General features: G+C 72.5%; 778 protein-coding genes, 6 tRNA genes, 10 pseudogenes and 3 riboswitches (2 of these 797 running past the window's edge). Of the genes and pseudogenes, 437 read left to right on the plus strand and 357 right to left on the minus strand.

Annotated features, from left to right (window positions below; all coding sequences use genetic code 11):
* The 5 genes from JYK04_RS31845 to JYK04_RS31865 form a co-directional block, all read left to right on the plus strand.
* Positions 1-415 carry the final stretch of a LacI family DNA-binding transcriptional regulator gene (locus tag JYK04_RS31845; protein WP_229875552.1) on the plus strand. Its footprint begins 686 nt before the window's first position, so 415 of the gene's 1,101 nt are visible here — the last part of the coding sequence; the start codon falls outside the window, past its left edge; it ends in the stop codon at positions 413-415.
* Positions 416-570: 155 nt separating this feature from the next.
* A complete protein-coding gene (acnA, locus tag JYK04_RS31850) occupies positions 571-3,285 on the plus strand; it encodes an aconitate hydratase AcnA (RefSeq protein WP_272933155.1) in 2,715 nt (904 codons plus the stop codon).
* Positions 3,286-3,584: 299 nt separating this feature from the next.
* Positions 3,585-5,012, plus strand: a complete 1,428-nt coding sequence (gene ngcE, locus JYK04_RS31855; RefSeq protein ID WP_373297450.1) for an N-acetylglucosamine/diacetylchitobiose ABC transporter substrate-binding protein — start codon at positions 3,585-3,587, stop codon at positions 5,010-5,012.
* Positions 5,013-5,032: 20 nt separating this feature from the next.
* A complete protein-coding gene (locus JYK04_RS31860; protein ID WP_189739283.1) occupies positions 5,033-5,977 on the plus strand; it encodes a carbohydrate ABC transporter permease in 945 nt (314 codons plus the stop codon).
* 13 nt (positions 5,978-5,990) lie between these two features.
* Positions 5,991-6,926 (plus strand): carbohydrate ABC transporter permease, encoded by a 936-nt coding sequence (locus JYK04_RS31865; protein WP_189739287.1) that lies wholly within the window; start codon positions 5,991-5,993, stop codon positions 6,924-6,926.
* 11 nt (positions 6,927-6,937) lie between these two features.
* On the opposite strand, the gene JYK04_RS31870 is transcribed toward JYK04_RS31865, so the two are convergent.
* Positions 6,938-7,813 carry a hypothetical protein gene (locus tag JYK04_RS31870; RefSeq protein WP_189739289.1) on the minus strand — a complete coding sequence of 292 codons (876 nt, stop codon included), beginning with the start codon at positions 7,811-7,813 and terminating at the stop codon, positions 6,938-6,940.
* A 151-nt stretch (positions 7,814-7,964) separates the two neighbouring features.
* On the minus strand, positions 7,965-10,685 hold the full coding sequence (mgtA, locus tag JYK04_RS31875) for a magnesium-translocating P-type ATPase (RefSeq protein WP_189739292.1): 2,721 nt from the start codon (positions 10,683-10,685) through the stop codon (positions 7,965-7,967).
* A gap of 594 nt (positions 10,686-11,279) precedes the next feature.
* Between mgtA and JYK04_RS31880 the strand changes: the two genes are divergently transcribed.
* The 7 genes from JYK04_RS31880 (at position 11,280) to JYK04_RS31910 (ending at position 20,690) form a co-directional block, all read left to right on the plus strand.
* The gene (locus JYK04_RS31880) at positions 11,280-12,494 is read left to right on the plus strand and encodes an ROK family transcriptional regulator (protein ID WP_189739295.1); all 1,215 of its coding nucleotides are present in this window, start codon (positions 11,280-11,282) and stop codon (positions 12,492-12,494) included.
* Between the two features lie 117 nt (positions 12,495-12,611).
* Positions 12,612-13,724 (plus strand): sugar ABC transporter substrate-binding protein, encoded by a 1,113-nt coding sequence (locus JYK04_RS31885; protein WP_189739297.1) that lies wholly within the window; start codon positions 12,612-12,614, stop codon positions 13,722-13,724.
* A 159-nt stretch (positions 13,725-13,883) separates the two neighbouring features.
* Positions 13,884-14,672 (plus strand): ATP-binding cassette domain-containing protein, encoded by a 789-nt coding sequence (locus JYK04_RS31890; protein ID WP_030008680.1) that lies wholly within the window; start codon positions 13,884-13,886, stop codon positions 14,670-14,672.
* 26 nt (positions 14,673-14,698) lie between these two features.
* Positions 14,699-15,988 (plus strand): sugar ABC transporter permease, encoded by a 1,290-nt coding sequence (locus JYK04_RS31895; RefSeq protein WP_189739598.1) that lies wholly within the window; start codon positions 14,699-14,701, stop codon positions 15,986-15,988.
* A 263-nt stretch (positions 15,989-16,251) separates the two neighbouring features.
* On the plus strand, positions 16,252-18,168 hold the full coding sequence (dxs, locus tag JYK04_RS31900; protein WP_189739300.1) for a 1-deoxy-D-xylulose-5-phosphate synthase: 1,917 nt from the start codon (positions 16,252-16,254) through the stop codon (positions 18,166-18,168).
* A gap of 123 nt (positions 18,169-18,291) precedes the next feature.
* Positions 18,292-19,791, plus strand: a complete 1,500-nt coding sequence (locus tag JYK04_RS31905; protein ID WP_189739303.1) for an amino acid permease — start codon at positions 18,292-18,294, stop codon at positions 19,789-19,791.
* 89 nt (positions 19,792-19,880) lie between these two features.
* Positions 19,881-20,690 (plus strand): class I SAM-dependent methyltransferase, encoded by an 810-nt coding sequence (locus tag JYK04_RS31910; RefSeq protein ID WP_189739306.1) that lies wholly within the window; start codon positions 19,881-19,883, stop codon positions 20,688-20,690.
* 51 nt (positions 20,691-20,741) lie between these two features.
* Here JYK04_RS31910 and JYK04_RS31915 read toward each other — a convergent pair whose 3' ends face one another.
* From JYK04_RS31915 to JYK04_RS31925, 3 genes are all read right to left on the minus strand, one after another.
* Positions 20,742-21,779, minus strand: coding sequence for an LCP family protein (locus tag JYK04_RS31915; protein WP_189739309.1), 1,038 nt, complete (start codon positions 21,777-21,779; stop codon positions 20,742-20,744).
* 91 nt (positions 21,780-21,870) lie between these two features.
* Entirely contained in the window at positions 21,871-24,009 is a 2,139-nt protein-coding gene (locus JYK04_RS31920; protein ID WP_189739312.1) for a 3-hydroxyacyl-CoA dehydrogenase NAD-binding domain-containing protein, read from the minus strand.
* Positions 24,006-25,232: a thiolase family protein gene (locus tag JYK04_RS31925; RefSeq protein WP_189739315.1), complete on the minus strand. Its 1,227-nt coding sequence runs from the start codon at positions 25,230-25,232 to the stop codon at positions 24,006-24,008. The genes JYK04_RS31920 and JYK04_RS31925 overlap by 4 nt, the downstream gene beginning before the upstream one ends.
* 315 nt (positions 25,233-25,547) lie before the next feature.
* Between JYK04_RS31925 and JYK04_RS31930 the strand changes: the two genes are divergently transcribed.
* The gene (locus JYK04_RS31930; RefSeq protein WP_189739318.1) at positions 25,548-26,714 is read left to right on the plus strand and encodes an alpha/beta fold hydrolase; all 1,167 of its coding nucleotides are present in this window, start codon (positions 25,548-25,550) and stop codon (positions 26,712-26,714) included.
* A 73-nt stretch (positions 26,715-26,787) separates the two neighbouring features.
* Here JYK04_RS31930 and JYK04_RS31935 read toward each other — a convergent pair whose 3' ends face one another.
* The 3 genes from JYK04_RS31935 to JYK04_RS31945 all read right to left on the minus strand — a co-directional run bounded on the left by JYK04_RS31935 (position 26,788) and on the right by JYK04_RS31945 (position 29,825).
* A complete protein-coding gene (locus JYK04_RS31935; RefSeq protein WP_189739322.1) occupies positions 26,788-28,071 on the minus strand; it encodes an HRDC domain-containing protein in 1,284 nt (427 codons plus the stop codon).
* 161 nt (positions 28,072-28,232) lie between these two features.
* Positions 28,233-28,895 (minus strand): helix-turn-helix transcriptional regulator, encoded by a 663-nt coding sequence (locus JYK04_RS31940; RefSeq protein WP_007267191.1) that lies wholly within the window; start codon positions 28,893-28,895, stop codon positions 28,233-28,235.
* A gap of 273 nt (positions 28,896-29,168) precedes the next feature.
* Complete coding sequence (locus JYK04_RS31945) at positions 29,169-29,825, minus strand: DUF3000 domain-containing protein (protein ID WP_030011435.1); 657 nt, start codon at positions 29,823-29,825, stop codon at positions 29,169-29,171.
* Positions 29,826-29,916: 91 nt separating this feature from the next.
* Here JYK04_RS31945 and hemE point away from each other — a divergent pair, with 91 nt between their 5' ends.
* Complete coding sequence (gene hemE, locus JYK04_RS31950) at positions 29,917-30,981, plus strand: uroporphyrinogen decarboxylase (RefSeq protein WP_189739325.1); 1,065 nt, start codon at positions 29,917-29,919, stop codon at positions 30,979-30,981.
* 264 nt (positions 30,982-31,245) lie between these two features.
* On the opposite strand, the gene JYK04_RS31955 is transcribed toward hemE, so the two are convergent.
* Entirely contained in the window at positions 31,246-32,628 is a 1,383-nt protein-coding gene (locus JYK04_RS31955) for an FAD-dependent oxidoreductase (protein ID WP_189739328.1), read from the minus strand.
* A 59-nt stretch (positions 32,629-32,687) separates the two neighbouring features.
* Positions 32,688-33,695, minus strand: a complete 1,008-nt coding sequence (locus JYK04_RS31960; RefSeq protein WP_189739330.1) for a DUF4349 domain-containing protein — start codon at positions 33,693-33,695, stop codon at positions 32,688-32,690.
* 154 nt (positions 33,696-33,849) lie between these two features.
* Here JYK04_RS31960 and hemG point away from each other — a divergent pair, with 154 nt between their 5' ends.
* Positions 33,850-35,334 carry a protoporphyrinogen oxidase gene (gene hemG / locus JYK04_RS31965; protein WP_229875651.1) on the plus strand — a complete coding sequence of 495 codons (1,485 nt, stop codon included), beginning with the start codon at positions 33,850-33,852 and terminating at the stop codon, positions 35,332-35,334.
* Between the two features lie 4 nt (positions 35,335-35,338).
* Entirely contained in the window at positions 35,339-36,052 is a 714-nt protein-coding gene (hemQ, locus tag JYK04_RS31970) for a hydrogen peroxide-dependent heme synthase (RefSeq protein ID WP_189739334.1), read from the plus strand.
* Between the two features lie 130 nt (positions 36,053-36,182).
* Here hemQ and JYK04_RS31975 read toward each other — a convergent pair whose 3' ends face one another.
* The 4 genes from JYK04_RS31975 to JYK04_RS31990 all read right to left on the minus strand — a co-directional run bounded on the left by JYK04_RS31975 (position 36,183) and on the right by JYK04_RS31990 (position 41,259).
* Positions 36,183-37,838, minus strand: coding sequence for an alpha/beta hydrolase (locus tag JYK04_RS31975; RefSeq protein WP_189739336.1), 1,656 nt, complete (start codon positions 37,836-37,838; stop codon positions 36,183-36,185).
* 133 nt (positions 37,839-37,971) lie between these two features.
* Complete coding sequence (locus JYK04_RS31980) at positions 37,972-39,045, minus strand: TIGR04222 domain-containing membrane protein (protein ID WP_189739339.1); 1,074 nt, start codon at positions 39,043-39,045, stop codon at positions 37,972-37,974.
* Positions 39,042-40,373, minus strand: coding sequence for an MbnB/TglH/ChrH family RiPP precursor modification enzyme (locus JYK04_RS31985; RefSeq protein ID WP_189739343.1), 1,332 nt, complete (start codon positions 40,371-40,373; stop codon positions 39,042-39,044). Before JYK04_RS31985 ends, JYK04_RS31980 begins: the two co-directional genes overlap by 4 nt.
* Positions 40,374-40,506: 133 nt before the next feature.
* A complete protein-coding gene (locus JYK04_RS31990) occupies positions 40,507-41,259 on the minus strand; it encodes an aminoacyl-tRNA hydrolase (protein ID WP_189739346.1) in 753 nt (250 codons plus the stop codon).
* 71 nt (positions 41,260-41,330) lie between these two features.
* Here JYK04_RS31990 and JYK04_RS31995 point away from each other — a divergent pair, with 71 nt between their 5' ends.
* The 4 genes from JYK04_RS31995 to JYK04_RS32010 all read left to right on the plus strand — a co-directional run bounded on the left by JYK04_RS31995 (position 41,331) and on the right by JYK04_RS32010 (position 44,136).
* Positions 41,331-42,005 carry an AIM24 family protein gene (locus JYK04_RS31995; RefSeq protein WP_189739349.1) on the plus strand — a complete coding sequence of 225 codons (675 nt, stop codon included), beginning with the start codon at positions 41,331-41,333 and terminating at the stop codon, positions 42,003-42,005.
* On the plus strand, positions 42,002-42,811 hold the full coding sequence (locus JYK04_RS32000) for an ABC transporter ATP-binding protein (RefSeq protein ID WP_189739601.1): 810 nt from the start codon (positions 42,002-42,004) through the stop codon (positions 42,809-42,811). The genes JYK04_RS31995 and JYK04_RS32000 overlap by 4 nt, the downstream gene beginning before the upstream one ends.
* The gene (locus tag JYK04_RS32005; protein WP_189739352.1) at positions 42,808-43,458 is read left to right on the plus strand and encodes an ABC transporter; all 651 of its coding nucleotides are present in this window, start codon (positions 42,808-42,810) and stop codon (positions 43,456-43,458) included. Before JYK04_RS32000 ends, JYK04_RS32005 begins: the two co-directional genes overlap by 4 nt.
* Before the next feature lie 177 nt (positions 43,459-43,635).
* Positions 43,636-44,136 (plus strand): hypothetical protein, encoded by a 501-nt coding sequence (locus tag JYK04_RS32010; protein WP_189739355.1) that lies wholly within the window; start codon positions 43,636-43,638, stop codon positions 44,134-44,136.
* A gap of 212 nt (positions 44,137-44,348) precedes the next feature.
* On the opposite strand, the gene JYK04_RS32015 is transcribed toward JYK04_RS32010, so the two are convergent.
* The 6 genes from JYK04_RS32015 to JYK04_RS32040 all read right to left on the minus strand — a co-directional run bounded on the left by JYK04_RS32015 (position 44,349) and on the right by JYK04_RS32040 (position 51,171).
* Positions 44,349-45,335 carry a TolB-like translocation protein gene (locus JYK04_RS32015; protein ID WP_189739357.1) on the minus strand — a complete coding sequence of 329 codons (987 nt, stop codon included), beginning with the start codon at positions 45,333-45,335 and terminating at the stop codon, positions 44,349-44,351.
* Positions 45,332-46,618 carry an MFS transporter gene (locus tag JYK04_RS32020; RefSeq protein WP_189739360.1) on the minus strand — a complete coding sequence of 429 codons (1,287 nt, stop codon included), beginning with the start codon at positions 46,616-46,618 and terminating at the stop codon, positions 45,332-45,334. Before JYK04_RS32020 ends, JYK04_RS32015 begins: the two co-directional genes overlap by 4 nt.
* Complete coding sequence (locus tag JYK04_RS32025) at positions 46,618-47,985, minus strand: discoidin domain-containing protein (RefSeq protein ID WP_189739363.1); 1,368 nt, start codon at positions 47,983-47,985, stop codon at positions 46,618-46,620. Before JYK04_RS32025 ends, JYK04_RS32020 begins: the two co-directional genes overlap by 1 nt.
* Positions 47,986-48,205: 220 nt before the next feature.
* Positions 48,206-49,123 (minus strand): polysaccharide deacetylase family protein, encoded by a 918-nt coding sequence (locus JYK04_RS32030; protein ID WP_189739365.1) that lies wholly within the window; start codon positions 49,121-49,123, stop codon positions 48,206-48,208.
* Between the two features lie 96 nt (positions 49,124-49,219).
* Positions 49,220-50,590, minus strand: coding sequence for an alkaline phosphatase PhoX (locus JYK04_RS32035; protein ID WP_229875557.1), 1,371 nt, complete (start codon positions 50,588-50,590; stop codon positions 49,220-49,222).
* Positions 50,591-50,610: 20 nt separating this feature from the next.
* A complete protein-coding gene (locus JYK04_RS32040) occupies positions 50,611-51,171 on the minus strand; it encodes a hypothetical protein (protein WP_189739372.1) in 561 nt (186 codons plus the stop codon).
* Between the two features lie 260 nt (positions 51,172-51,431).
* Between JYK04_RS32040 and JYK04_RS32045 the strand changes: the two genes are divergently transcribed.
* Positions 51,432-52,745 carry a cytochrome P450 family protein gene (locus JYK04_RS32045; protein ID WP_189739375.1) on the plus strand — a complete coding sequence of 438 codons (1,314 nt, stop codon included), beginning with the start codon at positions 51,432-51,434 and terminating at the stop codon, positions 52,743-52,745.
* Between the two features lie 39 nt (positions 52,746-52,784).
* On the plus strand, positions 52,785-53,957 hold the full coding sequence (locus JYK04_RS32050; protein ID WP_229875570.1) for an amidohydrolase family protein: 1,173 nt from the start codon (positions 52,785-52,787) through the stop codon (positions 53,955-53,957).
* Between the two features lie 52 nt (positions 53,958-54,009).
* Here the strand turns inward: JYK04_RS32050 and JYK04_RS32055 are convergent, their stop codons facing one another.
* Both JYK04_RS32055 and zapE read right to left on the minus strand, forming a co-directional pair.
* Entirely contained in the window at positions 54,010-54,435 is a 426-nt protein-coding gene (locus JYK04_RS32055) for an OsmC family protein (protein WP_189739380.1), read from the minus strand.
* Positions 54,436-54,498: 63 nt separating this feature from the next.
* Positions 54,499-55,554, minus strand: coding sequence for a cell division protein ZapE (gene zapE / locus JYK04_RS32060; protein ID WP_373038751.1), 1,056 nt, complete (start codon positions 55,552-55,554; stop codon positions 54,499-54,501).
* Positions 55,555-55,638: 84 nt separating this feature from the next.
* On the opposite strand from zapE, the gene JYK04_RS32065 reads away from it, so the two are divergent.
* The 4 genes from JYK04_RS32065 (at position 55,639) to msrB (ending at position 58,927) form a co-directional block, all read left to right on the plus strand.
* The gene (locus tag JYK04_RS32065) at positions 55,639-56,421 is read left to right on the plus strand and encodes a pyrimidine reductase family protein (RefSeq protein WP_189739383.1); all 783 of its coding nucleotides are present in this window, start codon (positions 55,639-55,641) and stop codon (positions 56,419-56,421) included.
* A gap of 148 nt (positions 56,422-56,569) precedes the next feature.
* The gene (locus tag JYK04_RS32070; protein WP_189739386.1) at positions 56,570-57,037 is read left to right on the plus strand and encodes an indole-3-glycerol phosphate synthase; all 468 of its coding nucleotides are present in this window, start codon (positions 56,570-56,572) and stop codon (positions 57,035-57,037) included.
* A 61-nt stretch (positions 57,038-57,098) separates the two neighbouring features.
* Positions 57,099-58,496: a UDP-N-acetylmuramate--L-alanine ligase gene (gene murC / locus JYK04_RS32075; RefSeq protein WP_189739389.1), complete on the plus strand. Its 1,398-nt coding sequence runs from the start codon at positions 57,099-57,101 to the stop codon at positions 58,494-58,496.
* A gap of 23 nt (positions 58,497-58,519) precedes the next feature.
* Entirely contained in the window at positions 58,520-58,927 is a 408-nt protein-coding gene (gene msrB, locus JYK04_RS32080; RefSeq protein WP_189739392.1) for a peptide-methionine (R)-S-oxide reductase MsrB, read from the plus strand.
* Between the two features lie 93 nt (positions 58,928-59,020).
* On the opposite strand, the gene JYK04_RS32085 is transcribed toward msrB, so the two are convergent.
* The 3 genes from JYK04_RS32085 to JYK04_RS32095 all read right to left on the minus strand — a co-directional run bounded on the left by JYK04_RS32085 (position 59,021) and on the right by JYK04_RS32095 (position 61,245).
* Entirely contained in the window at positions 59,021-59,473 is a 453-nt protein-coding gene (locus tag JYK04_RS32085) for a nuclear transport factor 2 family protein (protein WP_189739396.1), read from the minus strand.
* 265 nt (positions 59,474-59,738) lie between these two features.
* Positions 59,739-59,811: transfer RNA gene (locus JYK04_RS32090), tRNA-Ser, on the minus strand.
* Between the two features lie 60 nt (positions 59,812-59,871).
* The gene (locus JYK04_RS32095) at positions 59,872-61,245 is read right to left on the minus strand and encodes a hypothetical protein (RefSeq protein ID WP_189739398.1); all 1,374 of its coding nucleotides are present in this window, start codon (positions 61,243-61,245) and stop codon (positions 59,872-59,874) included.
* 288 nt (positions 61,246-61,533) lie between these two features.
* Here JYK04_RS32095 and JYK04_RS32100 point away from each other — a divergent pair, with 288 nt between their 5' ends.
* Genes JYK04_RS32100 through JYK04_RS32115 form a run of 4 tightly spaced genes read left to right on the plus strand, consistent with a single transcriptional unit; the run spans position 61,534 to position 65,240 of the window.
* On the plus strand, positions 61,534-63,861 hold the full coding sequence (locus tag JYK04_RS32100; protein WP_229875581.1) for a sensor histidine kinase: 2,328 nt from the start codon (positions 61,534-61,536) through the stop codon (positions 63,859-63,861).
* A complete protein-coding gene (locus tag JYK04_RS32105; RefSeq protein WP_189739404.1) occupies positions 63,858-64,274 on the plus strand; it encodes a roadblock/LC7 domain-containing protein in 417 nt (138 codons plus the stop codon). The genes JYK04_RS32100 and JYK04_RS32105 overlap by 4 nt, the downstream gene beginning before the upstream one ends.
* A complete protein-coding gene (locus tag JYK04_RS32110; protein WP_189739406.1) occupies positions 64,274-64,654 on the plus strand; it encodes a DUF742 domain-containing protein in 381 nt (126 codons plus the stop codon). Before JYK04_RS32105 ends, JYK04_RS32110 begins: the two co-directional genes overlap by 1 nt.
* Complete coding sequence (locus JYK04_RS32115) at positions 64,641-65,240, plus strand: GTP-binding protein (RefSeq protein ID WP_189739409.1); 600 nt, start codon at positions 64,641-64,643, stop codon at positions 65,238-65,240. Before JYK04_RS32110 ends, JYK04_RS32115 begins: the two co-directional genes overlap by 14 nt.
* Here JYK04_RS32115 and JYK04_RS32120 read toward each other — a convergent pair.
* The 5 genes from JYK04_RS32120 to JYK04_RS32140 form a co-directional block, all read right to left on the minus strand.
* Positions 65,230-66,150: an NAD-dependent epimerase/dehydratase family protein gene (locus JYK04_RS32120; protein WP_202185923.1), complete on the minus strand. Its 921-nt coding sequence runs from the start codon at positions 66,148-66,150 to the stop codon at positions 65,230-65,232. The genes JYK04_RS32115 and JYK04_RS32120 overlap by 11 nt on opposite strands.
* The gene (locus JYK04_RS32125) at positions 66,147-67,283 is read right to left on the minus strand and encodes a cytochrome P450 (RefSeq protein WP_189739412.1); all 1,137 of its coding nucleotides are present in this window, start codon (positions 67,281-67,283) and stop codon (positions 66,147-66,149) included. Before JYK04_RS32125 ends, JYK04_RS32120 begins: the two co-directional genes overlap by 4 nt.
* A 116-nt stretch (positions 67,284-67,399) precedes the next feature.
* The gene (locus JYK04_RS32130; protein WP_189739415.1) at positions 67,400-68,893 is read right to left on the minus strand and encodes an AMP-binding protein; all 1,494 of its coding nucleotides are present in this window, start codon (positions 68,891-68,893) and stop codon (positions 67,400-67,402) included.
* The gene (locus JYK04_RS32135) at positions 68,893-69,648 is read right to left on the minus strand and encodes a glycosyltransferase family 2 protein (protein ID WP_229875583.1); all 756 of its coding nucleotides are present in this window, start codon (positions 69,646-69,648) and stop codon (positions 68,893-68,895) included. The genes JYK04_RS32130 and JYK04_RS32135 overlap by 1 nt, the downstream gene beginning before the upstream one ends.
* A complete protein-coding gene (locus tag JYK04_RS32140) occupies positions 69,645-70,679 on the minus strand; it encodes a 3-oxoacyl-ACP synthase III family protein (protein WP_202185924.1) in 1,035 nt (344 codons plus the stop codon). The genes JYK04_RS32135 and JYK04_RS32140 overlap by 4 nt, the downstream gene beginning before the upstream one ends.
* A gap of 249 nt (positions 70,680-70,928) precedes the next feature.
* Here JYK04_RS32140 and JYK04_RS32145 point away from each other — a divergent pair, with 249 nt between their 5' ends.
* The gene (locus JYK04_RS32145; RefSeq protein ID WP_189739418.1) at positions 70,929-72,989 is read left to right on the plus strand and encodes a phosphocholine-specific phospholipase C; all 2,061 of its coding nucleotides are present in this window, start codon (positions 70,929-70,931) and stop codon (positions 72,987-72,989) included.
* Here the strand turns inward: JYK04_RS32145 and JYK04_RS32150 are convergent.
* Complete coding sequence (locus tag JYK04_RS32150) at positions 72,976-73,707, minus strand: hypothetical protein (RefSeq protein WP_189739420.1); 732 nt, start codon at positions 73,705-73,707, stop codon at positions 72,976-72,978. The genes JYK04_RS32145 and JYK04_RS32150 overlap by 14 nt on opposite strands.
* Before the next feature lie 72 nt (positions 73,708-73,779).
* Between JYK04_RS32150 and JYK04_RS32155 the strand changes: the two genes are divergently transcribed.
* Positions 73,780-74,535: an alpha/beta fold hydrolase gene (locus tag JYK04_RS32155; RefSeq protein WP_189739423.1), complete on the plus strand. Its 756-nt coding sequence runs from the start codon at positions 73,780-73,782 to the stop codon at positions 74,533-74,535.
* An 80-nt stretch (positions 74,536-74,615) separates the two neighbouring features.
* Here the strand turns inward: JYK04_RS32155 and JYK04_RS32160 are convergent.
* Together JYK04_RS32160 and JYK04_RS32165 are read right to left on the minus strand one after the other, a co-directional pair.
* Positions 74,616-74,688 (minus strand) — tRNA-His (locus JYK04_RS32160).
* 74 nt (positions 74,689-74,762) lie between these two features.
* The gene (locus tag JYK04_RS32165) at positions 74,763-75,512 is read right to left on the minus strand and encodes a CTP synthase C-terminal region-related (seleno)protein (protein WP_229875586.1); all 750 of its coding nucleotides are present in this window, start codon (positions 75,510-75,512) and stop codon (positions 74,763-74,765) included.
* 98 nt (positions 75,513-75,610) lie between these two features.
* Between JYK04_RS32165 and JYK04_RS32170 the strand changes: the two genes are divergently transcribed.
* Both JYK04_RS32170 and JYK04_RS32175 read left to right on the plus strand, forming a co-directional pair.
* Complete coding sequence (locus JYK04_RS32170) at positions 75,611-76,456, plus strand: LysR family transcriptional regulator (protein ID WP_189739428.1); 846 nt, start codon at positions 75,611-75,613, stop codon at positions 76,454-76,456.
* Positions 76,453-77,577, plus strand: coding sequence for an aminopeptidase P family protein (locus JYK04_RS32175; protein ID WP_189739431.1), 1,125 nt, complete (start codon positions 76,453-76,455; stop codon positions 77,575-77,577). The genes JYK04_RS32170 and JYK04_RS32175 overlap by 4 nt, the downstream gene beginning before the upstream one ends.
* A gap of 3 nt (positions 77,578-77,580) precedes the next feature.
* Here JYK04_RS32175 and treZ read toward each other — a convergent pair whose 3' ends face one another.
* Positions 77,581-79,326, minus strand: a complete 1,746-nt coding sequence (treZ, locus tag JYK04_RS32180) for a malto-oligosyltrehalose trehalohydrolase (RefSeq protein ID WP_189739433.1) — start codon at positions 79,324-79,326, stop codon at positions 77,581-77,583.
* A 110-nt stretch (positions 79,327-79,436) separates the two neighbouring features.
* Between treZ and JYK04_RS32185 the strand changes: the two genes are divergently transcribed.
* The 3 genes from JYK04_RS32185 (at position 79,437) to JYK04_RS32195 (ending at position 81,510) form a co-directional block, all read left to right on the plus strand.
* Positions 79,437-80,000: a DUF1707 and FHA domain-containing protein gene (locus tag JYK04_RS32185; protein ID WP_189739436.1), complete on the plus strand. Its 564-nt coding sequence runs from the start codon at positions 79,437-79,439 to the stop codon at positions 79,998-80,000.
* Between the two features lie 49 nt (positions 80,001-80,049).
* The gene (locus JYK04_RS32190; protein WP_308431052.1) at positions 80,050-80,562 is read left to right on the plus strand and encodes a GNAT family N-acetyltransferase; all 513 of its coding nucleotides are present in this window, start codon (positions 80,050-80,052) and stop codon (positions 80,560-80,562) included.
* A 102-nt stretch (positions 80,563-80,664) separates the two neighbouring features.
* Positions 80,665-81,510: a 2OG-Fe(II) oxygenase gene (locus JYK04_RS32195; protein ID WP_189739442.1), complete on the plus strand. Its 846-nt coding sequence runs from the start codon at positions 80,665-80,667 to the stop codon at positions 81,508-81,510.
* A gap of 54 nt (positions 81,511-81,564) precedes the next feature.
* On the opposite strand, the gene JYK04_RS32200 is transcribed toward JYK04_RS32195, so the two are convergent.
* The gene (locus tag JYK04_RS32200; RefSeq protein ID WP_373297451.1) at positions 81,565-82,878 is read right to left on the minus strand and encodes a M14 family zinc carboxypeptidase; all 1,314 of its coding nucleotides are present in this window, start codon (positions 82,876-82,878) and stop codon (positions 81,565-81,567) included.
* 134 nt (positions 82,879-83,012) lie between these two features.
* On the minus strand, positions 83,013-84,425 hold the full coding sequence (gene lpdA, locus JYK04_RS32205; RefSeq protein ID WP_189739445.1) for a dihydrolipoyl dehydrogenase: 1,413 nt from the start codon (positions 84,423-84,425) through the stop codon (positions 83,013-83,015).
* Positions 84,426-84,508: 83 nt separating this feature from the next.
* Here lpdA and JYK04_RS32210 point away from each other — a divergent pair, with 83 nt between their 5' ends.
* Positions 84,509-85,420 carry a LysR family transcriptional regulator gene (locus JYK04_RS32210; RefSeq protein WP_189739448.1) on the plus strand — a complete coding sequence of 304 codons (912 nt, stop codon included), beginning with the start codon at positions 84,509-84,511 and terminating at the stop codon, positions 85,418-85,420.
* A 27-nt stretch (positions 85,421-85,447) separates the two neighbouring features.
* Here the strand turns inward: JYK04_RS32210 and treY are convergent, their stop codons facing one another.
* Positions 85,448-87,718 carry a malto-oligosyltrehalose synthase gene (gene treY / locus JYK04_RS32215; RefSeq protein ID WP_189739451.1) on the minus strand — a complete coding sequence of 757 codons (2,271 nt, stop codon included), beginning with the start codon at positions 87,716-87,718 and terminating at the stop codon, positions 85,448-85,450.
* Between the two features lie 82 nt (positions 87,719-87,800).
* Between treY and JYK04_RS32220 the strand changes: the two genes are divergently transcribed.
* A complete protein-coding gene (locus JYK04_RS32220) occupies positions 87,801-89,117 on the plus strand; it encodes an MFS transporter (protein WP_189739454.1) in 1,317 nt (438 codons plus the stop codon).
* On the opposite strand, the gene glgX is transcribed toward JYK04_RS32220, so the two are convergent.
* Entirely contained in the window at positions 89,102-91,216 is a 2,115-nt protein-coding gene (gene glgX, locus JYK04_RS32225) for a glycogen debranching protein GlgX (protein WP_189739458.1), read from the minus strand. The genes JYK04_RS32220 and glgX overlap by 16 nt on opposite strands.
* A gap of 288 nt (positions 91,217-91,504) precedes the next feature.
* Between glgX and JYK04_RS32230 the strand changes: the two genes are divergently transcribed.
* Together JYK04_RS32230 and JYK04_RS32235 are read left to right on the plus strand one after the other, a co-directional pair.
* Complete coding sequence (locus JYK04_RS32230; RefSeq protein WP_189739461.1) at positions 91,505-92,782, plus strand: SAV2148 family HEPN domain-containing protein; 1,278 nt, start codon at positions 91,505-91,507, stop codon at positions 92,780-92,782.
* A gap of 110 nt (positions 92,783-92,892) precedes the next feature.
* Positions 92,893-93,612 (plus strand): 3'-5' exonuclease, encoded by a 720-nt coding sequence (locus JYK04_RS32235; RefSeq protein WP_189739616.1) that lies wholly within the window; start codon positions 92,893-92,895, stop codon positions 93,610-93,612.
* Positions 93,613-93,672: 60 nt separating this feature from the next.
* On the opposite strand, the gene JYK04_RS32240 is transcribed toward JYK04_RS32235, so the two are convergent.
* Positions 93,673-94,536, minus strand: coding sequence for a phosphotransferase enzyme family protein (locus JYK04_RS32240; protein ID WP_189739464.1), 864 nt, complete (start codon positions 94,534-94,536; stop codon positions 93,673-93,675).
* 83 nt (positions 94,537-94,619) lie between these two features.
* Between JYK04_RS32240 and JYK04_RS32245 the strand changes: the two genes are divergently transcribed.
* A complete protein-coding gene (locus JYK04_RS32245; protein ID WP_189739467.1) occupies positions 94,620-96,812 on the plus strand; it encodes an FUSC family protein in 2,193 nt (730 codons plus the stop codon).
* Positions 96,813-96,863: 51 nt separating this feature from the next.
* The gene (gene mgt, locus JYK04_RS32250; RefSeq protein ID WP_189739471.1) at positions 96,864-98,066 is read left to right on the plus strand and encodes a macrolide-inactivating glycosyltransferase; all 1,203 of its coding nucleotides are present in this window, start codon (positions 96,864-96,866) and stop codon (positions 98,064-98,066) included.
* Here mgt and JYK04_RS32255 read toward each other — a convergent pair.
* The 5 genes from JYK04_RS32255 to JYK04_RS32275 form a co-directional block, all read right to left on the minus strand.
* Positions 98,044-98,433 carry a MarR family winged helix-turn-helix transcriptional regulator gene (locus tag JYK04_RS32255; RefSeq protein ID WP_189739474.1) on the minus strand — a complete coding sequence of 130 codons (390 nt, stop codon included), beginning with the start codon at positions 98,431-98,433 and terminating at the stop codon, positions 98,044-98,046. The genes mgt and JYK04_RS32255 overlap by 23 nt on opposite strands.
* Before the next feature lie 297 nt (positions 98,434-98,730).
* Positions 98,731-99,726, minus strand: a complete 996-nt coding sequence (locus JYK04_RS32260; RefSeq protein WP_189739477.1) for a M56 family metallopeptidase — start codon at positions 99,724-99,726, stop codon at positions 98,731-98,733.
* Positions 99,723-100,103, minus strand: coding sequence for a BlaI/MecI/CopY family transcriptional regulator (locus JYK04_RS32265; protein ID WP_189739481.1), 381 nt, complete (start codon positions 100,101-100,103; stop codon positions 99,723-99,725). The genes JYK04_RS32260 and JYK04_RS32265 overlap by 4 nt, the downstream gene beginning before the upstream one ends.
* Positions 100,104-100,212: 109 nt before the next feature.
* The gene (locus tag JYK04_RS32270; protein WP_189739484.1) at positions 100,213-101,151 is read right to left on the minus strand and encodes a M56 family metallopeptidase; all 939 of its coding nucleotides are present in this window, start codon (positions 101,149-101,151) and stop codon (positions 100,213-100,215) included.
* A complete protein-coding gene (locus JYK04_RS32275; protein ID WP_189739487.1) occupies positions 101,148-101,531 on the minus strand; it encodes a BlaI/MecI/CopY family transcriptional regulator in 384 nt (127 codons plus the stop codon). Before JYK04_RS32275 ends, JYK04_RS32270 begins: the two co-directional genes overlap by 4 nt.
* A gap of 129 nt (positions 101,532-101,660) precedes the next feature.
* On the opposite strand from JYK04_RS32275, the gene JYK04_RS32280 reads away from it, so the two are divergent.
* From JYK04_RS32280 to JYK04_RS32305, 6 genes are all read left to right on the plus strand, one after another.
* Positions 101,661-102,311 carry a DedA family protein gene (locus JYK04_RS32280; protein WP_229875595.1) on the plus strand — a complete coding sequence of 217 codons (651 nt, stop codon included), beginning with the start codon at positions 101,661-101,663 and terminating at the stop codon, positions 102,309-102,311.
* A 127-nt stretch (positions 102,312-102,438) separates the two neighbouring features.
* The gene (locus JYK04_RS32285; RefSeq protein ID WP_189739493.1) at positions 102,439-103,008 is read left to right on the plus strand and encodes a TetR family transcriptional regulator; all 570 of its coding nucleotides are present in this window, start codon (positions 102,439-102,441) and stop codon (positions 103,006-103,008) included.
* A gap of 77 nt (positions 103,009-103,085) precedes the next feature.
* Entirely contained in the window at positions 103,086-103,805 is a 720-nt protein-coding gene (locus JYK04_RS32290) for a phosphatase PAP2 family protein (protein WP_189739496.1), read from the plus strand.
* Positions 103,802-104,638, plus strand: a complete 837-nt coding sequence (locus JYK04_RS32295; protein ID WP_189739499.1) for an undecaprenyl-diphosphate phosphatase — start codon at positions 103,802-103,804, stop codon at positions 104,636-104,638. The genes JYK04_RS32290 and JYK04_RS32295 overlap by 4 nt, the downstream gene beginning before the upstream one ends.
* A 62-nt stretch (positions 104,639-104,700) precedes the next feature.
* Positions 104,701-105,264, plus strand: coding sequence for a DUF1697 domain-containing protein (locus JYK04_RS32300; protein ID WP_189739502.1), 564 nt, complete (start codon positions 104,701-104,703; stop codon positions 105,262-105,264).
* 243 nt (positions 105,265-105,507) lie between these two features.
* Positions 105,508-106,509: a ketopantoate reductase family protein gene (locus JYK04_RS32305; protein WP_189739505.1), complete on the plus strand. Its 1,002-nt coding sequence runs from the start codon at positions 105,508-105,510 to the stop codon at positions 106,507-106,509.
* Between the two features lie 238 nt (positions 106,510-106,747).
* On the opposite strand, the gene JYK04_RS32310 is transcribed toward JYK04_RS32305, so the two are convergent.
* Complete coding sequence (locus JYK04_RS32310; protein WP_189739508.1) at positions 106,748-107,383, minus strand: VOC family protein; 636 nt, start codon at positions 107,381-107,383, stop codon at positions 106,748-106,750.
* 496 nt (positions 107,384-107,879) lie between these two features.
* Between JYK04_RS32310 and JYK04_RS32315 the strand changes: the two genes are divergently transcribed.
* The 3 genes from JYK04_RS32315 to JYK04_RS32325 are packed head-to-tail and all read left to right on the plus strand — an operon-like array spanning position 107,880 to position 112,397.
* Complete coding sequence (locus JYK04_RS32315) at positions 107,880-108,707, plus strand: FAD binding domain-containing protein (protein ID WP_189739514.1); 828 nt, start codon at positions 107,880-107,882, stop codon at positions 108,705-108,707.
* Entirely contained in the window at positions 108,704-111,421 is a 2,718-nt protein-coding gene (locus JYK04_RS32320) for a molybdopterin-dependent oxidoreductase (protein WP_189739517.1), read from the plus strand. The genes JYK04_RS32315 and JYK04_RS32320 overlap by 4 nt, the downstream gene beginning before the upstream one ends.
* Positions 111,422-111,425: 4 nt before the next feature.
* Positions 111,426-112,397: an antibiotic biosynthesis monooxygenase gene (locus JYK04_RS32325; RefSeq protein ID WP_189739520.1), complete on the plus strand. Its 972-nt coding sequence runs from the start codon at positions 111,426-111,428 to the stop codon at positions 112,395-112,397.
* 21 nt (positions 112,398-112,418) lie between these two features.
* Here JYK04_RS32325 and JYK04_RS32330 read toward each other — a convergent pair whose 3' ends face one another.
* The 14 genes from JYK04_RS32330 to JYK04_RS32385 form a co-directional block, all read right to left on the minus strand.
* The gene (locus JYK04_RS32330; protein ID WP_189739523.1) at positions 112,419-113,174 is read right to left on the minus strand and encodes a sirohydrochlorin chelatase; all 756 of its coding nucleotides are present in this window, start codon (positions 113,172-113,174) and stop codon (positions 112,419-112,421) included.
* A gap of 5 nt (positions 113,175-113,179) precedes the next feature.
* Entirely contained in the window at positions 113,180-114,076 is an 897-nt protein-coding gene (locus JYK04_RS32335) for an ABC transporter permease (protein WP_189739526.1), read from the minus strand.
* A complete protein-coding gene (locus JYK04_RS32340; protein ID WP_189739530.1) occupies positions 114,063-114,857 on the minus strand; it encodes an ABC transporter ATP-binding protein in 795 nt (264 codons plus the stop codon). Before JYK04_RS32340 ends, JYK04_RS32335 begins: the two co-directional genes overlap by 14 nt.
* 34 nt (positions 114,858-114,891) lie before the next feature.
* Positions 114,892-116,016 carry an ABC transporter substrate-binding protein gene (locus JYK04_RS32345; protein WP_202185925.1) on the minus strand — a complete coding sequence of 375 codons (1,125 nt, stop codon included), beginning with the start codon at positions 116,014-116,016 and terminating at the stop codon, positions 114,892-114,894.
* Positions 116,017-116,239: 223 nt separating this feature from the next.
* Complete coding sequence (locus tag JYK04_RS32350; protein ID WP_189745787.1) at positions 116,240-117,589, minus strand: sulfate adenylyltransferase subunit 1; 1,350 nt, start codon at positions 117,587-117,589, stop codon at positions 116,240-116,242.
* A gap of 2 nt (positions 117,590-117,591) precedes the next feature.
* Entirely contained in the window at positions 117,592-118,530 is a 939-nt protein-coding gene (cysD, locus tag JYK04_RS32355; RefSeq protein ID WP_189745789.1) for a sulfate adenylyltransferase subunit CysD, read from the minus strand.
* On the minus strand, positions 118,527-119,072 hold the full coding sequence (gene cysC, locus JYK04_RS32360) for an adenylyl-sulfate kinase (protein WP_030009619.1): 546 nt from the start codon (positions 119,070-119,072) through the stop codon (positions 118,527-118,529). Before cysC ends, cysD begins: the two co-directional genes overlap by 4 nt.
* 38 nt (positions 119,073-119,110) lie before the next feature.
* Complete coding sequence (locus JYK04_RS32365) at positions 119,111-119,824, minus strand: phosphoadenylyl-sulfate reductase (RefSeq protein ID WP_189745791.1); 714 nt, start codon at positions 119,822-119,824, stop codon at positions 119,111-119,113.
* Positions 119,821-120,018 carry a DpnI domain-containing protein gene (locus tag JYK04_RS41520; protein WP_229876770.1) on the minus strand — a complete coding sequence of 66 codons (198 nt, stop codon included), beginning with the start codon at positions 120,016-120,018 and terminating at the stop codon, positions 119,821-119,823. Before JYK04_RS41520 ends, JYK04_RS32365 begins: the two co-directional genes overlap by 4 nt.
* Positions 120,015-121,721 carry a nitrite/sulfite reductase gene (locus JYK04_RS32370; RefSeq protein ID WP_189745793.1) on the minus strand — a complete coding sequence of 569 codons (1,707 nt, stop codon included), beginning with the start codon at positions 121,719-121,721 and terminating at the stop codon, positions 120,015-120,017. The genes JYK04_RS41520 and JYK04_RS32370 overlap by 4 nt, the downstream gene beginning before the upstream one ends.
* Positions 121,722-121,936: 215 nt before the next feature.
* Complete coding sequence (locus JYK04_RS42190) at positions 121,937-122,020, minus strand: putative leader peptide (RefSeq protein ID WP_312847410.1); 84 nt, start codon at positions 122,018-122,020, stop codon at positions 121,937-121,939.
* A 260-nt stretch (positions 122,021-122,280) separates the two neighbouring features.
* The gene (locus JYK04_RS32375; RefSeq protein WP_189745795.1) at positions 122,281-122,844 is read right to left on the minus strand and encodes a GNAT family N-acetyltransferase; all 564 of its coding nucleotides are present in this window, start codon (positions 122,842-122,844) and stop codon (positions 122,281-122,283) included.
* Between the two features lie 5 nt (positions 122,845-122,849).
* Positions 122,850-124,112, minus strand: a complete 1,263-nt coding sequence (locus JYK04_RS32380; protein WP_189745977.1) for a GAF domain-containing protein — start codon at positions 124,110-124,112, stop codon at positions 122,850-122,852.
* A 358-nt stretch (positions 124,113-124,470) separates the two neighbouring features.
* The gene (locus JYK04_RS32385; protein WP_189745797.1) at positions 124,471-126,114 is read right to left on the minus strand and encodes an acyl-CoA dehydrogenase family protein; all 1,644 of its coding nucleotides are present in this window, start codon (positions 126,112-126,114) and stop codon (positions 124,471-124,473) included.
* 17 nt (positions 126,115-126,131) lie between these two features.
* On the opposite strand from JYK04_RS32385, the gene JYK04_RS32390 reads away from it, so the two are divergent.
* Positions 126,132-127,247, plus strand: coding sequence for a YihY/virulence factor BrkB family protein (locus JYK04_RS32390; protein ID WP_189745799.1), 1,116 nt, complete (start codon positions 126,132-126,134; stop codon positions 127,245-127,247).
* Between the two features lie 25 nt (positions 127,248-127,272).
* Here JYK04_RS32390 and JYK04_RS32395 read toward each other — a convergent pair whose 3' ends face one another.
* Positions 127,273-128,106: a class I SAM-dependent methyltransferase gene (locus tag JYK04_RS32395; RefSeq protein WP_229876771.1), complete on the minus strand. Its 834-nt coding sequence runs from the start codon at positions 128,104-128,106 to the stop codon at positions 127,273-127,275.
* Between the two features lie 166 nt (positions 128,107-128,272).
* Between JYK04_RS32395 and JYK04_RS32400 the strand changes: the two genes are divergently transcribed.
* Together JYK04_RS32400 and JYK04_RS32405 are read left to right on the plus strand one after the other, a co-directional pair.
* On the plus strand, positions 128,273-128,899 hold the full coding sequence (locus JYK04_RS32400; protein ID WP_189745801.1) for a DUF6597 domain-containing transcriptional factor: 627 nt from the start codon (positions 128,273-128,275) through the stop codon (positions 128,897-128,899).
* A gap of 38 nt (positions 128,900-128,937) precedes the next feature.
* Positions 128,938-129,213: pseudogene (locus JYK04_RS32405) on the plus strand (helix-turn-helix domain-containing protein); the annotation flags it as partial.
* Here JYK04_RS32405 and JYK04_RS32410 read toward each other — a convergent pair.
* Positions 129,135-129,594: pseudogene (locus JYK04_RS32410) on the minus strand (VOC family protein). The pseudogenes JYK04_RS32405 and JYK04_RS32410 overlap by 79 nt on opposite strands.
* Before the next feature lie 25 nt (positions 129,595-129,619).
* Complete coding sequence (locus JYK04_RS41525; protein ID WP_229876772.1) at positions 129,620-130,156, minus strand: hypothetical protein; 537 nt, start codon at positions 130,154-130,156, stop codon at positions 129,620-129,622.
* 88 nt (positions 130,157-130,244) lie between these two features.
* On the opposite strand from JYK04_RS41525, the gene JYK04_RS32420 reads away from it, so the two are divergent.
* From JYK04_RS32420 to rsgA, 4 genes are all read left to right on the plus strand, one after another.
* Complete coding sequence (locus tag JYK04_RS32420) at positions 130,245-131,522, plus strand: sensor histidine kinase (RefSeq protein WP_189745805.1); 1,278 nt, start codon at positions 130,245-130,247, stop codon at positions 131,520-131,522.
* Positions 131,510-132,166: a response regulator transcription factor gene (locus tag JYK04_RS32425; RefSeq protein ID WP_189745807.1), complete on the plus strand. Its 657-nt coding sequence runs from the start codon at positions 131,510-131,512 to the stop codon at positions 132,164-132,166. The genes JYK04_RS32420 and JYK04_RS32425 overlap by 13 nt, the downstream gene beginning before the upstream one ends.
* Entirely contained in the window at positions 132,163-133,008 is an 846-nt protein-coding gene (locus JYK04_RS32430; RefSeq protein ID WP_189745809.1) for a DUF4097 family beta strand repeat-containing protein, read from the plus strand. Before JYK04_RS32425 ends, JYK04_RS32430 begins: the two co-directional genes overlap by 4 nt.
* Before the next feature lie 298 nt (positions 133,009-133,306).
* The gene (rsgA, locus tag JYK04_RS32435) at positions 133,307-134,425 is read left to right on the plus strand and encodes a ribosome small subunit-dependent GTPase A (protein ID WP_229876773.1); all 1,119 of its coding nucleotides are present in this window, start codon (positions 133,307-133,309) and stop codon (positions 134,423-134,425) included.
* Positions 134,426-134,694: 269 nt separating this feature from the next.
* Here rsgA and JYK04_RS32440 read toward each other — a convergent pair whose 3' ends face one another.
* The 6 genes from JYK04_RS32440 to JYK04_RS32465 all read right to left on the minus strand — a co-directional run bounded on the left by JYK04_RS32440 (position 134,695) and on the right by JYK04_RS32465 (position 138,356).
* Positions 134,695-135,069, minus strand: a complete 375-nt coding sequence (locus tag JYK04_RS32440) for a hypothetical protein (RefSeq protein ID WP_208809279.1) — start codon at positions 135,067-135,069, stop codon at positions 134,695-134,697.
* Between the two features lie 210 nt (positions 135,070-135,279).
* Positions 135,280-135,651, minus strand: coding sequence for a PPOX class F420-dependent oxidoreductase (locus JYK04_RS32445; RefSeq protein ID WP_189745814.1), 372 nt, complete (start codon positions 135,649-135,651; stop codon positions 135,280-135,282).
* 217 nt (positions 135,652-135,868) lie between these two features.
* On the minus strand, positions 135,869-136,588 hold the full coding sequence (locus JYK04_RS32450) for a hypothetical protein (RefSeq protein ID WP_189745816.1): 720 nt from the start codon (positions 136,586-136,588) through the stop codon (positions 135,869-135,871).
* A 4-nt stretch (positions 136,589-136,592) separates the two neighbouring features.
* Positions 136,593-136,778 carry a hypothetical protein gene (locus JYK04_RS32455; protein WP_189745818.1) on the minus strand — a complete coding sequence of 62 codons (186 nt, stop codon included), beginning with the start codon at positions 136,776-136,778 and terminating at the stop codon, positions 136,593-136,595.
* 93 nt (positions 136,779-136,871) lie between these two features.
* The gene (locus JYK04_RS32460; RefSeq protein WP_189745820.1) at positions 136,872-137,354 is read right to left on the minus strand and encodes a DUF456 domain-containing protein; all 483 of its coding nucleotides are present in this window, start codon (positions 137,352-137,354) and stop codon (positions 136,872-136,874) included.
* Positions 137,355-137,378: 24 nt separating this feature from the next.
* Positions 137,379-138,356, minus strand: coding sequence for a helix-turn-helix domain-containing protein (locus JYK04_RS32465; protein WP_189745822.1), 978 nt, complete (start codon positions 138,354-138,356; stop codon positions 137,379-137,381).
* 198 nt (positions 138,357-138,554) lie between these two features.
* Here JYK04_RS32465 and JYK04_RS32470 point away from each other — a divergent pair, with 198 nt between their 5' ends.
* Positions 138,555-142,334, plus strand: coding sequence for a S8 family peptidase (locus JYK04_RS32470; RefSeq protein ID WP_189745824.1), 3,780 nt, complete (start codon positions 138,555-138,557; stop codon positions 142,332-142,334).
* A gap of 102 nt (positions 142,335-142,436) precedes the next feature.
* Positions 142,437-143,822 (plus strand): protein phosphatase 2C domain-containing protein, encoded by a 1,386-nt coding sequence (locus JYK04_RS32475; protein WP_189745826.1) that lies wholly within the window; start codon positions 142,437-142,439, stop codon positions 143,820-143,822.
* 21 nt (positions 143,823-143,843) lie between these two features.
* On the opposite strand, the gene JYK04_RS32480 is transcribed toward JYK04_RS32475, so the two are convergent.
* Complete coding sequence (locus tag JYK04_RS32480) at positions 143,844-144,281, minus strand: glutaredoxin domain-containing protein (RefSeq protein WP_189745828.1); 438 nt, start codon at positions 144,279-144,281, stop codon at positions 143,844-143,846.
* Between the two features lie 154 nt (positions 144,282-144,435).
* Here JYK04_RS32480 and JYK04_RS32485 point away from each other — a divergent pair, with 154 nt between their 5' ends.
* Positions 144,436-145,587 (plus strand): serine hydrolase domain-containing protein, encoded by a 1,152-nt coding sequence (locus JYK04_RS32485; protein WP_229876774.1) that lies wholly within the window; start codon positions 144,436-144,438, stop codon positions 145,585-145,587.
* 4 nt (positions 145,588-145,591) lie between these two features.
* Here JYK04_RS32485 and JYK04_RS32490 read toward each other — a convergent pair whose 3' ends face one another.
* Complete coding sequence (locus tag JYK04_RS32490; protein ID WP_229876775.1) at positions 145,592-146,854, minus strand: MFS transporter; 1,263 nt, start codon at positions 146,852-146,854, stop codon at positions 145,592-145,594.
* Positions 146,855-146,932: 78 nt separating this feature from the next.
* Between JYK04_RS32490 and JYK04_RS32495 the strand changes: the two genes are divergently transcribed.
* From JYK04_RS32495 to JYK04_RS32505, 3 genes are all read left to right on the plus strand, one after another.
* Positions 146,933-147,454: a CGNR zinc finger domain-containing protein gene (locus JYK04_RS32495; protein ID WP_189745830.1), complete on the plus strand. Its 522-nt coding sequence runs from the start codon at positions 146,933-146,935 to the stop codon at positions 147,452-147,454.
* A gap of 3 nt (positions 147,455-147,457) precedes the next feature.
* Positions 147,458-148,066: a thiamine pyrophosphate-dependent enzyme gene (locus JYK04_RS32500; protein WP_189745832.1), complete on the plus strand. Its 609-nt coding sequence runs from the start codon at positions 147,458-147,460 to the stop codon at positions 148,064-148,066.
* A gap of 129 nt (positions 148,067-148,195) precedes the next feature.
* A complete protein-coding gene (locus tag JYK04_RS32505; protein ID WP_229876776.1) occupies positions 148,196-148,636 on the plus strand; it encodes an ATP-binding protein in 441 nt (146 codons plus the stop codon).
* 72 nt (positions 148,637-148,708) lie between these two features.
* On the opposite strand, the gene JYK04_RS32510 is transcribed toward JYK04_RS32505, so the two are convergent.
* Complete coding sequence (locus JYK04_RS32510) at positions 148,709-149,767, minus strand: DUF2637 domain-containing protein (RefSeq protein WP_189745834.1); 1,059 nt, start codon at positions 149,765-149,767, stop codon at positions 148,709-148,711.
* Positions 149,768-149,975: 208 nt separating this feature from the next.
* On the minus strand, positions 149,976-150,836 hold the full coding sequence (locus JYK04_RS32515; RefSeq protein WP_189745836.1) for a (2Fe-2S)-binding protein: 861 nt from the start codon (positions 150,834-150,836) through the stop codon (positions 149,976-149,978).
* A gap of 137 nt (positions 150,837-150,973) precedes the next feature.
* On the opposite strand from JYK04_RS32515, the gene JYK04_RS32520 reads away from it, so the two are divergent.
* Positions 150,974-151,639, plus strand: coding sequence for a GntR family transcriptional regulator (locus JYK04_RS32520; RefSeq protein WP_229876777.1), 666 nt, complete (start codon positions 150,974-150,976; stop codon positions 151,637-151,639).
* A gap of 27 nt (positions 151,640-151,666) precedes the next feature.
* Here the strand turns inward: JYK04_RS32520 and JYK04_RS32525 are convergent, their stop codons facing one another.
* The gene (locus JYK04_RS32525; RefSeq protein WP_189745838.1) at positions 151,667-152,464 is read right to left on the minus strand and encodes a hypothetical protein; all 798 of its coding nucleotides are present in this window, start codon (positions 152,462-152,464) and stop codon (positions 151,667-151,669) included.
* A 166-nt stretch (positions 152,465-152,630) separates the two neighbouring features.
* A complete protein-coding gene (locus JYK04_RS32530) occupies positions 152,631-154,310 on the minus strand; it encodes a PucR family transcriptional regulator (protein ID WP_030010043.1) in 1,680 nt (559 codons plus the stop codon).
* 253 nt (positions 154,311-154,563) lie between these two features.
* Between JYK04_RS32530 and JYK04_RS32535 the strand changes: the two genes are divergently transcribed.
* From JYK04_RS32535 to JYK04_RS32565, 7 genes are all read left to right on the plus strand, one after another.
* On the plus strand, positions 154,564-155,460 hold the full coding sequence (locus JYK04_RS32535) for an FAD binding domain-containing protein (RefSeq protein WP_030715117.1): 897 nt from the start codon (positions 154,564-154,566) through the stop codon (positions 155,458-155,460).
* A gap of 2 nt (positions 155,461-155,462) precedes the next feature.
* Positions 155,463-156,095, plus strand: a complete 633-nt coding sequence (locus tag JYK04_RS32540) for a (2Fe-2S)-binding protein (protein ID WP_189745840.1) — start codon at positions 155,463-155,465, stop codon at positions 156,093-156,095.
* 2 nt (positions 156,096-156,097) lie between these two features.
* Positions 156,098-158,500 (plus strand): xanthine dehydrogenase subunit D, encoded by a 2,403-nt coding sequence (gene pucD / locus JYK04_RS32545; RefSeq protein WP_189745842.1) that lies wholly within the window; start codon positions 156,098-156,100, stop codon positions 158,498-158,500.
* A 320-nt stretch (positions 158,501-158,820) separates the two neighbouring features.
* Complete coding sequence (locus JYK04_RS32550) at positions 158,821-160,284, plus strand: NCS2 family permease (protein ID WP_189745844.1); 1,464 nt, start codon at positions 158,821-158,823, stop codon at positions 160,282-160,284.
* A 103-nt stretch (positions 160,285-160,387) separates the two neighbouring features.
* Positions 160,388-161,539, plus strand: a complete 1,152-nt coding sequence (locus JYK04_RS32555) for an XdhC family protein (protein ID WP_189745846.1) — start codon at positions 160,388-160,390, stop codon at positions 161,537-161,539.
* 139 nt (positions 161,540-161,678) lie between these two features.
* A complete protein-coding gene (locus JYK04_RS32560) occupies positions 161,679-162,944 on the plus strand; it encodes a YncE family protein (RefSeq protein WP_189745848.1) in 1,266 nt (421 codons plus the stop codon).
* Positions 162,945-163,051: 107 nt separating this feature from the next.
* The gene (locus JYK04_RS32565; protein WP_189745850.1) at positions 163,052-164,302 is read left to right on the plus strand and encodes a GNAT family N-acetyltransferase; all 1,251 of its coding nucleotides are present in this window, start codon (positions 163,052-163,054) and stop codon (positions 164,300-164,302) included.
* Between the two features lie 10 nt (positions 164,303-164,312).
* Here the strand turns inward: JYK04_RS32565 and JYK04_RS32570 are convergent, their stop codons facing one another.
* Positions 164,313-166,529 (minus strand): terpene synthase family protein, encoded by a 2,217-nt coding sequence (locus JYK04_RS32570; protein ID WP_189745852.1) that lies wholly within the window; start codon positions 166,527-166,529, stop codon positions 164,313-164,315.
* A 292-nt stretch (positions 166,530-166,821) separates the two neighbouring features.
* On the opposite strand from JYK04_RS32570, the gene JYK04_RS32575 reads away from it, so the two are divergent.
* On the plus strand, positions 166,822-168,336 hold the full coding sequence (locus JYK04_RS32575; RefSeq protein WP_189745854.1) for an immunity 49 family protein: 1,515 nt from the start codon (positions 166,822-166,824) through the stop codon (positions 168,334-168,336).
* A gap of 90 nt (positions 168,337-168,426) precedes the next feature.
* Entirely contained in the window at positions 168,427-168,648 is a 222-nt protein-coding gene (locus JYK04_RS32580) for a hypothetical protein (protein WP_189745856.1), read from the plus strand.
* Positions 168,649-168,754: 106 nt separating this feature from the next.
* Here JYK04_RS32580 and cobN read toward each other — a convergent pair whose 3' ends face one another.
* A complete protein-coding gene (cobN, locus tag JYK04_RS32585) occupies positions 168,755-172,372 on the minus strand; it encodes a cobaltochelatase subunit CobN (protein ID WP_189745858.1) in 3,618 nt (1,205 codons plus the stop codon).
* 55 nt (positions 172,373-172,427) lie between these two features.
* A riboswitch (cobalamin riboswitch) is annotated at positions 172,428-172,532 on the minus strand.
* Positions 172,533-172,769: 237 nt separating this feature from the next.
* Here cobN and cobG point away from each other — a divergent pair.
* From cobG to JYK04_RS32600, 3 genes are read left to right on the plus strand one after another with little or no spacing between them, the layout of a single operon-like run.
* Entirely contained in the window at positions 172,770-174,065 is a 1,296-nt protein-coding gene (gene cobG / locus JYK04_RS32590) for a precorrin-3B synthase (protein ID WP_308431132.1), read from the plus strand.
* Positions 174,062-174,709: a precorrin-8X methylmutase gene (locus JYK04_RS32595; protein WP_030011057.1), complete on the plus strand. Its 648-nt coding sequence runs from the start codon at positions 174,062-174,064 to the stop codon at positions 174,707-174,709. The genes cobG and JYK04_RS32595 overlap by 4 nt, the downstream gene beginning before the upstream one ends.
* Positions 174,706-176,202 (plus strand): precorrin-2 C(20)-methyltransferase, encoded by a 1,497-nt coding sequence (locus JYK04_RS32600; RefSeq protein WP_189745860.1) that lies wholly within the window; start codon positions 174,706-174,708, stop codon positions 176,200-176,202. Before JYK04_RS32595 ends, JYK04_RS32600 begins: the two co-directional genes overlap by 4 nt.
* Before the next feature lie 94 nt (positions 176,203-176,296).
* Here the strand turns inward: JYK04_RS32600 and JYK04_RS32605 are convergent, their stop codons facing one another.
* From JYK04_RS32605 to cbiE, 4 genes are all read right to left on the minus strand, one after another.
* The gene (locus tag JYK04_RS32605; RefSeq protein WP_189745862.1) at positions 176,297-176,860 is read right to left on the minus strand and encodes a GNAT family N-acetyltransferase; all 564 of its coding nucleotides are present in this window, start codon (positions 176,858-176,860) and stop codon (positions 176,297-176,299) included.
* A 68-nt stretch (positions 176,861-176,928) separates the two neighbouring features.
* Positions 176,929-177,696, minus strand: coding sequence for a cobalt-precorrin-6A reductase (locus tag JYK04_RS32610; RefSeq protein WP_189745864.1), 768 nt, complete (start codon positions 177,694-177,696; stop codon positions 176,929-176,931).
* Positions 177,686-178,435 (minus strand): precorrin-4 C(11)-methyltransferase, encoded by a 750-nt coding sequence (gene cobM, locus JYK04_RS32615; RefSeq protein ID WP_189745866.1) that lies wholly within the window; start codon positions 178,433-178,435, stop codon positions 177,686-177,688. Before cobM ends, JYK04_RS32610 begins: the two co-directional genes overlap by 11 nt.
* The gene (gene cbiE, locus JYK04_RS32620) at positions 178,432-179,706 is read right to left on the minus strand and encodes a precorrin-6y C5,15-methyltransferase (decarboxylating) subunit CbiE (RefSeq protein WP_189745990.1); all 1,275 of its coding nucleotides are present in this window, start codon (positions 179,704-179,706) and stop codon (positions 178,432-178,434) included. The genes cobM and cbiE overlap by 4 nt, the downstream gene beginning before the upstream one ends.
* A gap of 211 nt (positions 179,707-179,917) precedes the next feature.
* Between cbiE and JYK04_RS32625 the strand changes: the two genes are divergently transcribed.
* A complete protein-coding gene (locus JYK04_RS32625; RefSeq protein WP_189745868.1) occupies positions 179,918-180,880 on the plus strand; it encodes an oxidoreductase in 963 nt (320 codons plus the stop codon).
* A 236-nt stretch (positions 180,881-181,116) separates the two neighbouring features.
* Here the strand turns inward: JYK04_RS32625 and JYK04_RS32630 are convergent, their stop codons facing one another.
* Positions 181,117-181,719 carry a TetR/AcrR family transcriptional regulator gene (locus tag JYK04_RS32630; protein WP_189745870.1) on the minus strand — a complete coding sequence of 201 codons (603 nt, stop codon included), beginning with the start codon at positions 181,717-181,719 and terminating at the stop codon, positions 181,117-181,119.
* Positions 181,720-181,813: 94 nt separating this feature from the next.
* Positions 181,814-182,779 (minus strand): trypsin-like serine peptidase, encoded by a 966-nt coding sequence (locus tag JYK04_RS32635; RefSeq protein ID WP_202185926.1) that lies wholly within the window; start codon positions 182,777-182,779, stop codon positions 181,814-181,816.
* A gap of 226 nt (positions 182,780-183,005) precedes the next feature.
* Here JYK04_RS32635 and JYK04_RS32640 point away from each other — a divergent pair, with 226 nt between their 5' ends.
* The 4 genes from JYK04_RS32640 to JYK04_RS32655 are packed head-to-tail and all read left to right on the plus strand — an operon-like array spanning position 183,006 to position 191,107.
* Entirely contained in the window at positions 183,006-184,295 is a 1,290-nt protein-coding gene (locus tag JYK04_RS32640; RefSeq protein ID WP_189745872.1) for an RBBP9/YdeN family alpha/beta hydrolase, read from the plus strand.
* The gene (locus JYK04_RS32645; protein ID WP_189745874.1) at positions 184,292-186,385 is read left to right on the plus strand and encodes a VMAP-C domain-containing protein; all 2,094 of its coding nucleotides are present in this window, start codon (positions 184,292-184,294) and stop codon (positions 186,383-186,385) included. The genes JYK04_RS32640 and JYK04_RS32645 overlap by 4 nt, the downstream gene beginning before the upstream one ends.
* Before the next feature lie 31 nt (positions 186,386-186,416).
* Complete coding sequence (locus JYK04_RS32650) at positions 186,417-187,526, plus strand: AAA family ATPase (protein WP_189745876.1); 1,110 nt, start codon at positions 186,417-186,419, stop codon at positions 187,524-187,526.
* Positions 187,523-191,107 carry a pentapeptide repeat-containing protein gene (locus JYK04_RS32655; protein WP_189745878.1) on the plus strand — a complete coding sequence of 1,195 codons (3,585 nt, stop codon included), beginning with the start codon at positions 187,523-187,525 and terminating at the stop codon, positions 191,105-191,107. The genes JYK04_RS32650 and JYK04_RS32655 overlap by 4 nt, the downstream gene beginning before the upstream one ends.
* Positions 191,108-191,131: 24 nt before the next feature.
* On the opposite strand, the gene JYK04_RS32660 is transcribed toward JYK04_RS32655, so the two are convergent.
* Complete coding sequence (locus JYK04_RS32660) at positions 191,132-192,019, minus strand: ion transporter (RefSeq protein WP_189745880.1); 888 nt, start codon at positions 192,017-192,019, stop codon at positions 191,132-191,134.
* A gap of 316 nt (positions 192,020-192,335) precedes the next feature.
* On the opposite strand from JYK04_RS32660, the gene JYK04_RS32665 reads away from it, so the two are divergent.
* The 10 genes from JYK04_RS32665 to JYK04_RS32710 all read left to right on the plus strand — a co-directional run bounded on the left by JYK04_RS32665 (position 192,336) and on the right by JYK04_RS32710 (position 202,347).
* Positions 192,336-192,935 carry an acyltransferase gene (locus JYK04_RS32665; RefSeq protein ID WP_030009433.1) on the plus strand — a complete coding sequence of 200 codons (600 nt, stop codon included), beginning with the start codon at positions 192,336-192,338 and terminating at the stop codon, positions 192,933-192,935.
* 435 nt (positions 192,936-193,370) lie between these two features.
* Positions 193,371-194,540, plus strand: a complete 1,170-nt coding sequence (locus tag JYK04_RS32670; RefSeq protein WP_189745883.1) for a hypothetical protein — start codon at positions 193,371-193,373, stop codon at positions 194,538-194,540.
* On the plus strand, positions 194,537-195,313 hold the full coding sequence (locus JYK04_RS32675; protein WP_189745884.1) for a WecB/TagA/CpsF family glycosyltransferase: 777 nt from the start codon (positions 194,537-194,539) through the stop codon (positions 195,311-195,313). Before JYK04_RS32670 ends, JYK04_RS32675 begins: the two co-directional genes overlap by 4 nt.
* A complete protein-coding gene (locus tag JYK04_RS32680) occupies positions 195,313-196,569 on the plus strand; it encodes a nucleotide sugar dehydrogenase (protein WP_189745886.1) in 1,257 nt (418 codons plus the stop codon). Before JYK04_RS32675 ends, JYK04_RS32680 begins: the two co-directional genes overlap by 1 nt.
* Before the next feature lie 4 nt (positions 196,570-196,573).
* Positions 196,574-197,716, plus strand: a complete 1,143-nt coding sequence (wecB, locus tag JYK04_RS32685; RefSeq protein ID WP_189745888.1) for a non-hydrolyzing UDP-N-acetylglucosamine 2-epimerase — start codon at positions 196,574-196,576, stop codon at positions 197,714-197,716.
* Positions 197,717-197,738: 22 nt separating this feature from the next.
* Positions 197,739-198,491: a YveK family protein gene (locus tag JYK04_RS32690; RefSeq protein ID WP_189745890.1), complete on the plus strand. Its 753-nt coding sequence runs from the start codon at positions 197,739-197,741 to the stop codon at positions 198,489-198,491.
* Positions 198,488-199,942 (plus strand): oligosaccharide flippase family protein, encoded by a 1,455-nt coding sequence (locus tag JYK04_RS32695; protein WP_229876778.1) that lies wholly within the window; start codon positions 198,488-198,490, stop codon positions 199,940-199,942. The genes JYK04_RS32690 and JYK04_RS32695 overlap by 4 nt, the downstream gene beginning before the upstream one ends.
* A 6-nt stretch (positions 199,943-199,948) precedes the next feature.
* Entirely contained in the window at positions 199,949-201,019 is a 1,071-nt protein-coding gene (locus tag JYK04_RS32700; RefSeq protein ID WP_189745892.1) for a hypothetical protein, read from the plus strand.
* Positions 201,020-201,041: 22 nt separating this feature from the next.
* Positions 201,042-201,845, plus strand: coding sequence for a glycosyltransferase family 2 protein (locus JYK04_RS32705; protein WP_229876779.1), 804 nt, complete (start codon positions 201,042-201,044; stop codon positions 201,843-201,845).
* A gap of 349 nt (positions 201,846-202,194) precedes the next feature.
* The gene (locus tag JYK04_RS32710) at positions 202,195-202,347 is read left to right on the plus strand and encodes a hypothetical protein (RefSeq protein ID WP_189745893.1); all 153 of its coding nucleotides are present in this window, start codon (positions 202,195-202,197) and stop codon (positions 202,345-202,347) included.
* Positions 202,348-202,363: 16 nt separating this feature from the next.
* Here the strand turns inward: JYK04_RS32710 and JYK04_RS32715 are convergent, their stop codons facing one another.
* Together JYK04_RS32715 and JYK04_RS32720 are read right to left on the minus strand one after the other, a co-directional pair.
* Positions 202,364-203,335: a glycosyltransferase gene (locus tag JYK04_RS32715; RefSeq protein WP_189745895.1), complete on the minus strand. Its 972-nt coding sequence runs from the start codon at positions 203,333-203,335 to the stop codon at positions 202,364-202,366.
* Positions 203,281-205,296 (minus strand): O-antigen ligase family protein, encoded by a 2,016-nt coding sequence (locus JYK04_RS32720; RefSeq protein WP_189745897.1) that lies wholly within the window; start codon positions 205,294-205,296, stop codon positions 203,281-203,283. The genes JYK04_RS32715 and JYK04_RS32720 overlap by 55 nt, the downstream gene beginning before the upstream one ends.
* Before the next feature lie 80 nt (positions 205,297-205,376).
* Here JYK04_RS32720 and JYK04_RS32725 point away from each other — a divergent pair, with 80 nt between their 5' ends.
* Entirely contained in the window at positions 205,377-206,081 is a 705-nt protein-coding gene (locus JYK04_RS32725) for a Wzz/FepE/Etk N-terminal domain-containing protein (protein WP_189745899.1), read from the plus strand.
* A gap of 17 nt (positions 206,082-206,098) precedes the next feature.
* Here the strand turns inward: JYK04_RS32725 and JYK04_RS32730 are convergent, their stop codons facing one another.
* The 7 genes from JYK04_RS32730 to JYK04_RS32760 are packed head-to-tail and all read right to left on the minus strand — an operon-like array spanning position 206,099 to position 215,671.
* Positions 206,099-207,148 carry a glycosyltransferase gene (locus JYK04_RS32730; RefSeq protein ID WP_189745901.1) on the minus strand — a complete coding sequence of 350 codons (1,050 nt, stop codon included), beginning with the start codon at positions 207,146-207,148 and terminating at the stop codon, positions 206,099-206,101.
* On the minus strand, positions 207,145-210,444 hold the full coding sequence (locus JYK04_RS32735) for a DUF4082 domain-containing protein (RefSeq protein ID WP_189745903.1): 3,300 nt from the start codon (positions 210,442-210,444) through the stop codon (positions 207,145-207,147). The genes JYK04_RS32730 and JYK04_RS32735 overlap by 4 nt, the downstream gene beginning before the upstream one ends.
* 30 nt (positions 210,445-210,474) lie before the next feature.
* On the minus strand, positions 210,475-211,590 hold the full coding sequence (locus tag JYK04_RS32740) for a DegT/DnrJ/EryC1/StrS family aminotransferase (protein ID WP_189745905.1): 1,116 nt from the start codon (positions 211,588-211,590) through the stop codon (positions 210,475-210,477).
* The gene (locus JYK04_RS32745) at positions 211,587-212,360 is read right to left on the minus strand and encodes a NeuD/PglB/VioB family sugar acetyltransferase (RefSeq protein WP_189745907.1); all 774 of its coding nucleotides are present in this window, start codon (positions 212,358-212,360) and stop codon (positions 211,587-211,589) included. Before JYK04_RS32745 ends, JYK04_RS32740 begins: the two co-directional genes overlap by 4 nt.
* Positions 212,357-213,517, minus strand: coding sequence for a DegT/DnrJ/EryC1/StrS family aminotransferase (locus JYK04_RS32750; RefSeq protein ID WP_202185927.1), 1,161 nt, complete (start codon positions 213,515-213,517; stop codon positions 212,357-212,359). Before JYK04_RS32750 ends, JYK04_RS32745 begins: the two co-directional genes overlap by 4 nt.
* Positions 213,514-214,515, minus strand: coding sequence for an NAD-dependent epimerase/dehydratase family protein (locus tag JYK04_RS32755; RefSeq protein WP_229876780.1), 1,002 nt, complete (start codon positions 214,513-214,515; stop codon positions 213,514-213,516). The genes JYK04_RS32750 and JYK04_RS32755 overlap by 4 nt, the downstream gene beginning before the upstream one ends.
* A 58-nt stretch (positions 214,516-214,573) precedes the next feature.
* Positions 214,574-215,671 (minus strand): Gfo/Idh/MocA family protein, encoded by a 1,098-nt coding sequence (locus JYK04_RS32760; RefSeq protein ID WP_202185928.1) that lies wholly within the window; start codon positions 215,669-215,671, stop codon positions 214,574-214,576.
* A gap of 373 nt (positions 215,672-216,044) precedes the next feature.
* Here JYK04_RS32760 and JYK04_RS32765 point away from each other — a divergent pair, with 373 nt between their 5' ends.
* From JYK04_RS32765 to JYK04_RS32775, 3 genes are all read left to right on the plus strand, one after another.
* A complete protein-coding gene (locus JYK04_RS32765; protein ID WP_229876781.1) occupies positions 216,045-216,941 on the plus strand; it encodes a glycosyltransferase family 2 protein in 897 nt (298 codons plus the stop codon).
* 127 nt (positions 216,942-217,068) lie between these two features.
* Positions 217,069-218,478, plus strand: a complete 1,410-nt coding sequence (locus tag JYK04_RS32770) for an MFS transporter (RefSeq protein WP_189745912.1) — start codon at positions 217,069-217,071, stop codon at positions 218,476-218,478.
* 2 nt (positions 218,479-218,480) lie between these two features.
* On the plus strand, positions 218,481-219,494 hold the full coding sequence (locus tag JYK04_RS32775) for a TolB family protein (RefSeq protein ID WP_189746003.1): 1,014 nt from the start codon (positions 218,481-218,483) through the stop codon (positions 219,492-219,494).
* Between the two features lie 16 nt (positions 219,495-219,510).
* On the opposite strand, the gene JYK04_RS32780 is transcribed toward JYK04_RS32775, so the two are convergent.
* Positions 219,511-220,371, minus strand: coding sequence for an alpha/beta hydrolase family protein (locus tag JYK04_RS32780; protein ID WP_189745914.1), 861 nt, complete (start codon positions 220,369-220,371; stop codon positions 219,511-219,513).
* A gap of 118 nt (positions 220,372-220,489) precedes the next feature.
* On the opposite strand from JYK04_RS32780, the gene JYK04_RS32785 reads away from it, so the two are divergent.
* A complete protein-coding gene (locus tag JYK04_RS32785) occupies positions 220,490-220,918 on the plus strand; it encodes a hypothetical protein (protein ID WP_189745916.1) in 429 nt (142 codons plus the stop codon).
* A gap of 42 nt (positions 220,919-220,960) precedes the next feature.
* On the opposite strand, the gene JYK04_RS32790 is transcribed toward JYK04_RS32785, so the two are convergent.
* Complete coding sequence (locus tag JYK04_RS32790; RefSeq protein ID WP_189745918.1) at positions 220,961-221,257, minus strand: antibiotic biosynthesis monooxygenase family protein; 297 nt, start codon at positions 221,255-221,257, stop codon at positions 220,961-220,963.
* A gap of 480 nt (positions 221,258-221,737) precedes the next feature.
* On the opposite strand from JYK04_RS32790, the gene JYK04_RS32795 reads away from it, so the two are divergent.
* From JYK04_RS32795 to JYK04_RS32875, 18 genes are all read left to right on the plus strand, one after another.
* Complete coding sequence (locus JYK04_RS32795; protein WP_189745920.1) at positions 221,738-222,247, plus strand: hypothetical protein; 510 nt, start codon at positions 221,738-221,740, stop codon at positions 222,245-222,247.
* Positions 222,248-222,325: 78 nt separating this feature from the next.
* A complete protein-coding gene (locus JYK04_RS32800) occupies positions 222,326-222,697 on the plus strand; it encodes a hypothetical protein (protein WP_189745922.1) in 372 nt (123 codons plus the stop codon).
* Positions 222,698-222,880: 183 nt separating this feature from the next.
* Positions 222,881-224,623 (plus strand): hydrogenase maturation protein, encoded by a 1,743-nt coding sequence (locus tag JYK04_RS32805; RefSeq protein ID WP_189745924.1) that lies wholly within the window; start codon positions 222,881-222,883, stop codon positions 224,621-224,623.
* 71 nt (positions 224,624-224,694) lie between these two features.
* Positions 224,695-225,750: an NADH-quinone oxidoreductase subunit B family protein gene (locus JYK04_RS32810; RefSeq protein WP_189745926.1), complete on the plus strand. Its 1,056-nt coding sequence runs from the start codon at positions 224,695-224,697 to the stop codon at positions 225,748-225,750.
* A 73-nt stretch (positions 225,751-225,823) separates the two neighbouring features.
* On the plus strand, positions 225,824-227,608 hold the full coding sequence (locus tag JYK04_RS32815) for a nickel-dependent hydrogenase large subunit (RefSeq protein WP_189745928.1): 1,785 nt from the start codon (positions 225,824-225,826) through the stop codon (positions 227,606-227,608).
* A complete protein-coding gene (locus JYK04_RS32820) occupies positions 227,605-228,138 on the plus strand; it encodes a hypothetical protein (RefSeq protein ID WP_189745930.1) in 534 nt (177 codons plus the stop codon). Before JYK04_RS32815 ends, JYK04_RS32820 begins: the two co-directional genes overlap by 4 nt.
* The gene (locus JYK04_RS32825; RefSeq protein ID WP_229876782.1) at positions 228,135-228,812 is read left to right on the plus strand and encodes a DUF5947 family protein; all 678 of its coding nucleotides are present in this window, start codon (positions 228,135-228,137) and stop codon (positions 228,810-228,812) included. The genes JYK04_RS32820 and JYK04_RS32825 overlap by 4 nt, the downstream gene beginning before the upstream one ends.
* On the plus strand, positions 228,809-229,504 hold the full coding sequence (locus JYK04_RS32830) for a DUF6084 family protein (RefSeq protein WP_189745932.1): 696 nt from the start codon (positions 228,809-228,811) through the stop codon (positions 229,502-229,504). The genes JYK04_RS32825 and JYK04_RS32830 overlap by 4 nt, the downstream gene beginning before the upstream one ends.
* Positions 229,501-230,925, plus strand: coding sequence for a hypothetical protein (locus JYK04_RS32835; protein WP_189745934.1), 1,425 nt, complete (start codon positions 229,501-229,503; stop codon positions 230,923-230,925). Before JYK04_RS32830 ends, JYK04_RS32835 begins: the two co-directional genes overlap by 4 nt.
* On the plus strand, positions 230,922-231,476 hold the full coding sequence (locus JYK04_RS32840; protein WP_189745936.1) for a hydrogenase maturation protease: 555 nt from the start codon (positions 230,922-230,924) through the stop codon (positions 231,474-231,476). The genes JYK04_RS32835 and JYK04_RS32840 overlap by 4 nt, the downstream gene beginning before the upstream one ends.
* Positions 231,473-231,577, plus strand: a complete 105-nt coding sequence (locus tag JYK04_RS42440; RefSeq protein WP_373297511.1) for a DUF6893 family small protein — start codon at positions 231,473-231,475, stop codon at positions 231,575-231,577. Before JYK04_RS32840 ends, JYK04_RS42440 begins: the two co-directional genes overlap by 4 nt.
* Positions 231,578-231,715: 138 nt before the next feature.
* Positions 231,716-232,111, plus strand: coding sequence for a hydrogenase maturation nickel metallochaperone HypA/HybF (locus JYK04_RS32845; protein ID WP_189745937.1), 396 nt, complete (start codon positions 231,716-231,718; stop codon positions 232,109-232,111).
* Positions 232,112-232,114: 3 nt separating this feature from the next.
* Positions 232,115-232,954 (plus strand): hydrogenase nickel incorporation protein HypB, encoded by an 840-nt coding sequence (gene hypB, locus JYK04_RS32850; RefSeq protein ID WP_189745939.1) that lies wholly within the window; start codon positions 232,115-232,117, stop codon positions 232,952-232,954.
* Entirely contained in the window at positions 232,954-235,278 is a 2,325-nt protein-coding gene (gene hypF, locus JYK04_RS32855; RefSeq protein WP_189745941.1) for a carbamoyltransferase HypF, read from the plus strand. The genes hypB and hypF overlap by 1 nt, the downstream gene beginning before the upstream one ends.
* A 35-nt stretch (positions 235,279-235,313) precedes the next feature.
* A complete protein-coding gene (locus tag JYK04_RS32860; RefSeq protein ID WP_229876783.1) occupies positions 235,314-235,688 on the plus strand; it encodes a HypC/HybG/HupF family hydrogenase formation chaperone in 375 nt (124 codons plus the stop codon).
* Positions 235,685-236,845: a hydrogenase formation protein HypD gene (gene hypD, locus JYK04_RS32865; RefSeq protein WP_189745943.1), complete on the plus strand. Its 1,161-nt coding sequence runs from the start codon at positions 235,685-235,687 to the stop codon at positions 236,843-236,845. The genes JYK04_RS32860 and hypD overlap by 4 nt, the downstream gene beginning before the upstream one ends.
* A complete protein-coding gene (hypE, locus tag JYK04_RS32870) occupies positions 236,838-237,899 on the plus strand; it encodes a hydrogenase expression/formation protein HypE (RefSeq protein WP_272933156.1) in 1,062 nt (353 codons plus the stop codon). The genes hypD and hypE overlap by 8 nt, the downstream gene beginning before the upstream one ends.
* A 166-nt stretch (positions 237,900-238,065) precedes the next feature.
* Entirely contained in the window at positions 238,066-238,311 is a 246-nt protein-coding gene (locus JYK04_RS32875) for a hypothetical protein (protein WP_189745944.1), read from the plus strand.
* A gap of 3 nt (positions 238,312-238,314) precedes the next feature.
* Here JYK04_RS32875 and JYK04_RS32880 read toward each other — a convergent pair whose 3' ends face one another.
* Complete coding sequence (locus tag JYK04_RS32880; RefSeq protein ID WP_189745946.1) at positions 238,315-239,571, minus strand: cation:proton antiporter; 1,257 nt, start codon at positions 239,569-239,571, stop codon at positions 238,315-238,317.
* A gap of 6 nt (positions 239,572-239,577) precedes the next feature.
* Positions 239,578-240,048, minus strand: coding sequence for a cation:proton antiporter regulatory subunit (locus JYK04_RS32885; protein ID WP_189745948.1), 471 nt, complete (start codon positions 240,046-240,048; stop codon positions 239,578-239,580).
* Positions 240,049-240,351: 303 nt separating this feature from the next.
* Here JYK04_RS32885 and JYK04_RS32890 point away from each other — a divergent pair, with 303 nt between their 5' ends.
* The 5 genes from JYK04_RS32890 (at position 240,352) to JYK04_RS32905 (ending at position 245,245) form a co-directional block, all read left to right on the plus strand.
* Positions 240,352-241,308 (plus strand): sensor histidine kinase, encoded by a 957-nt coding sequence (locus JYK04_RS32890; RefSeq protein WP_189745950.1) that lies wholly within the window; start codon positions 240,352-240,354, stop codon positions 241,306-241,308.
* Positions 241,309-241,313: 5 nt separating this feature from the next.
* Positions 241,314-242,006, plus strand: a complete 693-nt coding sequence (locus tag JYK04_RS32895; protein WP_229876787.1) for a response regulator — start codon at positions 241,314-241,316, stop codon at positions 242,004-242,006.
* Positions 242,007-242,142: 136 nt separating this feature from the next.
* Positions 242,143-243,018, plus strand: a complete 876-nt coding sequence (locus JYK04_RS32900; RefSeq protein WP_189745952.1) for a peptidoglycan DD-metalloendopeptidase family protein — start codon at positions 242,143-242,145, stop codon at positions 243,016-243,018.
* A 74-nt stretch (positions 243,019-243,092) separates the two neighbouring features.
* The gene (locus JYK04_RS41530; protein WP_229876784.1) at positions 243,093-243,872 is read left to right on the plus strand and encodes an FHA domain-containing protein; all 780 of its coding nucleotides are present in this window, start codon (positions 243,093-243,095) and stop codon (positions 243,870-243,872) included.
* A complete protein-coding gene (locus tag JYK04_RS32905; protein ID WP_229876788.1) occupies positions 243,869-245,245 on the plus strand; it encodes a serine/threonine-protein kinase in 1,377 nt (458 codons plus the stop codon). Before JYK04_RS41530 ends, JYK04_RS32905 begins: the two co-directional genes overlap by 4 nt.
* A gap of 140 nt (positions 245,246-245,385) precedes the next feature.
* On the opposite strand, the gene JYK04_RS32910 is transcribed toward JYK04_RS32905, so the two are convergent.
* Both JYK04_RS32910 and JYK04_RS32915 read right to left on the minus strand, forming a co-directional pair.
* Entirely contained in the window at positions 245,386-245,826 is a 441-nt protein-coding gene (locus JYK04_RS32910) for a hypothetical protein (protein ID WP_189745953.1), read from the minus strand.
* Between the two features lie 61 nt (positions 245,827-245,887).
* Positions 245,888-246,964, minus strand: a complete 1,077-nt coding sequence (locus JYK04_RS32915; protein ID WP_189745955.1) for a hypothetical protein — start codon at positions 246,962-246,964, stop codon at positions 245,888-245,890.
* Between the two features lie 221 nt (positions 246,965-247,185).
* Here JYK04_RS32915 and JYK04_RS32920 point away from each other — a divergent pair, with 221 nt between their 5' ends.
* The 4 genes from JYK04_RS32920 to JYK04_RS32935 all read left to right on the plus strand — a co-directional run bounded on the left by JYK04_RS32920 (position 247,186) and on the right by JYK04_RS32935 (position 255,475).
* On the plus strand, positions 247,186-247,392 hold the full coding sequence (locus tag JYK04_RS32920; RefSeq protein WP_189745957.1) for a hypothetical protein: 207 nt from the start codon (positions 247,186-247,188) through the stop codon (positions 247,390-247,392).
* 94 nt (positions 247,393-247,486) lie between these two features.
* The gene (gene lanL, locus JYK04_RS32925) at positions 247,487-250,420 is read left to right on the plus strand and encodes a class IV lanthionine synthetase LanL (protein ID WP_189745959.1); all 2,934 of its coding nucleotides are present in this window, start codon (positions 247,487-247,489) and stop codon (positions 250,418-250,420) included.
* An 85-nt stretch (positions 250,421-250,505) separates the two neighbouring features.
* Positions 250,506-250,631 carry an ALQxL family class IV lanthipeptide gene (locus JYK04_RS32930; RefSeq protein ID WP_189745961.1) on the plus strand — a complete coding sequence of 42 codons (126 nt, stop codon included), beginning with the start codon at positions 250,506-250,508 and terminating at the stop codon, positions 250,629-250,631.
* Positions 250,632-250,813: 182 nt separating this feature from the next.
* A complete protein-coding gene (locus tag JYK04_RS32935) occupies positions 250,814-255,475 on the plus strand; it encodes a HEAT repeat domain-containing protein (RefSeq protein ID WP_189745963.1) in 4,662 nt (1,553 codons plus the stop codon).
* Between the two features lie 38 nt (positions 255,476-255,513).
* On the opposite strand, the gene JYK04_RS32940 is transcribed toward JYK04_RS32935, so the two are convergent.
* Together JYK04_RS32940 and JYK04_RS32945 are read right to left on the minus strand one after the other, a co-directional pair.
* Entirely contained in the window at positions 255,514-256,755 is a 1,242-nt protein-coding gene (locus JYK04_RS32940; protein WP_189745965.1) for an erythromycin esterase family protein, read from the minus strand.
* A 222-nt stretch (positions 256,756-256,977) separates the two neighbouring features.
* Positions 256,978-257,163 (minus strand): annotated as a pseudogene (locus JYK04_RS32945) (CorA family divalent cation transporter); the annotation flags it as partial.
* A gap of 1,303 nt (positions 257,164-258,466) precedes the next feature.
* Between JYK04_RS32945 and JYK04_RS32950 the strand changes: the two are divergent.
* Together JYK04_RS32950 and JYK04_RS32955 are read left to right on the plus strand one after the other, a co-directional pair.
* Positions 258,467-259,825, plus strand: a complete 1,359-nt coding sequence (locus JYK04_RS32950) for a hypothetical protein (protein WP_189745968.1) — start codon at positions 258,467-258,469, stop codon at positions 259,823-259,825.
* A 407-nt stretch (positions 259,826-260,232) separates the two neighbouring features.
* Positions 260,233-262,209, plus strand: coding sequence for a DNA cytosine methyltransferase (locus JYK04_RS32955; protein WP_229876785.1), 1,977 nt, complete (start codon positions 260,233-260,235; stop codon positions 262,207-262,209).
* A 149-nt stretch (positions 262,210-262,358) separates the two neighbouring features.
* Here the strand turns inward: JYK04_RS32955 and JYK04_RS32960 are convergent, their stop codons facing one another.
* From JYK04_RS32960 to JYK04_RS32995, 8 genes and pseudogenes are all read right to left on the minus strand, one after another.
* Positions 262,359-264,377 (minus strand): AIPR family protein, encoded by a 2,019-nt coding sequence (locus JYK04_RS32960; RefSeq protein ID WP_189745970.1) that lies wholly within the window; start codon positions 264,375-264,377, stop codon positions 262,359-262,361.
* Positions 264,370-265,377 carry a PD-(D/E)XK motif protein gene (locus JYK04_RS32965; RefSeq protein ID WP_189745971.1) on the minus strand — a complete coding sequence of 336 codons (1,008 nt, stop codon included), beginning with the start codon at positions 265,375-265,377 and terminating at the stop codon, positions 264,370-264,372. Before JYK04_RS32965 ends, JYK04_RS32960 begins: the two co-directional genes overlap by 8 nt.
* Positions 265,374-268,166 (minus strand): Z1 domain-containing protein, encoded by a 2,793-nt coding sequence (locus JYK04_RS32970; RefSeq protein ID WP_189745972.1) that lies wholly within the window; start codon positions 268,164-268,166, stop codon positions 265,374-265,376. The genes JYK04_RS32965 and JYK04_RS32970 overlap by 4 nt, the downstream gene beginning before the upstream one ends.
* A 48-nt stretch (positions 268,167-268,214) precedes the next feature.
* The gene (locus JYK04_RS32975; protein ID WP_189745973.1) at positions 268,215-269,690 is read right to left on the minus strand and encodes an ATP-binding protein; all 1,476 of its coding nucleotides are present in this window, start codon (positions 269,688-269,690) and stop codon (positions 268,215-268,217) included.
* A gap of 907 nt (positions 269,691-270,597) precedes the next feature.
* On the minus strand, positions 270,598-271,893 hold the full coding sequence (locus tag JYK04_RS32980) for a serine hydrolase domain-containing protein (RefSeq protein ID WP_189745974.1): 1,296 nt from the start codon (positions 271,891-271,893) through the stop codon (positions 270,598-270,600).
* Positions 271,890-272,477 carry an aKG-HExxH-type peptide beta-hydroxylase gene (locus JYK04_RS32985; protein ID WP_189745975.1) on the minus strand — a complete coding sequence of 196 codons (588 nt, stop codon included), beginning with the start codon at positions 272,475-272,477 and terminating at the stop codon, positions 271,890-271,892. Before JYK04_RS32985 ends, JYK04_RS32980 begins: the two co-directional genes overlap by 4 nt.
* 2 nt (positions 272,478-272,479) lie before the next feature.
* A pseudogene (locus JYK04_RS32990) lies at positions 272,480-273,312 on the minus strand (IS5 family transposase).
* 236 nt (positions 273,313-273,548) lie between these two features.
* Entirely contained in the window at positions 273,549-274,718 is a 1,170-nt protein-coding gene (locus JYK04_RS32995; RefSeq protein ID WP_189740560.1) for a magnesium and cobalt transport protein CorA, read from the minus strand.
* A gap of 162 nt (positions 274,719-274,880) precedes the next feature.
* On the opposite strand from JYK04_RS32995, the gene JYK04_RS33000 reads away from it, so the two are divergent.
* Complete coding sequence (locus JYK04_RS33000) at positions 274,881-276,005, plus strand: winged helix DNA-binding domain-containing protein (RefSeq protein ID WP_189740563.1); 1,125 nt, start codon at positions 274,881-274,883, stop codon at positions 276,003-276,005.
* Between the two features lie 97 nt (positions 276,006-276,102).
* Positions 276,103-277,794 carry an AMP-binding protein gene (locus JYK04_RS33005; RefSeq protein WP_229875826.1) on the plus strand — a complete coding sequence of 564 codons (1,692 nt, stop codon included), beginning with the start codon at positions 276,103-276,105 and terminating at the stop codon, positions 277,792-277,794.
* A 73-nt stretch (positions 277,795-277,867) separates the two neighbouring features.
* Here the strand turns inward: JYK04_RS33005 and JYK04_RS33010 are convergent, their stop codons facing one another.
* Together JYK04_RS33010 and JYK04_RS33015 are read right to left on the minus strand one after the other, a co-directional pair.
* Complete coding sequence (locus JYK04_RS33010) at positions 277,868-278,356, minus strand: glutathione peroxidase (protein ID WP_030011748.1); 489 nt, start codon at positions 278,354-278,356, stop codon at positions 277,868-277,870.
* A gap of 88 nt (positions 278,357-278,444) precedes the next feature.
* Positions 278,445-279,101: a hypothetical protein gene (locus JYK04_RS33015; protein WP_229875911.1), complete on the minus strand. Its 657-nt coding sequence runs from the start codon at positions 279,099-279,101 to the stop codon at positions 278,445-278,447.
* Between JYK04_RS33015 and JYK04_RS41535 the strand changes: the two genes are divergently transcribed.
* From JYK04_RS41535 to JYK04_RS33025, 3 genes are all read left to right on the plus strand, one after another.
* A complete protein-coding gene (locus JYK04_RS41535; RefSeq protein WP_229875950.1) occupies positions 279,013-279,210 on the plus strand; it encodes a hypothetical protein in 198 nt (65 codons plus the stop codon). The genes JYK04_RS33015 and JYK04_RS41535 overlap by 89 nt on opposite strands.
* A gap of 317 nt (positions 279,211-279,527) precedes the next feature.
* Entirely contained in the window at positions 279,528-281,315 is a 1,788-nt protein-coding gene (gene gcl / locus JYK04_RS33020; RefSeq protein WP_189740572.1) for a glyoxylate carboligase, read from the plus strand.
* A gap of 210 nt (positions 281,316-281,525) precedes the next feature.
* A complete protein-coding gene (locus tag JYK04_RS33025; protein ID WP_189740575.1) occupies positions 281,526-283,013 on the plus strand; it encodes an APC family permease in 1,488 nt (495 codons plus the stop codon).
* 420 nt (positions 283,014-283,433) lie between these two features.
* Here the strand turns inward: JYK04_RS33025 and JYK04_RS33030 are convergent, their stop codons facing one another.
* From JYK04_RS33030 to JYK04_RS33040, 3 genes are all read right to left on the minus strand, one after another.
* The gene (locus JYK04_RS33030; RefSeq protein ID WP_189740578.1) at positions 283,434-284,891 is read right to left on the minus strand and encodes a catalase; all 1,458 of its coding nucleotides are present in this window, start codon (positions 284,889-284,891) and stop codon (positions 283,434-283,436) included.
* 211 nt (positions 284,892-285,102) lie between these two features.
* Positions 285,103-285,993, minus strand: a complete 891-nt coding sequence (locus tag JYK04_RS33035) for a 2-hydroxy-3-oxopropionate reductase (protein ID WP_189740581.1) — start codon at positions 285,991-285,993, stop codon at positions 285,103-285,105.
* Between the two features lie 75 nt (positions 285,994-286,068).
* Positions 286,069-286,902 (minus strand): TIM barrel protein, encoded by an 834-nt coding sequence (locus JYK04_RS33040; protein ID WP_189740584.1) that lies wholly within the window; start codon positions 286,900-286,902, stop codon positions 286,069-286,071.
* Positions 286,903-287,027: 125 nt separating this feature from the next.
* Here JYK04_RS33040 and JYK04_RS33045 point away from each other — a divergent pair, with 125 nt between their 5' ends.
* From JYK04_RS33045 to JYK04_RS33075, 7 genes and pseudogenes are all read left to right on the plus strand, one after another.
* A complete protein-coding gene (locus JYK04_RS33045; protein WP_150260218.1) occupies positions 287,028-287,279 on the plus strand; it encodes a thiamine-binding protein in 252 nt (83 codons plus the stop codon).
* Positions 287,276-287,635 (plus strand): annotated as a pseudogene (locus JYK04_RS33050) (helix-turn-helix domain-containing protein); the annotation flags it as partial. The gene JYK04_RS33045 and the pseudogene JYK04_RS33050, both read left to right, overlap by 4 nt.
* A gap of 192 nt (positions 287,636-287,827) precedes the next feature.
* Positions 287,828-288,343: a 2-oxo-4-hydroxy-4-carboxy-5-ureidoimidazoline decarboxylase gene (gene uraD, locus JYK04_RS33055; RefSeq protein ID WP_189740590.1), complete on the plus strand. Its 516-nt coding sequence runs from the start codon at positions 287,828-287,830 to the stop codon at positions 288,341-288,343.
* 2 nt (positions 288,344-288,345) lie between these two features.
* Positions 288,346-288,735: a hydroxyisourate hydrolase gene (gene uraH, locus JYK04_RS33060; RefSeq protein WP_189740593.1), complete on the plus strand. Its 390-nt coding sequence runs from the start codon at positions 288,346-288,348 to the stop codon at positions 288,733-288,735.
* Between the two features lies 1 nt (position 288,736).
* Positions 288,737-289,660, plus strand: coding sequence for a factor-independent urate hydroxylase (pucL, locus tag JYK04_RS33065; protein ID WP_189740596.1), 924 nt, complete (start codon positions 288,737-288,739; stop codon positions 289,658-289,660).
* Positions 289,661-289,850: 190 nt separating this feature from the next.
* Positions 289,851-291,254, plus strand: coding sequence for an 8-oxoguanine deaminase (locus JYK04_RS33070; RefSeq protein WP_189740599.1), 1,404 nt, complete (start codon positions 289,851-289,853; stop codon positions 291,252-291,254).
* A 374-nt stretch (positions 291,255-291,628) separates the two neighbouring features.
* A complete protein-coding gene (locus tag JYK04_RS33075) occupies positions 291,629-293,026 on the plus strand; it encodes a nucleobase:cation symporter-2 family protein (RefSeq protein ID WP_189741383.1) in 1,398 nt (465 codons plus the stop codon).
* Between the two features lie 89 nt (positions 293,027-293,115).
* Here the strand turns inward: JYK04_RS33075 and JYK04_RS42195 are convergent, their stop codons facing one another.
* Positions 293,116-294,090 carry an MTH938/NDUFAF3 family protein gene (locus JYK04_RS42195; protein WP_308431060.1) on the minus strand — a complete coding sequence of 325 codons (975 nt, stop codon included), beginning with the start codon at positions 294,088-294,090 and terminating at the stop codon, positions 293,116-293,118.
* Positions 294,091-294,221: 131 nt separating this feature from the next.
* On the opposite strand from JYK04_RS42195, the gene JYK04_RS33090 reads away from it, so the two are divergent.
* Positions 294,222-294,611, plus strand: a complete 390-nt coding sequence (locus JYK04_RS33090; protein WP_189740602.1) for a VOC family protein — start codon at positions 294,222-294,224, stop codon at positions 294,609-294,611.
* On the opposite strand, the gene JYK04_RS33095 is transcribed toward JYK04_RS33090, so the two are convergent.
* The 5 genes from JYK04_RS33095 to JYK04_RS33115 form a co-directional block, all read right to left on the minus strand.
* Positions 294,592-295,056: an SRPBCC family protein gene (locus JYK04_RS33095; protein WP_189740605.1), complete on the minus strand. Its 465-nt coding sequence runs from the start codon at positions 295,054-295,056 to the stop codon at positions 294,592-294,594. The two genes, JYK04_RS33090 and JYK04_RS33095, sit on opposite strands and share 20 nt — an antisense overlap.
* A gap of 175 nt (positions 295,057-295,231) precedes the next feature.
* The gene (locus tag JYK04_RS33100) at positions 295,232-296,509 is read right to left on the minus strand and encodes a GDSL-type esterase/lipase family protein (protein ID WP_189740608.1); all 1,278 of its coding nucleotides are present in this window, start codon (positions 296,507-296,509) and stop codon (positions 295,232-295,234) included.
* A gap of 190 nt (positions 296,510-296,699) precedes the next feature.
* Entirely contained in the window at positions 296,700-298,319 is a 1,620-nt protein-coding gene (gene aceB / locus JYK04_RS33105) for a malate synthase A (RefSeq protein ID WP_189740611.1), read from the minus strand.
* Positions 298,320-298,571: 252 nt separating this feature from the next.
* Complete coding sequence (locus JYK04_RS33110; RefSeq protein WP_189740614.1) at positions 298,572-299,189, minus strand: nucleotidyltransferase family protein; 618 nt, start codon at positions 299,187-299,189, stop codon at positions 298,572-298,574.
* The gene (locus JYK04_RS33115) at positions 299,150-299,338 is read right to left on the minus strand and encodes a hypothetical protein (RefSeq protein ID WP_189740617.1); all 189 of its coding nucleotides are present in this window, start codon (positions 299,336-299,338) and stop codon (positions 299,150-299,152) included. The genes JYK04_RS33110 and JYK04_RS33115 overlap by 40 nt, the downstream gene beginning before the upstream one ends.
* Before the next feature lie 88 nt (positions 299,339-299,426).
* On the opposite strand from JYK04_RS33115, the gene yczR reads away from it, so the two are divergent.
* Positions 299,427-300,914: a MocR-like transcription factor YczR gene (gene yczR, locus JYK04_RS33120; RefSeq protein WP_189740620.1), complete on the plus strand. Its 1,488-nt coding sequence runs from the start codon at positions 299,427-299,429 to the stop codon at positions 300,912-300,914.
* A gap of 26 nt (positions 300,915-300,940) precedes the next feature.
* On the opposite strand, the gene JYK04_RS33125 is transcribed toward yczR, so the two are convergent.
* The 3 genes from JYK04_RS33125 to JYK04_RS33135 all read right to left on the minus strand — a co-directional run bounded on the left by JYK04_RS33125 (position 300,941) and on the right by JYK04_RS33135 (position 303,418).
* The gene (locus JYK04_RS33125) at positions 300,941-301,414 is read right to left on the minus strand and encodes a hypothetical protein (protein ID WP_189740623.1); all 474 of its coding nucleotides are present in this window, start codon (positions 301,412-301,414) and stop codon (positions 300,941-300,943) included.
* Positions 301,415-301,526: 112 nt separating this feature from the next.
* On the minus strand, positions 301,527-302,162 hold the full coding sequence (locus tag JYK04_RS33130; RefSeq protein WP_189740625.1) for a response regulator: 636 nt from the start codon (positions 302,160-302,162) through the stop codon (positions 301,527-301,529).
* Complete coding sequence (locus JYK04_RS33135) at positions 302,159-303,418, minus strand: sensor histidine kinase (RefSeq protein WP_189740628.1); 1,260 nt, start codon at positions 303,416-303,418, stop codon at positions 302,159-302,161. Before JYK04_RS33135 ends, JYK04_RS33130 begins: the two co-directional genes overlap by 4 nt.
* 134 nt (positions 303,419-303,552) lie before the next feature.
* Between JYK04_RS33135 and JYK04_RS33140 the strand changes: the two genes are divergently transcribed.
* Positions 303,553-304,641, plus strand: coding sequence for an ABC transporter permease (locus JYK04_RS33140; protein ID WP_189740631.1), 1,089 nt, complete (start codon positions 303,553-303,555; stop codon positions 304,639-304,641).
* Positions 304,638-305,330: an ABC transporter ATP-binding protein gene (locus tag JYK04_RS33145; RefSeq protein WP_189740635.1), complete on the plus strand. Its 693-nt coding sequence runs from the start codon at positions 304,638-304,640 to the stop codon at positions 305,328-305,330. Before JYK04_RS33140 ends, JYK04_RS33145 begins: the two co-directional genes overlap by 4 nt.
* Before the next feature lie 72 nt (positions 305,331-305,402).
* Here JYK04_RS33145 and JYK04_RS33150 read toward each other — a convergent pair whose 3' ends face one another.
* Complete coding sequence (locus JYK04_RS33150; protein WP_030010955.1) at positions 305,403-306,206, minus strand: IclR family transcriptional regulator; 804 nt, start codon at positions 306,204-306,206, stop codon at positions 305,403-305,405.
* A gap of 336 nt (positions 306,207-306,542) precedes the next feature.
* Here JYK04_RS33150 and allB point away from each other — a divergent pair, with 336 nt between their 5' ends.
* The gene (allB, locus tag JYK04_RS33155; RefSeq protein WP_373297462.1) at positions 306,543-307,877 is read left to right on the plus strand and encodes an allantoinase AllB; all 1,335 of its coding nucleotides are present in this window, start codon (positions 306,543-306,545) and stop codon (positions 307,875-307,877) included.
* A 3-nt stretch (positions 307,878-307,880) separates the two neighbouring features.
* Positions 307,881-308,999, plus strand: a complete 1,119-nt coding sequence (gene alc / locus JYK04_RS33160) for an allantoicase (RefSeq protein WP_189740639.1) — start codon at positions 307,881-307,883, stop codon at positions 308,997-308,999.
* 319 nt (positions 309,000-309,318) lie between these two features.
* Here alc and JYK04_RS33165 read toward each other — a convergent pair whose 3' ends face one another.
* Positions 309,319-310,056: a 3-oxoacyl-ACP reductase family protein gene (locus JYK04_RS33165; RefSeq protein WP_189740640.1), complete on the minus strand. Its 738-nt coding sequence runs from the start codon at positions 310,054-310,056 to the stop codon at positions 309,319-309,321.
* 170 nt (positions 310,057-310,226) lie between these two features.
* Entirely contained in the window at positions 310,227-313,325 is a 3,099-nt protein-coding gene (locus JYK04_RS33170; RefSeq protein ID WP_189740642.1) for a DNRLRE domain-containing protein, read from the minus strand.
* A gap of 475 nt (positions 313,326-313,800) precedes the next feature.
* Here JYK04_RS33170 and JYK04_RS41990 point away from each other — a divergent pair, with 475 nt between their 5' ends.
* Together JYK04_RS41990 and JYK04_RS33180 are read left to right on the plus strand one after the other, a co-directional pair.
* Positions 313,801-321,222, plus strand: a complete 7,422-nt coding sequence (locus JYK04_RS41990) for a polymorphic toxin-type HINT domain-containing protein (RefSeq protein ID WP_268254154.1) — start codon at positions 313,801-313,803, stop codon at positions 321,220-321,222.
* Positions 321,223-321,238: 16 nt separating this feature from the next.
* Positions 321,239-321,562, plus strand: coding sequence for a hypothetical protein (locus JYK04_RS33180; protein WP_189740644.1), 324 nt, complete (start codon positions 321,239-321,241; stop codon positions 321,560-321,562).
* Between the two features lie 141 nt (positions 321,563-321,703).
* Here JYK04_RS33180 and JYK04_RS33185 read toward each other — a convergent pair whose 3' ends face one another.
* The 7 genes from JYK04_RS33185 to JYK04_RS33215 form a co-directional block, all read right to left on the minus strand.
* Positions 321,704-322,948, minus strand: a complete 1,245-nt coding sequence (locus tag JYK04_RS33185; RefSeq protein ID WP_189740647.1) for a tyrosine-type recombinase/integrase — start codon at positions 322,946-322,948, stop codon at positions 321,704-321,706.
* Positions 322,945-323,172: a helix-turn-helix domain-containing protein gene (locus JYK04_RS33190; RefSeq protein WP_189740649.1), complete on the minus strand. Its 228-nt coding sequence runs from the start codon at positions 323,170-323,172 to the stop codon at positions 322,945-322,947. Before JYK04_RS33190 ends, JYK04_RS33185 begins: the two co-directional genes overlap by 4 nt.
* Positions 323,172-324,617: a zinc finger-like domain-containing protein gene (locus tag JYK04_RS33195; RefSeq protein ID WP_189740652.1), complete on the minus strand. Its 1,446-nt coding sequence runs from the start codon at positions 324,615-324,617 to the stop codon at positions 323,172-323,174. The genes JYK04_RS33190 and JYK04_RS33195 overlap by 1 nt, the downstream gene beginning before the upstream one ends.
* Before the next feature lie 150 nt (positions 324,618-324,767).
* Complete coding sequence (locus JYK04_RS33200; RefSeq protein WP_189740655.1) at positions 324,768-325,523, minus strand: DUF2637 domain-containing protein; 756 nt, start codon at positions 325,521-325,523, stop codon at positions 324,768-324,770.
* 35 nt (positions 325,524-325,558) lie between these two features.
* Positions 325,559-326,968 carry an FtsK/SpoIIIE domain-containing protein gene (locus tag JYK04_RS33205; protein WP_189740658.1) on the minus strand — a complete coding sequence of 470 codons (1,410 nt, stop codon included), beginning with the start codon at positions 326,966-326,968 and terminating at the stop codon, positions 325,559-325,561.
* Position 326,969: 1 nt separating this feature from the next.
* Positions 326,970-327,158: a hypothetical protein gene (locus JYK04_RS33210; RefSeq protein WP_189740661.1), complete on the minus strand. Its 189-nt coding sequence runs from the start codon at positions 327,156-327,158 to the stop codon at positions 326,970-326,972.
* Positions 327,155-327,508 (minus strand): SCO3933 family regulatory protein, encoded by a 354-nt coding sequence (locus JYK04_RS33215; protein WP_030307049.1) that lies wholly within the window; start codon positions 327,506-327,508, stop codon positions 327,155-327,157. The genes JYK04_RS33210 and JYK04_RS33215 overlap by 4 nt, the downstream gene beginning before the upstream one ends.
* A 164-nt stretch (positions 327,509-327,672) precedes the next feature.
* Between JYK04_RS33215 and JYK04_RS33220 the strand changes: the two genes are divergently transcribed.
* Positions 327,673-328,566, plus strand: a complete 894-nt coding sequence (locus tag JYK04_RS33220; protein WP_189740664.1) for a GntR family transcriptional regulator — start codon at positions 327,673-327,675, stop codon at positions 328,564-328,566.
* A gap of 575 nt (positions 328,567-329,141) precedes the next feature.
* On the opposite strand, the gene JYK04_RS33225 is transcribed toward JYK04_RS33220, so the two are convergent.
* Positions 329,142-329,387 (minus strand): DUF7848 domain-containing protein, encoded by a 246-nt coding sequence (locus JYK04_RS33225; RefSeq protein WP_032759868.1) that lies wholly within the window; start codon positions 329,385-329,387, stop codon positions 329,142-329,144.
* Complete coding sequence (locus JYK04_RS41550) at positions 329,375-329,626, minus strand: hypothetical protein (protein WP_229875828.1); 252 nt, start codon at positions 329,624-329,626, stop codon at positions 329,375-329,377. The genes JYK04_RS33225 and JYK04_RS41550 overlap by 13 nt, the downstream gene beginning before the upstream one ends.
* Before the next feature lie 273 nt (positions 329,627-329,899).
* Between JYK04_RS41550 and JYK04_RS33230 the strand changes: the two genes are divergently transcribed.
* From JYK04_RS33230 to JYK04_RS33245, 4 genes are all read left to right on the plus strand, one after another.
* Positions 329,900-330,619, plus strand: a complete 720-nt coding sequence (locus JYK04_RS33230) for a helix-turn-helix domain-containing protein (RefSeq protein ID WP_189741393.1) — start codon at positions 329,900-329,902, stop codon at positions 330,617-330,619.
* Positions 330,620-330,621: 2 nt separating this feature from the next.
* On the plus strand, positions 330,622-331,092 hold the full coding sequence (locus JYK04_RS33235; protein ID WP_189740667.1) for an NUDIX hydrolase: 471 nt from the start codon (positions 330,622-330,624) through the stop codon (positions 331,090-331,092).
* 211 nt (positions 331,093-331,303) lie between these two features.
* A complete protein-coding gene (locus tag JYK04_RS33240; protein ID WP_189740669.1) occupies positions 331,304-331,558 on the plus strand; it encodes a hypothetical protein in 255 nt (84 codons plus the stop codon).
* A gap of 71 nt (positions 331,559-331,629) precedes the next feature.
* Positions 331,630-332,394 (plus strand): barstar family protein, encoded by a 765-nt coding sequence (locus tag JYK04_RS33245; RefSeq protein ID WP_189740672.1) that lies wholly within the window; start codon positions 331,630-331,632, stop codon positions 332,392-332,394.
* Positions 332,395-332,494: 100 nt separating this feature from the next.
* Here the strand turns inward: JYK04_RS33245 and JYK04_RS33250 are convergent, their stop codons facing one another.
* Positions 332,495-332,680, minus strand: coding sequence for a hypothetical protein (locus JYK04_RS33250; protein WP_229875830.1), 186 nt, complete (start codon positions 332,678-332,680; stop codon positions 332,495-332,497).
* 212 nt (positions 332,681-332,892) lie between these two features.
* Here JYK04_RS33250 and JYK04_RS33255 point away from each other — a divergent pair, with 212 nt between their 5' ends.
* Positions 332,893-333,510: a dihydrofolate reductase family protein gene (locus JYK04_RS33255; RefSeq protein ID WP_189740674.1), complete on the plus strand. Its 618-nt coding sequence runs from the start codon at positions 332,893-332,895 to the stop codon at positions 333,508-333,510.
* A 13-nt stretch (positions 333,511-333,523) separates the two neighbouring features.
* On the opposite strand, the gene JYK04_RS33260 is transcribed toward JYK04_RS33255, so the two are convergent.
* Both JYK04_RS33260 and JYK04_RS33265 read right to left on the minus strand, forming a co-directional pair.
* Positions 333,524-334,054 carry a hypothetical protein gene (locus JYK04_RS33260; protein WP_308431061.1) on the minus strand — a complete coding sequence of 177 codons (531 nt, stop codon included), beginning with the start codon at positions 334,052-334,054 and terminating at the stop codon, positions 333,524-333,526.
* 219 nt (positions 334,055-334,273) lie between these two features.
* The gene (locus JYK04_RS33265; protein WP_189740676.1) at positions 334,274-334,645 is read right to left on the minus strand and encodes a hypothetical protein; all 372 of its coding nucleotides are present in this window, start codon (positions 334,643-334,645) and stop codon (positions 334,274-334,276) included.
* Positions 334,646-334,777: 132 nt separating this feature from the next.
* Between JYK04_RS33265 and JYK04_RS33270 the strand changes: the two genes are divergently transcribed.
* A complete protein-coding gene (locus JYK04_RS33270) occupies positions 334,778-335,695 on the plus strand; it encodes a DMT family transporter (protein ID WP_189740679.1) in 918 nt (305 codons plus the stop codon).
* A 63-nt stretch (positions 335,696-335,758) separates the two neighbouring features.
* Here JYK04_RS33270 and JYK04_RS33275 read toward each other — a convergent pair whose 3' ends face one another.
* Complete coding sequence (locus JYK04_RS33275; protein ID WP_189740683.1) at positions 335,759-336,772, minus strand: Gfo/Idh/MocA family protein; 1,014 nt, start codon at positions 336,770-336,772, stop codon at positions 335,759-335,761.
* Positions 336,773-337,003: 231 nt separating this feature from the next.
* On the opposite strand from JYK04_RS33275, the gene JYK04_RS33280 reads away from it, so the two are divergent.
* The 9 genes from JYK04_RS33280 (at position 337,004) to JYK04_RS33320 (ending at position 344,601) form a co-directional block, all read left to right on the plus strand.
* The gene (locus JYK04_RS33280; protein ID WP_444545759.1) at positions 337,004-338,014 is read left to right on the plus strand and encodes a substrate-binding domain-containing protein; all 1,011 of its coding nucleotides are present in this window, start codon (positions 337,004-337,006) and stop codon (positions 338,012-338,014) included.
* The gene (locus JYK04_RS33285; protein ID WP_189740686.1) at positions 338,011-339,054 is read left to right on the plus strand and encodes an ABC transporter permease; all 1,044 of its coding nucleotides are present in this window, start codon (positions 338,011-338,013) and stop codon (positions 339,052-339,054) included. The genes JYK04_RS33280 and JYK04_RS33285 overlap by 4 nt, the downstream gene beginning before the upstream one ends.
* Positions 339,021-339,992 (plus strand): ATP-binding cassette domain-containing protein, encoded by a 972-nt coding sequence (locus JYK04_RS33290; RefSeq protein ID WP_373297463.1) that lies wholly within the window; start codon positions 339,021-339,023, stop codon positions 339,990-339,992. The genes JYK04_RS33285 and JYK04_RS33290 overlap by 34 nt, the downstream gene beginning before the upstream one ends.
* On the plus strand, positions 339,989-341,161 hold the full coding sequence (locus JYK04_RS33295; protein WP_189740689.1) for an ROK family glucokinase: 1,173 nt from the start codon (positions 339,989-339,991) through the stop codon (positions 341,159-341,161). The genes JYK04_RS33290 and JYK04_RS33295 overlap by 4 nt, the downstream gene beginning before the upstream one ends.
* On the plus strand, positions 341,158-341,748 hold the full coding sequence (locus JYK04_RS33300) for a hypothetical protein (RefSeq protein WP_189740692.1): 591 nt from the start codon (positions 341,158-341,160) through the stop codon (positions 341,746-341,748). The genes JYK04_RS33295 and JYK04_RS33300 overlap by 4 nt, the downstream gene beginning before the upstream one ends.
* A gap of 30 nt (positions 341,749-341,778) precedes the next feature.
* Entirely contained in the window at positions 341,779-342,411 is a 633-nt protein-coding gene (locus tag JYK04_RS33305; RefSeq protein WP_189740695.1) for an MBL fold metallo-hydrolase, read from the plus strand.
* Positions 342,412-342,441: 30 nt separating this feature from the next.
* Positions 342,442-343,227: an exodeoxyribonuclease III gene (locus tag JYK04_RS33310; RefSeq protein WP_189740699.1), complete on the plus strand. Its 786-nt coding sequence runs from the start codon at positions 342,442-342,444 to the stop codon at positions 343,225-343,227.
* A 106-nt stretch (positions 343,228-343,333) separates the two neighbouring features.
* Positions 343,334-343,774, plus strand: coding sequence for a DUF6278 family protein (locus JYK04_RS33315; protein ID WP_189740702.1), 441 nt, complete (start codon positions 343,334-343,336; stop codon positions 343,772-343,774).
* 83 nt (positions 343,775-343,857) lie between these two features.
* Positions 343,858-344,601 carry an amino acid ABC transporter ATP-binding protein gene (locus tag JYK04_RS33320; RefSeq protein WP_189740706.1) on the plus strand — a complete coding sequence of 248 codons (744 nt, stop codon included), beginning with the start codon at positions 343,858-343,860 and terminating at the stop codon, positions 344,599-344,601.
* Between the two features lie 3 nt (positions 344,602-344,604).
* Here the strand turns inward: JYK04_RS33320 and JYK04_RS33325 are convergent, their stop codons facing one another.
* Positions 344,605-346,191: a CocE/NonD family hydrolase gene (locus JYK04_RS33325; protein WP_189740709.1), complete on the minus strand. Its 1,587-nt coding sequence runs from the start codon at positions 346,189-346,191 to the stop codon at positions 344,605-344,607.
* Between the two features lie 163 nt (positions 346,192-346,354).
* Positions 346,355-347,524 (minus strand): L,D-transpeptidase, encoded by a 1,170-nt coding sequence (locus JYK04_RS33330; protein ID WP_189741406.1) that lies wholly within the window; start codon positions 347,522-347,524, stop codon positions 346,355-346,357.
* A 307-nt stretch (positions 347,525-347,831) separates the two neighbouring features.
* Between JYK04_RS33330 and JYK04_RS33335 the strand changes: the two genes are divergently transcribed.
* From JYK04_RS33335 to JYK04_RS33360, 6 genes are all read left to right on the plus strand, one after another.
* A complete protein-coding gene (locus tag JYK04_RS33335) occupies positions 347,832-348,941 on the plus strand; it encodes a lipid II:glycine glycyltransferase FemX (protein ID WP_229875922.1) in 1,110 nt (369 codons plus the stop codon).
* On the plus strand, positions 348,938-350,620 hold the full coding sequence (murJ, locus tag JYK04_RS33340) for a murein biosynthesis integral membrane protein MurJ (RefSeq protein ID WP_373297464.1): 1,683 nt from the start codon (positions 348,938-348,940) through the stop codon (positions 350,618-350,620). Before JYK04_RS33335 ends, murJ begins: the two co-directional genes overlap by 4 nt.
* A gap of 40 nt (positions 350,621-350,660) precedes the next feature.
* Positions 350,661-351,344 carry a response regulator transcription factor gene (locus JYK04_RS33345; RefSeq protein WP_189740718.1) on the plus strand — a complete coding sequence of 228 codons (684 nt, stop codon included), beginning with the start codon at positions 350,661-350,663 and terminating at the stop codon, positions 351,342-351,344.
* Positions 351,345-351,350: 6 nt separating this feature from the next.
* The gene (locus JYK04_RS33350) at positions 351,351-352,796 is read left to right on the plus strand and encodes a sensor histidine kinase (RefSeq protein ID WP_189740722.1); all 1,446 of its coding nucleotides are present in this window, start codon (positions 351,351-351,353) and stop codon (positions 352,794-352,796) included.
* An 89-nt stretch (positions 352,797-352,885) separates the two neighbouring features.
* Positions 352,886-353,371: a hypothetical protein gene (locus JYK04_RS33355; RefSeq protein WP_189740724.1), complete on the plus strand. Its 486-nt coding sequence runs from the start codon at positions 352,886-352,888 to the stop codon at positions 353,369-353,371.
* Between the two features lie 69 nt (positions 353,372-353,440).
* The gene (locus JYK04_RS33360; RefSeq protein ID WP_189740726.1) at positions 353,441-354,700 is read left to right on the plus strand and encodes a cytochrome P450; all 1,260 of its coding nucleotides are present in this window, start codon (positions 353,441-353,443) and stop codon (positions 354,698-354,700) included.
* Here JYK04_RS33360 and JYK04_RS33365 read toward each other — a convergent pair.
* Complete coding sequence (locus tag JYK04_RS33365) at positions 354,660-355,385, minus strand: hypothetical protein (protein ID WP_189740729.1); 726 nt, start codon at positions 355,383-355,385, stop codon at positions 354,660-354,662. The two genes, JYK04_RS33360 and JYK04_RS33365, sit on opposite strands and share 41 nt — an antisense overlap.
* Positions 355,386-355,486: 101 nt before the next feature.
* On the opposite strand from JYK04_RS33365, the gene ggt reads away from it, so the two are divergent.
* Positions 355,487-357,286, plus strand: a complete 1,800-nt coding sequence (gene ggt, locus JYK04_RS33370) for a gamma-glutamyltransferase (RefSeq protein WP_189740732.1) — start codon at positions 355,487-355,489, stop codon at positions 357,284-357,286.
* Between the two features lie 15 nt (positions 357,287-357,301).
* Here ggt and map read toward each other — a convergent pair whose 3' ends face one another.
* Positions 357,302-358,069, minus strand: coding sequence for a type I methionyl aminopeptidase (map, locus tag JYK04_RS33375; protein WP_189740735.1), 768 nt, complete (start codon positions 358,067-358,069; stop codon positions 357,302-357,304).
* 64 nt (positions 358,070-358,133) lie between these two features.
* Here map and JYK04_RS33380 point away from each other — a divergent pair, with 64 nt between their 5' ends.
* The 4 genes from JYK04_RS33380 to JYK04_RS33395 all read left to right on the plus strand — a co-directional run bounded on the left by JYK04_RS33380 (position 358,134) and on the right by JYK04_RS33395 (position 361,618).
* Positions 358,134-358,385 carry a helix-turn-helix domain-containing protein gene (locus JYK04_RS33380; protein ID WP_189740738.1) on the plus strand — a complete coding sequence of 84 codons (252 nt, stop codon included), beginning with the start codon at positions 358,134-358,136 and terminating at the stop codon, positions 358,383-358,385.
* A gap of 105 nt (positions 358,386-358,490) precedes the next feature.
* Positions 358,491-359,690, plus strand: a complete 1,200-nt coding sequence (locus JYK04_RS33385) for an alginate lyase family protein (protein ID WP_189740741.1) — start codon at positions 358,491-358,493, stop codon at positions 359,688-359,690.
* Between the two features lie 17 nt (positions 359,691-359,707).
* Positions 359,708-360,088, plus strand: coding sequence for a PPOX class F420-dependent oxidoreductase (locus JYK04_RS33390; RefSeq protein ID WP_189740744.1), 381 nt, complete (start codon positions 359,708-359,710; stop codon positions 360,086-360,088).
* Between the two features lie 45 nt (positions 360,089-360,133).
* The gene (locus tag JYK04_RS33395) at positions 360,134-361,618 is read left to right on the plus strand and encodes a hypothetical protein (RefSeq protein WP_237410238.1); all 1,485 of its coding nucleotides are present in this window, start codon (positions 360,134-360,136) and stop codon (positions 361,616-361,618) included.
* On the opposite strand, the gene JYK04_RS33400 is transcribed toward JYK04_RS33395, so the two are convergent.
* Positions 361,615-362,118 carry a DUF3887 domain-containing protein gene (locus tag JYK04_RS33400; RefSeq protein WP_189740749.1) on the minus strand — a complete coding sequence of 168 codons (504 nt, stop codon included), beginning with the start codon at positions 362,116-362,118 and terminating at the stop codon, positions 361,615-361,617. The two genes, JYK04_RS33395 and JYK04_RS33400, sit on opposite strands and share 4 nt — an antisense overlap.
* A gap of 253 nt (positions 362,119-362,371) precedes the next feature.
* On the opposite strand from JYK04_RS33400, the gene JYK04_RS33405 reads away from it, so the two are divergent.
* The 6 genes from JYK04_RS33405 (at position 362,372) to JYK04_RS33430 (ending at position 368,513) form a co-directional block, all read left to right on the plus strand.
* Complete coding sequence (locus JYK04_RS33405; protein ID WP_189740752.1) at positions 362,372-363,214, plus strand: nitrilase-related carbon-nitrogen hydrolase; 843 nt, start codon at positions 362,372-362,374, stop codon at positions 363,212-363,214.
* Entirely contained in the window at positions 363,211-364,503 is a 1,293-nt protein-coding gene (locus tag JYK04_RS33410; protein WP_189740755.1) for an aspartate aminotransferase family protein, read from the plus strand. The genes JYK04_RS33405 and JYK04_RS33410 overlap by 4 nt, the downstream gene beginning before the upstream one ends.
* Before the next feature lie 13 nt (positions 364,504-364,516).
* Complete coding sequence (hydA, locus tag JYK04_RS33415; RefSeq protein ID WP_189740758.1) at positions 364,517-365,917, plus strand: dihydropyrimidinase; 1,401 nt, start codon at positions 364,517-364,519, stop codon at positions 365,915-365,917.
* 19 nt (positions 365,918-365,936) lie between these two features.
* Positions 365,937-366,935, plus strand: a complete 999-nt coding sequence (locus tag JYK04_RS33420; protein WP_189740762.1) for a TIGR03842 family LLM class F420-dependent oxidoreductase — start codon at positions 365,937-365,939, stop codon at positions 366,933-366,935.
* Between the two features lie 281 nt (positions 366,936-367,216).
* Complete coding sequence (locus JYK04_RS33425) at positions 367,217-367,789, plus strand: lactococcin 972 family bacteriocin (RefSeq protein WP_229875845.1); 573 nt, start codon at positions 367,217-367,219, stop codon at positions 367,787-367,789.
* Positions 367,790-367,904: 115 nt separating this feature from the next.
* Positions 367,905-368,513: a hypothetical protein gene (locus JYK04_RS33430; RefSeq protein ID WP_189740765.1), complete on the plus strand. Its 609-nt coding sequence runs from the start codon at positions 367,905-367,907 to the stop codon at positions 368,511-368,513.
* A gap of 45 nt (positions 368,514-368,558) precedes the next feature.
* Here the strand turns inward: JYK04_RS33430 and JYK04_RS33435 are convergent, their stop codons facing one another.
* The 4 genes from JYK04_RS33435 to JYK04_RS33450 all read right to left on the minus strand — a co-directional run bounded on the left by JYK04_RS33435 (position 368,559) and on the right by JYK04_RS33450 (position 377,115).
* Entirely contained in the window at positions 368,559-369,980 is a 1,422-nt protein-coding gene (locus tag JYK04_RS33435) for an FAD-dependent oxidoreductase (RefSeq protein ID WP_189740768.1), read from the minus strand.
* A gap of 335 nt (positions 369,981-370,315) precedes the next feature.
* Entirely contained in the window at positions 370,316-375,799 is a 5,484-nt protein-coding gene (locus JYK04_RS33440) for an Ig-like domain-containing protein (protein WP_189740772.1), read from the minus strand.
* 682 nt (positions 375,800-376,481) lie between these two features.
* The gene (locus JYK04_RS33445; RefSeq protein ID WP_189740775.1) at positions 376,482-376,637 is read right to left on the minus strand and encodes a DUF7196 family protein; all 156 of its coding nucleotides are present in this window, start codon (positions 376,635-376,637) and stop codon (positions 376,482-376,484) included.
* Positions 376,638-376,827: 190 nt separating this feature from the next.
* Positions 376,828-377,115, minus strand: a complete 288-nt coding sequence (locus JYK04_RS33450; RefSeq protein ID WP_229875848.1) for a hypothetical protein — start codon at positions 377,113-377,115, stop codon at positions 376,828-376,830.
* Between the two features lie 450 nt (positions 377,116-377,565).
* Between JYK04_RS33450 and JYK04_RS33455 the strand changes: the two genes are divergently transcribed.
* The 3 genes from JYK04_RS33455 (at position 377,566) to JYK04_RS33465 (ending at position 380,428) form a co-directional block, all read left to right on the plus strand.
* Positions 377,566-378,390 carry an inositol monophosphatase family protein gene (locus tag JYK04_RS33455; RefSeq protein WP_189740781.1) on the plus strand — a complete coding sequence of 275 codons (825 nt, stop codon included), beginning with the start codon at positions 377,566-377,568 and terminating at the stop codon, positions 378,388-378,390.
* A 101-nt stretch (positions 378,391-378,491) separates the two neighbouring features.
* A complete protein-coding gene (locus tag JYK04_RS33460; protein WP_189740784.1) occupies positions 378,492-379,910 on the plus strand; it encodes a phytoene desaturase family protein in 1,419 nt (472 codons plus the stop codon).
* Positions 379,910-380,428, plus strand: coding sequence for an O-acetyl-ADP-ribose deacetylase (locus tag JYK04_RS33465; protein ID WP_189740787.1), 519 nt, complete (start codon positions 379,910-379,912; stop codon positions 380,426-380,428). Before JYK04_RS33460 ends, JYK04_RS33465 begins: the two co-directional genes overlap by 1 nt.
* A gap of 28 nt (positions 380,429-380,456) precedes the next feature.
* Here JYK04_RS33465 and JYK04_RS33470 read toward each other — a convergent pair whose 3' ends face one another.
* Positions 380,457-380,942 carry an Lrp/AsnC family transcriptional regulator gene (locus JYK04_RS33470; RefSeq protein ID WP_189740790.1) on the minus strand — a complete coding sequence of 162 codons (486 nt, stop codon included), beginning with the start codon at positions 380,940-380,942 and terminating at the stop codon, positions 380,457-380,459.
* Between the two features lie 135 nt (positions 380,943-381,077).
* On the opposite strand from JYK04_RS33470, the gene JYK04_RS33475 reads away from it, so the two are divergent.
* The 4 genes from JYK04_RS33475 to JYK04_RS33490 all read left to right on the plus strand — a co-directional run bounded on the left by JYK04_RS33475 (position 381,078) and on the right by JYK04_RS33490 (position 386,918).
* The gene (locus JYK04_RS33475) at positions 381,078-382,055 is read left to right on the plus strand and encodes a DMT family transporter (protein WP_229875853.1); all 978 of its coding nucleotides are present in this window, start codon (positions 381,078-381,080) and stop codon (positions 382,053-382,055) included.
* A complete protein-coding gene (locus JYK04_RS33480; RefSeq protein WP_189740793.1) occupies positions 382,048-383,304 on the plus strand; it encodes an amino acid aminotransferase in 1,257 nt (418 codons plus the stop codon). Before JYK04_RS33475 ends, JYK04_RS33480 begins: the two co-directional genes overlap by 8 nt.
* A 302-nt stretch (positions 383,305-383,606) precedes the next feature.
* A complete protein-coding gene (locus JYK04_RS33485; RefSeq protein ID WP_189740796.1) occupies positions 383,607-384,713 on the plus strand; it encodes a molybdopterin-dependent oxidoreductase in 1,107 nt (368 codons plus the stop codon).
* Between the two features lie 138 nt (positions 384,714-384,851).
* Complete coding sequence (locus tag JYK04_RS33490) at positions 384,852-386,918, plus strand: SpoIIE family protein phosphatase (RefSeq protein WP_189740799.1); 2,067 nt, start codon at positions 384,852-384,854, stop codon at positions 386,916-386,918.
* A 43-nt stretch (positions 386,919-386,961) separates the two neighbouring features.
* Here the strand turns inward: JYK04_RS33490 and JYK04_RS33495 are convergent, their stop codons facing one another.
* The gene (locus JYK04_RS33495; protein WP_189740803.1) at positions 386,962-389,772 is read right to left on the minus strand and encodes a SpoIIE family protein phosphatase; all 2,811 of its coding nucleotides are present in this window, start codon (positions 389,770-389,772) and stop codon (positions 386,962-386,964) included.
* A complete protein-coding gene (locus JYK04_RS33500; protein ID WP_189740806.1) occupies positions 389,769-390,764 on the minus strand; it encodes a GlxA family transcriptional regulator in 996 nt (331 codons plus the stop codon). The genes JYK04_RS33495 and JYK04_RS33500 overlap by 4 nt, the downstream gene beginning before the upstream one ends.
* 106 nt (positions 390,765-390,870) lie before the next feature.
* On the opposite strand from JYK04_RS33500, the gene JYK04_RS33505 reads away from it, so the two are divergent.
* Positions 390,871-391,452, plus strand: a complete 582-nt coding sequence (locus JYK04_RS33505) for a cysteine hydrolase family protein (RefSeq protein WP_189740809.1) — start codon at positions 390,871-390,873, stop codon at positions 391,450-391,452.
* A gap of 240 nt (positions 391,453-391,692) precedes the next feature.
* On the opposite strand, the gene JYK04_RS33510 is transcribed toward JYK04_RS33505, so the two are convergent.
* A complete protein-coding gene (locus JYK04_RS33510) occupies positions 391,693-392,841 on the minus strand; it encodes a glycerate kinase (protein WP_189740811.1) in 1,149 nt (382 codons plus the stop codon).
* Positions 392,842-392,985: 144 nt separating this feature from the next.
* On the opposite strand from JYK04_RS33510, the gene JYK04_RS33515 reads away from it, so the two are divergent.
* Positions 392,986-394,713 carry a BCCT family transporter gene (locus JYK04_RS33515; protein WP_189740814.1) on the plus strand — a complete coding sequence of 576 codons (1,728 nt, stop codon included), beginning with the start codon at positions 392,986-392,988 and terminating at the stop codon, positions 394,711-394,713.
* 46 nt (positions 394,714-394,759) lie between these two features.
* Here JYK04_RS33515 and JYK04_RS33520 read toward each other — a convergent pair whose 3' ends face one another.
* Together JYK04_RS33520 and JYK04_RS33525 are read right to left on the minus strand one after the other, a co-directional pair.
* Positions 394,760-397,183 carry a hypothetical protein gene (locus JYK04_RS33520; RefSeq protein ID WP_189740817.1) on the minus strand — a complete coding sequence of 808 codons (2,424 nt, stop codon included), beginning with the start codon at positions 397,181-397,183 and terminating at the stop codon, positions 394,760-394,762.
* 83 nt (positions 397,184-397,266) lie between these two features.
* Entirely contained in the window at positions 397,267-398,286 is a 1,020-nt protein-coding gene (locus JYK04_RS33525; RefSeq protein ID WP_189740820.1) for a glycosyltransferase family 2 protein, read from the minus strand.
* A 292-nt stretch (positions 398,287-398,578) separates the two neighbouring features.
* Here JYK04_RS33525 and JYK04_RS33530 point away from each other — a divergent pair, with 292 nt between their 5' ends.
* Together JYK04_RS33530 and JYK04_RS33535 are read left to right on the plus strand one after the other, a co-directional pair.
* Positions 398,579-399,079: an NUDIX domain-containing protein gene (locus JYK04_RS33530; RefSeq protein ID WP_189740823.1), complete on the plus strand. Its 501-nt coding sequence runs from the start codon at positions 398,579-398,581 to the stop codon at positions 399,077-399,079.
* A gap of 49 nt (positions 399,080-399,128) precedes the next feature.
* Positions 399,129-399,557 (plus strand): hypothetical protein, encoded by a 429-nt coding sequence (locus JYK04_RS33535; protein WP_189740825.1) that lies wholly within the window; start codon positions 399,129-399,131, stop codon positions 399,555-399,557.
* Positions 399,558-399,573: 16 nt separating this feature from the next.
* Here the strand turns inward: JYK04_RS33535 and JYK04_RS33540 are convergent, their stop codons facing one another.
* From JYK04_RS33540 to JYK04_RS33595, 12 genes are all read right to left on the minus strand, one after another.
* Entirely contained in the window at positions 399,574-399,960 is a 387-nt protein-coding gene (locus JYK04_RS33540) for an SHOCT domain-containing protein (protein ID WP_189740828.1), read from the minus strand.
* A gap of 70 nt (positions 399,961-400,030) precedes the next feature.
* Positions 400,031-400,540, minus strand: coding sequence for a methylated-DNA--[protein]-cysteine S-methyltransferase (locus JYK04_RS33545; RefSeq protein WP_189740831.1), 510 nt, complete (start codon positions 400,538-400,540; stop codon positions 400,031-400,033).
* A 12-nt stretch (positions 400,541-400,552) separates the two neighbouring features.
* Positions 400,553-402,037: an AlkA N-terminal domain-containing protein gene (locus JYK04_RS33550; RefSeq protein ID WP_189740833.1), complete on the minus strand. Its 1,485-nt coding sequence runs from the start codon at positions 402,035-402,037 to the stop codon at positions 400,553-400,555.
* A 299-nt stretch (positions 402,038-402,336) separates the two neighbouring features.
* A complete protein-coding gene (gene pssA / locus JYK04_RS33555; protein WP_189740836.1) occupies positions 402,337-403,197 on the minus strand; it encodes a CDP-diacylglycerol--serine O-phosphatidyltransferase in 861 nt (286 codons plus the stop codon).
* Entirely contained in the window at positions 403,184-403,840 is a 657-nt protein-coding gene (locus tag JYK04_RS33560; RefSeq protein ID WP_030010161.1) for a phosphatidylserine decarboxylase, read from the minus strand. Before JYK04_RS33560 ends, pssA begins: the two co-directional genes overlap by 14 nt.
* A 186-nt stretch (positions 403,841-404,026) precedes the next feature.
* Entirely contained in the window at positions 404,027-405,232 is a 1,206-nt protein-coding gene (locus JYK04_RS33565; RefSeq protein ID WP_189740839.1) for an acyl-CoA dehydrogenase family protein, read from the minus strand.
* A gap of 2 nt (positions 405,233-405,234) precedes the next feature.
* The gene (locus JYK04_RS33570; RefSeq protein ID WP_030010163.1) at positions 405,235-405,747 is read right to left on the minus strand and encodes a MaoC family dehydratase; all 513 of its coding nucleotides are present in this window, start codon (positions 405,745-405,747) and stop codon (positions 405,235-405,237) included.
* 5 nt (positions 405,748-405,752) lie between these two features.
* Positions 405,753-406,727: an HpcH/HpaI aldolase/citrate lyase family protein gene (locus tag JYK04_RS33575; protein ID WP_030010164.1), complete on the minus strand. Its 975-nt coding sequence runs from the start codon at positions 406,725-406,727 to the stop codon at positions 405,753-405,755.
* Positions 406,724-408,805: a protein meaA gene (locus JYK04_RS33580; protein ID WP_189740842.1), complete on the minus strand. Its 2,082-nt coding sequence runs from the start codon at positions 408,803-408,805 to the stop codon at positions 406,724-406,726. The genes JYK04_RS33575 and JYK04_RS33580 overlap by 4 nt, the downstream gene beginning before the upstream one ends.
* Before the next feature lie 31 nt (positions 408,806-408,836).
* A complete protein-coding gene (gene ccrA / locus JYK04_RS33585) occupies positions 408,837-410,174 on the minus strand; it encodes a crotonyl-CoA carboxylase/reductase (protein WP_189740845.1) in 1,338 nt (445 codons plus the stop codon).
* A gap of 377 nt (positions 410,175-410,551) precedes the next feature.
* A complete protein-coding gene (locus tag JYK04_RS33590) occupies positions 410,552-411,364 on the minus strand; it encodes a TetR family transcriptional regulator (RefSeq protein WP_189740848.1) in 813 nt (270 codons plus the stop codon).
* Between the two features lie 163 nt (positions 411,365-411,527).
* Entirely contained in the window at positions 411,528-413,327 is a 1,800-nt protein-coding gene (locus JYK04_RS33595; protein WP_189740851.1) for a 3-hydroxyacyl-CoA dehydrogenase family protein, read from the minus strand.
* Between the two features lie 395 nt (positions 413,328-413,722).
* Between JYK04_RS33595 and JYK04_RS33600 the strand changes: the two genes are divergently transcribed.
* The gene (locus JYK04_RS33600) at positions 413,723-414,274 is read left to right on the plus strand and encodes a HEAT repeat domain-containing protein (RefSeq protein WP_189740854.1); all 552 of its coding nucleotides are present in this window, start codon (positions 413,723-413,725) and stop codon (positions 414,272-414,274) included.
* Positions 414,275-414,301: 27 nt separating this feature from the next.
* Here the strand turns inward: JYK04_RS33600 and JYK04_RS33605 are convergent, their stop codons facing one another.
* The 3 genes from JYK04_RS33605 to JYK04_RS33615 all read right to left on the minus strand — a co-directional run bounded on the left by JYK04_RS33605 (position 414,302) and on the right by JYK04_RS33615 (position 417,503).
* Positions 414,302-414,721, minus strand: coding sequence for a RidA family protein (locus JYK04_RS33605; protein WP_189740857.1), 420 nt, complete (start codon positions 414,719-414,721; stop codon positions 414,302-414,304).
* 45 nt (positions 414,722-414,766) lie between these two features.
* The gene (locus tag JYK04_RS33610; RefSeq protein ID WP_189740859.1) at positions 414,767-416,359 is read right to left on the minus strand and encodes an alpha/beta hydrolase; all 1,593 of its coding nucleotides are present in this window, start codon (positions 416,357-416,359) and stop codon (positions 414,767-414,769) included.
* Positions 416,360-416,471: 112 nt separating this feature from the next.
* Entirely contained in the window at positions 416,472-417,503 is a 1,032-nt protein-coding gene (locus JYK04_RS33615; protein ID WP_189740862.1) for an Rv2578c family radical SAM protein, read from the minus strand.
* Between the two features lie 433 nt (positions 417,504-417,936).
* Between JYK04_RS33615 and JYK04_RS33620 the strand changes: the two genes are divergently transcribed.
* From JYK04_RS33620 to JYK04_RS33635, 4 genes are all read left to right on the plus strand, one after another.
* A complete protein-coding gene (locus JYK04_RS33620) occupies positions 417,937-418,380 on the plus strand; it encodes an SRPBCC family protein (RefSeq protein WP_189740865.1) in 444 nt (147 codons plus the stop codon).
* A 226-nt stretch (positions 418,381-418,606) separates the two neighbouring features.
* The gene (locus JYK04_RS33625; protein ID WP_189740868.1) at positions 418,607-419,440 is read left to right on the plus strand and encodes a M55 family metallopeptidase; all 834 of its coding nucleotides are present in this window, start codon (positions 418,607-418,609) and stop codon (positions 419,438-419,440) included.
* Between the two features lies 1 nt (position 419,441).
* Complete coding sequence (locus JYK04_RS33630) at positions 419,442-420,836, plus strand: M20/M25/M40 family metallo-hydrolase (RefSeq protein WP_189740871.1); 1,395 nt, start codon at positions 419,442-419,444, stop codon at positions 420,834-420,836.
* 13 nt (positions 420,837-420,849) lie between these two features.
* Positions 420,850-422,874, plus strand: a complete 2,025-nt coding sequence (locus tag JYK04_RS33635) for a S9 family peptidase (protein ID WP_189740874.1) — start codon at positions 420,850-420,852, stop codon at positions 422,872-422,874.
* On the opposite strand, the gene JYK04_RS33640 is transcribed toward JYK04_RS33635, so the two are convergent.
* Complete coding sequence (locus JYK04_RS33640; protein WP_189740877.1) at positions 422,871-423,410, minus strand: hypothetical protein; 540 nt, start codon at positions 423,408-423,410, stop codon at positions 422,871-422,873. The genes JYK04_RS33635 and JYK04_RS33640 overlap by 4 nt on opposite strands.
* Before the next feature lie 24 nt (positions 423,411-423,434).
* Positions 423,435-423,872: a hypothetical protein gene (locus tag JYK04_RS42200; RefSeq protein ID WP_308431066.1), complete on the minus strand. Its 438-nt coding sequence runs from the start codon at positions 423,870-423,872 to the stop codon at positions 423,435-423,437.
* Positions 423,873-424,282: 410 nt separating this feature from the next.
* Between JYK04_RS42200 and JYK04_RS33650 the strand changes: the two genes are divergently transcribed.
* Positions 424,283-425,182 carry an arginase family protein gene (locus tag JYK04_RS33650; protein ID WP_189740880.1) on the plus strand — a complete coding sequence of 300 codons (900 nt, stop codon included), beginning with the start codon at positions 424,283-424,285 and terminating at the stop codon, positions 425,180-425,182.
* A 65-nt stretch (positions 425,183-425,247) separates the two neighbouring features.
* Complete coding sequence (locus JYK04_RS33655) at positions 425,248-427,218, plus strand: DUF5107 domain-containing protein (protein WP_189740883.1); 1,971 nt, start codon at positions 425,248-425,250, stop codon at positions 427,216-427,218.
* Positions 427,219-427,266: 48 nt separating this feature from the next.
* Here the strand turns inward: JYK04_RS33655 and JYK04_RS33660 are convergent, their stop codons facing one another.
* Positions 427,267-428,103, minus strand: coding sequence for a methyltransferase domain-containing protein (locus JYK04_RS33660; protein WP_189740886.1), 837 nt, complete (start codon positions 428,101-428,103; stop codon positions 427,267-427,269).
* Between the two features lie 206 nt (positions 428,104-428,309).
* Here JYK04_RS33660 and JYK04_RS33665 point away from each other — a divergent pair, with 206 nt between their 5' ends.
* The 3 genes from JYK04_RS33665 (at position 428,310) to JYK04_RS33675 (ending at position 431,464) form a co-directional block, all read left to right on the plus strand.
* Positions 428,310-428,882 carry a TIGR03086 family metal-binding protein gene (locus JYK04_RS33665; protein ID WP_189740889.1) on the plus strand — a complete coding sequence of 191 codons (573 nt, stop codon included), beginning with the start codon at positions 428,310-428,312 and terminating at the stop codon, positions 428,880-428,882.
* Between the two features lie 193 nt (positions 428,883-429,075).
* Positions 429,076-430,293: an aminotransferase class I/II-fold pyridoxal phosphate-dependent enzyme gene (locus JYK04_RS33670; RefSeq protein ID WP_189740892.1), complete on the plus strand. Its 1,218-nt coding sequence runs from the start codon at positions 429,076-429,078 to the stop codon at positions 430,291-430,293.
* Between the two features lie 31 nt (positions 430,294-430,324).
* Positions 430,325-431,464: an MBL fold metallo-hydrolase gene (locus JYK04_RS33675; protein ID WP_189740895.1), complete on the plus strand. Its 1,140-nt coding sequence runs from the start codon at positions 430,325-430,327 to the stop codon at positions 431,462-431,464.
* A gap of 16 nt (positions 431,465-431,480) precedes the next feature.
* On the opposite strand, the gene JYK04_RS33680 is transcribed toward JYK04_RS33675, so the two are convergent.
* Entirely contained in the window at positions 431,481-431,942 is a 462-nt protein-coding gene (locus tag JYK04_RS33680; protein WP_189740898.1) for a MarR family winged helix-turn-helix transcriptional regulator, read from the minus strand.
* Between the two features lie 366 nt (positions 431,943-432,308).
* Between JYK04_RS33680 and JYK04_RS33685 the strand changes: the two genes are divergently transcribed.
* Positions 432,309-433,247 (plus strand): SMP-30/gluconolactonase/LRE family protein, encoded by a 939-nt coding sequence (locus JYK04_RS33685; RefSeq protein ID WP_189741415.1) that lies wholly within the window; start codon positions 432,309-432,311, stop codon positions 433,245-433,247.
* A 59-nt stretch (positions 433,248-433,306) separates the two neighbouring features.
* Here the strand turns inward: JYK04_RS33685 and JYK04_RS33690 are convergent, their stop codons facing one another.
* Together JYK04_RS33690 and JYK04_RS33695 are read right to left on the minus strand one after the other, a co-directional pair.
* The gene (locus tag JYK04_RS33690) at positions 433,307-433,936 is read right to left on the minus strand and encodes a DedA family protein (protein ID WP_229875864.1); all 630 of its coding nucleotides are present in this window, start codon (positions 433,934-433,936) and stop codon (positions 433,307-433,309) included.
* On the minus strand, positions 433,933-434,709 hold the full coding sequence (locus tag JYK04_RS33695; protein WP_189740901.1) for an MBL fold metallo-hydrolase: 777 nt from the start codon (positions 434,707-434,709) through the stop codon (positions 433,933-433,935). The genes JYK04_RS33690 and JYK04_RS33695 overlap by 4 nt, the downstream gene beginning before the upstream one ends.
* Positions 434,710-434,833: 124 nt before the next feature.
* On the opposite strand from JYK04_RS33695, the gene JYK04_RS33700 reads away from it, so the two are divergent.
* From JYK04_RS33700 to JYK04_RS33725, 6 genes are all read left to right on the plus strand, one after another.
* Complete coding sequence (locus JYK04_RS33700; RefSeq protein WP_189740904.1) at positions 434,834-435,238, plus strand: hypothetical protein; 405 nt, start codon at positions 434,834-434,836, stop codon at positions 435,236-435,238.
* A gap of 139 nt (positions 435,239-435,377) precedes the next feature.
* Positions 435,378-437,495, plus strand: coding sequence for a phage holin family protein (locus JYK04_RS33705; RefSeq protein ID WP_189740907.1), 2,118 nt, complete (start codon positions 435,378-435,380; stop codon positions 437,493-437,495).
* A 75-nt stretch (positions 437,496-437,570) separates the two neighbouring features.
* Positions 437,571-438,956: an amino acid permease gene (locus JYK04_RS33710; protein WP_189740910.1), complete on the plus strand. Its 1,386-nt coding sequence runs from the start codon at positions 437,571-437,573 to the stop codon at positions 438,954-438,956.
* 41 nt (positions 438,957-438,997) lie between these two features.
* The gene (locus JYK04_RS33715) at positions 438,998-439,441 is read left to right on the plus strand and encodes an SRPBCC family protein (protein ID WP_189740912.1); all 444 of its coding nucleotides are present in this window, start codon (positions 438,998-439,000) and stop codon (positions 439,439-439,441) included.
* Positions 439,442-439,543: 102 nt separating this feature from the next.
* Positions 439,544-440,605, plus strand: coding sequence for an ATP-binding protein (locus JYK04_RS33720; RefSeq protein ID WP_189740915.1), 1,062 nt, complete (start codon positions 439,544-439,546; stop codon positions 440,603-440,605).
* Positions 440,602-442,419: a vWA domain-containing protein gene (locus tag JYK04_RS33725; protein WP_189740917.1), complete on the plus strand. Its 1,818-nt coding sequence runs from the start codon at positions 440,602-440,604 to the stop codon at positions 442,417-442,419. Before JYK04_RS33720 ends, JYK04_RS33725 begins: the two co-directional genes overlap by 4 nt.
* A gap of 73 nt (positions 442,420-442,492) precedes the next feature.
* On the opposite strand, the gene JYK04_RS33730 is transcribed toward JYK04_RS33725, so the two are convergent.
* Both JYK04_RS33730 and JYK04_RS33735 read right to left on the minus strand, forming a co-directional pair.
* Positions 442,493-444,085, minus strand: coding sequence for an RNA polymerase sigma factor (locus tag JYK04_RS33730; protein WP_189740920.1), 1,593 nt, complete (start codon positions 444,083-444,085; stop codon positions 442,493-442,495).
* Positions 444,086-444,298: 213 nt separating this feature from the next.
* On the minus strand, positions 444,299-445,060 hold the full coding sequence (locus JYK04_RS33735; RefSeq protein WP_189740923.1) for a methyltransferase domain-containing protein: 762 nt from the start codon (positions 445,058-445,060) through the stop codon (positions 444,299-444,301).
* Positions 445,061-445,117: 57 nt separating this feature from the next.
* Positions 445,118-445,220, plus strand: a riboswitch (ZMP/ZTP riboswitch).
* Positions 445,221-445,298: 78 nt separating this feature from the next.
* Between JYK04_RS33735 and JYK04_RS33740 the strand changes: the two genes are divergently transcribed.
* Positions 445,299-446,144: a bifunctional 5,10-methylenetetrahydrofolate dehydrogenase/5,10-methenyltetrahydrofolate cyclohydrolase gene (locus JYK04_RS33740; protein ID WP_189741421.1), complete on the plus strand. Its 846-nt coding sequence runs from the start codon at positions 445,299-445,301 to the stop codon at positions 446,142-446,144.
* A 112-nt stretch (positions 446,145-446,256) separates the two neighbouring features.
* On the opposite strand, the gene JYK04_RS33745 is transcribed toward JYK04_RS33740, so the two are convergent.
* From JYK04_RS33745 to JYK04_RS33760, 4 genes are read right to left on the minus strand one after another with little or no spacing between them, the layout of a single operon-like run.
* Entirely contained in the window at positions 446,257-447,477 is a 1,221-nt protein-coding gene (locus JYK04_RS33745) for an MAB_1171c family putative transporter (RefSeq protein WP_189740926.1), read from the minus strand.
* The gene (locus JYK04_RS33750) at positions 447,474-449,006 is read right to left on the minus strand and encodes an NAD(P)/FAD-dependent oxidoreductase (RefSeq protein ID WP_189740928.1); all 1,533 of its coding nucleotides are present in this window, start codon (positions 449,004-449,006) and stop codon (positions 447,474-447,476) included. Before JYK04_RS33750 ends, JYK04_RS33745 begins: the two co-directional genes overlap by 4 nt.
* 16 nt (positions 449,007-449,022) lie before the next feature.
* Positions 449,023-449,658 (minus strand): toxin-antitoxin system, toxin component, encoded by a 636-nt coding sequence (locus JYK04_RS33755; protein WP_189740931.1) that lies wholly within the window; start codon positions 449,656-449,658, stop codon positions 449,023-449,025.
* Positions 449,655-450,680: a hypothetical protein gene (locus tag JYK04_RS33760; RefSeq protein ID WP_189740934.1), complete on the minus strand. Its 1,026-nt coding sequence runs from the start codon at positions 450,678-450,680 to the stop codon at positions 449,655-449,657. The genes JYK04_RS33755 and JYK04_RS33760 overlap by 4 nt, the downstream gene beginning before the upstream one ends.
* Before the next feature lie 318 nt (positions 450,681-450,998).
* On the opposite strand from JYK04_RS33760, the gene JYK04_RS33765 reads away from it, so the two are divergent.
* A complete protein-coding gene (locus JYK04_RS33765; RefSeq protein ID WP_189740937.1) occupies positions 450,999-451,421 on the plus strand; it encodes a hypothetical protein in 423 nt (140 codons plus the stop codon).
* Here the strand turns inward: JYK04_RS33765 and JYK04_RS33770 are convergent.
* Positions 451,407-452,198, minus strand: a complete 792-nt coding sequence (locus JYK04_RS33770; protein ID WP_189740940.1) for a helix-turn-helix domain-containing protein — start codon at positions 452,196-452,198, stop codon at positions 451,407-451,409. The genes JYK04_RS33765 and JYK04_RS33770 overlap by 15 nt on opposite strands.
* A gap of 24 nt (positions 452,199-452,222) precedes the next feature.
* A complete protein-coding gene (locus JYK04_RS33775) occupies positions 452,223-454,013 on the minus strand; it encodes a hydroxysqualene dehydroxylase (RefSeq protein WP_189740943.1) in 1,791 nt (596 codons plus the stop codon).
* Between the two features lie 174 nt (positions 454,014-454,187).
* Here JYK04_RS33775 and JYK04_RS33780 point away from each other — a divergent pair, with 174 nt between their 5' ends.
* Complete coding sequence (locus JYK04_RS33780; protein WP_189740946.1) at positions 454,188-454,493, plus strand: 4a-hydroxytetrahydrobiopterin dehydratase; 306 nt, start codon at positions 454,188-454,190, stop codon at positions 454,491-454,493.
* Positions 454,493-455,257, plus strand: coding sequence for a class I SAM-dependent methyltransferase (locus JYK04_RS33785; RefSeq protein WP_229875866.1), 765 nt, complete (start codon positions 454,493-454,495; stop codon positions 455,255-455,257). Before JYK04_RS33780 ends, JYK04_RS33785 begins: the two co-directional genes overlap by 1 nt.
* 82 nt (positions 455,258-455,339) lie before the next feature.
* Here JYK04_RS33785 and JYK04_RS33790 read toward each other — a convergent pair whose 3' ends face one another.
* The 6 genes from JYK04_RS33790 to JYK04_RS33815 form a co-directional block, all read right to left on the minus strand.
* Positions 455,340-456,188: an aldo/keto reductase gene (locus JYK04_RS33790; RefSeq protein ID WP_189740949.1), complete on the minus strand. Its 849-nt coding sequence runs from the start codon at positions 456,186-456,188 to the stop codon at positions 455,340-455,342.
* Positions 456,189-456,309: 121 nt separating this feature from the next.
* Positions 456,310-457,086 carry an ABC transporter ATP-binding protein gene (locus JYK04_RS33795; protein WP_189740952.1) on the minus strand — a complete coding sequence of 259 codons (777 nt, stop codon included), beginning with the start codon at positions 457,084-457,086 and terminating at the stop codon, positions 456,310-456,312.
* Complete coding sequence (locus JYK04_RS33800; protein ID WP_189740956.1) at positions 457,083-459,764, minus strand: ABC transporter permease subunit; 2,682 nt, start codon at positions 459,762-459,764, stop codon at positions 457,083-457,085. Before JYK04_RS33800 ends, JYK04_RS33795 begins: the two co-directional genes overlap by 4 nt.
* 9 nt (positions 459,765-459,773) lie before the next feature.
* Entirely contained in the window at positions 459,774-461,042 is a 1,269-nt protein-coding gene (locus tag JYK04_RS33805; RefSeq protein ID WP_189740958.1) for an ABC transporter substrate-binding protein, read from the minus strand.
* A 158-nt stretch (positions 461,043-461,200) separates the two neighbouring features.
* Complete coding sequence (locus tag JYK04_RS33810) at positions 461,201-463,024, minus strand: AMP-dependent synthetase/ligase (RefSeq protein ID WP_189740960.1); 1,824 nt, start codon at positions 463,022-463,024, stop codon at positions 461,201-461,203.
* A 103-nt stretch (positions 463,025-463,127) separates the two neighbouring features.
* Complete coding sequence (locus JYK04_RS33815) at positions 463,128-463,985, minus strand: LysR substrate-binding domain-containing protein (protein WP_189740964.1); 858 nt, start codon at positions 463,983-463,985, stop codon at positions 463,128-463,130.
* Between the two features lie 126 nt (positions 463,986-464,111).
* Between JYK04_RS33815 and JYK04_RS33820 the strand changes: the two genes are divergently transcribed.
* The 3 genes from JYK04_RS33820 to JYK04_RS33830 are packed head-to-tail and all read left to right on the plus strand — an operon-like array spanning position 464,112 to position 466,071.
* The gene (locus tag JYK04_RS33820; protein WP_189740967.1) at positions 464,112-465,152 is read left to right on the plus strand and encodes a bile acid:sodium symporter family protein; all 1,041 of its coding nucleotides are present in this window, start codon (positions 464,112-464,114) and stop codon (positions 465,150-465,152) included.
* Positions 465,153-465,161: 9 nt separating this feature from the next.
* Complete coding sequence (locus JYK04_RS33825; protein ID WP_189740970.1) at positions 465,162-465,593, plus strand: (2Fe-2S) ferredoxin domain-containing protein; 432 nt, start codon at positions 465,162-465,164, stop codon at positions 465,591-465,593.
* A gap of 1 nt (position 465,594) precedes the next feature.
* Positions 465,595-466,071, plus strand: a complete 477-nt coding sequence (locus tag JYK04_RS33830; RefSeq protein WP_202185931.1) for a hypothetical protein — start codon at positions 465,595-465,597, stop codon at positions 466,069-466,071.
* Here JYK04_RS33830 and fdhD read toward each other — a convergent pair.
* Positions 466,061-466,888 (minus strand): formate dehydrogenase accessory sulfurtransferase FdhD, encoded by an 828-nt coding sequence (gene fdhD / locus JYK04_RS33835; protein ID WP_189740976.1) that lies wholly within the window; start codon positions 466,886-466,888, stop codon positions 466,061-466,063. The two genes, JYK04_RS33830 and fdhD, sit on opposite strands and share 11 nt — an antisense overlap.
* A gap of 217 nt (positions 466,889-467,105) precedes the next feature.
* On the opposite strand from fdhD, the gene JYK04_RS33840 reads away from it, so the two are divergent.
* The gene (locus JYK04_RS33840; protein ID WP_189740979.1) at positions 467,106-468,047 is read left to right on the plus strand and encodes a beta-ketoacyl-ACP synthase III; all 942 of its coding nucleotides are present in this window, start codon (positions 467,106-467,108) and stop codon (positions 468,045-468,047) included.
* Here JYK04_RS33840 and JYK04_RS33845 read toward each other — a convergent pair.
* The gene (locus JYK04_RS33845) at positions 468,034-469,200 is read right to left on the minus strand and encodes a low temperature requirement protein A (protein WP_189740982.1); all 1,167 of its coding nucleotides are present in this window, start codon (positions 469,198-469,200) and stop codon (positions 468,034-468,036) included. The two genes, JYK04_RS33840 and JYK04_RS33845, sit on opposite strands and share 14 nt — an antisense overlap.
* 290 nt (positions 469,201-469,490) lie before the next feature.
* Here JYK04_RS33845 and JYK04_RS33850 point away from each other — a divergent pair.
* Positions 469,491-469,575 (plus strand) — tRNA-Leu (locus JYK04_RS33850).
* A gap of 390 nt (positions 469,576-469,965) precedes the next feature.
* On the opposite strand, the pseudogene JYK04_RS41995 reads toward JYK04_RS33850, so the two are convergent.
* Positions 469,966-470,685 (minus strand): annotated as a pseudogene (locus JYK04_RS41995) (IclR family transcriptional regulator domain-containing protein); the annotation flags it as partial.
* A gap of 800 nt (positions 470,686-471,485) precedes the next feature.
* Positions 471,486-472,061 (minus strand): sigma-70 family RNA polymerase sigma factor, encoded by a 576-nt coding sequence (locus tag JYK04_RS33860; protein ID WP_229875869.1) that lies wholly within the window; start codon positions 472,059-472,061, stop codon positions 471,486-471,488.
* Positions 472,062-472,525: 464 nt separating this feature from the next.
* Here JYK04_RS33860 and metG point away from each other — a divergent pair, with 464 nt between their 5' ends.
* From metG to JYK04_RS42205, 3 genes are all read left to right on the plus strand, one after another.
* On the plus strand, positions 472,526-474,241 hold the full coding sequence (metG, locus tag JYK04_RS33865; protein ID WP_189740990.1) for a methionine--tRNA ligase: 1,716 nt from the start codon (positions 472,526-472,528) through the stop codon (positions 474,239-474,241).
* Positions 474,242-474,454: 213 nt separating this feature from the next.
* The gene (locus tag JYK04_RS33870; protein ID WP_189740993.1) at positions 474,455-475,702 is read left to right on the plus strand and encodes a glycosyltransferase 87 family protein; all 1,248 of its coding nucleotides are present in this window, start codon (positions 474,455-474,457) and stop codon (positions 475,700-475,702) included.
* A gap of 40 nt (positions 475,703-475,742) precedes the next feature.
* A complete protein-coding gene (locus JYK04_RS42205; RefSeq protein ID WP_189740995.1) occupies positions 475,743-478,316 on the plus strand; it encodes a bifunctional serine/threonine protein kinase/MFS transporter in 2,574 nt (857 codons plus the stop codon).
* Here JYK04_RS42205 and JYK04_RS33880 read toward each other — a convergent pair.
* The 3 genes from JYK04_RS33880 to JYK04_RS33890 form a co-directional block, all read right to left on the minus strand.
* Entirely contained in the window at positions 478,313-478,969 is a 657-nt protein-coding gene (locus tag JYK04_RS33880; RefSeq protein ID WP_189740998.1) for a response regulator, read from the minus strand. The two genes, JYK04_RS42205 and JYK04_RS33880, sit on opposite strands and share 4 nt — an antisense overlap.
* Positions 478,957-480,270: a sensor histidine kinase gene (locus tag JYK04_RS33885; RefSeq protein ID WP_189741001.1), complete on the minus strand. Its 1,314-nt coding sequence runs from the start codon at positions 480,268-480,270 to the stop codon at positions 478,957-478,959. The genes JYK04_RS33880 and JYK04_RS33885 overlap by 13 nt, the downstream gene beginning before the upstream one ends.
* Positions 480,271-480,392: 122 nt before the next feature.
* Entirely contained in the window at positions 480,393-482,009 is a 1,617-nt protein-coding gene (locus JYK04_RS33890; RefSeq protein ID WP_189741004.1) for a serine/threonine-protein kinase, read from the minus strand.
* A 116-nt stretch (positions 482,010-482,125) separates the two neighbouring features.
* Between JYK04_RS33890 and JYK04_RS33895 the strand changes: the two genes are divergently transcribed.
* Both JYK04_RS33895 and JYK04_RS33900 read left to right on the plus strand, forming a co-directional pair.
* Positions 482,126-482,734: a hypothetical protein gene (locus tag JYK04_RS33895; protein WP_189741007.1), complete on the plus strand. Its 609-nt coding sequence runs from the start codon at positions 482,126-482,128 to the stop codon at positions 482,732-482,734.
* A gap of 74 nt (positions 482,735-482,808) precedes the next feature.
* A complete protein-coding gene (locus tag JYK04_RS33900) occupies positions 482,809-483,591 on the plus strand; it encodes a bestrophin-like domain (protein ID WP_189741010.1) in 783 nt (260 codons plus the stop codon).
* A 30-nt stretch (positions 483,592-483,621) separates the two neighbouring features.
* On the opposite strand, the gene JYK04_RS33905 is transcribed toward JYK04_RS33900, so the two are convergent.
* The 3 genes from JYK04_RS33905 to JYK04_RS33915 all read right to left on the minus strand — a co-directional run bounded on the left by JYK04_RS33905 (position 483,622) and on the right by JYK04_RS33915 (position 486,078).
* Positions 483,622-484,791, minus strand: coding sequence for an MAB_1171c family putative transporter (locus JYK04_RS33905; protein ID WP_189741013.1), 1,170 nt, complete (start codon positions 484,789-484,791; stop codon positions 483,622-483,624).
* Positions 484,788-485,345, minus strand: coding sequence for a toxin-antitoxin system, toxin component (locus JYK04_RS33910; protein WP_189741016.1), 558 nt, complete (start codon positions 485,343-485,345; stop codon positions 484,788-484,790). Before JYK04_RS33910 ends, JYK04_RS33905 begins: the two co-directional genes overlap by 4 nt.
* Positions 485,346-485,409: 64 nt before the next feature.
* On the minus strand, positions 485,410-486,078 hold the full coding sequence (locus JYK04_RS33915) for a helix-turn-helix domain-containing protein (RefSeq protein WP_189741020.1): 669 nt from the start codon (positions 486,076-486,078) through the stop codon (positions 485,410-485,412).
* Positions 486,079-486,412: 334 nt separating this feature from the next.
* Here JYK04_RS33915 and JYK04_RS33920 point away from each other — a divergent pair, with 334 nt between their 5' ends.
* The 4 genes from JYK04_RS33920 to JYK04_RS33935 all read left to right on the plus strand — a co-directional run bounded on the left by JYK04_RS33920 (position 486,413) and on the right by JYK04_RS33935 (position 491,686).
* Positions 486,413-487,282 carry a helix-turn-helix domain-containing protein gene (locus JYK04_RS33920; RefSeq protein ID WP_189741426.1) on the plus strand — a complete coding sequence of 290 codons (870 nt, stop codon included), beginning with the start codon at positions 486,413-486,415 and terminating at the stop codon, positions 487,280-487,282.
* A 120-nt stretch (positions 487,283-487,402) separates the two neighbouring features.
* On the plus strand, positions 487,403-488,770 hold the full coding sequence (locus tag JYK04_RS33925; RefSeq protein ID WP_189741022.1) for a family 4 glycosyl hydrolase: 1,368 nt from the start codon (positions 487,403-487,405) through the stop codon (positions 488,768-488,770).
* A gap of 93 nt (positions 488,771-488,863) precedes the next feature.
* The gene (locus JYK04_RS33930; RefSeq protein ID WP_189741025.1) at positions 488,864-490,924 is read left to right on the plus strand and encodes an MDR family MFS transporter; all 2,061 of its coding nucleotides are present in this window, start codon (positions 488,864-488,866) and stop codon (positions 490,922-490,924) included.
* A gap of 99 nt (positions 490,925-491,023) precedes the next feature.
* Positions 491,024-491,686 carry a GOLPH3/VPS74 family protein gene (locus tag JYK04_RS33935; protein ID WP_189741028.1) on the plus strand — a complete coding sequence of 221 codons (663 nt, stop codon included), beginning with the start codon at positions 491,024-491,026 and terminating at the stop codon, positions 491,684-491,686.
* Positions 491,687-491,697: 11 nt separating this feature from the next.
* Here JYK04_RS33935 and JYK04_RS33940 read toward each other — a convergent pair whose 3' ends face one another.
* On the minus strand, positions 491,698-492,189 hold the full coding sequence (locus JYK04_RS33940) for a nucleotide triphosphate diphosphatase NUDT15 (RefSeq protein WP_189741031.1): 492 nt from the start codon (positions 492,187-492,189) through the stop codon (positions 491,698-491,700).
* Positions 492,186-492,803, minus strand: a complete 618-nt coding sequence (locus tag JYK04_RS33945) for a helix-turn-helix domain-containing protein (RefSeq protein ID WP_189741034.1) — start codon at positions 492,801-492,803, stop codon at positions 492,186-492,188. The genes JYK04_RS33940 and JYK04_RS33945 overlap by 4 nt, the downstream gene beginning before the upstream one ends.
* A gap of 66 nt (positions 492,804-492,869) precedes the next feature.
* On the opposite strand from JYK04_RS33945, the gene JYK04_RS33950 reads away from it, so the two are divergent.
* Positions 492,870-493,847, plus strand: coding sequence for an NAD(P)/FAD-dependent oxidoreductase (locus JYK04_RS33950; RefSeq protein WP_189741037.1), 978 nt, complete (start codon positions 492,870-492,872; stop codon positions 493,845-493,847).
* A 131-nt stretch (positions 493,848-493,978) separates the two neighbouring features.
* On the plus strand, positions 493,979-495,379 hold the full coding sequence (locus JYK04_RS33955; RefSeq protein ID WP_189741044.1) for an FAD-dependent oxidoreductase: 1,401 nt from the start codon (positions 493,979-493,981) through the stop codon (positions 495,377-495,379).
* Positions 495,380-495,429: 50 nt separating this feature from the next.
* On the opposite strand, the gene JYK04_RS33960 is transcribed toward JYK04_RS33955, so the two are convergent.
* Complete coding sequence (locus JYK04_RS33960; RefSeq protein WP_189741046.1) at positions 495,430-496,527, minus strand: ATP-dependent DNA ligase; 1,098 nt, start codon at positions 496,525-496,527, stop codon at positions 495,430-495,432.
* A gap of 75 nt (positions 496,528-496,602) precedes the next feature.
* Between JYK04_RS33960 and ligD the strand changes: the two genes are divergently transcribed.
* Entirely contained in the window at positions 496,603-497,622 is a 1,020-nt protein-coding gene (gene ligD / locus JYK04_RS33965) for a non-homologous end-joining DNA ligase (RefSeq protein WP_189741048.1), read from the plus strand.
* A gap of 34 nt (positions 497,623-497,656) precedes the next feature.
* On the opposite strand, the gene JYK04_RS33970 is transcribed toward ligD, so the two are convergent.
* Both JYK04_RS33970 and JYK04_RS33975 read right to left on the minus strand, forming a co-directional pair.
* A complete protein-coding gene (locus JYK04_RS33970) occupies positions 497,657-498,064 on the minus strand; it encodes a hypothetical protein (protein ID WP_189741050.1) in 408 nt (135 codons plus the stop codon).
* On the minus strand, positions 498,061-498,495 hold the full coding sequence (locus JYK04_RS33975) for a MarR family winged helix-turn-helix transcriptional regulator (RefSeq protein WP_189741053.1): 435 nt from the start codon (positions 498,493-498,495) through the stop codon (positions 498,061-498,063). The genes JYK04_RS33970 and JYK04_RS33975 overlap by 4 nt, the downstream gene beginning before the upstream one ends.
* Before the next feature lie 160 nt (positions 498,496-498,655).
* Between JYK04_RS33975 and JYK04_RS33980 the strand changes: the two genes are divergently transcribed.
* Positions 498,656-499,534 (plus strand): alpha/beta hydrolase, encoded by an 879-nt coding sequence (locus JYK04_RS33980; protein ID WP_229875874.1) that lies wholly within the window; start codon positions 498,656-498,658, stop codon positions 499,532-499,534.
* A 9-nt stretch (positions 499,535-499,543) separates the two neighbouring features.
* Here JYK04_RS33980 and JYK04_RS33985 read toward each other — a convergent pair whose 3' ends face one another.
* Complete coding sequence (locus JYK04_RS33985; protein ID WP_189741059.1) at positions 499,544-500,206, minus strand: TetR/AcrR family transcriptional regulator; 663 nt, start codon at positions 500,204-500,206, stop codon at positions 499,544-499,546.
* 126 nt (positions 500,207-500,332) lie between these two features.
* On the opposite strand from JYK04_RS33985, the gene JYK04_RS33990 reads away from it, so the two are divergent.
* Positions 500,333-501,127, plus strand: a complete 795-nt coding sequence (locus JYK04_RS33990) for a VOC family protein (RefSeq protein ID WP_189741062.1) — start codon at positions 500,333-500,335, stop codon at positions 501,125-501,127.
* A gap of 57 nt (positions 501,128-501,184) precedes the next feature.
* On the plus strand, positions 501,185-501,427 hold the full coding sequence (locus tag JYK04_RS33995; RefSeq protein ID WP_189741064.1) for a WhiB family transcriptional regulator: 243 nt from the start codon (positions 501,185-501,187) through the stop codon (positions 501,425-501,427).
* On the opposite strand, the gene JYK04_RS34000 is transcribed toward JYK04_RS33995, so the two are convergent.
* The 8 genes from JYK04_RS34000 to JYK04_RS34035 all read right to left on the minus strand — a co-directional run bounded on the left by JYK04_RS34000 (position 501,428) and on the right by JYK04_RS34035 (position 509,286).
* Positions 501,428-502,009, minus strand: a complete 582-nt coding sequence (locus JYK04_RS34000) for a hypothetical protein (protein WP_189741068.1) — start codon at positions 502,007-502,009, stop codon at positions 501,428-501,430.
* Positions 502,006-502,626, minus strand: a complete 621-nt coding sequence (locus JYK04_RS34005; RefSeq protein ID WP_189741071.1) for a hypothetical protein — start codon at positions 502,624-502,626, stop codon at positions 502,006-502,008. Before JYK04_RS34005 ends, JYK04_RS34000 begins: the two co-directional genes overlap by 4 nt.
* Positions 502,623-503,756 (minus strand): hypothetical protein, encoded by a 1,134-nt coding sequence (locus JYK04_RS34010; protein ID WP_189741073.1) that lies wholly within the window; start codon positions 503,754-503,756, stop codon positions 502,623-502,625. Before JYK04_RS34010 ends, JYK04_RS34005 begins: the two co-directional genes overlap by 4 nt.
* Positions 503,749-504,051 carry a hypothetical protein gene (locus JYK04_RS34015; RefSeq protein ID WP_189741076.1) on the minus strand — a complete coding sequence of 101 codons (303 nt, stop codon included), beginning with the start codon at positions 504,049-504,051 and terminating at the stop codon, positions 503,749-503,751. Before JYK04_RS34015 ends, JYK04_RS34010 begins: the two co-directional genes overlap by 8 nt.
* A gap of 72 nt (positions 504,052-504,123) precedes the next feature.
* Complete coding sequence (locus tag JYK04_RS34020; RefSeq protein WP_189741078.1) at positions 504,124-505,095, minus strand: acyl-ACP desaturase; 972 nt, start codon at positions 505,093-505,095, stop codon at positions 504,124-504,126.
* Between the two features lie 274 nt (positions 505,096-505,369).
* Positions 505,370-507,013 carry an ABC-F family ATP-binding cassette domain-containing protein gene (locus JYK04_RS34025; RefSeq protein ID WP_189741081.1) on the minus strand — a complete coding sequence of 548 codons (1,644 nt, stop codon included), beginning with the start codon at positions 507,011-507,013 and terminating at the stop codon, positions 505,370-505,372.
* A gap of 178 nt (positions 507,014-507,191) precedes the next feature.
* Positions 507,192-507,608, minus strand: coding sequence for a spore wall synthesis regulator SsgD (gene ssgD / locus JYK04_RS34030; RefSeq protein WP_189741085.1), 417 nt, complete (start codon positions 507,606-507,608; stop codon positions 507,192-507,194).
* A 229-nt stretch (positions 507,609-507,837) separates the two neighbouring features.
* Entirely contained in the window at positions 507,838-509,286 is a 1,449-nt protein-coding gene (locus JYK04_RS34035; protein ID WP_189741089.1) for a purine-cytosine permease family protein, read from the minus strand.
* 71 nt (positions 509,287-509,357) lie between these two features.
* Between JYK04_RS34035 and JYK04_RS34040 the strand changes: the two genes are divergently transcribed.
* The 3 genes from JYK04_RS34040 to JYK04_RS34050 all read left to right on the plus strand — a co-directional run bounded on the left by JYK04_RS34040 (position 509,358) and on the right by JYK04_RS34050 (position 512,980).
* Entirely contained in the window at positions 509,358-510,026 is a 669-nt protein-coding gene (locus tag JYK04_RS34040; protein ID WP_189741092.1) for a TetR/AcrR family transcriptional regulator, read from the plus strand.
* Between the two features lie 112 nt (positions 510,027-510,138).
* On the plus strand, positions 510,139-511,770 hold the full coding sequence (locus JYK04_RS34045; RefSeq protein ID WP_189741095.1) for an amidohydrolase: 1,632 nt from the start codon (positions 510,139-510,141) through the stop codon (positions 511,768-511,770).
* Positions 511,771-511,897: 127 nt separating this feature from the next.
* Positions 511,898-512,980 carry a WD40/YVTN/BNR-like repeat-containing protein gene (locus JYK04_RS34050; RefSeq protein ID WP_373297466.1) on the plus strand — a complete coding sequence of 361 codons (1,083 nt, stop codon included), beginning with the start codon at positions 511,898-511,900 and terminating at the stop codon, positions 512,978-512,980.
* Here the strand turns inward: JYK04_RS34050 and JYK04_RS34055 are convergent, their stop codons facing one another.
* Positions 512,981-513,493: a GNAT family N-acetyltransferase gene (locus JYK04_RS34055; RefSeq protein ID WP_189741100.1), complete on the minus strand. Its 513-nt coding sequence runs from the start codon at positions 513,491-513,493 to the stop codon at positions 512,981-512,983.
* Between the two features lie 400 nt (positions 513,494-513,893).
* Positions 513,894-514,193, minus strand: a complete 300-nt coding sequence (locus tag JYK04_RS34060) for a YciI family protein (protein WP_189741103.1) — start codon at positions 514,191-514,193, stop codon at positions 513,894-513,896.
* Between the two features lie 26 nt (positions 514,194-514,219).
* On the opposite strand from JYK04_RS34060, the gene JYK04_RS34065 reads away from it, so the two are divergent.
* Positions 514,220-514,897: an endonuclease V gene (locus JYK04_RS34065; RefSeq protein ID WP_189741107.1), complete on the plus strand. Its 678-nt coding sequence runs from the start codon at positions 514,220-514,222 to the stop codon at positions 514,895-514,897.
* 78 nt (positions 514,898-514,975) lie between these two features.
* On the opposite strand, the gene JYK04_RS34070 is transcribed toward JYK04_RS34065, so the two are convergent.
* Positions 514,976-516,175 carry a saccharopine dehydrogenase family protein gene (locus JYK04_RS34070; RefSeq protein WP_189741110.1) on the minus strand — a complete coding sequence of 400 codons (1,200 nt, stop codon included), beginning with the start codon at positions 516,173-516,175 and terminating at the stop codon, positions 514,976-514,978.
* 279 nt (positions 516,176-516,454) lie between these two features.
* Between JYK04_RS34070 and JYK04_RS34075 the strand changes: the two genes are divergently transcribed.
* The 5 genes from JYK04_RS34075 to JYK04_RS34095 all read left to right on the plus strand — a co-directional run bounded on the left by JYK04_RS34075 (position 516,455) and on the right by JYK04_RS34095 (position 523,285).
* Positions 516,455-517,606 (plus strand): CaiB/BaiF CoA transferase family protein, encoded by a 1,152-nt coding sequence (locus tag JYK04_RS34075; RefSeq protein WP_189741113.1) that lies wholly within the window; start codon positions 516,455-516,457, stop codon positions 517,604-517,606.
* The gene (locus tag JYK04_RS34080; RefSeq protein ID WP_189741116.1) at positions 517,606-518,631 is read left to right on the plus strand and encodes an LLM class F420-dependent oxidoreductase; all 1,026 of its coding nucleotides are present in this window, start codon (positions 517,606-517,608) and stop codon (positions 518,629-518,631) included. Before JYK04_RS34075 ends, JYK04_RS34080 begins: the two co-directional genes overlap by 1 nt.
* A 9-nt stretch (positions 518,632-518,640) precedes the next feature.
* Positions 518,641-519,783, plus strand: a complete 1,143-nt coding sequence (locus JYK04_RS34085) for an acyl-CoA dehydrogenase family protein (protein WP_189741119.1) — start codon at positions 518,641-518,643, stop codon at positions 519,781-519,783.
* Between the two features lie 64 nt (positions 519,784-519,847).
* Positions 519,848-521,062 carry an acetyl-CoA C-acetyltransferase gene (locus tag JYK04_RS34090; RefSeq protein WP_030008979.1) on the plus strand — a complete coding sequence of 405 codons (1,215 nt, stop codon included), beginning with the start codon at positions 519,848-519,850 and terminating at the stop codon, positions 521,060-521,062.
* A gap of 51 nt (positions 521,063-521,113) precedes the next feature.
* The gene (locus JYK04_RS34095) at positions 521,114-523,285 is read left to right on the plus strand and encodes a 3-hydroxyacyl-CoA dehydrogenase NAD-binding domain-containing protein (RefSeq protein WP_189741122.1); all 2,172 of its coding nucleotides are present in this window, start codon (positions 521,114-521,116) and stop codon (positions 523,283-523,285) included.
* Positions 523,286-523,339: 54 nt separating this feature from the next.
* Here the strand turns inward: JYK04_RS34095 and JYK04_RS34100 are convergent, their stop codons facing one another.
* Both JYK04_RS34100 and JYK04_RS34105 read right to left on the minus strand, forming a co-directional pair.
* The gene (locus tag JYK04_RS34100) at positions 523,340-524,008 is read right to left on the minus strand and encodes a maltokinase N-terminal cap-like domain-containing protein (protein ID WP_189741125.1); all 669 of its coding nucleotides are present in this window, start codon (positions 524,006-524,008) and stop codon (positions 523,340-523,342) included.
* Between the two features lie 10 nt (positions 524,009-524,018).
* Positions 524,019-524,792, minus strand: coding sequence for a MerR family transcriptional regulator (locus JYK04_RS34105; RefSeq protein ID WP_189741128.1), 774 nt, complete (start codon positions 524,790-524,792; stop codon positions 524,019-524,021).
* A gap of 85 nt (positions 524,793-524,877) precedes the next feature.
* Here JYK04_RS34105 and JYK04_RS34110 point away from each other — a divergent pair, with 85 nt between their 5' ends.
* On the plus strand, positions 524,878-526,719 hold the full coding sequence (locus tag JYK04_RS34110; protein WP_189741130.1) for an AMP-dependent synthetase/ligase: 1,842 nt from the start codon (positions 524,878-524,880) through the stop codon (positions 526,717-526,719).
* A 131-nt stretch (positions 526,720-526,850) separates the two neighbouring features.
* Positions 526,851-526,973 carry a hypothetical protein gene (locus JYK04_RS42000; RefSeq protein ID WP_268254155.1) on the plus strand — a complete coding sequence of 41 codons (123 nt, stop codon included), beginning with the start codon at positions 526,851-526,853 and terminating at the stop codon, positions 526,971-526,973.
* A gap of 343 nt (positions 526,974-527,316) precedes the next feature.
* Here JYK04_RS42000 and JYK04_RS34115 read toward each other — a convergent pair whose 3' ends face one another.
* From JYK04_RS34115 to JYK04_RS34125, 3 genes are all read right to left on the minus strand, one after another.
* The gene (locus JYK04_RS34115) at positions 527,317-527,625 is read right to left on the minus strand and encodes a hypothetical protein (RefSeq protein ID WP_373297465.1); all 309 of its coding nucleotides are present in this window, start codon (positions 527,623-527,625) and stop codon (positions 527,317-527,319) included.
* Positions 527,622-527,948: a hypothetical protein gene (locus tag JYK04_RS34120; protein ID WP_189741134.1), complete on the minus strand. Its 327-nt coding sequence runs from the start codon at positions 527,946-527,948 to the stop codon at positions 527,622-527,624. The genes JYK04_RS34115 and JYK04_RS34120 overlap by 4 nt, the downstream gene beginning before the upstream one ends.
* Positions 527,949-528,179: 231 nt before the next feature.
* A complete protein-coding gene (locus JYK04_RS34125; protein ID WP_189741136.1) occupies positions 528,180-528,368 on the minus strand; it encodes a hypothetical protein in 189 nt (62 codons plus the stop codon).
* Positions 528,369-528,628: 260 nt separating this feature from the next.
* On the opposite strand from JYK04_RS34125, the gene JYK04_RS34130 reads away from it, so the two are divergent.
* Entirely contained in the window at positions 528,629-529,873 is a 1,245-nt protein-coding gene (locus tag JYK04_RS34130) for an NsdA family TPR-like regulatory protein (RefSeq protein ID WP_229875876.1), read from the plus strand.
* Between the two features lies 1 nt (position 529,874).
* Entirely contained in the window at positions 529,875-530,189 is a 315-nt protein-coding gene (locus JYK04_RS34135) for a 4a-hydroxytetrahydrobiopterin dehydratase (RefSeq protein ID WP_189741142.1), read from the plus strand.
* A 147-nt stretch (positions 530,190-530,336) separates the two neighbouring features.
* Here the strand turns inward: JYK04_RS34135 and sph are convergent, their stop codons facing one another.
* Positions 530,337-531,329, minus strand: a complete 993-nt coding sequence (gene sph, locus JYK04_RS34140) for a sphingomyelin phosphodiesterase (protein WP_189741145.1) — start codon at positions 531,327-531,329, stop codon at positions 530,337-530,339.
* 130 nt (positions 531,330-531,459) lie between these two features.
* On the opposite strand from sph, the gene JYK04_RS34145 reads away from it, so the two are divergent.
* Positions 531,460-532,356 carry an oxygenase MpaB family protein gene (locus JYK04_RS34145; RefSeq protein ID WP_189741148.1) on the plus strand — a complete coding sequence of 299 codons (897 nt, stop codon included), beginning with the start codon at positions 531,460-531,462 and terminating at the stop codon, positions 532,354-532,356.
* A 69-nt stretch (positions 532,357-532,425) separates the two neighbouring features.
* On the opposite strand, the gene JYK04_RS34150 is transcribed toward JYK04_RS34145, so the two are convergent.
* Positions 532,426-533,973, minus strand: a complete 1,548-nt coding sequence (locus JYK04_RS34150; RefSeq protein ID WP_189741151.1) for a M1 family metallopeptidase — start codon at positions 533,971-533,973, stop codon at positions 532,426-532,428.
* Between the two features lie 321 nt (positions 533,974-534,294).
* On the opposite strand from JYK04_RS34150, the gene JYK04_RS34155 reads away from it, so the two are divergent.
* The 7 genes from JYK04_RS34155 (at position 534,295) to JYK04_RS34185 (ending at position 541,509) form a co-directional block, all read left to right on the plus strand.
* The gene (locus JYK04_RS34155; RefSeq protein ID WP_189741154.1) at positions 534,295-534,708 is read left to right on the plus strand and encodes a DUF4760 domain-containing protein; all 414 of its coding nucleotides are present in this window, start codon (positions 534,295-534,297) and stop codon (positions 534,706-534,708) included.
* A gap of 70 nt (positions 534,709-534,778) precedes the next feature.
* The gene (locus JYK04_RS34160; protein WP_189741157.1) at positions 534,779-535,642 is read left to right on the plus strand and encodes an SCO6745 family protein; all 864 of its coding nucleotides are present in this window, start codon (positions 534,779-534,781) and stop codon (positions 535,640-535,642) included.
* A 93-nt stretch (positions 535,643-535,735) separates the two neighbouring features.
* Positions 535,736-538,186, plus strand: a complete 2,451-nt coding sequence (locus JYK04_RS34165; RefSeq protein ID WP_189741159.1) for a Tex family protein — start codon at positions 535,736-535,738, stop codon at positions 538,184-538,186.
* 271 nt (positions 538,187-538,457) lie between these two features.
* Positions 538,458-538,958, plus strand: coding sequence for an ImmA/IrrE family metallo-endopeptidase (locus tag JYK04_RS34170; protein ID WP_189741162.1), 501 nt, complete (start codon positions 538,458-538,460; stop codon positions 538,956-538,958).
* Positions 538,948-540,123: an MAB_1171c family putative transporter gene (locus tag JYK04_RS34175; RefSeq protein ID WP_189741166.1), complete on the plus strand. Its 1,176-nt coding sequence runs from the start codon at positions 538,948-538,950 to the stop codon at positions 540,121-540,123. Before JYK04_RS34170 ends, JYK04_RS34175 begins: the two co-directional genes overlap by 11 nt.
* A gap of 7 nt (positions 540,124-540,130) precedes the next feature.
* Positions 540,131-540,904 carry an SDR family NAD(P)-dependent oxidoreductase gene (locus tag JYK04_RS34180; RefSeq protein ID WP_189741168.1) on the plus strand — a complete coding sequence of 258 codons (774 nt, stop codon included), beginning with the start codon at positions 540,131-540,133 and terminating at the stop codon, positions 540,902-540,904.
* A gap of 50 nt (positions 540,905-540,954) precedes the next feature.
* Entirely contained in the window at positions 540,955-541,509 is a 555-nt protein-coding gene (locus JYK04_RS34185) for a hypothetical protein (protein ID WP_189741171.1), read from the plus strand.
* Here JYK04_RS34185 and JYK04_RS34190 read toward each other — a convergent pair.
* A complete protein-coding gene (locus JYK04_RS34190; protein ID WP_189741174.1) occupies positions 541,506-543,143 on the minus strand; it encodes an ABC-F family ATP-binding cassette domain-containing protein in 1,638 nt (545 codons plus the stop codon). The two genes, JYK04_RS34185 and JYK04_RS34190, sit on opposite strands and share 4 nt — an antisense overlap.
* 100 nt (positions 543,144-543,243) lie before the next feature.
* On the opposite strand from JYK04_RS34190, the gene JYK04_RS34195 reads away from it, so the two are divergent.
* Positions 543,244-544,215, plus strand: coding sequence for a GlxA family transcriptional regulator (locus tag JYK04_RS34195; RefSeq protein ID WP_189741177.1), 972 nt, complete (start codon positions 543,244-543,246; stop codon positions 544,213-544,215).
* Between the two features lie 83 nt (positions 544,216-544,298).
* Positions 544,299-544,928, plus strand: a complete 630-nt coding sequence (locus tag JYK04_RS34200) for a DJ-1/PfpI family protein (RefSeq protein WP_189741180.1) — start codon at positions 544,299-544,301, stop codon at positions 544,926-544,928.
* A 10-nt stretch (positions 544,929-544,938) separates the two neighbouring features.
* Here JYK04_RS34200 and JYK04_RS34205 read toward each other — a convergent pair whose 3' ends face one another.
* Positions 544,939-545,715, minus strand: a complete 777-nt coding sequence (locus tag JYK04_RS34205; RefSeq protein ID WP_189741430.1) for an enoyl-CoA hydratase/isomerase family protein — start codon at positions 545,713-545,715, stop codon at positions 544,939-544,941.
* Between the two features lie 73 nt (positions 545,716-545,788).
* Here JYK04_RS34205 and JYK04_RS34210 point away from each other — a divergent pair, with 73 nt between their 5' ends.
* Both JYK04_RS34210 and JYK04_RS34215 read left to right on the plus strand, forming a co-directional pair.
* Positions 545,789-546,472: an HdeD family acid-resistance protein gene (locus JYK04_RS34210; protein WP_189741183.1), complete on the plus strand. Its 684-nt coding sequence runs from the start codon at positions 545,789-545,791 to the stop codon at positions 546,470-546,472.
* A 142-nt stretch (positions 546,473-546,614) separates the two neighbouring features.
* Positions 546,615-547,109: an ATP-binding protein gene (locus JYK04_RS34215; protein ID WP_229875939.1), complete on the plus strand. Its 495-nt coding sequence runs from the start codon at positions 546,615-546,617 to the stop codon at positions 547,107-547,109.
* 64 nt (positions 547,110-547,173) lie between these two features.
* Here JYK04_RS34215 and idi read toward each other — a convergent pair whose 3' ends face one another.
* From idi to JYK04_RS41565, 3 genes are all read right to left on the minus strand, one after another.
* Complete coding sequence (gene idi, locus JYK04_RS34220) at positions 547,174-547,773, minus strand: isopentenyl-diphosphate Delta-isomerase (protein WP_189741189.1); 600 nt, start codon at positions 547,771-547,773, stop codon at positions 547,174-547,176.
* A gap of 153 nt (positions 547,774-547,926) precedes the next feature.
* Positions 547,927-549,249 (minus strand): bifunctional class I SAM-dependent methyltransferase/N-acetyltransferase, encoded by a 1,323-nt coding sequence (locus JYK04_RS34225; protein WP_189741192.1) that lies wholly within the window; start codon positions 549,247-549,249, stop codon positions 547,927-547,929.
* Positions 549,250-549,659: 410 nt separating this feature from the next.
* Positions 549,660-549,797, minus strand: coding sequence for a hypothetical protein (locus JYK04_RS41565; protein ID WP_229875878.1), 138 nt, complete (start codon positions 549,795-549,797; stop codon positions 549,660-549,662).
* Here JYK04_RS41565 and JYK04_RS34230 point away from each other — a divergent pair.
* From JYK04_RS34230 to JYK04_RS34305, 16 genes are all read left to right on the plus strand, one after another.
* Positions 549,774-551,414, plus strand: coding sequence for a DUF5941 domain-containing protein (locus tag JYK04_RS34230; protein WP_229875881.1), 1,641 nt, complete (start codon positions 549,774-549,776; stop codon positions 551,412-551,414). The two genes, JYK04_RS41565 and JYK04_RS34230, sit on opposite strands and share 24 nt — an antisense overlap.
* Positions 551,411-552,163, plus strand: coding sequence for a phosphocholine cytidylyltransferase family protein (locus JYK04_RS34235; protein ID WP_189741195.1), 753 nt, complete (start codon positions 551,411-551,413; stop codon positions 552,161-552,163). The genes JYK04_RS34230 and JYK04_RS34235 overlap by 4 nt, the downstream gene beginning before the upstream one ends.
* The gene (locus JYK04_RS34240) at positions 552,151-553,212 is read left to right on the plus strand and encodes an iron-containing alcohol dehydrogenase family protein (RefSeq protein ID WP_189741197.1); all 1,062 of its coding nucleotides are present in this window, start codon (positions 552,151-552,153) and stop codon (positions 553,210-553,212) included. Before JYK04_RS34235 ends, JYK04_RS34240 begins: the two co-directional genes overlap by 13 nt.
* Positions 553,190-553,969: a CDP-alcohol phosphatidyltransferase family protein gene (locus JYK04_RS34245; protein ID WP_189741200.1), complete on the plus strand. Its 780-nt coding sequence runs from the start codon at positions 553,190-553,192 to the stop codon at positions 553,967-553,969. Before JYK04_RS34240 ends, JYK04_RS34245 begins: the two co-directional genes overlap by 23 nt.
* A gap of 8 nt (positions 553,970-553,977) precedes the next feature.
* Complete coding sequence (locus JYK04_RS34250) at positions 553,978-554,850, plus strand: glycosyltransferase family 2 protein (protein ID WP_189741436.1); 873 nt, start codon at positions 553,978-553,980, stop codon at positions 554,848-554,850.
* Between the two features lie 94 nt (positions 554,851-554,944).
* Complete coding sequence (locus JYK04_RS34255) at positions 554,945-555,874, plus strand: ABC transporter permease (RefSeq protein WP_189741203.1); 930 nt, start codon at positions 554,945-554,947, stop codon at positions 555,872-555,874.
* On the plus strand, positions 555,867-556,649 hold the full coding sequence (locus JYK04_RS34260) for an ABC transporter ATP-binding protein (protein ID WP_030010274.1): 783 nt from the start codon (positions 555,867-555,869) through the stop codon (positions 556,647-556,649). The genes JYK04_RS34255 and JYK04_RS34260 overlap by 8 nt, the downstream gene beginning before the upstream one ends.
* 382 nt (positions 556,650-557,031) lie before the next feature.
* A complete protein-coding gene (gene hpnC / locus JYK04_RS34265; RefSeq protein ID WP_373297467.1) occupies positions 557,032-557,943 on the plus strand; it encodes a squalene synthase HpnC in 912 nt (303 codons plus the stop codon).
* Positions 557,940-558,902, plus strand: coding sequence for a presqualene diphosphate synthase HpnD (hpnD, locus tag JYK04_RS34270; RefSeq protein WP_189741209.1), 963 nt, complete (start codon positions 557,940-557,942; stop codon positions 558,900-558,902). The genes hpnC and hpnD overlap by 4 nt, the downstream gene beginning before the upstream one ends.
* The gene (locus tag JYK04_RS34275) at positions 558,902-559,150 is read left to right on the plus strand and encodes a hypothetical protein (RefSeq protein WP_189741212.1); all 249 of its coding nucleotides are present in this window, start codon (positions 558,902-558,904) and stop codon (positions 559,148-559,150) included. The genes hpnD and JYK04_RS34275 overlap by 1 nt, the downstream gene beginning before the upstream one ends.
* Positions 559,147-560,526 (plus strand): hydroxysqualene dehydroxylase HpnE, encoded by a 1,380-nt coding sequence (gene hpnE / locus JYK04_RS34280; protein ID WP_189741215.1) that lies wholly within the window; start codon positions 559,147-559,149, stop codon positions 560,524-560,526. The genes JYK04_RS34275 and hpnE overlap by 4 nt, the downstream gene beginning before the upstream one ends.
* Positions 560,523-561,698, plus strand: a complete 1,176-nt coding sequence (locus JYK04_RS34285) for a polyprenyl synthetase family protein (protein WP_189741218.1) — start codon at positions 560,523-560,525, stop codon at positions 561,696-561,698. Before hpnE ends, JYK04_RS34285 begins: the two co-directional genes overlap by 4 nt.
* Positions 561,699-562,094: 396 nt before the next feature.
* Positions 562,095-564,158 carry a squalene--hopene cyclase gene (gene shc, locus JYK04_RS34290; RefSeq protein WP_189741440.1) on the plus strand — a complete coding sequence of 688 codons (2,064 nt, stop codon included), beginning with the start codon at positions 562,095-562,097 and terminating at the stop codon, positions 564,156-564,158.
* Positions 564,158-564,823 carry a phosphorylase family protein gene (locus JYK04_RS34295; RefSeq protein WP_189741220.1) on the plus strand — a complete coding sequence of 222 codons (666 nt, stop codon included), beginning with the start codon at positions 564,158-564,160 and terminating at the stop codon, positions 564,821-564,823. The genes shc and JYK04_RS34295 overlap by 1 nt, the downstream gene beginning before the upstream one ends.
* Positions 564,824-564,828: 5 nt before the next feature.
* Entirely contained in the window at positions 564,829-565,860 is a 1,032-nt protein-coding gene (gene hpnH, locus JYK04_RS34300; protein WP_189741222.1) for an adenosyl-hopene transferase HpnH, read from the plus strand.
* Positions 565,857-567,272: an aspartate aminotransferase family protein gene (locus JYK04_RS34305; protein ID WP_189741224.1), complete on the plus strand. Its 1,416-nt coding sequence runs from the start codon at positions 565,857-565,859 to the stop codon at positions 567,270-567,272. Before hpnH ends, JYK04_RS34305 begins: the two co-directional genes overlap by 4 nt.
* 39 nt (positions 567,273-567,311) lie before the next feature.
* On the opposite strand, the gene JYK04_RS34310 is transcribed toward JYK04_RS34305, so the two are convergent.
* Complete coding sequence (locus JYK04_RS34310; protein WP_189741227.1) at positions 567,312-568,103, minus strand: tyrosine-protein phosphatase; 792 nt, start codon at positions 568,101-568,103, stop codon at positions 567,312-567,314.
* Positions 568,104-568,418: 315 nt separating this feature from the next.
* Positions 568,419-568,595, plus strand: a riboswitch (cyclic di-AMP (ydaO/yuaA leader).
* A 2-nt stretch (positions 568,596-568,597) separates the two neighbouring features.
* Between JYK04_RS34310 and JYK04_RS34315 the strand changes: the two genes are divergently transcribed.
* The 10 genes from JYK04_RS34315 to JYK04_RS34360 all read left to right on the plus strand — a co-directional run bounded on the left by JYK04_RS34315 (position 568,598) and on the right by JYK04_RS34360 (position 576,699).
* Positions 568,598-569,551, plus strand: coding sequence for a M23 family metallopeptidase (locus JYK04_RS34315; RefSeq protein WP_189741231.1), 954 nt, complete (start codon positions 568,598-568,600; stop codon positions 569,549-569,551).
* Positions 569,552-569,714: 163 nt separating this feature from the next.
* Positions 569,715-570,500, plus strand: coding sequence for an SGNH/GDSL hydrolase family protein (locus tag JYK04_RS34320; RefSeq protein ID WP_189741235.1), 786 nt, complete (start codon positions 569,715-569,717; stop codon positions 570,498-570,500).
* 99 nt (positions 570,501-570,599) lie between these two features.
* A complete protein-coding gene (locus JYK04_RS34325) occupies positions 570,600-571,838 on the plus strand; it encodes an MBL fold metallo-hydrolase (protein WP_189741239.1) in 1,239 nt (412 codons plus the stop codon).
* 358 nt (positions 571,839-572,196) lie between these two features.
* Complete coding sequence (locus JYK04_RS34330) at positions 572,197-574,035, plus strand: ATP-binding protein (RefSeq protein ID WP_189741242.1); 1,839 nt, start codon at positions 572,197-572,199, stop codon at positions 574,033-574,035.
* Between the two features lie 38 nt (positions 574,036-574,073).
* Entirely contained in the window at positions 574,074-574,508 is a 435-nt protein-coding gene (locus tag JYK04_RS34335; protein ID WP_189741442.1) for a roadblock/LC7 domain-containing protein, read from the plus strand.
* Positions 574,505-574,918 carry a DUF742 domain-containing protein gene (locus JYK04_RS34340; RefSeq protein WP_189741246.1) on the plus strand — a complete coding sequence of 138 codons (414 nt, stop codon included), beginning with the start codon at positions 574,505-574,507 and terminating at the stop codon, positions 574,916-574,918. The genes JYK04_RS34335 and JYK04_RS34340 overlap by 4 nt, the downstream gene beginning before the upstream one ends.
* A complete protein-coding gene (locus JYK04_RS34345; RefSeq protein WP_189741248.1) occupies positions 574,896-575,531 on the plus strand; it encodes a GTP-binding protein in 636 nt (211 codons plus the stop codon). The genes JYK04_RS34340 and JYK04_RS34345 overlap by 23 nt, the downstream gene beginning before the upstream one ends.
* Positions 575,528-576,073 (plus strand): GAF domain-containing protein, encoded by a 546-nt coding sequence (locus tag JYK04_RS34350; RefSeq protein WP_189741251.1) that lies wholly within the window; start codon positions 575,528-575,530, stop codon positions 576,071-576,073. The genes JYK04_RS34345 and JYK04_RS34350 overlap by 4 nt, the downstream gene beginning before the upstream one ends.
* Before the next feature lie 72 nt (positions 576,074-576,145).
* The gene (locus JYK04_RS34355; RefSeq protein ID WP_189741254.1) at positions 576,146-576,508 is read left to right on the plus strand and encodes an MmcQ/YjbR family DNA-binding protein; all 363 of its coding nucleotides are present in this window, start codon (positions 576,146-576,148) and stop codon (positions 576,506-576,508) included.
* A 117-nt stretch (positions 576,509-576,625) separates the two neighbouring features.
* A tRNA-Pro gene (locus tag JYK04_RS34360) sits at positions 576,626-576,699 on the plus strand.
* 93 nt (positions 576,700-576,792) lie between these two features.
* Here JYK04_RS34360 and JYK04_RS34365 read toward each other — a convergent pair.
* Together JYK04_RS34365 and JYK04_RS34370 are read right to left on the minus strand one after the other, a co-directional pair.
* Positions 576,793-577,239, minus strand: coding sequence for a DUF7144 family membrane protein (locus JYK04_RS34365; RefSeq protein ID WP_189741257.1), 447 nt, complete (start codon positions 577,237-577,239; stop codon positions 576,793-576,795).
* Positions 577,240-577,393: 154 nt separating this feature from the next.
* Positions 577,394-578,188, minus strand: a complete 795-nt coding sequence (locus JYK04_RS34370; RefSeq protein WP_189741260.1) for an IclR family transcriptional regulator — start codon at positions 578,186-578,188, stop codon at positions 577,394-577,396.
* A 398-nt stretch (positions 578,189-578,586) separates the two neighbouring features.
* Between JYK04_RS34370 and JYK04_RS34375 the strand changes: the two genes are divergently transcribed.
* From JYK04_RS34375 to JYK04_RS34390, 4 genes are all read left to right on the plus strand, one after another.
* Positions 578,587-580,002, plus strand: a complete 1,416-nt coding sequence (locus JYK04_RS34375) for a phenylacetate--CoA ligase family protein (RefSeq protein ID WP_189741263.1) — start codon at positions 578,587-578,589, stop codon at positions 580,000-580,002.
* Positions 579,999-580,916, plus strand: a complete 918-nt coding sequence (locus tag JYK04_RS34380) for a hypothetical protein (protein WP_189741266.1) — start codon at positions 579,999-580,001, stop codon at positions 580,914-580,916. The genes JYK04_RS34375 and JYK04_RS34380 overlap by 4 nt, the downstream gene beginning before the upstream one ends.
* Positions 580,917-580,986: 70 nt before the next feature.
* Complete coding sequence (locus tag JYK04_RS34385) at positions 580,987-582,585, plus strand: phospholipase D family protein (RefSeq protein ID WP_189741269.1); 1,599 nt, start codon at positions 580,987-580,989, stop codon at positions 582,583-582,585.
* 131 nt (positions 582,586-582,716) lie between these two features.
* Positions 582,717-584,162 (plus strand): glyceraldehyde-3-phosphate dehydrogenase, encoded by a 1,446-nt coding sequence (locus JYK04_RS34390; protein ID WP_189741272.1) that lies wholly within the window; start codon positions 582,717-582,719, stop codon positions 584,160-584,162.
* Between the two features lie 15 nt (positions 584,163-584,177).
* On the opposite strand, the gene JYK04_RS34395 is transcribed toward JYK04_RS34390, so the two are convergent.
* Positions 584,178-585,476: an MFS transporter gene (locus JYK04_RS34395; protein WP_373317557.1), complete on the minus strand. Its 1,299-nt coding sequence runs from the start codon at positions 585,474-585,476 to the stop codon at positions 584,178-584,180.
* A 70-nt stretch (positions 585,477-585,546) separates the two neighbouring features.
* On the opposite strand from JYK04_RS34395, the gene JYK04_RS34400 reads away from it, so the two are divergent.
* On the plus strand, positions 585,547-586,554 hold the full coding sequence (locus JYK04_RS34400) for a helix-turn-helix domain-containing protein (RefSeq protein WP_189741278.1): 1,008 nt from the start codon (positions 585,547-585,549) through the stop codon (positions 586,552-586,554).
* A gap of 17 nt (positions 586,555-586,571) precedes the next feature.
* On the opposite strand, the gene JYK04_RS34405 is transcribed toward JYK04_RS34400, so the two are convergent.
* The 3 genes from JYK04_RS34405 to JYK04_RS34415 all read right to left on the minus strand — a co-directional run bounded on the left by JYK04_RS34405 (position 586,572) and on the right by JYK04_RS34415 (position 589,690).
* Positions 586,572-587,762, minus strand: a complete 1,191-nt coding sequence (locus tag JYK04_RS34405) for an MFS transporter (RefSeq protein ID WP_189741280.1) — start codon at positions 587,760-587,762, stop codon at positions 586,572-586,574.
* A gap of 57 nt (positions 587,763-587,819) precedes the next feature.
* Positions 587,820-588,824 carry an NUDIX hydrolase gene (locus JYK04_RS34410; RefSeq protein WP_189741283.1) on the minus strand — a complete coding sequence of 335 codons (1,005 nt, stop codon included), beginning with the start codon at positions 588,822-588,824 and terminating at the stop codon, positions 587,820-587,822.
* Between the two features lie 242 nt (positions 588,825-589,066).
* Positions 589,067-589,690: a LysE/ArgO family amino acid transporter gene (locus JYK04_RS34415; RefSeq protein WP_189741286.1), complete on the minus strand. Its 624-nt coding sequence runs from the start codon at positions 589,688-589,690 to the stop codon at positions 589,067-589,069.
* Positions 589,691-589,759: 69 nt separating this feature from the next.
* Between JYK04_RS34415 and JYK04_RS34420 the strand changes: the two genes are divergently transcribed.
* The 8 genes from JYK04_RS34420 to JYK04_RS34455 all read left to right on the plus strand — a co-directional run bounded on the left by JYK04_RS34420 (position 589,760) and on the right by JYK04_RS34455 (position 597,385).
* Positions 589,760-590,686 (plus strand): LysR family transcriptional regulator ArgP, encoded by a 927-nt coding sequence (locus JYK04_RS34420; protein ID WP_189741288.1) that lies wholly within the window; start codon positions 589,760-589,762, stop codon positions 590,684-590,686.
* A gap of 10 nt (positions 590,687-590,696) precedes the next feature.
* On the plus strand, positions 590,697-591,089 hold the full coding sequence (locus JYK04_RS34425) for a TOBE domain-containing protein (protein WP_189741291.1): 393 nt from the start codon (positions 590,697-590,699) through the stop codon (positions 591,087-591,089).
* A 144-nt stretch (positions 591,090-591,233) separates the two neighbouring features.
* Complete coding sequence (gene corA, locus JYK04_RS34430; protein ID WP_189741294.1) at positions 591,234-592,316, plus strand: magnesium/cobalt transporter CorA; 1,083 nt, start codon at positions 591,234-591,236, stop codon at positions 592,314-592,316.
* A gap of 130 nt (positions 592,317-592,446) precedes the next feature.
* The gene (locus JYK04_RS34435) at positions 592,447-593,262 is read left to right on the plus strand and encodes a chitosanase (RefSeq protein WP_189741444.1); all 816 of its coding nucleotides are present in this window, start codon (positions 592,447-592,449) and stop codon (positions 593,260-593,262) included.
* A 315-nt stretch (positions 593,263-593,577) separates the two neighbouring features.
* The gene (locus JYK04_RS34440) at positions 593,578-593,931 is read left to right on the plus strand and encodes a DUF805 domain-containing protein (protein ID WP_189741297.1); all 354 of its coding nucleotides are present in this window, start codon (positions 593,578-593,580) and stop codon (positions 593,929-593,931) included.
* A 222-nt stretch (positions 593,932-594,153) separates the two neighbouring features.
* Positions 594,154-596,373 (plus strand): NADP-dependent isocitrate dehydrogenase, encoded by a 2,220-nt coding sequence (locus JYK04_RS34445; protein WP_189741300.1) that lies wholly within the window; start codon positions 594,154-594,156, stop codon positions 596,371-596,373.
* Positions 596,374-596,406: 33 nt separating this feature from the next.
* On the plus strand, positions 596,407-596,556 hold the full coding sequence (locus tag JYK04_RS34450) for a hypothetical protein (RefSeq protein WP_189741303.1): 150 nt from the start codon (positions 596,407-596,409) through the stop codon (positions 596,554-596,556).
* A 52-nt stretch (positions 596,557-596,608) separates the two neighbouring features.
* Positions 596,609-597,385 (plus strand): hypothetical protein, encoded by a 777-nt coding sequence (locus JYK04_RS34455; RefSeq protein ID WP_189741306.1) that lies wholly within the window; start codon positions 596,609-596,611, stop codon positions 597,383-597,385.
* A gap of 88 nt (positions 597,386-597,473) precedes the next feature.
* On the opposite strand, the gene JYK04_RS34460 is transcribed toward JYK04_RS34455, so the two are convergent.
* Positions 597,474-597,887 (minus strand): hypothetical protein, encoded by a 414-nt coding sequence (locus tag JYK04_RS34460; protein ID WP_189741309.1) that lies wholly within the window; start codon positions 597,885-597,887, stop codon positions 597,474-597,476.
* A 473-nt stretch (positions 597,888-598,360) separates the two neighbouring features.
* Here JYK04_RS34460 and JYK04_RS34465 point away from each other — a divergent pair, with 473 nt between their 5' ends.
* Both JYK04_RS34465 and JYK04_RS34470 read left to right on the plus strand, forming a co-directional pair.
* Positions 598,361-600,028, plus strand: coding sequence for a glycoside hydrolase family 71 protein (locus JYK04_RS34465; RefSeq protein WP_229875904.1), 1,668 nt, complete (start codon positions 598,361-598,363; stop codon positions 600,026-600,028).
* A 282-nt stretch (positions 600,029-600,310) separates the two neighbouring features.
* Positions 600,311-601,471, plus strand: coding sequence for an aminotransferase class V-fold PLP-dependent enzyme (locus JYK04_RS34470; RefSeq protein WP_189741314.1), 1,161 nt, complete (start codon positions 600,311-600,313; stop codon positions 601,469-601,471).
* Here JYK04_RS34470 and cobF read toward each other — a convergent pair.
* Positions 601,458-602,210 (minus strand): precorrin-6A synthase (deacetylating), encoded by a 753-nt coding sequence (gene cobF, locus JYK04_RS34475; RefSeq protein ID WP_189741319.1) that lies wholly within the window; start codon positions 602,208-602,210, stop codon positions 601,458-601,460. The two genes, JYK04_RS34470 and cobF, sit on opposite strands and share 14 nt — an antisense overlap.
* A gap of 18 nt (positions 602,211-602,228) precedes the next feature.
* Between cobF and JYK04_RS34480 the strand changes: the two genes are divergently transcribed.
* The 4 genes from JYK04_RS34480 to JYK04_RS34495 are packed head-to-tail and all read left to right on the plus strand — an operon-like array spanning position 602,229 to position 605,500.
* Positions 602,229-602,984 (plus strand): (Fe-S)-binding protein, encoded by a 756-nt coding sequence (locus tag JYK04_RS34480; RefSeq protein ID WP_189741322.1) that lies wholly within the window; start codon positions 602,229-602,231, stop codon positions 602,982-602,984.
* Positions 602,981-604,474, plus strand: a complete 1,494-nt coding sequence (locus tag JYK04_RS34485; RefSeq protein WP_189741325.1) for a lactate utilization protein B — start codon at positions 602,981-602,983, stop codon at positions 604,472-604,474. The genes JYK04_RS34480 and JYK04_RS34485 overlap by 4 nt, the downstream gene beginning before the upstream one ends.
* Positions 604,471-605,103 (plus strand): LutC/YkgG family protein, encoded by a 633-nt coding sequence (locus JYK04_RS34490; RefSeq protein WP_189741328.1) that lies wholly within the window; start codon positions 604,471-604,473, stop codon positions 605,101-605,103. The genes JYK04_RS34485 and JYK04_RS34490 overlap by 4 nt, the downstream gene beginning before the upstream one ends.
* A 4-nt stretch (positions 605,104-605,107) precedes the next feature.
* On the plus strand, positions 605,108-605,500 hold the full coding sequence (locus tag JYK04_RS34495; protein WP_189741331.1) for a VOC family protein: 393 nt from the start codon (positions 605,108-605,110) through the stop codon (positions 605,498-605,500).
* On the opposite strand, the gene JYK04_RS34500 is transcribed toward JYK04_RS34495, so the two are convergent.
* A complete protein-coding gene (locus JYK04_RS34500; RefSeq protein WP_229875908.1) occupies positions 605,497-605,973 on the minus strand; it encodes a DUF309 domain-containing protein in 477 nt (158 codons plus the stop codon). The genes JYK04_RS34495 and JYK04_RS34500 overlap by 4 nt on opposite strands.
* A 108-nt stretch (positions 605,974-606,081) precedes the next feature.
* On the opposite strand from JYK04_RS34500, the gene JYK04_RS34505 reads away from it, so the two are divergent.
* Positions 606,082-606,155: transfer RNA gene (locus JYK04_RS34505), tRNA-Pro, on the plus strand.
* 100 nt (positions 606,156-606,255) lie between these two features.
* On the opposite strand, the gene JYK04_RS34510 is transcribed toward JYK04_RS34505, so the two are convergent.
* The 3 genes from JYK04_RS34510 to JYK04_RS34520 all read right to left on the minus strand — a co-directional run bounded on the left by JYK04_RS34510 (position 606,256) and on the right by JYK04_RS34520 (position 611,412).
* A complete protein-coding gene (locus JYK04_RS34510; protein WP_189741336.1) occupies positions 606,256-609,885 on the minus strand; it encodes a serine protease in 3,630 nt (1,209 codons plus the stop codon).
* A 39-nt stretch (positions 609,886-609,924) separates the two neighbouring features.
* Entirely contained in the window at positions 609,925-610,227 is a 303-nt protein-coding gene (locus tag JYK04_RS34515; protein WP_189741339.1) for a trypco2 family protein, read from the minus strand.
* A 210-nt stretch (positions 610,228-610,437) separates the two neighbouring features.
* Positions 610,438-611,412: a LuxR family transcriptional regulator gene (locus JYK04_RS34520; protein WP_189741341.1), complete on the minus strand. Its 975-nt coding sequence runs from the start codon at positions 611,410-611,412 to the stop codon at positions 610,438-610,440.
* Between the two features lie 351 nt (positions 611,413-611,763).
* Here JYK04_RS34520 and JYK04_RS34525 point away from each other — a divergent pair, with 351 nt between their 5' ends.
* From JYK04_RS34525 to JYK04_RS34550, 6 genes are all read left to right on the plus strand, one after another.
* Complete coding sequence (locus JYK04_RS34525) at positions 611,764-611,928, plus strand: hypothetical protein (RefSeq protein WP_189741344.1); 165 nt, start codon at positions 611,764-611,766, stop codon at positions 611,926-611,928.
* Positions 611,929-611,935: 7 nt separating this feature from the next.
* On the plus strand, positions 611,936-612,271 hold the full coding sequence (locus tag JYK04_RS34530) for a hypothetical protein (RefSeq protein ID WP_189741348.1): 336 nt from the start codon (positions 611,936-611,938) through the stop codon (positions 612,269-612,271).
* A 136-nt stretch (positions 612,272-612,407) separates the two neighbouring features.
* Positions 612,408-613,310 carry a hypothetical protein gene (locus tag JYK04_RS34535; protein ID WP_189741351.1) on the plus strand — a complete coding sequence of 301 codons (903 nt, stop codon included), beginning with the start codon at positions 612,408-612,410 and terminating at the stop codon, positions 613,308-613,310.
* A 33-nt stretch (positions 613,311-613,343) separates the two neighbouring features.
* Complete coding sequence (locus tag JYK04_RS34540) at positions 613,344-614,879, plus strand: PLL family lectin (protein ID WP_202185933.1); 1,536 nt, start codon at positions 613,344-613,346, stop codon at positions 614,877-614,879.
* A gap of 86 nt (positions 614,880-614,965) precedes the next feature.
* The gene (locus tag JYK04_RS34545; RefSeq protein ID WP_202185934.1) at positions 614,966-616,663 is read left to right on the plus strand and encodes a SpoIID/LytB domain-containing protein; all 1,698 of its coding nucleotides are present in this window, start codon (positions 614,966-614,968) and stop codon (positions 616,661-616,663) included.
* A 240-nt stretch (positions 616,664-616,903) separates the two neighbouring features.
* Positions 616,904-617,239: a hypothetical protein gene (locus tag JYK04_RS34550; protein ID WP_189741354.1), complete on the plus strand. Its 336-nt coding sequence runs from the start codon at positions 616,904-616,906 to the stop codon at positions 617,237-617,239.
* 10 nt (positions 617,240-617,249) lie between these two features.
* On the opposite strand, the gene JYK04_RS34555 is transcribed toward JYK04_RS34550, so the two are convergent.
* Positions 617,250-618,965 (minus strand): ABC transporter ATP-binding protein, encoded by a 1,716-nt coding sequence (locus JYK04_RS34555; protein WP_189741357.1) that lies wholly within the window; start codon positions 618,963-618,965, stop codon positions 617,250-617,252.
* Positions 618,962-622,183 (minus strand): MFS transporter, encoded by a 3,222-nt coding sequence (locus tag JYK04_RS34560; protein ID WP_189741360.1) that lies wholly within the window; start codon positions 622,181-622,183, stop codon positions 618,962-618,964. The genes JYK04_RS34555 and JYK04_RS34560 overlap by 4 nt, the downstream gene beginning before the upstream one ends.
* A 141-nt stretch (positions 622,184-622,324) precedes the next feature.
* Between JYK04_RS34560 and JYK04_RS34565 the strand changes: the two genes are divergently transcribed.
* The 3 genes from JYK04_RS34565 (at position 622,325) to JYK04_RS34575 (ending at position 625,435) form a co-directional block, all read left to right on the plus strand.
* Entirely contained in the window at positions 622,325-623,005 is a 681-nt protein-coding gene (locus JYK04_RS34565) for a TetR/AcrR family transcriptional regulator (RefSeq protein ID WP_189741363.1), read from the plus strand.
* Between the two features lie 372 nt (positions 623,006-623,377).
* Complete coding sequence (locus tag JYK04_RS34570) at positions 623,378-624,670, plus strand: DUF5933 domain-containing protein (RefSeq protein WP_268254156.1); 1,293 nt, start codon at positions 623,378-623,380, stop codon at positions 624,668-624,670.
* A 135-nt stretch (positions 624,671-624,805) separates the two neighbouring features.
* Positions 624,806-625,435: a GNAT family N-acetyltransferase gene (locus JYK04_RS34575; RefSeq protein WP_189741369.1), complete on the plus strand. Its 630-nt coding sequence runs from the start codon at positions 624,806-624,808 to the stop codon at positions 625,433-625,435.
* A 65-nt stretch (positions 625,436-625,500) separates the two neighbouring features.
* Here the strand turns inward: JYK04_RS34575 and JYK04_RS34580 are convergent.
* The 3 genes and pseudogenes from JYK04_RS34580 to JYK04_RS34590 form a co-directional block, all read right to left on the minus strand.
* Positions 625,501-626,352: pseudogene (locus JYK04_RS34580) on the minus strand (DUF4436 family protein).
* Positions 626,353-626,431: 79 nt separating this feature from the next.
* Positions 626,432-627,589: an agmatine deiminase family protein gene (locus tag JYK04_RS34585; RefSeq protein WP_189741372.1), complete on the minus strand. Its 1,158-nt coding sequence runs from the start codon at positions 627,587-627,589 to the stop codon at positions 626,432-626,434.
* A 192-nt stretch (positions 627,590-627,781) separates the two neighbouring features.
* On the minus strand, positions 627,782-628,378 hold the full coding sequence (locus JYK04_RS34590) for a TetR/AcrR family transcriptional regulator (RefSeq protein ID WP_189741374.1): 597 nt from the start codon (positions 628,376-628,378) through the stop codon (positions 627,782-627,784).
* A gap of 115 nt (positions 628,379-628,493) precedes the next feature.
* Between JYK04_RS34590 and JYK04_RS34595 the strand changes: the two genes are divergently transcribed.
* The 11 genes from JYK04_RS34595 to JYK04_RS34645 all read left to right on the plus strand — a co-directional run bounded on the left by JYK04_RS34595 (position 628,494) and on the right by JYK04_RS34645 (position 641,638).
* Complete coding sequence (locus JYK04_RS34595; protein ID WP_202185935.1) at positions 628,494-630,164, plus strand: serine/threonine-protein kinase; 1,671 nt, start codon at positions 628,494-628,496, stop codon at positions 630,162-630,164.
* A gap of 114 nt (positions 630,165-630,278) precedes the next feature.
* Positions 630,279-631,448 (plus strand): agmatine deiminase family protein, encoded by a 1,170-nt coding sequence (locus JYK04_RS34600; protein WP_189741377.1) that lies wholly within the window; start codon positions 630,279-630,281, stop codon positions 631,446-631,448.
* 122 nt (positions 631,449-631,570) lie between these two features.
* Positions 631,571-632,152: a TetR/AcrR family transcriptional regulator gene (locus JYK04_RS34605; protein WP_030013240.1), complete on the plus strand. Its 582-nt coding sequence runs from the start codon at positions 631,571-631,573 to the stop codon at positions 632,150-632,152.
* 548 nt (positions 632,153-632,700) lie between these two features.
* The gene (gene ureA, locus JYK04_RS34610; protein WP_189741380.1) at positions 632,701-633,414 is read left to right on the plus strand and encodes an urease subunit gamma; all 714 of its coding nucleotides are present in this window, start codon (positions 632,701-632,703) and stop codon (positions 633,412-633,414) included.
* A gap of 47 nt (positions 633,415-633,461) precedes the next feature.
* Positions 633,462-635,147 (plus strand): urease subunit alpha, encoded by a 1,686-nt coding sequence (locus JYK04_RS34615; protein ID WP_208809288.1) that lies wholly within the window; start codon positions 633,462-633,464, stop codon positions 635,145-635,147.
* Between the two features lie 67 nt (positions 635,148-635,214).
* Positions 635,215-636,228 carry an agmatine deiminase family protein gene (locus JYK04_RS34620; protein ID WP_189742062.1) on the plus strand — a complete coding sequence of 338 codons (1,014 nt, stop codon included), beginning with the start codon at positions 635,215-635,217 and terminating at the stop codon, positions 636,226-636,228.
* Between the two features lie 87 nt (positions 636,229-636,315).
* Entirely contained in the window at positions 636,316-637,989 is a 1,674-nt protein-coding gene (locus JYK04_RS34625) for an ABC transporter substrate-binding protein (RefSeq protein ID WP_189742059.1), read from the plus strand.
* Positions 637,986-638,948 carry an ABC transporter permease gene (locus JYK04_RS34630; RefSeq protein ID WP_189742056.1) on the plus strand — a complete coding sequence of 321 codons (963 nt, stop codon included), beginning with the start codon at positions 637,986-637,988 and terminating at the stop codon, positions 638,946-638,948. Before JYK04_RS34625 ends, JYK04_RS34630 begins: the two co-directional genes overlap by 4 nt.
* On the plus strand, positions 638,945-639,799 hold the full coding sequence (locus JYK04_RS34635; protein ID WP_189742053.1) for an ABC transporter permease: 855 nt from the start codon (positions 638,945-638,947) through the stop codon (positions 639,797-639,799). Before JYK04_RS34630 ends, JYK04_RS34635 begins: the two co-directional genes overlap by 4 nt.
* Complete coding sequence (locus JYK04_RS34640; RefSeq protein ID WP_189742148.1) at positions 639,799-640,830, plus strand: ABC transporter ATP-binding protein; 1,032 nt, start codon at positions 639,799-639,801, stop codon at positions 640,828-640,830. Before JYK04_RS34635 ends, JYK04_RS34640 begins: the two co-directional genes overlap by 1 nt.
* The gene (locus JYK04_RS34645) at positions 640,820-641,638 is read left to right on the plus strand and encodes an ABC transporter ATP-binding protein (RefSeq protein WP_189742050.1); all 819 of its coding nucleotides are present in this window, start codon (positions 640,820-640,822) and stop codon (positions 641,636-641,638) included. The genes JYK04_RS34640 and JYK04_RS34645 overlap by 11 nt, the downstream gene beginning before the upstream one ends.
* A 208-nt stretch (positions 641,639-641,846) precedes the next feature.
* Here the strand turns inward: JYK04_RS34645 and JYK04_RS34650 are convergent, their stop codons facing one another.
* Positions 641,847-642,509, minus strand: a complete 663-nt coding sequence (locus tag JYK04_RS34650; RefSeq protein WP_189742047.1) for a TetR/AcrR family transcriptional regulator — start codon at positions 642,507-642,509, stop codon at positions 641,847-641,849.
* A 157-nt stretch (positions 642,510-642,666) separates the two neighbouring features.
* On the opposite strand from JYK04_RS34650, the gene JYK04_RS34655 reads away from it, so the two are divergent.
* Positions 642,667-643,824 (plus strand): agmatine deiminase family protein, encoded by a 1,158-nt coding sequence (locus JYK04_RS34655; RefSeq protein WP_189742044.1) that lies wholly within the window; start codon positions 642,667-642,669, stop codon positions 643,822-643,824.
* A 192-nt stretch (positions 643,825-644,016) separates the two neighbouring features.
* Positions 644,017-645,834, plus strand: coding sequence for an ABC transporter ATP-binding protein (locus tag JYK04_RS34660; RefSeq protein WP_189742041.1), 1,818 nt, complete (start codon positions 644,017-644,019; stop codon positions 645,832-645,834).
* Between the two features lie 59 nt (positions 645,835-645,893).
* Here the strand turns inward: JYK04_RS34660 and JYK04_RS34665 are convergent, their stop codons facing one another.
* Complete coding sequence (locus JYK04_RS34665) at positions 645,894-646,721, minus strand: alpha/beta fold hydrolase (protein WP_189742038.1); 828 nt, start codon at positions 646,719-646,721, stop codon at positions 645,894-645,896.
* A 156-nt stretch (positions 646,722-646,877) separates the two neighbouring features.
* On the opposite strand from JYK04_RS34665, the gene JYK04_RS34670 reads away from it, so the two are divergent.
* The 3 genes from JYK04_RS34670 (at position 646,878) to JYK04_RS34680 (ending at position 650,683) form a co-directional block, all read left to right on the plus strand.
* Positions 646,878-647,744: a helix-turn-helix transcriptional regulator gene (locus tag JYK04_RS34670; RefSeq protein ID WP_189742035.1), complete on the plus strand. Its 867-nt coding sequence runs from the start codon at positions 646,878-646,880 to the stop codon at positions 647,742-647,744.
* Positions 647,745-647,851: 107 nt separating this feature from the next.
* On the plus strand, positions 647,852-648,589 hold the full coding sequence (locus tag JYK04_RS34675; protein WP_229876110.1) for a carbonic anhydrase: 738 nt from the start codon (positions 647,852-647,854) through the stop codon (positions 648,587-648,589).
* 132 nt (positions 648,590-648,721) lie between these two features.
* The gene (locus JYK04_RS34680; protein ID WP_189742029.1) at positions 648,722-650,683 is read left to right on the plus strand and encodes a flavin monoamine oxidase family protein; all 1,962 of its coding nucleotides are present in this window, start codon (positions 648,722-648,724) and stop codon (positions 650,681-650,683) included.
* Between the two features lie 9 nt (positions 650,684-650,692).
* Here JYK04_RS34680 and JYK04_RS34685 read toward each other — a convergent pair whose 3' ends face one another.
* Entirely contained in the window at positions 650,693-652,666 is a 1,974-nt protein-coding gene (locus JYK04_RS34685) for a CASTOR/POLLUX-related putative ion channel (protein ID WP_189742026.1), read from the minus strand.
* 111 nt (positions 652,667-652,777) lie between these two features.
* Complete coding sequence (locus tag JYK04_RS34690) at positions 652,778-653,359, minus strand: hydrolase (protein ID WP_189742023.1); 582 nt, start codon at positions 653,357-653,359, stop codon at positions 652,778-652,780.
* Positions 653,360-653,428: 69 nt separating this feature from the next.
* Here JYK04_RS34690 and JYK04_RS34695 point away from each other — a divergent pair, with 69 nt between their 5' ends.
* On the plus strand, positions 653,429-653,989 hold the full coding sequence (locus JYK04_RS34695) for a DUF6434 domain-containing protein (protein WP_202185936.1): 561 nt from the start codon (positions 653,429-653,431) through the stop codon (positions 653,987-653,989).
* A 21-nt stretch (positions 653,990-654,010) separates the two neighbouring features.
* Here the strand turns inward: JYK04_RS34695 and JYK04_RS34700 are convergent, their stop codons facing one another.
* Positions 654,011-654,151, minus strand: coding sequence for a hypothetical protein (locus JYK04_RS34700; protein WP_189742020.1), 141 nt, complete (start codon positions 654,149-654,151; stop codon positions 654,011-654,013).
* A gap of 70 nt (positions 654,152-654,221) precedes the next feature.
* On the opposite strand from JYK04_RS34700, the gene JYK04_RS34705 reads away from it, so the two are divergent.
* On the plus strand, positions 654,222-655,310 hold the full coding sequence (locus JYK04_RS34705; protein WP_373297470.1) for an enoyl-CoA hydratase/isomerase family protein: 1,089 nt from the start codon (positions 654,222-654,224) through the stop codon (positions 655,308-655,310).
* On the opposite strand, the gene JYK04_RS34710 is transcribed toward JYK04_RS34705, so the two are convergent.
* Entirely contained in the window at positions 655,297-655,974 is a 678-nt protein-coding gene (locus JYK04_RS34710) for a TetR/AcrR family transcriptional regulator (protein WP_189742015.1), read from the minus strand. The two genes, JYK04_RS34705 and JYK04_RS34710, sit on opposite strands and share 14 nt — an antisense overlap.
* Positions 655,975-656,037: 63 nt before the next feature.
* Positions 656,038-657,276: pseudogene (locus JYK04_RS34715) on the minus strand (ATP-binding cassette domain-containing protein); the annotation flags it as partial.
* Between the two features lie 101 nt (positions 657,277-657,377).
* On the opposite strand from JYK04_RS34715, the gene JYK04_RS34720 reads away from it, so the two are divergent.
* The gene (locus JYK04_RS34720; protein WP_189742012.1) at positions 657,378-658,169 is read left to right on the plus strand and encodes an ATP-grasp domain-containing protein; all 792 of its coding nucleotides are present in this window, start codon (positions 657,378-657,380) and stop codon (positions 658,167-658,169) included.
* Here the strand turns inward: JYK04_RS34720 and JYK04_RS34725 are convergent.
* The 10 genes from JYK04_RS34725 to JYK04_RS34770 form a co-directional block, all read right to left on the minus strand.
* Positions 658,160-659,083, minus strand: coding sequence for an SDR family oxidoreductase (locus JYK04_RS34725; protein ID WP_189742011.1), 924 nt, complete (start codon positions 659,081-659,083; stop codon positions 658,160-658,162). The genes JYK04_RS34720 and JYK04_RS34725 overlap by 10 nt on opposite strands.
* Positions 659,058-660,329 carry an MFS transporter gene (locus JYK04_RS34730; protein WP_189742009.1) on the minus strand — a complete coding sequence of 424 codons (1,272 nt, stop codon included), beginning with the start codon at positions 660,327-660,329 and terminating at the stop codon, positions 659,058-659,060. Before JYK04_RS34730 ends, JYK04_RS34725 begins: the two co-directional genes overlap by 26 nt.
* Before the next feature lie 24 nt (positions 660,330-660,353).
* Entirely contained in the window at positions 660,354-661,628 is a 1,275-nt protein-coding gene (locus tag JYK04_RS34735; protein ID WP_189742007.1) for an alkaline phosphatase family protein, read from the minus strand.
* A 62-nt stretch (positions 661,629-661,690) separates the two neighbouring features.
* Entirely contained in the window at positions 661,691-662,740 is a 1,050-nt protein-coding gene (locus tag JYK04_RS34740) for a galactokinase (protein WP_189742005.1), read from the minus strand.
* On the minus strand, positions 662,737-664,602 hold the full coding sequence (locus JYK04_RS34745; protein ID WP_229876108.1) for a class I SAM-dependent methyltransferase: 1,866 nt from the start codon (positions 664,600-664,602) through the stop codon (positions 662,737-662,739). The genes JYK04_RS34740 and JYK04_RS34745 overlap by 4 nt, the downstream gene beginning before the upstream one ends.
* Entirely contained in the window at positions 664,599-665,774 is a 1,176-nt protein-coding gene (locus JYK04_RS34750) for a glycosyltransferase (RefSeq protein ID WP_189742139.1), read from the minus strand. Before JYK04_RS34750 ends, JYK04_RS34745 begins: the two co-directional genes overlap by 4 nt.
* 2 nt (positions 665,775-665,776) lie before the next feature.
* Positions 665,777-666,613: an alpha/beta fold hydrolase gene (locus JYK04_RS34755; RefSeq protein WP_189742004.1), complete on the minus strand. Its 837-nt coding sequence runs from the start codon at positions 666,611-666,613 to the stop codon at positions 665,777-665,779.
* Between the two features lie 7 nt (positions 666,614-666,620).
* Positions 666,621-666,941, minus strand: coding sequence for an acyl carrier protein (locus tag JYK04_RS34760; protein ID WP_189742002.1), 321 nt, complete (start codon positions 666,939-666,941; stop codon positions 666,621-666,623).
* Positions 666,931-671,544, minus strand: coding sequence for a type I polyketide synthase (locus tag JYK04_RS34765; RefSeq protein WP_189742000.1), 4,614 nt, complete (start codon positions 671,542-671,544; stop codon positions 666,931-666,933). Before JYK04_RS34765 ends, JYK04_RS34760 begins: the two co-directional genes overlap by 11 nt.
* Complete coding sequence (locus JYK04_RS34770; RefSeq protein WP_229876106.1) at positions 671,537-678,346, minus strand: type I polyketide synthase; 6,810 nt, start codon at positions 678,344-678,346, stop codon at positions 671,537-671,539. The genes JYK04_RS34765 and JYK04_RS34770 overlap by 8 nt, the downstream gene beginning before the upstream one ends.
* A gap of 536 nt (positions 678,347-678,882) precedes the next feature.
* Here JYK04_RS34770 and JYK04_RS34775 point away from each other — a divergent pair.
* The 3 genes from JYK04_RS34775 to JYK04_RS34785 all read left to right on the plus strand — a co-directional run bounded on the left by JYK04_RS34775 (position 678,883) and on the right by JYK04_RS34785 (position 682,489).
* On the plus strand, positions 678,883-679,776 hold the full coding sequence (locus JYK04_RS34775) for a LysR family transcriptional regulator (RefSeq protein ID WP_189741994.1): 894 nt from the start codon (positions 678,883-678,885) through the stop codon (positions 679,774-679,776).
* Between the two features lie 88 nt (positions 679,777-679,864).
* Positions 679,865-681,121, plus strand: coding sequence for a putative Ig domain-containing protein (locus JYK04_RS34780; protein WP_189741990.1), 1,257 nt, complete (start codon positions 679,865-679,867; stop codon positions 681,119-681,121).
* A gap of 84 nt (positions 681,122-681,205) precedes the next feature.
* Positions 681,206-682,489: a cytochrome P450 family protein gene (locus JYK04_RS34785; protein WP_229876098.1), complete on the plus strand. Its 1,284-nt coding sequence runs from the start codon at positions 681,206-681,208 to the stop codon at positions 682,487-682,489.
* Here JYK04_RS34785 and JYK04_RS34790 read toward each other — a convergent pair.
* Entirely contained in the window at positions 682,445-684,028 is a 1,584-nt protein-coding gene (locus JYK04_RS34790) for a molybdopterin-dependent oxidoreductase (protein WP_189742133.1), read from the minus strand. The genes JYK04_RS34785 and JYK04_RS34790 overlap by 45 nt on opposite strands.
* A gap of 216 nt (positions 684,029-684,244) precedes the next feature.
* On the opposite strand from JYK04_RS34790, the gene JYK04_RS34795 reads away from it, so the two are divergent.
* Complete coding sequence (locus tag JYK04_RS34795) at positions 684,245-684,766, plus strand: MFS transporter (protein ID WP_189741987.1); 522 nt, start codon at positions 684,245-684,247, stop codon at positions 684,764-684,766.
* Complete coding sequence (locus JYK04_RS34800) at positions 684,742-685,659, plus strand: MFS transporter (protein ID WP_189741984.1); 918 nt, start codon at positions 684,742-684,744, stop codon at positions 685,657-685,659. The genes JYK04_RS34795 and JYK04_RS34800 overlap by 25 nt, the downstream gene beginning before the upstream one ends.
* Before the next feature lie 68 nt (positions 685,660-685,727).
* Here JYK04_RS34800 and JYK04_RS34805 read toward each other — a convergent pair whose 3' ends face one another.
* Positions 685,728-688,022 carry an alpha-N-acetylglucosaminidase gene (locus JYK04_RS34805; protein ID WP_189741982.1) on the minus strand — a complete coding sequence of 765 codons (2,295 nt, stop codon included), beginning with the start codon at positions 688,020-688,022 and terminating at the stop codon, positions 685,728-685,730.
* Positions 688,023-688,037: 15 nt separating this feature from the next.
* Positions 688,038-689,714 (minus strand): ricin-type beta-trefoil lectin domain protein, encoded by a 1,677-nt coding sequence (locus JYK04_RS34810; protein ID WP_229876095.1) that lies wholly within the window; start codon positions 689,712-689,714, stop codon positions 688,038-688,040.
* Positions 689,715-689,870: 156 nt separating this feature from the next.
* Here JYK04_RS34810 and JYK04_RS34815 point away from each other — a divergent pair, with 156 nt between their 5' ends.
* The 3 genes from JYK04_RS34815 to JYK04_RS34825 are packed head-to-tail and all read left to right on the plus strand — an operon-like array spanning position 689,871 to position 692,327.
* Entirely contained in the window at positions 689,871-690,527 is a 657-nt protein-coding gene (locus JYK04_RS34815) for a TetR/AcrR family transcriptional regulator (RefSeq protein WP_189741979.1), read from the plus strand.
* A 14-nt stretch (positions 690,528-690,541) separates the two neighbouring features.
* Positions 690,542-691,513: a serine/threonine dehydratase gene (locus JYK04_RS34820; protein ID WP_189741976.1), complete on the plus strand. Its 972-nt coding sequence runs from the start codon at positions 690,542-690,544 to the stop codon at positions 691,511-691,513.
* A 13-nt stretch (positions 691,514-691,526) separates the two neighbouring features.
* The gene (locus JYK04_RS34825) at positions 691,527-692,327 is read left to right on the plus strand and encodes an alpha/beta fold hydrolase (protein ID WP_189741973.1); all 801 of its coding nucleotides are present in this window, start codon (positions 691,527-691,529) and stop codon (positions 692,325-692,327) included.
* 230 nt (positions 692,328-692,557) lie between these two features.
* Here JYK04_RS34825 and JYK04_RS34830 read toward each other — a convergent pair whose 3' ends face one another.
* The gene (locus tag JYK04_RS34830) at positions 692,558-693,106 is read right to left on the minus strand and encodes a DUF1062 domain-containing protein (protein WP_189741970.1); all 549 of its coding nucleotides are present in this window, start codon (positions 693,104-693,106) and stop codon (positions 692,558-692,560) included.
* A 403-nt stretch (positions 693,107-693,509) separates the two neighbouring features.
* On the opposite strand from JYK04_RS34830, the gene JYK04_RS34835 reads away from it, so the two are divergent.
* Entirely contained in the window at positions 693,510-694,112 is a 603-nt protein-coding gene (locus tag JYK04_RS34835; protein ID WP_189741968.1) for a hypothetical protein, read from the plus strand.
* Between the two features lie 45 nt (positions 694,113-694,157).
* Here JYK04_RS34835 and JYK04_RS34840 read toward each other — a convergent pair whose 3' ends face one another.
* Together JYK04_RS34840 and JYK04_RS34845 are read right to left on the minus strand one after the other, a co-directional pair.
* Complete coding sequence (locus JYK04_RS34840; protein ID WP_189741965.1) at positions 694,158-694,346, minus strand: hypothetical protein; 189 nt, start codon at positions 694,344-694,346, stop codon at positions 694,158-694,160.
* Between the two features lie 56 nt (positions 694,347-694,402).
* Positions 694,403-694,873, minus strand: a complete 471-nt coding sequence (locus JYK04_RS34845; RefSeq protein ID WP_202185937.1) for a universal stress protein — start codon at positions 694,871-694,873, stop codon at positions 694,403-694,405.
* A 190-nt stretch (positions 694,874-695,063) separates the two neighbouring features.
* Between JYK04_RS34845 and JYK04_RS34850 the strand changes: the two genes are divergently transcribed.
* The gene (locus JYK04_RS34850) at positions 695,064-695,429 is read left to right on the plus strand and encodes a hypothetical protein (RefSeq protein WP_189741962.1); all 366 of its coding nucleotides are present in this window, start codon (positions 695,064-695,066) and stop codon (positions 695,427-695,429) included.
* Here the strand turns inward: JYK04_RS34850 and JYK04_RS34855 are convergent.
* On the minus strand, positions 695,383-696,525 hold the full coding sequence (locus JYK04_RS34855) for an AraC family transcriptional regulator (protein ID WP_189741958.1): 1,143 nt from the start codon (positions 696,523-696,525) through the stop codon (positions 695,383-695,385). The two genes, JYK04_RS34850 and JYK04_RS34855, sit on opposite strands and share 47 nt — an antisense overlap.
* Positions 696,526-696,702: 177 nt before the next feature.
* On the opposite strand from JYK04_RS34855, the gene JYK04_RS34860 reads away from it, so the two are divergent.
* Positions 696,703-698,088, plus strand: a complete 1,386-nt coding sequence (locus tag JYK04_RS34860; RefSeq protein ID WP_189741955.1) for a serine hydrolase domain-containing protein — start codon at positions 696,703-696,705, stop codon at positions 698,086-698,088.
* A gap of 35 nt (positions 698,089-698,123) precedes the next feature.
* Here the strand turns inward: JYK04_RS34860 and JYK04_RS34865 are convergent, their stop codons facing one another.
* Positions 698,124-698,492, minus strand: a complete 369-nt coding sequence (locus JYK04_RS34865; RefSeq protein WP_202185939.1) for a VOC family protein — start codon at positions 698,490-698,492, stop codon at positions 698,124-698,126.
* 9 nt (positions 698,493-698,501) lie between these two features.
* A complete protein-coding gene (locus JYK04_RS34870; RefSeq protein ID WP_189741952.1) occupies positions 698,502-698,792 on the minus strand; it encodes a hypothetical protein in 291 nt (96 codons plus the stop codon).
* 221 nt (positions 698,793-699,013) lie between these two features.
* Between JYK04_RS34870 and JYK04_RS42210 the strand changes: the two genes are divergently transcribed.
* The gene (locus JYK04_RS42210) at positions 699,014-699,802 is read left to right on the plus strand and encodes a hypothetical protein (protein ID WP_308431073.1); all 789 of its coding nucleotides are present in this window, start codon (positions 699,014-699,016) and stop codon (positions 699,800-699,802) included.
* On the opposite strand, the gene JYK04_RS34880 is transcribed toward JYK04_RS42210, so the two are convergent.
* Both JYK04_RS34880 and JYK04_RS34885 read right to left on the minus strand, forming a co-directional pair.
* Positions 699,803-701,674 (minus strand): hypothetical protein, encoded by a 1,872-nt coding sequence (locus JYK04_RS34880; protein ID WP_189741950.1) that lies wholly within the window; start codon positions 701,672-701,674, stop codon positions 699,803-699,805.
* Positions 701,674-701,749, minus strand: a tRNA-Cys gene (locus JYK04_RS34885). The genes JYK04_RS34880 and JYK04_RS34885 overlap by 1 nt, the downstream gene beginning before the upstream one ends.
* Positions 701,750-702,122: 373 nt before the next feature.
* On the opposite strand from JYK04_RS34885, the gene JYK04_RS34890 reads away from it, so the two are divergent.
* The 4 genes from JYK04_RS34890 (at position 702,123) to JYK04_RS34905 (ending at position 708,444) form a co-directional block, all read left to right on the plus strand.
* Positions 702,123-703,457, plus strand: a complete 1,335-nt coding sequence (locus tag JYK04_RS34890; protein ID WP_189741947.1) for an ABC transporter substrate-binding protein — start codon at positions 702,123-702,125, stop codon at positions 703,455-703,457.
* Between the two features lie 104 nt (positions 703,458-703,561).
* Positions 703,562-704,455 (plus strand): carbohydrate ABC transporter permease, encoded by an 894-nt coding sequence (locus tag JYK04_RS34895; RefSeq protein ID WP_189741945.1) that lies wholly within the window; start codon positions 703,562-703,564, stop codon positions 704,453-704,455.
* On the plus strand, positions 704,452-705,330 hold the full coding sequence (locus JYK04_RS34900; protein ID WP_229876086.1) for a carbohydrate ABC transporter permease: 879 nt from the start codon (positions 704,452-704,454) through the stop codon (positions 705,328-705,330). Before JYK04_RS34895 ends, JYK04_RS34900 begins: the two co-directional genes overlap by 4 nt.
* 87 nt (positions 705,331-705,417) lie before the next feature.
* Entirely contained in the window at positions 705,418-708,444 is a 3,027-nt protein-coding gene (locus JYK04_RS34905) for an alpha-mannosidase (protein WP_189741942.1), read from the plus strand.
* Positions 708,445-708,487: 43 nt separating this feature from the next.
* On the opposite strand, the gene JYK04_RS34910 is transcribed toward JYK04_RS34905, so the two are convergent.
* The gene (locus JYK04_RS34910) at positions 708,488-709,288 is read right to left on the minus strand and encodes a hypothetical protein (RefSeq protein ID WP_229876085.1); all 801 of its coding nucleotides are present in this window, start codon (positions 709,286-709,288) and stop codon (positions 708,488-708,490) included.
* Positions 709,289-709,471: 183 nt separating this feature from the next.
* Between JYK04_RS34910 and JYK04_RS34915 the strand changes: the two genes are divergently transcribed.
* The 5 genes from JYK04_RS34915 to JYK04_RS34935 all read left to right on the plus strand — a co-directional run bounded on the left by JYK04_RS34915 (position 709,472) and on the right by JYK04_RS34935 (position 715,504).
* Complete coding sequence (locus JYK04_RS34915; protein ID WP_189741939.1) at positions 709,472-711,496, plus strand: NADPH-dependent 2,4-dienoyl-CoA reductase; 2,025 nt, start codon at positions 709,472-709,474, stop codon at positions 711,494-711,496.
* Positions 711,497-711,542: 46 nt separating this feature from the next.
* Complete coding sequence (locus tag JYK04_RS34920; protein WP_189741936.1) at positions 711,543-711,956, plus strand: PaaI family thioesterase; 414 nt, start codon at positions 711,543-711,545, stop codon at positions 711,954-711,956.
* A gap of 195 nt (positions 711,957-712,151) precedes the next feature.
* A complete protein-coding gene (locus JYK04_RS34925) occupies positions 712,152-713,567 on the plus strand; it encodes an MFS transporter (RefSeq protein WP_373297469.1) in 1,416 nt (471 codons plus the stop codon).
* Positions 713,568-713,617: 50 nt separating this feature from the next.
* Positions 713,618-714,070, plus strand: a complete 453-nt coding sequence (locus tag JYK04_RS34930) for an SRPBCC family protein (protein ID WP_189741931.1) — start codon at positions 713,618-713,620, stop codon at positions 714,068-714,070.
* Between the two features lie 180 nt (positions 714,071-714,250).
* On the plus strand, positions 714,251-715,504 hold the full coding sequence (locus JYK04_RS34935; protein WP_189741928.1) for an NAD(P)/FAD-dependent oxidoreductase: 1,254 nt from the start codon (positions 714,251-714,253) through the stop codon (positions 715,502-715,504).
* A 31-nt stretch (positions 715,505-715,535) separates the two neighbouring features.
* On the opposite strand, the gene JYK04_RS34940 is transcribed toward JYK04_RS34935, so the two are convergent.
* Together JYK04_RS34940 and JYK04_RS34945 are read right to left on the minus strand one after the other, a co-directional pair.
* Entirely contained in the window at positions 715,536-716,033 is a 498-nt protein-coding gene (locus tag JYK04_RS34940; RefSeq protein WP_202185940.1) for a DUF427 domain-containing protein, read from the minus strand.
* A gap of 60 nt (positions 716,034-716,093) precedes the next feature.
* Positions 716,094-718,199 carry an MMPL family transporter gene (locus tag JYK04_RS34945; protein WP_189741924.1) on the minus strand — a complete coding sequence of 702 codons (2,106 nt, stop codon included), beginning with the start codon at positions 718,197-718,199 and terminating at the stop codon, positions 716,094-716,096.
* A gap of 73 nt (positions 718,200-718,272) precedes the next feature.
* On the opposite strand from JYK04_RS34945, the gene JYK04_RS34950 reads away from it, so the two are divergent.
* Positions 718,273-718,767 carry a MarR family transcriptional regulator gene (locus JYK04_RS34950; RefSeq protein WP_189741921.1) on the plus strand — a complete coding sequence of 165 codons (495 nt, stop codon included), beginning with the start codon at positions 718,273-718,275 and terminating at the stop codon, positions 718,765-718,767.
* Between the two features lie 36 nt (positions 718,768-718,803).
* Here JYK04_RS34950 and JYK04_RS34955 read toward each other — a convergent pair whose 3' ends face one another.
* The 7 genes from JYK04_RS34955 to JYK04_RS42215 all read right to left on the minus strand — a co-directional run bounded on the left by JYK04_RS34955 (position 718,804) and on the right by JYK04_RS42215 (position 726,896).
* A complete protein-coding gene (locus tag JYK04_RS34955) occupies positions 718,804-719,748 on the minus strand; it encodes a LysR family transcriptional regulator (RefSeq protein WP_189741918.1) in 945 nt (314 codons plus the stop codon).
* 224 nt (positions 719,749-719,972) lie between these two features.
* A complete protein-coding gene (locus JYK04_RS34960; RefSeq protein ID WP_189741915.1) occupies positions 719,973-721,550 on the minus strand; it encodes an alpha/beta hydrolase in 1,578 nt (525 codons plus the stop codon).
* Between the two features lie 193 nt (positions 721,551-721,743).
* Complete coding sequence (locus JYK04_RS34965; protein WP_189741912.1) at positions 721,744-722,376, minus strand: hypothetical protein; 633 nt, start codon at positions 722,374-722,376, stop codon at positions 721,744-721,746.
* Positions 722,377-722,478: 102 nt separating this feature from the next.
* Complete coding sequence (locus JYK04_RS34970) at positions 722,479-723,489, minus strand: SCO0930 family lipoprotein (RefSeq protein ID WP_268254159.1); 1,011 nt, start codon at positions 723,487-723,489, stop codon at positions 722,479-722,481.
* Positions 723,490-723,617: 128 nt separating this feature from the next.
* Positions 723,618-725,069, minus strand: a complete 1,452-nt coding sequence (locus tag JYK04_RS34975; protein ID WP_189741909.1) for an NADH-quinone oxidoreductase subunit NuoF family protein — start codon at positions 725,067-725,069, stop codon at positions 723,618-723,620.
* Positions 725,066-726,061, minus strand: a complete 996-nt coding sequence (locus JYK04_RS34980; protein ID WP_189741906.1) for a hypothetical protein — start codon at positions 726,059-726,061, stop codon at positions 725,066-725,068. The genes JYK04_RS34975 and JYK04_RS34980 overlap by 4 nt, the downstream gene beginning before the upstream one ends.
* Positions 726,062-726,425: 364 nt before the next feature.
* Complete coding sequence (locus JYK04_RS42215) at positions 726,426-726,896, minus strand: hypothetical protein (RefSeq protein WP_308431072.1); 471 nt, start codon at positions 726,894-726,896, stop codon at positions 726,426-726,428.
* Positions 726,897-726,923: 27 nt separating this feature from the next.
* Between JYK04_RS42215 and JYK04_RS34985 the strand changes: the two genes are divergently transcribed.
* Positions 726,924-727,841 (plus strand): PucR family transcriptional regulator, encoded by a 918-nt coding sequence (locus tag JYK04_RS34985; RefSeq protein ID WP_308431071.1) that lies wholly within the window; start codon positions 726,924-726,926, stop codon positions 727,839-727,841.
* 503 nt (positions 727,842-728,344) lie between these two features.
* Here JYK04_RS34985 and JYK04_RS34990 read toward each other — a convergent pair.
* The 4 genes from JYK04_RS34990 to JYK04_RS35005 all read right to left on the minus strand — a co-directional run bounded on the left by JYK04_RS34990 (position 728,345) and on the right by JYK04_RS35005 (position 732,875).
* The gene (locus tag JYK04_RS34990) at positions 728,345-729,724 is read right to left on the minus strand and encodes a DUF1996 domain-containing protein (RefSeq protein ID WP_189741901.1); all 1,380 of its coding nucleotides are present in this window, start codon (positions 729,722-729,724) and stop codon (positions 728,345-728,347) included.
* 9 nt (positions 729,725-729,733) lie between these two features.
* Positions 729,734-730,393 (minus strand): DUF4142 domain-containing protein, encoded by a 660-nt coding sequence (locus JYK04_RS34995; RefSeq protein ID WP_229876081.1) that lies wholly within the window; start codon positions 730,391-730,393, stop codon positions 729,734-729,736.
* Positions 730,394-731,297: 904 nt separating this feature from the next.
* Complete coding sequence (locus JYK04_RS35000; RefSeq protein WP_189741897.1) at positions 731,298-731,987, minus strand: sigma-70 family RNA polymerase sigma factor; 690 nt, start codon at positions 731,985-731,987, stop codon at positions 731,298-731,300.
* A 150-nt stretch (positions 731,988-732,137) separates the two neighbouring features.
* On the minus strand, positions 732,138-732,875 hold the full coding sequence (locus tag JYK04_RS35005; RefSeq protein WP_189741894.1) for a hypothetical protein: 738 nt from the start codon (positions 732,873-732,875) through the stop codon (positions 732,138-732,140).
* 204 nt (positions 732,876-733,079) lie between these two features.
* Between JYK04_RS35005 and JYK04_RS35010 the strand changes: the two genes are divergently transcribed.
* Both JYK04_RS35010 and JYK04_RS35015 read left to right on the plus strand, forming a co-directional pair.
* On the plus strand, positions 733,080-734,285 hold the full coding sequence (locus tag JYK04_RS35010) for an MFS transporter (protein WP_229876072.1): 1,206 nt from the start codon (positions 733,080-733,082) through the stop codon (positions 734,283-734,285).
* Positions 734,282-735,373 carry a sugar ABC transporter permease gene (locus tag JYK04_RS35015; RefSeq protein WP_189741891.1) on the plus strand — a complete coding sequence of 364 codons (1,092 nt, stop codon included), beginning with the start codon at positions 734,282-734,284 and terminating at the stop codon, positions 735,371-735,373. Before JYK04_RS35010 ends, JYK04_RS35015 begins: the two co-directional genes overlap by 4 nt.
* Positions 735,374-735,545: 172 nt before the next feature.
* On the opposite strand, the gene JYK04_RS35020 is transcribed toward JYK04_RS35015, so the two are convergent.
* The gene (locus JYK04_RS35020; RefSeq protein ID WP_229876069.1) at positions 735,546-736,757 is read right to left on the minus strand and encodes an acyl-CoA dehydrogenase family protein; all 1,212 of its coding nucleotides are present in this window, start codon (positions 736,755-736,757) and stop codon (positions 735,546-735,548) included.
* Positions 736,758-736,901: 144 nt separating this feature from the next.
* On the opposite strand from JYK04_RS35020, the gene JYK04_RS35025 reads away from it, so the two are divergent.
* From JYK04_RS35025 to JYK04_RS35040, 4 genes are all read left to right on the plus strand, one after another.
* Entirely contained in the window at positions 736,902-738,722 is a 1,821-nt protein-coding gene (locus JYK04_RS35025) for a CoA transferase (RefSeq protein ID WP_189741886.1), read from the plus strand.
* A complete protein-coding gene (locus JYK04_RS35030; protein ID WP_189741884.1) occupies positions 738,719-740,395 on the plus strand; it encodes a class I adenylate-forming enzyme family protein in 1,677 nt (558 codons plus the stop codon). Before JYK04_RS35025 ends, JYK04_RS35030 begins: the two co-directional genes overlap by 4 nt.
* A 115-nt stretch (positions 740,396-740,510) precedes the next feature.
* Complete coding sequence (locus tag JYK04_RS35035; protein WP_189741881.1) at positions 740,511-741,470, plus strand: MerR family transcriptional regulator; 960 nt, start codon at positions 740,511-740,513, stop codon at positions 741,468-741,470.
* On the plus strand, positions 741,467-741,832 hold the full coding sequence (locus tag JYK04_RS35040) for a hypothetical protein (protein WP_189741878.1): 366 nt from the start codon (positions 741,467-741,469) through the stop codon (positions 741,830-741,832). The genes JYK04_RS35035 and JYK04_RS35040 overlap by 4 nt, the downstream gene beginning before the upstream one ends.
* 106 nt (positions 741,833-741,938) lie before the next feature.
* On the opposite strand, the gene JYK04_RS35045 is transcribed toward JYK04_RS35040, so the two are convergent.
* From JYK04_RS35045 to JYK04_RS35060, 4 genes are all read right to left on the minus strand, one after another.
* The gene (locus JYK04_RS35045; protein WP_189741875.1) at positions 741,939-742,751 is read right to left on the minus strand and encodes a metal ABC transporter solute-binding protein, Zn/Mn family; all 813 of its coding nucleotides are present in this window, start codon (positions 742,749-742,751) and stop codon (positions 741,939-741,941) included.
* On the minus strand, positions 742,709-743,587 hold the full coding sequence (locus tag JYK04_RS35050; protein ID WP_229876052.1) for a metal ABC transporter permease: 879 nt from the start codon (positions 743,585-743,587) through the stop codon (positions 742,709-742,711). Before JYK04_RS35050 ends, JYK04_RS35045 begins: the two co-directional genes overlap by 43 nt.
* Positions 743,584-744,219 (minus strand): ATP-binding cassette domain-containing protein, encoded by a 636-nt coding sequence (locus tag JYK04_RS35055; RefSeq protein WP_189741872.1) that lies wholly within the window; start codon positions 744,217-744,219, stop codon positions 743,584-743,586. Before JYK04_RS35055 ends, JYK04_RS35050 begins: the two co-directional genes overlap by 4 nt.
* Positions 744,220-744,380: 161 nt before the next feature.
* Positions 744,381-745,037, minus strand: a complete 657-nt coding sequence (locus JYK04_RS35060) for a DUF2278 family protein (RefSeq protein ID WP_189741869.1) — start codon at positions 745,035-745,037, stop codon at positions 744,381-744,383.
* Positions 745,038-745,189: 152 nt separating this feature from the next.
* Here JYK04_RS35060 and JYK04_RS35065 point away from each other — a divergent pair, with 152 nt between their 5' ends.
* Positions 745,190-745,609 (plus strand): TOBE domain-containing protein, encoded by a 420-nt coding sequence (locus tag JYK04_RS35065; protein ID WP_189741866.1) that lies wholly within the window; start codon positions 745,190-745,192, stop codon positions 745,607-745,609.
* Between the two features lie 27 nt (positions 745,610-745,636).
* Here the strand turns inward: JYK04_RS35065 and JYK04_RS35070 are convergent, their stop codons facing one another.
* The 3 genes from JYK04_RS35070 to JYK04_RS35080 form a co-directional block, all read right to left on the minus strand.
* Positions 745,637-746,077, minus strand: a complete 441-nt coding sequence (locus JYK04_RS35070) for a molybdopterin-dependent oxidoreductase (protein WP_189741863.1) — start codon at positions 746,075-746,077, stop codon at positions 745,637-745,639.
* 83 nt (positions 746,078-746,160) lie between these two features.
* A complete protein-coding gene (locus JYK04_RS35075; protein WP_189741860.1) occupies positions 746,161-748,929 on the minus strand; it encodes a molybdopterin-dependent oxidoreductase in 2,769 nt (922 codons plus the stop codon).
* Positions 748,926-749,750: an FAD binding domain-containing protein gene (locus tag JYK04_RS35080; protein ID WP_189741857.1), complete on the minus strand. Its 825-nt coding sequence runs from the start codon at positions 749,748-749,750 to the stop codon at positions 748,926-748,928. Before JYK04_RS35080 ends, JYK04_RS35075 begins: the two co-directional genes overlap by 4 nt.
* 226 nt (positions 749,751-749,976) lie before the next feature.
* Between JYK04_RS35080 and JYK04_RS35085 the strand changes: the two genes are divergently transcribed.
* Positions 749,977-751,446: a PucR family transcriptional regulator gene (locus JYK04_RS35085; RefSeq protein ID WP_189741854.1), complete on the plus strand. Its 1,470-nt coding sequence runs from the start codon at positions 749,977-749,979 to the stop codon at positions 751,444-751,446.
* A gap of 24 nt (positions 751,447-751,470) precedes the next feature.
* On the opposite strand, the gene JYK04_RS35090 is transcribed toward JYK04_RS35085, so the two are convergent.
* From JYK04_RS35090 to JYK04_RS35100, 3 genes are all read right to left on the minus strand, one after another.
* A complete protein-coding gene (locus JYK04_RS35090; RefSeq protein WP_189741851.1) occupies positions 751,471-751,869 on the minus strand; it encodes a TOBE domain-containing protein in 399 nt (132 codons plus the stop codon).
* A 108-nt stretch (positions 751,870-751,977) separates the two neighbouring features.
* Positions 751,978-753,738 (minus strand): Ig-like domain-containing protein, encoded by a 1,761-nt coding sequence (locus JYK04_RS35095; protein ID WP_189741848.1) that lies wholly within the window; start codon positions 753,736-753,738, stop codon positions 751,978-751,980.
* Positions 753,739-753,827: 89 nt separating this feature from the next.
* The gene (locus tag JYK04_RS35100) at positions 753,828-754,907 is read right to left on the minus strand and encodes a hypothetical protein (protein WP_189741845.1); all 1,080 of its coding nucleotides are present in this window, start codon (positions 754,905-754,907) and stop codon (positions 753,828-753,830) included.
* 396 nt (positions 754,908-755,303) lie between these two features.
* Here JYK04_RS35100 and JYK04_RS35105 point away from each other — a divergent pair, with 396 nt between their 5' ends.
* On the plus strand, positions 755,304-755,693 hold the full coding sequence (locus tag JYK04_RS35105) for a hypothetical protein (RefSeq protein ID WP_189741842.1): 390 nt from the start codon (positions 755,304-755,306) through the stop codon (positions 755,691-755,693).
* A 151-nt stretch (positions 755,694-755,844) separates the two neighbouring features.
* On the plus strand, positions 755,845-756,264 hold the full coding sequence (locus JYK04_RS35110) for an ATP-binding protein (RefSeq protein ID WP_189741839.1): 420 nt from the start codon (positions 755,845-755,847) through the stop codon (positions 756,262-756,264).
* 14 nt (positions 756,265-756,278) lie between these two features.
* On the opposite strand, the gene JYK04_RS35115 is transcribed toward JYK04_RS35110, so the two are convergent.
* Positions 756,279-756,728: a GNAT family N-acetyltransferase gene (locus tag JYK04_RS35115; protein WP_189741836.1), complete on the minus strand. Its 450-nt coding sequence runs from the start codon at positions 756,726-756,728 to the stop codon at positions 756,279-756,281.
* 248 nt (positions 756,729-756,976) lie between these two features.
* Here JYK04_RS35115 and JYK04_RS35120 point away from each other — a divergent pair, with 248 nt between their 5' ends.
* The gene (locus tag JYK04_RS35120; protein ID WP_229876050.1) at positions 756,977-759,052 is read left to right on the plus strand and encodes a SpoIIE family protein phosphatase; all 2,076 of its coding nucleotides are present in this window, start codon (positions 756,977-756,979) and stop codon (positions 759,050-759,052) included.
* A 7-nt stretch (positions 759,053-759,059) separates the two neighbouring features.
* On the opposite strand, the gene JYK04_RS35125 is transcribed toward JYK04_RS35120, so the two are convergent.
* The 5 genes from JYK04_RS35125 to JYK04_RS35145 form a co-directional block, all read right to left on the minus strand.
* Entirely contained in the window at positions 759,060-759,815 is a 756-nt protein-coding gene (locus JYK04_RS35125; RefSeq protein WP_189741833.1) for a DUF4118 domain-containing protein, read from the minus strand.
* A gap of 218 nt (positions 759,816-760,033) precedes the next feature.
* Positions 760,034-761,143: a mechanosensitive ion channel family protein gene (locus JYK04_RS35130; protein ID WP_189741830.1), complete on the minus strand. Its 1,110-nt coding sequence runs from the start codon at positions 761,141-761,143 to the stop codon at positions 760,034-760,036.
* A gap of 200 nt (positions 761,144-761,343) precedes the next feature.
* Positions 761,344-762,642: a C15 family peptidase gene (locus JYK04_RS35135; protein ID WP_189741828.1), complete on the minus strand. Its 1,299-nt coding sequence runs from the start codon at positions 762,640-762,642 to the stop codon at positions 761,344-761,346.
* 133 nt (positions 762,643-762,775) lie between these two features.
* Positions 762,776-764,182, minus strand: a complete 1,407-nt coding sequence (locus JYK04_RS35140; RefSeq protein ID WP_189741826.1) for an amidase — start codon at positions 764,180-764,182, stop codon at positions 762,776-762,778.
* Positions 764,169-764,378: a hypothetical protein gene (locus JYK04_RS35145; RefSeq protein ID WP_189741823.1), complete on the minus strand. Its 210-nt coding sequence runs from the start codon at positions 764,376-764,378 to the stop codon at positions 764,169-764,171. Before JYK04_RS35145 ends, JYK04_RS35140 begins: the two co-directional genes overlap by 14 nt.
* Before the next feature lie 150 nt (positions 764,379-764,528).
* Between JYK04_RS35145 and JYK04_RS35150 the strand changes: the two genes are divergently transcribed.
* The gene (locus JYK04_RS35150) at positions 764,529-765,458 is read left to right on the plus strand and encodes an MBL fold metallo-hydrolase (RefSeq protein ID WP_189741820.1); all 930 of its coding nucleotides are present in this window, start codon (positions 764,529-764,531) and stop codon (positions 765,456-765,458) included.
* Positions 765,459-765,486: 28 nt separating this feature from the next.
* Here the strand turns inward: JYK04_RS35150 and JYK04_RS35155 are convergent, their stop codons facing one another.
* Positions 765,487-766,059, minus strand: coding sequence for a TetR/AcrR family transcriptional regulator (locus JYK04_RS35155; RefSeq protein WP_189741817.1), 573 nt, complete (start codon positions 766,057-766,059; stop codon positions 765,487-765,489).
* Positions 766,060-766,173: 114 nt separating this feature from the next.
* Positions 766,174-767,007, minus strand: coding sequence for an alpha/beta fold hydrolase (locus tag JYK04_RS35160; RefSeq protein WP_189741814.1), 834 nt, complete (start codon positions 767,005-767,007; stop codon positions 766,174-766,176).
* 244 nt (positions 767,008-767,251) lie between these two features.
* Here JYK04_RS35160 and JYK04_RS35165 point away from each other — a divergent pair, with 244 nt between their 5' ends.
* The 10 genes from JYK04_RS35165 (at position 767,252) to JYK04_RS35210 (ending at position 791,091) form a co-directional block, all read left to right on the plus strand.
* A complete protein-coding gene (locus JYK04_RS35165; protein WP_189741811.1) occupies positions 767,252-774,595 on the plus strand; it encodes an amino acid adenylation domain-containing protein in 7,344 nt (2,447 codons plus the stop codon).
* A 108-nt stretch (positions 774,596-774,703) separates the two neighbouring features.
* Complete coding sequence (locus JYK04_RS35170) at positions 774,704-776,272, plus strand: argininosuccinate lyase (RefSeq protein WP_189741808.1); 1,569 nt, start codon at positions 774,704-774,706, stop codon at positions 776,270-776,272.
* Positions 776,238-777,236 (plus strand): GHMP family kinase ATP-binding protein, encoded by a 999-nt coding sequence (locus tag JYK04_RS35175; protein WP_189741805.1) that lies wholly within the window; start codon positions 776,238-776,240, stop codon positions 777,234-777,236. Before JYK04_RS35170 ends, JYK04_RS35175 begins: the two co-directional genes overlap by 35 nt.
* A gap of 2 nt (positions 777,237-777,238) precedes the next feature.
* Complete coding sequence (locus tag JYK04_RS35180) at positions 777,239-779,506, plus strand: pyridoxal-phosphate dependent enzyme (protein WP_189741802.1); 2,268 nt, start codon at positions 777,239-777,241, stop codon at positions 779,504-779,506.
* A gap of 74 nt (positions 779,507-779,580) precedes the next feature.
* Complete coding sequence (locus tag JYK04_RS35185; RefSeq protein ID WP_189741799.1) at positions 779,581-779,805, plus strand: MbtH family protein; 225 nt, start codon at positions 779,581-779,583, stop codon at positions 779,803-779,805.
* Positions 779,798-781,603: a condensation domain-containing protein gene (locus tag JYK04_RS35190; RefSeq protein WP_189741796.1), complete on the plus strand. Its 1,806-nt coding sequence runs from the start codon at positions 779,798-779,800 to the stop codon at positions 781,601-781,603. Before JYK04_RS35185 ends, JYK04_RS35190 begins: the two co-directional genes overlap by 8 nt.
* Entirely contained in the window at positions 781,600-784,809 is a 3,210-nt protein-coding gene (locus JYK04_RS35195; protein ID WP_189741793.1) for a non-ribosomal peptide synthetase, read from the plus strand. The genes JYK04_RS35190 and JYK04_RS35195 overlap by 4 nt, the downstream gene beginning before the upstream one ends.
* A 19-nt stretch (positions 784,810-784,828) precedes the next feature.
* Positions 784,829-788,080 carry a non-ribosomal peptide synthetase gene (locus JYK04_RS35200; protein ID WP_189741791.1) on the plus strand — a complete coding sequence of 1,084 codons (3,252 nt, stop codon included), beginning with the start codon at positions 784,829-784,831 and terminating at the stop codon, positions 788,078-788,080.
* Between the two features lie 117 nt (positions 788,081-788,197).
* Entirely contained in the window at positions 788,198-789,736 is a 1,539-nt protein-coding gene (locus JYK04_RS35205; RefSeq protein ID WP_189741788.1) for an amino acid adenylation domain-containing protein, read from the plus strand.
* 47 nt (positions 789,737-789,783) lie between these two features.
* Entirely contained in the window at positions 789,784-791,091 is a 1,308-nt protein-coding gene (locus tag JYK04_RS35210) for an MFS transporter (protein WP_202185941.1), read from the plus strand.
* Here the strand turns inward: JYK04_RS35210 and JYK04_RS35215 are convergent.
* Positions 791,085-791,312 carry a response regulator transcription factor gene (locus tag JYK04_RS35215; RefSeq protein ID WP_030716619.1) on the minus strand — a complete coding sequence of 76 codons (228 nt, stop codon included), beginning with the start codon at positions 791,310-791,312 and terminating at the stop codon, positions 791,085-791,087. The two genes, JYK04_RS35210 and JYK04_RS35215, sit on opposite strands and share 7 nt — an antisense overlap.
* A gap of 245 nt (positions 791,313-791,557) precedes the next feature.
* Between JYK04_RS35215 and JYK04_RS35220 the strand changes: the two genes are divergently transcribed.
* Both JYK04_RS35220 and JYK04_RS35225 read left to right on the plus strand, forming a co-directional pair.
* Complete coding sequence (locus JYK04_RS35220; protein WP_189741782.1) at positions 791,558-792,592, plus strand: helix-turn-helix transcriptional regulator; 1,035 nt, start codon at positions 791,558-791,560, stop codon at positions 792,590-792,592.
* Positions 792,593-792,689: 97 nt separating this feature from the next.
* Entirely contained in the window at positions 792,690-793,211 is a 522-nt protein-coding gene (locus JYK04_RS35225) for a hypothetical protein (RefSeq protein WP_189741779.1), read from the plus strand.
* An 87-nt stretch (positions 793,212-793,298) separates the two neighbouring features.
* On the opposite strand, the gene JYK04_RS35230 is transcribed toward JYK04_RS35225, so the two are convergent.
* From JYK04_RS35230 to JYK04_RS35245, 4 genes are all read right to left on the minus strand, one after another.
* Entirely contained in the window at positions 793,299-793,547 is a 249-nt protein-coding gene (locus JYK04_RS35230) for a hypothetical protein (protein WP_189741777.1), read from the minus strand.
* A gap of 173 nt (positions 793,548-793,720) precedes the next feature.
* Positions 793,721-794,311, minus strand: a complete 591-nt coding sequence (locus tag JYK04_RS35235) for a condensation domain-containing protein (RefSeq protein WP_189741775.1) — start codon at positions 794,309-794,311, stop codon at positions 793,721-793,723.
* A gap of 214 nt (positions 794,312-794,525) precedes the next feature.
* Complete coding sequence (locus JYK04_RS35240) at positions 794,526-795,716, minus strand: helix-turn-helix transcriptional regulator (RefSeq protein ID WP_189741772.1); 1,191 nt, start codon at positions 795,714-795,716, stop codon at positions 794,526-794,528.
* Between the two features lie 432 nt (positions 795,717-796,148).
* Positions 796,149-796,916, minus strand: coding sequence for a DeoR/GlpR family DNA-binding transcription regulator (locus JYK04_RS35245; RefSeq protein WP_189741770.1), 768 nt, complete (start codon positions 796,914-796,916; stop codon positions 796,149-796,151).
* A gap of 170 nt (positions 796,917-797,086) precedes the next feature.
* Between JYK04_RS35245 and JYK04_RS35250 the strand changes: the two genes are divergently transcribed.
* From JYK04_RS35250 to hisC, 17 genes are all read left to right on the plus strand, one after another.
* The gene (locus JYK04_RS35250) at positions 797,087-798,313 is read left to right on the plus strand and encodes an MFS transporter (protein ID WP_189741767.1); all 1,227 of its coding nucleotides are present in this window, start codon (positions 797,087-797,089) and stop codon (positions 798,311-798,313) included.
* Positions 798,314-798,339: 26 nt separating this feature from the next.
* Complete coding sequence (locus JYK04_RS35255; RefSeq protein ID WP_189741763.1) at positions 798,340-798,942, plus strand: HAD family hydrolase; 603 nt, start codon at positions 798,340-798,342, stop codon at positions 798,940-798,942.
* Positions 798,939-799,547: a GPP34 family phosphoprotein gene (locus JYK04_RS35260; protein ID WP_189741760.1), complete on the plus strand. Its 609-nt coding sequence runs from the start codon at positions 798,939-798,941 to the stop codon at positions 799,545-799,547. The genes JYK04_RS35255 and JYK04_RS35260 overlap by 4 nt, the downstream gene beginning before the upstream one ends.
* A 253-nt stretch (positions 799,548-799,800) precedes the next feature.
* Complete coding sequence (locus JYK04_RS35265; RefSeq protein WP_189741757.1) at positions 799,801-801,069, plus strand: aspartate aminotransferase family protein; 1,269 nt, start codon at positions 799,801-799,803, stop codon at positions 801,067-801,069.
* Positions 801,066-802,037, plus strand: a complete 972-nt coding sequence (locus tag JYK04_RS35270; protein WP_229876038.1) for an inositol monophosphatase family protein — start codon at positions 801,066-801,068, stop codon at positions 802,035-802,037. The genes JYK04_RS35265 and JYK04_RS35270 overlap by 4 nt, the downstream gene beginning before the upstream one ends.
* Positions 802,034-803,071 (plus strand): zinc-dependent alcohol dehydrogenase, encoded by a 1,038-nt coding sequence (locus tag JYK04_RS35275; protein WP_189741754.1) that lies wholly within the window; start codon positions 802,034-802,036, stop codon positions 803,069-803,071. The genes JYK04_RS35270 and JYK04_RS35275 overlap by 4 nt, the downstream gene beginning before the upstream one ends.
* The gene (locus tag JYK04_RS35280; protein ID WP_189741750.1) at positions 803,068-804,978 is read left to right on the plus strand and encodes a beta-galactosidase; all 1,911 of its coding nucleotides are present in this window, start codon (positions 803,068-803,070) and stop codon (positions 804,976-804,978) included. The genes JYK04_RS35275 and JYK04_RS35280 overlap by 4 nt, the downstream gene beginning before the upstream one ends.
* A 457-nt stretch (positions 804,979-805,435) precedes the next feature.
* Positions 805,436-807,631 (plus strand): aminotransferase class III-fold pyridoxal phosphate-dependent enzyme, encoded by a 2,196-nt coding sequence (locus JYK04_RS35285; protein WP_189741747.1) that lies wholly within the window; start codon positions 805,436-805,438, stop codon positions 807,629-807,631.
* On the plus strand, positions 807,628-808,053 hold the full coding sequence (locus JYK04_RS35290; RefSeq protein ID WP_189741745.1) for a nuclear transport factor 2 family protein: 426 nt from the start codon (positions 807,628-807,630) through the stop codon (positions 808,051-808,053). Before JYK04_RS35285 ends, JYK04_RS35290 begins: the two co-directional genes overlap by 4 nt.
* A complete protein-coding gene (locus JYK04_RS35295) occupies positions 808,050-814,430 on the plus strand; it encodes a non-ribosomal peptide synthetase (RefSeq protein WP_189741742.1) in 6,381 nt (2,126 codons plus the stop codon). Before JYK04_RS35290 ends, JYK04_RS35295 begins: the two co-directional genes overlap by 4 nt.
* Positions 814,427-815,683, plus strand: coding sequence for a cytochrome P450 (locus JYK04_RS35300; protein WP_189741739.1), 1,257 nt, complete (start codon positions 814,427-814,429; stop codon positions 815,681-815,683). The genes JYK04_RS35295 and JYK04_RS35300 overlap by 4 nt, the downstream gene beginning before the upstream one ends.
* 76 nt (positions 815,684-815,759) lie before the next feature.
* Entirely contained in the window at positions 815,760-815,972 is a 213-nt protein-coding gene (locus JYK04_RS35305) for a ferredoxin (RefSeq protein ID WP_189741735.1), read from the plus strand.
* Positions 815,969-817,381 (plus strand): FAD-binding oxidoreductase, encoded by a 1,413-nt coding sequence (locus JYK04_RS35310; protein ID WP_189741731.1) that lies wholly within the window; start codon positions 815,969-815,971, stop codon positions 817,379-817,381. The genes JYK04_RS35305 and JYK04_RS35310 overlap by 4 nt, the downstream gene beginning before the upstream one ends.
* On the plus strand, positions 817,371-818,624 hold the full coding sequence (locus tag JYK04_RS35315) for an MFS transporter (RefSeq protein WP_189741728.1): 1,254 nt from the start codon (positions 817,371-817,373) through the stop codon (positions 818,622-818,624). The genes JYK04_RS35310 and JYK04_RS35315 overlap by 11 nt, the downstream gene beginning before the upstream one ends.
* A complete protein-coding gene (locus tag JYK04_RS35320; protein WP_189741725.1) occupies positions 818,606-819,445 on the plus strand; it encodes a TauD/TfdA dioxygenase family protein in 840 nt (279 codons plus the stop codon). Before JYK04_RS35315 ends, JYK04_RS35320 begins: the two co-directional genes overlap by 19 nt.
* A 26-nt stretch (positions 819,446-819,471) precedes the next feature.
* Positions 819,472-820,752, plus strand: coding sequence for an ATP-grasp domain-containing protein (locus tag JYK04_RS35325; RefSeq protein WP_189741722.1), 1,281 nt, complete (start codon positions 819,472-819,474; stop codon positions 820,750-820,752).
* A gap of 27 nt (positions 820,753-820,779) precedes the next feature.
* On the plus strand, positions 820,780-821,853 hold the full coding sequence (hisC, locus tag JYK04_RS35330; protein ID WP_189741719.1) for a histidinol-phosphate transaminase: 1,074 nt from the start codon (positions 820,780-820,782) through the stop codon (positions 821,851-821,853).
* A gap of 53 nt (positions 821,854-821,906) precedes the next feature.
* Here the strand turns inward: hisC and JYK04_RS35335 are convergent, their stop codons facing one another.
* Together JYK04_RS35335 and JYK04_RS35340 are read right to left on the minus strand one after the other, a co-directional pair.
* Entirely contained in the window at positions 821,907-823,052 is a 1,146-nt protein-coding gene (locus tag JYK04_RS35335) for an ABC transporter substrate-binding protein (RefSeq protein WP_229876036.1), read from the minus strand.
* A 148-nt stretch (positions 823,053-823,200) separates the two neighbouring features.
* Positions 823,201-825,996, minus strand: coding sequence for a SpoIIE family protein phosphatase (locus JYK04_RS35340; protein ID WP_189742094.1), 2,796 nt, complete (start codon positions 825,994-825,996; stop codon positions 823,201-823,203).
* Positions 825,997-826,525: 529 nt separating this feature from the next.
* Between JYK04_RS35340 and JYK04_RS35345 the strand changes: the two genes are divergently transcribed.
* The 4 genes from JYK04_RS35345 to JYK04_RS35360 all read left to right on the plus strand — a co-directional run bounded on the left by JYK04_RS35345 (position 826,526) and on the right by JYK04_RS35360 (position 830,781).
* Entirely contained in the window at positions 826,526-827,365 is an 840-nt protein-coding gene (locus JYK04_RS35345) for a hypothetical protein (RefSeq protein WP_189741716.1), read from the plus strand.
* A gap of 12 nt (positions 827,366-827,377) precedes the next feature.
* On the plus strand, positions 827,378-828,952 hold the full coding sequence (locus JYK04_RS35350) for an alpha/beta fold hydrolase (protein ID WP_189741713.1): 1,575 nt from the start codon (positions 827,378-827,380) through the stop codon (positions 828,950-828,952).
* A 17-nt stretch (positions 828,953-828,969) separates the two neighbouring features.
* On the plus strand, positions 828,970-830,067 hold the full coding sequence (locus JYK04_RS35355) for a serine hydrolase domain-containing protein (RefSeq protein ID WP_189741710.1): 1,098 nt from the start codon (positions 828,970-828,972) through the stop codon (positions 830,065-830,067).
* 195 nt (positions 830,068-830,262) lie between these two features.
* Positions 830,263-830,781, plus strand: a complete 519-nt coding sequence (locus tag JYK04_RS35360) for a GNAT family N-acetyltransferase (protein WP_189741707.1) — start codon at positions 830,263-830,265, stop codon at positions 830,779-830,781.
* 18 nt (positions 830,782-830,799) lie between these two features.
* Here the strand turns inward: JYK04_RS35360 and JYK04_RS35365 are convergent, their stop codons facing one another.
* The 8 genes from JYK04_RS35365 to JYK04_RS35400 form a co-directional block, all read right to left on the minus strand.
* Positions 830,800-831,525 carry a hypothetical protein gene (locus JYK04_RS35365; RefSeq protein WP_229876022.1) on the minus strand — a complete coding sequence of 242 codons (726 nt, stop codon included), beginning with the start codon at positions 831,523-831,525 and terminating at the stop codon, positions 830,800-830,802.
* Between the two features lie 45 nt (positions 831,526-831,570).
* A complete protein-coding gene (locus tag JYK04_RS35370; RefSeq protein WP_189741705.1) occupies positions 831,571-832,341 on the minus strand; it encodes a class I SAM-dependent DNA methyltransferase in 771 nt (256 codons plus the stop codon).
* 46 nt (positions 832,342-832,387) lie between these two features.
* Positions 832,388-833,785: a serine hydrolase domain-containing protein gene (locus JYK04_RS35375; RefSeq protein ID WP_189741702.1), complete on the minus strand. Its 1,398-nt coding sequence runs from the start codon at positions 833,783-833,785 to the stop codon at positions 832,388-832,390.
* Positions 833,786-833,832: 47 nt separating this feature from the next.
* Positions 833,833-834,156 carry an acyl carrier protein gene (locus JYK04_RS35380; protein WP_189741699.1) on the minus strand — a complete coding sequence of 108 codons (324 nt, stop codon included), beginning with the start codon at positions 834,154-834,156 and terminating at the stop codon, positions 833,833-833,835.
* Positions 834,157-834,254: 98 nt separating this feature from the next.
* Complete coding sequence (locus JYK04_RS35385) at positions 834,255-835,349, minus strand: SIS domain-containing protein (protein WP_189741698.1); 1,095 nt, start codon at positions 835,347-835,349, stop codon at positions 834,255-834,257.
* A 16-nt stretch (positions 835,350-835,365) separates the two neighbouring features.
* Entirely contained in the window at positions 835,366-836,307 is a 942-nt protein-coding gene (locus JYK04_RS35390; RefSeq protein WP_229876019.1) for an LLM class flavin-dependent oxidoreductase, read from the minus strand.
* Between the two features lie 30 nt (positions 836,308-836,337).
* Positions 836,338-836,856 carry a GNAT family N-acetyltransferase gene (locus tag JYK04_RS35395; protein ID WP_189741692.1) on the minus strand — a complete coding sequence of 173 codons (519 nt, stop codon included), beginning with the start codon at positions 836,854-836,856 and terminating at the stop codon, positions 836,338-836,340.
* Between the two features lie 55 nt (positions 836,857-836,911).
* Positions 836,912-837,970 (minus strand): aldose epimerase family protein, encoded by a 1,059-nt coding sequence (locus JYK04_RS35400; RefSeq protein ID WP_308444754.1) that lies wholly within the window; start codon positions 837,968-837,970, stop codon positions 836,912-836,914.
* 226 nt (positions 837,971-838,196) lie between these two features.
* Here JYK04_RS35400 and JYK04_RS35405 point away from each other — a divergent pair, with 226 nt between their 5' ends.
* From JYK04_RS35405 to JYK04_RS35435, 7 genes are all read left to right on the plus strand, one after another.
* Positions 838,197-839,054, plus strand: a complete 858-nt coding sequence (locus JYK04_RS35405; RefSeq protein ID WP_189741689.1) for a TauD/TfdA family dioxygenase — start codon at positions 838,197-838,199, stop codon at positions 839,052-839,054.
* Between the two features lie 192 nt (positions 839,055-839,246).
* A complete protein-coding gene (locus tag JYK04_RS35410) occupies positions 839,247-840,692 on the plus strand; it encodes a pyridoxal phosphate-dependent aminotransferase (protein WP_189741686.1) in 1,446 nt (481 codons plus the stop codon).
* On the plus strand, positions 840,661-841,491 hold the full coding sequence (locus tag JYK04_RS35415) for a BtpA/SgcQ family protein (protein WP_244372121.1): 831 nt from the start codon (positions 840,661-840,663) through the stop codon (positions 841,489-841,491). The genes JYK04_RS35410 and JYK04_RS35415 overlap by 32 nt, the downstream gene beginning before the upstream one ends.
* 25 nt (positions 841,492-841,516) lie before the next feature.
* The gene (locus tag JYK04_RS35420) at positions 841,517-843,343 is read left to right on the plus strand and encodes an amino acid adenylation domain-containing protein (protein ID WP_189741680.1); all 1,827 of its coding nucleotides are present in this window, start codon (positions 841,517-841,519) and stop codon (positions 843,341-843,343) included.
* Positions 843,340-845,025: a class I adenylate-forming enzyme family protein gene (locus JYK04_RS35425; RefSeq protein ID WP_189741677.1), complete on the plus strand. Its 1,686-nt coding sequence runs from the start codon at positions 843,340-843,342 to the stop codon at positions 845,023-845,025. The genes JYK04_RS35420 and JYK04_RS35425 overlap by 4 nt, the downstream gene beginning before the upstream one ends.
* Before the next feature lie 77 nt (positions 845,026-845,102).
* Entirely contained in the window at positions 845,103-845,309 is a 207-nt protein-coding gene (locus JYK04_RS35430; RefSeq protein ID WP_189741674.1) for a hypothetical protein, read from the plus strand.
* Between the two features lie 633 nt (positions 845,310-845,942).
* The gene (locus tag JYK04_RS35435; protein WP_208809280.1) at positions 845,943-847,469 is read left to right on the plus strand and encodes a hypothetical protein; all 1,527 of its coding nucleotides are present in this window, start codon (positions 845,943-845,945) and stop codon (positions 847,467-847,469) included.
* Between the two features lie 193 nt (positions 847,470-847,662).
* Here the strand turns inward: JYK04_RS35435 and JYK04_RS35440 are convergent, their stop codons facing one another.
* The 4 genes from JYK04_RS35440 to JYK04_RS35455 are packed head-to-tail and all read right to left on the minus strand — an operon-like array spanning position 847,663 to position 853,207.
* A complete protein-coding gene (locus JYK04_RS35440; RefSeq protein WP_189741668.1) occupies positions 847,663-849,060 on the minus strand; it encodes a hypothetical protein in 1,398 nt (465 codons plus the stop codon).
* Positions 849,057-850,373, minus strand: coding sequence for a CHAT domain-containing protein (locus JYK04_RS35445; RefSeq protein ID WP_189741665.1), 1,317 nt, complete (start codon positions 850,371-850,373; stop codon positions 849,057-849,059). The genes JYK04_RS35440 and JYK04_RS35445 overlap by 4 nt, the downstream gene beginning before the upstream one ends.
* On the minus strand, positions 850,373-851,830 hold the full coding sequence (locus JYK04_RS35450) for a hypothetical protein (protein ID WP_189741662.1): 1,458 nt from the start codon (positions 851,828-851,830) through the stop codon (positions 850,373-850,375). Before JYK04_RS35450 ends, JYK04_RS35445 begins: the two co-directional genes overlap by 1 nt.
* Before the next feature lie 27 nt (positions 851,831-851,857).
* Positions 851,858-853,207, minus strand: coding sequence for an alpha/beta hydrolase (locus JYK04_RS35455; RefSeq protein WP_189741659.1), 1,350 nt, complete (start codon positions 853,205-853,207; stop codon positions 851,858-851,860).
* Between the two features lie 759 nt (positions 853,208-853,966).
* On the opposite strand from JYK04_RS35455, the gene panD reads away from it, so the two are divergent.
* Genes panD through JYK04_RS35470 form a run of 3 tightly spaced genes read left to right on the plus strand, consistent with a single transcriptional unit; the run spans position 853,967 to position 855,369 of the window.
* Positions 853,967-854,386, plus strand: coding sequence for an aspartate 1-decarboxylase (panD, locus tag JYK04_RS35460; protein ID WP_189741656.1), 420 nt, complete (start codon positions 853,967-853,969; stop codon positions 854,384-854,386).
* A gap of 15 nt (positions 854,387-854,401) precedes the next feature.
* Positions 854,402-854,743 (plus strand): GNAT family N-acetyltransferase, encoded by a 342-nt coding sequence (locus JYK04_RS35465; protein ID WP_189741653.1) that lies wholly within the window; start codon positions 854,402-854,404, stop codon positions 854,741-854,743.
* Positions 854,740-855,369 (plus strand): aspartate/glutamate racemase family protein, encoded by a 630-nt coding sequence (locus tag JYK04_RS35470; RefSeq protein ID WP_189741651.1) that lies wholly within the window; start codon positions 854,740-854,742, stop codon positions 855,367-855,369. The genes JYK04_RS35465 and JYK04_RS35470 overlap by 4 nt, the downstream gene beginning before the upstream one ends.
* A gap of 361 nt (positions 855,370-855,730) precedes the next feature.
* Here JYK04_RS35470 and JYK04_RS35475 read toward each other — a convergent pair whose 3' ends face one another.
* Positions 855,731-856,132: a hypothetical protein gene (locus JYK04_RS35475; RefSeq protein ID WP_189741648.1), complete on the minus strand. Its 402-nt coding sequence runs from the start codon at positions 856,130-856,132 to the stop codon at positions 855,731-855,733.
* 28 nt (positions 856,133-856,160) lie between these two features.
* Positions 856,161-856,517: pseudogene (locus tag JYK04_RS42445) on the minus strand (trypsin-like serine peptidase); the annotation flags it as partial.
* 408 nt (positions 856,518-856,925) lie between these two features.
* Between JYK04_RS42445 and JYK04_RS35480 the strand changes: the two are divergent.
* Positions 856,926-857,807, plus strand: coding sequence for a hypothetical protein (locus JYK04_RS35480; protein WP_189741646.1), 882 nt, complete (start codon positions 856,926-856,928; stop codon positions 857,805-857,807).
* 315 nt (positions 857,808-858,122) lie between these two features.
* Complete coding sequence (locus JYK04_RS35485) at positions 858,123-858,344, plus strand: hypothetical protein (RefSeq protein ID WP_229876010.1); 222 nt, start codon at positions 858,123-858,125, stop codon at positions 858,342-858,344.
* Positions 858,345-858,780: 436 nt separating this feature from the next.
* Here the strand turns inward: JYK04_RS35485 and gndA are convergent, their stop codons facing one another.
* Positions 858,781-860,226 carry an NADP-dependent phosphogluconate dehydrogenase gene (gene gndA / locus JYK04_RS35490; protein WP_189741640.1) on the minus strand — a complete coding sequence of 482 codons (1,446 nt, stop codon included), beginning with the start codon at positions 860,224-860,226 and terminating at the stop codon, positions 858,781-858,783.
* Positions 860,227-860,422: 196 nt separating this feature from the next.
* Between gndA and JYK04_RS35495 the strand changes: the two genes are divergently transcribed.
* Positions 860,423-861,670 (plus strand): transglycosylase family protein, encoded by a 1,248-nt coding sequence (locus JYK04_RS35495; protein ID WP_189741637.1) that lies wholly within the window; start codon positions 860,423-860,425, stop codon positions 861,668-861,670.
* 102 nt (positions 861,671-861,772) lie between these two features.
* On the opposite strand, the pseudogene JYK04_RS35500 reads toward JYK04_RS35495, so the two are convergent.
* Positions 861,773-862,507: pseudogene (locus JYK04_RS35500) on the minus strand (DMT family transporter); the annotation flags it as partial.
* 291 nt (positions 862,508-862,798) lie between these two features.
* Between JYK04_RS35500 and JYK04_RS35505 the strand changes: the two are divergent.
* The gene (locus tag JYK04_RS35505) at positions 862,799-864,298 is read left to right on the plus strand and encodes an SDR family NAD(P)-dependent oxidoreductase (protein WP_189741634.1); all 1,500 of its coding nucleotides are present in this window, start codon (positions 862,799-862,801) and stop codon (positions 864,296-864,298) included.
* Positions 864,299-864,317: 19 nt separating this feature from the next.
* On the opposite strand, the gene JYK04_RS35510 is transcribed toward JYK04_RS35505, so the two are convergent.
* Positions 864,318-864,806 (minus strand): hypothetical protein, encoded by a 489-nt coding sequence (locus tag JYK04_RS35510; RefSeq protein WP_189741631.1) that lies wholly within the window; start codon positions 864,804-864,806, stop codon positions 864,318-864,320.
* A gap of 329 nt (positions 864,807-865,135) precedes the next feature.
* Here JYK04_RS35510 and JYK04_RS35515 point away from each other — a divergent pair, with 329 nt between their 5' ends.
* Both JYK04_RS35515 and JYK04_RS35520 read left to right on the plus strand, forming a co-directional pair.
* Positions 865,136-865,309: a hypothetical protein gene (locus JYK04_RS35515; protein WP_189742150.1), complete on the plus strand. Its 174-nt coding sequence runs from the start codon at positions 865,136-865,138 to the stop codon at positions 865,307-865,309.
* A gap of 191 nt (positions 865,310-865,500) precedes the next feature.
* Positions 865,501-866,484, plus strand: coding sequence for an NAD-dependent epimerase/dehydratase family protein (locus tag JYK04_RS35520; RefSeq protein WP_189741627.1), 984 nt, complete (start codon positions 865,501-865,503; stop codon positions 866,482-866,484).
* Here JYK04_RS35520 and JYK04_RS35525 read toward each other — a convergent pair.
* Genes JYK04_RS35525 through JYK04_RS35535 form a run of 3 tightly spaced genes read right to left on the minus strand, consistent with a single transcriptional unit; the run spans position 866,470 to position 869,359 of the window.
* Positions 866,470-867,909: a lipase maturation factor family protein gene (locus JYK04_RS35525; RefSeq protein ID WP_189741624.1), complete on the minus strand. Its 1,440-nt coding sequence runs from the start codon at positions 867,907-867,909 to the stop codon at positions 866,470-866,472. The genes JYK04_RS35520 and JYK04_RS35525 overlap by 15 nt on opposite strands.
* 20 nt (positions 867,910-867,929) lie before the next feature.
* Entirely contained in the window at positions 867,930-868,463 is a 534-nt protein-coding gene (locus tag JYK04_RS35530; RefSeq protein WP_189741621.1) for a DUF1990 family protein, read from the minus strand.
* Positions 868,460-869,359: a YndJ family protein gene (locus JYK04_RS35535; RefSeq protein ID WP_189741618.1), complete on the minus strand. Its 900-nt coding sequence runs from the start codon at positions 869,357-869,359 to the stop codon at positions 868,460-868,462. Before JYK04_RS35535 ends, JYK04_RS35530 begins: the two co-directional genes overlap by 4 nt.
* Positions 869,360-869,523: 164 nt before the next feature.
* On the opposite strand from JYK04_RS35535, the gene JYK04_RS42005 reads away from it, so the two are divergent.
* From JYK04_RS42005 to JYK04_RS35565, 6 genes are all read left to right on the plus strand, one after another.
* On the plus strand, positions 869,524-870,822 hold the full coding sequence (locus JYK04_RS42005; RefSeq protein WP_189741615.1) for a DUF6777 domain-containing protein: 1,299 nt from the start codon (positions 869,524-869,526) through the stop codon (positions 870,820-870,822).
* 7 nt (positions 870,823-870,829) lie between these two features.
* The gene (locus tag JYK04_RS35545) at positions 870,830-872,893 is read left to right on the plus strand and encodes a SpoIIE family protein phosphatase (protein WP_229876005.1); all 2,064 of its coding nucleotides are present in this window, start codon (positions 870,830-870,832) and stop codon (positions 872,891-872,893) included.
* A 105-nt stretch (positions 872,894-872,998) separates the two neighbouring features.
* Positions 872,999-873,655 carry a class I SAM-dependent methyltransferase gene (locus JYK04_RS35550; RefSeq protein WP_189741611.1) on the plus strand — a complete coding sequence of 219 codons (657 nt, stop codon included), beginning with the start codon at positions 872,999-873,001 and terminating at the stop codon, positions 873,653-873,655.
* 83 nt (positions 873,656-873,738) lie between these two features.
* Positions 873,739-874,992 carry a hypothetical protein gene (locus JYK04_RS35555; RefSeq protein WP_189741608.1) on the plus strand — a complete coding sequence of 418 codons (1,254 nt, stop codon included), beginning with the start codon at positions 873,739-873,741 and terminating at the stop codon, positions 874,990-874,992.
* A gap of 20 nt (positions 874,993-875,012) precedes the next feature.
* Positions 875,013-875,873, plus strand: a complete 861-nt coding sequence (locus JYK04_RS35560) for an Fpg/Nei family DNA glycosylase (RefSeq protein ID WP_189741606.1) — start codon at positions 875,013-875,015, stop codon at positions 875,871-875,873.
* A gap of 26 nt (positions 875,874-875,899) precedes the next feature.
* Positions 875,900-876,283 carry a DUF485 domain-containing protein gene (locus JYK04_RS35565; RefSeq protein ID WP_189741603.1) on the plus strand — a complete coding sequence of 128 codons (384 nt, stop codon included), beginning with the start codon at positions 875,900-875,902 and terminating at the stop codon, positions 876,281-876,283.
* A gap of 28 nt (positions 876,284-876,311) precedes the next feature.
* On the opposite strand, the gene JYK04_RS41585 is transcribed toward JYK04_RS35565, so the two are convergent.
* The 3 genes from JYK04_RS41585 to JYK04_RS35580 all read right to left on the minus strand — a co-directional run bounded on the left by JYK04_RS41585 (position 876,312) and on the right by JYK04_RS35580 (position 878,339).
* Complete coding sequence (locus JYK04_RS41585; RefSeq protein ID WP_229876003.1) at positions 876,312-877,016, minus strand: DUF4913 domain-containing protein; 705 nt, start codon at positions 877,014-877,016, stop codon at positions 876,312-876,314.
* A 90-nt stretch (positions 877,017-877,106) separates the two neighbouring features.
* On the minus strand, positions 877,107-877,571 hold the full coding sequence (locus tag JYK04_RS35575; RefSeq protein ID WP_051773767.1) for a hypothetical protein: 465 nt from the start codon (positions 877,569-877,571) through the stop codon (positions 877,107-877,109).
* Positions 877,572-877,799: 228 nt separating this feature from the next.
* Complete coding sequence (locus tag JYK04_RS35580; RefSeq protein ID WP_189741600.1) at positions 877,800-878,339, minus strand: sigma-70 family RNA polymerase sigma factor; 540 nt, start codon at positions 878,337-878,339, stop codon at positions 877,800-877,802.
* A 318-nt stretch (positions 878,340-878,657) separates the two neighbouring features.
* On the opposite strand from JYK04_RS35580, the gene JYK04_RS35585 reads away from it, so the two are divergent.
* A complete protein-coding gene (locus tag JYK04_RS35585) occupies positions 878,658-879,857 on the plus strand; it encodes a CapA family protein (RefSeq protein ID WP_189741597.1) in 1,200 nt (399 codons plus the stop codon).
* A gap of 45 nt (positions 879,858-879,902) precedes the next feature.
* Here the strand turns inward: JYK04_RS35585 and JYK04_RS35590 are convergent, their stop codons facing one another.
* Positions 879,903-880,364 (minus strand): universal stress protein, encoded by a 462-nt coding sequence (locus JYK04_RS35590; protein ID WP_030716454.1) that lies wholly within the window; start codon positions 880,362-880,364, stop codon positions 879,903-879,905.
* Positions 880,365-880,524: 160 nt separating this feature from the next.
* Here JYK04_RS35590 and lysX point away from each other — a divergent pair, with 160 nt between their 5' ends.
* On the plus strand, positions 880,525-883,854 hold the full coding sequence (lysX, locus tag JYK04_RS35595; protein WP_189741594.1) for a bifunctional lysylphosphatidylglycerol synthetase/lysine--tRNA ligase LysX: 3,330 nt from the start codon (positions 880,525-880,527) through the stop codon (positions 883,852-883,854).
* A 97-nt stretch (positions 883,855-883,951) separates the two neighbouring features.
* Complete coding sequence (locus tag JYK04_RS35600) at positions 883,952-884,845, plus strand: polysaccharide deacetylase family protein (protein ID WP_189741591.1); 894 nt, start codon at positions 883,952-883,954, stop codon at positions 884,843-884,845.
* A gap of 33 nt (positions 884,846-884,878) precedes the next feature.
* Here the strand turns inward: JYK04_RS35600 and JYK04_RS35605 are convergent, their stop codons facing one another.
* Positions 884,879-885,541 carry a class F sortase gene (locus JYK04_RS35605; RefSeq protein ID WP_189741588.1) on the minus strand — a complete coding sequence of 221 codons (663 nt, stop codon included), beginning with the start codon at positions 885,539-885,541 and terminating at the stop codon, positions 884,879-884,881.
* A gap of 364 nt (positions 885,542-885,905) precedes the next feature.
* Between JYK04_RS35605 and JYK04_RS35610 the strand changes: the two genes are divergently transcribed.
* On the plus strand, positions 885,906-886,424 hold the full coding sequence (locus JYK04_RS35610; protein WP_030012611.1) for a hypothetical protein: 519 nt from the start codon (positions 885,906-885,908) through the stop codon (positions 886,422-886,424).
* A gap of 97 nt (positions 886,425-886,521) precedes the next feature.
* Here JYK04_RS35610 and JYK04_RS35615 read toward each other — a convergent pair whose 3' ends face one another.
* Together JYK04_RS35615 and JYK04_RS35620 are read right to left on the minus strand one after the other, a co-directional pair.
* Positions 886,522-887,103 carry a hypothetical protein gene (locus JYK04_RS35615; protein ID WP_189741585.1) on the minus strand — a complete coding sequence of 194 codons (582 nt, stop codon included), beginning with the start codon at positions 887,101-887,103 and terminating at the stop codon, positions 886,522-886,524.
* Positions 887,104-887,683: 580 nt separating this feature from the next.
* Positions 887,684-888,454, minus strand: a complete 771-nt coding sequence (locus JYK04_RS35620; protein ID WP_189741582.1) for a bestrophin-like domain — start codon at positions 888,452-888,454, stop codon at positions 887,684-887,686.
* Between the two features lie 1,082 nt (positions 888,455-889,536).
* On the opposite strand from JYK04_RS35620, the gene JYK04_RS35625 reads away from it, so the two are divergent.
* The gene (locus JYK04_RS35625; RefSeq protein ID WP_189742081.1) at positions 889,537-890,376 is read left to right on the plus strand and encodes an SAM-dependent methyltransferase; all 840 of its coding nucleotides are present in this window, start codon (positions 889,537-889,539) and stop codon (positions 890,374-890,376) included.
* Complete coding sequence (locus JYK04_RS35630) at positions 890,373-892,610, plus strand: putative bifunctional diguanylate cyclase/phosphodiesterase (protein ID WP_373297468.1); 2,238 nt, start codon at positions 890,373-890,375, stop codon at positions 892,608-892,610. Before JYK04_RS35625 ends, JYK04_RS35630 begins: the two co-directional genes overlap by 4 nt.
* Positions 892,611-892,723: 113 nt before the next feature.
* Here JYK04_RS35630 and JYK04_RS35635 read toward each other — a convergent pair whose 3' ends face one another.
* Positions 892,724-893,815, minus strand: a complete 1,092-nt coding sequence (locus tag JYK04_RS35635; RefSeq protein WP_189741579.1) for an FAD-dependent monooxygenase — start codon at positions 893,813-893,815, stop codon at positions 892,724-892,726.
* A gap of 104 nt (positions 893,816-893,919) precedes the next feature.
* On the opposite strand from JYK04_RS35635, the gene JYK04_RS35640 reads away from it, so the two are divergent.
* On the plus strand, positions 893,920-894,588 hold the full coding sequence (locus JYK04_RS35640) for a TetR/AcrR family transcriptional regulator (protein WP_189741576.1): 669 nt from the start codon (positions 893,920-893,922) through the stop codon (positions 894,586-894,588).
* A 34-nt stretch (positions 894,589-894,622) separates the two neighbouring features.
* Here the strand turns inward: JYK04_RS35640 and JYK04_RS35645 are convergent, their stop codons facing one another.
* Complete coding sequence (locus tag JYK04_RS35645; protein WP_189741573.1) at positions 894,623-895,501, minus strand: LysR family transcriptional regulator; 879 nt, start codon at positions 895,499-895,501, stop codon at positions 894,623-894,625.
* A 95-nt stretch (positions 895,502-895,596) separates the two neighbouring features.
* Here JYK04_RS35645 and JYK04_RS35650 point away from each other — a divergent pair, with 95 nt between their 5' ends.
* The 4 genes from JYK04_RS35650 to JYK04_RS35665 all read left to right on the plus strand — a co-directional run bounded on the left by JYK04_RS35650 (position 895,597) and on the right by JYK04_RS35665 (position 899,791).
* Positions 895,597-896,301, plus strand: a complete 705-nt coding sequence (locus tag JYK04_RS35650) for a succinate dehydrogenase (RefSeq protein WP_189741570.1) — start codon at positions 895,597-895,599, stop codon at positions 896,299-896,301.
* A 2-nt stretch (positions 896,302-896,303) separates the two neighbouring features.
* Positions 896,304-898,268: a fumarate reductase/succinate dehydrogenase flavoprotein subunit gene (locus JYK04_RS35655; RefSeq protein WP_189741567.1), complete on the plus strand. Its 1,965-nt coding sequence runs from the start codon at positions 896,304-896,306 to the stop codon at positions 898,266-898,268.
* Complete coding sequence (locus tag JYK04_RS35660) at positions 898,265-899,011, plus strand: succinate dehydrogenase/fumarate reductase iron-sulfur subunit (RefSeq protein ID WP_189741564.1); 747 nt, start codon at positions 898,265-898,267, stop codon at positions 899,009-899,011. Before JYK04_RS35655 ends, JYK04_RS35660 begins: the two co-directional genes overlap by 4 nt.
* 126 nt (positions 899,012-899,137) lie before the next feature.
* Positions 899,138-899,791: a hypothetical protein gene (locus JYK04_RS35665; RefSeq protein ID WP_229876001.1), complete on the plus strand. Its 654-nt coding sequence runs from the start codon at positions 899,138-899,140 to the stop codon at positions 899,789-899,791.
* A 14-nt stretch (positions 899,792-899,805) separates the two neighbouring features.
* Here JYK04_RS35665 and JYK04_RS35670 read toward each other — a convergent pair whose 3' ends face one another.
* The 4 genes from JYK04_RS35670 to JYK04_RS35685 are packed head-to-tail and all read right to left on the minus strand — an operon-like array spanning position 899,806 to position 908,091.
* Positions 899,806-902,211, minus strand: a complete 2,406-nt coding sequence (locus JYK04_RS35670; RefSeq protein ID WP_189741561.1) for an excinuclease ABC subunit UvrA — start codon at positions 902,209-902,211, stop codon at positions 899,806-899,808.
* A gap of 34 nt (positions 902,212-902,245) precedes the next feature.
* Positions 902,246-903,049, minus strand: coding sequence for a hypothetical protein (locus JYK04_RS35675; protein ID WP_189741559.1), 804 nt, complete (start codon positions 903,047-903,049; stop codon positions 902,246-902,248).
* Positions 903,046-907,056, minus strand: coding sequence for an NACHT and WD repeat domain-containing protein (locus tag JYK04_RS35680; RefSeq protein ID WP_189741556.1), 4,011 nt, complete (start codon positions 907,054-907,056; stop codon positions 903,046-903,048). The genes JYK04_RS35675 and JYK04_RS35680 overlap by 4 nt, the downstream gene beginning before the upstream one ends.
* A 30-nt stretch (positions 907,057-907,086) precedes the next feature.
* Positions 907,087-908,091: an LLM class flavin-dependent oxidoreductase gene (locus JYK04_RS35685; RefSeq protein ID WP_229875998.1), complete on the minus strand. Its 1,005-nt coding sequence runs from the start codon at positions 908,089-908,091 to the stop codon at positions 907,087-907,089.
* A 60-nt stretch (positions 908,092-908,151) separates the two neighbouring features.
* Here JYK04_RS35685 and JYK04_RS35690 point away from each other — a divergent pair, with 60 nt between their 5' ends.
* Positions 908,152-908,643, plus strand: a complete 492-nt coding sequence (locus tag JYK04_RS35690) for a phosphatase domain-containing protein (protein WP_189741549.1) — start codon at positions 908,152-908,154, stop codon at positions 908,641-908,643.
* Between the two features lie 60 nt (positions 908,644-908,703).
* On the opposite strand, the gene JYK04_RS35695 is transcribed toward JYK04_RS35690, so the two are convergent.
* Positions 908,704-908,919, minus strand: coding sequence for a dodecin (locus tag JYK04_RS35695; RefSeq protein ID WP_030663252.1), 216 nt, complete (start codon positions 908,917-908,919; stop codon positions 908,704-908,706).
* Between the two features lie 170 nt (positions 908,920-909,089).
* Between JYK04_RS35695 and JYK04_RS35700 the strand changes: the two genes are divergently transcribed.
* The 3 genes from JYK04_RS35700 (at position 909,090) to JYK04_RS35710 (ending at position 912,311) form a co-directional block, all read left to right on the plus strand.
* Positions 909,090-910,346: an extracellular solute-binding protein gene (locus JYK04_RS35700; RefSeq protein ID WP_189742072.1), complete on the plus strand. Its 1,257-nt coding sequence runs from the start codon at positions 909,090-909,092 to the stop codon at positions 910,344-910,346.
* A 166-nt stretch (positions 910,347-910,512) separates the two neighbouring features.
* Entirely contained in the window at positions 910,513-911,364 is an 852-nt protein-coding gene (locus JYK04_RS35705; protein WP_189741546.1) for a GNAT family N-acetyltransferase, read from the plus strand.
* A complete protein-coding gene (locus JYK04_RS35710) occupies positions 911,361-912,311 on the plus strand; it encodes a lysophospholipid acyltransferase family protein (protein ID WP_189741543.1) in 951 nt (316 codons plus the stop codon). The genes JYK04_RS35705 and JYK04_RS35710 overlap by 4 nt, the downstream gene beginning before the upstream one ends.
* On the opposite strand, the gene egtD is transcribed toward JYK04_RS35710, so the two are convergent.
* From egtD to egtA, 4 genes are read right to left on the minus strand one after another with little or no spacing between them, the layout of a single operon-like run.
* The gene (gene egtD, locus JYK04_RS35715; RefSeq protein ID WP_189741541.1) at positions 912,194-913,168 is read right to left on the minus strand and encodes an L-histidine N(alpha)-methyltransferase; all 975 of its coding nucleotides are present in this window, start codon (positions 913,166-913,168) and stop codon (positions 912,194-912,196) included. The genes JYK04_RS35710 and egtD overlap by 118 nt on opposite strands.
* Positions 913,165-913,923: an ergothioneine biosynthesis protein EgtC gene (gene egtC, locus JYK04_RS35720; protein ID WP_189741538.1), complete on the minus strand. Its 759-nt coding sequence runs from the start codon at positions 913,921-913,923 to the stop codon at positions 913,165-913,167. Before egtC ends, egtD begins: the two co-directional genes overlap by 4 nt.
* Positions 913,923-915,251, minus strand: coding sequence for an ergothioneine biosynthesis protein EgtB (gene egtB / locus JYK04_RS35725; RefSeq protein ID WP_189741535.1), 1,329 nt, complete (start codon positions 915,249-915,251; stop codon positions 913,923-913,925). Before egtB ends, egtC begins: the two co-directional genes overlap by 1 nt.
* Positions 915,248-916,561 carry an ergothioneine biosynthesis glutamate--cysteine ligase EgtA gene (egtA, locus tag JYK04_RS35730; protein ID WP_189741532.1) on the minus strand — a complete coding sequence of 438 codons (1,314 nt, stop codon included), beginning with the start codon at positions 916,559-916,561 and terminating at the stop codon, positions 915,248-915,250. Before egtA ends, egtB begins: the two co-directional genes overlap by 4 nt.
* 107 nt (positions 916,562-916,668) lie before the next feature.
* On the opposite strand from egtA, the gene JYK04_RS35735 reads away from it, so the two are divergent.
* Positions 916,669-917,502 carry a TIGR02452 family protein gene (locus tag JYK04_RS35735; protein WP_189741530.1) on the plus strand — a complete coding sequence of 278 codons (834 nt, stop codon included), beginning with the start codon at positions 916,669-916,671 and terminating at the stop codon, positions 917,500-917,502.
* A gap of 28 nt (positions 917,503-917,530) precedes the next feature.
* On the opposite strand, the gene JYK04_RS35740 is transcribed toward JYK04_RS35735, so the two are convergent.
* The 6 genes from JYK04_RS35740 to JYK04_RS35765 all read right to left on the minus strand — a co-directional run.
* Complete coding sequence (locus JYK04_RS35740; protein ID WP_229875996.1) at positions 917,531-919,075, minus strand: immunity 49 family protein; 1,545 nt, start codon at positions 919,073-919,075, stop codon at positions 917,531-917,533.
* Between the two features lie 159 nt (positions 919,076-919,234).
* Entirely contained in the window at positions 919,235-919,699 is a 465-nt protein-coding gene (locus tag JYK04_RS35745) for a type II toxin-antitoxin system PemK/MazF family toxin (protein ID WP_189741525.1), read from the minus strand.
* Positions 919,700-919,806: 107 nt separating this feature from the next.
* Complete coding sequence (locus JYK04_RS35750; protein ID WP_189742069.1) at positions 919,807-920,109, minus strand: protealysin inhibitor emfourin; 303 nt, start codon at positions 920,107-920,109, stop codon at positions 919,807-919,809.
* A gap of 37 nt (positions 920,110-920,146) precedes the next feature.
* Positions 920,147-921,358, minus strand: a complete 1,212-nt coding sequence (locus JYK04_RS35755) for a M4 family metallopeptidase (protein ID WP_189741522.1) — start codon at positions 921,356-921,358, stop codon at positions 920,147-920,149.
* A 353-nt stretch (positions 921,359-921,711) separates the two neighbouring features.
* Positions 921,712-922,374 (minus strand): O-methyltransferase, encoded by a 663-nt coding sequence (locus tag JYK04_RS35760; protein ID WP_189741519.1) that lies wholly within the window; start codon positions 922,372-922,374, stop codon positions 921,712-921,714.
* A gap of 87 nt (positions 922,375-922,461) precedes the next feature.
* Positions 922,462-922,746, minus strand: partial view of an amidase gene (locus tag JYK04_RS35765; protein WP_189741516.1) — the 3' end only. Its footprint extends 1,149 nt past the window's final position; only the last 285 of its 1,434 coding nucleotides appear in the window; its start codon lies beyond the right edge, outside the window; it ends in the stop codon at positions 922,462-922,464.

Consider the following 922,746-nt stretch of genomic DNA (forward strand, 5'->3'; position numbering starts at 1 on the left):
CGATCCCGCCTTCACCGGGCCGGACCGCCCCGACGCCGTCTACTGCGTGTACGACCCGGGCGGCCGGCAGGTGCTGGCCGCCGCCGCACGCCACGGTCTCCGTACGCCCGCCGGACCCGCCGGACCCGCCGCGCCCGCCGGACCCGCCGCGCCCGCCGCGCCCGGCATTCCCGACGCACCCGGCGGCCCGGGCAGGGACGGGCTCCTGCTGGTCTGTGCCAGCGAGGATCCGGCGTACGCCGAGACCGAACCCGCCGTGACCACCGTCACCCTGAATCCAGAGCGGATCGCCGCTTCGGCGGTGTCTGTCCTGGTCAACCTGATCGAATCCGGGCATACGGAATCGCCTGGTCAGCTGACGGTCCCGGCGGGACTGCGGGTGCGCGCCTCGTCCCTCCCCCCGGACATGTACTAGAGTTATCTCGACATCGAGATATCTGCCGAAGGCGTACCGCAGCCGCCCCCGCTGGTAAGGGTTACCTAACTTAGCCCTACCTTAGCGGATTGGCCAAGGGGCGTGGCGGCAGGATTGCGGTAATACGCGCGAATTCATGCATGAAGGAGACTGTCGTGTCGGCGAACAGCTTCGACGCCCGCAGCACGCTGCAGGTGGGCGACGAGTCGTACGAGATCTTCAAGCTGGACAAGGTCGAGGGCTCCGCCCGCCTTCCCTACAGCCTGAAGGTCCTGCTGGAGAACCTGCTTCGCACCGAGGACGGCGCGAACATCACCGCCGACCACATCCGGTCGCTCGGTAACTGGGACTCGCAGGCCCAGCCCAGCGAGGAGATCCAGTTCACGCCGGCCCGCGTGATCATGCAGGACTTCACCGGCGTCCCCTGCGTCGTGGACCTCGCCACCATGCGCGAGGCCGTCAAGGCCCTCGGCGGCGACCCGGCGAAGATCAACCCGCTCTCGCCCGCCGAGATGGTCATCGACCACTCGGTCATCGCCGACAAGTTCGGCACGAAGGACGCCTTCGCGCAGAACGTCGAGCTGGAGTACGGCCGCAACAAGGAGCGCTACCAGTTCCTGCGCTGGGGCCAGACCGCCTTCGACGACTTCAAGGTCGTCCCCCCGGGCACCGGCATCGTCCACCAGGTCAACATCGAGCACCTGGCCCGCACGGTCATGGTGCGCAACGGCCAGGCGTACCCCGACACCCTCGTCGGCACCGACTCGCACACCACCATGGTCAACGGCCTGGGCGTGCTGGGCTGGGGCGTCGGCGGCATCGAGGCCGAGGCCGCGATGCTCGGCCAGCCGGTCTCCATGCTGATCCCGCGCGTCGTGGGCTTCAAGCTGACCGGCGAGCTGCCCACCGGCACCACCGCCACCGACCTCGTGCTGACCATCACCGAGATGCTCCGCAAGCACGGCGTCGTCGGCAAGTTCGTCGAGTTCTACGGTGAGGGCGTCGCCGCCACCTCCCTCGCGAACCGCGCCACCATCGGCAACATGTCGCCGGAGTTCGGCTCCACCGCCGCGATCTTCCCGATCGACGACGAGACCCTGAAGTACCTGCGCCTGACCGGCCGCGACGCCCAGCAGGTCGCGCTCGTCGAGGCGTACGCCAAGGAGCAGGGCCTGTGGCTGGACCCGGCCGCCGAGCCGGACTTCTCCGAGAAGCTGGAGCTCGACCTCTCCACGGTCGTCCCCTCCATCGCCGGCCCGAAGCGCCCGCAGGACCGCATCATCCTCGCCAACGCCGCCCAGCAGTTCGCGCAGGACGTGCGCAACTACGTCGAGGACGACGACGAGGCGGGCAAGGAGTCCTTCCCGGCCTCCGACGCCCCGGCCGCCACCAACGGCGTCCCGAGCCGCCCGACCCAGGTCACCCTGGCCGACGGCACCTCCTTCGAGATCGACCACGGCGCCGTCACCGTCGCCGCGATCACCTCCTGCACCAACACCTCGAACCCCTACGTCATGGTCGCCGCGGCGCTCGTGGCCAAGAAGGCGGTCGAGAAGGGCCTGTCCCGCAAGCCGTGGGTCAAGACCACCCTGGCCCCGGGCTCGAAGGTCGTCACCGACTACTTCGACAAGGCCGGCCTGACCCCGTACCTCGACAAGATGGGCTTCAACCTCGTCGGGTACGGCTGCACCACCTGCATCGGCAACTCCGGTCCGCTGGACGAGGAGATCTCGAAGGCGATCAACGAGCACGACCTCGCGGTCACCTCGGTCCTCTCGGGCAACCGCAACTTCGAGGGCCGCATCAACCCCGACGTCAAGATGAACTACCTGGCCTCCCCGCCGCTGGTCGTCGCGTACGCCATCGCGGGCTCCATGAAGGTGGACATCACCAAGGACGCCATCGGCACCGACACCGAGGGCAAGCCGGTCTTCCTCCAGGACATCTGGCCGTCCGAGGCCGAGGTCAACGACGTCGTGGCGAACGCCATCGGCGAGGACATGTTCAGCAAGTCCTACCAGGACGTCTTCGCGGGCGACGCCCAGTGGCAGGCGCTGTCGATCCCGACCGGCAACACCTTCGAGTGGGACCCGCAGTCCACCTACGTCCGCAAGCCCCCTTACTTCGAGGGCATGACGATGGAGACCACCCCGGTCTCCGACATCGCCGGCGCCCGCGTGCTGGCGAAGCTGGGCGACTCGGTCACCACCGACCACATCTCCCCGGCCGGTGCGATCAAGGCCGACACCCCGGCCGGCAAGTACCTCACCGAGCACGGTGTCGAGCGCCGCGACTTCAACTCGTACGGTTCCCGCCGCGGCAACCACGAGGTCATGATCCGCGGTACCTTCGCCAACATCCGCCTGCGCAACCAGATCGCGCCGGGCACCGAGGGCGGCTTCACCCGCGACTTCACCGTCGAGGGCGCGCCGGTCGCCTTCATCTACGACGCCTCGCAGAACTACCAGGCCGCCGGCATCCCGCTGGTCATCCTGGCGGGCAAGGAGTACGGCTCCGGCTCGTCCCGTGACTGGGCGGCCAAGGGCACCGCGCTGCTCGGCGTCAAGGCCGTCATCGCCGAGTCCTACGAGCGCATCCACCGCTCCAACCTGATCGGCATGGGCGTCCTGCCCCTGCAGTTCCCGGAGGGCGCCACCGCGGCCTCCCTCGGCCTCACCGGCGAGGAGACCTTCGCCTTCACCGGTGTGGAGGAGCTGAACAACGGCACCACCCCGCGCACCGTCAAGGTGACCACCGACACCGGTGTGGAGTTCGACGCGGTCGTCCGCATCGACACGCCGGGTGAGGCGGACTACTACCGCAACGGCGGCATCATGCAGTACGTGCTCCGGAACCTCATCCGCGGCTGAGTCACGGCATAGGCGCCGAAGGGCCGTACCCCCGTCCAGGGGGTACGGCCCTTCCGTTCGTCCGGCGGCGTGTCCATGTGACGGACAGGTCTCAACTCGGAAAAACTGGTGGCCATAAATGTGCATGATCTTGCTCACACGAGCGCAAGTGGACTATACCTGTGCCCGTCCGGATCACCGCGAGACCAGTGGCTCCGGGCCGGGGGACGGGCGGGGACCTGTGGTGATGTCCGCATGCACGGCCACCACCGTGAATCTCCGGCCTCCTTCACACTTCTGACGAAGGCGAGGACATGAGCATGGGATCCACTGGTGAGGGCCTCGGACGCCGCGACCTGATCAAGCGTTCCGCAGCACTCGGACTGATCACGGTGCCGACGATGAGCTTCCTGTCCGCCTGCGCCTCCGGCGGTGCGGAGAACTCCACGAAGGGCCCGGCCAAGGCGGCGGTGACCAAGGAGAACCCCTTCGGCGTCGCGAAGGGCGGCAAGCTGGACGTCGTCGTCTTCAAGGGCGGGTTCGGCGACGACTACGCGAAGGCCTGGGAGGCCGCCTTCGACAAGAAGTGGGGCACCACCAGCTCCCACCTGGGCACCCAGGAGATCACCGCCAAGCTGCAGCCCCGCTTCAACGGCGGGAACCCGCCGGACGTCGTCGACGACTCCGGCGCCCAGCAGATCAAGCTGGACGTGCTCGCCAAGGGCGACCAGCTCGCCGACCTCACCGCCGTGCTCGACTCGCCCTCGCTCGACGACCCGACCAAGAAGGTGCGCGACACCCTGGTCGAAGGCGCCTACGAACAGGGCCTGCAGGGCGGCAAGTTCGTCGTGCTGAAGTACGTCTACGCCGTGTTCGGCTTCTGGTACTCCGGCAAGCTCTTCAAGGAGAAGGGCTGGGCGCCGCCGAAGACCTGGGACGAGTTCCTGGCCGTCTGCGCCAAGGCCAAGGAAGCGGGCATCGGCGGCCTCGCCCACCAGGGCAAGTTCCCGTACTACATCAATGTCGTCATCATGGACCTGATCGCCAAGAAGGGCGGTCTGGACGCCATGAAGGCGATCGACAACCTGGAGCCGAACGCCTTCGAGGGCAACCCTGCCGCCCTCGCCGCGGTCGAGGCGGTCTACGAGGTGGTGGAGAAGGGCCTGCTGATGCCGGGCACCAACGGCCTCACCCACACGGAGTCACAGACCGCCTGGAACCAGTACAAGGCCGCCTTCATCCCCTCCGGCTCCTGGCTGGAGAACGAGCAGCTCAAGCAGACCCCGGAGGACTTCGACATGAAGTTCCTGCCGATGCCGCTGCTCGCCGACAGCAAACTGCCCTTCGAGGCCATCCGGGCCGGCGTCGACGAGCCCTTCATCGTCCCGGAGAAGGCTGCCAACAAGGCCGCCGGCTTCGAGTTCCTCCGCTCGATGCTGTCCCGCGAATGGTCGACGATCTTCGCCCAGCAGGCGAACTCGCTCACGGTGGTCAAGGACGGGGTGGACCCGAGCGTCAAGCTGCGGCCGGGCACCCAGTCGGCGGTCGAGGCGCTCAAGGCCGCGGGCGGCAACACCTTCAGCTACCGCTACCCCGACTGGTACAGCGAGATGGACACGGAGATCCAGAACGCGTCCAATGAGCTCATGGCACAGCGGATCCAGCCCAAGGAGTGGATCAAGCGGGCCCAGGCGGCGGTGAACAAGGCGGCCCAGGACCCGAACGCCAAGAACAACAAGCGCAGCTGACCACTGCGGGGACGGACACCATGAGCCATGTAGCCCAGAGGAGAGGGAAGTACGGCTTCATCGCCGGCTTCCTCTTCGCTCCCCTCGCGCTGTACCTGACCTTCGTCATCTGGCCGTACGTGCAGACGTTCGGTTACTCCTTCACCAACTGGAGCGGCCAGTCCCCGACGTTCGACTTCGTCGGCACGGACAACTACGCGGCCCTGCTGAAGGACGAGGTCTTCCGCGGCGCGCTCTGGCACAACCTGCTGCTCCTGGTGTTCGTCCCGCTCGTCACCATCCTGCTCGCCCTCTTCTTCGCCTTCATGGTGAACGCGGGCGGGCGCGGCGGGGCCGGCGGGGTGCAGGGAGTCGGCGGATCGCGCTTCTACAAGGTCGTCTACTTCTTCCCCCAGGTCCTCTCCCTCGCCATCCTCTCCGTGCTCTTCGGCGCGATCTACCGCAGCGACGAGGGCGGCCTGCTCAACGGCTTCCTGACCAGGATGGGCGTGATCGACGCGGCCCACCCGGTCGAATGGCTCAACGAGCCGGACCTCGTCCTGTGGTGCCTGCTCCTCGTCGTCGTCTGGCACGGCGTCGGCTTCTACCTCGTCCTCTTCTCCGCGGCGATGCAGTCCGTCCCCAAGGACATCTACGAGGCCGCGCTGCTCGACGGCGCCGGGCGCGCCCAGACCTTCTTCAAGGTCACGCTGCCCCTGCTGTGGGACTCCGTGCAGACCTCCGCGGTCTATCTGGGCATCGCCGCGATGGACATGTTCGTGCTGGTGTCGACCATGACCTCGGGCCAGTTCGGCGGCGGCCCCGACCACCACAGCGAGGTCATGTCGACGGTGCTGATGCGCAACTTCCTCTACTTCGGCAAGAGCGGATACGCCTGCGCCATGGGCGTGGTCATGCTCGCCCTGACCATGATCCTCTCTGTCATCACGCTGCGTGCCACCCGCCGCGAGCGCATCGAGTTCTGAGCGGAGTTCCACGATGACTGCACAGTCCACAGTGATCAAGGCTCCGGGCGAGAAGTCCGCGGAGCGGTCCGGCGGCGCCGGGCGGGCGGGGAAGCGCGAGGGGCGCCGCTCCGAGGGCACGGCCCTGAACGTCTTCTCGCACGGCTTCCTCGTCGTCTGGGCGATAATGATCGTGCTGCCGCTGATCTGGCTCGCGCTCGGCGCCTTCAAGACCGACGCGCAGATCGGCGGCTCGGCCCTGAGCTGGCCCTCCAACTGGCACTTCGACGCCTTCGGGCGGGCCTGGACGAAGGGCATCGGAGGCTATTTCGCCAACACCCTCATCGTGCTGGTGTTCTCGGTCCCGCTGACCATGCTGTTCGGCTCCATGGCCGCGTACGTGCTGGCCCGCTACCCCTTCACGGGCAACCGGCTCATCTACTACTTCTTCGTCAGCGGGGCGATGTTCCCCGTGTTCCTGGCGCTCGTACCGCTCTTCTTCATGGTCAAGCGGTTCGACATGCTGAACACCTACCAGGGCCTGGTCCTGGTGTACGTCGCCTACTCGATGCCCTTCACGGTCTTCTTCATGCACTCCTTCTTCCGGACGCTGCCGACGGCGATCCACGAGGCGGCGGTCATCGACGGGGCCTCCGACACCCGGATCTTCTTCCAGGTGATGCTGCCGATGGCCAAGCCCGGCCTGATCAGCGTCGGGATCTTCAACGTCCTGGGCCAGTGGAACCAGTACATCCTGCCCGCCGTGCTGATGCAGCCGCAGACGAGTGCCGACCCCGAGCGGTACATGCTCACCCAGGGGCTCATTCAGCTCCAGTACCAGATGGGCTACGAGACGGACCTGCCGGTGCTCTTCGCCGGTGCCACCATCGCGATGGTCCCGATGCTGGTGGTCTACCTCTCCTTCCAGCGCCAGATCCAGGCGGGTCTCACCTCGGCGACGCTCAAGTAGCGCTCCCGGGGTCAGGAGCCGCCGGAGGCCTTCCGCAGCTTGTAGAGCTCTCCGGAACCCGGGTCGCCGACGTGCTGGTGGATCCGGGGCTCCCGGGCGGTGCCGCCGACGCCCCACGCGGGCCAGCCGCACCCCGGGATGTCTATGCGGACCTTCTGCGTCCAGACGTCCCGGCCGCCCTCGTAGACCCAGGTCCCGGAGCCCGAGCAGCTCGGCGACGGGTCGCCGGGGTAGTCGTTGGGGCTGCGCCCACCGACGCCGGAGGCGGTGACCCGGCCGTCCGAGGTGAAGACCAGGGTGTTGCCCGTGTGGTCGATCCAGCTGCCGGGCATGGTCTGCGGACCGATCGCCGGAGGCTCGTACGCGGGCAGCAGGCCGACGGCGAGCCCGAGTGCGCCGAACAGGCCCGTCCCCGCCACCACCCCCGTGCCCCACAGCACCACCCGCCGCAGCAGTCCCTCGCCCCGGGGCAGGGCGATCAGCGCGCCCGCCGAGAGCGAGGCCGTGGCCGAGGCCCAGAAGACCAGCGTGGCCCGCGTCTCGGCGTCGTTGTACGCCGCGACGATCCAGATCGGCGACGCCACCAGGGCCGCCACGATCAGCGGAGCCGACCACCAGGCCGCGTGCCTGCCGAGCCGGCGGCCGAGGAGGTCGGCCAGCGCGACCGCGGGCAGTACGAAGATGAGCGACAGCAGGAACGAGATGAAGCCGATGAGGGGCGTGAGGGCGACCAGGCTCCCCCCGATCTCGGTGTAGTCGGGGGCTCGGTCCGGCGGCGGCTGTGTCTGCACGTACAGCAGGACCACCACGACGGTGAGCGCGACCTCCAGGCATCCCACCAGCGTCGAGACCACCAGCGCGACTGCGTACGACCGTTTCTGATGCACGATCAATCCCCCTCGTGGCACGGCGAACCCACGCGTCCGCCCGGCCGGCGACGTCCCGTGTCCATACTGCCAGCCGGGCTGAACGTGTTCAATTCATTCTTCGCGTCCCGTCACGCGGGCGCACCGGCCCCTGCCTCCTTCGCCGTGGCCGCTACAGCCAGGTGCCGAAGCGGCGGATGTACCAGGTCTTCACGAGCTGGGTGAGCGTGCAGTACGCGAGCAGTACGCCGATCAGCCACGGGAAGTAGCTCGCCGGCAGGGCCACGAAGCCCAGCGAGGGAGCCAGCGGCGAGAAGGGCAGCCAGAGCCCGGTCAGCACCGCGAGGACGGTCATCGCCATCACCGGCCAGGAGGCGCGGGACTGGACGAAGGGGATCTTCCGGGTGCGGATCATGTGGACGATCAGGGTCTGCGAGAGCAGGCCCTCGATGAACCAGCCGGACTGGAAGAGGGACTGGCTCGCCTCGCTGTTCGCCGCGAAGACGTGCCACATGATCAGGAACATCGAGATGTCGAAGATCGAGCTGACGGGCCCGATGGTGACCATGAAGCGGCCGATGCCCTTGGCGTCCCAGTTGCGGGGCCTGCGGAGGTACTCCTCGTCCATCCGGTCCCACGGGGTCGCCAGCTGCGAGATGTCGTAGACCAGGTTCTGGACCAGCAGCATGATCGCGAGCATCGGCTGGAAGGGGATGAAGGCGCTCGCCACCAGGACCGAGAAGACGTTGCCGAAGTTCGACGACGCGGTCATCTTGATGTACTTGATCGTGTTGCCGAAGGTGGTCCGGCCCTGGACGACGCCCTGCTCCAGGACGGTCAGGTCCTTCTCCAGCAGGATGATGTCGGCCGACTCCTTGGCGATGTCCACCGCGGTGTCCACGGAGATGCCGACGTCGGCGTCGCGCAGCGCGGCCGCGTCGTTGATGCCGTCGCCGAGGAACCCGACGGTGTGTCCGCCGGCCTGCAGGGCCCGGACGATCCGGGCCTTCTGGACCGGGTTGACCTTGGCGAAGACCGTCGTGCGGGCGGCCAGCTCGCGCAGCTCCGTGTCGTCGAGGGCGTCGGTCCCGGGGCCGAGCACCACCTGCCCGACGTCGATGCCGACGTCGGCGCAGACCCGGGCGGCGACCAGTTCGTTGTCGCCGGTGACGACCTTGACCGCGATGCCCTTGTCGGCCAGCCCCGTCAGGGCCCGGGCGGCGTCGGCCTTCGGCGGGTCGAGGAAGGCGAGGAAGCCGACCAGCGTCAGCCCGTCCTCGTCGGCGACCGTGTACGTCTCGCGGGGGGCGTCGATCGTGCGGGTGGCGACGGCGAGGACCCGCAGGCCCTGCCGGTTGTCGTCCTCGGCGATCCGGGTGGCGTGCCACCGCAGCCGCTCGGTCAGCTCCACCCTCTCGCCGCGGTCCATCAGGTGCGTGCAGAGGTCCAGCACCTCCTCCACGGCACCCTTGGTGATCATGATGTGCTCGCGCGGTCCGAGGTCGCCGACCAGTGGGTTGCGGGCCAGGACCACGGACATCCGGCGCCGGGCGAAGTCGAAGGGGATCTCGTCGACCATCGAGAACCGTGCGTCGACGACAACCTCCTCGGCCTCGTCCACGCGGTCGATGACCGCCTGGTCCATCAGGTTCTTCAGGCCGGTCTGGAAACGCGCGTTGAGGTAGCCGTACTCCAGGACCTCGCCGTCCTCGTCGCCGTGCACGTCCAGGTGGCGGTCCAGGACGATCCGGTCCTCGGTGAGGGTGCCGGTCTTGTCCGTGCAGAGCACGTCCATCGCGCCCAGGTTCTGGATCGCGCCCAGCCGCTTGACGACCACCTTCCGCCGGGACATGGCGACCGCGCCGCGCGCCAGGTTGGCGGAGACGACCATCGGCAGCATCTCGGGGGTCAGCCCGACGGCGACGGCGATGCCGAAGAGGAAGGCCTCGTCCCAGTCGCCCTTGGTGAAGCCGTTGATCATGAAGACGACGGGGACCATCACCAGCATGAAGCGGATCAGCAGGAAGCTGACCTTGCGCACGCCGGTGTCGAAGTTGGTCTGCGGGCGCTCGCCGACGAGCGAGCCGGCCATCGAGCCGAAGTAGGTGTCGGCGCCGGTGGCGACGACGACCCCGGTGGCGGTACCGGAGGTGACCGAGGTGCCCATCAGGGCCAGGTTGTCGGCCTCCACCGGGTCGGTGGTCTCCTGCTGGCCGAGGTCCCGCGTACGGGTGTCGGCCTTGGCCGCCGGCAGGGACTCGCCGGACAGCGCGGCCTGGCTGACGCCCAGGTCCTTGGCCGTGACGATGCGCAGGTCGGCCGGGACCAGGTCGCCGGCCGCCAGCTTGACCACGTCGCCCGGGACCACCTGGTCCATGGGCACCTCGAACGTGGTGGGCGCGGAGCCGCTGCCGGCCCGCCGCTGCACCGCGCACGTGGTGGTGACGAGCTTCTTCAGCGCGTCGGCGGCGCGGCCCGAGCGGAACTCCTGCCAGAAGCGCAGCAGACCGCTGATCCCCACCATCACGGAGAGGATGACGACGCCCGGGTCCGCGGGGTCCTGCCAGTACATGACCGCCGCCAGGAGGACCAGGACGGCGATGAAGGGGTTCCCGTAGGCCTTCGCCAGTTGGAGGTACCAGCGGGGGGCGCGCTCGTGGGCGACGGTGTTGGGGCCGTGCCGCTCCAGGCGCAGCGCGGCCTCGGCGTGGGTGAGGCCGGCCGGGGAGGTGTCCACCTCCTGAAGGACCTGGACGCCCGAGCGGGCGCTGATCGCGGCGAGACGCTCGCCGGTGAGCCGGGTCCGGGCCTGGAGCTCGGCGGCTTTGCGCTCGCGGCGGGAAGGGCCCGGCGGTGCGAGCTTGGCCGGGGTGCGCGGGGTGAGCATGGTCATGACGACTACCTCCCTCCACGGTGTCCGGGCAGCGCGGAGCCGAGCGGTCACGTGGAGTGATCAGGGGTCGGCGCGCGGGGACCCCGAAGGGCCGCGGGCACGCCGGCGGGCATGGATGACGCACGCCCGGCGGAGTTGGCAGGGCATGCGGAAGGAAGGGAGTGTGGAAGGAAGGAACGCGCAGCAACGCGAGCGCGCACGGGGACAGCGGTCCACCGTTGCCGTGCGTACGCAGAGAAAGGTCAGCCGGTCACGAGGTCAGCCGACAAGAGCGCTGCAAGGACTTCGATCGGGACTCATCCCGAACACCTCCTTGCGTAGCGCGGTCATGATGAAACGCCCGATCCGGCCGGAATGGCCACAGATGATCGGCGTCCCAGCGACCGTAACACGATCCAGGGGGCCGCTTCCCGCCCCTTTAGGTCAGTAGCGGCCGTTTCATGCCGCGTCAGCCTCTTGACGTCTGGATGTGCAAAGGCTCGACTTAAGGTTCACAAGTTGGAGAGATGCCGGGGTCTCGGAGCGTGAAGCCGTGACGTGCCCCGGCCGGGGGGCGACGGCTGGCCGTCGCTAATGGGCAGGAGTGGATGAGTCGTGCAGACTCCCGGATCGCAGTCGTCACTGCATCGCGCGAATCTCGAACGGGTCGTGCGGGCGGTGCGGCTCGCGGGATCGCTGACCCAGGCGGAGATCGCCCGCGCCACCGGACTGTCGGCGGCCACGGTCTCCAACATCGTCCGGGAACTGAAGGACGGCGGGACCGTCGAGGTCACCGACACCTCGGCCGGCGGCCGCCGCGCGCGCAGCGTCTCGCTCAGCGGCGACGCGGGGATCGTCATCGGTGTCGACTTCGGACACACCCACCTGCGGGTGGCGGTGGGGAACCTGGCCCACCAGGTGCTGGCCGAGGAGACCGAGCCGCTGGATGTCGACGCGTCCTGGGCGGACGGCTTCGACCGGGCGGAAGCCCTGGTCGGACGGCTGATCGCGGACATCGGCGTGGGGCTGGAGAAGGTCATCGGCGTCGGGCTCGGCGTCCCCGGCCCGATCGACGTGGAGTCCGGGACCCTGGGCTCGACCGCGATCCTGCCGGGCTGGGCGGGCATCAACCCCCGCCAGGAGCTCTCGCAGCGCCTCGGGGTGCCCGTGTACGTGGACAACGACGCGAACCTCGGCGCCCTCGGTGAACTCGTTTGGGGGAGCGGGCGGGGAGTGAAGGACCTGGCCTACATCAAGGTGGCCAGCGGCGTCGGCGCGGGCCTCGTGATCAACGGCCAGATCTACCGCGGACCCGGCGGCACGGCGGGCGAGATCGGGCACATCACCCTGGACGAATCGGGCCCGGTCTGCCGCTGCGGCAACCGCGGCTGCCTGGAGACCTTCGCGGCCGCCCGGTACGTACTGCCGCTGCTCCAGGGCACGCACGGCCCCGAGTTGACGATGGAGCGGGTGGTCGAACTAGCCCGCGAGGGGGACCCGGGCTGCCGCCGGGTGATCACGGACGTGGGCCGACACATCGGCAGCGGCGTGGCCAGTCTGTGCAACCTCCTGAACCCCAGCAGGGTGGTGCTGGGCGGGTCGCTGGCGGAGGCCGGTGAACTCGTCCTCGCCCCCATCCGTGAATCGGTGGGAAGGTACGCGATCCCCAGTGCGGCCCGGCAGTTGTCGGTGCTGACGGGGAGCCTGGGAGGGCGGGCCGAGGTGCTGGGCGCGCTGGCGCTCGTCCTCAGCGAGATGGGCGATTCGACACTTTTGTCAGATCATGGAAGTGGAGTGCGAGCTCCAGCCGTCTTGTCTTCAGGTAGATAACGAATGGCACCGTTGTCATCTCGTTAAGAATTCACTCCTTGACGGCAAAACGCGGCCGGGGTTGACTCACATCCACCTCGGCCGCGCCGCTGCGGCCTCGTCAGGGAGGTTCAAGTAATGAACACGCGTATGCGCAGAGCCGCCGTAGCTGTCGCCGCTGGTGCCATGGCCGTTTCGCTCGCCGCTTGCGGCAGTGCGAAGGAGGCCGGCGACACGACGAAGGCGTCCTCCGGCGCTGCCAAGGGCGATGAGATCAAGGTCGGTCTGCTCCTGCCGGAGAACCAGACCGCGCGTTACGAGAAGTTCGACAAGCCGCTGATCGAGAAGAAGGTCGCCGAGCTCACCGGTGGCAAGGGCAAGGTCGTCTACGCCAACGCCAAGCAGGACGCGACCACGCAGAACTCCCAGGTCGACACGATGATCACCAACAAGGTGGACGTCCTGATCGTCGACGCTGTGGACTCCAAGGCCATCGCCGGCTCGGTCAAGAAGGCCAAGGACGCCGGCATCCCGGTCGTCGCCTACGACCGCCTGGCCGAGGGCCCGATCGACGCGTACACCTCCTTCGACAACGAAGAGGTCGGCAAGGTCCAGGGCAAGGCCCTGCTGGAGGCGCTGGGCGACAAGGCCAAGGACGGCCAGATCGTCATGATGAACGGTTCGGTCACCGACCCGAACGCCAAGCTCTTCAAGTCCGGCGCCCACTCCGAGCTCGACGGCAAGGTGAACGTCGGCAAGGAGTACGACACCGTCGAGTGGAAGCCGGAGAACGCCAACACCAACATGGCGGCCGCGCTCTCCGCGCTCGGCAAGGACAAGGTCGTCGGCGTCTACTCCGCCAACGACGGCATGGCCGGCGGCATCATCACCGCCCTCAAGGCCGCCGGCGTCTCCCCCCTGCCGCCGGTCACCGGCCAGGACGCGGAACTCGCCGGTGTGCAGCGGATCGTCGCGGGCGAGCAGTTCATGAGCGTCTACAAGCCGTACGCCCCCGAGGCCGAGGCCGCCGCGAAGATGGCCGTCGCCCTCGCCAAGGGCGGGAAGGCCGATGGCTCCACGTCCACGGTCGACAGCCCGACCACCAAGGGCGTCGCAGCCGTCCTGATCCCGGTCGTCTCGCTCACCAAGGCCAACATCAAGGACACCGTCGTCAAGGACGGCGTCTACTCGGTGGACGAGATCTGCACCGACAAGTACGCGGCGGCCTGCGCCGCCGCCGGCCTGAAGTAGCGGCCCCCGTCGCCTCCCCGCGAGGCGGCCCCCCGTGCCTGACCGGCGTCCCGCCACTCTCTCCCCGCCACCCGGCGGGGCGCCGGGCAGAAACGTTCCCCCATTCGCCCCGCTCCTGCTCTTCTGCACGACATCCCCGCCGGTCAGGCGGCGAAGGAGATGGTTCATGTGTCCGCTGCGCCCGTGCTGGCGTTGCGAGGGGTCTCGAAGCGGTTCGGCGCCGTTCAGGCCCTGACCGACGTAGAACTCGAGATCCACTCCGGTGAAGTGGTCGCCCTCGTCGGCGACAACGGTGCCGGAAAGTCCACGCTGGTCAAGACGATCGCCGGCGTGCACCCCATCGATGAAGGTGTCATCGAGTGGGAAGGGCGTCCGGTCTCCATCGGCAAGCCCCACGACGCCCAGAACCTGGGCATCGCGACGGTCTACCAGGACCTGGCGCTGTGCGACAACATCGATGTCGTCGGCAACCTCTTCCTCGGCCGCGAGCTCAAGAGCTTCGGCATCCTCGACGAGGTGGAGATGGAGCGGCGCGCCCGCGAGCTCCTGACCACCCTGTCCATCCGGATCCCCAGTGTCCGGATTCCCATCGCGTCACTCTCCGGCGGTCAGCGCCAGACCGTGGCCATCGCCCGTTCCATGCTGGGCGAGCCCCAGCTCGTCATCCTCGACGAGCCCACCGCCGCCCTCGGCGTCGAGCAGACCGCACAGGTTCTCGACCTGGTGGAGCGGCTGCGCGAGCGCGGCCACGCCGTCATCCTCATCAGCCACAACATGGCCGATGTGAAGGCCGTCGCCGACAAGGTGGCGGTCCTGCGGCTGGGCCGCAACAACGGTGTCTTCAACGTCGCCGACACCTCGCAGGAAGAGATCATCTCCGCCATCACCGGTGCCACGGACAACGCCGTGACCCGCCGGGCGGCCCGCACCTCGGAGGCCGGCAAGTGAGCACCCAGAACCCTGCCACCGGTCCACTGGACAAGGGCTCCGTCGACCGGCAGGAGCACATCGACCCGGTCAACCCGGCGGCCGCGCACGACGCGATCCCGGCCGTGGACCCCCGCCTGCTCGTCAGGGAGGAGGGGCTCGCCGGGTACGTGGGCGAGTTCAAGCGCAAGATGAAGGCCGGCGACCTGGGCTCCCTCCCGGTCGTCATCGGCCTGATCGTGATCTGGTCGATCTTCCAGGGGCTGAACTCGAACTTCCTCTCCCCGGAGAACCTCACCAACATCGCGATCACGATGACCGGCACGGGCATGATCGCCATCGGCATCATCTTCGTGCTGCTGCTCGGCGAGATCGACCTCTCGGTCGGCTCGGTCAGCGGTGTCTCGGGTGCCGTCGTCGCCGTCCTCGCCGTCACCCACGGCGTGAACGAATGGCTGGCCATCCTCGCGGCCGTGGCGGGAGGCGCCCTGATCGGCTGCATCCACGGCTTCTTCTTCGCCAAGATCGGTGCTCCGGCCTTCGCCGTCACCCTGTCGGGCCTGCTCTTCTGGCTCGGCGCGATGCTGCAGATCCTCGGCAGCAACGGCACGATCAACATCGACTCCGACGGCGTGGTCGGCAAGCTGACCACGTACTTCTTCTCGGACGTGGCCGTCGCCTACGGGCTGGCCGCGCTCGCGGTGGCCGGCTACTTCATCGCGGCCTTCCTCGATGCGAGGCGCCGCGAGGCCGCCGGGATGCCCTCCCGGCCGCTCGCCGAGATCCTGCTGCGCACCGGCCTGCTCGCACTGTGCACCTTCGGCCCCGCCGTACTGTTCAACCAGTACAAGGGCCTGCCGCTCGCGGTGGTGCTCTTCCTGCTGGCCCTGGTCGTCACGGACTTCCTGCTGCGCCGCACGACCTTCGGGCGAAACGTTTTCGCACTGGGTGGCAGCGTCGAGGCCTCCCGGCGTGCGGGCATCAACGTCACCCGGATCCGGATCACGGTCTTCGCGATCTCCAGCACCTTCGCGGCGATCGGCGGCCTGTTCTGGGCCTCCAAGATCGCGGCGGCCAACCAGAGCGCCGGTGCCGGCGACCTGCTGATGAACGTGATCGCGGCGGCCGTCATCGGCGGCACCAGCCTCTTCGGCGGCCGGGGCCGGACCTGGAACGCCCTCCTCGGCGTCATGGTCATCGTCTCGATCCAGTACGGTCTGGCTCTGGAAGGCATTGCGACGCCGATCCAGTACATGATCACCGGCGCGGTGCTGCTGGCGACCGTGGTGATCGACTCGGTGACGCGCAAGACCCAGAAGACGGCCGGACGCGCCTGATCGCGCGCCCGACTTCGCGCCGGAGTGACGTCCGGCGGTAAGACCGGTCACAGTGCCCGGCGCCACTTCTCGTGGCGCCGGGCATCCGTGCGTGCATGTACGGGGTACTCATGTACGGGTATACGCCCGTATGTGATGTGTGGCCGTCAGGTCGCGCGTACATGTATGACAAAGGTGTGACTCCCCCGGGACGGCCCGATGACCGTGCCCGGGGACGGAACATTAGACTCGACAGACCAGCAAGCAACTGCAAGGAGGCACGGGTGCTGCTGACCCGCATCAAGGGACCGCGCGATCTGGACCGGCTCAGCCAGGAGGAGCTCGACCAGCTCGCGGCCGAGATCAGGTCCTTCCTCGTCGACGCCGTCTCCAAGACCGGCGGGCACCTCGGCCCCAACCTCGGGGTGGTCGAACTGACGATCGCCCTGCACCGGGTCTTCGACTCGCCCAAGGACAAGGTCCTCTTCGACACCGGCCACCAGGCCTATGTCCACAAGCTGCTCACGGGCCGCCAGGACTTCGCCGGCCTGCGCACCAAGAACGGCCTGTCGGGTTACCCCTCGCGCGCCGAGTCCGACCACGACGTGATCGAGAACTCGCACGCCTCCACCGTGCTCGGCTGGGCCGACGGCCTGGCCAAGGCCAACGAGGTGCTGGGCCGCGAGGACCACCACGTCGCCGCCGTCATCGGCGACGGCGCGCTGACCGGTGGCATGGCCTGGGAGGCGCTGAACAACATCGCCGCCGCCAAGGACCGCCCGCTGGTCATCGTCGTCAACGACAACGAGCGCTCGTACGGCCCCACCATCGGCGGCCTCGCCAACCACCTGGCGACCCTGCGCACCACGGACGGCTACGAGCGCTTCCTGGCCCGCGGCAAGGAGATCCTGGAGCGCACCCCGGTCGTCGGGAAGCCGCTCTTCGAGACCCTGCACGGTGCCAAGAAGGGCCTCAAGGACTTCATCGCCCCGCAGGGCATGTTCGAGGACCTCGGGCTCAAGTACATCGGGCCCATCGACGGCCACGACATCGAGGCCCTGGAGTCCGCCCTGCAGCGCGCCAAGCGCTTCAGCGGACCGGTCATCGTGCACTGCCTCACCCAGAAGGGCCGCGGCTACACCCCGGCCCTGGAGCACGAGGCGGACCGCTTCCACGCGGTCGGCGTGATCCACCCGGACACCGGCCTGCCGGTGAAGACCGCCGCCGCCAGCTGGACCTCCGTCTTCGCCGACGAGATGGTCAAGCTCGGCCACGAGCGCGAGGACATCGTCGGCATCACCGCCGCCATGCTCCACCCGGTCGGCCTCAACAAGTTCGCCGAGGCCTTCCCGAACCGGATCTACGACGTGGGCATCGCCGAGCAGCACGGCGCCACCTCGGCGGCGGGCCTGGCCACCGGCGGGGTCCACCCGGTCTTCGCGGTGTACGCGACCTTCCTCAACCGTGCCTTCGACCAGGTCCTGATGGACGTGGCCCTGCACAAGTGCGGTGTCACCTTCGTCCTGGACCGCGCCGGTGTCACCGGCGACGACGGCGCCTCCCACAACGGCATGTGGGACATGTCCATCCTGCAGGTCGTCCCCGGCCTGCGGCTCGCCGCGCCGCGCGACGCCGAGCAGCTGCGCGCCCAGCTCCGCGAGGCCGTCGAGGTCAAGGACGCCCCGACCGTCGTGCGCTACTCCAAGGGCGTCGTCGGCCCGGCCGTACCGGCCGTCGGCCGGATCGGCGGCATGGACGTGCTGCGCCGTCCGGCCGACGAGGTCACCCGTCCGGACGTACTGCTCGTCTCGGTCGGTGCGCTCGCCCCGATGTGCCTGGAGATCGCCGACCTGCTGGACAAGCAGGGCATCTCCACGACCGTGGTCGACCCCCGCTGGGTCAAGCCCGTGGACGAGGCCCTGGCCCCGCTCGCGGACCGGCACCGCGTGGTCGTCACCGTCGAGGACAACGGCCGTACCGGCGGTGTGGGCGCCGCCGTCTCGCAGGCCCTGCGGGACGCGGGTGTCGACGTACCGCTGCGTGACTTCGGCATCCCACAGCGCTTCCTCGACCACGCCCTCCGCAAGGAGATCATGGCCGAGATCGGCCTGACCGCGCCGGACATCGCCCGGCAGGTCACCGGCCTGGTCGCCAAGCTGGACGGCCGCTACGAAAGCGAGCCGGCCGCCGCCGTCGACTAGTGCGGAACCGCCGCGCGCGCCGTTCGTAGATCGCCGCGCGGTTGCACGTCACGGGCCGGGAGATCACTCTTGAGGAGTGGGCCTCCCGGCCCGTTCGTGCGTCGTCACCTCTCGGAGGCGTCGGTGAGCAAGGATCTGAACAGCCCATTCCGTACCAAGACGGTGGAGCAGTCCATCCGCGACACGGAGGAGCCGGAACACGCGCTCCGGAAGTCGCTTTCCGCCTGGGACCTCACGGTCTTCGGTGTGGGCGTCATCATCGGCACCGGCATCTTCGTCCTCACGGGCATCGCCGCCCGGAACAACGCCGGTCCCGCCACCGCCCTGGCCTTCGTTGCCGCGGGCATCGTCTGCGCCCTGGCTGCGCTCTGCTACGCCGAGTTCGCGTCCACCGTCCCGGTGGCCGGATCGGCGTACACGTTCTCGTACGCCTCGATCGGAGAGCTGCCCGCCTGGATCATCGGCTGGGACCTGGTGCTGGAGTTCGCACTCGGCACGGCCGTCGTCGCGGTCGGCTGGTCGGGGTACGTGCGCCACCTCATGGACACCAACCTCGGCTGGACCCTGCCGACCTCCCTGTCCGGCCCCGATGCCGGCGGGCACTTCGACCTGCTGGCGTTCCTGCTGGTCCTGGTGCTGACGTGGATCCTGGTCGTCGGGACGAAGCTCTCGGCCCGCATCACCGCGGTCGTCGTCGCCATCAAGGTCACGGTCGTGCTGCTGGTCATCATCGCGGGCCTGTTCTTCATCAAGGCCGACAACTACTCGCCGTTCATCCCGCCGGCCCAGCCACAGGCCGAGGGCGTCAGCGGCTGGCACTCACCCCTGGTCCAGTTGCTCTTCGGCTACGAGCCCACGAACTTCGGCGTCATGGGCATCTTCACGGCGGCCTCGCTCATCTTCTTCGCCTTCATCGGCTTCGACGTGGTGGCGACGGCGGCCGAGGAGACCAAGAACCCCCAGCGGGACATGCCGCGCGGCATCCTCGGCTCGCTCCTGGTCTGCACGGTGCTCTACGTCGCCGTGACCCTGGTGGTCACCGGCATGCAGAAGTACTCGGAGATGTCCCCGACCGCGCCCCTCGCCGAAGCCTTCAAATCGGTGAACCAGCCGTTCTTCTCGGGTGCCATCAGCCTGGGCGCGTCCGTCGGTCTGATCACCGTGTGCATGATCCTGCTGCTCGGTCAGACCCGCGTGTTCTTCGCGATGAGCCGTGACGGACTGCTGCCCCGGGTCTTCTCCGTGACGCACCCGAAGTACCGCACCCCCTACCGGGCGACCATGCTGCTCGGCGGGATCATCGCGGTCGTCGCGGGCTTCACCAGCCTGGAGACCCTCGCGGAACTGGTGAACATCGGCACCCTGTTCGCCTTCGTGGTGGTCGCCCTCGGCGTGATCATCCTCCGCAAGAGCCGCCCCGACCTGCACCGGGCCTTCCGGACCCCGTGGGTGCCGTTCGTGCCGATCGTGTCGATCGCGGCCTCGTTCTGGCTGATGCTCAACCTGCCGGCCGAGACCTGGCTGCGCTTCGGCATCTGGATGGCCATCGGCATCATCGTCTACTTCTCCTACGGCTACCGCAACAGCCGTCTGCACAAGGTCGGCCAGGAAGCGGAGTTCTAGCCGCCGACCCGTCCGCCGCGGCGGACCGGCGAGGGCCGTACGGACCACCCGTACGGCCCTCGCCGCGGGTCCCGGACCTGGAGGCGGCCATGACGCACAGCCAGGAGCACCGGTTCGACGCGTGGACGGCCGGTGCCGGCTACGAGCGGTACATGGGCCGGTGGAGCCGCCCCGTCGCGGAGCGGTTCACACAGTGGCTCGGCCGCCCGGAGCGGCTGCGGTGGCTCGACGTCGGCTGCGGCACCGGCGGGCTGTCGGCCGCGGTGGCCGCCGGGTGCCGGCCCCGTGAGGTCCTGGCGGTCGACCGGTCACCGGGGTACGCCGGCTGGGCGCGGGCAGCCGCCACGGCGGGGACCCACGTCTGCGTGGCGGACGCGATGGCCCTGCCCGTGCGCGACGGGGCGTGCGACGCGGTGGTCAGCGGCCTGACCCTGAACTTCCTCGAGCCGCCCGCCGCGGCCGTCGCCGAGATGGTCCGCTCGGTCCGCGCGGGCGGCCTGGTCGCGGCGTACGTGTGGGACTACGCGGGCGGCATGGACCTGCTGCGGCTCTTCTGGGGCGCGGCGGTCCTGGCGGACCCGTCCGCGGCCGCGCTGGACGAGCGCCGACGCTTCCCGCTGTGCCGTCCGGACGCCCTGCGCGCGCTGTGGACGGGGGCGGGACTCGGCGAGGTGGAGCTCGCCCCGATCGAGGTGTCCCTGGTGTTCGCCGACTTCGCGGACCTGTGGGAGCCGTTCCTGACCGGGCAGGGTCCGGCCCCCGGATATCTCGCCGCCCTGTCCGCGGCCGGCCGGGAGAAGGTAAGGGGCGCGCTCCGTGCGGCCGTTCCGTGCGGCCCGGACGGATCCGTCGCGCTCACCGCCCGGGCCTGGGCGGTGCGGGGGCGGCGCGCCGGGTGAGGGCGGGCCGCGGCCCGGGCGGCTGACACGGGCCCGGGCCCCTTGGGCTGCTCAGCCCTTGGCGGGGGAGTTCTTCGCCGAGGCCGGGACCGGCTGGTCCTTGCGGATGGCGTCCCACAGCTGCGTCGCCTGCGGCTCGGCCACGATCACGCGGTTGGGGTCCACCTTGTCGTAGGCGACCGGCAGCATGATCGTCTCCATCGTCTCCGGGTTCACGCCCTTCATGCTCTGCGCGAAGTCCGCGAGCGCCGTGAGCGAGCCGAGGTCGGAGTCGGTGGTCAGCGATTTGGTGCCGGCGTCCGCGAGCTTGTAGAGCCGCGCCGGGTTGCCGAGGGCGTCCTGCTTCTTGATCTCGGACAGCATCGCCAGCATGAACTGCTGCTGGAGGCCTATGCGTCCGAGGTCGCTGCCGTCGCCGTAGCCGTAGCGGGTACGGACGAACTTCAGCGAGTCGGTGCCGTCCAGCCGGTGCGTGCCGGCGTCGAGCTTCAGGCCGCCCTTGGCGCCGCTCATCGGCTTGTCCAGGGTGACGGTGACCCCGCCCAGCGCGTCGACCAGGCCCTTGAAGCCGGCGAAGTCGACCTCGACGAAGTGGTCCACGCGGACGCCGGACAGCTGCTCCACCGTGTTGACCACGCAGGCCGGGCCGGCGAGCGAGTAGACGGAGTTGAACATGACCCGCTTGGCGGACGGCAGCGTCTTGCCGTCCCCGTCCTTGCACTCGGGCCGGGTGATCAGGGTGTCGCGGGGGATGCTCACCGCGGTGGCCTTGGCCCGGCCCTCGGGTATGTGCACCAGCATCGCGGTGTCCGAGCGGGCACCGCTGACATCGCCGTGGTCGAGATCGCCATTGGCCCCGGCGCGCGAGTCGGAGCCGAGCACCAGGATGTTCTGGGCGTTCGCGACGACCTTCGCGGGCCGGTTGTCGCCGATCGCCTGGTCCAGGTCGACGCTGTCGATGTTGGAGTTGAGGTGGCTGTACGTCCACCAGCCGGCCCCGGCCGTGCCCAGGATCAGCACGGCGACCAGCAGCAGGGTGATCCGCAGAATGCGGCGGCGGCGTCTGGGCCGCGCGTGCTTTTCCGTCATGGGGGTGAATCTTAGACAGGTATTCGAACGGCCGAGGCCCGCCCCCCGGAGGAGGCGGGCCCGGCCTTCGAACAGCCGTCTGCGACCCGGACTAGGCCGGGACGCTCGCCAGGCCGGGGGCGAGGAACTTCTTGCCGTTCACGCGCTCCGAGACGCCCTCGCGGTCCAGGTACGGCGTGATGCCGCCCAGGTGGAAGGGCCAGCCGGCGCCCGTGATGAGGCAGAGGTCGATGTCCTGGGCCTCGGCCACGACACCCTCCTCCAGCATCAGGCCGATCTCCTGCGCCACCGCGTCCAGGACGCGGTCGCGGACCTGCTCCTCCGTCAGGACGGAGTCGCCCTGCACCAGGAGGGCGGCGACCTCGGGGTCGAGCTCCGGCTTGAAGCCGTTCTCCGCGTTGTAGACGTAGAAGCCGCGCTTGCCGGCCTTGACGACCGCAGCGAGGTTCGGGGAGACGGTGAAGCGCTCCGGGAAGGCGCGGTTCAGGGTCTCGGAGACGTGCAGACCGATCGCCGGGCCCACGAGCTCCAGCAGCACCAGCGGGGACATCGGCAGGCCGAGCGGCTCGATGGCCTTCTCCGCCGTGACGACCGGGGTGCCCTCGTCGATGACGTTCTGGATCTCGCCCATGAAGCGGGTCAGGATGCGGTTCACGACGAACGCCGGGGCGTCCTTGGTGAGGACCGCGGTCTTCTTCAGCTTCTTGGCGACACCGAAGGCCGTGGCCAGCGAGGCGTCGTCGGTCTGCTCACCGCGGACGATCTCCAGCAGCGGGAGGATCGCGACCGGGTTGAAGAAGTGGAAGCCGACCACGCGCTCCGGGTGCTGGAGCTTGGAGGCCATCTCCGACACCGACAGCGAGGAGGTGTTGGTGGCGAGGATCGCGTGCGCCGGGGCGACCGCCTCGACCTCCGCGAACACCTTCTGCTTGACGGACATCTCCTCGAACACGGCCTCGATGATGAAGTCCGCGTCCGCGAAGCCCTCGGCCTTGTCCAGGACGCCGGTCACCAGGGCGGTCAGGCGGTTGGCCTTGTCCTGGTTGATGCGGCCCTTGCCGAGCAGCTTCTGGATCTCGGCGTGGACGTAGCCCACACCCTTGTCCACGCGCTCCTGGTCGATGTCGGTGAGGACCACCGGCACCTCCAGGCGGCGCAGGAAGAGCAGCGCCAGCTGCGAGGCCATCAGGCCCGCACCGACGACGCCGACCTTGGTGACCGGACGGGCCAGGGACTTGTCCGGGGCACCCGCCGGGCGCTTGGCGCGCTTCTGCACCAGGTTGAAGGCGTAGATGCCCGAGCGCAGCTCGCCGCCCATGATGAGGTCGGCCAGCGCCGTGTCCTCGGCGTCGAAGCCGGCCTGGAGGTCGCCGGACTTGGCCGCGGCGATGATCTCCAGCGCGCGGTAGGCGGCCGGAGCGGCGCCGTGCACCTTGGAGTCCGCGATGGCGCGGCCCTTGACGACGGCCGCGTCCCAGGCCTCGCCGCGGTCGATGTCCGCGCGGACGACCTCGGTGGTGCCGTTCAGGACGTTCGCGGTCCACAGGAGCGACTGCTCCAGGAAGTCCGCGCCCTCGAACAGCGCGTCGGCGATGCCCAGGTCGAAGACCTGCTTGCCGCGCAGCTGCTTGTTCTGGTTGAGCGAGTTCTCGATGATCACCGAGACCGCGCGCTCGGCGCCGATCAGGTTCGGCAGGATGGCGCAGCCGCCCCAGCCGGGAACCAGGCCGAGGAAGACCTCGGGCAGCGAGAAGGCCGGGATGGCCTTCGAGACGGTGCGGTAGGAGCAGTGCAGGCCGACCTCGACGCCGCCGCCCATGGCCGCGCCGTTGTAGTACGCGAAGGTCGGGACCGCCAGTGCCGAGAGGCGCTTGAAGACGTCGTGGCCGCCCTTGCCGATGGCGAGCGCCTCGTCGTGCTTCTTCAGCAGCTCGACACCCTTGAGGTCGGCGCCGACCGCGAAGATGAACGGCTTGCCGGTGATGCCCGCGCCGACGATGGAGCCCGCGATGGCCTCCTGCTCGACCTGGTCGATCGCCGCGTTCAGGTTGGCGAGCGACTGCGGGCCGAAGGTGGTCGGCTTGGTGTGGTCGAAGCCGTTGTCCAGCGTGATGAGCGCGAAGCGCCCGGCGCCGAACGGCAGGTCCAGGTGGCGGACGTGCGCGGACGTGACGACCTCGTCCGGGAACAGCTCGGCCGCGCCCTTCAGGAGCTCAGCGGTGGTGCTCACTTGGAGTCTCCCTCGGCGTTGAAGTTCGGGTTCTCCCAGATGACCGTGGCGCCCATGCCGAAGCCGACGCACATGGTGGTCAGGCCGTAGCGGACGTGCGGCTGCTCCTCGAACTGACGGGCCAGCTGCGTCATCAGGCGCACGCCCGAGGAGGCGAGCGGGTGGCCGAAGGCGATGGCGCCGCCGTACTGGTTCACGCGGGCGTCGTCGTCGGCGATGCCGTAGTGCTCCAGGAACGCGAGGACCTGGACCGCGAAGGCCTCGTTGATCTCGAAGAGACCGATGTCCTCGATGGTCAGGCCGGCCTGGGCCAGGGCCTTCTCGGTGGCCGGGATCGGGCCGTAGCCCATGACCTCGGGCTCGACACCCGCGAAGGAGTACGAGACCAGGCGCATCTTGACCGGGAGGTTGTTCTCCCGGGCGAAGTCCTCGGACGCGATGATCGCGGCGGTGGCACCGTCGTTGAGACCGGCGGCGTTGCCCGCGGTGACCCGGCCGTGCGTACGGAACGGGGTCTTCAGGCCGGCCAGGTTCTCCAGCGTGGTGCCCGGGCGCATCGGCTCGTCGGTGGTGACCAGGCCCCAGCCCGTCTCACCGGCCGCCTCGTTGGTGTTGCGCACCGAGATCGGGACCAGGTCCTGCTGGATCTTGCCGTCGGCGTACGCCTTGGCGGCCTTCTCCTGCGAGCGCACGGCGTACTCGTCGGCGCGGAGCTTGGTGATCGTCGGGTACCGGTCGTGCAGGTTCTCGGCGGTCATGCCCATGAACAGGGCGGACTCGTCGACCAGCTTCTCGGAGACGAAGCGCGGGTTCGGGTCCACGCCCTCGCCCATGGGGTGGCGGCCCATGTGCTCGACACCGCCGGCGAGGGCGACGTCGTACGCACCGAAGGCCACGCCGCCCGCGACGGCGGTGACGGCGGTCAGCGCGCCGGCGCACATGCGGTCGATGGAGTAGCCCGGGACGGACTGCGGCAGGCCCGCGAGGATGCCGGCCGTGCGGCCCAGGGTGAGGCCCTGGTCGCCGATCTGCGTGGTCGCGGCGATGGCGACCTCGTCGATCTTCTTGGGGTCCAGGTCCGGGTTGCGGCGCAGCAGCTCCCGGATCGCCTTCACGACGAGGTCGTCGGCGCGGGTCTCGTGGTAGATGCCCTTCGGGCCCGCCTTGCCGAACGGGGTGCGGACGCCGTCGACGAAGACGACGTCCCTGACGGTACGAGGCACGTTGGCTCTCCTCCAGGTGCGGGTGTGCACTGCTGCGCGCGGGGGCGTTCGGCATACGTTGCTGAGCGCCCGCTCACCCGACCATGCTACTTGCGAGTAACCAATGTGCACACCCCCTCCCGGAGGAGCGGCGAAGGTCACACTCGGGCCGCGGCGCCACGGCCCTGCGCCCCGACCGATCGGACCCGTCCGGCCAACCCGTTCAGGTCACGTGCGCCCGGCCCCCGGCCGTGATCGTGGCGCCGACCCCGGGCAGTCCCGATCCTGACCGGGCCGGGGCGTCCCCTCCGGCCCGGTCGACGGAGGATGCGAGCAATGGCCAGCACTACGCCCACGGACCACAAGGTCCCGCACATCTCGACGGTCCCCGCCAACGCGGGACAGAACGTCAGGCTGCACGTACGGGAGTACGACGGGACCCCGTCGGGCCCCAACGCGCAGCGCAAGGTCGTCCTGATGCTGCACGGGCGCAGCGTCCCGTCCGCCGTGGCCTTCGACCTCCAGCACGACGGCGGCAAGTACAGCTGGGCGCAGCACCTGGCCAAGGCCGGGTTCGACGTGTTCCTCATGGAACTCACGGGCTCCGGCCTGTCGCCGCGTCCGGAGATGGACAAGCCCTGCAACGCCAACCCCCAGCACCAGGAGATCCTCGACCCGAACCCCCTGACGTACACCTGCACCCCGCCCTACCCGCACGAGCTGGGCAATTCGGAGAGCGAGTGGGGCGAGGTCGACGCGGTCGTCGAGTACATCAAGGCGAAGAAGGGCGTCACCAAGGTGGCGCTCGTCGGCCAGTCCGCCGCCGCCTTCGTCTTCGGGCCGTACGCGATCCAGCACCCGGGGAAGGTCGAGAGCCTGCTCCTCCTCGCGCCGATCTACCCGCCCGCCGGCCGGGCCAGCGCGCCGCCGAAGAGCTTCGGCGCGCCGGTCGCGTCCTTCCCCGTGTCCACCCCGGCGTCCCTGTTCGGCTTCCCGATGAACCTGTCCAGCAGGACCGGCCTCGAAAGCGCCTGGGACAAGGAGGTGCGGTCTCCGAAGCAGCGCGCGGCGGGGATGGTCGACGCGGTGTGGAAGGAGCTCATGGCCGTCGACCCCGTCGGCAAGGCCTGGGGCGGCCCGACGGCCGGATCGCCCGAGGGCGTGCTGCGGTTCCGCAACTCCTACTGGTGGGGCTGGAACCAGGACACCGTTCCGATCGGCGGTGTGCTCGGCGACCAGGTGCCGGTGATGATCGTCTACGGCGAGCACGACGCGACGGCGAACTCGCCGACCTTCTCGGTCCCCGCCTTCTACGACGCGGTCCCCGGGGTCCGCAAACTGATGTTCCGGGTGTCCTGCGCCGGCCACTCCATGGTCTGGGAGCGCCAGTCCAAGGTCCTGCACCGGCTGTCCAAGCAGTGGCTGAAGCACGGCAAGGTCGACGACCTGGAGAAGGGCAGCTTCTACGTGGACGAGGACGGCGCCTACACGGACACCCTCTAGGGGGTGAACGGCAGGAGCCCCCGGCCATGGGCCGGGGGCTCCTGCGGGTGGGACCGGATCGGGGTCCGCCGGGTCAGGCGGTCGCGGCCAGGGCCGTGACCAGGGCCGGGGTCACCAGTTCGATCTGCCAGGGGCGGGCGCCGTAGCCCGCCAGGGCCTGTGACACCGCGTCCGCGTGCAGCCGCTGCGGCGGCTCCCAGCACAGCCGGCGGACCGTGTCCGGGGTGATCAGGTTCTCCTGGGGCAGGTTCAGCGCCTCCGCCAGCGCCGAGACGGCGGTACGGGCCGCCGCGAGCCGGGCCGCGGCCGCCGGGTCCTTGTCCACCCAGGAGCGCGGCGGCGGGGGACCGGCCGGGGTCGCCCCGGGCTGCGGCAGCTCGTTCTCGGGCAGGGCCTTCGCCCGGTCCACGGCGGCCATCCACTGGTCCAGCTGGCGCCGGCCCATCCGCTGCCCGTAGCCGGGCAGGGCGGACAGGGTGTGCACGTTGGCCGGCAGGGCGAGCGCGGCCTCGACGATCGCGGCGTCGCCCAGCACCTTGCCCGGCGACACGTCACGCCGCTGCGCGATCCGGTCCCGGGACTCCCACAGCTCCCGTACGACCGCCATCTGCCGGCGCCGGCGCACCTTGTGCATGCCGGACGTACGGCGCCACGGGTCCTTGCGGGGCGGAGCGGGCGGGGCGGAGGCGATGGCGTCGAACTCCTGGCGGGCCCATTCGAGCTTGCCCTGCCGGTCCAGTTCCTTCTCCAGGGCGTCCCGCAGGTCCACCAGCAGCTCCACGTCCAGGGCGGCGTAGCGCAGCCAAGGCTCGGGGAGCGGACGGGTGGACCAGTCGACGGCGGAGTGGCCCTTCTCCAGCGCGTAGCCGAGCACGCTCTCGACCATCGCGCCGAGTCCGACCCGGGGGAAGCCGGCGAGGCGGCCGGCCAGCTCGGTGTCGAACAGCGAGGTGGGCACCATGCCTATTTCGCGCAGGCACGGCAGGTCCTGGGTGGCGGCGTGCAGGATCCATTCGGTGCCGGAGAGGGCCTCGCCCAGTGCGGACAGGTCGGGGCAGCCCACCGGGTCGATCAGTGCGGACCCCGCGCCCTCGCGGCGCAACTGCACCAGGTAGGCGCGCTGGCCGTACCGGTACCCGGAGGCCCGTTCGGCGTCGACGGCGACGGGGCCGGTGCCCGCGGCGAAGGCCGCGACCACTTCGGCGAGGGCATCCGCGTCGGCGACCACCGGAGGAATCCCCTCGCGGGGCTCCAGCAAGGGAGTCGGCAGCCCACCGGGCGGAACAACGACGTCGTCCGAGGGGCCGCCCCCGGTGGTGGTGCGCAGGTCTGCTGCGGGATCTTGGGCGTCGGTCACCGGTCAAGGGTATCCGTGTATGCGACGCGCCCGTCGCCGGAACGTTCCGTCGACGGGCGCGAGCGGTATGCGGGGAGTTTTCCCGGGGTATTCCGGGGGTCTCCCGGCAGGTTCCCCGGCAGCGGCTCCCGAGGCGGATATCCGGGAGCTCCGGCCCGCGGTCAGTGGATGATCCCGGTGCGCAGCGCCACGGCGACCATGCCGGCGCGGTCGCCGGTGCCCAGCTTGCGGGCGATCCGGGCGAGGTGGGACTTGACGGTCAGGGCGGACAGGCCCATCGAGACGCCGATGGCCTTGTTGGACTGGCCCTCCGCGACGAGGCGCAGGACCTCGACCTCGCGGCCGGAGAGCTCTCGGTAGCCGCCCGGGTGGCTCGGGGCACCCGGGGGGCGGCGGTGCATACGGGCGGCGGCAGCGCCGATGGGGGCGGCGCCGGGCCGGGTGGGGAGCCCGATGTTGGTCCGCGTACCGGTGACGACGTAGCCCTTGACGCCGCCCGCGAGGGCGTTGCGCACGGCGCCGATGTCGTCGGCGGCGGACAGGGCCAGGCCGTTCGGCCAGCCTGCGGCCCGGGTCTCGGAGAGCAGGGTGAGACCGGAGCCGTCGGGCAGGTGCACGTCGGCCACGCAGATGTCGCGCGGGCTGCCGACGCGGGGGCGGGCCTCCGCGATGGACGACGCCTCGATCACGTCACGTACTCCGAGGGCCCACAGATGGCGGGTCACGGTGGAACGGACGCGCGGGTCGGCCACGACGACCATGGCCGTCGGCTTGTTCGGGCGGTAGGCGACCAGGCTTGCGGGCTGCTCGAGAAGAACGGACACCTAGGCCTCCTGGGGGAGTGGCGGGACGGCCGGCTCGGGGAAGGAAGCCGGTGCGAACCGTGCGGATGGTCACCCACTCCTTCGGCACGTCACCCGCCCGGCTTTAGGGAATGATCACGATTTGGTGAGTAACAATTCGGGCAATTCGGACGCACGATCGATCATCGGTTGATCAGAAGCCCACAAGGGACGCCGCCTTTCGGCCGTCCGCCCAGTTCTTCGATCAGCCGTTCTGCGCCGGACGCCGATTCGGGCGGCCGTCCGGCCCTGCGGCTACGGGTGGTGCGGACCGCGGCGCTGTGGCAGGGAGACCACACCCGTCGCCGTGTCCGTCGGACCCACCGGCGGCAGCCCGGCGATCTGGCAGAGCAGTTCGCACCACGCCGACAGGTGTGCCGAGGTGTCCGGCACCCCGCCCACGCCCTCGCGCGGCGTCCACGAGGCCCTGATCTCGATCTGCGTGGCCGGACGCCGCTCCGCGAGCCCGCCGAAGTAGTGCGAGCCCGCCATGGTCACGGTGCCGCTCGCCTCCCCGTACGCCAGCCCGCGCGCCTCCAGCGCCCCGGTCAGCCAGGACCAGCACACCTCGGGCAGCAGCGGGTCCGCGGCCATCTCCGGCTCCAGCTCCGCGCGCACCAGCGTCACCAGCCGGAAGGTGCCCTGCCAGGCGTCGTGCCCGGAGGGATCGTGGAGCAGGATGAGCCGGCCGTCGGCCAGGTCGTCCTCGCCGTCCACCACCGCGGCCTCCAGCGCGTAGGCGTGCGGCGCCAGTCTCTGGGGCGGTTTCGTGGGGTCGATCTCGATCCCCGGACGCAGCCGGGCCTTCTTCAAACCGTCGACCGCCCGCCGGAACGGGAGCGGGACGGAGCTCTCCTTCGCGCTGTCCGTACCCTCGGCGCCATCTGAAAATCGTCCCTGAGCCGCAGCCATGCGGGGAAGACTAGGCGGAACGAGCGCCCGTGCGGCGCAGGGACACCCTCGCCGGGTCGGACACTTCTTCATACGTGCGAAGATTTGGGTCGTGAGCGCCAACACCCGCCCCACGGGCCAGCCGAGTCAGACGTACGATTCCGCCTTCCTGAAGGCGTGCCGGCGGGAGCCGGTGCCGCACACCCCGGTGTGGTTCATGCGGCAGGCGGGGCGCTCGCTCCCGGAGTACCGCAAGCTGCGCGAGGGCACGCAGATGCTCGAGTCCTGCATGCGGCCCGACCTGGTCACCGAGATCACGCTGCAGCCGGTGCGCCGCCACAAGGTGGACGCGGCGATCTTCTTCTCCGACATCGTGGTCCCGCTCAAGGCCATCGGCGTCGACCTGGACATCAAGCCGGGCATCGGCCCGGTCGTCGCCCAGCCGATCCGCCGCCGCGAGGACCTCGCACAGCTGCGCGACCTCACCCCGGAGGACGTCTCGTACGTCACCGAGGCGATCGGCATGCTCACGGGTGAACTGGGTGCCACGCCGTTGATCGGATTCGCGGGCGCGCCTTTCACCCTCGCGAGCTACCTGGTCGAGGGCGGCCCCTCCAAGAACCACGAGCACACCAAGGCCCTCATGTACGGGGACCCCGAGCTGTGGGCCGACCTCCTGGACCGCCTCGCGGAGATCACCTCCGCCTTCCTGAAGGTCCAGATCGAGGCCGGCGCCTCCGCCGTCCAGCTCTTCGACTCCTGGGTCGGCGCCCTCGCCCCGGCGGACTACCGCCGCTCGGTGATGCCCGCGTCCGCGAAGGTCCTGGAGTCCGTCGCCTCCTACGGAGTCCCGCGGATCCACTTCGGCGTGGGCACGGGCGAGCTCCTCGGCCTGATGGGCGAGGCCGGCGCGGACGTCATGGGCGTCGACTACCGGGTCCCGCTGGACGAGGCCGTGCGCCGCGTCGGCCCCGGCAAGGCGCTCCAGGGCAACCTGGACCCGGCCGTGCTCTTCTCCACCACGCAGGCGGTCGAGGCCAAGACGGACGAGGTCCTCGCGGCCGCCGCCGGCCTGGAGGGCCACGTCTTCAACCTGGGCCACGGCGTCCTCCCGACGACCGACCCGGACGCGCTGACCCGCCTGGTGGACTACGTCCACACCAAGACGCAGCGCTAGGCCGTCTCTTTCGGATCTTGCCGGGCCCGCGACGCCCGGCACCGCACCTGGCCGCGTTGTCGGGGCGCCCGAGTACGTCCAGTACACGGTGCGCCCCTCCGCCTTGCCAGGCACGGCACCGGACGCCGCGGGCTCGGCCGACAAGATCCGAAAGAGACGGCCTAGCGGCACGGGGGGTGGGGCGGGGAGCGGTGCCTGCGGCGCCGCTCCCCGCCCCGCCCTTTCTCCGTTTCCCGGGGGTGCGGGGGCGGAGCCCCCGCAGGGCTACACCCCCGCCGAGTGGACCGCCGCGACCGCCTTGCGGGCCGCCACCAGGATCGGGTCCCAGACCGGGGAGAACGGCGGGGCGTAGCCCAGGTCCAGGGACACCATCCGGTCCACCGTCATGCCCGCCGTGAGGGCGACCGCCGCGATGTCCACCCGCTTCGCCGCGCCCGCGCCGCCGACGATCTGGACCCCGAGGAGGCGGCCCGTACGGCGTTCCGCCAGCATCTTCACCGTCATCTCCGCCGCGCCCGGGTAGTAGCCCGCCGTGTTGGTGGAGGTGATGGTGGCCGTCACGAACCGCAGGCCCGCCTCCAGTGCGTCCTTCTCGCGCAGCCCCGTACGGGCGATCTCCAGGTCGCAGACCTTGCTGACCGCCGTCCCGACCACCCCGGGGAAGGTCGCGTAGCCGCCGCCCACGCCCGAGCCGATGACCTGGCCGTGCTTGTTGGCGTGCGTGCCCAGCGGGATGTGCCGGGTGCGGCCCGCGACCAGGTCCAGGACCTCCACGCAGTCGCCGCCCGACCAGATGTTCCCGTGGCCCCGGACCCGCATCGACAGGTCCGTGAGGATGCCGCCCGAGGGGCCGAGCGGGAGGCCGGCCGCGCGGGCGAGCGCGGTGCGGGGCTCCACGCCGATGCCGAGCACGACCACGTCCGCCTCGTACTCGTCGCCCGCCGACGTGGCCACCGCCCGGGCCCGGCCCTCCTCGTCGGTGAGGATCTTCGTCACCTCGGCGCGGGAGACCGTACGGATCCCCATCCGGTTCATCGCGCTGTGCACCAGGCCGCCCATGTCCGGGTCCAGCGTGGCCATCGGCTGCTCGCCCCGGTGCAGGACGGTCACCTCGTACCCCCGCGCCACCAGGGCCTCCGCCATCTCCACGCCGATGTAGCCCGCGCCCACCACGACGGCCCGGCGGCCCTCCGTGCGCCGCAGGGTGTCCATCAGGCGCTGGCCGTCGTCCAGGCTCTGGATCCCGTGGACCCCGTGCGCGCCGATGCCGGGGAGCCGGGGGCGCACGGGGCGGGCGCCCGTCGCCAGGACCAGTTTGTCGTAGCCCGTCCAGGATTCGGATCCGGTGTCCAGATCGCGGGCGCGGACCCGGGACCCGGGGAGGTCGAGCTCCACGACCTCCGTGCGCGTGCGCAGATCGATGTCCCGGGCCCGGTGCTCCTCGGGGGTGCGGGCGATCAGGTCGTCGCGCTCGGCGACCTGACCGCCGACCCAGTACGGGATCCCGCACGCCGAGTAGGAGGTGAAGTGCCCGCGCTCGAAGCCCACGATCTCCAGTTCCGCCGGGCCCTTCAGCCTGCGGGCCTGTGACGCGGCGGACATCCCCGCCGCGTCACCGCCCACCACCACCAGTCGTTCCGTCGCCATCGTCCGTACCGCCCCTTCACCACCGTCGGATGGTGAACACGCTACGGCCGAACGCGCGTTCAGTCCTGTACGCCGGCCTCACTGTCCGGAGCGGCGTCCGGAGCCGTCCGGGCCGCCGGGACCGTCGCCCGCCACGGCACCGGGGCCGGCTTCGGCGGCGCCGGACGCCACCGCCGGTAGAGCCGGAACAGCAGCAGCCCCACCACGGCCGTCAGCACGAACGGAAGCACCGCGCCCACCGCCACCGTCAGGTAGCGCACGACCTTGGTGAAGACGTCCCAGCCCCCGCCCAGGGCACCCAGGAAGGTGGGCTCCTTCTTCTTCTCCTTCTTCTCGGGCTCCGGCTTCGCGGCCGGCTCCGAGACCTCCAGCGTGATCGTGCCCAGCGAGGTCTGGTCCTTCAGCGCCGTCTGCTGTGCCAGCAGCGACTCCAGGTCGGACTGGCGGCGCGACAGCTCGCTCTCCAGCATCACCACCTCGCTCAGCGCCGAGGCCTTGCCCATCATCTCCCGCACCCGCGCCACGCTGGCCTGCTGCGAGGCCACACGGCTGCCGATGTCGGCGACCTTCTCCGTGACGTCCTGCGCGTCGACCTTGCGGTGCAGGAGCTTCCCGCTGCCCTCCATGGCGCCGAGCACGCCGTCGTAGCGCTCGCCCGGCACCCGCAGCGTCAGCGTCGAGGTCATCCGGCCGTCCTCGCCGCGCTTGGTGGACTCGTTGCCGACGTAGCCGCCCGCTTCGTCGGCGGCCGTGCGGGCCGAGGCCAGCGTCTTCTGGACGTCCGCCGTCTCGATGCCGAGCGTCGCCGTCCGGATCACGTTCGGGCGGACCGCGGCCGGCGTTCCGGCGTTCTTGTTCGCGGCGGAGCCCGCGGCGCCCGCGGACCCGGCCGGCGCCGGGGCCGCCGCGGCGCCCTCCGGTGCCTTGCCGCCGGCGGCGGGAGCCACCGCCGCCTTGTCGCTCGCGGAGCCCTGGCCGCTCGCGCCGCAGCCGGTGAGCGCGAGCGCCCCGGCCAGGGCGAGGGCGGCCAGGGCCGCCGCGGAACGGTGTCTGTCGAAACTGTGCATCGCTGCAAACCCCCGAGGATCGGCTGGTGTTGCCGGTTCGACGTCCAGAGTCCCGTCGCGGGTTTCGAATCCACGGTCCCGGGGTGATCCCGATGAGGTCACGGTCCGGCCTCGGAGATCGGTCTGAGACGATGTGTCCATGCACGAAGCGGACATGCGTACGGATCGGCCGGACTCCTCGCCCCGGTCCACCGGCTCCCAGCGCCACGCCGTCGTCATCGGCGGCGGTATCGCGGGCCTCGCGGCGGCCCACCGGCTGCTCGCCGAGGGCGTCCGCGTCACCCTGCTGGAGGCCGGACCCCGGCTCGGCGGCAAGCTGTACGCCGGTGAGCTCGCCGGGGCCCGCGTCGACCTCGGCGCCGAATCCATGCTCGCCCGCCGCCCCGAGGCCGTGGCTCTGGCCGAGGCCGTGGGCCTCGGCGAAGCCGTGCAGGCGCCCGCCACCGCCACCGCCCACCTGTGGACCCGCGGCGCGCTGCGGCCGATGCCGCGCGGCCACGTCATGGGCGTCCCCGGCGACCTCGGACCGCTCGCCGCCTCCGGGGTGCTCTCCGCCGAGGGGCTGGCCCGCATCGAGGCCGAGCGGACGCTGCCGCCCACCGAGATCGGCGACGACGTCGCCGTCGGCGCGTACGTCGCGGCCCGCCTCGGCCGCGAGGTCGTCGACCGGCTGGTGGAACCGCTGCTCGGCGGGGTCTACGCGGGCGACGCCTACCGCATCTCCATGCGGGCCGCCGTCCCCCAGCTCTTCGAGGCCGCCCGCACGCACGCCCTCCTCGGCGACGGCGTACGCGAACTGCAGCGCCGGGCGCAGGCCTCGCCCCAGCAGGCCGGTCCGGTCTTCGCCGGCATCGACGGCGGCATCGGACGGCTCCCGGTCGCCGTGGCCGAGGCCTGCCGCGCCGCCGGGGCCCGGCTCGTCACCGGCACCCCCGTCCGCGAGGTCGTCCGTACGGCCGGGGGCTGGCGGGTGGTGGCCGGCGCCGAGGTCATCGAGGCCGACGCCGTGATCCTGGCCACCCCGGCCGGGCCCGCCGCACGGCTGCTGGACGGGCTCGCCCCGGCCGCCGCGGCCGAGCTGCGCGGGGTCGAGTACGCCTCGATGGCCCTGATCACGATGGCCTTCCGCCGCTCCGAGCTGCCGGCGGCCGTATCCGGCGGCGGCGCCAGCGGATTCCTCGTACCGCCCGTCGACGGCCGCACCATCAAGGCCTCCACCTTCTCCAGCAACAAGTGGGCCTGGGCCGGGACGGATCCCGACCTCTTCCTGCTGCGCACCTCGGTCGGCCGCTACGCCGACGAGAGCGACCTGCAGCGCGAGGACGGCGAGCTCGTCGACGTCTCCCTCGCCGACCTCGCCGAGGCCGTGGGCCTCGCGGCCCGGCCGGTCGCCTCCACCGTCACCCGCTGGGACGGCGGACTGCCCCAGTACCCCGTCGGCCACCTCGACCGGGTCGCCCGCATCCGCACCGCCGTCGCGGCCCTGCCGGGCCTCGCCGTGTGCGGCGCGGTCTACGACGGCGTGGGCATCCCGGCCTGTGTCGCGAGCGCCGGCAAGGCCGCGGACGCGGTGATCGCCGCGCTCGGTGCGCGTACGGCACCCCTGGCACCGACCACTGATCAGCGCACGGGACAATAGGCACATGACTGCACCAGAGAAGATTCCCAACGCGGGGAAGAAGGCGAAGGACCTCAACGAGGTCATCCGCTACACCCTGTGGTCCGTCTTCAAGCTGAAGGACGTTCTCCCCGAGGACCGCACCGGCTACGCCGACGAGGTCCAGGAGCTCTTCGACCAGCTGGGCGCCAAGGACATCACCGTCCGCGGCACCTACGACGTCTCCGGCCTGCGCGCGGACGCCGACGTCATGATCTGGTGGCACGCCGAGACGGCGGACGAGCTGCAGACCGCCTACAACCTGTTCCGCCGCACCAAGCTGGGCCGCGCCCTGGAGCCGGTGTGGTCGAACATGGCCCTGCACCGCCCGGCCGAGTTCAACAAGTCGCACATCCCGGCCTTCCTGGCCGACGAGGTCGCGCGCGAGTACGTCAGCGTGTACCCCTTCGTGCGCAGTTACGACTGGTACCTGCTGCCCGACGAGGACCGCCGCCGCATGCTCGCGGACCACGGCAAGATGGCCCGCGGCTACCCGGACGTGCGCGCCAACACCGTCGCCTCCTTCTCGCTGGGCGACTACGAGTGGCTGCTGGCCTTCGAGGCGGACGAGCTGTACCGCATCGTCGACCTCATGCGTCACCTGCGCGCCTCCGAGGCCCGTATGCACGTCCGTGAAGAGGTGCCCTTCTACACCGGGCGCCGCAAGTCCGTCGCCGATCTGGTGGCCGGGCTCGCCTGATACCTCCCCTGGGGGGAAGGACCGGAGGACGACCACACCGTCAGGTGAGTTCCTCCGGTGGATCGGGAGGCTGGTCCGAAAGACGGCCCCTGCCCCCGAAACGACGCAGCCGGAGATCCCGCCCGGAAGTTCAGACGACTGGTGGCAGCAATGCCCTGTGGGCGCTCGCTGCCCGGTCGTCCAGCGACACCGGTGCGGGCTCCGGATGCGGCGCACATGTGACCCGCCACCCCGGGGTGGCGCCCGTCAGCAGATACCGCTCCACGTGCCGGTCCACGCAACCGTTGCGTCCGCCGACCACTCCGTGGGAGCCGGCCCCCTTCTCCGTCACCAGCGAAGCCCCGGCGCCGAGCCGCCGCTGGAGTTCCAGCGCGCCCGCGTACGGGGTCGCCCCGTCCCGCTCCGCCGCGACCACCAGGGTCCCGGGCAGCCGCACCGGCTGGGACCCGACCGCCACCGGCCGCTGCCGCTCGCGCACCGGCCAGGAGGCGCACGGGAGGTTCATGAAGGCATTGGCCCAGGCCTCGAAGGGGGCCCTGCGCGCCAGCTCGGTGGTGTCGCGGTCCCAGGTCTTCCAGTCCGCGGGCCAGGAGGCGTCGTTGCACAGCACCGCCGTGTACACCGCCGTCGCGTTCTCCGCCTCGGCCGCCGCTCCCGGGTCGGGGGCGGCCTGGGCGGTCAGCCGCGCCGGGTCGCCGCGCAGGAAGGCCGCGAGGGCCGCCGCCCGGTCCGGCCACACGTCGTCGTAGTAGGCGGCCTGGAGGTAGGCGGCCCGCAGTTCACCGGTGCCGACGACCCCGCCCGCAGGGGTACGGGCCACCGCGTCCCGGACGCGCGCGTAGCTCGCCTGCACGGCCGCCGGGGTGGCACCGAGGCCGTACGCGTCGTGGTGGCGGGCCGCCCAGGCGCGGAAGTCGTACCAGCGGCGCTCGAAGCCGGGTGACTGGTCGAGCTGGTTGCGGTACCAGACGCGGCGCGGATCGGGGTCGACCGCCGAGTCCAGGACCATCCGGCGGACGCGGCCCGGGTACAGGGTGGCGTACACGGCACCGAGGTAGGTGCCGTACGAGGCGCCCATGAAGCTCAGCTTCCGCTCGCCGAGGGCGGCCCGCAGGACGTCCAGATCGCGGGCGTTGTTGAGCGTCGTGTAGTGCGGCAGGGCCGCGCCGGCCCGCCGCGCGCAGCCGCTGGCGTAGGCCCGGGCGTCCGCGAGGCGCTGACTCTTGTACGCCGGGGAGGGGTCGGCCGGGACCTGGGTGGGGCCCTTGGCTCCCGTGGCGGGGTCCCGGCAGGACAGCGGGGCGGACCGGCCGACGCCGCGCGGGGCGTAGCCGACGAGGTCGTAGGCGGCGGCGATCCGCTCCCAGCCGGGGAGGTCGGCGACGAGCGGGAAGTACATGCCGGAGGCTCCCGGGCCGCCGGGGTTGTGGACGAGCGCGCCCTGGCGGACGGCGCCGCCGGCCCCGGTGGCGGCGGCCCGGCTGACGGTGAGGGAGATCTGCGGGCCGTCGGGCCGGGCGTAGTCGAGCGGGACGCGCAGGGTGGCGCACCGGACCGGGCCGGGCAGCTCCTCGGCGTCGGGGCAGGGGCGGAAGTCGAGTCCGCCGCTGCCGTCGGCCGTGGCCCGGGCCGCCGCGCGGCGGGCGGCGAGGGCGGCGCCGGCGGCTTCGGCGGCCGTCCCGCCGAGGGGGCCGGGCGAGGCCGGCCGCGCGGCGTGGGCCGGGACGCACAGGAGGAGGGAGAGTGCCGCCAGGGCGGCCGCACGGCCTGTGAGTCCCGTCCGCATGACAGCCCCTTCCTCTCATCCGATGAACTGATGAGAGGGGTGGGTGGCTGCCTTGTAAAGGATCACCGGCCGGTGTCGGCGCCGATGGCCCCGATGCCGCGGATTCCGCCCCCGGTTGCCGTACGTCCGGCGGTCAGGAGCTGCTGCCGCAGCTGGAGCTGGACGAGCTGCCACAGCTGGACGAACTGCCGCAGCTCGACGAACTGCCGCAGCTGGAGCTGCTGGTCGAGCAGCTGGAGCCCCCGCCGCCGCAGCTGGAGCCCCCGCCCGAGGATCCGCAGCCTCCCCCCGAGGACCCGCAGCCCGAACCCCCGCCGCAGCTCGAACCGCCGCCACCGCCCCCGTCGCTCCCGGCACACCAGACGATGGGCAGCACCTCGGCCCCCGACGTGTGCGACGAGCTGTCCGTGCCGTGGAAGCGCGGATGCGACTGGGCCGCGGCCAGCCGGGTACCGCGCACGGCGGGCACCAGCTGCCGACGCAGGTACGGGTCCCGCAGACCGCGCAGCCCGAACAGCGCGGTCTGCACGTGCGGGGTCCGGTCGTTCAGATGGGCGGAGCGGATCGCGCGCAGCGCCCGCGCCCCGGCCCTGGTGACCCGGCTCTTGGCCCGGGCCGCGCACATCAGGCCCACGACGATGCCGCCCACCAGGACGACCACCACCTTGGCGATGAACGGCACCCCGGAGCCGGAATCGAGGGCGAGCGACACGACGGTCAGCACCAGCGACACCGGGAACAGCAGCAGCGCGCACACGACGGCCTGGACCAGCCCCCAGCGGCGCAGGCGGCGCAGGCGCAGGCCGGATCCGGGCGGGGTGATCAGCCCGCGGTCGGCCAGCCCGTCCCCGATCTCCTGGACGGCCGGGTCGCACATGGCGGCGTAGCGCACCTGGTAGAGCCATCCCGAGGGCGCCCCCCGGTGGGCCTGGAGGACGGCCCGCTCGGCGGGGTCGCCGGCCCGCGCCCCGGGGCGTACCTGGACGATGCCGGGCCCGCCCGCCACCAGCCGGCCGTCGACGAGCATCGAGACGAGCGCGGCGTCCACGACGGTGCCGGGGCCGCCCACCACGAAGGCGGCCTCGGACAGGTCGTGCAGGGCGGGCGCGGGTCCCGCGGACGAGGACCGGGACCTGCGCAGCCCGCCCAGCAGCAGGACGGAGGAGACGAGGACGGCGATCCAGATCGCCACGGCGAGGAGGTTCATGCCGCTCTCCCCGCCAGCGTCCGGGCCCAGCGCACGATCCGGCGGGGCGGCCTGGCCCCGGCCCGGTCCCGCCACCAGGCGGTGAGCCGGCGCCGGGCGGCCGGATCGGCCGGCAGGTCCCGGATCAGCAGGTCCTCGGCGAAGTCCAGCGCGTCCCGGCGGTACCCGGAGGTCATCGGGCGGCCCTTGGCGTAGGAGAGGAAGGCCTCGCGGTACCGGTCCGGGCCGCCCAGGATCACGGGCAGCTCGGGAGCCAGCTTCGCCACCACGTCGGCCCGCTTGGCGGCCAGCGCCCGGGCCTGCACCCGGATGCGCCGGCGGTCGAAGCCCTCGGGTACGGGGGTCCCGGCCACCAGCGCCGACAGCAGCGCGGCCTGACCGAGCGCCACCCGGGTGCGGGCCGACTCCTCGACCGGGCCCTGGTGGGCGGCCTGTCCGGCGCCGGGGTCGGCCTTCTGCCCGGTGCCCGCCGGGCCGGACCCGGCGATGGCCGTCTCCCCGGGCGCGGCCGGTCCGGCCGTCACCACGGCGCGGATCGCGGCCAGCTCGCCCGCGAGCTCGGCCTCCGGCGGGAAGTCGTCGTCCCGCTCCAGCAGGACGCCCGCCGGTTCCACCCGGGAGCGCAGCTCGGCCAGCAGGTCGAGCACCACCGGCGGGACCGGGTGCGCGTGGGTGTCGTGCCAGACACCGCCCCGCTCGATGCCGCCCGCCACGTGCACGTACGCCAGCGCCTCCAGCGGGATCGCGTCCAGCACGGCGGCCGGGTCCTCGCCCCGGTTGACCCGGTTGGTGTGCAGGTTGGCCACGTCGATGAGCAGCCGGACACCGGTCCGCTCGACCAGCTCCGTGAGGAACTGCCCTTCCGTCAGCTCCTCGCCCGGCCACGAGAACAGCGCGGCGATGTTCTCCAGCGCCAGCGGGACCGGCAGGGCGTCCTGCGCGATCCGCACGTTCTCGCACAGCACGTCCAGTGCGTCGCGGGTGCGCGGCACCGGCAGCAGGTGCCCGGCCTCCAGCACCGGCGAGGAGGTCCGTACGAAGGCGATGTGCTCGGTGACGAGCGGCGCCCCCAGCGCCACCGCCCGCTCGCCGAGCGCCGCCAGCTTCGCCGGATCGGGGCGGTCCGCGCCGCCGAGGCCGAGCGAGACCCCGTGCGGCACGACGCGCGTGCCCCGCTCGCGCAGCCGCAGCAGGGACTCGGGCAGGTGGCCCGGGCATACGTTCTCGGCCACCACCTCGACCCAGTCCAGGCCGGAAAGCCGCTCGACGGCGTCCGCGATTTCCGGCCGCCAGCCGATGCCCACCCCCAGGTGTGCCATGGGTTTCATGTCCCCTCGCCCCCTCTCTTCGCACCGTGTGCCGATGTCATGGCCCCGACGGAGTCGCGCCAATCGCAGGAGGGGACGTTCAGAGGAACATTTGAGGTTCCCGCCGGCCGGGAAGCGCGTGGGATCCGGACCGTCAGAGCCGGGCCCGCAGCGCCGGGTGGTCGGCGACCACCGTCGCGCTGCCCGGCGCGATCTCCGTGAATCCGGCGTCCCGGACCACCGGCAGCCCGCTCCCGCCCAGCTCGGCCCACCGCTCGCGCGGGGCCGTCCGTACCGCCAGCCGGAATCCGGAATCCTGCCAGGCGGTCCGCTCCGCCTCCGTCAGCTCCCACCACGCCAGCTGCGCCGCGTGCCCGGCCTGGGCCATGGCCTTGCCGGCCGACATGTCGAGGCCGGGGTTGAGCCACAGCACCGGCAGCCCCGGCTCCGCGGTCGCGGCGACCGGCTCCGGGTCGTCCAGATCGGTGCCCGACACCTGGAGCTTGGCCAGTTCCTTGGGCCAGCCGTCGAGGGGCACCGGCGGGAAGACCCGTACCTGCGCGCCGTCTCCGTGCACCGTGACGCCCGGCAGGGTCTCCGCCTTGCGCCACTCCGCCCCGCGCGCCCGCCGGACCACCTTGCGGATCCGGGCGTCCTGCCAGTCGCGGACGGCCTCGGCCCACTCGCCCTCGCCGTGCGCCCGCTCGTCGGTGAGCAGGACCAGCACGGCCCGGGCCGCCGTCTCCAGGGCGTCCGTCCGGGCCGGCGGCTCGGCCTTCTCGATCCGTACCACCAGCGGCAGCACGAACTGCGGTGCCTCGTCGCGCAGTACGTGCTCCTGCCGGAAGGGGCTGTCCGCCCCGACCGCGGGGACGTCGGAGATGTCGTTCGTGTGCTGGCTGCTCATCCTGCCAAGGATGCCAGCCTCCGCCTTCAGGATGATGCCCCGGGTGGCCGGCCCGGGTGAGGATCGAAGCCATGAAGAGTGATCTTTTCGCGTCCGAGAACCTGGCCCAGGCGGCCGTCGCCCCCGGCATGACCCTGCAGAACGCCAAGTCCGTGAAGTACACCGTCAACGGTGAAATGCTGGCCCGCCAGGGCTCGATGGTCGCCTTCCGCGGCAACCTCCAGTTCGAGCGCAAGGGACAGGGCATAGGCGGCATGCTCAAGCGCGCCGTGACGGGCGAGGGCCTCGCGCTCATGTCCGTACGCGGCCAGGGCGAGGCGTGGTTCGCCCACCGGGCGGACAACTGCTTCATCATCGACTTCGAGCCGGGTGACGCCCTCACCATCAGCGGCCGCAACGTGCTCTGCTTCGACCCGACCCTGTCCTACGAGATCAAGATGGTGAAGGGCGCCGGCATGACCGGCGGCGGCCTCTTCAACAGCCTCTTCACCGGCACCGGCAAGCTCGCCGTCGTCTGCGACGGCCACCCGATCATCATCCCGGTCACCGCCCAGGCCCCCGTCTACGTGGACACGGACGCGGTGGTCGGCTGGAGCGCCCGGCTGGAGACCGGCCTGCACCGCTCCCAGTCGGTCGGCTCGATGATCCGCGGCGGCTCCGGCGAGGCCGTCCAGCTGAAGCTGAGCGGCGAGGGCTTCGTCATCGTCCGCCCCAGCGAGGTCACCGAAGCGGTGGCCGCGCACTGAACCTGACCGATGTGGGCCGCCGCTACGGCCGGCGCCGCCCCTGGGTGCTGCGCGGCATCACGCTGGAACTCCCGCGCGGCGCCCTCGTCCGCGTCGAAGGCGGCAACGGCGGCGGCAAGTCCACCCTGCTGCGGCTCGTCGCCGGGATCGAGGCCCCGACCGAGGGGCGCGTGACCGGTCGCCCGCCCCGCACCGGCTACGTGCCCGAACGCTTCCCGGCGGCGCTGCCGCTCACGGCCGCCGACTACCTGACCCGGCTGGGCCGGGTGCACGGGCTGCCGCGCGCCGAGGCGGCCCGCCGGGCGGCCGACGGGCTGGAGCGGTTCGGCGCCGCCGCGTACGCCCGCACCCCGATGGCCGAACTGTCCAAGGGCAGCAGCCAGAAGGTCGCCGTCGCACAGGCCCTGCTCGCCGAACCGGGACTGCTCGTCCTGGACGAGGCGTGGACCGGCCTGGACGGCTCCGCCCGGGCGGAGCTGGACCGGGCCGTCGCCGAACGCACCGCCGCCGGAGGCACGGTGGTGTTCGTCGACCACGACCCGCGGCGGCTCGCGGGCGCGGCCGACGCCCACTACCGGATCGAGGGCGGGGCACTCGTACCCGTGTCCGCGGCGGCCGGCCCCCGCGTACGGATCCACGCGGTCGGCCCGCCCGGCCGGGCGCTGCCCCCGGACCTCGCCGCCTCGCCGGCCGCCGGCGGGGGAGTGCTGCTCACCGTGGAGGCGGCACGCTCCGACGCGGTCCTGCGCGACCTGCTCACCGCCCGGCCGCCCTGGCACATCCGCGCCGTGGAGGAACTCCCGTGACCGCCCTGCTCCGTTACCAGGGCGCCCTGCTGCTGCGCTCCCAGCGCTGGCTCGCGCCCCTCATCGCCTACGCCGCCTTCGTGGCCGTCGGCATCCGGCCGGGCGACCCGGTGCTGGACTCCCTCGGCCTCGCGGCCGCCGGCCTGGTCCCGGCCACCGCCTGGCTGGTCCGGATCTGCGTGACCGTCGAACCGGACGCGGCCCGCGACTGCACGGCCGCCGCGGCCGGTCCCGTGCGGGTCCACGCGGCGGCCCTGCTCACCGCGTCGGCCGGGGCGCTGCTCGCCGGAGCCGCGGCGGCCGCCGTCGCACTGCTGACCGGCGACCGGTCCGGGGCCGGCCCGGTCGCGGCCGCCCTCGCCGGGGCCCTCGCGGTGGCGGCCTGCACCCTGACCGGCGCGGCCGTGGGCGCCCTGTGCAGCCGGCCGCTGCTCCGGCGCCGGGGCCACGCGGTCCTGGCCGGATCCCTGGGCTCCGTGCTCGCCCTGGTCCTCGCGGCCTCCCCGGCCCGAGCCGCGGTGTCCGCCCTGGTCACGGCGGGCCGCTCGGGCCCGGCGCCCCTGCCGCTCACGCCCCTGGCGGCCGCGCTCGTCCTGGCCGCCGCAGCGGGCACGACTGCCGCCCTGACCGCCGCGCGGCGACGCTAGGACCGGGCCACGGGCAGATGGGTGCGGGGCCGCCGCCATTCGAAGTCTCTCTCGATTCCAAAGAGTGATGACTCATCACCTTAAGTGATGAGATGGTCGCGATCGGGGATGCCTCTTCCCGTTGAAGGGCCACGCCGCGCATGTGGCGGCGGGCCTCCCCTCCAGGAAAGGACGCACATGAGGAAGCTGGCTTGGGCCGCGCGGGGCATGTCGGTGGTATCGGGAGCGGTACTGCTCGGGGCGCTGATGGTCCCGTCCGCGGTCGCCGACGACACCCCGGGGAGCACCGCGTCCCCCAACAGCTCCATGACGATGCAGGGCAAGAAGTGCGGTTCCCGCGACGTCAGCTCCGCCGCTCCGGACTTCATCAACCTCCCGCCCGGCCTGATCTTCCGCGTCGCGACCGACGCGCAGGGACACTCGTTCCTCAACGACAGTCGCAACCCGGGTGTGTGGATCAACCTGGGCCTTCTCGCCAACGCGCCGACATGTGTCACCGACAGCGCGCTGTCGGTGACCGAAGCCACCACCGGCGTCCTCTACATCACCCTGCTGAACCAGGACGGGGTGCTGCACGAGGCCCGGTGCACCACCAGCACCACGCCCTTCACGCCGGTGAACCTCGTGGCGGCCTGCGGCACCGGGTTCTCGATCCTCCCGAACACCCCCGTCGTCTGACACGGGCCACGGCCAGGGGTGTCCTGCCTGCAGCCGGCAGGGCACCCCTAGGCCGTCTCTTTCGGATCTTGCCGGGCCCGCGACGCCCGGCACCGCACCTGGCCGCGTTGTCGGGGCGCCCGAGTACGTCCGGTACACGGTGCGCTCCTCCGCCTTGCCAGGCACGGCACCGGCCGCCGCGGGCTCGGCCGACAAGATCCGAAAGAGACGGCCTAGCCCACCCGGGCAGGAGACGAACCGCCCGGGACGAGGAGGGCGGGCTCGCCCGTGCCGTCCGCGCGGGTCGACCAGATGTCGCTCGCGCGGCCGTCCTCGCCCGGAAGGGCGTAGGCCAGGGCCGTGTCGTCCAGCCACGCGGCCTGGTCGTCGACGCTGTGCGGCTCGGCCAGCGGGTGTTCGCGCATCGTCGCCAGGTCCAGGACGTACAGCCGCCACGGTGCCCGCGGGTCGTCGGAGACCTTCTTCTTGAAGGCGACGCGGGTGCCGTCCGGTGAGAGCGAGGGGCATTCGGCGTTCTCCCGCAGCGCCTTCGCCGACCAGGCGCGCAGGTCGCCCTCGACGAGGTGGGTGGCTCCCCGGGTGGAGACGGTGGCGTAGAAGCGGTTGTCGTCGGCGGCGAAGGTCACGCCCCAGTAGTTGACGTCCGAGTCGTGGTGGCGGGCTCCGCCGAGGGTCAGCGGGATCTGCTCGATCGACTTGATCAGATACCCGGTGCGCAGGTCCAGGATCGCCGTCCGGGTGGAGAACGCGGCGGTGTTGTAGGAGTCGCCCGTCGTGAACGTGGTCCAGGACAGCACCTGGCCCGAGGGGGAGACACGGGCCCGGTTCGGGATGCCGGGCACGGTCACCCGGCGGACCTCCCGCATGTGCCGGTCGAGGACGAGGGCCTCCGTGCGGGCCGGGACCCCGGGCAGCTTGCGCAGGCACAGGGCGTGGTCCCCGGCTGTGTGGAAGCGGTCGCAGGACGGGCCGCCGGTCACCCGCGGCAGGCCCGGGCCGCCTTGGCGCGCGATCCGCCCGCCGGTCGTGTCCCGGAAGTAGAGGCCCGGCTCCGAGACGTCGAAGGAGGCGTCGGCCTGCTGCCCGGGCGGCCGTTCGCGGTGCCGCGCGTGCAGTACGTAGCCCAGCGAGCCGCCCGCCAGCAGCAGGACCGCGGTGACGACGAGGGCGAGGCGCAGCCGGCGGGACGGGGGGTTCACGGGGCCTCCGGGGCGGCGGTCGGGGGAGCGGCGGGCAGGATGCGCGAGGCGGCCGCGAGCGCCCCGGCCAGGGCGAGTGCCGCGGCCCAGAGGGCGGGCCGCTGCCCCCACAGGGTCCACGCCGCCCCGAATCCGGCGGCGCCCAGCAGCCGGGCCAGCGCCTGGCCGGTCTGCAGCACCGCGAGCCCGCCCGCCCGGCCGGCCGCGGGGAGCGCGGGAGCGGCGAGCGCCATCAGGACCCCGTCGGTGGCCGCGTAGAAGACGCCCAGCAGGACGAGCACCCCCACGACGGTCGGCGGGGAGACGGGGGCGAGCAGCAGGGCGTACGCGCCGAGCAGGGCGCAGTGCCCGAGCAGGAAGGCCGTCCGGCGCCCGGTTCGGCGCCCGCTCGGGTCGGCGGCCCGGTCGGCGAGCCGGCCCGCGGGGACGGCGAGCAGCAGGTAGACGGCGGCGGCCCCGAGCGGCAGCAGCGTGAACAGGGCGGGCGGCAGGTCGAGTCCGCGCAGGAGCAGCAGGTAGAGGAAGGCGTCGCCGATGGTGGTGGCGCCGAGCAGGGCCGCGGCGCAGAGCACCCGGCGGAACGCGGGGTCGCGCAGGACCGGCCGGCGCGGCGGCCGGGGCCCGGCCGGGGGCGCGGCAGCCGGCCCGGGGGTCGGCCCGGGTGCCGCCGGGACGTACACGACGAGCAGCAGCACACCGAGCAGGCCGGTGCAGAAACTGACGGCGAACACCGCGTCGTAGGCATCGGCGGTGGCCCAGAGCACGGCGAACGCGGCGAGCGGCCCGAGCAGGGCGCCGGTGGTGTCCATGGCGCGGTGCACGCCGAAGGACCGGCCGAGGCTCTCCGGGGGCCCGCTCAGTGAGATGAGGGCGTCGCGCGGGGCGGTGCGGATGCCCTTGCCCAGCCGGTCGGCGGCGAGCGCGGCGGCGATCCCGCCGGTGGCGCCCCCGGCGAGGAGCAGCCCGAGCCGGGAGAGCGCGGAGAGCAGGTAGCCGGCGCCGGCGACCCGCTTGTGGTGGCCGCGGCGGTCGGCGAGCCGCCCGCCGAGCAGCCGCACGAGGGCGGTGGCCCCGTTGAACATGCCGTCCAGGAAGCCGAACTGGAGGGGAGTCAGGCCGAGGCCGAGGACGAGGTAGAGCGGCAGTACCGCCGTGACCATCTCGGAGGAGATGTCGGTGACGAGGCTGACCGCGCCGAGCGCGAGGACGGCGGCGGGGACGCGCCGCCCGGCCCCCGGGGGGCGGGGCGGCGCGTCCGGGCGGCCGTTGGCGGCCAGGTACATCAGTGGCAGCTGTACTTCGGGCTCGTGTCCTTGACCTGGCCGTCGGTGGCCACGTAGGTCCACCCGTAGCCGGAGTCGGTGAAGTCCAGCTTCACCACGCCGTACGGTCCGCTGATGCGCTTCTGGCTGTTGGGCTGGACCTCCTCGATCGGGTAGGGCTCGGCGCCGCCCATCCCGCCGACGATCTCCACGATCCCGTCGGCGGTCGCCCGGCCCTCGGGGTCCTGCGGGGCGAACCGCTCGTAGTGGTGGTCGTGCCCGTTCAGGACCAGGTCGGCCCGGGCGGCGTAGAGGATCTTCCAGACGGGTTTGGAGACGGGGTCGTTGCCGTGCCCGCCGGAGGAGTAGAGCGGGTGGTGCCAGTAGGCGGCGACGCACGGCCTGGTGTTGGCGGCGAGGTCGGCCTTCAGCCAGTTGAGCTGGGCGGCCTGGTCGAAGGAGTTGGAGTCGAGGGCGACGAAGTGCCAGTTGCCCTCGTCGAAGCTGTAGTAGCTCTTGCCCTGCGGGTAGGCGATGCTCCCGAAGTACGACTTGTACCCGGCGAGCGGGCCGGCCGGGTCGTACGTCTCGTGGTTGCCGGGGACCGGGTGGGTCTTGGCCTTGAAGGCGCCCCAGCTCTTGTCGTAGTAGGCGCGGTAGTCGGACAGCCGGGCGTCGTCGTACTGGTTGTCGCCCATCGTCAGGTAGAACTTCGGGTCGATCCGCCGGGCGAGCGCGGCCGTCTTCGGATGCGCGCAGCCGCTGTCGGACGCCGTGCACTGGGCGGCGATGTCACCGGCGGCGACGACGGTGAAGGAGCCGCCGGGCGGCGGCCCGTCCCCGACGGTGCCGTACACCTCGGCCTCGAAGAGCGAGTAGCCGTACGAGGTGCCGCGCGCGGTGCCCTGGACGCGCAGGTAGCGGCCCTTGCCGGACAGTCCGGTCCAGTCGTCGGTGCCGCCGTTGCCGGAGGTCTCGGTGGCGAGCGCGGTCCAGGCGGCGCCGTCGGCGGAGATCTCGACGCGGTACGCCTTGGCGTAGGCCGCCTCCCAGGTGAGCCGTACCCGCGAGACGGTGGCCCCGGCGCCGAGGTCGACCCGGATCCACTGCGGGTCCTTGCCCTCGGCGCTGGCCCAGCGGGTGGCCGGGTCGCCGTCGAAGGCGTTCTTCGCGCCCAGCGAGGAGGACTCGGAGGAGGAGGCGGTGGCGGGCTTCCCGCGGGATATGAGGGGGTCGGCGGCGGCCCCGGCCCGTCCGGGCCAGGCCAGGAGGAGCCCGCCGACGAGGGTCAGCGCGGCGAGGCCGGTGAGGGCAGTGAGGAGGAGGGGGCGACGTCTGCCGCGTAACCGAGGGGGGTGAGCGGAGGTGTTCAGGCGGTTCAGGCGCATACCTGGAACTCCCAGCCTTGAGGGGCGGCGAGAGCTGGACACTGGCGCGGGGCGCCGCACCCGCCCGCGGCGGGGCGGGCGGGGGACGGCGCCACGGCGGCCGGGTCAGAGCTCTCACTGAGCGCGTCATGCCCGTGGGGGTGGGCACCGCGCCAAGCCGCCGCCCGGGACACTAACAGGAAGGAAAGTTTCCTACCAGTGTTCCGGCGGCAGTTGTCCGCTACGTGCCGATCAGCTCGGAGACCTTCACGAAGCGGTAGCCGCGCTTGCGCAGTTCGGGGACGATCCGCTGGACGGCCTCCTCGGTGACCGGGGCGGCGCTGCGCGTGCAGTGCATGACCACCACCGACCCGGGCTTCACGCCGGTGAGCACCTGCTCGGCCACGGCGCCCGGGTCCTTGGCGAAGGCGTCCCCGCTGACCACGTCCCACTGGACGGCCGTGACCTTGGCCGTGGACAGGGCCCGCAGCGCCTGGTCGTCGTAGCAGCCGCCGGGGAAGCGGAAGTACGGGACGGTGTTGACCGCGCCCGCCTGCCGGAAGGCGGCGAAGGCCCGGTCCACGTCGGCGCGGGCGGCCGCGGAGTCGAGCGCGGGCAGCCCGTAGCAGGGGGACTTGAAGGCGTGGTGGCTGTACGAGTGGTTCGCGATCTCGAAGTTCGGGTCGGTGCCGATCGACTTGGCCTGGTCCGGGTACTCCTCGGCCCAGCGGCCCGTCATGAAGATCGTCGAGGGCACCTTGAGGGTGCGCAGGGTCGAGATCAGCGCCGGGTTGTCGAAGTGCTCCCCGTCCGCGGCGCGCGGCCCCTGGTCCGAGGTCATGTCGGCGTCGAAGGTCAGCGCCACGGTCTTGTCCGTCTGCTGCTTCGCCCGTTCGAAGACGGGGGTCAGGCCGTTCGGGCCCGGCGCCATGGTCGGGGGCTTGGCGGGCGCACCGGCCTGCGGGGACGCGGCGGGCGGTCCGGATGCGGCGGCCGAGGCCGAGGCCGAGGCCGAAGCGGAAGCCGAGGCGGCGGGGGTGCCCATACGGGCCTCGCGGCCGGCGTCCGGCGCGCCGGCGCCGCCCCCGCATCCCGCGAGGGCGGCGCCGAGCGCCGCCGTGGCAGCTGCGGCAGCTACTTTTCGTACGGAATTGGTCACGTACGCAAACTATATGACTAACTGATGAGAAGAATGAACGACAGGCGGTCGGGCGGAACTCACCCCTCCAGCAGCGTGCCGATGGCTCTGTACAGGTCAGTGCCAAGGCCCCGTCACCGCGAACGTGGTCCCCGGCGCGTAGGCGTTCACGTACATCGTCCGCCCGTCGGGGGAGAAGGTGACCCCGGCGAACTCCCCCCACTCCGGGGTCCCCGGAGCTCCGATGTCCTCTGCGTTGCGTGCCATCGGGTAGACCTCGCCGCCCACCGTCACCCCGAAGACGTACTGCGCGCCGCCGCCGTCCTCGCACACCATCAGTCCGCCGTCCGGGGCCAGGCAGATGTTGTCGGGGGAGTCCCCGGGCAGCGCGATGTCGGCGGCCGGGCCGAAGAGGACGTCCAGGCGGATCGTGGAGCGCCGCGGGTCGTGGAACCACACCTGCCCGTGGTGGTCGGCGGCCGCGCCCTCGCCGCTGCGCGCGAAGCTGGACACGAAGTGCACCCCGCCGTCGCCCCAGTAGCAGCCCTCCAGTTTCTGCGCGTGGGTGATCCCGCCCGGCCCGAAGTCCTGGAGCCGGATCGGGGTTCCGGCCGCCGACGGGTCCGGTACGGGCACCCACTCCACCGGGAACACCGCCCCGGGCTCGTCCACCACCGCCAGGTCCGCGAGCCCCGGCACCCGCAGGGCCTCCAGCCGGCCCCCGGCCCGCAGCGAGCCGAGCCCGCCGAGCGGCCGCTCCGGCAGGAACCGGTAGAACAGGCCGAACGGCCGGACGAAGGCGTCCTCGGTCTCGTAGACGACCCCGCGGTACGGGTCCACGGCGACGGCCTCGTGCGCGAAGCGGCCCATCGCGGTGAGCGGGACCGCGCCCGAGCGGTGCGGGTCGGCCGGGTCCACCTCGAAGACGTAGCCGTGGTCGCGGGTGTAGCCGGAGGCGCCCGCCCGGTCCTCGGTCTCCTCGCAGCTCAGCCAGGTGTTCCAGGGGGTACGGCCGCCCGCGCAGTTGACGGCGGTGCCGGCGAGGGCGACGCGCTCACCGGTGACCCGCCCGGCCGCGTCCAGCTCCAGGGCGGTGCAGCCGCCGAGGGCCCGGGGGTCGTACGTCAGGCCCGGGACGGCGGGGACGCGCAGGGCGGCGGTGGTGCGGTTCTCGTGGTTGCGGACGAGGCGCACGCGGCCGCCGCCGGCCTCGAAGGCCGCCATGCCGTCGCAGTTGGCGGGCACGGGCCCCTCACCGGAGCGCAGCGGCTCGCCGGCCCGGGAGAGCACCCGGTAGGTGAATCCGGCGGGCAGGTCGAGCAGCCCGCGCGGATCGGCCACCAGCGGCCCGTACCCGCGGTCGGTGCGGGGGGTCCGCGGGGCCCGGGCGGCGGCCCGCGAGCCGCCGCCACCGGCGAACAGTGCGCCGAGCGCCCCGCTGAAGGCGATCCCGCCCGCGGCGAGCAGGCCGCGTCGGGTGACGGGCATCGGCCGCTCCCGGGACGGCATCAGAGCGACGGCTTGGGGCGGGTGGTGCCCGGAAGGCAGGTCACCGCCCGGTTGAAGGTTTCGAACAGGCCGTCGGGATTCTTCTTCCAGAGCCACAGGTGCAGGGCGTAGTGCACCGGCTGACCGGGGAAGTTGCCGGGCTTGGGGCCCTTGAAGGGGATGCCGAACATCGTGGGGCGGTCGTCGTCCGTCGCCAGCTTCTGGTCGCGGTCGTAGAGCAGCCACTGCACGGCGACGAGCCGCTTGCCGCCGCGCCCGTCGTCCTCGTAGAACAGCGCGGCGGGCTTCGCCGGGTCGAGGGAGTTGTCGTACTTGTGGTTGAAGTGCGGGTAACCGAGCGCGCCGGGGCCCGCCTTGTCGACGACGCAGTACTGGTCGGGCTTGTAGCCGTCCGCCACGGCGTTGGCGTGCACCTGGTACCTGGCGGTCGCCGCGTACGTACGGGCCAGGTCGCCCTGGGCCCGGCCGCGGCCCGAGTCCGCGGCGGCGAGCGGAGCGGTGGCGGCCGCCAGGGTGAGCGAGGCGGCTGCGGTGAGGGCCAGGGCGAGACTGCGGGCCATGCGCGGGCTCCTTGTGACGGGCTGGGTGACGGGCTGGCTGGGGGCACCTGCAGCCCTTCCCCGGGCCGCCGGGCCCGCCACACACTCGGCCCGGACGGGCGACCGCCGATCGGCTGACGATCGGCCGGACCCGCACCCGGACCCGCCCCGGCACCCGGCGCCGCCGGCTCACTCGAACGGGAAAGGCGCCGTTTCGCGACCCACCCGCGCGGGGAACCGGTGTTGTCCCCAGCAGGCGAGCGCGACGGAGGGTACGGACCATGGCGCAGCAGGATGCGGCACCGGACGGCGGCGGGGAGCTGCACGAGATCGTGTCGGCCGTGTCCCGGGGCGCGCCGGAGTACCGGCAGTGTCCCCATCCGATGTACGCCGCCCTGCGCGAGCAGGACCCGGTGTGCCGGCTGACCCCTCCGCACGGGATCGAGACGTACCTCATCACCCGTTACGACGACGCCCGCGACGCGCTGTCGGACCCCCGGTTCAGCAAGAACATGCACGGGGCCATCGACACGTACCACGCCGTGTACGGCAGCTTCTTCGACGCGCTCGACGACAACGTGCTCTTCTCGGACCCGCCCCGCCACACGCGGCTGCGCCGCGTCCTGCGGAGCGCCTTCACCCCGCGGCGGGTGGAGCAGATGCGTCCGAGGATCACCGCGATCGCCGAGAGCATCCTGCGCGAATGCCGGCGGGCGGGCACGGTCGACCTCATGGCCTCGTTCGCCTTCCCGCTGCCCGTCGCGGTCCTGTGCGAACTGATGGGCATCCCGCAGGAGGACCGCCCGGAGATCCTGGAGCAGTTCGCGGTGGTGACCCGCTCCCGGTTCGACCCCAGCAGGAAGGCGGAGCTGAAGGCGGCCGAGGAGCGCCTGCAGCACCGGCTGGAGCGGCTCATCTCGGACACGCGCGCGCACCCGTCGGACTCCTTCCTCGGCGACCTCCTCCAGGCGGAGGAACGGCTGGAGGATTCCGAACTGGTCGCGTCGCTGTGGGTCCTGTTCTTCGCCGGCCACAAGACCACCGCCTACCAGATCGGCAATTCCGTCCTCAACCTGCTGCTGCGCCCCGATCAGGCGGCGTTGCTGCGCAAGGACCCCGCGCTCATCCCGCGGGCGGTCGAGGAGATGCTGCGGTTCGAGGGGTCGGTGGAGACGTCGACCTTCCGGTACGCGGCACGGGCCGCGGAGATCCGGGGCACCGCGATCCCCGAGGGCTCCCTCGTGCAGATCGCGATCTCCTCGGCCAACCGGGACCCCGAGAAGTTCGACCTCCCCGACGAGCTGGACGTGACGCGCGAGGGACTCCAGGGCACGCACCTGGGCTTCGGGCACGGTACCCACTACTGCCTGGGGGCGCCGCTGGCGCGGCTCGAACTCGAGATCGCGCTCGCCACCCTCCTGCGGGAGTTCCCGGACATGGAGCTCGCGGACGCGCAGGAGACCGGGCGGGCATGGCTCAAGGGCCCGGTGCCGGCGTTCCGGGGCCTCGAACACCTCCGCCTCGTCCTGGAGCCGCCCCGCCCCGGCGCGGATCCGGGCGAGGCGTCCCTGGCCTCCGTGGCCTCCGGCAGGTAACCCAGACCCGATGGGCGGTGGATCGGCATGACGGATTCCGTGAGTACCTCCGCACTGCGCCTCCTGGGGACGCCGGCGGACGAACTGCGGATCGCCGCGGTGGGCACCAGCGCGGTCATCCGGGTCGCGCGGGGTTTCTCCGCGCCGGGCACGGGCGCGGCGCCCGCGGCCCATTCGAAGATCGACATGCATCAACACTTCTGCGCGCCGCAGTGGCGCGACTGGGCCGCGCACCACGGGCTGATCAAGCCGGAACGGCTGCCCCCGTGGAGCCGGCTCGACACCGACGCGGCGATCCGCTTCATGGACGACGCGGGCATCACGACCGCCGTCCTCAAGCCGATGCTGCCCGCGCGCTACCGCTCGTCGGCGCAGCTGCGCGAGGCCATCAACATCACGCTGCAGTCGATGATCGAGGTGGCGCAGTCGCACCCGGGACGGTTCTCGTACTACGTGCCGCTGTTCCTGGACGACCCGGAGGCCTCGTCCTGGGCCGTGCGCCGCGGGCTCGGGCAACTGGGGGCCGTCGGGGTGAACGTGACGGCCAACTACGGGGGCGTCTACCTCGGTGATCCCGTCTACGACCGGCTGTTCCACGAGTTGAACGAGTTCTCCGCCGTGGTGGACACCCACCCGCACAACCTCCCGGACGGCCCGCCCGGCCCGCCGCGTGGGTCCGGTCCGTCCGGCCCAGGCGCGTCGGGTCCGCCCGGTGGTGCCTCGGGCCGGCCTGGCGCCTCCGGGCCGCCCGGCGGGTCGACGGTTCCGGGTATCCCGAACTTCATGTGCGACTTCCTGCTGGACACCACGCGGGCCGCCGTGAACATGATCAGCCACGGGACGCTGGACCGCTTCCCGGACATCTCCGTCGTCCTGCCGCACGCCGGAGGCTTCCTGCCGTACATCGCGACGCGGCTGGAGGCCCTCGGGCGGTTCTGCGAACCGCGCGTCGAACCCGCCGCCGTCCGTGACCACCTGAGCCGCTTCTACTACGACACGGCAGGCCCCATGGCACCCGCCGCGACCCTGCTGGAGCACGTGCCGGCCGACCACGTCCTCTTCGGTACCGACTGGCCCGCCGCCCCCGCCGACACGGTCATGGACCTGGCGCTCCCCGCCCTCGAAGCCGACCCGGCCTTCACCCCCGAGCAGCTGCGGGGGATCTACCACGACAACGCGATGCGCCTGATCCCGCAGTTGGCGACCGCCTGACGGGGGTGTGGGCCGCGATGTGCGGCCCACACCCCCGCCGGATCGGGAGCGATCAGGCGAGCTCCGCGCTCAGCGTGATCGTCGTACCGGTCAGTGCCTGGCTGACCGGGCAGTTCTTCTTGGCGTCCTCGGCCGCGGCGGCGAAGCCCTCCGCGTCCAGGCCGGGGACCTCCGCACGGACCGTCAGGTGGATGCCCGTGATGCCCTCGCCCGGCTGGAAGGTCACATCGGCCTTGGTCTCCAGGCGGGTGGGCGGGGTGCCGGCGCCGTCCAGGCCGTGCGAGAGGGCCATCGAGTAGCAGCTGGAGTGTGCGGCGGCGATCAGCTCTTCCGGGCTGGTCTTGCCGTTCGCGGCCTCGGCGCGCGAGGGCCAGGAGACCTCGAACGAGCCCCGGCCCGACGAGTCGAGGCTGACCGTGCCGGCGCCCTTGAGCAGGTTGCCTTCCCAGACGGTGTGCGCGGTACGCGTGGTGGCCATGGTGATCCCTTCGAAGATGTGGGAAACGGCCGGGCTCCCGAAGGTCCCCCGGCGTCCCCAAACCTACTGGGAGACCAGGGGCTTCGCGTCGCGCGCCAGCGCGGTGAGCCGCGATATGGCGCGGAAGTACTTCTTCCGATAGCCGCCGTTCAGCATGTCCTCACTGAACAGACGGTCGAAGGGGACCCCGGAGGCCAGCACCGGGATCTCGCGGTCGTACAGCCGGTCGGCCAGCACCACCAGGCGCAGCGCCGTCGACTGGTCCGGCACCGGGCCGACGTCGGTCAGGCAGACCGCCGTGAGGCCGTCGGTCAGCGCGCCGTAGCGGCTGGGGTGCACCCTGGCCAGGTGTTCGAGCAGGCCGGGGAAGTCGTCCAGGCTCGCGCCCTCGGTCGCGTACGCGGCCTTGGTGACCTGCTCGTCCGAGAACGGCGCCGGGGCCTCCGGCAGGCCGCGGTGGCGGTAGTCCTGGCCGTCGATGCGCAGCGGCCGGAAGTGCGCCGACAGCCCCTGGATCTCGCGCAGGAAGTCGGCGGCGGCGAAACGGCCCTCGCCGAGCTTGCCGGGGAGCGTGTTGGAGGTGGCGGCCAGCGCCACACCCTGCTCGACGAGGCGGCTGAGCAGCGAGGACACCAGCACGGTGTCGCCCGGGTCGTCCAGCTCGAACTCGTCGATGCACAGCAGCCGGTGTCCGCCGAGGGTCTGCACGGTCTGCTGGAAGCCCAGCGCGCCGACCAGGTTGGTCAGCTCCACGAAGGTGCCGAAGGCCTTGAGCGCGGGTTCGGCCGGGGTGGCGTGCCACAGGGAGGCCAGCAGGTGGGTCTTGCCGACGCCGTAGCCGCCGTCGAGGTAGACGCCGCGCGGGGCGGCGGGGGCGGCCGGCTTCTTGGAGAACCAGCGCTTCTTGCCGGCGCCGCTGGCGTGCGCGCCGCCCAGACCGGCGGCGAATCCGCTCAGCACGGTGACGGCCTCGGACTGGCTGGGCTGGGTCGGGTCCGGGTTGTACGTGTCGAAGCGCACCGAGTCGAACCGCGGCGGCGGCACCATCTCGGCCACCAGCCGTTCGGCGGGCACCCGCGGCTCGCGCGCGCACAGGGCCTGGGGCCCCGCGTCGGCTATCGGGGGTCGGCCGGAGGTGTAACCGGAGGTGGAGAGAGATGTTGACACAGCTCTTAACTCTACGGGGCGTGGCACACTGCACCGATGCGACGCCTGTTCCCTGTGACCGATCAGACATCAGCCTCGCCCCGGGACCGGGCCGACCGGGAGTGGTCGCTCGACGAGCTGGCGGAGGCCTACGCGTACCCCGCGCTGAAGGCGGACGGCCACTGGCTCCGGGCCAACATGGTCTCCACCCTGGACGGGGGCGCCCAGCACGAAGGACGCTCGCAGCCCATCTCCGGCGAGACGGACATGCGGATCTTCGGCACCCTGCGGGCACTGGCCGATGTGGTGGTCGTCGGCGCGGAAACGGTTCGCCAGGAGGGTTACCGCCCGGCCCGCGCCCGGGAGGCCTTCGCCGCCCGCCGCGCCGCCTCCGGACAGGGCCCGGCCCCCGCCATCGCCGTGGTCACGGCCAGCATGGACCTGGACTTCTCGCTGCCCCTGTTCACCTCCCCGCTGGTGCCGACCCTGGTGGTCACCGGGGCCGCCGCGCCCGCCGCCCGGGTGGCCGAGGCCGCGCGGGCCGGAGCCGAGGTCGTGGTGGCCGGTGACGGCGCGACCGTGGACGCCGCCCGGGCGGTACGGGAACTCGCCGGGCGGGGGCTGCGCCGCCAGCTCACCGAGGGCGGGCCCCGGCTCCTGGGCCAGTTCGTGGCCGCCGACGCCCTGGACGAGCTGTGCCTGACGATCTCGCCGATGCTCGTGGCGGGAGGCGCCCAGCGGATCGCCGGCGGCCCCTCCGTCACGGTTCCGCACCGGCTCGCGCCCGCCTGCGTACTGGAAGAGGCCGGGTTCCTCTTCACGAGCTACCGTCGGATCTGACAAGGCGCGGAATTTGTCGTTCCGCTTTGCTTCCGCTGGGCACATAACTGGGCAGGTATGTCTGGGCAGGGCCCCGTGCGACAGCGGGGCAGGATGGTTTCCGCAGGGGTCGGCCGGCCGGCCTCGGCCCATGAAGGAGAGGGCGTCCGTGTTCACGAGCGTATTGATGATCGAGCAGCCGCTGACCGCGGTGGACGTGGACTTCGTCACCAACCTGCACGGGGACGACGCGGTCTCCTTCATCGTCCTCATGCAGCCCCGGGGCGACCAGGACCGACTGCTGCGCGCCATCGACGACGTAGCGCTCGGTGAGCTCCCCGAGGCCATCCGTGAGGGTGACGAACCCGAGGGCGAGGCCGCCCTCGGCCCTGCCGCGCACGCCCTCGCCCACTCCCTGAACGCGTTGCGCGCCAAGGGCGCCAACGCCGTCGGGCAGATCGTCGAGGACCACCCGCTCGACAAGCTGAAGTCCGTCGTGGACGAGCACGGGGCCGACGAGGTGATCGTCCTGACCGCCCCGCACTTCGTGGAGGAGTTCTTCCACCGGGACTGGGCCTCGCGCGCCCGACACAAGGTCGGCGTTCCCGTGCTCAAGCTCTTCGCCCACAACGAATAGGCTTGGGGCCAGTCAGAGCCTCACGCGCACCCGCAAGACACACGATCCTGGAGCGACCTGAATGAAGCCCGGCCTGCCGACCGCCATGGAACGGCCCCACTTCATCGGCATCGGCGGCGCCGGCATGTCCGGCATCGCGAAGATCCTGGCCCAGCGCGGAGCGCAGGTGGCCGGCAGCGACAGCCGCGGTGACTCCGAGACCGCCGAGGCGCTGCGCGCCCACGGCGCCACGGTCCACGGCGGACACGCGGCCGGGAACCTCGCCGCCGACTCCACCTGCGTGGTCGTCTCCAGCGCGATCCGCGCCGACAACCCCGAGCTGGCCCGCGCCGCCGAGCTCGGCATCCCCGTCGTGCACCGCTCGGACGCGCTGGCCGCCCTGATGGACGGGCTGCGGCCGATCGCCGTCGCCGGCACGCACGGCAAGACCACCACCACCTCGATGCTGGCGGTGTCCCTCTCGGCCCTGGGCCTGGACCCCTCGTACGCCATCGGCGGCGACCTGGACGCCCCCGGCTCCAACGCCCACCACGGCGAGGGCGACATCTTCGTCGCCGAGGCGGACGAGAGCGACCGCACCTTCCACAAGTACACCCCGCAGGTCGCGATCATCCTCAACGCGGAGCTCGACCACCACGCGAACTACGCCTCCATCGACGAGATCTACGAGTCCTTCGAGACCTTCGTCGGCAAGGTCGTGCCCGGCGGCACCCTCGTCGTCGCCCACGGCCAGGAGGGCGCGGCCGAGATCGCCCGCCGCGCCGCCGGCCGGGAGGGCCTCACCGTCGTCACGTACGGCGAGGATGAGGGCGCCGACGTCCGGATCACCAAGATCACCCCGCGCGGTCTGACCAGCGAGGTCACCGTGGTCCTGGACGGCCGGATGCTCACCTTCACCGTCTCGGTCCCCGGCCGCCACTACGCGCACAACGCCGTAGCGGCCCTCGCCGCGGGCGTGGCGCTCGGCATCCCGGCGCACAACCTGGCGAGCGCGCTCGGCAAGTACACCGGCGTCAAGCGCCGCCTCCAGCTCAAGGGCGAGGCCGCGGGCGTCCAGGTGATCGACTCCTACGCGCACCACCCCACCGAGATGACCGCCGACCTGGAGGCCATCCGCGGAGCCGCCGGCGACTCCCGGATCCTGGTCGTCTTCCAGCCGCACCTCTTCTCCCGCACCCAGGAGCTCGGCAAGGAGATGGGCGCGTCCCTGGCCCTCGCCGACGCCTCCCTGGTCCTGGACATCTACCCGGCCCGCGAGGACCCGATCCCCGGCGTCACCAGCGAGCTGATCATCTCGGCCGCGCGGGCGGCGGGCGCCGACGTCACCGCCGAGCACGACAAGGCGGCCGTCGCCGACGCCATCGCGGGAATGGCCAAGCCCGGTGATCTCGTTCTCACCATGGGCGCGGGCGACGTCACGGACCTCGGTCCGGCCATCCTCGCCCGGCTGTCGAGCTGAAGGTACGAGGGAGCGGGAGAGTCATGTCCTACGAGGTCGAGAAGACGGACGAGCAGTGGCAGGCGGAGCTGACCCCGTCCGAGTACCAGGTACTGCGCCTGGCGGGCACCGAGCCGGCCTTCCGCGGTGAATACACGGACACCAAGACGGAGGGCGTCTACTCCTGCCGCGGCTGCGGGTCCGAGCTGTTCCGCTCGTCGGAGAAGTTCGAGTCGCACTGCGGCTGGCCCTCCTTCTTCGACCCCAAGGACACCGAGGCGGTCGAACTGATCTCGGACACCTCGCACGGGATGGTCCGCACGGAGGTCCGCTGCGCGAAGTGCGGCTCCCACCTGGGCCACGTCTTCGAGGGCGAGGGCTACCCGACCCCCACGGACCAGCGGTACTGCATCAACAGCATCTCCCTGCGCCTGACGCCGACGGAGGGCTGACCGGCCCGCGCGCCGTCCCGGCCGCGCCCCGGAGCCGCCGAGGGCCCCGGACCCCGATGGGTTCCGGGGCCCTCGCGCACCCCGCCGGCGCCCTCATCGGGGAAGCCGGTCCCCGGCCTCGAAGGCCCGGGCGACGGCGAGGCTGTCCTCGTAGACGTGGTGCCGGGTGACCAGACCGTCCTCGACGGTGAGATGCAGGGCGAACCGCGCGCGATACGCGCGTCCGGTGGGCCGGGCGGTCCGGCGGATCTCGCCGAGCACGACCGCGTCGCTCCCGTCGACGAGGATGCGCTCGACCTCGTTCCCCACGTCCTCGGGCACGTGGTACTCGGCGAGCTCGCGATAGTGGGCCGCGGCGTCGGCCCGGGTGGACCGGTGCCGGATCCACGGCGTGGCACCGCGGCCGTGCTCGGCCTCCGGCCAGTCGAGCTTCCAATCGCCCCGCTCGGCGTACAACTCGGCGATGCGCTCGGGGTCGCCCCCGCCGATCCTGCGCAGCAACTCCTCCACCACGGTGCGCGTGTCCGTAGGTGCGGCTGTGGACATGGCTGACCCCTCCGTCCCGGTTCCGCGTCCTGCGACGCGGGGAAAGCGCCCATCCTGCCGGTGCGGGCACGCCGCGACGATTACCTCCGGGGTAAGGCGGGGCGCGCCGGACCCAGGGCCCCACGGCCCCGCCGATCGCCGGCCCCGTCGTCGTGTACGCGCTCCTCGGCGCCGCAGTCGGTTCACGGTGGCGAATGGGGCCGGCGGGACCGTACCCGCGGGTCAGGCGATGACCCGGACGGCATCCGGCTTGGGGATCCGAGGGCGGCGAGGGCAGGATTCGAACCTACGTCCACCCGGGAGTCGAGCCGGGCGCTCCTCCGCAGAGCTTCCTCGCCGCCGTCCCGATCATCCGCACGCCACGCCCCCCGGGTCAACGGGATTTCGCGGCCCGGGAGTCACAGCCATTCCTCGGCCGCCGCGCGCTTGCCGCGGCCCGAGAACACCCCCGCCGACCGCATCGCGCTCGCCATCAGCGGGTCGGCGACGGCCACGCCGTGCACCAGCTCCGGCGTGCGCCGGAAGCGGACGGCCTCCGCCGTCGGGCGGGGCGCGGTCCAGCCGCCCGCCACCGGGTCCACGCCGTGCCGGGAGCAGGCCGCCTCCACCAGCGAGCGCGTGCACTCCTTCTCGCCCCGCAGGACCTCCCAGGGCCGGGGCAGATCCGCCCACACGTAGGTGTCGGGGTGCAGCCCGCCGCCGCCCCTGCGGTGCCAGGCGGCCACGTCGGCCGCCATCAGCCGCGGGACCTTGCCCGGGCAGACGCGGTTCAGGACCTCCTCCTGGCCCAGCTCGGTCATCAGGGCGAACCAGTGCGCGCGGGCGGTCCCCCAGGCCTGCGCGGCCTGGTTCCACGTCGAGGAGTCGTCGCCACGCCGCACCACCATGCTCGTCGCCTCGAAGCCGGAGCGGTTCCACGCGTCCTCCAGCAGCTCGGCCACCTCGCGCAGGAAGCGGTTCCACCGCACCAGCAGCCGGATCAGCTCCTGGTCGGACAGGTGCCCGAGCACCTCCCGGGTCGGGTGGACGTGCGCCACGGCGTACCAGTCGGTCCGTTCGGGCGCCGCGCGCAGGCGCCGCAGGAGAGCGTCGGCGATCTCGTCGTACGGGCGGCGCTGCGCGCCGTTGGTGAAGACGCTGCGCATGTGGGCGCGGGCGGTGAGGTACGCGATGAACGCGGCGGTGTCGGGGTCCGCGCCGAACACCTCGTACGGCAGCGCGTGCGCGAGCGCGCCCTTGCCGGTCATCGTGACCTCGCGGCGGCGCTGTTCGTGGAGGAGCCGGGCCAGCTTGGCCTCCATCCGCCGCAACAGCCGGAACCGCTTGTTGTACTGACGCCCGGACAGCTCGCCGATGCCGGCTTCGTCCCGCTCCGTCCGGTTCAGCCGGTCCAGGCCGAAGTCGTTCTCCCCGTACCGGCGGTGGATCTCCTCGCCGGCCCGGCGGATGACCGCCTCGATCTCGGCGGGATCGTCCCCGGCTCCCTCGGGGAGTTCGGGAACGGACGCGAACAGCGCGCTGGCGCGGGCGAGCTGACGCTGCGCGCCGACGGGAGCGGCGAACTCCTCCAGCATCGAGGTGTATCCGTGCCAGATCCTGCGCAGGGAGTGCCGGGAGGCCTTCTCCAGAGCCTCGGCGGTGGCGGGATCGGGAACGATCCGACGGGCGGCGAACAAATCCTGGATCAGCTGGGCGATGTCCTCGGGGCGTCTGCGGAGCCTCAGCGAGGCGTGCAACTCGCGGACCACCTGCTCGGCATGGTGCGACGGCATGGGCCTCACCCTGCCACCGGACACCCGCGACCTCCACCGGTTAACCGGCGGCCGGAACCCGAGGGGGCCGCCTTGGTGTCGAGTACGTCGCGGTTCGATTCCGATCCGATCTCTGGCCTGCGATGATTTACCGCAACTAGCACGCTTCGGCCTCTGAAGACACCTATCCGAATCTCCGCCATGTCTGGTTATGATCGGCCTCCCGCCGTCCCCCGCTCGCGAGGACCGATGTCTCCCATAGAACCCGAAGGCATACGACGGCAGTCGACGACCCGTCGGCGACGCACCGTGCGTCTGCGCACCCTCCTGATCTGGCTGGCGGTGGTCCCCACCCTCGCGATGGGCACCCAGGTGACGGTGACCGCGGAGCGGTTGCTGGCCCAGTCGGACAAGCTGCGGTCCGACGTGGCGGCCGCCGAACAGGTCGGCGCCCCGCTCTACACGCTCATGGTCGACATGCAGGCCGAACGGACGGCGACCGCCGCCCGGTGGGCGGGCAACGACGGGTCCGAGGGCGAACTGCGCGCCCGCCGCGATGCCACGGACCTGGCCGCGGCCGAGTTCCGCCGCCTGGCGGTCGATCCCTCGCGGTCCTTCGCGGAGGTGACCCGGCAACTGGAGAAACTGCCCGTCCACCGGCAGCGCGCGGACACCCGCAGCGGCTCCGCCGACAGCACGCTGGCCTACTACTCCGAGGTGATCGGCAAGGTCATCCAGGTGTACCAGCAGGAGTTCAGCCACGCCGAGGACGCCGAACTCGCCCAGGCCAGCCGTCCCGTGGTGTCGATGCTCCAGGCCACCGAGATGGTGGCGCGCGAGGACACCGTCCTGGCCCTGGCGGGCCCGTCGGGGGAACTGACCTTCGCCGGCTACGACCAGTTCGTCAGTGCCCTGGGTGCCCAGCGGTACCTGCACGAGGCGCTGATCGTGCCGCACCTGACGGCCCGGGACCAGCGGTTCTACGAGCGGGTCGTCGGCTCCTCGGACTGGCAGACCAAGACGCGCATCGAGAGCGCGGTCCTCTCCGGGCACAAGGACATCCCCTCGGGCATCAAGCTGCCCGCCGACATCAACGGCTGGTCCTCCGCGCACTCCAACTTCTCGGTGCAGATGACCACGCTCAACATCGACCTGGCGCGCTCGGTGCTCGCCCGCGGCGAGGCCAAGGCCGACGAGCTGCAGACCGAGGTCGCCTGGCTGATCGGGGGCAGCGCCGGCGGGCTGCTGGCCGTCGTGATCGTGGTCGTCCTCACCACCCGGTCGGTGCTCCGCCGCCTGAAGAACCTGCACGAACGCACGGTGACCGTCGCCGAGGAGACCCTCCCCGACGTCGTCGCCCGGCTCCGGCGCGGGCAGACCGTGGACCCCGACGCCCTGCCGGCCGTGAGCGGGGACCAGGACGAGGTCGGACGCATCAGCGACGCCTTCGCCCGGGCCGTCGCGGTGTCCGTCGACGGACACCGCGAGCTCGCTGCCGAGCGCCACGGATTCGGCCTGTTCGCCTCCGGCATCGCCTCGCGCACCGGAAACCTGGTCAGCCGCCAGCTGAGCCTCACCGAGGACCTCCAGGACACCTTCGGCCACGACGAGGCGCTGCTCGCCGAGCTGATGCGCGCCGACCAGCTGACGGTCGGCATGCGGCGGCAGATCGAGAACCTCCTCATCCTGGCGGGCGGCGAGGTCCCCGACCCGCACACCGAGCCCATGCGCGTCGCAGACCTGCTGCGCGAAGCGGCAGCGGAGGTCGAGGACTTCCGGCGCATCGAGCGGCAGGCCCTGGACGAGACCAGCGTGGAACCCGGCGCCGTCAGCCAGATCAGCCACCTGCTCGCGGAGCTGCTGGACAACGCCACCCGGTTCTCCCCGCCCAAGTCCAAGGTGGTCATCCGCGCCGAACTGGTGACGGACGGGCTGTCGGTCGAGATCGAGGACCGCGGGCCGCGGGTGAGCCCGGAGCGCTACGAGGAGATGAACGGGCGCCTGCACGAGGCCCCGCCGTACTCCGTGCTGGCGCAGAACGCGCACCGGCTCGGCCTCTTCGTGGTCGGGCACCTCGCCGACCAGCTCCGCGCGACGGTGACCCTGCGCCGCTCGGTGTACGGGGGCACCTCGGCGGTGGTGATCCTGCCCAGGCAGCTGCTGGTGACGACCGACCCGCAGGCCCCGCGCGAGATCGAGCCGCAGGCCCGGGTCCTGGAGCTGCTCCCGGCCCCGGCGCCGGCCCCGGCGCCGGCCCCGGCTCTGGCCTTGGCCGCCCCCGCGCCGAGCCGGCCCGCGGAACGAGGGCCCGAGCCCGCCGTCGCGCCCGACCCGGAGCCCGAGCCCGTCGTGCGCACGAGCGCCGGGCTGCCGAGCCGCCGTGCGAAGACACCCGCGGCCGTGCCCGCACCCGCACCCGCGGCCGTGCCCGCCCTCGTACCCGCGCCCGCGGTCCGCCCGGCCCTCCCCGAGCGCGTCCCGCAGACCCACATCGCCGAACAGCTGCGCGAGCCCCGCGCGCAGGAAACCGTCGTCCGGCCCGACACCGCGACACCCGAAGAGGTGGCCGATGCCTGGGCGGACTACGAACAGGGGACCCAGACAGTGGAAGAAGAGCTCCGACGGGATCAGCCATGACCACCTCATCGAACACCGCAGCATCCAACGACGCGATCTACAGCGTCCTCGACAACAACCTGAGCAGGATCGCCGGCGTCCAGGGGGCCGTGCTGCTCTCCAACGACGGCATCAAGCTCAGCGCCTACCTGCTGGACGAGCCCCAGGCCGAGCGCATGGCGGCCGCCGCCTCCGGCATCGCGTCCACGATGAAGGCGATATCCCGGGAGATCGACGGCGGTCGCGTCATCCGCCAACTCGTCGAGATGGACGACCGGTACCTCTGCATCGTCGGATGCGGCGAGGGCAGCACGCTCATCGTGGTGACCTCCCGCAAGGCACGGCTCGGGGAGCTGGGCGGCGAGGCCGTACGGACCGCCCAGGCGCTCGGCGAGTGGCTGGGCACGCCCGAGCGCGGCCAGCCGACCGCGTAATGCCGCAGGACGAGCCACAGCCACAGGCGCAGCCCCCGGGCCGCCGCCGGACGCGGCTGTACGCCCTGACCGACGGGCGTACGGCCGCCGCGCACACCGTCCTCACCATGGACACCACCATCACGGCGGCGGCCGACGGCGAGGTGGACGGGACCCTGCCCACCGAGTGGCAGGAGATCCTCACCATGTGCGCGCCGCCGGGCGGGCGGGCGGTCGCCGAGATCGCGGCGCGGATGCACATCCGCCTCACCCCGATGACGCTGCTCCTCGGCGAACTCGCCGAGCGCGGGCTGATCCACCACCGGCCGCCCCTGGCGGTCGCCGAGACCACCGATGTCCACCTGCTCATGAGAATCAGGGACAGCCTTGCCCGGATATGACACGACCGCCCCGCAGGAACCGGCCCCGGTCAAGATCCTCGTCGCCGGTGGGTTCGGGGTCGGGAAGACGACCCTGGTGGAGACGATCTCCGAGATCGAGCCGCTGCGCACCGAGGAGCGGCTGACGTCCGCCGGCATCGGCGTCGACGATCTCGGCGGCATCGAGTCCAAGACGGTGACCACCGTGGCGATGGACTTCGGCCGGCTCACCCTCACCGACGCCGGAGTGGTCCTCTACCTGTTCGGTACGCCCGGCCAGGAACGCTTCTGGTTCATGTGGGACGACCTGCTGAACGGGGCGCTCGGAGCGATCGTGCTCGTCGACACCCGGCGCCTGGACCGCAGCTTCCCGGCCGTGGACTTCTTCGAGAGCCGCGGACTGCCCTTCGTGGTCGGCGCGAACTGCTTCCACGGCGAACAGCCCTACACCGCCGAGGAGATCGGAGCGGCGCTGCACCTGCGCGATCCGAACACGCCCGTCCTCATGCTCGACGCCCGCTCCCGTACGGACGTCCGCGGCTCCCTGCTCGCGCTGCTCGACCTGCTCATCGCCGGTGCGCAGGCCCCGGCGGGCGTCAGCGGCTGAGCCCCGGCCGGGCTCCGACCACCGAGGCCAGGTGGTCCGCCAGGGTGCGGTGCGGGGCCCAGCCCTGGGCCCGGGCCCGGGTGAGGTCCAGGACCACCGGGTGCGCCAGCTGGTCCACCGCGTAGCGGCTGAGGGCCGGTTCGGCCCCGGCCACCGCCGCCACCGCCTCCGCGACCCGGGCCGCCGCGGCGGCCACCGGCAGCGGGAGGTGCCGGATCCGGGCCCGGACGCCGTGGGCCCGCAGGACCGCGGCGACCGCCGCGTCGCGGCCGTACGGTTCCCCGTCGGCGATGTTGTACGCGCCCGGCGCCCAGGACGCCGCCGCCAGGCAGGCCCGCGTCAGGTTCTCCACCGCGGTGAGGCTGAGCCGGACGTCCGGGCCGGGCAGCAGCAGGGTGCCGGCCCGGACCCGGGAGAGCAGCCGGGGCAGCAGCGTGGTGTCGCCCGGCCCGTAGACGGCCCGGGGCCGCAGCACCACCGCCCCGGCGGCCAGTGCCAGGTCCTCGCCCGCCGCCTTCGTCCGGCCGTAGGCGTTCAACTGCCCGGCGCGCGGGTGCTCCTCGCCGACCAGGCCGCGGTCGTGCCGCGGATCGTAGACGCTGGCGCTGCTCACCCACACCACCGGCCGCCCGCCCGCCGCTTCGAGCAGCCGCTCGGTGCCGTCCACGTTGACCGCGCGCATCAGCGCAGCGGCCCGTGAGCCGGGGGCCGGATCGCCGACGGCCGCCGCGCAGTGCACCACGAGGTCCACGCCCGCCAGGTCCGGCGGCTCCGCGGCGGCGTCCCAGAAGCGGTGCGTGCCCACCGGGCCCGGTCTGCGGCCCAGGCACACCACCTCGGCCCCGGCCGCCGCGGCGGCGCGCGCGACGTGCCCGCCGCAGAAGCCGCTCGCGCCCGTGACCGCGATCACGACCCGGCCCCGGCGACCCCGGCCGTGCGGGCCCCGGCCCGTACGGTCAGTACGCGCCAGCCGGGCAGTGCCGCCCCCCGGTCCACCCGGGCCCGCGTCACCACCGGCCGGTACGGGGCCAGCGCGCCCAGTACGTCGGCCAGTTGGGCCCGGGCCAGCCGGGCGCCGGGACACGCGTGCGGTCCAGCGCCGAACACCAGCCGGTCCACGGCCGGGCCGGCGGGCCGCAGCGCGTCCGGGTCGTGCCGGTGCGCCCCGGCCGCGTGCCGGGCGACCAGCAGCAGCCGGTCGCCGCCGCGCACCGGGCAGCCGCCGACGGCACCGTCCGCCGCGGCCACCCGGGGCAGCAGCGGCGAGGCCGCGGTGACCCGCAGCAGCTCGTCGGCGAGCACCGGCCGCAGGGCCTCGTCCGCCGCCTGCTCCCACAGCCCCGCGTCGGCGCACCAGGCCACCGCCCGGGGCAGCGCGGCGACGGTGGTGTTCACGGCGGCCACCGCCACCATCGCCGGCAGGGCCGCACCGGCGGGCCCCAGGAGCAGGCGGAGCCGGTCGGCGGCGCGGGCCGCGGCGGCCTCGGCGCGCGGGCGGCGCGGCCCCGGCAGGTGGCTGCGTACGGAGGCGGCCGCCGCCTCGGCCGCGGCCCCGGCGACCGCCCGCGGGTCGGCGCCGGACCCCAGCAGGGCGCACACCACCGACCCGGAGAGCTCCCGCGCGAGGTCGACGAGGTCCACCTCGCCGCCCCGGTCCAGCGGCGCGAGACGGCGTACGAGCAACGGCCGCCAGAGCGACCGGAGATCCTCGACCCCCGCACCGCCCAGAGCACGCGCGAGGCCCCGCCGGTCCGCCCGGTGCCCGCCGCCCTCCTGGTCGAAGAGCACACCCCCGGCTCCGCCCCCGCCGTCACGCAGCGCCGAGCGCGCGGCCGCGCCCGTCGTACCGGCCGCCGTCCGGTCGAGCGGCAGCCGGGTCAGCGCCTGGCGGTAGGCCTCCGGGCCGTGCACCAGCAGGGTCCGGCCGAGCCGGCGCACCGGACGTCCGCGGGTGGCGGCGAGCAGCCCGAACAGCAGGGGATGGCTGCGCAGATAGACCAGGCGGTCCCGGCGGCGGGCACGGGCGTGGGAAGTGGTGCTCATCGGGGGGCGTACCTCCGTGGGATCGGCGGACCGGGCAGGGGCGGCCGGGGCGGGCTCCGGGCGCGCGGCCCCGGATCCGGCCGCGGCGCGGGTCACCGGCCCGGCGGCGCGGGCCCTCATCGCGCGCGTCCCAGCCGGCGCGCCGCCAGCGCGGCCGTCGCCGCCCGGTCCGGTTTGCGCGAGCGCCCCGACAGCGGGATCCGCGCGAGCAGCAGGGCGTCTGGCCGGGCCGCGCCCATCCGCCGGACCGGCTCCGACAGGGCCGCGCGCAGGGCCCGTTCGTCCGCGCCGCGCCGCGGCTGCACGACCGCGACGAGCCGTTCGTCGCCGTCGCCCGCCGGGATCCCGACGAGCACGGCCAGCTCCACCCCCGGCACGTGCAGGGCGGGCTCGTACAGTCCCGGATAGATGTTCTCGGCCCGGCGCAGGACCATGTCCTTGCTCCGGCCTTCGAGGACGATGCGGCCCGCGCCGTCCAGCCGCGCCCGGTCGCCCGTACGCACCCACGGGTCGGGCTCCTCCCCGAGGTAGCGGTGGCGGGCCGCGGGGCCCGCCAGCAGCAGCTGCCCGTTCCCGTCCGGCTCGGCGAGCACGCCCGGCAGCGGCGCCCCGACCAGGTCCCCGCTCTCCCCGGCCGCCGCGAACGCGGACTTCTCCCGCGCCTCGACCGCGGCGGCCGGGAACAGCTCGGTCAGCGCGTACACCCCCCAGGCCTCGGCCGCGCCCGCCGCGCGTACGCGTTCCAGCAGCCCGGCGCCGGCCGGCGCCGAGCCCGTCCACACCCGGCCGTGGAAGCGGGCGCCCGCGCCCAGCGCGTCCCGCAGCCGGGGCGGGGTCAGATAGGTGTCCTCGGGCCGCAGCCGGTCCAGCTGGCGGGCCAGCACCCGGGAGTTGCCCGCCGGGAGGGCGACGGCGGCGCCGCGCGCCAGCGAGGGGACGAGGACGAAGAAGGTGCCGCCGAGCACCGGCCGGTCCCCGCGCGCGTCGAAGAGGGCGGAGACCGTGGCCATGCCGGCGGCCAGGCTCGCCCGGGTGTGGACGACGGCCCGCGGCAGGGAGGTGGTCCCGGAGGTGAACACGATCACCGCGTCGGCGTCCCCGTCCGGGCCGTCGCCGGGCGCGGGCACGCCCCGGCGGGGCGCGCCCAGTTCCAGTGCGGGCGCGCAGCCCGGCAGCCGGGGCCCGACCGTGGCCACCGGCCCCAGCTCGGCCAGGTCCGGCAGCGCGAGCCGGGCCCGGCGGGCCAGCGGCCGGGCCCAGCCCGCCACCGCCTGCGCGGCCGCGTCGGCCAGCACCAGCGAAGGCCGGGCCAGCGCGAGGCGGGCGCGCAGCACGTCGGGCCCGGCGCCCGGGTCCAGTACGGCCCCGCGCAGCCCGAGCCGCCACAGCGCGAGCAGGACGGCCAGGGCGCGCGGCCCGGGGCGTACGGCGACGCCGACGGTGTCCCCGGCGCGCAGTCCGCGCGCGTGCAGGGCCGCGGCGAAGGCGTCGGCCAGCTCGGCGAGTTCGCCGCGGGTGGCCCGTACCCGGGGCGCGCCGGAACGGGTGGCGGTGAGCACGGCGGGCCGCTCGGGGCGGTTGCGCAGCGCGTGGTCGAGGTGGTCCAGCATCAGCGGGGGTCGTCCGTTCCGTGCGTGCCGCTGCCCTGGTCGAGGTACCAGCGGGCGGTGCCGGCGATGCCGTAGGCCCGCAGGCGCCGTGTCGAGTTCTCCACGACCATCTCCCGGCAGTGCGTGATCCGGTCGGTGTGGCGGCGTACGGCGTTGAGGAAGAGCCGGTCGGTCGGCGAGGGGCGCCGGGGCATCCCGCCGACGCTCAGGTACAGCTCGGCGGTGATCGCCATGTTGTTCCCGGCGTGCATGCGGTACGGCGCCCGGTAGCCGCGCCGCCGGGCGTGCTCGGGCCGCAGCCGACCGAAGAGCGCGGCGAGGGCCACCAGCGCGCCGAACCCGGCCCGGCCCAGCGGGCCGTGCTCGTCCCGGCGGGCCACGATCCGCCCGCACACCAGCCCGGGGCTGAGGAGCAGCGCGCTGCGGGCGGCGCCGGTCCAGCCGGGCCGGGGCAGGCAGTCGGCGTCCGTCCGGGCGAGCAGGGCCGCGCCGCGGCCGATCGCGTACCGGAAGCCGGTGTCCACCGCCGAGCCGACCCCCTTCTCCGGCTCCTCGATCACCTCCACCGGGAAGGGCGCTCCGGCCGCGAAGGCGCGGGCGACGGCGCCCGTCCCGTCCGTCGAGGCGTTGTCGACGACCAGCAGGGTGAAGTCCCGGTCCCGCTGCGCGGCGAGCGCCCGCAGCGTGTCGGCCAGCCGGGCCTCCTCCTCGTGCGCGGGCACGACCACCCACATCGGCGGGGCCGCGGCCGTCACGACTTCTCCCAGACCATCGTCATGATGCTGATACCGCCGCCGAGACCCACGAACAACACCCTTTCCCCCGTGGTCAGTTCGTCGAACACCCGGTCCAGCTGGAGCCCGAGGCTCGCGCTGGCCACATTGCCGAGCTCGGGCACCGTCACCACCAGCTTCCCGGCGGGCACCCCGGTCAGTTCCGCGAACCGTTCCAGGTACGGCACCGTCACCTGGTGCACCAGCACCTTGGCGAAGCCGTCCCAGTCCATGCCCGTGCGGTGCAGCGTCCGGTCGATGACGGCGGTGCCCACCTTCTCGAAGACGCCGCGCAGTTCGTGCCCGTCGCCGCGGAAGTACGTGTACGCGTCCCCCCGCGGGTGCCGTGACCCGCCGCCCGGGATGCCCCCGACCTCCCAGTGCTCCGAATGGGTCTCGGTGTCCACGTCGACGATGCCGCCGCGCTCCACGGCCTCCACGACCACGGCCGCCCCCGCGTCGCCGAAGGTGTACCCGGCGAAGCCGTCGCGCAGTTCGACGAGATCGGCCGGGTCCTTGCGCACCGCCCGGCTCGGCGTCTCGCCGGTGACGACCAGGGCCCGCCGCGCCCGCCCGGCGAGGATCATGGAGCGGGCGAGGTCGATGCCGTTGACGAAGCTGTTGCAGGCGTTGGTGACGTCCAGGGCGTGGGCCCGCGAGCCCAGTTCGGCCTGCACGATGTGCGCGGTGGCCGGCTCGACCAGGTCGCGGGAGGCGGACGCGAACAGCAGCAGGTCGACGTCGAGCGGACCGAGTCCGGCGGCGGCCAGGGCCCGGCGGGCGGCGCCCACCGCGAGGGTGGAGGCGTACACGCCCTCGCCCGCGACACGGCGGGAGACGATCCCGGTGGCCTGGGTCAGCAGCCTCGGCGGCAGCGTCAGCCCACTGCGGTGCGCCACCTCCCGCTGAAGGGCGTCGGAGGACAGCACCTCGTCGGGCAGCAGGCTGCCGACGGCGGTTATCCCGGCGCGCATCCCGGCGCGCGGCAGCGGATCGGATGGCTGAATGAACATGCCCACACGATGACAAGCCGGCCGCTCCGGAGCCTGAGTACGGATGCTCAGTTCGGCGCCGCCGGCCGCACGGGCCGCCTGAGTACGCGGACCACCCGGATCGCGTCCGGAAGGTACGCGGGTCCTCCGGGAGCCTTTCGTTCTCCAGGTGTACGGCGCAGTGTCACGAGGTGATCCCCGTCCGGTACCGAGGGACCGCTGTCCTTGGGGCGCCCCTCGACTCCCCCCTCACCCGCAGAGGTCTCTCCCATGGCAGAACTCAACCGTCGCAGGTTCCTGCAGATAGCCGGTGGCACCGCCGCCCTCACGATGCTGAACGACAGCATCGCCCGGGCCGCCGCCATCTCGGCGCAGGGCACCACCGGAACGATCCAGGACATCGAGCACATCGTCGTCCTGATGCAGGAGAACCGGTCCTTCGACCACTACTTCGGCGCGATGAAGGGTGTCCGGGGCTTCGGCGACCCGCGGCCGGTCCTCCAGGACAACGGCAAGCCGGTCTTCTTCCAGTCGAACGGGACGAAGGACATCCTTCCCTTCAACCCGCAGATCCAGGACCTCGGCATGCAGTTCCTGGAGGGGCTCAACCACGACTGGGCCGGTGGCCACCAGGCCTACAACAACGGCAAGTACGACAAGTGGGTCCCGGCCAAGACGGCCACGACCATGTCGTACATGACCCGGAACGACATCCCGTTCCACTACGCCCTCGCCGACGCCTTCACGGTGTGCGACGCCTACCACTGCTCCTTCATCGGCGCCACGGACCCGAACCGCTACTACATGTGGACGGGCCACACGGGCAACGACGGGACCGGCGGCGGCCCGGTCCTCGGCAACCAGGAGGCCGGCTACGGCTGGAAGACCTACCCGGAGCGCCTGGAGTCCGCCGGGGTCTCCTGGAAGGTCTACCAGGACATCGGCGACGGCCTGAACGCCGCCGGTTCCTGGGGCTGGATCAACGACGCCTTCCGCGGCAACTACGGCGACAACTCGCTGCTGTACTTCAACACCTACCGCAATGCCCAGCCCGGCAGCCCGCTGTACGAGAAGGCGCGCACCGGCACGAACGTCAAGGCGGGCGACGGCTACTTCGACCGGCTGCGCGCCGACGTGGTGAACGGCACGCTGCCCCAGGTCTCCTGGATCGCCGCCCCCGAGGCGTTCAGCGAGCACTCCAACTGGCCGACGAACTTCGGCGCCTGGTACATCTCGCAGGTCCTGGACTCGCTGACCGCGAACCCGGCGATCTGGGCCAAGACCGCCCTGTTCATCACCTACGACGAGAACGACGGCTTCTTCGACCACGTGGTCCCGCCGTACCCGCCGGCCTCCTCGGCCTGGGGCCTGTCCACGGCCGACGTGTCCAAGGACCTCTACGCCGGTGGCGGCGGCTACGCGGCCGGACCGTACGGGCTCGGCCCGCGCGTCCCGATGATCGTGGTCTCCCCGTGGAGCAAGGGCGGCTACGTCTGCTCCGAGACCTTCGACCACACCTCCGTGATCCGCTTCATGGAGAAGCGCTTCGGGGTGCAGGAGCCCAACATCTCCCCGTGGCGCCGCGCCGTCTGCGGCGACCTGACCTCGGCCTTCGACTTCACCCGGGCCGACGCCGCGCCCGCCGCGCTGCCGTCCACGGCCGGGTACGTCCCGCCGGACAAGGACCGCCACCCCTCGTACCACCCGACCCCGCCGGCGACGGGCGCCCTGCCCCCGCAGGAGGCCGGGTCCAAGCCGACCCGCGCGCTCGGCTACAGCCCCTACGTGGACGGCGCCCGCACCACCTCCACCGGCAAGTTCACCCTCACCTTCGCCTCCGGACCGACCCTGGGAGCCCACTTCCACAGCACCTCGGGCAACCGCACGGACGGCCCCTGGCCCTACACGGTCGAGGCGGGCAAGACGCTTGTCGACACCTGGTCCACCAGCAGCTCCACCGGCAACCAGATCAACCTCACGGTCTGGGGTCCGAACGGCTTCCTGCGCACCTGGAAGGGCCCGGCGAAGAAGGCCGGCCCCGAGGTCACGGCCCGCCACGTCGCGGCCACCGGCAACCTGGCCCTGACCCTGACCAACTCCGGGACGGCGGCCGTCAACCTCACGGTGACCAACACCTACGGCGGCGCGCCCCAGACCCTGAGGGTGGCGGCCGGCGCGACGGTCTCCCACACGGTGGACCTCGCCGCCTCCGGCCGCTGGTACGACGTGAAGGTCGTCTCCGACGCCGACGCCACCTTCCTGCGCCGCTTCGCCGGCCACGTCGAGACCGGCGCCCCGGGCGTCTCGGACCCGGCGATCAGGACCGTCTGATCCGGTCCTCCGGTGCGCGCAGCAGCCGCCGTTCCAGGACCGGGAGGTCCGCGGGGCGGTGGCTGCGGGCGTGCCGCAGCAGGAGGTCCCGCGCGGTGTCGGGCACCCGGCGCCGCTTCGGATGCCGGGTGGTGAACTCCTCGCCCGCGAAGAACCGCACGGCCCCGTCCAGGCCGGCCCGGTCCGTCTCCCGTACGGCCCAGGCGAGTTCGTCGGTCGGCCTCCCGGCCAGCAGCCGGACGGGAGCCCGCTCCGCGAGGAGCCACGCCGCGTCCCGGGGCTCCTCCCGTACGGCGCCCAGCCAGCTGAACACCATGGCCGGCGGCACCCCGTGCACGGGGCCGGGCACTGCGCCGCGGGCCAGGTCGGCGGCGTACTGACGCAGTCCAGCCGGGGCGGCGGCCACCCACCGGTCCCGGTGCCGGGCCGGGAGCCCGGCGGGGTCCAGCGGATCGAACAGGGGCCGGAGCGGACCGCTGGGCGCGGCGGACCGGATGCGCTCACCGCCGGCCTCGTACAGCGAGACCCCGCCATCCCCGTGGCACATGCAGGCGAAGCCGTCGTGCGCCTCGCCCTGCGGCCACAGGGCGAGCACCTCCGCGATCTCGGCCCGGTCGAGGACCTCGTACACGTCCGGGTGGTGCGGGTGGTGCGGGCGGTCGGCGGCGGTCCGGGAGGCCGTGACGGCTATGCGCACCGTGCGCGATGTCGGCTTCACGGTGTGATGGTAGATCCGGTGGGCAGAACCCTCGGCGTCGGTTTTCTTCGCCACGTCACCGAGGGAGAACGCATGGCCATCGCCCACCGCAGGATCGGCACCGGACCCGTCCGCGTCATCGTGCTGCACGACTGGTTCGGCACCTCCGCGAACTGGGGATCCGTACTGGACCACCTGGACCCCGAGGGCTTCAGTTACGTCTTCCTCGACTACCGCGGCTACGGCGACCGCCGGGACGTCCCCGGCCGCCACACCCTGGCCGAGATCGCCGACGACGTCCTCGAACTCGCCGACCAGCTCGGCTGGGACACCTTCTCCCTCCTCGGCCACTCCATGGGCGGCAAGGCGGTCCAGCAGGTCCTCGTCCGCGCCCCCGAGCGGGTGGAGAAGCTGATCGGCCTCGCCCCGGTCCCGGCCGCGCCGTACGCGATGGACGACGCGACCCACGCCCTCTTCCACGGCGCCGCGACCGATCCCGACAAGCGCCGTGCGATCCTCGACCTGGTCACCGGCAACCGCGTGAGCCGGCACTGGCTCGACGGGATGGTCGCCCACTCGCTGGCCGTCTCCCGCCCCGAGGCCTTCGCCGGCTACCTCGCGAGCTGGCAGCCGCTCGACCTGTCCGCCGCGGTGAAGGGCAACACCGTCCCGGTGCTCGTCCTCGTCGGGGAGTACGACCTCGCGATCACCGCGGATGTGATGAGGGACACCTGGCAGGCCTCCTATCCGGACTGCCGGATCGTGACGGTCCCGGGCTCCGGCCACTACCCGCCGCACGAGACCCCGGTGGCCTTCGTCACCGAGGTGGAGGCCTTCCTGCGGATCTAGGCGGCGTCCGGCGGGACCGGTCGGGCACACGAAAAAATCCCGTGGGGTACGAGGAACCTCGTACCCCACGGGATCGACAGGGTGAGTGACGGGACTTGAACCCGCGGCCACCTGGACCACAACCAGGTGCTCTACCAACTGAGCTACACCCACCACGAAGGGCGGCGGACCGCCCGTTCGATGTGCATGCACAGCATAGCCGATCAGAGGGGTGCTCCCGCGACGCCTTATCGGGTGGCGGGCCCGCTTCCGGCCAGGCCGGAAGCGCGGGCGACGGCGGCCGAGGCGAGCGCCCGGACGATCGGGTGCGGCCGCGACCCGTCCCCGTGCAGCTCCGGCTGGAACAGCGTGGCCAGGAAGAACGGGTGCCCGGGCAGCTCCGCGATGCGCACCTGTCCGTCCTCGTCGCGCCCCGACAGCCGCAGGCCGCGCGCGGCGAGCACCGGCAGGTGCGCGGGCGCGGGCCCGTACGAGCAGTGGTAGCGCTCCACCGACCGCTCCGCACCGAGTGCGGCCTCGGCGAGCGAGCCGGGCTCGCACCGTACGAGGCCCTCGTGCCCGACGAGCGAACAGGCGAGCGGCGCGATCAGCGGGTCCGCCGCCCCGGGATCGTTCTCGGCGTGCGCGGCGCCGGCCAGCCCGCACACGTTCCGGGCGTACTCCAGCAGGGCGTGCTGGAAGCCCCCGCAGGTCCCGAGGAAGGGGATGCGCGCCTCACGCGCCGTCCGGATCGCGGCCAGCGCCCCGGCCTCGCTGGCGTACGGACTGCCGGGCAGCACCCACACGGCGTCGAAACGGGCCAGGGTCCCGGCGGCCGCCTCGGCCTCCGCCTCGCCGGTCGGGATCCAGTAGGCGTCCAGGACGAGCCCGTCACGGGACGCGAGGGAGTCGAGGAGGAGCGGGACCCGGGTGTGGGACTTCACGTGCGGGGAACGGTCGCCGACGAGGGCGATCCGCGCGATCGGGGCGGTGGTCATACCCGTCATCGTGCGACCCGGTACCGCTCCGGCGCCAACGACGGTTCCTGCATCCCCGATCAGTGATCCTGATGGAGCCCGATGGGATCCTGCGGGTCATGGATCCGCACCTGCTCCGCACCTTCGTCGCCGTGGCCCGGCTCGCCTCCTTCTCCGCGGCCGCCCGGGAGCTGGGCTACACCCAGTCGGCCGTCTCCCAGCACATCGCCGCGCTCGAAGGGGACCTGCGGGCCGAGCTGCTCACCCGCCGGCCCGTCGCGCCGACCCCGGCCGGGGCGCGGCTGCTGGAGCACGCGGGGCCGCTGCTGCTGCGGCTCGACGCCGCCCGGGCCGACGTGCTGCGGCTGGCCGCCGACCCGCCCGGGCGCGTCACCCTCGCCGCCTCCCCGCTCGCCGTCGGCCCCCGGCTGCTGGCGGCGCTGCCCGCCACCGGGGTCACCCTGCGGGTGCTGCCCCCGGCCGACGTGCCCGCCGCCGTCGCCACCGGCGGCTGCGATCTCGGCCTGGTCGACGGCCTCGCCGCGCCGAGCGACCCGCTGCGGCTGCCCGACGCGGCCCCGCTCACCGTGACGGGCGCGGGGGAGGAGGAGCTGTCCGTACTGCTGCCCGCCGGGCACCCGCTCGCCGGGAGGGCCGCCGTCCGGCTGGACGACCTCGCCGACGCGCGCTGGATCGACGCCCCCGGCGTCGGGCTGCCGCTCACCGCCGCCCGCACCTCCGTGCGCTACGACGGCACCGACCTGCTCGCGCTCTGCGCCCTCGCCGCCGCCGGGCACGGCCTCGTGCTGCTGCCGCGCCGCGTGGCGCAGGCCGCCGGCGCGGGGGTCGCCGTACCGCTGTCGGCCCCGCGCCTGGTGCACCGTACGGAGCTCCTCTCCCCGGCCAGCCCGACCGGCGTGGCCGCTGCCCTCGCCGCACGGCTCACGGCAGGATCACCCGTATGACACGTGAACCCGCACCCTTCACGGCCGATGACTACGCCGCCCGGATGGCCGCCGCCGCCCAGACCGCCGCCGACGCGGGACTCGCCGGGCTGCTGATCGCCCCCGGACCCGACCTCACGCACCTCACGGGCTACCGGCCCACCGCCGAGACCGAGCGGCTGACCCTGCTCGTACTGGCCGCCGGGCAGGATCCCGTGCTCATCGTGCCCGCGCTGGAGGCGCCCGACGCGCAGAAGGCGCCGGGCGCCACCGCGCTGACCCTGCGGGACTGGGCCGACGGGAAGAACCCGTACGCCGTCACCGCCCCGCTGCTGGACTTCCGCGGCCGTTTCGGGGTGAGCGACAACACCTGGTCCCTGCATCTCCTCGGCCTCCAGAAGGAGTTGCCGAACGCCTCCTACGCGCCGCTCACCGACTGCCTGCCCATGCTCCGCGCGGTCAAGGACGAGCAGGAGCTGGAGCGCCTCGCCGCGGCCGGGGCCGCCGCCGACGCCGCCTACGCGCAGATCGTCCACCTCCCCTTCGCCGACCGGCGCGAGACCGACGTCGCCGAGGACCTGGCGGCCCTGCTGCGCGCGCACGGCCACTCCCAGGTCGACTTCACGGTCGTCGGCTCCGGCCCCAACGGGGCCAACCCGCACCACGAGGCCGGCGAACGCGTCATCCGCCACGGCGACATGGTCGTCCTCGACTTCGGCGGCCTGCGCTTCGGCTACGGCTCCGACATCTCCCGCACCGTGCACGTCGGCGAGCCCACCGCCGAGGAGCAGCGGGTCCACGACATCGTCCGCGAGGCCCAGCAGGCCGGTGTGGCCGCGGTCCGGCCGGGGGTCTCCTGCCAGGAGATCGACCGGGCCGCCCGCGCCGTGATCACCGAGTTCGGCTACGGGGACCGCTTCATCCACCGCACCGGCCACGGCATCGGGGTCACCACCCACGAGCCCCCGTACATGGTGGAGGGCGAGGAGCAGCCGCTGGTCCCCGGCATGTGCTTCTCCGTGGAGCCGGGCATCTACCTGCCGGGCCGGTTCGGCGTCCGCATCGAGGACATCGTGACCGTCACCGAGGACGCCGGGCGCCGCCTCAACAACGCCCCGCGCGAGCTGGCCGTCGTGGAGTGAGCATCACGGGGCCAGGACGACCGCCGTCTCGCCCGGTACGTGGATCCGCCCGTCGGGACCCGGGTGGTCGACCGGCTCCCAGGAGGCCAGCACCCGTACCCCGTTGCGGCCGAGCGCGATCGTCACCGGGTCCGGGGAGAGGTTCACCGCCACCCGGACGTCGCCCCGCCGGAAGGTGAGCCAGCGACGCTCCTCGTCGTGGGCGACCCGGACCGCCGCCAGGTCCGGGTCGCGCAGGTCGTGATGGGTGCGGCGGAGTGCGATCAGGGTGCGGTACCAGTCCAGCAGGCGGGCGTGGACGGCCTGTTCGGGCTCCGTCCAGTCCAGGCGGGAGCGGTCCCGGGTGGCCGGGTCCTGCGGGTCCGGGATCTCCTCGGCCTTCCAGCCGTGCGCCGCGAACTCCCGGCGCCGGCCGGCCCGTACCGCCTCGGCGAGGTCCGGGTCCGGGTGGTCGGTGAAGTACTGCCAGGGCGTCCTGGCCCCCCACTCCTCGCCCATGAACAGCATCGGCACGAACGGCCCGGTCAGGGCCACGGTCGCGGCGCACGCCAGCAGCCCGGGGGAGAGCGAGGCGGAGAGTCGGTCGCCGAGCGCCCGGTTGCCGATCTGGTCGTGGGTCTGGGTGTAGCCGAGGAAGCGGTGGGCCGGGGTCCGGCGGTGGTCCACCGGGCGGCCGTGGGTGCGGCCGCGGAAGGAGGACCAGGTCCCGTCGTGGAAGAAGACCCGCGTCATGGTCTTGGCGAGGGCGGCGAGCGGGGCCGCGGCGAAGTCGGCGTAGTACGCCTGGGACTCGCCCGTCACAGCACAGTGCAGGGCGTGGTGGAAGTCGTCGTTCCACTGGGCGTGCAGGCCCAGGCCGCCGGCGGCGCGCGGGGTGGTGGTGCGCGGGTCGCAGCGGTCGGACTCGGCGATCAGGATCAGCGGGCGGCCGGTGTCCGCGGCCAGTTCGTCCACGGCCGCGGACAGTTCCTCCAGGAAGGTCAGCGCCCGGTCGTCGGCCAGCGCGTGCACGGCGTCGAGCCGCAGCCCGTCGATCCCGTAGTCGCGCAGCCAGGCCAGCGCGCTGCCGAGCAGGTAGGCGCGCACCTCGTCGGAGCCGGCCGCGTCCAGGTTCACCGCGGAGCCCCACGGGGTGTGGTGGGTGTCGGTGAAGTACGGGCCGAAGGCGGGCAGGTGGTTGCCGGACGGGCCCAGGTGGTTGTGGACCACGTCCAGTACCACGCCCAGCCCCGCCTCGTGGGCGGCGGCCGTGAAGCGGGCCAGGCCGGCCGGGCCGCCGTACGGTTCGTGCACCGCCCAGGGCGCGACGCCGTCGTACCCCCAGCCGTGCCGGCCGGCGAAGGAGCAGACCGGCATCAGCTCCACGTGCGTGACGCCGAGGGCGGTGAGGTGCCCGAGCCGGGCGGCGGCCGCGTCGAAGGTGCCCTCGGGGGTGAAGGTGCCGATGTGCAGCTCGTACAGGACCGCGTCCTGGAGCCGGGTGTGCGGCGGCGGTACCGGCCGCGGGGCGAGGGCCTGCGGATCGACCACCGCCGAGAGGCCGTCGGGCCCGTCGGGCAGCCGCCGCCCGCGCGGATCGGGCCGCGGGCCGTCGCCGTCGAGCAGGAATCCGTAGCGGCTCCCGTCGGCGGCCGGGGCCTCGGCGGTCCACCAGCCGTCCCGGTCCGGATCGCGTGCCATGTCGTACGTCGACCCGTCGAGCAGCATGGCGACGTGACCTGTCAGTGGTGCCCACACCTCGAACTGCACGGACGGTCCCCTCGTCGGCGGCGGTGTCCAGCATGCGTATGGTGCCCATCATTCCGGGCGTGGCGGGGGAGTTCTGGACACTCCGGCCCCGACGGGCCGACAATCACCCTGTGACGTCCAGTTTCGAGATTCCCGCCTTCCCCGCGCCGCGGCTGTCCGACGCCGAGCGCGACCGGGCGCTGGGCCAGCTCAGGGAGGGCGCGGCCCTCGGCAAGCTGTCCCACGACACCTTCCTGCGCCGGATGGAACTCGCCCTGGTCGCCCGCCGCTCCGAGGACCTCGCCGTGCTCACGGCCGACCTCCAGTCCCGGCAGGCGGCCGAAAGCCCCTGGACCCGTCGGCTGTTCGGCTGGGTCGGCCGGGTCTCGGCGGTGTCCGTCGGGGTCCGGCGCGCCTGGAACGCCGAGCGCCTGCCCAAGCTGCTGCTGCCGCATCCGAGCGCGGCGGCCCTGCGGATCGGCCGCGACCCCGGCAACGGGCTGCGGCTCAGCCACGAGACGGTCTCCCGGGCGCACGCGGAGCTCAGGTTGCAGGGCGGGGTGTGGGTGCTCAAGGACCTCGGCTCCACCAACGGGACCACGGTCAACGGGCACCGGGTGACCGGCTCCGCGGTGGTCCGCGACGGGGACCAGGTCAGCTTCGGGAACATGACCTTCCGGCTCTCCTCGAGCTGAGCGCGCCCCGCCGGTCCGCCGCCGGGAGCGTGCGCGCAGGATGGCGGTCATGGAACACACCTCCGTCATCCGCCGCGCACGCGTCGGCGACCTGCCCCGCCTGGCCGAACTCGTCCATGAGCACGTGGCGTACGAGAAGTCGGCGCCGCGCCCGCCGGGCCTCGCCGAGCGGCTCGGCCCGCAGCTGTTCGCCGAGGACGCCCGGCTGTGGGTGCTGCTCGCCGAGACCCCGGACGGCACGGTCGCCGGATACGCCGCCTGCTCCGCCGAGTTCTCCTTCTGGGACGCCCGGCACTACCTGCACATGGACTGCCTCTACCTGGCGGAGGCGGCCCGCGGACACGGCCTCGGCGCCGCCCTGATGGACGGCGTGACGGGTCTGGCCCGTGAACTCGGCCTCGACCAGGTCCAGTGGCAGACCCCGGACTGGAACGAGGGCGCGATCCGCTTCTACGACCGGCTCGGCGCCGCCGGACGGCCGAAGCAGCGCTATTCCCTGGCCGTGGAGCCCTCCCGGGGCCAGGGCGGGACACCCCCCGGGCCCGGTTCCGCTTCCCGCTGACCGCGTCGCGCCGGACGGCCGACGCGGGCGGGCACGGCGCACTCCTGTGCGCCCCCTTGTGCTCCTTCGGCGCGGACGGCCGCCGTCGTACGGTTCCGGGCTATGAGCGGATACACGATGGAACCGGCCACGCCGATGGAAATCAGCCCGCGAGTCCTGCCGCCATCCGACCGGTGGTCCCCCGCGCCCGCGGTACCGGCGCCGGTCTGCCGTTTCGAGAACTTCCTGGGGGCCGAGCGCGCCGCCGCCCTGCTGGAGTACGCGATATCGAGGGGGGAGGACTTCACGGCGGGCACCGTCCTGGACCCCCTGACCGGACAGGTGTCCCGCAAGGGGCGTGACTCGCTGGTCCTTCCGGTGACCAGCCGGGTGTTCAGCGCACACCTGGCGGACTGTCTGCCGCTCGTCCAGGAGGTCCTCGGTCACCGGGGCTCGCTCGCACGGTCGTTGACCGTCCTGACGGCGCACGGCGAAGGCGGCCACTTCGGCATGCACACGGACGCCTCGCGCGTCCCGGACGTGGCCACGGCACTGTCCGCCGTGTACTACCTGCACCGCACGCCGCGCGGCTTCGGCGGCGGCCAACTCCGCCTGTACGACACCGTGGTGGACGAGGGCAGGGCGCGGCCGGGGGAGACCTACCGCACGATCGAGCCCGAGCACGACACCATCGTCTTCTTCCCTTCCGGCGCCTTTCACGAGGTCGTGCCGTCCACCTGCCCGAGCGGACGGTTCTCCGACCACCGGTTCACCCTGACGACCTGGATCTCCGGCGGGGAGCCCGCCGCGGCCCCGGCCGCCCGCCGGTCGCCCGTCTGGCAGTGGCTGGCGGACGCGGCCGAGGGCACCCGCCCCCTCCACGACGCCGAGGAGGACCACGACGGGGCCAGGCCGGTGGCGCTGCCGCCGCCCGGCCCCGGCACCCGCCGGGGACCGTCCAGGACCTGACCGCTGCCCGGCCCGCCCGGCCCGCCCGGCCCGCCCGCCCGGACGGCCGCCGGCTCAGTCCGCCCGCCCGATCGGTTCGCCCGCCCGCTCGGCCCGGCCGGCCGCGAGGAGGCGGTCGTAGGCGGCCAGGACGGTCCGGGACTGGTGTTCCACCTGGGTGGCCACCGGGACCCAGCGGGCCCCGAAGCAGATCGCGAAGTCCTCGCACCACCCGGTGACCAGCCGGTCCAGCCCGGGCGCCGCCGGATGCCCCTGGGCGCGCAGCACCCGCAGCAGCATCGCGGCGGCGCGCAGCGACAGCCGCCGCCCGAAGGCGTCGATGCTGGCGATGTACGCCGCCGTGGCCTCCGCGGGGGCCACGGCCGTCCACTCGGCGGCGATCCGGGGGATCAGCTCGAGCGTCCAGTCCACCGCGCGCAGCAGGGCCGCGGCGGCCGGGTCCTCGTACGTCTGCGGACCCGGCCGTACGCCGTCGCCGTCGTCGCCGCGGACCGCGGCGACGAGCGCGGCGTCCGCGGTGAGCCGCTCCGCCAGCATCCGCAGGGCGCCGCGCGGGTCCGGGTGCGGGGCCGGATCGGCCACCAGGTCGGAGGCCCACATGGGGACTTCGACGATGGCGGTCGTGCCGGCGTAGCGGTGGGCGTGGTACCAGGTGCTCAGCCGGGTGTCCTCCGGGTGGAAGGCCCCGGCGGCCTCGCTGCCCGGCTGCGGGATCACGAAGATCCCGGTTCCGGGGGAGGGCCAGCCGGCCGCGTCCGAGGGCCCGTTCTCCACCGGGATGCGCAGCTCGGCGGCCGATTCGGCGAACGGCTCGGCGAGGCCGGGTACGTCCCGGGTGAGCTGCACCCAGGAGCCGCCGAGGTCGGTGGCGTGCAGGGAGACCTGCAGGACGGGCCGCAGTTCGTCGATGAGCGCCATCAGGGCCAGGGTCTCGGGCGGAAGCCGGTCCGCAGGCAGTAACGACGGGGCCCACTCGGGCTGTTCGGGTCCGGGCGGCCGGAAGAAGTTCCGGTGGTAGTCCAGCAGCGAGTGCGGGTGGGGGGTGCGGTGCAGGTCCGCGCCGTCCGGGTCGGCACAGAGCAGGAAGTGCCAGCCGCAGCCGGCCCGCGGCGCCGGGTCGTCGAGGACGCGCCGGGCGAGCGAGAGGGCGGTGGCGCCGCCGACGGGCTCGTTGGCGTGCGCCCCGGCGACGACGAGGACGTTGCGGCCGGCCCCGCCCGGGACGCCGCCCGTCGCGGCGACGGACAGCACCCAGAGGGGCTGCCCGGCCCGAGAGGTGCCGGCCTGGCGGAGCCGCACCTCGCCGGGGTGTTCGTCCGCCAGAACGCGGGCGGCGAGCCCGAGTTCCCGCGGTGTGGGGTAGCACATGTCACGGAGGAGAGTCACAAGGGATGCCATGCCCGCAGGGCCCGCCGCCTACTGCTCCGAGGGCCCCGCAGTTCCCCCAATTCCGGGTGAAACCCCTGGCCAAGGCCCGGGGCGCGGCACCGGGCGGGTCCGGGCTACTGCTGGTGCAGGCCGCGGCCCGCCAGGCTGAGGAAGGCCTCACCGACCGCCTCCGACAGCGTCGGGTGGGCGTGGACGTGCCGTGCCACATCGCCCGGTTCCGCGTCCCAGCCCACGATCAGCTGGCTCTCCGCGATCATCTCCGACACGTGCGGCCCCACCAGGTGTACGCCCAGCACCCGCCCGTCCCGCTCCGCCACCACCTTCACCGTGCCGCCCTGCCCGTGCACCATGCCCTTGGCCACGGCGGTCAGCGGCATCGTGTTCACCACCACGTCGTACGCCGCCTCGCGCGCCTGTGCCTCCGTCAGCCCGACCGCGGCGGTCTGCGGGGCCGAGTAGGTCACCCGCGGCACCGCCGCGTAGTCCACCGGCGCGCTCGCCACCCCGGCCAGGGTCTCCGCGACCAGCAGGCCCTCCGCGAAGGAGGCGTGCGCCAGCCCGAGCGAGGGCGGCGGCAGCAGGTCGCCCACCACGTGGATCCCCGGGACGGCGGTCTCCAGCCGGGACCAGTCGGCCGGGGCCACGAACCCCCGTCCGTCGGTCGCCAGTCCGGCCGCCGCGAGGTCCAGCCCGTCGGTCACCGGGACCCGCCCGACCGCCACCAGCAGGCGCTGCGCCCCGATCTCCCGCAGCTCCCCCCGCGCGGTGCGCACGGTGGCCCGGACCCCGCCGGAGGCGAGCCGCTCGGCCCCCTCCAGCCGGGCCCCGGTCTGCACGTCGATCCCGCGCTTCTTCAGGCCCCGCGCCAGATGCCGGGACACGTCCGCGTCCTCCAGCGGGACCAGCCGGTCCGCGGCCTCGACCAGGGTCACCTCGGCGCCCATGGAACGGTGGAAGGACGCGTACTCCACCCCGATCGCCCCGCCGCCCAGCACCAGCACCGAAGCCGGCAGGCCGGGTGCGAACAGCGCGTCGTCACTGGTCACCACCGTGTGGCCGTCGGGCTCGAGGCCCGGCAGGATGCGCGGCCGGGACCCGGTGGCCAGCACGATGCCCCGGGCGGCGGTGAACTCCCGCCCGTCCCCGGTCCGTACGGACCGCGGTCCGGTCAACCGGGCGCCGCTGCGCACCACCCGCACCCCCGCGTGTTCCAAGTGCCCTTCCACGCCCTTGTGGTTGCGGGAGACGATGTCGTCGCGGGTGGCGGTCAGGGCCGACCAGTCGACCGACTCCACGCTCGCCCGGACCCCCCAGCGCTCGCGCGCCTCGGCTATGCCGTCGACGAGTTCCGCCGCGTGCAGCATGGCCTTGCTGGGGATGCAGCCCCGGTGCAGGCATGTCCCGCCGACCTTGTCGCGTTCCGCGAGCAGGACGCTCAGGCCCAGGGCCGAGGCGCGCAGGGCGGTGCTGTAGCCGCCCGTGCCGCCGCCGATCACGATCACATCCACTGTGCTGTCGTCGCTCATGTCCTCAGCATCCGCGGCCCGTTGGGTCAAGTCCAAGGAAATGATCTTCTGAAGGTCATGCAGGATCTTTATGCTTCGAGGTCATGAGCCTGCGCCAGATGGAGTACTTCCTGGCCGTCGTGGAGGAGTCCTCCTTCACCCGCGCCGCGGACGGTCTGCACGTCACGCAGCCCGCCCTGTCCCACCAGGTCAAGGCCCTGGAGCGGGCCGTGGGCGGCGCGCTGCTGGAGCGGATGCCCCGCGGGGTCCGGCTCACCCCCATGGGCCGCGCCTTCCTCCCGCACGCGCAGCTCGCCGTCCGCAGCGCCCGTCAGGCCGAGCGGGCCGCCCGCGCCGCCGCCGGGGTGGCCGGCGGCGAACTGCACATCGCCACCGTGCACGCCCTGGCCGTCGGCCTGCTCCCGGCCGTCGCCGCCCGCTGGCGGTCCCTGCATCCGGGGGTGTCCCTGGTGCTGCGGGAGTACGGCAGCACCGAGGCCCTGGAGGAGCAGCTGGAACGGGGCGTCGCCGACCTCGCGGTGGGCCCGGAGCCCGCGGGCTGGCCGGGACCGCTGCTGCGGATCGGCCGTGAGGAGCTGGTCATCGTCGTCCCCTTCGACGATCCGCTGGCCGGCCGCCCGGCCGTGACCCTCGCCGAACTCGCCCACCGCGACTGGATCCGCTGCGCGATGGAACCGCTGGTCGACGGTGTCCTCGTCCTCGACCGGGCGTGCGGGGCGCTCGGTTTCACCCCGCACACGGTGCTGCGTACGGAGCACACCTCGACGGCGGTACGGATGGCGGCCGCCGGGGTGGGGGTCGTCATGGCCCCGGCCCACATGGTCCGCGGCGCCGTCGGCGAGGACTGCGTCCTGCTCTCCCTCGACCCCCCGTGGCACCGGCCCCTGGCGGTCTTCTCCCGGGTCCCGCTGACCGGTGCCGCGGCCGCGTTCACGGAGCTGATCGGCGACGGGGCCGTACCGGATCCGGGCTGCCCCGGCGGTCCGCCGCACTGAGCGGTGGACGGCCCGGCCCGCGCCGGATCACCGGCGCAGCCAGACACCCACCGGGTGGCCGTCCAGCAGCGCGGCCACCTCGGCCGGACCGCTGTGCGACGCCGTGGAGTCCGCGCCCGGGGAGAAGGGGGCGAGGCGGGTCCAGGTGCCCGGAGGCAGGTGCAGGCGGGTGTCCCGCCAGCCGCCCGACGCGGCCAGCCGGTGGGAGAGCCGGGTGGCCGCCACCAGCAGCCCGGGGGCCCGGGTGAAGGCCAGCAGATGGCCGGCGGCCGGGCCCCGCGCCAGGACCGGCGCGTAGCCCCGGAAGAGCTCCGGCCGGTCCCGGCGCAGCCGCAGCAGGGTGGCCGTGAGCCCCAGCTTCTCCTCGGCCGGGTCCCCGGGGGCGGCCCCCGTGTCCAGCCGGGCCAGTGCCCGCCGGGGGAAGCGGGCCGGACGCCGGTTGTCGGGGTCCACCAGGGCCCGGTACTCCGTCTCCGCGCCCTGGTAGACCTCCGGGACCCCCGGCATCGCCAGGTGCAGCAGGGTCATGCCGAGGAGGTTGGCCCGGGCCGCCCCGGCCAGCTCCGCCGGGAGGTCGAGCGGGGTCCGGACGTACCCGGCCACGCCCGCCTCGTACTCCTCGTCCGGCTCGGTCCAGCTGGTGTGCAGGCCGGCCTCGCGGACCGCCTTGAGCAGGGCGCCGGCCAGTCGCGGCCCGGCCTCGGGGACCCGGCCGAGCCCCAGCGCGGTCTGCCGGGCCACCCAGGCCAGCTGGGGGTCGGGCCCCTCGGGGCGCCCCATCAGCTCCGGCGCCTGGGACAGCGCCGCGATCCGGGCCCGGACGTCCGCGCTGCGCTTGGTGTCGTGCGTGGACAGGACCGTTCCGGCCGCGGGCCACTCCCGGGCCAGCGCGGCGCAGTACGCGTGGAACTCGGCCGCCGACACGGCCGGGCGCCCCGGCTCCCCGCCGACCTCGGTGGCCGACAGCAGCGGCGCGTACCGGTAGAAGGCCCGGTCCTCCAGGGACTTGGCGCGCAGGGCCGCCGAGGTCTGGGCGAAGCGTGCGGCGAAGGCCGGATCCCCCAGCAGCAGCTCCCGTACGGCGGCCACCGCGCCCGGACCCGCCACCGCGGCCGCCTGCTCCAGGGCCCGCGGCGGCAGGTCCGGCTCGCCGGGATAGGGCCGGTAGACGGGAAAGGCGATCAGCAACTCCCGTACCGCTGCGGCGAGGTCCGGGCCGGCCTGGCGCTCCAGCGCCCCCAGTTCGGCGGCCAGGTCGCCGGTGAGCACCTCCCGGGCGGACGCGCGGGCCGCCTCCGGCCAGTGGGGCAGCCCGGTGGCCTCCCCGTACCGGGCCGCCAGCTCCGCGGCGCCCTCGGGGTCGGTGAACACCCCGTCCACCCGGTGGAGCGCGTCGTAGCCGGTGGTCCCCGCCACCGGCCACGCGGACGGCAGCCGCTCCTCGCGGGCCAGGATCTTCTCGACCACCACCCAGCAGCCGTCGCCCGCGGCCGCCCGCAGCCGCCGCAGGTACTCCTCGGGGTCCGCCAGCCCGTCCACGTGGTCGATCCGCAGCCCGTCCGCGACCCCGTCCCGGACCAGCTCCAGCACCTTCGCGTGGGTGGCCGCGAACACCTCGGGGTCCTCCACCCGGACCCCGATCAGCTCCGAAATGGTGAAGAAGCGCCGGTAGTTGAGGGAGGTGCGGGCTTCGCGCCACCAGGCCGGCCGGTACCACTGCGCGGCGAGCAGCTCGGGCAGCGCGAGCCCCGAGGTCCCCTCCCGCAGCGGGAACTGCTGCTCCCCGTAGCGCAGCACCCCGCCGTCGGCCCGCAGCTCGCAGGACTCCACCGGCCCGGCCAGGACCGGCAGCAGCACCTGGCCGCCGCCCGCCTCCCAGTCGATGTCGAACCAGCGGGCGTACGGTGAGCCGGGGCCGTCCCGCAGCACCTCCCACAGGGGCCGGTTCAGCCGCAGCGGGGTCGGTACCGCCATGTGGTTGGGCACGATGTCGAGGACCAGTCCGAGCCCGTGCGCCCGTGCCGCCCCGGCCAGGGACCGCAGGCCGGGTTCGCCGCCGAGCTCGGCCCGCACGCGGGAGTGGTCGGTGACGTCGTAGCCGTGCGTCGAGCCGGGCACCGCCTCCAGGACCGGGGAGAGGTGCAGGTGCGACACGCCGAGCGAGGCGATGTGCGGTACGGCTTCCTCGGCCGCCGCGAAGGGGAACTCCGGGCGCAGCTGGAGGCGGTAGGTCGACGTCGGAGTGACTGGTGTCGGAACGTCAGATTCCGATTCGGGGGTCGCGTGCGGCTGGCTCATGAGAACGTACGTACCCAACCTGCCGGATTCCGTGCCATGACCCAATGCATCCGAGTGACTGCGCCGGGTTAGTGTCGATCAAGTGGTTGGAACCGTCAGCACCTATCGAAAAGTCATCGCCCTGACCGGGCCCCTACTTCCGCTCGTCTCTTTCCTCGCCCGACTGCCCGTCGCGATGTCCCAGTTCGGGAGCTTCCTGCTGGTCGCCCAGACCAGCGGATCCCTCGCCACCGCGGGCACCGTCGGCGGCGCCCTCTCCATCGGGCAGGTCCTCTTCGGACCCGTCCTCGGCTGGCTCGCCGACCGCCACGGGCAGCGCCCGGTCGTCCTGGCCGCGGCCGCCGTCAACGCCGTGGCCACCGCCGCCCTGGTCGCCGGGGCGCTCACGCACCTGGCCACCGTCCCGCTCGCCGCGATCGGCGCCCTCACCGGAGCCTCCGTACCGCTGATCGGACCGCTCGCCCGCACCCGCTCGGTGGCGCTGGCGCACCGGGCCGGGTCCGACGAGAGCGTCGTCGGCGCCGTCCACGCCCTCGAAGGCACCCTGGACGAGGTCTCCTTCGTCTTCGGACCCGCCCTCGTCGGACTCGCCGCGCTCCTCGCGCACCCCGCCGTCGCCCTCGCCGGCGCGGCCGGCCTCGTCGCCGTCTTCGGCACCGTCTACGCGCTCCACCCGACCGCCGCCGTCACCGCGGGGCACCCCCGGACGGAGCCCGGGGGAGGGGCGCCCGCGCGGGACCGGCGCCCGGGAGGCCGGGTCCGGTCGCCCGGCGTGGTCCACGCCGTCCGCGGCTCCCTCGCCCTCCAGGGCGCGATGTTCGGCGCCTGCCAGGCGGGCATCACCGCGCTCACCATCCGGCTCGGCGTCCCCGACCAGGCCGCCGTCGTCTACTCCGCCATGGGCGTCGTCAGCGCGGTCGTCGGCATCTCGCTCGGCGCGCTGCCCGCCCGCTTCGGGCTGCGGCTGCGCTGGCGGGTGGCGACCGGCGCGGCCCTGGTCCTCTCGGTGCCCCTGCTGTTCACCGACGGCCTGTGGCCGCTGTACGCCGTCGTCACCGTGCTGGGCGCCGCCTACGCACCCCACCTGATCACCGCGTTCGCGCTCACCGAGCGGGCCGTGGCACCGGCCCGGCTCTCCACCGCGATGGCCGTCGCCGCCAGCTGCCTGGTGGCCGGGCAGGCCACGGCACTCGTCGTCTGCGGGCGCCTCGCCGAGGCGTACGGCCCCGCCGGGGCCTTCGCCGTGGCCGTCGGGGCGGCCGCGCTCTGCCTGTTGCTCGCCCTCGTCACCAAGGCGCCCGCCGCCCGGACGCACACCGCCGAGGTGCGCATCCCGGGCCCGCGGACCGGCTCCACCCCGGCGCCGGACGGGAGCGGAGCCGCCTACGCCGGGCGCTGAAGCACCACCAGGCACCGGCCCGTCAGCGCCACCCGGTCACCGGCCGCGTACTGCGGACCGGTGCCGGGTGGCAGTACGTCCGCCCGCGCCGTGTCCACCACCAGCCGCCACTGCGCGCCGTGCCCCGCCGGAACGGTGAAGTCCTGCGGCTCCGCGCCCGCGTTGAACATCAGCAGGAACGAGTCGTCGGTGATCCGCTCCCCGCGGGTGCCCGGCTCGGAGATCGCCTCCCCGTTGAGGAAGACGGTCAGCGCCCTCGCGTGCTGCGCCTGCCAGTCCCGCGCCCGCATCTCCTCCCCGTGCGGGGTGAACCAGGCGATGTCGGACAGCTCGTCGTGCGTGCCCTCCACCGGCCGCCCGTGGAAGAACCGGCGCCGCCGGAAGACCGGGTGGTCGCGGCGCAGCCACACCATCCGCCGGGTGAACTCCAGCAGGGACGGCGCCGGCTTGCCGGGCTCCGGCCAGCGCACCCAGCTCAACTCGTTGTCCTGGCAGTAGGCGTTGTTGTTCCCCTGCTGGGTCCGGCCGAACTCGTCGCCGTGACTGAGCATCGGCACCCCCTGCGACAGCATCAGGGTGGCCGTGAAGTTGCGCATCTGGCGTTCGCGCAGCTCCAGGATCTCCGGATCCTCGGTGGGCCCCTCCACGCCGCAGTTCCAGGAGCGGTTGTGGGTCTCGCCGTCCCGATTGCCCTCCCGGTTGGCCTCGTTGTGCTTCTCGTCGTACGAGACCAGGTCGTTCAGGGTGAAGCCGTCGTGGCAGGTGGTGAAGTTGATCGACGCCAGCGGGCGCCGCCCGTCGTCCTGGTAGAGGTCCGAGGAGCCCGTCAGCCGCCCCGCGAACTCCGCGAGCGTGCGGGGCTGCCCGCGCCACAGGTCCCGTACGGTGTCCCGGTACTTGCCGTTCCACTCGGTCCACAGCGGCGGGAAGTTGCCCACCTGGTAGCCGCCCTCGCCCAGGTCCCAGGGCTCCGCGATCAGCTTCACCTGGCTGACCACCGGATCCTGCTGGACCAGGTCGAAGAACGAGGACAGCCGGTCCACCTCGTGGAACTGGCGGGCCAGCGTCGCCGCCAGGTCGAAGCGGAAGCCGTCCACGTGCATCTCGGTGACCCAGTACCGCAGCGAGTCCATGATCAGCTGGAGCACGTGCGGGGAGCGCATCAGCAGCGAGTTCCCGGTGCCGGTGGTGTCCATGTAGTGGCGCGGATCGTCCGCCAGCCGGTAGTACGAGGCGTTGTCCAGCCCCCGGAAGGACAGCGTCGGGCCCAGGTGGTTCCCCTCGGCGGTGTGGTTGTAGACCACGTCGAGGATCACCTCGATGCCCGCCTCGTGCAGGGCCCGGACCGCCGATTTGAACTCCAGTACCTGCTGACCGCGGTCGCCCGAGGCGTAGCCGTTGTGCGGGGCGAAGAAGCCGATGGTGTTGTAGCCCCAGTAGTTGCTCAGCCCGTCGTTGACCAGCCGGTGGTCGTTGACGAACTGGTGGACCGGCATCAGCTCCAGCGCCGTCACCCCGAGCTTGGCGAGGTGGCCGATGACCGCCGGGTGCGCGAGCGCCCCGTAGGTGCCGCGAAGCTCCTCGGGGAGGTCCGGATGGTGCATGGTCAGGCCCTTGACGTGGGCCTCGTACAGCACGGTGTGGTGGTACTCGTGGCGCGGCGGCCGGTCGTTGGCCCAGTCGAAGTACGGGTTCACCACCACCGAGCTCATCGTGTGCGGGGCGGAGTCCAGGTCGTTGCGCGAGTCCGGCCGGCCGAAGTGGTAGCCGTACACCGCCTCGTTCCAGCTGACCCGGCCGCTGATGGCCCGCGCGTACGGGTCCAGCAGCAGCTTCGCCGCGTTGCAGCGCCGGCCGCGCTCGGGCTCGTACGGGCCGTGCACCCGGAACCCGTAGCGCTGGCCCGGCATGACGCCGGGCAGGTACGCGTGGCGGACGAAGGCGTCCGTCTCGCGCAGCTCCACGGCCGATTCCGACCCGTCGTCGTGCAGGAGGCACAGCTCGATGCGTCGGGCGGCCTCCGAGTAGACCGCGAAGTTGGTGCCGGCGCCGTCGTACGTGGCACCCAGCGGATACGCCTGTCCCGGCCAGACCTGCATAGATAACGACTCTTCCCTCGTTGCCCGAAGATGTCCCGGCTAGACCCGGCGTGGACCCAAGTCCCTGCCAGATCTTCCCCGAAAGAGGGGCCGCAAGCGCGGACTTGGGAGGGGTCCTACCGGGTGACCCGCAGAGCTGATATGCGGGTCAGCGGACTGTCTGCGCATCGGATAATGGGTCAACGGACAGCTCCCGTACGGGCCGTCGGGCTGCACCGGGCCGTGCGCGCGGAGTACCCTTCCGTGATCACTGGAGACGGGCGTCCAGACGCAGAAGGCGGTGCACGGGTGAGCTCGGGAGGTCTGGAGCTGCCCCCTGGTGACAGCAGTCACGAGGGTGGCCCGGCGGACGCCCCAGGAGGTGTCCCCGGCGGGACCCCCTCGGGGATCCCGGCCGGGGCGGTCTCCCTGGCGGGCGGACCGGCGGAGGCCGGGACCGCGGGGACCGGCGTGGAGCTGGACTGGGGCGCGGAGGCCTGGAGCGAGGTCCGGACCCGGGCACAGCGGGCCGGCCGTGCGTACATCTGGCTGAATCTCATCGAACAGCGGCTGCGCGCGGTGGTCGGGGCGGTGCTCCGGCCGATCTACGAACCGGTGCACGGCACGGACGACTGGGTCGTCGCGGCCGCCGGGCCCGCCGGACAGGAATGGGTGCAGCGGGCCGTGGCCGTGCGCGAGGTCAGCCGGCGCAAGGGCTACCTGCTCGACTCCGCCGACGACAACGTGCTGAGCTTCCTGACCCTGCCCCAGCTGCGGGAGCTGATGGTCCAGCACTGGCCGTGCTTCGAGCCGTACTTCGACGACCGGCGCGAGATCGAGCTGGCCCTGGACGAGCTGGAGGTCACCCGCAACGTCGTCTCCCGCAACCGGGCGCTGTCCCGGCCCGTGCTGGAACAGGCGGAGCGGGCCTCGGCGCGCCTGCTGGAGGTGCTGGGCGGGGTCTCCGGCAGCCCCTCCGCGGAGCGGCTGCCGATCGACGCCGTCGAAGACCTCGTGGGCGACCGGTACGCGGACGTCATCTCCGTCCACCCCGACCGGGTACGGCTCCAGCGCCAGCTCCCGGCCGAGGACCTCTTCGGGGGTGCGCGGCGGCTCGACGCCATCGGCATAGGGCTCAACCTGCTGGTCCAGAACTTCTCGGGCCGAAGACTCGTCCGGCTCACGGAGGCCGGGTGCCGGGTGCGGCTGCTGTTCCTGAACCCGGCGAGCAGCGCCGTGAAGCGGCGCGAGCGGGAACTGGGGCTGCGCAAGGGCGAGCTGAGCCGCTCGGTGGAGATGAACATCCTGCACGTCCGCCGGGTCCGGGCGGGTCTGCGGGACCCCTCCCGCTTCGAGATCCACGTCTTCGACGAGACCCCGCGGTTCACCGCCTACCTGGTGGAGGGGCAGGCCTCGGGCATCGCGGTGGTCCAGTCCTACCTGCGGCGGGCGCGCGGCATGGAGTCGCCCGTCCTGGTGCTGCGGGGCGGCGGCCGCGGGGTGCCGAAGGACGCGGAGCACGGACTGTTCACGACGTACCGGGAGGAGTTCGAATCGATGTGGGAGGACTCCCGGCCGGTGTCCTGACCCGCGGCCCGGCGGCCCCGGCGGCCTGGCTGTCAGTGCCCCGTGGCAGGCTGAAACCCGTTGACCGAAGGTGTACGGGGGAGGGGCACGGGGTGGAGGACTGGCACGGCATGGGGGACTGGCACGGCGGTGTGCTGATCGGATTCGACCTGGAGACGACCGGCACGGAGCCGGGGGAATCGCGGATCGTGACGGCGGCCCTGGTCGAGGTGCGCGGCGGAACGGTGCGCGAGCGGCGCGGCTGGCTCGCCGATCCCGGGATACCGATCCCGGAAGGGGCCTCGGCCATCCACGGGATCAGCACGGAGCGCGCGGTCGCCGAGGGGCGCCCGGTGCGGGAGGTCGCGGACGAGGTCGCGGGGGCCCTGGTCGGACACTGGCGTGCCGGAGCGGTGGTGGTCGCGTACAACGCGGCCTTCGACCTGACCCTGCTGAGCGCCGAGCTGGCCCGGCACGGGCTGCCCTCGCTGGCCGACCGGCTGGACGGGGCACCGACCGGGCCGGTGGTGGACCCGCTGACCATCGACCGGGCCGTGGACCGCTACCGGCGGGGCAAGCGGACCCTGGAGGCGGTCTGCGGGGTGTACGGGGTCACCCTCGACGCCGCGCACGACGCCGGGGCGGACGCGCTGGCCGCGGTCCAGGTGGCCCGTGCGATAGCCGAGCGGCATCCGGAGGTGGCCGCGCTCACGCCGGCCGACCTGCACGCACGGCAGAGCACCTGGCACGCGCGCTGGGCCCGGGACTTCCAGTCGTACCTGCGCCGCCAGGGCACCCCGGACGCGGTGATCGACGAGGCCTGGCCGCTCCGGGGCCTGGTCCCCGCGTAGGAGGCGTCCTGTCGGTCCTCGCCCCCCGGGCCGGGCCCGGCAAGATCCGGAAGAGACGGCCTAGAACGAGTGCCACCGGGTTTGCCGGTCGCCGTCCCTGAGGGAGGCCACGCGGCGGCGGAACTCGGCCCGTGCCCCCGGGTCGGCCGGGGCGTGCTGGGCGACCCAGGCGCAGCTGGCCGTCTCCCGGGCGCCGCGCAGGACCGCGCAGCCCTCCCAGTCGCGGACGTCCCACCCGTACGCCGTCACGAAGGCCTCGTACTCCTCGGCGGGCAGACCGTACCGGTCGCGGGAGAGCGCCATCACCACCAGGTCGTGCTCGCGCAGATCGGCCGACACGGTCTCCAGGTCGACCAGGGCAGGGCCGTCGGGGCCCACGTGGACGTTGCGGGGCAGGGCGTCGCCGTGGACCGGGCCCGGGGGCAGCCGCGGGGTCAGGGCCGCCAGCTCGGCGGCGTACGCGTCCCGGCGGGCCCGCAGATAGGCCGCGTCGGCCGGGTCGACGGCGCCCGCCGCCAGCCGCAGCCAGCGCTCGACCCCCTCCAGCAGGTTCCGCGCGGGCAGGGCGAACGGCGGCTCGGGCAGGGCGTGCACGAGGCGCAGCAGATCCGCCAGGTCCCCGGGCCCCGCGGGCCGCACCGCGTCCGGGAGCCGGTGCCACAGGGTCAGCGGATGCCCGTCCACCAGCCGCGGCTTCGGCTCGGCCGCGCGGACCGCCGGGATCCCGGACGCGGCGAACCAGCCGGCCACCGCGAGTTCCCGCTCGGCCCGCTCCAGCAGCGCGGCCTCCCGGCCCACCTTCACCACCAGGTCGCCGACGGCGAAGACCGCGTTCTCGCCGAACGCGAGGAGCACCGCCGCCCCGGGCGCGCCCCCGGTCAGGCCCGCCGCCGCCAGTACCCGCCTCGCCCGTGCCTCGTCCATACCGCCGCTCCCGCCCCTCCCGTGGATCCGCTGCCGCCAGCCAGTATGTGGTGGCTTCCGGCAGGTGGCCCGATCCTGGAGTCATGTGCGCCGAACACGACGGACGCGCCGACCGGGGCCCCTCGGTCGTGACCCGGCGCGCCCTGCGCACCACCCTCTCCGCGTGCGTCTCGTTCTTCGTCTGCCTGTACGCACTGGACCGGCCGGTGGCGGCGACGTACGCGCTGTTCGCCGCGGTGTCGATGGCGGCCCTCTCCCACATCCCCGGCACCGGGCGCCAGCGGGCGGCCGTCATGGTCAGGGCGACGCCCGCGGCCTGGCTGCTGCTGACGATCGGTACCTACCTCGCGATCCGGACCTGGACCGCCGTGGTCGGCATGCTCCTGATCGGCTTCGCCCTGGCCTTCGTGGCGGCGGCCGGGCCCCGCGCGGCGGGCGCGGCCCCCGGTCTGCAGCTGCTCTACATCCTGCCGTGCTTCCCGCCCTACGCACCGGACACCCTGGTCGAACGGCTCGCGGGGGCGACCTTCGGCCTGCTGTTGCTGGTCCTCGCCGAGGTCTTCGTCCTGCCCGAGGAGCCCGGGCCCACCTACCGGCAGGTGGCCGCCCGGGCGGCCGACACCGCCGCCCGCTGTGCCGCGGAGCTGGGCCGCGCCCCGTACACGCTGTGCGCCGCCTCGGCGGAGACGGCCCGGGCGGCCGGCGAGTCGCTGCGGCCCTTCCGGACCGACGGAGCCGACCGGCCCGCCGGGCCGGGGCTGCGCGAACGCGCCCTGGCCCACGTGGGCCTGGCCGCCCGCACGCTCCTGGGCCGCATGGCGAACCTGCCCCCGGCGCCCCCGGAGCCGCCGCCCCCGGACCGGCCGCCGGAGGTGGCGGAGGCCGAGGTGCTGAGCGCGGTGGCCCGGGCCGTCACCGAGACCTCGGCGGTGCTGGACGGCGGGGCCGACACGACCGAAGCGGCCGACGCCCTGCGGCGCGTACGGAAGGAGGCGGCGTCGGCGGCCGAGCGGGAGCCGCCGACGACGGTGGCGCGGGGCCGCCGCCGGGCGGCCGTGCTGGAGGTGGCCGACGCCGCCGTGGCCCTGACGACGGCGGCCGAGCTGGCGGTCCGGGGCCGGCACGCGCGAAAGCCCGCCGGAGCCGACGCCGGGCGCTTCTGGTACGCCGGCCAGCTCGCGCCGCGCCTGTGGTGGCACCGGATGGCGGGACATGCCGGGCCCCGGTCCGTGTACTTCCAGAACGCCGTACGGATCAGCCTCGCGCTGGCCGCGGCCCGCACGATCGCGGGCGTGGACTCGCTGCCCCACGGCTTCTGGGCGATGCTGGCCGTCCTCAGCCTGACCCGGACGACCGCCTCCCAGACCCGGGCGACCGTACGGGTGGCCATCACGGGCACCCTGCTCGGAGCCCTGGTCACCGGGGTCCTGCTGGCCCTCATCGGCAGCCACACCACCATCTACGCCATCGCCCTGCCGTTCGTGATGCTCACGGCGTTCCGGGTGGGGCCGGTCAAGGGCGTGGGCTGGGCCCAGGGCATGTTCACCCTCGTGGTGGCCTTCGTCTTCGCGCAGCTGGCCCCCGTGACCTGGCAGCTCGCCGAGGTCCGGATCCTGGACGTGATCATCGGCAGCCTGATCGGCGTCGTGTTCGGGGTGCTCGCCTGGCCGCGCGGGGCGCAGCGCGAGCTGCACCGGGCGGTCGCCCTGCTGCTGACGAGGGAGGCGGAGACCGTCGAGCGGACCACGGCCGCCGTGGTGGAGGGCGGGCCGGGGCAGGCCCCCGACGACCAGCCGCTCCAGCACGCGCTGATCATGGCGGAGTCCGCCTTCGCGCAGCACCAGAGCGAGCCCCGCACCACCGAGGAGCCCACGACGGACTGGCACGCGGCCATGATGACGGGCCACCACGTGCTGTGGGGTTCGCGGCGGCTCGTCGTCCGCGGCGGCCCGGCCGTGGGGCCCGACAACGGCGCCCGGCTGGACGGCCGGGCGGCTGGGGTGGCCGGCCGGATGCGGGAGGCGGCCGGGCGGGCGGGCGCGGATCCGGCGGCCCGGAAGGTTCCGGAGACCGCGGACGTCCCGGATCCGCCGAGCGCGCCGCCGCCGGGCGGGCCCACCGGGGACGATCCGCCGGGTGTCTCCTCGCCGCGGTTCTTCGCCGCGCTCGTCTGGCTCGACTCGCTCACCGTGGACGTCGACCGCATCACGGCACCGGACCACCCGTCCGGCTCATCCGGCTCATCCGGCGCGTCCCGCCCGTCCGGCCCGGCGTGAGCGGCGGAAAAGATATTGCACGAGACGTATCGTCTCGTTTATCGTTCGATCATGACCGCAGCCAAGCCCGCCCATATCGCCATGTTCTCCATTGCCGCCCACGGGCACGTGAACCCGAGCATCGAGGTGATCCGCGAACTCGTGTCGCGGGGCCACCGCGTCAGCTACGCCATCCCCGCCTCCTTCGCCGAGAAGGTCGCGGAGACCGGCGCCACGCCCGTGATCTACACCTCCACCCTTCCGACCGACGACGAGCCGGAGGCCTGGGGCAGCGAGCCGATCGACCACCTGGAGCTGTTCCGGAAGGACGCCGTCCAGGCGCTCCCGCAGCTCGCCGCCGCCTTCGAGGGCGACGAGCCGGACCTCGTGCTCCACGACATCACCTCCTACCCGGCGCCCGTGCTCGCCCATCGCTGGGGCGTCCCCGCCGTCTCCCTCTCCCCGAACCTGGTCGCCTGGGAGGGGTACGAGCAGGAGGTGGCCGAGCCGATGTTCGCCGAGCTGAAGGCCTCCGAGCGCGGCCGGGCGTACTACGCGGCCTTCGCGGCCTGGCTCACCGAGAACGGCCTCGGCGACGACGTCGACCGCTTCCAGGGCCGCCCGCGGCGCAGCATCGTCCTCATCCCCCGTGCGCTCCAGCCGCAGGCCGACCGTGTCGACGGGTCCGTGTACACCTTCGTCGGAGCCTGCCAGGGCGACCGCAGCGCCACCCAGGGCACCTGGCAGCGGCCCCCGGCCGCCGAGGGCAAGAAGATCGTGCTCGTCTCGCTCGGTTCCGCCTTCACCAAGCAGCCGGCCTTCTACCGCGCCTGCATCGAGGCCTTCGCGGACCTGCCCGACTGGTATCTCGTCCTCCAGATCGGCACGTTCACCGACGAGGCCGACCTGGGCCCGGTTCCCGCCAACGTCGAGGTCCACCGCTGGGTTCCCCAGCTGGACATCCTGCACCGGGCCGACGCCTTCATCACCCACGCGGGCGCCGGCGGCAGCCAGGAGGGGCTCGCCACCGCCACTCCGATGGTCGCCGTCCCGCAGGCCGTCGACCAGTTCGCCAACGCCGACATGCTGGTCTCCCTCGGCGTGGCCCGCCACGTCCCGATGGCGGACGCCGACGCCGCGACCCTGCGCGAGGCGGTCCTCCACCTGGTCGCCGACCCCGAGGTCGCCGCGCGGGCGGAGGCCGTCCGCGCGCAGATGGCGACCGAAGGCGGCACACGACGGGCGGCCGACCTCATCGAGGCCGAATTGCCGTAGGCGGGTTCCAGGACGGAACCGAGCGCGCCGCACCGACCCGGGCGGCCGTCGCGCACACCCGCCGGAGCAGGTAGTGCAGCTGGGTGCGCTCACCCTTCGTGAGGGACGCCAGCAGGGCCTCCTGCACCGACTTCATGTCGTCCTGGACCGTCGTCAGTGCCGCCGCACCCGCCGGGGTGAGCGTCACCACCTCGTGGCGCCCGCCGATGTTGACGACCATCACCTGCACCAGGCCCTGCGCCAGGAGATCGCGGACCGCCCGCGCGACGTCGGCCGACGGCACGTCCGACTGCGCGGCGAGATCGCGCCGGGCGTGCGGCCCCCATTCGGCCAGCCTGCCGAGAACCGAGTGGTGCAGGGGGCTCAACCCGCCTGCTCGCAAACGCTCGGTCGCCAACGCGTCCGCGGCCCTGCCCGCCGCGGCCAGGAGATGCACGGTCTGCTCGGAGGGACTCGACGACCCACTCCCCCTGTCGTACACGCCGCATCCAATCGCCGGGGAGGGGGATGCCACCTTCGACCCAGGACACGCGGACGGCGTCGCCCACGGCACTCCGTGCGCCGGGTACGGGGCACGTCGGCTCCGGAGCCACCCGGCATGCCGGGCCTGGAGGGACAGGTGACGTAAACCTGGGCGCAGCTTACTTACGCCCGGCCGATCGGTCTACATCGACGTCGACACGCCCTGGGCGACGCGGTCCCCCAGAAGGTCCCGGGCGGCGAACTCCACGTACTCGTGGAGGCCGTACGCCAGGAGCAGACCCAGCAGGGCGCAGACCGTCACCGCCGTCACCAGGCCGGCCACGGCCGCCTGGGTCCCGCGCGTCTGCGGTCGGACCGGTACCGGCTGCAGCAGGGCTTCGACCCGCTGCGGGACCGGCCCGGTATTCACCGAGAGCGCGGGGCCGCGGACCATGCCCCTTTTCCCGGCGGACGCGGCGGACGCGGTGGACGAGGCGGCCAGCGCCGCGCGTGCGATCGCGGTCGCCGCCAGCCGCCGGTCGCCCACCGACGAGGCCGCCGACTCGTCCGCCCACCGCTCCAGGTGGAAGTCCAGCGCCGGGCGCAGGGCTCGCAGGGCGGGGTGCACCGCGGTGGCCAGGTGGGTGGTGACCGACCACAGGTGGTGGCGGCCCGTCAGATGGGCCCGCTCGTGCCCGAGCAGCACCTCGCGCTCCGCCGGGCCCAGGGTCTTGAGCATGCCCGTCGTCACGACGACCCGGCCGCCGCGCCCGCGCCATCCCGGCAGCGCGAAGGCCTGCGGCTCGGGATCCGGTACGACCAGGAGATCGCCGTCGGACACCGCGTCGCCGGTGCACGCCCAGGCGCGGGCGAGCAGCGAGCGGCGCTCGTACCAGCGGCGGAACAGCAGCACCGCCTGTAAGGCCAATACCGCACCGGCGGCCGCGGCCACCGGCACGGCGGCCGGCCATTCGGCAGCCGCCTGTGACAGCGGGATCTGTTCGAAGGTGGCGAGGAGCGGCACGTGGAACAGGCCGACGAGCGCTGCCACGGTGGCGCCCGCCAGCAGAACGGCGGTTCCGGTCAGCGCCGCGCACGCTTCCCTCGGCGGCAGGAGCGCGGCCAGCCGGCGGCCGGCCGGCACCGCGGCCCAGGGAAGCGCCAGGGTCAGTACGACCACGGCCAGAACCAGGGTCATTCGCCGTCCCCGGACCCCAGGAGCAGACGCCTCAGGGCTTCCTCGTCGTCGCCGGACAGCGAGGAGACGAACCGCTTCAGTACGAGGTCGCGCTGCGGCTCCCGCTCCAGCTCGCGGCGCATGCGCCCGGCCGCCAGCCCGGCGGCGTCGTCCGCGGCGGTGTAGGCGAAGCCCCGGCCCTCGCGGGTGCGCACGACCGTCCCCTTCTCGTAGAGGCGGGTGAGGATCGTCGTCACCGTGGTCCTCGCCAGGTCCCGGGCGAGCGCGGCGTTGATCTGCTGCGGCGTCAACGGCTGCTCGGCCGCCCACAGGACCGCCAGCACGTCCGCGACGAGTTCACCGTGCGGACGCCTCGCGTCCCCGCCGTCCTCCACCATCCCGTTACCGCCCTGCCGCCGCCCGGGGCCGATGCACCCGGCCGTTGATGAATAGGTTTGCCTTACCAACTGTACGGGGGCGCGGATCGCCCCCCCCGTACGGGCCGGTTCACTCCTCGCCGGTCTCGCCCTGCGCGATTTCGATCCGGGCGTGCAGGCTGTCGGCGGCCCGGAGGGACGCTCCGGCCGACACGGCCAGGCAGGTCAGCAGCGCCACCACCGCCAGGCGGCGCGGGGCGCCGCAGACGCGCGCCCGTGCGGGCTGCCCGAGCAGGGCCGCGACCCGCAGGGGCACCGGGCCCGTCGTGGCGGCCAGGGCGAAGCCGGGCCGGTTCCGGTCAGGGGACGCGTGGACGGCCAGAGCGGCCCGGCCGATGGCCCGGGCCGTGAGGCGGCGGTCGCCCACCGCCTGCGCGGCGGATTCGTCGGCGCTGCGCTCCAGCGCGTAGCGGAGGGGCTCGCGCACGGCGCGCAGCCCCGGATGGCAGTGGGCGGCCAGTTCGACGATCGCCGCCAGAAGGTGGTGACGGCCTCTCAGGTGGGCCCGCTCATGGGCGAGCAGGACCTCGCATTCCGCCGCGGACAGCGCCCGCAGCATGCCCGAGGTGATCACGATACGGCCGGGGCGGCCCGGCAGCGCGTAGGCGTCGGGGTGCTCCTCCTCCAGGACCACGAGCTCGCTCCGGCTGCCCGCGGCCAGCAGCCGTGCCCGCCGCAACTGCTTCCACCAGCGGTACGCGCCGTGGAGCAGCAGGGCGCCACGGGCGGCGAGGAGCGAGGTGGCCGCGACGGTGATCACGGCGGCCGTGCCCGGCGACCCGGACGCCAGTGGTGTGAGCAGATGGCCCAGTGCGGCCACCGGCGGCAGGTGCGTGGCGCCGGGGACGACCAGCAGGGCGAGGGCCGCGATGCTGCCCGCGGCGAGCCCGGCGGCCGAACCGACCAGCAGCCGGACCGCCTGCCTCGACGGGAGGCTCGTGACCAGCACGCGGCACAACGGGCCGGCGAGGAAGGGCAGCAGGAGCGGCAACGACAACAGCCAGGTCACGCGCCCCCCTCGGCGCCGTCGCCCTCCAGCAGAGCGCGCAGCAGCGCCTCGTCCTCGTCGCTGAGCTGGGAGACGAAGCGGCTCAGCACCGTCCCGCGGTCCTCGGTCCCGGCCAGTTCCGCGTGCATGCGGCGCGCGGTCAGCCCCGACGCGTCCTCGGTCGGCAGGTAGGCGAACCCGCGGCCGGACCGGGTGCGGGTGACCACGCCCTTCTCGTACAGCCGGGTCAGGATCGTCGTCACCGTCGTACGGGCGTGGGAGGAACCGAGCGCCTCCTGGACCTGCCCCGGCGTCAGCGGGGCGCCGGCCGCCCACAGTGCCGCAAGGACGCTCGCCCCCAGCTCACCGGCGGGCCGCCGTTCCGCACGCGCATCCCCCATGGGAATCTCCTCAGTACAACGATCGTCTACAGTGACGTAGACCGTCTACGTGACTGTAGTCAATAATGCCGTCACCGCCCCGGCCCACTCACCTCAGGGGAGCCGTCCACCATGGCCCTATCCGCCCACATGGCAGTGCCACAGGCCGTGAACCTGCTCGACGCCGGATCCCTCCTGTCGGCGTTCGGCGCGCTCGGCATCGCCGTCGTGCTCTTCGCCGAGACCGGTCTCCTGGTCGGCTTCTTCCTGCCGGGCGACTCCCTCCTGTTCACCGCGGGCCTGCTCTGCGTGCCGGGCGGGCACCGCCCCGTCCACCTCTCCCTGCCCCAGGTACTGGCCTTCGCCGCCGTCGGCGCGCTCCTGGGAGCGCAGGTGGGCTACCTGATCGGCCGACGTGGCGGCCGCGCCCTGCTCGCCCGCAGCCGCAGTCGCAAGCTCCACGAGGGAGCCGAGCGCGCGGAGGAACTCCTCCACCGCTACGGGCACGGCAAGGCCGTCGTACTGGCCCGCTTCGTCCCGGTGGTGCGCACCGTCCTCAACCCCTTGGCCGGCGCCCTGGGCGTGCCCGCCCGCGTCTTCACCGTCTGGCAGGTCGTGGGCGGACTCCTCTGGACCGTGGGCCTCGTCCTCGCCGGATACGCCCTCGGCTCCTCCGTACCCGACGTCGACCGCTACCTCCTGCCCGTCGTGGTCCTCGTCGTCCTCGTCTCCCTCACTCCGGTGGCCGTCGAAATGATTCGCCGGCGGGGCCCCCGCACCCCGGACGGAAGCGCGCGGTGAGCCCGGTCGCCCCGGACGGGCCCGCCGCGAAGGCGCCGCAGCCCCTGCCGACGGCGGCGGCTGCCCGAACCCGCCCCCTCCACCCGCCGGCCGACCCACCCCGGCCCCTGACCCCTGCGGACGGGAGATGACCGAGCACCCCGGTCTCGCGGTGATCGTCACCGCAGCGCTGCCCCTGGTCGTGCGGCACGGCTCCGCTGTCACCACCTCGATGGTCGCCAGGGCCGCAGGGCTCCCGGCAGCGGCGGTCTTCACCGCGTTCCCCGACAAAGCCGCCCTGCTCGAAGCCTGCGCGGCCGCGGCCCTCAGGGCGGACGAAGCCGTGGCGGCCATCAACGCGATCGACCTGACCCGGCCACTCGAAACCCGACTGGCCTCGGCCGCCGTCCATCTGCGCAGCTACGCAACCCGCCTGCTCCTGCTCGCCGATGCCATGCCCCCACGCCGACCTCGGCTGGCCGAGCCCACGGAGAACTCCGGTGGGCACGCCCGGCACGAGGAAGAGCTCGCGTCGCTCCGACAAGCACTGACGGCTCTCTTCGAACCGGAGCGCGAACTGCTCCGAATGCCCCCGGAACACCTCGCCCGGGTGTTCCAGTCGATGGTCCTGTCGGACGCTCCGTCCGGCCCTGGGGAGCCGGTGCCGACCGAGGAGTTGGTGTCGCTGCTCCTGTGGGGCGCGCTCACCCCTCCCTGATCAAAGGCAGTGCCTCTCCCGTGCCCCACTCCCTCCCGACCGTGCCGCACTGGCGGTCTGTCCAGACAGGACGCCCGATGACCTCCATCCCCGCGGCCGCACCCGGCGCCGCCGGCAAGCCGCGGTGGCTGCCCGCCCTACCGGTGCTCGTCCGCTCGATGCTGCCGGCGGCGCTGGTCGCGCTGGTCGCGCTCGTCGCGTCGGTCTGGTCGGCGCACGGCGCACCGCTCGGGGTGGACGAGGCCCTGCACCGCTGGGTGCTGGAGCACCGCCCGCGCTGGGCGGTCGCATCGGCCGTGGCGGTCACCGTGACGGGAAGCGGAGTGCCCGCCTACCTCCTGGCGATGCTCGCCGGGGCCATGTCCGTCAGGACCCACCGCCTGCGCGGGGCGCTGGCGGGAGCCCTGGCACTGGTGTCGGTACAACTGCCGCGCATGGCCCTGGCGTCGTGGCTCGCCCGGCCCCGGCCGCCGGCCGGCGAGTGGGCGTGGTCGGCCGACGGATACGCCATGCCCTCGGGACACACCACGACCTCCGCGGCCGTGGCAGTCCTCCTCACCGCCGGGGTGCACCGCGCGGTACGGGGCCGGGCGCGGCGGCCGCTCCTGGTGATACCGGCCCTGTGGGCGGCGGCCGTGGGCGTCAGCCGCGTCTACCTCGGCATGCACTGGCCCACCGATGTCCTGGCGGGTTGGCTGCTGACCGCCCTGTGGGCCGGGCTGCTCGGGACGGTCCTGATTCTCCTGCGGCGCCGGAAGGCCGGCGCCGTCCCAGCGAACGAAGGTGAAGGCACGTGAGCGCGATCAGTGTGGGACAGGCCGTGGTCCTCGGCATCGTGGAAGGGGTGACGGAGTTCCTGCCGGTCTCCTCCACCGGCCACCTCAAGATCACCGAAGGGCTGATGGGCATCCCCGTCGACGACAAGTCCGTCGTCGCGTTCACCGCCGTCATCCAGGTCGGCGCGATCGCCGCGGTCCTCGTCTACTTCTTCAAGGACATCGTGCGCATCGTCTCCGCCTGGGGCCGCGGACTGGCCGACCCCGAGGAGCGCTACCACCACGACTACAAGTTCGCCTGGTGGGTCGTCTACGCCACCATCCCCATCGTGGTCGTCGGACTCGCGGCGAAGCCGCTGATCGAAGGACCGCTCGCCTCCCTCTGGGTGGTGGCCGGATCGCTGATCGTCGGCAGCGGCCTGATGTGGGCGGCCGACCGGATGGGACGCCACAAGCGCGGCGAGGACGACACCGACCTCAAGGACGCCATGCTGGTCGGCTCCTCCCAGATCCTCGCCCTGCTCTTCCCCGGCTTCTCCCGCTCCGGCGCCACCATGTCCACCGGCCTCATCCTCGACTTGGAGCGGGTCGCAGCCACCCGCCTGTCCTTCTTCCTCGGCATCCCCGCCCTGACCGGCGCGGGCCTCTACGAGCTCAAGGACGCCGTCGGCGCCGGCGTCGACGCCCTCCCCCTGGTCATCGGCACCGCCGTGTCCTTCGCCGTCGCCTACGCCTCGATCGCCTGGCTCCTGAAGTACGTCGCCAAGCACTCCTTCAACGCCTTCGTCGCCTACCGGATCGTCATCGGCGTACTCCTGTTCGGCCTGCTGGGCACCGGCGTCCTGCACGCCTGACCCCGGTCCCGGCCGGCCCTTCTCCGCCCTCATCCCGCTGCGACACCCTCTAGGGTGCGCCCATGACGAAGAAGGCGACGACGAAGAAGTACGCGGCCCTGCTGCGCGGAATCAATGTCGGCGGGAACAAGAAGGTCCCGATGGCGGAGCTGCGCGCGCTGCTGGAGGGGCTCGGACACGGCGACGTGGCGACGTACCTGCAGAGCGGCAACGCCGTCTTCAGCAGCGCGCGGCAGGACCCGGCGGCCCTCGCCCGGGAGCTGGAGGCGGCCATCGAGGCCCACTTCGGCTTCCGGGTGGCGTGCCTGGTGCTGGACGGGGCGTACCTGCGTGCCGTCGCCGAGGCCTGTCCGTTCCCGGCCGCGGAGCTGGAGGGCAAGCAGCTGCACGTCACCTTCTGCTCGGAACAGCCCGGCCCGGAGCGCTTCGCCGCGATCGACGGGGCGGCGCACCTCCCCGAGGAGTACCGGATCGGCGACCGCGTCCTCTACCTCTACGTCCCCGAGGGCCTGGGCCGCTCCAAGCTCGCCGAGGCCCTCGCCAAGCCCGCCGTCGTGAAGGGCCTCGACGTGACCACCCGCAACTGGAACACCGTCGCCAAGCTCGTGGAACTGACCGCGGCCTGACCCCGGATCCGAACGGTCGGACGGCTTCACCGCGGAGCGTCAGCTCGTGCTCCCCGAACAGGTGCCCTGACCGCGCGGCGGGGCTCGGCGTACCGGCAACCCACCGAGGACCTGCCGGACACCGTCCGGACGGGGCCCATCGGCCGGCAGAGCCACCACGCGCAGGGCGCGTTCCCCCGCAGGCCCGGCAGTTCGCCGTGCCCCGAGGGCGACCCGGCGGGCCGGATGTGCCAGGCTCGTGGCATGCGTTACATCATCATCGGCGCGGGCGCGGTCGGCGCCACCATCGGCGGACGGCTCGCGGAGGCGGGCGGCGAGGTCGTCCTCGTCGCCCGGGGCGCGCACGCGCAGGCCCTGCGGGCCGAAGGGCTGCGGCTCACGACGGCCGACGGGACCCGGGTGCACCGGCTGCCCGTCGTCACCGGACCGGACGAACTCGGTGAACTGCGCCCCGACGACGTGCTGTTGCTGTCCGTGAAGACCCAGGACGCCATCGCCGCGCTCGACGCGTGGGGCGACGCGGAGGTCGCGGGCGGCGGTACGGCCGCACAGCGGCTCCCGGTGCTGTGCGCGCAGAACGGCGTGGAGAGCGAGCGGCTGGCGCTACGGCGCTTCGCGCGCGTGTACGGGGTGTGCGTATGGCTGCCCGCCACCTTCCTGGAGCCGGGGGTGGTCTCGGCGCTGTGCGCGCCGCTGATCGGCGTCCTGCACGTGGGCCGGGCGGCGGGCGGCACGGACGCCCTGTCCCGGGCCGTCTCGGCGGACCTCGGCAAGGCCGGCTTCGAGGCGCCGCCGGTCGCGGACGTGATGCGGTGGAAGTACGCGAAGCTGCTCGGGAACCTGGGCAACGCGATCCAGGCGACGACCGGACCGGAGCCGGACCCGGCGAAGGCCGCGCTGCTCCTGCGGGCCGTCCGCGAAGGCAAGGCCGCCTTCGGCGCGGCGGGCATCGCCTACGCCTCGGACGCCGAGCAGGCGACGGCCCGCGAGGGCAAGGTGAACCAGCCGGCAGGGGTGCGGGGCGGCTCGTCCTGGCAGAGCCTCGCGCGGGGCACGGGCTCGGTGGAGGCGGACTACCTCAACGGGGAGATCTCCCTGCTGGGCCGGCTGCACGGGGTGCCGACCCCGGTCAACGACGTCCTGCGGCACGCGGCGAACATCTTCGCCCGGGAGGGCCTGCCGCCCGGCGCGATGTCCGCCGCGGACCTGACGGCCCTCGCGGACGAGGCCGCGGCCCGGGGCTAGGCCGTCTCTTCCGGATCTTGCCGGGCCCGCGACGCCCGGCACCGCACCTGGCCGCGTTGTCGGGGCGCCCGAGTACGTCCAGTACACGGTGCGCTCCTCCGCCTTGCCATGTACGGCACCGGACGCCGCGGGCTCGGCCGACAAGATCCGGAAGAGACGGCCTAGGCCGTCTCCTTGGCCGGCGTCGGTGCAGGGTTCGATGGTGTTCCGCTGCTCCCGCGGGGCAGTCGGGCCCTGGTCAGATCGTGACCGGGCCGCGGGCGGTGGCGAACTCGACCGAGATCAGGCCCGGCTCCTCATCCTCGACCCAGGTGACGTCGATCTGGTCGAGGGGGTGGTCGGCCGGTTCGCCGAGGAATTCGGCGATGGAGGCGGCGTCGCCGGCGATGGAGACCCCGTGGATGGTGGTGGAGGTGCGCGGATCGGCGCTCGGGCGCTCCTCCATGGGGACCAGCCACTGCAGGAAGTAGGGCAGTTCCGGGTCCTCCAGCAGTTCCAGCAGGCCGATCTGCTTCCACCTCAGGTCGAACCCGTCGGGGCGGACACGGTGGCCCTCGGCCGAGGTGCGGCCGAGGCGGGCCTCGACCGGGGCGATGTCGTCGACGGAGACCACCCAACCGAGCCAGCCGCCGCCCTCGGCGGCGCGGCGCGCGACCGCCTGGCCGAAGGGTGCGCGGTCGGCGGCGGGGTGGTCGAGCGTGGTGACCACCTCGACGTAGGTGCCGCCGTTCAGCGGGAGAATGAAATTGCGGGTGCCGAATCGCGGGTGCACGCCCCCGTCGACGAACCCGGCGCCCAGCGCCGATCCGATCCACTGGACGGTGGAGACGAAGCTGTCGCGGGCCACCGCATAGGACACGTGATCAAGTCGCACCGCGCCATCATCACCCGACAACCCGCACAAATCCCTACGCCACGCACGCCGCCCCGGCCGCGTCCGCCGTGGATTCAGCCGTGGAGCGGATCGATCACCGTCATCCCGGCGGGGGAGGCCCCGGTCGAAGCCGGGCAGCAGCGCTGCCGCCTCGCCGAGGCCCACGACCCGCTCGATCAGCCGCTGCGGGGCGTGCGCTGCTGCCGCGCCCGGCAGCGGCGCCCGGCAGCCGCGCTTGGCGGTGCGGGGCCGGTCGGGGATACGCTGAAGGGGAGTCTCTACGTCCGCCGGTCCTCGTCGAAGTGACCGACCGCAGCGGTAGGAGTCGAAGCGGATTCGACCCGGGGTCGAACCGGCGGCGCCTCGTGGCCGACCGGGCTTCGACGCGCATGCGGTGCGGCGGTGCGGTCGCCCGAGGTCGTGACGCCGCCCACGCGCACCGGAGGCCGGTGGACGGTCCGTCACACGCCTGCCGTCGTGAGGGAGAACGATTCCCGTGGACCTCAACACGATCACCGAAATCGTCCGGCGTCCCCCCGACCGGCCGGGCGCGAACTGGCGCGAGGGCGATGCCTGGCTCGCGGGCGGGACGTGGCTGTTCTCGGTGGAACAGCCGGATCTGCGCCGCCTGGTCGACCTGACCACCCTGCGGTGGGACCCCCTCGTCGTGACCGACAAGGGCCTCGAAATCGGTGCCACCTGCACCATCCGCGAGCTGTACGCCTTCCGGCCCCCGGCCGACTGGACCGCCGGCCCCCTGTTCGGGACGGCCTGCGAGGCGTTCCTGTCCTCGTTCAAGGTCTGGAACGCGGCGACCGTGGGCGGAAACATCTGCATGTCGCTGCCGGCCGGCCCCATGATCACGCTGACGGTCGCACTGGAGGCGCGCTACGAACTGTGGGCCCCCGACGGGACGACGCGCACCGTCGACGCCCTCGACTTCGTGACCGGCAACCACGAGAACGTCCTCACCCCCGGGGAGATCCTGCGGCGCATCGAGATCCCGGTGCACGCCCTGCGCAAACGCGCCACGCACCGCCGGTTCACCCTGACCCGCCTCGGCCGCTCGACGGTGTTCCTCGTCGGTACGCGCACGCCCGGAAACAACGACCTGCTGCTCACCGTCACCGCCGGCACCACCAGACCCGTGCGCATGGTCTTCGACACCATGCCCGACGCCCCGACCCTGCAGCAGAGCATCGACGTCATCCCCACCGACGTCTGGTTCGACGACCCCAACGGCACTCCCGGCCACCGCCGCCATCTGACGAAGCACTTCGCCGAGGAGATCCGCCGTGAACTCGCGTCCGGGAGCCCGACATGACGTACCGCGTGAACGGCAGGAGCTTCGGCGAGGAGCCGGCGCCCGGACAGTGCCTGCGCACCTTCCTCCGCTCGCTCGGCCACTACGGTGTCAAGAAGGGCTGTGACGCGGGAGACTGCGGGGCCTGCACGGTGTGGCTGGACGGCAGCCCCGTGCACAGCTGCATCACCCCCGCCTTCCGCGCCGACGGCCGTGAGGTGACCACCATCGAGGGGCTGGGCTCGCCCGGCAGCCTGCATCCGATGCAGCGGCAGTTCCGCGACGCCCCGGGATTCCAGTGCGGCTTCTGCACCGCCGGAATGATCATGACCTCGGCGACCTTCACCGAGTCCCAGAAGGCCGATCTGCCAAGGGCCTTGAAGGGCAACCTCTGCCGCTGCACCGGCTACCGGGGGATCGAGGACGCCGTGCGGGGCGTCGTCGGCGTGGAGAGCGCCAGGCCGGGAAAGGCCGTCGGAACGAGCGTCGGAGCCCCTGCCGCCAACGACGTGGTGACGGGCCGCGCCGAGTTCACGATGGACACCCGGATGGAGGGCATGCTGCACCTCAAGGTGCTGCACTCGCCGCACGCCCACGCCCGGATCCTGTCGATCGACAAGAGCGCCGCCCTCGCGGTTCCCGGCGTACATCGCGTCTACACCTGGGAGGACGTGCCGCGCAGACGCTTCACCACGGCGATCCACACCGACCACCTGGTCGACCCGGACGACACCCTGATCCTCGACCGGACGGTCCGCTTCGCCGGCCAGCGCGTCGTCGCCGTCGTCGCCGACACGCCGGGCGCCGCGGAAGAGGGCTGCCGGAACGTCGTCGTCGAGTACGAGCCGCTGCCCGCGGTGTTCGACCCCGAGGAGGCCATGGCCGAGGGCGCCCCGCAGATCCACGGGGCGGACGACCCCTTCGTCCGCGACCCCGTCCACAACGTCCTGCTCGAGATCCATTCGCACATCGGAGACGTGGACGCGGGCTTCGCCGAGGCCGACGTGGTCCACGAAGGCACCTACTCGTCCCCGCGCGTGCAGCACGCGCACCTGGAGACCCACGGCTCGATCGCCTGGATGGAGGACGGCCGCCTGAACGTCCGCACCAGCTCGCAGTCGCCCTCCATCGCCAAGGTCAAACTCGCCCACCTGTTCGCCCTGCGCCCGGACCAGCTCCGCGTGTTCTGCAAGCGCGTGGGCGGCGGTTTCGGCGGCAAACAGGAAGTCATCTCGGAGGACCTGGCCGCGCTCGCCGCGCTGGACACCGGGCGGCCCGTGTGCTTCGAGTACACCCGCGAGGAGGAGTTCACCACGGCCTCTCCGCGGCATCCGATGACGCTGACGGTCAAGCTGGGCGCCAAGGCGGACGGCACGCTCACCGCCTTCCAGGTCCGCAACGTGTCGAACACGGGCGCCTACGGGAACCACGGCGGCGAGACCCTGTTCGCGGGCGGCGCGGCCGTCATGATCTACCGCTGCCCCAACAAGAAGTACGACGCCTACTCCGTCTACACCAACACCGTTCCGAGCGGCGCCCTGCGCGGATACGGGATGACCCAGCCGGCCTTCGCCGTGGAATCGGCGATGCACGAACTGGCCCTCGCCCTCCACATGGACCCGCTCGAACTGCGCCGCCGCAACATCGTGCGGCCGGGCGACCCGCTCGTCGCGCTGCACGACGGCCCCGACGACGTGATGTTCGGCGAGGACGGCCTCGCGCAGTGCATCGACCTGGTGGACCGGGCCCTGGCCCGGACGGCCGGGGACCCGCACCTCGGCCCGGACTGGCTCATCGGGGCGGGCGCCGCGGCCTCCCTGCACGAGACCGCGCCCCCGACCGAACACATCTCGGAGGCCTGGGTGACGCTCGGCGACGACCTCGTCTACGAGCTCGCCGTCGGCACGGTCGAATTCGGCGAGGGCACCTCGACCGCCCACGTCCAGATCGCCGCGAACCAGCTGGGCACCACACCGTCGAGGATCCGCCTCGTGCAGTCCGACACCGACCGCACGGGATTCGACACCGGAGCCTTCGCGAGCGCCGGACTCTTCGTGGCGGGCAACGCGGTCCTGCGGGCGAGCAACGCCGTGCGCGATCGCATCCTCGAATTCGCCGCCGCCCACACGGGCATCCACCCCGTGATGTGCTCCATGGACGACGACGGCGTCGTCTGCGGGGACCACCGGGTGTCGCTGGCCGAACTCGTCGCGCTGGCACGCGCGCGCGGCATCCGCTTCACCGCCGCCCGCAAGGCCTACGGATCGCCCCGGAGCACCACCTCCAACGCACACGGATTCCGGATCGCGGTCCACCGGGTGACCGGTGAGATCCGCGTCCTCCACAGCGTCCAGGCGGCCGATGCCGGCGTCGTCATCAACCCCGCGCAGGTACGGGGACAGGTGGAGGGCGCCGTCGCCCAGGGAATCGGCTTCGTACTGACCGAGAACCACCGGCTCGACGCGAACGGCGCCGTGCTCAACCCGAACCTCCGCAACTACCGCATCCCCGCCTACGCCGACGTCCCGCGCACCGAAGTGCTCCTGGTGGGCTCGGCGGACTCCGTCGGGCCGATGCGGGCGAAGGGCATGGCGGAATGCAGCATCAACCCGGTGGCCCCCGCACTGGCGAATGCACTCCAGGACGCCACGGGAATCCGCTACCGGTCGCTGCCGCTGACACCGGAACGGATCTACGACCGGCTCGGCGAGAAGCGGTCGCACGCGAAGGCCTGAGCACATGGACACCGAGAAGCACCAGCAAGACGCCGAGGCCACGGCGATCATCGCCCAGAAGGTCCTGCCAGGACGGGAGCGGGAGTACGAGGCGTGGCAGCAGGACGTCAACGCCGCCGCCGCCGCGTACGACGGGTACCTCGGCGTCGAGGTCGCCCCGCCGACACCCCTGCAACCCGAATGGGTCGTGGTCTACCGGTACGACTCGATACCCCACCTGCAGGCGTGGATCAACAGCTCGACCCGGCAGGGACTCCTCGAAGTCGGCGACGAGTACCTCGACGGCCCCGGAACCCAGCAGGTCGTCAGCGGCCACGCACCCGCACAGGATCCGCTGGTGACCGTGGTGATCACCCACCGCGTCCACCCCGAGCACGTCGAGGACTTCCTCGCATGGCAGCGCCGGATGACGGAGGAGGAGAGCAGGTTCGAAGGCTTCCGCGGAAGCGAGTTCTTCCCGCCCATCGAAGGGGTCCAGGAGGAATGGACCACGCTGTACCGGTTCGACAACGCTGAGCACCTCGACGCCTGGCTGACCTCGGACAGGCGGCGGAAGGTCCTCGCCGAGGGAAAGCAGTTCGATTTCAAACTGCGCACGATCGACAACTCCTTCGGCAGCTGGTTCGCCTTCGAGGAGAACGGCAGGGAAGCGCCCCCGCCCTCGGTCACCAAGACCGCCATCGCCGTCTGGGTCGGCCTGTACCCGACCGTCGTCCTCCTGGCGCTCGCCACGTCACCGCTGAAGATGCCGCTCTGGCTGGGCCTGCTCGTGGGGAACCTGCTGTCGAGCCTCGTCATGAGCTTCCTCACGATGCCCTACTACGTGAACCCGCTCCTGGGGCGGTGGCTGCGCCCGTCGCCGGACGAACCGCCGGCCAGGGCCAACCTCATCGGCATCGGGATCGTCGCCGTCCTGCTCGCCTTCTGGGTCGTGGTCTTCTACCTGGTGACCACCCAGATCTGGAGCCTGCCCTGACCCGGCCCGAGCCGGCGTGTGCTACGCGGTCAGCGCGGGCAGCCGGGCCGGCGCCGTCGCGGCCGCGTCGAAGCGGCGCAGCAGCAGCCGGGCCAGTTCCGGGGCCGCGCCCAGGACGTCCGCGACGACGTCCGCGCCCGCGGCGCCGGCGCCCGCCGCGATGCGGTCCGGGAGGCGGCCGGGGGCGATGACGTACGGGGCCACCGCCACCCGCTCGAAGCCCTCGGCGCGCAGGGCCCGTACGGCGTCCTCCGTACGGGGCAGTGCGGCGGAGGCGAACGCAGGCCGCACGGCACACCAACCGGTGCGCCGCCACTCCCGCGCGGTTTCAGCGATCACTGCGATCGCCTCCGGGTCCGTGGAGCCGGCGGCCGCGAGCACCACTGCGGTGGTGGCGCGGTCCGCCGGGGTGAGGCCGGCTTCGGTGAGCCGGCGATCCAGGGCGGTCAGCAGGAGCGGGGACGGCCCGAGGACGTCCGCCACCCGCACCGACAGCCCCGGCAGGCGCGAGGTCGACTCGGCGAGCGCCGCCGGGATGTCGGATTTCGCGTGGAAGGCGCGGGTCAGCAGCAGCGGGAGCGCCACGACCTCCCGTACGCCGGACAGGTAGAGCGAGGACAGGGCCTGCCCCACCGACGGGGTGTTGAAGTCCAGGAAGGCCGTCTCCACGCGCAGCCCGGGCCGCAGCGCCCGCACGCGCCCGGTCAGGGCGTGCACGGTCGCCGCGTGCCGCGGATCGCGGCTGCCGTGGGCGATGACCAGGAGTGCCGGGGACATGGCGATCAGCTCTTCGCCAGCAGGCCGCGGCTGCGCAGCACCCACCGCTCGACCGGGCTGAAGATCAGCAGGTCGATGGCGATGCCGACCACCAGGATCAGGATGATCGCGAGGAACACGCCCGGCAGGTCGATGTTGTTGCGGCCGTTCTCCAGCAACTGGCCCAGGCCCAGGCCCAGGTCGGGCGAGGAGGCGATGATCTCGGCGGCCATCAGGGAGCGCCAGGAGAAGGCCCAGCCCTGCTTCAGACCGGCCAGGTAGCCGGGCAGCGCGGCCGGCATGACGATGTGCCGGGCCCCGGCCAGACCGGTGGCGCCCAGGGTGCGGCCGGCCCGCAGGTACAGCGGCGGGATCTGGTCGATGCCGGAGACGAGGCCGTTGGCGATGGACGGGACGGCGCCCAGCAGGATCACCGTGAACATCATCGCGTCGTTCAGGCCGAACCACAGGACGGCCGGCGGCACCCAGGCCACCGACGGCAGCGACTGCAGGCCCTGCAGGATCGGGCCGATCGCGGCGCGGACGAACTTCACCCGGGCGACGAGCAGGCCGAGCGGCGTACCGATGGCCAGGGCCAGCAGGAAGCCGAGCAGACCGCGGGAGACGCTGGTCCAGATGACCTCCAGCAGCGTGCCCTTGAGCCACATGTCGGACAGGCTGTTCCACACCGCGGACAGCGCGGGGAGCTTGGTCTCCTCGGTGACGTGCGTCGCGACGAGGACCTGCCAGACCAGGAGCACCAGGCTCACGGCCAGGACCGGCGGGAAGACCTTCTTGACGAGGATCTCCCGGACCGGGGTGCGGTGGGTCTGGACCGCGTCGAGGGCGTCGAGGCCCGCCTCCAGGCCGGCCAGGTCGTCGGTCTTGCCCGTGGCCTTCGAAGTGATGTCAGTGCTGGCCATGGCGGCGGATCTCCCCACGCAGGTGTTCAGTGATCTCCAGGGACAGTTCCGCTACGTCCGCGTCCTCGATGCGGCGCGGCTGCGGGATGTCCACGGTCCATTCCTTCGCGACCCGGCCCGGCCGGGAGGAGAGCAGGACCACGCGCTGGGCGAGGCGGACGGCCTCGCGCACGTTGTGGGTGACGAAGAGGACGGACAGCCCCGTCTCGGCCCAGATGCGGGTGAGCTCGCCGTGCAGCACGTCCCGGGTGATCGCGTCGAGCGCGGCGAACGGCTCGTCCATCAGCAGCAGCCGGCTGTCCTGGGCGAGCGCCCGGGCCAGGGCCACGCGCTGGCGCATACCGCCGGACAGCTCGTGCACGCGCTTGCCGTACGAGCCGCCGAGGCGGACCAGCTCCAGCAGCCGCTCCGCCTCCGGGCGGCGCTCGGCCTTGGCCACCCCGCGCAGGCGCAGGGCGAGTTCGATGTTCTTGCCCGCGGTCAGCCACGGGAAGAGGGCGTGCTCCTGGAACATCAGCGCCGGACGGCCGCCGGGGGTCTCGATGGAACCCGCGGACGGCTTGTCCAGACCCGCGACCAGGTTCAGCAGCGTGGACTTTCCACACCCCGAGGCACCCAGGATGGTGACGAACTCGCCGGGAGCGACATCGAGGCTGATGTCGTCCAGGACGAGCTGCGATCCGGCCGGGCCGGAGAAGGACTTCGAGACGTGCTCGATGCGGGCGGCGTGCGTGCGCTCCGCGACGGAGCCCTCGGCAGCCTTGGCAAGCGTGGTGGCCATGGTCGTCACCTCCTGGGATTGCTGGATTGCGGGGTTACTTGGCGCCGAGGCCGGCGTCGGAGACCTCGGGCTTGCCTGCGGCCTTGAGCACCTTGTTGAGGAGCGTGAGGTCGTAGATGCCGGTGAGGTCGGGTTCCTCGATGAGCTTGGCCTTGACCGCCCATTCGGACTGGGTCTTGAGGGTGGCGGCCAGCGGGTCGTCGGTGATGGCGATGCCGGGCCAGGCGGGGTCGATGACCTTGGCGTCGAGGGGCTTGCCGCCTTCGGCCTCGAGGCGGGCGTTGGCGGAGGCCTTGGCCTTGTCCTGGTTGGCGTGGATCCACTCGTTGGTCTTGACGGTGCCGCGCAGGACGGCCTCGACGACGTCGGGGTGCTCCTTGAGGAACTTCTGCGACACGATGATGTTCGTGATCACGAACTTCTTGTCGGGCCACAGGCTGGTCTCGTCGAGGAGGACGGAGCCGCCGTCGGAGACGAGCTTGGAGGCGGTGGGCTCGGGGACCCAGGCGCCGTCGATGGAGCCCTGCTTGAAGGCGTCGGGGGTGACCTTGTTGTCGGTGCGGACGACGGAGACGTCGCCCTTGCCGGACTCGGGGTCGACCTTCCAGCCCTTCTCGGAGATCCAGTTGAGGAAGGCGACGTCCTGGGTGTTCCCCTTCTGGGGGGTGGCGATCTTCTTGCCCTTGAGGTCGTCGAGGGTTTTGATCTTGTCCGGGTTGACGACGAGCTTGACGCCGCCGGAGGCGGATCCGGAGATGATCCGCAGGTTGGAGCCCTTGGACTTGACGTAGCCGTTGATGGACGGCGAGGGGCCGATGAAGCCGATGTCGAGAGAGCCGCCGTTGAGGGCTTCGATCTCGGACGGGCCGGCGTTGAAGGACTGCGGCTTGATCTTGGTGCCGTTCAGTTCCTTCTCGATCAGGCCTTCCTGGAGGCCGACCAGCGCGGTGGCGTGCGTCAGGTTCGGGAAGTACCCGATCCGGACCTCGGAGGCGGAGAGCTTCTTGCCCGCATCCGCCGCGTCGGCGGCCTTCGGCTCGTCCTTCTTCGCCTCGGAGCCGTAGCCGCAGGAAGCGAGCGCACCGATCAGGAGCGGCAGGGCGGCGGCGGCGACGATGCCGCGGCGGAGGGCGGTGCGGGTGCTGGCGGTGGCAGGCACGGGAGGACTTCCTCTCGTGACGGCGTCATCTCATGACGCGCGTCTTCGTCTGTGGAGCAAGGGCGGATACGGCCGGTGGGGGGTATGGGCGCGGAGGCGTGATGCCGGCGGCAATTCGGTCATCGCGCACATCGCGCCACCCCTCCCTGGCCGCTGCCGAGAGCGCCGCTGCCTACGCGGCCGCCCTCCTTCGCGAAGCTGGAGAAGACATCGGGGAGCATGGCTAGAAGTCCCAGCCTTCCTCGTCGGCCTGAACGGTCGTCTCGGCCTTGGAGGCGAAGGACTCGCCCGCCATGCCGGCCGCCAGCGTCGTGCCGTCGGCCGGGTCGATCAGCAGGAAGGACCCGGTGCGGCGCGAATCGGCGTACGCGTCGAGCGCGAGCGGCTCGGCGGTACGGACCACGACACGGCCGATGTCGTTGGCCACCAGCTGCCCGGGGTTCGGGTGCTGGGACAGGTCGTCCAGGGTCAGCCGCGAGGGGATCTCCTTGACGATCGCCTTGACCGTGCGCGTCGTGTGCTTGATCAGCACCCGGGCGCCGACGGCCAGCGGCTGGTCGGCCACGTGGCAGACCGTCGCCTCGACGTCCTGCGTGGTGGCCGGCGCGTTCGCGGACGGCGCGATCAGGTCGCCGCGCGAGATGTCGATGTCGTCCTTCAGCCGCAGCGTCACCGACTGCGGGGCCCAGGCGATGTCCACGCTCTCGCCGAGCGCGTCGATGCCCTCGATGACCGAGGTCCGGCCGGAGGGCAGGACGGTCACGGCCTCGCCGACGCGCAGCACGCCGGAGGCGATCTGGCCCGCGTAGCCGCGGTAGTCGGGGTGCTCGGCGGACTGCGGACGGATCACGTACTGCACCGGGAACCGCGCCGGGCAGGCCGTGAGGTCGTGGCTGACCGGGACGGTCTCCAGGTGCTCCAGCACGGTCGGTCCGCCGTACCAGTCCATGTTGGCGGACGCGTCCACGACGTTGTCACCGGCCAGGGCCGAGATCGGGATCGCGGTGATCTCCGGGACGCCCAGGTCGGAGGCGTACGCGGTGAACTCCTCGGCGATGGCCGCGAAGACCGACTCCTGGTAGCCCACCAGGTCCATCTTGTTGACGGCCAGGACCACGTGCGGGACGCGCAGCAGCGCGGCCACGGCCGCGTGCCGGCGGGTCTGCTCGATGACCCCGTTGCGGGCGTCGACGAGGACCACGGCCAAGTCGGCGGTGGAGGCGCCGGTGACCATGTTCCGGGTGTACTGCACGTGCCCGGGGGTGTCCGCGAGGATGAACCGGCGGCGCGCGGTGGCGAAGTAGCGGTACGCGACGTCGATGGTGATGCCCTGCTCCCGCTCGGCCCGCAGGCCGTCGGTCAGCAGCGCGAGGTCGGGGGCGTCCTGGCCGCGCTGGGCGGAGACGGCCTCGACGGCCTCCATCTGGTCGGTCAGGACCGACTTGGAGTCGTGCAGCAGGCGGCCCACCAGGGTCGACTTGCCGTCGTCGACGGAACCGGCGGTCGCGAAGCGCAGCAGGGTGGTCGCTGCGAAGTCGGCCAAATTGGCGACCTGATCGGTGGTGCTGGTCATGTCTAGAAGTACCCTTCGCGCTTGCGGTCTTCCATCGCGGCCTCGGACATCTTGTCGTCGGCGCGGGTCGCGCCCCGTTCGGTGAGGCGGGAGACGGCGATCTCGGCGATCACGGCGTCCAGCGTGACGGCGTCGGAGTCGACGGCGCCGGTGCAGGACATGTCACCGACGGTCCGGTAGCGGATGAGACGCGTCTCGGGCGTCTCGCTCTCCTTCGGGCCGCCCCACTCGCCGGCCGTCAGCCACATGCCGTTGCGCAGGAACACCTCGCGCTCGTGGGCGAAGTAGATCTCCGGCAGCTCGATGCCCTCGCGGGCGATGTACTGCCACACGTCCAGCTCGGTCCAGTTCGAGAGCGGGAAGACGCGCACGTGCTCGCCGGGGGCGTGGCGGCCGTTGTAGAGCTGCCACAGCTCGGGGCGCTGGCGGCGCGGGTCCCACTGGGAGAACTCGTCGCGGAGGCTGAAGACGCGCTCCTTGGCGCGGGCCTTCTCCTCGTCGCGGCGGCCGCCGCCGAAGACGGCGTCGAACTTCAGGCTCTGGATCGCCTCGGTCAGCGGCACGGTCTGCAGCGGGTTGCGGGTGCCGTCCGGGCGCTCGCGCAGCTTGCCGGCGTCGATGTACTCCTGGACGGAGGCCACGTGAAGGCGCAGGCCGTGCTTCTCGACCGTACGGTCGCGGTACTCCAGCACCTCGGGGAAGTTGTGGCCCGTGTCGACGTGCAGCAGCGTGAACGGCACCGGCGCCGGCGCGAACGCCTTCAGCGCCAGGTGCAGCATGACGATGGAGTCCTTGCCGCCGGAGAACAGGATCACCGGCTTCTCGAACTCGCCCGCCACCTCGCGGAAGATGTGCACGGCCTCGGACTCGAGGGCGTCGAGGTGCGACAGCGCGTAGGGCGCATCCGTCTCGTCGTGGACGTGTGCGACGGTCGTCGTCATGCCAGACCCCTCTCGGTGAGCAGCGCGTGCAGGGCCGAAGCCGACTCCTGCACGGTCTGCGTGTGCGACTCGATACGCAGGTCCGGGGAGTCCGGCGCCTCGTACGGGTCGTCGACCCCGGTCAGACCGGAGATCTCGCCCGCCGCCTGCTTGGCGTACAGGCCCTTGACGTCACGCTCCGAGCAGACCTCGACCGGGGTGGCCACGTGGACCTCCAGGTACGAGGTGCCCTCGGCGGCGTGCCGCTTGCGGACGGCCTCACGGCTGTCCGCGAACGGTGCGATCACCGGCACCAGCGCCTTGACCCCGTTGCTCGCGAGGAGCTCGGCGACGAAGCCGATCCGCTGCACGTTGGTGTGCCGGTCCTCGCGGGTGAAACCCAGGCCCGCGGAGAGGAACTCGCGGATCTCGTCCCCGTCCAGCACCTCCACGCGGTGGCCCTCGGCGCGCAGCCGCTCGGCCAGCGCGTAGGCGATCGTGGTCTTGCCCGCGCTCGGGAGCCCGGTCAGCCACACGGTGGCGCCCTGGTCGCTCACGCTCATCTGCTCTGTCTCCGTAAGTTCTTCGCCGGTCGTCGTCATCAGCCGTGCAGTCCGCACTCGGTCTTGCCACGCCCGGCCCACCGGCCGGCCCGCGCGTCCTCGCCCTCGGCGACGCGCCGGGTGCAGGGGGCGCAGCCGACGGAGGCGTATCCGTCCATCAGCAACGGGTTGGTGAGTACGCCGTGCTCGGCGACGTACGCGTCCACGTCGTCCTGCGTCCAGCGCGCGATCGGCGAGACCTTGACCTTCTGCCGCTTCTCGTCCCAGCCGACCACCGGGGTGTTGGCCCGGGTCGGGGACTCGTCGCGGCGCAGGCCCGTCGCCCACGCGGTGTACGCCGTCAGGCCCTCTTCCAGCGGCTTGACCTTGCGCAGCGCGCAGCACAGGTCGGGGTCCCGGTCGTGCAGCTTCGGCCCGTACTCGGCGTCCTGCTCGGCGACGCTCTGACGCGGGGTCAGCGTGATGACGTTGACGTCCATCACGGCCTCGACCGCGTCACGGGTGCCGATGGTCTCCTCGAAGTGGTAGCCCGTGTCGAGGAAGACCACGTCCACACCGGGCAGGACCCGCGAGGCCAGGTGGGCGACGACCGCGTCCTCCATGGAGGAGGTCACGGCGAACTCCTTGCCGAAGGTGTCGACCGCCCAGCGCAGGATGTCCGGCGCGGAGGCGTCCTCCAGGTCCCGGCCCGCCTGCTCGGCCAGCGCCTTGAGTTCCCCGGCCGTGAGACGCACGTCTTGAGTGGTGGTCATATCCCGTCCCCTCCCGCTGATCCCGCTGATCCCGCTGAATCCGACTGAACGCCCCGGGCCAGCAGCCCGAGGTACTTCAGCTGGAAGGCCCGGTTGCAGGCCCTGCATTCCCACGCGCCGTGGCCCGTTTCGTTGGGAAACAGGTCCTCGTCGCCGCAGTAGGGGCAGTAGAAGGGTGCGGCGCGCTCGCTCACGAGAGGCTCTTCTCGTCCGCGCGGGCGACCCACGCCGCGAAGCGCTCGCCGTCCTCGCGCTGCTCCTCGTAGTGCTTGACGACCCGCTCGACGTAGTCGGGCAGACCGGCCGAGGTGACCTTGAGGCCGCGGACCTTGCGGCCGAAGCCGGCCTCCAGGCCGAGGGCGCCGCCGAGGTGGACCTGGTAGCCCTCCACCTGGTTGCCGTCGTCGTCCAGGACCAGCTGGCCCTTGAGACCGATGTCCGCCACCTGGATACGGGCGCAGGCGTTCGGGCAGCCGTTGATGTTGATGGTGAGCGGCTCGGCGAAGTCCGGCAGGCGGCGCTCCAGCTCGTCGATCAGCGAGGCGCCGCGCGCCTTGGTCTCGACGATGGCCAGCTTGCAGAACTCGATGCCGGTGCAGGCCATCGTGCCGCGGCGGAACGGGGACGGCTTGACCCGCAGGTCCAGCGCCTCCAGTGCCCCGACGACCGAGTCGACCTGGTCGGCCTCGATGTCGAGCACGATCATCTTCTGCTCGGCGGTGGTGCGCAGGCGGCCGGAGCCGTGCTGCCGGGCCACGTCCGCGATCTTGGTCAGGGTGGCGCCGTCCACGCGGCCCACGCGGGGCGCGAAGCCGACGTAGAACTTGCCGTCCTTCTGCTGGTGGACGCCCACGTGGTCGCGCCACTGGCCGCTCGGCTGCGCGGGCGCGGGGCCGTCGGTCAGCTTGCGCTTCAGGTACTCGTCCTCCAGGACCTGGCGGAACTTGGCCGGGCCCCAGTCGGCGACGAGGAACTTCAGGCGGGCGCGGTTGCGCAGCCGGCGGTAGCCGTAGTCGCGGAAGATCGAGATGACGCCCTCGTAGACGTCCGGGACCTCGTCGAGCGAGACCCAGGTGCCCAGGCGCACACCCAGCTTGGGGTTGGTGGACAGGCCGCCGCCGACCCAGACGTCGAAGCCGGGGCCGTGCTCGGGGTGCTCCACGCCCACGAACGCGATGTCGTTGATCTCGTGCGCCACGTCGAGCAGGGGCGAGCCGGAGATCGCGGACTTGAACTTGCGGGGCAGGTTGGAGAAGTCCTTGTTGCCGACGATGCGGCGGTAGATCTCGTCGATGGCGGGGGTGCCGTCGATGATCTCGTCCTGGGCGATGCCGGCGACGGGCGAACCGAGGATGACGCGGGGCGTGTCACCGCAGGCCTCGGTGGTGGACAGGCCCACGGCCTCCAGCCGGCGCCAGATCTCCGGGACGTCCTCGATCCGGATCCAGTGGTACTGCACGTTCTGGCGGTCGGTGAGGTCGGCGGTGCCGCGCGCGAACTCCTCGGAGATCTCGCCGATCACGCGGAGCTGCTCGGTGGTCAGCCGGCCGCCGTCGATGCGGACGCGCAGCATGAAGTACTCGTCGTCCAGCTCCTCCGGCTCCAGGATCGCGGTCTTGCCGCCGTCGATCCCGGGCTTGCGCTGGGTGTACAGGCCCCACCAGCGCATACGGCCGCGCAGGTCGTTGGGGTCGATCGAGTCGAAGCCGCGCTTGGAGTAGATCGTCTCAATGCGTGTCCGCACGTTGAGACCGTCGTCGTCCTTCTTGAACTGCTCGTTGCCGTTGAGGGGCGTGTGGTGTCCGACGGCCCACTGGCCCTCGCCGCGGTGACGGCCGGTCTTGCGGCGCGCGGCGGCTGCGGGTGCGGCTGCGGGCGTTTCGGGGGTGGCGGCCATGGCGGTACGTCCTTCTTCGGCGGCTCGAGGCAAGGGCAGGGGGAGGCGGCGGCGCTCCCCTGCGGGCTCGGCGGCTCCGAGCGGGTGTGGCTGATTCCCGCTCCGCGCCGGGGTTGCCGGCGGGCAGGGCGGTACTACGGCCTCAGGGGGCTAGCGGGTGATCGGCGCGTCCGCGGCGGCGGGGACGACGGCGATGTGCGGCGTGGCTGGTTCCGTCAGCGCGCCGGACAGATGGCGCTGGACATGCGGCCGAGGTCGACGTGCCGCCGACTCACCAAGGCAATTCCAGCTCCATTCATGGCGGAAGCGTGTCATGTGCCGATTGGAGGAGTCCACTACTGTCCGCGATTCGGACGAACTCGTCTCGAAGGATGGGATGACGTGACGGGGGTCACCTATCGAAGCCGGCTCCGCCGGCCCCGGGGCTCCGCTGAGATCAAGCCTCGCCAGGGGGCACCTCCCAGCGGTAGCCGGGGGAGTTTGAGGCGCGGGGGTTCGGGTGCGGCGCCCCCGCAGCGGCGCCGCACCCGGTGCGCTCGGTCGACCGGCCCCGGAGGGGCTACGCGCCGGGCCAGGGGCCGGGGGTCGGGGTCTCTTCCTTCTCTTCCGTCTCCGTCTTGAAGACCTTGAAGCCGCGTCGCTCGTAGTTGCTCATCGCCGTCGGCCCGTCCTGGCTGCACGTGTGCACCCACACCCGCCGGGTCGGCTCCAGCTCCGGCCAGCGCTCCGCCAGGGACCAGGCGCGGGCGACGCCCACCGACAGCAGGTGCCCGCCGATCCGGCGGCCGCGGAAGTCCGGGAGCAGGCCGAAGTACATGATCTCCACCACGCCGTCGTCCTGCGGGTCGAGCTCCACGTACCCGGCCGGCGTGCCCCGGTCGTACGCGACCCAGGTCTCCACCCCCGGCCGGTCCAGCTGCTCCACCCACTGCGCGCGGGTCAGGGAGAGCCGGTCCGTCCAGTGGATGTCGCCGCCCACCGAGGCGTACAGGAAGCGGCTGAACTCGGGGGAGGGGACCTCCGCCCGCGCGATGGATATCTCCGGGCCCGCCGGAGCCGCCGGGACGAGGTCCGCCGGAGAGGTCATCTCCAGCGACCAGGTGGTGAGAGTGATGGTGCTCATGCAGCTCAGGGAATCATGCCGGGCCCCGTCCGGCCCAGGCGGGCCCGGACCACCGACGGCGCGGTCGAGTGCGGGAGCAGCGCGGCCGGGTCCTCGGGACGGACCAGCTCCACCTCCACGTCCTCCGCGAACCGGTACGGCCGGTGGGTGAGGACGCCCGCGAGGTGGCGGCGTACGCGGGACAGCTCCGCGCGGACCGTCACCGTGCGCGTCGGATCACCGAACAGCTCCCCGGCCAGCTCCGCCGCCGAGCGCCCCCGTGCCCCCTCCGCCAGCAGGAACAGCAGCTCCGCGTGGCGCGGGCTCAGCTCCTGCGACCAGCTCCCGGAGGGTCCGTACACCGTCACCGACCAGCATCCCGCCCGGCTGAGGTCCAGGACGATCCGGGTCACCGCCGTGCTGTGACGGTCCTGGGCGACCCGCAGCAGCCAGCCGCCGGGCAGCGGCTCCACCACGCACTCCCCGAGCCGCGGCACCCACGCCCGGCCCGGCCCGAAGCCCTTCGGCAGCGGGATCCGCTCCGCCGGGGCCAGGCCCGTCACCGCCGCCGTCCAGCCGTTCGGGTCCACCGCGAGCGCCCGCCCCGGCAGCCGCGCCAGCAGCGGGGCCGCCACCGTCCGCAGCCGCTCCAGCGACTCCAGGTGCCGCAGCCGCAGCTCCCGCTCCGCGAGCCGGGCCACCGAGCTCACCCACGCCAGTGTCGCCGGGTGCATGGTGGCCAGCGGGCCGCTGACGTCGACCACGCCCAGCAGCCGCCCGTCGCGCGGGTCCCGCACGGGCGCCCCGGCGCAGGTCCAGTCGTGGTGGCTGGAGACGAAGTGCTCGGCCGAGAACACCTGCACCGGGCGCCGGGCCACCAGGGCGGTGCCCACCCCGTTCGTGCCGACGACGGCCTCGTCCCAGTCGGCCCCCACCGTGAAGCCGAGCCGGTCCGCCTTGCGCAGGATGGAGGAGTGGCCCTCCCGCCACAGCAGCCGCCCGTCCGCGTCGGCGACGACCATGATGTGCAGGGCCTCGTCCAGGGCGGGCAGCAGCCCCTCGCGCAGCACCGGCAGGATCTCCCGCAGCGGCGACACGTGTCGCCGCTCCTCGGTCTCGGCGGCCGACAGCATCCGCGAGCGCGCGTCCCGGTCCGGGTGCACCCCGCCGGCCAGCATCCGGCGCCAGGACTCGGCGATCTCCGGCCGGGGCGCGGCCGGCGGCCGGTCCCCGGCCAGTGCCGCCGCCCGCACGCCCTTGAGCAGACGGGCCGCTGCCCGCGCGTCCATGGCCGAGATGCGTGCCGCATCGACCGTGCTGCCTGTGGTGTCGGCCACCGGAACCTCCCCGAGCGAACAGGACGTACGACGCAAGCCGCCCGGGCGGTCCGCGCGTGCCGCTTCCCCCGGGCACCCCGACGGACGGCTGCCGACTCAAAGGTTGCAACGGTATGCAACTCTCGCCAAGTCCCGGTCGGCCGACCGAAACTGTCCGGACGCCGCAGAGCGGCGTGCCGGCTCCTCCTCGGGGCTTCGGATCAGGGGTGGTGCCGAGTCGGCGCGGCGCCACCCCTGTGCCGGTCGACGGGCCCGGATCCCGGCTGGGAGCGGTTTGGGGACCGCCGTGGAGCCCGACGGGGGCTCTCTCCTAGCCCGAGATCCGTGCCCGTTCCACCACCGTGCGCAGATCCAGGCTGTGCGGCAGCGTGCCGAAGGCCGCGCCCCAGTCGCCGCCCAGCCGCGAGGCGCAGAACGCGTCCGCGACCTCCGGCGGGGCCCACCGCACCAGCAGCGATCCCTGGAGCACCAGCGCCATGCGCTCGACCACGCGGCGGGCCCGCGCCTCGATCCCCTCCAGGTCGGCGAGATCCGTCAGCAGGTCCTTGATGGCCGAATCCAGCCGGTGGTCGGCGCCCCGGGCCAGGCCGACCTCCTGGAGGAAGGCGTTCAGCGCCTGCGGCTCGCGCTGGAGGGCGCGCAGTACGTCCAGCGCCTGCACGTTGCCCGAGCCCTCCCAGATGGAGTTCAGCGGGGATTCGCGCAGCAGTCTGGGCAGCCCCGACTCCTCTACGTAGCCGTTGCCCCCCAGACATTCCAGGGCCTCCGCCACCATCGGCGTACAGCGCTTGGTCACCCAGTACTTGGCCGCGGGCACGGCGAGGCGCAGGAAGGCCTTCTCCTGCTCCGTTCCGGCGTCGTTGGCGGCCGCCAGGCGCAGGGTCAAGGTGGTGGCGGCCTCCGATTCCAGGGCGAGATCGGCGAGCACGTTGCGCATCAGCGGCTGGTCGATGAGCGGTGCTCCGAAAGCAGAGCGGTGCTCCGCATGGTGCACGGCCTGGGTCAGGGCCTGCCGCATCAGCGAGGCCGAGCCGATGACACAGTCCAGCCGGGTCGCCGCGACCATCTCGATGATGGTCCGCACCCCGCGGCCCTCCTCACCGACCCGCCGCGCCCAGGTCCCGTCGAACTCCACCTCGCTCGACGCGTTCGACTTGTTGCCCAGCTTGTCCTTCAGCCGCTGGATCGCGAAGACGTTGCGCGTGCCGTCCGGCAGCACCCGCGGCACCAGGAAGCAGGTCAGCCCGCCCGGAGCCTGCGCCAGCACCAGGAAGCCGTCGCACATCGGCGCCGAGCAGAACCACTTGTGGCCGGTCAGCAGGTACTCGCCGGACGCGTCCAGCGGCACCGCGGCCGTCGTGTTCGCCCGTACGTCGCTGCCGCCCTGCTTCTCGGTCATCCCCATGCCGAAGAGCACACCGCTTTTCTCGGCGGCCGGCCGCAGTCCCTGCTCGTACACGTGCGAGGTCAGCCGCGGCTCCCATTCGGCGGCGAGCTCCGGATCGGTGCGCAGCGCCGGTACGGCGGCATGAGTCATCGAGATCGGGCAGCCGTGCCCCGCCTCGGCCTGCGACCAGATGAAGAACCCGGCGGCCCGGCGCAGATGCCCGGCCGGACGCCCCCAGGCGTCGGTCAGCCCGGACGTCACGGCGTGCCCGAGCAGCCGGTGCCAGGCGGGGTGGAAATCGACCTCGTCGATCCGGTTCCCGTACCGGTCGTGCGTCCTCAGCTTGGGCGGATTCTCGTTCGACTGCACACCCCATTCCTGGGCCTGCGCGGAACCGGCCGCGCGCCCGAGGTCGGTGAGCTCCTGCCTTACCTCGCCGAGGAGTTCGGGATCCGCGGCCGCGAGGTGACGCTCGACGCCCTCGGTGAGGGCCCGATCGCCGCCGTAGACGTCGTACCCCACCAGGGGCGGGGCCTGGTTGCTGACTGTGTGGGTGGTGGCTGCCATGCGGATACCGTAAGGACGTGCAGCCAGCAAAAGAAACACCCGAGCGGATCCCAGGACGGCTCCACCGGGCCCGTGCCCTTTACCGCAACGTCTCGATGCGGAAGATGGGCTGGCTGCTGCTGAAGGACACCGTCAACTCGTGCATCGAGTACCGGATCCTCGGGCTCGCGGCCGAGGCGGCGTTCTTCACGCTGCTCTCGCTGCCCCCGCTCTTCCTGGGCCTGCTGGGTCTGCTCGGCTACGTGGACGGCTGGACCGACACCCGTACGGTCGAAAGCATCGAGGAGAACATCCTGGCGGCGGTCGGCACGGTCCTGTCCGACCGGGGCGTCAACGACATCGCGCGGCCCCTGCTCGACGACGTCACCGGACGCGGTCGCCCCGACCTGATCTCGCTCGGCTTCGCCTTCGCCCTCTGGTCGGGATCGCGCGCCGTCAACGTCTTCATCGACACCATCACCGTGATGTACGGGCTCGACGGCCAGCGCGGCATCGTCAAGACCCGGCTGCTGGCCTTCCTGCTCTACGTCATCGCCCTGCTGATCGGCGCGATCGTGCTGCCGCTGATGGTGGTGGGGCCGGACGCGGTCGTCCGGCTGGTGCCCTGGGGCACCGAAGTGATCGCGGTCCTGTACTGGCCGACCGTGACCCTGCTGTCCATCGCCTTCCTGACGACGCTCTACCACGTGTCCGTGCCCGTGCGCTCGCCGTGGATCGAGGACGTGCCCGGGGCGCTGGTGGCCCTCGCCATGTGGGTGCTGGGCTCGTTCCTGCTGCGGATCTACCTCACCAACACGGTGGAGGGGCCGACGATCTACGGATCACTGGCCGCGCCCGTGGCCGTCCTCCTGTGGATCGGCATCTCGGCCTTCGCGGTGCTGGTCGGGGCCGCCGTCAACGCGGCGATCGACCGGGTCTGGCCCTCCGTGGCCACGGCGGCGGCGCGCGAGGCGAACGAGCGGGCCCGGGAGGCGGAGGCCGCCCAGCTGATCGCGCGGGCCGCCGCCTGGCGGGCGATGGCGGAGGGCGAGTCGGAGGACGACGAGGACGACGGGATGCCGTCGGAGTTCCCGGAGCGGTGGTCGAAGTTCCTGCCGCCAGAGGACTACCACTCCCGGCTGCGCAAGCACTGAGGGCCCCGCCGGTGGTGGGGAAACGCTACGCCGGGCCCTTCACCCCCCAGGCGGTGAGCAGGCCGGGGGAGAGCGCGGCGCAGTCCGGGGAGTCGAGGTAGCGGATCGCCGCGTCGATCTCCGCGTCGTCGACCAGCCCGGTGGCCGTCATCGGCCCCCGCGCCCGCTCCCACGTACCGGCCCAGAACCGGCTGATGGGGCTGCCCGGCAGCAGCGGGGGGACGAGGATCTCGGCCCCCACCGACAGCAGACCGGCCTCCCGCAGGTGCTCGGGGTACTCCGGTACCCAGGAGACGTCGGTGCCCAGGCTGTCCCCGAGCCCCTGCCACATCGCCCGCATCACCCGGCCGTACGTGGTCGTCGGCGCGGCGGGCGTGGTCAGGTCGACCGCGTCGCCGAGGACCAGCACACCGCCCGGGGCGACCAGGGAGGCGAGCTTGCCGATCATCCGGGGCCAGTTCCGCAGGTGCATCAGCACGAACCGGGCGTGCACCAGCCGGAACCGTCCCGGACTGAAGTCCAGGGCGGTGATGTCCGCCTCCAGCGCGGTGAGCCCGGGCGCCGGGTGGGCCCTGAGGAAGGCCGTGTCCCGGTCGACGGCGAGGACCTCCGAGACCCCGGCCCGGTCCAGGAGGAGCCGGGCGACCGTACCCGTTCCCGCCCCCACGTCCAGGCAGTGCCAGCCCGGTCCGGCGCCCAGCGCGCGCAGCCGTGCCAGCGTGAAGTCGTCGTAGGCGAGCGCGCCGAGGTCGATCCGGTCGTCCTCGCCCGCCAGCTCCGGCCGGAACACCGCCTCGCCGTAGCGGCCGCCGGCCACCGCCCCGGGACGCGGCGGCGGGTCCTCGTCGGGCAGGTTCACGTCCGGACCTCTTCACGGGGCGGGGAGGGGGATGCGGCGGACGCGGCGGATGCGGCCCGCATCGGCCGCATCCGCCGCCCCACCGATCCTCCACCGGCGCCCGCCCGCCCCGGCGAGGCGCGCCGGGCCTGATCCGAAAGAGACGCCCGGTCCTCAACCTGGAGTGGTGTACGAGGAAGCGGTGTCCGCGGCCGTCCCCGGAGCCGTGCTGTGGCGCGCCACCGCGGGCGGCGGTTCGGTGGTGCTGCCCGACGGCCGCATGGACCTGCTGTGGGCCGACGGGCGGCTGCTGGTGGCCGGACCCGACACCGGGCCGCATCCGGCCGGGGAGGTCCCCGGCGGCGCCTTCGCCGGGATCCGGCTCGCGCCCGGCACCGCGCCCGCGCTGATCGGCGTACCGGCGCACGCGCTGCGGGACCGGCGCGTCGCGCTGGCCGACCTGTGGCCCGCCCGCGCGGTACGGCGGGCGTCCGGGCTGGTCGAGGGGTACGGGGACGCACGCGCGGGACTCGAAGCCCTGGCCCGCGCCCGCACCGCCGACGCCGGGGCGCGCGACCCGCTGACCGCCGAGGTCGTGGACCGGCTCCGGGCCGGGGAGGCGATGGCCGCGATCGCCCGCGCCGTCGGTCCAGGGGGGTGTCTTGCCGATCAGGCCGGGCTCGCGTGCCCCGGCACCGCGCCTCATCCCCCAGACTCCGTCCGGGGGGACCCCCAGGTTGTCCTCGGTCGGCGACGCTCCGCGTCGCCTGCCTCGTCCGCCTTGCGACGCACGGCACCGGACCCCGCTCCCTGATCCGGCCCGATCGACACGACAAGACACCCCCTCGGGAGCGGCAGCTGCACCGGCGCTCGCTCGACGCCTTCGGGTACGGCCCCCGGACGCTCGGCCGCATCCTGCGGCTGCGCCGGGCCCTGGCCCTGGCCCGCGCGGACCTGCCGTACGCCGAGGTCGCCTGCGTCGCCGGGTACGCCGACCAGGCGCATCTCGCCCGTGAGGTGCGGGCACTGGCCGGGACGACCCTGCGGGCCTACGTCGCCGGGGCCGCAGGAGCCGACGGGGCGAAGAGCGCGACTCCGCAGCCGTCCGGGTCGAGGACGACCGCGTAGCGCTGGCCCCAGAAGGCGTCCCAGGGCTTCAGGTGTCCGGTGTACCCGGCGCCGGTCAGTTCGGCGTAGAGCGCGTCCACCTCGGCGGGCGAGTCGCACAGGAAGGCCAGGTCCCGGCGGCCGTCGCCGGTGGGCGGGGTCCATGACGGGTCGAAGGAGCGGATGGTGTCCTCCGTGTCCCACGCGATCCGCAGGCCCCGGGCAGGACGGCCTCCACGTGCGGCAGGCCGTCGGCCTCGGCCGGGACGTCCAGCCCGAGGCGGCGGTAGAAGGCGAGCGAGGCGGCCATGTCGGAGACCACCATGCCGATCAGGTTGAGTCGAGGAGTCATGGCAGCAGGCTAGGCGGGCACCGGGCGGCCGTCTTGAACGAATCGGACACCGGCCGCGCCGCGTCGCGCCCGGTGTCAGCGCGGCCGGCGCACCGCCACCGCCGCGCAGGCGACCGCCAACGGCAGCTCCGCGCCCGCCGCCAGCAGCAGCGCCGTCCCCTGACCGCCGGTCCCGGCCGAGGTCGTGACGTCGAACCAGGCGTCCATCACCAGCAGCGCGGCCGTCGCCGCCGCGACCGGGGACGCCCGGGGATCGTGCCGGCGCAGCAGCGCCCCGGTCCCGGTCAGCCCGGCGGCCAGCATCAGGTCCAGGCCGATCCACGCCGTGGACCAGTTGGAGACCTCGCTCGTCTGCGGCATCGTCTTCGCCAGCACCACCACCCAGGGCAGTAACACCAGGCCGGCGCCGGTGAGTACGGTGGCCGTCCGGGGGGTGCGGGGCGTGCGGCCGACGCGGAGGAAGAGGGCGGTGCGGGGACCACGGCGGGTGCGCCAGGCGCGGGCCTGCGGGGCGGCGAGGGCCATGACGAGGGTCTCCTTCCGGCCCGGCGGTCCGTCCCCCGGGCACACCACCAGCCTCGTCGGCCGGGCCCGCGGAATCAGTAGCCCCATGATCCGGATCGAGGGTGGCACCAGGTACACCCCGGTACGGGTGCCCGCGTGATGGCATGCCCCTGATCAGTGCGATTACCGTACGGGCATGGCAATTCGCGGGGGCGCGCCGAGGCGTACGTACACCTGGATCACGGCGCACGCACCGTGGTCGGCATGGGCCTGGCGCAACACGGCCTTCACCGCGGCCGCGATACCGGCCGCCCTGCCCGTGCTCCTCGGCCTCACGTGCACCGTCACGGCGCCCGGGCCCGGCACGATCCCGCCGCTGCTGATCCTGCTGCTCGGCCCGCTCCTCACCCGGCTCCAACGCAGCCGCTTCCGGGCCCTGCTCGGCCTCGACGTGCCCAAGGTCGAACGGGAGGGCGGCCGGTTCACCCCGCGCGGACTGGTACGCCGGATGCGCTCCGAGGCGACCTGGCGGCAGTACGGCTACCACCTGCTGGTCAGCCCGCTCGCCGCCGTCGCCGGCGCGCTGGTGGTGCTCGCCTGGGCCTTCGGGGTCGCCGCCGCCGGCGTCTACGGCTGGATCTGGATCCTGCCCACCGAGACCCGGACTCCCGGCTGGAGCAACGACTGCGACCTCATCACCGTCGGCGGCGTCCTGCTGCTGCTCGCCGCGCCCTGGCTCGCCGCCCTCTTCGCCCGGCTGGACGCCGCAGCCGCGGCCGCCCTCCTCGGCCCGAACCGGGCCCGCGAACTGGAACGGCGGGTCGAGGACCTGGCGGAGAGCCGGGCCGGGGTGCTGGACGCCGCCGACCTCGAACGCCGCCGGATCGAACGGGACCTGCACGACGGGGCCCAGCAGCGACTGGTCGCCCTGGCCATGAACCTCGGCATCGCCCGCGCCACCCTCCCCGACCTGCCGGCCGAGGCCAAGGCCGTCATCGACGAGGCGCACCGCGAGGCGAAGGAGGCCATCGAGGAGCTGAACAGCCTGGTACGGGGCCTGCATCCGGCCGTACTGGAGGACCGCGGGCTCGACGCCGCGCTCTCCGGGATCGCCGCCCGGGCCCCGTTCCCCGTCGAGCTGAGCGTCGACATCGGGCAGCGGCCCGGGGCCACCGTGGAGGCCGTCGCCTACTTCGTGGTCTCCGAGACCCTGGCCAACGTGGCCAAGCACGCCCGGGCGCAGCACTGCCGGGTGGGAGTCGTACGCGGTCCGGCGGCCGACGGATCCGCCCGCGGCGGGGACCTGCTGCGGATCACCGTGACCGACGACGGGGTGGGCGGCGCCGACCCGGCCCGCGGCACCGGTCTGGTGGGGCTCCGCAAACGCGTAGGGTCCGTCGACGGAACCATCAAGATCGAAAGCCCCCTCGGGGGTCCGACCGTCATCACCGTGGAGCTGCCGTGCGGGCTGTGATCGCCGAGGACTCCGTCCTGCTGCGCATAGGACTCGTCAAAGTCCTCGAAATGGCCGGATTCGAGGTGGTCGCCGAGACCGGCGACGCCGAGGGTCTGCTCGCCGCCGTCGGGGAACACCGCCCCGATCTGGCCCTCGTGGACGTGCGTATGCCGCCCGGCTTCACCGACGAGGGCGTCCGGGCGGCCCTGATGATCCGCCAGGAGAGCCCGGGCACGGCCGTGCTGCTGCTCTCGCAGTACGTGGAGGAGCGCTACGCCGCCGACCTGCTGGCCACCCAGACCGGTGCCGGCATCGGCTACCTGCTCAAGCAACGGGTCGCCGACGTCGAGGAGTTCATCGACGCCCTGCGCCGCGTGGCCTCGGGCGGCACCGCGCTCGACCCGCAGGTCGTCGCCCAGCTCCTGCTGCGCCGCGGCGGCGGCCCCGACCCGCTGGCCCGGCTCACCCCGCGCGAGCGCGAGGTGCTGGCCCTGATGGCCGAGGGCCGCTCCAACGCCGGGATCGCGGCCGAACTCGTCGTGAGCGAGAGCGCGGTGGCCAAACACATCAACAGCATCTTCGCCAAGCTCGACCTGCCGCCGGCCGACGGCGACCACCGCCGGGTCCTCGCGGTCCTGCGCTTCCTGGACGGCACGCCGTGACCCCGGCCGAGGCCGAAGGGCCCCGCCGCGGGCCCCGCCTGGCCTGGATCACCGCCGCCGCGCTCAGCGCGGTCCTCGTGGTGGTACCGGCCACCTGGCAGGTGTGGTCCTGGGGGAGCGGGGGCTCCCGGAGCGACACCCTGCGCGGCGGCAGCGACGGCCGCCCGGTGACCGCGCTGGAGATCGTGGGAGGCGACGCCGACATCACCGTCACCCCCCGCGCGGACCACGAGGTCGGCTACCGGGCCACGGTCAGCTGGTCCCTCAAGGCGCCCACCATCGAGGAGAGCCGGCTCGGCGACACCCTGCGGCTGACCCCGCACTGCCCCGGCGACGGCTTCTGGCCGGGCGCCGGGGCCGGCTGTTCGGTCCGGCTGGCGGTGACCGTACCCGTGGACATCCCCGTGAAGGTGACGACCCGTTCCGGCCGGATCGCGCTCAGCGGACTGGGCGGCTCCGTCGACACGGAGGCCGACTCGGGCCGGGTCGAGATCGTCGGGCTGCGCGGCCCGCTGCGCGCCAAGGTCGGCTCGGGCCACCTGCACGCCACCGGACTCGCCTCGGACCGGGCCGAGATCCGGGTCGGCTCGGGCCGGGCCGAGGCCACCTTCGTCACCCCGCCCGACGAGGTGACGGCCCGCGTCGGTTCCGGCCGCCTGGCCTTCACCGTGCCCGAGGCCACCCGCTTCAAGGTCCGCTGCGAGGCCGGATCGGGCCGCTGCGAGGTGCCGGACGCCCTGCGCGACGCCGCGTCGCCGCGCGGTCTGGACATCGAGACGGGCTCCGGCCGCGCGCAGGCGGGGTACCCGGACGGGCCCTGGGCGACGCCCGGGGAGTCATAGCCCCGCCGCACGCAAAGGCCGCTCGAAAACACCGCCAGAAAAGGCCGCCCGAAAAAGAAGTGGCCCCGGCAGGACCGGGCTTGTTACGGTGGATCGGTTCCCGCCGACCGGTGGGGGACGACCGGCATGTGCATGGACCCGGAGGTGAGTTCGTTGATGACTGTCATCGCGCAGGGCGCTGCCCGCACTCAGAAGACCATCAATGTCACTTCTGTGGTCTCCGGCTGACCTCACACCTCTTCGCGCGCCGCCACCGAGCGAGCGCCCGCGGCCGGGGCCACCCTGTGAAGGGTTTCCCTTGTCTTTCTCCGCTCTCCCGTCCTCCTTCCCGCACGCTTCGCTCTCGCACGCCCTCGCCCCCCTCGGCTGGGACGACGCGTGGGAGGCCGAGTTCGCCCCGTACGCCGAGCAGGGCCTCCTGCCCGGCCGCGTCGTACGCGTCGACCGCGGCCAGTGCGACGTCATGACCGCGGACGGCATCGTCCGCGCCGACACCGCCTTCGTCACCCCGCACGACCCGCTCCGGGTCATCTGCACCGGTGACTGGGCCGCCGTCGAGGCGGCCGGCAATCCGCGCTACGTGAAGGCGTACCTGCCGCGCCGGACCGCCTTCGTGCGGTCCACCTCCTCGCAGCGGTCCGAGGGGCAGATCCTCGCCGCCAACGTCGACCACGCCATCATCGCCGTCTCCCTCGCCGTCGAGCTGGACCTCGGGCGCATCGAGCGCTTCCTGGCCCTGGCCTGGGAATCGGGGGCGCAGCCGCTGGTCGTCCTCACCAAGGCGGACCTGGTCCCGGACGCGGCGACGCTCGGGCACCTCGTCCAGGACGTGGAGGCCACGGCCCCGGGCGTCCAGGTCCTGACCGTCTCCTCCGTCACGGGGGAGGGTACGGACGTGCTGGCCGCGATCGTCGGCGACGGCACCAGCGTGCTGCTCGGCATCTCGGGCGCCGGCAAGTCCACCCTGGCCAACGCGCTGCTCGGCGCCGAGGTCATGGAGACGCAGGAGGCCCGCGAGGTCGACGGCAAGGGCCGGCACACGACCACCACGCGCAACCTGCTCGCCCTGCCGGCCGGCGGCGTCCTGATCGACACCCCCGGACTGCGCGGCGTCGGGCTCTGGGACGCCGAGACCGGGGTCGGCCAGGTCTTCTCGGAGATCGAGGAGTACGCGGAACACTGCCGCTTCCACGACTGCGCGCACGAGGCGGAGCCGGGGTGCGCCGTGCTGGCCGCGCTGGACTCCGGTGAGCTCGCGGACCGCCGCCTGGAGAGCTACCGCAAGCTCCTGCGGGAGAACCAGCGGATCGTCGCCAAGACGGACGCCCGGCTGCGGTCGGAGATCCGCCGCGACTGGCGCCTGAAGTCGGCGGTGGGCCGGGCCAACCACGCCGCGAAGCGGGGCGGCCGCGTCTGAGGCACGGCCGGGGACGGGGTGCCGCAGTCCGGGACCCCGCCCCCGCCCGGAAGCGGCACCCGGCATCGCGCCGCAGCGCCCTCACCGAGATCCATCGGCCCGAGGCGTTCGACGACGCGCAATTCCAGGGCGGCACGGTCGGCTTCGACCACGCACACTTCAGCGGCGCCAACGTCAGCTGGGGCCGCCTCCGGCCGCCCGAGGACGGGACGGGCTGAACTCGGGCCCGACTCCCGACGGCCGCATCACCGACCTGTCCGGACAACAGGCTAGGGGGACGGGCGGGAGGCCCGTCGTGCGCTGTGGGCGATCCGCCGGAGCGGCGACAGGGCGTACCCGGCCGTCACGTATCCCGCGGCGGCCGACAGGGGGACGAGAGCGGCCAGGACCAGCGCGGTGGACGCCACCAGCGAGTCCTGGGGCTGCTGCCGCGAGGGAGCCGGACAGGGGGCCGGCCCGCTGTCCGGCGGCTCCGGACAGCCGGCGGGCGCCAGGACGATCGCGGACTCCGAACGCAGTTCGAGGACCGGATCGTTTCCCCTGCTCACGGCCTGCACCGCGAGCAGGTGGACAACGGCCAGCAGCGCCGTCCCGGCCACCATGACCCCCCCGCCGTAGAGGCAGGTGAGACGTAAGCGGGTCACGGACGGCCGCTGCGGCGCCATGGCGTGCGAGGCCGCGGAAACGGCACTTCCCACGGCATCGACGATGGCGCGCCCCCTGATCCGGATCGGCACCGGTACTCCCCCTCAAAGCGTCACGAGCCCCGACCCCCCACTGTCGCGCCTACGCCCCTAAACAGAGCGTCAGCACCGGCTGCCGTACGTCGACGCGCAGCCACCCGCACGCTCCGGTCAGAGCCCCCACGCGTGGACGCGTTCGGGGTGGATCCGGATCACCTCCGGGCTGAAGTGGGAGCCCAGCTCGTGCGGGCCCGTCTCCAGCGTGGCCCGGCCCCGGATCTCGATGCCGCGCACCCGCCACGGCCGGATGCTCACCAGGTCGTCCACGACCAGGGACAGCCGGGGGTTCCCGTGCAGGTTGCGCCACTTCTTCGTCGTGCCCATCGCCATCCCGCCCACCAGGATCGTCCCGTCCTCCTGCGGGAAGAAACCCACCGGGTTCGCCTGCGGCTGCCCGGCCGCGTCCACGGTGGCCAGGCGGCCCAGGTGCTGGGAACGCAGGTACGCCAGTTCGGCCTCGCTGAAACCCTTGAAGTCCGTCATACCGCCCACCCTCGCAGCCCCCGCCGGTCCCCGCATCGGGCTACGGACCTAGGCCGTCTCTTTCGGATCTTGCCGGGCCCGCGGCGTCCGGCACCGCACCTGGCCGCGTTGTCGAGGCACCCGAGTACGTCCAGTACACGGGCGCCCCTCCGCCTTGCCAGGCACGGCACCGGACGCCGCGGGCTCGGCCGACAAGATCCGAAAGAGACGGCCTAGGTCACCGGGGACGGTGGGTCTGGGCCTGCTTCAGGAGTTCGGTGTACGGCATCTGAGCCATCGAGCCGCGCACGAGTGCCAGACCGTACAGGTCGACGGCCCGCCTCTGCTCGTTCGGGGTGACGAAGTTGAAGGGCGTCCGGTCACCCGGACTTCTCACATCCACATAGACGACCGGCCGACGACGGTACAGCCACCAGACCGTCACGCGCTCCCGGCCCCGGGTCAGATTCAGGAGCTCACTGCTCTGGGAGATCGTGGACTGGTACCTGAAGTAGTCCTTGTTGGCCGGCGGGGGCCCTGGAGGATCGTCGTCCTTGCCTTCCTTCTTCAGTTTTCCGCGCCACTTCCCCTTCAAGGCGGCATCCACTGTCATCCGGTCCTGCCTGAACGCGTAGGCCTGGACCTGGGCGCTGATTGCTTCGTAGCCGGTCGTTTCGGGCTTCTTGATCTCGACGACCACGTCCTCCGAAATTTCCTCCTGCGGGCTCAGCTCCCGCCCCGGCGGCTTGACCAGCTCGCCGGGTTTGAGCAACTTGTATTCGTCTTTCGGGTCGCTCGCGAGCTTGGCCTGGATCCAGTAGATGCTGCCGATGATGTGGACCGGAACCTGGCCGGAGTTCTTGAGGCGCAGACGGACCCGCAGGTACATCTTCGACCCTTCACTGTTCAGGGTCGGCATTCCGATCTCGGCCGAACCCTGCACCAGGGGACGCGTCATGGCGCTACGGGACCACCGGGTTCCCGTCGTCGAGCGGGGCGCCGCATCCGGTGCAGCAGTGCCCCTCGCGTGCGGTGTCCAGGCGCCCGCACGCGTCGCAGACGAGGTGCAGCAGGCAGGCCGGCTCGCCGGCGTCCGACGGCAGCTGCCGGGCGGGGGAGGCCGGCGTGCCCGGAACGGACGTACCCATGGCGCCTCCACGACCGATCGAGTCAGGGGCTGAGAGCGTAACCCCCGATCGGGAGGGCCGCACCCCGGGCTGCCCGCGCCGGCCGGCGGGCGCCTACTGTGCCAGCACCGCCCCCACCCACGCCCCCACCACCATCAGGCACGCGAACAGCTCCACCAGCACGCTCGTCCCCACCGCCCGCATCACCGCCCGCATCGACGCCCAGGCCTCGCCGTGGGTGCCCAGGCGGAGCCGTTCGCACAGGTAGATGCCGCCCACGAAGCCCGGAACCGCCCCCACCACCGGCACCAGGACGAAGCCCAGGAGCGCCCCGGCCCCCGCGAACACCACCATCCGGGTGGTGATGCCCAGCCCCCGCACCCGCCGGGGCGGCAGCAGCCACTTCACCACCTGGACCACCAGCAGCAGGGCCGTCGCCGCGACCAGCAGGGTCCACGCCGACGCCGAGCGCACGTGCAGCGCCCACCACAGCAGCCCCGCCCACACCAGCCAGGTGCCCGGCACACCCGGGATCAGCACGCCGACCACCCCGAGCAGCAGCACCAGCCCCACCAGCAGCAGCTGAGGCAGATCCATGCGCTCAGCCTGACCGACCAGGGGCTATCGGGCCACCCAGCCCCGCTCGTACGCGTGCCAGCCCAGCTGCAGCCGCGTCGTCACCCCGGAGAGCTCCATCAGGCCCTTGACCCGCCGCTGCACCGTCCGCAGCCCCAGCTCCAGGTGCTTGGCGACGCTCGCGTCCGTCATGCCCGCCAGGAGCAGCGAGAGGATCTCCAGGTCCGTGGCGTCGGGGCCGCCCCCGGCCTCCTCCGCCGAACCGGCCGCCCCCAGCCGCAGCGGCAGCGACTCCCGCCACACCGCCTCGAACAGGCCGGCCAGGGACTCCAGCAGCCCCGACGCGTGCACCACCAGCGCCGCCGGCTCCGCCCCGCGGGCCGTCAGCGGGACCATCGCCAGCGTCCGGTCCGCGATCACCAGCTTCGTCGGGACCTCGGCCGTCACCCGGATCCGCTCCCCGCGCGCCAGCGCCGTCGACGCCTCCCGGATCCCGCTCGGCAGGGTCAGTACCTCCCGCTCGATGACCACCCGGTAGTCGACCCCGCGTACGGAGGCACGGTCCTCCGCCTCGTTGTCCGTCCCCGGCACCACCTGCGGCCGGCCGGTGACCAGCGCGCAGACCTCCTTCTCCGCGCCCAGCTGGATCTGGTGGAAGCGGTGGGCCACCGCGCTCGCGCCCTGCACCACCTCCACGAGGTCGTGCACCGCCGGTTCGGTCGCCTCCGCCCGGTACTCCTCGGCCAGCAGCGCCGCCGCCAGCTCCGCCTGCTCCAGCTCGTGCCGCTGCTGGGTCAGCAGCGCCCCGAGGGCCACCCCCGGCGGGGCCGCCACCCAGCGCCCGGGCCGGGCCGAGGACTGCGCCGCCAGCCCGTGCCGCTCCAGATGGCGCAGGGCCCGTTCGGTGTGCGGCACCGGCAGCGTCAGCCGGTGCGCGAGGTCGGGTACCTCCGCGGCCCCCAGCGCGACCAGCGCGCGGTACGCCGACTCCTGGCCCTCGTCCAGGCCTATGGCACCCAGCAACCCGTCCACCCACCTTTCGACACGCGCCTGGCGGGAAGCGGCCACGGCGCAAACCCGCCGCGGACATCATCGCCGCACCTGACGCCACTCTGCCAAGGTGACGCCACCGCAGCACCAACATCCGCCGGTCAGAAGCCATTTACGCGGCGCTTTCGCCGTGCAACGCAGCAGTTGGCCGGAATTCACCTGGGGAGAGCGATGCGTCCGATATCGCGAACGGCACTCGGGGCGGCCGCCGCGGCCGTCCTGGCCGTCACCGCCATCGGCCCGACGGCGGCGCAGCCGGCCGACGGAGCGCCCGGAGCGGGGAAGAGACCCCTCGTCGGCGGCGAGGCGGCCGGAAAGCAGCCCACGGCCCCCGTCACGGTGACCCTGGTCACCGGCGACCGGATCCTGGTGTCCACCGACGCGGCCGGCCGCACCGCCGCCACCGCGATGCCGCGCGCGGACGGCTCGCAGCCGCTCGTGCAGACCCGGCAGTCGGGCAAGGACCTCTACGTGTACCCCGAAGGCGCGGTCGAGGCCCTCGCCGCCGGCCGCGTCGACCACGAACTCTTCAACGTCACCGGCCTCGTCCGGCAGGGCTACGACGACGCGCACACCGCGAAGCTGCCGCTCATCGCGGTCTACGACGGATCCGTGAACGTGGCGCGCAGCGCGCCGCCCACACCCCGCGGCGCCGACCGCTCCCTCGTCCTCGCCTCCATCGGCGCCGTCGCCCTCGCCGCCGACAAGGCGCAGACCGCAGCCTTCTGGTCGGACGTCATCGGTACGGACCCCGGCGCGCGCTCCCCGGCGGGCGGGCTCAGGAAGCTGTGGCTGGACGGCAAGGTGCAGGCGAACCTGGAGCGTTCCACGAAGCAGGTCGCCGCCACCGCCGCCTGGGCCGCCGGGTACGACGGCAAGGGCACCAAGGTCGCCGTCCTCGACACCGGAACGGACCTGGACCACCCCGACCTCCGGGGCCGCGTCGCCGCGTCGAAGAACTTCACCGACTCCGACACCGACGCGGACCGGCAGGGCCACGGCACCCACACCATCTCCACCGTCGGCGGCTCCGGTGCCGAGAGCGGCGGCGCCAGGAAGGGGGTCGCCCCCGGCGCCGAACTCCTCAGCGGAAAGGTCCTGAACGACGGGGGCTACGGCCTCGATTCATGGATCATCGCGGGTATGGAGTGGGCCGTCGACGCCAAGGCCGACGTGGTCTCCATGAGCCTGGGCGACCCCTCGCAGACCGCCTGCGACGACCCGCTCGCCGCCGCCGCCGAACGGCTCTCCCAGCAGGGCCCGCTCTTCGTCGTCGCCGCCGGCAACTCCGGCCCAGGCAACAACACGGTCTCCTCGCCCGGTTGCGCCCCCTCCGTCCTGACCGTGGGCGCCGTCGACCGCGACGACCGCACGGCCGTCTTCTCCAGCCGGGGCCCGGCCGGGCTCCCGCACACCCTCAAGCCCGAGATCGCCGCCCCCGGCGTCGGGATCTCCGCGGCCGCCGCGGGCGGCCGCGGCGTGTACGCCTACCGGTCCATGTCCGGCACCTCGATGGCCACCCCGCACGTCGCGGGCGCCGCCGCCGTCGTCAAGCAGCGCCACCCCGACTGGACCGCGCAGCAGATCAAGGCCGCCCTCGTCGGCTCGGCCGCCACCGCCGTCCCCGGGGACGTACGGGAGACCGGAGGCGGCCGCCTCGACGTGAAGGCCGCCCTCGACGCCACCGTGACCGGTGCGTCCGCCGTCCAGGGCGGCACGTACAACTGGCCGCAGGACCGCAGCGACCGCACCGCCGTCGAAGTCCCGTACACCAACACGGGCGGGAGCGCCGTCACGCTGAACCTGGCCGTCGATAAGGTCACCGGCAACGACGGCTCGCCCGTCCGCGCCCAGGTGGCCCGCCTGGAGCGGCGTACCGTGACCGTCCCGGCCGGCGGCACCGCCCGGGTGCCGCTCGCCCTCGACCCGGCGGCGAAGCTGGAGCGCTCCCAGTACGGGGACGTCACCGGCCGCGTCGTCGCCACCGCGAACGGCGTCCGCGTCTCCACCCCCTTCTCCCTCTACGTCGAGCCCGAGACCGTGACCCTGCGCGTCAAGCTCGTCGACCGCGCGGGCCGGCCCGCCGCCGGACCCTCCTCGCTGGACGTGATCGGCACCGACGACGCCACCGGCGAGCGCCGCTTCAACGAGGGCTCCGCGGACCAGGTGTACCGGGTCCGCCCGGGCGCGTACTTCCTCTCCGCCTTCGTCGCCACCCCCGACGCGGGGGAGGGCGAGGGCGACAGGCTGCTCGACTCCCTCACCTACCTCGGCCGCCCCCAGGTCGAACTGAGGAAGGACACCACCGTCGTCCTGGACGCCCGTAAGGCCGGGCGCCTGGACCTCGCCGCCGACCGGCCGGTCGAGGCGCGCAACACCACCCTCGGATTCGCCCGCAGCTGGGACGGCGCATGGCTGCACGCGGGCACGGCCATGGGCGGCCGCACCATCCGCGGCTACTACGCCTCCGTCGAAGGCCGCGCCGACGACGGCGACTTCGAGTTCGCGTCCTACTGGCGGGCGGCCGCGCCCCTCGTCTCCGAGCTGACGGCCGTCGGCGGCCCGGTACTCCACCCGATCACCGCGTCCACCGGCAGCGACAACCTCGACGGGAGCGGCGGCGCGCCGCTGGTCGACGCGGGCTCCGGCAGCCCCGAGGAACTCGCCGCGGCGGGCGCCGAGGGTGCGGTCGTCCTCGTGAAGGCGGTCGACGGGGCACTGCACGAGGTCGCGCGCAACGCGCAGGCCGCCGGCGCCGAGGCGGTGCTCGCCCACCGCGAGGCCCCCGGCCGCTGGACCGGCTTCACCGGCTACGCGGGCGGCGCGCTGCCCACGCTGACCATCGAGGCGGCCGAGGCGAAGGCCTTGCTGGCCAGACTCGCGACCGGCAAGGTCACGTTGTCCTGGAAGGCCGAGTCGCAGAGCCCGTACGTCTACTCCCTCGCCTTCCCCGAGACCGGTGAGGTCAAGAGCGGTGGCCGCACCTACCGGGTGCGCGACCGTGACCTCGGACAGACCGTGTCCGCGTACCACTCCATGGGCGTGGCGGCCGACTTCATCGACATGGCCGGGGCCTACCGGCCGATCGGCGCCGCCGTGTACTTCGGCGGGATCGAGGCCGTCGCGGCTCCGGGCACGCGCACCGAGTACCACTCCGCCGGGGACACCGCCTGGGACCAGCTGCTCTCCAGCAGCTTCCCCTGGGGCGAGCTCATGGTCGGCGAGCAGCGCACCTACACCAAGGGGCAGAAGAACAGCGCAACTTGGTACGACGGCATCACCGGCCCGGTCGCCCCGCGCGACCTCGCGGGCCGGGAGACCCTGGCCGCCGAGCGGCAGGGCAACCTGATCGGCTTCGCCCCCGCCATGTGGGGGGACGGCGGCCACGCCGCGCAGCCGGGCTCATTCGGCGACATCGGCTCGCTCGTCCTCGAGCGGGGCGGCGAGGTCGTCGGGGAGAGCTGGTACCCGTTCGGGGTCTTCGAGGTGCCCGCCGAGGAGGGCCGGTACCAACTCACCCAGTCCATCGAGAAGATCGGCCCGCCCGCCCGGGTCTGGCAGCGCTCCACCGCCGTGCGGACCACCTGGGCCTTCACCTCGAAGCTCGACGCGGCGGCGTACTCGCAGGGGCTGGCGATCCTCTTCCCGCGGTACAGCGCCCCGCTCGACGGGATGAAGACGGTCGCGGCGGCGAACGGCCTGAGCATCGGGCTGGGCGTCACCGGCCACGCGGGCTACACCCCGGGGGCCCTGAAGTCGGCGAAGCTGTCGTACTCCTACGACGGCGAGAACTGGACGCAGGCGAAGGTGAACGAGCGGGGCGGCCGGTGGAGCGCGGTCGTCGACCACGCCGGAGCCTCCGGCAAGCCCGTGTCGCTGAAAGTCGAACTGGCCGACGCGAAGGGCGCCACGGTCACCCAGACGGTCGTGCGGGCGTACGACGTCCGCTGATCCGTACGGGTGGAACGGGAAGGGTCCGGCGGACGGCGGTCCGGCGGACCCTTTTCGTGCATTCGGCGTTTTCCGCCCCCGCGGGGGGCCGAGAATGAAGCCATGAGTCAGCAGGGCGCGGACGACTGGTGGCAGAAGCTCTACGAGGGCCCGGACGCGGGAGCGGAACCCGACCCGGGGGACACCCTGGACAAGCGGTTCCGCTCGGCGGCGGGCGTGACGACGGACCCGGCGCCGGCACCGGCACCTGTATCGGTACCGGCACCGGGCGCGGCCCCTGCCACGGCCCCGGCACCGGACCTCGCGCCGGATCCGGCTCCGCCGGAACCTCCGCGCGCCCCGGAGCCGCTGCTGCCCGGCCCCCGGCAGGGTGAGCCGGCTCCGGCTCCGGCCCCGACCCTGCCCGACTTCCCGCCGCCGCGGGATCCCCGGGCGGGCGACGCCACGGGGTACGCGCTCGGGGGCGTGGCCGTACCACCGGTGCGCGGGCCCGAGCTTCCGGTGCGGCACCGGGACGCGCCGAGCCCGGAGGCCTGGTTCGATCCGGCCCCGCAGCAGCCCCGGCAGCCGGCGCCGGTGGCCGAGTCCGGGCCGGGCCCCGAGCCCGAGCCGGTGGCGGCCCGACCGGAGGCCGTCCGGCCCGAGGTCTCCCACCTGGGCGACCGCGCCCCCACCTACGCCGCCGAGCCGGGCGCCCTCCCGCCCGCCGACCCGGCCGCCGTCGAACAACTGACCCCGGACACCGTCCTGGAGGGGGCCCGCTACGGCGCCTGCACCCTGCGCGCGGCCTCGCTGCGCGGGGACTCCGCCCGCTACCGCGGCGAGGCCCGCCGCGACTTCCTGCTCACCGCCCGCTTCGGCAGCGGCGACGACGCGCTGGTCCTGGTGGCCCTCGCGGGCGGGGACCGGGCCGCCCCCGGGGCCGCCGAGGCCGCCGCAGAACTGTGCCGCACCGTCGCGTCCGCCGTCGGACGCAGCCAGGAGCGGCTCGCCGACGACATCCGCGCCGGGCGCCGCGACGCCCTGCGCTCGGGCCTGCAACGGCTCACCGACCGGGGGTACGGGCGACTGCGGGCCCGCGCCGCCGAGCTGGGGCTCGCGGAACCGGCGTACACCGCCGGACTGCGCGGGCTGCTGCTCCCGGTGGATCCGCAGTGCCGTACCCGGGTGTGCTTCGGAGCGGGCGCGGGCGGCCTGTTCCGGCTGCGCTCGGGGCAGTGGCAGGACCTGGAGCCCGCCGGGTCGGCCGAGGACACGGACGGCGGTTTCCGCTTCCGCGCGGCCGTGGCCCGGCCCGGCGACACCCTGCTCCTGTGCTCCGGGGGCCTGGCGGAACCGATGCGGGAGGAGGCCGCCCTCCCGGCGGAACTCGCCACCCGCTGGGCCGGTCAGGACCCGCCGGGCCTCGCGGCCTTCCTCGCGGACACCCAGCTCCGCCTCAAGGGATACGCCGACGACCGCACGGCCGCCGCGGTCTGGGAGGCCTGACCGGCGCGGCACGGCTTCCCGTCACGCGGCAGGCGGGAGCTGTCCGCGCACCCACTCGGGATCGGGGTTGGTGTGCGGCCGGCCCGCCACGAGGACGGTCGGCACGGTCTCGTTCCCGTCGTTGGCCGCCCTCACCACGGCGGCTCCCGCCGGGTCACGCCAGATGTCGACCCAGTGAAGGCGGCGGGCGCTGCGGCCCAGCCGGATGCGCAGCCGTATGCAGTACTTGCAGCCCGGCCGCCAGAAGACGACCGGTCGGCCGTCGGCCGCGCTGCGGCGCTGTGCCTCCTGCGCACCGATCGACCGCGGGTACACCAGGGGTGAGTGCATGGCTGCCAGCAGTACGAACACCAGCAGGAGCGCCACGGCCGCGCCGGATCTCCCGCTCACGACCAGGCCGGCCGCGACGGCCGATCCGCACAACCCGAACAGCACCGGCAGGATCCAAGCACGCGTCATGAGGCCGCAGGCTACCGACGGGCCGTGACGGGTCGGCACGGCAGGGGTGGGGGCAGCCCCCGTGCCGGTCCGGGTGCCAGCAGGATGGGCGATCGGTGCGGCGGCTCGACAGGCTGGGAGGGAACGGCACAGGCGACTGGAACGGGACTGATCGGTGAATTCACGGGCACGGGCCGCGGCGTTATGGGTGGGGATCTGCGTGCTGGCGGTCGGGGGGATCCTCCCCGCGACCGCGTCGGAACGGGGGCCGGCCGCGCCGCCCGCCGGGCTCGAGGAGGCCGTCGAGCAGACGGTCGCCGACGGATTCCCCGGTGTCGTGGCGTACGCCAGGCGCGGGGAGCGGGAGTCGCGGACGGCGGCCGGGCTCGCGGACACGGCGACCGGCGAGCGGGCCCGGCCGGACCAGCGGTTCCGGATCGCGAGCAACACCAAGTCGTTCGTGTCGACGGTGCTCCTGCAGCTGGAGGGCGAGGGGCGGCTCTCGCTCGACGACAGCGTGGACACATGGCTGCCCGGCGTGGTCCGGGGAAACGGCAACGACGGCACGGCCATCACCGTCCGGCAGCTGCTCAACCACACCTCGGGCATCTACGACCCCACCAACGAGCCGGAGTTCTTCGCGCCCTACCTGGAGCGCCACGACTGGGGCCACGTGTACACGCCTCGGGAGGTGATCGCCCGCGCGGTACGGCACGAGCCGACCGGCCGGGCGTACTCCAACACCAACTACCTCCTCGCGGGTCTGGTGATCGAGGCGGTCACACAGCGCAGCGCGTCCTCCGAGATCCATCGGCGGATCCTCGCTCCGCTCGGCCTGAAGGACACCTCCCTTCCGGTGACCGACCCGCGCATCCACGGCCCTCATCTGCACGGTTACGACCTGGAGGGACACGATGTCACCCGGTTCAGCCCGTCGTACGACTGGACCGCCGGTGCCATGATCTCCACGGTCGCCGACCTGGCCCGCTTCCACCGGGCCCTGTTCGCCGGCACGCTGCTGCGCCCCGCCCAGCAGCGTGAACTCCTGACCACGGTGCAGATCCCCGGCGAGGGGCCGTACGGGCTCGGCGTGAAGCCCAGGGACGTGCCGTGCGGCCCGGGGCCGGGCGGCAAGGTGGTCCGAGCCTGGGTGACCGACGGGAGCGGACCCGGTTTCATCAGCGTGTCCCTCACCACCGCCGACGGCGGGCGGCAACTGGTCCTCGCCGCCAATGTCTACGACCTCGGCGCGGAACTGAGGAAGAAGCCGGCCTTCCCGCACACCGATGCGCTGGGGAAGGCGCAGACGGCGGTCGTGTGCGACTGAGGCCTCACCCGGTCAGCGCGGCCGGGGCCGCACCGGGCGTACCGGGCGCGGTGGGAGAGCCCTCCCCGCCCGCCGCTCCCGGCCTGCGACGCTCCGCCCAGCGGACCGCGGGCGGAGCCACGAGGCCGGTGAGGGCGAGGACGGCGCCGAGGACGAACCAACCGGGTCGCCCCCAGCCGATGCACAGGGCGATCAGCAGGGACGGGCCGAGAGCCTCGGCGAGTCCGGCACCCATACCGAAGACGCCGAGGTACTGGCCGGTGGCGTGCTCGGGGGCGAGGGCGAAGGAGATCTCGAACCCTCCTGCCGCGTGCCAGAGTTCACCGACGGTGTGGACGACGACCGCGACCAGGAGCAGGGTGACGGCCGCCCGGGCGGGCACTCCGGCCGACAGGGAGACCAGGGAGCAGGAGGCGAGGAACGCGGTGCCGGCGCGGCGGTACGCGCGAGCACCGGTGGCGGGAGTGCCGATGTTCCGGCTCGCGCGTACCTGGAAGACGACGACGATGGCCGTGTTGGTCAGCATGCCGGCGGACACCAGCCAGCGCGGTGCGGTCGTCTCGCCGATGAGCCACAGCGGGACGGCCACGGTGAGGATCTTGAACTGGACGGCCATGACGCCGTCCAGGGCGGTGATCCCGAGGTAGGGCAGGTCCCGCAGGGCGGCCCACCGCCGGCCGCCGCCGCTCGGCAGGGGACGGATCGGGGCGAGGCGGAGCAGGAGCGCGGCGGACACCGCGAAGGAGAGGGCGTTGCCGGCGATCAGGCACCGGTACGCCGTGCCGGTGCCCGACTGGACCGCCCAGCCGGCGAGTACGGCGCCCAGGGAGATCCCGGTGTTGCTCACGGACCGCAGGTACGCCCGAAGTTCCTGGGGGCGTTCACCTCCGTGCCGTTTGATGATCGGGCCGCGCGCCGAGAACCCTGCGGCCTGGGCCGATACGGCCAGGGTGACGACCAGTACGAACGACCCGAAGCCGTCGGCCGACACGAAGCCGGCCGTGGCCAGGGCGCGGAGGACCAGCGTGGCCGCGTACACGCCGCGCGGGCCGTGGCGGTCGGCGAGATGTCCGGCTCCGATGCCGACCCCGAGCGCCACGAGTCCGGCGATGCCGAGTCCGAGTCCCACCTGTTGCGCGGGGAGCCGGACCGCCTCCGTGAAGTAGAGGACGCCGGCGGTCAGGTAGATGCCGCTGCCGATCGCGTTGGCGAACGTCGAGACGGTGAGGATGCGTTGGGGACCGGGGGCGGGCAGCAGCCGCGGCATGGTGGACTCCGCTGGTCGGGGGTCAGGAGCGGACGAGAGCCCCTTTCCGGGGTGCGAACAGCCTGCTGTAATGGTCTTGTGCACCTCAACCCTTACGGGGCGGACGCGGTGAACCTGGCCGCCGACCTCGCCAACCGCCGCCCGTCGAGCCCCGGGGAACTCGCGGACCGCTGCCGCGCCGCCGGACTCGCGGTGCCGGGAGCGGTCACCCCGGAGGACCTGGACCGAGCGCACCGCGCCCTGACGGCGTGGGAGAAGGTCGTCGACGCCGCCGACGAACCGGAGCGCGCCGCGCTGCTCAACGGCATGCTGGAAGAAATCGCCGCCTTCCCCAGACTGACCGACCACGCCGGCGACGGCTGGCACCTGCACTACCGCGACGAGGGACGGCCCTTCGGCGACCAGTTGTGCTCCCTGATGGCAGTCGGGACCGCACTGCACCTCGCGGGCCGGGGCATGCACCGGCTCAGGAGATGCGCCGTGTCCGAATGCGCCACGGTCTTCGCCGACACCTCACGCACGGGACGGCAGCGCTACTGCTCGCCCCGCTGCGCCAACCGCGACGCGGTCCGCCGCCACCGGGCGCGGCACACCGGCTGAGCCGTGTTCACCGTCCGTACCGGCATGGGCAATGTGCGGGCGGCGCGCTATCTTTCCCCGAACGGCGAACGGCGCATCATCGGCTCCTTCAGCCACGGCTCCCAGGCCGGCGCCCTCCCGCAGGCCGTCGGCGCACAGTTCACCGACCGGAACCGTCAAGTGGTGTCGATGTCGGGCGACGGCGGTTCCTCGCTGCTGAGGGGAGATTTCCTCACCCTGGTGCAGTACGGCCCGCCCGTCGAAGTGGGCCTCTTCGACAAGTCGCCCCCCGGAAAGCCCGAAGGGGGAGACACCGGTTTCCGGCCTGCGCTCCTGCGGGACGACGGACAGGAACCCCGACGTCTCCGCCTCGCCCGCACGGGCGGCGCGTACGGGGTCCGTGCGGCGAAGCCCGCGCAGCTCACAGGGGCTTTGGAGGATGCCGTCCGGCAACGGGGACCCGCTCCGGTGGGCGTGCCGGCGGACCTGGCCGACCTGTCGGATCCTCCGAAGACCGGTGCCGGACCGGTGGCCGGATTCGCACGGTCCGCCCACACGGCCGTTCGGGTCGCAGGGGATGCCCGCGTGATCCCGATGGCTCGATCCGACCTCCGTGACGATCCCCGCCCCTGAGCCCGCAGGAGTGCGAAACCGCCCGGGGGGCATGCATCCCGTAGACCTGTTCGAGAGCAAGGACACGGGAGGGACATCGCCGTGCGGGTGGGGGCGAAGACCGGAAAGCTGTGGGGGAGAGGGAGGCCGGTGCCGCGCGAGCCGTCCGCCGACGGGGACGGGGGAGCGGTGGACACGCTGCGCATCACCCGGAGCGTGCGCCGGGCCGACCTCAAGGCGGTCGGCGAAGTCCGGAAGGCTCTACGCGAGTTGATGCGCCACCGGTGCCGGACCGATGCCGCCGAGGTGGCCGAGCTGCTGATCACCGAGCTCGTCACCAACGCGCTCGTCCACACCGACCGCGGAGCGGAGGTGCACGCGAGTCTCGCCTCCACCCGGTTACGGGTGGAGGTCCGGGACTACGCCGCACGCCGGCCCCGGCCGTACGTACCGACCGCCGACGACGGTACGCACGGCCGGGGACTCGTGCTGGTGCAGGCGCTCGCCGACGACTGGGGCGTGGACGCACTCGCCCTGGGCAGCGGCAAGGTGGTGTGGTTCGAGCTCGACGCACGGCACGACGCGCCGTAGCACGTGCCGTACGACGAAGGGCCCGCCTGAGCAGGCGGGCCCCGCGGGGTTTCCCCGTGGAAGCGGACCGGGTCAGCCGAACTGCTGTTCCAGGTCCTTCAGTTTGCGCTCCAGCGAGTCCAGCCGGGGAATGGTCTGGGTGTCGTCCTCGGCGGTGAGGTCCACCGTCCGGGTGCCGGTCACGTCAAGGGATTCGGTTGGGTTGACGGCCTGCAGGGAGGGCCGGCGTCGCAGGGGCAGTTGTCCTGATTCCGGTATGGCCGGCTCCGCGCCGACCGGCGCGGAGCCCGCTCCCTGCGTCAGTTCCGGAAGCTCGACCTGGCGCCCGCGCGAACGCCCGAACGCCCGGTTCTGCCGGCCCAGCGCCTTGATGCGCGCCCGGTCCAGCCGGTTCTGGTCGCGCCTGCGGTGCCGGTCCTGCTCCCGCTCCTTCTTGTCCTCGCGCACCTCGTCCACGGCCTCGTCGAGGGTGCGTACCCCCTCCAGCAGCATGAGCGACCAGGCGCCGAAGGTCTCCCGGGGGGCCCGCAGCCAGCGGACCATCCGGATCTGGGGCAACGGCCGCGGGATCAGGCCCTGTTCGCGCAGCGCCGCCCGGCGGGTCTGCTTGAGGGCGCGGTCGAAGAGCACGGCCGCCGAGAGGGACATCCCCGAGAAGAACTGCGGGGCTCCGTCGTGGCCCATTCCCCGCGGGGCGTGCACCCAGTTGAACCACGCGGCCGCGCCCGCGAACAGCCAGACGAGCATGCGCGAACCGAGGGCCGCGTCGCCGTGGCTGGCCTCGCGCACGGCGAGCACCGAGCAGAACATCGCGGCGCCGTCGAGGCCGAACGGGACCAGGTACTCCCATCCCCCCGTGAGGTTGAGGTTCTGCCGGCCGAAGCCGACCAGCCCGTGGAAGGAGAGCGCGGCGGCGACCGCCGCGCAGCAGAAGAGCAGAACGTACGAAGCGGTCCCGTAGACGGCTTCCTTGCGCCGCCGTCGTTCCTCGCTGCGCTCCCAGCTGTCGTCGGCCGCGGCCTTCTCGCTCTCCCGCTTGCCACGGGCCAGTACCGCAACTGCCGCAAGTACGCCCAGGATCAGCAGGCTGCCGGGCAGCAGCCAGTCCAGCGATATGTCGGTCAGTCTCATGCGGATGTCCCTCGCCTCGCGTGTGCGGCCATGCGGCTGTACGGCTTTCCGGGCGCCATATTGGCGTAGCCGGTGAGTGGTGCACGCGGGTTTCGGGGCAAGTGGACGCCATCGGGGGGCGGGGCCCGCCGGATAGGGTGTTGTGACTCGAACTGGCGCCCGTACGAGCTGAGTTGTGTTCGATTACCGTCAGTCGTACGGGGTGGGTTCAGGCGGCGGTCGCCGCGAGGCGGGCGATCCGGTCGGCGTCACAGGTCCGGGGACAGGTGACACAGGTGTCCTCGGGACGGATGGTGTAGAAGAAGCAGCAGCCGGCCCGGTCCCGGGTGGACAGCTCCTCGCCGGCGGGTCCGGTGAGCGTACGGAACCCCGCGCCCCCGGTGTAGGGGGCGGTGGACCCCGGCAGGAGCGCTTCCAGCTCGGCCATGGCCCGCCGCTCCTCGCCGAGCAGGCTGCCGATGTACCAGAGGCTCTCGACGACCTCGTCGGTCACCATGCCCCACAGGGCGCGGCGGCCGCGCCGCATGCGCGGGCCGAAGCCTTGCAGCAGCGGTCCGAGGTGCTGGGCCACCGCCGCCCGCACCTCGTCGCGCAGCGCCGCCTCGTCGGGCACGACACGGGCCCCCGGGAGCGCGGCCGCCGCATCGTCCGGCAGGCAGGCGAACTCCGCGACGCGCACGCTCATCCGGCCGAGGGTCCGGTGGAAGGCCACCTCCGGGACCGGGAGGCGGGGGACCCGCCGGTGCAGGAACCACGGCAGGGTGATCAGCAGGCAGGCGGGCCACGCGTACCGGTGCAGCCCGAAGCCCGCGATCACATCGGGGCGGGCCTGGGTGCCGTAGTCCCTCAGGACCTGGGCGTTGTCCCAGGCGAGGAAGGCGTCCAGGGCCGGCCCGCCGGCCGCGAGCTCGTCCGCGCCGACCCATCCCGCACCGCGAGGGAGGGGTTCGCCGGCGGCCCGCTCGACCACCCGCAGTCCGCCGTACGCCTCGGCCAGCCTGGCGAACGCGTCCGTCACCGCAGAGCCGGGCGGGGCGGATGTGACAGCCGGAAAGGTCGTGACGGTCATGACGGGCCACCGAATCACAGAATCACACGATCGTTAACAGGTTAGCCTTACCTTACCTGATTCGGGTCGATCCGCACCCCTCCCCGCGCGCGCCGTCACTTATTCTCAGGACAGGTCGAGACCCGGAGGAGGACCGCGTGCGCGAAACGGCCCAGGCCCGGGTACCGGCACAAAGGCAGAAGGTGTTGCGCCATTCGGTGCGCGGACAGGTGCTCGACGCGCTGCGCGCGGCCCTGATCGACGGAGAGCTGGTGCCGGGCGAGATCTACTCGGGCCCGGCCCTGGGGGAGCGTTTCGGGGTGTCCGCGACCCCCGTGCGCGAGGCGATGCAGCAGCTGGCCGTGGAGGGGGCGGTGGAGTGCCTGCCCAACCGGGGCTTCCGCGTGCTCTCCCGCACCCCGAAGGAGCTGGCCGAGCTGGCCGAGGTACGGGCGCTGCTGGAGGTCCCCGTGATGATCCGGCTGGCCCGCACGGTCCCGGCGGCCGCCTGGGAGGCCCTGCGTCCGGCCGCCGCCGCCACGGCCGAGGCGGCGGCGGCCGGCAACCTGCCGGGGTACGCGCAGGCGGACCGGGACTTCCACGGGGCGGTGCTGCGGCTGGCCGGCAACGACCAGCTGGTGCAGGTGGCGGAGGAGCTCCACCGCCGGGCCCAGTGGCCCCTGCCGGGCGCTCCGCGGGTTCGGCGGGCCGATCTCGTCGCCGATGCGGCGGAGCATGCGGCGCTGCTGGAGGCGCTGATCGCGCGGGACCTCGGGGTGGTGGAGTCGCTGGTCCGCGAACACTTCGCGGGCTCCCCCGCCTGACCGGGGCCCCGCCCCGGGCCCCGCGCCTCAAACGCCGGCGGGGCTGGATTCGGTGGGGTGGAGTTGGTCCGCCAGCCAGGTGGGGATGCCGCCCAGCAGGTGGAACAGGCGGCGGGCCTCCGCGCGGAGCCGGGTGGCTTCCGGTTCCGGTTCGGCCTCGGCCAGGGCGGCCAGCGCCGGCGCCGTGCCGATCAGGAAGCCCAGGTCCTCCCGGATGCGCAGGGACTCCGCGAAGCCCTTGCGGGCCTCGGCCACCTCCCCGTCCCGCAGGGCCAGCGCGGCCAGGTGCCGCCAGGTGAAGGACAGCAGCAGGGTGTCCCCGTGCGCCTCCGCCCCCGCGTGGGCCCGGTGGTAGGCCGGCCGGGCCGACTGCGGGGCGTCCGCCAGGTGTTCGGCGACGAGCCCCCGCCGGAAGTCCAGCAGCGGGCGGGTCCGGGACTCCGGGGACAGCAGGGCCGCGGCCCGGCCCAGCGCGGAGCGGGCCTCGTCGGCCCGGTCGCGTACGCCGAGCACGGTGGCGGCGTACGCCAGCTGGCCCCGTTCGCAGGCGGCCGCGCCCCGGTCGTCGTCGTCCTGGGACACCGCCTCGGCGATCCGCAGCGCGTCCTCGGCCTCGGCCCAGCCCTGCCCGGTGAACAGGCACCGCTCCACCAGCAGCGCGGTCCGCTGCACGGCCGCCCCGGCACTGCCGGCCTTGCCGATGTGCGGCGTCAGCAGTGCAGCCGCATCCGTCCAACAGCCGCGCGAGCGCAGCCGCCATATCGCCCGCTGGAGGGGGTCGTCTCCTCCGGTTGTTCCGGCACCCGACATGGCGGTGTCCGCCACATTGCCCTCCCCAAAGCAAGCAAGCAGCACATCGTTGAGCCCTGGGGCGAAATGAGAGCACGGATTCACGGCCTCGGCCAAGGGGTTGGGTGAACTTTTTCACAAAGTCCGGACGGATCATCAGCCGCCCCGTGGCCGAACCCCGGCGGCCGCGGGGCGGATCTGCTCAGCTCATCCGCAGTGCCAGGAAGAAGTCGAGCTTGTCCTCCAGCCGGGACAGGTCCCGCGCCGTCAACTGCTCGATTCGCCCGACCCGGTAGCGCAGCGTGTTGACGTGCAGGTGCAACCGCGTCGCGCAGCGGGTCCAGGAACCGTCGCAGTCCAGGAACGCCTCCAGCGTCGGGATGAGCTCCGCGCGGTGGCGCCGGTCGTAGTCCCGCAGCGGGTCCAGCAGCCGGGCCGTGAAGGCGCGGCGGACGTCGTCCGGGACGAACGGCAGGAGCAGCACGTGCGAGGCCAGCTCGTGGTGACCCGCCGCGCAGACCCGGCCCGGGCGCGCCGCGGCCACCCGGCGGGCGTGCCGGGCCTCCTCCAGCGCCCCGCGCAGCCCCTCCGCGGAGTGCACGGCCGCGCTGACGCCCAGCGTGAGCCGGCCGTCGTCGGCCAGACCGGCCGCGAGGGGGTCCCGTACGGCCGCGAGGAGCTCGTCGGCGTGCAGGGCGGAGTCCGGGCCCTTGTCCTCCCCGGCGTCCCCGGAGAGCGAGGGCAGCGGTACCAGGGCGATGGCCTCGTCACCCGCGTGGGCCACGGCGATCCGGTCCGAGGGCTCGGGCCCCGAGACGGACGGGTCGACGAGGATCTCCTCCAGCAGCGACTGGGCCACCGGGCCGCCGGGGACGTCCCCGCCCTCCCAGTCCACCCGGGCCACGACGACCTGCCAGTGCGGGGCGGCGCCCAGTCCGGGCAGCAGCACCGGGGCCGCGACCCGCAGACGGGCGGCGATCTCCGCGGGCGGGGCACCCGTCTGTACCAGTTCGAGGACCTCCTGTGCGAGGCGGCGGCGCACGGTGCGGGCCGCGTCGCGCCGGTCCCGCTCCACGGCGATCAGCTGGGTGACGCCCTGCAGCAGGTCGAGGCGCTCGGCGGGCCAGTCGCCCGCGTCCGCCTCGACGGCCAGCAGCCAGTCCGAGAGCACGGTCTCGCGCACGTCCCGGGCCCCCGGGCCGGCGGCCCCGCGCCCGTGTCCCCTGATCGGGAAGAGCGAGTAGGTAATACCCTGGATGGAGATCCGATGCGGCCCCCTGCGGCCCGTCCGGACCGCCGCAAGGTGCTCGCCCGCCAGTGCTGCGCACACGCCCGGCGCCAGCGGCTCACCCGCCCCGGCGATCTGCCGGCCGGTGGGGGACAGCACCCAGGCCCGGAGATCGAGGTCGGTGGTGAGCAGATCGAGCACCACGTCGGGGCCGCCGCCGGCCGGACCCGAGGTCATCAGCCGGCGGTGTCGGTCCACGACGGCCGCGAGGTCTCCGGCGCGCTCGCCCGAGACCTGCCGGACGACGTACTCGGTGATCGTGGCGAATGCAACGTCTTCGTTCACGGCGAACAGCGGCAGCCGGTTGCGCACACAGGCCGAAACAAGATCATCGGGAATGGCCTGCAGCTCCGCCTCGCCCGCGGCGAGCCCGGCGACGCCCGCGCTCGCCAGGATTCGTACGAATGGCTCGGAGTCGGCTGAATTTCGTCTCCAGGCCAGGCCGGTCAGGACGAGTTCGCCCCCCGACAGGTACCGGCTGGGATCCCGTAGGTCGGTCGTCATGACCCCGCGGACGGTCCGGTCGAGTTCACCCTCGCCGCCGAGCAGCCGCAGCCCCAGCGCCTCGGTTTCCAGCAGTGCGCGCAGCCGCATGATGTCGCCGCCGATCTGTCTCGAATGTTGCCGTTGGAAATCGGGCAGGTCGTCGCATCCTGCCTTTCATACGAATCTACAAGACGAGGGAGGCCGTCAGCCAACTCCTTCATGGTTTCAGTGACTGCACCGGGGGGCGAGCGGCTTGTGTACTGGGTCCACACCGCGTTAACAGCACGTGAACGACCAGTCGAGGACTCTCAGGCCTCCTGGCTTGAAGTCAACGACACGATGAAGAAGAAGAGAGCCGCTCATGGACTTCCTTCGCCCCGCCAGCTGGGAGGAGGCGCTCGCCGCTAAGGCCGAGTTCCCCTCAGCTGTGCCGATTGCGGGTGGCACCGACGTGATGGTCGAGATCAACTTCGACCACCGCCGGCCGGAGTACCTCCTGGACCTGAACCGCATCGGTCTGCTGCGGGAATGGGAGGTCGGCGAGGATGTGGTTCGCCTGGGCGCCTCCGTCCCGTACACCCAGATCATGGAGAACCTCCGTACGGAGCTCCCGGGACTCGCGCTCGCCTCGCACACGGTCGCGTCCCCGCAGATCCGCAACCGCGGCGGTGTCGGCGGCAACCTCGGTTGCGCCTCGCCGGCCGGCGACTCCCACCCCGCGCTGCTCGCGGCGGGCGCCGAGGTCGAGGTGGAGTCCGTACGCGGCTCCCGCCTCATCCCGATCGACGAGTTCTACACGGGTGTGAAGCGCAACGCGCTGGCCGCCGACGAGCTCATCAAGACCGTCCACGTCAAGAAGGCGGACGGCCCCCAGCAGTACTCCAAGGTCGGCTCCCGCAACGCGATGGTCATCGCGGTCTGCGCGTTCGGTCTGGCGCTGCACCCCGAGACCCGCACGGTCCGCACCGGCATCGGTTCGGCCGCGCCGACGCCGATCCGGGCCAAGGCCGCCGAGGAGTTCCTGAACGCCGCGCTCGAAGAGGGCGGCTTCTGGGAGTCCGGCAAGGTCATCACCCCGTCGATCGCCAAGCAGTTCGGTGACCTCGCCTCCGGCGCGGCCAACCCGATCGACGACGTCCGCGGCACGGCGAAGTACCGCCGTCACGCGGTTGGCATCATGGCTCGCCGCCAGCTCGTCTGGACCTGGGAGCAGTACCGCGGTACCGGCAACGGCCGCTCGCTTGAAGGGGCTGCGTAATCATGCGCGTCAATTTCACGGTCAACGGCCGTCAGCAGGAAGCCGACGACGTGTGGGAGGGTGAGTCCCTTCTCTACGTCCTGCGTGAGCGCCTGGGTCTGCCGGGTTCCAAGAACGCCTGTGAGCAGGGCGAGTGTGGTTCCTGCACCGTCCGTCTCGACGGCGTGCCGGTCTGTTCGTGTCTGGTGGCGGCCGGCCAGGTCGAGGGTCGCGACGTCGTGACCGTCGAGGGTCTGGCGGAGTTCTCCAAGCAGCGCGACGAGCACGGCCACGGCGGTGCCTGCGGCACCGGCGGAGGCTGCGGCAGCAAGGGCGTGTCCCTGGACGCGGCCAAGCAGTGGCAGGCGCACGGGCCCAACAGCGAGCTCCGCTCGCGGGCGGGCGACTCGCAGACCGGTGAGGGCGTCGAGCTCTCCACCATCCAGCAGGCGTTCATCGACGCCGGCGCCGTCCAGTGCGGTTTCTGCACCCCGGGTCTGCTGATCCAGGCGGACGCGCTCCTGGAGGAGAACTCCTCCCCGTCCGACCAGGACATCCGTGAGGCCCTGTCCGGCAACCTCTGCCGCTGCACGGGTTACGAGAAGATCCTCGACGCGGTCCGCCTCGCGGCCGCCCGTCAGGGAGAGGCGGTCTGACCATGGCGCAGAACACCCGCACCGTGCCCGCCGGTACGCCGACGAACGTCACCCAGAAGCACAACAAGGGCGGCATCGGTGAATCGATTCTCCGCCCGGACGGCACCCTCAAGGTCACCGGCGAGTTCGCGTACTCCTCGGACATGTGGCACGAGGACATGCTCTGGGGCCAGACCCTGCGCAGCACCGTCGCCCACGCCGAGATCGTCTCCATCGACATCTCCGAGGCGCTCGCCATGCCCGGCGTGTACTCGGTGCTGACGTACGACGACCTGCCGGCCGAGATGAAGAACTACGGCCTGGAGATCCAGGACACCCCGGTGCTCGCCAACGGCCGGGTGCGTCACCACGGTGAGCCGGTCGCCCTCGTGGCCGCCGACCACCCGGAGACCGCCCGCCGCGCGGCCGCCAAGATCAAGATCGACTACCGCGAGCTGCCGCTCGTCACCGACGAGGCCTCCGCCCTCGCCCCGGACGCGCCGCTGATCCACGAGGGCCGCGACGACCACCACATCGGTCACGTCCCGCACCCGAACATCGTGCACCGCCAGCCGATCATCCGCGGCAACGTGGAAGAGGCCCGCAAGCGCGCCGACGTCATCGTCGAGGGCGAGTACACCTTCGGCATGCAGGACCAGGCCTTCCTCGGCCCGGAGTCCGGCCTGGCCGTGCCGTCCGAGGACGGCGGCGTCGAGCTGTACGTCGCCACCCAGTGGCTGCACTCGGACCTCCAGCAGATCGCCCCGGTCCTGGGCCTGCCGCCGGAGAAGGTCCGCATGACGCTCTCGGGCGTCGGCGGTGCCTTCGGCGGCCGCGAGGACATCTCGATGCAGATCCACGCCTGCCTCCTGGCCCTGGCCACGAACAAGCCGGTCAAGATCGTCTACAACCGGTTCGAGTCCTTCTTCGGCCACGTGCACCGCCACCCGGCGAAGCTCTACTACGAGCACGGCGCCACCAAGGACGGCAAGCTCACGCACATGAAGTGCAAGATCGTCCTGGACGGCGGCGCGTACGCGTCCGCCTCCCCGGCGGTCGTGGGCAACGCCTCCTCCCTCTCGGTGGGCCCCTACGTCCTGGACGACGTGGACATCGAGGCGATCGCGCTCTACACGAACAACCCGCCCTGTGGCGCGATGCGCGGCTTCGGCGCCGTCCAGGCCTGCTTCGCCTACGAGGCCCAGATGGACAAGCTCGCGGCGAAGCTGGGCATGGACCCGGTCGAGTTCCGCCAGCTGAACGCCATGGAGCAGGGCACGATCATGCCCACCGGCCAGGTCGTGGACGCCCCGGCGCCGGTCGCCGAGCTGCTGCGCCGGGTCAAGGCCCGCCCGCTGCCGCCGGAGCGCCAGTGGGAGTCCGCCGGCGAGAGCGCGGACGTCCGCGCGCTGCCCGGCGGCCTCTCGAACACCACCCACGGCGAGGGCGTCGTCCGCGGCGTCGGCTACGCGGTCGGCATCAAGAACGTCGGCTTCTCCGAGGGCTTCGACGACTACTCGACCGCCCGCGTACGGCTGGAGGTCATCAACGGCGAGCCCGTCGCGATGGTCCACACGGCCATGGCGGAGGTCGGCCAGGGCGGTATCACCGTCCACACGCAGATCGCCCGTACCGAGCTGGGCGTCACGCAGGTGACCATTCACCCGGCCGACACGCAGGTCGGCTCCGCCGGTTCCACGTCCGCCTCCCGGCAGACGTACATGACCGGTGGCGCCGTGAAGAACACCTGTGAGGCGGTCCGTGAGGCCCTCCTGGAGATCGGCCGCCGCAAGAACGGCTCGTACCACCCGGCGTGGGCCACGGCCGAGCTGCTCCTCGAAGGCGGCAAGGTCGTCACCGACGGCGGCGAGGTCCTCGCGGACATCGCCGACATCCTGGGCGACGAGGCCATCGACCTCGAGCTCGAGTTCCGCCACGCGCCGACCGAGCCCTTCGACCTGGTCACCGGCCAGGGCAACGGCCACGTCCAGTACACCTTCGCCGCGCACCGCGCGGTCGTCGAGGTGGACACCGAGCTCGGCCTCGTCAAGGTCGTCGAGCTGGCGACCGCGCAGGACGTCGGCAAGGCCCTCAACATGCTTTCCGTGGTCGGCCAGATCCAGGGTGGCACCACCCAGGGTCTCGGCGTCGCGATCATGGAAGAGATCATCGTGGACCCGAAGACCGCGAAGGTGCGCAACCCCTCCTTCACGGACTATCTGATCCCGACCATCCTGGACACCCCGACCATCCCGGTCGACGTCCTGGAGCTCGCCGACCCGAAGGCCCCCTACGGCCTGCGCGGTATGGGCGAGGCCCCGACCCTCTCGTCCACCCCGGCCGTCATCGCGGCGATCCGGCAGGCGACGGGTCTGGAGATCAACAAGACGCCGATCCGTCCGGAAGCCCTTACCGGGACCCTCTAGGACGGCGTGGTCCGGGGGCCGCGAGGCCCCCGGACCCCTCAGACTCTCCGGGCGGTGTGCATGGGAACGTCACACTTCGCGCCACACCGCCCGGAGGACATACGAAGCACCGCACCGCTCGCGGTCCCTTCACCTGGCAGTACCCCTGCAAGAACCCCCGTGGTACCAGCGGTCACCCCCGCACTACCCGCAGTACACGCAGTGAACATTCGCGTCGCCTCGGGCCGTCACCCCGGGTCGTGCAGCCAAACGCAGCATCCCAAATCCCGCGTCTCCAATCTCCAAGCGGGTGCCCCTTTGAACCTTGGGAGTTAGGCACCATGACCCAGTCGTCAGTAGAGCCCAAGACCACCGCGGAGGAAGCCGGCGACGGCTCCCAGCCGCCCGCCGGACGGTCCTGGCTCGACCGCTATTTCCATATAACCCACAGAGGCTCGAACGTCGGCAACGAGGTCCGTGGCGGTATCACGACCTTCATGGCCATGGCGTATATCCTCCTGCTCAACCCCCTGCTCCTGTCGGGCAAGGACGTCGCCGGCACGGTGATGGACGGGTCGGCGATCATCACCGCCACCGCGTTCGCCGCAGCCGTCACCACGCTCCTCATGGGCTTCGTCGGCAAGGTGCCGCTCGCCCTCGCCGCCGGTCTCTCCGTGTCCGGCGTGCTGGCCTCGCAGGTGGCCCCCCAGATGACCTGGCCGCAGGCCATGGGCATGTGTGTGGTCTACGGTGTCGTGATCTGTCTCCTGGTCGTCACCGGCCTCCGAGAGATGATCATGAACGCGATCCCCCTCGCGCTCAAGCACGCGATCACCATGGGCATCGGCCTCTTCGTCGCCCTGATCGGCTTCTTCAAGGCCGGCTTCGTCGGCAAGGGTCCCGAGTTCGGTCCCCCCGTCCAGCTCGGCGCGGTCGGTGAGCTGTCCGGCTGGCCCGTGCTGCTCTTCTGTATCACCCTGGTCGCCATCTTCATGCTCCAGGCCCGCAAGGTGCCCGGCGCCATCCTGATCGGCATCGTCGGCGGTACCGTGCTGGCCGCGATCCTCAACGCCGTCGTGGACATCGACCCGAAGGCCTGGAAGAACGGCCCGCCGGAGCTCGACGGCTCCGCGGTCTCGATGCCGAACTTCTCGCTCTTCGGCGACGTCTCCTTCGGCGGCTGGGGCGAGGTCGGCTACATGACGATCGGCATGATCGTCTTCACGCTGGTGCTCGCCGGCTTCTTCGACGCCATGGCCACCATCATCGGTGTCGGCACCGAGGCCAAGCTGGCCGACGACAAGGGCCGCATGCCGGGCCTGTCCAAGGCGCTCTTCATCGACGGCGCCGGTGGCGCCATCGGTGGCATCGCGGGCGGCTCCGGCCAGACCGTCTTCGTCGAGTCCGCGACCGGCGTCGGCGAGGGGGCCCGCACGGGTCTCGCCTCCGTGGTCACCGGCCTGTTCTTCGCCGCCTGCCTCTTCTTCACCCCGATCACGCAGATCGTCCCGGGTGAGGTCGCCTCCGCGGCCCTGGTCGTCATCGGCGCGATGATGATGCAGAACGCCCGCCACGTGGACTGGGCCGACAGCGCGACCGCGATCCCGGTCTTCCTGACCGTCGTGATCATGCCGTTCACGTACTCGATCACGGCCGGCGTCGCCGCCGGTGTGATCTCCTACGTCGCCATCAAGATCGCTCAGGGCAAGGCCCGGGAGATCGGCGGCTTCATGTGGGCGCTCACCGCGATCTTCGTGGTGTTCTTCGCCCTGAACCCGATCGAGGGCTGGCTCGGGGTCGGCTGACCCCGAACGGCCTGATCATCACGTACCCGCACCTCCACGCATCCGATACGCACCCGATGTACGTATCGGATACTGGAACCGAACCTCTCCGAGGAGGCCCCCCATGCTGGACATCGCCGAAGAGCTGAACCGGTGGGTCGAGCAGGGACGTGACTTCGCCGTCGCCACCGTCGTGGCGGTCGGCGGGAGCGCGCCCCGGCAGCCCGGGGCCGCACTCGCCGTCGACAGCGAGGGCACGGCCATCGGCTCGGTCTCCGGCGGATGCGTGGAAGGTGCGGTGTACGAGCTGTGCCGGCAGGCGCTGGAGGACGGCGAGACCGTCCACGAGCGCTTCGGGTACAGCGACGACGATGCCTTCGCCGTGGGCCTGACCTGCGGCGGAATCATCGACATCCTGGTCACCCCGGTCCGCGTGGGCTCTCCCGCCCGGGAGGTGTTCGCGGCCGGGCTGGCCGCCGCGGCCCGCGGCGAGGCCGCCGCGGTGGCCCGGATCGCGCGGGGCCCGGCCGAGCTCATGGGCCGCGCCGTGTTCGTCCGTACCGAAGGCGCCCACCAGGGCGGCTTCGGCGGGCACCCCGAGCTGGACCGCACCATCGCCGCAGAGGCCCGCGCCATGCTCGACGCCGGTCGGACCGGCGTGCTGGAGATCGGCGCTGACGGCAGGCTCTGCGGAGAGCCGCTGAAGGTGCTGGTCGAGTCCAGCGTCCCGCCCCCGCGGATGATCGTCTTCGGTGCCATCGACTTCGCCTCCGCCCTCGTGCGGATCGGCAAGTTCCTCGGCTACCGGGTGACGGTGTGCGACGCCCGGCCCGTCTTCGCGACGAAGACCCGCTTCCCCGAGGCGGACGAGATCGTCGTGGACTGGCCCCACCGCTACCTGGAGAGCACGGCCGTGGACGCCCGGACCGTCCTGTGCGTGCTCACCCACGACGCGAAGTTCGACGTCCCGCTCCTCGAACTGGCCCTCAAGCTGCCCGTCGCCTACGTCGGCGCCATGGGCTCCCGCCGCACCCACGAGGACCGCAACGAGCGACTGCGCGAAGTCGGCGTGACCGAGCTCGAACTGGCCCGGCTGCGCTCCCCGATCGGCCTGGACCTCGGCGCCCGCTCCCCGGAGGAGACCGCGCTGTCCATCGCCGCCGAGATCGTCGCCAACCGCCGCGGCGGCACCGGCGCGGCCCTGACCGGCGCGCACATCCCGATCCACCCGGACGTCTCGCACACGATGCTCGACCGGATCGGTTCCGTCGCCTGAAGGCGTGACGGCCGGGCGGGCCGAAGGTGAGAAAAGGGCGCACCCCGTGGGGGTTGCGCCCTTGTGCCGTTCCCCCTATTTTACCCGCCGGTAATAGGAGGCACCCTCTCCACCCCTTCCCCGTAGCGGAGTTGAGCGGATGTTGCGTACCGTGCGAACCCTGGGCCTGCTGGCCGCGGCCACCTTGCTCACCGCCTTCACGCCGGCCCCGTCCGGTCCCGCCCCGGGCTCCGCATCCGCTTCCGGTCCGGGGGGCGGCCTGCGCGAGGTGCTCTTCGTCGGGAACAACTGGGAGGGGACCGCCGACGTCCTCGCCTCCACCGGAGACCTCGCCAAGGTCGGCCGGATCGACGTGGTCCCCGACAAGGCGGAGCGGCTGCGGGAGATCTACCTCAACCCCGTGAAGCTCGCCTTCTTCCTCGGCATCCGGGAGAGCGCGGGCGAGGGGCACGACCAGTTCGTCGACGACATGTACGCCACCCCCGACGGCTCCGCGGTCGTCGTCTCCCGCCCCAGCTTCGCCGACGTCGTGTCCATCGACGTGGCCTCCGGACGCGTCAACTGGCGCTTCCCGGTGTCCGGGTACCGCTCCGACCACATGGCGGTCTCGCCGGACGGGACCCGCGTCGCCGTCTCGGCCTCCACGGCCAACACCGTGCACGTCCTGGACATCACCACCGGGCGGCAGGTCGGCTCCTTCGGCACCGGGGACAAGCCGCACGAGAACACCTTCACCCGCGACGGCCGCTTCCTGTGGAACAGCTCCATCGGCGAGGTGAACACCGCCCTGGACGCGCCCTGGCTGGACTGGACGAAGGGCGACCGCAAGATCACCGTGGTCGACGCGCAGACCTTCCGCACGGTCCGGGTGATCGACATGCGGGAGCGGCTGGACGCCTTCGGCCGCCGCGACCTGTCCGACGCCGTCCGCCCGGTGTCCTTCAGCCCCGACGAGTCGAAGCTCTACTTCCAGGTGTCCTTCTTCAACGGCTTCCTGGAGTACGACGTCCCCTCCGACCGGATCACCCGCCTCAAGACCCTCCCCATGAACCCCGCCACCAGTACCGACCGCACCACCTGGGTCAACGACTCCCGCCACCACGGCATGTCCATGAGCCCCGACGGGGCGAAGCTCTGCATCGCCGGCACCATGGACGACTATGCGACGGTCGTGGACCGCGCCACCCTCGCCGAAGGTCCCCTCGTGCCCGCCGCCAAGCCGTACTGGGCCACGGTCTCCGGCGACGGCAGCGCCTGCGTGATCTCCGAGAGCGGCGCCGACCGGGTCACGGCCATCGACTTCGCCACCGGCACCAAGCGGGTCTCCGTCCCCGTCGGGGACCATCCGCAGCGCGTCCGGCTCGGCCGCGTCCCGGCCGGCTGGACCGGTCCCGCCGCACGGTAGTCCGCAGGAGGTTCGCGCACCGGCCGGGGGCTCGCGCACCGGCCGGACGTGTCGAACCGGCCACTATGAGGTGACCGGTCCCGCGATGACCGATTAGTCTCGCGATCATGGTGGACATCCGCGAGGTACCCGAGTCCGACATCGACCGTGCTCTGGAGCTCGCGTACCTGGTCTTCCACGACCGGCCCGAGAAGGAGGTCCGGGAGAAACACCACGAGCTGCTCGCGAGTTGCGACCGGATCGGCGCCTACGACGGCACGGTCCTGGCCGGCTTCATGGCCGCGCACGACTTCCGGCTCTCGGTGCCCGGGGCGGACCTGCCCTGCCCCGGGCTCACCTTCGTCGGCGTCGCCCCCACCCACCGCCGGCGCGGCGTGCTCACCGCACTGATGGACGAGATGCTGCGGCGGACCGCCGCCGCCCGCCGCCCGCTCGCCGCCCTCTGGGCCTCCGAGGCCGCGATCTACGGCCGCTTCGGCTACGGCAGCGCCACCACCGGCGTCACCATCGAGATCGACTCCACCCGCCCGCTGGCCCTGCGCATCGACCCGGACCGGCGCCCGCTGCGGCTCGTCGACCCGGAGGAGGCCGTCGCCGTCATCGGGCCCTTCCACGAGGCCGCCCGGGCCGGGCGGGCGGGCCGCCCCACCCGCAGCGCGCAGCGCTGGGCCGAGGAGTGGCTGGCCGAACAGGACGAGGAGGACGAGGAGCTGAGCCCGCCGCGGATCATCGTCCTGGGCGAAGCGGGAGGGCCGATCGCCGGGTACGTGCTCTACCGCACGAAGCCGGAGGACGACGGCGGCGGGGACGGCGGAGCCGGACGGACCCGGGCGCCGGGCCTGGTCCGGGTCGACGAGCTGGAGGCCGACACCCCGGCGGTCGCCGCCGCGCTGTGGGAGTGCGTGGCCTCCCTCGACCTCACCGGCAGGGTCCGCGCCTGGGGCCGCCCGGTCGACGACCCGCTGCTGCACTTCGCCGCGGACCGGGACCAGGTGCGGGTCACCGCCCAGTTCCCGGCGCTCTGGCTGCGCCTGGTCGACGTACACGCGGCGCTGACGCGGCGGTCCTGGGCCGCGCCGGTGGAGGTGGTGCTGGAGGTGCACGACGTGCGGATGCCCGCCAACGCCGGGCGGTTCCGGCTGACGGCCGGGCCGGGCGGGGCCGCGTACGAGCACGCGGACTCCGCCGCCGACCTGGCCCTGGACGTACGCGAACTGGCCGCCTGCTACCTCGGCGGGACCCGGGTCGCGGAACTCGTCGCCGCCGGGCTGGTACGGGAGCACACGCCCGGCGCGGCGGCGGCGCTGGACGCGGCCCTGCGGACGCCCGTACTGCCGCACACGGGCGACGAGTTCTGACGTACGGGGATCAGGCGGGCAGCGAGATCCGGGCGGCCGACATGCCGAAGCCGGCGCCCAGGACGGCGGTGGACAGCAGGTCGGGCCGCGCGTGCAGGTCCTCCGGACGGTAACGGCGGATCTGCTGATGCCAGTTGAGGATGCCGGCGTGCCAGTCCTGCAGCTCGCCCACGTACGCGTCCAGGGCCTGCCGGGCCTGCCGCCCGAGCTTCCAGTCGTCGTAGAGCAGCGGCAGCTGGTTCGCCACGATGTGCTCGAACTCCTCGGTCCGCCGGGTCATCAGCTCATGGCAGATGTGCAGCGCCCGCGGGTAGTCGATGTCGAAGAAGTTCCGGGTGACCAGGATGTAGTTGTGGACCTCGCCCTCGACCTCCACCTCCTTCTGGTAGGAGTAGATGTCGTTGATCAGGCAGGCCGCGTCCGCGACCGCGTTCTCCAGCGAGCGGATGGTCCCGGAGGCGTAGATCTCCTCGGGGATGCCCCGGCCCCGGTGCCCGAGGCGGCACAGGTACATCGTGAGGTGGCTGCCGAAGGTGTGGCGGCGCATCTCCGCGTAGTCCACCGGGTCCGGGATGCGGTTCCGGATCTGGTTGTCCACCTCCCACAGCCAGCTCTCCAGCATGCTCACCAGGGTCGCCCGGAACTCGGTGCGCTGCCCGGCGGACATGGCGGCGCCGGTGCGCACCCACAGGTCGCCGAGCGCGCGCTCCATCGCGGTCACCGGCTCCGGCTGTTCGGCGTGGTCGACCGGCATCATGGCGATCAGGCGGGCGGTGGTCGCCTTGGCCGCCGGAAGGTTCCTGCCCTGGGCGAACACCACCGGGTAGTAGTCGTCCCCGTACGTGCCCCAGGTCAGCCAGCAGGCGTTGAGGGCCAGCTGCTCCGGCGTCGCGTCGGGGTCGATACCGGCCGAGCAGAGCGCGAAGTCGAAGCCCCGCAGCCGCTCCTCGGTCCAGATCGCCGAGCCGGGGTCGCCGGGCCGCGGATCCAGCAGGCCCATCCGCCGGGCCCAGGCCACGGACTCCTCGCGCGCGTGCGCCAGGTGTGGGCTGAGGGCGAGCCGGTGCGGCATGTAGATCTCCGGGATGACGGAGGGGCCGGTGCGCTCGAAGGGGACGTGGGTGAAGGAGCGGTGGCGCAGCTCCATCGAGCGCCGCGTGAAGACCGAGCGCAGGTCGAGCGCGGTGGTGCCGAGCCCGGACGGTGCGAAGGGCAGGGTCGCCGGGGCGGTGGGCCTGGCCTCCTTGTTCATGTAGCGGCTGGAGACCATGTGCCACTCGTGGCCGCCGGACTGCCAGTCCTGCAGGCCCTTGGCGTAGGCGAGGACGGCCGCGATCTCCGCCGGGTCCAGCGCGTGGTCGGCGAAGAGCTGCGGGAGCTCGCCGATCGCGGTCTGCTCGAACTGCAGGAGGCGGGAGGTGAGCAGGTCGTTGGAGGCCTCGGCGGCCTCCTGGGTGGTGCAGTCCAGGAAGGTCTCCAACACCAGTACGGCGTTGGAGAGTTCGCCCTCGTCGGTGACCTCGCGCTGGTAGGAGAAGATGTCGTTCCTGATGTGCACGGCGTCGGCGAATGCGTCGCGCAGCACGGTGAGCGGGCGCGCGTGCGCGACGCGGGCGGGGACCTCGGCGCAGACGTACTCGATCAGGCCGGCCGACCAGGGGGCCCCGCCCACCTTGCGGCGCATCTCGATGTACTCGAGCGGGTTCGCCACGCGCCCGATGCCGATGTTGGCGAGCTCCCACATGGACTCGTCGAGGAGGTTCCTGGTGGACAAGGAGAACCGTTCCCGCCAGTCGGCGGACATCGCGGGGACCGTCCGCGCCCAGAGGTCCGCGAGCCCCGCCTCCACCGGGTTGGTGGGCTCGGGGAAGCCGTCGGACAGGTCCATGGGCATGAAGGCGGCGAGCCGGTCGAGATACGCCTTGGCGCCGGCCCGGTCCTGCGATCGCTTGAACATCTCCAGGAAGTGGTCGTCGAAGAAGAACACCCACACGTACCAGTCGGTGACCAGGGCCAGCGCGTCGCGGTCGCAGTCGGGGTGGGTGTAGGAGCAGAGCAGCGCGTAGTCGTGCGAGTCGAGGTCGCTCTCCTCCCAGACGCCGGAGCCCTCGAGCATCCCGAAGGCGCGCGCCCACTTCTTGGTGTGGGTCCGCGCGTCCTCCAGGTGGGGGTTCAGTCGCGCCGGATAGGGCACATAGAAATCCGGCAGTTGGAACGGCTGCGTCACGGCGGGGCCGGCCTTTCGGTCATGGCTGCGGGGACCGGTTCACTCCGGCCCTCGCACGAGATCAGCAGTGCCCTACCCCTGGTGCCCGTGGGACAAGGGTGATTTCACCGCTTCAGGTGACGCACCCCCCATCGACCGGCGCGGGCACCTCGCGGGGGCTAGGGGGGCGGGTTCGAACCACCCGCAGGTGGCGATGCCCCCCTTCGAGGGATTGCGCGCCGCCCCCGCCGGGACCGGCGCCCCACGGACCCGCCCGCCGGATGGTGCGGGGGTGTCTCGTAGTGTTCAAGGGGTGAATCAAGACAACTCACCTGAATCCAGCGCCGGTCACGGCGGCGAGAGTGCCGAGGAGCTGCTGCGCGGGGTGCACGCCCGGCTGTTGCCCGTCGGGTTGATCACCCCGGAGGTCGCCGGTGGCATGCGGTACGCCCGGGTCGTGGCCGACGAGCTGGTCTTCGCCTACGCCCTCGACCTGCCGACCAGCGTGCGCTCCCTCACCGACGGGGACGTGGAGCGGGCCGGGGCCGAGGAGCTGGGGCAGGCGGCGCGTGCCAACCTGATGCGGGTGCCCGTCACCTACGAGGAGATCTCCCTGGAGGGGCATGCCACGCTGCACTCCGTCTTCGGCGACTCGCACTTCGTGGCCTCCAAGGCGCTGTACCTCGGGGAACTGGCGCGGCAGGTCACCGGTGAGTCGCTGCCGTCCGCCGGTGCCCTGGTCGTCGTTCCCACCCGGCACCTGCTGGCCTTCCATCCGATAGCCGACGGCTCGGTGGTGGACGCCCTCAACGACCTGGCCGCGTACGCCCTGGGCGCCTACGAGGACGGGCCCGGGCGGCTGTCGCCGCGCGTGTACTGGTGGCACCGGGGCGGCCTGACCTCGCTCACGGTCGTCGACGAGGACACGCGCACGCTGTCGCTGCGGCCGCCGCAGCACCTGCTCGGTCTGATCAAGGGGCTGGTCCGACTCGACCGCGCCGGCCGCATCGCCGTACCCACCGCGGACCGGGAGGTTCCGGACCCCGCCGCCCTCACCCGCGCGACCGTGGAGTCGGTGGCCGGGCTCGCGCACGACCCGTCGGGGCTGGGCGACGCCTTCGCCTCGGCCCTGGCCCTCGCCCACGTGCGCTGCGTCGCCGATCCCCGCGCTTGCGACGTCGTCACGTGGGATGCGTGGGAGACGGCCGTGCGGCTCGGCTCCGCGCTGTTCACCGGCGCCGAGCCGGCGCAGTGGTACCTGGGCGAGGAGAACACCCTGCGGCTGCCCGCCAGGGCCGCGGCTCCGCCCGCGGACGCCCGCGCCTGGCTCGACGCCGTCTATCTCGCGCTCGCCTGCCGCGCGCACGACCGGGTGGCCCGGCTGTGCGGGGTCCCGCTGGAGACGCTGCGGCAGGACGACACCGTCGACGCCTACGTCCTGCACTGGATCGACACCCTGCAGACCTACCTCACCGGGGGCTCCAGGGACGCGGTCGTGGAGAAGCTGCTCGCCACCATGCAGGCGTCCCTGCCCGAGACGCTGACGCACTCTCCGGACGAGTTCGTGAACCGCGTCGACTACCAGCCGGTCGCGCTGTTCCACCGCCTCTTCACACGGGACCACGAGGCATTCGGCGAGGTGCTCGCCGAAGCCCTCGCGGAACACGGCGGCTACTGGGCGCAGTCGGCGGCGCCGCGCGCCCGGGTGGCGCTCGGCCCCCTCGCCATGGCCTGCCTCGCCCACGACCAGGGCTTCCCGCTCGACCCGGAGCTGCCGCACTTGCCCGGATACCTCGTCGACGGCAAGAGGGTCGAGAGCTTTTCCTGACATACCGGCGGCGTGCCGTAGCGCGAGGTGATTGTCCGATTGGGTTAGGTTTGCCCGCGTATACAGTGCCGATATTCCGGAGGGACACTCATGGCGATCGATCTGGACAAGGTGCTCGACAAGGCGTGGGCCGACAAGCCGCTCGCCGAGGTGCTCGCGGCTCCCGTCGCCGCGCTCAAGGGTGTCAGCGACGAGGACGGCAAGCTGCTGCACCAGGCGTTCGGGGTCAGGACCGTCGCCGATTTCGGGCAGCTGAAGTACGTCCGCTGGGCTCAGGCCCTCGTCGCGCTGAACCAGACCGTCAAGGCGTAGTGGTCGAAGGTCCGCGTGCTCGGGGCGCGTGGGCCTGCATGAGGAAAGCCGTCCCCCTCACCCTTCGGCAGGGTGAGGGGGACGGCCTGTGTCACGGGGGAGCGGACTACTCCGACTCGCCCTCCAGGTTGCCCTCCGTGTCCAGGTAGACCTGGCGCAGGGATTCGAGGATCTGCGGGTCCGGCTTCTCCCACATGCCGCGCGACTCGGCCTCCAGCAGGCGCTCCGCGATGCCGTGCAGGGCCCAGGGGTTGGCCTCCTCCAGGAAGGCGCGGTTCGTCGGGTCCAGGACGTACGTCTCGGTGAGCTTGTCGTACATCCAGTCCGCGACCACGCCCGTCGTGGCGTCGTAGCCGAAGAGGTAGTCCACCGTCGCCGCGAGCTCGAACGCGCCCTTGTAACCGTGGCGGCGCATCGCCTCGATCCACTTCGGGTTCACGACGCGGGCACGGAAGACGCGGCTCGTCTCCTCCACCAGGGTGCGGGTCTTGACCGTCTCCGGGCGGGTGGAGTCACCGATGTAGGCCTCGGGGGCGGTGCCGCGCAGGGCGCGGACCGTGGCCACCATGCCGCCGTGGTACTGGAAGTAGTCGTCCGAGTCCGCGATGTCGTGCTCGCGGGTGTCCGTGTTCTTCGCCGCGACCGTGATGCGCTTGTAGGCCGTCTCCATCTCGTCCCGGGCGGGGCGGCCCTCCAGGCCCCGGCCGTACGCGTAGCCGCCCCACACCGTGTAGACCTCCGCGAGGTCGGCGTCCGTACGCCAGTCGCGGGAGTCGATCAGCTGGAGGATGCCGGCTCCGTACGTGCCCGGGCGCGAGCCGAAGATACGGGTCGTCGCGCGCCGCTCGTCGCCGTGCTCGGCCAGGTCCGCCTGGGCGTGGGCCCGGACGAAGTTCTGCTCGGCGGGCTCGTCCAGGGACGCCGCCAGCCGTACCGCATCGTCCAGCAGGCCGATGACGTGCGGGAACGCGTCCCGGAAGAAGCCCGAGATGCGCAGCGTCACGTCGATGCGCGGGCGGCCGAGCTCATCGAGCGGGATCGGCTCCAGGCCCGTGACGCGCCGCGAGGCCTCGTCCCAGACCGGGCGGACGCCCAGCAGCGAGAGGGCTTCGGCGACGTCGTCGCCGGAGGTGCGCATCGCGCTCGTCCCCCACAGGGACAGACCGACCGAGGCCGGCCATTCGCCGTTGTCCGTGCGGTACCGGTCGAGGAGGGACTCGGCCAGGGCCTGGCCCGTCTCCCACGCCAGGCGGGAGGGGACGGCCTTCGGGTCGACCGAGTAGAAGTTGCGGCCGGTCGGAAGGACGTTCACCAGGCCGCGCAGCGGCGAGCCCGAGGGGCCCGCCGGGATGAAGCGGCCGTCCAGGGCCGCGACCACGTGGGCGATCTCGTCCGTGGTGCCGGCCAGGCGCGGGACCACCTCGTTCGCCGCGAAGGTCAGGACGGCGGTCACGTCCGCGGAGTGGCCGGCCGCGACCGCCGAGACGGCCGAGGGGTCCCAGTTCGCGTCCTCCATCGCCTGGACCAGGGCGCGGGCCTGCTCCTCCACGGCGTCCGCCGAGGTACGGGTGGCCTTGGACTCGTCCAGCCCGAGCGCCTCGCGCAGACCCGGAAGGGCCGTCGTGCCGCCCCAGATCTGCCGGGCGCGCAGGATCGCGAGGACCAGGTTGACCCGGGACTCACCGGTCGGCGCGCCGCCGAGCACGTGCAGCCCGTCGCGGATCTGGGCGTCCTTGACCTCGCACAGCCAGCCGTCCACGTGCAGCAGGAAGTCGTCGAAGCCGTCGTCGTCCGGACGCTCCTCCAGACCCAGGTCGTGGTGGAGCTTCGCGGCCTGGATCAGCGTCCAGATCTGGGCGCGGATGGCCGGCAGCTTGGCCGGGTCCATCGCGGAGATCTGCGCGTACTCGTCCAGGTGCTGCTCCAGGCGCGCGATGTCGCCGTACGACTCCGCGCGCGCCATCGGCGGCACCAGGTGGTCGACCAGCGTGGCGTGCACGCGGCGCTTGGCCTGGGTGCCCTCGCCCGGGTCGTTGACCAGGAACGGGTAGATGAGGGGCAGGTCGCCGAGGGCGGCGTCGGGCGCGCACGCGGCGGACAGGCCGGCGTTCTTGCCCGGGAGCCATTCGAGGTTGCCGTGCTTGCCCAGGTGGATCATCGCGTCGGCGCCGAAGCCGCCGTCCTCGGCGCGCGCCTGGATCCAGCGGTACGCCGCCAGGTAGTGGTGCGACGGCGGCAGGTCCGGGTCGTGGTAGATCGCGATCGGGTTCTCGCCGAAGCCGCGCGGCGGCTGGATGAGGACGAGGAGGTTCCCGCGGCGCAGGGCCGCGAGCACGATGTCGCCCTCCGGGTTCGCGGAGCGGTCCACGAACATGTTGCCCGGGGCCTCGCCCCAGTGCTCGGTGACGCTGTCGCGCAGCTCGGCCGGGAGCTCGGCGAACCACCGCTTGTAGTCGGCGGCCGGGATCCGGACCGGGTTGCGGGCCAGCTGCTCCTCGGTCAGCCAGTCCTGGTCGTGGCCGCCGGCCTCGATCAGGGCGCGGATCAGCTCGTCGCCGTCGCCCGAGACCAGACCGGGGACGTCCTCGGTCGGCCCGAAGTCGTAGCCGCCGGCGATGAGGGTGCGCAGCAGCTCCACGGCGCTGGCCGGGGTGTCCAGGCCGACCGCGTTGCCGATGCGGGAGTGCTTGGTCGGGTACGCGGAGAGGACCAGCGCGACCTTCTTGTCGCGGCGGTCGATGTGCCGCAGGCGGGCGTGGCGTACGGCGATCCCCGCGACCCGGGCGGCCCGCTCGGGGTCGGCCACGTAGGCGGGCAGGCCGTCCTCGTCGAGCTCCTTGAAGGAGAACGGGACGGTGATCAGACGGCCGTCGAACTCGGGCACCGCGACCTGCGTGGCGGCGTCCAGCGGGGACAGGCCCTCGTCGTTCTCCTCCCAGGCGGAGCGCGACCCGGTCAGGCACAGGGCCTGCAGGATCGGCACGCCGAGGCCGGCGAGCGCGCCCGCGTCCCAGGACTCGTCGTCGCCGCCCGCCGAGGCGGTGGCGGGCTTGGTGCCGCCGGCCGCGAGGACGGTGGTGACGACCGCGTCGGCCGACTCCAGCGCGGCGATCAGCTCCGGCTCGGGGCTGCGCAGGGAGGACACGTACAGGGGCAGCGCCTGGGCGTCGTGCCCCTCGATCGCGTCGCACAGGGCGTGCACGAAGGAGGTGTTCCCGCTCATCTGGTGGGCGCGGTAGTACAGCACGGCGATCCGCGGACCCGTGGTGGTCCCCGGCGTGCGCTCCAGCGGGCCCCAGGTGGGGGCGGCGGCCGGGGGCTCGAAGCCGTGGCCCGTGAGGAGGACCGTGTCGGAGAGGAACCGGGCCAGCTGCTCCAGGTTGGCCGGGCCGCCGTGGGCGAGGTAGCCGTGCGCCTCGGCGGCGATGCCGATGGGGACCGTGGAGGCCTCCATGAGCTGGGCGTCCGGGGCCTGTTCGCCGGTCAGCACCACGACCGGGCGGGTCTGGCCGGGGGCCAGGAGCAGGTCGAGGCCGTCCTGCCAGGCGCGGAGGCCGCCGAGGAGGCGTACGACGACCAGGTCGGCCCCGTCGAGGAGGCCGGGGAGGTCGTCGAGGGGGAGACGGGAGGGATTCGCGAACCGGTACGGGACGGGGCCGTCCGCCGTGTTCGCTGCGCGGGCGCTGAGCAGATCGGTGTCGGACGTCGACAGCAGCAGGATCATGCGGCGGCAGGCCTTCCTCGGGGTTTCCGCGCCCCGGGCAGTGTGAGGACAGCGGGAGTTCCTGACTCACCCCGGTCGGCGGATCGCTCCGCGGGGTTCACAGTGGCGGGACCGCGCCGGAATCGCACCGGGCTTCCTCCCATGTCGCCGTCCTCGGCGACGGCGGGCCGTGTGGTCCGCCGGAAGGTCATCTTAGGGGCGGGCGGCTTCCGCCGGGGCGAGTGGGGTGGCGGCCGGGACGCTCCCGCCGGCGTGGCGGGTGCGCGCGGCCGTGCGGCGCCGTTGCCGGGGCTCTGCCCCGGACCCCGCGCCTCAAACGCCGGCGGGGCTGGAATCGCTGGTGGGGGTGGTGACGGACACAGGTCGGGGGGACCCAATCGTGGGTATGCTCGCGGCCATGCCCCAGCCCCCCTCCGCCGCATCGTCGCGGGACGAACCCGTCATACGGGAGCGCGGTGACGCCTGCCCCGGCGCGCTGCGGCTGCACGCGGCGGACGACGGGTTCCTGGCGCGGGTCCGGCTGCCTGGCGGGCTGCTCACCGTGCGGCAGGCCTCGGCGCTGGCGCTCGCCGCCGACCGGTTCGGGGACGGGCACCTGGAGCTGACTTCGCGCGGCAACGTGCAGCTGCGCGGACTGGCCGACGGGTGCGGCGCCGGGCTCGCGGAGCTGCTGGACGGGGCCGGGCTGCTCCCCGCGCCGAGCCATGAGCGGGTACGGAACATCGTGGCGACGCCGCTGTCCGGCCTGGACGGGTCGGACCGGCCCGACGTGCTGGCCCGGGCCCTGGAGTTCGACCGGCTGCTGTGCGCGAGCCCCTGGGCTGCCGCGCTGTCCGGGCGGTTCCTGTTCGCCTTCGACGACGGGCGCGGCGATGTGGCCGCCCTCGGCCCCGACGTCACCGTCCTCGGCCGCCCCGGCGGCCGGGCGCTGGTCCGGCTCGGCCGGGCCGCCGACGCCGTGGAGCTCGCCGGGCGGGACGCCCCCTGGGCGGCGCTGACGGCCGCCCGGTACTTCCTCGACGCCGCCGCCGAAGCGGGCACCCAGGCCTGGCGGATCTCCGAACTGCCCGCCGAACACGCCCTGGACATCACCGAGTTCGGTCGGCGTCTCGGCATCGCGGGGATCGCCGCGACGCCCGTCGGAGCCGTGGAGTGGCCGTACGCGGCGCCGCCCCGGCCGTCGGGCGCGGGCGGGCACGACCGCGCCACCCTGTGCGTGCTGCCCCCGCTCGGCCGGCTCGGCTCCGCGCAGTGGCGCCTCCTGGCACAGGTCGCGGACGAGGGGAGCGGCCAACTGCGCGTCACCCCGTGGCGCAGCGTCGTCCTGCCCGGGGCCGGCGGCGACGGCGCCGCCCGCATCGAGCGGGCCGGACTGGTCGTCACCCCCGACAGCCCCTGGGAGTCCGTCACCGCCTGCACCGGGCGGCCCGGTTGCGCGAAATCCCGCGCGGACGTACGCGCCGACGCGCGGGCCGTCGCCGAGGTGGCGCGCGGTCCGCTGCCCGTGCACTGGTCCGGCTGCGAGCGCCGCTGCGGGCATCCGCGCGGCACCGCCTGGGTGGACCTGGTCGCCACCGGCTCCGGATACCGGCTCGCCGCGCCCGGCCGCCCCGTACGCGAGGACGTACGGCCCTCCGAACTTGCCGCGGCACTCGCGGACGCCCGCACCGACCCCGACGTAGTGAAGAAATGAGCGAGTACACCGTGTTTGAGTACGAGAAGGACGGCGCGGCCATCTACCGCCAGTCCTTTGCCACGATCCGCGCCGAGGCGGACCTCTCCGGGCTGCCCGACACGGTCGCCCAGGTCGCGGTGCGCATGATCCACGCCTGCGGAATGACCGACCTCCCGCAGGACCTCGGGTACACCCCCGAGGTCGTGCTGCGCGCCCGCGCGGCCCTGGAGGCGGGCGCGCCGATCCTGTGCGACGTGCAGATGGTCGCCAGCGGTGTCACCCGCAAGCGGCTGCCCGCCGACAACGACGTGATCTGCACGCTCTCCGACCCGGCCGTACCGGAGCTCGCCGCGAAGATGGGCACCACGCGCAGCGCCGCCGCCCTGGAGGTCTGGCGCGACCGCGGCCTGCTGGAGGGCTCGGTCATCGCCGTCGGCAACGCGCCGACCGCGCTGTTCCGGCTGCTGGAGATGATCGAGGAGGGCGCCCCGCGCCCCGCCGCCGTCATCGGGGTCCCCGTCGGCTTCATCGGCGCCGCCGAGTCCAAGGACGCCCTCGCCGCCCATCCGTCGGGGCTCGACCACCTCATCGTGCGCGGTCGGCGCGGTGGCAGCGCGATGGCCGCCGCCGCCGTCAACGCCATTGCGAGCGTGGCCGAATGAGCGACACCGCCAAGGGCCGGCTGTACGGGGTCGGGCTCGGCCCCGGCGACCCGTCGCTGATGACCCTGCGCGCCGTCGAGGTGATCGCCGAAGCCGATGTCGTGGCCTACCACAGCGCCCGCCACGGCCGGTCCATCGCCCGCTCGATCGCGGCGAAGCACCTGCGCGCAGACCACGTCGAGGAACCGCTGGTCTACCCGGTCACCACCGAGACCACCGACCACCCCGGCGGCTACCAGGGCGCGATGGAGGAGTTCTACGAGGCCGCCGCGGCCCGCCTGGCCGCCCACCTGGACGCCGGCCGGACCGTCGCCGTCCTCGCGGAGGGCGACCCGCTCTTCTACAGCTCGTACATGCACATGCACAAGCGGCTCGCGGACCGGTACGAGACCGAGGTCATCCCCGGTGTCACCTCCGTGAGCGCCGCCGCCGCCCGGCTCGGCACCCCGCTCGTGGAGGGCGAGGAGGTGCTGACCATCCTCCCCGGCACCCTGCCCGAGGAGGAGCTCACCGCCCGCCTCGCCGCCACCGACTCGGCGGTCGTGATGAAGCTCGGCCGGACCTTCCCGGCCGTGCGCGGCGCGATGGAGAACAGCGGCCGGCTCGCCGAGGCCCGCTACGTCGAGCGCGCCACCATGGAGGGCGAGCGCACCGGCCTCCTCGCCGACACCGACGCCGACAGCGTGCCGTACTTCGCCGTCGCCGTGGTTCCCAGCCGCATCGGCAACCCGGGCAGCGTGCCGTCCGGCCCCGGCGAGGTCGTCGTCGTGGGCACCGGCCCGGCCGGCCCGCTGTGGCTCACCCCGCAGACGCGGCGCGCGCTGGCCGACGCCGAGGTGCTGGTCGGCTACACCACCTACCTGGACCGGGTGCCCGTCAAGCCGGGCCAGATCCGGCACGGCTCCGACAACAAGGTGGAGTCGGAGCGCGCCGAGTTCGCCCTCGACCTCGCCCGGCGCGGCAAGCGGGTGGCCGTGGTCTCCGGCGGTGACCCCGGTGTCTTCGCCATGGCCACGGCGGTCCTGGAGGTGGCCGGGCAGGCGGAGTACAAGGACGTGCCCGTACGGGTCCTGCCGGGGGTGACCGCGGCCAACGCGGCGGCCGCCGCGGCCGGTGCCCCGCTCGGCCACGACTACGCCACCATCTCGCTCTCGGACCGGCTCAAGCCCTGGGAGGTCATCGCGGAGCGGCTGCGCGCGGCCGCCGCGGCCGACCTGGTGCTCGCCCTCTACAACCCCGGCTCGCGCAGCCGGACCTGGCAGGTGGCCCAGGCCCGCGAGCTGCTGCTGGAACTGCGCGAGCCCGGTACCCCGGTGGTCGTCGCGCGCGACGTGGGCGGCCCCGAGCAGTCGGTACGGATCGTCACGCTCGCCGAACTGGAGCCGTCCGAGGTCGACATGCGCACGATCCTGCTGATCGGCTCCTCGCAGACCCAGGTCACCGAGCGGGCCGACGGGTCGAGGATCACCTGGACGCCGCGCCGCTACCCGTGATCACCGGGTGAGGCGGAGCGGAACGTGGCGAAGGCCCGGTGCGACGACCGCACCGAGCCTTTCCGTTCACCGGGGCCGAACGTTCGGTGGCGCTTCAGCCTGCCGCGGGCGCGCCGGCGCCCGCCGCCGTGCCACGCTCCAGCCGGAACAGCACGTTCGGACGCAGCGGTCCTTCGGGGGCGTCGGGGTCGTCGAAGTCGTCGGCCGGGTTCCGGGTCATCCCGATCTTCCGCATCACCGCCTGGGAGCGGAGGTTGCCGGCCGTGGTCACGGCGAGGATCTCGGGGAGCCCGAGCGCGTCGAAGCCGTGGGCCACGACCGCCCGCGCGGCCTCGGTGGCGTAGCCCAGTCCCCAGGAGGCACGGGCGAGCCGCCAGCCGATCTCCACCCCGGTGAACGGCATGCCGTCGTCCACGTCGTCCATGCCCGCGAAGCCGATGAACTCGCCCGTGGCCCGGACCTCCACGGCCCACCAGCCGTAGCCCCGCCGGTCGAACGCGGCCCGGAACCGCACCATGGAGGCCTCGCTCTGCTCACGGGTGAGCGGGTCGCCCAGGTGCTCCCGTACCTCGGGATCGGCGTTCATCGCCGCCCAGGGATCGAGGTCGGAGTCCCGCCAGGGGCGCAGGACGAGGCGTTCGGTGTGCAGTACGGTCATGCCGTCCACCCAACGTGACCCGTCCCCGGCAGGCAATTCCTTTCCCCCAGGGCGGAACATGACCCTCTCTACCGGCTCGCACCGAGCCAGTCCCGTACGGCCTCCACCGAGCCCGTCTCCGGTACGCCCTCCGGGATCGCCGGGCGGCGTACGACGAGGACCGGGATGCCGGCCTCGCGGGCCGCGGTGAGTTTGGGGGCGGTGGCCGAGCCGCCGCTGTCCTTCGTCACCAGTACGTCGATCCGGTGCCGGGCGATCAGCTCCCGCTCGTCGTCCAGGGTGAACGGGCCCCGGGCGAGCAGGACTTCCAGGCGCGGGGGTACCGGCGCCGCCGGGGGGTCCACCGAACGCACCAGGAACCAGGTGTCGGTGAGGTGCGCGAAGGTGTGCAGGCCCATCCGGCCGGTGGTCAGGAACGTGCGGGAGCCGAGCCCGGGCAGCCGGTCGGCCGCCTCTTCCAGGGAGTCCACGAAGGTCCAGTCGTCGCCCGGCCGCGCAGTCCAGCCGGGGCGCCGCAGCGCCAGCAGGGGTACCCCCGTGAGCGCCTGGGCCTCGGCCGCGTGGAAGCTCATCCGCTCCGCGAAGGGATGGGTGGCGTCGACGACGCGGGTGACGTCGTGCTCGACGATCCAGGCGGCGAGGCCCGCGATCCCGCCGAAGCCGCCGATCCGGGTCTCGCCCGGCGGGAGCACGGGCGAGGCGACCCGCCCCGCGAGCGAGGTGGTCACCCGGCACGAGGGGTCGGGTGCCAGTGCCTGCGCGAGACGGCGGGCCTCGGTGGTGCCGCCGAGGATCAGGACGTGGTGGGCGGGGAGGGGGGCCGGTTCAGCAGACATGCCGGTCGCGCTCGGGCGAGTACAGGTGGCTGTCGCGGAACTGCTCCGCGCCGAGCGTGCGGCCCACCACGATGACGGCGGTGCGCACCAGCCCGTGCTCCTTCACCTGCGCGGCGATGTCGGCCAGGGTGCCGCGCAGGATCAGCTCGTCGGGGCGGCTGGCCATCGCCACGACCGCCACCGGGCACTCGGCCCCGTAGTGCGGCAGCAGCTCGTCGACGACCCGGTCCACGTAGCGGGTGGCCAGGTGCAGCACCAGCAGCGCGCCGCTGCGGCCCAGCGTGGCCAGGTCCTCGCCGGGCGGCATCGGGGTGGCCTGCTGGGCGATCCGGGTCAGGATCACGGTCTGCCCGACGGTGGGGACGGTCAGCTCCCGCTTGAGGGCGGCGGCGGCCGCGGCGAAGGCCGGGACGCCCGGGACGACCTCGTAGGGGATGCCGGCCGCGTCGAGCCGGCGCATCTGCTCCGCGACCGCGCTGAAGATCGAGGGGTCGCCGGAGTGCAGCCGTGCCACGTCCTGGCCCGCGGCGTGGGCCCGCACGCACTCGGCGACGATCTCGTCCAGGTTGAGCTGCGAGGTGTCGACCAGGCGGGCGTCCGCCGGGCACTCGGCGAGCAGTTCGCGCGGCACGAGGCTGCCCGCGTACAGGCAGACGGGGGCGGCGGCCAGGGTCCGGGCACCGCGCACCGTGATCAGGTCGGCGGCGCCGGGGCCCGCACCGATGAAGTACACGGTCATGTTCGATCCTTCTCCTCGGTCGATCCGGTCGATCCGGTCGGCCCGGTGGCCGCCCCGTCCGGCTTCGTCACTGACCACTGGGTGACCGGCATCGCCTGCCGCCAGCCCGTGAAACCGCCGACCGGCACGGCGTGCGCGACGGCGAGCTTCACCAGTTCGCCGCCGTGGCGCCGGTAGCGCTCGGCGAGCACCGCCTCCGACTCCAGGGTGACGGTGTTGACCACCAGCCGGCCGCCGGGGGCCAGCGCGTCCCAGACCGCGTCCAGCAGGCCGGGCGCGGTCAGCCCGCCGCCGATGAACACGGCGTCGGGGGCCGGCAGCCCGGCCAGGGCCTCGGGTGCGGCGCCGATGACCACGCGCAGGCCGGGCACGCCGAGCGCCGCCGCGTTGCGGGTGATGCGCGCGGCCCGCTCCGGGACGCGCTCCACGGCCACCGCCCGGCACGAGGGGTGCGTACGCATCCACTCGATGCCGATGGAGCCGGAGCCGCCGCCGATGTCCCACAGCAGCTCGCCGGGGGCCGGGGCCAGCGCGCACAGGGTCGCGGCCCGGACGTGGCGCTTGGTGAGCTGCCCGTCGTGTTCGTACGCGGTGTCCGGGAGGCCCGGGGTCGCGCCGAGGCGCGGCGCGTCGTGGTCCGGGTCCCGGCGGCAGTCGAGCGCGACCACGTTCAGGGGGTCTCCGGGCGCGTGGTCCCAGCCGTCGGCGCGGCCCTCGTACGTGTCCTCGCGCTCGGACCCGAGCTGTTCCAGCACCCGCATCCGGCTCGGGCCGAAGCCCCGCTCCCGCAGCAGGGCGGCGATCTCACCCGGGGACGCCGCTCCGGCGCTGAGCACCAGCACCCGGCGCCCCTCGTGGAGCGCGGCCGCCAGCCGGGCCACCGGGCGGCCGACCACCGTGACCACCTCGGTGTCCTCCACCGGCCAGCCCAGGCGGGCGCAGGCGTAGGAGACCGACGAGGGGTGCGGGTGGACCCGCAGGGACCGCGGCCCGAGCTCCTCGGCGAGGGCGCGGCCGATCCCGTAGAACATCGGGTCACCGCTGGCCAGCACCGCGATCCGGCGGCCGGCGTGTTCGGCCATCAGCTTCGGCACGGCGGGCCGCAGCGGGCTCGGCCAGGCCACCCGCTCACCGGCGCACTCGGCGGCCGGCAGCAGGTCCAGCTGGCGCGGCCCGCCGATCAGCACGTCGGCCGAGGACAGTGCGGAGCGGCCGGCGGCACTGAGCCCGGCCCAGCCGTCCGCGCCGAGGCCGACGACCGTCACGGGCATGGGGGGCGGCGGGGAGCTCACTGCGCGGTTCCTCGGGGACGGGATGCGGAAAGAGGGCGGACCCGCAGCCTACTGGCCTGCGGATCCGCGGCTCGCGCCGCCCTGGCCCCGGCCCGCCCCGGCCGGTACCCGCCCCGGCCCGGGCCTGCCGGCACCCGCGGAAGCCGTGCGGGCTACCCTCGGTAACCCACTGCCTCACGAGGGAGCCGCCATGCCGGGCTGGAACGCCACGCACATCCCCGACCAGAGCGGCCGCAGCGCCGTCGTCACCGGGGCCAACAGCGGGATCGGCTACGTCACCGCCCGCGAGCTCGCCCGGCGCGGCGCCTCGGTGGTGCTGGCCTGCCGCAGCGCGGCCCGCGGCCGGGCCGCCGTGATCCGGCTGCGGGCGGAAGTTCCGGGGGCGCGGGCCGAGTTCATGCCGCTGGACCTCGCCGACCTGGCCTCCGTACGGGAGTTCGCCGCCGGGTACGGACAGCGGCACACCTCGCTGGACCTGCTGATCAACAACGCGGGGGTGATGGCACTGCCGTACGGGCGGACCGCCGACGGGTTCGAGACGCAGTTCGGGGTCAACCACCTCGGGCACTTCGCCCTGACCGGACTGCTGCTGCCGCGACTGCGCGCCGCCGCTCCCGGGGCGCGGATCGTCAACGTCTCCAGCGGCTTCCACGTACTGGGGAGGATCGGCCCCGCCGACGCGGACCTCGTCGCCCCGGGCCTCGCCGACGCGGGCGGCGCGCACGACTACCGGCGCTGGACCGCCTACGGCCGCTCCAAGACCGCCAACCTGCTCTTCACCCACGAACTGTCCCGCCGCTTCACGGCCGCCGCCTCCCCGGTCACCGCCGTCGCCGCCCACCCGGGCTACGCCACCAGCAACCTCCACTCCGGAGCGTCGAAGCTGGAGGGCCCCACGTTCGACTCGCGGGTGGCCGCGCTCGGCAACGCGGTCCTCGCCCAGCCCACCGCCTCGGGCGCGCTGCCCACCCTCTACGCGGCCACCGCGCCCGGGATCCGGCCGGACGCGTTCATCGGCCCGCGGTTCGGCTGGCGCGGGGCGCCCGCGCGGTCCTGGCGGGCCCGGTGGACCCTCGACGACAGCGCCGGGGAGCTGCTGTGGGCGGCCTCCGAGAAGCTCACGGGGGTCTCGTACGCCGCACTGCCGCGCTGAGCCGCGCCGAGCCGCGCCGAGGGGATCGCGCGGGCGCCGCGCAATGAGTCCGCCCGCCCCCGGATCGCCTCCGGGCGCCCGGGCGCGGGCCTGCCCCGCGCGCCCCCCGCACAGCAGAATCTGCGGCATGAACGACGACGAGCCGGACAACCACCCAGAAACCCGCGGCCGTCACGACCGCATCGACCGGCACGGCCGGGGACCCGTCCGGGGACCGGGCCGGGCCGGGCGGAATCTCAGACGGGCTCGGGGCGCAGGGAGCGCCAGATGTGGTCGGGGAGGTGGCGGGCGGCCTCGGTGAGGTCGATCTCGTAGGTGCTGGACAGCCAGCGCCGGGCGGCCTCCGCGAGCGGGCCCATGACCAGCACCTCCACCACGGGTGCCGGCAGCGGGGCGATCTCGCCGCGCTCCATGCGCACCCCCAGCCAGCTCATGATGGGCCCGAACTTCTCCGCCTTGGCCGCGGCGATCTCCTCGGCATGGGCCACCAGGTAGCCGGAATAGGCGGAGGCGTGCAGGAACAGCGCCACGTCCCGGTGTTCCTGGGTGAACGTCAGGTAGGCCGTCACCCACGCGCGCACCCCGGTGCGAGCCGTGCGGCACCGGGTGAGCGCGGCGACCATGGCGTCGCACAGCTCGTCCATGCACCGGATGTAGAGGGCGGCGGCGAGCCCGTCGAAACTGCCGAAGTGGTGGTAGAGGCTGCCGAGGCTGACCCCGCCGGCCGAGACCACCGCGTTCACGGTGAAGCCCTGCTGGCCGGACTCGGCGAACACCCGCAGGGCGGTGGTCAGGAGCCGGTCGACGGTGGCCTCGCCCCGCTGCTGCTTAGGAGACATGGTGCGGTCCCGTCGGTGTGCGTCCTGATGTCCGAAATCCGTGCCGACGAGCCTAGCAACCCCGGGAATCCCGAGAGCCGGTCGGACGGAGGACTCAGGGTTTGGTGGAGCGCTCGTACAGGGCGCGGACCGCGTCGCCGAAGCGGACGCTGTACGAGGTCTCCTCGTCCCCGCCCCCGTCGCGGCCGCCGATCACCCCGATCAGGGTGCCTCGGCCGGTCGTCACCGGGCCGCCGCTGGTGCCGTTGGGCACGTCGGCGCAGTCCAGGCGCACCTGTGTCGGCCCGGCCGGGACGGCGGTGTTGCGGCACTCCAGCGGCTGCTCGGCGTAGTTCGGGTACCCCATGAGCCGGGCGGGCGCCGGTAGTTCGCTGCCGAAGTCCATGGTCAGGCCCCCCGTCACGTCCTCCAGCCGCTGGCCCGGATAGCCCGGCCGGCGCAGCCGGACCAGGGCGATGTCGTGGTCGGGGTCCTGGTCCTGCGTCCAGCGCGGGTCCACGTCGATCCGGGTCGGCACCCAGATGCCGTACGGGGCCACGCCGTCCCGGTAGCCGGGCGCGAAGGCGAGGTTGGTGCGGAAGCCGCCGCCGTACACGCAGTGCGCGGCGGTGGCGATCAGGTCGCCCCGCGGGGAGTGGACCACGACGGCCGAGCAGTGGTGGTCGGGGTCGCCGTCGCCGCCGGGCGAGAAGAGCGCGCCCACGGCGGGTTCGGCCGGGGCGGGCCGGGCTTCCAGGGGATCGGAGGGCTGCCACCCGGCGTACCGCCAGTCCGCCCCGCCGCCGTCGCCGAAGGCCTTGTCGTCCTTCGGCGGCTCCGTGACCTCCCGCACGATCCCGTCCAGCACCGAGGCGGCCGTCTTGTCGGCGCGTTCGGGGTCCTGCTGGTAGACACCTTGCGCCGGATCGCCGTCCGCGCGGGTCGCGGCGATGCCGCGCAGCTCCCAGGCGACGTAGCCGACGCCCGCGAGGACCACGGTGCACAGGAGGCCGACGACCATGGAGCCCCGCGGGGCGGCCCGGCCCCGCTGCCGTTCCCGCTCGTCAACCTTGCCGACCATGTGGTACTCCCGCCCCAGACACTTCAGACTCTTCCTTCGATGGGGGAGCGGCGGCCCGGGTTCCGGAGGGCGGACGTGTCCGTGCTCACAGCCCCCGCCCCCGGTCCCCCCGCCGGCGGCCCCCGATCCGCCCGCGCACGCCGAACTCGACGTTCCATGGCCCCTGTTACCCCCGTCGGGCTATGGTGCCGGGCGGGGGACGACTGCGCGAGGGGGCCGGGCTGCGATGCGTTTTCTCTTTGTCCACGGTACGGGGGTGCGGCGCGAGCGGCACGACAGGCTGTTCGCCCAGGTCCGGGAGCGACTGACCGCCAGATTCCCCGGAGCGGCCGTCGACTCCTGCTACTGGGGCGACCGGTTCGGCGCGACCCTCGGCGCGGGCGGCCGTTCGGTGCCGGGACTGCGCCCCGGGCCGCAGGGCGCCCCCGACCCCGTGGACGCGGAGACGGCCGAGTGGGCGCTGCTGCTCGCCGACCCGCTGTGCGAGCTGCGGGTCCTGGCCGAGGCGGGCTGGGCGGGCCCCGGCGACCGGGGCGACGCCGACGGCGAGGACGCCGGGTACGACGAGGACGCCGGGTACGGCGACGCGTTCGCGATGCCCGGCGTACGGGCCGCCGGAGACCGGGTGCTCGCGCTGCTCGAAGGCTTACCGCCCGCCCCGCCACCGACCGGGGACGAGCTCGGCGCCCTGCTGCACGGCACCGGCCTCGCCGCGGGCTTCGCCGCAGCCCTGGACACCGCCGCCGGCTCCGCCGAAGCGGCCCGGGCCGCGGCCCGCGCCGCCGACGAGCCCCAGGCCCGCGAGCTGGCCACCGCCCTCGCCCGGGCCGTGACCGCCGCCGCCCTCGCCGCCGCCACCGACGAGGCCGACTGCACCGGCGCCGAACGCGACCGCCTCGTCGAACTGCTCACCACCCGCCTCGGCGGCGACGGCCGGGTCCCCGGCGCCCGCGTGGCCGCCGTCCTCGGCCGGCTCGCCCTGCGGGTCACCACCCAGCCCCTCCTCGACGCCCGGCGCGGCTCCCTCACCGCCGGCGCCACCCCCGTGCTCGGCGACATCCTGCGCTACCAGTCCCGGGGCCACGAGCTGCGGGACTTCCTGCACGCCCGGATCACCGCCGACCCGGGGCCGACCGTACTGATCGGCCACAGTCTCGGCGGGATCGCCCTGGTGGACCTCCTCACCCTCGCCGCCGCCCGGGGCGAGGCCGTCCCCGGGGCCGAGCTGCTGGTCACCGTCGGCTCCCAGGCCCCGTTCCTCTACGAACTGGGCGCACTCACCGCACTCGAACCCGGCGCGAAACTCCCGTACGGCTTCCCGCGCTGGCTCAACGTCTACGACCGGCACGACGTGCTCTCCTACCTCGCCGCACCCGTCTTCCCCGGCGACGCGCGCGTCAGCGACCACGAGGTCCGCAGCCGCCAGCCCTTCCCGGCCTGCCACAGCGCCTACTGGAAACAGGACTCCCTCTACGAGCGGATCGAACAGGCGGTGACCGAGGCGGAGATCGGGTGACTCCCGCCGACTTCCTGCCTCCGGCCCTCGGACCGCAGCGCACCTTCGCGCTCGTCGCGGGGGTCGAGCGCTACGACATCAGCCACCGCTGGAACCTGCGCGGTCCGGCCCGTGACGCCCTGCGCTTCGCCCGGTGGCTGACCGGCCCCGCCGAGGTGCCGCCCGGCAACGTCCGGCTGCTGCTCTCCCCGCTCGACGAACCGGGCGACCTCGACTGGACGGACTCCCCGGCGATGGCCGCCCTGCGCACGGCCTTCCGGCCGGCGACCGAGGAGAACGTGAAAGCGGCACTCCTCGACGAACTCCCGCAGTGCGACGGCGACCTGCTCTGGATCTTCTGGGCCGGACACGGCTACCTCGGGCCGCGCCAGGAGCTGATGCTGCCCTGCGCCGACGCCCGTCCCAGCCAGATCAGGCACCTCAACCTCGACTCGGCGCTGCGCTGGTGGCGGACCGACCTCGTCAAGCAGCGCCGCTTCCCGCTCCAGGCCGCACTCGTGGACTCCTGCCGGGTCGACGCGCCCCGCGACACCCGGTGGAACTTCGGCAACACCGACTACGGGGGCGGGAGTTCGGTGCCGGGCCGGCGCCAGTTCCGGCTCTACGCCTCCCGCGAGGGCGAGGTCGCGCAGAACGACCCCGAGCGCGGCGCCGGCCGGTTCACCGAGGCCCTCCTCGGCGAACTGGGCGGACGGTCCGTGCGGGAGAGCGTCAGCGGGCTGCCCGGCGCCGCCCTCAGCATCCACCGCACCTTCCAGGAGCTGCGCGAGCGCGGCGAGGGCTGGCAGCTGCCGCAGTTCATCGTCGACCGGGACTGGGACGCCTGCTCCTTCCTCGACGACGACCTGTCCCGCACCGCACCGCCCCGGGCCGCCAAACTCGACCAGGCGGCCTGGGACGGGCTCGGCGAGCTCTTCGAGGGCCGCGAGCTGCCGCGCTGCGCCTACGAGGCCTACGCCTGGGCGTTCAAGGCGGCCGGCTGCACCACCCCGGCGCACGGCGGCCTGCCGGGGGACGGCCTGCTGGAGGTGGTCCAGGACCTGGACGAACGGCAGGGCGGGCGCGGCGGGATGCCGCTGGCGGTGCCCTTCGTACGGTTCCTCGCGGACCGGGCCGCCGCCTCGGGCGACACGCGCTGGGCGGCCCGCCTCGGGGACTGGGTGCGGGCCACCCGCGAGCGCCTCGCCCTGCCGGTGCTGCCCCCGCCCCCGCCCCCGGCCCGCAGGACGGTCGTGCACGTCCGGCTGGAGGCACCGCCGGGCGGGGAGCCCGGATTCCTGGCCCGGATGTGGCTGAGGGGTGAACGGGCCCGGCACATATGGGAGTCGGAGGGGGAGCCGGTCGCACTGGACGAGGTGCGGGAGCAGCTCGTACGGCAACTCGCCCTCATCGGCGGCGCGTCGGAGGCCGCCGGCGTGGGCGAGGGCGACGGCGGAACCGGCGGCGGAGCGGGACGGCAGGCGTACGCCGCGGTGGACCGCATCGAGTTCCACGTGCCGTACGAGCTGCTCGACGCCGACTTCGACCAGTGGCCGGTGCCCCGCGGCCCGGCCGGCCGGCGCCGCGCCCTCGGCCTGCTCCACCAGGTCGTGGTGCGCTGCCCGCAGGAGCGGGCGGACACCCGGGCCGAGTGGCACGGCACCTGGCGCTGGCTGCACGCCCAGGGCGGCCGGCACCCCGACGCCGTACGGGTCGTCGCGGACGAGGAGCTCACCGACGCGCTCGGGATGGAGCTGGCCGCGCAGCCGCCGCCCGCCTGCGTCCTCGCGCACACCACGGCCGCCCCGCACGCCGGGCTGCTGGAGGCCGTGCTCGAAGGCGGGCTCCCGGTGGCCGTATGGCGGCGCGGGGGCGGCCTGCCCGCGCCCGCACTCCTCGACCTGCTGGCCCCGGCCGGGCCGGACGGCCGCCCCGACCCCGGAGCACTGGACGTACTGGCCCTGCCCGCACGCGTGCGGGAGGTGCGCCGGGCGGCCGCGGGCGCCGCCGGGGGAGCCGCACGCGCCCACCAACCGCCCGCAGGGGGAGACCAGTTGGTGCTCCTGTGGGACGATCCCGACGACATGCCGGGCCTCCGGTCCCTGGCCTGACCCCGACCACCGACAGACGGCGGAACCGAAAATGGAGGCAGAGGCAGTGGCGAAGGACTGGTGGCTGTACCACGGGACCGGCGAGGGCGCGGACCGGCGTGCCCGCCTCGAGGCCGGATTCCCGCCACCCTGGCGGGACTTCACCGGCGCCCCCGACCCCGGCTACGCGCCGCCCGGGTGCGCGGGAGCCGCCTGGGAGCGCACCTGGCGGCGCGGCGAGGGCTACGTACCCGACGAGCCGGAGAAGGACGTCGTCAACACGGCGCTGCACCTGCGCAGGCCGCTGCTCGTCACCGGGAAACCGGGCGTCGGCAAGTCCACGCTCGCCTACAGCATCGCCTCCGACCTGAACCTGGGGCCCGTACTGCACTGGCCGATCACCAGCCGCACCGTACTGCGGGACGGGCTGTACCTGTACGACGCCATCGGCCGCCTCCAGGAGGCCGGGCTGGAGCAGCTGCGCACACCGGGCGCGCAGCCCGCCGCGGCCCTGCCCGTGCCCGCACCCGACACCGCCGTCGCCCCCTCGTCCCCCTCGTCCCCCTCCGCCCCCTCGATCTCCCGCTATCTGCGCCTCGGCCCCCTCGGTACCGCCCTGCTCCCGCAGGACCGCCCCCGCGTGCTGCTCGTCGACGAGATCGACAAGAGCGACATCGACCTCCCCGGCGACCTCCTCACCGTCTTCGAGGACGGCGGCTTCCTGATCCCCGAACTCGCCCGCCTCGCCCAGGAGGACCCCACCGTCGCCATCGGCACCGACGACGACCCCGAGGCGGTCGTACGGATCACCCAGGGCCGCGTCCAGTGCCGCTACTTCCCCGTCGTCGTCCTCACCAGCAACGGCGAACGCGACTTCCCGCCCGCCTTCCTGCGCCGCTGCGTCCGCCTCCACCTGGAGCCGCCCGGACCGGACAAGCTCGCCCGCATCGTGCGCCGCCGCCTCGGCGTCGACATCGCATCCGGCGAGGCGTACCAGGACCTCGTCCAGGCCTTCCTCGAACGGGGCGAGGACGGCGACCTGGCCACCGACCAGCTCCTCAACGCCATCCAGCTCCGCCTCGCCGGCGCCTGGTCCGCGCCCGCCGACCGCGAACGCTTCCTCGCCACCGTCATGCAGCACCTGACCGGGCCCACGGCGTGATCGAGCAGCTGCTCGCGGCCCTCGCCGACGGCGCCGACGGCAGCGTCCCGAGCACCGGTATCGGGGCCGAGGAGATCGCCGACATCCTGTGGCTGGCGGCCCGGGTCGACGCGGGCCGCGAGGACCGCCCGTCCGCGGCCCCCGGCGCCGACCCGCCGGGCGGGCCGCCGCCCCTGCCCGGCACCCCGTCGCCCGAGCCCCTCCCCGCGCCCGGGACGGACGCCCCGGCCGGCGGCGAACCGGCCGTCCAGCTCTTCCCGGCCGCCCGGCGCGGCCCCACCGGGAAACCGGACGACGGCGGCGCGGCCCGCCGGGGCTCGGCCCTGCGGCTGCCGCGGGCCGCCTCCCTCGACGACCCGCTCGCCCTGATGCGCTCCCTGCGGCCCGTCGGGAGACGCTCCATCGGCGGCCCGGGGGAGGAACTGGACGAGCAGCTCACCGTGGAGCGCAGCATCGAGCGGATGGTGACGACCCCGGTCCTGCGCCCCGCCGAGAGCCGCTGGCTGGACCTGGCCCTGGTCGTCGACACCCACCGCTCCATGCTGCTCTGGTCGGACCACGTGGACGAGCTCTGCCGCGTCCTGACCCGCAGCGGGGTCTTCCGCGACGTGCGCACCTGGCGGCTGACCGGCACCGGCCCCGGCGCCACGCCGATGGTCACCCGCGGCCACGGCGGCCCGCCCCGCAACCCCCTGGAACTGGCCGACCCGGCGGGCCGCCGACTGATCCTCGTACTCTCCGACACCGTGGCGGGCGGCTGGCGCGAGGCCCCGGTGCAGGGCATGCTCCGGCACTGGTGCGCGCACAACGCCGTCGCCGTGCTGAACGTCCTGCCCGAACGGCTCTGGACGCGCGGCGCCGTCCGGCCCGTCCCCTTCGCCGTCCGCGCCGACCGGCCGGCCGCAGCCACCCGCTCCTGGCAGCGGATCCCGGCCGCCCGCCGCGCCCGCGCCGGCCGCCGCCGCACCGCGGTCCCGGCCGTCGTCCCCGTGGTCAGTGTCGCCTCCGGCAGCCTGGCCCGGTTGGTGCGGGTGGTCTCCGGGGACGGCCGGTGGCGGCGCCTCGCCTGTCTGCGCCTGGACCCCGAACCCGCCGCCCAGGGCGCCCCGGACGATCCCGCCCCCGGCGCCGGCCGCAGCGCCCTGGAGGTGGTGGAGGACTTCCGGGCGAGCGCCTCGCCGACGGCCCAGCAGCTCGCCGCCCACCTGGCCGCCGTACCGCTCACCCTGCCGGTGATGACCCTGGTGAGGCGCTCCCTGCTGCGCGACTCGGAGCACGGCCACCTCGCCGAGGTCGCCCTCGGCGGGCTCTTCGAGACCTGGGAGGACGAACAGGACCCCGGCGAGGTGGAGTTCGAGTTCCTGCCCGGCGTACGGGAGGCGCTGCTCGGCTCGCAGCTGCGCGGGGACGTGGCCGCCGTGCGCGAGCTGGTCCGGCGCCGCGTGTGGGAGTTCATGTCCCGCAACCGGCGCACCGGCCCGGACTTCTCCGCGACCCGGGTCACCACGGGCCGGGAGGGCGTGCGCCGGGTGGCCGAGGGGGCCCTGCCGTTCGCGGCGAGGCCACCGCGGGAACCGGGCCTGGCCGACCGGGTCGTACGGGTCCGCCACGACGGGATGCCCGAGCCGCAGGAGGTCGGCACCCTGCTGACCCCGCGCCTGGTCCTCACGGTGGGGGACGCGGTGCCCCCCGCCGGCGCGGTGGCCTGGGTGCGGCCCGGCGACCGGGAGATCCCCTGCCGTGCGGTGTGGTGGGACGACGCGGCGCCCCGGATGCTGCTGCTCCAGGCCGACGAGGACCTGATGGATCCGGCGGTCGGCGCGGAGCCGCTGCCCTGGCTGGCGGCGGGGGACCACCCCCGGCCGGACCGGCTGCGGATCGACGGCCGCACCGATCAGGGGGACCCGCTCGCGCTCACGGGCGAGGCGGCCCCGCTGGACGGCGAACGCAACGGCGAGCTCGTCCGGCTCTCCGCGGAACCGGAGGGCTGGACGCACTTGCGCGGCGGCCCCGTCTCCGCGGACGGTGCGCTGGTCGGCGTCGTCCACACGGTCTGGCCCGACCGCATGGTGTTCCTGCTGGCCGACGCCCTGCTGGAACAGCCGGGCTTCCGCGCGGCGCTGGAGGGTTCCGGGCGGGCGCGGGACACGGAGACCGCGGTGTGCCTGGCGGTGCTGCCCGGCGCCGACGGCGTGGTCCCGACCGGGAGCACGCCGCTCGCGGAGACGCGCGACATGCTGGTCGAGCTCATGCGGCACACCGGTGTCAGCGGGCGGCTGACCGGCGGCGAGGGGGACGCGCCGCTGCTCGTCGCACTCGCCGCGCCGGGCGCCCACGCCAAGGCGGGCCGGCTCCTGCACGACCTGCCCGGGGTCATGACCCGGTACGGATTCCGGCGCGTGGACGGTATGCACCCCTCGCTCGGCGTGGCCGTGGGAGGGGGCACGGACGAGAGCGCACGGCTGGTGCGGCACCCCGTGATCGCGGATCTGCTGGGACGGACGGTGCGTCCGGGGGCGCTCGTCCTCGCCGTCTCCCACCGCCTGTACGAGGCGCTGGGCGACGTGATCGGCTCGCCCGCCCGGCTCGCGCTGCACCGGGTGGGCGGCGCCGACGAGGGCTGGGTGTGCTCGGACGACCACGCGCCCGCCGGGGTGCTCGGGCAGGTACTGACCGAGGCGGGCGGGCTCCTGGACGAGGGCATCGACTGGCCGGCGTGCGGACTCCGGGCCTCACCGGCCGACCCGCGGGCCTGCATCGGCATCCGGCTGCCGGGCCACGGGCGGTGCCTCGCCCATCTGGAGATCGAGGACCAGGAAAGCTACCTCGGGTCGCTGTCGCCGGGAGCACCGGTGGACCTCCGGGGCACCACCTTCGACCACGGCCTGCTGCCGCGCCTCCTCATGGCGTTGCAGCCGGGCGCTCCGGGACCCGCCAGACTGGGGCCGGCGGCCTTCGACCGGGCACGGTTCGCGGAGGGCTGGAACCGGTCGGACATCGAGTTCTCGGATCGCGCGTCCTTCGTCCGGGCCACCTTCGCGGACCGGGCCGGTTTCGCCGGCGCCGTCTTCGCCGGGCCGGTCTCCCTCGACGGCGCGGTCTTCGAGCGCGTCGGCGACTTCGACCGGTGCCGCTTCCAGCGCACGGCCACGTTCCGCCGGACGCTCTTCCACGGTTCGGCGGGGTTCAAGAACGCGGTGTTCCTCGGTGACGTCTCCTTCGCCCGGGCCGTGCTGGCGGCGTCCGCGGACCTGAACGGGGTACAAGTGGCCGGGACGGCGGACTTCTCCCGCACGTTCTTCGGCGGCCTGGCCATGCTGAACGAGGCGGGCTTCGCCGGGGCCGTCTCCTTCGCGTCCGCGGAGTGGGAGGGCGGGCTGCTGTCCAACAGGGCGGTCTTCGAAGCCCCGGTGGACTTCGCGGGGGCGTGCTTCCGGGGCCGGGTCCGCTTCGACGGCGTGCTCTTCGAGGCGGACTCGCTCGTCGGCCAGTTCCCCTTCGTCGCGCCGCCGGACCGCTGGGCCTCCGTCCGGCGTTCGGACGGCACCTGGGACATCCGGCTGCTAGACGCCGAGGAGTGAGCCCGCGGTGCGGCCGCCGGGCCCTCAGGGTCCGGTGTGCGAGGCCTCCAGCTGTCGTTCCGGCCGCCCGGCCGCCACCGGCAGGCTCGCCTCGATCTCGTCCAGGGCCCGGCGGGCGGTCGCGATCCGCGCCCGGACGTCGGGATCCGCGCCCGGCACCGGGGCGCGGTTGGCCTCTTCCTCCATCTCGCGCGCCTCGTCGAGGGAGTTGAGGACGACGCCGATGAGCACGTTCACCAGTACGAAGGAGGCCAGCAGCGCGTAGGAGGCGTAGTAGACGATGCTCAGCCGGGAGATCTGCAGTCCCGCGCGGACGGCGTCCGTCAGACCGTCGAGCGTGGTGAGCAGGAAGAGCGTGAGCATCGCGCGGCCCACCGAGCCGTAGTGCCCGGGGTCCGACCTCGCGAAGCACACCCAGCCGACCATGGCGTACACGTACAGGACCAGCGCGCCGACGAACAGGAAGCTCGCGGTGCCCGGCAGGCTGCGGCCGACGGCGATCAGCAGGATGCGCAGGTGGGGCAGGAAGCGGGCGGTGCGCAGGACGCGGGCCAGGCGCAGCAGCCGCAGCAGGGTGGTGTTCTCACGGACGAGCGGGACGAAGGCGGAGGCCACGACCGCGAGGTCGAAGAGGTTCCACGGATCACGGAAGAATGCTTTCGGCCGGTCGGCGCAGGCGCCCAGGCGCAGCAGCATTTCCAGGGTGAACAGGGCCAGGCAGCAGTTCTCCGCGCCCTGCAGCACGAGCCGGTACTCCGCGGCGAGCCCGCTGTACGTCTCCACCCCCATCAGCGCGGCGTTGAAGAGGATCGCGCAGAAGACGACCATCCCGAAGGCGGGGGCCTCCGTGGCCACCCGGCATCGGGCTGCCAGCTTCATCCGGCCGCGTCCGGCCGGCCTCGGGTCTCTCATCGTGCTCCTCGTACTCTCGTCTGCGCCGCGGGCGAAACGGCGGGCCACCCCTCTAACGCCGCAAGCCCGATCGGGTTTCACCCCTGTCCGCCCTCCGGTGCACCCGGGCGTGAGCGGGAGCGCGGTTCCGCTCCCGTGCGCCGCCTTCGCCCCCTCGTCCCGGGCCGGGGCCAAGTGCGTTGCGTGAACAGTCGGTTGATCTGCGGGTGGGGTGACCCTTCGGCGCATATGCTCGCTTCGTACACCCGCACTGCGTACACCCGTACACCGTGCATCCGTGCTTCCGCATGCCTCGCAGCCGTAAGGGGACCGCGCCGTGAGTGTCCGTATCCAACCCTCCTCCCAGGTCGACGAGAGCGCCGAGCTCGGTGAGGGAACGACGATCTGGGATCTGGCGCAGATCCGCGAGGAGGCCCGGCTCGGGCGCGGGTGCATCGTGGGGCGCGGGGCGTACGTAGGGCCCGGCGTACGGATCGGCGACCACGTGAAGCTGCAGAACTACGCACTCGTCTACGAGCCCGCGGTCCTCGGCGACGGGGTCTTCATCGGCCCCGCGGCGGTGCTCACCAACGACTTCTACCCGCGCGCGGTCGACCCCGAGGGCCGGATCAAGCGCGACGGCGACTGGGAGGCCGCCGGGGTCGTGGTCGCCGAGGGGGCCTCGCTCGGGGCCCGTTCGGTGTGCGTGGCCGGGGTGCGCGTCGGGCGCTGGGCGCTCGTCGCGGCCGGCGCCGTGGTGTCCAAGGACGTGCCGGACTTCGCGCTCGTCGCGGGCGTGCCGGCCCGGCGGATCGGCTGGGTGGGCCGGGCCGGTGTCCGCCTGGTCGAGCGCGAAGGCGAACCGGGCACCTGGGAGTGTCCGCGCACCGGAGCGCTGCACGACGAGAAGGACGGCACGCTCATCGAGCGAACCTGACGGAATGTCGGCAATTTAGGGCACCGGCATTTCCTCAAAACCACAATCAATGAACATCCGTGGGCATAACGTGTCCCTGCACACGGGATCTGAGCAGGCAACAGGCCATGTTCAGTGGGGGGTTGTGTACGACGAGGGCACCGGGGCAGGGCCATGTCGGCGCGGGCACACCCGCGCCTGCTGACACTGCCGTTCACGCGTGTCCCGGTCCGAGGCATCGCTGGGGGGATCCAGACGCCGGCCTTCGGACGGTTCGTGCCATCGGCGTGATACATCGCCGCGGGCACGGACGCCGTCATGCGCCGTTCCCCTCCGCGGAGTGACGACCGCCAGGTCCGTCCGAGGAGAACGAACAGAGGGGGTAGGTGTGTTGGAGCCGTACAGCTCGGACATACGGGGTGCGGGGAGCACCAGGGGAATCGGGGTGGGGACCCGATGAACACCACACGATTAGGAGCACTGGCTCACGAGGATCCGTCGCTGCACGCCCTCGCCGAGCGGCTGCTCGCGCTGGCCGAGGCGGGGCTTCCGGCGATGTACCTGCCGGACGCCGAGACCTTCGTGTTCACCCGGGCAGGGGTCATCTCGCCCGAGGGAACTCCCGTCCTGGAGGAGCGGGGAACGAGCACCCGGTACGCGGCGATCACCGCACTGGGAGCCCGCTTCCTGCCCGAGGACCGGCAGCGCGCGCTCTTCGGCGGGCGCACCGCCGAGGAGTTCACGGGCGTGCTCGTGGAGCGGCTGCCCGGGGTGACGAACCTCGGCGACGCGGCGCTCATCGCCTGGGCCGCCGCGGAGACCGGCCATCCCAAACTGGCCGACGCGCTCGACCGGGTGGCCGCGCTGGACGTACCCGGCCGGCCGCAGCACACGGTGGAGGCGGCCTGGGTGCTCTCCGCACTCGCGGCCGCGCGCGCCGTGGTGGACGTGGAGGAGCGGCTCGCGGCGGCCCGCGTACGGCTGCTGGCGGCCAGGGTCGGCGACAGCCCGCTCTTCCCGCACGCCACCGAGCCCGGGCTGGTCCCCGGCTACCGGTCCCACGTGGCCTGTTTCGCCGACCAGACCTATCCGCTGCAGGCGCTGGCCCGGCTGCACGCGAGCGGCGACGACCCGCAGGCCCTCGCGGCCGCCGACGCCTGCGCCGCCCGTATCTGCGAACTGCAGGGCGACGGCGGACAGTGGTGGTGGCACTACGACGCCCGCGACGGCGGACTGGTGGAGGGCTACCCGGTCTACAGCGTGCACCAGCACGCGATGGCCCCGACCGCCCTGTTCGACCTGGCCGAGGCGGGTGGCACGGACTTCGGTGCGGCGATCCGCCGCGGGCTGCGCTGGATGACCGACGTGCCCGAGCTCGGGGATCCCACCGGGAACCCGCGGGAGCCGATGATCCGCGAGGACTTCGGCGTCACCTGGCGCAAGGTCTACCGGGGCGACCCGAAGAAGGCCGTCCGGGCCGCCCGCGGACTCACCACCAAGGTGGCACCGCACGCACGGCTCGCCCCGCTCGACCGGATCTTCCGCCCCGGCGCGGTGGACCGCGAGTGCCGCCCGTACGAGTTCGGCTGGATGCTCTTCGCCTGGCTCGGGGGGACCCAGAGATGACAAGACGACAGTTCCTCTTCGGGGTCCCGCTCGACCCGCTGACCATGGACGAGACCGTGCAGCGCTGCCTCGACGCGGTGCGGCGCGGAGAACAGATCGAGATCGGCATGGTCAACGCGGCCAAGCTGGTCAACATGCGGCGCGACCCCCTCCTCGCCGAGGCGGTCGCCGGCTGCGACCTGGTCCTGGCCGACGGCCAGGCCGTGGTCTGGGCCGGCCGGGTGCTGGGCGTCCGGCTGCCCGAACGGGTCGCGGGAATCGACCTGTTCATGCGGCTGCTGGCCGCCGCCGAGGTGGCGGACATCCCCGTCTACCTGCTCGGGGCCCAGGAGGACGTCCTGGAGATGATGCTCGGGCAGATCTCCGAGCGCTTCCCGGAGCTGCGGGTGGCCGGCAGCCGCAACGGCTACTTCGGCGACGGCGACCAGGAGGCGATCGCCGACGCCATCGCCGAGAGCGAGGCGCGGCTGCTGTTCCTCGGCATGACCTCGCCCAAGAAGGAGATCTTCACCGCCGGCTACGGCAAGCGCACCGGCGCGCACGTCGTCCACGGCGTCGGCGGCTCCTTCGACATCCTCGCCGGCATCACCAAGCGGGCCCCGCTGGTCTGGCAGCGGATGGGACTCGAGTGGTTCTACCGCACCCTCCAGGAACCGCGCCGTCTGGGCAAGCGCTACCTCACCACCAATGCTGCCTTCCTGCTCATGACGGTCCGGGAACTCATCCACCGCACACCGTCCGCCGGTTCCGCTTCCGCGAACAGGAGTTACTGATGCGCGTCGTCGTCGTGGGACAGGGATACGTCGGACTCCCCCTGGCCATCCGGGCCGCCGAGGTCGGACACCAGGTGATCGGGTACGACGTGGACACCCGGCGGGTCAAGAGCCTCGCCGCCGGTGAGTCGTACGTGGAGGACGTCTCCTCCGAACGGCTGGCCCGCGCGCTGGCGCGCGGCACCTACCGCCCCAGCGAACTGGCCCGGGACTGCGGCGGCTTCGACGTCGCCGTCGTCACGGTCCCGACCCCCTTACAGGACGGAGCCCCGGACCTGCGCTACATCGAGGAGTCGGCGCACACCCTGGCCCGCTTCCTGCGCCCGGGTGCCACCGTCATCCTGGAGTCCACCACCTACCCGGGCACCACCGAGGAGCTGTTCGCGCCCATCCTGGAGGACGGCTCCGGGCTCACCGCGGGCGCGGACTTCCACCTGGGCTACAGCCCCGAGCGCATCGACCCCGGCAACACCGTCTGGGGCTTCCAGCAGACCCCCAAGGTGGTCTCCGGCGTCGACGCCCGCTCGCTGAAGGCCGTCGAGTCCTTCTACGGGGACCTCGTCGACACCACCGTGCCGGTGCGCTCCCCCAAGGAGGCCGAGCTGGCCAAACTGCTGGAGAACACCTTCCGCCACGTGAACATCGCCCTCGTCAACGAGATCGCGATGTTCGCCCGCCACCTGGACATCGACGTCTGGCAGGCCATCGAGGCGGCGTCCAGCAAGCCCTTCGGCTTCATGAAGTTCACCCCCGGGCCGGGCGTCGGCGGGCACTGCCTGCCGATCGACCCCTCGTACCTCAACTGGCGGGTGCAGCGCGAACTCGGCCAGAACTTCCGCTTCGTCGAACTCGCCAACGACATCAACAACCACATGCCCGAGTACGTGACGCGCCGCGTGATCGACGCGCTCAACGCCAAGCGCCGCTCGGTCAACGGCTCCAAGGTCCTGCTGCTGGGGCTCGCGTACAAGAAGAACACCGGCGACGCCCGGGAGTCGCCCGCGGTCCGGATCGCCCAGCTGCTCCTCGACATGGGGGCCAAGGTCCGCGCGGCCGACCCCCACGTGGTGGAGAGCATCAAGGTCGACGCCCGCCTCGTGCGGGTCGAGCCGACCCGCAAGGAGCTGGCTGCCGCCGACGTGGTGGTCCTGCTCACCGACCACGACTCCTTCGACTACCAGATGGTCACCGAGCACGCCTCCTTCGTCCTCGACTGCCGCAACCGGGTCTCCGGACCCACCGTGGAGGTGCTCTGACCCCGTGACCAGGATCGTCTGCGTGGCCGGGGCCCGGCCCAACTACATGAAGATCAAACCGGTGATGGACGCACTGGAGCGCCGCGGCGCCGAGGTGATCCTCGTCCACACCGGGCAGCACTACGACGAGTCGATGAACGACGTGTTCTTCCGCGACCTCGGCATCCGCCCGCCCGACCGCTACCTGGGCGCCGGATCCGGCAGCCACGCCCAGCAGACCGGGCGGGTGATGGCCGCCTTCGAGCCGCTGATCGACGAACTCGCCCCGGACGCCGTCGTGGTGGTCGGGGACATCAACTCCACCCTCGCCTGCGCCCTCGTCACCGCGAAGGCCGGCCCCCTGCTGGCCCACGTGGAGGCCGGGCTGCGCAGCCGTGACTGGAGCATGCCCGAGGAGGTCAACCGGGTCGCCACCGACCGGCTCAGCGACTACCTGCTGGCGCCCTCGCCCGACGCCGCCGTGAACCTGCGGGCGGAGGGCTACCGGGAGGACCAGATCCACGTCGTCGGCAACGTCATGATCGACACCCTCCTCGCCAACCTGGACCGGGCCCGCGGGTCGGACGTCCTGGACCGGTACGGGCTCACCCGCGGCGGCTACGGCCTGGTCACCCTGCACCGGCCGGCCAACGTGGACGACCCCGGCGCGCTGCGCGGCCTGCTGAAGGCCCTGGGCGAGATCGCCGACCGCTGTCCGCTGCTGCTGCCCGTGCACCCGCGGGCCGCCGAGCGACTGGCCGAACTGGGCGTGCCCGGCGGGATCCGGCTGGTCCCGGCCGCCGGGTACCTCGACTTCATCGCCCTGCAGGACTCCGCCCGCGTGGTGCTCACAGACTCCGGGGGCATCCAGGAGGAGACCACCGCCCTGGGGGTGCCCTGCGTGACCCTGCGGGAGAACACCGAGCGCCCCATCACCGTCGAGGAGGGGACGAACGTGCTGGCGGGCACGGACCCGGAGCGCATCACGGCCACCGTGCACCGGGTCCTCGACGATCCGCCCGCGCCGCGCTGCCCCGCACTCTGGGACGGCCGGGCGAGCGAGCGCATCGCCGCGGTCCTGCTCGACGGACCGCCCGCGCACACCCGGCCGCGCCCCACCGACCTCGTGCCGGGCGGGACGCCCACCGATCCACAGCACGTGCTGTAAACGCAATTCGAAGGGGAAGACCATGGATCTCGCGGAGATCTGGCGGGTCATGCGCAGACGCTGGTACGTGCTGCTGCCCGGACTGCTGATCACGGCGGCGCTCACCGCCGCCGTGTACCTGCTGGTTCCGGTGGAGTACCGCTCGCAGAGCACGGTGACCCTGCTGAACTCGAAGAAGGCCACGGTGGCCTTCGACGGCAACCCCTTCCTGAGCACGCAGGCCTCGCTCACCGGCATGGCCGACGGCCTGGCCCGCAACCTCAACTCCGACGACGCCAAGGCCGACCTCAAGTCCCTGGGCGTCACCGGAGTGCACGAGGCGAAGATCGCGGACAACGCGCTCGGCCCCTACATGTGGCTGAGCGTCGTCGGGACCGACCGGGCCGCCGTGCTGAAGTCGGACGAGATCCTCACCAAGTACGCCGAGAAGCGGCTGCTGGAGTTCCAGACCCAGCAGTCGGTGACCCCCGACGCCATGATCCGGATGGCCACGATCGTGCCTCCCCAGAAGCCGGAGGCACAGACCAAGGCCAGGCTCCAGTTCCTGATCATGGCGGGCGCGCTGGGCTTCGTACTCAGCCTGGTGGCCACCTTCTTCGTGGAGGCCCGAAAGCGCCGGGGGGCGTCGCCCGGCAAGCACCGGCCCGCCCCCGGCGAGGGCGGCGACAGCGGCGAGGGAGCCGACGCCGGTGACCCGACGGCCACCCTGCGGATGACCGCCGCCCACCCGGCCGGCTCCGTCGCCGCCGGCTCCCGTACGGCCGGATCACCGTGACCGGCCCCGCGGCGGACACCGCGAGCACCACCCCGGCGGCGGCACCCTCGCTGGGGCGCAAGGTCGGCTCCGCCGCCAAGTGGAGCCTGATCAACACCGTGGTCATGCGCCTCGGCAACTTCGCCACCGGCATCGTCCTGGCCCGCTTCTTCCTCGGCCCCGAGGCCTGGGGCGTGTACGGGATCGCCCAGACGGTCCTGCTGGTCCTCCTCTCCGCCAACGAACTCGGCGTCTCGCTGGCGATCGTGCGCTGGGAGGGCGACCCCCGCCGCTTCGCCCCGACCGTCCTCACCCTCAGCGCCGCCTCCAGCTGCCTGCTGTACGCCGTACTGTTCGCGGTCGCCCCCGCGGTGGCCGGGGTGCTCGGATCGCCCGAGGCCTCCGGCGTCCTGCGGGTGATGTGCCTGTGCGTGGTCCTCGACGGACTCTCCCAGGTTCCCGCCGGCTTCCTCACCCGGGAGTTCGCGCAGGGCCGGCGGATGGCCGTCGACGGGCTCAACTTCGTCCTCAGCACCGCGGTGACCCTGCTCCTCGCCGTCGACGGCTGGGGCGCCATGAGCTTCGCCTGGGGCTCCGTCGTGGGCAACGTGGCCGCGCTCATCGGCTGCTGCCTCGCCGCGCCCGGCACCCTGAAGTTCGGCTGGGACCGGGAACAGGCCCGGGCCCTGCTGAAGTTCGGACTGCCGCTCGCCGGGGCCAGCATGCTCGCCCTCGGCGTGGTCAACGTGGACACCATGGTGGTGGGCTCGGCCCTGGACCCCCTCGCCCTGGGCTTCTACGTGCTCGCCTTCAACATCTCCGGCTGGCCCGTGCGCATCATCTCCGAAGCGGCCCGCCGCGTCTCCTTCGCGGGCTTCTCCCGGCTCGCCGACACGCCGCAGGCACTGGCCGCCGGATTCGCCCGCGCCCTCGGCGTCGTGATGGCCGGCACCGTCCCGATCTGCGTCCTGCTCGCCGCGCTCGCCGCCCCCGTCGTGGAGCTCGTCTACGGCGAACGCTGGCTGCCGGCCGCCCGGGCCCTGCCCTGGCTGATGGCACTCGGCATGGTCCGCATCGGCTGCGAACTCGCCTACGACTGCCTGGTGGCCATCGGCCGGCGCAGCTCGCTCATCGGCGTCCAGGCACTCTGGCTGGTCATCCTGATCCCGGCCCTCGTGATCGGCGCCCGCACCGGCGGGATCGTCGGAGTGGCCCAGGGCCACGTCCTGGTCGCCGGGGCCGTCGTGGTCCCGGTGTTCCTCCTCGCCCTGCACCGCGGGGGCATCCGCGTGGGCACCCTCGCCCGCGCCTGTGCCTGGCCGCTGCTCGGCGGCGTGGTGATGGCCGCCGTACTCCTCCTCCTGGAGCGGTACCTGGGCGACAGCGTGCTCGCGCTGCTGGCGACCGGAGCCGCCGGCGCCCTGTGCTACGTCCTGTGCGTCCTGCCCGGCCGCGCCTTACTCAAAGGGTAGACAGCTGTGACACAGCACCGAAGGCGCCTGACGGCGTGGCTGCTCGCCGGAGTGGTGCTCGCCGTCGTCCTCACCCTCTACCAGGCCGACCGCACCGGCGTGAGCGAGCACGCGGCGGCCCCCGGCGCCACCGCGAGTGCCACACCCGCCGCCACGGAGCCACCCGCCCCCTCGGCCTCGCCGACCACCTCCGCCCCGCCCTCCCCGACCACCTCGCCGGGGACGGGCGAACCCTCGCCCACCGCCCCCACCCCCGCCTGCACCTCGCCCGGCACCTGCGGATTCCCCGACGCGAGCACCACCGGACCGCGGATCGAGCTGGAGCGGCACGACACCGGGAACATGTCCGTCAAGCAGGACGGCACGGTCATCAAGGGCTGGGACATCCGCGGCTCCCTCGACATCTACGCCAACGACGTCACCGTCATCGACAGCAAGATCACCTCGACCAACTGGTGGGGCATCAACCTGCGCCCCGGTTTCGGCGGACTGAAGGTCCTGCACACCGCGATCACCGCCGTGCCCGGCAAGGGCCCCGACAACGGCGGGGTCAACTACGCGGTCTCCAACATGGGCGGCAGCTCGATCGAGGTCGGCTGGTGCGACATCTCGGTGTTCGGCAACGCCCTCTCCATGGGGCAGGGCGACCTGCACGACAACTACGTCCACGACCTCGTCGCCTTCCGCAACCAGGGCGGCGAATGGCAGCACACCGACGCCGTCATCAGCGGCGGCGGCAACAAGGGCCGGCTGACCGTCCGGCGCAACACCCTGCTGAACCCCACCGCGGTGGACCGGGGCGCCACCGCGGCCGTGGGCCTGTTCGCCGACACCGGAGTGGTCTCCTCCGTCGTCGTCGACGGCAACTGGCTGGCCGGGGGAGCGTACGCCCTCTACGGCGGCGGCCCGGGCGCCACCGGCATCCAGGTCACGAACAACGTCTTCTCCACCCAGTACCACCCGGCCGCCGGGGCCTACGGCGCCGCCACCGCCTGGAACGCGGGCGGCGCGGGGAACGTGTGGAAGGGCAACCGCATGTCCGACGGCAGACCCGTCGAACCCCCACCCGCCTCCTGACCACCGAGAGGACCGACAGGACATGATGCGCCGGATCGCGCGCGCCCCCTGGGAACAGCTCAAACGGACCTTCGGCTGGCTGGTGCTCTTCGAAGCCAGGAACAAGGTCCTGCTGGCCCCCTCCGCCGTGCGGCTGCGACGCTTCGAGGACGCCGAGACCCGGCGCCTGGCCGCCGGCCTGGGCGAGCCCCCGGCCGCCCTGGTCGCCACCGTCGTCCCCACCCACCGGCGGCCCGAGGCACTGCGCGCGGCGGTCCGCTCCGCGCTCGGCCAGACGGTCACCGACCAGGTCGTCATCGTCGTCGACGACGGCGCGGGCCTGCCCGAACTCCCCGACGACCCTCGGCTGTTCGCGGTCTCCCTGGCCCGCAACACGGCGACCGCCGGAGTCGTGCGCAACGTGGGCATCCGGCTGACCCGATCGCGCTACGTGGCCTTCCTCGACGACGACAACCTCTGGGAGCCCGACCACCTGGAGCAGGCCCTGGCCACGCTGGAGGCACCCGACGGGCCCGACGCCGTCTACACCGCACTGCGCAGGGTGCTGCCCGACGGCACCGACCGGGACGTCCTCTCGGTGCCCTTCGACCGCCGCCGCGCCGCCCACGAGGCCTTCCTGGACACCAACGCCTTCGTGGCGCGGCGCAACCGGTCCCTGTACTTCAGCCGGCTGCGCCGCACCCCCGAGGTGCTGCCCCGCGAGGACTGGGAGCTGATCCGCCGCTACGGCCGCCGCCACGAGGTACGCCACCTGCCCCGGGCGACCGTCCGCTACCTGGTCAACCCGGACAGCTTCTGGACCAGCTGGGACGAAGCGGCAGGCTAGCCCTCCCCGTACGTGATGCCGTGCCGCCCGGCGAGGGGATCTGGAGCACCCGCGGCGGGCCGGGACCGGGGCGCCAGACGTCGGCGGTCGCGCGGAGGGCCGAGACCTCCCGGGGGCACGCTGGCCGTCGCGCCGGACGCGTGGGCATCGACCGCCTCGAAGTAGGCGGGTGTGGACACGACGAACACGCCCTGGTCGCGGACGCGCCGGGCGAGGCGTCCGGATGCCGGGTCCTGCGGGGCGAGCCCGTCCCCCCCCGCGTCGAGCGCGGTGACCGCGTGCGCGACGACCCGGAGTCCGGCCGCACGGGCGGCGGCGCGGGCCGGGCATCGAGCTCCGCTACCGCCGGATGACCGGCGACCCCGGCGCGCTCGTCTTCGCGGACGGCAGTCCGCGCGCCGTCGTCGTGGTGGACCTGACCCCCGAAGGGGACCGGATCTCCGGTGTCTTCTCGGTCACCAACCCCGACAAGCCCACCGGAATCCGGCCGCCGGCCCCCTGAATCGCCCGGGAGGGAGTCACGGCCCGGGCGTGGCCCGCAGCGCCGACGGGCTGACCAGGGCCTTCGCGGCCGCCAGGCTCGCGGGCCGGCCGAGCACCGCGCGGGAGGTCTCCCGCAGCAGCACGGCCGCCCGGAACGCGGCGGTCGCCGCCGCCCCGTTCCGGCGCCCGTAGAGCCGGACCCGGTTGAGCGTCAGCAGGGTCCACAACCGGGGCGACACCTGCGAGTCCCCGCCCAGATGGGTGGCCGTGGCCGCGGGCTCCAGCCGGGTGACGAAGCCCAGGTCCCGGGCCCGCAGGCAGTACTCGGTCTCCTCCGAGTACAGGAAGAAGGACTCGTCCCAGTCCCCGCACGCCTCCAGACACTCCCCGGACAGAGCCATCAGCGCCCCCGTCGCCCAGTCCGCGACCGTCGCCCGCTCGTACGCGGACGGATCGGTGACCATCTCGCTCCAGCGCGGGAACCGCCCGGCCCGCCGATTGCCCAGTACCGCCTCGCCGAGCGCCCGGGTCACCTGCGACTCGCGGCGCAGCGAGAGCAGCAGCGTACGGCCGTCCTCCTCGTACAGCAGGGGGACGCTGATCCCGACCCGGCCGCCGCCGGGCGCATCGGTGCCCAGCGCGTCCACGAGGACCTTGGCGCAGCCCTGCCCCATCCGGACGTCCGGATTGCACACCAGGGCCGCCCGGAAGCCGCCCTCCCACGCGGCCGCGGCCGCGAGGGCGGCGTTCACCCCGGCCGCGTAGCCGGCGTTGCGGCCGGTCTGGACGACCGTCGCGTCCGGCGCCAGGGAGCGGATCAGCTCCACGGTGCCGTCGGCCGAGTCGTTGTCGGCGACGACCAGGCGCCAGTCGAGCCCGGCCATGCCCGCGGGCAGCGAGGCGAGGAACTCCGGGAGCACCCCGGCACTGTTCCAGGTGACGACGAGGACCGCTACCGGGCCGGCACCCGGCTCCGGTCGGCGGGCGGCTGGCTGGATGGACTGCATGGGGACTCCACGGTTGCGGGCTCCGGCGCCGTACGCCGGATGAACCCGAGGTAGCTGCCTCCGGCGGCGATCGTCAGGAAGAACACCCCGGCGAACATCGGGAAGCTGAGGGCGTCGAAAGTGGCGGCGATGACGAGGGAGACCAGCGCGGACGCGAAGAACGCCTGCCCCAGTTCCCGGTCGGACTCGGTGCGGGCCAGCCTGCGGATGGCACCGCCCTGGTGGATTCCGGTGAACAGCAGGACCAGGAGCGCGATCAGCCCCACGAGGCCCATCTCCGCCAGGGTGAGCATGTACTGGTTGTCGGTGAAGAAGAACAGTTCGGGCAGGAAGGTCCCGAAGCCCCGTCCGAACAGCGGCCGTTCGGTGAGGTAGGGGACGATCGCGCTGTACTTGACGGTACGGGCCTGGGTGCTGCTGTCGGAGTTCGTCACGAACGAGGCGAAGAGCGCCGTGATGGTGCCGATCAGCCCCGGGATGATCACCTTGAAGCAGGCCACCGAGCCCATCAGCAGACCGATCGCCGCCCACCGCCGCTCCGGCTTCCAGCGCAGCACCATCACGAGGATCACGATGAGCGCCCCGATGATGGAGGTCCGCGACACCGTCAGCGGCAGCGCGCCGCCCATCAGCACCACGGGCCCCCAGCGCCGCCAGGCGCGCAGGTGCCGGCGTACCGGATCGAAGGCCTGCTGCACCGCGAAGGGCAGCAGGATGGCCAGCATCCCGCCGAACTCCAGGGGCTGTGCCGTGGTGGACCGCGGCCGGGTGAAGGAACCCCGGTCCAGGGTCGTGATCTGGGCGACGCTGGACTGCAGGCCCGGGATGCTGATGCTGTCGGCGATGTTCGTCGCGGTGAAGAAGTCGTAGAAGCCGATGGCGGCCACCACCGCCCCCATCACCACGGCCCGGCGCAGCAGCACGTCCAGGCGCTCACGGTCCTGGATCCCCGCGGAGACCAGCACCACCAGGGACACCCAGACGAGCAGCCCGATCAGCCCGCGGTCCGCGGCCAGGATCTCCTTGTGCGAGCTGCCGCGCATCGCGTTCGCGAGGTACGAGCCCAGCACCGAGAAGGCCAGCAGGCACATCACCACCCGCGGCAGCCGGGTACCGGGGGCGGGCCGGATCCGGCCGGTGATCCAGGCCGCCAGGTACCAGAACAGGCACAGCAGCGCGAACACGTTGGCCGGGGTGCCCACGCCGCCCATACCGGGCAGGGTCAGGTTCGAGGGGATGAAGAAGGCCAGCGCCAGATAGCAGCTCAGCAGGGCCGTCGCGTCCAGCTGCCGCCCCCACGGCTTGCGGCGCCCGCGCCCCCGGGCCGGGGCGGCCCCGGCCGCCCGCCTGCGCCGCAGCGCCGCCAGCAGGCTGTCCGTGAGGAAGGAGAAGGCGAAGGCGGACGTGGTGCCCACGATGACGACGCCCAGCACCTGCTGGTAGCGGCTCTTCATCTGCGGCACCGGGGTCTGCGGCAGCACCACGGGGGCCGTCTGCACCATGTACGCCGGCTTGACCTTGGCCGCCGCCTGGAGCGCGTTGAGCGTCTCCCCGGCGAACGCGGTCAGCTTGTTGGTCTCCTCCAGCACGTTCTCCCGGTCGGTCCCCGTGACGGTCAGCGTGAGCATCGGACCCGAGGTGTTCGCGGCGAACCCGACCGTGTAGGGATCGGTCACCCCGATGCCCTGCAGGTCCCGCGCCGCGTCCGTCCCCGACAGCGTCCGGATCAGCACGTCCGCGGTGACCACCAGCGAACCGCCGGCGTTCGAGATGGGATTGCCGAAGGCGGGGGCCAGTTCGGCCACCGCCGTCGAGTCGAGCAGCGCCACCGAGCTCTGCGACTGGTAGGCCACCGGCACCGAACGGTACAGGTGGGCGCCCGCGAGCAGACTGATGAGCGTCAGCGGCACCATCACGTACCAGCGGCGCCGGAGCACCGCGAGGATCTCACCGATGCTCATGAACACCCCCCGAGCACACCGCAATTGATGGCGGACCTACCCGTGTCCTGGAAAGATCGGTCACAACGGAAGGAATCCCTGTGTCGCCTGGTGAGTTGATCCGTGCGCTGCGTCGGCGCTGGTACGTCCTGGTCGTGGCGGCGGTGCTCGCGGCCGCCGGAGCCGTGCAAGTGCTGCACCCCACACAGACGTACCTGAGTACGGCGATCGTCGTGCTCAAGCCGCCGGTGACGGACAACCAGCCCAACCAGCTGGCCAATCTGCAACCGCCGCTCGCCGCCGTCTCCTACGCCGCGATCCAGCAGCTGGACTCGCCCGAAGGGGCCGAGGAGCTGCGCGTCGCGGGCGTGCGCGGCACGTACCGGCTGATCCCGCGGAACAGCGGGACCAGCGTCACCCCCCGCTATCTGATCCCCTCGCTCCAGATCCAGGCCGAGCAGGCCGAACCGGCCGCCGCCGACACGGCGGTCCGGAAGATCATCGAGATCTACACGAAGCACCTGACGGACATGCAGACGCAGCAGGGGGTCCCGGACTCCGCGCGGATGAGCGTGACGCTCCTGGTGCCGCCCACCGCGGCGGTGCAGACCGGCAACAAGAGCCGGGGCCTCGCCGGGGCGGCCCTGCTGGGCGGGGTCGGCGGTGTGGTGGTGGCCCTGTGGACCGACCGGCTCCTGACACGCCGGAGCCGGCGCCGGCAGCGGCACGAGGCCGCCGCCGACGCCGGTCCGGTGGTCCGGGCCGAGGAGCCCGAGCGGGCCGCCCTCGCCGGGGCGACCCGCTGAACACGGCGTTCGAGTCATCAAATCCCTCGACGCTTCCAGGACCGCCACCACAGCCACTCGCGCCCCCGGTCGGCCACGGCCGAGAGCACGAGCGGCTGGAGGTACGGCATGGTGCGCGCCCCGATGCGCCGGCGCCTGAGCAGCGCCCGGTACTCGCCCAGTTTCGTGTACTCCCCGGGCAGGCACTCGGCCGCGAACTCCACGAGCTCGTCGACCGGAACCACCGCGGTGCGTCCCCGGTCGTACGCCCGGTAGGCGCGCCGCAGCGCGTACCGGGCGAGCCGGGTGCGCGCCGCCAGCGCCAGCCGGTCGGACCCCGGCAGCAGCCCGGAGCACTTGTCGAGCACCGAGTCGAAGGCGACGAGGCGCTGGCGCAGGTCGTCGAGCTGGCCGCCGAAGTCCGTGGTGGACATGTTGTTGCCGTGGACCCGGTAGAAGGCCTGGTCGGCCCCGCGGATGTAGCCCACGTCGGCGTGCGCCGCGAGCCGCATCCACATCTCGATGTCGCCGGCGTGCGGCAGCTCCGGATCGTAGCCCCCGACCTTGCGCTGGAGACTGGTGCGGACCACCACCTCGGGTGAGGTGATGCACCCGGTGCCCTCCCGGAACCGCCGGTCCAGCCACCACCGTCCGGGGTAGACGACCGATCCGGTGCTGCGGGTGCGGGCCGCGGGCAGCGGGCCGCCGTGCCGGAAGCGCAGCGGCCTGCCGTAGCAGAAGCCCGCCTCCGGATGTGCGTCGAGCAGGGCCGCCGCGCGCACCAGGGCCCCGGGGACCAGCCGGTCGTCCGCCGACAGCAGGGCGACGTAGTCCCCGTCGGCCCACTCCAGCAGGCCCTCGTTGTAGGTGGCGATGTGGCCCTTGTTGCTCTCGTGGACCCGTACCTCGATCCGCGGGTCGGCGGCCGCCAGCGCGCGGGCGACCTCCGCGGAGTCGTCGGGCGAGGCGTCGTCGATGATCAGCACCCGTACGTCGACGCCCTCCTGCTCGTCCAGCACGCTCTTGACGCAGTCCGCCAGGAAGTGGCCGTACTTGTAGCAGGGGATCACCACGCTGACCGTGCTCACTGCCCGCTCACCTCCGTGGACAGCCCGGACTGCGCGGCGGCCGGCGCGGTGGTGGTGAAGATCGGGCCGACCCAGTAGTTCACCGAGCCGAAGGTGTTCGTCGGGAAGGCGGTGGCCGCCCCGTACCTGTAGAGCCCGTTGGCGCTGCCGGCCGTGTCGGCCGGGGCCACCAGCGGATAGGAGCGGTGCGCGCCGGCGAAGTAGCCGCCGTCCACCGAGTAGTTGCCGTTCGGCGCGTGGTAGGAGGCCACGTACGTGGTGCCCGCCGTGATCTGTACCGGCGTGGCGAACTGCAGCTGCTGCCAGCCGGACACGGTCTCGCTGCCGAAGGTGCCGGTGGCGAGCAGGGTGCCGGACGCGGACCACAGGCTGCCGGTGTGCGTACCGGTGTTGCCGGGGCCCTTGTAGAAGGTGACGCCGGTGACGTAGCCGTTCACCGCGGACTGGAAACGGGTGCCCAGTTCCACGGAGTTGGCGTCGTCACCCACGTTGGCGGTGGTCGGCGTCGTGGCGGCGGTCCACAGGGTGCAGGGGCAGTTCACGGTCGGCGGGCTCGCGCTCGTGGTGAAGTTCCACGTGACCGGCGCGGCCATCGTGTTGCCCCACAGGTCGGCGGCCTGGACGGACGCCGTGTAGGTGGAGTTCAGGGCCAGTTCCGAGGACGGGGTGAAGGTCGCGCTGTTCGACGCGCCCAGCACCTTGGTGCCCGGGACGGCAGCGCCGCCGGAGTCCTTCACGGAGAACACCAGGCTGTCCGCGTCGATGGCGTTGCTGAAGGTGGCCGACACCGCCGCCGTGATCTGGGTGCCGGTCGCCGCGGACTGCGGCGAGGTCGTGGTGACGGTGGGCGGGGTCGTGCTCGCGGTGGAGGTGTCCAGGACCGCGTCCACCCAGTAGTTGCTGCCGGACGAGGCGGTGGACGGGAACCCGCCCGTGCCGCTGTAGCGGTAGACGCCGTTGCCGCCGTCGGTGCCGCTCTTCAGCGCGGTGAGCGGGGCCAGGCCCGCGTCGCCCGCAGCGAAGGTGTTGTCGAAGGAGTAGCCGCCGTGCGGGGCGAAGTAGGAGGCGACGTACGTGGTGTTGGCCTTGACCGGGACCGGCGTGGCGAAGTTCAGCTGCTGCCAGCCGGAGGCCGTCTCGTTGGTGAAGGTACCGGTGGCCAGGCGCTGGCCGGTGCTGCTCCAGAGGCTGCCGGTGTGGGTACCGGTGTTGGCGGGGGACTTGTAGAAGCGGACGCCGGTGATCGAACCGGCCACCGAGGAACGGATCTTCACGCCGAGCTCGACGGCGCTGCCGTCACCGGCGTTGACGGTGCCCGGCACGGCCGCGGCGGGCCACACGGTGCAGGGGCACTGCTGGGGCCCCACCGTCAGCGGCACCGTGGTGGTGGCGCCGATGTTGACGCTGTCGTCCACCGCGCGCACCTTGATCTGGGCGGTGCCCGGAGTGGTCGGGGTCCACTTGTAGCTCCAGGACCCGAGGCCCGTGGTGGCCTTCCAGGTCGTGCCGCCGTCGGTGGACACCTCCACCCGGGCGACCACGCCGCCGCCGGTGTCGGCGGCCGTGCCCGTGATGGTCACCGGCCGCAGCGCCGGCACGGTGGCGTTCGCCGCCGGGCTGGTCACGGTCACGGCCGGGCCCACGGCGTCCGTGGAGGCGGTGGAGGCGACCAGGTCGCTCTGCAGGGACCTGGGCTGGACGCCCATGTCGGCGAAGACGTTCACCGTGGCCTGCTGCATCCGCTTGTCCGCGGTGATCACGGCGTCGTCCGGGTTGCCCGTGGGCATGTTGGTCAGGCCCCAGGACCACTGCACCGTGCCCGCGCCGAACACCAGCGCGTGCGAGGTCTGGTCGCGGAAGGCGACCAGGCTGTGCGTGGCGGTGCCGTTGCCGTAGGTGTTGCCGTAGTCCTTGAGGAGCTTGCCGTCCTCGATGTCCACCGTGGTGGAGGACATCGTGATCTGCCCGGCCGGGCGGCTGGCGTTCTCCACGTCGCTGTCCCACTCGTAGCCGAGCGTGCCGGTGGGGAACGTGGCGGTCTGCGAGGGGGTGAGGTTCGCGACCGTGGTGTTGCGCCACAGCCGCTGCTTGGCGAAGGTGCCGGGCACCGTGATCGCGTCGCTGCGGTAGCCGTTGACGCTGAACATCGAGCCGGTCAGCTGGTTCTGCGGCTGGAAGGGCCGGCCGTTCGCGGCGCTGGCCGGGTCCATGAAGGTGCCCGTCCAGATCCCGCTCGGGTCGGGGATGCCGTTCGGCTGGGGGAAGGACAGCTTGGTCTCCTTGTACGAGACCAGGGTCCGGTTGGCGGTGTTGGCACCGTCGATGCTCGGCGCCAGGCGGGTCTTCCAGAAGACCTCGTTGCCGCTGAAGTACGTCTGGTGGACCCCGGCCCGGCGCGCGTTCAGCGCGTTGGTGAACTGCTCCTGGGTCCAGTACTCGTCGTGCCCGGAGGACAGGAAGACCTTGTGGTTCTGCAGCAGGGTCCCGCCGCGCACCGACATGTCGATCCCGGACATGTAGCTCACGTCGTAGCCGTTGCGCTCCAGCCAGGCGACCATCTGGAACTCGGACCCGTAGATCCCGTTGTCCCCGCCGATGTCCATGGGCCGGTTGTAGCTGACCTCGTACGCCCGCCCGTCCGGGGCGGGGCCGCCGCCGTCGTACAGGTCCTGGCCGCCGTAGTTGTTGTACGCCTGCCAGGTCTGGTCGCTGGTCTGCACGACGATGTCGGAGTGGCCGGAGTCGTTGCGGACGACGAACGGGTACGGCATCACACCGTTGCCGTCCGCCTGGTCGAAGTTGACGACGTAGAGCCCGGACACGGCGTCGGCCGGCACGGTCCACGTCGCGGTGACGGGCCAGTTCCCGCAGTCGACCAGGCCGGTGGCGGCCTTCTTGGCGCAGGCCGCCGGGTTACCGCCCGGCACGAAGTTCGCCGGGTACGTCTGGGCCGCCTGGGCCGCGGTCGACATCAGGCGCGCGCCGGTGCCCCCGTAGTGGCCGAGGCGGTAGACCGAGACCTTGTACGCGGTCGGCGACTGGATCTTGAACTGCACGGTCTCGCCGGCCTGGACGCTCGTCTGGGCCGGGAAACCCTTGATGTCGCCGTACGCGCTGGGTGCGAACCAGTCCTCCATCGGCGTGCCGGGCTTGGAGTTCTCGCACACGATCGCGTTCGTGGTGGGACCGCAGGGATCGACCGCACCGGCCACCACCGCCGGTGGCAGGACCGTGGCCATCAAGGCCGCGATCACGGTGAAGAGACCGTAACGGAGCAACCTTGTCCGTCTGTTCATCTGGACCTCATTGTTTGCGTGAGCGCGGGGTCAGCGCAGGGCGTTGCGGAGCGTTTCCACGACCCGCTGCTGCTGGTCAGCGGTGATCTGTGGGAAGAGGGGGAGCGAGAGCATCCGGTCCGCCGCCTGTTCGGCGTGCGGGAAGTCGCCCCGGTCGTGGCCGAGATGACCGAAGGCCGGGGTCAGGTGGACCGGCGCCGGGTAGTGCACACCCGCGCCGATGCCCTCCGCGTTGAGCTTGCCGACGACGGCGTCGCGGTCCGCTCCGGTGACCCGTACGACGTACAGGTGCCACACGTGGACGTTGCCCCCGGCCGTAGCCGGCAGGGTGAGCCGCCCGGCGGCCGCGAGGTCGCCCAGCAGCTCGTCGTAGCGGGCGGCGGCGGCCCGGCGGGCCGCGTTCCCCTCGGCCAGCCGGGCCAGCTTCGCCCGCAGGACCACGGCCTGCAGGCCGTCGAGCCGGCTGTTGAACCCGGCCACGTCGTGCCGGTACTTGGCGATGCCGCCGTGGTTGGCCAGGGCCCGGACCAGGTCCGCGCTCTCCTCGTCGTCGGTCACCACCGCGCCCGCGTCGCCGTAGGCCCCCAGGTTCTTGCCCGGGTAGAAGCTGGTCGCGGCGATGCCCCCGCTGCCGGGGGAGCGGCCGTCGCGGGTCGCGCCCTGGCTCTGCGCGGCGTCCTCGACGATCTTCACGTGCGCCGGCAGCCCGGCCGCCAGCGCCGCGGTGTCCGCGCACTGCCCGTAGAGGTGGACGGGGACCACCGCGCGGGTGGCGGCGCCGACGGCCTCCAGGGCGGCCCGCGGGTCCATCAGCAGGGTGTCCGGGAGGCAGTCGACCAGCACCGGCCGGGCGCCGATCCGGGCCACGGCGCCCGCGGTGGCGATGAAGGTGTTCGTGGGCAGCACCACCTCGTCGCCGACGCCCACGCCGCTCGCGCGCAGGGCGAGTTCGAGGGCGTCGGTGCCGTTGGCGACACCCACGCAGTGCCCCACCCCCGCGAAGTCGGCGTACTCGCGCTCGAACGCGCGGACCTCCGCACCGCCGATGAAAGCGGTGTCGGCGAGCACACGGTCGAAGCCCGCCCGTAATTCCTCGGCGACCTCGGCGTGCGCCGCCTTCAGGTCGACCAGCGGTATCTGGTTCATGCGACTGTGCTCCCCATCCGTGTCTCCGGCCAACGGCCGGCCGTTTCCTCGCCATCGGCCCGCAGCTCGTCGAGCGCCGGGCCACCCGCCGCGCGCAGCCGGCGGGCGGGGCTCCCGGCCCACACCTCACCGGGCGGCACATCGGCCAGGACCGTGCTTCCCATACCGGTCAGCGACCAGGCGCCGACCGACGTGCCCTCGCGCACCAGCGCTCCCGCGCCCACGTACGCCCCGCGCCCCAGCCGCACCCCGCCGCCGAGGCGGACGCCCGAGGCGAGCGTGGCGAAGTCCCCGACCCGGTCGTCGTGGGTGAGCACCACGTGCGGCATCACCGCCACGTGGGACCCGAGCCGGACGGCGGCCGTCAGCACGCAGTGCGCGAGCAGGACCGAGCCCGCACCGAGCAGCGAGGACCCCGAGACCACCGCCGTGGGATGGACCACCGTCGCGTAGCGGCTCCCGGGCAGCCCCAGGCGCCGCACCAGCCGCGCCCGTACGGCGTAGTCGCGCGGACTGCCCACGCAGACCACCACCCGGGCCGCCGGCAGCTCGTGCACGAGGTGGCTGCCGCCCAGCACCGGCACCCCGTCGACCTCCCGGCCGTGCAGGCCCGGATCGTCGTCGAGGTGCCCGGCGAGGCGCCACCGCGGAGCACGGCCGTACGCGGCCGCCGCGGCGGCCGCGTCCAGGACCGCCTGGGCGGTCTCGCGGGCGAACCCGCCCGCGCCGACGATCAGCAGATCCTCGGTCCGCGGCGGCGGGCCGCTCATCCGCCCGCCTGTTCGCGCAGCACCGCCACCACCCGGTCCTGCTGCTCCGGCGTCATCGTGTGGAACAGCGGCAGGATCAGCGAGTCGCGGCTGATCCGCTCGGTCACCGGCAGCGGCGCCGCGCCGTGGTCCGCGTACGCGGGCTCCAGGTGCGAGGCCATGATCCCGCGCCGGGCCGAGATCCCGGCCTCGGAGAGCGCCGCGAGCAGGTCGTCCCGGCCCACGGGGAAGTCCTCGGCCGGCAGCACCCAGTACGACTGGAAGTTGCCCTGGCCGTGACCGGGGTCCCGGACCGGCCGCAGGCCGGGGATCCCGCTCAGCAGCTCCGTGTACCGGGCCGCGAGCGAGCGCCGCCGGGCCACGATCTCGTCCAGCTTGCCGAGCTGCACCAGGCCGACCGCGGCCTGGATGTCGGTCATCCGGTAGTTGTAGCCGACCTCCAGGTAGCTCTCGACGACCGGCTTGCTGCTCGCGTGGCGCTGTGCGGCGGACACGTTCATGCCGTGCTCGCGCAGCCGGCGCAGCCGCTCCGCCCACTGCGCGTCGTCCGTGGTCAGCATGCCGCCCTCGCCGGTGGTGATCACCTTGCGGGGGTGGAAGGACCAGGCGGCGAGCAGGGCGCCGTGGCCCACCGACTTGCCGCCCACCGTCGCGCCGATGCCGCAGGCCGCGTCCTCCACGAGGGCCACGTCCCAGTCGGCGCACACCGCGCGCAGCGCGTGCACGTCCGCGGGCACCCCGCCCTGGTGGACGGCGATCACCGCCTTGGTCCTCGGGGTGCGGACCGCGTCCACGGTGGCCGCGGTGAGGTTGCCGGTGGCCTCCTCGACGTCCGCGAACACCGGCCGGGCGCCCACGTAGCGCACCGCGTTGGCCGTGGCGATGAACGACAGCGAGGGGACGATCACCTCGTCGCCGGGACCGAGGTCCAGGGCGATCAGGGACAGGTGCAGGGCGGTGGTGCACGAGCTCACCGCGATCCCGTGCTCGGCGCCCACCCGCTCGGCGAAGGCCCGTTCGAACTCGGCGACCCGGGGGCCCTGGGCCACCCAGCCGGAGAGCACGGCGTCGGCGGCGGCCTTCGCCTCCTCCTCGCCCAGCCAGGGCACCATCACCGGGATCCGGGAGGTGGCGGGTGCGGCGTCCGGGGCGCTCATCGGGCCGTCTCCGCGGCAGCAGCCGCCGCGTCGGCGGCGCGCTCGGCACGCCACCACTGCACCAGGTCCCGCAGGCCGGTGCGCAGGTCGATCTCGGCGGTGAAGCCGAGCCGCTCCGCGGCCTGCGAGGTGTCCGCGAGCCGGCGGGTGACGCCGTTCACGGCGCGGGCCGGGCCGTGCTCGGGCACCAGGCCCTCGGCGCCCATCGCCTCCAGCAGGCCGTGCGCGAGCTGGAGCAGGCTGGTCTCGGTGCCGCTCGCGACGTTGAACACCTCGTCGGTCAGGTCCGACTCGGCGGCCAGCAGGTTGGCGCGCGCGATGTCCCGCACGTCGACGAAGTCCATGGTCTGCAGGCCGTCGCCGAGGATCAGCGGCGGCTCGCCCGAGGCGATCCGCTCCATCCAGCGGATCAGCACCTCGGTGTAGAGGCCGTGGATGTCCATCCGGGGCCCGTACACGTTGAAGTAGCGCAGGGCCACGTAGTCCAGCCCGTACATGGAGTGGAAGCTGCGCAGCACCCCCTCGTTGAAGGCCTTCGCCGCACCGTAGAAGGTGTCGTTGTTGTACGGGTGGTGGCGCTCGGTGGTCGGGAACTGCTCGGCCAGGCCGTAGACCGAGGCCGAGGACGAGGCGATCACCTTGCCCACCCCGGCGGCCGCGGCCGCCTCCAGCACGTTGAAGGTGCCGTCCACCATGACCTCGTTCGCCAGCCGCGGCTCCTCCGCGCACTGGGTGATCCGGATGGCGGCGAGATGGAACACCAGCTCGGCGCCCTCGGTCGCCTTGCGCACCGCGGACACGTCGCGGATGTCGCCCTCGACGAGCTCCACCACGCCGCTCGGCAGGGCGCGGGCCAGGTTGGCCGACCGCCCCCGCACGAAGTTGTCGAGCACGACGACCTCGCGTGCCCCGTTGTCCACCAGCAGGTCCACCAGGTGCGAGCCGATCGTGCCCGCTCCTCCGGTGACCAGAATCCTCTTGCCTCGTACGCTGCTCAACGCCCTGCCCCCACTGAATCCTCGGTCGTGCTCTTGCATGTGATCGGAACGCGGACGGTCAACGCCCGGTGCGCAGTCCGACGACCGCTCCGCGGAACTCCAGGCTCCGGGAGGCGGCTTCCAGGATGTCCAGCACCTTCAGTCCCGCCCGGCCGTCCGTCAGCGGCGGACGTCCCGTCCTGATGGACGCGGCGAACTCCTCGACCATGCTGCGCAGGGCCTCCTTCTCGCCGATCGCGGGCGCCACCATGTCGCCGCTCCGGTAGGAGACGAGCATGTCCCGGCGCTCGTCCGCGCCGATCTCCTGCGGGGCGCTCAGGTCCACCCCGCGGTCGAACACCGCGACGCGCTGGCTGGGGTTGAGGTCGTCCCACACCAGGGTGCGCTTGGACCCGCCGACCATGGTGGTGCGCACCTTGGTCGGGGAGAGCCAGTTGACGTGCACGTGCGCGATGGCGCCGGTGTTCAGCTGCAGTGTCAGATAGGCCACGCAGGACTGGCCGGCCCCGATGGGATCGGCTCCGTGAGCGGCGACGGCCACCGGCTGCACGTGGTCCGGGAGGATGAAGTCCAGGACGGACAGGTCGTGGGGGGCCAGGTCCCACAGGACGTCGATGTCCTTCTGGACGAGCCCCAGGTTGATCCGTACCGAGTCCACGTAGTGGATCTCGCCGAGTTCCCCGGAGCGGACCAGCTCGCGGATCCGGCCCACGGCCGGGGTGTAGCAGTAGGTGTGGTCGCACATCAGTGTGAGGCCGCGCTCCTCGGCCTCGTTCACCAGCCGCAGCCCGTCCTCGTAGGTGGCGGCCAGCGGCTTCTCCACGAGGACGTGCTTGCCGGCGCGCAGGGCGGCCAGCGCGACGTCGAGGTGCGTTCCCGCAGGGGTGGCCACCGCGACCGCGTGGACCTCCGGGTCGGCGAGGACCGCCTCGTAGTCGCCGGTCGCCTGGACCGTGGAGTACGCGCCGAGCACCTGCCGGGCCCGGTCCACGTTCAGGTCGCAGAGCCAGCGCAGCCGGAACTGGTCACTGGACTGGAAGTTGCGGACGAGATTGGGGCCCCAGTAGCCCGCACCGACCACGGCGACACCTAAGGGGGCGGACCCCTTGCCGGTGGCGCGCGCGGCCTGCCCCGCGTCCTTCGCGGTGTCCTTCACGGCGTTTCCCTTCCTTTCGCGCACGCCGGACGGCGTGTCGCCAACTCATGGCCGGGACGCGTGTGATGGAGGGAGATGCCGTCGACGGCAGCCCGGACGCCTGCGCGTCCCGTGCGTGACCTGCTCAACGGTGATGGCCCCCCACAACCGATGCCCTACGTGATCCGCGTGCTTCGCCCCCCGGCCCGGCCGCCTGTTCCCCACAAGCAGGCCGAACCCGTACCGCTTACCGCCTTTGCCGGCTGCCGGACACCGGCACCGCCGAAGCGTGCCGAATCCGGTCGGCGCCGCTCAATCTAGTCCACCGGGCGTACCCCCGGGCAGAGTTGACGTAATCGCCTGGAGCGGGTGTTCGACCATGCATACTGCCCGGGTGACCAGCATCGTGATACCGGCCCACAACGAAGGCCGGGTCATCGGCCGCCTCCTCGACGCGCTCCTGGCCGACGCCTCGGCGTCCGGGCCCGACATCGTCGTGGTGTGCAACGGCTGTACGGACGACACCGCACGTGTGGCGGGCGAGCGCGGCGACCGCGTGCGCGTGGTCGAGATCCCGACCCCCTCCAAACACCGGGCGCTGCGGGTCGGCGACGAGCACGCGCGGGGCTTCCCCCGGCTGTACGTGGACGCCGACGTCGTCGTCGGGGCCGCCGACGTGGGGGCCCTGGTGGGCGCCCTCGACCGGAGCCCGGAGCTGCTCGCCGCCGCCCCCGGCCGGGACATCCCGCTGGGCGGCTGCGCCTGGCCGGTGCGGGCGTACTACCGGGTGTGGCAGCGGCTGCCCGCCGTCCGGGAGGGGCTCTTCGGCCGGGGGGTCATCGCCGTGACCGAGGCGGGGCACGCGCGGATCGCTGCGCTGCCCCCGCTGATGGCCGACGACCTGGCCGCGTCCCTCGCCTTCGGGCCCGGGGAGCGGCGCGTGGTCGAGGAGGCCCGGGTGGTCGTCCGGCCGCCGCGCACCTGGTCCGACCTGATCAGGCGGCGGGTCCGCGCGGCGACCTCCTCCGCCGAGTTCGAGCGTTTCCAGGCGGCGCGGCAGGCCGAGGCGCCGGAAGCGGCACCGGAGCAGGGCTCGGAGCCGGTGTCGGAGCAGACCGCGCGCACCGGCACGGCCGATCTGCGCGCCCTGCTGTGGGCCCGGCCGGCCCTGCTGCCGGGGGTGGTGGTGTTCGTGGTGGCCGCGCTCGCCGCCCGCCGCGGTTCCCGGAAGGCCATCCGCGACCGGGACTTCTCCACCTGGCTGCGGGACGAGAGCAGCCGGCAGGACTGAACTCCCGGCCGCCCTGCGGCGTACGGCCGAATCTCCTCGTACGCCGCACCGTTGGCCCGTACAACCATTAGGGTTCCACTCGCACGTTCGAGTGAACTCAGTCCGTCGGCATCGGGAGCTCCAGAGCATGTACCTCGCGGACCGCTCCGCGCCCGCGCCCGGGGGCGCGAAGACCGCTGCGGACCGGGGACCCGTCCGGGCTCCCGCGGTCGCCTCGACCGTCCTCGCCCTGGGCACGGTCAGCATGATCACCGACATCTCCTCCGAGATGGTCACCGCCGTCCTGCCCCTGTACCTGATCGCGGGTCTGGGCCTGAGTCCCCTCGGCTTCGGGGCGCTGGACGGCGTCTACAACGGGGTCAGCGCCCTCGTGCAGCTGACCGGCGGCCACCTCGCCGACCGGGTGCGCAACCACAAGCTGATCGCCGGCATCGGCTACGGCCTGTCCGCCCTGTGCAAACCGCTGCTCCTGTTCGCCCACAGCCTGGGCCCGATCAGCGTGATCCTCACCCTGGAACGCACCGGCAAGGGACTGCGCACCGCGCCGCGCGACGCGCTCATCTCCCTGTCCACACCGCCCGAGTTACAAGGGCGCGCCTTCGGGGTGCACCGGGCCATGGACACCACCGGGGCGCTGCTCGGCCCGCTCGCCGCGTTCCTCATCCTGAGCCTCACGGTCGACGGCTACGACGCGGTCTTCGGCGTCAGCGCCTGCGTCGCCGTACTCGGTGTCGTGGTGCTCATGCTCTTCGTCCCGTCCGGCGCCGACACCCGGCCCGGGCCGTCCGGCGGAGCCGGGGCCGCCGCCGGGACCGCGGGCTCCGCCGCCGTTCCCGGCGCGGACCGGCCGGCCCCCGTACGGCTGCGCGACGCGCTCGGCCTGCTGCGCCTGCCCCGGCTGCGCAACCTGGCCGTCTGCGCCGTCCTGCTGGGCCTGACCACCGTCAGCGACGCCTTCGTCTACCTGCTCCTGCAACGCCGCACCGGCATCGGCGACCAGTGGTTCCCGCTCCTGCCGCTGGGTACCGCGGCCGTGTTCCTGCTGCTCGCCGTGCCCGCCGGGGCCCTCGCCGACCGGATCGGCCGGCGCACCGTCTTCCTCACCGGGCACGCCCTCCTGCTGACCGGCTACGGGCTGCTGCTGTGGGCCCCCGCCTGGCCCGCCCTGCCCTTCCTCGTCCTCGCCCTGCACGGCATGTTCTACGCCGCCACCGACGGCGTGCTGCCCGCCGCCGTCGCCGCCACCGTCCCCGGCGAGCTGCGCGCCACCGGCATGGCCCTGGTCGGCACCGGCCAGGCGCTGGCCCGCTTCGGCTGCTCGCTGGCCTTCGGCGCGGCCTGGACGCTCTGGGGCACCGGCCCGGCACTGGCCGCCGCCGCGGCCGGCCTGCTGTGCTGCGCCGCCGTCGCCGGCTTCGTCCTGCGCCCGTCGGCGCCCCGGGACACCCGACCCGACCCGAACCCGAAGCCCGACCCGAAGCCCGGCCCGCATCCCGACCCGAAGCCCGACCCGAAGTCCGTGAGGCCCCCCAGATGACGCTGTCGAAGTCACGCCGCCTGCTCGTCCTCGCGGTGGCGGTGCTGCTGCTCGGGGGACTCGCCGCCGCGCTGGTGCTGCGCGCCGCCGGCCGTGACGACAAGCCGTCGGCGGGCGGCCCGACGGTCGCCGCCGGGACCGTCACGCTCGACCGGCCCGGCTCCCTGGCGTTCCTCAACGGCGGGCAGGGCCCGCACCGCGGGGCCCTGGCCTCGGTACCGGCCGACGCACCCGAGTCCGGGCGCACCGCCTCCGAACTCAACTGCCAGCGCTTCCACGCCGCCGCGGGCACCGGCGTGTGCCTGCGCTCCACGCCCGGCGCGCTCGCCCAGGACAACAAAGCCCTGATCGTCGACTCCGAACTGCGCACGCTGCGCAGCTTCCCCCTCGCGGGCACCCCGAGCCGGGCCCGGGTCTCGCCCAGCGGCCGGTTCGCCGCCTGGACCGTCTTCGTCTCCGGCGAGTCGTACGGCGCCGCGTTCTTCTCCACCCGTACCGCGATCGTGGACACCCGCACCTGGAAACTGGAGGCGAACCTGGAGGAGTTCGCCATCGACATGGACGGCCGGGACCACCGCGCCCAGGACGTCAACTTCTGGGGGGTCACCTTCTCCAAGGACGACGACACCTTCTACGCCACCGTCTCCACCGGCGGCGAGACCCACCTGGTCAAGGGCTCGATCTCCGGGCGCAGCGTCAAAACCCTGGCCGAGAACGTCGAATGCCCCTCCCTGTCCCCGGACGAGACGCGCATCGCGTACAAGAAGCGGGTCCGGGCCGGCGCCTCGCTCTGGCGCGAGCACGTGATGGACCTCGGGACGCTGCGCGACCACGCGCTCGCGGAGAAGCGCAGCGTGGACGACCAGGCCGCCTGGCTCGACGACCGTACGCTCGCCTACGGCCTGCCCACCGACGGCGCCGCCGACAGCACGGACCTGTGGACCGTGCCCGCCGACGGCAGCGGCACCCCGCGACTGCTCGCCCCCGGAGCCTCCTCCCCGGCCCGGCTCGGCTGACACCCCCGAGGAGGCGTCAGGCCCGGTCCACGAAGGCCCGTACCCGGTCGACGAATGCGGCGTTGTCGCGGATCCAGCCGTAGTGGAGGCCGCCCGGCGCGCCTTCGCCGAGGGCGAGCTCCTCGTACGTCACCCGCGCGCTCGTCAGCTTGTCGCAGAGCCCCCGCACCCCGCCGGGCGGTGCCATGGGGTCGCCCTCGATGGCCACCGCCAGCACCGGCAGGTCCATCGCGGCCAGCAGGGGCTCGAAGTCCACCGGTGAGGACGGCACGTGGTAGCGGCCCGTCCGGACCTGGGTGGCCATGTCCCGCAGGATCTGCGCGGAGTCGTTGCCCAGCACCCTGAGGCGGCGGCCGGGGAAGTACCCGTACACGGCGGCGAATGCGGCGGCGAGCTGGAACCCCGCGAGCATTCCCAGGCTCTGCGGGAAGGGCCAGCCGCGGTAGTGGCAGGAGGGGGCGCCGACCAGGATCGCGCCCGCGGCCATGTGCGGCTCCTGACCGAGGTAGAGCGCGCCGAGCTGCCCGCCGAGGCTGTGCCCGAGCAGGTGGCGCGGCGCTCCGGGGAAGGCGGCCGCGACCGCCCGGAACAGCGCGGGGCAGTCGTACGCCACCATCTCGTGGTAGCCGTAGCGCACCCCGCGCCGCACCTGGACCGAGCTCGTGCCCTGCCCCCGCAACTCCCCGAGGACCACCTGGAATCCCGCTTGGACGAGGGCCTCCGCCAGGGGCGTGTAGGAGACGGCCCTGGTCCCCATGGCGGGCATGCACACCAGCACCGGGGCCGACGGGTCGTCGGGCCTCCGGTGGAACCGGACCTGCACCGTGGCCCCGTCCCCGGCGCGCACCGTCTGCGTGGTCACTTCGGCGGATGCCATCCCGGACCTCCCTCGCTCGCGGCCATCCTGCGCACATCGCGCACCACGTCCAACGCTTCCCGGCCGCCGGCCGGTGGCAACATGGTCCGGACACACCTCCGGAAGTGCTGAAGCTGAAGTGACCAGAACGTTCAAGTACCGGCTCAGGAGTCCGCTCGGCGGGCTGGCGGCGGACCTCTCGGCGAGAGCGGTGCCACCAGGCGAAGCGGCGGGCCCTTCCGTGGGGATCCACCGAGGAGTCCGCCTGCTGCTTCCGGGCAAGGGCATGTACTGGGAGGACCTGGCCTGGCTCTCCTTCGTCGTCGCGCTCCGTGCCGAGGAGCTGTGCGCCAGGTGTCCGGAGGGCGTGCACCTGGAGATCGTCTCGCTCGACTTCGCGCTGACCGACTACCGGCCGGAGGTCGCCGCCCTCGCCATGGACGGGTGGCTGCGAGCGGAATTCGACCTGCCCGATACCGGAATCGCCTGCTCGTACTCGGGCGGCGCGGACCCGTACGCCTTCGCATGGGCCGGCGCGGAGCCGCCGCTACGGAGCCCGCGGAGCTAGGCCGTGCGTCACCTGACCCGCGTGGCCGGTGCGAAGCGCGGATCAGGTGCCGGAGTTGTCGACGAACCCGACGACATCGAGGTATTCGATGTGGGGCGGGGCGCCATAAATCCCCGTCACCTTGTCGACGATCTCCTCGGTGAAGAAGGCGCGGGCTTTCTCCTCGTCATCCCATACGTAGAAGTTTCGTGCCCGGGCGCCGTCTTCGTCGAGCATGAAGCTCTTGAAGCGAAGGCCGGCCATGCCTTCGAACGGTCCTCGGAGTTCGGCGGCAATCTTTTCGAGAGCCGAGCGATCGAACTTGCCGGTCTGCGTGAAAGTCACGAGCACGCCGATCATCAGGCTTCCTATCGTTTGGGTGAGCTGTGGTGGATCGAATGACGCCAGCGGCGGATCCTAGTACGCGCTGCCGGAGATTCCGCTTGTTGAGCCGCGAGTCGGAAGCGCGTGTTCCGCTGCGCGGCGACGCCTCTGGTACGCGACGGTCAGTGCGACCAGGGGCACGGTGCAGGCGGTGAGTCGCAGGCGCCGGGACGCTCCGGGGACGGGTTCGTGGGCGGCCCGCCGGGCGACGCGGTACCGACCGGCCCGAGCGGCGGAGTCCTGGCGGTGTGCGGATGACGGCATGTGTGAACCTCGGTTTCGACAGCGTGCCGATTGACCCGTTCGGCCATCACGATCGCAGTCGCCGGCAGGCGGCGGATCGCTCCACGGAGGGAACTCGGCTACGCCTCCGAGCCGATGGATCGTGCGACCGTGGAACGACGCGGGGCCGAGAAGCCGGGCTCCGGGACCGATCGACACATGGGAGAACCGGCCGTGAACGGCATCGAATTCCTCGCCTCGTTCCTCCGGACCGGACGCCCGCACGGGATCGGCATCGGATCCACCCTCGGCGAGGTCGACCGGGCCGTCCGCCACCGCTTCGTCGACGTGGTCGACGACGAGGGCCGGTCGCTGCGCCGCGACTACGGGTTCGTCGAGTTCTACTTCAACTTCACCCCCGGCGGCGCGTGGGTGATGTCCGGCGGCTCCGTCGAGCTGCACCGGCTCGCGTCCGGCCCGGACATGGCGGAGGAATGGGCGCTGACCACGGGGGTCGAGTTCCCCCGCTACGTCGCCTGGGAGGCCGTGCGCGACGAGCTCGTGCGCGTCCCCGGAGCCCCGGAACTCCACGTCGGCGACCAGGGCGGCTTCCTGGAGTACCGGGCGGCGGCGTCCGACGTCTCGGTGATCGTCGTGGACGACGAGGAGGAGGAGCGGGGATACCACGTGGGGCACGGGGACGTGTGGAGCGTCAGCCTGTGGGCGCCCGTACGGGCGAGCTGACCGCCCCGGTCTGGGCCGGTCGGGTGCTCGGCCGGCCCGGTGGGGATGGGGCGCGGCCCGAGCGGGCACGTGCAGACCATGGCCTTCGAACATCCCGCGAAGAAGGGCGGCCAGGGGCGGCTCGGCCGGTTCGAGAAGCTCGCGGAGCTGGCCTCGAACTTCACCAGCTCGCCCGCCTTCTCCGTGTTCTGCGTCCTGCTGGTGGCCGGCTTCGTCGCCGTCCGCCTCGCCCACCTGGACACGGGCTGGCAGCACCTGTTCGGCGACGCCATCGGCGCGGTCGCCCTGCTGCTCCTGGCCCTGCTGAAGAACTCCGAACGCCGGGCCGAGCACGCGATCCAGCGCAAACTCGACGCCATCGCAGCCGCCCTCCTGGAGCAGTACGAAGGCGAGCCGGGCCGCGCGCAGCGGGAGCTGGCCGAGGCCATCGGCATCGAGGACGGCGAGTAGGCCGGCCTTTGGGCCGAGCGGACCCCGCAACGGGCGCTTTCGAGTGACCCGCCGCGCGGGGCTCGGCCGGGGGCGCCCGGATCTCCCCGACCATCTCAGGCGGCCGGTCATCTTCCGGCCACGGGCCGCCGACCAGGCCGGGCACCGCGCACGCGCGGTTCCGGGCCGCCGCTGGGAGATCACGTGTACGTCCTGCTCGTGGCGAGCGCGTTCAACAGCCTCACGCAGCGAGTCCACGCCGAGCTGCGCGACCACGGCCACCACGTCGCGGTCGAACTCGCCCTGCCCGGCGTCTCCCTGGCCGACGCCGTACGCGGCCACCGCCCCGACCTCGTCATCGCCCCGATGCTGCGCACCGCCATCCCCGAGGAGGTCTGGGCCGCCCACACCTGCCTGGTCGTCCACCCGGGACCGGTCGGCGACCGCGGCCCCTCCTCCCTCGACCGGGCCGTCCAGGACGGCGAGCCCCGGTGGGGCGTGACGGTCCTGCAGGCCGACGCGGAGATGGACGCCGGCGACGTCTGGGCGAGCGTCGAGTGCCCCCTGCCGCCGCTCGGCAAGAGCGACCTCTACCGCGGCGAGATCGCCGACGCCGCGCTGGAGGCCGTCCTGCTCGCGGTGGAACGGTTCGCCTCCGGTACGTACACCCCGCAGCCCCAGACCGGCGGCCACGCCCGGCCACTGCTGCGCCAGGAGGACCGCCGGATCGACTGGGAGCGCGACACCACCGAGGACGTCCTGCGCGTCCTGCGCGCCGCCGACTCGCAGCCCGGCGTACGCGACGACCTGCTCGGCGGTGAGTGGTACCTGCACGGCGGACACCGCGAGGAGCACCTGCGCGGCCGCCCCGGCGAGCTGCTGGCCACCCGGACCGGGGCGCTCTGCCGGGCCACGGCCGACGGGGCCGTCTGGATCCCGGAACTGCGCGCCCGCCGCCTGCCGGGCGGCCCGGCCGCCCCCAAGCTGCCCGCCACGCTCGCGCTCGCGGACCGGCTGCCCCCGCTTCCCGAGGTCCCCGCGCCGCAGCCCTGCGGCCCCCGCCTCGGCAACTGGTGCGACATCGGCTACCACGAGGAGGCGCAGGCCGGATTCCTGTCGTTCGCCTTCCCCGGCGGCGCGATGAGCACCGCGCACTGCCGCCGCCTGCTGGACGCCTACCGGGCCGCCCTCACCCGCCCCACCAGCGTCCTGGTCCTGGGCGGCGGCCGTGACTTCTTCTCCAACGGCATCCACCTCGGCGTCATCGATGCCGCCGCCGACCCGGCCGAGGAGTCCTGGGCCAACATCAACGCCATCGACGACCTGGTCGAGGCGGTGCTGACCACCACCGACCGGCTCGTGGTCAGCGCGCTGGGCGGCAACGCCGCCGCCGGCGGGGCCATGCTCGCCCTCGCCGCCGACGAGGTCTGGTGCCGCTCGGGCGTCGTCCTGAACCCGCACTACCGCCTGATGGGCCTGCACGGCTCCGAGTACTGGACGTACACCCTGCCCCGCCGCGTGGGCCCCGCACTCGCGGACCGCCTCACCACCGAGGCCCTCCCGCTGAGCGCGGCCGCCGCCCACGGGCTCGGACTCGTCGACCGTACGGTCCCCTGCCCGCCCGGGGACTTCACCGGCGAGACGCAACGCCTCGCGCTGCGCCTCGCCGCCCTGCCCGCCACCGCCTCCCGGATCGCCGGGAAGAAGGCCGCGCGCGAGCGCGACGAGGCACGGCGGCCGCTGGCCGACCACCGCCGGGCCGAGCTGGCCCTGATGCGGCGGACCTTCTTCGACCCCGACGCCCCCTACCACGCACTGCGCCGCGCCTTCGTCCGCAAGGAGCGCCCGGCCGCCACCCCGTTCCACCTGAGCGGGTCGGCCGCCAGGCCGCGCGCCGTCACTGGACTGGCCGCACCAGACGCGGCGCCCGCCCCGGACTGCTGTTAGCAAGAAAGGTGTGGGCGAGGCAGGCCGCCTCCCCGCGCCCCTTCCCGATCACCTCCCCGAGGAGCCGTCCCATGGCCACTGCGACTAAGGACCCGGTCGAGGACCCGCTGATCCACATCCTCTGGATCAACGCGGGCCTGAGCTGCGACGGCGACTCCGTGTCCCTGACGGCCGCGATGCAGCCGAGCATCGAGGAGATCGTCACCGGCGTGCTGCCCGGTCTGCCGAAGATCGCCGTGCACTGGCCGCTGATCGACTTCGAGTGCGGCCCGGTCGGCGGCGCCGACACCTTCATCGAATGGTTCTTCAAGGGCGAGCGGGGCGAGATCGACCCGTTCGTCCTGGTGGTCGAGGGATCGATCCCGAACGAGAAGATCAAGCCCGAGGGCTACTGGTGCGGCTTCGGCGACGACCCCGAGACCGGCCAGCCCATCACCACCAGCGAGTGGATCGACCGGCTGGCCCCCAAGGCCCTCGCCGTCGTGGCCATCGGCACCTGCGCCACGTACGGCGGCATCCACGCGATGGAGGGCAACCCGACGGGCGCCATGGGCGTACCCGACTACCTCGGCTGGGACTGGACCTCGAAGGCCGGCATCCCGATCGTGTGCGTGCCGGGCTGCCCGATCCAGCCGGACAACTTCTCGGAGACCCTGACCTACCTGCTCTACCAGGCGGCCGGCTCCGCCCCGATGATCCCCCTCGACGACAAGCTGCGCCCGACCTGGCTCTTCGGGGCCACCGTCCACGAGGGCTGCGACCGCGCCGGCTACTACGAGCAGGGCCAGTTCGCCGAGACCTACGACTCGCCGCTCTGCCTGGTCAAGCTCGGCTGCTGGGGCCCCGTCGTCAAGTGCAACGTGCCCAAGCGCGGCTGGATGAACGGCATCGGCGGCTGCCCGAACGTCGGCGGCATCTGCATCGCCTGCACGATGCCCGGCTTCCCCGACAAGTTCATGCCCTTCATGGACGAACCCCCCGGCGCCAAGGTCTCCACGAAGGCGAGCGGCGCGTACGGAGCGCTGATCCGCAGGCTCCGGTCGGTCACCGCCCACACCGTGGACGAGGAACCGAAGTGGAGGCAGACCGGCCGCAGCCTGACCACGGGCTACCGCCCGCCCTGGTGACGATCCCCGGGTCCCACGGAAGCACCCCCCCAACTACAGCTCTCCGCACCGAAGAAGGGTCACGGCAGAAACGATGACACCGCAGACGAAGGCGGCCGCAGACGGCAGCGGCCTGGTGGAGATGGCCTGGGATCCGATCACCCGGATCGTGGGCAGTCTCGGCATCCACACGAAGATCGACTTCAAGCAGAAGCGGGTCGCGGAGTGCTACAGCACCTCGTCGGTCTTCCGCGGCTACAGCGTCTTCATGCGCGGCAAGGACCCCCGCGACGCGCACTTCATCACCAGCCGCATCTGCGGCATCTGCGGTGACAACCACGCCACCTGCTCGGTGTACGCGCAGAACATGGCCTACGGGGTGAAGCCGCCCCACCTCGCCGAGTGGATCATCAACCTGGGCGAGTCCGCGGAGTACATGTTCGACCACAACATCTTCCAGGAGAACCTGGTCGGGGTCGACTACTGCGAGAAGATGGTCCGCGAGACCAACCCGGGCGTCCTGGAGCTCGCCGAGCGCACCCCAGCCCCGCACGCCGGCGAGCACGGCTACAAGACCATCGCCGACATCATGCGCTCCCTCAACCCCATCGAGGGCGAGTTCTACCGCGAGGCGCTCCAGGTCTCCCGCTACACGCGCGAGATGTTCTGCCTGATGGAGGGCCGCCACGTGCACCCCTCCACCCTCTACCCGGGCGGCGTCGGCACCATCGCCTCCGTCCAGCTCTTCACGGACTACATGAGCCGCCTCATGCGGTACTGCGAGTTCATGAAGAAGGTCGTCCCCCTCCACGACGACCTGTTCGACTTCTTCTACGAGGCCCTGCCCGGGTACGAGGAGGTCGGCCGCCGCCGCGTCCTGCTCGGCTGCTGGGGCGCCCTCAACGACCCCGAGTACTGCGACTTCACCTACGCCAACATGACCGACTGGGGACGGAAGATGTTCGTCACCCCGGGCGTGGTGGTGGACGGCAAGCTGGTCACCAACGACCTCACCGAGATCAACCTCGGCATCCGCATCCTGCTCGGCAGCTCGTACTACGACGACTGGCAGGGCCAGGAGCAGTTCGTCACCCACGACCCGCTCGGCAACCCGGTCGACCCGCGCCACCCGTGGAACCAGCACACCATCCCGGCTCCGCAGAAGCGCAACTTCGACGACAAGTACAGCTGGGTCATGTCCCCCCGCTGGTTCGACGGCAAGGACCACCTGCCCCTGGACACCGGCGGCGGCCCCCTCGCCCGCCTGTGGTCCACCGCCCTGTCGGGCCTGGTCCACACCGACTACGTGCAGGCCACCGGTCACAGCGTCGTGATCACCCTGCCGCGCACGATGACCAAGCCCGAGACCCGCTTCGAGTGGCGGATCCCGAAGTGGAGCAACGCGCTGGAGCGCAACCGCGCGCGCACCTACTTCCAGGCCTACGCGGCCGCCATCGCCCTGCACTGCGCCGAGAAGGGCCTCGCCGAGGTCCGCGCCGGACGCACCCAGACCTGGGAGAAGTTCGAGGTCCCGGACGAGGGGCTGGGCGTCGGCTTCACCGAGGCCGTACGGGGCGTGCTGTCGCACCACATGGTGATCCGCGACGGGAAGATCGCCAACTACCACCCGTACCCGCCGACCCCGTGGAACGCCAGCACCCGCGACACCTTCGGCACGCCCGGCCCCTACGAGGACGCCGTGCAGAACACCCCGATCTTCGAGGAGAACCCCCCGGAGAACTTCAAGGGCATCGACATCATGCGCGCGGTCCGCAGCTTCGACCCCTGTCTGCCCTGCGGAGTCCACATGTACGTCGGCGGCGGCAAGACGGTCAAGACGATGCACGTGCCCACCGGCCTGAGCGGGCTGGGCGGATGAGCGCCGTGATCGACGGCCTCCAGGCCGGACGCCGGGTCGAGGAGGTCCTCGACCGGCTCGCCGCCACCGGCGACCGGGCGGCGTGCGCGGCGGCCGAGGAACTGGTGCGCGTCCTCATGGACTTCTACGGCGCCGGGCTCGCCCGGATCGTCGAGAAGGTCGGGGACGGGCCGCTGAAGCCGGTCTACGGCGACGAACTCGTGGCGAGCCTGCTCTCCCTGCACGGCCTGCACCCCGAGGACGTGCACAGCCGCATCGCCCGCGCCCTGGCCGCCCACGGCGAACCGCTGGAACTGCTCGGCTTCGACGCGGACACCGGCGTCCTGCGGCTGCGCCCCGCCGCCGCCTCCACGGGCTGCGGCTGCGGCTCGGGTTCCGGCGGCGGCAGCGACGCCGGGCGGACGCTGGAGGACACCCTGACCTGCTTCGCCCCCGAGGTGACGAGCGTGGAGCGGGAGCCCGCCGCGGCCCCCGCCCCCGCCCTCCTGCAGATCGGCACCCGGCCCCCGAGCCCGGCGCGGGTGCCGTGAGCGGGCCCGGCCTCCTCCACGACGGCCCGCGCGCCCCGCGCGGGCTGCGCCGGTTCGCGGGCCCGCGCCCGCCCCGGCCCGAGACCTGCGAACTGTGCGGGGCCGCCGTGTCCCCGGACGGCCACCGCCACCTGGTGCAGACCGAACAGCGCGCGCTGATCTGCGCCTGCACCGCCTGCGCCCTGCTGTTCGACCGGCCCGGCGCGGGCACCGGACGCCTGCGGGCCGTACCGGACCGCTACCTCACCGACCCCGCCCACCGGCTCGACGACGGCGCGTGGGAACTCCTCCAGATTCCGGTCGGCGTCGCGTTCTTCTTCCGCAACGCCGCCCTCGACCGGCTGGTCGCCCTCTACCCGAGCCCGGCCGGAGCCACCGAGAGCGAACTCGACCCAGGGACCTGGCAGACCGTGCTCGGCGGCGGCCGGCTGGCCGCGCTCCTCGAACCCGACGTCGAGGCGCTGCTGCTGCGCCGCACGCAGGACCGCACCGACTGCTACCTGGTGCCGATCGACATCTGCTACGAGCTGGTGGGGCGGATGCGGCTGCTGTGGCAGGGCTTCGACGGCGGGGCGGAGGCCCGGGCCGCCCTGAAGACCTTCTTCGAGCAGGTGGAACGGCGGGCGAGGGCCCTGCCCCCGACGGCGGACGAGGACGGGGACCGGATCCGATGACGGAATTCGCCTTCACCTGCACCGGGGTGCGCGCCGACGCGTACGCCGCCGGCCCCACCCTCGTCTTCCGGCTGCGGATCACCGCGGCCGGCGGCGCCCGGGTGCACGCCATCGCCCTGCGCTGCCAGATCCGCATCGAACCGGCCCGGCGCGGCTACGGCCCGGCCGAGGCGGAAGGGCTCGCGGACCTGTTCGGCGAGCGCTCCCGGTGGGGCAACACCCTCCAGCCCGTGCAGTTCGCCCAGGTCTCCGTCATGGTGCCGAGCTTCACCGGGGAGACCGAGACCGACCTGGTCGTGCCCTGCACCTACGACATGGACATCGCCGCCACCCGCTACTTCGAAGCCCTGGCGGAGGGCGAGGTACCGCTGCTGATGCTGTTCTCCGGCACCGCCTTCACCGGTGACGCCGGCTTCCGCGTCGAGCCGGTGCCCTGGGACCGCGAAGCCGTGTACCGGATGCCCGTGGCCGTGTGGCGCGAGATGGTCGAACAGCACTTCCCCGGCTGCGGCTGGCTCCGGCTGCCCCGCGACACCATGGACCAGCTGCTCGCCTTCCGCTCCCGCCACGCCCTCGCCTCGTGGGAGGCGACCGTACGGGCCCTGCTCGACGCGGCCGACCCGCCGCAGCCGCCCGGGCCCGTCCGGCTGGGCGCCCTCCTGCCGCGCCTCACCGAGAGGGCGGCTCCGTGACCACGACGACCACCCCCCACTCCCGCTTCGCGGTCGCCCGGCAGGTGGCCGACGCGGTCCTGCTGGAGGGGTACGTGCTCTACCCGTACCGGGCCTCGGCCGCGAAGAACCGGCTGCGCTGGCAGTTCGGCGTCCTCGTGCCCCCGGCCTGGGGCCGCGCGCACGAGGAGCACGTCCTCCAGCAGACCGAGATCCTGATGGAACCGCGGGGCGCGGCGACCCTCGCCCTGGAACTGCGCTTCCTGCACGCGCAGCGGCGTACGGTCCAACAGGCCGCGGACGGCGGCGGTTTCACGGAAGTCGCCGAACTGCACCTGGCCGACCGGGTCCTCGTGCCCTGGGACGAGGGCGCCGAGGAACGGGTGGAGGTCAGCGTCCCCGTCGCCGAGCTGCTGGGCGACGACGGCGTCACCTTCCCCTTCCGCCGCCCCGCCCGCGTCGACCCCGAGCCCGTCCTGGACGCCGCCGGGCGCACGGTGGGCCGCCTGGTGCGCCGTACCGAGGAGATCGAGGGCGTGCTGCGGCTGCGCGCCACCGAACTCCCCGGCGCCTACCGCGTGCTCCGGCTCCGGGCCGTGGTGGAGAACACCAGCCCGTGGACCCCGCCGCCCGGCGCCGGACCCGCCGACCGCGAGGCCGCGCTGCCCCGCTCGCTGGTCGCCGCCCACCTGCTGCTGGGCCTGGACTGCGGATCGTTCCTGTCCATGACCGACCCGCCCGAATGGGCCAGGCAGGCGGTGGCCGCCTGCGAGAACCGCCACACGTGGCCGGTGCTCGCGGGTGAACCCGGCCGCGCCGACGTGGTCCTGTCCTCCCCGATCATCCTGGAGGACCACCCGGCGATCGCCCCCGAGAGCCTGGGCGCCATGTACGACGCCACCGAGATCGACGAGATCCTCGCCCTGCGCACGGCCGCCCTGACCGAGCAGGAGAAGCGCGAGGCCCGCGGCACCGACCCCCGGGCGGCCGCCGTGATCGACCTCGCCGATTCCATGCCCCCCGAGGTGCTGGAGCGGCTGCACGGCGCCGTACGCGCCCTGCGGGAGGTCACCGGCCCCGAGCAGCCGCCGCTGCTCGCCGAACTCCCCTCCGAGGACGTGGTGTTCCGGCCCGACACCCCCTGGTGGGATCCCGCCCGGGCGGACACCGCGGACCCGGTCCGCGACCGGATCACGGTCGGCGGAGTCCCGGTGGGACCCGGCAGCCGCGTCCTGCTCCGCCCCGGACTGCGCCGCACCGACGCCCAGGACCTGTTCCTCCGGGGCCGCACCGCGCTGGTCGAGGCCGTGCTGCACGACGTCGACGGGGGAGTGCACCTCGCCGTCACCGTCGAGGACGACCCGGGCGCGGACATCCGGCGGGAACAGGGCAGGTTCCTCTACTTCCAGCCCGACGAGGTCACCCCCCTGGAGGACGCGTGAACGAGCGGGTCCTGATCGCGGGCATCGGAAACGTCTTCCTCGGCGACGACGGCTTCGGCGTCGAGACCGTACGGGCGCTGGCCGAGCACCCCCTGCCCGACGGGGTGGAGGTGGTGGACTTCGGCGTGCGCGGCGTCCACCTCGCCTACCAGCTCCTCGACGGCTACGACACGCTCCTGCTGGTCGACGCCACCGCACGCGGTGGCGAGCCGGGCACCCTCTACCTGATCGAGGCCGACGGCGGCGCGGGCCCGGGCGCGGGCCCGGCCGGCGCCGGGGCACCGCCGCCGCCCGTCCTCGACGGCCACCACATGTCCCCCGACGCCGTCCTCGCCCTGCTGGACACCCTGTGCGCCGGCACCGGAGCCACCCCGCCGCGGCGCACGCTGGTGCTCGGCTGCGAACCGGCCGGTGTCGAGGAGGGCATCGGACTGAGCGCACCGGTGGCCGCCGCCGTACCGGAGGCCGTACGCACGGCCCTGGACCTGATCCACGGCCGGACCCACGCCGAAACAGACCGGCCCGGCCGCGAACTGAGGAGAACACCGTGAAGAAGGCCTTCATCGGCGGGGCCGTGGCCGCCGCCGTCACCGCCGTCCTGCTGCAGATCCTTCCCGACCTCCGGCGCTACCTGCGCATGCGCCGGATGTGACACCGCCGCGGGCACGGCCACGGGCGCCCGTGCGTGACCGGGCGCCCGAATGGCGTACGGGGCGCGCCGCGCACCGGCGTGCCCGACCGCACGGACTCCGTCCCGCCGGTTCAATGAGCCCCGGCAGGACGGAGTCCGATGCACGAGATGTCGATCGCCATGGCCGTCGTGGGCCAGGTGGAAGAGGCGGCCCGGTCGGGCGGCGCACAGGCCGTCACCTCCGTACGGCTGCGGGTCGGTGAGCTGGCGGGGGTGGTCCCCGACGCCCTGGCCTTCTGTTTCGAACTGGCCTGCGCCGGAACGGTCCTCGAAGGCGCGGAACTCGCCACGGAGTCCGTGCCGGCCCGCGCCCGCTGCGGCACCTGCCCCGGCACCTGGGCGGTGGGCATGCCCCCCGAACTGTGCTGCCCCGGATGCGGCAGGGCCACCGAGGTGGAACTGCTGTCGGGCCGTGAGCTGGAGATCCTCAGCGTGCACTGGGAAGACGGCCCCGCCGGCGCCCGTACCCGCGAACCGATTCCCGAGGAGGCCTGAACCATGTGCCGAATGGTCGATCTGCGGCAGGCGGTGCTCGCCAAGAACGACGCCACCGCCCAGGTCCTGCGCACCGAACTCACCGCGCGCGGTACGACGGTGGTCAACCTGCTCTCCAGCCCCGGCAGCGGCAAGACGGCGCTGCTGGAGCGCGAGCTGCTCCTCGCACGGGAGCGGGGCGTGGCCGTGGCCGCGCTGACGGCCGACCTGGCCACCGAGAACGACGCGGTACGGCTGGCCCGTTCGGGCGTACCGGTCAAGCAGGTCCTCACCGACGGGCTGTGCCACCTGGAGGCCGCCATGCTCGGCCGGCACCTGGACGGCTGGCTGCCCGGGGACACCCGGCTGCTCTTCGTGGAGAACGTGGGCAACCTGGTCTGCCCGGCCGGCTACGACCTGGGGGAATCGCTGCGGGTGGTGCTCGCCTCGGTGACCGAGGGCGAGGACAAGCCGCTGAAGTATCCGACCGCCTTCGGACTGGCCCAGCTGGTGGTGGTCACCAAGACCGACATCGCGGGAGCCGTCGAGTTCGACGAGGCCGCCTTCCGCGCCAACGTCGAGCAGGTCAACCCCGGGGTGGAGGTGGTGCTCACCTCGGCGCGGGCGGGCACGGGCCTGGGCGTCCTGCTCGACCGGGCGCTGGCGGCCGGGTCCGGTACCGGTACGCACACACCGGTGATGGCCCGTCAGCAGCAGGCGCACGCGCCCGGCCACGACCACGACCACGACCACGAGCATGACCACGAGCACGGTCACGAGCACGATCACGACGAGGACCTCGACCAGGGCCACGATCACGAGCACCCGCACCCGCACGTCCACACGGTCGCGCAGACCCGCTGATGGAGGCGGTGCAGCGGCGCCGGGTCACCGTCCGGGGCGTGGTCCAGGGCGTGGGCTTCAGGCCCTACGTCTACACCCGCGCGACCGGGCTGGGCCTGGCCGGGCACGTCACCAACACCCCCGAGGGCGTCGTCGCGGAGGTCGAGGGCGCCCCGGCGGCGGTGTCGCGGTTCTGCGAACGGCTCGCGGCGGACGCACCCCCGCTGGCCGTCGTCGACGCCGTCGACCACTGGGAGGTCCCCGTCGCGGGCGGCACCGGATTCACCATCATCGCCTCCCGGACCGGCGGCCCCGGCCGCACACTGGTCTCCCCGGACGTGGCCACCTGCGCCGACTGCCTCACCGAACTGGCCGACCCCGCCGACCGGCGCCACCGGCACCCCTTCATCACCTGCACCCACTGCGGGCCGCGCTTCACCATCGTCACCGGGCTGCCGTACGACCGCGCCCACACCACGATGGCCCCCTTCCCCATGTGCGCCGACTGCGCCCGGGAGTACGGGGACCCGGCCGACCGCCGCTTCCACGCCCAGCCGGTCGCCTGCCCGGCCTGCGGCCCCCGCCTCAGACTGCTCACCGGACGGCCGCCCCGCGAGCGCGCCGGCGCCGACCCGGTGGCCGGGGCCCGGCGGCTCCTGGTGGCCGGGGCGATCCTCGCCGTCAAGGGCCTGGGCGGCTACCACCTGGCCTGCGACGCCACCGACGCGGGCGCGGTGGCCGAGCTGCGCCGGCGCAAGGCCCGCGGGGACAAACCCTTCGCCCTGATGGCCCGGGACCTCGCCGACGTCGAGCGGTTCGCGCGCATCGGCCCCGAGGAACGGGCCCTCCTCACCGGCGGCGCACGGCCCATCGTGCTGCTCCGGCGCCGCGCCGGTGCGGGCGGCCCGGACGGCGTCGCCCCCGGCTGTCCCGACCTCGGCGTGATGCTCCCGTACACCCCCGTCCACCACCTGCTGCTCGGCCTGCCCGGGGACCCCCCGGGGCCCCGGCTGCTCGTCATGACCAGCGGGAACCTCTCCGGGGAACCCATCGTCACCGACGACGACGAGGCCCTGGAGCGGCTCGCCGGCCTCGCCGACGGCTGGCTCACGCACGACCGCCCCATCCACGTGCCCTGCGACGACTCCGTGGTACGGGTGTGCGACGGCGAGGCGCTGACCGTGCGCCGCTCGCGCGGGTACGCCCCGCTCCCGCTGACCCTGCCGGTCCCCGTCCCCGCGAGCCTCGCCGCGGGCGGGGACCTGAAGAACACCTTCTGCCTCGGCGAAGGGCGCCGGGCCTGGCTGTCCGCCCACGTCGGCGACATGGACGACCTCGCCACGCAGTACGCCCTCGAAGGCGCCGAGCGGCAGCTGGAGTCCATCACCGGCGTCGCCCCCGTGCTCCTCGCCGCCGACCGGCACCCCGGCTACCGCTCCACCCGGTGGGCCGAGCGCGCCGCGGGCGCCCGGCCGCTCGTCCGCGTCCAGCACCACCACGCGCACATCGCCTCCGCCATGGCGGAGCACGGCCGGGGCGCCGGCCGCCCGGTGATCGGGGTCGCCTTCGACGGCACCGGCTACGGCGACGACGGCGCCGTGTGGGGCGGCGAGGTACTCCTCGCCGACTACGCCGGGTTCACCCGGTTCGCCCACCTCGCCTACGTCCCGCTGCCGGGCGGCGACGCGGCCGTGCACCGCCCGTACCGCATGGCGCTGTCCCATCTGCGGGCCGCGGGCATCGACCGGACCCCGGAGCTGCCCTGCACGGCCGCCTGTCCGCCGGAGGAACTCGCCCTGTTGGAGCGCCAGTTGGAACGGGGGCTGAACTGCGTCCCGACCTCCAGCATGGGCCGCCTCTTCGACGCCGTCTCCTCCCTGGCCGGCATCTGCCACCTGGCCGGCTACGAGGCGCAGGCCGCCATCGAGCTGGAGGGCGCGGCTCTGGGGGCGGGCGGAGCCGATCCCGGACCCGGCTACGCCTTCGGCCTGCGTGCGGCGCCCGGCCCCGACGGCGGGCCGGTCACCGCCGATCCGGCGCCCGTACTGGCCGCCGTGGTGGCCGACGTCCGCGCCGGCACCGACCCGGCGCTGATCGCCGCCCGCTTCCACACCGGTGTCGCCGCCCTGGTCGCCACGCTCTGCGTGCTCGCGCGCGAGCGGCACGGCCTGGACACCGTCGCCCTGACCGGCGGGGTCTTCGCCAACACCCTGCTCTCCTCGGCGTGCGCCCGGCGCCTGGGCGCCGCCGGATTCACCGTCCTGCGGCACGGCAGGGTCCCCCCGAACGACGGCGGGCTGTCCCTCGGCCAGCTCATGGTGGCCGCCGCGCACCACACCCCCTGACACACCCCTGACACACCCACAGCAAGGAGAAACCCATGTGCCTGGCGGTGCCCGGCAGAGTGCTCGACATCGGGGAGAAGGACGGCACCCGCATGGCCACCGTCGACTTCGGCGGTGTGCAGAAGGAGGTGTGCCTGGAGTATCTGCCGGACCTCCAGGTGGGCGAGTACGCCATCGTCCACGTGGGCTTCGCCCTCCAGCGCCTCGACGAGGAGTCGGCCAAGCAGACCCTCGAACTGTTCGCCCAACTCGGCATGCTCCAGGAGGAGTTCGGCGACCCGTGGGAGCAGGCCGCCGCCGTCGGCGGTGACCCCTGGCCCTTCGCCGACGATCCCGATCCCGATCCCGATCCCGGGGCCGGGCGCCCCGCGCCCGCCCTCGCCGCACCGCAGGAGGAAGGCCGGCCGTGAAGTACATCGAGGAGTTCCAGGACCCCGCCCTCGCCCGGCGGCTGCTCGACGACATCCATGCCACCGTGACCCGCCCCTGGGCCCTGATGGAGGTCTGCGGCGGCCAGACGCACACCATCATCCGGCACGGGATCGATCAACTGCTGCCGGAACAGGTGGAGTTGATCCACGGACCGGGCTGTCCGGTGTGCGTCACCCCGCTGGAGGTCATCGACAAGGCGCTGGAGATCGCCTCGCGCCCCGATGTGATCTTCTGTTCCTTCGGGGACATGCTCCGGGTGCCCGGGACCGGCCGCGACCTGTTCCAGGTGCGCAGCGAGGGCGGCGACGTCCGCGTCGTCTACTCCCCGCTCGACGCCCTGCGGATCGCCCAGGAGAACCCGGGCCGCCAGGTGGTCTTCTTCGGCATCGGCTTCGAGACCACGGCGCCGCCCAACGCCATGACCGTCCACCAGGCGAAGAAGCTGGGCATCCCCAACTTCAGCCTGCTGGTCTCCCACGTCCGGGTACCCCCGGCGATCGAGGCGATCATGCAGTCGCCGAGCTGCCGGGTCCAGGGCTTCCTCGCCGCCGGGCACGTGTGCAGCGTGATGGGCGTGCGCGAGTACCCCGAACTGGCGGCGCGCCACCGCGTGCCGATCGTGGTGACGGGCTTCGAACCGCTGGACATCCTGGAGGGCGTACGCCGTGCCGTCCGGCAGCTGGAGCGCGGCGAGCACACCGTCGACAACGCCTACGCGCGCGCCGTGCGCCCCGAGGGCAACCCGGCCGCCCTCGCCATGCTGGAGGACGTCTTCGAGGTCACCGACCGGGCCTGGCGGGGCATCGGCGTCATCCCCGACAGCGGCTGGCGGCTGTCGGAGCGCTACCGGGACTTCGACGCCGAACACCGCTTCTCGGTCACCGGCATCAACACCCGTGAACCGGCCGAGTGCCGCAGCGGCGAGGTGCTCCAAGGGCTGCTGAAACCGCACGAGTGCGAGGCCTTCGGCAGGCTGTGCACCCCGCGCAGCCCGCTCGGCGCCACCATGGTCTCCAGCGAGGGCGCCTGCGCCGCGTACTACCTCTACCGGCGGCTGGAGCTGGGGACCGTGCCCGCCGCCAAGACCGCCCCGACCCCTGTGAGCGCCCCGCTGGAGGCGAGCCCCGTTGTCTGACACCGCACTCGACATCACGGGCTGGACCTGCCCGGCCCCGCTGCGCGACCGCCCGCGCGTGGTGATGGGCCACGGTGGCGGGGGCGCACTCTCCGCCGAACTGGTCCAGCACCTGTTCGCCCCCGCCTTCGGCGGTGACGTGCTCGCCCAGCTCGGGGACTCCGCGGCCGTTTCCCTGGGCGGGGTCCGGCTGGCCTTCTCCACCGACTCCTACGTGGTGCGGCCGCTGTTCTTCCCCGGCGGCTCCATCGGCGACCTCGCGGTCAACGGGACGGTCAACGACCTGGCCATGAGCGGAGCCGAAGCGGCCTACCTGTCCTGCGGGTTCATCCTGGAGGAGGGCGTCGAGATGCCGGTGGTGGCCCGCGTGGCCGAGGCCATGGGCGCGGCTGCCCGGGCCGCGGGAGTGGAGGTCGCGACCGGCGACACCAAGGTCGTGGAGGCGGGCCACGGGGACGGCATCTACATCAACACCGCGGGCATCGGCGTCATCCCCGACGGGGTGGACCTGCGCCCGCAGCGCGTCGTACCCGGAGACGTCGTCATCGTCAGCGGTGAGATCGGGCTCCACGGCGTGGCGATCATGAGCGTCCGCGAGGGGCTCGAATTCGGGGTGGACGTCCAGAGCGACTGCGCGGCCCTGGGCGGGCTCGTACGGAGCATGCTCGCGGTCACCCCGGACCTGCACGTCCTGCGCGATCCCACCCGCGGCGGCCTGGCGGCCTCCCTGAACGAGATCGCGGCCGCCTCGGGCACCGGCGTCGTGATCCACGAGGGCCGCGTCCCGGTCCCCGCGGCCGTCGCGAACGCCTGCGCGATCCTCGGGCTCGACCCGCTCTACGTGGCCAACGAGGGCAAGCTGGTCGCCTTCGTGCCCCGCGAGCACGCCGACGCCGTCCTCGACGCCATGCGCGCCCACCCGCTGGGCCGCCACGCGGCGGTGATCGGTGAGGCCGTCGACGCCCACCCGGGCCTGGTCGTGGCCCGCACCGCCCTCGGCGGCACCCGCGTGGTCGACCTGCCGATCGGGGAGCAGCTGCCGCGCATCTGCTGACGGGTGCCGAAGACGGCTGCCGAAGATGGGTGCCGGCCCCGATGTGCGGTGGCGGTGGGCCGGGTGATGCTGAGGGTGCCCGCGGCATCCCCTCCCGGCCACCGCCGGGAGCCGCCGCCACTGCGCCCCAGGCCCTGTCGCCCTGCCGACGGAAAGGAGCGGGGTCATGCCGCGATCCGAGGACGTGAGGACCACCGGCCCCGAAGCCCGGCCAGGGCTCCGGCCCCGCGCGTACCGCCGGGCGGGCGCCTGGCTGGCCATGGCCCTGGGGGTCTGGGCCGCGGTGGCCGGGGCCACCCTGCCCAACGGGCTCGTACTCGCGGCCGGCCTGGTCGTGGCCGCCCTGGCGGTCAACCGCCTGGGCGCGGAGCCCCGTACGCCCCGCCGGCCGAAGCCGGTGGCACCCCCTTGAGCGCTACGGCAGCCCGGCCGGATCCTGGTCGGGGGCCGGCTCCGCGAGGGCCTCCGGGGACCGCGCGGGGGAGGGTACGGCCGCGAGCAGCGGGGTGTCCACGGCGCGCCGCCCCCGGAACCGGGCGGCCAGCGGCTCGGTGTAGCGGGCGGTGAGCGGGCCGATCACCACGAGGATCAGCACGTAGGCGGTGGCCAGCGGCCCGAGGGCCGGTTCGATGCCGGCGGTGACGGCCAGACCGGCGATGACGATCGAGAACTCCCCGCGGGCGACGAGGGTTCCGCCGGCCCGCCAGCGGCCCTTGACCCCGACCCCGGCGCGCTTCGCGGCCCAGTACCCGGTGGCGATCTTCGTACCGGCGGTGACCAGGGCGAGCGCGAGCGCCGGAAGCAGCACGGGCGGGATGCTGGCCGGGTCGGTGTGCAGGCCGAAGAAGACGAAGAACACCGCGGCGAACAGGTCCCGGAGCGGGCTGAGCAGGGTGTGCGTACCCTCGGCCACCTCACCGGACAGGGCGATGCCGACCAGGAACGCGCCGACCGCGGCGGAGACCTGCAGCTGCTGGGCGATGCCCGCGACCAGCAGGGTCAGGCCGAGGACGACGAGGAGCAGCTTCTCCGGGTCGTCGCTGGAGACGAACCGAGAGATGAGCCGGCCGTAGCGGACGGCGACGAACAGCACCGCGCCCGCCACGCCGAGGGCGATCGCCAGGGTCAGACTGCCCGCCGCGAGACCGACCCCGGCCAGCAGCGCGGTGACGATGGGCAGGTAGACGGCCATGGCCAGGTCCTCGAGGACCAGGACGCTGAGGACGACCGGGGTCTCGCGGTTGCCGAGCCGCCCGAGGTCACCCATCACCTTGGCGATGACGCCGGAGGAGGAGATCCAGGTGACCCCCGCCAGGACCACGGCGGCCACCGGACCCCAGCCCATCAGCAGCGCGGCGACCGCCCCGGGTACGGCGTTGAGGGTGAAGTCGACCAGCCCGGCCGGGTACTGGGTCTTGAGGTTGGAGACCAGGTCGGTGGCCGTGTACTCCAGCCCCAGCATCAGCAGCAGCAGGATGACGCCGATCTCGGCGCCGATCGCCACGAACTCCTCGCTCGCGCCCATGGGCAGCAGCCCGCCCGTGCCGAAGGCGAGACCGGCCAGCAGGTACAGGGGTATCGGGGAGAAGCGGAAGCGCCCGGCGAGTCTGCCCAGCAGACCCAGGCCCAGGATGATCGCACCGAACTCGATCAGGAAGACGGCGGAGTGCACAGGCGATTACTCCCGTCCGAGTATGGAGGCGGCGGCGTCGACGCCCTCGCGGGTGCCGATCACGATGAGCGTGTCCCCGCCGGCGAGGCGGAAGTCGGGCGCGGGGGAGGGGCGGGCCTCGGCCCGCCGCAGGACCGCCACGATCGAGACCCCGGTCTCCGTCCGCATCCGGGTCTCGCCCAGCAGCCGGCCGTTCCAGTACGAGTGCGCGGACAGCTCGATGCGCTCGGCGACCAGCCCGAGGTCGGTGGTGTGCAGCAGGTTGGGGCTGTGGTGCGCGGGCATCAGGGCGTCGATCAGCGAGGTCGTCTCGGCCCCGGACAGGTGCAGCGACTGGGCGCACGCGTCGGGATCGTCCGCGCGGTAGACGTTCACCGTACGGGTGCCGTCGCGGTGGGCGATCACCGACAGGTGGCGCCGCTCGCGGGTGGTGAGGTCGTACTGGACCCCGATGCCGGGCAGTGGCGTGGTGCTCATCCGTGGAGCGGGCACGGCTCTGTCCCCCTTTGCTTCGTGTTCGACGGTGGTGCGGCGCAGCGCCGCCCAAAGGCAGGTCCGGGCTGCCGCGCGGGCTCATGGTGCCACCTCGGGCAGGGGGCGGGATATGGGTGTCGGCACGGATGGACAAGAGCCACGGCGGACGACAGGCTGAAGCGGGGACACCGGTCCCCGCGCGGGTCCCGCCGCAGGTCACCGCAGGTGCGGGGGCGTATCGGCGGGGATAGTGGAAGCAAGTGGTCCGCCGGATCGGCGGATCCCGGAACGAGGGGAGGGACGCCCGTGTCGCTGTACTGGCGGATCTTCCTGCTCAACGCGGCCGTCCTCGTCACCGCCGTCCTGCTGCTGCTCGGCCCGGTCACCGTGTCCACCCCGGTCCTCTTCGGCGAGGCCGTGGTGCTGCTCGCCGGGCTGGCCGCCATGCTGATCGCCAACGCCGCCCTGCTCCGGATCGGGCTGGCACCGCTCGGCCGGCTGACCCGCGCGATGAGCGCGGTCGACCTGCTGCGCCCCGGCGGCCGGGCCCGGGTGGAGGGTCCCGCCGAAGTGGCCGAGCTGACCACCTCCTTCAACGCCATGCTGGGCCGGCTGGAGGCCGAACGGGCCGGCAGCAGCGCCCGCGCCCTCTGCGCGCAGGAAGCCGAACGACGGCGCATCGCCCGGGAACTCCACGACGAGGTCGGCCAGACCCTCACCGCGGTCCTGCTCCAGCTCAAGCACGCGGCCGACCGCGCCCCGGCCCCCTTGCGGGAGGAGCTCCGCCAGGTGCAGGAGACCACCCGTGCCGGCCTGGACGAGATCCGCCGCATCGCCCGCAGGCTGCGCCCGGGGGTCCTGGAGGAGCTCGGGTTGCACAGTGCCGTGCGCGCGCTGACGGCCGAGTTCACCAGCGGATCGCTGACGGTGCGGCACGTCATCGGCCCGCACGTGCCCCCGCTGGACGAAGCGGCCGAACTCGTCTTCTACCGGGTCGCCCAGGAGGCCCTGACCAACGCCGCCCGGCACGCGGGCGCGAGCGAGGTCGAGGTACACCTGTCGGGCCGGCCCGACGGCGCGGTCCGGCTGCTCGTACGGGACGACGGCCGGGGCATCGGCCCCGCCGGCGAGGGCGCGGGGATCCAGGGCATGCGGGAACGGGCCCTGCTGATCGGCGCGGACCTCGCCATCGGAAGCGGCCCGCGGGGCGGCACCGACGTACGGCTGGACGTACCGGTCGCGACCACGGAGGTATCCCGTTGAACCCGTTGCCCCCGTCGCCCCCGCTGACCTCATCGCCCACACCGCTGCGGCCGCCGACGCGCGTCCTGCTCGCCGACGACCACGCCCTCGTACGGCGCGGGGTCAGGCTCATCCTCGACGCCGAGCCGGACCTGACGGTGGTGGCCGAGGCCGGTGACGGAGCGGAGGCCGTCGCCCTGGCCCGTACCGGGGAGGTGGACCTCGCCGTCCTCGACGTGGCCATGCCCCGGATGACGGGACTGCAGGCCGCACGGGAACTCTCCCGGCTGCGCCCGGAGCTGCGCATCCTCATCCTGACCATGTACGACAACGAGCAGTACTTCTTCGAGGCGCTCAAGGCCGGGGCGGCCGGATACGTCCCCAAGTCGGTCGCCGACCGCGATCTGGTCGAGGCGTGCCGGGCGGCGATCCGGGACGAGCCTTTCATCTACCCGGGGGCCGAGACGACGCTCATCCGCAACTACCTGGACCGGGCCCGCCAGGGTGATCCGCTGCCCGCCCGGGCGATCACCGAGCGCGAGGAGGAGATCCTCAAGCTCGTCGCGGAGGGCCACTCCTCGAAGGAGATCGGCGACCTCCTCGTCATCAGCGCCAAGACGGTGGAGCGCCACCGGGCCAACCTGCTCCAGAAGCTGGGGATGCGCGACCGCCTGGAACTGACCCGCTACGCGATCCGGGTCGGACTCATCGAGCCGTAGGGGGACACGGCCTGGCAGGCCGCCGCCCGCAGCCACCCTCGTAGATGCGAGGTGGTGCCGTTCGGGCCCCGGCCCGAGCATGGCGCGGGGGACCGCCCGTCCGGGCGCCGTCCACAGGGTCCGGGAGGGGAAAGACGTGCTGCGGTATCCGAGCAGGCTGTGGGCGCTGGTGCTGATGTGCCTGGCGGGACTGGTGCTGGCGGGAACACCCGCGCCCGCCTCCGCCACCGCCCCCGTCCCCGCGCCCGCTGCGGCGAAGCCGCTGTTCCAGCTCCCCTTCCCGTGCGGGACCACCTGGCAGCTGAACACCTGGGGCCACAACCCGGCACTGGACATCGTGGTGGAGGGCAACACCGGTTCCGACGGACTGCCCGTCCTGCCGTCCGCCGCCGGCACGGTGGCCGCCACGTACTGGACCAACGGTTCGGGCAACACCATCCAGATCAACCACGGCAACGGCTGGTTCACGGCGTACTACCACCTGAAGGACGACCCGGCGACCTACGTGAAGAAGGGCGACCCCGTCCAGCCGTCCACCCGGATCGGCCGCATCGGCACCTCGGGCGCCTCCACCTGGTCCCACCTGCACTACGAGCAGCGCTACCTCGCGTCGGGCGACTTCACCGACGAGAGCCACCGCGTCCCGGCCCACTTCGACGGGGTCGAGTACACGGGCGACGCGAAGGAATGGCCGAGCGTCACCAGCCGCAACTGCACCGGCACACCGCCCCCCGCCTGGCAGGACTGCCCGTCCGGCCACGTCTGCTTCTACTCGGGCGCGGACGGCACGGGCACCGTCTGCCGCTCCGCCACCGACGAGCCCCGGAGCACGTGTGGGCTGCGCAGGTCCTTCTTCAACAACGGCACGCCGCAGCCGGGTTACGACCACGTACAGGTGTACTTCCGGGAGGGCGGCAGCGCCTGTCTGCACCGCGGCTGGGACGAGGGGCGCGGGAACCTCCCGGCCGGAGGCCGGACCATCGAGCGCTTCCAGTGGCGAGGAGAGTGCTGAAGACCGGTCATTGTTGCGGGAACGATTGATTCCGCTGGCTAACCTTCCCCTGCACCTTCGGGGAAGGAAGCAGCGTGAACAGCATCATCGTGGTCCCGGGGCCCACCATGTCCCCGGCCGCACAGATCCGCCTGGCACCGGGGCAGACCCTCCGGTTCGGCCGTGGACCCCTCCGCCGCAGCGGCATCGGCACCGGAGGTGGTGGCGGCCCGGACACCCTGCACGTCCCGCACGCCGGCGTCTCGCGTTCGGCGGGGGAGATCACCGCCACGGCCACGTACTGGTCGCTCAGCAACTTCTCCCGCTCGGCGACGTACGTGGTCGAGAACCCCGAGGGCGCCGGCGAGCACATCAAGATCGCCCCCGGCCGGCTGGACGCACCGGTCCCGTTCGAATTCGCCCGGCTCGTCCTGCCCGCCGGCTCCGAACTGCTCACCCTGGACGTCTGGGCACCGCGCCACGACTACGCCGACCGGGACGATCCGGGCGAGCCCGACGGGGAGCCGACCGCACTCCCCTTCCCGCTCGACCGCTCCAGCCGGTACTTCCTGGTCCTCACCGCGCTCTGCGAGCCGAGGCTGCGCGGCGCACCGCACGCGCCCCTGCCCACCGTCGAGCAGGTGGTCGAACGGCTGAAGCCCTCCTGGCCCGCGGCCAACCGCGCCGCCGTGCAGTGGAACATCGACTACCTCGCGGTCAAACTGCGCCTCAAGCCCGGCCCCGACACGGTGGATCCGGGGCCGCGGCTGGTCGGCAAGAAGGAGACCCTGGTCTCGCTGGCCCTGCGCTTCGACCTCGTCCGCGAGACCGACCTGGCGGCCCTGCCGGCCGCCCCGACCGGTACCGCCCGCTGACCGGGAAGGCCGGCCACCCCGGCGCCCTCGAAGTCCCGGCCGGCTACCGCGTCGGCCCCTGGGCCGTCGGGCACCTGCTGGGGGCCGGCGCCTTCGGCAGCGTCTACGCGGCCCTGCGCGCCGTGCCCGAGCCGGGCCTGCCCGGCCGGGCCGCGCTCAAGGTCCTGCCGACCGGTACCCGCACCCCGCGCCAGTTACGGCACCTGGTCGAGCTCGCCGAGCGCGAGACCGAGGTACTGCGCCGGGTGCGCACACCCCGGCTGATCCGGCTCTACGAGGTCCTCACGGTCGACGACCCCGGCCGGCCCGAACTCGACGGCGCCACCGTCCTCGTCCTGGAGGAGGCACAGGGCTCCCTGGACACCCTGCTGGCCGACGGAGTGCCATCGGCCGGACCCGCCCTGCTCGCCCAGGTCTGCGAGGGGCTCGACCAACTGCACCGGGCGGGCTGGGTGCACGGCGACCTCAAGCCGGGCAACGTCCTGCTGATGGCCGACGGCACGGCACGGCTGGGCGACTTCAACATGGCCGCGGAGCTGGAGGGCACCCACGCCTACTCCCCGGCCTTCGCCACCCCCGACTACACCCCGCCGGACCTGCTCTGGTCGGAGGTCGGCGAACGGGGGACGAAGATCCGCCCGACGGCCGACATCTGGGCCTTCGGCGTACTGGCCCACGTCGTCCTGACCGGCGCACTGCCGCTGCCCGGCGGCACCCCCGCTGCCCGCCGGGACGCCGCGCTGCGCTACGCCAGGGGCGAGGAGGAGCTGCGGCTGTCGCCACGACTCCCGGAGCACTGGCGGGACATCGTCCGCGACTGCCTGGCCCGAAGACACGAGGACCGGGCCGCGCACACCGCCGCGTCGCTGCTGCGCCGCGTGGTGGTGGCGGCCGCCGCCCCGTCGCCGGCCCCGCCGACTCCGTCGGCCCCGCGCGTTTCCGTACCCCGCGGGCGGCGCCGCGCGCTGATCGCGGCCGGTACGGCGGCGCTCGCCGCCGGCCTGGGCGCCGTATGGGGCTCGGGCCTGTTCCACCTCGGGGACTCCGGCGGGGCGCTGGGGTACGAACGGTGCTGGCGCGGGGCGGTCTGCTTCTTCTCGGAGGAGGACGGCCGGGGCGAGATGTGCTCCTGGGTCGACGGCGGCGCCGACTGGATCGACGGCCCGGCCCCCTGTCCCTGGACGGCCCGCAGCGCGCCGCGCTCGGTCTTCAACAACGGGTTCGACCTCACCGAGGGTGCGACCAAGGTCGACGTCGTCTACTACGGCCGGCCCGCCCAACAGGAGCCGCTGGGCTGTGTGAAGGTGCGTACGAGAACCAACTTGGGCGGCACGGCCCTCCCGCGCTCCCACGCCTGGGTGCCGAACTGCTGAGGGCTGCCGGCACACGGCGGGCCTGCCGCCCCGCGCCGCCCGCCGGCCGACCGAGCGATTCGAGCCAATCGGGCCGATCGAGCCCTCTCCCGCCCCCGCAGGGAGCGCGGTGAGCCGATCGGCGGAGGCCGGGCGACGGCCTAACACCCGTCGCCGAGGTTGACCCCCGACGCGGCGGCCGCGTACACGACGTACAGCTGGATCAGCTCCATCGGGATCGCGAGGACGCTGAACCAGACGGTGGTGCCGGCGAGCAGACCCGGCCAGGTCTCCCCGAGCCGGACGCCGTACCGGCCGCGCAGCCGCCGCGCGAGCAGCACGCACACCGCCACCGCCGCCACCCCGAGGAGGACACCGGCCCACCCGGCGGCGTACTCCGCCATCGGGAAGGGCAGGTGCCGGCAGGCCTTCTGCTGCCGTTCGGCCCACTCGGACTCGATCTCCTGCGTGTGCAGGGAGGCCGCCACACCGGCCACGATCAGGAGCGGCACCATCAGCGCCGCCGTCACGGTGCCGAACGTGGCGGCACGCGGGCGCGCGGTGCCTTCGCCCGGGGCGGGGGAAGGTGCGGTGGCGGTCATCGGTACCCATCCGGTTGCGGGTGGACGATGCGGGGGCGCCACCTGTTCACAGAAGATGATCTCACCCGGCCGTGCGTCCGTCCTCGGGCCGCCGTCCATCCCCCGCCGCGGGCCACTCCGCCGTGGTGAGCCCGGCGCGTTCGGCGAGGGCGCCGCCCTGGAAGCGGCTCTCGGCGCCGAGCTCCTCCAGCAGATCGGCGATGTGGCGGCGGCAGGTGCGCAGGGACATGCCCATCCGCCGGGCGATCACCTCGTCCTTGGCCCCCTCGGCCAGCAGTCCGACCAGCGCCCGGCGCAGGCTCGGGCCGACCTCCTTGTAGGCGGCCTCGCTGCTGCCGTGGAACGGGGTCGCGCCGGACCAGTGCTGGTCGAAGACCCGGCACAGGTACGCCACCACGTCCGGGTCCCGGACCAGTACCGCCCCCTCTCCCGGGCCGCCGTCGGCACGCCGCGGCAGGAAGGCCACCGAGCGGTCGAACACCACGGCCCGGTCCGGCAGTTCGGCGGCGGTGCGGTACTCGGCGCCGGCCTGCGTGAGCGTCTCCACGTACCCCTGGGTGGAAAGGCTGGCGCGCGCCGAGTGCTGGTAGAGGGTGCGCATCACGACGCCGCGGCGCAGCATCGCGAGGTCCCGTTCGATGGCGTCCCCGAGTCGGTGCGGGGCCCGGCCGCCGCCCGGCTGGATGCTGAACACCTCCTCCCGGCAGCGGGCCGACTCCTGGGTGAGCATCGCCGAGGCGGCGGTGAGGTCGGGCAGCACGTCCACGCCCTGCCGGTGGTCGCGTTCGCGCTGGGCGGCGCGGTAGTGGGGCATCAGCATGCGCAGGTCCTCGCGTACGGACTGGGCGTGCGCGGCGGCCTGTGCGACCTGGGCCTCCAGCGGGCCGACCGCCTCGGCCGCGGCGGCGTCCGGGCTGACCGGTACCAGCTCCTCGGGGCTGTCGGGTGCCGGGCGCAGCAGCCGGAGCGACAGCAGGGTGCGGCAGGCCCCTTCGACGTCCTGCAGGCTCATCCCGAGGGCTTCGGGAACGTCGGGCGGCCACCGCTTGAGGCTGCCCTGCGACAGCGCGTACTCGAAGACCGCGACGGCCCGGGCGTCCAGACGCGGCAGTTCGATTGATTTGGCATGGATGGTCATGATTTCCCCCGCAATGCGGCCGTGCTACTTCCGTGCCATGCAGGCTATTGCCAGCTCACGGCGCTGGACCAAGGGGGCACAACCGTAAGAGCCTTGAGTTCCGGCCGGGCCACACCACACCCCACCGGGCCGACAGGTGGACACCGGGCGTGAACCGTCCGACGCGCCCGACCCGGGCGTGCGCCGCCCGATCCACGCCCTCCCCATCCAGGAGCTGCCCCATGTCCCGAACCCTCCGCTGTCTGCTCCTCCTCGCGGTCCTGCTGGCCGGCGCAGCCCCGGTCGCCGCCGGAGCGGGAGCCGGACCGGGGGAGGCCGCCGGGAGCCACGGGGGTGCGCAGGGTGCACAGGGCGGGGCGACCGCGTACCTCGCCGCGGAAATTCTCGACACGAGCTGGGGCGACGACTACATCCGGCCCCCTCTCTGAGGGTGTCCCGGCCGCGTCGGTCCCGGCCGTCCGCCTCATCGGTTCCGCCGTGCGAAGTGCGAAGTACGAAGAGCGAAGTGCGAGGTCGTAGAACGTGTCATCACTGCCCGAGACCGCGTCCCGGCCGCCCCTCACCGGGCCGCGGCGGACACGCCCGGAGGGCCCCGCGGACCTGGCGCTGCTCCCCGATCTGGTACGCGCCGTCCTCGCGCGGGGCGTGACCGGACGGGCAGGGGCGACGCAGGACTGGGCCGTGGAGGCGGGCGAGTTCTGGTGCCACGTCCGGCCGGGGGACGCCGTCCGCCGCACGCAGGGGTGGAAGCTGCACGTCTCGGCCACCCCCCTCTCGGCGCCGCTGGTGCTGGCCCGGGCCGCCGAGGTGCTGACCGCCCACCGGGCGCCGTTCAAGTTCGCGGCGAGCCCCGCACGGGTCGCCGCCCTGGTCTCGGGGCGCTTCGCCCGGGGCGGAGGCGGCAAGTTCATCACGGTCTACCCGGTCGACGACACCCAGTTCCGGCTGCTCGCCGAGGAGTTGCACCGGGCCACCGTGGGACTGCCCGGTCCCGCGGTGCTCTCCGACCGGCGCTACCTGCCGGACAGTCAGGTCTACTACCGCTACGGGGTGTTCGCGGCAGCGCCCGAACTCACGGCCGACGGCGCCTTCGCCGCCCGCCTGCGGGACCCCGAGGGGCGGCCCGTGCCCGACGAGCGCAACGCCTGGTACAGCCCGCCGTCCTGGGCGGACGACCCGTTCCCGGGACGTCCGGCCGCGCCCGCCCGCAGCACGGCCACCGCGAAGCCGGTGCTGCTGAACGAGCGCTACCTCGTACGCGGAGCGATCCAGCACTCCAACAAAGGGGGCGTGTTCCGGGCGGAGGACACCGCCACCGGCGAGCAGGTGGTCGTCAAGCAGGCCCGTCCTCATGTGGGCGCGGGACTCGAAGGGCTGGACGTACGGGACCTCCTGCGCCGGGAGGCGACCCTCCTGCAGCGCTTCGGCAAGCGGTTCCCCGACCGGGTTCCCCGGCTCGTCGAGGTGTTCGAGCAGCAGGGCAGCGCCTTCCTGGTCGCCGAGTCCGTCCCCGGGGCTACCCTGCGCCGGACCGTCGCCGAGCGGCTGATCCGGGAGGGAGCCGGCTGCCCCGACGGGCCGACCGCCGGATCCCTCGTCCGGCAGCTGCTCGAACTGGTCGGCGGCGCCCACGAACTCGGCCTCACCCTGCACGACTTCAATCCCAACAACGTCATGGTCACCCCCGGCGGGCGGCTACGGCTGATCGACCTGGAGATGGCCGCCCGGGAGGGCGAACGCTGGGTGCTCGGCGCCACCCCCGGCTACACCGCCCCCGAACTGCGCGCCGCCGATCCGGTGGCCCCCGCGTTCGGACCCGGCGTCGACCTCTACGCCTTGGGCGCCACCGTCCTGCACGCACTGACCGGCGCGGATCCGCTCTTCGCGGAGGACCGGCCCGCGGGAGCCCGCCCGGACGAGGAGCGACTGTCCCGGCTCGTGGAGCTGCTGGGCCGCGACCGGCCGCTCGTACGCCGCTACGGGCCGCTGGTCCGCGGGCTGATGCGGGACGCGCCCGCGGACCGCTGGACCCTGGAGCGGGCCCGGGAGTTCCTCACCGACGGCGCGGCGGCGGAACAGCCCGCACAGGCCGCACCTGCCCGTGCGGAGGGGACCACGGCGTCCACCGGCTCCGCGGCGTCCACCGGGTCCGCGGCGCCGACCGGGTCCGGGGAGACGACCGGGTCCGGGGAGACGACCGGGTCAGGGGAGCCGGCGGCGGTGCGCGCACGGCTGCTGCACGACGGCATCGCCCACCTGCTGGCCACCATGCGCCCCGCGGACCCCGACCGGCTCTGGTCCGCCGACTCCTTCGGCGCGACCTGCGACCCGGTGGCCCTCCAGCACGGCTCGGCCGGCGGAGTGGGCGTGCTCGCCCGTGCCCTGCGCCACGCGGACGACCTCGCGGCCGGCTCCCCGGACGCACCTCCGGTCACCGGGGAGGCCCTGCGCGCGGGGCTGCGCACGGCCGCGCTCTGGACGGCGGAGCGGCAGGAGGCCCTGCCCGGCAACCTGCCCGGACTCCACTTCGGCCGCTCGGGCACGGCCTGGGCCCTGCTCGACGCCGCCCGGGCGCTGGAGGACGCGGCGCTGACCGAACGCGCCGTCGCCCTCGCCCTGGCGCTGCCCGTGGAGTGGCCCAACCCCGATGTCTGTCACGGTGCGGCCGGCGCCGGCCTGACCCAGCTGCACTTCTGGCGCACCACGGGCGACCCGCGCTTCCTCGACCGGGCCGCGCAGGCCGCCGAGGGGCTGCTGGCAGCGGCTCGGCATACGCCCGAGGGCACCTTCTGGCCGGTGCCCGAGGACTTCGACTCCGGTCTGGCGGGCGCCTGGCACTACGGATTCGCGCACGGGGTGGCCGGAGTCGGCACCTTCCTGCTCCTCGCCGGGGAGGCGACGGGCGACGAGCGGCTGCGCGCGGCCGCCCTGGCGGCGGGCACCACCCTCGCCAAGGCCGCCCGCCGCGGACCGGCGGGCACCATGTGGCCGGTGGACTGGGCCCGGCACCTGACGGACTCCCCGGACCTGGCCAGGCACTGGTGCAGCGGGTCCTCGGGCGTGGGGACCTTCCTGGTCCGCCTCCGGGCGACCACCGGCACCCGCGACGAGGGCCTGGCCGAGCTGGTGGAGGGCGCGGCTGCCGCCGTCGGAGCGGGCAGGGTCACCGATTCGCCCGCCACCTGCCACGGGCTCGCGGGCAACGCCGAGTTCCTGCTCGACGCCGCCGAGCTGACGGGCGATGCGCGCCACCGTGCCGGAGCCGAGCTGCTGGTCGAGCACATGGCGGCCCAGGCGGTGCTGCGCGACGGCCGGCTGCTGGTGCCCGACGAGAACCGCAAGGGCGTACTGGCCGAGTACGCCACCGGCCTCGCCGGGAGCCTGTCGCTGCTCCTGCGGCTGCGGTACGGCGGCCCGCGAGCGTGGCTGCCCGAGGGCGGATCCGCCCACCCCTGAGTGTCCGGTGGCCTCCGGCCACCGGCTGCCGGCCCCGTCGGGGCCGGCGTTCCCCACCGTCCCATCCACACAGAAGGAGACCGCCATGGCGGAGTTCGACATCGATGCCCTCCAGGTACTGCCCGAGGACGTCCGTACCGAGGACGCCCGCGGCGAGGAGCACGCCGCCGCGCTGATCACCGCCTGCCGCTGGCACACCAGCGGCTGCTGATCGCCCGCTGAACCGGCGGCGACCCCTGCGCCGCCCCCCGGGAGGGGACCGGAGCCCTGCTCCGGTCCCCTCCCTCAGCCGTGCCGCACCGGGCTCGCCGGCCCCGGCGAGCCGCTCTCCGTGACGCCGCCCCGGGTACATCTCGTTGGCGGAGCGGGAAACATCCCCGTTAGCATCCGACGATGACGACGCAGGCGGACAAGCCCTTCCGTGACGCGGTGCGCCGGGCTGACGTCAGCTGGCTGGCCGGCCGTCTTGACGCGCGGATCTGCGAACCGGCCGTCTTCGAACGCCTCATCCGGCACGACGACCCCCGCCTTCGGCACCTGGGGCTGGTCCTCCTGGCCGAGCGCGTCACGTCGGGCCGGCCGGCCGACGAGCAGGAGATGGCCGAACTCGCGGGGCTGCTGCCGGTATCGGTGGAGGGACCGCCGGAGACGGCGCTCGTCCTGGCGCGGCTCCACGAACGTCTGGAGCCGCATCGCCAGGGGCTCCGCCGGCCTTCGTGGCGTACGGCCGGACTGCCGGCCACGGTGCAGATCGCCTGGCTGCGCGCCGAACTCCTCAACGAGCCGGCGGCGATCCGGAAGGAGCCTCCGGGGGAACTGCTGTACCAGGCCGTGCGGGGCCTGACCGTCACCTGCGCGCACCGGCCCGAGCAGCTCGTGAACGAGCTGGTGGGCAGCGGCGACCCGGTGCTGCAAGCCGCCGCGCTCCGGCTGGCCCGGCAGGGGCTGCACGCCGGCCTGCTGGCCCCGGCACTGGTGCGCGAGTACGTGATCAACCTGCTCGGTGTCGACAGCGCGGACGTCGTCACCGCCGTCCTGGGTGAACTCACCCGGCCGTGGGCGGCATTGGATCCCCTGCCGCCGGGACGCCTGTCTCCCTTCCTCGCCCCCGAATCGGTGATCGCACGGCCCCAGGTGGCCGATGCCGCGATCACGGCCGCCTCCCATCATGGGCACCGCGGCCTGCTGTGGCAGGTCGTCGACGACGAGGAGCTGCCGCCGGGTCTTCGCCGGCGCGCGATGGAACTGCTCGGTGACCTGGCGGACCGCGGCGACATCGGCGCGTTGACGGCCGTCGCCGCGCGGGACCCCTTGCTGTTCGGCGGGCCGGCGGTGACCTGCCTGCGCGGACTCCACCGGCGCGGGCACTTCCCGGACGATCCGCACGTCCCGTCCGTCATCGGCCTGGCGCTGGCCGATCACACGATCGCGCCCCACGAGGTCGCGACGATCCTGTTCACCTCCCGACAGGCGATGTTCCGTGTACTGGTGGACGCGGACGCCGGCGATCCGAGCTGGCCGCGGCGGCTCGCGCTGCTGGTCGCCCTCGCCGGACAGGGGGCGGGGGAGCTGCCGATCGGGGACGCGATCACACGGGTTCTTCCTTCGGCTCCCGAGCCGGGCCCGTTTCTCGACGCGATCCGTGCGTTGCGCCACGAGGATGCCGAAGACGCCGTGATCGCTCTCCTGCCGTCCGCTCCCGCAGCGGCCCTGGACGCTCTGGAGGCCATCGGCGGGCACCGGACGACGACAGCGCTGAGGGAAGGACTCGGACTCGCCACGCCGCAGAGCGGGGGCGTGATCGCGCCGCACCTCCGCGCGGTGCGGCACCGGGCCCTCGAGATCCTGTGGCATCTGACCCACGATCCGGCAGAGCGGCGTGCCGTCCTCGTCCGCCTTGATCCCGCGGATCTGCCGGCTCGTATCGCGAGGGATCTCGGCGGCCCGGACGAGCGGGAGCTGGCCCTCCTGAGTTCCCATCTGGACCCGGACGAACCGGTGGCGGCACTGTGCAGACTCGCCGCCCACGGCGGCGTCGGCACGCTGCCGGTCATCGCGGACCTGCTCCTGCGTGTCGTCGCCGGGCTGGCGGCGTCCTGGGAACCGGGCGGAGCCGCCCCGGGAGCCGGAAGCGGACAGTCGGCCGGGGAGCCCGTGGTACCCCAGGAGATCGTGGACGCCGTACACGGCCTGGGCCGTCGTCTCCACGAGCGGGGACGGATCAGGCCGTCCTGCATGCTCGATGCGGCGACCGCGACCGAGGCCGGACACGCACTCGTCGCGACCATGGGGCTGGATCTGCTGGAGCGGCCGGGACTGTCGAGCGGCGAGCAGGCGATCCTGCTCGAACTCCTGCTCCGAGCCCCCTGCGTACGCACCCGCGCGCGGGTCCACCACCTGCTGCGGCACCGCGACCGGCACGTGCGCAAGCATGTGATCGCATTGCTGGCCCGCGACGCCACCGGGGACGACGCGCAGGCGCTGTCGGCGACCTTGATCGCGCTGACCGCCGCCCAGGACGTCCAGACCGTCCGGCAGGCGCTGCTCGCCCTCGGTCACGCGCGGGCCCGCTGGGCATCCGCCGCGATCGCCGCGTGTCTCGGCCATCCGAACATGAACGTCAAGAAGACCGCCGCCGGGGTTCTGGCCCGCGCGGGCACGCCCACGGCGGTACCGGCACTGCTCCGGTGGCTCGGGCGGCACGACAATCCAGGCCTGCGCGGTGCGCTCGTCGAGGCGTTGCGCGCCATCCTCGGCGACGCGTACCCGGCCACCGTCCTCGCCGCCGCCGAACGCACCGAAGACGGCCGCGCCCGCGAACTGCTGCTGGAGGGCCTCGACCGCACCCTGTCGGCGCGTTCGGTCCTCGCCCTGGACGACCAGGCATCACGGGTCGCACCGACCCTGCTCGCCCTGGTGGCGGCCGGCCGGGTCGGCCTCGCTTCCGGGACGGTCGAGGAGCTGTCGACGGCCCTGGCCGCGCACGGGATCACCCCGCCCGCCGCGCCGCGTCCGGCGGCGGACACCGGAGCAGACCTCGACGTCAGGTCACTGCTGGCCGAGGGCTGGAATCCGTCGGTCGCGCTGCGCCTCGCCGAACGCCCCGAGCAGCCGCACCCCGCGCAACTACGGGCGCTGCGGCCGCTGCTGGCGGACTGGCTCCGCCTGGCCGGTTCCGAACCCGCCGTCCGGGACCGCGTACTGCGGCTCACCCTCCGGCTCTGCCCCGCACCGTGGACGACCGGGGAACTGACGGCCTTCGCCCGGTCCACCGGGGTCCTGCTCGACGGGCTCGCCGAGGCCTCGGCGGAAGACCGGCACGACCTCGTCGCGGTGCTCGAAGCGGTCGCGCCGACGCTGCCGGCGGCTCTGAGGCCGGCCGTCGCCGACGCCGTACGCGCACTGCCCTCCGTACCCGGGAGCAGGTCCGTACTGACGCTGCTCCGCGGCCTCGGCGCGGTGCCGGTCCGCGCCGACCTCGAGCAGGCACTCGCTGCGGCCCGGCTGGGCGCCGACCCGTGGCAGGCCGAAACCGCCGTACTGCGGGAGGCGTTCGCCGCCCCGCACACTTCGCCGGCCGGGGCCGGGGCCGGGGCCGGGGCCGAGGCGTGGCGAGCCGCGCTGGATGCCGCGGTGCGCACGCCGAACTCCCTGGAGCAGGTCCGTCTGCTCCGCCTTCTGCGCCGCCGGCGCGACGGCATCCCGGGCTCCCGGGACCGACTGAGCGCGCTGATCGACGCCTACGCCGCGGCCGGCCCCGAGACGCGCGCCGCGCTCGTCGACTGGATGACGGACATCCAGCCGCTCGACGCACCACCCTGGACCATCGCCGAGACCACCCACGCACCCGCGCCGCGACCGCGGACCGTGCACATCGACGACCTCGACCAGCCCCGTTCCACCGCGCTGCTGGAGCGCCTGCTGGCCATGCTGCAGGCACCCGCTCCGGACCACCGGCACACCGCGGCCCTGACGCTCCTGGAGTGGCCCGAGCCCGAGGTGCGGCGTGCCGTGCTCCGCGCATTCCTGCAGGGCCGCATCGACGTACCCGTCGGTGTCGACTTGGCCCGCGCACTGAACACCATCGGCGGGACGGAACTCCGCGCGGACGGCATCCTGCACGACAGGGTCGCTCGCGTGGCGAGCCGGCTCGACCCGGGCGACCTGGAACCGCTGGTCCCGCTCCTGCTGGAATGGTGGGAGCACGACCCGCCGGCCGGCAGCTCCGCTGCCGGGCAGGCGCTGCGCCGGGTCCCCTCCGACGTGCTGGCGGAGCACCTCGGCGACCGGCTCGACGCCGGCGCCTGGGGATTCCTCGACCTGCTCCGCGGGCGTCCCCTGCTGCGCACCCCCGCGCTGACGCAGACCTGTCGGCGGCTGCGCGCCGACGGACGCGACGACCTCGCGGACGGACTGCTCCTCGTCGAGGGTCCGCTGCGCGGCCCGGACGCGGTGGGGCAGGACGCCGCCGCGCTGGCAGCGCTCCGTGACCGTGACCGTGCGTCGGCCGCGTCGCCGGGGGCATCACGACCACCGTCCCGGCAGGAGCTGTTGGACCAGGCCCGTGAAGGCGACCTGGTGCGGGTGCGCCGAGCACTCGCGCGACTGGCCGAAGGGCACAGCGGCCCCGAACCGGACCAGGACCCCCGTCTGCGGGAGCTGATCGAAGAGCTGCTGCACCATCCCAAGCCCAAGGTCCGCCTGCACGCGCACCGGACCTCACGGGCCATGCTGGACTGGCGGACCTACCTGCACCACACGTCGATCCTGCTGGACGACCCCCAACCGGACCTGGTGCGCACGGCGATCCGGATCCTCTGCCACGCGAACTGGACACCCGCGATACCCGCCGTGACCGGAATGCTGGAGCACCCCCATCCCGTCGTCCGCAGGACTGCGGCCAAGGGGCTCATCGACATGGGCACGTCGGCGACCCCCGCCCTCAGGCATGCCGCCGTCCACGCCCGCCCCGACCGACGGTCCCGCTATACGGAGGTCCTCGAACAGATCACGCCCCGTCCGGACGCCCGGCCAGGGGTCCCCGGCAATCCGTGATCAGCTCACGCTCATCGGGCCTTCAGGAAGGTGCGGCCTCAGCCCTCTGTCGGGGGCAGCAGGTGGGAGCAGGTCGAGCGGGCTGTGAACGCGATGCCGTCGTAGTCCGCGGCCGGGACGAGCGGGGCCGTGTTCAAACGGTAGAAGAACCGCTGGACGTTGGCGCCGAAGCTGCGCTGTGCGTGCGGGGCGTGCAGCCAGGGTGCGGCGCCGGCGGGTGATGCCGCGGCACGGAGGTCCACGTAGTAGTCGCCGGGTACGGCGTCCGCGAGCCGGGCCTCCAGGGAGCGGAAGCCGGTGCCGATGCGGTGGCGCACCGGCGGGCCCTGGAGATCGTCGCCGCGGCGGGCCAGGAAGGAGCCCTTGCCGAAGAGGAGGGCCAGCGCGTAATAGGCGTCGCCGTACCGCTCGCGGAGCCTGCTGCCGAGGGCCGGCACCTGGTCCCCGTACGTGCCCTTGGCGATGTGCCCGTTGTGTGCCCAGACCATGACGCGCGCCTCGGGGTCGTCGTCCACGAGCCGTGCGACGGCCTCGGCCATGTAGCGGTCACGCGCGGCGTACACGCCGTCCTCGCCGGCCGGGGCCGCCAAGGGCAGGGTCACCAGGTCGGCGGCGCGGACCAGGATCCGCGCGTGTTCCAGAGCCTCGGCGGCGTCGTCGCCGGGACCCGACTGCTCGACGTGGTCCGCGACGAGGCGGGCGATCTCCTCGGCGCGCCGCATCAGGGCCTTGTCCGGGTCCGGAAGCGAGCCCGGGCGGGCCCGGGCCAGTATGTCCAAGGCGCCGACGCGCCCGGCCTGATCGGGCGCCGTCCGGCGCAGAAAGGCGGCGACGGCGTCGACCGAGTCCGCGCAGAGCTGGGGGTCCGTTCCCACGAAGCGGGTACGGCGCTCTTCGGGCAGGTCGCGGTTGTGGGCGCGCAGCCACTCGACGAGGTCGACCATCTCGCGGGTGCGCCAGGTCCAGAAGCCCAGCCGGGCGACGAGCCGTTCGGGGGAGCCCGTGCCGTACCGGACGTACGCGTCGAGCGCGCGGGCGGCGGATTGGCTGGCCTCCATGGCGAGGGTGGCGAACCCCTCCTCACGGACCAGGAACTCCACGATGCGGTGCTTCAGCCGGAAGAACTCGCCCGTGCCGTGGGTGGATTCCCCCAAACCGACGATCCGTGTCCCGCGCAGGGCCTCGCCCAGGGGCTTGAGGTCCTCCACGGGCGCGCCGGGGGTCAGGGTGCTCAAGGGGTTGGCGTGCTCGTTCAGCCACCGGGCGATGTCGTCGGGCACCGTCTTGCCTCTCCTCCCCGCGTGCGGCGGGGAGGCACGCGGGCGTGCCCCGGCCCCTCGCACCCGTTCCTGGGTCAGTTCGTCGCCTCCCGACACGCGGCAAGGACCTCCTGGAGGTCCCGCACGGCGTCCGGTCGGCCATGATCGGAATACACTCCCGCGACGCCGACGACAACTCCACCCACCCCGGCCCGACCGTATCCGGCCAGCACCGCCCCAGGCCTACAGCCAGTCGCGCTTCTTGAAGATGACGTACAGGCTCGTGCAGACCACGGCCATCAGCACGATCGCGAACGGGTACCCGCCCGCCCACTTCAGCTCCGGCATGTCCTCGAAGTTCACGCCGTAAATCGTCCCGGCCAGGGTAGGGGCGAAGAGGATGGCCGCCCACGAGGAGATCTTCTTGAAGCCGTCACCCTCACACATCTGACCTGCGGAAATCCCCCGAACAGGCGGTCCGACCTGCGACGATCGGCCTTTCCGCCTCTTTCACCGTGCTGCCAGTTTGTACGGCAGATCCTCCCCAGCCGCTCCCCAACGGGGCTTCATTCTTCCCAGATCCTCCCCAGCCGAGGACGCCTTCGAAGGTGGATGACCACTTGCCATGAGCGTGATCTGGCGTCGGTACATGCCACGCGACGTAGTCGAGGCACGGAGGGGGGAGTTGTGGCGTTCGCCGTCCGTCGGAATTCAGATCGGTAGCGAGGAGGCGACTACGCCTACGTCGATGGTCCTCTGACCCGGCTCTTCCGCTCCGGCTTCGGGATTCGAACCAGAGGTACACGCATTAAGCGGCCCCGCGAGATCATCCCGGCTGATGCCGGGCGGTGCCACAGGATCGCGACTCCCCAGGTCAGACACCTCCGCCCCTGAACCCAGGTGCCCCCCAATCCACCCGTCCGCTCACGCAGACCTGACCAACGCAAACGGCCGGGCTCCACGCCAGCATCGTCGCGTACACGGGCACCGATCGGAGCGAGGAGAACAGTACGCTCGGGTATGGCGCTGGTGCCATCCTGTACTGGTGGACGTAACCCTGCCCGGCCAACTGGGCGCAGTCGAAAGAGAGTCCTCCTCCGCAGCGCCAGCGGTGATCCGCAAGTTGAATCTCTCCCCGCCTCCAGGGCACTTGACGGGGCGGCAGGACGTGGCCTTTGTTCCTGTGACCCGCGCGCAATGGAAGTCAGTGTTGAGGGACGCCGACCTACCCGGGCTTCAGCGGGAGACCGACGAGACGGTCGCGGAGATCCTGCGACTACGGACCGCTTCCGGCCGGATCGTGGGGAAGGAGCTTCCGGAGCTGTTGTGGCGTCTCCGCGCGTCGGTGGTCGCCTTGGGCACTGTCGCAGAAGAGGTCTCCCGGTTCAGTCCGTCCCGGACCAGCGCGGCAGAGCACCGGTTAGCGACCGACTTGGCGCAAGCGAATCGGGGCGAGGGTCGAGAGCTGTTCGCCTGCCTGGAACAGGGATGGGTGGAGTTCGCTTGGTCTGAGGTCCGGAGGCATGCTCTCGTGGCCCAAGCAGCCGGACGAACTCTAGAGGCTGCTGCCAAGACTGATTGCGCCAGCCTTCCCGACGAGGACGTCTATCAGCGGGCGTTCGGGATGCCGGCTGAGCAACTGCGGCCCGGGGCCGGCGTAGCATCACGGGCCCGCTTGCTGGCCGCTTGGTCGAAGGCCCCGAAGGCCCTCGATCGTCGGCTGCGACGGAGCATGAGACATCTGATCGATGACTCGCTACCGCTGACGGTGAAACTGCTCCATCACCTTGCATCCCTCGCGCTGTCCGATCGCCCTTTGCTGGCGCATCGCGCCGCGTTCTTGGCGCGTGATCTGGTGACGTCCCATTTGAAGGCCGAACCGGAACTTGCGTGTTCGGTGATTGCACGACACGTCGATCGCGAGCCGGAGATGCTGTCCTCTCATCGCGGACAGGTCGCCTACCGTGACGCCTGCAACCGCGCGGCACACCAAGAGGAAAAGGCGCGTGCGGTGATGGACCTGCATAGGGCCGTGCTGGAAGGTGACGTCAAGCGCACGGCTGCCGTTGTCATGGAACTGCTGGGCAGGGCGGTTCCGGACGGCGCCTCGCTCTCGACCGTACGTGACCTGCTGGCAGCTGAAGACAGTGAACCGCTGTGCAAGTTCCTGGCTTCGACGATCCGAACTGAGTGGCGCAACGCGAACGCACACGAGGACTTCCGCTGGGACCCTGTCAACAGCACGCTCCTCCTAAGTGGACAACCCACCGATCTGGAACAGGTGCTGGACGCAGCGATCCGCGCTCGCGCCGTCTGCCACGGGTTCGAGCACGGGGTCGCCTTGGCCTACGCCCAGAACGCACCGCTGATCATTTGGGGCGCGGAAGAGGCGAACTATGTCGGCCGAGACCTCTCCATCCTCCAGGCAGCTGGAGAATCCAGATTCCCGGTGCTGGACATCCGGCGCAACGGCAGTCTCGTACGGTTGGACGTGCCGGACATCTCCGTTGAGACGCTGAGAGAGGCGTGCCGCGCGCTTCTCAGGGCCGCCTTGGCAGACCCCAGCATTGAACGCTGGGAACTACGTCAAACCTCGCCCGGTCGGCCACCCCTGTGCGTGGACCGTACGGGAACACACGCAGGACTCCAAGTCGCGGAACCTCTCTGGGAGCTTGCCGACCCCCTCCCTTTCGCCGTTCTCCCTCTACTGGCGAATGCCATGACCAATGCCGGAGAACCCGCCGAGACGGCAGTTTCAACGGTTCTCTGCTTGGCTGCTGCACATGTGGTCGGAGAACGAGACCGCTTGTTGCCTGCCCTTGCGCAAGACGATTCAGCCGCCAAGGACGAGCTGATCAGCACCGCGAAGCTGATCAGCGACGGAGCCAAGGCGGCAGCTCAGCTGCTTGAAGGCCCAGCCCGACGCAAGTTGCTTGCCTTCGCAGAAGTCCTTGCTGGCGACTGCCACCGGCTGCGGAGCGCTCGTGCCTTTGAGCTCGCCCACGAGTTCGTGCCGGCGGATCGGGTCCTACGGAGGCATGCGCCAGCTCGCCTGCCGTGGGTCACAGCACTCGACGACTCTGCCGGCTGAGATCCCCGACACAGCTCAGATCGCGCTGCAGAAGCCAGTACGTGCTGTGGGCCAGCGGCTGAGGTGGTTACAGCGCCTATGAAACGAGGCGCAGCGCTGTGATCGAACGTGTCTTCTGGTGAGGGGTCTCGTTGAGGCAGGTAGCGATCGTGGATGTGTCGCCCTGAATCGAGACAGTCACGGGGAGAGTCCTGCGGGGCTCCTTTAATATGGGGTGTCTCACGAGGAGATCACTACTTTAAGCGACCACTGCCGCACGGCGAGTGGGTGGTGGCGTTCGCCGGGCAGGTCATCCGCGTGGCCGTCGAGGTTTACGGCTGCGCGGATCAACCGGAAGCCTTGCCTCCGCAGCGTCGTGCGTGATCTCCTGGAGCTCGTTCAGGTCGGCAAGTACGGAGGATTGGGTCGTGGCGAAGGAGAAGGGGGCGAAAAGTACGTATGGCGTGCCCCTGGAGCGGAGCGACTACCTCAAGCTGGACAAGCATAAATACCACTGTGAGCCGGAAGAATTCGGGGAATGGGTCCGGTCTGGTTACGGGAAAGGCAAGCGTCTCGCTGTTGACCTTTTCTCGGGTGCCGGCGGTCTGAGTCTCGGCCTTGAACGAGCCGGATGGACCACCGCTGCGGCCGTGGACTTCGACGAGCGGGCACGCGAGACTCATGCGGTGAACTTCCCCGGAATGAGCCTTTGTGTCGACCTCGGGGACGACGGGCAGCGAGGCGAGTTCGTCCAGCGAATTCTTGACTCCGGGGCAGAGATCGACATCGTGGCGGGAGGCCCTCCCTGTCAGCCCTTCAGTCGTGCCGGGCGTAGCAAGATTCGACACTTGGTCGACAATCACAACCGTGACCCGCATGATCTTCGCAAGGAACTGTGGCGCGCCTATGTCGACGTAGTGGAGCAGCTCCTTCCTCGTACCGTCCTCATGGAGAACGTCCCCGACATGGGCCTCGGTGACGATTTCAGCGTGATCCGCATCATCGAGGCAAAGCTGGAGAGCCTTGGGTATGCGACCCAGGTTCGTCTCGTCGATGCGTGGAACTATCGCGTGCCGCAGCACAGGAAGCGCCTGATCCTGCTCGCGCGGAGGGACGGTGGCGGCTTCACGTGGGATAAGCCGAAGAAGCAGACCACCCTTCGGGATGCCATTGGAGACCTTCCTCCGATCAACCCGAAGCCTTTGGACCCGGTGGGCTCCCGACTTCTCGACTACGACGAGAAGCAGGAGCCGAAACCTTCACCATTCGCCAAGGAGATGCGCAAGAGGGCAGATAGGGGCGTAATCCATGATCACATGACGCGGCGGGTTCGAGCCGACGACTTCAAGATCTTCACCATCATGGATTCCAAGACCCTCTACTCCGAGCTGGATGAGAAGCTGGGAGACGACGAGAAGGAATTCCAGAGGTACGACGCTGAGCAGTTCACGGACAAGTACAAGAAGCTCGACTGGAACGAGTTGAGCCGTACAATCACTGCGCACATCGCCAAGGACGGTTACTGGTACATCCATCCTGAAGAGCCGCGAACGCTTACCGTACGTGAAGCCGCGAGAATCCAGACCTTCCCGGACCGCTTTCGGTTCGCAGGCACGCGGAGCGACGCCTTCCGGCAGATTGGCAACGCGGTTCCCCCGCTGTTGGGTGAAGCTGCAGCCCGGGTTCTCCTGCCGCAAGATGCACCCGTCGGACACGAGGCCACGGACAAGTGGCCGGAGGTACGTGAGGAGCTGACTCGCTGGGCCAAGGAGCAGCGCGCTGGTAAGCAGTGGTACCAGTTCCCCAACGGCCGGAAGATGAAGCCGCTCGGGGCTCTCGTCATGGCGGTGCTCTCGGGAGGCAAGCTGCATCCGAGCCAGCTCGCCAACGTGATGAACGGTGTTGCCGGACACAGGGAACTGACCCGGGACGTTTACCTCGCCCTCGTGAACGCGGCACCGACAGCCGCCGCCCGCAAGCGTTTGGAAGACCGACTCGGTCCGGTTGTCGACAAGGCCGAGGTCTGGGTAGACGCGGATTCGATCCTTGATCACAGCAAGATGATGGGACTCAAGCCAGCTGAGCTCGCGCTGTTCAGGCTGCTGGCTGGCGACGACATCATGCTGGTCAACCAGGGTGCGTTGCGGGTGGCTGCGAGGTTGCAGCAGAACCAATCACACCTGACCAACCGACTGACCGAGGGGCGACTTAACCTCATAAAGCTTCTCGGCGCTGGCCGTGATGCACCGGTGCGCATGGCCGCCATCAGGTTCGTTGGCGAGAACCTGTGCCGGGACAAGCAGCCCGTTTGTGGAAGCTGTCCGCTGAGTGACTACTGCCCAACCCGTCCACAGGAGGACGAGGGAGCCGCAGCCACCTTCGATGCTGTGCTAACCGCAGACTGACAGGTCCTTCCCGGCAGAACAGGAGGCTGAGGCGTGTGGCGTCGGCGATGCGTTTGGTGGCTCGCTCGGCGTCATCCTTGACTTCCAGACGACTGCTAGGCGAAGAAACCGTGTAGCGGCAGCCCCAGCTGTTCCGGGACTGCCGCCGCTCACGCCGTCTCGTGGTCAACGTCGGTGGGAACAGGGTGGAACCCCTGCCGCAGGGCATCTTCGTAAACCTCTATCGCCTGCCTGGCCTGGGCCCCGACCACCCGTCGCCCCTGGGATAGGCGCTGCGCGACGCGGTCGGCGAGCTGCCTGTCCACGGAGCGCAGGACCCGGCCCTCGCGGGCCCAATCCGCGAGAGCTTGCCACTCCTCGCTGGGGATGTCCTCGACGGCGGCTTCTGCCTCGTCCGACTCGGTGCTCTCGGGCGAGCCGATCTCGAAGGGATCAGCTGTAAGCTCGCTGGCCAGCGCGGCGGGCAGCGTCCACGGGATGCGGGAAACCTCGTCCCAGCAGTCAGGCTTCTTCGCCCACTCCGACACGTGCCGGTCGCCGGAGATCACCGTTTCCATGATCAAGGGACAGAGTTCGTCGAGGGCGCTGTTCAGGGCGTCTGTTGTGCCCTGTTCGTTCCAGATCCTGTCGAGGTCGATCCGCTTCTTGGCCTCAAGCGAGAGCCGGGCGACCGTGTAGGTCGTGATCAGCCGTTTGTGGCTACCAGCCGAGTGTGTACGGGCGATCCGGTCGGCAGCCTGGAAAAGGAGGGAGGTGGCGATGGCGCGCTTGCAGTACTGCACGTCCACGACGGGATCGGACTTCTCGATCCGCTCCATGAAGTGGGCGAAGTTCTTCTGGGCGCCGCGGCTCACCCAGTGCGGGAGCTGTTCCCAGGAGTGCACGAAGGTGGCCAGGTCGGACTTGCTGAATCTCTGTCGCGTCGGCGTAATCAGCTTGAACTTGCGCTGGGCGGCGCGCGTCTCGTACTCCGCGGACTTGTCGGTGTACTGGCCCCGTGCCCGCTCGTAGAACCATCGCGTCTCCTGGCCGCTGCCGTCGGTTGCGGGGGCCCACAGGCTGCGGGAGACACGTTCGAAGGCGACGTGGAACTCGTGGTTCGAGCTGAAGTCGACCAACGTCACCTTGTTCTGGGTGTTGGAGTACTGGGAGATCCTCGGAACGATCTCGGAAAGGTGGGCGGGATCGACGATCGTGAGCTTCATCTGCACGTGGACCCCATCCAAGTCCCGCTTGTCACGGGTCAGGACGTGATGCAGTGAGGCGGTGGTCTGGCCGCCATTGACGATTTGGAGGCCGGTCATGCTCCTGATGGCGATGGGCCGGCCAGCCTCGTCGGTCTCGAAGTCCACGTCCGAGGCGGTGGCGGTCACACCGTTGTTGTAGGCGAGGAACTGGCCCGGGGCTTTCAGAAGGGTGTCGCGGATGCCCTTGTTTACAGTGCCGCGGGTCTGCAGGAAGGACCGAACGTTCAGTTCGAGCAGACGGGTCCGGTGCTCCTTGTACAGCTCGGCCAGCTGCCGACCGGGAATCACTGCCAGGACGACCGAGTAGTTTGGCTCGTCGCTGTGAGCTGCCAGGCAGGGAAGGGGACGCTCGAAAGCCACCTTGATGGGCTCGCCGATACTCCCGGATGTCTCGTGCCTGTGGAGACGCGCGAGATCCCAGAGCTCGTGGGTAACGGGGATCCCCTCGAACTCCGAGGGCTCCGGGGCGCTCGTCGTACTGACCCGGTTGCTGAGGAGGAAGAGGCGGATCTTCGGAACGCTCGACAACGCCTTCTCCACACCGACGCACATGTCGTGCACGTCGGTGTTGTCCTCCTGGTTGGGGCGGATTGACCCGTGCTTTCCCAGGAACGCGAACAGCCGGCGGAAGAGTCTGTCGGACTCGGCCTTGGTCAGCTTGCTGCTCGACGGCGTCAGGTTGAAGTCCGTCGTGTAGAGGTCGAGGCTGGAGCCGTCCTCAGGCATGCCGTAGCCGTAGATCTCCAGTCCCCGAGAGGAGTGGTAGGCGAGTGCTGCGTCGGTGACGACACCGGCTTCCTCAAGGATCTCGAGTACGTGCTGGGTGAACGTGTTCGGAATCGAGCCGCCCTCGGCGTCCGCCAGCGCCTGGATGTCGGTGACCAGCGCGCGGGAGTACTCGTGGACGTCGTGCTCAGCCATGGGTTCCTCGGATCAGGTCGACCAGTTTTTCGGCGGTCACGCTGTGGGTGGCCAGGGCCGACACGTCAATGGTGTAAGTGCAGTTGCCGATCCCAGGCGGCAGCGCGGCCTCGACGATCCGGGGGAAACCCTCCCCGACCGTCCAGAACTCGCTGCGACGCAGGGTGTAGCGATCGTGGTCGTAGAGGTCCCGTTGGTTCGGCAGATAGCCGGCCTGGACCAGCAGGCTCTCGAAGCGCTGTGAGGCGGACGGTGAGGTCAGACGAGCCCGTATCTCGTCCACCAGGCCGTTCAGGCTCGTGCCGATCCCCCGCTGCCGGTCGTCGAGGACGACATGGGCCAGTGCGAGGGGCGTCGAGTCGGCCGTGTCCAGCTGCCGCTCGCTCGCGATCTGCACCGTCCGGGGAGAGCGGACCGTGGTCGACTTCACCTCGACCGCAGCGCCAGGCAGCTGGAAGTCCTGGTTCGTCTGCCGGGGTCCGGTCCAAGAGCCGATAGCTGTGTGCTGGTCGACAGTCGGCAATACGTACTCGAGGAGGAAGTGGAGTTCGCCGAAGAGGCCGCACCGAGCCTGTCGGGACAGGCCCTCGCGTGACACAGAGCGCAGCAGCTGCTGCCACCCAACATAGCGACGAACCGCAGCCTCCGCGGCCGTCTCGGTGGTCGGTGAGTCCCGCACCACCTCTGCGATGTCGGAGACGAGCGGGGTGAACACCTCCGTGAGTTCGTCGTCAGTGAGCATGACCTGGAGCTCGTACTGGTTGCCGGACACCGACGACAGGTTCAGCTGCAGGCCACGTGTGGCCGGCAGTTGTTGGATCTCCTGACGTACGGTGTCAGCGGTCCTGGCGTCAGTGCCGAGCAGCAGCATCCGCCGGAGGGCGGGGTGCGTCACCGACACCTGGATGTCGTGTGGGGAGTCGGGGTAGAGCCGCCGGGTGGACCTCCCCGGGGTCTGCTGGTGAGCTTCCAGCTCCTGCCACACACTCTCGTCGATCACTCTTCGTCCTCGAAGTCGTCGAACTCCATGTCCTGCTTGAACCAGATGTCGTTCACCACGTACTCAGTCTTCAACTGGTGGCGGGAGAACGGGAAGCTGATTGCGAACCCGACCAGCGGAGCGACCGGCTCGGGGCTTCCCGACGACTTGGCCACCTCGGCAGGGCTGAGGGGATAGAGCAGGAGCAACGGCTGATCAGGGCGGCGCTGGTGACGCAAAGGCCGACCGCGGGGGGTGTCCGGATCGAGCGGTTCCCCCTTCCTGTTGAGCTTCCCCTTCGCCGCTTCCTGCGTGGCTTCCAGGGCACGCTTGAGCTGTTCCGGGGTCAGGTCGCGGAGCTCGTCGGCAGGGCTGAGTACACGCTTGATCGTGTAGCGGCCGGAAACGACGTCCGAGGACCTGGAGTGGCTGCGCGTGATGAGGCCGACAGAATGGCCTGCGATCTCGGCCGGAGCTCCCTCGGGCAGTCGGCTCGCCAGACGGATCGTCCAGTTGCCCAGCTCACCCTGTTTGGCGCACTGGCGTACGTACTCCGCGATGAATGCCGGCCGCACCCGCTGGGCCTGTCGGTCGGTGAGGTAGGAGTCGAGGAAACCTTCGGTGACGTCGGAGGACGCGACGCCGCTCCAGACAATGGTCCCGCTCCGCTCGTCCACCTCCCTGGCGGAGTGCGCATCGAGGCGTGCGACAAACGACTCCAGCAGCTCGTGGTTGCTACGGACCACCTTCTCGGAGAGGTCGAAGATGGTCGTCTCGGGAAGCTCACCGGAGTAGCTGAGGCGGACACGTGTACCCTGCCTCATCTTGTTGGACGCCGTGATACCGAGGCCTAGCGACGAGGTTCTGACCTTGAGACCGTACTCGCGGGGGGTAAGTCCAACCGCGGACATCTCCTCGACGTCGCGCCGGAGTTCGTCTGTGGCGGCAGTGATCTCCGCGTACTGGCGCTGCAGCGTACGTGTCGTGTACAGCCGACACAGGTCTTCGTAGCGAGGGCGGTAGCCGAACCAACGTCCCATCTGCAACAAGGTGTCGTACGTCTTGGAGGCACGCAGGTAGTAGCTGACCGACAGCCCTTCGAGGGTCAGACCGCGGGAGAGCTTCTCGCCGCCTACGGCGATGACTGACAAGCCGGTCTCCCGGCGCTCGTAGTACTGGAGGGCGTCCTTCGCCGCACCGTTGACGGCCATGACGGTGATCTTCGCGAGGGCGGCATGGAGATGAGCTTCGACTTCCTCCCAGTCGAGCCTGTCACCGGTCATGTCCTCGGTGCAGGGGACGAAGTCCTCCTCCCAGAGCTGCCGCAGCTCTTCCTCGAGTTCTTCACGTGCGCTGCTGAACCGGTCCTGGAGAACGTCGAAGAGCAGGCGTACATGGGCGTCGATTTGGTCGCGGACCTGCTGCTGCACAGCGGTGAAGCGAGTCACGTGCACCAACATGGAGTTGTGCACTGCGACCTGCCCGCGCGCTCGGCGTGCCGCACAGGTCAGGACGAAGGACCGGATGGCGCGCTGGAGCGACTCCGGAAGGAAGTCGGGAACCTGGAGGTGGGACTTGTGCTTATCCGGCACCCAGAGGTCCGTGTCCTTGATGTTCCTTATAAGCGGCAGGGGCTCGATGTCCTCCTCGTCGCCGTCGGTCTGCAGACCGAAGAGACGCTCGGGACCGAGGTAGTTTGACGGCGCCCGCAGGGTACGGATGAAACTCTCCGGGAAGAGGTCGGGTCCCAGTTCGGCATCGTCTGTGTCGGGGTTGATGTAGATGTTCGCGAAGGGAGTCGCGGTGTAGCCGACGTAGGACGCCTTTGTGAAGCTGTTGACCAGCCGCCTGATGGCCTTGTTGATCGCCGACGGGTTGGTGTCCGGGTCCTTGGAAGTGTTCACTCCGGCGTTGTCGGCTTCGTCGTCGATCACGAACAAGGGAAGGTCGGGAACGACCATCCGGCCGGTCTCCGGGTCCTCCACGCCGTGGTTGTCGATGACCCAGTCGCGCAGGTTGTCGATGATCCGACGGTTCTTTTTGACCACGAGGACCACTGGGACACTGCCCACCGGCACGTTCGCGGAGACCGCCGTCTTCCGGGCGAAGTCCCCCTTCTCGTGACTGGTGGTGAGCGACGCGGCCTTCAGCCGCTTGCCGTGATGCGACATAGCGCCAACACCGATATGACGATGCGCGTCGTCGTCCGAGCGAAACTGGTACTGGGTGTCGAACCCGAGGAGTCCCTCGTCGATACGGAGCTGGGTCTGGCTGCGCAGGTCGTTGTGGATCCCTGCGAACACCACGATGAGCCGGTAGCCGGCGTCGGCTGCCTTCGCGGCGAGCCCGATGAACTGCCCCGTCTTACCGGACTGTACCTGTCCGATCACGAGCCCGGTCCTGCGCCAGATGCCTTCTCGCTGAGGGTCTTCCAGCTCACCGAGAACGTCGTCGGTGCTCTGGTCAAGGCGGCGCACGACCTGCGTCGGGAGCTTGGACACACTCAGCAGGTAGCGCCGGTAGCGGTCCCAGAAGTCCCACTCCCGGTCTGCCTTCGCGTCGGCGAGCCAGGCCACGTGGCCCTCGTCGTTCGTCATGGCGGAGGAATCAGCCTGGAACACGGAAGCTCGGGCCTCGAGCACCTTTCGCACCTGGTCCCGGTCCACTGTGATCCCCTGGGCAGCAAGGATGCTGACCGCGGTGTTCACGGCGAAGTCCACCTCGGCCGGCGTTGCCTGGCGGTCACCCGGCAGGAGCAGCAACGCGGTCTGTTCAGCCTTCTCGAGACTGTCTTCGGGTGTGGTGCTCACAGCGACCTCCAGCGGCCGGGTCGGTTGGGAGTGGGGCTACCAAGTGGGTCAGGAGTTCCAGAAGCCTTGTTGCTCGTCGAAGGGAGGCATGGAGCCAAGTACTCCCCGGGCGTCCTCAGGGGAGCGGCCCTGCTCCAAGAGCGCCTCGTACACCCGGCGAGCGATGTCGACGGTCTCGGGAGCGGCTGGCCCTGGACCGCCGAAGGGTTCGGGGTCGTCGACCGTGTCGGTCTCGTGGAGCATGCGGAGCGCCGTGACCGGGACCGTCTCCTCAAGGAGGCGGAGCATCGAGCGGACGACTTCCGGATTGCCCCCTTGGTCATCCATCGCTGCCTTCACCAAGGGGTGTTTTCTGTTGATACGCAGAGTGATCCGGCCATCGTGACGCTTCACATTCCAGGCAAACCTCAGGGGGTCACCGTGCGCCCGCGACACCACCTGACCACGCTGTCGTGCGGAACGGGAGGCCGCCTCGCGGGTGTACCTGGCGATCCTCTCCAGGTGACGGCGCAAGGAGACGGGGGGAACCACGCTCGCTTTGCGTACGTCCACGCCCCAGTCCGCGTCGGCCTCCGCAGGGATGTCCACGGCGATCCGCGCGAGGTTGTACTTCTCTTCGCGCTTCAGGCCGCGGATCCCCAGCCAGTCACCGGCCAGAATCAGGCGATCACGGCGGTAGACGTAGAAGCCCTGTTGCCCCAGCCATCCCCTCTGCCCGGCAGCCGACTCGTATTCGGCCTCCGAGAGACGCTGTGCCGTGGGGAGGATGAAGGGTTCCACGCGCACCGACTGCGATCCCAGCGGCAAAGGCTCCCAGGGGATCCGCTGTACCGACGGGTGCGTGGACAGAAACGGGTCCCATGGGGAGAGGTCGGAGCCGCGCACCCGGATCCGGCACCGGACCGGACGCTTCAGGAAACGCGCGAAGACCATCGAGAGGTGGGCTTCGGTACGCTCCACCTCCGCATAGAACTGGGCCTGCGTCTTTTCGTCGTCGCCGGCCACGGCGGTGTTGTGGTAGCCGGAGAGCTGCTCCCACAGGACGACGGTCCCGTGCTGCATGCTTCCCGCGATCCGACGCAGGAGGGACGAGGTTGTGTCGCCGGGGTCACGGAGTAGCCGCCACTCCTTGTAGTGCTCCACGACACCGAGGTCCCACGTCCGAACGTGCCAGATCCCGTCCTTGGCTGTGGCTACGGTGAGCTTGCGGCACTGGGAGAACGAGGCGGACTTCAACCCCACACCGAAACGACCGAGATCCATGGCACTCCGCTCGGCGGATGGGCCGCGGGCCGCCACCGTCATGGCGGTCACCAGCTCGGGCTCCGTCATCCCCTTGCCGTCGTCCGTCACTGAGATCCAGGAGCCCTGTCCGTCCCACGTGAAGTCGACGTCGATGTTCTTGGCCTCTGCGGAGACGCTGTTGTCCACAAGATCTGCGACGGCGGCGGGAAGCGAGTAGCCGAGCGAACTGAGCGACGCCACCATGCCGGCAGGGTCGGGCGCGGCAACGTCGAAGTCCATCTTCACGCTCCGTACCCGGTGCACCCGGTCAGTCCTGTGTGGTCGATTCGTCTGTGTGCTCTGCGAAGCGGCACGTGGCAGGACTGCTCGGGCTTCGTGTGGTGAGTGCGCTGCTACTCGTCCCACGTCAGCCGAAATCCCCCGTTCGGAGCATGCTACCGAAAGGGGCTGGTCGGGCGTAGGTGATCTTTGAGAAGAGTTGCCGCTGGAGGCCTGTTCAGTCCAGGTCCCGTTCGCCATAACGCCGTTGGTGACACGGGCTGCCATGGGTGAAGGACATGCTGAGGGGGCTGGCTCCCTGTTGGGCATGGAGCGGGCCATGGGTGCATCAACAGGGGCTTGGCCAAGCCGGGTGGCCGACCCGGAGTTCATAGAAGTGCTTCCCCGGCGGTGGGTACGTTCTCAGGTACTGGAGGCGAGCGGGCGACTCCCTCATCAGCGTCAAGATTGCAGCGGAATACCTCAGTTGACATGGGTGCTGTCATGAGCGCAGGAATCTGCTGCGGGCGCGGTGGCGGCCGCCACGGGGGCTGCCGTGCTCATCCTGTTCGAGGTGCCTCGCGTGGGCGCTGGGGCGGTCAGGTTCGTCGCTGATGCGCAGAGATCGCCACACCCGCTGATGGAGTTCGGCGATGCAGGGGCCGCACGCGAACATCGGCGCCTGCATGCCCGCAACACTCGCTGGTCCGATCCATAAGACGCGTGTCCAGCGTTGCCCGCAGTACAGCCAGCAGACCCCGTCCACCCATGGGTTCCGGTCATCGGTCTGGGCGGGCGCGGGTAGACCTTCGCGCGTAAACGCCTCGATTCCAGGAATCACCAAGCGGTCAGACATGGGGAGTTTCTCCAGTTCGCATCTCCACCGGTCCGAGGTGGTGGGGTCGGGAAGCAGCCTCGTAATCGATGGCTACCGGCGGACGTAGGTCAGTCCGGGGGCGCGGTCGAGGTCGAGGGTGAAGCTGTCCACCTGGTCCGCGCCGCCGGTCAGGGTGAGCGTGTAGCCGTTGCCGACGTACGCCGCTGGCCCCGTTTGGGTGAGCTGGTCTCGGCTTCCTCGGCGCCACAGGTGGAGGGTGCCGGCGCTCCGGGTCAGCCGCAGGCTGCCGGGGGCCTGGTCGCAGGAGAACCTACCGAGCTCGACCTCCGGGCCGCGGTCGCCGTTGGCATGCTGGGTGCGGGCCGCGACCTTGGGCTCTGGGCGCAAGGTCGCGGCCGTGTGGAGGACATCCTTGGGGTCCAGCTCCGGATGTTCTCCGAGGCCCCGCAGGATGGCTGCGGTGATGTAGTCGGCGGCGATGTCGGAGTTGTTAGACAGGCAGATAGCCCGCAGTCCCGTCGCGTCCAGGTGAGTCGCGGCGGAGAACCCTTGTTCGTGCCCGTAGTGGAAGACGCCGACTCGGCCAGGACGGGTGTCGGCGTAGAGGCCGGGTCCGTAAAGGTACGGCTGGTGGTCGCTGGGGTGGTAGGCGAGGGCGTTTTGCCGGGGGAGCTGGTGTTCACACTGCCAGTACTGGTGAAGGTGGGCGAGCCATCGGTCGAGGTCGCTGGCGGTGGTCCACAGGGTTCCCGGGCCGGGCAGCGTGACTGGCACCTCTGTATGCCACCAGTCGTTGTGGACGACCTGGTAGGCGGATGCCGCTCCGGGGATGACCTGGCGGGGGTCGCTCTTGAAGTGGGTGGAGTGCATGCCGAGCGGGCCGAAAACGCGGTGCTGGGCGAGGTCGGGCAGTGTGGTGCGGTGGACCGTTTCGAGGATCTCTGCCAGGAGGAGGTAGTTGGTGTTGCTGTAGAGGAAGCGGCCTTCGGGGACGGCGCGTTGGTGCTGGCGGTAGGCGAGGGTTCGCAGGTCGTCGGCCGTGTAGTGGTCGAGGTCCCGGAAGCCGGCGAGGGAGAGCAGGGACTCGGCGTCGCGTATGCCCGATCGGTGGGTGACCAGGTCCGCGACGGTGACATCGGTGATCTTGAGTCGGGGCAGCAGGTCCGCGGCCTTCTGGTCCAGGCGCAGGAGGTCGTCATGCGCGGCGAGCAGGATCAGGTGGGCGGTGATCTGCTTCGCGACCGATCCGACGTTGAAGGTGGTGTCCGGTCCGATGGGCAGTCTGTGTTCGAGGCTGGCCAGACCGGTGTGTAGAAGAGCGGGCTCTTCGCCTGGCCGGTGGACCAGGAGGGACAGGCCGGGCTCCTCGTCGTGGGCCGCGTTCACAGGGCGAGTGCCTGGTGGTGGGCGGTGGCGAGGCGGTGGCGGAGTCCGTCGTCGCTGATCAGCTCCAGAGCGCGGGCATGGTCGGGTGCCGTACCGGCGAGGAGGCTTCGCTGCTGGTCGAGGTAGGCGGTCAGGAACCGGTGCAGGTCTCCCGCGGTGCTGTTCAGCGCGTGCGCGGTGAACAGCATGGTGAGCGGGAACGCCCAGCAGGCGTGGAGGAATCCGAGCGCAGGCCGCGTTGTCTGCTTCCACGGGGAGTGGAAGTGCGCGGTGTCGCTGATCTTGCATCCCGTTGCCGCGAGGGCGTCGTTCAGCCAGTTGTGCCCGGCCTCGTGGATGAGGTCGCGGGCTAGGACGACCGGGTCGTCGACGTGGTCCATGAAAACCGTGCCGGGCAGGCGGCTGATGGTCCAGCTGTCGAGGGTCTCGCCGAGGTTCTTGGTCCGCAGGAGGCACAGGACGACGGCGTGCGCGGCGAGCAGATCGCCGAAGCCCGCTCGTGCGGCGCTGGTGTACGCGTCGGCCGCGAGGCTGAGCAGGTGGGCCGGGGCGGGCTCGGTACCGGGGCCAGGGCGTGTCCGCAATGTCAGCCGGGGAGCCATAGTCGCAGGCAGGCGAGGGTGACCAGGGCTTTGTAGTGGCGGGCTCGTTTGTCGTAGCGGGTGGCGAGGGCCTTGTTCTGCTTGAGCCGGTTGAAGCAGCGTTCGACGACGTTGCGGCGCCGGTAGACCTCACGGTCGAGACGGCACAGGCTCTCTCCGCGTCGACGCCGTCCGCTGATCTGGTCGACGCGTTCGGGGATGGTGCAGGCGATCCCGCGTTTGCGCAGGTAGGAGCGGATCTTGCGGGATGAGTAGCCCTTGTCGCCGACCACCCGTTCCGGTCGGGTCCGGGGCCGGCCCGGCCCGCACCGCTTGATGCGGATGCGGGCCATGACCGGCTCGAACTGCGTGCAGTCGTTCACGTTCCCGCCGGTGAGCGTGAACGCGAGAGGGCGGCCCCGGCCGTCGCAGGCGAGGTGGATCTTGGTGCTCAGTCCGCCTCGGGACCGGCCGAGTGCCTCACCGGTCCAGGGCCCCCTTTTCGGGCTCCGGCAGCGTGCTGGCGGGCCCGCACGATCGTCGAGTCGACGCAGACGACCGACCAGTCGACTTCGCCGATCGCATCCGAGTGCTGCTGGACGTGGGCCAGGAGCCGGTCCCAGGTTCCGTCCGCCGACCAGCGGCGGAACCGTTCGTAGACCGTCTTCCACGGCCCATACCGTTCGGGCAGGTCCCGCCAGGCAGCACCCGTGGACAGCTTCCACAGGATGCCGTTGAGGACCTGCCGCCGGTCCCGCACCGGACGTCCCATCCGGGGCGGAGCCAGTAACGGTCCGATGATTTCCCAGGCCTGATCGGTCAGTTCATGACGTCGCACCACGAACGGAGTAACGACCGATCGACATTGCGGACACGCCCTAGCAGGGTCGGTAATCACCAGTGGCTGATGACGCCCTGGATCGAGCTCAACTGGCCGGGGTAGAACGGCTGCGGGTGAAGCGACAGTCTCGCTCCCGCCGCGGCGCATTCTCCCCAGATTCTCCCCAGGCCCCTTCAGTCGAGACACCGAGGCCTTCGCTGGTGCGAAGTGGATCTCGGGCTCCGCGCTGCCTGCTACAGCCAGTCCCGCTTCTTGAAGATGATGTACAGGCTCGTACACACCACTGCCATCAGCAGGATCGCGAAGGGGTAGCCGGCTGCCCAGTGCAGCTCCGGCATCGTCTCGAAGTTCATGCCGTAGATGGTTCCCACGAGTGTGGGTGCAAACAAGATGGCCGCCCACGAGGAGATCTTCTTGATCTCCTCGTTCTGTTCGAAGCCTGCCTCGGCCAGGGCGCGCATTTCGGCGTTCTGTTGTTGGGAGACCAGGGTGGCGTTGACCGTGAGGATCTCCGTGAGGGCCTGGCGGAAGCCGTCGACGCGTTCGCTCGTGTGGGTCACGTGGTCCGCCACGTCGCGGAGGTAGCGCTGGAGTTCCTCGTCCGTGCCGTACTTCGCGAAGCCCGCCATCAGGCCGTGGAGCATGCCCACCAGGGGGCGGGTGGCGCGTTGGAACTCGACCATTTCGCGGGAGAGTTCGTAGATGCGGCGGGAGACCGCCGGGTCGCCGCGGAAGACCTCCGTCTCGATCTCGTCGATGTCCGTCTGGACGCCCTCGACGACCGGGGCGTAGCCGTCGACCACCGCGTCGAGGATGGCGTACAGGGCCGCCTCCGGGCCGAGGGAGAGGAGTTCCGGGTTGCCCTCCATCCGGCGGCGGACGGCGGACAGGTCCGGGGCGCCGCCGTGCCGGACCGTGATCAGGAAGTCCGGTCCTACGAAGATGTGGAGCTCGGCGAAGTCGACCTCCTCCTGGGCGTCGAGGTAGCGGGCGGCGCGCAGGACGACGAAGAGGGTGTCGCCGTAACGCTCCAGCTTGGGGCGCTGGTGGGCCTCCAAGGCGTCCTCGACGGCGAGTTCGTGGAGGTTGAACTCGGCGGCCAGGGAGTGGAGTTCGGGTTCCGTCGGACGGTGCAGGCCGATCCAGGCCATCCCGTCGGGCTCCTCGCGCAGCTGCCGGAAGGTCTCGGCGAGGGTGGCCGGGGAGGCGATGCGGCGGCCGTCGCGGTAGACGGCCGAGTCGATCACGCTGCGGTGCTCCGGGGGAGCGGCGGCCGCCGGTGCGGGCTGCGGGCCGGTCGGCTGTCCCGGCGGAGGGCCGGCGGCGGCCGGGGTGGCCGGGCGTCGCCAACCCGTGCGCTTCGCGGCGGACGGCGAGGGGCGGCGGTCTGGGCGCTCCGGCATCGCAGGTCAGCTCCCGGTCGAACGTCTGTTTACGGGCAAGGGGCAGGATATAGGGGAGAAAAGGGCGGCCGGTGCCGGGCAGGGGGTTCCGGCCCGCTCCCGTCCGCTTCGGTTCCGGGGTTGCGGACCGAAGCTGTCCGCAAGGGGGATTAGTTTGCTGCCATGGCTTCCAGGACGACACACCCCGTACTCGCCACCCGCGCTCTGAACCGTGCCACGCTCGCCCGCCAGCTGATGCTCAGCCGCGCCGAGATGTCCGCGGGGGACGCCGTCGCGCACCTGCTCGGGCTGCAGGCGCAGAACGTGAAGCCGCCCTACTTCCAGCTGCACGCCCGGCTCGCCGGCTTCCGGCCCGCCGAGCTGGCCGGGCTCATGGAGGCCCGCGAGGTCGTCCGGATGGTCACCATGCGGTCGACGATCCACACCCACACCGCCCACGACGCCCTGGCGCTCAGGCCCCTCGTCCAGCCCGCCCGCGACCGCGAGGTCAACTACTTCCGCAAGGGGCTCGCGGGGGTGGACCTGGAGCGGCTCGCGCGGCGTGCCCGCGCCTTCGTCGAGAGCGAGCCGCGCACCATGGGCGAGATCCGCGAGGAACTGCTCGAGGAATGGCCCGACGCCGACCCGCAGTCCCTGTCCGTCGCCGCCCGCTGCAGGCTGCCGCTGGTCCAGGTCACCCCCCGTGGGGTGTGGGGGCGCAGCGGCCAGGTCCGGCTCACGACCGTCGAGAGCTGGCTCGGGAAGCCCGCCGGAGCGGCGCAGCCCGTGGACGAGGTCGTGCTGCGCTACCTCGCCGCGTTCGGGCCCGCCTCGGTCAAGGACATGCAGACCTGGGCCGGACTGACCCGGCTGCGCGAGGCCTTCGAGCGGCTGCGCCCGGGCCTCCTCGTCTTCCAGGACGAGAACGGGGTGGAGCTCTTCGACCTCCCGGGCGCCCCCCGTCCCGACGCGGACACCCCGGCCCCGCCCCGCTTCCTCCCGGAGTTCGACAACCTCCTGCTCTCGCACGCCGACCGCACCCGCGTGGTCGCCCCCGAGGTCAAGGGGCGCACGTGGACCGGGAACCAGGCCCACTGCACCCTGCTGGTGGACGGGTTCCTCGCCGGCCTGTGGAAGCTCGAAGGGCGGTCGCTCACCATCGAGCTGTTCGGTCCGGTCCCGAAGGCGGCGAAGGAGGAGATCGTCGCCGAGGGGGAGTCGATGGTGGAAGGGATGGCGGAAGGGATGGCGGGAGAGGGGGAGCAGGCGGGTGGTGCGGCGGTGCGGTTCGGAGCGGTCAGAGCCTGACGCGCGTCCCCTGGCGGCCCCGTACCGTCCCGGACGGTCAACTCGCGGCTGACGCCGCACTGGTGGTCCGTGCACCGAAGACGGCACGATGCCCGACATGACGACCGAGAGTACGCAGGACGACGCCACCGCCCGGTTCCTGGCCGCCCGGGACTTCCTGCTGGAACGCCGCGGCGACTACGAGGCCGCCCACGCCGGATTCACCTGGCCCCGCCCCCACCGCTTCAACTGGGCCCTGGACTGGTTCGACCACATCGCCGCCGGCAACGACGCCGACGCCCTGCGCATCGTCGAGGAGGACGGCACCAGCCAGGGCCTCACCTTCGCGGAGCTCGCCGTACGGTCGGGCGCCGCCGCCAACTGGCTGCGCGAGCAGGGCGTCGCGCCCGGCGACCGGATCCTGGTCATGCTCGGCAACCAGCGCGAGCTGTGGGAGGTGATGCTCGGCGCGATGAAGCTGCGCGCCGTCGTCATCCCCGCCACCCCGCTGCTCGGCCCGGCCGACCTGCGCGACCGGGTCGAACGCGGCCAGGTGCGCCACGTCATCGCGCGGGCCCTGGACACCCCCAAGTTCGACGAGGTGCCGGGCGGCTACACCCGGATCGCTGCCGGGGACGAGGTCCCCGACGGCTGGCTGAGGCTGGCGGACACGGCGGGCGCCGACGGCGATTTCACACCGGACGGCGAGACCCTCGCCACCGACCCGCTCATGCTGTACTTCACCTCCGGCACCACCGACCGCCCCAAGCTCGTCGAGCACACGCACGCCTCGTACCCCATCGGGCACCTCTCCACCATGTACTGGCTCGGGCTGCGCCCCGGCGACGTGCACCTCAACATCGCGTCGCCCGGCTGGGCCAAGCACGCCTGGTCCAACCTCTTCGCCCCGTGGAACGCCGGAGCGACCGTCTTCGTCCACAACTACACCCGCTTCGACGCCGAGCGGCTGATGGCCGAGATGGACCGGCACGGCGTGACCACATTCTGCGCCCCGCCCACCGTGTGGCGGATGCTGATCCAGTCCGACCTCACCAAGCTGGCCCGGCCCCCGCGCGAGGCGGTCGCTGCCGGGGAGCCGCTGAACCCGGAGGTCATCGAGCGGGTCCGCGCGGCCTGGGGCGTCACCATCCGCGACGGCTTCGGCCAGACCGAGACCACCCTCCAGGTGGGGAACTTCCCCGGGGCGCCCGTCAAGCCCGGCTCCATGGGCCGGCCCGCCCCCGGCTACGAGATCGTCCTGCTGGACCCGGTCACCGGCAAGGAGTCCCCCGACGAGGGCGAGCTCTGCGTGGACCTGCGCACCCGGCCCGCCGGGGTGACGACCGGCTACCGCGACGATCCGCAGCGCACGGCCGAGGCCATGGCGGACGGGCTCTACCGCACCGGTGACATCGCCGCGCGCGACGCCGACGGGTACCTCACCTACGTCGGGCGCTCCGACGACGTCTTCAAGGCCTCGGACTACAAGATCAGCCCGTTCGAGCTGGAGAGCGCCCTGCTGGAGCACGAGGCGGTGGCCGAGGCCGCCGTCGTCCCGGCCCCGGACGCGCTGCGGCTGGCGGTCCCGAAGGCGTACGTCACCCTCGCGGGCGGCTGGGAGCCCGGACCGGAGACGGCCCGGGTGCTGTTCGAGCACTCCCGCGCCGTGCTGTCCCCGTACAAGCGGATCCGGTGCATCGAGTTCGCCGAGCTCCCGAAGACCGTGTCCGGCAAGATCCGCCGGGTGGAGCTGCGGGAGCTCACCGCGGCCGGGTCGGCGGGGGAGTACCACGAGGCCGACCTGGACTGAGGGGAGCGCCCACGGGCTGCCGCGTCCGCGCAGCAGCCCGTACGGGAGTATCCGCGGAGGGCGTACGGGAGTACTACGCGGGCAGGTGCGCCTCGATCGCGGCGATGACCTCGGGGGCCTCCGGCTCGGTGCGCGGGCGGAAGCGCGCCACGACCTCGCCGGCGGGGGAGATCAGGAACTTCTCGAAGTTCCACTGGATGTCCCCGGCCTCGCCGTCCGCGTCCGGGGTCTTCACCAGCTCCGCGTAGAGCGGGTGCCGGTTCTCGCCGTTGACCTCGGACTTCTCCAGGATCGGGAAGGTGACGCCGAAACCGGCCGCGCAGAAGGTCTGGATGTCCTCGGCGTTGCCGGGCTCCTGCTCACCGAACTGGTTGCAGGGCACGCCGATGACCGTGAAGCCCTTCTCCTCGTACGTGAACTGCAGGCGGGCCAGCCCCGAGTACTGGGGGGTGAGCCCGCACTGCGAGGCGGTGTTCACCAGGAGGATCGCCTTGCCCTTGTGGGCGGCGAGGCTGGTGGGCTCGTCGGACAGCGTGGTCAGCGGGATGTCGTACAGGCTCATCGGGCTCTCCTGGGCAGGAAGTAGGCAATGCCTCCGAGCTTAGGGGGTCGCTCGGCGATGCTGCCGGGGCGACCCGTTCCCGGAGTGCCTACGCGTCCGGGCCCACCAGCGCGTCCGCCGGGTCGTTGACCGGCTGTGGCATGCCCGTCAGGTCCATGACGAAGAGCGGTATCCCGAGATCGTCCGCGCGGGCCCGGGCCTCCTCCGTGTATCCGGCGAGCGCGAAGTACACGCTGGTCGCGGACGCCGTGAGCCCGTTCAGCCAGACGCACTCCACCGCCCGCAGCCCGGCCGGTGCCGTGGTCGGGTCCACCTGGGCGACCAGGCCCGGAGCCCGCAGGTCCACGGTCGCCGCCGGGATCGGGCGCCCGTCGGGCTGCCGTACGTCCCGGAAGCCGAGCCAGCGCAGGTACAGCGCGGCCGTGGCCACCGCGTCGCGGGCCGTACGGATGGTCACCGGCCGGAACGCGGGCCGCGGGACCGGTGCGGACGGCGGCGGCGGGATGTGCGCCGGACCCCCGCCCACGGCTCCGCCGCCAGATCCGCCAGGTCCGCCAGGTCCGCCCGGATCCGGCCGGGCGGCCGCCGAAGGCGAGCCCGCGCGGACCCCGGCCGGACCCGCCGGCGTCCCCGTGCCCTCCGGCGGGTGGACCGGAATGAGCACCACCGTCCCGCACCCACCGCACCCCAGCTCGGGATGGGGCCACTCGCTCTCCCGCCCGCACGTCGTGCAGCGCACCGTCACCCAGGTGTCCGTCCACGTCCGGTGGGTCAGCGGAACCGGCGGCGCCGCCAGGTCCAGCGGGGGATGGACCGGGCTTCCGCAGGCGCAGGGGAAGACCGGGGCGGTGTAGCCGTTCTCGCGCAGGCACGCCGGGCAGCGCACCGGTACCGCTTCCGCCATGAGACCTGGACCCCCTCCGTCGCTGTGCGTAGGTCCATGCTCCACCACCGGCGACCGCCGGGGGGAGGCCGCACTCCTTTTCCGGGGGTTTCCTGCCGGCGCATCGGTGATTTGTACAAGTCGCCGACCGAGATGCGGCTTTTGGTGGCTTCCGAGGTCCCCCACCGCCTTGACGTCGCAGGAGTCGCCGCTTAGTTTGTTCCGTATAGCAGAACAAAACTTCCGGATGACGGAAAAGCCTGACCGCCAGACCCGCAGGAGAACTCGATGCCTCGTATGACAGCCGCCGCCGCTGCAGTGGAGATCCTCAAGCTCGAGGGTGTCGAACAAACGTTCGGTGTCCCCGGTGCTGCGATCAACCCGTTCTACCGAGAGCTCAAGAACGTGGGCGGCATCGCGCACACGCTGGCTCGCCACGTCGAGGGCGCGTCGCACATGGCCGAGGGCTACACCCGCGCCAAGGCGGGCAACATCGGCGTCTGCATCGGTACGTCGGGTCCGGCCGGCACCGACATGATCACCGGCCTGTACTCGGCGATCGCGGACTCGATCCCGATCCTGTGCATCACCGGTCAGGCTCCGGTCTCGAAGCTCCACAAGGAGGACTTCCAGGCCGTCGACATCGCCTCGATCGCCAAGCCGGTCACCAAGAAGGCCACGACCGTCCTGGAGGCCGCGCAGGTCCCGGGCGTGTTCCAGGAGGCCTTCCACCTCATGCGCTCCGGCCGTCCGGGCCCGGTCCTCATCGACCTCCCGATCGACGTCCAGCTGACCGAGATCGAGTTCGACCCGGCCACCTACGCGCCGCTGCCGGTCTACAAGCCGCAGGCCACCCGCGCCCAGGCCGCCAAGGCCCTGCAGTTCCTGCTGGAGTCGGAGCGCCCGCTGATCGTCGCCGGCGGCGGCATCATCAACGCCGACGCGTCCGACCTGCTGGTCGAGTTCGCCGAGCTGGTGAACGTCCCCGTCATCTCCACCCTGATGGGCTGGGGCACCATCCCGGACGACCACGAGCTGGCCGCCGGCATGGTCGGTGTCCAGACCGCGCACCGCTACGGCAACGCGACGTTCCTGGAGTCGGACTTCGTCTTCGGCATCGGCAACCGCTGGGCCAACCGTCACACCGGCTACAACCTGGACGCCTACACCAAGGGCCGCAAGTTCGTCCACGTCGACATCGAGCCCACGCAGCTCGGCAAGATCTTCGCCCCGGACTTCGGCATCGCCTCCGACGCCAAGGCCGCGCTGGAGCTCTTCATCGAGATCGCCAAGGAGCTCAAGGCCGAGGGCAAGCTGCCGGACTTCTCCGCCTGGGCCGCCTCGGCGCAGGACCGCAAGGCGACCCTGCAGCGCCGTACGCACTTCGACAACATCCCCCTGAAGCCGCAGCGCGTCTACGAGGAGATGAACAAGGCGTTCGGTCCCGAGACCCGCTACGTCACCACGATCGGCCTCTCCCAGATCGCCGCGGCGCAGTTCCTGCACGTCTACCGCCCGCGCAACTGGATCAACTGCGGCCAGGCCGGCCCGCTCGGCTGGACCATCCCGGCCGCCATCGGTGCCGCCACCGCGGAGCCGGAGACCCCGATCGTCGCGCTGTCCGGCGACTACGACTTCCAGTTCATGATCGAGGAGCTGGCGGTCGCCGCCCAGCACAAGGTCCCCTACGTCCACGTCCTCGTGAACAACGCCTACCTGGGTCTGATCCGCCAGGCGCAGGGTGGCCTCGGCATCAACTTCGAGGTCAACCTCGAGTTCGAGAACATCAACACCCCCGAGCTGGGCGTCTACGGCGTCGACCACGTCAAGGTCGCCGAGGGCCTGGGCGTCAAGGCCATCCGCGTCACCGACCCGGACAAGCTGGGCGAGGCCTTCGAGGAGGCCAAGAAGCTGGCCCAGGAGTTCCAGGTCCCGGTCGTCGTCGAGGCGATCCTGGAGCGCATCACCAACATCGCGATGAGCAAGACGGTCGACATGAGCGACGTCACCGAGTTCGAAGAGCTCGCGACCGAGCCGGGCCACGCCCCGACCGCGATCAAGGCCCTGCAGGTCTGATCACCCCGCACCACCCGGCGGCCCCCGCCCCTCCGCGAGGAGGGCGGGGGCCGCTCCGCGTTCCGGCGCCGCCGGGCCCGTACGGCGGCGTCCGTTCGGGGCTTCGTCACGTGTGTCGACCGCCGGCTGCCCCTGCGGGCGGCCCGGCGGAGGACACTGACCGGTGCTCCGCCGCTGCCGCGGGGGACGGTGGAGAACGAGGTGGACGGGGTGGCGGAGGCTTCGACGGGCGGGAATGACCGTGACGGCGACGGCTCCGTCGAAGCCGATGTCGAGCGCGGCGGATACCGGCAGGAGCTGAAGCGCACGCTGGGCTCCTTCCAGGTGTTCGCGATCTCGTTCGCCTTCATCTCGGTGGCGGTCGGCGTCTTCGGGACCTACGACGAAGTACTCCGAACCGCGGGACCGGTGGGGATCTGGCTCTGGCTGATCGCCGCGGTGGGGCAGACCCTGGTGGCGCTGGTGGTCGCCCAGTTCGCGGCCCGCATCCCGCTCAGCGGCTCCTCCTACCAATGGGCCTCACGGCTGGCCGACCCGCGGACCGGCTGGTGGTTCGGCTGGCTGACCTTCTGCTTCCTGGCGATCGCCGTCGTGGCGATCGACAACGCCCTGGCGAGCCAGTCGTTCATGCCGCTCGCCGGCATCGCGGCGGACGAGGACACCGCGCGTGTGATCACGCTCGTGGTGCTGCTCGTCCAGGCCGTCGTCGCCATCGCCTCGACACGCCTGGTCAGCTGGATCAACTCGGTGGCGGTGGGGCTGGAAGTGGCCCTCGTCGTGGTGGTGACGATCGCGCTCCTCATCGCCGTGGCGGTCACGGGCGACGGCTCGGCGGCCAATCTCACCTCGCGCGGGGTCGCCGCGCACGCGCCCGGCTACTTCGCAGTCGGCGGCGGGCTGATGCTGGCGATGATCATGGGTCTCGCCACCCTCGTGGGCTTCGACTCCGCCGCGAACCTGGCGGAGGAGGCCAAGGACCCCCACCGCAGCGTCCCGCGCGCGATCGTGGGGTCGGTCGTCGCCGCGGGAATCCTCGGCATGCTCTTCCTGATCGCGCTGACCGTCGCGATCGAGGACGTCCCGCGGATCAGCGCCGACGGGTCGCCGGTCGCGGCGATCATGCGCGAGAACCTCGGTCCGGCCGCGGAGAAGGTGCTGCTCGTCGCGATCTCGTTCGCGTTCTTCGGCGCCGGGATCGTGGTGATGGTCTCCTGCTCGCGGCTGGTCTACGCGATGTCGCGCGACGCGCGCTTCCCCGCGCACCGGGTGATGCGGCGGGTGAACACCCGTACGCAGACGCCGGTCCCGGCGACCCTGCTGATCCTCGCGCTCGGACTCGTCCTGATGGTGGCGCTGCCCGGCGCCGCACTGCTGGAGCTGATCACGGCGTCGACGATCCTCCCGGCCGTCATCTACGGCGCGACGATCGTCCTCTACCTGGCCGTGCGCGGCCGCCTGGGCCGCCGTCCGGGCGCCTTCGACCTCGGACGCCTGGAGCTGCCGGTCGCGCTCTGCGCGCTGGTCTGGACCCTGCTCGCGCTGTTCGTCCTGGTGACGCCGCGGGAGGCACTGGTCCCCGTCGTGATCGTGGCCGGCCTGCTCCTCCTGGGCGGGCTGTTCTTCCTCGGCATGCTGGTGTTCGACCGCGAGGCGCTGGACACCGAACCCGGCGAGGACGTCTTCCGCGAGGGCCGTTGAGGAGCGTTCCCGTCCAGGGCCGGAGTCCTGCCCGGACACGACAAAGCGCCGAGTCACGGGACCGTCCGTGACTCGGCGCTCTGGTTTGTTACCGCCCGACGGTGCGAGGCTGGCGCGACAGGACGTTCGCACCGCCGGGCGGAGCAGGAGGCTCCTTCGCTTCGTGCAGGGGGCTCTGTGCGTAGCCCCTGTACGGAGGAGGAGTTGGCTGGGACCGTGGCGAACGGCGACGAGAACTCCGGCGTCGTCTCCCTCAGGTCAAGAGACGGGCCTCGGAACCCATTACCACCGCACTGGCTCGCACGCTCGCCACGGTCCTCGTCCTGCCCTCACCGTGTACCACCCCTCATCCGGGTCCACGGGTCGGGCTGAGCACCCGGGGCCTGACCTCCCGTCAGGCCCCCGGTACAACTGGGTGGCTCAGGCGTCGCGCAGGGCGCGGACGGCCTCCTCGACGCGCTTGCCGTAGTCGGCGTCGGCGGCGTGGAAGTGAGCCAGGTTCTTCTCGATGACGTCTTCCAGGGTGACCTGGGACAGGCCGCCGGCGATGTTCGCCACCAGACGCTGCTTCTCGGCCTCCGACATCAGCCGGTAGAGCTCACCGGCCTGGAAGAAGTCGTCGTCCTTGGTGTGGGCCGGGGCCGCGTGGGTGCCCGTGTAGCCGGAGACGGCCTTCGGGGCGCCCAGCGCCAGACCGGTCTCGGCCGGACCCTGGTACGAGTTGGGCTCGTAGTTCTTGTCGTGGCGCGAGCCGTTGCGCAGCGCCATGACACCGTCGCGGCCGTAGTTGTCGGCCTTCGTCGCCTTCGGGGCGTTGACCGGCAGCACGGTGTGGTTCACACCGAGGCGGTAGCGCTGGGCGTCGGCGTACGCGAAGAGACGGCCCTGGAGCATCTTGTCCGGCGAGGCGGTGATGCCCGGGACGAAGTTGTTCGGGGAGAAGGCGGACTGCTCGACCTCGGCGAAGACGTTGTCCGGGTTGCGGTCGAGGACCAGACGGCCCACGCGCTGCAGCGGGTAGTCGCTGTGCGGCCACACCTTGGTGAGGTCGAACGGGTTGAAGCGGTAGTCCGCGGCCTCGGCGGCCGGCATGATCTGCACGTACAGGGTCCACGAGGGGTTCACACCGCGCTCGATGGCCTGCAGCAGGTCGGTCTGGTGCGAGTTCGCGTCCTTGCCGACGAGCTCGGCGGCCTGCTCGCCCGACAGGCAGCGGATGCCCTGGTTCGTCTTGAAGTGGTACTTGACGAAGAAGGCCTCGCCCGACTCGTTGGTCCACTGGTACGTGTGGGAGCCGTAGCCGTTCATGTGACGGTACGACGCCGGGATGCCGCGGTCACCCATGAGCCAGGTGATCTGGTGCGTCGCCTCGGGGGCGTGCGCCCAGAAGTCCCAGACGTTGTCCGGCTCCTGCTTGCCCGTGAAGGGGTCGCGCTTCTGGGAGTGGATGAAGTCGGGGAACTTGATCGGGTCCTTGATGAAGAACACCGGGGTGTTGTTGCCGACGAGGTCGTAGTTGCCCTCTTCGGTGTAGAACTTGAGCGCGAAGCCGCGCGGGTCGCGGACCGCGTCCGCGCCGCCGAGCGAGTCGGCGACGGTGGAGAACCGCAGGAAGGTCTCGGTCTTCTTGCCGACCGTGTTCAGGAACGCGGCGCTGGTGTACGCGGTGACGTCGTCGGTCACCTCGAAGTAGCCGTACGCGGCCGAGCCGCGGGCGTGCACCACGCGCTCCGGGATGCGCTCACGGTTGAAGCGGGCGAGCTTCTCCAGGAGCTGCTGGTCCTGGACCAGGAGCGGGCCACCGACGCCGGCGGTGGCGGAGTTCTGATTGTCGGCGACCGGGGCGCCGGACTCGGTCGTCAGCGTGCGCTTCGACATGGTGACCTTCCGTACGGGGTAACTGCTGACGGAAAGCGTCTTCCGTCATGCGGAACAGCCTAATTTCGGCGAGAACTAAACGTCAACAGTTTGTTGAACGAAGTTGAAGAGTGAGTGGTGATCCGGACGGCGCCGGCGCTTGGGCGCGACAGGACAGGTGTCAGCGCCGGCGCCATCCGGAAACTCAGGTCCCCCGCGAGAGGGGGAGTGCTCAGATCTGAGCGCCGGAGAGGCGCTCGACGGCACGGAGCAGGGCCGAGTGGTCCAGGCCGCCGTCACCCTGGGCGCGCAGCGAGGCGACCAGCTGGGCGACGACCGCGCCGACCGGAAGGGCCGCACCGACGTTGCGGGCGGCGTCGGTGACGATGCCCATGTCCTTGTGGTGCAGGTCGATCCGGAAGCCGGGCTTGAAGTCGCGGTTCAGGAAGTTGTCCTTCTTGCGGGTCAGCACCGTGGAGCCGGCCAGGCCGCCGTTGAGGACGTCCAGGGCGGCCTGCAGGTTCACGCCGGACTTCTCGAGGAAGACGACGGCCTCGGCGCACGCCTGGATGTTCACCGCGACGATGAGCTGGTTGGCGGCCTTCACGGTCTGGCCGGAGCCGTGCGGACCGCACAGGACGATGACCTTGCCGAGGGCCTCGAGGATGGGCAGGGCCTCGTCGAAGTCGGCCTGCTCGCCACCCACCATGATCGACAGGACGGCCTCGATGGCGCCGGCCTCGCCGCCGGACACCGGGGCGTCGATGACGCGGATGCCCTTGGCGGCGGCGTTCTTCGCGAGGTCGACCGAGGTCTGCGGGGTGATCGACGACATGTCGATGATCAGCGCGCCGGACTTCGCGTTCTCCAGGATGCCGTTCTCACCGTAGGAGATGGCCTCGACCTGCGGGGAGGCGGGCACCATCGTGATGATGACGTCGGCGTCCGCCACGGCCTCGGCGATCGAGCCGGCCGCGCTGCCGCCGGCGGCGGCCAGACGGTCCAGCTTGTCCTGCTCCAGGGTGAAGCCGGTGACCGAGTAGCCGGCCTTCAGGAGGTTCTCGGCCATGGGGGAGCCCATGATTCCGAGACCGATCCAGGCGATCTTGGGGAGGTTGCTCATGATGAGGGTCCTTCTCTTAATGCTTTGTACGAAAAGTTCGTGAAGTGCCTGGCTGATCGCCCGGACTTGGTCCGCCTACTTCGCGGCGCGGGCCTCGGCCGGCAGCCATGCGAAGGAAGCGGCAGCGTCGGCGGCCTTGTACTCCAGGCCTACGTAGCCCTCGTACCCGGCCTTCTTCAGCTGGTCGAGCAGCTCCTCCAGGGGCAGCTCGCCGGTGCCGGGGGCACCGCGTCCCGGCTTGTCCGCGATCTGGACGTGCCCGGTCTTGGCGGCGTACTTTTCGATGACCTCGGAGAGGTCCTCATCGTTCATCGCCAGGTGGTACAGGTCGAGCAGGAACTTGGCGTTGCCGAGGCCGGTGGCCTCGTTCACCTTGTCCACGACCTCGATGCCGGCCGGTGCGCTCACCAGGGGGTAGAGCGGCGACTCGGGCTTGTTGAGGGTCTCGATCAGGAGGATCGCGCCGACGCGGTCCGCGGCCTGGGCCGCCACGACCAGGTTCTTCAGGGCGAGCTCGTCCTGAACGGCCGGCTCCACGCCTTCGACGCGGTTGCCGTAGAGGGCGTTCAGCGCCTTGCAGCCGACCGAGGCCGCGAAGTCCGCGGCCACGTTGATGTTGGCGTTGAAGCGCTCCGACTCCGCACCGGGCACCGAGACCGCGCCGCGGTCCGGACCCGGCAGTTGGCCGGCGTAGAAGTTCAGTCCCACCAGCTGGGTGCCGGCGTCCTCGAGAGCCTTCTTGAGGGCGTCGAGCTCCTCCTGTGCGGGGGTGGGGGTCTCGATCCAGGGCCACCACAGCTCGACCGCCGTGAAGCCCGCCGCGGCGGCGGCCGCGGGGCGCTCCAGGAGCGGGAGTTCCGTGAAGAGGATCGACAGGTTCACATCGAAGCGCTGGTCCGTGTATCCCATGAGGGGTGTGCGCTCCTTCCGTATTGCGGAAGTTATTTTCTGCTTGATGGAAGACTGCATGGGGTTCTGCGTGGATGTCAAGTGCGGACTGCCGAAAAATCCAGACCGCGGGGTAGCTTGACGGCGTGCGATTGAGAGTGGAGTTCACGACCGAGCCCTTCGATCTGGAAGAGGCTCCTGCCCATGCCGTGGCGGCCCGCGAGGTCATCCAGAAGGCCCAGCTGGACGCGGTGGACGTCGGCCCGTTCGGCAACACCGCCGAGGGTGAGGCCGACCGGGTGCTGGCCGCGGTGGGGGCACTGCTGCGCGACTCCCTGGAGGCCGGCGCCACGCGCGTCTCGCTCCAGGTCAATGTGATCGGGGAGGAGGTCTCATGACCGAGCCCCGCGACCACCCCTTCGTCGCAGCGGTCAAGCCGCTGGTGGACGCCATGGGCGGTGAGCTGATGGATCCCGCCCTGGCGCAGCCCGACGACGTCGTGCTCACCTGGGAGGGACAGGACCTGCTGGCCGTGCGCCTGCCGCAGCTCTCGGACTCGCTGGACCACATCCTGGCGGCCCTGGAGCGGCGGTACGGCGTACCGTTGGCGCAGCTCGACCGGAAGTCCAAGCAGGACGTCGTACGGATACTGGAGGCGCGGGGCGCCTTCTCCGTACGGCACGGCGTGGAAACGGTCGCGGGCGCTCTGGGTGTCAGCCGCTTCACCGTCTACAACTACCTGAACCGGGATTCGGGCACCCCGAAGGGGCGGGCAAGAGCAGCCGGGAGTGAATGCAGCCTGACTCACGGTGACGAGCCGCCGCCCAATTCACCCGGGCGGCGGCTTTTGTGTACGGGAAGTTTCAACAAAGTGTTGACGCCGTGTTGTCGAGGGCGTTAGCTATGCGCAGCCCGTCAAAGCAACAACAGGCCACGGAGGCCTACCGTGACTTCGAGTCCGACCCCGGGTCTCACCCGGTTCAACGCCTTGGACGACAGCGCGGCCACGGCCGAGCTGCACGAGGTGTGCGCCAGCTCGGCGTGGGGGAGCAAGATGCTCGCCCAGCGCCCCTTCGCCACCGCAGAGTCCCTGTTCGCCGCGAACGAAGCCGCCATGGCGGAGCTCACCGCGGACGACCTGGGCGAAGCGATGGGAGGCCACGCGCCGATCGGCCGGCCGAAGCCGGGAGACCCGACCTCCGCCCGCGAGCAGCGTGGCATGGCCGGTGCCTCGGAGGAGCTCAAGAACGAGCTCCTCGAACTGAACCTGGCCTACCAGGACAAGTTCGGCCACGTCTTCCTCATCTGCGCCACCGGTGCGACCGGTGAGTTCATGCGTGACGCGGTCAAGGTCCGGATCGACAACTCGCCGGAGCAGGAGCGGGAGATCGCCCGCGGCGAGCTCGTCAAGATCAACAAGATCCGCCTCACCCGCCTCGTCGAACTCGCAGAAGGAGCGTGACCATGAGCACCGAGACCATCGCGTCGGTGTCCACGCACATCCTGGACACCAGCATCGGCAAGCCCGCCGAGGGCGTCGCCATCTCCCTGTCGGCCCGCACGGGCCTGCGCGGCGAGTGGGCGGCCCTGGGCGGCTCCGCCACCGATGCGGACGGGCGCTGCAAGGACCTGCCGGCGCTGCCGGAGGGCACCACACACGTGCGTCTCGATTTCGAGACCGAGACGTACTTCGAGAAGAAGCAAGCCGAGGCGCAGCAGGACGCCCCCCGCGTAAGGGACAGCGGTGCGTTCTTCCCCGAGGTCACCATCACCTTTGCGGTGAACCCGGGCGAGCACTACCACGTACCGCTGCTGCTCAACCCGTTCGGCTACTCCGTTTACCGAGGGAGCTAGCATGGCCACGATTCTGGGCCAGAACCAGTACGGCAAAGCAGAGAACCGCGTCGTCAAGATCACGCGGGACGGCGACACGCACCACATCAAGGACCTGAACGTCTCGGTCGCCCTCTCCGGCGACATGGACGACGTCCACTACTCCGGCTCGAACGCCAACTGCCTTCCGACGGACACCACCAAGAACACGGTGTACGCGTTCGCCAAGGAGTACGGCATCGAGTCCGCCGAGCAGTTCGGCATCCACCTGGCGCGCTGGTTCGTCACCAGCCAGGAGCCGATCAAGCGCGCGCGCATCCGGATCGAGGAGTACGCCTGGGACCGGATCGCCACCTCGGACGCCAACTCCAAGTTCATCGGCTCCGACGAGGTGAACCACTCCTTCGTCCGCCAGGGCATGGAGACCCGCGTCACCCAGATCACGTACGACGGTACGAACTGGGAGGTCATCTCCGGCCTCAAGGACCTCGTCGTCATGAACTCCACGAACTCCGAGTTCTGGGGTTACGTGAAGGACAAGTACACGACGCTGAGGGAGGCCTACGACCGCATCCTGGCCACCCAGGTGTCGGCTCGCTGGCGCTTCAACTGGTCGGACGACGAGCAGCGGATGCCCAACTGGGAGAAGTCCTACGCCGAGGTCCGCAAGCACATGCTGCAGGCCTTCGCGGAGACCTACTCCCTGTCGCTGCAGCAGACCCTGTACCAGATGGGTTCGCGCATCATCAACCACCGTTCGGAGATCGACGAGGTCCGCTTCTCGCTCCCGAACAAGCACCACTTCCTGGTCGACCTGGAGCCCTTCGGCCTCAAGAACGACAACGAGGTGTACTTCGCCGCGGACCGTCCGTACGGTCTGATCGAGGCCACTGTTCTCCGGGACGGCGTCGACGCCCGTATCCCCGTGGACATGACCAACCTCTGACGCGGCACGCGCGTCCCGGGGCTCCGCAGTGGCCCCGGGACCGCGCGACACCCCCAAGCTTCCTGAATCGGCACCCGGACGTATCACACGGGGCGGCAGTACTGTCAGCTGTCAAGGCCCCCGGCTCCGGCACTCAAATCTCCTGGGCCTTGCCGTGCCCGCACCGCCACTGAAAGCACGAGGAAGTCCCATGGCAGCATCGGCAGCCCATGACAGCGCCGCCCGGCGCATCGTCATCGAGAACTGTGCGATCGCGACCGTCGACGCGAACGACACCGAGTACGCCTCGGGTCACATCGTCATCGCCGGCAACCGGATCGAGTCCATCGGCGCGGGCAAGGCCCCCGAGAACCTCGACAACGTAGTCCGCCGCATCGACGGCACCGGGCACCTCGTGACCCCCGGTCTGGTCAACACCCACCACCACTTCTACCAGTGGATCACGCGTGGTCTGGCCACCGACCACAACCTCTTCAACTGGCTCGTCGCGCTGTACCCGACGTGGGCGCGCATCGACGAGCAGATGACGTACACGGCCGCGCAGGGCTCCCTCGCCGCGATGGCCAAGGGCGGTGTGACCACCGCGATGGACCACCACTACGTCTTCCCCAAGGGCTCCGGCGACCTGTCCGGCTCGATCATCCGCGCCGCGTCCGAGATGGGTGTCCGCTTCACCCTCGCCCGCGGTTCGATGGACCGCAGCGAGAAGGACGGCGGCCTGCCGCCGGACCACGCCGTCGAGACCCTCGAAGGCGCGCTCGCCGACACCGAGGCGACCGTCAAGAAGTTCCACGACGCCTCCTTCGACTCGATGACCCAGGTCGCCGTCGCCCCGTGCTCCCCCTTCTCGGTCTCCACCGAGCTGCTGAAGCAGGGTGCCGAGCTGGCCCGCCGCCTCGGTGTGCGCATGCACACGCACGGCAGCGAGACCGTCGAGGAGGAGAAGTTCTGCCACGAGCTCTTCGGCATGGGCCCGACCGACTACTTCGAGTCGACCGGCTGGCTCGGCGAGGACGTGTGGATGGCGCACAGCGTCCACATGAACGACTCCGACATCGCCGCGTTCGCCCGTACGAAGACCGGTGTCGCGCACTGCCCGTCCTCCAACGCCCGTCTGGCCGCCGGCATCGCCCGCGTCCCGGACATGCTCGCCGCCGGTGTCCCGGTCGGCCTCGGCGTGGACGGCACCGCCTCCAACGAGTCCGGTGAGCTGCACACCGAGCTGCGCAACGCGCTGCTGATCAACCGCCTGAACCCGGTCCACCGCGAGCGCGCCCTGAACGCGCGCCAGGCCCTGCGCCTCGGTACCTACGGCGGCGCCCAGGTCCTCGGCCGTGCCGACAACATCGGTTCGCTGGAGGTCGGCAAGTGTGCCGACCTGGTCCTGTGGAACCTGAACACCTTCCTGCACTCCTCGATCGCCGACCCGGTCACCGCGCTGGTCTTCGGTGCGGCGGCCCCGGTCACCGCGTCGTTCGTCAACGGCAAGCAGATCGTCGAGAACAACCGTCTCCTCTTCGCCGACGAGGACGCCATCGCCGTGTCCACCCGGGAAGAGGCCCAGCGCCTCGCGCGGATCTCCGCGCAGGCCTGATCCCACGGAGTCCGGCCGGGGGGGACGGCCCCCGGCCGGCGGCCGCGGACCCGAGCGGGGTCCGTGGCAGCCGTTCCCGGGTAGCGCCTGAGGAGATCCGAAGGCGCCCCGGGGGCGGTGACTCGTGCAACCAGTCCGCGGCGCGCAGCTCGCGCCCTTGCCGCGGCACCCCCAGCTCACGATCGGGTCCGGCTCGCGCCGGGGTCCCGAGCTGGACCGCAGCGCGGAACCGATGATCGGGCGAATCGTTTCCGCACCCCTTGGGACAAGTATTCGCACCACCACAACTGCATACAGGCTCGACTCGCACCGCTTTCGCACCACCTCCAAGACACCACGCCCCTGCCGGCGTGTTCAACCGAACGGAGGAAGCCGTGGCCCAGGCGCCCAGGTTTCGCAAAGATGCAGATGCAGTCGCAGTACCGGAGGAGAAGCATCCGGTCGATGAGACCCTGCCTCCGCTGAAAATGTTCACGAGCGGTCTCCAGCACGTGGCCGCCATGTACGCGGGTGTCGTGGCCCCGCCCATGATCGTCGGTCCGGCCGTCGGGCTCTCCGCCACCGAGACCGCCTTCCTGATGGGCGCCTCGCTCTTCACCGCAGGCCTCGCCACCCTCCTCCAGACCCTCGGGTTCTGGAAGATCGGCGCCAAACTCCCCTTCGTCAACGGCGTCTCCTTCGCCGGTGTGACCCCGATGATCGCGATCGGCAAGGGGGAAGGGGAGAACGCCGTCCCCGTCATCTTCGGCGCGATCATCGTCGCCGGAGTCATCGGCTTCTTCGCCGCCCCCTACTTCGGCAAACTCGTCCGCTTCTTCCCACCGGTCGTGACGGGTACGGTCATCACCCTCATCGGCGTCTCGCTCCTGCCCGTCGCCTTCAACTGGTCACAGGGCGGCAACCGCACCGCCACCGACTACGGCTCCATGCAGAACATCGGCATGGCCGCCGCCACCCTGGTGATCGTCCTGCTGATGCGCAAGTTCCTGCGCGGCTTCCTCCAGCAGATATCCATCCTCCTCGGCCTGGTCGCCGGCACGCTCATCGCCCTCCCGCTCGGCATGACCAGCTTCGACGCCGTCAAGAACGCGTCGGTGGTCGGCTTCCCGACCCCCTTCCACTTCGGCGCCCCGCAGTTCCAGGTCGCGGCGATCATCTCGATGTGCATCGTCATGCTGGTCTGCATGACCGAGTCCACCGCCGACATCCTGGCCCTGGGCAAGATCGTCGGCCGTCCGGCGGACGCGAGGACCATCGAGGGCGGCCTGCGCGCCGACACCCTCGGCAGCGCGATCAGCCCGCTCTTCAACGGGTTCATGTGCAGCGCCTTCGCCCAGAACATCGGACTGGTCGCCATGACCAAGGTCCGCAGCCGCTTCGTCGTCGCCGCGGGCGGCGGGATCCTCATCCTGCTCGGCCTGTGCCCGATGGCCGCCTCCGTCATCGGAGTGGTCCCGCTGCCGGTCCTCGGCGGCGCCGGCATCGTCCTCTTCGGCTCGGTCGCGGCCAGCGGCATCCAGACCCTGGCCGGGGCGGCCATGGAGAAGGGCGAGAACGCCCTGATCGTCGCCGCTTCCGTGGGCATCGGCCTGATCCCCATCGCTGCGCCGGAGTTCTACCACGCCTTCCCGAAGGATCTGCTGGTCGTCCTCGACTCCGGCATCAGCACCGGGTGCGTGGTGGCCATCCTGTTGAACCTGGCCTTCAACCACCTCGGTGCCAGGAAGGGCGCGGCCTCGGGGGCCGCGGCCGACCCGGTACCGGTGCACTGACACCGGGCCACCCGCCCGGGCGCACGCGGCGGCGGCGCGCACGCCACCCACTGCGGGTGTGGCGTGCGCGCCGCCGCCGCGTGCACGGCTCAGCAGGTCGAGTGGAAGAGGCCGGCGACCCGCTCGGTGGCGGCCAGCCGGTTGTAGATCTCCACGGCCTCGGCCGTCTCCGCCACGTGCACCTCGACCCCGGCCGCCCGGAGCACCTCCAGCGTCTGCGGTACGACCCCGAGGCGCCTTTCCATGCCCTGGGTGAGCACGACCGCCGTCACCCCGAGTTCGAGGAACTCGCGTACCTCCTGCGGCTGGATGCCGGGATCGTGCCGCGTACCGTGCTCGGACCAGTCCCAGGGGCGGCCACCGCCCGGGTAGAGCCTGAAGTCCTTGCCGGGAGCGAGCCCTTCGGCCTCGATGCGACCCCACGAGAGGTGGGTGATGCGCGGGGACCGGCCGCCGGCGGCCGGGGCGGGCACCGGGGGAGGGCTCCACAGCATCAAGTTGCTCATCAGCTCGGCCTGTTCGATCGCGTCGTCCAGGGCGTGGTGGGTGTGGCGGCGCCGCGACAGCAGTTCGCGCGGCATCCGGCCCTTGACCGCCGCCCGCAGCGGCACCCGGGCCTTCGTGGCGTAGAGGGTCTTCATGTCCAGACAGCCGGAGTGGCCGAAGGGGCTGTCCCCGCCGAACCGGATCAGGTACCAGTACAGGAAGGTCCAGTCGAAGGAGGCCGGGTAGCCGCACATCACCGGCTGCGCCCCCGCGGACACCTCCCGTACCCAGGAGCGGAACTCGGCCATGGCCACCGCCGGATCGGCGCCCTCCCGCACCAGGAGGTCGCGGTCCAGCCCGCTCACAGCCAGCGCCTCGGGCACGAACTCCTCGCTGATCGGCCGCAACTCCCGGTAGAAGGTGAGCTGTTCCGGATCGGCGGCCGTATACGAGGCGCCGTTCTGGCGGCCCGCGACCGAGGCCCCGAAGCTGATCATCGAATACGGTCCGGGAATGGGCCCGTCGGCCTCGATGTCGACGGAGATGTAGAGACTGGGACGTGCGCCACGTGCTGCCATGCGCCCGAGCATGCCAGCCCCCCTCGCGCCGATCACCTGATTTCCGCCGGGCGCCGGCCTGCGGAATCGACGCCCGGCCGTCCCGGAGGGACCATGGGAAGCGGGGGTGCCCCCGGACCGAAGGAACCGGCATGTTCGAAAACAGCAGGGCATTCAGCGGATTCGCGGTCGACGACCTGGAACGGGCCAAGGAGTTCTACGGTACGACCCTCGGCCTGGGCGTCTCCGAGGACGAGGAGATGGGCCTGCTCCGCCTCGACCTCGCGGGCGGCACCACGATCATGGTCTACCCGAAGGAGGACCACCGGCCCGCGAACTGCACGATCCTGAACTTCCCCGTGGACGACGTCGAACGGGCCGTGGACGAGCTCACGGCGCGCGGCGTCGCCTTCGATCGCTACGAGGGCTTCGAGGCGGACGCCAAGGGCATCGTGCACGGCGAGGACGGCATGCCCACCATCGCCTGGTTCAAGGACCCGGCGGGCAACATCCTGTCGGTGCTCACGGCCCCCGACCGGTGACCCGCGCGTCGGCGTGCTCGCGGACCGCGATCCTGGCGAGCTTCGTCAGCATCATGCCGTTGCGGATGGCGACGATGTAGTCCACGGGAAGGCCGTGCATCCGGGTGCCGGGTCCCCGCAGCGGGTGCCAGTCCAGGGTGAAGAGGGTGTTCTCGCCCCAGGGGTCCAGGCGCATGGCGATGCGCGCCGCGCCGAAGGGTTCCGCCCTGGCTTCCAGCTCCAGGCGGCGCTGCGGTTCGCACCGGCGGACGACGCACGTGTCGTCGAGGGTGAGGGGGCCGGCGCCGACCCGGACCTTCAGCCGGGCCCCCACGTCGGGCCAGTGCGGATCCGCGGCGAGGACCTGTTGGGTTCCCGTGACCCATTCGCCGTAGCGGTGGCCGTCGGACAGCAGGCGCCAGACCTCGGACGGCGTGCTCAGGATCAGGCGGCGGTTGCGGGCCACACCGATCACGCTCCTTCCGGATGCGGCGCGCCGCGTCGGGCCCGCGGTCCGTCGCCCCGTCCGTCACCCCCAGACTCGCGCCGCAGGGCCGTTCGCGCAGTCCCACTGACCCGAACGGGCCCACGGGGCTCCACCGGGCCGCGTCGCCCGGTGGAGCCCCGACGGCGGTTCCCGTTCAGGAGGCAGGGGTCAGGAACATGCCCGTCTGGTCCCCGCCCGCGGTGTTCTTGCAGCTGAAGCCGGAGCTCGCGGGCTGGGCGACGACCAGGGCCAGGCAGCGCCCCGCGGCGAGCTGGCCGAAGTAGTTCGGGTGCATGGACTCCTGGATCAGCCCCTGCGTCTCGTTGTTGTCGATCCAGCGCGCCCACTCGCTCGTCTTCGCCGAGGCCGGCATCGTGGAGCTCACCTGCTTGCTCGCCTTCGCACACACCTCACGGCCCTGCATCATGTCCCGCAGGTCCAGGAACTGCACGCCCTTGGCCGCCGCGACGCCCTTGATCCGGTTCGCTATCTGCGGCACGAGCGAGTCCCGCGCCCAGTCCGAGTCCCGGTTCCAGAAGGGGCAGCCGCCGGTGTTGAGCCGGCTCCAGTCGCTCTGCGTGTACCGGTTCTCCGCACCGCGCGGGATCGGCGACGGGTAGGACTGCAGCACGATCCGGTACGAGGAGTCCGCGTACCCGGCCGCGCGCATCACGGCCCGGATCTCGTCCACGGACTTGCCGACCTTGCCCATGACCGCATCGATCTTCTGGTCGACGCCGGACTGCTGGTCGTCGTAGCAGTACGAGTTCCAGAGGACGAAGTCGAGCGCGCAGTCGGTGATGATGTCGGCGAAGCCGAGGTCGTTGCCGCCGATGGACAGGGCGATGACCTTGACGTCGTGGCTCGCGGCCACCGCGGCGAGCTGATCGGCCTGCGGGGCCTCGCCCTTGTAGGCGACGCCGCCGTTGGAGGCGCGGAACACGTTGTCCGAGACCGCCCCGGAACAGGCGAGGTTCACGGCGACGTCGGCGATCGCCCCGGCGCTGCGCACCTCGGCGGAGTCGGAGCGGTGGCAGCCGCCGGCGGTGGTCCCGTAGACCTTGGCGGGGTCGTAGGTGCTGCCGCTGATCCAGCCCCGGTCGGTCCCGTTCCGGCTGCCGCTGTTGGTCAGGCTGTTGCCCTTCCAGCGCCCGGCCTCGCCGGAGATGTAGCTGTCGCCCATGGACACCACGGCGGTGGGTCCGGTTCCCGGGCTGGCGGCGGAGGTGCCCGCCCCGCCGGCCAGCAGTGCGCCGGCGGCGAGCGGCACGGCCATTGCGGCCCCGGCCAGCCGTCGCACCCGACTGCGGTCCCGGTCCTTGCTGACGTTGCGGAATCCGATCACTGCGGAACTCCTGCGTTCGGCCACGCCGAAGTCGGCGACGACTGCGTCGCGTGGCTGGGAAGTGGGGGTACCGCCGGCCGGTGGCATCGGAAAGGTGACACGGGCCCACTTGTTACCGCTAGGTACAGTTACGTTACGAACGAGTAACGACCGACCGGTCGTTCGGGACCCCGCTCTTCCTGTTGTGGAACGCAAACGGCCCCGCCCCCGCGCCGTGAGGCGACGGGGGCGGGGCCGACAGGCTTCGACCGCTGTGCGTTTCGGCCGAGTCCGGGTATCAGCCGACCAGCTGGTCGTAGGCGGGGAGGGTCAGGAAGTCCGCGTAGTCCGCGTCCAGGGAGACCTGGAGGAGGAGGTCGTGGGCCTGCTTCCACTTGCCGGCCGCGAAGGCCTCTTCGCCGACCTCGGCGCGGATGGCGGCCAGTTCCTCGGCCGCGATCCTGCGGGTCAGTTCGGCCGTGGCCGTCTCACCGTTCTCGAAGACGACGCCCGCGTTGATCCACTGCCAGATCTGCGAGCGCGAGATCTCGGCGGTGGCCGCGTCCTCCATCAGGCCGAAGATGCCGACGGCGCCGAGGCCGCGCAGCCACGCCTCGATGTAGCGGATGCCGACCTGGACCGCGTTGCGCAGGCCCTCGTACGTCGGCCGCGCGTCCAGGGAGTCGATCGCGATGAGCTCGCCCGGGGCCACCGAGACGTCCTCGCGCAGTCGGTCCTTCTGGTTCGGCTTCTCGCCGAGCACCGCGTCGAAGGAGGCCATCGCGATCGGGACCAGGTCGGGGTGGGCGACCCAGGAGCCGTCGAAGCCGTCGCCCGCCTCGCGGTCCTTGTCGGCCTTGACCTTCTCGAAGGCGACCTTGTTGACCTCGGCGTCCTTGCGGGACGGGATGAACGCCGCCATGCCGCCGATGGCGTGCGCGCCGCGCTTGTGACAGGTGCGGACCAGCAGTTCGGTGTACGCCCGCATGAACGGGGCGGTCATCGTCACCGCGTTGCGGTCCGGCAGGACGAACTTCTCGCCGCCGTCACGGAAGTTCTTCACGATGGAGAAGAGGTAGTCCCAGCGGCCCGCGTTCAGGCCGGCCGCGTGGTCGCGCAGCTCGTAGAGGATCTCCTCCATCTCGTACGCGGCGGTGATCGTCTCGATGAGGACGGTCGCGCGGACGGTGCCCTGGGGGATGCCGACGTAGTCCTGCGCGAAGACGAAGATCTCGTTCCAGAGGCGGGCCTCCAGGTGGGACTCCGTCTTCGGCAGGTAGAAGTACGGGCCCTTGCCGAGGTCGATCAGGCGCTTGGCGTTGTGGAAGAAGTACAGGCCGAAGTCCACGAGCGAGCCGGACGCCGGGCCGCCCTCGATCCGCAGGTGACGCTCCTCCAGGTGCCAGCCGCGCGGCCGCATGACGACGGTGGCGAGCTGGTCGGCGGGCTTCAGCGCGTACGCCTTGCCCGTGCGCGGGTCGGTGAAGTCGATGCGGCGCTCGTAGGCGTCGATGAGGTTGAGCTGGCCGAGGACGACGTTCTCCCAGGTGGGAGCGGAGGCGTCCTCGAAGTCGGCGAGCCAGACCTTGGCGCCCGAGTTCAGGGCGTTGATGGTCATCTTGCGGTCCGTCGGACCGGTGATCTCCACGCGACGGTCGTTCAGCGCGGCCGGGGCCGGCGCCACCTTCCAGTCGCCCTCGCGGACCTGTGCGGTGTCCGGGAGGAAGTCGAGGGTGGAGGTCCGGGCGATCTCGGCACGGCGCTCGGCCCGGCGGGCGAGGAGCTCGGCGCGGCGGGGGGCGAACCGCCGGTGGAGCTCGGCCACGAAGGCGAGGGCCGCTTCGGTGAGGACTTCGTCCTGCCGGGGCAGGGGCTCGGCGTCGACGATGGCCAGCGGGGACGGCGCTGGTGCGGACATATCTGTCACTCCTTCAGCGGCGGTGCCTGGCGGCCGCGGGGGAATGCTCGCGCGAGACGGCACGCAGTGCCGTCGGGTGTGGAGAGTTCCGCAATACGGTCGCGGGCGCCGTCTGGGGGTTCAGGGCGCTTCTGACCAGTGGATAGTAATTTCCTCATGGTGGAAGTTCAATGGTTTGTTGATGTCGAGATTCTCTGAGTCGACAGATTCCGCTTCCCGGTGGCCCTGAGTGCCAAGTCCGTCACGCCGTGCTCAGAGGAGTCGTGCCAGGTCGGGCGGCGTGTCGATGTCGAAGGCCTCCGCGATGTCCGCACACTCCACCAGCATGAGCTCCCCGGCATGTCGCGCAAGATGCACCCGCGCGCCCTTGTCGCCGGTCGCCGTCGCCGCGATGTCGGCCCAGCGGTCCGCGCCGAACAGCACCGGGTGGCCGCGCTCCCCGTCGTACGCCGCCGCCACCAGGCTCGTGGGGGAGCGGTACGCCGCCAGTACCCGCGCCACCGCCGCCGGGCCGATGCCCGGCTGGTCCACCAGCGAGACCAGGGCCGCGCGGGCGCCCGTACCGGCGAGGGACGTGAGGCCGACCCGCAGCGAGGATCCCATCCCCTGCGCCCAGTCCGGGTTGTCCACGACCACGCAGCCGGCCAGGTCCGCGCGCTCGCGCACCTCGGCCGCGGAGGCGCCGAGCACCACGTGCACCGGGCCGCAGCCCGCCTCGCGCAGGACCCGTACGGCGTTCTCGACCAGCGGGCGGCCGCGATAGGGGAGCAGGGCCTTGGGCCGGCCGCCGAGCCGGCGGCCACCGCCGGCGGCCAGGAGCAGGCCCGCGATCAGGGGTGGACCGGTCTGTGCGTGGTTGTTGGCTGGCATGTCACCGATTCTCGCTGCTGCGCGCGATCCGGTGACCGCCGTGCCAGGGCGCGCCGTACGGAGGCCAGCACGGCCCCGATCCGCAGCGGACGGGCGATCCGGTTCTCGGCGGCGGCCAGCAGGACGCGCTCGTCGCGGTCGGTCAGCATCTCGGGAACTCCTTGCCAATCGAGGGCCAATACAGCGAGTCTGGTCCTCGATTGGCCTGGCCGTCAGAGCCAATCAGGGGAGGTTGGCATGGCAATCGGGCGAGTGGTCCAGACAGCGGACAGAACCATCGGCAGCCGTCAGCTCGCGGCCCTGCTGCCCGCCGACGTCCTGGCCCGCCCCGGCTACCGGGCGCTCGCCGACGCAGTCCGCACGCTGATCCTCGACGGACGCATCGCCCTGCACGTCCGGCTGCCCGCCGAACGCGAACTCGCCGAGGCGGTCGGCGCCAGCCGGGCCACCATCACCGGCGCCTACGACCTGCTGCGCGAGAGCGGCTACGTCCGCAGCCGGCGCGGCGCCGGCACCTGGACCGAGCTCCCCGACGGCCACCGCCCCGTCGGGGCCCACGCCCTCCTCGGCGCCGGCGGCTACAGCGCCGACGGCGATCCCGGTGTCGACCTCGCCATCGCCGCCATGGGCGCCCCGGAGGGCGAGCTCGCCGACGCCCTCGCCCGGGCCGCGCGCCGGCTGCCCGAGCTCGCCCGGAACCCCGGCTACCACCCCTTCGGCCTGCCCGACCTCCGCAGCGCCGTCGCCGACCGGTTCACCCGCCGCGGGCTCCCCACGCGCCCCGAGCAGATCCTGGTGACGGCCGGGTCCCAGCAGGCCTTCTCCCTGGTCGTCAGCCTGCTCTGCCGGCCCGGGGACCGGGTCGTGACCGAGAATCCCACCTACGCCAACGCCCTCGACGCCCTGCGCCACGCACGGCTGCGCACCGGATCCATCGCCGTCTCCGACGCGGGCTGGGACATGGAGATAGCCGAGTCCACCCTGCGCCAGACCGTGCCCAGGCTGGCGTACGTGATCCCCGACTTCCACAACCCGACGGGGGCCCTGATGCCACCGGAGCAGCGGCTGCGGCTGCTCGCGGCGACCCGTGCCACCGGGACCTGGCTGGTCGTCGACGAGACGATCGCCGACATCGCGCTGGACGTGCCCGCGCCCGCACCGCTGGCCTCCCTCGCCCCGCGCGGGGGCGCGGACCACGTGATCACCATCGGCTCGCTGAGCAAGACGCACTGGGGCGGGCTGCGGGTGGGGTGGGTCCGGGCCACCGCGAAGATGATCACCGAGCTGACGGCTGTCCGGGTCTCCGCCGACATGACCGGCTCGGTGCTCGACCAGCTCGTCGCGCTCCCGCTGCTGGCCGGCATCGACGCCGCGCTGCCGGCCCGGCTGACGCAGCTGCGGATCCGGCGCGAGGCCCTGGTGCAGTCGCTCCAGCGGCACACCCCGGAATGGTCCTGGCAGGTCCCGCCGGGCGGCCTCTCGCTCTGGGTCGACCTGGGCGAACCGGTCAGCTCGGCCCTGGCCGAGCGGGCCGCCGCGGCCGGGGTGCACATCGGCCGCGGTGCCCGCTTCGGCGTCGACCCGGGCACCTTCGAACACCGGCTCCGGATCCCGTACACCCTCCCCGCCGACCGGCTCGACGAGGGCATCCGCCGCCTCGCGGGCGCCTTCCACGACGGGGTGCCGCTGCCACCGGCGGTGGACCGCCCGCACTGGGTAGCGTAAGGACCGGGCCTGCGCAGGCCCGGCCCTTACGCGGACCTGCGGAAGTACCGGTTCGCCGCCGGGCGGAACATCAGCACCACCGCCGTCAGCACGGCCGCCAGATGGACCGTCCTGCTCGCCCCGAAGACCCACTCCACGGCGTCCGTACGGGCCAGCGCGTCGGAGAGCGACCCGCCGTCGAGGAGGTACCCGAGCGGTCCGACCACCAGCGAGGCGGTGCCGAGGACCCCGAGGCCGACCGCCAGGGTGATCCGGGCCCAGCCGGCGCCGCGGCGCATGCGCAAGGCGACCAGCACGGCGGCGGTGAACACGGCCAGCCGCACCGCCAGACCCGCACCGATCCCGTCGGCCGGAGCCCGGCCCACCATCAGTGCGGTCTCGAACGCGCCCGCGGCCACGGCGGTGACCCAGAGCGCGAAGGCGGCCCGGACGGCGGCGGGCGGCGGGCCGGGGTCGCTGCGTTCCGTCGCACGGCGCGCGGGGAGGGAGACGGCAGGCATCGTGGGCTCGCTCTCGTTCCGGGGACTGGATGGTTCGACACCCCGATGCTCCCGTCGGCGCGCGCCGCGCACCCGCCTGCAGCCCCGCCTGTCCGCCCTGGGGCCAGCCCCCCTACGGGGTGCGGATCAGGCGGCGGGTGGCGGCCGCCGCGACCGCCGAGGTGCGGGAGTCGACGCCGAGCTTGGCGTAGATGTGCACCAGGTGGGACTTGACCGTGGCCTGGCTGAGGAAGAGCCTCTTGGAGATCTGCTGGTTCGACAGGCCGTCCGCGACCAGCTGAAGCACCTCCAGCTCCCGCTTCGTCAGCGCCTCCGCCGGGGTCCGCATCCGGTCCATCAGGCGCAGCGCCACCGCCGGGGCCAGCGCCGACTGGCCCGCCGCGGCCGTCCGGACGGCCGCCGCCAGCTCCTCCGGCGGGGCGTCCTTGAGCAGATAGCCCGAGGCGCCCGCCTCCACCGCCGCCAGGATGTCCGCGTCCGTGTCGTACGTGGTCAGCACCAGCACCCGGGGCGCGCCCGGGCGGGCGGTGATCAGGGCCGTCGCCTCGGAGCCGTGCATACCGGGCCCGGGACCGAACTGGAGGTCCATCAGCACCACGTCCACCGGGTCCGCCGCGGCCAGCTCCACCGCCCGCTCGGCGGTCGCCGCCTCGGCCACCACCGCGAAGTCCGGTTCGGTGTCCAGCACCGCGCGCAGCCCGGCCCGGACCACCGGGTGGTCGTCGGCGAGCAGGAGACGGATGGTCACAGGGCCTCCACGGCGTCCGGATGTTCCGCGTGTGCTGCGTCCTCGACGTGTTCGAGGTTCTCGAGGGGCAGCGGCAGGGTGACGGCCACGGCGGTGCCCTGCCCGGGGTCGGACTCCACGGTGAACAGCCCGCCCAGGGTCTCGGCGCGCGAGCGCATGGCGGGCAGCCCGAAGCCGCCGTCGCCCGAGCCGGAGGCGACCGACGAGGGGTCGAAGCCGTGCCCGTCGTCGACGATGTCCAGGGTGACCGAGGCGTCCATGAACGTCAGGGTGATCTCGGCGCGCCCGGCCCGCGCGTGCCGCACCACATTGGCCAGCGCCGACTGCGCGATGCGCAGCAGGGCCACCTCGTACGGGGTGGGCAGCACCCGCGGGCTGCCGGTCAGCGAGAACCGCACGCGCGGCCCCGGGACCCCCGCGCACAGCCGCTCCAGCGCGGCCGCGAGCGACCCGTGCTCCAGGTCCGGCGGGGTGAGGGCCCGTACGAAGCGGCGCGCCTCGGCGAGGTTCTCCTGGGCCGCCTCCCGGGCCCGGGCGATGTGCGGCCGGGCCGGGGCCCCCTCGGGCAGCGCCCGCTCGGCGGCCCGCAGCAGCAGCTGGATGGAGGAGAGCCCCTGGGCGAGGGTGTCGTGGATCTCCCGGGCGAGGCGCTCCCGCTCCGCCATGATCCCGGCGCCCCGCTCGGCCGCGGCCAGCTCGGCCCGGGTCGTGATGAGCTCCTCGATCAGCTCCCTGCGGCGCTCGCTCTCGCGGTACAGCGCCTGGTAGCCCAGTACGGTCGCCACCGCCACCGCCCCGCCCAGCAGCGGCCCGAGGAAGGCCCCGGGGGTCACCGAGCTGCTGTGCGCGAGGAAGCCGCCGATGGCCGCGCAGGCGGTCACCGCGACGGCAGTGACCCCCCAGCGCAGCCGCAGCAGGTGCAGCTCCAGGAAGTAGAGCGGGAAGGCGATCCACAGGCCGTCGGGGGAGACCACGAGCAGCGCCGCCCAGGCCGCGCCGAGCCCGGCCAGCCACAGCGCCCCGGCGCGCGGCGAGCTGTGCACGGCGGGGGCCCGTACGCCGCCCGCGTAGACGGCGGCGAGCACCGCGCAGGCGGCGATCACCCAGCCGGGCCGGGGCGCGGAATCGGTGACGGCCCGCCCGGCGGCGAGCAAGAGCAGGCCGAAGAGCAGCGCGTGCAGGCACAGCCGCAGCACCTTGGACACGGGCGTCAGGGCACGCGCGGCGGGGAGAACGGAGGAAACGGGAGCAGTCATGTCCGGACCAGCGTAAGTGGGGGCGGACCGGACCCGGTCAACCAAAAGTTCGATGTCCGGGCACACCCTTCGATACGAGGATCACTACCGGGGCGCGATGCCTTGTGTCCACGCGGAAGACCAAGGTGGGGAACATGTTCGTCGCATGGAGAGATCTACGGTTCGCCAAGGGCCGCTTCGCCCTCATGGGCTCGGTCGTGCTGCTCATCACCCTGCTGGTGGGCCTGCTGTCCGGGCTCACCTCCGGCCTGGCACGGGAGAACGTCTCGGCCGTCACCGGTCTGCCCGCCACGCACCTGGCCTTCGCCGCGCCCACCGGGGACCAGAAGGTGTCCTTCACCAACTCCCAGGTGTCCGAGTCCGCCTGGCTGGCCTGGCGGAAGCAGCCCGGGGTCCGGGCGGCGGAGCCGCTCGGCATCCGCACCACCAACGCCGTCTCGGGTGAGCGCACCGCCGCGGTCTCGGTCTTCGGCGTGGATTCCGCCGGGGGTCTCGCACCGCGGAACGCCGGCCTCACCCAGGGGCAGGTGGTCCTGACGGAGAAGGCCGCCAAGGAGCTGGGCGGCCTGACCGCCGGGGCCAGGCTCAGGATCGGCCCGCTGGAACTGACCGTGGCGGGGGTGTCCGGGACCGCCGCCTACAGCCACACCCCGGTCGTCTGGATGGACCTGGGCGACTGGCAGCGCATCGGCAACCCCGGTACCTCCCTCGACACCCTCGCCACGGTCGTCGCCGTCTCCGGTGGCGGCGGCCTGGACCTCGGCGCGGCGGACAAGGCCGCCGCGACCAAGGCGCAGACCGTGGACGAGGCCCTGGGCGCCATCGGCTCGTACCAGGCCGAGAACGGCTCGCTGCAGCTGATGCGCGGCTTCCTGTTCGCCATCTCGGCCCTGGTGATAGGCGCCTTCTTCACGGTGTGGACGATCCAGCGCAGCGGGGACATCGCCGTCCTGAAGGCACTGGGTGCCTCCACCCCGTACCTCCTGAAGGACGCCCTCGGCCAGGCCGTCGTGATGCTCGCCCTCGGTACCGGGCTGGGCACCGCGCTCGCCGCCGGCTTCGGCGCGCTGATCAGCGGCGGCCCCGTGCCCTTCGTGCTCGACGCCGCCACCGTGCTCGTCCCCGCCGCGATCATGATCCTGCTCGGCGCGCTGGGCGCTGCGCTGTCCATCCGGCGGATCACCGCCGTCGACCCGCTGACCGCCCTCGGGAGCGCCCGATGACCCTCCTCGTCCACGACGTCACGCTGACCTACCCCGACGGAGAGAGCCGGCTCACCGCCCTCGACGCGGTCGGCCTGGAGGTGCCCGCCGGCACGCTGACGGCGGTCATCGGCCCCTCCGGCTCCGGCAAGTCCAGCCTGCTCGCGGTCGCCGCCACCCTCGTCACCCCGGATTCCGGCCGGGTCGTCGTCGCGGGTCAGGACACCACGGAGCTCGGCCCCGCCGAGAAGTCGGCCCTGCGCCGGGAGAAGATCGGCATCGTCTTCCAGCAGCCGAACCTGCTGGCCTCGCTGACCGCCGCCGAACAGCTGCAGGTCATGGCGCACCTCTCCGGCCGCCCGGCGCGTGCGCTGCGCCGGCGGGCGCTGGAGCTGCTGGACGCGGTGGGCCTGGCCGACAAGGCCGACAAGCGCCCCCACCAGCTCTCCGGCGGGCAGCGGCAGCGGATCAACATCGCCCGCGCCCTGATGAACGAGCCCGCCGTGCTGCTGGTCGACGAGCCGACCAGCGCGCTCGACCACGAGCGCGGCGCGGCCGTGCTCGACCTGCTGGTCACCCTCACCCGGGAGCGCTCCACGGCCACGGTGCTGGTCACGCACGACCACGCCCACCTGGAGCGGATGGACCGTACGGCGACGATGACGGACGGCAGCCTGACGCTGAGCCCGGCCCCGGTGCCGGCGCCCTGAGCGGCGTACGGAAAGGCCCCGGCCGCCCCTCGGAGCGAGGGGCGGCCGGGGCCTTCGTACGACTGCGTGGACCTACGCGGGGCTCTGGTTGGCCAGGGCCACCGAGAGTTCGGCGGCCACGCCCTGCAGGATCGGCACGAAGGACTCGGCCACCGCCTCCGTGACCCGGCCCGCCGGACCGGAGATGGAGATCGCGGCGGCGGTCGGCGAGTTCGGCACCGACACGGCGAGGCAGCGGACCCCTATCTCCTGCTCGTTGTCGTCGACCGCGTAGCCCACCTTGCGGACCTGCTCCAGCGCCTCCAGGAAGCCCTCGGGCGTGGTGATGGTCTTCTCGGTCGCCGCGGGCATCCCGGTGCGGGCGAGCAGGGCCCGTACCTCGTCGGCCGGGGTGTGGGCGAGGAGTGCCTTGCCCACACCGGTGGAGTGCGGCAGCACCCGGCGGCCGACCTCGGTGAACATGCGCATGGAGTGCTTGGACGGCACCTGGGCGACGTAGACGATCTCGTCGCCGTCGAGGAGGGCCATGTTCGCCGTCTCCCCGGTCTCCTCGACCAGGCGGGCGAGGTAGGGGCGGGCCCAGGTGCCCAGCAGGCGCGACGCGGACTCGCCGAGGCGGATCAGGCGCGGGCCGAGGGAGTACCGTCGGTTGGGCTGCTGGCGTACGTAGCCGCACGCCACCAGGGTGCGCATCAGGCGGTGGATCGTGGGCAGAGGAAGACCGCTGGCGGCGGAGAGCTCGCTGAGGCCGACCTCGCCCCCAGCATCGGCCATGCGTTCGAGCAGGTCGAAGGCGCGCTCGAGGGACTGGACGCCACCGCTGGCGGCGGGGGTCTTCGAGGAAGCGTCGGTGGTGCTGGCGCTGGACGTCGGCACGGCGCGGTCCTTTCGGTGCTGGCAGGCAAGGGAGCAGCCTACCCGGCGGTCGGCGTCGGTCCCAGTGTCGGGGTCGAGGTCGTCATCGCCGGTCAGAGAGGGTTTGTCCGGGTGGCGGACCTCCTCGGGAAGTTGTCCGCCCGGTTCCCGGTGGTGGTAGCTACATTCTGGATAGTGAAATCTTAATTCCATCTTGTGGAAACATCCAATTGCGGTCCTGGTGTGTCGGTGGTCCGTCCGGACGCTCTTGACTGGGTACGGATCGCCGGGAAGACTCCGTCAACAGAACGTTGAATTTCGCTCTGTGGAAGTAGATGGGGAGGTTCGGTGGCCGACGTGGCTGTGGAACTGGTACTGCGCTCGACGCGCGTCATCACCCCGGAGGGCACGCGTGCCGCTTCGGTGGCCGTCGCCGGCGGGAAGATAGCGGCCGTGCTGGCGTACGAGGCCGAGGTACCGGCCGGAGCCCGGCTGGAGGACTTCGGCGACGACGTCCTGCTCCCCGGCCTGGTCGACACCCACGTCCACGTGAACGACCCGGGCCGCACCGAGTGGGAAGGCTTCTGGACGGCCACCCGCGCCGCTGCGGCCGGCGGCATCACCACGATCCTCGACATGCCGCTCAACTCCCTGCCGCCCACCACGACGACCGCCAACCTGCGCGTCAAGCAGGAGGTCGCCCGCGCCAAGGCGCACGTGGACGTCGGCTTCTGGGGCGGCGCCCTGCCGGACAACGTCAAGGATCTGCGCCCGCTGCACGACGCCGGGGTCTACGGCTTCAAGTGCTTCCTGTCGCCCTCGGGCGTGGACGAGTTCCCCGAGCTCGACCAGGAGCAGCTGGCCACCTCCCTCGCCGAGATCACCGGCTTCGGCGGCCTGCTGATCGTGCACGCCGAGGACCCGCACCACCTGGACGCCGCTCCCGTCGTCCCGGGCCCCAAGTACGCCGACTTCCTCGCCTCGCGGCCGCGCGACGCCGAGAACACCGCGATCGGCAACCTGATCGCCCAGGCCAAGCGGCTGAACGCCCGCGTGCACGTGCTGCACCTGTCGTCCTCCGACGCGCTGCCGCTGATCGCCGCCGCCAAGGCCGAGGGCGTCCGCATCACCGTCGAGTCCTGCCCGCACTACCTCACCCTCACGGCCGAGGAAGTGCCGGACGGGGCCAGCGAGTTCAAGTGCTGCCCGCCCATCCGCGAAGCCGCCAACCAGGACCTCCTGTGGGACGCGCTCGCCGACGGCACGATCGACTGCATCGTCTCCGACCACTCGCCCTCCACCGCGGACCTGAAGACCAGCGACTTCTCCACCGCGTGGGGCGGCATCTCCTCCCTCCAGCTGGGCCTCCCCGCGATCTGGACCGAGGCGCGCCGCCGCGGCCGGACCCTGGAGGACGTCGTCCGCTGGATGTCCGCCGCTCCGGCGAAGCTCGCGGGCCTCGGCCAGAAGGGGGCCATCGAGGTCGGCCGCGACGCCGACTTCGCCGTCCTGGCCCCTGAAGAAACGTTCACTGTGGACCCGGCCGAGCTCCACCACCGCAACCAGGTCACGGCGTACGCGGGCAAGACCCTGCACGGCGTCGTGAAGTCCACCTGGCTGCGGGGCACGCAGATCGCCGACCACGGCACCCCGACCGAGCCCACGGGCCTCCTCCTCGAAAGGCAGAACTGACCAGTGGCGATTGAATCCTTCACCGGTAACGCGAACCCGTACGGAGGCGGCGACCCGTACGCGGACTACCGCACCGCGGACTTCCCCTTCACCCAGTACGCGAACCTCGCCACCCGTGAGCTGGGTGCCGGTGTCATCGCCGCCAACGACGAGTTCTTCGCCCAGCGCGAGAACCTGCTGATCTCCGAGGCCGCGCACTTCGACCCCGAGGACTTCGGCCACAAGGGCAAGGTCATGGACGGCTGGGAGACCCGCCGCCGCCGCGGTGTCTCGGCCACCGAGCCCTGGCCGACCCCCGAGGACCACGACTGGGCGCTCGTACGCCTGGGCGCCCCCGGCATCATCCGCGGCATCGTCGTCGACACCGCCCACTTCCGCGGCAACATGCCGCAGGCCGTCTCCGTCGAGGCCACCAACTGGGCGGGCGCCCTCGCGCCGACCCCGGAGGAGCTCCAGGGCGACGACGTGAAGTGGACGACGATCGTCCCCCGCACCCCGGTCGGCGGCCACGCGGCCAACGGCTTCGAGGTGGACGTCGAGCAGCGCTTCACCCACCTGCGCGTCAACCAGCACCCCGACGGCGGCATCGCCCGCCTGCGCGTCTACGGCGAGGTCCTGCCCGACCCGAAGTGGCTCGACGCGCTCGGCTCCTTCGACGTGGTGGCCCTGGAGAACGGCGGCTCCGTCCAGGACGCCTCCAACCGCTTCTACTCCCCGCCGACCAACACCATCAACCCGGGCCGCTCCCGCAAGATGGACGACGGCTGGGAGACCGCGCGCCGCCGCGACAACGGCAACGACTGGATCCGCTACCAGCTCGTCACCGAGTCCGAGATCCGCGCCGTCGAGATCGACACCGCGTACCTCAAGGGCAACTCGGCCGGCTGGGCCTCCCTGTCGGTCAAGACGGGCGAGGAGGGCGAGTGGACGGAGTTCCTGCCGCGCACCCGCCTGCAGCCCGACACCAACCACCGCTTCGTGCTGGACGCCCCGGCGGTGGGCACGCACGTCCGGATCGACATCTTCCCGGACGGCGGCTTCTCCCGCCTGCGCCTGTACGGCTCCCTGACGGAGGCCGGCGCGGCGGCGCTGACCACCCGCCACCAGGAACTGGGCGGCTAGTCCGGAGCTGATGTGCCGCGCGCCCCGGGGGCCGACACCCCCGGGGCGCGCTGCGCGCGGGCCGAATCCAGCCCCGCCGCGTCCGAGGGGCGGGCCCGAACCGAGCCCGGCCGGTGTCCGGGGCGCGGGCCCAATCCAGCCCGGCCGGTGTCCGGTGCGCGGCCCAAAACCAGCCCCGCCGACGCCTGAGGCGCGGACCCGAATCCAGCCCCGCCGGCGTTTGAGGCGCGGGGTCCGGGGCGGAGCCCCGTGCACTCGCCCCGCACCCGCCCACCGGCGTGCGCCGACCCGGGACCCGCCCGCACGCCCGGCCGGAGGGCTACGCGGCGTGCCCGCCGTCGACGGCGAACTCCGCCCCCGTGACGTACGCGGCCTCCTCGCTCGCGAGGAAGGACACCACGGCCGCCACCTCGCGCGGCGCCCCGAACCGGCCCAGCGCCGTCATGGCCGCCTGCGGGCCCGCGTACGGTCCGCCCGCCGGGTTCATGTCCGTGTCCACCGGCCCCGGGTGGACGATGTTCGCGGTGATGCCGCGCCCGCCCAGCTCCCGGGCGAGTGCCTTGGTCAGCCCGGTCAGCGCCGACTTGCTCATCGCGTAGAGCGTCCCGCCCGGCCCCGGTACCCGCTGGGTCATGCAGCTGCCGATCGTGATGATCCGCCCGCCGGACCCGAGGTGCGCGGCCGCCGCCTGCGTGGTGAGGAACACCCCGCGCACGTTGACCGCGAGTACGCGCTCCACGTCGGCCGGGGCCAGCTCCGCCAGCGGCCCCAGCACGCCCACGCCGGCGTTGTTGACGAGTACGTCGAGCCGCCCGAACCGCCGGACGGTCTCCCCGACGGCGTTCGCGACCTGCGCGGTGTCCCCCGCATCGGCCCGCAGCGCGACGGCCCGCCGCCCGAGCGCCTCCACCTTCCCGACGACCTCGGCCGCGGCCTCGGCGTCGTTGACGTAGGTGATCGCGACGTCGGTCCCGTCCTCGGCGAGCCGCAGCGCGACGGCCGCCCCGATCCCGCGGCTTCCCCCGGTCACCAGGGCCACGCTGTTGTTGCTGTTCATGCCGTTCCTCCCGCATCGGTTGGTTGCGGGTTCAATCAAATCTCCCCGGGGTCCACCCCGCTGGCAGTAATCCGACCTCGCGTTCCGCGTGGGGGAGCGGCAACGACGGAGCGCCCTGCCAGGAGTCATCTCCCGGCAGGGCGCTCGCGGAAACGGCCGCTCCGTCCCGACTACCCGATCGTCAGGAAGGTGTTCCAGCCGTCCTCGTCACGACCGGTGGGCGCGCCGATGGTGTTGGTTCCGCCTTGGAAGAGCCATTGGTTTCCGTTGTCCCCGACGGCCCAGATGTCGGGGATGCCGTCACCGTTGGCATCGGGGGTACCGAGGACCATGGGCATCGCGGCGCGGCTCCACCCGGTACCGGCGTAGACGTAGTCCTGGCCGCCCGCGGCACTGTCACCGTCCTTGAAGGAGCCGAGGTCGACCCCGCCGTTCGCGCCCGGCTTGCCCTTGCGCAGGAGGAGGCCCCGGTTCGGGTTGGTGTCGTCGCGGTAGACGAGGTCCGGGACCTGGTCGCCGGAGACGTCGCGGACGCCGACTATGTCGCGACTGGCCCAGACCGTGCTGGCCACCTTCTTGAACGTGGTGAAGCTGGATCCGGTGTATCCCGAGAAGCTCCACACAACGTCGTCCGCGATGGCGAACATGTCGGCGAAGCCGTCTCCGTCGATGTCCTCCGTGACGACGATCTGCCGGAAGGTCGCCGGGTCGGGAGCGCCTGCGGGCAGCAGGATCTCCATGCGCCGGTCGATGTCGAACTGGCCTACCCCGAGGCCCGGGTAGACGTACAGCTTGCCGTCGGGCATCCGGGCGATCAGGTCCGTGAGCCCGTCTCCCGGGAACCAGTCGGTCGAGTGGCCGATGAGTGCGGACTTGCCGGTGGTCTTGTCCTTCCAGTAGCCGACGGCGGGCTTGCCGCCTTGGAGGGCGCCGGGGATCGAGGCGTCGGTGTCTCCGCTCGCGTCACCGGAGTAGGTGAGCAGGTTCCCGTCCTTGTCGATGGCGAGGATGTCGGGGTGGCCGTCTCCGGTAACATCGCCGGGCTTGTCCTGGCCGGGCCTCGGCCGGACGAGGAACCCGTAGGCGCTGTGGTTGGAGATGTTGCCGAACTTGCTGACGGTCCGGACATAGAGGACGTTCGGTCCGGCTGTGTTCACTTGGAGCGGGACCGAGACCTCGTCGCTGCCCGGCTGGGGCACGGCCTTCTGGTCGAAGAGGGGCCGGTTCAGGCTCCACTGGTACTCGAGGATGTCCTCCGCCTTGGCGCCGTTGCCCTTGAAGGTCAAGCTCTGGCCCGGCGTGCCGGCGGGCTCGGTGCTCCACTCGGTGAAGCTGTCGCCCTGCGGCGGGAAGGCGGCGGAGGAGACGGACGGGTTGGGCGGGACGGTGTGGCTGACGGTGAAGGTGCACCAGCCGCCGCCACCGGATTCGTGCGGCCCGCTGCCCGACCACGCGCCGTCCTTGTCGGTGGCGCGGGAGAGCCAGTAGTACGTCTGGCCGTCGGTGAAGGTGTTCCAGGGCACCTCGGCGGTGACGACGCCATCGCTGTTGGGCCACAGCCACTGGTCGAAGACCGTCCCACCGGTGCCCCACACCTCGATCTGGACCTTGTCGAGGTTGCCGTCGCGGTCGGTGCCCTTCACCTGGAAGGTGACGTTGGTCTTGCCGATGCCGGTCCCGGGCCAACCGGTGAGGCACGGGCCGCCGGGGAAGGTCTGCATGTTCGCCGCGATCGGGGTGTCCGGGCGCGAGTTGTAGACGACCTCGATGTACGGAGCGGTCTCACCGTTGGCGATGAACTTCTTCCAGAAGTACGAGTCCGACTCGTTCGGTGCGGCGAACCCCAGGGACAGCGCCCCCCAGCCGCTCGTGGCCGCTTCGGAGACGAGGCCCTTGATGTCGGGTGCGATCCAGTTGTCGGGGCACGAGCTGTTGTAGCCGTATCCCGCGTACTCCGAGGCGACCACTCTGCCCCAGTGGGCCGCGTTGTCGGTGTTCCTCCAGGTACTCGACGACGTGATGTACGGGGTCGAGAAGATGAGCATCTGCTTGCTGTCACAGGACCACGAATAGGTCTGCAACGCCCGGACGCTGGCCGAGACGATTTCGGAGCCCTGGAGCTGACTGCCGAAGTCGAAGTTGAAAATGGAGCGAGAGGTGCCACCGCTCGTGGACTCGTATCCGACGCGGGCTTCGTGCGTGCCGCTCGCGTTGTAATTCTGTCCGTTGTAGAAGCTTGAATTCTCTGCCGTCTTGTAAAGAAGGGTCCAAGCGTGCTTGTGCCCCTTGAAAGAGGGGTCGATGAAAACCGGATATACCGTTTCAGCAGCATTGAGCAGTGCATTGTCCGGGGTGAGGGACAGTGCATTGTCGGCGAGCGCCGCCGCGACGGGCTTCAGGCGCGCGCCCTCCGCACCGGCCAGGCCGGACAGGGCCAGCGTCGGGTGCTGCTTGGCGACGGCGGTCGGCTTCCACGCCGGCTGGTTGTCGGTCGTGGCGACCTTGCCGCTGGAGTCCCACATCATCGGGGTGGGCGAGCCCGCGATCTCTTCGCCCTTGGCGTCGCGGGCACTCAGCGCGTCCGACTCGTCGTCCAGGTGGAACGTCATGTCGGGGCTGGCCAGACGGTACTTGAGCTGTCCCAGCAGCGGGTCGGCCGCAGCCTGCTTGTCCTTGACGACGAGCAGGTGCGAGTAGCCGCCGTCCTGGGCGGTCATCACCAGGTCGATCCCGGGGCGGACGTTCTCGTACAGGGCGCGCGGGCCGTCGACGACGGGCGCGGGCAGGGCGCCGGGCCAACTGACGGTCATGTCGTGGCCGCCGGTGTTCAACCGGACCAGCTCGGTCCACACTTCACCCGGCGCGTCCCGGCGCAGCGCCACCCGGGACACGCCGCGCGCGGCACGCCCCTCACCGCCCGCCTGCCCCGCCGACCCGCCGCTGAAGAAGACGCGGCCGTTGACGGCCTTGGCCGCGTAGCCGCCCTCCACCCGCTCCAGAGAGGTGTCGATCGGCTTCCACTTGCCGTTCACGTTGGCACGGAAGGCCGCACTGTGGATCTGCTTGCGGAACGACCCGTCAGGCCGCGCCCAGGTCGTGGTGTTGGCGCTGCGCGCGGCCGTGACCTCGACCTCTTTGCCGCTCTCCTCCGCGATCCGTCGAGCCTGCGGCTCGGCGACCGGAGCATCCTCGCCGGGCCGGCTGCGCGCCTTCCCGTCGCCGGTCACGTGCACACCGACCGGCACCGCGACAGCGGCGGCGAGCAGCACGGCCAGACCCCCCAGGGTGCGACGGCGCCTGAACCACCTACGCGCGGGTACGGGGGCCTCTGCCGCTCCAGCCCCTGTTGGCGGACTTTGGCCCGCGGAATCACTGACAGACACGACGTACTTCTCCCCCCTCGGGCGCCCGACTTCGCAGCCCTCGGCACTCACCAAATGATTTCGGCCCTCAGCCTGAAAAACTCAACGGCCGGCCCCGCCCGGCCGTTGAGGCGCAGGGCGTGCGAGCTGAGCATGAACCATCCCGCTGACTTCTTCATCCTTGGCATTCACCGCAGGGCGTGGCGTTAGCAACCGATTTGCGCCGATTACCCCAAGGTATACACCAGGCAAAGTGACAAAGCCCACACCGATTATCGGAACTGTGGCTTTTCTGGTCCACTGGCCACAGAATCAGTGGCTAATTGTCAGTTTCCTGCCAGCCGTGTGCCATTGCCGTGGCGGCAGATCGTGGGGGGTCCGCATGTCGCCGTTCTCGGCGAATTTCCGCCTGCCCGGAAACAGAAAGGCGCGCGCAACACGCGCGCGCCTTGCCGGGCGCACCGGCATCACACTCTCCGTGGTGCTGGTCGCAACTCTTCTACCCGCCCAAGCCTGGGCGGCACCACCGGGCGACCGCAGCGGCGTCGAGCTGCCGGGGCTCCAGAAAGACGTCAAGGTCAAGCCCGACCAGGCCGCCATGGACGCGCTCGGTCGATGGGTCGGTGATCCGCCCAAACCGCTCGAGGACTACACGCCGACCGCCGTGGCGCCGCCCGCGGAAGCCTCGGCCACCATCCCGCTGGCGCCCGTCCCCACTGCCGACTTCGTTCAGGTCGGCTCGCTCCCCGTCAGCATCGGCAAGGTTCCCGGGACGGGTGCCGCGCCGACGGGCACCTGGTCGGCGGCCGTCGAAGGCCGCACGAAGACCGAAGCCGCCGGCGTGGACGGCGCGATCATCAAGATCACGCCGCCCGTCGACGCCGTGAACCCGGTCGACGTCGCTCTGGACTACTCGAAGTTCCAGGACCTGTACGGCACCGAGTGGTCCTCACGCCTGAAGCTGCGGCAGTACCCCGCTTGCTTCCTCGACCACCCCGAACTGCCCGAATGCTCTGTCTCCGTAGACGTCCCGAGCTCGAACGACACCGGCGGCAAGAAGGTCATCGCGACCCTCGACCCGGCTGCGACCCCCGTTCAGGGCATGCAGACCATGAGCGTGGGCGGCGCCGCCGGCGCCATGGCGGTCGTCGCCTCCGACGGTGCGGCGGGCGCGGGCGGTTCGTACAAGGCCACCTCCCTCTCGCCCTCGGGCAAATGGACCGCAGGCGGCAGCGGGGGCGGTTTCTCCTGGACCTACCCGCTGACGGTGCCCCCGGCACCGGCGGGCCCCACCCCGTCCATCGCGTTCTCGTACTCCTCGCAGGCGGTGGACGGCAAGACGTCCGTGACGAACGGTCAGGCGTCCTGGGTCGGTGACGGCTGGGACTACAACCCGGGCTTCGTCGAACGCCGTTACCGCTCCTGCTCCGAAGACCTGAAGGCTTCGTCGAGCGGCAAGCCGAACAACGACAACGCCACGGACAAGAAGAAGGGCGACCTGTGCTGGGCCGGCGACAACGTCGTCCTGTCCCTCAACGGGTCGACGACCGAGCTCGTCCACGACGCCGCGAGCGGTGCCTGGGTCCCCGCCACGGACGACGGCTCCAAGGTCGAGCTCAAGACCGGCAGCGGCAACGGCGCGAAGGACGGCGAATACTGGGTCGTCACCACGCGTGACGGCATGCGCTACCACTACGGGCGCCACAGCGTCGGCACCCACGGGGACGGCTCGTCACCCACGACCGTGACCGACTCCGTCTTCACCGTCCCGGTCTTCGGCAACCACCCTGGTGAGCCCTGCTATCAGCCGGCCTACGCGAATTCCTCCTGCACCCAGGCCTGGCGCTGGAACCTCGACTACGTCGAGGACGTCCACGGCAACGCCATGATCATCGACTGGGCGAAGGAAGAGAACCGCTACGCCAAGAACGAGAAGGTCAACGAGAAGGACCGCGCCAAGGTCGGGTACATCCGCGGCGGATACCCGACCCGCATCCTCTACGGACTCCGCGCCGACAACCTCGCCGGTGCCCCTGCGGGCCGAGTCGAGTTCGGTGTGGCGCAGCGGTGCTTCGAGGAGAAGAACGTCTCCTGCGCCGAGTCCCTGTTCGGTTCCAAGAACGGAATCGGATGGTACGACACCCCCGCCTCGTTGAACTGCAAGATGGACGCGGCGGCCTGCGAAACCTTCTCTCCCACGTTCTGGTCGCGCATGCGCCTGGACCGTGTCACCACCTACGGCCAGCGGACCGAGGGCTCCACGGCGCTCACCAAGGTCGACCAGTGGGCCCTCAAGCAGTCGCTCCCCAAGCACCGCACCGACACCAGCCCTCCGCTGTGGCTGGAGTCCATCACCCGGACCGCCTACGGCGCCAAGAACGACACCATCGGTGTCTCGCTGCCCCCGGTCTCCTTCAAGGCCAACGTGGTGGACATGCCCAACCGTGTCCTGAAGGCGGACACGAACGGGAAGCCCGACGCCGCACCGGACTTCGACAGGCTCCGGGTGGGGACCATCCTCACCGAGACCGGTGGCGAGATCGAGGTCAGGTACTCGGCCCCGTGCGCGAAGGGGACCAGCGTCCCCGACCTGGCGAAGAACACCACGCGCTGCTTCCCCGTGCACTGGTCCGCGGACTCAGGACTGGACCCGGACAAGGTCCCGCCGATCGAGCTGTTCAACAAGTACGTCGTGGACAGCGTGATCGAGAAGGACCGGGTGGCACAGCGCCCCGACCTCAAGACCAGCTACACGTACGAGGACGCCGCCTGGGCCAAGGACGACGACGAGTTCACCAAGCCCGATCGGCGTACCTACAGTCAGTGGCGCGGCTACGCCAGCGTCCTCACCACGACGGGTGCGACCGAGAACGCGGGCAAGGCCAACGCGACCGAGCAGAGCCAGACCCGCACCCGGTACTTCCGCGGTCTGTCCACCGACGCAGCCAAGATCACTGTCAAGGATTCCTCCGGCACGGAAGAGCTCGGCGAGGACCTTCCCCAGTACCAGGGCCAGGTCGCCGAGACCATCACCTACACCAAGGTCGGCGGCAGCGTCGAGAGCCGCCAGTTGTCTTCACCCTGGCGGAGCAAGCGGATCGCCTCCCGGCCCCGAGCCGACAACACCCCCTTGGAGGCGTACCGCTTGGGCACGGCACGCACTGACGAGATCCAGTCCGTCAGTGGCGGCAAGTCCCGGCTGGTGCGCACCCTCAATACATACGAGGACGAGCCCACTTCCTACGGTCTGTTGCTCACCACACAGACCGATGTCTCGGAGAACAAGGGCACTGGCTGGGCCACCGTCAAGCAGTCCTGCACCAAGCCCAAGTACGTTCACAACCCCACGAACAACCTCATCGGTCTGCAGTCCGAGGTCATCGAGACGACAGGTGACTGCGCCGGCGGTGGCATCGAGGCCGGCACGCGCCTGAATGCCACCCGGACTTCGTACGACGCGGTCAATGCCTTCGGCGCCGCGCCCACCAAGGGTCTCCCGTACCAGGTCGACAGCACTGACGCGGCAGGCACCGGCTGGATGACGTCCGGGCGCACCGAGTACGACGCGATCGGCCGCGCCGTCAAGACGTACGACGCCGCGGGCACCCCGTCGAGCGTCGCCTTCAGCCCTCCGACCGGACCGGCGTTCTCCAGTACGGCGACCAATGCCCTCGGGCATGCGGTGACCACCAAGGTGGACCCGGCCCGCGGCAGCGTCCTGGAGTCGACCGACGCGAACGGCCGCAAGGTCACCACGGTCTACGACGAGCTCGGCCGGAGCACCGAGGTCCGGACGCCTTCGCAGAAGCCGACCGATCCGGCGGCCTACACGTTCGAATACCAGATCGCCGAACTCAAGACGCCGGCCGTCATCTCCCGCACCCTCAAGGACAACGGCACCTACAGCACTTCCATCGCGATCTACGACGGACTGCTGCGTCCCCGCCAGAGCCAGACCGAAGGCCCGGGCGGCGCACGCCTGATCACGGACACCCTGCACGGTGCGAACGGAACCGTTAGCGAAACCAACAGCAGCTACCTCGCCGAAGGCAAGGTGAGCACGGAGCTCTACGTCCCCAAGTCGGTCACCGAGGTACCCAGCTCCACCCAGACCGCTTATGACGGCCTCGGCCGCGCCGTGCGCGTCACCACCCTGGAGAAGGGCGAAGCCAGGCAGTCCGCCGTCACGCAGTACGGCGGCGACTGGACCCTGACCCGCAGCGGGATGTCGCCCACCGGGTCGTCCCCGCTGCCCGGCAGCCGCGCCGTCAAGACGTGGACCGACGCCCTGGGCCGCACCTCCGAGATCGAGCAGTACACCGCCACCGATCTCAGCACGTCGACCAAGACCGGCTACACCTACGACGTTCGCGGCAAGCTCGCCAAGGTCACCGACACGGCCGGCAACAACTGGACCTACACCCACGACGCCCGCGGGCGGACGACCGCGTCGGAGGACCCCGACACGGGCAAGTCGACCTTCACGTACAACAACCTCGACCAGCAGGTCTCGACGACCAACGTCTACAACGTCACCCAGTACACCTCCTACGACGTACTCGGCCGCAAGACCGCGCTGCGCGACGACTCCGAAACCTCCGACCCCATCGCCACCTGGACCTACGACACCCTCCCGGGCGGCAAGGGCCAGCCCGTCGCCTCCACCCGCAAGTGGGGCGCCGGCTCATACAAGACCGAGGTCACCGGCTACGACAGCGAGTACCGGCCGACCGGATCGCGGATCACCATCCCGGACCTGCCCGCCACGAAGGGCCTGGCCGGCAGCTACGCCTACAGCACCACGTACACCCCCACCGGCAAGGTGCAGTCGACGACCCTTCCGGCCACGATCGGCGGTCTCGCCGCCGAGAAGCTGATCACCCGCTACAACGCCGACGGCATGGTGCAGACCATGTCCGGCCTCTCCTGGTACACCGCGGACACGGTCTACAGCCCCTACGGCGAGATCCTGCGCACCGCCTCCGGCAACGCACCAAACCGCGTGTGGACCACGAACACCTACGACCCCCACACCGGGCGGGTCGCCTCGGCGACCAGCCACAAGGAGACGCGCGACTCCGCGTCCGGCTCGAATCTCCTCTCCTCTCTCAGCTTCACGTACGACACGGTCGGCAACCCGACCGCGATCAAGGACACCTACCCCGGCACCACCACGCAGTCTCCGGCCCTCGTCGACCGTCAGTGCTACAGCTACGACGCCATGGGCCAGCTCGTTCGTGCCTGGACGGGCAAGACGGAAGGCTGCCCCACCAGTCCCACGGGCCCTGCGCGCACGGAGGTGGGATCGGGTACGCCGGGTGATGCCTACTGGCAGGACTACCAGTTCGACGCCATAGGCAACCGCACCAAGCTCACCGATCGCGACCCGACCGACAGCGCCCTCGACGACGAGACGACGTACACGTACGGCGTGGAGATCACGGGCGGTGCCCTTCCCAACCCCAAGAAGCAGCCCCATGCCCTGACCAAGGTCAACAAGACCACGAGGACGCCCGGCTCTACCGTCGACTCCCTGTCCACGTATACCTACAGTGCGGCGGGCAGCACCAAGACCCGGACCATCAACGGAGACACCCAGACCCTGAACTGGGACCGTCGCAGCAAGCTCCTCTCGGCCACCAGCCCCGGCATCGGTTCCGTCGCGGTCACGGGCCTCTCCGGCAAGTGCCTCGACGTCCAGGACGGCGATACCGCCGACGGCACTCCCGTCCAGCTGCTGTCATGCAACGAGACCAAGCCCCAGCAGTGGCGAATCACCGGCGACACCGTCCAGGCCCTCGGCAAGTGCCTCACCGCCGAAAACGGCAAGGCCGTCCTGAAGGCCTGCACGCCGGGCGCGCAGAGCCAGAAGTTCACCTACCGCGAGACGGACAAGGCCCTCGTCACCGGCACCAACCAATGCCTCACCGTCCCCAACGACAATGACGCCGAGGGCAACGACCTGCACACCTTCACGTGTGCCAGCCCGGGTGCCACGCCGGCGCAGCAGTGGAGCTTCGGCAACGTCACCAGCTACCTCTACGACGCGTCCGGCAACCGGGTCATCCAGGACACGGGCAGCGCCCGCACCCTCTACCTCGGTGAAACCGAGATCACCGTCGACAAGGCCGGCAAGGCCATGGACGCCGTCCGCTACTACAGCAGCCCCGGCGCCCCGGCCACGGTCCGACGCACCAACGGCAAGACTACCGGCCACACCCTGTCGCACCTGCTCACCGACCACCACAACACCGCCACCATCAGCGTCGACCAGAAGGCCGGCCAGCCGACCACCCGCCGCAAGTCCGACCCGTACGGCAACCCCCGCGGAAGCCAGCCCGCCAGCTGGCCGGGCGACCGTACCTTCCTCGGCGTCGGCAACGACGACAACACCACGGGCCTCACCCACATCGGTGCCCGCGAATACGAAGCCAGCACAGGCCGCTTCATCACCGTCGACCCGGTCATCGACATCACCGACCCGCTCCAGATGAACGGGTACACCTACGCCAACGGCAACCCCATCACCAATCTGGATCCGGACGGCCGCAAGTACTTCGAGGGAGACAACAGCGACCCCGGATTCCAGGCAGCTTCGCAGAACGTCGTGCAGGTTGCCCAGGCGAGGCAGGACCGGCGGAACGACATTCGGCAGAATACGCGTAACACTTTCGAACGGACCCGCTCCAAGCTGCTTTCCGGAAAGAAAGACTATCTGCGCAATTATAAGAGCAGTTCGGGCAAGGAATTTGCCCGAATTCAGGGCAAGTATGACCCGGATGGCTATTCGGTCACCAAGCAGATCTCCTTCAAGATGTGGACATTTGGCGCATCCCAAGAGGAGCTCGATTACTTCAATGGCCACTATTGTGATTTCGTAAAGTGCAACAACTGGCTGGAAGCGCTGGAGACCGGCGAGTCGGTCTCCTCGGATATATATGAAAAGAACTCCTCCCAGCTGATGGGTGAAATGTTCGGCGGGGCGGCGGCCTCTCGTACAGCGGGCATGAAGAAGGCGAGGGCGGCAGCGGGGAAGCCGTGCGGAAATAGCTTTGTCGCTGGAACGCATGTGCTCCTCGCCGACGGAACCAGCAGGCCCATCGAGAGCCTGGTGGACGGCGACGAGGTCCTTGCTACCGACCCCGAGACCGGCGAGACCTCGAAGAAGATGGTCACGGCGACCATCTACACAGAAGATGACAAGACCTACGTCGACCTCGGAATTCAAACCCCCGAGGGCATCAAGACCATCACCGCGACAGGCCACCACCCCTTCTGGTCGGAATCGGACCAGGCGTGGAAGGATGCCGAAGATCTCAAGCCTGGAGAAATCCTACGTACAGGCAGCGGATCGTCCGTAGCGATCGCCGCGGCCCGTGCCTACGAAGCGTTCAATCAGACCTACAACCTCACCGTCGCCGACCTGCACACGTACTATGTGCTGGCAGGGGAAACGCCGGTACTCGTTCACAACAGCAACTGCGGTGTCCGTCAGCACGACAAAGCCCGGGGTGCCGCCGGTGTTGATGAAATGACAGCGACGTTTGAGAAGTTCTACAAGAAGTCCGATATCTACAGCGAAAGCTACGGGAACGGACTCGAACTCTGGACCCCTTACGGCAAGCGCCAAGTAGATATCGCGGTCAGGAATCCAGACGGCAACCTTCACCTTTACGAGGTGAAGGTGAATAAATCGAATTACACAAGGGGTCAGCGAAGGAAGGACGAATGGCTAGCGCAGACGTACGGGTTTGAAACCTCAGTCGTTCGTCGCGGTACAGAGTGTCCAATCTGCAACCCCTAACCTGAGAGGATGGCCAGTGAGTAGCGACTTCGGCTTCTGGAAGCGCGGTGTTGGGGAACCTGAGGAAATCTTCGACAACCTTGCCGAGGGTGACACCAGCGACCTTGTCGTGAGCCCTGACGTGTTGCGGTTCCGGGAGGAGTTGCTGACTAGGTGGCCAGATGTGGATGATGTTCTGGAGCCGTCTCGGTTCGACCTGGAAGAGGAACCGGATGATGCGGGAAAGTACGTCCTCCTGACCCTTTCGGTTCGCCAACTGGATTATCTCCCTGAGATTCTTGACATGGCGAAGAGGAATGGCCTCGTCGGATTTAGCGGAGTGGCGGGCGAGCCGATTTAGGCTTCCGATTCACTACGCATCGAGGCGCAAAGATGCGGCCCCTGTGGGTGTCACCTACAGGGGCCGTTTTGCGGCTTGACGGCAGTAGTTGACGGCAACGGCGGCGGACACCAGGTGTCCGCCGCCGTTGCCGTACGTGTGTCAGGGGTGGTCGAGGGCGCGGCCGAGGAGATCGATGGCGTCGCGTTGGAGGCGGAGTCGGACGTGGGCGTAGACGGTGGCGGTGACGCCGATGTGAGCGTGGCCGAGGAGCTCCTTGATGACGACGAGTTCGACGCCCTGCTCCAGGAGCAAGGTAGCGGTGGAGTGGCGGAGGTCGTGGAAGCGGATGCGGCGGAGGCCGGCGCGGCGGAGAAGCGTGGTGAAGGCGCGGGTGAGGTTGGTTGGGTCGATGGGGCGGCCCTGCGCAGTGGTGAACACGTGGATGCTGTGCTGCCACGCCGTGCCTGCGGCCTCGCGCTCGCGCTGCTGCTGTTCGTGGTGGTGCTTCAGTGAGCGGAGGCAGCGAGCGGGGAGGGCGATGCGGCGCTCGGAAGCCCGCGTCTTGGTGGGCAGCGTGGTGAGCCCGCCGACACTGGTGCGCTGAAGGGTGCGACGAATGACTGCGGTGCCCGCGTCGAGGTCGAGGTCTTCCCAGTGCAGGCCGAGGAGTTCGCCCTTGCGGAGTCCGGTGTGGAGGGCGAGTTCGAACAGCGCGTGCAGCCGGTGGCTCTGGGGGCTGGTGAGGAGCTGGCGGGCTTCGTCGGCGGTGAGGGGTTCGAAACGGCGGGGGCGGGGTGTGCCGGTGCGGACGTTGCGGGCGACGTTGCGTGGGATCTCCTCCTCGCGCACGGCGTGCTCCAGGGCGGACTTGAGCACGGAGTGGATGTAGGCCAACGTCAGCGGAGAGAGCCGCTTGGAACAGCATGCTCCGATGGCGCAACAACGGGGCTCATCACGCTGGCCATCGATGCTGCGCGAGCAGCACTGGCAGGTGGTGCGGAGCTGGTTGAGCCAGGTGCGGACGTCCTTGGCGGTGAGCTTGGCGAGCTTCTTCCGTCCGAGTCCGGGTATGAGGTAGAGCCGGGCGACGGCGGTGTAGCGGGTGTGGGTGTTCTCGCGGAGCTGGTGGACGGCGATGTTCTCCAGCCAGTACGTCAGGTACGCGGCCAGGCTGCCCTGCGCGGAGGGTGCGGGGAGTCCGCGGTTGCTGTTGGCGATCTTCTCGGTGAGTTTGGCCAGGGCTTCTTTGCGGGTGGTGCCGTAGACGCGGACGCGCTTGCGGGTGTTGCCGGGGGCGAGGACGTATCCGGCGGCTTCCCAGCGGCTGTCCTTGCGCTGGTAGACGGTTCCGTCGCCGTTGGCGCGGGTGCGGCGGGAGGCGGGGGTGTCGCGGCGTGTGGTCATCCCGCGGCTTCCTGTTCGAGGCGGGTGCGGATGAAGTCGGTCAGCGCGTGGGTGGGGATGCGGCGGGCGCGGCCGAGGGTGATCGAGGCGAGCTGTCCGGAGCGGAGGAGGTCGTAGACGGCGGAGCGGCCGAGCTGGAGGCGGGCCATCACCTGGGGCACCGTGAGCAGCTCCAGCGCCGATGCCGCCTCCGAGTGGAGGACGGCGAGCGGGGGCGAGGCCATCAGCAGCCCCCTTCGGCCGCGAACTGCCGTTCCAGTTCCTTGCTGTGCCAGACGTGGGCGGCGAGGAGTGCGGCGCCGGGGGTGTAGCCCGAGCCGAGGTAGTCCCATTGGCCGACGACGAGAGTGGTGGTCGGGTCGAGGTCGGGCAGGTCGGCGCGGATGCGGGCTTGTTCGGTGCGCCAGGCGCGGCGGACGTCGCGCAGCGCGCCGAGAGTGGTGGAGTAGCTGCGGGACTTGGTGGAGAAGTGGCCCCGGAAGCCGAGCATGTGCTCCCACTTCCGGAGCTTGAGATCGGCGAACTCCGGCAGCCTGCCTAGCTCCCAGCAGGTGCGGATCATCTGCCGAACGTGGCGTGCTACCGCGAGCCGTGGCAGCGGGCGGGCCTGCCCGGTGCCGCCGCAGGCGGTGCACGGGAGCGGGGTCCCGTGAGGCAGGAGGGTGGCGCCGCGTCCCTGGCAGGGGCGGCAGAACAAGGCGCGGTCGAGGATGCCGGAGGCGTCGGCGGACTTGGTGGCGTATTTCGCCACGTAGGCGGCCACGGCCTGGTCGGTGAATTCGGCGTCGGTGCCGAAGGCCGCGATCTCGCGTACGTCGAGCTGTTCGCCCCAGGCGAGTTCGCGTTCCCCGACCGCACCGGAGTCAACGGTGACGCGGACTCGCGCGGCGGCGGCGCGTACGGCTTCGGTGAGCACGGTGATGGTGGCGTACGGCGGCGGGGGCTGGCTGTTGCCGTCGGGGCCGTCGAGCCGGATGACGGCGTGGAAGTGGACCAGGCCGCGCTGCTGGTACTCGGCGACCTTCGCGAAGGACACCCGCAGGACCGCGTGGGCGGCCTTCTGGGTCATGCCGAGCCCGGCGGCGATCTCGCGGCGCAGGTAGGTGGTGAAGCGGGCCCACAGCGTGGAGGCATAGGCGTTGAACAGGACCGCGCCCTCGTAGTCGTACGTCGCCGGGTTCAGCGGCGTCCCGATCAGAGCGTCCTTGGGTTCGTGGAGTTTGCGGCAGCGGCAGGGCCAGATGTCGCCGCCGGGGGTGGTGAGGCGGTTGTGGACAGGGCCGAAGGACGGCGGGGTGAGAGTGACGAAGACCCGGGGGTGGGTGCGGACGGTGTCAGGCACGCTCTTGCCGCCGGAGAGGCCGGCGCGGATGAGGTGATAGGTGTCGGCGGCGTAGAGGCGGGAGCAGGCCGGGCAGCGGGAGGCGCGGCGGTTGCCGCACGTGGTGAGCAGACTGCCCGTGGGTTCCTCGGACGTGGTGTAGGAGCGCAGCACCTCACCTGTTGCGGTGTCGACGGTGACGGTGCGGCCGATCAGACGTACGGGTTCGGTGCAGCCGCCGAGGCGCTCGATCTGCTGCTGTGCGCGGTCGAAGTCGGTGTGGTTGACCAGGTGGATTAGGTCCCGCACGGCGGGGCTTGCCACGTGGCGCAGGTCCAGGGTGACCATGTCGGGGCGTGTCCCTTCTGTCGGGGTGGTGGCCCCGAGCAGCAACCGGCCTGTCAGGGAGGCGTGTTGGTGCTGCTCGGGGCATGACGAACCAGGCCCGGGGGTGGGCGTGGGTTCAGTGAGGGGGATTCGGCCAGTGGGGCGCGGGGCTCAGAGCTGAGCGAGCGCGGCGGTGGCCACCGGCAGGGCGACGCCCATTCGGTTCCCCAACTGGGCCGCAGTGATAGGCGCTTCGTGCTCGTCGCGGTGGGTGTCCGCGATACGCCGGGCCGCATCCAGCAGAGCAGTAGGCAGAGCCGGGCGGGAGGTGGTCGTGGCCGTCTTGGTGACGGTGACCAGCGTGGCGGCCGGAGCCGAGGTGGGAGCGGAGTTGGGTTCCTCGGCCACGGCCCGAGCAGGTGCAAGGGTGGGCGCGACGGTCGGGGCCGATTCGGGGATCGGGGGCACCGTATTGGAGACCGGTACAGGGGTGGGCGTGAGCGGGCCGGCCTCCAGGTGCGGGGTGGGGTGGGTGTGGAACTGGGCGAGGAAGGCGGGGCCGACGTGGCCCCAGCCGAGCAGCAGGAGCGGAGCGACGGTGTCCAGGCAGGCCCGTCCGTAGCGTCCGGCCAGCAGCGGTTCAGCGGTGTTCAGCGCGAGGGTGAGCAGGCCGCACAGGTGCAGCAGCCGGGTACCGGCCTTCAGCTCACGCTTGGGGACGCCGCGCAGGGCGAGGAACCGCAGCGCGACCAAGAGCCCGACGACTGACAGGTCCACCATGGGAGCGATCAGCGGCGCGATCGGGCGGGGAACGCCGAGCCGCAGGGCGAGCGCCCAGACGTTGCCGAAGGAGAAGACGAAGGCCAGGGCCGCGATGACCGCCATGACCACGGGCACGGTGCGTCGGGTGAACCGTTCCTCCGCCATATGCTCAACCTCCTTCTTGGAATGGGCTTTTGGGGCTACTTGGCGAGCGATGCAATGGCGTCGTCCGGCTCGTCATCGAGGATCGTGCGGCTGGTCGAGGCGAGGAGAGCGTCCAGGCACAGGGCGGGATCGGTGGTCAGGTGCGAGGTGTCCTCGGCGACGCGGGCCGCGTCGGCGTCTGAGACGTACGGGGTGCGGATGCGGGTGTAGCCGGGGCGGCCCTGCATCGCCATCACCGCGACGCCGACGTAGGCGGGGTCCTGCAAGGTGACCGGGCTGGCGTCGGGCCAGTTGCGGATGTCGTCGCCCAGCGCGGCCACCGCGGCTTCCACGGTCTTCTGCGCGAAGGACAGCCCGATGGGGCACACGTCGCGGATGAAGGTGGGGATGGCGTCGCCGGTGGTCTTCTGGCTGATGAGGATCACCAGGATGCCGACGCTGCGGCCCTTCTTGACCAGGTCCTCCACCAGCCGGGTGTTCTCCGCCGTCAGCGCGCCAAAACGTTTCGTCTCGGCGTCGCTGCCCTTGTACTCGCGGAAGAATGTATGCGCCTCGTCGATGATCAGGACCGTGAGCGGCCACTGCGGCGAGGGGCCGACGTGCCACATGTTCTTCACGCCCAGTACGTCACGGATGGTCGAGGACCGGCGACGACGCAGCTCCACCAGCCGCTTGAACAGTGCGTTGGCTTCGTCAAGGTCGTCCCCGCAGAACGCGAACATCCGCTTGATGAGGTCGGCGTAGTCGCCCTCCGAGGCCCGTGACACCTTGCCGTCCGCAGTCGCGATCTGCACGGCCGGGGAGGGCGCGAAGTCGCAGACGAACTTGTTGACGGTCGAGGTCTTGCCCGCGCCGGGGGTGCCGGCCACGGTCACGCCGGGCACGTTGGCCAAGGACACGCACACCTTGGCGGCGTACTCGTCCACGCCCAGCTCCCAACGCGTCAGGGCCGTGGGCGGGCGGCCGGTGGGCCGATGCCCGGTCGGCGTGGTCAGGGGGTCGGAGCGCACGCCCCGGATCACTACTCGGCCGGGGCCGTCCGGCAGTACGGAGACCCGGGTGCAGCGCCAGGCGTCGGCCAGGAACCGTGCAGCCTTCTGGTACTCCTCCAGCCCGACCTGCGGCAGAGTCTTCGCTCGCACGACCACGCCGAACCGGTCGGGCTTCACCTTGATCCGGGGAGTGAGCACCCGAGGTGCGGGGGCGGGGCCGTCTTTGGACGCGGTGATCTGCGCGAGCAGGCCCGGGGTCTTGTCGGTGACCGTCAGCCCGGCCATCCGCGCGAGCCGTACCCAGCCCCACCGCACCCGGACGGCCTGCCGCATGCTCACCCGCGTGCCCCGGTCGGCACGCACGTAGCGCACCACCGTCACCAGCAGCCACACACCGACCAGCGCAGTAGCGATCGGCAGCGCGTACGACGCGTATCCCGCGATGGCTTCCATGTCATGCCCCCTCTTCGCGTATCAGGTGGAGCACATGACCCAGGTCCAGGCGGGCCGCCTGCTCCGGGTTCAGGCCGAGCAGATCGAGCACCGCAGACGAGGCGGCGAACGTGGCCTTGCCTTCGGTCCCCGGCAGCGGTCGGAGTGGGTACAACTCCCGCTCTGGTACGGAGTTTTCGAAGCGGATCACTGGGCCGCCTCCACCGTCACCAGCTCCAGGCGGGCGGCCCGGTAGGCGACGCCGTCGGAGAGCTGTCCGTTGAAGATTCGCGCCCACGGAGTTGCGAACAGCTCCACCGGCCGCACCATCGCACCCGGCTTCAGCCCGGCCGCCAGGCCCGTCTCCGGCACCGTGATCTTCAGAACCTCGGCCCGGCCTTCCTCCATGAGCATCACGGTCACCGTGTACAGCGACGCACCGGTCTCCCGGTCGGTGGCGACCTCACCGGTCTGCTGGTCCTTGATCTTCAGCACCGGGTCGGTGCCCGCGATGCACACCGCCGACGGCAGCAGGGCAACACGGATACGGGTCATGGCCATGCCATCACATCCTCGTTCTATGGAGCCGCTTGAACGGCTCGCCACGACCATAGCGGCACACTCGCTACACCCGCAACACTCGATTCGTATCGCTACAGCGATACAGCTAGAACGCCGAGGACGCCCGGGTGTGCCGCGAGTGCTGGCCCCGCTACCCTCGTGCCATGAAGCTGCCCCTGGGAGAGGACCCCCGGCCGCCATACGTCCAGGCCGCCGACGTCCTGCGCGCCGCGATCCACGACGGCGAGCTGCGCCCAGGCGAGCGGCTCCCCGCCGCGCGCGAGCTGCAAAAGCGCTTCGGCATCGCCAGCTCCACGGTCCAAAACGCCCTGCGATTGCTCAAGGAGGAGGGGCTGATCTACTCGGTCCTGGGCCGGGGCAGCTACGTCCGAGCGCCGAAGCCGATGGCACCCGCCGAAGCGAAGACGGACGCCGTCGAGGAAAACGAGGTCGATTCCGGCGAGTCCGATCCTGAGTACATCGGTCTCGGCGACCTCCGACGCGGTTGGCAGACCGCCGACAGTCCCGCCGACGATCCACGCCCCCCGTATGTGCGGACTGCGGACGAACTCCGCAAGCAGATCCAGGACGGCCGACTTGCGCCGGGCGCCAAGCTCCCGTCCGCCCGCGACCTGCAAGCTCAGTACGGCATCGCCAACTCCACCGCGCAGAACGCCCTGCGGGTCCTCAAGGAGGAGGGGCTGATCTATTCCGTACAGGGCCGAGGCGTCTTCGTTCGCCAGCTCGGCCCGCGCGATCAGTTCCTCAAGCGCTACAACGAGGGGTTGGAGGAAATGGCGGCGCAGCGCCGTGCGGACGAGGAAGCGGTGCGGCTCAGCGGAAAGAGCGACGACGAAGTGGCCGCCGAACTCGCGGCCGCCGAGGAACGATTCACCAAGGCCAGCACCGAGTTCGAAGCCGCCACCGCCCACCGTGATGCCATGCGCGCCGTCATGGAGCAACGCAAGCGTCTCAGCGGCAACTACACGCCAGAAGAGACCGCCGCCAAGGCCCAGCGCCTGCACGACCGGCTGAACGAAGGCAGACGCCGACGCTGAACCGACCGCACGCGGTAGAGCGGCAGGACACGAGACACGCGAGGCGAGCTGTTCAGAGTTTCTTTACTTGATCAAGGGCGTCCCGCTGACGCGGGCCGCCGCGCGCCGGCGGTCGGTGACCGCCGCCTGCTCCTGTCTGCCGCCCCGCTGGCGACGGCCGCCGACCACTCGGCGCGCAAAGCCCGGGAGCGTAGGTCGGACCACCAATCGGAAGCCCCGGTGCGACCGCTCAGCAGCAGACTGGCCGGGCACCTGAGAGGCCGCCCGGCGGGCTCGCGCCGTCCTGGACGCCCATGCTTGCTGCCTGGCTGGGGGCCGTGACGATGGAGATAACTGGGCTGATGCCGGTGCGGGGTTGAGCGAGACACACGTGGCGGGTGGTCGGTCGACGCGCCCGCCGTCGTGGCTGACTTTCTGTGGCAGAGGCCAGAACCCGCACAGCCAAGAGCACGGCACGCACGGAGGGCCCGTCCCTGCCGGGGCTGATGAGGAGGGGGAGCCTCAATCGGATTCGCCCGGCAGGGACGGGAGACGGGTGGGTCAGCGCGGTGCGGCGCTTGGGCGAGCGAGGCGGGTTACGTCTGGCGCCAGGTCCGCCAGGGGCGGGTGATGATCTCCCGGTAGGTGTGGTGGGACGGGTTCTGGCCGCAGTGCCGGAGTACCCAGTCCTGCGGTTCGGCGAAGTCCTCGCTTGTCGGCGAGGTCTCTCCGTCCACGGCGCACTGCATCGCGTAATGGACCGGCTCTGCGTCCGGCTCGCGGTCGGGCTGGAGCGTCCAGGTCTCGTAGCGCAGGACCGAGCGAGGGGTCACCGTCCCCACCTCCGGTTGGCCACGGCCACCTTCGCGCTCAACTCCTCCGTGGGAGTCGGCGTACGTACGTCCTCGGGCGGCACGTCCCACTCCCGGCCACCGCGCGGTGGTCGAAGCTGCACGTACGTCCCCACATGCCCCATCACTACGCCCACCTTGCCGCTTCGCCGGTCGACCACCAGGGCGCCGGCATCGGGTGAGACGGTGTGCCCGTCGGCATCAGGGGTGGGGGCCGTCACCGTGACCACCCCAGCGAGGCGGCGCGCGACCGGGCGTCCAGTCGCAGGGCGGGAACACATGGGGTGGCGCTCATTCGCACGGTGACGCTCCTCGGCGGCGTTGATGCGTGCCCCTGGGCCTGTTGGTGTCGCAGGGTCGGCACCGATCCTCACGCTGGTCACCGGGACGAAGGAACCTCCACCAAACCCCATTTCGGGACGTCCTGCACCGTGTAGAACGTCCCTAGTGCCGTCCTGAAACGAAGGGGGAGACTCGTGCCGAACGAGAGACTACGAGCCGTCATGGCGGCGGGAGGCTGGACGTACGCCGCACTCGCTCAGCAGGTCGAGGTCGACCCCAAGTCGATCGAGCGCTGGGTGAACCTCGGGCGTATCCCACGTCGTGCCACCGCCCTCCAGGCGGCCAAGGCCCTGGGAGAAGACGTGCACGCACTCTGGCCGGCGCTCCGCCAGGCCCGCCCCGCCCGCGCCATCAGCCCCGAACTGGTCGCGCTCTACGAACAGCGGGCCGACCTCCCCGTCTCGACGTTCACCGACCTGATGGCCCAAGCCCGGGAGCGGATCGACATCCTCGTCTACGCGGCCGTCTTCCTCCACGAGGCGTACCCGCGGCTGAACGAACTCCTCACCGAACGCGCCGCCGAAGGCTGCACCGTCCGCATCGCGATCGGGGACCCCGACAGCGACAACGTCCAAGCCCGCGGCCAGGAAGAGCGGTTCGGCCACGGCATCGAATCCCGCTGCCGCCTCGCGCTCATGCACTACAAGCCGCTCGCCGACACCCCCGGCATCGAAGTCCGCACCCACGAAACCACGCTCTACAACTCCCTCTACCGCGCCGACGACCAGCAACTCGTCAACGCACACGTCTGGGGCGTCAACGCCTACGCAGCCCCCGTGTGGCACCTTCGCCGACACCAGGAGAGCGGCATGTTCGACACCTACGCCGACAGCTTCGACTCCGTGTGGGCGACCGCAACCCCCGTACGAGAGGAAGACTGACCGTGGCCCGCACCGAGTACTACGACGACCCCAACGCGCCCAAGCCGAACAGCATGGTCGTCGCTGCCTCCGCCGTCGTCACCGACGACCACGGGCGCATCCTCCTCCAGCGCCGCCGCGACAACGACCTATGGGCCCTGCCCGGAGGCGGAATGGACCTCACCGACTCCCTGCCAGGCACGGCCGTCCGAGAGGTCAAAGAGGAGACCGGCCTCGACGTCGAGATCACCGGCCTGGTCGGCACCTACACCGACCCGAAACACATCATCGCCTACACCGACAGCGAGGTCCGGCGACAGTTCAACGTCTGCTTCACCGCCCGCATCACCGGCGGCCAACTGGCAATCTCCGACGAGTCCACCGAACTCCGGTTCGTGCCGCCGGAAGAGATCGAGCAGCTGCCGATGCACCACACCCAACGACTCAGGCTCCAACACTTCCTGGAACAGCGCGAAAAGCCGTACCTGGGCTGAACCGTCTGACGGCAGTAGCGACGGCAACAACCCCGCACAACCACGAACGCCCACGCACTTCACCGGACCAGCAAACTGCGCTTGACCTGCGAAAAAGCAGGTAGAGGGGTCCGCGTAGCACACGTACTATGTTTTGGCGGGCGACACACCGGTCCTCGTTCACAACAGCAACTGCCCCAACGGGAAGTTGTCGGATCCTCTGCCCAGGGGGATGAATAACAAGATCGCTTCGGCCTACGACGGCGTGAAGGCGGGGCGGATTCCTTCGCACGATACCTATTCAGGCCACGAGCATCCGTGGTGGGCAGGCTCTAAGGAGTACCGGGTGCCCGGTAGGCCGGAAACTGACAGAATCCTGGAAAAGGAGTTGCCGAACGGCGCCAAGGTGTACGGCTGGACGTCCACGCATTACACGAAGATTCAACGCTTCAGCGCACCCCACTTCCCTGACGCGGGGTGGAATTAGTAGCTTTATTGGTTAACTGGTGCAGCGACCGATTGATTGTCGCTGCACCAGTTCCGGTTTGGGGATGAGATATGGCTGGCGAAGTGCCCGTAACGGCTGAGGTGGATTTTCCGCTGTACGTGGTATCGGATGAAGAGTCTGGGGATGTGCTTGTTGCGGCTGAAGGGGTAGAGGGTTTTTTTGTTGCCCCGGAAGAAGAGTTGTCGGAAGTAGCCTTCCTGAGAGCTCATGAGGTTGAAAAGGGTAGGCGAAGAGTCGAAGAAGCAGTGCTGGGCGTCATGAATCGCCGACGGGAGAAGGTTGGTGAGTACTTCATTGGGCGGGTTGTGCTCGGAGATACGGGCCTAGCGGCGCCAGACGGTAATATCTCGAGAGTCGAGTACCGGTTCTTTGGCAATCGCTGCGAATATCCTGAAGCTGAGCGAATTTGGCGACGTTGGGCATCGGGAATCGCCCTGGAGAAAGGCGAATGGCTTCGATGGCCGATGAGCTATCAGAGTGCATGGCTGCACGTTGTTCAGAATTCTTGGTTCACTTCGAATCGTAGGGCTGCCCGCTATGGAGTGGATGACGTAATCTACTTGGATGGTGCGCACATCTCTACAAAGTCGGGATTTTTCTGCGCATTGGGTGAGGCGGTAAATGGTGCGGGTGGATACTTTGGGTCGAATCTTGATGCTCTTACAGACTGCATTTCTTCGAACTGTGGCGAGGGGCCTCCAGTGAAGATTGTTTGGCGAGATTTTCAGGTATCTCAAGCATTTCTAGATGGCGCCTTTCTGGATTCAGTCGCGGAAGTGATGCGCGAATTTCGCGTAGATTTCGACACTTGCTGATTTTGAATTGTTATGTATGTGTGCCAGCGAATTTTGCGCCCCGTCAGGCAATGCCTGACGGGGCGTCTGGGTGCGGTGACGGCAGTAGTTGACGGCAACGTCAGCGGACGGGGACTGTGCAGAGGGGTGGTTCGTCGCCGTCGTCGGGCACGTCGGCGATCTCGGCGGGGTGGCGGAGGGCGTGGCTGAGGAAGTCGATGACGTCGCGCTGAAGGCGGAGGCGGACGTGTGCGTACACGGTGGCGGTGACGCCGATGTGGGCGTGGCCGAGGAGTTCCTTGATCACGACGAGATCGACACCCTGTGCCAGGAGCAGGGCGGCGGGTTCGAGTGCCGGAGTTCGTGAAAGCGGATGCGCCGGAGTCCGGCCCGGTCGAGGGCGCTGTGTAAGCGGCGGTGTTCGGCCGATTGGGCGTTCTGTTGCGTGGCGTGCCGATGAGTTTTCTGGTGGACGGGAGTCTGAACCTGTAGAGGCCATCGAGCGAGGAGCGCAGAGGCATGGGGAAGCTGACCTTGACCACCTTTGTCACGTTGGACGGCGTGATGCAGGCGCCCGGGGGGCCCGATGAGGATCAGAGCGGGGGGTTCGAGTACGGGGGGTGGGTCGCGCCGTTCGCCGATGAGGGGATGGGGGAGTTCATCACCGAGGTGTTCGGGCGGGCCGAGGCGTTCCTGCTCGGGCGGAAGACGTACGAGATCTTCGCCTCGTACTGGCCGGAGCACGACGACCCCGCCGACCCCGTCGCGGGCAAGCTGAACCGGCTGCCCAAGTACGTGGCGTCGACCACGCTGAAGGAGCCGGCCTGGGGGCCGGTCACCGTGCTCGACGGGGAGCACCTGCAGGGTGAGATCGTACGGGTCAAGGACGAGCTGGAGGGGGAGCTGCAGGTGCACGGCAGCGGGCAGCTCGCGCAGTGGCTGCTGGCTCGGGACCTCGTGGAAGAGATCAACCTGCTGGTGTTCCCCGTGGTTCTCGGGGCGGGGCAGAGGCTGTTCCCCACCGGCGGGCTGCCGACCGCCTATGAGGTGGTGAGCTCCCGTACGACACCGGCCGGGACCGCCGTCCACACCTACCGGCCGACGGGACGGGCCACCTTCGCGACGATCGGCGACTGAGCTGAGCGCGCCGTCAGGCGAAGAGGAGCTCGACGTCCTCGTCGACGCAGAACCGCAGGACGACGGTCAGCCTTCGGGCGTCCTCGATGAGCTGCTGGAGGAGCGGTTCGGCCGGTTCCTCCAGCCATTCGCCGGCGATCGCCTCCAGGCGGGGCAGCATCGCGGCGCAGTCGGCGGCGGAGAGGTTGTCACCGCAGACGTCCGGGTGGTCGAGGAGCGGCTCCAGGCTGGTGGAGACCTCGCTCCACGGCCGGCCGCCCCCGAAACCCCACATCTCGTCGAGGGCGAACCCCTCTGCCCGTGCGAGCCGTTTCCGGAACGCGTGGAAGCGGACGCAGGACCAAGTGGCGTCCGGGCTGCTGTTGTCTCCGTCGTCCGGGCACAGGATCAGGCCCACGTGGTCCTCCTCGTCGGTGAGGTGGACAGGATCGGCGGGAACGTGCCACGCCCGCAATCGAATTGATCGCCGGGTGCGTCCGGCCCAGGTCGGCCTGGGCCGTCTCTTCCGGATCTTGTCGGCCGAGCCCGCGGCGTCCGGTGCCATGGGGTCTCCCCGGGCCCGCCAGGGCCGTGGGGAAGGATGGCAAGGCGGAGGGGCGCCCGTGTGCTGGATGTACTCGGGCGCCCCGACAACGCGGCGAGGTGCAGTGCCAGGCGTCGCGGGGCAGGCGGGATTTTGCGGAGACGGCCTAAGGGCGCCCCGACAACGCGGCCAGGTGCGGTGCCGGGCGTCGCGGGCCCGGCAAGATCCGGAAGAGACGGCCTACCGCGGGTCCAGGGCCAGCTGGACCACGCGGCCCTCGCGCAGGACCAGGAGGTCCGGGGCCTCGTGTTCGTAGAAGCGGAGCCGGCCGACCGGGCCCGGCGGGCGGATGTGGGGGGCCAGGAGCAGCAGGAGGTCCTCCACCTCCGGGAGCTGTTCCTCGTGGACCTCCTGGCGGGCGGTCAGGGCCCAGCCGCCGCGGTCCGTCGGTGCGAACTCGCCGACGAGCATGCCGCCCACGCGCCACGCCGGGCCCCGGGTCGAGAGGAGGCCGTCCGGCGATGTCAGCTGGCGCCGCACCTCCGCGAGCACGTCGTCGGGCGTGGTGTCGAGCAGGTCGAACGCCAGGTCCAGGGCATAGAGATCAGCCATGGGCCCGATGCTACGGGTCCGGGGTCGCGGGCCCGGAAAGGGGTCGCCCGGCATGATCGGCTCCGGTACGGTGTCCCGCACCCGTGCGAGCCGCCGAAGTCTCCACCCCTGCCGTGACGTCGGAGACCTCCGTTGACCGTGATCTCGCCCGCCCTCGAAGCCGCCCCGCGCCGGGCCTGGTTCGCCGATCTGCCCGTGCTGGCCGTCGCCGTCGTCTGGGGCGGCAGCTATCTCGCGGCCAAGGGCATCACCACCACCCACACCGTCGTCGCCGTGCTCGTGCTCCGGTTCGCGCTGGTGCTGCCCGTGCTCGTCGTCGCCGGGTGGGCGCGGCTGCGCGCCCTGCGCCCCGCCCAGCTGCGCGGCGCCGGGCTGCTGGGCCTCGTACTCGGCGGGATCTTCCTACTGGAGACCTACGGGGTCGTCCACACCTCCGCCACCAACGCCGGGCTGATCATCAGCCTGACGATGATCTTCACCCCGCTCGCCGAAGCGGCCGTCAGGAAGCAGGCGCCCTCCACCGGTTTCCTCGGCGCCGCCGCCGTCTCCGTCGCCGGGGTCGTGCTCCTCACCCAGGGCGCCGGCTTCACCGCCCCCAGCCTCGGTGACCTGCTCATCCTCGGCGCCGCCCTCGCCCGGACCCTGCACGTCCTGCTGATGGCCCGCATCGAGGCCGTCCAGGACGCCGACTCGCTGTCCCTGACCACCGTGCAGCTCGGGGCCGCCGTGCTCGTCTTCGCGCTGCTGGCCGCCGCGCCCGGGACCGGTGACAGCACCTGGGCCGCGGCCGCCGGCTTCGGGGCCGCCGAGTGGGCCGGGCTCGCCTTCCTCTCCGTCTTCTGCACCCTCTTCGCCTTCTTCGTGCAGATGTGGGCCGTACGCCGCACCTCGCCCTCCCGGGTCAGCCTGCTGCTGGGTACCGAACCCCTGTGGGCCGCCGTCGCCGGCATCGTCATCGGAGGGGAGGAGCCCGGGTTCCTCGGCTACGCGGGAGCCCTCCTGGTCCTCGTCGGCACCGCCTGGGGGCGGCGCGCCGTCACCGCCGCATGAGCGTGTCCGGAAAGCGCCGCAGCCACAGGTGATCACCCGCCGTACTGTGGCCCCGTGCCCCCCTTACACAGCCGGCAGGTCCGGGAGCTCCTCCAGCCGCACCCGGCGCCGCTCCCGGCGCGAGAGCTCGCAGGCCTCCGCGATCCGGAACGCCGCCAGCGCCTCCCGGCCGTCGCACCGATTCGGCTCCTCGCCCCGCACCAGCTGGACGAAGGCCGCCAGCTCGGCCTCGTAGGCCGGGGCGAAACGTTCCAGGAAGCCCGTCCACGGCTTGCTCGCCGGGGGCGGGCCGTGCGGTTCGGTGGAGGCGATCGGCGTCCGGTCGTCCAGCCCGACGGAGACCTGGTCCAGCTCCCCGGCCAGCTCCATCCGCACGTCGTACCCGGCGCCGTTGCAGCGGCTGCCGGTCGCCGTGACCAGGGTCCCGTCGTCCAGCGTCAGCACGGCGGCCGCCGTGTCGATGTCGCCCGTCTCCCGGAACAGCGCCCCACCCGCGTCCGACCCGGCCGCGTACACCTCGACCACCTCGCGCCCGGTCACCCAGCGGACCATGTCGAAGTCGTGCACCAGGCAGTCGCGGTACAGCCCGCCGGAGGTCGCCAGGTACGCGGCGGTCGGCGGGGCCGGATCGGCCGTCATCGTCCGGATGGTGTGCAGCCGTCCCAGGGCGCCCGAGCGGACCAGCCCCCGGGCCGTGCCGTAGCCCGCGTCGAAGCGGCGCATGAAGCCCACCTGGAGCAGTCCGCCCGAGGCCGTGACCTCCCGCAGCGCCGCGAGGGTCCGGTTCAGGTCCGGGGCCAGCGGCTTCTCGCAGAACACCGGCAGTCCGCCGCGGACCGCCCGTACGACGAGGTCCGCGTGCGCCTCGGTCGCCGAGGCCACCACCACCGCGTCCACACCCCAGGTGAAGACCTGCTCCACGGAGGGCGCGGCGGTGGCCCCGAGCCGGTCGGCGAGGCGCGCCGCCCGCGCGGGGTCGGCGTCCGCGAGCAGGAGCGAGCCCGCCTCCGGGTGGCGGGCCAGTACCGCCGCGTGGAAGGACCCGATCCGGCCCGTTCCGATCAAGCCGATGCGCATGCACTCAACCTGACCCTGTCGGCGGAACCTGTCAATCCGCCCGCGCATGTCAACCTGCCCGCGCGTGCCCCGATGACCCTTCATGGTCGACTGTGGCGGATACTGAACGGCTGGACCGGAATGGAGCCGGAATGACCGGATTGATGACCGGCTCGACGGCCGGCGTGACGACCGGATCGTCGACCGGCTCGACGACGGACCGAATTGGTGACGAGGGAAGGGCGCGGCGACGTGGCTAGGGTTCGGACAGGGGTGCGCGTCGTGGGCGCCGTGCTCGCGGCGGTACTGGGGGCCTCGCTCGCGGGCTGCAGCAGTACGGGCGGCAAGCGCGCCGAGGAGCGCGCGAAGGCCGCCCAGGCGGGCCGGCCGGCCGTCTCCACCCCGCGCTGGACCTTCGCGATGATCACGCACGCGGGCGACGGCGACACCTTCTGGGACATCGTGCAGAAGGGCGCCAAGGAGGCCGCGGCGAAGGACAACATCAACTTCGTCTACGCCCACGACGACCAGGCACAGCAGCAGGCGCAGTTCGTACAGAACGCCATCGACCAGAAGGTCGACGGGATCGTCGTCAGCCTGGCCAAGCCCGAGGCCCTCAAGGACGTCCTCGCCAAGGCCGTCAAGGCCGGCATCCCGGTGATCACGGTCAACTCCGGCTCCGCCCAGTCCGCCGCGTACGGGGCGCTGACCCACATCGGCCAGGACGAGGTGGTCGCGGGCGAGGCCGTCGGCACCGAGCTGAACGAGCGCGGCCGCAAGAAGGCCGTCTGCGTCCTGCACGAGCAGGGCAACGTCGGCCACGAGCAGCGCTGCGCCGGTGCGAAGAAGACCTTCTCCGGAACCATGGAGAACCTGTACGTCGAGGGCACCAACATGCCCTCCGTCCAGGCGGCGATCCAGGCCCAGCTGCAGGCCGACCCCTCCGTCGACGCCATCGTCACCCTCGGCGCACCCTTCGCACCCACCGCGGTCAAGGCGAAGGAGGCGGCCGGCAGCAAGGCCGAGGTGGACACCTTCGACCTGAACGCGTCGGTCGCCCGCGACCTGAAGTCCGGAGCCCTCGGCTTCGCCGTCGACCAGCAGCCCTACCTGCAGGGCTACGAGGCCATCGACCTGCTCTGGCTCTACCGCTACAACGCCAACGTGCTCGGCGGCGGCCGCCCCGTGCTCACCGGACCGCAGATCGTGACCGCCGACGAGGCGGGCAAGCTGGAGGAGTACATCAAGCGGGGCAGCCGATGAGCGCGGCCGCACCCGCCGACGGGCGCGACGAACGGCTGGCCCCCACCTCCACCCTGCGCAAGCTGCTCGCCCGCCCCGAGCTGGGCTCGGTGGTCGGCGCCGTGGCCGTCTTCGTCTTCTTCTCCATCGCCGCCCCCACCTTCCTGCAGGCCTCCAGCCTCAGCACGATCCTCTACTCGGCCTCCACCATCGGGATCATGGCCGCCCCGGTGGCCCTGCTGATGATCGGCGGCGAGTTCGACCTCTCCGCCGGTGTCATGGTCACCACCTCGGCGCTGGTCAGCTCGATGTTCAGCTACCAGATGACCGCCAACGTCTGGGTCGGCGTCGGCGTGTCCCTGCTGGTCACCCTGGCCATCGGCTTCTTCAACGGATTCATGCTGACGCGCACGAAGCTGCCCAGCTTCATCATCACGCTCGGCACCTTCCTGATGCTGACCGGCCTGAACCTCGGCTTCACCAAGCTGATCACCGGCACCGTCTCCACCAAGACCATCGCCGACATGGAGGGCTTCCCCTCCGCCCGCGCCCTCTTCGCCTCGCAGTGGACCATCGGCTCGGTCACCCTCAAGGTCACCGTCCTGTGGTGGTTCGCCATCGTTGCCGTCGCCACCTGGATCCTGCTGCGCACCCGCGCCGGCAACTGGATCTTCGCCGTGGGCGGTGGGGCCGACGCGGCCCGCGCCACCGGCGTGCCCGTCGTGAAGACCCGTATCGGCCTCTACATGGGCGTCGCCCTGTGCGCCTGGATCTCCGGACAGCACATCCTGTTCTCGTTCGACGTGGTCCAGTCGGGCGAGGGCGTGGGCAACGAGTTCCTCTACATCATCGCGGCCGTCATCGGCGGCTGCCTGATGACCGGCGGCTACGGCTCCGCCATCGGCTCGGCGGTCGGTGCCTTCATCTTCGGCATGACCAGCAACGGCATCGTGTACGCCCAGTGGAACCCGGACTGGTTCAAGTTCTTCCTCGGCGCGATGCTCCTGCTGGCCACGCTGCTCAACGCATGGGTCCGCAAGCGGGCGGAGGCGACCAAGTGAGTGCGACCGAGAAGACCGCGACCGCTCCCGGAGCGGGCACCGCCCTGGTGAAGCTGACCGAGGTCAGCAAGTTCTACGGGAACATCCGCGCCCTCCAGGGGGTCTCCCTGGAGGTCTCGGCGGGCGAGATCACCTGTGTCCTCGGCGACAACGGCGCCGGCAAGTCCACCCTCATCAAGATCATCGCGGGGCTGCACCGGCACGACGCCGGCACCTTCGAGATCGAGGGGGAGGAGACCGTGCTCGCCAACCCCCGCGCGGCCCTCGACCACGGCATCGCCACCGTCTACCAGGACCTCGCCGTCGTCCCGCTCATGCCCGTCTGGCGGAACTTCTTCCTCGGCTCCGAGCCCACCAAGGGCAGCGGCCCCTTCCGCCGCCTCGACGTGGAGCTCATGCGCGAGACCACCCGCACCGAGCTGCTGCGCATGGGCATCGACCTGCGCGACGTGGACCAGCCCATCGGCACCCTGTCCGGCGGCGAGCGGCAGTGCGTGGCCATCGCCCGCGCCGTGTACTTCGGGGCGAAGGTCCTCGTACTCGACGAGCCCACCGCGGCCCTCGGCGTCAAGCAGTCCGGAGTGGTCCTCAAGTACGTCGCCGCCGCCCGGGACGCGGGCCTCGGCGTGGTCCTGATCACCCACAACCCGCACCACGCGTACCTGGTCGGGGACCGTTTCGTGCTCCTCAAGCGCGGCACCATGGCGGGCAGCCACACCCGGGACTCGATCACGCTCGACGAGCTCACCCGGCAGATGGCGGGCGGCTCCGAGCTGGAGGAACTGAGCCACGAGCTGGAGCGAGTGGCAGAATCGGGGGAAGGCACCCCACCTGCCACGGCCGCGACGGACGGCCCGGCCGGGCGGAGCGGCCCGGCCGACGAGGCCGGCCGGCCCCCCGGAACCACCGCACCCAAGAGGGACGACACGACTCGATGAGCACGTACCGGGACTTCACGCTCACCCACCGGGGGTCGGCGCGAGGCACCGTCCTGCGGACCATCGGGACCCGGGAGCGCCGGTCGCACCTGACGGCCCCGCGCGTCCCCACGGTCGGCATCGACATCGGCGGCACCAAGGTGATGGCGGGCGTCGTCGACGCCGACGGGATCATCCTGGAGAAGATCCGCACGGAGACCCCGGACAAGTCCAAGAGCCCCAAGGTCGTCGAGGACACCATCGTCGAGCTGGTGCTGGACCTCTCCGACCGGCACGACGTGCACGCGGTCGGCATCGGGGCGGCGGGCTGGGTCGACGCCGACCGCTCCCGCGTGCTGTTCGCACCCCACCTGGCCTGGCGCGACGAGCCCCTGCGCGACGCGCTGCAGTCCCGGCTCGCGGTCCCGGTCATGGTCGACAACGACGCGAACACCGCCGCCTGGGCGGAATGGCGCTTCGGCGCCGGACGCGGCGAGGACCACCTCGTCATGATCACGCTCGGCACCGGCATCGGCGGGGCCATCCTCGAAGGCGGCCAGGTCAAGCGCGGCCGGTACGGGGTCGCCGGCGAATTCGGCCATATGCAGGTCGTCCCCGGCGGCCACCGCTGCCCCTGCGGCAACCGCGGCTGCTGGGAGCAGTACAGCTCCGGCAACGCGCTGGTCCGCGAGGCCCGGGAGCTGGCCGCCGCCGATTCGCCGGTCGCGTACAACATCATCGCCCGGGTCGGCGGCAACGTCTCCGAGATCACCGGACCGCTGATCACCGAGCTGGCCCGCGAGGGCGACGCCATGTGCGTCGAGCTGCTCCAGGACATCGGCCAGTGGCTGGGCGTCGGCATCGCCAACCTCGCCGCCGCCCTCGACCCGTCCTGCTTCGTCATCGGCGGCGGCGTCAGCGCCGCCGACGACCTGCTGATCGGCCCGGCCCGGGACGCCTTCCGCCGCCACCTCACCGGTCGCGGCTACCGCCCCGAGGCCCGTATCGCCAAGGCCCAGCTCGGGCCGGAGGCGGGCATGGTCGGTGCCGCCGACCTCGCCCGGCTCGTCGCCCGCCGCTTCCGCCGCGCCACCCGCCGCCGGGTCGAGCGCTACGAGCGGTACGAGCGCTACGCGCAGCAGCTGGGCCGGCGCGAGCCCGCAGTCCCCAAGGAGCAGGACGAACAGTGAACCCGCCCACCCTGCCCCACCAGGCCTCCGCCCCCGACGCCGAAGGCACCCCGACGCCCACCGCCGAGGACCGCAGGCACGTCGTCAAGCGCCGCTGGATCACCGCGATCATCATCCTGCTGCTGGTCGGCGTACCCGCGGGCTACCTGGCGATCTCCACCCAGCAGAGCCGCGAGAGCGGCCGCGACAAGGCCGCCAAGGTCGGCGCGTCCAAGGTGCGCCCCGGCTGGCCCTCCAAGGTGCAGCGCAGCATCTACGAGGTCCCGGTCCCGGACAAGGCCTGGCGCGTCGGGTTCCTGGAGACCAACAACTGGCGCACCAGCCGGCTGTACGTCCAGTTCGCGGTCACCCCGCCGGAACTGGACGGCTTCCTGTCCTCCCTGGGCATCGGCCGGGAGGACCTGACCCCCGGGGTCTCGGTCTCCGCGCACGACACCTCGATCGCCGGCTGGCACTGGAAGCCGGAGACCTCATGGCTGGGCACCACCCTCGAACAGGACGACCCGCGGCCCACCCGGGACATCACCGTCGACCTCACCGATCCCAAGGTCTCCAAGGTCTACGTCGTCTCCTCCACCACCCCGTGACCGCCCCCGGTCGGCGCTAGCCTTGGGATCATGAAGCTCACCAAGCGGCTGCATTCCTGCGTCCAGTTGGAGAAGGACGGGCGCACGCTCGTCATCGACCCGGGCGCCTTCAGCGAACCGGACGCGGGCCTGGGGGCGGACGCCCTGCTGGTCACGCACGAACACCCCGACCACTTCGAGGAGGGCCGGCTGCGGGCCGCCCTCGACGCCGATCCGGCGGTCCGGCTGTGGACCCTGCGCAGCGTCGCCGAGAAGCTCGCCCCCGCCTATCCGGGCCGGGTGCACACCGTCGGCCACGGCGACGCCTTCACCGCGGCCGGGTTCGAGGTCCAAGTCCACGGGGAGCTGCACGCGGTGATCCACCCGGACATCCCGCGCGTCACGAACGTCGGCTACCTCGTGGAAGGTTCCCTCTTCCACCCCGGGGACGCGCTGACCGTGCCCGGCGTCCCCGTCGAGACCCTGATGGTTCCGGTGCACGCCCCCTGGAACAAGGTCTCCGAGGTGATCGACTACCTCCGCGAGGTCAAGCCGCGCCGGGCCCTGGACATCCACGACGCCTACCTCTCCGACATCGCCCGGCCCGTCTACGACCACGCCCTGGGCGCCCTCGGGGGCACCGACCACGGGCGACTCACCGCGGGGGACTCCGCCGAACTGTGACTGTCGGTGCCGGGCGGTAGGTTGGCACGTATGCGTATCGCCACCTTCAACGTCAACTCCATCACCGCCCGGCTGCCGCGCCTGCTGGCCTGGCTGGAGAGCTCCGGCACGGATGTCCTGTGCATCCAGGAGACCAAGTGCTCGGCGGAGCAGTTCCCCTACGACGAGCTGCGCGAGCTGGGCTACGAATCGGCGGTCAACGCCACCGGCCGATGGAACGGCGTGGCCCTGCTCTCCAAGGTCGGCCTGGAGGACGTGGTCCTCGGGCTGCCCGGCGGGCCCGACTACGAGGGCGTCCAGGAACCCCGCGCGATCTCCGCCACCTGCGGCGGGGTCCGGGTCTGGTCGGTGTACGTGCCCAACGGGCGCGAGGTCGAGCACGACCACTACGGCTACAAGCTGGACTGGTTCCGCGCCCTGACCACGGCCATCGCCGAGGAGGCGGCCGGTCCGCTGCCGTTCGCGGTGCTCGGCGACTTCAACGTGGCCCCGACCGACGAGGACGTCTACGATCCGGCCGTCTTCGCGGGCCTCACCCATGTCACCCCCGCCGAGCGGGCCGCGCTGGAGGCGCTGCGCGCCGCCGGGCTCTCGGACGTGTTCCCGCGCGCGCTGAAGTACGACCGTCCCTACACCTTCTGGGACTACCGGATGCTCGCCTTCCCCAAGAACAAGGGCATGCGCATCGACCTGGTCTACGGGAACGAGCCCTTCACCAAGGCCGTCACCGACTCCTACGTCGACCGCGAGGAGCGCAAGGGCAAGGGCGCGTCCGACCACGCGCCCGTCGTCGTGGACCTGGACCTCGGCCGGTAGCCGCGGGCAGGTGGCCGCCGACCGCCGGCCGGTGGGAGCCATCCGGGCCGACGGATCCAGGCGCGCCCTGTGGTCAGTGGCGGATCCTGGTGCGACGCTGGGCGGTATGAACATCCCTTTCCTGGGCAACTGGCTGAACCGGCGCGAAACGGAACAGGGTGCGGGACTCGCCGCCGCCCTCGCGGACGACCCCGAGGGCGTCGCCGAGTTGTTCTCGGAGTGCGAGATGCTGCGCGTCCAGGCACGGGCGGCCGGGCTCGAACTCGACGAGAGCCAGGACTCGTTGGAAGCCCTGGATCAGCTGATGCCGCGCTGGCGGCGGGACCCGGAGGCGGTGCCCTGGCTCGGCAACGACGCCGGCTTCTACCTCGGGACCGTGATCATCCGGACCGTTCCGGGGGCCGCCTGGCGGGTGTGGCCCAACGGTCAGCCGGTGATCCGGCTGGCCTCGGGCCGGGAGCTGAACGTGATCGAGTCGGGCCTGGCCTGGGCGATGACCGGATCCCCCGAGCTCAGCCAGGCGTACGCCGAGGCCTCCGAGGGCTGACGCCCCGGCGCACCGCGACCGGCACCGACATCGAGACCGACTCCGACTCCGACTCCGACTCCGACAAGTGGGCAGGGCAGCACATGGCCGTCGAACCGTTGATCGAGCTGCGGGACGTCAACAAGCACTTCGGTGCACTGCACGTACTGCGGGACATCAACCTCACCGTCGGCCGCGGGGAGGTGGTGGTGGTCATCGGCCCCTCCGGCTCCGGGAAATCCACCCTGTGCCGGGCGATCAACCGGCTGGAGACCGTCGAGTCGGGCACGATCCTGATCGACGGGGAGGCGCTGCCCGCCGAGGGCAAGGAGCTGGCGCGGCTGCGCGCCGAGGTGGGGATGGTCTTCCAGTCCTTCAACCTGTTCGCGCACAAGACCGTCCTCGCCAACGTCTCGCTCGCGCAGGTCAAGGTACGCGGCCGCAAGCGGGGCGAGGCGGACCGGCGCTCCCGGGAGCTCCTGGAGCGGGTCGGCCTGGCCGATCAGGCCGAGAAGTTCCCGGCCCAGCTCTCCGGCGGTCAGCAGCAGCGCGTGGCGATCGCCCGCGCCCTGGCCATGAGTCCCAAGGCCCTGCTCTTCGACGAGCCCACCTCCGCACTCGACCCGGAAATGATCAACGAGGTGCTGGAGGTGATGCGGCAGCTCGCCCGCGAGGGCATGACCATGGTCGTGGTCACCCACGAGATGGGCTTCGCCCGCTCCGCCGCGAACCGCGTGGTCTTCATGGCCGACGGGCGGATCATCGAGGACCGCACCCCGGAGCAGTTCTTCACCGCCCCGGAGAGCGACCGGGCGAAGGACTTCCTCTCCAAGATCCTCAAGCACTGACGATCACTGTTCGCGCAGCGGCACCGACACGTAGCTGGGATCGGTGCGCGGCGAGGAGAAGGTCAGCTGCGCGCCGATGGGGTTGTGCTCGATGTAGAGCGGGTCGACGGTGTCGACGACGAGGGCGAGCCGGTGGCCTGCGGGGACGTCGTAGGCGGTGGAGAACAGCTCCAGGTCCACGCCGAAGCCCTGGCCGGGAGCCTTCCCGTGGAAGGTGTACGGGGCGTTGCTGACGAGCTTGCCGATGCCGAGCGGGCCGACGTCGTAGAGGTACGCGACGAAGGTGCCGTCGCCCTTGGTGGGGGTGACGGTGGTGTGCAGCTTCACGGTGCCGCGGATCCGGCGCGCCTCGGCGTAGCGCTGCGACTGCCAGACGGCCGCGAAGGCCCGGGGGAGGAGCGGGACGGAGGCGATCGGCGGCGCCTTCACGAACTGGTCGAGGGCACTGGAGAGGAGGAGGATGCCGCCGTTGGCGCCGGAGTCGACATTGGCGAAGAGGTGCTCGCTGTCGGAGAGCGCCAGCTTCTCGGTGCCCCCGGAGCCGACCGACTTCCAGTCGGCGTAGCCCTCGTACCCGTTGTCGCTACGGGACTTGATCTGCACCGGGGCCTCGGTGTCGACGCCGTTGCGCTCGCCCTTGAGGTAGCGGTCGAACCAGCGGTGCGCGTTGGTCCAGGTGTCGTTGGGCAGCCCCAGCAGGCCGGTGCCCTCGGCGGTGGCGTGGTCCCCGGGGCGGAACTCCAGGCGCTTGGGGCCGGTCAGCCGCTCGTAGAACTTCGCGTACTGGTTGGGCGGGAAGATGGTGTCGCCCCAGGCGTTGCCGAGCATGACGGCGGTGCCGTTGGCGTTGATCCGGTCCACCTGCTCGGAGGCCGAGCGCTTCCTGCCCCACTCGATCATCTGCTGCTCCTGGTCCAGCCGGGAGCCGAGGAAGTTGCCGAGGAGGGACTGGAGTTCGGGCCCGGGGCGGCCGGTGAGGTATCCGGCGGCGCCGAGCATCGCGGCGGCCTGGACGTGCTGGGTGCGGCCGGAGTAGATGGATTCGATGAGGTCGGCCCACCCGCTCATCGCGACCACGGCCTTGACGCGCGGATCGTGCGCGGAGGCCAGCAGGGTGATGCCGGCGGCGTACGAGACCCCGCCGAGGCCGATGCGGTCCGCGTCGGCGGGGGAGTTGGCGAGGGCCCAGTCGATGACGGCACTGACGTCGGCGATGTCCGGCGGCCCGGCCACCTCGATGCTGCCGCCGGAGAGCCAGAAGCCGCGGGAGGTGTAACTGACCACGACGTAACCGGAGTCGGCGAGCTTCTTGGCCTGGGCGAGGTACTCGGTCTGTGGCAGGCCCCAGCTGGTGGGCAGCACGATGAGCGGGTACGTACGGCCGCTCCCGGCCCCGGCCGGGGTGAAGACGTTGCCCTTGAGGGTGACTCCGCCGGAGCCGGGGATGTCGTGGAAGCGGATCTGCGCGGAGGCGTCGGCGGTGGCGGCCGGCCCGCCGGCGGGAGCCGCCTGGGCCTGGTGGGGGGCCAGGCCCAGGGCGGCTGCGGCCAGCAGGGTCGCCACGGCCGCGGCGGTGGTGGTGCGTCGCATCTCTCGCTCCTCGCGCGTGCGCCGGGTTGTCAAAGTGACCCGACGGTAACGGGAGCGTGTTACCCAACGTAGCCCGTGAGTAAGTTACGTGCCGGTAACGATTGGGCGGTCGCGGTCGCGGTCGCGGCGGCCCGCCCGCGGCGGACCAACTGCGGTGCGGCCGTCAGCCGTTCTGCGGGGCGCCGGACAGGGCGCTCTTGGCCTTCCACTGGTCCCACGACAGGTTCCACTCGCCGTAGCCGTTGCCGATGTCCGCGTTGCCCTTCGAGCCCTCGCCGACCACCTCGAAGGCGTCGCCGATCTGGGACTGTTCGAAGAACTCCTTGGCGTTGGCGTCGCTCATGCCCACGCAGCCGGAGCTGCTGTTGGCGCGGCCGAAGTTGCCCTCGTTCCACGGGGCGGCGTGCGCGTACATGCCGGACCAGGTGAGCCGCATCGAGTAATCGACCATCTTGTTGTAGGCGTTGTCCAGGCCCACCGTCTGGGAGTCCATCCGGATGGTGCCCTCCTTCGACATGATCACCATCTTCCCGGACCAGGAGGCCTTCTTCCCGCCGGGAGTGCCGGCCGAGATCGGGACCGTCTTGACCGTCTGGCCGTCCTGGCTCACCGACATCTTCTTGGTGTCGAGGCTGACCTGGATCCGGCGGTCCTTGCCGATCTTGAACTCGGTGTTGTAGTCCCGGGTGAACAGGCCGCCGCCCTTGCCGGAGTCGACGCCGTTCAGGTTCATCTCGACCTTCACGTCCGTGCCGGACTTCCAGTAGTCCTTGGGTCGCCAGTCGACGCGGTCGTTGCCGGAGTAGTCCTTGATCCAGCCCCAGGAGCCCTCGCTGTTGTCCGAGGTGGTGACCTTGAGCTGCTTCTCGACCTCGGCCTTGTTCGCCACCGGGTTGTCGAAGACGAGCGACACGGGCATCGCCACGCCCACCGTGCTGCCCTTGGGGATGTTGATCGAGACCTTGTTCACCTTGTCGGCGGCGGTGGTCTTGAACTGGGTGGTGGCGCTCTGGCTGTCGGTGTTCTGCGCCTCGACCTTGTACTCCGCACCGGGCGGGGCGTTGCGCTCCGAGGTCCAGGTCTTCCCGTCGTCGGATATCTTCCCCGGCAGCTCGGCGCCCTTGGCGTCGGTCACCTTCACCTGGGCCAGCTTGCCCTCGGCGACGGTCACCGTCACCGGCTGGCCCGCCTTGACCTGATCGCCCGTGAGGTTCACCGCGACGGCCATGGCCGCCTTCGGCTTCAGTTCGGCCGTGCCCTTGTCGTCGCCGCCACCGTCACTCCCGCCCGAGCAGGCGGTGAGCGAGGCGGCCAGAAGTGCGGTGCCCGCCATGGCGGTGCGGCGTATACGGCTCAACGAAGGGCCCCTTCGAGTGGTGGTGGCGATGAACGTTCACAAAAGGAGATGCGAACGAGGCGACTTTAGGTTCCGCATTCGGTGGAAAAGCTCGTCCTCAGGCTTGTGACATCGACCGCAGCGAAACGGTCATCATTCGGTCACAAACGTTGCGCACTTCGGTCACGGGCGGCTGTGAGAGTCCTGTGAGAGACCGTCAGGACGAACAGGAAGGCTGTCGGCCGTGTGTGCACTGCTCGTGAACCCCGCCCAGCAGGACCATGACCAGGACGGGCAGCTCCGGGTGCGCGCCCTGTCCGTCACCGAATACCAGACCTTCCTCCACTGGAACGGGGGCGCGAGCTTTCTCCAGTACCCGTCCTGGGCCCGGGTAAAGGACCTCTGGCGCTCCGAAAGGGTCGGATGGCACTATCCGGACGGTGAGATTCAGGGAGCCGGGCTCGTTCTCTACCGGCAATTCCCCGGCACGCGGAAATACTTCGCCTATCTCCCCGAAGGGCCCGTCGTCGACTGGTCCGACCCGCACATCGACCGCTGGCTGAACCCGCTCCTGCGGCACCTGCGCGCCTCCGGCGCCTTCGCGGTCCGCATCGGCCCCACCCCCGCCTACCGCCGCTGGGACGCGGCCACCGCCAAGGCGGCGACCGGGCCCGGACGGCAGATCTCCGACGTGCTCGCCACGGAGGTCGACCCGGTGGGCGCCGCCCTCGCCGACCGGTTGCGCACCCGCGGCTGGCACCGCTGCGGCGGCGAGGACGACGGCGACGCCCAGCCCCGCCACGTCTTCCGCGTGCCGCTGGCCGGCCGCACCCTCGACGAGGTGTGGTCGGGTCTCAACCAGGAATGGCGGCGCAACGTACGCAAGGCCACGAAGGCCGGTGTGGAGACGGTCATCGGCACCTTCGCCGACCTGCCCGAGTTCTACCGGCTGCTGCGCATCACCGAGGAGCGCGACGGCTTCCGCCTCGGCCGCTCCCTCGCGTACTACGAGCAGCAGTACCGGGTCCTGAACGAGGAACAGCCCGGCCGCATGCGGCTCTACCTGGGCGTCCACCGGGGGGAGATCCTCGCCGCCCACACGATGATCGCCGCCGGCAACCGGGTCTGGTACCAGACGGGTGCCTCCGCCGACCACCGCCGCGAGGTACGGCCCAGCAACGCCCTGCAGTGGCGCATGATGTGCGACGCCCACGCCCTCGGAGCGGACGAATACGACATGCGCGGGGTACCCTCCACCCTCGACCCCGACGAACGATCTTTCGGGCTGCTGCGCTGGAAGCTCGGCACCGGCGGACAGGTCGTCGAAACGCTCGGAGAGTGGGAGATACCGATGGACGGAGTCGCCAACGCGGCGCTCTACAAGGCGTTCCAGGCCTACCTGGCCCGCCGGTGACGGCCACCGACACCGAAACCGGCACCAGAGCGGCCGCGGCTGCGGAAGCCGCCGACGCGCCGTCCGGGAAGACCTCGGTACTGCGCAGCGGCGCACTCATGGCGGCCGGCTCGATCGTCTCCCGCGCCACCGGCTTCATCCGCTCCGCCGTCGTCGTCGCGGCGCTGGGCACCGGACTCCTCGGCGACGGCTACGCCGTCGCCAACACGGTCCCGAACATCATCTACATCCTGCTCATCGGAGGCGCGCTCAACGCCGTCTTCGTACCCGAGCTCGTCCGGGCCGCCAAGGAGCACGCGGACGGCGGATCCGCCTACACCGACCGGCTGCTCACCGCCTGCACCGCCGCCCTCGTGGTGCTCACCACCGTCGCCGTCCTCGCCGCCCCGCTGATCGTCTCGGTGTACACCGACTACGACGGCGCCCAGGCGGCCACCACCGTGGCGCTGGCCAGGTACTGCCTGCCACAGATCCTCTTCTACGGACTCTTCACCCTGCTCGGGCAGGTGCTGAACGCCCGCGGCCGGTTCGGCGCGATGATGTGGACCCCCGTCCTCAACAACCTCGTCATCATCGGCGTCTTCGGGCTCTTCCTCTACGTCTCCCACGACGGGGCGGCCGGACTCACCGCCGCCGAGACCCGCCTCCTGGGCCTCGGCACCACCATCGGCATCGTCATCCAGGCCCTCGCCCTCGTCCCCTCGCTGCGCGCCGCCCGCTTCCGCTGGCGCCCCCGCTTCGACTGGCGCGGCAGCGGCCTCGGCCGCCCACTGCGCAACGCGGGCTGGCTGGTCATGCTCGTCCTCACCAACCAGCTCGCCTACTGGGTCGTCACCCGGCTCTCCACCACCACCGGACAGCACGCAGTGGAAGCCGGACTCGCGGGCGGCGCCGGCTACACCGCCTACAGCAACGCCTACCAGCTGTGGATCGTCCCGCAGGGCATCATCACCGTCTCCCTCGTGACCGCCCTGATGCCCCGGATGAGCGCGGCCGCCACCGACGGCGACCTCGGCGCCGTACGCCGCGACATCTCCTACGCCCTGCGCTCCAGCGCCGCCCTCGTCGTGCCCGCCGCCGCGCTCTTCGCCGCCCTCGCCCCCTGGGTGATGGGCAGCGTCTTCGAGTACGGCCGCACCGGCGCCGCCGACATCGAGGTCATGGCGGGCATCCTCATCGCCTTCGCGCCCGGCCTGATCGCCTACTCCGCGCAGTACGTGCTCTCGCGCGGCTTCTACGCCCTCTCCGACACCCGGACCCCCTTCCTCCTCAACCTGGTCATCGCCGCGCTCACCGCCGGCCTGTCCGCCGCCGCCTACTTCCTGCTGTCCCCGCGCTGGGCCGCCACCGGCATGGCCGCGGCCTCCTCCGTCGCCTTCCTCGCGGGCGCCGCCCTCACCGCCCACACCCTCGCGCGCCGGCTCGGCCCGCGCGCGGGCACCCGTACCGAACGGCGCACGACCGCCGTACGGACCCACCTGCGGCTGCTGGCCGCCTGCGTACCGGCGGCCGGCGCCGGGTACGCGGCCGCCCGCGCCGCCGACCCGTTCGGCGACTTCGCCGCGGTCGGGGCGGGAACCGCCGCACTGGCCCTGGTCGTCGTCATCCTCGCCGGGCCACTGCGCCTGACGGAGATCACCGACATGCTGAACTCCCTGTGGCGCAGGATCGGCCGATAGCGGGAGGCAGGCCCCGCAACACCTTTGGGATACTGACCGGATGCCACGCGTACTGCTGATCGAGGACGACCCTTCCATCCGCGAGGGGGTCGGCCTCGGCCTGCGCCGCCGGGGCCACGACGTGAGTTCCGCCGAGACCGGCGAGGAAGGGCTGGCGCTGATGGGCGGCTTCCGCCCCGAACTCGTCCTGCTCGACCTGATGCTGCCCGGGATCAACGGCGTCCAGGTCTGCCGCCGCATCCGCGAGACCAGCCAGGTGCCGATCATCATGCTCACCGCCCGCGGCGACGACTTCGACATAGTCGTCGGCCTGGAGGCCGGCGCCGACGACTACATCGTCAAACCCGCCCGCACCGAGGTCATCGAGGCCCGCATCAAAGCCGTACTGCGCCGGCTCAGCGACCCCGTGGGCACCCGCCCCGGGGTCGAGCAGCACGGTGAGCTGACCATCGACCGTGCCGGGCTGAGCGTCGCGAAGAGCGGCGAGCGCGTGCCCCTCGCCCCCAGCGAGATCAAGCTCCTGCTGCACCTGTCGGCCTCGCCCGAGCAGGTCTTCTCCCGCCAGCAACTCCTCGAATACGTCTGGGACCACAGCTACCACGCCGACGCCCGGCTCGTGGACGCCTGCGTGCGCCGGCTGCGCACCAAGGTCGAGGACCCCGACGCGAGCCCCCGCTACATACAGACCGTGCGCGGCTTCGGCTACCGCTTCGGTCCCCTGTAGGCGGCCGTGAGACGCATCGCGCCGCTGGGCCTGCGCACCCGACTGATCGCGGCCTTCCTGCTGGTCGCCGCGATCAGCGCGGTGACCACCGCCGCCCTCACCTACCAGCAGGCGCGCAACGCGATCCTCAAGCAGACCCAGGACACCGCCATCAGCACCCTGCGGGACCAGGTCGAGCAGCAGGAGTTCCGCCTTCCGCTGGACCAGGCGGAGCTCCAGCGCATCGTCATCGAACTCGGCAAGCGCGGCAAACCGCACCCGTGGATCATCTTCGGCGAGTACGGCAGCGTGCGGGTCTCCACCAACCCCGGCACGCCGACCTCCAGCGTGATCACCGACAACCTGCGCGAGAAGGTCCGCCGCCACGACTACACCGCCTTCCAGCGGGTCGAGGACGCGCGCGGCAACCCGTGGCTCACCATCGGCGTCCCCGCCCTCTTCGAACACAACGGCTTCAGCGAATCCACCGGAGCCGTCTTCTACGCCAGCGTCCCGCTCTCCACCGAGAAGCAGACCGTGGAGGCCATGGTCGACGCCGCCAAGCAGGGCGCCGTCCCGGGTCTGGCCATCGCCATCGTGCCCGCGCTGCTGGCCGCCCGCAGTGTGCTGCGGCCGGTCCGCGACATGCGCCGGGCCGCCCAGCACCTCGGCCGCGGCCGCCTCGACACCCGGATCGAGGTCCGGGGCGCCGACGAGCTCGCCGGACTCGCCCGCACCTTCAACGAGACCGCACGCGCCCTGGAACAGTCCGTGAGCGAGCTCCAGGACGCGGAGATCCGCGCCCGCCGCTTCGCCTCCGACGTCTCCCACGAACTGCGCACCCCCCTCGCCGGGATGCTCGCCGTCACCGAGGTCCTCGACGAGGACGCCGAACGCCTCGACGCCGACACCGCCAAGGCCCTGCGCCTGGTCAGCGCCGAGACGGGCAAGCTCGCCGTCCTCGTCGAGGACCTGATGGAGATCTCCCGCTTCGACGCCCGGGCCGCCGAGCTCAACCTCGACGACGTGGACATCGCCGAAGCCGTCCGCAAGACCCTGGAGCGCCGCCACTGGGTCGACGACCGCATCGTCGCCGAGCTGCCGGACCAGGTGCGCGCCCGGCTCGACCCGCGCCGCTTCGACGTCGTCCTCGCCAACCTCGTCGGCAATGCCCTGCGGCACGGCGGCGCCCCCGTACGCATCACCGTGCGGACCGCGCCGGGCGAGGGCGGCGAACGGCTGCTGATCGAAGTCGCCGACAGCGGACCCGGCATCGCCCCCGAGGTGCTGCCGCACATCTTCGACCGCTTCTTCAAGGCCGACGCGGCCAGGACCCGCTCCGCCGGCAGCGGTCTCGGCCTCGCCATCACCCTGGAGAACGTCCGCCTGCACGGCGGAACCCTCCTCGCGGCCAACGGGTCGGCCGGGGGAGCGGTCTTCACCCTCGACATGCCGCTGGAGGCCCGCGTATGACAGGGCGCAGGACGAGGACGAGGACCAGGACGGGGACGCGGACGGGGACGCGGACGGGGTCCCGGGCGGCCGCGGCCACGGCGGCGCTGGTGAGCTGCGCCCTGCTGCTCACCGGATGCGGGATCAAACGCAGCGGGGTCATCGACAGCGGCCACGCCGCCACCGTCAAGGTCGCCGACGGCAAGAACAGCACCTATCTCTACTTCCTCTCCAAGGAGGGCGACCGGCTCGTCCCGGCGCCGTTCAGCTTCCTGGCGGGCTACGACCTCAATCCCGCGGTGCTGCTGCACCTGCTGCTGGAAGGCCCCCGAGGCCGGGCCGGCGAGGCCGGGCTCACCACGGGGCTGCCCAAGCTGCCGGCCGGCTCGGGGTCGGAGAAGCTCTCGGTGAGCCCGAGCCCGCACGCCGGGATGACGGTCAAGGTGCCGTTCGCCGTGGGCGATCTGTCGGCACTGGCCCGCATGCAGCTCGTGTGCACCATCGGCGTCTCCGCCGTGAAGGACACCCTCAGCCCCGTCACCCTGCAGGGCAGCGACACCACCCTCGCCCCTGCCGAATGCGACCTGAAGCGCTGACGGGCTCGTAGGTACCGGGCCGCGACCGCGCCCTTGCGGTCAGGGCCGCGCACCCGTCACGGTGGCCCCATGGACCACGCCGCGGACGTCCCCGACGTCTTCGACCCCCGCATCTACGCCGCCGGCATCCCGCACGAGCGCTACCGGCTGCTGCGCGAGCGGCACCCCGTGGCCTGGCAGCCGGAGCCGGAGATCCGGGGCTGGCCCGCCGGCCCCGGCTTCTGGGCCGTCACCCGGCACGCCGATGTCGTGCGGGTCCTGCGCGACCACCGGACGTACTCCTCCTGGCTGGGCGCCACCCAGATCCGCGACCCCGACCCGGCCGACCTGCCCTTCCTGCGCCGCACCATGCTCAACCAGGACCCACCCGAGCACGGCCGGCTGCGGCGGCTGGTGTCCCGCGCCTTCACCCCCGCCCGCGTCGACGCCTTCGCCGGCCGGGTACGGGAGCGCGCCCGCGCCCTGCTCGCCGCCGCCCGCCAGGACGCCGAGGACGGCACCGCCGACCTCGTACGCGCCGTCACCGACGAGTACGCGCTGCTGAACCTCACCGACCTGCTGGGCGTCCCGGCCGCCGACCGGGCCCTGCTGCTGGAGTGGACCGTACGGATCATCGGGTACCAGGATCCCGACGACGCCCCGGCGCCGCTCCTCGGCCCGGACGGCACCCCGCTCGACCCGCGCTCCCCGGCCCTGCTCGGCGAGATGTTCGCGTACGCCCGCGAACTGGCCGACCACAAGCGCGCCCACCCCGGCGACGACCTGATGACCGCCCTCGCCGAAGCCGGACTCGACCCGGCCGAACTGGAGATGTTCTTCTTCCTGCTCACCGTCGCGGGCAACGACACCGTACGCAGCGCCGCCCCCGGCGGCCTGCTCGCCCTGGCCGGGGCCCCGGACGCCTACCGCCGGCTCGCGGCCGGATCCGTCCCGTTCGACCGGGCCGTCGACGAACTCCTGCGCGTCCACCCGCCGGTGCTCAGCTTCCGCCGCACGGCCGCCGTCGACACCGAACTGGCCGGGCAGTCCATCCGCGCCGGCGACAAGGTGGTGGTCTTCCACGCCTCCGCCAACCACGACGAGCGCGTCTTCACCGACCCCGGCCGCCTCGACCTGGCACGCACCCCCAACCCGCACGTCTCCTTCGGGGACGGCCCGCACGTCTGCCTCGGCGCCCACTTCGCCCGGCTCCAGCTGCGCATCCTCCACGAGGAGTGGTGCGCGGCCATGCCCCCGCCGGAACTGGCGGGACCGCCGCGCCGGCTGGTCTCCAACTTCATCAACGGGATCACACGGCTGCCGGTGCGGGTGTCCGGGCGGCCCGGGTGACATCGGCCACCAGCTCGGTCACATCAGGGCCGTACGCACGGGAGTTGACCACCTTCAGGACCAGGCAGAAGGAGTCCGTCCCGTACGTGCGGGCCAGCCGCTCGTGGTTGCGGGCGAGATAGCGGGCGGCGGCCTGGTTGCTGACCGCGGTCTGCCCGGACAGCAGGAACACCGGCCGGCCGCCCTCCCTGCCCGCCAGCCGGGCCAGCAGCACGTGCTCCACCTGGTCCTTGACCCACCGGTAGACCTCACCGCCCACCTGGATCGCACCCCGGTCCTCGGACTCCTGGGTGGCGACGTCGACCCGTACCCCGGGCAGCATCGAGGCCAGGTGCGCCACCGTACGGGCGTTGGACGTCGGGCCGCCGACACAGAACTCGGCGCGGTCGCCGAAGCCCTGACGCGCCTCGTCGTGCGTGACGATCTGGACGTTCGCCCCGCAGTCCTTGATCAGCGCGGATATCTCCAGCAGCGCGAACGCGTCGTTGCGGTGCACCGAGGATTCCTTTCCGCCCATCTGCCGGTTGACCACGAACAGGCACTCGGCGCCGGCCGGCAGTCCGAAGAACGCCTGCTTCCGGCGCAGCGTACGGCGCCACAGGTAGGTCCGGGCGAACCAGCCGAACCCGCCGCTGACGGCGGTGGCTATCACCCCGAGCACGATGTTGCGCACGTCGTCGTTCATGCGGCGGATGGTAGCGGCCGGGCCGCCTTCCTGACGCGGGGGGTGCAGTGAAGTTACGCTGCGCGAACCAGACCTGACAGGCAGTCGACCGGAGGAACCGGATGCGCGTCCCCGCCGCACGTCAGTTAGCGCTCGTCGCCCTCGCCGGGGCGCTCGTCTCCACCGGGGCCGCGGCCCCGCCCACCACGGCCGCCCCACCGGCCAAGGTGCCCGTCGCCGCCGGCTACGGCGGGGCCGTCGCCAGCGTCGACGCCGACGCCAGCGCCGCGGGCATCGCCGTCCTGCGCTCCGGCGGCAACGCCGTGGACGCGGCGATCGCCACCGCCGCCGCGCTCGGGGTGACCGAGCCCTATTCGGCGGGCATCGGCGGAGGCGGCTACTTCGTCTACTACGACGCCCGCTCGCGCCGGGTGCACACGATCGACGGCCGCGAGACCGCCCCCGCCACGGCCACCGAGGCGCTGTTCCAGGAGAACGGCCTCCCCATCCCCTTCGCGGAGGGCCAGACCAGCGGCCTCGGCGTCGGCGTGCCCGGCACCCCCGCCACCTGGAAGAGCGCCCTCGACGCCTGGGGCACCCGCCCGCTCGACAAGCTGCTGAAGCCCGCCGAGAAACTGGCCCGCGAGGGCTTCACGGTGGACAGCACCTTCCGGGCCCAGACCGAGCTCAACCAGGACCGCTTCAAGGACTTCCCGGCGACCTCGAAGCTCTTCCTGCCCGGCGGCGCCCTGCCGGTCGTCGGCTCCACCTTCAAGAACCCGGACCTGGCCGCCACCTACGCCGAACTCGGCCGCAAGGGGACCGGCGCCCTCTACCGCGGGCCCCTCGCCGAGGACATCGTCCGGGCCGTGCGCACACCCCCGGTGGACCCGGCGGCCACCCGCAAGGTCCGCCCCGGCGACCTGACCACCGCCGACCTGCGCGCGTACGCGACCAAGCGGCAGGACCCGACCCGGGTGAACTACCGCGGCCTGGACGTCTACAGCATGGCGCCCTCCTCCTCCGGCGGCACCACGGTCGGCGAGGCGCTGAACATCCTGGAGCGGACCGACCTCTCGAAGCTGTCCGAGACGCAGTACCTGCACCGCTTCATCGAGGCGTCGCGGATCTCCTTCGCCGACCGGGGCCGCTGGGTCGGCGACCCGGCGGCGGTGGACGTGCCCACGCGCGAGCTGCTCTCGCAGCGGTTCGCCGACTCGCGCGGCTGCCTGATCGCGCCGGACCGTACGCTGACCAGCCCGCTGGCCCCCGGTGACCCGCGCCACCCGGTGGCCTGCGGCGGCACCGGCCGGGCCGCCCCGACCACGTACGAAGGGGAGAACACCACGCACCTGACGGCCGCCGACCGCTGGGGCAACGTGGTCTCCTACACCCTGACCATCGAGTCCACCGGCGGGAGCGCCATCACCGTTCCCGGACGCGGCTTCCTGCTCAACAACGAGCTGACCGACTTCTCCTTCGCCCCGGCCGCGCCCGGGGTCCCGGACCCGAACCTGCCCGGCCCCGGCAAGCGGCCGCGCTCCTCCATGTCCCCGACGATCGTGCTGGAGGATGGCCGTCCGGTGCTCGCGGTGGGCTCCCCGGGCGGCGCGACGATCATCACCACCGTGCTGCAGACCCTGATCGGCCACCTGGACCGGGGGCTGCCGCTCGTCGACGCCATCGCGGCGCCGCGGGCCAGCCAGCGCAACCAGACCACGACGGAGCTGGAGCCGGGCCTGTGGAACAGTCCGGTGCGCGCGGAGCTGGAGGCGATCGGCCAGGCCTTCCGGCAGAACCCGGAGATCGGCGCGGCCACCGGCGTGCAGCGGCTGCCGGACGGGCGCTGGCTGGCGGCGGCCGAGACCAGCCGCCGGGGCGGCGGCTCGGCGATGGTGGTCCGCCCGCACGGGAAGCCGTAGCGGCCGGGGAGGGGTTCAGAGGGCCGTGAGGATCCGCGGACCGTCGGCGGTGATCGCGACCGTGTGCTCCGAGTGGGCGGCACGGCTGCCGTCGACGGTGCGCAGGGTCCAGCCGTCCGCGTCGCAGGTGTAGTCGTCCGTGCCGCCCGCGATCAGCATCGGCTCGATGGCGAGGACCAGGCCGGGGCGCAGCTTCATGCCGCGTCCCGGCGGGCCCTCGTTGGGCACGCCCGGGTCCTCGTGCATGGTGCGGCCGACGCCGTGGCCGCCGAAGCCGTCCGGCACCCCGTACCCGGCGGCGCGGCAGGTGGCGCCGATCGCGTGGGCGATGTCGCCGATCCGGTTGCCGGGCACGGCGGCGGCGATCCCGGCGGCGAGGGCCGCCTCGGAGGTCTCGATCAGCCGGAGGTCGGCGGGCCGGGCCGGGCCGACGGTGAAGCTGACCGCCGCGTCCCCGACCCAGCCGCCGAGCTTCGCCCCGCAGTCGACGCTGACCAGGTCGCCGTCCCGCAGCCGGTAGTCGTCGGGGATGCCGTGCACGATCGCGTCGTTCACCGAGACGCACACCACGGCGGGGAAGGGCACGGGCGCGAACTGCGGCCGGTAGCCCAGGAAGGGCGAGGTGGCACCGGCTTCGCGCAGCACCTCGCGGGCCACCCGGTCCAGGTCCCGCAGGGACACCCCCACGTCGGCCGCCTCCCGTACGGCCGCCAGGGCGCGGGCGACCACCCGGCCCGCGGCCCGCATCTCGTCGATCTCTCGGTCCGTCTTCAGTTTCACCATGCCAATAACTATACCGGTATAAGAATAACGGGATAGTTATTGGTGTGCGGGGTAGGATGACGGCATGGTCCGTACCCCCCTCACCCCCGAAGAGCGCGAGCGCGGCGAGCGGCTCGGCCTCCTGCTGCGTGAGGCCCGCGGCGACCGGAGCATGGTCGAGGTCGCGGCCGGCGCCGGGCTCTCCGCCGAGACCCTGCGCAAGATCGAGACCGGCCGGGCGCCCACCCCCGCCTTCTTCACGGTCGCCGCCCTCGCCGCGGCACTCGGCCTCTCCCTGGACGACCTGCTGCGACGCTGCGCCGTCGTCCCGGCCTAGGTCGGGGCGGGTCCCGGCCTGCCGTTCGGGCGGGCCCGGCGGCCAGACGGCCCAATCGGCGGTGGGAGGTCCGGAGCGCGGGGCAAGCGTGAAGGCGTGTCAGCCATGAACGCATCCAAGCGAGTCGGATTCGCAGTCGTCGGCGCCCTCCTCGCGGGCGGCCTGCTGCTCGCCGCGTGTGCCGCCCCCGAAGGCCGCCCCCGCGCCGGCGACGTGGTCTTCCACCACCCCGGCGTCGTCGTCAGCCACGGCCAGCTCCGGCAGGCGAAGCAGATGGTCGCGGCCGGCAAGGAACCCTGGCTCTCTGCGTACCGCGCACTCCTCGGCAGCCGCTACGCCTCGCTCGACTACACCCCGCACCCGGCCGACGTGGTGCCCTGCCCCTTCAACAGCGGACCGCAGTCCTGTCTCGACGAACGGCAGGACGCCATCGCCGCCTACAGCCACGCCCTGCTGTGGTCGGTGAACGGCCGGACCGCCCACGCGCGCAAGGCCGTACAGATCATGGACGCCTGGTCGGCCGTGATGAAGCAGCACCGCGAGGACAACGCCGGCCTCCAGGCCGCCTGGTCCGGATCCAGCTGGGCGCGGGCCGCCGAGATCATGCACGCCGACTACCCGGACTGGGCGGAGCCCCGCGTCACCCGGTTCAAGAGGATGCTGCGCACGGCCTACCTGCCGGCCGTCCGCACCCAGGTGCCCGCCTACAACGGCAACTGGGAACTGGCCATGACCGACGCCGCCGTCTCCATCGCCGTCTTCCTGGAGGACCGGACGATCTTCCGGGAGGCCCTGGAGCGGTTCCGGGCGCGCGTGCCCGCGTACTTCTACCTCCGGATGGACGGCCCGCGCCCGATGGCCCCGCGGTCCGCCGCCATCCAGACGGCCGCCCAGGTCAAGGCGTACTGGTTCGACCAGGGCACCTACGTCGACGGCATCGCCCAGGAGACCTGCCGCAACCTGATGCACGTCGGCTACGCGCTCGCCGCGTCCGCGCACATCGCCGAGACCGCCTGGCACCAGGGCGTCGACCTGTACGGCGAGCAGTCCGCCCGGCTGCGCACCGCACTGGAGTTCCACGCGAAGTACCAGCTCGGGGCCGAGGCCCCGCCGTGGCTGTGCGGGGGCAGGGTGGAGCGGACCATGGGGCCCGACCTGGAGGTGGCCCTGCACCACTACGAGACCCGGACCGGCGCGAAGCTCCCGTACACCCGCGCCCTGGTCGAGAAGACGCGGCCGGCCGGGACGGACGAGCTGTTCGTGGCCTGGGAGACGGTCAGCCACGGAGAGACCCCGCCCGCCTGACGGCCTAGGGTGCGGTCATGGATCTCGAAGAGCTCGGCAGAGCGCGGTACGTCAGCCTCACCACCTTCCGCAAGGACGGCACGCCCGTGGCGACACCGGTGTGGGCGGTCGCCGACGGGGGTGAGCTGTACGTGTGGACGCGCAGCGATTCGTGGAAGGTCAAGCGGATCCGCAACAACGGGCGGGTCACCGTCACCGCCTGCGACATGCGCGGGCGCGTCGCGGAAGGGGCGCAGGCGCGGGAGGGCGAGGCCCGGCTGCTCGACGAGGCGGGGCTGCGGCGGGTGCGGAAGCTGATGTCGCGCAAGTACACCTGGCAGTTCTGGGTGGTGGACGTGCCCGCCGCACTGGCGCGCCGGGGCAAGCGTCCGCACACCGCGATCGCCGTCAAGCTTTGAGACTCCCGTAGCCCGCCCGTAACACAGCTGGGATCCAATGCGGTCATGGAGACCGCGACTTCGCTGGCGATCAGTCAACTCTCGGGATATTTACTGGGGTTGACGCAGAGACTGGATCCCGGGGCGGGCTGGTACGGGGAGTTCCTGCGCCGGGATCCCGAGGGGGTGAAGGCCTGTCTCGACGGGGCGGCGATGCCCCCGTGGGACATGGTGGAATCGCTGCTGCGGGACCTGGCGGGGGCGCGGGGCGCGGAGTTCGCGGCGCGGGAGACCGTATACGCGGCCCAGCTGCGGGCGGCGGCCGTCGCCGTGTGGGACCGGCTGCCGGGCGGCGAGGGGGAGCTGCGGACCCTGCTCGCGGCGGCGGTCGCACAGCGGGCCGACGCGCAGACGGCTCTGCGGAGCCTGACGGTACGGCTCGGCCGGGCCGCCGACCGGGCCGAGACGGACGCCCTCACCCGGGAACTCGCCTGGGCCCAGGACGACGTGGCCCGCGCCGTGGCCCGCCACGAAGACCTGGCCGCCCGGCTGCGGGCCCTGCGCGCGGGCCCCGACGGGCTGTGGCCGGCGCGGCCGGAGGGGGCGCAGTGGCTGCCCGGCGTGCCCCGGCAGCGGGAGGCGCGAGCCGAACCGAACGCCGTACCGAACGCGGAACCGGGCGCCGGGCCGGAGGCGCCCGCCGCCGAGGAGCCTCCCGTGCGGGCCGAGCCCCCCGTGCGGGCCGAGCCGCCGGTCGGTCGGGCCGAGGGGCGGTGGCTGCGCGGTGCGCGGCGCTCCGGTGGTGCCCGGTACGCGGGCTCGGCGGCCCCCGAGGCCCCGGCCTTCACCCCGCCGCCGGGGCATCCCGGCGGGGACGGCACACCCGGTTCCGGTCCCGGCGCCGCGCTCCCCGCGCCGCGCGGAGCCCGCTTCGGCATCCCGGACGACCGCGACGCCCCCGGCGAACCCGCGCCCCGTCCCGCACCCCGTCCCGCACCCCGACCCGAGCATCCGGCCGGGCCTTCGGCGGGCATCCCCGGAGCCGTCGCCGCCGCCCTGCTCACCCTGCGCGCCCAGGGCCGCAGCGGTGAGGCGCACGCCCTGCTGTGCGAGGCCGCGGCCCGGCCCGCCGAGCAACTGCCCGCACTCGCCGCCGAGCTGACCGGGGCCGGGCTCGCGGCCGACTGGGCCACCCTGCTGTGGGAGGCGGCCTCGCTGCCGCCCGAGCGGCTCGCGGCGGCCGCGGCCGCCCTCGGCTCCGCCGGCCGCGAGGCCGACTGCGACGCCCTGCTGCGCCAGGGCGCGGCCCGTCCGGCCGCCGAGGTCGCGGACGCGGCGCTCGCCCTCGGCGGGGCCGGCCGGACCCGTGAGGCCGACGCACTGCTCGGCGCCTTCGTCCGCGTGCGCACCGCCGAGGAGGCGGCGGGCCTGGCCCGGCACGACCCGCAGTGGTTCGCCCCGCGCCTGCTCCGGGCGGCCCGGGCGCTGCCCGGACCCCGGCACCGCGACCTGGTCCACGCCCTGCGGGTGGCGGGTATCGCAGTGGCCTAGGTCTGCGGGATCGGGACTCCTGCCCTGAGGAAGAACAGGCCGGCGATGCTCGTGTCCTCGTGGAAGGTCACGCGGAACTCCCCGGCCTCGCGTTCCATGCTCAGCGGGATGCCGACCACGGTGAACCTGCCGGAGGAGGTGTCTTCGGGGCCGCCGTGCGACCGGTAGCGTCCCAGCTCGTCCTGGTAGACCGCCCAGGCCCGGGCGAGGGCGTCCGGGGGCAGGAGCTTGCGCAGGGTCGGGTCGAACCTGGCCGTGGCGGCGGTGAAGTCGCCGTTCACGATGGAGTCGAGGGTCTCCACGGCGACCGTGTCGTACCGCGTCAGGGACGGGGCCACGCCAGGGGGTGCCCCCGTCGAGGCCGTCGCCGTCGCCGGTGTCGTCGCGGCCGTCGCGGAACCACCCGCCGGCACCACCAGCACGCCGACGGCCAGCACGGCAGCCGCCGCCGCCCGAACCGGTCGTCGCTCGCCGCCCAGCGCAGTGTCTCTGTGGGGCATCAGGACCACGGCCTTCTCCGGGTTGGCGGGTCGGATAGCTCCATCGTGCTCCCCGCGTGGTCCCCGCGCATGTCAACCGCCCAATAACAGGTCGACCAGTGACAGGAAAGGACCGCGTGGTGACGTAACTTGATCGACTACTCCAACCGCGCACGGCGGTCTTGCCCCACGCTGTGACGAGGCCTACGTTCTACTCCCTACGCATACCGTCTACGTGCGTAGAACCCGGCGTTCCCGTCGCGAGGAGCAGCTCATGGCCCAAGTCGTCCGCGCCGCGCTGGTCCAGGCCACCTGGACCGGAGACACCGAATCGATGATCGCCAAACACGAGGAGCACGCCCGGCGGGCAGCAGCCCAGGGCGCGCAGATCATCGGCTTCCAAGAAGTCTTCAACGCCCCCTACTTCTGTCAGGTCCAGGAGCCCGAGCACTACGGATGGGCCGAGGCCGTTCCCGACGGTCCGACCGTACGCCGTATGCAGGACCTCGCCCGCGAGACCGGCATGGTGATCGTCGTACCGGTCTTCGAGCTGGAGAGCGAGGGCTTCTACTACAACACCGCCGCCGTCATCGACGCCGACGGCAGCTACCTGGGCAAGTACCGCAAGCACCACATCCCCCAGGTCAAAGGCTTCTGGGAGAAGTACTACTTCCGTCCGGGCAACCTCGGCTGGCCCGTCTTCGACACCGCCGTGGGCCGGATCGGCGTCTACATCTGCTACGACCGCCACTTCCCCGAGGGATGGCGCCAACTGGGCCTGGCCGGAGCCCAGCTGGTCTACAACCCCTCCGCCACCTCCCGAGGCCTGTCCGCGTACCTGTGGCAGCTGGAGCAGCCCGCCTCCGCCGTCGCCAACGAGTACTTCGTCGCCGCGATCAACCGCGTCGGCCAGGAGGAGTACGGCGACAACGACTTCTACGGCACCAGCTACTTCGTCGACCCGCGCGGTCAGTTCGTCGGGGAGGTCGCCAGCGACAAGGACGAGGAGCTCGTCGTCCGCGACCTCGACTTCGACCTGATCAAGGAGGTCCGCGACCAGTGGGCCTTCTACCGCGACCGTCGTCCCGACGCCTACGGAGGGCTCGTACAGCCGTGACCAACCCGACCCCGCTCCACAGCCGCCACCGCACCGTCCTGCCCGACTGGCTCGCGCTCTACTACAAGCACCCCATCGAGCTCACCCACGGCGAGGGCCGCCACGTCTGGGACGCCGACGGCAACCGCTACCTCGACTTCTTCGGCGGCATCCTCACCACGATGACCGCCCACGCCCTGCCCGAGGTCACCAAGGCCGTGTCCGAGCAGGCCGGGCGGATCATCCACTCCTCCACCCTGTACCTCAACCGGCCGATGATCGAGCTGGCCGAGCGGGTCGCCGCCCTCTCCGGCATCCCCGACGCCCGGGTCTTCTTCACCACGTCCGGCACCGAGGCCAACGACACCGCCCTGCTGCTCGCGACGACGTACCGCCGCTCCAACCAGATCCTGGCGATGCGCAACAGCTACCACGGGCGGTCCTTCTCCACCGTCTCGATCACCGGCAACCGCGGCTGGTCCCCGACCAGCCTGTCGCCGCTGCAGACGTACTACGTCCAGGGCGCGGTCCGTACCCGCGGCCCCCTCGCCCACCTGGACGACGCCGCCTTCACCGCCGCCGCCGTCGAGGACCTGGAGGACGTACTCGGCCAGGCCCGCGGGGGAGTGGCCGCCCTGATCGCCGAACCGATCCAGGGCGTCGGCGGCTTCACCTCCCCGCCCGACGGCCTCTACGGAGCCTTCCGCGAGGTCCTGAACCACCACGGCATCCTGTGGATCAGCGACGAGGTGCAGACCGGCTGGGGCCGCACCGGCGACAACTTCTGGGGCTGGCAGGCACACGCCCAGAACGGCCCGCCGGACATCCTCACCTTCGCCAAGGGCATCGGCAACGGCATGTCCATCGGCGGCGTCGTGGCCCGCGCCGAGGTGATGAACTGCCTGGACTCCAACTCCATCTCCACCTTCGGCGGCTCCCCGGTCACCATGGCGGCCGGCGTCGCCAACCTCGCGTACCTGCTGGAGCACGACCTCCAGGGCAACGCCCGCCGCGTCGGCGGCATGCTCCTGGAGCGGCTGCGCGCGATCGCCGCCACCGTGCCCGCCGTACGGGAGATCCGCGGCCGGGGCCTGATGGCCGGCCTCGAACTCACGAAGCCGGGCACCGACGAGGCCGACCCGGACGCGGCCGCGGCCGTCCTGGAGGCGGCCCGCGAAGGCGGCCTGCTGCTCGGCAAGGGCGGCGGGTACAACACCAGCGTGCTGCGCATCGCGCCGCCGCTGTCCCTCACCGTCGCCGAGGCGGAAGAGGGCGCCGAGATCCTCGAACAGGCCTTGCGCAGCATTTGAGTAGGGGGATCACATGAGCATCCGCACCCTGATCCGCGGCGGCCTCGTCGTCACGGCCTCCGACGAACTGCACGCGGACGTCCTGATCGAGGACGGCCGCGTGGCGGCACTGGCCGCACACGGCTCGGCGGCGGCCGACGCCTGGACGGCCGACCGCACGATCGACGCGACCGGGAAGTACGTGATCCCCGGCGGGGTCGACGCGCACACCCACATGGAACTTCCCTTCGGAGGCACCTCGGCCTCCGACACCTTCGAGACCGGAACCAGAGCCGCCGCCTGGGGCGGCACCACCACCATCGTCGACTTCGCCGTGCAGAGCGTGGGCCACTCCCTGCGCGAGGGGCTCGACACCTGGTACGCCAAGGCCGACGGCAACTGCGCCGTCGACTACGCGTTCCACATGATCCTCTCGGACATCAACGAGAGAACGCTCAAGGAGATGGACCACCTCGTCGGCGAGGGGGTCACCTCCTTCAAGCTGTTCATGGCCTACCCCGGCGTCTTCTACAGCGACGACGGGCAGATCCTGCGCGCCATGCAGCGCGGCGCCGCCAACGGCGGGCTGATCATGATGCACGCCGAGAACGGCATCGCGATCGACGTCCTCGTCGAACAGGCCCTCGCGCGCGGGGAGACCGACCCCCGCCACCACGGTGAGGTCCGCAAGGTCCTGCTGGAGGCCGAGGCCACCCACCGCGCCATCCAGCTGGCGCGGGTCGCGGGCGCCCCGCTGTACGTGGTCCACGTCTCGGCGGAGGAGGCGGTGGCGGAGCTCGCCGCCGCCCGCGACAAGGGCCTGCCCGTCTTCGGGGAGACCTGTCCGCAGTACCTGTTCCTGTCCACGGACAACCTGGAGGAGCCGGACTTCCAGGGTGCCAAGTACGTCTGCTCCACACCGCTGCGACCGAGGGAACACCAGGCGGCGCTGTGGCGGGGCCTGCGGACCAACGACCTCCAGGTGGTCTCCACCGACCACTGTCCCTTCTGCTTCCGGGGCCAGAAGGAGCTGGGCCGCGGGGACTTCTCGAAGATCCCCAACGGGCTGCCGGGCGTGGAGAACCGTATGGACCTCCTCCACCAGGCGGTCCTGGACGGGCACATCAGCCGCCGACGCTGGATCGAGATCGCGTGCGCGACCCCGGCCCGGATGTTCGGCCTCTACCCGCAGAAGGGCACCATCGCGCCGGGCTCCGACGCCGACATCGTCCTCTACGATCCGCACGCCGAGCAGGTCATCTCCGCCGAGACGCACCACATGAACGTGGACTACTCGGCGTACGAGGGCAGGCGGATCACCGGACGCGTCGACACCGTCCTCTCGCGCGGCGAACTCGTCATCGACCAGCGCGAATTCACCGGCCGGGCCGGCCACGGCGCCTTCGTTCCCCGCTCCACCTGCCAGTACCTGTAAAGCGTCAAGGAGCCGCCCCATGGACTTCGGCCTCGTCCTGCAGACCGACCCGCCCGCATCCCAGGTCATCAGCCTCATGAAGCGCGCCGAGCGCAACGGCTTCCGCTACGGCTGGACCTTCGACTCCGCCGTGCTGTGGCAGGAGCCGTTCGTCATCTACAGCCAGATCCTGGCCAACACGCAGAAGCTGCACATCGGCCCGATGGTCACCAACCCGGGCACCCGGACCTGGGAGGTCACCGCCTCCACCTTCGCCACCCTCAACGACATGTACGGCAACCGCACCGTCTGCGGCATCGGCCGCGGCGACTCGGCGATGCGGGTCGCCGGGCGCAAGCCCAACACCCTGGCCCGCCTGGGCGAGGCCATCGACGTGATCCGGGACCTGGCCGAGGGCCGCGAGGCCTCGGTGGACGGCAACCCGGTCCGCCTGCCGTGGATCCGCGACGGGAAACTCCCCGTGTGGATGGCGGCGTACGGGCCCAAGGCCCTGGCCCTGGCGGGGGAGAAGGCCGACGGGTTCATCCTCCAGCTCGCCGACCTCTACCTGACCGAGTGGATGATCAAGTCGGTCCGCGAAGCCGCCGTCGAGGCCGGCCGCGACCCGGCGGAGATCACCATCTGCGTGGCGGCCCCCGCGTACGTGAGCGAGGACCTCGCGCACGCCCGCGACCAGTGCCGCTGGTTCGGCGGCATGGTCGGCAACCACGTCGCGGACCTCGTCGGCCGGTACGGCGAGCACTCCTCGATGGTCCCCGACGAGCTCACCGAGTACATCAAGGCCCGCCAGGGCTACGACTACAGCCACCACGGCCGGGCCGGGAACCCGTCCACCGACTTCGTCCCCGACGAGATCGTCGACCGCTTCTGCCTGCTGGGCCCGGCGGAGGCGCACATCGAGAAGCTGCGGGCCCTGCGCGACCTGGGCGTCGACCAGTTCGCCGTCTACGACATGCACGATGCCCGCGAAGCGACCATCGATGCGTACGGCTCCGACATCATCCCGTCGCTCAGCTGACTCCTGCGTTCTCGACCGAATCCAGCCATCCGGCTGGAGACAGTCAGGGCCGGGCGGGTCGTGCGTCGGCGGCCTGCCCGGCCGCAGGCGGCCTTGCCGTCGCAGGAGACGGGCCGGCGGGCGACGCGTTCGAAGGCCCAGCTCATGGACTCGCCGAGGGGCCGTGTGCGAGGCGGAGAATGACCCCGCGCGCCACACGGCCCACCCTCCACGGCGAGAGATCGGGCCTTCACGAATTCCAGCGGTGGATTCGGTCAAGACCGCTTGGGCTGTTGACTTCCATGAACCTGCCGACGAAGATCGCTGTGCAACTTTCGCGAGGGAAGTTGAGAAACGGGGATCTCGTGAGGAATTTAGGCAGGTCGATAGCCGTCGGATTTGCGGGTATCGCACTCGCGGTATGCAGCTTGGCCACGCCGGCCGCTGCGGACGACTCTCAGGCTGCAACCGTTACCGCAAATGGCGCTGTTGTCACCGCTGACGGTGCGAAGGTCGGCCAGGTCACGCTCCACAAGCGCGGCGACGGCACCGAGCCGCCCGCAGCACTGGGAAATCCCTCCGAATGGGGTGTGGCGGAGATCAAGGTGCCCACATCGGCGGGCCCCTTCGGCGCGCAGGGGTGGAGCTGCCTCGACAACGTCAGCGGTGGCAGGTGGTGTCAGGGCTATGAATACGTCACCGCCGGAAAGCGCTGTTTCTCGAACTATCTCCACGGAACCAAGACGCACCGGTCCTCGGTGGAGCTCGCGGGTGTGATCGACACCAGTGGCTGGGTGCCCCGTGGCGAAGTCGCCAATGCCTGGTACGTGGCGGGAGCCGGCTACACCTGCCGCACCTACTACGCCATCCAGTAGGTTCCGGGGCCGGGCAGGTCGGCTGTCACACGATGGGGCTGCGCGGACGACCGCGCGGCCCCATGGTGGAGCCGTCTCCACTTCGGACGTGCCCGCGGAGCAGGGAAGGGAAGTCATGCGCATTCCGCGCACTCGCCTCGTACCGGTCGGGGTGTCTCTCGGCGCGGGGCTGCTGCTGGGGCTGCTGAGTCCCCTCGCCAACAAATGGGACAATCCCGCTTGCGTCGCCCTGGGCCTCGTGTTTTCCAGCGGATGGTCGTGGGCTTGTTACGCATTTCTGGTGGGTTGTTTCTGTCGATCCAGAATCGAGTCGACGGTACTGGCATCCCTTGGCTTGACTGTCGGCGTGGTGACTTATTACCTTTTCAAGGATTTCAGTCCGACCTTGCCGGCTGGAATGGAATCCGCCGAGGTTGTGAGTACCGATAATTCTTCCGGGATTATTTTCTGGGGGATGGCGGCCTTCATTCTCGGAGGGCCTCTGGGATTTTTCGGCAACGTGGCTCGAACACCAGGTGTTTACGGCCTCCCGTTCCGGCTGATCGTTCCTCTCGTGGCCTTTTTGGAGACCTCTGTGCGGCTCACTCGCGAGGCGGAGGGCCAAGGTCTGGTCACCACGGTGACGTGGACCGTGATGCGCTTTGTCGCAGCCGCTGTCGCGTTGGCTTTGGTGGGACACTCGATTTGGGATTGGCGGCGCTCTCGGCGTTACCCGGCCGGTTGAACCTCCGACGAGCCCGCCCGATCGCGGCCGGGGCCCGTGCCGGACTCAGGTCCGTGAGGTCTCCCGGTGCGACAGGCCGTTCAGGAGCTCGCGTTCGGCCGCGTTGAACTGAGGGCGGTCGAGCTGGGGACGCAGGGGGCCGATGAGGGCGGCCAGCAGCACGCGGGGCCTGACCAGGGACGCGGGTGGAGCCTGGAGGGCCAGGACGTCGGTCAGGGCCGTGGCGGCGTGGAACGATCCGGTCGCTGTGCGGGACAGACGGCTGACGTAGCGACGGAGGAGGCGATCGGTGACCTTCGGACGCTTGCCCCGGGTGGTCGTGAAATGGATGTCCTGGCCGGTGGCAAGGGCCCATGCGACGTTGACGGGCCGGGCGATGGCGCGCTGCGCGCGGTGGGCCAGGTCGTGGGTCGAGCCGGTCGCGAGCAGGTCGCGCAGAGCGAGGGCGCCCAGCGCTGCCACCGACATGCCCTGCGCGTAGACAGGGTTGAAGGTGGCCACCGAATCCCCCAGTGCCACCAGGCCGTCGGGCCGCGCGCCGAGCCGTTCGTAGTAGTAGCGCCGGTTCGCCGTGCTATGGGTGACGCTGACATCGCCGAGCGGTTCGGCATGCTTCAGCAGGTCGGCCATGATCGGATGGCGCAGCGAACGGGCGAACGGCACGAAATGCTCCGCGGCGCGGGTGGGCTCTCCACCGGGGGCTCCCATCAGGCTGACGTGCCAGCGGTCGCCATCGATCGGCAGAATGCCGCCGGCCTTGGCGGGCTGTCGCAGCAGCGGGTCGGCCTGCACACCGACGACCGGCCAGCCGCGCGTGGGGACGGGGGCCCGGTAGAGCCGGCTCGCATAGACCATGCCGGAGTCGAGACGCTCCTCGGCGAGGCCGGTGAGTCCGAGCCCGGCGAGCCACCGGGGCAGCCGGGAGGCCCGGCCGGAGGCGTCGATGACCAGGTCGGCCCGCAGTTCCGCCTCGATGCCGTCGGCACCACGCAGTCGTACACCCCTGACGGTACGGCGGTCGCCGAGCAGCCCGACCACTGTGGTGTGCGTACGCACAGTGACCCGCGGGTCCTTGAGGACTTCCTTCCGGACGACGAGGTCTGTCAGGTCCCGGCTCGCGGTGATCACGTAATGGGTGGCGCGCTGCCAGCGCCGGTACCAGCCCTCGGGCGAGAAGATCACCATGTCGGTGGTCACCGGTATGCGGTGGGCGCCCGCGGCTGTCAACCGGGCGATGCTGCCCGGTAGCAGGGCGTCGATCGCCTCTGCGCCGCCGGCCTGCAGCCAGTGGATATGAGCGGCCTGGGGGACTCCGGTGCGCGGTTCGGGCCCTGCGGGCAGATCGTGGGCCTCGAGGATCTCGACGGATTCGACATGTTCCTTGACCGCTGCGGCGGCGAGCATGCCGGCAAGGCTCCCCCCGATGATGACGACACGCTTGGGGTCGTGGCTCGTGGCTTGGCTCATGACGGGCTGCCTCCTACGCGGGCACGGTGGTACGCACGGATGTTCCGGACTGCGGGCGAAGGAGGGCGGTTCTGCGGGCGGTGAGGAGCATGGTCGGCGATCGTACAGATTCGGCTTCACCTCTGCCCCCCCGATACCGCGCCGGCGTCCCGCTTCCTGGTCACCTGCCGTCCCCGTGCGCCGGGGCGACGCCGAGTCCCTCGTCGGCGCCGCCCCGGCCCATTTCCAAGCACCACGTGTGTCTTCACGGTCGCCGCTGACCGGGGCTGCGGCCACCGCCCCGGTCAGTCGGCCCGCCCCGGCCCGTGGCTCCCGGAGCGGTCACCGCTGTTCGGTCAGGGAAGGAGCGGGAAGAGGACGAGTGTCAGCGGCGCCGACACGGAGGAAGCGGCGTAGCAACTCGTCCCCGCGAAGGACGCGGTGTAGCTCGTCGCCGTGATCACCGTGCTGGGAACCGGCAGCATCGGCGGGGCCAGTGTCGCCACCCCGCCGGCGTTGGTGAGCGCGGTCCCGAGGACGACGGGCCCGAGCGTCGTGTTCGCCGTGAAGGTGACCAGTTGTCCCGGGAGCGGGGCGGCGCTGGAGGTGACCTTGAGCGTGGCGCTCATCGACGGGATGACGAACGTGCCGTTCGTCCGCAGGCGGATCTGCGCCGGGGCCGCCGTCAGCGTCGTGGGAGCCGGGTTCACGGTCAGGTTGGCCGCCATGGCGGAGGGGCTGTGGCAGGTGTCACCGTTGTAGACGGCGGTCACCGTGCCGCTGGCGCCCGCGGTGGTGGTGACGCAGGCCGTGCCGCCGGCGTTGAGGGCGACGGTCTGGCTGAAGCCGCCGGGGCCGGTGAAGGTGACCGTCCCGGTGGGCGTGCCGCTGCCCGGTGCGAGGGTCGTGACTGTGGCGCAGAACGTCACCGGGCGGCCGCAGACTGCGGGGTTGGGGGTGACGGTGAGCGCGGTCGTGGTCTGGGCCTTGTTCACGGTCACGCCCGTCGTGCCCTGCGACGGCTTGAAGCATCCGTCGCCGTTGTAGGCGGCCGTGACCGTGCCGCTGGTGAGGCTGCTGGTGGTGACGCAGGCCGTGCCGCCGGCGTTCAGGGGCACCGTCTGGTTCAGTCCGCCGGGGCCGGTGAAGGTGATGGTTCCGGTGGGGGTGCCGCTGCCGGGTGCGACTGCGGTGACGGTGGCGCACACGGTCACGGACTGGCCGCATACCGAGGGGTTGGGGGTCACCGTGACCGATACCGTGCTGGCCGCCTGGTTGACGGTTACCGGCGCGGTGCCGGTCGATGAGGTGAAGCATCCGTCGCCGTTGTAGACGGCCGTGACGGTGCCGCTGGTGAGGCTGCTGGTGGTGACGCAGGCCGTGCCGCCGGCGTCCAGGGGCACCGTCTGGTTCAGTCCGCCGGGGCCGGTGAAGGTGACGGTTCCGGTGGGGGTGCCGCTGCCGGGTGCGACTGCGGTGACGGTGGCGCACACGGTCACGGACTGGCCGCATACCGAGGGGTTGGGGGTCACCGACACGGTGGTGGTGCTGGCTGTCTGGTTGACGGTTACCGGCGCGGTGCCGGTCGATGAGGTGAAGCATTCGTCGCCGTTGTAGACGGCCGTGACGGTGCCGCTGGTGAGGCTGCTGGTGGTGACGCAGGCGGTGCCGCCGGCGTTCAGGGGCACGGTCTGGTTCAGTCCGCCGGGGCCGGTGAAGGTGACCGTTCCGGTGGGGGTGCCGCTGGCCGCTCCCGTGACCGTGGCGCACACCGTCACGGACTGGCCGCACACCGAGGGGTTGGGGGTCACCGACACGGTGGTGGTGCTGGCGGCCTGGTTGACCGTCACCTCGAAGAGACCGTCCGAGCCGGCGAAGCAGGAATCGCCGTTGTAGGTGGCCGAGTACGTGCCGCTGGTGAGGCTGCTGGTGGTCAGGCATGCGGTGCCTTCTGCGTCCAGCGCCAGTGTCACGTTCAGTCCGCCGGGGCCGGTGAAGGTGACCGTTCCGGTGGGGGTTCCGCTGCCGGGTGCGACTGCGGTGACGGTGGCGCACACGGTCACGGTCTCGCCGCATACCGAGGGGTTGGGGGTCACCGTGACCGATACCGTGCTGGCTGCCTGGTTGACGGTTACCGGCGCGGTGCCGGTCGATGAGGTGAAGCATTCGTCGCCGTTGTAGACGGCCGTGATCGTGCCGCTGGTGAGGCTGCTGGTGGTGACGCAGGCGGTGCCGCCGGCGTCCAGGGGTACGGTCGTGTTCAGTCCGCCGGGGCCGGTGAAGGTGATGGTTCCGGTGGGGGTTCCGCTGCCGGGTGCGACTGCGGTGACGGTGGCGCACACGGTCACGGTCTCGCCGCACACCGAGGGGTTGGGGGTCACCGTGACCGATACCGTGCTGGCTGCCTGGTTGACGGTTACCGGCGCGGTGCCGGTGGACGAGGTGAAGCATCCGTCGCCGTTGTAGACGGCCGTGACCGTGCCGGTCTCCAGCGCGGTCGTGGTCAGGCAGGCCGTGCCGCCGGCGTCCAGGGGTACGGTCGTGTTCAGGCCGGCCCCGGTGAAGGTGACGGTTCCGGTGGGGGTGCCGCTGCCGGGTGCGACTGCGGTGACCGTGGCGCACACCGTCACCGTCTCGCCGCACACCGACGGGTCGGGCTCTACCGTCACCAACACCGCACTGGATGCCTGGTTGACCGTCACCATTGCGGCGTCTGTCGATGAGGTGAAGCATTCGTCGCCGTTGTAGACGGCTGTGATCGTGCCGCTGGTGAGGCTGCTGGTGGTGACGCAGGCGGTGCCGCCGGCGTTCAGGGGCACCGTCTGGTTCAGTCCGCCGGGGCCGGTGAAGGTGACGGTTCCGGTGGGGGTGCCGCTGCCGGGTGCGACTGCGGTGACGGTGGCGCACACGGTCACGGTCTCGCCGCACACCGAGGGGTTGGGGTCGACGGATACGGTGGTGGTGCTGGTGGCCTGGTTGACCGTCACCTCGAAGAGACCGTCCGAGCCGGCGAAGCAGGAATCGCCGTTGTAGGTGGCCGAGTACGTGCCGCTGGTGAGGCTGCTGGTGGTCAGGCATGCGGTGCCTTCTGCGTCCAGCGCCAGTGTCACGTTCAGTCCGCCGGGGCCGGTGAAGGTGACGGTTCCGGTGGGGGTGCCGCTGCCGGGTGCGACTGCGGTGACGGTGGCGCACACGGTCACGGTCTCGCCGCACACCGACGGGTTGGGCTCGACCGTCACCGACACCGTGCTGGCCGCCTGGTTGACCGTCACGTCGAAGGTGCCCGTCGACGGCAGGAAGCAGGTGTCACCCGCGTAGGTGGCGGTGACCGTGCCGGTTTCCAGGGCGGTCGTGGTGACGCAGGCCGTGCCGCCGGCGTCCAGCCCCGCGACAAGAGTGCTGCCGTCGGGCAGCAGGAAGGTGACGGTTCCGGTGGGGGTGCCGCTGCCGGGCGCCATTGCGGTGACGGTGGCGCACACCGTCACGGTCTCGCCGCATACCGAGGGGTTGGGCTCGACCGTCACCGACACTACGCTCGACGCCTGGTTGACGGTCACGTCCAGTGAGCCCGTCGACGGCAGGAAGCAGGTGTCACCCGCGTAGGTGACGGTGACCGTGCCGGTCTCCAGGGCGGTCGTGGTGACGCAGGCCGTGCCGCCGGCGTCCAGGGTCACTGTCTCGTTGAGCCCGCCGGGGCCGGTGAAGGTGATGGTTCCGGTGGGGGTGCCGCTGCCGGGTGCGACTGCGGTGACGGTGGCGCACACGGTCACGGTCTCGCCGCACACCGACGGGTTGGGGTCCACCGTCACCGCCACCGCACTGGATGCCGGGTTGACCGCCAGACCCACGGTGCCGGTCGACGAGGAGAAGCATTCATCGCCGTTGTAGGTGGCGGTGACCGTGCCGGTCTCCAGTGCGGTCGTGGTCAGGCATGCGGTGCCGCCCGCGTCCAGGGTCACGGTCTGGTTCAGTCCGCCGGGGCCGGTGAAGGTGACGGTTCCGGTGGGGGTGCCGCTGCCGGGTGCGACTGCGGTGACGGTGGCGCACACCGTCACGGCTTCGCCGCACACCGACGGGTTGGGTTCCACCGTCAGCGACAGCGCGCTCGAAGCCTGGTTGACGGTCACCGGCGCGGTGCCGGTGGACGAGGAGAAGCATCCGTCGCCGTTGTAGGTGGCGGTGACCGTGCCGGTCTCCAGTGCGGTTGTGGTCAGGCATGCGGTGCCGCCTGCGTCCAGGGTCACGGTCTGGTTCAGTCCGCCGGGGCCGGTGAAGGTGATGGTTCCGGTGGGGGTTCCGCTGCCGGGTGCGACTGCGGTGACCGTGGCGCACACCGTTACGGACTGGCCGCACACCGAGGGGTTGGGGTCCACGGTCACCGACACCGTGCTGGCCGCCTGGTTGACCGTCACGTCGAAGGTGCCGGTCGATGAGGAGAAGCATCCGTCTCCGTTGTAGACGGCTGTGACGGTGCCGCTGGTGAGGCTGCTGGTGGTGACGCATGCGGTGCCGCCGGCGTCCAGGGGTACGGTCGTGTTCAGTCCGCCGGGGCCGGTGAAGGTGATGGTTCCGGTGGGGGTTCCGCTGCCGGGTGCGACTGCGGTGACGGTGGCGCACACGGTCACGGACTGGCCGCATACCGAGGGGTTGGGCTCGACCGTTACCGATACCGTGCTGGCTGCCTGGTTGACGGTTACCGGCGCGGTGCCGGTCGATGAGGTGAAGCATCCGTCGCCGTTGTAGGTGGCGGTGACCGTGCCGGTCTCCAGTGCGGTCGTGGTCAGGCATGCGGTGCCGCCCGCGTCCAGGGTCACGGTCTGGTTCAGTCCGCCGGGGCCGGTGAAGGTGATGGTTCCGGTGGGGGTGCCGCTGCCGGGTGCGACTGCGGTGACCGTGGCGCACACGGTCACGGCTTCGCCGCACACCGAGGGGTCGGGCTCCACCGTCACCGACACTACGCTGGCCGCCTGGTTGACCGTCACGTCGAAGGTGCCGGTCGCGCTCGCGTAGCACTCGTCGCCACCGTAGGAGGCGGTGACCGTGCCGGTCTCCAGCACGGTCGTCGTGACGCAGGCCGTGCCGCCCGCGTCCAGCGGCACCGTCTCGTTGAGCCCGCCGGGGCCGGTGAAGGTCACCGAGCCCGACGGATTGCCGACGCCCGAGGAGACCGGTGCCACGGTGGCACAGAGCGTCACCGTCTCACCGCACACGGACGGGTTGGGGTCCACCGAGACGGCGACCGAGACGGGCGCATGGTCGACGACGTGAAGCGTCAGCGGGGAGTTCGACCCGTTGAAGTCCGCGTCGCCGGTGTAGAAGGCGGCTGCCTGGTGGAAGCCGACGTCCAACGCACTGAAGCTGACCTGCGCCTGCCCGTTCACGTCCACGGGGGCGGTCAGCACCGGACCGTCGTCGCTGACGATGAAGGACACCAGCCCGGTGGGCGTTCCCGCGCCCGGCGGAACGGGGGTCACTTGGGCGGTGGCGGTCACCATCTCGCCGCAGACCGAGGGTTCGGGGTCGAAGGACAGCGTGGTGGTGGTGTTCGCGAGGATGACTTCCTGGGTGTCCGCACCCGTGGACGGGTCGTACTCCGCGTCGCCGGAGTAGTTGGCCTCCATCCCGTGGAGACCGACCTCCAGGTCGCTGGTCGCGTACTGTGCCTGGCCGCTCATGCCGAGCGGCACGGTCACGGCGGGCATGCCGTCGACGACGAACTCGACGCTGCCGGTCGGGGTGGGGCCGGCGACTTCCGGCTGGACGGTGGCGGTGAAGGTGACCGACTGGCCGAAGACGGACGGATCCGGTGCCGAGGTCACGGTGGTGGTCGAACTGGCCATGGTGTGGCTCCCTTTCGGATGACCCGCGGAAGCAGATGATTCTCTTCAGCCGTATGGCGCTTGGCGGAGCACGGAACGCACGAGAAAACACTGGTGGGACGTTCCGTTAAGAGTCCTTGTCCATGCGGAGTCGAGCCCATCACCTGCTGATATCAGCAGTAGGCCTTCCGAATGAGGACTTGGGCTAGACGGGTGAACAGAACGCCACTCGTTCGGCTCAGCGCACTCAGGCGCGCGAGAGGCGATAAACCCGGATTATGTGGCGCCTTGGTGCATTACCGCGAGAGGAAAGGTTTCCCTTTTCGTCGTTTTTCCGGGTGCGCAACTGGGTGGTGCCGGGGGCGTACTCGCGCCCTCAGGACAGTCTGGCGGACTCGCGGTCGGAAGAGAAAGGATTCCGCGCTGAGCGTACTGCGATATCTCTCCGCGGTATTCGCAATTCCAGGGGTGCCGCGGCACGCCGCAGCCCCTCGGTGCACCGGCTGTCCGGTACGCCGAGGGGCTGCGGGTGGGGCGTTGCCCTTCCGGCGGTCCGCCGCGGTGGGGGCGGGGTGCCCACCGGGGCCCGCGCCGTGTCACCGGCGCGGTGGTGCGGCGCGATGTGCGGCCCGTTATGCGTCCGTGGCGTCCCAGGGGGAGTGCGTCCACGGGAGCCCGCCGCTTCCCGGTGCAGCCGGCGGGCCTACTGGCGGACCGCCGTGATGGAACCGTGCCCGCCCGCCCTCTTGTTGGCGGCGTCGGCCTCCTGCCGCGTGGGGTACTGGCGCGTGACCCCGTTGGGGAGGGTCAGCCGGTAGACGAGCGTGGACCGGCCGGCGCGTCCGCAGTTGCATGCCATGGTCTTCCTCCTTCTGTTCGGCCGCTCCGGCGGCCGGTCAAGGGGGAGGGCCGGGGGAGTTCCCGGGGAGGGCCGAGCCCCCGGCTCGTTCCCTTTACCCTTTATCCCCGGGCGCCGCACGCCGACACTCGCCGCCGTATAGTCATATTTATGCGTGGCGGCGATGATGTGGTTTATTCCAACGTGACTGTCAGTCAAGCCAGTTGGCGGCGAGGCCGGTGAGGTAGGAAAGGGTGAGCGCCGTGGCGCCCGCCTGGAACCATGTTTCCCCGCCGGCCCAGTGGGCGAGCGTGGTGACGGCACCCGCGACCCAGATGCTGACGCACCATCCGCAGGTCACCAGATAGGCCGGGTGGGAGTCTTCGCCGAAGCGGTCGGAGATCCGGGAGCGGAAGCCCGCGGCGAGGGCGTCCTTGGTGATGAATCGCGTGACGCGACAGACTGTGCCGAGCGACAGGAGGAAGATCAGCGCACTCATGGAATTCATCGTAGGGTTTCCGTGCTCCTCCCCTCACGTGTTTTCTCGAATCCGGCGGGAGAGGAAGATCGGCGGGTAATGCCGGGAAGTGCCTGCGTGCCGCGCGGAAGATTTCGAGTCGGATGAGGTGGTTGTGTCGCCATGTGGCTCGTGGTGTGGCCCTGCGCTTGGCCGGATCGTTTATTCATGACGTCTTCGGAATTTCGGGAGGCCGAGGGCGGCGGCCGAAGCGGACGCTCGCAGGGGTGTGGAAGCCGATACCTGAATGCCGAACAGCGGATCGCCGCCGGGAACGTACTCGAAGGCGGCGCGAGCGGACGCGGGGCGACGAAGCCCACCGCGCGAGACCTGCCTCCCCCGAGGCCGGTTCACCGGGTGGACACCCGGTGTCCAGGCGCCGGTACGGGAATGGCAGTGGGGTTTGTCGGTCGGTCGTGCTTTGCTGGAGGCATGATCGATGAGTTCCTGGCCCATGGCCTGCCCGATGTGGAAGAGGCCGTCCGCAAGGCGGCGGCGATCGAGATCATGCCGAGGTTCAGGCAGCTCGCCGAGCACGAGGTCGACGAGAAGAACGGCCCCCACGACCTGGTGACCGTGGCCGACCGCAAGGCCGAGGAGTACCTCACGGCGGCCCTGACGCGGCTGCTGCCCGGCTCCGCCGTGGTCGGCGAGGAGGCCGTGCACGCCGACCCCGGGGTGTACGCGGCGCTGCGCGCGGACGCCCCGGTGTGGATCGTCGACCCCGTCGACGGCACCCGCCAGTTCGTCAACGGCGACCCCGCGTTCTGCACCTTGGTCGCCCTGGCCCTGCGCGGGGAGATCCTCGCCTCCTGGACCTTCGCCCCGGCCCTGGACGAGCTGGCGACCGCCGTTCGCGGGCAGGGTGCGTACGTCAACGGCGAGCGGATCCACAGCGGTTCGCCGGAACCGGGCGCAGCGCTGCGGGTCGCCATCGCCCACCCGCTCTACACGAGTGACGAGAACAAGCGGACGCTGGCCCGGCTGGACGTGCCCGGGGTCGCGGCCCGCCCGTGCGGCTCGGCGGGCCTGGAGTACCTGAAGGTGGCCCGCGGCGAGATGGACGGCCTGGCCTTCACCTGGCCCTCTGCCTGGGACCACGCGGCCGGGCTGCTGCTGGTCGCCGAGGCCGGCGGGACCCAGAGCACGGTCGACGGGGTCCCCTTCCGGGTGGACCGGGACAACGCGCTGCCGTTCGCGGTCGGGCGGGACGAGGCCACCACCGTACGGATCCGGGAGCTGCTCCGGGGCGCCTGACCCGCTCCGGAGCGGTCCGGGCGGGTCCGCTCAGGTCCGGACGGTCCGGGCGGCGGAATATCCTGGAGGCGCAGGCGCCGCCGGAGACGAAGGAGTCGCAAGTGCCGTCGATTCTCGATGTGGTCGTGGTGGGGGCGGGGCCCAACGGGCTGACCGCCGCCGTCGAACTGGCCCGGCGCGGCTTCTCGGTGGCCGTTTTCGAAGCCGCCGACACGGTCGGCGGAGGTGCCCGGACCGAGGAGCTCACCCTTCCCGGCTTCCGGCACGACCCCTGCTCGGCGGTGCACCCGCTCGGGGCCGGCTCACCGGTCTTCGCCACGATGCCGCTGAAGCGGTACGGGCTGGAGTGGCTGCACGCCCCGCTGCCCATGGCGCACCCCTTCGACGACGGCACGGCCGCGGTCCTGTCCCGCTCGGTCGCGGAGACGGCGGCGTCCCTCGGGCCCCGCGACGCGGGCGCCTACCGGCGTCTGGTCGGGCCGTTCCTCGGCAAATGGGACACCCTGGCCCGGGACTTCATGTCCCTGCCGAGCACCGCGCTGCCCCGGGACCCGCTCACGCTCGCACGCTTCGGGCTCACCGGACTGCCGCCCTCCACCTGGCTGCTGAGCCGCTTCCGCGACGAACGGGCACGCGCGCTGTTCGCGGGCCTCGTGGCCCACGTCATCGCACCGCTCGACGGGATCGCCACCAGTGCGGTGGGCCTGGTCTTCGCGCTGGCCGCGCACGCGAACGGCTGGCCGATGCCGCGCGGCGGCTCGCAGTCCGTGTCCGACGCCCTCGCCGGGTACCTGCGCGACCTCGGCGGGACCGTCCACACCGGCTTCGAGGTCAAGCGGCTCGACGACCTCCCGCCCGCCCGCACCTACGTCTTCGACACCTCGCCGACCGCGCTGGCCCGCATCGCCCGCCTGGGGCGCGCGTACGACGGCTACCGGTACGGCGCCTCCGTGTTCAAGCTCGACTACGCGCTGGACGGCCCGGTCCCGTGGACGGCCGAGGCGCCGCGCCGCGCCGGCACCGTCCAGATCGGCCCGCGCGCCCGCGACATCGACGCCGCCCTGCAGCTCGCCTCCGGCGGCCGGGCACCGCGCGCGCCCTTCCTCATCACCGCGCAGCCCAGCCTGGTCGACCCCGGCCGGGCGCCCGAGGGCAAGCACGTCTTCTGGGCGTACGGACACGTCCCGTCGGGCTGGGACGGCGATCTCACCGAGGCCGTCGAATCCCAACTGGAGCGCTTCGCGCCGGGCTTCCGCGACCTGGTGCTCGCCCGTGCCACGGCCGGCCCGCCCCAGCTCGCCGCCCGCAACCCCAACTACGTCGGCGGGGACATCGCCTGCGGGGCCGCCTCGGGCCTCCAGCTCCTGCTGCGTCCCAAGCTCTCCCTCACCCCGTACACGACGGCCCACCCGGCTGTCTTCCTCTGTTCATCGGCCACCCCGCCGGGCCCGGGCGTGCACGGCATGTCCGGGCACAACGCCGCCAAGGCGGTCTGGCGGCACCTGCGAAAGGGCTCCTGATGGTCCGTATCACCCTGGTCCGCGGTGACATCACCGCGGAGAAGGCCGACGCGATCGTCAACGCGGCGAACTCCTCGCTGCTCGGTGGCGGCGGGGTCGACGGCGCCATCCACCGACGCGGCGGGCCGGAGATCCTCGCGGCCTGCGAGGACCTGCGGCGTTCGCACTACGGCAAGGGGCTGGCGACGGGCCGGGCCGTCGCCACCACGGCCGGGCGGCTCGCCGCCGGGCACGTCATCCACACGGTGGGACCGGTCTGGTCGCGCGAGGAGGACCGGTCGGCGCTGCTGGCCTCCTGCTACAGCGAGTCGCTGCGGACCGCCGACGAGCTGGGGGCCCGTACGGTCGCCTTCCCGGCCATCTCCACCGGAATCTACGGCTGGCCGATGGACGACGGGGCGCGGATCGCGGTGGAGACGGTGCGCCGCGCACGTACCGAGGTGCAGGAAGTGCGGTTCGTGCTCTTCGACGAGGCCGCCTACGAGGCCTTCGAGACGGCGGTGTCGGCCTCCTCCTGAGTCCGCCGAGCCGCCAGCGGGTCCCGGGTCAGCGCCGTGAGCGCCCGGCGGCTCCGGGCGCGGGCCGCGGGTAGGTCCGGGACTGCTTGACGCTGCCGAACGCGAAGCTCGATTCGATCGAGGCGATCCCGGGGATGGCGTGGATCCGGTGGCGCACCAGGGATTCGTAGGCTTCCAGGTCCTCGATGACGATCCGGAGCAGGTAGTCGCTGCTGCCCGCCATCAGGTAGCAGTCCTGGATGTGCTCGATGACCGCGACGTGCTCCTCGAACAGCCGCACCGCCTCCGCCGTGTGGCGTTCCAGGCGGATCCGGACGAAGACGGTGACCGGGAGCCCGAAGGCGACCTGGTCGACCATGGCCGTGTAACCGCGGATCAGGCCCGCCTCCTCCAGCCGCCGTACCCGGCGCAGGCAGGGCGACGGGGACAGTCGGACGCGGTCGGCGAGGTCCTGGTTGGACAGGCGTCCGTCGGCCTGCAATTCCCTGATGATCTGCAGATCCACTGCGTCCACGGGCACTCCTTGGCAGATTCTGCCCCAAACGTATGTCCGAGCGGCAGAACTGGCAATCGGCTGCCCCGCCCCAGGCTCTAGCGTTGCCCAGGCACGGACCGGATCGGTCCGGGTCTCAGAGGCTGGAGCAATACCTTGGTCGCGACGCACACCACCCGGGCGACCCTGCCTCCCGATGCGGCGGGCCCGCGGGCCGGACACCCCGGCCGGCGCGGGCTCTCCCCACAGGCCGAGGGCATGCTGGCGCTGCTGGTCACCGTGTCGATCTGGGCGGCCTTCGCGCTCAGCGCCCGGGCCCTGAGCGGTTCCTCGCTGCTGCCCGCCGACGCGGCCCTGCTGCGCTTCGGTGTCCCCCTCGTCGTCCTGTTCCCCGCCCTGTGGCGGCGCCGGCGCGCCATCGCCGCGGTGCGGCCGGGGCCCGCCGTGAAGATCGTCTGCGGTGCCGGGGTGCCGTTCTTCCTGGCCGCGATGCACGGCGGCGCGCTGACCTCCGCCGCCTTCGTCGGCTCCATCGTCCCCGGCATGGTCCCGCTGTTCGTCTCCCTGATCATGATCCGCCGTGGCCACGGCGCCCCCCGGGGCACGCAGGCCGCCGGGCTCGCCCTGATCGCGGCCGGGGTGGCCGCCCTCGTCTGGCGCTACGTCGTGCCCGTCGACACCGACGTACTCCTCGGCGCCGGCACGCTCCTGGTGGCCAGCGGCCTCTGGGCCCTCTACACCGTGGGGCTGCGCGAGGTCGACCTCGACCCGATCGGGTCGATCGGGCTGCTGTGCCTGCCCTCCTTCGCGGTGATCGGCGTCCTGGTGCTGACCGGGGTGCTCCCCACCGGCATCGCGCACGCGGCGGGCCGCGACATCGCGCTGTTCCTCGTCGTGCAGGGGCTGGGGGTCGGCCTGTGCGCGGGCCTGCTGTACGCCTTCGCCATCCGCCGCCTCGGCGCCGAGCGCAGCGCCGTCTTCGGCAGCCTCAGCCCCGTCGCCGTGGTCCTGCTCGCCGTCCCGCTCCTCGGCGAGACGCCGACCTTCGCCGTGCTCGTCGGCGTCCCCCTCATCACCGCCGGCGTCGTCCTCGCCAACCGCCGCCCACGACCCAAGGTTCCCGCAGATGCTTGAGCTCCTCCCCACGCCGCCCACCGACCCGCTGTGGGACCTGACCTACGAGTTCGGCAGCGACGAGCGGCCCGAACGCCTCAACCTCGTCCTCGGCGTCTACCGGGACCAGACGGGCACCACCCCCGTCATGACCGCCGTGCGCGAGGCCGAGATCCGCCTGGCGGAGCGCTCGGACTCCAAGGAGTACCGGGGGCTCTCCGGCAACGCCGCCTTCAACCGCTCCCTGCTGGAACTGGTCCTCGGCCCGGCCGGGCCGACCGACCGGGCGGCGGCCGTCCAGACGGTCGCGGGCTCCGGCGCGCTGCGGCTGCTGGCCGACCTGATCTGCCGGACCCGCCCGGGCACCACGGTGTGGATCAGCGATCCGGCCTATGTCAACCACCGGCCCATCCTGGAGGCCGCCGGGCTGCGCGTGCGCACGTTCGGCTGGCGCGACGCCGAGGGCGGCTTCGACACGGCCGGTGTGCTGCGGGAACTGCAGGACGCGCAGCGGGACGACGTGGTCCTGCTCCAGGGCTGCTGCCACAACCCCACGGGCGTCGACCCGCTGCTGGACGACTGGGAGGCGCTCGCCGAGTCGGCCGCCCGCCGCGGCTGGGTGCCCTTCGTCGACCTCGCCTATCACGGGCTCGGCGACGGCCTGGAGGCCGACCTGCTGCCCACGCGCATGCTGGCGGCGCGGGTGCCGGAAATGCTGATCGCGGTCAGCTGCTCGAAGAACTTCGGCCTCTACAGCGACCGCGTCGGCTGCGCCATCGTGCTCGGCGCCTCGGGGCAGGCCGTCCGGCACGCCGAGACCGCCCTGCAGAACGCCGCCCGGACGCTCTACTCGATGCCGCCCGAGCACGGTGCGGCCGTCGTGACCACGATCCTGGAGGACGAGGGGCTGCGGGCCGCCTGGCGGGCGGAGCTGGAGGTCATGCGCGGCCGGATCATGGACAACCGGGCCGATCTGATCGCCCACCTCAGCGCGCTCGGCTGCGGGGACCAGGCGCGCTCGCTCGCCCGGCAGAAGGGCATGTTCTCGATGCTGCCGCTGTCCGCCCAGCAGATGCTCCGGCTGCGCAGGCAGTACGCCGTCTACGGCACGACCTCGGGGCGGATCAACATCGCGGGCATCCCGGCGCACCGGATCCCCTGCCTCGCCCGGGGCATCGCGGGCGTCCTCGGCACGGCCGACGCGCCCCGTGCCATCCCGACGCTTCCTCGCCGGCAGCAGTCCGGAGCGGCCGCCGCCGTTCAGGCGTAAGGGAGCGGCGCCGAGTCCTCCGGCCGAAGACATGACAGTCCCCGGCAGTCCGTCGTTTCCATGAGCCATCCGCCGTCGCCGATGGCTCCCCTGGTCGACGGGTGCTGCCGGGGGCCTGGCCAGAGCCTGGACAAGGGTCACGCGGGCCTGAGGACGTCTCCAGAGGGAGGTGCGGCTCTTTCCGGTATTCCGGTGTATTGATGAGTTTCCTCCCAATTCGTACCCAGTCAAGGCTTTGTTCGGACGTAGTCTGTAAAGAAATCCGCGTCGCGCTCGGCACGAGCCCGACGGAAGGTGCTGCCATGACCACATGGCCGGTTTCACGAGCGGCCCGAGGGCCCGGCGCCACGGTCTGGGCGCCCGAAACAGTCACCGCAGACCCGTACAACGCCCAGACCCCCTCGGCCGCGCTGGCCGAGCCGGTCACCCCCGTCGGGGCCTTCTTCGTACGCGACCACTTCGGCATTCCCCGGACCCCGCCCGGCCGCTGGCGGCTGCGGATCGGCGGCGCCGCGGCAGCCGCCCCCTTCGCCCTCGGCTACGAAGAGCTGCTCGCGATGGAGCACCGGGAACTCGACGTCGTCGTGGAGTGCGCGGGCAACGGCCGCAGCCTGATGACACCCCGCCCGCCCGGCCTGCCGTGGGGCCAGCAGGCGGTGGGCTGCGCGCACTTCGCCGGAGTGCCCTTCCGCCTCCTCGCCGAGCGGGCCCTGATCGGACCCTCGGCCGTGGAAGTGGTCTTCACCGGGGCCGACTCCGGCCCGGTGCGCGGCCACCGGGCGGCCTTCGAGCGCAGCCTCCCGCTCGCCGCGGCCCTCCACCCGGACACCCTCCTCGTCACCCGCATGAACGGAGAGCCGCTCGCCCCCGAGCACGGGGCGCCGGTCCGCCTGGTGGTCCCCGGCCGCTACGCGGTCGCCGACGTGAAGTGGCTGGTCGGGATCCGGGCCGTGACCCGCCCGTTCACCGGTGTCTTCCAGAGCGAGGAGTACCTCTACGAGGCCTCCCGCGGCACCCCCGAAGGCCCGGTGACCAGCGTCCGGGTCAAGTCGCTCATCACCGAGCCCGAACCGGACACGGCCGTGCGCCGGGACCACGAGACCCTCGTCCGCGGCCGCGCCTGGTCGGGTGACGGGGTGCCGCTGCGCAGCGTCGAGGTGCGCGCCGAGTACGAGGACGACGACCGCCACCGCGAGCGCGGCTGGCACGAGGCCCTCCTCGAAGCGCCCGCAGGCCCCTACGGCTGGAGCGGCTGGTCGTTCCGGTGGACGCCGCGGCGGCCCGGACCGTACCGGCTGGTCTCCCGCGCCACCGACGCCCACGGCGGCACGCAGCCGCCGCAGGCCCCGTGGAACGCCCGCGGCTACGGCTGCAACCCCGTGGCCTGCGTCGACGTGGTGGTCGTATGAGTGACGCGGGTGCTGCGCACGAGGAGGTCCGGGTGTTCCGCCCCCCCCGGTCGGGGCCGGCCGACACAGAGCCCCGCGCCCACGCCTCGGATAGGGTGAATCGGTAGGAATCAGGCCCCCCGGGGTGAGGTCGGTGCGTTGGACACTTACCAGGCGACGAGCGAGGTGCCGGACCCGCCGCCCGCGGCTGTCGGGTACGCGGGCGTGCTCAGCGAGCTGCTGCCGATCGCCCTGTGGCGGGAGGACGCCGACGGGCGCATCGTGGAATGGTCGCTGGCCGCCCAGGACCTGCTCGGGCACCGCCCCGAGGACATCATCGGCCTCCCCGGCAGCGCCGTGCTCGTCCCCGAGGCCAACCACGAGCTCGCCGACCAGCTGACCCGCCGCGTCCAGTCCGGCGAGACCGTCGTCGGCACCCTGCCCGTGCGCCACCGCGACGGCCACCGCGTCCCGATGGAGATGTGGATCGTCCCCGCCGCCGACCCGCAGGGCCGGACGGGGGCCCTGCTCATCGCCGTGGAGACCTCCGAGGTGCTCCACATGCGGGACTCCCTCGCCGCCCTGCAGAGCCTGTTCACCCAGTCGCCCATCGGCCTCGCCACCCTCGGCACCGACCTGCGGTTCCTCCGCGTCAACGACGCCCTGGCCCGGATGAACGGCGTCTCCGCCGCCGAGCACCTCGGCAAGCGGCTCACCGAGGTGGTCCCCGGCGTCAACGCCGACGCGCTGGAGGCCACCATGCGGCAGGTCCTCGACCGGGGCACCGCCGTCGTCGACGTCCGCCGCACCGGGCGGACCCCCGCCGACCCGGAGCACGACCGGACCTGGTCCTGCTCGTACGCCCCGCTGCTGGACGGCTCCGGCCGGGCCCTCGGCGTGATCGCCTCGCTCATCGACATCACCGAGGGCCAGCGGGCCCAAGCCGACGCCGAACGGGCCCGGCACCGGTTCGCCCTGCTCGCCGAGGCGGGCACCCGCATCGGCACCACCCTGGACCTCCACCAGACCGCCCAGGAGATCGTGGACGTGCTGGTCCCGCAGCTCGCGGACTCGGCCGACGTACAGCTGCTCGAAGCGGTCCTGCTCCCCGACGAGGGACCGGTCCCCGCGGCCTCCACCCGCGGTGTCCTGCGCCGACTGGCCGCCCACTTCCCCGACCCGACCGCCCCCACCGCGAAACTCGCCCCCGGACAGACCTTCCAGGTCCCCACGGGCACCAGCTACGAGCGGGTCATCGCCGAGGGACGGCCCATGAACCTCTACCTCGCCGACATCCCGGCACTGATCACCTCCCCGCGCGCCGAGGCACTGCGCACCTACCTCGCCACCCTGGGCTCGGCCCGCCTGGTCCCGCTGGTCGCCCGCGGCACCGTGCTCGGCGCCGTCGCCGTCACCCGCACGCGCGAGCGGGAACCCTTCGACGAGCAGGACTGCATCCTCGTCGACGATCTGGTCGCCCGCGCGGCCCTCAACATCGACAACGCCCGGATGTACACCCTCCAGCGCCAGGCGGCCCTGACCCTCCAGCGCAGCCTCACCAACAGCGCGCTGCCCGAGGTCCCGGGCCTCGAACTCACCGGGCGCTACCTGCCCGCCAGCGACCACGACGTCGGCGGGGACTGGTACGACGTCATCCCGCTGCCCGGCGGCCGGACCGGGCTGGTCATCGGGGACGTCATGGGCCACGGGATCCACGCCGCCGCCGTCATGGGCCAGCTGCGCACGGCGGTACGCACCCTCGCGCGCCACGACGTGCCGCCGGCCCGGCTGCTGCGCTCGCTCGACGCCGTCGTGGCCGACCTGGGCGAGGACGAGATGGCCACCTGCGTGTACGCCGTCCACGACGCGTCCTCCGGCGTCTGCGTGATCGCCCGGGCCGGCCACCCGCCGCCCGCCGTCGTCACCCCCGACGGAGCCGTCACCTTCCTCGACGGCCCGCCCGGTACCCCGCTGGGCACGGGCGGGCGGGACTTCCGCACCGAGGAGGTGCGGCTGCCGCCCGGGAGCCTGCTCGTGCTCTACACCGACGGCCTCATCGAGGCCCGCGACCGGGACCTCGACCAGGGCATGGCCCAGCTGGCGGGGGCCCTGCGCCGGGTGGAGCAGCCCCTCGAGGACCTGTGCGAGGGGATCCTGCGGCTGCTGCTGCCGTACGCCCAGCAGGACGACGTCGCCGTGCTGCTCGCCCGCACCCGGGCGGTGTGACCCCGGGTCCCGGGTGCCGGGGCCCGCGGGTCGGACCACCCGGTCACCAGGCCAGGTCCTCCAGCGCGTCCAGGTCCAGCGGGTCCGTCAGCTGCGGCTCCGGACCCCCGGTCAGCGGCAGCTCGGCCCAGATGACCTTGCCGCGCTCGGTGTACCGGGTGCCCCACCGGGCGGCGTACTGGGCGACGAGGAACAGCCCGCGCCCGCCCTCGTCGGTGGTCGTCGCGTACCGCAGGTGCGGTGAGGTGCTACTGCCGTCGGAGACCTCGCAGACGAGGGCGCGGTCGCGCAGCAGCCGCACCCGCACGGGCGCGCTCCCGTACCGGATGGCATTGGTGATCAGCTCGCTGAGGATCAGCTCGGCGGGGAAGGAGAGCTCGTCCAGCCCCCAGGCGGAGAGCTGCGCCGCGCCCGCGTTGCGCACGCGCGAGACGGCCGAGGCCTCGCCCGGCACCTCCCACTCGGCGATCCGGTCGGCCTCCAGCCGCCGGGTGTCGGCGACCAGCAGGACGATGTCGTCGCTCGGCACCGGGAACAGCATCGTGGCGAGCACGTCCGAGCAGGCCTGGTCGGCGCTGCGGCCGGGCCGCGCCAGCGCCTCGCCGAGCAGCCGCAGTCCGGTGTCGAAGTCCCGGTCGCGGTCCTCCACCAGACCGTCGGTGAACAGCACCAGCCGGCTGCCCTCGGGGAGCGTGAACTCTGCGGCCTCGAACGGCATCCCGCCGACGCCCAGGGGCAGACCGGGCGGCAGCTCGGGGAATTCCACCGCCCCTCCGGGGCGGATCAGCGCCGGCCCGGGATGGCCGGCGCTGGCCATCACGCACCGCCCGGAGACCGGGTCGTAGACCGTGTAGAGACAGGTGGCGCCGGTGACCCCGGCCGGCTCGGCGGCCCCGTCCGGGGCGTCCTCGGCGCTCCCCGGTTCGTCCCCGCCCGCGAGCCCCCTCCCGGTGTCGTTCTGGTCGATCCGGTTGATCAGCTCGTCCAGGTGTCCGAGCAGCTCGTCGGGGGGCAGGTCCAGGGTGGAGAAATTGTGCACCGCGGTCCGCAGCCGGCCCATGGTCGCCGCGGCGTGCACCCCGTGCCCGACGACATCGCCGACGACCAGCGCCACCCGGCCGCCCGGCAGCGGGATCACGTCGAACCAGTCCCCGCCGACCCCCGCCTTCGCGGGCAGGTAGCGGTGGGCGACGTGCACGGCGTTCTGCGCGGGCAGCATCCGGGGCAGGAGGCTGCGCTGGAGCGTCACGGCCATGGCGTGCTCGCGGGTGAAGCGGCGGGCGTTGTCGATGGAGACCGCCGCGCGCGCACCCAGCTCGGCCGCGAAGGAACGGTCCTCCTCGTCGAAGGCCTCCGGGGTGTCGGCGGCCCGCCAGAAGTTGGCCATGCCCAGGACCACGCCGCGGGCCTGCAGCGGTACGGAGATCAGCGAGTGCAGCCCGTAGTCCAGCGCCACCCGGGTGCCCTGGGAGTCCTGGGCCCGCCAGCCCATGGCCGCGTTCAGATCGGCCGCGAGCACCGCGTGCCCGGCGTCCAGGGCCGCCGCCATCGGGGCCGTCGGAAAGACGAACCGGATGATGTCGCCGACCGGCTGGAGCGGCGAGTCGGCCCGCACGCCGGTGATGGCGGCCCGGCGCATCTCGGTGTAGAGGCCGGTGATCAGGGAGGGCTCGTCACCGTGCAGCACCGGCTCCAGCAGCTCCACCGTGACGAAGTCCGCGAACCGGGGGACGGCGACCTCCGACAGCTCCTCGGCGGTCCGCACCACGTCCAGGGTGGTGCCGATCCGCACACCGGCGTCGTAGAGAAGCTGGAGCCGGCCGCGGGCCACCTCGGCCCGGCCGGAGAGCGCGGCGAGCTCGGTGGAGTCGCGCAGGGTCACGACGCTGCCGGTGGACATGCCCTTGTACTGCGCCGTGGGCCGGACGTTGAAGGCGAGCAGCCGGTCGCCCGCCAGGTGCACGTGGTCCGTCACGACCTGGCCGGAGGCGAGCAGTTCGGCGGTGCGCGGATCCAGGCCCAGGTCGGTGACGTGCCGGTTCTCGGGGTCGGGCGGCAGGCCGAGCAGCCGCCGGGCCTCGTCGTTGGCCAGGACGAGCCGCTGGTCGGCGTCGATGATGACCACGCCCTCGCGGACGGCGTGCAGGACGGCCTCGTGGTGCTCGTTGATCCGGCTCATCTCGGCGGCGCCCAGGCCCCGGGTCTGGCGCCGCAGCCGGCCGCTGACCAGGGCGGCACCGCCGGTGCCGAGCAGCAGGGCGCCCGCGGCCGCCCCGAGCAGGAGCGGGAGCTGGCCCTCGACGACCTGGGAGACGTTCTCGATGTCTATGCCGGTGCCGACCAGGCCGATGACGGCGCCGTCGGCGTTGAATATCGGGACGATGGCCCGGACCGCGTCGCTCGGCTCGCCCCGGAAGGTCTCCGTGAAGGCGTGCCCGGCGACGGCACGGCTGAGGTCACCGGTGGCCCGCCGGCCGATCAGCTCGGGTCGCGAGTCCGTGTAGCGGACCCCCTTGATGTTCATGACGGCGATGAAATCGACGCCCGAGCCCCGGCGGGCGGCCTCGGCCAGCGGCTGCAGCAGGGCGGTCGGATCCGCCGAGAGCAGCGCCGACGCGACGCCGGGGGAGTGCGAGAAGGACTCGGCCGCCGCGAGCGAGCGGTGCCGGGCGTCGCGCTCGCTGTCGTACCGGGCCTGGAACACCAGGGCCGCCGCGGCGGCGGCGATCAGCAGGAGGACGATCATCGCCTGGAGGGCGAAGACCTGACCGGCGACGCTGTGTGCCCACCGGGACAGGCGCGCGAACAGGCGCGAGCCCCACCCGGTCGGCTGGCGACCAAAACGTCCGGTCATGAGCCCTTTCTAACACTGTCCGGTGGGTTTGGTGCGGCTGCCGGTGCGCAGGAGGCCGCACGGTACGCGCGAGGGCCGAGGCCGACGTGCGCGGTGAAGTGCTGGCGGAAGGTGACCTCACTGGCGAAACCGGCCCGCCGGGCCACCTCCGGCACCGGGTGGTCGGTGCGTTCCAGCAGCTTGCGGGCCGCGTTCAGCCGGTGGCCCAGCAGCCACCGGTGCGGGGTGGTGCCGGTGGCGGCGGCGAAGTGCCGGGCGAAGGAACGCGGGGACATCCCGGCCCAGCCGGCCATGGTCCCCACGGACAGCGGCTCGTGCAGCGAACGCAGGGCCCGCGCCCGTACGGCGGCCAGCGCTTCGGCCGTCCGGTCCGCGGCGGGGACGGGCCGGTCCAGGTACTGGGCGTGGTCCCCGGTGCGGAACGGGCCCGTCACCATGGAGCGGGCGATGGCGGCGGCGGCCTCGGCGCCGTGCGCCTCCCGCACGAGGTGCAGGCACAGGTCGATCCCGGAGGCCACCCCGGCGGAGGTCCACAGTCCGCCGTCCTCGACGTAGAGCGGGGCGTCCTCGACCACGATCCCCGGGTAGCGGGCGGCCAGCTGCGGGGCCAGCCACCAGTGGGTGACCGCCCGGCGGCCCTCCAGCAGACCGGCCTCCGCCAGGATGAACGCCCCGGCGCACAGGGCGGCGACCGGCACGCCCCGGCCGTGCGCCTCGCGCAGGGCGGCGAGGACCGGCGCGGGCGTCGGGTCGGCCGGCTCGTCCAGCGCCGGTACGACGACCAGGTCCGCGGTGGCCAGCCAGTCCAGTCCCCGGTCCGGGGTCAGGGTCAGCCCGCCGGGCAGCGGGATCGGTCCGGGCTCCAGGGCGCACCGGCGCAGCTCGAAGCCCGGCACCCCGGTGCGGCTGCGGTCGGGGCCCCAGACCTCGGTGATGACGGCGAGGTCGAAACTGCGGATACCGGGCTGGACGACGATCGCGACACGACGCATCCGGCCAGTCTGCCAGTCGGCCACACCTGCCAGTCTGGCAGGATCCCATCGGTACGGGGCCTCGCGGGCGCTGTCGGGCCCGCGGCCCGGCGGACAGCATGGAGCCATGACGACGACCGCGATCGAGATCGCCCCCAACAGTGCCCTGCTGGTCATCGACGTGCAGAAGGGCTTCGACGAGGAGTCCTTCTGGGGGCCCCGCAACAACCCGGCGGCCGAGGACAACATCGCGGCCCTGATGGACGCCTGGCAGGCGGCCGGCCGGCCGGTGGTCCTCGTGCGGCACGCGTCCGTGCAGCCCGGCTCCGTCCTCGCCGCCGACCACCCCGGCCACGCCTTCAAGGACCTGGTCGAGAAGCGGAGCGAGGGGGCCCTGGTGGTCACCAAGACGGTGAACTCGGCCTTCTACGGCACCCCGGACCTGGCCGACTGGCTGACGGCCCAGGGCATCGGCCAGCTGGTGCTGGTCGGCATCCAGACCAACATGTGCGTCGAGACCACGGCCCGGATGGCCGGGAACCTGGGCTACGACGTCCTCGTCCCGCTCGACGCCACCCACACCTTCGACCTCGCCGGGCCGGCGGGCCTCGCCCTGACGGCGGACGAGCTCGCCACGGCCACCGCGGTGAACCTCCAGGGCGGCGGCTTCGCCCGCGTGACCACCACGGCCGACCTCTTGACGGCGTAGCCGCCCGTTCCGAGTCCGCCAGATTTGGCCTCGCCGGGCTACATCCAGCCTCGCCGGCGTTTGAGGAGGGGGCACCTCCCAGCGGTAGCTGGGGGAGGGTCCGGGCGGAGCCCGGTGCCCGGCGGAGCCGGGTTTCCCGGGGCTCCGCCCCAGACCCCGCGCCTCAAACGCCGGCGAGGCTGAAAAGGGGCCCGGACCCCGAGCAAGGGGGTCCGGGCCCTCAGGAGCCAGAAGTCCGGGTCAGAGGACGTCGGCGGCGATGTTGGCCGCGACCTGCTCCAGCAGGGGACCCGCGTTCGGGATGGACTTGGCCGGGTCGGGCTCCAGGTCCGTGAGCGGGTACGCCTTGCGGATGCCGGCCCCCTCCAGCGCCTCCTGGCTCAGCAGCAGCCGGCCGCAGACGGCCACCACCGGCTTGCCCGCCGCGCGCGCCGCCGCCGCGACGCCCGCCGGGGCCTTGCCGTGCAGGGTCTGCTCGTCCAGGGAGCCCTCACCGGTGATGACCAGCGTGGCCCGCTCCAGCGCGGGGGCGAAGCCCAGCACCTCCAGCATCAGCTCGATGCCGGGACGGAACGTCGCGCCGAGCAGCAGGGCCCCGTAGCCGATGCCGCCCGCGCCGCCGGCACCCGGCAGCACCGCGCACTCGGCGGCCTTCGCGCCGATCGACTTCTCCAGCACCACCGCGAAGTGCGCCAGCGCCGCGTCGAGCGTCGCCACGTCCTCGGGCGACGCCCCCTTCTGCGGGCCGTAGACCGCCGCGCAGCCCTTCGGGCCGGTCAACGGGTTGTCCACGTCGCTCGCGAGGACGAACTCCACCTCGGCGAAGCGCGGGTCGACGCCGGACAGGTCGGCCGAGGCCAGCTCGGCCAGCGCACCGCCGCCCGGACCCACCGGTTCGCCGTTCGCATCCAGGAACACGGCGCCCAGCGCTGCCAGCATGCCGGCGCCGCCGTCGGTGGTGGCACTGCCGCCCACACCGAAGACGATCGAGCGCGCGCCCGCGTCCAGCGCGGCCTTGAGCAGCTCGCCCGAGCCGTACGTGGTCGCCGTCAGCGCGGCGAAGGTGCCCGCCGGCAGCAGCTGCAGCCCGGAGGCCTCCGCCATCTCGACCACCGCGGTGCTCCCGCGCAGCGCGAAGGCGGCCGTGACCTGGTCGCCGAGGGGTCCGGTGACCCGTACCTCCCGGCGCTCGAAGCCGGCTGCCACGGCTGCCGCGACCGTTCCGTCGCCGCCGTCCGCGACGGGGAGCGTCTCGATCTCCACGTCCGGCACGGCCATGCGGAGACCGGCCGTCACCCGCTCCGCGACCTGAACGGCCGTGAGCGAGCCCTTGAATTTGTCCGCGGCGATGAGTACACGCGCGGCCTCAGTTACTGCTCCGTCCGTCACCTTTGCTATTCCCTTGCTATCGAACAGTGCAGTCGCGCCGCCATGAGCTTATCCGGAGGATCCTCCTATGCCCATGAGTGGCCTGGGCCACACCCGGCGCGCCATGCCCCTAAATAGGGATATACGCCTGCATAGTGTGGCCGCATGAGCGCGGAATCACCGGAACGGCCACGTCCGGACACCCCGGCAGGAGGATCCGGTGGCCCCGCCGACGGCGCGCCCGACCATGCGGTCGTCGCCGTGGGCGTGATCGCCGTGCTGGCCGTCGTCGCCTGGGCGGCCCTGGCCGGGGACTCCTTCGACACGGCGTCGGGCACCGCGCTCTCCTGGGTGCTGGGGAACTTCGCCTGGCTGTTCGTGATCGCCGCCGACGTCTTCCTCGTCATGTGCGTCGTCCTCGCGATCAGCCGGTTCGGCCGGATCCGGCTCGGCGCCGACGACTCCGAGCCCGAGTTCACCAACCTCGCGTGGATCGCGATGATGTTCAGCGCCGGCATGGGCATCGGCCTGATGTTCTACGGGGTGGGGGAGCCGCTCACCCACTACCTGGCCCCGCCCCCGGCCTCCGGGGCGGCCCCCCGCACCGGCGCCGCCGCCCTCGCGGCCATGGAGTACTCCTTCTTCCACTGGACCCTCACCCCCTGGGCGATCTACGGCATCGCCGGCCTCGCCCTGGCCTACGCGACGTTCCGCAAGGGCCGCGGCAACCGCCTCAGCTCCGCCTTCGTCCCCCTGATCGGCGAGCAGCGGGCCGATGGCCGGCCCGGCAAGGCCATCGACCTGCTGGCCGTGTTCGCCACCGTCTTCGGCACCGCCACCAGCCTCGGCCTCGGCGCGCTCCAGGTCTCCAAGGGGCTCGGCCTCACCACCGGCATCGAGGACTCCGTCACCGTGCAGCTGATCATCATCGGCTCGCTCTCGGCGGCCTTCGTCCTCTCCGCCTTCTCCGGCCTGCACAAGGGCGTGAAGTGGCTCAGCACCGTCAACATCGTGCTCGCCGCCACCCTGATGCTCTTCGTCTTCGTGCTCGGCCCCACCGTCTACATCCTCGACGTGATTCCCTCGAGCATCGGCGGGTACCTGAGCGAGCTGGTGCCCATGGCCAGCCGCACCGGCGCCTTCACCGACGCCAAGTGGCTCGGCGCGTGGACGATCTTCTACTGGGCCTGGTGGCTGTCCTGGGCGCCCTTCGTCGGCACCTTCATCGCCCGCATCTCACGCGGCCGCACCGTCCGCGAGTTCCTCATCGGCGTACTGCTCGTCCCCAGCGGGGCCACCGTGATCTGGTTCTGTGTCATGGGCGGCACCGCGATCCGCCTCGACTCCACCGGCGCCGTCGACTTCGCCGTCACGATCAAGGACGGTACGGAGGCAACGCTCTTCGCGATGCTGGGCGCCCTGCCGCTCGCCGCGGTCACCTCGTGGGTCGCCATGGTCCTGGTCATGACCTACTTCGTCACCAGCGCCGACTCGGCCTCCCTGGTGATGGGCTCGCTCACCAGCCGCGGCTCCCTCAACCCGCCCACCTGGCTCGTCGTCACCTGGGGCGTGCTGATGGCCGCCGTCGCCGCCGTGCTCCTCGTCGCGGGCGGCCTGAAGTCCCTGCAGACCGCCACCATCCTGGTCGCGCTGCCCTTCGTCATCGTCATGATGCTGCTCTGCTGGGCCCTGGTGAAGGAACTCCGTACGGACCCCGGCGCCGGACCCGCCCGCCACCACCCCCTGCACGGGATGCGGGACGCGGTCCGGGCCATGGTCGGCGACGCCGTCACCGAACAGGGGGCGGCCGGCCACCCGCGGCTGCGGCGCGTGGCCGGGTCAGGGGGACGGGGGCACGAGGACGGCGAAGGCCCGGGATCCCCGCAGGCGTGACACCTCGGGGCCCCGGGCCTCGGGAGCGGCGGGACCTGCGGACCCGTCAGGACAGCTCGTACACCGCCATCCGGCCGTTGTCGTAGACCTTCTTCGCGAGGTCGGCCAGGAGCGGCGACTCGGCACCCGACGGGCGGTGCGCCACCACGTAACGGACGTGGTGCCGGTCGTGGAGCCGGCTCAGGATCTCGGCCGTCGGCCGGTAGACGGCGTCCTCGTTGAGCCGGAACAGCTCCTGGTCCCAGAAGGGGCCGTTGTAGGCGGCCGAGCCGCCCGACAGCGCCATGGCCCGCGGCGCGTACGCCCAGCCCTCGATCAGCACCGACCGCTCCGAGTACGCGCTGAGCCACTGCGAGCGGACGTTGTCGCACGAGGCCCCGGCGGGCAGCGGACCCTCCAGCTCCCAGCAGTGGCTGTTGGTGGCCACCACGTCCGACGGCTCGCTGTGGGCGCGGATCCAGCGCGCCGCCTGCACCTGCGAGCCGGGCATGACCCAGGAGTACGACCACAGGGACTCCCGGGACTGCAGGACGTCGTGGAAGAGCCCCGGGGTGCCGGCCGTCAGGGCGGCCGTCAGCAGGACGATCGCGCCGCGCCCGCGCAGCGCGGGCCACACCCGGCCGCCGAGCCGCCACAGGACCGCGCCGGCCAGGGCGGCCAGCGCCAGCGCGGCGGCCAGGGCGAGCGCGGGCAGCAGCACGGAGTAGGAGGTGACCGCGCGCCGCTCGTCCCCGGCGAGCCGCAGCACGTAGGCCGACCAGCGGCCGGAGTAGCGGTAGATCCCGAAGGTGAGCAGCGCCGAGAAGGCGAGCACGCCGAAGGCGAGTGCGGCCTTGCCCCGCGCGCCGAGCGCGGCGCGTTCGAAGGTCTCGCAGAAGCCCCAGGCCGAGAGCACGGCCCCGAAGGGCAGCGCGGCGAGCGTGAAGTAGCTGGCGTTGTAGCCGTTGACGGCCAGGTAGGCGCACGGTCCCGCCACCGAGGCACCGAGCAGGAACCACTGGACGGGTTCCAGCCGGAAACGGCGCTTCGAGATCAGCGGGATCACGCCGAGCAGCTTCAGCTGGTGGTTGAGCACGAAGGCGAGGAGGGTGCCCACGACCACGAGGGCCTGGAACGCCGGCGAGCGCAGGTGCCCAGGATCGGCCCAGTAGCCGCGGATGTTGCCGAACGGGATGACTTCGAGGCCGTAGCTCTCGAAGTGGAAGATGACGGCCGTCGCGAAGAGCTGGGCACCGCCGAGGATCGCGCCCAGCCCGACCACGTGCCACGGGATGCGCCGGGTGGTGATCAGCAGGATGAAGCCGGTCAGGGCCAGGCCGGCCAGGGTCACGGGCAGGGTGCTCGCCTTGGCCGCGGTGGAGGCCAGGGCGAACAGCGCGACGAGGACGTACACCCCGCGGCCGAAGAGCGGTGCCCGGTCGGCGCCTTCGCCGTCCGCGGCCGCCCCGCCGTCCTTGCGGCTCCTGCGCAGCGCGTCGCCGACGACGCCCATCAGCGCGATCAGCAGCGGCTGGCTGTAGGTCTGGGAGAGGCTCGACCAGGACATCAGCCGGACGGCGGGGGCGCCGAAGGTCCAGGTGGGGACGGGGTTGGGGTAGGCGGCGGTGAACTCCGCGACCGCGAAGACCAGCAGCGCGGCCAGCGGCCCCGCCCAGGCCCGCCCGATGAGGCGCCGGGCCACCACGGCGGTGATCACCATGCCGAGCGCCGCCAGCGCGGGGACCATGAGCCTGGACTCGATCACCGCGAGGTCGAGGTGACCGACCATGTCGGTCATCGCCATGTGGGCGAAGGTGAACCAGTGGTAGTACAGGGGCTCGCCGGAAGCCTGGGGAAGGGTCAGCGGGACGTTCTGCTTCGCGTTCGCGGCGAGCGACAGCATGTACGGCATGTCACCGAACAGCCTGCTGTCCTCCTTGTCCGGGAGCACCGGATACAGCGACAGGAAGACCTGGTGGAAGTAGACGCTGCTGAGCATCACCGTGCCGGAGACCGACCAGGACCAGCCCAGCGAAGGGCTGGCGTACCCGCGCGGGCGCCAGTGCCGGCGGAGCTTCGGTACGGCCGCGAAGGGAACCACCACGGCGAGCGGCCAGGCGAGGGTGAGCGACTGGGCGCCGACCCCGACGAGGACCGCCCAGGCGGCCAGTTCCAGGACGAGGCCGGTGACCGCACCGAAGGCGAGGTCCTCGACCAGCGAGTGCGGCCGCCGGCGGAGGGCCCGGAAGACCAGCGTGCCGGGGAGCACGACGCCCCAGAGCACGTAGAAGGTGTACCGGGCGATGCCGCCGACCGGGGTGTCCGAGGCGAGCAGCAGGGAGACCAGCAGGAGGTAGGCGGCGGCCGCCGGCAGGAAACGCCACAGGACGTGCGGTCCGGGCCGGTCGGTCGCGCGGGACGGGGACGAGCCGCTCAGCGGCCGCGCCCCGAGGTCGGTCCGCTCGGGCGCGGCGCTGCCAGTTGTACCCATGTGTCGTGTTCTTCCCTACCTGCTGTGCGTCGGCCGCCCCGGTCCGGGGCGGCCGGGAGCGCCCCGGCCCGGGACGCCGGGGATCAGGCCGCGTACTCGGAGACCCGCTGGTCGCGGTCGGCGGCCGCGGTGTCCTCGGCGGAGTCGTAGCCGACGAAGTAGGCGGGCCGGGCCTGGACCGCCGAGTAGATCCGGCCTATGTACTCGCCGAGCAGGCCCACGCAGATGAGCTGGACACCGCCGATGAAGAGCATGCCGATGAACAGCGACGACCAGCCGGGCACGGTCGAGCCGAACGCGTACTGGAGCGTCGTGTAGATCGCCAGGCAGAAGCAGACGAGGAAGCTCAGCAGACCGAGCCAGGTGGCGAGCCGCAGCGGGCTGGCGGAGAAGTTGGTGATGCTGTCGAGGGCCAGGCGGACCATCTTGGACAGCGGGTAGTGGGTGCTGCCGGCGACCCGCTCCTCGCGGACGTAGACGACCTCGCCGCTGCTGAAGCCGAGCCACGGCACGAGTAGCCGGTAGACCGGCTGGTGCTCGGGCAGGGACTTGAGCGCGTCGACGGCGGCCCGGCTGAGCAGCCGGAAGTCGCCGGCCTGGTTCGGCATGTTCTTGCCGACGAGCTTGCGCATCAGCCAGTAGTAGACGCCGGCCGTGCGCCGCTTGAAGAAGGTGTCGGTGCCGCGGTCGCCGCGGACGCCGTAGACGATGTCCAGGTTCTTCTCGCGGGCCAGCTCGTACATCTCGACGATCTTCTCCGGCGGGTCCTGGAGATCGGCGTCGATGCTCACGACGTACGCGCCGTAGGCCCGGTGGATTCCGGCGGTCAGGGCGGCCTGGTGCCCGGAGTTGCGGGCGAAGCGCACGATGCGCAGCTCGGGCCACTCCTGGCGGATCTTCTGCATGATCATCGGAGTGGCGTCGGTGCTGCCGTCGTCGATGCCGACGACCTCGTAGCTGATCCCCATGCCGTCCAGGATCGGGCGCAGGCGCGCCACGGTCAGGGGCAGGGCCTCCTGCTCGTTGTAGATCGGGATGACGACGGACAGCACGGGTGCCGGCCGGTCGGCTGCGTCGCGTGCCGGGGCTGCTGCGTTCTGCATGGAGGGGCTTGTCTTCAATCTCCGAGTGCGGAAGACCGCCGGCGGGTGCCTGACGATCTGGCCTGCCGAGAACAGGAGGTCGGCAGTGGACCACCAGGCCGACGACGCGGAGGCGCACCAGCTGCCGGAGCCCTTGGTGCCACAGGAGCGCAAGCGAGTGACCCGGGCGAGCGGCAACAATATCATCAGTAAAACAATTGCCATGGGGCCGCCCTCGGTCCCCGGGGCGGGCCCGGGAACCCCGTGCCACCCGGCACCGCCGCGGTCGTCGCGGAGCAACTAGGGTTGCGGCGTGACCACCGCAGATGACTACGCCACGTACATCGCGAGCCTGCCCCGGGTGCTGGCCGGCGCGGCCGCCCTCTACCGGGACGCCGAGGGCCGGGTCCTGCTCGTCGAGCCCAACTACCGCGAGGGCTGGGCCCTGCCGGGCGGCACCATCGAGTCGGACCGGGACGAGTCGCCGCGCACCGCGGCCCGGCGCGAGAGCGCCGAGGAGATCGGCCTCGACCTCCCCCTCGGCCGCCTCCTGGCCGTCGACTGGGTGCTGGGCCCCGGCCGCCCGCCGCTGGTCGCCTACGTCTACGACGGCGGCGTGCTCGACGAGGCCCAGCTCGCCTCCGTCACGCTGCAGCAGGAGGAGCTGATCTCCTGGCGGCTGGTCGAGCCCGCCGAACTCACCGCCTACCTGCCCGAATCGCTCGGACTGCGCGTCCAGGAGGCGTACCGGATCGCGCAGTCGGGCGAGGGCGCCGCGGAACTGGAGAACGGCCGGCGCCCGGTCACCTCGTGACGGGCGCCCCGTAACACCGGACTTACCCCGACCAGGACAGAATCAGAAGATGATCACGATGTACGCCTGGCCCAGCACCGCCGACGGGCCCGACGCCCTTCCCATGGTGCACTTCACCACCGACCAGCAGGCCGGTGGTGAAGTCACGCCGGAGGGGACCCCGGTCTGGCTGTTCGACACCGCGATACGCGAGGGCGGTTGGGCGCTGTTCACCGATTTCGAGGGCTGGTCCGTCCCGGCCGCCGGTTGGCAGGCCTTCTACCGCCGCGAGGACGACCTCCTCGCCGTCACCGGACCCGGCTCCTGCGAGGGCTGGTACCAGGGCAACCTCGGCGCCGACGCCGACTGGGTGGCGGCCGCCGCCACCCAGCAGAGCGTGGTCCTGCTCGCCGCCCCGGTCCAGCACCCCTCGCTGTACAACTACGCCGTCGAGGCCGGAGCCGCCTTCGCGCTCCTCGTTCCGCTCCTCGTCGTCTGATCCGGCCGGGCCGGCGTCAGGCCAGGAGCTTGGCCTTGGCGCGGTCGAACTCCGCCTGGGTGATGTCGCCCTTGTCCTTCAGCGCGGAGAGCTTGTGCAGCTCGTCCGCGCTGCCGCCGGAGCCCGCCGTCTTCTGGACGTACTCCCGGAAGGCGGCCTCGTTCTCCTGGACCTGCTTCAGGTCCCGCTCGCCCATGCTCCTGCCCCGGGCGATGAGGTAGATGAACACGCCCAGGAAGGGCAACAGGAGGACGAAGATCAGCCATCCCGCCTTCCCCCAGCCACCGAGGCTGTGGTCACGGAAGATATCCGTGATGATCTTGAAGAGCAGGAAGAACCACATGATCCACAGGAACAGGTACAGCATCGTCCAGAAGATGTTGAGAAGCGGATAGTCGTCCATGCCGGACTCCGATCATGTAGCGGTATTCCATTCATACAACCGCTTCAAAATCTCCGCATTTCGGAACGGATCAGCCCTGTAGCCCGGATTCGAAGGTGAGCAGCCGCACCTTGCGGTCGAGCCCGCCGCCGTAACCGGTCATCCCGCCCGACGCGCCGATCACCCGATGGCAGGGCACGATGATGCCGACCGGGTTCTTCCCGTTCGCCAGTCCCACCGCGCGCGAGGCGTTGGGCTTGCCCAGCTTGGCCGCCAGCTCCCCGTACGACCACGTCTCGCCGTACGGGATCCGCACGAGCTGGTCCCAGACGCTGCGCTGGAAATCGGTGCCCTCCAGGCGCAGCGGGAGGTCGAACTCGGTGAGCTCCCCGGCGAAGTACGCGGTCAGCTGGCGCGCCACCTCGGGAAAGGGCTCCTCGGCGGCGGCCACCCGCTCCCCGAAGGACTCCTCAGCCGGACGGTGGCGCTGCCCCGTCATGTAGAGGCCGCTGAGGACCCCGTCCGTGGCGACCAGGGTCAGCGGACCGTAGGGGCTGTCGACGACGGTGTGCGTCCTGGCGCTGTTCGTGGTGGATCGCATCGCTGGTGCTCCTCAGGCGGGCAGGTGGTTGATGGGGTGGGCGTCGGTGGCCCACAGGTACTGGACGGCGTACGCGCGCCAGGGCCGCCATGCGGCCGCCCGCGCGGTGAGCGCCGAGGGGGTGGAGGGCAGCCCCAGCCCCTGCGCCGCCCGCCGGATCCCCAGATCGGACGGCAGGAAGGCGTCCGGGTCGCCGAGCGCCCGCATCGCGATCACCTCGGTGGTCCACGGGCCGAAGCCGGGCAGCGCCGTCAGCTGGGCCCGCGCCGCCTCCCAGTCGCTGTCGAAGCCGAGCGCCAGCGAGCCGTCGGCGAGCGCCGAGACCAGCGTGGTCAGCGTGGCCCGCCGGCTGCGCGGCAGGGCCAGTGCCGCCGGATCCAGCCCGGCGAGCGCCTGCGGGGAGGGGAAGAGGTGCGTCAGCCCGCCCAGCGGGTCCTCGACCGGCTCCCCGTGCGCGGTGACCAGCCGGGCCGCGTGCGTGCGCGCCGCCGCGGTGGAGACCTGCTGGCCCAGCACCGCCCGTACGGCGAACTCCGGCGCGTCGACCGTACGGGGTACCCGGCGCCCGGGAGCCTTGTCCACGAGCGGGGCCAGCAGCGGATCGGAGCGCAGCTGCTCGTCGACGGCCTCGGGGTCGGCGTCCAGGTCGAGCATCCAGCGGCAGCGGCTGATGGCGATGGTGAGGTCGCGCAGGTCGGTCAGGGCGAGCCGGCAGCCGATGTGGTCGGGCTGCGGGGTCAGGGCGACGACACCGGTGCCGTAGGGCAGGCGCAGGGTGCGGCGGTAGGCGCCGTCACGCCACTCCTCGACCCCGGGGACGGCGGTCGCGGCGAGGTGCCCGAAGAGGTTGTCGGGGTTCAGCGGGGCCCGGAACGGCAGCCGCAGACTGATCGTCCCCGGGATCCGGGGCGGGGCGTTCCTGCTGCGGCCGGCCTTGACGGCCCGCTCCCGCAGCTCGCTCGGGGACAGGGCGAAGACCTCGCGGACCGTGTCGTTGAAGGTCCGGATGGAGGAGAACCCGGCGGCGAAGGCCACATCGCCCATCGGGAGCTCGGAGGTCTCGATGAGCAGCCGGGCGGTCTGAGCGCGCTGGGCCCGTGCCAGGGCCAGCGGACCGGCCCCGAGCTCGGCGTTCAGCTGCCGCTCGACCTGGCGGGCCGAGTAGCCCAGCCGGGTGGCCAGGCCCGGCACGCCCTCCCGGTCCACCACCCCGTCCTGGATCAGCCGCATCGCGCGTGCGACGGCGTCGGCCCGCGCGTTCCACTCGGGGGAACCGGGACTCGTATCGGGCCGGCACCGCTTGCAGGCCCGGAACCCGGCCTGCTGGCAGGCGGCTGCGCTGGGCAGGAAGGTCATGTTCTCGACCTTGGGCGGCACCGCGGGACAGCTGGGCCTGCAGTAGATCCGGGTGGTCAGGACCGCGGTGAAGAACCAGCCGTCGAAGCGGGCGTCCTTCGACTGCACGGCCCTTACGCAGCGCTCGGTGTCGGTGTGCATGGCTCTAGGATCCGGTGTCGCGGAACCGCCGGCTGGCGGTTTTCCGACATCAAGGTTACGCGGGGGCTCGGAGGGCCGGGCGGGGTCGGGGCCGGCGGTGGGGCGGGGGGCGTCCGGGGTAGGCATGATTTATGGCCCCTCGGGGGGCGCAACGTGTCCCGAGGTGAGGGCCGACAAATCACGTTTTACACCCCGGACGCTCCCCGCCCCGCCGCCGCCCCCGGCCCACCCCGACCCGGCCCCCGGGAACGGCAGAAGGCCCCGGATGCCATCGGCATCCGGGGCCTTCTCCGGTACAGCTAGCGCAGCGTCGTGGCGCGGGCCTCGCGGCGGTTGTGCCGGAAGGTGTTGGCCTTCCGGGTCGTCGCGAAGAGCGGAATGGTCGCCGCCATCGCGATCTGCAGGGCGCAGCCGGTCTGGAGCAGCAGCTGACCGCCCGGGGCGTCGAACGCCCAGGCCGCCAGCAGCCCCATCGCGCTGATGATCCAGCAGAGCATCGCCACCGCGAGAACACCCCGCGGCTTGGGGTACTCGACCCGGCTCACCATCAGCCAGGCCACCCCGATGATCGCCAGCAGGGTCGGGACGAACGGCAGCTCCAGCAGCACGATCGAGACGACCGTCAGCGCGCCGAAGGGGCTCGGCATGCCCTGGAACATGCCGTCCTTCATCGTCACGCAGCTGAATCTCGCGAGTCTGAGCACCACGGCGAGCAGCACCACGATCGCGGCCAGCGCCGACATCTTCTGGTGCGCGTCGACGGCGACCATGCCGTAGACGAGCACGAAGTAGGCCGGCGCGAGGCCGAAGCTGATCAGGTCGGACAGGTTGTCCAGCTCGGCACCCATCGGCGAGCTGCGCAGCTTGCGGGCCACGATGCCGTCGAAGAGGTCGAACACCGCGGCGAGCAGCATCAGTATCACCGCCGTCGCGGCGCTGTTACGGGCCATGCCCGATTCGCCACTGCCGGTGAGGTGCGGGATGAGGATTCCGGTGGTGGTGAAGTACACCGCCATGAATCCGCACGTCGCGTTACCGAGAGTGAGGGTGTCCGCTATCGACAGCCGCAGCGAGAGCGGCATGTCGTCCTCGGCGGACTCCTCCTCGGCAGGTTCGGGAACCCAGCCGGCGGCCGGAGTCTCAGGGTCAGTCACGGTCAATTCGTGTCACCCCCGCGGTGGTGGCCTGACCGACCTCGACCGCGACCTCGACGCCCTCGGGGAGGTAGATGTCGACGCGGGAGCCGAAGCGGATCAGACCGATGCGTTCGCCCTGCTCCACCTTGGTTCCGGCCGGCAGGTACGGGACGATGCGACGGGCGACGGCGCCGGCGATCTGCACCATCTCGATGTCACCGAGTTCGGTGTCGAAGTGCCAGACAACGCGCTCGTTGTTCTCGCTCTCCTTGTTGAACGCCGGGACGAATCCGCCGGGGATGTGCTCCACGGACGTCACCGTGCCCGCGAGGGGCGCGCGGTTGACGTGGACGTTCAGCGGGCTCATGAAGATCGCGACCCGGGTCCGTCCGTCCTTCCACGGCATGATGCTCTGCACCACACCGTCGGCGGGCGAGATGACACGCCCCTGAGCGATCTCACGCTCGGGGTCGCGGAAGAACCACAGCATGCCCGCGGCGAGCGCGGTGGCGGGCACGGCCGCCGCGGCCCAGCGTCCGGACTTGCGGGCCCGGGTGAGGCTGAGCGCCGCGGTGGCGACGGTCGGCAGAAGCCACGGCGATGCTCCGCGCGCGAGGCGTACGCCAAGGAGGCTGTCGCGAGGTGCAGAGGTTTGGCTGTGGGGCATGGATGACCTTCGTAGCGGGTGATTGCCGCGCCGTAAACGGGGGGACGGGACGGCGGCTTTACTGGAATGCTATCGGTTGCGCGCAACAACTGGGCAAGCCAGAAGCCGAGTCGATGACGGTCAGCCAGTCACTGCCAGTGATCCTTTCGCAACGAACCCATGGATGATTCGCTGCAAAAGGGACTTTCAGCCCTGAAGCCGGTACTCCTCGAGCAGGCGTCGCCCGATGATCATTTTCTGGATCTCGGCGGTACCTTCACCGATCAGCAGCATCGGGGCCTCCCGGTAGAGACGCTCGATCTCGTACTCCTTCGAGAACCCGTATCCACCGTGGATACGGAAGGCGTCCTCGACGACCTCCTTGCAGTACTCGGAGGCGAGGTACTTCGCCATCCCTGCTTCGAGGTCGTTTCGTTCCCCGGAGTCCTTTTTGCGTGCTGCATTGACCATCATCGCATGGGCGGCTTCGATCTTGGTAGCCATCTCGGCCAGCTTGAACTGAATCGCCTGGTGTTCGGCGATCGGCTTGCCGAAAGTGTGACGTTGCTGGGCATAGGAGACACCCAGTTCGAAAGCACGCTGAGCGACACCGCAGCCACGCGCCGCCACGTTGACGCGGCCGACCTCGACCCCGTCCATCATTTGGTAAAACCCTCGGCCCGTCTGTCCGCCGAGTACCCGATTGGCCGGAATGCGCAGTCCGTCCATGATGAGCTCGGTCGTGTCGACGCCCTTGTAGCCCATCTTGTCGATCTTGCCGGGGATGGTCAGGCCGGGACGGACCTCACCGAAGCCGGGCTCCTTCTCGACGAGGAAGGTCGTCATCGACTTGTGGGGCGCCGTGCCCTCGGGGTGTCCTTCGTCACTCCGGACGAGAACGGCCACCAGGGTGGAGCTGCCGCCGTTCGTCAGCCACATCTTCTGACCGTTCAGGACGTACTCGTCGCCGTCCTTCACCGCCTTGGACGTGATGGCCGACACGTCGGAGCCCAGCGCCGGCTCGGACATCGAGAAGGCGCCGCGCACCTCGCCCAGGGCCATGCGCGGGAGGAAGTGGTCCTTCTGCTCCTGCGTGCCGTGCTGCTTGAGCATGTACGCCACGATGAAGTGGGTGTTGATGATGCCCGAGACGGACATCCAGCCACGGGCGATCTCCTCGACGCACAGGGCGTAGGTGAGGAGCGACTCACCCAGGCCGCCGTACTCCTCCGGGATCATCAGGCCGAAGAGGCCGAGTTCCTTGAGGCCGTCGACGATCTGCTGCGGGTACTCGTCACGGTGTTCGAGCTCGGTCGCGACCGGGATGATCTCCTTGTCGACGAACTCCCGGACGGTCTTGAGGATCTCCCGCTGGACGTCGGTCAGCCCGGCGGTCTGGGCGAGTCGGGCCATGGCTACTTCCCCTGTTCCTTCAGCGTGGGGCGGCCGGGCTGCTCGCCGCCGCGCTCCTTGATGTACGTCTCGGTCGGGACCATCACCTTGCGCCGGAAGACGCAGACGAGGGTGCCGTCCTGCTTGTAGCCCTTGGTCTCCACGTAGACGATCCCGCGGTCGTTCTTCGACTTCGACGGGGTCTTGTCGAGGACCGTGGTCTCGCCGTAGATGGTGTCGCCGTGGAAGGTCGGCGCCACGTGCCGCAGGGACTCGATCTCCAGGTTGGCGATGGCCTTCCCGGAGACGTCCGGCACGGACATGCCGAGCAGCAGCGAGTAGATGTAGTTGCCCACGACCACGTTCTTGCCGAAGTCGGTCGTGTTCTCCGCGTAATTGCTGTCCATGTGGAGCGGGTGGTGATTCATGGTCAGCAGACAGAAGAGGTGGTCGTCGTACTCGGTGACCGTCTTTCCGGGCCAGTGCTTGTATACCGCCCCGACCTCGAACTCTTCGTACGTGCGTCCGAACTGCATCGGGATCAGGCCTCCGGGATCTCGAACTTGGTGGTGCGCTCCATGCCCGCCGCGCGGCCCTTGCCCGCGATGACCAGGGCCATCTTGCGGCTGGCCTCGTCGATCATCTCGTCGCCGAGCATCGCGGAGCCCTTCTTGCCGCCGGCCTCCGAGGTGCACCAGTCGTACGCGTCGAGGATCAGCTCGGCGTGGTCGTAGTCCTCCTGCGAGGGGGAGAAGACCTCGTTGGCGGCGTCGACCTGGCCCGGGTGCAGCACCCACTTGCCGTCGAAGCCCAGCGCGGCCGCGCGGCCCGCCACCTCGCGGTAGGCGTCCACGTCGCGGATCTGGAGGAAGGGGCCGTCGATCGCCTGGAGGTTGTGCATGCGGGCCGCCATCAGGATCCGCATCAGGATGTAGTGGTAGGCGTCCGCCGGGTAGCCGGGCGGCTGCATGCCCACGACCAGCGACTTCATGTTGATCGAGGCCATGAAGTCGGCCGGGCCGAAGATGATGGTCTCCAGCCGCGGCGAGGCGGCGGCGATCTCGTCGACGTTCACCAGGCCCTTGGCGTTCTCGATCTGCGCCTCGATGCCGATCTTGCCGACCTCGAAGCCCATGGTCTTCTCGATCTGGGTCAGCAGCAGGTCCAGGGCCACGACCTGCTGGGCGTCCTGGACCTTCGGCAGCATGATGCAGTCGAGGTTCTGGCCGGCGCCCTCGACCACCGTGACGACGTCGCGGTAGGTCCAGTGCGTGGTCCAGTCGTTGACGCGCACGACGCGGGTCTTGCCGGTCCAGTCGCCGTTGTTCAGCGCGTCCACGATGGTGTGGCGGGCGCCTTCCTTGGCGAGCGGCGCGCAGGCGTCCTCCAGGTCCAGGAAGACCTGGTCGGCCGGCAGGCCCTGGGCCTTCTCCAGGAACCGCGGGTTCGATCCGGGCACCGCGAGGCAGGAGCGACGCGGGCGAAGGCGGTTCACCGGGTGGACGGGCGTGGTCATGCGGGGACCTCCGTGCTTGCAACGAGTGCGTTGTCGATGTCGAGGGGGGCGAGCTTGTTGGCCTTGCGGATCTCGTCGACGATACGGCCGATGATCTCCGTGATGCCGAAGTCCTTCGGCGTGAAGACGGCGGCGACACCCGCTGCCTTGAGCGCCACGGCGTCGGCGTTGGGAATGATGCCTCCGACGATGACGGGGATGTCACCCGCCCCCGCCGTCCGCAGCCGTTCCAGGACGTCCGGGACCAGAGCGCTGTGCGAGCCGGACAGGATGGACAGTCCCACGCAGTGCACGTCCTCGGCCAGCGCCGCGGAGGAGATCTCCTCCGGCGTCAGCCTGATGCCCTGGTAGACCACCTCGAAGCCGGCGTCGCGGGCCCGCACGGCGATCTGCTCGGCGCCGTTGGAGTGCCCGTCCAGGCCGGGCTTGCCGACCAGCAGGCGCAGCCGGCCCGAGCCGAGCTCGTCGGCCGTACGGGACACCTTCTCGCGGACCTCGTGCATCGGCGTACCGGGCTCGGCGGTGACCGCCACCGGGGCCGAGGAGACCCCGGTCGGGGCGCGGAACTCGCCGAACACCTCGCGCAGGGCGCCGGCCCACTCGCCGGTGGTGACACCGGCGCGGGCGCACTCCAGCGTGGCCTCCATCAGGTTCTCGGTGCCCGCCGCGGCCTCCTTGAGGCGCTCCAGCGCCTGCTGGGTGGTGGGGAAGACGAACGGGTCGCCGTTCCCCTGCCGGTCCGAGGACTCCTGACGCTCCGCCCGCCAGCGGACGATGCGCTCGACGGTGAGCGCCTCCGTCGCCGGGTCGACCGTCATGATGGCGCCGTCCAGGTCGGAGGTGAGCGGGTTCTCCTCGGTCTGCTGGAAGCAGTTGACACCGACGATCTTGTCCTCGCCGGCCTCGATCCGCGCCCGCCGCTCGGCGTGCGAGGAGACCAGCTCGCCCTTCAGGTACCCGGACTCGACGGCCGCCATGGCGCCGCCCATCTCCTGGATCCGGTCGATCTCGGCCAGGCAGTCGGCGACCAGGGAGTCGACTTTGGCCTCGATGACGTGGGATCCGGCGAAGATGTCCTCGTACTCCAGCAGGTCGCTCTCGAGCGCGAGGACCTGCTGGATGCGCAGCGACCACTGCTGGTCCCAGGGCCGGGGCAGGCCCAGCGCCTCGTTCCAGGCGGGCAGCTGCACGGCGCGGGCACGGGCGTCCTTGGACAGGGTGACCGCGAGCATCTCCAGCACGATGCGCTGGACGTTGTTCTCCGGCTGGGCCTCGGTCAGCCCCAGGGAGTTGACCTGGACGCCGTAACGGAAGCGGCGCTGCTTCGCGTTCTCGATGCCGTAGCGCTCGTGGGTGACCTTGTCCCAGATACGGCCGAAGGCGCGCATCTTGCACATCTCCTCGATGAAGCGGACGCCCGCGTTCACGAAGAAGGAGATCCGGGCGACGACCTCGCCGAAACGCTCCTGGGGCACCTGGCCCGAGTCGCGCACCGAGTCGAGGACCGCGATCGCCGTGGACATCGCGTACGAGATCTCCTGGACCGGGGTGGCCCCGGCCTCCTGGAGGTGGTACGAGCAGATGTTGATCGGGTTCCACTTGGGGATGTGGTTGACCGTGTACGCGATCATGTCCGTCGTCAGCCGCAGGGACGGCCCCGGCGGGAAGACGTGCGTCCCGCGCGAGAGGTACTCCTTGACGATGTCGTTCTGGGTGGTGCCCTGGAGCTGGGCGATGTCCGCGCCCTGCTCCTCGGCGGCCACCTGGTAGAGCGCCAGCAGCCACATGGCCGTGGCGTTGATCGTCATCGAGGTGTTCATCTGCTCCAGGGGTATGTCCTGGAACAGCCGCCGCATGTCGCCCAGATGGGAGACCGGGACGCCGACCCGGCCCACCTCGCCGCGGGCGAGGATGTGGTCGGGGTCGTATCCGGTCTGGGTCGGCAGGTCGAAGGCGACCGACAGACCCGTCTGGCCCTTGGCGAGGTTGCGGCGGTACAGCTCGTTGGACGCCTCGGCCGTGGAGTGGCCGGCGTACGTCCGCATGAGCCACGGACGGTCCTTCTGGCGCTCTGTCATCTCAGGCTGTCCCTTAGGCCTTTGAACGGTCTCAGACGTTACGGAAGCGGTTGATCGCGTCGAGGTGCGTCGCGCGCAGCTCGTGGTCGCGCACGCCCAGGCCCTCCTCGGGGGCCAGCGCGAGGACGCCGACCTTGCCCTGGTGGAGGTTGCGGTGGACGTCGTAGGCGGCCTGTCCGGTGTCCTCCAGGGAGTAGACCTTCGACAGGGTCGGGTGGATCTTGCCCTTGGCGACCAGGCGGTTCGCCTCCCAGGCCTCGCGGTAGTTCGCGAAGTGAGAGCCGACGATCCGCTTCAGCGACATCCACAGGTAGCGGTTGTCGTACTGGTGCATGTAGCCCGAGGTCGAGGCGCAGGTGGTGATGGTGCCGCCCTTGCGGGTGACGTAGACCGAGGCGCCGAAGGTCTCGCGGCCCGGGTGCTCGAAGACGATGTCGATGTCCTCGCCGCCGGTGAGCTCGCGGATCTTGGAACCGAAGCGCTTCCACTCGCGCGGGTCCTGGGTGTTCTCGTCCTTCCAGAACTTGTAGCCCTCGGCGTTGCGGTCGATGACCGCGGTGGCGCCCATGGCCCGGCAGATGTCCGCCTTCTCCGGGGAGGAGACCACGCAGATCGGGTTGGCGCCGCCGGCGAGCGCGAACTGGGTCGCGTACGAGCCGAGGCCGCCGCTGGCGCCCCAGATCAGGACGTTGTCGCCCTGCTTCATGCCGGCGCCGTTCTGGGAGACCAGCTGGCGGTAGGCGGTGGAGTTGACCAGACCGGGGGAGGCGGCCTCCTCCCAGCTCAGGTGGTCGGGCTTCGGCATCAGCTGGTTGGACTTGACGAGCGCGATCTCCGCCAGGCCGCCGAAGTTGGTCTCGAAGCCCCAGATGCGCTGCTCGGGGTCGAGCATCGTGTCGTTGTGGCCGTCCGAGGACTCCAGCTCGACCGAGAGGCAGTGGGCGACGACCTCGTCGCCGGGCTTCCAGGCGTTGACGCCGGGGCCGGTGCGCAGCACGACGCCCGCGAGGTCGGAACCGATGACGTGGTACGGCAGGTCGTGGCGCTTGGTCAGCTCCGACAGGCGGCCGTAGCGCTCCAGGAAGCTGAAGGTCGACACCGGCTCGAAGATCGAGGTCCACACGGAGTTGTAGTTGACCGAGGAGGCCATGACGGCGACCAGGGCCTCGCCCGGGCCCAGCTCCGGCACCGGGACCTGGTCCAGGTGGAGGGACTTGCGCGGGTCCTTCTCGCGCGTCGTGAGCCCCGCGAACATCTCCGCCTCGTCCTTGTGCACGGTGATCGCGCGGTAGGAGTCGGGAAGCGGCAGGGCTGCGAAGTCTGCGGCGGTGGCGGACTGCGACTGAATCGCGTCCAGGATGTCCTTCACGGTGAGCCTCCGGCTAGCGCTGATGAGGGTGCGCTGAGGTAAACGGGGTGCGTGGTGCGGGTGCGGTGTGCCGTCGGTCCGGCTGGTGCAGTGGTGCTGGGCGACGCCCGTGGTGAGGCGTGCGGTGCCTGGTGACGCAGGCGATCCGGGGCGCGTTCCACGCCGGGTGGGCGTGGGTCGCGGGGACATCCGGACGACTTCAACGTATGGCACCCCGTGTCACCCGGCAAGGCACCGCGTGCCAAAACTTTCTCTCATTTGCCGATTGACCTGCACCGATGAGCGATGATCGATCAGAGTTACCCGCGAGTAGGGGCAAGCCGGACATAAAAAAGTGGCCGCCCCCGGAACGGGAGCGGCCACTGTGACGCGCCTGACTATGTGGCGCGCAGCGCCTCTTCGATGGTCCGCATGACCTCGTCCAGCGGAGCGTCGGTGCGGGCCACCGCCACCAGCACCTCGCCCTGCGTGCGGACGGCCGCCGGCGCGGACGGTTGCGAGCTCAGCGTGCGGCCCGCGCCGATGCCCGTACCGAAGGTCTTCCGGACGATCGAGAAGGCGTGGTCCAGCTGCGCCTCCACGTCCCCCTGGCCGCCCGCGCGCAGCCAGCGCCGCAGCACGTGGTTGTGGGCGGTGACCACCGCCGAGGCGGCCACTTCGGCCAGCAGCGGGTCGTCGTTGCCGTCGTGGTGGTCGTGCTCGTCGAAATGGGCCAGCAGGTAGCGGGTGAACAGCCGCTCGTACCGGGCCACCGAGGCGATCTCCCGCTCCCGCAGCGCCGGCACCTCACGCGTCAGCCGGTAGCGCTCCACCGACACCGCCGGCGAGGCGGCGTACATCTTCATGACTTCCTTGATCCCGCGGCACACCGTGTCGAGCGGGTGCTCGTGCGCCGGGGCCACGTCCAGGACGGCCTCGGCGCGGGTCAGCGTGTCGTCGTGGTCCGGGAAGATCGCCTCTTCCTTGGACCGGAAGTGCCGGAAGAAGGTCCGCCGCGCCACCCCGGCGGTCGCGGCGATCTCGTCGACCGTCGTCGCCTCGTACCCCTTGGTCGCGAAGAGCTCCATGGCCGCGGCGGCGAGCTCGCGGCGCATCTTGAGCCGCTGGGCGGCCGCCTTGGTGCCGGCCGGACTCTCCGGGGTGTCGGACGCCGTGGCGGCGCGGGGCGAGGTCTTGGCGGGCTGGGACATAGAGCGAAAGTACTTCATTCGTGCAGGGGTGCGCGCCTGCGGGGGGTGGGAGGGGGGTGGATGCGGGGGAGAGCCCGCACTGGGCTCGTGAGGGTTGGCCCGCCGTGAGGGTCCGGCGGGCCCGAGCAGCCCTCCCCACGCATCCGGCTCGTGGCCCGACGGATTACCGGCGGGCGGCGTACTCACGGAATCCGCGGCCGGTCTTCCGGCCCAGGCAGCCCGCCGCCACCAGGTGCTCCAGCAGCGGGGACGGGGCCAGGCCCGGGTCGCGGAACTCCTTGTGCAGGACCTTCTCGATGGCCAGCGAGACATCCAGGCCGACCACGTCGAGGAGCTCGAACGGGCCCATCGGGTAGCCGCCGCCCAGCTTCATCGCCGCGTCGATCTGGTCGATGTCGGCGTAGTGCTGCTCGACCATCTTGATCGCGTTGTTGAGGTACGGGAACAGCAGCGCGTTCACGATGAAGCCGGCCCGGTCGCCGCAGTCCACCGGGTGCTTGCGCACCTTGAGGCAGATCTCGCGGACCGTGGCGTGCACGTCGTCGGCGGTCAGGACGGTCCGGACCACCTCGACCAGCTTCATCGCCGGGGCCGGGTTGAAGAAGTGCATGCCGATCACGTCCTGGGGACGCGAGGTCACGCGGGCGACCGCGATCACCGGCAGCGAGGAGGTGGTGGTGGCCAGCACCGCACCCGGCTTGCAGACCTTGTCCAGGGCCGCGAACAGCTCCTGCTTGACCGCCAGGTCCTCGGCGACGGCCTCCACGGCCAGGTCCACCTCCGCGAAGGCGTCCAGCGACCCGGCCGGGGTGATCCGGTCCAGGGTCTGGGCCGCGCCCTCCTCGGTCAGGCGGCCCTTGGACACCGCACGGCCCAAGGACTTCCCGATCGCGGCCTTGGCGGCCTCGGCCTTCTCCTGGCTGCGGGCGGCGAGCACCACGCTGTAACCGGCCTGCGCGAAGACCTGGGCGATCCCGCTCGCCATGGTCCCCGAGCCGGCCACGCCGACCGAGCCGACCGGACGGCCGCTGCCGACCAGGGACCCGTCGAGCGGGGTCTGCAGGTCGCGGACGATCACCGAGCTGCCCGGCGCCTCGTACGTGTAGAAGCCGCGGCCGGACTTCTGCCCGGTCAGGCCGGCCTCGGCCAGCTGGCCCAGGATCGGGGCCGGGGCGTGCAGCCGGTCGCCGGAGGAGGCGTACATGGCCTCCAGGACGGTACGGGCGGTGTCCACGCCGATCAGGTCGAGCAGCGCGAGCGGGCCCATGGGCAGCCCGCAGCCCAGCCGCATCGCCGCGTCGATGTCCTCGCGGGAGGCGTACCGCGCCTCGTACATCGCGGCGGCCTGGTTGAGGTAGCCGAAGAGCAGGCCGTCGGCGACGAAGCCGGGCCGGTCGCCGACCGGCACGGGCTCCTTGCCGAGCTCGCGGGCCAGCTCGGTGACCGCGTCGACGGCCGGCGGGGCGGTCAGGACGCAGGAGACGATCTCGACCAGCTTCATCGCCGGCGCCGGGTTGAAGAAGTGCAGGCCCAGCACGCGCTCGGGGCGCAGGGACTCGGCGGCCAGGCGCGTCACCGACAGGGCGTTGGTGCCGGTGGCCAGGACGGTGTCGGGCCGCACGATCGCGTCGAGCTCGCGGAACACCTGCTGCTTGATCTCGTACGACTCGGGGACGACCTCGATGACCAGATCGGCCTCGGCGGCGGCGCCCAGGTCGGTGAAGGTGCGGAAGCGGGCGAGCACGTCGGCCCGCTCCTGCTCGGTGAGCCGCTCCCGGGCGACGGAGCGCGCGGTGGCCGCGGCGAGGGCGGTCGCGGCCCGCTGGGCGGCGGCCTCGCTGATGTCGATGCCGATGACCTCGCGGCCGGCCCGGGCAAGGACCTCGGCGATGCCGGTGCCCATCGTGCCGAGTCCGATGACGGCGATGGTCTGGAGGGTGGGCTGACTGGACTGACGGTCCATCGAGGGACTCCAGTGGAAGAGGGTGACGACTGAGGGGCGCGCGGCGCACGGCGCGCGCGGATGCCGTACGGAAGAGCCGTGCGGTGGAAGGACCCGGGGTGAGCGGGCCCGAGGAGGGGAGCCCGCGGGGAGATGAGTCCCTGGGGCGAGAACGGCGGAACCCTGTCCCGGGGTCACACCGTGGAATACGAACCGACCGGCACGAGGCGGCTGCGTCACCAGGCCGCCCTCGTACGTGTTGAAACGACAGTAACCCGCCGGTAACTGGTCCGCCAGAGCGCGGAGATGTGACCTGTACCGCCCAAATGTACCGATCATCGATCATCGATCAACCGGCTGTCTCCGATGTCCCGAAACCCGGCACGGCGACCGCTGTGTCCCCCTAGGGTGGCCGGGTGAACGACGTGCTGGAGCGCCTGCGGGCGGAGGCGGGACCGTCCCCCGAGTACGAGGTGCTGCTCACGGCCGCCCCCGACGGTCTCGCCGCCTCCCTGACCTCGGCCGGGCTGCCCCTGTGGGCCCGCGAACTGGCCGCGTACCGGCTGGGCCTCGCGGGAGACCGTCGCGCCTTCGAATCCCTCGTCCTGCTCCTCAACCACCGGGACCCGGCCCGCTGCGCGGCCGCCGCCGAGGCCCTGGCCGTCCTGGGCGACCCGCGCACCGCCCGCGCGGCGGCGGCCCTCGCCACCAACGCCCTGCGCACGGCCTACGCCCTGCAGCCCGTGCGGCTGCTCACCGCCCTGCGCGCCCCCGAGTCCGTACCGGCCCTGATGGCCACCCTGACGCGGCTGCTGTCCCCGCGCGACCCGTACTGGCGGGTGGCCCTGGCCTGCGTCGAGGGCCTCGGCGCCCTCGCCGACCCCCGCGCCCGCGAACTGCTCGTCCGCGCCCAGTCCCACCCCCGGCTGGCGGTGGCGGCGACGGGCGCGCTGCGCAACCTGGGCTGAGGGTCGCGGCCCGGGGATCGCGGGCCGCTATGCGGCGATGACCGCGAAGGCCTCGATCTCGACCAGGAGTTCGGGCCGGACCAGCGCGGAGACCTGTACCGCCGAGGAGGCCGGCAGGCGGTCGGCCGCGATCACCGCGTCGCGGGCCTCCCGTACCGCAGGCAGGAACGCGACGTCCGTGACGAAGTAGGTGAGCTTCACGACGTCGTCGAAGGTCGCCCCGGCCGCAGCCAGGCACCGGCGCAGGTTCTCGAACACCTGCCGGGCCTGCGCGGCCGGATCCCCCTCGCCCACGACCTCGCCCCGCTCGTCGAGCGCACACTGCCCGGAGACGGCGACGAAGCGCCCCGTGCCCCATACGACGTGGCTGTAGTGGGCGCTGGGGGCGACTCCTTCCGGCGCGGCGATACGGGTCGGGTGGCTGCTGGGCGACGGTGTCGTGGTCATGCGCACGATCTTGCCCTCTCGCCCTCCCGCTCCGGCCGGCGGGCGTCAGCCCCGGAAGCCGAGCAGGCCGTGCAGGGCCGCGCCGCCCGCGGAGGCGGGCACCGCGCGGGTCGCCGTGGTCGGCTTCGGGGCCGCCTGGGCGGGGCAGGTGGCGTCCGTGGCCTTGCCCGTCGTCAGGTAGGCCGACACCTTCTCGTCCAGGCACTTGTTGCCGCTCAGGGCGATGCCGTGGTTGCCCCCGCCCTCCTCCACCACCAGGGCCGACCCCGACAGCTTCTCCCGCATGCTGAGCGCCCCCTCGAACGGGGTCGCCGCGTCGTCCGTCGCCTGGAGCAGCAGGGCGGGCGGGAGATCCGCGTTGGTCACGTCCGGGGCCTCGAGCGGCTCCGTCGGCCAGAACGCGCACGGGGCGTTGTACCAGGCGTTGTTCCAGGTCATGAACGGCGCCTTGGCGTGGGTGCGCCACATGTCCGCGCGCCACTGGTTCCAGTCCTTCGGCCAGGCCGAGTCCCGGCACTGCACCGCCGTGTAGACGCTGTAGCCGTTGCCCGCGGAGGGCTCCACCGCCCCGAACCGCTCGTAGGCGGCCACCAGCGGCTTCGGGTCCTTGGCCACGGCGTACGCGGCGAAGGCCTCGGCCAGGTTCGGCCAGTAGCCGTTGTAGTACCCGCCCGGCATGAAGGTGTCCTCCAGCTCCGCCGGCCCCACCTTGCCCCCCGCCGGACTCTCGCGCAGCGCGTCCCGCATCGCGTACCAGGCCTCCTCGACCGCCGCCGGGTCGGTGCCCAGCCGGTAGGTGGCGTCGTACTGGGCCACCCAGGCCAGGAAGGCCTTGTGGCGGGCGTCGAAGGCGAGGTCCTGGGCGAGGTTGTCCTCGTACCAGACCCCGCCCGGGTCGACCACGGAGTCCAGGACCAGCCGGTGTACGCGGCCCGGGTGGAGCTTGGCGTACACCGCGCCCAGGTAGGTCCCGTACGAGTAGCCGAAGTAGCTGATCCGCTCCGCGCCGAGAGCGCCGCGCAGGGCCTCGATGTCCCGGGCGGCCGAGACGGTGTCGATGTACGGCAGCACGTCCGCGTGCTTGGCCCCGCAGGACTCGGCGAAGGAGCGCACCCGGTCCAGGTTGGCCCGCTCGGTGGCCTCGTCCATGGGGACGGAGTCCGGCCGGGCGGGCTTGAAGTGCCCGGTCGCGCAGTCCAGGGCGGGCTCGCTCTTGCCGACGCCGCGGGGGTCGAAGCCGATCACGTCGTACTGGGCGGCCACCTCCTTGGGCAGGGCGGAGGCGATGTAACCGGCCAGGCTGCGGCCGCTGCCGCCCGGGCCGCCCGGGTTGACCAGCAGCGGGCCCTGGGAGGCGGGGCCGGTGTGCGGGACCCGGGTCAGGGCGAGGGTGATCTGCCGGCCGTCCGGACGCGCGTGGTCGAGGGGCACCTTGAGGGACGCGCACTGCAGCGTGGGGTACCGCGGGGTGGTGCAGCCGGTCCAGCGCAGCGCGGCCCGAGCCGGCGCCTGGGCGGCCGGATCGGCCGGTCCGGCGGGCGCGGCCGTGACCGGGCTCGCGAGGGCGGCGGCTACGGTGGCGGCGACGGTGGAGATCGACAGCAGGACAGCGGCGCGCTTCTTCAAGGGGTGGAGCATGGGGCCTCCCAGCCGAGGGTTCTGGGCGGAATCGTCCCGGAAACCACGCCTGGAAGGCGGGATTGGGCCGCCGATTGGCCCGATGTGATGACCGTTCAGGCGGTGCCGGCCGTCACAGGAGGCTGAGCTGTGTGGCTCCGGCGGCCGCGGAGCCGTCCGGCCGCTCCGGCGTGACGACCTTGCGGGCCTCGCCGCGCCGGGCCGGGCCGATGCCGAATTCGGCCGCCAGTTCGTGGACTTGGCGGGTGATCCGGCGCTGGTACCAGGTCGGCGCGTACGGCCCGCCCGCGTACATCCGCTCGTACCGGGGGACCAGGTGGGGGTGGTGGGCGCCCAGCCAGGCCGTGAACCACTCGCGCGCCCCGGGCCGCAGATGGAGTACCAGGGGTGTCACGGAGGTCGCACCGGCCTCGGCCACGGCCCGCACGGTCGCCCGCAGCTGCTCCGGGGAGTCCCCGAGGAAGGGGATCACCGGGGCCATCAGCACCCCGCACTCGATCCCGGCGTCGGCGAGCGCCCGTACGGCGCCCAGCCGGGCGGCGGGGGAGGGGGTGCCCGGCTCGACGGTCCGCCAGAGCCCGGTGTCGGTGAAGCCGACCGAGACCGAGATGCCGACCTCGGTGGCCTCGGCGGCCTCCCGCAGCAGGGGGAGGTCGCGGAGGATCAGCGTGCCCTTGGTGAGGATCGAGAAGGGGTTGGCGCGGTCGCGCAGGGCCTCGATGATCCCGGGCATCAGCCGGTAGCGGCCCTCGGCCCGCTGGTAGCAGTCGACGTTGGTGCCCATGGCGATGTGCGCGCCGGTCCAGCGGGGCGAGCCGAGCTCGCGGCGCAGCAGTTCGGGCGCGTTGGTCTTGACGACGATCTGCGAGTCGAAGCCGATGCCGGTGTCGAGGTCGAGATAGCTGTGCGTCTTGCGCGCGAAGCAGTACACGCAGGCGTGACTGCAGCCCCGGTAGGGGTTCACGGTCCATTCGAACGGCATGCGCGAGGCGCCGGGCACCCGGTTGACGATCGACCGGGCGCGTACCTCGTGGAAGGTGATCCCCCGGAATTCGGGGGTGTCGATGGTCCGGGTCACGACGGCGTCGGCCCCGAAGAGCCCGGCGGGGCCGCCGGAGCCCGCGGTCAGATTCTCCCAGCGCATGGTGCCTCCTCGGTGGTTCGCCCCGGAGAATAGAACAAATGTTCCCATGATCGTGCGGGCCTAGAAAATGGCCCCGCTCGGCCGGCCGTGGTGGGAGTTCGTGCCGGTCGGGATGCCGGGGGGTGACGCGCACGCGTACGCCGAGCAGCGGCGGGCGGCCCGTGCCGTCCACCTCGCGCAGACCCCCGCCGCGGCCTTCCGGCGATGGACCGCCGGGCTGGCCCTCGACGGGGCCTGCGACGATCCCGCGACCTGCCCGCACACCCCGCCCCCGGCCCCCGGACCCCTGGGAACCGCGGCCCACCTCGCCGGCCTCCCGGACGACACCCTGCCGGTCCACCTCCGCTGCCACGTCCGATCCGGATTTGGGCCACCGGCCCGGAGGTGGTTGGCTTCGCCGTGACGAGCGATCACAACTGCTGGAGGAACAGCTATGGCGCAGGTCGAGGCCACCACGGAGCGGATCATCGCGGCCGACGCGGAGACCGTGTTCGACGCGCTGGCGGACTACACCGGGACCCGCGGGAAGCTGCTGCCCGAGCACTTCAGCGAGTACGAGGTGCGCGAGGGCGGCGACGGCGAGGGCACCCTGGTGCACTGGAAGCTCCAGGCCACCAGCAAGCGCGTACGCGACTGCCTGCTGGAGGTCAGCGAGCCCACCGACGGCGAACTGGTGGAGAAGGACCGCAACTCCTCCATGGTCACCACCTGGCGGGTCACCCCGGCCGGTGAGGGCAAGTCCAAGGCCGTGGTCACCACCGTCTGGAACGGCGCCGGCGGCATCGGCGGCTTCTTCGAGCGCACCTTCGCGCCCAAGGGCCTCGGCCGGATCTACGACAGCGTGCTCGAGAAGCTGGCCGCCGAAGTGGAGCGCTGAGCAACGGCGTTGACGGTGGGGCCGGGCCGGCGGCCTCACCGGATCGGGTGAACCCGCACCGCCCGCGGACCGCAGCTCCCCAGGGCGGACGGCCGACGGACCGCGCGCCGGCGGTCGCGCGCCGCGCCGGGCGTCGCGCGCCGCGCCGGGGCGCGAGCCCCACGGTCGCCGGGGGCCTCGGCGGCTAGGGTGGCACCCTGAGCGCAACCGACCGCCCGGGGGCCCGATGAAGATCCTCATCTCCGCCGACATGGAAGGCGCCACCGGCGTCACCTGGCCCGCGGACGTGCTGCCCGGAACCCCGCAGTGGGAACGCTGCCGCGCGATGTTCACCTCCGACGTCAACGCCGCCGTACTCGGCTTCTACGACGGCGGAGCCGACCAGGTCCTCATCAACGAGGCGCACTGGACCATGCGCAACCTGCTGCTGGAGAAGCTCGACGCCCGCGCCGAGATGATCACCGGCCGCCACAAGACCCTCTCCATGGTCGAGGGCGTCCAGCACGGCGACGTCGACGGCATCGCCTTCGTCGGCTACCACACCGGAGCCGGCTCCGAGGGGGTCCTCGCCCACACCTACCTCGCCAACTCCATCACCGGAGTCTGGGTCAACGGGACGCGCGCCAGCGAGGGGCTGCTCAACGCACACGTCGTCGCCGAGTACGGGGTCCCCGTCATCCTGGTCACCGGCGACGACCTCACCTGCGTGGACGCCGCGGGATACGCCCCCGGAGCCGCGACCGTCGCCGTCAAGGACCACGTCTCGCGCTACGCCGCCGTGTGCCGCACCCCGGCCCGTACCGCCGCCGACATCCGGGCCGCGGCCAAGGAGGCCACCGCCCTGGCCGTACGCCACGACCCGGTCCGCGGCGGCCCCTTCACCGTGGAGCTGGAGTTCGACGCCGCGCACCTGGCCATGTCCGCGACGGTGGTCCCCGGCGTGGAGCGGTCCGGGGAGCGCAAGGTCGCGTACACCAGCGAAACCATGTACGAGGGGATCCGGGCCTTCAAAGCGGTCACGACGGTCGTCTCGGCGGCCGTGGAGGAGCAGTATGGCTGACATGTGCGCAATCAACGCCGAGATCCCGGCAGGCGCCGGCGCCGTCGACACCGCGGACCCGGTGGCCACGTCGGACGTGGTGGACACGGTGGCTCTCGACGAGGCCGTCGAGTTCACCTCCGGCCTCATCAGGATCGACACCACCAACCGGGGCGGCGGCGACTGCCGCGAGCGCCCCGCCGCCGAGTACGTCGCCGAGCGGCTCGCCGCCGCCGGCCTGGAGCCGGTCCTGCTGGAGCGCGCCCCCGGCCGCACCAACGTGGTCGCCCGGATCGAGGGCACCGACCCCTCCGCAGAGGCCCTCCTCGTCCACGGCCACCTCGACGTGGTCCCGGCCGAGGCCGCCGACTGGAGCGTGGACCCCTTCTCCGGCGAGGTGCGCGACGGCGTGGTCTGGGGGCGCGGCGCCGTCGACATGAAGAACATGGACGCGATGGTGCTGGCCGTCGTACGGGCCTGGGCGCGCGCGGGAGTGAAACCGCGCCGGGACATCGTGATCGCCTACACCGCCGACGAGGAGGACAGCGCGGTCGACGGCTCCGGCTTCCTCGCCGACCACCACCCGCACCTCTTCGAAGGCTGCACCGAGGGCATCGGCGAGTCCGGGGCCTTCACCGTGCACGGCAGCCCCGGCGGCCGCGCCCTCTACCCGATCGCGGCGGGGGAGCGGGGCACCGCCTGGCTGAAGCTCACCGCGCACGGCACCGCCGGTCACGGCTCCAAGCCCAACCGGGCCAACGCCGTCAGCCGGCTCGCCGCCGCCGTCGCGCGGATCGGCGCGTACGAATGGCCGGTCCGGCTCACCGACACCGTCACCGCCTGCATCACCGAACTCGCCGCCCTGCAGGGCCTGTCGGTGGACCCGCGGCGGCCGGGTCTCGACGTCGACGAGCTCCTCGACGCGCTCGGCCCGGCCGGCGTCCTGGTCCGCGCCACCGTGCGCAACAGCGCCAACCCGACCATGCTCAGCGCCGGTTACAAGCTCAACGTGATCCCCGAGCACGCCACCGGTTACGTCGACGGCCGGACCGTGCCGGGCGGCGAGGCCGAGTTCACCGCCACCCTCGACGCCCTCACCGGCCCCGACGTGCGGTGGGAGTTCCGCCACCGGGAGGTCGCCCTCCAGGCCCCCGTGGACGGCAGGACGTACGGGATCCTGCGCGAGTCGGTCGAGCGGTTCGACCCGGCCGGCCACGTGATCCCCTTCTGCATGGCGGGCGGCACCGACGCCAAGCAGTTCTCCCGCCTCGGCATCACCGGCTACGGCTTCTCCCCGCTGAAGCTGCCGCCCGGCTTCGACTACTGGGCCCTCTTCCACGGCGTGGACGAGCGGGTGCCCGTCGAAGCCCTGCACTTCGGCGTCCGCGTCCTCGACCACGCGCTGCGGACCCTGTGAACGGGGCCCGGTGATGGCGGCGACGACCCGGCCCTACGGCAGCTGGCCCTCACCCATCGACGCGGGCCTCGCCGCCTCCTTCGACGGGCGGCCCGAGTACCTCGGCACCGTCGGCCCCGAGGTGTGGTGGACCGAACCCCGGCCCGAGGAGGCCGGCCGCCGCACCCTGGTGCGCCGCCGCCTCGCCGACGGCGCACCCGAGATCACCGAACTGCCCGCCCCGTGGAACGTGCGCAGCCGCGTCACCGAGTACGGCGGCCTGCCCTGGGCCGGCACCGAACGGCCCGCCGGCGGCCCCCTGCTGGTCTTCGTCCACTTCGCCGACCAGCGGCTGTACGCGTACGAGCCCGACGCCCCCGGCGGGCCCGAGCCGCGGCCCCTCACCCCGGTCTCCCGGACCGGCGGCGGCCTGCGCTGGGCCGACCCGGTGCTGCGCGGCGGCGAGGTGTGGTGCGTGCTGGAGGAGTTCACCGGGCCCGCGCCGACCGATGTGCGCCGGGTGCTGGCCGCCGTACCGCTGGACGGCTCGGCGGCCGAGAACCGCGGCGCGGTGCGGGAGCTGACGCACGACCGGTACCGGTTCACCACCGGGCCCCGGCTCTCCCCGGACGGGCGGCGGGCGGCCTGGCTGGTGTGGGACCACCCCCTGATGCCGTGGGACGGTACCGAGCTGAGGGTCGCCGAGGTCACCGGGGACGGGGAGCTCGCCGATGCCCGGACCGTACTCGGCGGCCCCGACGAGGCCGTGGCCCAGGTCGAGTGGACTGCGGAGGGCACCCTCCTCGCGGTCAGCGACCGCGGCGGCTGGTGGAACCCGTACGGCGTGGACCCGCGGACCGGCTGGGCGATCAACCTCTGCCCGCGGGAGGAGGAGTTCGGCGGCCCGCTGTGGAAGCCGGGGCTGCGCTGGCTCGCACCGCTCCCCGGGGACGCCCCGCACCCGGCGGGCCCGGGGGCCGGACTCGTCGCCGTCCTGCACGGGCAGGGCTCCTCGGTGCTCGGCATCCTCGACCCGGAGAGCGGCGACCTGGTGGACGCCGCCGGGCCGTGGACCGCCTGGCAGCCCACCCTCGCCGTGCACGGCACCCGGGTCTACGGCGTGGCCGCCAGCCCGCGCAGTGCGTACGAGGTGGTCGAGCTGGACACCGCGACCGGGCACGCCCGGGCGATCGGCGGGCAGCGCCCGGACCCGGTGGACCCGGCCTACTACCCGGAGCCGCAGAGCCGCACCTTCCTCGGCCCCGACAACCGCCAGATCCATGCGCACGTCTACCCGCCGCACCACCCGGCCGTCCGGGCCGCCGCCGACGAACTGCCCCCGTACGTGATCTGGGCGCACGGCGGACCCACCGACCACGTGCCGCCCGTACTCGACCTGCACATCGCCTACTTCACCTCGCGCGGCATCGGCGTGGTGGAGGTGAACTACGGCGGCTCCACCGGCTACGGCCGCGCCTACCGGGAGCGGCTGCGCGAGCAGTGGGGCGTGGTGGACGTGGAGGACTGCGCGGCGGTCGCCCGCTCGCTGGCCGCCGAGGGCACCGCCGACCCGGCCCGGCTCGCCATCCGCGGCGGCAGCGCGGGCGGCTGGACGGCGGCGGCCTCGCTGGCCGCCACCGACCTGTACGCGTGCGCGGCGATCATCTACCCGGTGCTGGACCTGGTGGGCTTCGCCGCGGAGACCCACGACCTGGAATCCCGCTACATCGACAGCCTGGCCGGGCCGCCCCAGACCCTGGCGGTACTCAACCGCGAGCGTTCCCCGGTGGCCCGGGCCGACGCGATCACGGCCCCGTTCGTCCTCCTCCAGGGACTGGAGGACCCGGTCTGCCCGCCGGCCCAGGCGGAGCGGCTGCTGGCCGCACTGCGCGGCCGCCCGGTTCCGGTGCCGCACGCGTACGTGACCTTCGAGGGCGAGGGCCACGGCTTCCGCCGGGCGGACACCATGATCCGTGCCCTGGAGGCCGAACTGTCGCTGTACGCACAGGTCTTTGACATCGAGCGCACCGACGTCCCCCGGCTGGAACTGGCCCCCTAGGGGGTGCGCAGGCTCCATCGGACGGAGCCGAGCAGCAGGGCGCCGGGGGCGATGCCCGCGACGGTCGCGATGACGGCGAGGGAGGCCCCGCAGGCGGCCAGGACCAGACCGGCGGCGCCGCAGGCGGCCATCGCGGCCGCCAGCAGCCGGAGCGCCGGCATGCGCCAGACGACCGCGAGACCGAAGAAGTGCAGGCCGACGACCAGGGAGATCCAGGCCACCGTGGCCTGCGGGACGTGCAGTACGAGGTTGATGACGAGGACGCCGGCCAGCGCGGCGGCCACCTCGGCGGCCACCACGAGGACGTAGCCCCGCCCGAACATCCTCGGCGCCGTACCGGGGCGGGCGTCGCCGTCCGCGTCGCCGGCCGGGGACGTACGTGCCCGCCGCAGTGCGATGAACAGCCAGACGAACGAGGCGATCGCGAGGAGGCGCAGGGGAACGGCGGCGGCCGTGGGCAGGGCTCCGGCGTTCGCCACGACGAAGGCGAGTCCGAATATGGCGCCGATGAGTCGGCTTGTCTGATGCGATGTCACGGCGCCAGTCTCACTCGAAGTTGATCACTGGGCAAAAAGCCGGACCCGCAGCGGACCGATGGGGGCGAAGCCGCACCGGACCGCCGCCTCCAGGTCCTCCCCGTGCTCGTAGCCGACCACGTCCAGCTCCGGCCACCGGTCGCGGGCCGCACCGAGGACACCCGCCCAGGCGGCTCCGAACAGGTTGGACACGCCGACCACGCCCCCGCCGGTGCTCGCGACGGCCCCGGCGGCGATCCGGCCGCCGGCGCGCCCGGCCAGGAAGACGATTCCGTCGCGGAGCAGGGCCGGCCGGAACCTCCGGTCGCCCCCGGCGCTCTCCCCGCCGTCGAAGGCGGCCTCCCAGGCCGCCAGTTCCTCGGCGTCCGCGACCTCGGACCACTCGAGCCCGGCCGCTTCCCCCTCCGCCCGGGGGAGCGGCGCCCCGGCGGGCCGATGGATCCACTGGGCCTCGAACAGCACCTCGAAGCCCGCCCGGCCAGGTCCAGGTCGGCGAAGCCGTCCTTCACCGAGCAGCCGGGGGAGGCGGTGTCGACGCCCCGGACCACGCTCCCCACCGGCACGGCCGGTGCCAGGGTCACGGCATCGGGATACATCGGCGGAGTCCGCCGCGCGCTGAACCAGACCTGCTCGCCGTCGTAGCCGGGCGTCAGCCCGTGCGCCCGACACACCGCGTCACACCACACGGCGTTGTTCAGCGCGGCCCTGCGCAGCAGGCCCGTCCCCGTCCCGTCCATGATCATTCCGTCCATGCTGCCACACCACCCCGGCCCGACGCGGAGGACCGCGGACAGCGGCGACGCGGCGGGTCCGGTGCGGCTGCGCCGGGGAAATGCCGGGCTCCGGGGGGCCGCATCGCACAGGATGGGGGGATGCGAACCCTCGTGCTTCTCGATGCCCCCTCCAACCTCGGGCTGCGTCCGCCCGCGCCCGGCGTCGTACCGGGTGTCTACAAGCTCGCCGGGGCCCTGCGCGAGCAAGGCCTGCTGGCCCGGCTCGGTGCCGTCGAGGGCGGGGTGGTGGTGCCGCCGCGCTACGACCGCGGCGACTGGCGGGAGGGCGACGGCGTGTTCCACGCCGAGGCCCTCGCCGCGTACACCGTCACCCTCGCCGACCGCATCGAACGGCACCTGCGGGCGGGGGAGTTCCCCGTCGTGCTCGGCGGCGACTGCTCCATCCAGCTCGGCGCGGCCCTCGCCATGCGCCGCCTGGGGCGCTACGGCCTCGCCGCGATCGACGGCTCCGCCGACTTCCGCCACCCCGGCAACGAGGCCGTGAACGGCCCTGTCGGCGCCGCCGGCGGCGAGGAGCTGGCCCTGTCGACCGGCCGCGGCCAGGCGGATCTCAGCGACCTGGAAGGGCGCGGCCCCTACCTGCGCGACGAGGACGTACGGCTCTTCGGGCTGCGCGACGGCGACCCGGACCTCGCCGAGCTGCACGCGGCCAGGATCTCCGTCGCCACCGTCGGGGAGATCCGCCGACGCGGCGCGGGACCGGTGGCGCGGGCGGCACTGGACGGGCTGCACCCGCCGGACACCGCCGGGTTCTGGGTGCACCTGGACGCCGACGTGCTGGACCCGGGCGTCATGCCGGCCGTGGACAGCCCCGACCCCGGCGGCCTGTTCCCCGACGAACTCGCCGAACTGCTCGCCGTCCTGGTGGGCTCGCCGCGCTGCGCCGGGCTCAACGTCACGATCTACGACCCGGACCTGGATCCGGACGGACGTGCGGGCGCCCTCCTCGCCGACCTGGTCGCGGGCGCCTTTGCGTAATCCTGACCGGTGGTGATCCGCGGAACCCCTGTGCACCGGCCGCCGTGGCGTGTTCCATTTCCCTCATGGCCACCACCGTCCGACGCGCCGTACTGACCCTCCCCGCAGCCCCGTTGGGCTCGGACAACCCGCTGCCCGCCCTGCGCGCGCCCGACGAGGTGCACGCACTGGACGAGCGTGCCCGCGAGGGGATGCCGCGCGACATGGCACGGCAGATCGGCTACGAGCCACTGCGCTCGCTCCTGCCCGTACGGATCCGCGACGGGTACGGACGGGAGCGCGCGGAGCGGGAGTTCGAGTCGATCGTCATCGAGAACGACCACCTCCGGGTCACCGTGCTCCCCGGCCTGGGCGGGCGCGTCCACTCGCTCGTGCACCTGCCGAGCGGCCGCGAACTGCTCTACCGCAACCCGGTGTTCCAGCCCGCCAACTTCGCGCTCAACGGGGCGTGGTTCTCCGGCGGCATCGAGTGGAACACCGGTGCGACCGGGCACACCACCCTGTCCTGCGCCCCGGTGCACGCCGCGCTCGTCCCGGCCCCCGACGGGGGCGTCATGGTCCGCCTGTGGGAGTGGGAGCGCCTGCGCGACCTGCCCTTCCAGGTGGACCTGTGGCTGCCGGAGGACTCGGAGTTCCTCTACGCCGGCGTCCGCGTGCGCAATCCGCACGAGCGGCCCGCCCCCGTGTACTGGTGGTCCAACACCGCCGTCCCGGAGGACTCCGGCACCCGGGTCCTCGCCCCCGCCGACGAGGCCTGGCACTTCGGCTACGAGCGCGCGCTGCGCCGCATCCCCGTACCGGAGTGGGAGGGCGTGGACCGCACGTACCCGCTGCGCGGCGAGTATCCGGCCGACTACTTCTACGAGGTCCAGGGCGGTGCCCGGCCCTGGATCGCCGCCCTGGACGCCGCCGGGCACGGGCTCGTACAGACCTCCACCGCGCGGCTGGGCGGGCGCAAGCTCTTCGTGTGGGGCGCGGGCGACGGCGGCCGACGCTGGCAGGAGTGGCTGACCGAGCCCGGCACCGGCGGCTACGCCGAGATCCAGGCCGGGCTCGCCCGGACCCAGCTGGAGCACGTACGGCTGGAGGGCGGGGCGGAGTTCAGCTGGCTGGAGGCGTACGGGCCGCTGTCGGCGGATCCGGCGCGGGTGCACGGCGCGGACTGGGCGGCGGCCCGCGGCGCGGCCGAGGGCGCGCTGGACGACGTACTGCCGCGGGAGCGGGTGGACGCGGCGTACGAGGCGTGGCGCGGCCACGCCGACACCGAGCCGGGGGAGCGGCTGGCGCAGGGCTCCGGCTGGGGCGCGCTGGAGCTGCTGTGCGGGCGCTTCGAGCTGCCGGGCACCCCCTTCGCGCAGGACACGCTCGGGGAGGAGCAGGAGCCGTGGCTCCAGCTCTGGCGCACGGGGGTCCTGCCGGCCCCGCGCCGGGTGGTTCCGCCGGGGCCGAGCCTGGTCGCCGCGCACTGGCGGGACATGCTGGAGACGGCCCCGGCGGATCCGCTGACGGAGTACCACCTGGGCGTGGCCCAATGGCACGCCGGGGACGTCGCCCAGGCGGTACGCAGCTGGGAGCGCGGGCTGGCGCTGGCCCCCTCGCGGTGGCCGCTGCTGCGGTGCCTGGCGGTGGCGGACGCCCTGGCGGGCGACGCGGAGCGGGCGGCCGACGGATTCACGGCGGCCTTCGACGACCTGGCCGCGGAGAGCCGCGGCGGCGGGCCGTGGGCGGCCGCGGAGTCGGCGCTCGGGCAGGAGGCGATGGCCGCCCTCCTCGCGGCGGGCCGGCTGCCGCAGGCCCGCGCCGTCTGGGACCGGCTGCGGCCCGCCCTGCGCGAGCAGGGCCGCTTCCGGCTCCTCGCGGCCCGGCTCCTCGCGGCGGAGGGGCATGTGCGGGCGGCCCGCCGGGTCTTCGAGGACGGCTTCGAACTCCCGGACCTGAGGGAGGGCGAGGAGACCCTCGCCGAGGTCTGGTCCACCCTCACCGACTGCCCGCTGCCCGCGCGCTACGACTTCCGGATGCGGCCGGCTACTTCTTGATCTTGTCGATGCGCAGCACGAACCGCTTGCGGGCGAGGTCGCGCCGCGTCAGACCCGGCACAGGATCTCGGCGTTCAGGACCGAGAACCACGCGTCGGGGTCCGCGCCCCAGGTGTGCCAGGCGTCGGCGACGGCCGCCAGGCCGGCGGCCGTCGTGTGGCCGCCGCGGGTGGCTACGGCGGCGTACGCGGAGGCCTGCGTACGGTCCGCCCACAGGGCCGACCACCAGGCGGTCTCCTCCGGGGTGGCGAAGCACCAGGCCGTCGCCGAGGAGGTCACGTCCGTGAAACCGGCCTGCCGGGCCCAGGCCCGCAGGTGGCGGCCCGCGTCCGGTTCGCCGCCGTTGGCGCGGGCCACCCGCCGGTACAGGCCCAGCCACTCGTCCAGGCCCGGCGCGGCCGGGTACCAGGTCATCGCCGCGTAGTCGGCGTCGCGCGCGGCCACGATCCCGCCCGGCCGGCACACCCGCCGCATCTCGCGCAGCGCCTGGACCGGGTCGCCCACGTGCTGCAGCACCTGGTGGGCGTGGACCACGTCGAAGGAGTCGTCCGGGAAGTCCAGCGCGTGGACGTCCGCGGTGGCGAAGGACACGGCGTCGCCCAGGCCGCGCTCCTCGGTGAACGCGCGGGCCTGCGCCAGGACGTCCTCGGCGGCGTCGACGGCGGTGACGTGGCCGCCGGGCGCGACCAGCGCCGCCAGGTCCGCGGTGATCGTGCCCGGGCCGCAGCCGACGTCCAGCACCCGCATCCCGGGGCGCAGCTCGCCGATCAGGTACGCGGCGGAGTTCTCGGCGGTGCGCCAGCGGTGCGAGCGCAGCACCGACTCGTGGTGGCCGTGCGTGTAGACGGCGGTCTCCTTGGCGGCGGCTTCCCTGGCGGCATTCATGACCGGACCCCTCCTCGTTTCCTCTTCCTCGGCGAAGCGGTGCTCCCACCGTAGACGATCAGTTCGTCATTTGAGATCGACGTTTTGACATGTGGACAGGTGCGTTGCGTGCCAAGGGGTTCGGGTGAGGCGGTGGCAGGCCGATGCGGGTGCGAGGAGAGTGGCTGCAGGGGGACACATCCCCAGGGCGGACGGCGGTGAGGGTCATGACGGACACGCTGCTCGAACGGCACGCCGAGGCGCTGAGGCTCTTCGGTGAACGGGTGCGTGAGGTCCGCGGCGACCAGTGGGGGGAGCCGACCCCGTGCACGGAATGGAACGTGCGGGAGCTGGTCAACCACGTCACCGCGGAACAGCTCTGGATCCCGCCGCTGGTCACCGAGGGCCGGACCGTCGGGGAGCTGGAGGGGCGGTTCTCCGGCGACGTGCTGGGCGACGACCCGGTCGCGGCCTGGGACCGGGCCTCGGCCGCCGCGCACGCCGCCTTCGCGGCGTCCGGCGCGCTGGACCGGACCGTGCGCCTGTCGTACGGGCCCGCGCTCGGCTCGGCGTACTGCTCGGAGCTGACCGCCGACTGCGTCGTGCACACCTGGGACCTCGCCCGGGGCATCGGCGCCGAGGACCGGCTGCCCGACAGCCTCGTCGAGTTCTCGATCAAGGAGATCATGCCGTACGCCGACGGGCTCGCGGCCAGTGGCGCGTACGCCGAGCCGGTGGAGGTCCCGGCGGGCGCGGACGCGCAGACCAGGCTCCTGGCGATGGTGGGGCGCGAGGGCTGACGCGCACGTGCTGACGCGCGAGGGGCAGGAATCCCCCATAACGGGCATGCAGCCTTGAATAATCGTATAAAGGTCAGGTCCGGCGGGGCGCCGTGGCGCATCGCGGTGCGTCGCGCGTTCGGCGGGCGTCGCGAGCCCGGCGGCGCGGCGGGCGTGGCAGGGCGAGCGCGGAAGGCGGGAAGCGGTGGCGGGGATGCAGCGCACGGCGACGGAGGGCCGCGGCCCGGTCCGGTACGGCCCGCCCGCCCCCCAGCCCGGCCTGCCGGTGCTCCCCGAGCTGGTCTCCGTCCTCGCCGCGGCCGCCGGACGCGCGGCCCCCGAGCCCCCCGGCGGCGGCGAGGCCGTACGCGAGGCCGCCTGCCGGCACTGGGGGCGGCGCGGGCTCGCCACCCCGCCCGAGAACGTGGCCGCGGGCCCCGGAGCCCCCGCGCTGCTCCTGGCCCTGCTCGGCGCCTACGGCGGGGACGTGATGCTGCCCCGGCCCTGTCCCGCCTGGTGGACCCCACAGGTCCGGCTGCTGGGACGGCGGGCCTACCACGTGCCGACCCCGGCCGAGTGCGGCGGAGTGCCCGACCCCTACGCCCTGCTGGAGACCGTCCGGCGGGTGCGCGCCGAGGGCGGTGACCCGCGCGTGCTGCTGCTGTCGGTCGCCGACGACCCCACCGCGACCGTGCCGCCGCCCGAGATGCTGCGCGAGGCCTGCGAGGCCGCCGAATCCGCCGGACTGTTCGTCGTCAGCGACGAGAGCTGGCGCGACACCGTCCACCGGCCCCACGACACCCTGGTCCTGAGCCCCGCCGAGATGCTCCCCGAGCAGGCGGCCGTCCTCATCGACCTGGCCGGTGCGATGCTGCCGGCCGGCTGGCCCGCCGCCGTCGTCCGCTTCCCCGACACCCCGCGCGGGACCTGGCTGCGCGCCCGTACCCTCGACGTCCTCACCGCCACCGGGGCGATGGTCGCCGGACCCGTCGCGGGGGCCGCCGCGCACGCCCTCGACGAACCCGACGCCGTCGCCGGGCGCGCGTACGCCGCCGCGGCCCTGCACGGGGTGGTGGCCGCTGCCGCACACCGCCGGCTGCTGGAGGCAGGGGCGCTGGCCCGGCCCCCGCAGGCCGGCCGGCACCTGTACGTCGACCTCACCCCGCTGCGCGCCGGACTCGCCCGGCACGGGGTCGGCGACGCGATGGAACTGGAGGACTGGCTCGGCGGCCGGCTCGGCGCGCCCACGCCCGGCGGGCAGCGGTTCGCCGACGAACTGGGCGCGCTGCGCGTGCGGTTGTCCACCGGTCCGCTGCTGGGCGCCACCCCGCAGGAACGGCTGGCCGCGCTCACCGCCCGCGATCCGCTGGCGCTCCCGCACGTACGCGACTCCCTTGAACTCCTCGGATCAGTGCTGGCCGGGCTGGCCTGACCACCCGACCCCGGTGAACGGAGACTTCGCGATGAGGGACCGGACGGACACCGCCGCCCCCGCCCCCGCCACTTCCCCCGCCCCCGCCACTTCCCCTGCCCCCGCCCCTTCGCCCGGCTCCGCACCCGGCCTCGCCGCAGCCGCGCCCGAGCGTGCGTCCGCGCCGCCGCGCCCGCTCGGTGGACACCGCCGCTGGCCCCGCTCGTTCGCGGACCGGCTGACCACCCCGCTCCCCGGGGTCCGCGGCTACGCCCGCCTCGCCCGCGAGGGCGCCTTCCGGCCCGGCCCCGAAGGCCTGCGGGGCATTCCCGACCTGCCGTACGAGCCCGGCCCGCTGCCCCCCGCGCCCCCCGGCAGCGTCTGCGTCACCTGGGCCGGACACGCCAGCTGGGTCCTGCGGACCGGCGGGCTGACCGTACTGACCGACCCGGTCTGGTCCCGGCGGATCCTCGGCACCCCGGCCCGGCTGACCCCGGTCGGCGTGCGCTGGGCGGACCTGCCGCCGGTGGACGCGGTGGTCATCAGTCACAACCACTACGACCACCTCGACGCCCCCACCCTCAAGCGGCTGCCCCGGCACACGCCCCTCTTCGTACCGGCGGGCCTGGCCGGCTGGTTCCGCCGCCGCGGCTTCACCCGGGTCACCGACCTCGACTGGTGGGAATCGGCCGAACTGGGCGGCGTACGCTTCGAGTTCGTCCCAGCCCACCACTGGTCGAAGCGGTCGCTGATCGACACCTGCAGGTCCCTGTGGGGCGGCTGGATCCTCACCGACACCCTGAGTGCGGTGCCGCGGAGGCTCTACTTCGCGGGCGACACGGGCTACGGGCACTGGTTCGGTGAGATCGGCCGCCGCCACCCCGGCATCGACCTCGCCCTCCTGCCCGTCGGCGCGTACGCCCCGCGCTGGTGGCTCGGCGACGTCCACGCCGACCCGGAGGAAGCCGTCCAAGCCTGCCTCGACCTCGGTGCCCGCCGGATGGCCCCCATGCACTGGGCCGCCTTCGTCCTCTCCGCCGAGCCGGTCATGGAACCCCTGCACCGCACCCAGGCGGCCTGGCACCGGGCCGGCCTGCCGCGCGAGGACCTCTGGGACCTGCCGATCGGCGCCTCCCGCACGCTGCCCCCCGAGGCGGCCGGCAGCGGGGCAGGGGGCGGGGCCGGCGAGTGACGCGGCCCTCGCCGGCTCAGTGGTGCCAGGCCTGCCCGCCCACGTTGCGGATGAACCGCTGGAGCACCTTGAGGGTGATCAGGTACTCCTCGTCGGAGATCCCCGCGTGCCGCTCGTCCCACAGGTCCGCCTGCAGGGCCACGGCCTTGTCGAGGAACTCCCGCCCCTCGGGGGTCATCTCCAGGCGCCCTTCGGCGTCCTGGGTGATCCAGCCCAGGACGATGACCGTGTCGATCTCCTCGGACAGCGCCTCCTCGCCCACCGCGAGGTACCCCCGCAGGGTCTCGGTCACCCCGTCCCGGGTCCTGACCTCGTCGCCCGCCAGGGCCACCCGGGACAGGATCCACCACTGGGGCTGGGTGGTGCCGAGCCCGGCGAGTGCGCCCCGGGTGCGGCTCACGATCGCGTCGTAGGCGGCCCAGCTCCAGTAGCCGATGGGCTGGCGGATCAGTTCGGCGTCGTCGTGCGAGTACTCCATGGCGGATCAACTCCCCGTTCGCGGTGCAGCGTGGTGCGCTCCCCAAGACCCTATGAACTCAAGCGCACTTGAGGTCCAGCCCCCCGACGGGACCTGTCCCGATCCCGCCCCTGCGGGGGTGCGGCCGGACGATCCGCCGGACGTGCCGCAGCCGTGAACTCCCGGGCTTCGACCCCTTCATCGGCCACGGCCCGGACGACGGCTCACGCTCACCGGCCCGGGCCTTCGCTCTCCGGGGCATCGGAGTGGCCGTCGGACGCTCCGATGGCGTGGCTCCCGCGCCGGTGCCCGGCGCTTCCTAGGGTCGGCGGGGGTACGGCACGAGCCGGCCGACCGTCCGGATCAGGTGGGTGAGTCGTGGAACGCATGACGGCCGAGTCACGAACGCACGCGCCTGCGGCCGTCCGGCGGTGGACCCGGCGACTGGCCGCCGCCGTGGCGCTGCTGATGCTCTGCGCGCTCCCCGCGGGCGCGGTCGGCGCCGCGCAGCCCGGTGACGTGCGGTCGCCCGCCGGGCCGCCCCTGTACGTGTCCGACTACGGCAACAACCGGGTGGTGGCCCTGCCCGCGGCCGGCGGCGACCAGAGCACCGTCCCCCTCGACGGCCTGGTGCGGCCGACCGGGCTGGCCTGGGACGCCGCGGGCCGGCTCTACGTCTCCGACACCGGCAACAACCGGGTGCTCGTGCTGCCCCCGAACGGCGGGGAGCAGGTCGTCGTTCCCACCAGCGGCCTGTCGCGCCCGCTGGGGCTCGCCGTCGACCCGGCCGGGAACCTGTACATCGCCGACAGCTTCAACGACCGGATCGTGAAGGTGCCGGCCGGCGGTGGGGACCAGACGACCGTGCCCACCGCCGGGCTGCTGCACCCCTGGGGGCTGGCGTGGGCGCCCGGCGGGGAGCTGTACGTCTCCGACTTCGTCAACGACCGCGTCGTCAAGGTGGCCGTGGACGGGAGCGGCCAGAGCACCGTGCCCGCCACCGGACTCTCCCAGCCCACCGGGCTGGCCCCGAACGCCGCCGGTGACCTCTACATCGCCGACAGCGGCAACAACCGCGTGGTGAAGGTGGCCGCGGGCAGCGGTGCGCAGAGCACGGTGCCCACCACGGGCCTCAGCTCCCCGCTGGGCCTCGCGCTCGACGGCTCCGGCAGCCTCTACGTGGCCGACGGCTTCAACAACCGGGTGGTACGGGTCCGCGAGACGGGGGGCGGACAGGTCACGGTCGGCTTCACCGGGCTCAACACGCCGACGGGCCTCGCGTTCCCACCGGCCGGCGCACGGCCGCCGCACGGCCGGGACCGGTAAGGCCCCGCAAGGCCCCGCAAGGCCCTGTAAAGGCAGGCCGGAAGGTGGTGCGGGCCGGCTCAGGGCGGCGGCCGCAGGCGGCGCCGGAGCGAGGGCCCCGCGCTGATCGCGAGGGCCAGGCCGACCACCAGGGCCACGCCCTTCCAGGGCTCCGCGAAGAGGGTGCCGCCCAGGATGCCGATCAGAGCGTACGTCGCCGCCCAGGCCAGGCAGGCCGGGGCGTCCCCGCGGGCGAAGCGGCGGAGCGGCATCTGCGCCAGGAGGCAGGCCAGCATCACCGGGATCCGGCCCGCCGGGACCAGCCGCGAGAGGACCAGGACCAGTACCCCGTGCTCGTCGAGCCCCGCCCGCGCCTGCTCCAGCCGCTCCGGTGTGGCCCGGCCGCGCAGCGCCTCCAGCCAGCGCGAGCCGCCCCGTGAGCGCACCCCGCGCTGCCCGAGCCAGTACAGCGCCATGTCCCCGGTGAAGGCCGCCAGCGCCGACACCGCGAACACCAGCAGCACCCCGTAGGGCGGCGACTGGTGGTGGAAGGCCACCACCGCCGCCGAACCCACCAGCGCACCCGTCGGGATGACGGGTACCAGCGCACCCAGGGCCACCAGCAGGAACAGCGCCGGGTACCCCACCGCCTGCTGGGTGCTCTCCGGCGGTACCTGGCCGGCCGCCGCCGCGAGCTCGCGCCACGTCACGGCAGCCGCACCCGCTCGCCGTGCTGCGGCACCCGCACGGTCACCTTGGGCGCCAGCTGCCGTGCGAGCCGCTCGAACTCCTCGCCCGGCGCGTGGAATTCATGCGGCCGGACCGCGTCCAGCCCCACGGGCCAGTACGTCCCGTAGTGCACCGGGACCGCCGCCGCGGGCGCCAGCCGGGTCAGCGCCCGCGCCGCCCGCCCCGCGTCCAGGTGCCCGGGGCCGAGGTACGGCCCCCAGCCGCCCACCGGCAGCAGGGCCACGTCCACCGGCCCGACCTCCTCGGCCATCGTGTCGAACAGCCCGGTGTCCCCGGCGAAGTAGGTCCGCGCCGCGCCCCGCACCACGTACCCGAGCGCCGGGCACAGGTGCGGCCCGAACGGCAGCCGGCGTCCGTCGTGCCGTGCGCCGACCGCCCGGATCCGGACGCCGTCCCGTACGGGGACCTCCTCGCCCGGCACCACCTCCGTCACGGCCAGCCCGCGCAGCCCGGCGACCCGTGCCAGCCCCGGCACGGCCCGGCGCGCCCCGCGCGGCACGACCAGCCGGGTGCCGGGCGCGAGCCGGGCCAGCGACGGCAGGTGCAGGTGGTCGGCGTGCAGATGGGAGACCAGCACCACGTCGGCCACCGCCGCCTCGGGCGGGGGCACCGCACCGCGGCGCCGCCGCAGGTGCGCGAGCCGCCGCGCGAACAGCGGGTCCGTGAGCAGCCGGACCCCGGAGTCCTCGACGGTGCACGTGGCATGGCCCCACCAGGTGATCTCCACCGGCACCCGGACCTCCCTCCCTCACGCCCCGTTCACGAGCCTAGGGGGTGTCTGCCCCGTGCGGCCGCTCGGAACCGGATCTCGGCGGCCCCCTCCTCTACCGCGGAGTATCGGAGTAGGGTCCGGCGGCATGGAAGAGTTGCGCGTGGCCGCGATCACCAGCCTGGCCCCGCTCGAAGACCTCGACGCCGACCCCTTCGCCGTGGACACCCGCGGCCAGCACGCCATGTGCGCGCGCTGGGCCGCCGACCGGGGCTACGTCGTGACCAGGCAGCTGCTGGTCTACGGGCTGCGCGCCGACCACTGCGGGCTCTGGTCCGACGTCGACACCGGGCAGGTCGACCTCTTCGTCGCCGCCAACCACCGGGTGCTGGCCCGCGCGCTGCGCTCCGTCGAGGAGTTCACCGCCGAGTGCGAGCGGCGCGGCGTACGGCTGGAGACCGCCGGGGCCGAAGAGCCCCGGTACACCTCGGCGATGAAGGCCGAGGTGCACCGCAGGCTGTCCATGCCGACGGCCGGCTACGACGGCACCTGACCGGCCCTCCGCGCCCGCTCCGCCCGCACCGATCCCGCCCGCCCCGCCACGCGCCCCCGCGCGCCGTCCGCTTCGCCCGACCGGGTGCGCCGGGCTGTGCGAGCCTGGAAGGCGGACGGGGCGCGCGGGAGGTGGCGGCGTGGGGCGTGGACGGTGGCGGACCGCGGGCAGCGCCCTGGTGAGGGTGCTCCTGGTCTGGGCCGTGTCCACCCTCACGATGCTCGCGCTGGCCGGGATCCTGCCGGACTTCCGGCTCCAGTCCGACGACGGCGACAGCATCACGCAGATCGGGCTGACCGCCGCCTGGGCCGCCGGGGCCTTCGGTCTGCTGAGCGCGCTGGTCTGGCCGGTGCTCGTCCGGGCCCTGTTGCTGGTGCCCGCCCTGGTGCTGGGTCTGCTCGTCTTCTTCCTCAACGGCTCGCTCCTGCTGATGGCGATCGGCCTGATCCCGGACGGCCGCAGCGAGGTGGCTCCCGAGACCGCGGTGGTCGTCGCCGCCGTGATGTCCGCGGTGGCGTCGGCCACCTCCACCGCCCTGGCCGTACGCGACGACGAGGCCTACCGGCGCCGGCTCTACCGGCTCGCCGACCGGCGCCGCCGCAGGCAGGGCCGGGCGGGTCCGTCCCGGGCCGCCGAGGCCCCGCCGGGCCTGCTCATGCTCCAGCTGGACGGGGTGGGGTACGGGGAGTTGCGCCGCGCGTGCGGCCGCGGGCTGATGCCCACGGTCGCCGGCCTGCTGGAGGGCAGCCACCACGCCCGGTCCTGGCGTACGGACTGGTCGAGCCAGACCGGCGCCAGCCAGCTCGGGATCCTGCACGGCTCCAACCACGACGTGCCAGCCTTCCGCTGGTACGAGAAGGACACCGGCGAGGTGGTGGTCTGCAACCGGCCGACCAGCGCCGCCGAGCTCCAGCGACGGGCCATCGCGCGCACCGGGGACGGCGGACTGCTCACGCTGGACGGGGCGAGCCGGGGCAACCTGTTCAGCGGCGGCGCCGACCAGCTGGCGCTGGTGCTGTCGGTCTCGGCCCGGCGGGGTCGGGCCAACCGGTCCCGCGCGGGCTACTTCGCGTACTTCTCCGATCCGGCCAACGCCGTCCGTACGGCCGGGTCCTTCGTGGCCGAGGTGGTCCGGGAGGTCGTCCAGTCACTGCGGGCGCGGATCCGCGGGGACCGGCCCCGGGTGTCGCGCGGCGGGCTGTACCCGCTGATCCGGGCCTTCGCGACCGTGGTCGAACGGGACGTGGTCGTCGCGGCCGTGATCGGCGACATGCTCGCCGGGCGCTCCGCGGTCTACGCCGACCTGGTGGCCTACGACGAGGTCGCGCACCATTCGGGCCCGCACGGCCGGGACACCGACCGGGTGCTGCAGCGCCTGGACCGGAGCCTCGCGCTGATCGCCCGGGTCGCCGAGCACGCGCCGCGCCGGTACCGGATCGTGCTGCTCTCCGACCACGGCCAGAGCCCGGGGGAGACCTTCCTCGGCCGTTACGGGCTGACCCTCAAGGACCTGGTCCGGGCGGGCTGCGGGCTGCCGGTCCCGCGCCGGGCCGGCCGGACCCGCAGCGGGGCCGAGGCCCGGGCGGCCGTGCTCGCGGCGCTCCACCGGCCGGTGGAGGAGGGCGAGGAGGCGCACCCGGGGCCGGGCTCCGATCCGGTGGTGCTGGCCTCGGGCAACCTCGGCCTGATCTCCTTCCCGGACATCCCCGGCCGGGCGTCGCGGGCGCGCGTGGAGCGCGCGCACCCCGCCCTGCTGACCACCCTGGCGAACCATCCGGGTGTGGGATTCCTGCTGGTGGACGGGGTGGTGCTGGGCCGGGACGGAAGGGCGGCCCGGCTGGACGTCCCGGGGGAGGCCGAGGAGCTGCTGGCGCCCTTCGGCCCGGGCGCTGCGCAGGCCGTCCGCCGGACCGACGCCTTCCCGCACGTGGCGGACGTCATGGTCAACTCGGCGTACGACCCGGAGACGGGCGAGGTGCACGCCTTCGAGGAACAGATCGGCTCGCACGGCGGGCTGGGCGGGGAGCAGGGGCACCCGTTCCTGATGTGGCCCACCGATCTGTCGGACCCCGGGGAGGAACTGGCCGGCGCGGAGGCGGTGCACGCCGTGCTGCGGCGCTGGCTGCGGGAGGCGGACGGGCCGCAGGTACCGCTGGCGGCGCCCCCGGCCCCGCCGGTGGAGGAAACCCGGTCCGGGGACGGAAAGAGCGGAAGCTTTCCTTCCGCAGGGGTGCCCGCACGGGACGAAATCCGCTGATTTTGTGCCGCTTTCGCGGTGGTCAACCATGTGTTGACCTGCCCAGCATGTGAGACATCCAGAGGCGCACCACCGATGACCAGCACCGCAACCCTGCCCGCCGAGGCCGCCGCACCCCCCGAGCAGGGCCGCGCCCCCCACGCGCGCCGCTTCGGCCTGCCCGTCGCGACCTGCCTGGTCATGGGCAACATCATCGGCGGCGGGATCTTCCTCCTCCCCGCCTCGGTGGCCCCCTTCGGCACCATCAGCCTCGTCGCCTTCGCCGTCCTCACCGCCGGCGCGATCGCCCTCGCCCTGGTCTTCGGCCGGCTCGCCGAACGCCACCCGCAGACCGGCGGCCCCTACGTCTACGCCCGCGCGGCCTTCGGCGACTTCGCCGGCTTCCTCGCCGCCTGGAGCTACTGGATCACCGCCTGGGTCTCGAACGCGGCCCTGGCCGTCGCGGCCGTCGGCTACCTCACGGTGCTGTTCCCCGCCGCGGGCGAGCACAAGTGGTCCATGTGCCTGGCCGCCCTCGCCGTCCAGTGGCTCCCGGCCCTCTCCAACCTGGCGGGCACCCGCTACGTCGGAGCGGTGCAAGTCGTCGCCACCGTACTGAAGTTCGCCCCGCTGCTCCTGGTGGCCGTCGGCGGGCTGTTCTTCTTCGACCCCGCCAACCTCGGCCCCTTCCGGGCCACCGAGCAGAGCGCGGCCGGCGCCGTCTCCGCCTCCGCGGCGATCCTGCTCTTCAGCTACCTCGGAGTCGAGTCCGCCACCGTCAGCGCGGGCGAGGTCCGCGACCCGGCCCGCAACGTCGGCCGGGCCACGGTCCTGGGCACCGTGGGCGCCGCCACCGTGTACCTGCTCGGCACGGTCGCCGTCTTCGGCCTGGTCGCCCACGACCGGCTGGTCTCCTCCACCGCTCCCTTCACCGACGCCGTCAACGCCATGTTCGGCGGTACCTGGGGCGGCACCGTGGTCGCCTGCGCCGCCGTGGTCTCGATGCTCGGCGCCCTCAACGGCTGGACCCTGCTCAGCGCGCAGACCCCGTACGCCGCCGCCAAGGACGGGCTCTTCCCGAAGGCCTTCGAGAGGAAGAAGCGCGGTGTCCCCGTCGTCGGCGTGGTCGTCACCGTCGCCCTGGCCTCCGCCCTCACCGTCTACAACTACACGGCCGGCACCCAGGGCGTCTTCGAGAGCCTGGTCCTGATCACCACCTTCACGGCGACCGTCCCCTACCTGCTGGCCACCGCCGCGCAGATCTACTTCCTGCTCTCCGGGCAGCGCGAGCGCGTCCACCCCGGCCGCCTGGCCCGCGACGGCGTCCTCGCCGCCCTCGCCTTCGGCTTCTCGATGTGGCTGGTCGCCGGCTCCGGCTACGCGGCCGTCTACCAGGGCGTCCTCTTCCTCTTCGCGGGCGTCCTCGTCTACGCCGCCATGTCCGCGCGCAAGCACCGCGCCGCCGTGTCACCCGCGGAGTAGCTTGGAAAGAGGGACCGTCCAGGGGGCGCCAAGGGGTCACCATGTCCGCATTCAGGAAGAGCATCGACATCGACCGCAGGCCCGAGGACGTCTACGCGTACCTGACGGATCCCACGCACCTGCCGGAGTGGCAGGACAGCGCCGTGTCCGCCGTCCCGGTCGGAAACCTCCCCGTGCACGTCGGTTCGCTGATCCTCGTCACCCGGCAGATCGGCCGCCGGCGCGTCCCCACGACCATGGAGTTCGTGGAGCTCGACCCGCCGAGGAGCTGGCACGTGCACGGGGTCGACGGGCCGGTACGACCCGATGTGCACGGCACCGTCGAACCCCTCGACGGCGGCACCCGCTCCCGCGTCACCCTGGACGTCGACTTCGAGGGCCACGGCCTGGGCCGGGCCCTGGTACCCCTCGTGGTCAGGCCCATGGTCCGCAAGGAGATGCCCCGGGGCGAGGCGAAGCTCAAGCACCTCCTCGAAACCCGCTGACGGCGCGCGGCCGGGGGGCGAAAACCGGATGCCCCGAGGTGTGTGGTGCGGACACACTGGCCGCACCAGACACCCGCCACACCCCCGAGGACGTCCACACCCGTGCAGGCCGCCGTCACCGTCACCCCCGCCCAGATCCCCGAACTGCTGCTCGGCCTCGCCACCGTCCGGCCGGTGTTCCTCTGGGGGGCTCCCGGCATCGGAAAGTCCTCGCTCGTAAGGAAGTTCGCCGACGCACTGGGGCTGGAGTGCGTCAGCCTGCTCGGCACCCAGCTCGCCCCCGAGGACCTGATCGGCGTCCCGCAGATCCGCGACGGCCGGTCCGTCTTCTGCCCGCCGGAGGCCATCGCCCGCGACGAGCCGTACTGCCTCTTCCTCGACGAGCTCAACGCCGCGAGCCCGGACGTCCAGAAGGCCTTCTACTCGCTGATCCTCGACCGCCGGATCGGCTCCTACGAGCTCCCGGCCGGCTCCATCGTCATCGGCGCGGGCAACCGGGCCACCGACAACGCGCTGGCCCGGCCGATCGCCTCCGCGCTGGTCAACCGCCTCACCCACGTCCACCTCCAGGCGTCCGCGGGGGACTGGCTGGTCTGGGCCGGCGAGCACGGCATCCACCCCTGGGTCACCGACTACCTCACCGACCGCCCCGACCACCTCTGGTCGCAGCCGCCCAAGACGGAGGAGCCCTTCTCCACCCCGCGCTCCTGGCACATGCTCTCCGACGCCCTGCACTCCTTCGGGCCGGAACTGGACGAGCAGACCCTCAAGGTGATCGCGCACGGCACCCTCACCCCCGCGCACGCCGTCTCCTTCTGCGGCTACGCCAAGATCGTGCGGCACAGCTTCGGCATCGAGGCGATCATGAAGGGCGACGCCTCCTGGCCCACCCGCCCCGCCGACCGCGACCTGCTCTACTACCTCGCCGAAGCCTTCCGGGGCCGCCTGGTCAAGGAGCTGCCCGCGCAGCGCGAGCACGTCTCGCCCGCCTTGCGCCAGACCGCCTACCGGGCCAAGGCACTGCTGGTCCAGCTCGCCGAGATCTCCGTGGAGGTGGCGCAGACCGTCATCGCCGACGACGCCGACGGCCTGCCCGTGCTGCCCTCCTGGTTCCTCGTGGAGGCCGCCCGGGACATGCCTCGCCTGGTCGAGGCCCGCCGGTGAGCGGGTCGCGCCCCCGGCCCAAGAAGAAGACCCAGCCCGACCCCGCAGCCCAGGCCTTCGCCGAGGGGCTCGCCCTGGTCAAGCGGAACCCGGCCCTCGCCGCCGTCGGCGGGAGCGTGTGCGAGCAGCCCAAGTGCCCCGGGACCCCCGCCGCGGGCCTGGTCGCCGTGGACTCCAACGGCGTCCTCCACGTCCGCTCCGGCCTGCGCGCCGAGCCCCGTACCTGGGCCTGGGCCCTCGCCCACGCCCTGCTCCACCTCGGCTTCGGCCACGTCCCCGCCGCGGCCGCCCGGGACCGCGTCCAGCCCGACCGCTTCGACCTCGCCGCCCGCTGCGCCGTCGTCAACCGCTTCCTGCTGACCCAGCCGTCCCTCCGGCCCCCGGACGACCTCCCGGCCGAGTACCCCGGCGGTGACGAGGAACTGCTCGCGGCCCGCTGGCGCCGGGACGGCATCCCCGCCGCCTACGAGGTCTGCGGCACCGCCGGCGACCACCCCGACCAGCTCCTGGTCACCTGGCACGCATGGAACTCCACCGCGGTGCCCGACTGGGAGACCGCCTTCGCGCACGCCCTGACCCGCAGCGTCTCCGCCGCCATGGAGGTCGCCGGCGGACGCCGCGACCGCATCACGGGGGAGCGCGTGGCGCAGCGCCCGTGGGACCGGGCGCTGAACTGGTTCGTCTCCTCGTACCCGCTCCTCGGCGGCCTGGCCAGCGGCCTGAAGATCGTCGCCGACGCGGAGCTGGCCCGCGCCCAGGACATCGACGTCGCCGCGGTCAGCGCCACCGCGGGGGAGATCTACGTCAACCCGCTGCGCAGCTTCGAGGAGGGGGAATGGCGGTTCATCCTGGCCCACGAGATGCTGCACGCCGCCCTGCGCCACGGCGAGCGGCGCGGCGCCCGGGACCCGTACCTGCACAACGTGGCCGCCGACTACGTGGTCAACGGCTGGCTCGTCGAGATGGGCGTCGGCGAGATGCCCGCCGGGCTGCTGTACGACGCGGAGCTGAGGGACCTGTCCGTCGAGGAGGTCTACGACCGGATCACCGCCGACCTGCGCCGGATGCGCCGCCTCGCCACCCTGCGCGGCAAGGGCCGCGGTGACATCCTGGGCGACCCGCTGCCCCACCCCGGCAGCGCGCCCTACACGGACCTGGACGAGTTCTACCGGCGCGGCCTGGTCCAGGGCTTCGACCTGCACACCCACGGGGAGCGCGGCCTGCTGCCGGCCGGGCTGATCCAGGAGATCCGGGCCCTGGCCCACCCGCCCGTGCCGTGGGACGCCCGGCTCGCCCGCTGGTTCGACGAGTACGTGCCGCGCCCCGAGCCCGTACGCAGCTTCGCGCGCCCGGCGCGCCGCCAGGCCTCCACCCCGGACATCCCGCGTGCGGGCCGCCACTTCCCGCCCGAGGAGACCGCCCGCTGCACCTTCGGCGTCGTGCTCGACACCTCGGGGTCGATGAACGCCGCCCTGCTCGGCAAGGCGCTCGGCGCGATCGCCTCGTACGCGCAGGCCCGCGACGTACCGGCGGCGCGCGTCGTCTTCTGCGACGCGGCGCCGTACGACGCCGGCTATCTGCCCCCGACCGAGATCGCGGGCCGGGTACGGGTCCGCGGACGCGGCGGTACCGAGCTGCAGCCGGGCATCGACCTGCTGCAGCGGGCGGAGGACTTCCCGCCGGGGGCCCCGGTGCTGGTGATCACGGACGGGTGGTGCGACACCCTGCGCATCCGGCGCGAACACGCCTACCTGATCCCCCAGGGCGCCTCCCTGCCGTTCACCCCCAAGGGCCCCGTCTTCCGCCTGACCTGATCTGCCCTGACCGGACGCAGAACGCCCCCGACCTGCGGGTCCGCGGGTCAGGGGCGTTCTGGAGGAGATCGACTCAGTCGAGGTAGTCGCGCAGCACCTGCGAACGCGACGGGTGGCGCAGCTTCGACATGGTCTTGGACTCGATCTGGCGGATGCGCTCACGGGTGACCCCGTACACGCGGCCGATCTCGTCCAGGGTCTTCGGCTGGCCGTCGTTGAGGCCGTAACGCATGGAGACCACGCCCGCCTCGCGCTCCGAGAGCGTGCCCAGGATGGACTGGAGCTGCTCCTGGAGGAACGTGAAGGAGACCGCGTCCGCCGGGACGACCGCCTCGGAGTCCTCGATGAGGTCACCGAACTCGCTGTCGCCCTCCTCGCCCAGGGGGGTGTGCAGGGAGATCGGCTCACGGCCGTACTTCTGGACCTCGATGACCTTCTCGGGGGTCATGTCGAGTTCCTTGCCCAGCTCCTCCGGGGTGGGCTCACGGCCCAGGTCCTGGAGCATCTGGCGCTGCACGCGGGCGAGCTTGTTGATGATCTCGACCATGTGCACGGGGATGCGGATGGTGCGCGACTGGTCGGCCATGGCACGCGTGATCGCCTGGCGGATCCACCAGGTCGCGTACGTGGAGAACTTGAAGCCCTTGGTGTAGTCGAACTTCTCCACGGCGCGGATCAGGCCGACGTTGCCCTCCTGGATCAGGTCCAGGAAGAGCATGCCGCGGCCGGTGTAGCGCTTGGCGAGGGAGACCACGAGGCGGAGGTTGGCCTCCAGCAGGTGGTTCTTCGCGCGGCGGCCGTCCTCGACCAGGATCTCCAGCTCGCGCTTGAAGGCGGGCTTGTGGTCCTCCTCCTCTTCGAGCTTGTACTCGGAGAACAGACCCGCCTCGATGCGCTTGGCGAGCTCCACCTCCTGCTCGGCGTTGAGGAGCGGCACCTTGCCGATGAGCTTGAGGTAGTCCTTGACGGGGTCGGCGGTGGCGCCGGCCACCATGACCGTCTGCGCCGGGGCGTCGTCCTCGTCGTCGTCGGACAGGACGAAGCCCTGGGTGCCGCCGGCCTTGGGCGCCTCGTCCTCGGCCTCGTCGACCAGGTCCTCGGCAGCCCAGTCCTCGCCCTCGACGACGGGGGTCTCGCCCTCGTCGGCGTCCTTGGCGCTGGTCTTCTTCGCCGCGGTCTTCTTCACGGCGGTCTTCTTGGCGGCGGTCTTCTTGACCGTGCGCTTCTTCGGTTCGGCGGCGGCCTCGGCCGACGCCTCGTCCCCGATGGCGGCGGCCGACGAAGCGGATATCGCCGTGGCGGTGGTCACAGCCGTGGCCGCGGCGGTGGCCGCGGTCTTGCGGGCGCCGATGGGGCGCGGCGCGGCGGTGGCCTTCTTGGCCACGGTGCGGGCCGGGGCGGCGGCAGCCTTGCGGGGCTTCTTGGCGGCAGCCTTGGTGGCGGGGGCCGCGCTGACGTGAAGGGCGACACCCTCCTCGTCCAGGACCTGGTTCAGGCTGCGCAGGACCCGCTTCCACTGGTCCACCGGGATGCGGCCGGCCTCGAAGGCCTGGCGCACGTCGTCACCGTTGATGTGACCCTGCTCGCGGCCGCGCTCGACGAGCGCGACAAGGGCCTCGGATTCGGCGATCTCCGGAGGGAACGTACGGGACGGGCTGAGCGACACAAGGAGCCTCTCGTTGCGAACAGATAAAGGTGGGCTGGACATCATCGCGCGAACTCGGGAAACAGACCCGAGGGGGGTCTGTATTCCGGGCCGCGCGAGGACACCTGTCGGTTCATCGCATGCCCGAGTCGATTCGTTACGCGCTGAATTGAGTGACCTGCGCCACGCTGTGGCCGCGCAACCGATCCGGCGCAGATCCGTCCGCCCTTCAGATCAGCCCGTTTTGCGGGCTTCGATGAGGAAGCGGGCGGTGTGAGCGACGAACGGACCTTCGCGTTCGATCCGTTCGTGGAGCTCGCGCAACCGGTCCCGGTACTGCCCGACCGTGAAGCCGGGCACCATCCAGATCACCTTCCGTAGAAAGTAGATCACGGCTCCGATGTCGTGGAACTCCGCGCGCAGTCGTTCGGAGCGCAGATCGAGCACTTCGAGGCCGGCCGCGGTGGCGTCGGCGACCGCGTCGTCGGGGTGCCGGGCGCGCCGGACCTCCTCCGGCTGCGGGCCGAGGAAGTACTCGACGAGCTCGAAGACGCTGGCCGGCCCGACCTGCTGCGAGAGGTAGCGGCCGCCCGGCGTCAGCACCCGCGCGATCTCCTCCCACCAGATGGTCACCGGGTGCCGGCTGGTCACCAGCTCGAAGGCCGCGTCGCCGAAGGGCAGCGGCGGCTCGTCGAAGTCGGCGACCACCACCGCGCCCAGCGGGTGCAGCAGCCGCGTCGCCTTCTCGACATTGGGCGGCCAGGACTCGGTGGCGGCCGTCAGCGGCGGCAGCGGAGCGCACCCGGCCAGGACCTCACCGCCGCCGGTCTGGATGTCCAGCGCCGACCGGACCTGGGCCAGGCGCTGGGCCATCAACCGCTGATACCCCCAGGAAGGGCGCTGCTCGGTGGCCCGGCCGTCGAGCCAGGAGAAGTCCCAGCCGTCCACGGAGACGGACTCGGCCTCGGCGACAAGGTGGTCGAAAGTACGCGTCATGCATTGATCGTCCCAGGTCGGACGCCCGACAACCACCGGATATGTCGACTACAGTGGTCGGCGGGCCGTGACTGGCGTTCGGGTGGATCACCACCGGGGAGCGGCCCGGCGTACCGGTGGACCTCGGGTACGCCGACTGCCGCGCGCCTGGGCGAACCGCGATCCGCAGCGACGTTCAGGAGACCCCGTGACGACCGCCCAGACTGCCCCTGCCCCTGCCGCCGGCTCCGCCCGGCTGATGGACGGCACGGCCCTCGCCCGCCGCATCTCGGAGCAGACCGCCGCCTACGCGGCGAAGATCACCGAGCGCACCGGCACCGCGCCCTGCCTCGCGACCGTGCTGGTCGGCGAGGACCCGGCCTCCGTGACGTACGTCCGCATGAAGCAGAACCGCTGTGCCAAGGCGGGGATCACCTCCCGCCACGTCGAGCTGCCGGCCGAGACCACCACCGAGGAGCTGGTGGCCACCCTCACCGCGCTGTCCGAGGACCCGGAGATCAGCGGCATCCTGCTCCAGCACCCCGTTCCGCACCACATCGACGAGCGCGCCGCCTTCGAGGCCATCGCCCCGGGCAAGGACGTCGACGGGGTCACCATGCACTCCTTCGCCGCCATGGGCTTCGGGCTGCCGGGCTTCGTCTCCTGCACCCCCGGCGGCATCATGCGGCTGCTCGCCGCCTACGACGTGGACCTGACCGGCAAGCACGCCGTCGTCGTCGGCCGCAGCGCGATCCTGGGCAAGCCGGCCGGGATGCTGCTGCTGGAGCAGAACGCCACCGTCACCTACTGTCACTCGCGCACCCAGGACCTGTCCTCGATCGTGCGGCAGGCGGACGTGCTGGTCGCCGCCGTCGGCAAGGCCGAGTTCATCCGGGGCGAGGACATCAAGCCGGGCGCGGTGGTCCTGGACGCCGGGTACAACGAGGGCAACGTCGGCGACGTGCACTTCGAATCGGCCGCCGCCCGGGCCTCGCTGATCACGCCGGTTCCGGGCGGTGTCGGCCCGATGACCATCGCCGTACTGCTGGAGCAGACCGTGCAGGCGGCCGCCGTCCAGGCCGGTCTGGACCTCGCCGAGCTCTGATCCCGCCGCGCGGATCCCGCGTACGACGTGCACACACGTACGCAGGCGCGCGCTCACGCACGCACGCCCCGGCCCTCGGTCCGGGGCGTCGTGCTTTCCCGTACCCGTGCGATCAGGCGCCGACCGGGTCGGGGTTCAGGCCCGGCGTGCCGGCGGTGGCCGTGTCACGGGCCGCGTCACGGGCCGCGGCGACGATGTCGGACGTGCGGAACGCGTCGGCCAGGGCGGTCAGGGGCCGCCGGCCCAGACGGTAGGGCTCCGGTATCGCGGCCGCCCCCGGCAGGGATCCGCGCGCGGCGGCGGCCTTGCGGTGGCATGCGGCGGCCAGGACGGCAGCGTCCGCGACCGTGGCGGCCCGCGCCTCGTCCATACCCCGGCCCCGGGCCTCCTCGTACGCGGCGCTGCGCACCCGGGGGTCGAACCAGCCGGCCAGCGCCAGGATGCCGTCGTCGATGACCGACTCGCGGTGGATGAGCCGGATCCCCACCGGGGACCACCAGGCCAGCGGGACGGTCCGTCCCTGGGTCGCGGCGACTGCGCGCAGCGCCTTCCACAGCGGGCGCAGCCGCCGGTACCGGCTGAAGGCCATCCAGGTCGCCGACCCGCCGACCAGCGGCACGACGAATCCGGCACCGAGCAGCAGCCCGGCGGCCCCGGCCAGGGGCGGCGCCACGTCCGTGGACAGGAACACCAGGTCGTGGCCGGTCCAGCGGGCCACGACCGAGGCCCACTTGGCGGCCAGGTAGGCCAGGTCCATCAGCCCGGCGACCACGATCAGGGCCAGCCCCGTGCGCAGCGGGCGCCGCGCACGGTCCGCGACCGCCAGCCACTTGCCGCTCAGCCAGGTCAGCGCCGAGGTGCCGAGGGTGTGCGCCACGAGGAAGCAGACGATCATCTCGCGGATCCAGGGCGTCGTCGCGTAGTACGTGTCCAGGTCCCGGAGCCGTTCCACCGGTGCGTCGCCGATCACGAACAGGACGACGATGGCCGCGGTCGCGGTGCCGAACAGGGCGGTGGTCAGCCGGGTGGCCCGGCGCACGGCCGCGGGCGGCCCGCCGCGCCACTGCAGGACCAGGACGACGCACAGCCCGGAGAACACCGTGCACAGGCCGAACACCAGGGGTGCGGAGAAGTTCACCACGCCGGTGTGGCGGTTGACCGAGGCGATGGTGGACGGTGTCGCCAGGAAGTTGATGGGTGCCCCGACGGCGAGCAGCGCGCACGCGGTCCGGTTCAGCGGCCGGTCCCGGTCCCGGCGCAGCTTCGGCAGCTTGATCAGCAGCGCCAGGACCATCAGGGAGGCGGGCAGGAGCGGCAGGATTCTGCCGCTCATCGGGCCTGTCCGACGGCGTCGGCGGGTCCGACCGGGTCCGCGGACGATCCGGTGCCGGTGCCGGTGCCGGTGCCGGTGCCGGTGCCTGTGCCTGCGCCTGTGCCCGTGCCGGTGCCGGGCGTCGTGCCGGGCGCCCGGTCGAGCCCGGCGACGGCCCGCTCGGCGGCGGTGAGCGGCGCCGCCTTCAGCGCGTCCCGGTCCGAGGCGCGCAGGACGTGCCAGACGACCGACGGACGGAGCCAGTGGGTGGGCGCGATGCTCATGGTGAGGACGTTGAGCAGGGCGGCGGTGAGCGCCTCGTCGGTGGTGGCTCCCGTCATCAGCCGGTTGACGTACCCGTTGAGCAGACCGCTGCCGGCGCGCGGCGTCATCCCGGTGGCCCCCGGATACAGGATGTCCTGCGAGGTGGCGAGCTCCCAGGCGGTGCCGACCTGCGGTGCGATGGCGCGCTGCGCCTCGCGGCCGATGCCGGGATGTTCCAATCCCTTCGCCCGCAGCAGGGTGCGTACGGCCAGGATCCCCTGGGCCGCGACGCTCATGCCCTGTCCGTACAGTGGGTTGAAGGTGGCGACGGAGTCGCCGACGGCGAAGAAGCCGTCGGGCAGTTCGGCCTTCTCGAAGTAGATCCGGCGGTTGGCGGTGCCCTGGGTGACGGAGACGTCCGTCAGGGGCTTGCGGCCCTCCAGGAGCTCACCGACGATCGGGTCGCGGACGGCCTTGGCGAACGGGATGAACGCGTCGGGGTCACCGGTCGGCTGGCCGCCGCGGGTCCCGGAGAGGGTGGCCTGCCACTGGCCGTTCTCGATGGGCACGATCGTGGCCGTCCGGCCCGGGACGGGCACCCGGGGGTCGGACTGGACGTTGACGATGGGGAAGCCCATCTCGTGGGCTCCGGCCGGGGCTTCGAAGATCCTCGTCGCGTAGACGAGGCCCGAGTCGACCTCGGCCTGCCGGATCCCGGTCACGCCGAGCGCCTGGAGCCAGGTCCGGGCGCGCGAGCCGCGGCCGCTCGCGTCGACCACGAGGTCGGCGGTCAGCAGCCGGCCCGCTTCCTCGGGGGTGTCGACCAGCACGCCGGTGACCCGGGACGCCGTGCCCTCCAGGGCGCGGACCCGGCTGCGCTGGAGCGTGGAGACCCCCTTCAACCCGGTCACCCGGGCGCGGACCACCGAGTCGAGGAGATCGCGGCTGCAGGAGATGTTGAACTGCTTCTCCCCGCACCGCGGGATCCACCCGTGGGCGGTCTTGCTGACCAGGTCGGTGGGCAGGCTGCGGCGGATGGCCCCCGCCTTCGTCCAGTCGTCGGTGATGCCGGGCAGGATCCGCTCGATGGCACGGGCACCGCCCGACCACAGGAGGTGGGTGTGCCGGGCCTGCGGGAGTCCACGGCGCGGGGCCGGACCCTCGGGCAGCGGGTCGGCGTCGATGACGGTGACCGTGGCGTGTTCGGCGAGGACGGCCGCCGCGAGGAGGCCGGCCAGACTGCCGCCTATGACGATCGCGTGGCGGGGCGGGGTGGACTGGTTCATCGTGGCGTGCTCTCTGTCAGGGCCGTGCTGAGGGCATCGGCGTGAGGGATGCGGCGACCGGCTGCTGCGGGTCGCGGCGTGGCACGGGGCTTCCCCAACCGAGTGAGGACTTGATGCGCTCGATGGCTTCGGGGAGCTGCTGCTCCCGGGGCGACGGCAGGTAGGAGCGCAGGGTGTTGCCGAGGTGCAGGCCGAAGGTCTCGGCCCGGATCTCCGCCGGATCCCCCTGGTCGGCGCGGGCGGCGGCCTGCCGGACCACGGCCTCCAGCCCGGACTCGGAGGCCAGCAGCTCGGCGAGGCGGCCGGGGTGTCCGGCCAGCCGGGCGGCCACCAGCATGCCGGGACCGACGCTCTCGCTGGTCCCCTCGTCCAGGTGCCACAGCTCGTGGCACGCGATGACGAGCTGGTGTTCGGGCCGGGTGTGCTGCTCGACCACGATCAGGTCGACGTCGTCCAGCTCCAGCCACAGCCCGCTGGCGGTGTCGGGCGGGAAGGAGGTGAAGTGGACATCGACCTTCCGCTCTCCGCCACGCCGCCCGGCGTAGGCGGCGCACAGCGCCCCGATGATCTCCCCGGCATCGGCCGGCGGCGTCAGGCGTGCGCCCTCCAGCAGCTCGGAGGCCAGCTTGCGCATGGCCCGTGTGGTCCTCATGGTGTTTCTCCCTCGGCGGGGGCGCCTTCGGTCGGCGCCCCGCCCTTCGTGCCCGGAACTCCGAGCTGCCCCTCGCGCGCGAGGAGGTCGTCCAAGTGGTCGGCCAGTGACTTCCAGCCCTGGGGCGACAGCCGTCCGGCCCGCGTGACGATGCTGCGTACGTCGTGCGCCCGCAGCACCGCCAGCATCGGGTTCTCCCGGTCCCGCACCGAGGTCTCCAACTCGCCCTCGATCAGGGCGAGGGCGCTGGAGAGCGCCTCGGTGTCGTCGGCCAGCAGGAAGCCGCCCTCGACGCCGTAGAAACGCTGGATCCCGGCGGCCGCGGCGAGGTTCGGCAGGCCCTCGCCCTGGGCGAGGCGGGTCAGCGACTGGCCCGACGCCTCGAAGGACCGGGCGACGGCCGCCAGCGAGTAGGGCTGGCCGTCCTCCCGCACGCGGGTGCGGCGCAGGTGCTCGAACCGCAGGTGCACCTGCTCCTTGAGCGGGATCCGGGGCGGCTTCCCGTCGAGGGTGAGGCGGATGGCCTGCGGGGTCATGCCGGTGAGGTACGACAGGCGCTCCAGGTCGTCCCGGCCGTCGGCGACGTCGGTGGCGGACAGGGCGAGGGCCCGTTCCACCGCGCTCTTGCTGTCGGCCAGGAGGAAACCGGCGTGGACGCCGAAGAACCGCTGCACACCGGCCGCGTGACCCATCCGGGGCAGCCCGGTACCGGCGTTGAGCGGCCCGAGCGAGGCGCCGGGTGCGTCGAAGTCGTCGGCGATGGCCGCCAGCGGCCACTCCCGGCCGTGCTTGTCGCGCCGGGTCGCGCGCAGCCGCAGGAACCGCTGGTGCACCCGCCGCTCCAGCGGCGCCTCCACGGCGGTGCCCGCCACCACCTGGGGCACGCGCCCGGGTTCGACCCCGGACAGATGGCTCAGCCGCTCCACCGCCAGCACCTCGGCCGGGTCCTGCCCGTACTCCTGCGCCAGGGCCCAGGTGCGACGCCAGACGGCGGCGAGATCGGGTCGGGCGGCGGCTCGCACCGGCGGATTCTCCATATGTCGACAAGGCGTTCGAGTGATTCGGCTTCGCGAAGCCTAGCCTCCCGCCCCAGGCCGAACCAGGGGAACCCCAACGTTTCCTGCCGTACAGCTCAAAAAGGGTTGGCATCCCCCCACCCCCACCCCACCGCCGCACGACGAGCTCCGTCCGCCCGCTCCTGAGACCGCTCCTTACCTCCGGGGTAATCGACCCTCCCCACGGGCCCCGGCACAGTGGGCGCAGCGGGTTCCGGGGCCGCGCACTCGGTCCCGGGATCCGTGTCCCACCTGGCCGTTCGACCTCGATGGAGGCTGATTCCCATGTCCGCGACCCCGCTCGCCGGCTTCACCCGCAATCGCGTCCCGCAGACCGCGCTGCGCCGGTTCCTCGCCCTCGACTCGGTCGTCACCACCGCCAACGGGCTCGCGTACGCAGCCCTGTCCGCCCCGCTCGGCCGGCTGCTCGGGGTCGGGCAGGGGCTGCTGCTCGAACTCGGGATCCTCCTCCTCGCGTACGGGGCCGGCGTCGGATGGCTCGCCTCGCGGCCGCAGCCGCCCGTCTTCCCCGTGAAGCTCGTCATCGAGACGAACTACGCCTGGGCCGCCCTCAGTCTGGCGTCGCTGGTGCTGTGGTTCGAGCCCACCACCGCAGGGCTGCTGTGGATCCCGGCGCAGGCCGTCACCGTGGCCGGTTTCGCCGTGCTCCAGCAGCTCGCCCTGCGCTCGGGCTCAGCCGCCCAGTGAGCGCAGGTACTTCACCGTCGCCGGGTCGGCCGGGAGCATCGTCTCGATGGCCAGCTCGGCGACGGTCACGTCCATCGGCGTGTTGAACGTCGCGATGGACGACACGAAGGACAGCAGGTGCCCGTCGTGCTCGATGACCAGCGGCAGCGCGATGTACGGGGTGGACTCCTCCGGGGCGCCGTCGCCGCCCGGGCGCTCGGCGACCGGATAGGCCGACACCTCCTCGTACAGGGCGCGCAGCGGCTCGGAGCGGGCCAGTGCGATCTGCCGTTCCATCTGCGCCAGCAGGTGCCCGCGCCACTCCCTGAGGTTGTGGATCCGCGGGGCCAGGCCCTCGGGGTGCAGGGTGATCCGCATGGCGTTCAGCGGCGGGGTCAGCAGGTGCTCCGGCAGTCCGTCCAGCAGCATCGCGATGCCCTGGTTGGCGGCGACGACGTCGTACACGGCGTTCACGACCAGGGCCGGGTAGGGCTCGTACCCCGCCAGCAGGCGGGCGATGCCCTCGCGCAGCGTCTCCATCGCCGGGTCGTCCAGCGCGGTGTGCGCGTAGCGTGGGGCGTAACCCGCCGCGAGCAGAAGGGAGTTGCGCTCCCGCATCGGTACGTCGAGATGGCCGGCGAGCCGGAGCACCATCTCCTCGCTCGGCCGGGACCGGCCCGTTTCGATGAAGCTGATGTGGCGGGACGAGGAGTCGGCGCGGCCCGCCAGCTCCAGCTGGCTGATGCCGCGCCGCTCCCGCCAGGCGCGCAGCAGGGTGCCCACACTCGTCGTCGTCATGCGCACGACGTTAGCCGAGGAGGGTCAGCCCAGGTCGAAGACGTTCCGCAGGCCGAGACGGTAGCGCCACCGGTCGTGCCGTTTGGCGGGCTCCAGCTCCGGCGCCCGGTACATCGGACGGACCGTGCAGCGCGGGGCGTCGGAACCGTCACGGTCCAGCAGGGAGTTGACGGCCGCGCGCGCCGAGGCGTTGGCCCCTTCCATCGTCGCGAGGTCGATGTCGACGGCGACGTAGTCCCCGCTGAGGAAGAAGTTCGGGATGCGGGTGCCCGCGCTCGGCCGGTCGTACAGGGTGCCGACCGGGTGGATCAGCAGCTCGTCCTGGTTGGTGGGGTGCGGGGTGCCGAGCCCGTCCACGCCCGGGTCCAGGAACCACGAGTGCAGCGCGGAGTCGGTCAGCACGGTCCGCCCGGTGTCGTTGAGCGAGGCCTTCAGCTGGGCCCACACCTCGCGCGCCACCTCCTCGCGCGTGCACTGCTTGGCCGTCTTCCCGTACAGGATCCCCGGCTTGTCCCACTCGGAGATGTCCACCGACAGGCAGTCGACCGCCGTCCCGTCGCCGTAGTCGGCCGGGAAGTCGCGGGACGGCCAGTGCTCGGCCTGCTGGATCGCCGTCAACGACCAGGGCGAGTCGATGCAGTTGAGATGGCCGTGCACCAGCTCGGCCCGTTCGGTCAGATAGAACTGGATGCCGGTCATCCAGTCCGTCTGCAGCTTGTCGCAGCGCCCCAGCATCGGATCGGCCGCCCGCAGCGCCGCGCTCCAGGTACGGCGGGCATGCTCGACGGGCAGTGCGCTCACGTAGTGGTCGGCGGTGACGGTCCGCGCGGCGCCGTCCGGGCCCTCGACGGCGACCCCGCTCACCCGGCCGCCCGCGTACCGCACCTCCCGCACGGTCCAGCCGATCCTGAACTCCACGCCGAGGGAGCGCAGATGGGCCTCCCAGGGGTCGATCCAGGCCTCGTTGGTCGGCAGGTTGAGGATCCGGTCGGGCGGGCCGTCCGCCCCGCGCCCCAGCAGGTTGAGGACGAAGGCCTCGCCGAGGGTGCCGACCGTACGGGTGGAGGCCTCCTCGGCCTTGGTCGCCACGATGTTGCGGGTGATGCCGACGGCGAGGATGCGCCGGTACTCGTTCGACATCCGCTCGGCGCGCACGAACTCCCACCACGGCGTCCGCTCCCAGACCTCCTCGCGCCTCTCGTCGCAGCTGGTGAGGAAGACCAGCACGCGGTCGACGAAGTACGCCGTCTCGTGCGCCGGGAGCCGGACCAGAGTCTGCAGGATGCCGGCGAGGGCGCGCCGGATCTCCTCGGGCGTCAGCTCGGCGGGGGAGTGCCCGGGCCAGGGGATGGGTCCGCGCAGGTCCTCGCGCCCGGCCGCCCGGGCGAACATCATCTCGCGCGGGGCCACGAGGTTGTCCCACACTCCGTGCGCGTTCCCGGGGAAGGGGATGCGCCGCATGGTGTCGGGCAGGTTGTGGTAAATGCCGGGGATGAAGCGGAAGCCGTGCTCGGCGGGCAGCGGACGGCGCCCGCCGCGGGCGCTGCCGGGTACGTCCATGCTGCGCGCCTTGCCGCCGAGGGCCCGGCGCTCGTACACGGTCACGGCGTAGCCGCGCTCGGCCAGTTCGTGGGCCGCGGTCAGGCCCGCCACCCCGCCGCCGAGCACCGCGACACGCCGTCCGGCAGGCGGTGGTCCGGCCGCGGCCGCAGCCGCTGCCGACGCCGCCCCGGGCCCGGCCAGGACCGCCCCGGCGGCGGCCGCCGCGCCCGCGCCGGCGATGAACGTACGCCTGGAACTTCCTGTGCCCGCCATGACGGATGCCCCCTCGTTACCGCTGGTAACAGTGCGTTCGGCGCAGGAGCATATGGGGGGTGCGAGGGACCTGGAAGGTGTAGAAGCACCCGAGCGCACTATGGCGGGAAAGGATTGGTCAGGTGTGCACTGTGGGAACCTTGACTACACGTCACGGGGAAAAGGAGCCGGTGCATGCCGAGTGAGCCGCTGTCACAGAAGGAGATCGAGGACCGGTTGCGGGAACTCCCCGGCTGGGCCTTCGAGGACGACCGGATCTTCCGCACCTACCGGCTGGGCACGCACTTCGCCGCGAGCGCCCTCGTCGTCCATATCGCCACGGTCCAGGAGGAGTTGAACCACCACTCCGACCTGACCCTCGGCTACAACACGGTCCGGCTCTCCGTGAACAGCCATGATGCCGGCGGCGTGGTGACGGAGTCCGACTTCGCCCTCGCCGAACGCGTCGAGGCCCTCGCCCCGACCCACGGCGCGAGCTGATGACCACGCACATACCGTCCGTGAGATCCCTGCTCGACTACGACGCCGAGGCCGAGGCCTACGACACCACCCGCGGCGGCATCCCGCGCGCCGAGGCGGCCGCCGCCGCCGTCCTCGAACTGCTCCCCGCGGACGCGCACACCCTCCTCGACATCGGCTGCGGCACCGGCATCGTCACCAGCCGGATCAGCCGCCCCGCCCTGCGCGTCCTGGGCGCGGACGCCTCCCCCGGCATGGCCGCGGTGGCGGTGCGGCGCGGCGTCCCGGTGACCCTCGCCGACGCGGCCCGGCTGCCGGTCCGGTCGCAATCCCTGGACGCGGTCAGCGCGGTGTGGCTGCTGCACCTGCTGCGCGAGCCGGGACTGGTGCCCGCGGTGATCGCCGAGGCCGCCCGGGTGCTGCGGCCCGGCGGGGTGTTCCTCGCCACCGTGGACAAGGACTCGGCGCACGACGTCGGCAGCGACATCGACGCCGTCTTCGCCGCGCACCTGACCCCGACCCCCTCGGACGCCTCCGGGGAGGTCGAGGCCTATGCGGCCCGGGCGGGCCTGCTGGCGGTCGGCGAGGCCCGGTTCACCGGCCACGGCCAGGGCCGCACGCCGCGCGGCTCCGCCGAGTCCCTGCTCGCGGGCCGCTACGCCTCCCGGATCGTCCCGCGCGGCATCACCGCGCGGGAGCTGGCGGCCCGGCTGGAACTGCTGCCGGACCAGGACGTCCCCCGCGCGGAGCCGACGTACCGCATACGGAGCTTCGTACGCGTCTGACCGGCGCGAAGGCCCGACCGGACCCCGGCCCGGACCCGGGCCCGGCTCCTGACCCGGCCCCTGCCCCTGCCCCGGATTTCCGTCACACGTCGAACTCGGCCGGGTCCGGCCCGATCCGGCGGCCCGCCGCGCCCGCACCCAGGGCGTCCAGCGCCGCCATGTCCGCGGCCGCCAGCTCGAAGCCGAACACGTCCAGGTTCTCCCGGATGCGCGCGGGGGTCACCGACTTCGGGATCACGATGTTCCCGTGCTGCAGGTGCCAGCGCAGCACCACCTGCGCGGCGCTGCGGCCGTACGCGGCGGCGATCGCGGCCACGGCCGGGAGCGTCAGCAGCTCCTTGCCCTGGCCCAGCGGGGACCAGGCCTCGGTGGCGATGCCGCGCCCGGCGTGTACGGCGCGCAGCTCGGCCTGCGGGAAGAGCGGGTGCAGCTCGACCTGGTTCACGGCCGGGACCAGCTCGCTCTCGGCGGCGATCCGGTCCAGGTCGGCCGGGCGGAAGTTCGACACGCCGACCGCCTTGGCGCGGCCGCTCGCCGCGATCTCCTCGAAGGTCTTCCAGATGGCGACGAAATCGTCGCGCATCGGCCGCGGCCAGTGGATCAGGTACAGGTCGACGTGGTCGAGGCGGAGCTTGGCGAGGGAGTCGTCGAAGGCGCGCAGCACCTGGTCCCGGCCCCACTTCTGCTTCCGGCCGTTCCACAGCTTGGTGGTGACGAACAGCTCCTCGCGGGCCAGCCCGGAAGCGGCGACGGCCTTGCCGGTGCCCGCCTCGTTGCCGTAGACGGCGGCCGTGTCGATGCTGCGGTAACCGGCCTCCAGGGCGGTCCCGACGGCGCGCTCAGCCTCCGCGTCCGGCACCTGCCAGACGCCGTAGCCGAGCTGGGGCATGAGCGTGCCGTTGTTGAGCTTGATGGCGGGGACCTGGTTCACGTCTGGTCGTTCCCTCACGTCGGGGCGTCGGTACGTCGGTGCGGCGGCGGTGGAGCGTCGCACAAGGGGCGATAACCGGCCCCTCGTGCGACGTATTCCCGCCATTCTTCCGTGCGGGCCCTCATGCGGTGCCGAGGTACGCCTCCCGCACCAGCGGGTTCGCCCGTACCTCGGCCGCGGTGCCCTCGGCCAGCACCGTCCCGAGGTCCAGTACGACGACCCGCGCGCACAGCTCCATCACGAAGGCCACGTTGTGCTCGACGAGCAGCACCGCGCAGCCCTCCCGCTCCGCCAGCCGCCGCACGACCTCCGCGAGCCGGGCGCGCTCGGGCGCGGACATGCCCGACGCCGGCTCGTCCAGCAGCAGCACCCTCGGCGGATCGGCCACCGCACGGGCCAGTTCGACCATCCGGGCCTGCCCGACGGGCAGCCCGCCGGCGTACGAGGCCCCGAGCGCGCCGATCCCGCAGTCGGCCAGCACCCGCTCGCCGCGGGCCCGGCGCTCGCGCTCCCGGGCCCGCCGGGCCGGCAGGGCGAGGAGATCGGCGGCCGGCCCGCCCCCGCCGCCCCGCCACTCCTGTGCCACCAGGACGTTGTCGGCCACGCTCAGCTGTCCGAACAACTGCTGCCGCTGGAAGGTCCGGCGGATCCCGTGCCGGGCCCGCCAGACGGGGGAGCGGCGGGTGACGTCCGCCCCGTCCAGCAGCATCCGCCCCTGGTCGGGGCGGCGGATCCCGGACAGCACATCGAACAGGGTCGTCTTCCCGGCGCCGTTCGGCCCGATCAGCCCGCACACCTCGCCCGCGCGGACCCCGAGGTCCACCCCGGTCAGCGCCCGGACACCGCCGAAGCGCACTCCGACCCCGAGGGCCTCCAGCACGTACCCGCCCTCGCTCATGTCGCCATCCCCAGGTAGGCCTCGGTGAGCCGGTCCGCCTCCACCTCGGCCCGGGGGCCGCACCAGGAGACCCGGCCCTGGGAGAGGTAGGCCACGGTGTCGGCGATCCCGAGGATCCCGGCCGCCTTCTCCTCCACCAGGAGCAGCGCCGTCCCGGCGTCGCGGAGCTCGGTGAGCAGTGCGTACACCTCCTCCACCACGCGCGGGGCGAGCCCGAGCGAGGGTTCGTCGGCGATCAGCACCGCGGGCGGCCGCTGGAGCAGCGGAGCCAGGGCCAGCATCTGCTGCTCCCCGCCCGAGAGCGCTCCGGCGGGGATCCCGCGCCGCTCGGCGAGCCGCGGGAAGCGTGCGTAGACGGCGGCGCGGGCGGCGGCGTCCTCCAGGTACAGGGCCAGGTTCTCCTCGATGGTGAGCGCGGGGAAGATCCCGCGTCCTTCGGGGGCGAGCAGCACCCCGGCCCGCGACCGGCGCACGGCCCCGTCCCGGGTCGCGTCCCGCCCGGCCACGTACACCGCCCCGGCCCCGACCGGCAGCAGCCCGGCGGCGACCCGGCAGGCGGTGCTCTTCCCGGCCCCGTTCGGCCCCAGCACGGCGAGGATCTCGCCCGCGCGGACGGTGAGGTCGACCCCGTGCAGCACGAGCCCCCCGTCGTACCCGGCGGTTACCTCGCGCAGCTCCAGGGCGACATCAGCCCCGCCGGCGATTGAGGCGCGGAGGTCCGGGGGCGGAGCCCCCGAGGGGTCCGGGGCGGAGCCCCGGGAGGCGGGGGCGGCGGCGCGCCGCCGCGCCAGCCGCACCGGCACCGCCGCGCAGTACCCGTCCGGGTCATTGGCCAGGGCCAGTCCGGCCAGGCCGAACAGGATCACCGGCAGATGCGCCGACTCCGTCACGTAGTCCGCCAGCACCCGCGGAGCAGCGGCGAACACCAGCCCCGCCACCGCCGCGTACTGCGGCCTGCGCACACCCGCCGCCACCACCACCGCCAGCCACACCAGCCCGGTCATCGCGGTGAAGTCCGTCGCCGTGATCCGGGTGTTGTACGAGGCGTACAGCACGCCCCCGAACCCGGCCAGTCCCGCCGACAGGGTGAACAGCAGCAGTTTCGTGCGCAGTACGGAGACCCCCGAGGCGACGGCCGCCGCCGGGGCCGACCGGACCGCCAGCATCGCCCGCCCCGACGGGGAGTGGCGCAGCGCGGTCAGCCCGGCCGCCACCAGCGCGACCAGGACCACCAGGGCCACCCCCAGCGCCCGGTCGTCGGAGAGGTCCACCGGTCCGAAGACCGGCCGCGGGATCGACCATCCGGCATCGCCGTTGCGCAGCCACCGCAGCTGGAACAGCACCTGATCGGCCAGGAAGGCCAGCGCCAGCGTGGCCAGGGCCAGGGACCTGCCCCCCAGCCGCAGCGCCGGCAGTGCGACGAGCGCCCCCAGCAGGGCCGCCGCGCACGTGCCCACGGCCAGCGCGGCCACGAAGGGCCAGCCCCGGCTCATGAGCAGCCCGGCCACGAGCGCGGCGCCGGTCACGAAGGTGCCCTGCGCCAGCGACACCATCGCCCCGAGCCCGGTCACCACCGTGAAGGACATGAACACGAGCGCGATGGCCAGCCCCTGCGCCAGCAGGCCGCTCCAGAAGGGGGTGGTCACGGTGTAGAGCGCCACGCACAGCGCTGCCGCACCCGCCGCCCACACCCCCCACCGCCGCCCCCACGAGGCCCCGGCCAGATGGTCGACCGGCGGCGCGTCCACGGCCGCGACCCCAGCCGTCCGCGCCCTACGGGTCAGCACCAGCAGCCCGCCGAACAGGATCAGGAAGGGCACGGCCGTCCGGAAGCCGGTGACGGACTCGGCGAAGGCCGCGTACCCGGCCACCAGGTTCTGCAGCACCCCGAGCCCGAGTCCGCCCGCGAAGGCGAGCGGCACGGAAGCGAACCGTCCGATGACCGCCGCCGTGGCCGACACGAACAGGAACAGGGTGAAGTCGTGTGCCGACAGTCCCAGCAGCGGGGTCGCCAGCACACCCGCGAGGCCCGCCAGGCCCGACGCGATCATCCAGGCCACCGACGACAGCCGGTCGGCGCTGATGCCTCGCAGCTCGGTCAGCGAGCGGTTGTCGACGGCGGCCCGCAGCCGCAGCCCCAGCCGCGTGTGCCGCATCAGCACCCACAGGGCCACCGCGACCAGCGCCGTCACCACCCAGGTGATCAGCTGGTCGGAGTCGATGCCGACGCCGTCCGCGAGCTGCCAGGACCTCGCGGGGCTGGGCCCCACTCCCGGCAGCCCGAACTGGTTCTCCGCCGGCTTGACCGGCGCGCCCGCCTCCGCCAGCAGTTCCACCAGCCACAGCCCGGCGGCCGGCAGGGCCACCAGCAGCCCGATGGTGGCCACGATCTGCGCGGTCTCGCCGACCCGGGCGAGCCGCCGGAACATCAGCCGGTCCAGCCCCCAGCCGAGACCGGGGGCCAGGACGAAGACCACCAGCAGGGCGGCCGGGACGGCGGGCCAGCCCAGCCCCGAGTGCAGCTCGTAGAAGGTGAGCGCGCACAGGTAGGCGGTGGCCCCGTGCGCGAAGTTGAACAGTCCGGACGCCGAGTACGACAGCACCAGCCCGGTGGCGAGCAGTGCGTACAGGGCGCCGGAGACCAGACCGCTCAGGACGAAGACGAGCAGATCCCCCATGCCGCGGCCCTACTTGAAGGGGATGGGTTCGTAGCACTTGAACGGTACGGAGACCTCGTACGCGCCGTTCTTCAGCTGTACGAGCGCCCCGCAGCCGAAGCTGTCCTTCTGCCCCTTGGGCTCCGCGCGGTCGCCGACGAGCGTGCCGGTGTCGGAGAAGCCCTGCGCGGCGGCCTGGAAGGACTCGACGGTCAGGTTCTTGCCGGCCTTCTGCGCGATGGAGAGGAAGAGGTCGGCCGACATGTACCCGGTGAGAGTGTGCATGCTCAGCGGGACGTCCTGCCCGCCCGCGGCCGCCTTCACGTCGGCCTTGAACTGCGCCATCTTCGGGTCGGTCGACTCGAAGGGCTGGAACTGCAGCAGCACGTGCACCCCGTCGAGGGCCTGCTTGGTGGCGTCCTTGGCGAGCAGCCCGGGGTCGTAGTCGGTCGGGTCGGAGAGCAGTCCTTGGTAGCCGCTGCGCTTGAGGGCGGTGAACAGTCCGATGTTGTTCGGGGTCTGCATGACGGAGACGACGGCGTCCGGGGCCTTGCCGTCGTCGGCGGCGAGGATCTCCTTCACGTACGCGGACCAGTCGCTCGGCACGGCGGTGGCGGGCACGGAGGCCTTGGCGTAGGAGACCTTGAACCCGGCGCTGGTGAAGCCCTGCTGGAAGGTCCGGATGCCGAACTTGCCGGCGTCGCTGTCGTTGGCGATGATCGCGACCGATTTGCCCTGGGCCCCGCCGAGGATCCGGCCGATGCCCTCGGGCCAGGTCTGGTTGAGGGTGCCGCCGGGGGTGGGGACCAGGCAGCCGTTGAAGCCGTAGATGTGCTTGGGTCCGCAGAAGGCGGGCAGGGTGCCCCAGCCGAAGGTGGGGACCTTCTCCTGCTCCAGGAAGTCCGCGCCGGAGAACGTCACCGAGCTCATGGGGGAGACGGCGAAGACCTTGTCCTGCTGGACGAGTTTGCGGGCGGCCGCCAGGTTCTTGGCGGGGTCCTGGCCGTCGTCCTCCGCGCCGAGGTAGTCGATCTTGCGTCCGTTGATCCCGCCCTCGGCGTTGGCCCGGAGGTAACGGGCCTTGGCGCCGAGGTCGGTGTCCTTCTTGCTGTAGCCGCTGGCGCTGGTCATCGACACGATCCCGCCGACCTTGATCGAGTCGTCGCTCACTCCCCGGGAGTTGCCCGCCGTGTCGCCGGGTTTGCCGGGGGAGGTTCCGTTGGTGGAGGCGGAGTTGCAGGCGGAGACGAGCGCGAGGGCCACCGCCGCGGCGGCCAGGGTGCGGATCGGTCGCAACATGTCGGGGATCCCCTCCGGTTGGAATCCCCGCATTCTGTGCGCGACCTGACGGATCGTCAATATTGTCGACGAGTGGAAATGACGATCCGTCAGTTAGGGTCGCGCGCACCCGGCGGACCGCCCGGACCTGCGCCGCGCAGGCCCCGGCCGGGCCCGGCTCAGGAGGAGTACAGGGCCGCGACCTCCTTCGCGTACGCCTTCTCGATCGCCCGGCGCTTGAGCTTCAGCGAGGGGGTCAGCAGCCCCCGCTCCTCCGTGAACTGCTCGCCCAGCACCCGGAAGGTGCGGATCGCCTCCGCCTGCGAGACCAGGGTGTTCGCGGCCACCACGGCCCGGCGCACCTCCGCCGTCAGCTCGGGGTCACCCACCAGCTCCTTCGCCGGCAGCTGCGGCCGCCCGCGCATCGACAGCCAGTGCGCTATCCCGTCCATGTCCAGGGTGAGCAGCGCCGCGATGTACGGCCGGTCGTTGCCCACCAGCACGCACTGCGACACCAGCGGATGCGAACGCACCCGCTCCTCCAGCGCGGCGGGCGCGACGCTCTTGCCGTTGGAGGTCACCAGGATGTCCTTCTTGCGCCCGGTGATGGTCAGGTACCCGTCCGCGTCCAGCCGGCCCAGGTCCCCGGTGGCCAGCCAGCCGCCGCGCAGGACCGCCTCGGTGGCCCGGGGGTCGTTGAGGTACCCGGAGAAGATGTGGCTGCCGTGCAGCCAGACCTCCCCGTCGTCCGCGATGTGCACCGTACTGCCCGGGATCGGCCGCCCCACCGTGCCGTACTTGGTCGCACCGGGCGGGTTCGCGGTGGCCGCCGCGCACGACTCGGTCAGCCCGTACCCCTCGAACACCGTGATCCCGGCCCCGTCGAGGAACAGCCCCAGGCGGCGCGACATCGCCGACCCGCCCGACATGGCGTGCCGCACCCGGCCGCCCATCGCCTCGCGGACCTTCCCGTAGACGAGCCGGTCGAAGAGCTGGTGCTCCATGCGCAGCGCGGCCGACGGCCCCGGCCCGGTGCCGAAGGCCTTGCGCTCGCGCGCCTCCGCGTACCGCACGGCCGTCTCCACCGCCCGGTCGAAGGGGCCCGTACGTCCCTCCGCCTCCGCCTTGCGGCGGGCGCCCGCGAAGACCTTCTCGAAGACGTGCGGGACGCCCAGCACGAAGGTCGGTCGGAAGGCGGCGAGGTCCGGCAGCAACTCGGCGGCCGCCAGGACCGGTTGGTGGCCCAGCTTCACCCGCGCCCGGACGGCGGCCACCTCCACCATCCGCCCGAAGACGTGCGCCAGCGGCAGGAAGAGCAGGGTGGACGGCTCCTCGCCCTGCCGGGCCTGGAATACCGACTCCCAGCGGCTGACCAGGGTGTCGGTCTCGTACATGAAGTTGGCGTGCGTGAGGACGCACCCCTTCGGCCGGCCCGTCGTCCCGGAGGTGTAGATGACGGTGGCGGTCGCGTCGGGTGTCACGGCGCCCCGGTGGCGGTGCACGACGTCCTCGGCGACCCCGCGGCCGTCGGCGACCAGTCCCTCCACGGCCCCGGCGTCGAGCTGCCACAGCCGGCGCAGGCGGGGGAGCCGGTCGATGACCGATCCCACCGTCATGGCCTGGTTCTCGTCCTCGACCACGCAGGCCGTGCAGTCGGAGTCGAAGAGGATCCAGTGCACCTGATCGGCGGAGGACGTCGGATACACCGGCACGGGCTGGGCGCCGATCGCCCACAGGGCGAAGTCGAAGATCGTCCACTCGTACCGGGTGCGGGACATGACGGCGACCCGGTCCCCGAAGCGCACCCCCTGGGCCAGCAGGCCCCGGGCGAGCGCGAGCACCTCGGCGGCCAGCTCCCGGGACGTCACGTCCCGCCAGACCCCGTCGGTCTTCCGGCCGAGAACCACCCGGTCCGGCTCCTCGCGGGCGTACTGGAAGACGATGTCGGCCAGGCCGCCGACGGGTGCGCCCGTGACGACGGGTGGGACGGTGATCTCGCGCAAGGCCCCGCTCCTCTCCGCGCGCCGCGGTGAACGTACCTCATGGTCAACAGGGGGTGACCGGCCTTCGGATACCTCCACAAGACCTCCCCAGTGATCACGCCGTTCACGCCGTTGACGTGCGACTGAGCCGGTCCGCGCCGGAGAGCACGGCCGCGGCCAGTGCCTCGGCCGCGGCCGGCGGACGCGACCCGCGGAGCAGCGCGAACTCCACCGGACCGAGCTCCGGCAGCCCGCCGACCCGCACCAGCCCGGGCGGGATCAGCCCCCGGGCGTGCGCCATCACACCGAGGCCGGCCCGGGCCGCCGCGATCAGGCCGCTCAGGCTGCCGCTGGTGCACGCGATCCGCCACGCCCGCCCCTCGCCCTCCAGCACCTCCAGCGCCCGGGCGCGGGTGATGCCCGGCGGCGGGAAGACGATCAGCGGCACAGGGCGCTCCGGGTCCACCCGCAGCCCCTCCGCGCCGATCCACACCATCCGGTCCCGCCACACGAGCCGGCCCCGCTCGTCCCCCGGCCCCCGCCGTTTCGCCAGCACCAGGTCGAGACGGCCCGCGTCCAGCCGCTCGTGCAGCGTTCCCGAGAGCTCCACCGACAGCTCCAGATCCACCTCGGGGTGCTCGTGCCGGAACCCTTCGAGGATCTCCGGAAGGCGCGTCAGCACGAAGTCCTCCGAGGCTCCGAACCGCAGCCGCCCGCGCAGCCGCGTCCCCGCGAAGAACGCCGCCGCCCGCTCGTTCGCCTCCAGGATCGTCCGCGCGAAGCCGAGCAGCGCCTCGCCGTCCTCCGTCAGCCCCACGCTGTGCGTGTCCCGGACGAACAGCGGCCGCCCCGTCGCCTCCTCCAGCCGCCGCACGTGCTGGCTGACCGTGGACTGCCCCACGCCGAGCCGCCCCGCGGCCTGCGTGAAGCTGAGCGTCTGGGCCACCGTGAGGAAGGTCCGCAACTGGACAGGGTCGTACATACCGCCACGTTAGCCGCTCATCATGGTTCGCGATGGCAGTGAGTGCGGTGTGCGGGTTTCCCGATGAACGCCCACCGCCGACCATGAGAGGGAGCCCCCGCCCCGACAGCAAGTGAGCACCCCCGCATGCGCCGCCCCCACCTCCCCGCCCGGCTGCCGCTGGACCCGTACATCCTGGCGCTGCTCGCCACCGTGGGCCTCGCCGCCCTGCTCCCGGCCCGCGGCCCGGCCGCCACCGCCGCCGACCTCGCCTCCACCGCGGCCGTGGCCCTGCTCTTCTTCCTCTACGGTGCCCGGCTCTCCACCCGCGAGGCCCTCGACGGCCTGCGCCACTGGCGGCTCCACCTCACCGTGCTCGCCTGCACCTTCGTACTCTTCCCGCTCCTCGGCCTCGCCGCCCGCGGCCTCGTCCCCGGCCTGCTCACCGCCCCGCTCTACGGCGGCCTGCTCTTCCTCTGCCTGGTCCCCTCGACCGTGCAGTCCTCCATCGCCTTCACCTCGATCGCCCGCGGCAACGTCCCGGCCGCGATCTGCGCCGGCTCCTTCTCCAGCCTGGCCGGCATCGTCCTCACCCCCCTCCTCGCCGCCGCCCTGCTCGGCGGCGACGCGGGCGGCTTCTCCCTCGACTCCCTCCTCAAGATCACCCTCCAGCTCCTGCTGCCGTTCCTCCTCGGACAGGCCCTGCGCCCCTGGGCCGGCGGCTTCCTCGTCCGCCACAAGCGGGTCCTCGGCTACGTCGACCGCGGCTCGATCCTGCTCGTCGTCTACGCCGCCTTCAGCGCGGGCGTGGTCGCGGGCATCTGGCACCGGGTGAGCCTCCCGCGGCTCGCCGCCCTGATGCTGGTGGAGGCCGTACTCCTCGCCGTCATGCTCCTCGCCACCTGGTACGGCGCCGCCCGCCTCGGCTTCGGCCGCGCGGACCGCATCGCCATCCAGTTCGCCGGGTCGAAGAAGAGCCTGGCCGCCGGACTCCCCATGGCCAGCGTGCTGTTCGGGGCCCACGCCGCCCTCGCCGTGCTCCCGCTGATGCTCTTCCACCAGATGCAGCTGATGGTCTGCGCGGTCATCGCCCGGCGCCGCGCCCAGGACCCGGCGCCCGAACTCGCCGCCGAGCGTGTGGCGGACGTCTCGCCCGCGCTCGAACGGCCCGCGCCCCGGGCCCGTTAACGTTCGGTGGTGACCTGGATACGCCCGCTCGCCGCCCACGCCGAACGCCCCTGCACACTGGTGGTCTGCCGCGGCTGCTGCTGCGGTGACCCGCGCAAGAACCCCGGCTCCGACCACGCCGGTCAGCTCGCCCGGCTGCGCGAGGCCGCCGCCGCTTCCGGGGGCCGCCTGGCCGTCCGTACGAGCGAGTGCCTCGGCCCCTGCGCCCAGGCCAACGTCATCGTGGTCCAGCCCACCACCGAGGCCCGCCGCCGCGGTGCCCGCGCGACCTGGTTCGGCTGGGCCCTGGACGACACCGCGACCGACGAGATCATCGCCTGGGCCGAATCCGGCGGCCCGGGCACCACCCCGCTCCCGCCCACCCTGGACCTGCACCGCATCGACCCCCCGACCCCGAAGCCGGCCAAGGACTCCCCGCGCCGCGGCCGCCGGGGACGCTGACGTGCAGAACCTCGCCCGCGCGGTGCTCGTGTTAGTCGGCCTGCTGGTCCTTCTGGTGATCCGGCTGGCCCTGTCCCTCGACCTGGAGGACGGCAAACCCTCCGTGCCGCTCACGGCGCAGGACGTCACCGGCACGTGGCAGGGCGACCGCGGAGGCCGGCTCGAGGTGCTGGCCGACGGCCGGGCCCGCCTCACGGAGCTCTCGGGCTGGCCGTGCACCCCCGGCCCGCAGCGGGCCGTGCTCACCGGCGAGGGCACCTGGATCCTCGCTCGGCACTCCGACGAGGACCCGGGGATCCAGATCCTGATCAAGTTCACCGTCGACGGCACGCCCGCGGTACAGGCCTGCGACAACTGGCTCGTGCTCCACGGCACCGGCAAAGGGGGCGTCTCGGGGGACGGCGGCGACGTGTGGGCCTCGTTCCTCAGCCACGGTAGTGGCAACAAGGAGCTTTTCCGGCGTACTCCTACAGGGTGATCCGCTCCTCGCCCGCGTAGATGTTCATGTCCGGCCCCCGCAGGAAGCCGACCAGCGTCATCCCCGACTCCAGCGCCAGGTCCACCGCCAGCGAGGACGGCGCCGAGACGGCCGCCAGCACCGGGATGCCCGCCATCACGGCCTTCTGCACGAGCTCGAAGGAGGCCCGGCCCGACACCAGCAGGACCGCGCCCGCGAGGGGGAGCCGCCCGGACTGGTACGCCCGGCCCACGATCTTGTCCACCGCGTTGTGCCGGCCGACGTCCTCCCGCAGGTCGAGCAGCTCGCCCTGCGCCGTGAACAGCCCGGCCGCGTGCAGTCCGCCCGTACGGTCGAAGACCTTCTGGGCCGCGCGCAGCCGGTCCGGCATCGCGCTCAGGACCTGCGCGGGCACCCGTACCGGATCGGCGGCGATCCCCGGGAAGCGGGTCGCCGTACGGACCGCGTCCAGGCTGGCCTTCCCGCACAGGCCGCACGAGGAGGTGGTGTAGACGTTCCGCTCCAGCGTGATGTCCGGCACCGGGACCCCGGCGGCCAGCTGGACGTTCACCACGTTGTAGGTGTTCGAACCCTCCTCGGTCGCCCCCTCGCAGTAGGTGACGGCCTGCACGTCCGAGGCGGCCGCGAGCACCCCCTCGCTGACCAGGAAGCCCACCGCCAGGGCGAAGTCGTCGCCCGGCGTACGCATCGTGATGGCCAGCGGTTTGCCGTTCAGGCGTATCTCCAGCGGCTCCTCGGCCACCAGTGTGTCCGGCCGGACACCCGCCCCGCCGTTCCGGATCCGGACGACGCGACGGCGCTCGGTGACCCGTCCCATGGTGATCAGCCCACCCCTTCTGTTCTCGCCTCTGTTCTCGCCGGTTCCCGACAAGCTCATTGTCCCGGTTCCGCTTCCCGCGACGCCCCCGGCAGGTGGATCCTCGGGAAGCTCCAAAATCCGGGGCCGGAATCCTGTCGGGTCACGCGCACACGTACCCACCAGTAGCAGGCAAAGCTGGGTGATCCTGACTTCCGTACAAGGGGGGACCCCGCCCATGACCGGTTCACGCGTGGTGGCGCTAGGGCACTACCAGCCCGCGAAAGTGCTCACCAACGAGGACCTCGCGGCCATGGTCGACACCACCGACGAGTGGATTCGGTCCCGCGTCGGCATCCGCACGCGCCACATGGCCGGCCCGGACGAACCGGTGGACGAGCTGGCCTACCAGGCGGCGGGCAAGGCGCTGGCCGGCGCCGGCCTGACCCCGGACGACATCGACCTGGTGCTCGTCGCCACGTCGACCGCGATCGACCGTTCGCCCAACATGGCCGCGCGCGTCGCCGCCAAGCTGGGCATGGGCGGCGGACCCGCCGTGATGGACATCAACGTCGTCTGCTCGGGCTTCACCCATGCCCTGGCCACCGCCGACCACGCCATCCGGGCCGGCTCCGCCACCCGCGCCCTGGTCATCGGCGCCGACAAGATGACCGAGATCACCGACTGGACCGACCGCACCACCTGCGTGCTCACCGGCGACGGAGCGGGCGCGGCCGTCGTCGAGGCCTGCGAGGAGCCGGGCATCGGCCCGGTCCTGTGGGGTTCGGTCCCGGAGATGGGCAACGCGGTCCGGATCGAGGGCTCGCCGCCGGTCTTCGCCCAGGAGGGCCAGTCGGTCTACCGCTGGACCACCAGCCAGCTCCCGCCGCTCGCCCGCAAGGTGTGCGAGAAGGCCGGGGTCACCCCGGAGGAACTGGCCGCGGTCGTCCTGCACCAGGCGAACCTGCGGATCATCGAGCCCCTCGCGGCGAAGATCGGCGCCGTCAACGCCGTCGTCGCCCGCGATGTCGTCGAGTCCGGCAACACCTCGGCCGCCAGCATCCCGATGGCCCTGTCGAAGCTGGTCCAGCGCGGCGAGATCCCCTCCGGCGCCCCGGTCCTCCTCTTCGGCTTCGGCGGCAACCTCTCCTACGCGGGCCAGGTCATCAGCTGCCCGTAGGCGTCGCGGTGCAGCCCGGGGTCCAGCGGACCTCGGCTCCCAGCGTCCCCAGCAGCACGACGACGAGCGCCACCAGCTGCCAGAGCCCGGAGGCGACGGTGCCGACCGGGACCGTCGCCAGGACGAGCACCAGCGCCGCCGCCCGGAACCGTGCCGGGCCGATCCCGAGCACGGTCCGGAAGGCCAGGTCGCCGGCGAGGTAGACGGCGACCCCGCCCGCGAGGGCGAGTGCCGGGCCGGTGTGCAGGTGCTCGCCCAGGTGCCCGATGGTCTTCTTGACACCGGCCGCGAAGGCGGCGATCCCGAGCAGCATGGGCAGGAAGGCGTAGTAGTAGGCGAGCATCGCCAGCTTGAAACGGTTCTCGGGCGGCGTCTCGGCGAAGACCTCCTCGGCCCGGCCCTCGTCGCGCACGAAGTACATCCACCACAGCGCCGACGCGACGGCGAGCGCGAGGAAGGCGCCCCCGGCGATCCCCGCGGACAGCGGCAGCGAGCCGGTCCCGATGCCGATCGCGATGACGGACTCGCCGAAGACGATGATCAGCAGCAGCCCGTGCCGCTCCACGAGGTGCCCGGAGCTCATGCCGCCGAGCTGGTCGCTGACGGTCGTCACCGCGGTCACGGCCTCGGCGGGCTCCGCCCCGCTCGCCGCCACCCGCTGCACCAGCTGCGGCACGGCGAACTGGATCAGCAGGGCGAGCATCCACAGCCCCCAGGCGGGCGGCCCGTCGAAGAACCCGGCGGCCAGCACCGACAGCGCGCACAGCATGTTGGGGAGCGCGAACCAGAGCACGCCGAACCCGTGCGCCTGCGTGTAGAGGGCGCTGTGCACGAGGACCACGAACACGTACCCCAGGCCGAAGGCGATCCCGCCGGCGCCGAACGCGGTCGGCACGGCCAGCGCGCACACCATGAACGCCCCCATGGCCAGCATCAGCAGCACCCGCCGGACCGTCCGGTCCGGCGGCACCTGGTTGGTCAGGTGCGCGTAGCCCCCGTACATCCAGAACAGGACGGTGAAGATCAGCACCACCTGCCCGGCGCCCCGCAGGCTCAGGTCGTCCGCCAGAAGCACCGTCAACTGCGTGATGGTGAAGACGAAGACGAGGTCGAAGAACAGCTCCAGCGTGCTGACGCGGTGCTCGGATTCCATGCGCGGCTCCCCCCGGACGTGTGCGCAGCCATCCGACCGCCCGACTCCCCACGGTGTCCAGCCGGTATCAGCATCCGGAAGCGGAAGCGCGGCATCCCAACTCCCCGCCGCAGGCACCGGGCCGCCGCCCCCATGGTGGCGAGACAGCCCGTCTCGCTATGGCCTCCGGTGCATGCGTGCAGGTCAGCCCGGCGTGGCGGAGGATCACCGCCCGGATAAGTGGTCGGAACCCCGCCGATCCTTTGCTATTGTTGTCCATGTCGCCGCGGGAAACCGGGGCCGACCACCTGGTCCGGGTGGCGGAATGGCAGACGCGCTAGCTTGAGGTGCTAGTGCCCTTTATCGGGCGTGGGGGTTCAAGTCCCCCCTCGGACACAAGAAGCAGGAGCCCCACACGTCGTGTGGGGCTCCTGCTGTTTTCCCGGTCCGGGACGCTCACGGACCCAGGACCACCAGGCCCGTCGGGGTGGTCAGGCTGCCCGGGACGACCGACGTGAAGGTGTGGGGCAGCGACAGGCGGGGCTGGCCGGTGTCCGGGGCGGCGTCGAAGAGGTAGGCCGCGGCCGCCGCGGTGTCGCTGACCAGGTGCGGGCCGCCCGCCGCAGCTGCGCCTCCGGCGAGCGGGGTACGGAAGAGCCGCCGCAGGTGCCGCAGGGTCTCGGGGGTGAGCGGGGTGACCGGGGACCGCACCGGCCGGCGCCGGTCGGCCGGAGCCTGTTCCGCGTCCGCGTCCGCCGCCGGGGCGTCCGGGGGGATCGCGCCGGTCAGGAGCAGGGCCAGGAGCACCGGGACGGCCTTGCGGCGCAGGGTCTCGGTGGCCGCTCCCAGCCGGTGGGCGTGGCGCGCGGGCAGCGAGAGCGCAAGGCTCCCGGCGGCACCCCCGGTGGCGATCGGGACCGCCGAGCAGACGACCCCGGGGGAGTACTCGCGCAGGTCGAACACGGGCGCTCCCGGAGCCACCGCGTCCAGCGCGCTGAGCAGGACCCTGCTGTCGGTGATCGTCCGCGGGGTGAGCCGCGCGGGCCGGTGCCGGGCCACGTGGTCGGCGCGGCCGTCGTGGTCGAGCTGGGCCAGCAGGCATTTGCCCACCGCGCTGGCATGCGCGGCGGCTCGGAAGTCGACCCACTCCCGCACCGGCGGGGTCGCGGGCCCGTCCGCCATCTGCGTGATCCGGACCTCGCCCTCGGCGTACCGGCTGAGGTACACCGCCGCGCCCGCGCTGTCCCGAGCCAGGGCCAAGGTGCGCTGGAGCTGCCCGGCCAGGCCCTGACCGCCCGGGGCGGCGAGCCGGTCCAGTGCGGGGCCGCGCCCGTACACCCCGCGGGCCGGGCGCACCGCGTACTCCTCCTCGCACAGCATCGCCAGCAGGGGCCGCAGTTCCCCTTCGGCGAGGCCGGACTCCCGCGCGAGCCGGTCGGCCCGGACCCCCAACGGGTGCCGCTCCAGGACGTGTACGACGGCCAGCGCGCGGCGCGCCTCCGTCAGGGCCCGGCCCGTTCCGGCCCGGGCGGCGCTCCCGCGGCTCGCCGCCGTCAGCGCGGGGTGGCGCAGCGGTCCGGCGGCCGGCCCGGCCGCCGCCACCGGCGCGACGACCGTGACGGGCTGCGGCAGGAGCGCGGCCAGCACCCCGGACAGCCCCGGCCTCGGCAGCGGCACCGGGCCCAGGTCGGGATCCTCGAGCTGGTCGACGTGGCGCAGCACGGCCGCCTGCGTGCACAGCCGGATCTCGCGCAGATCCCTTCGGCCGCCCGGCCGGAAGCCGCGCCGGCCCAGCTCGCGCGCCCAGTGCCGGGCGTCGTGGTGCTCGCCGCGCCGGGAGTGGTCGAGGAAGAGGCAGTACGCGGCCGCTGAGGTCCGCGGGCTGCCGGACCCGGCGGCGAACTGCCACCAGAAGCGGGCTCCTTCGCGCAGCCCGGCCAGGTGCAGCAGACAGCCGAAGACGACCGCCCCGGCCAGGTCGGCGTGTCCGTCGGTGAGGAAGGAGTCGAGGTGCGCGCCGGCCCCGGGCGCGCACGTGGTGGCGAGGCAGACGGCCTTGAGGTCGCGCCGGGCCCGTTCGGCGTCGAGCGGGCAGTCCCGGGCGGGGTCGCTCCAGCCGTGCACCGACCGGCGCCGGGCGCGGTGTCCGGAGGCGGGCGGGTGCGGCGTGGCGCGCAGCAGCCGGGCCTCGGCGGCGCCGAGGTCGTAGTACCGGTAGCGGTCACGGACGCCCGCCCGGGCGAGGAACTCGGCCAGGGAGCGCGGGACCGGGTCGCCGTCCTGCAGCTCCTGCCGTTCGTAGCGCCTCATGATTCGGCTGGTTCGGCTGGTTCGGCTGGTTCGGCTGGTTCGGGCGATGCGGCGGACGTGGCGAGCAGGCGGGCGAGCCGCCGGTGGGCCTGTCCGAGGTAGGAGCGGACCGTGGCCTCGTCGACGCCCATCACGGCGGCGGCCTCACCGGGGGTGCACTGGAGTCCGTACCGCAGCAGTACCGAGTCGCGTTGCCGCTCGGCGAGCCGGGAGACGGCGGAGTAGAAGCGGATGGTGTCGGTCAGCACCTCGTACTGATCGGCGTGGGCCTCCTTGAGGGCGGCCTCGAAGGCGCTGATGTCCATCGGCTCCGGCCGCTGCTGCCACGGATGGCGCCGGCGCTGCCCGTCGACCAGGCAGTGCTTGAGCACGGTCCAGGCGTAGGCGTCGAGGCGGTCCATGTGGAGCATCCGCATCCACTCACCCATGATCGAGTCGAAGGCGGCGTCCACCGCCTCCTCCGCCGCCGCGTCGGAGCCCAGCTGCAGATACGCGAAGCGCATGTACGCGGGCCGCCGATTGGCGTGGAAGGCCCAGTACGACAGGCGCGCCGTCGGATCCCACTGGCTCATGGGAGTCGGCCGCCGGCGCCGGCTCGGTAGTCCCACGGCCCCACCGGACTCCTCCGGTCCGCCATCGTTCACCGCTCCACCTCATCCCCTGTGCGCTGAACAGGAAAGCAGCGCGGGCGCACTCGGAGGGCGCAGAGAAGAAACCTGGAAGCAATACGTCGTGGATGATCGGCCCGTGATCGATCTCGATCGCGCGCGGCTCCAGTCGGCACGTATGCATATGCCCGCTGCCGGTGCCGCCGCAGCTGCCGTCGCCCCGGGCGCCGGTCGGGTGCGCCGCGGTCCGGCTGTAACATGGGCCCGATCGCGAGGGCCGTGACGGAGAGGTCACTGCCCTCGCTTTTGCTTTACGTCCACCCATGAACAAATGCGGCGCGTGGCCTCGCGGCGGTTCGATACGATGAACCGCATTCACAATCCGTTACGTCACGTTGTACCGCACATAGGAAATGGAGCATCCGAGGATGGCTCGACACCTGATCACCAGCGCGCTTCCGTACATCAACGGGATCAAGCACCTGGGCAACATGGTCGGGTCGATGCTTCCGGCGGATGTGTACTCCCGGTACCTCCGCCAGCGCGGCCACGACGTCCTCTACATCTGCGCCACCGACGAGCACGGCACCCCCGCCGAGCTCGCCGCCAAGGAGGCCGGCGTCTCGGTCGCCGAGTTCTGCGCGCAGGCCCACGACGCCCAGAAGGCGGTCTACGACGGCTTCGAGCTGTCCTTCGACTACTTCGGCCGCAGCTCCTCCGCGCAGAACCGCGAGATCACCCAGCACTTCGCGCGCAAGCTGCAGGAGAACGGGTTCATCGAGGAGCGCGCGATCCGGCAGGTGTACTCGCCGGTCGACGGCCGCTTCCTGCCGGACCGCTACGTCGAGGGCACCTGCCCGCACTGCGGCTACGACAAGGCCCGCGGCGACCAGTGCGAGAACTGCACCCGCGTCCTGGACCCCACGGACCTGATCGAGCCCCGCTCGGCCATCTCCGGCTCCACCGAGCTGGAGGTCCGCGAGACCAAGCACCTCTTCCTCCTGCAGTCCAAGCTCCAGCACGAGGTCGAGGCCTGGGTCGCCGAGCACGAGGAGGAGTGGCCGCAGCTGGCGTCCTCCATCGCCCGCAAGTGGCTGACCGAGGGCCTGCACGACCGCGCCATCACCCGTGACCTCGACTGGGGCGTCCCGGTCCCGGCCGACACGTGGCCCGAGCTGGCCGCCGAGGGCAAGGTCTTCTACGTCTGGTTCGACGCCCCGATCGAGTACATCGGGTCGACCAAGGAGTGGTCGGACCTGGACCCGGCGAACCGCGACTACAAGTCGTGGTGGTACGAGGCCGAGGACGTCCGCTACACCCAGTTCATGGCCAAGGACAACGTCCCGTTCCACACGGTGATGTTCCCCGCCACCGAGCTGGCCACCCGCGAGCCGTGGAAGAAGGTCGACTACGTCAAGGCCTTCAACTGGCTGACGTACTACGGCGGCAAGTTCTCCACCTCGCAGAAGCGCGGCGTCTTCACGGACCAGGCGCTGGAGATCCTCCCGGCCGACTTCTGGCGCTACTTCCTCATCGCGAACGCGCCCGAGTCCGACGACTCGTCGTTCACGTGGGAGCACTTCCAGGCCACGGTCAACAAGGACCTCGGCGGCACCCTCGGCAACTTCGTCAACCGCGTGCTGACCTTCTCCCGCAAGAAATTCGGCGACGAGGCCCCCGCGGGCAGCCCCGCCGGCGAGGCCGAGGCCAAGCTGGGCGAACAGATCGCCGAGCTGCTGGCCGAGTACGAGAGCCACATGGACTCCCTCCAGTACCGCAAGGCCGCGGCCGCGCTGCGCGCCCTGTGGTCGGCCGGAAACGCCTACCTCGACGAGAAGGCCCCCTGGACGGAGGTCAAGACCGACCTGGACGGCGCCGCGCTCACCCTGCGCACCGCGATGAACCTCATCCACCTCTACTCGGTGGTCTCCGAGCCGTTCATCCCGGCCTCGGCACGCACCATCCGCTCCTCGTTCGCGCTCGCCGACGACACCGCCACGTGGATCACGCCGGAGCAGGCCCGGTCCCTGGACGCCGTGCCGGCCGGCACCCCGTTCACGGTGCCGCCGGTGCTGTTCGCGCGGGTCACCGAGGAGGACCTGGAGTCCTACCGCGAGCGGTTCGGCGGCAACCCGGAGGCCTGAGGCCCGAGGGCTCAGGCCTGAGGCCCGCTCAGGGCCCGGTGACATCTGAGTGAGGGGCACGACCCGATCGGGTCGTGCCCCTTTCGCATGCCCGAAGGGCGGTCGGAGGCGGTCGGAGGGCGGTCGGAGGAGGGGAAAGGTAGGGGAAACCCCACCGCGGACCGTCGACCTGGCCGTGCAGACCCGGCGGGGGCCGCGCGGCTGAATGGGCCCATGACCTTTTCCCGTACCGCCCGGTGGACCGCCGGCTGGCTGCTCGCCGCCGCGTGGGCGTTGTCCTTCCCGTTGTTCTCCTCGCTGGCGCCGCACCGGCTGTGGGGCTGGTGCGCGGCCGCCGGGTACCTCGGGGCCGCCGCGGCCACCGCATTCGGCCGCCGCCGCGCGGCGCTCGCCGCCGCCCTGCTGGGCGCCGTCGCCGTACCGCTCCTGTGGCTGGTCCTCACCGGCCAGGGGCAGTCGGAGGTGACGGTCATCGAACGGTCCGGACGGCTCCTGCTGGAGTCCGGCCGGCTCTACGTCGACCGGCCCGCGCACGTCGAGGAGTACACCCCCTACCTGCCGGGCATGGCGCTGCTCGGCATACCGCGGGCGCTGCTCGGCGGCGACGGCGGCGCCGACGGCTGGGTGGTGCGGCTGCTGGGGGACGCCCGGATCTGGTGCGCGGCCGTGCTGTTCGGCTGCCTGGGGGCGGCCCGGCGGCTGCTCGTCGGCGGAACCGGCGGCGGGCCGGTCGGTGGGCCGGGCCGGCTGCTGCCCGTCCTGGTGGCCTCGCCGGTGGTGGCCCTGCCCCTGGCGGTGAGCGGGGTCGACCTGCCGCTGGCCGGGCTCTGCTGCCTGGCGCTGGCGGCGGCCGCCACCGGGCGGCCCGTCCTGGCCGGGGCGGCGCTCGCCGGGGCGTGCGCACTGAAGTGGACGGCGCTGCCCGCGGTCGCGGTGGCCGTCGCCCTGCTCGCGGTCTGCCGGGGCGGACGGGCGGCGGTGCGCTGCGCTCTGGTCGCGGTCGGCGGCACGGCCCTGCTGGTGCTGCCCGCCGCCCTGCTCCAGCCGGCGGAGCTGTGGCGCCAGGTGTTCGCCTTCCCCACCGGGCGGGCGGAGGTGCCGACCCCGGCGAGCAGCCCGCTGCCCGGGCACCTGCTGGCCGGACTGGGCTCCTGGGGCTGGTACCTGACGGTGGGCCTGCTGCTGGCCGGAGGCCTCGCGGTGGCCCTGTCCCTGATCGCCCGGCCGCCGCGTACGGTGGCGGCCGCCGCCGACCGCCTCGCCCTCGGCCTCACGCTGGCCTTCCTGCTGGCCCCGGCGGGCCGCTTCGGCTACCTCGCGCTGCCGGTCCTGCTGTCGGTCTGGGCCCGCTCGGTGGCCGTACCGGGTGTCTCGCGCGTGGTGACGGGCTCGTTCCGGCTGCGGCCGTCGGACGGCCTGCCGCGGGTACGGAACGAGCGGTCGGGAGGGCATTTGGCCTGACGGCCTCCGGACATTGGATAGTTGCACTATCCTTCGGTCCGTGGATCAGCTGATCGCCGAAGACCCGAGCCGTATCGGACCATACCGCCTGATCGCCCGGCTGGGTGCGGGTGGCATGGGCCTGGTCTACCTGGGCCGCTCCGAGGTAGGCCGTACCGTGGCCGTGAAGGTGGTCCAGGCGGAGTTCGCCGGGAACCCCGAATTCCGCAGGAGGTTCGCCCGCGAGGTGGCCGCCGCACGGCGGGTGGGCGGCAGCTGGACGGCGGCCGTGCTCGACGCCGACACCGAGGCCGCCGTGCCCTGGGTGGCGACCCAGTACATCCCCGGGCCCGACCTGCAGACCGTGGTCGCCCGACAGTTCGGCCCGCTGCCCGAGGACTCGGTGCGGACCCTCGCCAACCGGCTCGCCCTCGCCCTGCGGGCCGTGCACGAGGCGGGCCTGATCCACCGCGACCTGAAGCCCTCCAACGTGCTCGTCACCGTCGACGGGCCCCGCGTCATCGACTTCGGCATCGCGCGGGCGATGGACAGCCTGACCGGGGACAGCCTGCACACCCGTACCGGCATGCTGATCGGCTCGCCGGGGTTCATGTCCCCGGAACAGGTCCGGGGTCTCGAACTGAGCCCGGCCAGCGACGTCTTCTGCCTCGGCGCGGTCCTCGTGTACGCCGCCACGGGACGCATGCTCTTCGGCGCCAAGGACACCGGTCTGAACGCCCACCTCTTCCGGATCGCCGAGGAGGAGGCGGACCTGACCGGGGTTCCGGAGTCGCTGGCCGGCCTCGTCGGCGCGTGCCTGCACAAGGACCCGGCCCTGCGGCCCACCCCCGGGGAGGTGGCGGAGCGTACGGCGGAGGACGCCGCCGGGGAATGGCTCCCGGGCGCGGTGCTGGCCCAGCTGGGCCGGCATGCCGCGCAGTTGCTGGACTACGTCCCGGCTTCCCCCGTAGGAGCCGGAGCCGGCGGCGGGGCCCCGACCGAGGAGTCCCACGCCGAGGAGACCCCCGTCGGGAAGACGCCCGTCGGGAAGACCCCCGTCGGGAAGACGCCGGATCCCCGCCTCGTGCCGTCGCAGTCCAGGCAGGACGCCTCCCCGTACCGGACACCGCCCCCGCCGCCCGCGTACGCCCCCACGGCTCCCGGCCACTTCGGCCCCGCGGACGGCTTCGGCCCGCCCCCGGGCCCCGTACCCGGCGACCCGCCCGTCGCCGCGCCCCCGCACCCGAGGCGTTGGTGGGGCCTCGCGGTCCTCGCCCTGACACAGCTGCTGGTGCTGGTCGAGGCGGCGCAGTTCAACCTGCTCGGGCCGCGGATCCATGCCGAATTCGGCCTCGGCTACGACGGCCTCGGCCCGGTCTTCAGCGCCTACCTGGTCTCCCTCGGCGGACTGCTGCTGCTCGGCGGGCACCTCGTCGACCTGCTCGGGGCCCGGCGGATGCTGGTGACCGGACTGATCGGCAGCGCGGCGGCCGCCGTACTCGGCGGCGCGGCAGGCGGCTCCGCGCTGCTGATCACCTCCCGTGCCCTGCAGGGCGCCTTCGCCGCCCTGCTCGTCCCGGCCGCGCTGTCCCTGGTGGCCACCGGATTCACCGACCCGCGGGAACGCGGCCGGGCCTTCGGGATCTACGCGGCGGTCGCCGCGGGCGGCAGTGCACTCGGCGTGTTCACCGGCGGGTGGCTCGCCGAGACCCTGGACTGGCGCTGGGCCCTGTGGTCGGTCGTTCCGCTCGCCGTGCTCGCCCTGGTCGGCGCGCTCACCCTGCTGCCCGACCGTCCGGGCCGCACCGGCGCCCGGTTCGACGGACTCGGCGTACTCCTCGGCACGGCGGGATCCGCCGCCCTGACCTACGGCCTGGCCGAGGTCGAGACGGTCGGCTGGAGCGTCGCCCTGAGTCTCTCCCTGATCGTGGGCGGCGTCGTGCTGCTCGCCGTCTTCCTGTGGTGGCAGACCAGGACGTCCGGCCCGCTGCTCCCGGCGTACGTCCTCGCCGACCGCAGCCGCCTCGCCTCCCTCCTGGTCCTCCTCTGCACCGGCGTCGCCGTGGTCGCCCTCCTCCCGGCCCTGGGCTTCTTCGCCCAGCAGATCCGCGGCGAGGGCCCGGGCGTGTCCGGGACGGCCCACCTGCCCGTGGCCGCCGCCGCGCTCGTGGCCGCCACCCAGATCTCCGCGCGCCTGCTGCCCCGCCTCGCACCGCGCGCCCTGCTCCTGCCCGGCCTGGTGGTCACGGCCCTCGGGTTGGCCCTGCTGGCCGGTGTGGGTGGCGCCGCCACGTACACGACCGGGGTGCTGCCCGGCATGCTGCTCACCGGCGCCGGCCTGGGCCTGGCCCTCGTCCCGCTCTACGCCATCGCGACCGCCGGAGTGGCCCCGCAGCACGCGGGCGCGGCCTCGGCGGCCCTCGGCGCGGCCCACCACCTGGGGCAGGCGATCGGCGGGGCGGTGCTCGGCACCGTCCTGATGAACCGCTTGAACCAGGTCTCGGACGACACCGACGTGTTCGCCCGGCTGCTCGCCTCCTACACCACCACCCTCTGGTGCGGGGTCGGGGCCCTCCTGCTCGCGGCCCTGCCGGCCGCCCTGCTGATCAGGACCCCGCGGCGGGACCCGGCCTAGACCTCCTGGCCCGACAGGTGGGCCAGGACCGCCAGGACCCGGCGGTTGCCCTCGGTGGCGTCCAGGTCGAGCTTCATGAAGATGCTCGACGCGTGTTTGACGACGGCCGCCTCGGTGATGAACAGCCGGGCCGCCAAGGCCTGGTTGTTGAGGCCCGAGGCCATCAGGGTCAGCACCTCCCGCTCGCGCGGGGTCAGCCGGGCCAGCGGCCGCTCCTGCGACTGCCGGCTGAGCAGGACCCGTACCACCTCCGGGTCGATGACCGTACGGCCCTCGGCGACCTGCTGGAGGGCGTCGAGGAACTCGGCCACCTCGCCGACCCGGTCCTTGAGGAGATAGCCCAGCCCGGCCGCCGAGGAGCCCGTGAGCAACTGCGTGGCGTAGGCCGTGGCCACGTACTGCGAGAGCACGAGCACGGGCAGCGAGGCGTCCCGGGAACGGAGTTCGAGTGCCGCCCGCAGACCCTCGTCGCGGAAGCCGGGCGGCATCCGCACGTCGGTCACGACGGCGTCCGGCCGCTGTGCCTCCACCGCCCGCACCAGCTCCTCGGCGCTCCCGACGGCGGCGAGGACCTGGTGCCCGCCGCGGGTGAGGAGTTCCGTCAGTCCGGCGCGCAGCAGTACGGAGTCCTCGGCGAGGATCAGCCGGAGCACGGGACCTCCACGCGGAGTCGGGTCGGTCCGCCCACCGGACTCGACACCACCAGCCTGCCCTTCAACATCGCCACCCTGTCCGCGAGTCCTGCCAGGCCCGCTCCCGCGCCGGGATCGGCACCGCCGCGGCCGTCGTCGGTGACGGTGAGAGTGAGCCGGTCGCCCTCGACCTTACCGACGACGGCGACCCGCGAGGCACCGCTGTGCTTGGCCGCGTTGGCAAGCGCCTCGGTGACGGTGAAGTACGCCGTGATCTCCACCGATTCGGCCAGCCGGGGCACGTCGAGGTCCACGGTCACCGGTACGGGATGGCGCAGGGCCACCTCGGCGACGGCCGCGGCGAGCCCGTGGTCGGTGAGGACCTGCGGGTGGATACCCCGTACGAGGTCGCGCAGTTGCTCCAGGGCGACCTTGGCCTCACCGCGGCCCCGGGCCACCAGCGCGGCGGCCCCGGCCGCCTGCGGGATCCCGCGCAGCTCCAGCTCGGCCAGGCCCAGGGTCATGCTGAGCGCGACCAGCTGCTGCTGCGCGCCGTCGTGCAAGTCCCGCTCGATGCGCCGGCGTTCGGCTTCGAAGGCATCGACCAGGCGGACCCGGGAGCGGGTGAGCTCCAGGATCCGGTCGGCCTCCACCCGCGGTCCGAGCAGCAGACGGGCGGTCTTGACCTGGGCGGCGGCGAGCAGGGCGCCCGTGTACGCCGCCACCACCATCCCGGCCAGTCCGACGGCCGTACCGCCCAGGGCCTCCAGCGGCCCGGAGACCGGCCGGCCGGGGATCAGCATCACCGGTTCCGGGGCGATGGCCCACACGATCGCCGGGGTCGCGACGAGGATCAGGGCGAAGGCCAGCAGCGTGACCACGGCGAACCCGGCCGCCCCGAAGACCGGCCCGAGCAGGGTGGCGTAGGCGAACTCCCGCCAGGTGGCCCGCTCCCGCAGCCGGGTCCGCAGCCAGGCCGCGGGCCCGGCCCCGGCGAGGGAGGTGTGCGGGTCCGGCACGGGCTCGGGCTCCACCCAGCGCAGCCGCCACCGCTCCAGCGCCCCCAGCGGCACCCCGGCGACGACGGCGCCGAGCAGGAGCAGCAGCCCGATCCCGACGACCGCCAGCGCCACTCCGAACCCGAGGAGCAGGACGAGGACGAGCAGTACGGGATAGCCGATGAGGAACCCGCTGCCCAGGTACGCCCAGCACCGCCAGGGCCACCACGAGCCGAGGAAGCGCAGCGGTCGGCGGCGTATCGCGGCCAGGACGGTGACCGGCGGGAAGCCGGCCGGTTCGGGGAGGGGGGTGGAGTCGGACATGTCTCCCCAGCTTAGGGGCTGTTCGGGGGTGTCCAGGGGCGGCCCTGCCGACCGGGGGATCGGTGGCGGGTCGTCGGTGGTGGGCCGCGCCCGGAGGGTGGACCGGGGCGTGGCGGCGGGGGTCAGCCCCCGGTGCGTACGAAGGTCCGCACCGCGGTGTCGAAGTAGCCCCGGGCCTCGTCGCCCTGGCGGACCGGTGAGGACACCCACACGTCGTACAGCCGGCCGTCCTCCTCCCAGCACAGGTCGCGGGTGTGCCGGGGGCCCTCGGTCGTCGAGAAGCCGTCCCAGGTGAAGCGCCACAGGGCGGCCTGCCGGCCGTTCTGCGAGGTGGCCACGACCTCGGCGTCACGGTAACCGGGGTTGGTGCCCGGCCCTTGGGCGTGGGCGCGCTGATGGACGGCGAGCGGGCCGCCCGACTCGGGCTCGGCCACCTTGATGCCGATGCGGAAGGCCTCACCGGGTGACATGTAGAAGATCCGCGGACCTTCCACCTTGCGGGTGAAGCCGAGCGGTACGGCGAGCGAGAAGCCCTCCGGGTCGGTGACGACGCGGTAGCCGGCGGGTGCGGGCTTGTCGTCCGACGAGGGGGAGACCGTGTCGATCTTCTCGCCGGTGGCGGCGGAGGTGGGCGTGCGCGGCAGGCCGGCCGCCCCGCTCGTGGACGTCTGTCCGCCGTGCTCGCCGTCGTTCATGAGCAGCGCGGCGGACACGCCCGCACCGGCGATCGCGGCCACCAGCAGACCGGCGATCAGCGCCGCGCCCGGACGCCGCTTCCCGGGGGCGCGTCCCGGTCCGGGCGCGGGCGCGGCGGCCGATACGGGCGTCGGCGCGGACACCGGGGCCGGGCCGGGCCGCGTCGGGCCCTGCGGGACCGGAGCGGACTGCGTCGGCGTGTACTGCGCCGCCGTCTCCGCGCAGGTCCGCAGCATCTGCTCGGCCCGCTCCGCGTCGAGCCGCCCGGCCGGATCGCGCTCCAGCAGCCCCCGCACCACCGGCAGCAGCGGGCCGCACGCCTCGGGCGGCCGGATCTCGTCGAAGACGACCGCGTGCAGGATCCCGCCGAGCGAGTCCCGCCGGAAGGGCGAGGCGCCGCTGAGGGCCGCGCACAGCAGGGCGCCCAGCGACCACAGATCGGCCTCGGGCCCCGCCGGTGTCCGCCCCGACATCCGCTCGGGCGCGGTGTACTCGGGGGAGCCGACGAAGGACCCGGTGGTGGTCAGCGTCGTGGCGCCCGACACCTGCGCGATGCCGAAGTCGGTCAGCACGGGCCGCCCGCCCGGCGTCTCCAGCAGGACGTTCGCCGGCTTGATGTCCCGGTGCAGCACCCCGGCAGCGTGCGCCGTGCGCAGCGCGCCGACCAGCGCGATCCCGATCCGGGCCGCCTCGGCGACGTCCACCGGACCGGTCCGCGAAAGCCGGTCGGCGAGGGAACCGCCCTCGACCAGCTCCATGACGATGTAGGGCAGTTCGCCGTCCTCGACGATGTCGTGCACCACGATGATGTGGGGGTGCTTGAGCTGCGCGGCCGCCCGTGCCTCGCGGAGCGTGCGCTCACGCTGGTGCCGGGCCTCTTCCTCGGACAGCGCGGGGTCGAGCGCGACCTCCTTGACGGCGACGTTCCGGCCGAGCAGCTGGTCGGTGGCGCGCCACACGATGCCCATGCCACCGCGTCCGAGCTTGGCGTCCAGCCGGTAGCGCCCTGCGATCAGACGGGCGTTCGCCCCCTCGGTCCCCATGGGCGACATCATGCCGCATCCGGGATCAGCACCCGTCCGCGGCGTGTCGAAGCCGCCCCTTGATCGTTTCTTCAGCGGTAGCCCTTACTTCTGCTGCGGATTTCGGGAGGCGCGCGGTGACCGCTTGGCAGTACTTCGCCGGGGCGGGCCTGGTGGCGGCACTCTGCCCGCTGCACGGCCATGTGGCGGTCGCGGGCGACGGGCAGGGCGACGGTTACGGCTCCGGCTACGGAGCCCGCGTCGACCTGTGCGTGCCGTCCGGGCGGCCGGAGCGGCCGGTCTTCCGGCCGCCGTCCGGGCTGCCCTCGGTCCGGGTGGCCGTGCCCGGCGCCGACCGGCCGACCGTGCACCACCCGGGACGGCCCGCGCAGTCCGCCACCCCCGCGGAGCGGCCCGTGCGGCCGGCCGAGCCCGCGCGGCCGCGCCCGCCGGACGCGGCGGTGGAGCCTTCCGCGGAGGCGGGGGCCGGGGGGTCGCAGCCGCCGGAGCCCGCGGCGGGTCCCGAGGTCCGGGACGAACCGGCGTCGGCCGACGCACCCGCCCCGCCCGCGGCCGGGGCCGCCGCCGCACGGGTGAGCGCCTTCCACGTGCGTCCGTACCGCTCGGCGGCCCTGGAGCGGCGCGGCCCGGGCGGGATGTCCACCGTGACGCTCATGGTCGTCGTCACCACCCCGGCCGTACTCGCCGCCGCCGCCCTGCGGCCCCGTTCCAAGAGCCGCGGCTGACCGCCGCCGTCCCCCGTCCCCCGTCCCCCGTCCGACGATCCACCGAACCACCGATCCACACCGGGAGAATCCACGTGTCCGAATGGCTGGTCCTGGCCATCGCCATGGCGCTCGTCTGCGCCCTCGTCCTCGCCATCACCGCGATCCGGCACCGCCGGGCAGCCGATGACGAGGACACCAGCGAAACCCCCGATGTCATCGAGTACATGACGATGATGGTGGGCGTGGTCTACGCGATCGTGCTGGGCCTGGCCATCGCGGGCGTCTGGGAGGCGCGCGGCGCCGCCGAGGACAGCGTGCGCCGTGAGGCCCAGGCCCTGTACGAGGTCACCCAGCGTGCCGACGTGTACCCGGCGGCCGTCCGCGACCGGATCCGGGGCGAGGTGGACGCGTACGTGTCCCACACCGTCGCCGTGGACTGGCCGCTGCTGACCGCCGGCGACAGCGCCTCCCCCGAGGGCGCGGCGCTGCTCGGCAAGCTGCGCACCGACGTCACGCACCAGAGCCCGGCCAACGAGCTCCAGGCGCAGGCCTACCAGCCGCTGCTGGACCACATCGCGGCGGCCGACGACGCGCGGCACTCGCGGACGCAGAGCTCCGAGTCCACGCTGCCGGGCGTGGTGTGGTTCGGGCTGCTGGTCGGCGGGCTGGTCACGGTCGGGCTGATCTTCACCCTGCAGATCCGGCGCTCCGGACGGGAGTTGCTGCTCGCCGGCCTGTTCAGCGCCCTGATCGTGTTCCTGCTCTTCATGGTGTGGAGCTTCGACGCGCCGTACGGGCGGGAGGGGATCGACTCGGCCGCACCGTTCCAGGACCTGTTCCCGGCCACGGCCCCGGCGTCCGTCGCCAGCCGCTGACGGCCGGCCGGCAGCCCTCCTCGTCCGCCGCTACACGGTCACCTCTCGCCGGACCGCCTGCACCACCGGCGAGTGCCGCAGCGCGTCGGAGATGCGCAGCAGGTCGCGCGGACCGTCGGCGGCGTCGAGGACGGTCTCCTCGTCCTCTCCGATGATCTTTCCGTCGGGGTCGGCGGAGCGGGCCCGTACGGCGGCCGCGACCATGGCCGCCTCGGCGACGGCGCGGGCCGTCTCCTCGTCGGCACCCGCGGCGACGGCGCTCCCGTAGGCGCCGTCGCGCAGGCCCTTGTCGAAGTACGGCCCGAGGTGCAGGAAGCCGTCGTGGATGTCCGACTCGCGCTGGATCACCCGCAGTTCGGCCGCGGACCACCAGGCCATCTGCACGGAGGGCGTGCCGCTGGGCGCGGAGATCTGCACCTCGTGCCAGAGCGGGCCGAGCCGGCGGTACGTCGCCCAGGTCTGCCAGTGGTCCGACAGCCGCTGGCAGACGAGCGGGACCACGAAGCCCATCGCGCTGATCAGCGCCCCGAGGGAGGCGAGCGGCGGAGCGGCGAAGGTGCTGAGGCCGTCCAGGTCGTGACCGGTCCAGCGGGCGACGACCGCGGTCATCTTGGTGGCGTCGTAGGAGAGGTTGAAGATGTAGCCGATGACGATGATCACCAGGCCGACCCGCAGCCAGCCGCGGACCTGGAGCGACCAGCGCCAGCACAGGACCACCATCACCACCGCGGCCACGAAGTGCGCCAGCAGGTAGAGGGCGATCATGTGGCCGATGTAGGGCGTGTTCGCGTAGTAGGTGTCGAAGTCGCGCAGCCGCTCCACCGGGGTCTCACCGAGGGCGAAGAGCGCGATCAGGGCGAGGACCACCACGCTGTAGCCCAGGATCCAGCGGCGCGAGACGCGTCGGGTCTCTTCGGGCGGGCCGCCCCGCCAGTTGACCATCAGGATCAGGCAGGAGGCACTGAACGCGGTGATCAGGCAGTAGACCAGGGGGGCCGAGACGTTGACGATGCCGGTCCAGCGGTTGACCGCCGCGATGGTGGGCGGCGCCGCGAAGGTGAACACCGCCCCGGCCAGGGTCAGCAGGGCGACGACCGACCGCAGGAGCGGGTCGCGCCAGTTGTGCCGCAGGGCCGGCAGCTTGAAGGCGAGTGAGACCGCCATCGCGGCTGCCGGTATGTAGTAGTCCTTGCCGTTCAACGCTCGTTCCTGTGCCCCCGGTAGCCCAGCGAAGCCTCGATCCGGCCCGCCAATTGATCGCGCTGGACCGGAGCGCGGTGGCTCGCCGACCCGGCGAGCCAGTTCCGACACCGACTACCCAGCAGTAAGCCGAAGGTTTCGGCCTCGGTCTCCTCCTGGACGTCGGCGCGCGTGCGCGCGGCGACGCGGCGGACGGTCTCGCCGATGTCGGCCTCGTCGGCCAGCAGCCGCGCGGCGACGGCGGCGCCGTCGACGTGGTGGCTGCAGTGGCCGGCCTTCATGTGCCACAGCTCGTGACCCAGGATCACCAACTGGTGGTCCGGCGCCGTGCGTTCCTCGATGACGACGAGATCGCGGTCCGCCATGTCGAGCCACAGGCCGCTGGCCGTCCGCGGGGGGAACGAGGCTATCCGGAAGTCCACCCGACGGCCGCGGTGTCTGCTCATGCCCTCGCAGAGGGCAGCGTAGAGGTCCACGGGTTCCACGGGGGCGGTCAGCCGGATGCCGGCCACCAGCTCCCCGCACAACCGCCGCTGCTCTCTGCCTATGCTCACCGTTCTCCCCGTCGGCGCGGATCCGGATCAGGACTCAAGGATCAGACCCAGACTTTCGACTGGGTCAGGATTCGTTCGGTTTGACGCTTTCGAGGAGCATGTCCAGCCATTCGGTCACCTTGTCCCGGTGCTTGTCGCTGGGCAGTTGGGCGGCGCGCCAGGCGATGCCCCGTACACCGTGGTTCTGCAGGAGTCTTGCCAGTGGATCGCCCGCCGAAGCGGCCGCGGCCGGTACGGTTTCCCGCGCCCGCCCCGCGAAGTCCTGGAGCAGCTGCTGCTCGGTCCGCTGGAGCGCGTCGGTGAGGGCGTCGGCATCGTGCGCCGTGAGGAATCCGGCGTGCACCCCGAAGAACCGCTGGATCGCGTCGCAGTGCTCCATGGTGGGGCGCCGGTCGCCGTTGATCAGTGCTCCGGCCTGCTGCCGGGACATGCCGGCGCCGTCGGCGATCTCCTGCTGCGTGTAGCGGCGGCCGTTCGGTTTGACGCGGGTCCGCCGGAGCAGGTCGAGCCGCTGGAGGAACCGGGTCTGCAGATCGGGTTCGCCGGCCGGCCTGCCGTCGAGCAGGGTCCTGACGACGTCCGTGGGTACGCCGGAGGCCTCGGAGAGCCGCCGCAGGTCGAAGACCTGGTTCAGGTCGCGGCCCATCTTGCCCGCGAGTTCGGCGACACGCGTGATGGTGGCTGCCATGGGTGCGTTGGCCACCGCGACGGGAGCCGGGAAGCCGTCTGTCACCAGTGGTTCTCCTAGATCGCGCGAAGTCGGTATGGGCACATGGTCGGCTTCTGGAATCTAGCCGCTCTCGCCCGGAAGGGCTAGAACGTGCCACAGCTGTGGCGGGAATGAGCTGTCAAGAGGCTGGAATTGCCACAATAGTTGACACTCGAATGAAGTCGGTAGCAGGATCGCCACACGGAAATGAAGATCCAGACCGGAGGAGGGGGAGCTCTCAGTGCCACATCTCGCAGCGGTGGGCCCGTCCGATGGACTCGCCCGAGCCGGTGAAGAGCGCCTGGCGGGCGAGGAACCAGCCCGCGGTGCCGTGCGGTCGGAGCGGCGCAAGGAGATTTTGCGCCAGCGCCGCGAAGAGCTGGGCCTGAGCCAGGAAGACCTCGCCGCCCGGCTGCGCATCAGCGTGCGCGCGTACGGGAACTGGGAAAGAGGCCTGGTCAAGGAGTGGACGGACCGCAAACTCCTCGCCCTGGCCGAGGCCTTGGAGATGAGCGAGCGGCAGTGCTTCTGGCTGTTCCGCGTCATGGTCGACCGTGATCCGCCGCCCACGTGGCGGGCCGCCGAGGAGAACCGGCTGCCCGAGGACCCGGCGCAGCGCGACTACCTGTGCGACTACGCGGCCCTCATGGAGTCCGTGCCGTACCCGAGCTTCCTGGTGGACCACCGCTGGGACGTGGCCCTGACCAACTCGGCCTTCGACCAGCTCTTCCAGTCGGTCAGACCGCACCCGACGGCGCTGCCGGACGACAACTTCCTGCGCTTCGTGCTGTTCCACCCGGACGCGGCCGCCGTGCTGGAGGACCACGAACCGGCCTGGTGCGTACCGCTGCTGGCCCAGTTCGCGACCGCGCTGGCCGCAGTCCCCGAGGACGAGGGGCTGCGCAGCATCCGCCAGGAGGTGGCCCGTGACCCGTTCATGGAGGCGGCCTACCGGTACGGGGTGCCGCACTGGCTGAGCACGCACGGGACCGACGCCGCCGAGCTCGACGGGGCGGTGCGCACCGTGCGCCACCCCGACCCGCGGTGGGGTCTGGTGCGGTGCCGGATGGTGGCCGAGACCAGTCGCAGGCTCGGCGAGATGGGGCTGACCCGGATCACCCTGATCCTCTCGACGCCCACGGGCGCACCGAGGGGACCCGTCCGCAGCGGCGGCCTCAAGCAGCAGCAGGGCGCCAGGCTGCGCGCCGTGCCGTCGCCGGTGGAGTGACCGACCGGGGCAGACTGGTGCCGGCGGACGGGTGCCGTGGCGTGCGTGTCACCGATCGTGGCACCGGCCGGCACCGCGGCGCCAGCAACGGGATCTGCACTGGCGAAAGGCGGTAGGGGCGTGCGGCTGACGATCCTCGGCGGGGGCGGCTTCCGGGTACCGCTCGTCTACGGAGCACTGCTCGGCGACCGCGCCGAGGGCAGGGTGTCCCAGGTGACGCTGTACGACGAGGATCCGGCACGGCTCACCGCCATGGCCCGTGTGCTCCGCGACCAGGCCGCGGCCGCGTCTGCGGCCGACCCGGCGGTGGACGCCCCGGCCGTCACGGTCACCGGGGACCTCGACGAGGCCCTGCGCGGGGCCGATTTCGTCTTCTCCGCCATCCGCGTCGGCGGCCTGGAAGGGCGCGCCGCGGACGAGCGGATCGCCTTGGCCGAGGGAGTCCTGGGCCAGGAGACGGTGGGCGCGGGCGGGATCGCGTACGGCCTGCGGACCGTGCCGGTGGCGCGCGCGATCGCCCGCAGGATCGCCCGTACCGCCCCCGACGCGTGGGTCATCAACTTCACCAACCCGGCCGGGCTGGTCACCGAGGCCATGGCCGAGGAGCTGGGCGAGCGGGTGATCGGCATCTGCGATTCCCCCGTGGGCCTCGGCCGGCGCATCGCCCGGCTGCTGGGCGCCCGCCCGCAGGAGGCCTGGATCGACTACGTCGGTCTGAACCACCTGGGCTGGGTACGCGGGCTGCGCATCGGCGGCCGCGACGAGCTGCCCCGGCTGCTGGCCGACACCGAGGCCCTGGAGTCCTTCGAGGAGGGCCGGCTCTTCGGCGCCGAATGGCTGCGCTCGCTCGGCGCGATCCCCAACGAGTACCTGCACTACTACTACTTCAACCGTGACACGGTACGGGCGTACCAGGAGGCCAAGCAGACGCGCGGGGCCTTCCTGCGCGACCAGCAGCGCGGCTTCTACGCCGAGGCCGGCCGGGCCGGGGCGCCGGCCGGTGCGGCGCTGGCCGCCTGGGACCGTACCCGGGCCGAGCGCGAGGCCACGTACATGGCCGAGAACCGCGAGGCGGCGGGTGCCCCGGAGCGCGAGGAGAGCGACCTCGAATCCGGGGGCTACGAGAAGGTCGCGCTCGCGCTGATGCGCGCCATCGCCCGGGACGAACGGGCCACGCTGATCCTGAACGTCCGGAACCGGTCGACCCTGTCCGTCCTCGACGCCGAGGCCGTCATCGAGGTGCCCTGCCTGGTCGACGCGAACGGCGCCCACCCGGTGGGCGTCGCACAGCTGCCGCTGCACGCGGTGGGGCTGGTGACGTCGGTCAAGGCGGTCGAGCGGGAGATCCTGGCGGCGGCCGCGAGCGGTTCGCGGGCGGCCGCGGTCAAGGCCTTCGCGCTCCATCCGCTGGTCGACTCGGTGGGGGTGGCCCGGCGGCTGCTCGACGGGTACGCGGCGGAGCACCCGGGCCTGGCCTACCTGCGCTGAGCCCCGGCCCGCCGGCGTCGATCCCGGCGGACGGTTCCCCCGTACGGCTCAGTGCCGCATGCGCCGCGACGGGCGCGCTGTGACAGTGCGAGGGTGACCACTGCCCCCGCCACGGCCCCCGCGCCCCCCGAGATCGACCGGCGGCGGCGCAACGTCATCTTCGGCACGATCATGCTCGGCGTGCTGCTGGCGGCGCTCGACCAGACCATCGTCGGCACCGCGCTGCCCACGATCGTGGGGGACCTGGGCGGCGGCGACCACATGTCGTGGGTGGTGACCTCCTACCTGCTCGCCGAGACCGTGGCGACCGTCCTGGTCGGCAAGTTCGGCGACCTCTTCGGCCGGAAACTGATCTTCCAGATCTCCGCCATCGTCTTCATCAGCGGCTCCTTCCTGTGCGGCCTGGCCGGCAACATGACCTTCCTGATCGTGTGGCGCGGCGTCCAGGGCATCGGCGCCGGCGGCCTGATGGTCACCGCGATGGCGCTGATCGCCGACGTGGTGCCGCTGCGCGAACGCGGCAAGTACCAGGGCGTGATCGGCGCCGTCTTCGGGGTCGCCACCGTGATCGGCCCGCTGCTCGGCGGGTTCTTCACCGACCAGCTGACCTGGCGGTGGTGCTTCTACGTCAACGTCCCGATCGCGATCCTCGTCGTCGTCGCGGCGGCCAGGACGATCCCGGCGGTCCGGGTCACGGGCAAGCCGGTGATCGACTACCTGGGCATCGCGCTGGTCGCCGTCGGCGCCGGCGCGCTGATCCTGGCCACCAGCTGGGGCGGGAACGAGTACGGCTGGACCTCGCCGGTCATCATCGGCCTGTTCGCGGGCGGCGCCGTCGCACTGGCGCTGTTCTGCCTGGTCGAGACCCGCGCCGCGGAACCGATGCTGCCGATGCGGCTCTTCCGCAATCCGGTCTTCGCGGTGTGCTCCGTCCTCAGCTTCGTCGTCGGATTCGCGATGCTGGGCGCGATGACCTTCCTGCCGACCTACCTCCAGTACGTGGACGGGGACTCGGCCACGATCTCGGGCGTCCGGACCCTGCCCCTGGTCATCGGCCTGCTGATCGCCTCCGTGTTCAGCGGCAACGTCGTCAGCAAGACCGGCCAGTACCGGATCTTCCCGATCGTCGGGAACGCGGTCATGGGCGTCGGCCTGTACCTGCTGTCGCGGATGGAGCCGGGGACCAGCACCCTGCTGGAATCGCTGTACATGTTCGTGCTCGGCACGGGCATCGGCCTGTCCATGCAGGTGCTGACCATCGCCGTGCAGAACACCGTCGACTACGCCGACCTGGGCACGGCCACCTCCGGCGTCACCTTCTTCCGTACGCTCGGCAGCGCCTTCGGTACTGCGGTCTTCGGGACGATCTACGCGAACCACCTGGGGCCCGCACTGGAGGCGGCGTACGTGGAGGCGGCGCGGCTCTCCGGGCAGGATCCGGCGGAGCTGGCCAGGGCCGCGTCCACCCCGGAAGGGGTGCACCGGCTCGATCCGGCGGTCGCCGCCCCGGTGATCGACGCGTACGCGCAGGCCCTGCAGACGGTGTTCCTGTACACCGTTCCGGTCGCCGTGTTCGGCTTCGTCGTGGCGCTCTTCCTCAAGCAGGTGCGGCTGCGCGACAGCGCCCGGGCCGGATCCACGGACATGGGCGACGGGTTCGGCTCACCGGCCACGGCCTCGGGGGACTCGGCCAAGCTGCTGGAGCTGGCCGTCGGCAAACTCGTACGGAACATGGGCGCGGACACGGCGCGGGGGATCGTCCGGGGCTCCGACACCCGGCTGGACATCGCGGGCGCCTGGGCGGTGATGCAGGTGGAACTGCTGACCCGGACCGTCGGTCACGCCGGCCTCGCACTGATCGCCGGCCGCCGGTCCCTGCCGCCGGAGGTGCTGGTCCCGGTCTACGAGCGGATGGTGGACGAGGGCTTCGTCAGCCGCCAGGACGGCTTCCTCACCCTCACCGCGGCCGGGCAGCGGGAGGCCGACGTGATCTCGAAGGCGTGGGCCCAGTGGCTCGGGGACCAGTTGGAGAAGGACCGGGGGCGGCCGCGGAGCGCCGAACTGAGGGCGGCGGCGGACGCCATCGCCAAGCGGTTGCTCGCGGAGGACCTGGAGGAGGGAAACTTCGCGCCAAAGGTGGTGGTGCGGCGGTAGATCCCGGCCACGAAGGGAACCTCGCGCGCCGGCCGCTCGTCATCCCCTGCGAGGCGGTAGGACGGACGGACCGTCAGGCAGACGACGGGGGGCGCGCTCGTGAGGATCACACTGGCCGAGGAGATCATGCTGCTGTCCCTGGACGACGAGTCCGGGGAGGCGCGCCAGCGGCAGGCGGCGGGCTGGGCCGTGGCGGGCGCGCTCCTGCTCGAACTCGTCCTGGCGGAGCGGGTGTCGGTGTCGGGCAAGTACCTGGAGCTCAGGAGCACCGAGTCCACTGGAGAAGAACTGCTCGACGGCCGGATCCGGTTGATGGAGACCTGGCTGCGGGGCCGCGCCAAGCGCCGGGTGACGGACTGGCTGACGAAGGACCAGCCCAAGGCGGTCGGTGCCGCCTTGGAGCGGCTGACCGGGCGCGGGCTGGTGGTGGCGCAGGTGCACAAGGTGTTCGGAGTGTTCCCGCAGCGCCGCTACCCGGAGGCGGACGGCACGGTCGAGCGCGCCCTGCGCGAGCGGCTGCGCGAAGTCGTCCTCGGCGGCGCCGAGCCGGACGAGCGCACGGCGGGCCTCATCGCCCTGATCCACTCGGCCAAGATGCACCGGCTCGCCTTCCCCGGCCGGCAGCCCGACGAGGTGACCGCGAGGACGGCGGAGATAGCCGCCGGCCAGTGGGCCGCCGAGAGCGTCCGGGAGGCCATCCGGGACATGCAGGCCGCGATGGTGGCGGTCACCACGGTCACGGTGCTGACGGCCACCAGCTGAGCCGGCACGGTTCAGGCGCTCGGTGCCGGGCCCGTGGTCGGGTAGGCGTACGAGGGGACGTGCGGCAGCATGGTCAGGTCCGGGCGCCAGGCGCGCAGCACGCCCGCCGACGGGGCGTAGAGGGCCGAGGGGATCTCGGCGGGGGCGAACCACTGCCAGCGGGCGATCTTGTGGGGCTCGGTGACGGCCGGGACGCCCTCCGCCGAGGTGGTGACGGCGGCTGCCGTCAGCCGGGTCAGACCGGACAGCGATTCGATCTGCACGGACAGGATCCGGATCGCCTCGGGAGCCGCCCGCAGGGCCGTCTCCTCGGCGAGTTCCCGGGCGGCGGCCTGCTCGAACCCTTCCCCGGGATCGACCTTGCCGCCGGGCAGCTCCCAGCGGCCGTCGTGCGCCTGGCCGAGCAGCACCCGGCCGTCCGCAGCCAGGACGACCAGTCCGACGCCGACGACGGCATGGGGCTGCGGCACGGCCCGCTCGGGGCGCTCGTGGGGGGTGCTCATGGACGTCCTTCCGGTGGAGGGGTGGGCCGGGCCCGGACATGGATCCGCTCGCCCTGGGGGCCGAAGAGGCTGAGGAACTCCGCCGGCTGCGGACCCGCGTTGAAGAAGGCGTGCGGGGTGCGCGTGTCGAACTCGGCGGCCTCACCGGGGCCGAGGACGAGGTCGTGCCCGCCGAGCAGCAGCCGGACGCGTCCGGCGAGCACGTACAGCCACTCGTAGCCCTCGTGGACCTGCAGCTCGGGCTCGGGCGGCGGGCCGTCGAGGGGCGGGAGGATCTGCTTGAAGGCGTGCACCCCGCTGAACTTCCGGGTCAGCGGCACATAGGTGCTGCCGTGCCGGACGAAGGGCCTCGGGCGGACCCGGGGGTCCCCGGTCTCCGGGGCGCCGACCAGCTCGTCGAGCGCCACCCGGTGCGCCCTGGCCAGCGGAAGCAGCAGCTCCAGCGTCGGCCTGCGCTGCCCGGACTCCAGCCGGGAGAGGGTCGAGAGCGAGATGCCGGTGGTCTCGCTGAGCTGGGCCAAAGTGGTGCCGCGCTGTCGGCGCAGGGCGCGCAGCCGCGGGCCCACGGCGGTGAGCACGCCCGCGAGTTCCTCGTCCCGTTCCTCGGTGGCCATGGATCCATTTGCCGCTTCGGCAACAACATTTGTCAAGCGGGCCGCCGTGGGCGGACCCTCGCAGGTATGGACAACGCAAGGGACAGCTCGTTCGACGTGGTGGTCGTGGGCGGTGGAGCCGCCGGGCTGGCCGGGGCGCTCACCCTGGTCCGGGCCCGCCGTACGGTACTGGTCATCGACTCCGGCAGTCCGCGCAACGCCCCGGCCGCGCACATGCACGGGTATCTGGGGCAGGACGGGGAGAGCCCCGCCGCACTGCTGGCCAAGGGGCGCGCGGAGGTGACCGGCTACGGCGGGGAGATCCGGCCGGGCACGGCCGTCGCCGCGGACCGGCTGCCCGACGGCACCTTCCTGGTCCGCTGCGGGGACGGGAGCACCGTCCGGGCGCGCCGGCTGCTGGTCGCCACCGGCCTGACGGACGAGCTTCCCGCCGTGCCGGGCCTCAGGGAGCGTTGGGGGCGGGACGTGCTGCACTGCCCGTACTGCCACGGCTGGGAGGTCCGCGACCGGCCGATCGCGGTGCTGGCCGACGGGCCCCTCGCCGTGCACCAGGCCGAGCTCTGGCGGCAGTGGAGCGAGCGGACCACCCTGCTGGCGCACACCTGGCGGCTCACCGCGGAGGACCGGGAACTGCTGGCCGCCCTCGGGGTCCGCGTCGTCGAGGGCGAGGTGACCGGCCTCGCGGTCGGGGACGAGGGGCTGACCGGGATGACCCTGGCGGGCGGCGCCGTGGTGGAGTGCCGGGCCCTGGTGGTCGCCCCGCGGTTCACCGCCCGCTCGGGCGTCCTGACCGGCCTCGGCCTGCCGACTTCGGTGGTGGAGCGGGACGGCAGGGCGATCGGCACCTGCGTGGAGTCGGATCCGGTCACCGGAGCCACCGCCCTGCACGGGGTCTGGGTCGCGGGCAACGTCACCTCCCCGCTGGAGAAGGTCCCGGGCGCGGCCGCCCAGGGGGTGCGGGCGGCGATGGCCGTCAACACCGACCTGATCGAGGCGGAGACCCGGCGGGCCGTTCAGGCCCACCGTGCGGGCGCCGGTGTGTGAATCGCCGTGCGAGCGCCGCGCGAGCGCTGGAGTGATTCTCGGACATCTGTGCGGGTTTCGGCCGGCTTCCGTTCGCGCAGGCTCTGGGCGGTGTGATCGTCGTACGGTCCAACGGCTCGGGGGGACGCTCCATGGCACATGTGCTGGTCATCGGCGGAGGTGTCGCGGGGGCCGCCACCGCGCTGCTCGCGGCGCGGCGCGGACACACGGCGGAGGTCTTCGAGCGCGATACGCGGGCCCCGGGCACGGCGCTCGACCGTGACTTCTTCGGCTGGCGGCGGCCGACCGTACCGCAGGCGGCCCAGCCGCACGTGCTGCTCGGGGCCGCCCGCAACGTGCTGCGCGGTGACCTGCCCGACGTCCACGCGGAGATGCTCCGGCTCGGCGCCCGCGAACGGCACGAGCTGGACTGGTTCGACGTACGTCCGCCCGAGCGGCCGGGCGACGAGGACCTCGTGATGCTGCAGGCCCGGCGCATCGTGCTGGAGAGCGCGCTGGCCACGGCGCTGCGCGCGGAACCGGGGGTCGTCGTCCGGTACGGGGAGCCGGTCACCGGGCTGATCACGGCCCCGGGGCCGTCGGAGGGCGCCGGGATCCAGGTGACGGGAGTGACCACCGAGATCGGGAGTTACCCGGGGGACCTCGTCGTGGACGCCGGCGGGCGGCGCGGCGGCACCGAGCGCAGGCTGGCCGAGGCGGGCTGCAGGCCGCCCGTCGTGGAACGGCACCGCACCGGGCTCGCGTACTTCTGCCGCTGGTACCGGCTGCCCGCGGGCCTGGACGAGGGGCCGCGCCGGCCGTGGGCGGTGACCGGCGGACCCTTCGCCGGCTGCGCCGTCTTCCCGGCCGACAACCGGGCGTTCGCCGTGACGCTGTTCGTGCACACCGCCGACTCCACGCGCTCGGCGCTGCGTGACCCCGCCGTCTTCGAGGCGGCGGCGCGCGCCTTCCCGCCCGGCGCGGCCTGGCTGGGACTGGGCGCCGAGCCGCTGTCGGGCGTCCTGGCCACGGCGAGCCTGGACAACCGGTGGAGCACGCTGGTCGACGAAGCGGGCCCGGTGGTGACCGGGCTGGTGCCGGTGGGGGATTCGATCACGCACACCAACCCGACGCTGGGGCAGGGCACCTCGCTCGCGCTGTGGGCCGCGCGCAGGGTGGCCCGTACGGCGCACCGGGACCCCGGATCGGCGCGGTACGCCACCGATCACCACGCCTGGGCGGAGCACACCCTGAAACCGTGGTTCGACTTCCAGGTCGTCGCGGACGCGGCCATCGGGGAGCGCTTCGCGACCCGGGCGGTGCGCGGCGGGACGGCGCGCGAGGTGTCCGCGCTGTTCGACTGCGCGCTGGAGGATCCGGAGGTGATGCGGGCGCGGGCGAGGGTCCGGCACCTGGCGGAGCCGCCGGGGCGGGCGTACGCGGATCCGGAGATCCGCGCCAGGGTGGCGCGCTGGCTGGCGGATCGGCCGCACTACGCGCCGAACGCGTCGGGGCCGGACCGGGAGGAGTGGGAGAAGCTGACGGCGGGGTGAGCGGGGGCGAGGCGGGGTGAGCCGGGGTGAGCCGCGGCGGTGGTGGCCGGTCAGCCGGCGGTGTCGCCGGCATCGGCGGCGCCGGCGGTGGGGCCGAGCACCTCGGCGAGGTCGTAGCCGACGACCTCCTCCAACTGGGCGTAGGTGCAGCTCGCGGGCGTCCGGTCGGTCCGCCAGCGGTGGAACTGGGCGGTGTGCCGGAAGCGGTCGCCCTCCATGTGGTCGTACTTCACCTCGACGACCCGTTCGGGGCGCAGCGGTACCCAGGACAGGTCCTTCTTGCCGGTCCAGCGGCTCTGCGCGCCGGGCAGCCGGGCACTCTCGTGGGCGGACTCCTCGGCCCAGGCGGCCCACGGGTGGCCGGTCGGGTCGGGCATCCGCAGGGGTTCGAGTTCCTCCACCAGCTCGGCGCGGCGCCTCATGGGGAAGGCGGCGCACACGCCCACGTGCTGGAGGGTGCCGTGGACGTCGTACAGGCCGAGCAGCAGCGATCCGACAATCGGACCGCTCTTGTGGAAACGGAAACCCGCCACGACGACGTCGGCGGTACGTTCGTGTTTGACCTTGAACATGAGGCGGGCATCGGGCCGGTAGAGGAGATCGAGGGGTTTGGCGATCACCCCGTCGAGCCCGGCGCCCTCGAATCGCTCGAACCACTCCTGCGCGAGCGCGGGATCGGTGGTCGCGGGCGCGAGATGGACGGGGGGCCGAGCGGTGGAGAGGGAACGGACGAGGGCGGCACGGCGGTCGGCGAGCGGGGCGTCGAGCAACGCGTCGTCGCCCAGGGCGAGCAGGTCGAAGGCGACGAAGCTGGCGGGCGTCGTCTCGGCCAGCAGGGCGACGCGGGACTGCGCGGGATGGATCCGCTCGGTCAGCCGGTCGAAATCGAGGCGCCCGCCATGAACGATGACGATCTCGCCGTCCATGACGCAACGGCTCGGCAGATTGCTCTTCAGGGCCTGCACCAGCTCGGGGAAATACCTGGTCAGAGACTTGCCCGTGCGACTGCCGAGCTCGACCTCGTCGCCGTCGCGATGCACGATGGCCCGGAAGCCGTCCCACTTGGCCTCGTACTGCATCCCCGGCGGGATCTTCGCGACGGACTTGGCGAGCATCGGCTTCACGGGCGGCATCACTGGCAGGTCCATGCCTTCGATTCTGCGGTGGTACGTCCGGACCTGCCCGGTATGCGGGCATGACCGGGCCCGCCTACCGTGGCGCACATGGGTGCTGCCGGTAATGCGATCGAGCTGGAGGCGGGCGGGCGGACGGTACGGCTGTCCAGCCCGGACAAGGTGTACTTCCCGGAGCGCGGCCTCACCAAGCGGCACGTGGCCGAGTACTACCTGGCGGTCGCGCCCGGCATCACGCGCGCCCTGCGCGACCGGCCCACGACCCTGGAGCGCTTCCCGGACGGGGTGGAGGGCGAGTCCTTCTTCCAGAAGCGGGCACCGAAGAACCTTCCCGACTGGATTCCCACCGCCCACATCGCCTTCCCGAGCGGCCGCACGGCCGACGAGATCTGCCCGACCGAACCGGCCGCCGTCCTGTGGGCGGCCAACCTGGGGTGCCTCACCTTCCATCCCTGGCCGGTGCGGCGCGAGGACACCGACCGTCCCGACGAGCTCCGGATCGACCTGGACCCGCAGCCGGGCACCGACTACCACCACGCGGTGGCGGCCGCCCATGAACTGCGAGCCCTGCTGGAGGAGTTGGGTCTGCGCGGCTGGCCCAAGACCTCGGGCGGCCGCGGACTGCACGTCTTCGTGCCGATCGAGCCGCGCTGGACCTTCACCGAGGTCCGGCGGTGCGCCATCGCCCTCGGCCGGGAACTGGAACGCCGAATGCCGGGCAAGGTCACGACGGCCTGGTGGAAGGAGGAGCGCGGCGAGCGGATCTTCGTCGACTACAACCAGACGGCGCGCGACCGCACGATCGCCTCCGCCTACTCCGTGCGCCCCCGCCCGCACGCCCCGGTATCGGCGCCGCTGCGCTGGGACGAGGTGGACGACGCGGAGCCCCGCGACTTCGACATCGTGACGATGCCGGCCCGCTTCGCCGCACTGGGCGATCTGCACGCGGACATGGACGAGCACGCCTTCGCCCTGGACGCCGTACTGGAGCTCGCGGCCCGCGACGAACACGAGCACGGCCTGGGGGACATGCCCTACCCCCCGGACTACCCGAAAATGCCGGGCGAGCCCAAGCGCGTCCAGCCCAGCCGGGCGAAGCACGAGGACTGACGGGCTCCGGGCTCCGGGCTGCTGGCGCCGGGCGCTACGCGGCGGCGTCCTGCCCGGGGAAGGGGGCGAGGTCCGGCTCCACCCAGCCGTCCTTCGCCCGCGGGGCGGCCAGCGTGGCCGGACGGTAGTAGTGCGTCAGCAGGCGCTTGTCGAGCAGCGCGGGGTGGCGGTCGGCGAAGGCGTCGTAATCGTCGTCGCCGGACTCGGCCGCGTGGTACCCGACCAGCTCCACCCAGGCACGGCTGACGGTCGCGTGGTACTTCTGCGGCGCTCCCGCGTAGCGGGCGGTCCGCCGGATGCCGTCGCTGACCAGGTCGATCGCCGCGGGTATGCCGCAGCGGCGCACGGCCAGCCAGGTCAGGTGGACGTGCTCACGGTGGCCGAAGCGCTCGGCGGTCGCCATCACTTCGGCCATCAATGCGTCAAAGGCGGGCTCGGTCATCGGGTCACCTCGGTCAGAGCTTGCAGGGCGGTGCGCAGCCCGGCGACCGCCTCGGCGGGCAGCTCGCCGAGCGCGTGGAGTTCCAGATCGGTGATGGCCCGCCGGATCCTCGCGGCGGCCGGCCGCCCGGAGTCGGTGAGCTCGACGAGCACCGCCCGACGGTCCCCGGGACGGGCGCCGCGGGTGATGTGACCCCGCCGCTCCAGGCGGTCGAGCACGCTGGTCAGCGTGCTGGGCCGGGTTCCCACGGCCGCTCCCAGCTCGGACACGGTGCGCCCGCGGCCGTCGGCGAGATTGGCCAGCGCATTGATCTCGGAGGCGGTCAGATCCAGGTCGGCCAGCTCGGTGGCGAGCACCTGGAGGGTGGCATGGGTGGCCCGCTGGAGCGCCAGCAGGGCCGACCATTCGAATGGCACGGTTTCGGATTTCACGCTTTCGAACTATACGATTTCGTTGTATCTGCTGCAAGCGGGCGGGGTGGAGTTCGATCCATAAAACAACACGAACGATCGTGCTAATATCCGCTCATCGGCTCGCCGTAGGCGTCTGGCCGCCCTGAGGAGAATTCCGGAGAACCCGCACATGCGTCCCATGGCTTCACTCCTGAGCACGACCCTCGACATCGCCGCCCGGTTCGCCCCGCGACTGGCCGGGCCCCGGGTCTTCGCCCTCTTCGTCCGGCCCCTCGGGCGCGCGCGGCTACGGTCCGAGGAGGCGGAGGTGATGGCGCGGGCGCAGAGCGGGCGGATGGTCGTGCACGGCACGGCCGTGACCACCTACCGGTGGGGGGACGGGGACCGGCCCGTGCTGATCGTGCACGGCTGGTCCTCGCGCGCTTCGCGGTTCGCCGGCTTCGTCGAGGCCCTGCGCGCCCAGGGCCGTACCGTGATCGCATTCGACGCGCCGGGGCACGGCGAGTCGGACGGCCGGGCCTCCACGATCCTCGACTACCGCGCCATCATCGGCCGACTGCACGCGGAGCACGGCGACTTCTCGGCCGTCGTGGCCCACTCCTTCGGCGTGCTCGCCGCATTCTCCATGCTGCACGACGGCGTACGGGCCGACCGTGTCGTCGCCATCGGGGGCGTGGCCCACTTCGACCACCTCGTGGAGCGGTTCCGGGCCGGGCTCAACCTCGGCGAGGGAGTCGGGCGCGTCCTGCACGCCCATGTCGAGCGCCGCCTCTTCCCCGGCGACCCCGACATCTGGCAGCGCCTCGACGCCCGCCGTCGCCGTCCCGGCATGCGGGCGCCGATCCTCCTCGTCCACGACACGGAGGACGACGTGATCGATCCCGCCCAGTCCCGCGCGATCGCCGCCGCCTACGGCGAGCAGGCCCGTCTGATCGAGACCACGGGCCTCGGCCACCGCCGCATCCTGGCCGACCCCGACGTCATCGCGACGGCGGTCGACTTCGCGCTGTCCGAGCCCGAGCGTGAGCCCGCGCCCGCGCCCGCGCGACGCGTGTGAGGAGCGCGGTCAGGAAGGCGAGGTGAACGCAGGCGGTCGTTCCGGGAGTTCGTCCGGAGCGGCCGCCACCGCGCGCAGCCGGCGGAGGATCCCCCGGCCGGCCCGCTCGTACGCCAGCGGGTCGCCGTGCAGGACGGAATGCGCATTGGCCAGTTCCATCAGGGACGTCAGCTCGAAGGCGAGCTGCGGAACCTCGTCCGCGTCGGACGCGTCCCGGAACCCGCCCGTCAGCCGGGCGTCGTCCAGCAGCCGCTCGATGTAACGCGTCCAGTCGGACCGCGCCTCGGCGATCTCGTCCCGTACGGGGCCGGGGCGCGCGTCGAACTCCGCGGAGACGGAGTAGAAGAAGCATCCGCCGGGGAAGACCCGGCGTCCGGAGTAGTCGAGCCAGCGCTCGCACAGCCGCCACACCTTGGCGAGACCGTCGCGGTCCCGGTGCACGGGTCGCACCACCTCGTCCTTGAACACCTCCACGGCGGCACGGACGGTGGCGAGCTGCAGGTCCTCCTTGGAGCCGAAGAGCGCGAACACCCCGCTCTTGCTCAGGCCGAGATCCGCAGCGATCTTCCCCAGGGACAGGCCTTCGAGACCGTCCACGGAAGCGATGCTCATCGTCCGGTCGAGGACGGCCCGCCGCGTCTGGTTACCGCGTTCCACGCGCCCGTCAGCCATGGCGCCATCTTACCGAACGCACGGTCGTTCACCTGGTGGAGGAAGGGGGCCGCTGTCAGTGGCGGGTGCGATGCTCGAAGAGGAAGGACAGGGATCGAAGAACCGGGGTCGGAAGGAGTGCGGACCATGCTCACCACTGACTACAAGGACGGCTCTCCGAACTGGGTGGACCTCGGCACGCCCGACATCGGCGGAGCCGCCGACTTCTACGGGGCACTGTTCGGCTGGGACTTCCAGGCGGGCAGCGAGGAGGTCGGCGGGTACGGAATGTTCCACCTCGGCGGCAAGACCGTCGCGGGTGGTATGGCCGTTCCCGCAGAGCAGGGCCCCTGTGCCTGGCAGATCTACTTCCAGAGCGCGGACGCGGACGCGACGGCCGAGGCCGTGACGAAGGCGGGTGGCACGGTGACCTTCGAGCCGATGAGCGTCCTCGACTTCGGCCGGATGGCGATGTGCGCCGACCCGTCGGGCGTGGGCTTCGGGGTCTGGCAGCCCAGGATGAACACCGGGCTGGGCGCGGTGACGGACGTGGGCACCTTGTGCTGGACGGAGCTGTACACGGGCGACGTGGCAGGGGCCGCCGAGTTCTACCGGGCGGTCTTCGGCTGGGAGGTCAACGCGATGCCCTACGAGGGCGGTACGTACACGATGGCCAAGCCGGCCGGCACGCTGGACGAGGCGGCCTTCGGCGGCCTGGTGCCGATCTCGACGGACCCGGTGGAGGACGCCGAACAGCCCTACTGGACGCCGTACTTCGAGGTGGCCGACTGCGACGCGGCGGCGGCGAAGGCGGAGGAGGCGGGCGGCAAGGTACGTCTCACCCCGGAGTCCATGGAGGGAGTCGGCCGGTTCGCCAAGCTGGCGGACCCCTTCGGGGCGCGGTTCGCGGTCATAGCCAGCACACCCGCACCCGGGTCATGACGAGGTGTTGATCAGTCGTTGATCGGACGTCCATCGGCGGCGGTCAGTATCTCCGGCATGTCGATTAACACCACTGCCGCAACCACTGACACCGCTTGGTACGACCTTGCCCTGTGCGCCCAGACGGGCCCCGGCTTCTTCTTCCCGGAGCCCGGCTCGTCGCTGCGCGACGCGAAGCGGCTGTGCGGGGCTTGCGAGGGGCGGGCGGCTTGCCTGGAGTACGCCCTGGCCAATGACGAGCGCTTCGGAGTCTGGGGCGGCCTCTCGGAGGCCGAGCGCCAGGCCCTTCGCCGCAGCTGATCAGGTGCGCGTCCCCTTCCCGCTCCCACGCACCAGCCCCACGCGCCGCGCGAGGTCGAACCCCTCACCACCGCACTCCTCCCGGCGCGGTGTGTGGGGCACGACGCGCACCGGGTAGTGCCCCCCGACGGGCGATACGACGCCACCGAAGCGGGGATCTCCGGCGAACCAGATCCGGTCCGGGTGGTCTCCCTCCAGTGTGGCTGGCTCGACGGGGAACGGGATGATCCGGAACATGGCCGTGAAGTCTTCCCTGAAAGAGATGGCGACGGTCGCCGGACTTCCGGGCGGCCTGCGCGGGTGTCGGCACGGCAACTCGCGCCAGGGATAGGCCTGGAGCACAGCAACGACCCGGCGCCGCCGGAAGTAGGCGACGATCACCCAGGGCAAGTAGGGGGTGGTGAGAATGATCAAGAGGGTGAGGGTCATTCCCGCGTAGGGAATGACACCGATGCAGGCCAGGGCGGCCAGCGGAGGACCGCCGAGGCTGAGTACCCAATTGAAGCGTCGGACGGCCAGCCGTTTGTAGCCAACCACCGTCGGCGGGTGGTCCCAGGCCGTCTTGGTGAGTGTGACGCTCATAGGAGTACCTCCAGGATGCGTGAGGTCCCGGTGGCCTTCAGCACGCTCGGGTCGGGGTCGGTGAACTGCAAGGTGTGCGCCACCGCTTCGAGGATGTCCGTATAGGCAGCGGCGTGATCGGTGCAGGCGCTGGTCAGATCGAGGACGAGCAAGTGGAGTCCATCAGGATGCACCGTTGCGACCCTGGCCTGAAACAGCTGATGCTCGATATCTGGCACGGACATGATCCCGGTGACCAGACAACAAGGAAGAGCCGACGGCAGGTCGATGAACCTGCGGACCGAGCTGGTCCAGAGCGTGGAGCGGGCGATGGCCAGAGCCGTACGTGCCACGGCGAGCCGGGGGTTGGGCTGCTCGACCCGCCGGATCGTGAGGGAGAACAGCGAGGTGGTGACCCCGACCGGTTCCTCGGGATGGAAGCCGAATGCGGTGTATACGACGTCGTGCCCCGCCAATTCTTCAAGGCCGTCCATGAGCTGGGACAGTTCCTCTTGGGCAATCTGGCTGCCCAAGGCTTCAGCGAACGCGTTCAAGGTCGCTGATTCTCCAGGGCCGATGTCATGGAAGCCCGGGGGCAGGCGGAACCAGACCGGCGGGATGCTGCTCTCCTGTGTCATGGCCGCAACGCCGACCAGACGTGGCCCGATTTCCTGATGGCAGAGGGAGCGTCGTCGAGAACCCCTCGGGTGCCGTCCACTGCTGTCGAGCCTTGTTCGACTGCTTCGTTGTCCGGGCCGTAGTCTCCTGCGGCGGTCAGCGCACCAGTACCTGCCACGGCCACGCCCACCCGGTCTCTGGCGTGCTGACTCGATGAGCGCATGGCCCATCCGGTGAGTGGACTGTCCAACTGGCGCAGGTCGTCCGAGGTGCTCCATGCCGCCTGCCTGAACGCGGTGGCTCCGGGAGCCAGCCCCACCACCGCGCTGCCTTCCGGAGCGGCGGCCATCGCCGCGCGGGCGGCCGCTGTGCCCGCCTTGGCGCCGGAGGCGACCGCTGCGACACCCGGGACCGCGCCGACCGAGTCGCCGAGGAGCGTCACGCTGCTCTTCCAGAAGTCCGCGTCGAACTGGCCCTTCGTGAAGCCGTCGGACAGGGACTTGCGGAACTTCGGGTCCGAGGTGTGCATCGCCAGGGCTGCCAAGGACAGGCCGCTCCCGACGAGCATGATGGCGAGCCCCGCCGGCGGGCAGACAAGGGCCACGCCCGCCCCGATCGCACCCAGGATCGCCGACGCGTTCGACATCGCGTCCGCAGGGTCGTCGACGATCTTGTTCCAGATCGAGGCCAGCAGGCCCGGTTCCTTCGGGGCCAGGCGGTCCGTCGCCGCGTTCAGGGTCTGGGCCACCCGGCGGGCGGCCGTGCCGTGCTCGGCGGCGAGTTCGCGGGCCAGGCGGCGGGCATCGGTGAGGGCCTCTTCCGTCTTCGCCGCCGCGGCCTGGGCCTCGTACCGGGTGGCCAGTGCGCGGTGCGAGACCAGGGTGTCGTGCCACCCCGTGAGCCGGCGGGCCGCCTCCGCGAGGGAGGTGTGGGCCGCGCCGAGGTAGCGGGGGAGGTCCTGCGAGAGGGAGGCGCGGAAGGCGGTGGCGGCCTCGCCCTGCCAGGCCGAGCTGTGGGAGACCAGGTCCTTCACCACCCGGGAGGCCTCCCCGAGGGAGCCGGCCGAGGCGCCGAGCTTCTTGGCCAGGGCCAGGACCGTCGCGGGATTGCCGGGGGCCGGGTCGAAGCCCAGTGCCGCGTACTCAGTCACGGGCGGCCGCCGCCCGGAGGAAGGCCGCACGGACGGCCTGATCGAGCTCCGCGTACTCCGCGGCGCTGCGGTCCACGCCCTCCCGGACGTCCTTGACGCGTTTGGTCAGCTCCTGCGTGCCGTAGGCCCAGCGTTCCTGGAAGCCGTCACACGCCGCGTCGAGGTCCGCCGTGCCCAGCTGATCGGGCCGTACGTGGTCCAGTGCGCGCCGGGCCTCCCGCAGGGAGACCAGCGAGGAGTCCAGGGCGCGCGTCAGACGGGTCAGCTGGTCGATGTCCACCTGGAGCGAGGTCATGACGCGAAACCCTGGCAGAGCGGGGCTCTGCCAGGGCAATCGGTATCACTCGCCCGAGCGAGCGGAAATCGGTCAGCCCTTGCGGGCGGCGAGGCGGGCCGCGCGGGCGGCCAGCTTCTCGTCGAACTTGCGGGCCTCGGAGTCCAGGCCGTTCATGAACAGCCCGAGCTCCTCCTGGGCCTTCTGGCCGTCGGGGCCGAGGCCGTCGATGTCCATGATCTTGAGGAAGCGGATCACGGGGCTCAGTACGTCGTCGTGGTGGATCCGCAGGTTGTAGACCCCGCCGATGGCCATCTGCGCGGCCATCCGCTCGAAGCCGGGCATGCCGTGTCCGGGCATCCGGAAGTTGACGACGACGTCCCGTACGGCCTGCATGGTCAGGTCCGGGGCGAGCTCGAAGGCCGCGCCCAGCAGGTTGCGGTAGAAGATCATGTGCAGGTTCTCGTCCTGCGCGATGCGGGCCAGCATCCGGTCGCAGACCGGGTCACCGGACTGGTGGCCGGTGTTGCGGTGCGAGATGCGGGTCGCGAGCTCCTGGAAGGCCACGTACGCCACCGAGTGCAGCATCGAGTGGCGGTTGTCGGACTCGAACCCCTCAGACATGTGCTGCATGCGGAACGCTTCCAGCTTGTCCGGGTCCACGGCTCGCGAGGCCAGCAGGTAGTCGCGCATCACGATGCCGTGGCGGCCCTCCTCGGCGGTCCAGCGGTGCACCCACGTGCCCCAGGCGCCGTTGCGGCCGAAGAGCGACGCGATCTCGTGGTGGTAGCTGGGGAGGTTGTCCTCGGTCAGCAGGTTCACGACCAGCGCGATCTTGCCGATGTCGGTGACCTTGGACTGCTGCGGGTCCCAGGCTTCGCCGTCCTCGAAGAAGCCGGGGAAGTTCCGGCCATCGCTCCACGGGACGTACTCGTGGGGCATCCAGTCCTTGGTGACCTTCAGATGGCGGTTGAGCTCCTTTTCGACCACCTCTTCCAGCGCGAACAGCAGCTTGGCGTCTGTCCACGCCTCCGAGCTGCCGAGGTGGGGAGAGGTGATCGTCACGGGTACTCCTGGGTGTAAAGCGAACTACCTACGGTTCCGTAGCCTACGGAGTCGTAGGTTAAGCGTGACATCAAGGCCAGCCAACCCCCCGGCAGGTGTATGTCCGGTTACATCCAGCTATCTATGCAGTTTATGACCGGCCTGAGAGGGGTCTGGGGGGCGAAAATCACGCCAGCGGGTGGTTTGCCGACCCCCGGTTTGACGAAAGAAATGGGTTCCGCTTGACCGGGGGCGCGGCGATCCGGCTCTCGCCGCTCACGGCGGGGGCGCGGTCTCACTCACCCGACCACAGCCTCTCCCGCACCTCCTCGGCCGTCGTCGGCCGCAGCTCGCCGTCCAGCAGGAGCCATCGCGTGATGCCGATCGACTCCAGGAACGGCACGTCGTGGCTCGCCACCACGAGTGCGCCCTCGTACGACTCCAACGCGTCGGTCAGCTGCCGCACGCTCGACAGGTCCAGGTTGTTCGTCGGCTCGTCCAGCATCAGCAGCTGCGGAGCCGGCTCCGCCAGCAGCAGGGCCGCCAGTGCCGCCCGGAAGCGTTCGCCGCCCGACAGCGTGCCGGCCGGGCGGTCCGCCCGGGCGCCGCGGAAGAGGAAGTGCGCGAGCCGGGCCCGGATCAGGTTGTTGGTGGCCTGCGGCGCGAACCGCGCCACGTTCTCCACGACCGAACGGCTCTCGTCCAGTACGTCGAGGCGCTGTGGCAGGAACCGCGTGGTCACATGCGCCACCACCGCACCGGACACGGGCGGGAGCTGCCCCGCGATCGTGCGCAGCAGCGTGGTCTTGCCCGATCCGTTGCGGCCCACCAGGGCGATCCGCTCCGGCCCCCGGAGTTCCCACTCGCCCGGTACGGCGGCTCCGTGGGCCAGGCGCAGATCGCTCAGGGTCAGGACCTGCCGCCCCGGCGGGACCTGGGTGGCGGGCAGCTGGATCCGGATCTCGTCGTCGTCGCGCACCGCCTCCACCGCCTGGTCCAGACGTTCCTTCGCCTGCGCCAGCTTCTCGGTGTGCATGATCCGGTGCTTGCCCGCCGACTCCTGGGCCGCGCGCTTGCGCGCACCCATCACGATCTTCGGCTCGCGCTTGTTGTCGTACATCTTCTGCCCGTACCGCTTGCGCCGCGCCAATTTGACCTGGGCGTCCGCCAGTTCGCGCTTCTGCCGCTGTACGTCGGCCTCCGCGACCCGGACCATCCGCTCGGCGGACTCCTGCTCCGCGGCGAGCAGGTCCTGGTAGTGCGTGAAGTTGCCTCCGTACCAGCGGACTTCGCCGTCGCGCAGGTCGGCGATCTGGTCGACCCGCTCCAGCAGCTCCCGGTCGTGGCTGACCAGGAGCATCACCCCGGACCACGACTCGACCGCCGTGTAGAGGCGGCTGCGGGCGCGCAGGTCCAGGTTGTTGGTGGGTTCGTCCAGCAGCAGGACGTCGGGGCGGGCGAGCAGCAGGGCGGCCAGCCGCAGCAGTACGGATTCGCCGCCCGAGAGCTCGCCGACGGTGCGGTCCAGGCCGATCCGGGCGAGACCGAGCTGGTCGAGCGTGGCCAGGGCCCGCTCCTCCACGTCCCAGTCGTCGCCGACGGCGGTGAAGTTCGCCTCGGTGGCCTCGCCCGCCTCGATGGCGTGGAGCGCGGCGCGGGCGGTGTGGATGCCGAGCGCCTCGTCCACGCGCAGCGCTGTGTCGAGCGTGACGTTCTGCGGGAGGTGGCCGACCGAGCCGGCGACGGAGGACTGGCCTTCGGTCGGGGCCAGTTCGCCGGCGATCAGCTTCAGCAGGGTGGACTTCCCGCAGCCGTTGAGCCCGATCAGGCCGGTGCGGCCGGGGCCCACGGTGAGCTGGAACCCGTCGAAGACGGGAGTGCCGTCGGGCCAGTCGAAGGGCAGTGCGGAGCAGGTGATGAACGCAGGGGCGTTACTCATGGAGGCCTCCAGGTTGCGTGAGTGGTGCGTGCAACGCGGGGAGACAGCCGACGGGTCAGCCGCAGGGCGTGGTGGTCGGTGTCTCGAACCTCAGACGAGCAATGTCCTGCTCCGTTTCGACGGGGATGGGCCGTCTTCGAAGCTACGGGCGGCCGCAGCCGCCCGCAAAGCAATTAATTCAGCAGGTGTCGCGCATGAGCTCGGCCAGGTTGTGGTCCATGTCCAGGTAGAGGTGTTCGAGGCCGGGCGGCACCACGGTCGCCGCCCGCTCCAGGAAGCGGTGCAGCTCGGCCGTCAGCATCAGCACGATCGCGACACCCTCCGTCGCGTGGAACTCGATGGTGGTCCGGTCACCGTCGTACGGGCGCACGCGTACGTCGCCACAGCCCGACGGGCGGTCCAGGCCGGACTCCAGGAGCTCGCGCGAGAAGGTCCACGAGACCTCGACACCCTCCAGCGTGGCCGGGGCCGGGAACGCCATGCGCACCGCGAACGGATCCGCACGGTCGTAGCAGAGGGTGACGGGCACGGTCTCGACCTTCGGCGCGGTGGCGACCAGACGGGCCTGTGCGGCCTGCTCGATGACAGTGATCAAGGCTCACTCCCTTGCGGCGGATCTGCTGCCGGACTGTTGGGGTGGAGCCCGGCAACCCGATAGACGCCGGAATCGGCAAATCCGTGCATGGGCCGTTGCGTGAGCTGTGTCACCGATTGGCTTGAACCAATCCGTGTGATCGCACAGAGTGATCGAACGGTGGATGTGCACGAAGGCGGACCCGGTCCGCGGCGGCTCCGGGGAGCCTCGGAGAAGGGCTGGTTACCGATCACTCCACCGGCGTAAGGGCCCGCGTCAAGGCCGCGTAGAGGGCGGCGGCGACGACCATGCCGACCGGCAGGGAGAGGTCGATGCCGCCCAGGGCGGAGGCGACCGGACCGGTGTAGAGCGTGTTGACGCAGAGGGCGGCCGCGCCCACCCCGGCCGCGAGCGCGAGCGCGCCCGCCGGGCTGACGCCGCCGGTGTACCAGAAGGGGCTGCTGGAGGTCTCGTCCGCCAGCGCCCGGCCGTCGTAGCGGAACCGGCGCAGCAGGATGTCGGTCGCGTAGATCGCCATGACGGGGCCGATCAGGACGACGACCAGCTGGAGGGAGTTGCTGACGGTGTCCAGGAGGTTGGAGACGAGCAGGCCGTAGAGGGTCAGGGCGACGGCGACGGCCCCGTCGAACAGGACGCTGACGGAGCGCCGGATGCGGAGGCCGACGGCCTGCAGGGCGAGCCCGGCGCTGTAGGCGGTCAGGGCGTTGACGGAGACCGTGCCGAGGATCAGGGCGAGCAGGAAGACCGGGTAGAACCACCCGGGCAGGATCTTCTGCAGTGCGGCCTGGGGGTCGCTCATGTCGACCGCGGTCGCGGCGAACGCGCCCAGGGAGCAGACGGCCACGCTGGGCAGGAAGGCGCCGAGGGCGGTCCAGCCGATGATCGCCTTCCGCGACGAGGCGCGGGGCAGGTAGCGGGAGAAGTCGGCGCTGGTGGTGTACGAGAGCGGACCCGAGGCGATGAGGGTGGTGCCGGCGAGGAGCGCCGCCCACAGGCCGGCGCCGGTCAGGGACGCGGCGGGCCGGTAGGAGAAGTCCGTGTGGCCGACCACGCAGAAGCCGACGACGGTGAAGGCGGCGGCCAGGACCAGGGTCATCGGGAGGTAGAGCTTCATGATCATTGCGTGGCCGTAGACGCTGATGGCCAGGGTGAGCGCGGCGATGGCCACGATGACGGCGGCCTTGATCCCGGTGTTCGCCGGGATGCCGGCCCGTTCCGCGAGGGCGAAGGCGGCGGCCGCGGCGGCGGCCAGGTTGAGCGCGAAGTAGCAGACGGAGACCAGCCAGCCGCCGACCGCGTTCATGGCGCGGTTGCCGATGACTCCGTACATGGCCCGGGTGATCACCTCGCTGGGTGCTCCGGCGGCCGGGCCCGAGGTGGCGAGCAGGCCGGTGAGCAGCCAGAACAGATTGCCGACCACGATCACCGCGACGGACTGCCACAGGCTCAGCCCCATGAGGACCAGAGCGCCGCCGATCACCAGGCTGAGGTAGTTGACGTTCGCCGCCGCCCAGACGGCGAAGAGGTCCCGGGGGCGGCCGTGGCGCTCGGAATCGGGGATGTGGTCGATGCCGTGGGCCTCGATGCGGGTGGCCCGCTCCGGGTGCGGCGCGGCCTGTCCGAGCGCTCCGGGGGCCGGGTGCGAACCGGGAGGCGAATCGGGGATCGGGGACGCCATGAGGGACCTCCGGATGCTGGGCGTGTCCGCCTCGCTTGCTTATTGGTCGCACACTCAATAGCATCCTCGGTATGTCGTCAAGCGTCCAGCGCAAGCGGATCCGCAAGTCCCCCGAGGCCCGGCGGGCCGAGATCGTCGACACGGCAGCAGCCGTCGCCCTGGCCGAAGGGCTGGAGTGCCTCACGCTGCGCCGGATCGCCGAAGAGCTCGCCGTCCGGCCAGGACTGATCAGCCACTACTTCCCCTCGGTGGAGGACCTGGTCGCCGAGGCGTTCGGGACGGCCGCCGGGGCCGAGCTGGAGGTCCTGCTGCCGGCCGGAACGGCAGGGCCGGCCGGGCCGGAAGGGGACGTGCCGACCCCGGCCGAGCGGCTGGCGCGGTTCTTCGCCCATACGTCCGGAGAGGCCTACGACGCCATCAGCCGGCTCTGGATCAACGCCCGCCACCTCAGCCGCTACCGGCCCCTCCTGCGCGACCGGGTCGCCGAGCAGGAGGCCGCCTGGCGCGGCCGCCTGGAGGACGTGCTCCGCGAGGGCGTCGCGTGCGGCGAATTCCGCACGGAGGACCCGTACGTGACGGCCATTCAGATCCTCGTCGTCCTCGACGGCCTCGGCGCCCACGCCAACACCGAGGACCGCGGCCGTCCCGAGGCCGTGACCCGGATGGCGGTCACCACCGCGGAACGCGAACTCGGCCTGCCCCGCGGCGCCCTCACCGGAGACGCCGCCGCCGACGCCTGACCCTTCGCGCCGGGCCCTTCCTTCCCCCACGGCCCTCCCCCCGCCCGGTCCTTCCCCCGACCCGGCCCTCGCCCCGCCCGACGTTCCCCATCCCGCCCCCGCTGGAGGCTCCGTGCGCACCCCTCTCGTCCTGCTCAACGCCCGCCTGCTCGACCCGGCCACGGGCGGGTTCCTGCCGGACACCGCCCTGGCCGCTTCCGGCGGACGGATCACCGCGCTGGGCGACGACAGCCACATCCGTGCGCTCGCCGACGCCTCGACCACGGTGGTCGACCTCAAGGGGGCCGTCGTGACCCCCGGCCTGGTCGACGGCCACATCCACCCCGTCTCGGGCGCCGAACTGACCCACGGACTGGACCTGTCGGGCTGCACCGACCTGGAGCAGGTACGCGCGGCACTCGCCGCCGGGGTACGCGGCCTCGCGCCCGGCGCCTGGCTCGGCGGCTGGGGCCTGGACCCGAACGCCTTCGGGGACCGGCCCGTCGAGACCGCCCCCTTCGACTCCGTGCTCGACGGCGTGCCCGCCACCCTCCTGCTCTTCGACGCCCACTCCATGCTGGCCAGCCGGCGCGCCCTCGAACTCGCGGGCGTCGACGGGCCGCGGACCTTCGACCAGGCGTCCGCCGAAGTGGTGTGCGACGCGGCCAGCCGGCCCACCGGCCTGCTCCTGGAGGACGCCGCCTGCGAACTCGTCGAACGCGTCGCCCCGCAGCCCACCCGCGAGGAGCGCCGCGACCGGCTGGCCGCGGCGCTGCGCAGGATGGCCGCCGCCGGACTGACCGGCGGCCACGCCATGGACGCGAACGGCGACAGCCTCGCCTTCTACGCCGAACTCGACGAGGCCGGACAACTGCCGCTGCGCCTGCGCGTCGCGCCCTGGTGCCAGCCCGGCACCGACGCCGACGCCGTCCGCGCGCTCATCGCCCAGCAGGGCGCCGGCGGCAGGCTCTGGCGCACCGAGGGCGTGAAGATCTTCATGGACGGCACGATCGACAACGGCACCGCCTGGCTGGAACAGCCGGACCGCAACGGCGAGTCCACGCACGCCTTCTGGCCCGACCCGGAGGTCTACACGAGGATCGTGGGCGAGTTCCACCGGGCCGGAGTGCCCACCGCCACCCACGCGATCGGCGACGCCGCCGTACGGCACGTGCTCGACGCCGTCGAGAAGGCCCAGACCTCCAGCGGGCCCGGGTCCCGGGTGCGCCACCGTGTCGAGCACATCGAGACCGTCCCCGACGACACCCTGCGCCGCTTCGCCGAGCTCGGCGTCATCGCCTCCGTACAGCCCACCCACTGCTGCGACTTCACCCGCGCCGACCACACCGACAACTGGTCCCGCCGGCTCGGCGAGGAGCGCGCCTCGCGAGCCTGGCGCTGCCGGGACCTGTGGGACTCCGGAGCCACCGTGGTCCTCGGATCGGACTGGCCGATCGCCCCCTACCCGCCGCTCGGCGTCATGGGCGGCGCCCGCCACCGCCGCCCCAGCCGCGACCTCACCCAGGCCCCGCACGGCCCCGAGCAGGCCCTCACCGCCCTGCAGGCCCTCCAGGGCATGACCGTCAACGCCGCCCGTGCGGCGGGCGAGGAACACCTGGCGGGGCGGATCGCCCTCGGCCACCGCGCCGACCTGACGGTCCTCGCCGACGACCCGCTCACCGTCGCCGCCACCGAACTGCCGGACCTCCCCGTGCTCCTCACCGCCGTCGACGGCGGCGTGACCCACCGCGACGCGAGCCTGTGACCGGGGCACGAGGCCGCGGGTACGTGCTCCGGCACGCGCGGTGGCAGGGGCCGGAAGGCGCTCTGGACGGGGCATCCGGGGTGCGTTAGCTTCCGGCGCCATGAGACTTCTGGAACTCGGAATCGGCATGTGCGCGGCAGCCCTGGCCATGGGGGTACTGGCCGCCCCCGCCCAGGCCGATGCGGCCCCGGCCCCCGACCCGGCCCCGGTGGCGCAGGACTTACGCGGCGCCGGCTGGGCACTGAAGGACACCGGGAAGGACGTACGCTTCCGCGGGCTCGCGGCGGTCGGCCGGTCCACGGCCTGGGTGGCCGGTTCCAAGGGGACCGTGCTGCGCACGGTGGACGGCGGCCGCAGCTGGCGTGACGTTTCGCCGCCCGGCGCGGTCGCGGAGGCCCTGGAGTTCCGCGACATCGAGGCCTTCGACGCGCGGCGCGCGGTGGCCCTGTCCATCGGCGAGGGCGAGGCCTCCAGGGTGCTGCGCACCGAGGACGGCGGAGCCACCTGGACCGAGACCTTCCGCAACCCCGACCCGCGCGCCTTCTACGACTGCCTCACCTTCTTCGACGCCCGGCACGGCCTGGCGATGAGCGATCCGGTGGACGGGAAGTTCCGCATCCTGGCCACCGACGACGGCGGCCGGAACTGGCGGGTCCTGCCGGGCGAGGGCATGCCCGAGGCGCTGCCGGGCGAGGCGGGCTTCGCCGCGAGCGGCCAGTGCCTGGTGAGCTCCGGCCCGCGCGACGTCTGGCTGGCCACCGGCGGCGGTGCCCGCGCCCGGGTGCTGCACTCCGCCGACCGCGGACTGACCTGGCGGGTCGCCGAATCCACCGTCCCCGCGGGCGATCCGGCACGCGGGGTCTTCGCCCTCGCCTTCCGGGACCGTACGAGGGGACTCGCGGTCGGCGGTGACTACCGCACCGGGCAGGCCTCCCCGCAGGCCGCGGCCGTGTCCGCCGACGGGGGACGCACCTGGCGCCAGGCGGCGACACCGCCGCCGGCCTACCGCTCGGGCGCGGCCTGGTTCCCGTACAGCGGGGGAACGGCCCTCGCCGTGGGGCCCACGGGCACCGATGTGACCACGGACGGGGGACGCAGCTGGCGGTCCCTGGACGCGGGATCCTTCGACACGGTCGACTGCGCGGCCGACACGGGATGCTGGGCGGCGGGGGAGAAGGGACGGGTGGCGCGGCTGGAACGGCGGCGCTGATCAGCTCGCGGGAGCGGGAGCGGATGCGGGCGCCGCGGGCGCCGGGTCGGTGACGAGGTCCATGCCCGGGTAGCGCCCGGCGGTGAAGCCCGCCGCCCGGTAGACGGGCTCGCCGTCGGGGCTCGCGTGCAGCTGGACGTAGTGGATGCCGATGCCGTCGAGCCAGGCGACCAGGGCGTCGACGATCCGGCGGCCGTGGCCCCGCCCGCGGGCGGGCGCGTCGGTGACGATCCCGTCGAGGTAGCCGCGCCGGCCGTCGGTCCACCGGGGACCGGGCAGGTGGTAGGTGACCCAGGCCATGCCGGTGGCGAGCAGCGGTTCGCCGGGAGCTCCGCCGACGACCAGGCAGTGCACGTCGGGGCGTTCGCCGACGCGTTCGAGGAACCAGGCGCGGGCGACCTGCCGCCAGGCGGCGTCGGCGGGACCGGGGTCGATCCCGAGGGCGTCGAGGGCGACGGCGCGCAGGCGTATGAGCTCGGGGACGTCGGCGGGAACGGCGGGACGGGGCTGCATGAACACTCCGGTGGGCAGGGGCGGTCGAGCGGGTCGAGGGGGGCGGGCCGGTCGGGCCCGACGTACGGGTCCCGGAGCAGCGCGGCCGGGTCGGCCACCTGCCGGGTCGCGACGGGGATGTTGCAGTCGGGCCGGCCGGGCCGGAGCCGGTCCGGGAACCACAGCCGCTGCTGCGCGCACGACGGCGGCGCGGGGCCCTCCGGCCGGCCGGGCGGCGATCGCGGTGACGGCGGCCCGGGCCGTGGCGGGGCCGGCGTCACCGCGCAGGGCGTCCAGCGCCGACACGAAACCGCTCGGACGGCGGCCTGGGCCGTGCCCGGGGCCGTCCCCGCGCGGCCGGTGCCGTGGCCGGACAGGTCTGCCGGGCGTCGCCACCGGGTGGACCGTGCCGGTCACCGCACTACGTGATCGGGTTCTCCCGCACCGTCGACAGGTCCGCCGAGGTCTTCGTGGCGATGAACTCGGTGATGGAGTAGGCGCAGACGCCCGCCACCGCGAACGGGTCCTCGGCCGCGATCCGCTCGATCTCGGCCCGTGACACCCCGCCAGCCAGGATCACGCCCCCGTCGCGCGGGACCTTGCGCCCCGACGCGAGGAAGACTCCGGCGGCGTAGTAGCCGTCCAGCCAGGCGATGTGAGCGTCCATCTGCTCTTCGACGGACTCGAGGGGGGCGGTGTAGGTGAGCTCCATGACGAACATGATCGTCAGGCTACTCTCGCTCCATCATGACGAGTGTGAAGACCCCCGCCGACGAGGCCGAGGCCCGGGCGATACAGGACGAACTACGCCATCAGGTCGTGCTCACCGAGCCCGGCCCGCCACCCGGCCGCGGCCTCGTCGCGGGAGTGGACGTCGCCTACGACGACGCGCGCGACCTGGTCGCCGCCGCGGCCGTGGTGCTCGACGCCGCCACCCTGGAGGTCGTCGAGGAGGCCACCGCCGTCGGGCACGTCAGCTTCCCCTACGTGCCCGGGCTGCTCGCCTTCCGCGAGCTGCCGACCGTACTGGCCGCCCTCGACTCCCTGAAGACCGAGCCCGGCCTCGTCGTCTGCGACGGCTACGGCCTCGCGCACCCCCGCGGCTTCGGACTCGCCTGCCACCTCGGGGTGGTCACCGGGCTCCCGGCCATCGGCGTCGCGAAGAACCCGTTCACCTTCACCTACGAGGAACCGGGCGCCCGGCGGGGCGACGCCGCCGCGCTGCTCGCGGCCGACGGGGCCGAGGTCGGGCGGGCGCTGCGCACGCAGGACGGGATCAAGCCGGTCTACGTCTCCGTCGGGCACCGGGTCTCGCTGGACAACGCCTGTGCGCACGCCCTGGCCCTGAGCCCGCGCTTCCGGATCCCCGAGACCACCCGCCACGCCGACTCCCTGTGCCGCAGGGCGCTGCGCGAGGCCTCCTGACGCACCAGGCCTCCTGACGCACCGGGCCGGCGGGCCGCACCGGGCCGGCGGGCCGCACCCGGTCGGCGGGCCCGCCCGTCAGCGGACGTCCGCCACCCGGAAGGTGATCCCCGCCTTCTGGAGGCGGGCGATCAGTGCGTCGCCCATCGCCACGGCCGTCGTCAGCTGCCCGGCCGTCTCCGGCAGGGCGTCGTGGGCCAGGCAGAGCGCCGACTCGGCCAGCATCTTCGCGGTCTCGCCGTAGCCGGGGTCGCCGCCCGCCACCTCGGTGAGCACGCGCCGGCCGCCGCCCTCGCCCACGAACCGCACGGTGAACCAACTGCGCGCGCGGCGTTCCGCGTCCGGTCCCCGGCCCGGCTCCCAGCGGTTCATCAGCCACCGCCGGGCCGGCGGCACCTGCGCCAGGGCCACCGTCGCACCCAGCGCCGCCGTGCCGCCCACCGCGACGGGCAGGTGCTTGACGGAGGCGTAGTGCCGGTAGCGGAAGTCCGGGCCGTACCGCTCCAGCGCGGCCGCCGACCGGGCCACGATCCGCGGGTCCAGCGAGGGCAGCGGCAGCGCCCAGGTCCCGGTCTCCCGGCTGAACCGCGGCGCCCCCACCGGCCCGCGGGCCCGCCGTCCCAGCAGACGGGGCTCGTGCAGCCGGCGGGCGTGCGCGGCGGCCAGGGCCTGGGGGCCGCGGCTCAGCGCGGTCAGCGCGGAGGCCAGGGTGCCGCCGGAGAAGAAGGCGTTGGACCGCATGAACCCGTCGACCGCCAGCGGGACCCCCTGCGGCAGCTGCCGGACCGTGAAGTACGCCCCGAGGTCGGCCGGGATCGAGTCGAATCCGCAGGCGTGCACGATCCGAGCCCCGCTCTCCCGGGCCCGCGCGTCGTGCTCGACGTACATGCGGTCCACGAACTCCGGCTCCCCGGTGAGGTCCACGTAGTCCGTGCCCGCCTCGGCGCACGCGGCCACGAGCTCCGACCCGTACCAGATGTACGGGCCCACCGTCGTGGCCAGCACGCGGGTGGACGCGGCCAGCTCGCGCACGGCCGCCGGGTCCTGGGCGTCGGCCCGCAGCAGCGGCAGCCGCGCGCACGCCGGATCGATCGAGGCCAGCCGTTCGCGCAGCCGCTCCAGCTTCGCGGTGTCCCGGCCGGCCAGGGCCCACCGGCAGCCGGCGGGCGCGTGCGCGGCGAGGTACTCGGCGGTGAGCGCGCCCACGAACCCGGTCGCGCCGAACAGGACGACGTCGTAGGCGCGTTCCGGCCGGTCGTGCGGGACAGTTGCGTTCATGAACGGCTCCTCCCAGGGGGTTTCGGTGGCCGAGGCTAGCGTGGTGCTCGCCCGTCGGTGCGGGCGGGTACGGCGCGCCGGTCAGGGGGGAACGGCGCCCCGGGGCCGCCCCGGCGCCGCCCCGGAGTCGCACACCCCGGGGCCGGACGATCCGCCCCGAGCCCGGCACGGGGGCTTGTGTTCGATGGAACACGTTCCTAGCATCACTGGTGTTACATCAGTTGTGTCACATAGCCGCACACCACGCACACCATGCACACCAGAGCCGCTGGGGGCCCGATGGCAGTGACAGGGAACGGGCACCGGGACGCGAGCCGGTCCGGCCCGCTCGCCGGGGTGCGCGTCGTCGAACTGGCGGGCATCGGCCCCGGGCCGTTCGCCGCCATGCTCCTCGCCGACCTGGGCGCCGACGTCGTACGGGTGGACCGGCCCGGCGGCGGCGGGCTCGCGGTCGATCCGGCCTACGACATCACCAACCGCGGCAAACGGTCCGTCCTGGTCGACCTCAAGTCCGCCGACGGGCCCGCCCGCGTCCTGGACCTGGTCGAGCGGGCCGACGTGCTCGTCGAGGGGTTCCGGCCCGGGGTGGCCGAGCGCCTCGGCGTCGGACCGGCCGAGTGCCACGCCCGGAACCCGAAGCTCGTCTACGGCCGGATGACCGGCTGGGGCCAGGACGGCCCGCTCGCCGAGACCGCCGGGCACGACATCGCGTACATCGCCGTCACCGGCGCCCTCGGCATGATCGGGAAGCCGGGAGAGCCGCCGGCCGTCCCCGCCAACCTCGTCGGGGACTACGCGGGCGGCTCGCTCTACCTGGTCGTCGGGGTCCTCGCCGCCCTGCACCACGCCCGCGCCACCGGCGCCGGCCAGGTCGTCGACGCGGCCATCGTCGACGGCACCGCCCACCTCACCGCCATGATCCACGGAATGATGGCGGCGGGCGGCTGGCAGGACCGGCGCGGCGCCAACCTCCTCGACGGCGGCTGCCCCTTCTACGGCACCTACGAGACCTCCGACGGCGGGTACATGGCGGTCGGCGCGCTGGAGCAGCAGTTCTACGACACCTTCACGGAACTCCTCGGCATCGGGGACCGGGCCCCGGCCCGCAAGGACCCCGCCCGCTGGGGCGAGCTGCGCGAGGCCGTCGCCGCACGCTTCCGGACCCGTACGCGCGAGGAGTGGACGGCGGTCTTCGAGGGCACCGACGCGTGCGTGGCCCCGGTGCTGTCGCTGCGCGAGGCCCCCGGCCACCCCCACCTCGCCGCCCGCGGGACCTTCACCGACTTCGGCGGGATCGTCCAGCCCGCTCCCGCGCCGCGGTTCTCCGCGACCCCGGCCCGCGTGACCTCCGGACCCGCCCTGCCCGGCGCGGACACCGAGTCGGTGGCCGCCGACTGGGACGTACCGGCCCTGCTCCCGAAAGAGGCCTGATGGAACTGTCCATGATGCTCGACTACGCCGGGGACCCGCGCCGGGCCGCCGACGAGGCGGCCGCGCTGGAGTCCGCCGGCCTCGACGCCGTGTGGGTGGCCGAGGCCTGGGGCTTCGACTCCCCGACGATCATGGGCTATCTCGCCGCCCGCACCGAGCGGCTGAAGATCGGCTCGGCCATCATGAACGTCTACTCGCGCACCCCCGGCCTCATCGCCCAGACGGCCGCCGGCCTGGACGCGCTCTCGGGCGGCCGGGCGCTGCTCGGGCTCGGCGCCTCCGGCCCGCAGGTCGTCGAGGGCTGGCACGGGAAGCCGTACGACAAGCCGCTCGGGCGCACGCGCGAGACGGTCGAGCTGTGCCGGCGCATCTGGCGCCGCGAGACGATCGACCACCACGGCATCACCGACATGCCGCTGCCGCCGGAGCGGGGGAGCGGGCTCGGCAAGCCGCTGAAGATCCTCACCCGCCCGGTCCGCCCCGCGATCCCCGTCTACATCGCCTCGCTCGGCCCGGCCAACGTCCGGATGACCGCCGAGATCGCGGACGGCTGGCTGCCCACGCTCTTCGTCCCGGAGAAGGCCGCCGAGGTGTGGGGCGGCCCGCTCGCCGAGGGGACGGCCAAGCGGTCGCCGGAGCTCGGCCCGCTGCAGACCGTCGCGGGCGGACTGCTCGCCATCGGCGACGACGCGGCCGCCGCACGGGACCTCGCCCGCCCCCAGATCGCCCTGTACGTCGGCGGGATGGGCGCGGTCGGCAAGAACTTCTACAACGACCTGGCCGTCGCCTACGGGTACGGGGAAGAGGCCCGCCGGATCCAGGAGCTGTACCTCGCCGGGCGGGCGCGCGACGCCGCCGCCGCCGTCCCGGACGAGTTCTGCGAGCTGATGACGCTGTGCGGGCCCGAGGGCTACGTGCGCGAGCGCGTCGAGGCCTTCCGCGAGGCGGGCGTCACCATGCTCAACGTCACACCGGTCGGCCCCGACCCGGCCAAGCTGATCGAAACCGTCAAGAGCTGGCTCTAGGGGGCCCCGATGCAACGACGCATCTTCGACGCCGACCACGAGGCGTTCCGCGAGACCGTACGCACCTTCCTCACCAAGGAGGTGCTGCCGCACTACGAGCAGTGGGAGAAGGACGGCATCGTCAGCCGCGAGGCCTGGCAGGCCGCCGGCCGGCAGGGGCTGCTGGGCCTGGCCGTCCCGGAGGAGTACGGCGGCGGCGGGAACCCCGACTTCCGCTACGCCGCCGTGATCGCCGAGGAGTTCACCCGCGCCGGCGCCCCGGGGCTGGCCATCGGCCTGCACAACGACATCATCGGGCCCTACCTGACCTCGCTCGCCACCGAGGAGCAGAAGCGCCGCTGGCTGCCCGGCTTCTGCTCCGGGGAGACCATCACCGCCATCGCGATGACCGAGCCGGGCGCGGGCTCCGACCTCCAGGGGATCCGGACCACCGCCGAGGACCACGGCGACCACTGGGTGCTCAACGGCTCCAAGACCTTCATCTCCAACGGCATCCTCGCCGACCTGGTGATCGTGGTCGCCAGGACCACCCCGGAGGGCGGGGCGCACGGGCTGTCGCTGCTGGTCGTCGAGCGCGGCGCGGAGGGCTTCGAGCGCGGCCGCAACCTCGACAAGATCGGCCAGAAGTCCCAGGACACCGCCGAGCTGTTCTTCAACGACGTCCGCGTCCCGAAGGAGAACCTGCTCGGCGAGCTGAACGGCGCATTCGTCCACCTGATGACCAATCTCGCGCAGGAGCGGATGGGCATCGCGATGGCCGGGATCGCCGCCGCCGAGCACCTGCTGGAGATCACCACCCAGTACGTGAAGGAGCGCGAGGCCTTCGGGCGTCCGCTGGCCAAGCTGCAGCACATCCGGTTCGAGATAGCGGAGATGGCCACCGAGGTCGCCGTCACCCGGACCTTCCTCGACCGCTGCATCACGGACCACGCGAACGGCGAACTGGACCACGTGCACGCCTCCATGGCCAAGTGGTGGGCCACCGAGCTGCAGAAGCGCGTCGCCGACCGGTGCCTGCAACTCCACGGCGGCTACGGCTACATGACCGAATACCGGGTCGCCCGGGCCTTCACCGACGGCCGCATCCAGACCATCTACGGCGGCACGACCGAGATCATGAAAGAGATCATCGGCCGTTCGCTGCTCGGCTGACCTCCCTCTTGGACACCTCCCCCGTGGAGACCTCCCCCTTGGACACCTCCGAAAGGCTTGACCAGTGAGCACCGAAGCTTACGTATACGACGCGATCCGCACGCCGCGCGGCCGCGGCAAGGCCAATGGCGCCCTGCACGGCACCAAGCCGATCGACCTGGTCGTCGGACTCATCGACGCCCTGCGCGAGCGCAACCCCGGCCTGGACCCCGCCACCATCGACGACATCGTGCTCGGCGTCGTCGGTCCCGTCGGCGACCAGGGCTCCGACATCGCCCGGATCGCGGCCATCGCCGCCGGGCTCCCGGACACCGTGGCCGGCGTCCAGGAGAACCGCTTCTGCGCCTCGGGCCTGGAGGCCGTCAACCTGGCTGCCGCGAAGGTCCGTTCCGGCTGGGAGGACCTGGTCCTCGCCGGCGGCGTGGAGTCCATGTCCCGCGTCCCGATGGCCTCCGACGGCGGCGCCTGGTTCGCCGACCCGATGACCAACTGGGACACCGGCTTCGTCCCGCAGGGCATCGGCGCCGACCTGATCGCCACCATCGAGGGCTTCTCCCGGCGCGACGTCGACGAGTACGCGGCCCTCTCCCAGGAGCGCGCCGCCGCCGCCATCAAGGACGGCCGCTTCGCGAAGTCCGTGGTTCCGGTCACCGACCGCAACGGCCTGATCGTCCTGGACCACGACGAGTTCGTCCGCCCCGGCACCACCGCCGACACCCTCGCCAAGCTGAAGCCCTCCTTCGCCGACATCGGCGAGCTCGGCGGCTTCGACGCGGTCGCGCTGCAGAAGTACCACTGGGTCGAGAAGATCGACCACGTCCACCACGCGGGCAACTCCTCCGGCATCGTCGACGGCGCCTCGCTCGTCGCCATCGGATCCCGCGAGGCGGGGGAGCGAAACGGCCTGACCCCGCGCGCCCGGATCGTCTCGGCGGCGGTCTCCGGCTCCGAGCCCACCATCATGCTCACCGGCCCCGCCCCGGCCACCCGCAAGGCCCTCGCCAAGGCCGGGCTGACCATCGACGACATCGACCTCGTCGAGATCAACGAGGCCTTCGCGGGCGTCGTCCTGCGCTTCGTCAAGGACATGGGCCTGTCCCTCGACAAGGTCAACGTCAACGGCGGCGCCATCGCGCTCGGCCACCCGCTCGGCGCCACCGGCGCGATGATCCTCGGCACGATCGTCGACGAGCTGGAGCGCCAGGACAAGCGCTACGGGCTCGTCACCCTCTGCGTCGGCGGCGGCATGGGCGTCGCCACCATCGTCGAACGCCTCTGATCAGCCCTGTTCCCCCTGCCCACCGGACCTTCCGAAACGAAAGCAGTGACCATGAGCGAGTCCACCACGATCCGCTGGGAACAGGACGAGACCGGCGTCGTCACCCTGATCCTCGACGACCCCGACCAGTCCGCCAACACGATGAACCAGGCCTTCAAGGACTCCATTGCGGCGATCGCCGACCGCGCCGAGGCCGAGAAGGACTCCATCCGGGGCATCATCTACACCTCCGCCAAGAAGACCTTCTTCGCGGGCGGCGACCTCAAGGACATGATCCGGCTCCGCCCCGAGCACGCGCAGATCGCCTTCGACACCGGCACCGAGATCAAGCGCTCCCTGCGCCGGATCGAGACCCTCGGCAAGCCCGTCGTCGCCGCCATCAACGGTGCGGCCCTCGGCGGCGGTTACGAGATCTGCCTGGCCTCCCACCACCGCGTCGCCCTCGACGCGCCCGGCTCCAAGATCGGCCTGCCCGAGGTCACCCTCGGCCTGCTCCCCGCCGGTGGCGGTGTCACCCGTACCGTGCGCCTGATGGGCATCGCCGACGCGCTGCTCAAGGTGCTGCTCCAGGGGACCCAGTACACCCCGCAGCGCGCCCTGGACAACGGCCTGGTGCACGAACTGGCCGCCACGCCCGAGGAGATGCTGGCCAAGGCCCGCGCCTTCATCGACGCGAACCCCGAGTCGAAGCAGCCCTGGGACGTACCCGGCTACAAGATCCCCGGCGGTACGCCGTCCAACCCGCGGTTCGCCGCGAACCTCCCGGCCTTCCCGGCCAACCTGAAGAAGCAGCTGAACGGGGCCCCGTACCCGGCCCCGCGCAACATCCTGGCCTGCGCCGTCGAGGGCTCCCAGGTGGACTTCGAGACCGCGCTGACCATCGAGGCCCGCTACTTCACCGAGCTGGTCACCGGCCAGACCGCCAAGAACATGATCCAGGCGTTCTTCTTCGACCTCCAGGCCGTCAACGCGGGCCGCAGCCGCCCGCAGGGCATCGAGCCGCGGCAGGTCCGCAAGGTCGCCGTCCTCGGCGCCGGGATGATGGGCGCGGGCATCGCCTACTCCTGCGCCCGCGCGGGCATCGAGGTGGTGCTGAAGGACGTCACCGCCGAGGCCGCCGCCAAGGGCAAGGCGTACTCCGAGAAGCTGCTCGACAAGGCGCTCTCCCGGGGCCGGACCACCGAGGCGGGGCGTGCCGAGCTGCTCGCCCGGATCACCCCGACCGCCGACGCGGCCGACCTCGCGGGCTGCGACGCCGTCATCGAGGCCGTCTTCGAGGACACCTCCCTCAAGCACAAGGTGTTCCAGGAGATCCAGGACGTCATCGAGCCGGACGCGCTGCTGTGCTCCAACACCTCCACGCTGCCCATCACGGGCCTCGCGGAAGGCGTCGCGCGGCCGGCCGACTTCATCGGGCTGCACTTCTTCTCGCCCGTGGACAAGATGCCGCTGGTGGAGATCATCAAGGGGGAGCGGACCGGCGACGAGGCCATCGCCCGCGCCTTCGACCTGGTCCGCCAGATCAACAAGACCCCGATCGTGGTCAACGACTCGCGCGGCTTCTTCACCTCGCGCGTCATCGGCCAGTTCATCAACGAGGGCGTGGCCATGGTCGGCGAGGGCATCGAGCCCGCCTCGATCGAGCAGGCCGCGGCCCAGGCCGGCTACCCGGCCAAGGTGCTCTCGCTGATGGACGAGCTCACCCTGACCCTGCCGCGCAAGATCCGCAACGAGAGCCGCAAGGCCTTCGAGGCCGAGGGCAAGGCGTGGACCGAGCACCCCGCCGACGCGGTCATCGACCGCATGGTGGACGAGTTCGGCCGCCCCGGGCGCAGCGGCGGGGCCGGCTTCTACGAGTACGACGAGTCGGGCAAGCGCGCCCGCATCTGGCCGGGCCTGCGCGAGCACTTCGCCAAGCCGGACGCCGAGATCCCGTTCGCCGACATGAAGGAGCGGATGCTCTTCTCCGAGGCCCTGGACACCGTCCGCTGCCTCGACGAAGGCGTGCTCACCTCGATCGCCGACGCCAACATCGGCTCCATCATGGGCATCGGCTTCCCGGCCTGGACGGGCGGCGTGATCCAGTACATCAACGGCTACGAGGGCGGCCTGGCCGGCTTCGTGGCCCGTGCCCGCGAGCTCGCCGACACGTATGGCGAGCGCTTCATCCCGCCGGCCTCGCTGATCGCGAAGGCGGAGCGCGGCGAGACCTACGCGGACTGACCGCGCGAGCGCCCCGGGCCCGCCCGCGAGCGGGCCCGGGGCCGCCCCTTGCGGTCAGTCCTCGGACGCGGCCAGGCGGGCGAACAGCCCGTGCCGCCGGGCGCCGTCCGGGGCGGCCCAGCCGGCCAGCACCCGGCGCCCCGTGCCGTCACCGGCGGGAGCGGGCCGCAGTACCCGGCACACGGTCAGGGTCGACACCGGGCCTTCCCGACCCACCGGGCCCACGGTGACGAGACTCGCGTCGGCGGTGTCCGTCACGGTCCCGGGGCCGGTCAGGCCCTGCGGCACCCCGGCCGTCTCGGGACGGACCTCGACCGTCGGGTCCGGGATGCCGCTCTCGTTCTGGTCCTGGGCCGTCGTGCGTCCCGCCAGCAGGGCCAGCAACTGCTCGACCAGGACGACGTCGTGGGTCCCGTCGTAGATCCAGCGACGGCCCAGCACACCGTGCTCGGAGGTGCCGATCAGGCCTTCGTCGGCCCCCTCGAGCGGAGCACCGCGGTAGGTCAGCGGGACCAGGTAGGTCGCCGGCTCGTCCCCGGCGGTGTCGGTGACCGCCATGAACTCGATGCCCACCTCGCCTTCGGGGTCGTCGAGCCGGAAACCGCCGGCCTTTTCGAGCTGCGGGGTGTCCGTGCCGCCCCGGTACCAGGGGCGCTGGGGCAGCCAGTCGGCCAGGAGTTCGAGCTTGCCGGGCGACATGGTGGTGCGGTGAATGACAGCCATGATCCACAAACTACCCGGGCGGCAGGGGTGCCGACCGGTCGTGCGGCCCGCCGTCCGCCTCCGGTTCCGAGGCGAACGCCGCCCGCAGTTCCTCCCGTAGCGACCGCTGGAAGGCCGTCACCAGCGCCTGGACCACCATCGGCTGCATGTGCGCCGACAGCGCCTTCATCGACTCCACCCGCTCCGGATCGCTCTCGCCCTCCGTGAACGGCCCCCACACCTCGTCCCGGAACAGCGCCGTCAGCTCGTGCGCCGCCGATCTGGTGTGCTCCATCAGCACCCGGCGCGCCGCCAGGATCGTCTCGTGGGCGATCGGTACGTCGAGCAGCGCGACCCCGAGCCGCAGCAGCCCCACGTCCACCCGGAAACCGTCCCCCGAAGCGGCGAGCACGTTCATCGCCGCCAGCCGCCGGACATCGGTGTCCGACAGGCTCCGCCCCGCCCGCTTCTCCAGCTCCTCCCGCGACACCTCCTGAGCCGCGTCCGGAGCCCAACTGGCCACCATGGCCCGGTGGATGGCCAGGTCGTGGGCGCTCAGGTCGTCGGGCAGCGCATCCAGGTAGCGCTCGATGGCGGACAGGGTCATGCCCTGGTGCTGCAGCTCCTCGATCAGTGCCAGCCGGGACAGGTGTTCCGGCCCGTAGTGCCCCACCCGACGAGGGCCGATCACGGGAGGGGGCAAAAGTCCGCGGGTGCTGTAGAAACGAACGGTGCGCACGGTGACGCCCGCCCTGGCCGCCAGCTCGTCGACGGTGAGCATCGGCTCGGGTGCCTGGTCGGCCATCGTCTGCGCCTCGCTCTCTGCTCCACAGCTTGGGTTCAACAGTATTGCTGTCGCACCAACGATGTGAAACGGCCAGGAGCTGCCCATGACCACGAACCTGCGACTGCCCGGACGACCCGAAGAGATCACCCTGCCGGCCCTGCTGGCCCGCAACGCCGCCGAGTACGGGGAGCTCCCCGCCCTCTCCTGGCGGGCCGGCCCCGACACCGCCGGGTGGACGACCCTCACCTGGAGCGAGGTGCGCCGCAAGGTCGCCGTCCTCGCCTCCGGATACGCCGCCCTCGGCGTCGAGCGCGGCGAACACGTGCTGATGATGATGGGCAACCGCCCCGAGCACTGGCTCAGCGACCTCGCCCTCGTCCACCTCGGCGCCGTGCCCGTCACCGTGTACGGGACCTCCGCCCCCGAGCAGATCGCCCACATCGCCCGCCACAGCCGGGCCCGGGTCGCCGTCGTCGAGGGCGCCCGCGAACTCCTGCGCTGGGAGCCGCTGCTGGCCGACGCCGATGTCCCCCTGGAGCGACTGGTCGTCGCCGAGGCCGCCGAGGCGGGCGGGCACTCCACCTACGGCTCCCTGTACTCCGGCGGGGCCCGGCTCCACCGCGCCGGCGACTTCGAGAAGGCCTGGCAGGAGACGCGCCCCGAGGACCCGCTGACCGTCGTCTACACCTCGGGCACCACCGGCGACCCGAAGGGCGTGCGGCTGACCCACCGCAACCTCATGCTCCAGGCGATCCGCCTCGACCGGCACGTGGACCTGCCCGAGCACGCCGAGCACATCTGCTACCTGCCCTTCGCGCACATAGCCGAGCGGGTCCTCGGGATCTACCTGCCGCTGCTGCGGGCCTCGCACGTGAGGCTGTGCGCCGACCCCGCCGCCGTGTCGGGGGCGGTCCGCGAGCTGCACCCGGTGCAGTTCTTCGGCGTGCCCCGGGTCTGGGAGAAGCTCGCCGCCTCGGTCCGTGCGGTCCTCGCGCAGCTCCCCGAGGCCCAGCGCGCGGCCATCGAGGCGGCCAACGACCTGGCCCGTGCCCGGGCCGCCCACCGGGAGCGGGGCGAGGAGGTGCCGGCCGCGCTCGAAGCCTCGTACGCCGGGGCCAAGGAACAGGTGCTGGACCCGCTGCTGGGGCTGGCGGGCATGGACCGGCTGATGTGGACGGCCAGCGCCACGGCGCCGATGCCGATCGACGTGGTCCGCTTCTGGGCCGGCTGGGGCATCACCATCATGGACGCCTGGGGGCTCACCGAGACCTCGGGCGTGTGCACGGTCAACAGTCCGGACGGCTTCCGGCTCGGCTCGGTGGGCCGCCCGATCGAGGGGCTGGAGCTGAGGCTGGCCGAGGACGGGGAGATCCTCACCCGCGGGGCGACCGTCTTCGGCGGCTACCTGCGGCCGGACGGCTCGGTGGAGAGCGCCGCCGACGACGAGGGCTGGTTCCCGACGGGCGACATCGGCCGCCTCGACGAGGACGGGTTCCTCTGGCTGACCGACCGCAAGAAGGAACTGATCATCACCTCGAACGGCAAGAACGTCTCGCCCGCCCTGGTGGAGAACACGGTCAAGGAACACCCGCTGATCGGCCAGGCCCTGGTACACGGCGACGGCCGCTCCTACCTCGTCGCGCTGCTGGTCCTGGACCCGGAGCTGGCCCCGGTCTGGGCCGCCGCCCGGGGCATCGAGACCGCCTCCCCGACCGAGCTCGCCGCACACCCGGCCGTCCGGGAGGAGATCGCCCGCGCGGTGGAGACGGCCAACGCCCGGCTCAACCGGACCGAGCAGATCAAGCGGTACCGGCTGCTGACCGAGGAGTGGGGCCCCGAAACCGGGGAACTCACCCCCTCCCTCAAACTCCGCCGCCGGGTGGTCCGCGACAAATACGGCGCCCTGATCGACGGCCTCTACGAGGAGCCGTCGGGGACGGCGTAGCCCGGACGCACCGGTGCGGTGGGCGGGATCCGCGCTCACCGCACCGGGGGAGCGGAGCAGGTGAGCCGCCGCGCGGCCGCCCCTGCGGCTACGGCCCTCATCGGTCCGAACGGGGCGAGGAAGCCGTGGCCGTGGCCGCGGGCCACGAGGAGTGCGGCGGCGAATTCGAGATCCGCATCGGCCCGTCCGGCGATCCGGAGGTCGACGCGGCCGAGCCGCCCTCCGCGTCCCCGCCACCCGGCGGCCGGCGCTGACGGCGGTGCTGTTGGACCGGGCGCCACCGGCCCGGTCCGAGAGGACGCCGCTAGCGTCCGATCAGCGGGTAGTGGTCGGATGAGTTGGTACTCACCCGCCGCAGGCAGATCGGCGAAAACATTTCGGGCAGCGCGCCGGCGCGCGCACCTCACCCAAGAGGAGGTCGCCCGGCGGGCCGGCATTGAACGGCACACGCTCAATGGCATCGAGGGGCGGTCATGCTGCGGCTCGCCTCGACACCCTCATCCTCACTGCCGAGGCCATCGGCGTACCGTTTGCACAGCTGGTCCGCGAGTAGCTCCGGCCGACGGGGGGATTGCCGGCCGGGGCAGTCTCATGGCCCTACACCGGCGGGCGGCCGGGTGTAGGGGTGGGCGGCGGAGACGGCAGCGGCGGGCCGGGATCCGGCGGCAGCTTCGGGTTTCCGGAGCCGTGCTTACCCATCTTCAGCTTCCTTCCGTTGAGTCCGTAGATTCCGAGCGGGGGGAACAGGTCGACGCGGGTCGGATAGCCGGCGTCGGCGCAGGGGATGCACAGCAGGTCCCGGCCGTGACTGTGTGCCGTCGTGCGAACGGCTTCGACCAGTTCGACCCAGCAGGCTTCACAGACGACGACGTCGGTCGTCGACGTCACGTACTCGGTGGTGATCACCACAGGTCCGTGGCGATGTCGTACCCGGCGGCCTCGATCGCGGCCGTGGTGCGGTCCAACCAGCCGGGGGCGGGAGTTGCCGCCCCGGTGACCTCGGGGTGGTGGTGGACGACCGTACCCAACCGCGCGCACAGTTCGGCGTAGACCACGGTGCAGGAGATCAGGGCGTGCCAGCCGGCATCGACCGGGCCGGAGGGGGCGAGATCGGTGGCGGCGCTGTGTGCGACCGCGGCGACGAACTTCAAGGCCTCGACCACCCGCTGCTCTGCGGCGACCCAGCCCAGTTCGGGGTGCTGGCGGGCGAGAGCAGCCGTGACGATCATGAAGTCGTCGGCAGGGAGAAGGCTGCGGGGGTCGCTGGCGCGGCGGGGCGCAGTGAGGGTGGCGCCGATAGCCGGAGTCGGGGTTTCGCCCTTACCGGCACTACATGGGGGCGGGGGTGGGCTGGCCATGGGGTCTCCTCGTTGGTTGGTCAGATCAACAGGTGCCGACGACGATCACGGCGAGCACGCCGAACACGATCGCGACGTACAGGGCCTGACGCCCGAGCGCACTCACTGGCCGGCTGCCTGCACGTTGGCCGCGGCGGTCGTGAACTCCCGGCCATCCGACTTCCTGATGTACGCGATGTCGTTGACGCCCTCGGTGATGACGGCCATGAGCTGGCCCTCGATGCCGGAGGCGATGTCGCGGACTCGCTTACGGAGCAGCCGGTGAGGCTGGTACTCGTACATTTCAGTCATCGGACGGCTCCACGTGCTTTGCCGCGGAGCGAAGGAACCGCTCCCAGCCGACAGCCGCACGAGCCACCAGCTCAGCACTGGGCCCCAGCCACAGTTCGGGCAACACGCCTGTTCTGCGTTGCTGTTCGTCTGCGCTGCTCGTCGTCATATGAGGATGATGGGCGGGCGCGCAGATGGGCAGATAGGCCATCGCGTGGCCATCGGTGGCCACGTAGCGGCCACGGCCGGGGACAGACGCGATGACACCTCACACTGGGGCCATGAGCCCCCGAAACGACGCGCTCAGGGCCGCCCGACTCCGGGTCGGGTGGCGCAGCATCGAACAGGCCGCCGGCGCGCTGCAGGCGCACGGCCAACGGTTCCTCGACGACGCCCATTTCACCGTCAGCGCGCGCACGTGGCGCCGGTGGGAAGGCGGTGCACCCGGCTGGCCGCCGGAAGAGACCGCGACCGTGCTGCATGACGCGCTCGGACGGTGGCCCGAGGAGCTGGGATTCACGGCACCCGCCGGCTGGATCCGCCCCGAGGCACACCAAGAGGAAGACGTGAACCGCAGGACCTTCGTCAACGTCACCGCGGCCGCGCTCCTGCCCGGCCCTACCGCCAGGCAGCACGTCGACCCCGCGCTCATCGACTACTTCCAGCAGCAGTTGGAGGGCCACTACCGGGCCGACATGTTCCTCGGGCCGCACGACCTCATCGGCACCGTGTCTGCCCAGTACCAGCTCATCGACAAGCTCGTCCGGTCCGCGCAGGGCGAGACCCGGCGCGGGCTGCTGCGCGTCGGAGCCGCGTACGCGGCGCTCGTCGGCTGGCTCTACCAAGACGCCGGCGACCTCGGCGCGGCCGCGTTCTGGCGGGGGATCACGCAGGAAATAGCGGCCAGGTCCCAGGACCCGCACCTCATCGGCTACAGCCTCGTCAACCTCGCCCACGTGCGGACCGACCTCGGCGACGGCCACGGCGTCATCGACCTGTGCGAGGCCGCCCTCGACGACGACCGCCTGTTCCCGAAGGTGCGGATCATGGCGATGCAGCAGCAGGCCCACGGTGCCAGCCTCACAGGCGACCGTACGGCCGTCGACCGGCTCATCGACGACGCCGGAGAGCTCCTCGGCCGCGTCGACGACGACCTGCCCTGGGGCAACGCCTGCCGCCGCACCCCCGGCTACCTCGAGGTGCAACGGGCCACCTGCTACGGGCGGCTCGGCCTCGGCCGGGAGGCCGAGCATCTGTGGTCGCAGGTCCTCGATGAGGTACCCGCGACGGCCCGCCGGGACCGCGGTGTGTACCTCGCCCGGCACGCCACCGCGGCGGCCGGCGCCCGCCAGCCGGAACAAGCCGTCGAGATCGCCCGCGCGGCCGCCGAGATCGCGGCCGAGACCCGGTCGGCCCGCATGCTGCGTGAACTGCGGGGCCTGGAGCGGGCCATGCGGCCGTGGCACGATGCCCCGGTAGGCCGGGACCTCGCGGAGGTTCTGGCGCCCGTGAACGAGGGGAGCTGACATGGGTGTACCGAAGCCGTTGACGCACGAGGAGATCGCCGAAGGCCTGGAGAAGCTTCCGGGCTGGGTACAGGAGGGCGATGCGATCACCCGGACGTACGAGATCCGCTACCACGCCGCGGTGGCCGCGATCGTCACCATCGCAGACCGGTCCCGGCGCATCCAGCATCACGCCGACCTCGACCTCCGTATCGACCACCTGCGTGCCTCGATCACGACGCACGACGCGGGCAACCGACTGACGCGGGCTGACTTCGACCTTGCGCACCGCATCGACGCGATCGTGGCTGCACACCAGGCCCTCCCGCTGGACTGAGCCCGGACGCACGAAAGCGCCCCCTCCCGACCCCGAAGGGCCGGAAGGGGGCGTTGTGCTGTTCAGGAAACCCCGTACCACTGGCTGGCCCAGCCGGTGTTGATGATGCTCGTTGACTGCCGGGTGAGGCGCGCAGGGACGACAGGCCTAGCGGCCGATCAGGGGGTAGTGGTCGGAGAGGTTGGTGTAGGTGTAGGAGGTGCCCCAGCTGGAGACCGTCCAGGGCGCCGACTGCTCCTTGACCACGTTGTTCTCCCAGCCCGCCGGGCGGGCGTTGCCCTTGCGGTAGAGGACGTAGTCCAGGTCCTCGCGCGGGTCGGTCGGGTAGCGGTAGTTCGCTATCGAGTTCAGCGCGGTGTCGAAGGAGTACGGGTGGCCCGTGCGGCTGTCGGAGTCCGCCAGGTCGGCGTTCGCGAGCAGGCTCGCGTACTCGGGGGTGCGCGAGTCGACGTTGAGGTCGCCCGCCACGATGACCTGCTCGTTCGCCGGGATGTTCTTGCCGTCCAGGAAGGCGTCCACGGCTCGGAACTGACGGGCGCGCATCTCCGCGGCCTCGCCCGCGCCGCAGCCGGGGTCGGTGGACTGCGCGTGCGTGCCGACCACGTGCACCTTGGCGCCGTTCACGTTCAGGACGACGTAGGCGAAGCCCTTGTTGGACCACCAGTCGGCGCCGCAGGCGTCCTTGTAGACGACCTGCTCCTTGCGGAGGATCGGCCACTTGCTGAGGATCGTGACCCCGCCGTCCTCCGGGGTGGTGGCGGAGTACGCGCCGCCCGTGGCGTCCCAGCCGCTCTTGCTGCGGCCGACGACCGGGGTCTGGTACGGGTACTGCGCGGCGGAGCCGGCCTTCAGCGCGTCCGAGGAGCTGTTGTCGAAGGCCTCCTGGAGCACGACCACGTCGTGGCCCTTGTAGAAGGAGGCCTTGGGGATCTCGGCGGCCCGGTGGTCCTGACCCCAGTTCGGGTAGAGGTTCTTGCTCATCAGGAACACGTTGTACGACAGGACGCTGAGCCGCGGGGCGGCGGCGGTCTCCGCGGCCGAGGCGGCCGGCGCGGTGGCGGCGGCCAGCGCGCCCGCGGCGACCGCCGCGACGGCCGTGGCGGCGGCGGCGCGGCGCGAGCGGGGCGAGGAAAGCAGCATGAAGGTCTCCATCATTCCTGCGGGGGAAGATCGACGCCGTCATACAAGCAGCAGCAGTTACCTCTGGGTAACACCCGTGCAGAGACTTTCTGTCCGTGAGACGGCCGTCCGGTGCTCGCATACTTGTCGTATGACGAAGACGGACTCCGCACACCCCGCCGGACCTGCGGCCACGCGCCGCACCGACCCCGCGCCGCCCCCGCCCGGCGGGGTGCTGTGGACCATCGCCGGTGACGTCCGCGCCCTGCTGATGCTGCCCGCCGCCTTCACCATGCAGGTCGCCCACCCCGCGATCGCGGCCGGCGTCGACGAGTACTCCGTCTTCCGCACCGACCCCTGGGGCCGCGGCGAGCGCTCCCTGCGCTCCGTCCAGCTGTGGGTGTACGGAGGGGAGGAGGCGGCCGAGGAGGGCCGCCGGGTGCGCCGCCTGCACAAGGACATCCAGGGCACCGACACCCGCGGCCGCCGGTACCACTCCCTCGACCCCGCCTGCTACGCCTGGGTGCACGCCACCGGCTTCCCGGTCTACCTGTACGCCGGGCGCTACCTGCTGCGCCGTTTCACCCCCGCCCAGGAGCGGCAGCTCTACCGGGAATGGCTCCAGGTGGGCCGGATCCTCGGCCTGCACGACCGGGACATGCCCCAGAGCATCGAGGAGTACTGGACGTACTGGGGCCGGATGCTGGCCGAGGAGATCGAGCCCACCGCGGTCGCCCGCGAGCTGATCTCCACCGAGGTGCGGCTGCCCCGGCCGGAGGCCGGCTCGCCCGCCGTGCGCCTGCTGCTGCGGCTCACCTGGCCGGTGCTGCGGGCCGCCTTCCTGCGCCTGCGGGCCTTCGTCACCGTCGGCTACATGCCGCCCGAGGCCCGCGCCGCGATCGGGCTGGAGTGGAGCCCGGCCCAGGAGCGCAGGCTCCGCCGGTTCAGCACGGCCGTACGGATCCTCGTGCCGCTGCTGCCGGAGCGGCTGCGGTACCTGCCGATCGCCTATCGGGCGCGGGCCGCGTGGCATGCGGGAGGCCGCTGACGGGCTCCGGGACGCACGGGCCCCCGCCGGATGCGGGAGCCCGTGTGCGGTGCGCGGGCCGACGCGGACTCAGTGCCGGTGGCCGGGCCCGGAGCCGTGCTCGGTGTCGTGGATCGTGTTGGTCTCCGCGATCTTCTTCCAGGACTTGGGCTCCGCGGCGGGCTTCGCCGGAGCGGACTGCTGCGGCGAGCGGGCCGCGGGCTTGGCCGCCGACGGGTTCAGGGCCGAGGCCGCCGGCTTGCCCGGGGTGTAGAGCCAGGTCTCGAAGAGCTGCGCGAGGGGCTTCTTCGAGACCTTCTCGGCGTACCGGACGAAGTCCCCGACCTTGGCGTTGCCGTAGGCCCGCTCGGTCGGCCAGCCCTTGAGGATCTCGAAGAACCTCTCGTCGCCGATCTCGTTGCGCAGCGCCTGCAGGGCGATGGCGCCGCGGTCGTAGACAGCCCCGTGGAACTGGTTCTCCGGACCCGGGTCACCCGGCTTGACCTGCCAGAACGCATCCTCGGCCGGGCGCAGGGCGTAGGCCCAGTCGGCCAGCTCCTGCGCCGTCCCCTCGCCCTCCTTCTCCGACCACAGCCACTGGCTGTAGCGGGCGAAGCCCTCGTTGATCCAGATGTCCTTCCAGCCCTCGACGGACACGCTGTCGCCGTACCACTGGTGCGCCAGCTCGTGCACGACCACCGAGACGTTGGCGCCGTTGCGGAACTGGGCCGGGCCGTAGAACGGCCGGGTCTGGGTCTCCAGGGCGAAACCGGCGGTCACGTTCGGCACGTAGCCGCCGAGCGCGTTGAAGGGGTACGGCCCGAAGACCCCCTCCAGCCACTCGGTGACCTCGCCGGTCCGCTCCACGCTCGCGCGGGCCGCGCCCGCGTTGTCGCCGAGGTCCTTGCTGTACGCGTTGAGGATCGGCAGCCCGCTCGCGGTCTTGTCGGTGGTGATGTCGAACTTGCCGACGGCGAGGGTGGCGAGGTAGGTCGCCTGCGGCTTGTTGGAACGCCAGTTGTACCGGGTCCAGCCGAGCCGCGAGGTCTGGGACTGCAGCACGCCGTTGCTGATCGCCTGGGTGCCGTCGGGCACGTTGATCGAGACGTCGAAGGTGGCCTTGTCCAGCGGGTGGTCGTTGCTCGGGAACCACCAGACCGCCGAGTCGGGCTCCTGCGCCGCGACCCCGCCGTCGGGCGTGCGATGCCAGGCCGTCCAGCCGTCCACCTTCAGCTCGGAGGGCTTCCCGGCGTACTTGACGACGACGGACAGCGGGGTGTTGCGCGCCAGCGGCTTCGCCGGGGTGACCTCCAGCTCGTGGGAGCCGGACGTGGCGAACTTCGCCTTGACCCCGTTGACCCGGATCTCGCTGACCTGGAGGCCGAAGTCCAGGTTGAAGCGGGACAGGTCCTCCTTGGCGGTGGCCAGCAGGGTGGCCGTGCCTTCCAGCAGGTCGGTCTTCGGCTGGTACTGCAGGCGCAGGTCGTAGTGCGACACGTCGTATCCGCCGTTGCCGCTGGCCGGGTAGTAGGGATCGCCGATACCCGGGGCGCCCGAACCCGAACCCGCCGCCGACGCCGGGATCACCAGCAGGAGGGAAGCGGCGAGCACGCTCGGGGCGATGACTTTGCGGTGCACGAATGGCTCCAAGTGGTAGGGGAGACAGATCGGTTCACAGAGTGGTCCAAGGCCTTGTCGCTCGACCGTATTCACCCCTGGCCACTCAGGTCATGTCCATGGCCCCTGCTGTCACACGATCGCCATTCGGCCGTCACGCGTCCGCGCGTGGAACGGTGCTGACGCGCCCGCGCGGGTCCGCCCGCCCCGGCCGCACCCGCCCCGGCCTGCGGCCCGACCACCCGGAGGCCCGAACCCGCCGCCACCGCCGACCGCCCGGCCCCACCCGGCGGATCGGCCGGATCGGCACGACGCCCGCCTGCCGCGCACCGGCCCGTGAAGGTGTGCGGCCGCCTTCGCGCCCGGTCGGCGGTGTGGGGCCGCGCCGGGTGGGGAACGCAGGCCCATGAGGAACTTCCCGCCTGCGACCTGTCGCTGGGGCTGGCAGGCCTGCCCGACGACGGGCAGGAACTCGTTCGCGAACTGGCCTGGTACTACGACAACCTCGGCGCTCTCGTGACACACGGAGTGGTGGAGATCGAGCCCGTCTCCGGCTACCTCGGCGGATCCGTGATCACGGTGTGGGAGAAGATGGAACCGCTGGTGGCGGTGGAACGGGCCCGGCGCGCGCAGAACTCCCTGCCCGACCCCAACCGGTGGCAGGAGTACTTCGAGAACCTGTACCACCTCGTCCGGGAGGTGCCTCCCGAGCAGGCTCGCGCCCAGAGCCGGTCCTGGCGGCTGCCCGGCCGCTGACACCCCGTCTGCCCGACGACGTCCCGTCACGGGCTGTCCGGGATACCGAACAGTCGGTACCGTGCCGCGCATGACCCTTCACCCTCGCGCCGCACGACGCTGTTGGCACACTGCCGTCAACCCGCTGCACTCCACCGTCTACTTCTCGCCGGAGATCGCCGCGGAGTTCGCCGCTCTCGGGATAGCCGACCCCGTCGCCGTCAACCTGGCGCACCGCTCCGCCGCGATGGGCGCCGTCGGGGCCGGCACGGTCACCGCCGCCTTCTACAACTACCGGCACGACCTCGTCGCCCGGCACCTGCCCGCCGTCTGGGACACCGTCACTCCCGAGCAGGCCCTCGCCGCCCGGCTGCGCGCCGCCGACGCCGCCCTGACCCGGCTCCTCGGCGCCGACACCGTGAAGTCCCCCGAGGTGGCCGAGGCCGCCGACCTGGCCATGCGCGCCACCGAGGGCTGCACCCGGCACGCCCGCACCCTCTACGCGGCCCACGCCGACCTCCCCGTACCCGAGGCCCCGCACCTGCGCCTGTGGCACGCCACCACCCTGCTGCGCGAGCACCGCGGCGACGGCCACCTCGCCGCCCTGCTCCTCGCGGGCCTGGACCCGGTGGAGGCGCTGGTCAGCCACACCGCCACCGGCAAGGGCATGACCCCGAAGTGGCTCAAGGGCATGCGCGGCTGGACGCAGGACGACCTCGACGCCGCGACCGGCCGGCTGCGCGAGCGCGGCGTCCTCGACGCCGCCGGCGAGCTGACCGAGGAGGGCGCGGCCCTGCGCGAGCGGCTGGAGAGCGATACCGACCGCCTCGACGCCGCCCCCTACGAGCACCTCGGGGCGGACGGTCTGGCCCGCCTCACCGAGCTCGGCGGGGCCCTCGTCGTCAAGGCCGTGACCGCCGGAGCCTTCCCGAAGGACCTCATGGGCCGGGCCTGACCGGCGGGACGGGCAGGGTTCCCGCCGTCCGCCACCGCCACCTGCCACAATTGGCAGCCTTCCAGTGCAAACGAAGGCAGGCGGGACCCGATCGTGACGACGTCCATCGAAGGCAGGATCGCCGAGGAGCTCGGCGTACGGGAGCGGCAGGTCAAGGCCGCCGTCGAGCTGCTCGACGGCGGCTCCACCGTGCCGTTCATCGCGCGCTACCGCAAGGAAGCGACCGAGATGCTCGACGACGCCCAGCTGCGCACCCTCGAGGAGCGGCTGCGGTATCTGCGGGAGCTGGAGGACCGCCGCGCGGCGGTCCTGGACTCCGTACGGGAGCAGGGCAAGCTCACCGACGAACTGGCGGCGCGGATCGCCGCGGCCGACACCAAGGCGCGGCTGGAGGACATCTACCTGCCCTTCAAGCCCAAGCGGCGCACCAAGGCGCAGATCGCCCGCGAGGCCGGCCTGGAGCCGCTCGCCGAGGGCCTGCTGGCCGACCCGTCCGTGGAGCCGGCCGCGGCCGCAGCCGCGTTCGTCGACGCCGACAAGGGCGTCGCCGACCCGGCCGCCGCCCTGGAGGGTGCCCGGGCCATCCTCACCGAGCGGTTCGGCGAGGACGCCGACCTGATCGGTGAGCTGCGCGAGCGCATGTGGGGCCGCGGCCGGCTCGCGGCGAAGGTCCGCGAGGGCAAGGAGGAGGCGGGCGCCAAGTTCGCCGACTACTTCGACTTCGCCGAGCCGTTCACCGCGCTGCCCTCGCACCGCGTCCTCGCCATGCTGCGCGGTGAGAAGGAGGACGTCCTCGACCTCACCCTGGAACCGGAGGAGCCGGGCGAGGTGCCCGGCCCGTCCACGTACGAGGGCATGATCGCCCGTCGCTTCGGGGTGAACGACCGCGGCCGCCCCGGCGACAAATGGCTCGCCGACACCGTCCGCTGGGCCTGGCGTACGAAGATCCAGGTGCACCTCGGCATCGACCTGCGGATGCGGCTGCGCCAGGCCGCCGAGGACGAGGCGGTACGGGTCTTCGCGTCGAACCTGCGCGACCTGCTGCTCGCGGCGCCGGCCGGCACCCGGGCGACGCTCGGCCTGGACCCGGGCTTCCGCACCGGCGTGAAGGTCGCCGTCGTGGACGCGACCGGCAAGGTCGTGGCCACGGACGTGATCTACCCGCACGTGCCCGCCAACAAGTGGGACGAGTCCCTCGCCAAGCTCGCCCGGCTGGCGAAGGAGCACGCCGTCGAGCTGATCGCCATCGGCAACGGCACGGCCTCCCGAGAGACGGACAAGCTGGCCGGGGACCTCATCACGCGCCACCCGGAGCTGAAGCTCACCAAGGTGATGGTCTCGGAGGCGGGCGCCTCCGTGTACTCGGCCTCCGCCTTCGCCTCGCAGGAACTGCCGGACATGGACGTGTCGCTGCGCGGCGCGGTCTCCATCGCCCGCCGCCTGCAGGACCCGCTCGCCGAGCTCGTCAAGATCGACCCGAAGTCGATCGGTGTCGGCCAGTACCAGCACGACCTGTCCGAGGTGAAGCTCTCGCGCTCGCTCGACGCGGTCGTCGAGGACTGTGTGAACGGCGTCGGCGTGGACGTCAACACCGCCTCCGCGCCGCTGCTTTCGCGGGTGTCGGGGATCAGCGGCGGCCTCGCCGAGAACATCGTGGCCCACCGCGACGCCAACGGCCCCTTCCGCAGCCGCAAGGGGCTCAAGGACGTGGCCCGGCTCGGCCCGAAGGCGTACGAGCAGTGCGCGGGCTTCCTGCGGATCCGCGGCGGGGACGACCCGCTGGACTTCTCCAGCGTGCACCCCGAGGCCTACCCGGTGGTCCGGGGCATGGCGAAGACGGCGGGCAGCGAGGTGGCGGCCCTGATCGGCAACTCCGGCGTGCTGCGCTCGCTGCGTCCCGAGCAGTTCGTCACCGAGGCCTTCGGCCTGCCCACCGTCACGGACATCCTGCGCGAGCTGGAGAAGCCGGGCCGCGACCCGCGTCCCGCCTTCAAGACGGCCACCTTCAAGGAGGGCGTCGAGAAGATCGGCGACCTGGCCCCCGGCATGATCCTGGAGGGCGTGGTCACCAACGTGGCCGCCTTCGGCGCCTTCATCGACATCGGCGTCCACCAGGACGGGCTGGCCCACGTCTCGGCGCTGTCGAAGAACTTCGTCAAGGACCCCCGTGACGTGGTCAAGCCGGGCGACATCGTCCGCGTGAAGGTCATGGACGTGGACATCCCGCGCAAGCGGATCTCGCTGACCCTGCGGCTGGAGGACGAGGCCGGCGCGGAGCGCGGCGCGGGCGCTCCCCGCCAGCGCGAGGACCGGCGCGGCGGCGGTGGCGGCGGTGGCCGTCCGCCGCAGCAGCGCGGCGGGTCCGGCGCCCGAGAGGGCGGCCGCAACCAGGGCCAGGGCCAGGGCGGCCAGGGCGGCCAGGGCGAGCGCGGCCAGGGCCGTCGGCAGGGCGGCGGCAGCGCCCCCGCCCCCGCCAACAGCGCGATGGCCGACGCCCTGCGCCGGGCCGGCCTCACCGCCCCCGAGGAGCGCCGCAAGAAGTAGGAGCCGCCAAGGGTGTCTTGCAGCCACCCGGCGCGTGTCGGTCTTGGTACCGAGTGGCCGAATAGCTTCCCCACCTGGGGACTTGCCTTGCCAACTCCCGTACAAGATCTGTAGGCATGGTGGAACGCCCGTTCGTCGGTCGGCGGACGGGCTTCCGCGTTTTCCCCTCAGGACCGCATTCCCCGAGGCCGCCTCGAAGGCACAGGACGTCATGCCCATGCCCACACACGCCTACCGCCGTTGCCCCGGAAAGGGTCCGAAGAGGGATCACATGCCCCACCGGCAACTCAGCATTCGCAAAAGGTGCGAGCAGATTCTCGGCCATCTGGATCTGACCCACCCCTTCTCCCTCGACGACCTGTGCCGCCGGATAGCCGAGCGGCGCGGCCGTCCCATCCGGCTCCATCCGCTCCCCAAGGAAGCGGCGGAGTCCGGAGTCTGCGGACTGTGGGTGGGCACGGCCAGCGTCGACTACGTCTTCTACGAGGCGCAGACCACCCCGCTGCACCGGGAGCACATCGTCCTCCACGAGCTGGGCCACATCCTCTTCGGCCACCACTCCCTGGAAGGGGAGGAGACCGACGGGAACGCCCCCGTGGTGCTCGGCCGCACCAACTACACCACCCGGCAGGAGCAGGAGGCGGAGATGCTCGCCAGCATGATCCGCATCCGCACGGCGAACGCCGGCCCGCGGCCCGCGAACGGCGCGCGCGGCACCCTGGCCCGACTGGAGTCCGCCATGGGATACGAGCGGGGCAACGATGGCAGCTGACCTGACCGCCTTCGGCAACTGGCTCGCCGTCCCCGGCGTGGTGTGCCTGTGGACCGCCGTCCTGCTCCGCGCCCCCGGAGCCCTGCGCTCCCCCCAGCAGCGCGGCCTGTGGCTGGCCGTCGCCACCGCCGCCGCCGCGATGACCCTCAACCTCCCCGACGTCGTCTCGTACGCGATGAGCCGCGGCCCGGGTTACGCCCACACCATCGGCCTCGTCCGCAACCTCATCGGGGTGCTGTCGGCCGGCGCCGTCCTCTACTTCGTGGCCGCCACCACCCGCGGCCGCCGGCTCCAGATCACCGCCTGCGTCGCCACCGTGGCCTGGCTCGGCGCCCTCCTCGCCCTGGACGCGGCCGCGCCCGGGCACGGCACGCACACCATGCCGCCGGTCGGCGACCCGGTGCCCTCCCTCGCGTACTGGCTGGTCCTGATCTCCGCGCACGTGACCGCCAACATCGTCTGCGTGGGCCTGTGCTCGCGCTACAGCCGCCGTACCGAGAGCCGGGGCCTGGCCGCCGGACTGCGGCTGTTCGGCCTCGGCACCGCGCTCGCCGGACTGTTCTGGCTGGCGTACCTGCTCAAGGCCCTGTTCGGCAGCACCTGGGCGATGCCCGCCCTCCCGCTGCTCATGAACCTGCACGGCCTGCTGCGCGCCGCCGCGATCCTCGTGCCCACCCTGTTCACCCTCCGGCGCACCTGCACCGACATCGCCACCACCTGGCGGCTGTGGCCGCTGTGGCGCGACCTGGTCGAAGCGGTGCCGCACGTGGCGCTCAACAAGCCGCGCGCCTGGCGGGTGATGGAGCTGCTGTGGCCGCCGGTCCCGCGCAACCTGCTCGTGTACCGCAAGGTCATCGAGACGCGCGACGCGATCCTGATCCTGGGCGAGTACGTGGCCCCGGGCGCCCTGGAACAGGCCCGCGGCGAGGCCGCCGGACACGGGGTCCCCGAGCAGCGGGCCACCGCCACCGCGCTGGCCCGCGTACTGAAGGAGGCCCGGCAGGCCAAGCTCGACGGGGCGCCCGGGCAGCCGGGCGAGGCGGCGGCGCTGGAACTGCCCGCCGCGATCCACACCTCGCAGGAGGGTGGGGACCTGGCGGACGAGGCCCGGTTCCTCGTCGACGTCGCCCAGGCGTACGCCGCGCCCGCCACCACAAGGAAGTGAAACGCTCTTGACCACCGTACTGATCACCGGGGCCAGCGCCGGACTGGGCGCGGCCTTCGCCCGCGGTTTCGCCGCCAAGGGCTGCGACCTGGTCCTCGTCGCCCGTGACAAGGACCGGCTCGACGCCGTCGCCGCAGGACTGGTCCGGGAATACGGCACCGCGTCCGAGGTGCTGCCCGCCGACCTGCTGGACCCGGCGGACTGCGCGGCCGTCGTCGAGCGGCTCGCCGACCCGGTCCGGCCCGTGGACATCCTGGTAAACAACGCGGGCTTCGGACTCCCCGCGCCCTTCCCGTACAGCCCGGTCGAGGACGAGGAGCGGATGCTCGACCTGCTGGTCAAGGTCCCGCTCCGGCTCACCCACGCCGTGCTGCCGGGCCTGCGCGCACGCCGCCGGGGCGCGGTCCTCAACGTCTCCTCGGTGGCGGGACTCCTGCCGACCGGGACCTACGGGGCCGCCAAGGCCTGGATCACCGCCTTCAGCGAGTCGCTCCGGGTGGACATGGCGCCGTACGGGGTCCGGGTGCTGGCCGTGGTCCCCGGCTTCACCCGCACCGAGTTCCAGGAGCGGGCCGGCATGGACGTCAGCGCGCTGCGCGACGCGGTCTGGCTGGAGCCGGAGGCCGTGGTCGCGCGAGCCCTGAAGGACCTCGCCCTGCGCCGCCCGGTGAGCATCACCGGCCGCCGCTACCGCGCGTACGCCCTCGCCGCCCGCCACCTCCCGCGCACCTTCGTGGCGGCCCGGATGGCCCGCAAGCGCCGGCCGCCGCAAGGGACCTGAACGGGAGATCTCGCGCAGGCCTGCGGCGGGTCGTGGGAGAGGATGTCCGGGTGATCTTCGAACCGCTCTTCGACGGCGACCGCGTCCGCCTTCCGGAAGGCGACGGCGCGCTGCCCGACGCCGCGCCCGGGGGCGTGCTGTGCGCGTCGGCCGTCCGGGAGGCCGACCCGGCCGCCGTTCCGCCGGAGATCCGCACCCGCTCGGGGGAGATCGTTTTCGTGACGTCCGTCCTGAGGACCGAGCTGGAGCGGTTCTGCACCGACAACGGGATCCCGTTGCGCTCCCGGCCCGATGTCTGGGGCGACCTGCTCGAACCCTTCCTCGACACCGGGTCCGACCGCCGGACCCGGGCGGCGACCCTGGAGCGGCTGGCCGATGCCGGGGTCGACGCAACCGAGGCGGCCGCGATCCGGGAGCGGGTGGGGCCGCTCATGGCGGCCTACAACTCCGTGCACTGGGACTGGTTCCACCTCGGCCTCGCCGATCTCCTCGACGCGGCCGGCTCCGACCTCGTCCCCGAGGAACTCCGCATCCCGCCCGGGGACCTGCGCGCCTTCCGCGCGTGGGCCACGGACATCGCCGCCCGCCCGGACCGGCTTCCTTAGAGCTCGGTGACCTTGCCGCCCGCGACCTCCAGGCGGCGGGTCACGTGCACCGCGTCCAGCATGCGGCGGTCGTGGGTGACCAGTAGGAGGGTGCCCTCGTAGGCGTCGAGGGCCGACTCCAGCTGTTCGATCGCCGGCAGGTCGAGGTGGTTGGTCGGCTCGTCCAGGACCAGCAGGTTCACCCCGCGGCCCTGGAGCAGGGCCAGCGCCGCACGGGTGCGCTCGCCCGGGGAGAGGGTGGCCGCCGGGCGCAGGACGTGGGCCGCCTTCAGGCCGAACTTGGCCAACAGTGTGCGGACCTCGGCCGGCTCGGTCTCGGGGACCGCCGCGCAGAAGGCTTCGAGCAGCGGTTCGTCGCCGAGGAACAGGCCGCGCGCCTGGTCCACCTCGCCGACCAGGACGCCGGAGCCGAGGGTGGCGGAGCCGGAGTCCGGGGCCAGCCGGCCCAGCAGGACGGCGAGGAGGGTGGACTTCCCGGCGCCGTTGGCCCCGGTGATCGCCACCCGGTCCGCCCAGTCGATCTGCAGACTGGCCGGGCCGAAGGCGAAGTCGCCGCGCTTGACCGAGGCCTCGCGCAGGGTGGCCACCACCGCGCCGGAGCGCGGGGCCGCCGCGATCTCCATGCGCAGCTCCCACTCCTTGCGGGGCTCGTCGACGACCTCCAGCCGCTCGATCGCCCGAGCCGTCTGGCGGGCCTTGGCGGCCTGCTTCTCGCTCGACTCGCCCCGCAGGTTCTTGCCGATCTTGTCGTTGTCGGAAGCCTTGCGGCGGGCGTTGCGCACGCCCTTGTCCATCCAGTTGCGCTGCATCTGCGCCCGGCCTTCGAGGGCCGACTTCTTGCCCGCGTACTCCTCGAACTCCTCGCGGGCGTGGTTGCGGGCGCGCTCGCGCTCCTCCAGGTAGGAGTCGTAGCCGCCGCCGTAGAGGTTGATCTGCTGCTGCGCGAGGTCGAGTTCGAGGACCTTGGTGACCGTCCGGGTCAGGAACTCGCGGTCGTGGCTGATCACGACCGTGCCGGCCCGCAGCCCCTTGACGAACCGCTCCAGCCGCTCCAGACCGTCCAGGTCGAGGTCGTTGGTGGGCTCGTCGAGCAGGAAGACGTCGTAACGGGACAGCAGGAGCGAGGCGAGGCCCGCGCGGGCCGCCTGACCGCCGGAGAGCGCCGTCATGGGCAGGTCGAGACCGACGGCGAGGCCCAGCTCGTCGGCGACCTCCTGGGCCCGCTCGTCGAGGTCGGCACCGCCGAGGTTCAGCCACATGTCCAGCGCGGTCGCGTACGCGTCGTCCGCGCCCGGCGTCCCGTCCACCAGACCCTGCGTCGCCGCGTCCAGCTCGGCCTGCGCGGCCGCCACGCCCGTACGGCGGGCCAGGAACTCACGGACCGACTCCTCGGGCCGGCGCTCCGGCTCCTGCGGCAGGTGACCGACGGCGGCGCCGGGCGGGGAGAGCCGCAGCTCCCCGGTCTCGGGGGTGTCCAGCCCGGCGAGCAGCCGCAGCAGGGTGGACTTCCCGGCGCCGTTCACGCCGACGAGGCCGATGACGTCGCCGGGGGCGACGACGAGGTCGAGATCGGCGAACAGGGTGCGCTCACCGTGCGCGGCGGTGAGCTTCTTGGCGACGAGGGTTGCAGTCATGATGTGCCGATCCTATCCGCGCGCGGACGGCCCCCGGCATGGCCGGATAGGTGGGAAGCCCGTCATTGCGGCCATCGCGGGGGCGGAACACCATGAAGCCATGCCGTCATCGCCGCGCACCGTCCTCGTCCTCCTCTACGACGGGGTCCAGAGCCTGGACGTGACCGGGCCGGTGGAGGTGTTCGCCGCGCTCGCCCACTTCCCGGGGCGGACCGGGTACGCGATCCGGACGGTCTCTCCCGCGGGAGAGCCCGTCCGCACCGGCAGCGGGCTGACGCTGGTGCCGGACGGGGAGCTGGCGAGCGCCCGGCCGGGGCCCGGGACCACGGTCCTGGTGCCCGGGGGACGGTTCTCGGGGGACTTCGAGCCCCGGCTCACCGACTGGCTCCGTACCCACGGGGGCGGCGCGGAACGGCTGGTCTCCGTGTGTACGGGAGGACTGCTGCTGGCCGAGGCGGGGCTCCTGGACGGGCGGCGGGCGACGACGCACTGGAACGCCTGCGAGCGGATGGCGCGGGACTACCCGGCCGTCGCCGTCGAGCCGGACCCGATCTACGTACGGGACGGACCGGTGGCCACCTCGGCCGGGGTCACGGCGGGGATCGACCTCGCCCTGGCGCTGGTGGAGGAGGACCACGGGCGGGACGTCGCCCTGACGATCGCCCGGCACCTGGTGGTCTTCCTGCGCAGGCCCGGCAACCAGGCGCAGTTCAGCGCGCAGCTGGCCGCCCAGACGGCCCGCCGGGACCCCCTGCGGGACGTACAGCAGTGGATCGCCGAGCACCCGGGGGAGCAGCTCTCGGTCGAGCACCTCGCCGCCCGGGCCCGGCTGTCGCCGCGGCACTTCGCGCGGGCCTTCCAGGCGGAGACCGGGGTCACGCCCGGCCGGTACGTCGAACGGGTCCGGGTGGACCACGCGCGGCGGCTGCTGGAGGAGAGCGGGGAAGGGATGGCACAGATCGCCCGGGCCTGCGGGTACCGGAACCCGGAGGCGCTGCGCCGGGCCTTCGTGCGGACCCTCGGTCAGCCGCCCGCCGAGTACCGCCGCCGGTTCGGCACGTCCCGTCCCTGAGGACAGGATCCGGCGCACCCGCAAGAAGAAGAGCCGCCCCGTGCGGGGCGGAGTCGTGTACCGACCAGCGCTCCGGAGGAGCCATGCAGATCGCCGTACTTCTCTACGACCACTTCACCGCCCTGGACGCCATCGGGCCCTTCGACACCCTCGGCCGGCTGCCCGATGCCGAGGTCGTCTTCGTCTCCGAGCGGCCGGGTCCCGTACGGACCGACAGCGGGGCGCTCGCGCTCGTCGCCGACAAGGGGCTGGACGAGGTCACCCGGCCGGACATCGTCATCGTGCCCGGCGGGCCGCATCCCGAACGGGAGATGGCCAATCCCGTGGTCCTGGACTGGCTGCGCACGGTCGACGCCACCACCACCTGGACCACCTCGGTGTGCACCGGATCCCTGCTGCTGGCCGCCGCCGGACTGCTCGACGGCCGGCGGGCCACCAGTCACTGGCTGTACCTGGAGCAGCTGTCGAAGCACGGGGCCGAGCCCACCGGGGAGCGCGTCGTGTTCGACGGGAAGTACGTCACCGCCGCGGGGGTGTCCTCCGGGATCGACATGGGGCTCACCCTGCTCGGCCGGATCGCCGGGGACGACTTCGCCCAGGCCGTGCAGCTGATGACCGAGTACGACCCCCAGCCGCCCTACGACGCCGGCTCGCCCGACAAGGCCCCGGCCGCTCTCGTCGAGATGCTGCGGGGCGGCAGCACCCCCGGCTGACGGCCGGCCGTCACGGTGCCCACGTGAAGCGCGGAGCCCGGCGCTCCAGGAACGCGGCGACCCCCTCCGCGGTGTCCTCGCTCCCGGCTGCCTGCTCCTCCCAGTACGCGTCCCGGTCGGTCCGGCCGTCCGCGAACTCCTTGGCGGACGCCTGCGTCAGCTGTGAGCGCGAGGCCAGGATCCGGGTGAACTCGGCGACCCGCTTGTCCAGTTGGCCGGCCGGGAGCAGCTCGTTCAGGAACCCCGCGCGCAGCGCCGTCTCGGCGCCGATCAGTTCCGCCGAGAAGAGGAGGTACTTGGCCCAGGCCGGGCCGACCAGGGAGGCGAGCCTGCGGGTGGAGGACGCGCGGTAGACGATGCCGAGCTTGGCGGGGGTCACCCCGAAGGAGGCCCCCTCCTCGGCGAAGCGCAGGTCGCAGGCGGCCGCGAGCTGGCTGCCGCCGCCCACGCAGAAGCCGCGGATCGCCGCCAGCGTGGGCTTGGGGAAGGCGGCCAGGGCCTCCTCGGCGGCCACGGCCAGGTCCCGCGGGTCCGCGGCCCCGGCGTCCCCGGCAGCACCGGGCTCCGCCGCGTCGCCGGTCAGCGAGGAGATGTCGGCGCCCGCGCAGAAGGTCGCTCCGGCCCCGGTCAGCACGAGCACCCGTACCGCCGGGTCGTCCGCCAGGCCCCCCAGCAGCTCCGGGAGCGCCCGCCACATGGCGGCGGTCATGGCGTTGCGCTTGGCGGGGTGCGAGATGACGATCGTGGCCACCCCGTCGGCGACCGTGTGCCGGAGGGTGGCGTCCATGGCTGCGTCCATGCGCCGGATGCTATCCCGGGCGGTCATACCTATGATCAAGGGGTGCAGGAGGTGGCCGTCCATGGGCGCAGACCGTACCGGGGCCAGGGTCGGGGGCCCGGAACCGCAGCGCGAGAAGAAGAAGCTCAACCGCAGCTTCGCGCTGATGACGGCGCTCGGGGTGCTGCTGGCGCTGGCCGGGCTGGTCGGCCTGGTCTACACCGCCGTCGCCACCCTCACCTCGATGTTCCTCTTCGGCTGGCTGCTGCTGATCGGCGGCGTGGTGGGTCTGCTGCAGGCCGTGCAGTGGCGCAGGAGCAACTACTTCTGGCTCGCCGTCGTCGTCGCCGCGATCAACCTGGCCGCGGGCTTCGTGATCCTGCGCCGTCCCGAGGCGAGCGCCGAGGCGCTGACCATGTTCGCCGCGCTGCTCTTCCTCACGGGCGGGGTGTTCCGCCTGGTCGGGGCGCTGGTGGTGCGCGGTGCCAACTTCGGGCTCGCGGTCGTCCAGGGCGCCTTCGGGATCCTGCTGGGCTTCCTGATCCTCTCCAACTGGCCCGGCAACAGTCTGTACGTGATCGGAACCTTCTTCTCCCTCGCCCTGCTGTTCGACGGGCTGAGCCTGGTGGCCATGGGCATGGGCTCCCGGCGCATCCTGGGGTTGGTCAGGGAGGACGGGGCTCCGGCGGCGGCGGACGCGGGGGCGGCCGCGGGGGACGGGGCGGGCGAGGCGGACGTGAAGCGCCGGACAGAAGATCAGGAATAGTCGAACAACTGACTCTGTCATACGCCAGCGGTCAGAAAGTGTCCGATAGACGCTGACTTCTGGTCAGCAGTCCGGCCCGGACCAGCCCGTTCCCCACTCTTGTCGCGTGGAGACGATCGAGCGCGAAGACGGGGGACGGAAGATGGATGTCAGCGGGAGTGTCCCGCCGGCCAGGGCGGGTGAGACGGAGGCTCCGGCCGATCCCCTCGCGTACGAGGGCGTGTGGAGGTTCACCGCCCCCGCGGTTGAAGAATCCGTTCCGCAGGCCCGTCGTGCGGTTCGGGACCTGCTCGGGCGCCAGGGGGTGCCGGCCCATCAGGACCTCGTGTACTCCCTGCTCCTGATCGTCTCCGAGCTGGTGACGAACTCGGTCCGGCACGCCGCCCTGCTCTCGCCGGAGGTCGCGGTCGAGGTCGCGATCGGCCGTGCGTGGGTGCGGGTGGCCGTGGAGGACAACCACCCCTACCGGCCCAAGGCGCTCGAGGCCGACTTCGGCCAGACCGGCGGCCGGGGCCTGCTCCTGGTCCGGGAGATCACCCTGGAGGCCGGCGGGGTCTGCGACGTCGAGCACACCTCGACCGGCGGCAAGGTGATCTGGGCGGCCCTGCCGCTCACCGCCCCACCGCCCGCCGGGTGAGCGGCGGGGCGGGGCGGTGAGGCGGCGGACGGCGGGAGGGCGGAGGGGCGGGACGGCGTACGGGCTACCAGCCCGCCGCGTCGCCGGTCAGCTCGCGGATCGCGGGCCTCGCCGCGTCCAGCACGGTCATGAACCAGGCCGAGAACGGCACTTCGGCGTGGCGCTTCGCCAGTTCCCCGGGGGTGACGAAGGCGGTGTCCTCGACCTCCTCCGGATCCGGCCGCACGACGGTCTGCGCGAGTCCCACGAACAGGTGATTGAACTCCTGCTCCACCAGACCCGACGCGGGGTCCGGGTGGTTGTAGCGCACCGTCCCCGCCTGCGCGAGCAGCGAGGGCGACAGGCCCAGCTCCTCATGGGTCCGCCTGGCCGCGGCCGCGAACGGCGACTCCCCGGGATAGGGGTGACCGCAACAGGTGTTCGACCAGACGCCGGGGGAGTGGTACTTCCCGAGGGCCCGCTGCTGGAGCAGCAGACGGCCCTGCTCGTCGAAGAGGAACACGGAGAACGCCCGGTGCAGCTGCCCGGGCGCCTGATGGGCGGAGAGCTTCTCCGCCGTGCCGATGGTGTTGCCGGCCTCGTCGACCAGTTCGAGCATGATCGGTTCTTGAGTACCGGTGCCGTTGGACGCGCTGTTCGCGGCGGTGGCTGGTGTGGTCGGCATACCCATCCTTCGCTTCGGACTTCGGCCTTCAGTCTGCCGTACAAAAGAGGCTTGTCCCCACTTCGGAGATCCACGCATGTCCGCCCCTCGTCGCGTGCTACGCGACGAGGGGCGGGTCACACCACGTGCCACCTCATATGACCTCGGTGCGCGTCAGACCCCGAACGGATCCGGGTACCTGATCGTTCCCGTCGGCACCGGACGGGAATCGTCCAGCACCAGCGCCATCAAGGCCTCGTCAGGGACCTCGAAGGGGGCCCGGATCCCGAAGCGCGACGCCGGCAGGAAACCGAAGCGCGGATAGTACGCCGGGTGCCCCAGGACGAGGACCAGTGACTCCCCGCGCTCCCGGGCCGCCGCGAGCAGGGCCCGTACGACGGAGCTGCCCGCGCCCGAGCGCTGCAGCGCGGGATCGGCCGCCACCGGGGCGAGCGCGAGCGCCGGGGCGCCGTCGACCTCGCACCGGGTCAGCAGGGCGTGCGCCGCCACCGACCCGTCCGGGGCCTCGGCCACGTACGACAGCCCGGGCAGCCAGGAGTCGTCGGCGCGCAGCGCGTCCACGAGGTCGGCCTCCAGCGGAGTCCCGAAGGCCGCCAGGTTGATCTCCCGGACGGCCGCCGCGTCGGCCGCGGTCTCCGGCCGGGCGGGCCAGGCGTCGCCGTCCCCGGCCCTCACCGGGCGCAGGACGTAGCCCGTGTACCCGTACTCGTGCCCGTGGCGGTCCCGTACGTCGAGCTCCTCGCGGGTCGCGGCCAGGGCCCGCGCCATCGCCGGGCCGCCGGTTCCGGACAGGGCGCGGACCCGCTCGGCGAGCGGGCCGTAGTACTCGGCCCAGTCGGAGCCGGGCAGGTCGTGCACGCCGAGCACCCGGTACCCGGCGGCCTGGGCGGCCGCCAGGTTGCCGGCGGTGGTGCGCAGCGCGTAGTGCGGGTCCCAGAAGGCGCGAGCGCCCGCGGACGGCTGCGCGACCGACCACTGGCACTCGGTCAGGACGAGGGTGCCGCCCGGGGCGAGCAGCCGCTTCCACCGCGCGAGCGCGGCGTCGAAGCCGAGGAGGTAGGCGGAGCCCTCCGCCCAGACGAGGTCGAAGGAGCCGTCCTCGAAGCCCTCGCCGGAGAGCGCGCCCATGTCCGCCTCCACCGTGCGGACCCGGTCGGCGAGTCCGCGGGCCGCGGCGGACGCACGGAGCTCGTCGAGGAAGGGGGCGTGCAGGTCGACGGCCGTCACCTCGGCGCCCGCGCCGGCCGCACCCGCCTCGGCGGCGAGCAGCAGCGCGCTGCGGCCCGGGCCGCAGCCCAGGTCCAGGACGCGCGGCCGCTCGGGCAGCGGTCCGCACAGGGACAACAGGTGGCGGGTGCTCGCGTCGGAGCCCGGAGCCTGCCGGGGCAGGCCGTGGTGCAGGGCGAAGAAGGCGTGCGTGAAGTCGTCGACGCCGTCGGGGTCGCAGGCGGCGTCGGGGGAATTGCTGTCGGTCAACGTGAACCCTTGGAACGGGGGCTCCGGCCGACGAGGCCCAGCTGTGTGATCAGGCCCGGCCGGATGCCCGGAAGGAATGGGGGATGCACCGGAGTTCGCTGCGCACGGCCGCGACGACTGCGACGGTCATCGACCCACCTCTTCCCACTCGACACGTTCAAGGGCGTGTCCACCGTAACATCCGGCCCGTTTGTGGTACCGCGCCGTGATCGTCAATGATGATCGGAACCCGGCCCCGGGCCCGAATATTCGGCTTATCAGGGCGTAAACGGGTGGTGAACCCCTGCTTCCATTCATCCGATAGCCTCTGCCGACGTGCTGCCGCCCCATAAGGGCGCGCGTTCGGAATCCGTTACAAGGAGTGAGTTCGTCTGCCGACCGTCATCCTCACCGGCCTGCCGGTCCCCGGATCACCGCTCGCGGACGAGCTGCGCTCCCTCGGCTTCGACGTCCGCCCGGCCGCCGGTCCCGAGGACGCCGCCGCCGCACTGGCGGGCGTCCCCGCCGACCAGCGGGTGGCCGTCGTGGACAGCGCCTTCGTCGGGCACGTGCACGCGCTGCGCCTCGCACTGACCGACCCGCGCTTCGACGCCTGCGCCGTCACCGGTGCCTTCGCCGTCCAGGCCGGGGCCCGCGGGGCCCTCGACAAGGCCGCCGCCCGCGCGGCGGCCGACGGCGAGGCCGCCGGCCCGTACGCGGACCGGCTCGCCGCCGCCGTCGAGGCCGCAGGGACCACCGTCCAGCGCCCCGAACTGGGCACGCTCGTCGCCGCCGTCCCCGTCGGCCCGGTGGAGCGCGACGCGGCGAGCGCCGCCGTCGCCGCCGTCGACGACGAGGCCGTACGCCTGCGGACGGCCGTGAAGTCCCGCGACGGCTTCTTCACCACCTTCTGCATCAGCCCGTACTCGCGCTACATCGCCCGCTGGTGCGCGCGCCGCGGCCTGACCCCGAACCAGGTCACCACCGCCTCGCTGATCACCGCGCTCATCGCGGCCGGCTGCGCCGCCACCGGCGAGCGCTGGGGCTACGTGGCGGCCGGTGTGCTGCTCCTCGTCTCCTTCGTACTGGACTGCACCGACGGGCAGCTCGCCCGCTACTCGCTCCAGTACTCGACGATGGGCGCCTGGCTCGACGCCACCTTCGACCGCGCGAAGGAGTACTCCTTCTACGCGGGCCTCGCGCTCGGCGCGGCCAGGAACGGCGACGACGTCTGGGCCCTGGCCGTCGGCTCCATGATCCTGATGACCTGCCGGCACGTCGTGGACTTCTCCTTCAACGAGGCCAACCACGACGCCACCGCCAACACCAGCCCCACGGCCGCCCTCTCCGACCGCCTCGACAGCGTCGGCTGGACCGTGTGGATCCGCCGGATGATCATCCTGCCGATCGGTGAGCGCTGGGCGATGATCGCGGTGCTGACCGCCTTCACCACCCCCCGGATCGTCTTCTACGCCCTGCTGATCGGCTGCGCCTTCGGCGCGCTCTACACCACCGCCGGCCGGGTCCTGCGCTCCGTGACGCGCAAGGCCACCCGCACCGACCGGGCGGCCCAGGCACTGGCCGACCTGGCCGACTCCGGCCCGCTCGGCGAACTCCAGGCCCGCCTCCTGCGCGGCCGCGCCGGGTCCTTCGGCTCCGTGTACGTGGCGGCCCTCGGCACGCTCGTGATGATCGCGGGCGCCGTGTTCCTGCCCTTCGGGGACCCCCGGTCGATCGCCGTCGCGGTGATCTATGTCATGGCGGCCGGCCTCGCCGTCGCCGCGCCGCTCCGGGGCGCCCTGGACTGGCTGATCCCGCCCCTGTTCAGGGCGGCCGAATACGGCACGGTCCTCGCCCTCGCCGTCAAGGCGGACGTCCCCGGGGCCCTCCCGGCGGCATTCGGCCTGATCGCGGCGGTCGCCTACCATCACTACGACACGGTGTACCGCATTCGCGGTGGCACCGGCGCGCCCCCGCACTGGCTGGTGCGGACGATCGGCGGCCACGAAGGCCGGGTCCTGCTGATCACGGCCTTGGCGGCCGTCCTCGCAACGCGCGAAGCGGACTTCCCCGTCGCGCTCACGGTCATGGCCGTGTTCGTGGCACTCGTGGTGCTCGTGGAGAGCATCCGATTCTGGGTCTCCTCCGGAGCACCCGCCGTACATGACGAAGGAGAACCAGCATGATCGGCCTTGTACTCGCTGCCGGTGCCGGACGCCGTCTGCGTCCCTACACCGACACCCTGCCCAAGGCGCTCGTGCCGGTCGGCCCCGAGGGTGACGAGGAGAGCCTGACGGTCCTCGACCTGACGCTGGGCAACTTCGCCGAGGTCGGCCTGACCGAGGTCGCCATCGTCGTCGGCTACCGCAAGGAAGCCGTGTACGCCCGCCGCGAGGCCCTGGAGGCCAAGTACGGCGTCAAGATCACGCTGATCGACAACGACAAGGCCGAGGAGTGGAACAACGCCTACTCCCTGTGGTGCGCGCGTGACGTCCTCAAGCAGGGTGTGATCCTCGCCAACGGCGACACCGTCCACCCGGTCTCGGTCGAGCGCACCCTCCTCGCCGCCCGCGGCAACGGCCAGAAGATCATCCTCGCCCTCGACACGGTCAAGAACCTGGCCGACGAGGAGATGAAGGTCGTCACCGCCGATGGCAAGGGCGTGCAGAAGATCACCAAGCTGATGGACCCCGCCGACGCCACCGGCGAGTACATCGGTGTCACCCTCATCGAGCCCGAGGCCGCCGAGCAGCTGGCCGAGGCCCTGAAGACCACCTTCGAGCGCGACCCCGACCTCTACTACGAGGACGGCTACCAGCAGCTCGTCAACGACGGCTTCACCATCGACGTGGCCCCCATCGGCGACGTCAGGTGGGTCGAGATCGACAACCACGACGACCTCGCCAAGGGCCGGACGATCGCATGCCAGTACTGACGAGGCTCATCCCCTCGCCCGTCGTCGTCGACGTCAGTCGCGGGGCGATGGACGACCTGGCCGGCCTCCTGGCCGACCAGCGGATCTCCGCCTCCGGCAAGCTGGCCATCGCGATCAGCGGGGGCTCCGGCGTGGCGCTGCGCGCCAGGCTGGAGCCCGTACTGCCGCACGCCGACTGGTACGCGGTCGTCGACGGCACCATCGACTCCGCGGTCAAGCTGGCCGACGACATAAAGGGCCGCCGCTACGACGCCGTCGTGGGCCTGGGCGGCGGCAAGATCATCGACGTGGCCAAGTACGCCGCGGCGCGGGTCGGGCTGCCCATGGTGGCCGTCGCCACCAACCTCTCGCACGACGGCATCTGCTCGCCGGTGTCCATCCTGGACAACGACAACGGCCGCGGTTCCTACGGTGTGCCGACGCCGATCGCCATGGTGATCGACCTCGACGTGATCAAGGAAGCCCCGGTCCGGTTCATCCGCGCCGGCATCGGTGACGCGATCTCCAACATCTCGGCGATCGCCGACTGGGAGCTCTCGCACCGGATCAACGGCGAGCCCATCGACGGCCTGGCCGCCGCCATGGCCCGTACCGCAGGCGAGTCCGTGCTGCGCCACCCCGGCGGATGCGGCGACGACGAGTTCCTCACCGTGCTCTCCGAGGCACTGGTGCTCTCCGGCATCGCCATGTCGATCAGCGGGGACTCCCGCCCGTCGTCCGGCGCCTGCCACGAGATCAGCCACGCCTTCGACCTGCTCCACCCGGGACGCTCCGCGCTCCACGGCGAGCAGGTCGGCATCGGCGCCGCCTTCGCGATGCACCTGCGCGGGGCCGCAGAGCAGTCCGGCCTCTTCGTCGAGGTACTGCGCCGGCACGGTCTGCCGGTCGGCCCCGAGGAGATCGGCTTCAGCATCGACGAGTTCGTCGCGGCCGTCGAGTACGCCCCCCAGACCCGCCCGGGACGCTTCACGATCCTGGAGCACCTCAACCTGTCCGCCGCCGAGATCAGGGACGCTTACGCCGACTATGCCAAGACCATCCGTAGCTGAACTGAGGCCCGTCGTCCACCCCGCGGGCGTCAAGGACCGGGTCAGCGGCGAGCACTGGGGCGGGCGCCTCTACATGCGCGAGATCTCCCTGCGCATCACCCGCGTCCTGGTCACCACCAAGGTCACGCCGAACCAGCTGACCTACCTGATGACCCTCGCCGGCGTCCTCGCGCTCCCGGCCCTGCTGGTGCCGGGCATCTGGGGCGCCGTCCTCGGCGTGATCGCGGTCCAGATGTACCTGCTGCTCGACTGCGTCGACGGTGAGGTCGCCCGCTGGAAGAAGCAGTTCTCGCTCTCCGGCGTGTACCTGGACCGGGTCGGCGCCTACCTGTGCGACGCCGCGGTCCTGGTCGGCTTCGGCCTGCGGGCCGCCGACCTGTGGGGCCCCGGCGGCGCCGACTGGCTGTGGGCCTTCCTGGGCACCCTGGCCGCCCTCGGCGCCATCCTGATCAAGGCCGAGACCGACCTGGTCGGCGTCGCCCGCCACCAGGCCGGCAAGCCCGTGGTCAAGGACGCGGCCGCCGAGCCGCGCGCGAAGGGCATGGCGCTCGCCCGCCGGGCCGCCGCCGCGCTCAAGTTCCACCGCCTGATCCTCGGCATCGAGGCCTCGCTGCTCATCCTGGTGCTGGCCGTCGTGGACCAGATGCAGGGCGACCTGTACTGGTCCCGCGTCGGGGTCGCCGTGCTGGCCGCCATCGCGATGCTCCAGACCGTGCTGCACCTGGTGTCCATCCTCGCCTCCAGCAGGCTCAAGTGAGTGCCCCGCTGCGGCTGGGCGCCGTGATCATCACCATGGGCAACCGGCCCGACGAGCTCAAGGCGCTCCTCGACTCGGTGGCCCGCCAGGACGGCCCCCCCGTCGACGTGGTCGTCGTGGGCCAGGGCGTGCAGGTCACCGGCCTGCCCGAGGGCGTCCGCAGCATCGACCTGCCCGAGAACCTGGGCATCCCGGGCGGGCGCAACGTCGGCATCGAGGCCTTCGGCCCCGGTGGCAGCGACGTGGACGTGTTGCTCTTCCTCGACGACGACGGTCTGCTGGAGCGCACCGACACCGCCGAGCTGTGCCGGCAGGCCTTCGCCGAGGACCCCGCGCTCGGGATCGTCAGCTTCCGGATCGCCGATCCGGAGACCGGCCGGACCCAGCGCCGGCACGTGCCGCGGCTGCGCGCCTCCGATCCGATGCGGTCCTCTCGCGTGACCACGTTCCTGGGCGGCGCCAACGCCGTCCGCACGACGGTGTTCGAGCAGGTCGGAGCGCTGCCGGGGGAGTTCTTCTACGCGCACGAGGAGACCGATCTGGCCTGGCGGGCGCTCGACGCAGGGTGGCTGATCGACTACCGCTCGGACATGGTGCTGCTGCACCCGACAACTGCCCCCTCCCGGCACGCGGTCTACCACCGTATGGTGGCTCGTAACCGGGTGTGGCTCGCCCGCCGCAACCTGCCCGCCCCGCTGGTCCCGGTCTACCTGGGCGTCTGGCTCCTGCTGACGCTCGTACGCAGGCCGTCGGCACCCGCGCTCAAGGCCTGGTTCGGTGGTTTCCGGGAGGGATGGACCACTCCCTGCGGACCCCGCCGCCCGATGAGATGGCGAACGGTCTGGCGGTTGACCCGGCTGGGCCGACCTCCTGTCATCTGACCAGCCCGCGTCTGGGAACATGACGCGATCACGGGCCTCGAGCCACCAGCCTGATGCCCACCTGGCCGCATCTTGAAGACGAAAGTTTCAACTTGTGAGTGACACAACCCACGACGGCGCCCTCGCCACGAGCAGGCCGCTGTCCGACGACGCGGGGCTGAGCGCCGCGGAGCTCGCCAGGAAGTACGGCCTCTCGGTCAGCGGCGCCCGGCCGGGCCTCGGCGAGTACGTGCGGCAGCTCTGGGGCCGGCGCCACTTCATCATGGCCTTCTCCAGGGCCAAGCTGGTCGCGCAGTACAGCCAGGCGAAGCTCGGCCAGGTCTGGCAGGTGGCGACCCCGCTGCTGAACGCGGTCGTCTACTGGCTGATCTTCGGCCTGATCCTCAAAGCGGGCCGGGAGATGCCGAAGGACGTCTACATCCCGTTCCTGGTGATGGGCATCTTTGTGTTCACCTTCACCCAGAGCTCGCTGATGGCGGGCGTCCGGGCGATCTCGGGCAACCTCGGGCTGGTCCGGGCGCTGCACTTCCCGCGCGCCGCCCTGCCGGTGTCCTTCTCGCTGCAGCAGCTCCAGCAGCTGCTGTACTCGATGATCGTCGTCTTCGTGATCGCCATCTGCTTCGGCAACTACCCGCAGCTCTCCTGGCTGCTGGTGGTCCCGACGCTGGCGCTCCAGTTCGTCTTCAACACCGGCCTCGCCATGATCTTCGCGCGGGCGGGTTCCAAGACCCCCGACCTCGCGCAGCTGATGCCGTTCGTGATGCGCACCTGGATGTACGCGTCCGGCGTCATGTTCCCGATCGGGATCTACCTCAAGGACCAGCCCACGTGGATCAGCGACCTGCTGCTGTGGAACCCGGTCGCGATCTACATGGACCTCATCCGGTTCGCGCTGATCGACGACTACGCGGCGAGCAACCTGCCTCCGCACGTGTGGGCCTTCGCCGTGGGCTGGGCCGCGGTGATCGGCATCGGTGGCTTCGTGTACTTCTGGAAGTCTGAGGAGCGTTACGGCCGTGGCTGACAACACCCAGGGGCGCGTCCCCACCGTGATCGCGGACGGCGTCCACATCGTCTACCGGGTCAACACCGGCAGCAGCGGCAAGGGCGCGGCCACCGCCGCGCTCAGCAAGATAGTCCGCCGGAAGAAGGGCGACGCCCCGGGCGTCCGGCGGGTCCACGCCGTGCGCGGCGTCTCCTTCACCGCCTACCGCGGCGAGGCGATCGGCCTCATCGGCTCCAACGGCTCCGGCAAGTCCACCCTGCTGCGCGCCATCGCGGGCCTGCTGCCCTGCGAGGAGGGCAAGGTCTACACCGACGGCCAGCCCTCGCTGCTGGGTGTCAACGCGGCCCTGATGAACGACCTCACCGGCGAGCGGAACGTCGTTCTCGGCGGTCTCGCGATGGGTATGAGCCGCGAGCAGATCAAGCAGCGATACCAGAGCATCGTCGACTTCTCGGGCATCAACGAGAAGGGCGACTTCATCTCCCTGCCGATGCGCACCTATTCCTCCGGTATGGCGGCGCGCCTGCGCTTCTCCATCGCGGCGGCCAAGGACCACGACGTCCTGATGATCGACGAGGCCCTGGCCACCGGTGACCGCAGCTTCCAGGTGCGTTCGGAGGACCGGATCCGCGAACTGCGGCAGAAGGCCGGCACGGTCTTCCTGGTGAGCCACAACAACAAGTCCATCCGTGACACCTGTGACCGGGTGCTGTGGCTGGAGAAGGGCGAGCTCCTGATGGACGGCCCCACCGAGGAAGTCGTCTCGGCATACGAGAAGGCCACCAACGGCTGACCTCCGGGTCGCGCGGCGCCCTCTTCCGGCGCTTTTCCGCTTCACCCGAAGGCCCCCGCCGCTCAGCGCGGCGGGGGCCTCAATCGTGTTCTCGCATTTCGCGGCGACATTCGGTGGCGGAGCGAATACCCGGGAGGGCTCCGCGACGTTCTACAGCGTAAGCTGAGGCGGTCCTCAATCGCGGCAAGAGGGGACGATTCCCCGCAGGTGAAGGGCCTTGGGGCAGCCCGGGGAATCCCCCGGCGGCGTGTCCGAAATAGGATGTAATGGGTCGGCAGTGTAGAACGGGAGATGTGACGGCAATGGCTACGGGAATTCTCCGGCCCCCAGGCACGACGGCCGTCCCCGCCCCGGGCGGCGGGCGGTGACCCCGGGGCACGGCATCCGACCCCTGGCCGACACGGCCCACGTGAGTGCCACCCTCGACAAGGCGGCGGCGGAGAACTTCCCCGTCGCCCCCGTCTTCCTGCCCCGCGCCTGGCGCGACGGGCTGACGGCCGTCTACGGGTACGCCCGCCTCGTCGACGACATCGGCGACGGCGACCTCGCCCCCGGCGGACACGACGCCGTACTCCTCGGTCTCGACCCCGCCGCGGTCGACGACCGGCTCGCCATGCTCGACGCCCTCGAGGCCGACCTGATGCGCGTGTTCGGCGCCGCAGGCGTCCCGCCCCGCCACCCGCTCCTGCTCGCCCTGCGGCCCGTCGTCCGAGCCCACGGCCTGACCCCCGAGCCGTTCCTCGCCCTGATCGAGGCCAACCGCCAGGACCAGCGGGTCGCGCGCTACGGGACGTACGCCGACCTGGTCGGCTACTGCGAGCTGTCCGCGAACCCGGTCGGCCGCCTGGTGCTCTCCCTCACCGGCACCAGCACCCCCGAACGGATCCGCCGCTCCGACGCCGTCTGCACCGCCCTGCAGATCGCCGAACACATCCAGGACGTCGCCGAGGACCTCGGCCGCGACCGGATCTACCTGCCCGCCGAGGACCTGCGCCGCTTCCACGTGACCGAGGCGGAGCTCGCGGCCCCGTCCGCCGGCGCGTCCGTACGTTCCCTGATCGCATTCGAGACCGAGCGCGCACGCGAGCTGCTGGACGAAGGCACCCCGCTCGTGGGCAGCGTGCACGGCCGACTCCGGCTGCTGCTCGCGGGCTTCGTGGGAGGGGGGCGTGCGGCTCTGCGAGCCGTCACCGCCGCCGGATTCGACGTACTCCCCGGCCCGCCCAAGCCCACCAAGAGCGGCCTGCTCCGCGAGGTGGCCGCCGTCCTGCGCACAGCGCCGAGAAAGGGGTGAGCCCGACCGTGGAGGGCCCCACACACGTGTCCGCACCGGTCCAGGCCGCCTACAGCTACTGCGAGGCCGTCACCGGTTCACAGGCACGCAACTTCGCCTACGGCATCCGGCTGCTGCCGACCGACAAGCGGCAGGCGATGTCCGCGCTGTACGCCTTCTCGCGGCGGGTCGACGACATCGGCGACGGCACGCTGGCGCCCGAGGCCAAGTTCGCCCGGCTGGAGGAGACGCGCGCCCTGCTCGGGCGGATCCTCGCCGAGGAGGTCGACGAGGACGACACCGACCCGGTCGCCGTCGCCCTCACGCACGCCGCGCGCCGCTTCCCGATCCCGCTCGGCGGCCTCGACGAGCTCATCGACGGGGTCCTGATGGACGTCCGCGGCGAGACCTACGAGACCTGGGACGACCTCAAGACCTACTGCCGCTGCGTGGCCGGGGCCATCGGGCGGCTCTCGCTCGGCGTCTTCGGCACGGTGAACGGCCCGGGCCTCGCCGCGGCCGACGCCGCGCGCGGCGGGGAGTACGCCGACACCCTCGGCCTCGCCCTGCAACTCACCAACATCCTCCGGGACGTTCGCGAGGACGCCGGCAACGGGCGCACCTACCTGCCCGCCGAGGACCTCGCCAAGTTCGGCTGCTCGGACGGCTTCCACAGCGACCGGATGCCCGCCGGCGCCGACTTCGCCGGGCTCGTCCACCACGAAGTGCGCCGCGCCCGCGCGCTGTTCGCCGAGGGCTACCGGCTGCTGCCGATGCTCGACCGGCGCAGCGGCGCCTGCGTGGCCGCCATGGCCGGCATCTACCGGCGCCTGCTGGACCGGATCGAGCGGGAGCCGGAGGCGGTGCTGCGGGGCCGCGTGTCGCTGCCGCCGCACGAGAAGGCGTACGTCGCCGTGCGCGGCCTGTCCGGTCTCGACGCGCGGACCGTCTCCCGCCAGAACACCCGGAGGCGAGCCTGATGACCACGATCACCCCGCTTCCGGAGGCGGCAGCCCGTCCGGCCGCCGTCGCCGCGGCGCCCACCCGCCCGCGCCCGTCGGGCCGTCCCGGCCGGGACGGCGCCCGGGCAACCGCCCCGGCGGCGGGTGCGTCTCTTCCGGCGGGCCGCGGCCACGCGGGCCGGGCCGCCGCACACCGGGCGGCCCCGCCGGCGCAGGACCGACCGGCCGGCCCGGAGGGCCACCGCACCACGGGGGAGGGCGCATGACCGGCTTCGAACAGCACGCCGTCGTCGTGGGCGGCGGACTCGCCGGAGTCACCACCGCCCTCGAACTCGCCGACGCCGGGCTCCGCGTCACCCTGCTGGAGGGCCGCCCCCGGCTCGGCGGGCTCGCCTTCTCCTTCAAGCGCGGCGACCTCGAGGTCGACAACGGCCAGCACGTCTACCTGCGCTGCTGCACGGCCTACCGGTGGTTCCTCGACCGCGTCGACGGCGCCGCCCTCGCGCCCCTGCAGGACCGGCTCGACGTACCCGTCCTGGACGTCGCCCGCCCCGGCGGACCGCGCCTGGGACGGCTGCGCCGCAGCGCCCTGCCCGTGCCCCTGCACCTGGCCGGAGCGCTCGCCCGCTACCCGCACCTCTCCCTCGCCGAACGGCTGAGCGTCGGCCGCGCCGCCCTCGCGCTGCGCCGCCTGGACCCCACCGACCCGGCGCTGGACGGCGTGGACTTCGCGACCTGGCTCGGCCGCTACGGGCAGTCCGCCCGTACGATCGAGGCCCTCTGGGACCTGGTCGGCATCGCCACCCTGAACGCCACCGCCGAGCAGTCCTCGCTCGGCCTGGCCGCCATGGTGTTCAAGACCGGCCTGCTCTCCGAGAAGGGCGCCGCCGACATCGGCTGGGCCCGGGTACCGCTGGGCGAACTGCACGACACCCTCGCCCGCAAGGCGCTCGACGCGGCCGGCGTACGCACCGAGCTGCGCAGCCGCGTCACGGACATCTCCCGCATGTCCGAGGGGGCGTGGCGGATCGACACCGAGGACGAGTCCCTGGAGGCGGGCACCGTCGTCCTCGCCGTCCCGCAGCGCGAGGCGCACGGACTGCTGCCCGCCGACGCCCTCCCCGACCGCGACAAGCTCCTGGACATCGGCACCGCGCCCATCCTCAACGTCCACGTGGTCTACGACCGCAAGGTGCTCAAGCAGCCCTTCTTCGCCGCCCTCGGCTCCCCGGTCCAGTGGGTCTTCGACCGTACGGAATCCTCCGGACTCCCCGACGGCGGCCAGTACCTGGCCCTGTCCCAGTCCGTCGCCCAGGACGACATCGACGAGCCCGTCTCGGTGTTGCGCGCCAAGTACCTGCCCGAGCTGGAGCGGCTGCTGCCCGCCGCGCGCGACGCCAAGGTACGGGACTTCTTCGTCACCCGGGAGCGGACGGCCACCTTCGCCCCCACCCCCGGCGTCGGCCGGCTGCGCCCCGGGGCGCGCACCGACACGCCGGGGCTCTACCTCGCCGGTGCGTGGACTGCCACGGGCTGGCCCGCGACCATGGAGAGCGCCGTCCGGAGCGGACTGAGCGCGGCCCACGCCGCACTCGCCGCGCTCGGCCGCCACCGCGAACACCCTCTGCAGGAGGCGGCATGACGAGCACCATCAGTAGCACCGGCACCACCAGCACCAGCGGCACAGCACGTACAGGAACAAGAGGAGAGCCAGTGAACCCGGGGAACCCGGCTGTCGAGAACACGGATGCCAGTGTGGGCACAGCCGGAGGGGGCGTGGAGAAGGCAGACACGATCGCGCTCCTGGAACGCGGCCGTACGCTCTCGACCCCCGCGCTCCGCGCCGCCGTCGACCGGCTCGCGGCGCCGATGGACACCGTCGCCGCCTACCACTTCGGCTGGATCGACGCCCAGGGCAACGTGGCGGACGGCGACGGCGGCAAGGCCGTGCGTCCCGCGCTCGCGCTGCTCTCCGCCGAGGCCGCGGGCGCCGCGGCCGAGGTCGGCATCCCGGGCGCCGTCGCGGTCGAGCTCGTGCACAACTTCTCGCTGCTGCACGACGACCTGATGGACGGCGACGAGCAGCGCCGCCACCGCGACACCGTGTGGAAGGTGCACGGCCCGGCCCTCGCGATCCTGGTCGGCGACGCCCTGTTCGCCCTCGCCAACGAGGTGCTGCTGGAGCTCGGCACCGTCGAGGCGGGCCGCGCGACGCGCCGCCTGACCACCGCCAGCCGCAAGCTCATCGACGGCCAGGCGCAGGACATCTCCTACGAGCACCGCGAGCGCGTCAGCGTCGAGGAGTGCCTGGAGATGGAGGGCAACAAGACCGGCGCCCTGCTCGCCTGCGCGGTCTCCATCGGCGCGGTGCTCGGCGGCGCGGACGACCGCACCGCCGACAAGCTGGAGGAGTACGGCTACCACCTGGGCCTCGCCTTCCAGGCCGTCGACGACCTGCTCGGCATCTGGGGCGACCCGGAGGCGACCGGCAAGCAGACCTGGAGCGACCTGCGCCAGCGCAAGAAGTCCCTGCCGGTGGTCGCCGCCCTCGCGGCCGGCGGGGAGGCCTCCGAGCAGCTCGCCGAACTGCTCGCCGCCGACGCCAAGAGCAGCGACTTCGAGAACTTCTCGGAGGAGGAGTTCGCCGCCCGGGCGGCCCTCATCGAGGCCGCCGGCGGCCGCCGGTGGACCGCCGACGAGGCGCGCCGCCAGCACGCCGTCGCGATCCGGGCCCTGGACGACGTCGACATGCCGCAGCGCGTGCGCGACCAGCTCGTGGCCCTCGCGGACTTCGTCGTCGTGCGCAAGAGGTGATCGCCACCCGACAGCGGATATGAATCGCGAGTCGCCGGCCGGCGCCGCCACCTGAGCGTGGTGCGCACCGGCCGACGGCAGACCCCAGCACAGCACAGGACACTGTTCTAAGGGGAAGCCATGACAGCGACGACCGACGGCAGCGCCGAGAGCGCCGGCGCCGGCAGCGAATCCACCCCGGGGGCCCAGGGCCTCCCGGCAGGCCCCGGCGTGGGGCGCGCCCGTGGTCCGGCCGCGGAACCGGGTCCGCCCGCCCCGTCCCGTGCGGGCCGGGCAGGCACGCGGGCCGAGTACGGCCCGCCGGGCACGGCCGGCGCGCAGGGCGTCCGTTCCGCCCCGCCGACGGCCGAACCGGGGCCGTTGGCCCCGCCCGCCGGCCGGCAGGGTGTGGCCACGATGCCGCCCGCGGCGAAGCCGGGCGGCCCGCCCGCGCCGAACACCGGCCGGGGCGGCGGCCGTGCCCTCACCGCGGACCCGTCCCCCGGCCCGGGGCACGACCGGCCGGGCCGGACCACCGCGGACCTGCCCCGGCCGCCGGAAGGCACCCGGCCGGGGGTGTACGAGGCCGCCGCGCGCGCCACCCGCAACCTCCTGGACCGCCAGGACCCCGAAGGCTGGTGGAAGGGCGACCTGGAGACCAACGTCACCATGGACGCCGAGGACCTGCTCCTGCGGCAGTTCCTCGGGATCCGGGACGAGGCCACCACCCGGGCCGCCGCCCTCTTCATCCGCGGCGAACAGCGCGAGGACGGCACCTGGGCCACCTTCCACGGCGGACCGCCCGAACTGTCCGCCACCATCGAGGCCTACGTCGCACTGCGCCTCGCCGGGGACGCTCCGGACTCCCCGCACATGAGCCGGGCCTCGGCTTGGATCCGGGCCCACGGCGGGATCGCCGCCGCCCGCGTCTTCACCCGGATCTGGCTGGCCCTCTTCGGCTGGTGGAGCTGGGACCACCTGCCCGAACTCCCGCCCGAGCTGGTCTTCCTGCCGCCCTGGGTGCCCCTGAACATCTACGACTTCGGCTGCTGGGCCCGCCAGACCATCGTCCCGCTCACCGTGGTCTCCGCACTGCGCCCGGTCCGCCCGGCCCCCTTCGCCCTCGACGAACTGCACACCGACGCCCGTACACCCCGCCCCGCCAGGAGACTCGCCCCGCTGACCAGCTGGGACGGCGCCTTCCAGCGGATGGACAAGGCCCTGCACGCCTACCGGCGGTTCGCCCCGCGCCGACTGCGCAAGGCCGCGATGGCCAGCGCCGGCCGCTGGATCGTCGAACGCCAGGAGAACGACGGCTGCTGGGGCGGGATCCAGCCGCCCGCCGTGTACTCGGTCATCGCCCTGCACCTGCTCGGCTACGACCTCGGGCATCCGGTGATGCGCGCCGGACTGGAGTCCCTGGAGCGGTTCGCCGTGTGGCGCGCGGACGGCGCCCGGATGATCGAGGCCTGCCAGTCCCCGGTGTGGGACACCTGCCTCGCCGCGATCGCCCTGGCCGACGCGGGCCTGCGCCCCGACCACCCGGCGCTGGTCAAGGCGGCCGACTGGATGCTCGGCGAGGAGATCGTCCGCACGGGCGACTGGGCCGTGCGCCGACCCGGGCTCGCCCCCGGCGGCTGGGCGTTCGAGTTCCACAACGACACCTACCCCGACATCGACGACACGGCCGAGGTGGTCCTCGCCCTGCGCCGGATCAGGCACCCGGACCCGGCCCGGGTCGAGGCGGCCATCGCCCGCGGGGTGTCGTGGAACCTCGGCATGCAGTCGAGGAACGGGGCGTGGGGCGCCTTCGACGCCGACAACACCAGCCCCCTGCCGAACAAGCTGCCCTTCTGCGACTTCGGCGAGGTCATCGACCCGCCCTCGGCCGACGTCACCGCCCACGTGGTGGAGATGCTCGCCTTCGAGGGCCGCGCGGGAGACGCCCGGACCCGCCGCGGCATCGCCTGGCTGCTGGCGGAACAGGAGGCGAGTGGCAGCTGGTTCGGCCGCTGGGGCACCAACTACGTCTACGGCACCGGCGCGGTGGTCCCGGCCCTCACCGCGGCCGGGATCTCCCCGGGTCATCCCGCGATCCGGCGGGCCGTGCGCTGGCTGGAATCCGTACAGAACGACGACGGCGGTTGGGGCGAGGACCAGCGCTCCTACAAGGACCCGTCCTGGGCCGGGAAGGGCGCCTCCACCGCCTCGCAGACCGCCTGGGCGCTGATGGCCCTGCTGTCGGCCGGTGAGCGCGCGGGCAGGGCCGTGGAGCGGGGCATCGCCCACCTGGTGCAGACCCAGAAGGAGGACGGCACCTGGGACGAGCCGTACTTCACCGGCACCGGCTTCCCCTGGGACTTCTCCATCAACTACCACCTGTACCGGCAGGTCTTCCCGCTCACCGCGCTCGGCCGCTACCTGTACGGGGAACCGTTCGCCCCGGCCGGAGCGCACCCGGCAGCCGCCGGGGAGGCGTGATGCCCGCCGACGGCGGGGACCGGGCCCGCGGCCCCGACCCGCTGCTGGTGGCCTGCGCGCTGCGCATCGAGCAGGCGGCGCTGCGCAGCTCCTGCCGCGGCCCGGGGCACGGACCGGCCGGCGGGCACGTCCTGCTGCGCACCGGGATGGGCCCGCGCGCGGCCGAGCGATCCGTCGGCCGGGCACTGGGCCGGCCGGGCATGGACCTCGCCGCCGTCCTCGCGACCGGGTTCTGCGCCGGGCTGGTCCCCGGCATGCACCCCGGGGACCTGGTCGTCGCCGAGGAGACCCGCGACCCGCTGGGGACCGTCACCTGCACCGGCAGCGCCCTGCTCGCCGAGGCCCTGGCCCGGGCCGTGCCGGGCCGGACCGTCCACCGCGGCGCCCTGACCGGATCCGACCACGTCGTCCGCGGCCAGGAGCGCGCGCAGCTGCGCGCCACCGGCGCCATCGCGGTCGACATGGAGTCCGCGGCCACCCTGTGGACCGCCACCCGCGGCGGCGGCCGTCCGGTTGCGGCCGTCCGGGTGATCGTGGACGCTCCGGAGCACGAGCTCGTCCGTATCGGCACGGTGCGCGGGGGAATATCGGCCTTCCGTGTCCTGCGTGCCGTACTGCCCGCGTTTCATGAATGGCACCGTTCGTTGCTGCTCCCCAGGAGGTGAGCCAGATGGCCATGCCGCTGCGCCAGTCCATCAGGGTCGGGACGTATCTTCTCGAACAGAAGCTCCGCAAGCGCGAGAAGTTCCCGCTGATCGTCGAACTGGAACCGCTCTACGCCTGCAACCTGGCCTGTGAGGGGTGCGGGAAGATCCAGCACCCGGCCGGGGTGCTCAAGCAGCGCATGCCGGTCGCCCAGGCGGTCGGCGCCGTACTGGAGTCCGGTGCGCCCATGGTGTCCATCGCGGGCGGCGAGCCCTTGATGCACCCGCAGATCCACGAGATCGTCCGGCAGTTGGTGGCGAGGCGGAAGTACGTATTCCTCTGCACCAACGCGATGCTGCTGCGCAAGAAGATCGAGAAGTTCACCCCGTCCCCGTATTTCGCCTTCGCCGTGCACATCGACGGTCTGCGCGAGCGCCACGACGAGTCGGTGGCCAAGGAAGGCGTCTTCGACGAGGCGGTCGCCGCCATCAAGGAGGCGAAGAAGCGCGGGTTCCGGGTGACCACCAACTCCACCTTCTTCAACACCGACACCCCGCAGACGATCATCGAGGTACTCAACTACCTCAATGACGACCTCCAGGTCGACGAAATGATGATCTCGCCCGCCTACGCCTACGAAAAGGCCCCCGACCAGGAGCACTTCCTGGGCGTCGAACAGACCCGGGAACTCTTCAGGAAGGCCTTCGCGGGCGGCAACCGGCGGCGCTGGCGGCTCAACCACTCCCCGCTCTTCCTGGACTTCCTGGAAGGAAAGGTCGATTTCCCCTGCACGGCCTGGGCCATTCCGAATTACTCCCTCTTCGGCTGGCAGCGCCCCTGCTATCTGATGAGCGACGGCTACGTACCGACGTACCGCGAGCTCATCAATGACACCGACTGGGACAAGTACGGCCGCGGGAAGGACCCGCGCTGCGCGAACTGCATGGCGCACTGCGGCTACGAGCCCACCGCCGTCCTCGCCACCATGGGCTCCCTCAAGGAGACCCTGCGCGCGGCCCGGGAGACGATCGGCGGCAACCGGGACGCGTCGGCATGACCCCGGCGGAGGAGGGGGCGGGCGGCCGGGGCCGGGGCTTCGACCTCGGCGCCCTGCTGGCCGAGCGCGGCGCCGAGCGGTACGAGCTGCACGCCCGGCACCTCAACCACCAGCTGCCCCGGATGCTGCACACCATCGGATTCGACAAGGTCTACGAGCGGGCCGAGGGCGCCCACTTCTGGGACGCGGAGGGCAACGACTACCTGGACATGCTGGCCGGGTTCGGGGTGATGGGCCTGGGCCGGCACCACCCGGTCGTCCGCCGCGCCCTGCACGACGTCCTGGACGCCCAGCTCGCCGACCTGACCCGGTTCGACTGCCAGCCGCTGCCCGGGCTGCTGGCCGAGAAGCTGCTCTCGTACAGCCCGCACCTGGACCGGGTCTTCTTCGGCAACAGCGGCACCGAGGCGGTGGAGACGGCCCTGAAGTTCGCCCGGTACGCCACCGGGCGCGCCAGGATCCTCTACTGCGACCACGCCTTCCACGGGCTGACCGCGGGCTCCCTCTCGGTGAACGGGGAGGGCGGCTTCCGCGACGGCTTCGCACCGCTGCTCCCCGACACGAGGATCGCGCTCGGGGACCTCGCGGCCCTGGAGCGCGAGCTGAAGCGCGGGGACGTGGCCGCCTTCGTCGTCGAGCCGATCCAGGGCAAGGGGGTCCTGGCCGCCCCGCCCGGGTTCCTGCTCGCCGCGCAGGAGATGCTGCACCGGCGGGGGGCGCTGCTGATCGCGGACGAGGTGCAGACCGGCCTCGGACGTACCGGGGACTTCTACGCGTACCAGCACGAGCCGGGCGTGGAACCGGACCTGGTGTGCGTGGCCAAGGCGCTGTCGGGCGGCTACGTGCCGGTCGGCGCCACCCTGGGCAAGGACTGGATCTTCAAGAAGGTCTACTCGTCCATGGACCGGGTGCTCGTGCACTCCGCGAGCTTCGGGTCCAACGCCCAGGCCATGGCGGCGGGCCTCGCGGTGCTGTCCGTCATGGAGGACGAGGAGGTCGTGGCGAACGCCCGGGCCATGGGCGACCTGCTGCGCGGGCGGCTCGCCGCGCTGGTGGACGAGTACGAGCTGCTGCACGAGGTGCGGGGGCGCGGGCTGATGATCGGCATCGAGTTCGGCCGGCCGTCCTCGCTGGGCCTGCGCAGCCGGTGGACCATGCTGCAGGCGGCCCGCAAGGGGCTCTTCGCGCAGATGGTCGTGGTGCCGCTGCTGCAGAAGCACCGGATCCTCACCCAGGTCTCCGGGGACCACCTGGAGGTGATCAAGCTGATCCCGCCGCTGATCGTGGACGAGCAGGACGTGGACCGGTTCGTCGGGGCCTTCCGCGAGGTCATGGACGAGGCGCACGGCGGCTCCGGGCTGATCTGGGACTTCGGCAGGACGCTGGTGAAGCAGGCCGTCGCCACGCGCTGACGGCCCGCCCACCCCGTGGGGGAACCGGCCCCCGCCGCGTCAGACCAGCAGTCGGTCCCGCAGCCGGTCGAGGGTCTCGGGCGTCAGCCCGAGGCCCTCCGCCAGGTAGCGGTCGACCCCGCCCCAGAGCTCGTCGATGGTGTCGAAGGCGGCCACCAGGTACTCGGCGCGGGCGTCGAAGAGCGGCGCGAGCAGCTCCATCACCTCGGGGGAGCGGGCACCCTCCGACTCGTCGGTGCGGCGCACGCGGTAGCGGCGGTGCGGGGCGTTCGACTCCAGGTAGTCCGCCACGATCGCCTCCCGCTCGACGCCCAGCGCGAGCAGGGTGACGGCGATCGACAGGCCGGCCCGGTCCTTGCCGGCCGCGCAGTGCATGAGCGCGGGGACGCTGTCCTCGGCGAGGGCGTGCACGACCCGGCTGTGCTCGGCGGTGCGCTGCCCGATGATCCCGCGGTACGAGTTCGACATCCGGGCCGCGGCCTTGCCGTCGCCCAGGAGCTCGCGCAGCTGCACGAGGTCGCCGTCGCGGACCAGCCGCCAGAACTCCCGCCCGTCGGCCGGGTCCGAGAGCGGGATGTTGACGTTCCGGACGCCGGGCAGCTCGACGTCCGGCCCCTCCAGCGCGTGGTCGGCGCCGTTGCGGAAGTCGAAGATGGTGTGGAGGCCGAGCGAGGCGAGGAATTCTGCGTCGCTTTCGGTGGCATGTGCGAGATGTCCGCTTCGGAACAGTCGTCCCGCCCTGACCGTTCGTCCGTCAGAAGTCGGCAATCCGCCCACATCGCGGAAATTGCGCACTCCGGACAGCTCCGGCTCCTGTATCTGCTGGGTCAAAGCAACTCCTCCGCCACGTCGTGGGCCCTCTGTCCGAATTGCACTGCTTGGCGCCAACTTGCCATATCCGGAGGCGAGATCGGGCACGCCCCCGTGAGCCAGATCATACGGTGACCGTGAGTGCCTGATCACTAAAGGCGAATGGCCCCGCCGGGGCGGTTGTTGCCGGTGCGGAATGGACGGAGGGTGACGGTAATTCCGGCGGTCCCTCATGCCTGTTATTCCGTCAGGGAATTCACGGCTTGTTCCGTGCGGCCGCAAGGGATTACCTTCGCGATCGATCCGGGTGGACCGCCAAATCCTGCCGCCTCCCGGAAACCGCATCCGACCTATTTCGCGCGGCAGGAGCGGGGGAACCAGGTAAGCCGCCGACCCGGAGATCAATTCACCGGGACGGCTCGGGGTGAAGTCGTGCGTGTCCCGTACATGTACGGCCGGACATCTCCAGTCCGAACCCGACAGCTCACCTCGCAGGCGCCGGAGAGGAATTCGTCATGCCTGCAAAGGGTAAGCACCGCCGCCCCAAGTCCCTTTCCCTTTCCCGCGGTTTCGCCGTCGCCGGAACCGGTGGCGCGGCCCTCGTGCTGCCGCTGATCGGCGCCGCCGGCGCCCACGCGGCCGGTGCCCCGGCCGCCGCGACCGCGGTGACCCCGCAGGCTCCCGTCGCTCTGCAGGCGGCTCCCGTCGCCGCCGCGCAGGCCGCGCCGACCGTCTACACCGTCGTGCCGGGCGACTGCCTCTCCAAGATCGCCGCCGAGCGCCACCTGTCCGGCGGCTGGGAGCGGCTGTACGCCGACAACCGCGAGGCCGTCGGGGTCAACCCGTCGCTGATCCACCCGGGCCTGAAGCTGAACATCGGCGGTCCCGGCGAGGCGGCTCCGGCCGAGGCCGAGGCCGCCCCGGCCCCCGAGGCCGACGCGGAGCCGGCCGCGCAGGCCGCGCCGAAGCCGGTCCGCAAGCAGGCCGAGCAGGCCGCCCCGGCGCAGCGGGAGGCCGCCGCCGAGCCCCAGGCCGAGGCCCCCGCCGCCGCGCCGCAGTCCGCCGGCGGCTTCGTGGCCCCGGTCAGCGGCGGCATCTCCACCCAGTACAAGGTCGCGGGCGCCATGTGGTCCTCCGGCTACCACACCGGCGTCGACTTCATCGCCGCCATGGGCACCACCGTCAAGGCCGTCGGTGCGGGCACCGTGGTCTCCGCGGGCTGGAGCGGCTCGTACGGCAACGAGATCGTCATCCGGCACGCGGACGGCAAGTACTCCCAGTACGCCCACCTGTCCCAGCTCTCCGTCTCCTCCGGCCAGAGCGTCACCGCCGGGCAGGCCATCGGCCTCTCCGGCTCCACCGGCAACTCGACCGGCCCGCACCTCCACTTCGAGATCCGTACGACCCCGTCCTACGGCTCGGACATGGACCCGATCGCCTACCTCCGCTCCAAGGGCGCGAGCCTCTGACGGCACCCGCCGCAGGAGCACCGACACGCGTGGGGCCGGGACCCGAGGGGGGTCCCGGCCTCACGTGTACTTATTCCTTATCCCCCGCGTGGTATAGATCACGGTCCGTCAACCCCTCATTACGTTGGCGTAGGTTGGTTACGGGAGTGAAGTATGGGTTCTCGTGGCAGCGACGACGACGAAACTCAAGACCATCGGCTCGTACGCGGCGATCGGGGACAGCTTCACCGAGGGCGTGGGGGACCCGGGACCCGGGGATTCATTTCTCGGCTGGGCGGACCGGCTCGCCGTGCTCCTGGCCGATCAGCGCGAAGAGCATGACTTCCGGTATGCGAATCTGGCGGTGCGGGGGAAGCTCCTCGACCAGATCGTGGCCGACCAGCTCCCGAGAGCCAAGGCCCTCGCACCGGACCTGGTGACCTTCTGTGCGGGCGGCAACGACATCATCCGGCCCGGCACCGACCCGGACGACGTGGCGGAGCGGTTCGAGGCGGCCGTGGCCGACCTCACCGGAGCCGTGGGCCAGGTCATGATCACCACGGGCTTCGACACCCGGGGCGTACCGGTGCTCAAGCACCTCCGCGGGAAGGTGGCGACGTACAGCGCGCACGTCCGCGCCATCGCCGACCGCTACGACTGCCCGGTGCTCGACCTCTGGTCGCTGAAGTCCGTACAGGACCGGCGGGCCTGGGACACGGACCGGCTGCACCTCTCGCCCGAGGGGCACACGCGGGTCGCGCTGCGCGCCGCGCAGGTGCTCGGGCTGGACGTGCCGGCCGACCCCGACCAGCCGTGGCCCCCGCAGCGGCCGCGCGGCTCGGTGGACGTGACCCGGGACAACATCCAGTGGGCGCGCGAGCACCTCGTGCCGTGGATCGGCCGGCGGCTGCGCGGGGAGTCCTCCGGGGACCACGTCGAGGCGAAGCGGCCGGACCTGCTGCCGCTGTAGCGGGCTGCGGGAGCCGGCAGCGGAATCCTTCGGGGCCGGTGTGCGTTGGGATGGTCGTAGACCGACGACCATCCTGACCCCATCCTCCCTGGAGGCGCTTTGACCGGCTCCCGTCCCTTGCGTCCGCGGCTGCGTGCCCTGCGGCCCGAAGCCTTCGGTGCGGACCCGTCCGGTGCCCGGCTGGAGCGGATCCGCCGCTCGCCGAACTTCGCCGACGGCGTCTTCCAGAACCCGGTCGGGGCCCGGAACAGGCCCTCGGGGTCGATGGCCGAGTTCGCCAAGATCTACTTCCACCGGGAGCAGCGGGTGCGGCGCAGCCCCGCCGCGCCCATCCCGGTCCACCCGACGACCCTCGCGGACCTGGCGAAGCCGCCCGCGAGCGGCCTGCGGCTGACCTGGATGGGGCACTCCAGCGTGCTCGCGGAGATCGACGGGCGCCGGGTGCTGTTCGATCCGGTGTGGGGCGAGCGGTGCTCCCCCTTCCCGTTCGCCGGCCCCAAGCGCCTGCACCCCGTACCGGTCCCGCTGGCCTCACTGGGCACGGTCGACGTCGTGGTCATCTCGCACGACCACTACGACCACCTCGACCTGCCGACGATCAAGGCGCTGGCCGGTACGGACACGGTCTTCGCCGTCCCGCTGGGCGTCGGCGCGCACCTGGAGCGCTGGGGCGTACCGGCCGACCGGCTGCGCGAGCTGGACTGGAACGAGAGCACCGAGATCGCCGGGCTCTCGCTCACGGCCACCCCCGCACGGCACTTCTGCGGCCGCGGTCTGCGCAACCAGCAGCACACCCTGTGGGCGTCCTGGGTCGTCGCGGGCGACGAGCACCGGATCTTCCACAGCGGGGACACCGGCTACTTCCCGGGCTTCGAGGAGATCGGCGCCGAGCACGGGCCCTTCGACGCCACCATGATCCAGATCGGCGCCTACTCGGAGTACTGGCCCGACATCCACATGACGCCCGAGGAGGGCATGCGCGCCCACCTCGACCTGCAGGGCGGCACCCCCCGCGGGACGATGCTGCCGATCCACTGGGGCACCTTCAACCTGGCCCTGCACCCGTGGGACGAGCCCGGCGAGGGCACGCTGACCGCGTCGCAGAACGCGGGCGCGGCCATCGCGCTCCCCATCCCGGGGCAGCCCTTCGAGCCCGGCTCGGCGGACGCGCCCGCCGCACCGTGGTGGCGGCCCTTCGTCGCCGGAGGGGCGGCGGGCGGTCCCCTCGACGGCCGGGTGTCCGTACCGCCGCTCGGGGCGGGCGCGGCGGCGGCTCCTGCCCGGGTGGCGTCCGCGGCCGTCGACGGCCAGGAGAAGTCGGAGTCCGTCGGCTCGTAACGCGGGGCATCGGGGAGAACCGGCCGTCCCGACCGGGCCGGGCGGCGGGCAGCCCGTGGAAGGACCCCCACGGGACGCACTCCTGGGGGTCCTCCCGATTCGGTGCCCTCGGCCCGTACCGCCGACGGTCCGGCGACCGGTGCCGGTGGGCGAGAGGCGCCGCCGGGGCGGTCCGCAGGGTCCAACCGGCGCATTCGGGCTGCTGTGCGAGCGCTCCACCGGGAGCGGGAAGCACCCCCGCGAAGTTCGCCAACTGGCGGTCCGGGGTGCTGCGATGGGGTCTAGCGTGGGTATTCGGTGATCAACACCGGGCCCCGGGAACGCTGGGGGCCGGGCCCCACGTACCGAGGACGCCCAGATGTCCGGACTCCGCGCCGCCCGCCATGCCCCGTCGAGACAGGCCGTCACCGGTCCCGCGCGGCAGATACGGCCTCAGCTGGTGCGCGCCGCCGTACTGCCCACACTCGCCGCCGGGCTCAGCGGCGCCGCCGCAGTGATCTTCACCCTCCAGCTCGGCGGGGGAGCCGGCGACCGCGACGCCCGGCTGTGGCCGGTACTCACCGGCTGCGCCCTCCTCGTGGTCGGCGCCCTCGCCGCCGCCCTGCTCGGAGCCCAGCGCGCCGCCAAGGCGGTACGGGACCGGTGCGAGGCGCTGCGCCGCTCCAGCGTGCGCGGCCGGGGCGAGCTGCGCACGGCCGCCGACCGGCTGGAACGGGGCGAGACCCCGCCCCGCCCGGTGCGCGGTGGACCGAGCTCGCCGCTGCCCGGCGGCGATCCGGCCGGGATGGACGAGTTCTGGCTGCTCTCCCAGGAGCTGCGGGGCGCCCGCGAACAGGCGCACACGACCCTCCTGCGGCTGGCCGGCCCGGCCGTCCCGACCGACAGCGAGCGCAAGGTCGAGGTCTTCGTCAACCTCGCGCGCCGGCTCCAGTCCCTCGTGCACCGCGAGATCTCGCTGCTGGACGACTTGGAGGACACGGTCGAGGACCCGGACCTCCTCAAGGAGCTCTTCCACGTCGACCACCTCGCCACCCGAATCCGCCGGCACGCCGAGAACCTCGCCGTGCTGGGCGGCGCCGCGTCCCGCCGGCAGTGGACCAGGCCCATCGACCTGAGCGAGGTGCTCCGCTCCTCGGTCGCGGAGGTCGAGCAGTACACCCGGGTCAAGGTCGTGCCCCCGGCCGGCGGCAGCGTCCGCGGGCACGCCGTCGCGGACGTGGTGCACCTGCTCGCCGAACTCGTCGAGAACGCCACGGTCTTCTCCGCCCCCGACACCGACGTGGTGCTGCGCGCCGAGCGGGTCACCGCCGGCATCGCGGTCGAGGTGGAGGACCGGGGACTGGGCATGCCGGCCGAGGAGCAGCACCGGATGAACGCCCTGCTCGGCGACCCCGACCAGATCAGCGTGCGGCACCTGCTGGCGGACGGCCGGATCGGCCTGTTCGTGGTGTCGGCGCTGGCCCGCCGGCACGGGATCGCCGTCGAGCTCAAGTCGAACATCTACGGCGGTGTGCTCGCCGTGCTGGTGCTGCCGCAGGAGCTGCTGGGCGCGGAGGCGCCCACCGCGGCCGATGCGGCGGGCGGCTCGCGGGCCACCTCGTGGGGGACCGGGCAGGGGTCGGCCGTGCCGCCGCTGGAGCCGGTGCGCGTGCCCCTGCAGACGCCCCCGCCGGAAGCCCGGCAGGCCTCCGCGGGCCCGGGGGCCGCGGCCCCGTACGACCCCGAGCCGCACCCCGTGCCGGTACCCGCGGCCGGCACCGGTACGCGGCCGGGGACCGGAGCGGCGAGCCCGCCGGAACCCGCGTCGCGGCCCGTGCCCCGGCCCCGTCCGGCGTCCCTGCCCGCGCCCCGGTCCGGGGAGACGGACGGGCCCGGGGCGGTGGCCTGGTCCGCGCCCGCGGCCGATCCCCGGGTCGGGCCCGTGCCGGGTCCGCCGGCCGGGGCGGTGACCTGGTCGGCGCCCGCGCCCGAACCGGCGCCCGCCGCCGGTCCCGCGCCCGGCGCACCCGGCGCGCCCGTCACCGTCGACCGGCCGCGGCTGCCCCGGCGCCGCGCCCAGGAGCACCTCGCGCCCCAGCTGCGCGAGGCCCCCGCCCCCCGGCGGGCCGCGGACCCCGAGCAGCCGGTGCACGACCCGGGCCTGATGGCCGCCTTCCAACGGGGCTTCGGACTGGCCCAGTCGGAGAACCAGGTATGACCCCGACCCCTCACCCCATCAGCAAGGAGCGCACCCCCATGGGCGGCGAAGTGGCGACGAAGACCGGCGGCCGGCTCTCCGACCTCGACTGGCTGCTCAGCGGCCTGGTGCAGCGCGTGCCGTACACGCGAAGCGCCGTACTCCTCACCGCCGACGGGCTCGTGACCTGCGTGCACGGGATGGACGCCGACAGCGCCGACCACATGGCCGCCCTCGCCTCAGGCCTGTACTCCCTGGGCCGCAGCGCCGGTGCCCGCTTCGCGGACGGTGCCGAGGTGCGGCAGGTCGTGGTCGAACTCGACACCGCGCTCGTCTTCGTCTCCGCGGCCGGATCCGGAACCTGCCTGGCCGTCCTCGCCGACCGGGAGGCCGACGCCGGTGTGCTCGGCTACGAGATGGCGATGCTGGTCAAGAGCGTACGTCCGTACCTCGCGGCCCCGCCGCGGCGGCCCGTCACCGATGTGGAGCGATGAGGGCCCGGGGGCCGGGGGCGTACGCGAAGGGGCGGGACACACCGTGGCTCGACGACTCGGCGGGCCGTGTGATGCGCCCGTACACCGCCAGCGGGGGGCGGACCAGGCCGGGCTTCACGCTCGACCTGCTCTCGCTGGTGAGTGCGACCGGGGTGCGGCCGCACGTCCCGCTCGGGGCGGAGCACACGCTCGCCCTGCGGATGTGCGCGGGGGCCACCACCGTCACCGTCGCCGAGGTGGCCGGGCAGCTGCGGCTGCCCGCCGTCGTGGTGAAGGTGCTGCTGTCCGATCTCATGGAACACGGGGCCGTCATGGCGCAGGCGCCCCGGTTCCCGGGCGGGAGTTCGTTCGCCGCCGACGACCGGTCCCTGCTCCTGGCGGTGCTCGATGGCCTGCGTAGACGACTGTGACGCCCCCGCCGCCCCGGCCGCGGACGCCGGGGCTCCGCCCGCGACCCTGAAGATCCTGGTCGCGGGCGGGTTCGGGGCGGGCAAGACCACCTTCGTGGGTGCGGTGAGCGAGATCGAACCGCTGAGCACGGAGGAACTCCTCAGCGGGCTGGGCACGGGCTGCGACCCGCTGCACGGCGTCCGGGAGAAGACCACGACGACCGTCGCGCTCGACTTCGGCCGGATCACCCTGGACGAGCGCCACGTGCTCTACCTCTTCGGCACCCCGGGCCAGCACCGCTTCTGGTTCCTCTGGGAGGAGCTGTGCGCGGGCGCGCTCGGGGCGGTGGTGCTCGCCGACACCCGCCGCCTGGCCGACTGCTTCCCCGCCGTGGACTTCTTCGAGCGGCGCGGAATCGGCTTCATCGTCGCCGTCAACGAGTTCGACGGCGCTCACCGCTACGGGCCCGACGAGGTCCGCGAGGCGGTGGGGCTCGGGCCCGAGGTGCCCGTCGTCCGGTGCGACGCGCGCCTGGCGAGCTCCGGGACGGGGGCGCTGGCCACCCTCGTCCGGCACCTGCTCTGCATGTCCACGGTCAGCTCATCGTCTTCGGAGTCGGGGGAACCGCCATGACGTACTACGAATCGAACGGACACCTGCTGCTCACGCCGGTGGACCGGGAGGCACCCGCACGCGCCGTCCGGCTGCGCGAGCTGGGCCTGGGGGAGCGTACGGACGCCGAACTGGACGCCTTCGCGAGGCGCGTCTGCGACACGCTCGGAGCACCGTACGCGGGGGTCAACTTCATCGGCGAGGAACGGCAGTTCTTCGCCGGGCTGCACCATGCCGCCGAGGCCCCGGCGAGCGGGTACCCGGCGCGGGTACTGGCCCGCGACCACGGCTACTGCCCGCACGTGGTGGTGCGGCGGCGGGCGCTGGTGCTGGAGGACGTACGGGACTTCGCACGCTTCGCGGGCAACGCGGTGGTGGACGAGAGCGGGGTGCGGTCGTACGTGGGCGCGCCGCTGACGGACCGGCGCGGGATCGTCCTGGGCACGGTGTGCGCGGTGGACGTGGTGCCCCGCAAATGGGGTGCGGAGGGACTCGCCACCGTGAAGGCGCTCGCTGCGGACCTGGTGGCACTGGTGCACGAGCGGGAGGACAGGGCGGGGTGAGCGGATCTGTCGGTGGCGGGGGCTACGGTCGTCGGACAAGGGTGTACCGGTGGCTGGAGAGGAGAACCGGGGATGGCCACGACCGCGCAGGACGTCCGCCTGATCGCACTGTCGCTTCCGGACAGCAGCGAGAAGCTCGCCTGGGGCATGCCGACCTTCCGGGTCGGCGGAAAGATCTTCGTCTCGCTCGCCGACGACGACACCTCGATCGGGGTGAAGTGCCCCAAGGAGGACCGGGCCGAGCTGATCGCGGCGGAGCCGGAGAGGTTCTTCCTGCGGGCGGGCCACGACGACCGTTACGACTGGATCCGGGTCCGGCTCCCGGCCGTGCGGAACGCGGCCGAGCTGCGCTCCATCCTGACCGACTCCTGGCTCCAGGCGGCTCCCAAGCGCCTGATCGCCGCGCATCCGGAGCTGACCGCGAACCCGGGCTGAGGGCGGCGACACGGCCGAGCGGACCCGGAGACGGAAAAGGTGCGCGCAACCACCCCACGAAGTGCGGTATCGTTCTCCTGCGCGTTCAACCAGGGGAAACCCCAGGTCAGCGCGCATCGGGACGTGGCGCAGCTTGGTAGCGCACTTGACTGGGGGTCAAGGGGTCGCAGGTTCAAATCCTGTCGTCCCGACTCGTGAGAGTCGTAGATCGAAGGGCCGCTTCGGAGCAATCCGAAGCGGCCCTTCGATCGTTTTCCGGCCTTGCCGGGGTGTTCCGGCCGAGGTCAGGTGGTCATGCTCGCATCGGCCTCCCGTTGCATGCCCGCGCACAGTGCCCAGACCACGAACAGGTTGACGGCGATCAGGATCACGGCCCACCAGGGGTAGTACGGCAGCCACAGGAAGTTGGCGATCGCGCCGAGGCCGGCGATGGCCACGCCGAAGAAGCGCGCCCACAGGGCTCCGGTGAACACGGCGCAGCCGGCGAGGACGAGGGCGATGCCCAGGATCAGGTGGACCCAGCCCCAGCCCGTCACGCTCCACTCGAACACGTAGTGCCGCGTCACGACGATCAGGTCGTCCCTGGCGAGGGCCGCGATCCCTTCGAAGATCGCCATCGCGCCCGCGAAGACCATCAGGGCGCCTGCCGTGATGGTCGTACCCGATGTGGGCGCAGTCCAGGCGCTGGGCTGCGATTGACTGGTCCGGGCCCTGCCGGCGTCACTGGCCATGTCGGTCTCCTCGGTGGCAGAGCCGACCCGGCGCGCCGGAGTCGGCGTTCCCCCGATTCAGCGTGGCACGGTCACCCTCCGTCGGCACTCCGGCCGCAGGAGGGGGTGGTTCCGGAGCGATCCGGAACCACCCCCTGGTTGCCGGGGGCGCGGCCTAGCGCGGGCCCGCCAGGGCGGGGTGCGGGCCCCCGGGAACCGGAGGGCGGGCGGGCCACTCGCGGTGCGGCCGGGCCCCGGCGGCCGGCCGCCGGGACAGGTTCGCGCTGATCATCGCCGCCACCCGGGCCACCGACCCGCCCAGCGGGGTGATCTGTCCGGCGTCCGGGCTGGTCGCCGCCACGGCGGCGACCACCTGCCCGGACGCGGAGAGTACCGGCGCCGACACGCACGAGAGGGAGCTCACGCACTCCCCGTACCGGAAGGCCAGCCCCAGCTCCCCGGCCTGTGCGACCTCACGGGCCCAGGAGGCCGCCGTCCGTCCCCCGGGAGGCTCCGCCACCGGGGCGGAGGCCGCCAGGATCAGCTCGGCCGCGCTCCCGGGCGGCAGGACGACACCCGGTCTGAGCGGAAAGACGTCGTCCGCCTCGCCGCGCAGACCCGCGACGACGATCGTCTGTCCCGCCTCCGCGACCGACAGGCTGAGCGTCAGCCCGCCGTTCGCCGAGGCGAGCTCACGCAGCGGCCGGGCCGATGCCGCGCGCAGCGCCCGCGCCGGGTGCCAGGCCTGTCCCAGGCGGAAGGCCCTCGCCCCGAGCCGGTAGCGGCCGGAGCGGCTCTGCACCGCGCCCAGTGCCACCAGCTGACCCAGTAAGCGGTGGGCGGTGGCCTTCGGCAGCTCCGCGTCCGTCGCCAGGCGGGTCAGCCCCACTTCCTCGCCCTCCGCGAGCACCTCCATCAACGCGAACGCACCTTCCAGTACGCCCCGCCCCTCTGCGCCTGATCTGGCCATGGGCGGTCCCCCTTTCACGCCTGGCCCCATCGGTCGGACGGAACCAGAACTCCCCGTTCGCACCGGCTCGTCGGGGGTCTCGGTGTTGCCTTCCCCCGTTCACCGGTCCGTTGAATGGACCAGATCATTGCCCGTGCGATCCGATCGCGCCATTGTGCTCTCGTCCAAGTGACGGAACGTTACGGCGACTTCGAAGGAGCCCGAGGGACCGTCCACCCGGAACGAACAAGGAGGATCCGATGAGCGCGATCAAGGCGAGCGCCAAGCAGTTCAAGTACGTCATGGGTGCCATGACGGCGGTCTTCTTCGCCAACTGTTCCGCCAGCTGACGATGAAGCAGTGAGGGGTGGGAGCGGCGCGTCGCTCCCACCCCTCCGCCACACCCCAGGGAGGTACGAGTGCTCGAGACCGGTGTCCGCCAGGTACGGGTGGCCATGGCGATGGTGTTCGGCCGGCGGCTGAACGTACGGGCCGTCGAGCGACTGGTCGCCGACGCCCTCCTCACCCTGGAGGAGTTCGGCTCGCTGGGCGACGACGTCGACGAACTGGCCGACGGACCGTTCGCCGACCCCGACGAGCGCCGGGACCTGCAGGACCGCGCGCTCCGGCGGACCGTGCGCCGACTGGCCGAGCGGTCCCCCTTCTACCGGGAGCGGCTCGCCGGCATCGACCTCGACGGCGTGACCGCCGAGACGCTCACGGGGATCCCGGTGACCCGCAAGGCCGACCTCGTCGAACGCCCCGCCGACTTCCTGTGCGGTACCCCCTACCTGGCGACCCAGACGACCGGAACCACCGGCCGCCCCGTGCAGATCTGGCTCTCCCGCTACGAGATGGAACTGTGGCCCGCGCTGATCGCGCTGTCCCTGGTGCTGCGCGGCGACCTCGGACCCGGCGACCGGATGCAGATCAACCTCAGCTCCCGGGCGACGGCCGCCGTGCAGGAGGATGTCGAGGTGTGCCGGCTCGCCAACGCCTCGTGCCACGTCGTGGGACAGATCCCGCCGGAGGAGTCCGTCGCGCACCTGCTCGGCGATGGCGGCGGCGCCCGGCCCACCGTCCTCACCGGCAACCCCAGCTACCTCGGCCAGATGGTCACCGCAGCCCGGCGGCGCGGCTGCGGACCCGACGACTTCGCGCTGCGCGCGGTCTACGCCGGCGGGGAGATGCTGTCGCGGAGGCTGTCGGACGCCCTGCGCGAGACCTTCGGCGCCCCGACCGTCGGGGACGCCTTCGGCATGACCGAACTGCTGCCGGTCAGCGGCCGCACCTGCAGCGGGCGGCACCTCCACATCGACCCCAACATGGGGTACACCGAGGTGCTCGACCTGGCGACCGGCGAGCCCGCCGCCCCCGGCCGGCTCGGCGAACTGACGATCACCCCCTACTTCCCCTACCGGGAGTGCATGCCGGTCCTGCGGTACAACACCGGCGACGTGGTCCGCACCCTGGAGGGCGAACCGGACTGCGAGCTGGCGGCGGTGCCCGCCGTCTCCCACATCCTCGGGAAGGCGGGCACGCTGCACCGCACCGTCGACGGCATCGTGACCCCGCGCGACATCGTGGAGGCGCTGGACGGCACGCCCGGCCTGCCGTTCCCGCTGCGCCACCGGGCGGAGGTCGGGGCGGACGGCCGGCTCCTCGTGGAGGTCGCCTCCAAGGAGGTCACCGAGGCGGAGGTGACCGAGCGGCTGCGGGCCCAGGACATCGACGCCCGCGTCACGGTCCTGCCGGTGGACGAGGAGGAGGCCGCGCGCCTCTTCCCCCTCCGCTGCGACCTGTCGGAGCACACCTTCACCCGGAGCCACGCATGAGCGTCTTCTTCCAGCTCGCGGTCACCATCGTCCTGGCGGTCGGGGTGTGCGCCGGTGCGGTCGCCTACTTCCGGGCCGTACGCACGCCCAGGCCGCCCGTCGGCGTCTTCAACGGCAGCGACATCTTCATGATGATGGGCTTCGTCCTGGCACTGCCGTACGTCTACCTGGCGCTGCCCGGAGCGGTCCTTCCGGTGGTGCTCGCCCTCGTCTTCGCGGGCGGGCTGTCCGTCGGCTACCAGCCCGTGATCGGGAACGGCCGGCTGCGCTGGGCCCTGATCGCCGTACTGATCGCGAGCGTCCTCCTCTCGCACCTGGCCTTCGGCGAGACCGCGCCGCCGTACTGGGTGGCGAACAGCGCCGTCGTCGCGCTGATCGTCGTCTCCGCCACGAACCTCAACGTGCAGGGCGGCATGCGGCTGAAGAACGTCGCGTGGTTCCTGCTCGCGCTGGCCGCCTACGACGCCTTCTTCGCCTGGGTCGTACCGCTGACCCAGCAGCTGTCCGACGCCGTCCAGGGATATCCGTACGCCCCCGCCGCGGGCCTGCGCATCGGCGAGGACCTGGGGGCGGTGGTCGGCATGGGCGACCTGCTCGCGTACGCCCTGTTCACCACCACCGCCTACAAGGCGTACGGGAAACCGGGGCTGCGGACCGGGATCGCGCTGGTCGCCCTCTTCGGCGCGGTGGCCCCGGTCGCCACGCTGCACGTCCTCGCCGCGGCCACCGGCCACGCGCCGGCCCTCATCCCGGCCCAGGTGTTCTTCGGCCCGGCGGCCTTCCTCGGCTACCGCCACCTGCGCCGGCGCGGCCCGGAGCGGCGGATGGCCGACGTGCCCTTCCGCGGGACGCGCCGGGGCGCGGCACCGCAGGCGCCGGCCGGCCGCGGTGCCGCCGCCGAACCCGTGGGCTGAGCGGGCCGCACCGCCCGGGCGCGGCTAGCCTGGGACTGCGGTACTCCAGCGCGATCGGAGGGCCGGAGTCATGACGCGCGCCGACTGGCTTCTGGAACCCGGTGAACGTGGCAACCCGGCGACACGCCTGGACCGGCGCCGGCCCGACTGCACGGCTTGGTCCACGGGCAACCACGTACGGCCCCTGGTCCACGGAGCCGTGTACTTTGCGGAGCTCCTCGCGGCCGTCCGCGCGACGGCCCCGGGCGATCTGCTCCTGTTCACCGACTGGCGCGGCGACCCCGACGAGCGGCTCGACGGACCCGGCACGGAAATCGGCTCGGTCCTGTGCCGGGCGGCCGAGCGCGGCGTCATCGTCAAGGGCCTGCTGTGGCGTTCCCACCTGGACGGTCTTCACTTCAGCCAAGAGGAGAACCTCCACCTCGGCAAGGAGCTCGCGCGGGCCGGCGGTGAGTGCCTGCTCGACATGCGCGTGCGGCCCGGCGGCTCCCACCACCAGAAACTGGTCGTGCTGCGCCACCCCGGCCGCCCTGAGCTCGACGTGGCCTACGTCGGCGGGATCGACCTCTGTCGCAACCGCAACGACGACGCATCGCACCGCGGTGACCGTCAGTCGCTGCCCCTCGCCGCCGCCTACGGGCCGCACCCGCCGTGGCACGACGTCCAGCTAGCCCTGCGCGGGCCGGTCGTGGGCGACGTCGAGGCCGTCTTCCGCGAGCGCTGGGAGGATCCGGCTCCGCTCAGCCGGAGCCCGCTCACCCGCCTGCGGGAGCTGATGCACCGCGAGGACGTCAGCGCGGACCCGCTGCCACCGCAGACACCCGATCCGGAGCCGTGCGGCACGCACACCGTCCAACTGCTGCGGACCTATCCGAACCGTCTGCTCTCCGGCTACCCCTTCGCCCCGGACGGAGAGCGCAGCATCGCCCGCGGGTACGCCAAGGCCCTGCGGCGGGCCCGGGCGCTGATCTACCTGGAGGACCAGTACCTGTGGTCGCCCCGGGTGGTGGACCGCTTCGCCCGGGCGCTGCGTGATCACCCGCGGCTGCGGGTGATCGCGGTCGTCCCCAGCATCCCGGAGGAGGACGGTCCGCTCACCCTGCCGATGAACCTGATCGGGCGGATCACGGCTCTGGACGAGCTGCGCCGGGCCGGCGGCGACCGGGTCGCGGTGTACGGCCTGGAGAACCGGGCGGGAACACCGGTCTACGTCCACGCCAAGGTGTGCGTGATCGACGACGTCTGGGCCTCGGTCGGCTCCGACAACATCAACCTCCGTTCGTGGACGCACGATTCCGAGCTGGGCTGCGCCGTGTACGACGAGCACCCGGATCCCAGGCGGCCGGCCGACCCGGGAGGGCTGGGGGACGGCGCACGCACCTTCGCCCGCGAGCTGCGCCTGGAGCTCATGTGCGAGCACACCGAGACCGGGGCGGCGGACGGGCTGTGCGACCCGGTGTCCGCTTTCGATGCCTTCGCCGCGAGCGCGGCAGCCCTGGACGCCTGGCACGCGGGCGGCCGCCCCGGCCCCCGGCCGCCGGGCCGGCTGCGCCGGTACGTGTCCCCGGAGCTGTCCGTGACCCGGCGGGTGCTCGCGACCCCCCTGCACCACCTGCTGGTCGACCCGGACGGCCGTCCGCTCGGTATGAGGATCCGGGGCACCTTCTGACGGCGAACCATTGAAAATCCGTACAAATTCATGTCACATAGTGCCCGTTCCCGGCACGGTGGGTACCGCTTAAGTGACCAAAATGGCGGCGGGTTAGCATATGAGCACCGCCTAGCTCGAAAGATAATCCTGTGACTGTCAATGAGGACTCGTTCACCAGCTGGAAGAACCGCGAGGAGATCGCGGAGTCGATGATCCCGATCATCGGGAAGCTGCACCGGGAGCGGGACGTCACGATCCTGCTCCACAGCCGTTCCCTGGTGAACAAGTCGGTGGTCAGCATCCTCAAGACCCACCGATTCGCCCGGCAGATCGACGGTGAGGAGCTCTCGGTCACCGAGACCCTGCCGTTCCTGCAGGTGCTCACCACGCTCGATCTCGGCCCGTCCCAGATCGACATCGGCATGCTCGCCGCGGAGTACAAGAGCGACGACCGCGGCCTCTCGGTGGCCGAGTTCACCGCCGAGGCCGTCGCCGGTGCCACCGGCGCGAACAAGATCGAGCGCGGCGACGGCCGCGACGTCGTCCTGTACGGCTTCGGCCGCATCGGCCGCCTCGTCGCCCGCCTGCTGATCGAGAAGGCCGGCTCCGGCAACGGCCTGCGCCTGCGCGCCGTCGTCGTCCGCGGGGGCGGCGAGGCCGACCTGGTCAAGCGCGCCTCGCTGCTGCGCCGCGACTCGATCCACGGCCAGTTCCAGGGCACGATCACCGTCGACGAGGCGAACAGCACGATCATCGCCAACGGCAACGCCATCAAGGTGATCTACGCGAACGACCCGTCCGAGGTGGACTACACCGAGCACGGCATCAAGGACGCCATCCTCATCGACAACACGGGCAAGTGGCGCGACCGCGAGGGTCTGTCCAAGCACCTGCGCCCCGGCATCGACAAGGTCGTCCTGACCGCCCCGGGCAAGGGCGACGTCCCGAACATCGTGCACGGCGTCAACCACGACACCATCAAGCCGGACGAGCAGATCCTGTCCTGCGCCTCCTGCACCACCAACGCGATCGTCCCGCCGCTCAAGGCCATGGACGACGAGTACGGTGTCCTGCGCGGTCACGTGGAGACCGTCCACTCGTTCACGAACGACCAGAACCTGCTGGACAACTACCACAAGGCCGACCGTCGTGGCCGCTCCGCGCCGCTGAACATGGTCATCACCGAGACCGGCGCCGCCTCCGCCGTCGCCAAGGCGCTGCCCGAGCTCAAGGCGCCGATCACCGGCAGCTCGATCCGCGTCCCCGTCCCGGACGTCTCGATCGCCATCCTGAGCCTGCGCCTGGGCCGTGAGACCACCCGCGAAGAGGTCCTCGACTACCTCCGCGACGTCTCGCTGCACTCGCCGCTCAAGCGCCAGATCGACTTCACCACGGCACCCGACGCGGTCTCCATGGACTTCGTCGGTTCGCGCCACTCCTCGATCGTCGACGCGGGCGCCACCAAGGTGGACGGCGACAACGCCATCCTCTACCTCTGGTACGACAACGAGTTCGGCTACTCCTGCCAGGTCATCCGTGTGGTCCAGCACGTGTCCGGCGTCGAGTACCCGACCTACCCGGTTCCGGCGGTCTGATCCGTCGCACCACCGTCACACCGTTCGACCGGCTGATCCGACAGGCGGGGCGGCGGTGGGCGGGCCCCCGATGCCGGCCGGCACCGGGGCGCCCCGCCCATCGCCCCCCGCCTGTCGCGCGTCGCGCCCGTGCGGCGCCACGAGATGCCGGGCCAGGGCGATCACGGCCAGCAGGGCCACCAGCGCGCACACGCCCTGCCAGCCGGCCCGGCCGTAGATCCGTACGCCCAGCCAGGACCCGCCGCTGCCGCCCAGGTACGCGCAGGTCATGTACGCCGTGTTGAGCCGGCTGCGGGCGTCGGGCCGCACGGCGTACACCCGGGCCAGGTTGGCGACCGTGCCGGACTGCATCGAGACGTCGAGCAGCAGCGTGCCGCCCGCCAGCGCGGCCAGTCCCGCCGCCCCGCCGCCGGCGCCCGCCGCGAGGACCGCGGCCGAGACGAGGACCCCGAGCAGGCAGCAGAGGTTCACCCGGTCCGCTCCCCTGCGGTCCACCAGACGCCCGGCGTACGGGGTGCACAGCATGGTCACCGCGCCCACCAGGGCGAGCATCCCCACCGCGTGGGCGCCCAGACCGTAGGCCGGGCCGGTGAGCAGCAGCGCCAGGCAGGTCCAGACCGCCGAGAAGGCGCCGAAGACCGCCGCCTGGTAGAGGCAGGAGCGGCGCAGCTCCGGCTCGGTGCGCAGCAGACGCAGCGGCTCGGCCAGCAGCGCCGGGTACGGCCGGCGCGAGGTCGCAGTGGTGACCGGCAGGGTGCGGGCCAGGACGGCCGCCAGCAGCAGGGCCACGGCCCCGGCCGCCAGGTAGGGGGCCCGCCACCCGAGCCATTCCCCGAGCGTCCCGCCGAAGGTGCGGGCGAGCAGCATGCCGCCGGTCGAACCGCTCAGCAGGGTGCCCAGTACGGCTCCCCGGCGGTCGGCGGCCACCAGACCGGCCGCCAGCGGCCCGATGACCTGCGCGGCCACCGTGGTCACCCCGACGACGGCCGCGGCGGCGAGGAGCGGCGCGAGCCCCGGCGCACAGCCCGCGGCCAGCAGGCCGGCGCCGGTCAGGGCCAGCAGGGTGACGAGGAACGGGCGGTGCGGGAGCCGGTCGCCGAGCGGCACCAGCAGGAAGATCCCGGCCGTGTAGCCGATCTGGATCGCGGTCACCACCAGGGAGGCCGAGCCGGGCGACGCGTGCAGGGCCGTGACGACCAGCGGGCTGACGGCCTGCGGGAAGTAGACCGTGCCCACGCCGACGGCGCAGGTCAGGGTGAGGAGCAGGAGCAACCGGCGGCTCATCCCGGACCCCCGGTGAACGGCGCCCGTCATGGGGGGAGTTGTCATGAGGGGAGTTCACGGCACGACCCCGGACGCGACAATCGATGTAGCGTATGCCTTCATGATCAGCTTCGAGCTCGGCGTCGAGGACCTCGCCGACACCCGGTTCGCGCTCTCACCCCTGTACGAGACCGTCCTCAGCCTGCGCGTGCTGCGCGAGCCGGGGCTCTCCGCCCTGCACCTCCCGTGGCGCAGGTCGGTCCTCGGCACACCGGACGCACCGGGCGCACTCGGCGGGCTCGACACCGAGCTGCTGATGTCCGTGGTCGCGGTACGGCGCACCCTGCCCGACTTCCTCACCCCCCGCCCCGCGAGCTTCGCGCCCTCCTTCGAGGAGGAACTGGCCACCGTCGGCCGGACGCCCCCCGACCTGGTCCGCCGCGACCTGCTGGCCGCGCACGCCCCGGACCCGCTCCCCGCCCCGCTGCGCGCCGCCCTCGCCCCCGACGACGGACCCGTCGCCGCACTTCGCGACGCCCTGTGCGCGCTGCTGCGCCGGTACTGGGAGATCGCCGTCCAGCCGATGTGGCCGCGGATGCGCCTCCTGCTGGAGGCCGACATGACCTATCGCGCGCGGCAGCTGGCCATGGGCGGAGCCCGTCTCCTCTTCGCCGACATCCACCCGAACCTGCGGTGGCACGACGGCGTGCTGCACATCGGGCAGATGATCAGCCGGCACCGCGTCGTGGCGTCCGGCCGCGGGCTGCTCCTCGTGCCGTCCGTGTTCGCGCACAAGCCCGCACCCCCGGTCAGCCCCGAGGAGGCGCCGACGCTCGCGTACCCGAGTCGCGGCGTGGCCACCCTCTGGGCGCGCGAGCCCGTCGCCGGCCCGGCCGCCCTGGTGTCCCTGCTGGGCGCGCCCAAGGCGAGACTGCTCGGCCTGCTCGACGAACCGCTGCCCACCGTCGAGCTGGCCCGCCGCCTCGGGGTCACCGCGAGCGCCGTGTCCCAGCACCTGGGCGTGCTGTACGCCACCGGCCTCGTCTCCCGGGCGCGCGACGGACGGCAGGTCCTCTACCGCCGCAGCCCGCTCGGCGACGAGCTGAGCGTGCGGAGCCGCGCGGGGTGAGCGTGGGCCCCGCGCGCTCAGGCGCTCGCCCGTGCGGGCCGGCGCAGCAGGTAGCCGGCCGCGGCCGTGACCAGGACGGCCATGCAGACGATGAACACCAGCCCGGCGCCCTCCAGACCGATCGGGCCCACCAGCAGCCCCACCCCGATCACCGGCAGCGAGATGCCCGCGTACGCCACCACGAACAGCATCGAGATCACCGCGGCGCGCCGGTCCGGGGGCGAGGCCGCGGCCACCGCGGCCAGCGCACCGCGGAACGCCAGGCCCTGCCCGGCCCCGCCGACGACCGCGCTCGCCACCACCAGCGCCAACAGGTCCCACCACAGCGCGCCCGCGAGCAGCGCCAGCCCGGCGAGCAGCCCCGCGCAGCCCAGCGGCAGCGACCGGCCCACCCCGACCCGGTCGACGGCCAGTTGCCCGGCGGTCGAGGCGAAGAAGGCCAGCGCGACGACCAGCCCGCTCACCGCGCGGTTGTGCACGTCCAGGGACTGCGCGAGGAAGGCGGGGCTGACCGAGGTGAACACCCCGAACAGCGCGAAGCCCACGAAGGCGGCGATCGCCGCGGGCACGAACACCGGCCGCACCTGCGGGGGCAGACCGGGCCGCTGCGGCCGTACCGTACGCAGCGGCCGGCGGTCGCGCACGGTCTCGGGGAGCCGCGCCAGGACCACGGCCGAGACGGCCACCAGCGCCAGGTGCACGGCGAACGGCAGGTACAGCGGCCAGGCGGCGTACTGCGCGAGCACTCCGGCGAGCAGCGGGCCGCAGCCCAGCCCGCCCATGTTGGCGGCCGTCGCCACCAACGTGGCCCGCGTGGCGCCGCCGCTGGGCGCCAGTTCCATCACGTAGGCCGTGGCGGCCCCGGTGAACAGCCCGGCGGACAGCCCCGACAGCAGCCGGCCCGCGTACAGCCAGCCCATGCCGGTGGCGGACAGGAAGCAGACGGCGCTGGCCGCCGAGAAGGCCAAACCGGCCAGCAGCACGGGACGCCTGCCGACGGTGTCCGAGGCGTTGCCCGCCAGCAGCAGCACGCCGATCACCCCGAAGGCGTACACGGCGTACACGACGGTCACCACCAGCTCGGAGAACCCGAACTTCTCCTGGTAGAGCCCGTACAGGGGGGTGGGCAGCGTGGTGCCCGCCATACACACGGCGAACACCGCCCCGCCGAGCAAGCACGGGCGCCACCGCCGGCGATCATCCTCCATGCCGCCGACGGTAACCCCGCCGCCGCGGCCCGGCGCGGCGGCGGCCGCGCCCGCCGGTCAGGGGCGGCCCGCGTGGAGTTCCAGCGGGCCGGCGCCCGTGGCGCGGGCGGTCAGGCAGGCGGTGATCTGGCGCCGCAGGGCGGGTTTGACCAGGCCGGGGAGTTCCACGGGGGTGACGGTGCGCCACTGGAGCAGCTCGGCCCGGTCCAGCCGGATCCGGGCGAGGGCGGGGGCGTCGAGGACGCCGCCGTCGTAGAGGAAACGGATACGGGCCGGACGGCCGGGCTTGTGGGACCAGTTCACGGCGAGCAGCCGGCCCGGGGCGAGGTCGAGGCCGAGCTCCTCGAGGACCTCCCGCCGGGCGGCGGCGCGCGGGATCTCGCCGAGGTCGCTGTCGATGCCGCCCCCGGGCAGGTTCCAGCGGTCGGACCTGCCGTACGCGGGCTGTACCAGCAGGATCCGGCCGTCGGAGCCGGTGAACAGCACGCTCGCCGCGGTCACCGCCTTGGGGCGGCTGGCCCGGTGGCTGGCCGGGTCGAGGGTGCCCGAGTGCTCCAGGGCCACGCGCCGGGCCGGATCCAGACCGGCCGGGGAGCCCGGCTGGGGCACCCCGTCGACGAGGTGGGCGAAGGAGCCGGTGTGCAGGGCGGCCAGTGCGGCGCGCAGCCGGGGCGCGACCCGGGCGGGCAGCAGCGCGCAGGCCGCCTCCGGCGGGAGCCAGCGCGCCTCGGTCGCTTCCCCGACGGGGAAGGAGACCGCCGCGGCCTCCTGCGGCGGGACCGGGCCGACGAGGTGGACGTGCACGATCACGGAGCGGCCGGGCGTACCCGCCGTGGCGGGCGGACGGGAGTCCACCGCCAGCAGCCGGCCGGCGGGCAGAGCGAGGTTCAGCCCTTCCCGCAGCGCGCGGGCGAGCCCTTCCTCCGGGGTCTCGGTGCCGTGGACCGAGCCGCCCGGCAGCTCCGGTTCCGTCCTGCCCGGGGTGGTCAGTACGAGGACCCGGCCGCGCGTGTCCAGGACGACCCCGGTGGCGGCCACGAGCGGGGAGGGACGGTCGGGCACGGCGGGCTCCTGCGGATCGGATCGGCGGCCACCAGCACTATGCCCCGGCCTCGGCGGTGCCCGGCGCCGACATGCGGGCTAGGTCCTGTCGTCAAAGTGGCGTCTGGCCCGCGACGCCCGGCACCGCACCTCGCCGCGTTGTCGGGGCGCCCGAGTACGTCCAGTACACGGGCGCCCCTCCGCCTTGCGATGCACGGCACCGGACGCCGCGGGCCTTACCGACGCCACTTTGACGACAGGACCTAGGCGCGGGCCAGCAGCAGGCCGCCCATGGTGACCATGGTCGCAGCGACGAGCCCGTCCAGGACCCGCCAGGCAGCCGGGCGGGCGAGCAGACCGCTCAGCAGCCGGGCTCCGTAGCCCAGACCGGCGAACCAGGTCAGGCTGGCCAGCACGGCCCCGATGGCGAAGGCCCAGCGCAGGTCGCCGCGGTCGGCGGCGAGGGAGCCGAGGAGCAGCACGGTGTCCAGGTAGACGTGCGGGTTGAGCCAGGTCATGGCCAGAGCGGTCAGCACGGCCCGGCGGGCGGACCCGCTCGTCGCCCCCTCCGTGGTGAGGGCGGCGCCGGGGGCGGGCCGCAGCACCCGGCGGGCGGCCAGGACCCCGTAGCAGATCAGGAACCCGCCGCCGGCCAGCCCGACCGCCGTCAGGGCGGCCGGCCAGGCGGTGACGAAGGCGCCGACGCCGGCGACGCCGAGGGTGATGAGGACCGCGTCGGAGACGGCGCAGATGGCGACCACGGCGAGGACCGCGTGGCGGCGCGCGCCCTGGCGGAGGACGAAGGCGTTCTGCGCGCCGATGGCGACGATGAGGGAGAGTCCGCTGCCGAAGCCGGCCAGGGCCGCGGTGACGATGCCGTAGTTCATGACGTCGACGGTAGGCAGCGAGATCGGTTCAGTACAGCTAAAGATTTTTACGTACCATTAGCGCTTGTGATGGATGAGCTTCCGCTGGACCAGGTACGCACGCTGCTCGCCGTGGTGGACGAGGGCACCTTCGACGCGGCGGCGGCCGCCCTGCACGTGACCCCCTCCGCGGTCAGCCAGCGGGTCAAGGCGCTGGAGCAGCGGACCGGGCGGGTGCTGCTGATGCGTACGAAGCCGGTGCGGGCGACCGAATCCGGGGAGGTGGTGGTCCGCTTCGCCCGGCAGCTGGCGCGCCTGGAGCGCGACGCTCGGGCCGAGCTGGGGATGGCCGACGGGATGGGCCCGGTGCGGCTGCCGATCGCGGTGAACGCGGACTCCCTCGCCACCTGGTTCCTGCCGGCGCTCGCGCGGGTGCCGCAGGATCCGCCGGTCTGCATCGAGCTCCACCGCGAGGACGAGTCCCACACGACGGCGCTGCTGCGGGAGGGGCAGGTGATGGCGGCGGTGACCTCCTCGCCCGACCCGGTGGCCGGGTGCAGCGTACGGCTGCTGGGACTGGTCCGGTACCTGCCGACGGCGAGTCCCGAGTTCGCGGCCCGGTACCTGACCGGGGCACCGGAACGGGATCTGCGCGAGGCGCCGACGATCGTGTTCGACCGGAAGGACGACCTCCAGGACGCCTTCGTCCGCGCGCTGACGGGGGACCCGGCGGCCGGGGCGGGGCCGGTACGGCACTACATCCCGACGTCGGAGGGGTTCCGTGACGCGGTGGTCGCGGGGCTGGGGTGGGGGCTGGTGCCGGAGCAGCAGTCGAGACCGCTGGTACGGACGGGGCAGTTGGTGCTGCTGGAGCCGCTGCGGCCGATGGACGTACCCCTGTACTGGCAGCAGTGGAGGCTCGACTCGCCCGCGCTGTCGTCGGTCGCCGAAGTGATCGCGGCGGCGGCCCGGGAGTCGCTCCGGCACCTGCGGCCTGACCGGCAGGACACCCCCTAAGCTGCGACCCATGGAGTCCTACACGATCGGCCAGGCGGCCCGGCTGCTCGGCGTCAGCGTCGACACGGCCCGGCGCTGGGCGGATGCCGACCGGTTCCCCACCCACCGCGAGGGCACGCGGCGCATGGTGGACGGGCCGGACCTGGCCGCCTTCTGCGTCGAGGCCGCGCAGGAGGGCGCCGAGGGCGAGGAGGCCCCGTACACCTCGGCCCGCAACGCCTTCCCCGGCATCGTCACCGGGGTGAAGCTCGGCACGGTCGACGCGCAGGTGGAGATCCAGGCCGGGCCGCACCGGATCGTGTCGCTGCTGACGCGGGAGGCGGTGGAGGAGCTCGGGCTGGAGGTGGGCGCGCGGGCCACGGCACGGGTGAAGTCGACGAGCGTGTTCATCGACCGGGTCTGACGCGGGCGGGGCGGTTTCCCCGGGGCGGTTCCCCAGGGCGGTTCCCCGGCGTGGTTCCTCCGGGGCGGTGAGCCCGGACGCAGGCGTTCCGGCGGCGATGGCAGACTGGCCGCTGATCCGCCGAAGGGGAGTACGCCGTTGTCCATGTTCAGCAACCTGCGCCGGGTCGTGCGGCGCAGCTACCGGCGGGCCGTCGACCTCAGCCACCCGGCCCGCTCCCCGCTCGGCAGTGCGGTGGTCAACTGCGTGGTCTACCGGGACGGCGTACGGCAGGAGGACTGCGCCGAGGTCGAGGAGGCGCTGCGCCGGGTCCGCAAGACGGGCGACGGCTTCGTCTGGATCGGCCTGCACGAGCCGGCGAGGTCGGAGCTGACCGGGCTGGCCGAGCTGTTCGGCCTGCACCCCCTCGCCGTCGAGGACGCCGTCAACGCGCACCAGCGCCCCAAGGTGGAGCGCTACGACGACACGCTGTTCTCCGTCTTCAAGACCGTGCGCTACGTGGAGCACGAGGAGCTGACGGCGACCAGCGAGGTGGTGGAGACCGGCGAGCTGATGGCCTTCACCGGCCAGGACTTCATCATCACCATCCGGCACGGCGGCCGCGGCACGCTGGGCCCGGTCCGCGAGGAGCTGGAGCGCGCCCCGGACCAGCTGGCCAACGGGCCCGCGGCGGTTCTGCACGCCATGGCCGACCACGTGGTCGACGACTACGTGGCCGTGACGGACGCGGTGCAGAACGACATCGACGCCGTCGAGACCGCGGTGTTCAGCGAGGACGGCGGCCGCGGCGACGCGGGGCGCATCTACCAGCTCAAGCGCGAACTCCTCGAGCTCCGGCGGGCGGTGGCACCGCTGAGCCGCCCGCTCCAGCAGCTGGCCACGCAGCCGATACCGGTCATCCCGCCGGAGACCCGCGCGTACTTCCGGAACGTGGCGGACCATCTGACCCGGGCCACGGAGCAGATCGGCGCCTACGACAACCTCCTCGACTCCATCCTGCAGGCCCACTTGGCGCAGGTGACCGTCGCTCAGAACGAGGACATGCGCAAGATCACGGCGTGGGCGGCGATCGTCGCCGTCCCGACCATGGTCTGCGGGGTGTACGGCATGAACTTCGACCACATGCCCGAACTGCACTGGACCTACGGCTATCCGCTGGTCCTCGGTGTCATGGCGCTCGCCTGCTTGGTCATCCACCGGGGCTTCAGGCGCAACGGCTGGCTCTGACCGGACGGGCCCATTCCCTGGGGTGCGCCCGGGTATTGAGCTGCCGTCAGCTCTGGTAGTAAAGTTTCCTAACGAAGCTGGGACGCCTCAACTACCAGATGGAGGCCTTGTGTTCACCCCCCGCCGCAAGATGCTGGCGATCGGCGCACTGCTCGGCAGCGCGCTGATCGCCGTCCCCGTCGCCGCCCACGCCACCACGACCCCCGCCTCCACGGCGCAGACCGTGGCGGCCGCGGCCGCAGGACTCGACGATCCGGCGAAGAAGGAGATCGCCATGAAGATCGTCTCCAGTGCGGAGAACTCCTCGCTGGACTGGAAGGCGCAGTACAAGTACATCGAGGACATAGACGACGGCCGCGGTTACACGGCCGGCATCATCGGATTCTGTTCCGGCACCGGCGACATGCTCGACCTCGTCGAGCACTACACGCAGATCAAGCCGGGCAACGTCCTCGCCAAGTACCTTCCCGCCCTGCGCAGGGTCGACGGCAGCGACTCGCACGCCGGCCTCGATCCGAACTTCACCAAGGACTGGGCGAAGGCGGCCCAGGACGCCGACTTCAGGAAGGCCCAGGACCACGAGCGCGACCGGGTCTACTTCAACCCGGCCGTGAACCAGGGCAAGGCCGACGGGGTCGGCGTACTGGGCCAGTTCATGTACTACGACGCCATCGTCATGCACGGCGACGGCGGTGACTCCACCAGCTTCCGCAACATCCGCAAGCGCGCCCTGTCCAAGGCCAAGCCCCCGTCCCAGGGCGGCAACGAGACCACGTACCTCAACGCCTTCCTCGACGCCCGGGTCTGGGCGATGAAGCAGGAGGAGGCGCACAGCGACACCAGTCGGGTCGACACCGCGCAGCGGGTCTTCCTGAAGAAGGGCAATCTGAACCTCAATACGCCGCTCGACTGGAAGGTCTACGGGGACTCCTTCCACATCGGCTGACGGCGGGCTGCGGGCCGGGGCGCGGGTCTTCCTCCCCGTCCCCGCCCGCGGTGTCGCGGGGCGATAACGATGTGGGTAACGATCGGATCAGCTGCGGGGGCGTCAAGTGGGCCTCTTGTGCGGACGATTCGGACGTTCAGGGACATGGCGCTGCGACTGTGTCCCGAAGTCGTAACTCCGGTGCCGGAAATCGGGCGGTCCAGCCGATTTGGCCTCCGCGTAAGTGGCTTGACCACGACGTAAGGGGGGCATAAGTTCTGCCCCGGCTTGCTCCAGCAGGACGGGCCGAACCAACCGTCCTCTGGGGGGACCCTCATGAACCACTACACCGATGTCCTGAAGAAGTACGCCGTCTTCTCCGGCCGTGCGCGCCGCCAGGAGTACTGGATGTTCACCCTCTTCCAGGTGGCCATCGCGATCGTCCTGATGATCCTCGACGGCGTGCTGGGCACCTACCCGCTGCTCGTCGGCCTGTACTTCCTCGGCACCTTCGTGCCGTCCCTGGCGGTCACCGTCCGTCGTCTGCACGACCTCGGCAAGTCCGGCGCCTGGTACTTCATCGCCTTCGTGCCGTTCATCGGTGGCATCTGGCTGCTCGTCCTGACCGCCACCGCCGGTCAGACGCAGCCGAACGAGTACGGCCCGGACCCGAAGGCCTACGCCGCCTGATCTGCCGTACGGGCCTGATCAAGGCCTGAACGCCTGAGCGCCGCCCCTGGCCGGGAACAGCCGGGGCGGCGCTTTCGCCTTTTCCGGGGCCCGCCGGAGCCCGCGTGACACGCGTCTCGCGGACTGGCGGCAGGGGGCTGTCCAGAGCGGCCCGATCACGAGATATCTTGATGTCGAGCAATGTTGCAGACGAGAGACGCAGACTGTGGAGCGGAGCATCCGGTGACTGACTCGACCATCATCTACACGCACACTGACGAGGCCCCGGCCCTCGCGACGTATTCCTTCCTGCCTGTGATCCAGGCGTACGCGTCGACGGCCGGTGTGAATGTCGAGACCCGTGACATCTCCCTGGCCGGTCGGATCATCGCCGTCTTCCCGGAGTACCTCCAGGAGAGCCAGCGGATCGCCGACGCCCTCGCCGAGCTCGGCGAGCTGGCGAAGACCCCGGAAGCCAACATCATCAAGCTTCCGAACATCTCGGCCTCGATCCCGCAGCTCAAGGCCGCGGTCGCCGAGCTCCAGGGCCAGGGCTACGCCCTCCCGGACTACCCGGACGACCCGAAGACCGACGAGGAGCGCGACATCCGCGCCCGCTACGACAAGGTCAAGGGCAGCGCCGTCAACCCGGTCCTGCGCGAGGGCAACTCCGACCGCCGCGCCCCCGCCTCGGTCAAGAACTACGCCAAGACGCACCCGCACCGCATGGGCGCCTGGACCGCCGAGTCGAAGACGAACGTCGCCACCATGGGCGAGAACGACTTCCGCTCCACCGAGAAGTCCACCGTCATCGCCGAGGCCGGCACCCTGCGCATCGAGCACGTCGCCGCCGACGGCGCCACCACCGTGCTGCGCGAGTCCGTACCGGTCCTCGCCGGTGAGGTCGTGGACGCGTCCGTCCTGCACGTCGACGCGCTGCGCACCTTCCTGAACGACCAGATCGAGCGTGCCAAGGCCGAGGGCGTCCTGTTCTCCGTGCACCTCAAGGCCACGATGATGAAGGTCTCCGACCCGATCGTCTTCGGCCACGTGGTCCGCGCCTTCCTCCCGAAGACCTTCGCCCGCTACGGCGAGACCCTGGCTGCCGCCGGCCTGTCGCCCAACGACGGCCTGGGTGCCATCCTGAACGGCCTGGGCGCGCTGCCCGACGGCGACGCGATCAAGGCCTCGATCGACGCCGAGATCGCCGAGGGCCCCGCCCTCGCGATGGTCGACTCCGACAAGGGCATCACCAACCTGCACGTGCCGTCCGACGTCATCGTCGACGCCTCGATGCCGGCCATGATCCGCACCTCCGGCCACATGTGGGGCCCGGACGGCGCCGAGGCCGACACCCTCGCCGTCCTCCCGGACAGCAGCTACGCCGGCGTCTACCAGGTCGTCGTCGACGACTGCCGCGCCCACGGCGCCTTCGACCCGTCCACCATGGGCTCGGTCCCGAACGTCGGTCTCATGGCGCAGAAGGCCGAGGAGTACGGCAGCCACGACAAGACCTTCGAGATCGCCACCGCGGGCACCGTCCGCCTGGTCGACGCCGCGGGCAACACGGTCCTGGAGCAGGAGGTCGCCGCCGGTGACATCTTCCGCGCCTGCCAGACCAAGGACCTGCCGATCCAGGACTGGGTCAAGCTCGCCGTCACCCGCGCCCGCGCCACCGGCGTCCCGGCCGTCTTCTGGCTGGACGAGAACCGCGCCCACGACGCGCAGCTGATCGCCAAGGTCAAGACGTACCTCGCCGAGCACGACACCGAGGGCCTGACCATCAAGATCCTGTCCCCGGTCGAGGCCACCGCCTTCTCCCTGGAGCGCATCCGCCGCGGCGAGGACACCATCTCGGTGACCGGCAACGTGCTGCGTGACTACCTGACCGACCTCTTCCCCATCCTGGAGCTGGGCACCAGCGCCAAGATGCTGTCGGTCGTCCCGCTGATGAACGGCGGCGGCCTCTTCGAGACGGGCGCCGGCGGCTCCGCCCCGAAGCACGTCCAGCAGCTGGTCAAGGAGAACTACCTGCGCTGGGACAGCCTGGGCGAGTTCTTCGCGCTGGCCGCCAGCTTCGAGCACCTCGCGACCACCACCGGCAACGCCCGCGCCCAGGTGCTGGCCGACACCCTGGACCGCGCGACCGGCACCTTCCTCAACGAGGACAAGTCGCCGAGCCGCAAGCTGGGCGGCATCGACAACCGCGGCAGCCACTTCTACCTCGCCACCTACTGGGCGCAGGAGCTGGCCAAGCAGACCGACGACGCCGAGCTGGCCAAGGCCTTCGAGCCGGTCGCCAAGGCGCTGTCGGAGCAGGAGGAGACCATCGTCGGCGAGCTCGTCGCGGTGCAGGGATCCCCGGCCGACATCGGCGGCTACTACCAGCCCGACGCCACGAAGGCCGCGGCGATCATGCGCCCGTCCGCGACCCTCAACCAGGCGCTCGCCCTCCTGGGCTGATGCCGACAGCCGTACCCACGCGTCCCTGACGACGTGATCCGCCCCGCCCCGGCCGGCCCCGTGCCCGGCCGGGGCGGAGCCGTGTCCGGAGCCGTGTCCGGAGTCGTGTCCGGAGCCGTGTCCGGGGCCTTCGGGGAGCGGGCCGTCATGGGACTCCTGGCCGAGGGCCGGGCCCTGCGCTAGCGTTCGGGGTCGGTGCGCCGGGGGGCTTCACCGAAGAGGCTCTGGGGGTTCTGTGGCCCGTCGTTCCGACACGTCCTGCGGCGGCACCGGCTGCCTGGGACTCCTGCTCGTGCTGTTCGTCCTGCCCACCGTCGGCTATCTGCTGGCGGTACCGCTGGCACTGCCCGACCTGCTGGCCGAGCAGGCACCGCCGCAGCAGCTGCACGGCTTCGGCCAGTACCTGATCGTCTACGCCGTCCCGGCCGTCGTCGCCCTGCTGCTGGCCCTGTTCGCGTCGCGCCGCCGGACCGGCGCCTGGTGGCTGGTCCCGGCCCGGGCGGCGGCCCTGCTCGCCCTCGTCGCCGCTGCGCTGTGGTGGACGGAGAGCAAGGTCGGGGAGTACCCGGTGTGGAACGTCCGGGCCACGGCCGAGAGCATGGCCGTCGGTCTGGTGGCGCTCGCCTTCGTCGTGGCGGTCCGCCGCTGGGACGCCTCCCGCGGCGGCCCGCGCGTCGCCCCCGGCACCCACCGGCCGGCGCCGGGGGAGATCTGGCTGGCCATGGTCCCGCTGCGGGAGGACCCGGCGCGGCAGCTGCGGCACTACTGCGTGGTGCTGGCCGTCCACCCCGGCCACGCGGAGGTCGCCCAGATCACCACCAAGGACAAGGACGGGCGCGACGACCACATCCGGATGCCCAACGACGGCTGGGACAAGGCCTCCGGCCGCGCGCACTGGGTGGAGTTCGGCCGTCCGCCGCGCCGGGTCGAGTACGGGATGTTCCTCAAGTCCCGGCCGCAGGGGCGCTGCCCGGCACCGGTGTGGCGCCGGCTCAGCCGGCAGCTCGGCTGATCCCGGCGGCCCTGCCCACGGGTACGTCCGCGGCCACCCGGAGGCCGACGTGCCCGGCGGAGCCGTCCGGGGTGTCCGGAGCCGACGCTTAGAGCCGGTGGATCCGCTCCTGCTCGAAGGCCAGCGGGGACCGCCCGGCGGCCAGGATCCGCAGCCCCGGCGCCACGGCCAGCAGGTTCCGCAGCCAGGCCAGGGCGTCCGGGCCGAGCTGCTCCGCGCCGTCCAGGACGAGCAGCATGTCCCGTTCGGCCAGCCACGAGGCGGTGTTCGCGGTCCCGCAGGCCGGTGCGGGCATCCCGGGTACGGAGCCCAGTTCGGCCGTCAGCTCGCGGACTCCGTAGCCGCCGTGCTGCGGGTTCATCGCGACGACGGCCACCCCGTCGTAGAAGTTGGACGCGATCCGCCGCGCGATCTCCCGTACCAGCAGGCTCCGCGGCTCGCGGAAGGCTCCCGCCACGGTCAGGACGCGCCCCCGCCGGACGGCGGTGAGCAGCCGGGACATTTCGGCGGACGTTGCCGGCAGCGTTCCGGTTAACCGTGTTTCCCTCATCGACCCGGCTTCCCCCATGGCCCCGGATTCCCTCATCGGCACGATGCCCCCACTGCATGCGTGACCAAGTGCGGCAAGAGGGTTTTTTCGAGCCGCGTGACGACGATTATGCGCCACTTGCGCCGTAAGGCTAGGGGAATGTCGTATTCCGAAGAATGCGTTCGCTGCGCCCCAGGTGGGGACTTCGTCCGGCCCGCCGGACGGGCGGCGTAGTTCCCGTGGTCCGTGTGACGTACGCACCCGAACTCCGGCTCCTGGGAACGGTTGTCCGGAAGCCGGGATTGGGCTCTACTGCTGTGCAGCCCCCTGGGAGGGGCATATTCGCGGGAGGGACCAGAATGACAGCGGACCGGCGGACGGACCGGCGAGCACGGCAGCATCGTGCCGGCCGGCGGGCACGGCGCGCGGGCCGGGCGGCCGGACCCGTGTCGCACCGGCGCCGGCCGGCCTTCCGGGGCCGCAGGCCGCTGCTCGCCACGCTGCTCTCCGCCTTCTTCCTGGTCGGTGTCTGTGCCGCCACCGGAATCGCCTGGGACCCCCGCGACGCGGGTTCCGTGCAGGAGGCCTCGGCCCCCGCCGGCGGCCTCCCGGCGGCCACCGCGACCTCCGGCGCTCCCGCCGCACCCGGCGAGGCCGCCCCCTCGCCCGCCGGGCCCCCGGCGCCCACCAAGGGCGCGGCAGCCAAGGGCAACCCCAAGGACGCGGTGGACTCCGGGGCCGAACGCCCCACCGGAGCGCTGCCCTTCGACATGCCCTCGCCGGCCGCCCTGCGCTCCGGCACGGCGGGCAAGAAGCTGGTGTTCGCCCACTACTTCACCCCCTACCCGCTCTCCCTCGACAACGCGGCCGCGGACCGGGACTACTACACCCGCAACTACCTGGACCCCGACGGCGAGAGCGGGAAGCACGGCCGGTACGGCGGCCTGCTGCGCGACCGGCCGCTGCCCGTGACCCCGAAGAGCGGCGACTGGGAGTACGCCAACCTCCAGCAGGAGGTGCGCACGGCCCGTGCGGCGGGCATCGACGGCTTCACCCTCGACCTGCTCTCCCTCTCCGGCAAGAACTGGGACCGCTGCAACCTGCTGATGGCGGCCGCCCGTTCGGTGGACCCGGCCTTCAAGATCATGCTGATGCCGGACATGACCTCGCTGAAGACCGACGACCCCGCGGTGCTCGCCGAGGCGATCGCCACGCTCGCCGACGCCTCCGCCGCGCACCGGCTCCCCGACGGCCGCCTGGTGGTCTCCCCCTTCAAGGCGGAGGAGAAGAGCGTCGCCTGGTGGACCGAGGTCATCGCCCGCCTGAAGTCCGAGCACGGCATCCGCACCGCCTTCGTCCCGCTCTTCCTCGACTTCGGCGCCCACAGCGGCGAGTTCGCCCCGATCAGCCACGGCTTCTCCGAGTGGGGCAGCCGCAGCTACGTCGGCCAGGAGAGCTCCACGCGCGACGTCCGGCGGGCCCACGACATGGGCAAGATCTGGATGCAGCCGGTGTCGGTCCAGGACGCGCGCCCCAACCAGGGCATCTACGACGAGGCGGGCAACACCGCGACCCTGCGCTCGACCTGGACGCACGCCATCGACGACGGCGCCGACTGGGTGCAGCTCACCACCTGGAACGACTACTCGGAGGGCAGCCAGTTCGCCCCCTCCCTGCACAACGGCTACGCCTACCTGGACCTGACCTCGTACTACCTGACCAGGTTCAAGACGGGCGGCTGGCCGGAGATCGTCCGGGACACCCTCTACCTCTCCGCGCGCACGCAGTTCGCGGACGCCGACCCGACGGGCGACCAGTCGCTGGTGATGTCGCTCCGCAAGGGGAGCGCCCCGCCCCGGGACAAGGTGGAGGTGCTCAGCTTCCTCACCGGGCCCGCAGCCGTCCGGACGGCCGTGGGCGCCGCGGACGGCAGCCACGAGGCCCCCTCCGGGATCCACTCGCAGCTGCTGCCGCTGAAGGCGGGCACCAGCTCGGCGCAGGTCGTCCGGGACGGGAAGGCCGGGGTGAAGGTCGACCTGCCGTACCGGGTGGACCACAAGGTGGAGGTGCAGGACCTCCAGTACTACGCGGCGACCAGCGGCCGGGAATCCTAGGCCGTCTCTTTCGGATCTTGCCGGGCCCGCGACGCCCGGCACCGCACCTGGCCGCGTTGTCGGGGCACCCGAGTACGTCCGGTACACGGGCGCCCCTCCGCCTTGCCCTGCTTCCCCTCGGCCCTGGCGGGCCCGGGGAGGCCCCATGGCACCGGACGCCGCGGGCTCGGCCGACAAGATCCGGAAGAGCCGGCCTAGTCGTGTGACCGGCCCCGGTCTACCGGAGCCGGCGGTGGCGGGGGATGATCCGGAGGACAGCCGCGCCCACCCCTCGGAGGAGCAGTGACCGAGCCGAAACGTCCCGCCGGGTCCGCCCAGGAGTTCCCCGGCGGGCCCGCCCTGTTCCGTCTCGACCCCCGCGTCGCCCACCTGAACCACGGCTCATTCGGCGCGGTGCCCGTCCCCGTCCAGGAGGCCCAGGCCGCGCTCCGCGCCGAGGTCCACGCCGACCCGGACGCCTTCTTCATCGCCGTCCCGGACCGGCTCGCCGAGGCCCGTACCCGGATCGCCGCACACCTCGGCGCCGACCCCGACGGCATCGCCTTCATCGCCAACGCCACCGAGGGCGCCAACCTCGCCCTGGACGCCGTCCCGCTCGCCGACGGCGACGAGATCCTGGTCACCGACCACGGCTACGGCACCGTCGTCGCGGCCGCCGCCCGCCGCGCCCCGGTCACCACCGTGGCCCTGGACCCCCACCTGCCCGACGAGGACGCCGTACGCGAGACCGTGCTGGCCGCGCTGACCCCCCGTACCCGGGTCGCCGTACTCGACCACGTCAGCTCGCCCACCGCCCGGATCATCGCCTCCCCCCGGCTCCTCGCGGACCTGCGCGAACGCGGGGTCACCTCCGTCGTCGACGGCGCCCACGCCCCGGGCATGCTCGCCGACCCCCTCGCGGGCGGCGCCGACTTCTGGTTCGGCAACCTCCACAAATGGGGCTACGCACCCTCCGGCAGCGCGGTCCTGGCCGTCGCCCGGCAGCACCGCCACCGGATCAGGGCCCTCGTACCGTCCTGGGAGGACCAGCACGGATTCCCGCGTTCCGTGGAGAACCGGGCCACCGCCGACTACACCGGCTGGCTCGCCGCCCCCGAGGGGCTGGACCTCCTCGAACGGCTCGACGCGGCCAAGGTCCGGGCCCACAACAGCGCGCTCGCCGCCCACGGAGCGGCCCTGCTCGCCGAGCTCCCCGGCCTCACCCCGCTCCCGCACGGCGAGGCCCTCGCCATGCGCACCCTGCGCCTGCCGCCCGGGGTCGCCGACACCCCGGAGCGGGCCCGTGAGCTGCGCGAGCGGATCGCGGCCGAACAGGGCATCCGGGTGCTGATCTGGCCCTGGCCGGGCGGCGGCGGCATCCGCGTCTGCGGCCAGATCTACAACCGGCCCGAGGAGTACGAACGCCTCGCCGCCGTCCTCCCGTCCTGCCTCAGCCGCGCCTGAGCAGGTACGTGTCCATGATCCAGCCCTTGCGGGCGCGGGCCTCGGTACGCAGCTCCTCGATCCGCCCGGCGACCTCCGCGAGCCTGCCCGAGACCAGGATCTCGTCCGGGGTGCCCACGTAGGCCCCCCAGTAGATGAAGAGGTCCTGGTCCAGGTGGGCGGTGAAGGCGTGCCGCGCGTCCAGCATCACCACCACGTCGTCGACGTCGTCCGGCCAGCCCGCGGCCAGCCGGCGGCCGGTGGTGATCTGGACCGGGCGCCCGACCCGGTTCAGGTTGGTCCGGTGGCGTGCCAGCAGCGCCGAGATGCTGCTGATACCGGGCACGACCTCGTGCTCGAAGGCCACCCGGCCGCGCTCCAGCACCTCGTCGAGGATCGCGAGCGTGGAGTCGTAGAGGGAGGGATCGCCCCAGACCAGGAACGCCCCGGTCTCGCCGTCCGCCAGGTCCTCCGCGATGAAGCGCTCGAAGAGCTCGGCCCGCGCGCTGCGCCAGCCGTCCACCGTCGGGGTGTAGTCGGCGGGCGTCCGGTCCCGGTCCGGATCGCGGCCCTCCACCAGCCGGTGGCCGGGGCGGGCGTGCGCGTCGAGCATCGCGCGCCGCAGCCCGGTCAGATCCGCCTTCTCCTCGCCCTTCTCCAGGATGAGGAATGCGTCCGCCGCGCCGATCGCCCTGACCGCCTGGAGGGTCAGATGGTCCGGGTCGCCCGCGCCTATGCCGATCACTGAGAACTTCTTCACCGGGCTATTGTGCCCATCATGCGAGCCGCCCTGTTCGTCACCTGCGTCACTGACGCGCTCTACCCGCGGACCGGCATCGCCGTCGTACGCCTCCTGGAGCGGCTCGGGGTCGGCGTGGACTTCCCGGCGGCCCAGAGCTGCTGCGGGCAGCCGCAGTACAACACCGGCTACCGGTACGAGACCGAACCGCTGATGCGGCGCACCGCGCGGGCCTTCGCGGGACACGAGTACGTGGTCACCCCCTCCGGATCCTGCGCCGCGATGATCCGCGAGCACTACCCGCGCATCGGCCGGAAGGCGGCGGCCGAGGGGCGCGGAAGCGAGCTGGCCGAGGCGGCCGCCGCGCTCGCGCCGCGCGTGTACGAGCTGACCGAGTTCCTGGTCGACGTACTCGGGGTGACCGACGTCGGCGCGTACTTCCCGCACACCGTCACCTACCACCCCTCCTGTCACGGCCTGCGCGGCCTGGGGCTCGGGGACCGGCCGCGGCGGCTGCTGGCCGCGGTCAAGGGCCTGGACCTGGTCGAGCTGCCGGGCGCCGAGGAGTGCTGCGGCTTCGGCGGCACCTTCGCCGTCAAGAACCCGGACGTCTCGACCGCCATGGGCACCGACAAGATCACGGCGGCGGCCGGGACCGGCGCCCAGGTGCTGTGCGGCGCCGACAACTCCTGCCTCGCCCACCTGGGCGGCCTGCTGCGCCGCGCGGACAGCCCGCTGCGGACCCTGCACCTCGCCGAGATCCTGGCCGCGACCGAGGAGGAACCGCTGACGTGACCGGTACCTACCTGGGCATGCCCGCCTTCCCCGCCTTCCCGGCCGCCGCGCGGGAGGCCGTACGGGACGAGGCGCTGCGCGCCAACCTCCGGCACGCCACGCACACCATCCGCGACAAACGCGCGCGGGCCGTCGCCGAACTCGCCGACTGGGACCGGCTGCGCGCCGCGGGCAAGGCCGTCAAGGACCACACCCTCCGCCACCTCGACCGCTACCTGCTGCAGCTGGAGGCGGCGGTCACGGCGGCCGGCGGCACCGTCCACTGGGCCGCCGACGCCGACGAGGCCAACCGGATCGTCACGGAGCTGGTCCGCGCGACCGGCGAGCGCGAGGTCGTCAAGGTCAAGTCCATGGCCACCCAGGAGATCGGGCTCAACGAGGCCCTGGAAGCCGCCGGGATCGCCGCGTACGAGACCGACCTCGCCGAACTCATCGTCCAGCTCGGCCACGACCGCCCCTCCCACATCCTGGTCCCGGCCATCCACCGCAACCGGGCCGAGATCCGCGACATCTTCCGCGCCGAGATGGCCGGCTGGGGCCGGCCGGCACCCGAACCGCTCGGCGACGACCCGCGGGAACTCGCCGAGGCGGCGCGCCTGCACCTGCGCGAGAAGTTCCTGCGCGCCAAGGTCGCCGTGTCCGGGGCCAACTTCATGGTCGCCGAGACCGGCACGATGGTCGTCCTGGAGTCCGAGGGGAACGGCCGGATGTGCCTGACCCTGCCCGAGACCCTGATCTCCGTCGTCGGCATCGAGAAGGTCGTCCCGACCTTCCGCGACCTGGAGATCTTCCTCCAGACCCTGCCGCGCTCCTCGACGGCCGAGCGGATGAACCCGTACACGACGATGTGGACCGGGCTGGGCCCGTCAAGAGGGGCGGACGGCGACGGGCCCACCGCCTTCCACCTCGTCCTCCTCGACAACGGCCGCACCGACACCCTCGCCGACGAGACCGGCCGCCAGGCCCTGCGCTGCATCCGCTGCTCCGCCTGCCTCAACGTCTGCCCGGTCTACGAACGCGCAGGCGGCCACGCCTACGGCTCCGTCTACCCGGGCCCCATCGGCGCGATCCTCAGCCCCCAACTCCGCGGCACCGGCAGCGCGATCGACGCCTCGCTGCCCTACGCGTCCACCCTGTGCGGAGCCTGCTACGAGGTCTGCCCGGTCGCCATCGACATCCCCGAGGTCCTCGTCCACCTCCGCGAACGGATCGCCCAGGGCGGCCCGGTGACCCGCGCCGGCGTCCGCGTCACACTCCGCCCCGCCGACGGCCACACCGCCGAACGGGCCGCCATGCGTGCCGCCCGGCTGCTCCTGGACCACCCCGGGGCCCTGCGCGCGGGGGAGCGCCTGCTCGCCAGGGCCCGGCGGCTGGCCCCCCGCCGGCTCCCCGGAGCCGGACGGGCCTGGACCGACAGCCGCGAACTGCCCACCGTGGCCGCGCAGTCCTTCCGCGACTGGTGGGCCCGGGAACGGAGCGACCCGCGATGAGCAGCAAGGACCGCATCCTGGGCCGGATCCGCCGGGCGCTGGACGACGCCGTCCCCGCCGCCGAGATCCCCCGCGACTACCTTCCCGTCCACGGCGCCCGCACCCCGGCGGAGCGGGTGGACCTGCTCGCGGCCCACCTCGCCGAGTACCGGGCCCTGGTCCACCGCACGCAGGAGGAGGCGCTGCCCGCGCTGCTGGCGCGGCTCCTGGAGGCGCGGGGCGCCCGGTCGGTGCTCGTCCCGCCCGGCCTGCCCCCGCACTGGCTCCCGGCCGGAGGCCCCACCCGCGTACCCGACCGGGCGGCCTCCACCCCGTACGAACTGGACCGGGTCGACAGCGTGGTCACCGGCTGCGCCCTGGCCGTCGCCGAGACCGGCACGATCGTCCTCGACGGCGGCCCCGGCCAGGGCCGGCGGCGCATCACCCTGATCCCGGACCACCACATCTGCGTGGTCCGGGTCCCGGACCAGGTGGTGGACTCCGTCCCGCAGGTCCTGCCGCTCCTCGACCCGGCCCGCCCGCTGACCTGGATCTCCGGCCCCTCCGCCACCAGCGACATCGAACTCGACCGGGTGGAGGGCGTCCACGGCCCCCGCACCCTGGACGTGGTGCTCGTGGGCACACAATGAGGGCATGCCCTCGCACATCGCCCTCACGGCCCTCCTCGTACACGACTACGACGAGGCCATCGACTTCTACACCCGTGCCCTCGGCTTCGACCTCGCCGAGGACACCGCCCGCCCGGACGGCTCCCGCTGGGTCGTGGTCCGCCCGCCCGGCGCCACCGAATCGGCGCTCCTCCTGGCCCGCGCCAAGGACGAGGCCCAGCGCTCCCGCGTCGGCGACCAGACGGGCGGCCGCGTCGGCCACTTCCTGTACACCGACGACTTCGCCCGCGACCACGCCCGGATGACCGCCGAGGGCGTCCGCTTCCTGGAGGAGCCCCGCCACGAGCCGTACGGCTCCGTCGCCGTCTTCGAAGACTTGTACGGCAACCGCTGGGACCTCCTCCAGCCCGCCGCCTAGGCAGGTCCCAGCCTCGGCGCCTCACGCGCGGCATCGACGGCCGGGCCGCCGTCCGCCACCCGGCCGGCCAGCTCCCCGGCCCACCGGACCAGGCCCGGCACGTCGACCCCGTACGGCCCCCCGTCCAGCCCCTCGATCCCCGCGGCCCCGCGCCGCAGCAGCCGCGCCCCGCCCACCGCGTTGCCGCGCGCGGCGTGCGTCAACCCGACGGCGAGCTGGGCGAGCCCCCGCCAGAGCGGGGCCGCGGCCTCGGGCCCGGACTTCCAGGCCTCCTCGAACACCTCGTGCGCGTGGAACGGCATCCCGGCGTCCAGCAGCCGCTGCGCCTCCCGCACGGTCTCGCCGGGGGAGCGCACCACCCCCTCGGGCTGCCGCTCCACCCCGGCCACCCCGTAGGCGAGCGGCCGCCCCAGCCCATCCCTCGGGCGCGCACTGCGCGCCCGCCCGTCGACGTCCCGATCCCGTGCGTTCACCACCCCATCCTCCCCCTCGCCGATTACCCGTGCATGCACACCCCTCGGCGTGGGGTAATGTTCTGCATGTGCCGCCGAGCAGGGGGAAACCCCAGGTCGCAGGCACAACGGGACGTGGCGCAGCTTGGTAGCGCACTTGACTGGGGGTCAAGGGGTCGCAGGTTCAAATCCTGTCGTCCCGACTTTTCGAAGTCGCAGATCAGGGGCCGTTTCAGAGCAATCTGAAACGGCCCCTTGATCATTTTTGAGGCGCCGGCCTCCCCGTACAGGCTTCGAGGCCGGTCACCGCCGGGCAGGCGATCCCGAGTCGGCTCCGAGTTGTTCGCGCGAGGCGTCGCGCCGTGTTTCCGCGTCGAGCGCCGCGCGGAGGCGATCCGCGTACGGCAGGTCTTCGTGCCGGGTCAGCCAGCCTGCTGCCAGGCGCGTCACCTGGACTCTCCGGCTCGGCGAGAGCGCCGGGAGAGCGAGCAGATCCTCGATGACCAGACCTACCTTCGGCCCCATGTCGTGCGCTTCGAGCCAGCTCAGGGCGCTGTCGACGGCGCGGGACCGCCGGTCCTCGTCGAGGGCCGGGTGGCGCAGGACACCGGAGAGCACGGAGCGGGACTTCATCGACCGGTCGGTGCTCAGGCGGTCGAGAGCGATGTCGATGCCGATGCGTGCCTGCTCGACGGACAGGTCCGGGCGTGTCAGGAAGGAGGCGAGCACCGGGCGCTGCACCTTGCCCCCGTGGCAGGCGAGCCACCGCAGGCCGACGTCCGCGAGGGACCGTGCCTGATCGCGCGTCAGCCCGTCGAGCTGGCTGAGCATGACGGCCATGAGCACGTGGTCGTCCGGGTGTGCGAAGAGCGCGGCGCATCCGAGCCGGACGGCACGCTGTAGCTGTGCGGACGACAGGTCCGGCACGCGCAGGAGGGAGCCCAGAACGGAACCGAACGACTCGTGCCCCGGGTGGCCCTCGAGCCACGGGAAGGCGAGCGTGACGGCGGTCCGGGCCTGGTCCTGCGTGAGTTCCTCGCAGTGGAGGAGCAGGCGAAGGAGCAGGGCCGGGGCGGACTGGGCGTCAGGTTGCGACCTCAGCCGTTCCAGGAGAAGGGCCCCGGCGTCCGCCACGCTGTCGGCGGACAGCAACGTGCCCAGGACGCGGGAGCCTGCCGGGTGGTCGGCAGGCCCCTCGGCCGCCCACCAGCGGGCGACGGCGATCATCCTGGGACGCAGCTCCGGCGGGATCCCGTCCGTGGACAGGAGCCTTTGCACGACCCGGCCCGTGCTCGGGTACACCTGTCCCGTCTCCAGCCAGTCCAGTGCGCTTCGGATCAATGCCGTGCGGTCCGGGTCCGCGAGGCGGTCGTCTTCGAGCAGGGCACACAGCTCCGGACCGACGTTCGAGCCCGGGCGCACATCGGAACGCAGCCACCCGAGGCCGTGGTCCACGAGCTTCCGGCGGGCGACCGCGTCGATGTCCGCACGCTGCAGGAACGCACGGATCACAGGTGCGACTCCGAGGGACCGGTACGGAGTGAGCCACGCCAGTACGCCCGCGACCACGCTCCCCAGTCGGTCCCCGGAGTGGTCCATGCCGAGCAGGCGTTTCAACAGCGCGGGCGTATGACGCCAGTCGGGCCGGGAAGACACCCAGGCGAGGGTGCAGTCGACCACCAGGTCCTCGGTCCTCGGCGAAAGGCCGGGGCGCTCGATCAGTGCGAGCAGAAGATGCTCCGTGTCGGTCTGTCCGCCCCGGCGGACGAGCCATCCGACCGAAGCCTCGACGAGGAACGCGGGAGCGGGATCCATACCTCGCAGGGCGGCGGTGAGGAACGGCTGCGCGATGTGGTCGGCCTCGGCGCGGGAGAGCCAGGGAGCGACCAGCGTGTTCCACACGGAGCGGTCGAACCCCTGCCAGGGCCGGCTCGTCACCATCGTCAGCAGCGCCCGGCCGCCGTCGTCACCGGCGCCCGCCAAGAGGCGGCCGAGCGGTTCCACCCGGGCCGTGAGCCATTCCCCGCAAAAGCGTTCCAGGGCAGCGATCCGATGGGCGGGGCCGAGCGCTCCCATGTCGACGGCCAGCCGTCGGAGATGGCCGGTGAACACGGAGAACGTACGCGCATGCTGCGTGAACGCCGCAAAGAGCGCACCGGCCGCGGCTGCGTCGATGCTCCAACCGGGAGCAGGCATCAGCGACTGCAGCAGGAGTTCGTCGATGACGATGTCGTGCACCACGACCAGCTGACCGCCCACCTCGTCGAGCCACCCAAGAGAGATCAGCGTGTCGACGACGCGCCGCCCTCCGAACGGAACGGCCAGCCCGCCGGCCACCGTGAGGAACGTGTCGACGGCCTGTTCGACGACCATTCGGGACTGAGGGCTCGCCGCGACCGCCACGGTGAAGGCCAGCTGCTCGATGGCAGGGGTGGTGATGCCCAGGGGGGAGGGGCTGAGCGTGGGGCTCGTGGCGAGCGCGTCCCGGCGCATGCCCTCGCGCAGCCAGTCCAGCAGCTCGCCGGGCCGGACCGTTGCCGCCACCCCCGGTGCGTGCTGGGCCAGCCCCTGCTCCTCGATCGCCCGCGCGATCAACAGCGCGATCACCGGACGCCGCCCGCAGATCCGGGACAACGCCTCGTTCCCCCATCGGCGCACGGTGTCAGGTGCCGCGTGGCGGACCACCTGGTCGATGATCGCGGACTGGTGTGGCCAGTCCTCTCGTACGTAGATCTCGTCGAGCACCCGGCTGCTGCCACGGAGCTGAACCGCGTACAGGGATCCGGGACGCACGGAGGCCAGGCACGCCACGGTCACGCCACGTCGCTTGGCCTCGGGGATCAGCACTTCGGCGAGGACGCGCAGGTCGACCTGTGAGCAGGCGTCGAGGTAGTCGAGTATCAGCAGCACCCGTCGGCGGGCGCACGAGAAGACGGATGCGGCCACGTCGTCGACCGTCACGGCGCTGTCGGGCTGGACGTGCAGGACGTGCCAGCCCGCGCGGTCCGCCCGGTGCGCGACCTCGAAGCACGTCCGCGTTTTGCCCGAACCGGCTGGTCCGACCAGCAGTGCCCCTCGTGAACGGCCAGAGCTCAGCCGGGCGAACAGGTGGTCCGGATGCGAGGTGTGGTCCATCCCGGGATGGATGAAGGGCAGGTGCTCCTCGTCGAGAAAGCTGCGCCGTCCGAGCAGGCGCCGCATGACTTCGGCGTGCGTGCGTACGCGGCCGCGCACGGCCGGGTCGAACGCCGTCGGCGCGATGTCCTCCGGTGGCACGGGCTCCACCCCGTGCTCGGCCAGCAGGCGCACGAATTCAGGATCTCGGGACACCTGGGAGAGGTCGGTCGCGGTGAGGCTCGCCGCGCCGGATGGAACGTGGTGGCTCGTGCACACGCCGACGAGAACGCCGTCTTGCGTGATGACCCCTGCCCCGGACACCCCCTCCCAGGGAGATCCGCTTGACTCCAGCGGCGGCGCAGGGCTGCTGAGGGACAGCTCCATCTCGTGGCTCCCCAGGAAGGAGCCCAGAAGGATCGCCCCGGTCAACTGACGGGCTTTCGGCACGTCCTGAAGCGACGCATGGTCGGGGAACCCGATCGCGGTGAACGGTACCGACTCCACGGTTCGGGGCAGGACGCCCCACCGGGCGGGAGGGATGACGGGCCCGCCCTCCCCGAGAACCAGGAGGGCGAGGTCCACCTCGTCGATCCGGTGCCGCAGCACCGCGGTGACCTGAAGCCTCTGCGTGGACCGCCCTGGAAGTCTCACCTCATGGCCGTCACCGGGCCGGGTGAAGCCGTGGCCGGCGCAGATGGCCAGTCGTGAGGCGAGCATGAATCCGGAAGAAGCGAATCGAGGGACACCGTCGGATCCGCGCCGCACCACCATGGCCACACGTTCCAGGGGCTGTTGCACGGCGATCAGATCAGCCACAGCCGACGCCACTCCCGGAGGACCGACTCATCCACGAGGTCAGTCCTCCAGAACGGCTCCACGCCCCGAAGCCGTCAGGACGGAGCCGCCGTTGGCCGTCTCGGCCGAGAGTTCCAAAGACACGGTGTGCGTGGCGGAGACACCCCCGGTCGCCTTACCGCCGGCCGACAGCACCCAGAACTTGACCCCGCCCTGCGCCTCTGCCGATGCCGTCACCGCGACCTGTACGTCCAGCTTCACCGACTGCACTCGAAGCCGGACCGGTTGACCCTCGGCGTCCGCCATCGCCTGCGCCAACTCACCACGCAGCGCCTTGATTGTCTCCGCCAGGCCGATCTCCACGAGTCCCCCTCTTCCGGACCGCTGCCGCCGCCATCGTGCCTGTGCGGTGATGGTGGCGGAGACGGCCTACGTGATCACCGAATCATGGTAAGCGGTCGAGCCGGGGATGTTTGGGGTCTGCTTCGATGCGGTCTGCATCCGGCTGCTGCTGTGGATCCGCATGGGACACGGGCCGGTGTTGTCGCGCTGGCGGGCCGTGTGGCGTTCGCGCTACAGCCAGCCCCGTTGGGCGGCCTTGAGGCCCGCTTCGAAGCGGCTGGTGGCGCCGAGGCGTTCCATGATCGAGGCCATGTGGCGGCTGACGGTGCGCGACGAGATGCCGAGGCGCTGGCCGGCGGCGTCGTCGGTGAGGCCGCCGGCCAGCAGGCGCAGGAGTTGGGCTTCGGTGTCGGTCAAGCCGGTCGCGGGGTCGTCGGACCTCAGGGCGCCGAGCGGGACGGCGGTGGCCCAGGCCTGGTCGAAGAGGTCGAGGAGGGCGGTGACGAGGCCGGGTTCGGTGACGTGCAGGGCGCCCTTGCGGGTGTCGGCGGGGTCGATGGGGACCAGTGCGTGGGCCCGGTCGAAGATGACGAGGCGCTGGGGGAGGACGGGGGCGGTGCGCACCTCGCTGCCGCGGCTGAGGAGCCAGTGGGCGTGGGCGGTGGTGTGCGGATCGTTGCGGGTGGTGTCCTGGTAGAGGGTCTTCATGGCGACCCCGCGCGCCAGCGGCTCGTCGTCGGCGGCCCGGGCTGCCGCGAGGTCCTCGGGACGGTGGCTGGCGCCGGGGTGGACGCCCAGGCACTCCTGCGACATGCCGTGGGCCAGCTGCTCGATGCGACGCTGGATGGCGTCCATCCCCAGGAGGCGTTCGCCGTGGGTGGCGTGGGAGCCGGCGCGTTCGGCGACCAGGCGTGTGACGGCCGCCCGGGAGGCGGCGAGCCGGGCCTGACGGGCGGCCAGGTCCGCCTCCTGGCGGGCGAGCATGTCCGCCAGGCCGACATCGGGGGAGACGGCGCGCATGTGGCCGGGGTAGTCGGCAGAGGCCCGCACCAGCATCAGGCGGGCCAGTTCGTCCAGGCAGTCGTGCACCTGGGCGGGGGAGGCCCCGCAGAGCTCGGCCAGCCCGGCGACACCGTGGTCCGTATGGTCGAGCATGGCCTGGTAGACCCTGCTTCCGAGCACGCTCAGGCCCAGCGCTTCCAGCATCGTGTTCCCCCCCCCGGGTCTCGCGTCCGAACCGTCCACGGTTCGCGCGCGCACAGCATCGTCGCACCTCGGGCACCACCCCTTCAAGATCTTCACGATTCCGCCGTGGCGCTCAGGGCGAACGGTCGACGCGTCCCTGAATTGACGAGTGCATGACAGGTTGTCCGGATGGCGCCAGGCGACTTGACGACAGCCGCAGGTCCTTCCGGGGCGCCGGTCCAATGGCGAAGCTGTTCATCGCCGGCCGGAAACACCCTGCCGGCCAGGAGAAGGCACCGGAACGAGCGTCAACCGCGGGACGCGAAACCGGCACCGATCCACCGTCACACCTCCAGCGAAGGACCGAACGCCATGCTCCGCACCCGTCTCCGTCTGGCCACCGCGGTCGCCGCCCTCGCCGCCGGGGTCATCGCCCTGTTGCCCGTCGCGGCCGGCGCCGCCCACGGAACCATCACCACCACCACGACGGCGACCGGTGTCACCACCTTCCCCGCCGGAAACGCCCAATGGGGATAGACACGCGATGGACTGTGTCTACACGAGCCTGCGACGCCGCCCCGAGGTGACCCCCACACCGGCGGGCGAAGTGGCCGAGGTCCTCGGCATCCTGTGGGCGCACGCCACCCCGAAGGACGGCCTGGAGCACATCTCCGGCTCCCTCGACAGCGACCGGGTCGATCTCCTCCTGTACTTCCTTTCGCCCGACCCCAACTCGCCCACGGCCCACGGCCCGCTCCACCGGGCTGCCGCACTGCTCGCCCGTGGCCACCAGCGGTCACCCACGCTGCAGCGCCGCTACCTGCCGCCCGCCGGGGCGCCGGATCCGCAAACCGGCGACCCCCGACGGGCCAAGGCCTGACCGGTCGCCACACCCGCCTTGCCGAACCCCGCCGTCGGTGGATCCGGTGGCCGCGGCTCCGGGGCTCCCCTGCGCCGTCGCGCAGGGGCGGGCCAGGACCCTCACCCACGCTTCACGCTCTAGGAGTCAGTTCGCCATGCCAGCCATCAAGTTCTCCATACGAGGTTCCCACCGGGCGGCAGTGATGACGGCCGGAGCCGTCCTCAGCGCCGGTGCGCTGGGTCTGGCGATATCGGGCAGTGGTACGCACACGCCGGCCACGGACCAGGTCCAAGCGGCCGCCTCGGTGACGGGGCCGTCCGTCGACAGGCCGTCTGCGTCTGCCTCTGCGGCGCCGCCGACGTCGCCGACACCGACGCCGAGCGCGTCGGCCGCGACGCCGAGCGCTGCCGGGGCGCCGGCGAAGCGCGCTGCGGGGAAGCCCGCCGCCCCGTCGGGCAACTCCGGGACGGCGCCCGCACTCGACGCCGCGACCAGCGCCAAGGTCCCGTCCGACCTCGCCGCCGTCACCGCCCGGTCGTGGACCGCGCACGCCCCGGGGCCGGTGCGCCAGATCACCGGGCACGACATCGCGCTGAACGAGTGCGCGAGCGTGCGCGGCGCCGCGACCTGGCAGCAGCAGCCGTACCTGAGCAGCGGTGGCAACTCCGCAGTGCTGGAGATCTACACCTTCGGTACCGAGGCCTCGGCCGGTGCCGCGTACGAGGGGGTCCGCTCAGGCATGAACTCCTGCCAGGCCACGTCCAGGGCTCTGCAGAGCGCGAACCACCTCAAGACCGACGCCGTCTCGCGGCAGACCGTCACCGCCAAGGACGCGGCGGCGTTCGAACGTACCTGGACCGGGGTCCAGGGCATCTCGACCCAGGGCGCGCAGACCAACCACCTCTACCTCGCGGCGCACGGCACGCGGGTGCTGGTCCTGCACTTCGACGAACTGGCCGGGGGATCTCCGGCAACTGCCCCGTACGACGCGCAGCAGGACCCGAACGTGCTGTCGCTGCTCACGAACTTGCCGGCCGCCCCGGCCGGCACCCGCTGATTCGCTCAACACGCCGACGACCGAAGGAAAGCAATGTCTTCAACACCCAAGAAGCGTGGCGTCGCCGCTTTCGCGGCCGCATCGTTGCTCGGCGCGATGGCCGCGCTGATACCAGCCGGTGACGCGTTCGCCGGAACCGTTCCCATAGGCCCCGCCACCTCGAGCGGAAGCCTCGGTCCGGCCCTCGGCAGCCCGATCACCCAGGAGCAGATCATCACCCGGGCGCACGACTGGATCAACAACGCCGTTCCGTACAGCCAGTCGCTCGCTTGGAAGGACAACACGGTCGGCGGACCGTACCGCGCGGACTGCTCCGGCTTCATCTCGATGGCGTGGGGCCTGAAGGACAGCCTGGTCACCTGGACCCTTCCGGACGTCTCGACCGTCACCGCCACGAACGTCATCGGCTATACCGGCCTGCAGCCGGGCGACGCACTGGACTTCACCCAGGAACACGTCGTGCTCTTCGACTCCTGGATCGACAAGTCCGCCGGGACGTTCTACTACGACGCCGAACACCGCCCGGGCACGGTGGCCGACCAGCGGCAGGGCAGCGTCTACGCGAGCACGCTCGACGGCCACGCGCTCACCACCTACGAGGCCCTGCGCTACAAGAACGTCGTCGCCGCTTCGGCCGGCGCCGCGAAGTCGCCGGTGTCGATGGATGCGGGTGCGACGCATGTGGCGTTCATCGACGGTAGCGGCAGTGTGGCGAATGACTGGGTGAGCAATGGTGCTTGGCAGGGTCCGTCGGGGCTTGGTGGTAAGGCTCGGGCGGATTCGCCGGTGGTGTTGAATGCGAGTGCTGATCATGCGTTCTTCATCGATGCCGATGGCAATGTGATGAACGACTGGGTGAGCAATGGTGCTTGGCAGGGTCCGTCGGCGATCGGTGGCAAGGCTCGGCCTGGTTCGCCGATCGCGACGAATGCGGCGGGCACGTTGGTGGCGTTCGTGGATACGAACGGGAATCTTGTCAATGACTGGGTGAGTAACCGTGCTTGGCAGGGTCCGTCGGGTCTGGGTGGTCAGCCGCGTGGGGATTCGCCGTTGGCTTTCAATGCGGCCGGTGACCACATTTTCTTCATCGACGGTAGCGGCAGTGTGGCGAATGACTGGGTGAGCAATGGTGCCTGGCAGGGTCCGTCGGGGGTCGGCGGTACGGCGCGGGCCGGTTCGGGTCTCGCGACTGATGCGGCGGGTACGCATGTGGCGTTCGTCGACACGAACGGGAATCTTGCGAACGACTGGGTGAGTAACGGTGCTTGGCAGGGTCCGTCGGGTCTGGGTGGTCAGCCGCGTGGGGATTCGCCGTTGGCTTTCAATGCGGCCGGTGACCACATCTTCTTCATCGACGGTAGCGGCAGTGTGGCGAACGACTGGGTGAGCAATGGTGCTTGGCAGGGTCCGTCGGGGATCGGCGGTACGGCTCGGGCCGGTTCCGGTCTCGCCACGGACGCGGCCGGTACACATGTCGCGTTCGTGGACACCAACGGGAACCTCGCGAACGACTGGGTGAGCAACGGTGCTTGGCAGGGTCCGTCCGGCCTCGGCGGCACCAGCCGCTGACCGCCACCTGACACCCACCTCACACCCATAGCCACCGCGCCGGCCGGTCCTTTCGGCCGGCGCGGTCCACCGATAAGGAATCGGAATTGTCTGTCATCCGTGGTCTACGTCTGACCCTCAGTGGTGTCACGGCGATGGCGGCCCTGAGCGTCGCCATGGCGGGCCCGGCAGCCGCGTCCCCGCTGCCGAACAAGACGGGCCAGCCGCAGCCGGTCAGCGGCCAGGTCGCACCGTCCGCCCTCCTGTCCACTCCCCGGGTCGCCGCGGCCCCGGCAGCGACCGGCAACTGCGGCGGCTACTCGTCCGACTCGACCCCGCCTTCCAGCATCCGGGTGCTGCGATACGCGCAGCACACCAGTGTCGGCGCGCCGGTGCCCGGTACCGAGATCGGCGTGGTCAACGTGCCGTTCCAGGAGTACGTCAAGGACGTCCTGCCCAGCGAGTGGGTCACCTCCTGGCAGTCCGCCTCGCTGCAGGCGGGTGCGATGGCGGTGAAGACCTACGCGTGGTACTGGGTCAACAACTGGCGTGGCGGGTCGTACAACGGATCCTGCTACAACGTCGACGACTCGATCAACTATCAGCGTTACATACCCGGGAGCTCCACCGCCGTCACCAATTCGGCCGTGCAGTCGACCTGGAACTCGGTCATGACCAAGAACGGCTCGGTGTTCCAAGCGTCGTACCAGGCGACGCTCACCGGAAGCCCGTCCGAGGTCTGCGGCACCGGCCTGTCCAGGTACCCGAACACGCTCAGCCAGTGGGGGTCGCAGAACTGCGCCCTCGCCGGCCACTCCTGGCAGTCGATCGTGGGCGCCTACTACCCCGGACTGTCGATCGGCGGGTCGGCCGGCGCCGCGAAGTCGCCGGTGTCGATGGATGCGGGTGCGACGCATGTGGCGTTCATCGACGGTAGCGGCAGTGTGGCGAATGACTGGGTGAGCAATGGTGCTTGGCAGGGTCCGTCGGGGCTTGGTGGTAAGGCTCGGGCGGATTCGCCGGTGGTGTTGAATGCGAGTGCTGATCATGCGTTCTTCATCGATGCCGATGGCAATGTGATGAACGACTGGGTGAGCAATGGTGCTTGGCAGGGTCCGTCGGCGATCGGTGGCAAGGCTCGGCCTGGTTCGCCGATCGCGACGAATGCGGCGGGCACGTTGGTGGCGTTCGTGGATACGAACGGGAATCTTGTCAATGACTGGGTGAGTAACCGTGCTTGGCAGGGTCCGTCGGGTCTGGGTGGTCAGCCGCGTGGGGATTCGCCGTTGGCTTTCAATGCGGCCGGTGACCACATTTTCTTCATCGACGGTAGCGGCAGTGTGGCGAATGACTGGGTGAGCAATGGTGCCTGGCAGGGTCCGTCGGGGGTCGGCGGTACGGCGCGGGCCGGTTCGGGTCTCGCGACTGATGCGGCGGGTACGCATGTGGCGTTCGTCGACACGAACGGGAATCTTGCGAACGACTGGGTGAGTAACGGTGCTTGGCAGGGTCCGTCGGGTCTGGGTGGTCAGCCGCGTGGGGATTCGCCGTTGGCTTTCAATGCGGCCGGTGACCACATTTTCTTCATCGACGGTAGCGGCAGTGTGGCGAACGACTGGGTGAGCAATGGTGCTTGGCAGGGTCCGTCGGGGATCGGCGGTACGGCTCGGGCCGGTTCCGGTCTCGCCACGGACGCGGCCGGTACACATGTCGCGTTCGTGGACACCAACGGGAACCTCGCGAACGACTGGGTGAGCAACGGTGCTTGGCAGGGTCCGTCCGGCCTCGGCGGCACCAGCCGCTGACCGCCACCCGGCGGTTTGAGGACCAGAGACGAAAAGGGCCTTGTTCCACTTCGGTGGGACAAGGCCCTTTGCCGTTTCCGGGCCCGGACCGGGCCGTCCTTACCGCGGCCCGAAGGCTTCGACATTATATGCGCAGCCGTATGGATGAACGCCTCCGCTCGGATTGTGGCAGTCGGTGAACGCGCCGATACTGAATCCGTTGTGTGAACTGTCACGCAATGTGAACTCGAGGGAGTCGGAATGTCTGAGTATGAAAACGGCTTCGCCTGCGAAGCTCGGGATGAAGACTTCACTGCTACGGCGTACCGGAACAGCAAGGGTGAACGCCGGGTCACGGTGGAGGGCACGTGCTCATGCAACACCGAGGGCTTCGAACTGACTTTGAAACTCGCCTCTCCGCCGATTGTGCCGGTTCCCGAAGAGCTTCATCTGGACCTGGTCGAGCGCGCACCCGACGGGCTCGTTCCTCCGGTCATCACGCCGACGCCGGTCAAGGAAGAGTTCCCCATCGACGACAGAAAGGAACGAGTGGTGATCCGCAACAGGAACATCACCGTGCCGATCAAAAAGGAATGAAAGTCACGGTTCATTCACTCCCGGCCGGTGCGAGCGAGGCATTACAGAAATCGGCGTAACGGCCTCCGAGGCGCAGGAGTGCGTCATGGCTGCCGTCCTCCACGATCCGGCCGTCGGCCAGGAAGACGACGCGGTCGGCCCGTCGGACGGTCCGCATCCGGTGTGCCACCATCACCACCGTCCGGCCGGCCATCAGGTGCTCGATGCCCTCGTGGACGGCCGCCTCGTTCACCGGGTCCAGCGCCGAGGTCACCTCGTCCAGCAGCACGACGGGCGCGTTCTTCAGCAGTGCTCGTGCGATCGAGACGCGCTGGCGTTCACCGCCCGACAGCCGCGCGCCGCCCTCGCCGACGTTCGTCGCCCATCCGGCGGGCAGCCGCTCGATCACCTCGTCCAGGCGCGCCGCGGTGGCTGCCGCCCGCACCTCGGCCTCGTCGGCGTCGGGGCGGCCGAGGCGCACGTTCTCCTCGATCGTGCCGTCGAAGAGGTAGACGTCCTGGAAGACGATGGCGAACTGCGCCATCAGTACCTCCGTGTCGATCGCGCGCACGTCCACACCTCCCACGCGCACCGCGCCGGCGTCCACGTCGTAGAACCGCGCGAGCAGGTGCAGCAACGTGCTCTTGCCCGCGCCCGACGGCCCGACGACGGCGAGCCGCTGTCCCTCCGGCACGGACAACGAGGTGCCGCCGATCACGGTGCGGTCGCCGTGCCGGAAGGTGACGGACTCGAACTCCAGGTCGTGGCGCACCGGCTGGACCGGTTCGGCCGGTTCCGGCAGCGGCTCGGTACGCAATACCGTGTCGAGCCGCGCGAGTTCGTAGCGTGCGCCACGGAGCCGGCCGCCGATGTCCGACAGCGACAGCAGCGGATCCGCGCAGCGGGCGGCCAGGACCAGGATCGCCAGGACCTCCGCCGCACCGACGCTCCCGCCGAGCGCGAGGCAGGCGCCCAGGGCCAGCACGACGGTGAACACCGTCTGCACCGCGAGTGCCAGCCCGACCACGCCGGGCAGCGCCTTCAGCGCGCTGCGGCGGGAGGCGCGCCGGACTTCCCGCAACGAGTCGTCGAGGGCCCGGAAGCGTTCCACGGTCCGGCCGCCCGCCCGCAACACCGGCTGGGCCTGCAGGTACTCGACGACCCGTCCGGTGGCTTCGTGGTCGCGTCCGTGGCGCTCGGCGTCCGCGGCGGCCGTCGAGCGTCCCGTCCGGATCTGGATCGCCGCCAGGATCGGTACGGCGGCCAGCGCGGTCAGCCCCATCTGCCAGTTGAAGGCGAGCATGACGGCGACGATCGTCAACGGGGTCACGCAGGCGGAGATGAACGGTGCCAGCAGATGCGCGATCACGCTCATCGCCTGGAGGACCCCGCGGCCGGCCAGGACGGACACCTCCCCGAGGCGGCCCGCGTCGTACCACCCGATCGGCAGCCGGGCCAGATGGTCGCCGAGACGGTGGTACGTACCGCGCAACAGCGTGGACCCGGTATGGAAACCGGACCGGTCGCTGACGTGACGCAGCACCGCGTAGACCGAGACCGCGCCCCCGAACGCGATCAGCCAGGGCCAGGCGTCTTGGGGTGCGCTCCCGAACAGCGCCCGCAGCACGGGGACCAGCAGTGCGTAGGACAGACCCTCGACGAGGGCGGTCGCCGTCATCAGGGCCACGGTGCGACGCACCGGCCGGGCGTATTCGTGCCCCAGCACGCGCAGCAGCATGCGGATCATCGGGCCTTGCCTCCTTGCGGTACGCCACCGTGGGCTTCGGTCCGGTCGGCGGTCGCCGACCGTCGGGCTTGCCAGAACGCCGCGAATCTTCCCCGCTGTGCCAGCAGTGCGGCCGGTTCGCCGCATTCGACGACCGCCCCGTCGTCCAGCATCACGACGGTGTCGGCGTCGGCGATCGTCTCCAGGCGATGGGCGACGACCAGGATCGTCCGGTCACCCCCGCGCGTCGTCAGTGCCCGGCGCACCGCCCGTTCGGTCTGCGGGTCCGCGAAAGCGGTCGCCTCGTCGAGCACGAGAACCGGTGTGTCGGCGAGCAGTGCGCGTGCGAGCGCGATCCGCTGCGCCTCGCCCCCCGACAGGCCGGCGTCCTCACCGATCACCGACCGGTATCCGCGGGGCAGTTCGAGAATCCGATCGTGGACGTTCGCCAGCCGGGCGGCGCGCACCACGTCGTCGAGGCCGGCGTGCGGTACCGCCAGCGCGATGTTGTCGGCGACCGACGCGCGCAGCAGCCGGACGTCCTGGAAGACGAAGGAGACCGTCCGGTAGAGCTCCCGGCTGCCGAGCTCGCGCAGATCGACACCGCCGAGGGTGACCGAGCCGTGGGTCGGGTCGAAGAAGCGCGGCAACAGCTGGACCAGCGTGGACTTCCCGCTTCCCGACGGCCCGACCAGCGCGGTGGTCGTACCCGGTTCGAGCACCAGGCTCACCCCGCGCAGGACCTCGTGACCGGCTTCGTAGCCGAAGCGGACGTCACGCAGTTCCACCCGGTGACCCTGTGGTGCGACCGGGTGCGCGGGCTCCGGCAGCGACCGCACCGCGAGCACCTCCCGGATCCGGTCGACCGCGCGCCGGGCGGCCTGTACGTCGTCGAACCCGTGGCCGAGGGCCGCCACGGGAGCGGTCAGGCCCAGTCCGAGCAGCAGGAAGGGCAGCAGGTCGGCCGGGGTCAGGCCACCGGTGGTGATCAGGGCCGTACCGCCGATCAGGACGGCCAACAGCACGAACGGCGGCGACAGGGCCACCTGCATCGCGGCGGCGATCCCGGCGAGACCGCGCACCATCCGCAGGAAGCTGCCGACGAAATCGTCCACCGCCGTGAGGAACCTGCGGTGGGCGCGCCCGGATCCGCCGAACGCCTTGACCACCGCGATGCCCTGGACGAACTCGACGACGGAACTCGAGATCCGCCCCATGGCCGCGTCGAACTCCTCCTGCTCGCGCAGCCGGGCCGGGGTCATCATCAGGGGGACCAGTGCCATGGCCAGGACGACCGGTATCAGCGTGATCAGTGTGAGCCGCCAGTCGATGGTGAACAGGTAGACCAGGGACACCAGCGGCACCACGAAGGCGGAGACGAGTTCGCCGGGGGTGTGGGCGATGAACGGGTGCACGGCGCTGACGTCCTCCCCGACCACCTTGGCCAGCTCGCCCGTCCGGCGCCGGGAGAACCATCCGATGGGTACGCGCCCCAGCCGCGCGGCCAGTTGTCGGCGGAACGCCAGTTGCACCCGGCCGTCGACGAGGTGCCCGATCCCTGACGACGCGGCCGTGAACAGCAGCCGGAGGAACAGTCCGGCCGCACCCGCGATCACGACGGTCCGGACATGACCGTGGTCGACCGGGCCGGGCGCCAGCAGGGTGCGCCCCAGTTCGGCGACCGCCAGTAGCGGCATCAGACCCGCCAGGGCGCCGATGACCTGCAGGGTCACCACGGCGGCGAAGCTCGCGTAGTAGGGGCGCAGCAGACCCGCCACGGTCCGTCCCGCCGCAGCACCGGAATCGGATGCGGAGTCGGAAGCGGCATCGGTCCGCTCGGCCCGGGACGGTGGACCGGTGCGACGCAGGACGGCGAGGGCCACGAGGACCGCGGCGACCACGAGCGCGGCGCCGAGGGTCAGCCCGAACGCGTATCCGTCGTTGAGGGCCCCGGGTGTGGCCGTCCCGCCGGTGCGGTGGTGCGCCGCGGCGCCGAGGGCGGCGAGTCCGAGCGAGGCGCCGATCTGGCGCGAACTGTTGAGCAGACCCGCGGCGGCGCCGCTCTCGTGGGGCGCGACGCCGGCGGTGGCGAGGGAGACGACCGGTCCGAGGCAGAGCCCGAAGCCGCCGCCGGTGAGGAGCGCGGGTCCGAGGACATCGGTGGTGAAGCCGCCCGCGGGGCTGATCAGGCCGAACCAGGCGAGCCCGGTCGCGGCCAGGAGTCCGCCGACGACCACGAGCGTGCGGGGCGCAAGGCGGTAGCCGAGCTTGACGGCGAGCAAGGAGCCGGCGACCAGTGCGAGGGCGAACGGCAGGAACATCAGCCCGGTCCGCGCCGGCCCCGTTCCGAGGACTTGCTGGAGGTAGAGGGACACGAAGTAGAAGGAGGCGGTCATGGCCGCGCCGATCAGGAGCGTGAAGGCGTTCGCGCCCGCGACCGAGCGGTTGGCGAACAGGCCGAGCCGGACCAGCGGTTCGCGGGCGGTGGTCAGCTCGACCCGGACGAACGCGGCGAGCAGCGCGGCGGCGACCGCCAGGGTCGTCAGGGTGACCGGCGAGGTCCAGGCGTACCGGTCGGTGCGGACGACGCCGAACACCAGCAGGGTCATGCCCGCCGTGACCAGGACGGCACCGAGTACGTCCGGACGGCCGCCGCGAGCGGTCGGCGGGCCCCCGGCGACGCCGCGGCAGGCGAGGGCCAGCGCGCACGCCGCCATCGGCACGTTCACGAACATGACCCACCGCCAGTCGGCGTACTCGGTGAGCACGCCGCCGATCAGGACGCCGAGGGCGCCGCCGGCCGCGTTCGCCGCACTCCACACGCCGAAGGCCCGGATGCGGGCCCTGCCCGTCGGGAACGTCCCGGTCAGCAGCGCCAGTGCGGCCGGAGCCAGCGCGGCGGCCCCGATGCCCTGTGCCGCGCGGGCGGCGACGAGCTGGCCGGGTTCCCGTGCGAAGCCGCCCGCGAGGGAGGCGAGCCCGAACAGGGCGAGCCCGAGCAGCAGGACCCGCTTGCGGCCGTACCGGTCGGCGGCCTTGCCGCCCAGCAGGAGCAGCCCGCCGAAGGTGAGGGCGTAGGCGTGGATCACCCAGGTCAGGCCCACGGCGCCGAAGCCGAGGCCGGCGGCGATCCGCGGGAGTCCGACGTTCACGACCGACAGGTCCAGCGACACCATGAACTGCACGAGCGCCACCGCGGCGAGCGTCAGCCCCGGCCGGGCACCCGAACTACTCGTCATCACGAACTCCGCTCCCGGCGCTGTCAGTTAACTTTCGGAACATGTTCCGAAAGTATCATCGGGTGGGCCGCTGCGAAACCGCGAAGGGAGGAAAGCGCACCCGTTTCGAGGCGGAGGGCGGCGGGGCGGCATGATGGGACGATGTCCCGAGCGCCCGCTTCGCACGGCCGCACCGGCCGCCCGCCCCTGACCTCCCGTGCGCAGATCCTGGTGGCCGCCCGCCGGCTCATCGACCAGGACGGCTGGGAGAAGCTGACGATCCGCCGGCTGGCCGCCGAGGCCGGCATCGGGGCGACGACCCTGTACCACCACATCCGGAACAAGGAGGACCTGCTGCTCCTCCTGCTCAACCAGCACATCGAGCAGATCGAACGCCCCCGACTGCCCGGCGACCCGCGGGAGCGCATCCTCACGGCCGCCACCGCGATGCACGACGCCCTCGCGGCCTGGCCGTGGGCCGCGGAGGTCCTCTCGGCCGACGGTTTCGTCGGCCTCCTCGACGAATCGGCGATGTGGATGGTCGAAGCCATCGCGGCCGGCGCCGCCGACCACGGCTGCACCCCCGAACAGACCGTCGATCTCTTCCGCAGCATCTGGTACTACACCGTCGGCGAGGTCCTCGTCCGCGCCCACTCCGCCCGCCGGCGGGACGAAGGGCGGCCCTTCGCCTACCGCGACGACCTGGACCCGGCCCAGGTGCCCCACCTGGCCGCCATCGGCGTCCGATGGGCCGAGCTGGCCGCACGGGACATCTATCCCCGGGGACTCCGCACGTTCGTCGACGGGCTGCTCGCACAAGCCGGCCCCCGCGGCACCGGCTGAGCCCGGACCGGACCGGACCGGACGCCGCACGGACACCCCGGGGTCCTGATGGCGGCCCGCCCCGCCCGTGCCCGCCGTGCGGCCATCGCCGACGCGGTACCGAGCCGGCGACGCACTCCGGGCCCGTCCTGGCCAACGGCAAGCGCCGGCCGACGTCCGGCGCCGTCCCGTCAGGGGCGGTTTCCGATCACATTTCCGGTCAGGTCACGCACCCTCGATCAATCAAACCTACTCACTCCGTTAACATGTCCGGTCTGACAATGTTCATGTTGGACCACGATAAGCGGCCGGAAATTGACATCTTCGATATCGCGGGTTCTTTCTCGAATAGGCGACGGCGCCAGGTCCGCCGCGCGGCCCCGACCACGGGTCGTGCTGTGGGCCGCGGTGGGTGTGATCGGCCTCGGATTCCTCGTCGCACTGGAGCTGGCCGCGCGCCGGTACGGCGTACCGGGTCCGATCACCGTCCAGACCCGAGAAGTGATCTTCGCCCCCCAGTCGGGGACGGTGCTGTACGCCAGCATGGCGTTGATGATGGTGGTGCTCACCTGGCGGCAGCGCTTCATCGGGCTCGCCGCCGCGATCGGCATCGACCTCGTCTTCTGGCTCGTGCGGTGGGTGGTCGGCGCCGAGATGATGTTCGGCAACGGCGCATTGCTGGTGACCTTGGCCTGGGCCGTCATCGCCGTCACGCGTCGCACCGGCCGGGAACGCCTCCTGCTGCTGAAGGGCGTCGGACTGGCCCTGCTGCTGGTGGCCGGCCGTAAGACCGGCTACACCTGGCTGCTGATCACCTCGAAGTCCCGCCCGATGGTGCTCGACCAGTACGTGGCGACCGCCGATCACGCGCTGGGCAACCCGTCGTGGGTGGCGGGCCGGATCGTCGAGGCCACCGGCACGGTCGGCTTCCGCGTCCTCGAATTCGTCTACATCCAGCTCGCGGTCGCCGCGGTCGCCGTCGCGCTCTACCAGCTGCGGCACGTGGCGGCCCTGCGCCGCTTCCCGAGCCACCACCTGGTGCGCACCTTCCTGGTCATCGGCCTGCTCGGGCCGGGCATCTACATGATCTTCCCGGTGGTCGGGCCGATCTTCGCCTACGGCGCCGACGGCGCGCGGTGGGCGGTGGCCGACCTGTGGCCGAACACGCCGACGCCGGTCGGCGCCCCCGGCCCGATGCCCTTCGACGAGTTCACCCCGCGCAACTGCATGCCCAGCCTGCATACCGCGTGGGCCACCGCGATCTTCATCCATTCCCGCAAGGCCCCGCGGGCGCTGCGCTACGCGGGCACGTTCTGGCTGATCGCCACGCTCGGCGCCACCCTGGGCTTCGGCTACCACTACGGCGCGGACATCATCGCCGGCGTGGTGTTCACGGTCACGATCGAGACGGCGCTGCGCTCGCTCGCCCGCGGCTGGGACCGGCCCGGCGTCCTGCTGACCACCTACGGCACCGCGGTGTTCGTCGCGTACCTCGCCTCGTACCGCTATCTGTCGCTGCAGCTGGCGACGTACCCGTGGGTGTTCGGGCCGCTGCTCCTCCTCGCGATGGGCTCGGTGATCTACGGCTACGTACGGATCACCAGGACGTGGGAACGGGAGGCCGCGGCGGCGGAGGCCGTGCGGGTGCCCCAGCCGCGACGCGAACAGCAGCCCGAACTGGTGTGAGGGTGCGCGGCGCCGTGGCCGGGCGAACCGCCGGCCGGCCGCGCCGTCCCGCCAGGCGAATTCCGGTGGGGCCGGCGATCGGCGCCGCGTAGGGTCGCCCTGTCGTGTTGGACGCGGGGGACGGGCAGGTCAGGCATGGAACAGGCGAAGGCGCCGGCAGCGGTGGAGCCGGCGGTACTCGTGGGGGAGCGGGTCCGGCTGGAGCCGCTGGAGCTTCGGCACCACGACGGGCTGTGCGCGGCGGTGCGCGACGGCAGCCTGTGGGAGCTCGCCGTGACGCTCGTACCGCACCCGGACGACGTCCGCGGTTTCATCGAAGAGGCGGTGGCGGCCCGGGCCGAGGGCACGCAGATCCCGTACGCGACCGTGGACGCGGCGACGGGGCAGGTCCTCGGCTCGACCCGGCTGATGGTGATCAACACCGCGCAGCGGCGGCTGGAGATCGGCTGGACCTTCCTCGCGGAGTCCCGTCAGCGGACCGGTGTGAACACCGAGGCGAAGCTGCTGATGCTGACGCATGCCTTCGAGGCGCTGGGGATGAACCGGGTCGAACTGCTGACGGACGTACGGAACACGAAGTCACGGGCGGCGATCGCCGGGCTGGGCGCGACGCACGAGGGCGTGTTGCGGCACCACATGGTGATGCGGGACGGCTGGATCCGCGACACGGCGGTGTACAGCATCACCCGGCCGGAATGGCCGGAGGTCAAGCGCGCGCTGGAAGCACGCCGGGCCGGCCACCCCGCGGCGCGATCCGGAGGGTGAGCGCCGGAGGGTGAGCCGCCGGGGGTGACCGTGCCGGCGTCCGTCCGGGACTTCGCGGACACGGCCTACGGGGTGTCCGTGGGCGCCGTGGCCGGGGGTTCGGCGCGGATGCCGGTGATGACCACCGTGATGAGGCAGAACGCGATGACCGTCTCCGCCCAGAGGAAGGCGATGTAGTCGAGCAGGCAGCCGATCGGCGGGGAGCCAGGGGCAGTGTTGCGGAAGGCGGCCAGCGCGAAGACGGCCTAGCCGAGGGCGGGCCAGGTCAGGCCCTTGCGGCGGGTGACCAGGTACCAGCCGCCGATCAGCACCGAGACGGCGAGCGCCCACATGGCGAGCATCATGAAGATCGCGAAGACGAACACGCTGTTGGACCGGGCCGGCCCGATGTCGAGGACCGCGATCCCCTGCACCGTGGAGGCGTCGACCGTCGCCGAGAACAGGACGTCGTTGTCGGAGAGCGTGACGCGGACCGGGACCTTCTCACCGCCGAGCACCGCACCGAACTCGACGTCCGCCCCGTAGGCGTCGAACGGGTAGTCCGTGATCGAGCCGCCCGTCAGGGCCACGGGCACGTCCATCGTGGAGATCCGCTGGTGGGCCTTGAAGCCGCGGTCGCCCCGGGTGGCCGTCGAGGTCTGGACGGTGAGGTCCTCGGTGGGGGAGACCCCGTCGGCCTCGGCCAGGGCGCCCCGCGGGGTGACCAGGACGCGCAGCGTCATCTCGCGGCCCGCGGCGTCGAAGCGCTGGATCGTGGCGCTGATGTCGATGCGGTCCCGGTCGGCGCGGCCCGCCGTGTACACCGTGTCCCCAGGGCCTGGCGTTCCCCGAACTGGAGCCACGCCCCCACGGTGACCGCCGCGACGATGGCGATCAGGACCAGGCCCGGCAGCAGCGGGACGCGGCGCACGGGTCACGCGGGGCGGTGGGAGTTCGACACGGTGTCTCCGGTGGTGCGGGGGCGGTGCGTGTGCGTGCGCGCGGGTGGCGGGCGGATCAGGCGGCGGGCTTGCCGGGCTGGTCGTGGGTCGAGCAGTGGATGCCGCCGCCGCCCGAGGCGATGGTGTCGATCTTCACCATGACGACGTCCCGCTTGGGGAAGTGCTCCCGCAGGATGCCGCGGGCGCGGTCGTCCGCCTTGCGGTCCCCGAACTGGGGCATGAACACCGAGTCGTTGGCGACGTAGAAGTTGGCGTAGGTGGAGACGAAGTCGTCTCCCTCGCCCGTGATCCGGTTCAGGTCGGGCTGCGGCAGGTCGATGACCTCGAAACGGCGGCCGCGGGCGTCCGTCTCCTTCGACAGGACGGACTTCGCCTGGTCGGCGGAGCGCGACCAGGAGTCCGGCGGGGTGCTGGGGTGGGCGCGGTCCAGCAGGACCACACCGGGGGCGGTGAAGCGTACGAGGCTGTCCACGTGCGCGTCGGTGATGTCCTCGCCGCGCACGCCGGCCAGCCAGATCACCTTCTGGACGCCCAGGGTCTGCTTGAGCTCGGCCTCGATGGTGTCCCGGGACTTCCCCTTGTTGCGGTTGTCGTTGACGATCGAGCTCTCGGTGACCATCAGGGTGCCCTCGCCGTCGGTCTCGAAGGAACCGCCCTCGGCGACGAGCGGGGCCTGGACCCTGGGGATCTGGTACTTCTGCAGCAGCAGGCGCCCGACTTGGGCGTCATTGGTGTGCTCCTGCTTGTTGCCCCAGCCGTTGAAGTTGAAGTCGACGCCGACGACCTTGGCGCTCTCCTCGACGAACACGGGGACGGTGTCGCGGGCCCACAGGTCGTCGACGGCCAGGGGGATCACCTCGACCTGGGAGCCGACGGCCTTCTGGGCCGCGTCCGCCTGGTCGGGCCGGGCCATCATGACCACTTCCTCGTAGCCGCCGACGGCCCGGGCGATCCGCGCGATGTCCTCGCGCACGTAGGGCAGGTCCCGCTCCCAGACGGAGGCGAGGGCCGGCCAGGACATGAAGGTGCGGGTGTGGCTCTCCCACTCGGCGCCGAACCGGCGCTTTCCGTCCGCGGCGGGCTGGGAGGAACCGGCGGCGCCGGGCCGCGTACCGGACTCGGCGGGACCGCAGGCCGCCGCGCCGAAGACGGCGGCGCCGATCCCGGCGAAGGTACGCAGGACGGACCGGCGGGTGGGGGGAGTGAACGACACGGGGGACTCCGATCGTGTGCTGGCGGAGCGAGGGGGCGTCCGGCCAGGGCGGGCACGGGAGGCGTGGCACAGGCCGGCGGGCCGGGCCCTATCCAAAGGGTGCACGCTTTGCACCGAGAACGTCCGGTACGCACAGGAAAGCGGTGCGGCCGGACGTCGTCCACTGTTGCACTGACTGGAATTTCAGTCAATTTACGTGGCGAGGGAACCGAGTCGGCCGATCTCGACTCCGAGCGCTCCGCGCATCAGGTCGCGGGCGTGCCCCACGGGCAGCAGACCGCTCAGCCAGCGGCCGCTCAGGCCCTCCAGGAGGGCGGTCAGCCGCTCGGCGGCGGCGTCGACGGCGGTGCCCGGCGCGGCCGGGCACACGGCGGCCAGCAGACCGGCGACCTCCTCCACCCAGGCCGCACCGGCCGCGGTGAGCTCCTCGCGCAGTTCCGGGTCGAAGATCGCGTGGGCCCGCAGCTCTCCCCAGGCCGTACTGTTCTCGCGCACTTCGGGCAGGTCCTGGAATTCGAGCAGCAGGATCCGATCCAGGAGCCGGCGCGGGTCCGCGGCGGGGGACGCGGCGCCCGCCTCCCCGGCGGCGCCCGTGTAGCGGTCGGCCCGGTCGCCGATGAAGGCCAGGGCGTGCCGCAGGATGCCGGTCCGGTCCTTGAAGTGGTAGTAGATCAAGGCGGTCGACACGCCGGCCTCGGCCGCCAGGTCGGTCACCCGCAGCCCGCGGACCCCGCGTCGTGCGATGACCCGGGCGGCGCCCTCCAGGATGGCCCTTCTTCGATCCGACACCGGTCGATCCTCCCTTCTGGCGGTGTGCGTCTCGCATTGTCACACATTGACTGAAACTTTAGTTAGCGGCACGATGCGCCCCAGGTCATTGCCGCATCGTTGAAAGAGCCACCGCATGTTCGCTCAGCTTCCCGGCGTACAGTCCGCCCTCACGGCCCTGTCCGCCGACGACCCCCACGAGATCGGTGGCTACCGCCTCCACGCCCGGCTCGGCTCCGGCGGCATGGGGGTGGTCTACCTGGCGTACACGCCGGGCGGCCGGCCCATCGCGCTGAAGGCCGTCCGGCGGGAGTTCGCCGCGGACCCGGAGTTCCGCGAGCGCTTCGCCCAGGAGGTGGCGAGCGCCCGCAGGATCCACGGCCTCTTCACGGCGCAGGTGGTCGATTCGGGCGAGGACGACCACACCCCGTGGCTGGCCACGGCCTACGTGCCCGGCCCCTCGCTGCACCAGGTCGTGCAGCGGCACGGGCCGCTGCCGGTGCGTACCGTGCTGCTGCTCGTCGCCGGCATCGCCGAGGCCCTCCAGGAGATCCACCGGGTGGGCGTCGTCCACCGGGACCTCAAACCGGCGAACGTGCTCATCGCGGGGGACGGTCCGCGGGTGATCGACTTCGGGATCGCGCGCGCCGCCGACGCCGCCGCCCTGACCGGCGTCGGCCTGCGGATCGGCACCGCTGCGTTCATGGCGCCGGAGCAGGCGCTGGGCCACCCGGTGACACCGGCGACCGACGTGTTCGCGCTCGGGGCGCTCGCCGGGTTCGTGGCGGGCGGGGTGCCGCCCTTCGGGAACGGGCCGGAGTCCGGCGCCCTGTACCGGGTGGTCCACGAGCATCCGGACCTCGGCCGGATCCCCCGCGAGCTGCACGACCTGCTGTCGTGGTGCCTGGCCAAGTCTCCGCAGGACCGTCCCACGACCGCCGATCTGATCGCGGCCGTCCACGCGCACCCCCTCGTGGGTCCGCGGCCGGAGTTCACCGAAGGCTGGCTGCCCCGACCGGTGCTGGAGGAGGTCGGGGACCGGGCCGGCGCCGGCCCGGCCGGGGAGCCCGCGGGGTCCGGCCGGCCGGGGCCGCCCGTACCGGAGCACCTCCGGGCGACCGTGGCGGCGGCCGCGTACCCCGCCCCCGGACCGGGCGGAACCATGCCGTACGCCCCGAGCCCCGGCCCGGCCGCGGGCCGGGCCCCGCATCCGGCCCCGCATCCGGCCCCGGCGGCCCCCGTGCTCCCTGCGGCCCCCGTGACCCCGGCGCGCCGGGACCGGCGGCGCGACCGGAGCCGGCTGCCCGCGGCCGCCCTGGCCGCCGCGGCCCTGCTGGCCTGCGGAGGCGGCGCCTACTGGTTCGGCTTCCCCCCGGAGGAGGGCGATGCCCCCGCCGCGGAACCGACCGCCGCCCCGTCCCGGCCGGCGGCCTCCGCGTACGTGCCCGGATACGCGCAGGCCGAGCTCACCGCCCCGGATTCCGGATACGAGTTCGACCTGCGTGCCGGAAAGGTGGTTCCCGTCGAGACGGCCGCCTGGTACCTCGCACGCGGCTCCGACGCCTTCCTCCTCTCCGAGGAGTCCGACGCCTTCGTCGCGGACGGAAGCGGAGAGCTGACCCCGGACGACTGTGCACGGGGCATCGAGACCCGGCCCGTGACGGCCCTGCCCTTCAAGGCGCTCGCGAAGGAGCGCCCCTTCTGCGTACGAAGCCCTGACCAGCGGGAAGTCGCGATCGTACGGCTCGTCGAGGCGACCTCCGCAGGGTCCGTGACGATCGCCGTCGAGCAGTTCCGCAAGAGCTGATCCCCGGAAGCGGAACCGGGTCCGCACGGCAGGTCGACACGCGGAAAGGTTGACTGAATTTTCAGTTAAGGCAAGGATGCCGTCCATCCCGCCCCTCCTCATCAGGGAGTCACCATGGATATGAACCCCCGCACCTCTCGCCGGCGAGTGCTCCAGTTCGGCGCGGCGGCCCTGCCGCTGGCGGCCCTCGGCTCCACCCTCCCCTCGCTGGTGCAGACGGCCTCGGCCGCCCCGAACGGCACCGGCACGCTCCGCATGCCCGCCGAGACCGACCGGCACGTCCGGACGTACATGGCCTGGCCCGCCCTCTCCTCGGTCTGGGGCAGCGGCCTCTCGGCGGTGCGCAGGGACATCGCCGAGGTGGCCCACGTGATCTCGCGCTACGAGCCGGTCGTGGTGCTGGCGCGCCCCGGCCAGGCCGCCGAGGCCCGCTACCAGTGCGGACTGGGCGCCTACTACGGCATCCAGGTCATCGACATCCCCAACGACGACCTCTGGATCCGCGACTTCGGCCCCACGTTCGTCGTCGCCCCGGGTGCCGTGGCCGGCGTGGACACCAACTTCAACGGCTGGGGCAAGGCCGGTACGAAGTTCGCACAGCCCTTCGCCAACGACGCGGCGGCGGCCCGCACGCTCCTCGCCGAGTACGAGGTGAACCGGATCCGGGCCGGCTTCGTCGGCGAGGGCGGCTCGCTGGAAACCGACGGCGAGGGAACCCTGCTGGCCACGGTCAGTTCGATGGTGAACGCCAACCGGAACCCGGGCATGAGCCAGGCGCAGGTCGAGCAGGCCGTGAAGACGGCGCTCGGCATCGACAAGGTGATCTGGGTGCCGGGCCTCGCCGGCGAGGACATCACCGACTGCCACATCGATTGTCTGGCCCGCTTCACCGGTCCCGGCCGCGTCATCCTCGACAAGCCCGGCCCCGGCGCGGACAGGAAGTGGGTGGCCGTCTACGAGGAGACCAAGCGGGCCCTGCAGAGCGCCACCGACGCCCGGGGCCGCCGCCTGTCGATCACCGAGCTGCCCGGCCCGGACCGGCGCGAGATCACCGGCCGGGGCGATGAGTTCCTCTCCAGCTACACCAACTACTACACGGCGAACGGCGCGGTGATCGCGCCGCGGTTCGGCGACGGCTATGCCGACGGCGTCGCCTACGCCATCCTCCAGGCCGCCTACCCGGGTTACCGCGTCGAGCAGCTGCCGATCGACGGCATCGCCTCCGGTGGCGGCGGAATCCACTGCGCCACCCAGTCCCACCCGGCCGTGCCGCCGGCCGTCTGATGGCCGGGCCGCCCCGGCCGGCGCGGCCGGTCCCGCCCGCCGGGGCGGCCCGCGCGCCCTCCGGCACCCCCGGTGACGGGCCGCGTACGTACGCACCCGATCATCCCGGTAAGGTGCGGAGCATGTCGTCTCGTAGTACTCAGATCCTCGAAGCCGCCGCCCGGGTGATCGCCCGTCGCGGTGTACGCGGGCTGCGCGTGGAGGAGCTCGCGGCCGAGGCCGGCGTCTCCACCGCCCTGATCTACTACCACTTCAAGGACCGCACCGGCGTCCTGCGCCAGACGCTGGAGTTCATCAACGACCGCGCCGAGCGCTACACCACCGACCGCGATCCGGACGACCCGCCGCTGACCCCGCGCGAAGAACTGGAAGAGACCCTCCTGCTGGAGCTCCAGGACACCGTGGAGGTACGGGAGAACAGCTCGGCCTGGGGTGAACTGCGGGCGAGCGCCGTCTTCGACGAGGTCCTGCGCGAGGACCTGGCGCGGGCCACCCTGGTGTGGGTCCAGGAGGTGGCCGCCCTGCTGGGCCAGGTCCAGCCGATGGTGCCGGCGTCCGCGCTGGCCGGGGCCGCCGAGCGGCTCACCGCCCTGCTGGAGGGGCTGAGCATGCGCTGGCTGAGCGGCGGCATCAAGATCGGCCACGCCCGCGAGCTGATGCGGGGCGCGATCGACGCCGAGCTCTCGGGTCTCGGGCAGGGCTGACCTCCGCCGGCCGGGGCCGTTCCACGCCCCCGGCCCGCCCCGGCGTCGCCCGGTCATCGCCCTGGCACCGCACCTCTCCCACCCCTGGCTCCACTCCCGGTCTCGCGGCCCCCGCGTGTTTCCCGGGTGCTTCCCGCGCGCCTCCGGCAGGTCTCCCGTAGGTCTCCGGCAGGCCCCCTGCTCGACTCCCACTCGTCTCCCGTGATTCCTTGCCGACCCGGGTACGTTCAGACTCTTGACTGAATTTTCAGTCAATGTCAGAGTGAGGATTCCGAGCAGGGCGGACCCCATCTCCCGCCCCCTCGGACCGCCGGCCGGCCCGTGCAACCTCACGGCCCGGGCCCGGCCCGCCCCCTCGACGTACTCCTCGACGCACCCCTTGAGGCGTCCCCCGCCGCGCCACCGGCCCTCGGCCGCCGCCTCGCGCACCACACATCCGGACGGCGACGCCCCGGCCCCGGCCGCACCCTCGCCCGCCTTCCGGAGGAAGGAATGACCATGATGGTTTCGACCGGCCCCGACGCCGGGCGGGACAGCCGGGGGGCGTCATGCCCCTGACGCCCACCGAACGCGACCGGCTGTTGCTCTTCACCGCCGCCGAACTGGCCCGCGCCCGGCACGCCCGGGGACTGCGGCTCAACGTCCCCGAGGCGACTGCCCTGATCGCGGACACGGTGTGCGAGGCGGCGCGCGACGGGTTGCGCCTGGCCGACGCCCTCGAGCGGGGCCGTGGCGTCCTCGGCCCGGACGACGTGCTCCCCGGGGTCGTCGACATCGTCACCGAGATCCAGGTCGAGGCCGTCTTCGAGGACGGCACCCGCCTGGCCGCGATCAGCGAGCCCTTCGGTGCGTACGAGCGCGACGCGTCCGCCCCGGGCGCGGTCCTGCCCGCCTCGGACACGGTCGCGGCGCCGGACCCCGAGGTGACCCTGACCGTCCGCAACACCGCCGCCGTGCCGGTGAGCGTGACCTCGCACTTCCACTTCTTCGAGGCGAACCCGCGGCTCGACTTCGACCGCGCCGCGGCCTACGGGATGCGGCTGGCGGTGGCCGCCGGCTCCTCCACCCGGTTCGACTCCGGCGCCACCGTCGAGGTCGGCCTGGTCCCGGTGGGCGGGGACCGGATCGCGATCGGCTTCGCGGGCCTGGTCGACGGGCCCTTGGACGCACCCGGGGCCAAGGCGCTCGCCCTGGCGAAGGCGGCGGCCTGCGGGTATCTGGGCGCAGCCGCCGCCGGACACGAGGACGGAGACCGGGCGTGAGCAAGAAGATCCCGCACAGCGATCACTGTGCGCCGGGCAGCCGGCACATCGACCCGCACGAGTACGCGTCCGTCTTCGGCCCCCGCGCCGGGGACCGGGTGCGGCTCGGTGACTCGGGGCTGACCGTCCGCGTCGAGCACGACGCGCAGAAGCCGGGGGACGAGTTCCTGGCGGGTTTCGGGAAGACGGCCCGTGACGGGCTGCACCTGAAGGCCGCCGCGGTGCGCGAGACCTGCGACGTGGTGATCAGCAACGTGCTGGTCATCGACGCCGTGCTCGGGATCCGCAAGGTGTCGATCGGTATCCGCGAGGGCCGGATCCACGCGATCGGCCGGGCCGGCAACCCCGACACCCTCGACGGCGTCGACGTGGTCGTCGGCACCGGCACGACGATCGTGTCCGGCGAGGGCCTGATCGCCACCGCCGGAGCCGTCGACACCCACGTCCACCTCCTCTCCCCCCGGATCATGGAAGCCTCGCTCGCGAGCGGCGTGACAACGATCATCGGCCAGGAGATCGGGCCGAGTTGGGGCGTCGGCGTCAATTCGCCCTGGGCCCTCAAGCACGGCTTCAACGCTTTCGACGCCTGGCCGGTCAACATCGGCTTCCTCGCCCGAGGTTCCTCCTCGCACGATGCTCCCCTCGTAGAAGCGCTGGCCGAGGGCGGTGCCTGCGGGTTCAAGGTGCACGAGGACCTCGGGGCCCACACCCGGGCCCTGGACACGGCGCTGCGGGTGGCCGAGGAGCACGACGTGCAGGTGGCCCTGCACAGTGACGGTCTGAACGAGTGCCTGTCGGTCGAGGACACCCTGCGGGTGCTGGAAGGGCGGACCATCCACGCCTTCCACATCGAGGGCTGCGGCGGCGGGCACGTTCCCAACGTCCTGAAGATGGCGGGCGTTCCGAACGTCATCGGCTCCTCGACCAATCCCACGCTGCCGTTCGGCCGGGACGCGGTCGCCGAGCACTACGGCATGATCGTCTCCGTCCACGACCTCAAGCCCGACCTGCCCGGCGACGCCGCCATGGCCCGCGACCGCATCCGGGCCGGGACGATGGGTGCCGAGGACGTACTCCACGACCTCGGGGCCATCGGCATCACGTCCTCCGACGCGCAGGGCATGGGCCGGGCGGGCGAGACCATCCGCCGCACCTTCGCGATGGCTGCCAAGATGAAGGGCGAGCTCGGCCCGATGGACGGCGACGGCGAGGGCGACGACAACGCCCGCGTCCTGCGCTACATCGCCAAACTCACCATCAACCCGGCCATCGCCCACGGACTCGCCCACGAGATCGGCTCCATCGAAGTCGGCAAACTCGCCGACATCGTCCTGTGGCGCCCGCAGTTCTTCGGCGCCAAGCCCCAGCTCGTACTGAAGTCCGGCTTCCCCGCCTACGGCGTCACCGGCGACCCGAACGCCGCCACCGACTGCTGCGAACCGCTGGTCCTCGGGCCCCTGTTCGGCGCGCACGGCGCCGCGCCCGCCGACCTCTCGGTCGCCTTCGTCAGCCGCGCCGCCGCCGAGTCGGGCTCCTCCGGGGTCCTGGCCACCCGGCGCCGCCGGGTCGCCGTACGCGGCACGCGCGGTATCGGGCCGAGGGACATGGTCGGCAACGCCCGCCTCGGCGAGGTCGACGTGAACGCCCGGACCGGGCTCGTGACGCTCGACGGTGAGCCCCTGCGGTCCGAGCCGGCCCAGCAGGTCTCCCTGAACCGCCTCTATTTCCTCTAGGCCGTTTCTCTTGACTGAATTTTCAGTCGAATGGAAGACTCCACCCACGCAAGAAATGAGACACCTGATGACCGAATTCCGTATGCCCGCCGAGTGGTCCCCGCACGACGGCTGTCTGATGGCCTGGCCCACCCGCGAGGAGCTGTGGGGCAGCGTGCTCACCGACGTGAAGGAGGAGTACGCGAACGTCGCCCGCGCCATCGCCGCGTTCGAGCCCGTGACGATGGTCGCCCCGCCCGGCTTCGGCGAGGACGCCCGTACGCTGTGCGGCGACGGCGTCACCGTCATCGAGCTGCCGCTCGACGACTCCTGGTTCCGCGACTCCGCCCCGCTCTTCGTCCTCGACGGCGACGGCAACCGCGCCGGGGTGGACTTCCGCTTCAACGCCTGGGGCCGCAAGCACCACCCGTTCGACGCCGACGACCGGATCAGCGGCCTGCTGCTGGAGCACCTCGGGATCGACCGGATCCCCTCCGGCATGATCCTCGAAGGCGGGGCCGTCACCGTCGACGGCGAGGGCACGCTGATCACCACCGAGCAGTGCCTCCTGCACCCGAACCGCAACCCCGGCATGAGCCGCGACCAGATCGAGGCCGAGCTGAAGTCTCGGCTCGGTGTCACCAAGGTCATCTGGCTCCCGTACGGCGGCCTGCTCGACACCGAGACCGACGGTCACGTCGACGGCGTCTGCGCCTTCGCCGCCCCGGGCACGGTCGTCATCTCCCTGCCCTCCGACCCGGACCACCCCGACCACGCCCGCATGCGCGCCAACCGCGCCGTGCTGGAGGCCACCACCGACGCCCGCGGCCGCCGCCTGGAGATCATCGAGGTGCCGCAGACCGCCTTCGCCGACCTGGCCGACGGCGAGATCGAGGTGTCGTACCTCAACTACTACGTCGCCAACGGCGGCGTCGTCGTCCCGGTGGCCGGCGTGCCCCAGGACGAGGAAGCCCTCGCCGTGATCGCCACGGCCTACCCGGGCCGCAAGGTCGTCGGGGTACGGGCGCTCGCCATCGCGTTCGGCGGCGGCGGCGTCCACTGCATCACCCAGCAGATCCCCGCAGTGCGGACCACCGTCTGACCCGGGAAACCGGCCGCTCCCGGCGGACCGCTCCGGCGGTCCGCCCGCTCCTCCCCCCGCATCCCTCACGGAATAGAGAGCGCGACGATGACCACCACCCCGCCCCGCACCGGCAGACGCTTCCGCGGCCGGCGCGGCCGGCTCAGCCCCGCTTCCGCGGCCGCGACCGCCGCCCTGACGTCCGTCTCCCTGCTCGCGGCCTGCTCCGGCCCGCCGAAGGAGAAGGCCGGCGGTGTCACCGACGTCAAGCTGTCGGCCTCCACGCCCGAGGCCCGCGGCGAGATCGACTCCTTCACCTGGGCCGTCTACGCCGAACCGCCCACCCTCGACTACACGGTGGCCTTCGACTACCCGCAGAACACCGTCCTGTCCAACGTGTGCGAGAGCCTGATGCGCTGGACTCCGGGCCTCACCACGGAGCCGGGCCTCGCCCAGAAGGCGTCCAACCCGGACCCCACCACCTGGGTCTACGACCTGCGCCCCGGCGTCCGCTTCCACGACGGCAAGGAGATGACCGCCGACGACGTGGTCTTCAGCCTCGGCCGCCAGCGGGACCCCGACAACGCCGCCGCCTGGGCCCAGGTGTTCCAGAACGTCACCTCGATCACCAAGAGCGGCCCGCTGCAGGTCACCGTCAAACTCAACAAGCCCGACTCGCAGTTCCCCCAGTACATGGCCACCGCCGCCGGCGTGGTCGCCTCCAAAGCCGCCGTCGAGGCGGCCGGCAAGGACTACGGCACCACGGGCGGCCTCGGCTGCAGCGGCCCGTTCAAGCTCGGTACGTGGAACAAGGGCCAGTCGATCGAGCTGGAGCGCTTCGACAACTACTGGGGCACCAAGGCCAAGTCGAAGAAGGCCGTCTTCCGTGTCCTGACCGACCCCTCGGCCCGGACGAACGCCATGCTCAGCGGGGAGGCCGACGGCGGCTACCTGATCCCCACCGAGAGCTACGCCCGCCTGCGCGGCAGCGGCACCGGCACCCTCTACTTCGGCGAGGGCCTGAGCACGGTCAACGTCAACGTCACCAACATGCAGGGCCCCCTCGGCGACATCCGCGTCCGCCGGGCGCTGTCCCTGGCGCTGGACCGCTCAGGCTTCGTCAAGGCCGGCCTCGGCGGGGCGGGCACCGTCACCAACTCCCTCACCACCCGCGCCGCCTGGTCGGCCGCCCCCGAGCGCACCCTGAAGACCGCCTTCGACAGCCTGCCGCCCACCGGCCAGGACATCGAGAAGGCCAAGGCCCTGGTCAAGGAGGCCGGCGCCACCGGCAAGACGCTGACCGTGGCCACCAGCTCCATAGGCCAGGACGTCTCCCTCCTCGCCACCGCCGTCCAGGCGGCCGGCACCCGGATCGGCCTGGACATCCAGCTGAAGACGATCGCCCCGAACGCCTTCACCGCGCTGTTCACCGATCCCCAGGCGCGCGAGGGCATCGACATGTTCCCGCTCACCTACTACGACTCGATCACCGACCCGCTCGACCTGCTGCAGAACTTCAAGACCGGCGCGTACATGAACTTCGCCGGCTACAGCGACCCCGAGTACGACAAGCTCGTCGACCGGGCGAGCGCCGTCTACCCGCTCGAGGAGCGGATGGACGTCGAGGCGAAGCTGCAGCACCAGGCCTCGGACCAACTGCTCTGGATCCCGGTCGCCGAGTGGCCCACCGCGCTGTTCATGAACAAGCGCATCACCGGCGCCCCCACCACCATCTCGTACATGTACTACCCGTGGGCCGCCGACGTGGGGGCCGCTCAGTGAGTTTCGTCAGATTCGCCGTACGCAGGGTGGCGGAGATGGCCGCCACCCTCCTGACCGCCTCGTTCGTGGTCTTCGGGGCCATGTACCTGGCACCGGGCAACCCGGCGAGCTTCCTGCTCGCCGGCCGCTCGGCCTCCCCGGAGGCCCTCGCCTCGATCAACGCCCAGTACCACCTGGACGACCCCTTCCTCGTGCGGTACTTCCGGTGGCTGGGCGACGTTCTGCAGGGCGACTTCGGGCGGTCGATCACCTACCGCACCGATGTCTCGAGGCTGCTGGCGGACCGCCTGCCCACCACCCTGCTGCTCATCGTGATGTCGCTCGCCGTGGTCGTCGCCGTCGGCCTCCTCCTCGGCCGGATCGCCGCCGTCCGCGGCGGGGCCACCGACTCCGCCATCCTCGTCACCACGACCTTCGCCGTCGGTACCCCGTCCTTCGTCGCGGCGGTCCTGCTCCAAGGCCTCTTCGCCGTCAACCTCGGCTGGTTCCCCAGCAGCGGGGCGGGGGACGGCGGCCTCGGCGACATGCTCTGGCACCTCACGCTCCCCGCCGTCGCCCTCGCGCTCTACCTGATCGGCATGCTCGCCCGGGTCACCCGCTCCGCCATGCTCGAAGCCCTCGACAGCGACCACGTCACCGTCGCCCGCAGCCGGGGCGTCCCCGAACGCCAGGTCATCAGGCGCCACGTGTTCCGCAACTCGCTCGGCACCGTCCTGACCACCGGCGGCCTCATCGTCTCCACCCTGCTGGTGTGCACCATCCTGGTGGAGACGGCCTTCAGCATCGGCGGCATCGGGCAGCTCCTCGAACTGTCCACCACCACCAAGGACTTCCCGACCGTCCAGGCCATCTCCCTGATCATCGTCGCCCTCTTCATGATCGTGAACCTGATCGTGGACCTGCTGCTGCCCCTGGTCGATCCCAGGGTCACCCTCGGAACGAGGAGCGCCGCCGTATGACCGCCGTCCTGACCCGCCGGCCCGGCCTCTCCCGGATCCGTGCCGCCGGCTCCCCGCTCCACCTGGTCTGCCTGGCCCTCGTCGCCGTCGTCGTCCTGGCCGCCCTGCTCGCACCCTGGGTCGTACCCCACGACCCCAACGCCGTCGACCTCGGCAACGCGCTGGCCGCACCCTCCGCCGCGCACCCGTTCGGCGTGGACGCGGCCGGCCGTGACACCCTCTCCCGGCTGCTGCTCGGCGCCCGCACCTCGCTGCTGGGACCGCTCGGCGTCGTCGCCTTCTCCACCGTCGCCGGCATCGCCATCGGCACGGCGGCGGCCTGGCGGGGCGGCTGGATCGACTCCGTGCTCTCCCGCAGCACGGAGCTCGTCTTCGCCTTCCCCGGCATGCTGCTGGCGATCCTGATCATCTCGGTCTACGGAGAGGGCCTGCTCGCCCCGGTCATCGCCCTCGCCGTGGCCTACCTGCCCTACGTCAGCCGCCTCACCCGGTCCCTGGTCCTGGCCGAGCGGGCCCGCCCGTACGTCAGCGCCTACCGGGTCCAGGGCCACTCGGCGCTGCAGATCTGCCTGCGCCACATCCTGCCCAACATCGCCCCCGTCGTGCTCGCCCAGTCCACCATCAACTTCGGCTACGCCCTGATGGACCTGGCCGGACTGTCCTTCCTCGGGCTCGGCGTACCCGCCCTCACCCCCGACTGGGGCCGCATGGTCTTCGACGGCCAGACCGCCATCCAGCACGGCTACCCGCTGTCCGCGATCCTGCCCTGTGCCTTCATCGTGCTGACGGTGGTCGCCTTCAACGTGGTCGGCGAACGCTGGGCCGACCGTATAGCCAGGAGGCCCCGATGATGCCGCCGCGACCGCCGCGACCGCCGCAAGTGCCGCACCCCACGTCACCGGCACCCACCCTCGACATCCAGGGGCTGCGGATCACCCTCCCCGGTACCGCCAGGCCCGTCCTCGACGGCGTCGACCTCACCGTCTCCACCGGTGAGACCGTCGCCCTCGTAGGGGAGTCCGGCTCCGGCAAGAGCCTCACCTCGCGCAGCGCGCTGAACCTGCTGCCGCCCGGAGCCGTCGTCGAAGGGGCCGTGCGGGTCGGCGGCGAGGACGTCCTGACCATGAACGCCGACCGGCTGCGCACGGTACGCGCCCGCACCGTCGCCATGGTCTTCCAGGACCCCCGCGCCGCCGTCAACCCACTGCGCCGCATCGGTGACTTCCTCACCGAGAGCGCCACCTCGACCCGGGCCATGGGCCGGGCCGAGGCGACGGCGCGCGCCACCGAGCTCCTGGAGGCCGTGGGCCTGGACCCGGCGGTGCTGCGCAAGTACCCCGGCCAGGTCTCCGGCGGCATGCTCCAGCGCGTGGTGATCGCGGCGGCCCTCATGGGGGACCCCGTCCTCCTGCTGGCCGACGAGCCCACCACCGCGCTGGACGTCACCTCCCAGGCCGAGGTCGTCTCCCTGCTGGCCGGGCTCCGCGCCCGCTTCGGCACCGGCCTGCTGTTCGTCACGCACGACCTCGACCTCGCGGCCGCCATCAGCGACCGCGTCTACGTCATGTACGCGGGCCGGATCGCCGAGAGCGGGCCCGCCGAGGCCCTCTTCGCGCGCCCCCGGCACCCGTACACGGCCGCCCTGCTGGCCTCCACCCCGCGGATGGACGGTCCGCGCGGCCGGCTCTCCGCCATCGAGGGCCAGCCGCCGGACCTGCGCCAGGCCCTCCACGGCTGTGCCTTCGCCGCGCGCTGCCCGCTCGCCACGGAGGTCTGCGACCAGCAGGTCCCGCTGCCGGTGGCCGCCCCGGGCCGGCCGGGGCACCTGGCCGCCTGCCACCACAGCGACCGGCTCGAAGGGAGCACCGTCGATGCCCGATAACGGACTTCCCGACAACGTCCTGGAGGTCACGGGGCTGCGCCGCTCATACGGAGCCGTGCGCGCCGTGGACGACGTGTCCTTCGTCCTCCCCGAGGGCGGCTCGCTGGGGATCGTGGGGGAGTCCGGCTCCGGCAAGACCACCACCGCGCGGATCGTCGTCGGACTGGAACGTGCCGACGAGGGCCAGGTCCTGGTCGGCGGCCGGAACCGGACCGCGCGGGGCGGCGGCCGCGGCCGCGCGCGGCGCCTGGCCCGTGCCCGCGAGGTCCAGATGGTCTTCCAGGACCCGTACCTCTCCCTCGATCCGCGGACCAGTGTCGAGGCGGCCCTGCGCGAGACCCTGCGCCTGCACTTCCCGGGCCGGGACCACGCCGGGCGGATACGGGAGTTGCTCGACCAGGTGGGTCTGGGCACCCGGGCCGCCGACGCCCTGCCGCGGCAGCTGTCCGGCGGCCAGCGTCAGCGCGTCGCCATCGCGCGGGCCCTGGCCGTCGAGCCGTCCGTCCTCGTCTTGGACGAGGCGGTCGCCGCGCTCGACGTCTCCGTACAGGCGCAGATCCTCAACCTGCTCGCGGACATCAGGGAGCAGACCCGGATCGGGTACCTCTTCATCACCCACGACCTGGGCGTCGTACGGTGCGTCACCGACGAGATCGTCGTGATGCGCCACGGCCGGATCGTGGAGGCGGGCGCCACGGCCGAGGTGCTCGCCGCGCCCCGGCACCCCTACACCCGGCTGCTCCTGGAGTCGGTGCCCCGCCCGGGCTGGGACCCGGAGGCGATCGCCGCGGCCCGCAGGGCGCTCTAGGCCGTCTCTTCCGGATCTTGTCGGGCCCGGCCCGCCCGGCACCGCACCTGGCCGCGTTGTCGGGGCACCCGAGTACGTCCGGTACACGGGCGCCCCTCCGCCTTGCCAGGCTTCCCCTCGGCCCTGGCGGGCCCGGGGAGGCCCCACGGCACCGGACGACCCGGGCTCGGCCGACAAGATCCGAAGGAGACGACCTGGGCCGGGCCGGTCACGGCCCGGATCCGGCTCCCGCGGCGGCTCCCGCGGCGAGGGTACGGATCAGGGTCCGCAGGATCGGCCCCGTACCGCCGTCGGAGCCGAGGGAGTCCATGGCGGCCAGGCCGTCCACGGCGGCGGCCACCGCCAGTCCCAGGGGGCGCGGGTCCAGGCTCCCGCCGCGTTCGTCGGCCAGGACCTGGAAGAGGGCGACGAAGCAGGCGCGCCAGCGCCGGTACTCGGCTTCCAGGCTCTCCCGGACCCGGGCGTCGTTCAACGCCTGCCAGTGCAGGGCGGAATGGAGGTGGGAGAGCTCGGCGCCCTCGGGCCGGCCGAGCAATTGGACGACCCGTTCGGCACGCTCGGCGAAGGGCCCGGGGCCCGACACCGCCGCCTCCAGCGGCGTGATCCATTCCGGGCGGATGTCCTGGATGACCGCCAGGACGAGATCGGTCCGGTCGTGGAAGTGGTAGTGGCACATTCCGTGTGAAACGCCCGACAGCGCGGCGACGTTGCGGGTGGTGAAGCCCTCGCCCGCCTCTCCCGCGAGCAGGGTCCGCGCGGCGGCGATCAGCCGTGCCCGGGTCTGTTCGCCCTTCGCCGAGGCCCGTGGCCGGCCGGCCCTTGCAGGGGGAGCGGCCGGCCGGCCCCCGGAGTCCTTCGCGACAGCTGCCATGGCGTCACTCTAACCAGCCTTCGGTCCGCGACCTGGGGCTTTCCGTGATCCACCGGAATGACCTCGTCCAAACTATTGACCGAGCGCTTGGCCAGTTTTAGCTTTCCGGTCAACCCCGCTGTCCCCGCGGGGAGTTGAGCCATCGGAGGACCCCCACATGAACGATCACGCAATGAACCGGCCCGCGGGCGAGGGCATGGGCAGGCGCAGGTTCCTGGCGGCGGCGGGACTCACCGCCGCCGCGGCCGCACTGGCGGCGACCGAGGGGCGGGCCGGCGCGGCCGCCGCGATCCGCCCGGCGGCCGCGGGCGCCTTCCGCGTGCCGATCGAGGACGTTCGGCACACCCGCACCTGGATGGCCTGGCCGGACTCCACCTCGATCTGGGGCAACACGCTCGGCGGCGTCCAGCAGGACATCGCGCTCATCGCACGCACCATCGCCAAGTACGAGCCGGTCTACATCTGCGCCAACTCCGGCAGCGCCGCCAAGGCCCGCTCGATGTGCGGCTCCACCGTCACCGTCATCAGCACCATCCCCGTCGACGACTGCTGGATGCGCGACACGGGACCCGTCTTCCGCACCGACGGATCCGGCGGTCTGGACGCCGTCGGCCTCAACTTCAACGGCTGGGGCAAGAAGCAGGCCCACTCCCGGGACAACCTGGTCGCCGGCCGTATCGCCTCCTACGTCGGGGTCCCCTTCACCGCAGCCGCGCTGGTCGGCGAGGGCGGCGCGATCGAGCAGGACGGCGCCGGCACCCTGATGGCCACCCGCAGCAGCCTGGTGAACAAGAACCGCAACCCCAACAGGACGGAGGCGCAGATCGAGGCCGCCCTGCTCGCCGCCTACGGCGCCTCCAAGGTCATCTGGTTCGACGGCGTCAAGGGCCAGGACATCACCGACGACCACGTCGACGCGACCTCGCGCTTCCTCACGCCCGGCCGGGCCGCCGTCCAGATGCCCCTGGCCTCCGACAACGACGTGTACGCCAAGGACGCCCGTCAGCAGTACCAGATCCTCTCCGCGTCCACCGCCGCCGACGGCACCCGCATGACGGTCGACCAGATCCAGGGCCCCGACTACAACAAGATCCGCTCCGCCAACCCGGACTTCCTCGCCTCCTACGCCAACTACTACCTGTGCAACGGTGCCGTCATCAGCGCCCACTTCGGCGACACCCGCGCCGACACCGCGGCGAAGGCCACCCTGGCCCGCCTCTACCCCGGCCGCACCGTCGAGCAGCTCAACATCGACCGGCTCGGCACCGGCGGCGGCGGGATCCACTGCGTCACCCAGCAGCAGCCCGTCCCGTAACCGGCACCGCACACCGCGGCGCGAGGACCACGCGGGGCCGTTCCGGAGCGATCCGGGACGGCCCTCCGCCGTTTCCGGGCACGAACGGGTACGAGATACCGCCATCCGGGAAAATCCTTGGACCGCGCGGACGCCGCCACGGGACACTTCCAGTTCCTGCAAACCGCCCGCACACGACAGCACAGGGTTGCAATGGGAACGCCTGAACCGCCCGAAAGTCCACCGGGCAAGGGCCCGGTCATCCTCGCACTTCGCTACTACGGACGGGAGTTGGTCCGCCTCCGATGGCTGACCGCACCCGCGATGCTGCTCCCGGCGCTGGGCAACATCGGCATCAACTACATCGCTCCGCTGATCGTCGCCAAACTCGTCGGCCGCATCGCCGGCGGTGGCAGCACCACCGTCGACGCGATGACGCCGTACGTCCTCGGCTTCGCCGGGGTCCTGCTCCTCGCGGAGGCGCTGTGGCGCCTCGGACTGCACTGCCTCAACCGCCTCGACGCCCGCGGCATCGAGCACCTGTACGTGGTCGGCATGGACGAACTGTTCGCCAAGGACGCCGCGTTCTTCCACGACAACTTCGCCGGGTCGCTGACCAAGCGGGTCCTCAGTTTCGCCTCCCGCTTCGAGGAGTTCGTCGACACCCTGACCTTCTCGGTCATGGGCAGCTTCGTACCGCTGGTGTTCGCCTCCGTGGTGCTGTGGCAGTACGACCCGCTGCTCGTCGCCGGACTCCTGATCCTGATCGCCGTGACGGCACTGGGCGTGGCGCCCCTGATCCGGCGCCGCCAAGGCCTCGTCGCCCAGCGCGAGGAGGCGATCGCCCGGGTGTCGGGCCACGTCGCCGACAGCCTGATGAACATGGACACCGTCCGGGCCTTCGCCGCCGAGGAACGCGAGGCGGCCGAGCACCGCTCGCGCGTCGCGGAGTCGCGCCGGCTCACCCTGCGCTCCTGGGACTACGGCAACCTGCGCATCGACACGGTGGTCGCGCCGATGTCCGTACTGACCAACGCGCTGGGCCTGCTGCTCGCCGTCACGCTCGGCGGGGGAGAGCACGGCGTGGAGGCGGTCATCGTCGCCTTCACCTACTACGCCAGCGCGACGCGGATCATGTTCGAGTTCAACCAGATCTACCGGCGGCTGGAGAGCTCGATGACGGAGGCCGCGCAGTTCACCGAACTGCTCCTCACGCCGCCGACCGTACTCGACCCGGTATCCCCCGAGCCGCTGCGGCCCGGGTCCTCCGACGTCCGCTTCGAGCGGGTCACCTTCGCCCACGGCGGCGGCGAGCCGCTCTTCGACAGCCTCGACCTGGACGTGCCCGGCGGCACGAAGATCGGCCTCGTCGGCCGGTCCGGGGGAGGCAAGACCACGCTCACCCGGCTGCTGATGCGGATGACGGACATCGAATCCGGCCGGATCCTGATCGGCGGCCAGGACATCACCCGGCTGCGCCAGGCCGACCTGCGCAGCCTGATCGCCTACGTCCCGCAGGACCCGGCGATGTTCCACCGCACCCTGCGGGACAACATCGCCTTCGCCCGCCCGGACGCCACCGAGGCCGAGATCCGCCGCGCGGCCGAGGCGGCGCACGTCACGGAGTTCACCGACGCCCTGCCCGACGGCTTCGACACCATGGTGGGCGAGCGCGGCGTCAAGCTGTCCGGCGGTCAGCGCCAGCGCGTCGCGCTCGCCCGGGCGATCCTGCGCGACGCGCCGATCCTGCTGCTCGACGAGGCCACCAGCGCCCTGGACTCGGAGAGCGAGATCCTCGTCCAGGAGGCGCTGTGGCGGCTCATGGAGGGCCGTACGGCCCTCGTGGTGGCGCACCGGCTGAGTACGGTCGCGACCATGGACCGGCTCGTCGTCCTCGACCGCGGACGCATCGTCGAGCACGGCACGCACCAGGAGCTGCTCGCCTCGGAGGGCGCCTACGCGAAGCTGTGGCAGCACCAGTCGGGGGGCTTCATCGACGACACCGCCGCCGCGCGCTCGGGCGTCGACTGACCGCGGGCCCGGCCGGCCGGGCCCGCCCCTCCGTGCGGCGTCCTCCGCCGCGCGGCGGATCACGGAGCGGGGACGAACTCGTGCACCAGCCGCACGAATTCGTCCTCCTTCTCGAAGAACGCGACGTGCCCGGCGTCGATCTCGGCGTAGCGGCTGTCGGCGATCGCCGCGTGCAGGGCGCGGCTGTTCTCCACCGGGACGGTGATGTCCTGGGTGCAGCCGATCACCAGCGTCTCGGCCTGGATGCGCGGCAGCAGGTCGCGGATGTCGATACGGGTGTCCAGGTCGACGTGGCGCAGGGTGCCGGAGGTGGGCGGCATGTTGGGGATCAGCAGTTCCACCTGTGCGCGGCCGATCGCGTTGAGGAATCCGCGGCTGAAGCCGGTCATGGCGACGGCGCGGCCGAATGCGGCCGGGTCGGAGGTGCCGAGCTGCTTCCAGAGGGTGAAGAGGTTGCGCAGGTACTCGTCGCTGTCGGTGTGGGCCCATCCGGCGACCAGGATCAGACGGCGTACGAGGTCGGGGCGCAGGGCGGCGACGGCGGCGGACACCGGCGCGCCCATGGAGAAGCCCAGCAGGTCCACCGGACCGGCGTCCGCGTCCTCGATGACGGCGATGACCTGGGCGGCCAGGCCTTCCACGGTCAGCGGCCCCCCGCCGTCCACGGTGCGCTCGGTGCCCGAGAGGTCCGGGGTGATGACGGTGCGGTCGGCGGTGAAACGAGGCAGCAGCCGGCCCCAGTTCACGGCGGCCCCGCCCGAGCCGGTGCCGTGGACGAGCACGAGCGCGGGGCCCGAGCCCGCGCGGTCGTAGTGGACCTCGGCGTCGGCGACCCGCACGGTCGCGGTACGGGGGGCGGTGGCGGTGAGGGTGGCTTCGGCGGACATGGCGGCTGCTCCTTCTGGGGCGGTGGGGGCGCCGGGCCCTTCGCTCCGGCTCCGCCCACACTGCCGCCGCCGTCCCGTGGGCGGCAGAGCCCGCTCGAACCTAGGACCGGGAATCCCAGGAAGCGTCTTGCCCGGCGCGCGGGCCCGTCCGGCAGAATGATCAACATGACGATCGACCGCCGGAACCTCGCCGACTTCCTCCGCCGTTCGCGTGACCGGGTGCGTCCGTCGGACGTGGGTCTGACCGCGGGGCCGAGGCGGCGGACAGCCGGGCTGCGGCGCGAGGAGGTCGCCCAGCTCGCCGGGATGTCGGCCGACTACTACATGCGGATGGAGCAGGCCCGCGGCCCGCAGCCGTCACCGCAGATCCTCTCCTCGCTGGCCCGGGCCCTGCGGCTCAGCGACGACGAACGCGACCACCTCCACCTGCTCGCCGGGCACCGCCCGCCCGCCGGGCGGGTCGGTGGCGACCGGGTCGGCGCGGGACTGCTGCACCTGCTGGACCAACTGCCCGGCACCGCGGCCCAGGTCCTCGGCGACCTCGGCGACGTGTTGGCCCAGAACGACCTGGCGCGGTCCCTGCTGGGCGGCGTGTGCACGGTCTCCGAGCACGGCCGCAACGTGATCTGGCGCTGGTTCGCCGACCCGGCCGCGCGGGACGCGTACCCGGCCGGGGAACACGACCACTACAGCCGGTTGCACGTCGCCGATCTGCGCGCCGCCGTCGCCCGCCGGGGCGCCGCCGACCCGGTGGCCGGCCGGCTGGTTGACCGTCTGGGGGAGGCGAGCGAGGAGTTCGCCGGCCTGTGGGCCCTGCACGAGGTCGCCGTCCGGCGCCGCAGCCGGATGCGGGTGATCCACCCGGTCGTCGGTCCCGTCGACCTCGACTGCCAGGTCCTCCTCGCCCAGGAGGAGGACCAGCGCCTCGTGCTCTTCACCCCGCCGCCCGGTTCGGACACGGCCGACCGCCTCGCCCTGCTCCGGGTCCTCGGCACCGAACGGTTCCCCTCGGAAGTAGGTTGACCGCGCCGCCCTCTCGCACCTCGTACGGCCGCTGACGTCCCGCCGACGGGTCCGGCCCGAGAGCGGCACCCACCCTTCAGGAGCGGATGTGCATATTTTGTTCTGATATGAGCATCCATGAGGAAGGCCGCGGCGGCCCGGGACGGCGCCGGCTGCTCCGGGTGGTACTGACCGGCACGGTGGCCCTGGGAGCCGGCCTGGTGGCCGGTTCCCCCCGTGCCCCGGACGCCCCCGTCGCCGGCGGCCCCGGAAGGACCCGGCCCGCCACCCCCGTGTCCGCGCTACGGGAACTGGAGACGGGCAACGCGCGCTGGCGGACCCTGCACGAGCGGCACCCCGACGAGACGCGGACCGTGCGCCAGACCCTGGTCGGCGGCCAGCACCCCTTCGCCGTCGTCCTCGGCTGCGTCGACTCCCGCGTCCCCCCGGAGCTGGTCTTCGACCAGGGCCTGGGCGATCTGCTGACCGTACGGTCGGCGGGCGAGGTCCTGGACGAGGCGGTGCTCGGCAGCATCGCCTACGGAGTCCTCGAACTGGGCATCCCGCTGATCGTCGTCCTCGGCCACCAGTCGTGCGGGGCGGTCGCCGCGGCCGTCCGGGCCGACGAGGGCGGGCCCCCGCTGCCGGGCCACATGCAGTACCTGGTCGAACAGATCCACCCGGCGATCGACCACGCGCTGCGCGGCGCCGCGCGGATCGACGCCGCGATCACCGCGAACGTACGGCTGGTGCGGACGCGGCTCGCCGCGGAACCGGAGCTCGCCGCCAAGGTCGCGGCCGGGGACCTCGCCGTGGTCGCGGCCCGGTACGAACTCACCAGCCAGCGGGTGCGCCGGCTCGGCTGACCCGCCGGGTCCGGACCGGCACGAATCCCAGTTCGTCAGCCTCGGGCGGCCCGAACCGCACGTCCGGGTGGTTGTTCGCCGCAGGGGTGCCTTTCGGCGCTCAAGGCACCGGGGGGCCGGGAGAGTTGATACATGATCATCGAACCCGTGCCCGCGCCCGACCCCACGCCCGGCCCCTCCGGCGAGCCCGCACCGGCGCCCTCCCGCCGCCCCTCCCGCCGCAAGGTCATCGCCGGCGCGGCCGCCGTCGCCGGAGTCGGCGCCCTGTCGGTCGCCGCCGCCTCCGCCGGGACCCCGCCGGCCCCGACCGGCTCGGCGCGCCCCGACTGGGAGACCTGCCTCACCGTCGCCCGCGCCGTCCTCGTACGGGACGAGGACGACGAGCCCCTGGTGCCCCGTTACTCCGACATCCTGCTGAAGAACGGCCTGCCCCGGTCCCGTACCCGCAAGAAGGTACTGATCGTCGGCGCCGGCCCCGCCGGGCTCACCGCCGCCCACCTGCTGCGCGAGGCCGGACACCAGGTCACCGTCATCGAGGCCAACGGCAACCGGGTGGGCGGCCGGATCAAGACCTTCCGCACCGGCGGCCACGAGAAGTCCGCGGCTCCCTTCGCCGACCCGAAGCAGTACGCCGAGGCCGGCGCGATGCGCATCCCCGACAGCCACCCCCTGGTCACCGGGCTGATCGACAGTCTCGGTCTGAAGCGCCGGCGCTTCCACCTGGTCGACGTCGACGGGTCCGGCCGCCCCGCCTACCGTACGTGGATCTTCGTCAACGGGATCCGCGTCCGGCGCGCCGACTACGCGCGCAGCCCGCAGGCCCTCAACAAGTCCTTCGGGGTCCCCGCGGCCTACGAGGCCCTGCCCGCCGCGCAGATCGTCCGCAACGCCTTCGCCCCCGTGCGCAAGGAGATCGAGGGCAAGAAGGACAAGCAGCTCGTCGAGGGCTGGGCCCGCGTGATCCAGCGCTACGGCCACATGTCGATGTACCGCTATCTGACCGAGGAGGCGAAGCTCGACGAGCGCACGATCGACCTGATCGGCACCGTCGAGAACCTCACCTCCCGCCTGCACCTCGCCTTCGTGCACAGCTTCATCGGGGCCTCGCTGATCAGCCCGGACACCGCCTTCTTCGAACTGCCCGGCGGCACCGCCACCCTGGCCGACGCCCTCTACGCCCGCGTCGACGACCTCGTCCGGCTCGACCGCCGCGCCACCCGGATCACCCACGGGGAGGACGGGGTCGGCATCGAGACCGTCTCCGAGGGCCGCGGCGGCAGCCCCGTGCGCCGGGAAACCTTCACCGGCGACACCGCGATCATCACCGTGCCCTTCTCCGGGCTGCGCCACATCCCGGTCGCGCCCGCGCTCTCGTACGGCAAGCGGCGCGCGATCACCGAGCTGCACTACGACGCGGCGACCAAGGTGCTGCTGGAATTCAGCCGCCGCTGGTGGGAGTTCGACGAGGCCGACTGGAAGCGCGAACTGGAGGCGGTCCGGCCCGGCCTGTACCGCACGTACCAGCTCGGGCAGACCCCGGCGGACGGCACCCTGCTGGGCGCACACCCGTCCGTCTCCGACCGCGGCATCTCCGGCGGGCAGCGGGCGCACTACGCGGCCTGCCGGGCCGTCACCCGGGACCAGCCCGAGGCGGCCCACGTCATCGGCGGCGGCTCGGCCACCGACAACCCCAACCGCTTCATGTTCCAGCCCTCCTACCCCGTCGAGGGCAGCGCGGGCGGGGTCGTGCTCGCCTCCTACAGCTGGTCGGACGACGCCCTGAAGTGGGACTCCCTGGACGACGAGGAGCGCTACCCGCGCGCGCTCGCCGGGGTGCAGGAGGTGTTCGGGCAGCGGATCGAGGTCTTCTACACCGGCGTCGGACGCACCCAGTCCTGGATGCGCGACCCGTACGCCTACGGCGAGGCCTCCGTGCTGCTGCCCGGCCAGCACACCGAACTCTTCCCCCACGTCCGCAAGGCCGAGGGGAACCTGCACTTCGCCGGGTGCCACACCTCCATCAAGCCCGCATGGATCGAGGGAGCCCTGGAGTCCGCGGTACGCGCGGCCCTGGAGGTCCACTCGACCCTCTGACCGGCCGTCTCAGCTCTCGGCGAGCACGATCAGCCAGTCGTGCTCGCCGAAGCGGACCCGCTGCCCCTTGTCCGGATTGAGCCGCACACCGTACGCGGGGCCCGTGCAGGCCTCGGCGCGCAGCCGGTAGCCGACCGCGCATTCGCGGCGCCGCCGCGCCGATTCGACGAGGGTCGCGAACGTCACCTCGCGATCGGTGCGCACGTAGTCCGCGACCGGCTTCAGATGGAGCTCGTTCCCCTCCGCGTCGAACAGCTCCTCGAAGACGGCGGCGAGACAGGGGTTCTCCGAGATCTGGGTCATGAGAAGACTGATCAGCCGGCCGCTGACGATGAAGTCGGCGCCCTCCCGGGCGGGCGCCAGCAGCCGGTTGCCGTCGTCGGACATCTCCGTGGTGAGCGACAGCTCCCGCCCCGCCGCCTCCCCGATGGCCCGCAGGTGCAGCAGTGTGACCAGCGTCCGGTCGTCCGTCTGCGTCCCGGTCTCCGGCGCGAGGCCGAGGTCGATCGCACGGGCGGGCGCCGGCGCCGCCGCGTGGGGGAGGGGCTCGTGGCCCGTCTCGCCGATGACGATCACGCCGTCGTACGCGGGCACGTCCAGTTTGGCCAGCAGCCCCGGATCGGTGATGTCCCCGCTGCGGAAGGCCACTTCGAGGCGGCTGCGCGCCCCCGAGGCCCCGGCGGCGGCTCGCGCCCGCACGTCGTCGGCGAGCGATACGACGTCCAGCGTGCTCCCGGGGCCGACGAACCGGTCGAGCTGCTCCACGACGAGCGGGGCGCGCCGGTTCCAGCCGAGCAGGAGCAGCCGTTCGGCCTCGGGCGTCCTGGGGCGGGCCGTGACGATCGCCTCCTCCTCGACGGACGAGGACGCGTCCGCCGGTACGGCCGTGTCGTCGTCCTCGGAGATGAGGATGATCCGGTCGCCCGCGCCGATCGCCGTACCGGGGTCCGGATTGAGCGCGACACCGCCGTCGGCGCGCAGCAGACCGACCACCGAGGACGTGGTGAACGCCAGCAGGGCCTCGCCGAAGGTGCGTCCGGCGAGGCCCTGGACGGCGGCGGTGTAGAACTCGTCGCCCGCGAAGTCGAGCAGCTCCTGGTAGACGAGCGAGAGACCGGGCTCGCGGGCGGTCTGGACGAGGAGCCGGGCGATGACGTCGTCGACGCACAGGACGTGCGCGCCCGGCCCGGCGGCCAGCTGTGCGGTGAGATGGCTGCGGGTGTCGCGCACGGCGGCGACCACCACCGCCCCGCCGGGCTCGGGGACCGCCGCGTCGAGGGCGAGCAGCGTCTTCACCACCTGGGCGTCACCGGTGTCTCCCTCGGGGGGCAGGACGAGCACGGCCTTCGCGGTCCGCGGACTCACCCGGGCCAGCTCCGCGGGGTCGGTGGTGCGGCCGTTGCGGCAGATGATCCGCGTCGTGCCGGTACCGGTGCCGGCGGCGGTACCGGCGACGGAGGCGGCGATCTCCTCCTCCATCTCCACCTTGTCCTTCGGCGCGAGGACGGCGATGGCCGACCTGCGCTGGTTGGCGTTCGCCGCCACCAGCTCCCCGACCACCGGGAAGATCTGGTCCGACCAGCCCAGCAGGACGGTGTGCCCGGATTCCAGCACGGTGGAGTGGCCGCGCCGGAGCAGCGCGATGCGCCGGTTGATGCCGGTGGTGATCAGACCGACCAGCGTGGACACGAACAGCAGGGCGACCAGGGCGAGGGCCACGGAGGCCAGCACGTACAGGGGGGACCCGACCGCGCCCCCGATCTTGAGCGTCTGACCGACGCTGACCCATACGGCGGCGAGCCGGCCGGACAGGGTCGCCGGGGCGGCCCGGTCGGCCCAGACGAGCACCGTGCTCGCCGGGACCACGACGGCGAGACAGGCCAGGGCGAACCAGCCGATGAGTGCGGTGGTTCCCCCCGCCATCAGATTGTCGAACCGGTACCGCAGGCGCAGGGTCAAGGACGTCGTGTGCCGCTGCGCCATGAGAACTCCCTCGCCTTCCCCGCTGCTAACCCGCGGGCGCCCGCTCGGTTACGGGTGAACCGCCCCCGGGGCGCGGCCGTTTCGGGGGCGGGCGACCCGGAGTGCGGCCGGTCAGGAGTCCAGGGCCGCGATGATCTCGTCCGTGGTGCTGACCTTGCCGATGCGCGGGAAGATCTTGCCGAAGGTGTGGGCGTGGGAGTCGGGGTCGGTGTCGGCGGTGGCGTCCTCCGCGAAGACCAGGTCGTAGCTGAGCTCCCACGCCGTACGGGCGGTGGACTCGACGCCGACGCTGGTGGAGATGCCGGCCAGCACGATGCGGTGGATGCCGCGGCGGCGCAGCTGGAGGTCGAGTTCGGTACCGGTGAAGGCGCCCCAGTGGCGTTTGGTGACGACCACGTCCCCGAGGGCGGCCAGCTCGGCCGGGATCTCGGAGAAGGCGGCGGGCGGGGCGGCGGCCGGGCCGGGGCGGTCCACGTTCGCGGTGGGCAGGTCACCGCCGTCCGGGGACCACGCCACCTTGACCAGGACCACGGGCAGCCGGTGGGCGCGGAACGCCTCGGCGAGCGCGATCCCCTTCCCCAGGATCTCGGGGGTGGGCTTCGCGGCCGGCCGGTCGAGGATGCCCGTCTGGAGGTCGATGAGCACGAGGGCGGTGTCCCCGCCGAGGGTGAGGCGGTGGGCTTCGGCGGTCATGGGTTCTCTCCTCGGGAGGGGGTGGGGGAGTGCGGGCCGGAAGGTCGGCGCCGCACATAGAATGGGAACGTGAGTGCGAATATGTGGGAATCCCGGCCCGCCCCGACGCCCGCGCTGACCGGGACCGAGCTGCTGCGCTGGTACTGGACCCTGGCCGAACTGAGCGCGCTCGCCCGGGAGATGGGCCTGTCGGCCGGCGGCGGCAAGGCAGCCGTCACCGCGCGGCTCGCCGCCGCCCTCGACGGACTTCCCGCGCCCGCCGCCCCGGCGGCCCCCGCGGCGCGCCGCGCCGGGCGCCAGCTCACCGCCCCCGTCACCGGCGCGACCGTGATCCCGCCGGGCCAGCGCTGCAGCCAGGTGCTGCGCGCGTACTTCGTCCGCGAGATCGGGCCCGGCTTCCACTTCGACGCCTTCATGCGGGACTACGTCGCCCAGCACGCGGGACACACCCTCGCCGAGGCCGTCGACCACTGGCACGCGACCCGCGCCCGGGCGGCCGAACCCCAGGAGGTGGGCGCCCAGTTCGAGTTCAACCGGTTCCTGCGCGCCTGGCACGACCGGCACCCGGACGGGGCCCGCGCCGAGGCCCTGGAAGCGTGGCGGGCCCACCGGGCCCGCCCCCGCGACTGAGCCAGGACACACCCCGGCACGTCACGCGCGCTCGTCGCGCAGCAGGACGACGCCGTTGCCCACGAGGTCCTGGCGCAGGGCGGCCTCCTCGGGCACGACGTCCCGCACGACCGCGGGACCGGCGGTCGGCCGGTGGTCCGCCATCGGCGCGATCTTCCGCATGACAGCCCACGGTACGCCCCGGGAGCGCCCGGCGGCGGGAGCGGCGCGGGCCGCGGCGATACTGGCCCGTGTGAAGACCGAAGACGTGAAGCCGGAAGACGCGGACACCGTGCTGTTCCACACCGACGGCCGGACCGGGGTGGTCACCCTCAACCGCCCCGGGGCCATCAACGCACTCACCCACCCCATGGTGATCCGCATCGACGAAACCCTCGCCGCATGGGCGGCCGACCCCGCCGTCCGGCAGGTCCTGATCCGCGGCGCCGGTGAGCGCGGCCTGTGCGCGGGCGGGGACATCCGCGCCATCCACGACGACGCCAAGGCCGGGAACACCGCCTCGGCCGGCTTCTGGCGCGACGAGTACCGGCTCAACGCCCGCATCGCCCGCTATCCCAAGCCGTACGTCGCCCTCATGGACGGCATCACCATGGGCGGCGGCGTCGGCGTCTCCGCCCACGGCTCGGTCCGAATCGTCACCGAACGCTCCCGCGTCGCCATGCCCGAGACCGGCATCGGCTTCGTCCCCGACGTGGGCGGCACCTACCTGCTCGGCCGCGCGCCCGGCGAACTCGGCACCCACCTCGCGCTCACCGGCACGGCGGTCGGCGCCGCCGACGCGCTGCTGTGCGGGCTCGCCGACCACTTCGTACCGGCCGACCGGCTCCCGGAGCTGACCGCCGCCCTCGCCGACGCACCCGTCCACGAGGTGCTGCCGCGGTACAGCGCCGCCCCCGGGCCCGGTGACCTCGCCGACCGGCGCGGCTGGATCGACCACTGCTACGCGGCCGCCACCGTCGAGGAGATCGTGGAGCGGCTGCTCGGCCAGGGGGAGCCCGCCGCCAAGGAGGCCGCCGAGACGATCCTGGCCAAGTCCCCGACCGCCCTCAAGGTCACCCTCGCCGCACTGCGCCGGGCGGCGGAGCTCGGCCCGCTGGAGCGGGTGCTGGCCCAGGAGTTCCGGGTCTCCTGCAACGGGCTGACAGCGCCCGACCTGGTCGAGGGCATCCGGGCGCAGGTCGTCGACAAGGACCGCGACCCGCGCTGGTCCCCGGCGACCCTGGCCGAGGTGGCCGACGCGGACGTGGAGCGCTTCTTCGCCCCGCTCGGGGAGGACCGCGAACTGCGTCTGCCGCCGCGGGAGGACCTCAGCCGAGGCTGAGCCGCATCTCCAGGCCGTCCAGGACCCGCTGGAGTCCGTAGTCGAAGGTCTCCTCGCGCAGCTTCCGCGGGTCCCGGCCCTCCTGCGCCACGCGCTCCCCGGCCCGGTGCGGGCCCTGCGGCCGCTCCTGTTCGCTCCGCCCGCTCCGGGCGAGCAGCGAGAGCTGGGCGGCCTCGCCGGTCGAGGCGCCGACCACGTAGGAGAGGACCGCCTTCATGGCCGGGTCCGCCTCGGCCGCCGGGAAGCCGGCCGTCCGGAAGAGCGCCAGCATCCGCTCCGCCGTGCGCGTCAGGTTCGGGCCGAGGTGTGCCGGTCCGACCTGGCCGAGCACCGAGGCCAACCAGGGGTGGCGCAGGGCCATCGCGCGCAGGCTGTGGCCACTGCGGGAGACGGCATCGCGCCACTCCGCCGGGCCCGTCGCACCGGGCACCTCCAGCTCCCCGTGGACCTCGTCCACGACCAGCCCGATCAGTTCGTCCTTGCCCGCAACGTGCCGGTACAGGGAAGTGGCGGCGGCGCCCATCCCGGTGCCGAGCCTGCGCATGCTCAGTGCCTCGATGCCCTCGGCGTCGAGCAGCCGGATCGCCGCCGCGACGATCGCGGGCCGGCTGAGCGCGGGCTGCTGCTCCTTGCGGCGCGGGCGCGTCCGCTCGTCTGCTGACATGCCGCCAGCCTAACCGACGGTGCGAACGCCGTACGCGGCCCGCGTACGGCGTCCCATGCCGTGCTACGAGCCCACGTACTCCCGCAGGTGACGGGCGGTCAGGGTGTCCGCCCCGGCCACCAGGTCCGCCGGAGTGCCCTCGAAGACGACCTCGCCGCCGGCGTGGCCGCCGCCCGGGCCGATGTCGATCAGCCAGTCGGCGTGCGCCATCACCGCCTGGTGGTGCTCGATGACGATCACCGAGTTCCCGTCGTCGACGAGCCGGTCCAGCAGGGCCAGCAGCTTGTCCACATCGGCCATGTGCAGGCCGGTCGTCGGCTCGTCGAGGATGTACGTCGAGGACTTCTCGGCCATGCTGATGGCGAGCTTGAGCCGCTGCCGCTCGCCGCCCGACAGGGTGTTGAGCGGCTGCCCGAGCCGCAGGTACGACAGGCCCACGTCGACCAGCCGGCCGAGGACCGCGCGCGCCTGCCCGGTGGGGAAGAACGCGTGCGCCTCGGCGACCGGCATGTTCAGCACCTCGCTGATGTTCTTGCCGCGCAGCCGGTACGTCAGTACCTCGGGAGTGAACCGCCTGCCCTCGCACTCCTCGCAGACCGAGGCCACCGCGGCCATCATCGCCAGGTCCGTGTAGACCAGCCCGAGGCCGTTGCACTTCGGGCAGGCGCCCTCCGAGTTCGCGCTGAACAGGGCCGCCTTGACCCCGTTGGCCTTGGCGAAGGCGGTCCGGATCGGCCCCAGCAGCCCGGTGTAGGTGGCCGGATTGGACCGGCGCGAGCCGCGGATCGGCGACTGGTCGGCCACCACCACCCCGTCCTGCCGGGCCAGGTACCCGTGGATCAGCGAGCTCTTGCCCGACCCGGCGGCCCCGGTCACCACCGTCAGCACCCCGAGCGGCACGTCCACGCTGACGTCCTTCAGGTTGTGCAGGTCCGCGTCCTTGACCGACAGGTGCCCGCGCGGGGTGCGCACCGCCTCCCGCAGTCGCGCCCGGTGTCCGAGATGGCGCCCGGTGAGGGTGCCGGAGGCGCGCAGCCCGGCCACGTCCCCGGCGTAGCACAGCCGCCCGCCGTCCGTGCCCGCGCCGGGGCCGAGGTCGACGACGTGGTCGGCGATCGCGATGACCTCGGGCTTGTGCTCCACCACCAGCACGGTGTTGCCCTTGTCGCGCAGCCGCAGCAGCAGGTCGTTCATGCGCCGGATGTCGTGCGGGTGCAGGCCGGTGGTCGGCTCGTCGAAGACGTAGGTGACGTCCGTGAGCGAGGAGCCGAGGTGGCGCACCATCTTGACCCGCTGGGCCTTCGGCCTCCGGTGCGTCCTGGACGGCCTGGCCCACCTGATCGACTCCCGTCCGGCGCGGTAATCCGATGGGCCGGCCGCGCGGGCCGGGCCATCATGGCCGCATGACCGGTGATCGTGTTCTGCTCCTCGCCCCCCGCGCCTCCGACACGCGGCTCCGCCTCGCCGAGGCGGCCGCCGGGCGCGGGCTGCGCGCCGTGACGGCGGAGGGCTGGAGCCCGCCCGACGGTGCCCGGGGCGCCGGGCGCACCCACCTCTACGGCGGGCCGCTGCTGGCCGACAAGGTGGCCCGTGAACTGGACGTCACCGCGCTGGAACCGCCCGCCGACTGGCTCGCGCGGCTGCCGCTCGCGCTGACCGGGCGACGGGTCGAGGCGGTCACCCTGGCCGAGGCCCGGCGACTGCGCCGGCCGGCCTTCGTCAAACCGCCGACCGACAAGTTCTTCCCGGCCCGGATCTACCCGGACGGCTCGCGGCTGCCCGGCCCGGACGCGTTCGACGACGACCTGCCGGTGCTGGTCAGCGACATCGTCCGGTTCGACCGCGAGTACCGGCTGTTCGTCCTGGACGGGGCCGTGCACGACGGCAGCCGCTACGCGGTGGGGCCCAGGCTCGACCCGGCGCCGCTCGCCCTGGACCCGTACGCGGCGGAGGTCCGCGCCTTCGCGGCCGAACTGCTCGCGGCGGCCGACGGCTCACTGCCGTCGGCCGCGGTGGTGGACGTCGGCCTGCCGGACGGCGGCGGATGGGCGGTCATCGAGGCCAACCCGGCCTGGTCCAGCGGAGGGTACGCCTGCGACCCGGAGCGGGTGCTCGACGTCGTGCTGCGGGCCGCCGGACCCACGGCCGAAACCGCCCCGGCGGACCTGCCGTTCGCCCGGGCCGCTCAGCGGTAGCCGGTGGTGTCCGCGGGGCGGTCCGGGTCCTGGACCTCGACCATGTAGCGCCAGGCGTCCGGGCGGCTGCCGTCGAGGTCCGTGAAGCCGTACTCCCGGGCGAGCTGCCCGCTGGAGAGGGACCGGCCGTTCCAGCGGGCCACCTCCGGGTCCGCGGCGAGCGCCGCGACCGCCCGGCCCACGTACGACGGGGTCTCGGAGATGGCGAAGTGCGGGACCTCGGCCAGCGCGTCCCGCCAGTTCGCCTCCGTCACCCCGAAGGTGTCGAGCATCATCTCCGAGCGCAGCCAGCCCGGCGTCAGCGCCACCGCCGTGGCCCCCCGCGGCCCCAGCTCGTGCCCCAGCGCGAACGCCATCCGCAGCACCGAGGACTTGGCGATGTCGTAGAAGAAGGACACCCGGTAGCGGCTCGCGTTGTACTCGGCGGTTCCGTCCGTCATCTCCACCACCAGACCGCCCGGCTCGCGCAGCAGCAACGGCACCGCGAAATGGCTGGTGATGGCATGGGTCTCCACGGCCAGCCGCATCAGCCGCAACCCCTTGTCCAGGTCGTGCTCCCAGACCGTGCTGTCCCACTCGAAGAGCAGCTCCCCGCCCCAGATGTCGTTGACCAGGACGTCCAGGCGGCCCTGTTCCGCGTCGATCCGGCCGACCAGGGCCTCGACCTCCGCCGGCACCAGATGGTCGGCGACCACCGGGATCCCCCGCCCGCCCGCCGCGGTGACCAGCTCGGCCGTCTCCTCGATCGTCTCGGGCCGGTCGTACTCCGACCGCCTGCCCCGGGTGCTGCGCCCCGACACGTACACGGTCGCACCCCGCGCGCCCAACTGGACCGCGATGCCCCGGCCCGCGCCGCGCGTCGCCCCGGCCACGAGGGCCACCCTGCCCTCAAGAGTTCGCTGTGTCTCCGGCATGCCCCGACCCTACGACGGACACCGCCGCCAGCGAGAGCGACAGCCCGGCCGCCGCCAGAGCCAGCGCCGGGCCCGGCCCCCACAGCGTCCAAGCCGCCCCGAACAGCAGGGAACCCGCGAACCGGGCCAGTGCCTGGGCAGTCTGGAGCACCGCGAGCCCGGTCGTGCGCAGCCCGGCGGGCAGCAGCGGCCCGGCCGCGGCCATCAGCACCCCGTCGGTGGCCGCGTAGAACAGGCCGAGCGGCGCGAGCACACCGACGACCAACAGCGCCCCCGCCCCCGCCGCCGGTACCGGGGCCAGGAGCAGCAGGCAGGCGCCGAGCAGCAGCACGTGCCCGCCGAGGAAGACCCGGCGCCGACCCAGCCGGTCGGCGAGCCGGCCCACGGGCAGCGCGGCCAGCAGGAAGACGGCCGCCGTGCCGACGGGCAGCAGCGGGAAGTACCCGGCCGACAGGTCGAGCCGGCGCTGGAGCAGCAGGTAGAGGAAGGCGTCGCCGACGGTGAACAGGCCGAGCACGGCGGCGGTCACGCACAGCCCGCGCAGGCCGGGCAGGCGCAGCAGGGTGCGTACCGGGAGCGGCGCAGGACGGGTCCGGTCCGGCGCGGGGGCGGGCGCCGGGGCCTCGCGGACGAAGAGCGCGAGCAGCACCACGCCCAGGACGGCGACGCAGCAGCTCACGGTGAACACGGCCGCGTAGCCGTCCACCGCCACCCACAGCACACCGAACGCGGCCAGCGGCCCCAGCAGGGCGCCCGCCGTGTCCAGCGCCCGGTGCACCCCGAAGGCGCGGCCCTGCTCCCCGGGCGGCACGGACAGCGAGATCAGCGCATCGCGCGGGGCGGTGCGCAGGCCCTTGCCGGTCCGGTCGGCGGCGAGCACCGCCGCCACCGACCAGGGGGTGGCGACGGCGAGCAGGGCCGCCTTGCAGGCGGCGGACAGCGCGTAGCCGGCGCCCGCGACGAGCTTGTGGCGCCGGGTGCGGTCCGCGATCCGCCCGCCCGCGAGGCGGAGGACCGCGGTGGCGCCCTGGTGCAGACCGTCCAGGGCGCCGAACGCGAGCGGGGACATGCCGAGTCCGGCCATCAGGTACAACGGCAGCACGGCGGTGACCATTTCCGCGGAGACGTCCGTGACCAGGCTGACCAGCCCGAGCGCGAACACCGTGCCGGGGACGGCCCGCAGGGGGCCCTTCGGGGCCGGGGTGTCCCCGGCGACGTCCGAGGCCCGGCTGGTCGACAGGTACACGGATGCCTCCAGAGCGGGCCGGGTCTAGAACCAGTTGACGGTGAGCGGGAACGCGGCGGTGACGGTGGTGCCCGTGGCGTCGGTGGCGGTCGCGGTGACCTGGACCGTGCCGCTGCCCCACGGCTTGCCGCTGATCCGGCCGGAGCCGGCGTCGACGCTCAGGCCCCAGGGCAGGCCGGTGGCCGCGTACCGGACCGGAGGTCTGCCGCCGGTGGCGCTGAGCTGGATGGTGCAGGACTGGTTGAACTTGCAGGTCTGCGGCCCGGGGTCGGCCAGTTGCAGGCCGCCCGGGGTGGGGGTGGGCGTGGGCGTCGGGGTCGGGGTCGGCGTGGGGGTCGGAGTGGGCGTGGGCGTGGGGGTCGGGTCCGTGGAGGTGTCGAACACCTCGGTGATCGGCTGGACGCCGGCCGCGTTGCCCGCGTGCGTCGCCGTGCCGAAGAGGTCCTCGAACGTCCGCAGCAGGTGGTGGTGGTTGAAGGCCGTGGCGTACTTGCCCGTCCTGACCTTCGCGCCGTGGAAGACGGTGGCGATCTGGTTCGAGCCCAGGTAGTTGTCCTCGTCCCAGGTCAGCACCAGGAGGCTGTTGTTGGCCTTCGCCCACTGCGCGTAGGCGTCGAGGTTGTTCCTCGTCCAGGTGTCACCCGTGGAGACCGAACACGAGTGCATGTCGTTGCACTGGTTGGGGACCACGAACGACAGGCTCGGCAGCGCCGCGAAGTTGTTCTGCGGGAACTGCGCCCAGGTCTTGCCCGTGTTCAGCGGCACGTTCTTGAAGGCGAACCACGGGTTGTGCTTCTGCGCGTACTGGCCGTTCGTGCAGGCCGTGGACCCCTCGCCCGGCAGGTCCTCGTTGTACGTCGCGAAGGTCTTGCCGGCCGCGATCAGCTCCTGGCCGAGGTTGGCCGCCGTCATCGACTGCGGGGTGTAGCAGCCGTCGCCCGTGATGCCCTGCGTGGCGCCGGAGAAGAGGTTGAAATAGTTCGGCTGGCTGGGGTGGGTCAGCGCCTTCATCCCGGTCAGGCTCGCGCCGCCGTTCGCCAGCTGGTTGATGTACGGGGCGTTCGCGCTGCCGATGATCTCCCCGTACTGCTTGTTCTCGTACACGACGACCACCACGTGGTCGTACGTCGGCAGCGCGGCCGCCGCGGCCGGCGCGGCGGCGGAACCGGGCACGGCCGCCTGGGAGTTGGCCACGGTGAAGGCGCCCAGCAGGCCGAGCGCGCCGATCCCGGCCACGAGCGCCGGCCATCGGGCCCCGCGTCTCGCACGCGCCGTCGGTGAGGGTCGAAGGGTGGGCATGGGTGTTCTCCTCCTCGGTGTCGCCCGGGTCCGGACCCGGGTCGTGGTCGTGGTCGTTGCGGTCATTCCTCGCGCCGGGCCGCACCGGCCACGGCGATGTTCAGGAACCGCGGTACGGGCCGCCCCCGGTCGCGGAAGTCCTCCGCCACCGCCGCCCGCACCGCCGCCAGCCGCGCCCGGGGCAGCAGCACCAGCACGCTCCGCCCCGGCTCCCGCCCCTGCCCGGGCGGCCAGGCGCTCAGCGCCCCGGCCCAGCGGGCGCAGGCCACGGCCCGCGCCAGCTCCCGCTGCCGGTCCGCGGCCTCCCCTCGGACGGCGACCAGCACCAGCCGCGCTCCCGACGCCGCCGGGTCGAAGTCGACGTACCGCCGGCGCCGCCGGGGTTCCGCGCTCAGCAGCAGCGCCCGGCCGGACCGGGCGAAGAGCACCGCCCGGCGCAGTCCGTCGTCCCCGTCCGGGAGCGCTCCGGCCAGCAGCAGGGCCAGCTGCTCACGGTCCGGCCGTCCACCCGCCCCCGCGTGTGCGTCGACCACCGCCAGCGCCACCGCGCACTCGGCGGGTTCCGCCGTGGCCAGCCCGGCGGCGCCCGTGAGCGAGCCCTGCACGTGCAGGTCGCTCCCGCCGGTGCCGTACCCGGCCCGGGCCAGGGCCCGCAGCACCGCGTACGGCCGGGCCGCCCAGGCGGGAGCGGCGGGCGGCGGCCCCGACAGGGTCAGCGGCAGGTCGCAGCCGTCCGCGGGATGGCCGAGGGAGCTGAGCCGCACGAGGCCGTCGGTGCGCGGGGCCGCGGCCGCGGCCGTGGGCCAGCCGGCCGCCGCGACCAGGCCGGGGGAGCCCAGGTGGAAGGCGTAGGGGGCGCTCCACACGGCGGCCGCGGGCCGCCCGTGCGCGGCCTCCAGGGCGTAGGCGACGAGCCGGAACAGCGGATCGGCCGTCGCCCGCCGGGCCAGGTCGCCTCCGGCGCGGTCGGCGGTCCCGGTGGCACCCGCCGGGTCGGTGGGCCGCCCCGGCGGTACGGCGGCGGCGGATGCTCCCGCCGTGCCCCGGCGGAGTGCCGCGGAAGGGGGCCGCTTCCCCGCGGGCGGTCCGGCGTGGCCGGCCGCGCCCGTCACCGCGTGTCCTTGCGGGCCAGCATCCGGTAGGCGTTCCCGCCGTCCGTGCGCCGGGCCGCCGCCGTGCGCAGCGTGTCGAGCACCGCCGCGGCGGCGAAGCACGGCAGCGCCGCCACCCGTACGGCGTGGCCGAGGAGCCGGACGCGCGGCGTGGGCCCCGGACCCCACGGCCGGTCCGGATCCGGGGCCAGCCGCGTCGCCGCGAGGGCCACCGCGCCGAAGAAGTCGTTGCCCTGGTGGGCCGGTCCGTGCTCCTCGGCGACGACGGTGAACCCCCGGTCGGCCAGCGCCTCGCGCAGATTGACGGCCGGCATCAGGTGCTGGTGCTGCGGCTGGAACCAGGGCAGCCAGAACGGGCCGAGCAGCCGGGCCATCCGGGACTGCGGATCCGGCAGCTCGATGGCCAGGAACCCGCCGGGGGCGAGCACGGTGGCCGCCGCGTCCAGCTCGGCGAGCGGCTCCCGGGTGTGCTCCAGGTAGTGGTACATGCTGACCACCTCGTACCGGCCCGCCAGCTTCGACGCGAACTCCGGGAACTGGCCCAGGTATCCGGTCTCCACCCAACCGCGGCGCTCGGCCTCGCGCACCCCCTCGCCCATGTCGAGCCCGTCGAACCGGGTCAGCGGCCACACGTCCCGCGCCGCGTTGCAGAAGTGGCCGTGCCCGGTGCCGACATCGAGCCAGGACGCCGGATCGGCGTGCGGGACGAGCATCTCGGCGCGCCCCCGGTAGGCGGCGCCCAGCCTGCCGAAGACCGTGCCCGCGCCCTCGCCGCCGCGCCCGTCGTAGAAGTCCCGGTAGTAGAACTCCAGCCCCTCCGGGCTCAGCCGGGGGTTCTGGAAGACGTGCCGGCAGTCCTCGCACCGCTCCAGCGTGAAACGCCCCGGCTTGCCCTGGAGCAGGTCGGACACCCGGACCCGGACGGCGAGCCGGCCCGAGCCGCACCACGGGCAGTCCGTGCGGCGCGGTTCGAGGAAGCGCCCGGTCCCCGACGCCAGGTCCTCCCGGTAGGCGGCCGCCCGCGCCGCCTCCGCCGCGCGGTCCGGCGCCGGGTCCCGGCCGGCCGCCGCGGCCGTACGCAGCCCCGCGCCGAGGGAGCGCACCGGCCGGGCCGCGGTCGCCCGGCCCAGACCGGCGGGGCGCAGCGGGGAGCCCGGACCGCCGAGGACCAGGTACGGCTGGAGCCAGTACAGCCCGGCCGCGGCCGCGCCCCACCGGCCCTGGCGTACGGCGACGCCCGCGAGCAGCGCCAGCCCGCCGAGCTGCGCGGCTGCCAGCGCCCCCGGAGGCAGCCCCTGGGCCCGCAGCTCGGCGGCCCGCGCAGGCCCCCCGGGCTCCCCGGCCGCACCGCAGCGCAGTCCGGGGGCGACGGCCAGCCCCGTGGAGTCGGCGGCGTACTCCTTCAACCGGCGGGTCAGCGCGAGGAGTTCGGCCGGGTCACGGCGCGGACCGCCCGGATCCACCCCGGCCCGGTCCAGCACCTCCTCGGTGACGAGCACGGCGAACCCGGCCCCGCGCCCCGCCGCGAGCCGGTCCTGCCGGTAGCGGGCCGGGTCGACCAGGCGCAGCAGCCCCAGCGCCCGCTCGGCGGGCAGGTCCGCGGGCAGCAGGTCCAGTACCCGCAGGCCCTCCCGTTCGGCGAACGCGCAGGCGGCGAGGAAGGTCGCCGGATCCGGCTCGACCCCCCGGGCGGTGAGCAGCCGCCACCCGGCGGCGCGCGGCACCCCGGCCGCGGCGGGCGGGGTCACCGGCAGCACCGGGATCGCCCGCAGCCGGCGCCCGGCGCGTACGGTGCCCGCGCCGAGGGCGGCCAGCAACAGGACGGAGGTCCACGGGACCTTGGAGAGCGGGGGTGGCGTCACAGCAGTTTCTCCAACCGGTCGGCCGCGGCGGCGGCCCCGCCCGCCGCGGCGAATGAGGCCTGGATCCGCCGGGCGGCCCGGCGGGGGCCGGGGTCGTCCAGCACGGCCGTGAGCGCGTCGCGCAGTTCCTCGGCCCGGGTCCGGCCGAACCGCACCCGGACTCCGGCCCCGGCCAGGGCCACCTGCCGGGCCACGATCGGCTGGTCGTCCCGGATCGGGGCGACGACCAGCGGCAGCCCGTGCGCGAGGGCCTCGCAGACCGTGTTGTGGCCCGCGTGGCAGACCACCGCGTCCAGGTGCGGCAGCAGCGCCGGCTGCGGGACGCTCTCCTGGAGCAGGAGGTGGTCCGGTGCTTGTCCGATCAGGGCGGCGGGCGCCGCCAGGACGAACTGGACCTCCCCGGCGAGCCGTTCGGCGGCGCCCAGTACGGCGCCGTAGAACCGGGCCCCGGCCGCCTGGTTGAGGGTGCCCAGGGACACCAGCACCCGCCGCCGCGCCGGGTCCAGGCGCTGCCAGGGGAATCCGGGCGCCGGCGGACGGGCTCCGAAGGCCGGCCCCACGAAGGCGTAGTGGGGCGGAAAGCCCTGCTCCGGGCCCACGAGCTCGGGAGTGGAGAAGACCAGCACCAGTCGTTCGGAGAACCGCGGGTCCCAGCCCGCGCGGCCCCCCGGGTCCCGCGCCGCGCCGAACTCCGCGAGCAGGCCGGAGATCTGCCCGGCCACCCACTCCCCGACCTTCGGGAAGTCCGCGAAGGGCCGGGTCAGCTCCGCCGAGGTACTGGCCGAGGTCACCCACGGGACTCCGAGCCGCCGGGCCACCAGCGGCCCGGCCAGGGCCTGCTGGTCGGCGACCAGCACATCCGGACCGAAGGCGCGCACGGCCCGCTCCACGCCCGGCACCATCGCCCGGGCCAGCGGCACCAGCGCCTCCTCCCACAGGAACCGCAGCGCACCGACCCCGCGCAGGTCGCGCCAGCTCTCGTGCAGCGCCGCGTACCCGCCGGAGCCCGGCTCCTCCCCGGCGGGCAGGATCCGGGCCTGCGCGGGCAGCAGCCGAGCCAGCGCCGAGGCCGGCCCCGTCCAGGCGATCTCGTGCCCCCGGGCGGCCAGTTCGGCCCCGACGGCCACGGTCGGGTTGACGTGCCCCGCCAGCGGCGGCACGGTGAACAGCACCCTCACGGGACCAGCGCTCCCACCCGCGGCCCCGCCGCCGTCGCCGCACCGGCCGTCGCGTCGAGATGGGCGAGCACGGTCTCCCGCAGCACCCCGCTGCTCTCCTTCAGGACGTCGTGCCCCAGGCCCGGCAGGATCCGCAGCGCACCCCGCAGGGCGTGGTGCGCCAGCTCCCGGCCGCCCGCGAGCAGTTCGGAGTGCTCGCCGCAGACGACCAGCACCGGGCAGCGCAGCCGGGCGTGGTCCGCCGGGGTGAAGACGCGGCTCGCCGCGATGTCGTCGATGAGCGTGGTGCGGTTGAGGAGGGCGTCGGCGATGGCCGTCAGATGGGCGGCCTTGCGCAGGCGCAGCGCGGCCAGCTCGGTGGGGACCGTGCTGTCCTCCAGGCTCAGCGCGGCGGCCGACAGGGTGTCCACCATGTTCTCCACCCAGGCGCCGCCGAGCGGCGGTTCGAGGAGGGTGAGCCCGGTGACCAGGTCCGGCCGGGCCAGGGCGGCGTGCAGGGCGAGGGTCCCGCCGTAGCTGTTGCCGACCAGGTGGACCGGGCGCCGCCCGAGGTCCAGTGCGGCGAGCAGGGCGAAGAGGTCCCGTACGGCGGTGCGGCTGTCGTAGCCGGACCCCGGACGCTCGGTGCGTCCGTGGCCGCGCAGGTCGTAGAGGACGGCCTCGTGGCCGGCCCGGGCCACGGGCAGGGCCAGGGGGCAGTAGAAGGAGGACAGGTTGTCGACGACCAGCCCGTGCAGGAACACCACGACGGGCCGGTCGGGGGCGGCGGCGCCGGCGGTGGCCGGGAGCCGCTGTACGTGGAAGCGCAGGGAGCCCGCGCGGACGAAGGCCATGGCGGGCTCAGCCGGCCGACGCGGCGGGGGACCCCGCCGCGGCCCGGGCCAGGGAGGTGTGGGTGATCCGGCCGATGTGGGTGACGAGTTCGCCGACGGACATGGCCAGGATGGCGTCCATGTCCTTCTCGGCCAGGAAGCCCATCAGGTCCACGTCGGCGCCGTAGCGGTGGTGGAGCAGCTCGGCGAGGGCGACGAACTCGATGCTCTCCAGGGCGAGGTCCTCGTTGAAGGTCGTCTTCATCGTGACCTCCTCCGCGAGCAGGTACTCGTCGCCGACGATCTCCACGAGCATGCCGGTGATCTCGGCGAGGATGTCAGTTGCCATGACGGGCCTCCGTGAGGGGAAGAGGGACGGGTACGGGGGAGGGCGCCGCGAGGTCGGCGGTCCAGGCGACGACGTGATCGGGCACGGGGTCGGTGAGCGGGTCGGTGAGCGGTGTGGTGAGCGGTGTGGTGCGGACCGGGTACGGGTCCCCCTCGGGGGAGGTCACGAGCAGCGCGCCGGAATCCGGGTCCCCGGCCACCCGCCAGTCCCGCGGCCGGCCGCCCAGCCCGGTCCCGGCCGCCTTGGCCGCCGCCTCCTTGGCGCACCACAGGGCGGTGAGCGCGGCGGGCAGGCCGGTGCCCTCGCGGGCGGCCAGCCCCTCGGCGAGGCCCAGTTCGCCCGGCCCGAGGGCGATCCGGATCAGCGCGTCCGGGTCCGCGGTCACCTGCTCCACGTCGATGCCGACCGGCCGGGCCGGGTGGGCCAGCGCGACCGCGAGCCGGTCCTTGTGGGCGATCGACAGCCGGAAGCCGCCGGTCAGCGGCGCCCCGGCCACCGGCCGGCCCGCCGGGTCGCTGCCGATCGGCACCTCCGCGGGGAACACCGGCCCGGCCCCGCCGTCCCACAGAAGCTGCCGCAGCGCGTCCTTGGCCGCGATCCGGCCCAGCAGCCAGGGCGCCCTGGCGCGCGGCGCCAGCCGCTCGTAGGCCGCCCGCTCGGCGGCGCCGAGGTAGCGGCGCATCACCAGTTCCTGCGAGGCGGGATCGTTCCAGCGGCGCCGGGCCAGGCACCAGCCCTCGGGCCGGGGCTCGCCGATCCCGCACACCTCCGGGGTGAACTTCATCGGCCAGACCCGCTCGTCGGCGCCGAACCGGCGGTACGTCCACCCCTCGATCCGGGCCCACACCCCGCCGCCCGCCCCGCGCAGCTCGACGTCACCGCGCACGGTGACGTCCTGCACCGCGCGGATCCGGGCCGTGGCGGTCACCAGCTCCCGCGGAGCGGGCGGGGGCCCGTAGAACCGGATGCGGTCGACGGTGGCCGGGAACACCAGCCGGTCGACCGGCAGGCGCAGCTGCATCCAGTGCCCGAAGAGCTGCCCGGCGGCGTCGAGCAGCGCCCCCGGGTCGGGCAGGGCCCGCAGGACGCCCCGGATGCCGTCCGAGCCGACGGACCGCACCTCGTGCACCCCGGCGAAGCGCGGGCCGTGGAACATCCACCGGTCCCGGTACAGGGCCTCGGCGCTGACCGGGGCGGGGGCGGCGTCGCGCAGCGGCGTGCCGTCGGGCGCGGGCGGCTGCCCGTACCGCTCGCCGAGCAGCACGACCACCGAGGCGTACTCCCCGAGGCCGACCCGCATCCGGCCCGGCCCGTCGCCGCGGACGGTGACCTCGACGTCGACGGCCGGCTCGACCGCCAGCCACCGCAGGGCCCGTACGTCCTCGTACCCGACGACGGCGAGGCCGGGCGGGGCGTGCCGCCGGGCGGCCCCGGCCGCCAGCTCCAGCATGGTGGTCATGGGCACGACGGGGAACCGGTCGGAGTCCTCCGGCCAGCCGTCGGGCTGGAGGTACACGCAGTGGTCCCGTACGTAGGGGAGCGCGGCGAGGGACAGCCGCAGGAGCTGCTTCCCCTCGGCCCTTCCCGAACCGCCGAGGTCCCGGGCGGGCGGCGGGGCCGGCGTCGGTGCCGGTGCCGACGGCGGCAGCGGCGCCTTCGGCGGTCCTGCGGCCGACCAGGCCTCGGTCACGGCCCGGGCGGCCGAGCCCGCGTCGGCCAGTACCGCGTCCAGGGCGGACAGCAGTACCGGGCGGGCCGCTCCGGCCGGAGCGGACAGGGGTGCCGCAGGTCCCGCGGGCCGGGCAGGGGCCGGGCCCGGAGCGAGAAGGCCGCTCAGGGAGGTGCGGGCCGTCTCGCTCAGGCGGACCAGCGGGGACCCCAGCCGCAGGGGCACGCGGAGTCCCGGTCCGGCGGGTGCCGGCTGCGGCGCGGCCGGGCCGGGGCGCGGCGTCGAACCGGCCGCCGGGGCCGCCTCGGCCAGGAGCCCCCAGCGCGGCGCGTGCCCCTCGGCCCAGAGCGCGGCGCACGTGCGGCGGAGCGCCGACAGGCCCGGCAGGCGCGGGGCGGAGGTGGAGACCGAGAGGTGCGGGCGCTCGCGCAAGGTGTCCTCGACGAAGCCCGGCAGGCTGCCCGGGCCCAGCGTGACGAAGCCGCGCACGCCCTCCTCCTCGTACAGCCGCAGGATCAGCTCGCGGAAGCGGACCGGCTCCAGCAGGTGCCGTACGACCAGGTCGCGGACGTCCCCCGGCGCGGACGGGAACGGCGCGCACGTGGTGGCCGACCACACCGGGAGCGACCCGGGCCGCAGCGGCAGCCGGTCGAAGGCGGCGCGGACCTGCCCGAGGTACGGCTCCCACATCGGGGTGTGGAAACCCGAACGGAACGGCAGCTCCTGACCGAGCACCCCGTCCCCGCGCAACCGCGCCACGGCGGCGGCCACTTGTGCCGGATCCCCGCAGATCACGGACTGGTGGGGGCAGTTGTCGTGGCTGACCACCACCCGGTCCAGGTCGTGGAGCGCGGCCCGGGCCCGCTCCGCGCCGCAGCCCAGCGCCGCGTACACGAGGTCGGGGACCCGGAGGTCCCTCGGTCGCAGGCAGCCGAGGAAGGTGTCGGCCGCCTCCTGCGGGTACATGCCGGCGGCCACCATCGCCGCCCACTCGCCCAGGCTGTGACCCGCCAGCACATCGGCCTCGACGCCCAGTTCGGGCAGGACGCGGGCGAAGAAGCGGCCCGTGGCGATCGCGTCGAGGGCCCGCTCCACGAGGGACCCGCCACGGGTCAGCCGGGGAGCCGCAAGCCCGAACCGCTCCGCCACGTCGTCCACCACGGGCGCGAACTCCGGCTCCAGGCCCGGGAACAGGAACGCCACCCGGCCGCCCAGCGGCTCCGGGGCGAACCACACGTCCCCGCGCCCCCGCCACGGCCGGCCGCGCGCCACCACCTTGGCGGCCAGCGCGAGCCGCTGGGGCGTGGGCCCGACCACCGCGACCCGGCAGGGTCCGTCACCGCCGGACACCGGGACGGCGGACGCCAGCCGGGCCGACAGCTGCGCCGGGGTGTCCGCACCGATGAGGAGTACGCCGCCTCCCGCGGCCGGCCCCACCGGCACGGCCGGGCTTCCCAGCGGCAGGAACCGGCGCACCGGAGCCGGGCGCGAGGCCGTCGGAGCCTCCTCCAGCACCACATGGGCGTTGATCCCGCCGAAGCCGAACGCGTCGACCCCGGCCCGGCGCGGCTGCGGCCCGCGCTCCCACGGCTCGGCCGCGCCCACCGGCCGCATCCGGGTCCGGGCCAGGTCCGGGTGCGGCTCCTCGAGGTGCAGCGTCGGCGGCAGCACCCCCTCGTACACGGCGAGCGCGGCCTTGATCAGCCCGGCCATGCCCGAGGCCTGCATGGTGTGCCCGAGCATCGACTTCACCGAGCCGAAGCCGATCCCCGGTCCGTCACCCGGCCCGGGTGGGCCGAACACCTGCGCCAGGGTGTCCAGTTCGGCCGCGTCCCCGACCGGGGTGCCCGTGCCGTGCGCCTCCAGCAGGCCCAGCGCCCCCGGCGCCCGCGGATCCAGCCCGGCCTCCCGCCAGGCCCGTTCCAGAGCCTGTACCTGGCCCGCGACCAGCGGGCTCATCAGGCTCGCCGCACGGCCGTCCCCGGCCACACCCGTGCCGCGGATCACCGCGTACACGCGGTCGCCGTCGCGCTCCGCGTCCACCAGCCGCTTCAGCAGCACCACCCCGGTGCCCTCGGACAGCAGGGTTCCGTCGGCCCGGCGGTCGAAGGGCCGGATCCGCTCGCTCGGGCTGAGCGCCCGCAGCTGCGTGAACACGCTCCACAGCGTCGCGATGTGACAGTGGTGGACCGCCCCGGCGACCACCGCGTCGCAGCGCCCGGCGGCCAGCAGCCCCACCGCCTGGTCCACCGCCAGCAGGGAGGAGGCGCAGGCCGCGTCCAGGGTGTAGGCGGGCCCGCGGAAATCCAGCCGGTTCGCGGTCCGGGCGGCGGTGAAGCTCGGCACCAGCCCGATCGACGCGTCCGGCCGCTCCGGCCCCAGCGCGTCCTGGAACGCGGAGCGCACCGCCGCGATCCGCCGCTCACCCAGCTCCGGCGCCAGCTCCCGCAGGGTCTGCGCCAACTGGTGTGCGGTACGCACCCGTTGGTCGAGCCGCGCGGTGGCCACCCCCATGAACCCGCCGCGCCCCAGCACCACCCCGATCCGCGACCGGTCGGCGGGCAGCCGGGCCTCGCCGCCCGCGTCGGCGATCGCCTCGGCCGTCGCGTGCAGGGCCAGCAGCTGGTCCGGCTCGGCCCCCTCCACGGCGGCCGGCATGATCCCGAACCGGGTCGGGTCGAAGGTGGCCAGACCGTCGACGAAGCCGCCGCGACGGCAGTAGAACCGGTCGCCCGCCCCCGGCCCGGTGGCGCCCCGCGGGTCGTAGTACACCTCGGGGTCCCAGCGCTCCGGCGGGACCTCGCCGACGCAGTCGGTACCGGCGAGCAGATTGCGCCGGTACGCGGCCAGGTCGGCGGCGCCGGGGAAGACCGCGCCCATCCCCACGATCGCGGCATCGGTCGGGCGCGGGCCGCGCCGCTCCGCGTCACGCATCGCCCCGGCCCTCCTCCGCCATCAGGACCACCTGTACGTCGCTCCCGTACGCCAGTTCGCCGAGGAACGCGGCGGTCCCCGCCTCCGGCGCGATGAGCGGGATCCCCCGCCGGGCGTACGCACGCTCCAGCTCGGGGGTGACCATCCCGCCCGCCTCCGCCGCCCACGGCCCCCAGTCGACGGACAGCACCCGGCCCGGGAAGGACTCCGCCCAGGTGTGCGCGAGGCCGTCGAGGGCGTCGTTGGCCGCGGCGTAGTCGCACTGGCCGCGGTTGCCGTACACCCCGGCGACGCTGCCGAACAGGGCGAGGAACCGGGGCGCGGGCCCATCCCCGTGCTCGGCCGCGGCGGCGGCCAGGTGGCGGGCACCGGCCACCTTCGTGGTGAACACCGCGGCGAAATCGTCCGGCCGCTTGTCGCGCAGCAGCCCGTCCCGCAGCACGCCGGCGCCGTGCACGATGCCGTCGAGGCGGCCGTGGCGTTCCCGTACGTCTGCCACGACGGCCCGTACGGCCTGCTCGTCGGTGACGTCCGCGCAGTGGTAGCGGACGGAGGCGGCCGCCGTGGCGAGGGCGGCGAGGGTGGCCCGTACCTCGCGTTCGGCGAGGATCCGCGAAGCCGCCGCCTCGATCTCCGCGGGCGTACGCAGCCCTGCGGCGATCAGGGCCGCACGCAGCGCGACCCGGTCCTGGGCCTGGGCGAAGCCGTCGTCGGCGGTGGCGGGTTCGGGGGTGCGGCCGACCAGTTCCACATGGCATCCGGTGGCGCGGGCCAGCGCGAGCGCGGTGCGGGCGGTGATCCCGCGGGCCCCGCCCGTGAGGAGGACCACCGAGCCGCGGTCCAGGGGCGGTGGACCGTCGGACGCGCGCAGTGGGGCCGGTACGGGGCGGCGGGTGACACGGGTTCCCTCGGCGGTGTAGCCCACGGAGGCTGAGGGGGCGCCGTCGGTGGCACCGCCCTCGGTGGCGGTGCTCAGTTCCGCCACCAGCTGCGCCGCGATGCGTTCCGGGTCCTCCTTGGGGTGGATGTCCACGGCGCGGACCAGCGTGCCGGGGAATTCGAGGGCGGCGCTGCGGGCGAAGCCGTGCAGACCGGCGCCGGGGGTGCCGGGGCCGGTGACGAGCAGCAGCCGTGGGGTTCCGGTGGTCAGAGCCTCCCGCAGCCCTGGGAAGGCGTCGGGCAGGACCGGCCCGGCGGTGGTCCGCAGCGCGGAGAGGTCGACGAGGCCGTCGAAGCCGGGCCCGGCCGAGGGCAGGGCCGTCGGCTCGGCGCCGAGCGCCTCCAGGGCTGCCGCCAGGGCGGGGGCGAAGCCCTGGCCGTCCTCGACGAGGCCGATGCGCAGGCCGCGCAGGGTCTCGGTGGCGCCGTCGGCCGCCGGCGCGGGCACGAGGTCCACGCGGAGTCGGATCAACGGGGGTGGCAGGGGCGCGCCGCCGGGCGTTTCGGAGGCGCCGCCGGGCGTGGCCGGTGCGGCTGCTGCGGGTGTGCGGGCGGTGATCCAGTCGACGATGCCGCGCAGGGTCTTGATCCGGGACAGCTCCTCGACCGCGGACTCGGCGGAGCCGTCGCCGTCCGGGTCCTGGGGCAGACCGATCCGGTCGGCGAGGGCGCCGATGATCTCCACCCGCTTGATGGAGTCGATGGAGAGGTCCGCCTCCAGGTCCAGTTCGGGGTCGAGCATGTCGCGGGGGTATCCGGTGCGGGTGTGGACGATCTCCAGGACGAGGTCCATGACCTCCTCGGCGGTGCGGGGGCCCGGCGGTGCGGGGACGGGGCCGGCGGGGTCGGTGGGGTGGGCGGTTCCGGCGGCGCCGGGCGCGCGCCGGGGCGTCTCCTCGGGCGCCGAGCGTGGCGAGGGGTCGGAAAGCGCGGCGGCAGTGCGTTCGGCGCCCTGCGGGGATCGCCCCGGCCCACTCCCGGCCCCACCGGCCCCGCCCCGGGGATCCGCCGGCCCGGAGCCCAGGTAGCCGAGGAGGACGTCCCGCTGGGCCTCCACCAGTTCGCGGGTGCTCCGGAGATACTCCAGTACCGTCTCCTCCCGGCCATCCGTCGTCCCGGGTACCGTCACCCGGCGGGCCGGGCGGAGGCCGCCCGGGACCGGGGCGCCGTCCGCGGTGCGGACCAGGTGGCCGTCCACCAGCCAGCCCGGTCGCCGCGGGGCGTGCTCCGGGAGGCGGGAGGCGCGGCCGCGGAAGAGGGCCTGTGGTGCCACCGGAACGCCTGCCGCCATGAGTTCGGCCACCGCCGTGACCAGCCTGAGCAGGCCGTGCTCGCCGGGCACGTCCAGCGGGACCACCGTGTGCGGCCGGCCGTGCAGGATCCGGCCGACCAGACCGGAGAGGACCCGGCCGGGGCCCGCTTCCACGAACGTCCGGACACCGGCCGCGTACATGGCCTCCACCTGCTCGACGAACCGGACCGGCTCCGCGACCTGGCGTGCGGCAAGGCTTCGTACGTCTTCGGGCGTTGTCGGATACCGGTCCGCCGTCGTGTTCGACCAGATCTGGGTGTGGGGAGTCCATATCGGTGTCGTCGCCAGTTCCGCTGCGAGGCTTCCGGCCGCCTCGGCCACCACCGGGCTGTGGAAGGCGCAGGCCACGGGGAGGGGGTCGGCCGAGAGGCCTGCCTCGTGCAGGGCCGTCACCGCCGTGGACACGGCCGCCGTCGGGCCCGAGATCACGCACTGCCGGGGCGCGTTGTGGTTCGCCACCACGCACCCGGCGCGGGCCGCGATCTCCCGTACCTCCTGCGGCGCGGCCGACACCGCCGCCATCGACCCCGGATCCGCGCCGGCGGCCGCCACGATCGCCGCGGCGCGGCGCGCGCTCAGCCGCAGCAGGCTCTCCGTGTCGTAGGCCCCGGCCGCCCACAGTGCGGTGAGCTCCCCGTACGAGTGCCCGGCGACGCAGTCCGGCCGTACGCCGAGCTCGCCGAGCAGCAGGTGCGCCGCCGCCCCCGCGAGGCCGAGGGCCGGCTGGGCCACGCGGGTGTCGGTCACGGCCGCCCGCTGCGCGGCCCGCCCCTCGGCGGTGAACGCCGCCGGCGGGAACATCGTCGACACCACCGGGGCCGGGGCCGAGTCCAGCAGGGCGCGCAGGGCGGGGAAGGCGGTGAAGAGGTCGGCGAGCATGCGCGGGCGTTGGCTGCCCTGACCGGGGAACAGGAACGCCACCTTGCCGGGCTCCGCCCCCTCCTCCCGTACGTGGACCCCCGCGCCCGGGGTCAAGGTGCGCGCCTGCGCGAGGCGGGCCGCCAGTTCGTCGAGGTCGGCCGCCACCACCGCGACCCCGGTCCGGCCGGGGGCCGCGGCGGTCTCGGCCGCCAGGTCCCGCAGGGCCCAGGGGCGCCCGGCCGCGTCGTTCTCCTCCAGTCGTGCCGCGAGCCGGGCCATCGCCCGGTCCACCGCCCGCCGGTCCTCGCCGCGGAAGCAGAACAGCTCCGCCGGCCACTCCTCCCGTCCGTGCCGGGGCTCCGCCGATCCGGCGTAACCGGTGAGGACGGCGTGGTAGTTGGTGCCGCCGAAGCCGAAGGCGCTGACCCCGGCGATCCGCCGCTCCGCGGGCACCGGCCAGGGCCGGGCCTCGCTGTCGAAGGAGAACGGGCTGGTCCCCGCCCGCCAGGCCGGGTTGGGCGTGTCGATGTGCAGGGTCGGGGGCCGCACGCCCGTGTGGACCGCCCGGGCCGCCTTGATCAGCCCGGCCAGCCCCGCCGCGCACTTGGTGTGCCCCAGCTGCGATTTCACGGAGCCCAGTGAGCAGGCTCCGGGCTCGGCCCCGGACGCGGTGAACAGCTCGCTCAGCACGGAGAGTTCGGTGCTGTCCCCGACGACGGTTCCCGTGCCGTGCGCCTCGATCAGGCCCACCTCGCCGGGCGTGATGCCGGCCCGCGCGTAGGCCCGCTCCAGTGCCCGCCGCTGCCCTTCCGGCCGGGGTGCGGTCAGGCCGAGCGACCGGCCGTCGCTGGCGGCGCCCACCGCCTTGATCACCGCGTACACGCGGTCGCCGTCGCGTTCCGCGTCCGCGAGCCGCTTCAGGACGAGCGCGCCCACGCCCTCGCCGAGCGCGATCCCGTCGGCGGCGGCATCGAAGGGCCGGCAGCGCCCGCCGGGCGACAGGGCGCGGACGGAGGCGAACATCAGGTAGTCGTTGATGCCGTTGTGTACATCGGCGCCGCCGCACAGGACCATGTCGCTGTCGTGGTCGCGCAGTTGGCGGCAGGCGAGGTCGAGCGCGGCGAGCGAGGAGGCGCAGGCGGCGTCGACCGTGCAGTTCGCGCCGCCCAGGTCGAGACGGTTGGCGACCCGCCCGGCGATGACGTTCGCGAGGATCCCGGGGAAGGAGTCCTCGGTGAGGCGCGGCAGCTGCTCGTCCAGCTCGGCCGGGAGATCGCCCAGGTAGGCGGGGTGCAGCGCGCGCAGCCCGTACGCGCCCGCGAGTTCGGTACCGGCCTCCGCGCCGAAGACCACCGAGGTGCGGGACCGGTCGAAGGCGCGCTCCTTGCCGTAGCCCGCGTCCCCGAGGGCCCGCGCCGAGATCTCCAGGGCCAGCAGCTGCACGGGCTCGATCCCGGCGAGCGAGGCGGGCGGGATGCCGTGCGCGAGGGCGTCGAAGGGCACCGGGCCGAGGAAGCCGCCCCAGCGGGAGGGGGTGCGCTCACCGGCCCGGGCCTGGTCGGCGTCGTAGTAGAGCGCCGGGTCCCAGCGTTCGGCCGGCACCTCGGTGACGGCGTCGGTTCCGGCGAGGACCATCGCCCAGTAGGCGGCCAGGTCCGGGGCGCCCGGGTAGGCGCAGGCCATCCCGACGATCGCGATGTCGAGCGGGTCGGCCGTCCGCCGTGCCCCCTGCGCCGACGGCCCGAAGGCGGCGAGTTCACGGGCCCGCCGCTCCAGCAGGGCCGTGGCCCCCTCGGTGACCTGCGCGTGCAGCGCCGCGATCGTGGTGGTCGCCGTGCGCAGGGTGGCGGCCTGGCCCAGCATGAACAGCCCGTCCGTCCGCTGCTGCTCCTCGGTGACCGGTTCGAGGCCGGTCCCGTCGGGGCTTCTGCGCAGGCCCTTGCCGGCGATCCGCAGCCGCCCCAGGTTCAGCCGCTCCAGCTCCTCCCACATCGCGCGCGGCTCGATTCCGCTCTCCGTGAGCCGGCGGCGGGTCGCCTCGAAGGCCGCGGCGTACGGGGTGTCCGCGCACCGGGTGGCGTGGCCCGGCGCGGTGTGCAGCAGGACGGTGTCCGCGCACTCCACCGCCGTCCGCTGGAAGCCCGGCCGGATCGCACCCGCAGCCACGGCCTCCTCGGTGAACAGGTAGGCGGTGCCCATGAGTACGCCGATCCGGGCTCCCCGGGCGGCCAGGGGAGCGGCGGCGGCCACCGCCATCGCGGCGGACCGCTCGTCGTGGATGCCGCCCGCGAACAGCACGTCCAGGGCTTCGGGTTCGGGGCAGGCGAGCAGGCGTTCGATCTGCTCCTCCCAGAGCGGGAAGGAGGCGCGCGGCCCGACGTGGCCGCCGCACTCCAGCCCCTCGAACACGAACCGCCGGGCCCCCTCGGCGAGGTAGCGCTCCAGCAGGCCGGGCGAGGGCACGTGCAGGTGGGTCCGGATGCCGGCCGCCTCCAGCGGGGCCGCCTGCGCCGGGGTGCCGCCCGCGATGATCGCGTAGGGCGGGGCCGCCTCGGTCACGGCGGCCAGTTGTTCCCGGCGCAGCTCGGGCGGGGCGAAGCCGAGCAGGCCCACGCCCCAGGGGAGGTCCCCGAGCCGCTCGGCCGTCTCCGCCAGCAGCCGGCGTACGGCGGGGCCCTCCATGACCGCGAGCGCGAGGTACGGGACCCCGCCCGCGGCGGCCACCGCCGCGGCGAAGGCGGCCTGGTCGCTCACCCGTGTCATCGGGCCCTGCGCCACGGGGTGCGGCCGCCCGAGCGGCCGGGCCCGCACCGCCGCTTCCAGGTGCCCGGCGACTGCCGCCCGTACGGCCTGCACGACGCCGCCCGTGGTCCGGTACCGGGCGGCCAGCCGGGCCGCCGAGGCCCCGTCCTGCCCGACGGGCAGCAGCTGGGTCCGCAGGTCGCGGGCGCCGAGCAGGGCGGGTACGGGCCCCTCGGGCGGGGTCAGGCCGGGCCGTGCGAACACCCGGTGCCCGTCGGCCGTCCGGGTCTCGGAGCCGTCCATCGCCCGCAGCGCGGCGGTGACTTCCTCCGGGAGCCCGGCCTCGCCCTCCCTGGTCAGGGCCAGTTGTACGTCGAGCAGTACCCCGGCGGCCCCGCCCGCGACGGCCGCGGCCGCCGTGTGCGGTCCGATCCCGCCGCAGGCCCGTACGGGCACCCGGACCGCGGGGTCGCCGAGGAGCTGCTGGAGGAGGACGAAGGTGGTGGCCGGGCCCACCCGGCCGGCCCCCTCATGGCCCTTGGCCACCAGTGCCTCCGCCCCGGCGGCCACGGCCGTCCTGGCCTCGGCCGCGCCGGTGACCTCGGCCCACACCCGGGGCCGCCCGGCCGCCGCGGCCCATGCGGCGACCCGCTCGGGGGTGTACGCGGCGGGGTCGGCGAGCAGGACCGTGTCCACCGCGGCGGGCAGCTCCCCGGGGCCGAGCGGGCAGCCGGCCGGCACCCGCACCCCGTACCGGGCGCCGCCGCCGAGCCGGCGGCCCAGCTCCGCGAATCCGCGCCGCGCGGCGTCGGCGTCCCGGCCGAGGTCGAGCAGGCCGAGGGCCCCGGCGCGTTCGGCGGCGGTCACGACGGCCGGGTGGGGTTCCTCGAAGGGGCTGACCGCGACGACGAGGTCACGGGTGACGGCGGGCTGCGGGTGGGGGGTCACGGGCGCTCCTCTTCCAATGCTGTGGGACATGGCGGAGTGCAGGACGAAAGAACGGGCGAGCGGGCGAGCGGGCGAGCCGACGAGCCGACGAGCCGACGAGCCGTGCAACGGCGGTGCGGGGCGGGCCGGAAGACGGGGGAGTGCGGTGGTCGCGCGCACCGGCCGGGACACCCACCGCGGGTACGGCGGGCTTGAACCGTGGTCAAACACCCGCATGCCGCGTTGCATCGTGCGGTGGCCGCCGTGCACTGTCAACAGCCATGCGGAATACGGTGCTTCGTTCCGGCGGCATACACGTGCCACCCCCGATTCCGCCCCGGCGGGCCCACGACACCCCCCGGCCGGGCCGGTGGCCTGCGGCGTTTCCCGCCGGGCCGGGCCGACCCCGCCGCGCGGGCCGGCGCGCCACCGCCCTCGGGGACATGCCGCACCGGCATGCGCACGCGCCGACCGGGCATGTCCGGCACCCGGGACTCGGCCGGATGTTCATCCGTCGAGCCCTTACAGGTACAGCCCCACGCGGTTACCGTCCGGTCATGACCCCCACCCTCGCGCAGCTCCGCTACCTCGTCGCCGTCGCCGACTGCCGGTCCATCACCGGGGCCGCAGCCTCGGTCTTCGTCGCCCAGTCCGCGCTGTCCCGGGCCGTGCAGGCCATGGAGCGCGATCTCGGCGTCGAGCTCCTGGCCCGGCGGGGAAGGGGGGTGGACCTCACACCGGAGGGGGCCCGGGTCGTCCGGCTGGCCCGGACCGTGCTCAACGCGGTGGAGGCCATCGACGACATCGGGACCCCGCACGGCGGGGGCGCCCGGACGGTCCTGACGCTGGTCACCACCCCCACCCTCGCCCTCGACCTGGCCACCGACCTGATCGCGGCCTTCACCGGGCGGCACCCGGCCGTCGACGTCCGGCTCCAGCAGCACGGCAGCAGGGAGGCCCTGGTCGAGGAGATCACGCAGGGGCGCTCGGAGCTGGCCCTGGTCGACCTGCCCGTCGACAAGGAGCTCTCCACCCACTTCATCCAGGAACGGGAGGTGGTGCTGATATCGCCGCCGGGCTCCCGGCTGCCCCATCCGATGCCCCTGCGCATGCTCGACGGGCTGCCCATGGTGCTGCCCACTCCGGGGACCGGCCGGCGCACCGAGATGGAGGCCATGTTCAGCTGCCTCGGAGTACGGCCGCTCCCCACCCTGGAGGTCGACGAACGCCTCGCCTGGGTGACGGGGGTGACGGACGGACGGGGCTCCCTCATCTGGTACCGGGACGTGGTGCCGAGGGCCTTCGGGAGCCGGGCCGAGATCCGCTCGTTCACGCCGCCGCTGCTGCGCCCGGTGGGCATCGCCCACGCCCGGCGGCCGCTCAGCCGGGCGGCCCGTGCGTTCATCGCACAGGCCGGGCACAAAGCACCCGTACGGGAGCCGGTGCGCTGACCTGACATGCCCCCGCGGCATTGAACGATGCTCGAACGGGCGGGTGCCGGGTCTGGCACGCCCACCGACGTCCCCTCACATTGTGCGCATGTCCCGACTCCTGACACCCCCATGGGCGGCCGCCCTCACGACCGCGGCCCTCGCCGCGATCCTGCCCGCGCTCGCCTGGACGGCCACGGCCACCGTCACCGCAACCGCCTCCACGGGCTCCGCCGCCCCACCGGCAGCCGCCGTGGCTGCGGCGCCGGAGAAGAAGTGCACCCTCCCCGGCGGCCTCGCGGAGCTCAGCAGCCTCGCTATGAGCCGCAGGCATCCAGGGGTGTTCTACGCCGTCAACGACAGCGGGAACACCAACCAGGTCTTCGCCGTCGACTGCAACGGCGCCACCGGCCGGCTGCTGGCCACCTTCACCGTCTCCGGCGTCGGCAACACCGACTGGGAAGGCCTGGCGCTCGGTACGGACGCGGGCGGCGGCCCGGCGATCCTGGTCGGCGACATCGGGGACAACCTCGGCGGGCGCGCGGAGATCACCGTGCACCGGTTCGCCGAGCCCGATCAGCTCACGAACGCCACAGTGACGCCCGTGACCTACCGCTTCGCCTACGCCGACGGAAAGCACGACGCCGAGTCCCTGCTCGCCGACCCCGTGACCGGCCGGCTCTACGTCGCCAGCAAGCTCATCGGAGCCGCCGGCCGGCTGTACCAGGCCCCACTGCCGCCGGTGACCGGTCAGGTCAACACCCTCACCGCGGTCCGGCCCGGCCCCGTGTTCGCCACCGACGGCGCCTTCTCGCCGACGGGTGCCTCGTACACCCTGCGCAGTGGCGGGCCGCTGGGGGCCAATACCGCCTCCGTGTACGACACGGCCGGGGTCAAGCTCGCGGACGTCGCCCTCCCGGCCCAGTCGCAGGGGGAGACGGTGACGTACGCCGACTGCGCGAACCTGCTCGTCGGTTCGGAGAACGACACGCAGATCTGGCGGGTCCCGCTGCCACCGGAGGCCACCCCGGGCTGCGGCACCAACCCCACGCCGATCCCGACACCCACACCCACACCCACACCCACACCGACACCCGCCCCCGGCGGGCTGAAGCTCACCGACCCCGGCCCGCAGACGTGCACGTTCAACCAGCCCTGCACCGTCCGGCTCACCACCACCGGGGCGAAGCCCCCCGTCCGGTACGCCGCCACCGGCCTGCCGTGGGGCCTGGCGCTCGACAGCGCCTCCGGGCGGATCACCGGCAAGCCCTGGGGCAGCGGCGCCTTCCGGGTCACCGCCACCGCGAGCGACGCCACCGGAGCCACCGCGGGCACCACCTTCACCCTGACCGTCGGCTGGTTCTGAGACGGGACGGGAACGGGCTTGTCCAACCCACCCCCGAGGCCGCACTGTTGACCGAGTTTCGTCCCTCAGGTCAGGAGAACCGGCTTGTCGTCCCCCATCTCGCCCGTCCCGCAGGCTCCGGGTACCCCGTACGTGATCGACCCCGCCGGCGGCTGCCCGCACGCCCTCAACGCCCGGCTGCGCGCCGAACACGGCGCGGTGGCGGAGGTCGTGCTCCCCGGTGGGGTCCCCGGGGCGGTCGTCCTGGGGCACGACGCGCTGAAGGAGTTCCTCGCCCACCCCGACGTGGCCAAGGGCGCCCGGCACTTCCCCGCCCTGCACGACGGCACCATCCCCGCCGACTGGCCGCTGCGGGTCTTCGCCAACGCCCAGGGCATGCACACCGCGGACGACGCCGACCACCGCCGCCTGCGCGGGCTCGTCGGCAAGGCCTTCACCATCCGCCAGGTGGAACGGCTGCGGCCGCGCGTCGAGGAGCTGACCGCCGAACTCCTCGACGACCTCGGGCGGGCCGCGGCCGGCTCCCCGGACGGGACCGCCGACCTGTACGAGCACTTCGCCCTCCCGCTCCCGATGAACGTCATCTGCGAGCTGCTCGGCGTGGACCCCGAGCACCGGGGCCGGCTGCACCACCTGACCAACCAGGTGATCATCGCCACCGACATCACCCCGGCCGAGAAGATGGCCGCCCTGCAGGAACTCATGGCCCTGACCGGAACGATCGCGGCCGCCCGCGCCGCGAACCCCGGCGAGGACCTCACCAGTGCGCTGATAGCCGCCCGCGAGGACGACGGGGACCGGCTCACCGAGGTGGAACTCATCGGCACCATGCGGCTGATGCTCGTCGCGGGCCACGAGACCACCCTCAACCTGATCGTCAACGCGGTCCGTGCCCTGTGCGCCCACCGCGACCAGCTCGCGCTGGTCCTGGACGCCAAGGCCACCTGGTCGGACGTGGTCGACGAGACCCTGCGCTGGGACACCCCGGTCAGCTGGTTCCCGTTCCGCTACCCCACCCGCGACCTGACCGTCGACGGGACCGTGATCCCGCAGGGCACCCCGGTGCTCGCCGGATACAGCGCGGCGGGCCGCGATACGTCCTTCCACGGGCCGGACGCCGACCGCTTCGACATCACCCGCCCCACGGCCGCCCGCAGCCTCGCCTTCGGCCACGGCGCCCACTACTGCACCGGGGCCCCGCTCGCCCGGCTGGAGGCCACGATCGCCCTGGAGCGGCTCTTCACCCGCTTCCCGGACCTCGACCTCGCGGTCCCGGACGCCGAACTCCCGTACCAGAACAGCTTCATCAGCAACAACGTCCGCTCACTGCCGGTCCGCCCCGGCCGGCAGGCCACCGCCACCGCCTAGCGCCCGGACGCGTACGTCCACCGCGTGCCACCCCGTCGCCCCGTCCGGCACGGTCCCGGTGCGGACCCCCGTCTGCACCGCGCCCGTGCCGTCCGTGGCACGGACCTCCAGGGTGTGCCGCCCGGGGGTGGCGTCCCACGGCCAGACCCACTGCCGCCAGGTGTCGACGCCGTCCGCCGCCCCCAGCCGCGCCTCCTGCCAGGGGCCGCCGTCCACCCGTACCTGGACCCGGTCGATCCCGCGGTGCTGGGCCCACGCCACCCCGGCGACGGGCACCCGGCCCGGCGCCAGGTCGGCGTACGGGCGCGGCGTGTCGATCCGCGACTGCGTCTTGACCGTGGCCTGCTGGGCCCAGGACCTGCGCACCCAGTAGGCGTCGTAGGCGGCGAAGGTGGTCAGCCGCAGCTCGGTGAGCCATTTGCAGGCGGAGACGTACCCGTACAGCCCCGGTACGACCATCCGGACCGGGAACCCGTGGGCGAAGGGCAGCGGAACGCCGTTCATGCCGACGGCCAGCAGCGCCGCCCGGCCGTCCATCACGGCCTCGACCGGTGTGCCGATGGTCATGCCGTCCACCGAACGCGCCACCAGCTGGTCGGCGGGCCCGCCCTCGGACGGCGGCCGCACCCCCGCCTCGCGGAGCAGGTCCCCGAGGCGTACGCCGAGCCAGCGGGCGTTGCCCGCGTACGGGCCGCCGACCTCGTTGGACACACAGGTGAGGGTGATGTCGTGCTCGACCACCGGGCGGGCGAGGAGTCCGTGCAGATCCAGGGTCAGGGGCCGGGCCACCCCCTCCCCGTGGATGCGCAGCCGCCAGGTGTCCGCGTCCACGCGCGGGACGACCAGCGCGGTGTCCACCCGGTAGAAGTCCTGGTCCGGGGTGAGGAACGGGCCGAGCCCGGGCACCCGCAGATCCGCCCCGGCGGGCACCGGCGGCGCGGGCACGGTGGGCCGGGGGAGGAAGAAGCGGGCCCGGGAGGCGGTGGCCTCGGCGCTGCCGTGCGCACCCAGCCGCCGTGCCCCGAGCCCGACCCCCGCCGACGCCGCGAGGACGGCGACCACCAGCCGGCCGAAGCGGCGCCGGTCCATCGATCCGGCCCCGCCCGGCGAGGCTCCGGCCGGGCGGGTCCGCCACCCGGCCCTGACCAGCAAGTACAGCACCCCGGCCGAGACCAGTGCGCCCACCAGCGAGGGCAGCGCGTCCTGCCAGGAGGCATCCGGCCGGCTCAGCGCGGCCAGCGCCCCCACCAGCCCGCATCCGCCCGTGACGGCGATCGCGGCCGGGAGGTGGCGTACGGCGAGCAGCCCGGTGCCGACGGCGACCGCGGCCAGCGCGACGAGGATGCCGAGGCCCAGCACCAGCTTGTCGGAGGTGCCGAACAGCCGGATGGCCCATTCCCGGACGGCCACCGGCGTCAGGTCGACCACGGCCCCGCCGACGGCCGTGACCGGCGAGGCCTCGGGCCGGCCGGCCGCCGCGGCCAGCTGCGCGGCCGCCAGTCCGGCCACGGCCGCGACGATCCCGCTGACGGCGCCCATTGCACGCCGCGGCCGCGCGGAACGGCTCGGGTCTGACTCCACACGGCCAGTGTCCCGCGCCCGGGCCCTCCCGTGCCGCCGCCGTGCCGTCGGGCCTGACCGTCTTGCGCCCAGGGTGAAAGGACCACGCCCCGAGTGAACAGACCGTGGCGACGGCGGGGTGCGGGGCAACGATCACGGCATGCCCTCCCTTCACTCCACGCAAGCGTGGATACCGTGCCCCTGAAACCCGCGCGGATCCTCCGCACCTCGCCCTACCGGCCCGTACTCACCCACTCGACGCTGCGCCGCCTGTTACCGGGGTTCACCGTCTCCTCCCTCGGCGACGGCATGGCCGTGGTCGCCGTGAGCTGGCTGGCGATCGAGATCGCACCGGCGGCGGAACGCGCCCTGTGGGTCGCGCTGGCGGCCACCGCCTACACCCTCTCGGGCGCCGTGGGCGCGGTCCTCCTCGGACCGCTCCTGCGACACCGCTCCCCGGCCCGGCTCGTCGCCTGCGACGCCCTGCTGCGCGCCGCCGCCCCAGGCCGTGTCCGCAAAGTCCCGCCTGCCCCGCGACGCCTGGCACCGCACCTCGCCGCGTTGTCGGGCCGCCCGAGTACGTCCAGTACACGGGCGGCCCTCCGCCTTGCGATGCACGGCACCAGACGCCGCGGGGCCCGCCCTCCGGGCGGCCGGCGCTACTTTGCGGACACCCCCTCGGCGCGATCCCCGTGTTCCACGTGCTCGGGGCGCTGAGCATCGAGCTGTACGTGGTGCTGCTCGCCGCCTCCTCCGTCCTCCACTCGTGGGGCCGGGCCGGCATCCACACCCTGCTGGCCCGCCTGCTGCCGGAGCGCGACCACCTGGCCGGCAACGCCGTCCTGTCGGGCATCGGGTCGCTCTCCACTGTCTTCGGCCCGCCGCTCGCCGGCGCCCTGATCCTGTGGGGCGGCGCCGCCACCGTGATCGCCGTCGACGCGGCGACCTTCCTCGTCCTGGCCGCCACCTTCCTCTTCGGCGTGCCGCACGAGGACGCGCCCGCGCCCGGGGAGGGCGGCTCCCGTTCCGCGGGCTTCGCCGTCATCCGGCGCGCCCCCGCCCTGCTGGGCCTGCTCGCCCTGAGCTTCGCCTTCTTCTGCCTCTTCGGTCCCGTGTACGTGGCGCTGCCGCTGTACGCGTCCAACGGGCCGGGAGCTCCCGCCGCCGTGCTGGCCGCCTTCTACACGGCGTTCGGCGCCGGGGCCGTCCTCGGTTCCGTACTGACCGGGTACCTGGGCCGGCTGCCGATCCGGCCGGCCATGACCGGCATCGTCGTCGTCTTCGGCCTCTGCATGCTGCCGGCGGGCCTGGGGGCGCCGACGGCCGTCGGCGTCGCCGGGTTCGCAGCCGCCGGGCTGCTCTGGCCTCCGTACGCCTCGCTCTCCACGGCCTTCTTCCAGCGGTCGGCCCCGCCGGACCTGCTTCCCCAGACGCTGGCCGCGAGCACCGCGGTCCAGCTGCTCGCGGTGCCGCTCGGCACCGCGCTGGGCGGCCCGCTGGTGGCCGGGCTCGGCGCCCGGGGGACCCTGCTGGCCTCGGCCGTCTCGATCGCCGTCCTCGGCCTGGTGGCCGCCGGGGCCGTACGGGCGGGGCGGAAACGAGGTACATGACCCCGCGGCGCGGGCCCGCCCGGACCCGGGCAGGCCCGCGCCGCGGGTCAGCGGGTGGCGGCACCCCGCTACGGCAGGGCCGCCGCGATCTCGGCGGCCAGCCGGTACGGGTCACCGGTCGGCCGGTCCGGATGGCGGGTGGTGCGCTGCGCCCACTCCGCCTCGAAGGCGTGCCAGTCGATCTCCCGCGGCGCGGCCTTCTTCACCAGCGCCTCGTCCAGCGACGCGAAGTAGCGCGCCCACCGGGGCGCGTACAACTCCGAGATCAGGCCGCTCCATTCGCGGTTCGCGTAGTCGTGCAGGAAACCGCCCTCGCTGGTGCTGCGGCGGCCCCACACGCTCAGCAGCGAGCGGGCGTCGTACTCGTACCGGTCCCGCTCGGCCTCGTCCGCACCCCAGGAGCGCGCCGCGGACAGCCAGGTGCCGAGGAGGAAGGCCGGGTCGGATCCGGTGACCGCCTCCAACTTCCGCTCCCCGTCCTGCCATTCGGCCGTCAGGGCCCGGAAGCGGGTCAGGTCCTTGGCCTCGTGGGCCGCCTTGATCTTCGGCAGCAGCACCCGCGAGTGGTTGGCGAGGGCCTGCCGGGCGGTGTCCACCAGGTCGAAGCGGTAGGCGCTGGAGCCGCGCAGCGCCGGATCCACCTTCAGCAGGTGGTCCAGGGCCCTGCGCACCGAACCGGCCGGATAGCGCATGGACTTCGGGCTCCAGTACGCCGCCCCGGCCGCGGTCAGGCTCGGCCGGGCGGTGAACAGGCTGTCCTGCGACTCCGACCACAGGCCCGAGGAGGTGCTGTACGGCCCCTTGCGGAGCTCCTCCCAGGCCGCGGCCGCCGCGGCGTCCGGGCGGCCGTACCGGCGGGCCGCGAAGTCGGCGAACCACCGGCGCTGGTCGATCGGCCCGCGCTCCCACGCCAGATCGGTGAAGAGGTCGAAGGCGGCCGGGTTGGTCCCGGTGGCCTCCGGCAGGTAGGCGATCCCGGCGAGCGCGCTGTGCGCCTTGTCCCGCCAGGGGCCGAACCGCTCGATCCACACGGAGCTGTTCGCGCCGACCGTGGTGTGCCCGCCGAAGTTGTAGATGGTGCCCATCGCGTACGGGGCCCCACCCCAGCGGGCCTCGCGGTCGAGCCGGTTGTACCGGTCGGACAACCCGTCCAGGATCAGCAGCTTCGAGGTGTCCACCCCGGCCAGCAGCTCCGCGGTGGGGTCGTCCTGCCAGCCCAGCACCGCCCACAGCGCACCCGGACGGGCGGCGTGCAGTGCGCGCTGGATGGCGCCGGCGGCGGCGCGGACGTCGACGGAACCGGTCTGACCGCCCTCGTGCAGCGGGCTCATCCGGTACATCGTGCTGTCCCCGAACACCTCGCGCTGCTCGGCGTAGTACGCGGCGGCCAGCCTCCCGAACACGGGCGAGGCGGGGTCCAGCCAGTCCGGGCGGTCGAAGCCCGCCCAGTCGCCCTGCGCCACCGTCGCCGCCCCCGGGTTGCGCGCGGCGAACCCGGGCGGCACGGTGCCGAAGAAGCCCGGCAGCACCGGGGTCATGCCGAGCCCGCGCAGCTGCTCGGCGATCCGCCCGCCCAGCTCGGCGCGCTCGCGCATCAGCCGCTCGGTGACCGGGCCGCCGAAATCGCTCAGGTTCTGCAGCAGCCACCAGCTCTGGTGGCCGGGGCCGGGGATCCACTGCCGCAGCTCCTCGGCGGAGTAGCCGAACCCCTGGAGCGCCCGGTAGTACGGGTACTCGGCGCCGACCTGTACGAACACCTCGTTGATGCCGTGCAGGGCGAGCAGGTCGATCTGCCGCTGGTGCTCCTCGAAGGAGCGGTACGGGCCGGAGTACCCGTCGTCGGTGTCGTTCAGCGCGTACCGGTGCGGGACCTGCGCGCCGCGGGTGACCGGCGCCGGGACCGCCGGCAGCCGGCCGGGCAGCATGCCGATGCTGTCGCCGGGCCAGCCGATGTCGACCCCGGCGACGTGCTGGAGGTACCAGCCGACGCCCGTGAGCAGGGTGGCCCCGGTGCTGCCGCGCACGGTGATCGCGCCGGCGGTGCCGGACACGGTGAAGGTGTCGGAGGCGGCGGTCGTGTCGGGAACCAGCGTGAACTGCCCCCAGTGGCGCGGGAGCAGCCGCCGCAGGGCGGCCCGCGCGGGCGCGACGTCGAAGGTGTCGGCCCGGCCCGGACGCGGGGCGGCACCCGGGTGCGCGGGCGCCGGTACGGCGGCACGTGCGGGCGACCCCGCGCCCGGGGCGGTGGCCCCGGGCGCGGGCCCCGCGCAGATCAGTGCCAGCAGCGCCGCGGGAAGGGCGGCGAGGGCGAGCGGGCGCCGGGTCCTCGGCCTGCGCCCGCTGCGATGCGTCGGGTTCCTCATCCGTTCGCCCGGCCGTCAGACCGGCAGGGCCCAGGCCTGGTCGACCCGGTGGTCGCCGCACTCTGTCAGCCGCAGCCGCTCGGCCGGGGCGGAAGCCGCGGGAGCCGTCAGGCACATCCCGCTGACTTCCTCCACGAGGGTTCCGTCGCGGCGCTGCGACCAGCTCTGGCCGGGCTGCTCCGCCGCACGGTCCGAGCAGTCGGCCAGTTCCACGATGCGGTCCTCACCCGCCGACAGGCATTCGCCGGCCAGCCGCAGGGTCGCGTCCTTGCCCGCGGTCCAGCGCTGGTCGGGGGCTCCGGTGCAGGCGGCCATCACCACGGCGCCGACACCGGTGGTGTTGGCGCCGTCGGCACAGCGGGCGCCGTCACCGACGATCTGCCCGGTCGGCACGGCCTGGGCGCAGGCGCGGGGGCTGAGCCGCCAGACCCCGGTGTCGTGCCCGGCCACCTTGCCGGTCAGCGTCTCGGTGACCTCGCGGCTCGTGCCGGTCCACAGGTCCTGGGCACCGGCGGTGCAGTCGCCGAGGCCGATCTCGTCGAGCGGCACGTTGATGTCCCGGGTGGCGGAGGAGCGGTTGAGCACGGCCACCGCGCGGTCGCCGTTCGCGAGCGGCCGCACCAGGATCTCGAAGGTGGCGTTGGAGGAGACCACGGAGCCCTGACGGCCCATCGGGTCCTGGTCCAGCTGGATCATCCGGGTGTTGCCGAGGGCCGTGAGGCCCGCCGGGGTCAGCTTCGAGACGTCGGACGAGAGGATGAAGGGGGAGGCCATCATGGCCCACAGGGCGACCTGGCTGCGGCTCTCGGCGGCCGTGAGCCCGGGGGCGCCCGCGATCAGGAAGTCGGGGTCGTTCCAGTTGCCGGGGCCCGCGTACCGGCCGAGCCAGCGGTTGTAGCCGTAGTTGCCGAGCACCGCGCTCCACCGCGAGGTGGCGGGTGCGGCCGGGTTGTAGACCTTGATGTCCTTGCCCTCGCGCCACAGGTGGCCGGTCTCGCCGACCCAGCCGAGGACCTTGTGCCAGTCGGAGCCGCCCCACTCGCCCTGCTGGAAGTAGGCGGGCGCGGAGGCCGACAGGACCATGTCCCGACCGCTCTCCCGCAGGGCCTTCGCGACGTCGTTGTAGGCGTCGCGGTAGGCCTCCTCCTTGGTCGCGCCCTCCGGGACCCAGAGGTTGCACCCGTCCATCTTGACGTAGTCCACCTTCCAGGAGGCGAACTGGCGGGCGTCCTGGGCGTAGTGGTCCGCGCCGCCGCCCTGGGGGGCGCCGCTGCCCGGATACTTCTCGCAGGTGAGGGAGCCCGCGTCCTGGTAGATGCCGAACTTCAGGCCCTTGGCGTGCAGGTACTCGCCGAGCCAGGCCATGCCGTGCGGGAACTTCGCCGTGTTGACGACCAGACTGCCCTGCGCGTCGCGGCTCTTGGTCATCCAGCAGTCGTCGACGGTCACCGTGTCGTAGCCCTTGGCGGCGAGCCCGGTGGACACGAGCGCGTCGGCGTTGGCCACCACCTTGGCCTCGTCGATGTCGCACATGTAGTGCGCCCAGTTGTTCCAGCCCATGGGAGGGGTGAGCGCGAGCGGGGTGTCCGAGGTCGCCCGGGGCTCGGCCGCCGCAGGGGCGGGGGAGAGCGCGAGGGCGAACAGGGCGGCCGCGGTCAGGCAGGGGAGCGTTGCACGCAGGCGAGGCGGCACGGAGTCTCCTTGACGTGGGGGCAGTCGTGGGCCCAGTGCAGCGAGACGATTACCCACTGTCAACAGAAGTCGCTGATTGTCGGCCGATGACCAGCAATATGGCTGCAACCGTTGTCACACGAAAGTGCAGATACGTCGTATGTTACGGTGTATCTCATGCCGCGAAGATCAGCCGCCCTGGACCGTGCGACCCCGGAGGCCATCGCCGTCGCCGCCCTGCGGATCCTCGACGAGCAAGGGCCCGGCCACCTGAGCTTCCGCAGCCTCGCCGACCGGCTCGAGGTCTCCCACGCCACCGTGCAGCGCCGGTGCACCGACCTCGCCGGCCTGCTCGACCTGTGCACCGAGCACCTCGCCGGGCAGCTCCCCGAGATCCCCGCCGGCACCGACTGGGCGCGGGCCACCGAAGAGCGGTTCCGCGCCCTGTACCTGCTGCTCACCGCCCACCCCGGACTGCTGGCGCTGCGCGGCAGCCGGCCCTGGCTCGGACGTCAGCTGCTGGCCCGGCTCGTCGAGCCCGCCCTCGCCGACAGCGTGGCCGCCGGGATGACCGCCGCCGAGGCGATGACCGCCTACCGCCGCATGTACCTGCTCACCCTGGGCAGCGCCGCCTTCGTGGACCACCGGGATCCGGCCGCGGCAACCGCTGCCTCGCGGGCGGCCCTGGCCGCGCTGGATCCCGAGGAGTTCCCCGTGCTCGCGGGCGGACTGCCCGACGTACTGCCGGCCCTGACGGACCACGAGGTCTACTACGGAGCCCTGCGCCAGCTGATCGAAGCCGCCCGGCCCGACCGGCCCACCACCCGCACCTGATGGGGAGACAGCCCATGCACGCAGCACCGGCCCAGCAGCTCGACCACGCCGCCGTCCGCGCCGCCGCCGACCGGATCGCGGGCGGGATACGCCCCGTCACGGTGGCGCCCGCGGCCGAAGCGGGGGTCTGGTACGCACTGGAGTACCTCCAGCACACCGGCTCCTTCAAGGCCCGCGGCGCCCGCAACTTCCTCGCCGCCCACCACGAGGCCGGCGCCCTCCCGGCCGCCGGAGTCACCATCGCCTCCGGCGGCAACGCCGGGCTCGCCTGCGCCTGGGCGGCCCGCGCGCTGTCCGTGCCCGCGACCGTGTTCCTGCCCGCCAACGCCCCGCGGGTGAAGGTGGACCGGCTGCGCGGGTACGGGGCCGAGGTACGGCTCGTCGGCGACCGGTACGCCCAGGCGCTGGCCGCCTGCGAGGAGTTCGCCGCCGAGAGCGGGGCGCTGAGCAGCCACGCCTACGACCACCCGCTCATCGCGGCGGGCGCCGGCACCCTGCTGGAGGAGATCCGGGCCGCCCTGCCCGGCCTGGACACGGTGGTCGTCGCGGTCGGCGGCGGCGGACTGTTCGCCGGGGTCGCCACGGCCGCGCGCGAACACGGCGTACGGGTGGTGGCGGTCGAGCCGGAGAACTGCCGGGCCCTGAACGCGGCCCTGGCGGCGGGCCGGGTCGTGGACGTGGCCGTGGAATCCGTCGCCGCCGATTCCCTGGGGGCCACCCGCGTCTCGGCGGACGCGCTGGCCGCCGCGCAGCACGAGAACGTCACGTCGGTCCTCGTGCCCGACACGGAGATCACGGCCGCCCGGCGCGCGCTCTGGGAGGAGCACCGGATCGTGGTCGAGGCGGGCGCGGCCACCGCCGCGGCGGCGCTGCGCGCGGCGCCGCAGCCCCTGGGCGGCCGCGTCGCCGTCATCCTCTGCGGCGCCAACACGGACCCCCGGGACCTCGTGGAACAGGCTGAACAGCCGCTGACGTCCGCGGTGTGACGGGATCACGGGTATGACGACCACCGAGCTGATCCCCGTCGCCGGCGGCGGCCGCATCTGGGCCGAGAGGGCCGGGGACGGTCCCCCGCTCGTCCTGCACCACGGATCGGTCCACGACAGCCGTCTGTGGGACCGCGTCTTCGCCGCGCTGGCGCGGCACCGCACCGTGGTTCGCTACGACGCCCGGGGGCATGGACGATCGACGCCCGCGACCGCGCCGTTCCGCTACGAGGACGACCTGCTGGCGGTCCTGGACCGGTTCGGCTTCCGGTCCGCGGAGCTCGTGGGGTTGAGCATGGGAGGAGAGGTCGCGCTCGACTTCACCCTGGAACATCCCGAACGGGTCCGCTCGCTGACGCTGATCGCGGCGTCCGCCGGCGGGCACGAGTGGCCCCGGAGCCCCGAGACGGACGCGTACGCCGCGGCGCTTCGCGGATCGGACGCACGCCGCATCGCCGAGCTGGAACTGACGGTCTGGGCGAGCCTGGGCGACCGGGCCCCGGGTTTCGACGTCATCGAACCGATGGTGCGGGAGAACGCCGAAGCCAGGGCGACCGCCGGGAAGGGACACGCGCTCGACCCCGACGAGGACGCCGTCGGCCGTCTGGACCGGATCGAGGCGCCGACGACGATCGTCGTCGGCGATCACGACCACCCGGAGATCGGCGTCATCGCCGCGCGGCTCGCCGACGGCATCCCCGACGCGCGGCTGGAGGTGGTCGCCGACAGCGATCACTACCTTCCGCTACGGGCGCCGGGCCGACTCCTCGAACTCCTCCTCGGGCCTTCCGACGCCTCGTCCTCCGCCCGCTGAGGGGAGCGCCCGGCTGCGTTGTCGGAGACATCCGTGACGTCTTTCAGGCCGGCTGCATACTGGAATTCGCTGGTTCGTGCGCGAGCCCGTGCATCAGGCCCGAAGCGGGCAGCCACGGGTTTCCACGTCACCTCGTGCGTGTGGCGGCCACTGAGCGGTGCCCTGCCCGCCACCGCGTAGAGCCTGTCCGGCGGATCCCGCCGGACAGGCCCTTGGCCCCGGGGATGGGGTCAGCGCTTGAGCGTGAAGGTGAAGTCCCCGGAGAGCTTGCCGCTCAGCCGGACCGCAGAGACGAGCTTCCCGTCCGTGATCAGTCTCCCGACCTCGGCCCGTGAAAGACCGCACCCCTCAGAGATCAATCGCACCGGCCGGACCGGGATCCGCGCCGCGAAGCGGACCGAGACGTCGATCACCTCACGGTCCAGGTGATCCGATCCGCCGGTGTCGAGGCGCCAGGCGCCGTCCCAGTCGAGGGCGATGTGATTGCGGCGCCGCACGACCGGATCCTGGAGCAGTTCGGCTGCCAGGCCCGGGTCGTTGTCGTGCAGTCGGTCCAGCAGCTCGGGTCGTACGGAGCGCACGTGCACCCGCTCCAGGACCGTGAGTTTCGCCGTGTCCCCGCAAGCGGTGCAGAGCACGAGGAGCCAGGCGTCGAGGAGTTTGTGGTTGGCGTTGACGCGAAATTTGCCGTTCGCCCGGAAGCGCCCGGACGCGCACGTGTGGCATCGGCGGAGAACAAGTGGCAGGCAGGTGGGAGCGACCACCCAGGTATTGAGCACAGAAGTACACCGGTTCCAGTGAGAAGACCGCAGCAGAAAGGAGCGCGGCGCACATGCGCGACGCGCGACGAATCAGCACTCGGGGGGTCTCACAGGGTGTACAACGGGACGTCCTTGCCTAGACGATCTTGTCCGGCAGCACGGTAACGGCGCACGGCGGGGCGGCTCCACTGGTTTTGTGGCGCCCTCTGCGAACGGGCCCGTCTCTTCCAGGTCCTGCCCGACGTCGTCCGTGTCCGTCGGATGGAGGTCTCGTCGACGTCGTGCACGGACGTCGGTCACTGCCCATGCGCGGCCTGTGCGCCCGTGCCCTCCTGCCGCCCTCTTGCACGTCCCACCCGGCGCCCTCACCGTGGCCGGGATGAGCTCGCGTTCCTACCACGCAGGGGGAGGGCTACACAGAGTGACTTCAGTGACGCCTTGGGCCGTTGAGACCTTCGGAACCGCGGCAAGCCGGCTGGCCGAGACGATCCCGGCCTGCCTCGTGGAAGCCCATGCCAGGGCTCGCCACGCTCATGAGCAGGTCCGCACACAGACCAAAGAAGCGTACGGCCATGGTCTCCACGCGGCACAGTACGAGACGCTCGCCGCCGGCCTGGCACCACTCGACGGCTCGTCCTCCCGACGCGTACAGGGCAGGACGGTAATGGTCATCGGCATCCATGCCATCCTGCCGATCCTCTACGCGAAGAGGGATGTCCCGGTCACTGCCGCGCGCCTCGCCAAGGCCTACGGCCCCCGGGCGGACCTGATCCGACGTCACGGCCCGGAGCCGATGCAACTGAAACTCGACCTCGGCTTGGAGGAGCTCGACGAGCAGCACATCCATCCGGACGTGGCGCTCCTCCCACCAGAGCTGCGGCTGGTCATCGTGGCGTACGCCTGCTCGGTCGAACAGGGCGTGATGCGGGTCGAGTGGGGCTCGGCAGAACTGCGCGACGACCGCTACCTCGTTTGGCACCACCACGAATCACTCCTCCCGCCGGCCAGGCCACGCGCTGCCTGATCGCTCGGGCCTGCTCCTTCTGACACCCTCGGTGCCCCTGCGAGCTCAGCGCTGCTGGGCCCTGTAGCGCTTGAGGAGAGCGGTGATCTTCACAGGGTCCGCGGCACCGTTCAGCTCGACCAGAAGATCATCGGGGCAGAGCTCGTAGTGGTCGCCCCACCATCGCCGCCCCTTGTTGTCCCAGATGCGGTAACCCCCGGGTACGCCCCTGGCTACGTATCGCCTCCTGCTCACCCTGCTCCCCCCTGCCGCCGCGATGGCCTGCGGCACGGTACCTCGCCGACGGGGCGTCAGTCGTTCTCGTCCGCGCCCTCGCGGACGAGAACGACCGTGCCGGCGGAGTACTGCACGACCTGCTGGCTCACCGACCCCAGCAGCGCGCCCTTGAACCCCCCGTACCCGCGGGTGCCGACCACCATCAGGTCCGCCTCCTTCGAGGCGTCGACCAGGACCTGCGCCGGGGACCCCTGCTCGACGCGCCGGAACACCGGTACGCCCGGCGAGGTGCCGACCGCCGCGGCGACCGTGTCCGCCAGCTTCCGGCGGGCGGCCTCCTCGGCCGTCACGGCCTCCGCGTCGGCGGTCTCGGAGGCCACCGGGTTGATCGCGAACGGATTGCGGTTCCACTCCCAGGCCATGACGGCGTGCACCCGGGCGCCCGTCATCGCGGCCTGCGCGACCGCCCAGCGCAGCGCCTCCTTGGAATGGTTCGATCCGTCCACGCCGACGACGATCAGCGGCTCGATGGTGGCCTCGCTCACGGTGGGTTCCTCTCGTTTCGCCCGGATGGTCGACCTCCTCCCTGTATACACGCAGGGGTGGGTCCGACCTCGAACGACGATCGTTGCGACGGCCGGCGACTTTCGAGGACAGCCCGCGGCCCCCGCCCCTTGCGAGGGTGTGAGTGTCCAGGCGACCGCCGCCGGACACGAACGACACGGAGGAACGGGCGTGGCTCAGCGCAAGGGTTGTCTGATCGGGTGCGCAGTGGCGCTGGTGGTCGGCGTGGGCCTCCTCGTGGCGGTGGTCTTCGGCATGGGGAAGGTCCTCGACATGGCCGACAAGACCCTGGTCGACCCCGCGGTCTACGAGGCCGTGAAGACCGGGGACGCGGAGAGCGAGGTCCGCGGCAGGCTCCCGTCCGGCGAGAGCTTCGTCAAGAGCGCCCTCAAGGAGGGCGGACCGGCCGAGCCCGAGGGCAGCAGCTGCTCCTGGTACATGTCCAGCGGCGAGGCCAAGAACGGCGAGGAGACCGTGCTCCGCTTCTGCTTCAAGGACGGCAGGCTCGCGGAGAAGGCCCAGTACCCCCTGAAGTGACCGGAAAGGCCGCCGGGGCGCCGGGCGCGGGTCGGTTGCCCGCGTCGGCGCCCATCGGCGTTGCCGCGAGGACCGCTTCGTTGCGGATGTCGCGCGGAGCCCGCCCCTCCCAGCGGTGCACCGCCCGGCGCAGCGCGCGCATGTCGCTGTAACCGACCCGGGCGGCGATCGAGCGGAGCGGCAGATCGGTGGCGCGCAGGAGCTCCATGGTGTGCGCCTGGCGCACGGCCTCGACCTCCTCGCGCCAGGTCGTGCCGTGCTCGCCCAGGCGCCGCTGGAGGGTGCGCGGGCTCATCGCCAGCCGTTGCGCCACCTGCTCCAGGCTCACGGCGTCCTCCCGGAAGGCGGAGTCCAGGACCATCCGGAAGCGGTCCTGCCAGAGCAGGGCCGGCTGCGCGGATGCGATCGTCAGCGCCGCTTGCCTGGCCAGGATGCGGTCCAGCCCCGGCTGCGCCTTGGGCAGCGGTGCGCGTACGTCGTTGTCGTGGAAGGTGATCGAGTTGTACGCGGCGCCGAAGTCGATGCGGGTGGTCCCGAAGAACTCCGCCAGCCGCCGGAAGCGGCCGGACGCCGCGTGCGTCACGGAGACGCGCAGCGGGACGACGGGCCGACCGGTGGCGGCCCGGGCCCGGGTCAGGAACACGCCCAGGGCGAAGAAGTCGATCGCCTCCACCACATCGGGACCCCAACTGCCCGTCGCATGACGAATGGTGAAGGACCGTCCGTCCTCCTCGACGAGGAGTTTCTCCTGGGCCGCGTCACCGATGACGGCGCTGTACTCCACCGCCTGCTTCAGGGTTTCCCGGAGGGTGGGCCCGGTGGTCACCAGGTAGTCCCACAGGCCGAACGTACCGATCGGCGCCTCGGCGGTGATCAGCGCGCCGATGGCCGTCCCCGGCTCCGCGAGGGTCAGCTGCTCCCACACGGCCAGCGCCGACGCGGTCGAGACCCGCGCCAGATCGTTGCCCAGGACCTCGGGTCCGAGGTCGGGTAATCGGGCGACCCTGCCCAGGCCCACCCCCGACCGGTGCAAGGCGTCGACGACGAACCGCGCGAGGTGGACGGAGACGGTGCCGTCGGTGCCAGGAGAGCGCATAGGACGGACGACGCTACCAGCCGGTCACTCGAACTGGCGTGTCAAGTCCTCTCTTCGGCGCCCGCAGGTCCTTATCAACGCCTCCGGGAGCGGCCTACGTTGGCGTGGATCCCGACATGTGGATCAAGAAGCGTACGGCGATGTTCCGTACGGGACCACCGAATCGAAGGAACCGATGTGACGTTCTCCCCGGCCCACTGGCAGAGCCGCCTCGACGCACTGCGCGCCGCCCATCACGTCCCCGGCGCCACCCTCGCGGTGTTCGCCGAGGGGCGGATCCACGAGCTGGCGAGCGGCATCCTGCACCGTGGCACGGGGGTGGAGGCGACCACCGACTCGGTGTTCCAGCTCGGATCGATAGCGAAGCTCTACACCGCGACCCTGGTCATGCAGCTCGCCGCCGCGGGCGAACTGGACCTCGACGCGCCCGTGATCGAGGTGCTCCCGGAGTTCTCCGTCGCCGACCCCGACGCCACCAAGACGATCACCGCCCGCCAACTCCTCAGCCACACCAGCGGTCTGACCTGCGACTTCACCTACGACAGCGGCCGCGGGGACGACTGTCTGGCCAAGTACGTCGCGGCGGCCCGGAACGTGGCGCTGGACTGCCCGCCCGGCACCGCGGTCTCCTACAGCAGCGTCGGCTACAACGTCCTCGGCCGCATCGTCGAGGTCCTCACCGGACGCACCTGGGACCAGGCCCTCAAGGAGCGGCTCGTCGCCCCCCTGAGCCTGACCCACACCATGACCCTGCCCGAGGAGGCACTGGCCTTCCGCACCGCGATGGGGCACCTTCCGGGCGACGGGCCGGACCCGGAGCCCGCACCGGCCTGGGACATGATGCCCCGTTCGGCGGGTCCGTACGGACGCGTCCTGGCCACCGCCGCCGACGTGCTCCGGCTGGCCAAGCTGCACCTCGACGGCGGCTCCGCCCCGGACGGCACACAGGTCCTCGGCGCCCGGGCCGTCGCGGAGATGCAGCGCTGGGCGGCCGACGTACCCGACAAGTGGACGGTGAGCGCGGACGGCTGGGGGCTGGGCTGGTCGCTCTACGACTGGCACGGGGTCCCGGGATACGGCCACGACGGCGCCTCGATCGGCCAGTACGGCTATGTGCGCGTGGTTCCCGGCGCCGATCTCGTCGTCGTCCTGCTCACCAACGGGGGCGCCTCCCGCTTCCTCTACGCCGACCTGATGCGCGAACTGCTCCGCGACCTCGCCGGGGTCCACATGCCGCCCGCCTTCGCGCCGCCCGCACGGCCCCCGGTCGTCGACGTGGCCCCGCTGGTCGGCACCTACCGCCGGGAGGGCGTGGTCATCACCGTCGGCGTCGGGCCCGACGGAGCCCCCCGCCTGCGGTACGAGTTCGTCGACGGGATGCGGGACTTCTCGCCGCCGCTGGACATGGACCTCACGCCGCTCAGCGCCACGGTCTTCGCCGCCTCCGGCGCCGGTCCCTCCTTCGGCGGGGACTGGATGCCCGTCGTCTTCTCCACCCTCGTGGACGGCACCCCCTGCTGCTACATCGGCATGCGCTGCGCCCCCAGGGCGGACGCCGGCTGAAGGTCCGGGCCGCCCCCGAGGAGGGCGGCCCGACGTCAGTGCAGGGTCAGGCAGAAGGGGTGCCCGGCCGGGTCCGTGAGGACCCGCCACCTGGCACCGCCCGGCTGGTGATCGGGCTTGCCCGCGCCCAGCTCCAGCAGCTCGGCCTCGGCCTCGTCGAGGTCGTCGACCGCGAAGTCGAGGTGCGACTGCTGGGGTGCGGACCCGTCGGGCCACCGCGGGGGCCGGTAGCCGTCCACCCGCTGGAATCCGAGGAACAGCCCGTCCTCGCGGGTGAGTCCGGCGAACTCGGTGTCCGACCGGGGGTGCGGCTCGAAACCGGTGGCCCGCGCGTAGAAATCGGCCAGCGCCTGGGGATCGGCGCAGTCGAGGGTGATCGCGGTCAGCCTCATTCGAAGGGGCACGGCAACTCCTCACTTCCCCTTGAGCAGTTGGTCGACCCGGGGGACGGACAGCCCGATCAGTTCCGACACTTCCCGGAGGGTGCGCCCCTGACGCAGCTCGCCCACGGCGGCGGTGCGTATGTCCTTGACCGTCTTCGCCACAGCGGGCAGCAGCTGGTCGGTGAACAGCCGCGCGGCCTGTTCCCGCGCGACGGGGGTCTCGATGTCGGCGAGGCGCGCCCGGACCGCGCTCAGGTACTCGACGGTCAAGATGCGCAGGTCATCGGGCACGTGCTGGTCGGATGGGGTGAGATCGGTCATGGGGACAGCGTACGCAGACGTGGTAGGAATTTAAGATGACCTTCCCCGTCGGCGCGTGTCGTGCCGGACGGGAGATGCGTCAAGTGAGCGCCCGGGGCCAGGTGTTCGGGGCGCCGCGTACCAGCTGGGCGGTCAAGTACCCCAGAAGGGAACCCCGTTGCGGCGAGCGGGTCGAGGGGACGGCCGTCCGCCCGCAGCCATCACACACCAGGAGCGCCAGCATGATCCTCGAACTCGCCGTGATCTACACGACCCGGCTCGACGCCTGCCGCGACTTCTACCGGGGCATCGGCCTCGACCTCGTGAGCGAGCGGCACGGCAGCGGGCCGGAGCACTACGCGGCGACGCTCGCCGACGGCGGCGTCCTGGAGCTCTACCCGGCCACGGCCCGCCCGGAGACCGGGTACCTGCGCCTCGGCCTCACCGCCCCGCCGAGCGGCGCCGGGTTCCTGCCGCCGGGCCGGCACACCCTGACCGACCCGGACGGCCGTACGGTCGTCCTCACCGTCGGGGAGGCCCGCCCGGGCCGGGTCCCGCCGGAGCCGCACACCGGCGGGCGGCCCCGGCCGGCCGGCGCCCCCTCCCGCGCGTCGGACGGCGGCCCCGTACCTCCCGAGGGCCGTACGGGCGTCACGTACGCCGAGATAGCCGAGCACTACGGAATGAGCGCCCGCTACCTGTCGGAGAATCCCCGGTGGGGACGGCACCCCGGGTGGCCGGCCGCCACCGGCAAGCGCGGCAGGACCATCGAGTTCGACCCGGAGGCCATCGCCCGGTTCTTCGGCGAGCACCACACCCGGGAAGCCACTGGCCTGGAACCGTCCCGCCACTACACCGTCGTCGAGATCGCCGAGGCGTCAGGCCTGCAGCCCGACAGCATCCGGTCGGACATCAGCCGCGGCCGGTGGCCCGCGCCGGACGGGATGGACGGCGACCGGAAGCTGTGGCGGGGCGAGACGGTCGCCACGCACCTGGCCGGCCGGCGCATCTACCGCAACAAGCCCAAGTGATCAGGGCGCGGCGGTGGCGAGGCGGAGGTCGGCCAGGCGCGCAGCGATCCGCGCGGCGGTGCGGGCCGGCAGCCGGGCGGCCCGGCCGTCGATCCAGGTGAGTACGCGGGCCTGTTCGTCCGCGTCGCACAGCGCGAGGTGGAACAGCAGCTGACGCCAGGCGTACGCGGTGCTCTTCACGGTCGCCGCCGGGCCGGTCGCGGCGGCGAACGCGCCCCGGGCCGGGCCCTCCCAGCCGCCCCGCGGGACGACGCCCGCGTGTACGACCAGGGTGGCGAGGTTGGAAGTGGTGAGGATCCTGGCCTGTTCGACGACCGCGGGGTCGCTCGCCAGTGGCCGGCCCGGGCGCCCGGCACGCTCGGCGCACAACCGGGCGAAGCCGTACCGGTCCCGGGCGTCCGCCAGCTCCTGCACCGCCGCGTAGTCGATGCCGTGGTAGCGCTCGTACACCGTGCCGCGCAGGAGTCCGGCGGCGGTCCGCGCGGCCGCGAGGACGGCGGGGTCGGCCATCCCGCTGTACGCGTCGGCCAGCGGCTCCGCGGCGAACGGCACGGGCAGCTCGGCGAGCCGCGCGAGCCCGGACAGTGCCCGTACGTGCAGGTTGGGCAACCCGGCGCCCGGGAAGGCCCGCACACAGGCCTCGCCGAGCATCCGCAGGGTCGAACGGGCCTCCTCCACCGGGTCGGCGGCCCAGGGGGCGACCGCGCGGACCCAGGGCAGCCCGCTGATCCGGGCATGGTGCTCCGGGCTCCACCACAACGGGTACCGGCGGTCGCGCCGGGCCCGGTAGGTCGCGGCGATCAGCGTGCGCAGCGACGCGTCGGCGTATCCCCGGGAGGTGTGCGTGACGATCAGCTGTACCGCCACCTCGCCCAGTACCTCCGCGGAGGAGATCACTCCGTGCTCCAGCAACGTGTCCAGGTGCGCGCTGAGCGCCGCGGTGACCGCGGCCCGCACCGGCGCCGGGACGACCGTCCCGGCCGGCAGCCCGGACTCCTCGGCCTCTTCGGGGGTCACCGGCCCGATCAGCGGTCCGACGTCCGCCAGCCCCCGGCTCACGTCGAGCGGCGCGAGCCGACGCAGCACGAGGGCGGCCAGGTCGTGGTGTGCGGGCCGGCCTGCCTGCCGGGCCTGGTCCCGGCGCAGCCGGGCGTGTTCGGCGGAGCCGGGCCGGCCGCGCTTGGCGACCATCGAGGCGACGGTACGGCGCAGCAGCCCGGCGAGGCGGGGCGACGGCTCGCGCCCGGCGACCCGCTCCTCCAGCGCGCGGCGCAGGACGGCCGGATTGGACTTGGGGTCGAGGTGCTTGGTGCAGCGGGTGTGCGCGGCCGCGAGCCGCTGGTACCGCGCGAGCAGGGCGGCGCCCTCGCCGGCGTCGTCCCGGGTGTCGCCCCGGGCGTCCTGTCCGGCGCTCTGCTCGGCGTCCGCGCCGACGCGCAGCCAGTGGTCGAGCAGATCGTCCTCGAAGGGGTGCCAGACCGTCAGCGCCTCGTGCTGTGCCTCGATCCCGGGCCGGGGCGCGCGGCGCGCGAGTGCCCCGGCGACCTCGCCGACGGTCCGCACGTGCACGTCGTCCGCGCCCGGTACGGGCCGGTCGGCGAGGTGGGGCGCGAACCGCACCTCGCCGGCGAAGGGCCGTAGCTCTTCCACGAGGGCGGCCGCCGCGCCGCTCTCCCCGGCACGCACCAGCCACGCGACGCACAGCAGCGCGGCCTCCTCCGGCGCGCGCACCTCGTAGCGCCCGCTGTCGAGCAGCGACCACAGCAGGGCGAGGCCCTCGTCGGTCAGGTAGTGGTCGAAGAGCCCGGCGGTGGAGAGCCCCGGGGCGGGGAGTCCTGAGGCCGGGAGCTGGTTCCCGGTGTTCTTGTCCATGGCCGGCGTGGCAGGTTCTGCCCCTGCGCCCTCCGACTGTGCAGGTCGGTGCTCTGGCTGCTGAGCTACACGCCGTTCGAGGTGAAATCTAGACGGGCGCCCGGCGATCGTACAACCCGGTTCCGGCTAAAGAGGTTTCGCGGCCTGCGGGTAAAGCGCATTAGTGAAGACCTGCCGTGAACCATCGATAAGAGGTCAAGTTCTGACGCACGAGCAGCTTCGTCATCGAATCGACACCAGCCCCAACCACCTTTGTACTAAAGCGCATCAGTCCAGCTCGGAGCGGTTGTGATCAAGGCCTCCGAGAGGTGCCCGGCCCGGTCGCGCCATTCGGCACCAATGCATCACCGGCCAGCCCTTCTCCTGCCTCATTGACGAGGTCTTGCTTTCGGACGACCGTGGGCACCGCCTCCGGCGATGAGGCCGGACTTCTGCAAAGGCGGCGACGATGACCCGTTCGAACCCGACCCGTATCGCTGTGGTCCTGCTGGCTGCGGGAACCGTCCTCTCGACCGCCGCGTGCGGCCTGAGCGGCGGCGCCGCCGACACGAAGGAGGCGCAGCGCACGGGCAGGGTGTCCGGCGAGATCACCTTCCGGACCCTCCAGCTGAAGCCCACCTTCACGGCCTACGTCCAAGGGGTCATCGACGGCTTCGAGAAGCGGTACCCCGACGTCAAGGTCACCTGGGAGGACGTCCCCGGCGACGGCTACAACGAGAAGCTCGTCGCGGACGCCCAGGCCGGATCCCTCCCCGACGTGGTCAACCTCTCCACCGACTCCTTCCAGCTCCTCGGCGACCGGGGCATGCTCGCCGACGTGGCCGCCCTCGACGGCGCGTCGGCCAAGGAGTACGTGCCGGGCGCCTGGGAGCAGTTCAAGCTGCCCGGCAAGGGCGACAGCGTGTACGCCTACCCCTGGTACGTGACCCCGGAGATCCTCACCTACAACAGAGAGCTCTTCGAGAAGGCCGGTCTGGATCCGGCCGCGCCGCCCACCGGCGTGGAGCAGTTCTTCGACTACGCCGAGCGGATCGCCGCCTCCTCGGGCGGCCGGTACACGGCCTTCATGGCCGACCCCAAGGGCCGGTTGCCCGGGGACTGGCAGAAGATGGGCATCCCGATCCTCAGCGAGAAGCGCGACCGCTTCACCTTCGACACCGACCAGGCCGTCCGGTGGGTGGAGCGGATGAAGGACCTCTACGCCAAGGGCGCCATGCCCAAGGAGTCCCTCCTCAAGTCGGACGACATCAACCAGCTGTACGGCGGCGGCAAACTCGTCTTCGGTCCGGGATCCCCGGGCTTCGTCAAGGACATCAAGCAGAACGCCCCGCAGATCTACGCCAAGACCCAGGTCGCCGGAGCCGTCACCGGCACGCTCGGCCACATCGGCATCTACGCCCAGTCGCTCGGCATCAGGAAGGACACCGAGCACGTGGACGCGGCGGCCGAGTTCGCCAAGTGGGTCACCAACGGCCCCAACCAGGTGGAGTTCTCCAGGAAGGCCACCATCTACCCGTCCAACGCCCAGGGCCTCGCCGACCCGTTCTTCTCCGACAGGGGCGACGGCAAGGACGCGGAGACCCTCGCCCGCGCGGTCGGCGCCGACCAGCTGAGGACCGCCGCGCTCGACGCCAACACCCCCGTCCAGTGGACCAACCAGGTCGGCGACGCCGTCGTACGTGAGGTGCAGAAGGCCATCAAGGGCGAACAGGACCCCCGGACCGCCGTGCAGAAGGCGCAGGAGGCGGCGAACAAGCTCCTCGCCGCCGCGGCCGCGAAGTGACCGGCGGGGCCGGCGCCGGCGCCGCCGCCGGCGAGGCGCGGGGCGCTGGTACGGCACACGAACGGCGTCGCGGAGCCGCGCACCGGCGGCGCGCCCTGCGGGCCATGGAGACCGGGACCGGACTGCCCCACCGCCGCTGGTGGATCCCCTACCTGTTCCTCGCCCCCGGCCTGGCGATGGTGACGCTCTTCAGCCTCTGGCCGTTCGTCAACACCGTCGTCCTCTCCCTCACCGACGCCCAGATCCTGCGCGGCGGCAGCTTCGTCGGCCTCGACAACTACCGGCGCGCCTTCGCCGACCCCGACTTCTGGGTCGCGACCGGCAACAGCGTGCTGTACCTCCTGGTCGTCGTCCCCTGCCTGGTCCTCCTGCCACTGGCCCTCGCGGTCCTGGTGCAGGCGAAGATCCCCGGTATCGGCTTCTTCCGCTCCGCCTTCTACACCCCGGTGATCGCCTCCGCCGTGGTCGTCGGGCTGATCTGGCAGTGGGTGCTGCGCAGCGACGGTCTCGTCAACACCGTCTTCCAACGGCTCCACCTGGTCTCCGAGCCCGTCCCGTTCCTGACCGACTCCGCGATGCTGCTGGTCTCCGCGATGATCGTGACCGTGTGGAAGGGCCTCGGCTACTACATGGTCTTCTACCTCGCCGCCCTCGGGAACGTCTCCGCCACCCTCCACGAGGCGGCCGCGATCGACGGCGCCGGCCCCGTCCGCCGCTTCTTCAGCATCACCGTGCCCCAGGTGAAGCCGATGATGCTGCTGGTCGGCACCCTCTCCGCCATCTCGGCGCTGCGCGTGTTCACCGAGATCTACATACTCGGCGGCGAGAGCGGCGGCCCCGGCGGAGGCGCCCGCACCCTGCCCTTCCTGATCCGGCAGGTCGGCCTCGGCTTCTCCGGCGAGACCGGCTACGCCTCCGCCGTCTCCATCCTGCTGTTCCTCCTGACGCTGGTCTTCAGCCTGTTGGGCCGCCGCCTGTCGAAGGGGGACGAAGGATGAGCGCACCGTCCCCCTCCGGGAGCGGGCAGCGGCCCCGGCGCACCGCCGCCGCCCGCAGGCGCCACCGGTTCGGCCTGGCCGGGCGGTACGCCACGCTGGTGCTGATGCTCGTGGTGATGCTGGGCCCGATCGTCTGGCAGTTCCTGACGTCGATACGCGGCCGCACCGAGAACGTGTACGACGGCGTGCTGCCCGCGCGGCCCACCCTCGACAACTACGTCCGGGTCGCCGAGTCCTTCCCGCTCCTCCAGTACGTCGGCAACACCCTCACCGTCGCCGCCCTCGCGGTCACCTCGAACATGCTCTTCGCGGCGATGGGCGGCTACGCCCTGTCCCGGGCCGGCTGGAAGGGCCGGCAGGTCGTGTTCACCGTGCTGGTGGCGACCCTGATGTTCCCCTTCGAGTCCGTGATGATCTCGATGTTCCTCACCGTCCGGGAGATGGGCCTGGTCGACACCCTCATAGGCGTCTGGCTGCCCGGCGCGGTCTCCGTGCTCAACATCATGGTCATGCGGGCGGCCTTCCTCGCCGTGCCCCGGGAGGTCGAGGAGGCCGCGGTCCTGGACGGGGCGGGCGAATGGACCCGCTTCACCCGGGTCTTCCTCCCCGCCGCCAAGGGCGCCCTCGCCGTCGTCTGCATCACCAGCTTCATGGGCGCCTGGGACGACTTCCTGTGGCCCCTGCTGGTCCTCACCAACAGCGACCACTACACCCTCCAGCTCGGTCTGAAGACCCTGGCCGGTGCCACCACCGTCAACGACCAGCGGCTCGTCGCCGCCGGTGCGATGGCCGCGCTCATCCCGATGATGCTGCTCTTCTTCGCCCTCCAGCGTTTCTTCTTCAAGGGCGTGGGCGAGGGAGCCGTCAAGACCTGAGCCCGCCCGCCGCCCGTACCGACACGCCCGTACCGACACGGCCTGATCGACACGTCCGTACCGACCACCCTCCCTGGAGCAGCAGTCATGCATGACGACCGCAGCATCACCGAGCACCGCCTCCGCCGGGTTCTCGAGGAGCGCGTCAAACCCGCCGTCCACTCCCGCGCGGTCCCGCTGACCGTCGAGCGCTGGGAGGCACCCGGCGAGCCCGTCCCCGTCGCCGAAGGACTCGCGGCGGACTACGAGCCCTGCGCGATCGGCGACCCGTGGGGCCCGGCCTGGGGCACCACCTGGTTCAGGGTCACCGGTACCGTCCCCGCGGACTGGGCCGGCCGCACCGTGGAAGCCGTCCTCGACCTCGGCTTCGACCGGATGATGCCCGGGTTCCAGTGCGAGGGCCTGGTCCACCGGGCCGACGGCGGCGAGGTCAAGGCCCTCAACCCGTACAACGACTGGGTGCGCGTGGCCGACCGCGCCGAGGGCGGCGAGCAGGTCGAGTGGTACGTCGAGGCCGCCTCCAACCCGGTCCTGGTCGACCACGCGGCCACGTACGAGGGGGACCTGCCGACCAGCGGCGACCAGCCCCTGTACCGGCTCGCCCGGATGGATCTCACCGTCTTCGAGACGGAGGTCTGGGAACTGGTCCAGGACCTGGAGGTGCTCTACGACCTGATGACCCAGCTCGACACCGCGGACGCCCGCCGTTCCGGGATCCTGCGGGCCCTCGGCGCCGCGCTGGACACCCTCGACCTCGGCGACGTACCCGGCACGGCGGCCGCCGCCCGCGGGTGTCTGGCCAGGGTGCTCGCCGCCCCGGCCAGCGCCTCCGCGCACCGGATCAGCGCGGTCGGCCACGCCCACATCGACTCCGCGTGGCTGTGGCCGCTGCGCGAGACGGTCCGCAAGGTCTCGCGCACGGCCTCCAACATGGTCAACCTGATGGACCAGCACCCCGAGTTCGTCTTCGCGATGTCGCAGGCGCAGCAGCTCGACTGGATCAAGACGTACCGGCCCGAGCTCTTCGAGCGGGTCAAGAAGAAGATCGCGGACGGGCAGTTCGTGCCGGTCGGCGGCATGTGGGTGGAGTCCGACACCAACATGGTCGGCGGCGAGGCCATGGCCCGCCAGTTCCTCTACGGCAAGAAGTTCTTCCTCGACGAGTTCGGCATCGAGACGCAGAACGTCTGGCTCCCCGACTCCTTCGGCTACACCGCCGCGATGCCCCAGATCGTCAAGCTCTCCGGCTCCAAGTGGTTCCTGACCCAGAAGATCTCCTGGTCCCAGGTCAACCGGTTCCCGCACCACACCTTCTGGTGGGAGGGCATCGACGGCACCCGCGTCTTCACCCACTTCCCGCCCGTCGACACCTACAACTCCGACCTCGGCGGCGCCCAACTGGCCCACGCCGCCCGCAACTACCGGGAGAAGGGCCACGGTTCGCGCTCGCTCGTCCCCTTCGGCTGGGGCGACGGCGGTGGCGGCCCCACCCGCGAACACCTCGCCCGTGCCCGCCGCCAGCGGGATCTGGAGGGCTCCCCGAAGGTCCGGATCGAGCGCCCGGACGCCTTCTTCGAGAAGGCCCGCGCCGAGTACGAGGACGCGCCCGTCTGGGCCGGTGAGCTCTACCTGGAGCTGCACCGCGGCACCTACACGTCCCAGGCCAAGACCAAGCAGGGCAACCGGCGCAGCGAGTCGCTGCTGCGCGAGGCCGAGCTGTGGGCGGCGACGGCCGCGGTGCGGGTCGCCGGGTACGCGTACCCGTACGAGGACCTGGAGCGGATCTGGAAGACGGTGCTGCTCCACCAGTTCCACGACATCCTGCCGGGCTCGTCCATCGCCTGGGTGCACCGCGAGGCGCGCGAGACGTACGCGGCGGTACGAGAGGAGCTCCGGGGGATCACCCTCGCCGCCCAGCAGGCGCTGGCGGGCCAGGGAACCGAGGAGCTCGTCTTCAACTGCGCCCCGCACGCCCGGCGCGGCGTCTCGGCGGGCGGGGCCGACCGCCCGGCCGACGCGGGGGAGGAGCCCGTCACGGTGGAGGAGCGGCACGGCGGCGGGCACATCCTGGCCAACGGCCGGCTGTTGGTGGAGATCGACCGCCGCGGTCTGATCGTCTCCGTCTACGACCTGGAGGCGCGCCGCGAGGCGGTCGCCCCGGGCACCGCGGCGAACCTGCTCCAGATCCACCCCGACTTCCCGAACATGTGGGACGCCTGGGACATCGACGCGTTCTACCGCAACCGGGTCACCGATCTCGTGGAGCTGGACCGGCTGGAGGTCACCGGGAGCGGCCCGCGGTCGGCGACCGTCCGCGTGAGCCGCTCCTTCGGCCGGTCGGCGGCGGTCCAGCAGATCACCCTGCGGGCCGGGGCCAAGACGGTCGACATCGTCACGGAGGTGGACTGGCACGAGACGGAGAAGTTCCTCAAAGCCGCCTTCCCGCTGGACGTGAAGGCCGAACGGACCGCTTCCGAGACCCAGTTCGGGCACGTGTACCGGGCCACCCACACCAACACCTCGTGGGAGGCGGCCAAGTTCGAGATCTGCGCCCACCGCTGGATCCACGCGGAGGAGCCCGGCTGGGGGGTGGCGCTGCTCAACGACTCCACGTACGGGCACGACGTGACCCGGGACGTACGGGCCGACGGCGGCCAGACCACCACGGTCCGGCTCTCCCTGCTGCGCGCCCCGCGCTACCCCGACCCGGAGACCGACCAGGGCTCCCACACCCTGCGCTTCTCGCTCGCGCCCGGAGCCGGGATCGGGGACGCGGTCCGCGAGGGCCACGCGCTGAACCTGCCCGAGCGGGTGGTCCGCGGCGCGGGCCCGGTCGCCCCGCTGGTCACGGTCGACGAGGACGCGGTGGTGGTGGAGGCGGTCAAGCTGGCCGAGGACCGCAGCGGTGATGTGATCGTCCGCCTCTACGAGTCCCGCGGCGGCCGTGCCCGGGCCGTCCTCACGGCGGGCTTCCCGATCGCGGACGCGGTGGAGAGCGACCTGCTCGAACGCCCGCTGGCGGGCTCGGCGGTGGGCGTCCCCACCCCGGAGGGCCGGATCCCGCTCGTCCTGCGCCCGTTCCAGATCGTCACGGTCCGCCTGCACCGCGCCTGACGGCCCGGGCGGGCTCCGGCGGCGGTCCCCGGCCCGGCCCCCCTCAGGGCCGGGGGCCCGCCGCCAGTGCGGTGCGCAGCGCGGCCAGGCGCTCGGTGTCCGGCGGGAGTTCCAGGCGGTCGAGGAGGGCGAGCCCCTCGGCGGGGTCGATGCTCCCGAAGGTGTCGTGGTGGCTGCGCAGGACGGCGCGGAAGACGGCGTGGTGCAGGTCGGGTACGCGGGCGGCGGCCCGGTAGGTGCCGATCTTGACGGCCCAGGGCACGGGTCCCGAGTACTCCAGCACCCGCCGGGCCCGGCGCAGCAGCGGTTCGGGAGCGCCGGGCAGCAGCCGTTCACGATCGTCGCCGAGGACCTCGGCGAAGGCCTCGGCCGCGGTCGGGGCGTACTCGAACCAGTCGAACCAGAGCGAGTAGGTGATCGCCTCGTACTCGCGCACGGCCTCCAGCCGCCGGCGGTAGCCGCCCCACAGGAGGTCCGGCGGGAGCGGGCCCAGCGGTCCCAGGTGCGCGGTGTGGATCTGATCGGTCACCAGGGGGTGCCACCCCAGGAGGTCCATGAGCCCGAGCGCCACCCGCAGCCGTCCTGCGACGTCGAGCGTCTCGTCGGTGAAGGCCATCGACCCGAGCCCGTTGCACAGGTCCTGCGTGGTGAGGACTCCGGCGGGCGGCTCGGCGTCGTACCACGTGTCGGGGCCGGTCTGCGTGATGCCGTCCTCGGCGAGCCAGCGCCGCGCCCGCTCGCCGTCGGACGGGTCGCCCGGGACCGGGGGATCGCCGTCGGCGGGTCCGGAGGCCGGGTCGGTCGGCGGGACGCCGTCCAGGGGCGGGGTGTGGTGCTCGGTCATCCGGCCGACGGTACGGGGGCGGCGTGAACTCCGCCACAGGGCCAGGGGCCGCCCGCGCCCCGGCCCCGGGATTTCCGGGGCGGAAGGTTCCCGGCCGCCCCCTTTTGGTTATGCACTTAGTTGCAAAACCCGCCTCTCCTCGCTAGAACAGGTTCATCACCCCCGCGCGAGGAGGCGCCCCTCATGAGTTCCCAGAGCCGGTACCCGCACCTGCTGAGCCCCCTGGACCTCGGCTTCACCACCCTGCCGAACCGCGTGATCATGGGCTCGATGCACACCGGCCTCGAAGAGCACCAGGGCGGCTTCGAGCGGCTCGCCGCCTTCTACGCCGAGCGCGCCCGCGGCGGCGCCGGCCTGATCGTCACCGGCGGCATCTCCCCGAACGACGCCGGCCGCCCCTTCGAGGGAGGCTCCCGCCTCACCACCGAGGACGAGGCCGCCGAGCACCGGGTGATCACCGAGGCCGTGCACGCCGAGGGCGGGAAGATCGCGATGCAGATCCTCCACTTCGGCCGCTACGCCTACCACAAGGACCTGGTCGCCCCCAGCGCCATCCAGGCCCCCATCAGCCCCTTCGTCCCGAACGAGCTCACCGACGCCGAGGTCGAGCGCACCGTCGAGGACTTCGTCCGCGCCGCCCGCCTCGCCAAGCTCGCGGGCTACGACGGCGTCGAGATCATGGGCTCCGAGGGCTACCTCGTCAACGAGTTCATCGCCGCCGCCACCAACAAGCGCACCGACCGCTGGGGCGGCGCGTACGAGAACCGCGTCCGCTTCCCGCTGGAGATCGTCCGGCGCACCCGCGCGGCCGTCGGCGAGGACTTCATCCTCATCTACCGCCTCTCCATGCTCGACCTCATCCCCGGCGGCTCCACCCTCGACGAGGTCGTCCACCTCGCCAAGGAGATCGAGGCGGCCGGCGCCACCATCATCAACACCGGCATCGGCTGGCACGAGGCCCGCATCCCCACCATCGCCACCTCCGTCCCGCGCGGCGCCTACACCTGGGTCACCAAGCGCCTCATGGGCGCGGTGAGCGTCCCCCTGGTCACCAGCAACCGCATCAACACGCCGGAGATCGCCGAGGAGCTGCTCGCCGACGGCCGCGCCGACCTGGTCTCCCTGGCCCGCCCCTTCCTGGCCGACGCCGACTTCGTCGCCAAGGCCGCGGCCGGCCGCTCCGAGACCATCAACACCTGCATCGGCTGCAACCAGGCCTGCCTCGACCACACCTTCAGCGGCAAGATCACCAGCTGCCTGGTCAACCCGCGCGCCTGCCACGAGACCGAGCTCGTGCTGTCCCCGACGCGGACCAGGAAGCGCGTCGCCGTCGTCGGCGCCGGTCCCGCCGGCCTCGCCTGCTCGGTATCCGCCGCCGGCCGCGGCCACGCCGTCACCCTCTTCGAGGCCTCCGGCCACATCGGCGGCCAGCTCGACATCGCCCGCCGCATCCCCGGCAAGGAGGAGTTCGAGGAGACCATCCGCTACTTCGGCACCCAGCTCGCGGAGTCCGGCGTCGAGGTCCGCCTCAACACCCGCGCCGACGTGGAGACCCTCCAGGGCTACGACGAGGTCGTCATCGCCACCGGCGTCACCCCGCGCACCCCCGACATCGAGGGCGTGGACCACGCCAACGTCGTCAGCTACCTCGACGTGCTGCGCGACGGTGCCCCCGTCGGCGACCGCGTCGCCGTCGTCGGCGCCGGCGGCATCGGCTTCGACGTCGCCGAGTTCCTCACCGACAGCGGCGAGGGAGCCTCCCAGGACCCGGACGTCTACTTCCGCCACTGGGGCGTGGACACCACGTACGCCGGCCCCGGCGGGCTCACCGCCCCCGAGCGCCCCGCGACGCCGCGCCAGGTCCACCTCCTCCAGCGCAAGGCCACCAAGGTCGGCGCGGGTCTCGGCACCACCACCGGGTGGATCCACCGCGCGGAGCTCAAGCACCGGGGCGTCGTCTCGGTCGCGGGGGCCACGTACGACCGGATCGACGACCAGGGCCTGCACATCACCGTCGACGGCGAACAGCACCTCGTGCCCGCCGACACGGTGGTCCTGTGCACGGGCCAGGAGCCGCGCCGCGACCTGTACGAGGCCCTGCGCGCGGCGGGCACCCCGGCCCACCTGATCGGCGGCGCCGACGTGGCGGCCGAGCTCGACGCCAAGCGGGCCATCCGGCAGGGCACGGAACTCGCCGCAGGCCTGTGACCCAAAGGGGATTGTGGCGGTCCGGCCGGGCCGCCACAATCTCCCGGTGACGATCTCACCGGCAGACGCAGACAAGATCCTTACCGACAACTTCGCCCCCTGGGTGCTCGCCCTCGGACTGACCGTCCAGGAGACCGGCGAGCGGCACGCCGTGCTGCGCCTGCCCTGGTCGGACGAGCTGGCCCGGGACGGCGGCGGCCTCTCGGGCCAGGCCATGATGGCGGCCGCCGACACGGCCACCGTCATCGCGATCTCCGCCGCCCGCGGGACCTACGGGCCGATGACCACCGTCCAGCAGTCCACCAGCTTCCAGCGGCCGGTGGTCGGGGCCGACGTACTGATCCACGTACGGGTGACCAAGCTCGGCAAGCGGATGGCCTTCGCCGACATCACCCTGACCCCCGAGGGCGCCGAGGACCCGGCGGCCACAGCCTCCACCGTGTACGCCCTGCTCGGCTAGGCCGTCTCTTCCGGATCTTGCCGGGCCCGCGACGCCCGGCACCGCACCTGGCCGCGTTGTCGGGGCGCCCGAGTACGTCCGGTACACGGTGCGCTTCTCCGCCTTGCCATGTACGGCACCGGACGCCGCGGGCTCGGCCGACAAGATCCGGAAGAGACGGCCTGGACGCCCCCTGGGGGACGGGGCGAAAACGCGTTGGCGGGCGGCGGACCGGTTCGCCTACGCTCGCCCCCATCGGCCGACCACGGAGGCGGTCGGCAGGCACGGGGGAGCGGCACCATCTCGGCGGAATCCAGGACCCACGATTCGCTGCCGCCGCTGCGGCGGAACAAGGACTTCACCGTCTTCTGGCTCGGCCAGGCGCTGTCCGTGCTCGGCGGGTCCGTCTCGATGCTCGCGCTTCCCCTGCTCGTCCTCCACGCCACCGGATCCCTCGTCCAGATGGGCCTGGTCACGGTCGTCTCCAGCACCACCTCCATCGGCGCGGGGGTCTTCGCCGGGTACGTGGTGGACCGTCTGGACCGCCGCAGGCTCATGATCGTCTGTGATCTGGTGCGGGCCGTGCTGTTCGGCGCGGTACCGCTCGTCTGGTGGGTGGCCGGGCCGCAGATCTGGCTGTTGTACGTGCTGACGGCGCTCGCCGCCGTACTGAGGACGCTGTTCGACGTCGCGTACGTGACCGCCATCCCCAATCTGGTGCGTACGCAGGACCTCACGGCCGCCAACGGACGGCTGATGGGCACCTTCGCCCTCGGCGGCCTGCTCGGGCCGGTGGTGGCCGGCTTCCTCACCGCCGGAGTGGGCGCGGACTGGGCACTGGCCCTGGACGGGGCGACCTTCCTGGTCTCCGCCGCGAGCCTGGGGTGGGTGCGGTTCACCGCGCGCCCGGCCGAGGACGGCGCCGACAAGGCCGGGGGCGGGGACCAGGCGGGGGCCGGGGCCGGGATGTTCCGGGAGATGTTCGTGGTCGGCTTCCGCTTCCTGTGGAGCCACCCGCTGCTGCGCCCGCTCACGGTAGGGCTCACCGTGCTGACGTTCGTCACCATGGGCGCCACCGACCTGCTGATCTACCGGGTCCAGCACGACCTCGGCCGGGACGCGGCCACCCTCGGCTACGTGATCGCCGTCAGCGGGGCCGGGTCGGTCGCCGCGGCCCTGAGCGCTGGGCGACTGCGCCGGCTCCTCGGTTTCGGCACGTGCTGGCTCGCCTCCGTCGCGATGATCGCCGTCGGGGTGACGGTGACGGGCGTCAGCCGCAGCGTGCCGGTGATCGCCGCACTGGCCGCCGTCTTCATGTTCGGGATGACCCTCGGCGGGATCTGCAGCATGACCCTGCGCCAGGAGGTGACCCCGGACCACCTGCTCGGCCGGGTCACGTCCGCCTTCTGGACCGTGCACAACGCCTCGGGCCCGGTGGGCGCGGCCGTGCTCACGCTGCTGGCCGCCCGGCACGGGGTCCCGGCGGTCAGCATGGCGGGCGGGGCGCTGTGCCTGCTGATCCTCGGCGGCGCGCTGCTGACCCCGCTGCGCGGCAGCCGCGCGGGCGCGGCGACGGCCGGGTCCGGCGCCCCGGACCAGGAGCCGGCCGCGGAGCCGTCGGCGCGCGCGTAGGGGGCCCGTCTGGGATCGTGGACCACAGGTAGCCGCACCGAGGAGCCCACATGTCCGGACAGTTCGAGGCGAGCGTCGAGATCGACCGGCCGGTGGAGGCGGTGTTCGCCTACCTCGCCGACGGACGGCACGACCCCGAATTCAGCCCGCGCGTCCAGGAGATCACCAAGATCCCGGACGGCCCCACGGCCCTCGGCACGGTCTTCCGGAGCACGGTCAAGGACGCCGGGATGAAGACCGGCCGTGAGTTCCGCATCATCGGCCTGGAACCGCCGCACCTGATCCGCTGGACGGAGCAGAGCCGCAACCTCATCACGGCGGAGGGCGGCTACGACCTCGAATCCCTCCCCGGCGGCCGCACCCGCGTCCGCATCTTCAACACCCTCGAAGGCCACGGCATCGGCAAGCTGCTCGTCGGCCTCGCGCTCGGCGCGGCCCGCAAGGACGCCCCCGACTTCGGCCGCCGCATCAAGGCGGCCGCGGAGGCGTCCCTCCCCCGCTAGGCCGTCTCTTCCGGATCTTGCCGGGCGTCGCGGGCCCGGCAAGATCCGAAAGAACGGCCTGGGCCGGGGCGTCCTGCCGGTCGGGCGAGGGCGGCGCGTCCGTCCTCGCCGCGCGGAAGCCGCGCGTAGCCTGGCGACAGCCGCAGCCGTCCGAGTCGGGCAGGAAGTGTGAGGGCGTTCATGGCCGAGGTGCAGGACGACCGGCACGACGTCGTGGTCATCGGTGCGGGAGCCGCCGGCCTGGCATGCGCCTCGGACCTCGCCGCGGCCGGCCTGCGCGTGCGTCTGCTGGAAGCGGAGGACACGGTCGGCGGCCGCATCCGCACCGACCGGGTCGCGGGCTTCACCACCGACCGCGGCTTCCAGGTGTTCAACACCAGCTACCCGCAGGTCAGGCGCCGCCTCGACCTGCCCGGTCTCTCCTTGCGGCCGTTCACGCCCGGCGTGCTGGTGCACACCGACGACGGGAGGCTCCGGCTCGCCGATCCCACGCGGCGCCCACGCGACGGCGTCGGTCTCCTCACCGGCGGGCGGGTCAGGCCGCGCGACCTGCTCGCCTTCGGCGCCCTCTCGGCGCACGCCATGCTCGCACCCGCCTCCCGTGTGCGCGCCCGACCCGACGTCACCACCCGTACGGCCCTCGCCGAAGCGGGGTTCTCCGAAGACTTCGTCGAAACGTTCTTCCGGCCCTTCCTGTCCGGGGTCTTCCTGGAGGACTCCCTGGAGACCTCCGCCCGCTTCTTCCGCCTGGTCTGGCGCAGCATGCTGCGCGGTACGCTCTGCCTCCCCCGCGACGGCATCGGCGCCGTGCCGGCTCAACTGGCCGCCGGGCTGCCCCGGGGAGTGTTGCGCCTCTCGTCGCCGGTCTCCGCGCTGACGCCGACGGGAGTGGCGTTCGGCGACGGGGAAGTGCGGGCGCGGGCCGTCGTCGTCGCCACCGGAGCCGGCGCCGCGGCCCGCCTGCTGCCCGGCCTCGAGCCGCCTGCGGGACGGACCGTCACGACCCTCTACCACGCGGTCGAGCGTTCGCCCCTTCCGGAACCCACCCTGCTGATCGACGCACGCCGCAGGTTCCTGAACACGTGCGTCCTGACCGAGGTCCAGCCCGGCTACTCCGGTGACGGCCGGAGTCTGGTGTCGACCTCCGTGCTCGGTGCCCCCGCCCCGGCGGACGAGGCCGCCGTGCTCTCGGCCCTCGCCGAGGCCTACGGCGTGGACACCGGAACCTGGGAGCCGGTGCACCGCGTGACGGTGCGCAACGCCCTGCCCGCCATGCCCCCGCCGATGCCCCTCACCCGGACCACCCGCTTCGCCCCCGGCCGGTATGTCTGCGGGGACCACCGCGCGACGGGCTCGCTGCAGGGGGCACTGGCCTCGGGGGCGAGGGCGGCCCGCGAGGTGCTCGCCGGCCTCAGGACCGCCGGAACGCCCTGACCGACGCCACGCGCGCGGCCCGGTCCCGCCCTCACCAGCCGGTGGTTCCCGGACCGCCCTTGAACGGGCCCAGGATCTCGGCGGTGATCCAGCCGCCGTAGAAGTCGCCGGGCTGGGCCCGCACGCGCTCTCCGTCCACGGTGCAGAGATCGACCTTGCCCGCGTAGAAGGCCAGGCTGCCGGCGATGCTCGCGTACTCCGGCGAGGGAGCCTCATAGCTCCATGCCGCGTCCCGTACGGTGCACCCGTCCACGGCCAGGGTCCAGTACGTGGCCGACCCCTTCCACTCGCAGACGGTCGTCGCCCGCGACCTCGACAACAGGTCGGTGCGCACCTCCTCGCGCGGCACGTAGAAGACCGGGGGGTGTCTCGTTTCCAGCACGCGGCGGCACGCCCGGGAGTCGGCGAGCGTCACTCCCCGATGCACGATCACCACGTGTCGCGCGTCCGCCTCCACGCGCGGCGGTCGCGGGTACTCCCCGACCGATTCCGTCGGCTGCCGGCCGTCCATGCGCCAAGCCTCACCCATCGGATGCACCTCCACCCGGGCTTCACCGAATTCCTCGCCTGCGGATGCGGTGCACCGATCTCAGCGGGGCGAGCCCGGGGTGGCCGCCGTGGCGGGCCGTGCCAGTGCGCTCGGCCACCACACGCGCGGGCCGATGTCGATGATGAGGGCCGGTACCAGCAGGGAACGCACGACGAGGGTGTCCAACAGGACGCCGAACGCGACGATGAAGGCGATCTGGACGAGGAAGGCCAGGGGGATCACCATCAGCGCGGCGAAGGTCGCGGCGAGGACCACGCCGGCGGAGGTGATGACCCCGCCCGTGGTGACGAGCCCCCGCAGCACGCCCTCGCGGGTGCCCGAGGTGAAGGATTCCTCCCGTACGCGGGACATGAGGAAGATGTTGTAGTCGACGCCGAGCGCCACCAGGAACACGAACCCGTAGAGCGGCACGGAGGCGTCCGTTCCGCTGAAGCCCAGCAGGTGCTCGAAGACGAGGGCGGACACGCCCAGCGTCGCCGCGAAGTTGAGGGCGACCGTCGCCACGAGCAGGACGGGCACGAGCAGGGAACGCAGCAGGGCGACCAGGATCAGCAGGATGATGCCGAGAACGACCGGGACGATCACGGCGCGGTCGCGGGCCGCGGTCTGCTGGGTGTCGAACTGCTGGGCCGTGTAGCCCCCGACGAGAGCGCCGGCTCCCGGCACCGCGTGCACCCGGTCGCGCAGCTCCCGGACCGTCTCCTTCGCGGCATCGCTGTCGGCCGCCGCCTCCAGCGTGGCGTCCAGGCGCACCCGGCCGTCCACGACGAGCGGGGCCCCCGGGCCCGGACGGCCGCTCGCGGTGACGGGCACGACCGCCGCAACCCCTTCCGTGCCCTCGGCTGCCGCCCGTACCTCGGCGATCCGCCCGGCGTCGGTGATGACGACGGCCGGGTTGCCCGAACCGCCGGGGAAGTGCCGGGCAAGGGTCTGCTGGGCACCGACCGAGGGCGCGTCGTTGACGAAGATCTCCTCCAGCGGCACGCCCTTGGACGGCAGGGAGGCGGAGAACCCCGCCAGGACCATGAGCAGGAGGGCCGTGGACATCCACACGCGCCGCGGTGACCGGTCGAGCAGCCCTGCGATCCGGCGCCATACGCCGTGGCCTTCGGCCGACGCGTCGGCCGGCTCGGGTGTGGCGGGCCAGTAGGCGGACCGGCCCAGCAGGACCAGTACGGCCGGCAGGAAGGTCAGGGAGCTCAACACCGCGCAGACGATGCCGATCGCGCCGACCGGCCCGAGAGCCCGGTTGTTCGTCAGATCGCTCGCCAGCAGGGCGAGCAGCCCCAGCGCCACGGTCGCCGCGCTCGCGGTGACCGCGCCGGCCGACCGGCGCACGGCGGCCAGCACCGCCTCCAGCCGGTCGCCCCGTACGACGAGCTCTTCCCGGAAGCGCGCCGTCAGCAGGAGGGCGTAGTCGGTCGCGGCCCCGATCACCAGGATCGACAGGATGCCCTGGACCTGGCCGTCCACCCGGACGACGCCCCGGTCGGCCAGCGCGTACACCACCGCGCAGGCCAGGCCGAGTGCGAACACCGCACTGATGATGATCACCAGGGGCAGCAGCACGCTGCGGTAGACCAGCAGCAGGATCAGGAGCACCGCGCCGAGCGCCACGCCCACCAGCAGTCCGTCGATGCCCGCGAAGGCATCGGACAGGTCCGCCTGGGCGGCCGCCGGGCCCGCGATCGCGACCGAGGTGCCGGGCACCTCCCGGGCGGCCTGCCGCACCTGGTCCAGGACCGTCGGCAGCTCCTTGCCCAGGCCGGGCGCGAGCGGCACGACGGCCTGGATCGCCAGGCCGTCCTCGGAAACGACGGCGGGCGAAGGCGGAGCGGCGATGCCGCTCCGGCCGGCGAGGCTGCCGACCGCCCGGGCGGCAGCCTCCTGCTGCCCGGCGCTGACCCGGCTGCCGTCGGCCGTCCACACGATGATCGCGGGAATGGACGGCGACGTCTCGAACGCCTTGCGGGCTTCGAGGACCCGCGTCGACTCGGCGTTCCGCGGCAGGAACGCCGCCTGGTCGTTCGTGGCGACCTCGCCCAACTTCCCCGCGTACGGCCCGAGCGTCCCGCCGATGCCGAGCCACAGGATCAGGAGGGCGAGGGGTACGACCCAGCGGGCCCAGCGCGGTGTGTTCTTCAATGCGAGCTCCTGGCCATGACATTTAAGTCAGTCGTAAAGAATGTCAATCATCGAGAGATCTTATCCTGAGGTCATGCGCGACACAGACAGCCCCTCGCCTCCGCTTCCGGCCGACGACCCGATCGGGTTGCAGTCCTTCGCCGTTCTGCTGCGCCGGATGAACGCCGAGTTCAATCGCATCGCGCAGGAGTTCGCCCATGCCCAGGGCCTCCACCTCACCGACGTCCAGGCGCTCATCGCCGTACTGGACGCGGACACCGACGAAGACGGCGGCCCCATGACACCCGGCCGGCTGCGCAAGCAGATGAACCTCACCTCGGGCGCCATGACCGCATGCCTGGACCGACTGGAGAAGACCGGCCACATCCGCCGCGTCCGGGCGGCCGACGACCGCCGGGTGGTCCACCTGCACTACGCCCAGGCGGCCAAGCAGGTCGCCCGCGACTACTTCCGCCCCCTCGCCCACGGCACCGATGCCGCCCGCGCCCGCTTCACCCACGACGAGCTCCACGTGGTGGTGCGCTTCCTCGCCGAGATGAACCATCAGCTCACCCTCGTCCGACGGTGAACCCCACCCGGCGCGCGTGCTCCCCGGGCGTATCCGTCAGCGCCCGGTCCCGTCGGCGGGGGGCTGTTGCGAGGCGGTCGGTGGTGTGAACAGTGCCCGGACGGTTCCGGTGGCCAGGTCTCGCAGCCAGGTGTGGGCGCGGTCGTCGTCGTAGCGCCGGTGCCACAGCAGGTACAGGGGGACGTCGGGCAGCCGGAGCGGGAGCGGCAGTGTGACCAGGCCGAGTTGGTCCCGGGCCGCGCGGGTGACCGCATCGGGGAGGGTGACGACCAGGTCGGTGTCGAGGGCGAGTTGCAGTGCGAAGGCGGCGGTGGGTCCGGCGGCGATGACGCGTCGTTCGAGGCCGCGCGCGGCCAGGGCGTCATCGATCCGGTCGCCCAGGCGTCCGCGCCGCGAGACGGTGAGGTGTTCGGCGGCTGCGTAGCGCTCGAGGCTCAGCGGGCCTTCGGCGAGCGGGTGGCCCGGTCGGACGGCGACGATCAGCCGGTCCCTGCCGACGAGGCGGTGGCGGATGTCCGGGAGCGTCGGAGCGTCGGCGCTCGATTCGAGGTCGACCTCGCCCCGGCGCAGCTCGGGGGTGTCGGTCCCGGGTTCGGTGGACAGGCGCAGCCGGACGCCGGGGGCCTGGCGGTGGACGGCGGTGATCAGGGCGGTGCCGCAAGCGGCGGTCAGGGCGTCGTGCCAGCGCACGGTGAACACCCGCTCCAGAGCTGCCAGGTCGAGTTCCTGCTGCGCGGAGAGAAGCTGGTGGGCCTGCTGCACGAGGGCGTGGACCTGGGCGCGCATGGCCAGCGCGCGGGTGGTGGGGACCATGCTGCGGCCGGTGCGGACCAGGATCTGGTCGCCGGTGGCCTTGCGGATACGCCCCAGCGAGCGGCTCATCGCCGGTGCGGTGACGTGGAGTCGGGCTGCGGCACCGGCGACACTGCCCTCTTCCAGCAGGGCGTCCAGTGCGGTGAGCAGGTTCAGATCCAGTTGCATGAGAGTAACTCTACGAGCGAAAAGCATGCACCCGTTGTTAATCACCAGGTGGTCGTGCCCCACATCCTGCGCCGGCACGGCTTCGAACCCGTCGCCGTCGCCCTCGCCCGCTGACCCGCCAGGACCGGAATGCGGCACCGGGCTCGCAGGGGGAAGCCGACCGCGGAACCCGCCCGGGCCGAAGCCTCGGGCAGGTTACGCGGTCGGCACGGGGCCGGGCGGTGTCAGAACCGGCCGGGGGCCGACGGGAGCGGCAGCCGCTTCGCGGGCGGCGCCGCCACCTCGCGGCGCTCTGCCGCCGCCGGCGGGTTCTGGCAGGTCACGTCCTGCGCGGGCAGCTTGCCCGTGGCCAGGTACGCGCTCACCGGGGCGTTGGCGCAGGAGGTCGGGTCGAAGAGGTACACGCCGTGGCCCTCACCGCCCGCCGCCAGCACCATCCGCGAGCCCTTGAGGGCCTTGTGCAGGCCCTGGCCGCTCACCAGCGGGGTCTGGGAGTCCCACTCGTTCTGCACCGTCAGCACGTTCGCCTTCTTGTGCATCGGCGTGGCCGCCTCGACCGGCCGGTCCCAGAAGGCGCACGGCATGATGTTGGACGCGAAGTCCCCGTACAGCGGGTACCTGGCCTTGTCCCTCGCCGCGTCCCGCTCGTACTGCTCGGTGTAGCGGGGCCAGCTGCCGGTGTCCCCGCACGCCACGGCCCAGAACACGGCGGTGGCGTTGTCCGAGGCGGGCTCGGCCGCCGTGCCGCCGGCCAGCAGTCGCCTGAGCTCCGTCGCGGTCGTGCCCGCGGGCAGCGGCTTGCCCTCGGCCGCGGCCTTCAGGGCCGCGACCATCGGGGTGGCCTGTGCCGGGTAGAAGAACACCGCACGCGCGGAGCGGATCATGTCCCCGTCGACCTTCATGCCCTCGAACTCGAACGGCTCCTTGTCGGCGCGCGCCACCAGTCCCCAGAACGTCTCGGACACGGCCTGCGGGGTGTCGCCCAGCTTGTACTCGGCCGACCGCTGCGCCGCCCACTGCGTCCACCGTGCGAAGGCGGGCTCGGCCTCGGTGGCCCAGACCTGGATCATGCCGCGCCAGATCCGCTGCGGGTCCACGCCGCTGTCGAGCACGAAGCGGTCCGTGCGGTCGGGGAACATCTGCGAGTAGACCGCGCCGAGGTAGGTCCCGTACGAGTAGCCCAGGTAGGAGAGCTTGCGCTCGCCGAGCACCGCACGGATCGTGTCCATGTCCCGGGCCGTGTTGCGGGTGGTGATGTACGGAAGCACCGAACCGGCCTTCTCGCGGCACTTGTCGGCGACGGTGCGCGCCCAGGTCACGTCGGTGCCGAAGGTCTCCGGACGGTAGGCGCGGTTGAAGTTCTGCTCGGTGTCGGTCAGTCCGCAGGTGATCGGGCTGCTGGCGCCCACCCCGCGCGGGTCGAAGCCGATGAGGTCGTAGCTGTCCCGTACGTCCTTCGGCATCGCCTCGCCCACCAGCAGCGGCAGGTCGAGGCCGGACCCGCCCGGGCCGCCGGGGTTCAGCAGCATGGCGCCGTGCCGCTTGGCCGGGTTCTCGCTCTTGACCCGGGATATGGCGAGATCGATCGTGGGCCCCCCGGGACGCCGGTAGTCGAGCGGGACCTTGAGCGTCGCGCACTCGTACGAGGCCGGCTGCTCGGGGCTGCAACGGTGCCAGGCGGGTTTCTGCCGAAGGTGGTCCGCGGCCGGGGCCGCGGAGGCCTGGGTCGCGGACAGCAGGGGCACGGTGGTCGCGATGAGTCCGGCGGCGGCGAGCAGCGGTGCGAAGCGTTTCAGGCGCACTGAGCCGTTCCTTTCGGTGAAGTCGCTTACGCTTCCACCTTGTTGCACCCGGCGCCCGGCCGAATCATCCCCAAGGGCCGTGCCCCGTGCTCCTCACGGACGAGCCGACAACAGGACATGTGGCCGACACGCCGAAGTCGGCCCCCGGTCGGTCGCGTACCGGGGGCCGACGTGTGCGCGGTCGGGAGCGGCCTCAGTGGCCGCCACCCTGGCCGCCGTCGTGCCCGCCGCCGTCGTGGCCGCCCTCGTGTGTCCCGCCCGGTGTCGCACCGGGGGTCGCACCGGCTGTCGCGTCAGGAGTTCCACCGGGCGCCGCGTCAGGCGTCGCGCCGGGCGTTCCTCCGTGTGCGCCACCGTGCGTGTCGCCGGTCTCCAGGGAGCCGCCGAGACTTCCGCGCAATGCGGTCAGGGCTTCCTCCGACTGCGTGGTGACGACCCATCGGTCGCCGACCAGATAGAGGCCGCCGTACATCCGGGCCTCGGTCAGCCAGGAGTGCAGTCCCTGCTCGGTGGTGAAGGTGACCATGCGGTAGACGGCCTGCCCGGCCTGGCACCCGCCCTGGCGCAACTCCTCGGCCTCCACGTTCACTTCGGCGGTACAGCCGATAGCCGTGGCGAGCTGTTCGAGGGAGGTCCCGGGGACCGCCGCCGCGGTCGCCGAGGGCGAGGGGGCCGCGGCCGAGGGGGCCGCGGCCGAGGCGTGCTGCGCCGCCGCCTTCGAGGAACAGCCCCCGCACAGCAGCGCGGTGAGGCACACCGCCGCGACGGCCGGGAGCGACGGGCGGATCCGCCGGAACCGGCGGGTGCGGCGGTCGGTGGACGGCATGGTGACCTCTCTGGCTGATCGGGGAGGGGCCGTGGCGCCCGGGCGGGGAGGTACCCGGGCACCACGCGTTTCGGGGGCGGATCGGCGGGCCGCCGACAGGGGCTAGCCGACGACCTTCGCTTTCTTGCCCTTGTCGGTGATGGCGAACCAGAGGCCCTTGTTGTTGTGCCCGGTGGTGTCCCCGGGTTCCTTGTCACCGGTGAAGGTGTAAACCGGCCAGCAGTCGATCGTCAATTGCTCGCTGCCGTCGGGCCGCTTCACCTTTCCAATCAATTCGGGGGCGATTCCGTTTACCTTGTTCTTGTCGACCGGCTTGGCCGGCTTCCAGGTGTCCGTGCAGGCGTCCACGCAACCGATCTTCATCGGCCAGGCGCTGTCCTTGTCGAACCGGTAGAGCGTCTTGCCCTCCGCGTCCTCGACGAGGGTGCCGAGCTGGGCGTTCTGCACGGCGGTGAGTTCGCCGCCCTTCGCCTCGGCGGCGGGCTTCTCTTCCTTCTTCTCTTCCTTCTCCGCCCCGGAGCCCTTGCTCGCCCCGGCCGGCTTCCCGCCCGGGCCCAGTACGTGCCAGGTGCCGCCGACGCCCTCGCCGAACGAGTCGCCCGCCTTGGCGTCCTTGGAGTAGCGGTACACCGGCCACCCGGCGAGCGTGAGCTGCTTGGTGCCGTCGGCCCGGTCGACGGAGCCGAGGAGCGCCGCGTCGATTCCCGCGCTGACCGAGGCGTCGTCCGCGGAGACCGCGGGCCAGGCCGCGGCGCAGTCCCCCTCGCAGTTGGACTTGGGCGGCTTCGGCGTGTCCTTGTCGAACCGGTAGAGAGTGAAGCCCTCGCTGTCGGTGACGCCGGGGCCCAGGCCCGCGATCTCGCTCACCTTCAGCTGTCCGGCCGAGCCGGTCTTGCCCGCGGCACCCGCCGGGACGGCTCCCGAACCGCCGCCGGCGCCGCTTCCGTAAGGGTCTCCGTAACCGGAGCCGGCTCCGACCTGTTTGCTGTCGCCCACCGGCTGGACTGCAGGTGCCTTTCCCCCGTAATTGTCGGAGCTTCCGCATGCGGCTGTCGTCATCATCAGTACTGCGACCGCTGATCCGGCGAATATCTCACGACGCTTAATCTTCACGATCTCTCCTTCAGGTTCGGTTTCCGCGTTTCCTTGCCCCCGGTAATTGATACGGGGCCGGGAGCGGCGGAAGCGAATATCCCCGGGAATTTGTCAGATCGCGCCAACATTGAACCCGGGGCATTGGTTCAGTCCTGGATGCGCAGCGCGAGGGCCGGGCAGCGCCGTACCGCGCGCAGCGCCTTCTGCCGCTGCGCGCGGGGTACGGCCATGGACGCCTCCGCGGGGAAGCCGTCCAGGTCCAGGCGGACCACATCGGGCAGGACGTCCACGCACAGCCCGTGGCCCCTGCAGAGGGTCCAGTCGACCAAGAGCCGCTCCGGACTCTCGTCGTCCTCGAGCAGCGGAAGGGCGCCCAGCACCCGTCTGCCGCAGCCGCTGCCGAGCGCGTGGTCGCGGAACTCGTCCGGGAAGGTCCTGAGCGCCGAGGCGACGAAGTTCGAGGTGCCGTCCGGATGGCTGCACGCGCCGCGTTTCAGCACCGCCTTCATCCGGAGCTCCAGCATCTCCAGGGCGGGTTTGCCCCCGCCCCGGATGGCGTCGTCCAGTACATCGGCGATGGCGGGCAGCCCGCGTACGCAGGGGCCGCACTGGCCGGCCGACTCCTTGGCCAACCAACGGGTCACGCGTGCCACTTCGCCGGCCGGGCAGGTGTCCATGGGCAGCGGCAGCACCGCCCCCGCCCCCAGCCGTGCGCCGAGCCGGTCGAGGGACTCGCGTGATATCTCGGCCGCACGCGCGTTTGCCGGAGTGAGCCATTTGCCGTGATACCCGCCGACCAGGACGCCCTGGCCCGGATCGGTGCCGCACAGTTCCAGGATGTAGGAGAGCGCGGCTCCGCTCGGCGTCTCGACGACCGTGTTGCCCGCGACCGTCAGCATGATGGTGCCCGGCTCGCTGGGCAGGCCGGTCGCACGGAAGTCCAGCGCGCCGAGCCGGGCGGCGACGGCCATCTGGGCGAAGGTCTCGGTGTTGGAGAACAAGGTGGGCACGCCGTTCAGGCCCCGGTCACTGGTGCGCACCTTCTGGCCGGAGGGCAGCGTCGGCCCGCCGTTCAGGCCGTTCACGTGCGCCGTGCTCTCGCCGGTCACGAAGCGCTCGGGGAGCAGCTCGATCCGCACCCGGCGTCCGGCCGGGCCGCGTTCCGCGACGGCCTCCCGCAGTGACTGCTCCACGTCCCTCCGGGTGACGCCCACCACGACGTCCTCGGAGTTCAGCGCGGCGGCGGCCAGCAGGGCTCCGTCGAGCACCAGATGGGGGGTGTGCAGCAGCAGCGCGGTGTCCTTGAGGCAACTCGGCTCGCCCTCACTGCCGTTGACGACGACGGCGGTCTGTCCGTCCCCGGCGCGGGCCGACCGCATCACGGAGCGCAGTTTCTTGGCGAACGGGAAGCCCGCGCCGCCGCGCCCGCGGAGGTCGATGTTCTCGGCGAGGTCGACGAGTTCCTCCGGCCGGTAGCGGGGCATTTGGCCGTGTGTCGTCAGATGGGCCACGCGGTCGAGCCGCGCGGCCTGGTCGAGCCCGGCCAGCAGCCGGGGAGCGCCCACGCAGCCGAGGCTGGGGCGCGTCTCACCGCTCACAGCCACTGGTCCCGGCTGATGAGCGTCTCGGCGTCAGCTGTGGCGCGGGCGCGGCTCGGCGCGTAGACGGCGGTGCGCGGAGGTTCGTTGCTCAGGGGCGGTCGGTCATTGAGGGCCGGTCGCTCGGGCCGGGGCGGCTGGGCCTGGTTCGCGGTCACGGCTGCCGCTGCAGGACGTGAGCCGCGCCTCTGTCGGGGCACGGCGCCCTTGACGGGCTCCTGCGCCACGGGCTGGGGGGTGGGCGGCACGAAGACGGCCGCTTCGCGCATCCGGCTCCTGACCCGGAACACGAGCACACCCACGATGCCGAGCAGGGCCAGCGCGTACGCGGACGTGACCCAGGGGGCGGCCGCGCGGCCCGACTTCAGGCCGTGCACCAGTGAGGCGCCCCAGGCCGGATAGGCGCCGAAGTGCAGGACCCGCCACCACGCCGAGCCGCTCCTGGTGTTGAACACGCTGCGCACCGCGCCGGAGATGGCCACCGCGATGAAGAGGTATCCGGCCAGGCTGCCGAGACCGACCAGGACGGGCCGGGTGGCGTCCGTGAACGGCACGGCCGCGGAAGTCGCGGTCGTCCGCTGTCCCGCGACCTTGATCCAGATGTGCAGGGCGAGGAAGAGGAGCCCTGACACGGCGAGGCCGCGGTGCGCGCCCTGGGCGAGCAGCCGGTGTCCCGAACCGAGGATGACCCGGTCGGTCGCGGCCAGTCCCCAAAGGACGGTGGCGGTGAGCGAGACGAGCGAGAGCACGCCCGCTCCGAAATCGAGGAAGGCCCATAGCTGGGTGAAGGCGCCCGCTCGGGCAGCCACGGCGACGAGCGCGATGGCCGCGCCGACGGCGCAGAGCACGCCGGGGCTCAGCCTGCCGTCCTTGGGAAGGAGGGAGGGCCGCCGGACGGCCCTCCTTCCGGCGGCCGCGGCCGCAGCCGAGGCGTGGCGGTTCTTGCGGCGGGCCCTGTGAGAGCTGGGCATTTGAGGCTGGGGCAGGGGCATCCAGGTCTCCTGTGCGCCTGGGCATCCGAGCACTCCACCTGGCGCTCGGTACCCGGGGGTCGTTGTAGTCGTACCCGGCAGCGCTGTGAACTTCCGCGCCGGCCGAGGGAACTTGGGGCCGGAGTGCAGCAGCATCGTGGAGCTGCACAGCAGCTCCACAGGTTTTATCGAAACGTGATAATTTCTCGCACCGCCCCTCCGGCGCATCGAACAACACCGGAAGATTCCCCTCCAGCGGGGGTTGCGACAGGCCACCGCGCCGCCCGCCACCTACGCGTCCCGGACGGCAAAAACAAAGCAAAGTAACGGGACCGTAAGTGGTCGGACCTCTCCAGGAGGGAGTACGAGGGCCGCAACTCCCGCGTCAGACACGGATGTTGACGTGGGGAGCAACCTCGGCGGGCTTGTCGCTCTTCCCTGGACAAGCCTCACCCCGGCACGAACGAGGAAAACGATGTGTGAACTTCTGAACCGCATCTGGTCCCGCCCCCGTGGCGAGTGGACCCGCGTCCTGCGCAAAGAACTGCCCGCGCTGGCCGCCGAGATAGTGGAGGAGCTTCTGCATGGAATTCCGGAATTTTCCGCACTTATCGATGACAACGATGCCATTGATGATGAGTTGTTCCGGCAGCGGGTGGAAGAGGCTCTCCTCACCGTCCTCGGCTACCGAGAACAGCCCCGGGAACAAGCACCGGACGAGCACGATGAACAGGCGGAGAGTGAGGACGAGATCGAGAACCAGATCGAGGTTCAGAGCCGGTTCGACAGCAAGGTCGAGCACGAGATCGAGATCGAGGTCGGGATCGCGGCCAGGGCCGAGTGCGAGGTCACGCACGAGGGCCGTCGCGAAGGCCTCCGCGAAGTGCGCAACGAAGTACGCAACGAGGGCCGCCGCCAGGGCCTGCGCGAGGTCCGCAACGAAGGCCTGCGCGAGGCCCGGCACGGGAGCCGGCACGAGTCCCGGCACGAAGGCGTCCGTGAGATGGACCGGGCGCGGCACGACCTGTTCAGGACCCTCACCGATGACAGGGACGCATCCGAGATGTCCCTCAGCGAGCTCGCGGAGGCGGCCGGCTGGCCCCTCCCGCTCGCCGTACGGGCGATCGTGCCCGCCACCCCCGGCGAGACCCAGCAACTCGCCGCCGTACTGGACCACTGCCTCGTCGGCATGTTCGCGGGCCGTCCGTGCCTGCTCGTCCCCAGCCCCGACCCGGACAACCGCGCCTCGCTGGAGAACCTGCTGCGCGGCCGGTTCGCGGCCGTGGGCCACGCCGTTCCGCTCCGTGACACGGCCTCCTCGCTGCGCTGGGCGCTGCGCCTGGCCGCGCTGACACCCGCCCGCCCCGGGCTGGAGGTCCGGCCCGTCTTCGTCGACGACCACCTCTCGACCCTGTTGCTCCTTCAGGACGAGCCCCTGGCCCACGCGCTGGCCGCCCGGTGGCTGCGTCCGCTGGCCGACCTGACCCCCCGCCAGAGTGAGCGGCTGGAGGTGACGCTGCTCGCTTGGCTGGAGGGCGGCGGGGCCCCCGAGGCCGCCAAGGCTCTGAGTGTGCACCCGCAGACCGTGCGGTACCGCATGCGTCAGCTGGAGAAGCTCTTCGGGACCGGCCTGCGGGACCCCCGTACCCGCTTCGAACTCGAGATGGCCCTGCGCAGCCGCCGGCTGATGGCGCAGGTCCGGCGTCAGCACTCCCGGGTCGGCCGCAGGGCCGCCCGCGTGATCCAGGCCGACTTCACCCCCTTGGTCGTCGGACGGATGGCCCGCGTCAACGGTCTCTGAACCCCCGGAAACAGCCCGGCCCGGTCCCGTACATACGGGACCGGGCCGGGCTGTTTCATGCGTACGCCGTCGGGGCGGGGCAGCCGCGTGGGCTGTCGGGGCGGGGCCGTGCGGCCTGCGGCCGTGGGGCCGTGGGGCCGCGTGTTCTGCGGTGCGGTGCGGTGCGCCGCCGGGGCCGGGGCCGGGGCCGGGCCGTGCGTGCCGTACGGTGCGCCGCCCGGCGGGCCGGGCGTGTGTCCCGCGATGTGCCACCGGGCCGTCCGGGCGTGTGCCGGCCGGTGTGCCACCAGGCCCGGCCGGGCCGGACCGGTGCCGTACGGTGCGCCACCGGGCCCGCCCGTCTCACGCAGTACGCCGCCACCGGGATCCGGCAGCGGCGTACATATACGAGCGGTGTTGGCCCGAAGTCGGCTTCGGACCAACACCTGTCCCGGGCCGGACACCGGGGTTGGGGGAGAGGAGGGGCGTCCGGCCCGGGAGCGGAGGGGAGGCCGCCGCGGGGGTCAGCGGCAGTTCTGCCCGTTGTTGATGCAGTTCACGGCCTTGTTCATCAGGCCGTTCGACATCACGTTGATGAAGTCGCCGTGGTCGGTCGCCGGCTTGTGGAGCTGCTCGGGGAAGCTGTCCACGGCGAACCGGGCACCCGGTGCCACCCCGTAGGTGAGGCGCATCACCAGCTGCGGCATGGCCTTGAAGCCGTTCGGGCAGCGGCCGTTCTTGTCCGCGAAGGCCACGTGCGTGCGGTGGTTGGCGCTGTCGACGTTCTTGCCGTCAAAGCAGCTCTGGAAGTTGAAGGTGCGCACCACGTCACTGCCCTTCGGGCAGACCGGGTACTTGTCCTTCAGCTGACGGTTCTCGAATCCCGTGCAGCTCCAGGAGGCGTTGGCGTTGGCGTTGCCGTTGGTGAAGGCCTTGGCGTCACCGGTGATGACGCGCATGAAGCGGGGCATCGCCGTGACCTTGTCGACCGGACTGCCCTTGAAAGTGAGCGACACCTGCTTCGGCTTGAGGATGGTGCCGACGTTGGCGTCCTGGCCGCCGCCGGGTGCCTTGGCGTCCTTCTCCACCTTGCCGTCGCGCAACCGCAGCACGGGCCAGTAGTACGTGGACTGGTCCCCGTTGCCGCAGGTGGTGCCGGACGCGGCGAGGCTGCCGTTCGTGGAGAAGGCGTCGGTGGTCAGGTTGCCCACGTAGTCGTGCATGTGGTGGGCGCCGTTGGAGACGCCGGGGGCGACGATGACGTTGTCGGGGTTGAAGTGGCCGTTCTCGTTGCGGCCGCACTGCGAGGTGAAGGAGCCCTTCGAGGCGTTTCCGGCCTGGGCGGGATTCTTCACGTTCGGCTTGATCTTGGTGATGCTGACGAAGTCGCTCTTCGCCGGACCGCCCTTCTGCGCGGCGGCCTGGGCGGCCGCGCCCTGCTCGCCCTTGCTCGCGGCAGCTGCCGCACCGTCATCCGCGGCGGCCGCCTGCTTCATCGTGCACGCGGCCAAGCCCTCGATCTCCTTGGGACGTTGGCCGCCGCGGCCGATCGCGTCGGCCACGCCCGCGATGGTCTTGTCCCGCTTCTGCTTCAGATCACCGAGGAGGGCCGCGTCGCCCTTCGCCTTGCCGGCGGCGAGCTGCTTGGAGGCCTCGGCGACCTGGTCGTCCAGCTTGGCGAGGTTCGCGTCGACCTCGGGCTTGGCCTGTTCTGGTACCGCGGTGAGTTTGTCTCCCACGTCGGGGCAGACGATGGTGGACGTCATCTGGCCCGCCTTGTCGTCCTGGCCGGCGGACGCGTTCCCGGCGACGACGGCGACCCCGCCACCGCCGAGTACGAGCGCGGATATCACGCCCAGGACCTTGTTCGACAGGCGTGAGCGTTTGTGGCCCTTTTTACTCATGCGATCACTTCACTTCGTCGGTTGGACATTGTCGGAAAGGGCGTCGAAGTCGACGAGGCCGGTGTCTTCGAGGACCGTGATGTGGTCCAGAACCGTGGTGTTGGCGGACGTGGCGAGGGCCCGGACCATTGAGTTCTTGGTCTGTGCCCGGATCTGGGCCAGCAGGGCGAACACCTTTCCGTGAGCTCGGCGCAGCAGCATGACGAAGAGCCGTTCGTACTCTTCGCCGCGCGCCCGGTTCAGCTGTCCCAGCCAGTCCTGCTGCTGTGCGGAGGGCTGGTTGGGCAGGTCGACGCCGAGAGCCTGGCCGACCTGGATGACCTGCCGGTCCAGCTCGGTGTGGCCGTCTATGAGGTGCTGGCCGGCCGTCTTGATCGCGGGTCGGGACCCGCGCTGCTGGGCCTGGCGGCCGGCCGGCAGCTCCCACAGGCCGGCGAGCCGGACCTTGCGGACGAAGTCCCGGTCCGCGGCGGTCAGCGGTCCGAAGGCCGTGCTCAACGTTCCGCCGCCGTCGTCGTCGGCGCCCGCCGGACCCGCCGTGCCCGCCGGACCAGCCACGGCGGCCGCGGGCCGGCTGCCGAAACTGTTCACGGGTATGAGAAGCGCGATCAGGGTGAGCGCAAGTGCGGTGATGACCAGGCCGCTTCCGATCGTGTATCGCGTGGCCAACGACAAGCTGCTGATGGATCTCCGCCGCAATGACGGCACTGTGCCTCCTCGCTCCAAGGGCCGGGAGGGGGTGGCGGGGCAGGAGGGGCCGCACATGCTGTGCGGAGCGCACCCGCATTCCCGGGGTGTCACGGGACGCTAGTGCCGGGCGCGGCGACGAGGCCGGAGGACATCACCATCGGATAAACATCCCGGCGACTGCGCGGAAGGCTGATATCTTGCGGCGCGCCCGGACATCCGGCCGCGTGGCGCCGCCGTGCCCTGCCATGCCCGGGTGCCGTCCGGCCGTGCCCGCGTGCCACCGGCCCCGCTACGGGACCGGATCAGGCGTCAGAGGCGTCCACGAGGTGGCCGAAGGCCAGGCGCGCGCCACGGCGCGCGCCGAGTCGGCCGACCACCCGGCCGTCCCGGCTCCGGATGCGGCATGGCGGCGCGTCGCAAGGGCACCGGCCGCCCCCGCTCGCCGGTGTGGACCGTGATGGAACGGATCCGCTTCTCGGGCACGGAGTCCATCGCCTCGTACGCGACCGGTGCGCCGGGCACTCCGCGGAGAGCCGGCTGCCGCGCCGCGGCTCACCGGTCGCCGTACGGGCCGTCCGCGGGGCCGCGCCCACGGCGGGGGAGGCGGGCGCGGTGCCGTGACCGTCCGCGTCGCGGAAGGGGAAGTCCACGCCGTCCTGGTCCTGCACGGCCGCGGCGATCGGCCGTGTCGTCGCCGGTGAGCAGCACCGGCACCTTCACCGCGTCCGGCACCGGAGGAACGGATCGCAGCGCAGTCCGGCTCCGTGCCCGCGTCCTGAACGCCCGTACCCGCGCGACGAGTTCCCCGTCCAGGGGGGTACCGACGCGGGAGGGCTGCGGGCGCACCCGCCGCCCGCAGCCCTCCCGTCGGCCGTCCGCAGGATCAGGCGAGCGCCGCGGCCGCCGCCAGCATGCGCTCCGGGGTCCGTTCGTGCCGCGGCGCCGGCGGCTCCGGAGCCGGATCGGCCGTACGGGTGTCCGTCAGGAGCGCGATCAGGGAGGTACGGGCGCGGGCGACGCGGGAGCGGACCGTACCGATCGGGCAGCCGACGGCCGTGGCGGCCTCGGCGTAGGACAGGCCCAGCAGCTGGGTCAGGACCAGGGCCTCCCGGCGCTCGGCCGGGATCACGGCGAGCAGTTCCGCCAGGGCGATGCCGTCCTCGAAGCCCGGCACGTCGTACGGCTGGGTCTGCTCGGCGGCCGCCTGCCAGTCGCAGCGGTCCGAGAGTCTCGGCCGCGCGGCCGCGTGGCGCAGGCTGTCCACGACCGTGCGGCGGGCTATGGACAACAGCCACGTGCGCGCGGAGGAACGGCCCTCGAACCGGTGCAGGCTCGCCAGCGCCCGGAGGAAGACGTCCTGGGTGAGGTCGTCGGCCGCCTGGGTGTCGGCACTGAGGTAGGCCACGTAGCGCCAGACGTCGCGGTGGAGCGCGCGCACGAACCGGTCGGTCTTCACGGGATCGCCGTCACGGGCGTCCAGCGCCAGCCGGGTCACCGCCGCGTCGGAGTCGGGGGTGCGCCGGGCCGGCCGGTCGCCGGTGGTACAGGAGGGGGTCGTCAGGGCAGCAGTCATCGCCACAAGGTCCTTACGGGCAAGGGGAGTCCGGCGCCGCGAGCGGCGGGGCCGGTGAGGAGTTCGGCCGGCGAGAAGGCATGGCCGAGGCCCGAGGCGCGGTGGTGCGGGTGCGAGAGCGGTCGCGGACGCGGCTCGGGGAACCAGCTGTCAGAGGACAGCGGTTCCCGCCGGCGGACCCCGCGAGGTGATGGCGTGGACGAGGAAGAGCCGGCGCGGCGCGCGGTGGCGGCGCCGGCGGCGGATCCGGACGGGCCGCCGGTGTGCGGGTACCGCCGTACGGAGCAGGAGGCGCAGGGGGGTCCAGAGGCGGCCGGCGACGGCGCGCACCACACGGAAGACGGCCCGCTCGCCGTGGGCGAGCCAGAGCCCGCACATCACGGCGGCCAGCAGGTGCGCCGCCAGCATGCCGACCGGAGACATGGCGGCCGCCTCGTGCACACCACCCGGAAGCGGCCCGCCGGCCGCACCCGTCACGGCGGACGCGGCGTCCGCCGCCCCGTGCAGGGCGTGGTGCAGGTGGGCCGGGGCCTCCGGCATACCGGCGGCGGGCGGCTGCGACATCCGCACCATCGACGACATCGACGACATCGACGGCATCTGCCCGGATCCGGTCGGAGCGGCCGGCCCGGCGAGGGACTGGGACAGGGAGAAACCGGCGTGGAGCACCGCCTGGACGGCGACGGCCGCCGTCGTCACGGCGAGCAGCCCGCGTTCACGCCCCGCGAGGGCCCAGGCCGTCGCCGCCGTGCCCGGGAAGGCGACGGACAGCGCCCACCAGGGCACTGCCGCACCCGACATGAGCAGGTGCCCGGTAGCCGCGAGCAGCACGCAGAGGGCTGCGAACATCGCAGCCCGGAGGGCGCGGAAACAACGGACCGGGTTCATCGAGGGCTCATCCTTGCACCGGCCTCCCGAGCCGCACATCAGGGTGCGCACTTCCGGACAAGTTCCCGCGGTCCGGCCTGTCATGGCCGGGCCGCCCGCCTCGTGTGGTGCAGGGCACAGCGGAGGGAGGGAACCTGCCCGCCGCTCCATCCGACTGCCTACCCGCTCGGTCGAAGAGTTCAACGTCCTGGGAAGGGAGACTTCGTGACGGCGGAGGGCACGGCGACCGCATCGCCGGCGGAGAAGGACGGTGCGGCGGGGCGGCAGTTGACCGCGCTGCTCACCTGCGCCATGGCGTTCTCGATGCTGCAGCTGTTCCTCCTCGGGGCGCTGGGCCCGCGCCTGGTGACCGAACTCGGCGTGTCCCCGGCCGTGCTGGGGCTCACGACCACGATCGGCTTCGGCACCGCCGCCGTCCTGTCCCCGGCGGGCGGCCGGATCGTGGACCGGATCGGTCCGCGGCGCTCACTGGTGGTCCTGCTGCTGGTCTCCGCGGCGGCCCTCGCCCTGATCGGCGCCGCGCCCGGCGCCGGCCTGCTGCTCGGCGCCGTCGCGCTGGGCGGCGTACCCCAGGCGCTGGCCAACCCGGCCACCAACAAGGCCGTGCTGCGCGCCGTTCCGCCCGCCCGGCGGGGCGCGGTGACCGGGCTCAAGCAGTCCGGGGTCCAGCTCGGCGCCTTCGCTGCCGGGCTGCCGCTCGCCCTGCTCGCGGGCGGCATCGGCTGGCGGGGCGCGGTCTGGACCGGCGCCGGCGCCGCCCTGGTCGCCGGGCTGTGGGCCCTGCGCGTACTGCCCGCCGACCCCGCCGCGCCGCCCGCGGGGCCCCGTACGGCTCTCGTGCCGCGGGGGATGGTGGCCTGGCTGGCGGTCTTCTCGCTGTTCCTCGGCGCCGGGATCGCCTCGGTCAACACCTACCTCGCGCTCTTCGGGGCGCAGCGCCTGGACATGGGCCCGACGGCGGCGGCCGCCCTGGTCGCCGTACTGGGCGTGGCGGGGATCGCGGGCCGGGTCGGATGGTCGAAGGCGGCCCGGCCCGGACGGGCCGAGTGGCTCCCGGGCTGGCTGGCCTGCGGGGCGCTGGGCGCGGCGGCCCTGCTGGCGGCCGCCCTGGTGGCGGGCCCGCTGGTGTGGGTCGGGGCGATCGCCGTCGGCGTCTTCGCCGTCTCCGGCAACGCCGTCTCGATGGTGCTGGTCATGCAGCGGGCCGCCCCCGGCCGGGCCGGACAGGACTCGGCGCTGGTCGCGGCCGGGTTCTTCGGCGGGTTCGCCGTGGGACCGCCGCTGTTCGGGCTGCTCGCGCAGAGCGGACGGTACGGGCCGGGCTGGCTGCTGGTCGCTGCGGAGTTCGCGGTGGCGGCGGCCGTAGCGTTCCTGTGGGCCGTACGGGACCGGCGGGAGGGCCCGGCATGAGCACGGGCGGCGCCTGGCAGGGCCCGGCCCTCGCGGCCGTCATGGCACGGGTGGCGGTGACCGCCGAGGCGGTGGGCCCCCGCTTCCCGCTGTACGCCGAGCCGGACGGCGGGCGGTGGACGACCACCGGCCGCGGCTCGTGGACCGGCGGGTTCTGGGCCGGGCTGCTCTGGCTGCGGGCCCGGTACACCGGCGACGCGGCCGACCGGCGCGCCGCCGCCGCGTGCACGGCCCGGCTCGAACCGTGGGTACGGGCCGACACCGCCACCCGCGGCCTGATCCTCTGGTACGGGACCGCTCCGGCCGGGGACGATGCCGCGGCCGCCGAGCTCCGGGGCCGCGGCGCCCACGCGGTGCTGTCGGCCTACGACCGCGAACTCGGGCTCGTGCCCTGGGGGGACGCGCTCGGCGGGCCCCGGCTGCTCGCCCGCGTGGACGGGGTGCCGGGGACCGTACCCCTGCTGGCCGGAGCCGGACCGCAGGGCGCCGCCGCGGCGGCGGCCCACCTCCACCGCCACCTCGATCTCTGCCTCGGCGCGGGCCGGGACCGCTCGCTGCGGCCCGCCCTGCGCTTCGACGCGGCCGCGGGCTGGCAGCCCTGCGCGGACCCGCCGCCGGGCTGGAGCCGGGGCCGGGCCTGGCTGCTGCTGGCGGTGGCCGACGCCCTGCTGCGCCCGGACCCGGCGACGCCCGGCCCGGCCGGCCGGCTCGCCGAGGCGGCCGAACTCCTCTCGGCGGAGGGCGAATTCCCCGCCGGAGGGCTCGTCCCGGCGGCCGACGCCGCCCGGCCGGACGGGCCGCTCGACACCTCGGCCGCCGCGATCACGGCGGTCGCCCTGCTGAAACTCGCCCGGGTGCCCGGCCCCCGGGCGGCCGCGTACGGGCACCGGGCCGGGGCGATCCTCCACCGCCTCGCGGAGGACCACCTCACCGGCACGGACTCCGGGCGCCCGCCCGGGATGCTGCTGGACGGCTGCTACGACGCCGGGAAGGAACTGGCCGTCCGGCACGAGCTCGTCTGGGGCGACTTCTTCCTGGCACTCGGCCTCGCCGCCCTGCACGGAGCCGTCGACATCACCGGCGTCTAGGGAGTGCCTGGGCCGTCTCTTTCGGATCTTGCCGGGCCGGCGACGCCCGGCACCGCACCTGGCCGCGTTGTCGGGGCGCCCGAGTACGTCCCGTACACGGCGCGCCCCTCTGCCTTGCCCTGTACGGCACCGGACGCCGCGGGCTCGGCCGACAAGATCCGAAAGAGACGGCCTACGCCGTCACCGGGCCGCCGTCCGTTGCGTAGCCGCGCAGGACCCGGCGGGCCACGGAGGTGATGTGGAGCTCGTCCGGCCCGTCGAGGATGCGGGCGGCCCGGCCGGTGCGCAGGAGTCCGGGCAGGGGGGTGTCCGGACCGAGCCCGGCGGCGCCGTGGACCTGGATGGCGGAGTCGGCGACCTGCTGGAGCATGCGCGCGGCGGCGACCTTGGCGAGCCCCACCTCCGTACGCGCGTCCCGCCCGGCGGCGATCAGCGCCACCGCCTCGTGCACCAGGGGGCGGGTGGTGCGCAGGGCGAGCAGGGCGTCGAAGACATGCCCCTGGATCAGCTGCTGGTCGGCGAGGGGCCCGCGGGACCCGCTGCGGGTGGCGGCCCGCTCGCACATGAGGTCGAAGGCGCGCCGCGCCTGGCCGAGCCAGCGCAGGCAGCGCAGCGTACGGCCGAGCTGCAGCCGCTCACCGGCGATGGCGAGCGCGTCCCCGGGCTTCCCGAGGAGGTGGTCGGCCGGGACCCGGACCCGGTCGAGCTCGATCTCGTACTGGCCGCCCGCACCGAGGACGGGGAGTTCGCGTACGACGCGGAAACCGGCCGACGCGGTGGGCACGAGCAGCAACGACAGCCCCTCGCGGTCACCGGCGCTCCCGCCGGTGCGGGCCATCACCGTCACCAGGTCGGCGCCCGCGGCGCCGGAGGTGAACCACTTGCGGCCGCTGACGAGCCAGCTCCCGTCCGGCCCGCGCTCGGCCCGGGTGCCGGTCCGCGCGGGGTCGGTGCCGGGGACGTCCGGCTCGGTCATGGCGTAGCAGGTCCGCATCTCCCCGGCGACCAGCGGCTTCAGGTACGCCTCCCGGACCGCGGTCCCCCCGTGCCGCCCCAGCATCGTCACGTCGAGCAGCGGGGCGGATCCCAGCGCGGCCGGGCCGTGGTCACTGGCCCCCTCCGTCTCGGCCAGTGCGGCGTACGCCCCGAACCCCAGGCCGCCGCCGCCCAGTTCCACCGGGAGCGGCAGCGCCCACAGGCCCTCCTCCCGGGCCTGGCCGCGCAAATCGGCCAGCGCATCGGCCGCGGCGGGCCCGCCCGCGTCCAGCACCGCTTCCCGGGGGATCACCCGGGAGCGGACGAACCGGTCGATCCGCTCCCTCAACTCATCCGGCCCCGCAGCCTGTTGTGCAACCGAGGTGTGGTCCGTGCCTGGATCCGTCACTTCTTTCCTCCTCATTCCCGGGAACTCGTGGGAACACCCGACCGACTCACTGTCCGTGGAACTGGTCGGGTGCGGACGCTCCCGGGTTCCCCAGATTCGGCAAGACCCGGGCGCCGGCCACCGCCGCGCCAGGAGAGGAGAGGCATGGCGTCACCAGCAACCACGCAGACGGTCCGGCCGCTCGACACACTGCGCTTCGACACCTCGGGGCCCCCGCAGATCACGAGCGTCATCGCCGACCACCTGCGGCTGCTCGGCGCGCGGACGGACCGCCCCGCACACGGGGACGCGTCCACCGGCACCGCCACCGACACCGGTGGCACCACGCTCACGGGCTGCGGTTTCGAACCGGCGCACGCGAGCGCCACCTGGGCGGATCCCCTGAGCGGGCTCGTCGACGAGGCCACGGTCCAGGCCGCCACCGGCATCATGGCCGTACACGGCCGGCGCGACGGCGGCCCGCGCGGCCTCGCCGTCGACTACGCGGCCACCGCCACCGGAGTCCTGGCCGTCCAGGGGCTCCTCGCGGCTCTCGTGGGCCAGGCCCGCGGCGGGGCCGCCCGCGCGGTCAGCACCAGCGCGGACCGGGCGGGGCTGCTCGCGGTCTCCCAGTACCTCGCCGCCACCGGGGCCGACGAGGGCGAGGCCGCCGAACTCGCTCCCGGAGGACCCCCGTTCACTTCCGCCGACGGTGTCCTCTTCGAACTGGAGACGCTCGATCCGGGCGCCTGGGCGGCCTTCTGGAAGGCCCTGGAGGCGCCCCCGGAGGCCCTGCGGGCCGGCTGGCGGCCCTTCCAGTTCCGCTACGCCACCGCCTGCGCCCCCTTCCCGGCGGCCCTCCACCTCACGGCCCGGTCCCACCCCTGGGAGCGGATCCGCCGGGCCGCGGCCGCATACGGCACCGAGGTGTGCGCCCTGCACCCGCTCGCTCAACGGGCCGCGGAACGGGCCGCGGAACGCGACGGCGCCGCCCCCTGGTCCCTGTCACGGTCGGCCACCGGGCGTCTCACCGCCAGGTCGGCCCGGCTGCCCGGCGCGGCACCGTCCGGCGGGCCCCTGGCCGGGCTGACCGTGCTGGAGGCGGGCCGCCGCATCCAGGCCCCGCTCGCGGCGCATCTGCTCGGGCTCCTCGGCGCCGACGTGATCCGGATCGAACCCCCGGGCGGCGACCCGCTGCGCGGCATGCCCCCGGCCTGTTCCGGGATCTCGGCGCGCTGGCTCGCCCTCAACCGGGGCAAGCAGGCCGTGGAGATCGACATCAAGAGGGAGGCCGACCGCCGGCGGCTGCGGGAGCTGGCGGCCGGGGCCGACGTCTTCCTGCACAACTGGGCGCCGGGCAAGGCCGCCGAGCTCGGCCTCGACTCCGGGGACCTCGCACGGGTCAATCCCGCGCTCGTCTACGCGTACACCAGCGGCTGGGCCGACCGGATCGAGGACGCCCCCATGGGCACCGACTTCATGGTCCAGGCCCGTACGGGCGTCGGCGAGGCCGTCCGCCCCGAGGGCGAGGCCCCGGCGCCCTCGCTGATGACCCTGCTCGACGTACTGGGCGGGCTGCTCGGCGCGGAGGCCGTCCTCGCCGGTCTGCTGCTGCGCGAGCGCAGCGGCCACGGCGTACGGGTGGACTCCTCCCTGCTCGGCGCGGCCGACACGCTGACCGCCCCCGCCCTGCGCCGGGCGGCCCGCGGGCAGAACCCCCGGCGGCCGGCCGGATTCCGGCTCCCGCGGCCGACGGCGGACGGCTGGCTCGCGCCGGCCGACGCCGACGCCCGCGCGGTGGCCGACCACGACCTGGGCGGCCTGTCCACGACCGAGGCCCTGGCCCGGCTGCACGAGCACGGCCTGACCGCGACCGCGGTCACCACCGAGCTGTCCGACCTGCATCACGATCCGCGCTTCCCCGGCTCGATCAGCCGCGACGCGCACGGCGCCCCCGCAGTCCCCGACCCCTGGAGCTTCGTATGACCGCCGACCGGCTCGTACTGCACGACCTGCTGCCCGCCGAACTGCGCCGCTCCTGGGTGGTCGACGGGACCTGCCCCGACCTCGACCTCTACAGCCTCTTCCGAGCACGCCAGATCTCCGACCTGCACCGCACGGCCGTCCTCGATGCCAAGGGCAAGCTCTGCTACACCGCGCTGGACCGCAAGGTCCGATGTCTGGCCACCGGCCTGCGGGAACTGGGCATCGGCCCGGGCGACGTGGTCGGCGTACAACTCCCCAACAACCGCTTCGCCGTCGTCGCCGATCTCGCGCTCGCCGCACTCGGCGCGATCGCGCTCCCCTTCCCGGTCGGCCGGGGCGTCCTCGAAGCGGAGTGCCTGCTGCGCCGCGCCGAGGCCGTCGCCGTCATCGCGGCCACCGAGCACCGGGAGTTCCGGCACGCGGCGGATCTGAGCACGCTCGCCGGGGCGCTCCCGGCCCTGCGGCACGTCATCGCCGCCGGTCCCGGAGCCGTGCCTGAAGGAACGATTCGGCTGTCGGGGCTGCTGCGGTCCGACCCCACAGGATTCGTCCCCGCCCGGCCCGATCCCGACAGCGCCGCACGCATCCTCGTCTCCTCCGGCTCCGAGGCCGAGCCGAAGATGATCGCGTACTCGCACAACGCGCTGGCCGGCGGGCGCGGGAACTTCCTCGCCTCCCTCATCCCGGACCGCACCCCGCCGAGCTGCCTCTTCCTCGTACCGCTGGCGTCCGCCTTCGGGTCCAACGGCACCGCCGTCACCCTCGCCCGGCACGGCGGCACCCTCGTCCTGCTCGACCAGTTCAGCCCGGACGCGGCGATCGCGGCGGTACGCGAACACCGGCCGACGCACATTCTCGGCGTGCCCACCATGATCCGCATGATGCTCGAACGCCTCGACGGGACGGACGAGAAGCTGCCCGCGCCCACCGCACTGGTCCTCGGCGGCGCGCCGCTCGACGAGACCACCGCGGCCGCCGCGGCCGAGGCCTTCGGCTGTCCCGTGGTGAACCTCTACGGCTCCGCAGACGGCGTCAACTGCCACACCGGACTGGGCAGCACGGTGCCGCCCACCGACGGATCCGGGGTGGTCGCCGGCCACCCCGACCCCCGGGTCGCCGAGATCCGCATCGCCGACCCCGACACGCACGAACCGCTGCCCGACGGCGCCGTCGGCGAGATCATCTCGCGCGGCCCGATGACCCCGCTGTGCTACGTGGGCGCACCCGAACTGGACGCCCGCTACCGCACGCCCGACGGCTGGGTCCGCACCGGTGACCTCGGGTACCTCGACTCCGACAGCGTCCTGCACATCGTCGGCCGCCTCAAGGACATCGTCATCCGCGGAGGCGCCAACATCAGCCCGGCGGAGGTGGAACGCGAACTCACCGCGCACCCCCAGATCCGGGACGTGGCCTGCGTCGGCGTGCCGGACCCGCTGATGGGGGAGCGGCTGGCGGCCTGCGTGGTGCCGCGCGGAGGGCAGCCCCTCACCCTCGCCTCCCTCGGTGAACACCTCACCCGGCGCGGGCTGGAGCGGAACAAGCACCCCGAGCGGCTGCTCCTGATCGCCGAACTGCCCCTGACGGCGGCCGGCAAACCGGACCGCGCCGCCCTGCGCGAGCGCCTCGCGGCGACCGCCGCGGTGGCTGCGCCGCTCGCCCAGGCGGGATGACGCCCGGGTCCCGGCGGCCGGACACCTGCCGCCGGGCCCCCTCCCCGCACACGAACGACGGCGAGCCCCGGGCCCTGGTTGAGTCTCCCGTGGGGGGAGACAGCAAGCTGGGGGCATGGACCGCGACATGCTCCATTCCATCGGAGACCTATCCCGCCGGACCGGCCTCACCGTGAAGACCATCCGGTTCTATTCCGACCAGGGCATCGTCCCCCCGACCGACCGCAGCCCAGCGGGCTACCGCCGCTACGGGCCCGACGCGCTCGCACGCCTGGACCTCGTCCGCACCCTGCGCGATCTCGGGCTCGACCTCGCGACCGTCCGCCGCGTCCTGGACCGGGAGATTTCCCTGCAGGACGTCGCAGCAGCACATGCCAACGCCCTGGACGTGCAGATCCGTACGCTGCGCCTGCGCCGGGCCGTGCTCCGCGCGGTCGCCCGACGCGGCCCCACCCCCATGGAGATGGACCTCATGCACCGACTCGCCACGCTCTCCCGGGCCGAACGGCGCCGACTCGTCTCCGGATTCGTCGACGACGCCTTCGAAGTCCCGCACGACAACCCGGAGTTCGAGACCCTGATGCGGTCCGTCACGCCCGAGCTCCCCGACGATCCCACGCCCGAGCAGGTCGAGGCCTGGGTGGAACTCGCCGGACTCTGCCAGAACGAGGACTTCCGTGCCGCGCTGCGCCGCATGGCCGCGGAGCAGGCGGAAGAGCCCGTCCGGCAGGACGTCGGCACGCTGCACGACACCCTCAACCGGGCGATGCGCGAACGCATCGCCGAGGCCGTGTCCGCCGGCCTGGTACCGGCCGCGGCCAACGGCATGTTCCTGGCCGACTCGCTGGGCGGCCTCTACGCCCACGCCTTCGAGTGCGCCGACGAGGGCGATCTGCGCCGCTGGCTCCTCGCCCGGCTGCGGACGACCGCCGACCCCCGCGCCGAGCGCTACTGGCAGCTCCTGGCCGTGGTCAACGGCTGGCCCGCGTCGCCGACGCTCGCCCCCGTGTACCCGTGGTTCACCACGGTCTTCGCCAAGGGCGACGCCGACCACGAGAAGGGCCTGACGCGATGAGGACGCGCAAACTGACCTTCGGTCTGTACGCTGACGAGCAGGGGCTGGCGTGGGTCGGGCGCCTCGTCGAGGACGCCGTGCGCTCCCGCAACGCCCGTAACACCCGGATCGTCAGTGCGACCGTCGTGAACTCCCTCCCCGGAGACGAGGGTTCGACCGCGCACGCGTACGACTTCCTCGCGCAGCAGTGGGCCGTGGAACACCCCGGGCAGAGCAGCGGCGAACGGCAACCGGGCGAGCTGCGCGTCCGGCTGGTGTGCTCCCGGCGGGCGCACCGGGTGATCCGCAGGACGGTGATCAGCGCCTTGTGCCCCGAGGACACCGCCCCCCACGCCTGCCGTGTGCCCTGGACGGCCTGCTGAGTACCCGAGCGGGTGCCGGGTACCGCGCCGATACGGCTGCCGAATCCGGTTCCCCGTACCGGCCCCATTCGGGCCCGCACCGGCCGGTGCGGGCCCGGTGGGCTGCTCAGGAGCCGCCCATGGCCTTCTTCAGCTCGGCCGCGGCATTGCGGTAGACCGCCAGCAGGTCCAGGTCCTCCCCCGGATAGTTGACGATCTTCACCTGCTTGGCGCCGGAGTCGGGCAGGACCGTGCCGGTGGACATGTGCGCGTTGTCCAGCACCAGCTCCGGCTTCTTCGCCGCGAGCTCGGCCAGCTGCGCCGGGGTCACGGCCTCGGGTCCGTAGGTGCCCACGGGGGTGGCACCCGCGAGCTTCGCCGCCCAGGTGGTGAAGACCTGGCTGACGACGGCGGGGCTCCTGCCGCCCGGCCAGGCGGCCTGGACGTCCTTGTTCAGCTTCGTGTACTCGGTGTCGAAGCCGGTCTTCCACTGCGTGGCGGCCTCGGGGGTGCCGAACAGACCGGCCAGCCGGGCCACTTCGGCGGACACCTTGGTGGGATCGTTGTCGAGTTCCACCTCGACCAGCTTCGCCTTCGAACCCGCGGCCTCCTTGATCTTCGCGGCGTACGGCTCGAAGGGCGCGTAGAGCACGAAGTCGGCCTTGGCCACGGCTGCCAGGTCCGATGGCTTGGGATCGTAGTCCGGGGCGTGGTGGACGGACTGCGGCACGATGACCTTGACGTCCTCGGCGCCCGCAGCCTTGGCGAAGGCGCCCTCCCAGGTGGTGGTGACCACCACGACCGGCTTCTTGGCCTGCGGCTGCGTGCCGTCCTGGGACTTCGCGTCCTGAGGTGAGGGGGTGTTGCCGCAAGCGGCGGTCAGAGCGAGCGCCGCGCTCAGTGCGAGGAGGGAAGGGATACGGACGCGGGTGCGCGCCATGAGCTGATTCTCCGTTCGGGTATGAAATGCACCGCGAGGACCAGCGCCCCCGCGGTCAGGACGAGGACCGGGCCGGGCGGCCAGTCCAGCCACAGGGCCAGCAGGAACCCCGTCAGGTTCACCGCCACGCCGATGCCGACCGCCCAGAGGGTGATCGACTTCAGTGAGCTGCCCAGGCGGCGGGCGGCGAGTGCGGGCAGCAGGGTCAGGGCGTCGACGAGCAGCGCGCCGGTCAGTTTGATGGCTCCGGCGACCGCGATGGCGACCAGGACCAGCAGTGCGGCCGTCAGCGCCCGCACGGGTACGCCGGAGCACAGGGCGAGCTCGCGGTCGTACAGCAGGAGGCCGATCTCGCGCCGGCGCCACCAGAACAGGCCCGGTACGACGACGGCCAGCACGCCCAGGACGACGAGGTCGGCCGGGCCCACCGAGAGGATCGAACCCCACAACAGGGCGAAGGCTCCGGAGGCGTTGACCCCCGACACGGCCAGCAGGAGCAGCGCCGCCGCGATGGCCAGGCTCATGAGCAGGCCCATGGCCCCCGACAGGCCGTCCGGGGTCCGGGCGAGCGGGGCGACGCCCGCGCCGGCCAGCGCGCAGGCCACCAGCGCGCACAGCATGGGGTCGAGTCCGGTGAGCAGTCCGACGGCGATGCCCAGCAGGGCCACGTGCATCATCGCGAACCGCACCGGCATGATGTCGAGCCCGACGATGACCACGCCGATGACCGGCAGGCCGATCGCGGCCAGCAGCAGGGCCGCGCCGGCCCGTTGTACGGGCAGCAGCTGGAGGAGCTCACCGAGGTCGGCGGTGGCCAGGTGCGCGGCGAGGTTCACCGGACCTCCCGCAGGTGGCCCGCGGCCATCTCCAGTACCCGGTCGCAGCGGTCCGCCAGCGCCCGGTCGTGCGTCACCACGATCAGGGTCACCGGCAGGGTGGTGAGGACCTCCGCGGCCTCCGACTGCCCGTCGAAGTCGAGGGCGGCGGTCGGCTCGTCCGCCAGGAGCAGCTCGGCTCCCGCGGCGATGCATCCGATCGCCCGGGCGAGGTACATACGCTGCAACTGGCCGCCGGAGAGGGTGTGCAGGGGCCGCCCGACGAGCGGACCCACACCGAGCCGCTCCGCGGCCTCGGCCGCCTCCGCCGGAGCGTTGCTGCCGGCCAGCAGTTCGGCGCCGAGCAGGGGGAAGCGGCCGGCGGCCGGCTTCTGCGGGATCCAGGCACAGGCCCGGCGCCGCCAGGCCCACTCGGCGGGTGACCGGCCTCCCCGGCCGCCGACCAGGATCGAGCCCGTCGTCTGACGGTGCAGACCGAGGACGGCGCGCAGCAGCGTCGTCTTGCCCGAGCCGTTGGTGCCGGTCAGGGCCACGCGCTCACCGGCGGCGATCTCCAGATCGACGTCCGAGACGGCCTCCACCCGGCCGTGCCGGCACACGACCTCCCGCATGCGCACATCCAGTCCGCCCATCTCACGCCTCCTCCGCCGCGAGGGAAGGCGAGGATCCGCCTCCCACGCGGCAGTAGTCGGACGGAGGGCGCCCGGAGTTCCCGGCGGACCGGGACCGATTCCGCGGAGGCCCGCACCGTCGATGCGGGCGGAGGCGGATCCCGAGCCGACTGCGGCCGATTTCAGATCGGGTGGCCCTCGGCGTCCGTGTGGTCCTTCTGGCCGGAGAACTTGTTCAGGAACACGTCGAAACGCCCGTCGGGGCGGCGGGTCATGGTCGCGCCGTCCTGCCAGATGCCGTTCTCGGGCCACCACTGGCTGCCGTACGCGTCGCCCTGGTTCTGGTGGATGTTGTGGACGCCCAGCCCGGTGTCGAACGGTTCGCCGAAGACCAGGATCGGGCGTCCGACGGCGAGGATCGGCTCGAAGGCGTTGGCGGCCTGGACATTGGAGCCCGAGGTCCAGGGCGGGGACGACTTCAGCAGCCGGTCGAGGAGGTCGCCCAGCGGGCCGGGCAGCCACCCGGGCCACTCCTGGAGCCTGCGCAGGGCCGGATGGCGGAGGTAGTCGAGGGCTCCGGACCTGGGCACGCGGTCGAGGTCGTGGAACCCGGGCGCCATCGCGGCCACCGGGCCGAGCGCCGCCGCGTCCACGGTGAAGACCTTCCACTGCACACCGGTCTCCGAGTCGTGGCTGTCCACGTCGACGGCGCACTTGTACCGCCCGTCCGGGGCGTCGACCCGGAGGTTGACGTGGAACCAGGCGCCCTCCGTGTCGGGGGTGTCGCGGAAGTGCTCGTGCAGGGTGCCGGCCAGCACGCCGTAGCGGTCGAATGGCATGTTCCCCAGTGAAGCACCGGGCCAGCCGGTCGGGTGGTTCTGGCGCGCGGGCACGAGGGGCATCGGGCCGGAGCCGATCGGATGGCCCTACGTTCGGTCCCGTGCGGCCCCTCCGGGCCGCGCGAGGCGCCTACGCAAGGGGTCGAACCATCATGAGTCTCAGCATCCGCAACCAGCTCGCGGGCACCGTCACCGCCGTCACCGTCGGCGAGGCCATGGCGACGGTCAAGGTCCGTCTGGACGGCGGTCAGGAGATCACCGCCGCCATCACCGCCGACGCGGTCAAGGACCTCGGCATCACCTCGGGCTCCGCGGTGAAGGCGCTCGTCAAGGCCACCGAAGTGGCCCTGGCCACCGGCCCGGTCGAGAACATCTCCATCCGCAACCAGATCCCGGGCACGGTGTCCGACGTCGCCGTCGGCCCGGCCATGGCCGCCGTGAAGGTCAACGTGAACGGGGGCGGGCTGACCGCGGCCGTCACCGCCGACGGCGTCCAGGCGCTCGGCCTGGCCCCCGGCTCCTCCGTCGTGGCGCTGATCAAGTCGACCGAGATCTCCCTCGCCGGCGCCTGAGCCGTCGTGCCGTCCCGGTGGTCGGGTTCAGGTGCCCGGTGCTGCCAGGGCGCCGAACCATACGTGCGTGACCGCGCTGACGTAGCGGGCCCCGCACCGGTCCGAGGGGACCACCAGCTGGGCCCCGGACTCGTCCAGGTCCGCCCCGTCCAGGCGGGTGGCCAGCAGCACCGGACTGTCCCCGAAGTCGGCGTCCAGCTCGGCCCAGGCGAGGACGCTGTGGTGGCCGTCCCCGCCGCTGACCGCCAGCAGGAAGCGCGACCGGTCCTTGCGGCGCCGGGCGTCGAAGGCAGGCCCCGCGCTCGCGACCACGTCACGCAGCAGCACGCCCTCGAAGACGTGGTGCTGCGGGCCGTTCGTCGCGCAGTCGAAGACCACCTTGGCCCGGTGCTGCTCCCATTCGCGCAGGTCGGCCACGCTGAGCAGGGCCGGGCGGTCGAGGTCGCCGTGCAGCATGAGTTTGGCCATACGAGCCCGATTCCCAGCTCCCGCCGCCCCGGAAACGTATCTGCCACCCTCATCTCACCATGTGAGTCGCAAGTGAGTCTCTTCTAGCCCTTGGCGGCTTGCATCTTCTGCCACACGACATCCCTCGTCACCGGCATCTCCGTGAACCGCACCCCGGTCGCGTCCCGCAAGGCGTTGGCGAAGGCAGGGCCCACCGGGTTGAAGGGGCTCTCGCTCATCGACTTGGCGCCGAGCGGGCCGATCGCGTCCGAGGTCTCCATGAAGTGGACCTCCGTGCGCGGGACGTCCGCGTACTGCGGGAGCCGGTATCGGCGGAACGCCGCCGTGGTGACCTCGCCGCGCTCGTCCACCCGTACCGTCTCGAAGAGGGTCGCGCCCAGCGCCTGGGCCACACCGCCCTCCACCTGGCCGCGGCACTGCATCGGGTTCATGACCTTGCCCGCGTCCGCCGCGTGCACACTGCGCAGGATCTTCATCTCGCCGGTGTGCGGGTCGACGGCGAGGCGGAACCACTGGGCGTTGAAGGCCACCGAGCGGGGGGAGCCGGTCCAGTGGCCGTCCGCGGCCATCTCCTCCAGCTTGCCCTGGTCGTACGCGGCCTCGTACAGCTCCTTGAGGGTGACGGTCCGGCCCGCGCAGTCGAAGGATTCGGGCCCCAGCCTGCACAGGTGCCGGGCCACGCCCGTGTGCCGGGCCGCGAAGGTCTGCAGACGCTCCGCGAGCGAGTTCGCCGCCAGCATCACCGCCTTGCCCGCCACCACCGTGCCGGCCGAGCCGAACGCGCCGGTGTCGTGGCGCACGACGTCCGTGTCCGACTGGCGGACCGCGATCCGGTCCACCGTCGTGTTCAGCGCGCCGGCCGTGATCTGCTTGTGGACGGTGGTCGTGCCGTTGCCGAACTCCGCCGTGCCGACCGCGATGTCGTACGTGCCGTCGCGCAGCAGGCTGATCCGGGCGTCGGCGAAGTGGCCGCCCGGCGGGCCGGTCGCGATCATGGCGACCGCCGATCCGGTTCCGGTGAGCCAGCCCTCCGGGACGTCCTCGTGGCTGCGGTCCTCGGCGATCGCCTTGCGCACCACGTCCATGCACTGCTTCATCCCGTACGAGGCGATGAACAGGTCCTCCTCGTGGCCGATCGGGGTGACCATGTGGTCGCCGGCGCCGATGACGTTCTTCTCGCGCAGTGCGAGCGGGTCCATGCCGAGCCGGACGGCGAGCTCGTCCATCGCCGATTCGAGGGCGAAGAGGACCTGGCCCAGGCCGTAACCGCGGAAGGCGCCGGCCGGGACGCCGTTGGTGTAGACGGAGTACGCCTCCACCTCCTTGTTCGGCGCCTTGTAGACGGCGAAGGACTCGCCCACGCTGTGGAACATGACCGCCGGGCCGTGGTTGCCGTAGGCGCCGGTGTTGGAGACCACGCGGATGCGCAGCGCGGTGAGCGTGCCGTCGGCCTTGGCACCGATCTTGATGGTGATCTTGAAGGGGTGGCGGGTGGTGGCACCGTAGAACTGCTCGGCCCGGGTGAATTCGAGTTTCACCGGCCGGCGCAGCTTCAGGGCGGCGAGGACCACGATGTCCTCGGTGAGCATCTCCTGCTTGCCGCCGAACCCGCCGCCCACGCGGCCCGCGACGACGCGGACCTCGTCCTCACCGAGGTCGTAGAGGGCGCACAGCGCCCGCCGGGTCAGGAAGGGAGCCTGCGTGGAGGAGCGGACGGTGATGCGCTCGCCGTCGCCCTCCTCCTTGGGTTCGAAGTACGCGACGCTGCCGTGGGTCTCCAGACTGGCGTGCTGCACGCGCTGGGTCTGGAAGGTCTCCTCGTAGACGACGTCCGCCTGCGCGTACCCCTTCTCCATGTCGCCGATCGTGTTGTGGACCTCGCCGCACACGTTGTTCTCGGCGCGGAAGATCCCCGATTCCGGGCCCTTGGGGTGGAGGACGGGGGCGCCCGGGAGCATGGCCTCCTCCGGGTCGATGACGTACGGCAGCTCCTCGTACGTGACGACCACCCGCCGGCAGCCCTCCTCGGCGGCCCGCTCGCTGTCGGCGACGACGGCCGCCACGCGCTGGCCGACGAAGCGGACCACGTCGTCCAGGACGCGGGTGTCCATCGGGTCCTCGGTCGGGTGCTCGTGGCGGGCGGACGAGTACAGCCGGTCGGGGGCGTCGTGGTGGGTGAGGACCGCGTGGACCCCCGGGACCTGGAGGGCGTCCCTGGTGTCGATGTCGACGATCCGGGCGTGCGGGTGCGGGGAGCGCAGCAGCTTCATGTGCAGCAGCCCGGGCACGTCGACGTCGAAGGTGTAGCGGGCGGTGCCGGTGACGACGAGGGGACCCGCGGGGGCGCCCAGGGACCTGCCCACGGCCTGCCCGGCCTCCGGGGCCTCGGTGTGCTTGACCCCGCGCACCGCGTCCTCGATGGCGCGGTAGCCCGTACAGCGGCAGATGTTGCCCTTGAAGGCGCGCGGGAGGTCCTGGAGCTTGCCGTCGTCGTGGGCGGTGCCCTCCTCGGCCTGGAGGGCGGCGGTGGTCATCAGGAAACCGGCGGTGCAGAAGCCGCACTGGAAGCCCTGGGCGTCCAGGAACTGCTGCTGCGCCGGGTGGAGCTCGCCGCCGGAGCAGGCCAGGCCCTCCACGGTGGTGACGCTGCGGCCCTCTGCGCGGACGGCCGGGTAGAGGCAGCTGTGCACCGGCTGCCCGTCGACGTGGACCGTGCACGCCCCGCAGTCGCCCTGGTCGCAGCCCTTCTTCACGCCGAACCAGCCGCGTTCGCGCAGGTAGGTGCGCAGGCACTGGCCGGCCCGCGGCTCGGTGTCGAAACGCCGCTTGTTGATCTCGATCTCGTACGTCATCGGTGGTCCTCGGTGGTGAGCTCGCGGCGGATCTCCTCGGCCAGGCGCAGGGCCATGTGGCGCCGCCATTCGGGCAGCCCGTGGATGTCGTCGTACCACTCGTCGGGCCGGACGGCGCGGTCGATCGCCTCGCGCAGTTCGGCGGCCGTGGGCGGCAGCGCGAACCAGAAGCGGAACGGGCGGGTGGTGGCGGCGGAGACCGTGACGGCCAGGGAGCCGTCGGCGGGGTCGCAGGCGCCGATGACCAGCGCGCCGGAGCGCCCGAGTCCGTAGAGGGACGCCTGGCGGAAGGCCGTACGGGAGTCCAGCGCGTTCGGAGGCAGGCGCACCGACCGCAGCAGCTCGCCCTCGCGCAGGTTCTTCACGCCGGCGCCGAGGATGAACTCGGTGACGGGCATCCGGCGGGTGGCGCCGTCCTGGCCCTGGAGCAGGACGGTGCCGTCGAGGCCGGCCGTGAGGGAGACCATCGGACCGGCGGGCAGGCCGTTGCAGAGGTTCCCGCCGACCGTCGCCATGTTCCAGATCTTGAAGCTGGCGAGGAAGGCCCGGCAGCACTGCTCGAAGAGCGGGGCGGCCGTGGTCGGCAGGGTCCGGGCGAACCGCGAGAGCTCGGTGATCGTGCAGGTCGCGGCGATGTCGAGGGAGCCGTCGGGCTGCCAGGACAGCGGCGGCCAGCCCATGCGGGAGAGGTCGACGAGGCGGCGGATGTGCGGCTGGGGCTCGGAGAAGAGGTACGTGCCGCCGCCGAGCCAGGCGTCGCCGGGACGCCAGGGTTCGCGGCGGCGGGCGTCGCGCACGTCGAGCACCGTGTTGAGATCCAATTCGCGCCACCGGCCTTTCTGGCCTGACAGGGGGTTTCAGCCAGTGAAGCAACGCGAGCGGGGGCGAAACGACTGGTCCCGGCCACGGAATCGGACGAGCCCGAAACCCTCCCGCCTGGAGGATCAACCAAGAGGCCTATCGGGTACTTCGCCTTGCATTTACGATGGCTCAGCCTCTGTTCACCTCGCGAATGTGGGCGCCCGCCCGCCGCAAGGAGTCCCCGCCATGCACGTCCTCGACCTGCTCCAGCTCGACAGCCTCGGTCTCCACCTGCTCTGGGGCGAGGAAGCCCTTCTCGGCCAGGAGGTCGCCGGCGTCACCGCCACCGACCTGGAGGAGCCCGGCCGCTTCCTGGGGCCGGGGGAGCTCGTGCTGAGCGGGCTGGTGTGGTGGGCCGAGGGGGACGTGGCCAAGGCGGACCGCTTCGTCGGCGCGCTCGCCGACGCCGGAGCCACGGCGCTGCTGGCCGGGGAGGAGACCCACGGCAGGGTCCCCGACGAGGTCGTCGCCGCCTGCCGCAGCCACCGGGTGCCACTCGTGGCGGTGCCCGCGCGCACCAGCTTCCGGGCCGTGACCGAAGCCGTGTACCTGCGCCAGTGGGGAGACCTGAGCCGCCGCCCGACCCGGCTCTTCGCACTCCCCGAGAACGTGCGCGGCGAGCTGAGCCGGCTCGTGGAGGCAGGGGCCGGCCCGGACGAACTCCTCGACCGGGCGTGCGCGCACCTCGGCCGGGTGTCCTGCTACCTGCTGACCGCCAGCGGACGCACGGTGGCCCGTACGCCGTCCGCCCCCGAGCTGCCCGCCCGGCAGGCGTCGGCGGCCTCCGCGCGGGGCGGGGTCTGGCTGCGCATCGAGACCGAGAGCTCCCCGTACGACGCCTGGCAGCTGCACGTGCCGGACCCGGACGCGGCGCCCCCGCGGGTGCTCCACGAGATCGCCGAGGTGCTCGCCCAGAGCCGCAGCGGGCAGAACCGCCGGCTCACCGCGGAGCGGCTGGCCGGGCAGGAGCTGATCGGCGTGCTGGAGGGGACGCTCGCGGGCCCCGCCGCGGCCGACACCGGAGCCCTGGAGGAGGCGCTCGCGGGCGCCGGGCTGCCCGTCGGAGGGGCGTACCGGGTCCTGGCGGCGACCTCGGGCGACGCCCTGGCGGAGGGCCTGCGCCACCTGGAGAACGCCACGTACGCCGTGGGGCGTTCGGCGGCGGTGCTGCACGAGGACCCGGCCGGCGCGACCGACCCGGCCGGCGCACTGCGCGCGGTGTGGCCGATGCTCCAGCAGTGCGGGGGACCGCAGGCGGAGCTCCGGCTGGGCCTGGGCACGCGGGCCGAGGGCCTGGAGGGACTGCGGGCCTCGCTCAGCCAGGCCCGGTTCGCGCTGACCTCGGCGGACGAGGCGGTCCCGGTGCGCGGGGTCGAGCAGCTGGACACCCTCGGGGAGTTGATGGCCGGGATCCCGCCGGAGGTCCGGACGGTGTACGGGACGCGGACCCTGGGGGTGCTCGGGGACGGGATGCTGCGGGAGACCCTGGAGGTCTTCCTGGCCAACAACTGCTCCTGGGCCCGCACGGCGGAGGCGCTCCACCTGCACGTGAACACCGTGCACTACCGGATCGAGCGGGTGGAGGTCCTGACGGGCCGTGACCTGTCGCGTCTCGACCACAAGTTGGACCTGTACGCGGCGCTGCGCTGCGGATGACCGCGCGGCGGGGCAGGAAGCCCCCTACGGCAGGGCGATGTGGACCTCGGTGGACTTCACCCGGGCCGTGACGGTCGAGCCGACCACGATGCCGAGCTGCTCGACCGACTCCCTGGTCACCACGGAGACCACGTGGTGCGGCCCCGACTGGATCTCCACGCGGGCCGCCACCTCGTCGAGCCGTACCGCGGTGACGATCCCGGCGAAGGAGTTCCGTACGGAGGTCAGGGCGGTGCCGGGCGGCAACGGGTGCGCTCCGGCGGCGCGTTCCTCGGCGAACGCGGCGAGGACCACGCCGTCGACGGACCGGGAACCGTCGGGCGCGCGGTCGGCCGGCAGCCGGCCCGTCTCGGCCCACCGGCGGACGGTTTCCGGGCTCACGCGCAGCAGTCGGGCGGCAACGCCCATGGAGTACGACGGCACGCCCGCAGCATAGGCGGTGCCGCTCCGGCCGCGAACGCCGAGGCACCCGGGACCGATCGTCCCGGGTGCCTGTGCGCCACAGCGGCCGTGGCTACGGAGCGGGTGCGGCTACGGAGCGGGGCGGCACTGGCCGGACCGGGGCCCCTGGACGACGGTGCCCGTCTGCTCCAGCCCGGGTGCGTTGCCCTCGCAACGCAGCGGTCCGGTGACCCGGTTGGCCCGGAACGCCGGGACGTCCGCGCCGGGCAGCGGGCCGCTGCCGCTGTTGCCGTCGATCCGTACCGGTCCGGTGACCGTGTTGGCGGAGGCCTGGAGGCCACCGGTGTTGCCTTCGAAGGTCAGCGGACCCTGGAAGGTGTTGCCGCCGCAGGCGGTCGCCCCCTCGTCCGAGCCGGCCAGGACGTGGCCGGTGCTGCCCGATACGGAGACGGGGCCGGTGAGCTGCGAGCCGCAGAGGGCGAGGGCCAGGGCGCCTTCGGCGGACACGGGCCCGGTGACACGGGCGTCCGTGATCGCCAGGGACCCGCCCGGAGCCACCTTGACCGGGCCCGTCTGGCTGCCGCCCGAGGCGATGCAGAGCGCCTGTCCGGCGGCCACCGTCAGGGCGCCGACGCGCGCCGTCGTGATGCACGGCCGGCTGAAACCGACGGTGACGGAGGCCGGGCCGGCCGTCGCGCCCGGGGTGTGGCTCGCGTCCCCGCCGTACGTCGCGGTGATCGCGTGGGAGCCGGGCCGGAACGCGGCGGTGCGCAACCGGGCCTGCCCGCCGTCGAGCGGCACGGTCGCCAGCGCGGTGGTCCCGTCGAAGAAGGTGACCGTCCCGTCCGCCGTGCCCGCGGCCGGATTCGCCGGGGCGGCGGTCGCGGTGAGGGTCACGGGGTGCCCGAACAGCGGTGCGTCCGTGTCCGTGGCCACCGTGAGCGAGGTCCCGTACCGGAACGAGACGACCGCCTTGCCGTTGCCGCGGTTCACCCCCGGCAGGAGGACGGCATCGGTGGCCGCGGGAGCCGCGAAGCCGCTGCCGCCCCCGCCGCCGGCCCCGTACAGGTTGTCGGGGTTCCCGCCGCCGGAGCCACCGCCTCCGCCGAAGTAGCCGCCGCCACCGCCTCCGCCGCCGTTGCCACCGCGCGCGCCGTTGCCGCCGGGGCCGCCGCTGCCCGGGTTCGGCTGCCCGGTGTTGGGGTCGATGTCGCTTCCGGATATTCCGGGGCCGCCGAGGGGGGAGGTACGGCTGCCGGTGCCGTGCGCGGTCTGGGTCGCGCCGCCGCCTCCGGCGCCGGATCCTTCCGGACCGCCGCCCTGGCCGCCCGGTTCACCGGCCGGGCCGCCGCCGTGGCCGCCGCGCAGCAGGGGCCCGCCGTTGCCCGCGCCCCCGCCGCCGCCGGCGACGAGGACCCGGTCGGCCGGCCCGAAGGCGCCGATGCGCACATCGGTGGCGCCGCCGCCCGAGCCGCCCCCGCCGTGCGCACCGCCGCCGCCGGCCCCGTGGCCGGTGCCGCCGGGCCGGGCGTACTCGCCGCGCCGCGAACTGCCGGAGCTGCCGGCGCCGCCCACCGTGATCTGCAGGCTCTGGCCCGCGCTCACGGCGAGGGCCGCGCGGGTCTCGCCGCCGAGTCCGCCGGGCGCCCCCTCGTTCGGGGGGTTCGGGGTGACGAAGCCGGCCGCGCTGCCGCCCTCGGCTCCGAACACGTCGACGGAGACCGCGCTCACGCCCTCGGGGACGGTGAAGGTGTCCGTACCGACCGCCGTGTAGGTGCAGGTGGGGGGCGAGGCGGTGAACGTGCCGCCCGCACCGCAGGGCGACGGCGCCCCGGCCGGGTCGGCGGTCGCGGGTGCGGCCGCCAGTACGGCCGCCAGCAGACCGGTCACACCGGCCGCCACTGCTGTCTTTGATCTGAAAATGCTCAACGAAGGTCCAAACGAGAGTACTTGGGAAGACACGGGCAGCTGCCGGTGACTCAGACGCCGTCGTCGGCGCACAGCGCCCAGGCGTCGGAGTAGGTGCCCGGCGAGCTGCCCCCGCCGGTGTGGGTGACGGCCGTCCAGTAGGCGGCGGTGGTGGTTCCGTCGCCGACCGGGGTGCCGCCGGAGTTGCTCGGGTAGCTGCCGTTGAGGTGGTCGCCGACCGACCCGGGTCCGGTGAAGTTGGTGGTCGTGAGGCTGCCACCGCTGATCGCCGCGCCGCCGGCGACCAGCTTTCCGTCGTTGCCGCCGCAGCCGACCGTGACCGACTGGCCGCTGGTCGCCGCGGTCGGGCCGCTCACCTCGCTGTGGCGGACCTTGACGGTGGCGCCGCTGACGTCGATGTTGTTGCCGCTGCAGATCGCGTAGGCGTACGTGGTGTTGCTGCTGTTGCCGCCGCCTCCGTTCCAGCCGACCGCGGTCCAGGAGTCGGGGTTGTTCTCGCCGTCGGCCGCCGCCTTCTGGCCGAAGCCGTGGGCGGAGTCGTTGAAGGTGGGGAAGCTCGCGATGGGCTTGAGGCTGCCGACGCTCGCCGGGGTGATGCGGGCGCCGCCGCCGACCAGGCGGGTGTTGGCCGGGCAGCTCGCGGTGACCAGGCCCACCGTCCCGCTGGTGGTGGGCCCGGCGATCTTGTTCATGACCACCTGGGTGTGGTTGATCAGATTGCTGGTGAAACACATGGCGTACGGCGTGCTGGAGAAGGAGGCGTTCACCGCGCCGCCGCTGCCGCCGATGCCGAGCCAGTAGGCCACGTCGGTCCCGACCACGCCGGTGGAACCGGTGTATTCGGTGCTGCCGTCGGGGCTCGGCGAGGTGCCGTTGATCTTGTTGCCGTTCGACGAGGTGCCGGTGCCGATGGCCTGGGCGATCCCGCCACCGGAGATCAGGCCGCTGCTGCAGGCGGCGTTGGTGGATATCTCGGAGAAGGCGGAGCCGGGCCCCATGGTGGCGCCCGGGGTCTTCACGGTCACGCCGACCGTGTTGGCGTACGCGATCCCCGGTACTGCCAGGGCCAGCAGGGCGCTCACGATCAGCGCCTTTCCTGCGGCCGGGCGCCGCAGAAGCGTCTTTCGCATCAGGATTTCCCCTTCGGAGGTGGATCTCGGCGGGATGCGGCCGTGGCCGCACGGCCTCCGACGTATCCGTGGCGGTTCTCGGGACTTCGGTCCGACCGAGGTGCTCGGCACGGCGTCGAACCAGGTCGGTGGACAGCCGTGACGGGATGGGGTGTGCGGATCGCGCCTGCGGAATGTATCAGTCAGATAAGACTGCAGATACCGTGGATCTCGTTATTTTGCCTAGCAAATGCTGTACTCACCGGTAGGCGGCGGTCGCCTTCGCATTGAGGGGTTTTGTCCGGTGGTGAGGTTTTTCCAATCCTTCGCCCCGCTCGTGGCGAATCCCTGATGAGGCTCCTGAGGCTGAGGGGGCCGCTGAACCGACTGTCCGATGAAGGGAAGGAGGTGAGTGCGATGACCGCTTCGCTGCGCACACGGCGCCTGCTCGTCGGGACCGCGTCCGTCGGGCTGCTGGCCGGCGGCTCGCTGCTGGGCCTCTCCGGCACCGCGAACGCCGCCCCGGCGTCCGCCACGGTGAGCTCGACGCTCACCGGCGACCGCGACGGTGATCGTGACCACCGCCAGGACCGGTGGGACCACCACGACCGGTGGGACCACCACAATCGGTGGGACCGCCATGACCGGTGCACCTGGGTGAAGGGCCACTGGGAATCCAAGTGGCATCACGGCACCTGGCACGAGGGCTACCGCGACCACCACGGCAACTGGCACGACGGCTGGTGGGGCAAGGGCCACTCGCAGCACTGGGTGCCGGGCCACTGGAACTGCCACAGCAAGTGGTAGCGACGCGGCGCCATAGCGTCGACCTGGCACAAAGGGGTTCCGGGGCCACCGCCCCGGAACCCCGTCCGTTCCCGTCCCCCGGTCCGGTCCGGTCCATTCCGGTCCGTCCGGCCCGGAGCCACCGGGGCCGCTCGCACAGCGAGGAACCGTCATGGACACCGCAATCGCATCCCCGGCGCGGCCGAGGACCGTGCACCACCCACTGCCGTCGGGACCGCAGGCCGCCGGGGAAGCCCGCCGCAGCGCCGCGCGCACCCTGGCCCTGCACCCCGTGCGCTGCCCGCAGGAGACCGCCTGCGACATCCTGCTGATCGCGTCCGAGCTCGCCACCAACGCGGTCCGGCACGCCGTTCCCCCGTACGCGCTCACGATCAGCCTGGACCGGGGCAGGGCGGGCATCTGCGTCAGCGACGGCTCGCTCTCCCTGCCCCAGCGGGGCGACGGCCACAGGGCCGACGCCACCCGGGGGCGCGGCCTGCAGATCGTCCGGGCGCTCGGCGCGGACCTCTTCGTCAGCCGCTCGCCGCGCGGCAAGCAGGTCATCGCCGTGATCACCTGGCGGGACGGCTGACCCGGCGGAACAGGTCAGGGGGTCATGTCGTAGGTGACCCACATGGTTCGTGTGGCGACCTGGTCGTACTTGGACCGCGCCCGGTGGTTGTCATCGGCGGTGATCCAGCGGACCACGCTCCAGCCGCGCTCGGCCGCGAGCTCGCGCAGGGTGGCGAGCAGCAGGTCGGCGGCGCCCGAGCCGCGGTGTTGCGGGGCCACGAACAGGTCGTCGAGGAAGCAGCCGACCGTCGCGGAGAGCGGGCGCGCGAACGGACGGTAGTGGGCGAGGCCCAGCAGCCGGCCCCCGGCGTCCTCGGCCACCAGGGCGCCCACCTCGTGGCCGGGGTCGGTCACCCATGACCAGACCGTGGCGGCCGCCTCCTCGGTCTGCTCGACCCCGTAGAAGTCGGCGTAGCCACGGTAGAGGGCGCGCCACTGGGCGAAGTCGCCGTCGCGCACGGAGCGCACGCTGATGTCGGACATGGGGCTGGACTCCCGTGATCGAAGGAACGCGGAGCGGAGCGGGGCGGGTGCGCCGCCGCTCCGGCGCAGAACATCGATCATGCTGGAGCCCGGCGGACCCGGCAGGTGCCGGGGTGTCGAAACGCGGGCCGTCTCAGCGCCACGATGTACGGGTGCGGCCGGCGGAGCCCCGCGCGCCGCCCGGGGTGCCCGCACGGCGTGTCCGGACGATGATGTGGAGAGAACGGCGTGCGGAAGGGGGACGTCTCGTGCCATCGGCTCGGCCGGGGGGCGAGGAGACCCACGGCCCGATCTGGTCCGAGCCGGGGTCGCTGCTCGAGCGCGTGCCCGTGGCCGTCCTCGGCATCGACGAGCACGACCACGTCTGCTACTGGGGGCCCGGCGCCCGTGACCTCTTCGGGTACGAGCCCGGTGCCGTCCTCACCCGGCCCGGCGCCCTCCTCTTCGCCGATGCCTCCCGCAGCGGCACGTCCGCATCGTGTGCCCGGCTGACGGAACAAGGGCGTACGCAGGGCTACTGGCGGGGCAGGCTGACGGCCCGGCACCGCGACGGCACGGCCTTCGACTGCGGCTTCCGGTCCTTCTCCGTCACCGGATCCGGCGGCCCCTCGGTGGTGATGGTCCTCACGAGCCGCAGCGACGAACTCGACCGGGTCAAGACCAACCTCGCCTTCCTCGACGCCCTCTTCGAGACCTGCCCCATCGGCCTCGTCATGGTCGACGAGGACCTGCGGTACATCCACCTGAACCAGGCGCTCGCCGACATGGACGGCCTGCCGATCGAGGCCCACCTGGGACGGCGCATGGACGACATCATGATCATGTCCGACGGCGGTGAGTACGAGCGCATGGTGCGCGCCGTCGCCCGGGGCGGAGCGCCCGTCGTGGGGACCCTGGTCGGCGTGCGCCCCCGCGGGCATCCGGACCGCGACCAGGTCCGGTCCGTCAGCTTCTTCCCGCTCAGCCGGGCCGTCGGCACGCACGCCGGCGTGGGCGGGCTCATGATCGACGTCACGGACCGGGAGCGCGCCATCCTGGAAGCCACCGCCAGCCGCCGCCGGCTGGCCCTCCTCGACGGGGCCTCCACCCGGATCGGGACCACCCTGGACGTCAACCTCACCGCCCAGGAACTCGTCGACGCGTCGATGCCGGACTTCTGCGACGGCTCCGTGGTCGAGATCGTGGAATGGATGGACGAGACGGAGGACTTCGATCCGGGGCGGCCGCTGTTCACCCGCCGCATCGCCTCCGGGACGACCCTGCCCGCTCCGGCCGTCGAACTCGTGAGCGGGGTGGAGAAGGTGCGGTACCCGCCGGGCTCCGTCATCCACGACATGCTGAGCACCGGCCGCGCCATCTCGGCCGTGGTGGACGAGGAGTTCCTGGCCCGCACCGTCGTCACCGAGTCACGTACGAAGATCATGGGCGAGAGCGGGGTGGCCTGCATCCTCGTCGCCCCGCTCATCGCCCGGGGCACCGTCCAGGGCATCGCCATGTTCGGCCGGTCCGCCGCCCGTCCGCCCTTCTCCGAGGAGGACGTCAGCCTGGCCGGCGAACTCGCCTCGCGCGCCGCGATCTGCCTGGACAACGCCCGCCTCTACAGCCGGGTCCAGGACATCGCCCTCACCCTGCAGCGGGCCCTGCTGCCCACGGCACTGGCGGTCACCCCGTACGTGGACGTCGCCCACCGCTACGTGCCCGGCAGCCGGATCACCGAGGTCGGCGGCGACTGGTACGACGTGATCAACCTGCCCGACGGCCGGGTCGTCCTCGTCGTCGGCGACGTGATGGGGCACGGGGTGTCCGCGGCCGCCGCCATGGGCTACCTCCGCATCACCACCAAGGCCCTGGCCCGCCACGACAGCGAGCCCGCCGACCTGCTCACCGAACTGGACGCGTGCGCCCAGGAAGCCGGCATCGAGCTCGCGACCTGCCTGCACCTCGTCTACGACCCGCGCAGCGGACGCGCCCGCATCGCCAGCGCCGGCCACCCCCCGCCCCTGGTGCTCCGGCCGGACGGCACGGTGCAGACCGTCGACGAGGTCCTCGGGGTCCCGCTGGGCGTCGGCGGCTCCCCGTTCCGGACCACCGAGATCGAACTGCCCGAGAACGCGACGCTCGCCCTGTACACGGATGGCCTCATCGAGGCCCGGGGGCGGGACATCGAGGTGGGCCTGGACGCCCTGCGCGCCGAACTGGGCGACCGGGGCCGGCCGTTGGAGCTGGAGGAGATGGCGGACCGCATCCTGGCCGGCCTGCTGCCCGAGCCGCCGACCGACGACACGGTCCTGATCCTGGCCCGCGTCCACCGCGGCGCTCCGTGAGCTGGGGTCAGCCGCGGTGGGACACGCCGGCCGTGTCCAGCGCGGCGCCCGCCAGCGCGGCCAGGGCGAGCGCCACCGAGCGGGCGTCCTCGGGCGGCAGGCGGTGGCCGGGAAAGGGGTCGAGGAGGAAGCGGCCGTAGTAGTGCCCGCCCCCGACGACCCGCAGCTCGGTCTCGCCGTCCGGCCAGTCGGCGTACCCGGTGACCTCGCCACCGCGGCGCAGCCACAGGCCGCCGTCGTGCTCCAGCCGCGGCCGGTGCCCGATCAGGGTCCCGTACTCGAAGCGGCAGCCGCGCAGCTCCAGGAGGCCGATGAGCTCCTGGCGGACGAAGTCGACCACCGCGTCCGGTGCGCCGCCCCGCTCGGTCAGCCTGGCGGTGCCCTGGAGGCTGGACAGGTGTGCGGTGCCGGTGACCACGGCCGCCTCCAGCCTGCGGGCGCGGACGGCCGGTCGCGCGACGATCAGTCCGACGGCCAGCAGCAGGAAAGCCGTCTGGATCTCGTCCCGGTCGGCGAGGGCGAAGTGCTCGTAGGGCCGGGCGAGGAGGAGGAGACCGAACCAGGTGGCCGCGGAGAGCGCGGCCAGGGCCGCGGCGGCCCGGGTGCCCGAGGCGGCGATCGCGACCACGGCGACGACCAGCACCAGGGCCTCGTTCGCCGGGGAGAGCCAGGTGCGCAGGGGGACGAGCGCGAGTGCCACGAGGAGGGGCACCACCAGGGCCCCGAACAGCGCGGCACGGTCGTGGAGTCGGTACCCCGGCATGTGATGCCTCCCGTCCGGACGTGACGATCTCGACCAGAGCCAGATGTCCCAGGGCAGGCTGCCCACGGCGAGGGGTGGAGCCACCCGCCCTGGCGAGGTCTTGACGTACCGCACACGGATTTTGCCCACGGGCCCCGGGCCCGCGGCCACTTCCGGCCGCCGCCCCCGCCTCCGCACCGGCTGACGCCGACGCGGGGGGAGGGGCCGGAGGCGCGGGTCTACCGGCCGCCGTCCGGGAGCAGTGCCGACGAATCGCGCTGGTGCGGGACCGGTGCGTGCGGTGACGACGGCGTACGCGGTTCGTCGCGGTGGAGCTCGACCGTGCGCGTCGGGGCGGGGATCGAGATGCCCTCCGTCCGGAACCTCTCGTGCAGGCGCTTGATGAACTCGTGCTTGATCCGGTACTGGTCGCTGAACTCGCCGACGCCCAGGATCACCGTGAAGTTGATCCGGGAGTCCGCGAACGTGTGGAAGCGGACGGCCCCCTCGTGCGCGGGGTCCGCGCCGTCCACGTGCGCCATCACCTTGCCGACCACGTCGAGGGTCACCCGCTCGACGTGCTCCAGATCGCTCTCGTAGCCCACACCCACCTGGACCAGGATCGAGAACTGCGCCTCCGGCTGGGTGAAGTTGGTCATGTTGGTCCGCGCGAGACGCCCGTTGGGGATGATGACCAGGTTGTTCGACAGGTTGCGGACCACGGTGTTGCGCCAGTTGATGTCGACGACGTAGCCCTCCTCGCCGCTGGTGAGCCGGATGTAGTCACCGGGCTGCACGGTCTTCGAGGCGAGGATGTGCACGCCGGCGAAGAGGTTGGCGAGGGTGTCCTGGAGGGCCAGGGCCACCGCCAGACCACCCACGCCGAGGGCGGTGACCAGCGGCGCGATGGACACGCCGAGGGTCTCCAGGGCGACGAGCACGCCCATCACGAGGACCACGATCCGCGTGATGTTGACGAAGATGGACGCCGACGCCGCCACCCCGGTGCGCGATGCCGCCACGGACTGGACGAGGCCCGCGACGACCCGCGCCGCGCTGAGCGTGGCGATAAGGATGAGCAGCGCGGTCAGCGACTGGTTCACGAACCCCGAGACGCGCGCGGTGAGCGGCAGGGTCGTGGCGGCCACGGCCGCGCCCGCGATCAGCGCGGCCCCGGGCGCGATGGTGCGCAGCGCGTCGACGATGATGTCGTCACCCCGCCACCGGGTCCGCTCGGCGTGCCGGCCCAGCCAGCGCAGGACGGCGCGCAGCAGCAGCCCGGCCGCGGCGCCCGCCGCCAGCGCGATCCCGGCGACCAGCCAGTCGTGCAGGACGAGATCCCGGTTCAACGGACCCCCTCCGGTGCGCCGCGCCGGCCCGGGGGAGTGGCGACGGGCGCTGCCGGCCGTCGTATGGGGTGTGGGTGTGTCGTCACCTTGTCACCTGTCAGTTTGTCGTGCGTGAAGCCGCGTTCGGGCGTGTGTGCGCATCCGGAACGGGCTGCCATCCTGCCCCATGGCAGCAGGACGCACCGCAGGCGGGGCCGCCGCTACCGCCGGGCGGCGGCGTGCTCGAGGACCGCGCGGACCTCCGCGGCTATCGCGCTCTCGTTGCGTTCGAACTCGGGGCCGGTCAGCTCCTGGGGGTCGGCCGGCAGGCCGGTGAGCACCGGGGTGTGGAGATGGCCCCCGGGCAGGTGCGGGGCGAGTTCGGTGCGCAGCCGGTTGGAGCGGTAGGCCACTTCGTTGGACAGGTAGCCGCCCCCGCCGCCCGCCACGGCCCGCGAGCCCGGGGTAGGGCCGTCGGTCCGGTCGACGGGAGCCGTGCCGCCCGCCGGGATCTCGGTCACGTCGCTGTTGAGGAGGACCGGGTACGGGCTCTGCACGGCGCCGGTGACCGCGCCCGCGGGGAGCGTGGTGCGGATGAACTCCGGGCCCGGGCCGAGGCCGGGGGCGGTCACCGGGTGCTCGCGGGTGCCGCCGGACAGGGCGCGCACGTTGTCGGGGTACGGGTCGGCGGACCGTGCCCGTCCCGCCCAGTCCTCCAGGGTGAAGATGCCGGGGTAGCCCTGGCTGACGGTGGTGATGATGTCGGCCGAGGCGGGGCCGCCGGCCATGCGCGGGGCGAACGCCCGCTCCACCATGCCGGCGTCGAAGTCGGCGTACCGCACGGGGAGGACGACGGCGCGGATCTCCGCGGGGCTGCCGTCGGCGAGGGTCACGCGCCGCCCGTTGAGCCGGAGGGCGGCCGACCCCGACGGGTTGGCGCGGCGTATCTCGGCGTCGAGCCCGAAGGGGTCGAACCCGCTGATGAAGACGCGCCGTACGCCGGGCGTGGTGCGGAAGGCGTTGTTCGTCAGGCCCCGGGAGGCGTCCTCGAGGCGGGCGCGCAGCGCGGCCCGGTCTGCGGTGAACTCCGGCTGCCAGCGGGCGAGTGCGGCGGTCATGCCGAGCCGCGCCCAGTACAGCGGCCGGTCGTCCCCGGGGGCGAGGTCGCCGCCGGGCCGCTGTCCCTGGGCCCGCCGTACGGAGGCCTGCCACAGGGCCTCGCCCCAGTCGGTGACGAGCCGGCCGGCCTCGGCGGGGTCGCGGGTCGCGCACAGCGCGGCGGGGAACCGCCGGACGAAGTCCCCGAACCCGCCGCGCTCGACTAGGGCCGTGGTGCGGGCGTCCGAGAGCCGCGCCTGTTCGGCGTCCAGCGGTACGGACGCGGCGGCGCGGCACGCGGTCGAGCCGTCGGCCGCCTGCGCGGGCGCGGCGACGTCGGCGTGCGCGGGCGAGGCGACGGCCAGGGGGAGGACGGTGGCGAGAAGGGCGGCGGCCGACGCCGCACGCCGTAAGAGCATCATGCGATGTGACATTACATAGCGGCCCCCACCCCCACCAGACGCACCGGCCGCAGCGGCCATGACTGGCTCAACTCCACCTCTGCCACGGCCGGTTCACCGCGTGATGGTGATCCGCGTGAGTGCGGCCGTGCCGCTACGCCGCCCGCTCCGGAGCGAGACCGCGCGCCGTGCCGGTGCGCTCGAAGGCGTGTCCCGCACGCAGCAGCACGGCTTCGCCGAAGGGCCTCCCCATGAGCTGCATCCCGATCGGCAGGCCCGCCGGGTCCAGGCCGACGGGCACGCTCAGTGCGGGAACACCGGTGAGGTTGGCCGGAGCCGAGAGCCGTACGTACGCGTCGGCGACGCTTTCCACGCTGCCGTCACCCCAGGTCACGCCGGTCCGGCCGGACTCGACGGCGGTGAGCGGCACGGTCGGCGCGGCGATCAGGTCGACCGCCTCCAGCATGTCCCGCCAGGCCCGCCCCATCAGGGTGCGGGCGCGCTGGGCCCGCAGGTAGTCGCCCGCCGTCATGAGCTCGCCCGCCTCCAGGAGGACGCGGATGTCGGCCTCGTACAGGTCGGGCACCGCCCGCAGGGTGCGCTCGTGGTAGGCGGAGGCCTCGGGCACCATCAGCCCCCAGTGGGTCGCCCGGATGTAGCGCGTCATCGGGATCTCGACGTCGACGAGCCGGGCGCCGAGTTCCTCCAGCCGCCCGATCGCCCGCCGGACGGCGGCCTCGACCTCCGGGTCCACCCGGTCGAAGAAGTAGTTGCCCGGCACCCCGACCCGCAGCCCCGTCAGATCCGTCGGATCCGTTCCGGGGCCCTGCCGGTGCTCCGCGGCCGGGGCCGTGACGGACGCCGGGTCACGCGGGTCGTGTCCGACCAGTGCGGCCAGGACCAGCCCCGCGTCCTCCACGGTGCGGGTGAGCGGGCCCACGTGGTCGAGCGACCAGGACAGCGAGGTCACGCCGTGGCGCGGCACCAGTCCGTACGTCGGTTTCAGTCCGACGACCCCGTTCAGGGCGGCGGGCACCCGGATCGAGCCGCCGGTGTCCGTTCCCAGGGCGAAGGCGGCCGACCCCGCGGCGACGGCCACGGCGGACCCGCCGCTGGATCCGCCGGCCACCCGGTCCGGGTCCCAGGCGTTGGCCGTCTGAGGGGTGGTCAGGCCGTAGGCGAACTCGTGCGTGTGGGTCTTGCCCACCAAGGCCGCTCCGGCCGAGGCGAGCCGCGCCGCGACGGTGCTGTCGGCCTCCGCCAGGTGTCCCGTCCGCACCCGGGAACTCGCCGTGGTCGCCAGCCCGGCCACGTCGATGAGGTCCTTCAGGCCGACGGGCATCCCGTGCAGGGGCCCCCGGTGCGTGCCGCGGGCGATCTCGGCCTCCGCCCGGCGGGCCGCGTCGCGCGCACGGTCGGCCGTCACGGCGGTGAAGGCCCTCAGGCGCGGTTCGACCCGCCCGATGCGCGCCAGCGCCGAGTCCACCAGGTCGACCGGCGAGACCAGCCCGGAGCGTACGGCCTCGGCCGCTTCGGCCACGGTCAGCTCATACGGCTCCATCGTGCTGCTCCCCTCCCGCGCGGTACACCGCCGAGGGCGGCGTCTCGCCGAAGTCCAGTTCCCGCAGGAGCGATACGACGGCGTGGATGTGGTCGGCGGTGGCCGCCACCCCCGCGTGGCGGTCCTTCGCCAGTGGAAGCCCTGACCGTGCGGCCCAGCGGGCCGCTTCGGGGGGAGTGAGGTCCGGGGTGGACATGTGCTGCCTTCCTCGAGGGGGACGGCGGAGCGATCACCGCCGCCTTAAAGCTAACGGCTTGCGTTAGTGCACAGTAGGGCCTACGGTCGCTTAAAGCGAATGAATCGCTTTTGTTGTCGGCCGGTCCTCTGCAGACGAAGGAACACGCGCATGCGCACCGCACAGTTCACCGAACCGGCCCCGTCCGGAGCCGCTGCCCACTGGTCCGTCGGGGAGATCGCCGTCCACCGCGTCGACGAGGTGCCCCTGCCGCCCGCGACCGGACCGTGGCTGCTGCCGGCCGCCACCCCGGAGGTGGTGGCCGAACACGACTGGCTGCGGCCCGACTTCGCCGGCCCGGACGGCGTGCTGCACCTCGACAGCCACAGCTTCGCGCTGGTCGTGGACGGTCTGCGCGTCCTCGTCGACACCGGGATCGGCAACGGCAAGACGAGGGCCAACCCGGCCTGGCACCAGCTCCGTACCGACTACCTCGCACGCCTCGCGGACATCGGATTCACCCCCGACAACGTCGACCTGGTGATCCTCACCCACCTGCACACCGACCACGTCGGATGGAACACCCGCCAGGTGGACGGCGCATGGGTGCCGACGTTCCCGGCCGCCCGCTACCTGACGTCGAGGGCGGAGTACGCGTTCTGGGCCGCCTACGACATGGACGAGGCGCGGCGCGGCATGTTCCGCGACTCCGTCGTGCCCGTCGAGGAGGCGGGTCTGCTCGACCTGGTCGACGTACCGGACGAGGGGATCGACGTCGCCGAGGGGCTGCGCCTGCTGCCCGCGCCGGGGCACACCCCCGGGCAGATCGCCGTACAGGTGAGCAGCGCGGGCGCGACCGCCCTCGTCACCGGGGACGCCGTCCACCACCCCGTGCAGCTGGCCCGTCCGGAGATCGGCAGCTGCGTCGACATCGACCCGGTGCAGGCCGAGGCCACCCGCCGGGCGCTGCTCGCCCGGCTCGCCGGCACCGGCGCGCTGGTCCTCGGTACGCACTTCCCCGCACCGACCGCCGGCCGCGTGGTCGCCGAGGGGGACGGCTACCGGCTCGAACCCGTGGCCGCCGCACCGGCGCGCCGCTGACCGGCGACGGCGTACGCGGCGGGCCCGGTCAGCGGGGTGCGCCGAAGCCCTGTACGGCCTCGCGCACGAGCCGGTGCGCGTACGCGCCGGTGAGGCCGGCGGGGCGGAACAGGATGCGGTACATGATCGGCGCCACGACCCGGTCGAGCACCGTCTCGACGTCCGGGGCCTCCTCGCCGCGCTCCGCGGCGCGGGCGAGGACGATGGCGATCTGTTCCGCCGCGTAGGCCGAACACTGCCCGGCGTTGTCGCCGTCGGGGTCCCCCAGCAGCGCGTCACGGATGTACGCGCGCCCCGTGGGCGAGGCCATCTCCTCCTGGAACTGCTCGGCCCATCCCCGCAGGTCCGCCAAGAGGTCTCCGTGGTCCTCCGGCGGCGCCTCCGGGCGCAGGTGCTCGACGGCGACGTCCGAGAGCAGTTCCTGCAGGTCGCCCCAGCGCCGGTAGATCGTCGACGGAGTGACGCCGGCCCGCGCCGCGACCATCGGGATCGTCAGCTCCGGACGCCCCAGCTCGGCCTGGAGCTCGCGCACGGCGGTGTGGACCGCCTCCTGGACCCGCGCGCTGCGGCCTCCGGGGCGGACCATCGCTTTTCGGCTCATGCGGCCAGCTTAAAGCAAATATCTTGCATCACGCTCGACCGTGGCCGCCGCCCCGGGCTCCGCGGCGGTGCCGGCCGCGGGCTCCGGGGGCGGGGCGGCCGGCCGTGCCCGGCGCTACTTCCCGATGAAGGCGAGGAGGGCGTTGTTGACCTCTTCGCCGTGGGTCCACAGGAGACCGTGCGGGGCGCCGTCGACGGCCACGTACTCGGCGTGCGGGAGGGCCTTGTGGAAGGGTTCCGCGGTGGCCTCGATCGGGAGGATGCGGTCCGCGGTGCCGTGCAGGATCAGGGCGGGCACGTCGATCTTGGGGATGTCGGCCCGGAAGTCGGTGGTCCACGTGAGGACGGCGGCGCGGGAGGCGTACGCGGAGGCGCCGGCGGCGGTGGTCCAGTTCGCCCGGACGGTCTCCTCGCTGATGCGCGTGCCGAGGTTCTCGTCGAGGTTGTAGAACGCCTGGTAGAAGTCGGTGAAGTAGGCGTAGCGGTCCTTCGTGACGGCGGCGAGGATGCCCTCGAAGACGCTGCCGTCGACGCCGGTGGGGTTGTCGTCGGTCTTGAGGAGGTAGGGCTCGAGGCCGGCGAGGAAGGCGGCCTTGGCCACGCGTCCGGACCCGCGGCTGCCGAGGTAGCGGCCGACCTCGCCGGTGCCCATGGAGAAGCCGACGAGGATCGTGTCGGTGAGGTCGAGGGTCTCCATCAGCGTGTGCAGGTCGGCCGCGAAGGTGTCGTAGTCGTAGCCGGTGGTGGGCTGACTCGACTGTCCGAAGCCGCGCCGGTCGTAGGTGATGACGCGGTGGCCGGCGTCGAGCAGGGCCGGGAGCTGCTTCTCCCAGGAATGCCCGTCCAGCGGGTAGCCGTGGATGAGCACGACGGGCTGCCCGCTGCCGTGGTCCTCGTAGTAGAGGTCGATGTCGGTGCTGTTCTCCTGGCCGACGGTGATGAAGGGCATGGTGCCTCCTGTGGCGATCTCGGTACGGTCCGCGGCAGCAGTGTCCCGCCCCAAGGCCCCGGAACGGCGTCGGAACACGGCCTTCCACCCGTACTTACGCAGGTCGTCCACCGCCGCGGTCACGTGAATCGGGGACCGGAAACAGGCGACTTCACCCGAATCGATGCCGTTCCTAGGCTGGGCGGGCAAGCAAGCGGAGCATGCGCCGCGTACCAGCCACCGGTGCGGCGCCGAGGGAGTTGTCTTGGCCAGTCACGATCCGACCGAACGCCCTGCGGAGCCGTCGTTCAGCGCGTTCCGCGCGTCGGGAGCGCAGCAGCGGATGTACTTCCTCCAGCAGCTGGAGGAGGGCAGGCCGACCTATCACATGCCCGTCTTCTACGGCCTCGAAGGACCGGTGGACGAGGCCGCGCTCCGCACGTGCGCCCAGGGCCTGATCGACCGGCACGAGGCGCTGCGCACCCGGTTCGTCCTGCAGGACGGCGAGCTGTGGCAGCACATCGACACCGGGGCCGTGCTCGCCTGGTCCTCCGCCGCGGCGCGCGGCCCCCGGGACGTCGAGGAGTGGACGGCCGCCGAACACCACCGGCCCTTCGACCTTGAGGCCGGACCGCTCTTCCGGGCGGCCCTGCTGCACACCCCCGAGGGCGCTGTCCTCGCGCTCGCCATGCACCACATCGTCGCCGACGGCTGGTCCGTCGGGATCCTCGCCCGCGAGCTCCTCGCCGCGTACGCCCGGTACGTCGACGGCCCGGAAGGCACCGACGGCACCGTCGGCACCGACGGTCCGCGGTCCGTCGCTTCCGTGGCGGCACCGTTGGTCCCGGAGGCCCCCGAGTACCAGTACGCCGACTTCTCCGACTGGCAGGAGGAATGGCTCCGGGGAGCCGCCGCCCAGCGCCAGCTCGCCTACTGGGAGGAGCAGTTGGGCGGCGAACTGCCCGACGCGCCCCTGCCCCGGGACGGCAGGCCCGGGGCCGGAGCGGCCCGCGGCGCGGCGGCACTGCACTCCTTCGACGTGCCCGCCCCCGTCCTCGCCCGGATGGAGCGCCTGTGCCGGGACACCCACAGCACCCCCTACACGCTGATGCTGGCGGCCTTCCAGATCGTGCTGGGCCGCTACACGGGCACCGACGACGTGCTCGTCGGAACGCCGGTGGCGGGCCGCAACCGCAAGGAGTTCCAGGACACCGTCGGCCTGTTCGTCAACACGCTGGTGATCCGCGCGGACCTGTCCGACGACCCCGCCTTCCGGGTCCACCTGGAGCGCGTACGGGACACCGTGCTCGACGCCCAGGACCACCAGGACCTGCCCTTCGAACGCGTCGTCGACCGGATCGCCCCCGGCCGCACCGGCGAGGACGCCTCCCCCTTCCGGGTCATGTTCGGCCTGCACGACGAGGACGGCATGACCGAGGGCCTGCCCGGCCCGAGGGCCAGGATGCTCGAAGGACCGGCCGGAACGGCCAAGTTCGACCTGACCTTCGACGCCGTACGCACCGGCGGCGCGCTGAGCTGCCGCCTGGAGTACCGGGCCGACCTGTTCGAGGCCGCCACCATCGAGCAGTTCGGCCGGCACTTCGCCACTCTCCTGGACGCCGCCACCGACAACCCCGGACTGCCGCTCACCCGGCTGCCGATGCTGTCGGCCGGCGAGCGCGGCGGCATCGGCTCGCCGCTCCCGCCCCGCGCCGCCCTCCCGCACGCCCCGGGCGAGCCGGCCTGCGTCCACGAGATCTTCGCCGCACACGCCGCCCGCACCCCCGAGGCGGTCGCCCTCGTCCACGAGGGCACGTCCCTCACCTACCGCGAGCTCGACACCCGGGCGAACCGGCTCGCGCACCGGCTGCGCGCCCTCGGCGTGGGACCCGACACCCTCGTCGGACTGTGCCTGCCCCGCTCCGCCGACCTCGTCGTCGGGCTGCTCGGCATCCTCAAGGCCGGCGGCGCCTACCTGCCGCTCGACCCCGACAACCCGCCGGAGCGGCTGCGCCACATCGTCCAGGACGCCCGCCTGGAGCACGTCGTCGGCACCACCGGCACCCGGGCCCTGTGGGACGCCCCCGGCCTGCACGCCGTCGACCTCGAGGCGGACGCCGCGCTCCTGGCCGCCGAGCAGGACACCGCCCCCGGCACCGGCGTCACCCCGGACCACCTGGCCTACGTCATCTACACCTCCGGCTCCACCGGCCTCCCCAAGGGCACCCTCGTGCCCCACTCCAACGTCACCCGGCTGTTCTCCGCCACCGACCACTGGTTCGGCTTCGGCCCCGAGGACGTGTGGACCCTCTTCCACTCCATCGCCTTCGACTTCTCCGTCTGGGAGCTGTGGGGCGCACTCGCCCACGGCGGCCGCCTCGTCGTGGTGCCGTACGGGACCAGCCGCTCGCCCGAGGAGTTCCACCGGCTGCTGCGCGCCGAGCGGGTCACCGTCCTCAACCAGACCCCCTCCGCCTTCTACCAGTTGGCCCGTGCCGACGAGGAGCACCACCGCACGGCCGGTCCGGACGCCCCCGGGCTCGGCCTGCGCCACGTCGTCTTCGGCGGGGAGGCCCTCGATGTCGCCGCCCTCGCCGGATGGTTCGCCCGGCACGGCGACACCGCACCCCGCCTGGTCAACATGTACGGCATCACCGAGACGACCGTGCACGTCACCTACCGGCCGCTGACCGCCCGCGACGCCGAGGAGGGCCGCGGCAGCGTCATCGGCGTGCCCATCCCCGACCTGCGCCTGCACCTGCTCGACGCGCGCGGCCGGACCGTCCCGCGCGGCGCCGTCGGCGAGCTGTACGTCGCCGGAGCCGGCCTGGCCCGCGGCTACCTGCGCCGGCCCGAACTCACCGCCGAGCGCTTCCCCGCCGACCGCGGCGAAGGCCGCGTCGCCGACGGGCCCGCCGGGCTCTCGGCCGGCGAGCGCCTGTACCGTACCGGCGACCTGGCGCGCGCCCTGCCCGACGGGGACCTGGAGTACCTCGGCCGCATCGACCACCAGGTCAAACTGCGCGGCTTCCGGATAGAACTCGGCGAGGTCGAGGCGGCCCTGGCCGCCCACCCCCTCGTCGACGCCGCGGTCGCCCTCGTCGCACCGGACCCCGCGGGGAGCGACGTCCTCGTCGGCTACCTGGCCGTGACCGGGGCCGAGGACGGGGCGGGCCCCACCGTGGAGGAGATGCGCACCCACCTCGCGCGGCGGCTGCCCGGCTACATGATCCCCGGGGCCTTCGTCACCCTGCCCGCCTTCCCGCTGACCGCCAACGGCAAGACCGACCGCCGCCGTCTGCCCGCCCCCGGCTCGGTGCCCCGCACCCCCACCGCCGCCTACGAGGCGCCCCGCGGGCCGGTCGAGACCGCGCTCACCGAGGTCTTCGCCCAGGTCCTCGGACACGAACGGGTCGGCGCCCTGGACAACTGGTTCGCCCTCGGCGGGGACTCCATCCGCTCCCTCCAGGTCCTCGCCCGGATCCGGGAACGCGGCCTCGACCTCACCGTCGGCGACCTCATGCGCCGTCAGACGGCCCGCGCGCTGGCTCCCGTCGTGACCCGGCGGGAGGCGGCCGGCGCCGAGGCCCCGTACGAGCCGTTCGCCCTGCTCACCGCCGAGGACCGCGCCGCCCTGCCCGAGGGGCTGGAGGACGCCTACCCGATGACCCGGCTCCAGGCCGGCATGCTCTACCACAGCGACCTGCCGTCGGCCGGCGGACGCGTCTACCACAACGTGGCCTCCTACCTGGTCGAGGCGCCCTTCTCCGAGGACGCCTGGCGGACCACCGTCGAGGTCCTCGCGGCCCGGCACGAGATGCTGCGCACCTCCTTCGACCCGCACGGGTTCGGCGAGCCCCTCCAGCTCGTGCACCGCGGCGCCCGCCCGGAGATCACCTTCGAGGACCTGTACGGGCTCGACCCCGAGGCCCAGCGGACCGCCGTGGCCGCCCGCTACGCCGCCGAGCGCGAAAGGCCGTTCGCCTGGGACCGGCCCCCGCTGATCCGCTTCCACGTCCAGCGGCTCTCCGACACCCGGCTGCAGCTGTTCGTCGCCGAGCACCACGCCGTCCTCGACGGCTGGAGCGAACGTTCGCTCCTCACCGAACTGGCCTCCTGCTACACCGAGGCGCTCGCCGCCCGGACCCCCGCGGAGGGTCCCTCCCCGGACGCGGGCCCCCGCTCCCGGTTCGCCTCCTTCGTCGCCCTGGAACGGGCCGCGCTGGCCGACGCCGGACAGCGCGCCTTCTGGACCGGCAAGGCCGCCGACGCCCCCGCCACCCGGCTGCCGCGCCCGTCGGCGACCGGCGGACCCGCCAGGATGTCCTGGTACCTCGCACCGCTCCCGGAGGGGCTGCACGCCCGGCTGACCGCCCTGGCCGCCGAGTGCGGCGTACCGCTGCGCACCGTCCTGCTCGCCGCGCACCTGCGGGCCATGGCCCTGCTGGGCGGCGGCGACGCGGTCACCACCGGAGTGGTCCACAACGGCCGCGCCGAGGAGACCGACGGTGACAAGGTCGTCGGCGTCTTCCTGAACACCCTGCCGCTCAGCGCCGGCGTCACCGGTCTCAGCTGGCGCGGCCTCGTCGCGCACGTCGCCGAGCTGGAGGCCGAGCTGCACGCGTACCGCCGCTTCCCGCTCGCCGAGATCCAGCGCCTGTCCGGCGGCGGCCCGCTCTTCGAGACCTTCTTCAACTACACCCACTTCCACGTGGAGCGGGACGGGTCCCCCGACGGCGCGTTCACCGTGCTGGAGGAGACGGGAGAGGCCGGAACCGACTTCGCCTTCGGCGCGGAGTTCTCCCGCAGCCCCGACGGCTCCCTGCTGGAACTCGGCCTGCGCTTCGACGCCGCCCAGTTCTCCGAGGCACAGATGGAGAGCGCGCACGCCTCCTACACCGCGGCCCTGCGCGACCTGGCCGAAGCCCCGGACCGTGACTGCACGGCCGCCGACCTGCTGCCGGAATCCGAGCACCGCCGCTACGCCGAGTGGAACCGGACCGCCGTCGACTACCCGCAGCCGCACGTCCTGACCCGGCTGATCGACGCGCAGCGCGACCGGACCCCGGACGCCCCCGCCGTGCGCTTCGAGGGCGCCGAGCTGACCTACCGCGCCCTCGACACCGAGGCCGAGCGGCTGTGCGCGGCCCTGCGGGAGCGGGGCGCGGGCCCCGGCACCTTCGTCGGGCTGCTGTTGGAACGCTCCCTCGCCCTGCCCGTCGTCCTGCTCGCCGTCCTGAAGTCGGGCGCCGCCTACGTCCCGCTCGACCCGGAGCACCCGGCGCCGCGCGTGCGGTCCCTGCTCGCCGAGTCCGGCATCGGCCTGGTGGTCACCGACGGCGCGTGGGCAGAGCGGCTGGACGGCTGCGGGGTCACGGTCGTCCGGCCGGAAGCGGCCGCGACCGCCACCGCGGGTCCCGCCCGGGCGCCCGAGCCGTCCGACCCGGCGTACATGATCTTCACCTCGGGCTCCACCGGCAAGCCCAAGGGAGTCGTGGTCTCCCACCGCGCGATCGCCAACCGGCTGCTGTGGATGCAGGACGAGTACGGGCTGATCCCGGGGGAGCGGGTGCTGCACAAGACGCCGTACACCTTCGACGTCTCCGTGTGGGAGCTGTTCTGGCCCCTGCTGACCGGCGCCACCCTGGTCCTCGCCCGCCCCGGCGGCCAGCGCGACCCCGGCTACCTCGCCGGTCTGATCCACGACGAGAACGTCACCACGGTGCACTTCGTCCCGTCGATGCTCAGCGTCTTCCTCGACGACCCCGCGGCCGTGGCCGGCGCGGCCGGGCTCACCCGGGTGGTGTGCAGCGGCGAGGCCCTGCCGTACGAGGTCCAGCGCAGGTTCTTCGAGCGGCTGCCCGGCGTCGGACTGCACAACCTCTACGGGCCCACCGAGGCGGCCGTCGACGTCACGTACTGGCAGTGCCGCCCCGACGGCGGCGACACCGTGCCCATCGGCCGGCCCATCGCCAACATGCGCACCCACGTCCTGGACCGCCGCCTCGCCGAGGTCCCCCTCGGCGTCACCGGGGAGCTCTTCCTCGAAGGCGTCGGCCTCGCCGACGGCTACCACGGACGACCCGAACTGACGGCCGAGCGGTTCATCGAGCACACCGGCCCCGACGGCACCACCCGCCGCCTGTACCGGACCGGCGACCTGGCCCGGCACCGCCCCGACGGAGCCCTGGAGTACGCGGGCCGCACCGACCACCAGCTCAAGATCCGCGGCTTCCGCGTCGAGCCGGGGGAGATCGAAGCCGTCCTCGCCGAACACCCCGGTGTGCGCGACTGCGCGGTCCTGCCCCGCGGCGAACGCCTCGTCGGCTACTTCGTCCCCGACGCGGCCGGCCCGGACGCCGCCCCCGCCCCCGACCCGGGCGAACTGGCCGCCCACGCCCGGGAGCGGCTCCCCGAGTACATGGTCCCCTCCGCGTGGGTGCGCCTGGACGCCCTCCCGCTGACCGCCAACGGCAAACTGGACCGCGCCGCCCTGCCCGACCCGGACCCCGCCGACCTGCGCGGCGGCGCCGAGCCGAGCCCGCCCCGCGACGCCCTCGAATCCCGCCTCGCCGGGATCTGGGAGCGGCTGCTGGACGGCGGCCCGGTCGGCGTCCACGACGACTTCTTCGAGTCGGGCGGGCACTCCATCGACGCCCTGCGCCTGATCGGCCGGATCAACCAGGCCTTCGGCGAGCGCCTCGGCGTCTCGGCCGTCCTGGAGCACCCGACCGTCGCCCGGCAGGCCGCGCTGCTGCGGGGCCGCCACATCGCGGTGGCGCCGGACCCGGTGGTCCGCCTGCGGACCGAGGGCACGCTCGACCCGCTCTTCCTCGTCCACCCGATCGGCGGGAACGTCTTCTGCTACCGCACCCTGGCCGCCGAACTGGGCACCGAGCGGCCGGTGTTCGGGCTGACCGCGCCCGGCCTGACCGACCCCGGAGCGGCACCCGACGCCACCGTGGAGGAGCTGGCCGCCGCCCACCTGGAGGCCCTGCGCCGGATCCGCCCCACCGGCCCCTACCACCTGGCCGGCTGGTCCTTCGGCGGGCTCCTCGCCTACGAGATGGCGGTCCGGCTGCGGGCCGCAGGCCAGGAGGTGGCGACCCTCGCACTGCTGGACACCGGCTACCCGGAGCCCGGCCACGTCCCCGACGACGAGAACGAGCTCCTGGAGTGGTTCCACGAGGACCTGGCCCGCTCCGCCGGCTTCGACCCCTCCGACGAGAGCAGCTCCGCCCTGCGGAGCGCCCTGCGGAGCGTCGCCGACACCACGGCCCGGCTCACCGTCCTCGCCGAGCAGGTGGAACGCGACGGCTTCGCCCCCGGACTGGACCCGCAGGACCTCGCCCGGCACTACGCGGTGTTCCGTACCGGGATCCGCGCCGCCGCCGCGTACGAGCCCCCGGCCGCCCCCTGCCCGGTCCTGTTCCTCCAGAGCGGGACCGGGGCCCGGGAGCAGGCCGCCGACCGGTGGGCCGGGCGGGCCCGGGCCGGCTTCACCCGCCACGACGCCGCCACCGACCACTACGGGCTGATGCGGCCGCCGCACAGCACCCGGGCCGCCGCCCTCCTGCGCGCCGCCCTCGCCGCGGCCGACCACCGCTGAACGGGGCCCCGGACCGCCCGGGGCACCCGTACCCCCCTTCCCGCGCCGCGCGTCGACGAGGCATGCGCCGACGCGCCCCCGCACCAGAACAGGAACGGAACACACCACGTGACGAGTGACACCCCGGGGCCCGCCCCCGAGCTGAGCGGCCGTATCAGCGGCGGTCCCGCCGAACTCCTGCACGACGAAGTGCTCGCCCCGCAGTTCGGGTTCGAGTCCCGCCACCTGCTGCGCCACTACGTCGCCATCGAGAAGACCCTGGCCGCCGAGTACGTCCGCATGGACCTGATCAGCGCCGAGGAGGCCCACCGGATCGCCGCCCTGCTGGACTCCGTCGGCCCCGACACCCTCAGCGCACAGCCCGGCGCCAACATGTCGGACATCGCCTTCGCCCTCGAACGGCACGTCGAGGCCGGCCTGCCCGCCCCGGTCGTGCGCTGGCACGCCGATCGCAGCCGCAACGACCTGCAGGCCTGCGCCCAGGTGATGTACGGCCGCGACCAGCTCACCCGCTTCGCCGCCGCCCTCCTCGAACTCGCCGCCGTCGTCCACCGGCTGGCCCAGGAGACCTGCGACCTGCCCATGCCGGGGTACACCCACTTCCAGGCCGCCCAGATCATCACCCCCGGCTTCCACCTCGCGGCGCTCTCCGAGCACCTGCTGCACACCCACGACCGACTGCTGAACGCGTACGACGGCATCGACGCCTGCCCGCTGGGCGCCGGCGCCATGGCGGGGCAGGAACTGCCCTGGGACCGCGACCGGATGGCACGGCTGCTCGGCTTCTCCCGGCCGCAGCCGCACGCGCTGACCGCCGTGGCCTCGCGCCGCTGGAGCGCCGAACTGACCGCGGAACTCAGCCTGCTGGGCACGGCTCTGAGCCGCTTCACCACCGACCTGCTCACCTGGGGCGGCAGCGAGTACGGCTTCATCGAACTGCCCGACGAGCTGTCCGGCATCTCCTCCGCCATGCCGCAGAAGAAGAACTACCCCGTCCTGGAACGCATCCGCGGGCGCACCGCCCACCTGACCGCCTTCCACTTCGACGTGCTCCTGGGCCAGCGCAACACCCCCTTCTGCAACCTTGTCGAGGTGTCCAAGGAGGCCGGCACCCACCTGCTGAACGCCTTCGACTCGGCCCACGGCACCGTCCGCCTCCTCACCGAGGTGCTGCGCAGGCTGACCTTCCGCGCCGACCGCATGCGCCAGGTGTGCGAGCGCGAGTTCCTCGGCGGCTTCAGCCTCGCCAACGCCCTCTGCCTCGCCGAAGGGGTGCCCTGGCGCACCGCCCAGGTCGTCGCCGGGAAGTACGTCGTGCTCGCCGCGGCAGCGGGCGCCGCCCCCGCCCCGGGCGAACCCGGCCTGCTGGCCGAGGCGGCCGCCGGACACGGCATCACCCTCGCCGACCCCGCCCGGCTCCTCGCCGAGGCCTTCGACGTCGACCGGGGCCTGCAGCGCATGGTCTCCGCCGGTTCGGCCCGCCCCGACGCCGTGCGCGCGGTACTGCGCACCCAGCAGGAGACGTACGAACGGCTCCGCGCCGACTGGGAACTGCGCGCCGCCGCGCTCCGCGCGGGCGCCGAGGAAGGCGACCGCGCCCTGTACGGCGCGGCCGGCGACGAGACCCACGGGGAGGACGGCGATGGCACCCGCGCCCGCGTACAGCACGCCCACTGACGCCGCCGGAGGGATCTCCGCCTCCCTCCTCGGGCCGGCCCCCGTCCCCGGACCCGGCTCCGGCAGCGCCTTCGGCACCTTCGGCGAACTGCTCCAGGGCGCCCTGCCCCACCCGCAGGGCGACTTCCTGGTCACCTTCCCCCTCGCCCGCTGGGCCACCGCCCGTTTCCACCCCAGCCCCGGCCTGCGCGAGGTCCAGGTGCGGCCGGCCCACAAGGCCAAGTCCCGCCGTGTCGCCGAGGCCGTCCTGGCCGCACTCGGCACGGCGGACGGCGGCCTGCTGGAGGTGGCCGGTGACCTGCCCGAGGGCAAGGGCCTCGCCAGCTCCTCCGCCGACCTCGTCGCCACCGTACGGGCCGTCGGGGCCGCCCACGGGCGGGAGTTCACCCCGGCTGAGACGGAGGACTTCCTGCGCGGCATCGAACCGGCCGACGGGGTCATGTACGACGAGATCGTCGCCTTCCACCACCGTGAGGTGCGCCTCGGCCATCGCCTCGGCGTGCTGCCCCCGCTCACCGTCGTCGCCCACGACGAGGGCGGCCAGGTGGACACCGTCGCGCACAACCGGGGCGCCCGGGCCATCGACGCCGCCGACCGGGAGGAGTACGCGCTCCTGCTGGACCGGCTCACCGGCGCCGTGGCCCGCGGCGACCTCCAGGAGGTCGGCGCCGTCTCCACCCGCAGCGCCGAGATGAACGCCCACCGCCGCCGGCGCGCCGGATTCGCGCAGCTGCACGCCCTGTGCCGCGAGGTCGAAGGCCTGGGCCTGGTCCTCGCCCACAGCGGCACCATGCTCGGCGTCCTCCTGGAGGCGGGCGACCCGGCCCTCGCGGGCAAGACCGAGCACATCCGGGCCGGCTGCGCCGCCCTCGGCGGAGAGGTGTCCGTGCACCGCTCCCTCGGCGCCGACGACAGCTGGAGCCCGAAGGCCGCCCCCGCCCACCCCACCGAGCTGGAGATCTGAGCATGCTGTTCGACACCGTGACGGACGCGATCGGCGCGACCCCGCTGGTCCGGCTGCGCCTGGGCGAGGCCCGCGGCGTGGAGGTCTACGCCAAGCTGGAACTGCAGAACCTCTTCGCGATGAAGGACCGCGTCGCCCGCAACATCCTGCTGGAGGCCCGGCGACTGGGCACCCTGAAGCCGGGCGCCCCCGTCATCGAGAGCTCCTCGGGGACCATGGCCCTCGGCGTCGCCCTCGTCGGCCGCTCCCTCGGCCACGAGGTCCACATCGTCACCGACCCGCGCATCGACCCCGTCACCCTCGCCAAACTCCGCGCCCTGGGCTGCCGGGTGCACGTGGTCGAGGCCATGACCAGCCACGGATGGCAGAGCGCCCGCCTGGAGCGGCTCGCGGAACTCCTCGACGAACTGCCCGGCGCCTTCTGGCCGCAGCAGTACACCAACCCCGACAACCCCGGCGCCTACCGCACCCTCGCCGGTGAACTCCTCCAGGATCTCGGGCAGTTCGACACGCTCGTCGGAGCCGTCGGCAGCGGCGGCTCCCTGTGCGGCACCGCACGGGCGCTGCGCGAGAGCCTCCCGGCCCTGCACGTCGTCGGTGTCGACTGCGTGGGCAGCGCCCTCTTCGGCCAGCCCGACGTGCCGCAACGGCTCCAGAGCGGGCTGGGCAACAGCCTGCTGCCCAAGAACCTGGACCGCACCCTCGTCGACGAGGTGCACTGGCTCAACGACCACGAGGCCTTCGCCGCGACCTGGGACCTCGCCCGCGAGCAGCAGATCTTCGGCGGCAACACCTCGGGCTCCGTCTACCGGGTCCTCACCGGCCTCGCCGACCGCGCCGAGCCCGGGACCAGGATCGTCGGCATCCTGCCCGACCGCGGCGACCGCTACGCCGACACCGTCTACAACGACGAGCACTGGGACGCGCACCGGCTGCGCGAGGTGCCCACCGCCACCGCGCCGGCCGCCCTCGCCCCCGAGGGGACCGCCCGCACCTGGTCCACCACCGCCTACAGCCCGCCCGCCGGGATCCGGCGGCACCTGCTGTTCGTGGAGTCCAACACCACCGGCACCGGCATGCTGGCCCTGGACCGGGCGCGCGAACTGGGCACCGTACCCGTCCTGCTGACCGGCGACCCCGACCGCTACCGGGGACTCGCGGACACCGGTGCCGAGGTGGTGCGCTGCGACACCAACTCCGACGCCGCCCTGCGCGCCGCCGTACAGGAGCGGTTCCGCCGCGAGGAGATCGCGGGCGTCACCACCACCAGCGACTTCTACGTACCGGCCGCCGCCCGGATCGCCCAGTGGCTGGGCCTGCCCGGCAACCCGCCCGACGCGGTGGCCGTCTGCCGCGACAAGTCCGCCCTGCGCGAGCGGCTGAACGCCGAGGGCGTCCGCCAGCCCCGGTACGCCCTGGTCCGCGAGCCGGCCGGGGCGGCGGACGCCGTCGCCCGCACCGGACTGCCCTGCGTGGTCAAGCCCGCCGACGACTCGGGCTCCACCAACGTCCTGCTCTGCGCCGACGAGGCGGAGGTCCGCGCCCAGATCGAGAAGATCCTCGCGATCGACACCAACGTCCGGGGCATGCCCACCGCCCGCACGGTCCTCGTCGAGGAGTACCTGGACGCGCCGGAGTACAGCGTCGAGATGTTCAGCGGGGAGGGCCGCGCCGTGTGCGTCGGCATCACCGCCAAGTCCGTGACCGCCACCCCGCACTTCGTCGAGCACCGCCACCTCTTCCCCGCCCCGCTGCCCGCCGCCACCGCCCAGCGGATCACCGAGACGGTGACGGAGGCCCTGGACGCGGCCGGGATCCGCCTGGGGGCCACCCACACCGAGGTCAAACTGACCGCCGACGGGCCCGCCCTCATCGAGATCAACCCGCGCCCGGCGGGCGGCATGATCCCCGAACTGATCCGGCTCGCCACCGGGGTGGACCTCCTCGGGGAGCAGCTCCGCGCCGCCCTCGGCCTGCCCCCGCACCTGAAGGCCGAGGGCGCCGGCCACGCCGGGATCCAGTTCCTCCTCGCCGACGCCGACGGCACCCTCACGGCCGCCCACGGCGCCCGCGAGGCCGCCGCCGTCGAGGGGGTCGAGTCGGTGCTGGTCACCGCCGCCCCCGGCACGTCCGTACGCAGGCCCCGCAGCGCCTCCGACCGCCTCGGGCACGTGATCGCCCGCCACCCGGAGCCCGAGGGCGTGCACGCCGCGCTCGACGCGGCGCGGGGCCTGCTCCGCCTCGACATCGAGCCCGCACAGCAGTCCTGACCTTCCGTCACATCCAGCCCGAGGGTGCGCCGTACGCCCCGTACGGCCGCACCCGACCCGAAAGGCGAACCGCCATGAGCAACCCCTTCGAGAACGACAACGCCACCTACGTCGTGGTCCGCAACGACGAGCTCCAGCACTCCCTGTGGCCCGCCGCCAACCCCGTCCCGGCCGGCTGGACCGTGGTGCACGGCCCCGACGGCCGCCAGGCCTGCCTGGACCACGTCGAGCGGGTCTGGACCGATATGCGCCCCGCCTCCCTGGTGGCCGCCCTCGCCGGGAACGCGCCCCGTGGCTGAGCCCGTCCACCGCACCGGGCGGCCGGCCGGCGCCGACCCCGGCGCCGACCCCGTACGGACCCTGTGCACCCTCTTCGCCGAGGTCCTCGGCCGCGCCGAGGTCGACGCGGGCCACAGCTTCACCGGGCTCGGCGGCGACAGCATCCAGGCGATCCAGGTCGTCAGCCGCGCCCGCACGGCCGGCCTCGTCGTCTCCACCCGCGACGTGCTCCGCGCCGAGAGCGTCAGCGCGCTCGCCGCCACCGCCCGCGCCCAGGACCGGGCGGGCGGGGGCACCGGACCGATCGTGCCCCCGCGCCGCCTGGGCCCGCTGGCACCCACCCCCATCATGGGCTGGCTCGCCGAACTGGGCGGTCCCGTCGACACCTACAACCAGTCGCTCGTCCTGCGCACCCCGCCGGGCTTCGGGGCGGCCGCCGCCGAACGCACCGTCCAGGCCCTCCTGGACACCCACGAGATGCTCCGCCTGCGGCTGCCCGACGGGATCGGGGCCCGCGGCACCGAGCCGCTCGTACCGCCCGCGGGCTCCGTCACCGCGGCGGAGCTGCTGGAGCACGCGGACGCCCGCGGGACGGGCGACGCGGACCTCCCCGCCCTGACCCGGGAGCGGATGCGCGCGGCCCGGCGGCTGCTCTCGCCCCGCGAGGGCCACATGCTGCGCGCCGTGCTCCTCGACCGGGGAGCCGGACAGCAGGGACGCCTCGCGCTCGTCGTCCACCACCTCGTGGTCGACGGCGTCTCGTGGCGGATCCTCCAGGACGACCTGAAGACCTGCGCGGCTGCCCTCGCCGAGGGCCGCGAGCCCGTCCTGGAACCGGCGCACACCCCCTTCGCGCACTGGGCAGACCTGCTGCGCGCCGAGGCCACCTCCGGCCGCCGGACCGCCGAGGCCGACCGCTGGGCCGCCGCCCTGCGCGAAGCCCCCCAGGCCCTCGCCGGGGTCCGCGCGGCCGGCGGCCTCGACCCCGAGAGCCCGGACAACACCCTCACCCTGACCCTCGGGCCGGACGTGACGGGCCCCCTGCTGACCACCGCGCCCGGCCTCGTCAACGGCACCGTCAACGACGTCCTGCTGACCGCCCTCGCCCTCGCCGTCCTCGGCCGGCGCGGCGCCGACGGCGAGGACACCGGTGACGCGGAGGGCGCCGTCCTCGTCGACGTCGAGGGACACGGCCGGGAGGACGTCGCCGACGGCACGGACCTGTCCCGCACCGTCGGCTGGTTCACCACCGTGTTCCCCGTCCGCCTCGCCCTCGGCCGGCCCGACCTCGACGAGGCCCGCGCCGGCGGACCCGCGGTCGGCGCCGCCCTGCGCCTGGTGAAGGAGGAACTGCGCGCCGTACCCGACAAGGGCATCGGCTTCGGGCTGCTGCGCCACCTCAACTCCCGTACCGGGCCGGACCTCGCCGCGCGCGGCATCCCCCAGATCGGCTTCAACTACCTCGGCCGGTTCCCGATGGGCGGCGACGCCCCCTGGGACGCCGCGCCCGGGCACGCCTTCGCCCTCGACGACGCCGACGAAGGCCTCCCGATGGCCCACGCCGTGGAGGTCAACGCGGCCGCCCACGAAGGCCCGGACGGCCTCACCCTCAGCGCCACCTGGACCTGGGCGGGCAACGCCTTCCCGGCGAGCTGGGTCCACGGCCTCGCGCAGGAGTGGTTCACCATGCTGCGCGCCGTCGTCACCCACGCCGCCCGGCCGGACGCCGGCGGGCTGACCCCCTCCGACGTGTCCCTCACCCAGGTCAGCCAGGCCGACCTCGACACCTTCGAATCCCAGCTCGGAGCCCTGCTGTGATCCCTCTGTCCCACGCCCAGCAGCGACTGTGGTTCCACGCCCGGGACGGCGCCGACGGCGCGCTCTACCACATCCCGGTCGGGCTGCGGCTGAGCGGCGCCCTCGACGCGGACGCCCTGCGTGCCGCCCTCGCGGACGTCAGCGCCCGCCACGAGGCCCTGCGCACCGTCTTCCCCGACGCGGCGGGCCGCCCCCACCAGCGGGTCCTGGATCCCGTGGACGCCGCCCCGGCGCTCACCGTCACCGTCTGCCCGCCCGCCGAACGCGCCCGCCGGGCCGCGCAGGCCTCGTCCCGGCCCTTCGACCTCGCCGCCGAACCGCCGCTGCGCGCAGACCTCTTCACCGACGGGGACGCGGACCACTACCTGCTCCTGGTCCTGCACCACATCGCGGGCGACGGCCACTCCGTGAACGTCCTCGTCCGGGACCTCGCCGCCGCCTACACCGCCCGGTGCTCCGGCCGCCCGCCCGAGTGGCCCGAACTGCCCGTCCAGTACCCGGACTACGCCCTGTGGCAGCGCGAACTCCTCGGCCCGGCCCAGGACCCCGCCTCCCTGCACGCCCGGCTGCTCACCCACTGGGCGGCCGCCCTGGACGGCCTGCCCGAGGAACTGGCCCTGCCCGCCGACCGGCCGCGCCCCGCCGTGGCCGGCCACCGGGGCGCCCTGGTGGAGGCACGGACCGACGCCACCGTCCACGCGGGGCTGGCCGCGCTGGCCCAAGGCGGCCGCGCCACGCCGTTCATGGCCGTCCAGGCCGCCTTCGCCGTCCTGCTCACCCGCCTCGGCGCCGGCACCGACCTGCCGCTCGGCTGCCCCGTCGACGGCCGCGACGACGAAGCCCTCACCGACCTCGTGGGCCTCTTCGTCAACACCCTGATCGTGCGCGCCGACACCTCGGGCGACCCCACCTTCACGGAGGTCCTGGGCCGGGTGCGGTCCGCCGCCCTGGAGACGTACGCCCACCAGGAACTGCCCTTCGAATCACTCGTCGAACGCCTCAACCCGGCCCGCTCGCCCGCCCGTCACCCGCTCTTCCAGGTCGCCGTCTCCGCCCAGCGCACCGAGCCGCTCACCCCCGCCTTCGCGGGACTGCGGGCCGAGGTGGAGGCGGTACGCACCGACACCGCCAAGTTCGACCTCACCCTGGAGGTCGAGGAGCTCCACGACCCGGCCACCGGGGCACCCCGGGGCCTGGCCCTCGGCCTGGAGTACGCGAGCGACCTGTTCGACGGTACGACGGCCCGGCGCCTGCTGGACCGGCTCGTCCACCTCATCGGCGCCGTCGTACGCGAACCCGGGATGCCCCTCTCCGCACTCGACGTCCTGCTGCCGGGGGAGCGCGCCGACCTCCTGGAGCACTGGCAGGGCGCGCCGGTCGCCGCCGACACCCGCACCGTCCACCAGGCCTTCGAGGAGCGGGCCGCCGCCCACCCCGGCCGCGCCGCCGTGCTCTGCGCCGGCCGCGAGACCACGTACGCCGAACTCGACGCCTCGGCCGACCGGATCGCCGGGCGGCTGCGCACCCTCGGCGTCCGCCCGGGCGAGGCCGTCGCCGTACTGATGGACCGCTCGGCCGGCCTCGTCGCCGCCTGCCTCGGCATCCTCAAGGCGGGCGCCGCCTACCTGCCGCTGGACGCGCGGGCCCCGCACGCCCGGACCGAAGCCGTGATCACCGCGGCCGGGGCCGCCGTCCTCGTCACCGACCTCCCGGACGGCGCGCCCGTACCGGCGGGGCCGCGCCACGTGCTGCGCCCGGACGGGGACCCCGCCGACGCGGCCGCGGATGCCGCGACGGCCGGGAACCCCGGGCACCCCGACGCGCTCGCCTACCTGATGTACACCTCCGGCTCCACCGGCACCCCCAAGGGCGTGGCCGTCTCCCACCGCGAGGTCGTCGCCCTCGCCACCGACGGGCGCTGGCGCGGCGGCGCGCACGAGCGGGTCCTGTTCCGCTCCCCGCACGCCTTCGACGCCTCCACCTACGAGATGTGGGTGCCGCTCCTGAACGGCGGCCTGGTCGTCGTCGCGCCGCCCGGCGAGCTCGACGTCGACGCGCTGGCCCGGCTGATGACCGAGGAGAAGGTCACCGGAACCTTCCTCACCGCCACCCTCTTCAACGTCCTCGCCGATCGCTGCCTGCCCGCACTCGGCACGCTGCACGAGGTGATGACCGGTGGCGAGGCCGCCTCGCCGTCCATGGTCCGCCGGGTCCGCGAGGCCTGCCCCCGCACCACCGTCACCAACGCCTACGGTCCCACCGAGACCACCACCTTCGCCGCGACCTTCGCGGTCGGCCCGGGCCAGGAGGCCCCCGACGGGCAGGTCCCGATCGGCCGGCCGCTCGACGGTACGCAGCTCCACGTCCTGGACGAGCGGCTCGGCCTCGTGGCACCCGGCGTCGTCGGCGAGCTCTACATCGCGGGCGCCGGACTCGCCCAGGGCTACCTCGGCCGGGCGGCGCTGACCGCCGAACGCTTCGTCGCCTGCCCGTACGGCCCCCCGGGCGCCCGCATGTACCGCACCGGCGACCTGGCCCGCTGGAACACCGACGGCCAGGTCGAGTACCTCGGCCGCGCCGACCGGCAGGTCAAGATCCGCGGGCTGCGCATCGAACCCGGCGAGATCGAACACGCCCTGGCCGCCCACCCGGCGGTCGGCCAGGCCGCCGTCACCGTCGTGGACACCGCCGCCGGACCCGCGCTCGCGGGCTACGCGGTCCCCGCCGAGGGAGCCCCCGCACCCGACCCGCGGGAACTGCGCGAGCACCTGCGCGCCCGGCTGCCCGACTACATGGTGCCCGCCAGCCTCACCCTGCTGGACGCCTTCCCCGTGACGGCCAACGGCAAGACCGACCTGACCGCCCTGCCCGCGCCGGACCCGGCGACGGCCGGCACCGCGGGGGCCCACCAGGAGCCGCGCACCGACGACGAGCGCGCCCTGTGCGCGATCTGGGAGCAGGTCCTCGGCCTGCCGCGGATCGGCGTCCACGACAGCTTCTTCGACCTCGGCGGGCACTCCCTGCTCGCCACCCGGCTGCTCGCCGAGGTCACGGCGCGGTTCGGAGCAGCGGTCGGCATCCGCCAGTTCTTCACCGGGCCCACCGTCGCCGAACTGGCCGCGGCCCTGCCCGCCGCCACGGCCGCCGGCGCCGGCGCCGAGGACCCGCCGATCGTCCGCCGGGCCCGCCGCACCCAGACCGCCTGACCACAGAAGGAACACCACCGTGAACCACCCGCCGTCCACCCCCGCTCCCGCCCCCGCGCCTGCCGCCGCCCCCGCCGCACGCTCCCTGGTCGAGGACGTCCTGCCGCTCTCCCCGCTCCAGGACGGCATCCTCTTCCACGCCCTCTTCGACGAGGACGAACGCGACGTCTACGTCGCCCAGCTGCTCCTCGACCTCGACGGCCCCCTCGACCCGGACCGGCTGCGCGCCGCCGCCGACACCGTCCTGGAACGGCACGCCAACCTCCGCGCCGGCTTCCTGCGCCGCGCCACGGGCGAGCCCGCCCAGGTCGTCCAGCGCGGCGTACGGGCCCCCTGGCAGGAGGTGGACCTCTCCGGGCTCGACGCGGCCGGGCGCGCCGCCGCCGTCGACACCCTCCTCGCCGAGGACCGGGCCACCCGCTTCGACCTCGCCCGGCCGCCGCTGCTGCGCTTCACCCTCGTCCGCACCGGCCCGCTGTCCCACCGGCTGCTGCTGACCTACCACCACATCCTGATGGACGGCTGGTCCTGGCCGGTCCTGGTGCGCGAACTCCTCGCCCTGCACCACGCCGACGACGCGCCCCTGGGCCCGGTCACCCCGTACTCCGCCTTCCTGGGCCGGCTCCACAGCCGCGACACGGCCGCCGCCCAGGACGCCTGGACCCGCGCCCTGGACGGCCTGGCGGGCGGAACCCGCACCGCGCCCGTGTCCCCGCCGCCCGGCTCGGTCCTGCCCGACCGCGTGGAGACGTACCTCCCCGAGTCCCTGACCGAGCGGCTCGGCGCCCTCGCGCGCGGCCACCGGATCACCTCCGGAACCCTGCTCCAGGGCGCGTGGGCGCTCCTGCTCGGCCGGCAGATCCGCTCCGAGGACGTGGTCTTCGGCGCCATCGTCAGCGGCCGCGACCCCGAACTGCCCGGCGTCGCCGACATCGTGGGCCTGTGCATCAACACCGTGCCGGTCCGCGTGCGGATCGACCCCGCGGAGTCCCTCGTCGCCCTGTTCGAACGGCTCCAGGACGAGCAGGCCCGGCTGATCGACCACCAGCACCTGGGTCTGGTCGAGATCCAGCGGCTCGCCGGAGCCGGGGAGCTCTTCGACTCCTGCGTCGCCTTCCAGAACTACCCGGTCGACGAGGCCGGCCTCGCCGCCCTCGGCGCGGGCGGGCTCCGGGTCACCGCAGTGGACCCGTACGACGCCGCCCACTACCCGCTCTCGCTGACGGCCATCCCCGGCGACCGGCTGCGCCTGCAGATCGACTACCGGCCGGACGTCTTCGACCGGGACACCGCCCAGGCCCTGCTGGAACGCCTCGCCCGGCTTCTGGAGGCCGTCGCCGAGGACCCGTCGTGCCCGGTGGGCACCGTGGACCTGCTCTCGCCCGCCGAACGCCACCGCGTCCTGGTCGAATGGAACGACACCGCACGCGACGAGGAGTACGCGGAGGCCGTCGAGCGCGTACGGCGGCAGGCCGAGCGCCGCCCCGACGCCGTCGCCACCACCGACGACACCGGCCGCGAGCTGAGCTACGCGGCACTCGTCGCCCGTGCCGACGCCCTCGCCCTGGCCCTGCTCGCCGACGGCGTGCGCCCCGGCGACCTGGTCGCGGTGCTGAGCGAGCCCACCGCCCGGGTCCCCGTCGCGATGCTCGGCATCCTGGGTTCCGGAGCGGCCTACGTCCCCCTCGACCCCGAGGGCCCCGTCACCCGGACCGCCGACCTCCTCGCGAGCGGAGGGATCGCCCGTCTGCTGGCCGCCCCCGAACAGCGCGCCCGCGCCGAGGAGATCGCCGCCGCCGTTCCCGGCGGGCTGCCCGTCCTCGTCCTCGACGACGCGGCCGCCGCCGCCCCGGGCGAGCGGCCCGCGCCCGCCGGCGGACCCGACGCACTCGCCTACGTCTGCTTCACCTCGGGCTCCACCGGCAAGCCCAAGGGCGCCATGGTCCACCGCAGGGGCATGAACAACCACCTCCTGGCCAAGGTCGAGGACCTCGGCCTCGGCGACGGCGACCGCGTGGTGATGAACGCCCCGCTCACCTTCGACATCTCCGTGTGGCAGATGCTCGCCCCGCTGATCACCGGCGGACAGGTCCACCTGGTCACCCGGGACACCGCCCGCGACCCGGCTGCCCTCTTCGACGACGCCGCCCGCCGGGGGATCACCGTCCTGGAGACCGTGCCCTCCTTCGTCCGCGCCGCCGTCGACCTGTGGGACACCGGAGTGCTGCCGCCGGCCCTGCCCGAGCTGCGCTGGTTCATCGTCAACGGCGAGGTGCTCCCGCCCGAACTGTGCACCCGCTGGTACGCGCGCCACCCGCAGGCCGCGATCGTCAACGCCTACGGCCTCACCGAGTGCTCCGACGACAACACCCACGCCTTCATCGGCCCCGACGTGCACGCCCAGCTGGAACACGGCCGGCTGCCCGTCGGCCGCCCGCTGCGCAACAACACCCTCTACCTGCTGGACGCGGCGCTCGCCCCCGTACCGCCCGGCGTGCCCGGCGAACTCTTCATCGGCGGCACCGGCGTGGGCCCCGGATACCTGCGCGACCCGCGCCGCTCCAGCGAGCGCTACGTCCCCGACCCGTTCTCCGCCGTGCCCGGCAGCCGGATGTACCGCACCGGCGACCTCGCCCGGATGCGGGCCGACGGCCAGCTCGACTTCCTCGGCCGCCAGGACCACCAGGTCAAGGTCCGCGGCAACCGCATCGAACTCGGCGAGGTGGAGACCGCGCTGCGCGCCGTACCGGGCGTGGGCGAGGCCGTCGTCGCCGTCGACCGGGACCACGCGGGCCAGCAGCGGCTCATCTGCTACTTCACCGGCACGCCCACCGCCGAGGAGGTCCGCACCGAACTGGGCCGGAACCTGCCCAACTACATGGTGCCGTCGCTGTTCCTGCACCTGCCGCAGTTCCCGCTCACCGTCAACGGCAAGCTCGACCGCAAGGCGCTCCCCGACCCGGCCACCGTGCACCGCCCGGCCGGCCGGCTGCCCGCCACCCCCGCCGAGAAGACGGTCTGCGAGATCTTCGCGTCCGTCCTCGGGCTCCAGGAGGCGGGCATGGACGACGACTTCTTCGCCCACGGCGGCCACTCGCTGCTCGCCACCCGGCTGGCCGGCCGCATCGGCGCCGAGCTGGGCGTACGCCTGGGCATCCGCGACCTCTTCGAGACGCCCACCCCGGCGGGCATCGCCGCCCGCCTGGCCGAGGCCGCCGCCACCGCACCCGCCCGCCCCGCCCTGCGCCCCCGCTCCCGTGACCGGGGCTGACCGGAGGTGACCGCGCGTCCAGGCGCCCGAACGCGCCTGGACGCGCCCGAACGGCGCCTGAACGCGCCGCACCCCCCCGCGAAGAGCCCGTCCGCACTCCCAGGAGACACCACCACCATGAGCCCCACCGAGACCACCCCCGTGCCCCTGCGCATCGCGCACCAGGCCGGGCTCACACCCGAGGCCACCGCGGTCCGCGCACCCGAAGGGGAGATGACGTACCGCCGGCTCGACCGGCGGGCCCGCGCGGTGGCCGAGGAACTGCGCGCCGCGGGCGCCGGGCCGGAGGACACCGTGCTCCTGGGGGTGCGCCGGGGCGCCCACTGGGCGGTGGGGCTGCTGGGCATCTGGTACGCGGGCGCGGCCCCCCTCCTGGTGGACCTCGACGCCCCCGACGAGCGGCTGCGCACCCTGCTGCGGGCCGCCGGGACCCGGCACGCGGTCGCGCAGGACACCTACGCGGCGGCGATGCTGCAACGCCGCACCGGGAGCGAGCTGTTCTGGGCCTCCACCACGACGGCCGCCCCCACCTCGGCGGCCCGGCCCGCCGACATCGCCCCCGGCTCCCTGGCCTACGTGCTCTTCACCTCCGGCTCCACCGGGCAGCCCAAGCCCGTGGCGGTCGGTCACGCCGGACTCGCCGCACAGGTCGCCACCCTGGCCGGACGCTACGGGCTGACCGCCGAGGACGCGGTCCTGCAGTTCGCGGCCCCCGCCTTCGACGTCAGCCTGGAGGAGGCCCTGCCCACCTGGTGCACGGGCGGCACGGCCGTCTTCGTCAAGGACAACGTCCTCTCGCCCGCCGAACTGGAGCCGTTCCTCGCCGAGGAGCGGATCAGCGTCGTCAACCTGCCCACCCCGTACTGGTCGCAGTGGGCCAAGGACCTGGAGCGCGCCCCGCGGCCGCTGCCGTCCGCACTGCGCCGCGTGGTGATCGGCAGCGACGCGGGCCGCACCGCGGACCTGACGCGCTGGGCGGCCGCCGGCCACCCCCCGGTGATCAGCTGCTACGGCCTCACCGAGTCCACGATCACCGCCACCTCCTACGAGCCGGGACCGGCCGAACTGGCCGGCTTCGCGGGCGACGAGCTGATCCCGCTCGGCGAACCGCTGGCGGGCGTACGCGCCTACGTCCTCGACGAGGAGCTGCGCGAGGCACCCCCCGGCGCCGCGGGCGAGCTGTACCTGGCGGGCTCCTGCCTGGCACGCGGCTACCACGGCCGGCCGGGGCCGACCTCCGAGCGGTTCGTCGCCGACCCCTTCGCCGGCGCCCCGGGCGAGCGCATGTACCGCACGGGCGACCGCGTCACCCGTGCGCCCGGCGGCCCGCTCGTCTTCCTCGGGCGCGCCGACGACCAGGTCAAGATCCGCGGCCACCGGGTCGAACTCAAGGAGGTGGAGGCGGCCGTGTCCGCCCACCCCGATGTCGTCGACGTGGTCGCCCGCGCCGTCCCGGCGGACGGCGGACCGCAGCTGGCCGCCTGGGCCGCCGTCACCCCCGGCAGCCCCCTGACCCCGGACGCCCTGCGCCGGCACCTTCTGGCCAAGGTGCCCGGGTACCTCGTACCGGCCGTGGTGACACTGATGGACAGGCTGCCGCGGACCCCGGGCGGCAAGCTCGACCCCAGGGCGCTGCCCGCGCCCGCCCCCCGATGAACCAGCAGCCCGCGGACCCGGTCCGCGACCAGACAAGGAACGCACCCGTGTCCGTCACCACCGAAGAGTCCGCCGAGTCCGTGCAGGCCGTGCAGCGCCGCCGGCGCAGGGACTTCCGGCTCTTCATGTCCTCGCACATCTGCAACGAGCTGGGCGGCAGCATCACGTACGTGGCCCTGCCGCTGATGGCGGTGCTCACCCTCGACGCCTCGGCGATGCAGGCCGGTCTGCTGTCCGCAGCGGAACACGCGGCGTTCCTGCTGCTGGGCCTGCCCGCCGGGGCCTGGGTGGACCGGATGCGCAAGCGCCGCGTGATGATGGCCGCCGACCTGGCGCGCGCCGTCCTGCTGACGGCGCTGCCCGTGGCCTACCTGCTGGACCTGCACTCGATGCCGCTGCTGTACGCGGTCGCCCTGCTGCTCGGCTGCGCCCGGCTGTTCGGTGACGTGGCCGATCAGAGCTACCTGCCGACCCTCATCGGCAAGGACACCCTGATCGCGGGCAACTCGAAGCTGGAGACCGTGCGTTCGGGTGCCGAGTTCGCGGGCCCCGGCATCGCCGGCTTCCTGGTGCAACTGCTCGGCGCGGCCGGGACGCTGGCCGGGCAGGCGGTCACCTCACTGGTGTCCGTGATCCTGCTGGGGGGGATCGGGGCCCGGGAGGAGAAGCCGGAGCCCGCTCCGCGCCGGCACCTGCTGCGCGACATCCGCGAAGGGCTGGGCTACGTCCTGAGCCACCGGATCCTGCGGCTCATCGCCCTGAACACGGCGGCCGTGAACCTGTTCCTCAGCGCGGTGATGGCCCTCGAGGTGCTCTTCCTGACCCGCACCGTGGGGCTGCCGCCCGCGGCCATCGGCTGGGTGCTGACGACGGCCACGATCGGCTCGGTGCTCGCGGCCACCGCCGCGGACCGGGTGACCCGCGCCGTCGGAGCGGCCCGGCTCACGTGGCTGTCCCTGCTGGTGACCATGCCCTTCGGGCTGCTGCTCCCGCTCGCCGGCAACGACTGGCGGATCGGCCTGTTCGTGCTCGGGTCGCTCGTCCAGTCGGCCGGTGTCACCCTGTACAACATCTGCCAGGTCACCTACCGGCAGACGGTCTGCCCGCCGCACCTGCTCGGCCGGATGACCGCCACGATGCGCTTCCTGGTGTGGGGCGTACTGCCCCTGAGCGGCCTGCTGGCGGGACTCCTCGGTGAACTGCTGGGCGTGCGCGACGCCCTGTGGCTGTGCGCCGCCGCCCTGTCGGCGGCCCCGCTGGTCCTGCTCTGCTCCCCGCTGCGGCGGATGCGGGAGTTCGAGGACGCCGCCCCGGAGGCCGAGGCCGGTGCCACGGCCGCGCGCCCGGCTCAGTAGCCCATCCGGAAGGCGATGTGGGTGAGCTGGGTCCGGTTCACCGCGCCGGTCTTGCTGCGCAGCCGGCGCAGATAGGTGTCGACCGTGTGCGGGCTCAGCCCCATCCGGCAGGCGATCATCCGGTACGTGTCCCCCTGCGCGAGGTAGGCGAGGACTTCCTGCTCGCGGGGGGTCAGGGCGGGCAGTTCCGGTGCGCGGGCGGTGAGCGTGGTGTGCAGCATGTGGGGCTCCGGATTCCGGATCGAAGGTGAAGGGGAGCGGCGGGGTTCGGCACCCCCGGTGACGGTGCGATCACGCGCAGCGTGATCGCACCGTTTCGGACGCCCGGGGCCTGAAGTGGCCGGACACCCGCTGCTGTTCGTCGGGTACAGCCTTTCGCCCTGCATATCCTGGCGCCAGGGGGCGGGCACCTCACCAAAGTGCCTGGCAGTAAAGCGACCAGGGGTAAAAAAGGCAAAGTGGGGCAATGCAGACATCTGACGTGGTGCCGGATCCGAACAGCGCTGATGTTGACATCGATGTCTACGGTTGGGTGCTCGAGCACCGCACGGTGGACGTGGACGCGGTGGCCGCGGGGACGGGGCGTGACGCGGACGAGGTCCGGCGCAGCGTGGCACGCCTGCGCGCCTCGCGCCTGCTGCACGTGAGCCCGATCGACCCGTCGGTGGCCTTCGCGGTGGCCCCGGACACGGCCGCCGAGCAGCTCGTCGCGCCCCTGGAGGCGCAGATCCGCGAGCAGCAGCGGGAGATCAGCGGGATCCGCGAGGACCTGGGGCGCTTCCTGCCGCACTATCTGGGCCGCCGCTCCACGGGGGAGTCGCTGGAGGTCCTGGAGAGCCTGGAGGACGTGCGCGGGGCGCTCAACCGGGCCTCCCTCAACTGCACGACCGAGATGCTCAGCTCGCAGCCCGGGGGCGGCAGCCGGGTGCCGGAGGCCATGCAGGAGGCGCTGCGGCGGGACGAGACGATGCTCCAGCGGGGGATCTCGATCCGGACCCTCTACCACCACACCGCCCGCTTCAACGGACCGAGCCAGGCCTACGTCGCGGCCGCCTCCGCACTGGGGGCGCAGTACCGCACCGCGCACGAACTGTTCGGCCGGCTCATCGCCTTCGACCGGGAACTGGCCTTCGTACCCGTCTCCGACGGCAGCTGGGGCGCCGTGGTCATACGCGAGCCGTCGACCGTCGCGTACCTGTGCAACATCTTCGACCAGACCTGGGACCTGGCCTCGCCGTTCTCGGCCGCGGCGGGCCAGGGGCTCGAAGAGGTGGCCCGCGAGATCCACGAGACGATCATCCGGCTGCTCGCGGCCGGGCTGAAGGACGAGGCCATCGCGCGGCGCCTGGGCATGTCGCTGCGCACGGCCCGGCGGCACATCGCCGACATCATGCAGGAGCTGGGTGCGGGCAGCCGTTTCCAGGCCGGTGTGGCCGCCGCCGCGCGCGGCCTGCTGGACCTGGAGGCGGAGGCGGACGGCGAGCCTATACAGCCTTCCTGACCTAGTGTCACGTGATCTCGTGTCTGTCGCGGTCGGCGGGCGTGTCGCATGCTGCTGAGATGGGAGCTGTGGAGCCGCCGAACAAGAGGGGCACGTGATGGACATGCCGGAGGAAGCCTGTGAGCAGGAGGCCCCGCACCTGCGGGAGATCGTCCTGTTCCTCTCGGTCCACCTGGACCGGGCGCCGGGTGTGCTGTGGCCCGAGTACGACAACCCGGCGTTCGGCGACCCCGACGACGCCGATGGCGCGGGGGCCGGCGCGGCGGGTGACGGTGTGTGCCCGGCCCAGGCGGACCGGTTCACCGCCGAACTGGCCTCCCTGACCGGCCTGTCCGTCCGGCTGGACCGGGTGGAGACGGCCGGGTCCGCGCCGGGCGTCGGCGTGGACGCAGTCTGGAACGGGCAGCCCGGGGACCGGGAGCACCTGCTGATCCACCAGATCGCCGGCGCCGTGACCTGGCAGCTGACCGGGACCGGCGAGTGCGGCCGGCCGGAGTCCTTCCAGTGCCGGCTGCTGCCCGGCGAGCTGCTGTACGTACCGGCCCGGTGGTCGCGCAGGTGCGTCGGTGCGCCGCAGGCGCAGTACGCCGTCATCTCCCTTTGCAGTACGGGCGACTGACGGCGCGCCGGACGGGAAAGGGGGGAGGGAGGATCGCGGTGCGATCCTCCCTCCCCCCTTTCCGGCGGCCCTTGCGGGCCGGCGTGATCAGCCGCCCCAGGAGCTGTCGTTGATGTCGCGCAGTCGGCCGCTCGTCGTGGTGCCGACCGTCACCACCCGGCCGCCGGGCGTCACGATCTGACGCGGCGTCTGGGTGGTGGTGCCGCCCTCGCCCCCGGTGGTGGTCGTCACGGTGGTCGCGGCCGGGGTGTCGTCGGCGGCCTGAGCGACGCCGGCGGCGGGCAGCAGCAGGGCGGACGCGGCCACGGACAGGGCGATGACGTAACGCTTGAGCATGGGATCCCCAGGAGTACGAGCGGTCTGGTGTGCGCGGACCACTTTGTGGGCCGTCCGCGCCGGTCGGTGCAGGACCAACCTTGCCGTGCCCGGGGCACTTCGTTGATCGATCGGACTGTTCATCAAGCTGCCTGGCGCGATGGTGAGGGGCCGCAAATCCCATTGAATCTCACCTATTCGGTCAGGATGCCCGCTCCTACGGCGGCCGGAGGGCCCTGCTCACGCCCGACCGGTGCGTCCGCGGGCCCCGCCGGGCCCCGGGCGTCGAGCTCCCGCCACACCGGGAAGAGGCGCAGGGCCTCCTTGATGCCGGCGGAGGTGCCGCGCAGCAGCTCGGCGACCGTGGTGTCCGCGGCCACCGTCAGCCGCAGCGGCAGGACCTTGGAGAACATGCCGGGCGTCCGGCGGGCGTCCGGGGTGGTGCGGCCGGTGACCGGCAGGCCCAGGACCACGTCCTCGGTGGCGCCCGCGCGGTGCAGGTGGGCGGCGGCCGCGGCCATCACCAGCGCCGACCAGCGCGTGCCGTGCCGGCACACGTCACCGGTCGCCAGGTCCGTCGGCCGGGCCGGCTCGGCGCGCATCAGCCGATCGGACTCGGCGTCCGGGTCCGGGTGGCCGCTGACGTCGGCCGTCTCCATCCGCAGCGGCGGCGGACCCGCGGGTATCCGGCGCACCACTCCGTCCACCTCGGCGAAGCGGACGCACAGCGTCTCGGTTCCGGCCACCGTCGTGCGCACCGCCTCGGCGAGCGGCTCCGGGTCCACGGCCCCGCGGATCTCCAGCTACTCGGCGATGGTGTAGTCGAGGCGGGTGGGGTCGAGCTGCTGCGCGAACCAGACGCCGTTCTGCGGCGGGGTCGGGGGCAGCGGCCCGCGGTCGTGAGTGGCCATGCGGTGGTCGGTCTCCTCAGTCGGATCGGTCGATCAACGACGACGCGAGGCCACTGTCCGCGACGGCCGGACGGTCCCGGAAGTCCCACTAGTACGCCTCTTGACGACGCCCGATCAGCTCGGAGAAGTCTTCGGTACTGCGGTTGCGTGACAGGTGGATCCAGGTGCTGCGGTCCGCGCCGCACCCCGCGGACCCCCTGGGAGGGGACGGCGCGGGCGCGGGCTCTGACATCGATGTCGGAACGCCCGTGTCGGCGGTCTCCGGGCCGTCGGGTGCGAGCAGCCCGTGCCGGTGGGCCAGGTAGCCGAGCTGGAAGCGGCTCGTCGCGCCGAGCTGGCGCATGATGGCGGACACGTGGCGCTGGCAGGTGCGCACCGAGATGCCGAGGGCGCGGGCCGTGGCGCGGTCGTCGTCGCCCTGCATCAGGTGCTGCAGCACGGATCGTTTCGCCTGGTCCGCGACGTCCTGGATGAAGGCCTTCTCGCGCGGTTTGCCGATGCGTTCGCCCGTCGCCCACAGCAGGTCGAACATCTCGGCGACGAAGGCGACCAGGTCCGGGCTGCGGACGAGCAGCGCCCCGCCCGCCGTCTCCGGGAGCGGGAGGGCGAGCAGGGACCGGTCGAAGACCAGGCACCGGGCCAGGCCGCCGGAGACCGTCCGCGCCTCGGCCCCGAGCGCCGCCAGCTCCGCCTCGTACCGCACGGTCGGCGGGTCGAACCGGGCCGAGTGCTGGTAGAGCGTGCGCACGGGGACACCCCGGGAGAGCAGGTCCCGGTGCCGGGCGCGGGCGCGGCGCAGTTCGGCCTCGGGCAGGGGGCCGCCCGGCTGGGCGCAGAGCACCTCCTGCGTGCACGCGGCGGACTGCCGGTCGAGGATGCGCTGGAGTTCGGCCGCCGACTCGACCCGCTCCAGCGGCGGCCCCTCCAGGGTGCGTTGGCGTGCGGCGTGCACGATGGCCAGCTCCGCGAGCTGCCCCCGCATGCGCAGCAGGTCGAGCTGGGCCCCCTGGACGCGCTCCTCCCACTGCTTGAGCAACCGCGCGGACACGTCGGTGGGGTTGGTGGCCGCGAAGCAGTCGGGACCGATCTGCTGGACCAGGCCGCTGGAGAGGAGGGCGTCGAGGGTACGGGCCGCGGCGGCGGGCTCCCCCCGGGCGAGCACCTGGCTCCCGTGGAGGGGGCCGCGCTCCGCGAACTCCCGGTAGAGCTCCATCTCCTCGGACGTGAGCTCCCGGGGTCGGTCGCGGTCCTGCGGGCGGTTCGGCGCGCCTGGTTTCATTTCGCTGCCCTCTCGTTCGCATCCGTCGCGATCGCGATGCTAGGAGACTCCGCTCCGGCCCCGCCGCCGCAGGAACATGTATCGGACATGCTTCCTGTGTGCGGGCCTTGCGGGGAGGCCGGCGCAAGATCCTTGATCCGCGGCGGAATTCGGCGGCGGGCGCGGACCGGCGCACCGGACGGCGTGCCTCCGCCGGGATGGCCGGAACACGCAGGGCCCCGCCTGAAAGTTGCGGCAAATTCTTGCTGTCGTCTTTCCGACAGTCGGTAAGACGACGGTCGCACCCCATTGGCGGGCGGCCGCCGCCCCCTCGATGCTGGGACGGGGCGCGCCGACCGGGCATGCGCACCGGTGCAGGAAAGGCGCGAACGCATGGATCCCAGACGACCGGCGGGTCCCGCCCGCCGGGGCCGCCCGGGCCGGCCGCCGGGCTCAGCCGTCCGCCGGGTGGACCACCTCTACCCCCTGATCGCGCAGCACCTCGATCGCGGGGGAGTCGGCGGGGGCGTCCGTCACGACGAGGGCGATCTCCTCCATGGAGCAGATGCGGCCCAGTGCCGCACGGCCGATCTTGTCGGCGGTCGCCACGAGGATCACGCGCTGCGCGGAGGCGACGGCCGCCCGCTTCACCTGGACGTCGTCGAGGTTGTAGGCGGTGGCGCCCTGGACGGGGTCGACCCCGCAGCAGCCCAGGATGAACGTGTCGAAGCACAGGTCCTTGAAGGTCTGCACGGGTGCGTGGCCGTAGAAGGACAGCTCCTCGGGGCGCACCTGCCCGCCGGGCATCACCAGTTGGATGCCGGGGAACGCGGACAGGGTGAAGGCCGCGTGCAGTGACAGGGGTGCGACGGTGAGCTGGCGGTCCGCCATGGCCTTGGCGATGGCCACGGCGGTCGTGCCCGTGTCCAGCGCGACGGTCTCGCCGTCGGTGAGCAGTTCGACCACGGCCCGGGCGAGCCGCTCCTTCGCCTGCGCTCCGGACATGGCCCGGATCGCGTAGGGGGGCTCGACGCCGCCGGGCAGGCTGCTCACCGCGCCGCCGCGCACGCGGCGCAGCGCGCCCCGGGACTCCAGTACCTCCAGGTCCCGGCGGATGGTCATCTCGGACGCCCCGGTGGCCTGGGCCAGCTCGGCCACCGTCGCGCGGTTCTGCTGCATGAGCAGTCCCACGACGAACTTGTGCCTCTCCATCACGTTCATGTGTCTGCTTTTAGCACAGATGGCGGCCGAGAGCCGCCTGGATGTGCGTTTCGAACATTCAAACTGTTGAAACGAACATCCACGATGTGTAGCGTGAGTGGAGTAGTGGGAACTTCCTGCTGTTGTGAACGTTGATCGTGTTCATTCGGACGTGACCGATGAGGAGAGCCATGACCGCCACCCGTGAGGCCGACCTGCCAGAAGGAGGGAAGCCCCTCCTCACCACCGTCGCGATCGTCGCCTCGTGCCTGGCGTTCGTGGTGATCGGCGCCCTCCAGGCGCTCTACGGTCCGGCGATCCCGGCCCTTCGCGACGAGTTCGGCATCAGCCCGGCCGTGGCCGGGCTCAGCCTCAGCGCCCACTTCGTCGGCGCCCTCCTCGGGGTGCTGATCTACCACCTCCTGCGGGGCCGCCTGAACAACCGGGTGCTGCTCGGCGGCTCCTACGTGCTGATGGCCGTCGGCGCCGCCGCCTTCGCCTTCTCCCCGAGCTGGCCCCTCGCCCTCGCCGGCACGTTCGTCATCGGCCTGGGCTTCGGCGGCATCGACTACGGCCTCAACCAGCTCTTCGCCGTCGGCTTCGGCCACCGCAGCACCGCCATGCTCAACCTGCTGAACGGGCACTTCGGCATCGGCGCGATCGCCGGCCCCGCCCTGATCGGCTGGCTCGGAGCGGACAGCTACCCGGAGATCTTCATCGGCACCGGCGTGATCAGCCTGCTGATCCTCGTCACCCTCGGCGGGGTGGCCGCCCGGGAGCCCGCCCCCGTCCCCGCGGAGGGCGCCCCGACGGGAGGCGCCCGGGTGCTTCCGATCATCGGGGTGTTCATCGGCGTCTACGTCCTGCACGTCGCCATCGAGACCGGCGTCGGCGGCTGGGAGCCCACCCACCTGGAAGCCGTCGGGTACGGCGCCGCCACCGCTGCGACCGCGACCTCCGCCTACTGGGCCGCCATGACCCTCGGCCGCTTCGTCGCCGCACCGATCAGCCTGCGCTGGTCCGCGCCGTCGATCCTCCTCGTCTGCTGCGTCGGCATGGCCGGCTTCCTCCTCCTGGCGACGGTCCCGGCGCTCGCCCCCTACGCGTACTTCGGCGTCGGCCTGATGATCGCGCCGATCTTCCCGACCTGCCTGCCCTGGCTGAACCGCGCCGTGCCCGGCGTGGGCGCCGCCGGCGCCTATGTGATCGCCGCCTCGATGATCGGCGGTGTGGCGTTCCCGCCGCTGCTCGGCGCCGTCATCGACACGATGGAGGTGAAGACGGTGCCGCTGCTGCTCTTCCTGCTCGCCGTCGTCTGCGGCGTGCTGAGCCTGTGGCTGCGCCGCAACGCCCCCGACCCCGGTGGTGTGTCCGGCCCGCGCGACTCCGGGCGTACGGACGCCGTCACCACCCCCTGAACCCGTAGAACGTGAGGAACCGAAGGATGAAAGCCGTCCTCTTCGACATGTTCGGTGTCATCGCCCGTGTCCAGTCGCCCGAGTCCATGGCCGTCCTGGAACGCACGGCCGGCGCCGACCCCGACCGCTTCTGGGCGGCGTACTGGTCCGAGCGGCCCCCCTACGACCGAGGCGAGGTCACCGGGCCCGGCTACTGGCAGGCGGTCTTCGCCCACCTCGGCATCTCGCCCGACCGGCGGCTGACCGAGGAGCTGACCGCCGCCGACCTGCGCAGCTGGAGCGAGATCGACCGGCGCATGGTGGACCTGCTCGGCCGCCTCGCCGACCAGGGGCTCGTGCTGGGCCTCCTCTCCAACATCCCCGAGGACCTGGCCGCCCGGTACGAGGCCACCCAGCCGTGGCTGGAGCGGTTCGCGGTCCGCGGTCTCTCCTGCCGGATCGGCAGCGCCAAGCCCGAACCCGCCGCCTACGAGTGGTGCGTCCGCGAGCTCGGACTGCCGCCCGAGGAGATCCTGTTCGTCGACGACCGGGCCGAGAACGTGGACGCGGCGCGCCGACTCGGGCTGCAGGGACACGTGTTCACCTCGGAGGAAGAGCTGCGCGTCGCGCTGGAGGCGGCGTTGACGTGACGGCCCCCGCACAGCTCTACGCCCTGTGCGCCGCCGCGCACGGCGGCTTCCCACCGCCGCGCCGCGAGACCGAGACCGGCCGGGGCCTCGCCGGCGCGATGCTGCTCCAGGGCGCGCTGGCCGGCCGGCTGGACCTGCACGGCGACCGGGTGCGGCCGACCGGGCGGGGCCGCCGCGGCGACCCGGCGCTGGACGCCTTCCTGGCGCACGTCGAGACCTCCCCCCGTGACCGGGCCCCGTCCGACTGGGTGGAGCGCCTGGGGCCCGCGGCGCTCGCCGCCCCACGCCCCGGACTGCTCCCGGGCAGCGCCGAACCGCCCCGCGGACGGGCCGGGATCCGGCCCGCCGAGGCGCTGCGCCGGGTGCGGAGGTCGGTGGCGGAGCCCGACCGCTCCGCCCTCCACGCGGTGGCCGCGGGCGCCCTGCTCGCGGCGTCCGGACTGCACGACCTGTGCTGGCCGGGCCTCTCCCGGGACGAGGCGTCCCGGGAGACCCTGCGGGCCGTGGCCGCACTGGGGTCCGCGGGGCTGCCCGTCGCGCGCGCCGCGACCGCCGTGTCCCATTCCCTGAGCGGCTCCGCCGGCGCTCTCGCCTTTCCGGGCTAGGGAAACCGGATCGCAAAGGGAGTAAAGAGATTTACATCTCCAAAAGGCCACTTGTCAGGCCGAGTTGGAATGTGATCAGATGAAAGAGAAGGCGCTGCCGCGAGATCCCTGTCTCCAACGGGTGAAGTATCCGGGCCGCCCCCCACCGGCATCAAGCCGCTGTATCCGAATTCTTTCCATTGGACGTGAGTTGCAATTCAGCCGTCCATTTTCTCCGTGATGACGTCTCGAACGACCCGTGTGAGAGGGACCGATGGAAACCAAGGACGTTACCGACCACATCTATTACCCCGTCAGCGACTACAAGATGGCGCGGGGTGAGGGTGTCTACCTCTACGACGAGGACGGCAAGAGCTACCTCGACTGCGCGTCGGCCACCTTCAACCTGAGCCTGGGATACTCCCACCCGGCCGTCGTCGCCGCGATGAAGGACCAGCTCGACAAGGTGGTCCACATCACCTCCTCCTACCAGAGCGATCCGGTCAACGGCCTGGTCCGGCGGCTGGTCGAGGTCTCCCCGGACAACCTGACGAAGGTGCACCCCAAGGTCTCCGGCGGCTCCGCCGCCAACGAGGGCGCCATCAAGATGGCCCAGATGGCCACCGGCAAGTCCGAGGTCATCACGCTGTTCCGCAGCCACGTGGGACAGACGATGATGATGACGTCGATGTCCGGAAACGCGTTCCGCCGCGAGCCGTTCCCCAACCTCTTCCCCGGCAGCCTCCAGGTTCCCGACCCGTACTGCTTCCGCTGCTTCTACGGGCAGAAGGAGGGCTCCTGCGGGATGATGTGCGTGGACCGGCTGGAGGACTTCGTCGACTACGCCAGCTCCGGCCGGGTCGCCGCCGTACTCATCGAGCCGATCTCCGGAAACGGCGGCAACATCGTCCCGCCGGACGGCTACATGCAGAAACTGCGCGCCTTCTGCGACGAGCAGAACATCGCCCTCATATTCGACGAGATCCAGACGGGCATCGGCCGCACCGGCCATATGTTCGCGGCCCAGTACTTCGACGTCGAACCCGACGCCATCACCACCGCCAAGGGCCTCGGCGGATCGGGCGCGCAGGTCGCCGCCATCATCACCAACGAGCGGCTCGCCGGCCTCCCCGCGAACCACCACTCCTTCACCTACGGCGCGAACCTGCTGGCCGCCGCCGCGGCCAACGCCACCCTCGACATCGTGCGGCAGCCCGAATTCCTGGCGAACGTCACCCGCACCGGCGACTACATCATGCAGCGCCTCGACGACATGAAGCGCCGCTACCCGCAGATCGTCGACGTCCGCGGCGTCGGACTGATGATCGGCTTCGAGATCGCCGAAGCCGACGGCAAGCCCGCCGTGAAGCTCACCAACCACCTGGCCACCAAGGCCATGGACCACGGCCTGATCCTGCGCACCTCGCGCTACGGCTACGGCAACGTCCTCAAGATCCGCCCGCCGCTGATCCTCACCATGGACCAGGCCGAGGAGATCTGCGACAAGCTCGAGAACCTCTTCCTCGCGGAGCTGGCCCGATGACCGCCGACAACCCGATGAAACGCCTGCTCACCTCCCTCGGACAGCACGTCCGCGCCGAACTCCTCGCCTACGAGGCCACCGGCCGCGAGCGCAGCGTCCACGGCGACTCGCCCGGCGGCGACGCCCAGTTCGACGTCGACGAGGTGGCCGAGAAGGCCGTCCTGGACTACCTGCGCGAACACGCCCACGTCCCCGCCGCCCTCTACACCGAGGACGGCTCCTACGTGGAGCTCGCCCCCGAGCCGCAGGTCCTCCTCGTCGTCGACCCGATCGACGGCACCCGACCCACCTCGGCCGGCCTCGAAATGGGCATGGTGTCCATCGCGGCCGCCCCCTACGGCGACGGCAAGCCCACCCTCGCCGACGTCGACGCCGCCTGCCTGGTCGAGATCAAGAGCGGCGCATGGCTCTACGGCGACGACACCGACGGCCTCGACAGCGGCGGATTCGCCACCCCGGTCCCGCGGCTGAGCCACAACACCGACCCGACCCACATGTTCTGGTCGATCGAGTTCAACGGCCACCCGATGGACCTGATGACCCAGGCGTACGGCCACCTCGTGGACAGCTCGGCCAACACCGGCGGCATCTTCGTCTTCAACAGCAGCACCTTCTCCATCTCCCGCATCATCACCGGCCAGCTCGACGCCTACGTCGACATCGGCAACCGCGTGCTGCGCGACCACCCGGACACGGAAGAGGCGTTCCTGCGGGTCGGCCGCGGCTCGATCCTGCACCTCTTCCCCTACGACATCGCCGCCGTCGTCTACCTCGCCCGGCAGGCCGGCGTCGTCATCACGGACGCCTACGGCGACGACCTCGGCAGCACCTCCCTGGTCGACCTCGGACCGATGAACCAGAAGTCCTGCATCGCCGCCGCCACCCCCGAACTCCACAAGCAGCTCCTCGACACCATCCGCTGGGACCTGGGCCGCGCCGCCGCCGCGCCCGTGAGGGAGGAATCATGAAGGCCCTGACGCTCACCGCCGACCGCACGCTCGCCCTCGTCGACCACCCCAAGCCGGAGCCGCTGGCCGCGGACGACATCGTCATCCGCGTCACCCAGAGCGGCATCTGCGGGACCGACCGCAGCGTCCTCGTCGGCAAGTTCCCCGCCGAGACCGGTGTCGTCATGGGCCACGAGGCCGTCGGCGTCGTCGACTCCACCGGCCCGGGCGTCACCCGCTTCGCCGTCGGCGACCGGGTCATCGTGAACCCCACCCTGTACTGCGGAAACTGCCCCACCTGCCTCGAAGGCCACTGGAACTTCTGCGGCCGCAAGGCCGGGACCGAGGTCGGCCTGGACTACGACGGCTCCTTCGCCGAGTTCATCCGCCTCCCCGAGCTCTTCTGCCACGCGATCCCCGAGGACATGGACTTCGACCGCGCCGTCGTCGTCGAACCGCTCGCCTGCGCACTCAACAACATCGAGGCCGGCCGCCTGGCCGCCGGCGAGACCGCCGTCGTCGTCGGCGGCGGCCCCATGGGCGTGGTCACCGCCATGGCCGCCCAGCGCTACGGCGCCACGGTCCTCCTCGTCGAACCCGACCCGGTACGCGGCCGGCTCGGCCAGGAGATCTTCGACGCCCCCGAGTTCGGCGGCCGCGTCACCGTCCACACCCCGGACGACCCCGCCCTCACCGGACGCGGCGACCTCGTCGTCGACTCCGTGGGCAACCTCCTGGAGCAGAGCATCGGCTACGCCGCCGTGCGCGGCCGCGTCGTCGTCATGGGCTTCAACAGCAACGCCTCCGCCACCGTCCGGCCGCTCACCCTGCTCCAGCGCGGCCTGCAGATCATCGGCGCCGGCGACTACAACAGCATGATCTTCCCCAAGGCCGTCGAGCTCGCCCGGCAGCTGCCGCTGGAGCGCGTGGTCACCCACCGCTTCGCCCTCGCCGACCACGAGGAGGCGTTCAAGGCCCTCGCCGCCGTCCCCGGCGCCGAGTACACCGCCCTGAAGGTCGTCCTCGTACCCCCGCACGACGGAGCGGCCGCATGAGCCCCGCCCCGCGCACCGCACTCGCCGGAGCGCTCGTGCCCGGCACCACCCGGCCCGTCGTCGTCGGCGAGTACCCGTACTACCGGGCCGCCCCCGCCAACTGGGCCGCCGACCTGCGCGAACTGCGGGCCCTCGGGGTGGACGTCGTCTCCTGCTACCTCCCGTGGCGCTTCCACGAGACGGGTACGCAGGAGGGCGACCGCTCCTTCGACTTCATCGGGAAGACCGACCCGCAGCGCGACGTCGTCGGACTGCTGGAGCTGGCCGCAGCCGCCGGGCTCGGCGTCCTCCTCAAGCCCGGACCCTTCATCCACGCCGAGGTCCAGCTCGGGGGGCTGCCCGACCGCCTGTGCGGCCCCGGACACACCCCCTACCAGGGGCTGGACGGCACCGTCCTGACCTCCCAGGGCAAGCCGCTGCCCAGCTTCCTCGACCCGGCCGTCCAGGCCGAGACCGAGATCTGGCTGAAGGCCGTCGCCGAGGAGGTCGTCGCCGGAGCCGCCGCCCCCCACGGCCCGGTCGTCGCCCTCCAGCTCGGCAACGAGGGCACCTGCGGCGACGCCCACCTCCCCGTGGACGCCCAGGACGCCTCGCCCGCCGCCCGCCGGGCCTTCGCCCGCTGGCTGACCGGACGCGGCCTGACCGACGAGGCCGCCCTCGCCACCGAGGACGTCAACCGGTGGACCAGCGCCACGCGACAGCAGTGGTCCCGCTGGTCCGGGCACGCCATCGTCGGCCTGTGGGACCGGATCTCCGCGCTCTTCCCCGAAGGCCCGGCCCGGCTGGCCAACGTCCCCCTGACCGCGGTCACCGCACCGCGCGCCGCCCTCGACGCCTGGGCCGCCCGGCAGCGCGCCGTCCAGGGCTCCGGGTACTTCGTCGGCCACACCGAATGGATCGGCAACACGGCCCGGGAGACCGCCGCCTTCGGCTCCCACCTGGCCGGGATCCTCCTCGGCGGCACCGACGTGGTCGAGGCGAACTGGGGGTTCACCTGGACCGACGAAACCTTCGCCCGGCCGGCGACCCCCGTCTTCAACACCCTGCTGGCCCTCCTGCTCGGCTCCACCACCGTCAGCGTCTACACCGCCTGCGCCACGGAGAACTGGGGCCCGCTGGTCGACATGGACCCCGACGGGCTGCGCGCCGAAGGGGTGGATCCCGCCCTGCACGCACCGCCGTACACCCCCGGCGCACCGCTCGCCGAGGGCGGTGCCCACCAGGCCAACGCCCAGGGCCTGCGGCTGCTCGCCGCGTTCCTCGAACGCCACGGCGACCTGCTGTCCGGTTCCGTCCTGGACCGCGACGCGGTGGTCCTCGTCGACCGGGCCCTGCCGGAGGCCGGCGCCTGGCAGCGCACCGGCCGCACCGTCCTCGCGGAACTCGCCGACGCCGTGCACAGCCAACTGGCCGACTCCGGACGCCTGATCGGGCTCGGCTGGCTCGACGAGCAGCCGGCCCCCGCCGCCGACGGCACCCCCGTCCCCGTCGCCGTGCTGCGGGCCGGGCACGGTGACGGCGACGGCCCCGGCGAGCTGACGCTCCCGGCCGGCGAGCCCGCGGACGGCGCGGCCGCCGCGTTCCTCGCCGCGTTCGCCGCCGCGCTCCCGGCCCCGGCCGGCCCCCGCTGGACCACGGCGCACGGCAGGGCCCGCGTCCTGAGCCGGTCCGGCCCCGACGGCGTCCGCGTCATCGGCGCCTTCAACCCCACCGACGCCGACGACCGGGTCACCGGCACCGGCGGCGGCTGGACGCTGGACCTGCCCGCCGGCTCCGCCGCGGTCCTCGTCACCCGCGACGGCGCACTCGTGGGATGGCTCGCCACCCCCGAGGAGCCGTCCGGCACCCCCGTCGCCCTCACCTGGGACGGCGGAAAGCCCGACGCGACACGCGTCCGGGCCTCCTGAGCCCCGGGCGGCGGGGAAGCGTACCTGACAGCGCGCCCCCCGCCGCCCGGCCCCGCCACGGGCTCTGTCCGACGGTGGTCCCGCTGCCGGCTCCGCCGGGCGGTGCCGGGACGGACCCTGCCTGGCGGCAGTCCGGCTGTCGGCCCCGCCAGCCCTGTCCGGCAGTGGTTCCGCTGGCGGTGTCCCCGGCCCGCGTGCCACAACGGGCGCCGCCCGGCGGTGCTTCCGCCGGGGCACGGTGCCACGACCGGCCAGCGTTTGCACGGCGGCGGTGGTTCCGACGCCGGGCAGCGGGCCCGGGCCGTCGCCCGCTCCGCAGGGCGGTGATCCCGTCGCCCAGGCACCTCGGCAGTCCGCACCCGCACCCCACCCGCCCCGCGCCCCGCAAGGCCCCGCAAGCGCAGCGATCCCGCCGGACACCCGCCGCCGGGACTCCTCCCACGAGCGAGATGGCGTCATGAACCCGAACCCCCACGCCGCCCCCGGCCAGGCACCGCACCTGCGTCCGGCCGGTCCGCAGACTCTCCGCATCCTGGCCGACCTCATCGCGCAGGAGCAGCCCGTCTTCGCCATGCCGTCCTGGTTCGTGTCCACCGAATCCGCCCAGGCCGGCCACCTCGTCAGCGAGTTCGTCCGGGAACTGGGCGGCCGCCCGGCCGGCACCCACTACCGCAGCTTCTTCGCCAACTCCCGCTACGAGGCCCTGCACGGCGCCGTCAAACTCCTGCGCCACCGCGCCGCCGCGACCGCCCCCGCCCACCAGGGCCGCATCCTGGTCCTGGATCCCGACGGCACCCTCGCCCGCCGCACCGACCCGCTCGGCGAAGGCCCCGACCGCGCCCTCGCCCCCGGCCTCCTCACCCACACCACCGTCGCCGGCCTGCGCACCGCCCTGCACGGCACCACCGTGTGCGGGCTCGTCGTCCGCGCCCCCGAACTCCTCGACGCCGGCGCCTTGGCCGCCGTCGTCGAACTGGCCCGCACCGCGCGCGCCACCGGCGCCCGCGTCGTCGTCGACCTCAGCGACATCGCCCCGGACAGCCCGGCCGACCCCGCCGTCACCGCGCTCCGCCCCGACCTCGTCGTCCTGGGCGAATCCCTCACCGGGTACGAGGTCCCGTTCGGCGCCTTCACCGGCACCCACGACACGTTCGCGCCGTGGACCACCCCGAAGACCGGGTTCCTGCACTCCAACACCTACGGCGGCAACAGCGTCGCCATGCGCGCCGTCGGCGCCCGGCTGCGCCCCCGCTGGGACGCCGCCGCCCCGGTGCACCGGGTCCTCGCGGCGGCCGCCGCCGACCGGCAGGCCACCCTCGACCTGTACGCCCGCCACGTGAACCCGATGGCGGTCCGCATGCACCGCAAGCTGCACGGCGCGCTGAACGTCGTCCGCGCCAAGGGCTCCCGGCTCACCGTCCGCCTCGACTCCGGCCGCGAACTGGACCTCGTCGACGGACTGTGCGGCGCCGGGCTCGGCGTGGCCGGCCACAACCCCGCCGACGCGCTGACCGACGTCGTACGCGACCACGACCCCGCCCGGGACCACGTCCGCGAGCTCGAACAGGTCCTGGCCCGCGAAACCGGCCTGCCCCACACCTTCCCCGCCGTCAGCGGCGCGTCCGCGGTCGAGAGCGCCATCACCCTGGCCCGTCTCGCCCGTCCCGGCAAGCGGCGCATCGTCGTCTTCAAGCACAACTACGGCGGCAAGACCCTCGTCTCCCTGCTGGCCACCGCCGCCGGACGCACCCGCGCGCCCTTCGGCCCCCTCTACGACGACATCCGCTACATCGACCCCTTCACCCCGCACGCCGTCGACGACTTCCGCAAGGAGGCGGCCACCGGCGAGATCGGACTCGTGTGGATCGAACTGGTCCACGGCAGCTCCGATGCCTACGCCCCGATCCCCGGCCCGCTCCTCGACGCGGTCACCGCGGGCCGGGCCGAACACGGCTATCTCGTCGGCGTCGACGAGATCCTGACGTCCTACTACCGCTGCGGAACCCGCTTCGCCCACCACGGCCGGCTCCCCGCCATCGACCTGATGAGCCTGTCCAAGGCGCTGAGCTACGGCTGCTTCCCCACCGGCGCCGCCCTCGTCTCCAACGAGGTGTACGACGCCGCCCGCCGGACGAACCCGCAGCTGGTCGAGGAACTGCGCACCCACCACGCCCACGCCCTGGGCGCCCACTTCGCCCTCCAGGCCATCCGCCAGGTCGACGCCCTCGGCCTGCCCGAACGGGTCCGGGCCCTGTCGGACCTCGTGGCCGCCGGACTCGCCGCGATGGACACCGGGCCGCGCGGAGTGATAGGCCGCCGGTTCGCCGAGGGCATGCTCGGCCGGTTCGAACCACGCGTCCCCGGAGCCCTGGGCCGCTTCGTGGACCCCGAGGGCGAGTGGATGACGTACGCCCTCATCCTCTGGTGGATCAACCGCGCCCGGGCCTTCGTCGTCTACGACGTGGTCCTGCTGCCCCTGACCGCCACCGAGCGGGAGATCTTCCAGGTCATGCGCGGTGCCCGCAGGCTCTCGCGCACCGGGCCGGCCCGGCTCCTCGCCCACGCCGCCCTGTTCCGGCTCGGCCAGCGCCTGTCCGGCGCGCTGAAACCGGGCCCGTCCCGCACCCCCGCGCCTTCGAGGAGCACCGTATGAGCACGCAGAACGTCGAAGTGATCCGCACCTTCTTCCGGCTGTTCGACGAGGGCCGCCTCGCCGACATCGAGCCGCTGCTCGCCCCCGACTTCGAGTGGGTCTACCACGGCCCCGCCTCGCTGCCGTGGGCCGGCGTCTACCGGGGCGTCGAGGGCTTCCGCGCCTTCTTCGCCCTCGTCCGCGAGCTGATCCGGGTCCAGGAGTGCGAGGCCTACGAGTACCTCGACGCCGGGGACCGGGTCGTGGTCCTGGGCGTGAGCCGCACCCACGTCCTCGCCAACGGCGCACGCTACGAGGCGCAGTGGATGAACGTCTTCACCGTCCGCGACGGACTCATCTCCCGCTACCTCGACCTCTTCGACACCGCCAGCGTCGTCGAGGCCCTGGAACGCGAGCCGCAGGAGGTGACCTCGGCCCCGTGAACACCACCGCCACCGCCACCACCCTCGGCGCGGCCTTCACCGCCGTGGCCCGGGCCCACCCCCACCGGACCGCCCTGATCCACGGCGACCTGCGCATCGGCTACGGCGAACTCGCCGCCCGGGCCGCGGCCGCCGCCCGCCGCCTCGCCGCCCGCCGCCTCGCCGGCCGGACCGCCCCCGGCGAGAGCGTCGGGATCTGCGCCCGGCGCTCGCCCGGCACCATCGCCGCCCTTCTGGGGACGGTGCTGGCCGGGGGTGCGTACCTGCCGCTGGACCCCGACGCGCCGGACGAGCGGATCCGCGCCCTCGTCCTGGACAGCGGGCTGCGCACCGTCTTCGCCGCCGGGCAGGACACCGCGCGGCTGCGCACCCTCCTGCCCGCCGGAGTGACGGTCCTGCCCGTCGACGAGAACGCACCGGCCCCGGACCTGGCCCCGGACCTGGACCTGGATCCCGACCCGGGCCAGAGCCCGCCGTACGCCCCCGGGGCCGGGCGGACCGCCTACGTCATCCACACCTCCGGCAGCACCGGCGCCCCCAAGGGCGTCCGGGTCGCGCACCACTCCGTCCTCGCGCTGGCGCACGCCCCCGAGGCCGGGCTGACCGCCGACGACACCGTCCTGCAGCTCGCCCCGCTCCATGTGGACCCGTCCGTCTTCGAGATCTGGGGTGCCTTGCTCAACGGCGCCCGGCTCGTGCTCCCGCGGTCCGCCCGGCCCGGCGTCCACGACATCGGCCGGGAGTGCGCCCGCCACGGCGTGACCGTGCTGCGGCTGGCCGCCCCCCTGTTCCGGCTGGCCATGGAGCACATCACCGCGGACCTGAGCGGGCTGCGCCTGTGCGTCTCCGGCGGCGACCGGGCCGACGCGGACGCGGTACGGACCGCCCTGCGCGAGCTGCCCGGCTGCCGGATCGTCAACGGCTACGGACCCACGGAGACCACGGTCTACGCCTGCTGGCAGACCTTCGACAGCCCGGACGACTGGGACGACGCCTGGCGGGACGTGCCGATCGGCCGCCCCTTCGCCGGCGCCACCGCCCACGTCCTGCGCCCCGACCGCACCCCGGCCGCCCCCGGCGAGGAGGGTGAACTCTGCATCGGCGGCCCGGGCGTCGCCCAGGGCTACCGCGGCGAGCCGCAGCGCACCGCCGAGCGGTTCGTCCCCGAGCCCGGCCGGCCCGGCCGCACCGCCTACCTGACCGGCGACCGGGTCCGCCGGCTCCCCGGCGGCGAACTCGCCTTCCTGGGGCGCTTCGACGACCAGGTCAAGATCCGCGGCCACCGCGTCGAACCGGCCGAAGCCGAACGGGCACTGCTGACCCACCCGGCGGTCCGGGAGGCGGTCGTGGTCCCGTACGGCGCCGCGGACGCCCGCCGACTGGCCGCGTACGTGACCCTGACACCGGTCGGCGACCCCGCCCCGGACGCGTCGTCCGCCCCGGACGAGTCCTCCGCCCCCGGCGCCCCCGCCTCCGTCGGTGCCCAGGCCCATCCCGTCGTCCCGGCGGCCCCGGCCGACGCGGTCGCCCCGACCGCTCCCGGCGTCCCGGCCGCCGCGCTGATCGCCCACATCGCCCGGCTGCTGCCCGAACCGGCGGTCCCGGCTGCCGTCACCGTCCTGCCGGAGCTGCCGGCCACCGCCAACGGCAAGACCGACCGCCGTCTGCTCGCCGCCCTCGCCGACCGCGCTGCCGCGGCGGGCACCGGTCCGGCCGGCTCCGCCCCGGCGAGCCCCGGTACGGAGGAGGGCTCCGCCCTGCGCGCCGTCTCCGCGCACTGGGAAGCCGTGCTCGGCCGCGCGGCCGGCCCGGACACCGACTTCTTCGCCGCCGGCGGCGACTCCCTGTCCGCGCTGGCGATCCTCGCCCGGCTCGAACGCGACCAGGGTGTGGCCCTGACGATCGCCGACCTCTTCACCACCCCCACGATCCGGGCCCTGGCGGCCCGCGTGGCCACCGCCACCGCCACTGCCGCCGCCGACCCGGCGCCGGTACCACCCGGGCCCGCCCCCGCCCCCGCCGCCGACTCCGGCAGGCTGCCGCTGTCGCCCGCCCAGGAAGGGATCTGGTTCGAGCAGGAGGCCACCGGAAGCACCGGCCGGTACGTCATCGGACGCGGGTACTTCGTCGACGGCCCCCTCGACCCGGCCCGGCTGCGGACCGCCCTGACCCTGCTGGGCAGGCGCCAGGCCGCCCTGCGGACCGTCGTACGGCACGACGCCGACGGCCGGTGGCAGAGCCTGACCGCCGACCCGGGCGCGGCGGTGCGCCACATCGACCTCACCGGGGTTCCGGCCGGCGAACGCCAGGCCCTGGCCCGCGCCCTGGCCGCCGAGCACCGCACCGCGGAGCCGGACGCCGAAGGCACCCGGCTGCTGCGCACCCTGGTGCTCACCCTGGACGCCCGGAGCGCACTGCTCTACTTCGCCGTCCACCACGCCATCGCCGATGACTGGTCCCTGGACCTCTTCACGTCCGAGCTGTCCGCCCTGTACGCGGACCCGGCCGCCGACCTGCCGCCCCTGGACCCGGGCTACCCCGAGCACCTGCGCGGCTCCCTCGCGCCCCGCCCCGAACGGCTCGCCGCCGCGACCCGGTTCTGGCAGGGCGCGCTCGACGGCGGCGCCGCCGCACTCGACCTGGTCACCGACCGCCCCCGCCCCGCCGTCCTCAGCGGATCCGGCAACCGGGTGCGGCTGCGGATCGGCGCGGCGCAACACGCGCGCCACGCCGAGGCCGCCCGCCGGCACGGCGTCAGCCCGTACATGTTCGGCCTGGCCGGTGTGTACACGGTCCTGGCCGCCCACACCGAGCGCGACACCCTCACCCTGGGCGCCCTGGCCGCCGGGCGGAACCGGGCCGGGGCGCAGGGCCTCGTAGGCTGCTTCGTCAACCTGCTGCCCGTCCGGATCGAGGCGGACGCGGACACCACGACCGGTGTCCTGCTCGCCCGGGTCCGCGCCGCCTGCACCGAGGCCCTGCACCACGAGGACGTCCCCTTCCAGGCCGTGGGCCGGGAACTCGCCCAGGCCGCCGGCGGCCGGGCGGCCGTCCCCTTCCAGGCCGTCGTCAACCACCGGCAGCGCCGCCCGCTTCCACTGGAGCTGCCCGGCGCGCGGACCGCGCCCTGGGACGCCGGCGACCGCGACACCGCCACCTTCGAGCTGTCCTTCACCTTCCAGGAGGACGGCGACGGCCTCGACATCGAGGTCGAGTTCAGCACCGACCTCTACGACCGGGCCACCGCACAGCGGCTGGCCGGCCAGCTGGCCGCCGTGCTCGACCGCCTCGCGGACGGCGACCCGCCGCTGCACGACGTCACCCTGTACGAACCGGGGGAGCACGAGCGGCTGATCCGTGCCCCCGAGCCCGGCCCCCGGGCGGCGCGGACCACCCTGCCCGCCCTCGTCGCCCGGCAGGTCGCCGCCCGCCCGCACAAGACCGCCGTCGTCGGCGCCGACACCAGCCTCACCTACGCCGAACTCGACCGGCTCTCCGACACCGTGGCCGCCCGCCTCGCCACCCGAGGGATCCGGCCCGGCGACCGCATCGCCGTGTGCCTGGAGCGCACCCCGCTCCTCGCCGCGACCCTCCTCGGGGTGCTCAAGGCCGGAGCGGCCTACGTGCCGCTCGACCCTGCGTACCCGGCGCGGCGGCTGCGCCACTGCATCGGCGACGCCGATGCCGGCGCGCTGGTCTGTGCCAAGGACACCGCCGACACGCTGTTCGGGCCGGGTACGGAAGGCTCCGGCCCGCCCGTCCTGGACATCGAGGCCCTCACCGCCCCCGGCGAGCGGACCCCGCCCGCCGCGCACCGCGGCGACCCGGCCGACCCCGCGTACGTCATCTACACCTCCGGCAGCACCGGGCGTCCCCGGGGCGTCGCCGTCTCCCACGGCGCGGTCGCCAACACCCTCCTCGCCTGCCTCGGCCGACACCCCTTCACCGCCGACGACGTGTGGCTCCAACTGACCTCGCCCGGCTTCGACGTGGCCGCATTCGAGCAGTTCATGCCGCTCGTCTCCGGCGCCACCCTGGTGTACGCGGACGACGCCACCCGCGCCGACGGCCCGGCCCTCACCCACACCCTGCGCACCGCCGGGGTCACCGTGATGGTGACCGTGCCCTCCCTGCTGCGGGCCCTGGACCGTCCCGACCTGGCCGGCGTACGCGTACTGGTGGTCGCCGGCGAGCCCGCGGACGTCCACGACACCCGTCACTTCGCCGCGGACCGGGTCGTCGTCAACGGCTACGGCCCGGCCGAGGCGGCGATCCTGGCCACCACCCACCGGGCCGACCCCGCGGACGACCGGGCCCGCGTTCCCGTGGGCACCGCCCTGTCCGGCACCGCGGCCCACGTCGTGGACCGCCACGGACGGCTCGCGGCCACCGGCGTGCCCGGCGAACTGTGGCTCTCCGGCGCCGGACTCGGCGACGGCTACCTGGGCGACCCCGAGCGGACGGGTGCGTCGTTCACCACCCATCCCGCACTCACCGGCGCCAGCCGCTGCTACCGCACCGGGGACCGGGTGCGCCGGCTGTCCGACGGATCGATCGACTACCTCGGCCGGCTCGACCACCAGATCAAGCTGCGCGGCTTCCGCATCGAGCCCGGCGAGATCGAGGCCGCGCTCGCGGAACACCCCGGTGTCCGGGAGGCCGTCGCCGTCCTCCTCGGCGCGGGGGCCGACGCCGAACTCGCCGTCGGCTACGTCGGCACGGCCGCCCCCGGGGACGCCCGCGCCCACCTGGCCCGCCTCCTCCCGGCCCACATGGTGCCCCGGCTGGCCGTGCCCGTCCCCGCCATCCCGACCGGCAGCCACGGCAAGGCCGACCGGCCCGCGCTCGCCGCCCGCCTGGCCGCCGTGCGCCGGCAGCGGCCGCACCCGGCCGACGCAGGCGCCGACGGCCCCGCGAACGGGACCGAGCGGCGGCTGCTCGCCCTGTGGGAGGACGTACTGGGCGGGCCGGCCGGCTCCCCGGACGAGGACTTCTTCGCACGGGGCGGCCACTCCCTGCGCGTCATCCGGCTCCTGGGCCGCATCGAGCGGGAGTACGGCGTCCGGATCGCCGTCGCCGACTTCCTCGCCGCGCCGACCGTACGGGAGGTGGCCCGCCTGCTGGAGGGCTCCGGCCCGGCCGGGATCCCCGCGCGCAGCCGGTCCGCCCACCCGGGGACCGGCCGCCCCGCCGGTCCGGCGGCGCGGCCCGTGGGGCCCGACGACGCACGGCTCGACCCCGGCATCGTCTTCCGCGGGCGCCCCGGCCCCTTCGACCCGCGCGACGCCGTCCTGCTCACCGGAGCCACCGGATACGTGGGCTCCCACGTCCTCGCCGAGCTGCTGGACCGCACCACGGGCCCGGTCCTGTGCCTGGTCCGGGCCGAAGACCCGGACGCCGCCCGCCGACGGCTGTCCGCCGCTCTGCGCAGCCGCGGGCTGCGCCCCGACGCCTCGGACCCGCGGATCGTGCCCGTCCCCGGTGACCTGACCCGGCCCGGCCTGGGCCTCGACGGCACCGACCGGGAGCACGTCGTGCGGGCGACGACCGTCCTCCATCTCGGCGCCGAGGTCCACCACGTGTCCGGCTTCCACCACCTGGCGGCCGCCAACGTGGGCGGCACCGCCGAACTCCTGCGGATCTGCGCCGAGGGCCGCCCGGCCCGCCTCCACCACGTCTCCACCCTCGGCGTGTTCCGCGACGCACCCGGCGGCGACCGCCCGCGCACCATCACCGAGGCCACCCCGGCCGCCGCGGAACGCCACCCCCGCGGCCGCGGCTACGCGGCCGCCAAGTGGGCCGCCGAGCACCTCGTCGCCCAGGCCCTCGCACGCGGCGCCGACGCCCGGATCTACCGGCTCGGCCGGGCCGGCGGCAGCACGACGGGCGCCGTCAGCGAGGACGACTTCCTCAGCCGGCTCCTCGTCACCTCCACCGCCCTCGGCTGCCACCCCGACGACCCGCGGCTCGCCACCGACGCACTGCCCGTGGACACCATGGCCCGGGCCCTGGTCGCCCTGGCCCTCGCCGACGGAGCCCCGGGCACCGTCCACCACCTGCACCACCCCCGGCGGACGCCCTTGGCCGAACTGCTCGCCGTGCACGACCGCCGCACGGGCCGGACCACTCCCGCGGTCCCGCTGGACACCTGGCTCGGCCGCCTGGCCGACGCCGAGGCCGGCGGCACCGCACTGCCCGCCCTCGCCTACCGCGAGTACTTCCGGGACCTGCGCGACCACCCGGACGCCCGCCTCCCCGACCACCGCAACGACGCCACCCTCGCAGCCCTGCGGGCCCACGGCATCTCCCCGCCCGCCCTGGACGACGCCCTCGTCGGCCGCTGGTGGCAGAACCTCGACCGGAGCACCCGCGCATGACCGACCCGACGACCGACCTCACGACCGCATCGCAGACCGCCGCCCCGACCACCGTACGGAGCGCAGACCCGCACTACCCCATGGACCGGCAGTGCCCGTTCGCCCCGCCGCGGGAGGCCACCGCCATCCGCGACGCGGGCACCGTGCCCCGCGTGACGCTGTGGAACGGGGTCCGGCCCTGGCTGTTCACCCGCTTCGACGACGCCCGCACGATCCTCGCCGACCCCCGGTTCAGCGCGGACAAGAGCCGCCCCGGCTACCCGCTGTCCAGCGCCGTCGCCCTCGCCGAGACCGCCGTCGAACCGACCCTGCTGATCATGGACAACCCGCAGCACGACGCCGTACGGCGCCTGGTGCTCGGCGAGTTCACCGTGAAACGGGCCGAGGGGTGGCGCCCGGCCGTGCGCGCCGTGGTCGACGGCTGCCTGGACCGCATGCTCCGCGGGACCGAGGCGGACCTCGTGGCCGACCTGGCCCTGCCCGTCGCACTCACCGTCATCTGCGAGTTCCTCGGCGTCCCCTTCGAGGACCGCGAGCTCTTCCGCGGACTGACCCACACCATGAACGTCGTCGCCGGCACCACCGAGAGCGCCGCCGCCGCCCGGCAGGCCCTCCAGGACTACCTGGAGGAACTCGTCGCCGCGGGCGAACGGGAGCCGCGGGACGGCTTCATCGGCCGCATGGCCGCCCGGCACCTGCCCGACGGGACCATGACCCGGCCCCAACTCGCCGCGATGGCCCTGCTGCTGCTCACCGCCGGCCACGACACCACCGCCAACATGATCTCCCTCGGGGTGCTCACCCTGCTGCGCCACCCCGGCCACTTCGCCGCCCTCGGCGCGGACGACGACCCCGAACTGCTCGCCGGCACCGTCGAGGAGATGCTGCGCCACCTCACCGTGGTCCAGCGCGGCATCCGCCGGATCGCCACCGAGGACGTGACGGTCGGCGACCGGTTCGTCCGGGCCGGAGAGGGCGTCGTCGCCGCCATCAACGTCGCCAACCGGGACCCCGGACGCTTCCCCGCCGGTGAGGAGTTCGACCCCGCCGCCCGCGCCCACGGCCACCTCGCCTTCGGCTACGGGCCCCACCAGTGCATGGGCCAGGCGCTGGCCCGGGTGGAGCTCCAGGAGGTCTACGCCGCCGTGGCCCGCCGGATCCCCACGCTGCGCACCGCCGTGCCCGTCGAGGAGATCCGCTTCAAGTCCGACATGGCCGTGTACGGGGTGCACGCCCTGCCCGTGACGTGGTGACCCCGCCGCCGCGCACGGGCCGCCGTCCCGTACCGCCCGGCCACCGTCCGTCCCCCGCCCCGAAGGAGCCGACCCCGTGAAGGTCACCCTCGATCCCGAGCGCTGCGTCGGCGCCGGCCACTGCGTCCTGTCCGCCGGCACCGTCTTCGACCAGGACGAGGCCGACGGCGTCGTCCTGCTGCTGGACCCGGAACCGGCCGAGGACCTCGCCGACGCCGTCCTGGAAGCCGCCGACCTCTGCCCCGCCCGGGCCATCCTCGTCACCGGGGCCGACGGGCGGCCCGTATGACCGCCGCCCTGCTGGACGCCCTCCGCGCCGCCCTCGACGGCCACGGCGCCCTGGTCACCGACCCGGCCGCCACCACCGGCTACGCCCACGACATGATGCCGCTGGCCCCGTACGGCCGCCCGCTCGCGGTGGTCCTGCCCGCCTCGGCCGAGCAGGTGCAGGCATGCGTACGGGCCTGCGCGGCGGCCGGCGTGCCCATCGTCCCCCGGGGCGCCGGAACGGGTCTGACCGGCGCCGCCAACGCCGTCGACGGCTGCGTCGTCCTGGCCACGACGCGGATGAACCGGATCCTCGAACTCGACCCGGACAACCGGCTCGCCGTCGTGGAACCCGGCGTGGTCAACCAGGACCTGAAGACGGCCGCCGCCGCCCACGGCCTGTACTACCCGCCCGACCCCTCCAGCCTCGACACGTGCACCCTCGGCGGCAACCTGGCCACCAACGCCGGCGGCCTGTGCTGCGGCAAGTACGGGGTCACCGGCGACTACGTCCTCGGCCTGGAGGCGGTCCTCGCCGACGGCTCCCTCCTGCGCACCGGCCGACGCACCGTCAAAGGTGTCGCGGGCTACGACCTCACCCGCCTGCTCGTCGGCAGCGAGGGCACCCTCGGCATCATCACGCGGGCCACCCTCGCCCTGCGCCCGCTGCCGGCCGTGCCCGGCACCGTCGTCGCGGCCTTCGACTCGGTGGCCCAGGCCGGCGCCAGCGTCAACCGGATCGTCCGGGCCGGCCTCGTGCCCTCCCTCATGGAGATCATGGACGCGACGTCGCTGCGCGCCTCCTCCGCCTACCTGGGCACCGAACTCGTCGGCGAAGGGGACCAGGCCCTGCTGCTGTGCCAGTCCGACGCACCCGGAGCCGCCCGCGAAGCCGAACTCGACCACATGGAACGCGTGTTCCGGCAGGCGGGCGCGGTGTACACGCACGCCACGCAGGACGCGGCGGAGGGCGCCCTGCTGCTGCGCGCCCGCCGGGTGAGCCTCGCCGCCCTCGAAGCCCGGGGCGCCTGCATGACCGAGGACGTCGCGGTGCCCCGTACCCGCATCGCCGAACTGATCGAGGGCTGCACACGGATCGGCACCGACGCGGGGCTCACCGTCGCGGTCGTCGGCCACGCGGGCGACGGCAACATGCACCCCACCGTCCTCTACGACGGCGCCGACACCGGGCAGTACGCCCGCGCCCGGACGGCGTTCGACGCGATCCTCGCCCTCGCCCTGTCCCTCGGCGGCACCATCACCGGCGAGCACGGGGTCGGCAAGCTCAAGCAGGACTGGCTGGAACGCGAGCTGGGACCCGTGGCGCTGCGCGTCCACCAAGGCCTCAAGGACGCCCTCGACCCGGCGGGCCTGTTCAACCCCGGCGCCGTCCTCGCCCGCCGGCCGACCGGGACCCGCCGTGCCACTTGAGACCCTGCGGACCGTGGCCGGGCTCGCCCCGCCCCTGCGGACCCTGTTCCTCACCACCCTGCTCTTCCGCACCGGCACCATGGCCTACCCCTTCCTCACCCCCCACCTGCTGGGCGGCGGAGGCCTGGACGCGGCCGGGGCGGGCCTGGTCGTCACCGCCTTCGGGGTCGGTGCCCTCGCCGCGGACCTGGCCGCCGGACGGCTCCTGGGGCGGCTGCACCCGTACACGCTGATGCGCGGCGGCTTCCTGCTGGGCGCCGCCGCGGTCGCGGTGGTGCCGCTGCTGCACGGCCTGCCCGCGCTCGCCGCGGGGGTACTGGTCTGGGGGTTCGCGTACGAGATCGTCACCCCGGCGGCGTACGCGGCCACGATCGCCGGGTCCCCGCCCGAGCAGCGCAAGGTCGCGTTCTCCTGCCACCGGCTCGCCATCAACCTCGGACTGTCCGCGGGCCCGCTCGTGGGGGCGCTGCTGTACGCGCTCGACCCGTACTCCGTGTTCTGGGCCAACGCCCTGTGCGTCCTGGCGGCCGCGGCGTTCCTGCACCTGCGCCGCGCACACCGGCCCGGTGCGGGACCGTACGCCGACACCGGCAGCGGTGGTGGCGGCGGTCCGGGGAACGAGGCCGCCCCGCGCGGCACGCTCCGCCCGACGGCGGCCGAACGCACCCGGTTCTGGACCGTGTTCGGCCTCTCGCTGCCCATCCAGCTGGCCTACGCGCTGCCCTCGGTCTTCACCGGCGCCTACGTCATCGTGGGCCTCGGCCTGCCCGGCTACTGGGCCGGCGTCGTCTTCACCGTCAACGCCGTCGGGATCGTCCTGTTCGAGGTACCGCTCAACATCCGCATGGCACGCGTCGGACACCTGGCGACGCTGCTGACCGGCTACGCCCTCGCGGGCGCCGGGTTCCTGCTCATGGCCCTGGCCGACACCGGGCCGGAGCTGGTGCTCGCCACCCTCGTCTGGACGGCCGGGGAGATCGTCGTCTTCCCCGGACTGCTCGACTACGTCAGCCGGGTCTCGGGCCCGGCCGCCGACCGCACCATGGGCCTGTACGCGAGCGGCGTCAACCTGGCCTTCATCACTGCCCCGCAACTCGCCCTGCACCTCTCGGCCCCCGGCCACCCGGGCGCCCCGTGGACGGCCGCCGGAGCGGCGGTCTGCGCCGCCTGCCTGCTGCTGCTCGCCGCCCGCACCCACCCGTACACCTGGCACAAGGAGGAACCGTGCACAAGCGCGACCTGACCCCCTTCATCGGCGTCGAATACACCGGACTCACCCACACCGAACTCACCCGCCCCGAAGTGATCGCCGACGTCGTCGACTCCCTGCACCGGCGCGACCTCGTCGTCGTCCGCGGCATCGACCTCACCCCCCGGCAGCAGATAGGCCTCGCCGCCCGCATCGGCCGGCCCGTCCCCTTCCTGCTCGCCGACTGGCGCCATCCCGACTTCGCGGAGATCCTCGTCTCGTCCAACGAGCGCAAGGCCGGCCGGCCGATCGGGATCGAGCGCGTCGGCCACTTCTGGCACCAGGACTCCTCCTTCGACGCCGACCCCTCCGCCTACACCGTGCTGCACGGCGTCCACGTGCCCGAGGGACACGGCGACACCGTCTTCGCGAGCGCCGCCGACGTCTACGACCGGCTGCCCGAGGACTGGCGCGACCTGCTGTGGGACCGCATCGGGCTGCACACCCTCACCAAGCAGCAGCGCATCGCCCCCGAGCACGTGGGCCTGTCCATCGCCGAGGTGCGCGCCCTCGTCGCCCGCCAGTACCCGGCCGTCGAACACCCCGTCGTGCGCCGCGACCCGCACACCGGCCGCCGCTTCCTGTACGGCGCCCGCGCCTACATGGACCGGGTCATCGGCCTCGACGCCAACCAGAACGAGGAGTTCTTCGACCTCGTCGACACCCTCCTGGCCGACCCCGACCGGACGTACACCCACCGCTGGACCCCGCACGACCTGCTGCTGTGGAAGACCGCCACCACCTACCACGTCGCCACCGACCTGCCGCCCGGCGTCACCCGGACCGTCCACCGCGTCAGCGTCGCCGCCGCGTGAGCACGCCCGCGAAGAAAGGACCCGCGATGACTTCGGCCTCAGCCCCGGCCGCCGCGCCCGTCGGCGTGATCGTCGACGGCTACTCGGTCGGCAAGTACCTGCCCGCCGCCTTCCGCCGGCTCGGCGCGGACGTCGTGCACCTGCAGAGCACGCCCGAGTTCCTGGACTGCGTACCCCCGCCGGACCTGCGCCCGTACCTGGCCAACGTGGTCCAGGACGCGGCCGACCCCGCCCGCACGGTGCAGGAGCTGGCCGCCTACCACCCGTGCGGGGTGCTGCCCGGCCAGGAGACCGGGGTCCCGCCGGCCGACCGCACGGCCGAGCTCCTGGGCCTGCCCGGCAACCCGTCGGCCACCTCCGCGCTGCGCCGCGACAAGTACCGCATGATCGAGGCGCTGCGCGCCGCGGGCATCCGCTGCGCCGACCAGCTGAAGTCCGGCGACGTCGAGGAGGTGCACGCCTGGGCGCGGACCACCGGCTACCCGGTCGTCGTCAAACCGCTGAGCTCGGCCTCCACGGACAAGGTCTCGATCTGCCGCGGCCCGGAGGAGGTGCGCGCCGCCGCCGCCGAGATCCTCGGCAGCCGGGACATCTTCGGCCGGCACAACGACGAGCTGCTCGCGCAGTCCTTCCTGGACGGCACCGAATACATCGTGGACGTGGTCAGGGGCCCCGGCGGCGCACGGCACGTGTGCGGGGTCTGGCGCTACGACAAGACCCTCGTCGGGACCCGGCCCGTCTACGACCGGGACGTCCTGATCGACCCCGGCGCGCCGGTGGTCGAACCCCTCGTCACCTACCTGGACACCGTCCTCGACGCCCTGGACATCCGGTTCGGCGCCGCCCACGCGGAGATCATGATGACGGCCGGCGGGCCGGTGCTCGTCGAGGTGGGCGCACGGCTCGACGGCATCATGGACCCGGGCCACCACGACGCGTGCCTCGACGGGAACCAGGCCGACCTGCTCGCACTCGCCTGCGTACGCCCCGAGGAGTACCGGCGCGCGCACCCCGGCGACAGCCTGTACCGCAAGCACCGAGAGGGGATGGTCGTCCACGTCCGCACCACCCGCGGCGGGCTCGTCGAGGCCGTGGACGAGGACGCCCTGGCCCGGATCCGCGCCCTGGACACCGTGCACCTCGCGGTGCCCCGGCTGGCCCCGGGCGACCGGATGCGGCCCACCACCGACCTGCTGTCCAGCCCGCTCCGGGTCTTCCTGACCGGGGACGGCCCGGAGCGGCTCCTCGCCGACCACCGCCGCATCCGGCTGCTGGCCGACGACGTGTTCCGCCTCGCCCCGAACTGACCGCGTCCGCACACTCCGAGGAGCCCCATGGGTGTCGCCATCAGAGCCGACCTGGCCACCGTCCCCGACTACAACATCCCCGGCACGGCGCCCGACGCCGTCCTGCTCAACTCCAACGAGGGGCCGCTGCCGCCACCGCCCGCCGTGGTCGAGGCCATCACCCGCGCCGCCGTCGAGGGCCACCGCTACCCGCAGTGGTTCTCCGACACCCTGGTCGGCCGGCTGGCCGCCGAGCTGGCGGTCCCCGGGGAACGGATCGCCGTCGGCTGCGGGTCGGTGAGCCTGTGCCGCGACCTCGTCCAGGCGTTCTGCGGTCCTGGGGACGAAGTCCTGTGCGCCTGGCGGTCCTTCGACGCGTATCCCGTCTTTGCCCAGGTCGCCGGAGTACGCGCCCGCACCGTCCCCCTGGACGCCGGCCACCGGCACGACCTGGAGGCGATGCTCGCGGCGGTCACCCCCGCCACCCGCGTCGTCTTCGTCTGCAACCCCAACAACCCCACCGGCACGGCGGTCCGGGGCCGCGAGCTGCGCGCGTTCCTCGACCGCCTCCCCGACCGGATCCTGGTCGTACTGGACGAGGCGTACCGGGAGTTCGTCGACGACCCCGACGTGCCGGACGGGATCGAGCTGGCCCGCGACCGCCCGAACGTGGCGGTGCTGCGTACCTTCTCGAAGGCGTACGGGCTCGCCGGCGTGCGCATCGGGTACTGCGTGGCGGCGCCGGCGGTGGTGTCCGCCGTCCACAAGGTGTCGGTCCCCTTCGCGGTCAGCCGCCTCGCCCAGGCCGCGGCCCTCGCCGCACTCGACCGCCCCGAGGAGGTGCGCTCGCGCGCCGCGGCGATCGTCCGCGAACGCGGACGGCTGCAGGCCCTGTTGACCCGCCACGGCCACCCGGTGACCCCCTCCCAGGCCAACTTCGTATGGCTGCCCCTGGGGGAGGAGGCCGCCGGTTTCGCCGACTTCTGCGCCCGCCACGGCGTCCTCGTACGGCCCTTCCCCGGGGACGGCGTCCGTGTCACCGTCGGCCTGCCGGAGGAGAACGACGCCTTCCTCTCGGCGGCGGACCACTACCGTGCCGGCACGGATCCCGCCAGGGTCTGATTCCGGCGGTCCCGTACGGCACCGGGCCGGAAACCGGTGTGCCGTATCCGTCGTCAGCCCGAGACGGCCTTGGCCCAGTTGCGGTTGACGGTCTCCTTCGCCTTGTGCTGCTGCGCCTCCGTCGGGAACGACGGCGTGCCCTCGACCGTCGGCAGGTTCTCCGCGGCGGCCTTGTCGAGGGTGCCGTCTTCCGCCATGGCCTCCATGAGGACGGGGCGTGCGTAGGCGCCGAGCCGGATGTTCTGGCCCTCCGGGCTGAAGACGTACTCCTGCCACAGGCGTGCCGCCGCGGGGTGCGGGGCGTCCTTGTTCACCCCGTTGGCGTAGAACTCGGCGAAGCTGCCGTCGAAGGGGATGGCGGTCCGCCAGTCGACGTCCGCGCCCTTCCTGCGGAATTCGTCGGCGTATCCGAGGTTGAGGAAGTCCCAGTCGATGCTGATCGGGGTCTCGCCCTTCTCGATCGTGGCCGGGGTGGATTCGACCGGGATGAAATTGCCGCTCTTGCGGAGCTCGGCGAAGAAGTCGATCCCGGGCTGGATGTCGTCGAAGGAACCCCCGTTCGCCAGGGCCGCCGCGTACACGCCGGCGAAGGCGGAGCCGGACTTGGTCGGGTCGCCGTTCAGCGTGACCTTGCCCTTGTACTCGGGCTTGCGCAGATCGGCGAAGGTCGCGGGGCACGTCTCGACGCGCTTGGCGTCACAGCCGATCGAGACGTAGCCGCCGTAGTTGTTGTACCAGCGGGCGTGCGGGTCCTTCTGGTCCTTGGGGATGCTGTCCCACGGCACGACCATGTACGGGGCGAGCAGGTCCTGCTTGGCCGCGGACCGGGCGAAGGAGCCACCCACGTCGATCACGTCGGGGGCACGGCCGTCGTGCCGGTGCTCCTTGATCGCGTCGATCTCGTCCTGGCTGGTGCCGTCCGGGTTCTCCACGGTGACCTTGATCCCGTACTTCTTCTCGAAGCCGTCGATCAGTGCGCCGTAGTTGGCCCAGTCGCTGGGGAGCGCGATCGTGTTGAGCGAGCCCTCCTTCTTCGCCGCCGCGGTCAGTGCCGCCATGCCGCCGGCGTCCGCGGCGGAGGTGGCCACCGCGGGTGCTCTGGGCACGGCGGTGGGCTTGCTCCCACAGGCGCCGAGGGGCGCCGCCGCGAAGGCCAGGAGGGCGGCGACGGCGGCTGTCCGGAGACGAGGTGCGGGCACAAAGGCTCCATGGCGGGCGGTCGCGTACCGGTCGAGACCAGCGTACGTTCAGTGGCCCCGGGCGCGCAGTCCCAGCCCGCGGTGTCCGCCGCGTTTCCTGCGGCCGGGCCTCCCGTGGCTGCCGTACCGGCAGGTTCTCGGCGCGGTCTCAGAGCGGCTCGTCGTCCCACCCGGCCAGGAGCGCCTCTTCCGGGATCATCGCCGCCGGTTCGCCCGCCTCGTGGACGGCCTGCTCACTCCAGATGATCTTGCCGCGATCCGTGTAGCGCGTACCCCAGCGCAGCGCGAACTGCGCGACGAGGAACAGGCCGCGGCCGCCCTCGTCGGTGTCTTCGGCCCGGCGCAGGTGGGGGGAGGTGCTGGACCCGTCGGAGACCTCGCAGACCAGGCTGCGGTCGTACAGCAGCCGCACCCGGATGGGCTCGGTTCCGTAGCGGATGGCGTTGGTGATCAGTTCGCTGAGGATGAGCTCCGTGGTGAAGGCGATGTCTTCGAGGCCCCACTCCGCGAGCCGCCGGGCGCAGGCGTTCCGCACCCGGGACACCGCCGCAGGATCGGGCGGCACGTCCCACTGGGCGATCCGCTCGGGGTCCAGCCGGCGGGTGCGGGCCACCAGCAGGGCGACGTCGTCGCTGGGCCGGGCGGGCAGCATCGCGTCGATCACCGCGGTGCAGATCTCCTCCGGGGTACGGGAGGGCCCGGCCAGGGCGGTGCGCAGCGCCGCCAGCCCCGCGTCCGGATCGCGGTCGCGGCTTTCGATCAGCCCATCGGTGAAGAGCGCCAGCACGGAGCCCTCGGGCAGGGTCAGCTCCGCGGTGTCGATGGGCAGCCCCGCGCCCAGGCCAAGCGGAGGGGAGACCGGCACCTCGGGGAAGGTCACGGTGCCGTCGGGCAGGACCAGGGCGGGGCCCGGATGCCCGGCGGTGGCGGCCGTCACGCGTCCCGAGGCGGGGTCGTAGACGGCGCACAGGCAGGTGGCTCCGGTGATCCCGCCCCACTCCTGCTCGTCGGTGTCGATATGGGCGACCAGCTCGTCCAGGTGGCTCAGGAGCTCGTCCGGAGGCAGGTCGAGGGTGGAGAAGTTGTAGACCGCGGTCCGCAGGCGACCCATGGTGGCCGCGGCGTGCAGCCCGTGGCCGACGACGTCGCCGACCACCAGCGCCACCCGGGCACCGGGCAGGGGGATGACGTCGAACCAGTCGCCTCCCACGGCCTGGGCCGCCAGATAGCGGTGCGCGACCTCGACGGCGGACTGCTCCGGTACGCGCCGGGGCAGCAGACTGCGCTGCAGGGTGTCGGCCACGGTGTGCTCGCGGGTGTAACGGCGGGCGTTGTCGACGGACAGTGCCGCCCGGGCGGTCAGCTCCTCGGCGAAGGACACGTCCTCCTCGTCGAACGACGGGGAGTCCGGCCCCCGCCAGTAGCCGGCCATCCCCAGGACGACGCCCCGGGCCCGCAGGGGCACGGCGATCAGTGAGTGGATGCCGCGGTCCAGGATCCGCAGGGAGTTCTCCGGGTCCTGGGTCCGCCAGAGCTGGGCGGTCCGCAGGTCCGCCTCCAGGACCGCACGGCCGCCGGCCAGCCCGGCGGCCATCGGGCTGGTGGGAACGAACCGGACCAGTTTGCCGACGGGGTACAGCGGGTGCTCGCCGTGCAGGCCGACGGCGGCGGTGCGGCGCATCTCGGTGTTCAGCTCGGGCGGCTCCTCGCCGCGCAGCACCGGGTCCAGCAGGTCGACCGTGACGATGTCGGCGAACCGCGGGACCGCCACCTCGGCCAGTTCCTCCGCGGTGCGCTCGACGTCCAGGGTCGTGCCCACCTGGACCCCCGCGTCGTAGAGCAGCTTCAGGCGCTCGCGGGCCACCTCGGCCCGGCCAGACAGGGCCCTCAGCTCGGTGGTGTCGCGCAGCGTGACGACCGTACCGGCGGACCCGTACGGGGCGGTGGGCCGGATGTTCACCGCCAGTAGCCGATCGGCCGCCATGTGCACCTCGTCGGTCACGGAACGGCCCGACGCGATCGGCTCGGCGATCCCCTCCTCCAGGCCCAGGTCCGTGACCTGGAGCCCTTCCGCGTCCGCCGGCAGATCCAGCAGCCGGCGCGCCTCGTCATTGGCCAGCAGCAGCCGTCCGCCGGCGCCGACGATCAGCACGCCCTCCCGGACCGCGTGCAGCACCGCGTCGTGGTGCTCGTACATCCTCGTCATCTCGGCCGGTCCCAGGCCGTGGGTCCGGCGCAGCAGCCGGCGGCTCACCAGAGCGGTGCCGCCCGCGGACAGGGCGAGCACCGCGGCCGCGCTGCCCAGGACGACCGGCAGCTGCCCGTTCAGCATGTTCTGGACGTTCTCGACCGTGACCGGGGAGGAGACGATCGCGACGACCTTGCCGTCTGCGGCCTTCACGGGGACCACCGAGACCACGGACTGCCCCAGGGACCCGGCGAACGTCTCGGTGAAGGACCGGCCGGCCGCCGCCTTGGCGAAGGGACCGACGACGTGCTTGCCGATCTGCCGCGGGTCGCTGTGGGCGAGGGTGACCCCGTCGAGCGTGTACACGTTGATCCCGTCGACCCCGGCGATCTTCGCGGCCGCCTGGGCGCTGGGCTGGAGCACCGCGCTGGGGTGGGGGCTGCGCACGGCGGCGACGATCCCAGGAGACTCCGCGAACGTCCCGGCGGCGGCGAGGGTACGGTTCCGGGCGTCCAGCATGGCGGCGCTCCGTCCCTGCACCACGAGCGCCACGACCGCGGCGGCGACGAGAAGGACGACGACGGCCAGCTGGAGGAGGAACACCTCGCCGGCCACGCTGCGCGCGCTCAGCAGGGAGGACAGGCGCTGCGGCCGCCGCCGCACCCCTTCCTTGGGGGGCGGAGCCTGGTCCTGGCGCTTCTGGCGCTCCTGGCGGTGCTCTGGGAGAGGGGGCCGAGAGCGAGCGGAGGAGCTCATGCCCGAACCGAGCAGCCAGCGCCGGATTTCTCCCAGATAGTTGCTCATCAGTCCATTTTCTAACCTCTGCGCGCTGTCGGCAGCGGCAACCCGGCCGGAGGCTCCGAGCGGCTCGATCGACCGCAGGTGGACGGTCAGGGCATCGGACCAGGTCGGGCGGGGTCGGCCACTGCCGCCGGCCGGCCGGCCGCCGTGCGGTGCGTGCAGGAGTTGTGCTCCTGGCCGAAGGGGCGGTCGCACCACGCCTGCGGCCCGCCGGCGCGTCTGACCGACGCTCACCGGCACGAGCGAACAAGCGACTTCGCGGGGGGCGGGTCGGTGATCCCCACCCCGGTCCGGTGCTCGCTCCCCTCCGGCACGCGCTCCCCATGAGCCCGCCCCCGGAGGGGAAGGGCGCGGTGCGGGTGGTCGGCGGCCGTCCGTTCGCACGTGTTCGGACCACCCGGTAACGTCGACTACGTGCGTTCCGCCCATACCGCCGCAGCGTGGCCCGGCGGTCAGCCGTCGATCGGCAGAGGAACGGGATCACATGGCAGAGCACAGCTACCGTGACGGGATGGCGGTCGCCGGGGCCGGCAGGGCCGCCGCGGCACGCTTCGTGCCGGGGCCCCGCCCCAGGACGCCTGAGCCGATCGAAGCACTGGCCGCCGCACGGTGCGGATTCCTGGAGGCCCCCGAGAACCGGACCCGTCCCGGCGGCCGGACCATCCGGCCGGCCGCCGCCCAGCGCGGCAACCTCTACGACCAGCCCGATCCCGCCTGCCCGGAGCCGGACCGCTTCAACACCACGTCCGTAGCGCTCCCCTCCTGCGCACCGCGGACGCAGCGGCTCATGCTCGACGCGGTGAAGCGGTGCCGGGACCGCCTGACGGCCGACGGAACCGACCTGAGCGCCCACAACACCACCGAGAACGCCGCCGACTTCGCCGACCTGCGCACGGCGCTCGGCATCGGGCGGTGGAACGTCTGCGGTGCCCCGTCGCGGTCCGTCCCCCCGCCCTTGGCCCGGGCCCGCGCCGTCGGCTCGGCCCAGGTCGTCGGCCAGACCGCCCACGGTCTGACGAATTCGGTGGTGTGCGGCGAAGAACGGGTGCCGGACCACTCGCCGTCCGACGTGCCGAACGCGGGCCGCAGGGCTTGCGCCAACGGGGCCTTCGACATGAAGACCGGAGCGAGCCGGGCGCAGCGGACGGCCCGGACACTGCCCCGGTCGACCACCGCGCAGCTTCCCGGCATCGGTCACCGGTCGGTCCCGCAGTCGCCGCGCGCCCAGAAGGCGCCGGCGCCCTTCCCGGCCCGCCCGACCGTGCCCGGCACCGCGTGTGTGGCGGGCCTCGGGTGGGAACCGTTCACGATCACCCCGAAGTGACCGGGAGGGCAGATGCCACGCCCACACGTACGACGGCTGCGCTCCAGGTCGGCCGCGGCGGCGACCGGAATCCTCGTCACCGGCCTGCTCGCGGCGCCCGCGGGCGCGCAGGGCGAGACGCCCGGAGGTGCGAGCGGCACGGTCGCCCGCACCGTGGGGGACGCCCGCTACGAGCCCGGCCCCTGCCCGAAGACGCCGGAGCCCGTCCCCGAACTCGAAGGGGCCCGCTGCGGAACCCTCACCGTGCCCGAGAACCGCGCCAGGCCGGGTGGCCGAACGATCAAGCTCGGTGTCGCGATCGTCCCCGCGGCCGCCGCCCACCCGAAACCCGACCCGATCCTGTGGCTCTCCGGTGGACCCGGTGACGACGCGGTCGGTGCGGCGGAGCGCGCGGTCGACGGCGGCCTCAACCGCGACCGGGACGTGATCCTCATGTCCCAGCGCGGAACGTACTCGGCCGACCCGGCCCTCATGTGCCGCAACATCGACGAGTTCAACGCGCGTGCGGTCGGCCTCGTCTACGACGCGCCCTCCACGGAGCGCGCACACGTCGGCGCGACCAAGGCCTGCCGCAAGAAGCTGGCGGGCACCGGGGCCGACCTCGGGGCCTACAACGACATCGAGAGCGCCGACGACTACGCGGACCTGCGCACCACCCTGGGCCTCGACAAGTGGAACGTCTTCGGCATCTCCTACGGAACCCACCTGGCGCTCGCGTACATGCGCCTGCACCCGGAAGGCATCCGGGCGGTCGGCCTCGACGGCATCCTGCCGCCGTCCAGGGCGAGCGCGGCGGCGACATGGAACAGCGCCCGAGAGGGCCTGGACGGTCTCTTCAAGGCGTGCGCCGAACAGCCGGCGTGCAACCGCAGATATCCCAACCTGTCCGCCACCTTCGACCGCCTGGTCCGTGAACTGGAGGCCAAGCCGGTCACCACCACCGTCACGCTCCCCGACAGCCCGAAGCCGGTGAAGGTCGTCCTGGACGGCGGAGCGCTGCTGAACTGGATGGTCTCCGCCACCCATGTCGCCCCCGGGGTCCCCCGCTCCCTCGACGAGCTGGCCCACGGCAATCCGCAGCGCATCGCCGAGCAGTGGGCGGCGAGCAGGTTCGGCCCCCAGGCCATCGGCCGGGTCTCCCACGGTCTCGCCTACGGCGTCTTCTGCAGCGCGTGGGTGCCGTACGAAACCGTCACCCAGGCCGTCCGGGCCGCCCACGAAGCGTTCCCGGGCTTCCCCGCCTCGGTACTGGCCCAGGCGCCGCAGCTTCCCTTCCTCCGATCGGACTGCGAGGCCTGGCACATCCCGGCGGCCCCCGGGTCGATCCGGGACGTCACCCGCAGCGACATCCCCACCCTCGTGCTGTCGGGCGGCTTCGACTCCCAGACCGGCGCCGACAACGGCCCGTACGTCGCCCGGACGCTGCGCCGTGCCACCGTCGTCACCATCCCCTACGCGCCCCACGTGGTGTTCGCCGCCTCGAAGTGCGCGCGAACCATCACCTCCTCCTTCTTCGACACCCCGACCGCCCCGGACACCGCGTGCCTCAAGGACCTCAAGCCCCCGAAGTTCGAGATCGCTCCCTGAGAAAGAGGGTGGTGTCCGTGAATCGCACGGTGTCGTCGTGCACCGCCGCGGGCGCCGTGGTCGCGGCCGTCCTGGCCGGTGTCGCACACCCGCAGGCGTACGCGGCCGGCGGCGACCGCGACGAGCGCAGCGCAGCGGTCCTCCGGGAACTGGTGCCTTCGGCCGACGGCCCGGGCTGTGCGGCAGCCGTCGGCAGACGGGGAAGCGTCGTCTGGGAGGCCGGGAGAGGGAAGGCCGATCTGACCACCGGTCGCACCATCACCCCGAAGACGGTCTTCGACATGGCGTCCAACTCCAAGCAGTTCACCGCGGACGCCGTCCTCCTGCTGGCGGGACGGCACCGACTCGCGCTGAACGACCCCCTGTCCGCATACCTCGACGACCCGCCCGCCTGGACGCGGGACGTCACGCTGGGCGACCTGATGCGCCACACCAGCGGCATCACCGACTACCAGGATCTGCTGGAGGCCAAGGGCATCGGGCTGACGGATCCGGCCGGCCAGCAGGAAGCCATCGCGGCCATCCTCGCCTCGCAGCCGGAAGAGCCGCCGGGCAAGCGGTTCTCCTACTCCAACTCCAACTACGTCCTCCTGGCGCACGTGGTCGAGAAGGTCACCGGCAAGCCGTTCCCGGCCTTCCTCCAAAAGGAGTTCTTCACCCCGCTGCACCTGCGCATGACGCTGTCCCCGGCAGTGGACGTTCCCGGCAAGGCGAAGTCGTACGACGAGAAGGACGGCTCCTTCCGCCCCGATTCCTCCCCGTGGAAGCAGTACGGAGACGGCTCCGTCCAGACCACCCCCGGAGAACTCGTCCGCTGGGCCGACAACTACCGCACCGGCCGCATAGGCGGCGCGGAACTGCTCACCGGAGTCACTCAGGGAGCGGTGAGCGTGGGTGACGTCCTGCGGCAGCGCGGAATCGAAGCAGGGCGGTACGGGGCCGGAATCCTCCTCCTCCCCGACAAGAGCCTGGTGCACCGCGGCGACTGGGAGGGATTCCACAGCACCTTCAAGGTGAGCCCGGACCGCAACACCGCCGTGACCGTCGTGTGCAACGTGAATTCCCCCGACCATTTCCGCGCGGCCGACCAACTGCTGAACATATGGGCCAAATGAACGGGAGACATCGTCCATCGTCCGGTCAGAGGGAACCAACTGGCACAGGGGTCGGGACCGTCTGCTCGTGTCGGCCGGAATGGCCGGCTCCTCGCGGGCCCGACCTCGTACGATTGTTCTCCGCTCGTCACTCGACGGCATGAGCACGGACGCCGGACAGTTGTCACCGATGCCGTTGTGGGACAGAGTCGAGCAGTGATCGAGTTGCACGTACTGACGGTGGACGACTGGCGCCTGTGGCGGGAGTTGAGGCTGGCTGCGCTTGCCGAGGCACCGCATGCCTTCGCGTCCACTCTCGCGGACTGGCAAGGGAACAACGATCGTGAGGAGCGCTGGCGGGCCCGGCTCGCCATTCCCGGCTCCTACAACGTCCTCACACTGCTGGACGGCGAGCCGACCGGGATGGCCAGCGGGGTCCTCGGGCCCGAGGAGGGTGTCGTCGAGCTGATCTCCCTGTGGGTCGGCAAGGCGTCTCGGGGGCAGGGGCTGGGGGATTACCTGGTTCAGGCGATCGTGCGGTGGGCCGGGCGGGGCGGGGCGGAGCTCGTTCGGCTCGCGGTCTCGTCCACCAATACGCATGCCATCGCGCTGTACCGGCGCCACGGTTTCCGGGACACCGGACGGTTCGGCGACACCCTGCCCGACGGGGCCACAGAGCACATCATGGAGAAACGCCTCTCGTCGGGGAGAGCTTCTGAGGGAACGACGGCCTGACGCCGGGCCGACGAGGGCTCAGTCGAGCTTGCATGCCGCAGAAGCCGGCTGCCCCTTGGCCAGGAAGATCGTCTGAGCCATCATCCTGTAGCCGGTGATGCGTTCCCGCAGGGTTTCGATGGACTCCTCGGGATGGACGGAGTCGATGACGGCGTGCGGCCCGTGCGCGTTGAACTGATGGCTGACGCCCCGGGGGATCTGCATGTCCGCCCAGGCGTTCTCCGGGACCACGAGGTTGTAGCGAGTACGGCGTGTGCCTTCGGGAGCGCCGGGCGCGGCATCCTCGAACATGTCGGGCCGGAACGGCGTGACACCGTCGACGTGGTTCACGTCGATGGGGGAGAGGCTTGACACTTGGATGCGAGTCGCCGGACCGGTCATCATGCGTACGAAACGCAGCCCGGTGTGCAGATGCATCCGGGAGCAGATGTCCCGTTCGACAACATCGTAGAAGTCCATGAGATAGCGGTCGGCGAAGAAGCCGTCGAAGGGGGCGGCGAGCATGTAGACGTCGCCTTCCTCGAACGTCTGCGCGCGCTGAATGCCGTCACCGTCCCGAGTGGTCGTGGCCGGACTGCGGTGGGCCGCGCGCACCACACCGCTGAGCGCCGTGGTCACGGCGAGGGCCGCCTCGGGGGACAGGCGGACGACGGGAGTGACACGACACCGGCCAGGGTCGCTGAAGCGCGCCATGTCATGGACTTCGTTCTCGTCATCGGGTGTGAACTTCATGACCTGGGTCATGAGAACCCTCCTTGTGATGGCGCGACGCTCGAATCGCGCCTCCTGTCAGGTAGAGGACTTCACAGCACGGTAGATGGTGCGGCAGGGCGCCGCGGTCCTGGAACAGGAACCGGACTCGCACTTGGTGTAGGACGACTCGATGTCGTGTTCCGCGGGAACGAGTCCGGCGCTCTCCAGGGCTGCACGGATATCGCGCGGCCCGAAGTGGCGGCTGTGCAACGTCTGGTTCACCCGGTGCAACTGCCCCTCCTGCTCCATCAGCCCCGACACGCGGAGCATGCCGGTACCGGAGCCCGCATCCCACACACCCCGCTTGGCGATCACGGCATCCGTCTCGTCGACGAGTGTGAGGTTGTCCCAGTGACGAAAATGGGAGGTCTCGAAGACGTCGAACAGGAATTGGCCGCCCTCTTCGAGTACCGCGCCGACCCGGGTGAAGCAGCGCTCCAGGTCTGCCCGGGTGAGGAAGTGGTTCAGGGCACCGTCCAGACAGACGGCCGCGTCCACCGCCCGGGGGAGGGTGAAGCAGCGCGCGTCCTGCTCCGACAGTCGCAGCAAGCCTGCGTCGACGAGCCCGCCGAGCTTGCCCCGGGCCACCCCGAGCATGCCCGGGGAACGGTCCACCCCGGTGACCGTCCAGCCCTCGCCGCACAGTACCTCCGCGGTGACACCCGTGCCGCAGCACAGGTCCAGCACGGAGCGGGTGGCCGGCGCCGACTGCCGGAGGAACGTGGTGAGCCTCGGGGAGAAACCGCGCACCCATCCGGTGTAGTAGGCCTCGAAGAATGCGGAGAACTCACGGGTGTAGTACGACATCAGCGCTGACTCCTTCTGTTGTCCTCACGGCTGCTGCCGGACCGGGTCACTCGGAGACCCGGACGAACTCGAAGGCCGGTACGGTGCGTTCCATCCGCACGGCGAGGCGATCGATCCCCGCAGGAGTGATCGCGATCGGCCCGGGATCCACCGAACACATGGTGTACAGGGCGCCGTTCGGGGCACGGTATACCTCGCCCACGACGGAACCGTAGCTGAACACCGTGCCCCCACCGTCCGTGCTCGGCGCCAAGCAGATGTGACCGAACCCGGGATGGTGGTAAGTCCCCATCAGCGTGGTCAGGGAGCACGGGCACGCCCTCCGCCCCGGCGTGGAGCCGGCCATCCGTTCTGGTTTTCCCGCAGGCAGCCGATTCGCCATGCCGATTTCCCGGCCGCTCAACGCGTCGACGAGAGAGAAGACAACGGCACATCGGAAACAGCAGTGTGCGCGCGCTGGTGAGTGACGTACGCCGGTGTTGCAGAACACGTTGACGGCCAGCCGACGCTGCGGCATCACCACCGTCATGCCGCGTACCGCACCGACGCTGCTGCTGTGCACCAGAATCCGCGCTCCCCGGTAGCGGCCGGCCAGCCAACCGTAGCCGTATCCCTCCGCGACGACGCACGCCGGATGGTTGGCCGAGGTCGTGGGGGCCGATGTCCGGGGCGTGCGCAGATATTCCAAGGCCTCTGCGCCGAGCAGCCGTCGATGCATGCCGAGGCCGGTCAGGTGGAAGCGGAGCACCGCGGTCATGTCCTCAGCGCTCGCCCAGAGACCGGAGAGGACGGCCGACAGCCCGTGCAGACGCGGCGGGCCCGAGTCGGTGAACGCACCGGCGTCGTCGAGTTCGTGACCATGCACAAGCCCACCGTCCTGCTTGTCGCGAGGGCCGTGAGCGCCCAGCTCGGAGAGGAAGTCACCGACGAGCTGGTGCCACGGCCGGCCGGTGGTCTCCTCCGCTAGGTGGCAGGTGAGCAGGTAGGCCAGGTCACTGTACGAGTGCCGCTCGCAGCCCGGTGCGCGGACCGTGACCAGGTGCGGCAGCCGCCTGCGGGCGGCATCACCGGGAGTGGTGTCCGCACATCCGGCCAGCAGCATGTCGTACGAGGGCATTCCGGAAGAATGTGTGAGCAGTTGGTTGAGCATGTAGCCGTCCCGGGGGGCGCCGTGTGGCAGGACGTCGATGAGCTGACGCGTCTCCCAGCCGGTCAGTCCTTGCTCGACCAACTGGGCCATGAAGGCCGCTATGAGGCTCTTGGTGAGCGAACCGAGAGGAAAGAGTGTCCGAGATCTCAGCGGTGTGCCGGTGGACGCGTCGCGGATGCCATCGACGAGCACCGCCGCCTCGTCGCCGTGTACGACGGTGACGCAGACGCCCGGTACGCGCCACGCCGCCCGCAGGGAGGCCAGCCCCTCGGCCAGGCAGCCGACGTCCGGCAAGAGGGCGCCTCGTGGCACGCGCCTGTTGTCGCCGCCCGCTCCCGAGGTCATCGCCGGCCAGGGCCTGGCGCGCGAGTCCCGTCCGCTGCCCTTTGCTCCTCGGCGACGGCTTGGCAATGCTCCACAAGAGCATCGAGGGTGCCGTTCAAATAGAGCGTTTCGACGGAGGGTTCCAGTCCAAGGCGGGCTCCGATGCGGGCGAGCATCACGATCGCCTGCATCGAGTTGCCGCTGATTTCGAAGAAGTCCTCGTCGCCGGGCGGTTGCACTGATCGGGGCAGGCCGAGTGCCTCGATCCATTCCTCGGTGACAACGGTCCGGAGCCGACCGAGTGTCTGCGCTTCCGGCTCTGGTGCGTGATGGTTCGGCATGTCACCTCCGTGGTGGTGTCAGCACCCTGTCTGGGGGCGCTGTCGGCCGCGGTGGTGCGGCCGGGGTTGCTCTGTCCGACGTACTGTGAGGCCTGGCCTCATGGCGGACCGCCACCCGAGAACGGAGTGCGGTCCAGCCGTTCGGCGAGCCGGGCCCCGAGGAGCCCGGCGAAGACGTGTCCGGTCAGTGGCGACCACTCCTCACGAGCGGTCGGGGCAACCGGCACGGAGTGCCATGCCGCGCGGGTCATAGTGGTGTCGTCCCGCCCGGTCACCACAACGACGCGCCGTCCGCGCCCGGCTGCCGCCCGTGCGAGTTCCACCACCCTCAGATGGCCGCGACCCGAAGGCGCCACGACTACCAAGGGGGCGTCGGCGGGATCGAGGAACCGCTCGACGTGCCAGTACTCCTCCACGTCCTGGGCGTACGCCGGCAGCCCGGCGGCCTCCACCACTTTGGCGGCCGTGTACATGGCCGTACCTCGGGCAGGTCCTGTTCCCGCGACGACGAGCGGAACCCATGGCCGTGCAGTCTCGGCCAGCCGGGCGGCCAGCTCGCGGCAGGGTTCGTCGGCGTCGGCGTGCCCGGCCCGGACGGCGTCGGCTGTCGCGGCGATCTCGGCCACCAGGGATTGCTCCGCAGCCACGGGCAAGCCGGGATGCGCGCGGCGCAGGGCGCTCAGCCGGACGGCGAGCAGGAGCAACGCCAGCAGGCTTGCCTGGTAGGTGCGGATGCCGGGACAGCGTTCCGTGAGGGTCAGCTCGGCTGCGACGTGCTGCCCCGCGGCGCGGGCGATGGCGCTGTCGGACCGTCCGGTGACGGCCACGGTCGGATGGCCCTGGGCGCGTGCTTGCCGCACTGCGGTGAGCAGCCGGGGGCTGCTTCCGGAGGCGGACACCGCGACGACCAGGGTACCCGGGCTCTCCCGGACGGGGCTGAGCATGCCGTAGTCGAGGAACTGCTGAGTGCTCAGGGCATGGCAGGAGATGGCGGCCAGACGTTCGAAGGCCAGCTCCGTGGCGCGGCCGGCGCAGTGGGAATCACCGCTGCCGACCAGTACGACCTGTCGCAAGTCGTCGCAGCGCAGGGCCTCCAGCGCCGTTCCCGCTCGGGTGGCCAGCGGGTCGGTCAACGTCTCGATGTCTGCGGCGAGCAGGGCCGACTGCCGGAGCATGGTCCTGACGGAATACATGGGCGATTCCCGGGTCTCAGAGAGCTGCGCGCAGCACGGGGGCAACGCGTTCCGCGAACAGGCGAAGGGTGCGGTGATCCACGGGGGGGCGCAGACCGAGGAGGAAATCACGTACCCCTAGGCCGAGATAGGGCACGAGCTGCTCCACACACTCCTCAGGGGTGCCGAAGACCGCGTATTCGGGCAGGTCCTCAGGGACAGTGGCGGCGATCCGGCCCCTGCGTTCGGCCACGTCACCGCGGTCCTCCCCCAGCACCGCCCGAAACGTCAGCGATCCGCGGATCGACGCGGGATCACGGCCCAGCTCGCGAGCATGGCGCGCCAGCGCGTCTCGCTTGCGGGCGTAGGGCTCGGGAGGGGTGAACACCGAGTTCCAGGTGTCGGCGTGTTCCGCCACGATGCGGAGCATGTGCCGCTCGCCGGATCCGCCGATCGTCAGGGGGAGCCGCTGCTGTACGGGGCGCGGTCGTAGACGCGCCGCGACGAGTCGGTAGTGGGCACCTCGGTAGTCGGCGACGGGTTGTTCCCAGAGGCGTCTGATCACATGGCAGGTCTCCTCCAGTCGGCGCAGCCGCTCGGCGGCCCTCGGGAAGGGCAACCCGTATTGGGTGAGGGCGAGGTCCTGGCTCCCCGCCCCCAGCCCGAGTTCGACCCGCCCGCCGGAGATGTGGTCGACGGTCGAGGCGATGTTGGCGAGCAGCGCGGGATGACGCCAGGAGACGGCGGAGACCAGGATTGCGCAGCGCACGCGAGTGGTGCGGGCCGCCAGGGCGGCCAGCAGCGTGGGTCCCTCAAAGCACGGACCGTCGGGCGCAAAGAGGTGGGGGCGCAGGTGGTCGAAGACGGAGACCCAGTCGTAGCCCGCGTCCTCAGCACGGCGCCACAGGTCGAGGACGTCGTCGAAGGTCTGGTACTGCTGTCCTGAATGAACACCGCAGCGGACGGTGTCGTCATGCAATCGCAAGTCTCCGTGCCTTCCGTGATGTGCCTACCGGTCGAGTCTCCGTTGCAGGTACACGCGGCGCATCCAGCCGTCGGTCTCCACGGTGCCGTGCGGGACGAATCCGAGGCCGGTCAGGAGGTCCAGGCTTCCGCGCAGGTCGGGGTTGGTCTCGGCCCGGAGGACATCGGCCCCATCGGCACGAGCGGTCTCGCACGCCTTGCGCACGCATCTCAGCCCCAGCGTGGCATCGCGGCGGGACCAGTCGGGGTGCACGGCGAGCCGCTGGAGGAACATCGGGGTGCGGGCGGGTGGGAAGACGTCCCGGTGTCGGATCGACGGGGGCTGACAGGTCAGTGTGAACATCGCCACAGGCGAGTTCTCGTGGCACAGAAGGTGGACGGCGCGTTGGGCTACCAGTTGACGGCTGCGATCGGTGCGGCGCTCGGGAACCGGCAGGCCGTACTGCTCGGCGGCGAGGGTGTCGGAGGCGCGCAGCAGCGCGTGCACCTCCTCGGCACTGTCGGCACACCGCCACACAAGGGTGGGTCCGGGGTACGAGGCCATGTCAGGAGCCGTTCGTGAGGGAGGGGAGAGCCCTGGTACGGGTGGTCCTGCTCGGTCAGCGGACGGAGAACGCGTACCGCATGGTGGAGGTGTAGGTGTGACCGGGATCGAGCCGCGAGGAAGGGAAGTCCGGGCGGTTGGGGGCGTCCGGCCATGGTCCGGGCTGGAGGCAGAGCCCCGCGCGGGACGGGTCGAGGCCGTCGCCGGTGTAGACGCCCATGCCCCTCTGGTCCGTGGTGAGGCGCAGGTGCCGCCCGGAGGTCGGATCGTGAAGTTCGGCCGCGCAGGTGGCGGGATCGTCGAGGACGTAGAAATTGTCCAGGCGTACACCGTTGATCGACTTGCCGCGGTTGAGATCGAGCGCGGTACCGGCGACCGGCACGGGCGGTCCGGGCACGGGTATCTGCCCTTCGGCGAACTCCAGGACGTGGTCGGCGATGACGGCGAGGTGCTGGCCGTCCACCGCTCGCCGGGTGTCAGTGCCGGCCAGGTTCCAGAAGGCATGGTTGGTCAGGCCGACGATCGTGGGGGCGGTGGTCGTCGCCCGGAAGCCGATGGTCAGGACGTGCTCGCGGTCGAGCCGGTAGACGGTCCGCGCGTGTAGGTCGCCGGGGTAGCCCTGGTCCCCGCACGGACTGTTGACGGCCAGCCTCAGGGAGACGTGCTCCTCGGTCCGTGCTGCCGTGGCCGTCCACACCAGCCGGTCGAATCCGTATGTTCCGCCGTGGACGTGGTGCTGTCCTTCGTTGCGGTCCAGCATGTGCCAGGTGCCGTCCAGAGCGAACCTGCCGTGGGCCACGTTCCGGCAGAACCGGCCGACGGTCACTCCCACATAAGCGTTGGTAGGCCGGTCCTCGTAGTCGGCGAGGGCGGGCAACCGGTGGACGACGTTCTCTGGGCGGCCGTCCCGGCCGGGGACCCGGACCTCCCGGAGTGTCGCCCCGTAAGTCCATACGACAACTTCCATCCCATTGCCGTTGCCGAGAGTGTAGGAATCCACCGGAACGGACGGCTGTCGAATGTTTCCGGATGTCATTCCCACCCGCTCGCAGTAAACGTACAAACGTTCTCCCCAGGTAACAGAAGGAGGAAACAAACACTCCTCCATCAGCATTCACAGTCGTGCCGGAAGCCGACAGAGAGACATGTGTGACGCTACCCGAATCCTGGAACGACTGGAAGGTCCTTTCCATCGCAACGACAGCGCGGATCCGCTACCATGGCCGAGGCCTGCCTCGTTACGATTTTCCCATCGGCCACTTGGACCTCATCCGGTCCAATCGGAACTGGAGAAAATCAGTTGGCTGTTCCAGCCCGCTGGTCGGTGAAGGGTGTGCGCATTGAGCACAGGCTGTTTTGTCGAGCGGGATTCGGATCCGCACATCACCCTGCGGGATCATCTTCTGGAGGCAGGCCCAGAAGTCATCGCCGAGCCTGATGCTTGCCGTGCCGGCGATGGCGGGCTAGAATTCGTCGCTGCGGCACTTCGTGATCAACTCAAGATCTCCGGATATGCCTTCCTTCAGCTGAGAGACCCACTGTCGAACCCCGGTTTCATTGCTGTGGGAAATGCGCTCGGTAAACCCATCCCCGAACGGGACGCGGCTGTACAGCCGTACGTCGAGGAGGGAATTCTGCTCAATCTGACGAATCATGCGACGCGTACGTCGGATGTTTCCCTGCAGCCCTTCACCACGAACTTCCTCACCCTGCACACCGAAGGCAGCGCCCGGCCCGCGCGGAGGCAGCCGCGCTATGTCCTGCTGATGTGTTGTGCACAGGGGAACAGCGGGACGGCGCGCACTGTCCTCGTGCCCATGGCCATGGTCCGTAGACGTCTGTCGCCCGGGGACGCCGATCTGCTGGCCCGGGTCCGCTACCGCCGGGGGCAGGACGTACCGCCACTGCTGCGGAACGTCGCCGGGGAAGAGGTCTTCTCCTTCCGCGACTTTCACACCGAACCGCTGGCGTGGGTGCTGGACGGCGAGACCGAGGAGGCCCTCCTGGTCAACCCAGCCTTGCGGCGCCTGTTGGTCGCGTTGTACACCTCGGACGGCGCCCTGGCGGTCGAGTGGCGGCGCGGCATGCTCCTGGCCATTGACAACCACCGCTACTTCCACGGGAGAACCGTGAGCGACGACCGCTCCCCGCTCAATCCGAGACATCTCAAACGCCTGCGGCTTCTCGCGCGAGGATGACGCCTTCGCGGGTTCCCGCACACCGCCCTTCGCGCTCCCCCTGCCACAGACCTGGAGCTCTCGGTGGACCTCTTCCCAGACCCGCTGCGAAAACGGTGCTTCGACATCCCGGCCGAGGCGGTCGACAACGCGGCCGCGGCGAGGCTTCACGACGGTGTCGGCCCGTACTTTCTGTCTGGAGTCGACGAGAGGATGCTTGACGTCTACGCCCGGGCGGCAGACCCCCACGACGCCTTCGAGCTCTCTCGCCTGTGGCTGGGCCGGATCGACGCCGAGTCGGGTCCCCACGGTGTCCGCCCCTGGCTGGCGGAACGGTGGCGTGCCAGCACCGTGCGGCGGAGCGTGACGCCGGAGGAGGTCCTGACGTCACGGGCGACGGTGCGGTTCATCAAGGAACTGTTCAACTTCTTCTTCCAGGAGGACCTGTACGGCGACCTACGGTCGGACTCTCACCTGATGCTCTCCGGAGGAGCCGCGGACGAGAAGTACTGGGGACTTCCGGAGGTCCTCAAGGAATGCATCCGTTATGCGCTCGACTGTGACTGGTACGGCTACTCGGACTCCTGCGGGCGGATCCAGGCACGCGAGGCGGTGGCCGCCTACGAGAGTGCCCGGATCCCGGGCGTGACGTACGACGCGAGCAACATCGCACTCACCATGGGCGGAACCATGGCGGTCGGCACGCTGGCCGACTTCATCGTCTCGCGGTCCCGGCCCCCGTCCGCACCCGCGCTGTGCGCGGCGCCCAACTACCCGCCCTTGGTCGAGGCGATCGCCTGCCGCACCGCGACGCGACTGGTGCCCTTGCAAGCCCAGGGCGGCAAGATGTGCCTGGAGCCGCTGCTGACCGCACTGTCTCCGAGCACCCCGCTGGTATTGCTCCAGACAGCCGCGAACCCCACCGGCGCAGGCGTGGACGAGAGGGACCTCGCCCGGTTGCTGAACGCCCTGTCACCGGCCACGCTGATCCTGCTCGACGAGTGTCACGAGTGGCTGGGGCCCGAGAACCGGCTGTCGCCGGCGCGCGCGGCACGCAACGTCGTACGGATCTCGAGCCTGTCCAAGCATTGGTCGGCGCCCGGTATCAAGGTCGGCTGGATCACCGCCGACAGTGTCCTCATAGCCGAGTACTACAAATACGCTTCCACTCATTTCGGCGGGCCGCCTTCGCTCTTCTACACGCTCATCGAGGTGCTCACCCGAATGGAGCGCTGGAGGGTCACCGGCGTGCGGTCCGTGGGCGCCGAGGAGGTGCGGGAGTTCGACGCCACTTACGGACTCACCAAGGAGCGGCTCCAAGCCGCGTACGCAAACTTCTCGGCCGAGCGGGAGGCCCGCCTCAGAAGTCTGCTGGTGCTTCGTGACGCCGCGCACGCCCGCCTGTCGCAGTTCGCAACGGTCATCAGACCTCGGCACTCGATCAACACCACCGTCATGCTGCCGGGTTGGAACGATTCGTACCGCTGTTTCCGTGATCTGCTGCGCGAGACGGGAGTGGCCACGTACCCCGGGATCCTCAACTTCTGCTTTTCTGGTGGAGCGGTCCGGCTCACCTCGGCACGCAGCTGGCAGGACATCGACACCGCCACGCGCCGACTGAGCGCACATGTCGGAAGTGAGACGTTGCCCTATGGCTGAGTTTCCTCGCCGTGACGGCTGCAAGACGGTCATCGGCGTGATCCATCTGCAACCCCTGCCCGGAACCCCTTTTCACCGCGACGGCACTTTGGAAGAAACGGTGGACATTGCCGTGCGGTCGGCGGTCGCACTCGAACACGGCGGGGCGGACGGCTGCCTCATCCAGACGGCCGACCGGGTCTACAGCGTGGCGGACGAGTCAGATTCGGCACGGACCATCGCGATGGGCCTTGTCACGGACGCCGTCGTACGCGCTACGGGTGACGGCTTCCAGGTCGGGGTTCAAATGATGCGCAACGCGGTGAGCGCCTCGCTGGCCGTGGCGAAGGTCTGCGGCGGCTCCTTCGTCCGGATCGGCGCGATGGTCGGTATGACGCTCTCCCCGCACGGCATGGTCACACCAGACCCGCTGCGTTTCATGGAGTACCGCCGGAAGATCTCGGCGCAGCACATCGCCGTCGTCGCCGACGTCGATTCCATGCACTTCTCGTGGTTCGGTGGCGGGAAGACCACGGCGGAGGTGGCGAAGGCGGCCCGGATCGCCGGAGCCGACGCCGTGTCCCTCTGCCATGCGGACGACGACGTCACCCTGCACATGATCGATTCGGTTCGGGCGATCGCACCTCACGTGCCCGTCGTACTCGCCGGAGGCACCCACCACGGGAACGCCGCGCGCCTGCTGGCCGCTGCCGATGGGGCGTTCGTCGGCAGCTGTCTGGAACGCGAGGGCTGGGGCACCGAGATCGACGCGGCGCGTGTCGACGCATACATGGACATCGTCCGCGGGATACGCCGATGACCCCTCGCAACCGGGAGCCCCGGCCATGACCGATCCGCCCGGACCACCCCCGCCCACGCTGCTGAGGCGCTTCCTCGCCACCGTCTCCGTCCGGCCCGCAACGGTGGCGGTCGAAGAAGGCCAAGGCCGAACGAGCTTCGCGGAGTTGGCCGAGCTCAGTGCAGCCGTGGAGATGGATCTCGTGGATCACGGTGTCCGCGTCGGTGACGTCGTCGGGCTGTACATCCCGCGTTCGACGGACTTCATCGCGGCGGCGCTGGGAGTCATGCGGGCGGGCGGCGCGTTCCTGCCCCTGGATCCGCTCCACCCCGCGGACAGAGTGCGCTTCATGATCGAAGACAGCGGTGCCACCCTGGTCCTCACCGCCGGCGGCGCACCGCACGCCCCGGGCGACCTCTTTCCGGCGGAAGTCTCCGCTCTGCCGCCTACTGATCCAGGATCCGCCGCCCGTGCAGCCCTGTCACAACCGGCCGTCACTCACAGCCAGGTCGCCTACGTCCTCTACACCTCCGGATCGACCGGCCGTCCGAAGGCCGTTGAGGTCGAACACGCAGCACTGGCGTGTTTCCTGGCCGGCCTGGAGACGGCCGGTGTCATCCGTCCGGGAACGGCCCGGGTCGGCTGGAGTGCCAGCCCGTCTTTCGACGCCTCCCTCCAGCAGTGGACCCGCATCTGTCGTGGCGACACCGTGGTGATCCTCGACGACCTGGCACGCCGTGTCCCCCAGCGGCTCGTTGCTGCCGTCGTGGGGGCCCGGCTCACCGATCTCGACCTCACGCCGGGCTTGGCAGAGCCGATCGTCGACCGGCTGGCCCGAGCCCTGCCCGCCGGCTCCGGGCTGAGGCTGTGGATCGGGGGAGAGGCCGTGTCCCCGGCACTGTGGCGAAGCTTGGCCGGGCACTCTGCCGCAGGTCGTCTGGAAGCCGTGAACATGTACGGCACCACCGAAACCACGGTGGACAACTTGTGGGCGCCGATCGAGGGTGATGTGGGCCCACACCTTGGGGCGCCCCTGCCCGACCAGGCCGTTCGCCTGTTGGACGACCGGCTGCGCCCCGTGCCCGTCGGAGAACCGGGCGAGCTGTACATCGCGGGTCCCGCACTCGCCCGTGGCTACCTGGGCCGACCGGGGCTCACCGCCCAGCGGTTCCTCGCCGACCCCTGGGCCTCGGACGGCTCACGGATGTACCGGACCGGGGACCGCGCCCGGAGGACGCCGGACGGGCGCCTGGAATTCCTGGGCCGCACCGACCACCAGGTCAAGATCCGAGGCTACCGCGTGGAGCTGGGAGAGATCGAGGCCGTACTGGCCCACCATCCGGGAGTGCTGGAGTGTGTGGTGGTGCCCCTAACCCGGGGCGGTGTCGGAGTACTGGCGGCCCACATGAGGACGACACCGGGCACGGGTGTGGAAGAGGTACGCGCGCACGCGGTGCGACAGTTGCCGGAGTGGATGCAGCCGTCGATGTACAGAGTCGTGAACGCCATGCCGCTCACTCCGTCCGGGAAGATCGACCGATTGGCGCTCGGCCGGACGGTGACCGCGGCCGGGGAAGGTGACGACGTGACCGACCATCCGAAGGCGGATCCCGAGCCCCGGCGCGCGCTGCTCGCGGCAGTGACCAGGATCGTGCTGCGCAACGCGCCCGACCCTACTTCCCTCGAGGCCGCCGGTCCCGACGCCTCGCTCCAGACCCACGGCTTCGACTCCCTGCGCCTGGTGCGCCTACTGGTCGAACTGGAGGAAGCGTTGAGCATCACCCTTCCTTCGGACGCGGTGACCGCCGAAACGTTCAGCAGCATCCACCGCATCGCCGACACCTTCCGGCGGGTGGCCGGAGCCGCACCGTGACCGGGTCCACTCCGCACGCCGTCCCCGGCGACGATCACCGCCGAGCCCACGCCTGGGCGGGACGGGAGTACGCGGACCGGCTTCCCCTGTGGCCGACGGTCCCGGAGCTGCTGGCACAACGGGCCCATCGCGCCGGAGCCCATCCGTATCTCACCTTCTGTGGTGCGGACGGGGCCGTAACGACCGTCACCTATGGCGACACCTTCGCACTCAGCCGCCGGCTGGCCTCTTGGGCGCGCCGGGAACTGTCTGCCGGACCCGGGGACGTCTTCGCGCTCGCCCCGACCAATGAACTCCGCTCGGTGGCCGCTGTGTTCGGCCTGCTGCTCGCCGGCTGTTCCGTTCTTTCGGTGAACCCCGGCGATCCGGCGGGCAGGATCCTGCGGCAGGCGGAGGCATTGGGCGCCAGGGCGGTGCTGCGCGCCCCGGACACCCCCGCCGACGAACTGGTGCCGTGGACGCTTCTCCCTGACCCCCGACAGCTGCCCGAGACCGATGACACCTGGACCGGGGGCGCCCTCGACCCGGCGGCGGACGCCCTGTACTTCTCCACCTCGGGATCTACGGCCGCTTCCAAGCTGGTCGCACAGTCGCACTACAACGGCGCGGTCAACGCCGAGGCGCTTCGTCGGCACCACGGCCTCGGGCCGGGCGACCGGTTCCTCGGCTGCTTGCCCATCCACCACGTCAACGGCCTGCACTTCAGCATCTTCGGTGTCCTCGCCTCCGGGGCGCACGGGATCCTGCTCAGCGGCTTCGACCCCTTCGCGTATGCGGCCCTGCTGACGGAATATCAGGTGCGCGTCGCGAGCGTGGTTCCCAGCATCCTGGAGACGCTGGTGGAGACGTGGCGCGCGCCTCGACTGCCGCCGCGGTTCGAGTACTTCGTGTCAGCAGCCGCGCCCCTGGCACAGTCCACCGCGCGTGCGGTGTGCGACCGCTGGGGGGTGCGGGTTCTGCAGGGATACGGCCTCACGGAGACGACCAACTTCTCCACCACCATGCCCCGCGGGCTGTCGGAAGCGGGCTACCGGGCCCTTGCGCTGGACAGCGACATCCCCTCTGTTGGAACAGCCCTGTACGGCAACGAGGTTGCCGTCATCCGCGCAGACGGGCGGCGGGCGGAGCCGGGCGAGACGGGGGAGATCTGTATGCGCGGACACAACGTGATGTCGCGCTATCAGGGAAACCCGGTTGCGACGGCTCAGGCGTTTGCGGGCGGCTGGTTCCATTCCCAGGACCTGGGCCACGAGATCCGCGAGCCGGAAACAGGCCTGCGGTTCGTTGTGATCACCGGACGGGCCAAGAACATCGCCAAAGTCCGGGGCGAGACGGTGTCGCTCGAGGAGATGGAACGGGCCTTGAGAGCTCTGCCTTCGGTCCGGGACGCTGCCTGCGCCGCAGCTCCGGACCGTTTCCTGGGCGAGGTGGTGATCGCAGGGGTGGTCGCGCCGGGCGAAACGACCGACACCGTGTTGCTGGATCATTTGCGCCGCTTCTTCGACCCCGCCGTCCTTCCGGTGCGCTGGGTTCGGATGGTGGCCATTCCGAGGACGGCCACCGGTAAGATAATCCGGCCGAAACTGCGGGAGCTGCTCGCGGAACCCGCCGACCGGACAGGCGCGGAGGGGGAATCGAATGCGGGAATGCACGCCCAACTGGATGAATTCGACGAAATATAGTTGTTTGTGCAATGCGCAGCACTCTATCGTGGCGCCGACCCTGCCCGTACCCTCGCCCGTGATCGGGAGCGCAGTAGATGAAGCACGAAGATATCCAAGCCGCCATTGTCGAGCGGCTCGACAGGCTGAACGGTCTCATGCCCGAGCTGAGGAAGATGGAGAGCGAGGCGCAGAGCCTGAAGGCCGACATCGCCACGCTCAACGTCAAGTTGGCCGTGGCCGTGGCCGAGGAGAACGGAGCAGATCTGCGTGACCTCGTGGACAGTGCGCTCTGCGCGTGGTGACGAGTGTCCTTGATCGAGTTCGGCCGTACGGGTAAGCGGAGTCGTCGAACTCGACATGCCCTGACACTCGGTAGCGTTCCGGCCGAATTCCTTGACGCTGCGGTGGATCTCTGGCGTGCGGACCGGGTGGATCAATCCATGAGAGCCGGGGAATCGGTCCTCATCCTCGTGGATCAAGAGACCACCCCTCCGCGCGAATACATTCAGACCCTGCTCGCCGTAGACCACCACTCCAGCCCGGTCGGAATCGTTCCCATCTCCAAGCGGTCGACCAGACTTGACCACCTCGTGCGTTTGCTCGGCGACGAGACGATCCACATCGACATCTCACGGAGTCGCTTCCGGCTGACGGAGACTGCCGAGGCCAACCTGCCCTCTGCCCCTCCTGCACTGAACCGAGCGCGGCGGAATGATCCAGCGTCCGTAGCCGAAGACCTACAGGCTGACCTACTCGTCCTGCAAGGGCACGCAGGCCCCGTCGACGCGGGCTTCGGGAGATCGCTCACTCTCTGCAGCCGGCATCTCCACCGGCCGGGTGAATCGCCTGTCTTTCCCTGCTTCGATACGGACCAGTGCTTCAGGCAGAAGTTGCATGGGCGTTCGCCTTCTTCGGTGGAGGGTCTGTTCAACCCCATGCACCTGACCGCCTCTCTGGCGGTCATTGATGGGTGCGGGACGATTCCCGTGCCCGGATCGATTTTCAACTACGAGACCAGCATTGCCCGTTGTGTCATGGAAAGCCAGGTCCGCGCTGCGGTCATGACGCACGGCGTCAGCGCGTCACCGTTGTCGGCGCTCATCGTATTTCTGGGCACCTTGGCAGATGGATGCAGTCTGGGGGAAGCCGTCCGGGAGGCGAACCACCACGTGCGTCAAGTGGGCAGTTCGACCTCCATCAACGCCGAGGCGGCTGCCCCTTGGGCCGTTCTGGGTAACCCGGACATCAAGGTGTCGGGCCTGCCTTTGATCGAGTCAGCTCCCCGGCCGACCGAACTCGGTGCCGAGTGTTCCGTCGCCGAGGAGTTCTTTGATTCACCGTTCGGTGGACTCGTATCTCCTCTCGGGCTTTCCGAGGGGTCCGGCCCTTTTGATGCCGCGACTCTCGATGGGCGCTGGGTGCGGGGTGCGTTGTCCGCGCGCGGCCGCGCCTACCTCTGGATTGCCGGACCGGGCCCAAATGGGAAGCCGAAAGCCGGAGGGCGGGTCAAGGTCTTGCTGTCAGAACGACCGGAGGACCCGACGTCCGGCTGGCGAAGACGGTGCAAGTGGATTCAAGCCAACAAGGTACTTCTTCACGGCATGGCGGACACGTTTGCCGAGCGAGGCGGCGAAGAAGACCACTTCACCACGCTCATTTCGCTCTGGGACGAGATCGGCCGCGAGGCGGAGCTCGCGGCGTTCGCTGCCGCCCCGCACCGGCGCCAGTCCATCTCGCCCCCTCTGGCTTCCCGGACCGAGCGACTCGATGCACGCATCACCGCGTTGGCGCGAGTGACTGCCCGGACCATCGCCGTGGCGGCTCCCGTGACAGGGGCCCGGCTGTCCCGCCTGTGGTCGCCGCCTTGGCTGCCCGCGCGTGCCGTCCGCTTCTCCGAGCCGTGTTCCTGCGGCTGCCCCCTCGTCGGTGAAGCCCGCCGGCATCCCCTCTTGGGTCTTGTCCGCGTCGGAGTGAGATGTCCGGCGTGCGGGCCGGTGGGAGACGTCTGCGGCGAGCGAGTCGCCGGTGTGCCCGGTGCGTTCGCGCCGACCGTGGTGGGCGGTCCGAAACAGCATGCCGTACCTGCCGGGGCCGCGATGGAGGTACGGGTGCGGCGGCTCGGCGGCGAGGAGACCGAGGGGTTCGCCAGCGCCGCCCTGTTCGAGCCGTTTCGGCAGCGTCGGGTACTTGTCCATGTCGAAGACGTTCAGTCGCTCTCGACCACCGACCTGGCTGTGGCGATCCCCGCCGATTGGCCCCCGGGGCTCAGCCAAGCAGTGGTCGCCGTTGTCGCCGGCACTGAGATCTCCTTCCTGGATTTCGACATCATCGTGCAGAGCCGAACGGCCGACGCGCCAGTCACCCAAGATTCGTCCGGAAGCTCAGCCTCGTGGAACCGGCGTGAGTCTGCGGGCGTCCATCCGCTCGGCCGCCCCGTTCGGGAAGCGGATCTTTTCACCTAGGTCATGCCGGAGGCGGAAGTACCAGGCGTACCGGCCGCAGGCGCCTCCGACTCCCGGATCCTCACGCTCGCGCACCTCGGAGACTCTGCCGCGTCGGCCGCCGAGCTGCGGCTCTGGGACGTCATCAAGCCGCACGGCCCACTCGCTTTCCGTGGAAGGGCCACCGGCGAGCGGATCGCCCAGAGCGTAACGATCAAAGAAGTGGCGGAAGGCTGACCGTGGGGTCACCGAGCAGGACCAGGCTCTGGCGGTCGATCGCGGACAGCCGCAAGCGGGTCATCTTCTCGATGACGGACGCGTCGCCGCCCCTCAGCCGGTCGTTGAGGGTGAACCACGAGGTGTGCAGCTGGCCGACGGCGGCCCGGTACTCCCTGAAGGCGTAGGCGAGCGGTTCTCCCGCATAGAGGTGTGAAGAGAGTGCCGCGACGATCTCCCCGCCGAGCGGCTGCGGGGTGTCGGGCGCCTCCAGCGTCCAGCTGAACGTGGGCTCGACATGTCCGATGACGGCCCGCACGGGCTGCTTCCGGCCCAGAGCCGCCACCGCCGCCGGGGCGGTCATCGGGCCGAGGGCGGCGACCGCCTCGACGGTCTGGCAGGCGGACCACTCGGGGTGCAGCAACGAGGAGTACAGGCTCCGGCCCGCGCCGCCCGCCGAACAGCAGGCCTGGGCGAACCAGACGCAGCCGCTGGGGAGGGCCGCGGCCAGGGCGCCCGCGTCCAGTGGCACGTGGTTCCGGTCGACCGGCAGGCCGAGCGTGGCTCGCATCGCAGCGAGGTCACCGGACGGCCCGGTCATCCCGTGGCTGGAGGTGACCACCAGGCCGGGAGGGGACTGCGCCAGCGAAGCGAGGAGAGCTTCCCCCGTGGCCGCGTCGCCTGCGATCTCCTGGTACTCGTCCAGCGGGGGAGGGGTGGAGAGCGCGTCGGCCAGTGGTCCGCTGATCACGCTGCGCATCAGGTGGGTCATGTCGTCCTCCCCGTGGTCGACCGTCCACATCAGCGCCCGGTCCAGCTCCGCCAGTGCCTCCGGCCATCCTGCGATCAGGGCGTCTACGTAGTGCGCCAGCGCTTCTCCGGCCAGCGGGATGCGGCCCACCGAGTGGCGGGTACCGAGCGAGTACTGCACGGACCAGGGGATGTCCTGCGGCCCTCCGATGATGGCCACGTAGCGGGGCAGCCGGTCCGGGGCGACGCCGAAGTCGCTGAGACCGACGGCCGGGTCGTTGGGCGGGCTGCCGTCCGCGTAGTAGCGGCGCAGTACCCGGTCCTCCATCTCCTGCGACCAGCGCAGTACGACGCTTCCCGGCCGGGCGGCGAGCAGCCGGTGCACCGGCTCCGGAGCGTCCGCGCCGGCCGCCTTCTGCGCGTCGGTGAGGCCGGGGCTGTGGTTCTCCGGGAGGAGGACCCCGTAGCCGACTGCGGGGTCCTGCCAGCAGGTCTCGGAGGCGGGCGGCCCGAACGCGAGCCGTTTCTGGCTGGGCGGCAGACCGGCCTGCCCGGCGCCCCAGTTCGCAGCCTCCTCGGCAACCTCGCCATGGGCCGCTTCGGTACCGGTCCAGGCGTCGAGGCGGATGTGCTGAGGCAGGTTCATTTCGGTTCCTCCTCCGGTAGCTGGGCCTCCGTCTCGGCGATCCGTTGCCGGACCTGTGCCAGCCGGGCGGGGTCGGTCGTGTCCGGGTCGAGTCCGGCCTCGTACTCCCGCCAGAAGTCCAGATAGCCGCGCAGCTCCGCGTAGGCGGCGGGCGACAGCCGGGGAGAGCCCCGGTAGACCAGGAGTGGTTCGTCCTGGGCGTAGAGCACCGGGTCGGTCCACGTGTCGATCGTCTCCGGATCGTCTGCGGCGAGCACCAGCCGGGGGGAGGTGAACGCGGCGGCCCAGTCGATCTCGCGGGGCTCGCCCGTGGGCGCCGCGGCCGTCACGACGGCGGCAATGACCTCCGGATAGAGCGCCTTGCAGAACCGGTCGGCCGAGACGATGTCCACAGCCCGGCGCATACCCGCGACCGCCGGGATGCCCTTCGATACCAGCTCGTGTGCCAGGGACCGGGACTCGACGGCGTTCGCCGTCGCGCAGGCGTTGAGCACGACCAGCCACGTCCCGCACGGCGCGAGGGCCTGCACCAGGTGCGAGAGGGCGAGCCGGACGGGATGTGGCTCCTCGTCCTTCGGCGCCAAGAAGTCCCCGACCGTCGCAAAGCCGAGGATGCGCTCGCCGGCCTGCGCCGCCTCGCCGTGACAGAGCAGGTGCAGAAGGTGAGGCCTGGCACTGGTGATGCTGTGGGCCAGCTCCGGCGTCGTGCCGGGCATGGGCGCGAAGGTGATCTCCAACGTGCCCCCGGACAGTCTGCCGTGGTGCGCGGCTGCCCCGTCCAGGACTTCCCTTTCGCCGCTGATCACGTGCAGGTGGGTGGCTATCGCACTGGCCTTCGGGGAGCTCAGGGCGGCGACCAGGGCGTCCAACTGATTCTTGCCCTCGGCCCCGAGCGCGGACAGAACCGCGGTGACTCGCAACGGCGGGACGAAGGCGCGCGCCGCCACCTTCTGGCGGATCTTCGCGATGCGCCCGATCGGCCACCGCTGGTCGAGTGCGCAGAAGCTCCCCGTCCGGTCGTTGTAGATCTGCTCCCAGGGCATCGCGTCGGCCGACGGGGACACCATGCGGAAGTAGAGCGGTCCGGGCGGGGTGCCGGTCGGGGCGGCCAGGACGGCGTTCAGCCCCTCCTGCACCTGGGGATGCCCGAGGAGCAGCTGACGCAGGGTCTGTCCGTAGGCGACGAGCGTGCCGGCGGGGGCGGGCAGCGGCACCGGCAGCTGGTCTCCCATGTTCGCGATCTCGACCGTCGCGGCGTCGATCTTCAGGAAGGTCTGCTGCCCCTGGTACTCGAAGCTGACGACGGTACGCATCACGCTTCCTCCGTCCGTCCGTCAGCGAGCCCGCGCAGCTCGCTCATCGCCTTGGCCACCCCTTGGTCGTAGGCCTGCTTCAGGGCCGGCGTCTCCCCTGGGACGCCGGCCGCCGTCAGCAGCTCCGCCGCCTTCGACTCCATGAACCGCTCGGTCGCGGCGACCCAGCCGGGTACGTAGTCCTCCGACGCGTACCGCCAGGCGACGGCGTCGCCTGGCACGGCCGCCAGCGCCTCTGGCAGCAGCGCCCGGCTTGTGGCGGAGTCGCTGATCGGCGCGCGGCCGGTCAGCCAGCGCTGCTGCGGTTGGTCGGGGTCGGGCCAGAACTGCGCCAGCGAGTACTTGACGTGCTCCGGCTGGAGGTACCCGAACAGGGCCGGGCCGCGCGGGATCGGCTCGCTTCCGGGTGGCGCCCCGACGAAGGCGTAAGCCCGCGCGAGGGCATCTCCGTCCGGGTCGTTGAGCAGGTCGCTGTAGAAGGTCGGTCCGGCGCGCTCCAGGCCGAGGGCGTCGGCGAGCAGGCGCGTCGAGACGTCGGAGGGGTTGTCCGGTGGTGAGCCCAGGGACAGGGTTGACGCGCCGATGCTGTCGGCGAGCAGCCGGATCTCTTCCCCGGCGACGTAGGTGCACGCCCGCGGGTCCACGGGTTGCGCCGGATCCGGGCTCACGGTCAGCTGCGGCCGGCTGCCGTCGAAGCAGGCCGGCGCGACGAGGTGCAGGGCGCGGACCGCTTCCCCGTCCAGCCCGGTGGCGATCCAGTCCGCCCACGGCAGCGGGGTCGGGGAGCGCCGTGGCTTGCCGCCGGGCCCGCGGAACTGTGTCACACCCCGCTTGGACCGTTCCCGGTGCACGCGTACGGCGTCCCCGGGGTCGTGCAGCAGGGTGTGAGGATCCGTCTTCGGGAGGCGTGCGCGCAGCTCGTCGTAGACGGTGAGGTCGCTGAACACATGGGTCTTGACCCGGTTCGTGAAGGAGTGCCGCACAGCGCCTACGAACGCCTCCACGTAGGACGCCGCCCAGCCGGCGTCCGACGGCGCGTTGAGCACGACGGCCATGCTCCACACCCCGCCCGGGTCCGCGGCCACGGGCAGCCGGTCCGGGACCCGCAGCACGGGACGGTCCGTCGCGGGGGTGAGGACGTCCTCCCACGGGACGGCGCCCAGATGACCGTACGGGGGGACCAGCCGCAGCCACAGCGCCGACTCGCTGCCGGCCTCACCGGACACGAACTTCTTGGTCAACGAGACCAGTTCGGGAGGAACGTTGCTGTGCTCCGGCGGGTCGACACCCGGACCGAAGCCGTACGCCCCGACCGGGAGGGAGAGCCTGTGGCGCAGCTGCGGCCGGCCGTCAGGGCAGGTCAGCAGATCGGCCACAACGGCCGCCTCGCGCTGCGAGAGATCGAGCACCACCGAGAGCACCGCCAGGTGCCACCTGCGGATGTTGATCATCACCATGGCGTCTCCTGACGTACCGGGACACGGCTAGTCGGGGCGGGTGAGGTCGTGCAGCGCCCACCAGGTGACCGGGTTGCTGATGTCCGAGTGGCCGCCGATGGCGGGGACAGGGGTACCGCCGACGGTGACGTTGACGGTGCCGTTGACGGCGATGACGCGGGCACTGCCGTCCAGGGGGTAACTGGCCGCCCCGGGGACGATGGCGTCCTGTACGACGGCGTCCCCGTCCAGGCCGGCCGGGCCGTAGCCGCCGAGGGCACCGTACAGGTGCGTATTGCCGACGGCCGCGGTCAGGGGCTCGCCGAGTTGACTGCCGCGCATGGCGAGGTGGAAGAACCTGGTGAGCGGCTCGTCATGAGCGGAGAACGTGGTCAGGAGGGGGCGTTCGAGCTTCGCGGGCACCGTGCGGTAACCACCCGACCGGCCCGTGTTCTCGATGCGAGGTGCGAAGCACCAGCGGTTGACCGCGGGCTGGAGCAGCAGCATCGCGTGTGCCTTGCGCTCGGCGCTGGAGGCGGTCAGCGCCGAGAGGACGACGCGGGCACCGAAGGAGTGCCCGATGAGGTGCAGCCGTACGCCACTTTCCCGCAGGATGTGCTCCACGAGTGGACCGACACCGTGTGTGCCGACCGCTCCCGCGCGGGCCTTCATCTTCCACACCGATGCGATGCGCAGCAGGTCCCTCGGGTCGAAGGAGAGGGCGGCGGCGGCGGGAGCGCCGGACGAGGGCCCGCTGCCGATGGTGCCGAACGTGGTTCCAGGGGTCGGACCGGGAACGTTCCCGCCGCGGAGCGCGGCCCAGGCCTTGAGGAGTTCACCGGGGTCCGGGGGCGGTGACGCGTCGTCGGGGTCGGGTCCGGTACGCAGCGAGTTCAGGACGATCTCGGCCAGGCGCCGGGCGGTGACGGGGTCGACGGACGTTTGGCCATCGATCGCACTGACGAAGGACTCGTCGTCGTCCGCGGACAGCGACTCCGTGACCAGGCCGAGCATTTCCTCCTGCTCGGCGGCCTCGCGGCCGTCCGGGTCCGGCGCGCCCGCGATGACGGGGCCGCCCTCCCACGGCATCACGAAACTGGTGGACGGCCAAATGATCCCCACCAGCAGCGGCGTGGAGCCCGCCGGCCGCGGGATGCCGAACTGCGTGCCCTGCGCGATGTACCCGGTGGCGAAGCCGTGGTAGCGGTCGAGGGCCTGGGCGAAGACGTTGTTCCAACCGTGGGCGAAGAGGTACACGTCCGTCACGGCGGCGAGCTGGTCCTTGACCTCCCTCTCCGCCTGCGGACTGCGCAGCCGCCCTTCCTCGTCGTAGCGCAGTAGGTACAGGGCTGCCATCTGGCCGCCGTCGAGCTCGATGTTCTGGAACGGGCCGGCCATGTCGGCCTCCCTGGGAGCGCGGGACTGCTTCGATTGCGGGATCCCTGATTTCATGCTCCGCCTGACCCACTGGTAGCACAACCCTCCCTCGCACGGCCGCCCCCTCGCAAATGCTTGCTGCTTCAACTGCCGCTCGGCGGTGGGTCCGGACGCCGAGCAGGCCACAGCGCCAGTGCGGAGGCCGAGGGCACGCCGCGGCGCTGAACGGCCGGCAGGGCCGGCGGACGGCGTGCGGCCTGCTCCTCGGGTGACTGCAGGTATCCCACCCTGGGCTGACGGAACCTGACGACCCGCCTGGCGATTTTCGAGATCGTCGCCGCTGGGCCGCCGGTCACAACTCACGAGCCCTTGCCGCTGCCTGGGCGGGCGTACAGAAGACGGAGCCGTTCTGCGCCGAGCTGTGCGCGAGCGCCTCCCCCTCCCGCACGGGTCGGGGCAATCGTCCGCCGGGCTGCGCATCAGCGCCGGCAGCGACGGCGGAGTCGAGCCCCACTGCAGCCGACCCACAGCGCACGTCCGCGCCGCCGCGGAGCCGGCCATGCGAACCCGGCGGCAAGCTGGGTGAGGTGTCGCCGTACCGCACGCGGGGCAGGGCGGGCTTCCGCACTGCTCTGACGATATGTTGGGAAGGCTGGCGATGGGGGGGAGTCCTGGAAGACCCGGGGAGAGCTGACCGGAGAGGCGAACCGTTGTAGGCTCCGAGGACTGCACTTGACCTGCGTAAAGCGGGCAGGTAGCCGACAATCCGGGAGTTTCTCCATGCTTCGTACCATGTTCAAGTCCAAGATCCACCGGGCTACCGTCACCCAGGCCGACCTGCACTACGTCGGCTCCGTGACCGTCGACGCCGACCTGCTGGACGCGGCCGATCTGCTGCCCGGGGAGCTCGTCCACATCGTGGACATCACCAACGGGGCGCGGCTCGAGACCTACGTCATCGAGGGGGAGCGCGGGTCCGGAGTGATCGGGATCAACGGCGCCGCCGCGCACCTGGTGCACCCCGGGGACCTGGTCATCCTCATCAGCTACGCGCAGGTCGAGGACGCCGAGGCCCGGGTGTTCCAGCCCCGCGTCGTGCACGTGGACGGCGACAACCGGATCGTCGAGCTGGGGGCGGATCCTTCCGCTCCGGTACCGGGTACGGATCAGCGGCGCAGCCCGCACGCCGTGGCCGTCTGAGGGAAGCGGGGGATCATGCCGATCGAGTTCCAGGACGACCGTGAGGCCGGGCGGCTGCTCGCCGTCGAGGACGGGGCGGTGGTCGGTCACATCGCGTACTTCGTGCTCGCCGACGCGCCCCACGCCCTGGTCGCGGTGCACACCATCGTCGAGCAGGGGCACGAGGGCCGCGGTATCGCCGGCGGGCTGGTGAGGACCTTCTACGGGATCGCCGCCGCCGAGGGGGCGCCCGTGGTGCCGCTGTGCCCGTATGCGGCAGGCTGGGCCGCCAAGCATCCCGACGAGGCGCCCGAGCCGGCCGCCGAGGTCGTAGTGGCGGCCAAGGCGCAGCTCGCCGCGGACCCCGGCCTCGGGTGACCGATCTGCTCCTGCTGCACACCTCGCCCGTGCACGTCCCGGTCTTCGACACCCTGCGCGACCGGGACCATCCGGGGGCCGTACTGCGGCACCTGGTGGTCGCGGAGCTGCTGGACCGGGCCCGCGCCGAAGGGCCGGAGTCGGTGGCTCCGGCCCTTCGGGGGCTGCTGCTCGCGCAAGCGGGGCCGCCCGTGCTGGTCACCTGCTCGACCATCGGCGCGACCGCGGAGTCACTGGCTCCGGCGCTCGGCGCCCCGGTGCTCCGGGTGGACCGGCCGATGGCGGCCGCCGCGGTACGGGCGGGGGCCCGGATCGCCGTACTGGCCGCCCTGGAGTCCACCCTCGCCCCGACCGGGGAGCTGCTGGCCGAGGAGGCCGGTGAACGGCCCGTGTCGGTCACCTCGCACCTGGTCGCCGGGGCCTGGGACCGCTTCGAGGCGGGGGACACCGCCGGCTACCTCGCCCGCGTCGCCGAGGCCGCCGACGCCGTCACCGGCGCCGACGTCATCGTGCTGGCCCAGGCCTCCATGGCCGGGGCCGCGGACCTGGCCACGGGCCCGGTCCCGGTGCTCTCCAGCCCGGCTCCGGGCCTGGCCGCGGGCCTGGCGATGTACTCGACCCGGTAGGGCAGGCATATCGTCCGGAATCGCGGGAAGGTGGGCCATATGGTGCGAAAGCGAAACGCAGAAGATACGCAGCCGCCCGTCCCGGGGCCGGGACCCTTCCCCGATCCCGAGCCCATTCCGCGGCCCGTGCCGCCCGTGCCGGCCCCGGTGCCGGAACCCGACCCGGTCCCCGCCCCGCCGGGGCCCGCGCCGATCCCGCAGCCCGGACCCCTGAGCTAGTACCGGGCAGCGTCTTGTCGATCATTCGTCGAGCCGGATGAGGGTGCCGCCGAGGACGGTCGCGGCGTCGGGTTCGGTCCGTTCCAGCACACCGCCCGCCACCCGGATGGGGCCGATGGCGGTCTCGGCCTGCGTGCAGTCGTTACGGGCGTACCTGCCGGGCTGCCTGAGCGGGTGGGGCGATCATGATTTCGCTTCCGAGGCGGGTGTCCTTGTACAGGGTGGTCTCGCCGTCGTTCCAGCGGATGATCAGGTCGTTGGTGAGTCCGTCACCCGTGTACTGGCCGGTGGTCATGATGACGCTGTGGGTCCAGGTCTTGTCGGGGCCGTGGATGGGCTGCTCGCTGCCGAGGCCGCCGGTGGTGGTGCCGACGTGGTTGTTGAGCGCGCCGCTGGACCAGCGGACCATCAGGTCGGTCACGTAGGTGGCGGCGTTGAAGCGGCCGGCGGCGATCTGGGTGGCGTGGCTCCAGATGGATCCGGAGGCCGCCATCTCGGTTCCCCCGTCGAGGCCGTGGGAGCCGACGTCGCCGTGCAGGGTCATCCGCGTCGTCCCAGCGCACCATGAGGTCGAACTGGTTGGAGCTGGTGAAGTCGCCGGCCGTGATGGTGGCGACCGGCTTCCAGTCTGCGTTGGGTGCCAGGAGCTGGCGCTCGGGGCGGAATCCGCCGTTGCCGTCGCCGGGGTAGAGGGTGCCTTCGCCGTCGGTCCAGATGACGAGCAGGTCGCTGTGCCCGGTGCCGGAGAAGTCTCCGGAGGCTATCTGCTTGGCATGCTTCCACGTCTCGCCGCTGCCGGGCAGGACGGGGTCGTCCGCCGGAGGCTGGTAGGAGCCGCGATGGACGTTCTTCGGTCCGATGCCGTTGTCGGCGTCGTTGTAGAGGTCTTGGGCGTCCTTGCCGCCGCCCATGCCGCCGACGTTCCCCATGACCTGTCCGGTGCGTGCCGAGGCGTTGTACCCCTTTGATCCATGGGCCGCCGGAGACGTCCGGCCCGTGGACGCAACCGCAGTGAAGCCGTTACCCGGCTCATCCTCGTCCTCGGCCCGAGACTCGGCCGGCGCCCCCGCAGGCACCCCCGAGGCGTGACACCTTCGACGGGCTGGCCATGGTCGGAACGTTCTGCTTCGACGGCCGGCCCCTCAACGGCAAGAGCACGTACTGCGCGGGCAGCGTCATACGCGACCCACCCCGCTGGGGGCCGGGGTGAGGAGGGGGTCCTGAGCGAGGCGATAGCGCAGAAAACGAGACGTAATAGTCCGTCATTTCGACGAGGGAGCAGACTGTGTATCGGTTTGAAAGATCGTCAATGGAAATGAAAAAGGGTTCAAATGGGCGTGAATTGGATGAAGATCGGTCTGGCCGCCTCGCTTGCGCTGGTGCTGTCCGGGATGTCAGGCGGCGCCTTAGCGGCGCCCGCCGCGGATCCGCCCCGGCCCATGCCCAGTGGTGCGGAGCTGCCTGTGACGCGGGGGGAGCGGATCAGCGTTTCGACCGAGGCGATGGTCTCCGGGGACGCCCGGAACGGTGTCCGGGTGGTCTCCCCCGCCTTCGTGGCGGACGGGACCCTGCGCATGGACGACCGACTCCTCACGGCAGTCGTGACGGTGTCCTGCGCGGCCGCTCCCGGTTCCTACGAGGTGCGGTTCGGCTCGCCCGTCGGCGACGAGAACGTGTCCAAGATCGACCGGTTGTGGGGGAGCGTGCGGGTGGCACCGGCTGAAGCGGCGGAACGGGAGGCGTGCGAACGGCGGGTGGCGGAACTGCCGCCGGTGTCCCAGGAAGAGCGCTGGCCCGAGGACATCGGATGGCCTGCGACACCGTGGGACGTGCGTTCGGTGCGGGCCGGGGAGCGGATGACGGCCTCGGACGGCGTCGCCATGGCGAGCGACGGGGAGGTCACGCTGTCATCCCCCGCCTTCACGCGGTCGGAGGTGATGCGCGGTGCGAAACTGGTGTCCGCCGTCGTTCGGATCCGGTGCGACGCGCAGCCCGGGCTCTACGCCGTGCGCTGGAACGAGCGGGGCAGGAAGGCGAAGATCTGGGCCCGCTACAGGGTGGTGGACACCGCAGCCCCGGGCTGCCAGGACCCGGTGGCCGCACCCCAGGCGAGCGCGGTCCGGCGGGCGGCTCCCTGGCTGCTTGGCGGCGCGGCGGCTCTGACCGCATCGGGCGCCGTCGGCTATGCCTACCTCCGGCGCCGTAAGGCTTCCCGCTGACGCCGGTGGTGCTGTTCCCCCGGTGAGGGATCCACGCCCATCTCAACGCGGCGTGGCTCAGCGGAAGTACGTGCGGCCGCAGGGGCGGAGCCCGGCATTTCGGTTTTGGCTACGGCCGAAAAAGTCTGAGCCGACGGTGCGGCGGTATCCAGTACGTCACAGCGGCTTGAAATCGCTTACCTTTTCGCGTTCGCGCGGTGGATGGTTGAGTACGGGCATGCAGGTCACCGTCGGCGGCGCATCTCGGCTCCGATTTTGAGAGGTTGCGGAATGAATGCTCTAACCGCCCTGGCATCGGCTGCTTTCGGCTCCACCGTGTACCTCGCGACGCTCTCGACCGTGACATGGCTGAACCGGCTGGCCCCGCGTGCCAAAGTCACGGGCCTGCTCGTGACCGGCATGGTTCTGTGCGCAGTCATCGGGATCACCGCGTTCGCGAGCCAGAGCGTCGTGCTCGGGTTCATCGTGGGCGCCGGCCTGACACCACCCGTACACCGGTGGATCCTGCAACTGCGCAAGCCGGTCGCCGGTTCTTGACCTTCCGGCTCGCGGCCCTGCAGATCTTGCCGCTGGTCGCACTCGCCGGTGTCCTTGGGGCTGCGGGCCCGTTCGACGGACGCCCGCAGGGCCTCGATGAGGTACACGGCGCCCTGCCGCGATCGTCCGAGGGCTCGTTCGTCGAGCCCCCTTCGGCGGCGGCATGCGGGTGGGCCCGCACGATCGGGGAGTCGATCGCGACCAGCTGGTCCACTTCACTCCATGGTGTGCCGCGGCCGCACCGCCCGGGCGGGTCCCGCCGTGGCGCACCGGTGCGGAATGTGAACACGGTGCCTTCGAGTACCTGACGGTGATCACGCCACCGGCCAACAACGGCGCGATCACCGCCCACGCGGCATCGGACGACTCGGCTTCCCCCACGACCGGACCGACGACCCGTCGATGGGCAAGACGCCCGCCTGGTACGACGAGCGGTCTACGACGTGCGGACCTCGGAGCGGTCGCCGCTCCAGAGGGTGTGGAACGAGCCCTCGCGGTCGGTCCGCCGGTAGGTGTGCGCGCCGAAGAAGTCACGCTGCCCCTGGGTGAGGGCCGCGGGCAGCCGCTCCGCGCGCAGCGCGTCGTAGTAGGCCAGTGAGGCCGCGAAGGCGGGGACCGGGATGCCCTGGCGCACCGCCGCCACCAGCACGGACCGCCAGCCGTCCTGGGCGGCCGCGATCTCCTCGGCGAAGTGCGCGTCCGCCAGCAGGCTCGGCAGCTTCGGCCGCGCGTCGTACGCCGCCCGGATCCGGTCCAGGAACGCGGCCCGGATGATGCATCCGCCGCGCCACAGCGAGGCCACGGCGCCCAGGTCCACGTTCCAGCCGTACTCCTCGCTGCCGGCCCGGATCTGGTGGAAGCCCTGGGTGTACGAGACGATCTTCGACGCGTACAGCGCCTGCTCCACCTCGGCGGCGAAGGCCTCCGCCGCCTCCGGCGCGAGTGCGGCGGCCTTCGGGCCCGCGAGCCCCCGGGCGGCACCGCGCAGGTCCGTGTGGCCCGAGACCGCGCGGGCGAAGACCGCCTCGGCGATCCCCGACACCGGTACCCCGAGGTCGAGGGCGATCTGCACGGTCCAGCGGCCGGTCCCCTTCTGCTCGGCGGCGTCGGCCACCACGTCGACGTACGGGAGCCCGCTCGCGGGGTCCGTGTGGGCGAGCACCTCCGCCGTGATCTCGATCAGGTACGAGTTCAGGCGCCCCCGGTTCCACGCCCGGAAGGTCTCCGCGATCTTCGCGGGGGAGTAGCCCGCGACCTCGCGCAACAGGTGGTAGGCCTCGGCGATGAGCTGCATGTCGGCGTACTCGATGCCGTTGTGCACCATCTTGACGAAGTGTCCGGCGCCGTCGGGCCCCACGTGCGAGGTGCACGGCGTGCCGTCGGCGGCCTTCGCGGAGATCTTCTCCAGCAGCGGCCCGAGGGAGGCGTACGACGTGGTCGAGCCGCCCGGCATGATGCTGGGGCCCAGCAGCGCGCCCTCCTCGCCGCCGGAGATGCCCACACCCACGAAGTGCAGGCCCCGCGACCGCAGTTCCCGCTCGCGGCGCCGGGTGTCCTCGAAGTGCGCGTTGCCGCCGTCGATGATGACGTCGCCCTCCTCCAGGAGCGGGGCGAACTCGCGGATCACCGCATCGGTCGGCTCCCCGGCCTTCACCATGATGACGATGCGCCGGGGGCGCTCCAGCGCGTCGACGAACTCCTTCGCCGACTCCGCCGCCACGAAGGAGCCCTCGTGCCCGAACTCCTCGACCAGCGCGGTGGTCTTGGCGGCGGTGCGGTTGTGGACGGCGACGGTGAACCCGTTGCGGGCGAAGTTGCGGGCGAGGTTGCTGCCCATGACAGCGAGTCCGGTGACGCCGATCTGGGCTGTGCTGGTGCTCATCGGTGCGCTCCTGCTTGCTTCGGTGTGCCTTCGGTGGGCGGGGAGCACCGAAGCTACCCCCACGCGGACCCCGGTGGATCTTTTACTCACGGAGATACAGTCAAGTTCCTTTGGCATGCGCCCCGTTGCGCCTCTTGTCACGCTGTGATCGCGACGTTAAGTTGTGCGGTTCCTGATGTCTTCGATGGGGGCTCCCATGGGTGTACGGGGCCGGCACCGCCGGTATCAGCCGAGCAGCATCAACCGGGCCTCACTGGCCGTGACCGCCGGCGGGGCCGGGATCGCGCTCCCGCTGATCGGGGCCGGCGTCGCCCACGGGGCCTCCGTGGACACGTGGAACAAGGTCGCTTCCTGCGAGTCGACGAACAACTGGCGCATCAACACCGGCAACGGCTACTACGGCGGCCTCCAGTTCAGCCAGAGCACCTGGCGGGCCTTCGGCGGCACCGCCTACGCCCCGCGCGCCGACCTGGCCACCAAGGACCAGCAGATCGCGGTCGCGGAGAAGGTGCTCAAGGGGCAGGGGCCCGGCGCCTGGCCCAACTGCGGGAAGCAGGCCGGACTCACGCGCAGCGGCCCGGCGCCCGCCGTCACCCCGCAGACGCAGACACAGGTCCAGGTACAGGCTCCCGTGGTGCGGACGGCCCCGGAGCAGGGCACCGGACCACGCCCGACGGGGACCTCCGTCCTGCCGAACCCGTACGTCGTCGCGCCCGGCGACTCGCTCTCCGCGATCGCCACCGACCAGCACGTCGAGGGCGGCTGGCAGGCGCTGTACGAGACCAACCGGACCACCATCGGCGGCAACCCGAACCTGATCTTCCCCGGCCAGCGGCTCACCCTGCGGGTCACCACGGCGCCGGCCCTGCCGCCGCCGCCCAGGCAGGACCCCGAGAAGCCGCCGCGGACCGCCGACCCGGTGACCCCCGTGGAGCCGACCGCCGAGAAGCCCGCCGAGAAGCCCGCGCCCAAGCCCGCCGAGAAGCCGGCCGAGAAGCCAGCCCCGGAGCCCGCCTCAGCGCAGCAGAAGCCGGATGCGGGCGGATTCTCCGCCCCCGTCGACGCGGCCCTCGGCACCGCGTACCGCGTCTCGGGATCCTCCTGGTCCAGCGGCTACCACACGGGCGTCGACTTCCCGGTGGCGACCGGCACCACCGTCAAGTCGGTGGGGCCCGGCGAGATCGTCTCCGCCGGCTGGGCCGGGGCCTACGGCTACCAGGTCGTCATCCGGCACACCGACGGCCGGTACTCCCAGTACGCCCACCTCTCCGCGCTCGGCGTCAAGGCCGGCCAGCAGGTCTCCGGAGGCCAGCGCATCGGCCGCTCCGGCTCGACCGGCAACACCACGGGCCCGCACCTGCACTTCGAGATGCGCACGGGACCCGGCTACGGATCCGATATCGACCCGCTCAAGTACCTCCGCGGCCACGGGGTCCGCATCTGACCCGCGCACGTGCGAGGGCACGACGGTGAGCAGGATCAGGCCTGCCGCCGCGAGCGCGGCGCTGGCCACCGCCGCCGTCGTGCCCGCGGCCCCGTACCGGAAGCCCTCGTCGAACAGCGTGATGCCGACCGTCGCCGCCACCACCGGGTTGACCACCGTCACCGTGGCCAGCGGCGCGGTCAGCCCGGCGCCCCGGTAGGCCGCCTGCGACAGCAGCAGCCCGCCGGCCGCCAGTACCGCGATCGCGGCGAGGTCGGGCCACCGGCCGGACAGGGCGTCCGGCCCGAAGTCCTCCGCCACCGCCTTGGTGAACACCGAGGCCATGCCGAAGGCCGTACCGGCCGCCGCGGCCAGCAGCACGCTGTGCAGCACCGCCCGGTGCATCCGGTGCGCCGCCAGGAACAGCACCAGGACCGCCCCCGCGGTCACCACGAGCAGCACCCGCCGTTCGTCCCCCGCCAGCGCCTGCCCGGCCCGTCCGTTCCCGCCGGTCAGCGCCAGCAGCCCGGCCAGGCCGACCGTGGCCAGCACCGCCCCGCGCCAGGCGGCCGCGCCCGCCCGGCGCCGTACGAAGAGGGCCGCCATGGGCAGGGCGAAGACGATGGTCAGGGCGCCCAGCGGCTGGACCAGGCTCAGCGGCCCGTACGCGAGGGCCACCACGTGCAGCAGCGCACCGAGGCCGTTCAGCCCCACCGCCACCCACCACACTCCCCGGCGCAGCGGGGCGTACCGGCGGCCCGGCGTGCTCGCCGCGACCCGTTCCTGGACGATCGCGCCACCCGCGTACGCCAGAGCGGACACGAGGCAGAGCAGGACCGACAGCGCCAGTGCACTCATAAGGTCCACAATGCCCGACCCACCTGCGCTATTCCTCCGTCCACAGGTGGTGATCAGTCATACTCCAGACGTAGTACGGGAGTACGCAGCGTGGCCTCGCGGGCAGCGGAAAGCGACCCCTTCCCCGGTCCGGCGGCCACCCTTTCGCCGCGCAGGGTGACGTTCCGTTCGCGGTGGGTGAGGGCGGCGGGAGCGGGTTTGGCTCCGGGCGTATGGGATCCGTACAGTTGCCCTTTTGAGGACTTCCGCAGCAGGCGGATGCGGACGAGTGATCAAGGAACGGCAGCGGCAATGACGGTGACCGAAGACAGCCAGGACTACGGCCACGACTCCGGGCCCGCCTACGGGCCCGGCATCGACCCCGACCGGCTGGCCCTCTGCCTCAGCGTGCTCGACGAGCTGGACAAGCTCGACGTCGACCACCCCGACGCGATCACCGTACGCCGCGCCACCGCCGGCCTCTACCGGACGGTCAAGCAGCGCCGCCGCCAAGAGCGCCGCGCCGCCAAGACCGCCAACGACAAGGCCGTCACCGAGGCCACCGCCACCGGCTCCGCCGAGCGCATCGACGACGAGACCGAGGGCATCCTGCCCTCCTCGGTCACGGAGGCCGGCCGGATCGCCGGGATACTCCAGCGCCCGCGCTCCTGCTACGTCTGCAAGACGCGGTACGTCGAGGTCGACTACTTCTACCACCAGCTCTGCCCGGGGTGCGCCGCCGAGAACCGGACCAGGCGGGAGGCCCGCGCCGACCTGACCGGCAAGCGCGCGCTGCTCACCGGCGGCCGGGCCAAGATCGGCATGTACATCGCGCTGCGGCTGCTGCGCGACGGCGCCCACACCACGATCACCACGCGCTTCCCCAAGGACGCCATCCGCCGCTTCAAGGCGATGGAGGACTCCGCGGACTGGATGCACCGCCTGGAGGTCGTCGGCATCGACCTGCGCGACCCGGCCCAGTCGGTGGCCCTCGCCGACCAGGTGGCCGCGGCCGGTCCGCTCGACATCCTGATCAACAACGCGACGCAGACCGTGCGCCGCCTGCCCAGCGCCTACGCGGCGCTCGTCGAGGGGGAGGCCGCCCCGCTGCCCGCCGGTGAGCTCCCCGCCCACCACGTCATCGGCGCCTTCAACTCCGGCGCGGTCGACGGCCTGGCGGCGCTGCCCGTCGGGGTGAGCGGGCTCGAGGCGCAGAAGGTCGCCGACCTCGCCCTGGTCGCGGGCAACGCCAGCCTGGAGCGGCACCTCGCCGGCACGGCCATCGACGCGGGCGGCCTGCTCCCCGACGTCGTCGAGAGCAACACCTGGGTGCAGACCATCGACCAGATCTCCCCGGTGGAGCTGCTCGAGACCCAGCTGTGCAACTACACGTCGCCGTTCATCCTGATCAGCGCACTTCGGCCGGCCATGGCGGACGCCGCCCGGAAGGCGGCCAACGGGCGGGCGTACATCGTCAACGTCTCGGCCATGGAGGGCGTCTTCAGCCGCGGCTACAAGGGTGCGGGGCACCCGAACACCAATGCCGCCAAGGCCGCGATGAACATGGTGACGCGGACCAGCGGCCAGGAGATGTTCCAGACCGACCGCATCCTGATGACCTCGGTCGACACCGGCTGGATCACCGACGAGCGTCCGCACTTCGACAAGCTGCGCCTCGCCGAGGAGGGCTTCCACGCCCCGCTCGACCTGGTCGACGGCGCGGCCCGGGTCTACGACCCGATCGTCCGCGGCGAGGCCGGCGAGGACCTGTTCGGCGTCTTCCTGAAGGACTACGCCCCGGCGAACTGGTAAATCCGGAGCCCCTCCCGTCCTACCGGGCCCGGTACGGCCCGCTCGGCCCCTTCGACCCCCTCGGCGCACCGAGGGGGTCGATCGCGTTCCCGGGGGACCCGACCCGGCAGGACCCGGCCGCGACCAGTTCCAGCAGCGGCTGCCAGTCCTCCAGCACACCCGCGTCCAGGCCGGCCGCGGTGGCGGCGTCCCGGGCCTGGCACAGGGTGGCCACCGCCTCGGTGTCGTCGCCGTCGCCGTCGTCGTCGTCACTGTCCGGGTGGGGCCGCTCCGGCGACTGCAGCCGTACCAGCCGGGCCACCCGCTCGCCGAGCAACGGGCGGATCGACTCCGCCGCCACCCCCACGGTAACCGTCCCGTCACTCAGACGGAGCAAATGCCCGAGGCGGTGCACCAGGCCCGCGATCTGCAGTTCCTTGTCGAAGGGGTGCGAGCGGCGCAGCAGGGCCGCGGTCCGCAGGCCCCGGTCGTCAGGGTCGGCGCGCAACAGCTCCATCAGCTCCAGCACGCTTGTGACGTAAGGGACTTGAGCCTCGGGCACTCCGGACCTCGCCACCGCCGACCCCCTCCGTCACACCGCGCACGTCCGGGGTCGAGCAGATCAGCCGTCACGTACCCGCAGAGCCACGACTTGCTGAACTAGGAGCGAAAGTAAGAGGGCGCAGCGGATTTTGCCTTCCTATCGAGCGGAGGTCCGCTCATATGTGTACTCTGGGGCATCAAGACGGCCCCCATCCGGGCCGCGCTCCACTAAGGCGCCACCGCGTCCGGAAACCTTTCATCCCTTGCCCGGCGCGCGGTCCGCTTACCGGGTTACGCGACACGAAGGAGTGCGCGGTGACTGAGAAGACAAAGCCCGAACCGACGGTGATCGAGCGGACGGGAACGCGGGCGAAGCCCCGGACCGACGAGCTCGGAAGCCTCGAGGTCTGGGCCCGATCCGCCCCGATCCGGCTGGCCGGGTACGAGGACGACCTGGCGGAAGCGCACATCCTGCCCGGTATCGACTAGTCCGCACAGCGGTGCCAAGCGCCCCCGTGCCCACGCGCACCGGGGGCGCTGCCCTGCCCGCAGCGGTTCCCGCCCGCCTCCGCCGCCCGGCCCGGTCCCGGTGGAGTTCCCCTCCCGGCTACGCCCTGAGCGTCTTCGCCGACGGCGATCACCGCTTCCGCCGCTGTGCCCGCCCCGGCAGGCTGGCGGGCATGAAACTGCTGATGCTGGGTGGTACCGAATTCGTCGGACGCGCGATCACCGAGGACGCCCTGACCCGGGGCTGGGAGGTGACCGTCTTCCACCGGGGGCACCACACGCCCCCGCCGGGCACCTCCGCCCTCCACGGGGACCGCACGGCCCCCGGCGGGCTGGCCGCCCTCACCGCCGGCGAGTGGGACCTGGTCGTCGACACCTGGGGCGGCGCCCCCACCGCGGTCCGCGACAGCAGCCGCCTGCTGCGCGACCGGGCCGGGCGGTACGCGTACATCTCCAGCCGCTCGGTGTACGCCTATCCCGCCCCGGCCGGCCTCGCCGAGGACGGCGCCCTGGTCGCGGGCTCGCCGGACGCCGGGCCGACCGCCTACGCCGAGGACAAGCGGGGCGGCGAACTCGCCGTCCTGGACGCGTTCGGGGACCGCGCCCTGATGGTGCGCGCCGGGCTGATCCTCGGCCCGTACGAGAACGTCGGCCGGCTGCCGTGGTGGCTGGACCGCACCGCACGCGGCGGCCCGGTGCTCGCTCCGGGTCCGCGGGAGCTCCCGATCCAGTACATCGACGTACGCGACCTCGCGCACTGGACCCTGGACGCCGCCGCGGCGGGGCGCTCGGGCGCCTACAACCTGGTCTCCCCGTCCGGGCACGCCACGATGGGCGGACTCCTCGACGCCTGCGCCGCCACCACCGGGGCCGGCGCCGAACTGCGCTGGACCGACCCGGCCCGGCTCCTGGACGCGGGCGTGCAGCCCTGGACCGAGCTCCCGGTCTGGGTCCCCGAGGGCGAGGCCTACGACCACATGCACCGCGGGGACGTCTCCAAGGCGCTGGCGGCCGGGCTGACGTGCCGGCCGGTCGAGGAGACCGTGGCCGACACCTGGGCCTGGCTGCGCACGCTCGGCGGAGTCGCGCCGCAGCGCCCCGACGTGCCGGCCAAGGGCATCTCGGCGGAGCGGGAGGCCGCGCTACTCGGGCTCTGAGCGGCGCGCGTCGGCGAGGCGGGTCGGCGGAAGGTACTCGCGCACGAGCGTGCGGTGCCACCAGGCGCCCGTCTCGCGCAGCTCCCGCCAGGTGGTGAACCGGTAGCGGTACAGCAGGGCGCGGACATGGACGGGCGGGGCGTCCGGGAACGGGTTGTCGCGCAGCAGCCGCAGCGTGTCCCGGTCGCCCGCCAGCAGCCGCTCCACGAACGGCCCGAACCAGTCCCGCGCGTAGTCGGGGGAGATCGCGGCGAACCACATCAGCCAGTCCAGCCGCAGGTGGTACGGGGCGAACTGGCGCGGAAGGCGGCCCGGTTCCCCCGGCTTGCCCTTGAAGCCGTACTCGCGCCAGTCCCCGTCGGCGCGCGGCATCCGGTCCGCGGTGCCCTCCACCGCCACCTCCATCCGGACCCGGCCGACCGAGCCGAAGGCCCCGTAGGTGTTGACCAGGTGCAGCGCGTCGAAGGAGCGGTTCATCACCTGGCGGCGCGAGACCATGTTGAGCACCGGGTGCCGGCTGAGGTACAGGACGAGTACGGTCACCGCGCACACCAGGACCACGAACCACACGGGACCCGTGTGCGAGGCGGCCGCCGGGGGAGCGCCCGCGAGCCCGGTGAAGTCCACGGCCGAGACGGCCAGCGTGATCGTCAGCCAGTTCAGCCAGGCGAAATTGCCCGAGAGCACCAGCCACAGCTGCGTCGCGATGATGATCCCGGCGGCGTACGAGGCCACCGGCTGCGGGGTGAACAGCAGTACCGGGACGATCAGTTGGGTCACGTGGTTGGCCGCGCACTCCACCCGGTGCAGCGGTTTCGGCAGATGGTGGAAGAACCAGCTCAGCGGCCCGGCCATCGGCTGCGTCTCGTGGTGGAAGTACAGGCAGGTCAGCTTGCGCCAGCAGGGGTCCCCGCGGATCTTGATCAGCCCGGCCCCGAATTCCACGCGGAAGAGCACCCAGCGCAGCAGCCACAGCACCAGTACGGGCGGACCGGCCCGCGCGTTGCCGAGGAACACGGCGAGGAAGCCCACCTCCAGCAGCAGCGACTCCCAGCCGAAGGAGTACCAGGTCTGCCCCACGTTCACGATCGAGAGGTAGAGCAGCCACAGCACGGCCCACGTGGCCATGGCCGCGCCCAGCGGCACCTCGTCCCCGGCCCCGGCGGCCAGCGCCGCGGCCAGCGCCGCGCCGCCCCAGGCGCAGCCCGCGAAGAGGCGGTCGGAGTAGCGCAGTTGGAAGAGGCTCGGGGCGCGCCGGAAGGGCACGTACCGTACGTAGCGCGGTACGGGCGTCATGCCGTGCGCCCCGATCAGGGCCCGGAACTGCAGGGCGGCCCCGAGGAAGGCGACGAGGTAGACCCCGGCCAGGGCCCGCTGGAAGACCAGCCGGGCGAGCCAGTATCCGGGCGCCGTGAACCAGTCCATCGCCTCCAGTATCGGACCGGTCAGCCGGTGGCTGCCAGCTTGCGCAGGTGGTGGCCGAGCAGGCGGGCGTAGGACAGCTGGAGGAAGGGGACCACCGGGCCGGCGAGGCGGGTGTACCAGGCGTTCGGGCGGCTGAAGGCGGTGACCGTGAACCACACCGTGCCGTCCGGGTCCATGTCCACGATGAAGGACTCCTCCCCGCACTCGGGGTGCCCGGCCAGGGTTCCGTAGGCGAAACCGATGCGGGCGGGCTCGTACGCGGTCCAGATCACCTCGCACGGAGCCTCGATCCGCAGCGGCCCGAGGCCGATCCCGACGATCACCCGGCTGCCGGGCCGGACCGCGCCGGCGTCGGCCCGCACGCGCATGCCCGAGGTCCGGTGGGCCTCGAAGGTGGTGATCGCGGTTCCGGCGGCCTCGAAGACGGCCCGGCCGTGCCCGAGGCGGGTGCGGTGGCCCAGGTGGTTGTATCCGGCGGGTAGTGGCCGGTGGGCCGTCGCGCCCCGGTCGGGGTAGCTGACGGTGTCCCGGCCGGCGCTGATGAGGCGGGTCATGGCGAGGTCTCCACTCGGTCGGTGGTGGCAATGGTGCGTGGCCGGTGGTCCGGGCGGTCGGCGAGGCGGGTGTCGGCGGCCAGCCGGCGCCAGGCGAGCACCGAGCACAGGGCGAATCCGAGGGCGTTGCCGAGGCCGTGGGTGGCGGCCATCCAGGTCAGCGTGGGGTGGGTGATCCCGGTGGCCTCGCCCACCGCCCACCACAGGGCGAGCAGCATGGTGGCCACGAGCACGGCCGCCGAGGTGGCGAGCAGGGTCCGTGTGGTCCGGTCCGCGCCGGCGGGCCGGACCTCCCGCCAGGTGGGCAGGGCCACGGCCCACATCCCGCCGGTCAGGACCACCGCGCCCAGCAGTTCGGCCCAGTCGTCGACGAAGTAGCCGAGGAGGACGAGCAGGGTGCCCGCCGGGACGCTGTACGCGGCCCAGCGCGCGAGGCCGCCGGTTCCGGCGCGGCCGCCCACGGCGCGGCACACCAGCCCGGCGACCAGGGCGGCGGTGAACCCGGCGAAGTGGAAGTGGGGCACCGTCAGCGCCAGGATGTCGAGGTCGAAACCGAAGAGCCGGTACCCGGCACGCTCGGCGACCAGCGCGGTGGCGGCGATCGACGGCGAGACCAGCGCGGTGGCGACGGCGATCGCGGGCGGGGTCAGGGAGCGGGTCCTCGGCAGCAGGACCGGGGCCCGGGCGGCGAGCGCCAGGCAGGCCGCCGCGTACAGCGCGGCGAGCGCGGTGGCGGGCAGTCCGCGGGGCAGCCACAGGCACAGGGCTCCGGGTGCGGCGGCGAGCGGCCAGAGGCGGGCCGTGCGCAGGAGCCGGGCCGGGTCGATGAGCCGCAGGCCGGCCGGGACGACGTAGAGCATGCCCAGGGTGACGATCACGTTCACCAGTGCCGTCACCCTGGACTCCCCCCAACGCTGCGGTCCAACGCCTTGAACGCGTTCAACTCGCGGTCGTGAGCCTACGACGTTCCTTGAACATGTTCAAGGTGCGCTCCGGTTGCGGCTCCCGCGCGGATGCGGCAGACAAGAGGGGAGCAACCGGGGCGAACAGGGAGATTCAAGTGAACGGACCGTCACTTCCGACACCACGTCAGGCATCGAGGCGTCATGCACCCGCCGGAGCCGCCCTCTTCGCCCTCCTCGGCCTCCTCGCAGCGGCGTGCGGCAGCCCGGAGCAGCCGGCGGGCGCCCCCGGAGCCGAGAGCCAGGAGGTCTACCTCCAGCCCGTGGCCTCCGTCGGCCCCGACCCCTTCACCGCCTCCTCGGCCACCGCCGAGTCCGCCCCCGTACAGCCCCCGCTGCCCAACCCGACCGGCCAGGGCATCCGCACCGTCAACGCGGCCACCCCCGGCCTGTACGGAGGTACCCAGCGGCTCGGCAGCTGCGACGTGGAACAGCAGGTCCGCTTCCTGACCGAGGACAAGGCCAAGGCCCAGGCCTTCGCCGAGGCGTCGAACATCGAGGTGGGGAAGATCCCCGAATTCCTGCGCGGCCTGACCCCCGTCGTCCTGCGCGCCGACACCCGCGTCACCAACCACGCCTTCCGCGACGGCGCCGCCGACGGCTTCCAGTCCGTCCTGCAGGCCGGCACCGCCGTCCTCGTGGACGAGCACGGCATGCCCCGGGTCCGCTGCGGCTGCGGAAACCCGCTGGCCTCCCCGCGCACCGCCAAGGGATCCCCGGTGCACAAGGGCGATCCGTGGAGCGGTTACCAGGCCAACCAGGTCGTCGTCATCGAACCGACGGCCCACGTGATCAACAACCTGGTGATCGTCAACATCGCCGACAACACCTGGATCGAGCGCAAGCGGGGCGACGACGGCGCACAGGACCGGGTCCCGAAGGCGCCGCCCCCGTACGACGCGTCCGCCGGCATCCCGGACGGGCCCGTCACCCCGCAGGGGTCCGCGTCCGGCGACCCCTGCCCGCCGGACCAGGCCTCACCGGCCTCGCCGAACGCTCCCACCGCTCCGGCGCCGGGGGCAACGGACTGCCCGCAGGGCTCGCAGAGCTCAGCCGGCGGGAACCTGCCGCGGAACCCGGGCAAGCCGTCGAACCCCTCCACCCGGCCGCTGAACCCGGAGCAGCCGCAGCGGCCCCAGCAGCCGCCGTCCGGCAATCCCTCGGACCCCTTGGCCGGCCTGCCGCCGCTGGACCCCGGTGAGCTGGGGCTGCTTCCCCTGGACCCCGACGGATCGGGCCCGCTGCCCGCCGACCCCGCCGCCCCCGTCGATCCGCACAACCCGGACATCCCGTCCGACCCGTACGCCCCTTACAACCCGGCCGACCCCAACGCCGTCCCGGACCCGGACCTGCAGCCGCAGCCCTCGGACGGAGGCCTTCCGCTGGAGAGCGCCTGACCGGCCCGTGTGTCATGGTGGATCGGTGCCGACCACCGTATCGCTGCCGGACGACTGGCCCGCACACCCGGACCGGTCGCTCTCGCTGAACCGCATGGGCAGTTTCGACTGGGACCTGATCACCGGTCTCATGCACATGGACGAAGCCGCCCTCGACGTCTTCGACACGACTCCCGACGAGTACGACGGCCGGCCGGAGTCGCTCAACCCGCGCGTTCCCGCCACCGAGGGCGCCCGGCTCGACGCCCTCGTCTCCTCCGCCCTCAAGAGCGGCGAGGACAGCTACGGCGCCTACTTCCGCATCCGCTGCCACGACGGGCGGCTGCGCTGGACACACACCCAGGGCCGTGTCATGCGCGGCCAGGACGGCCGCGCGTACCGGATCATCGGCATCGTCCGGGACGCCACCGACGAGCTCAGCCACTCGGCGGAGCGGCTCGGCCTGGACGAGGAACGGCGCCGGCAGACCTCGGTGGTCGAGTCCACCACCGCCGCCCTCGCGCACGCCCGGACCGTGCAGGACGTCATCGACGTCATCGGCGACGCCCACGGACTGGAACGGCTCGGCTCGATGGGCATGGTGATGGGCCTCGTCGAAGCCGGCCGGATCCACCTGGTCGCCGAGGGCCCGGAGGACAGCTTCGTCCCCGGCACCCGCTACACCCGCATCGACGAGCAGTACCCGATGAGCGAGGTCGTCCGCTCGCTGGAACCGCGCTTCCTGGACTCGGCGCAGGAATTCGCCCGGGACTACCCCGGGCTCTGGGCGAAGATCTCGTACATGCGGATCTCGGCCGCCGCCTACCTGCCGCTCATCGCCCAGGCCCGCCCGATCGGCGCGATCGGACTGCTCTACCAGGACAAGGACGGCTTCACCCAGGAGGAGCGCAACCTGCTCGTCGCCCTGGGCAGCAGCATCGCGCAGAGCCTCCAGCGGGCCATGCTGCTGGAGCAGGAGCACGACCTGGCCGAGGGCCTCCAGCAGGCCATGCTGCCGCGGCGGATCCCCTCGGTGGCGGGTGGGGAGATCGCCGTACGCTACCGGTCCGCCCGGATGGGCCAGGACATCGGCGGCGACTGGTACGACGTCATCCCGCTGCCCGGCGGCCGGGTCGGCGCCGTCATCGGCGACGTCCAGGGCCACGACACGCACGCGGCGGCCGTCATGGGCCAGCTGCGGATCGTGCTGCGCGCGTACGCCGCCGAGGGGCACTCGCCCGGCACGGTCATGGCCCGGGCCTCGGTCTTCCTGCACGAGCTGGACACCGACCGGTTCGCGACCTGCACGTACGTGGAGGCCGACCTCTCGACGGGCGTCCTCCAGGTGGTCCGGGCGGGCCACATCGACCCGCTGCTGCGCACCCGCGACGGGGACTGCCACCGGCTCCCGGTATCGGGCGGGATGCCGCTCGGCCTCTCGGCGGAGTTCGGCCGCCTGGAGTACCCGGTGACCACGGTGGAGCTGGACCCGGGGGAAACGGTCCTGCTGTGCACCGACGGCCTGGTGGAACAGCCCGGCGCCGACCTCGACGACGGAATCCAGCTCCTGACCGGCCACATCCGCCGCGGACCGGCGGACCTGCAGCTCTTGGCGGACCTGCTGTGCGAGATCGTCGACGAACGGGGCGGGGACGACGACATGGCGCTGCTCCTGCTGCGCCGCCACGTGGTGGCCGCCCAGGAGGGCGGCGGCCGCCTCCAGCAGCACGTGGCACCGGGGGACCCGGAAGCCCTGGTGGCGGCCCGGCACATGATCGGCGCGGCGGTGCGGTCGTGGGGCGCACGGGAACGGGCCGACGAGATCGAACTGGTCGCGGACGAGCTGATCGTGAACGCCCTGATGCACACGGACGGCCCGGCGATCGTGACCCTACGGGTCCTGGCGGGCCCCCAGCGCCGGCTCCGGGTGGAGGTGGAGGACCGCTCCAGCGCACTGCCGCGCCGCCGCGAGGCGGGGGAGTCGGGCGTCTCGGGACGGGGCCTGATGCTGGTGGACCGCCTGGCGGACGTCTGGGGCGTGGAACCGCGGGGCGGCGGCAAATGCGTATGGTGCGAGTTCGTGATGGGCTGACCCTGACCCTGACCCTGACCCTGACCCTGACCGCGCCGGGGGCCGGGGCCGGGCGCTCCGCCGTCCTGCGGACCGTTGTCGGTGGTGGCTGGCAGGATCACCGGCATGTCAGAACCGACCCGCGCCATCACCGCGTACTGGGACGCCGCTGCGGCCGCGTTCGACGACGAACCCGATCACGGCCTGCGGCAGGAGCACACCCGCGCCGCGTGGGCCCGGCTGCTGAGCTCCTGGCTGCCCGCCGGTCCGGCCGGCGTCCTCGACGTCGGCTGCGGTACCGGGTCGCTGTCCCTGCTGCTGGCCGAGGCCGGGCACCGGGTGACCGGAGTGGACCTCGCGCCCCGGATGGTGGAGCGGGCCGAGGCCAAACTCGCCGCCGCGGGACTGACGGGACGCTTCCTCGTCGGCGACGCCGCCGATCCGCCGACCGGGCAGGAGCGGTTCGACGTCCTGCTCTGCCGGCACCTGCTGTGGACCCTGCCCGATCCCGGGGCGGCACTCCGCGCGTGGGTGGCGCGGCTCGTCCCGGGAGGGCGGCTCGTACTGGTCGAGGGGCGCTGGCGGGAAGCCGGCGAGAGCGGCGTGCCCTATGTCGCCGGAGCCGAATCGCTCCCCTGGCACGGCGGGATCACAGCGGGGGAGCTGGCCGCAGCGGTCCGGCCCCTGGTGTCCGGCCTGCGGATCGAACCGCTCAGCGGCGACGCCGAGTTGTGGGGCGGACCGGTCACCGACGAGCGGTACGCACTGATCGCCCGGATCTGACCCGGGCGACGAAGCCGTACGCGACCGGCGGCCCGCGGAAAGTCCGTTGCGGGCCCGGCCCCGCTCCGTGAGGATCTGGAGCGATGACCAACGCCATGGATGAAGTACGCCGATTCCTGAAGAAGGACGATCTGCCCGGAGCGGTACGCTCCCTTCGGCCGCACGCCGAGACGGCATCGATCACCGAACTCGCCAAGGCCGCGCGGGCCCTGGCCGACGCCGCCGGGTTCAAGGACCTGGCCGGAGCCGCCAAGGCCGCCGCCAAGCGGCCCGGCGAGCCCCAGGCCCTCTACGACTTCGGCTACGCCTGCGTCGAGCACGGCATAGCCTTCCTCGCCGTCGCACCGCTGCGCGAGGCACTCCGGATGCTCCCCGATTCGCGGCCGCTCCTCGCCGAGCTGGTGTCCGCACTCGAGGACGAGAACCGGCACACCGAGGCCGTCGCCCTGCTCTCCGGCCGCGGCCAGGAGCTGCCCGCCTGGCCCGAGACGTACCTCCTCGTGCACCACACCCTGCTCGCCGGAGACCTGGACACCGCCGCGCGCATCGGCCGCACCCTCCCCGCCCCCGAGGACCCGCAGTGGTCCGGCGCCCACGCCCGCCAGCAGCACCGGCTGCACCGCACCGACCGGGCCCGCCGGGCCCAGGGCGCGGCCGGCCATGCCGATCCGCTCGGCCGCGCCGACCTGCGCGGCTGGCACTACGGCCTGACCGGCGGACTGCTGGGCACCCTCTCCCCGTACGGCTGGGACGCCGGGATGACCGGCCGGTACGCCTACCTCGGGGACTCCCACGAGCAGTGCCGCCAGGGCCTCGCCCGCCTGGCACTCGCCCTGGAGGCCGCCGGCCGCCGCCCCGCCACGGTCTCGCTGCTGCCCGGCCGGTCCGACCGGATCCTCGGGCTCGCCGCCGCACGGGTGCTGGGGCTGCCCGCCGTACCGTACGAGCCCGCCCGTACGGACACCCTCGTCGTCGCCTACGACCTGACCGCGGCCGATCCGGACCTCCTGCGCACCCTGCACGCGCGCGCCGACGGTCAGATCCTGTCCGAGCACGCCACCCGCTGGACCGACCCGCCCGCCGTGAGCGCGGACTTCAGCACGCTGCTGTGCCAGTTCGTCTCCCCGCCGTGGAAGGACGACCCGCGGCCCGAGGAGGAGATCGCCCAGGACATCGCGCTGGCCGCCGCCGGCCCGGACGAGGGCGACGGCGCGACCCCGCCCGACCCGGACGGGGCCTTCCGCGCCTTCGTGACCGCCGTCCGCGACGGCTGGCTCACCGCGCCCCGCGACCGCGCCGCCTCGCCCGGCCCGGTGCCCAGCTCGCGCTTCGCCTGAGGCGGCGGCAGGCTGGGACCATGCCGGAGCTGCCCGAGGTCGAGGCCCTGCGGGAGTACCTCGACGAGCACCTCACCGGGCGGGTGGTCGAGCGCGTCCTCCCGCTGGCCGTGAGCGTGCTCAAGACGTACGACCCACCGCCGGCCGCCCTCGAAGGGCAGCCGGCCGGCACCCCCGCCCGGTACGGCAAGTTCCTGGCCCTGCCGGTCGGCGAGCTCCACCTCGTCACGCACCTGGCCCGGGCCGGCTGGCTGCGCTGGCAGGACACCCTGCCCGCGCAGCCGCCGCGCCCCGGCAAGGGGCCGCTCGCCCTGCGCGTCTCCCTCGTGGGCGGCGGTGGCTTCGACCTCACCGAGGCCGGTACCCAAAAGCGCCTCGCCGTGTACGTGGTCCGCGACCCGCAGGAGGTGCCCGGCATCGCCCGCCTCGGCCCCGACCCGCTCGCCGAGGGCTTCGACCGGGACGCCTTCGCCGCGCTGCTCGCGGGGGAGCGGCGCCAGATCAAGGGCGTGCTGCGGGACCAGAGCGTGATCGCGGGAATCGGCAACGCCTACAGCGACGAGATCCTGCACGCGGCCAGGGTCTCGCCGTTCAAGCTCGCCGCCTCCTTCACCGAGGAGCAGGTCACCCAGCTCTACGAGGCCGTGCGGAGCACCCTGGGCGAGGCCGTCGGCCGGGCCCACGGGGTGTCCGCGGGAGCGCTCAAGGCCGAGAAGAAGAGCGGCCTGCGGGTGCACGGCCGGGCCGGTGAGCCGTGCCCCGTGTGCGGGGACACCGTGCGCTCGGTGTCCTTCGCCGACTCCTCCCTGGAGTACTGCCCCACCTGCCAGACCGGCGGGAAGCCGCTCGCGGACCGGCGGCTCTCACGCCTCCTCAAATAGGCGGTCGCTGCGTAGACTCCGCGACCATGGCCGAGGAGCAACAGTCGCCGCCCCGGCGCGAGATCGTCACCGGGATCCCCCGGGGCGCCCGCCGCCGACCGCCCGCGCACACCCCCGCCCGCTCGGAGATCTCCGAGCAGACCACCCTCGGGGCCACCTATGTCCGGGCCCTGATGCGCAGCCAGCTACGGGCGGCCCTGGGCGCGTCGGCAGCGCTCGTATCGCTGATCGGGACCCTTCCGCTGGTGTTCGCCCTGTCGGGCGACGCGTCGGGGCCACTGGTCTGGGTGGCGCTCGGCCTGCTGGTGTATCCGGTGATGTGGCTCATCGCCCGGTGGTACGTCACCCGGGCGGAGCGCAACGAGGCGGACTTCACCGGCCTGGTGATGGACCCCGCCGACCGCGGCTAGCCGGTCGGTTCGTATCGGGCGTATCGGTTCATGTCGGCTCGTACGGTTCCACCGGGAGCGGGCCGAGGGGTTCGTGCGTGTGTCCCTTCGGTGAGCAGGCGGCGAACGGGCCCTGCCGGGGGTCCATCAGGACCCGCAGGTGGGGATCGGCGTGCTGGATCCACCATGTCGTCATGCCGAGGGCCGGATCGTGGCGCAGGTGCTCCCAGGCCAGCCAGAGCGAGGACAGCCGGGCCCCCGCCTCCGGGTGCTCCCACCAGAGCGGACACCAGGTCGCGGACGTCCCGTCCAGGGGGCGGCGGACCGTGACCGCCAGGTAGTCGGTGACGAAGGCGAAGACGTCGCTGAAATAGAACTCGGGCCCGTCGCCGTAGACGTCCGCCGCCGGCATGGGGAAGACGGAACGGGGTTCCGGCCTCGGCCTGGGCAGGGGGTACAGCGCCAGCAGCGAGCCGAGGGCGTCGTCGCTGCGCCGAAGCTCCGTCAGGAGCCAGCCCAGGAGGAGGTCCTGGGATTCGGCGACCTCGGCGTAGGCGTCCGCCGCGAGGGAGGCGACCAGTCGCTCCCTCCAGTCGCCCAACTGCCTTCTCCAGCGGTCCTCCTCCGCGGCCGATCGGGAACCGGCCAGGAAGCGGGCCACCGTCCAGTGGTGTTCCTTCCAGGCATCGCCATCGGCTTCGGCCGTCACCCGCGCTGCCACCCGTTGGGCGTTCTCGATCGCTTTGCTGTCCATGGAACTGATGTGTGCCTTTCGAGCCACGTGAGGAGTGTGCTGATCATACGAGTTCAGCGTCCTGCGACCGTGCTCGCGCTCGCGGCTTTGTCAGAACAGGTGCATCGCCAAATGTCCCAGGGGAAGCCCGAGTTGCCAGGCGGGCGTCCACACGCGCGCGTTCTCGTCCAGACCGGGCGGGATGTCGGTGTGGTCGGGCCGCCCCGGGTCGAGGTTGGTGGCGAACAGCTCGGTGCTGTCCAGCCAGCGCCACGCCGCCCGGGCCAGTTCCAGGTCGGGGTCCCCGCCGTCGCCGCGTTCCCGGGCCTCTTCGCCGAGCGCGAGGAACCGGGTGTGGACCCAGTCGCGCCACGGGTGTCCGTACGCCGTGAGCGACAGCCACTCGTCGAGCTGCGAGACCACCCGGATGCCGGAGAGCTCGCCGGCCGCGTCCGAGAGGTAGATCGTCAGGGCGAGCGTGTCCCGTCCGGCCCTGAACTCCAGGGTGCTGACCGGGATGAGCCGGCCCGTACGCAGCAGTTCGTCCGCGATGTACTCGGCATACAGCCAGGCCATGGGCACCGCGAGCCCGCCGTCACTGGTGCCGTTACTACCCTCGGGCTGCACCGTTCCACCTTCTCCCGTGCTTCGAGCGTCCCGTCGTCAGTCCTGAGCCTTCACCGAGCGGTTCGCGGAGCGGGGGATGTTTACTCAACTTGCACGCTCTGATGCCGAAATCGACGCGTTTTATGTCCGGTCCGCATCCATTCACGGCGTTAACCGATCCTTCGCCGTGCCGCAGGCTCAGGCCCCGAGGCCGTACCCGTACCCCTGGAGGCCCTTCTTCAGGGCGCGAAGGGCGTAGTACGTGCGGGACTTGACGGTTCCGGCCGGGATGCCGAGCTCGGCGGCGGCCTCGGCCACCGAGCGGTCGCGGAAGTAGACCTGCATCAGCACCTCGCGGTGCTCCTGCCCCAGTGACCCCACGGCCCGCCGGACGTCGATCGCCGTGACCGAGCCGGCCACCGCGTCCTGGGGCTCGGGTGCGTGTTCCAGCCCCTCCGGATCCACCTCCAGCGGCCGTGACAGCCGGGCCCGCCGGGCGTCGATCGCGAGGCGCCGGGCCACCGTGAACAGCCAGGGCCGCATGGAGTCGTGCCCGCTCGACAGGGCCTCCGGGTGCTGCCAGACCCGTACGAGGGTCTCCTGCACGAGGTCCTCCGCGCGCTGGGCGTCCCCCGCGGTGAGCCCGACCAGGAATCCGAACAGGGCCCGCCCGTGGTCGCGCTGGAGTTCGGCGAGTGCCTCGGGGTCCGTACGCGGGAGGGTGGGGGAGAGCGGCACGAGGGGCTCCTTCCGGGGTGCGTGGGGGGCCGTGGAGACGGCGACCCGTCCACCCTGACCTGCACGGAGCCGACCCGGAACCGTCCGGCCCCGGCGTTGCGCCCAAGCACCCGGGTCGTCCGCCGGGCGGCCGTGCGGGTCGGTGAACGGTCGAACGGCGCGGCGAACGGCAGGCGGCCGGCTGCCGGCGTCGCCCGTGTCCGCCGTTCGGGTGGACATGTGTCCGGGCGACGGATCCGTTCCTTGACTTACGGCGTGTAGTTATATGGATTGCATGTGATCACATGTCAGATAATCGTATTAACGAGAGCAGGGCGCATGACCACGCGAATCCGGCCGCAGGTGCTCGCCCTCCTGTCGGCCGTGCTGCTGTCCGCCGCTGCCGGCTGCTCGGCCACCGGGAGCTCCGCACCGGCCCGCCTCGGGGACTCCGGCGGACCGGCCGCCCCCTCCAGCGCCGCCGGACCGGCCCCCGCCCGGGGCTTCACCCTGGTCGCGAGCGGCGACGTACTGCCGCACACCTCCGTCATCCAGCGCGCGGCGAACGACGCGGACGGCGACGGATACGACTTCAGGCCGATGTTCTCCGGGGTCAAGCCCTTGGTCTCGGCGGCCGACCTCGCCCTCTGCCACATGGAGACCATCTACGGGGAGGAGGGAGGGCCCTTCTCCGGCTATCCGGCCTTCAAGTCGCCGCCGGAGGTCGCCGACGGGCTGAAGGACGCCGGGTACGACGGCTGCTCCACGGCCTCGAACCACACCCTCGACGACGGGGGCGCCGGCCTGCGCCGCACGCTGGACCGCTTCGACAAGGTCGGCCTGGGGCACGCCGGGTCGGCCCGTACGGCCGCAGAAGCGGCCACGGTGACCACGTACACGGCGGGCTCGGCCAAGGTGGCGCACCTCGCCTACACCTACGACACCAACGGCTACCCGCTGCCCGACGGCCAGCCGTGGGCGGTCAACCTGATGAAGCAGGACAAGATCGTCGCGGATGCGCGGGCGGCCCGGAAGGCGGGCGCGGACGTGGTGCTGGTGAGCGTGCACTGGGGCACGGAATGGGAGACCGAACCGGACGGGACCCAGCTCTCGCTCGGCAGGGCGCTGACCGCCTCGCAGACCGGCGGCCGCCCCGACATCGACATGATCCTCGGCACGCACGCGCACATCCCGCAGCCCTACGAGAAGGTCAACGGGACCTGGATCGTCTACGGCATGGGCGACCAGGTCGCGGGGGAGATGTTCAACCACACGGGCGCCCGCGACATGCGGGGCAACTACGGCTCGATCGGCCGGTTCACCTTCGCCCCGCCGGCCGCCGCCGGGCAGCGCTGGCAGGTCACCAAGGCCGAGTTCGTGCCGCAGATGATGGACCTGTCCGTGGGCCGGGTCGTCCACCTGCCCGATGCCCTCGCCAAGGACCCCGGCCGCGAGGACTACGAGAGCGCGCGCGACGCCATCGGCGAGGCCGTCCTCAGCCGCGGCGCCGCCAAGGACGGCCTGACCATGGGCCGGTAGGGCCGGGGACGGCACCCGGGACCCTGGACCCGGGACCGGGGCCCCCTACGGAACCACGGTGACGGGCCAGCGGCCCGCCTTGACCAGGCGGATCGCCACCGACCCCACGATGCGGTGGCCGGCCTGCTCGGAGGCACCGACCACCACCGCGTCCGCCATCAGCTCGTCCGCCGCGCTCACCAGGCCGGCGTACGGGTCGCCGCGGAAGGTGTGGAACTGCCAGCGCACCTCGTAGATGCCCTTGAGCCGCTCCGCCGAGGCGCGGATCTCGGCCACCAGGCCCTCCGCGATCTCCCCGGTGGTGTCCGCCACCGGCGCGCCCAGCGCGGCGCCGGCCGGGATCACCGGCTGGACGTACACCAGGGCCAGCAGGGCGTTCTGCCGCCGGGCCAGCCCCGCCGCGTACGCCGCGGCCCGCAGCGAGGACTCCGATCCGTCCACCCCGGCCAGGATCACCTTCGGGCCGTCGGTACCGCGTTCGAATTCCGTGTTCACGTGCTCCGTCACGCTGCCGAGGATAGGCCGTGCCCCGCAACACCCGGGGCGCGGCCCGCGCGTGGCATGCGCATGGCCTGGGCATGGCCTGGGCGGGCCCGTGGAGATGGCCCGGGGAGCGCCCCTCCCGCTCGGCGCGCGCACCGGCGCCGTCCTCCCTACAGTGCGAACCATGAGTGCCACCAGCGCCGCCGTGGAGGAGAAGCACGGAACCCGGAACCGCTTCCTGAACCGGGTGCCCGACGGGTTCGGCGCGTTCTTCGGAACGCTCGGCCTGCTCTGCGCCCTGCTCGCGCTCTCCCCCACGCTGCGGCGGCTCCTTCGGCACATCGTGCGCTTCCTCGACCTGATCGTCGTACCGGTCAGCGCGAACCTCGCCTACGCCGTCTTCCTCTTCCTCCTCGCCGCGGCCCTCGGCACCCGCAAGAAGGTCGCCTGGTGGATCGTCATCACCTATTTGGCCCTGCTGATCCTCGACGACGTGCTGGAGATGGCCGTCGGCGAGTACTGGATCGGCATCCCCTCCATGATCATCGCCGTCGCCGCGCTGGCCGTGCTGATCGCCGCCCGCGACGAGTTCTACGCCGCCTCCCGCCCCGGGGCCCTGTGGCACGCCCTGTTCGTGCTCGGCCTCGGCCTGCTCGCCGCCGTACTCGCGGGCTGGGCGCTCGTCGCCCTCTTCCCCGGCACCCTGCCCAAGGGCCAATGGCTGGACTGGGCCGCCAAGGAGGTCTTCGGCGGCCTCTTCTCGGCCCGGGAGTTCGACGGCCACCCACCCCGCCCGCTGTCCTTCCTGCTCGGCCTCTTCGGCGCCGTCGCCCTGCTGAACGCGGCCATGACCCTCTTCCGCTCCCAGCGCCTGACCGCCGCCCTGCACGGCGACGAGGAGCCCCGCATCCGCGCCCTCCTCGGCGCCTACGGACGCAACGACTCCCTCGGCTACTTCGCCACCCGGCGCGACAAGGCCGTCGTCTTCGCCCCCAACGGCAAGGCCGGCGTCACCTACCGCGTCGAGGCCGGCGTCTGCCTCGCCAGCGGGGACCCGGTCGGCGACCCCGCCTCCTGGACCGCCGCCATCGACGCCTGGCTGGCCGTGGCCCGGCGCTACGGCTGGCAGCCCGCCGTCATGGGCGCCTCCGAGAACGGCGCCACCGCCTACGCCCGCTCCGGACTCGGCGCCCTGCAGCTCGGCGACGAGGCCATCCTGCACGTGGCCCACTTCGACCTCGACGGCCGCGACATGCGCGTCACCCGCCAGGCCGTCAACCGGGTCCGGCGCACCGGGGCCACCACCCTCATCCGCCGCCACTCCGCCCTCTCCGAGGACGAGATGCAGAGGATCGTGGAGAGCGCCGACAAATGGCGCGACACCGAGACCGAACGCGGCTTCTCCATGGCCCTGGACCGGCTCGGCGACCGCGCCGACGGGGACTGCCTGCTGGTCGAGGCCTTCGACGACCAGGGCGAGCTGATCGCCCTGCTCTCCTTCGTCCCCTGGGGCAAGGACGGCATCTCCCTCGACCTCATGCGCCGCGACCGCACCGCCCCCAACGGTGTCATGGAGTTCATGGTCGCCCAGCTCTGCGCCGCGGCCCCCGGCCTCGGCGTGCACCGGATCTCCCTCAACTTCGCGGTGTTCCGGTCCGCCTTCGAGGAGGGCGGCCGGATCGGCGCCGGCCCCGTCCTCAGGCTGTGGCGCAGGCTGCTCCTCTTCTTCTCCCGCTGGTGGCAGCTGGAGGCCTTGTACCGCTCGAACGTCAAGTACGACCCCGAGTGGTACCCGCGGTACCTCTGCTACCAGGACGCCGGCTCGCTCGCCCGGGTCAGCCTCGCCTCCGGCATCGCCGAGGGCTTCGTCTCCGTACCCAGCCTGCGCACCCTGTGGGGCAACGGCCACCCCAAGGGCCTCACCGCCCCCGTCACCACCGAGGGACTGCCCTCCATCGACTCCCTCGGCCTGGACGCGGTCGAGCAGGAGTACCCGACAGCCCCGGCCGAGCGGCTGCCCGAACAGGTCCGCGTCCGCCACGCGAAACTCGACCGGATCCGCGCGGCCGGCACCGACCCCTACCCGGTGGGGATCCGCGCGCGCACCCACACCGTCGCGGAGCTGACGGCCACCCCCGGGGGGGCCTCCGGCCGCCCCGCCCTCCCGCCCGGTGCCCGGACCGGCGAACAGGCCACCCTCGCCGGGCGCGTGATGCTCGTACGCGACCTCGGCGGCGTGGTCTTCGCCGTCCTGCGCGACTGGTCCGGCGACATCCAGCTGATGCTCACCCGCGACGAGGCCGGGGCCGGGGTACTGGACTCCTTCACCTCCCAGGTCGACTTCGGCGACCACGTCCTCGTCAGCGGCGAGACCGGCGCCAGCAGGACGGGCGAGCTGTCCCTGGTGGTCCGGTCCTGGCAGCTCACCGGCAAGTGCCTGCGCCCCCTCCCCGACAAGCGCAAGGGCCTCGCCGACCCCGAGGCCCGGGTCCGGCGCCGCTACCTCGACCTCGTCGCGAGCCCCGAGGCCCGGGACGTCGTACGCGCCCGCTCCAGCGCGGTCCAGGCCCTGCGCCAGGGACTGCTCGACCGCGGCTACCTGGAGGTCGAGACCCCGATGCTCCAGCAGATCCACGGCGGCGCCAACGCCCGGCCCTTCCGCACCCACATCAACGCCTACGACCTCGACCTGTACCTGCGCATCGCGCCCGAGCTCTACCTCAAGCGGCTCTGCGTCGGCGGCATGGAGAAGGTCTTCGAGATGGGCCGCACCTTCCGCAACGAGGGCGTCTCCTACAAGCACAACCCCGAGTTCACGATGCTGGAGGCCTACCAGGCCTTCGCCGACTACGACGTGATGCTCGACCTCACCCGCGAACTGATCCAGGGCGCCGCAACCGCCGCCTTCGGCTCGCCCATCGCCCACAAGGCGGGACCCGACGGGAAGCTCGTCGTCCACGACATCTCCGGAACCTGGCCGGTCAAGACCATGTACGGGGCCATCAGCGAGGCCCTCGGCGAGGAGGTCGACGCCGACACCGAGGAAGGGGTGCTGCGCCGCCTGTGCGACCGGGCGTCGGTTCCGCACGCCCCCGAGGACACCCGCGGCGACGTGGTGCTGGAGATGTACGAGCGCCTCGTGGAGGAGCGCACCAAGCTGCCCACCTTCTACAAGGACTTCCCCACCGACGTCTCCCCGCTCACCCGCCAGCACCGCCGGGACCCCAGGCTCGCCGAGCGCTGGGACCTGGTCGCCTTCGGGACCGAACTGGGCACGGCCTACTCGGAGCTGACCGACCCGGTGGAACAGCGCCGCCGCCTCACCGCCCAGTCCCTGCTCGCGGCGGGCGGCGACCCGGAGGCGATGGAACTCGACAACGACTTCCTCGACGCCCTGGAGTACGCGATGCCGCCCACGGGCGGCCTCGGCATCGGCGTGGACCGCCTCGTCATGTTCCTCACGGGCCTGACGATCCGCGAGACCCTCCCCTTCCCCCTGGTCCGCCGCGGCTGACCGGTCCGCCCGCCGGCGTGCGCCGACCGGGTGAGGGGGGAAGGGGTGCTTCCGCGCCTCTCGACAACTTCGGCGATGTCGTTGATACGTAGTAATAATGAAAAATGACGAGCCGACAGTAGGGCGGCGCACGGTCCTGCGTACCGCCGTCTTCCTCGGGGTCGCCGCGGCCTCCGGACTGCTCAGCGTGGGTGGTGAGAGCGGTACCGGTACCCAGGGGCCGGGACAGGCCGGGCCCGGGGCGCCGGCCGGGCCGGGGGCGCGGCCCGCGGCGGGCGCCCCGGGGCTGCGGGCGCAGGCGCTGCCCGAGAAGTCGTACCGGTTGCGGCCGATGACCGCCGATGCGCCGGTGCGCGCGGCGGCCGTGAAGCCGGCCGTACGGACCCGGCCCATCCTGGAACTCCCCGCCGCGGAAGCGGCGTCGGCCGGCATGGTGCTCACCTTCGACGACGGCCCGGACCCCCGCTACACCCCCGCCATCCTCGACACCCTCGCCCGGTACGGCGTACGCGCCATGTTCTTCGTCTGCGGGGAGATGGCCACCGAGAACCGGAACCTGCTGCGCCGGATGGTCGACGAGGGCCACGTCATCGGCAACCACACGTGGACACACCCGCTCATCCCCCAGCTCAGCCGGCCCGCCCTCGCCTCCGAGATCGGCCGCACGAGCGAGGTCGTGCAGCAGGCCGTCGGCGAGGCGCCCTTGTGGTTCCGGGCCCCCTACGGGGCCTGGAACCGGGCCGCCTTCGAGATCGGGGCCGAGCTCGGCATGGAGCCGCTCGCCTGGACCGTTGACACCCTGGACTGGAAGGAACCGGGGACGCCGACGATCATCTCCCGGGTACTGGGCGGCGCCGCCCCCGGCGTGATCGTCCTCTCGCACGACGCCGGCGGCAACCGGTCGCAGAGCGTCCAGGCGATCTCCTCGTACCTCCCCCAGCTGCTCGCGCGGGGCTACCGGATGACCCTCCCGGTGCTGCCGCCCCGCTGAGCCGGGGGCCGGCCGCGGCGGATGCGTACGGGCTCAGCGGGACTCCACCATGCGGGCGAAGACGACCACGTTGCCGTCGTAGCCGCGGGCCTTCGAGTATCCGCCGCCGCAGGTGATCACCCGGAGTTCCGGGTGCCCGGTGTCCCCGTACACACGGGCCCCGGGGAAGGCCTCCTTGGAGAACACCTCCACCCCGTAGACCTCGAACACCGCCGTGCGGCCGTCGTACCGCTCCACCTCGATGTGGTTGCCCGGCTTGACCGAGCCGAGGCCGTAGAAGACCGCGGGGCCCTGCGCGTTGTCCACGTGCCCGACGATCACCGCCGAGCCCCGCTGGCCGGGCGAGATGCCGTTGAGGTACCAGCCGGCGAGATTGCGGTCCTGCGGGGGCGGCGCGTCGATCCAGCCCTCCGCGTCCAGCCCGACCGTCATCACCGGTGCGTCCACGTTGATCGTGGGAATCCGGATGCGCTGGACCGACGAGTGCTCCAGCACCTCCATGTCCGCCGGGGGCGTGGGCGGAGCCGCCGGCAACTGGTCGGCCGTCACCGCGACGGCCGAGGCCGCGGTGGGCTGCGGCGGCCCGTCGCCGATGTTCACACCGTTGCGCACCATGGCGAGGCCGGTGAGCATGACCAGGGCGAGTACGCCCCACGGCGAGCGTTTGCGTGACTGCCCGGTCTCGTCCTCGCCCATCGTTCTCCCTTCCCGACGCGGGGGTCCCGACCCGCGTTCCTGTCCCGCCCCTGTACGCCCTACTTCACGCACGCTAAGGCCGAGTCGGCAGGACGGCGAGGGGGGAAGGGCGAACGGGTGGCCGCCACCCGGAGGGGGCCGGAAGGGGTGCGCCCATCCAGGTAATCGTCACATAAATGCCTGACGGGTCGTGACCTGCGGATCCGTCAGTTGCATTTCCCGCGCCTCGGCGTGTCGCTCAACCGGGCGGCCCAAAGCCGGAAATGCGGAGGTTGCGGGACGACCCGAGGGTTCGACGTGGGAGGCGTTCTCGTCGATCATCCGGGGCCGACGCTCCGGGGCGCTTCCCGCTGGAGGTTCCACCATGCGTGTCTTGCGCGCTCTTACCGTGACGGCGGCAGCCTGCGCCGTGATCGGCCTCAGTGCCCCGTTCGCCTCCGCGAACCAGGACCCCGGGGGTCGGGGTGGGAATGGGGGTGGGAACGGCCCCAGCAACATCTCCGTCAACCCGTACTCCGTGCACCAGGGTTCCACGATGCAGGTGAGCGCGGCGGGCTGCGGTCACGGCGGTACCGTCACGTCGCACGGCAACTTTCCGCCGGCCAACCTGTCCGCGGGGTCGATCGGCTTCGCGACCGTCCGGATCTTCAACCACGCCTCGCCCGGACACCACACGCTGTCGGTCAAGTGCAACGACAGCAACCTGGTCGCCACCCACCGCTTCACGATCCTGGAGGGCAACCCCTCGCAGGGCGGCATCGGTGGATCCTTCGGCCCGTCCACGGCCGAGACCGCGATCGGTGCGGGCCTCGTCGGCGCCGCGGCCCTCGGTGCCGGCGCCCACGTGCTGCGCCGTCGCCGTCCGCTCCGCAGCCGGGCCTGACCGGTCTCCCCGGACGCAGATCCCCCGCTACCGCAGATCGCCCCGAGTCCTCGTCAGGACTCGGGGCGATCGACGGTGGCGGGGGATGCCCGGCGGTTCAGTGGCTACGGCGGGACCCCCTGCGGCGCAGGGCGAACACGGTGCCGCCCGTGGCGGCGAGGAACAGGCCGGCGCCGGCGCCGAGCTCCAGGGGATCCATGCCGGCCACGCTGCCGCCCAGACCGCCGCGGACACCGAGGGCGGAGGACGGGGTCGGGAAGAGGGCCGTGCCGGTGCCGGCGCCGGTCCGCGTGGAGCTCGTGGTGGGTCCGGTGGTGCCGCCGGCGATCGTCAGGTCGGCCGAGCCGGTCTCCCCGTTGCAGGTGAAGGAGACGGAGTAGACGGCTCCGCGCCGGGCGTCCCGGTCCACGGTGACCCGCACGGTCTGGCCGCGCGCGATGCTCACGGTGTCGAAGACCCCGGAGGAGGCGGTGGCGTAGGCGGCGTTGCAGCGGCTGACCGCGAGGACCGTCTGCCCCCCGGGGGCGACGGTCGAAGGCGTGAGGGTGAAGCCGAACGAGGTGATGGGCTGGGCCTCGGCAGCGGTCGCGGCGGGCGCGCCGAGGACGCCGAGCGCGAGGACGGCGCCCGTGGCGCCGACGCTCAGCAGGGCGGTGGCGGCGGTACGTATCGCACCCATGGTTGATTCTCCGGATCCCCGAGGAGCAGCCGCGGAACGGTTTTCCGCACGTGGGGGGGTCGTGCGCCTCGATGTCCGACACGCTAGGTCGGGGTGCGGTGACCCGCGATCAGGAACGGGCGAATGGGGCATGGCCCTGGGCCGAACCGGGGACGGGAGGCCCGTCCCCGGTTTGCGGGCGGCCCGGGCCCGGAGCGCCGGGAGAGCCGAGGGACCCGAGGGATCCGACCGAGACCGCCCTAGGCCGTGTCCGCAAAGTCCCGCCTGCCCCGCGACGCCTGGCACCGCACCTCGCCGCGTTGTCCGGCCGCCCGAGTACGTCCAGTACACGGGCGGCCCTCCGCCTTGCGATGCACGGCACCAGACGCCGCGGGGCCCGCCCTCCGGGCGGCCGGCGCTACTTTGCGGACACGGCCTAGGCCGTCTCTTTCGGATCTTGCCGGGCCCGCGACGCCCGGCACCGCACCTGGCCGCGTTGTCGGGGCACCCGAGTACGTCCAGTACACGGCGGGCCCCTCCGCCTTGCCATCTACGGCACCGGACGCCGCGGGCTCGGCCGAGAGGATCCGAAAGAGACGACCTAGCCGCCGAGGTCCAGGTGGGGGAACTGGGCGAGGAACGGTTCGGCGGTGGCGGAGATGCCCCGCCCGAACGGCGCGTCGAAGTCCCAGATCAGGAACAGCAGGAACGCGATGAGGGCACTGAACAGGCCCGCCAGCAGCATCTCCCGGAACGACCGCCTGATCTGCAGGGTGAAGATCAGGCCCACGGTGACCAGGGCGCCGACGATCAGCCCGAACCACACCACGCCCGGCATGGTGGCCCCGGCACTCGAGCCGCGTGCGCTGCGGGCGTCGTCGGCCACCGCGACCTGGTCGACCAGCGGCTGGTAGGCCTGCCCCTCGTGGTCGGTCTGCGGCTCGTAGTCGGTGACGTCCCGGCGGATACGTTCCAGCAGCTCCCCGCCGTGCTCGGTGAGCTCGCCGTGGTCGGCCATCCGCTGCCACTCCGTGTCCACGACGTAGGTCACGTACGCGTCGACATCGGACCGGATCCGCTTGCGCACCTCGGCCGGGTAGACCTCGGAGCGGACACTGATCTCGTGCAGGGCCTGGGCCTCCTGGCGCACGTATTCCTGGGCGGCCCCGCGGCCCTCCCAGACGCCGGCGATCGCCAGGCCCAGCACGATCGCGTAGATCACCCCGATCATCATCGTCATGTACTCGATGACATCCGGGGTCTCGTTCGGATCGTCGTCGTCGCCGATCCTCCTGTGGTTCAAGAAGGCGATGGACAGCACCACGGCACAGGCCGCGGCCATCGCGATGGACAGGACGAGCCATTCCGACAAGATGACTCCCAATCGGTTACTGGTGGGGCGGAAGAAGCGCTAGCGCGGGCGCAGCGCGACGATCGCGAGCACCGCGGGAGCGGCGGTCATCAAGGTGAAAGTCACCGGTGAGATGTGGTGCTCGACGGGTTTGCGGGCCGCCGCGTGATACGCGGGTCGGGCCACCGGTTTCGGCGGTACGGGTTTCACCTCTGGGGCGGGCGGTGGCGGTGGGGCAGGTGGTGCAGGTGGTGGCGGTGTGGGAGCCCTGGCCACGCGGGGCGCCGGGGGTGCCGGTTTCGGCGGGGGCGGCGCGGCCTGGACCGGCTTCGGTAGGGGTTTCGGCGCGGGAGGCGGCGGCGGTTTCGGCGGTGCGGGTTTCGGGGGCGGTGTGGGCTCGGGCGGTGGCGGCGGGGGAGTCGGCTCGGGTGGCGGCGTGGGCTTCGGTGGCTTGGGCGGCTTCGGCGGTGGCTTCGGCGGGCAGGGCGGAGGGGGCGGCGGCGGTGGGCAGTGGGGGTGGCCGTGACGGCCCCCGCCATGCCCGCCTCCGCGACGTTTCCCGTGGTCGGAGCCCTGGTCGTCATCGTGATGTCCGCCACGCGGGCCGCGTTCGCGGGCGCTGCCGCCGGCCACCGCGGCCACCACGGCGGCGGCCGGGCCGTCGCCGGAGTCGGTCGTCGCGTAGGCGCGGCTATCAGCCACGGCCGGAGTGACGGACAAGGCCGCCCACAGCAGGACCGGGACTGCCAGCAGGCGCCTGGCACAGGCTCTGTTCACCCCGGGAGCATGGGCCCGCGCGCGCCCGGGCACGCGAGGCTCGGCCCCCGGTTCGCCTGAACGGGTGGAGTGCCGACCAGCGAGGTTTGAGCCACCTGTGGGTCGGTAGTGTGGTGACTCCGATCGAGTCTCAGTCAATTCCCATAAGGGACTTGTCGGTATCGGTCATTCCCTCGTCCGGCGGGGCGGTGCCTTTGGTGTGTGACGAAGAACGGATCGCCAATTTCCGCTTTTGCTCGCCCTGTTGGGAAATGATCAGTACATTCGGCTCGGACAGGAGTCCGACCTCACACGGACGACCGCAGGACCAACGCTTGGAGACCCCGATGGAGCGCCCCGCCTGGGCCCCGCCAGGCATCGACATATCGGTGCCCAGCGTGTCCCGCATCTATGATTACTACCTGGGCGGGTCCCACAATTTCGAGGTCGACCGCCAGACGGCTCGCCGCGCCATGGAATTCATGCCGGGACTGCCCAAGATCATGCAGGCCAACCGGGCATTCATGCGCCGCGCCGTCCGGCACGCCGTCGCCGAGGGCGTCACGCAGTTCCTCGACATCGGCTCCGGCATCCCCACCTTCGGCAATGTCCACGAGGTCGCCCAGGCCGCCAGCCCGCAGGCGCGCGTCGTCTACGTCGACCACGACCCCGTGGCCGTCGCGCACAGCCGGGCCGTCCTCACGGGGGACGACAACAGCGACATCGTCGCTGCCGACCTGCGCAAGCCCAAGGAGATCCTGGCCGCCCCCGAGGTCGGCCGGCTGCTCGACCTCGGCCGCCCGGTCGCCCTCCTGCTCGTCGCCGTCCTGCACTTCCTGGAGGACACGGACAACCCCTACGGCGCCGTCGCCGAGCTGCGCGACGCGCTGGCCCCCGGCAGCCTGCTGATCCTCACGCACGCCTCGTACGAGGGGATCCCGCTCACCCAGGAAACCGCCGCCGGCACCGTCGGCGTCTACCGGGACATGCGCAACCCCCTCGTCATGCGGACCCGGGAACAGATCAGCGGCTTCTTCGACGGGTTCGAGATGCTGGAGCCGGGCCTGGTGTCCATGCCCGACTGGCGGCCCGACCGGCCCGACCGGCCCGACGGCGGCGAGGACGCCGAGACACCGGAAGACCCCTACGCCTTCTCGGGCTTCGGCGGCGTGGGACGCAAGGCGTGAGACTTCCGGCACAGACGGCGGGCGCGCCGAAAGTCGCCGCGGCACCCGCCGCGGCACCGGCCACCGGGTCCGGGGCGGCCCCGCACGGCGGCATCGAGGACCGGATCGCCCGCTTCGCCACGATCTGGGGCCGGGCGATCTTCCCGGTCACGGCGACCTCGCTGACCCGCACCGAGTTCGAACGGCACCTCGTACCCCTCACCCGGACGCTCACCGAGGCCCTGCACGCGAGGCCCTTCGACGCCTCGGTCGCCCAGCAGGTGGGGGCGGAACTCGTCGCCGTGCACTGCACCGACCCCGAGGCCCTGGCCGGCACCCTCGGGGTGATCGAGTCGTACCTGGTGCTCTACTGCGGCCCGGACGGACCCGAGGGCTCCGGCGTGGAGGGCACCGAGGAGTACCGCTCCCGCTGCGCCCGGCTCCAGCACGCCATCGCGGCGGGGTACGCCCGCGCGCTGCGCGAGCGCACCCTCAGGGAGCAGGAGGCCATCGCGCGCTCCGCGCTGACCGCGCGCACCGACGCGCAGCAGGCCCTGCACGCGAGCGAGGAGCGCTTCCGGGCGGTCTTCGAGGGCGCGGCCGTGGGGATCGGCATCGCCGACCTCGACGGGAACGTCCTGGAGGTCAACGACACCCTGCTGCAGATGTTCGGCGGCCTGGAAGGGCACGTCCGCAGCCGCAACGTCAGCGAATGGGGGCACCCCGACGACACCCCGCACGTCTGGCGGATGTACGGCGAGCTGGTGCGCGGCGAGCGCGAGAGCTACCGCGTCGAGAAGCCCTACTACCGGCACGACGGCACCGTGCTCTGGACCAATCTGACGGTGTCGCTGCTGCGCGACGCCGACGGGAAGCCGCAGTACCAGCTGGCGCTGATGGAGGACACCACCGAACGCCGGCTGCTGAACCTGCGCCTGCGCTACGAAGCCACCCACGACGCCCTGACCGGCCTGCCCAACCGGACGCTGTTCTTCGAGCGGCTGGAGAAGGCCCTCGGCGGAGCCGGCGGCGACCGCTACGGCCTGTGCTACCTCGACCTCGACGGCTTCAAGGCGGTCAACGACAGCCTCGGGCACTCGGCGGGGGACCGGCTGCTGGTGGAGGTCGCCGACCGGCTGCAGAGCTGCGCGACCGGCCCCGGCGAGGTGGTCGCCCGGCTCGGCGGTGACGAGTTCGTCGCCCTGACCACCGGCTCCGACACCGAGCAGAAGGTGACCGACCTCGCCGTCCGCATACTGACCGCGCTGTCCACCCCGATCCGGCTGGAGGGCCGGGAACTGACGGTCCGGGGCAGCATCGGCATCGTCGAGGGCCGGGCCAAGGAACGCACCCCGGCGGAGGTGCTGCGCAGCGCCGACATCACGATGTACCGGGCCAAGGCGGCCGGCGGCAACCGCTTCGAATTCGCCGACGCCGAGGCCGACGCCCGCGCGATCACCCGCCACGGCCTGACCAACGCCCTGCCCGCGGCGCTGGAACGCGGCGAGTTCTTCATCGAGTACCAGCCGCTGGTCCACATGCGCGACGGCAGCGTGCACGGGGCCGAGGCGCTGGTGCGCTGGTCGCACCCGCAGTACGGGGTCCTCGGCCCGGACCGCTTCATCCCGCTCGCCGAACGCACCGGGCTGATCGTGCCGCTGGGCCGCTGGGTGCTGGAGGAAGCGGTCCGCCAGGCCCGCATCTGGCAGCGCCAGCACGGAGGCGCGGCCCTGCGCATCAACGTCAACCTCTCGCCGACCCAGCTGCACCACCCGGGCCTGGTCGCCGACACCGTGGCGGTGCTGGAGAAGTCCGGCCTCGCTCCGGGTGCGCTGTGCCTGGAGGTCACCGAATCGGCCCTGATAGGGGCCGACGACGAACTCCTGGAACCGCTGCGCCGGCTCGCCGCCCTCGGCGTGGACATCGCCCTCGACGACTTCGGCACCGGCTACTCGAACCTGGCCAACCTGCGGAGGCTGCCGGTCAGCGTCCTGAAGCTCGACCGCTCCTTCACCCAGGGGATGCAGCAGCAGCCCGCGAACCCGGTCGACGTCAAGATCGTGGAGGGGATCGTCGCCCTGGCGCACAGCCTCGAACTCGCCGTCACCGTCGAGGGAGTGGAGACCGGAGCCCAGGCCGCCCAGCTGCGCGCCCTCGGCTGCGACACCGCTCAGGGCTGGTACTACGCCCGGCCCGGGGCCCCGGACCGCATCCACACCCTCTCCCTCTCGGACGCGGTGCCCACGCCCTCCTGACGCCCGCCCCGCCGGAAGGACCCGAGCCCCGGCCCTTCGCCCGCGGCCCGGCCCTCAGCCCGCGGCCCGGGCGGGGAGCCCGGGGCCGCGGGCCCGGCGGAGCCCGGCCTGCCTCAGGCTCCGGCGGGCGGCACGGACCGGCTCATGCCGACCTCCGTGCCGCGACCGGGGGTCCGCACGGCCTCCACGACCCGCTCGTACCGCTCGGCCGTGTCGGCCAGCACATCGGCGGCCACCGGCAGCCGCTCCGCCTCGTACGCGTCGAGCACCTCCTCGCCGCCGGGGCCGGCGAGAGCGGCGGCCAGCGTCCGGCCGAGGGCGGCCGCGTCCTGGATGCCGGTGTTCATGCCCAGTCCGCCGGCTATGGGCTGTACGTGCGCGGCATCCCCGGCGAGGAACACCCGTCCTTCCCGTATCCGCGTGGCCATCCGGACGTTGACCCGCCAGGCCGAGATCCAGGTGGCTTCGGTGAGCCGGATGCCCGGTACCCGGGCGTGGCTGTCGAAGATCCGCTGGAAGCTTTCCAGCGAGGGCGGCAGCGATTCGCCCCGCTCGTCCCGCTCGGGCGAGGCCTGCAGCTGGAAGCTGTCCGTCCCCGGCATCGGGCAGAGCAGGATCCCGCCGCCCTCCGAGGTGAACCACTGGTGCCACACGTCCCGGCTGAGCCCGGGTGCCCGGACATCCCCGATCACCATCGCGGGCTCTTCCTGCCCGCTTCCTTCGAAGGGGATGCCGAGCAGCTTGCGGGTGGTGCTGCGCCCGCCGTCGCACCCTGCGAGATAGCGGGCCGCGATCACGGTGCCGTCCGCCAGCTCCGCACGTACCCCGGCCTCGTCCTGGGAGATTCCGGCGAGCTCCGAGCCGTACTCGACGTGCACGCCCAGCGCGGCGAGCCGGTCGCGCAGAGCCGCTTCGATCTGCCACTGCCCGATCAGCAGGCCGCCATCGGTGGGGGTGTCGTTGATGTGCTCCCCGTCGAAGTACTTGCGCAGGACCACGCTCGTGATCCCGGTGGTCGACAGGGTGTCGAGCACGCCGAGCCGCTGGAAGACATCGAGGCTGGCCGGCAGGAGCCCCTTGCCCCGGGACTCGTGGTGCGGTTCGGTGCGCCGGTCGATGACCCGCACGGCGAATCCGCGCAGTGCCAGGTCGCAGGCGAGCGTCAGTCCGGTCGGACCGGAGCCGGTGATCAGAACGTCGGTCATGGGATGTCCTCTCCTCGTCGATGCCTCAAGGAAAGCGGCTCCCGAGGAAAAAGCAACCCGGTTAAAAAAATAACCCGGTCACGAATCCGTGCTACGCTGTGTGCATGGAGAACACGACGGGTCTGCGCGAGAACAAGAAGCTCCGTACGCGCCACCGGCTGGCCGCCACGGCGCTGGAGCTCTTCCTGGAAAGCGGCTTCGATGCCGTGTCGGTGGCGGACGTCGCCGCCGCGGCCGAGGTCTCCAAGCCCACGCTCTTCCGGTACTTCCCGACCAAGGAGGACCTGCTGCTCGACCGGTTCGCCGACCATCAGGACGAGGCGGCGCGCATCGTGCGCGAGCGGCCCGCCGGTCACACCCCGGTGGGCGCGGTGCACGCGCACTTCCTGGCCGCCCTGGCCGAGCGGGATCCGATCACCGGGCTGTGTGACCACCCGAACGTGATGGCCTTCCAGCAGCTGGTCTACAGCACCGCCAGTCTGAAGAGCCGGCTGAACCGCTACACCGAGCTCGAGGTGGAGCTGCTCGCCGCCGAGTTGGAGGCGGAGGCGGTGCCCCCGCTCGCCGCCCGGCTCGCGGCGACGCATCTCGTGGCCGTCCGCCACGAGTTGGGCCGGGTGAACTGGCGGCGGATCGAGGCGGGTCAGAGTGCGGACGAGGCCCACGCGGCCGCGGTGGCCGATGCCGACCAGGCCTTCGCGATGCTGGCGGACGGCCTCGACAGGGCCCTGCCGGCAGCCCCTGCCCCGCCGATATCCCCGGCCGCGCCCTGACGGCCCCCCGCCCGCGGGCCCGGGCGGGGCGGAGTCAGCCGAGCAGTATGCGCTTCAGCTCGCGGGCGGCGCGCGGCGGAGCCACGTCGGTGCGATGGGCCAGGGCGATCGTGCGGCGCAGCGGGGAGCCGGCCAGCGGGGTCACCCGCAGACCCGGACCGGCGCGATCCACCACCATCGCCGGGACCACCGCGACACCGAGCCCCGCCCGGACGAAGCCCAGGACCGCGTCCATCTCGCCGCCCTCCACGGTGAAGACCGGCTCGAAGCCCTCCGCCCGGCAGGCGGCCACCGTGAGCTCCCGCAGGTCGTAGCCGTGCCGGAACATCACCATCGGCTCATCCCGCAGTCCCGGGATGGTCAGCTCGCCGCCCCCGCCGGGCGCCGGCCGTTCCGCCGAGGAGACCACCACGAGGTCTTCCGTCAGCAGTTCCACCGTGGTCAGGGCCGGTGCCGAAGGGGGCAGCGGCAGCGCGATCAGGGCCAGGTCCAGGGCTCCGCGCGCGAGCTCTCGTACGAGGTCGAGAGAGCCGCTTTCCTCGATCAGCAGCTCGATCCCGGGATGCGCGTCGTGGAAGGCCCGCAGGACGTCCGGCAGCAGACCCGTGCAGATGCTGGGCGTGGCGCCGAGCCGGACGCGGCCGCGCCGGAGCTGCGCCAGTTCCTGCACCTCCAGCCGCGCGGTGTCCGCATCCGCCAGGATCCGCCGGGCCAGCGGCAGCAGCGTCTCACCCGCGTCGGTGAGTGCGATGTTTCCCCGGGCCCGGCTGAACAGCTCGGCCCCGAGTTCCCGTTCGAGCGCCTTGATCTGCTGCGAGAGCGAGGGCTGGGCCACGTGGACGCGCTCCGCGGCCCGGGTGAAGTGCAGGGTCTCGGCGACGGCCACGAAGTACAGGAGCTGCTGGAACTGCATCCGCCCAGGCTAGCGCCTTTGATAGATGCTCTCTATCGATATCAGCTCCATCATGTCTTGGACCTTTCAGGCTCCCCGTCCGTACCGTCGAGGACATGGCTCTGGCAACGCGGACGGATCGACGGCCGTCCATCACACGCACGATCTGGGACTCCTCCGTCGGCAAGAAGTCCGTGATGGCCGTGTCCGGCCTGATCATGCTCGGCTACCTCGTCGTGCACATGCTCGGAAACCTCAAGATCTTCTTCGGGGCGGCCGAGTTCAACGGCTACGCCCACTGGCTGCGCACCCTCGGCTCGCCCTTCCTGCACCACGAGTGGGCCCTGTGGCTCGTCCGCGTGGCACTGCTCGCCGCAGTCGTCGCCCACGCCGTGTCCGCGTACCAGCTCAGCCGCCGCGACATCAAGGCCCGCCCGGTCAAGTACGCCCACAAGCGCCGCCGCGCGAGCTACGCCACCCGCACCATGCGCTGGGGCGGCATCATCCTCGGCCTGTTCATCGTCTGGCACCTGCTCGACCTCACCACGCTCACCGTCAACGAGCGCGCCTGGTCCGGCCACCCGTACGAGAACGTCCTGTCCACCTTCTCCACCTGGTACGGGAACACGATCTACATCGTGGCCATGGCCGCTCTCGGCCTGCATGTCCGCCACGGCTTCTGGAGCGCCGCGCAGACCCTCGGCGCGGGCAGCGCCCGCCGCGAGCGGACGCTGAAGTTCCTGGCCAACGGCCTGGCCCTCGTCCTCTTCGCCGGCTTCGTGTCCGTCCCCGTAGCCGTCATGACCGGAGTGGTGAACTGACCATGAGCGCACCCCAGCACCCCCACTACGCCGCCTACACCACCGGCGAGCCCGTCGCCGACACCAAGGCACCCGAAGGCCCGATCGCGGACCGTTGGGACCGCCGCCGCTTCGAGGCCAAGCTCGTCAACCCGGCCAACCGCCGCAAGCACACCGTCATCGTCGTCGGTACCGGCCTCGCGGGCGGAGCGGCCGGCGCGACACTCGCCGAACAGGGCTACCACGTGGTCCAGTTCTGCTTCTCCGACTCCCCGCGCCGAGCCCACTCCATCGCCGCCCAGGGCGGCATCAACGCCGCCAAGAACTACCGCAACGACGGCGACTCGGTGCACCGCCTCTTCTACGACACCGTCAAGGGCGGCGACTTCCGCGCCCGCGAGTCCAACGTCCACCGCCTCGCCCAGATCTCCGTGGAGATCATCGACCAGTGCGTGGCCCAGGGCGTCCCCTTCGCCCGCGAGTACGGCGGCCTCCTCGACACCCGCTCCTTCGGCGGCGTCCAGGTCTCGCGCACCTTCTACGCCCGCGGCCAGACCGGCCAGCAGCTCCTGCTCGGCGCCTACCAGGCACTCTCCCGGCAGATCGCCGCGGGCAACGTCGAGATGCACGCCCGCACCGAGATGCTCGACCTGATCGTCGTGGACGGAGTGGCCCGCGGCATCGTCGCCCGCGACCTGATCACCGGCGAGATCTCCACGTACTACGCCGACGCCGTGGTCCTGGCGAGCGGCGGCTACGGCAACGTCTTCTACCTCTCCACCAACGCCATGAACTCCAACGCGACCGCCGTCTGGCGGGCGCACCGGCGCGGCGCGTACTTCGCCAACCCCTGCTTCACCCAGATCCACCCCACCTGCATCCCGCGCACCGGCGACCACCAGTCCAAGCTCACCCTCATGAGCGAGTCCCTGCGCAACGACGGACGCATCTGGGTCCCCAAGGCCCAGGGCGACACCCGTGCCCCGGCCGACATCCCCGAGGCGGAGCGCGACTACTACCTGGAGCGGATCTACCCCTCCTTCGGCAACCTCGTGCCCCGCGACATCGCCTCCCGCGCCGCGAAGAACGTCTGCGACGAGGGCCGCGGCGTAGGCCCCGGCGGCCAGGGCGTCTACCTCGACTTCGCGGACGCCATCCGCCGCATGGGCAGGGACAAGGTCGCCGAGAAGTACGGCAACCTCTTCGAGATGTACGAGCGGATCACCGCGGAGAACCCGTACGAGGTCCCCATGCGGATCTACCCCGCCGTCCACTACACGATGGGCGGCCTGTGGGTCGACTACGACCTCCAGACCACCGTCCCCGGCCTCTTCGCCATCGGCGAGGCCAACTTCTCCGACCATGGCGCGAACCGACTCGGGGCCTCCGCCCTGATGCAGGGCCTCGCCGACGGCTACTTCGTCCTGCCGTCCACGATCAACGACTACCTGGCCCGCCACCCGCACCCGGACACCGTGGACGACACCCACCCCGAGGCCGCGGCCGCCGTGCGGGAGGTCCGCGACTGCCTCGCCAAGCTGCTCACCGTCGACGGCGACCGCACCCCCGACTCCTTCCACCGCGAGATCGGCGAACTCATGTGGGAGTACTGCGGCATGTCCCGCACCGAGGAAGGGCTGCGCAAGGCCCTCGCCCGGATCCCGGAGATCCGGGAGGAGTTCTGGCAGCGCATCAAGGTCCCCGGCAGCGGCGAGGAGTTCAACCAGTCCCTGGAGAAGGCCAACCGCATCGTCGACTACCTCGAACTCGCCGAGCTGATGTGCCTCGACGCGCTCCACCGCGCCGAATCCTGCGGCGGCCACTTCCGCGAGGAGTCCCAGACCCCGGACGGCGAGGCCGCCCGCCGCGACGAGGAGTTCGGCTACGCCGCCGCCTGGGAGTACCAGGGCACCGGGGCCGCCCCCGTCCTGCACAAGGAAGACCTCGTCTTCGAGTACGTCCACCCCACCCAGCGGAGCTACGCATGAAGCTCACCCTGCGCGTCTGGCGCCAGCGCGGCGCCGACGCCCCCGGTCACATGGTCTCCTACGAGGTCGACGGCATCTCGAAGGACATGTCCTTCCTGGAGATGCTCGACACCCTCAACGAGGACCTCATCCTGCGCGGCGAGGACCCGGTCGCCTTCGACCACGACTGCCGCGAGGGCATCTGCGGCGCCTGTAGCCTCGTCATCAACGGCGACGCCCACGGCCCGGAACGCACCACCACCTGCCAGCTCCACATGCGGTCCTTCGCCGACGGCGACACCATCGACGTCGAGCCGTGGCGGGCCGCCGCCTTCCCGGTGGTCAAGGACCTCGTCGTCGACCGCGGCGCCTTCGACCGGATCATCCAGGCCGGCGGCTACATCACCGCCCCCACCGGCGCCGCCCCCGAGGCGCACGCCACCGCCGTACCCAAGGCCGACGCCGACTTCGCCTTCGAGCACGCCGAGTGCATCGGCTGCGGCGCGTGCGTGGCGGCCTGCCCCAACGGCTCCGCGATGCTCTTCACCTCCGCCAAGGTCAACCACCTGAACGTGCTCCCGCAGGGCTCGCCGGAGCGCGAGACCCGGGTGCTGGACATGGTGGCCCGGATGGACGACGAGGGCTTCGGCGGCTGCACCCTGACCGGCGAGTGCGCCACGGCCTGCCCGAAGGGCATCCCGCTGCCGTCGATCGCCGCGATGAACAAGGAGTGGCTGCGGGCGGTGCGCAAGGGCCCCCGCTGACCCCGGGGGCCCAGGGCCCCCGGATCTCCCCCGCTCCGCCGCCGCTCGTGCGCCGATCGGCTGACCGGAACGGCCCGTACCGCGCCGCGCCCCGGCGCCGTCCGGGCCGTGGGGGACAGTGGCGCCATGCCAGAAGCCCCCGCCGGGTCCGGACCGCGTCGCCGAGCCGTCCTGGCCGCCGCCCTCGTCCCGCTGGCCGGGGCCGGGTGCTCGGGCGAGGCAGCCTGGCGCACCCCGGCGCCCGGTGCGCCGGCCAGGCCCAAGGACGCCCTGATCATGGTGATCCGGCACGCGGAGAAGCCGTACGCCGGTGGCGTCGGCCGGGACGCGGAGGGCGAGGACGACCCCGGTTCGCTGGCCGGCCGCGGCTGGCGCCGGGCCGAGCGCCTCCCGCGCCTGTTCCCGCCGGCCCCCGGCTCCTCGCTGCCCCGCCCGGCGGCGCTCTTCGCAGCAGGCGGGAAAGCAGCCGCCGCCCCCGCGCGGTGCCAGCAGACGGTGTCGGCGCTCGCCACCGCCCTGCGCACCCCTGTCCGTACCGAGTTCGCCGTCGGCGCCGAAGCCGCCCTCGCACAGGCCGCGTCGGCCGCGCCCATGCCCGTACTCGTCTGCTGGGAGCACAGCGGGATCCCGCGGCTGGTCCGGGCCCTCGGCGCCCATCAGGTCCCCGGCACCCCGGCCACCTGGCCCGACCGGCACGACCTCGTCTGGGCGTTCACCCGCCGCCAGGGGCGGTGGACCTTCCGCGAACTGCCGCAGCACCTGCTCCCCGGCGACGTCTGAGCCTCACCGGCGGATCAGTTCGTTCCGGTCGGCCCGAGGGCCCGCGCCAGGTACGGGGCCGTACGGCTGCCCGGCGCGGCGGCCACCTCCGCCGGGGTGCCCGCGGCGACCACGCGGCCGCCCGCCGTGCCGCCGCCCGGACCCAGGTCGATGACCCAGTCCGCGCCCGCGACCACCTCCATGTCGTGCTCCACGACCACCACCGAGTGCCCGGCGTCCACCAGTCCGTGCAACTGCCGCAGCAGCACCCGTACGTCCGCCGGATGCAGCCCGGTCGTCGGCTCGTCCAGCAGGTACAGCGTGTGGTCCCGGCGCAGCCGCTGCAGCTCCGTCGCCAGCTTGATCCGCTGCGCCTCGCCGCCGGACAGCTCGGTGGCCGGCTGCCCCAGCCGCAGGTAGCCCAGCCCGATCTCCTCCAGCGCCCGCAGGCTGCGCGCCGCCGCCGGGACGCCGGCGAAGAAGGCGGCCGCCGACTCCACCGTCAGGCCCAGCACCTCCGCGATGTTCAGGCCCTCGTACCGGACCTCCAGGGTCTCGGCGTTGTACCGGGCCCCCGCGCACTCGGGGCACGGGGCGTACGTACTGGGCAGGAACATCAGCTCCACCGAGACGAAGCCCTCGCCCTGGCAGGTCTCGCAGCGGCCGCCGGGCACGTTGAAGGAGAACCGGCCCGCCTTCCAGCCGCGTGCCCGCGCCTCGGGGGCGGCCGTGAAGAGCCTGCGCACCACGTCGAACAGCCCGGTGTACGTGGCCAGGTTGGACCGCGGTGTCCGGCCGATCGGCTTCTGGTCGACCTCCACCAGCCGTCGTACGGGGAAGTCCGCTTCCGCGAGCCGCTCGCCGACCTCCCGGGCCAGCACCTGGCCCACCAGCGTGGACTTGCCCGACCCCGACACCCCGGTGACGGCCGTGAACACACCGAGCGGGAAATGCGCCTCCAGCTCCCGCAGGTTGTGCCGGTCCACCCCAGTCAGCCGCACCGCCCCGGTCGCCCTACGCACCCGCCGGGGGGCCGCGGCCGGCTCCCGCGCCGCGAACAGGTGCCGGGCCGTCGCCGACCCCGCCACCCCGGCCAGGTCCTGCGGCGGCCCGCTGTGGAGCACCTGCCCGCCGTGCTCCCCGGCCAGCGGACCCACGTCCACCAGCCAGTCCGCGTGCCGCACCACATCGAGATGGTGTTCCACGACGAAGACCGTGTTCCCGGCCTCCTTCAGCCGGTCCAGTACGCCGAGCAGCGCCTCGGTGTCGGCCGGGTGCAGCCCCGCCGACGGCTCGTCCAGTACGTACACGACCCCGAACAGCCCCGACCGCAGCTGTGTCGCCAGCCGCAGCCGCTGCAGCTCGCCCGCGGACAGGGTCGGCGCGGTCCGGTCCAGGCTCAGATACCCCAGCCCCAGCTCTCTGACGGGTCCGATCCGGGAGCGCAGGTCCTCGGCGAGCACCCGCGCCGCCTCCCCGTCCAGGGACGCGGAGGCCAGTACGCCGTCCAGGTCGGTCAGCGCCAGCGCCGCCAGCTCCGCGATGGTCCGCCCGGCGAAGGTGACGGCGAGGGCCTCCGGACGCAGCCGCCGCCCCTCGCACACCTGACACGGCGAGTCGGCGAGGAACTTCTCGGCGCGGGCCCGCAGGGTGGCGCTCTTGCTGTCGGCGAAGGTCCGCATGACGTAGCGGTGGGCGCTCATGTACGTTCCCTGGTAGGGCCGTTGGATCCGCTCGGCCTCCCGCACCGGGTGCACCGTCACCACCGGCTGTTCGTCGGTGAACAGGATCCACTCGCGGTCCTTCGCGGGCAGCTCCCGCCAGGGCCGGTCCACGTCGTGGCCGAGGGTCTCCAGGACGTCCCGCAGGTTCTTGCCCTGCCAGGCCCCCGGCCAGGCGGCGATCGCACCCTGACGGATCGACAGCTCCGGGTCGGGCACGAGGAGTTCCTCGGTGGTGCGGTGGATCCGGCCGAGCCCGTGACAGGACGGGCAGGCCCCGGCGGCGGTGTTGGGCGAGAAGGCGTCGGAGTCGAGCCGCTCCGCACCCGGCGGATAGGTCCCGGCCCGCGAATACAGCATCCGCAGGGAGTTGGACAGCAGGGTCACCGTGCCGACCGAGGAGCGCGAGCCGGGGGAGGAGCGGCGCTGCTCCAGCGAGACGGCCGGCGGCAGCCCGGTGACGGAGTCCACCTTCGGCGCGCCGATCTGGTGGATCAGGCGCCGGGCGTACGGGGCCACGGACTCGAAGTACCGGCGCTGGGCCTCGGCGTAGAGCGTGCCGAAGGCGAGCGAGCTCTTCCCGGAGCCGGAGACCCCGGTGAACACGGTCAGCGCGTCGCGCGGGATGTCCACGTCGACGCCGCGCAGATTGTGCTCCCGGGCACCCCGGACCCGTACGTACGGGTCGCGGTGGGCCTGAGGATCGGTGAACTGGTGCATTCGCCCCAGTTTAGTCGTGGCTGGCCGCGCGGCGTCAGCGGGTGATGGCCATGATGGCCTCCGCCACCGCCGGATGCTTCAGATAGTCGAGCACGCTGTGCGGCCACAGGGGAGCGATGCTGATCTCCGGCCGACCCTCCACCCCGTCGAACACCCGGGCCAGCTCACCCTTCGGAACAGCGACGAAGTCTCCGACATCCGCGATGTCGACCCACCGCTGCACGCCCGGAGGCCTGACACCCCGGCCCTCCAGCGGGCCGGGATCGAGGCGGTGGAAGACGGCGTTGGGCAACGCGAGCGGGGACCCCAGGGTCAGGAGGAGCCGTACGTCGAGTTCGCCCGCCAGGTCGTGCAGGGCCTCGTAGGCGACCACGCTCCCCAGAGAGTGCGCGACGACGACATCCGGTCGGTGCCGGAGCATCGAAGCCTTCACCCGCTCGCGCACGGGTGCGCGCCCGGTGGCGAAGTACCGGGTCACCTCGGGGAAGAACAGCTTCACGCTCTTCTCCACCACCGCGGGTTTCTGCCCGGTCCGCTCGGCGACCTGCCCGCAGATCCACCGCAGCCAGCCGGTGGCCCGGCCCTGCGCCCCGCTCGGGTCCACGCCCCAGACCCGCGCCCACTGCTCGACCAGCGCCAGCTCCTCGTCGGCCGGCTCGGCGCTCTGCTTCTCGCTGCGCAGCAGATCGGCGTAGTAGGCCGTCTCCAGATCGAGCCCCGGGACGGCCTCCCCGATCGCCGCGAGCCAGTCGGTACGCAGCCGGTTACTGCCGAGCTGGGGCGTGCTGTCGGCGGCCTTGTAGTTGCGGACGCCGTGGACGCCGAGGACGCGGGTCATGCGGGGGACTCCTCCGAATCGGCCTCGCCGCAGTCGTAGACCGCAAGGGCTCCGTTGATGGTGACGAACAGCCTCCCCGGGCCTGCGAACCCGAAGTTGTCCGGTTGGTCGAGCAACGGAATGCGCCTGACAAGGCGCAGGCCGTGGGACTCCCAGATCTTGATCACCGAGGTCTTCGAATGCTCCACGACCGCGAGCGCGAACCATTTGCTGTCGGGGGAGAAGGCGAGGCGATGCAGCGCCTGCGGGTGTCCGCCGATGCGGAGGGTCTCGGCGGGCGGAGGGGGAAGTGATCCTGTGCGGAGGATCTGCAGTGATCCAGAGTAGCCCGGGGCGATGAGGAGCTGACTGTCGGGTGAGAAGTGGAAATGGGAGCCGCTTCTCCCGGGCACCTCCGAGAGTGTTTTCCCGGTTGCCGGGTCGCGGAGTTCCAGACGCCCCGTGTTCCTGTTGAGGACGGCGAGCAGGCGCCCGTCGGGCGAGCCGACGGCACTGGACGGGGCGAACTGCGTCAGCTTCGGCGCCTGGGCCCCCTCGCCCAGCCCGCTCCAAAGGCGCAAGCGGCCCTCCCCGTCACCGCTGATCAGCAGCGACGGATCGGAGGGGTGGAACGCCACGCACATGTTGTAGGTGCTTCTGTCGTTGAGCTGGCTGATCGTTCGTCCCGAGGAGACCTCGACGACGTCCAACGAGGTCCAGCTACCGATGGCCAGTAGCGTTCCGTCGGACGAGAAGGAGAGGCGGCCGCCGACGACCATGGTCTTTCGACCCACCCTGCGGATCCATTCGAGCGTCTCGCAGGACCAAAGACCGACCCCCTCGCTGCCGAGCGCGGCGAGCAGGCGGCCGTCCGGTGAGAAGGCGATGGCCCGGCCCTTCTCCGTGTCGAGGGACACGCGGTTCCAGTCGTGTGTCGTCCAGACGGCCAACCCGCGTGCACCACACACGGCCAGCAGTTCTCCATTGGGGCTGAACTGCACGTCTTCGACACCTTCGCTGTGTTGCAGGCTCACATCCTCGACCGGATGATCCCCGGTCACGTCCCAGACGGAGGCGCCGAGGTCGTGGCGTCCGACGGCGAGCCGCCGGCCGTCGGGGGAGAACGCGAGGGCGCTGACCCTTCCGGTCACGTGGTGCCAGGGCTCTCCCACCAGAGTCCGCTTCTCGACGTCCCAGAACTGAATGCTCCGTGTCCAGGCGTTCGTTCCTAGCGCGAGGAGGCGGCCGTCCGGTGAGACGGCGATGTCGGTGATCGAGGCATGAGAATTTCCGAACAGAGGCGCGATTGCGCGCCATGTATCCGTCTCGACGAGGTGCACGCCCCGACTCGTGGCGGCAATCAGCCGGCTGCCGTCCGGCGAGAAGGCCACATCGTGCACCGCCGAGCTCACACGTTCGACGAAGGGGGTGCTGGCGTCGACCCGACCACCCTCTGCCCAGAGAAGGGAATGCGCCTCTTCCGGCTGGAAGGCGACCATCCCCACGATGCGGGCGAACTGCTTCCGGTGCCTTGGAAGATCCAACCGATGGGCGTCGAAGGCGCACACCGACGCGCGGTCGGACGCCTTCCTGATCTGCGCGTGCGAGGACCACGAGGCACTCAGGAGCCGAATGTATTCTGCGGCTTGCTCGGACCGCGTCATGTCGATCGCCCGGTGATCCTGCCGAGGGTCGAAGCGGATGAGGAAGTAGGGGTCAGTCAGGAGCAACTCTGCGGACTCGGCCGCATCGGCCGCGGCGACGTGCCCCAGCGCGTGCCGCAGTACGTACGGTTCTGCGGAGTACCAGTTGTCGCATGGCTCGGCGGCACCCGCCGTGAAGGGCCCGACGATTTCCGAGAGCAGCCTCCGTTCCAGGTCCAGGCTTTGGGCGGCGTCCACCGGATCCGAACCCGCGGGGTGATCGTGCAAGTAGTCCGCCAGCCCCTGGTGGAAGATTCGGTAGAGGGCCACGTCGCTCTCCGGGTCGACTCCGGTACGCAGGAACGGCGAAGCCTCTCGCAGCGTGTCGAGGAACTTCCTGTCGGTGATGTCGTCGGCATCCATGGCTTTGAGGCACCGCCGCAAGGTCGTCAGCGGCATTCCGTCTCCGCGCGACCGGGCGAGGATCGAGAGAACCGCGCGCAACGCGGGGAACTCGTCGCGCCGGGCGAGGAGGACGGCCTCCATCAGGTCCGGCAGGTCTGCCGATGCCTCCCGGGCGTAGGCCCGTGCCGCGGTCTCGTCCTGCGGAGGGTACCTCAGGGTCACCAGGTAGTGGACGTACAGGCCGGCGAGTAGAAACGGCCCCCACAAGCTGTCCGGTCGCAGGTGACGGACGATGCCGCTCGCCCCCCGCTTCGCGAGAGTGTCGACGAACTCCGAGGCGGTGCCGGTGGCGTACGGCTTGCTGGCGCGAAGCAGCCGTTCGATGTAGTGGCGTACGTCGTCCTCCAGCGCGACGGGATCCGCCGTGTCCAGATCGATCCGGTCGGCGGCGATCTCCGAGAGCTCTTCGGCGCAGGACAGCCCCGCCACCACCTCGCGCCGTCCGCCCAGCAGGACCCTGCACGGCGCCTCCGCCAGCGTGCCGTCCCGTCGCTCCGGCGCGAGGAGGCCGCTGATCAGTCGCAGGACCGCGTGAGGATCGGTGCTCTCGTCCACGGCGTCCACCACGATGAGGCGCTGCTTCTGTTCCTGGGCGAGTGCCTTGCGCAGGAGGTCGGCGGTCCACAGGACGGGGTCGGCGCCGCCTGTTTCCCTTTCGCGGTCCGGGTCCTCCGGGTTCTCCTCGTCCTTGGGCGGTTCGAGTCCCGTCTGCTCCACGATGATGTCGATTACCTGCTGCACCGAGCGCTGGCGTGCGTGCAGGGCGACGATGTCGGGGACTTCCGGGAGATCGTACGCGGCGGACTCCCACAGCTCCCTGACGCCCCGTCGCAGCTTCGGGGCCGCCGCGCACACGACGAGGCCCAGCAGCCCCGACTTCCCGGCGCCGGCCGCGCCCGTGACGGTCAGCAGTGGACTGTCGCCCGCCAGCCATGCGTGGTAGCGCTTCAGCTCCGCGGTGCGGCCCGAGAAGAAGCCCGTCCTGTCGTCGGCTGAGATGAGGCCGCGCCCGGACGCGCGGTCGATGAAGTAGAGACTGTCGCTGATCTCCTTGCCCGCCGCGATCTGGCTGGCCAGGTCCCCGAGGTCCTCGCCGGGGACGAAGCCCAGGGAGCGGCGCTGCAACTGGATCTGTTCCGGGGTGCGTTCGGCCGTCAGGGGGTTCGGGAGGAACGGCCACTCGCCGTCGCCCTGCTCCACGCTGAAGCCGAGGGACATGCGCCATGTGATGTCCGCTTTGACCTCGGCGATCAGAGCCCGGACGAACCGTGTGAACACGATGGACTCGACGTCCAGGGCGAAGTCCGTGAAGAACAGCGCGTCCAGCGCCTTCACGACCCATCCACTGAACCGGCCGCTTTCCGTCGGCGAGCTGCTGATGGACGCGCCGAGCGACCAGACGCCGCGTTCACCGTCGAGTTCGGAGATCGGCTGCCGACCTGTCGCGGTGCCCGCCCCGCAGGTGTCGATCAGGAACACGACGCGCTTGCAGTCCGCGCCCCGTTCGGCCTCCTGCTGTGCCTTCTCGATCCACCGGTCGACGTCGACCTCGCGGTCGTCGTGCGCCACGAAGGAGAGACGGCCGCTGCGGTCGGCCCGGCCGTGTCCGATCAGGTGGACGACGAGGACATCGGTGGCGCCCCGCTCGTCGACGATCCACTTGCGCAACAAGGCGTCGATCTCGCCTTCCGACCGGTCCAGCGACGTTTCCCCCGCAGCGCCGAACTGCCGGAAGGCAGCCTGTACTTCCTCGACGCGTGAGCGTACGAAACCGAGGTCCTCCGTCTCCGACCCGTCGGCGAAGCTTCCGACCCCGATCGACAACACCATGAGGCCGGGCGTGCCCCGGCCTTCCGTCGTCCTGCTCAACACGCCCCTCGCACACATCGGTTGACACCGCGCCACCACCGAGAACGGCACGGCTCACCGACGCTACCCGATCCTCGGGCCTCACACCGCAGGGTCCCGGAGGCCCGCGATCCGGGCCAGGCGTGCGTAGGAGTCCAGCAGCGCCGTGCGGTCGTAGGTGGAGGTGGTGACCAGCAGTTCGTCCGCGCCGGTCCGCTCCGCCACCTCCGACAGCTGCGCCGCCACCTGGTCCTCCGTGCCGTGGAGGTGCCCGGCGAGGGCGCCCTCGTAGAGTTCGCGCTCCTTCGGCGTCATCTCCAGCGCCTCGATCTCCTCCGCCGGGCGCAGCGGCGGGAAGGAGCCGCGGGTGCGGGAGTGCGCGAGGGCCCAGGCCTCCGGGACCAGGATGCGGCGGGCCTCCTCCTCGGTGGCCGCGACCGCCACCGTGCCCGACACCACGACGTACGGCCGCGCGCCCCGCGCCGAGGGCCGGAACTCCTCGCGGTACGCCCGGGCGATCTCGCCCACCCGGCCGCGTGCCCGCAGGTCGCCCACCACCAGCGGCAGCCCGGCCCGGGCGGCGATGCCGGCGCCCTCGCCGGTGGCCAGGACGTAGGCGGGGACGTGCAGGCCTTCTGCGGGGCGGGCGTGCACCTCGGGGTGGGCCCGCTGGCTGCCGTCGAGCCAGCCCAGCAGTTCGGCCAGCTGTTCCTCGAAGCGGTCGGCGTCGCCGGTGTCGCGGCCCAGCGCCCGCCGGATGCCGCCCGTGAAGCCGACCGAACGCCCGAGGCCCATGTCGATCCGGCCGGGGAACAGCGACTCCAGGACCCCGAACTGCTCCGCCACCACCATCGGCTGGTGGTTGGGCAGCATGACCCCGCCCGTGCCGACCCGGATCCGGTGCGTCGCTCCGGCGACGGCGGCGGCCAGCACCGTCGGCGCCGAGCCCGCGACGCCGGGCACGCTGTGGTGCTCCGATACCCAGAAGCGGTGGTAGCCGAGCTCCTCGGCCGTCCGGGCCAGCGCCACGGTGTCGCGCAGGGCCTGCGGGGCCGGGTGCCCCTGGCGGGTGCGCGACCGGTCGAGTATCGAGAGTTTTCGGATCACACAGGACTCAACGCCCGGCGGCCGTGAGGATTCCCCGTACGGCTCTCCTACGCTGGCGGGATGAGTGAGCACACCACCCGGCCGCTGGCCGTCTTCGACCTCGACAACACCCTGGCGGACACCGGCCATCGCCAGTGCTTCCTGGAGCGCCGGCCCCGGGACTGGGCCGGCTTCTTCGCCGCCGCCCCGGCCGATCCGCCGCTCGCGCGCGGGGTCGCGCTGGCCGTGGAGAGCGCGGCCGACTGCGAGGTGGTGTATCTGACCGGGCGCCCCGAGCGGTGCCGCGCGGACACGCTCGACTGGCTCGCCCGGCACGACCTGCCCGAGGGGCGGCTGTTCATGCGCGGCAACCAGGACCGGCGGCCGGCCCGCACGACCAAGCTGGAGGTGCTGCGGCGGATCTCCCGGGGCCGGGAGGTGCGGATGCTCGTCGACGACGACGAGCTCGTCTGCCAGGCCGCGCGCGCCGCCGGATTCCGGGTGGTGCTCGCCGACTGGGCGGCGGACGCGCCCGAGCTGGAGTCGGCCCAGGAGGTCGAGGGCCGCACCTGATCCGGGGAGCCGGCGGCGGGGTCCCGGGGGCCGCGGCGGGGGCCGGCGCCGGTCCGGGGCTCAGTCCTCGCCCTCGAGGCGGAAGCCGACCTTGAGCCCCACCTGGTAGTGGGCGATCTCCCCGTTCTCGATGTGGCCGCGTACCTGGACCACCTCGAACCAGTCCAGGTTCCGCACGGTCTGGCCCGCCCGGGCGATCCCGTTGCGGATGGCCTGATCGATGCCCTCGTGGGAGGTGCCGACGATCTCGGTCACCCGGTACGTGTGATTGGACATGGAGGTCTCCCGACAGTGGGTGGCTTTTGCCTGGTTCTACGGTGCCCCAGTAAGTCCGGGTCCGCGAACTTTGGGCGAACAGTCCCGAGCGAAAGACCCTTGACCGGCCTATTGGTCTATGCCAATTTCGAGCCATCCGGGATCGAGCCCAGAAGGGGACCCTCTTGAAGATGCGCTTCCGCGCCGTGTGCACCGCCCTCGCAGCCGCTGCCGCCCTGACGGGCTGCAGCGGGTCGGCCGACACGGCCGGGGGGTCGCAGAAGGTCACGCTCTGGCTGATGAAGGGCAGCGCCTCGGAGGACTTCATCGGCAGGTTCACCGCGGAGTTCGAGACGGAACACCCCGGCGTCGACCTGGACGTCAGGATCCAGGAGTGGACGGGCATCGGCGACAAGGTCAACGCCGTCCTCGACGGCACGGGCAAGGAGGGCGCCGACGTCATCGAGGTCGGCAACACCCAGGTCGCCACGTACATCGAGAAGGGCGGCCTGGAAGAGCTCACCCTCGAAGGCCTGCGCGAATGGGGCAGCAAGGACTGGCTCAAGGGCCTCGCCGACCCGGGAACCATCAACGGCGCCCAGTACGGAGTCCCCTGGTACGCCGCCAACCGGGTGGTCATCTACCACAAGGACCTCTTCGCGGGCGCCGGCATCAAGACCCCGCCCAAGAACCGCCAGGAGTGGATCCAGGCCACCCAGAAGCTCGACAAGGGCGACCAGCAGGGCATCTACCTCGCGGGCCAGAACTGGTACGTCCTCGCCGGCTTCATCTGGGACGAGGGCGGCGAACTCGCCGTCGAGACCAACGGCAAGTGGGTCGGCGCCCTCGACGACGACAAGGCCCTCGCCGGCATGGACTTCTACAAGCAGCTCCAGGCCCTCGGCGACGGCCCCAAGGGCGCCGACGAGGAGACGCCCCCGCAGTCGCAGGTCTTCGCCCGCGGCCAGGTCGCCCAGATCATCGCCCCACCCGGCCAGGCCGCCGAGATCGAGGCGGCCAACCCCGCCCTGAAGGGCAAGCTCGGCTTCTTCCCGATCCCCGGCAAGACCTCCGACAAGGCGGGGGCCGTCTTCACCGGCGGCTCCGACCTGATCATCCCGGCGCGGACCGGACAGCGGAAGGGCGCCGTGGACGTGATCACGGCCCTCGTCAGCGAGAAGTGGCAGACCGAACTCGCCCGCACGATGAGCTACGTACCCAACAAGACCACCCTCGCGCGCGCCGTCGAGGGCAACGAGGGCGCGGCCGCCATGGCTCCCGGCGCCGCCCAGGGCCGTGCCACCCCCACCTCCGCCCGCTGGGCCGAGGTCGAGGCGAAGAACCCGATCAAGCCCTTCATGACGGCCGTGCTCACCGGCCGGGACCCCAAGCAGGCCGCCCGGGCCGCCTCCGAGGAGATAGGCAAGGTCCTCAGCTCCGACCGCTGAGCCCATGCCCCGGCCGCCGCCGGGACGGGGGTACCGCCGAGTTCAGCGTCCGCACATCCGAGGGCCGCTGAGCGGTCATGTCGAATCCAGCCGGTCACGGAAGAAGTAAAGGAGCCAGGCCACGCACCTGCGGGCCCGGCCCTCCGTGCCCGGATCAGGAGCCGCCATGACGATCGCACCCCTGTCCCCGTCCCCCCTCGCCGCCCCGGCGCCGGCCCCCTCACCGGCGCCCGCCGCCCGCCCCACCCCCGTCAGGGACCGGGTCGCGGCGCCCGGCGCGCCGTCCGACGGACCGCGCTACACCGTCCGCCTCGCCCGCGACGAGGACGAGGTGCGCGCCGCCCAGCGGCTGCGCCACCAGGTCTTCGCCGGCGAGCTCGGCGCCCGCCTGGACGGGCCCGAGCCCGGCCTCGACGCCGACGCCTTCGACGCGTACTGCGACCACCTCCTCGTCATCGACGAGGAGGCCGAGCAGGTCGTCGGCACCTACCGGCTGCTGCCCCCGGAACGCGCCGCCGTCGCCGGCCGCCTCTACTCCGAGGGGGAATTCGACCTCTCGGCCCTCGCCCCCATCCGCCCCGACCTCGTCGAGGTCGGCCGCTCCTGCGTCCACCCCGACCACCGCAACGGCGCCGTCATCGCCCTCATCTGGGCCGGCCTCGCCCACTACATGGACCGCACCGGGCACAACTGGCTCGCCGGCTGCTGCTCGATACCGCTCGCCGACGGCGGGGTCCTGGCCGCCGCCACCCGGGAGACCGCCCTCACCCGCAGCCTCGCCCCCGAGGAGTACCGGGTCACCCCCCACCTCCCCTGGAGCCCCGAGGGCATCACCTTCCCCGACCGCATGGAACTGCCCCCGCTGCTGCGCGGCTACCTCCGCCTCGGCGCCTGGGTGTGCGGCGAGCCCGCCCTCGACGCCGAGTTCGGCTGCGCCGACCTCTACGTCCTGCTCTCCCTGCGCCGGACCAATCCGCGCTACCTCAAGCACTTCCGCTCGCTCGTCCCGGGCGCATGAGCGTCTGGCTGCCCACCTCGCCCTGCACCCCCGAGGCCTGCGCCGGGCACGAGGGGGACACCGCGAGCGTTCCCCGGGCGGTGCTCAGACTCACCGCCGCCGTCGCCCTGATCCTGCTGGGGATCATGGGCGCCCCGCCGGTCCGGCTGCTGCCGGCCGGCCCCCGGCACACGGTGGTACGAGCCTGGTCGGCCGCGCTCGTACGGGCCTTCGGCATACGGATCACCGTGCACGGCAGCCCGGGTCCGGGCGGCGGCCGGCTGCTGGTCGCCAACCACATCTCCTGGCTGGACATCCCGCTGGTGGCCGCCGCGCTGCCCTGCCGGATGCTGGCCAAGAGCGACATCCGGGCCTGGCCGGTGCTCGGCCGCCTCGCCGGACAGGCCGGCACCCTGTTCATCGAGCGCGACCGGATCCGCGCCCTGCCCGCCACCGTCGGGAACCTCACCGGGGCGCTGCTGGCCGGGGACCGGGTCACGGTCTTCCCCGAGGGCTCCACATGGTGCGGGCGGGCCCAGGGCACCTTCCGCCGGGCCGCCTTCCAGGCGGCCCTGGACGCGCGGGTCCCCGTACAGCCGCTGCGGCTCACCTACCTGTGCCGCGACGGGAACACGGCCGGGGCACCCGCCTTCGTCGGGGACGATCCGCTGACCGCCTCGCTGTGGCGGATCGCCCGGGCCCGCGGAGTGCGGGCCGAGGTCACGCTGCTGCCGCGGATCCCGCCGGGCCGGTACGCGCACCGGCGGGACCTCGCGGCAGCGGCTCAGCGGGCCGTCGTCGGGGCGTGGACCGCGACCCCCGCCCCGGACCCGCTACCGGGCATCCCCGCTCAGCCGGCCACGCCGTCGGCGACCGACAGGGACAGCGCGAACCGGCCCGCCGCGTCCGTCCACCACTGGGTCAGTTCGAGTCCGGCCGCCGCCAGCTCCTTGCGCACACCCTCCTGACGGAACTTCGCGGAGACCTCCGTCAGGATCTCCTCACCCGCCGCGAACGGCACCACCAGATCCAGCGCCCGGATCTTCACCACCAGTTCCGACCGGGCCCGCAGCCGCATCTCGATCCACTCCTGCTCCTCGTTCCACACCGCCACGTGCGCGAAGTCGGCCGTGTGGAAGTCGGCCCCCAGCTCCCGGTTGACGACCGCCAGCACGTTCTTGTTGAACTCGGCCGTCACCCCCCGCGCGTCGTCGTAGGCCGACACCAGGACGGCCTCGTCCTTCACCAGGTCCGTCCCCATCAGCAGCGCGTCCCCGGGCGAGAGCATCGCCCGTACGGACGCCAGGAACACCGCCCGCTCCGGAGGCAGCAGATTCCCGATCGTGCCGCCCAGGAACACCACCAGCCGGGGCCCGGGGGAGTCCGGCAGTTGCAGCGCACGCGTGAAATCGGCCAGCAGGGCGTGCACCCGCAGCCCCGGATGCTCCGCCAGCAGCGTCTCGGCCGCCCCCCGCAACGCGCTCTCGCTCACGTCCACCGGCACGTACGTGTCCAGCGCGGGCATCGCCTCGATGAGGTGCCGGGTCTTCTCCGAGGACCCGGAGCCCAGCTCCACCAGGGTGCGGGCGCCGCTCTCGATGGCGATCTCCCGCGCCCGCTCCAGCAGGATCTCCCGTTCCGCGCGCGTCGGGTAGTACTCCGGCAACCGGGTGATCTCCTCGAAGAGCTCGCTGCCCCGCGCGTCGTAGAACCACTTGGGCGGCAGCACCTTCGGCGTGTGCGTCAGCCCGTGCAGCACATCCGTACGCAGTGCCGACTCCGCGGCGTGCTCGTCGAGTGTCCGGGTCAACTGGAAGTCGTTCACAGGGAGTTCTCCTTGAGCGGGGTCAGTTCGACCCTGGTGCGGGTGGCGGTCAGGAGGGTCCGGTCGGGCACTTCGCGCCACCGGGTGTCGTCGTCGTACGGCTCGGAGGCCACCACGGTGCGCCGCCGCTCCGCGTCGGCCAGGTACCAGAGCGAATCGCCCCAGGCCGTCGCGGCGATCGTGACGCCGTCCGTGAGCAGCAGGTTCAGCCGGGAGCCGGGAGCCGCCGAGGCCAGCTCCCGGACCGGCTCGGCGAGCGCCGTGCCCAGGTCGTCCCCGGCCCGCAGCCGGTGCAGGACCAGCGCCCAGACCAGCGCCGAGTCCGTGCGCGCGGCCAGCCGCAGCAGTTCCGCGGGCGGCAGCCCGGCCGCGAGCGGGGCGGCGGAGTCCGGCCAGTTCCGCACCGAGCCGTTGTGGCTGAACAGCCACGGCCCGTCCGCGAACGGCGCGGCCGCCGCCTCCCCGTCGGCCCCGGGGTCCGTGGCGTCCCGTACGGCGGCCAGCACGGCCCCGCTGCGGACCACCCGGGCGAGATCGGCGAAGGTCAGGTCGCCCCAGATCGGCCCGGACCGCCGGTAGCGGGCGGGCACCGGGTCCCCTTCCGCGTACCAGCCGATGCCGAAGCCGTCGGCGTTGACCGTCCCGGACACCTGGCGGCGCGGCTCCCAGGACTGGCGCACCAGCGAGTGCGCCGGCTCGATCAGCAGTTCCCCGAGCGCCACCACCGGGCCGAGGCAGGCCACATGACGGCACATCAGATGTCCCTCGCGGTCCGGAAGCCGGAGAAGATCTGCCGCCGCACCGGAAGGTCCCAGTTGCGGAAGGTGCCCCGGCAGGCCACCGGGTCCACGGCGAAGGAGCCGCCGCGCAGCACCTTGTGCTCCGGGCCGAAGAACACCTCCGAGTACTCCCGGTACGGGAAGGCCCGGAAGCCCGGGTACGGCAGGAAGTCGGAGGCGGTCCACTCCCACACGTCGCCGATCAGCTGGCGCACCCCGAGCGGGGAGGCCCCGGCCGGGTAGCTGCCCGCGCGGGCCGGGCGCAGGTGCCGCTGCCCGAGGTTGGCGTGTGCGGGGGTCGGATCGGCGTCGCCCCACGGGTAGCGGGTGGAGCGGCCGGTCGCCGGGTCGTGCCGTGCGGCCTTCTCCCACTCCGTCTCCGTGGGCAGCCGCCGCCCCGCCCAGCGGGCGTAGGCGTCCGCCTCGTACCAGCTGACGTGCAGAACCGGTTCTTCGTCCGGCACCGGCTCGACCACCCCGAAGCGGCGGCGCAGCCACTGGCCGGCCTCCCGGTGCCAGAACAGCGGGGCCTCGATGGAGTGTTCGCGGATCTGCTCCCAGCCCGCCGCCGCCCACCAGCGCGGATCGCGGTAGCCGCCGTCGGCGATGAACGCCAGGTACGCGGCGTTGGTCACGGGGACCGTGTCGATCCAGAAGGGCGCGGTGTCCCGGACGTGCGCGGGGCGTTCGTTGTCCAGCGACCACGGTTCGGCGGAGGTGCCCATCGTGAACGGGCCCCCGGGGACGAGGACTTCGACGGCGGGCGGCGGATCGAAGGGGCCGTCCGGCTCCGGGGCGGTCAGCAGGGGTGCGCCCCGCCGGAGCTGATGGGTGATCAGCATGGTCTCGTCGTGCTGCTGTTCGTGCTGGGCGATCATCCCGAAGGCGAAACCGTCGTCGAGCAGCGTGCTGCCCTCCAGCGGCGTCCGCTCCAGCAGGTCGAAGACCCGGCCGCGCACCTCGGCCGCGTACCGGCGGGCCTCCGCGGGCCCGAGCAGCGGCAGCTTGGGCCGCTCGGCGCGGGGGTGCTGGAAGGCGTCGTAGAGGGGCTCGATCTCGGGGCGCATCGACTCGCGTCCGGCGACGCGCTGGAGCAGCCAGAGCTCTTCCTGGTTCCCGATGTGCGCCAGGTCCCAGACCAGCGGCGACATGAGCGGGGAGTGCTGGGCGGTGAGATCCTCGTCGGTCACGGCGTCGGTGAGGCCGGCCGTGCGTATGCGTGCCGCGGTCAGGGCGGCGGCCGCCCGCTCCCGCAGGCGGGAGTCCGAGTCCGGGGCGGCGGCGGAGGGCGATCCGGTGGTCATCGGCGGACCTCTTTTCCGGTGAGCACCTGGGTGGATGCGTCGTCGGCCGGACATCGGCCGCGCAGTACGTAGCGTTCGGTGAAGGCACCGACCGTGTCCCGGACGTGCGTGCTCGCGCCGAGCCGGGGCAGGGCTTCGGCGGCGGCCCGGAAACAGGCCTTCGCGGACGCCCGCAGCTCCGGGTCGGCCAGGCCGTGCCGGGCGGCCGACCGCCAGAGCGGATTGCGGGGTGCCGGGTGGCCGCCGTAGGAGTCGGCCAGTCCCTTGGCCACCCGGTACGCGGTCTCGGTGGCCTCCGGATCGTCGAACAGCGCGTGCACGACGGCCACCGGGACCAGCCAGCCGTCGTCGCCGGACTGCGCGTCGATCATCCGCAGCTCCAGGTGGCCGCGCGGCCGGACCGGCGGGAAGAGCGTGGTCAGGTGGTAGTCCAGGTCCTCGGCGGTGGGCGGCCGCAGCGCGGGGTGCCCGCCCGTGCGCAGCCAGTCGCGGAAGGTCGTGCCGGGCGGGGTCTCCCACGGTCCGTCGTCCTCGTAGGACCGGACGCACATCACCTCGGTGTCCAGGGCCTGCCGGGTCCACGCGGCGCGAGGTTCCGCGTCCAGGGGCGGGGCGAGCGCGCGCCGGGTGTCCAGGTCGCTCCAGATCCCCTGCCGGGCACAGCGCCAGCCGGCGTACGGACCGTCGTGCGCGGGGGAGTTGGCGAAGGCGGCCACCAGGACCGCACCCAGCAGGTGCGCCAGCCGCCAGCGCCGGCCGTGGCCGAGCACGCCCGGCTCCTGGTACCCGGCGTCCACGCAGACCTGCACGGAGGCGGAGGCGCACATCATGGCGCGCCCGGCCGGGCCGGTGCGGTCGAAGTAGGACTCCATGGCGTCGTAGCGCGGGCTGTTCAGCAGCCGGCGGTACGGGCGGCGGGGGTCGCGGCCGAGGCCGCGCAGGACCAGGCCCTGGGTCAGCAGGGCGGCGCGGACGGCGGTGAGATCGGCCTGCAGGTCGTCCACGCAGCCGCTGAGGGAGGTGGAGGGGGCCGAGCTGAGCTCGAGCTGGCCGCCCGGCTCGACGGTCACCCGGGAGTGCAGGGGCAGTGCGCGGGCCGCGGCGTGGGCGGCCCGTAGCCGCTCGGGGGGCAGGGGCTGCTCGGGACGCTCGGCGTCCAGGACCAGCCATTCGAGCTCGGCGCCGATGAGGCGGGGCGGGCCGGTCTTGAAACAGATGCCGTGGATCAGGTCCTCGGCCTGCTTCTCACTGATCGAGGGTACGGGGGTCGGGCCGGGCGCGGGTGGGGAAGCGGATGGGTCCTGGGACATGTCCGGGTCCTCGTCTCCTGTCGTCGGTCGTGACATCACCCGTGCCTACCCCTCCTCGGGGCACAAAACCCTTTGCCGCCGGGAATCGTGTTGCGGAGGATGGCGGCGTGAGCAGCAGATTGCGCGAGATCGCGCGGGAGAACGCGGAGATCCTGGCGGCCGGGGGGTACCGGACGCGGTCGGGACGGCATGTTCCGCTGGCCGCCGCCTTGGCGGACGCCAAGGCCGGAACCAGGATATATGGACCAAACCGGGTCATTCCAGATGAGGAGATCCCTTCCGGCGGCCGCGCGACCGTGGTCGAGGTCACCGGAGAGAGCAGCACCGTCGCCGCCCGCAGGCTCGCGACCGCCACCCCGGCCCAGCCGGAGCCGGCCCCCGTCGCGGTACTGAACTTCGCCTCGGCCCGTAACCCCGGGGGTGGTTACGTCCGCGGGGCCAAGGCGCAGGAGGAGGCGCTGTGCCGCGCCTCGGCCCTGTACGAGACCCTGCTGGAAGCCCCGGAGTACTACGAGGTCCACCGCGCGGAGCGGAGCACCTTCTACACCGACCGGGTGATTCACTCGCCCGGGGTCCCGGTCTTCCGTGACGACCGGGGCGACCTGCTGGAGACCCCGTTCCGGGTCGGCTTCCTCACCTCCCCGGCGCCGAACGCGGGCACCATCCGGCGGCAGGAGCCCGAGCGCGCCGCCGAGATCCCGGCGGCGCTGGCGCGGCGCGCGGAGCTCGTACTGGAAGTGGCGGCGCTGCACGGGTACCGGCGGCTGGTGCTGGGCGCGTGGGGCTGCGGGGTGTTCCGCAACGACCCGGCCCAGGTGGCCGAGGCCTTCCGGGGACTGCTCGCGGACCGGTTCGCCGGGGTCTTCGAGCAGGTCGTGTTCGGCATCCTCGACCGCGACCCCACCACCCGCGAGGCCTTCGAGCGGGCCTTCCCGGCCTGAGGGGCCCGGTCGGCCCGGTCGGCGGTGCTCAGAACGGCTGCGCCGCTCCCAGCAGGATCTCCGGCAGGTAGGGCGAGGAGACGCGGATCCGCCAGCCCCGGCGGCGCGCGTGGCAGGCCAGCGCCAGGATGTCGAAGTCGACCGCGGCGTCGGCTCCGGCACCGAAGAGCCGGTCGCCCACGGAGTGGTAGTCGCGGTGGGCCTCCAGGGCATCGGCCAGGGCCAGGTTGAAGCTCTCCTCGTCGCCCTCCACCAGCTGGGAGAAGAGCACGGCCGGCGCCGGGAGGATGCCCCACTCCCGAGACCGCTCGACATCGGCGACGGCCCGGTCCGTGGCGGGCTCCGGGTCCTCGCCCCGCAAGTAGTCGTGCAGGGCCTGCCGGTACGAGGCGTACGCGGAACGGTCTTCCTCCAGGGCGGTGGGACCGCTGAGGACGAGCGGGGCGAGCTCCGCGCGGCTGCCGGTGATCAGGGCGTGCTTCACGGCCTCGTACCAGTACCCGGGGCCGAGAGGGCGGTCCGGGCGGGCGGAGTCCTCGGACGCGCCCCCCGTACGGACGGCCTCGTACAGCTCGCGCACGAGGTAGTCGGCGTGCCCCGCGGCATCCGGCATCTCGGGGCGCTCGACGACCAGCGGGCCCGCGGCCAGCGCCGCGACGGAGTCCGCCCGCCGTTCGCGTCCGTACGGGCCCACGCGCGGCGGCGGCGTCTCGAAGCCGGTGACCAGCGCCCACGGCAGGTACCCCGTCTCGACGGGCGGCCGCCAGCCCTCGCGGCGGTAGCCGAGCGCGGCCAGCGCCAGGGGCAGCAGGGGCAGCAGGGTGCGCGGCTCGGCCCGGGGATCGTCCAGACGGGAGTAGGGGAGCAGCAGTGCGGCCAGCTCGGCGCCGAAGGCCTCCCGGTCCCGGGCGGCCAGCGCGCGCAGGGCGCGCAGCGCGCCGGTGGCGGGGTCGACCGCCCCGGCCCCGGCACCGGCCCGGGCGTGCCGGTCGGCGATCCGGGCGAGCGCGGCATCCAGCGCGGCGAGCCTCTCCTGCTGGGAGGGCGGGACCTTCTGGTACTCGACCCCGATGTCCCCGCTGACGTACGCCAGCAAGCCGTTGATCAGCTCCACCGGCGGGAGCCCCGGCCCGCCGGCCCGCTGCGGCGCCAGGCGGGCGAAGTGGAAGGCCTCGCCGTGCCGTTCGGTCTTGTCGGCGAGGATGGCGACACAGAACGCGTCGATCCAGCGGACGGCCGTGACCGGCTGCGGAGTGCCCTCCGGGTCGGCTTCGTAGTCGAGTCCGAGGTTGACGTAGTTGAGGAAGACGTGGAAGAACGCCTTCGGGTAGTAGGCGGCGAACGACACGGTGCCGACGGCCGCTTCGGCCGCGTCGCTCAGGATCGCCTTCGCCTCCGGGGTGTCGAGGTCGGGGGTCACCGCGGAGAACGCGCCGAGGCCGTCGAGGAACCGCAACGTGATGTCCCACCAGTCGTAAGCGTCGATCCGACCGGCCCGGGACCTGGAGTACACGTCCGAGATCATCTTGTTCGCGAAGTCCTCGCGCACCGCAGCCAGGGCCGTCTCGCTCACCCTGTGTCGTTCTATTCGCATGCCCGCTACTCCCTGTGTCCGCCTACGGGGCTCACCTTAGGAGATCACCGGGACGGTCGGGGCCAGGGACACGGGAGGCCGGGGCCGGTCCCGGACGGTGGCCGCGGGCCCCACCGCGACCGCCGTCGGGCCCGCGGGTCACTGCCAGCCGTAGCGCTCGCGAAGCCGGTCCACGACCAGGTCGAAGCGGCCGCGGTCGAGCGCGCAGGCCTCGCGGCGCATCCCCGACTCGTGCACCCGCAGCACCCGGTCCACGTCCACCCAGGACTCGCGCCCGGCGCTGTCCCACGGGCCCGTCCCGATCGGCACCCACTCCCGGTCGCGGTCGTGCCGCTTGCTCGACAGCTGTACGGCGAGCAGGGTCCGCCCGCCCGCCTCCCGGGCCACGACCAGCACGGGACGGTCCTTGCCGCGCCCGTCGTTCTCCTCGAAGGGGACCCAGGTCCACACGATTTCGCCGGGGTCGGGATCGCCGTCGGGGTCCGGGGCGTACTCGGTCCGCACGGGGCCGATCGCGTGCGGATCGGCCTCCGTGGTCGCGGTGTCGCCGTGCTGCCCGGGCTGCTCGGGGTGGCCGTTGCGGTGGTGGGAAAGTGCCGTCATCTCGCGGAGATTACTAGGCCCGGTCCTTCGAGCCCGGTTGCCCGGGCCTTCCCCAGGATTTCGTTCCCCCGGTGCCCGGAGGGTGAGGCGGCCGGCCCCGTCGCACGTCACTGCCCCGCGAAGTGCCTCCGGAGCCACGTGAGCAAGGCCGCGAAGGCGGGGGTCATGGCGGAGTCCGGCTGCTCCAGGAGCGTCGGGCGGCCGTCCTCTTCCACCGTGATCCGGTAGCTCCTCGCATCCCTGGCGCGGCCGGCGTCGGCCTCCGCGGGCATCGCGACGGCGGCCGCCACCAGCCGGGCCAGCTCGGTTGCGGGACCCTCGGGCAGGTCGACCGTGTCCAGCACCTGGGGCCGGCGGCGGAAGTCGGCAGCCGCCGCCAGCCCGCCGTACGTCTCCAGGGTCACCTTCACTGTGCGCAACCTCCGGATCGGCGGCGATCTCCGGTGATCACCTGGTGGCCTTCAGTGCGGCCACTTCCTTGGCGAGCGCCGTCACCTTGTCGCTCAAGGTCATGACCTGCTTGGTCAGGGCCGCCAGGGCGTCCTCCCGGCCCGGGCCGCCGCGCCCGTTGACCGGATGGCTGCGTGCCCGGGCGAGCCCGATGGGGACGCCTGTGACCTGGATTTCGACCTCCTGCCACGCCGCCAGCACGGCCGTCTGCTCGGGGCCGCCGACGCCGAACAATTCCCCGGCCTTCAGGAAGGTGGTGTCCGCGAAGTCCTGGAACTGGTCCTGGGCGGTGGACGCCTTGAGCGACTCGAACCAGAGGGGTCCGGCAGCCTCCCAGGCGAATCCGCCGATGCCCACGGCCGTCAGGAAGAAGGCCTTGTTCGGAATGCCGGAGTTGTAGTGCACCCCACCGTTGTCCCCGTCTCGGGTGTCGGGCAGGTGGACGAATTTGCCCATCCGGTCGGGCTGGGGGTCCTTTCCGACCAGTGGGTGGTTGAACGCCGTCCCCGGGGCTTTCATCGATCGCAGGGCGTCGCCTCCGATTCCCGGGGTCCAGACGTCAGCCCCGATCAGCCAGTCGGCCTCCTCGGCCGTCTGCTTCAGCTTCCACTGCTTGACCAGCGACCCGAAGACGTCCGACATCGACTCGTTCAGGGCCCCTGACTGCTTGTGGTATTCGAATGCCGAGGTGTGATCGGTGACTCCGTGCGTCAACTCGTGGGCGATCACTTCGAGGGATCCGGTGAGGTCGCCGAATTCCAGTCCGTCCCCGTCGCCGAAGAGCATCCGCCGTCCGTCCCAGTAGGCGTTGCCGACCTTCTCGCCGAAGTGGACGAACCCGTCCAAGCGCATTCCCCGGCCGTCGATGGAATCGCGCTGGAACACCTCCTTGTAGAAGTCGCGCGTCAGTCCGAGCGCGTCGAACGCCTGGTTGACGGACTCGTCCGCGGACTCCGGCCCGTCTTCCGTCCGTGCCACGGCGGCGGTCTGGAGGAATTCCGAGTGCTCGCAGTCGAAGACGGTGCGCCGGGCGCCGCCGGGGGCGGCCGCGCCGGCGAAGGACGCCCGGACCGTTCGCTCACCCCGCAGGCGCGCGGTGGTCAGCAGGGTGTTCAGGGCGGCTTGGCGCACTTCCCTGTCATCGCTCTCCACGAGCTTGTCGAGGATGTACGGGGGAATGATGCAGTTGATCGGGCGTGTTCTCCTCATGGGGTACCTCCGGAGTGAGAGAACCGATGGTTCGGCATTCATCAACACGAGGAAGGTGTGCGAGGTTCAACGTGGCCGGACGCGGCGTTGCCGCGGGACCTCGGAGAAGGTCTCGCAGACTAATGGCAGGTGCCCGCTCGATGTGGCAGCAGCGGGAGGAGCGTTGGCGCCGGCCATCCCCGTTTGCGGAGGCGGGGCCACGCTGATATCACCAGTCTCCGGCCGCCCGTAGCGGCTGGCAAACGCAGCGCGAGGTGTCCGGGGGCGCCGGCGGGGGACGCCAGGCAGCCCGGCGTCCCCCGGATGTCCGCCGCTCGCGCGGGAACGGCCCGGCCCCGCGCCGGCGCCGTGGATCAGTCGGTGACCAGGGCCAGGATGAGCCCGTCGTAGCCCTTGCTGCCGACGGTCTGCAGGGCCGTGGCGGTCAACTGCGGGTGCTCGGAGATGAGTTCGGTGAACCGGCGCACGCCCTGGACGCGGGGGTCGGAACTGTCCGGGTCGATGACGGCGCCGTCGCGGACGACGTTGTCGCCGACGATGACGCTGCCGGGCCGGGTGAGCTTCAGGGCCCACTGCAGATAGGCGGGGTTGGACGGCTTGTCGGCGTCGATGAAGACCAGGTCGAACGGCGCTTCGTCCGCGAGCCCGGGCAGCAGGTCGACGGCGCGGCCGCGCCGGATCTCGACGACGTGCTCCAGCCCCGCCCGGGCGATGTTGGCGGCTGCGACGTCGGCGCACCGCTCGTCGACCTCCAGTGTGACCAACCGGCCGTCGGCCGGGAGCGCGCGGGCCAGCCAGATGGTGCTGTAGCCGCCCAGGGTGCCGATCTCCAGGATCCGGCGGGCGCCGCGGACGCGGGCGAGGAGGTTCAGCAGCTTGCCCTGGTTGGGGGCCACCTGGTGGGCGGGCAGGTCGGCGGCCTCGGTCGAGGCGGCCGCGGCGACCAGGGCCTCGTCCTCCTCGACCAGCAGTCCGTCGAAGTAGTTGTCAACGGCCGTCCATGTCTGCTGAACCATGGGTCGCGTCGCCCCTTCCGATGATGTGGCGCTTGATAGTTCCTCATGGGAACTTACAGGAAGGGAGGGGGTCGCCGACCAGCCGTCTCATCCGTCAAGATCCGGAAGGGAGGCCTGCCGGTCCGGCCGTACCGCCGCCCAGCCCTGCGCCGCCTCCACCTGCGCGGCCAGCCCCAGCAGCAGCGGCTCCGAGTCGGCCGGGCCCAGCAGTTGGGCGCCCATCGGCAGTCCGTCGGCCGTGAGGCCCGCGGGGATGTTCACCCCCGGCCAGCCCAGCACGTTCCACGTCCAGGCGTACGGGCAGGCCGCTATCATCGCCCGGTCCGCGGCCATGGCCCCCAGCCCGGCCAGGGCGCCGATCCGCAGGGGCGG

Source organism: Streptomyces nojiriensis (assembly GCF_017639205.1).
Taxonomy (GTDB): domain Bacteria; phylum Actinomycetota; class Actinomycetes; order Streptomycetales; family Streptomycetaceae; genus Streptomyces; species Streptomyces nojiriensis.

What these genes read in the sequence shown, in the direction of transcription:
- ngcE (WP_373297450.1), top strand. Translation starts at nt 3,585, where the DNA reads ATGGGATCCACTGGTGAGGGCCTCGGACGCCGCGACCTGATCAAGCGT.
- JYK04_RS31860 (WP_189739283.1), top strand. Translation starts at nt 5,033, where the DNA reads ATGAGCCATGTAGCCCAGAGGAGAGGGAAGTACGGCTTCATCGCCGGC.
- JYK04_RS31865 (WP_189739287.1), top strand. Translation starts at nt 5,991, where the DNA reads ATGACTGCACAGTCCACAGTGATCAAGGCTCCGGGCGAGAAGTCCGCG.
- mgtA (WP_189739292.1), bottom strand. Translation starts at nt 10,685, where the DNA reads ATGACCATGCTCACCCCGCGCACCCCGGCCAAGCTCGCACCGCCGGGC.
- JYK04_RS31885 (WP_189739297.1), top strand. Translation starts at nt 12,612, where the DNA reads ATGAACACGCGTATGCGCAGAGCCGCCGTAGCTGTCGCCGCTGGTGCC.
- JYK04_RS31890 (WP_030008680.1), top strand. Translation starts at nt 13,884, where the DNA reads ATGGTTCATGTGTCCGCTGCGCCCGTGCTGGCGTTGCGAGGGGTCTCG.
- JYK04_RS31910 (WP_189739306.1), top strand. Translation starts at nt 19,881, where the DNA reads ATGACGCACAGCCAGGAGCACCGGTTCGACGCGTGGACGGCCGGTGCC.
- JYK04_RS31915 (WP_189739309.1), bottom strand. Translation starts at nt 21,779, where the DNA reads ATGACGGAAAAGCACGCGCGGCCCAGACGCCGCCGCCGCATTCTGCGG.
- JYK04_RS31930 (WP_189739318.1), top strand. Translation starts at nt 25,548, where the DNA reads ATGGCCAGCACTACGCCCACGGACCACAAGGTCCCGCACATCTCGACG.
- JYK04_RS31945 (WP_030011435.1), bottom strand. Translation starts at nt 29,825, where the DNA reads ATGGCTGCGGCTCAGGGACGATTTTCAGATGGCGCCGAGGGTACGGAC.
- JYK04_RS31955 (WP_189739328.1), bottom strand. Translation starts at nt 32,628, where the DNA reads ATGGCGACGGAACGACTGGTGGTGGTGGGCGGTGACGCGGCGGGGATG.
- JYK04_RS31960 (WP_189739330.1), bottom strand. Translation starts at nt 33,695, where the DNA reads ATGCACAGTTTCGACAGACACCGTTCCGCGGCGGCCCTGGCCGCCCTC.
- hemG (WP_229875651.1), top strand. Translation starts at nt 33,850, where the DNA reads ATGCGTACGGATCGGCCGGACTCCTCGCCCCGGTCCACCGGCTCCCAG.
- hemQ (WP_189739334.1), top strand. Translation starts at nt 35,339, where the DNA reads ATGACTGCACCAGAGAAGATTCCCAACGCGGGGAAGAAGGCGAAGGAC.
- JYK04_RS31975 (WP_189739336.1), bottom strand. Translation starts at nt 37,838, where the DNA reads ATGCGGACGGGACTCACAGGCCGTGCGGCCGCCCTGGCGGCACTCTCC.
- JYK04_RS31980 (WP_189739339.1), bottom strand. Translation starts at nt 39,045, where the DNA reads ATGAACCTCCTCGCCGTGGCGATCTGGATCGCCGTCCTCGTCTCCTCC.
- JYK04_RS31985 (WP_189739343.1), bottom strand. Translation starts at nt 40,373, where the DNA reads ATGAAACCCATGGCACACCTGGGGGTGGGCATCGGCTGGCGGCCGGAA.
- JYK04_RS31990 (WP_189739346.1), bottom strand. Translation starts at nt 41,259, where the DNA reads ATGAGCAGCCAGCACACGAACGACATCTCCGACGTCCCCGCGGTCGGG.
- JYK04_RS31995 (WP_189739349.1), top strand. Translation starts at nt 41,331, where the DNA reads ATGAAGAGTGATCTTTTCGCGTCCGAGAACCTGGCCCAGGCGGCCGTC.
- JYK04_RS32010 (WP_189739355.1), top strand. Translation starts at nt 43,636, where the DNA reads ATGAGGAAGCTGGCTTGGGCCGCGCGGGGCATGTCGGTGGTATCGGGA.
- JYK04_RS32020 (WP_189739360.1), bottom strand. Translation starts at nt 46,618, where the DNA reads ATGTACCTGGCCGCCAACGGCCGCCCGGACGCGCCGCCCCGCCCCCCG.
- JYK04_RS32025 (WP_189739363.1), bottom strand. Translation starts at nt 47,985, where the DNA reads ATGCGCCTGAACCGCCTGAACACCTCCGCTCACCCCCCTCGGTTACGC.
- JYK04_RS32035 (WP_229875557.1), bottom strand. Translation starts at nt 50,590, where the DNA reads ATGCCCGTCACCCGACGCGGCCTGCTCGCCGCGGGCGGGATCGCCTTC.
- JYK04_RS32040 (WP_189739372.1), bottom strand. Translation starts at nt 51,171, where the DNA reads ATGGCCCGCAGTCTCGCCCTGGCCCTCACCGCAGCCGCCTCGCTCACC.
- JYK04_RS32045 (WP_189739375.1), top strand. Translation starts at nt 51,432, where the DNA reads ATGGCGCAGCAGGATGCGGCACCGGACGGCGGCGGGGAGCTGCACGAG.
- JYK04_RS32055 (WP_189739380.1), bottom strand. Translation starts at nt 54,435, where the DNA reads ATGGCCACCACGCGTACCGCGCACACCGTCTGGGAAGGCAACCTGCTC.
- JYK04_RS32065 (WP_189739383.1), top strand. Translation starts at nt 55,639, where the DNA reads ATGCGACGCCTGTTCCCTGTGACCGATCAGACATCAGCCTCGCCCCGG.
- murC (WP_189739389.1), top strand. Translation starts at nt 57,099, where the DNA reads ATGAAGCCCGGCCTGCCGACCGCCATGGAACGGCCCCACTTCATCGGC.
- msrB (WP_189739392.1), top strand. Translation starts at nt 58,520, where the DNA reads ATGTCCTACGAGGTCGAGAAGACGGACGAGCAGTGGCAGGCGGAGCTG.
- JYK04_RS32085 (WP_189739396.1), bottom strand. Translation starts at nt 59,473, where the DNA reads ATGTCCACAGCCGCACCTACGGACACGCGCACCGTGGTGGAGGAGTTG.
- JYK04_RS32095 (WP_189739398.1), bottom strand. Translation starts at nt 61,245, where the DNA reads ATGCCGTCGCACCATGCCGAGCAGGTGGTCCGCGAGTTGCACGCCTCG.
- JYK04_RS32105 (WP_189739404.1), top strand. Translation starts at nt 63,858, where the DNA reads ATGACCACCTCATCGAACACCGCAGCATCCAACGACGCGATCTACAGC.
- JYK04_RS32110 (WP_189739406.1), top strand. Translation starts at nt 64,274, where the DNA reads ATGCCGCAGGACGAGCCACAGCCACAGGCGCAGCCCCCGGGCCGCCGC.
- JYK04_RS32125 (WP_189739412.1), bottom strand. Translation starts at nt 67,283, where the DNA reads ATGAGCACCACTTCCCACGCCCGTGCCCGCCGCCGGGACCGCCTGGTC.
- JYK04_RS32130 (WP_189739415.1), bottom strand. Translation starts at nt 68,893, where the DNA reads ATGCTGGACCACCTCGACCACGCGCTGCGCAACCGCCCCGAGCGGCCC.
- JYK04_RS32140 (WP_202185924.1), bottom strand. Translation starts at nt 70,679, where the DNA reads ATGTTCATTCAGCCATCCGATCCGCTGCCGCGCGCCGGGATGCGCGCC.
- JYK04_RS32145 (WP_189739418.1), top strand. Translation starts at nt 70,929, where the DNA reads ATGGCAGAACTCAACCGTCGCAGGTTCCTGCAGATAGCCGGTGGCACC.
- JYK04_RS32155 (WP_189739423.1), top strand. Translation starts at nt 73,780, where the DNA reads ATGGCCATCGCCCACCGCAGGATCGGCACCGGACCCGTCCGCGTCATC.
- JYK04_RS32165 (WP_229875586.1), bottom strand. Translation starts at nt 75,512, where the DNA reads ATGACCACCGCCCCGATCGCGCGGATCGCCCTCGTCGGCGACCGTTCC.
- JYK04_RS32170 (WP_189739428.1), top strand. Translation starts at nt 75,611, where the DNA reads ATGGATCCGCACCTGCTCCGCACCTTCGTCGCCGTGGCCCGGCTCGCC.
- JYK04_RS32175 (WP_189739431.1), top strand. Translation starts at nt 76,453, where the DNA reads ATGACACGTGAACCCGCACCCTTCACGGCCGATGACTACGCCGCCCGG.
- JYK04_RS32190 (WP_308431052.1), top strand. Translation starts at nt 80,050, where the DNA reads ATGGAACACACCTCCGTCATCCGCCGCGCACGCGTCGGCGACCTGCCC.
- JYK04_RS32195 (WP_189739442.1), top strand. Translation starts at nt 80,665, where the DNA reads ATGAGCGGATACACGATGGAACCGGCCACGCCGATGGAAATCAGCCCG.
- JYK04_RS32200 (WP_373297451.1), bottom strand. Translation starts at nt 82,878, where the DNA reads ATGTGCTACCCCACACCGCGGGAACTCGGGCTCGCCGCCCGCGTTCTG.
- lpdA (WP_189739445.1), bottom strand. Translation starts at nt 84,425, where the DNA reads ATGAGCGACGACAGCACAGTGGATGTGATCGTGATCGGCGGCGGCACG.
- JYK04_RS32210 (WP_189739448.1), top strand. Translation starts at nt 84,509, where the DNA reads ATGAGCCTGCGCCAGATGGAGTACTTCCTGGCCGTCGTGGAGGAGTCC.
- treY (WP_189739451.1), bottom strand. Translation starts at nt 87,718, where the DNA reads ATGAGCCAGCCGCACGCGACCCCCGAATCGGAATCTGACGTTCCGACA.
- glgX (WP_189739458.1), bottom strand. Translation starts at nt 91,216, where the DNA reads ATGCAGGTCTGGCCGGGACAGGCGTATCCGCTGGGTGCCACGTACGAC.
- JYK04_RS32235 (WP_189739616.1), top strand. Translation starts at nt 92,893, where the DNA reads ATGGGGGACTGGCACGGCGGTGTGCTGATCGGATTCGACCTGGAGACG.
- JYK04_RS32240 (WP_189739464.1), bottom strand. Translation starts at nt 94,536, where the DNA reads ATGGACGAGGCACGGGCGAGGCGGGTACTGGCGGCGGCGGGCCTGACC.
- JYK04_RS32245 (WP_189739467.1), top strand. Translation starts at nt 94,620, where the DNA reads ATGTGCGCCGAACACGACGGACGCGCCGACCGGGGCCCCTCGGTCGTG.
- mgt (WP_189739471.1), top strand. Translation starts at nt 96,864, where the DNA reads ATGACCGCAGCCAAGCCCGCCCATATCGCCATGTTCTCCATTGCCGCC.
- JYK04_RS32260 (WP_189739477.1), bottom strand. Translation starts at nt 99,726, where the DNA reads ATGACCCTGGTTCTGGCCGTGGTCGTACTGACCCTGGCGCTTCCCTGG.
- JYK04_RS32265 (WP_189739481.1), bottom strand. Translation starts at nt 100,103, where the DNA reads ATGGTGGAGGACGGCGGGGACGCGAGGCGTCCGCACGGTGAACTCGTC.
- JYK04_RS32275 (WP_189739487.1), bottom strand. Translation starts at nt 101,531, where the DNA reads ATGGGGGATGCGCGTGCGGAACGGCGGCCCGCCGGTGAGCTGGGGGCG.
- JYK04_RS32280 (WP_229875595.1), top strand. Translation starts at nt 101,661, where the DNA reads ATGGCAGTGCCACAGGCCGTGAACCTGCTCGACGCCGGATCCCTCCTG.
- JYK04_RS32285 (WP_189739493.1), top strand. Translation starts at nt 102,439, where the DNA reads ATGACCGAGCACCCCGGTCTCGCGGTGATCGTCACCGCAGCGCTGCCC.
- JYK04_RS32290 (WP_189739496.1), top strand. Translation starts at nt 103,086, where the DNA reads ATGACCTCCATCCCCGCGGCCGCACCCGGCGCCGCCGGCAAGCCGCGG.
- JYK04_RS32300 (WP_189739502.1), top strand. Translation starts at nt 104,701, where the DNA reads ATGACGAAGAAGGCGACGACGAAGAAGTACGCGGCCCTGCTGCGCGGA.
- JYK04_RS32305 (WP_189739505.1), top strand. Translation starts at nt 105,508, where the DNA reads ATGCGTTACATCATCATCGGCGCGGGCGCGGTCGGCGCCACCATCGGC.
- JYK04_RS32320 (WP_189739517.1), top strand. Translation starts at nt 108,704, where the DNA reads ATGACGTACCGCGTGAACGGCAGGAGCTTCGGCGAGGAGCCGGCGCCC.
- JYK04_RS32325 (WP_189739520.1), top strand. Translation starts at nt 111,426, where the DNA reads ATGGACACCGAGAAGCACCAGCAAGACGCCGAGGCCACGGCGATCATC.
- JYK04_RS32330 (WP_189739523.1), bottom strand. Translation starts at nt 113,174, where the DNA reads ATGTCCCCGGCACTCCTGGTCATCGCCCACGGCAGCCGCGATCCGCGG.
- JYK04_RS32335 (WP_189739526.1), bottom strand. Translation starts at nt 114,076, where the DNA reads ATGGCCAGCACTGACATCACTTCGAAGGCCACGGGCAAGACCGACGAC.
- JYK04_RS32340 (WP_189739530.1), bottom strand. Translation starts at nt 114,857, where the DNA reads ATGGCCACCACGCTTGCCAAGGCTGCCGAGGGCTCCGTCGCGGAGCGC.
- JYK04_RS32350 (WP_189745787.1), bottom strand. Translation starts at nt 117,589, where the DNA reads ATGACCAGCACCACCGATCAGGTCGCCAATTTGGCCGACTTCGCAGCG.
- cysD (WP_189745789.1), bottom strand. Translation starts at nt 118,530, where the DNA reads ATGACGACGACCGTCGCACACGTCCACGACGAGACGGATGCGCCCTAC.
- cysC (WP_030009619.1), bottom strand. Translation starts at nt 119,072, where the DNA reads ATGAGCGTGAGCGACCAGGGCGCCACCGTGTGGCTGACCGGGCTCCCG.
- JYK04_RS32365 (WP_189745791.1), bottom strand. Translation starts at nt 119,824, where the DNA reads ATGACCACCACTCAAGACGTGCGTCTCACGGCCGGGGAACTCAAGGCG.
- JYK04_RS32370 (WP_189745793.1), bottom strand. Translation starts at nt 121,721, where the DNA reads ATGGCCGCCACCCCCGAAACGCCCGCAGCCGCACCCGCAGCCGCCGCG.
- JYK04_RS42190 (WP_312847410.1), bottom strand. Translation starts at nt 122,020, where the DNA reads ATGAATGGAGCTGGAATTGCCTTGGTGAGTCGGCGGCACGTCGACCTC.
- JYK04_RS32375 (WP_189745795.1), bottom strand. Translation starts at nt 122,844, where the DNA reads ATGAGCACCATCACTCTCACCACCTGGTCGCTGGAGATGACCTCTCCG.
- JYK04_RS32380 (WP_189745977.1), bottom strand. Translation starts at nt 124,112, where the DNA reads ATGGACGCGCGGGCAGCGGCCCGTCTGCTCAAGGGCGTGCGGGCGGCG.
- JYK04_RS32385 (WP_189745797.1), bottom strand. Translation starts at nt 126,114, where the DNA reads ATGGCAGCCACCACCCACACAGTCAGCAACCAGGCCCCGCCCCTGGTG.
- JYK04_RS41525 (WP_229876772.1), bottom strand. Translation starts at nt 130,156, where the DNA reads ATGGGGCTACTGATTCCGCGGGCCCGGCCGACGAGGCTGGTGGTGTGC.
- JYK04_RS32420 (WP_189745805.1), top strand. Translation starts at nt 130,245, where the DNA reads ATGGCAATTCGCGGGGGCGCGCCGAGGCGTACGTACACCTGGATCACG.
- JYK04_RS32445 (WP_189745814.1), bottom strand. Translation starts at nt 135,651, where the DNA reads ATGACGGACTTCAAGGGTTTCAGCGAGGCCGAACTGGCGTACCTGCGT.
- JYK04_RS32450 (WP_189745816.1), bottom strand. Translation starts at nt 136,588, where the DNA reads ATGACGCGTCCCCTGGTGCAGGGTTCGGCCGAGATCGGAATGCCGACC.
- JYK04_RS32455 (WP_189745818.1), bottom strand. Translation starts at nt 136,778, where the DNA reads ATGGGTACGTCCGTTCCGGGCACGCCGGCCTCCCCCGCCCGGCAGCTG.
- JYK04_RS32460 (WP_189745820.1), bottom strand. Translation starts at nt 137,354, where the DNA reads ATGGATCTGCCTCAGCTGCTGCTGGTGGGGCTGGTGCTGCTGCTCGGG.
- JYK04_RS32470 (WP_189745824.1), top strand. Translation starts at nt 138,555, where the DNA reads ATGCGTCCGATATCGCGAACGGCACTCGGGGCGGCCGCCGCGGCCGTC.
- JYK04_RS32475 (WP_189745826.1), top strand. Translation starts at nt 142,437, where the DNA reads ATGAGTCAGCAGGGCGCGGACGACTGGTGGCAGAAGCTCTACGAGGGC.
- JYK04_RS32480 (WP_189745828.1), bottom strand. Translation starts at nt 144,281, where the DNA reads ATGACGCGTGCTTGGATCCTGCCGGTGCTGTTCGGGTTGTGCGGATCG.
- JYK04_RS32490 (WP_229876775.1), bottom strand. Translation starts at nt 146,854, where the DNA reads ATGCCGCGGCTGCTGCCCGCCCCCGGTCCCCAACGCATCCTCACCGTC.
- JYK04_RS32510 (WP_189745834.1), bottom strand. Translation starts at nt 149,767, where the DNA reads ATGAGACTGACCGACATATCGCTGGACTGGCTGCTGCCCGGCAGCCTG.
- JYK04_RS32515 (WP_189745836.1), bottom strand. Translation starts at nt 150,836, where the DNA reads ATGACCGTCACGACCTTTCCGGCTGTCACATCCGCCCCGCCCGGCTCT.
- JYK04_RS32530 (WP_030010043.1), bottom strand. Translation starts at nt 154,310, where the DNA reads ATGCGGCTGCGCGCACTGCTGGAAACCGAGGCGCTGGGGCTGCGGCTG.
- JYK04_RS32535 (WP_030715117.1), top strand. Translation starts at nt 154,564, where the DNA reads ATGGACTTCCTTCGCCCCGCCAGCTGGGAGGAGGCGCTCGCCGCTAAG.
- JYK04_RS32540 (WP_189745840.1), top strand. Translation starts at nt 155,463, where the DNA reads ATGCGCGTCAATTTCACGGTCAACGGCCGTCAGCAGGAAGCCGACGAC.
- pucD (WP_189745842.1), top strand. Translation starts at nt 156,098, where the DNA reads ATGGCGCAGAACACCCGCACCGTGCCCGCCGGTACGCCGACGAACGTC.
- JYK04_RS32550 (WP_189745844.1), top strand. Translation starts at nt 158,821, where the DNA reads ATGACCCAGTCGTCAGTAGAGCCCAAGACCACCGCGGAGGAAGCCGGC.
- JYK04_RS32555 (WP_189745846.1), top strand. Translation starts at nt 160,388, where the DNA reads ATGCTGGACATCGCCGAAGAGCTGAACCGGTGGGTCGAGCAGGGACGT.
- JYK04_RS32560 (WP_189745848.1), top strand. Translation starts at nt 161,679, where the DNA reads ATGTTGCGTACCGTGCGAACCCTGGGCCTGCTGGCCGCGGCCACCTTG.
- JYK04_RS32565 (WP_189745850.1), top strand. Translation starts at nt 163,052, where the DNA reads ATGGTGGACATCCGCGAGGTACCCGAGTCCGACATCGACCGTGCTCTG.
- JYK04_RS32580 (WP_189745856.1), top strand. Translation starts at nt 168,427, where the DNA reads ATGGCGATCGATCTGGACAAGGTGCTCGACAAGGCGTGGGCCGACAAG.
- cobN (WP_189745858.1), bottom strand. Translation starts at nt 172,372, where the DNA reads ATGATCCTGCTGCTGTCGACGTCCGACACCGATCTGCTCAGCGCCCGC.
- cobG (WP_308431132.1), top strand. Translation starts at nt 172,770, where the DNA reads ATGCCCCAGCCCCCCTCCGCCGCATCGTCGCGGGACGAACCCGTCATA.
- JYK04_RS32595 (WP_030011057.1), top strand. Translation starts at nt 174,062, where the DNA reads ATGAGCGAGTACACCGTGTTTGAGTACGAGAAGGACGGCGCGGCCATC.
- JYK04_RS32600 (WP_189745860.1), top strand. Translation starts at nt 174,706, where the DNA reads ATGAGCGACACCGCCAAGGGCCGGCTGTACGGGGTCGGGCTCGGCCCC.
- JYK04_RS32605 (WP_189745862.1), bottom strand. Translation starts at nt 176,860, where the DNA reads ATGACCGTACTGCACACCGAACGCCTCGTCCTGCGCCCCTGGCGGGAC.
- JYK04_RS32610 (WP_189745864.1), bottom strand. Translation starts at nt 177,696, where the DNA reads ATGTCTGCTGAACCGGCCCCCCTCCCCGCCCACCACGTCCTGATCCTC.
- cobM (WP_189745866.1), bottom strand. Translation starts at nt 178,435, where the DNA reads ATGACCGTGTACTTCATCGGTGCGGGCCCCGGCGCCGCCGACCTGATC.
- cbiE (WP_189745990.1), bottom strand. Translation starts at nt 179,706, where the DNA reads ATGCCCGTGACGGTCGTCGGCCTCGGCGCGGACGGCTGGGCCGGGCTC.
- JYK04_RS32625 (WP_189745868.1), top strand. Translation starts at nt 179,918, where the DNA reads ATGCCGGGCTGGAACGCCACGCACATCCCCGACCAGAGCGGCCGCAGC.
- JYK04_RS32630 (WP_189745870.1), bottom strand. Translation starts at nt 181,719, where the DNA reads ATGTCTCCTAAGCAGCAGCGGGGCGAGGCCACCGTCGACCGGCTCCTG.
- JYK04_RS32635 (WP_202185926.1), bottom strand. Translation starts at nt 182,779, where the DNA reads ATGGTCGGCAAGGTTGACGAGCGGGAACGGCAGCGGGGCCGGGCCGCC.
- JYK04_RS32640 (WP_189745872.1), top strand. Translation starts at nt 183,006, where the DNA reads ATGCGTTTTCTCTTTGTCCACGGTACGGGGGTGCGGCGCGAGCGGCAC.
- JYK04_RS32650 (WP_189745876.1), top strand. Translation starts at nt 186,417, where the DNA reads ATGGAGGCAGAGGCAGTGGCGAAGGACTGGTGGCTGTACCACGGGACC.
- JYK04_RS32660 (WP_189745880.1), bottom strand. Translation starts at nt 192,019, where the DNA reads ATGAGAGACCCGAGGCCGGCCGGACGCGGCCGGATGAAGCTGGCAGCC.
- JYK04_RS32670 (WP_189745883.1), top strand. Translation starts at nt 193,371, where the DNA reads ATGAACACCACACGATTAGGAGCACTGGCTCACGAGGATCCGTCGCTG.
- JYK04_RS32675 (WP_189745884.1), top strand. Translation starts at nt 194,537, where the DNA reads ATGACAAGACGACAGTTCCTCTTCGGGGTCCCGCTCGACCCGCTGACC.
- JYK04_RS32680 (WP_189745886.1), top strand. Translation starts at nt 195,313, where the DNA reads ATGCGCGTCGTCGTCGTGGGACAGGGATACGTCGGACTCCCCCTGGCC.
- JYK04_RS32690 (WP_189745890.1), top strand. Translation starts at nt 197,739, where the DNA reads ATGGATCTCGCGGAGATCTGGCGGGTCATGCGCAGACGCTGGTACGTG.
- JYK04_RS32705 (WP_229876779.1), top strand. Translation starts at nt 201,042, where the DNA reads ATGATGCGCCGGATCGCGCGCGCCCCCTGGGAACAGCTCAAACGGACC.
- JYK04_RS32710 (WP_189745893.1), top strand. Translation starts at nt 202,195, where the DNA reads ATGACCGGCGACCCCGGCGCGCTCGTCTTCGCGGACGGCAGTCCGCGC.
- JYK04_RS32715 (WP_189745895.1), bottom strand. Translation starts at nt 203,335, where the DNA reads ATGCAGTCCATCCAGCCAGCCGCCCGCCGACCGGAGCCGGGTGCCGGC.
- JYK04_RS32720 (WP_189745897.1), bottom strand. Translation starts at nt 205,296, where the DNA reads ATGAGCATCGGTGAGATCCTCGCGGTGCTCCGGCGCCGCTGGTACGTG.
- JYK04_RS32735 (WP_189745903.1), bottom strand. Translation starts at nt 210,444, where the DNA reads ATGAACAGACGGACAAGGTTGCTCCGTTACGGTCTCTTCACCGTGATC.
- JYK04_RS32740 (WP_189745905.1), bottom strand. Translation starts at nt 211,590, where the DNA reads ATGAACCAGATACCGCTGGTCGACCTGAAGGCGGCGCACGCCGAGGTC.
- JYK04_RS32745 (WP_189745907.1), bottom strand. Translation starts at nt 212,360, where the DNA reads ATGAGCGGCCCGCCGCCGCGGACCGAGGATCTGCTGATCGTCGGCGCG.
- JYK04_RS32750 (WP_202185927.1), bottom strand. Translation starts at nt 213,517, where the DNA reads ATGAGCGCCCCGGACGCCGCACCCGCCACCTCCCGGATCCCGGTGATG.
- JYK04_RS32770 (WP_189745912.1), top strand. Translation starts at nt 217,069, where the DNA reads ATGTACCTCGCGGACCGCTCCGCGCCCGCGCCCGGGGGCGCGAAGACC.
- JYK04_RS32780 (WP_189745914.1), bottom strand. Translation starts at nt 220,371, where the DNA reads ATGGCATCCGCCGAAGTGACCACGCAGACGGTGCGCGCCGGGGACGGG.
- JYK04_RS32790 (WP_189745918.1), bottom strand. Translation starts at nt 221,257, where the DNA reads ATGATCGGCGTGCTCGTGACTTTCACGCAGACCGGCAAGTTCGATCGC.
- JYK04_RS32800 (WP_189745922.1), top strand. Translation starts at nt 222,326, where the DNA reads ATGGCCTTCGAACATCCCGCGAAGAAGGGCGGCCAGGGGCGGCTCGGC.
- JYK04_RS32810 (WP_189745926.1), top strand. Translation starts at nt 224,695, where the DNA reads ATGGCCACTGCGACTAAGGACCCGGTCGAGGACCCGCTGATCCACATC.
- JYK04_RS32815 (WP_189745928.1), top strand. Translation starts at nt 225,824, where the DNA reads ATGACACCGCAGACGAAGGCGGCCGCAGACGGCAGCGGCCTGGTGGAG.
- JYK04_RS32820 (WP_189745930.1), top strand. Translation starts at nt 227,605, where the DNA reads ATGAGCGCCGTGATCGACGGCCTCCAGGCCGGACGCCGGGTCGAGGAG.
- JYK04_RS32830 (WP_189745932.1), top strand. Translation starts at nt 228,809, where the DNA reads ATGACGGAATTCGCCTTCACCTGCACCGGGGTGCGCGCCGACGCGTAC.
- JYK04_RS32845 (WP_189745937.1), top strand. Translation starts at nt 231,716, where the DNA reads ATGCACGAGATGTCGATCGCCATGGCCGTCGTGGGCCAGGTGGAAGAG.
- hypB (WP_189745939.1), top strand. Translation starts at nt 232,115, where the DNA reads ATGTGCCGAATGGTCGATCTGCGGCAGGCGGTGCTCGCCAAGAACGAC.
- hypF (WP_189745941.1), top strand. Translation starts at nt 232,954, where the DNA reads ATGGAGGCGGTGCAGCGGCGCCGGGTCACCGTCCGGGGCGTGGTCCAG.
- JYK04_RS32860 (WP_229876783.1), top strand. Translation starts at nt 235,314, where the DNA reads ATGTGCCTGGCGGTGCCCGGCAGAGTGCTCGACATCGGGGAGAAGGAC.
- JYK04_RS32875 (WP_189745944.1), top strand. Translation starts at nt 238,066, where the DNA reads ATGCCGCGATCCGAGGACGTGAGGACCACCGGCCCCGAAGCCCGGCCA.
- JYK04_RS32885 (WP_189745948.1), bottom strand. Translation starts at nt 240,048, where the DNA reads ATGAGCACCACGCCACTGCCCGGCATCGGGGTCCAGTACGACCTCACC.
- JYK04_RS32910 (WP_189745953.1), bottom strand. Translation starts at nt 245,826, where the DNA reads ATGACCGCCACCGCACCTTCCCCCGCCCCGGGCGAAGGCACCGCGCGC.
- JYK04_RS32915 (WP_189745955.1), bottom strand. Translation starts at nt 246,964, where the DNA reads ATGACCATCCATGCCAAATCAATCGAACTGCCGCGTCTGGACGCCCGG.
- JYK04_RS32920 (WP_189745957.1), top strand. Translation starts at nt 247,186, where the DNA reads ATGTCCCGAACCCTCCGCTGTCTGCTCCTCCTCGCGGTCCTGCTGGCC.
- JYK04_RS32930 (WP_189745961.1), top strand. Translation starts at nt 250,506, where the DNA reads ATGGCGGAGTTCGACATCGATGCCCTCCAGGTACTGCCCGAGGACGTC.
- JYK04_RS32935 (WP_189745963.1), top strand. Translation starts at nt 250,814, where the DNA reads ATGACGACGCAGGCGGACAAGCCCTTCCGTGACGCGGTGCGCCGGGCT.
- JYK04_RS32950 (WP_189745968.1), top strand. Translation starts at nt 258,467, where the DNA reads ATGAGACATCTGATCGATGACTCGCTACCGCTGACGGTGAAACTGCTC.
- JYK04_RS32960 (WP_189745970.1), bottom strand. Translation starts at nt 264,377, where the DNA reads ATGGCTGAGCACGACGTCCACGAGTACTCCCGCGCGCTGGTCACCGAC.
- JYK04_RS32975 (WP_189745973.1), bottom strand. Translation starts at nt 269,690, where the DNA reads ATGGACTTCGACGTTGCCGCGCCCGACCCTGCCGGCATGGTGGCGTCG.
- JYK04_RS32995 (WP_189740560.1), bottom strand. Translation starts at nt 274,718, where the DNA reads ATGCCGGAGCGCCCAGACCGCCGCCCCTCGCCGTCCGCCGCGAAGCGC.
- JYK04_RS33000 (WP_189740563.1), top strand. Translation starts at nt 274,881, where the DNA reads ATGGCTTCCAGGACGACACACCCCGTACTCGCCACCCGCGCTCTGAAC.
- JYK04_RS33005 (WP_229875826.1), top strand. Translation starts at nt 276,103, where the DNA reads ATGACGACCGAGAGTACGCAGGACGACGCCACCGCCCGGTTCCTGGCC.
- JYK04_RS33010 (WP_030011748.1), bottom strand. Translation starts at nt 278,356, where the DNA reads ATGAGCCTGTACGACATCCCGCTGACCACGCTGTCCGACGAGCCCACC.
- JYK04_RS41535 (WP_229875950.1), top strand. Translation starts at nt 279,013, where the DNA reads ATGAGCACCACCGTCCCGCACCCACCGCACCCCAGCTCGGGATGGGGC.
- gcl (WP_189740572.1), top strand. Translation starts at nt 279,528, where the DNA reads ATGCCTCGTATGACAGCCGCCGCCGCTGCAGTGGAGATCCTCAAGCTC.
- JYK04_RS33030 (WP_189740578.1), bottom strand. Translation starts at nt 284,891, where the DNA reads ATGTCGAAGCGCACGCTGACGACCGAGTCCGGCGCCCCGGTCGCCGAC.
- JYK04_RS33035 (WP_189740581.1), bottom strand. Translation starts at nt 285,993, where the DNA reads ATGAGCAACCTCCCCAAGATCGCCTGGATCGGTCTCGGAATCATGGGC.
- JYK04_RS33040 (WP_189740584.1), bottom strand. Translation starts at nt 286,902, where the DNA reads ATGGGATACACGGACCAGCGCTTCGATGTGAACCTGTCGATCCTCTTC.
- uraH (WP_189740593.1), top strand. Translation starts at nt 288,346, where the DNA reads ATGAGCACCGAGACCATCGCGTCGGTGTCCACGCACATCCTGGACACC.
- pucL (WP_189740596.1), top strand. Translation starts at nt 288,737, where the DNA reads ATGGCCACGATTCTGGGCCAGAACCAGTACGGCAAAGCAGAGAACCGC.
- JYK04_RS33070 (WP_189740599.1), top strand. Translation starts at nt 289,851, where the DNA reads ATGGCAGCATCGGCAGCCCATGACAGCGCCGCCCGGCGCATCGTCATC.
- JYK04_RS42195 (WP_308431060.1), bottom strand. Translation starts at nt 294,090, where the DNA reads ATGGCAGCACGTGGCGCACGTCCCAGTCTCTACATCTCCGTCGACATC.
- JYK04_RS33090 (WP_189740602.1), top strand. Translation starts at nt 294,222, where the DNA reads ATGTTCGAAAACAGCAGGGCATTCAGCGGATTCGCGGTCGACGACCTG.
- JYK04_RS33100 (WP_189740608.1), bottom strand. Translation starts at nt 296,509, where the DNA reads ATGCCACCGGCCGGCGGTACCCCCACTTCCCAGCCACGCGACGCAGTC.
- aceB (WP_189740611.1), bottom strand. Translation starts at nt 298,319, where the DNA reads ATGTCCGCACCAGCGCCGTCCCCGCTGGCCATCGTCGACGCCGAGCCC.
- JYK04_RS33110 (WP_189740614.1), bottom strand. Translation starts at nt 299,189, where the DNA reads ATGCCAGCCAACAACCACGCACAGACCGGTCCACCCCTGATCGCGGGC.
- JYK04_RS33115 (WP_189740617.1), bottom strand. Translation starts at nt 299,338, where the DNA reads ATGCTGACCGACCGCGACGAGCGCGTCCTGCTGGCCGCCGCCGAGAAC.
- yczR (WP_189740620.1), top strand. Translation starts at nt 299,427, where the DNA reads ATGGCAATCGGGCGAGTGGTCCAGACAGCGGACAGAACCATCGGCAGC.
- JYK04_RS33125 (WP_189740623.1), bottom strand. Translation starts at nt 301,414, where the DNA reads ATGCCTGCCGTCTCCCTCCCCGCGCGCCGTGCGACGGAACGCAGCGAC.
- JYK04_RS33135 (WP_189740628.1), bottom strand. Translation starts at nt 303,418, where the DNA reads ATGACTGCTCCCGTTTCCTCCGTTCTCCCCGCCGCGCGTGCCCTGACG.
- JYK04_RS33140 (WP_189740631.1), top strand. Translation starts at nt 303,553, where the DNA reads ATGTTCGTCGCATGGAGAGATCTACGGTTCGCCAAGGGCCGCTTCGCC.
- JYK04_RS33145 (WP_189740635.1), top strand. Translation starts at nt 304,638, where the DNA reads ATGACCCTCCTCGTCCACGACGTCACGCTGACCTACCCCGACGGAGAG.
- JYK04_RS33165 (WP_189740640.1), bottom strand. Translation starts at nt 310,056, where the DNA reads ATGAACAGCAACAACAGCGTGGCCCTGGTGACCGGGGGAAGCCGCGGG.
- JYK04_RS41990 (WP_268254154.1), top strand. Translation starts at nt 313,801, where the DNA reads ATGTCGCCGTTCTCGGCGAATTTCCGCCTGCCCGGAAACAGAAAGGCG.
- JYK04_RS33185 (WP_189740647.1), bottom strand. Translation starts at nt 322,948, where the DNA reads ATGACCACACGCCGCGACACCCCCGCCTCCCGCCGCACCCGCGCCAAC.
- JYK04_RS33190 (WP_189740649.1), bottom strand. Translation starts at nt 323,172, where the DNA reads ATGGCCTCGCCCCCGCTCGCCGTCCTCCACTCGGAGGCGGCATCGGCG.
- JYK04_RS33195 (WP_189740652.1), bottom strand. Translation starts at nt 324,617, where the DNA reads ATGGTCACCCTGGACCTGCGCCACGTGGCAAGCCCCGCCGTGCGGGAC.
- JYK04_RS33200 (WP_189740655.1), bottom strand. Translation starts at nt 325,523, where the DNA reads ATGGCGGAGGAACGGTTCACCCGACGCACCGTGCCCGTGGTCATGGCG.
- JYK04_RS33205 (WP_189740658.1), bottom strand. Translation starts at nt 326,968, where the DNA reads ATGGAAGCCATCGCGGGATACGCGTCGTACGCGCTGCCGATCGCTACT.
- JYK04_RS33215 (WP_030307049.1), bottom strand. Translation starts at nt 327,508, where the DNA reads ATGGCCATGACCCGTATCCGTGTTGCCCTGCTGCCGTCGGCGGTGTGC.
- JYK04_RS33220 (WP_189740664.1), top strand. Translation starts at nt 327,673, where the DNA reads ATGAAGCTGCCCCTGGGAGAGGACCCCCGGCCGCCATACGTCCAGGCC.
- JYK04_RS33230 (WP_189741393.1), top strand. Translation starts at nt 329,900, where the DNA reads ATGGCGGCGGGAGGCTGGACGTACGCCGCACTCGCTCAGCAGGTCGAG.
- JYK04_RS33240 (WP_189740669.1), top strand. Translation starts at nt 331,304, where the DNA reads ATGAATAACAAGATCGCTTCGGCCTACGACGGCGTGAAGGCGGGGCGG.
- JYK04_RS33245 (WP_189740672.1), top strand. Translation starts at nt 331,630, where the DNA reads ATGGCTGGCGAAGTGCCCGTAACGGCTGAGGTGGATTTTCCGCTGTAC.
- JYK04_RS33255 (WP_189740674.1), top strand. Translation starts at nt 332,893, where the DNA reads ATGGGGAAGCTGACCTTGACCACCTTTGTCACGTTGGACGGCGTGATG.
- JYK04_RS33260 (WP_308431061.1), bottom strand. Translation starts at nt 334,054, where the DNA reads ATGGCACCGGACGCCGCGGGCTCGGCCGACAAGATCCGGAAGAGACGG.
- JYK04_RS33265 (WP_189740676.1), bottom strand. Translation starts at nt 334,645, where the DNA reads ATGGCTGATCTCTATGCCCTGGACCTGGCGTTCGACCTGCTCGACACC.
- JYK04_RS33275 (WP_189740683.1), bottom strand. Translation starts at nt 336,772, where the DNA reads ATGCGCATCGGCTTGATCGGAACGGGCCGGATCGGGTCCTTCCACGCG.
- JYK04_RS33285 (WP_189740686.1), top strand. Translation starts at nt 338,011, where the DNA reads ATGAGCGCGGCCGCACCCGCCGACGGGCGCGACGAACGGCTGGCCCCC.
- JYK04_RS33290 (WP_373297463.1), top strand. Translation starts at nt 339,021, where the DNA reads ATGGGTCCGCAAGCGGGCGGAGGCGACCAAGTGAGTGCGACCGAGAAG.
- JYK04_RS33295 (WP_189740689.1), top strand. Translation starts at nt 339,989, where the DNA reads ATGAGCACGTACCGGGACTTCACGCTCACCCACCGGGGGTCGGCGCGA.
- JYK04_RS33305 (WP_189740695.1), top strand. Translation starts at nt 341,779, where the DNA reads ATGAAGCTCACCAAGCGGCTGCATTCCTGCGTCCAGTTGGAGAAGGAC.
- JYK04_RS33310 (WP_189740699.1), top strand. Translation starts at nt 342,442, where the DNA reads ATGCGTATCGCCACCTTCAACGTCAACTCCATCACCGCCCGGCTGCCG.
- JYK04_RS33315 (WP_189740702.1), top strand. Translation starts at nt 343,334, where the DNA reads ATGAACATCCCTTTCCTGGGCAACTGGCTGAACCGGCGCGAAACGGAA.
- JYK04_RS33320 (WP_189740706.1), top strand. Translation starts at nt 343,858, where the DNA reads ATGGCCGTCGAACCGTTGATCGAGCTGCGGGACGTCAACAAGCACTTC.
- JYK04_RS33325 (WP_189740709.1), bottom strand. Translation starts at nt 346,191, where the DNA reads ATGCGACGCACCACCACCGCCGCGGCCGTGGCGACCCTGCTGGCCGCA.
- JYK04_RS33330 (WP_189741406.1), bottom strand. Translation starts at nt 347,524, where the DNA reads ATGGCGGGCACCGCACTTCTGGCCGCCTCGCTCACCGCCTGCTCGGGC.
- JYK04_RS33345 (WP_189740718.1), top strand. Translation starts at nt 350,661, where the DNA reads ATGCCACGCGTACTGCTGATCGAGGACGACCCTTCCATCCGCGAGGGG.
- JYK04_RS33360 (WP_189740726.1), top strand. Translation starts at nt 353,441, where the DNA reads ATGGACCACGCCGCGGACGTCCCCGACGTCTTCGACCCCCGCATCTAC.
- JYK04_RS33365 (WP_189740729.1), bottom strand. Translation starts at nt 355,385, where the DNA reads ATGAACGACGACGTGCGCAACATCGTGCTCGGGGTGATAGCCACCGCC.
- ggt (WP_189740732.1), top strand. Translation starts at nt 355,487, where the DNA reads ATGCGCGTCCCCGCCGCACGTCAGTTAGCGCTCGTCGCCCTCGCCGGG.
- map (WP_189740735.1), bottom strand. Translation starts at nt 358,069, where the DNA reads ATGGTGAAACTGAAGACGGACCGAGAGATCGACGAGATGCGGGCCGCG.
- JYK04_RS33380 (WP_189740738.1), top strand. Translation starts at nt 358,134, where the DNA reads ATGGTCCGTACCCCCCTCACCCCCGAAGAGCGCGAGCGCGGCGAGCGG.
- JYK04_RS33385 (WP_189740741.1), top strand. Translation starts at nt 358,491, where the DNA reads ATGAACGCATCCAAGCGAGTCGGATTCGCAGTCGTCGGCGCCCTCCTC.
- JYK04_RS33390 (WP_189740744.1), top strand. Translation starts at nt 359,708, where the DNA reads ATGGATCTCGAAGAGCTCGGCAGAGCGCGGTACGTCAGCCTCACCACC.
- JYK04_RS33395 (WP_237410238.1), top strand. Translation starts at nt 360,134, where the DNA reads ATGGAGACCGCGACTTCGCTGGCGATCAGTCAACTCTCGGGATATTTA.
- JYK04_RS33400 (WP_189740749.1), bottom strand. Translation starts at nt 362,118, where the DNA reads ATGCCCCACAGAGACACTGCGCTGGGCGGCGAGCGACGACCGGTTCGG.
- JYK04_RS33405 (WP_189740752.1), top strand. Translation starts at nt 362,372, where the DNA reads ATGGCCCAAGTCGTCCGCGCCGCGCTGGTCCAGGCCACCTGGACCGGA.
- hydA (WP_189740758.1), top strand. Translation starts at nt 364,517, where the DNA reads ATGAGCATCCGCACCCTGATCCGCGGCGGCCTCGTCGTCACGGCCTCC.
- JYK04_RS33420 (WP_189740762.1), top strand. Translation starts at nt 365,937, where the DNA reads ATGGACTTCGGCCTCGTCCTGCAGACCGACCCGCCCGCATCCCAGGTC.
- JYK04_RS33425 (WP_229875845.1), top strand. Translation starts at nt 367,217, where the DNA reads ATGAACCTGCCGACGAAGATCGCTGTGCAACTTTCGCGAGGGAAGTTG.
- JYK04_RS33430 (WP_189740765.1), top strand. Translation starts at nt 367,905, where the DNA reads ATGCGCATTCCGCGCACTCGCCTCGTACCGGTCGGGGTGTCTCTCGGC.
- JYK04_RS33435 (WP_189740768.1), bottom strand. Translation starts at nt 369,980, where the DNA reads ATGAGCCAAGCCACGAGCCACGACCCCAAGCGTGTCGTCATCATCGGG.
- JYK04_RS33440 (WP_189740772.1), bottom strand. Translation starts at nt 375,799, where the DNA reads ATGGCCAGTTCGACCACCACCGTGACCTCGGCACCGGATCCGTCCGTC.
- JYK04_RS33445 (WP_189740775.1), bottom strand. Translation starts at nt 376,637, where the DNA reads ATGGCATGCAACTGCGGACGCGCCGGCCGGTCCACGCTCGTCTACCGG.
- JYK04_RS33450 (WP_229875848.1), bottom strand. Translation starts at nt 377,115, where the DNA reads ATGAGTGCGCTGATCTTCCTCCTGTCGCTCGGCACAGTCTGTCGCGTC.
- JYK04_RS33455 (WP_189740781.1), top strand. Translation starts at nt 377,566, where the DNA reads ATGATCGATGAGTTCCTGGCCCATGGCCTGCCCGATGTGGAAGAGGCC.
- JYK04_RS33465 (WP_189740787.1), top strand. Translation starts at nt 379,910, where the DNA reads ATGGTCCGTATCACCCTGGTCCGCGGTGACATCACCGCGGAGAAGGCC.
- JYK04_RS33480 (WP_189740793.1), top strand. Translation starts at nt 382,048, where the DNA reads ATGCTTGAGCTCCTCCCCACGCCGCCCACCGACCCGCTGTGGGACCTG.
- JYK04_RS33485 (WP_189740796.1), top strand. Translation starts at nt 383,607, where the DNA reads ATGACCACATGGCCGGTTTCACGAGCGGCCCGAGGGCCCGGCGCCACG.
- JYK04_RS33495 (WP_189740803.1), bottom strand. Translation starts at nt 389,772, where the DNA reads ATGACCGGACGTTTTGGTCGCCAGCCGACCGGGTGGGGCTCGCGCCTG.
- JYK04_RS33500 (WP_189740806.1), bottom strand. Translation starts at nt 390,764, where the DNA reads ATGCGTCGTGTCGCGATCGTCGTCCAGCCCGGTATCCGCAGTTTCGAC.
- JYK04_RS33505 (WP_189740809.1), top strand. Translation starts at nt 390,871, where the DNA reads ATGACGACGACCGCGATCGAGATCGCCCCCAACAGTGCCCTGCTGGTC.
- JYK04_RS33515 (WP_189740814.1), top strand. Translation starts at nt 392,986, where the DNA reads ATGAGCGCGGAATCACCGGAACGGCCACGTCCGGACACCCCGGCAGGA.
- JYK04_RS33520 (WP_189740817.1), bottom strand. Translation starts at nt 397,183, where the DNA reads ATGGGTACAACTGGCAGCGCCGCGCCCGAGCGGACCGACCTCGGGGCG.
- JYK04_RS33525 (WP_189740820.1), bottom strand. Translation starts at nt 398,286, where the DNA reads ATGCAGAACGCAGCAGCCCCGGCACGCGACGCAGCCGACCGGCCGGCA.
- JYK04_RS33535 (WP_189740825.1), top strand. Translation starts at nt 399,129, where the DNA reads ATGATCACGATGTACGCCTGGCCCAGCACCGCCGACGGGCCCGACGCC.
- JYK04_RS33540 (WP_189740828.1), bottom strand. Translation starts at nt 399,960, where the DNA reads ATGGACGACTATCCGCTTCTCAACATCTTCTGGACGATGCTGTACCTG.
- JYK04_RS33545 (WP_189740831.1), bottom strand. Translation starts at nt 400,540, where the DNA reads ATGCGATCCACCACGAACAGCGCCAGGACGCACACCGTCGTCGACAGC.
- JYK04_RS33550 (WP_189740833.1), bottom strand. Translation starts at nt 402,037, where the DNA reads ATGCACACCGACACCGAGCGCTGCGTAAGGGCCGTGCAGTCGAAGGAC.
- JYK04_RS33560 (WP_030010161.1), bottom strand. Translation starts at nt 403,840, where the DNA reads ATGCCCCACAGCCAAACCTCTGCACCTCGCGACAGCCTCCTTGGCGTA.
- JYK04_RS33565 (WP_189740839.1), bottom strand. Translation starts at nt 405,232, where the DNA reads ATGGCCCGACTCGCCCAGACCGCCGGGCTGACCGACGTCCAGCGGGAG.
- JYK04_RS33570 (WP_030010163.1), bottom strand. Translation starts at nt 405,747, where the DNA reads ATGCAGTTCGGACGCACGTACGAAGAGTTCGAGGTCGGGGCGGTATAC.
- JYK04_RS33575 (WP_030010164.1), bottom strand. Translation starts at nt 406,727, where the DNA reads ATGACCACGCCCGTCCACCCGGTGAACCGCCTTCGCCCGCGTCGCTCC.
- JYK04_RS33580 (WP_189740842.1), bottom strand. Translation starts at nt 408,805, where the DNA reads ATGACAGAGCGCCAGAAGGACCGTCCGTGGCTCATGCGGACGTACGCC.
- JYK04_RS33590 (WP_189740848.1), bottom strand. Translation starts at nt 411,364, where the DNA reads ATGTCCCAGCCCGCCAAGACCTCGCCCCGCGCCGCCACGGCGTCCGAC.
- JYK04_RS33595 (WP_189740851.1), bottom strand. Translation starts at nt 413,327, where the DNA reads ATGGACCGTCAGTCCAGTCAGCCCACCCTCCAGACCATCGCCGTCATC.
- JYK04_RS33605 (WP_189740857.1), bottom strand. Translation starts at nt 414,721, where the DNA reads ATGACCACGACACCGTCGCCCAGCAGCCACCCGACCCGTATCGCCGCG.
- JYK04_RS33610 (WP_189740859.1), bottom strand. Translation starts at nt 416,359, where the DNA reads ATGCTCCACCCCTTGAAGAAGCGCGCCGCTGTCCTGCTGTCGATCTCC.
- JYK04_RS33615 (WP_189740862.1), bottom strand. Translation starts at nt 417,503, where the DNA reads ATGCGCTGGGAGAATCTGACCGCGGGCTCCGGCGGCCCCGCCGGGCTC.
- JYK04_RS33620 (WP_189740865.1), top strand. Translation starts at nt 417,937, where the DNA reads ATGGCGCAGGTCGAGGCCACCACGGAGCGGATCATCGCGGCCGACGCG.
- JYK04_RS33625 (WP_189740868.1), top strand. Translation starts at nt 418,607, where the DNA reads ATGAAGATCCTCATCTCCGCCGACATGGAAGGCGCCACCGGCGTCACC.
- JYK04_RS33630 (WP_189740871.1), top strand. Translation starts at nt 419,442, where the DNA reads ATGTGCGCAATCAACGCCGAGATCCCGGCAGGCGCCGGCGCCGTCGAC.
- JYK04_RS33635 (WP_189740874.1), top strand. Translation starts at nt 420,850, where the DNA reads ATGGCGGCGACGACCCGGCCCTACGGCAGCTGGCCCTCACCCATCGAC.
- JYK04_RS33650 (WP_189740880.1), top strand. Translation starts at nt 424,283, where the DNA reads ATGCGAACCCTCGTGCTTCTCGATGCCCCCTCCAACCTCGGGCTGCGT.
- JYK04_RS33655 (WP_189740883.1), top strand. Translation starts at nt 425,248, where the DNA reads ATGGCCACCACCGTCCGACGCGCCGTACTGACCCTCCCCGCAGCCCCG.
- JYK04_RS33660 (WP_189740886.1), bottom strand. Translation starts at nt 428,103, where the DNA reads ATGAATGCCGCCAGGGAAGCCGCCGCCAAGGAGACCGCCGTCTACACG.
- JYK04_RS33665 (WP_189740889.1), top strand. Translation starts at nt 428,310, where the DNA reads ATGACGGACACGCTGCTCGAACGGCACGCCGAGGCGCTGAGGCTCTTC.
- JYK04_RS33670 (WP_189740892.1), top strand. Translation starts at nt 429,076, where the DNA reads ATGCAGCGCACGGCGACGGAGGGCCGCGGCCCGGTCCGGTACGGCCCG.
- JYK04_RS33675 (WP_189740895.1), top strand. Translation starts at nt 430,325, where the DNA reads ATGAGGGACCGGACGGACACCGCCGCCCCCGCCCCCGCCACTTCCCCC.
- JYK04_RS33680 (WP_189740898.1), bottom strand. Translation starts at nt 431,942, where the DNA reads ATGGAGTACTCGCACGACGACGCCGAACTGATCCGCCAGCCCATCGGC.
- JYK04_RS33685 (WP_189741415.1), top strand. Translation starts at nt 432,309, where the DNA reads ATGACGGCCGAGTCACGAACGCACGCGCCTGCGGCCGTCCGGCGGTGG.
- JYK04_RS33700 (WP_189740904.1), top strand. Translation starts at nt 434,834, where the DNA reads ATGGAAGAGTTGCGCGTGGCCGCGATCACCAGCCTGGCCCCGCTCGAA.
- JYK04_RS33710 (WP_189740910.1), top strand. Translation starts at nt 437,571, where the DNA reads ATGACCAGCACCGCAACCCTGCCCGCCGAGGCCGCCGCACCCCCCGAG.
- JYK04_RS33715 (WP_189740912.1), top strand. Translation starts at nt 438,998, where the DNA reads ATGTCCGCATTCAGGAAGAGCATCGACATCGACCGCAGGCCCGAGGAC.
- JYK04_RS33735 (WP_189740923.1), bottom strand. Translation starts at nt 445,060, where the DNA reads ATGACGCGTACTTTCGACCACCTTGTCGCCGAGGCCGAGTCCGTCTCC.
- JYK04_RS33740 (WP_189741421.1), top strand. Translation starts at nt 445,299, where the DNA reads ATGGACGGCACGGCCCTCGCCCGCCGCATCTCGGAGCAGACCGCCGCC.
- JYK04_RS33745 (WP_189740926.1), bottom strand. Translation starts at nt 447,477, where the DNA reads ATGAGCGGCAGAATCCTGCCGCTCCTGCCCGCCTCCCTGATGGTCCTG.
- JYK04_RS33750 (WP_189740928.1), bottom strand. Translation starts at nt 449,006, where the DNA reads ATGAACCAGTCCACCCCGCCCCGCCACGCGATCGTCATAGGCGGCAGT.
- JYK04_RS33755 (WP_189740931.1), bottom strand. Translation starts at nt 449,658, where the DNA reads ATGAGGACCACACGGGCCATGCGCAAGCTGGCCTCCGAGCTGCTGGAG.
- JYK04_RS33765 (WP_189740937.1), top strand. Translation starts at nt 450,999, where the DNA reads ATGTCCGCGACCCCGCTCGCCGGCTTCACCCGCAATCGCGTCCCGCAG.
- JYK04_RS33770 (WP_189740940.1), bottom strand. Translation starts at nt 452,198, where the DNA reads ATGACGACGACGAGTGTGGGCACCCTGCTGCGCGCCTGGCGGGAGCGG.
- JYK04_RS33775 (WP_189740943.1), bottom strand. Translation starts at nt 454,013, where the DNA reads ATGGCGGGCACAGGAAGTTCCAGGCGTACGTTCATCGCCGGCGCGGGC.
- JYK04_RS33780 (WP_189740946.1), top strand. Translation starts at nt 454,188, where the DNA reads ATGCCGAGTGAGCCGCTGTCACAGAAGGAGATCGAGGACCGGTTGCGG.
- JYK04_RS33785 (WP_229875866.1), top strand. Translation starts at nt 454,493, where the DNA reads ATGACCACGCACATACCGTCCGTGAGATCCCTGCTCGACTACGACGCC.
- JYK04_RS33795 (WP_189740952.1), bottom strand. Translation starts at nt 457,086, where the DNA reads ATGAGCGAGGGCGGGTACGTGCTGGAGGCCCTCGGGGTCGGAGTGCGC.
- JYK04_RS33800 (WP_189740956.1), bottom strand. Translation starts at nt 459,764, where the DNA reads ATGGGGGATCTGCTCGTCTTCGTCCTGAGCGGTCTGGTCTCCGGCGCC.
- JYK04_RS33805 (WP_189740958.1), bottom strand. Translation starts at nt 461,042, where the DNA reads ATGTTGCGACCGATCCGCACCCTGGCCGCCGCGGCGGTGGCCCTCGCG.
- JYK04_RS33815 (WP_189740964.1), bottom strand. Translation starts at nt 463,985, where the DNA reads ATGTACGACCCTGTCCAGTTGCGGACCTTCCTCACGGTGGCCCAGACG.
- JYK04_RS33820 (WP_189740967.1), top strand. Translation starts at nt 464,112, where the DNA reads ATGCGCCGCCCCCACCTCCCCGCCCGGCTGCCGCTGGACCCGTACATC.
- fdhD (WP_189740976.1), bottom strand. Translation starts at nt 466,888, where the DNA reads ATGGGACGGGTCACCGAGCGCCGTCGCGTCGTCCGGATCCGGAACGGC.
- JYK04_RS33840 (WP_189740979.1), top strand. Translation starts at nt 467,106, where the DNA reads ATGACCGGTTCACGCGTGGTGGCGCTAGGGCACTACCAGCCCGCGAAA.
- JYK04_RS33845 (WP_189740982.1), bottom strand. Translation starts at nt 469,200, where the DNA reads ATGGAATCCGAGCACCGCGTCAGCACGCTGGAGCTGTTCTTCGACCTC.
- JYK04_RS33860 (WP_229875869.1), bottom strand. Translation starts at nt 472,061, where the DNA reads ATGAGCCAGTGGGATCCGACGGCGCGCCTGTCGTACTGGGCCTTCCAC.
- metG (WP_189740990.1), top strand. Translation starts at nt 472,526, where the DNA reads ATGGCTCGACACCTGATCACCAGCGCGCTTCCGTACATCAACGGGATC.
- JYK04_RS33870 (WP_189740993.1), top strand. Translation starts at nt 474,455, where the DNA reads ATGACCTTTTCCCGTACCGCCCGGTGGACCGCCGGCTGGCTGCTCGCC.
- JYK04_RS33885 (WP_189741001.1), bottom strand. Translation starts at nt 480,270, where the DNA reads ATGTCCGACTCCACCCCCCTCCCCGAACCGGCCGGCTTCCCGCCGGTC.
- JYK04_RS33890 (WP_189741004.1), bottom strand. Translation starts at nt 482,009, where the DNA reads ATGGGGACCGAGGGGGCGAACGCCCGTCTGATCGCAGGGCGCTACCGG.
- JYK04_RS33940 (WP_189741031.1), bottom strand. Translation starts at nt 492,189, where the DNA reads ATGAGCACCCCCCACGAGCGCCCCGAGCGGGCCGTGCCGCAGCCCCAT.
- JYK04_RS33945 (WP_189741034.1), bottom strand. Translation starts at nt 492,803, where the DNA reads ATGGCCACCGAGGAACGGGACGAGGAACTCGCGGGCGTGCTCACCGCC.
- JYK04_RS33950 (WP_189741037.1), top strand. Translation starts at nt 492,870, where the DNA reads ATGGACAACGCAAGGGACAGCTCGTTCGACGTGGTGGTCGTGGGCGGT.
- JYK04_RS33955 (WP_189741044.1), top strand. Translation starts at nt 493,979, where the DNA reads ATGGCACATGTGCTGGTCATCGGCGGAGGTGTCGCGGGGGCCGCCACC.
- JYK04_RS33960 (WP_189741046.1), bottom strand. Translation starts at nt 496,527, where the DNA reads ATGGACCTGCCAGTGATGCCGCCCGTGAAGCCGATGCTCGCCAAGTCC.
- ligD (WP_189741048.1), top strand. Translation starts at nt 496,603, where the DNA reads ATGGGTGCTGCCGGTAATGCGATCGAGCTGGAGGCGGGCGGGCGGACG.
- JYK04_RS33970 (WP_189741050.1), bottom strand. Translation starts at nt 498,064, where the DNA reads ATGACCGAGCCCGCCTTTGACGCATTGATGGCCGAAGTGATGGCGACC.
- JYK04_RS33980 (WP_229875874.1), top strand. Translation starts at nt 498,656, where the DNA reads ATGGCTTCACTCCTGAGCACGACCCTCGACATCGCCGCCCGGTTCGCC.
- JYK04_RS33985 (WP_189741059.1), bottom strand. Translation starts at nt 500,206, where the DNA reads ATGGCTGACGGGCGCGTGGAACGCGGTAACCAGACGCGGCGGGCCGTC.
- JYK04_RS33990 (WP_189741062.1), top strand. Translation starts at nt 500,333, where the DNA reads ATGCTCACCACTGACTACAAGGACGGCTCTCCGAACTGGGTGGACCTC.
- JYK04_RS33995 (WP_189741064.1), top strand. Translation starts at nt 501,185, where the DNA reads ATGTCGATTAACACCACTGCCGCAACCACTGACACCGCTTGGTACGAC.
- JYK04_RS34000 (WP_189741068.1), bottom strand. Translation starts at nt 502,009, where the DNA reads ATGAGCGTCACACTCACCAAGACGGCCTGGGACCACCCGCCGACGGTG.
- JYK04_RS34005 (WP_189741071.1), bottom strand. Translation starts at nt 502,626, where the DNA reads ATGACACAGGAGAGCAGCATCCCGCCGGTCTGGTTCCGCCTGCCCCCG.
- JYK04_RS34015 (WP_189741076.1), bottom strand. Translation starts at nt 504,051, where the DNA reads ATGACCTCGCTCCAGGTGGACATCGACCAGCTGACCCGTCTGACGCGC.
- JYK04_RS34025 (WP_189741081.1), bottom strand. Translation starts at nt 507,013, where the DNA reads ATGAGTAACGCCCCTGCGTTCATCACCTGCTCCGCACTGCCCTTCGAC.
- JYK04_RS34035 (WP_189741089.1), bottom strand. Translation starts at nt 509,286, where the DNA reads ATGGCGTCCCCGATCCCCGATTCGCCTCCCGGTTCGCACCCGGCCCCC.
- JYK04_RS34040 (WP_189741092.1), top strand. Translation starts at nt 509,358, where the DNA reads ATGTCGTCAAGCGTCCAGCGCAAGCGGATCCGCAAGTCCCCCGAGGCC.
- JYK04_RS34050 (WP_373297466.1), top strand. Translation starts at nt 511,898, where the DNA reads ATGTGCGCGGCAGCCCTGGCCATGGGGGTACTGGCCGCCCCCGCCCAG.
- JYK04_RS34055 (WP_189741100.1), bottom strand. Translation starts at nt 513,493, where the DNA reads ATGCAGCCCCGTCCCGCCGTTCCCGCCGACGTCCCCGAGCTCATACGC.
- JYK04_RS34060 (WP_189741103.1), bottom strand. Translation starts at nt 514,193, where the DNA reads ATGTTCGTCATGGAGCTCACCTACACCGCCCCCCTCGAGTCCGTCGAA.
- JYK04_RS34065 (WP_189741107.1), top strand. Translation starts at nt 514,220, where the DNA reads ATGACGAGTGTGAAGACCCCCGCCGACGAGGCCGAGGCCCGGGCGATA.
- JYK04_RS34070 (WP_189741110.1), bottom strand. Translation starts at nt 516,175, where the DNA reads ATGAACGCAACTGTCCCGCACGACCGGCCGGAACGCGCCTACGACGTC.
- JYK04_RS34075 (WP_189741113.1), top strand. Translation starts at nt 516,455, where the DNA reads ATGGCAGTGACAGGGAACGGGCACCGGGACGCGAGCCGGTCCGGCCCG.
- JYK04_RS34080 (WP_189741116.1), top strand. Translation starts at nt 517,606, where the DNA reads ATGGAACTGTCCATGATGCTCGACTACGCCGGGGACCCGCGCCGGGCC.
- JYK04_RS34085 (WP_189741119.1), top strand. Translation starts at nt 518,641, where the DNA reads ATGCAACGACGCATCTTCGACGCCGACCACGAGGCGTTCCGCGAGACC.
- JYK04_RS34095 (WP_189741122.1), top strand. Translation starts at nt 521,114, where the DNA reads ATGAGCGAGTCCACCACGATCCGCTGGGAACAGGACGAGACCGGCGTC.
- JYK04_RS34100 (WP_189741125.1), bottom strand. Translation starts at nt 524,008, where the DNA reads ATGGCTGTCATTCACCGCACCACCATGTCGCCCGGCAAGCTCGAACTC.
- JYK04_RS34105 (WP_189741128.1), bottom strand. Translation starts at nt 524,792, where the DNA reads ATGGCCGACCAGGCACCCGAGCCGATGCTCACCGTCGACGAGCTGGCG.
- JYK04_RS34110 (WP_189741130.1), top strand. Translation starts at nt 524,878, where the DNA reads ATGACCACGAACCTGCGACTGCCCGGACGACCCGAAGAGATCACCCTG.
- JYK04_RS34120 (WP_189741134.1), bottom strand. Translation starts at nt 527,948, where the DNA reads ATGATCGTCACGGCTGCTCTCGCCCGCCAGCACCCCGAACTGGGCTGG.
- JYK04_RS34125 (WP_189741136.1), bottom strand. Translation starts at nt 528,368, where the DNA reads ATGACTGAAATGTACGAGTACCAGCCTCACCGGCTGCTCCGTAAGCGA.
- JYK04_RS34130 (WP_229875876.1), top strand. Translation starts at nt 528,629, where the DNA reads ATGAGCCCCCGAAACGACGCGCTCAGGGCCGCCCGACTCCGGGTCGGG.
- JYK04_RS34135 (WP_189741142.1), top strand. Translation starts at nt 529,875, where the DNA reads ATGGGTGTACCGAAGCCGTTGACGCACGAGGAGATCGCCGAAGGCCTG.
- sph (WP_189741145.1), bottom strand. Translation starts at nt 531,329, where the DNA reads ATGCTGCTTTCCTCGCCCCGCTCGCGCCGCGCCGCCGCCGCCACGGCC.
- JYK04_RS34145 (WP_189741148.1), top strand. Translation starts at nt 531,460, where the DNA reads ATGACGAAGACGGACTCCGCACACCCCGCCGGACCTGCGGCCACGCGC.
- JYK04_RS34160 (WP_189741157.1), top strand. Translation starts at nt 534,779, where the DNA reads ATGACCCTTCACCCTCGCGCCGCACGACGCTGTTGGCACACTGCCGTC.
- JYK04_RS34170 (WP_189741162.1), top strand. Translation starts at nt 538,458, where the DNA reads ATGCCCCACCGGCAACTCAGCATTCGCAAAAGGTGCGAGCAGATTCTC.
- JYK04_RS34175 (WP_189741166.1), top strand. Translation starts at nt 538,948, where the DNA reads ATGGCAGCTGACCTGACCGCCTTCGGCAACTGGCTCGCCGTCCCCGGC.
- JYK04_RS34190 (WP_189741174.1), bottom strand. Translation starts at nt 543,143, where the DNA reads ATGACTGCAACCCTCGTCGCCAAGAAGCTCACCGCCGCGCACGGTGAG.
- JYK04_RS34195 (WP_189741177.1), top strand. Translation starts at nt 543,244, where the DNA reads ATGCCGTCATCGCCGCGCACCGTCCTCGTCCTCCTCTACGACGGGGTC.
- JYK04_RS34200 (WP_189741180.1), top strand. Translation starts at nt 544,299, where the DNA reads ATGCAGATCGCCGTACTTCTCTACGACCACTTCACCGCCCTGGACGCC.
- JYK04_RS34205 (WP_189741430.1), bottom strand. Translation starts at nt 545,715, where the DNA reads ATGGACGCCACCCTCCGGCACACGGTCGCCGACGGGGTGGCCACGATC.
- JYK04_RS34210 (WP_189741183.1), top strand. Translation starts at nt 545,789, where the DNA reads ATGGGCGCAGACCGTACCGGGGCCAGGGTCGGGGGCCCGGAACCGCAG.
- JYK04_RS34215 (WP_229875939.1), top strand. Translation starts at nt 546,615, where the DNA reads ATGGATGTCAGCGGGAGTGTCCCGCCGGCCAGGGCGGGTGAGACGGAG.
- idi (WP_189741189.1), bottom strand. Translation starts at nt 547,773, where the DNA reads ATGCCGACCACACCAGCCACCGCCGCGAACAGCGCGTCCAACGGCACC.
- JYK04_RS34235 (WP_189741195.1), top strand. Translation starts at nt 551,411, where the DNA reads ATGATCGGCCTTGTACTCGCTGCCGGTGCCGGACGCCGTCTGCGTCCC.
- JYK04_RS34240 (WP_189741197.1), top strand. Translation starts at nt 552,151, where the DNA reads ATGCCAGTACTGACGAGGCTCATCCCCTCGCCCGTCGTCGTCGACGTC.
- JYK04_RS34245 (WP_189741200.1), top strand. Translation starts at nt 553,190, where the DNA reads ATGCCAAGACCATCCGTAGCTGAACTGAGGCCCGTCGTCCACCCCGCG.
- JYK04_RS34275 (WP_189741212.1), top strand. Translation starts at nt 558,902, where the DNA reads ATGACCACGATCACCCCGCTTCCGGAGGCGGCAGCCCGTCCGGCCGCC.
- hpnE (WP_189741215.1), top strand. Translation starts at nt 559,147, where the DNA reads ATGACCGGCTTCGAACAGCACGCCGTCGTCGTGGGCGGCGGACTCGCC.
- JYK04_RS34285 (WP_189741218.1), top strand. Translation starts at nt 560,523, where the DNA reads ATGACGAGCACCATCAGTAGCACCGGCACCACCAGCACCAGCGGCACA.
- shc (WP_189741440.1), top strand. Translation starts at nt 562,095, where the DNA reads ATGCCGCCCGCGGCGAAGCCGGGCGGCCCGCCCGCGCCGAACACCGGC.
- JYK04_RS34295 (WP_189741220.1), top strand. Translation starts at nt 564,158, where the DNA reads ATGCCCGCCGACGGCGGGGACCGGGCCCGCGGCCCCGACCCGCTGCTG.
- hpnH (WP_189741222.1), top strand. Translation starts at nt 564,829, where the DNA reads ATGGCCATGCCGCTGCGCCAGTCCATCAGGGTCGGGACGTATCTTCTC.
- JYK04_RS34305 (WP_189741224.1), top strand. Translation starts at nt 565,857, where the DNA reads ATGACCCCGGCGGAGGAGGGGGCGGGCGGCCGGGGCCGGGGCTTCGAC.
- JYK04_RS34315 (WP_189741231.1), top strand. Translation starts at nt 568,598, where the DNA reads ATGCCTGCAAAGGGTAAGCACCGCCGCCCCAAGTCCCTTTCCCTTTCC.
- JYK04_RS34330 (WP_189741242.1), top strand. Translation starts at nt 572,197, where the DNA reads ATGTCCGGACTCCGCGCCGCCCGCCATGCCCCGTCGAGACAGGCCGTC.
- JYK04_RS34335 (WP_189741442.1), top strand. Translation starts at nt 574,074, where the DNA reads ATGGGCGGCGAAGTGGCGACGAAGACCGGCGGCCGGCTCTCCGACCTC.
- JYK04_RS34340 (WP_189741246.1), top strand. Translation starts at nt 574,505, where the DNA reads ATGAGGGCCCGGGGGCCGGGGGCGTACGCGAAGGGGCGGGACACACCG.
- JYK04_RS34345 (WP_189741248.1), top strand. Translation starts at nt 574,896, where the DNA reads ATGGCCTGCGTAGACGACTGTGACGCCCCCGCCGCCCCGGCCGCGGAC.
- JYK04_RS34350 (WP_189741251.1), top strand. Translation starts at nt 575,528, where the DNA reads ATGACGTACTACGAATCGAACGGACACCTGCTGCTCACGCCGGTGGAC.
- JYK04_RS34355 (WP_189741254.1), top strand. Translation starts at nt 576,146, where the DNA reads ATGGCCACGACCGCGCAGGACGTCCGCCTGATCGCACTGTCGCTTCCG.
- JYK04_RS34365 (WP_189741257.1), bottom strand. Translation starts at nt 577,239, where the DNA reads ATGGCCAGTGACGCCGGCAGGGCCCGGACCAGTCAATCGCAGCCCAGC.
- JYK04_RS34370 (WP_189741260.1), bottom strand. Translation starts at nt 578,188, where the DNA reads ATGGCCAGATCAGGCGCAGAGGGGCGGGGCGTACTGGAAGGTGCGTTC.
- JYK04_RS34380 (WP_189741266.1), top strand. Translation starts at nt 579,999, where the DNA reads ATGAGCGTCTTCTTCCAGCTCGCGGTCACCATCGTCCTGGCGGTCGGG.
- JYK04_RS34385 (WP_189741269.1), top strand. Translation starts at nt 580,987, where the DNA reads ATGACGCGCGCCGACTGGCTTCTGGAACCCGGTGAACGTGGCAACCCG.
- JYK04_RS34395 (WP_373317557.1), bottom strand. Translation starts at nt 585,476, where the DNA reads ATGACGGGCGCCGTTCACCGGGGGTCCGGGATGAGCCGCCGGTTGCTC.
- JYK04_RS34400 (WP_189741278.1), top strand. Translation starts at nt 585,547, where the DNA reads ATGATCAGCTTCGAGCTCGGCGTCGAGGACCTCGCCGACACCCGGTTC.
- JYK04_RS34405 (WP_189741280.1), bottom strand. Translation starts at nt 587,762, where the DNA reads ATGGAGGATGATCGCCGGCGGTGGCGCCCGTGCTTGCTCGGCGGGGCG.
- JYK04_RS34415 (WP_189741286.1), bottom strand. Translation starts at nt 589,690, where the DNA reads ATGAACTACGGCATCGTCACCGCGGCCCTGGCCGGCTTCGGCAGCGGA.
- JYK04_RS34420 (WP_189741288.1), top strand. Translation starts at nt 589,760, where the DNA reads ATGGATGAGCTTCCGCTGGACCAGGTACGCACGCTGCTCGCCGTGGTG.
- JYK04_RS34425 (WP_189741291.1), top strand. Translation starts at nt 590,697, where the DNA reads ATGGAGTCCTACACGATCGGCCAGGCGGCCCGGCTGCTCGGCGTCAGC.
- corA (WP_189741294.1), top strand. Translation starts at nt 591,234, where the DNA reads ATGTTCAGCAACCTGCGCCGGGTCGTGCGGCGCAGCTACCGGCGGGCC.
- JYK04_RS34435 (WP_189741444.1), top strand. Translation starts at nt 592,447, where the DNA reads ATGCTGGCGATCGGCGCACTGCTCGGCAGCGCGCTGATCGCCGTCCCC.
- JYK04_RS34440 (WP_189741297.1), top strand. Translation starts at nt 593,578, where the DNA reads ATGAACCACTACACCGATGTCCTGAAGAAGTACGCCGTCTTCTCCGGC.
- JYK04_RS34460 (WP_189741309.1), bottom strand. Translation starts at nt 597,887, where the DNA reads ATGTCCCGGCTGCTCACCGCCGTCCGGCGGGGGCGCGTCCTGACCGTG.
- JYK04_RS34480 (WP_189741322.1), top strand. Translation starts at nt 602,229, where the DNA reads ATGCGAGCCGCCCTGTTCGTCACCTGCGTCACTGACGCGCTCTACCCG.
- JYK04_RS34490 (WP_189741328.1), top strand. Translation starts at nt 604,471, where the DNA reads ATGAGCAGCAAGGACCGCATCCTGGGCCGGATCCGCCGGGCGCTGGAC.
- JYK04_RS34495 (WP_189741331.1), top strand. Translation starts at nt 605,108, where the DNA reads ATGCCCTCGCACATCGCCCTCACGGCCCTCCTCGTACACGACTACGAC.
- JYK04_RS34520 (WP_189741341.1), bottom strand. Translation starts at nt 611,412, where the DNA reads ATGCTGGAAGCGCTGGGCCTGAGCGTGCTCGGAAGCAGGGTCTACCAG.
- JYK04_RS34525 (WP_189741344.1), top strand. Translation starts at nt 611,764, where the DNA reads ATGCTCCGCACCCGTCTCCGTCTGGCCACCGCGGTCGCCGCCCTCGCC.
- JYK04_RS34530 (WP_189741348.1), top strand. Translation starts at nt 611,936, where the DNA reads ATGGACTGTGTCTACACGAGCCTGCGACGCCGCCCCGAGGTGACCCCC.
- JYK04_RS34535 (WP_189741351.1), top strand. Translation starts at nt 612,408, where the DNA reads ATGCCAGCCATCAAGTTCTCCATACGAGGTTCCCACCGGGCGGCAGTG.
- JYK04_RS34540 (WP_202185933.1), top strand. Translation starts at nt 613,344, where the DNA reads ATGTCTTCAACACCCAAGAAGCGTGGCGTCGCCGCTTTCGCGGCCGCA.
- JYK04_RS34550 (WP_189741354.1), top strand. Translation starts at nt 616,904, where the DNA reads ATGTCTGAGTATGAAAACGGCTTCGCCTGCGAAGCTCGGGATGAAGAC.
- JYK04_RS34555 (WP_189741357.1), bottom strand. Translation starts at nt 618,965, where the DNA reads ATGATCCGCATGCTGCTGCGCGTGCTGGGGCACGAATACGCCCGGCCG.
- JYK04_RS34560 (WP_189741360.1), bottom strand. Translation starts at nt 622,183, where the DNA reads ATGACGAGTAGTTCGGGTGCCCGGCCGGGGCTGACGCTCGCCGCGGTG.
- JYK04_RS34565 (WP_189741363.1), top strand. Translation starts at nt 622,325, where the DNA reads ATGTCCCGAGCGCCCGCTTCGCACGGCCGCACCGGCCGCCCGCCCCTG.
- JYK04_RS34575 (WP_189741369.1), top strand. Translation starts at nt 624,806, where the DNA reads ATGGAACAGGCGAAGGCGCCGGCAGCGGTGGAGCCGGCGGTACTCGTG.
- JYK04_RS34595 (WP_202185935.1), top strand. Translation starts at nt 628,494, where the DNA reads ATGTTCGCTCAGCTTCCCGGCGTACAGTCCGCCCTCACGGCCCTGTCC.
- JYK04_RS34600 (WP_189741377.1), top strand. Translation starts at nt 630,279, where the DNA reads ATGGATATGAACCCCCGCACCTCTCGCCGGCGAGTGCTCCAGTTCGGC.
- JYK04_RS34605 (WP_030013240.1), top strand. Translation starts at nt 631,571, where the DNA reads ATGTCGTCTCGTAGTACTCAGATCCTCGAAGCCGCCGCCCGGGTGATC.
- ureA (WP_189741380.1), top strand. Translation starts at nt 632,701, where the DNA reads ATGCCCCTGACGCCCACCGAACGCGACCGGCTGTTGCTCTTCACCGCC.
- JYK04_RS34620 (WP_189742062.1), top strand. Translation starts at nt 635,215, where the DNA reads ATGACCGAATTCCGTATGCCCGCCGAGTGGTCCCCGCACGACGGCTGT.
- JYK04_RS34625 (WP_189742059.1), top strand. Translation starts at nt 636,316, where the DNA reads ATGACCACCACCCCGCCCCGCACCGGCAGACGCTTCCGCGGCCGGCGC.
- JYK04_RS34635 (WP_189742053.1), top strand. Translation starts at nt 638,945, where the DNA reads ATGACCGCCGTCCTGACCCGCCGGCCCGGCCTCTCCCGGATCCGTGCC.
- JYK04_RS34640 (WP_189742148.1), top strand. Translation starts at nt 639,799, where the DNA reads ATGCCGCCGCGACCGCCGCGACCGCCGCAAGTGCCGCACCCCACGTCA.
- JYK04_RS34645 (WP_189742050.1), top strand. Translation starts at nt 640,820, where the DNA reads ATGCCCGATAACGGACTTCCCGACAACGTCCTGGAGGTCACGGGGCTG.
- JYK04_RS34650 (WP_189742047.1), bottom strand. Translation starts at nt 642,509, where the DNA reads ATGGCAGCTGTCGCGAAGGACTCCGGGGGCCGGCCGGCCGCTCCCCCT.
- JYK04_RS34655 (WP_189742044.1), top strand. Translation starts at nt 642,667, where the DNA reads ATGAACGATCACGCAATGAACCGGCCCGCGGGCGAGGGCATGGGCAGG.
- JYK04_RS34660 (WP_189742041.1), top strand. Translation starts at nt 644,017, where the DNA reads ATGGGAACGCCTGAACCGCCCGAAAGTCCACCGGGCAAGGGCCCGGTC.
- JYK04_RS34665 (WP_189742038.1), bottom strand. Translation starts at nt 646,721, where the DNA reads ATGTCCGCCGAAGCCACCCTCACCGCCACCGCCCCCCGTACCGCGACC.
- JYK04_RS34670 (WP_189742035.1), top strand. Translation starts at nt 646,878, where the DNA reads ATGATCAACATGACGATCGACCGCCGGAACCTCGCCGACTTCCTCCGC.
- JYK04_RS34675 (WP_229876110.1), top strand. Translation starts at nt 647,852, where the DNA reads ATGAGCATCCATGAGGAAGGCCGCGGCGGCCCGGGACGGCGCCGGCTG.
- JYK04_RS34680 (WP_189742029.1), top strand. Translation starts at nt 648,722, where the DNA reads ATGATCATCGAACCCGTGCCCGCGCCCGACCCCACGCCCGGCCCCTCC.
- JYK04_RS34685 (WP_189742026.1), bottom strand. Translation starts at nt 652,666, where the DNA reads ATGGCGCAGCGGCACACGACGTCCTTGACCCTGCGCCTGCGGTACCGG.
- JYK04_RS34690 (WP_189742023.1), bottom strand. Translation starts at nt 653,359, where the DNA reads ATGACCGCCGAAGCCCACCGCCTCACCCTCGGCGGGGACACCGCCCTC.
- JYK04_RS34700 (WP_189742020.1), bottom strand. Translation starts at nt 654,151, where the DNA reads ATGCGGAAGATCGCGCCGATGGCGGACCACCGGCCGACCGCCGGTCCC.
- JYK04_RS34710 (WP_189742015.1), bottom strand. Translation starts at nt 655,974, where the DNA reads ATGTCAGCAGACGAGCGGACGCGCCCGCGCCGCAAGGAGCAGCAGCCC.
- JYK04_RS34720 (WP_189742012.1), top strand. Translation starts at nt 657,378, where the DNA reads ATGACCGGTGATCGTGTTCTGCTCCTCGCCCCCCGCGCCTCCGACACG.
- JYK04_RS34725 (WP_189742011.1), bottom strand. Translation starts at nt 659,083, where the DNA reads ATGCCGGAGACACAGCGAACTCTTGAGGGCAGGGTGGCCCTCGTGGCC.
- JYK04_RS34735 (WP_189742007.1), bottom strand. Translation starts at nt 661,628, where the DNA reads ATGCCCACCCTTCGACCCTCACCGACGGCGCGTGCGAGACGCGGGGCC.
- JYK04_RS34755 (WP_189742004.1), bottom strand. Translation starts at nt 666,613, where the DNA reads ATGGCCTTCGTCCGCGCGGGCTCCCTGCGCTTCCACGTACAGCGGCTC.
- JYK04_RS34760 (WP_189742002.1), bottom strand. Translation starts at nt 666,941, where the DNA reads ATGGCAACTGACATCCTCGCCGAGATCACCGGCATGCTCGTGGAGATC.
- JYK04_RS34765 (WP_189742000.1), bottom strand. Translation starts at nt 671,544, where the DNA reads ATGCGTGACGCGGAGCGGCGCGGCCCGCGCCCGACCGATGCCGCGATC.
- JYK04_RS34775 (WP_189741994.1), top strand. Translation starts at nt 678,883, where the DNA reads ATGACCCCCACCCTCGCGCAGCTCCGCTACCTCGTCGCCGTCGCCGAC.
- JYK04_RS34780 (WP_189741990.1), top strand. Translation starts at nt 679,865, where the DNA reads ATGTCCCGACTCCTGACACCCCCATGGGCGGCCGCCCTCACGACCGCG.
- JYK04_RS34790 (WP_189742133.1), bottom strand. Translation starts at nt 684,028, where the DNA reads ATGGGCGCCGTCAGCGGGATCGTCGCGGCCGTGGCCGGACTGGCGGCC.
- JYK04_RS34805 (WP_189741982.1), bottom strand. Translation starts at nt 688,022, where the DNA reads ATGAGGAACCCGACGCATCGCAGCGGGCGCAGGCCGAGGACCCGGCGC.
- JYK04_RS34815 (WP_189741979.1), top strand. Translation starts at nt 689,871, where the DNA reads ATGCCGCGAAGATCAGCCGCCCTGGACCGTGCGACCCCGGAGGCCATC.
- JYK04_RS34820 (WP_189741976.1), top strand. Translation starts at nt 690,542, where the DNA reads ATGCACGCAGCACCGGCCCAGCAGCTCGACCACGCCGCCGTCCGCGCC.
- JYK04_RS34825 (WP_189741973.1), top strand. Translation starts at nt 691,527, where the DNA reads ATGACGACCACCGAGCTGATCCCCGTCGCCGGCGGCGGCCGCATCTGG.
- JYK04_RS34855 (WP_189741958.1), bottom strand. Translation starts at nt 696,525, where the DNA reads ATGCGCTCTCCTGGCACCGACGGCACCGTCTCCGTCCACCTCGCGCGG.
- JYK04_RS34870 (WP_189741952.1), bottom strand. Translation starts at nt 698,792, where the DNA reads ATGACCGATCTCACCCCATCCGACCAGCACGTGCCCGATGACCTGCGC.
- JYK04_RS42210 (WP_308431073.1), top strand. Translation starts at nt 699,014, where the DNA reads ATGATCCTCGAACTCGCCGTGATCTACACGACCCGGCTCGACGCCTGC.
- JYK04_RS34880 (WP_189741950.1), bottom strand. Translation starts at nt 701,674, where the DNA reads ATGGACAAGAACACCGGGAACCAGCTCCCGGCCTCAGGACTCCCCGCC.
- JYK04_RS34890 (WP_189741947.1), top strand. Translation starts at nt 702,123, where the DNA reads ATGACCCGTTCGAACCCGACCCGTATCGCTGTGGTCCTGCTGGCTGCG.
- JYK04_RS34895 (WP_189741945.1), top strand. Translation starts at nt 703,562, where the DNA reads ATGGAGACCGGGACCGGACTGCCCCACCGCCGCTGGTGGATCCCCTAC.
- JYK04_RS34900 (WP_229876086.1), top strand. Translation starts at nt 704,452, where the DNA reads ATGAGCGCACCGTCCCCCTCCGGGAGCGGGCAGCGGCCCCGGCGCACC.
- JYK04_RS34905 (WP_189741942.1), top strand. Translation starts at nt 705,418, where the DNA reads ATGCATGACGACCGCAGCATCACCGAGCACCGCCTCCGCCGGGTTCTC.
- JYK04_RS34910 (WP_229876085.1), bottom strand. Translation starts at nt 709,288, where the DNA reads ATGACCGAGCACCACACCCCGCCCCTGGACGGCGTCCCGCCGACCGAC.
- JYK04_RS34915 (WP_189741939.1), top strand. Translation starts at nt 709,472, where the DNA reads ATGAGTTCCCAGAGCCGGTACCCGCACCTGCTGAGCCCCCTGGACCTC.
- JYK04_RS34930 (WP_189741931.1), top strand. Translation starts at nt 713,618, where the DNA reads ATGTCCGGACAGTTCGAGGCGAGCGTCGAGATCGACCGGCCGGTGGAG.
- JYK04_RS34935 (WP_189741928.1), top strand. Translation starts at nt 714,251, where the DNA reads ATGGCCGAGGTGCAGGACGACCGGCACGACGTCGTGGTCATCGGTGCG.
- JYK04_RS34940 (WP_202185940.1), bottom strand. Translation starts at nt 716,033, where the DNA reads ATGGGTGAGGCTTGGCGCATGGACGGCCGGCAGCCGACGGAATCGGTC.
- JYK04_RS34950 (WP_189741921.1), top strand. Translation starts at nt 718,273, where the DNA reads ATGCGCGACACAGACAGCCCCTCGCCTCCGCTTCCGGCCGACGACCCG.
- JYK04_RS34955 (WP_189741918.1), bottom strand. Translation starts at nt 719,748, where the DNA reads ATGCAACTGGATCTGAACCTGCTCACCGCACTGGACGCCCTGCTGGAA.
- JYK04_RS34965 (WP_189741912.1), bottom strand. Translation starts at nt 722,376, where the DNA reads ATGCCGTCCACCGACCGCCGCACCCGCCGGTTCCGGCGGATCCGCCCG.
- JYK04_RS34980 (WP_189741906.1), bottom strand. Translation starts at nt 726,061, where the DNA reads ATGCCCCTGCCCCAGCCTCAAATGCCCAGCTCTCACAGGGCCCGCCGC.
- JYK04_RS34990 (WP_189741901.1), bottom strand. Translation starts at nt 729,724, where the DNA reads ATGAGTAAAAAGGGCCACAAACGCTCACGCCTGTCGAACAAGGTCCTG.
- JYK04_RS35000 (WP_189741897.1), bottom strand. Translation starts at nt 731,987, where the DNA reads ATGACTGCTGCCCTGACGACCCCCTCCTGTACCACCGGCGACCGGCCG.
- JYK04_RS35005 (WP_189741894.1), bottom strand. Translation starts at nt 732,875, where the DNA reads ATGAACCCGGTCCGTTGTTTCCGCGCCCTCCGGGCTGCGATGTTCGCA.
- JYK04_RS35015 (WP_189741891.1), top strand. Translation starts at nt 734,282, where the DNA reads ATGAGCACGGGCGGCGCCTGGCAGGGCCCGGCCCTCGCGGCCGTCATG.
- JYK04_RS35025 (WP_189741886.1), top strand. Translation starts at nt 736,902, where the DNA reads ATGGCGTCACCAGCAACCACGCAGACGGTCCGGCCGCTCGACACACTG.
- JYK04_RS35030 (WP_189741884.1), top strand. Translation starts at nt 738,719, where the DNA reads ATGACCGCCGACCGGCTCGTACTGCACGACCTGCTGCCCGCCGAACTG.
- JYK04_RS35035 (WP_189741881.1), top strand. Translation starts at nt 740,511, where the DNA reads ATGGACCGCGACATGCTCCATTCCATCGGAGACCTATCCCGCCGGACC.
- JYK04_RS35040 (WP_189741878.1), top strand. Translation starts at nt 741,467, where the DNA reads ATGAGGACGCGCAAACTGACCTTCGGTCTGTACGCTGACGAGCAGGGG.
- JYK04_RS35045 (WP_189741875.1), bottom strand. Translation starts at nt 742,751, where the DNA reads ATGGCGCGCACCCGCGTCCGTATCCCTTCCCTCCTCGCACTGAGCGCG.
- JYK04_RS35055 (WP_189741872.1), bottom strand. Translation starts at nt 744,219, where the DNA reads ATGGGCGGACTGGATGTGCGCATGCGGGAGGTCGTGTGCCGGCACGGC.
- JYK04_RS35060 (WP_189741869.1), bottom strand. Translation starts at nt 745,037, where the DNA reads ATGCCATTCGACCGCTACGGCGTGCTGGCCGGCACCCTGCACGAGCAC.
- JYK04_RS35065 (WP_189741866.1), top strand. Translation starts at nt 745,190, where the DNA reads ATGAGTCTCAGCATCCGCAACCAGCTCGCGGGCACCGTCACCGCCGTC.
- JYK04_RS35070 (WP_189741863.1), bottom strand. Translation starts at nt 746,077, where the DNA reads ATGGCCAAACTCATGCTGCACGGCGACCTCGACCGCCCGGCCCTGCTC.
- JYK04_RS35075 (WP_189741860.1), bottom strand. Translation starts at nt 748,929, where the DNA reads ATGACGTACGAGATCGAGATCAACAAGCGGCGTTTCGACACCGAGCCG.
- JYK04_RS35085 (WP_189741854.1), top strand. Translation starts at nt 749,977, where the DNA reads ATGCACGTCCTCGACCTGCTCCAGCTCGACAGCCTCGGTCTCCACCTG.
- JYK04_RS35100 (WP_189741845.1), bottom strand. Translation starts at nt 754,907, where the DNA reads ATGCGAAAGACGCTTCTGCGGCGCCCGGCCGCAGGAAAGGCGCTGATC.
- JYK04_RS35105 (WP_189741842.1), top strand. Translation starts at nt 755,304, where the DNA reads ATGACCGCTTCGCTGCGCACACGGCGCCTGCTCGTCGGGACCGCGTCC.
- JYK04_RS35110 (WP_189741839.1), top strand. Translation starts at nt 755,845, where the DNA reads ATGGACACCGCAATCGCATCCCCGGCGCGGCCGAGGACCGTGCACCAC.
- JYK04_RS35115 (WP_189741836.1), bottom strand. Translation starts at nt 756,728, where the DNA reads ATGTCCGACATCAGCGTGCGCTCCGTGCGCGACGGCGACTTCGCCCAG.
- JYK04_RS35125 (WP_189741833.1), bottom strand. Translation starts at nt 759,815, where the DNA reads ATGCCGGGGTACCGACTCCACGACCGTGCCGCGCTGTTCGGGGCCCTG.
- JYK04_RS35135 (WP_189741828.1), bottom strand. Translation starts at nt 762,642, where the DNA reads ATGATGCTCTTACGGCGTGCGGCGTCGGCCGCCGCCCTTCTCGCCACC.
- JYK04_RS35140 (WP_189741826.1), bottom strand. Translation starts at nt 764,182, where the DNA reads ATGGAGCCGTATGAGCTGACCGTGGCCGAAGCGGCCGAGGCCGTACGC.
- JYK04_RS35145 (WP_189741823.1), bottom strand. Translation starts at nt 764,378, where the DNA reads ATGTCCACCCCGGACCTCACTCCCCCCGAAGCGGCCCGCTGGGCCGCA.
- JYK04_RS35150 (WP_189741820.1), top strand. Translation starts at nt 764,529, where the DNA reads ATGCGCACCGCACAGTTCACCGAACCGGCCCCGTCCGGAGCCGCTGCC.
- JYK04_RS35155 (WP_189741817.1), bottom strand. Translation starts at nt 766,059, where the DNA reads ATGAGCCGAAAAGCGATGGTCCGCCCCGGAGGCCGCAGCGCGCGGGTC.
- JYK04_RS35160 (WP_189741814.1), bottom strand. Translation starts at nt 767,007, where the DNA reads ATGCCCTTCATCACCGTCGGCCAGGAGAACAGCACCGACATCGACCTC.
- JYK04_RS35175 (WP_189741805.1), top strand. Translation starts at nt 776,238, where the DNA reads ATGGCACCCGCGCCCGCGTACAGCACGCCCACTGACGCCGCCGGAGGG.
- JYK04_RS35180 (WP_189741802.1), top strand. Translation starts at nt 777,239, where the DNA reads ATGCTGTTCGACACCGTGACGGACGCGATCGGCGCGACCCCGCTGGTC.
- JYK04_RS35185 (WP_189741799.1), top strand. Translation starts at nt 779,581, where the DNA reads ATGAGCAACCCCTTCGAGAACGACAACGCCACCTACGTCGTGGTCCGC.
- JYK04_RS35205 (WP_189741788.1), top strand. Translation starts at nt 788,198, where the DNA reads ATGAGCCCCACCGAGACCACCCCCGTGCCCCTGCGCATCGCGCACCAG.
- JYK04_RS35215 (WP_030716619.1), bottom strand. Translation starts at nt 791,312, where the DNA reads ATGCTGCACACCACGCTCACCGCCCGCGCACCGGAACTGCCCGCCCTG.
- JYK04_RS35220 (WP_189741782.1), top strand. Translation starts at nt 791,558, where the DNA reads ATGCAGACATCTGACGTGGTGCCGGATCCGAACAGCGCTGATGTTGAC.
- JYK04_RS35225 (WP_189741779.1), top strand. Translation starts at nt 792,690, where the DNA reads ATGGACATGCCGGAGGAAGCCTGTGAGCAGGAGGCCCCGCACCTGCGG.
- JYK04_RS35230 (WP_189741777.1), bottom strand. Translation starts at nt 793,547, where the DNA reads ATGCTCAAGCGTTACGTCATCGCCCTGTCCGTGGCCGCGTCCGCCCTG.
- JYK04_RS35240 (WP_189741772.1), bottom strand. Translation starts at nt 795,716, where the DNA reads ATGAAACCAGGCGCGCCGAACCGCCCGCAGGACCGCGACCGACCCCGG.
- JYK04_RS35245 (WP_189741770.1), bottom strand. Translation starts at nt 796,916, where the DNA reads ATGAACGTGATGGAGAGGCACAAGTTCGTCGTGGGACTGCTCATGCAG.
- JYK04_RS35250 (WP_189741767.1), top strand. Translation starts at nt 797,087, where the DNA reads ATGACCGCCACCCGTGAGGCCGACCTGCCAGAAGGAGGGAAGCCCCTC.
- JYK04_RS35255 (WP_189741763.1), top strand. Translation starts at nt 798,340, where the DNA reads ATGAAAGCCGTCCTCTTCGACATGTTCGGTGTCATCGCCCGTGTCCAG.
- JYK04_RS35265 (WP_189741757.1), top strand. Translation starts at nt 799,801, where the DNA reads ATGGAAACCAAGGACGTTACCGACCACATCTATTACCCCGTCAGCGAC.
- JYK04_RS35270 (WP_229876038.1), top strand. Translation starts at nt 801,066, where the DNA reads ATGACCGCCGACAACCCGATGAAACGCCTGCTCACCTCCCTCGGACAG.
- JYK04_RS35275 (WP_189741754.1), top strand. Translation starts at nt 802,034, where the DNA reads ATGAAGGCCCTGACGCTCACCGCCGACCGCACGCTCGCCCTCGTCGAC.
- JYK04_RS35280 (WP_189741750.1), top strand. Translation starts at nt 803,068, where the DNA reads ATGAGCCCCGCCCCGCGCACCGCACTCGCCGGAGCGCTCGTGCCCGGC.
- JYK04_RS35285 (WP_189741747.1), top strand. Translation starts at nt 805,436, where the DNA reads ATGAACCCGAACCCCCACGCCGCCCCCGGCCAGGCACCGCACCTGCGT.
- JYK04_RS35290 (WP_189741745.1), top strand. Translation starts at nt 807,628, where the DNA reads ATGAGCACGCAGAACGTCGAAGTGATCCGCACCTTCTTCCGGCTGTTC.
- JYK04_RS35300 (WP_189741739.1), top strand. Translation starts at nt 814,427, where the DNA reads ATGACCGACCCGACGACCGACCTCACGACCGCATCGCAGACCGCCGCC.
- JYK04_RS35310 (WP_189741731.1), top strand. Translation starts at nt 815,969, where the DNA reads ATGACCGCCGCCCTGCTGGACGCCCTCCGCGCCGCCCTCGACGGCCAC.
- JYK04_RS35325 (WP_189741722.1), top strand. Translation starts at nt 819,472, where the DNA reads ATGACTTCGGCCTCAGCCCCGGCCGCCGCGCCCGTCGGCGTGATCGTC.
- hisC (WP_189741719.1), top strand. Translation starts at nt 820,780, where the DNA reads ATGGGTGTCGCCATCAGAGCCGACCTGGCCACCGTCCCCGACTACAAC.
- JYK04_RS35340 (WP_189742094.1), bottom strand. Translation starts at nt 825,996, where the DNA reads ATGAGCTCCTCCGCTCGCTCTCGGCCCCCTCTCCCAGAGCACCGCCAG.
- JYK04_RS35345 (WP_189741716.1), top strand. Translation starts at nt 826,526, where the DNA reads ATGGCAGAGCACAGCTACCGTGACGGGATGGCGGTCGCCGGGGCCGGC.
- JYK04_RS35350 (WP_189741713.1), top strand. Translation starts at nt 827,378, where the DNA reads ATGCCACGCCCACACGTACGACGGCTGCGCTCCAGGTCGGCCGCGGCG.
- JYK04_RS35365 (WP_229876022.1), bottom strand. Translation starts at nt 831,525, where the DNA reads ATGACCCAGGTCATGAAGTTCACACCCGATGACGAGAACGAAGTCCAT.
- JYK04_RS35370 (WP_189741705.1), bottom strand. Translation starts at nt 832,341, where the DNA reads ATGTCGTACTACACCCGTGAGTTCTCCGCATTCTTCGAGGCCTACTAC.
- JYK04_RS35380 (WP_189741699.1), bottom strand. Translation starts at nt 834,156, where the DNA reads ATGCCGAACCATCACGCACCAGAGCCGGAAGCGCAGACACTCGGTCGG.
- JYK04_RS35385 (WP_189741698.1), bottom strand. Translation starts at nt 835,349, where the DNA reads ATGTATTCCGTCAGGACCATGCTCCGGCAGTCGGCCCTGCTCGCCGCA.
- JYK04_RS35395 (WP_189741692.1), bottom strand. Translation starts at nt 836,856, where the DNA reads ATGGCCTCGTACCCCGGACCCACCCTTGTGTGGCGGTGTGCCGACAGT.
- JYK04_RS35400 (WP_308444754.1), bottom strand. Translation starts at nt 837,970, where the DNA reads ATGCTGATGGAGGAGTGTTTGTTTCCTCCTTCTGTTACCTGGGGAGAA.
- JYK04_RS35410 (WP_189741686.1), top strand. Translation starts at nt 839,247, where the DNA reads ATGCTTGACGTCTACGCCCGGGCGGCAGACCCCCACGACGCCTTCGAG.
- JYK04_RS35415 (WP_244372121.1), top strand. Translation starts at nt 840,661, where the DNA reads ATGTCGGAAGTGAGACGTTGCCCTATGGCTGAGTTTCCTCGCCGTGAC.
- JYK04_RS35420 (WP_189741680.1), top strand. Translation starts at nt 841,517, where the DNA reads ATGACCGATCCGCCCGGACCACCCCCGCCCACGCTGCTGAGGCGCTTC.
- JYK04_RS35430 (WP_189741674.1), top strand. Translation starts at nt 845,103, where the DNA reads ATGAAGCACGAAGATATCCAAGCCGCCATTGTCGAGCGGCTCGACAGG.
- JYK04_RS35435 (WP_208809280.1), top strand. Translation starts at nt 845,943, where the DNA reads ATGCACCTGACCGCCTCTCTGGCGGTCATTGATGGGTGCGGGACGATT.
- JYK04_RS35440 (WP_189741668.1), bottom strand. Translation starts at nt 849,060, where the DNA reads ATGAACCTGCCTCAGCACATCCGCCTCGACGCCTGGACCGGTACCGAA.
- JYK04_RS35445 (WP_189741665.1), bottom strand. Translation starts at nt 850,373, where the DNA reads ATGCGTACCGTCGTCAGCTTCGAGTACCAGGGGCAGCAGACCTTCCTG.
- JYK04_RS35450 (WP_189741662.1), bottom strand. Translation starts at nt 851,830, where the DNA reads ATGGTGATGATCAACATCCGCAGGTGGCACCTGGCGGTGCTCTCGGTG.
- JYK04_RS35455 (WP_189741659.1), bottom strand. Translation starts at nt 853,207, where the DNA reads ATGGCCGGCCCGTTCCAGAACATCGAGCTCGACGGCGGCCAGATGGCA.
- panD (WP_189741656.1), top strand. Translation starts at nt 853,967, where the DNA reads ATGCTTCGTACCATGTTCAAGTCCAAGATCCACCGGGCTACCGTCACC.
- JYK04_RS35465 (WP_189741653.1), top strand. Translation starts at nt 854,402, where the DNA reads ATGCCGATCGAGTTCCAGGACGACCGTGAGGCCGGGCGGCTGCTCGCC.
- JYK04_RS35475 (WP_189741648.1), bottom strand. Translation starts at nt 856,132, where the DNA reads ATGACCCTGCACGGCGACGTCGGCTCCCACGGCCTCGACGGGGGAACC.
- gndA (WP_189741640.1), bottom strand. Translation starts at nt 860,226, where the DNA reads ATGAGCACCAGCACAGCCCAGATCGGCGTCACCGGACTCGCTGTCATG.
- JYK04_RS35495 (WP_189741637.1), top strand. Translation starts at nt 860,423, where the DNA reads ATGGGTGTACGGGGCCGGCACCGCCGGTATCAGCCGAGCAGCATCAAC.
- JYK04_RS35505 (WP_189741634.1), top strand. Translation starts at nt 862,799, where the DNA reads ATGACGGTGACCGAAGACAGCCAGGACTACGGCCACGACTCCGGGCCC.
- JYK04_RS35520 (WP_189741627.1), top strand. Translation starts at nt 865,501, where the DNA reads ATGAAACTGCTGATGCTGGGTGGTACCGAATTCGTCGGACGCGCGATC.
- JYK04_RS35525 (WP_189741624.1), bottom strand. Translation starts at nt 867,909, where the DNA reads ATGGACTGGTTCACGGCGCCCGGATACTGGCTCGCCCGGCTGGTCTTC.
- JYK04_RS35530 (WP_189741621.1), bottom strand. Translation starts at nt 868,463, where the DNA reads ATGACCCGCCTCATCAGCGCCGGCCGGGACACCGTCAGCTACCCCGAC.
- JYK04_RS35550 (WP_189741611.1), top strand. Translation starts at nt 872,999, where the DNA reads ATGTCAGAACCGACCCGCGCCATCACCGCGTACTGGGACGCCGCTGCG.
- JYK04_RS35555 (WP_189741608.1), top strand. Translation starts at nt 873,739, where the DNA reads ATGACCAACGCCATGGATGAAGTACGCCGATTCCTGAAGAAGGACGAT.
- JYK04_RS35560 (WP_189741606.1), top strand. Translation starts at nt 875,013, where the DNA reads ATGCCGGAGCTGCCCGAGGTCGAGGCCCTGCGGGAGTACCTCGACGAG.
- JYK04_RS35565 (WP_189741603.1), top strand. Translation starts at nt 875,900, where the DNA reads ATGGCCGAGGAGCAACAGTCGCCGCCCCGGCGCGAGATCGTCACCGGG.
- JYK04_RS41585 (WP_229876003.1), bottom strand. Translation starts at nt 877,016, where the DNA reads ATGGACAGCAAAGCGATCGAGAACGCCCAACGGGTGGCAGCGCGGGTG.
- JYK04_RS35575 (WP_051773767.1), bottom strand. Translation starts at nt 877,571, where the DNA reads ATGGCCTGGCTGTATGCCGAGTACATCGCGGACGAACTGCTGCGTACG.
- JYK04_RS35585 (WP_189741597.1), top strand. Translation starts at nt 878,658, where the DNA reads ATGACCACGCGAATCCGGCCGCAGGTGCTCGCCCTCCTGTCGGCCGTG.
- lysX (WP_189741594.1), top strand. Translation starts at nt 880,525, where the DNA reads ATGAGTGCCACCAGCGCCGCCGTGGAGGAGAAGCACGGAACCCGGAAC.
- JYK04_RS35600 (WP_189741591.1), top strand. Translation starts at nt 883,952, where the DNA reads ATGAAAAATGACGAGCCGACAGTAGGGCGGCGCACGGTCCTGCGTACC.
- JYK04_RS35605 (WP_189741588.1), bottom strand. Translation starts at nt 885,541, where the DNA reads ATGGGCGAGGACGAGACCGGGCAGTCACGCAAACGCTCGCCGTGGGGC.
- JYK04_RS35610 (WP_030012611.1), top strand. Translation starts at nt 885,906, where the DNA reads ATGCGTGTCTTGCGCGCTCTTACCGTGACGGCGGCAGCCTGCGCCGTG.
- JYK04_RS35615 (WP_189741585.1), bottom strand. Translation starts at nt 887,103, where the DNA reads ATGGGTGCGATACGTACCGCCGCCACCGCCCTGCTGAGCGTCGGCGCC.
- JYK04_RS35625 (WP_189742081.1), top strand. Translation starts at nt 889,537, where the DNA reads ATGGAGCGCCCCGCCTGGGCCCCGCCAGGCATCGACATATCGGTGCCC.
- JYK04_RS35635 (WP_189741579.1), bottom strand. Translation starts at nt 893,815, where the DNA reads ATGACCGACGTTCTGATCACCGGCTCCGGTCCGACCGGACTGACGCTC.
- JYK04_RS35640 (WP_189741576.1), top strand. Translation starts at nt 893,920, where the DNA reads ATGGAGAACACGACGGGTCTGCGCGAGAACAAGAAGCTCCGTACGCGC.
- JYK04_RS35645 (WP_189741573.1), bottom strand. Translation starts at nt 895,501, where the DNA reads ATGCAGTTCCAGCAGCTCCTGTACTTCGTGGCCGTCGCCGAGACCCTG.
- JYK04_RS35650 (WP_189741570.1), top strand. Translation starts at nt 895,597, where the DNA reads ATGGCTCTGGCAACGCGGACGGATCGACGGCCGTCCATCACACGCACG.
- JYK04_RS35655 (WP_189741567.1), top strand. Translation starts at nt 896,304, where the DNA reads ATGAGCGCACCCCAGCACCCCCACTACGCCGCCTACACCACCGGCGAG.
- JYK04_RS35660 (WP_189741564.1), top strand. Translation starts at nt 898,265, where the DNA reads ATGAAGCTCACCCTGCGCGTCTGGCGCCAGCGCGGCGCCGACGCCCCC.
- JYK04_RS35665 (WP_229876001.1), top strand. Translation starts at nt 899,138, where the DNA reads ATGCCAGAAGCCCCCGCCGGGTCCGGACCGCGTCGCCGAGCCGTCCTG.
- JYK04_RS35670 (WP_189741561.1), bottom strand. Translation starts at nt 902,211, where the DNA reads ATGCACCAGTTCACCGATCCTCAGGCCCACCGCGACCCGTACGTACGG.
- JYK04_RS35675 (WP_189741559.1), bottom strand. Translation starts at nt 903,049, where the DNA reads ATGACCCGCGTCCTCGGCGTCCACGGCGTCCGCAACTACAAGGCCGCC.
- JYK04_RS35690 (WP_189741549.1), top strand. Translation starts at nt 908,152, where the DNA reads ATGAGTGAGCACACCACCCGGCCGCTGGCCGTCTTCGACCTCGACAAC.
- JYK04_RS35695 (WP_030663252.1), bottom strand. Translation starts at nt 908,919, where the DNA reads ATGTCCAATCACACGTACCGGGTGACCGAGATCGTCGGCACCTCCCAC.
- JYK04_RS35700 (WP_189742072.1), top strand. Translation starts at nt 909,090, where the DNA reads ATGCGCTTCCGCGCCGTGTGCACCGCCCTCGCAGCCGCTGCCGCCCTG.
- JYK04_RS35705 (WP_189741546.1), top strand. Translation starts at nt 910,513, where the DNA reads ATGACGATCGCACCCCTGTCCCCGTCCCCCCTCGCCGCCCCGGCGCCG.
- JYK04_RS35710 (WP_189741543.1), top strand. Translation starts at nt 911,361, where the DNA reads ATGAGCGTCTGGCTGCCCACCTCGCCCTGCACCCCCGAGGCCTGCGCC.
- egtC (WP_189741538.1), bottom strand. Translation starts at nt 913,923, where the DNA reads ATGTGCCGTCATGTGGCCTGCCTCGGCCCGGTGGTGGCGCTCGGGGAA.
- egtB (WP_189741535.1), bottom strand. Translation starts at nt 915,251, where the DNA reads ATGACCACCGGATCGCCCTCCGCCGCCGCCCCGGACTCGGACTCCCGC.
- egtA (WP_189741532.1), bottom strand. Translation starts at nt 916,561, where the DNA reads ATGTCCCAGGACCCATCCGCTTCCCCACCCGCGCCCGGCCCGACCCCC.
- JYK04_RS35745 (WP_189741525.1), bottom strand. Translation starts at nt 919,699, where the DNA reads ATGACGGCACTTTCCCACCACCGCAACGGCCACCCCGAGCAGCCCGGG.
- JYK04_RS35755 (WP_189741522.1), bottom strand. Translation starts at nt 921,358, where the DNA reads ATGAGGAGAACACGCCCGATCAACTGCATCATTCCCCCGTACATCCTC.
- JYK04_RS35760 (WP_189741519.1), bottom strand. Translation starts at nt 922,374, where the DNA reads ATGGTTCAGCAGACATGGACGGCCGTTGACAACTACTTCGACGGACTG.